This is a genomic window from Haloprofundus salinisoli (assembly GCF_020097815.1).
GTDB lineage: Archaea > Halobacteriota > Halobacteria > Halobacteriales > Haloferacaceae > Haloprofundus > Haloprofundus salinisoli.
This window is the reverse complement of the sequence record NZ_CP083663.1, coordinates 269,128-1,148,905: the sequence shown is the minus strand read 5'-3', so window position 1 is coordinate 1,148,905 and position 879,778 is coordinate 269,128. Positions and strand designations below refer to the sequence as shown.

The 879,778-nt window shown below is 65.7% G+C and carries 909 protein-coding genes, 17 tRNA genes, 1 other RNA gene and 8 pseudogenes (2 of these 935 running past the window's edge); 456 read left to right on the top strand and 479 right to left on the bottom strand.

The genetic code is table 11. The features are described 5' to 3' along the window. Positions 1-11, top strand: partial view of a DUF373 family protein gene (locus tag LAQ73_RS06095; protein ID WP_224270346.1) — the end only. The gene continues 1,147 nt to the left of window position 1, outside the view; the window shows 11 of its 1,158 coding nt (coding positions 1,148-1,158); its start codon lies beyond the left edge, outside the window; the stop codon is at positions 9-11. A gap of 10 nt (positions 12-21) precedes the next feature. Here the strand turns inward: LAQ73_RS06095 and LAQ73_RS06090 are convergent, their stop codons facing one another. From LAQ73_RS06090 to LAQ73_RS06075, 4 genes are all read right to left on the bottom strand, one after another. Next, on the bottom strand, positions 22-864 hold the full coding sequence (locus LAQ73_RS06090; RefSeq protein ID WP_224270345.1) for a polyprenyl synthetase family protein: 843 nt from the start codon (positions 862-864) through the stop codon (positions 22-24). Positions 865-1,143: 279 nt separating this feature from the next. Continuing rightward, positions 1,144-2,091 carry an electron transfer flavoprotein subunit alpha/FixB family protein gene (locus LAQ73_RS06085; RefSeq protein WP_224270344.1) on the bottom strand — a complete coding sequence of 316 codons (948 nt, stop codon included), beginning with the start codon at positions 2,089-2,091 and terminating at the stop codon, positions 1,144-1,146. Next, positions 2,088-2,882 (bottom strand): electron transfer flavoprotein subunit beta/FixA family protein, encoded by a 795-nt coding sequence (locus LAQ73_RS06080; RefSeq protein WP_224270343.1) that lies wholly within the window; start codon positions 2,880-2,882, stop codon positions 2,088-2,090. The genes LAQ73_RS06085 and LAQ73_RS06080 overlap by 4 nt, the downstream gene beginning before the upstream one ends. A gap of 111 nt (positions 2,883-2,993) precedes the next feature. Then, positions 2,994-4,139: a helix-turn-helix transcriptional regulator gene (locus LAQ73_RS06075; RefSeq protein WP_224270342.1), complete on the bottom strand. Its 1,146-nt coding sequence runs from the start codon at positions 4,137-4,139 to the stop codon at positions 2,994-2,996. 287 nt (positions 4,140-4,426) lie between these two features. Between LAQ73_RS06075 and LAQ73_RS06070 the strand changes: the two genes are divergently transcribed. Beyond that, complete coding sequence (locus tag LAQ73_RS06070) at positions 4,427-5,731, top strand: DUF7096 domain-containing protein (RefSeq protein WP_224270341.1); 1,305 nt, start codon at positions 4,427-4,429, stop codon at positions 5,729-5,731. 129 nt (positions 5,732-5,860) lie between these two features. Continuing rightward, positions 5,861-6,331 carry a type IV pilin gene (locus LAQ73_RS06065; protein ID WP_224270340.1) on the top strand — a complete coding sequence of 157 codons (471 nt, stop codon included), beginning with the start codon at positions 5,861-5,863 and terminating at the stop codon, positions 6,329-6,331. Positions 6,332-6,427: 96 nt separating this feature from the next. Here LAQ73_RS06065 and LAQ73_RS06060 read toward each other — a convergent pair whose 3' ends face one another. Continuing rightward, positions 6,428-7,051, bottom strand: a complete 624-nt coding sequence (locus tag LAQ73_RS06060) for a methyltransferase domain-containing protein (protein WP_224270339.1) — start codon at positions 7,049-7,051, stop codon at positions 6,428-6,430. A 185-nt stretch (positions 7,052-7,236) separates the two neighbouring features. Here LAQ73_RS06060 and ahaH point away from each other — a divergent pair, with 185 nt between their 5' ends. The 10 genes from ahaH (at position 7,237) to LAQ73_RS06010 (ending at position 16,764) form a co-directional block, all read left to right on the top strand. Then, positions 7,237-7,569, top strand: a complete 333-nt coding sequence (gene ahaH / locus LAQ73_RS06055; protein ID WP_224270338.1) for an ATP synthase archaeal subunit H — start codon at positions 7,237-7,239, stop codon at positions 7,567-7,569. Next, a complete protein-coding gene (locus LAQ73_RS06050) occupies positions 7,556-9,778 on the top strand; it encodes a V-type ATP synthase subunit I (protein ID WP_224270337.1) in 2,223 nt (740 codons plus the stop codon). The genes ahaH and LAQ73_RS06050 overlap by 14 nt, the downstream gene beginning before the upstream one ends. 183 nt (positions 9,779-9,961) lie before the next feature. Continuing rightward, positions 9,962-10,225, top strand: coding sequence for a F0F1 ATP synthase subunit C (locus tag LAQ73_RS06045; protein ID WP_224270336.1), 264 nt, complete (start codon positions 9,962-9,964; stop codon positions 10,223-10,225). A 20-nt stretch (positions 10,226-10,245) separates the two neighbouring features. Further along, complete coding sequence (locus LAQ73_RS06040; protein ID WP_224270335.1) at positions 10,246-10,827, top strand: V-type ATP synthase subunit E; 582 nt, start codon at positions 10,246-10,248, stop codon at positions 10,825-10,827. Further along, positions 10,824-11,870 carry a V-type ATP synthase subunit C gene (locus LAQ73_RS06035; RefSeq protein WP_224270334.1) on the top strand — a complete coding sequence of 349 codons (1,047 nt, stop codon included), beginning with the start codon at positions 10,824-10,826 and terminating at the stop codon, positions 11,868-11,870. The genes LAQ73_RS06040 and LAQ73_RS06035 overlap by 4 nt, the downstream gene beginning before the upstream one ends. Then, complete coding sequence (locus LAQ73_RS06030; RefSeq protein WP_224270333.1) at positions 11,867-12,199, top strand: V-type ATP synthase subunit F; 333 nt, start codon at positions 11,867-11,869, stop codon at positions 12,197-12,199. Before LAQ73_RS06035 ends, LAQ73_RS06030 begins: the two co-directional genes overlap by 4 nt. Beyond that, entirely contained in the window at positions 12,196-13,956 is a 1,761-nt protein-coding gene (locus LAQ73_RS06025) for an ATP synthase subunit A (protein ID WP_224270332.1), read from the top strand. The genes LAQ73_RS06030 and LAQ73_RS06025 overlap by 4 nt, the downstream gene beginning before the upstream one ends. Next, a complete protein-coding gene (locus LAQ73_RS06020) occupies positions 13,956-15,380 on the top strand; it encodes an ATP synthase subunit B (RefSeq protein WP_224270331.1) in 1,425 nt (474 codons plus the stop codon). The genes LAQ73_RS06025 and LAQ73_RS06020 overlap by 1 nt, the downstream gene beginning before the upstream one ends. 117 nt (positions 15,381-15,497) lie before the next feature. Next, positions 15,498-16,193, top strand: coding sequence for a V-type ATP synthase subunit D (locus LAQ73_RS06015; RefSeq protein WP_224270330.1), 696 nt, complete (start codon positions 15,498-15,500; stop codon positions 16,191-16,193). 160 nt (positions 16,194-16,353) lie between these two features. Beyond that, positions 16,354-16,764 carry a DUF6276 family protein gene (locus LAQ73_RS06010; protein WP_224270329.1) on the top strand — a complete coding sequence of 137 codons (411 nt, stop codon included), beginning with the start codon at positions 16,354-16,356 and terminating at the stop codon, positions 16,762-16,764. Here LAQ73_RS06010 and hisE read toward each other — a convergent pair whose 3' ends face one another. From hisE to LAQ73_RS05990, 4 genes are all read right to left on the bottom strand, one after another. Next, a complete protein-coding gene (gene hisE, locus LAQ73_RS06005; protein ID WP_224270328.1) occupies positions 16,765-17,094 on the bottom strand; it encodes a phosphoribosyl-ATP diphosphatase in 330 nt (109 codons plus the stop codon). A gap of 81 nt (positions 17,095-17,175) precedes the next feature. Continuing rightward, positions 17,176-19,044, bottom strand: coding sequence for a S9 family peptidase (locus tag LAQ73_RS06000; RefSeq protein WP_224270327.1), 1,869 nt, complete (start codon positions 19,042-19,044; stop codon positions 17,176-17,178). A 66-nt stretch (positions 19,045-19,110) separates the two neighbouring features. Then, on the bottom strand, positions 19,111-19,707 hold the full coding sequence (gene pdxT / locus LAQ73_RS05995) for a pyridoxal 5'-phosphate synthase glutaminase subunit PdxT (protein WP_224270326.1): 597 nt from the start codon (positions 19,705-19,707) through the stop codon (positions 19,111-19,113). 49 nt (positions 19,708-19,756) lie between these two features. Then, positions 19,757-19,918, bottom strand: coding sequence for a preprotein translocase subunit Sec61beta (locus tag LAQ73_RS05990; protein WP_117593294.1), 162 nt, complete (start codon positions 19,916-19,918; stop codon positions 19,757-19,759). A 184-nt stretch (positions 19,919-20,102) separates the two neighbouring features. Between LAQ73_RS05990 and trxA the strand changes: the two genes are divergently transcribed. Continuing rightward, positions 20,103-20,369 (top strand): thioredoxin, encoded by a 267-nt coding sequence (trxA, locus tag LAQ73_RS05985; RefSeq protein ID WP_224270325.1) that lies wholly within the window; start codon positions 20,103-20,105, stop codon positions 20,367-20,369. 110 nt (positions 20,370-20,479) lie between these two features. Continuing rightward, the gene (locus LAQ73_RS05980) at positions 20,480-20,629 is read left to right on the top strand and encodes a 50S ribosomal protein L40e (RefSeq protein ID WP_058580509.1); all 150 of its coding nucleotides are present in this window, start codon (positions 20,480-20,482) and stop codon (positions 20,627-20,629) included. 4 nt (positions 20,630-20,633) lie between these two features. Here the strand turns inward: LAQ73_RS05980 and LAQ73_RS05975 are convergent, their stop codons facing one another. Both LAQ73_RS05975 and LAQ73_RS05970 read right to left on the bottom strand, forming a co-directional pair. Next, positions 20,634-20,999: a DUF7475 family protein gene (locus LAQ73_RS05975; RefSeq protein ID WP_224270324.1), complete on the bottom strand. Its 366-nt coding sequence runs from the start codon at positions 20,997-20,999 to the stop codon at positions 20,634-20,636. 63 nt (positions 21,000-21,062) lie between these two features. Beyond that, the gene (locus LAQ73_RS05970) at positions 21,063-21,689 is read right to left on the bottom strand and encodes an MBL fold metallo-hydrolase (protein WP_224270323.1); all 627 of its coding nucleotides are present in this window, start codon (positions 21,687-21,689) and stop codon (positions 21,063-21,065) included. A gap of 112 nt (positions 21,690-21,801) precedes the next feature. Between LAQ73_RS05970 and LAQ73_RS05965 the strand changes: the two genes are divergently transcribed. The 12 genes from LAQ73_RS05965 to leuS all read left to right on the top strand — a co-directional run bounded on the left by LAQ73_RS05965 (position 21,802) and on the right by leuS (position 32,683). Next, complete coding sequence (locus LAQ73_RS05965) at positions 21,802-21,978, top strand: DUF5786 family protein (protein WP_224270722.1); 177 nt, start codon at positions 21,802-21,804, stop codon at positions 21,976-21,978. Next, positions 21,975-22,529 carry an endonuclease dU gene (locus tag LAQ73_RS05960; protein ID WP_224270322.1) on the top strand — a complete coding sequence of 185 codons (555 nt, stop codon included), beginning with the start codon at positions 21,975-21,977 and terminating at the stop codon, positions 22,527-22,529. Before LAQ73_RS05965 ends, LAQ73_RS05960 begins: the two co-directional genes overlap by 4 nt. Positions 22,530-22,606: 77 nt before the next feature. Continuing rightward, on the top strand, positions 22,607-23,194 hold the full coding sequence (locus tag LAQ73_RS05955) for a uracil-DNA glycosylase (protein ID WP_425601128.1): 588 nt from the start codon (positions 22,607-22,609) through the stop codon (positions 23,192-23,194). 100 nt (positions 23,195-23,294) lie between these two features. Beyond that, positions 23,295-24,374, top strand: coding sequence for a PhnD/SsuA/transferrin family substrate-binding protein (locus LAQ73_RS05950; RefSeq protein ID WP_224270320.1), 1,080 nt, complete (start codon positions 23,295-23,297; stop codon positions 24,372-24,374). Between the two features lie 30 nt (positions 24,375-24,404). After that, complete coding sequence (gene phnC, locus LAQ73_RS05945) at positions 24,405-25,184, top strand: phosphonate ABC transporter ATP-binding protein (protein ID WP_224270319.1); 780 nt, start codon at positions 24,405-24,407, stop codon at positions 25,182-25,184. Next, positions 25,181-26,212: a phosphonate ABC transporter, permease protein PhnE gene (gene phnE, locus LAQ73_RS05940; protein ID WP_224270318.1), complete on the top strand. Its 1,032-nt coding sequence runs from the start codon at positions 25,181-25,183 to the stop codon at positions 26,210-26,212. Before phnC ends, phnE begins: the two co-directional genes overlap by 4 nt. Before the next feature lie 138 nt (positions 26,213-26,350). Then, positions 26,351-27,016, top strand: a complete 666-nt coding sequence (hisH, locus tag LAQ73_RS05935) for an imidazole glycerol phosphate synthase subunit HisH (protein ID WP_224270317.1) — start codon at positions 26,351-26,353, stop codon at positions 27,014-27,016. Between the two features lie 62 nt (positions 27,017-27,078). Then, entirely contained in the window at positions 27,079-27,885 is an 807-nt protein-coding gene (gene pheA / locus LAQ73_RS05930; protein ID WP_224270316.1) for a prephenate dehydratase, read from the top strand. A gap of 72 nt (positions 27,886-27,957) precedes the next feature. Continuing rightward, the gene (locus LAQ73_RS05925) at positions 27,958-28,377 is read left to right on the top strand and encodes an Hsp20/alpha crystallin family protein (protein ID WP_224270315.1); all 420 of its coding nucleotides are present in this window, start codon (positions 27,958-27,960) and stop codon (positions 28,375-28,377) included. Between the two features lie 136 nt (positions 28,378-28,513). After that, entirely contained in the window at positions 28,514-28,957 is a 444-nt protein-coding gene (gene hsp14, locus LAQ73_RS05920; RefSeq protein ID WP_224270314.1) for an archaeal heat shock protein Hsp14, read from the top strand. 184 nt (positions 28,958-29,141) lie between these two features. Beyond that, positions 29,142-29,612: a hypothetical protein gene (locus tag LAQ73_RS05915; RefSeq protein ID WP_224270313.1), complete on the top strand. Its 471-nt coding sequence runs from the start codon at positions 29,142-29,144 to the stop codon at positions 29,610-29,612. Between the two features lie 158 nt (positions 29,613-29,770). Next, a complete protein-coding gene (gene leuS, locus LAQ73_RS05910; RefSeq protein WP_224270312.1) occupies positions 29,771-32,683 on the top strand; it encodes a leucine--tRNA ligase in 2,913 nt (970 codons plus the stop codon). Between the two features lie 10 nt (positions 32,684-32,693). Here the strand turns inward: leuS and LAQ73_RS05905 are convergent, their stop codons facing one another. Then, entirely contained in the window at positions 32,694-33,941 is a 1,248-nt protein-coding gene (locus LAQ73_RS05905) for an MFS transporter (protein WP_224270311.1), read from the bottom strand. Between the two features lie 88 nt (positions 33,942-34,029). Continuing rightward, a complete protein-coding gene (locus tag LAQ73_RS05900) occupies positions 34,030-35,724 on the bottom strand; it encodes a long-chain fatty acid--CoA ligase (RefSeq protein ID WP_224270310.1) in 1,695 nt (564 codons plus the stop codon). 157 nt (positions 35,725-35,881) lie between these two features. Here LAQ73_RS05900 and LAQ73_RS05895 point away from each other — a divergent pair, with 157 nt between their 5' ends. The 3 genes from LAQ73_RS05895 (at position 35,882) to LAQ73_RS05885 (ending at position 38,188) form a co-directional block, all read left to right on the top strand. After that, positions 35,882-36,580, top strand: a complete 699-nt coding sequence (locus tag LAQ73_RS05895) for an HAD family hydrolase (RefSeq protein WP_224270309.1) — start codon at positions 35,882-35,884, stop codon at positions 36,578-36,580. A 68-nt stretch (positions 36,581-36,648) separates the two neighbouring features. Then, a complete protein-coding gene (locus LAQ73_RS05890) occupies positions 36,649-37,716 on the top strand; it encodes a phosphotransferase family protein (protein ID WP_224270308.1) in 1,068 nt (355 codons plus the stop codon). 4 nt (positions 37,717-37,720) lie between these two features. After that, positions 37,721-38,188 (top strand): MaoC family dehydratase, encoded by a 468-nt coding sequence (locus tag LAQ73_RS05885; protein WP_224270307.1) that lies wholly within the window; start codon positions 37,721-37,723, stop codon positions 38,186-38,188. A 323-nt stretch (positions 38,189-38,511) separates the two neighbouring features. Here LAQ73_RS05885 and LAQ73_RS05880 read toward each other — a convergent pair whose 3' ends face one another. Next, a complete protein-coding gene (locus LAQ73_RS05880; RefSeq protein WP_224270306.1) occupies positions 38,512-38,967 on the bottom strand; it encodes a MaoC/PaaZ C-terminal domain-containing protein in 456 nt (151 codons plus the stop codon). A gap of 81 nt (positions 38,968-39,048) precedes the next feature. Between LAQ73_RS05880 and LAQ73_RS05875 the strand changes: the two genes are divergently transcribed. Then, positions 39,049-40,623, top strand: coding sequence for an AMP-binding protein (locus tag LAQ73_RS05875; RefSeq protein ID WP_224270305.1), 1,575 nt, complete (start codon positions 39,049-39,051; stop codon positions 40,621-40,623). Between the two features lie 24 nt (positions 40,624-40,647). Here the strand turns inward: LAQ73_RS05875 and LAQ73_RS05870 are convergent, their stop codons facing one another. Then, positions 40,648-41,829, bottom strand: a complete 1,182-nt coding sequence (locus tag LAQ73_RS05870; protein WP_224270304.1) for an iron-containing alcohol dehydrogenase family protein — start codon at positions 41,827-41,829, stop codon at positions 40,648-40,650. Positions 41,830-41,945: 116 nt separating this feature from the next. Between LAQ73_RS05870 and LAQ73_RS05865 the strand changes: the two genes are divergently transcribed. The 7 genes from LAQ73_RS05865 (at position 41,946) to LAQ73_RS05835 (ending at position 49,675) form a co-directional block, all read left to right on the top strand. Then, positions 41,946-43,496: a class I adenylate-forming enzyme family protein gene (locus tag LAQ73_RS05865; protein WP_224270303.1), complete on the top strand. Its 1,551-nt coding sequence runs from the start codon at positions 41,946-41,948 to the stop codon at positions 43,494-43,496. After that, the gene (locus LAQ73_RS05860) at positions 43,493-44,266 is read left to right on the top strand and encodes an SDR family NAD(P)-dependent oxidoreductase (protein ID WP_224270302.1); all 774 of its coding nucleotides are present in this window, start codon (positions 43,493-43,495) and stop codon (positions 44,264-44,266) included. The genes LAQ73_RS05865 and LAQ73_RS05860 overlap by 4 nt, the downstream gene beginning before the upstream one ends. A 138-nt stretch (positions 44,267-44,404) precedes the next feature. Then, the gene (locus LAQ73_RS05855) at positions 44,405-45,619 is read left to right on the top strand and encodes an acyl-CoA dehydrogenase family protein (protein ID WP_224270301.1); all 1,215 of its coding nucleotides are present in this window, start codon (positions 44,405-44,407) and stop codon (positions 45,617-45,619) included. Positions 45,620-45,622: 3 nt separating this feature from the next. Continuing rightward, positions 45,623-46,609 carry an LLM class flavin-dependent oxidoreductase gene (locus LAQ73_RS05850; protein WP_224270300.1) on the top strand — a complete coding sequence of 329 codons (987 nt, stop codon included), beginning with the start codon at positions 45,623-45,625 and terminating at the stop codon, positions 46,607-46,609. Positions 46,610-46,714: 105 nt separating this feature from the next. Then, positions 46,715-47,479: an enoyl-CoA hydratase/isomerase family protein gene (locus LAQ73_RS05845; RefSeq protein WP_224270299.1), complete on the top strand. Its 765-nt coding sequence runs from the start codon at positions 46,715-46,717 to the stop codon at positions 47,477-47,479. Between the two features lie 113 nt (positions 47,480-47,592). After that, positions 47,593-49,254 carry an acetate--CoA ligase gene (locus LAQ73_RS05840; protein WP_224270298.1) on the top strand — a complete coding sequence of 554 codons (1,662 nt, stop codon included), beginning with the start codon at positions 47,593-47,595 and terminating at the stop codon, positions 49,252-49,254. Positions 49,255-49,393: 139 nt separating this feature from the next. Beyond that, complete coding sequence (locus LAQ73_RS05835; RefSeq protein ID WP_224270297.1) at positions 49,394-49,675, top strand: hypothetical protein; 282 nt, start codon at positions 49,394-49,396, stop codon at positions 49,673-49,675. 7 nt (positions 49,676-49,682) lie between these two features. On the opposite strand, the gene LAQ73_RS05830 is transcribed toward LAQ73_RS05835, so the two are convergent. From LAQ73_RS05830 to LAQ73_RS05820, 3 genes are read right to left on the bottom strand one after another with little or no spacing between them, the layout of a single operon-like run. Continuing rightward, the gene (locus tag LAQ73_RS05830; RefSeq protein ID WP_224270296.1) at positions 49,683-50,645 is read right to left on the bottom strand and encodes an NADPH:quinone reductase; all 963 of its coding nucleotides are present in this window, start codon (positions 50,643-50,645) and stop codon (positions 49,683-49,685) included. A 56-nt stretch (positions 50,646-50,701) separates the two neighbouring features. Further along, positions 50,702-51,037 (bottom strand): Zn-ribbon domain-containing OB-fold protein, encoded by a 336-nt coding sequence (locus tag LAQ73_RS05825; RefSeq protein WP_224270295.1) that lies wholly within the window; start codon positions 51,035-51,037, stop codon positions 50,702-50,704. After that, entirely contained in the window at positions 51,030-52,193 is a 1,164-nt protein-coding gene (locus LAQ73_RS05820; RefSeq protein ID WP_224270294.1) for a thiolase domain-containing protein, read from the bottom strand. Before LAQ73_RS05820 ends, LAQ73_RS05825 begins: the two co-directional genes overlap by 8 nt. 231 nt (positions 52,194-52,424) lie before the next feature. On the opposite strand from LAQ73_RS05820, the gene LAQ73_RS05815 reads away from it, so the two are divergent. Next, positions 52,425-53,861, top strand: coding sequence for a short-chain fatty acid transporter (locus LAQ73_RS05815; protein ID WP_224270293.1), 1,437 nt, complete (start codon positions 52,425-52,427; stop codon positions 53,859-53,861). A gap of 111 nt (positions 53,862-53,972) precedes the next feature. Continuing rightward, positions 53,973-54,206, top strand: a complete 234-nt coding sequence (locus LAQ73_RS05810; RefSeq protein ID WP_224270292.1) for a DUF7535 family protein — start codon at positions 53,973-53,975, stop codon at positions 54,204-54,206. A 38-nt stretch (positions 54,207-54,244) separates the two neighbouring features. Here LAQ73_RS05810 and LAQ73_RS05805 read toward each other — a convergent pair whose 3' ends face one another. The 5 genes from LAQ73_RS05805 to LAQ73_RS05785 all read right to left on the bottom strand — a co-directional run bounded on the left by LAQ73_RS05805 (position 54,245) and on the right by LAQ73_RS05785 (position 58,978). Further along, a complete protein-coding gene (locus LAQ73_RS05805; RefSeq protein ID WP_224270291.1) occupies positions 54,245-55,237 on the bottom strand; it encodes an ornithine cyclodeaminase family protein in 993 nt (330 codons plus the stop codon). A gap of 62 nt (positions 55,238-55,299) precedes the next feature. After that, the gene (locus LAQ73_RS05800) at positions 55,300-56,217 is read right to left on the bottom strand and encodes a DUF4352 domain-containing protein (protein WP_224270290.1); all 918 of its coding nucleotides are present in this window, start codon (positions 56,215-56,217) and stop codon (positions 55,300-55,302) included. A gap of 203 nt (positions 56,218-56,420) precedes the next feature. After that, positions 56,421-58,058, bottom strand: coding sequence for a thermosome subunit beta (gene thsB, locus LAQ73_RS05795; protein ID WP_224270721.1), 1,638 nt, complete (start codon positions 58,056-58,058; stop codon positions 56,421-56,423). A 304-nt stretch (positions 58,059-58,362) separates the two neighbouring features. Continuing rightward, positions 58,363-58,548 carry a hypothetical protein gene (locus tag LAQ73_RS05790; RefSeq protein WP_224270289.1) on the bottom strand — a complete coding sequence of 62 codons (186 nt, stop codon included), beginning with the start codon at positions 58,546-58,548 and terminating at the stop codon, positions 58,363-58,365. A gap of 349 nt (positions 58,549-58,897) precedes the next feature. Further along, positions 58,898-58,978: transfer RNA gene (locus tag LAQ73_RS05785), tRNA-Ser, on the bottom strand. A gap of 89 nt (positions 58,979-59,067) precedes the next feature. Here LAQ73_RS05785 and LAQ73_RS05780 point away from each other — a divergent pair. After that, positions 59,068-59,307: a PRC-barrel domain containing protein gene (locus LAQ73_RS05780; protein ID WP_224270288.1), complete on the top strand. Its 240-nt coding sequence runs from the start codon at positions 59,068-59,070 to the stop codon at positions 59,305-59,307. 12 nt (positions 59,308-59,319) lie between these two features. On the opposite strand, the gene LAQ73_RS05775 is transcribed toward LAQ73_RS05780, so the two are convergent. The 4 genes from LAQ73_RS05775 to LAQ73_RS05760 all read right to left on the bottom strand — a co-directional run bounded on the left by LAQ73_RS05775 (position 59,320) and on the right by LAQ73_RS05760 (position 61,823). Further along, positions 59,320-59,517: a DUF7981 family protein gene (locus tag LAQ73_RS05775; protein ID WP_224270287.1), complete on the bottom strand. Its 198-nt coding sequence runs from the start codon at positions 59,515-59,517 to the stop codon at positions 59,320-59,322. Further along, positions 59,514-59,894: a Rid family detoxifying hydrolase gene (locus LAQ73_RS05770; RefSeq protein WP_224270286.1), complete on the bottom strand. Its 381-nt coding sequence runs from the start codon at positions 59,892-59,894 to the stop codon at positions 59,514-59,516. The genes LAQ73_RS05775 and LAQ73_RS05770 overlap by 4 nt, the downstream gene beginning before the upstream one ends. 51 nt (positions 59,895-59,945) lie before the next feature. After that, entirely contained in the window at positions 59,946-61,157 is a 1,212-nt protein-coding gene (gene ilvA / locus LAQ73_RS05765) for a threonine ammonia-lyase (protein ID WP_224270285.1), read from the bottom strand. A gap of 234 nt (positions 61,158-61,391) precedes the next feature. Next, positions 61,392-61,823, bottom strand: a complete 432-nt coding sequence (locus tag LAQ73_RS05760) for a gamma-glutamylcyclotransferase family protein (RefSeq protein ID WP_224270284.1) — start codon at positions 61,821-61,823, stop codon at positions 61,392-61,394. A 158-nt stretch (positions 61,824-61,981) separates the two neighbouring features. Between LAQ73_RS05760 and LAQ73_RS05755 the strand changes: the two genes are divergently transcribed. Continuing rightward, a complete protein-coding gene (locus LAQ73_RS05755) occupies positions 61,982-63,292 on the top strand; it encodes an MATE family efflux transporter (RefSeq protein WP_224270720.1) in 1,311 nt (436 codons plus the stop codon). A 268-nt stretch (positions 63,293-63,560) separates the two neighbouring features. Here LAQ73_RS05755 and LAQ73_RS05750 read toward each other — a convergent pair whose 3' ends face one another. The 3 genes from LAQ73_RS05750 to citZ all read right to left on the bottom strand — a co-directional run bounded on the left by LAQ73_RS05750 (position 63,561) and on the right by citZ (position 65,721). Next, on the bottom strand, positions 63,561-63,803 hold the full coding sequence (locus LAQ73_RS05750) for a hypothetical protein (RefSeq protein WP_224270283.1): 243 nt from the start codon (positions 63,801-63,803) through the stop codon (positions 63,561-63,563). An 81-nt stretch (positions 63,804-63,884) separates the two neighbouring features. Beyond that, positions 63,885-64,268: a hypothetical protein gene (locus LAQ73_RS05745; RefSeq protein WP_224270282.1), complete on the bottom strand. Its 384-nt coding sequence runs from the start codon at positions 64,266-64,268 to the stop codon at positions 63,885-63,887. A gap of 313 nt (positions 64,269-64,581) precedes the next feature. Continuing rightward, positions 64,582-65,721, bottom strand: a complete 1,140-nt coding sequence (gene citZ / locus LAQ73_RS05740) for a citrate synthase (RefSeq protein WP_224270281.1) — start codon at positions 65,719-65,721, stop codon at positions 64,582-64,584. 121 nt (positions 65,722-65,842) lie between these two features. On the opposite strand from citZ, the gene LAQ73_RS05735 reads away from it, so the two are divergent. Further along, on the top strand, positions 65,843-67,081 hold the full coding sequence (locus tag LAQ73_RS05735) for a potassium channel family protein (RefSeq protein ID WP_224270280.1): 1,239 nt from the start codon (positions 65,843-65,845) through the stop codon (positions 67,079-67,081). Between the two features lie 6 nt (positions 67,082-67,087). On the opposite strand, the gene LAQ73_RS05730 is transcribed toward LAQ73_RS05735, so the two are convergent. Both LAQ73_RS05730 and LAQ73_RS05725 read right to left on the bottom strand, forming a co-directional pair. After that, the gene (locus LAQ73_RS05730) at positions 67,088-67,375 is read right to left on the bottom strand and encodes a DUF7536 family protein (RefSeq protein ID WP_224270279.1); all 288 of its coding nucleotides are present in this window, start codon (positions 67,373-67,375) and stop codon (positions 67,088-67,090) included. A gap of 68 nt (positions 67,376-67,443) precedes the next feature. Continuing rightward, complete coding sequence (locus LAQ73_RS05725; protein WP_425601121.1) at positions 67,444-67,731, bottom strand: DUF7344 domain-containing protein; 288 nt, start codon at positions 67,729-67,731, stop codon at positions 67,444-67,446. Positions 67,732-67,856: 125 nt separating this feature from the next. Here LAQ73_RS05725 and LAQ73_RS17595 point away from each other — a divergent pair, with 125 nt between their 5' ends. Next, entirely contained in the window at positions 67,857-67,991 is a 135-nt protein-coding gene (locus LAQ73_RS17595) for a DUF7503 family protein (protein WP_255635043.1), read from the top strand. 13 nt (positions 67,992-68,004) lie between these two features. Here the strand turns inward: LAQ73_RS17595 and LAQ73_RS05720 are convergent, their stop codons facing one another. Beyond that, positions 68,005-70,113, bottom strand: coding sequence for a CHAT domain-containing protein (locus LAQ73_RS05720; protein WP_224270277.1), 2,109 nt, complete (start codon positions 70,111-70,113; stop codon positions 68,005-68,007). Between the two features lie 10 nt (positions 70,114-70,123). After that, entirely contained in the window at positions 70,124-70,741 is a 618-nt protein-coding gene (locus LAQ73_RS05715) for a DUF7504 family protein (RefSeq protein WP_224270276.1), read from the bottom strand. A gap of 184 nt (positions 70,742-70,925) precedes the next feature. Here LAQ73_RS05715 and LAQ73_RS05710 point away from each other — a divergent pair, with 184 nt between their 5' ends. After that, on the top strand, positions 70,926-71,885 hold the full coding sequence (locus tag LAQ73_RS05710) for a succinylglutamate desuccinylase/aspartoacylase family protein (RefSeq protein WP_224270275.1): 960 nt from the start codon (positions 70,926-70,928) through the stop codon (positions 71,883-71,885). A 138-nt stretch (positions 71,886-72,023) separates the two neighbouring features. Further along, positions 72,024-73,103 (top strand): pyridoxal-phosphate dependent enzyme, encoded by a 1,080-nt coding sequence (locus LAQ73_RS05705; RefSeq protein WP_224270274.1) that lies wholly within the window; start codon positions 72,024-72,026, stop codon positions 73,101-73,103. Between the two features lie 294 nt (positions 73,104-73,397). Here the strand turns inward: LAQ73_RS05705 and LAQ73_RS05700 are convergent, their stop codons facing one another. Continuing rightward, on the bottom strand, positions 73,398-73,586 hold the full coding sequence (locus tag LAQ73_RS05700; protein ID WP_224270273.1) for a DUF7511 domain-containing protein: 189 nt from the start codon (positions 73,584-73,586) through the stop codon (positions 73,398-73,400). Positions 73,587-73,721: 135 nt separating this feature from the next. Next, the gene (locus LAQ73_RS05695) at positions 73,722-74,993 is read right to left on the bottom strand and encodes a tRNA(Ile)(2)-agmatinylcytidine synthase (RefSeq protein ID WP_224270272.1); all 1,272 of its coding nucleotides are present in this window, start codon (positions 74,991-74,993) and stop codon (positions 73,722-73,724) included. A 146-nt stretch (positions 74,994-75,139) separates the two neighbouring features. Here LAQ73_RS05695 and LAQ73_RS05690 point away from each other — a divergent pair, with 146 nt between their 5' ends. Both LAQ73_RS05690 and LAQ73_RS05685 read left to right on the top strand, forming a co-directional pair. Then, on the top strand, positions 75,140-76,108 hold the full coding sequence (locus LAQ73_RS05690; protein ID WP_224270271.1) for a transcriptional regulator: 969 nt from the start codon (positions 75,140-75,142) through the stop codon (positions 76,106-76,108). An 81-nt stretch (positions 76,109-76,189) separates the two neighbouring features. Continuing rightward, on the top strand, positions 76,190-76,531 hold the full coding sequence (locus LAQ73_RS05685) for a hypothetical protein (RefSeq protein ID WP_224270270.1): 342 nt from the start codon (positions 76,190-76,192) through the stop codon (positions 76,529-76,531). 9 nt (positions 76,532-76,540) lie between these two features. Here LAQ73_RS05685 and LAQ73_RS05680 read toward each other — a convergent pair whose 3' ends face one another. The 6 genes from LAQ73_RS05680 to LAQ73_RS05655 all read right to left on the bottom strand — a co-directional run bounded on the left by LAQ73_RS05680 (position 76,541) and on the right by LAQ73_RS05655 (position 81,999). Beyond that, positions 76,541-76,795, bottom strand: coding sequence for a glutathione S-transferase N-terminal domain-containing protein (locus LAQ73_RS05680; protein ID WP_224270269.1), 255 nt, complete (start codon positions 76,793-76,795; stop codon positions 76,541-76,543). Between the two features lie 86 nt (positions 76,796-76,881). Further along, positions 76,882-78,327, bottom strand: coding sequence for an arylsulfotransferase family protein (locus LAQ73_RS05675; RefSeq protein ID WP_224270268.1), 1,446 nt, complete (start codon positions 78,325-78,327; stop codon positions 76,882-76,884). 70 nt (positions 78,328-78,397) lie between these two features. After that, positions 78,398-79,828, bottom strand: coding sequence for an NCS2 family permease (locus tag LAQ73_RS05670; RefSeq protein WP_224270267.1), 1,431 nt, complete (start codon positions 79,826-79,828; stop codon positions 78,398-78,400). A gap of 116 nt (positions 79,829-79,944) precedes the next feature. Then, positions 79,945-80,658, bottom strand: coding sequence for a phosphoribosyltransferase family protein (locus tag LAQ73_RS05665; protein WP_224270266.1), 714 nt, complete (start codon positions 80,656-80,658; stop codon positions 79,945-79,947). 111 nt (positions 80,659-80,769) lie between these two features. Then, entirely contained in the window at positions 80,770-81,291 is a 522-nt protein-coding gene (gene pyrE / locus LAQ73_RS05660; protein WP_224270265.1) for an orotate phosphoribosyltransferase, read from the bottom strand. A gap of 165 nt (positions 81,292-81,456) precedes the next feature. Next, positions 81,457-81,999 carry a CDP-2,3-bis-(O-geranylgeranyl)-sn-glycerol synthase gene (locus LAQ73_RS05655; protein WP_224270264.1) on the bottom strand — a complete coding sequence of 181 codons (543 nt, stop codon included), beginning with the start codon at positions 81,997-81,999 and terminating at the stop codon, positions 81,457-81,459. A 101-nt stretch (positions 82,000-82,100) separates the two neighbouring features. Between LAQ73_RS05655 and LAQ73_RS05650 the strand changes: the two genes are divergently transcribed. Together LAQ73_RS05650 and LAQ73_RS05645 are read left to right on the top strand one after the other, a co-directional pair. Beyond that, positions 82,101-82,940: a proline dehydrogenase family protein gene (locus LAQ73_RS05650; protein ID WP_224270263.1), complete on the top strand. Its 840-nt coding sequence runs from the start codon at positions 82,101-82,103 to the stop codon at positions 82,938-82,940. A 97-nt stretch (positions 82,941-83,037) separates the two neighbouring features. Further along, positions 83,038-83,670, top strand: a complete 633-nt coding sequence (locus tag LAQ73_RS05645) for a DUF502 domain-containing protein (RefSeq protein WP_224270262.1) — start codon at positions 83,038-83,040, stop codon at positions 83,668-83,670. 173 nt (positions 83,671-83,843) lie between these two features. Here the strand turns inward: LAQ73_RS05645 and LAQ73_RS05640 are convergent, their stop codons facing one another. After that, on the bottom strand, positions 83,844-84,773 hold the full coding sequence (locus LAQ73_RS05640; protein WP_224270261.1) for a branched-chain amino acid transaminase: 930 nt from the start codon (positions 84,771-84,773) through the stop codon (positions 83,844-83,846). 115 nt (positions 84,774-84,888) lie between these two features. On the opposite strand from LAQ73_RS05640, the gene LAQ73_RS05635 reads away from it, so the two are divergent. Then, the gene (locus LAQ73_RS05635; RefSeq protein WP_224270260.1) at positions 84,889-85,776 is read left to right on the top strand and encodes an NAD-dependent epimerase/dehydratase family protein; all 888 of its coding nucleotides are present in this window, start codon (positions 84,889-84,891) and stop codon (positions 85,774-85,776) included. A gap of 28 nt (positions 85,777-85,804) precedes the next feature. Here the strand turns inward: LAQ73_RS05635 and ribB are convergent, their stop codons facing one another. Both ribB and LAQ73_RS05625 read right to left on the bottom strand, forming a co-directional pair. Continuing rightward, positions 85,805-86,509, bottom strand: a complete 705-nt coding sequence (ribB, locus tag LAQ73_RS05630) for a 3,4-dihydroxy-2-butanone-4-phosphate synthase (protein WP_224270259.1) — start codon at positions 86,507-86,509, stop codon at positions 85,805-85,807. Further along, the gene (locus LAQ73_RS05625) at positions 86,509-87,207 is read right to left on the bottom strand and encodes a DUF120 domain-containing protein (RefSeq protein ID WP_224270258.1); all 699 of its coding nucleotides are present in this window, start codon (positions 87,205-87,207) and stop codon (positions 86,509-86,511) included. The genes ribB and LAQ73_RS05625 overlap by 1 nt, the downstream gene beginning before the upstream one ends. A gap of 276 nt (positions 87,208-87,483) precedes the next feature. Here LAQ73_RS05625 and argS point away from each other — a divergent pair, with 276 nt between their 5' ends. Further along, positions 87,484-89,256 (top strand): arginine--tRNA ligase, encoded by a 1,773-nt coding sequence (gene argS, locus LAQ73_RS05620; RefSeq protein ID WP_224270257.1) that lies wholly within the window; start codon positions 87,484-87,486, stop codon positions 89,254-89,256. A gap of 12 nt (positions 89,257-89,268) precedes the next feature. On the opposite strand, the gene LAQ73_RS05615 is transcribed toward argS, so the two are convergent. Beyond that, positions 89,269-89,409, bottom strand: coding sequence for a hypothetical protein (locus tag LAQ73_RS05615; protein WP_224270256.1), 141 nt, complete (start codon positions 89,407-89,409; stop codon positions 89,269-89,271). Between the two features lie 40 nt (positions 89,410-89,449). Beyond that, positions 89,450-90,820 (bottom strand): MinD/ParA family ATP-binding protein, encoded by a 1,371-nt coding sequence (locus LAQ73_RS05610; RefSeq protein WP_224270255.1) that lies wholly within the window; start codon positions 90,818-90,820, stop codon positions 89,450-89,452. A 143-nt stretch (positions 90,821-90,963) separates the two neighbouring features. Here LAQ73_RS05610 and prf1 point away from each other — a divergent pair, with 143 nt between their 5' ends. Next, positions 90,964-92,208, top strand: coding sequence for a peptide chain release factor aRF-1 (prf1, locus tag LAQ73_RS05605; protein WP_224270254.1), 1,245 nt, complete (start codon positions 90,964-90,966; stop codon positions 92,206-92,208). Positions 92,209-92,310: 102 nt separating this feature from the next. Here the strand turns inward: prf1 and npdG are convergent, their stop codons facing one another. The 4 genes from npdG to LAQ73_RS05585 all read right to left on the bottom strand — a co-directional run bounded on the left by npdG (position 92,311) and on the right by LAQ73_RS05585 (position 94,700). Continuing rightward, complete coding sequence (gene npdG / locus LAQ73_RS05600) at positions 92,311-92,979, bottom strand: NADPH-dependent F420 reductase (protein ID WP_224270253.1); 669 nt, start codon at positions 92,977-92,979, stop codon at positions 92,311-92,313. Positions 92,980-93,065: 86 nt separating this feature from the next. Further along, the gene (locus LAQ73_RS05595; RefSeq protein ID WP_224270252.1) at positions 93,066-93,302 is read right to left on the bottom strand and encodes a DUF7534 family protein; all 237 of its coding nucleotides are present in this window, start codon (positions 93,300-93,302) and stop codon (positions 93,066-93,068) included. 4 nt (positions 93,303-93,306) lie between these two features. After that, on the bottom strand, positions 93,307-94,170 hold the full coding sequence (locus tag LAQ73_RS05590) for a TIGR01548 family HAD-type hydrolase (protein WP_224270251.1): 864 nt from the start codon (positions 94,168-94,170) through the stop codon (positions 93,307-93,309). An 86-nt stretch (positions 94,171-94,256) separates the two neighbouring features. Beyond that, on the bottom strand, positions 94,257-94,700 hold the full coding sequence (locus LAQ73_RS05585; RefSeq protein ID WP_224270250.1) for a UPF0146 family protein: 444 nt from the start codon (positions 94,698-94,700) through the stop codon (positions 94,257-94,259). Between the two features lie 39 nt (positions 94,701-94,739). Between LAQ73_RS05585 and LAQ73_RS05580 the strand changes: the two genes are divergently transcribed. Further along, positions 94,740-95,261 carry an archaemetzincin family Zn-dependent metalloprotease gene (locus LAQ73_RS05580; protein ID WP_224270249.1) on the top strand — a complete coding sequence of 174 codons (522 nt, stop codon included), beginning with the start codon at positions 94,740-94,742 and terminating at the stop codon, positions 95,259-95,261. A 24-nt stretch (positions 95,262-95,285) separates the two neighbouring features. Here LAQ73_RS05580 and LAQ73_RS05575 read toward each other — a convergent pair whose 3' ends face one another. From LAQ73_RS05575 to LAQ73_RS05560, 4 genes are all read right to left on the bottom strand, one after another. Next, positions 95,286-95,747 carry a YbhB/YbcL family Raf kinase inhibitor-like protein gene (locus LAQ73_RS05575; protein WP_224270248.1) on the bottom strand — a complete coding sequence of 154 codons (462 nt, stop codon included), beginning with the start codon at positions 95,745-95,747 and terminating at the stop codon, positions 95,286-95,288. A gap of 122 nt (positions 95,748-95,869) precedes the next feature. Continuing rightward, positions 95,870-96,865 carry a DUF7972 family membrane protein gene (locus LAQ73_RS05570; protein WP_224270247.1) on the bottom strand — a complete coding sequence of 332 codons (996 nt, stop codon included), beginning with the start codon at positions 96,863-96,865 and terminating at the stop codon, positions 95,870-95,872. A 132-nt stretch (positions 96,866-96,997) separates the two neighbouring features. Further along, positions 96,998-98,815: a ribosome biogenesis/translation initiation ATPase RLI gene (locus LAQ73_RS05565; RefSeq protein ID WP_224270246.1), complete on the bottom strand. Its 1,818-nt coding sequence runs from the start codon at positions 98,813-98,815 to the stop codon at positions 96,998-97,000. After that, positions 98,815-99,129, bottom strand: a complete 315-nt coding sequence (locus LAQ73_RS05560; RefSeq protein WP_224270245.1) for an EMC6-like membrane protein — start codon at positions 99,127-99,129, stop codon at positions 98,815-98,817. Before LAQ73_RS05560 ends, LAQ73_RS05565 begins: the two co-directional genes overlap by 1 nt. Before the next feature lie 221 nt (positions 99,130-99,350). Between LAQ73_RS05560 and LAQ73_RS05555 the strand changes: the two genes are divergently transcribed. Next, positions 99,351-99,632: a MarR family transcriptional regulator gene (locus tag LAQ73_RS05555; protein WP_224270244.1), complete on the top strand. Its 282-nt coding sequence runs from the start codon at positions 99,351-99,353 to the stop codon at positions 99,630-99,632. Positions 99,633-99,729: 97 nt separating this feature from the next. Here LAQ73_RS05555 and LAQ73_RS05550 read toward each other — a convergent pair whose 3' ends face one another. Further along, positions 99,730-101,607 (bottom strand): PINc/VapC family ATPase, encoded by a 1,878-nt coding sequence (locus tag LAQ73_RS05550; protein WP_224270243.1) that lies wholly within the window; start codon positions 101,605-101,607, stop codon positions 99,730-99,732. A 188-nt stretch (positions 101,608-101,795) separates the two neighbouring features. On the opposite strand from LAQ73_RS05550, the gene LAQ73_RS05545 reads away from it, so the two are divergent. Beyond that, positions 101,796-102,617 carry a manganese catalase family protein gene (locus tag LAQ73_RS05545; protein WP_224270242.1) on the top strand — a complete coding sequence of 274 codons (822 nt, stop codon included), beginning with the start codon at positions 101,796-101,798 and terminating at the stop codon, positions 102,615-102,617. 72 nt (positions 102,618-102,689) lie between these two features. Further along, the gene (locus LAQ73_RS05540) at positions 102,690-102,890 is read left to right on the top strand and encodes a hypothetical protein (protein WP_224270241.1); all 201 of its coding nucleotides are present in this window, start codon (positions 102,690-102,692) and stop codon (positions 102,888-102,890) included. 8 nt (positions 102,891-102,898) lie between these two features. Here the strand turns inward: LAQ73_RS05540 and LAQ73_RS05535 are convergent, their stop codons facing one another. From LAQ73_RS05535 to LAQ73_RS05525, 3 genes are all read right to left on the bottom strand, one after another. Continuing rightward, positions 102,899-103,456 (bottom strand): DUF2243 domain-containing protein, encoded by a 558-nt coding sequence (locus LAQ73_RS05535; protein ID WP_224270240.1) that lies wholly within the window; start codon positions 103,454-103,456, stop codon positions 102,899-102,901. A 1-nt stretch (position 103,457) separates the two neighbouring features. After that, positions 103,458-103,745, bottom strand: coding sequence for a hypothetical protein (locus LAQ73_RS05530; RefSeq protein ID WP_224270239.1), 288 nt, complete (start codon positions 103,743-103,745; stop codon positions 103,458-103,460). Between the two features lie 124 nt (positions 103,746-103,869). Then, positions 103,870-104,139 carry a hypothetical protein gene (locus tag LAQ73_RS05525; RefSeq protein ID WP_224270238.1) on the bottom strand — a complete coding sequence of 90 codons (270 nt, stop codon included), beginning with the start codon at positions 104,137-104,139 and terminating at the stop codon, positions 103,870-103,872. Positions 104,140-104,223: 84 nt separating this feature from the next. Here LAQ73_RS05525 and LAQ73_RS05520 point away from each other — a divergent pair, with 84 nt between their 5' ends. After that, complete coding sequence (locus tag LAQ73_RS05520) at positions 104,224-105,330, top strand: M20 family metallopeptidase (RefSeq protein WP_224270237.1); 1,107 nt, start codon at positions 104,224-104,226, stop codon at positions 105,328-105,330. Positions 105,331-105,357: 27 nt separating this feature from the next. Here the strand turns inward: LAQ73_RS05520 and LAQ73_RS05515 are convergent, their stop codons facing one another. After that, complete coding sequence (locus LAQ73_RS05515) at positions 105,358-106,101, bottom strand: DNA polymerase sliding clamp (RefSeq protein WP_224270236.1); 744 nt, start codon at positions 106,099-106,101, stop codon at positions 105,358-105,360. A gap of 121 nt (positions 106,102-106,222) precedes the next feature. Then, complete coding sequence (locus tag LAQ73_RS05510; RefSeq protein WP_224270235.1) at positions 106,223-107,617, bottom strand: FAD-binding oxidoreductase; 1,395 nt, start codon at positions 107,615-107,617, stop codon at positions 106,223-106,225. 231 nt (positions 107,618-107,848) lie between these two features. Here LAQ73_RS05510 and LAQ73_RS05505 point away from each other — a divergent pair, with 231 nt between their 5' ends. Further along, positions 107,849-109,375 carry a carboxypeptidase M32 gene (locus tag LAQ73_RS05505; RefSeq protein WP_224270234.1) on the top strand — a complete coding sequence of 509 codons (1,527 nt, stop codon included), beginning with the start codon at positions 107,849-107,851 and terminating at the stop codon, positions 109,373-109,375. A gap of 450 nt (positions 109,376-109,825) precedes the next feature. Next, a complete protein-coding gene (locus LAQ73_RS05500; protein WP_224270233.1) occupies positions 109,826-111,331 on the top strand; it encodes a carboxypeptidase M32 in 1,506 nt (501 codons plus the stop codon). An 83-nt stretch (positions 111,332-111,414) separates the two neighbouring features. On the opposite strand, the gene LAQ73_RS05495 is transcribed toward LAQ73_RS05500, so the two are convergent. Together LAQ73_RS05495 and LAQ73_RS05490 are read right to left on the bottom strand one after the other, a co-directional pair. Beyond that, the gene (locus LAQ73_RS05495) at positions 111,415-111,885 is read right to left on the bottom strand and encodes a hypothetical protein (RefSeq protein WP_224270232.1); all 471 of its coding nucleotides are present in this window, start codon (positions 111,883-111,885) and stop codon (positions 111,415-111,417) included. Between the two features lie 93 nt (positions 111,886-111,978). Next, positions 111,979-112,587, bottom strand: coding sequence for a riboflavin synthase (locus LAQ73_RS05490; RefSeq protein WP_224270231.1), 609 nt, complete (start codon positions 112,585-112,587; stop codon positions 111,979-111,981). 141 nt (positions 112,588-112,728) lie between these two features. On the opposite strand from LAQ73_RS05490, the gene LAQ73_RS05485 reads away from it, so the two are divergent. After that, on the top strand, positions 112,729-112,989 hold the full coding sequence (locus LAQ73_RS05485) for a DUF7533 family protein (protein WP_224270230.1): 261 nt from the start codon (positions 112,729-112,731) through the stop codon (positions 112,987-112,989). 1 nt (position 112,990) lies between these two features. On the opposite strand, the gene LAQ73_RS05480 is transcribed toward LAQ73_RS05485, so the two are convergent. The 4 genes from LAQ73_RS05480 to LAQ73_RS05465 all read right to left on the bottom strand — a co-directional run bounded on the left by LAQ73_RS05480 (position 112,991) and on the right by LAQ73_RS05465 (position 117,681). Then, a complete protein-coding gene (locus LAQ73_RS05480) occupies positions 112,991-114,229 on the bottom strand; it encodes a M24 family metallopeptidase (RefSeq protein ID WP_224270229.1) in 1,239 nt (412 codons plus the stop codon). A gap of 3 nt (positions 114,230-114,232) precedes the next feature. Continuing rightward, positions 114,233-116,077, bottom strand: coding sequence for a UvrD-helicase domain-containing protein (locus LAQ73_RS05475; RefSeq protein WP_224270228.1), 1,845 nt, complete (start codon positions 116,075-116,077; stop codon positions 114,233-114,235). A 308-nt stretch (positions 116,078-116,385) separates the two neighbouring features. Then, positions 116,386-116,568, bottom strand: a complete 183-nt coding sequence (locus tag LAQ73_RS05470) for an HVO_0416 family zinc finger protein (protein ID WP_224270227.1) — start codon at positions 116,566-116,568, stop codon at positions 116,386-116,388. 96 nt (positions 116,569-116,664) lie between these two features. After that, a complete protein-coding gene (locus LAQ73_RS05465; RefSeq protein WP_224270226.1) occupies positions 116,665-117,681 on the bottom strand; it encodes a PrsW family intramembrane metalloprotease in 1,017 nt (338 codons plus the stop codon). Between the two features lie 119 nt (positions 117,682-117,800). Here LAQ73_RS05465 and LAQ73_RS05460 point away from each other — a divergent pair, with 119 nt between their 5' ends. After that, positions 117,801-118,175, top strand: a complete 375-nt coding sequence (locus LAQ73_RS05460; RefSeq protein WP_224270225.1) for a DUF7532 family protein — start codon at positions 117,801-117,803, stop codon at positions 118,173-118,175. Next, positions 118,172-119,566, top strand: coding sequence for a ribonuclease FAU-1 family protein (locus tag LAQ73_RS05455; protein WP_224270224.1), 1,395 nt, complete (start codon positions 118,172-118,174; stop codon positions 119,564-119,566). Before LAQ73_RS05460 ends, LAQ73_RS05455 begins: the two co-directional genes overlap by 4 nt. Positions 119,567-119,755: 189 nt before the next feature. On the opposite strand, the gene LAQ73_RS05450 is transcribed toward LAQ73_RS05455, so the two are convergent. Further along, positions 119,756-120,082 carry a NifU family protein gene (locus tag LAQ73_RS05450; protein WP_058580611.1) on the bottom strand — a complete coding sequence of 109 codons (327 nt, stop codon included), beginning with the start codon at positions 120,080-120,082 and terminating at the stop codon, positions 119,756-119,758. 148 nt (positions 120,083-120,230) lie between these two features. Between LAQ73_RS05450 and LAQ73_RS05445 the strand changes: the two genes are divergently transcribed. Continuing rightward, positions 120,231-121,310 carry a CNNM domain-containing protein gene (locus tag LAQ73_RS05445; protein WP_224270223.1) on the top strand — a complete coding sequence of 360 codons (1,080 nt, stop codon included), beginning with the start codon at positions 120,231-120,233 and terminating at the stop codon, positions 121,308-121,310. A 31-nt stretch (positions 121,311-121,341) separates the two neighbouring features. Here the strand turns inward: LAQ73_RS05445 and LAQ73_RS05440 are convergent, their stop codons facing one another. The 4 genes from LAQ73_RS05440 to LAQ73_RS05425 form a co-directional block, all read right to left on the bottom strand. Further along, complete coding sequence (locus LAQ73_RS05440; RefSeq protein ID WP_224270222.1) at positions 121,342-122,829, bottom strand: LVIVD repeat-containing protein; 1,488 nt, start codon at positions 122,827-122,829, stop codon at positions 121,342-121,344. 110 nt (positions 122,830-122,939) lie between these two features. Then, on the bottom strand, positions 122,940-123,908 hold the full coding sequence (locus LAQ73_RS05435) for an ROK family protein (RefSeq protein ID WP_224270221.1): 969 nt from the start codon (positions 123,906-123,908) through the stop codon (positions 122,940-122,942). Positions 123,909-124,044: 136 nt separating this feature from the next. Beyond that, on the bottom strand, positions 124,045-124,737 hold the full coding sequence (locus LAQ73_RS05430; RefSeq protein WP_224270220.1) for a TIGR00266 family protein: 693 nt from the start codon (positions 124,735-124,737) through the stop codon (positions 124,045-124,047). A 61-nt stretch (positions 124,738-124,798) separates the two neighbouring features. Continuing rightward, positions 124,799-125,254 (bottom strand): universal stress protein, encoded by a 456-nt coding sequence (locus LAQ73_RS05425; protein ID WP_224270219.1) that lies wholly within the window; start codon positions 125,252-125,254, stop codon positions 124,799-124,801. Between the two features lie 170 nt (positions 125,255-125,424). Between LAQ73_RS05425 and LAQ73_RS05420 the strand changes: the two genes are divergently transcribed. Beyond that, a complete protein-coding gene (locus tag LAQ73_RS05420) occupies positions 125,425-126,162 on the top strand; it encodes an SDR family NAD(P)-dependent oxidoreductase (protein ID WP_224270218.1) in 738 nt (245 codons plus the stop codon). Between the two features lie 344 nt (positions 126,163-126,506). Here LAQ73_RS05420 and LAQ73_RS05415 read toward each other — a convergent pair whose 3' ends face one another. Next, positions 126,507-126,890: a DUF5611 family protein gene (locus LAQ73_RS05415; RefSeq protein WP_224270217.1), complete on the bottom strand. Its 384-nt coding sequence runs from the start codon at positions 126,888-126,890 to the stop codon at positions 126,507-126,509. Between the two features lie 126 nt (positions 126,891-127,016). Next, positions 127,017-127,871 carry a DUF7093 family protein gene (locus tag LAQ73_RS05410; RefSeq protein ID WP_224270216.1) on the bottom strand — a complete coding sequence of 285 codons (855 nt, stop codon included), beginning with the start codon at positions 127,869-127,871 and terminating at the stop codon, positions 127,017-127,019. Positions 127,872-128,056: 185 nt separating this feature from the next. Here LAQ73_RS05410 and LAQ73_RS05405 point away from each other — a divergent pair, with 185 nt between their 5' ends. Further along, positions 128,057-128,356, top strand: a complete 300-nt coding sequence (locus LAQ73_RS05405; protein WP_224270215.1) for a DUF6432 family protein — start codon at positions 128,057-128,059, stop codon at positions 128,354-128,356. Positions 128,357-128,403: 47 nt separating this feature from the next. Next, a complete protein-coding gene (gene ygfZ / locus LAQ73_RS05400; protein ID WP_224270214.1) occupies positions 128,404-129,501 on the top strand; it encodes a CAF17-like 4Fe-4S cluster assembly/insertion protein YgfZ in 1,098 nt (365 codons plus the stop codon). A gap of 56 nt (positions 129,502-129,557) precedes the next feature. Here the strand turns inward: ygfZ and LAQ73_RS05395 are convergent, their stop codons facing one another. From LAQ73_RS05395 to uvrA, 3 genes are all read right to left on the bottom strand, one after another. Continuing rightward, complete coding sequence (locus tag LAQ73_RS05395; protein ID WP_224270213.1) at positions 129,558-130,637, bottom strand: geranylgeranyl reductase family protein; 1,080 nt, start codon at positions 130,635-130,637, stop codon at positions 129,558-129,560. A 65-nt stretch (positions 130,638-130,702) separates the two neighbouring features. Then, complete coding sequence (locus LAQ73_RS05390) at positions 130,703-131,695, bottom strand: WD40/YVTN/BNR-like repeat-containing protein (protein ID WP_224270212.1); 993 nt, start codon at positions 131,693-131,695, stop codon at positions 130,703-130,705. Positions 131,696-131,910: 215 nt separating this feature from the next. Continuing rightward, positions 131,911-134,865, bottom strand: coding sequence for an excinuclease ABC subunit UvrA (gene uvrA, locus LAQ73_RS05385; RefSeq protein WP_224270211.1), 2,955 nt, complete (start codon positions 134,863-134,865; stop codon positions 131,911-131,913). A gap of 296 nt (positions 134,866-135,161) precedes the next feature. On the opposite strand from uvrA, the gene LAQ73_RS05380 reads away from it, so the two are divergent. Together LAQ73_RS05380 and LAQ73_RS05375 are read left to right on the top strand one after the other, a co-directional pair. Further along, a complete protein-coding gene (locus LAQ73_RS05380; RefSeq protein ID WP_224270210.1) occupies positions 135,162-136,100 on the top strand; it encodes a class I SAM-dependent methyltransferase in 939 nt (312 codons plus the stop codon). A gap of 194 nt (positions 136,101-136,294) precedes the next feature. Then, complete coding sequence (locus LAQ73_RS05375) at positions 136,295-137,242, top strand: O-methyltransferase (protein WP_224270209.1); 948 nt, start codon at positions 136,295-136,297, stop codon at positions 137,240-137,242. Positions 137,243-137,267: 25 nt separating this feature from the next. On the opposite strand, the gene LAQ73_RS05370 is transcribed toward LAQ73_RS05375, so the two are convergent. Beyond that, positions 137,268-137,618, bottom strand: a complete 351-nt coding sequence (locus LAQ73_RS05370) for a cell division protein SepF (RefSeq protein ID WP_224270208.1) — start codon at positions 137,616-137,618, stop codon at positions 137,268-137,270. 152 nt (positions 137,619-137,770) lie between these two features. On the opposite strand from LAQ73_RS05370, the gene LAQ73_RS05365 reads away from it, so the two are divergent. From LAQ73_RS05365 to LAQ73_RS05355, 3 genes are all read left to right on the top strand, one after another. Beyond that, positions 137,771-138,256 carry a hypothetical protein gene (locus LAQ73_RS05365; protein WP_224270207.1) on the top strand — a complete coding sequence of 162 codons (486 nt, stop codon included), beginning with the start codon at positions 137,771-137,773 and terminating at the stop codon, positions 138,254-138,256. Further along, positions 138,253-139,590, top strand: a complete 1,338-nt coding sequence (locus LAQ73_RS05360; protein ID WP_224270206.1) for a glycosyltransferase family 2 protein — start codon at positions 138,253-138,255, stop codon at positions 139,588-139,590. The genes LAQ73_RS05365 and LAQ73_RS05360 overlap by 4 nt, the downstream gene beginning before the upstream one ends. 208 nt (positions 139,591-139,798) lie before the next feature. Next, complete coding sequence (locus tag LAQ73_RS05355) at positions 139,799-140,533, top strand: DUF1028 domain-containing protein (protein WP_224270205.1); 735 nt, start codon at positions 139,799-139,801, stop codon at positions 140,531-140,533. A gap of 33 nt (positions 140,534-140,566) precedes the next feature. Here LAQ73_RS05355 and LAQ73_RS05350 read toward each other — a convergent pair whose 3' ends face one another. After that, positions 140,567-141,046, bottom strand: a complete 480-nt coding sequence (locus LAQ73_RS05350) for an RNA-binding protein (protein WP_224270204.1) — start codon at positions 141,044-141,046, stop codon at positions 140,567-140,569. Positions 141,047-141,230: 184 nt separating this feature from the next. Between LAQ73_RS05350 and LAQ73_RS05345 the strand changes: the two genes are divergently transcribed. The 5 genes from LAQ73_RS05345 to LAQ73_RS05325 all read left to right on the top strand — a co-directional run bounded on the left by LAQ73_RS05345 (position 141,231) and on the right by LAQ73_RS05325 (position 146,385). Continuing rightward, positions 141,231-141,524, top strand: a complete 294-nt coding sequence (locus LAQ73_RS05345; protein ID WP_224270203.1) for a DUF7562 family protein — start codon at positions 141,231-141,233, stop codon at positions 141,522-141,524. An 80-nt stretch (positions 141,525-141,604) separates the two neighbouring features. After that, a complete protein-coding gene (locus LAQ73_RS05340) occupies positions 141,605-142,915 on the top strand; it encodes an RNB domain-containing ribonuclease (RefSeq protein ID WP_224270202.1) in 1,311 nt (436 codons plus the stop codon). Positions 142,916-143,096: 181 nt separating this feature from the next. Continuing rightward, positions 143,097-144,437, top strand: coding sequence for a COG1361 family protein (locus tag LAQ73_RS05335; RefSeq protein ID WP_224270201.1), 1,341 nt, complete (start codon positions 143,097-143,099; stop codon positions 144,435-144,437). Continuing rightward, positions 144,434-145,252 carry an ABC transporter ATP-binding protein gene (locus LAQ73_RS05330; RefSeq protein ID WP_224270200.1) on the top strand — a complete coding sequence of 273 codons (819 nt, stop codon included), beginning with the start codon at positions 144,434-144,436 and terminating at the stop codon, positions 145,250-145,252. The genes LAQ73_RS05335 and LAQ73_RS05330 overlap by 4 nt, the downstream gene beginning before the upstream one ends. Further along, on the top strand, positions 145,249-146,385 hold the full coding sequence (locus LAQ73_RS05325; protein ID WP_224270199.1) for an ABC transporter permease: 1,137 nt from the start codon (positions 145,249-145,251) through the stop codon (positions 146,383-146,385). Before LAQ73_RS05330 ends, LAQ73_RS05325 begins: the two co-directional genes overlap by 4 nt. A gap of 29 nt (positions 146,386-146,414) precedes the next feature. On the opposite strand, the gene LAQ73_RS05320 is transcribed toward LAQ73_RS05325, so the two are convergent. After that, the gene (locus tag LAQ73_RS05320; RefSeq protein ID WP_224270198.1) at positions 146,415-146,603 is read right to left on the bottom strand and encodes a hypothetical protein; all 189 of its coding nucleotides are present in this window, start codon (positions 146,601-146,603) and stop codon (positions 146,415-146,417) included. Between the two features lie 262 nt (positions 146,604-146,865). Between LAQ73_RS05320 and LAQ73_RS05315 the strand changes: the two genes are divergently transcribed. Next, the gene (locus LAQ73_RS05315) at positions 146,866-146,997 is read left to right on the top strand and encodes a transporter (RefSeq protein WP_224270197.1); all 132 of its coding nucleotides are present in this window, start codon (positions 146,866-146,868) and stop codon (positions 146,995-146,997) included. Between the two features lie 242 nt (positions 146,998-147,239). Here LAQ73_RS05315 and LAQ73_RS05310 read toward each other — a convergent pair. From LAQ73_RS05310 to LAQ73_RS05280, 7 genes are all read right to left on the bottom strand, one after another. Then, a tRNA-Ala gene (locus LAQ73_RS05310) sits at positions 147,240-147,311 on the bottom strand. A 69-nt stretch (positions 147,312-147,380) separates the two neighbouring features. After that, a complete protein-coding gene (locus LAQ73_RS05305) occupies positions 147,381-147,956 on the bottom strand; it encodes a rhomboid family intramembrane serine protease (RefSeq protein ID WP_224270196.1) in 576 nt (191 codons plus the stop codon). A 111-nt stretch (positions 147,957-148,067) separates the two neighbouring features. Continuing rightward, positions 148,068-148,376, bottom strand: a complete 309-nt coding sequence (rpsJ, locus tag LAQ73_RS05300) for a 30S ribosomal protein S10 (RefSeq protein ID WP_058580640.1) — start codon at positions 148,374-148,376, stop codon at positions 148,068-148,070. Further along, positions 148,377-149,645: a translation elongation factor EF-1 subunit alpha gene (tuf, locus tag LAQ73_RS05295; protein ID WP_224270195.1), complete on the bottom strand. Its 1,269-nt coding sequence runs from the start codon at positions 149,643-149,645 to the stop codon at positions 148,377-148,379. A gap of 140 nt (positions 149,646-149,785) precedes the next feature. Next, a complete protein-coding gene (locus LAQ73_RS05290) occupies positions 149,786-150,727 on the bottom strand; it encodes a homoserine dehydrogenase (RefSeq protein WP_224270194.1) in 942 nt (313 codons plus the stop codon). Further along, positions 150,724-151,251, bottom strand: a complete 528-nt coding sequence (locus LAQ73_RS05285; protein ID WP_224270193.1) for an amino acid-binding protein — start codon at positions 151,249-151,251, stop codon at positions 150,724-150,726. Before LAQ73_RS05285 ends, LAQ73_RS05290 begins: the two co-directional genes overlap by 4 nt. Before the next feature lie 229 nt (positions 151,252-151,480). Then, positions 151,481-153,661, bottom strand: a complete 2,181-nt coding sequence (locus tag LAQ73_RS05280; RefSeq protein WP_224270192.1) for an elongation factor EF-2 — start codon at positions 153,659-153,661, stop codon at positions 151,481-151,483. A gap of 235 nt (positions 153,662-153,896) precedes the next feature. On the opposite strand from LAQ73_RS05280, the gene LAQ73_RS05275 reads away from it, so the two are divergent. Further along, a complete protein-coding gene (locus tag LAQ73_RS05275) occupies positions 153,897-154,673 on the top strand; it encodes a DUF5781 family protein (protein WP_224270191.1) in 777 nt (258 codons plus the stop codon). A gap of 86 nt (positions 154,674-154,759) precedes the next feature. Here LAQ73_RS05275 and LAQ73_RS05270 read toward each other — a convergent pair whose 3' ends face one another. The 10 genes from LAQ73_RS05270 to LAQ73_RS05225 all read right to left on the bottom strand — a co-directional run bounded on the left by LAQ73_RS05270 (position 154,760) and on the right by LAQ73_RS05225 (position 165,810). Further along, positions 154,760-155,380 (bottom strand): 30S ribosomal protein S7, encoded by a 621-nt coding sequence (locus tag LAQ73_RS05270; RefSeq protein ID WP_224270190.1) that lies wholly within the window; start codon positions 155,378-155,380, stop codon positions 154,760-154,762. Position 155,381: 1 nt separating this feature from the next. Continuing rightward, positions 155,382-155,810: a 30S ribosomal protein S12 gene (locus tag LAQ73_RS05265; RefSeq protein WP_058580647.1), complete on the bottom strand. Its 429-nt coding sequence runs from the start codon at positions 155,808-155,810 to the stop codon at positions 155,382-155,384. A gap of 319 nt (positions 155,811-156,129) precedes the next feature. Beyond that, entirely contained in the window at positions 156,130-156,999 is an 870-nt protein-coding gene (locus tag LAQ73_RS05260; protein ID WP_224270189.1) for a mechanosensitive ion channel family protein, read from the bottom strand. Positions 157,000-157,127: 128 nt separating this feature from the next. Further along, the gene (locus tag LAQ73_RS05255; protein ID WP_224270188.1) at positions 157,128-157,511 is read right to left on the bottom strand and encodes a hypothetical protein; all 384 of its coding nucleotides are present in this window, start codon (positions 157,509-157,511) and stop codon (positions 157,128-157,130) included. Positions 157,512-157,632: 121 nt separating this feature from the next. Further along, the gene (locus LAQ73_RS05250; protein WP_224270187.1) at positions 157,633-158,052 is read right to left on the bottom strand and encodes a NusA-like transcription termination signal-binding factor; all 420 of its coding nucleotides are present in this window, start codon (positions 158,050-158,052) and stop codon (positions 157,633-157,635) included. Positions 158,053-158,058: 6 nt separating this feature from the next. Continuing rightward, the gene (rpoA2, locus tag LAQ73_RS05245) at positions 158,059-159,267 is read right to left on the bottom strand and encodes a DNA-directed RNA polymerase subunit A'' (protein ID WP_224270186.1); all 1,209 of its coding nucleotides are present in this window, start codon (positions 159,265-159,267) and stop codon (positions 158,059-158,061) included. Beyond that, complete coding sequence (locus LAQ73_RS05240) at positions 159,260-162,184, bottom strand: DNA-directed RNA polymerase subunit A' (protein ID WP_224270185.1); 2,925 nt, start codon at positions 162,182-162,184, stop codon at positions 159,260-159,262. The genes rpoA2 and LAQ73_RS05240 overlap by 8 nt, the downstream gene beginning before the upstream one ends. Before the next feature lie 6 nt (positions 162,185-162,190). Further along, on the bottom strand, positions 162,191-164,017 hold the full coding sequence (gene rpoB, locus LAQ73_RS05235; RefSeq protein ID WP_224270184.1) for a DNA-directed RNA polymerase subunit B: 1,827 nt from the start codon (positions 164,015-164,017) through the stop codon (positions 162,191-162,193). A 3-nt stretch (positions 164,018-164,020) separates the two neighbouring features. Beyond that, on the bottom strand, positions 164,021-165,586 hold the full coding sequence (locus LAQ73_RS05230) for a DNA-directed RNA polymerase subunit B'' (RefSeq protein WP_224270183.1): 1,566 nt from the start codon (positions 165,584-165,586) through the stop codon (positions 164,021-164,023). Then, the gene (locus LAQ73_RS05225; RefSeq protein ID WP_224270182.1) at positions 165,583-165,810 is read right to left on the bottom strand and encodes a DNA-directed RNA polymerase subunit H; all 228 of its coding nucleotides are present in this window, start codon (positions 165,808-165,810) and stop codon (positions 165,583-165,585) included. The genes LAQ73_RS05230 and LAQ73_RS05225 overlap by 4 nt, the downstream gene beginning before the upstream one ends. A 254-nt stretch (positions 165,811-166,064) precedes the next feature. Here LAQ73_RS05225 and LAQ73_RS05220 point away from each other — a divergent pair. From LAQ73_RS05220 to LAQ73_RS05210, 3 genes are all read left to right on the top strand, one after another. Continuing rightward, positions 166,065-166,137, top strand: a tRNA-Asp gene (locus tag LAQ73_RS05220). A 94-nt stretch (positions 166,138-166,231) separates the two neighbouring features. Continuing rightward, a complete protein-coding gene (locus LAQ73_RS05215; RefSeq protein WP_224270719.1) occupies positions 166,232-166,579 on the top strand; it encodes a group I intron-associated PD-(D/E)XK endonuclease in 348 nt (115 codons plus the stop codon). Further along, positions 166,533-166,605: transfer RNA gene (locus LAQ73_RS05210), tRNA-Asp, on the top strand. Before LAQ73_RS05215 ends, LAQ73_RS05210 begins: the two co-directional genes overlap by 47 nt. A gap of 205 nt (positions 166,606-166,810) precedes the next feature. Here LAQ73_RS05210 and LAQ73_RS05205 read toward each other — a convergent pair. Continuing rightward, positions 166,811-166,957 carry a hypothetical protein gene (locus LAQ73_RS05205; protein WP_224270181.1) on the bottom strand — a complete coding sequence of 49 codons (147 nt, stop codon included), beginning with the start codon at positions 166,955-166,957 and terminating at the stop codon, positions 166,811-166,813. 161 nt (positions 166,958-167,118) lie between these two features. Continuing rightward, on the bottom strand, positions 167,119-168,249 hold the full coding sequence (locus tag LAQ73_RS05200) for an ATP-binding protein (protein WP_224270180.1): 1,131 nt from the start codon (positions 168,247-168,249) through the stop codon (positions 167,119-167,121). Positions 168,250-168,325: 76 nt separating this feature from the next. On the opposite strand from LAQ73_RS05200, the gene LAQ73_RS05195 reads away from it, so the two are divergent. Next, on the top strand, positions 168,326-168,793 hold the full coding sequence (locus tag LAQ73_RS05195) for a prealbumin-like fold domain-containing protein (protein WP_224270179.1): 468 nt from the start codon (positions 168,326-168,328) through the stop codon (positions 168,791-168,793). A gap of 36 nt (positions 168,794-168,829) precedes the next feature. Here the strand turns inward: LAQ73_RS05195 and LAQ73_RS05190 are convergent, their stop codons facing one another. From LAQ73_RS05190 to LAQ73_RS05175, 4 genes are all read right to left on the bottom strand, one after another. Further along, positions 168,830-169,582, bottom strand: coding sequence for a protein-L-isoaspartate O-methyltransferase family protein (locus LAQ73_RS05190; protein WP_224270178.1), 753 nt, complete (start codon positions 169,580-169,582; stop codon positions 168,830-168,832). 21 nt (positions 169,583-169,603) lie between these two features. After that, the gene (locus LAQ73_RS05185; protein WP_224270177.1) at positions 169,604-170,545 is read right to left on the bottom strand and encodes a class I SAM-dependent methyltransferase; all 942 of its coding nucleotides are present in this window, start codon (positions 170,543-170,545) and stop codon (positions 169,604-169,606) included. Positions 170,546-170,624: 79 nt separating this feature from the next. Beyond that, entirely contained in the window at positions 170,625-171,299 is a 675-nt protein-coding gene (locus LAQ73_RS05180) for a protein-L-isoaspartate(D-aspartate) O-methyltransferase (RefSeq protein WP_224270176.1), read from the bottom strand. A 92-nt stretch (positions 171,300-171,391) separates the two neighbouring features. Beyond that, complete coding sequence (locus LAQ73_RS05175) at positions 171,392-172,039, bottom strand: HVO_0476 family zinc finger protein (protein ID WP_224270175.1); 648 nt, start codon at positions 172,037-172,039, stop codon at positions 171,392-171,394. A 245-nt stretch (positions 172,040-172,284) separates the two neighbouring features. On the opposite strand from LAQ73_RS05175, the gene LAQ73_RS05170 reads away from it, so the two are divergent. Next, positions 172,285-172,716 (top strand): DUF7344 domain-containing protein, encoded by a 432-nt coding sequence (locus LAQ73_RS05170; protein ID WP_224270174.1) that lies wholly within the window; start codon positions 172,285-172,287, stop codon positions 172,714-172,716. 327 nt (positions 172,717-173,043) lie between these two features. On the opposite strand, the gene LAQ73_RS05165 is transcribed toward LAQ73_RS05170, so the two are convergent. After that, a complete protein-coding gene (locus LAQ73_RS05165) occupies positions 173,044-174,006 on the bottom strand; it encodes an aminopeptidase (protein WP_224270173.1) in 963 nt (320 codons plus the stop codon). Positions 174,007-174,199: 193 nt separating this feature from the next. On the opposite strand from LAQ73_RS05165, the gene LAQ73_RS05160 reads away from it, so the two are divergent. Then, the gene (locus tag LAQ73_RS05160) at positions 174,200-175,261 is read left to right on the top strand and encodes a type II glyceraldehyde-3-phosphate dehydrogenase (RefSeq protein WP_224270172.1); all 1,062 of its coding nucleotides are present in this window, start codon (positions 174,200-174,202) and stop codon (positions 175,259-175,261) included. Between the two features lie 30 nt (positions 175,262-175,291). Here LAQ73_RS05160 and LAQ73_RS05155 read toward each other — a convergent pair whose 3' ends face one another. Continuing rightward, entirely contained in the window at positions 175,292-175,783 is a 492-nt protein-coding gene (locus LAQ73_RS05155; RefSeq protein WP_224270171.1) for a metallophosphoesterase, read from the bottom strand. A 103-nt stretch (positions 175,784-175,886) separates the two neighbouring features. Between LAQ73_RS05155 and LAQ73_RS05150 the strand changes: the two genes are divergently transcribed. Next, the gene (locus LAQ73_RS05150; protein WP_224270170.1) at positions 175,887-176,120 is read left to right on the top strand and encodes a hypothetical protein; all 234 of its coding nucleotides are present in this window, start codon (positions 175,887-175,889) and stop codon (positions 176,118-176,120) included. A gap of 5 nt (positions 176,121-176,125) precedes the next feature. Here the strand turns inward: LAQ73_RS05150 and LAQ73_RS05145 are convergent, their stop codons facing one another. After that, the gene (locus LAQ73_RS05145; RefSeq protein WP_224270169.1) at positions 176,126-177,349 is read right to left on the bottom strand and encodes a phosphoglycerate kinase; all 1,224 of its coding nucleotides are present in this window, start codon (positions 177,347-177,349) and stop codon (positions 176,126-176,128) included. Positions 177,350-177,470: 121 nt separating this feature from the next. After that, positions 177,471-178,520 carry a type I glyceraldehyde-3-phosphate dehydrogenase gene (gene gap / locus LAQ73_RS05140; RefSeq protein WP_224270168.1) on the bottom strand — a complete coding sequence of 350 codons (1,050 nt, stop codon included), beginning with the start codon at positions 178,518-178,520 and terminating at the stop codon, positions 177,471-177,473. Between the two features lie 144 nt (positions 178,521-178,664). On the opposite strand from gap, the gene LAQ73_RS05135 reads away from it, so the two are divergent. Further along, positions 178,665-179,036, top strand: a complete 372-nt coding sequence (locus LAQ73_RS05135) for an Hsp20/alpha crystallin family protein (protein WP_224270167.1) — start codon at positions 178,665-178,667, stop codon at positions 179,034-179,036. 118 nt (positions 179,037-179,154) lie between these two features. Here the strand turns inward: LAQ73_RS05135 and LAQ73_RS05130 are convergent, their stop codons facing one another. Further along, the gene (locus tag LAQ73_RS05130; RefSeq protein WP_224270166.1) at positions 179,155-180,012 is read right to left on the bottom strand and encodes an ATP-grasp domain-containing protein; all 858 of its coding nucleotides are present in this window, start codon (positions 180,010-180,012) and stop codon (positions 179,155-179,157) included. A 62-nt stretch (positions 180,013-180,074) separates the two neighbouring features. Then, positions 180,075-180,605 (bottom strand): 50S ribosomal protein L16, encoded by a 531-nt coding sequence (locus tag LAQ73_RS05125; RefSeq protein WP_224270165.1) that lies wholly within the window; start codon positions 180,603-180,605, stop codon positions 180,075-180,077. Positions 180,606-180,765: 160 nt separating this feature from the next. Here LAQ73_RS05125 and LAQ73_RS05120 point away from each other — a divergent pair, with 160 nt between their 5' ends. Then, positions 180,766-181,443, top strand: coding sequence for a type 1 glutamine amidotransferase (locus tag LAQ73_RS05120; RefSeq protein WP_224270164.1), 678 nt, complete (start codon positions 180,766-180,768; stop codon positions 181,441-181,443). Positions 181,444-181,470: 27 nt separating this feature from the next. On the opposite strand, the gene nucS is transcribed toward LAQ73_RS05120, so the two are convergent. Continuing rightward, positions 181,471-182,277 carry an endonuclease NucS gene (nucS, locus tag LAQ73_RS05115; protein WP_224270163.1) on the bottom strand — a complete coding sequence of 269 codons (807 nt, stop codon included), beginning with the start codon at positions 182,275-182,277 and terminating at the stop codon, positions 181,471-181,473. Between the two features lie 111 nt (positions 182,278-182,388). Next, positions 182,389-183,399, bottom strand: coding sequence for a DUF7972 family membrane protein (locus LAQ73_RS05110; protein WP_224270162.1), 1,011 nt, complete (start codon positions 183,397-183,399; stop codon positions 182,389-182,391). A 110-nt stretch (positions 183,400-183,509) separates the two neighbouring features. Between LAQ73_RS05110 and LAQ73_RS05105 the strand changes: the two genes are divergently transcribed. After that, entirely contained in the window at positions 183,510-184,205 is a 696-nt protein-coding gene (locus tag LAQ73_RS05105) for a hypothetical protein (protein WP_224270161.1), read from the top strand. A gap of 114 nt (positions 184,206-184,319) precedes the next feature. Here LAQ73_RS05105 and LAQ73_RS05100 read toward each other — a convergent pair whose 3' ends face one another. The 8 genes and pseudogenes from LAQ73_RS05100 to LAQ73_RS05065 all read right to left on the bottom strand — a co-directional run bounded on the left by LAQ73_RS05100 (position 184,320) and on the right by LAQ73_RS05065 (position 189,645). Next, positions 184,320-184,514, bottom strand: coding sequence for a cold-shock protein (locus LAQ73_RS05100; protein WP_117592850.1), 195 nt, complete (start codon positions 184,512-184,514; stop codon positions 184,320-184,322). A gap of 144 nt (positions 184,515-184,658) precedes the next feature. Then, positions 184,659-185,161: pseudogene (locus tag LAQ73_RS05095) on the bottom strand (NUDIX hydrolase). Between the two features lie 12 nt (positions 185,162-185,173). After that, positions 185,174-186,568, bottom strand: coding sequence for an MATE family efflux transporter (locus LAQ73_RS05090; protein WP_425601127.1), 1,395 nt, complete (start codon positions 186,566-186,568; stop codon positions 185,174-185,176). 359 nt (positions 186,569-186,927) lie between these two features. Next, the gene (locus LAQ73_RS05085; protein ID WP_224270159.1) at positions 186,928-187,452 is read right to left on the bottom strand and encodes a GNAT family N-acetyltransferase; all 525 of its coding nucleotides are present in this window, start codon (positions 187,450-187,452) and stop codon (positions 186,928-186,930) included. 75 nt (positions 187,453-187,527) lie between these two features. Then, on the bottom strand, positions 187,528-188,298 hold the full coding sequence (locus LAQ73_RS05080; RefSeq protein ID WP_224270158.1) for a hypothetical protein: 771 nt from the start codon (positions 188,296-188,298) through the stop codon (positions 187,528-187,530). Positions 188,299-188,538: 240 nt separating this feature from the next. Beyond that, positions 188,539-188,612: transfer RNA gene (locus LAQ73_RS05075), tRNA-Phe, on the bottom strand. A 67-nt stretch (positions 188,613-188,679) separates the two neighbouring features. Then, positions 188,680-189,231, bottom strand: coding sequence for a hypothetical protein (locus tag LAQ73_RS05070; protein ID WP_224270157.1), 552 nt, complete (start codon positions 189,229-189,231; stop codon positions 188,680-188,682). A 340-nt stretch (positions 189,232-189,571) separates the two neighbouring features. Continuing rightward, positions 189,572-189,645, bottom strand: a tRNA-Val gene (locus tag LAQ73_RS05065). A 92-nt stretch (positions 189,646-189,737) separates the two neighbouring features. On the opposite strand from LAQ73_RS05065, the gene LAQ73_RS05060 reads away from it, so the two are divergent. Both LAQ73_RS05060 and LAQ73_RS05055 read left to right on the top strand, forming a co-directional pair. Then, the gene (locus LAQ73_RS05060) at positions 189,738-190,283 is read left to right on the top strand and encodes a DUF192 domain-containing protein (protein ID WP_224270156.1); all 546 of its coding nucleotides are present in this window, start codon (positions 189,738-189,740) and stop codon (positions 190,281-190,283) included. Between the two features lie 34 nt (positions 190,284-190,317). Then, a complete protein-coding gene (locus LAQ73_RS05055; RefSeq protein ID WP_224270155.1) occupies positions 190,318-192,261 on the top strand; it encodes an ABC transporter ATP-binding protein in 1,944 nt (647 codons plus the stop codon). A 46-nt stretch (positions 192,262-192,307) separates the two neighbouring features. On the opposite strand, the gene LAQ73_RS05050 is transcribed toward LAQ73_RS05055, so the two are convergent. After that, positions 192,308-192,631 (bottom strand): DUF5789 family protein, encoded by a 324-nt coding sequence (locus tag LAQ73_RS05050; RefSeq protein WP_224270154.1) that lies wholly within the window; start codon positions 192,629-192,631, stop codon positions 192,308-192,310. Between the two features lie 123 nt (positions 192,632-192,754). Here LAQ73_RS05050 and LAQ73_RS05045 point away from each other — a divergent pair, with 123 nt between their 5' ends. Both LAQ73_RS05045 and LAQ73_RS05040 read left to right on the top strand, forming a co-directional pair. Beyond that, entirely contained in the window at positions 192,755-193,657 is a 903-nt protein-coding gene (locus tag LAQ73_RS05045; protein WP_224270153.1) for a CPBP family intramembrane glutamic endopeptidase, read from the top strand. A 54-nt stretch (positions 193,658-193,711) separates the two neighbouring features. Beyond that, on the top strand, positions 193,712-194,452 hold the full coding sequence (locus tag LAQ73_RS05040; RefSeq protein WP_224270152.1) for a creatininase family protein: 741 nt from the start codon (positions 193,712-193,714) through the stop codon (positions 194,450-194,452). On the opposite strand, the gene LAQ73_RS05035 is transcribed toward LAQ73_RS05040, so the two are convergent. Both LAQ73_RS05035 and LAQ73_RS05030 read right to left on the bottom strand, forming a co-directional pair. Continuing rightward, positions 194,453-194,923, bottom strand: a complete 471-nt coding sequence (locus LAQ73_RS05035) for a DUF5790 family protein (RefSeq protein ID WP_224270151.1) — start codon at positions 194,921-194,923, stop codon at positions 194,453-194,455. It abuts the gene before it with no gap. 142 nt (positions 194,924-195,065) lie between these two features. Further along, the gene (locus LAQ73_RS05030; RefSeq protein WP_224270150.1) at positions 195,066-195,407 is read right to left on the bottom strand and encodes a dihydroneopterin aldolase family protein; all 342 of its coding nucleotides are present in this window, start codon (positions 195,405-195,407) and stop codon (positions 195,066-195,068) included. A gap of 129 nt (positions 195,408-195,536) precedes the next feature. Here LAQ73_RS05030 and azf point away from each other — a divergent pair, with 129 nt between their 5' ends. Both azf and LAQ73_RS05020 read left to right on the top strand, forming a co-directional pair. Next, entirely contained in the window at positions 195,537-196,298 is a 762-nt protein-coding gene (gene azf / locus LAQ73_RS05025; protein ID WP_224270149.1) for an NAD-dependent glucose-6-phosphate dehydrogenase Azf, read from the top strand. Positions 196,299-196,449: 151 nt separating this feature from the next. Further along, complete coding sequence (locus tag LAQ73_RS05020) at positions 196,450-197,415, top strand: TIGR03557 family F420-dependent LLM class oxidoreductase (RefSeq protein WP_345778402.1); 966 nt, start codon at positions 196,450-196,452, stop codon at positions 197,413-197,415. 45 nt (positions 197,416-197,460) lie between these two features. On the opposite strand, the gene LAQ73_RS05015 is transcribed toward LAQ73_RS05020, so the two are convergent. Continuing rightward, positions 197,461-197,772 carry a DUF7553 family protein gene (locus LAQ73_RS05015; RefSeq protein WP_224270147.1) on the bottom strand — a complete coding sequence of 104 codons (312 nt, stop codon included), beginning with the start codon at positions 197,770-197,772 and terminating at the stop codon, positions 197,461-197,463. Positions 197,773-197,839: 67 nt separating this feature from the next. On the opposite strand from LAQ73_RS05015, the gene LAQ73_RS05010 reads away from it, so the two are divergent. Beyond that, positions 197,840-198,835, top strand: coding sequence for a hypothetical protein (locus LAQ73_RS05010; RefSeq protein WP_224270146.1), 996 nt, complete (start codon positions 197,840-197,842; stop codon positions 198,833-198,835). 14 nt (positions 198,836-198,849) lie between these two features. On the opposite strand, the gene LAQ73_RS05005 is transcribed toward LAQ73_RS05010, so the two are convergent. Next, the gene (locus tag LAQ73_RS05005; RefSeq protein ID WP_224270145.1) at positions 198,850-199,470 is read right to left on the bottom strand and encodes a DUF309 domain-containing protein; all 621 of its coding nucleotides are present in this window, start codon (positions 199,468-199,470) and stop codon (positions 198,850-198,852) included. A 327-nt stretch (positions 199,471-199,797) separates the two neighbouring features. On the opposite strand from LAQ73_RS05005, the gene LAQ73_RS05000 reads away from it, so the two are divergent. Beyond that, positions 199,798-200,796: a hypothetical protein gene (locus LAQ73_RS05000; protein WP_224270144.1), complete on the top strand. Its 999-nt coding sequence runs from the start codon at positions 199,798-199,800 to the stop codon at positions 200,794-200,796. 978 nt (positions 200,797-201,774) lie between these two features. On the opposite strand, the gene LAQ73_RS04995 is transcribed toward LAQ73_RS05000, so the two are convergent. Next, positions 201,775-201,847: transfer RNA gene (locus LAQ73_RS04995), tRNA-Arg, on the bottom strand. 633 nt (positions 201,848-202,480) lie between these two features. Here LAQ73_RS04995 and LAQ73_RS04990 point away from each other — a divergent pair. The 4 genes from LAQ73_RS04990 to LAQ73_RS04975 all read left to right on the top strand — a co-directional run bounded on the left by LAQ73_RS04990 (position 202,481) and on the right by LAQ73_RS04975 (position 206,325). Then, positions 202,481-203,026 (top strand): hypothetical protein, encoded by a 546-nt coding sequence (locus tag LAQ73_RS04990; protein ID WP_224270143.1) that lies wholly within the window; start codon positions 202,481-202,483, stop codon positions 203,024-203,026. 244 nt (positions 203,027-203,270) lie between these two features. Then, the gene (locus LAQ73_RS04985) at positions 203,271-204,731 is read left to right on the top strand and encodes a single-stranded DNA binding protein (RefSeq protein WP_224270142.1); all 1,461 of its coding nucleotides are present in this window, start codon (positions 203,271-203,273) and stop codon (positions 204,729-204,731) included. 146 nt (positions 204,732-204,877) lie between these two features. Next, entirely contained in the window at positions 204,878-205,309 is a 432-nt protein-coding gene (locus LAQ73_RS17685) for a histone (RefSeq protein WP_224270141.1), read from the top strand. Positions 205,310-205,311: 2 nt separating this feature from the next. Continuing rightward, on the top strand, positions 205,312-206,325 hold the full coding sequence (locus tag LAQ73_RS04975; protein WP_224270140.1) for a histone deacetylase family protein: 1,014 nt from the start codon (positions 205,312-205,314) through the stop codon (positions 206,323-206,325). A 29-nt stretch (positions 206,326-206,354) separates the two neighbouring features. Here LAQ73_RS04975 and cca read toward each other — a convergent pair whose 3' ends face one another. Then, positions 206,355-207,707, bottom strand: a complete 1,353-nt coding sequence (gene cca / locus LAQ73_RS04970) for a CCA tRNA nucleotidyltransferase (RefSeq protein WP_224270139.1) — start codon at positions 207,705-207,707, stop codon at positions 206,355-206,357. 144 nt (positions 207,708-207,851) lie between these two features. Here cca and LAQ73_RS04965 point away from each other — a divergent pair. The 3 genes from LAQ73_RS04965 to LAQ73_RS04955 all read left to right on the top strand — a co-directional run bounded on the left by LAQ73_RS04965 (position 207,852) and on the right by LAQ73_RS04955 (position 209,598). Then, positions 207,852-207,924, top strand: a tRNA-Asn gene (locus LAQ73_RS04965). A gap of 122 nt (positions 207,925-208,046) precedes the next feature. Further along, positions 208,047-208,121: transfer RNA gene (locus LAQ73_RS04960), tRNA-Ile, on the top strand. Between the two features lie 127 nt (positions 208,122-208,248). After that, entirely contained in the window at positions 208,249-209,598 is a 1,350-nt protein-coding gene (locus LAQ73_RS04955) for an FAD-dependent oxidoreductase (protein ID WP_224270138.1), read from the top strand. Positions 209,599-209,660: 62 nt separating this feature from the next. Here the strand turns inward: LAQ73_RS04955 and LAQ73_RS04950 are convergent, their stop codons facing one another. Beyond that, entirely contained in the window at positions 209,661-210,272 is a 612-nt protein-coding gene (locus LAQ73_RS04950; protein WP_224270137.1) for a DUF6663 family protein, read from the bottom strand. Positions 210,273-210,423: 151 nt separating this feature from the next. On the opposite strand from LAQ73_RS04950, the gene LAQ73_RS04945 reads away from it, so the two are divergent. After that, positions 210,424-211,548 (top strand): ATP-binding protein, encoded by a 1,125-nt coding sequence (locus LAQ73_RS04945; RefSeq protein WP_224270136.1) that lies wholly within the window; start codon positions 210,424-210,426, stop codon positions 211,546-211,548. Between the two features lie 25 nt (positions 211,549-211,573). Here the strand turns inward: LAQ73_RS04945 and arcD are convergent, their stop codons facing one another. From arcD to mutS, 6 genes are all read right to left on the bottom strand, one after another. After that, complete coding sequence (gene arcD / locus LAQ73_RS04940) at positions 211,574-213,052, bottom strand: arginine/ornithine antiporter ArcD (protein ID WP_224270135.1); 1,479 nt, start codon at positions 213,050-213,052, stop codon at positions 211,574-211,576. Between the two features lie 126 nt (positions 213,053-213,178). After that, positions 213,179-214,576, bottom strand: a complete 1,398-nt coding sequence (locus LAQ73_RS04935) for a dihydrolipoyl dehydrogenase family protein (RefSeq protein WP_224270134.1) — start codon at positions 214,574-214,576, stop codon at positions 213,179-213,181. Positions 214,577-214,644: 68 nt separating this feature from the next. Beyond that, a complete protein-coding gene (gene kdgK1, locus LAQ73_RS04930) occupies positions 214,645-215,598 on the bottom strand; it encodes a bifunctional 2-dehydro-3-deoxygluconokinase/2-dehydro-3-deoxygalactonokinase (RefSeq protein ID WP_224270133.1) in 954 nt (317 codons plus the stop codon). 137 nt (positions 215,599-215,735) lie between these two features. Further along, a complete protein-coding gene (gene mutL / locus LAQ73_RS04925) occupies positions 215,736-217,970 on the bottom strand; it encodes a DNA mismatch repair endonuclease MutL (protein WP_224270132.1) in 2,235 nt (744 codons plus the stop codon). After that, the gene (locus tag LAQ73_RS04920) at positions 217,963-218,370 is read right to left on the bottom strand and encodes an NUDIX hydrolase (RefSeq protein WP_224270131.1); all 408 of its coding nucleotides are present in this window, start codon (positions 218,368-218,370) and stop codon (positions 217,963-217,965) included. Before LAQ73_RS04920 ends, mutL begins: the two co-directional genes overlap by 8 nt. Continuing rightward, positions 218,367-221,099, bottom strand: a complete 2,733-nt coding sequence (gene mutS, locus LAQ73_RS04915) for a DNA mismatch repair protein MutS (protein ID WP_224270130.1) — start codon at positions 221,097-221,099, stop codon at positions 218,367-218,369. Before mutS ends, LAQ73_RS04920 begins: the two co-directional genes overlap by 4 nt. Before the next feature lie 269 nt (positions 221,100-221,368). Here mutS and LAQ73_RS04910 point away from each other — a divergent pair, with 269 nt between their 5' ends. The 3 genes from LAQ73_RS04910 (at position 221,369) to LAQ73_RS04900 (ending at position 224,415) form a co-directional block, all read left to right on the top strand. Further along, on the top strand, positions 221,369-221,827 hold the full coding sequence (locus LAQ73_RS04910; RefSeq protein WP_224270129.1) for a DUF6789 family protein: 459 nt from the start codon (positions 221,369-221,371) through the stop codon (positions 221,825-221,827). A 125-nt stretch (positions 221,828-221,952) separates the two neighbouring features. Then, on the top strand, positions 221,953-223,692 hold the full coding sequence (locus LAQ73_RS04905; protein ID WP_345778401.1) for a cbb3-type cytochrome c oxidase subunit I: 1,740 nt from the start codon (positions 221,953-221,955) through the stop codon (positions 223,690-223,692). A gap of 84 nt (positions 223,693-223,776) precedes the next feature. After that, positions 223,777-224,415: a DsbA family oxidoreductase gene (locus LAQ73_RS04900; RefSeq protein ID WP_224270127.1), complete on the top strand. Its 639-nt coding sequence runs from the start codon at positions 223,777-223,779 to the stop codon at positions 224,413-224,415. A 4-nt stretch (positions 224,416-224,419) separates the two neighbouring features. Here LAQ73_RS04900 and LAQ73_RS04895 read toward each other — a convergent pair whose 3' ends face one another. After that, complete coding sequence (locus LAQ73_RS04895) at positions 224,420-224,560, bottom strand: hypothetical protein (RefSeq protein WP_224270126.1); 141 nt, start codon at positions 224,558-224,560, stop codon at positions 224,420-224,422. Between the two features lie 93 nt (positions 224,561-224,653). Next, positions 224,654-225,295: an MBL fold metallo-hydrolase gene (locus LAQ73_RS04890; protein WP_224270125.1), complete on the bottom strand. Its 642-nt coding sequence runs from the start codon at positions 225,293-225,295 to the stop codon at positions 224,654-224,656. Between the two features lie 177 nt (positions 225,296-225,472). Between LAQ73_RS04890 and LAQ73_RS04885 the strand changes: the two genes are divergently transcribed. Further along, positions 225,473-226,471, top strand: a complete 999-nt coding sequence (locus LAQ73_RS04885) for a calcium/sodium antiporter (protein WP_224270124.1) — start codon at positions 225,473-225,475, stop codon at positions 226,469-226,471. 34 nt (positions 226,472-226,505) lie between these two features. Continuing rightward, positions 226,506-227,333, top strand: a complete 828-nt coding sequence (locus LAQ73_RS04880) for a sodium:calcium antiporter (protein ID WP_224270123.1) — start codon at positions 226,506-226,508, stop codon at positions 227,331-227,333. Positions 227,334-227,351: 18 nt separating this feature from the next. On the opposite strand, the gene ubaA is transcribed toward LAQ73_RS04880, so the two are convergent. Further along, entirely contained in the window at positions 227,352-228,167 is an 816-nt protein-coding gene (gene ubaA / locus LAQ73_RS04875; protein WP_224270122.1) for an SAMP-activating enzyme E1, read from the bottom strand. 245 nt (positions 228,168-228,412) lie between these two features. Between ubaA and LAQ73_RS04870 the strand changes: the two genes are divergently transcribed. The 6 genes from LAQ73_RS04870 to LAQ73_RS04845 all read left to right on the top strand — a co-directional run bounded on the left by LAQ73_RS04870 (position 228,413) and on the right by LAQ73_RS04845 (position 232,437). Next, positions 228,413-229,606 (top strand): YeeE/YedE family protein, encoded by a 1,194-nt coding sequence (locus LAQ73_RS04870; RefSeq protein WP_224270121.1) that lies wholly within the window; start codon positions 228,413-228,415, stop codon positions 229,604-229,606. A gap of 103 nt (positions 229,607-229,709) precedes the next feature. Next, complete coding sequence (locus tag LAQ73_RS04865) at positions 229,710-230,009, top strand: sulfurtransferase TusA family protein (RefSeq protein ID WP_224270120.1); 300 nt, start codon at positions 229,710-229,712, stop codon at positions 230,007-230,009. Then, positions 230,006-230,311 carry a rhodanese-like domain-containing protein gene (locus LAQ73_RS04860; RefSeq protein ID WP_224270119.1) on the top strand — a complete coding sequence of 102 codons (306 nt, stop codon included), beginning with the start codon at positions 230,006-230,008 and terminating at the stop codon, positions 230,309-230,311. Before LAQ73_RS04865 ends, LAQ73_RS04860 begins: the two co-directional genes overlap by 4 nt. A gap of 101 nt (positions 230,312-230,412) precedes the next feature. Beyond that, positions 230,413-230,868, top strand: coding sequence for a DoxX family membrane protein (locus LAQ73_RS04855; RefSeq protein WP_224270118.1), 456 nt, complete (start codon positions 230,413-230,415; stop codon positions 230,866-230,868). Between the two features lie 117 nt (positions 230,869-230,985). After that, positions 230,986-231,846 carry a CPBP family intramembrane glutamic endopeptidase gene (locus LAQ73_RS04850; protein ID WP_224270117.1) on the top strand — a complete coding sequence of 287 codons (861 nt, stop codon included), beginning with the start codon at positions 230,986-230,988 and terminating at the stop codon, positions 231,844-231,846. A 126-nt stretch (positions 231,847-231,972) separates the two neighbouring features. Beyond that, complete coding sequence (locus LAQ73_RS04845) at positions 231,973-232,437, top strand: DoxX family membrane protein (protein ID WP_224270116.1); 465 nt, start codon at positions 231,973-231,975, stop codon at positions 232,435-232,437. A gap of 279 nt (positions 232,438-232,716) precedes the next feature. On the opposite strand, the gene LAQ73_RS04840 is transcribed toward LAQ73_RS04845, so the two are convergent. The 4 genes from LAQ73_RS04840 to LAQ73_RS04825 all read right to left on the bottom strand — a co-directional run bounded on the left by LAQ73_RS04840 (position 232,717) and on the right by LAQ73_RS04825 (position 237,001). Continuing rightward, on the bottom strand, positions 232,717-233,307 hold the full coding sequence (locus LAQ73_RS04840) for a 50S ribosomal protein L15e (protein WP_224270115.1): 591 nt from the start codon (positions 233,305-233,307) through the stop codon (positions 232,717-232,719). Between the two features lie 272 nt (positions 233,308-233,579). Beyond that, complete coding sequence (locus LAQ73_RS04835; RefSeq protein ID WP_224270114.1) at positions 233,580-234,728, bottom strand: sugar ABC transporter permease; 1,149 nt, start codon at positions 234,726-234,728, stop codon at positions 233,580-233,582. Then, positions 234,725-235,690 carry a carbohydrate ABC transporter permease gene (locus tag LAQ73_RS04830; protein WP_224270113.1) on the bottom strand — a complete coding sequence of 322 codons (966 nt, stop codon included), beginning with the start codon at positions 235,688-235,690 and terminating at the stop codon, positions 234,725-234,727. The genes LAQ73_RS04835 and LAQ73_RS04830 overlap by 4 nt, the downstream gene beginning before the upstream one ends. 12 nt (positions 235,691-235,702) lie before the next feature. Next, a complete protein-coding gene (locus LAQ73_RS04825) occupies positions 235,703-237,001 on the bottom strand; it encodes an extracellular solute-binding protein (protein WP_224270112.1) in 1,299 nt (432 codons plus the stop codon). 245 nt (positions 237,002-237,246) lie between these two features. Here LAQ73_RS04825 and LAQ73_RS04820 point away from each other — a divergent pair, with 245 nt between their 5' ends. Then, the gene (locus tag LAQ73_RS04820; RefSeq protein WP_224270111.1) at positions 237,247-238,374 is read left to right on the top strand and encodes an ABC transporter ATP-binding protein; all 1,128 of its coding nucleotides are present in this window, start codon (positions 237,247-237,249) and stop codon (positions 238,372-238,374) included. A gap of 114 nt (positions 238,375-238,488) precedes the next feature. Here the strand turns inward: LAQ73_RS04820 and LAQ73_RS04815 are convergent, their stop codons facing one another. Then, on the bottom strand, positions 238,489-240,555 hold the full coding sequence (locus LAQ73_RS04815) for a DUF7997 domain-containing protein (protein WP_224270110.1): 2,067 nt from the start codon (positions 240,553-240,555) through the stop codon (positions 238,489-238,491). 104 nt (positions 240,556-240,659) lie between these two features. Here LAQ73_RS04815 and LAQ73_RS04810 point away from each other — a divergent pair, with 104 nt between their 5' ends. Together LAQ73_RS04810 and LAQ73_RS04805 are read left to right on the top strand one after the other, a co-directional pair. Beyond that, complete coding sequence (locus tag LAQ73_RS04810; RefSeq protein ID WP_224270109.1) at positions 240,660-242,789, top strand: alpha-amylase family glycosyl hydrolase; 2,130 nt, start codon at positions 240,660-240,662, stop codon at positions 242,787-242,789. Between the two features lie 138 nt (positions 242,790-242,927). Further along, on the top strand, positions 242,928-244,001 hold the full coding sequence (locus LAQ73_RS04805) for a TrmB family transcriptional regulator (RefSeq protein WP_224270108.1): 1,074 nt from the start codon (positions 242,928-242,930) through the stop codon (positions 243,999-244,001). A 72-nt stretch (positions 244,002-244,073) separates the two neighbouring features. Here LAQ73_RS04805 and LAQ73_RS04800 read toward each other — a convergent pair whose 3' ends face one another. The 8 genes and pseudogenes from LAQ73_RS04800 to gvpA all read right to left on the bottom strand — a co-directional run bounded on the left by LAQ73_RS04800 (position 244,074) and on the right by gvpA (position 249,222). Beyond that, the gene (locus LAQ73_RS04800; RefSeq protein WP_224270107.1) at positions 244,074-244,751 is read right to left on the bottom strand and encodes a LysE family translocator; all 678 of its coding nucleotides are present in this window, start codon (positions 244,749-244,751) and stop codon (positions 244,074-244,076) included. A gap of 34 nt (positions 244,752-244,785) precedes the next feature. Continuing rightward, positions 244,786-244,966 (bottom strand): annotated as a pseudogene (locus tag LAQ73_RS04795) (thioredoxin reductase); the annotation flags it as partial. Positions 244,967-245,126: 160 nt separating this feature from the next. Next, the gene (locus LAQ73_RS04790; RefSeq protein WP_224270106.1) at positions 245,127-245,792 is read right to left on the bottom strand and encodes a DedA family protein; all 666 of its coding nucleotides are present in this window, start codon (positions 245,790-245,792) and stop codon (positions 245,127-245,129) included. Between the two features lie 73 nt (positions 245,793-245,865). Then, on the bottom strand, positions 245,866-246,663 hold the full coding sequence (locus LAQ73_RS04785; protein ID WP_224270105.1) for an SDR family oxidoreductase: 798 nt from the start codon (positions 246,661-246,663) through the stop codon (positions 245,866-245,868). A gap of 315 nt (positions 246,664-246,978) precedes the next feature. Beyond that, the gene (locus tag LAQ73_RS04780; RefSeq protein WP_224270104.1) at positions 246,979-247,893 is read right to left on the bottom strand and encodes a serine/threonine-protein kinase RIO2; all 915 of its coding nucleotides are present in this window, start codon (positions 247,891-247,893) and stop codon (positions 246,979-246,981) included. Between the two features lie 182 nt (positions 247,894-248,075). Next, entirely contained in the window at positions 248,076-248,345 is a 270-nt protein-coding gene (locus LAQ73_RS04775) for a hypothetical protein (protein WP_224270103.1), read from the bottom strand. Positions 248,346-248,349: 4 nt separating this feature from the next. Beyond that, positions 248,350-248,871, bottom strand: a complete 522-nt coding sequence (locus LAQ73_RS04770) for a gas vesicle protein GvpO (RefSeq protein ID WP_224270102.1) — start codon at positions 248,869-248,871, stop codon at positions 248,350-248,352. Positions 248,872-248,946: 75 nt separating this feature from the next. Next, on the bottom strand, positions 248,947-249,222 hold the full coding sequence (gene gvpA / locus LAQ73_RS04765; protein ID WP_224270101.1) for a gas vesicle protein GvpA: 276 nt from the start codon (positions 249,220-249,222) through the stop codon (positions 248,947-248,949). A 191-nt stretch (positions 249,223-249,413) separates the two neighbouring features. On the opposite strand from gvpA, the gene LAQ73_RS04760 reads away from it, so the two are divergent. From LAQ73_RS04760 to LAQ73_RS04705, 12 genes are all read left to right on the top strand, one after another. Continuing rightward, positions 249,414-250,031, top strand: coding sequence for a GvpL/GvpF family gas vesicle protein (locus LAQ73_RS04760; RefSeq protein WP_224270100.1), 618 nt, complete (start codon positions 249,414-249,416; stop codon positions 250,029-250,031). Beyond that, complete coding sequence (gene gvpG / locus LAQ73_RS04755) at positions 250,031-250,288, top strand: gas vesicle protein GvpG (protein ID WP_224270099.1); 258 nt, start codon at positions 250,031-250,033, stop codon at positions 250,286-250,288. The genes LAQ73_RS04760 and gvpG overlap by 1 nt, the downstream gene beginning before the upstream one ends. After that, positions 250,285-250,788 carry a gas vesicle protein GvpH gene (gvpH, locus tag LAQ73_RS04750; RefSeq protein ID WP_224270098.1) on the top strand — a complete coding sequence of 168 codons (504 nt, stop codon included), beginning with the start codon at positions 250,285-250,287 and terminating at the stop codon, positions 250,786-250,788. Before gvpG ends, gvpH begins: the two co-directional genes overlap by 4 nt. Then, positions 250,785-251,654, top strand: coding sequence for a hypothetical protein (locus tag LAQ73_RS04745; RefSeq protein WP_224270097.1), 870 nt, complete (start codon positions 250,785-250,787; stop codon positions 251,652-251,654). The genes gvpH and LAQ73_RS04745 overlap by 4 nt, the downstream gene beginning before the upstream one ends. Further along, on the top strand, positions 251,647-252,102 hold the full coding sequence (gene gvpJ / locus LAQ73_RS17730; RefSeq protein ID WP_345778393.1) for a gas vesicle protein GvpJ: 456 nt from the start codon (positions 251,647-251,649) through the stop codon (positions 252,100-252,102). Before LAQ73_RS04745 ends, gvpJ begins: the two co-directional genes overlap by 8 nt. Continuing rightward, positions 252,089-252,400: a gas vesicle protein K gene (locus LAQ73_RS04735; RefSeq protein WP_224270096.1), complete on the top strand. Its 312-nt coding sequence runs from the start codon at positions 252,089-252,091 to the stop codon at positions 252,398-252,400. Before gvpJ ends, LAQ73_RS04735 begins: the two co-directional genes overlap by 14 nt. After that, on the top strand, positions 252,397-253,284 hold the full coding sequence (gene gvpL / locus LAQ73_RS04730) for a gas vesicle protein GvpL (protein WP_224270095.1): 888 nt from the start codon (positions 252,397-252,399) through the stop codon (positions 253,282-253,284). The genes LAQ73_RS04735 and gvpL overlap by 4 nt, the downstream gene beginning before the upstream one ends. 2 nt (positions 253,285-253,286) lie before the next feature. Further along, positions 253,287-253,598, top strand: coding sequence for a gas vesicle protein GvpM (gvpM, locus tag LAQ73_RS04725; RefSeq protein ID WP_224270094.1), 312 nt, complete (start codon positions 253,287-253,289; stop codon positions 253,596-253,598). Between the two features lie 109 nt (positions 253,599-253,707). Continuing rightward, the gene (locus LAQ73_RS04720) at positions 253,708-254,373 is read left to right on the top strand and encodes a helix-turn-helix domain-containing protein (protein WP_224270093.1); all 666 of its coding nucleotides are present in this window, start codon (positions 253,708-253,710) and stop codon (positions 254,371-254,373) included. A gap of 78 nt (positions 254,374-254,451) precedes the next feature. Continuing rightward, positions 254,452-255,270 (top strand): lipoate--protein ligase family protein, encoded by an 819-nt coding sequence (locus LAQ73_RS04715; protein ID WP_224270092.1) that lies wholly within the window; start codon positions 254,452-254,454, stop codon positions 255,268-255,270. Positions 255,271-255,445: 175 nt separating this feature from the next. Further along, complete coding sequence (locus tag LAQ73_RS04710) at positions 255,446-256,276, top strand: deoxyribonuclease IV (RefSeq protein ID WP_224270091.1); 831 nt, start codon at positions 255,446-255,448, stop codon at positions 256,274-256,276. A gap of 63 nt (positions 256,277-256,339) precedes the next feature. Next, positions 256,340-257,140: a class I SAM-dependent methyltransferase gene (locus LAQ73_RS04705; protein WP_224270090.1), complete on the top strand. Its 801-nt coding sequence runs from the start codon at positions 256,340-256,342 to the stop codon at positions 257,138-257,140. A gap of 20 nt (positions 257,141-257,160) precedes the next feature. Here LAQ73_RS04705 and LAQ73_RS04700 read toward each other — a convergent pair whose 3' ends face one another. The 4 genes from LAQ73_RS04700 to LAQ73_RS04685 all read right to left on the bottom strand — a co-directional run bounded on the left by LAQ73_RS04700 (position 257,161) and on the right by LAQ73_RS04685 (position 259,578). Next, complete coding sequence (locus LAQ73_RS04700) at positions 257,161-257,382, bottom strand: hypothetical protein (RefSeq protein ID WP_224270089.1); 222 nt, start codon at positions 257,380-257,382, stop codon at positions 257,161-257,163. 67 nt (positions 257,383-257,449) lie between these two features. Next, positions 257,450-258,100: a DUF7095 family protein gene (locus LAQ73_RS04695; RefSeq protein WP_224270088.1), complete on the bottom strand. Its 651-nt coding sequence runs from the start codon at positions 258,098-258,100 to the stop codon at positions 257,450-257,452. A 158-nt stretch (positions 258,101-258,258) separates the two neighbouring features. After that, a complete protein-coding gene (locus tag LAQ73_RS04690) occupies positions 258,259-259,053 on the bottom strand; it encodes an NAD-dependent epimerase/dehydratase family protein (RefSeq protein ID WP_224270087.1) in 795 nt (264 codons plus the stop codon). Between the two features lie 69 nt (positions 259,054-259,122). Beyond that, the gene (locus LAQ73_RS04685) at positions 259,123-259,578 is read right to left on the bottom strand and encodes a PaaI family thioesterase (protein ID WP_224270086.1); all 456 of its coding nucleotides are present in this window, start codon (positions 259,576-259,578) and stop codon (positions 259,123-259,125) included. A 112-nt stretch (positions 259,579-259,690) separates the two neighbouring features. Here LAQ73_RS04685 and ncsA point away from each other — a divergent pair, with 112 nt between their 5' ends. Next, positions 259,691-260,662 (top strand): tRNA 2-thiolation protein NcsA, encoded by a 972-nt coding sequence (gene ncsA, locus LAQ73_RS04680; RefSeq protein ID WP_224270085.1) that lies wholly within the window; start codon positions 259,691-259,693, stop codon positions 260,660-260,662. Between the two features lie 171 nt (positions 260,663-260,833). On the opposite strand, the gene ftsZ (LAQ73_RS04675) is transcribed toward ncsA, so the two are convergent. The 3 genes from ftsZ (LAQ73_RS04675) to LAQ73_RS04665 all read right to left on the bottom strand — a co-directional run bounded on the left by ftsZ (LAQ73_RS04675) (position 260,834) and on the right by LAQ73_RS04665 (position 262,929). Continuing rightward, positions 260,834-262,024 carry a cell division protein FtsZ gene (gene ftsZ / locus LAQ73_RS04675; RefSeq protein WP_224270084.1) on the bottom strand — a complete coding sequence of 397 codons (1,191 nt, stop codon included), beginning with the start codon at positions 262,022-262,024 and terminating at the stop codon, positions 260,834-260,836. 3 nt (positions 262,025-262,027) lie between these two features. Next, complete coding sequence (locus tag LAQ73_RS04670) at positions 262,028-262,216, bottom strand: ribbon-helix-helix domain-containing protein (protein ID WP_058580768.1); 189 nt, start codon at positions 262,214-262,216, stop codon at positions 262,028-262,030. A 209-nt stretch (positions 262,217-262,425) separates the two neighbouring features. Then, entirely contained in the window at positions 262,426-262,929 is a 504-nt protein-coding gene (locus tag LAQ73_RS04665) for a zinc-ribbon domain-containing protein (RefSeq protein WP_224270083.1), read from the bottom strand. 116 nt (positions 262,930-263,045) lie between these two features. On the opposite strand from LAQ73_RS04665, the gene LAQ73_RS04660 reads away from it, so the two are divergent. Further along, positions 263,046-263,119: transfer RNA gene (locus tag LAQ73_RS04660), tRNA-Tyr, on the top strand. Positions 263,120-263,215: 96 nt separating this feature from the next. On the opposite strand, the gene LAQ73_RS04655 is transcribed toward LAQ73_RS04660, so the two are convergent. Next, positions 263,216-264,001 (bottom strand): formate/nitrite transporter family protein, encoded by a 786-nt coding sequence (locus tag LAQ73_RS04655; RefSeq protein ID WP_224270082.1) that lies wholly within the window; start codon positions 263,999-264,001, stop codon positions 263,216-263,218. A 169-nt stretch (positions 264,002-264,170) separates the two neighbouring features. On the opposite strand from LAQ73_RS04655, the gene LAQ73_RS04650 reads away from it, so the two are divergent. The 4 genes from LAQ73_RS04650 to LAQ73_RS04635 all read left to right on the top strand — a co-directional run bounded on the left by LAQ73_RS04650 (position 264,171) and on the right by LAQ73_RS04635 (position 268,054). Continuing rightward, positions 264,171-265,160, top strand: coding sequence for an aldo/keto reductase (locus tag LAQ73_RS04650; protein ID WP_224270081.1), 990 nt, complete (start codon positions 264,171-264,173; stop codon positions 265,158-265,160). Between the two features lie 120 nt (positions 265,161-265,280). Then, positions 265,281-266,303, top strand: coding sequence for a Gfo/Idh/MocA family protein (locus tag LAQ73_RS04645; protein WP_224270080.1), 1,023 nt, complete (start codon positions 265,281-265,283; stop codon positions 266,301-266,303). A 76-nt stretch (positions 266,304-266,379) separates the two neighbouring features. After that, positions 266,380-266,787 (top strand): DUF5789 family protein, encoded by a 408-nt coding sequence (locus LAQ73_RS04640; protein ID WP_224270079.1) that lies wholly within the window; start codon positions 266,380-266,382, stop codon positions 266,785-266,787. A gap of 85 nt (positions 266,788-266,872) precedes the next feature. Next, a complete protein-coding gene (locus LAQ73_RS04635) occupies positions 266,873-268,054 on the top strand; it encodes a M24 family metallopeptidase (protein ID WP_224270078.1) in 1,182 nt (393 codons plus the stop codon). A gap of 55 nt (positions 268,055-268,109) precedes the next feature. Here the strand turns inward: LAQ73_RS04635 and LAQ73_RS04630 are convergent, their stop codons facing one another. Further along, entirely contained in the window at positions 268,110-269,720 is a 1,611-nt protein-coding gene (locus LAQ73_RS04630; protein WP_224270077.1) for a right-handed parallel beta-helix repeat-containing protein, read from the bottom strand. A 173-nt stretch (positions 269,721-269,893) separates the two neighbouring features. On the opposite strand from LAQ73_RS04630, the gene LAQ73_RS04625 reads away from it, so the two are divergent. The 8 genes from LAQ73_RS04625 (at position 269,894) to LAQ73_RS04590 (ending at position 275,854) form a co-directional block, all read left to right on the top strand. After that, positions 269,894-270,547 (top strand): HAD family hydrolase, encoded by a 654-nt coding sequence (locus tag LAQ73_RS04625; protein ID WP_224270076.1) that lies wholly within the window; start codon positions 269,894-269,896, stop codon positions 270,545-270,547. After that, positions 270,547-271,500 carry an adenosylcobinamide-phosphate synthase CbiB gene (cbiB, locus tag LAQ73_RS04620; protein ID WP_224270075.1) on the top strand — a complete coding sequence of 318 codons (954 nt, stop codon included), beginning with the start codon at positions 270,547-270,549 and terminating at the stop codon, positions 271,498-271,500. The genes LAQ73_RS04625 and cbiB overlap by 1 nt, the downstream gene beginning before the upstream one ends. Next, entirely contained in the window at positions 271,491-272,276 is a 786-nt protein-coding gene (gene cobS / locus LAQ73_RS04615; protein ID WP_224270074.1) for an adenosylcobinamide-GDP ribazoletransferase, read from the top strand. Before cbiB ends, cobS begins: the two co-directional genes overlap by 10 nt. Next, positions 272,276-272,869, top strand: coding sequence for an NTP transferase domain-containing protein (locus LAQ73_RS04610; RefSeq protein ID WP_345778399.1), 594 nt, complete (start codon positions 272,276-272,278; stop codon positions 272,867-272,869). Before cobS ends, LAQ73_RS04610 begins: the two co-directional genes overlap by 1 nt. Next, positions 272,860-273,849, top strand: a complete 990-nt coding sequence (locus tag LAQ73_RS04605) for a nicotinate-nucleotide--dimethylbenzimidazole phosphoribosyltransferase (RefSeq protein WP_425601120.1) — start codon at positions 272,860-272,862, stop codon at positions 273,847-273,849. The genes LAQ73_RS04610 and LAQ73_RS04605 overlap by 10 nt, the downstream gene beginning before the upstream one ends. Beyond that, positions 273,839-274,846 (top strand): threonine-phosphate decarboxylase CobD, encoded by a 1,008-nt coding sequence (gene cobD / locus LAQ73_RS04600; RefSeq protein ID WP_224270718.1) that lies wholly within the window; start codon positions 273,839-273,841, stop codon positions 274,844-274,846. Before LAQ73_RS04605 ends, cobD begins: the two co-directional genes overlap by 11 nt. After that, on the top strand, positions 274,839-275,600 hold the full coding sequence (locus tag LAQ73_RS04595; protein ID WP_224270072.1) for an adenosylcobinamide amidohydrolase: 762 nt from the start codon (positions 274,839-274,841) through the stop codon (positions 275,598-275,600). Before cobD ends, LAQ73_RS04595 begins: the two co-directional genes overlap by 8 nt. 83 nt (positions 275,601-275,683) lie before the next feature. Beyond that, positions 275,684-275,854 carry a hypothetical protein gene (locus LAQ73_RS04590; protein WP_224270071.1) on the top strand — a complete coding sequence of 57 codons (171 nt, stop codon included), beginning with the start codon at positions 275,684-275,686 and terminating at the stop codon, positions 275,852-275,854. Between the two features lie 46 nt (positions 275,855-275,900). Here the strand turns inward: LAQ73_RS04590 and LAQ73_RS04585 are convergent, their stop codons facing one another. Beyond that, on the bottom strand, positions 275,901-276,662 hold the full coding sequence (locus tag LAQ73_RS04585; RefSeq protein WP_224270070.1) for an SDR family NAD(P)-dependent oxidoreductase: 762 nt from the start codon (positions 276,660-276,662) through the stop codon (positions 275,901-275,903). 130 nt (positions 276,663-276,792) lie between these two features. Here LAQ73_RS04585 and LAQ73_RS04580 point away from each other — a divergent pair, with 130 nt between their 5' ends. Beyond that, entirely contained in the window at positions 276,793-278,178 is a 1,386-nt protein-coding gene (locus LAQ73_RS04580; protein WP_224270069.1) for a cobyrinic acid a,c-diamide synthase, read from the top strand. A gap of 8 nt (positions 278,179-278,186) precedes the next feature. Here the strand turns inward: LAQ73_RS04580 and LAQ73_RS04575 are convergent, their stop codons facing one another. Further along, positions 278,187-279,755 carry a hypothetical protein gene (locus LAQ73_RS04575; protein WP_224270068.1) on the bottom strand — a complete coding sequence of 523 codons (1,569 nt, stop codon included), beginning with the start codon at positions 279,753-279,755 and terminating at the stop codon, positions 278,187-278,189. Positions 279,756-279,886: 131 nt separating this feature from the next. Between LAQ73_RS04575 and LAQ73_RS04570 the strand changes: the two genes are divergently transcribed. After that, on the top strand, positions 279,887-281,161 hold the full coding sequence (locus LAQ73_RS04570; RefSeq protein ID WP_224270067.1) for an amylo-alpha-1,6-glucosidase: 1,275 nt from the start codon (positions 279,887-279,889) through the stop codon (positions 281,159-281,161). Between the two features lie 10 nt (positions 281,162-281,171). Continuing rightward, on the top strand, positions 281,172-281,864 hold the full coding sequence (locus tag LAQ73_RS04565) for a cob(I)yrinic acid a,c-diamide adenosyltransferase (RefSeq protein WP_224270066.1): 693 nt from the start codon (positions 281,172-281,174) through the stop codon (positions 281,862-281,864). A gap of 38 nt (positions 281,865-281,902) precedes the next feature. On the opposite strand, the gene LAQ73_RS04560 is transcribed toward LAQ73_RS04565, so the two are convergent. Continuing rightward, on the bottom strand, positions 281,903-282,583 hold the full coding sequence (locus LAQ73_RS04560) for a DUF7344 domain-containing protein (protein WP_224270065.1): 681 nt from the start codon (positions 282,581-282,583) through the stop codon (positions 281,903-281,905). 240 nt (positions 282,584-282,823) lie between these two features. Between LAQ73_RS04560 and LAQ73_RS04555 the strand changes: the two genes are divergently transcribed. Then, on the top strand, positions 282,824-284,374 hold the full coding sequence (locus LAQ73_RS04555) for a cobyric acid synthase (protein WP_224270064.1): 1,551 nt from the start codon (positions 282,824-282,826) through the stop codon (positions 284,372-284,374). 30 nt (positions 284,375-284,404) lie between these two features. Here the strand turns inward: LAQ73_RS04555 and fdhF are convergent, their stop codons facing one another. Both fdhF and LAQ73_RS04545 read right to left on the bottom strand, forming a co-directional pair. Further along, positions 284,405-287,749 (bottom strand): formate dehydrogenase subunit alpha, encoded by a 3,345-nt coding sequence (gene fdhF / locus LAQ73_RS04550; protein ID WP_425601119.1) that lies wholly within the window; start codon positions 287,747-287,749, stop codon positions 284,405-284,407. A 1-nt stretch (position 287,750) separates the two neighbouring features. Next, a complete protein-coding gene (locus LAQ73_RS04545; protein WP_224270063.1) occupies positions 287,751-289,289 on the bottom strand; it encodes an NADH-ubiquinone oxidoreductase-F iron-sulfur binding region domain-containing protein in 1,539 nt (512 codons plus the stop codon). Positions 289,290-289,678: 389 nt separating this feature from the next. Between LAQ73_RS04545 and LAQ73_RS04540 the strand changes: the two genes are divergently transcribed. Beyond that, positions 289,679-290,452: a nucleotide-binding protein gene (locus tag LAQ73_RS04540; RefSeq protein ID WP_224270062.1), complete on the top strand. Its 774-nt coding sequence runs from the start codon at positions 289,679-289,681 to the stop codon at positions 290,450-290,452. Continuing rightward, on the top strand, positions 290,449-291,030 hold the full coding sequence (locus LAQ73_RS04535) for a DUF8054 family protein (RefSeq protein WP_224270061.1): 582 nt from the start codon (positions 290,449-290,451) through the stop codon (positions 291,028-291,030). The genes LAQ73_RS04540 and LAQ73_RS04535 overlap by 4 nt, the downstream gene beginning before the upstream one ends. A gap of 18 nt (positions 291,031-291,048) precedes the next feature. On the opposite strand, the gene LAQ73_RS04530 is transcribed toward LAQ73_RS04535, so the two are convergent. After that, a complete protein-coding gene (locus LAQ73_RS04530; RefSeq protein WP_224270060.1) occupies positions 291,049-291,837 on the bottom strand; it encodes an HpcH/HpaI aldolase family protein in 789 nt (262 codons plus the stop codon). A gap of 120 nt (positions 291,838-291,957) precedes the next feature. On the opposite strand from LAQ73_RS04530, the gene LAQ73_RS04525 reads away from it, so the two are divergent. Continuing rightward, positions 291,958-292,701: a DUF8116 family protein gene (locus LAQ73_RS04525; protein WP_224270059.1), complete on the top strand. Its 744-nt coding sequence runs from the start codon at positions 291,958-291,960 to the stop codon at positions 292,699-292,701. Here LAQ73_RS04525 and LAQ73_RS04520 read toward each other — a convergent pair. After that, positions 292,698-293,708: a hypothetical protein gene (locus tag LAQ73_RS04520; RefSeq protein ID WP_224270058.1), complete on the bottom strand. Its 1,011-nt coding sequence runs from the start codon at positions 293,706-293,708 to the stop codon at positions 292,698-292,700. The two genes, LAQ73_RS04525 and LAQ73_RS04520, sit on opposite strands and share 4 nt — an antisense overlap. A 263-nt stretch (positions 293,709-293,971) precedes the next feature. Next, positions 293,972-295,252, bottom strand: a complete 1,281-nt coding sequence (locus LAQ73_RS04515; RefSeq protein WP_224270057.1) for a hypothetical protein — start codon at positions 295,250-295,252, stop codon at positions 293,972-293,974. A 609-nt stretch (positions 295,253-295,861) separates the two neighbouring features. Here LAQ73_RS04515 and LAQ73_RS04510 point away from each other — a divergent pair. Beyond that, a complete protein-coding gene (locus LAQ73_RS04510) occupies positions 295,862-296,824 on the top strand; it encodes a hypothetical protein (RefSeq protein WP_224270056.1) in 963 nt (320 codons plus the stop codon). 68 nt (positions 296,825-296,892) lie between these two features. Here the strand turns inward: LAQ73_RS04510 and aglM are convergent, their stop codons facing one another. Beyond that, the gene (gene aglM, locus LAQ73_RS04505) at positions 296,893-298,185 is read right to left on the bottom strand and encodes a UDP-glucose 6-dehydrogenase AglM (RefSeq protein ID WP_224270055.1); all 1,293 of its coding nucleotides are present in this window, start codon (positions 298,183-298,185) and stop codon (positions 296,893-296,895) included. A 160-nt stretch (positions 298,186-298,345) separates the two neighbouring features. On the opposite strand from aglM, the gene aglF reads away from it, so the two are divergent. Further along, positions 298,346-299,110, top strand: a complete 765-nt coding sequence (gene aglF, locus LAQ73_RS04500; RefSeq protein WP_224270054.1) for a UTP--glucose-1-phosphate uridylyltransferase AglF — start codon at positions 298,346-298,348, stop codon at positions 299,108-299,110. Between the two features lie 90 nt (positions 299,111-299,200). Then, a complete protein-coding gene (locus LAQ73_RS04495; protein WP_224270053.1) occupies positions 299,201-299,764 on the top strand; it encodes a metal-dependent hydrolase in 564 nt (187 codons plus the stop codon). Positions 299,765-301,743: 1,979 nt separating this feature from the next. On the opposite strand, the gene LAQ73_RS04490 is transcribed toward LAQ73_RS04495, so the two are convergent. Further along, positions 301,744-302,778: a lipid II:glycine glycyltransferase FemX gene (locus tag LAQ73_RS04490; RefSeq protein ID WP_224270052.1), complete on the bottom strand. Its 1,035-nt coding sequence runs from the start codon at positions 302,776-302,778 to the stop codon at positions 301,744-301,746. 276 nt (positions 302,779-303,054) lie between these two features. On the opposite strand from LAQ73_RS04490, the gene LAQ73_RS04485 reads away from it, so the two are divergent. After that, a complete protein-coding gene (locus LAQ73_RS04485) occupies positions 303,055-304,134 on the top strand; it encodes a glucosamine inositolphosphorylceramide transferase family protein (RefSeq protein WP_224270051.1) in 1,080 nt (359 codons plus the stop codon). Positions 304,135-304,163: 29 nt separating this feature from the next. Here the strand turns inward: LAQ73_RS04485 and LAQ73_RS04480 are convergent, their stop codons facing one another. From LAQ73_RS04480 to LAQ73_RS04470, 3 genes are all read right to left on the bottom strand, one after another. Beyond that, a complete protein-coding gene (locus LAQ73_RS04480; protein WP_224270050.1) occupies positions 304,164-305,174 on the bottom strand; it encodes a GNAT family N-acetyltransferase in 1,011 nt (336 codons plus the stop codon). Between the two features lie 75 nt (positions 305,175-305,249). After that, the gene (locus LAQ73_RS04475; RefSeq protein WP_224270049.1) at positions 305,250-305,471 is read right to left on the bottom strand and encodes a hypothetical protein; all 222 of its coding nucleotides are present in this window, start codon (positions 305,469-305,471) and stop codon (positions 305,250-305,252) included. A gap of 43 nt (positions 305,472-305,514) precedes the next feature. Beyond that, positions 305,515-307,056, bottom strand: coding sequence for a right-handed parallel beta-helix repeat-containing protein (locus LAQ73_RS04470; protein ID WP_224270048.1), 1,542 nt, complete (start codon positions 307,054-307,056; stop codon positions 305,515-305,517). 250 nt (positions 307,057-307,306) lie between these two features. Between LAQ73_RS04470 and LAQ73_RS04465 the strand changes: the two genes are divergently transcribed. Both LAQ73_RS04465 and LAQ73_RS04460 read left to right on the top strand, forming a co-directional pair. Continuing rightward, positions 307,307-308,350, top strand: coding sequence for a class I SAM-dependent methyltransferase (locus tag LAQ73_RS04465; RefSeq protein WP_224270047.1), 1,044 nt, complete (start codon positions 307,307-307,309; stop codon positions 308,348-308,350). Further along, positions 308,347-309,309, top strand: a complete 963-nt coding sequence (locus LAQ73_RS04460; protein WP_224270046.1) for a hypothetical protein — start codon at positions 308,347-308,349, stop codon at positions 309,307-309,309. Before LAQ73_RS04465 ends, LAQ73_RS04460 begins: the two co-directional genes overlap by 4 nt. Before the next feature lie 44 nt (positions 309,310-309,353). On the opposite strand, the gene LAQ73_RS04455 is transcribed toward LAQ73_RS04460, so the two are convergent. Beyond that, positions 309,354-310,484 carry a polysaccharide lyase gene (locus LAQ73_RS04455; RefSeq protein WP_224270045.1) on the bottom strand — a complete coding sequence of 377 codons (1,131 nt, stop codon included), beginning with the start codon at positions 310,482-310,484 and terminating at the stop codon, positions 309,354-309,356. A 440-nt stretch (positions 310,485-310,924) separates the two neighbouring features. Between LAQ73_RS04455 and LAQ73_RS04450 the strand changes: the two genes are divergently transcribed. After that, positions 310,925-311,929 (top strand): DUF1616 domain-containing protein, encoded by a 1,005-nt coding sequence (locus tag LAQ73_RS04450; RefSeq protein WP_224270044.1) that lies wholly within the window; start codon positions 310,925-310,927, stop codon positions 311,927-311,929. Continuing rightward, entirely contained in the window at positions 311,929-312,195 is a 267-nt protein-coding gene (locus LAQ73_RS04445; RefSeq protein WP_224270043.1) for a DUF8044 family membrane protein, read from the top strand. The genes LAQ73_RS04450 and LAQ73_RS04445 overlap by 1 nt, the downstream gene beginning before the upstream one ends. Before the next feature lie 8 nt (positions 312,196-312,203). Here the strand turns inward: LAQ73_RS04445 and LAQ73_RS04440 are convergent, their stop codons facing one another. Continuing rightward, positions 312,204-313,061, bottom strand: a complete 858-nt coding sequence (locus tag LAQ73_RS04440; protein WP_224270042.1) for a DUF7982 domain-containing protein — start codon at positions 313,059-313,061, stop codon at positions 312,204-312,206. Between the two features lie 347 nt (positions 313,062-313,408). Between LAQ73_RS04440 and LAQ73_RS04435 the strand changes: the two genes are divergently transcribed. Then, on the top strand, positions 313,409-314,515 hold the full coding sequence (locus LAQ73_RS04435; RefSeq protein WP_345778392.1) for a glycosyltransferase family 4 protein: 1,107 nt from the start codon (positions 313,409-313,411) through the stop codon (positions 314,513-314,515). An 80-nt stretch (positions 314,516-314,595) separates the two neighbouring features. Further along, complete coding sequence (locus LAQ73_RS04430; protein ID WP_224270040.1) at positions 314,596-315,786, top strand: glycosyltransferase family 4 protein; 1,191 nt, start codon at positions 314,596-314,598, stop codon at positions 315,784-315,786. Between the two features lie 54 nt (positions 315,787-315,840). On the opposite strand, the gene LAQ73_RS04425 is transcribed toward LAQ73_RS04430, so the two are convergent. Continuing rightward, entirely contained in the window at positions 315,841-317,022 is a 1,182-nt protein-coding gene (locus LAQ73_RS04425; RefSeq protein ID WP_224270039.1) for a glycosyltransferase family 2 protein, read from the bottom strand. A 120-nt stretch (positions 317,023-317,142) separates the two neighbouring features. Between LAQ73_RS04425 and LAQ73_RS04420 the strand changes: the two genes are divergently transcribed. Together LAQ73_RS04420 and LAQ73_RS04415 are read left to right on the top strand one after the other, a co-directional pair. Then, a complete protein-coding gene (locus tag LAQ73_RS04420) occupies positions 317,143-318,090 on the top strand; it encodes a glycosyltransferase family 2 protein (protein ID WP_224270038.1) in 948 nt (315 codons plus the stop codon). A gap of 153 nt (positions 318,091-318,243) precedes the next feature. Beyond that, on the top strand, positions 318,244-319,728 hold the full coding sequence (locus tag LAQ73_RS04415; RefSeq protein ID WP_224270037.1) for an oligosaccharide flippase family protein: 1,485 nt from the start codon (positions 318,244-318,246) through the stop codon (positions 319,726-319,728). 109 nt (positions 319,729-319,837) lie between these two features. Here LAQ73_RS04415 and LAQ73_RS04410 read toward each other — a convergent pair whose 3' ends face one another. From LAQ73_RS04410 to LAQ73_RS04375, 8 genes are all read right to left on the bottom strand, one after another. Further along, positions 319,838-321,169 (bottom strand): glycosyltransferase family 2 protein, encoded by a 1,332-nt coding sequence (locus LAQ73_RS04410; RefSeq protein ID WP_224270036.1) that lies wholly within the window; start codon positions 321,167-321,169, stop codon positions 319,838-319,840. Positions 321,170-321,563: 394 nt separating this feature from the next. Next, entirely contained in the window at positions 321,564-322,100 is a 537-nt protein-coding gene (locus LAQ73_RS04405; protein ID WP_224270035.1) for a DUF7261 family protein, read from the bottom strand. Next, complete coding sequence (locus LAQ73_RS04400) at positions 322,097-322,555, bottom strand: DUF7262 family protein (protein WP_224270034.1); 459 nt, start codon at positions 322,553-322,555, stop codon at positions 322,097-322,099. The genes LAQ73_RS04405 and LAQ73_RS04400 overlap by 4 nt, the downstream gene beginning before the upstream one ends. Continuing rightward, on the bottom strand, positions 322,548-323,225 hold the full coding sequence (locus LAQ73_RS04395; protein ID WP_224270033.1) for a DUF7263 family protein: 678 nt from the start codon (positions 323,223-323,225) through the stop codon (positions 322,548-322,550). Before LAQ73_RS04395 ends, LAQ73_RS04400 begins: the two co-directional genes overlap by 8 nt. Beyond that, a complete protein-coding gene (locus tag LAQ73_RS04390; protein ID WP_224270032.1) occupies positions 323,222-323,725 on the bottom strand; it encodes a DUF7266 family protein in 504 nt (167 codons plus the stop codon). Before LAQ73_RS04390 ends, LAQ73_RS04395 begins: the two co-directional genes overlap by 4 nt. A gap of 88 nt (positions 323,726-323,813) precedes the next feature. Next, entirely contained in the window at positions 323,814-324,551 is a 738-nt protein-coding gene (locus LAQ73_RS04385) for a DUF7289 family protein (RefSeq protein ID WP_224270031.1), read from the bottom strand. Continuing rightward, a complete protein-coding gene (locus LAQ73_RS04380) occupies positions 324,548-326,449 on the bottom strand; it encodes a type II secretion system F family protein (protein WP_224270030.1) in 1,902 nt (633 codons plus the stop codon). Before LAQ73_RS04380 ends, LAQ73_RS04385 begins: the two co-directional genes overlap by 4 nt. After that, positions 326,446-328,764 (bottom strand): type II/IV secretion system ATPase subunit, encoded by a 2,319-nt coding sequence (locus LAQ73_RS04375; RefSeq protein ID WP_224270029.1) that lies wholly within the window; start codon positions 328,762-328,764, stop codon positions 326,446-326,448. Before LAQ73_RS04375 ends, LAQ73_RS04380 begins: the two co-directional genes overlap by 4 nt. A gap of 176 nt (positions 328,765-328,940) precedes the next feature. Between LAQ73_RS04375 and LAQ73_RS04370 the strand changes: the two genes are divergently transcribed. Then, positions 328,941-329,213 carry a hypothetical protein gene (locus tag LAQ73_RS04370; RefSeq protein WP_224270028.1) on the top strand — a complete coding sequence of 91 codons (273 nt, stop codon included), beginning with the start codon at positions 328,941-328,943 and terminating at the stop codon, positions 329,211-329,213. A gap of 91 nt (positions 329,214-329,304) precedes the next feature. Here the strand turns inward: LAQ73_RS04370 and LAQ73_RS04365 are convergent, their stop codons facing one another. After that, positions 329,305-330,735 carry a S8 family peptidase gene (locus tag LAQ73_RS04365; protein ID WP_224270027.1) on the bottom strand — a complete coding sequence of 477 codons (1,431 nt, stop codon included), beginning with the start codon at positions 330,733-330,735 and terminating at the stop codon, positions 329,305-329,307. 220 nt (positions 330,736-330,955) lie between these two features. Here LAQ73_RS04365 and LAQ73_RS04360 point away from each other — a divergent pair, with 220 nt between their 5' ends. From LAQ73_RS04360 to LAQ73_RS04300, 13 genes are all read left to right on the top strand, one after another. Beyond that, positions 330,956-331,663, top strand: a complete 708-nt coding sequence (locus LAQ73_RS04360) for a YqjF family protein (protein WP_224270026.1) — start codon at positions 330,956-330,958, stop codon at positions 331,661-331,663. Between the two features lie 238 nt (positions 331,664-331,901). Then, entirely contained in the window at positions 331,902-333,347 is a 1,446-nt protein-coding gene (locus LAQ73_RS04355; protein WP_224270025.1) for a sulfatase family protein, read from the top strand. A gap of 3 nt (positions 333,348-333,350) precedes the next feature. Further along, positions 333,351-333,776 (top strand): GtrA family protein, encoded by a 426-nt coding sequence (locus LAQ73_RS04350; protein ID WP_224270024.1) that lies wholly within the window; start codon positions 333,351-333,353, stop codon positions 333,774-333,776. 218 nt (positions 333,777-333,994) lie between these two features. Beyond that, a complete protein-coding gene (locus LAQ73_RS04345) occupies positions 333,995-334,153 on the top strand; it encodes a hypothetical protein (protein ID WP_224270023.1) in 159 nt (52 codons plus the stop codon). A gap of 102 nt (positions 334,154-334,255) precedes the next feature. Next, positions 334,256-335,974: an ATP-dependent DNA ligase gene (locus LAQ73_RS04340; RefSeq protein WP_224270022.1), complete on the top strand. Its 1,719-nt coding sequence runs from the start codon at positions 334,256-334,258 to the stop codon at positions 335,972-335,974. Between the two features lie 60 nt (positions 335,975-336,034). Further along, positions 336,035-337,021, top strand: a complete 987-nt coding sequence (locus tag LAQ73_RS04335; RefSeq protein ID WP_224270021.1) for an MBL fold metallo-hydrolase — start codon at positions 336,035-336,037, stop codon at positions 337,019-337,021. 99 nt (positions 337,022-337,120) lie between these two features. Further along, on the top strand, positions 337,121-337,300 hold the full coding sequence (locus LAQ73_RS04330; protein ID WP_224270020.1) for a hypothetical protein: 180 nt from the start codon (positions 337,121-337,123) through the stop codon (positions 337,298-337,300). Between the two features lie 78 nt (positions 337,301-337,378). Then, complete coding sequence (locus LAQ73_RS04325) at positions 337,379-337,840, top strand: SHOCT domain-containing protein (protein ID WP_224270019.1); 462 nt, start codon at positions 337,379-337,381, stop codon at positions 337,838-337,840. Between the two features lie 141 nt (positions 337,841-337,981). Further along, the gene (locus tag LAQ73_RS04320; protein WP_224270018.1) at positions 337,982-338,992 is read left to right on the top strand and encodes a metallophosphoesterase family protein; all 1,011 of its coding nucleotides are present in this window, start codon (positions 337,982-337,984) and stop codon (positions 338,990-338,992) included. Positions 338,993-339,080: 88 nt separating this feature from the next. Beyond that, positions 339,081-340,055, top strand: a complete 975-nt coding sequence (locus LAQ73_RS04315) for a DUF4129 domain-containing protein (RefSeq protein WP_224270017.1) — start codon at positions 339,081-339,083, stop codon at positions 340,053-340,055. Continuing rightward, on the top strand, positions 340,052-340,603 hold the full coding sequence (locus LAQ73_RS04310; protein WP_224270016.1) for a DUF7269 family protein: 552 nt from the start codon (positions 340,052-340,054) through the stop codon (positions 340,601-340,603). The genes LAQ73_RS04315 and LAQ73_RS04310 overlap by 4 nt, the downstream gene beginning before the upstream one ends. After that, a complete protein-coding gene (locus LAQ73_RS04305; RefSeq protein WP_224270015.1) occupies positions 340,600-341,874 on the top strand; it encodes a DUF58 domain-containing protein in 1,275 nt (424 codons plus the stop codon). The genes LAQ73_RS04310 and LAQ73_RS04305 overlap by 4 nt, the downstream gene beginning before the upstream one ends. Further along, complete coding sequence (locus LAQ73_RS04300) at positions 341,871-342,368, top strand: DUF7519 family protein (protein ID WP_224270014.1); 498 nt, start codon at positions 341,871-341,873, stop codon at positions 342,366-342,368. Before LAQ73_RS04305 ends, LAQ73_RS04300 begins: the two co-directional genes overlap by 4 nt. Before the next feature lie 32 nt (positions 342,369-342,400). Here LAQ73_RS04300 and LAQ73_RS04295 read toward each other — a convergent pair whose 3' ends face one another. After that, on the bottom strand, positions 342,401-343,363 hold the full coding sequence (locus LAQ73_RS04295; protein ID WP_224270013.1) for an AAA family ATPase: 963 nt from the start codon (positions 343,361-343,363) through the stop codon (positions 342,401-342,403). Between the two features lie 127 nt (positions 343,364-343,490). Between LAQ73_RS04295 and LAQ73_RS04290 the strand changes: the two genes are divergently transcribed. After that, a tRNA-Ser gene (locus LAQ73_RS04290) sits at positions 343,491-343,575 on the top strand. Between the two features lie 334 nt (positions 343,576-343,909). Here the strand turns inward: LAQ73_RS04290 and LAQ73_RS04285 are convergent. The 3 genes from LAQ73_RS04285 to LAQ73_RS04275 form a co-directional block, all read right to left on the bottom strand. After that, on the bottom strand, positions 343,910-344,788 hold the full coding sequence (locus tag LAQ73_RS04285) for a substrate-binding domain-containing protein (RefSeq protein ID WP_224270012.1): 879 nt from the start codon (positions 344,786-344,788) through the stop codon (positions 343,910-343,912). A gap of 22 nt (positions 344,789-344,810) precedes the next feature. Then, the gene (locus LAQ73_RS04280) at positions 344,811-345,704 is read right to left on the bottom strand and encodes a manganese catalase family protein (protein ID WP_224270011.1); all 894 of its coding nucleotides are present in this window, start codon (positions 345,702-345,704) and stop codon (positions 344,811-344,813) included. Between the two features lie 170 nt (positions 345,705-345,874). Then, positions 345,875-346,108, bottom strand: a complete 234-nt coding sequence (locus LAQ73_RS04275; protein ID WP_224270010.1) for a hypothetical protein — start codon at positions 346,106-346,108, stop codon at positions 345,875-345,877. Positions 346,109-346,260: 152 nt separating this feature from the next. Here LAQ73_RS04275 and LAQ73_RS04270 point away from each other — a divergent pair, with 152 nt between their 5' ends. After that, complete coding sequence (locus LAQ73_RS04270; RefSeq protein WP_224270009.1) at positions 346,261-346,734, top strand: SHOCT domain-containing protein; 474 nt, start codon at positions 346,261-346,263, stop codon at positions 346,732-346,734. A gap of 122 nt (positions 346,735-346,856) precedes the next feature. After that, the gene (locus LAQ73_RS04265; RefSeq protein ID WP_224270008.1) at positions 346,857-347,864 is read left to right on the top strand and encodes an AI-2E family transporter; all 1,008 of its coding nucleotides are present in this window, start codon (positions 346,857-346,859) and stop codon (positions 347,862-347,864) included. A gap of 6 nt (positions 347,865-347,870) precedes the next feature. Here LAQ73_RS04265 and LAQ73_RS04260 read toward each other — a convergent pair whose 3' ends face one another. The 5 genes from LAQ73_RS04260 to LAQ73_RS04240 all read right to left on the bottom strand — a co-directional run bounded on the left by LAQ73_RS04260 (position 347,871) and on the right by LAQ73_RS04240 (position 351,554). After that, positions 347,871-348,185 (bottom strand): DUF8081 domain-containing protein, encoded by a 315-nt coding sequence (locus tag LAQ73_RS04260; protein WP_224270007.1) that lies wholly within the window; start codon positions 348,183-348,185, stop codon positions 347,871-347,873. Between the two features lie 53 nt (positions 348,186-348,238). After that, a complete protein-coding gene (locus LAQ73_RS04255; protein WP_224270006.1) occupies positions 348,239-348,763 on the bottom strand; it encodes a hypothetical protein in 525 nt (174 codons plus the stop codon). Between the two features lie 292 nt (positions 348,764-349,055). Next, entirely contained in the window at positions 349,056-350,534 is a 1,479-nt protein-coding gene (locus LAQ73_RS04250; protein WP_224270005.1) for an alpha-isopropylmalate synthase regulatory domain-containing protein, read from the bottom strand. Positions 350,535-350,808: 274 nt separating this feature from the next. Beyond that, a complete protein-coding gene (locus LAQ73_RS04245) occupies positions 350,809-351,144 on the bottom strand; it encodes a DUF192 domain-containing protein (protein ID WP_224270004.1) in 336 nt (111 codons plus the stop codon). A 56-nt stretch (positions 351,145-351,200) separates the two neighbouring features. Next, positions 351,201-351,554: a HalOD1 output domain-containing protein gene (locus LAQ73_RS04240; RefSeq protein WP_224270003.1), complete on the bottom strand. Its 354-nt coding sequence runs from the start codon at positions 351,552-351,554 to the stop codon at positions 351,201-351,203. A gap of 315 nt (positions 351,555-351,869) precedes the next feature. Here LAQ73_RS04240 and LAQ73_RS04235 point away from each other — a divergent pair, with 315 nt between their 5' ends. The 3 genes from LAQ73_RS04235 (at position 351,870) to LAQ73_RS04225 (ending at position 355,230) form a co-directional block, all read left to right on the top strand. After that, on the top strand, positions 351,870-352,415 hold the full coding sequence (locus LAQ73_RS04235) for a DUF7097 family protein (protein ID WP_224270002.1): 546 nt from the start codon (positions 351,870-351,872) through the stop codon (positions 352,413-352,415). A gap of 140 nt (positions 352,416-352,555) precedes the next feature. Then, a complete protein-coding gene (locus LAQ73_RS04230) occupies positions 352,556-353,107 on the top strand; it encodes a GMP synthase subunit A (protein ID WP_224270001.1) in 552 nt (183 codons plus the stop codon). 113 nt (positions 353,108-353,220) lie between these two features. Then, entirely contained in the window at positions 353,221-355,230 is a 2,010-nt protein-coding gene (locus tag LAQ73_RS04225; protein WP_224270000.1) for a DUF2070 family protein, read from the top strand. A 129-nt stretch (positions 355,231-355,359) separates the two neighbouring features. On the opposite strand, the gene LAQ73_RS04220 is transcribed toward LAQ73_RS04225, so the two are convergent. The 6 genes from LAQ73_RS04220 to LAQ73_RS04195 all read right to left on the bottom strand — a co-directional run bounded on the left by LAQ73_RS04220 (position 355,360) and on the right by LAQ73_RS04195 (position 357,042). Then, positions 355,360-355,572, bottom strand: a complete 213-nt coding sequence (locus LAQ73_RS04220) for an HVO_0649 family zinc finger protein (RefSeq protein ID WP_224270795.1) — start codon at positions 355,570-355,572, stop codon at positions 355,360-355,362. 80 nt (positions 355,573-355,652) lie between these two features. Beyond that, positions 355,653-355,907, bottom strand: coding sequence for a DUF3194 domain-containing protein (locus LAQ73_RS04215; protein ID WP_224269999.1), 255 nt, complete (start codon positions 355,905-355,907; stop codon positions 355,653-355,655). Further along, complete coding sequence (locus LAQ73_RS04210) at positions 355,908-356,312, bottom strand: prefoldin subunit beta (protein ID WP_224269998.1); 405 nt, start codon at positions 356,310-356,312, stop codon at positions 355,908-355,910. Positions 356,313-356,351: 39 nt separating this feature from the next. After that, positions 356,352-356,621: a KEOPS complex subunit Pcc1 gene (locus tag LAQ73_RS04205; protein ID WP_224269997.1), complete on the bottom strand. Its 270-nt coding sequence runs from the start codon at positions 356,619-356,621 to the stop codon at positions 356,352-356,354. Between the two features lie 10 nt (positions 356,622-356,631). Further along, positions 356,632-356,766, bottom strand: coding sequence for a DNA-directed RNA polymerase subunit P (locus LAQ73_RS04200; RefSeq protein ID WP_058580947.1), 135 nt, complete (start codon positions 356,764-356,766; stop codon positions 356,632-356,634). 9 nt (positions 356,767-356,775) lie between these two features. Further along, positions 356,776-357,042, bottom strand: coding sequence for a 50S ribosomal protein L37ae (locus LAQ73_RS04195; RefSeq protein ID WP_224269996.1), 267 nt, complete (start codon positions 357,040-357,042; stop codon positions 356,776-356,778). A 185-nt stretch (positions 357,043-357,227) separates the two neighbouring features. Between LAQ73_RS04195 and LAQ73_RS04190 the strand changes: the two genes are divergently transcribed. Beyond that, the gene (locus LAQ73_RS04190; protein ID WP_224269995.1) at positions 357,228-357,620 is read left to right on the top strand and encodes a DUF7344 domain-containing protein; all 393 of its coding nucleotides are present in this window, start codon (positions 357,228-357,230) and stop codon (positions 357,618-357,620) included. A gap of 321 nt (positions 357,621-357,941) precedes the next feature. On the opposite strand, the gene LAQ73_RS04185 is transcribed toward LAQ73_RS04190, so the two are convergent. Next, positions 357,942-358,670, bottom strand: a complete 729-nt coding sequence (locus LAQ73_RS04185; RefSeq protein ID WP_224269994.1) for a DUF2103 domain-containing protein — start codon at positions 358,668-358,670, stop codon at positions 357,942-357,944. Between the two features lie 47 nt (positions 358,671-358,717). Then, complete coding sequence (locus tag LAQ73_RS04180) at positions 358,718-359,416, bottom strand: DUF4336 domain-containing protein (RefSeq protein ID WP_224269993.1); 699 nt, start codon at positions 359,414-359,416, stop codon at positions 358,718-358,720. 391 nt (positions 359,417-359,807) lie between these two features. On the opposite strand from LAQ73_RS04180, the gene LAQ73_RS04175 reads away from it, so the two are divergent. Next, complete coding sequence (locus LAQ73_RS04175) at positions 359,808-361,184, top strand: hypothetical protein (protein WP_224269992.1); 1,377 nt, start codon at positions 359,808-359,810, stop codon at positions 361,182-361,184. A gap of 9 nt (positions 361,185-361,193) precedes the next feature. Here the strand turns inward: LAQ73_RS04175 and truD are convergent, their stop codons facing one another. Next, positions 361,194-362,543, bottom strand: coding sequence for a tRNA pseudouridine(13) synthase TruD (gene truD / locus LAQ73_RS04170; RefSeq protein WP_224270716.1), 1,350 nt, complete (start codon positions 362,541-362,543; stop codon positions 361,194-361,196). Positions 362,544-362,676: 133 nt separating this feature from the next. Between truD and LAQ73_RS04165 the strand changes: the two genes are divergently transcribed. After that, entirely contained in the window at positions 362,677-363,078 is a 402-nt protein-coding gene (locus LAQ73_RS04165) for a DUF8048 family protein (protein WP_224269991.1), read from the top strand. 24 nt (positions 363,079-363,102) lie between these two features. On the opposite strand, the gene pth2 is transcribed toward LAQ73_RS04165, so the two are convergent. Continuing rightward, positions 363,103-363,441 carry a peptidyl-tRNA hydrolase Pth2 gene (gene pth2 / locus LAQ73_RS04160; RefSeq protein WP_224269990.1) on the bottom strand — a complete coding sequence of 113 codons (339 nt, stop codon included), beginning with the start codon at positions 363,439-363,441 and terminating at the stop codon, positions 363,103-363,105. A 75-nt stretch (positions 363,442-363,516) separates the two neighbouring features. Here pth2 and LAQ73_RS04155 point away from each other — a divergent pair, with 75 nt between their 5' ends. From LAQ73_RS04155 to LAQ73_RS04135, 5 genes are all read left to right on the top strand, one after another. Further along, the gene (locus LAQ73_RS04155; protein WP_224269989.1) at positions 363,517-364,095 is read left to right on the top strand and encodes a Yip1 family protein; all 579 of its coding nucleotides are present in this window, start codon (positions 363,517-363,519) and stop codon (positions 364,093-364,095) included. A gap of 53 nt (positions 364,096-364,148) precedes the next feature. Continuing rightward, positions 364,149-364,850, top strand: coding sequence for a Yip1 family protein (locus tag LAQ73_RS04150; protein WP_224269988.1), 702 nt, complete (start codon positions 364,149-364,151; stop codon positions 364,848-364,850). Positions 364,851-364,925: 75 nt separating this feature from the next. After that, on the top strand, positions 364,926-365,507 hold the full coding sequence (gene dcd / locus LAQ73_RS04145) for a dCTP deaminase (protein ID WP_224269987.1): 582 nt from the start codon (positions 364,926-364,928) through the stop codon (positions 365,505-365,507). Then, positions 365,504-366,406 carry a thiamine-phosphate synthase family protein gene (locus tag LAQ73_RS04140; protein WP_224269986.1) on the top strand — a complete coding sequence of 301 codons (903 nt, stop codon included), beginning with the start codon at positions 365,504-365,506 and terminating at the stop codon, positions 366,404-366,406. The genes dcd and LAQ73_RS04140 overlap by 4 nt, the downstream gene beginning before the upstream one ends. Then, positions 366,403-367,095 (top strand): class I SAM-dependent methyltransferase, encoded by a 693-nt coding sequence (locus LAQ73_RS04135; protein WP_224269985.1) that lies wholly within the window; start codon positions 366,403-366,405, stop codon positions 367,093-367,095. Before LAQ73_RS04140 ends, LAQ73_RS04135 begins: the two co-directional genes overlap by 4 nt. A gap of 11 nt (positions 367,096-367,106) precedes the next feature. On the opposite strand, the gene LAQ73_RS04130 is transcribed toward LAQ73_RS04135, so the two are convergent. Next, entirely contained in the window at positions 367,107-367,556 is a 450-nt protein-coding gene (locus tag LAQ73_RS04130; RefSeq protein ID WP_224269984.1) for a hypothetical protein, read from the bottom strand. A gap of 32 nt (positions 367,557-367,588) precedes the next feature. Here LAQ73_RS04130 and LAQ73_RS04125 point away from each other — a divergent pair, with 32 nt between their 5' ends. Further along, entirely contained in the window at positions 367,589-367,834 is a 246-nt protein-coding gene (locus LAQ73_RS04125; protein WP_224269983.1) for a hypothetical protein, read from the top strand. Positions 367,835-367,856: 22 nt separating this feature from the next. Here LAQ73_RS04125 and LAQ73_RS04120 read toward each other — a convergent pair whose 3' ends face one another. Beyond that, positions 367,857-368,789, bottom strand: a complete 933-nt coding sequence (locus LAQ73_RS04120) for a sulfide-dependent adenosine diphosphate thiazole synthase (protein ID WP_224269982.1) — start codon at positions 368,787-368,789, stop codon at positions 367,857-367,859. Positions 368,790-368,970: 181 nt separating this feature from the next. Here LAQ73_RS04120 and LAQ73_RS04115 point away from each other — a divergent pair, with 181 nt between their 5' ends. The 4 genes from LAQ73_RS04115 to LAQ73_RS04100 all read left to right on the top strand — a co-directional run bounded on the left by LAQ73_RS04115 (position 368,971) and on the right by LAQ73_RS04100 (position 371,956). Continuing rightward, the gene (locus tag LAQ73_RS04115) at positions 368,971-369,684 is read left to right on the top strand and encodes a phosphoribosyltransferase (protein ID WP_224269981.1); all 714 of its coding nucleotides are present in this window, start codon (positions 368,971-368,973) and stop codon (positions 369,682-369,684) included. Positions 369,685-369,772: 88 nt separating this feature from the next. Further along, the gene (locus tag LAQ73_RS04110) at positions 369,773-370,729 is read left to right on the top strand and encodes an AEC family transporter (RefSeq protein WP_224269980.1); all 957 of its coding nucleotides are present in this window, start codon (positions 369,773-369,775) and stop codon (positions 370,727-370,729) included. 56 nt (positions 370,730-370,785) lie between these two features. Further along, complete coding sequence (locus tag LAQ73_RS04105) at positions 370,786-371,400, top strand: hypothetical protein (protein WP_224269979.1); 615 nt, start codon at positions 370,786-370,788, stop codon at positions 371,398-371,400. A 109-nt stretch (positions 371,401-371,509) separates the two neighbouring features. Further along, entirely contained in the window at positions 371,510-371,956 is a 447-nt protein-coding gene (locus LAQ73_RS04100; protein WP_224269978.1) for an ester cyclase, read from the top strand. Positions 371,957-371,986: 30 nt separating this feature from the next. Here the strand turns inward: LAQ73_RS04100 and LAQ73_RS04095 are convergent, their stop codons facing one another. After that, positions 371,987-373,381 (bottom strand): MATE family efflux transporter, encoded by a 1,395-nt coding sequence (locus LAQ73_RS04095; protein WP_224270715.1) that lies wholly within the window; start codon positions 373,379-373,381, stop codon positions 371,987-371,989. 347 nt (positions 373,382-373,728) lie between these two features. On the opposite strand from LAQ73_RS04095, the gene LAQ73_RS04090 reads away from it, so the two are divergent. The 4 genes from LAQ73_RS04090 to LAQ73_RS04075 all read left to right on the top strand — a co-directional run bounded on the left by LAQ73_RS04090 (position 373,729) and on the right by LAQ73_RS04075 (position 376,747). Next, entirely contained in the window at positions 373,729-374,133 is a 405-nt protein-coding gene (locus LAQ73_RS04090) for a hypothetical protein (protein WP_224269977.1), read from the top strand. A 22-nt stretch (positions 374,134-374,155) separates the two neighbouring features. Continuing rightward, positions 374,156-375,175, top strand: a complete 1,020-nt coding sequence (locus LAQ73_RS04085) for a GNAT family N-acetyltransferase (protein WP_224269976.1) — start codon at positions 374,156-374,158, stop codon at positions 375,173-375,175. 136 nt (positions 375,176-375,311) lie between these two features. Next, positions 375,312-376,172, top strand: coding sequence for an S-methyl-5'-thioadenosine phosphorylase (gene mtnP, locus LAQ73_RS04080; protein ID WP_224269975.1), 861 nt, complete (start codon positions 375,312-375,314; stop codon positions 376,170-376,172). Positions 376,173-376,342: 170 nt separating this feature from the next. Beyond that, the gene (locus tag LAQ73_RS04075) at positions 376,343-376,747 is read left to right on the top strand and encodes a DUF7344 domain-containing protein (protein ID WP_224269974.1); all 405 of its coding nucleotides are present in this window, start codon (positions 376,343-376,345) and stop codon (positions 376,745-376,747) included. Between the two features lie 79 nt (positions 376,748-376,826). Here the strand turns inward: LAQ73_RS04075 and LAQ73_RS04070 are convergent, their stop codons facing one another. The 3 genes from LAQ73_RS04070 to LAQ73_RS04060 are packed head-to-tail and all read right to left on the bottom strand — an operon-like array spanning position 376,827 to position 381,641. Further along, a complete protein-coding gene (locus tag LAQ73_RS04070; RefSeq protein WP_425601118.1) occupies positions 376,827-377,675 on the bottom strand; it encodes a segregation/condensation protein A in 849 nt (282 codons plus the stop codon). After that, positions 377,668-381,330, bottom strand: coding sequence for a chromosome segregation protein SMC (smc, locus tag LAQ73_RS04065; protein WP_224269973.1), 3,663 nt, complete (start codon positions 381,328-381,330; stop codon positions 377,668-377,670). Before smc ends, LAQ73_RS04070 begins: the two co-directional genes overlap by 8 nt. A gap of 32 nt (positions 381,331-381,362) precedes the next feature. Next, positions 381,363-381,641 (bottom strand): DUF7518 family protein, encoded by a 279-nt coding sequence (locus tag LAQ73_RS04060; RefSeq protein WP_224269972.1) that lies wholly within the window; start codon positions 381,639-381,641, stop codon positions 381,363-381,365. 281 nt (positions 381,642-381,922) lie between these two features. Between LAQ73_RS04060 and gatB the strand changes: the two genes are divergently transcribed. Then, on the top strand, positions 381,923-383,443 hold the full coding sequence (gatB, locus tag LAQ73_RS04055) for an Asp-tRNA(Asn)/Glu-tRNA(Gln) amidotransferase subunit GatB (protein ID WP_224269971.1): 1,521 nt from the start codon (positions 381,923-381,925) through the stop codon (positions 383,441-383,443). 507 nt (positions 383,444-383,950) lie between these two features. Next, on the top strand, positions 383,951-385,183 hold the full coding sequence (locus LAQ73_RS04050; protein ID WP_224269970.1) for a hypothetical protein: 1,233 nt from the start codon (positions 383,951-383,953) through the stop codon (positions 385,181-385,183). An 18-nt stretch (positions 385,184-385,201) separates the two neighbouring features. Here LAQ73_RS04050 and LAQ73_RS04045 read toward each other — a convergent pair whose 3' ends face one another. Continuing rightward, positions 385,202-386,602, bottom strand: coding sequence for an MATE family efflux transporter (locus LAQ73_RS04045; RefSeq protein WP_224270714.1), 1,401 nt, complete (start codon positions 386,600-386,602; stop codon positions 385,202-385,204). A 175-nt stretch (positions 386,603-386,777) separates the two neighbouring features. Here LAQ73_RS04045 and LAQ73_RS04040 point away from each other — a divergent pair, with 175 nt between their 5' ends. The 3 genes from LAQ73_RS04040 (at position 386,778) to LAQ73_RS04030 (ending at position 392,225) form a co-directional block, all read left to right on the top strand. After that, positions 386,778-388,640 (top strand): S9 family peptidase, encoded by a 1,863-nt coding sequence (locus tag LAQ73_RS04040; RefSeq protein WP_224269969.1) that lies wholly within the window; start codon positions 386,778-386,780, stop codon positions 388,638-388,640. Positions 388,641-388,773: 133 nt separating this feature from the next. Next, positions 388,774-391,290: a DNA topoisomerase I gene (locus LAQ73_RS04035; protein ID WP_224269968.1), complete on the top strand. Its 2,517-nt coding sequence runs from the start codon at positions 388,774-388,776 to the stop codon at positions 391,288-391,290. A 224-nt stretch (positions 391,291-391,514) separates the two neighbouring features. Continuing rightward, entirely contained in the window at positions 391,515-392,225 is a 711-nt protein-coding gene (locus LAQ73_RS04030; protein ID WP_224269967.1) for a phosphoglycerol geranylgeranyltransferase, read from the top strand. Between the two features lie 60 nt (positions 392,226-392,285). On the opposite strand, the gene LAQ73_RS04025 is transcribed toward LAQ73_RS04030, so the two are convergent. Together LAQ73_RS04025 and LAQ73_RS04020 are read right to left on the bottom strand one after the other, a co-directional pair. Beyond that, positions 392,286-393,530, bottom strand: a complete 1,245-nt coding sequence (locus LAQ73_RS04025; RefSeq protein ID WP_224269966.1) for a cation:proton antiporter — start codon at positions 393,528-393,530, stop codon at positions 392,286-392,288. Between the two features lie 422 nt (positions 393,531-393,952). After that, on the bottom strand, positions 393,953-394,423 hold the full coding sequence (locus LAQ73_RS04020) for an Lrp/AsnC family transcriptional regulator (protein ID WP_224269965.1): 471 nt from the start codon (positions 394,421-394,423) through the stop codon (positions 393,953-393,955). Between the two features lie 131 nt (positions 394,424-394,554). Here LAQ73_RS04020 and aspS point away from each other — a divergent pair, with 131 nt between their 5' ends. Continuing rightward, positions 394,555-395,862, top strand: a complete 1,308-nt coding sequence (aspS, locus tag LAQ73_RS04015) for an aspartate--tRNA(Asn) ligase (RefSeq protein ID WP_224269964.1) — start codon at positions 394,555-394,557, stop codon at positions 395,860-395,862. A gap of 141 nt (positions 395,863-396,003) precedes the next feature. Then, positions 396,004-396,567, top strand: a complete 564-nt coding sequence (locus LAQ73_RS04010) for a hypothetical protein (RefSeq protein ID WP_224269963.1) — start codon at positions 396,004-396,006, stop codon at positions 396,565-396,567. Positions 396,568-396,769: 202 nt separating this feature from the next. Here LAQ73_RS04010 and LAQ73_RS04005 read toward each other — a convergent pair whose 3' ends face one another. After that, on the bottom strand, positions 396,770-397,012 hold the full coding sequence (locus tag LAQ73_RS04005) for a PRC-barrel domain containing protein (RefSeq protein WP_224269962.1): 243 nt from the start codon (positions 397,010-397,012) through the stop codon (positions 396,770-396,772). Positions 397,013-397,279: 267 nt separating this feature from the next. On the opposite strand from LAQ73_RS04005, the gene LAQ73_RS04000 reads away from it, so the two are divergent. Together LAQ73_RS04000 and LAQ73_RS03995 are read left to right on the top strand one after the other, a co-directional pair. Further along, the gene (locus LAQ73_RS04000) at positions 397,280-398,167 is read left to right on the top strand and encodes a pantoate kinase (protein ID WP_224269961.1); all 888 of its coding nucleotides are present in this window, start codon (positions 397,280-397,282) and stop codon (positions 398,165-398,167) included. Between the two features lie 34 nt (positions 398,168-398,201). Then, positions 398,202-398,942 carry a 4-phosphopantoate--beta-alanine ligase gene (locus LAQ73_RS03995; protein WP_224269960.1) on the top strand — a complete coding sequence of 247 codons (741 nt, stop codon included), beginning with the start codon at positions 398,202-398,204 and terminating at the stop codon, positions 398,940-398,942. A gap of 385 nt (positions 398,943-399,327) precedes the next feature. Here LAQ73_RS03995 and LAQ73_RS03990 read toward each other — a convergent pair whose 3' ends face one another. Next, complete coding sequence (locus LAQ73_RS03990) at positions 399,328-400,170, bottom strand: hypothetical protein (protein WP_224269959.1); 843 nt, start codon at positions 400,168-400,170, stop codon at positions 399,328-399,330. A 101-nt stretch (positions 400,171-400,271) separates the two neighbouring features. Further along, entirely contained in the window at positions 400,272-401,252 is a 981-nt protein-coding gene (locus LAQ73_RS03985) for a glutathione S-transferase family protein (RefSeq protein WP_224269958.1), read from the bottom strand. A gap of 213 nt (positions 401,253-401,465) precedes the next feature. On the opposite strand from LAQ73_RS03985, the gene LAQ73_RS03980 reads away from it, so the two are divergent. Both LAQ73_RS03980 and LAQ73_RS03975 read left to right on the top strand, forming a co-directional pair. Beyond that, positions 401,466-402,953 (top strand): hypothetical protein, encoded by a 1,488-nt coding sequence (locus LAQ73_RS03980; RefSeq protein WP_224269957.1) that lies wholly within the window; start codon positions 401,466-401,468, stop codon positions 402,951-402,953. A 47-nt stretch (positions 402,954-403,000) separates the two neighbouring features. Beyond that, the gene (locus LAQ73_RS03975; RefSeq protein ID WP_224269956.1) at positions 403,001-403,900 is read left to right on the top strand and encodes a PhzF family phenazine biosynthesis protein; all 900 of its coding nucleotides are present in this window, start codon (positions 403,001-403,003) and stop codon (positions 403,898-403,900) included. Between the two features lie 9 nt (positions 403,901-403,909). Here LAQ73_RS03975 and LAQ73_RS03970 read toward each other — a convergent pair whose 3' ends face one another. The 3 genes from LAQ73_RS03970 to LAQ73_RS03960 form a co-directional block, all read right to left on the bottom strand. Next, the gene (locus LAQ73_RS03970) at positions 403,910-404,353 is read right to left on the bottom strand and encodes a zinc ribbon domain-containing protein (protein WP_224269955.1); all 444 of its coding nucleotides are present in this window, start codon (positions 404,351-404,353) and stop codon (positions 403,910-403,912) included. Between the two features lie 126 nt (positions 404,354-404,479). Next, on the bottom strand, positions 404,480-405,169 hold the full coding sequence (locus LAQ73_RS03965; RefSeq protein WP_224269954.1) for a type I 3-dehydroquinate dehydratase: 690 nt from the start codon (positions 405,167-405,169) through the stop codon (positions 404,480-404,482). An 82-nt stretch (positions 405,170-405,251) separates the two neighbouring features. Then, on the bottom strand, positions 405,252-406,298 hold the full coding sequence (locus tag LAQ73_RS03960) for a DNA-methyltransferase (RefSeq protein ID WP_224269953.1): 1,047 nt from the start codon (positions 406,296-406,298) through the stop codon (positions 405,252-405,254). A gap of 117 nt (positions 406,299-406,415) precedes the next feature. Here LAQ73_RS03960 and LAQ73_RS03955 point away from each other — a divergent pair, with 117 nt between their 5' ends. Continuing rightward, positions 406,416-407,972, top strand: a complete 1,557-nt coding sequence (locus LAQ73_RS03955; protein WP_224269952.1) for a TrkH family potassium uptake protein — start codon at positions 406,416-406,418, stop codon at positions 407,970-407,972. Positions 407,973-408,012: 40 nt separating this feature from the next. On the opposite strand, the gene LAQ73_RS03950 is transcribed toward LAQ73_RS03955, so the two are convergent. After that, the gene (locus tag LAQ73_RS03950; RefSeq protein ID WP_224269951.1) at positions 408,013-408,978 is read right to left on the bottom strand and encodes a transcription initiation factor IIB; all 966 of its coding nucleotides are present in this window, start codon (positions 408,976-408,978) and stop codon (positions 408,013-408,015) included. A 226-nt stretch (positions 408,979-409,204) separates the two neighbouring features. On the opposite strand from LAQ73_RS03950, the gene LAQ73_RS03945 reads away from it, so the two are divergent. Next, positions 409,205-409,942, top strand: coding sequence for a helical backbone metal receptor (locus tag LAQ73_RS03945; RefSeq protein ID WP_224269950.1), 738 nt, complete (start codon positions 409,205-409,207; stop codon positions 409,940-409,942). A gap of 76 nt (positions 409,943-410,018) precedes the next feature. Then, positions 410,019-410,525, top strand: a complete 507-nt coding sequence (locus tag LAQ73_RS03940; RefSeq protein ID WP_224269949.1) for a DUF84 family protein — start codon at positions 410,019-410,021, stop codon at positions 410,523-410,525. Positions 410,526-410,527: 2 nt separating this feature from the next. On the opposite strand, the gene LAQ73_RS03935 is transcribed toward LAQ73_RS03940, so the two are convergent. Beyond that, complete coding sequence (locus tag LAQ73_RS03935) at positions 410,528-412,381, bottom strand: flippase-like domain-containing protein (RefSeq protein WP_224269948.1); 1,854 nt, start codon at positions 412,379-412,381, stop codon at positions 410,528-410,530. A gap of 328 nt (positions 412,382-412,709) precedes the next feature. On the opposite strand from LAQ73_RS03935, the gene LAQ73_RS03930 reads away from it, so the two are divergent. After that, positions 412,710-412,943, top strand: a complete 234-nt coding sequence (locus LAQ73_RS03930) for a DUF7123 family protein (protein ID WP_224269947.1) — start codon at positions 412,710-412,712, stop codon at positions 412,941-412,943. Between the two features lie 123 nt (positions 412,944-413,066). Here LAQ73_RS03930 and LAQ73_RS03925 read toward each other — a convergent pair whose 3' ends face one another. The 5 genes from LAQ73_RS03925 to pyk all read right to left on the bottom strand — a co-directional run bounded on the left by LAQ73_RS03925 (position 413,067) and on the right by pyk (position 417,825). After that, positions 413,067-413,672: a winged helix-turn-helix transcriptional regulator gene (locus tag LAQ73_RS03925; RefSeq protein WP_224269946.1), complete on the bottom strand. Its 606-nt coding sequence runs from the start codon at positions 413,670-413,672 to the stop codon at positions 413,067-413,069. A 40-nt stretch (positions 413,673-413,712) separates the two neighbouring features. Next, entirely contained in the window at positions 413,713-414,975 is a 1,263-nt protein-coding gene (locus LAQ73_RS03920) for an SPFH domain-containing protein (protein ID WP_224269945.1), read from the bottom strand. 105 nt (positions 414,976-415,080) lie between these two features. Further along, complete coding sequence (locus LAQ73_RS03915) at positions 415,081-415,692, bottom strand: NfeD family protein (RefSeq protein WP_224269944.1); 612 nt, start codon at positions 415,690-415,692, stop codon at positions 415,081-415,083. A gap of 43 nt (positions 415,693-415,735) precedes the next feature. Next, complete coding sequence (locus LAQ73_RS03910) at positions 415,736-415,999, bottom strand: DUF7312 domain-containing protein (RefSeq protein WP_224269943.1); 264 nt, start codon at positions 415,997-415,999, stop codon at positions 415,736-415,738. A 71-nt stretch (positions 416,000-416,070) separates the two neighbouring features. Next, positions 416,071-417,825, bottom strand: coding sequence for a pyruvate kinase (pyk, locus tag LAQ73_RS03905; protein WP_224269942.1), 1,755 nt, complete (start codon positions 417,823-417,825; stop codon positions 416,071-416,073). 161 nt (positions 417,826-417,986) lie between these two features. Here pyk and LAQ73_RS03900 point away from each other — a divergent pair, with 161 nt between their 5' ends. Next, on the top strand, positions 417,987-418,229 hold the full coding sequence (locus LAQ73_RS03900) for a hypothetical protein (RefSeq protein ID WP_224269941.1): 243 nt from the start codon (positions 417,987-417,989) through the stop codon (positions 418,227-418,229). Between the two features lie 24 nt (positions 418,230-418,253). Here LAQ73_RS03900 and metG read toward each other — a convergent pair whose 3' ends face one another. From metG to ppsA, 5 genes are all read right to left on the bottom strand, one after another. After that, positions 418,254-420,359: a methionine--tRNA ligase gene (gene metG, locus LAQ73_RS03895; RefSeq protein WP_224269940.1), complete on the bottom strand. Its 2,106-nt coding sequence runs from the start codon at positions 420,357-420,359 to the stop codon at positions 418,254-418,256. A gap of 300 nt (positions 420,360-420,659) precedes the next feature. Next, positions 420,660-421,160 carry a YqaA family protein gene (locus LAQ73_RS03890; RefSeq protein ID WP_224270713.1) on the bottom strand — a complete coding sequence of 167 codons (501 nt, stop codon included), beginning with the start codon at positions 421,158-421,160 and terminating at the stop codon, positions 420,660-420,662. A 133-nt stretch (positions 421,161-421,293) separates the two neighbouring features. After that, positions 421,294-422,379, bottom strand: coding sequence for a tyrosine decarboxylase MfnA (gene mfnA, locus LAQ73_RS03885; RefSeq protein ID WP_224269939.1), 1,086 nt, complete (start codon positions 422,377-422,379; stop codon positions 421,294-421,296). Between the two features lie 102 nt (positions 422,380-422,481). Next, the gene (locus LAQ73_RS03880; RefSeq protein ID WP_224269938.1) at positions 422,482-423,255 is read right to left on the bottom strand and encodes a CPBP family intramembrane glutamic endopeptidase; all 774 of its coding nucleotides are present in this window, start codon (positions 423,253-423,255) and stop codon (positions 422,482-422,484) included. A gap of 82 nt (positions 423,256-423,337) precedes the next feature. After that, on the bottom strand, positions 423,338-425,659 hold the full coding sequence (gene ppsA, locus LAQ73_RS03875; RefSeq protein WP_224269937.1) for a phosphoenolpyruvate synthase: 2,322 nt from the start codon (positions 425,657-425,659) through the stop codon (positions 423,338-423,340). A 204-nt stretch (positions 425,660-425,863) separates the two neighbouring features. Here ppsA and LAQ73_RS03870 point away from each other — a divergent pair, with 204 nt between their 5' ends. Continuing rightward, positions 425,864-426,451: an arsinothricin resistance N-acetyltransferase ArsN1 family B gene (locus LAQ73_RS03870; RefSeq protein WP_224269936.1), complete on the top strand. Its 588-nt coding sequence runs from the start codon at positions 425,864-425,866 to the stop codon at positions 426,449-426,451. A gap of 23 nt (positions 426,452-426,474) precedes the next feature. On the opposite strand, the gene LAQ73_RS03865 is transcribed toward LAQ73_RS03870, so the two are convergent. From LAQ73_RS03865 to trpC, 7 genes are all read right to left on the bottom strand, one after another. Beyond that, the gene (locus LAQ73_RS03865; protein WP_224269935.1) at positions 426,475-427,650 is read right to left on the bottom strand and encodes a 3-dehydroquinate synthase II; all 1,176 of its coding nucleotides are present in this window, start codon (positions 427,648-427,650) and stop codon (positions 426,475-426,477) included. Between the two features lie 91 nt (positions 427,651-427,741). Then, on the bottom strand, positions 427,742-428,437 hold the full coding sequence (locus LAQ73_RS03860; protein ID WP_224269934.1) for a DUF4013 domain-containing protein: 696 nt from the start codon (positions 428,435-428,437) through the stop codon (positions 427,742-427,744). Positions 428,438-428,525: 88 nt separating this feature from the next. Continuing rightward, positions 428,526-429,314 carry an SDR family NAD(P)-dependent oxidoreductase gene (locus LAQ73_RS03855; RefSeq protein WP_224269933.1) on the bottom strand — a complete coding sequence of 263 codons (789 nt, stop codon included), beginning with the start codon at positions 429,312-429,314 and terminating at the stop codon, positions 428,526-428,528. A 48-nt stretch (positions 429,315-429,362) separates the two neighbouring features. Next, positions 429,363-430,157 carry a 2-amino-3,7-dideoxy-D-threo-hept-6-ulosonate synthase gene (locus LAQ73_RS03850; protein WP_224269932.1) on the bottom strand — a complete coding sequence of 265 codons (795 nt, stop codon included), beginning with the start codon at positions 430,155-430,157 and terminating at the stop codon, positions 429,363-429,365. Positions 430,158-430,185: 28 nt separating this feature from the next. Continuing rightward, on the bottom strand, positions 430,186-431,082 hold the full coding sequence (gene trpA / locus LAQ73_RS03845; protein WP_224269931.1) for a tryptophan synthase subunit alpha: 897 nt from the start codon (positions 431,080-431,082) through the stop codon (positions 430,186-430,188). Then, positions 431,079-432,323, bottom strand: a complete 1,245-nt coding sequence (gene trpB / locus LAQ73_RS03840) for a tryptophan synthase subunit beta (RefSeq protein WP_224269930.1) — start codon at positions 432,321-432,323, stop codon at positions 431,079-431,081. Before trpB ends, trpA begins: the two co-directional genes overlap by 4 nt. Beyond that, positions 432,320-433,144, bottom strand: a complete 825-nt coding sequence (gene trpC / locus LAQ73_RS03835; RefSeq protein ID WP_224269929.1) for an indole-3-glycerol phosphate synthase — start codon at positions 433,142-433,144, stop codon at positions 432,320-432,322. Before trpC ends, trpB begins: the two co-directional genes overlap by 4 nt. Before the next feature lie 93 nt (positions 433,145-433,237). On the opposite strand from trpC, the gene LAQ73_RS03830 reads away from it, so the two are divergent. Next, positions 433,238-433,690, top strand: coding sequence for an MGMT family protein (locus LAQ73_RS03830; RefSeq protein WP_224269928.1), 453 nt, complete (start codon positions 433,238-433,240; stop codon positions 433,688-433,690). Between the two features lie 9 nt (positions 433,691-433,699). Here LAQ73_RS03830 and LAQ73_RS03825 read toward each other — a convergent pair whose 3' ends face one another. From LAQ73_RS03825 to lonB, 3 genes are read right to left on the bottom strand one after another with little or no spacing between them, the layout of a single operon-like run. Further along, positions 433,700-434,071 carry a hypothetical protein gene (locus tag LAQ73_RS03825; protein ID WP_224269927.1) on the bottom strand — a complete coding sequence of 124 codons (372 nt, stop codon included), beginning with the start codon at positions 434,069-434,071 and terminating at the stop codon, positions 433,700-433,702. 27 nt (positions 434,072-434,098) lie between these two features. Then, positions 434,099-435,214 carry a CPBP family intramembrane glutamic endopeptidase gene (locus LAQ73_RS03820; RefSeq protein ID WP_224269926.1) on the bottom strand — a complete coding sequence of 372 codons (1,116 nt, stop codon included), beginning with the start codon at positions 435,212-435,214 and terminating at the stop codon, positions 434,099-434,101. Between the two features lie 5 nt (positions 435,215-435,219). Further along, positions 435,220-437,280, bottom strand: coding sequence for an ATP-dependent protease LonB (gene lonB / locus LAQ73_RS03815; RefSeq protein WP_224269925.1), 2,061 nt, complete (start codon positions 437,278-437,280; stop codon positions 435,220-435,222). A gap of 167 nt (positions 437,281-437,447) precedes the next feature. Here lonB and LAQ73_RS03810 point away from each other — a divergent pair, with 167 nt between their 5' ends. From LAQ73_RS03810 to LAQ73_RS03800, 3 genes are read left to right on the top strand one after another with little or no spacing between them, the layout of a single operon-like run. Beyond that, positions 437,448-437,981 carry a nicotinamide-nucleotide adenylyltransferase gene (locus LAQ73_RS03810; RefSeq protein WP_224269924.1) on the top strand — a complete coding sequence of 178 codons (534 nt, stop codon included), beginning with the start codon at positions 437,448-437,450 and terminating at the stop codon, positions 437,979-437,981. Between the two features lies 1 nt (position 437,982). Then, positions 437,983-438,756, top strand: a complete 774-nt coding sequence (locus LAQ73_RS03805; RefSeq protein ID WP_224269923.1) for an SAM hydrolase/SAM-dependent halogenase family protein — start codon at positions 437,983-437,985, stop codon at positions 438,754-438,756. Continuing rightward, complete coding sequence (locus LAQ73_RS03800) at positions 438,749-439,357, top strand: trimeric intracellular cation channel family protein (RefSeq protein ID WP_224269922.1); 609 nt, start codon at positions 438,749-438,751, stop codon at positions 439,355-439,357. Before LAQ73_RS03805 ends, LAQ73_RS03800 begins: the two co-directional genes overlap by 8 nt. A 69-nt stretch (positions 439,358-439,426) precedes the next feature. Here LAQ73_RS03800 and LAQ73_RS03795 read toward each other — a convergent pair whose 3' ends face one another. From LAQ73_RS03795 to LAQ73_RS03785, 3 genes are all read right to left on the bottom strand, one after another. Continuing rightward, on the bottom strand, positions 439,427-439,918 hold the full coding sequence (locus LAQ73_RS03795; protein WP_224269921.1) for a cupin domain-containing protein: 492 nt from the start codon (positions 439,916-439,918) through the stop codon (positions 439,427-439,429). Between the two features lie 77 nt (positions 439,919-439,995). Then, positions 439,996-441,588: a thermosome subunit alpha gene (gene thsA, locus LAQ73_RS03790; RefSeq protein WP_224270712.1), complete on the bottom strand. Its 1,593-nt coding sequence runs from the start codon at positions 441,586-441,588 to the stop codon at positions 439,996-439,998. Between the two features lie 139 nt (positions 441,589-441,727). After that, positions 441,728-442,036, bottom strand: a complete 309-nt coding sequence (locus LAQ73_RS03785; protein WP_224269920.1) for a HalOD1 output domain-containing protein — start codon at positions 442,034-442,036, stop codon at positions 441,728-441,730. A 184-nt stretch (positions 442,037-442,220) separates the two neighbouring features. Here LAQ73_RS03785 and LAQ73_RS03780 point away from each other — a divergent pair, with 184 nt between their 5' ends. Then, positions 442,221-443,048, top strand: coding sequence for an amidohydrolase family protein (locus LAQ73_RS03780; RefSeq protein ID WP_224269919.1), 828 nt, complete (start codon positions 442,221-442,223; stop codon positions 443,046-443,048). Between the two features lie 25 nt (positions 443,049-443,073). On the opposite strand, the gene LAQ73_RS03775 is transcribed toward LAQ73_RS03780, so the two are convergent. The 3 genes from LAQ73_RS03775 to LAQ73_RS03765 form a co-directional block, all read right to left on the bottom strand. Further along, a complete protein-coding gene (locus LAQ73_RS03775; RefSeq protein ID WP_224269918.1) occupies positions 443,074-444,525 on the bottom strand; it encodes a sugar porter family MFS transporter in 1,452 nt (483 codons plus the stop codon). 161 nt (positions 444,526-444,686) lie between these two features. Continuing rightward, on the bottom strand, positions 444,687-445,595 hold the full coding sequence (locus LAQ73_RS03770; RefSeq protein WP_224269917.1) for a glycosyltransferase family 2 protein: 909 nt from the start codon (positions 445,593-445,595) through the stop codon (positions 444,687-444,689). Positions 445,596-445,793: 198 nt separating this feature from the next. Continuing rightward, the gene (locus tag LAQ73_RS03765) at positions 445,794-446,066 is read right to left on the bottom strand and encodes a MarR family transcriptional regulator (RefSeq protein ID WP_224269916.1); all 273 of its coding nucleotides are present in this window, start codon (positions 446,064-446,066) and stop codon (positions 445,794-445,796) included. 138 nt (positions 446,067-446,204) lie between these two features. On the opposite strand from LAQ73_RS03765, the gene LAQ73_RS03760 reads away from it, so the two are divergent. Next, positions 446,205-446,597: a PPOX class F420-dependent oxidoreductase gene (locus LAQ73_RS03760; protein WP_224269915.1), complete on the top strand. Its 393-nt coding sequence runs from the start codon at positions 446,205-446,207 to the stop codon at positions 446,595-446,597. Positions 446,598-446,612: 15 nt separating this feature from the next. Here LAQ73_RS03760 and LAQ73_RS03755 read toward each other — a convergent pair whose 3' ends face one another. After that, a complete protein-coding gene (locus LAQ73_RS03755; protein ID WP_224269914.1) occupies positions 446,613-446,768 on the bottom strand; it encodes a hypothetical protein in 156 nt (51 codons plus the stop codon). Positions 446,769-446,869: 101 nt separating this feature from the next. On the opposite strand from LAQ73_RS03755, the gene LAQ73_RS03750 reads away from it, so the two are divergent. Beyond that, positions 446,870-447,577, top strand: coding sequence for a class I SAM-dependent methyltransferase (locus LAQ73_RS03750; RefSeq protein WP_224269913.1), 708 nt, complete (start codon positions 446,870-446,872; stop codon positions 447,575-447,577). Positions 447,578-447,592: 15 nt separating this feature from the next. Here the strand turns inward: LAQ73_RS03750 and LAQ73_RS03745 are convergent, their stop codons facing one another. The 3 genes from LAQ73_RS03745 to surE form a co-directional block, all read right to left on the bottom strand. Next, positions 447,593-448,012, bottom strand: a complete 420-nt coding sequence (locus LAQ73_RS03745; protein ID WP_224269912.1) for a TRAM domain-containing protein — start codon at positions 448,010-448,012, stop codon at positions 447,593-447,595. A 120-nt stretch (positions 448,013-448,132) separates the two neighbouring features. After that, positions 448,133-448,810: a YkgJ family cysteine cluster protein gene (locus tag LAQ73_RS03740; RefSeq protein WP_224269911.1), complete on the bottom strand. Its 678-nt coding sequence runs from the start codon at positions 448,808-448,810 to the stop codon at positions 448,133-448,135. A 68-nt stretch (positions 448,811-448,878) separates the two neighbouring features. Then, positions 448,879-449,742 (bottom strand): 5'/3'-nucleotidase SurE, encoded by an 864-nt coding sequence (gene surE / locus LAQ73_RS03735; RefSeq protein WP_224269910.1) that lies wholly within the window; start codon positions 449,740-449,742, stop codon positions 448,879-448,881. A 127-nt stretch (positions 449,743-449,869) separates the two neighbouring features. Between surE and LAQ73_RS03730 the strand changes: the two genes are divergently transcribed. After that, a complete protein-coding gene (locus LAQ73_RS03730) occupies positions 449,870-450,631 on the top strand; it encodes a nucleoside phosphorylase (protein WP_224269909.1) in 762 nt (253 codons plus the stop codon). 27 nt (positions 450,632-450,658) lie between these two features. Here the strand turns inward: LAQ73_RS03730 and LAQ73_RS03725 are convergent, their stop codons facing one another. The 3 genes from LAQ73_RS03725 to LAQ73_RS03715 are packed head-to-tail and all read right to left on the bottom strand — an operon-like array spanning position 450,659 to position 454,047. Further along, entirely contained in the window at positions 450,659-451,441 is a 783-nt protein-coding gene (locus tag LAQ73_RS03725; RefSeq protein ID WP_224269908.1) for an MBL fold metallo-hydrolase, read from the bottom strand. After that, positions 451,441-453,195: a radical SAM protein gene (locus tag LAQ73_RS03720; RefSeq protein WP_224269907.1), complete on the bottom strand. Its 1,755-nt coding sequence runs from the start codon at positions 453,193-453,195 to the stop codon at positions 451,441-451,443. The genes LAQ73_RS03725 and LAQ73_RS03720 overlap by 1 nt, the downstream gene beginning before the upstream one ends. 48 nt (positions 453,196-453,243) lie before the next feature. After that, on the bottom strand, positions 453,244-454,047 hold the full coding sequence (locus LAQ73_RS03715; protein ID WP_224269906.1) for a hypothetical protein: 804 nt from the start codon (positions 454,045-454,047) through the stop codon (positions 453,244-453,246). Positions 454,048-454,198: 151 nt separating this feature from the next. On the opposite strand from LAQ73_RS03715, the gene LAQ73_RS03710 reads away from it, so the two are divergent. Both LAQ73_RS03710 and LAQ73_RS03705 read left to right on the top strand, forming a co-directional pair. Further along, positions 454,199-454,357 (top strand): DUF7559 family protein, encoded by a 159-nt coding sequence (locus LAQ73_RS03710; protein WP_224269905.1) that lies wholly within the window; start codon positions 454,199-454,201, stop codon positions 454,355-454,357. Then, positions 454,354-454,803 (top strand): annotated as a pseudogene (locus LAQ73_RS03705) (Hsp20/alpha crystallin family protein); the annotation flags it as partial. The gene LAQ73_RS03710 and the pseudogene LAQ73_RS03705, both read left to right, overlap by 4 nt. A gap of 372 nt (positions 454,804-455,175) precedes the next feature. Here LAQ73_RS03705 and LAQ73_RS03700 read toward each other — a convergent pair. Together LAQ73_RS03700 and LAQ73_RS03695 are read right to left on the bottom strand one after the other, a co-directional pair. Then, on the bottom strand, positions 455,176-456,303 hold the full coding sequence (locus LAQ73_RS03700) for an NAD(P)/FAD-dependent oxidoreductase (protein WP_224269904.1): 1,128 nt from the start codon (positions 456,301-456,303) through the stop codon (positions 455,176-455,178). A gap of 143 nt (positions 456,304-456,446) precedes the next feature. Further along, positions 456,447-457,232: a DUF7388 family protein gene (locus LAQ73_RS03695; RefSeq protein WP_224269903.1), complete on the bottom strand. Its 786-nt coding sequence runs from the start codon at positions 457,230-457,232 to the stop codon at positions 456,447-456,449. Between the two features lie 328 nt (positions 457,233-457,560). On the opposite strand from LAQ73_RS03695, the gene LAQ73_RS03690 reads away from it, so the two are divergent. Beyond that, positions 457,561-459,381: a formate/nitrite transporter family protein gene (locus LAQ73_RS03690; protein WP_224269902.1), complete on the top strand. Its 1,821-nt coding sequence runs from the start codon at positions 457,561-457,563 to the stop codon at positions 459,379-459,381. A 39-nt stretch (positions 459,382-459,420) separates the two neighbouring features. On the opposite strand, the gene LAQ73_RS03685 is transcribed toward LAQ73_RS03690, so the two are convergent. From LAQ73_RS03685 to LAQ73_RS03675, 3 genes are read right to left on the bottom strand one after another with little or no spacing between them, the layout of a single operon-like run. Beyond that, the gene (locus LAQ73_RS03685) at positions 459,421-460,020 is read right to left on the bottom strand and encodes an NUDIX hydrolase (protein ID WP_224269901.1); all 600 of its coding nucleotides are present in this window, start codon (positions 460,018-460,020) and stop codon (positions 459,421-459,423) included. 24 nt (positions 460,021-460,044) lie between these two features. Beyond that, complete coding sequence (locus LAQ73_RS03680) at positions 460,045-460,560, bottom strand: DUF7109 family protein (RefSeq protein WP_224269900.1); 516 nt, start codon at positions 460,558-460,560, stop codon at positions 460,045-460,047. Then, positions 460,557-461,681 carry a glycosyltransferase family protein gene (locus LAQ73_RS03675; protein ID WP_224269899.1) on the bottom strand — a complete coding sequence of 375 codons (1,125 nt, stop codon included), beginning with the start codon at positions 461,679-461,681 and terminating at the stop codon, positions 460,557-460,559. The genes LAQ73_RS03680 and LAQ73_RS03675 overlap by 4 nt, the downstream gene beginning before the upstream one ends. A gap of 180 nt (positions 461,682-461,861) precedes the next feature. Here LAQ73_RS03675 and LAQ73_RS03670 point away from each other — a divergent pair, with 180 nt between their 5' ends. Continuing rightward, positions 461,862-462,029, top strand: coding sequence for an HVO_0758 family zinc finger protein (locus LAQ73_RS03670; RefSeq protein ID WP_224269898.1), 168 nt, complete (start codon positions 461,862-461,864; stop codon positions 462,027-462,029). Positions 462,030-462,035: 6 nt separating this feature from the next. Here LAQ73_RS03670 and LAQ73_RS03665 read toward each other — a convergent pair whose 3' ends face one another. The 12 genes from LAQ73_RS03665 to LAQ73_RS03610 form a co-directional block, all read right to left on the bottom strand. Next, the gene (locus LAQ73_RS03665) at positions 462,036-463,124 is read right to left on the bottom strand and encodes an aldo/keto reductase (RefSeq protein ID WP_224269897.1); all 1,089 of its coding nucleotides are present in this window, start codon (positions 463,122-463,124) and stop codon (positions 462,036-462,038) included. Positions 463,125-463,157: 33 nt separating this feature from the next. Continuing rightward, positions 463,158-464,330 (bottom strand): DHH family phosphoesterase, encoded by a 1,173-nt coding sequence (locus tag LAQ73_RS03660; protein ID WP_224269896.1) that lies wholly within the window; start codon positions 464,328-464,330, stop codon positions 463,158-463,160. 88 nt (positions 464,331-464,418) lie between these two features. Further along, positions 464,419-465,348 carry an NAD-dependent epimerase/dehydratase family protein gene (locus LAQ73_RS03655; RefSeq protein WP_224269895.1) on the bottom strand — a complete coding sequence of 310 codons (930 nt, stop codon included), beginning with the start codon at positions 465,346-465,348 and terminating at the stop codon, positions 464,419-464,421. After that, complete coding sequence (locus LAQ73_RS03650) at positions 465,345-465,776, bottom strand: DUF5791 family protein (protein ID WP_224269894.1); 432 nt, start codon at positions 465,774-465,776, stop codon at positions 465,345-465,347. The genes LAQ73_RS03655 and LAQ73_RS03650 overlap by 4 nt, the downstream gene beginning before the upstream one ends. 65 nt (positions 465,777-465,841) lie before the next feature. After that, on the bottom strand, positions 465,842-468,988 hold the full coding sequence (locus tag LAQ73_RS03645; RefSeq protein WP_224269893.1) for a DUF7286 family protein: 3,147 nt from the start codon (positions 468,986-468,988) through the stop codon (positions 465,842-465,844). Beyond that, complete coding sequence (locus LAQ73_RS03640) at positions 468,985-469,851, bottom strand: DUF7284 family protein (protein WP_224269892.1); 867 nt, start codon at positions 469,849-469,851, stop codon at positions 468,985-468,987. Before LAQ73_RS03640 ends, LAQ73_RS03645 begins: the two co-directional genes overlap by 4 nt. After that, entirely contained in the window at positions 469,848-470,282 is a 435-nt protein-coding gene (locus tag LAQ73_RS03635; protein ID WP_224269891.1) for a DUF7285 family protein, read from the bottom strand. The genes LAQ73_RS03640 and LAQ73_RS03635 overlap by 4 nt, the downstream gene beginning before the upstream one ends. Continuing rightward, positions 470,260-470,730, bottom strand: a complete 471-nt coding sequence (locus LAQ73_RS03630; protein ID WP_224269890.1) for a DUF7283 family protein — start codon at positions 470,728-470,730, stop codon at positions 470,260-470,262. Before LAQ73_RS03630 ends, LAQ73_RS03635 begins: the two co-directional genes overlap by 23 nt. A gap of 34 nt (positions 470,731-470,764) precedes the next feature. Beyond that, positions 470,765-472,561, bottom strand: coding sequence for a type II secretion system protein (locus LAQ73_RS03625; protein ID WP_224269889.1), 1,797 nt, complete (start codon positions 472,559-472,561; stop codon positions 470,765-470,767). Next, positions 472,558-474,543 carry an ATPase, T2SS/T4P/T4SS family gene (locus LAQ73_RS03620; RefSeq protein WP_224269888.1) on the bottom strand — a complete coding sequence of 662 codons (1,986 nt, stop codon included), beginning with the start codon at positions 474,541-474,543 and terminating at the stop codon, positions 472,558-472,560. Before LAQ73_RS03620 ends, LAQ73_RS03625 begins: the two co-directional genes overlap by 4 nt. 33 nt (positions 474,544-474,576) lie before the next feature. Next, entirely contained in the window at positions 474,577-475,059 is a 483-nt protein-coding gene (locus LAQ73_RS03615; protein WP_224269887.1) for a DUF7311 family protein, read from the bottom strand. Continuing rightward, positions 475,053-475,550, bottom strand: a complete 498-nt coding sequence (locus tag LAQ73_RS03610) for a DUF7310 family coiled-coil domain-containing protein (RefSeq protein WP_224269886.1) — start codon at positions 475,548-475,550, stop codon at positions 475,053-475,055. The genes LAQ73_RS03615 and LAQ73_RS03610 overlap by 7 nt, the downstream gene beginning before the upstream one ends. Positions 475,551-475,627: 77 nt before the next feature. On the opposite strand from LAQ73_RS03610, the gene LAQ73_RS03605 reads away from it, so the two are divergent. Continuing rightward, complete coding sequence (locus LAQ73_RS03605; RefSeq protein WP_224269885.1) at positions 475,628-476,707, top strand: tubulin/FtsZ family protein; 1,080 nt, start codon at positions 475,628-475,630, stop codon at positions 476,705-476,707. A gap of 277 nt (positions 476,708-476,984) precedes the next feature. Here the strand turns inward: LAQ73_RS03605 and LAQ73_RS03600 are convergent, their stop codons facing one another. Next, entirely contained in the window at positions 476,985-478,328 is a 1,344-nt protein-coding gene (locus tag LAQ73_RS03600) for an alkaline phosphatase family protein (RefSeq protein ID WP_224269884.1), read from the bottom strand. A 174-nt stretch (positions 478,329-478,502) separates the two neighbouring features. Here LAQ73_RS03600 and LAQ73_RS03595 point away from each other — a divergent pair, with 174 nt between their 5' ends. Genes LAQ73_RS03595 through LAQ73_RS03585 form a run of 3 tightly spaced genes read left to right on the top strand, consistent with a single transcriptional unit; the run spans position 478,503 to position 481,276 of the window. Next, positions 478,503-478,940: a DUF5788 family protein gene (locus tag LAQ73_RS03595; protein ID WP_224269883.1), complete on the top strand. Its 438-nt coding sequence runs from the start codon at positions 478,503-478,505 to the stop codon at positions 478,938-478,940. A 43-nt stretch (positions 478,941-478,983) separates the two neighbouring features. Next, positions 478,984-480,783 carry a DNA polymerase/3'-5' exonuclease PolX gene (locus LAQ73_RS03590; protein ID WP_224269882.1) on the top strand — a complete coding sequence of 600 codons (1,800 nt, stop codon included), beginning with the start codon at positions 478,984-478,986 and terminating at the stop codon, positions 480,781-480,783. Between the two features lies 1 nt (position 480,784). Next, positions 480,785-481,276, top strand: a complete 492-nt coding sequence (locus LAQ73_RS03585; RefSeq protein WP_224269881.1) for a Mut7-C RNAse domain-containing protein — start codon at positions 480,785-480,787, stop codon at positions 481,274-481,276. Between the two features lie 26 nt (positions 481,277-481,302). Here LAQ73_RS03585 and LAQ73_RS03580 read toward each other — a convergent pair whose 3' ends face one another. After that, positions 481,303-482,313 carry a DoxX family protein gene (locus tag LAQ73_RS03580; protein WP_224269880.1) on the bottom strand — a complete coding sequence of 337 codons (1,011 nt, stop codon included), beginning with the start codon at positions 482,311-482,313 and terminating at the stop codon, positions 481,303-481,305. Positions 482,314-482,541: 228 nt separating this feature from the next. On the opposite strand from LAQ73_RS03580, the gene LAQ73_RS03575 reads away from it, so the two are divergent. Both LAQ73_RS03575 and LAQ73_RS03570 read left to right on the top strand, forming a co-directional pair. Then, entirely contained in the window at positions 482,542-482,829 is a 288-nt protein-coding gene (locus LAQ73_RS03575) for a DUF5789 family protein (RefSeq protein ID WP_224269879.1), read from the top strand. A gap of 48 nt (positions 482,830-482,877) precedes the next feature. Then, positions 482,878-483,327: a DUF302 domain-containing protein gene (locus LAQ73_RS03570; protein WP_224269878.1), complete on the top strand. Its 450-nt coding sequence runs from the start codon at positions 482,878-482,880 to the stop codon at positions 483,325-483,327. A 3-nt stretch (positions 483,328-483,330) separates the two neighbouring features. On the opposite strand, the gene LAQ73_RS03565 is transcribed toward LAQ73_RS03570, so the two are convergent. The 3 genes from LAQ73_RS03565 to LAQ73_RS03555 all read right to left on the bottom strand — a co-directional run bounded on the left by LAQ73_RS03565 (position 483,331) and on the right by LAQ73_RS03555 (position 486,039). Beyond that, positions 483,331-483,504: a hypothetical protein gene (locus LAQ73_RS03565; protein ID WP_224269877.1), complete on the bottom strand. Its 174-nt coding sequence runs from the start codon at positions 483,502-483,504 to the stop codon at positions 483,331-483,333. Positions 483,505-483,543: 39 nt separating this feature from the next. After that, positions 483,544-484,842, bottom strand: coding sequence for a DNA repair protein NreA (nreA, locus tag LAQ73_RS03560; RefSeq protein ID WP_224269876.1), 1,299 nt, complete (start codon positions 484,840-484,842; stop codon positions 483,544-483,546). Positions 484,843-485,067: 225 nt separating this feature from the next. Beyond that, on the bottom strand, positions 485,068-486,039 hold the full coding sequence (locus tag LAQ73_RS03555) for a transcription initiation factor IIB (protein WP_224269875.1): 972 nt from the start codon (positions 486,037-486,039) through the stop codon (positions 485,068-485,070). A gap of 150 nt (positions 486,040-486,189) precedes the next feature. Between LAQ73_RS03555 and rnhA the strand changes: the two genes are divergently transcribed. Continuing rightward, positions 486,190-486,783, top strand: a complete 594-nt coding sequence (gene rnhA, locus LAQ73_RS03550; RefSeq protein WP_224269874.1) for a ribonuclease HI — start codon at positions 486,190-486,192, stop codon at positions 486,781-486,783. Beyond that, on the top strand, positions 486,776-487,342 hold the full coding sequence (locus LAQ73_RS03545) for a DUF7108 family protein (RefSeq protein WP_224269873.1): 567 nt from the start codon (positions 486,776-486,778) through the stop codon (positions 487,340-487,342). Before rnhA ends, LAQ73_RS03545 begins: the two co-directional genes overlap by 8 nt. On the opposite strand, the gene LAQ73_RS03540 is transcribed toward LAQ73_RS03545, so the two are convergent. Next, positions 487,323-487,679 (bottom strand): PadR family transcriptional regulator, encoded by a 357-nt coding sequence (locus LAQ73_RS03540; protein ID WP_224269872.1) that lies wholly within the window; start codon positions 487,677-487,679, stop codon positions 487,323-487,325. The genes LAQ73_RS03545 and LAQ73_RS03540 overlap by 20 nt on opposite strands. 316 nt (positions 487,680-487,995) lie before the next feature. On the opposite strand from LAQ73_RS03540, the gene LAQ73_RS03535 reads away from it, so the two are divergent. The 4 genes from LAQ73_RS03535 (at position 487,996) to LAQ73_RS03520 (ending at position 491,560) form a co-directional block, all read left to right on the top strand. Further along, the gene (locus LAQ73_RS03535) at positions 487,996-488,529 is read left to right on the top strand and encodes an inorganic diphosphatase (protein WP_224269871.1); all 534 of its coding nucleotides are present in this window, start codon (positions 487,996-487,998) and stop codon (positions 488,527-488,529) included. Between the two features lie 423 nt (positions 488,530-488,952). Beyond that, complete coding sequence (locus LAQ73_RS03530) at positions 488,953-489,888, top strand: rhomboid family intramembrane serine protease (RefSeq protein ID WP_224269870.1); 936 nt, start codon at positions 488,953-488,955, stop codon at positions 489,886-489,888. Positions 489,889-489,891: 3 nt separating this feature from the next. After that, entirely contained in the window at positions 489,892-490,662 is a 771-nt protein-coding gene (locus LAQ73_RS03525; RefSeq protein WP_224269869.1) for an endonuclease V, read from the top strand. Between the two features lie 67 nt (positions 490,663-490,729). Next, on the top strand, positions 490,730-491,560 hold the full coding sequence (locus tag LAQ73_RS03520) for an SDR family oxidoreductase (protein WP_224269868.1): 831 nt from the start codon (positions 490,730-490,732) through the stop codon (positions 491,558-491,560). A 24-nt stretch (positions 491,561-491,584) separates the two neighbouring features. Here the strand turns inward: LAQ73_RS03520 and LAQ73_RS03515 are convergent, their stop codons facing one another. Beyond that, on the bottom strand, positions 491,585-492,826 hold the full coding sequence (locus LAQ73_RS03515; RefSeq protein ID WP_224269867.1) for an ArsA family ATPase: 1,242 nt from the start codon (positions 492,824-492,826) through the stop codon (positions 491,585-491,587). 91 nt (positions 492,827-492,917) lie between these two features. Next, positions 492,918-494,015: a pyridoxal phosphate-dependent aminotransferase gene (locus LAQ73_RS03510; protein ID WP_224269866.1), complete on the bottom strand. Its 1,098-nt coding sequence runs from the start codon at positions 494,013-494,015 to the stop codon at positions 492,918-492,920. Between the two features lie 112 nt (positions 494,016-494,127). On the opposite strand from LAQ73_RS03510, the gene LAQ73_RS03505 reads away from it, so the two are divergent. Then, the gene (locus LAQ73_RS03505; RefSeq protein ID WP_224269865.1) at positions 494,128-494,640 is read left to right on the top strand and encodes a CinA family protein; all 513 of its coding nucleotides are present in this window, start codon (positions 494,128-494,130) and stop codon (positions 494,638-494,640) included. A gap of 68 nt (positions 494,641-494,708) precedes the next feature. Continuing rightward, on the top strand, positions 494,709-495,197 hold the full coding sequence (locus LAQ73_RS03500) for a metal-dependent hydrolase (protein WP_224269864.1): 489 nt from the start codon (positions 494,709-494,711) through the stop codon (positions 495,195-495,197). A 20-nt stretch (positions 495,198-495,217) separates the two neighbouring features. On the opposite strand, the gene LAQ73_RS03495 is transcribed toward LAQ73_RS03500, so the two are convergent. Then, entirely contained in the window at positions 495,218-495,952 is a 735-nt protein-coding gene (locus LAQ73_RS03495; RefSeq protein ID WP_224270711.1) for a PHP-associated domain-containing protein, read from the bottom strand. Between the two features lie 124 nt (positions 495,953-496,076). Here LAQ73_RS03495 and LAQ73_RS03490 point away from each other — a divergent pair, with 124 nt between their 5' ends. Further along, a complete protein-coding gene (locus LAQ73_RS03490) occupies positions 496,077-496,400 on the top strand; it encodes a DUF7565 family protein (RefSeq protein WP_224269863.1) in 324 nt (107 codons plus the stop codon). A 267-nt stretch (positions 496,401-496,667) separates the two neighbouring features. Here the strand turns inward: LAQ73_RS03490 and LAQ73_RS03485 are convergent, their stop codons facing one another. The 5 genes from LAQ73_RS03485 to LAQ73_RS03465 all read right to left on the bottom strand — a co-directional run bounded on the left by LAQ73_RS03485 (position 496,668) and on the right by LAQ73_RS03465 (position 501,492). After that, positions 496,668-497,105 carry a transcription elongation factor Spt5 gene (locus LAQ73_RS03485; RefSeq protein WP_224269862.1) on the bottom strand — a complete coding sequence of 146 codons (438 nt, stop codon included), beginning with the start codon at positions 497,103-497,105 and terminating at the stop codon, positions 496,668-496,670. Position 497,106: 1 nt separating this feature from the next. Further along, the gene (locus LAQ73_RS03480) at positions 497,107-497,280 is read right to left on the bottom strand and encodes a protein translocase SEC61 complex subunit gamma (RefSeq protein WP_224269861.1); all 174 of its coding nucleotides are present in this window, start codon (positions 497,278-497,280) and stop codon (positions 497,107-497,109) included. A gap of 128 nt (positions 497,281-497,408) precedes the next feature. Beyond that, on the bottom strand, positions 497,409-498,557 hold the full coding sequence (gene ftsZ / locus LAQ73_RS03475; RefSeq protein WP_224269860.1) for a cell division protein FtsZ: 1,149 nt from the start codon (positions 498,555-498,557) through the stop codon (positions 497,409-497,411). Positions 498,558-498,704: 147 nt separating this feature from the next. Further along, positions 498,705-500,069, bottom strand: coding sequence for a D-aminoacyl-tRNA deacylase (locus tag LAQ73_RS03470; RefSeq protein ID WP_224269859.1), 1,365 nt, complete (start codon positions 500,067-500,069; stop codon positions 498,705-498,707). Positions 500,070-500,148: 79 nt separating this feature from the next. Next, entirely contained in the window at positions 500,149-501,492 is a 1,344-nt protein-coding gene (locus tag LAQ73_RS03465) for a sodium:calcium antiporter (RefSeq protein ID WP_224269858.1), read from the bottom strand. A 140-nt stretch (positions 501,493-501,632) separates the two neighbouring features. Here LAQ73_RS03465 and LAQ73_RS03460 point away from each other — a divergent pair, with 140 nt between their 5' ends. The 6 genes from LAQ73_RS03460 to LAQ73_RS03435 all read left to right on the top strand — a co-directional run bounded on the left by LAQ73_RS03460 (position 501,633) and on the right by LAQ73_RS03435 (position 506,999). Beyond that, entirely contained in the window at positions 501,633-502,454 is an 822-nt protein-coding gene (locus LAQ73_RS03460; protein WP_224269857.1) for a shikimate dehydrogenase, read from the top strand. 44 nt (positions 502,455-502,498) lie between these two features. Further along, a complete protein-coding gene (locus tag LAQ73_RS03455) occupies positions 502,499-503,398 on the top strand; it encodes a helix-hairpin-helix domain-containing protein (RefSeq protein WP_224269856.1) in 900 nt (299 codons plus the stop codon). Positions 503,399-503,441: 43 nt separating this feature from the next. Next, the gene (locus LAQ73_RS03450; protein WP_224269855.1) at positions 503,442-505,010 is read left to right on the top strand and encodes an anthranilate synthase component I family protein; all 1,569 of its coding nucleotides are present in this window, start codon (positions 503,442-503,444) and stop codon (positions 505,008-505,010) included. After that, positions 505,007-505,603 carry an anthranilate synthase component II gene (locus LAQ73_RS03445; protein ID WP_224269854.1) on the top strand — a complete coding sequence of 199 codons (597 nt, stop codon included), beginning with the start codon at positions 505,007-505,009 and terminating at the stop codon, positions 505,601-505,603. Before LAQ73_RS03450 ends, LAQ73_RS03445 begins: the two co-directional genes overlap by 4 nt. Next, entirely contained in the window at positions 505,596-506,510 is a 915-nt protein-coding gene (locus LAQ73_RS03440; protein WP_224269853.1) for an aminotransferase class IV, read from the top strand. Before LAQ73_RS03445 ends, LAQ73_RS03440 begins: the two co-directional genes overlap by 8 nt. Positions 506,511-506,579: 69 nt before the next feature. Beyond that, positions 506,580-506,999, top strand: coding sequence for a Rieske (2Fe-2S) protein (locus LAQ73_RS03435; protein ID WP_224269852.1), 420 nt, complete (start codon positions 506,580-506,582; stop codon positions 506,997-506,999). Here the strand turns inward: LAQ73_RS03435 and LAQ73_RS03430 are convergent, their stop codons facing one another. Beyond that, complete coding sequence (locus tag LAQ73_RS03430) at positions 507,000-507,815, bottom strand: hypothetical protein (RefSeq protein WP_224269851.1); 816 nt, start codon at positions 507,813-507,815, stop codon at positions 507,000-507,002. Positions 507,816-507,932: 117 nt separating this feature from the next. On the opposite strand from LAQ73_RS03430, the gene LAQ73_RS03425 reads away from it, so the two are divergent. Further along, positions 507,933-508,448, top strand: a complete 516-nt coding sequence (locus tag LAQ73_RS03425; RefSeq protein ID WP_224269850.1) for an NUDIX hydrolase — start codon at positions 507,933-507,935, stop codon at positions 508,446-508,448. Positions 508,449-508,572: 124 nt separating this feature from the next. Next, the gene (locus LAQ73_RS03420; RefSeq protein WP_224269849.1) at positions 508,573-508,728 is read left to right on the top strand and encodes a hypothetical protein; all 156 of its coding nucleotides are present in this window, start codon (positions 508,573-508,575) and stop codon (positions 508,726-508,728) included. A gap of 189 nt (positions 508,729-508,917) precedes the next feature. Here the strand turns inward: LAQ73_RS03420 and LAQ73_RS03415 are convergent. The 3 genes from LAQ73_RS03415 to LAQ73_RS03405 all read right to left on the bottom strand — a co-directional run bounded on the left by LAQ73_RS03415 (position 508,918) and on the right by LAQ73_RS03405 (position 510,312). Then, positions 508,918-508,992 (bottom strand) — tRNA-Met (locus LAQ73_RS03415). Positions 508,993-509,077: 85 nt separating this feature from the next. Next, the gene (locus LAQ73_RS03410) at positions 509,078-509,524 is read right to left on the bottom strand and encodes a GtrA family protein (protein ID WP_224269848.1); all 447 of its coding nucleotides are present in this window, start codon (positions 509,522-509,524) and stop codon (positions 509,078-509,080) included. Positions 509,525-509,526: 2 nt separating this feature from the next. After that, positions 509,527-510,312 (bottom strand): glycosyltransferase, encoded by a 786-nt coding sequence (locus tag LAQ73_RS03405; RefSeq protein ID WP_224269847.1) that lies wholly within the window; start codon positions 510,310-510,312, stop codon positions 509,527-509,529. A 59-nt stretch (positions 510,313-510,371) separates the two neighbouring features. Between LAQ73_RS03405 and LAQ73_RS03400 the strand changes: the two genes are divergently transcribed. Beyond that, on the top strand, positions 510,372-510,515 hold the full coding sequence (locus LAQ73_RS03400; protein ID WP_224269846.1) for a hypothetical protein: 144 nt from the start codon (positions 510,372-510,374) through the stop codon (positions 510,513-510,515). Between the two features lie 40 nt (positions 510,516-510,555). Further along, positions 510,556-512,979, top strand: a complete 2,424-nt coding sequence (locus tag LAQ73_RS03395; protein WP_224269845.1) for a DUF2298 domain-containing protein — start codon at positions 510,556-510,558, stop codon at positions 512,977-512,979. Positions 512,980-513,001: 22 nt separating this feature from the next. On the opposite strand, the gene LAQ73_RS03390 is transcribed toward LAQ73_RS03395, so the two are convergent. Beyond that, on the bottom strand, positions 513,002-513,268 hold the full coding sequence (locus LAQ73_RS03390) for an HAH_0734 family protein (protein WP_224269844.1): 267 nt from the start codon (positions 513,266-513,268) through the stop codon (positions 513,002-513,004). A 4-nt stretch (positions 513,269-513,272) separates the two neighbouring features. Here LAQ73_RS03390 and LAQ73_RS03385 point away from each other — a divergent pair, with 4 nt between their 5' ends. From LAQ73_RS03385 to LAQ73_RS03360, 6 genes are read left to right on the top strand one after another with little or no spacing between them, the layout of a single operon-like run. Then, the gene (locus LAQ73_RS03385) at positions 513,273-514,055 is read left to right on the top strand and encodes a hypothetical protein (RefSeq protein WP_224269843.1); all 783 of its coding nucleotides are present in this window, start codon (positions 513,273-513,275) and stop codon (positions 514,053-514,055) included. A gap of 35 nt (positions 514,056-514,090) precedes the next feature. Then, positions 514,091-514,375 carry a 50S ribosomal protein L44e gene (locus tag LAQ73_RS03380; RefSeq protein WP_224269842.1) on the top strand — a complete coding sequence of 95 codons (285 nt, stop codon included), beginning with the start codon at positions 514,091-514,093 and terminating at the stop codon, positions 514,373-514,375. A gap of 3 nt (positions 514,376-514,378) precedes the next feature. After that, the gene (locus tag LAQ73_RS03375) at positions 514,379-514,552 is read left to right on the top strand and encodes a 30S ribosomal protein S27e (RefSeq protein ID WP_224269841.1); all 174 of its coding nucleotides are present in this window, start codon (positions 514,379-514,381) and stop codon (positions 514,550-514,552) included. Positions 514,553-514,567: 15 nt separating this feature from the next. Next, positions 514,568-515,368: a translation initiation factor IF-2 subunit alpha gene (locus tag LAQ73_RS03370; RefSeq protein ID WP_224269840.1), complete on the top strand. Its 801-nt coding sequence runs from the start codon at positions 514,568-514,570 to the stop codon at positions 515,366-515,368. Further along, a complete protein-coding gene (locus LAQ73_RS03365) occupies positions 515,365-515,547 on the top strand; it encodes an RNA-protein complex protein Nop10 (protein WP_224269839.1) in 183 nt (60 codons plus the stop codon). The genes LAQ73_RS03370 and LAQ73_RS03365 overlap by 4 nt, the downstream gene beginning before the upstream one ends. 4 nt (positions 515,548-515,551) lie before the next feature. Next, on the top strand, positions 515,552-516,307 hold the full coding sequence (locus LAQ73_RS03360) for a proteasome assembly chaperone family protein (RefSeq protein WP_224269838.1): 756 nt from the start codon (positions 515,552-515,554) through the stop codon (positions 516,305-516,307). 274 nt (positions 516,308-516,581) lie between these two features. Here the strand turns inward: LAQ73_RS03360 and LAQ73_RS03355 are convergent, their stop codons facing one another. The 8 genes from LAQ73_RS03355 to LAQ73_RS03320 all read right to left on the bottom strand — a co-directional run bounded on the left by LAQ73_RS03355 (position 516,582) and on the right by LAQ73_RS03320 (position 523,575). Continuing rightward, positions 516,582-516,866 carry a DUF8152 family protein gene (locus tag LAQ73_RS03355; protein WP_224269837.1) on the bottom strand — a complete coding sequence of 95 codons (285 nt, stop codon included), beginning with the start codon at positions 516,864-516,866 and terminating at the stop codon, positions 516,582-516,584. Positions 516,867-516,879: 13 nt separating this feature from the next. Next, positions 516,880-517,497 carry a DUF420 domain-containing protein gene (locus tag LAQ73_RS03350; protein ID WP_224269836.1) on the bottom strand — a complete coding sequence of 206 codons (618 nt, stop codon included), beginning with the start codon at positions 517,495-517,497 and terminating at the stop codon, positions 516,880-516,882. Between the two features lie 90 nt (positions 517,498-517,587). Beyond that, entirely contained in the window at positions 517,588-518,634 is a 1,047-nt protein-coding gene (locus LAQ73_RS03345; protein WP_224269835.1) for an NAD(P)-dependent glycerol-1-phosphate dehydrogenase, read from the bottom strand. Positions 518,635-518,715: 81 nt separating this feature from the next. Next, on the bottom strand, positions 518,716-519,393 hold the full coding sequence (locus tag LAQ73_RS03340) for a LysE family translocator (protein ID WP_224269834.1): 678 nt from the start codon (positions 519,391-519,393) through the stop codon (positions 518,716-518,718). A 75-nt stretch (positions 519,394-519,468) separates the two neighbouring features. Next, positions 519,469-520,185 carry a TMEM165/GDT1 family protein gene (locus tag LAQ73_RS03335; protein ID WP_224269833.1) on the bottom strand — a complete coding sequence of 239 codons (717 nt, stop codon included), beginning with the start codon at positions 520,183-520,185 and terminating at the stop codon, positions 519,469-519,471. Further along, entirely contained in the window at positions 520,182-520,874 is a 693-nt protein-coding gene (locus LAQ73_RS03330) for a metal-dependent transcriptional regulator (protein ID WP_224269832.1), read from the bottom strand. The genes LAQ73_RS03335 and LAQ73_RS03330 overlap by 4 nt, the downstream gene beginning before the upstream one ends. A gap of 52 nt (positions 520,875-520,926) precedes the next feature. After that, a complete protein-coding gene (locus LAQ73_RS03325) occupies positions 520,927-522,249 on the bottom strand; it encodes an FAD-dependent monooxygenase (protein ID WP_224269831.1) in 1,323 nt (440 codons plus the stop codon). Between the two features lie 132 nt (positions 522,250-522,381). Continuing rightward, entirely contained in the window at positions 522,382-523,575 is a 1,194-nt protein-coding gene (locus LAQ73_RS03320) for a threonine synthase (RefSeq protein WP_224269830.1), read from the bottom strand. Positions 523,576-523,703: 128 nt separating this feature from the next. Here LAQ73_RS03320 and LAQ73_RS03315 point away from each other — a divergent pair, with 128 nt between their 5' ends. Next, the gene (locus LAQ73_RS03315; RefSeq protein ID WP_224269829.1) at positions 523,704-524,990 is read left to right on the top strand and encodes an NAD(P)/FAD-dependent oxidoreductase; all 1,287 of its coding nucleotides are present in this window, start codon (positions 523,704-523,706) and stop codon (positions 524,988-524,990) included. Between the two features lie 11 nt (positions 524,991-525,001). Here LAQ73_RS03315 and LAQ73_RS03310 read toward each other — a convergent pair whose 3' ends face one another. The 3 genes from LAQ73_RS03310 to LAQ73_RS03300 all read right to left on the bottom strand — a co-directional run bounded on the left by LAQ73_RS03310 (position 525,002) and on the right by LAQ73_RS03300 (position 528,104). Beyond that, positions 525,002-526,039 (bottom strand): NAD(P)-dependent alcohol dehydrogenase, encoded by a 1,038-nt coding sequence (locus LAQ73_RS03310; protein ID WP_224269828.1) that lies wholly within the window; start codon positions 526,037-526,039, stop codon positions 525,002-525,004. Between the two features lie 174 nt (positions 526,040-526,213). Next, complete coding sequence (locus tag LAQ73_RS03305) at positions 526,214-527,311, bottom strand: glycolaldehyde reductase (protein ID WP_224269827.1); 1,098 nt, start codon at positions 527,309-527,311, stop codon at positions 526,214-526,216. Between the two features lie 76 nt (positions 527,312-527,387). After that, positions 527,388-528,104: a metallophosphoesterase gene (locus LAQ73_RS03300; RefSeq protein WP_224269826.1), complete on the bottom strand. Its 717-nt coding sequence runs from the start codon at positions 528,102-528,104 to the stop codon at positions 527,388-527,390. A gap of 100 nt (positions 528,105-528,204) precedes the next feature. On the opposite strand from LAQ73_RS03300, the gene LAQ73_RS03295 reads away from it, so the two are divergent. Beyond that, complete coding sequence (locus LAQ73_RS03295; protein ID WP_224269825.1) at positions 528,205-528,993, top strand: DUF7839 domain-containing protein; 789 nt, start codon at positions 528,205-528,207, stop codon at positions 528,991-528,993. Between the two features lie 15 nt (positions 528,994-529,008). Here the strand turns inward: LAQ73_RS03295 and LAQ73_RS03290 are convergent, their stop codons facing one another. Further along, entirely contained in the window at positions 529,009-529,608 is a 600-nt protein-coding gene (locus LAQ73_RS03290) for a J domain-containing protein (protein WP_224269824.1), read from the bottom strand. A 73-nt stretch (positions 529,609-529,681) separates the two neighbouring features. Between LAQ73_RS03290 and LAQ73_RS03285 the strand changes: the two genes are divergently transcribed. Continuing rightward, positions 529,682-529,930, top strand: a complete 249-nt coding sequence (locus tag LAQ73_RS03285) for a DUF8075 family protein (protein ID WP_224269823.1) — start codon at positions 529,682-529,684, stop codon at positions 529,928-529,930. Between the two features lie 51 nt (positions 529,931-529,981). Here the strand turns inward: LAQ73_RS03285 and LAQ73_RS03280 are convergent, their stop codons facing one another. After that, complete coding sequence (locus LAQ73_RS03280; RefSeq protein WP_224269822.1) at positions 529,982-530,245, bottom strand: MTH865 family protein; 264 nt, start codon at positions 530,243-530,245, stop codon at positions 529,982-529,984. Between the two features lie 124 nt (positions 530,246-530,369). Between LAQ73_RS03280 and LAQ73_RS03275 the strand changes: the two genes are divergently transcribed. Further along, positions 530,370-531,416, top strand: a complete 1,047-nt coding sequence (locus LAQ73_RS03275) for a M42 family metallopeptidase (protein ID WP_224269821.1) — start codon at positions 530,370-530,372, stop codon at positions 531,414-531,416. A gap of 215 nt (positions 531,417-531,631) precedes the next feature. Next, positions 531,632-532,300, top strand: a complete 669-nt coding sequence (locus LAQ73_RS03270; protein WP_224269820.1) for a plastocyanin/azurin family copper-binding protein — start codon at positions 531,632-531,634, stop codon at positions 532,298-532,300. A gap of 49 nt (positions 532,301-532,349) precedes the next feature. Here LAQ73_RS03270 and LAQ73_RS03265 read toward each other — a convergent pair whose 3' ends face one another. Further along, on the bottom strand, positions 532,350-533,405 hold the full coding sequence (locus tag LAQ73_RS03265) for a glycosyltransferase (protein WP_224269819.1): 1,056 nt from the start codon (positions 533,403-533,405) through the stop codon (positions 532,350-532,352). A gap of 74 nt (positions 533,406-533,479) precedes the next feature. Beyond that, positions 533,480-536,683 (bottom strand): hypothetical protein, encoded by a 3,204-nt coding sequence (locus tag LAQ73_RS03260; RefSeq protein WP_224269818.1) that lies wholly within the window; start codon positions 536,681-536,683, stop codon positions 533,480-533,482. 240 nt (positions 536,684-536,923) lie between these two features. On the opposite strand from LAQ73_RS03260, the gene LAQ73_RS03255 reads away from it, so the two are divergent. The 7 genes from LAQ73_RS03255 (at position 536,924) to LAQ73_RS03225 (ending at position 543,895) form a co-directional block, all read left to right on the top strand. Continuing rightward, a complete protein-coding gene (locus LAQ73_RS03255) occupies positions 536,924-538,762 on the top strand; it encodes a S9 family peptidase (RefSeq protein ID WP_224269817.1) in 1,839 nt (612 codons plus the stop codon). A gap of 83 nt (positions 538,763-538,845) precedes the next feature. Continuing rightward, positions 538,846-539,649 (top strand): ZIP family metal transporter, encoded by an 804-nt coding sequence (locus tag LAQ73_RS03250; protein ID WP_224270710.1) that lies wholly within the window; start codon positions 538,846-538,848, stop codon positions 539,647-539,649. A gap of 148 nt (positions 539,650-539,797) precedes the next feature. After that, complete coding sequence (locus tag LAQ73_RS03245; protein WP_224269816.1) at positions 539,798-540,274, top strand: polymer-forming cytoskeletal protein; 477 nt, start codon at positions 539,798-539,800, stop codon at positions 540,272-540,274. 147 nt (positions 540,275-540,421) lie between these two features. Continuing rightward, the gene (locus LAQ73_RS03240; RefSeq protein ID WP_224269815.1) at positions 540,422-540,841 is read left to right on the top strand and encodes a cobalamin B12-binding domain-containing protein; all 420 of its coding nucleotides are present in this window, start codon (positions 540,422-540,424) and stop codon (positions 540,839-540,841) included. Then, positions 540,838-541,929 (top strand): methylmalonyl Co-A mutase-associated GTPase MeaB, encoded by a 1,092-nt coding sequence (gene meaB, locus LAQ73_RS03235; RefSeq protein ID WP_224269814.1) that lies wholly within the window; start codon positions 540,838-540,840, stop codon positions 541,927-541,929. Before LAQ73_RS03240 ends, meaB begins: the two co-directional genes overlap by 4 nt. A gap of 81 nt (positions 541,930-542,010) precedes the next feature. After that, on the top strand, positions 542,011-542,913 hold the full coding sequence (locus tag LAQ73_RS03230; RefSeq protein WP_224269813.1) for a glycosyltransferase family 2 protein: 903 nt from the start codon (positions 542,011-542,013) through the stop codon (positions 542,911-542,913). A 52-nt stretch (positions 542,914-542,965) separates the two neighbouring features. Next, on the top strand, positions 542,966-543,895 hold the full coding sequence (locus LAQ73_RS03225) for an alpha/beta fold hydrolase (RefSeq protein WP_224269812.1): 930 nt from the start codon (positions 542,966-542,968) through the stop codon (positions 543,893-543,895). A gap of 281 nt (positions 543,896-544,176) precedes the next feature. Here LAQ73_RS03225 and LAQ73_RS03220 read toward each other — a convergent pair whose 3' ends face one another. Both LAQ73_RS03220 and LAQ73_RS03215 read right to left on the bottom strand, forming a co-directional pair. Beyond that, a complete protein-coding gene (locus LAQ73_RS03220) occupies positions 544,177-544,551 on the bottom strand; it encodes a Zn-ribbon domain-containing OB-fold protein (RefSeq protein ID WP_224269811.1) in 375 nt (124 codons plus the stop codon). Beyond that, on the bottom strand, positions 544,551-545,717 hold the full coding sequence (locus LAQ73_RS03215) for a thiolase domain-containing protein (RefSeq protein WP_224269810.1): 1,167 nt from the start codon (positions 545,715-545,717) through the stop codon (positions 544,551-544,553). Before LAQ73_RS03215 ends, LAQ73_RS03220 begins: the two co-directional genes overlap by 1 nt. 156 nt (positions 545,718-545,873) lie before the next feature. On the opposite strand from LAQ73_RS03215, the gene LAQ73_RS03210 reads away from it, so the two are divergent. From LAQ73_RS03210 to LAQ73_RS03200, 3 genes are all read left to right on the top strand, one after another. Beyond that, positions 545,874-547,181 (top strand): M28 family peptidase, encoded by a 1,308-nt coding sequence (locus LAQ73_RS03210; protein WP_224269809.1) that lies wholly within the window; start codon positions 545,874-545,876, stop codon positions 547,179-547,181. Between the two features lie 141 nt (positions 547,182-547,322). After that, entirely contained in the window at positions 547,323-548,051 is a 729-nt protein-coding gene (locus tag LAQ73_RS03205) for an NAD(+)/NADH kinase (RefSeq protein WP_224269808.1), read from the top strand. Positions 548,052-548,146: 95 nt separating this feature from the next. Then, positions 548,147-548,584, top strand: a complete 438-nt coding sequence (locus tag LAQ73_RS03200) for a DUF7313 family protein (RefSeq protein ID WP_224269807.1) — start codon at positions 548,147-548,149, stop codon at positions 548,582-548,584. A 27-nt stretch (positions 548,585-548,611) separates the two neighbouring features. Here the strand turns inward: LAQ73_RS03200 and LAQ73_RS03195 are convergent, their stop codons facing one another. From LAQ73_RS03195 to LAQ73_RS03160, 8 genes are all read right to left on the bottom strand, one after another. Next, a complete protein-coding gene (locus LAQ73_RS03195; RefSeq protein WP_224269806.1) occupies positions 548,612-548,791 on the bottom strand; it encodes a hypothetical protein in 180 nt (59 codons plus the stop codon). Between the two features lie 149 nt (positions 548,792-548,940). Further along, on the bottom strand, positions 548,941-549,216 hold the full coding sequence (locus LAQ73_RS03190) for a DUF7314 family protein (protein ID WP_224269805.1): 276 nt from the start codon (positions 549,214-549,216) through the stop codon (positions 548,941-548,943). Continuing rightward, positions 549,209-549,679: a DUF7315 family membrane protein gene (locus LAQ73_RS03185; protein ID WP_224269804.1), complete on the bottom strand. Its 471-nt coding sequence runs from the start codon at positions 549,677-549,679 to the stop codon at positions 549,209-549,211. Before LAQ73_RS03185 ends, LAQ73_RS03190 begins: the two co-directional genes overlap by 8 nt. A 23-nt stretch (positions 549,680-549,702) precedes the next feature. Beyond that, positions 549,703-550,464, bottom strand: coding sequence for a cytochrome b family protein (locus tag LAQ73_RS03180; protein WP_224269803.1), 762 nt, complete (start codon positions 550,462-550,464; stop codon positions 549,703-549,705). A gap of 13 nt (positions 550,465-550,477) precedes the next feature. Then, entirely contained in the window at positions 550,478-551,272 is a 795-nt protein-coding gene (locus tag LAQ73_RS03175) for a cytochrome b (protein WP_224269802.1), read from the bottom strand. Between the two features lie 3 nt (positions 551,273-551,275). Continuing rightward, the gene (locus tag LAQ73_RS03170) at positions 551,276-551,662 is read right to left on the bottom strand and encodes a DUF7318 family protein (protein ID WP_224269801.1); all 387 of its coding nucleotides are present in this window, start codon (positions 551,660-551,662) and stop codon (positions 551,276-551,278) included. Continuing rightward, positions 551,663-552,292 carry a halocyanin domain-containing protein gene (locus LAQ73_RS03165; RefSeq protein WP_224269800.1) on the bottom strand — a complete coding sequence of 210 codons (630 nt, stop codon included), beginning with the start codon at positions 552,290-552,292 and terminating at the stop codon, positions 551,663-551,665. Positions 552,293-552,365: 73 nt separating this feature from the next. After that, positions 552,366-553,220 carry a DUF7319 domain-containing protein gene (locus LAQ73_RS03160; RefSeq protein WP_224269799.1) on the bottom strand — a complete coding sequence of 285 codons (855 nt, stop codon included), beginning with the start codon at positions 553,218-553,220 and terminating at the stop codon, positions 552,366-552,368. A 152-nt stretch (positions 553,221-553,372) separates the two neighbouring features. On the opposite strand from LAQ73_RS03160, the gene LAQ73_RS03155 reads away from it, so the two are divergent. After that, positions 553,373-553,849 (top strand): DUF7321 family protein, encoded by a 477-nt coding sequence (locus LAQ73_RS03155; protein WP_224269798.1) that lies wholly within the window; start codon positions 553,373-553,375, stop codon positions 553,847-553,849. Between the two features lie 52 nt (positions 553,850-553,901). On the opposite strand, the gene LAQ73_RS03150 is transcribed toward LAQ73_RS03155, so the two are convergent. Continuing rightward, positions 553,902-554,141, bottom strand: coding sequence for a hypothetical protein (locus LAQ73_RS03150; RefSeq protein ID WP_224269797.1), 240 nt, complete (start codon positions 554,139-554,141; stop codon positions 553,902-553,904). Between the two features lie 93 nt (positions 554,142-554,234). After that, positions 554,235-554,918, bottom strand: coding sequence for an endonuclease III (gene nth / locus LAQ73_RS03145; protein ID WP_224269796.1), 684 nt, complete (start codon positions 554,916-554,918; stop codon positions 554,235-554,237). A gap of 177 nt (positions 554,919-555,095) precedes the next feature. Between nth and LAQ73_RS03140 the strand changes: the two genes are divergently transcribed. Next, positions 555,096-555,242 (top strand): hypothetical protein, encoded by a 147-nt coding sequence (locus LAQ73_RS03140; protein ID WP_224269795.1) that lies wholly within the window; start codon positions 555,096-555,098, stop codon positions 555,240-555,242. Between the two features lie 139 nt (positions 555,243-555,381). On the opposite strand, the gene pan1 is transcribed toward LAQ73_RS03140, so the two are convergent. Continuing rightward, the gene (pan1, locus tag LAQ73_RS03135) at positions 555,382-556,602 is read right to left on the bottom strand and encodes a proteasome-activating nucleotidase Pan1 (protein WP_224269794.1); all 1,221 of its coding nucleotides are present in this window, start codon (positions 556,600-556,602) and stop codon (positions 555,382-555,384) included. A 128-nt stretch (positions 556,603-556,730) separates the two neighbouring features. On the opposite strand from pan1, the gene LAQ73_RS03130 reads away from it, so the two are divergent. From LAQ73_RS03130 to rad50, 4 genes are all read left to right on the top strand, one after another. Next, entirely contained in the window at positions 556,731-556,988 is a 258-nt protein-coding gene (locus tag LAQ73_RS03130; protein ID WP_224269793.1) for a MarR family transcriptional regulator, read from the top strand. 119 nt (positions 556,989-557,107) lie between these two features. Beyond that, positions 557,108-557,524 carry a DUF7966 family protein gene (locus tag LAQ73_RS03125; protein WP_224269792.1) on the top strand — a complete coding sequence of 139 codons (417 nt, stop codon included), beginning with the start codon at positions 557,108-557,110 and terminating at the stop codon, positions 557,522-557,524. Then, positions 557,521-558,951 (top strand): DNA double-strand break repair protein Mre11, encoded by a 1,431-nt coding sequence (gene mre11 / locus LAQ73_RS03120; protein WP_224269791.1) that lies wholly within the window; start codon positions 557,521-557,523, stop codon positions 558,949-558,951. Before LAQ73_RS03125 ends, mre11 begins: the two co-directional genes overlap by 4 nt. Next, on the top strand, positions 558,948-561,647 hold the full coding sequence (gene rad50 / locus LAQ73_RS03115; RefSeq protein WP_224269790.1) for a DNA double-strand break repair ATPase Rad50: 2,700 nt from the start codon (positions 558,948-558,950) through the stop codon (positions 561,645-561,647). Before mre11 ends, rad50 begins: the two co-directional genes overlap by 4 nt. A gap of 7 nt (positions 561,648-561,654) precedes the next feature. Here rad50 and LAQ73_RS03110 read toward each other — a convergent pair whose 3' ends face one another. The 3 genes from LAQ73_RS03110 to LAQ73_RS03100 form a co-directional block, all read right to left on the bottom strand. Further along, positions 561,655-562,080 carry a DUF7346 family protein gene (locus LAQ73_RS03110; RefSeq protein ID WP_224269789.1) on the bottom strand — a complete coding sequence of 142 codons (426 nt, stop codon included), beginning with the start codon at positions 562,078-562,080 and terminating at the stop codon, positions 561,655-561,657. An 85-nt stretch (positions 562,081-562,165) separates the two neighbouring features. Next, positions 562,166-562,696, bottom strand: coding sequence for a DUF7322 domain-containing protein (locus LAQ73_RS03105; protein ID WP_224269788.1), 531 nt, complete (start codon positions 562,694-562,696; stop codon positions 562,166-562,168). Between the two features lie 56 nt (positions 562,697-562,752). Continuing rightward, positions 562,753-562,941 (bottom strand): DUF7331 family protein, encoded by a 189-nt coding sequence (locus tag LAQ73_RS03100; protein WP_224269787.1) that lies wholly within the window; start codon positions 562,939-562,941, stop codon positions 562,753-562,755. A gap of 140 nt (positions 562,942-563,081) precedes the next feature. On the opposite strand from LAQ73_RS03100, the gene LAQ73_RS03095 reads away from it, so the two are divergent. The 7 genes from LAQ73_RS03095 to LAQ73_RS03065 all read left to right on the top strand — a co-directional run bounded on the left by LAQ73_RS03095 (position 563,082) and on the right by LAQ73_RS03065 (position 571,116). Then, on the top strand, positions 563,082-565,793 hold the full coding sequence (locus LAQ73_RS03095) for a DNA-directed DNA polymerase (protein WP_224269786.1): 2,712 nt from the start codon (positions 563,082-563,084) through the stop codon (positions 565,791-565,793). Between the two features lie 226 nt (positions 565,794-566,019). Beyond that, positions 566,020-566,931 carry an ABC transporter ATP-binding protein gene (locus LAQ73_RS03090; protein ID WP_224269785.1) on the top strand — a complete coding sequence of 304 codons (912 nt, stop codon included), beginning with the start codon at positions 566,020-566,022 and terminating at the stop codon, positions 566,929-566,931. A gap of 34 nt (positions 566,932-566,965) precedes the next feature. Beyond that, positions 566,966-568,396, top strand: coding sequence for a Fe-S cluster assembly protein SufB (gene sufB / locus LAQ73_RS03085; RefSeq protein ID WP_224269784.1), 1,431 nt, complete (start codon positions 566,966-566,968; stop codon positions 568,394-568,396). After that, on the top strand, positions 568,397-569,614 hold the full coding sequence (gene sufD, locus LAQ73_RS03080) for a Fe-S cluster assembly protein SufD (RefSeq protein WP_224269783.1): 1,218 nt from the start codon (positions 568,397-568,399) through the stop codon (positions 569,612-569,614). A gap of 173 nt (positions 569,615-569,787) precedes the next feature. Further along, positions 569,788-570,285 carry a ferritin-like domain-containing protein gene (locus LAQ73_RS03075; protein ID WP_224269782.1) on the top strand — a complete coding sequence of 166 codons (498 nt, stop codon included), beginning with the start codon at positions 569,788-569,790 and terminating at the stop codon, positions 570,283-570,285. Positions 570,286-570,298: 13 nt separating this feature from the next. After that, positions 570,299-570,733 (top strand): metal-dependent transcriptional regulator, encoded by a 435-nt coding sequence (locus tag LAQ73_RS03070; RefSeq protein ID WP_117592046.1) that lies wholly within the window; start codon positions 570,299-570,301, stop codon positions 570,731-570,733. Positions 570,734-571,043: 310 nt separating this feature from the next. After that, positions 571,044-571,116, top strand: a tRNA-Gln gene (locus LAQ73_RS03065). A gap of 263 nt (positions 571,117-571,379) precedes the next feature. On the opposite strand, the gene LAQ73_RS03060 is transcribed toward LAQ73_RS03065, so the two are convergent. Next, positions 571,380-571,718, bottom strand: a complete 339-nt coding sequence (locus LAQ73_RS03060) for a winged helix-turn-helix transcriptional regulator (RefSeq protein ID WP_224269781.1) — start codon at positions 571,716-571,718, stop codon at positions 571,380-571,382. A gap of 134 nt (positions 571,719-571,852) precedes the next feature. Here LAQ73_RS03060 and LAQ73_RS03055 point away from each other — a divergent pair, with 134 nt between their 5' ends. After that, complete coding sequence (locus LAQ73_RS03055) at positions 571,853-572,482, top strand: NAD(P)-dependent oxidoreductase (RefSeq protein ID WP_224270709.1); 630 nt, start codon at positions 571,853-571,855, stop codon at positions 572,480-572,482. A 105-nt stretch (positions 572,483-572,587) separates the two neighbouring features. Beyond that, the gene (locus tag LAQ73_RS03050) at positions 572,588-573,649 is read left to right on the top strand and encodes an NAD(P)-dependent alcohol dehydrogenase (protein WP_224270708.1); all 1,062 of its coding nucleotides are present in this window, start codon (positions 572,588-572,590) and stop codon (positions 573,647-573,649) included. Between the two features lie 121 nt (positions 573,650-573,770). Here the strand turns inward: LAQ73_RS03050 and LAQ73_RS03045 are convergent, their stop codons facing one another. The 5 genes from LAQ73_RS03045 to LAQ73_RS03020 form a co-directional block, all read right to left on the bottom strand. Continuing rightward, complete coding sequence (locus tag LAQ73_RS03045) at positions 573,771-574,193, bottom strand: PPOX class F420-dependent oxidoreductase (RefSeq protein ID WP_224269780.1); 423 nt, start codon at positions 574,191-574,193, stop codon at positions 573,771-573,773. A gap of 128 nt (positions 574,194-574,321) precedes the next feature. Further along, complete coding sequence (locus LAQ73_RS03040) at positions 574,322-575,182, bottom strand: VOC family protein (RefSeq protein WP_224269779.1); 861 nt, start codon at positions 575,180-575,182, stop codon at positions 574,322-574,324. 10 nt (positions 575,183-575,192) lie between these two features. Continuing rightward, a complete protein-coding gene (locus LAQ73_RS03035; protein WP_224269778.1) occupies positions 575,193-575,609 on the bottom strand; it encodes a DoxX family protein in 417 nt (138 codons plus the stop codon). A gap of 570 nt (positions 575,610-576,179) precedes the next feature. Beyond that, a complete protein-coding gene (locus LAQ73_RS03025) occupies positions 576,180-576,671 on the bottom strand; it encodes a DoxX family protein (RefSeq protein ID WP_224269777.1) in 492 nt (163 codons plus the stop codon). Beyond that, positions 576,671-577,372: an SDR family NAD(P)-dependent oxidoreductase gene (locus LAQ73_RS03020; protein ID WP_224269776.1), complete on the bottom strand. Its 702-nt coding sequence runs from the start codon at positions 577,370-577,372 to the stop codon at positions 576,671-576,673. The genes LAQ73_RS03025 and LAQ73_RS03020 overlap by 1 nt, the downstream gene beginning before the upstream one ends. A 62-nt stretch (positions 577,373-577,434) precedes the next feature. Here LAQ73_RS03020 and LAQ73_RS03015 point away from each other — a divergent pair, with 62 nt between their 5' ends. Beyond that, the gene (locus tag LAQ73_RS03015) at positions 577,435-577,788 is read left to right on the top strand and encodes a winged helix-turn-helix transcriptional regulator (protein WP_224269775.1); all 354 of its coding nucleotides are present in this window, start codon (positions 577,435-577,437) and stop codon (positions 577,786-577,788) included. Between the two features lie 270 nt (positions 577,789-578,058). Here the strand turns inward: LAQ73_RS03015 and LAQ73_RS03010 are convergent, their stop codons facing one another. The 9 genes from LAQ73_RS03010 to LAQ73_RS17725 all read right to left on the bottom strand — a co-directional run bounded on the left by LAQ73_RS03010 (position 578,059) and on the right by LAQ73_RS17725 (position 588,022). After that, positions 578,059-579,060 carry a potassium channel family protein gene (locus tag LAQ73_RS03010; protein WP_224269774.1) on the bottom strand — a complete coding sequence of 334 codons (1,002 nt, stop codon included), beginning with the start codon at positions 579,058-579,060 and terminating at the stop codon, positions 578,059-578,061. Between the two features lie 363 nt (positions 579,061-579,423). Then, the gene (locus LAQ73_RS03005; RefSeq protein ID WP_224269773.1) at positions 579,424-579,714 is read right to left on the bottom strand and encodes a hypothetical protein; all 291 of its coding nucleotides are present in this window, start codon (positions 579,712-579,714) and stop codon (positions 579,424-579,426) included. A 312-nt stretch (positions 579,715-580,026) separates the two neighbouring features. Next, on the bottom strand, positions 580,027-580,386 hold the full coding sequence (locus LAQ73_RS03000) for an SHOCT domain-containing protein (protein WP_224269772.1): 360 nt from the start codon (positions 580,384-580,386) through the stop codon (positions 580,027-580,029). A 118-nt stretch (positions 580,387-580,504) separates the two neighbouring features. Then, a complete protein-coding gene (locus tag LAQ73_RS02995) occupies positions 580,505-582,748 on the bottom strand; it encodes a copper-translocating P-type ATPase (protein WP_425601117.1) in 2,244 nt (747 codons plus the stop codon). A gap of 10 nt (positions 582,749-582,758) precedes the next feature. Beyond that, a complete protein-coding gene (locus LAQ73_RS02990; RefSeq protein ID WP_224269771.1) occupies positions 582,759-583,799 on the bottom strand; it encodes an SDR family oxidoreductase in 1,041 nt (346 codons plus the stop codon). An 18-nt stretch (positions 583,800-583,817) separates the two neighbouring features. After that, positions 583,818-585,194: an SPW repeat domain-containing protein gene (locus tag LAQ73_RS02985; RefSeq protein WP_224269770.1), complete on the bottom strand. Its 1,377-nt coding sequence runs from the start codon at positions 585,192-585,194 to the stop codon at positions 583,818-583,820. After that, positions 585,191-587,116 carry a glycoside hydrolase family 15 protein gene (locus LAQ73_RS02980; protein WP_224269769.1) on the bottom strand — a complete coding sequence of 642 codons (1,926 nt, stop codon included), beginning with the start codon at positions 587,114-587,116 and terminating at the stop codon, positions 585,191-585,193. The genes LAQ73_RS02985 and LAQ73_RS02980 overlap by 4 nt, the downstream gene beginning before the upstream one ends. 139 nt (positions 587,117-587,255) lie before the next feature. Continuing rightward, complete coding sequence (locus LAQ73_RS17795) at positions 587,256-587,633, bottom strand: SPW repeat domain-containing protein (RefSeq protein WP_425601116.1); 378 nt, start codon at positions 587,631-587,633, stop codon at positions 587,256-587,258. A 41-nt stretch (positions 587,634-587,674) separates the two neighbouring features. Then, positions 587,675-588,022, bottom strand: coding sequence for a four-helix bundle copper-binding protein (locus LAQ73_RS17725; RefSeq protein ID WP_224269768.1), 348 nt, complete (start codon positions 588,020-588,022; stop codon positions 587,675-587,677). Between the two features lie 277 nt (positions 588,023-588,299). On the opposite strand from LAQ73_RS17725, the gene LAQ73_RS02970 reads away from it, so the two are divergent. Both LAQ73_RS02970 and LAQ73_RS02965 read left to right on the top strand, forming a co-directional pair. Beyond that, entirely contained in the window at positions 588,300-588,602 is a 303-nt protein-coding gene (locus tag LAQ73_RS02970) for a hypothetical protein (protein ID WP_224269767.1), read from the top strand. 6 nt (positions 588,603-588,608) lie between these two features. After that, positions 588,609-589,202 carry a hypothetical protein gene (locus LAQ73_RS02965; protein WP_224269766.1) on the top strand — a complete coding sequence of 198 codons (594 nt, stop codon included), beginning with the start codon at positions 588,609-588,611 and terminating at the stop codon, positions 589,200-589,202. A 103-nt stretch (positions 589,203-589,305) separates the two neighbouring features. Here the strand turns inward: LAQ73_RS02965 and LAQ73_RS02960 are convergent. Further along, positions 589,306-589,582, bottom strand: a pseudogene (locus LAQ73_RS02960) (hypothetical protein); the annotation flags it as partial. Between the two features lie 1,106 nt (positions 589,583-590,688). Here LAQ73_RS02960 and LAQ73_RS02955 point away from each other — a divergent pair. Further along, entirely contained in the window at positions 590,689-591,573 is an 885-nt protein-coding gene (locus LAQ73_RS02955) for a PhzF family phenazine biosynthesis protein (RefSeq protein ID WP_224269765.1), read from the top strand. Positions 591,574-591,624: 51 nt separating this feature from the next. On the opposite strand, the gene LAQ73_RS02950 is transcribed toward LAQ73_RS02955, so the two are convergent. Then, positions 591,625-591,945: an antibiotic biosynthesis monooxygenase family protein gene (locus LAQ73_RS02950; protein ID WP_224269764.1), complete on the bottom strand. Its 321-nt coding sequence runs from the start codon at positions 591,943-591,945 to the stop codon at positions 591,625-591,627. Positions 591,946-592,154: 209 nt separating this feature from the next. On the opposite strand from LAQ73_RS02950, the gene LAQ73_RS02945 reads away from it, so the two are divergent. Together LAQ73_RS02945 and LAQ73_RS02940 are read left to right on the top strand one after the other, a co-directional pair. Further along, positions 592,155-593,339: a trans-sulfuration enzyme family protein gene (locus tag LAQ73_RS02945; protein ID WP_224269763.1), complete on the top strand. Its 1,185-nt coding sequence runs from the start codon at positions 592,155-592,157 to the stop codon at positions 593,337-593,339. A 333-nt stretch (positions 593,340-593,672) separates the two neighbouring features. Beyond that, positions 593,673-594,119, top strand: a complete 447-nt coding sequence (locus tag LAQ73_RS02940) for an SPW repeat protein (RefSeq protein WP_224269762.1) — start codon at positions 593,673-593,675, stop codon at positions 594,117-594,119. Positions 594,120-594,153: 34 nt separating this feature from the next. Here the strand turns inward: LAQ73_RS02940 and LAQ73_RS02935 are convergent, their stop codons facing one another. Next, positions 594,154-594,390: a hypothetical protein gene (locus tag LAQ73_RS02935; RefSeq protein ID WP_224269761.1), complete on the bottom strand. Its 237-nt coding sequence runs from the start codon at positions 594,388-594,390 to the stop codon at positions 594,154-594,156. Between the two features lie 464 nt (positions 594,391-594,854). Here LAQ73_RS02935 and LAQ73_RS02930 point away from each other — a divergent pair, with 464 nt between their 5' ends. Continuing rightward, positions 594,855-595,295 (top strand): hypothetical protein, encoded by a 441-nt coding sequence (locus tag LAQ73_RS02930; RefSeq protein WP_224269760.1) that lies wholly within the window; start codon positions 594,855-594,857, stop codon positions 595,293-595,295. A gap of 410 nt (positions 595,296-595,705) precedes the next feature. Beyond that, positions 595,706-595,804 (top strand): annotated as a pseudogene (locus tag LAQ73_RS02925) (riboflavin synthase); the annotation flags it as partial. A 30-nt stretch (positions 595,805-595,834) separates the two neighbouring features. Here LAQ73_RS02925 and LAQ73_RS02920 read toward each other — a convergent pair. Further along, positions 595,835-596,323, bottom strand: a complete 489-nt coding sequence (locus LAQ73_RS02920) for a hypothetical protein (protein WP_224270794.1) — start codon at positions 596,321-596,323, stop codon at positions 595,835-595,837. A 628-nt stretch (positions 596,324-596,951) separates the two neighbouring features. On the opposite strand from LAQ73_RS02920, the gene LAQ73_RS02915 reads away from it, so the two are divergent. Continuing rightward, positions 596,952-597,647: a hypothetical protein gene (locus LAQ73_RS02915; RefSeq protein ID WP_224269759.1), complete on the top strand. Its 696-nt coding sequence runs from the start codon at positions 596,952-596,954 to the stop codon at positions 597,645-597,647. Between the two features lie 158 nt (positions 597,648-597,805). Here the strand turns inward: LAQ73_RS02915 and LAQ73_RS02910 are convergent, their stop codons facing one another. Further along, positions 597,806-598,123, bottom strand: coding sequence for a hypothetical protein (locus tag LAQ73_RS02910; protein WP_224269758.1), 318 nt, complete (start codon positions 598,121-598,123; stop codon positions 597,806-597,808). An 852-nt stretch (positions 598,124-598,975) separates the two neighbouring features. Between LAQ73_RS02910 and LAQ73_RS02905 the strand changes: the two genes are divergently transcribed. Beyond that, on the top strand, positions 598,976-599,347 hold the full coding sequence (locus LAQ73_RS02905) for a DUF7344 domain-containing protein (RefSeq protein ID WP_224269757.1): 372 nt from the start codon (positions 598,976-598,978) through the stop codon (positions 599,345-599,347). Positions 599,348-599,788: 441 nt separating this feature from the next. Here LAQ73_RS02905 and LAQ73_RS02900 read toward each other — a convergent pair whose 3' ends face one another. The 3 genes from LAQ73_RS02900 to LAQ73_RS02890 form a co-directional block, all read right to left on the bottom strand. After that, on the bottom strand, positions 599,789-600,832 hold the full coding sequence (locus LAQ73_RS02900) for a tyrosine-type recombinase/integrase (RefSeq protein WP_255634989.1): 1,044 nt from the start codon (positions 600,830-600,832) through the stop codon (positions 599,789-599,791). A 35-nt stretch (positions 600,833-600,867) separates the two neighbouring features. After that, entirely contained in the window at positions 600,868-601,293 is a 426-nt protein-coding gene (locus LAQ73_RS02895; protein ID WP_224269756.1) for a hypothetical protein, read from the bottom strand. Positions 601,294-601,610: 317 nt separating this feature from the next. Further along, a complete protein-coding gene (locus LAQ73_RS02890) occupies positions 601,611-602,012 on the bottom strand; it encodes a hypothetical protein (protein ID WP_224269755.1) in 402 nt (133 codons plus the stop codon). Between the two features lie 260 nt (positions 602,013-602,272). Here LAQ73_RS02890 and LAQ73_RS02885 point away from each other — a divergent pair, with 260 nt between their 5' ends. Further along, positions 602,273-603,064, top strand: coding sequence for an FkbM family methyltransferase (locus LAQ73_RS02885; protein WP_224269754.1), 792 nt, complete (start codon positions 602,273-602,275; stop codon positions 603,062-603,064). On the opposite strand, the gene LAQ73_RS02880 is transcribed toward LAQ73_RS02885, so the two are convergent. Further along, on the bottom strand, positions 603,061-603,798 hold the full coding sequence (locus tag LAQ73_RS02880) for an alanyl-tRNA editing protein (protein WP_224269753.1): 738 nt from the start codon (positions 603,796-603,798) through the stop codon (positions 603,061-603,063). The two genes, LAQ73_RS02885 and LAQ73_RS02880, sit on opposite strands and share 4 nt — an antisense overlap. Before the next feature lie 202 nt (positions 603,799-604,000). Here LAQ73_RS02880 and LAQ73_RS02875 point away from each other — a divergent pair, with 202 nt between their 5' ends. Beyond that, positions 604,001-604,690 carry an HD domain-containing protein gene (locus tag LAQ73_RS02875; RefSeq protein WP_224270705.1) on the top strand — a complete coding sequence of 230 codons (690 nt, stop codon included), beginning with the start codon at positions 604,001-604,003 and terminating at the stop codon, positions 604,688-604,690. 42 nt (positions 604,691-604,732) lie between these two features. Here the strand turns inward: LAQ73_RS02875 and LAQ73_RS02870 are convergent, their stop codons facing one another. Then, the gene (locus LAQ73_RS02870; RefSeq protein ID WP_224269752.1) at positions 604,733-605,725 is read right to left on the bottom strand and encodes an NAD-dependent epimerase/dehydratase family protein; all 993 of its coding nucleotides are present in this window, start codon (positions 605,723-605,725) and stop codon (positions 604,733-604,735) included. 131 nt (positions 605,726-605,856) lie between these two features. Between LAQ73_RS02870 and LAQ73_RS02865 the strand changes: the two genes are divergently transcribed. Beyond that, positions 605,857-606,453, top strand: a complete 597-nt coding sequence (locus LAQ73_RS02865; protein WP_224269751.1) for a GNAT family N-acetyltransferase — start codon at positions 605,857-605,859, stop codon at positions 606,451-606,453. Here LAQ73_RS02865 and LAQ73_RS02860 read toward each other — a convergent pair whose 3' ends face one another. The 4 genes from LAQ73_RS02860 to gltB all read right to left on the bottom strand — a co-directional run bounded on the left by LAQ73_RS02860 (position 606,454) and on the right by gltB (position 613,811). Then, positions 606,454-607,491: an NAD-dependent epimerase/dehydratase family protein gene (locus tag LAQ73_RS02860; protein ID WP_224269750.1), complete on the bottom strand. Its 1,038-nt coding sequence runs from the start codon at positions 607,489-607,491 to the stop codon at positions 606,454-606,456. A 164-nt stretch (positions 607,492-607,655) separates the two neighbouring features. Then, complete coding sequence (locus LAQ73_RS02855) at positions 607,656-608,081, bottom strand: DUF7522 family protein (RefSeq protein WP_224269749.1); 426 nt, start codon at positions 608,079-608,081, stop codon at positions 607,656-607,658. Between the two features lie 174 nt (positions 608,082-608,255). Then, positions 608,256-608,930, bottom strand: coding sequence for a hypothetical protein (locus tag LAQ73_RS02850; RefSeq protein WP_224269748.1), 675 nt, complete (start codon positions 608,928-608,930; stop codon positions 608,256-608,258). A gap of 345 nt (positions 608,931-609,275) precedes the next feature. Continuing rightward, positions 609,276-613,811, bottom strand: a complete 4,536-nt coding sequence (gltB, locus tag LAQ73_RS02845; protein WP_224269747.1) for a glutamate synthase large subunit — start codon at positions 613,809-613,811, stop codon at positions 609,276-609,278. A 193-nt stretch (positions 613,812-614,004) separates the two neighbouring features. Here gltB and LAQ73_RS02840 point away from each other — a divergent pair, with 193 nt between their 5' ends. Then, on the top strand, positions 614,005-614,202 hold the full coding sequence (locus LAQ73_RS02840; protein ID WP_224269746.1) for a hypothetical protein: 198 nt from the start codon (positions 614,005-614,007) through the stop codon (positions 614,200-614,202). A 142-nt stretch (positions 614,203-614,344) separates the two neighbouring features. On the opposite strand, the gene proS is transcribed toward LAQ73_RS02840, so the two are convergent. Together proS and LAQ73_RS02830 are read right to left on the bottom strand one after the other, a co-directional pair. Next, positions 614,345-615,820, bottom strand: coding sequence for a proline--tRNA ligase (gene proS, locus LAQ73_RS02835; protein WP_224269745.1), 1,476 nt, complete (start codon positions 615,818-615,820; stop codon positions 614,345-614,347). Positions 615,821-615,904: 84 nt separating this feature from the next. Beyond that, positions 615,905-616,414 (bottom strand): DUF7984 family protein, encoded by a 510-nt coding sequence (locus LAQ73_RS02830; RefSeq protein ID WP_224269744.1) that lies wholly within the window; start codon positions 616,412-616,414, stop codon positions 615,905-615,907. 249 nt (positions 616,415-616,663) lie between these two features. Here LAQ73_RS02830 and LAQ73_RS02825 point away from each other — a divergent pair, with 249 nt between their 5' ends. Continuing rightward, positions 616,664-618,595: a beta-CASP ribonuclease aCPSF1 gene (locus tag LAQ73_RS02825; RefSeq protein ID WP_224269743.1), complete on the top strand. Its 1,932-nt coding sequence runs from the start codon at positions 616,664-616,666 to the stop codon at positions 618,593-618,595. Between the two features lie 53 nt (positions 618,596-618,648). Here LAQ73_RS02825 and LAQ73_RS02820 read toward each other — a convergent pair whose 3' ends face one another. Further along, positions 618,649-618,966 (bottom strand): hypothetical protein, encoded by a 318-nt coding sequence (locus LAQ73_RS02820; RefSeq protein ID WP_224269742.1) that lies wholly within the window; start codon positions 618,964-618,966, stop codon positions 618,649-618,651. A 114-nt stretch (positions 618,967-619,080) separates the two neighbouring features. On the opposite strand from LAQ73_RS02820, the gene LAQ73_RS02815 reads away from it, so the two are divergent. Further along, a complete protein-coding gene (locus LAQ73_RS02815; RefSeq protein WP_224269741.1) occupies positions 619,081-619,479 on the top strand; it encodes a methylglyoxal synthase in 399 nt (132 codons plus the stop codon). A 33-nt stretch (positions 619,480-619,512) separates the two neighbouring features. Here LAQ73_RS02815 and LAQ73_RS02810 read toward each other — a convergent pair whose 3' ends face one another. Together LAQ73_RS02810 and LAQ73_RS02805 are read right to left on the bottom strand one after the other, a co-directional pair. After that, the gene (locus LAQ73_RS02810; protein WP_224269740.1) at positions 619,513-620,331 is read right to left on the bottom strand and encodes an endonuclease III domain-containing protein; all 819 of its coding nucleotides are present in this window, start codon (positions 620,329-620,331) and stop codon (positions 619,513-619,515) included. Positions 620,332-620,398: 67 nt separating this feature from the next. Continuing rightward, complete coding sequence (locus tag LAQ73_RS02805) at positions 620,399-620,821, bottom strand: DUF371 domain-containing protein (RefSeq protein ID WP_224269739.1); 423 nt, start codon at positions 620,819-620,821, stop codon at positions 620,399-620,401. A 426-nt stretch (positions 620,822-621,247) separates the two neighbouring features. On the opposite strand from LAQ73_RS02805, the gene LAQ73_RS02800 reads away from it, so the two are divergent. The 3 genes from LAQ73_RS02800 (at position 621,248) to LAQ73_RS02790 (ending at position 624,393) form a co-directional block, all read left to right on the top strand. After that, a complete protein-coding gene (locus LAQ73_RS02800; RefSeq protein ID WP_224269738.1) occupies positions 621,248-622,156 on the top strand; it encodes a coiled-coil protein in 909 nt (302 codons plus the stop codon). Between the two features lie 70 nt (positions 622,157-622,226). Further along, entirely contained in the window at positions 622,227-623,216 is a 990-nt protein-coding gene (gene sppA, locus LAQ73_RS02795; protein WP_224269737.1) for a signal peptide peptidase SppA, read from the top strand. Between the two features lie 67 nt (positions 623,217-623,283). Then, complete coding sequence (locus tag LAQ73_RS02790; protein ID WP_224269736.1) at positions 623,284-624,393, top strand: DUF373 family protein; 1,110 nt, start codon at positions 623,284-623,286, stop codon at positions 624,391-624,393. Between the two features lie 10 nt (positions 624,394-624,403). Here LAQ73_RS02790 and LAQ73_RS02785 read toward each other — a convergent pair whose 3' ends face one another. The 4 genes from LAQ73_RS02785 to LAQ73_RS02770 all read right to left on the bottom strand — a co-directional run bounded on the left by LAQ73_RS02785 (position 624,404) and on the right by LAQ73_RS02770 (position 626,809). Continuing rightward, positions 624,404-624,589 carry a DUF7333 family protein gene (locus tag LAQ73_RS02785; protein WP_224269735.1) on the bottom strand — a complete coding sequence of 62 codons (186 nt, stop codon included), beginning with the start codon at positions 624,587-624,589 and terminating at the stop codon, positions 624,404-624,406. 62 nt (positions 624,590-624,651) lie between these two features. Continuing rightward, complete coding sequence (locus LAQ73_RS02780) at positions 624,652-625,392, bottom strand: hypothetical protein (RefSeq protein ID WP_224269734.1); 741 nt, start codon at positions 625,390-625,392, stop codon at positions 624,652-624,654. A gap of 151 nt (positions 625,393-625,543) precedes the next feature. Next, complete coding sequence (locus LAQ73_RS02775) at positions 625,544-626,326, bottom strand: aldo/keto reductase (RefSeq protein WP_224270704.1); 783 nt, start codon at positions 626,324-626,326, stop codon at positions 625,544-625,546. Positions 626,327-626,452: 126 nt separating this feature from the next. Beyond that, positions 626,453-626,809 (bottom strand): DUF7344 domain-containing protein, encoded by a 357-nt coding sequence (locus LAQ73_RS02770; protein WP_224269733.1) that lies wholly within the window; start codon positions 626,807-626,809, stop codon positions 626,453-626,455. 94 nt (positions 626,810-626,903) lie between these two features. Between LAQ73_RS02770 and LAQ73_RS02765 the strand changes: the two genes are divergently transcribed. Together LAQ73_RS02765 and LAQ73_RS02760 are read left to right on the top strand one after the other, a co-directional pair. Beyond that, positions 626,904-627,578 (top strand): helix-turn-helix domain-containing protein, encoded by a 675-nt coding sequence (locus tag LAQ73_RS02765; RefSeq protein WP_224269732.1) that lies wholly within the window; start codon positions 626,904-626,906, stop codon positions 627,576-627,578. Between the two features lie 45 nt (positions 627,579-627,623). Then, on the top strand, positions 627,624-628,121 hold the full coding sequence (locus LAQ73_RS02760; RefSeq protein WP_224269731.1) for a YdcF family protein: 498 nt from the start codon (positions 627,624-627,626) through the stop codon (positions 628,119-628,121). Positions 628,122-628,211: 90 nt separating this feature from the next. Here the strand turns inward: LAQ73_RS02760 and LAQ73_RS02755 are convergent, their stop codons facing one another. Beyond that, positions 628,212-629,582 (bottom strand): geranylgeranyl reductase family protein, encoded by a 1,371-nt coding sequence (locus tag LAQ73_RS02755; protein WP_224269730.1) that lies wholly within the window; start codon positions 629,580-629,582, stop codon positions 628,212-628,214. 121 nt (positions 629,583-629,703) lie between these two features. Here LAQ73_RS02755 and LAQ73_RS02750 point away from each other — a divergent pair, with 121 nt between their 5' ends. After that, a complete protein-coding gene (locus tag LAQ73_RS02750) occupies positions 629,704-630,354 on the top strand; it encodes a DUF6517 family protein (RefSeq protein ID WP_224269729.1) in 651 nt (216 codons plus the stop codon). Between the two features lie 43 nt (positions 630,355-630,397). After that, positions 630,398-630,751, top strand: a complete 354-nt coding sequence (locus LAQ73_RS02745) for a hypothetical protein (RefSeq protein WP_224269728.1) — start codon at positions 630,398-630,400, stop codon at positions 630,749-630,751. Between the two features lie 327 nt (positions 630,752-631,078). Here LAQ73_RS02745 and LAQ73_RS02740 read toward each other — a convergent pair whose 3' ends face one another. Next, positions 631,079-631,945: a 2-oxoacid:ferredoxin oxidoreductase subunit beta gene (locus LAQ73_RS02740; protein WP_224269727.1), complete on the bottom strand. Its 867-nt coding sequence runs from the start codon at positions 631,943-631,945 to the stop codon at positions 631,079-631,081. Then, a complete protein-coding gene (locus LAQ73_RS02735; protein ID WP_224269726.1) occupies positions 631,942-633,699 on the bottom strand; it encodes a 2-oxoacid:acceptor oxidoreductase subunit alpha in 1,758 nt (585 codons plus the stop codon). Before LAQ73_RS02735 ends, LAQ73_RS02740 begins: the two co-directional genes overlap by 4 nt. A 238-nt stretch (positions 633,700-633,937) precedes the next feature. Here LAQ73_RS02735 and LAQ73_RS02730 point away from each other — a divergent pair, with 238 nt between their 5' ends. From LAQ73_RS02730 to LAQ73_RS02715, 4 genes are all read left to right on the top strand, one after another. Continuing rightward, a complete protein-coding gene (locus LAQ73_RS02730) occupies positions 633,938-634,570 on the top strand; it encodes an FAD-dependent oxidoreductase (RefSeq protein WP_224269725.1) in 633 nt (210 codons plus the stop codon). A 79-nt stretch (positions 634,571-634,649) separates the two neighbouring features. Further along, on the top strand, positions 634,650-636,146 hold the full coding sequence (locus LAQ73_RS02725; protein WP_224269724.1) for an ATPase domain-containing protein: 1,497 nt from the start codon (positions 634,650-634,652) through the stop codon (positions 636,144-636,146). A gap of 40 nt (positions 636,147-636,186) precedes the next feature. Beyond that, on the top strand, positions 636,187-637,860 hold the full coding sequence (locus LAQ73_RS02720; RefSeq protein WP_224269723.1) for a bacterio-opsin activator domain-containing protein: 1,674 nt from the start codon (positions 636,187-636,189) through the stop codon (positions 637,858-637,860). A gap of 47 nt (positions 637,861-637,907) precedes the next feature. Beyond that, entirely contained in the window at positions 637,908-638,258 is a 351-nt protein-coding gene (locus LAQ73_RS02715; protein WP_224269722.1) for a DUF7344 domain-containing protein, read from the top strand. 129 nt (positions 638,259-638,387) lie between these two features. On the opposite strand, the gene LAQ73_RS02710 is transcribed toward LAQ73_RS02715, so the two are convergent. Further along, positions 638,388-638,624, bottom strand: a complete 237-nt coding sequence (locus LAQ73_RS02710) for a hypothetical protein (RefSeq protein WP_224269721.1) — start codon at positions 638,622-638,624, stop codon at positions 638,388-638,390. 93 nt (positions 638,625-638,717) lie between these two features. On the opposite strand from LAQ73_RS02710, the gene LAQ73_RS02705 reads away from it, so the two are divergent. The 6 genes from LAQ73_RS02705 to LAQ73_RS02680 all read left to right on the top strand — a co-directional run bounded on the left by LAQ73_RS02705 (position 638,718) and on the right by LAQ73_RS02680 (position 645,682). Beyond that, complete coding sequence (locus LAQ73_RS02705; protein ID WP_224269720.1) at positions 638,718-640,418, top strand: acyl-CoA mutase large subunit family protein; 1,701 nt, start codon at positions 638,718-638,720, stop codon at positions 640,416-640,418. 216 nt (positions 640,419-640,634) lie between these two features. Further along, positions 640,635-642,620: an acetate--CoA ligase gene (gene acs / locus LAQ73_RS02700; protein ID WP_224269719.1), complete on the top strand. Its 1,986-nt coding sequence runs from the start codon at positions 640,635-640,637 to the stop codon at positions 642,618-642,620. A gap of 214 nt (positions 642,621-642,834) precedes the next feature. Then, the gene (locus tag LAQ73_RS02695) at positions 642,835-643,266 is read left to right on the top strand and encodes a DUF4212 domain-containing protein (RefSeq protein ID WP_224269718.1); all 432 of its coding nucleotides are present in this window, start codon (positions 642,835-642,837) and stop codon (positions 643,264-643,266) included. After that, a complete protein-coding gene (locus tag LAQ73_RS02690; RefSeq protein WP_224269717.1) occupies positions 643,263-644,942 on the top strand; it encodes a VC_2705 family sodium/solute symporter in 1,680 nt (559 codons plus the stop codon). The genes LAQ73_RS02695 and LAQ73_RS02690 overlap by 4 nt, the downstream gene beginning before the upstream one ends. A gap of 2 nt (positions 644,943-644,944) precedes the next feature. Next, positions 644,945-645,406, top strand: coding sequence for a universal stress protein (locus LAQ73_RS02685; protein ID WP_224269716.1), 462 nt, complete (start codon positions 644,945-644,947; stop codon positions 645,404-645,406). A gap of 60 nt (positions 645,407-645,466) precedes the next feature. After that, complete coding sequence (locus LAQ73_RS02680) at positions 645,467-645,682, top strand: DUF8119 family protein (protein WP_224269715.1); 216 nt, start codon at positions 645,467-645,469, stop codon at positions 645,680-645,682. A 28-nt stretch (positions 645,683-645,710) separates the two neighbouring features. Here LAQ73_RS02680 and LAQ73_RS02675 read toward each other — a convergent pair whose 3' ends face one another. After that, positions 645,711-645,962: a DUF7576 family protein gene (locus LAQ73_RS02675; RefSeq protein WP_224269714.1), complete on the bottom strand. Its 252-nt coding sequence runs from the start codon at positions 645,960-645,962 to the stop codon at positions 645,711-645,713. A gap of 201 nt (positions 645,963-646,163) precedes the next feature. On the opposite strand from LAQ73_RS02675, the gene LAQ73_RS02670 reads away from it, so the two are divergent. Together LAQ73_RS02670 and LAQ73_RS02665 are read left to right on the top strand one after the other, a co-directional pair. Then, complete coding sequence (locus LAQ73_RS02670; RefSeq protein ID WP_224269713.1) at positions 646,164-647,777, top strand: long-chain-fatty-acid--CoA ligase; 1,614 nt, start codon at positions 646,164-646,166, stop codon at positions 647,775-647,777. A 97-nt stretch (positions 647,778-647,874) separates the two neighbouring features. Then, on the top strand, positions 647,875-648,231 hold the full coding sequence (locus LAQ73_RS02665; protein ID WP_224269712.1) for a nuclear transport factor 2 family protein: 357 nt from the start codon (positions 647,875-647,877) through the stop codon (positions 648,229-648,231). A 70-nt stretch (positions 648,232-648,301) separates the two neighbouring features. Here LAQ73_RS02665 and thiC read toward each other — a convergent pair whose 3' ends face one another. Continuing rightward, complete coding sequence (gene thiC, locus LAQ73_RS02660; protein ID WP_224270703.1) at positions 648,302-649,750, bottom strand: phosphomethylpyrimidine synthase ThiC; 1,449 nt, start codon at positions 649,748-649,750, stop codon at positions 648,302-648,304. Between the two features lie 336 nt (positions 649,751-650,086). Continuing rightward, positions 650,087-650,845, bottom strand: coding sequence for a GNAT family N-acetyltransferase (locus LAQ73_RS02655; RefSeq protein ID WP_224269711.1), 759 nt, complete (start codon positions 650,843-650,845; stop codon positions 650,087-650,089). A 234-nt stretch (positions 650,846-651,079) separates the two neighbouring features. Here LAQ73_RS02655 and LAQ73_RS02650 point away from each other — a divergent pair, with 234 nt between their 5' ends. Next, positions 651,080-651,751: a thioredoxin domain-containing protein gene (locus LAQ73_RS02650; protein WP_224269710.1), complete on the top strand. Its 672-nt coding sequence runs from the start codon at positions 651,080-651,082 to the stop codon at positions 651,749-651,751. A gap of 9 nt (positions 651,752-651,760) precedes the next feature. Here the strand turns inward: LAQ73_RS02650 and LAQ73_RS02645 are convergent, their stop codons facing one another. From LAQ73_RS02645 to LAQ73_RS17790, 7 genes and pseudogenes are all read right to left on the bottom strand, one after another. After that, on the bottom strand, positions 651,761-652,159 hold the full coding sequence (locus LAQ73_RS02645) for a universal stress protein (RefSeq protein ID WP_224269709.1): 399 nt from the start codon (positions 652,157-652,159) through the stop codon (positions 651,761-651,763). Positions 652,160-652,186: 27 nt separating this feature from the next. Further along, complete coding sequence (locus LAQ73_RS02640; protein WP_425601126.1) at positions 652,187-652,447, bottom strand: DUF7520 family protein; 261 nt, start codon at positions 652,445-652,447, stop codon at positions 652,187-652,189. 67 nt (positions 652,448-652,514) lie between these two features. Further along, on the bottom strand, positions 652,515-652,649 hold the full coding sequence (locus LAQ73_RS17590) for a hypothetical protein (RefSeq protein ID WP_255634982.1): 135 nt from the start codon (positions 652,647-652,649) through the stop codon (positions 652,515-652,517). Between the two features lie 196 nt (positions 652,650-652,845). After that, positions 652,846-654,606 carry a cbb3-type cytochrome c oxidase subunit I gene (locus tag LAQ73_RS02635; protein WP_224269707.1) on the bottom strand — a complete coding sequence of 587 codons (1,761 nt, stop codon included), beginning with the start codon at positions 654,604-654,606 and terminating at the stop codon, positions 652,846-652,848. 89 nt (positions 654,607-654,695) lie between these two features. Then, a complete protein-coding gene (locus LAQ73_RS02630) occupies positions 654,696-655,157 on the bottom strand; it encodes a DUF6684 family protein (RefSeq protein WP_224269706.1) in 462 nt (153 codons plus the stop codon). A gap of 48 nt (positions 655,158-655,205) precedes the next feature. After that, positions 655,206-655,592 (bottom strand): DUF7541 family protein, encoded by a 387-nt coding sequence (locus tag LAQ73_RS02625; RefSeq protein WP_224269705.1) that lies wholly within the window; start codon positions 655,590-655,592, stop codon positions 655,206-655,208. A gap of 51 nt (positions 655,593-655,643) precedes the next feature. Further along, a pseudogene (locus LAQ73_RS17790) lies at positions 655,644-655,706 on the bottom strand (VNG_1110C family protein); the annotation flags it as partial. A gap of 139 nt (positions 655,707-655,845) precedes the next feature. Here LAQ73_RS17790 and LAQ73_RS02620 point away from each other — a divergent pair. The 6 genes from LAQ73_RS02620 (at position 655,846) to artA (ending at position 664,093) form a co-directional block, all read left to right on the top strand. Beyond that, complete coding sequence (locus LAQ73_RS02620; protein ID WP_224269704.1) at positions 655,846-656,955, top strand: OBG GTPase family GTP-binding protein; 1,110 nt, start codon at positions 655,846-655,848, stop codon at positions 656,953-656,955. Between the two features lie 6 nt (positions 656,956-656,961). Further along, positions 656,962-657,417 carry a TIGR04206 family protein gene (locus LAQ73_RS02615; protein WP_224269703.1) on the top strand — a complete coding sequence of 152 codons (456 nt, stop codon included), beginning with the start codon at positions 656,962-656,964 and terminating at the stop codon, positions 657,415-657,417. A gap of 110 nt (positions 657,418-657,527) precedes the next feature. Then, complete coding sequence (locus LAQ73_RS02610; RefSeq protein ID WP_345778391.1) at positions 657,528-659,135, top strand: Na+/H+ antiporter NhaC family protein; 1,608 nt, start codon at positions 657,528-657,530, stop codon at positions 659,133-659,135. Between the two features lie 149 nt (positions 659,136-659,284). Then, positions 659,285-660,082 carry a VOC family protein gene (locus tag LAQ73_RS02605; protein WP_224269702.1) on the top strand — a complete coding sequence of 266 codons (798 nt, stop codon included), beginning with the start codon at positions 659,285-659,287 and terminating at the stop codon, positions 660,080-660,082. Positions 660,083-660,577: 495 nt separating this feature from the next. Beyond that, the gene (locus LAQ73_RS02600; RefSeq protein ID WP_224269701.1) at positions 660,578-662,881 is read left to right on the top strand and encodes a BGTF surface domain-containing protein; all 2,304 of its coding nucleotides are present in this window, start codon (positions 660,578-660,580) and stop codon (positions 662,879-662,881) included. A gap of 201 nt (positions 662,882-663,082) precedes the next feature. After that, on the top strand, positions 663,083-664,093 hold the full coding sequence (artA, locus tag LAQ73_RS02595) for an archaeosortase A (RefSeq protein ID WP_224269700.1): 1,011 nt from the start codon (positions 663,083-663,085) through the stop codon (positions 664,091-664,093). Between the two features lie 35 nt (positions 664,094-664,128). On the opposite strand, the gene dph5 is transcribed toward artA, so the two are convergent. After that, on the bottom strand, positions 664,129-664,935 hold the full coding sequence (dph5, locus tag LAQ73_RS02590; RefSeq protein WP_224269699.1) for a diphthine synthase: 807 nt from the start codon (positions 664,933-664,935) through the stop codon (positions 664,129-664,131). 360 nt (positions 664,936-665,295) lie between these two features. Between dph5 and LAQ73_RS02585 the strand changes: the two genes are divergently transcribed. Beyond that, entirely contained in the window at positions 665,296-665,628 is a 333-nt protein-coding gene (locus LAQ73_RS02585; RefSeq protein WP_224269698.1) for a DUF7344 domain-containing protein, read from the top strand. A gap of 813 nt (positions 665,629-666,441) precedes the next feature. On the opposite strand, the gene LAQ73_RS02580 is transcribed toward LAQ73_RS02585, so the two are convergent. The 3 genes from LAQ73_RS02580 to LAQ73_RS02570 all read right to left on the bottom strand — a co-directional run bounded on the left by LAQ73_RS02580 (position 666,442) and on the right by LAQ73_RS02570 (position 668,645). Continuing rightward, positions 666,442-666,816 carry a HalOD1 output domain-containing protein gene (locus LAQ73_RS02580; RefSeq protein ID WP_224269697.1) on the bottom strand — a complete coding sequence of 125 codons (375 nt, stop codon included), beginning with the start codon at positions 666,814-666,816 and terminating at the stop codon, positions 666,442-666,444. Between the two features lie 635 nt (positions 666,817-667,451). Beyond that, positions 667,452-667,524, bottom strand: a tRNA-Thr gene (locus LAQ73_RS02575). 95 nt (positions 667,525-667,619) lie between these two features. Next, complete coding sequence (locus LAQ73_RS02570) at positions 667,620-668,645, bottom strand: class I SAM-dependent methyltransferase (protein WP_224269696.1); 1,026 nt, start codon at positions 668,643-668,645, stop codon at positions 667,620-667,622. An 82-nt stretch (positions 668,646-668,727) separates the two neighbouring features. Here LAQ73_RS02570 and LAQ73_RS02565 point away from each other — a divergent pair, with 82 nt between their 5' ends. Beyond that, entirely contained in the window at positions 668,728-669,021 is a 294-nt protein-coding gene (locus tag LAQ73_RS02565) for a hypothetical protein (RefSeq protein ID WP_224269695.1), read from the top strand. Here LAQ73_RS02565 and LAQ73_RS02560 read toward each other — a convergent pair. Together LAQ73_RS02560 and btuC are read right to left on the bottom strand one after the other, a co-directional pair. Then, positions 668,979-670,319 carry a heme ABC transporter ATP-binding protein gene (locus LAQ73_RS02560; protein ID WP_224269694.1) on the bottom strand — a complete coding sequence of 447 codons (1,341 nt, stop codon included), beginning with the start codon at positions 670,317-670,319 and terminating at the stop codon, positions 668,979-668,981. The two genes, LAQ73_RS02565 and LAQ73_RS02560, sit on opposite strands and share 43 nt — an antisense overlap. After that, positions 670,316-671,410, bottom strand: a complete 1,095-nt coding sequence (btuC, locus tag LAQ73_RS02555) for a vitamin B12 ABC transporter permease BtuC (RefSeq protein WP_224269693.1) — start codon at positions 671,408-671,410, stop codon at positions 670,316-670,318. Before btuC ends, LAQ73_RS02560 begins: the two co-directional genes overlap by 4 nt. A gap of 64 nt (positions 671,411-671,474) precedes the next feature. Here btuC and LAQ73_RS02550 point away from each other — a divergent pair, with 64 nt between their 5' ends. From LAQ73_RS02550 to LAQ73_RS02535, 4 genes are all read left to right on the top strand, one after another. Continuing rightward, positions 671,475-672,686, top strand: coding sequence for a PGF-CTERM-anchored ABC transporter substrate-binding protein (locus LAQ73_RS02550; protein WP_224269692.1), 1,212 nt, complete (start codon positions 671,475-671,477; stop codon positions 672,684-672,686). A gap of 74 nt (positions 672,687-672,760) precedes the next feature. After that, positions 672,761-673,039, top strand: coding sequence for a signal recognition particle subunit SRP19 (gene srp19, locus LAQ73_RS02545; protein WP_224269691.1), 279 nt, complete (start codon positions 672,761-672,763; stop codon positions 673,037-673,039). Beyond that, a complete protein-coding gene (locus LAQ73_RS02540; RefSeq protein WP_224269690.1) occupies positions 673,039-673,266 on the top strand; it encodes an H/ACA ribonucleoprotein complex subunit GAR1 in 228 nt (75 codons plus the stop codon). The genes srp19 and LAQ73_RS02540 overlap by 1 nt, the downstream gene beginning before the upstream one ends. Positions 673,267-673,376: 110 nt before the next feature. After that, positions 673,377-674,435, top strand: a complete 1,059-nt coding sequence (locus LAQ73_RS02535) for a presenilin family intramembrane aspartyl protease PSH (RefSeq protein WP_224269689.1) — start codon at positions 673,377-673,379, stop codon at positions 674,433-674,435. A 1-nt stretch (position 674,436) separates the two neighbouring features. On the opposite strand, the gene LAQ73_RS02530 is transcribed toward LAQ73_RS02535, so the two are convergent. Then, positions 674,437-674,910 carry a PUA domain-containing protein gene (locus LAQ73_RS02530; protein WP_224269688.1) on the bottom strand — a complete coding sequence of 158 codons (474 nt, stop codon included), beginning with the start codon at positions 674,908-674,910 and terminating at the stop codon, positions 674,437-674,439. Between the two features lie 93 nt (positions 674,911-675,003). Between LAQ73_RS02530 and LAQ73_RS02525 the strand changes: the two genes are divergently transcribed. Beyond that, complete coding sequence (locus tag LAQ73_RS02525) at positions 675,004-675,831, top strand: DUF7847 domain-containing protein (protein WP_224269687.1); 828 nt, start codon at positions 675,004-675,006, stop codon at positions 675,829-675,831. Here the strand turns inward: LAQ73_RS02525 and LAQ73_RS02520 are convergent. After that, entirely contained in the window at positions 675,828-676,325 is a 498-nt protein-coding gene (locus LAQ73_RS02520; protein WP_224269686.1) for a LabA-like NYN domain-containing protein, read from the bottom strand. The two genes, LAQ73_RS02525 and LAQ73_RS02520, sit on opposite strands and share 4 nt — an antisense overlap. A gap of 327 nt (positions 676,326-676,652) precedes the next feature. On the opposite strand from LAQ73_RS02520, the gene dapA reads away from it, so the two are divergent. The 6 genes from dapA to LAQ73_RS02490 are packed head-to-tail and all read left to right on the top strand — an operon-like array spanning position 676,653 to position 682,572. Beyond that, positions 676,653-677,558: a 4-hydroxy-tetrahydrodipicolinate synthase gene (dapA, locus tag LAQ73_RS02515; RefSeq protein ID WP_224269685.1), complete on the top strand. Its 906-nt coding sequence runs from the start codon at positions 676,653-676,655 to the stop codon at positions 677,556-677,558. Then, positions 677,555-678,349: a 4-hydroxy-tetrahydrodipicolinate reductase gene (gene dapB, locus LAQ73_RS02510; RefSeq protein ID WP_224269684.1), complete on the top strand. Its 795-nt coding sequence runs from the start codon at positions 677,555-677,557 to the stop codon at positions 678,347-678,349. The genes dapA and dapB overlap by 4 nt, the downstream gene beginning before the upstream one ends. After that, positions 678,346-679,191 (top strand): 2,3,4,5-tetrahydropyridine-2,6-dicarboxylate N-succinyltransferase, encoded by an 846-nt coding sequence (locus LAQ73_RS02505; RefSeq protein ID WP_224269683.1) that lies wholly within the window; start codon positions 678,346-678,348, stop codon positions 679,189-679,191. Before dapB ends, LAQ73_RS02505 begins: the two co-directional genes overlap by 4 nt. After that, complete coding sequence (gene lysA / locus LAQ73_RS02500; protein WP_224269682.1) at positions 679,188-680,495, top strand: diaminopimelate decarboxylase; 1,308 nt, start codon at positions 679,188-679,190, stop codon at positions 680,493-680,495. The genes LAQ73_RS02505 and lysA overlap by 4 nt, the downstream gene beginning before the upstream one ends. Further along, positions 680,492-681,445, top strand: a complete 954-nt coding sequence (gene dapF, locus LAQ73_RS02495; protein WP_224269681.1) for a diaminopimelate epimerase — start codon at positions 680,492-680,494, stop codon at positions 681,443-681,445. Before lysA ends, dapF begins: the two co-directional genes overlap by 4 nt. Beyond that, complete coding sequence (locus LAQ73_RS02490; protein ID WP_224269680.1) at positions 681,442-682,572, top strand: M20 family metallopeptidase; 1,131 nt, start codon at positions 681,442-681,444, stop codon at positions 682,570-682,572. Before dapF ends, LAQ73_RS02490 begins: the two co-directional genes overlap by 4 nt. Positions 682,573-682,630: 58 nt before the next feature. On the opposite strand, the gene LAQ73_RS02485 is transcribed toward LAQ73_RS02490, so the two are convergent. The 4 genes from LAQ73_RS02485 to purB form a co-directional block, all read right to left on the bottom strand. Continuing rightward, complete coding sequence (locus LAQ73_RS02485) at positions 682,631-682,894, bottom strand: zinc ribbon domain-containing protein (RefSeq protein WP_224269679.1); 264 nt, start codon at positions 682,892-682,894, stop codon at positions 682,631-682,633. Positions 682,895-683,028: 134 nt separating this feature from the next. After that, a complete protein-coding gene (locus LAQ73_RS02480) occupies positions 683,029-683,208 on the bottom strand; it encodes a tetratricopeptide repeat protein (RefSeq protein ID WP_224269678.1) in 180 nt (59 codons plus the stop codon). A 314-nt stretch (positions 683,209-683,522) separates the two neighbouring features. After that, positions 683,523-683,750, bottom strand: coding sequence for a zinc ribbon domain-containing protein (locus LAQ73_RS02475; protein ID WP_224269677.1), 228 nt, complete (start codon positions 683,748-683,750; stop codon positions 683,523-683,525). 72 nt (positions 683,751-683,822) lie between these two features. After that, the gene (purB, locus tag LAQ73_RS02470) at positions 683,823-685,241 is read right to left on the bottom strand and encodes an adenylosuccinate lyase (RefSeq protein WP_224269676.1); all 1,419 of its coding nucleotides are present in this window, start codon (positions 685,239-685,241) and stop codon (positions 683,823-683,825) included. Between the two features lie 169 nt (positions 685,242-685,410). On the opposite strand from purB, the gene purH reads away from it, so the two are divergent. Both purH and LAQ73_RS02460 read left to right on the top strand, forming a co-directional pair. Then, positions 685,411-686,994: a bifunctional phosphoribosylaminoimidazolecarboxamide formyltransferase/IMP cyclohydrolase gene (gene purH / locus LAQ73_RS02465; RefSeq protein WP_224269675.1), complete on the top strand. Its 1,584-nt coding sequence runs from the start codon at positions 685,411-685,413 to the stop codon at positions 686,992-686,994. Positions 686,995-687,139: 145 nt separating this feature from the next. Further along, on the top strand, positions 687,140-687,325 hold the full coding sequence (locus LAQ73_RS02460; RefSeq protein ID WP_224269674.1) for a hypothetical protein: 186 nt from the start codon (positions 687,140-687,142) through the stop codon (positions 687,323-687,325). Between the two features lie 29 nt (positions 687,326-687,354). Here the strand turns inward: LAQ73_RS02460 and LAQ73_RS02455 are convergent, their stop codons facing one another. From LAQ73_RS02455 to LAQ73_RS02445, 3 genes are all read right to left on the bottom strand, one after another. Further along, complete coding sequence (locus tag LAQ73_RS02455; RefSeq protein WP_224269673.1) at positions 687,355-687,696, bottom strand: hypothetical protein; 342 nt, start codon at positions 687,694-687,696, stop codon at positions 687,355-687,357. Positions 687,697-687,770: 74 nt separating this feature from the next. Continuing rightward, entirely contained in the window at positions 687,771-688,118 is a 348-nt protein-coding gene (locus LAQ73_RS02450) for a hypothetical protein (RefSeq protein ID WP_224269672.1), read from the bottom strand. Between the two features lie 68 nt (positions 688,119-688,186). Further along, positions 688,187-689,287, bottom strand: a complete 1,101-nt coding sequence (locus tag LAQ73_RS02445; protein WP_224269671.1) for a mechanosensitive ion channel family protein — start codon at positions 689,285-689,287, stop codon at positions 688,187-688,189. A 159-nt stretch (positions 689,288-689,446) separates the two neighbouring features. Between LAQ73_RS02445 and folP the strand changes: the two genes are divergently transcribed. Beyond that, entirely contained in the window at positions 689,447-691,984 is a 2,538-nt protein-coding gene (folP, locus tag LAQ73_RS02440; RefSeq protein ID WP_224269670.1) for a dihydropteroate synthase, read from the top strand. Between the two features lie 40 nt (positions 691,985-692,024). On the opposite strand, the gene LAQ73_RS02435 is transcribed toward folP, so the two are convergent. Continuing rightward, on the bottom strand, positions 692,025-692,246 hold the full coding sequence (locus tag LAQ73_RS02435; protein WP_224269669.1) for a DUF6199 family natural product biosynthesis protein: 222 nt from the start codon (positions 692,244-692,246) through the stop codon (positions 692,025-692,027). A gap of 338 nt (positions 692,247-692,584) precedes the next feature. Between LAQ73_RS02435 and LAQ73_RS02430 the strand changes: the two genes are divergently transcribed. The 6 genes from LAQ73_RS02430 to LAQ73_RS02405 all read left to right on the top strand — a co-directional run bounded on the left by LAQ73_RS02430 (position 692,585) and on the right by LAQ73_RS02405 (position 696,439). Next, complete coding sequence (locus LAQ73_RS02430) at positions 692,585-693,235, top strand: hypothetical protein (RefSeq protein ID WP_224269668.1); 651 nt, start codon at positions 692,585-692,587, stop codon at positions 693,233-693,235. Positions 693,236-693,375: 140 nt separating this feature from the next. Beyond that, positions 693,376-694,074, top strand: coding sequence for an RNase P subunit p30 family protein (locus LAQ73_RS02425; protein WP_224269667.1), 699 nt, complete (start codon positions 693,376-693,378; stop codon positions 694,072-694,074). Beyond that, complete coding sequence (locus LAQ73_RS02420) at positions 694,058-694,696, top strand: class I SAM-dependent methyltransferase (RefSeq protein ID WP_224269666.1); 639 nt, start codon at positions 694,058-694,060, stop codon at positions 694,694-694,696. Before LAQ73_RS02425 ends, LAQ73_RS02420 begins: the two co-directional genes overlap by 17 nt. Positions 694,697-694,705: 9 nt before the next feature. After that, a complete protein-coding gene (locus LAQ73_RS02415) occupies positions 694,706-695,185 on the top strand; it encodes an Rpp14/Pop5 family protein (RefSeq protein ID WP_224269665.1) in 480 nt (159 codons plus the stop codon). A gap of 5 nt (positions 695,186-695,190) precedes the next feature. Further along, positions 695,191-695,943 (top strand): archaeal proteasome endopeptidase complex subunit alpha, encoded by a 753-nt coding sequence (gene psmA, locus LAQ73_RS02410; protein ID WP_224269664.1) that lies wholly within the window; start codon positions 695,191-695,193, stop codon positions 695,941-695,943. Positions 695,944-696,004: 61 nt separating this feature from the next. Further along, positions 696,005-696,439, top strand: a complete 435-nt coding sequence (locus tag LAQ73_RS02405) for a GNAT family N-acetyltransferase (protein ID WP_224269663.1) — start codon at positions 696,005-696,007, stop codon at positions 696,437-696,439. A gap of 30 nt (positions 696,440-696,469) precedes the next feature. Here LAQ73_RS02405 and LAQ73_RS02400 read toward each other — a convergent pair whose 3' ends face one another. Together LAQ73_RS02400 and LAQ73_RS02395 are read right to left on the bottom strand one after the other, a co-directional pair. Further along, entirely contained in the window at positions 696,470-696,823 is a 354-nt protein-coding gene (locus tag LAQ73_RS02400) for a helix-turn-helix transcriptional regulator (RefSeq protein WP_224269662.1), read from the bottom strand. A gap of 60 nt (positions 696,824-696,883) precedes the next feature. Next, positions 696,884-697,624, bottom strand: a complete 741-nt coding sequence (locus LAQ73_RS02395; RefSeq protein WP_224269661.1) for an NRDE family protein — start codon at positions 697,622-697,624, stop codon at positions 696,884-696,886. Between the two features lie 232 nt (positions 697,625-697,856). Here LAQ73_RS02395 and LAQ73_RS02390 point away from each other — a divergent pair, with 232 nt between their 5' ends. The 10 genes from LAQ73_RS02390 to LAQ73_RS02345 all read left to right on the top strand — a co-directional run bounded on the left by LAQ73_RS02390 (position 697,857) and on the right by LAQ73_RS02345 (position 705,400). Next, entirely contained in the window at positions 697,857-698,942 is a 1,086-nt protein-coding gene (locus tag LAQ73_RS02390; RefSeq protein ID WP_224269660.1) for a glucose 1-dehydrogenase, read from the top strand. Beyond that, positions 698,926-699,573, top strand: a complete 648-nt coding sequence (gfcR, locus tag LAQ73_RS02385; RefSeq protein ID WP_224269659.1) for a transcriptional regulator GfcR — start codon at positions 698,926-698,928, stop codon at positions 699,571-699,573. The genes LAQ73_RS02390 and gfcR overlap by 17 nt, the downstream gene beginning before the upstream one ends. Then, complete coding sequence (locus tag LAQ73_RS02380) at positions 699,570-699,950, top strand: cupin domain-containing protein (protein WP_224269658.1); 381 nt, start codon at positions 699,570-699,572, stop codon at positions 699,948-699,950. The genes gfcR and LAQ73_RS02380 overlap by 4 nt, the downstream gene beginning before the upstream one ends. A gap of 295 nt (positions 699,951-700,245) precedes the next feature. Continuing rightward, positions 700,246-700,590 carry a glutaredoxin family protein gene (locus LAQ73_RS02375; RefSeq protein WP_224269657.1) on the top strand — a complete coding sequence of 115 codons (345 nt, stop codon included), beginning with the start codon at positions 700,246-700,248 and terminating at the stop codon, positions 700,588-700,590. A gap of 130 nt (positions 700,591-700,720) precedes the next feature. Continuing rightward, the gene (locus tag LAQ73_RS02370; protein WP_224269656.1) at positions 700,721-701,287 is read left to right on the top strand and encodes a DUF7110 family protein; all 567 of its coding nucleotides are present in this window, start codon (positions 700,721-700,723) and stop codon (positions 701,285-701,287) included. Positions 701,288-701,462: 175 nt separating this feature from the next. After that, positions 701,463-702,434, top strand: a complete 972-nt coding sequence (locus tag LAQ73_RS02365; protein ID WP_224269655.1) for a phosphoadenosine phosphosulfate reductase family protein — start codon at positions 701,463-701,465, stop codon at positions 702,432-702,434. Positions 702,435-702,620: 186 nt separating this feature from the next. Then, the gene (locus LAQ73_RS02360; RefSeq protein ID WP_224269654.1) at positions 702,621-703,574 is read left to right on the top strand and encodes a phosphoadenosine phosphosulfate reductase family protein; all 954 of its coding nucleotides are present in this window, start codon (positions 702,621-702,623) and stop codon (positions 703,572-703,574) included. Between the two features lie 314 nt (positions 703,575-703,888). Then, positions 703,889-704,215 carry a cupin domain-containing protein gene (locus LAQ73_RS02355; RefSeq protein WP_224269653.1) on the top strand — a complete coding sequence of 109 codons (327 nt, stop codon included), beginning with the start codon at positions 703,889-703,891 and terminating at the stop codon, positions 704,213-704,215. 124 nt (positions 704,216-704,339) lie between these two features. Then, entirely contained in the window at positions 704,340-704,606 is a 267-nt protein-coding gene (locus LAQ73_RS02350) for a hypothetical protein (RefSeq protein ID WP_224269652.1), read from the top strand. Positions 704,607-704,683: 77 nt separating this feature from the next. Then, positions 704,684-705,400 (top strand): diphthine--ammonia ligase, encoded by a 717-nt coding sequence (locus LAQ73_RS02345; protein WP_224269651.1) that lies wholly within the window; start codon positions 704,684-704,686, stop codon positions 705,398-705,400. Between the two features lie 68 nt (positions 705,401-705,468). On the opposite strand, the gene LAQ73_RS02340 is transcribed toward LAQ73_RS02345, so the two are convergent. Then, positions 705,469-706,437: a nucleotidyltransferase family protein gene (locus tag LAQ73_RS02340; RefSeq protein ID WP_224269650.1), complete on the bottom strand. Its 969-nt coding sequence runs from the start codon at positions 706,435-706,437 to the stop codon at positions 705,469-705,471. Positions 706,438-706,527: 90 nt separating this feature from the next. On the opposite strand from LAQ73_RS02340, the gene LAQ73_RS02335 reads away from it, so the two are divergent. Beyond that, on the top strand, positions 706,528-706,815 hold the full coding sequence (locus LAQ73_RS02335; RefSeq protein WP_224269649.1) for a transcriptional regulator: 288 nt from the start codon (positions 706,528-706,530) through the stop codon (positions 706,813-706,815). Positions 706,816-706,847: 32 nt separating this feature from the next. On the opposite strand, the gene LAQ73_RS02330 is transcribed toward LAQ73_RS02335, so the two are convergent. Continuing rightward, positions 706,848-707,543: a DJ-1/PfpI family protein gene (locus LAQ73_RS02330; protein ID WP_224269648.1), complete on the bottom strand. Its 696-nt coding sequence runs from the start codon at positions 707,541-707,543 to the stop codon at positions 706,848-706,850. A 182-nt stretch (positions 707,544-707,725) separates the two neighbouring features. Here LAQ73_RS02330 and LAQ73_RS02325 point away from each other — a divergent pair, with 182 nt between their 5' ends. From LAQ73_RS02325 to LAQ73_RS02285, 9 genes are all read left to right on the top strand, one after another. Further along, the gene (locus LAQ73_RS02325; RefSeq protein ID WP_224269647.1) at positions 707,726-707,998 is read left to right on the top strand and encodes a hypothetical protein; all 273 of its coding nucleotides are present in this window, start codon (positions 707,726-707,728) and stop codon (positions 707,996-707,998) included. A gap of 108 nt (positions 707,999-708,106) precedes the next feature. Then, positions 708,107-710,155 (top strand): ABC transporter substrate-binding protein, encoded by a 2,049-nt coding sequence (locus tag LAQ73_RS02320; protein ID WP_224269646.1) that lies wholly within the window; start codon positions 708,107-708,109, stop codon positions 710,153-710,155. 185 nt (positions 710,156-710,340) lie between these two features. Beyond that, positions 710,341-711,330 carry an ABC transporter permease gene (locus LAQ73_RS02315; protein WP_224269645.1) on the top strand — a complete coding sequence of 330 codons (990 nt, stop codon included), beginning with the start codon at positions 710,341-710,343 and terminating at the stop codon, positions 711,328-711,330. Then, positions 711,331-712,296: an ABC transporter permease gene (locus LAQ73_RS02310; protein WP_224269644.1), complete on the top strand. Its 966-nt coding sequence runs from the start codon at positions 711,331-711,333 to the stop codon at positions 712,294-712,296. It abuts the gene before it with no gap. Between the two features lie 4 nt (positions 712,297-712,300). Beyond that, entirely contained in the window at positions 712,301-713,455 is a 1,155-nt protein-coding gene (locus LAQ73_RS02305; protein ID WP_224269643.1) for an ABC transporter ATP-binding protein, read from the top strand. Beyond that, positions 713,425-714,783, top strand: coding sequence for an ABC transporter ATP-binding protein (locus LAQ73_RS02300; protein WP_224269642.1), 1,359 nt, complete (start codon positions 713,425-713,427; stop codon positions 714,781-714,783). Before LAQ73_RS02305 ends, LAQ73_RS02300 begins: the two co-directional genes overlap by 31 nt. Positions 714,784-714,786: 3 nt before the next feature. Beyond that, positions 714,787-715,272, top strand: a complete 486-nt coding sequence (locus LAQ73_RS02295) for a hypothetical protein (RefSeq protein ID WP_224269641.1) — start codon at positions 714,787-714,789, stop codon at positions 715,270-715,272. Further along, entirely contained in the window at positions 715,265-715,747 is a 483-nt protein-coding gene (locus LAQ73_RS02290; protein ID WP_224269640.1) for a hypothetical protein, read from the top strand. The genes LAQ73_RS02295 and LAQ73_RS02290 overlap by 8 nt, the downstream gene beginning before the upstream one ends. Before the next feature lie 50 nt (positions 715,748-715,797). Continuing rightward, entirely contained in the window at positions 715,798-716,052 is a 255-nt protein-coding gene (locus tag LAQ73_RS02285; protein WP_224269639.1) for a hypothetical protein, read from the top strand. 84 nt (positions 716,053-716,136) lie between these two features. On the opposite strand, the gene LAQ73_RS02280 is transcribed toward LAQ73_RS02285, so the two are convergent. From LAQ73_RS02280 to LAQ73_RS02185, 21 genes and pseudogenes are all read right to left on the bottom strand, one after another. After that, positions 716,137-716,352, bottom strand: coding sequence for a hypothetical protein (locus LAQ73_RS02280; RefSeq protein ID WP_224269638.1), 216 nt, complete (start codon positions 716,350-716,352; stop codon positions 716,137-716,139). A gap of 16 nt (positions 716,353-716,368) precedes the next feature. Further along, positions 716,369-716,899: a hypothetical protein gene (locus LAQ73_RS02275; protein ID WP_224269637.1), complete on the bottom strand. Its 531-nt coding sequence runs from the start codon at positions 716,897-716,899 to the stop codon at positions 716,369-716,371. A gap of 1 nt (position 716,900) precedes the next feature. Then, on the bottom strand, positions 716,901-717,149 hold the full coding sequence (locus tag LAQ73_RS02270; protein WP_224269636.1) for a hypothetical protein: 249 nt from the start codon (positions 717,147-717,149) through the stop codon (positions 716,901-716,903). Between the two features lie 119 nt (positions 717,150-717,268). Further along, on the bottom strand, positions 717,269-717,721 hold the full coding sequence (locus LAQ73_RS02265) for a P-loop NTPase family protein (protein ID WP_224269635.1): 453 nt from the start codon (positions 717,719-717,721) through the stop codon (positions 717,269-717,271). Between the two features lie 87 nt (positions 717,722-717,808). Further along, positions 717,809-718,378 carry a hypoxanthine/guanine phosphoribosyltransferase gene (hpt, locus tag LAQ73_RS02260; RefSeq protein WP_224269634.1) on the bottom strand — a complete coding sequence of 190 codons (570 nt, stop codon included), beginning with the start codon at positions 718,376-718,378 and terminating at the stop codon, positions 717,809-717,811. Between the two features lie 117 nt (positions 718,379-718,495). Beyond that, positions 718,496-720,253 (bottom strand): Na(+)/H(+) antiporter subunit D, encoded by a 1,758-nt coding sequence (locus LAQ73_RS02255; protein WP_224269633.1) that lies wholly within the window; start codon positions 720,251-720,253, stop codon positions 718,496-718,498. Continuing rightward, the gene (locus tag LAQ73_RS02250) at positions 720,253-722,136 is read right to left on the bottom strand and encodes a cation:proton antiporter (protein ID WP_224269632.1); all 1,884 of its coding nucleotides are present in this window, start codon (positions 722,134-722,136) and stop codon (positions 720,253-720,255) included. Before LAQ73_RS02250 ends, LAQ73_RS02255 begins: the two co-directional genes overlap by 1 nt. Further along, a complete protein-coding gene (locus tag LAQ73_RS02245) occupies positions 722,133-723,704 on the bottom strand; it encodes a monovalent cation/H+ antiporter subunit D family protein (RefSeq protein ID WP_224269631.1) in 1,572 nt (523 codons plus the stop codon). Before LAQ73_RS02245 ends, LAQ73_RS02250 begins: the two co-directional genes overlap by 4 nt. Next, entirely contained in the window at positions 723,697-724,062 is a 366-nt protein-coding gene (locus LAQ73_RS02240) for a cation:proton antiporter subunit C (protein ID WP_345778397.1), read from the bottom strand. The genes LAQ73_RS02245 and LAQ73_RS02240 overlap by 8 nt, the downstream gene beginning before the upstream one ends. Then, on the bottom strand, positions 724,062-724,586 hold the full coding sequence (locus LAQ73_RS02235; protein WP_224269629.1) for an MnhB domain-containing protein: 525 nt from the start codon (positions 724,584-724,586) through the stop codon (positions 724,062-724,064). The genes LAQ73_RS02240 and LAQ73_RS02235 overlap by 1 nt, the downstream gene beginning before the upstream one ends. After that, the gene (locus tag LAQ73_RS02230) at positions 724,583-725,122 is read right to left on the bottom strand and encodes a DUF4040 domain-containing protein (RefSeq protein ID WP_224269628.1); all 540 of its coding nucleotides are present in this window, start codon (positions 725,120-725,122) and stop codon (positions 724,583-724,585) included. Before LAQ73_RS02230 ends, LAQ73_RS02235 begins: the two co-directional genes overlap by 4 nt. 143 nt (positions 725,123-725,265) lie before the next feature. Further along, positions 725,266-725,574 (bottom strand): annotated as a pseudogene (gene mnhG / locus LAQ73_RS02225) (monovalent cation/H(+) antiporter subunit G); the annotation flags it as partial. Next, on the bottom strand, positions 725,571-725,900 hold the full coding sequence (locus LAQ73_RS02220; protein WP_224269627.1) for a cation:proton antiporter: 330 nt from the start codon (positions 725,898-725,900) through the stop codon (positions 725,571-725,573). The gene LAQ73_RS02220 and the pseudogene mnhG, both read right to left, overlap by 4 nt. Next, the gene (locus tag LAQ73_RS02215; protein WP_224269626.1) at positions 725,897-727,021 is read right to left on the bottom strand and encodes a monovalent cation/H+ antiporter subunit E; all 1,125 of its coding nucleotides are present in this window, start codon (positions 727,019-727,021) and stop codon (positions 725,897-725,899) included. Before LAQ73_RS02215 ends, LAQ73_RS02220 begins: the two co-directional genes overlap by 4 nt. Before the next feature lie 383 nt (positions 727,022-727,404). Beyond that, positions 727,405-728,565, bottom strand: coding sequence for a bifunctional phosphopantothenoylcysteine decarboxylase/phosphopantothenate--cysteine ligase CoaBC (gene coaBC / locus LAQ73_RS02210; protein WP_224269625.1), 1,161 nt, complete (start codon positions 728,563-728,565; stop codon positions 727,405-727,407). A 374-nt stretch (positions 728,566-728,939) separates the two neighbouring features. Continuing rightward, entirely contained in the window at positions 728,940-730,265 is a 1,326-nt protein-coding gene (locus LAQ73_RS02205) for a Cdc6/Cdc18 family protein (RefSeq protein ID WP_224269624.1), read from the bottom strand. A 936-nt stretch (positions 730,266-731,201) separates the two neighbouring features. Further along, a complete protein-coding gene (locus LAQ73_RS02200; protein WP_224269623.1) occupies positions 731,202-732,020 on the bottom strand; it encodes an FAD-dependent oxidoreductase in 819 nt (272 codons plus the stop codon). Positions 732,021-732,074: 54 nt separating this feature from the next. Then, positions 732,075-732,206: a hypothetical protein gene (locus LAQ73_RS17585; RefSeq protein WP_255634975.1), complete on the bottom strand. Its 132-nt coding sequence runs from the start codon at positions 732,204-732,206 to the stop codon at positions 732,075-732,077. A gap of 13 nt (positions 732,207-732,219) precedes the next feature. Beyond that, positions 732,220-733,155, bottom strand: coding sequence for an ABC transporter ATP-binding protein (locus LAQ73_RS02195; RefSeq protein WP_224269622.1), 936 nt, complete (start codon positions 733,153-733,155; stop codon positions 732,220-732,222). Beyond that, entirely contained in the window at positions 733,155-734,309 is a 1,155-nt protein-coding gene (locus LAQ73_RS02190; protein WP_224269621.1) for a FecCD family ABC transporter permease, read from the bottom strand. The genes LAQ73_RS02195 and LAQ73_RS02190 overlap by 1 nt, the downstream gene beginning before the upstream one ends. Positions 734,310-734,613: 304 nt before the next feature. Then, positions 734,614-735,771, bottom strand: a complete 1,158-nt coding sequence (locus LAQ73_RS02185; RefSeq protein WP_224269620.1) for an ABC transporter substrate-binding protein — start codon at positions 735,769-735,771, stop codon at positions 734,614-734,616. Between the two features lie 257 nt (positions 735,772-736,028). Between LAQ73_RS02185 and LAQ73_RS02180 the strand changes: the two genes are divergently transcribed. The 4 genes from LAQ73_RS02180 to LAQ73_RS02165 all read left to right on the top strand — a co-directional run bounded on the left by LAQ73_RS02180 (position 736,029) and on the right by LAQ73_RS02165 (position 740,284). Next, positions 736,029-736,565: an SRPBCC family protein gene (locus LAQ73_RS02180; protein WP_224269619.1), complete on the top strand. Its 537-nt coding sequence runs from the start codon at positions 736,029-736,031 to the stop codon at positions 736,563-736,565. A 120-nt stretch (positions 736,566-736,685) separates the two neighbouring features. After that, the gene (gene trkA, locus LAQ73_RS02175) at positions 736,686-738,023 is read left to right on the top strand and encodes a Trk system potassium transporter TrkA (RefSeq protein WP_224269618.1); all 1,338 of its coding nucleotides are present in this window, start codon (positions 736,686-736,688) and stop codon (positions 738,021-738,023) included. A gap of 181 nt (positions 738,024-738,204) precedes the next feature. Then, on the top strand, positions 738,205-739,815 hold the full coding sequence (locus LAQ73_RS02170) for a TrkH family potassium uptake protein (RefSeq protein WP_224270701.1): 1,611 nt from the start codon (positions 738,205-738,207) through the stop codon (positions 739,813-739,815). 100 nt (positions 739,816-739,915) lie between these two features. After that, complete coding sequence (locus tag LAQ73_RS02165; protein WP_224269617.1) at positions 739,916-740,284, top strand: TM2 domain-containing protein; 369 nt, start codon at positions 739,916-739,918, stop codon at positions 740,282-740,284. Between the two features lie 81 nt (positions 740,285-740,365). On the opposite strand, the gene gatA is transcribed toward LAQ73_RS02165, so the two are convergent. Continuing rightward, on the bottom strand, positions 740,366-741,700 hold the full coding sequence (gatA, locus tag LAQ73_RS02160) for an Asp-tRNA(Asn)/Glu-tRNA(Gln) amidotransferase subunit GatA (protein ID WP_224269616.1): 1,335 nt from the start codon (positions 741,698-741,700) through the stop codon (positions 740,366-740,368). Continuing rightward, entirely contained in the window at positions 741,701-741,979 is a 279-nt protein-coding gene (gatC, locus tag LAQ73_RS02155; protein ID WP_224269615.1) for an Asp-tRNA(Asn)/Glu-tRNA(Gln) amidotransferase subunit GatC, read from the bottom strand. It lies immediately after the preceding gene. 37 nt (positions 741,980-742,016) lie between these two features. Here gatC and LAQ73_RS17580 point away from each other — a divergent pair, with 37 nt between their 5' ends. From LAQ73_RS17580 to LAQ73_RS02135, 5 genes and pseudogenes are all read left to right on the top strand, one after another. Next, positions 742,017-742,145 (top strand): hypothetical protein, encoded by a 129-nt coding sequence (locus LAQ73_RS17580; protein WP_255634974.1) that lies wholly within the window; start codon positions 742,017-742,019, stop codon positions 742,143-742,145. Between the two features lie 126 nt (positions 742,146-742,271). Next, on the top strand, positions 742,272-743,252 hold the full coding sequence (locus LAQ73_RS02150; RefSeq protein ID WP_224269614.1) for a transcription initiation factor IIB: 981 nt from the start codon (positions 742,272-742,274) through the stop codon (positions 743,250-743,252). Between the two features lie 167 nt (positions 743,253-743,419). Then, positions 743,420-743,887 (top strand): NUDIX hydrolase, encoded by a 468-nt coding sequence (locus LAQ73_RS02145; RefSeq protein WP_224269613.1) that lies wholly within the window; start codon positions 743,420-743,422, stop codon positions 743,885-743,887. Positions 743,888-744,176: 289 nt separating this feature from the next. Beyond that, positions 744,177-744,341: pseudogene (locus LAQ73_RS02140) on the top strand (helix-turn-helix domain-containing protein); the annotation flags it as partial. A 77-nt stretch (positions 744,342-744,418) separates the two neighbouring features. Then, positions 744,419-745,069, top strand: a complete 651-nt coding sequence (locus tag LAQ73_RS02135) for a DUF7344 domain-containing protein (RefSeq protein WP_224269612.1) — start codon at positions 744,419-744,421, stop codon at positions 745,067-745,069. Positions 745,070-745,119: 50 nt separating this feature from the next. On the opposite strand, the gene LAQ73_RS02130 is transcribed toward LAQ73_RS02135, so the two are convergent. The 3 genes from LAQ73_RS02130 to LAQ73_RS02120 are packed head-to-tail and all read right to left on the bottom strand — an operon-like array spanning position 745,120 to position 747,189. Further along, positions 745,120-746,247, bottom strand: coding sequence for an asparagine synthase C-terminal domain-containing protein (locus LAQ73_RS02130; RefSeq protein ID WP_224270700.1), 1,128 nt, complete (start codon positions 746,245-746,247; stop codon positions 745,120-745,122). After that, complete coding sequence (locus LAQ73_RS02125) at positions 746,247-746,930, bottom strand: PHP domain-containing protein (RefSeq protein ID WP_224269611.1); 684 nt, start codon at positions 746,928-746,930, stop codon at positions 746,247-746,249. The genes LAQ73_RS02130 and LAQ73_RS02125 overlap by 1 nt, the downstream gene beginning before the upstream one ends. A 49-nt stretch (positions 746,931-746,979) precedes the next feature. Next, entirely contained in the window at positions 746,980-747,189 is a 210-nt protein-coding gene (locus LAQ73_RS02120; RefSeq protein WP_224269610.1) for a hypothetical protein, read from the bottom strand. Between the two features lie 161 nt (positions 747,190-747,350). On the opposite strand from LAQ73_RS02120, the gene purL reads away from it, so the two are divergent. Further along, positions 747,351-749,510 carry a phosphoribosylformylglycinamidine synthase subunit PurL gene (purL, locus tag LAQ73_RS02115; protein ID WP_224269609.1) on the top strand — a complete coding sequence of 720 codons (2,160 nt, stop codon included), beginning with the start codon at positions 747,351-747,353 and terminating at the stop codon, positions 749,508-749,510. 246 nt (positions 749,511-749,756) lie between these two features. Here purL and LAQ73_RS02110 read toward each other — a convergent pair whose 3' ends face one another. Further along, positions 749,757-749,957: a DUF7550 family protein gene (locus tag LAQ73_RS02110; protein WP_224269608.1), complete on the bottom strand. Its 201-nt coding sequence runs from the start codon at positions 749,955-749,957 to the stop codon at positions 749,757-749,759. 64 nt (positions 749,958-750,021) lie between these two features. On the opposite strand from LAQ73_RS02110, the gene LAQ73_RS02105 reads away from it, so the two are divergent. The 3 genes from LAQ73_RS02105 to LAQ73_RS02095 all read left to right on the top strand — a co-directional run bounded on the left by LAQ73_RS02105 (position 750,022) and on the right by LAQ73_RS02095 (position 753,595). Continuing rightward, positions 750,022-751,809 carry a glycoside hydrolase family 13 protein gene (locus LAQ73_RS02105; RefSeq protein WP_224269607.1) on the top strand — a complete coding sequence of 596 codons (1,788 nt, stop codon included), beginning with the start codon at positions 750,022-750,024 and terminating at the stop codon, positions 751,807-751,809. A gap of 307 nt (positions 751,810-752,116) precedes the next feature. Then, a complete protein-coding gene (hisF, locus tag LAQ73_RS02100) occupies positions 752,117-752,929 on the top strand; it encodes an imidazole glycerol phosphate synthase subunit HisF (RefSeq protein ID WP_224269606.1) in 813 nt (270 codons plus the stop codon). 90 nt (positions 752,930-753,019) lie between these two features. After that, positions 753,020-753,595, top strand: a complete 576-nt coding sequence (locus LAQ73_RS02095) for a DUF1684 domain-containing protein (protein WP_224269605.1) — start codon at positions 753,020-753,022, stop codon at positions 753,593-753,595. Between the two features lie 27 nt (positions 753,596-753,622). Here LAQ73_RS02095 and LAQ73_RS02090 read toward each other — a convergent pair whose 3' ends face one another. Beyond that, positions 753,623-753,910: a DNA-directed RNA polymerase subunit L gene (locus tag LAQ73_RS02090; RefSeq protein ID WP_224269604.1), complete on the bottom strand. Its 288-nt coding sequence runs from the start codon at positions 753,908-753,910 to the stop codon at positions 753,623-753,625. Between the two features lie 104 nt (positions 753,911-754,014). Here LAQ73_RS02090 and LAQ73_RS02085 point away from each other — a divergent pair, with 104 nt between their 5' ends. Next, a complete protein-coding gene (locus tag LAQ73_RS02085; RefSeq protein WP_224269603.1) occupies positions 754,015-754,485 on the top strand; it encodes a hypothetical protein in 471 nt (156 codons plus the stop codon). Positions 754,486-754,550: 65 nt separating this feature from the next. Beyond that, on the top strand, positions 754,551-754,760 hold the full coding sequence (locus LAQ73_RS02080) for a hypothetical protein (RefSeq protein WP_224269602.1): 210 nt from the start codon (positions 754,551-754,553) through the stop codon (positions 754,758-754,760). A gap of 10 nt (positions 754,761-754,770) precedes the next feature. On the opposite strand, the gene LAQ73_RS02075 is transcribed toward LAQ73_RS02080, so the two are convergent. Further along, positions 754,771-755,757 (bottom strand): MBL fold metallo-hydrolase, encoded by a 987-nt coding sequence (locus LAQ73_RS02075; protein ID WP_224269601.1) that lies wholly within the window; start codon positions 755,755-755,757, stop codon positions 754,771-754,773. 148 nt (positions 755,758-755,905) lie between these two features. Between LAQ73_RS02075 and LAQ73_RS02070 the strand changes: the two genes are divergently transcribed. Continuing rightward, a complete protein-coding gene (locus LAQ73_RS02070; protein ID WP_224269600.1) occupies positions 755,906-756,985 on the top strand; it encodes a DnaJ domain-containing protein in 1,080 nt (359 codons plus the stop codon). A gap of 21 nt (positions 756,986-757,006) precedes the next feature. On the opposite strand, the gene LAQ73_RS02065 is transcribed toward LAQ73_RS02070, so the two are convergent. Next, entirely contained in the window at positions 757,007-757,828 is an 822-nt protein-coding gene (locus LAQ73_RS02065; RefSeq protein WP_224269599.1) for an ATP-grasp domain-containing protein, read from the bottom strand. A 111-nt stretch (positions 757,829-757,939) separates the two neighbouring features. Here LAQ73_RS02065 and LAQ73_RS02060 point away from each other — a divergent pair, with 111 nt between their 5' ends. Beyond that, complete coding sequence (locus LAQ73_RS02060; protein ID WP_224269598.1) at positions 757,940-758,614, top strand: MBL fold metallo-hydrolase; 675 nt, start codon at positions 757,940-757,942, stop codon at positions 758,612-758,614. 92 nt (positions 758,615-758,706) lie between these two features. Continuing rightward, positions 758,707-760,374, top strand: coding sequence for an acetate--CoA ligase (locus LAQ73_RS02055; protein ID WP_224269597.1), 1,668 nt, complete (start codon positions 758,707-758,709; stop codon positions 760,372-760,374). A gap of 396 nt (positions 760,375-760,770) precedes the next feature. On the opposite strand, the gene LAQ73_RS02050 is transcribed toward LAQ73_RS02055, so the two are convergent. Together LAQ73_RS02050 and LAQ73_RS02045 are read right to left on the bottom strand one after the other, a co-directional pair. Then, positions 760,771-761,397: a uracil-DNA glycosylase family protein gene (locus tag LAQ73_RS02050; RefSeq protein WP_224269596.1), complete on the bottom strand. Its 627-nt coding sequence runs from the start codon at positions 761,395-761,397 to the stop codon at positions 760,771-760,773. 87 nt (positions 761,398-761,484) lie between these two features. Next, positions 761,485-761,961 (bottom strand): DUF5793 family protein, encoded by a 477-nt coding sequence (locus LAQ73_RS02045; RefSeq protein WP_224269595.1) that lies wholly within the window; start codon positions 761,959-761,961, stop codon positions 761,485-761,487. 287 nt (positions 761,962-762,248) lie between these two features. Here LAQ73_RS02045 and LAQ73_RS02040 point away from each other — a divergent pair, with 287 nt between their 5' ends. The 8 genes from LAQ73_RS02040 (at position 762,249) to LAQ73_RS02005 (ending at position 772,531) form a co-directional block, all read left to right on the top strand. Continuing rightward, positions 762,249-763,955 (top strand): type II/IV secretion system ATPase subunit, encoded by a 1,707-nt coding sequence (locus LAQ73_RS02040; protein ID WP_224269594.1) that lies wholly within the window; start codon positions 762,249-762,251, stop codon positions 763,953-763,955. After that, positions 763,952-766,063 (top strand): type II secretion system F family protein, encoded by a 2,112-nt coding sequence (locus LAQ73_RS02035; RefSeq protein ID WP_224269593.1) that lies wholly within the window; start codon positions 763,952-763,954, stop codon positions 766,061-766,063. Before LAQ73_RS02040 ends, LAQ73_RS02035 begins: the two co-directional genes overlap by 4 nt. Before the next feature lie 78 nt (positions 766,064-766,141). Beyond that, entirely contained in the window at positions 766,142-766,795 is a 654-nt protein-coding gene (locus LAQ73_RS02030) for a class I SAM-dependent methyltransferase (RefSeq protein WP_224269592.1), read from the top strand. A gap of 439 nt (positions 766,796-767,234) precedes the next feature. After that, positions 767,235-768,257 carry an NAD(P)/FAD-dependent oxidoreductase gene (locus LAQ73_RS02025; protein WP_224270699.1) on the top strand — a complete coding sequence of 341 codons (1,023 nt, stop codon included), beginning with the start codon at positions 767,235-767,237 and terminating at the stop codon, positions 768,255-768,257. A 115-nt stretch (positions 768,258-768,372) separates the two neighbouring features. Then, positions 768,373-769,896, top strand: coding sequence for an HTTM domain-containing protein (locus LAQ73_RS02020; RefSeq protein ID WP_224269591.1), 1,524 nt, complete (start codon positions 768,373-768,375; stop codon positions 769,894-769,896). Positions 769,897-770,079: 183 nt separating this feature from the next. After that, positions 770,080-770,150, top strand: a tRNA-Gly gene (locus LAQ73_RS02015). Between the two features lie 126 nt (positions 770,151-770,276). Further along, positions 770,277-771,386, top strand: coding sequence for a tyrosine-type recombinase/integrase (locus LAQ73_RS02010; protein ID WP_224269590.1), 1,110 nt, complete (start codon positions 770,277-770,279; stop codon positions 771,384-771,386). A 341-nt stretch (positions 771,387-771,727) separates the two neighbouring features. Continuing rightward, positions 771,728-772,531, top strand: a complete 804-nt coding sequence (locus tag LAQ73_RS02005) for an alpha/beta fold hydrolase (protein ID WP_224269589.1) — start codon at positions 771,728-771,730, stop codon at positions 772,529-772,531. 535 nt (positions 772,532-773,066) lie between these two features. Here LAQ73_RS02005 and LAQ73_RS17850 read toward each other — a convergent pair. Next, complete coding sequence (locus LAQ73_RS17850; protein WP_486606355.1) at positions 773,067-773,309, bottom strand: DUF8075 family protein; 243 nt, start codon at positions 773,307-773,309, stop codon at positions 773,067-773,069. A 143-nt stretch (positions 773,310-773,452) separates the two neighbouring features. Between LAQ73_RS17850 and LAQ73_RS02000 the strand changes: the two genes are divergently transcribed. Continuing rightward, positions 773,453-774,055 (top strand): sulfite oxidase-like oxidoreductase, encoded by a 603-nt coding sequence (locus LAQ73_RS02000; protein ID WP_224269588.1) that lies wholly within the window; start codon positions 773,453-773,455, stop codon positions 774,053-774,055. Between the two features lie 246 nt (positions 774,056-774,301). Beyond that, positions 774,302-775,309 carry an alpha/beta hydrolase gene (locus LAQ73_RS01995; RefSeq protein WP_224269587.1) on the top strand — a complete coding sequence of 336 codons (1,008 nt, stop codon included), beginning with the start codon at positions 774,302-774,304 and terminating at the stop codon, positions 775,307-775,309. A 620-nt stretch (positions 775,310-775,929) separates the two neighbouring features. Here LAQ73_RS01995 and LAQ73_RS01990 read toward each other — a convergent pair. The 5 genes from LAQ73_RS01990 to LAQ73_RS01970 all read right to left on the bottom strand — a co-directional run bounded on the left by LAQ73_RS01990 (position 775,930) and on the right by LAQ73_RS01970 (position 780,106). After that, positions 775,930-776,424 (bottom strand): hypothetical protein, encoded by a 495-nt coding sequence (locus LAQ73_RS01990; RefSeq protein WP_224269586.1) that lies wholly within the window; start codon positions 776,422-776,424, stop codon positions 775,930-775,932. Positions 776,425-776,713: 289 nt separating this feature from the next. Then, complete coding sequence (locus tag LAQ73_RS01985; protein ID WP_224269585.1) at positions 776,714-776,887, bottom strand: DUF1059 domain-containing protein; 174 nt, start codon at positions 776,885-776,887, stop codon at positions 776,714-776,716. 151 nt (positions 776,888-777,038) lie between these two features. Then, positions 777,039-777,848 (bottom strand): helix-turn-helix transcriptional regulator, encoded by an 810-nt coding sequence (locus LAQ73_RS01980; RefSeq protein WP_224269584.1) that lies wholly within the window; start codon positions 777,846-777,848, stop codon positions 777,039-777,041. Positions 777,849-777,956: 108 nt separating this feature from the next. Further along, positions 777,957-778,970 carry an alcohol dehydrogenase catalytic domain-containing protein gene (locus LAQ73_RS01975; protein WP_224269583.1) on the bottom strand — a complete coding sequence of 338 codons (1,014 nt, stop codon included), beginning with the start codon at positions 778,968-778,970 and terminating at the stop codon, positions 777,957-777,959. Positions 778,971-779,014: 44 nt separating this feature from the next. Further along, positions 779,015-780,106, bottom strand: a complete 1,092-nt coding sequence (locus LAQ73_RS01970; protein WP_224269582.1) for a glutamate--cysteine ligase family protein — start codon at positions 780,104-780,106, stop codon at positions 779,015-779,017. A 330-nt stretch (positions 780,107-780,436) separates the two neighbouring features. On the opposite strand from LAQ73_RS01970, the gene LAQ73_RS01965 reads away from it, so the two are divergent. Next, positions 780,437-780,751, top strand: coding sequence for a hypothetical protein (locus LAQ73_RS01965; RefSeq protein WP_224269581.1), 315 nt, complete (start codon positions 780,437-780,439; stop codon positions 780,749-780,751). Between the two features lie 57 nt (positions 780,752-780,808). Here LAQ73_RS01965 and LAQ73_RS01960 read toward each other — a convergent pair whose 3' ends face one another. From LAQ73_RS01960 to LAQ73_RS17845, 4 genes are all read right to left on the bottom strand, one after another. Further along, positions 780,809-781,051: a hypothetical protein gene (locus tag LAQ73_RS01960; protein ID WP_224269580.1), complete on the bottom strand. Its 243-nt coding sequence runs from the start codon at positions 781,049-781,051 to the stop codon at positions 780,809-780,811. Positions 781,052-781,146: 95 nt separating this feature from the next. After that, a complete protein-coding gene (locus tag LAQ73_RS01955; RefSeq protein ID WP_224269579.1) occupies positions 781,147-781,542 on the bottom strand; it encodes a methylated-DNA--[protein]-cysteine S-methyltransferase in 396 nt (131 codons plus the stop codon). A gap of 93 nt (positions 781,543-781,635) precedes the next feature. Next, positions 781,636-782,937 carry an outer membrane protein assembly factor BamB family protein gene (locus tag LAQ73_RS01950; protein ID WP_224269578.1) on the bottom strand — a complete coding sequence of 434 codons (1,302 nt, stop codon included), beginning with the start codon at positions 782,935-782,937 and terminating at the stop codon, positions 781,636-781,638. Positions 782,938-783,050: 113 nt separating this feature from the next. Next, a complete protein-coding gene (locus tag LAQ73_RS17845; protein WP_486606354.1) occupies positions 783,051-783,281 on the bottom strand; it encodes a DUF7835 family putative zinc beta-ribbon protein in 231 nt (76 codons plus the stop codon). Between the two features lie 180 nt (positions 783,282-783,461). On the opposite strand from LAQ73_RS17845, the gene LAQ73_RS01945 reads away from it, so the two are divergent. Further along, positions 783,462-783,782 (top strand): twin-arginine translocase TatA/TatE family subunit, encoded by a 321-nt coding sequence (locus LAQ73_RS01945; protein WP_224269577.1) that lies wholly within the window; start codon positions 783,462-783,464, stop codon positions 783,780-783,782. Positions 783,783-783,787: 5 nt separating this feature from the next. Here the strand turns inward: LAQ73_RS01945 and LAQ73_RS01940 are convergent, their stop codons facing one another. From LAQ73_RS01940 to LAQ73_RS01930, 3 genes are all read right to left on the bottom strand, one after another. Beyond that, the gene (locus LAQ73_RS01940; protein ID WP_224269576.1) at positions 783,788-785,083 is read right to left on the bottom strand and encodes an MFS transporter; all 1,296 of its coding nucleotides are present in this window, start codon (positions 785,081-785,083) and stop codon (positions 783,788-783,790) included. 115 nt (positions 785,084-785,198) lie between these two features. Further along, positions 785,199-786,026 carry an HD domain-containing protein gene (locus LAQ73_RS01935; protein WP_224269575.1) on the bottom strand — a complete coding sequence of 276 codons (828 nt, stop codon included), beginning with the start codon at positions 786,024-786,026 and terminating at the stop codon, positions 785,199-785,201. 78 nt (positions 786,027-786,104) lie between these two features. Continuing rightward, complete coding sequence (locus LAQ73_RS01930) at positions 786,105-786,584, bottom strand: redoxin domain-containing protein (protein ID WP_224269574.1); 480 nt, start codon at positions 786,582-786,584, stop codon at positions 786,105-786,107. 224 nt (positions 786,585-786,808) lie between these two features. Between LAQ73_RS01930 and LAQ73_RS01925 the strand changes: the two genes are divergently transcribed. From LAQ73_RS01925 to LAQ73_RS01885, 9 genes are all read left to right on the top strand, one after another. After that, a complete protein-coding gene (locus tag LAQ73_RS01925; RefSeq protein WP_224269573.1) occupies positions 786,809-787,105 on the top strand; it encodes a Sec-independent protein translocase subunit TatA/TatB in 297 nt (98 codons plus the stop codon). 77 nt (positions 787,106-787,182) lie between these two features. Then, a tRNA-Arg gene (locus LAQ73_RS01920) sits at positions 787,183-787,255 on the top strand. 683 nt (positions 787,256-787,938) lie between these two features. Beyond that, complete coding sequence (locus LAQ73_RS01915) at positions 787,939-790,992, top strand: ATPase, T2SS/T4P/T4SS family (protein ID WP_224269572.1); 3,054 nt, start codon at positions 787,939-787,941, stop codon at positions 790,990-790,992. Next, positions 790,989-793,022, top strand: a complete 2,034-nt coding sequence (locus LAQ73_RS01910) for a type II secretion system F family protein (protein ID WP_224269571.1) — start codon at positions 790,989-790,991, stop codon at positions 793,020-793,022. The genes LAQ73_RS01915 and LAQ73_RS01910 overlap by 4 nt, the downstream gene beginning before the upstream one ends. Beyond that, positions 793,019-793,585: a DUF7287 family protein gene (locus LAQ73_RS01905; RefSeq protein WP_224269570.1), complete on the top strand. Its 567-nt coding sequence runs from the start codon at positions 793,019-793,021 to the stop codon at positions 793,583-793,585. Before LAQ73_RS01910 ends, LAQ73_RS01905 begins: the two co-directional genes overlap by 4 nt. Further along, complete coding sequence (locus LAQ73_RS01900) at positions 793,579-794,223, top strand: DUF7288 family protein (protein WP_224269569.1); 645 nt, start codon at positions 793,579-793,581, stop codon at positions 794,221-794,223. Before LAQ73_RS01905 ends, LAQ73_RS01900 begins: the two co-directional genes overlap by 7 nt. Beyond that, complete coding sequence (locus tag LAQ73_RS01895; RefSeq protein WP_224269568.1) at positions 794,220-795,167, top strand: DUF7261 family protein; 948 nt, start codon at positions 794,220-794,222, stop codon at positions 795,165-795,167. The genes LAQ73_RS01900 and LAQ73_RS01895 overlap by 4 nt, the downstream gene beginning before the upstream one ends. 25 nt (positions 795,168-795,192) lie before the next feature. Continuing rightward, a complete protein-coding gene (locus tag LAQ73_RS01890) occupies positions 795,193-795,666 on the top strand; it encodes a DUF7266 family protein (protein WP_224269567.1) in 474 nt (157 codons plus the stop codon). Further along, positions 795,659-796,450 (top strand): DUF7289 family protein, encoded by a 792-nt coding sequence (locus LAQ73_RS01885; protein WP_224269566.1) that lies wholly within the window; start codon positions 795,659-795,661, stop codon positions 796,448-796,450. Before LAQ73_RS01890 ends, LAQ73_RS01885 begins: the two co-directional genes overlap by 8 nt. Positions 796,451-796,522: 72 nt before the next feature. On the opposite strand, the gene LAQ73_RS01880 is transcribed toward LAQ73_RS01885, so the two are convergent. Further along, positions 796,523-798,016, bottom strand: a complete 1,494-nt coding sequence (locus tag LAQ73_RS01880) for a DUF7289 family protein (RefSeq protein ID WP_224269565.1) — start codon at positions 798,014-798,016, stop codon at positions 796,523-796,525. 317 nt (positions 798,017-798,333) lie between these two features. Between LAQ73_RS01880 and LAQ73_RS01875 the strand changes: the two genes are divergently transcribed. From LAQ73_RS01875 to LAQ73_RS01865, 3 genes are read left to right on the top strand one after another with little or no spacing between them, the layout of a single operon-like run. Next, positions 798,334-801,414 carry a PAS domain-containing protein gene (locus LAQ73_RS01875; RefSeq protein WP_224269564.1) on the top strand — a complete coding sequence of 1,027 codons (3,081 nt, stop codon included), beginning with the start codon at positions 798,334-798,336 and terminating at the stop codon, positions 801,412-801,414. Beyond that, positions 801,407-801,862 carry a response regulator gene (locus LAQ73_RS01870; protein ID WP_224269563.1) on the top strand — a complete coding sequence of 152 codons (456 nt, stop codon included), beginning with the start codon at positions 801,407-801,409 and terminating at the stop codon, positions 801,860-801,862. Before LAQ73_RS01875 ends, LAQ73_RS01870 begins: the two co-directional genes overlap by 8 nt. Next, complete coding sequence (locus LAQ73_RS01865) at positions 801,862-803,532, top strand: bacterio-opsin activator domain-containing protein (RefSeq protein WP_224269562.1); 1,671 nt, start codon at positions 801,862-801,864, stop codon at positions 803,530-803,532. Before LAQ73_RS01870 ends, LAQ73_RS01865 begins: the two co-directional genes overlap by 1 nt. 10 nt (positions 803,533-803,542) lie before the next feature. On the opposite strand, the gene LAQ73_RS01860 is transcribed toward LAQ73_RS01865, so the two are convergent. After that, positions 803,543-803,764, bottom strand: a complete 222-nt coding sequence (locus LAQ73_RS01860) for a hypothetical protein (RefSeq protein ID WP_224269561.1) — start codon at positions 803,762-803,764, stop codon at positions 803,543-803,545. Between the two features lie 84 nt (positions 803,765-803,848). Between LAQ73_RS01860 and LAQ73_RS01855 the strand changes: the two genes are divergently transcribed. Further along, positions 803,849-805,417: a sensor histidine kinase gene (locus LAQ73_RS01855; protein WP_224269560.1), complete on the top strand. Its 1,569-nt coding sequence runs from the start codon at positions 803,849-803,851 to the stop codon at positions 805,415-805,417. 274 nt (positions 805,418-805,691) lie between these two features. On the opposite strand, the gene LAQ73_RS01850 is transcribed toward LAQ73_RS01855, so the two are convergent. Further along, positions 805,692-805,763: transfer RNA gene (locus LAQ73_RS01850), tRNA-Ala, on the bottom strand. 285 nt (positions 805,764-806,048) lie between these two features. Between LAQ73_RS01850 and LAQ73_RS01845 the strand changes: the two genes are divergently transcribed. From LAQ73_RS01845 to LAQ73_RS01830, 4 genes are read left to right on the top strand one after another with little or no spacing between them, the layout of a single operon-like run. After that, on the top strand, positions 806,049-806,513 hold the full coding sequence (locus LAQ73_RS01845) for a 30S ribosomal protein S15 (RefSeq protein ID WP_224269559.1): 465 nt from the start codon (positions 806,049-806,051) through the stop codon (positions 806,511-806,513). 6 nt (positions 806,514-806,519) lie between these two features. Continuing rightward, positions 806,520-807,719, top strand: coding sequence for an exonuclease RecJ (locus LAQ73_RS01840; protein WP_224269558.1), 1,200 nt, complete (start codon positions 806,520-806,522; stop codon positions 807,717-807,719). After that, positions 807,716-807,958, top strand: a complete 243-nt coding sequence (locus LAQ73_RS01835; protein ID WP_224269557.1) for a KEOPS complex subunit Pcc1 — start codon at positions 807,716-807,718, stop codon at positions 807,956-807,958. The genes LAQ73_RS01840 and LAQ73_RS01835 overlap by 4 nt, the downstream gene beginning before the upstream one ends. After that, positions 807,955-808,611 carry a 30S ribosomal protein S3ae gene (locus tag LAQ73_RS01830; protein WP_224269556.1) on the top strand — a complete coding sequence of 219 codons (657 nt, stop codon included), beginning with the start codon at positions 807,955-807,957 and terminating at the stop codon, positions 808,609-808,611. The genes LAQ73_RS01835 and LAQ73_RS01830 overlap by 4 nt, the downstream gene beginning before the upstream one ends. A gap of 68 nt (positions 808,612-808,679) precedes the next feature. Here the strand turns inward: LAQ73_RS01830 and LAQ73_RS01825 are convergent, their stop codons facing one another. Beyond that, positions 808,680-809,141: a cupredoxin domain-containing protein gene (locus tag LAQ73_RS01825; protein ID WP_224269555.1), complete on the bottom strand. Its 462-nt coding sequence runs from the start codon at positions 809,139-809,141 to the stop codon at positions 808,680-808,682. A gap of 154 nt (positions 809,142-809,295) precedes the next feature. Between LAQ73_RS01825 and LAQ73_RS01820 the strand changes: the two genes are divergently transcribed. Continuing rightward, a complete protein-coding gene (locus LAQ73_RS01820; RefSeq protein ID WP_224269554.1) occupies positions 809,296-809,973 on the top strand; it encodes a protein sorting system archaetidylserine synthase in 678 nt (225 codons plus the stop codon). A 31-nt stretch (positions 809,974-810,004) separates the two neighbouring features. On the opposite strand, the gene LAQ73_RS01815 is transcribed toward LAQ73_RS01820, so the two are convergent. The 3 genes from LAQ73_RS01815 to LAQ73_RS01805 all read right to left on the bottom strand — a co-directional run bounded on the left by LAQ73_RS01815 (position 810,005) and on the right by LAQ73_RS01805 (position 811,201). Further along, positions 810,005-810,274, bottom strand: coding sequence for a DUF7111 family protein (locus tag LAQ73_RS01815; protein ID WP_224269553.1), 270 nt, complete (start codon positions 810,272-810,274; stop codon positions 810,005-810,007). A 112-nt stretch (positions 810,275-810,386) separates the two neighbouring features. Continuing rightward, positions 810,387-810,700, bottom strand: an RNA gene (ffs, locus tag LAQ73_RS01810) — signal recognition particle sRNA. Between the two features lie 87 nt (positions 810,701-810,787). Further along, positions 810,788-811,201, bottom strand: coding sequence for a DUF7548 family protein (locus LAQ73_RS01805; RefSeq protein WP_224269552.1), 414 nt, complete (start codon positions 811,199-811,201; stop codon positions 810,788-810,790). 96 nt (positions 811,202-811,297) lie between these two features. Here LAQ73_RS01805 and LAQ73_RS01800 point away from each other — a divergent pair, with 96 nt between their 5' ends. Next, positions 811,298-812,452, top strand: coding sequence for a thiolase family protein (locus tag LAQ73_RS01800; RefSeq protein WP_224269551.1), 1,155 nt, complete (start codon positions 811,298-811,300; stop codon positions 812,450-812,452). Then, complete coding sequence (locus LAQ73_RS01795) at positions 812,449-812,862, top strand: OB-fold domain-containing protein (RefSeq protein WP_224269550.1); 414 nt, start codon at positions 812,449-812,451, stop codon at positions 812,860-812,862. Before LAQ73_RS01800 ends, LAQ73_RS01795 begins: the two co-directional genes overlap by 4 nt. A gap of 1 nt (position 812,863) precedes the next feature. Here LAQ73_RS01795 and LAQ73_RS01790 read toward each other — a convergent pair whose 3' ends face one another. From LAQ73_RS01790 to LAQ73_RS01780, 3 genes are all read right to left on the bottom strand, one after another. Continuing rightward, a complete protein-coding gene (locus LAQ73_RS01790; RefSeq protein WP_224269549.1) occupies positions 812,864-813,256 on the bottom strand; it encodes a winged helix-turn-helix transcriptional regulator in 393 nt (130 codons plus the stop codon). Positions 813,257-813,620: 364 nt separating this feature from the next. Beyond that, positions 813,621-814,406, bottom strand: a complete 786-nt coding sequence (locus LAQ73_RS01785; RefSeq protein WP_224269548.1) for a DUF7547 family protein — start codon at positions 814,404-814,406, stop codon at positions 813,621-813,623. A gap of 92 nt (positions 814,407-814,498) precedes the next feature. Next, complete coding sequence (locus LAQ73_RS01780; protein WP_224269547.1) at positions 814,499-815,584, bottom strand: NADH:flavin oxidoreductase/NADH oxidase; 1,086 nt, start codon at positions 815,582-815,584, stop codon at positions 814,499-814,501. Positions 815,585-815,681: 97 nt separating this feature from the next. Between LAQ73_RS01780 and LAQ73_RS01775 the strand changes: the two genes are divergently transcribed. Next, a complete protein-coding gene (locus LAQ73_RS01775) occupies positions 815,682-816,362 on the top strand; it encodes a DUF7504 family protein (RefSeq protein WP_224269546.1) in 681 nt (226 codons plus the stop codon). A 115-nt stretch (positions 816,363-816,477) separates the two neighbouring features. After that, positions 816,478-816,639 carry a hypothetical protein gene (locus LAQ73_RS01770; RefSeq protein ID WP_224269545.1) on the top strand — a complete coding sequence of 54 codons (162 nt, stop codon included), beginning with the start codon at positions 816,478-816,480 and terminating at the stop codon, positions 816,637-816,639. A gap of 168 nt (positions 816,640-816,807) precedes the next feature. Here LAQ73_RS01770 and dpsA read toward each other — a convergent pair whose 3' ends face one another. Continuing rightward, complete coding sequence (dpsA, locus tag LAQ73_RS01765; protein ID WP_224269544.1) at positions 816,808-817,353, bottom strand: DNA starvation/stationary phase protection protein DpsA; 546 nt, start codon at positions 817,351-817,353, stop codon at positions 816,808-816,810. 425 nt (positions 817,354-817,778) lie between these two features. Here dpsA and LAQ73_RS01760 point away from each other — a divergent pair, with 425 nt between their 5' ends. After that, complete coding sequence (locus tag LAQ73_RS01760) at positions 817,779-819,101, top strand: HEAT repeat domain-containing protein (RefSeq protein ID WP_224269543.1); 1,323 nt, start codon at positions 817,779-817,781, stop codon at positions 819,099-819,101. Positions 819,102-819,120: 19 nt separating this feature from the next. On the opposite strand, the gene LAQ73_RS01755 is transcribed toward LAQ73_RS01760, so the two are convergent. Further along, positions 819,121-819,369 carry a hypothetical protein gene (locus tag LAQ73_RS01755; protein ID WP_224269542.1) on the bottom strand — a complete coding sequence of 83 codons (249 nt, stop codon included), beginning with the start codon at positions 819,367-819,369 and terminating at the stop codon, positions 819,121-819,123. A 77-nt stretch (positions 819,370-819,446) separates the two neighbouring features. Between LAQ73_RS01755 and LAQ73_RS01750 the strand changes: the two genes are divergently transcribed. Next, positions 819,447-821,075: a phospholipase D-like domain-containing protein gene (locus LAQ73_RS01750; protein WP_224269541.1), complete on the top strand. Its 1,629-nt coding sequence runs from the start codon at positions 819,447-819,449 to the stop codon at positions 821,073-821,075. A gap of 14 nt (positions 821,076-821,089) precedes the next feature. On the opposite strand, the gene han is transcribed toward LAQ73_RS01750, so the two are convergent. Beyond that, on the bottom strand, positions 821,090-822,988 hold the full coding sequence (han, locus tag LAQ73_RS01745) for a Hef-associated nuclease (RefSeq protein ID WP_224269540.1): 1,899 nt from the start codon (positions 822,986-822,988) through the stop codon (positions 821,090-821,092). 123 nt (positions 822,989-823,111) lie between these two features. On the opposite strand from han, the gene LAQ73_RS01740 reads away from it, so the two are divergent. After that, positions 823,112-823,603: a Mov34/MPN/PAD-1 family protein gene (locus tag LAQ73_RS01740; RefSeq protein WP_224269539.1), complete on the top strand. Its 492-nt coding sequence runs from the start codon at positions 823,112-823,114 to the stop codon at positions 823,601-823,603. Between the two features lie 19 nt (positions 823,604-823,622). Then, positions 823,623-824,054: an FAD synthase family protein gene (locus LAQ73_RS01735; RefSeq protein WP_224269538.1), complete on the top strand. Its 432-nt coding sequence runs from the start codon at positions 823,623-823,625 to the stop codon at positions 824,052-824,054. 27 nt (positions 824,055-824,081) lie between these two features. On the opposite strand, the gene LAQ73_RS01730 is transcribed toward LAQ73_RS01735, so the two are convergent. After that, a complete protein-coding gene (locus LAQ73_RS01730) occupies positions 824,082-824,375 on the bottom strand; it encodes a winged helix-turn-helix domain-containing protein (RefSeq protein WP_224270789.1) in 294 nt (97 codons plus the stop codon). 136 nt (positions 824,376-824,511) lie between these two features. After that, on the bottom strand, positions 824,512-824,796 hold the full coding sequence (locus LAQ73_RS01725; protein ID WP_224269537.1) for a DUF357 domain-containing protein: 285 nt from the start codon (positions 824,794-824,796) through the stop codon (positions 824,512-824,514). Between the two features lie 130 nt (positions 824,797-824,926). Between LAQ73_RS01725 and LAQ73_RS01720 the strand changes: the two genes are divergently transcribed. Beyond that, positions 824,927-825,994 (top strand): NAD(P)/FAD-dependent oxidoreductase, encoded by a 1,068-nt coding sequence (locus LAQ73_RS01720; RefSeq protein ID WP_224269536.1) that lies wholly within the window; start codon positions 824,927-824,929, stop codon positions 825,992-825,994. 149 nt (positions 825,995-826,143) lie between these two features. On the opposite strand, the gene LAQ73_RS01715 is transcribed toward LAQ73_RS01720, so the two are convergent. Beyond that, positions 826,144-826,902 carry a hypothetical protein gene (locus LAQ73_RS01715; protein ID WP_224269535.1) on the bottom strand — a complete coding sequence of 253 codons (759 nt, stop codon included), beginning with the start codon at positions 826,900-826,902 and terminating at the stop codon, positions 826,144-826,146. A 341-nt stretch (positions 826,903-827,243) separates the two neighbouring features. Between LAQ73_RS01715 and LAQ73_RS01710 the strand changes: the two genes are divergently transcribed. The 11 genes from LAQ73_RS01710 to LAQ73_RS01660 all read left to right on the top strand — a co-directional run bounded on the left by LAQ73_RS01710 (position 827,244) and on the right by LAQ73_RS01660 (position 840,541). Next, positions 827,244-827,528, top strand: a complete 285-nt coding sequence (locus LAQ73_RS01710) for a DUF7545 family protein (RefSeq protein WP_224269534.1) — start codon at positions 827,244-827,246, stop codon at positions 827,526-827,528. Between the two features lie 302 nt (positions 827,529-827,830). Then, on the top strand, positions 827,831-828,031 hold the full coding sequence (locus LAQ73_RS01705; RefSeq protein ID WP_224269533.1) for a DUF1328 family protein: 201 nt from the start codon (positions 827,831-827,833) through the stop codon (positions 828,029-828,031). 142 nt (positions 828,032-828,173) lie between these two features. After that, on the top strand, positions 828,174-828,674 hold the full coding sequence (locus LAQ73_RS01700; RefSeq protein ID WP_224269532.1) for a YbaK/EbsC family protein: 501 nt from the start codon (positions 828,174-828,176) through the stop codon (positions 828,672-828,674). A gap of 67 nt (positions 828,675-828,741) precedes the next feature. Continuing rightward, positions 828,742-829,974, top strand: coding sequence for a putative manganese transporter (locus LAQ73_RS01695; RefSeq protein WP_224269531.1), 1,233 nt, complete (start codon positions 828,742-828,744; stop codon positions 829,972-829,974). Between the two features lie 50 nt (positions 829,975-830,024). Further along, complete coding sequence (locus LAQ73_RS01690) at positions 830,025-830,330, top strand: DUF7967 family protein (protein WP_224269530.1); 306 nt, start codon at positions 830,025-830,027, stop codon at positions 830,328-830,330. A 331-nt stretch (positions 830,331-830,661) separates the two neighbouring features. Then, positions 830,662-830,802 carry a hypothetical protein gene (locus LAQ73_RS01685; RefSeq protein ID WP_224269529.1) on the top strand — a complete coding sequence of 47 codons (141 nt, stop codon included), beginning with the start codon at positions 830,662-830,664 and terminating at the stop codon, positions 830,800-830,802. A gap of 65 nt (positions 830,803-830,867) precedes the next feature. Further along, positions 830,868-832,976 carry an acetate--CoA ligase family protein gene (locus LAQ73_RS01680; RefSeq protein WP_224269528.1) on the top strand — a complete coding sequence of 703 codons (2,109 nt, stop codon included), beginning with the start codon at positions 830,868-830,870 and terminating at the stop codon, positions 832,974-832,976. A 25-nt stretch (positions 832,977-833,001) separates the two neighbouring features. Then, a complete protein-coding gene (locus LAQ73_RS01675) occupies positions 833,002-834,090 on the top strand; it encodes a phosphotransacetylase family protein (protein ID WP_224269527.1) in 1,089 nt (362 codons plus the stop codon). Between the two features lie 292 nt (positions 834,091-834,382). Beyond that, complete coding sequence (locus tag LAQ73_RS01670; protein ID WP_224269526.1) at positions 834,383-835,807, top strand: S8 family peptidase; 1,425 nt, start codon at positions 834,383-834,385, stop codon at positions 835,805-835,807. A 205-nt stretch (positions 835,808-836,012) separates the two neighbouring features. Then, positions 836,013-838,853, top strand: coding sequence for a S8 family serine peptidase (locus LAQ73_RS01665; RefSeq protein WP_224269525.1), 2,841 nt, complete (start codon positions 836,013-836,015; stop codon positions 838,851-838,853). A gap of 89 nt (positions 838,854-838,942) precedes the next feature. Beyond that, complete coding sequence (locus LAQ73_RS01660; RefSeq protein ID WP_224269524.1) at positions 838,943-840,541, top strand: bacterio-opsin activator domain-containing protein; 1,599 nt, start codon at positions 838,943-838,945, stop codon at positions 840,539-840,541. A 234-nt stretch (positions 840,542-840,775) separates the two neighbouring features. Here the strand turns inward: LAQ73_RS01660 and LAQ73_RS01655 are convergent, their stop codons facing one another. Further along, positions 840,776-841,807 carry an NAD(P)-dependent alcohol dehydrogenase gene (locus LAQ73_RS01655; protein ID WP_224269523.1) on the bottom strand — a complete coding sequence of 344 codons (1,032 nt, stop codon included), beginning with the start codon at positions 841,805-841,807 and terminating at the stop codon, positions 840,776-840,778. Positions 841,808-842,362: 555 nt separating this feature from the next. Between LAQ73_RS01655 and LAQ73_RS01650 the strand changes: the two genes are divergently transcribed. The 3 genes from LAQ73_RS01650 to LAQ73_RS01640 all read left to right on the top strand — a co-directional run bounded on the left by LAQ73_RS01650 (position 842,363) and on the right by LAQ73_RS01640 (position 843,334). Beyond that, positions 842,363-842,557, top strand: coding sequence for a hypothetical protein (locus tag LAQ73_RS01650; RefSeq protein ID WP_224269522.1), 195 nt, complete (start codon positions 842,363-842,365; stop codon positions 842,555-842,557). 27 nt (positions 842,558-842,584) lie between these two features. Further along, the gene (locus LAQ73_RS01645; RefSeq protein ID WP_224269521.1) at positions 842,585-842,818 is read left to right on the top strand and encodes a DUF7543 family protein; all 234 of its coding nucleotides are present in this window, start codon (positions 842,585-842,587) and stop codon (positions 842,816-842,818) included. Between the two features lie 333 nt (positions 842,819-843,151). Further along, positions 843,152-843,334: a hypothetical protein gene (locus LAQ73_RS01640; protein ID WP_224269520.1), complete on the top strand. Its 183-nt coding sequence runs from the start codon at positions 843,152-843,154 to the stop codon at positions 843,332-843,334. Between the two features lie 31 nt (positions 843,335-843,365). Here LAQ73_RS01640 and LAQ73_RS01635 read toward each other — a convergent pair whose 3' ends face one another. From LAQ73_RS01635 to LAQ73_RS01555, 17 genes are all read right to left on the bottom strand, one after another. Continuing rightward, positions 843,366-843,617: a DUF6199 family natural product biosynthesis protein gene (locus LAQ73_RS01635; RefSeq protein ID WP_224269519.1), complete on the bottom strand. Its 252-nt coding sequence runs from the start codon at positions 843,615-843,617 to the stop codon at positions 843,366-843,368. Positions 843,618-843,688: 71 nt separating this feature from the next. After that, positions 843,689-844,471, bottom strand: a complete 783-nt coding sequence (locus LAQ73_RS01630; RefSeq protein WP_224269518.1) for a CBS domain-containing protein — start codon at positions 844,469-844,471, stop codon at positions 843,689-843,691. 57 nt (positions 844,472-844,528) lie between these two features. Then, entirely contained in the window at positions 844,529-845,995 is a 1,467-nt protein-coding gene (locus LAQ73_RS01625) for a DHH family phosphoesterase (RefSeq protein ID WP_224269517.1), read from the bottom strand. A 170-nt stretch (positions 845,996-846,165) separates the two neighbouring features. Beyond that, positions 846,166-847,656: an NADH-quinone oxidoreductase subunit N gene (locus LAQ73_RS01620; RefSeq protein ID WP_224270788.1), complete on the bottom strand. Its 1,491-nt coding sequence runs from the start codon at positions 847,654-847,656 to the stop codon at positions 846,166-846,168. Positions 847,657-847,697: 41 nt separating this feature from the next. Continuing rightward, the gene (locus tag LAQ73_RS01615) at positions 847,698-849,233 is read right to left on the bottom strand and encodes a complex I subunit 4 family protein (protein WP_224269516.1); all 1,536 of its coding nucleotides are present in this window, start codon (positions 849,231-849,233) and stop codon (positions 847,698-847,700) included. Then, positions 849,230-851,272 (bottom strand): NADH-quinone oxidoreductase subunit L, encoded by a 2,043-nt coding sequence (gene nuoL, locus LAQ73_RS01610; RefSeq protein ID WP_224269515.1) that lies wholly within the window; start codon positions 851,270-851,272, stop codon positions 849,230-849,232. The genes LAQ73_RS01615 and nuoL overlap by 4 nt, the downstream gene beginning before the upstream one ends. Positions 851,273-851,274: 2 nt before the next feature. Beyond that, complete coding sequence (nuoK, locus tag LAQ73_RS01605; RefSeq protein ID WP_117591626.1) at positions 851,275-851,577, bottom strand: NADH-quinone oxidoreductase subunit NuoK; 303 nt, start codon at positions 851,575-851,577, stop codon at positions 851,275-851,277. Continuing rightward, positions 851,577-852,017, bottom strand: a complete 441-nt coding sequence (locus LAQ73_RS01600) for a proton-conducting membrane transporter (RefSeq protein ID WP_224269514.1) — start codon at positions 852,015-852,017, stop codon at positions 851,577-851,579. The genes nuoK and LAQ73_RS01600 overlap by 1 nt, the downstream gene beginning before the upstream one ends. Continuing rightward, the gene (locus tag LAQ73_RS01595; protein ID WP_058581408.1) at positions 852,014-852,274 is read right to left on the bottom strand and encodes an NADH-quinone oxidoreductase subunit J; all 261 of its coding nucleotides are present in this window, start codon (positions 852,272-852,274) and stop codon (positions 852,014-852,016) included. Before LAQ73_RS01595 ends, LAQ73_RS01600 begins: the two co-directional genes overlap by 4 nt. A 79-nt stretch (positions 852,275-852,353) precedes the next feature. Further along, complete coding sequence (locus LAQ73_RS01590) at positions 852,354-852,815, bottom strand: NuoI/complex I 23 kDa subunit family protein (protein WP_058581409.1); 462 nt, start codon at positions 852,813-852,815, stop codon at positions 852,354-852,356. Beyond that, a complete protein-coding gene (locus tag LAQ73_RS01585; RefSeq protein ID WP_224269513.1) occupies positions 852,812-853,894 on the bottom strand; it encodes a complex I subunit 1/NuoH family protein in 1,083 nt (360 codons plus the stop codon). Before LAQ73_RS01585 ends, LAQ73_RS01590 begins: the two co-directional genes overlap by 4 nt. Beyond that, positions 853,891-855,561, bottom strand: coding sequence for an NADH-quinone oxidoreductase subunit D (locus tag LAQ73_RS01580; RefSeq protein ID WP_224269512.1), 1,671 nt, complete (start codon positions 855,559-855,561; stop codon positions 853,891-853,893). Before LAQ73_RS01580 ends, LAQ73_RS01585 begins: the two co-directional genes overlap by 4 nt. Further along, positions 855,558-856,256 (bottom strand): NADH-quinone oxidoreductase subunit B, encoded by a 699-nt coding sequence (locus tag LAQ73_RS01575; RefSeq protein WP_224269511.1) that lies wholly within the window; start codon positions 856,254-856,256, stop codon positions 855,558-855,560. Before LAQ73_RS01575 ends, LAQ73_RS01580 begins: the two co-directional genes overlap by 4 nt. Continuing rightward, positions 856,253-856,666, bottom strand: a complete 414-nt coding sequence (locus tag LAQ73_RS01570) for an NADH-quinone oxidoreductase subunit A (protein ID WP_224269510.1) — start codon at positions 856,664-856,666, stop codon at positions 856,253-856,255. The genes LAQ73_RS01575 and LAQ73_RS01570 overlap by 4 nt, the downstream gene beginning before the upstream one ends. Positions 856,667-856,798: 132 nt before the next feature. Continuing rightward, positions 856,799-857,416, bottom strand: coding sequence for a 5-(carboxyamino)imidazole ribonucleotide mutase (gene purE, locus LAQ73_RS01565; RefSeq protein WP_224269509.1), 618 nt, complete (start codon positions 857,414-857,416; stop codon positions 856,799-856,801). Then, entirely contained in the window at positions 857,413-858,603 is a 1,191-nt protein-coding gene (locus LAQ73_RS01560; RefSeq protein WP_224269508.1) for a 5-(carboxyamino)imidazole ribonucleotide synthase, read from the bottom strand. Before LAQ73_RS01560 ends, purE begins: the two co-directional genes overlap by 4 nt. A 117-nt stretch (positions 858,604-858,720) precedes the next feature. Beyond that, positions 858,721-860,550 (bottom strand): flippase activity-associated protein Agl23, encoded by a 1,830-nt coding sequence (locus LAQ73_RS01555; RefSeq protein ID WP_224269507.1) that lies wholly within the window; start codon positions 860,548-860,550, stop codon positions 858,721-858,723. Positions 860,551-860,745: 195 nt separating this feature from the next. Between LAQ73_RS01555 and ribH the strand changes: the two genes are divergently transcribed. Further along, a complete protein-coding gene (ribH, locus tag LAQ73_RS01550) occupies positions 860,746-861,150 on the top strand; it encodes a 6,7-dimethyl-8-ribityllumazine synthase (RefSeq protein ID WP_224269506.1) in 405 nt (134 codons plus the stop codon). Beyond that, positions 861,147-862,316 carry a pyridoxal phosphate-dependent aminotransferase gene (locus tag LAQ73_RS01545; protein ID WP_224269505.1) on the top strand — a complete coding sequence of 390 codons (1,170 nt, stop codon included), beginning with the start codon at positions 861,147-861,149 and terminating at the stop codon, positions 862,314-862,316. Before ribH ends, LAQ73_RS01545 begins: the two co-directional genes overlap by 4 nt. Before the next feature lie 210 nt (positions 862,317-862,526). On the opposite strand, the gene LAQ73_RS01540 is transcribed toward LAQ73_RS01545, so the two are convergent. The 4 genes from LAQ73_RS01540 to LAQ73_RS01530 all read right to left on the bottom strand — a co-directional run bounded on the left by LAQ73_RS01540 (position 862,527) and on the right by LAQ73_RS01530 (position 864,794). Continuing rightward, positions 862,527-862,820 carry a HalOD1 output domain-containing protein gene (locus LAQ73_RS01540; RefSeq protein ID WP_224269504.1) on the bottom strand — a complete coding sequence of 98 codons (294 nt, stop codon included), beginning with the start codon at positions 862,818-862,820 and terminating at the stop codon, positions 862,527-862,529. Between the two features lie 3 nt (positions 862,821-862,823). Next, positions 862,824-863,144: a DUF7344 domain-containing protein gene (locus tag LAQ73_RS17785; RefSeq protein ID WP_425601115.1), complete on the bottom strand. Its 321-nt coding sequence runs from the start codon at positions 863,142-863,144 to the stop codon at positions 862,824-862,826. Between the two features lie 105 nt (positions 863,145-863,249). Continuing rightward, positions 863,250-863,900 carry a helix-turn-helix domain-containing protein gene (locus LAQ73_RS01535; protein ID WP_224270787.1) on the bottom strand — a complete coding sequence of 217 codons (651 nt, stop codon included), beginning with the start codon at positions 863,898-863,900 and terminating at the stop codon, positions 863,250-863,252. A 261-nt stretch (positions 863,901-864,161) separates the two neighbouring features. Next, on the bottom strand, positions 864,162-864,794 hold the full coding sequence (locus LAQ73_RS01530) for a DUF7978 family protein (RefSeq protein WP_224269503.1): 633 nt from the start codon (positions 864,792-864,794) through the stop codon (positions 864,162-864,164). A gap of 137 nt (positions 864,795-864,931) precedes the next feature. Here LAQ73_RS01530 and LAQ73_RS01525 point away from each other — a divergent pair, with 137 nt between their 5' ends. Beyond that, positions 864,932-866,842 (top strand): DEAD/DEAH box helicase, encoded by a 1,911-nt coding sequence (locus LAQ73_RS01525; protein ID WP_224269502.1) that lies wholly within the window; start codon positions 864,932-864,934, stop codon positions 866,840-866,842. Positions 866,843-866,896: 54 nt separating this feature from the next. Here the strand turns inward: LAQ73_RS01525 and LAQ73_RS01520 are convergent, their stop codons facing one another. Further along, positions 866,897-868,258 carry an oxidoreductase gene (locus LAQ73_RS01520; protein WP_224269501.1) on the bottom strand — a complete coding sequence of 454 codons (1,362 nt, stop codon included), beginning with the start codon at positions 868,256-868,258 and terminating at the stop codon, positions 866,897-866,899. Positions 868,259-868,617: 359 nt separating this feature from the next. Further along, positions 868,618-870,735: a S9 family peptidase gene (locus LAQ73_RS01515; protein WP_224269500.1), complete on the bottom strand. Its 2,118-nt coding sequence runs from the start codon at positions 870,733-870,735 to the stop codon at positions 868,618-868,620. Positions 870,736-870,972: 237 nt separating this feature from the next. On the opposite strand from LAQ73_RS01515, the gene LAQ73_RS01510 reads away from it, so the two are divergent. Continuing rightward, entirely contained in the window at positions 870,973-871,767 is a 795-nt protein-coding gene (locus LAQ73_RS01510) for an inositol monophosphatase family protein (protein WP_224269499.1), read from the top strand. 51 nt (positions 871,768-871,818) lie between these two features. Continuing rightward, on the top strand, positions 871,819-872,055 hold the full coding sequence (locus LAQ73_RS01505) for a hypothetical protein (protein ID WP_224269498.1): 237 nt from the start codon (positions 871,819-871,821) through the stop codon (positions 872,053-872,055). 39 nt (positions 872,056-872,094) lie between these two features. Here the strand turns inward: LAQ73_RS01505 and LAQ73_RS01500 are convergent, their stop codons facing one another. Further along, positions 872,095-872,994 carry a DUF4349 domain-containing protein gene (locus tag LAQ73_RS01500; protein ID WP_224269497.1) on the bottom strand — a complete coding sequence of 300 codons (900 nt, stop codon included), beginning with the start codon at positions 872,992-872,994 and terminating at the stop codon, positions 872,095-872,097. A gap of 355 nt (positions 872,995-873,349) precedes the next feature. On the opposite strand from LAQ73_RS01500, the gene LAQ73_RS01495 reads away from it, so the two are divergent. The 4 genes from LAQ73_RS01495 to LAQ73_RS01480 all read left to right on the top strand — a co-directional run bounded on the left by LAQ73_RS01495 (position 873,350) and on the right by LAQ73_RS01480 (position 877,030). Next, complete coding sequence (locus LAQ73_RS01495) at positions 873,350-874,135, top strand: DUF7260 family protein (RefSeq protein ID WP_224269496.1); 786 nt, start codon at positions 873,350-873,352, stop codon at positions 874,133-874,135. Positions 874,136-874,290: 155 nt separating this feature from the next. Next, positions 874,291-874,752, top strand: a complete 462-nt coding sequence (locus LAQ73_RS01490; RefSeq protein WP_224269495.1) for a PH domain-containing protein — start codon at positions 874,291-874,293, stop codon at positions 874,750-874,752. Beyond that, positions 874,749-876,335, top strand: coding sequence for a PH domain-containing protein (locus LAQ73_RS01485; protein ID WP_224269494.1), 1,587 nt, complete (start codon positions 874,749-874,751; stop codon positions 876,333-876,335). The genes LAQ73_RS01490 and LAQ73_RS01485 overlap by 4 nt, the downstream gene beginning before the upstream one ends. A gap of 119 nt (positions 876,336-876,454) precedes the next feature. Next, complete coding sequence (locus LAQ73_RS01480) at positions 876,455-877,030, top strand: hypothetical protein (protein WP_224269493.1); 576 nt, start codon at positions 876,455-876,457, stop codon at positions 877,028-877,030. A 15-nt stretch (positions 877,031-877,045) separates the two neighbouring features. Here LAQ73_RS01480 and LAQ73_RS01475 read toward each other — a convergent pair whose 3' ends face one another. Together LAQ73_RS01475 and coxB are read right to left on the bottom strand one after the other, a co-directional pair. Continuing rightward, complete coding sequence (locus LAQ73_RS01475; protein ID WP_224269492.1) at positions 877,046-877,702, bottom strand: bifunctional 4-hydroxy-2-oxoglutarate aldolase/2-dehydro-3-deoxy-phosphogluconate aldolase; 657 nt, start codon at positions 877,700-877,702, stop codon at positions 877,046-877,048. Between the two features lie 104 nt (positions 877,703-877,806). Then, positions 877,807-878,616 carry a cytochrome c oxidase subunit II gene (coxB, locus tag LAQ73_RS01470; RefSeq protein WP_224269491.1) on the bottom strand — a complete coding sequence of 270 codons (810 nt, stop codon included), beginning with the start codon at positions 878,614-878,616 and terminating at the stop codon, positions 877,807-877,809. A 203-nt stretch (positions 878,617-878,819) separates the two neighbouring features. Between coxB and LAQ73_RS01465 the strand changes: the two genes are divergently transcribed. Continuing rightward, positions 878,820-879,778, top strand: the 5' portion of a protein-coding gene (locus LAQ73_RS01465; protein ID WP_425601114.1) for a heme o synthase. The gene runs 442 nt beyond the window's last position; the window shows 959 of its 1,401 coding nt (coding positions 1-959); its start codon is at positions 878,820-878,822; its stop codon lies beyond the right edge, outside the window.

The following is an 879,778-nucleotide window of genomic DNA, read 5'->3' as shown; positions in this document are numbered from 1 at the left end:
AACCCGCCTGAGCGTCGAGAATCAGCGCTCGCGCACGACGACGAACTCCGCGAGGTCGCGGAGGTACTCGCGCGCGGCGGAGTCGGGTACGTCGGTCGCGTCGAGTGCGTCCAGCGCCGCCTCCGACTGCGCGTGCGCACGACCGTCGGCCTCCTCGGGCGTCATGTCCGTAATCTGGACGAGCGACGGGCGTTCCATCACCTCGTCTTGACCGGCGGGTTTGCCGAGGTCGTCGGCGTCGGCCGTCGCGTCCAGCACGTCGTCACGAATCTGAAAGGCGATGCCGACGCGCTCTGCGTACTCGCCGAACGACTCGACGGCGAACGGGTCGGCCCCGCCCGCCACCGCGCCGACCTCGGCGGCGGCGCGGAACAGCGCGCCCGTCTTGCGGCGTGCGAGTTCCATGTACTCCTCTTCGTTCGTCGGTTGGGCGACGAGTTCGGTCGCTTCGCCCTCGCCGAGTTCGACCATCGACTCGGCGACGATCTGCATCGCTTGCTCCTCGGTCGAAAAGAGTGCGAACGCCTCGCCGAGTAGGCCGTCGGAGGCGAGAATCGCCGTCCCGTAGCCGTACTCGGCCCACGCGCTCGGCGTCCCTCGGCGGAGGTCCGAGCGGTCGATGATGTCGTCGATGACGAGTGAAGCGTTGTGGACGAGCTCGACGCCGACGGCGAAGTCGACGGCGTCGGCGGGGTCGCCGCCGACCGCCTCGCAGACGAGGAGCGTCACCGTGGGTCGCACGCGTTTGCCCCCCGCGAGGGAGACGTGGCCGAGCTGCCCGGCCAACTCGTCGGGTTCGACCGACTCGACGACCGCTTCGAGGCGGTCGTTGACCATCGCGACCCGGCGCTCCAAATACTCCATTATCGGACGGGTAGGGACGGTCAGGGAAGTACGTACCGAAACACGGAGAAAAGGAGGTCGCCACTTGGTGTCTTTCCTCGGCCGATTTCACGTGGGATTGGTCCGCGACCGAGGCCATTCACAGGACGCGGTCCCGTCGCGTGCGAAAATCGCAGAGCGATTTTCGGCCGACGAACGAATGGAAGCGCGGCTTGCCGCGCTGAAATGAGTGAGGAGTGCTTTTGGTCGAGATTTTGCCGAGGGCCGCCGGAGGCGGTCCGCAGCGCAAAAGGTCGGGGTTCAGGAGAACTGCTCGATGAGCGCCGGCACCACGTCGAAGAGGTCGCCGACGATGCCGTAGTCGGCGATGTCGAAGATGGGCGCGTTCGGGTCGGTGTTGATGGCGACGATGGTGTCGGAGCCTTTCATCCCGGCGACGTGCTGGACCGCTCCGGAGATGCCGACCGCGAGGTAGACGTCGGGGGTGACGACCTTACCGGACTGGCCGACCTGCCGGTTCGGCGGGAGCCACCCGGCGTCGACGATGGGGCGCGACGAGGAGAGCGTCGCACCGAGGGCGTCGGCCAACTCCTCGACGAGCTCGAGGTTCTCCTCCTCTTCGATACCGCGGCCGACAGAGACCAAGACGTCTGCATCGGTGATGTCGACGTCGCCGCCGGCGACTTCCTCGAAGCCGAGCACGCGAGAGCCGAGTTCGCCGTCGGGACTGTAGTCGAACGCCGAGATCTCGGCGTCGCCGGCGTCGACGGCGGCGGGCCACTCGCCGCCGCGAATCGTGACGGCGACGCGTTCGGCGTCGACGTCGACGGTCGTCTCGACCTTCGAGCCGTACATCTCGCGGGTCGCGGTGAGCCCGTCGTCGTAGTCGAAGTCGACCGCATCCGAGACGAGCGGCAGGTCGAGCGCGTTGGCGACCGCCGGTGCGTAGTCGAGGCCGTTGACGCTGTTTGGCATCAACAGGACTGTGGGCTCGACGTCGGCGTACAGCGCCTCGACCGCGCCCGCGTACACGTCGTGATTGAACTCCTCGCCGTTCTCGACGGTGTGGACGGTGTCGACGCCCGCGAGGTTGAGGTTCTCGGCGAACCCGTCGATGTCGCCGCTGATGACCGCGACGTGGAGGTCGCCGCCGGTCGCGTCGGCGACTTGGCGGCCCGCGGTAACGAGTTCGTAGCTCACGTCGCGGAGGTCACCGCGGCGGTGGTCGGCGACGGCGAGGACCGTCATTGTGCGCCCACCCCCTTCTCGCGGAGGATCTCCGCAAGTTGAGCCGCCGCCCCCTCGGCGTCACCCTCGAAGATGGTGGCGTCCGATTCGCTCTCGGGTTCGCTCATTCCCGTGAGTTCGATGGGGCTGTCGAGCGCGGAGGCGTCGAGTCCGAGCTCGGCGAGGCCCATTGGAGCGATCTCCTTGCGCTGGGCCTGGCGGATGCCGCGAAGGCTCGCGTAGCGGGGGTCGTTGATACCCGTCTGGATGGTGAACACCGCGGGGAGGTCGACTTCGGTGAGTTCCTCGACGCCGCCTTCGAGTTCCCGGCGGACGTTGGCGACGCCGCTGTCGGCGTCTAATTCGAGCTTGTTGACGACGGCGGCCCACTCGAAGCCGACTTCGTCGGCGACGGAGACGCCCGTCGCACCGAAGCCGTCGTCGGACGCCTGGACGCCCGTCAGCACGAGGTCCGGCTGTTCCTGTTCGACGACGGCGGCGAAAAGGCGCGTCTTCGCGGCCACGTCGAGGAGTTGGACGTCCTCGAAGGCGTCGTCCCAGACGCGAATCGCGCGGTCTGCACCCTTGGCGAGCGCCATCCGAATCGTCTCCTCGCTGCGTTCGGGGCCGATGGTGACGCTGACGACCTCGACGTCGTCGCCCGCCTCCGCTATCTGAACCGCCTCCTCGACGGCGTAGTCGTCCCACTCGTTGAGGTCGTACTCGAGGTACGCCTCGTCGATTCCGAGCCCGTCGATCTCGAAGTCGTCTTCGACTTCGGCGATTTCCTTGACGGTTACGAGAATCTTCATCATCAACCACTACCTCTACTCGCCGGTAAACGTTTTCGGAACGAGAGGGCGGTACGTGACGACGTACGACAAATTCTCACTCGTCTTCGAGTACGAGCTGCGGACGACGTCTCAGTTCTCGCCGTCGCCGTTCCCGTTTCCGTGCTCGCCGGGCAGCGAAATCAGATTCTCGCGGCCGAGGCGGAGCTTCTCGACTCGTCCCTCCTCGGCCAGAGAGGAGAGCAGTTGTGACACTTTCGCGTCGGACCAGCCGGTTTCGGCGACGATGTTCGTCTGTCGCATCCGACCGCCGTTGCGTTCGAGAAGGTGTTCGACCCGTTCGCCGTCCGAGAGCAGCGAGAGGTCGACGTCGTCGTCCTCCTCCGGTTCCTCCGACGGCGGATCGGCGACTGACGCACCGCCGCCGGTCGCGCGCGGCGGTGGTGTCGTCGTCGGCCCGTCGACGGTGACTACCTCCCCGTCGACCTCCTCGAACCCCTGCCGGCGTCGGAGGACGACCGCAGCGAGCATCGCCGCGAAGACGAGCACCGCGCCGACGCCCGCGATGAGCGTGAGGTCACCCGAGCCGTCTCCTCCCGGTGTCAACCGTCCCGACCCCGGTGAGTCGTACGAGATGTCGATGACGCTGCCGTCTCCGGAGCGGTCGGTGAACTCTCGGGGACCGTCGACGATGACAGTGGTGCCGTCGCGGGTGCGAGCCGGGAAGCTCACGTCCTGGGAGTTCCAGCCGTCCGGTGCTTCGATTATGAGCCGCTGGTCCGCTTCGAGACGGGGGAACCACGTCCCGCCGTCGGGCGTCTCGAACGCGTCGCCGACTCTGAGGTCCTGGTCGCCCCGGTAGGCGAACTTCGTCCACGTGAACGTCATGTTCAGCACGCCGGTGTCGTTCTCGACGGTGCCTCGGTAACTGACGTTTCGAATCTCCATCTCACGGCCCGTCGCCTCCGACGAGAGCGCGGCGAACTGCTCGAACGTCCGCTCGTCCAGGGTCGCATTGGCCTCGCCCGCGCGGAGGTCCGAGACGAACTGCTCGAACGCTGCGCTGCTGGTGTTGTCGCTCAGCGGATACCGCGTGATGACCGACCACCTTGCGTCGCCGTTGCGCTTGATGGCGATGACGAGTTCCGTGTCCGGCGGTTCTTCGGCCTGTAGCAGCGTCGCTCTTTGCCCGTCGTCGGAATCGACGACGGCAGCGGCCGGTGGAGCGAAGCCGGCTGAGAAGACGAGGAAGGCGAGCACGAGGGCGGCATACCGCATACAGTTCACCAACTCTCGGGGGGATGTCAAAACGCTTTCCATCGGATGGCCGACAGGCGCTCTGCGCCGGACGTCGCCACGCGACGAGCGTCGCCGCACGACGGCGGCATCTGTTCCGACGACCGTCGCCGACACCCGCTCGTAGGCTCGGAGGTAGCGCTCACTACGCTTCGGCACCAGTCGACGTCGTCGGATTCGGGCGCTGGCTCGCCGCCGCTTCCTGTCGACGAACCGTCGCGTGTCGGACAGCGACCGGTTTTAATATGATGACTGTGTACGCGCCGTTGATGAGACAGCCCGCCGCTTTGCTCACTGCCCTTCTCCTCCTCATCTCGTCTGTCGGCGGCGTCGCCGTCGCAACGCCGCCCGCCGCGGAGTCATCGACGTCCCTCGCCACGGAGCCGGAACCGTCGCTCGCCGAGATCGACAACGAGACGAGCGTCCTGATGCTGGACGAAGACGATTCCAACGCGGCGTTCGGGGCGTCGTCGGCGAACCTGAGCGCCTCGTTGGCCGTTCGAGAGACGCGGGTTCGCTCCGACCTCGGGACGCGAACGACCGAACAACGATTCGCCGCGATGGAGAACGAAAACGAGCGCCGCAAGGCCGTGTTGCGAGCGCTGACCGAGCTCGAAATCCGCGTCGACGACCTCCGATCCGAGGAGCGAGCGGCCCTCGCCGCCCACACCGACGGCGAGATTACGGCCGCGCAACTGCTGGTTCGGTTGGCGCACGTCCACACCGAAGCGGCCGAGCTCCGAGCGAACGCCACGATGCTCGCGCGGACCGCCGACGGCATCGACGGCTTCTCTATCGACGGGCGGGTCGGGTCGGTACAACTCGAGCTCCAGACGATGCGCGGACCGATTCGAGAGCGTGCCGCCGCCGCCCTCCGCGGCGGCGCCCACCCCGTCCGGACCTACGTACAGACGACGGCCAACGGCGTCGTCCTCTCGATGATCGACGACGGCGTCTACGTCCGCGAGGTGTACGACGCCTCGAAGCGCACCTCCGGTGCGTCCGGCCGAATCACGGTCGGCGAACTCCCCGACGTGATGGAACGGGCGTACCCGGCCATCATGCAACGCGGCGAGTTCAACAGTCCGACGGGTGTACAGGCCAGCAACATCTTCGTCGGGAAGGTTCGGTACGCCGGCGGCGACCTCACCGCGTACGTCGACCGCGGCCACGACGGACGAGTGTTCAGAGAGATACAGCGCATCCGTCTCGACAACGTCCACGTCGCGCAGTCGACCAACGGCACCCGCTCGGGGCTCGAACTCCGCGTCAATCCGACGTACGCCGGCGGGCCGCTCCGCATCGAACTCGTCAACGCCGCCACCGGCGACCCCGTCCAAGGAAACATCAGCATCGGCCGACCCGAGAGCAACGAACAACCGACGTTCCTCGGCCGCACTAACGCCGACGGCGTCCTCTGGACGACGGCCCCCGACGACGGGTTCGTCGTCCAGGCGATTCGGGGGAACTCGTTCGTCTCCATCGAACTCACGCCCGACGACCCGATGAACGTCGGCGACCCGAACGACTCGCTCGCGCCGCCGACGGACGCCCGCACCGTGGCCGACGCGTAGTTCCGAGTCGACGCGTCACTCCATCGAACCCCTCCGGTTTCCGCTTCTCGTCGGCGCAGTCGAGTCGCCGCCGCCATCGGCGCTCGGCGCTGCGTACATTTATCACCGAGAGCCAGGCTACCCCGTCGCGTGTCGACTCGCGCCCGCGCCTCGGTTTCTACCGTCGGAACCGCGCTGTTGCTGTTGCTCTTGGTCGGCCTCGCGGCCAGCGTCGGGGCCGTCGCACTCGAACACGCCGAGACCACCGCCGACGGCGGAACGCAGGCGGCGCTGTCGCTCACCGCCACCGGCGAGACGTTGCAGTTCGTCCATCGGGGCGGCGAGACGCTGGACGTGCGGCGACTCGACCTCCGGGTTCGCGTCGACGGGAGGCCGCTCGACCACCATCCGCCGGTTCCGTTCTTCTCCGCGGACGGCTTTCGTCCCGGGCCGACCGGCCCGTTCAACGCCGCCGCAAGCCCCGAGTGGCGCGCCGGCGAGACGGCATCGGTCACCGTCGCCGGGACGAACGACCCGGAACTACCCGTCGGGTCGTCGGTGACCGTCGGCGTGCGGTACGCAGGCCGACCGCTCGTCACGCTCTCGGCAGCCGTTCGATGAGCGGCAGTTCGAAACGGCGCTCGCCCGACGAACGAGGCTCCGTGGAAAAGTCGGTCGAGCAGTCTCGTCGCTCGGAGCTGCCGTCGTCGCTCGCCGCTACTTTTCGGGTGCGCGAGCGACCGTGGTGATGGCGATGTCGGGGTCGTACGACGGCCCCATCAGCACGTGTTCGACGTCCTCGAAGCCCGCCTGTTCGAACATCCGGTCGGCCTCCTCCTCGTCGTAGAACAGCATGATGGAGTCGGCGACTTTCTGCATGACGGTCGTCTTCGGGTAGTTCGGGCCGACGACGAGCACCTGCTGGCCGGGTTTGACGACGCGACGGAACTCTTCGAGCGCGTCGACCGGGTTCGGCCAGTACTCGATGGACCCGGAGGACCAGACGACGTCGAAACTGTCGTCTCTGAACGGAAGCCGCTCGGCGTCGCCGCGGTAGAACTTGACCTTGTCGCGCTTGCCGAACTTCTGGAACGCCTTCTCCATCTGGTGGATGCTCTGGTCGATACCGTGGACGTCGTCGGTGTGCTGGAGCAGGCCTTCGGTGCCGAACCCGGTGCCGCAGCCGACGTCGAGAACGCGGTCACCCCGTTCGATGTCGAGAAGTGCCAGCGCTTCCGCGCGCATCTCTTCGTTCCAGATGAACGGGTTGACCTGATCGTACACCTTCGAGAGGTACTTGTAGAACAGCCGCGCCCGTCCTTTGTCCTCGAGGATACCCATTGCCGGCGGTTCGGACTCGGTGGGCATAATCCTGCGGATTCTCCGATACCGACGGGTTCGACGGTCCCAGGCGGCGTCGCGTGTCGCCGCGGCCCCGGAACAGCTATGTGCGTCCGCCGAATCGCCCGATTGCTTCCGCAAACACCTTATACGGCCGTGGTGCAACGTTCCAACGATTAGTGAGTATGCCGAGACCAGAGGTTCTCGAACGGATTAAGTCGGCCGAATCCGACGCCGGCGACATCATCGCGCAGGCTGAGCGCGAGCGCGACGAACTGATCTCCGACGCCCGCGATCGCGCCGAGCAGATTCGGGCCGAGGCAGAAGCGGAGGCATCCGAGACGGAGGAGCGCCGCCTCGAGGAGGCTCGCGAAGATATCGAGGCCGAACGCGAGCGGATAATCGAAGAAGGCGAACGCGCTCGCGAGGAGCTCGTCTCCGAGGCGCAGTCGAACGTCGAGGAGGCGGTGGAGTACACGGTAGAGCGGTTCGAGGAGGCGGTGCATGCTCAGACCTGAGCAGATGAGCAAGGTCTCGGTTACCGGGGCCAAACGGTTCATGGACGACGTCATCGAGGCGACCCACGAGTTGAACTTGCTGGACGTCTCCGACTACGACGGCTCCTGGGAGGGGTTCTCACAGGGGACGCCCGTCGAGGGCGCGGAGACGGCCTCCGACAAACTCGTGACGGTCCGTTCGCTCGAAAGCATCCTCGACGTCGACGAGGAGGACGCGGGACCGACCCGCATCGTCACCGACGAAGCGCTGGAAGCCGAGCTCGCGGAGGTCCGCGCGGAGGTCAACGAACTCGACGACCGCCGCGACGAACTCCGCGACGAACTGCGAAGCATCCAGGAGGATATCGACGCCGTCGAACCGTTCGCGGACCTCGGCATCGACCTCGACCTGCTGTCGGGCTACGACACGCTGCAAGTCGCGGTCGGCGAAGGTGACCGCGACGACGTCGAACACTCGCTCGTCGCCGCCGACAGCGTCGAAGCGTTCGAGATTCACGAGGGCGACGACGTGTTCGCCGTCTTCGCGTACCCCGCAGACGGCGCGGGCGAAGACGCGCTCGACGAGGCGCTCGTCGGCACCGACTTCTCGACGTACGACGTTCCCGAATCGCAGTCGAGCCCCGAGGAGTACGTCGGCGAACTCCGCCACCGCAAACAGCAACTCGAGTCGCGGCTGACGACGGTCGACGACGAACTCGAAGAGGTCAAAATCGACGCCGCGGGCTTTCTGCTCGCCGCCGAAGAACAGCTCTCCATCGAGGTCCAGAAGACCGAAGCGCCGCTCTCGTTTGCGACGACGGAGAACGCCTTCGTCGCCGAGGGGTGGATTCCGACCGAACGATACACGCAGTTTGCGAGCGCGCTCCGCGACGACGTCGGTCAACACGTCGAAGTCGAGGAGATCCAGCGCGCGAGCTTCACGAGCGACGGGCAGGAGGCCACCCGCGAACAGGTGCCGAGCGGCACCGGCGGGGAACCGACCGCCGCCGACGGCGGCGCGGACGAACCGGAAGCGCGCGCCGACGGGGGAAGCGTCGTCACGAAGAACGACGACCCGCCGGTCGTCCAAGACAACCCCGGCGCGGTCAAGCCGTTCGAGGTCTTGGTCAACGCGGTCAGCCGACCGAAGTACAGCGAGTTCGACCCGTCGGTGTTCGTCTTCCTGACGTTCCCCGTCTTCTTCGGGTTCATGATCGGCGACCTCGGTTACGGGATCATCTACACCGCTATCGGGTACTATCTCTACAGCCGGTTCGAGGACCGTCCGGCCTTCAGGAGCATGGGCGGCATCACGCTGTTCGCCGGCGCGTTCACCATCCTGTTCGGCATCCTCTACGGCGAGATATTCGGGCTGCACCAGCTCGGCGCGCTGATCTGGGGCGGCCACCCGCCGATGGAGAAGGGTCTCTCGCCCGCCGGCATTAGCTGGGCTATCGGCTGGCTCGTCGTGAGCATCTTCGTCGGCATCGTCCACCTCAACATCGGGTGGATTCTCGACTTCTTCGAGGTCGCCGAACACCACGACCTGAAGCACGCCGTCCTCGAGAGCGGCTCGTGGCTGCTGATGATGAACGGGCTGTGGGTCTGGATCTTCAGCCAGCACGTCGCGAGCGCAAAACCCGCGTTCCTGTTCACGCTGTTCGACGGCACCGGCGCTGCGCCAGAGTCGAACCAGCAGTACATGCAGGCGATGTTCGAGCTCGGCTTCAACGGGTTCCCGGCGACGGTCGGTCTCGTCGGCTTAGGGGCGTTCGCTGTCGGATTCGTCCTCTTGGCCATCGCCGACCTCGCGGAGGTCGTCGAGTTCCTCAACGTGCTCGTGAACGTGCTCTCGTACGCCCGTATCGGCGCAGTGCTGCTCGCGAAGGCCGGGATGGCGCTCGCGGTCAACCTGCTCGTGTTCGGCGCGTATCAGCACGACGGTGAGATTCACTTCCTCATCGACCACGGCCCGCAGTGGGTCGTCGAACACTACGGCGCGGAGGCCATCATGTTCGGCGGCCTGTTCCACGGCGGGGCGGCGCTGTTCCTCGTGGGCATCGTCGTGCTCATCCTGGGCCACGCGCTGGTGCTGACGCTCGGTATCACGAGCGCCGGTCTGCAGGCGGTCCGTCTCGAGTACGTCGAGTTCTTCGGCAAGTTCTACGAGGGCGGCGGCCGCGAGTACGAACCGTTCGGCTACGACCGCAAGTACACCACCGAAGACTGACCGCCCCGCGGCGTTCGACTTCGGTTCTCTCTTCTGCTGACGACAATTTTCTCCAGTCTGTGACACCGGGTAGCAAACGCCGTAGCGGGCGGTTTGGCCGTCTGTTTTGGGAAGTTTTATGACCGCAGTGCGGTCAACTACCAACTGTTCGGAGACGACTAACCGGAACCATACCTACCCACCATGATCGAAACCCTACCCGAAGTCGCTAACGTTGCACTGCAGGCTCAAGGATCCAACGGCCCGGCGCTCGACGGCGCCGCCGCCGCCGGTCTCGCGGTCGGTCTCGCCGCACTCGGCGCAGGCTACGCGGAGCGTGGCATCGGTGCCGCCGCCGTCGGCGCTCTCGCCGAGGACGACAGCCTCTTCGTTCAGGGCCTCATCCTGACGGTCCTGCCGGAGACGCTCGTCATTCTCGCGCTCGTCGTCGTGTTCATCCTCGGTTAAACCACCTCTCTCTTTCCACCATGAGTTTGGATACTGTCGTTGAGGACATTCGGGACGACGCCCGCGCACGTGCGGAGAACATCCGCGAGGAGGGCCAAGCGCGTGCCGACGAGATCGTCGCCGAAGCCGAAGCCGACGCAGAGGAACTGCTCGAAGAGCGCGAACGCGCCGTCGAGCGAAAGATCGCCCAGGAGCGCGAACAGTCGCTCTCCAGCGCGAAACTGCAGGCGAAACAGCAGCGCCTCGAAGCCCGCCGCGACGTGCTCGAAGACGTCTACGAGCGGGTCGAGGCCGAACTGGTCGCTCTCGACGGTGCCGACCGCGAGGAGCTCACCCGTGAGCTGCTCGACGCGGCGTCGACGGAGTTCGAAGACGAGGACGAAGTGTTCGTCTACGGACGCGCCGACGACGAGGCGCTCATCGCCGAGATTCTCGCCGACTACGACGGCTACGAGTTCGCGGGCGACCGCGCCTGTCTCGGCGGCGTCGTCGTCGAGGGACGAAACTCCCGCGTTCGGGTGAACAACACGTTCGATTCGGTCCTCGACGCCGTCTGGGAGGACAACTTAAAGGACGTGAGCGCCCGACTGTTCGAACAATGAGCGCAACCGGCAGCTCGAATCCGGAGTACGTCAACGCCCGCGTCAGAGCGCGACGCGGCGCACTGTACGACGACGAGGACTACCGCAAACTCCTCCGGATGGGCCCCGCCGAGATCGCTCGCTTCATGGAGGAGTCGACGTACGAAGAGGAGATAAACGCCCTCGGGGCCCGCTTTTCGGGCGTCGACCTGATCGAGTACGCGCTGAACCGCAGCCTCGCAAAGCAGTTCAACGACATCCTCGATTGGGCCGACGGGCGACTGTACGACCTCATCGCACGCTACCTCCGGAAGTTCGACGCGTGGAACGTCAAGACGGTCATCCGCGGCATCTACGCCGACACGCCGCGCGAGGAGGTCGAGACCGACCTCATCCGCGCCGGCGAGTTCGACGACCGTCTCATCGAACGGCTGCTCGAAGCGACCACCATCGAGGAGGTCGTCGACCGACTGAGCGGCACCATCTACGGCCCGCCGTTGCGGGCGGCGTACGACGACTACGAGGAGTCGGGCGTGCTGGTCCCGCTGGAGAACGCCGTCGACCGCGCGTTCTACGAGAACCTGCTCAGCGGCCTCGTCACGAACGAGTCGACCGAGCAGTACCGCGAGTTCCTGCACGCCGAAATCGACTTCCGCAACGCGCGGAACGCGCTTCGTCTCGCCCGAAGCGGGGCGAACATCGACCCCTCGGAGTACTACATCGACGGCGGCCGCCTGTTCAGCGCGACGGAGCTGTCGCAGCTGGCGTCGAGTCCGGAGGAGCTCGTGACCCGTATCCGCGAGAGCGTCTACGGCGACCGCCTCTCGGCGGCGCTGACCGACCTCGAACGCGCCGACAGCCTCATCGGCTTCGAGCGCGCGCTCGAAGCGGCGCTGTTGGAGTACTCCGAGAGCCTCGGCCACGTGTTCCCGCTGTCGGTGTCGCTGATCATCTCCTACATTCTCGCCAAGGAGCGGGAAGTGGAGAACATCCGCGCCATCGCCCGTGCACGCGAGGCGGGGCTCTCCGAGGACGAAATCGAAGACGAACTGGTGATACTATGAGTCAGGAGATAGCCGTCATCGGCAGTCCCGACTTCACCACCGGCTTCCGCCTCGCGGGCGTTCGGAAGTTCCAGAACGTCCCCGAGGCGGAGAAAGACGAGCGTCTCGACGCCGCCGTCGAAGAGACGCTCGCCGACGGCGACGTCGGCATCATCGTGATGCACGACGAGGACCTCGCGCACCTCTCGCGCAACGTCCGAAAGTCCGTCGAGCAGAGCATCGAACCGACGCTCGTCACGCTCGGTGCGGGCGGTGCGGGCGGCGGCGGACTGCGTGACCAGATCAAACGAGCGATCGGTATCGACCTAATGGAGGACGAGAACCAATGAGCCAAGCAACACAAGAGACCGTCCGAGAGGACGGCCGAATTCAGAGCGTGAGTGGTCCGGTCGTGACCGCTGTCGACCTCGACGCCCGGATGAACGACGTCGTGTACGTCGGTGACGAAGGGCTGATGGGCGAAGTCATCGAGATCGAGGGCGACACCACGACCATCCAAGTGTATGAGGAGACCTCGGGCGTCGGCCCGGGCGAACCCGTCGAGAACACGGGCGAGCCGCTGACCGTCGACCTCGGTCCCGGCCTGCTGGACACCATCTACGACGGCGTCCAGCGACCGCTCGACGTGCTCGAAGAGAAGATGAACAGCGCCTTCCTCGACCGCGGTGTCGACGCGCCCGGTATCGAGATGGACAGAGAGTGGGAGTTCGTACCCGAAGTCTCGGAGGGCGACGAAGTCGCCCCCGGTGACGTGGTCGGCACCGTCGAGGAGACGGTCACCATCGACCACAAGGTGCTCGTCCCGCCGAACTCCGAGGGCGGCGAAGTCGCCGCCATCGAGGCCGGTTCGTTCACCGTCCAGGAGACGGTCGTCGAACTCGACAACGGCGAGGAGATCACGATGCACCAGGAGTGGCCGGTCCGTCAGGCCCGCCCCTCCAAGGAGAAGAAGACCCCGCGCATCCCGCTCGTGTCGGGACAGCGCATCCTCGACGGCCTCTTCCCCATCGCCAAAGGCGGGACGGCCGCGATTCCGGGGCCGTTCGGTTCCGGGAAGACGGTCACCCAGCACCAGCTCGCCAAGTACGCCGACGCGGACATCATCGTCTACGTCGGCTGCGGCGAGCGCGGTAACGAGATGACCGAGGTTATCGAGGACTTCCCCGAACTGGAGGACCCGACGACCGGCAACCCGCTGATGGCCCGGACGTCGCTCATCGCCAACACGTCGAACATGCCCGTCGCCGCGCGCGAGTCGTGCATCTACACGGGCATCACCATCGCGGAGTACTACCGCGACATGGGCTACGACGTCGCGCTGATGGCCGACTCCACCTCGCGGTGGGCCGAGGCGATGCGCGAGATCTCCTCCCGGCTGGAGGAGATGCCCGGTGAGGAGGGCTACCCCGCCTACCTCGCCGCGCGCCTCTCGCAGTTCTACGAGCGCGCCGGCTACTTCGAGAACATCAACGGCACGGAAGGCTCGGTCTCGGCTATCGGCGCGGTGTCGCCGCCGGGCGGCGACTTCTCCGAGCCGGTCACCCAGAACACGCTTCGCATCGTGAAGACGTTCTGGGCGCTGGACGCCGACCTCGCCGAACGGCGACACTTCCCGGCGATCAACTGGAGCGAGTCGTACTCGCTGTACAAGAACCAGCTCGACCCCTGGTTCGTCGAGAACGTCGCCGACGACTGGCCCGAGGAGCGCCAGTGGGGCGTCGACGTGCTCGACGAGGAGGGCGAACTGCAGGAGATCGTTCAGCTGGTCGGTAAGGACGCGCTGCCTGAGGACCAGCAGCTGACGCTCGACGTCGCGCGCTACCTGCGCGAGGCGTACCTCCAGCAGAACGCGTTCCACCCGACGGACACCTACTGTCCGCCGAAGAAGACGTACCTGCTCCTGACGGCCATCCACCACTACCACGACGAGGCGTTCAAGGCGCTCGAAGCCGGCGTCCCCGTCGAGGAGATCACGGCCATCGACGCCGCACCGCGCATCAACCGCGTCGGCGTCCAGGAGGAGTGGGAGGAGTACATCGCCGACCTGAAAGACGACATCGCCGAACAGCTCCGGGAGCTCTACTAATGAAAGAGTACCAAACCATCACCGAAATCAGCGGTCCGCTGGTGTTCGCCGAAGTCGACGAACCCGTCGGCTACGACGAGATCGTCGAGATCGAGACGCCGAACGGCGAGACGAAGCGCGGCCAGGTTCTCGAATCCTCGGAAGGTCTCGTTGCCATCCAGGTGTTCGAGGGGACCACCGGTATCGACCAGAACGCGTCCGTCCGTTTCCTCGGCGAGACGCTGAAGATGCCCGTCACCGAGGACCTCCTCGGGCGGGTTCTCGACGGCTCCGGCCAGCCCATCGACGGCGGCCCGGAGATCGTCCCCGACGAGCGCCACGACATCATCGGCGAGGCGATCAACCCGTTCTCCCGGGAGTACCCCGAGGAGTTCATCCAGTCGGGCGTCTCCGCCATCGACGGGATGAACACGCTCGTCCGCGGGCAGAAACTGCCCATCTTCTCGGCGTCCGGCCTGCCGCACAACAACCTCGCGCTGCAGATCGCCCGTCAGGCGACGGTGCCCGAGGAGGCGACCGACGAGGGCGAAGACGCCAGCGAGTTCGCCGTTATCTTCGGCGCGATGGGTATCACCGCCGAAGAGGCCAACGAGTTCATGGAGGACTTCGAGCGCACCGGCGCGCTGGAGCGCTCCGTGGTCTTCATGAACCTCGCGGACGACCCCGCCGTCGAGCGGACGGTCACGCCGCGCATGGCGCTGACGACCGCCGAGTACCTCGCCTTCGAGAAGGACTACCACGTGCTGGTCATCCTCACGGACATGACCAACTACTGCGAGGCGCTGCGCGAGATCGGTGCCGCGCGCGAAGAGGTGCCGGGTCGACGTGGCTACCCCGGCTACATGTACACCGACTTGGCACAGCTCTACGAGCGTGCCGGTCGTATCGAGGGCCGCGAGGGCTCGGTCACGCAGATTCCCATCCTCACGATGCCGGGTGACGACGACACCCACCCGATTCCGGACCTGACCGGCTACATCACCGAGGGACAGATCTACATCGACCGGAACCTCAACTCGCAGGGTATCGAACCGCCGATCAACCCGCTCCCCAGCCTCTCTCGGCTGATGGACGACGGTATCGGCGAGGGCCTCACCCGCGAGGACCACGCGGACGTCTCCGACCAGATGTACGCCGCATACGCGGAGGGTGAGGACCTCCGCGACCTGGTGAACATCGTCGGCCGCGAGGCGCTGAGCGAACGCGACAACAAGTACCTCGACTTCGCGGACCGCTTCGAGGAGGAGTTCATCGACCAGGGCTTCGACACCAACCGAACCATCGAGGAGACCCTCGACATCGGCTGGGACCTGCTGTCGATGTTCCCGAAGCCGGAACTGAACCGTATCGACGAGGACCTCATCGAGAAGTACTACCGCGAAGACGTCGGCGAGGAACCCGCCGAAGAAGTCGCCGCGGACTAATCTCGATATCTCTCTCCCTCCGTTTATCCGCCCAACGAGCGGCGACTCTCGACTCCGTCGACGGCGGGAAAAACAGAAAAAGGTTAACCGCCTCCATCCGCAACCTCCCGACAAGAGATGGCCGAAGACGTCAAACCAACCCGGAAGAACCTCATGGAGATCGAGGACCGCATCGAACTCTCCGAGCGAGGTCACGACACGCTCGAACAGAAGCGCGACGGTCTCATCATGGAGTTCATGGACATCCTCGACCAGGCGCAGGACGTGCGGTCGGGCCTGTCCGACGACTACGAGCGCGCCCAGCACAAGATCAACATGGCGCGCGCGATGGAGGGCGACGTCGCCGTCCGCGGCGCGGCCGCGGCGCTCAAAGAGCACCCCGAGATCACGACGCAGTCGAAGAACATCATGGGCGTCGTCGTCCCGCAGATCGAGTCCAGCCGGGTGAGAAAGAGCCTCGACCAGCGCGGCTACGGTCTCCTCGGCTCTTCGGCCCGCATCGACGAGGCCGCCGACGCCTACGAGGAACTCCTCGAATCCATCATCCTCGCCGCCGAAGTCGAGACGGCGATGAAGAAGATGCTCCACGAGATCGAGACGACGAAGCGCCGCGTCAACGCGCTGGAGTTCAAGGTGCTTCCGGACCTCTACGACGCCGAGGAGTACATCGAGCAGAAGCTCGAAGAACAGGAGCGCGAGGAGATCTTCCGCATGAAGAAGATCAAAGCGAAGAAGGAAGAAGAGGAGAAGGCCGAAAAGGAAGAAGCCGAGAAGGCCGCCGCGAAGGAGCCCGGCACCGTCACGGCCGACTGAGCGTCGACGCACGCGACGCGTCGTTTTCTCCCACTCTCATCTCCGTTTCCTCCCAGCCCGCGTCCGTCCGCCTCGCCGTATCAGCAAGACTACGCGACGGGACCGCGTCTCGCATGCCGGGAGCCACGCGCTTTTCGGGTCTCGTATCCTCCCTTCGACCATGGTCTGTTCGAGTTGCGAGTCGCCGACGGTTTCGTTCGCTGTTCCCGAAGACCTCCGCAAGTACGCGCCCGGGCGCAGCGACGTCGCCGAGCTCTGCATGGTCTGTTTGCGCACGCAGGCGAGCGAGTCGGCTACCGATTCGGCTACTCCGGCCGACGCGGCGGATTTCTCACGCGTGCTCGACTCGTTCCCGGACGGCCGCGCGGGCGTCGCGTTCGCGCTGCTGCTCGGAAAACTCGACTCGCTCGCACTGGAGCGTGCCGCTATCGAGACGCTGTACGACGAAACCGAGCGTGCAGGCGGCGACCCGATGCTGACGCTCGACCGCATCGCCGCCTCCGGGTCGGTCCAACCGCACTTCGACATCGACCGGCGTCGCCCGCAGTTGGCGCAGTTCGTCGACGGTTAATCAACCGAACCGCGCGGCGAGTTCTTCTCGCAACTCGTCAAGCGTCATCCCCTTCATCGACAGCAGTACGAGCAGGTGGTAGACGAAGTCGGCGCTCTCGTGGGCCAACTCGTCGTTGTCGTCGTCCTTCGCGGCGAGGATAATCTCGGTGGACTCCTCGCCCAACTTTTCGAGCACGGCGTTTTCGCCCTTCTCGTGGGTAAAAAGCGACGTGGTGTAGGAGCCCTCGGGCAGTTCCGCTCTGCGCTGTTCGACGAGTTCGAAGAGGTCGTCCAGGATGTCCTCCGGGTCCGTTTTCGTCGCGTCCGCTTCCGAGTCCGTGTCGCTCATATCCGGGCGGACGCGCGCCGGCGGTGAAAAGCGTGCGTTTCGGCGCGAGTCACCGCGTCGGTGGGGTCGTCTCTCGGTGACTTACCGCTTCGAGGTCCCGAGACGACGGTCCAGAAACGATTCAAGCAGCCCCAACGTGTACTGTCGCAGGTCCACGTCGGCGGTGTTGTGGCCCCGTTTCTCGATTTCGTGGTACTCGAACTCGCCGTTCTCGCCCTCCTCGTAGCCGTGTTTTTCCAGCGCATCGCGGTACACCCGCGCCTGCAACACCGGAACGCGGCGGTCGTTGACGCCGTGGACCATCATCAGCGGCGCGTCGAGGTTTCCGGCGTGGGTGACGGGACTTCGCTCCCGGTAGAGTTCGGGATTCCCCTCGGGCGTGCTGAGATACTTTTCCATGAACCCGGTTCGAAACTGCGGCATCGCCTCCTCGTACATCAGTTCGAGGTCGGTAAAACCGACGACGGGAGCCCCGGCCGCGTAGAGCTCCGGATACTGGACCATCTGCCAGTACGTCGAGTAGCCGCCGAACGACCCGCCGAAGACGCAGACGCGCTCTTCGTCGAGCCAGTCGCGCGTTTCGAGCACGTGCTCGGTGATGGTGGCGATGTCGCCCTGTTCGGCCCCGCCGAAGTCGCCAACGAGTTTCTGGGCGAACTCGCGGCCGCGGCCGCTCGACCCGCGGAAGTTCACTTGGAGAATCGAGTAGCCGCGCGCGAGCAGGTACTGCGTCCGGTAGTGGAACCACTTCCGGTCGGCGCGGCGTGGCCCGCCGTGAGGGTTGACCAAGAGTGGCGACGGACGTTCGCCGGAGTCGTAGAACAGCGCGCCGACGTCGAGCGTCTCGTACGGGTCGTGTTCGACCGCCGCCTGCCGCGTCTCGGGGACGCCGTCGGAAGCGACGGTGAGGTACTCGGCGTCGACGAAGTCGTCGAGCGAGAAGCGGCCGTAGTCGGGCCGAAACAGCGTCTCGGTGTCGTTTGTGTCGAGGTCAAAGGTGACGAGTTCCGTTGGACGGACCGGCGTCGTGTAGGAGAGCAGTGCCCGATCGTTCACGAGGAGGTTCGCGCTTCGCCATCCGAACTCCGCGACGCCGTCGGCGAGCGGACACTCGCGGGCGTCACCGGTCTCGACGTCGTACACCACGGGGACGACGGCGGCGTCGCGGACGCGTTCCGCGAGAAATCGTGTTCCGTCCGCAGTGAAACACGCGGGCGACTCCTCGTAGTCGAGGTCGCCGTACCATCTGACCTCGTCGGAAACGAGGTCGTAGACGCCACAGCGAGCGAACTCCTCGGTGTTGTCCGAAATCAGTAGTCGGTCGCCGTCGAGTCCCCAGTCGTACGGGTCCGTGTGTGACCCCACCGTCCCGACGTTGAGTTTCCGCCGCCCGGAGCCGTCGATATCGACGAGGTACGTGTCTCTGTTATCCGAGTCGCCGGACTCGTTCGCCGCGTAGGCGACGCGCTCGCAGTCGCGCGAGAGACAGGCCTCCCAGATTTGGTCGTGGTCGGTGAGTCGCACCATCTCGCCGTCCGAGAACAGATAACGGTAGAGGTCCATCTGCCCCTCGTAGTTCGAGGTTAGCAGTAGCGTCTCGCCGTCGTCGCCGACGGCGTGGAGGTTGGTCTGGCCCTCGGTCTCGACGACCGGTTCGGTTGCTCCGTCGCTTTCGAGCGCGTAGATGTCGTTCTGTTCGTCGCCGTCGGCGTCGAGGTGGAAGAATATCCGTTCCCCGTCGGCCGACCACGAGAGCGGCCACCACGTCTGTCGGGGAACTCCGCCGTCGCTCCACTGCTCCGATTCGCCGGTTTCGACATCGAGGACGTGAATCTCGTTGCGACTCGTACCGTTGTAGTAGAAGGCGACGCGCCCGCCGTCCGGCGAGGCACTCGGTCTGACTATCTCGGGGAGACCCACCAACTCCTTCAGCAGCGTATCGCCTGACATGTATCAGCGCAGACACACTCACCGTAGTTAAACTGTCGTCTCAGCTGAAATTTCCGCCACTTTTTTTCACTGCGACGCCGCGGCCTGCTCGAAGAACGCCAGCCGGTGAAGCCGCACGTCCTCGGTCAGCTCTGGATGAAACGAGGTTGCGACGACCGGCCCCTGCTTGACCGCGACGGGCGTTCCGTCCCAGCGCGCGAGCACCGACGCGTCGCCGCTCACCTCGTCGATGAGCGGCGCGCGGATGAACACCGCCGGGAAGGGTTCAGAGAGACCGTCGATATCGACCGGGGCCTCGAAACTATCCTTCTGGCGGCCGAACGCGTTGCGGTCGACGGTCACGTCGAGGACGTCGAGAGTGTGGACGCGTTCGTCTTTCGCGTCGCGCGCGGCGACGATGAGGCCCGCGCAGGTGGCGAGGACGGGTTTGCCGGCGGCGACGTGGGTGCGGATCTCCTCGTCGATGCCTTCCTGCCGGAGCAGCCGTGAGATGGTCGTCGACTCGCCACCGGGCATGAGGAGCACGTCGCAGTCGGGGACGAGCCCCGAGTGGCGTATCTCGACGAGTTCCGCGTCTTCGTCGTGGGCGCGGGCGGCGCGCTCGACGGCTCGGGCGTGTTCGGACACGTCGCCCTGGACGGCGATGACGCCTGCGGTGAGCATACGCTCCCGTTGGGGGGTGTCGCGGAAAAAGAACGCGTTGTAGCGCCGTCTACGCGACGAGGTTCAACACGAGGACGCCGATGCCGAACAGCAGGCCGAACGCCACCACCGTCTTGGGGTTCATTCGGATGGCGTTTCGGTCCTCGGCGTCGAAGTAGCGGACGAGACCTGCACTCGACATCAGGCCGCCGCTGTTGTCTCCCTTGCTCATGGAGCCACCTCTGTCCGTGGCCCGCCTAAACGTTTCGACTCGGATTTTGACCGCTTTCTGCGGCGAGAGGGGTCGGAGAATCGAGTCGGTCGGCGGAATCGACGGCCGGCCGCGCTCGGGTGCGGTCGTCGAACAGGTGAGAAACTCTTATGCGCGGCGATAGGTAACCCCGTGTCGGGAAACCATGACTGTTCGACTCAAGGACTTCTATGCGGACTGGTGCGGACCGTGCAAGACGCAGGACCCGATTCTCGAAGAACTGGAGACAGACTACGCCGATGTCGACTTCGAGAAAGTGAACGTCGACGAGGAGCAGGACGTCGCCAACCAGTATCAGGTCCGCTCGCTGCCGACGCTCGTCATCGAGAACGACGACGGCGTCGTCGACCGATTCGTCGGCGTCACTCAGCGCGAGGACATCGAGGCGGCGCTGCAGGAAGCGGGCGCGTAGACGACGCTCACTCGATTTCTCGACGGCGGCGCGACGACGCGGAGTCGACGCTCCGCGCCCGGTAGCGCGTTCTCGCAAGCGTTATACGACTCGCACCGGAAGCAGGTTGCATGCCTAGCTTCGAGCACGCCGTCAACCGGACGCTGGAAAAACAGATTTGCATGCGCTGTAACGCCCGTAACCCGATGCGCACCGACTTCTGCCGCAAGTGTGGCTACAAGCACCTTCGCCCGAAGTCGAAGGAACCGCGCAACGCCTGATTCGTCAGGTCTCTCTTCTATACAGCACCACGAGCACGCCGACGAGTGCCAGCTGTACGACCTTGTCGACGACGGCGACCGGACTGAACAGATTTCCGGCGTTGAGCGCAACGTACGCGAGAATCTGGACGACGGTGACGACGATGCCGGCGAGATACAGCGGCCGGCGCGCGACGCCGCCAATAAGGAGAGCGACGCCGCCGAGAAAGCCGAGCCCCGCGAGCACGAACAGGATTCCGAGCGTACTCGGGACGTTCGGGATGCCGAGCGCGAGGTGGATAACGCCCGTAATCGCCGCCAGCGCGATACCGGTGTAGTGGACTCTCCCCAGCGGTGCAGCGTCGGCATCTCGAACCTGCACGGTCGTCATGTCCAACACTGGTGTTCCGACGACATAACTCTCCGTTGTCGGCGGAAGACGGCTTGCTGTGCGCTACCGCCCGGAGTACTTCGGCTCGCGGCGCTCCGCTCGTTTCAACGCTCGTTCGACGACGTCGCGGACGCTGTCGCCGTCTTCCTCCGCCTCGAACACGTCGCCGTGGCCGGCGTACATCGCCGTCACCGCCTCGGGGAGGTGTTCGAGGAGGTCGTGGAGGCTCTCGATGAGGCGCTCGCGGGACTGGCCGGCCATGTCCGTTCGGCCGAAACTGCCGTCGTCGAACGCGCCGTCGTTGTAGACGACGACGTCGCCGCTGTACAGTTTCGTCTCGCTGACGAACGAGACGTGGTCGGCGGCGTGGCCCGGCGTGTAGACGACTTCGGCCGTCTCGTCGCCGATGGGTATCCGCTCGTCGGGTTCGAGCGCGTGCGTCCGGCGCGGGTGGTCGCCGTAGGCGTAGAGGTCGGCGTCGAACGCGTCGAGAACCGCGTCGAGTTCGCCGATGTGGTCGGTGTGCTGGTGGGTGAGGACGACCGCGTCGAGTTCGTCGGTGTGTTCTCGAATCACGTCGACGACGCCCGGCATCGTTCCCGCGTCGACGAGCGTCGGGTGGTCGCCGAGAACGAGGTATGCGTTACAGGTGAACTCCTCGGCGTCCGCGGTGACGCATATCGGTTCCATACAGACTCTCTCGGTTTCGACGGTGAAAAACAGCGGTGAATGCGGCGTGGTTGTCATTGTTTCTCAACCTTTCCGAGAGCTTTTTCAGGCTGAATCGGCAAGGTTTAGATGCATGGGCTTTGGGAGCTACGACGAATCTGAACAAGAGAACCAGGACTACAGCACCGACTTCGACGAAGAAGACGGCGTTGCGACCAGTGAGAACACCCACGAGGGGAGCGTGGAATTCGAGATCGGTGCGTCGAACGAGGAACTCCTGAACACGCTTAAAGACATCAAGGACGAGTGAAACGCGGCGCGCGAGCGCTCGGGGTCGCGTTCTCGGACGGCGACGACGAGAGCGTCCTCGGCGGCGTCGTCGTGCGCGCCGACGGCGTCGTCGACGGTGTCGCATTCGAGACCTGCGCGGTCGGCGGGACGGACGCGACGTCGGCGGTCGTTTCGCTGTTCGAGTCGCTCGGCCGAGAAGACGTTCGCGTTCTCGTTCTCGCCGGTATCGCACCCGCGTGGTTCAATCTCGTCGACCTTCGGGTACTCCACGGAACGGTCTCCCGTCCGGTGCTGTCGGTCTCCTTCGAGCGAAGTCCCGGACTGGACGACGTACTCCGCACGCACTTTTCAGGCGAAGAACTCGCCGAGCGACGGCGAATCTACCGCGTCCAACCGCCGCGTCGCCGGGTCGTCGTCGACGACGAGACGCTGTTCGTCAGGGCCGTCGGCTGCGACGACGACGAGGCAGCCGAGACCGTCCGCGCGTTCACGCTCGACGGCGGGCGGCCCGAGCCCGTACGCGTCGCGCGCCTCGCCGCCCGCGGGGCGCGTCGGTGGCGCATCGACTGAGTCTCGGCCGGCGGTGACTGCCGACAGTTAAGCCGCTGCCGTCCGGCACGTACTGTATGGGCGACGAACGAGCACGGATGGAAGGACTGTGCGTCGAAGAGTGCACGCGTTGTTCAGCGCTCGTCGACTCGCGCAGTCGCATCGTCAACGGAAACGGCCCCGAGGACGCGGACATCCTCTTCGTCGGCGAGGCGCCGGGCGCACAGGAGGACGATCAGGGCGAACCGTTCGTCGGACGGTCGGGGAGCGTCCTCGACGACGCGCTCCGCGACGTGGGCCTCGCGCGCGCGGACGTCCGGATTACGAACTGCGTCCGCTGCAGACCGCCCGAGAATCGCGACCCCTCGAAGGAGGAACTGGCGAACTGCCGCGACTACCTCGACACGGAGATAAAGCGCGTCGACCCGTCGCTGGTGGTGACGCTGGGGAAGGTTCCCACCGAGCACCTCCTGGACCGTTCGGCGTCGGTCACGAAGGAAGCGGGGACCATCGAGGAAGTTCGGTTCGGCGACCGACCGTACCGCGTGCTCATCTCGGTCCATCCCGCCGCGACGCTATACGACCGGAGTCAGGAGGAGACGTTCGAGCGAGTCATCACCCGGGCCGCCGACATCGCCGGTGTCGCAGACGGCGGAAGCGGACAGTCGAATCTCGGCGAGTTCTGAGCGAACGATTGCTATAATTATTGTCTATATGGTTATTTCGAATTCCTAATATATAGAACACATAGAAACTACTAAATGCTGATAGTCGATGCTGTCTTTCATGTCCGACAAATTCGGCTGGGCATCGAATCGACGCACGTTTCTGAAAGCGACCGGCGCGGCGGGTATCGCGGGGCTCGCCGGCTGTACCGACGGCGGTTCCGACGAAACCGGCGGCGACAACCAGAGCGGAGGCGACACCGGCGGCGAGGACACGAGCGGCGACTCGGAGTCGACGGGGACGACGACGGGTGAGGCCGACTCGGAGTCGGTCGTCCGCTTCCTCCTGAACCCCGCGGAGGCCGACGTCGAAATCACCGAACAGTACCAGCCGATGTTCGAGTACCTCGAATCCGAGGCTTCCGTCACCGTCGAGCCGTCGCGCGCGGCCAGTTACACGGCGACGCTGCAGGCGATTCGCAACGACCAGGGCGAGATCGCGGACACCTCGCCCTCGGCGGCCGTCGCCGGACGCGACATCGCCGACGTCATCGGCATCCGCGTCGCCTACGGCGCGGCGCAGTACTTCTCGCTCATCACGACGACGCCCGACAGCGGCATCAGCCAGCTCTCGGACCTGCAGGGCGAGCAGATCTACATGGGCGACATCCTCTCGGTGAGCGGCACGCTCGTCCCGCTGACGATGCTGCAGGACGCCGGCCTCGACGTGGGCAACGCCCCCGACGGCGACGCCGTCGATTTCGACGCGGAGTACTCCGACCACACGACGGCGAGAGAGCAGATGATTCAGCGCGACGACGTCGCCGCCGCGACGACGGGCGCGTTCTCGACGGCCCCGCACGTCCCGGCCGAACAGTTCGACGAGATGTCGCAGGAGTTCGTCGACATCTCCGCGGAGTACGAGCGCGCCGGCACCGAGGACCCCGAACTCCGCCTGCTGGCCGTCTCCGACCCGCTGCCGCGCGCGCCGCTGCTGTCGCGCAGCAACTGGGACGACCCCGTCCGCGAGGACGTCGAGCAGGCCATCCTGAACGTCACCGAGGAGGACCTCAGCCACGGCGACGACTACGAGGGCGAACCGCTGTGGTTCACCGGCGTCAAGGAAGGCACGCACGACGACTACGAACCCATCGCGCAGGTGCTCGACGAACTCGGTCTCGAGTTCGAGGACCTGTCGTAGCCCGACTGCCGACTGTTTTTGACCAGCACCATGAGCAACATTACTGTGGAGGGGGTTACGAAGGAGTTCGGCAACACCGTCGCCCTGCGAGACGTCAGTTTCTCCGTGCCGGAGGGGGAGTTCGTCATCGTCTTGGGCGTCTCCGGGTCCGGGAAGTCGACGCTCCTCCGGTGTATGAACGGACTCACCACTCCGACCGACGGCGAAATCCGCATCGACGGCACGCCGGTCGACCGCCCTCGAAAAGACATCGCGATGATTTTCCAGCAACACAACATCATCGGGCAGATGAGCGCCTACTCGAACACGCTCACCGGGTCGCTCAGCCGAACCGGGTTTCTCCAGAGCATCCTTCAACTCCAAGATACGGAGGAGAAGTACCGCGCACTCGACGCGCTCGACACCGTCGGACTCCTCGACGAGTCCCGCAAACGAGCGCGACAGATGAGCGGCGGCCAGCAACAGCGCGTCGGTATCGCCCGCGCGCTGGTCCAGCGCCCGAACGTCCTGCTCGCGGACGAACCAGTGGCGAGTCTCGACCCGGGCAGCTCTCAGCAGGTGATGCGGTATCTCCGACAAGCGGCCAAAGAGCGCGGGCTGACCGCCGCTATCAGCCTCCACCAGGTGAATCTCGCCCGGAAGTTCGGCGAGCGCTTCATCGGGCTTCGCAACGGCGAACTCGTCTTCGACGGCTACCGCGACGAGTTCACGATGGACGTCATCGATGAGATCTACGGCGACATCGACACCGAGGGGATGTTCGAGGCGAGCAGCGCCGACGACGCCGACGGACAGGCGGTGACGAAATGAGCACCGACACGCCCTCGGAGCAGCAGACCGGCGTCGAGAGAGACCCACGTCTCAAAGCGCAGTTCGACGAGATTCGACGGGGACGCCGTATCCGGTGGCTTCTCGTCGCCGCCGCCGCCGCCGTCGTCCTGTTTTTCTTCTACAACGCGCTGTACGCCGTCGAGATGTTCCAGGCGGATCTGACGCGGTACTTCCCGAACTTCCTCGAAGCGCTCACCGACTACTTCCCGTTCCTCGACTTCTCGGCGTTCCCCTTCTTCGACCCGAGCGGCTTCGCCGAGTACTGGGCGTTCATCGAGGAGCGAAACCTCATCTTCGACCCCGAGGCGAGCCTGACGGACCCCGAGACCGGCGGTCCGCTCGCCATCTTCGGTGAAGCGGGAATCACGCTCGCGATGGGCTTTGCGGGTACGCTCATCGGCTTCCCGCTCGCGCTGCTGTTCGGCATCCTCGGCTCCGAGCGCGTGCTCCCGTTCCCGCTGAACTTCGTGTTCCGCGGCATGATGTCGGCGATTCGCGCCATCCCGGCGCTGGTGTGGGCGCTTATCTACGTCCCCCTCGGCGGTCTCGGACCCGCCACCGCAGTGCTGGCTATCGCCACCGACACCATCGGTAACCTCGGTCGCCTCTACACCGACGAGCTCGAAGAGGTCGAGGACGGCCCCATCGAGGCGATGCGCACGACGGGCGCGAGCGGTCCGCAGACCATCACCTTCGGGATGCTGAGTCAGGTGACCACGCCCTTTATCGCGTGGACGCTCTACATCTTCGAGATCAACGTCCGCATCGCCGTCACGCTCGGTATCATCGGCGGCGGCGGCCTCGGGCAGGTGCTGGCGGTCCAGCAGGGGCTGTTCAAGTTCACGAACATGATGGCGACCATTCTCGTCATCCTCCTGCTCATCATTAGCGTCGAGATGTTCAGCCAACGGGTCCGCTCGCGGCTCCGCGCCGACGAGAGCCCCGACGGCTTCCTCACGCTGCTGCTGGGCTTCCCGCGCCGGATGGCCGAGTCGCTGACGAAGTAGCGTCGCTCCGTATCTCCTTTTCTTCTCACTTCACCGCAGTCCGGACGGCCACGTTCGCGCGGACGGCAACGTTCGCCCGGACGGTTATCTTCGCCCGGACGGAAACACACTTGCACGCTGGGGCGTCTACGTTCGAGTGTGAGTACGACATCACCACCTCCCGCGGAGGAAGCGCTGGCCTCCGTCGTCGTGGTCGACTACGGCCTCGGCAACCTCCGCAGCGCCGTCCGCGGCCTTGAACGCGCGGGCGCGGACGTCACCGTCACCGACGATTCCGAGAGATTTGCCGACGCCGACGGCATCGTCCTCCCCGGCGTGGGCGCGTTCCGCGAGGGGATGGAGAACGCCGACCCATACAGAGAAGCGCTCGAAGCGGCCGACGACCGCGGGCAACCCGTCTTCGGCATCTGTCTCGGGATGCAGATGCTTCTGACGACGAGCGAGGAAGCCGAGCACGCCGGCGAGGGCGACGTGGAGGGCCTCGGGTTCATCCCGGGGACGAACGTCAGGTTCTCGCAGGGCCAGAAGGTGCCGCACATGGGCTGGAACGAGCTGTCCGTCGAGCGAGACCACCCGCTCGTCGAGGGAGTGAACGGCGAGTACGCCTACTTCGTCCACTCGTACTACGCGGTCCCCGAGAGCGACGACGCCGTCGTCGCCACCACCGACTACGACGTGGAGTTCCCGGCGGTCGTCGCCAACGAGGACGGCAACGTGATGGGCACGCAGTTCCACCCCGAGAAGAGCGGCGAGACGGGGCTTCGCATCCTGCGGAACTTCGTCGAGTTCTGCGCCGACCAGTAGCCGCGAAGGTAGTTCCGCCGTACCCGACGCGTTTTTCCCCCGTTCCCGACAACGAACCGGCAATGCAGGCAGTCACCCTCGGACCCGCGGGCACCTACTCGCACCGCGCCGCCAGCGCCGTCGCCGACGACGTGGAGTTCCGCGAGTCGGTCGCCAGCATCGTCGACGCCGTCGCCGACGGCGAGTTCCGCCGCGGCGTCGTCCCCATCGAGAACAGCATCGAAGGCAGCGTCACCGAGAGCCTCGACGCGCTCGCCGAGCGCGAGGTGAGCGTCGTCGGCGAACTCATCACGCCGATTCGCCACGCGCTCGTCGCCCAGGGTGAGTCGTTCGACGTGGTCGCCAGTCACTCGCAGGCGCTCGCGCAGTGCCGCACCTACCTCGAAGAGAACTACCCCGACGTGGCGGCCGAAGCCGTCGCCAGCACCGCCCGCGGCGTCGAGCGCGCCCGCGACGACCCCCGCGTCGCCGGTATCGCCCACCCCGACACGGCCGGGTCGGACCTCCGCGTGCTCGCCGAGGACATCCAGGACCGCTCCTCGAACGCGACTCGCTTTCTGGTCGTCGCGCCCGTCGAAGAGCGCTCGGAGGCCGGCGGTAAGACCTCGCTCGTCGTCTATCCGAACGCGAACTATCCGGGACTCCTGCTCGAACTGCTCGAAGCGTTCGCCGAACGAGACATCAACCTCTCGCGCATCGAGTCGCGGCCGAGCGGCAACCGCCTCGGCGACTACCTGTTCCACATCGACTTCGAGGCCGGACTGTACGAAGCGCGCGCGAAGGAAGCCGTCGCCGACGTCGAAGAGATAGCGAAGAAGGGGTGGGTGCGGCGACTCGGGTCGTACGACACCCGTCACGTGCTGTACTGACGCTTCCGAGCGGACGGCGTGTCACCGAGCGGAATAATATTCTTACGGTCGGCGGACGGACTCTCACGTGTCATGCCGGACCGCAACAACCCGTTCGACGAGATCGAGCGCCTGTTCGACCAACTGAGCCGAAACTTCGAATCGTCGGGGATGTCGAGGCTCAGAGATATCTCCATCGACCTCGAAGAGCGCGGCGACGAGTTCGTCGTCACCGCAGACTTACCGGGCTACGAAACCGAGGACATCGACCTCTCGGTGCGCGACCGCCAGTTGACGATTCGCGCCGAACACGCGGACACCGCCGAGGAGCGCGACGACGCCTACCTCCGACGGGAGCGGACTCGTCGGAGCGCCTCCCGAACGGTCCACCTGCCCGAGGCGGTCGAGGAGGAGGCGTCGGACGCCTCGTACCGACACGGCGTCCTGACCGTCAGGCTGCCCAAGCAGCGCCGTTCGGACGACGACGAGGGGCACCGAATCGACATCGAGTGAGTCCATTCGTTCACGTCGTATTTCTCGGAAAATGCAGAATAAAGGAAGTAGGGGCCCCGTAGCGTGCGAACTGCTATCTTCGATCCAGCAATCTTTATATTCGAAGGCCGCCTTATAGGGCGTCGGTGAATTAGAGATGATGCGACGTTCCAACCCGTTCGACGAGTTCGAAGACCTGTTCGAGCGAATGAGCAAGCAGTTCGAGGGAATGAACCGACAGTTCGAGGAGAGCCGCCCCACGTGGAACACCACCGGCATCTCCGTCGACGTCGCCGACGAGGACGACGAGTTCGTCGTCACCGCCGACATGCCCGGCTTCGAGAAGGAGGATATCGACCTCTCGCTGTCCGGACGGACCCTCACGCTGAGCGGTTCCCGCGAGATGGCCCGCGACGACGACACCAGCGAGTACATCCGCCGCGAGCGCCGCAGTGAGTCCGTCAGCCGGAGTATCCGTCTCCCCGAGGAGGTCTCCGAAGACGAGACGCACGCCACCTACTCCAACGGCGTGCTCACGGTTCACCTCCCGAAGCGCACCGTCGGCGAGGAAGACGACTCCCACCGCATCGACCTCGACTGAGTCGCGCGGATGGTCGGTCACTGTCGGTTCTCGTCCGTTTCTCTCTCCGGTTTTTGCCGTGTTGGTCCTTCACGCCGAATCGCCCTCCTCGGTCCGTCGCGCGCTTTCTCGTCGCGTTGACTGTCCGTTCGGCGCTACTTTCCGAACCGTGAGGTATAAGTGAACTCTTCTCATACCTGTCTCCGTGACTTCGTACCGCCCGTCGCCACGGACCGCACTCGTCGGTGGCCTCCAGTGGGCGACGACGACCGCGTTCCTGTTCACGCTCCTGTTCGTCGGTCTCTCGACCGGACTCCGAACGCTCGGCGTCGCCGCGAGACCGGACCCCACCGCGTCGTTCGTCGTCGTCACGCTCGCGTCGTTCGTCGGCGGCGTCGCCTGGGTCCGCCGCCGGACGCCTTCGGCGGCCCACGACCGCAGAGCGCACGCACGCCGCGTCGAATCGCTCGTCCTGCTCGTCGGCTGTGGCTTCGGCTTCCAGGTCGTCGCGCTCGGCCTCGTCTCGAACACGCCCGTCGGCGGCGCTGCCGTCGCGGAAGCGCTCGCGCCCGTCGTCGCAAACGGCCTCGCGGTCGTAACCGCGTACGCCATCCCGTACGCGCTCGACGTTCATCCGTCGGCGGTCGCCCGCGAGTTCGAGACCGAGACGGTCTGATTCGAGACGACCCGACGCCGCCGGTCGTCCGAGGCCGATTCGGCCCCCCACGACGCCGTTCGTCGCGTGCTAGCTCCTGACGCAACTTTTGCCGCCATCCGACAGTCTCACAAGTCAAGTATAGGAGTTATTTTAGTCTGCCTCCCTCAAGGTCGGGTATGGATTACGACCCGCAGGAACTCGAAGAGCGCTGGCGGGAGCGCTGGGCCGAGACGGGCCGATACGAGGCCGACCCCGCCGACGCCCCCGACGACGAGGAGACGACGTTCATCACGGTGCCGTATCCGTATCCCAGCGGCGGCATGCACATCGGTCACGCCCGGACGTACACCGTCCCCGACGTCTACGCCCGTTACCGACGACAGCAGGGCGACAACGTCCTGTTCCCGATGGGGTGGCACGTCACCGGCACGCCCATCATCGGTGCCGTCGAGCGTCTGAAGAAGGGCGAGGAGAAGCAACTGAGCGTCCTGAAGGACACGTACAACGTCCCCGAGGAGACGCTGCAGGAACTGGAGACGCCGATGGGCTTCGCCCGCCACTTCATCGAACAGCACTACAAGAAGGGAATGAAGTCGCTCGGCCTGTCGGTCGACTGGCGACGCGAGTTCACGACGAACGACGAGCGCTACTCGAAGTTCATCACCTGGCAGTACGAGACGCTGAAAGACCGCGGGCTGCTGGAGAAGGGCCTACACCCGGTCAAGTACTGCACGAACGAGAAGCAGCCGGTGACGACCCACGACCTGCTGGAGGGCGAAACCGCCGAGTACCAGGAGTACACGCTGGTTCGATTCTCCTTCGAGCGGGACGGTGAGACGGTCGTCGCCCCGATGGCCACCCTCCGCCCCGAGACGGTGTACGGCGTCACGAACGCCTACATCGACCCCGACGCCGAGTACGTCGTCGCCGACGTGAATGGCGAGTCGTGGTTCGTCTCCGCCGAAGCGGCCGAGAAACTGCGCCTGCAAGCCTACGACGTGGAGGTACACGAGACGGTCAGCGGGGAGGAACTCGTCGGCAAGCGCGTCACCAACCCCGTCACCGACGACGAGGTGCTCGTGCTGCCCGCCTCGTTCGTCGACGCCGACAACGCGACGGGTGTCGTCATGTCCGTGCCCGCGCACTCGCCGGACGACTACGTGGCGCTGCGGGAGGCGAAAGCCGACGCCGAGCGGATGGAGCAGTATGGAATCGACCCCGCGGAAGTCGACGCCATCGACCCCGTTCCCATCCTCGAGATCGAGGACTACGGCGAGATTCCCGCGCGGGTCGCCGTCGAGTCCCGGGAAATCGAGTCCTCCGACGATCCGGCGCTGGCGGAGGCGACGAAGGAGCTCTACAACAAGGAGTTCCACGGCGGCGCGATGCTCGACATGTACGGCGAGTACGCCGGCGAGGTCGTCGAGGACATCCGCGACCAGTTCCGCGAGGACTACCGCGACTCCGGCGCGTTCGACTCGATGTACGAGTTCTCCGAGGAGGTCGTCTGCCGCTGCGGCGGCGACGTCGTCGTCGCCGAGCAAGACACGTGGTTCCTGCGTTACAACGACGAGGACTGGAAGGCGAAGACGAAGCGCGTCGTCGACGGGATGGACGCCATCCCGGAGAACACCCGCGGCGAGTACGACCACACCATCGACTGGCTGAACGAGTGGCCCTGCATCCGCAACTACGGGCTGGGGACGCGGCTGCCGTGGGACACCGACTTCGTCATCGAACCGCTGTCGGACTCGACCATCTACATGTCCTACTACACGGTCGCCCACCGCCTGCGGGACGTGCCGACCGAGGAGTTGACCAGAGAGTTCTTCGACACGCTGTTCTACGGCGCGGAGGCCGTCTCCGACCCCGACGAGCGCGCACTGGAACTGCGCGAGGAGTGGGACTACTGGTACCCCGTGAGCTACCGCTTCTCGGCGAACGACCTCATCTCGAACCACCTGACGTTCTACCTGTTCCACCACGCCGAGCTGTTCGACGAACCGAACTGGCCGCAGGGCATCGTCGTGATGGGGATGGGACTGCTGGAGGGACAGAAGATGTCCTCCTCGAAGGGTCACGTCGTCCTCCCCGGCACCGCCATCGAGAACTACGGCGCGGACACCGTCCGCTTCTTCCTGCTCAACTCGGCGGAGCCGTGGCAGGACTACGACTGGCGCGACGACCAGGTCGAGAGCGTCCGCAGCCAGTTGGAACGCTTCTGGAACCGCGCACAAGAACTCGTCGAGAGCGCGGAACCCCAGTCAGAAGAAGGGTCGAGCGGCGGACGGCCGCGAGACGGCCCCGAGGGCGAGGAGGACCTCGAACACGTCGACCGCTGGCTGCTGTCGAAACTGCAGGCGACCGTCGAGAGCGTCACCGAGTCGATGGAGAACTCCGAGACGCGCAGCGCGAGTCAGGCCGCCTTCTACGGCTTCGAGGAGAACCTGCGCTGGTATCGCCGCCGGACCGACACCGACCGACCGGGCGCGCGCTGGACGCTCCGGAAGGTGCTGGAGACGCGCCTGCGCCTCCTCGCGCCGTTCGTCCCGTTCATGGCCAACGAACTGCACGAGCAGTTGACCGGCACGGCCGCCGAGGACGCGCCGTGGCCCGAGGTGGACGAGGACTTGATTCGACCCGACGTCGAGATTCAGGAGCGCCAGATCGAGCGCCTGACCGACGACGTGCGCGACATCGTCGGCGTCACCGAGACGGACCCCGAGGTGGTCCGCGTGTACGTCGCCGCCGACTGGAAGCGAGCGGTGTTCGACGTGGTCGCCGACGCCGGCGACGACGTGGGCGCGGTGATGGGACAGGTGATGCAGAACCCCGACCTGCGCGAGAAGGGTAACGAGGTCAACCAACTGGTGCAGGACCTCGTGGAGGTCGTCCGCGGCCGGGACGACGAGACGGTCGACGCGATGGCCGAGATGGACGAGTACGCCGCCTACGAGGAGGCGACCGGCTTCCTCGCCCACGAGTTCGGCGCCGACGTCGAACTGTACGCCGAGGGCGAGGACGCTTACGACCCCGGCGACAGAGCGTCGGCGGCGGTGCCGTTCCGCCCGGCGATTCACATCGAATAACGTAGAACACTCAGGAGGCGGCCGTCGTCAACCGGTCGGCGACGCCGACCATCGCCGCGCCGAGGACGCCGAGAACCCCCGAGGCGACGAAGGCGGGCGCGTAACTCGAGAAGGCGTCGTAGACGAGACCCGCAGACGGCGGGGCCAAGAGCCCCGAGATGGCGAACGAGACGGAGACGAGACCGAAGACGACGTTGATGTTCTCCGCACCGAACAGATCGGCGGTGAGCGGCGACAACAGCGCACCGTTGCCGCCGTAGGCGGCCCCGTACACCAGCGCGAACGCGAGCACCGCCACCGCCGACTCCGTCGCCGCCAGCACGATGGTCGACAGGCCCATCGTCGCCGAACAGGCGACGAACACCCGCGTCCGACCGAGTCTGTCGGCGACGCCGCCGATACCGAGGCGGGCGACGCTAGTCGCCGCGCCGACGAGGGTGAGCCCCCAGACGCCGACGCCGCGGCCGAGTCCCGCGTCGGCCGTGTAGACGACGAGGTGCGCGAAGACGACGTACAGCGACGCGTAGATGAACACCCACCCGAACAGCACGAGCAGAAACGCGGGGGTTCGCGCGACGGCCACCGTCTCGCGGAACTGGGTCCGCCACGGCATCACCTCGCGTTCGACGGGTGCGCCGCCGTCGAACTCCACGTCGGCGTTCACGTTGAGGCGGCGCGGACTGTCGGCGACGAGCGCGGCGGCGACGGCGAGCATCGCCAGCGCTGCGACGAGAAACAGTCCGTACGTCCAGCGCCAGCCGACGGCGAGAATGAGCGCCGAGGCGGCGGGCGTGGCGACCAACATACCGACGCCCGTCCCCGAACTGGCGATACCGCCGGCGAACCCCCGACGGCGCTCGAACCACCGCGGCACCGTCGCAAAGGCGACGACATAGACGACGCTCAGGCCGAGCGACGTGACGACGCCGTAGAACAGGAGCACCTGCCAGAACGACGTGCTCAGCGCGAGACCACCCAGTCCGACGGTGAGAAAGCCCATCGACGCCAAGAGCAGCGGCCGCGTCCCGTAGCGGTCGACGAAGCCGCCGACGACGGCCGCTCCGACGTACATTACGAACGTCTGGACGCCGAATATGAGCGACGTCTCGCCGCGGGAGCGCCCGAACTCGACGAGCATCCGGTCGAAGAACACGCCGAAGGAGTACGAGACGCCGAAGACGACCGTCGCGCCGAGAAAGCACGCGAGCGCGACGAACCACCCGTAGTAGACGTTCGAGCGCTTCACCCACGAGTACACGCGGGACACCTCCCAGAGCCGTTTCGTTCCCGCGGCCCGAGGCCGTCTCGTCCCCGCCGTGACTGACCGCCGTCAGTCGAACTCATCGTCACCGGTCGCCGTCGGACGCCGGTGTCTCGCCGCTCGCCGCGTCCTCGGCCTCCCGTTCGTCGCCCGTCTTCTCACCCTCGCCCGGCGCGTACGGGAGGTCGGCGTCGCCGTACTCGTCGCGGAGCTGTTTCTTGTCGAACTTCCCGGTCGCGGTCTTGGGGACCTCCTCGACGAACACGACGTTGTCGGGGAGCCACCACCGCGGGTAGCGCTCTCCGAGGAACGCGAGCACGTCGTCGGCCGAGAGCGACCCCCCCGGTTTCCGCTGGACGCAGGCGACCGGTCGCTCGCGCCAGCGCTCGTGCGGCACCCCGATGACGGCGGCTTCGAGCACGCCGTCGTGTTCCAGGAGCGCGTTCTCCAGTTCGATGCTCGAAATCCACTCGCCGCCGCTTTTGATGACGTCTTTCGCCCGGTCGACGAGTTCGAGGTAGCCGTCCCCGTCGACGACGGCGATGTCGCCGGTCTTCAACCAGCCGTCCTCGAAACTCCCCTCGTTGGCCTCCGGACGGTTGTAGTACTCGTCGACGACGGTCGGCCCGCGGACGTACAGCTCGCCGGCGGTCTCGCCGTCCCAGGGCACCTCCTCGCCGTCGTCGCCGACGAGTTTCATCTCCATCCCCGGCGAGAGCAGCCCCTGTTTGGCCCGCTTCTCGAAGCGCTGCTCGCGGTCCCACTCGCGCATTCCGGATTTGGGCCGCGAGACGCTGCCGATGCTCATCGTCTCGGTCATCCCCCACGCGTGCTCGATAGTGACGTCGTAGTCGTCCTCGAAGCGGCGCATCACGGCGCTCGGGGCGGCGCTGCCGCCGACGACGATGCGTTCGAGGCTGCTGATGTCGACGTCGTGGTCGTCGAGGTAATCGAGCAGATTTATCCAGACGGTCGGCACGCCGGCGGTGAGCGTCACGCCCTCCTCCTCGATGAGTCGCGCGAGCGTCTCGGCGTCCGGCGACGGCCCCGGGTACACCTGCTTTGCGCCCGCCATCGCCGTCGAGAACGGTAGCTCCCAGGAGTTGACGTGGTACATCGGGACGACGTGCATCACCACGTCGCTCTCGTCGACGCCGAGCGCCGACGGCGTCGCCACCATCATCGCGTGGCTGTATATCATCTTCTGGGTGTACTCGACGCCCTTCGGCTTCCCGGTCGTTCCGGAGGTGTAGCACATCCCCGCCGGCTGGTCCTCCGAGAGGTCGGGCCACTCCACCGGGTCGGCGTCGGCGACGAACGCCTCGTAGGCGGTGACGCAGTCGAGCTCCGTCTCGGGGACGTGGTCGTCCAGCACGATGACCTCGCGGACGCCGTCGAAGCGGTCCCAGAGTCGCTCGACGGTCTCGAACGGCTCACCGGGGTCGACGAGCAGCACTTCGTCGCCGGCGTCCTCGACGATGTACTCCACGTGGTCGTCGGGGAGGACCGCGTTGATGGTGTGCAGTTGTGCGCCCATCAGCGGGATGGCGAAGTACGCCTCGTAGTGGCGGTGGGTGTTCCAGCCGACCGTCCCGACCCGGTCGCCGGGCTCGACGCCGAGCGCCGACAGCGCCCCGGCGAGTTTTCGAGCCCGCTCGCCGAACTCGCGGTAGGTGTAGTGGGTCATCCCGTCCGGGCCGCGCGAGACGACCTCCTTCTCGGGAAAGAGCTTCGTCGCGCGCCAGAAGAACGGTCGAAGGGTCAGCTCCGTGGATGACATAATCTACCGTGATAGACGGTAGTCACCCCCATTAGTTCTGCCGACACCGGTAGGGTTCGGTCGTCCGCCGCCTCTCCGACGGCCCCCGTCGCGCCCCCGACACGCCCCACCGCACCCGCCGGAGGGTTCATCGCGGTGGCCCGCCAACCGACCGGGCGTGAACGACGACACGAACGACTGGCGGGCCGTGTTCTGGGACATCGGCGGGGTGCTCCTCGACGTCGACTCCGCGCGCGAATCTCATCGACGGTTCGTCGAGGCGCTCGACGACGCCTACGAGCTCTCGATACCCGTCGACGCGGCGTTGGAGACCTGGCGAACCGAAGTCGGCCGCCACTTCCACGAACGGGAGGGGACCGCGTTCCGGTCCTCGCGCACGGCCTACGGCCACGCCGTCGACGCCCTCGTCGGCGACTCCGTCCCGGCCGACGAGTGGACACCGCTGTTCGAGCGCGTCCAGCGCGAGACACTGCGGCCGAATCCGGGTGCCGTCGAGACGGTCGAGCGACTCGGCGACTCGGACCGTCACGTCGGCGTCGTCAGCGACATCGACACCGCCGAGGCGTATCTCATCTTCGACGTGTTCGGCCTCACAGACGCGTTCGACTCGGTGACGACCTCCGAGTCGGTCGGCCGGACGAAACCCGACCGGGCGATGTTCGAGGCGGCGCTCGCGGCCGCCGACGTCCCGCCGGAGACGGCGCTGATGGTCGGCGACCGCTACGAGCACGATATGGAGGGAGCGGCCGACGCCGGACTGTCGACCGTTGCGTACGGTGCCGACAACGGTCCCGCCGTCGACTACCGCGTCGACGACCTGCGCGAGGTTCTCGACGTCGTCGGCGTCGAGCGCTGAGCAAAAGCGTTCGGAGCGTCGACCGGTTCGGCGGTGCGTTTTAGAGGGTGGTTCGTCAACTGCTATCGATGACCAACGAGCGGAGCTACGAGGAACGACTCGTCGACGAGCGCCGACTCCGGACGTACCTCACGTCCGAACTCGGCGACGTGGGGACGTTTTCGGTTGAGTGGCACCAGGAGGGCCACTCCAACGAGACGCTGTTCGTCGCGTGGGGCGACCGCGATCTCGTGTTGCGCCGACCGCCGCCGGGCGACACCGCGGACACCGCCCACGACGTGGGTCGGGAGTTCCGGGTGATGGACGCCCTGCAGGGAACCGACGTCCCCGTCCCGCCGACGGTGCTGTACTGCGAGGACGACTCGGTAATCGGCGGCGAGTTCTACCTGATGGAGCGCGTCGACGGCGACGTCGTCCGCCTCGAGGAACCCGAGCGCTTTGCGACTCCCGACCGCCGGGCGGAACTCGGGCGCGAACTCGTCGACTCGCTGGCGGCGATTCACGCCCTCGACGTCGACTCCGTGGGTCTCGGGGGGTTCGGCCGCCCGGAGGGCTACCTCGACCGGCAGGTCGACCGCTGGGGCAAGCAGATGGCGTGGGCCGCGGGGCGGACCGAGCGCCCGGAAGGACTTCCGGGCCGCGACGAGGTGGAGTCATGGCTCGCCGACAACGTCCCCGACGCTCCCGAGCACACGCTCGTCCACGGGGATTACAAGCTCGACAACGTCATCCTCGCCCCGGGGACGCCGCCGCGGGTCAACGCCGTCGTCGACTGGGAGCTCTCGACGCTCGGCGCGCCGCTGTCGGATCTGGGATGGATGCTCCTGTTTTGGCACGACGACCCCGATGACGAGCCGCCGATTCCCGAACTGATGCCGTCGTTCACGGCGCGCGAGGGGTATCCGACCCGCCGCGAACTCGCCGCGCGCTACGAGGAGCGCTCGGGTGTCGCCGTCGAGCACTCGACGTTCTATCTGGCGCTGGCGACGTACAAACTGGCGGCGGTCTGCGAGATGTTCTACGCGCGACACCTAGCCGGCGACAGCGACGACCCGCTGTACGCCGCCATGGACGAGGGGACGCCGAAACTCGTCGCGTACGCCCGGGAAGTAATCGAGGGGACGCGGGCGTGGTGAGTCGATGAAGGCGATGGAGACGCTGCACTTCGAGGAGTTGGCCGTCGGCGACGCGTTCGAGACGAGTGGACGAACGGTGACCCGAGCGGAGATAATCGGCTTCGCCGACCGCTACGACCCCCAGCCGTTCCACGTCGACGCCGAGGCCGTCGAGGAGTCGGTGTTCGACGAACTCGTCGCCAGCGGGTTGCACACGATGGCGCTGGCGAACCGCCTCGTCACCGACGACTTCTACGCACAGACGTCGGTGATGGGCGGCACCGGCATCGAGGAGGCGAACTTCCTCGCGCCGGTCCGCGCCGGCGACACGCTCTCGGTCCGCGTCGAGATCGTCGGCAAACGGGCGTCGGCGTCGAAACCCGACCGCGGTCTCGTCACCGTCGAACAGACCGTCTCGAATCAAGCGGATGAAACCGTGTTGACGCTGCGAATCACGAGTTTCTTCCGGCGGCGCTCGGCCGCCGACGGCTGACCCGGCAGGCTGAACGGACGGCCGGTTTTGGCGGTTGGTTTGCTCGGCCCTGGTGACACCCTCAATCAGTGATAGTTTGACGGGGTTCTGCTGGGTAGAGAGGATGTATTTCTCAGCAGGTTAGTCATGACTCGCGGTCCAATCAGTGCGAGGGATTAGTGTATGTGCTGTTCCCGTGGACTCACTGAGCATCACTCCGTCGTCGCGACAGCCATCAGTTCATCAGGATAATGCACGTCGATAAACACCTCCTTCTTGGAGGTATGTGCGCCCTCTACTCAGCACGCGAGCTCTGTCACGACTCGAGACTTTGACAGAGCCGTCTACTCCACTTCCGGGCGCGTCCGAATGTACTCCAGCGTCTCGCAGACGAGCACCGTCCGGCCGTCGTCGGTCGTCACCTCGTCGCGGAACGTCACGATGCCGCCCGGCGACTTATCGCGCTTGTCGACGACTTCTCTGTTGACCGTAATCGTGTCGCCGACGAACGTCGGCGCGGGGATCCGCATCGAGTCGAGGCCGTAGTAGCAGACGTTCGACGCCTCGTTTCTGAAGTCGCTCGTGATGAGCCCCTCCATCACCGAGTACGTCAGCGGCGCGTGGACCGGCCGCTCGCCGAACTCGGTGTCGGCGGCGTAGGCGGCGTTCATCTGGAGTTCGTTCATGTCGCCGGTGTTCCCGGCGTGGGTGACGAGATGCGTCTCCGTGATGGTGCGCCCGCGGGTCTCGAACGTGTCGCCGACCGAGAGGTCGTCGTAGTACCGAACTGGCCCTGACATCGGTCTGCGGTACGCGAACACCCACCATAACTGCTCGCTCGAGGCGAACGTTTATCTTCTCGTTAGGTGCTACCGAGTATCATGAATCTCGAACACGCGCTGGAGCGGGCGGCGCGACACCATCCCGACGCCGTCGCGCTGTCGGGCCGAGGCGCGGACGGAGAGCGAACGTACCGGGAGCTCGCCGACCGAGTTCGCCGACTGGCCGGCGGGCTGACCGAACTCGGCGTCGAACGCGGCGACCGGGTCGCCGTACTCACGCGCAACCACGCGGCGTTCGTCGAGACGTCGTTCGCGCTCTACCGACTCGGTGCGAGCAAAGTCCCCCTGAACTCGATGCTCACGCCCCGCGAACAAGGTATGCTCGTCGACGACGCGGACGCGAAGGTGCTGGTCACGGAGGCGTCGTTCGCCGACCACCGCGCGGAGATGGAGTCGGCGGTGCGCGCGACGGTGGTCGTCGGGAGCGAAGACGGGAGGCTCTCCGGGGCGTGGGGCGAGAGCGCGCACTCCTACGACTCCCTTCTGGACGCCGACCCGACCGACCGCCCCGCCGACGTCTCGCTCGACGACCCCTGCGCGGTGATGTACACCTCGGGGACGACGGGTCGGCCGAAAGGCGTCCAGCACACCCACGGGACGTGGCTCTCGACGGCGCTCGCGCTGAGGGACGCGCTCGACCAGCGGGCGGACGAGGTGACGCTGCACGCCGCGCCGCTCACCCACGGTTCCGGCTTTCTGGTCGAGTCGACCGTGTTGGCGGGCGGCGCGAACCACCTCGAAGACGGCTTCGCCCCCGACCGATTCCTCGACGCGGTCGAGTCTCGCGGCGTCACCACGGTGTTTCTCGCGCCGACGATGGTGTACAAACTGCTCGACAACTACGACGGCGGCCGCGACACGAGTTCGCTGAAGAACGTCTACTACGCGGGGTCGCCGATGAGCGCCGCGCGACTCGCCGAGGGGATCGACCGCCTCGGCGACGTGTTCGTCCAGTCGTACGGGCAGATGGAGTGTCCGATGCTGATTACGCTGCTCGACCACGAGGACCACCGTCGGGCGCTCGACGGCGACGGGGACCGACTCGCCTCGGCCGGGCGCGAGGTCGACGTCGCCCACGTCCGCATCGTCGACGACGAGGGCGGAGACATCCCGTCCGGCGACCCCGGCGAGGTGGTGGTGACGGGGCCGCACGTCACGCCGGGTTACCTGAACCTCCCCGAGGAGACGGAGGCGACGTTCTCAGACCGGTGGCTCCACACCGGCGATATCGGCCGCGTGGACGAGGCGGGTTACCTCTACATCATGGACCGCAAGAAGGACATGATAATCTCCGGCGGGATGAACGTCTTCCCCCGGGAAGTCGAGGAGGTCGTCATCGGCCACGAGGCCGTCTCGAACGCCGCGGTCATCGGCGTCCCCGACGACTACTGGGGCGAGAAGGTGACCGCGGTCGTCGAACCGCGGCCAGGGGTCGATATCGACGCCGACACGCTTGCCGCGGAGATCGAAGCGCGCTGTGTTGGGGCACTGGCGGCGTACAAGAAACCGAAGACCGTCGAAGTCGTCGACGAACTCCCGCGCAGTTCCTACGGGAAAGTGCTCAAGACGGAACTCCGCGAACAGTACTGGGAAGGCGAGGAGCGCCGCATCTGACGGCTTTCGAGCACTACTGCCGCCTCACCACGCCGCTTCGAGGATGGCGACGATATCCGACTCGGTGACCCGCTTCGGGTTGTTGGCTATCGCCGAGTCGTGCGCCGCGATCTTCGCCATCGCCTCGAAGTCGTCGCGGTCGACGCCCACGTCGCGCAGACGGTAGGGCACGCCGATTTCCTCCTGTAGCTCTCGAATCACATCGCACATCGCCTCCAGCGTCGCCTCGTCGGTCGCCGAGTCGCCCTCCACCTCGACGCTCAGCGCGCTGGCGAGTCGGGCCATCCGCTCGGGCACCGCGTCGTAGGTGAAGCGGATGCCGTGCGGTAGGAGGATGCTGTTCCCGTCGCCGTGAGAGACGGGGTGGCGCGCGCAGAGCGGGTGGTTGATGCCGTGGTTGATGCTGATGCCGCCGACGATGCCGAGGCCGCTGAGGCCCGCGCCGAGCTGCGCGTCCACGAGCGCCTCGGGGTCGCCGTCGTTGACAGCCGCCGGGAGGTTCGTCACGAGCAGGTCGATGGCTTTCTCGGCGGTCGCCTGGTAGAACGGGTTCTCGGCGTGGCCGTCGGAGTAGAGAATCTCCACCGCGTGGTCGAGGGCGTTCATCCCCGTGCTGGCTATCGTCGCCGGCGGCGTCGTCGCCGTCGCCGCCGAGTCGTAGATGCAGGCCCGCGGCCGAATCTTCTTGTCGAGAATCACCGCCTTCTCCCCCGCTTCTTCGTCGGTGACGCCGAATATGTTCGACACCTCGGCGGCCGACAGCGTCGTCGACACCGAAAAGACGGGCGTCTTCGGCGCGGGGAGGTCGGGAACGTAGGACTCTCCGTCCGCCGTCGTCTGCGTCTTCATCTCGTGGAGGTCTCGACCGCTCTCGGCAGCGAAGACGGAGATCGCCTTCGCGGTGTCGCTTGCGCTCCCGCCGCCGACGCTCACGAGGCTGTCGGCGTCGTGTTCGAAGAACGCCTCGACGCCCGTCTCCACCGTCCTGAGCGGCGTGTCGCCCCGCGATCCGGCGTAGGTGTGGACGTGACGCTCGCCGAGGGCGTCGCCGACTGCGCCCATCAGTTCCTCGTTCGCGCCGACGTGTTCGCCGCAGACCACCATCGCTCGTTCGACGCCCGCCTCCGACAGTAGACCGTCCAGGCGACCGATGGCGTCCTCGCCCCAGACGAATCGAGCAGCCTCGTACCGGTGTTCGCGCACCATACGACTTCCGAACGCCGTACTGTGATAAATGTTGACGAGCGACGTGCCTGCGCTCTGAGATAAATGTTCACGAATAACAATCTACATGTGGTGGATGGACGTACCCTCGGCTACGAATGCGCATCGAAGCACTGCTCGAAAGCCGGGTGGAGAAGACGCCGGAGAAGTCGTTTCTGACGTTTCCGGACGCCCGATACAGCTACGAGGGGACGGCCGAGGAGTCGAAGCGGTACGCGAACGCGTTGTCGTCGGTGGGCGTCGAGGCGGGCGACGCCGTCGGTCTCTTCCTGCCGAACTGCCCCGAGTTCCTGTTTCTCATGTTCGCCGACGGCTATCTCGACAGCGTCACCGCGCCGTCGAACCCCGAGTACAAACCCGACGAACTGCGGCACTCGCTGGACCTCTCGCGGCCCGAGCTGCTCGTCACGACGCCGGACCTCCTCGACGTGGCGGAGAAAGCCGTCGAGGGGACGACCGTCGAGCGAATCCTGACGACGGAGGCCGTCGGCGATTACGAGTCGCTGCCGGCGCTGGCGGCCGACCAGTCGACCGAGATCGACCCCCACGACGGCGACGAGAGCTCGGTCGGCCTCCACATGTACACCTCGGGGACGACGGGGCCGCCGAAGGCCGTCGAGTGCCAGCACGAGAACTGGACGCTGAGTGCAGTCGACTTCCAGAAGCGGATGGGCTTCACCCACGAAGACACCCTGTTCACCGCGCTGCCGCTGTTCCACGCGAACGCCCAGATTTACTCGACGCTCGGTGCGGCGGCGGCGGGCGCGGAAGTCGTCATCTACGAGCGGTTCTCCTCTTCGCGCTGGTGGGACTGGTGCCGCGAACACGGCGTGACGGAGTTCAACGCGATGGGGAGCATGCTGAAGATGCTCGACAACGTCGCCGAGTCACCGGATGACAGCGAGAACCCGGTCGAACTCGTCTTCTCGGCCGGGACGCCGCCGGAGCTCATCGAACCGTTCGAGGAGCGCTTCGGTCTCCGCGTCGTCGAGGGCTACTCGCTCACCGAGGACCCGCTTCTGATGCTCAACCCGACAGACCCCGAGAAGCGCCGCATCGGCAGTATCGGCCTCCCACCCGCCGAAAAGCGAATCAAGGTCGTCGACGACGACGGCGACTCCGTTCCGACCGGCGAGAAAGGCGAGATAATCCAGAGCTGCCCGGCGCTGATGGCGGGCTACCACCGCCAACCCGACAAGACCGACGAAGCCGTCCACGACGGCTGGTTCTACACGGGCGACTACGGCAAACTCGACGAGGACGGCTTCGTCTACTTCCTCGACCGCAAGAAGGACATCGTCCGGCGGGCCGGCGAGAACATCTCCTCGTACGAGGTCGAAGGCGTCATCAAGGCGCTCGACGCCGTCGACGAGGTGGCGGTCATCCCGAGTCCCGACGAGTTCTACACGGAAGTCGTCAAGGCGCTCGTTCGCGTCAAGAAGGGCCACCAGCTAACCGAAGAGGAGGTCGTCGAGACGTGCCGCGAACAGCTCGCGTCGTTCAAACTACCCCGATACATCGAGTTCGTTGAGGAGTTCCCGTACACACCCACCGGGAAGATACAGAAGCAGAAGCTCCGGACGCGCGAGAAGGAGGAGCGCGTGAACCACTGGGACCGCGAGTCGGATTCCGAGGAGGCCGGCCGATGAACGCGCTCGACCAGTTCGACCTCACCGGTCGCGTCGCCGTCGTCACCGGCGGGACGAGAGGTATCGGTCTCGCCATCGCCGAAGGACTCGCCTCCGCCGGCGCGACGGTCGTTCCGACCTCCCGAACCGAATCGGACGTCGAAGCGGCGGCCGAAACCGTCGAATCCCACGGCGTTGAGAGCCTCGTCGTCCCGACGGACGTGACCGACGACGACGACATCCGAGCGTTGTTCGAGCAGACGGCCGACGCCTTCGGCGGCGTCGACGTCGTCGTCAACAACGCAGGCGTCAACCCGGCCGCGGCGCTCGGCCGACCGGAAAACGTCGACCCCGACGGCTACGACTTCGTCCTCGACGTCAATCTCCGCGGAGCGTTCCGCTGCGCGCAGGAGGCGGCCGAACACCTCGCCGAGAGCGACGGTGGCTCGCTCGTCAACGTCGCCAGCGTCGGCGGCGTCGTCGGCCTGCCGCGGCAACATCCCTACGTCGCCTCGAAACACGGCCTCGTCGGCGTCACGAAGAGTATCGCGCTCGACTGGGCCCCCGACGTGCGCGCCAACGTCGTCGCGCCGGGCTACGTCGCCACCGACCTCACCGCGGAGGTGCGCGAGAACGAGAAACTGAGACAGTCCATCGTCGACCGGACGCCGCTGGACCGCTTCGCCGACCCCGAGGAGCTCGCGGGGCCGGTCGTCTTCCTCGCCAGCGACGCCGCCAGTTACGTGACCGGCGCGTGTCTCGCCGTCGACGGCGGCTGGACCGCCCGATAGCGGCGAACCGTTCGAGCCTGGCGAACCGCTCGGCACCGACGGACCGCCCGTCAACGACCGAGCGCGCGTCTCCTGCGCTCTCCGGGGACAAATCACCGCAGTAAGAGAACTTTTAGCACAGAACGCGGATGAACGATTATGGAGTACGACGATTCCGAACGCGCGGAGGCGGTCGCGGCCCGCGTCCGCGAGTTCGTGGACGAGACGGTGATTCCTGTCGAGCGCGACCTGCTGGGCGACGGACCGATAGGTGAGGACCAACTGGCCGAACTGAGGGAGAAAGCCCGCGAACGCGACATCTACGCGCCACAGATTTCGACCGAGTACGGCGGGATGGGGATGCAGTTCCGCGACGTGCTCCCGGCGTTCGAGGAGGCCGGGCGGAGTCTGTTGGCCGCGCCCGCCATCCGCGTCGACGCCCCCGACGAGGGGAACATGCACACCTTCGAGCTCGTCGCCACCGAGGAGCAGAAAGAGGAGTGGCTCCGCCCGCTCGTCGCCGGCGAGGTTCGCTCCGGCTTCTGCATGACCGAACCGATGCAGGGCGGCGGGTCGGATCCGAAGATGCTCAAGACCGAGGCGAGAAAGGAGGGCGACGAGTGGGTGATAAACGGCCACAAATGGTGGACGACGAACGGCCTGGAGGCCGACGTTCTGCTCGTGATGGCCCGGACGGACTTCGACGCCCACCCCTACAGCGGCTGTTCTATCATCCTCGTGCCGGCCGACACGCCCGGCGTCGAGATCGAGCGCGGCATCCCGCACATGGCCGACGGCCTGCTCGGGACGAGCCACGCCGAGATCAAGTTCGACGACGTCCGCGTCCCCGTCGAGAACCTGATGGGCGAGGAGAACGAGGGGTTCACCATCGCCCAGCGACGTCTCGGACCCGCGCGACTCACTCACTGCATGCGCTACTCGGGGATGGCCCAGCGGGCGCTCGACGTGGCGAAGGCGTACACCAGCGAGCGGGAGGCATTCGGGTCGCCCGTCGCCGAGAAACAGAGCATCCGGTTCGCCGTCGCGGAAGCCGAAACCGAACTCCACGCGGCGCGCTGCATGGTCCGACACGCCGCCGACCGCATCACCGCCGACGACGAAGCCAGAATCGAGGTGTCGATGAGCAAGCTCTACACCTCGAACGTCGTCCAGGAGGCCATCGACACGGCGATGCAGTGCTGCGGCGCGAACGCCGTCGGCGAAGACCTCCCGCTCGCGGATTTCTACCAGAACGTCCGGCAGTTCCGCTTCGTCGACGGCGCGGACGAGGTCCACAAGCGCGTCATCGCCCGCGACGCCTTCTCCGATGTCGACGAGTCCGAACTGGAGAACGTCGCGAGGTACGGGGAGTAGTGGATGCCGACCTCGCTCGGACTGCTGCTCCCCGACATCTCCGCGGAGTCGCCGGCGTCGGTCGCCGAGCGCGCGGAGGAGCTCGGTTACGACGCCGTCTGGGTGAGCGAACTCTGGGGGACCGACGTGTTTGTCCAACTCGCCGAACTCGCGATGCGCACCGAGACTATCGGCCTCGGCACCGCCATCGTCAACGTGTTCTCGCGCTCGCCGGCCGTCATCGCCATGGCCGCGGCGTCGGTCGACCGACTCGCTCCCGGCCGCCTGACGCTCGGCGTCGGCGCGAGCACGCCGAAGGCCATCGAAGACCTCCACGGCTTCGAGTACGAGAATCCCGTCCGCCGCATCCACGAGACGGTCGAACTCGTGAAAGCGTATCTGAGCGACGCCGACGCCGTCGACTACGAGGGCGAGATGTTCGAGGTGGCGGACTTCCCCGGCCTCGACGTCGACGTGCCGGTGTTCAACGCGGCGCTCGGCCCCGCGAACAGGAGAGCGACCGGCCGGGTCTGCGACGGCTGGATTCCGCACAACATCCCGTTCGAGGGGCTCTCCGACGCCTTCGAGGTCGTCGCCGACGCGGCGCGCGAGGCCGGACGCAGTCCGGAATCAATCGCCGTCGCCCCCTACGTTCCGGCGGCGGTCTCCGATGACGAAACGGAGGCGTACGACGCCGTCCGCGGCCACCTCGCGTACTACGTCGGCAGCGGGGAGGGCTACCGCCGCGCGGTCGCCACCGCCTTCCCCGACGAGGCCGACCAGATAGCGAACGCGTGGCGAAGCGGCGACCGCGCGGCCGCGAGCGACGCCGTCTCCCACGAGATGGTCCGCGCGCTCGGGGTCGCCGGAACGCCCGAGGCGGCGGCGGCGCAACTGGAGACGGTTCTCGACCTCGACGTGCTCGACCGACCGATGCTCACCGTCCCGCGACAGGCTGACGACGACCTGACGCTCCGGACGATAGAGACGTTGGCTCCCGCGAATCGGTAACTCCGTCTGTCCGTCGGCGACGCTTCCGTCGCCCTCTCGGGCCGCGTCACCGTCGACCTTTCCGGAACCGCACGAACTATCCGGCTATGTGAGGGTTGTCACCATATGACGGAACACGTCAGCTACGAGTTCGCCGACGGCGTGAGCACGATTCGGCTCGACCGGCCCGAGAAGTTGAACGCGATGACGCTTCCGATGTGGGACGGCGTCGCCGACGGGGTGCGGCGCGCCGACGACGATGGCGCTCGGGCTATCGTCCTCACCGGCGCCGGCCGAGCGTTCTGCGCCGGCGACGACATCGGATCGCTCGTCGACATCGAGAACCCGCGGGACGCCCGCGAACTCGCCGACACGGTGCTCGGTTGCTTCGGCGCGATCGAGCGCTCGCCCGTGCCGGTCGTCGCAAAAGCGAACGGTCCCGCTTACGGCGGCGGGTTCGAACTCCTGATCTCTGCGGACCTCACGGTCGTCCCGCGCGAGGCCGTCTTCGCGCTGCCGGAGACCCGAATCGGCGCGTACCCCTTCTACGGCGCGAAGCGACTCGCCCGCCTCGTGGGTCGCCAGCGGGCGGCCGATCTCGCGCTGACCGGGCGGGAACTCGGTGCCGAGGAGGCCGTCGAGTGGGGCCTGTTCGCCAGAGCCGTCGGCGAGAGCGAACTGGACGACGCCGTCTCGGAGATCGTTTCGGCGCTCAAGCGCTCGTCGCCCGCGTCGCTGGAGACGACGAAGACGTGGCTCAACGCGTCGTTGCGCTTTGCGGGCGAAGACGAGGCGATGCGAAACGGGTTGGGCTACCTCTTTTCGGGGCCCGACGCCCGCGAGGGGGCGCTGTCGTTCCTCGAAGACCGAGACCCGGAGTTCGCCGAGTAGCCGATGGCGACCGCCTCGACACCGAAGTTTATCTCCTCCTGTTCGAATTATCGTGGTATGAACACACAAAGCACTCCTCGGCGTCTGAGAGCGACCGACCGGAGGAGACACCGATGACCACCTACGAAGAACTCCGCGACTCCTTCTCGTGGGACGACGTCTGGGAGAGCTTCGACTGGGACGGCCCCGACCGGTTCAACGTGGCCCACGAGACGGTCTGTCGGCACGTCGGCTCCGGACCGGCCGTCTACTGGGAGGGGGCCGCCGAGGGCGACCGCGAGACGCTGAGTTACGCCGACCTCGACGAGCGAAGCGCGCAGGTGGCGAACGCGCTCGACTCGCTCGGCGTCGACCGCGGCGACCCGGTGGCGACGCTCGTTCCCCGCCTCCCCGAACTCTATCCGACGTTTCTGGGAATCTGGCGGCGCGGCGCGGTGTACGTCCCGCTCTTCACCGCGTTCGGTCCGAACGCCATCTCGGTCCGCGCGGCCGACGCGGGCGTGAAGACGGTGTTCACGACGACCGAGTATCGAGAGAAGATAGCCGCCGTCGAGGACGAGGTCGGCATCGAGAACGTCGTCGTCATCGACCGCGAGAGCAATGGAGCCGACGGCGATGGCGGCGGGAGCGTCGTCGGCGAGGATATCGAGTACGAGACGCTCGTCGCCGACCAGCCGTCGACGTACGAGACGGCCGAAACGTCGGCGGACGACCTCTGCACGCTGGAGTACACGAGCGGGACGACCGGCCCGCCGAAGGGCTGCGAACTGACCCACCGCGTGTTGGCGGCGCTGTATCCCTACCTCCAGTGCTCGATGGACCTCGGCGACGACGAGACGGTCTGGGGCGCGGCCGACCCCGGTTGGATGTACGGGTTGTTGACGGCGGGTATCGCCCCCGTGAGCATTGGCGTGCCGAACGTGCTCTACGAGGGCGAGTTCGACCCCGAGGCGTGGTACGCGGTGATGGAGCGCTACGACGTGACGAGCCTTGCCACGAGTCCGACGGCGTATCGGGGTCTGGTCGCCGCCGGCGACGTCCACGAATCGTACGACCTCTCGCTGCGGAAAGGCAACAGCGCGGGCGAACCGCTGAATCCGGAGGTGATGCGCTGGTTCGGCGAGGAACTCGGCGTGACGGTGTACGACCACTACGGCGTCACCGAGTGCGGGATGGTCGCGGGCAACCACCACGCCTGTGAGATGGACGTCAAGCCGGGGAGCATGGGACGACCGCTGCCGGGGGTCGACGTCCGCGTCGTCGACCCCGAGACCGGTGCGGAGACCGACGCCGGCGAAGTCGGCGAACTCGCCGTCGCCCGCGGCGAGGCGACCTACTTCCGCGGCTACTGGAACGAACCGAAGAAGACCGCCGAAGCGTGGGTCGAACACGCGGACAGAGAGCTGTTTCTGACAGGCGACGCCGCCGAGCGAGACGGCGACGACTACCTCTGGTTCGTCGGCCGCGCCGACGACGTCATCCTCTCGTCGGGCTACCGAATCGGCCCCTTCGAGGTGGAGAGCACGCTGCTCGAACACGAGGCGGTCGCGGAGGCGGCCGTCGTCAGCGTCCCCGACGAGAAGCGCGGCGAACTCGTGAAGGCGTACGTCGTCACCACGGCGGGAACCGCCCGCGACGACGAGGTGGCGACCGACATCCGCGAGTTCGTCCGCGAGCGACTCGCCAAACACGCCTACCCCCGGGAGATCGAGTTTCTCGACGAACTGCCGAAAACCTCCAGCGGAAAGATCCGCCGCGTCGAACTCCGCGAGTAGCGCTGTCCCCGACGGAAACAGTGGCTCGGCGCTCTCGACGGACCAACGTTCAATGTTTTGGCCACCGTAGCGCATCTGTGAGGAACCTTTCGGAACCGCGTGCACGGGGATCGTCGACCGAGACGGGCGGGACGGACTGATGCCGAGTTTCTTCGACCCCGGACACGGGTTTCTGTCGTCGATCGACGAGATTGCCGTCGCTTTCGCGGCTATCGTCCTGTTTATCGTCGCCGGTGCGCTCGCGGAGTATCTCGGCAACGCGAGGGGCGGGACGGTCGTCGGCGCGCTCGTGGGCTACGTCGCCGTACTCCTCTACTGGGCACCGGCCGTCTTCGCCGACGAGTGGCACTACGCGCTCGTCGCCGCGGTTCCGGTCGTCGCCCTGGTGTATCTCTACAGAGGCCGCCGTGACCGGCGGTGAGGTCGTCTCAGGGGACGACGACGAGCTTTCCGAGGAAACTCCCCTCGCGCACCCGTCTGTGGGCTTCGGCCACCTCGTCGAAGCCGTACTCGCCGGCGACTTCGACGCGCAGGAGGCCGTCCGCCAGCAGGCGGTCGACGCGCGTCAACGGGTCGGCGAGTCGCGGCGCGTTGTACATGCTCATCAGGTGGAACTGCAGCTCTTTCCCCCCGGCGGCGGGGACGTTCGTGAATCCGGCTTCGAGATGCCGGTTGCGGAAGAGGACGATGCGGGCGTACGGCGCGGCGACGTCGCAGTCGAACTGGAGGTAGCGTTCGAGCATGTGGTCGACGACGACGTTCGGGCCGCCGTCGGTCGCCTCCACGACCGCCGATTCGAGGTCGTCGCGCCGGTAGTCGAACACCGTCCGCGCGCCCAGGTCGAGAAGTTCGTCGTGGTACTGCTCGTTCGCCGTCGTCACGACGCGAGCGCCCGACGCGGCGGCAATTTGCACGGCCACGTGACCGACGCCGCCGCTGCCCCCGTGTACGAGACAGTACTCCGCCGGTTCGAGCGCCGCGTGGTCGACGATAGCACGCCACGCCGTGACGGCGGCGACGCCCGCCGCACCCGCTTCGGCGAACGAGACACCGTCGGAGAGGTGTGCGACCCGGTCAGTGGACGCGGTGACGTACTCGGCCGCGCTGCCGTAGCGGTCGTTGCCGAGGCCGGTGCCGAAGACGCGGTCACCGACATCGAACGCTTCGACTCCTGCGTCCACCTCGTCGACGACGCCCGCGAAGTCGACGCCGGGGACCATCGGCAGCGTGAACGGCTGGTACGACCCGTCGCGGAAGTAGGTGTCGACCGGGTTGACGCCCGCCGCCTTCAGTTCGACTCGTATCTCGCCCTCGCCCGGCGTCGGCGTCTCCACCTCGTCGACGCGGAGCACGTCCGGGCCGCCGTGTTCGTGGTATCGTATGGCACGCATAGACAGCTATTGGGTCCGGAGGTGAAAAGGACGACCCCCGAAACGGGCCCGGGGCGCTACGCCGCCCGGAAGTAGAAGACGCCGTCCCGTCTGTCGACGAACTCGACGGGGTCGTCGGGGCCGAGTTCGGGGTTCTCCTCGATGCGGACGGTCACTCTCACCGTCTCCTCGCCGCCGACGTCGACGATGGCCACCTCGAACGGCTCCTCGCCCTGGTGGTCGGAACCGGGGACGCGAATGGTCGTCCGTGCGTACACCGTCCCGCTCCCGTCGAGGGGTGCTCTCTCGAACGTCTCGGACCCGCACTCGCGGCAGATGTACGCCTCGTGCCCGTACAGCAGGCCGCAGTCGGCGCACCGTGTCGCCGGAAACTCCGGGGGCGACTCAGACACCCGACGGCCCTCCGAGGACGGTGACGGTGCTCACCGCGCCGCTGCCGCCGAGGTTGTGCGCCAGTCCGACCTCGGCCCCGTCGACCTGATTTTCGTGTTCGCCGAGCAACTGCAGGCACACCTCGTAAATCTGGCCGATACCGGTCGCGCCGACCGGGTGACCTTTGGCGAGCAGCCCGCCGCTGGGATTGATCGGGAGTTCGCCGTCGACGGCGGTTCGACCCGCCGCGACGGCGGCCGCGCCCTCGCCCTTCTCGAAGAAGCCGAGGTCCTCGGAGTCGCCGATCTCCGCCGCCGAGAAGCAGTCGTGGAGTTCGACCACGTCGACGTCAGAAGGCGAGATGCCCGCCTCGTCGTACGCCTCTTCGGCGGCGAGCGTCGTCGCTTCGAGCGTCGTCAGGTCGTCGTAGCGGTAGGCGGCGCTCCGCCCCGTGGCGTGCCCGCTGCCGAGCACGGCTATCGGCGTCTCCGTGTACGATTCGGCGACATCCGCCGACGCGAGCACGACGGCGGCGGCACCGTCGGCGGCGGGACAGCAGTCGTAGAGACGAAGCGGGTCCGCGACCAGTCGGGAGTCGACGACGTCGTCGACGGTTACCGGCGACCGGAACCGCGCCCGCGGGTTCGACGCGCCGTTTTTCCGGTTCTTCACCGAGACGGCAGCGACCTGCTCGCGGGTCGCGCCGTACTCGTGCATGTAGCGGTCGAGCACGAGCCCGTAGAAGCCCGGAAACGTCAACCCCGTCGCCCCGTCGGTGCCGTGATCGGCGGCGCTACCGAGCGCGCGGGTAAACTCGGACGTCTCGGCGTTCGTCATCCGCTCGACGCCGGCGACGACGACGACGTCGTGGACGCCGGTTCGAATCGCCTGATACGCCTGTCTGAAGGCGATGCCCGAACTCGCGCACGCGCCTTCGGTCTTCATCGCCGGAACGCCGACGAGGCCGACGCTGTCGGCGACCAGCGGCGCGAGCGTCTCCTGTCCTTCGAGCATCCCGGCGACGAAGTTCCCGAGGTAGAGCGCGTCGACCTCCTCCCTGTCGACGTCACAGGAGCGAAGCGCCCGCCCGACCGCCGTGACGCCGAGTTCGACGATGCCCTCCTCGCGGACGCCGAACTCAGTCGTCCCCATGCCAATTACACACACATCGTTCATCGCCGGTGTGTCCGTGGCCCCGGTGCTTAAGCGTCACGTCGCCGGAGAGCCACGACCGAGACGGCTGGGGCGGAGAACCGACGGTTGCGGCAGAGGGCAGATGACTGCGCCAGAGATGGCAAATACTGACGGCACCAGCAGCGTATACGTACTCTCTCAAATTTCTGAACTTTGCGATGAGACTACATACCAAACCATTATGTATGGATTATTCGTTCAGGACTGTAGCAGATGGCACTCACAGACCCGGTCAAACGGCTCGGCGAATGGTTCGCAGACATCGCGATGGAGTACGTACCGGACCCGTACGTACTCGTTATCCTCCTCACGTTCATCGCCGCGATCGGGGCGTTGTTGGTGGGCACCTCGCCGACAGGCGTGATGGACGCGTGGTTCGGCGGCGTCTGGACGCTGTTGGTCTTCATGGCCCAGTTCGCACTCACGCTGATGGTCGGTGACGCCATCGCGAAGTCACCTGCGGTGTCGAGACTCTTACGACGAATCGCCGGTCTACCGAACTCGCAGTTCTCGGCCGTCGCGTTGACCTCGTTCGTCGCCATGCTCGCCGGACTCATCTCGTGGGCCATCGGTCTCATCGTCGGCGCAGTCATCGCCCGTCAGGTGGCGTTCCGCGGCAAGGAGAGGGGGCTGAAGCTGCATTACCCGCTTCTCATCGCCGCCGGTTACACGGCGCTCATGATCTGGCACTCCGGCATCACCACGTCGAGCGGCCTCATCATGGCCGACCCCGCCGCCATTCCGGCGACGTTCCCCGAGTACGCTCAGGAAGGCATCCCACTCGGTGAGACCATCGGCAGCCTGGTCAACATCGTCACTGTCGTGCTCCTGCTCGCGGTCATCCCCGTCGTGATGGGGAGTCTCCACCCGAAGGGTGGCGAGGAGATTACGGAAATGCCCGACAACGTCTACGACGAGATCGCGACCAGTCTGCAGACGAAAGACGACGACGCTCCCGACTCCGGCGTCGCCGCCGACGGCGGTGTCGCTACAGAGACGAACAGAACGCCCGCCGACCGCCTCAACGACTCACGCGTACTCGGGTTGATCATCGCGCTGTTCCCGGCGTACTACTTCGTCTCCGACGTTATCCAGAGCGGACTCGGTGCCATCAACCTCAACACCATTAACGCGTTCTTCATCTTCTGCGCCATCGTGCTGTGGGTGACGCCGAAGCGCATCGTCACTCAGATGGACAAGAGCGTGAAGAACGTCGCCGGCATCCTCTTTCAGTTCCCGTTCTACGCGGGTATCGCCGGACTGCTCACGGGAACCGCGCTCGCCGCGGCTATCGCCGGCTTCTTCGCGGACATCGCCACGCCGCTGACCTGGCCGGTGCTCGGCCTCATCAGCGCCGGCATCGTCAACGTCTTCGTCCCCTCCGGCGGCGGTCAGTGGGTCGCACAGGGACCGATTCTCCTGGAGACGACGCGGGAACTCGGCATGCCGCTGTACACCGCCGTCGTCATCGAGATGATGGGCGACCAACTCACGAACATGATCCAGCCGTTCTGGGCGGTTCCGGCGCTCGCGCTGGCACAGCTGCGCGCCCGTGACATCCTCGGCTACACTACCGTCGCCATGGTCGCCGGATTCATCATCATGGCGATCACGATGACGCTGTTCCTCGGCATGGGTATCGGCGCGTAATCGCCACACAGACGCGTTTTCGTTTTCTCCACCGTTACAAGGACCCTAGTTCGACGAGCACGACCCGTCGGACGACCAACGCTTAATCCGCCGGACGACGTACCTTCTGCTATGAGTTCCGACGACGAGACGCCGGGGCTGATGACGAAAGCGTACCGGACGGTGACGCCCGGCTACCGCAGTCACCCAGACACCGAGATGAACGTCATCGGCCTGACGTACGCGCTGCTGCTGGTGATTCTCATCGTACCGTTGCTTCCGTTTATGGTCATCGTCTGGCTCCTCACGCGGGTGTTCGAGCGTATCGAACGACGGCGGGGGACCGAGGAGACGGAAGCGGAGTAAGGTGGGAGGGCGATAGAGCCCGACCGACTAACCGACGCCTATGCGTCCAGACCCAGCAGGTCGAACGGGTAGCCGTTGTCGTTCTCGTCGGCGTGTTCGTAGACGACGCGGGCGGCGGCGACGTCCTGAATTGCCAGACCCGTCGAATCGAAGACGGTGATGCCGTCGGCGGCGGTTCGACCGTCCTTCTTGCCGACGACGATCTCGCCGATCTGGCCGTAGATGTCGTCGTCGCCGAGGACGCCCGCGTTGTAGGGGACGTTGATCTCGCCGGAGTGGGTCGTCTGGTCGTAGTCGTCGATGACGAGCTTGGCGTCCAGAAGCACCTCGTCGGCGAGTTCGTGTTTCCCCTCGGCGTCGGCACCCATCGCGTTGATGTGGGTGCGCTCGCCGACGGCCTCGCGGGGGACGATGGGCGACTCGACGGGCGTCACCGTCGAGAGCACGTCGCAGGACGCGGCCTCCTCGATGCTGCCCGCGCGGATGTCGAACTCGTCCTCGAAGGTGTCGATAAAGCGCGCGACGCGCTCCTCGTCGAGGTCGGAGACGACGACCTCCTCGATGGGCCGGACCTGCGAGATGGCGCGCAGTTGCGTGTACGACTGGACGCCGGCGCCGACGATGCCCATCGACGTCGCGTCCTCGACGGCGAGGTGGTCGGTGGCGACGGCGGCGGCCGCGCCGGTGCGCTGCATCGTCAGCTCGGTGCCATCCATGATGGCCAGCGGGAACGCCGTCTCGGGGTCCGAGTAGATCATCGTCCCCATGACCGTGGGAAGGTCGTGGTCGCCGGGGTTGTCGGTGTGGACGTTCACCCACTTGATGCCGGCGGCGTCCCAGTCCTCCGCCTCCAGATAGGCGGGCATCGACCGGAAGTCGCCGTTGTACTGCGGCAGGTCGATGTAGGATTTGGGCGGCATCTGCGCGTCGCCGCGCTCGTAGGCGGCGAAGGCGTCCTCGATGGCCCGGATGAGCTCCGGCATGCGGGCGTTTTGGTGTACGTCCTCGCTGTTGAGGAGCAGCGTCTTCATGCGCGCAAAATTTGCGGAGCGGCTATTTAGTTACTGCTAAGCTTCGACGGGGTTGGCCGCGCCTACGAGTGGGCGGATTCGGCGACGACGGTCCGCTCGATTGTTTCCAGTGGACTGAAGAGGGAGAGACCGATTTCGTCGCCCTTCTCATCGGCGTACTCCGAAGTTCGCATCTCCGTCTTCCACGTTTTCTCCGACCCGGCTGGAACGAACAGTGAGAATGGGCCGTACAGCATCTCGTTGACGTTCGGACTCCCGCGAAACGTTCCGTCTGTGTCGCTCGTGTTCCGGACGCTAACGGTCACCTCGAAAGAGCCGTTGAGAGGCGCTACCTCGGGTATCTGAACCTCAGCGTACTCAAAGGTCGGGAGCGGCGCGCGAAGCGTTTCGACGGACTTCTCGGGAAGTTCCCACGTCGCCGCCTCGCCGTCGGCAGCCAACGCCACTTCGAGTTTATTACCGTCGTAGGGGGCCGGTACCTGGAATCCAATCCATCCCTCCGACCCGTCTGCGCTGAGCGACCGGTTCGGCTCGCCACCGGATGAAAGAGCGCTGTCGGGCAGGACGGCGTAACCGGGGCGGTTCCCGAAATCGGTGTGTGAGCTGATGCGACCGTCGCCGTCGACAAGGCTGAACCGTGATGCTGGGAACTGCGATTCGGTTTCGACAGTTACCGACGCGAAGACGAATCGCGCTGGGGGAGCGGTGAGAACGTCCATCCAGTCGATTTGTGTGACGTAGACCGATTCCTGTGCATCTATCGCCGACACGGTGACGGAAGCGCCGTCGATATCCGCCGTCTCGCCGACGCGAAGTTCCTGCATCGGCGTCGCACTCTCGGTTTCCTCGTCAGCCGTAGTCCGACTCGACCGAAACTCCGTCTGTCGGTCTTCGTCCGTCTCTCCCCCGTCACTCGAACCAGTCGAACATCCCGAAATAGCGACCAATCCGGCAGCGACGACCGCACGTCTGGAGGGCATAGCTGCCGCTACTCGAAAATCCGGCATATGTTTTGCGTCTGAAAAAACCGGAAGTCAGTCGAACGTCGATACAGGCGGCAGGTGGCGATGCAGTCTCACTCACCGCGAGAGCCGTCAGGCCCGAGTGTAGCGTAAACGGTCGTTCTACATCGGCTGCGTCAAGCGAAGCTTGATGGCCTATGGAAAGCGGTCGGAGACCGCTTTCACATAGCACCGCCCATGCCGCCCATACCGCCCATGCCACCCATGCCGCCGGGTGCGCCGCCTTCCTCGTCGTCGTTGCCGCCGGTCGAGAGGTCGCCCGCGGCGATGATGTCGTCTATCTTCAGCACGAGGTTCGCGGCCTCGGTGGCAGACGAGAGCGCCTGCTCTTTGGCGTGAGCGGGTTCGACGATGCCCGCCTCGAAGGTGTCCTCGACGTCGCCGGTGAAGGCGTTCAGGCCGGCACGCACGTCGCCCTCTTCGTGGGCCGCGCGGAGGTCGACGAGCGTGTCGATGGCGTCGAGGCCGGCGTTCTCGGCGAGGACGCGCGGGACGAGTTCGAGCGCGTCGGCGAACGCCTCGACCGCGAGCTGTTCGCGGCCGGAGACCGAGTCGGCGAAGTCGCGGAGCCGCGAGGCGAGTTCGACCTCGATAGCGCCGCCGCCGGCGAGCACGCGGCCGTCGGAGACGGTGGTGGCGACGACGTCGAGCGCGTCGTGGATGCCGCGCTCCAGTTCGTCGACGACGTGGTCGGTGGAGCCACGGAGCAGGAGCGTCACGCCGTGGGCGTCCTCGCCCTCGACGTAGAACAGCTCGTCCTCCTCGTCGCGGCGGACCGAGCCGAAGCCGAGGTCGGCGTCGCCGATGTCGTCGAGGTCGGTGACGACGCTACCGCCGACGACGTTCTTGAGGAACTCGATGTCGGACTTCTTCGTCCGGCGGACCGCGAGCACGCCCTGCTTGGCGAGGTAGTGCTGGGCGAGGTCGTCGATACCCTTCTGACAGAAGACGACGTCAGCGCCGGAGCCGACGATCTGGTCGACCTTCTTCTTCAGCTGCTCCTCCTCCTGGTCGAGGAACTGCTGGAGCTGGTCGGGACTGTCGATGGAGACGTTCGTGTCGACGCCGGCTTCCTCGACTTCGACGGCCTCGTTGAGCAGCAGGATGTTCGCCTCGTCGAACTCGACGGGCATGTCGTCGTGGACGGGGTCTTTGTTGATGACCGCGCCGCGGAGCAGCTCGGACTCACCGGCGGAGCGACCCGTCTGCGTCTCGATCTTGACGTTCTCCATGTCGACGACGTGGGAGCCGTCGTCGGCCTCGACGGTGACCTGCTGGACCGCGCCGACGACGAGGTCCGCGAGCACGTCCTTGTTGAGCTCGGCGCCCTTGCCCGTCATCGAGGTCTCGGCGACCTTCTTCAGCAGCCCTTCGTCGTCGGGGTCGACCCGCGTCGCGATGTTGTCGACTTCCTCGCGGGCCTTCTCGCTGGCGAGGTTGTAGCCCTTGATGACCGCCGTCGGGTGGATGTCCTGTTCGAGGAGGTCCTCGGCGTTCTTCAGCAGTTCGCCCGCGATCGCGACGGCCGTCGTCGTCCCGTCACCGGCCTCGTCCTCCTGGGTCTCGGCGACCTCGATAATCATCTCGGCCGTCGGGTTGTCGATGTCCATCTCTTTGAGGATGGTGACGCCGTCGTTCGTGACGGTGACGTCGCCCATCGAGTCGACGAGCATCTTGTCCATCCCTTTCGGTCCGAGCGTGGAGCGGACGGCCTCCGCTACCGCGCGGGCGGCGCGAATGTTGTACGCCTGCGCGTCGCGGTCCTTGACGCGCTGGGAGTCCTCTCCGAGAATAATCATCGGCTGGCCCTGTTGCATTCGCTGGCTCATGATCTACCCCGGGATTGTTTGTGATTCTATAAAAACCTTACGTAGGCGAGTTATCTATACCCACGGCAGTCGTTGGCGCGCATCGCTCGAAAACACGCGGACAGGACCGGCGAACTGAGAGATACTGAACGTGATTAACGAAACTCTCAAACCGGTATCCGAGGCGGAAAATCTTTCCTTTATATAGAACTCGGCTTCGCGTCGGCTCGCCCGCGACGCGTGTGAGACGCACGGCTCAATCGTCGACGCAAAATAAATCGAAGCAGGGATTCGGCTACTGCTCTCGGCCGTTCCGGGCGTAGAGGTTGAGAACGTCTTCGTCGAGTTCCCCCACGTCGTCGTAGATCTCCGGTTCGTCGTCCACGTCAAGCGTCCGTACCTCCTGCCGAGCGAGGTGGTGCTCTAACTGCGCACGCTTGTTTCTGCCCTTCCTCTCGCGGCCGCTTTTCGTGTCAGGCATTTCGTGCTTGTGAATGTCTGCCACCCGTATCAATCTTTCCCCGCTTTCGTTTTTTGTGTCGAATTCGCAACTTCTTTCGAGGCCTGAAACGGTGTCTCCGAGTCGTCACCGACGCTCGGCGGTGTCGTGTACGACCCATGGATTCGCTTGCATACCCTAGACGGTGCTCGCGGTGTTGTTCGTCGGAAAACGCCAGGACAGGGATTTGAACCACGTGAAGACGGACCTGCTCGCTCCGCTCGCAGGTTGCGACTTCCTTGATTCAAATCACCTGTTGTCGGACTCTGACGCACAACACCGCTCCGTGTCGCGACAAGACGCGACGCTCCGGAGTGTTATGTCACGAGAACGCCAGGACAGGGATTTGAACCCTGGATCCCAGAGGGAACACGCTTTCCAGGCGTGCGCCTTACCACTCGGCCATCCTGGCTCGCATCGAATTTTGGCCCGTGTCTCGTTTAAACCCTTCCTTTCGCTTCGTCCGACAGCACTACGGTACCACGCATCGAACTACGAGCGATGGCAACGCTGACTTCCGAAGACGAGGGAAAAGTGCTAGTCGACGCCGCGGGCGAGAAACTCGGCCTCGTGAAATCCGTCGAGCGGAACGTCGCCTACGTCGACCCCGACCCGGGCGTCACCGACGCGATCTTGGCCGTCTTCGGCCGCGAAAACGCCGACACCGACGATCTGGCGGTCGACGGCGGGTACATCGAGACAGTGAGCGAAGGCGAGATACGCCTCCGAAAGGATATCTGAATCGGCGGATTCTCACAGCGCGAGTAACCGCTTTTCGGTGGCGTACGAGACGCTCGCAGCGACTGCGCCGACGAGCAGTGCGATGGCGAGTCGCCCGAGGAACCCGACCGGGAGACGCCCGACCACCAGAACGTATCCCTGCGCGAGCGCGAGAAACGCGAACACGCCGACCAGCCCCCACAGGAGGCTCGACTTGACGCGTCGGTTCACTCCAGCGACGCGATGGCCTCGATCTCGACGCCCACGCCCTTCGGGAGGTTGGCGACTTCGACGGCGCTTCGCGCCGGCGGTTCCTCGCCGAAGTACGTCGCGTACGTCTCGTTCATCTCCTTGAAGTCGTCGATGTCGCCGAGGAACACCGTCATCTTCAGTACGTCGCTCGCGTCGGCGTCTTCGGCGGCGAGAATCGCCATCACGTTGTCGAGCGCCTGTTCGGTCTGCGTCGAGATATCGGCGTCGTCGAGCAGCTCACCGTCGGGCGTCAGCGGAATCTGACCCGCGGTGAAGAGGATGGAGCCGTTCGTCGTCGCCTGACTGTACGCGCCGACTGCGGCGGGCGCATCGTCCGTGCTGATGATTCGCTTCATGCTCGGGGCCTCGCAGAGCGACGACTTAATACGCGGGGACCCGGCGACGGCTCAGACGAGCACTTCGACTTCGTAGCCGCGCTCACGAATCTCGGCGAGCATCGTTTCCACGTGCTCGGGGCCGCGCATCTCCAGGTCGAGTTCCACCTCGGTGTCGCTCATGCCGATGTCGCGGGAGGTCCGGTCGTGACGGATGGCGTAGATGTTCGCCTGCTGTTCGGCGACGATGTGGATGAGGTCCTCCAGCGCGCCCGGTCTGTCCTTGAGCACGGTGCGAATCTTGAGGTAGCGTCCAGTCTCTACCAACCCACGGAGGATGACCGTCGTGAGCGTGTTGAGGTCGATGTTGCCGCCACAGAGCGCGGGGACGATGGTCTCTCCCTCCTCGTAGTCGAACGTGTCAGAAAGCAGCGCCGCAAGCGCCACCGCACCCGCCCCCTCGACGAGCGTCTTGCTCCGTTCGAGCAGGTACATCAGCGCCACGGCGATCTCCTCGTCGGAGACGGTGACGACCTCGTCGACGCGTTCTCGGATGACCTCGAACGGGGCCGTGCCGACGTTGCGCGTGGCGATGCCGTCCGCGATGGTGTCGACGCTGTCCAACTCGTGAACCTCGCCTTTCTGTAGCGAGTCGGCAACGCTCGACGCGCCCTCCGCCTCGACGCCGATAACTCGGGCGTCGGGCTTCTTCGCCGTTATCGCGGTGGCGATGCCGGAGATGAGGCCGCCCCCGCCGATGGGGACGACGACGGTGTCGAGGTTCGGGCAGTCCTCGACGATTTCGAGGCCGATGGTCCCCTGCCCCGCCATCACGTACTCGTCGTCGAACGCGTGGACGTACGTCCGGCCCTCGGCCTCCTCTATCTCGCGGGCTTTCGCCTGCGCGTCGTTGTAGTCGACGCCCGAGAGCACCACGTCGCCGCCGTAGCGCTCGGTCGCTTTCACCTTCGAGATGGGCGCGTACTGCGGCATCACGATGGTCGATTCGACGCCCGCCCGCGTGGCCGCGAGCGCGACTCCCTGCGCGTGGTTGCCGGCGCTGGCGGTGACCACGCCGGCCTCCTTCTCCGCCTCCGACAGCGTCACGATGCGGTTCGTCGCGCCGCGGATCTTGAACGACCCGGTCCGCTGGAAGTTCTCCAGTTTCAGATGGACGTCCGCGCCGGTCATATCCGAGAACGTGTGCGAGTACTCCAGTGGCGTGTGACGTGCGACTTCGTTCACTCGTTCGCGGGCCGCCAGAACGTCCGATAGAGAGAGCATACCCGAGATACCTATCGGTGGTTGTTAATCGTTTATCCTTAGGGGGAAAGGGGGAATGCACGCGTGACGTGCAACCTCAGTTAAGCGGGGTTCCTATATAAACGTCAGGCACGCAGAGTGAAAGTGAAAGTGCTAGACGGCGTCGACCTCGAGCGGCCGTCAGACGCCTGTCGGCCACCCGTCTGTCACGGAGTTGTGAAAGATAGCTGACTTCTTCTACTGCCGGTACGATTCTCATTCGAGTTCGTGCACTCTCACGTCGTGTTCGACGACGTATCGACGCACTCGCGCTTCGAGCGGCCCGTCGCCCGGCCAGGAAACCGATTCCTCGGTGTCGAGGCGCTCGGGGTCGCCGACGTACACCGCCACGTCGCCCGGACCGTCCGCGTTCTCGCGGCCAGTCGGTTCGCTCTCGTCCGCCGAAACGCGTGGCACGTCGACGCGGACGTACAGGCCGGCGTCGACGCCCTCGTAGCGGTCCAGCGCCGCCACGTCGTCGGTTCGGAGCAGTCGCCCCGCCACCTCGCCGCCGGGTGCGAGCGTCGGATACCGCCCCGAGACGGGGCGGAGACCGGAGAGTCGGGCGGGGCCGACGAAGACGTACGAATCGACGAGCTCGGCGACGCGCTCGGGGTCGGTGAGCGTCCCGTAGACGAAGACGTCCATACCCGAGAGAGTACCGGCAGCCACTTCCCCCTTCGGGGAGCGTAACACCGCCTGCTGCCTCGTCTCCGTATGCGCGGAGACGACGAGGGCCGACCGTGAGTCTGTGGCGGCGGCTCCGACCGGTCTGGCGGCGGGTGCTCTCCCTGGCGTGGCCGGTGATGGCCGAGCAGACGTTCCGGACGCTGATGCGGACGACGGACGTCATCGTGACGGCGCTGTTCTCGCCGGCGGCCGTCGTCGCCATCGGCCTCGCAGACCTCTACGCCCGGTTCCCGCTTCGCATCGGCCTCGGACTCGGCGGCGGTGCCATCGCGCTGTCGAGTCAGGACACCGGGAGCGGCGCGACGGCCAACCGCGACGAGGCCATCACGCAGGCGCTGTTGATGGGGATTCTGGCGGGAATTCCGTTCGCGCTGTTCGGGCTCTTCTTCGGCGAGTGGGCGATCTCGATACTCGGTGCGTCCGAGAGAGTCGCCCGGCTCGGCGGGCGGTATCTCGCGCTCATCTTCGCCACCGCGCCGGCACGTCACGTCGCGCTCATCGGTGCGCGTTCGCTACAGGGAACCGGCGACACGCGGACGCCGATGTATATCAACGTCTTCGCCAACGCGCTCAACATCACCGGCACCGTCGTGCTCGGCCTCGGTCTGTTCGGCTTTCCGGAACTGCGCGTCGTCGGCGTCGGCATCGCCACGGCCGTTGCCAACGTCGTGACGGCGGTGCTGCTCCTGCTTGCAATGTGGACATCGTGGAGCGAGGCGTCGTTCGCACGGCCCCGCGATCTGGTCATCGCCCGCCAACTCGTCGAGGTCAGCATCCCGCGCATCGCCGAGGGGTTCGTCGCCACGCTCGCGGAGTTTCCGTTCAACTCGCTGCTTCTGGGCTTCGGCACCGCCGTCAACGCGGGCTTTCAGATCGGCCGCCGGATGTACCAGCAGGTGACTGGCCCGCTCTCGCGCGGGTACAGCGTCGCCGCCAGCGTCGTCGTCGGACAGGCGCTCGGCGACGCCGACCCGGACCGAGCCAGGTTCGAGGGGTGGGCCGTCGCGGCGCTCGGCGTCGTCACCGTCGGAGCCATCGGTCTCCTCTTGGTTCTCGGCGCTGGGTGGTTCGTCCGTCTCTTCTCGGACGACCCACAGACGGTCCGGTACGCGACGAACTTCGCGCGAGTGTACGGCCTCGCGGGTGGCGTCCTCGCGGTGTTCGTCGCGCTCTCGGGGGCGCTCCAGGGCGCGAGCGAGACGCGGACGCCGTTCGTCGCGCGCGCTACCGGGATGCTCGGCTTCTTCCTCGGTTTCTCGTGGCTGGTCGGCGAGATACTCGGTTACGGTCCGCTCGGCGCGTATCTCGGCATCGGACTCAGCTATCTCTGGATGGCGCTCGTCGTCGGCTGGAGTTTCCGCAGAAGCGATTGGGCGAGTCGAGCGGCGAGGATGATGGCCGAGCGAGGGAGCGCGACCGAGGGGTGACGGACCGGCGAGTCGGTGGACGGTCAGCGCCGGAGCGACACCTTCGATTCGGCGCTCGAAGAGACGGTGGCGCGCTCTCGTCGATTCGCCTCGCGGTGACCTTTCCGTCGTTGTAGACCGTGACCTCGCATCCGCAGAACGTGAAGACTCTCAGTGCTGGTCAGTTAACGAACTGAACGACGCAGCGCGTCTCCACGAGACAAACGGGAGAGAGTCGCCTCAGAGCAGTCGCTGAATCGACGGAAAGAAACGAGGGCGAGCGGCCGACCTATCGCTGCCGCTTGACCGCCCACCGCGACAGCGCGCCGACCGCGACGCCCGCGGCGAACGCCTTCACCATGTCTTGGCGGCGGCGGCGCTGGTACTGCTCGGGGAAGTACTCCTCGGCGGCTTCGACGGCGAGTTCGCCCAGCCGAGAGCGGAGTACGTCGGCCTGTTTGTCGGCTTCGACCTTGGCTCGAACTTTCGCTCGCTGCTTCATCTCGTCGGTATCGACGCGTCGTTGTGCCATGCACCGCGCCATAGGCCACTTGAATGTAAAACCCTTGTGGCCCTGTGGCAGTCACGACCGTTGAACAGTCCGTAGACGCCGTCAGCGAAGCGTGACGCGGCGACCGACGCGTTCGAGCGCTGCGAGCGTGAGATACGCCCCGGTGCCCCCGACCAGAAGCGGAATCCCGCCGCGGAGTACCGTCAACGGGAGGACGCGGTAGACGGCGAGCGCGAGCACATTCAACCCGATTATCCGCTCGACGTACGCTCGCGGACGCGGTGAGTCGAGCGGCCCCGCGTTCTCGTCCGCGTGCCGAACGAGCCGCCGAAACGCCGCGACGACCGAGAGCCCGACCGCACCGCCGAGCGTGACCGCTTCGACGGTCAGCGGAATCTGGTCGGCCCACGCGACCCAGAGCGTGCCTGCCAGAAACGACACCGCGGCGAGCGTCGGGAGCAGCCTTGGTGTGCTGTGGGTTGCCACACCTCTCGGTACGTCGACTCCGGTGGTAAAACGTCAGTAGCGAGTTCGAGACGGTCAGCCACGGTGACCGGTTCGAGCTGTCAGCCCGACACCGGTCGCTTCGGGATTACCGCTCGTCGGTGTCGACCCACCCGTTGTGCTCGTCGCCGACGTAGCGAGCACGAGACCGGATGAGACGCGACCTTTTGCGCTGCGCTCGCTCACTGGGTTCGCTCACTCGGCAAAAGCTCGAACAAAATCGCGGTACTCCCTTCGGTCCGTGCCGCGGCCGGTCGCTCACTGCGTTCGCTCCCGGAAAACGAACTGCTACGACTTACCGCTCGTCGATATCGACCCACTCGTTGTGCTCGTCGCCGACGTAGCGAGCACGGGGCCGGATGAGGCGGTTGTCGTCGTACTGTTCGAGGACGTGGGCGACCCACCCGCCGACGCGCGAGAGCGCGAAGATGGGCGTGTAGATGTCGACGGGGATGCCCATCTGGTAGTACGTCGACGCCGAGTAGAAGTCGACGTTCGGTGCGAGACCCTTCTCCTCTGAGATGTACTCCTCGATGGCGACGCTCATCTCGTACCACTTCGCGTCGCCCGCCGCCTCCCCCAGCTCCTCGGACTTCTCGCCGAGGATTTTCGCGCGGGGGTCTTTGACGTTGTAGACGCGGTGGCCGAAGCCGGGGACGCGGCGGCCCTCGTCGAGGGCGTTCTTCACCCACTCGGTCGGGTCGCGGTCGCTCTCGTCGACCTCTTTGAGCATCTTCATCACGTTCGCGTTCGCGCCGCCGTGGAGGCTCCCCGAGAGCGTCCCGACCGCGCTCGTGATGGCGCTGTGCAGTTCCGAGAGCGTGGAGGCGGTGACCATCGCCGAGAACGTCGAGGCGTTCAGGCCGTGGTCGGCGTGGAGCACCAGCGCCATGTCGAACGTCTCCGCGAGCACGTCGTCGGGCTCCTCGTCGTTGAGCATGTAGAGGAAGTTCGCGGCGTGACCGAGGTCCTCGCGCGGCTCGACCGGCTCGTTGCCGTTTCGGAGGCGATTGAACGCCGCCAGCGCCGTCGGAATCTTCGCCGTGATGCGCCGACCCTTGCGAGCGTTGACTTCCTCGTCGGTGACGTCCTCGACGCCGCTGTCGGGGTCGTACGCCGAGAAGGACGAGACGAGGGTTCGCAGCGCCGCCATCGGCTCCTCGTCCTGTTCGGCGAGTTCACGAATCTCGTCGTACGCACCCTCTTCGAGGTGTCGTTCCTCGGCCATCGACGCCGAGAAGGAGTCGAGTTCCTCGCGCGTCGGAAGTTCTCCATGCCACAGCAGATAGAGCACTTCCTCGTAACTCGCGTTGCGCGCGAGGTCCTCGATGGTGTAGCCGCGATAGATAAGACGGCCCTCGTCGCCGTCGATATGACTAAGTTCGGATTCGGCGACTAGGACGCCTTCGAGGCCCCGTTTTAGCTCGTCTGCCATGTCACAAAGGTTCATGACCCTTTCAAAAAAGCGTTACCGTTCTCACCTTCACTGCCGGGTTTCGTCCCGTCGGTGCGACGGCCTGACAATCCTTTTGTCGCCGCGCCGAGAATCCGAGAGTATGGACCCCGGAGAGGTCAAGTACGAACCCGTGAGCGTGAAAGCGGTGCTCTCGGAGATGAAAGACACCGCCGAACTGCTCATCGACCTCTCGTACTCCGCCGTGTTACACGGCAGCGACCAGGTCGCCGCCGAAGTGCTGACGCTCGAAGAGCAGATGGACATCCTCCAACTCAAAGCCCGAATGAGTCTCCTGATGTCCGCGCGCACCACCGAGGACGCGGAGGCGCTCGCACCCGTCCTCGGCGTCGTCGGCGCGGCGGAGAAGATTTCGGACGCCGCCGGCGACATCGCCAAAATCGTGCTCGAAGATATCGGTCTGCCGGAGGCGATGCGCGCGGCGCTTCCCGAGGCCGTCGAGGTGGTCGTCCGCGCCGAACTCGCCGAGGGGACGCCGTACGACGGCCGGACGCTCGAAGAGATAAACATGGAGACCGAGACCGGCGTTCGCATCATCGCCATCCGGCAGGCGCAGCCGACGGGAAAGACCGGGTGGCTCACGAACCCCGGTCCGGAGACGACGCTGCACACGGGCGACGTGGTCATCCTCAGGGGGCGCTCGGAAGGCCTCGAAACGGTGTACGAGTCGGCGACGGGCCACCCCTACGAGGTGCCGGACGCGCCCGACCCGACCATCGACGACCTGGGTCGCGCCGTCGACTCCATCGTGCTGATGAAGAACATGAGCGAACTCGCCGTCGACCTCGCCTACGGCGCGGTGCTGTTCGACAGCGAGGGCGTCGCCGAGGAGGTCCACGAACTGGAAGCCGAGGTCGACGCGCTCCAGTCGCGCTTCGAGGCGTGGGTGCTCCGCGCGGCAGCCCGCGTCGAAGACCCCATCTCGCTTCGCGGCCTCGTCCACCTCGCCACCGCCACCGAGGAGATAAGCGACGCCGCCCTCGAAATCAGCGAGGGCGTCCTCCGGGGGCTGGACACCCACCCGGTCGTCGCCGCCGCCGTCGAGGAGTCCGACGAGATCATCGTCCGCCTCACCGTCGCCGAGGGAAGTACGCTCGCGGACGCGACGCTCGCCGAGCGGATGGTGAAAACCGAGACGGGGATGCGCGTCATCGCCGTCCGTCGTCCCGAATCCGCCGCTGAACGAAACGGCGGCGACTGGGTCGTCTCGCCGGGACCGACGACGGAACTCCACGCCGGAGACGTCGTCATCGCAAAGGGAACCCGCGCGGGGGCCGAACGCCTCAGCGAACTCGCGGGCGATCCCCAGGAGTTCGAGTAACCGCGCTCAGAGTTCGCGCGCCAACCGATACGCGGAGACGACGGTCAACACGGCGGTGACGAGCATCGCCGTCGTCGTCGCGAGCACGAAGGCCAGAAGCAGGAACCACCCCTCCGGACCGACCAGCGGGAACTGTTGAGTGCCGCCGAACGGCCCGAACCGTTCGAGCACCCGGAACAGATACGCACAGAGGGCCAACAGGACACCCGACGCGACGCCGACTTTCGCGTGCTGTGGAACCGACAGCGCCTGCACGAGGCCGCCCGACTGTGGTCGCTCAGGAACGTCGCTCACGTGTAGCGAATGGGTCTAGGTGCCCAAAATCTCGTCGTTCCGCCTCGGCGGGACCCGGCGACCGACGGTTACTGTAGTCCGTCGAGGAAGTCGACGCTGGCGAGCGTCCGCTCCGTCGGCGAGATCCGTTGGGTCTTCTCGTCGAACGCGACGAGGTCTGCGGCCGCCAACTTCGGCAGGTGGACGTGGTACAGCGCGATTCGCAGGCGCTCGACTCGCTCGGAAGCCGACTCGGCTTGCAGGGCGTCCGCCCCGACCTTCCGAGTGTTTCGTTCGGAGACGGTCTCTGCCAGAGCGTCTACCGACAACGGAACCCCTCGTTCGACTCGCTCGATATCGGTGCGCGCCCGTCTCACCGGGTATCTTTTGATTCTTGGAGACGAAACTCTCACTCGCCAAGTGTAGGAGTTTTTAGCACTCTAAATTTATAAGATTATTTTAGTTAATTAAATCTCAACATCGCGTCTCGTAGCGGATGTACATGAGCGAACACCCAATCGCAAGTTACCTGCGCGACCACCCACGAATGATCGGCGTCCTGTTCACGATGACGCTCCTGCTCTCGCAGGCAGGGGCCGTAGCGGCGAACAACGCATTTTGCACTAACGGACCGTAAACCCGGTGTAGAGCTATCCAAATGACTCTGTACTGAGTTCGTCACTCCATTTCAGTGTCCCATCGATTCTCACAGGGGCACGTTCCAGTTCGAGGAATTCGATTAATTCCTCGCTTCGTATCTCAAACTTTCCAACAGTACCCGTTGCCAGATGATATTTATCAACCGTCTCTAAGAGAGGCTTGACGACGCTTCCGAGATCGTACGATTTCACGGGATAGTACTCTAGTTCGATCTCGTATACACCGTTTTCTTGAGGTTCGATTCGCAACACGCCGGGTACCCCACTCTCGTTCTGACACAACGACAGTCCGCCGTCGCCGAGGACGATGTACCGATTCCCGGTGAACACCTCTCGCTGTGCGATGCTCAGCGCCGACCGGAGCGTGAAGCCGCAGTTCAACAACCGCGCCAGCGTCTGCCCCAGTTTCGTCGCCGTCGTGTTCGCCACGTCCGAGAGCGTCACGACGCCGCCGTAGCTTCCCCGCTCGACGAGTGCCTCGCCCTGCTTGTACGAACTACAGGCGTTGAGCAGAAACGACTCGACGGCCACGCCGTCGAGCTCTTGCGCGTCGAGGAAGCCGTCGGCACACTGCATTCCGCGGTGGTCGACGTGGCCGATGTAATGCAGGAAGTTCGTCGGCCGCGAGAGCACCTCGGTCAGTTCCTCCCGGGTGAGGTCGTACCGAATGTCGATTTCGAACTGTAACAGATCCCTGAGGCCGTACAGTTCGGCGACGACCCCTTCCTCGCGCATCTGTTCGTCGTTGCAGACGACGGTGATGTCGATGCTCGTCCGGTCGGAGACGTCGCGTTCGAGGCGGCGGCGGTACGACGCCGCCGTCGCCTTGCTCGCCCCGAGCGGGAACCCCTCGCCGACCCAGGCGTGTTCGACCGTGTCTGCGGGTCGCGGATGGACTATCTCCTCGGTTTCCGCGGCGTCGGACGCACCGCGAACGAGCGTTTCGCTCGTCCCGCCCGTCGCAGGGGTGTGAGTGGCCTGACGGAAGAAGTCGGTCACGGCCTTCGGTTCGGGGTCCGGCGGGGTGAGCGACAACCGGTCGGGACACCGAACCAGCGAGAGGTCGTTGGCGACGAACGGGAGCATCTCGACGTTCTCCGCGGTCGGTCGGACGTCCGTCGTGAGGTTCCACGCCGGGAGATGCGGTTCGAGGTCCGCGAACGGAATCGAGAGGTACTCGGCGAGCTGTTCGTCCAGCGGTAACTCGTACAGCGAGGCGAACGCCACGTCGAACGCCGCCTCGACGGCGTATCGCTCGTGGAGGTCGACGGGGTAGTAGCCCTCCGTCCGCGTGAGACAGTCCAGGAAGAACACTTGCCGGAGCGTCCGCCCGAGTTCGCGTTCGACGTCGCCGCCGGGTGCGAGCGGGAACGACCGGCCGGCGACGTCGAGCCGTGCCTCCGACCCGGGAACGACCGTCGCGCCCAGATAGTACGCCAGCGGCGCGCTGGCGTACACCGCCGAACGTTCCGGGGGAAGCACCAGTGTCACGCCCGTCTCAGGCGATTCGAGGTGGTCGGGGGCGTCGAACGACTCTCCGCGCTCGACGAGCGGCGGGTGGCCCCGGAGCGTGGGGAACGACCGCTCCGGGGCCGTCGTCTTCAGCGCCGACCCGAGGAGCGAGACGGCGCGCATCGTCTCCTCGGGGTCGTCCGGCGTCACGATTGTGCCGGCCGGCCGCTCGTGAAACGACCGAGCTCCGACGTAGACGCGCGTCGGGTCGTCGAACTCGAACGTCGTGCTCCGCTCGCCGTAGCGTATCGAGACGGCGGCATCGACGGCGACGAACAGTTTCATCGGTGCCGTCGTCATCTCGATGTCGTAGGCGTCGGCGTCGAGCGAGAGACCGCTGCGGTTCATCGACTGCGTGACGGTCCGACCGTCCTGGCTCCGCACGATCGCTCCCGCCAACTTCGGCAGTCGCAGTGAGGTGGTACGCAGCTCGACCGCGAGGTCGACCGGAAAGCAAAACGCCGAGGGTTCCGCTTCCCTCGGTGCGACCGGCTCGGGTGTGTACATCTCGAACCGCGCGTTCTCGATACTGTCGACGAGCCGGATGCCGTCTCGGTCGCTCAACGAGACGCAATGCAGAGTACTCACGAGTGCCCCCTCATATCTGTATCCACCCCGTCGTCCCGTAGTCCGGGACGTGCCACCGTTGTTCGGGACCGTAGGGTTCGCGCTGACGGAGTTCGATGCGCGCGTCGAACACGTGCGCGAACTGGTCGACGCGCGGACTGTCGTCCGGGAGGGGGAGGTGGTAGTGGCCCATACCCTCTCTATCTTCGACGGTGTCGCAGACTCGGCGGAGGAAGCCGCAGACCTGCGGTATCTCGTACATCTCCGTGAGCGTGCCCAGCGAATCGACCGACAGTCGGAGTTCGCTCGGGCCGAACCCGCTGCCGTCGTCGAGTGAGGCGATGGCGCGTGAGATGTCGCGTTCGAGACGCCGAAGTTCGGTGTCGCCGCTTCGACCGTCGTGTCGGACACCCTCGACGGCCGACCGGTCGACGCGTCGCCGTTCGACGATTCTCACGTCGGCGTCGTCGGCGGAGACGCCGATGGGGAGCCGAGCGTCGACGCCTCTCGTCGGTGCCTCCGTCAGCGTCACGAGCCGTTTGCGGTCCTCGACGGGCGAGCCGAGCAGTCGTTGGGTCGCTCGGGCGGTCACCGCTTCCGACACTGACCCCGTAACGAGGAGATTGCAGCCCCGACGCTTCAACTGCATCAACTTCCCTCGGAGGGGATCTACCGACTCCTCTCCGCGACTCCGACCCTCGGCACGCATTTACCTTCTGTTAGATAACCTATATGATAAAGTTTTGGAGTGACAGACCGGCTCCGAAGCGCGTACCCCCGTCCGGTTCGCGGGGACCGAACCCCTAAAGGTAGGTGCGTCCGTCCATCGACCAATGACGACGACGCTCGGAACTGCGAGCGCGGCCCCCGGTGAGTTCGACACGGGCCGACTGGAAGTCGGTGAGGCTCGCGACGGCAGTTCGGTGGGACTGCCCGTCGCGGTGATAAACGGCGCACGCGACGGGAAGACACTCTACGTTCAGGCAGCGAGCGACGGCGACGAACTCAACGGAGTCGGCGTCGTCCAGCAGGCGATTCCGCAGATCGACCCGACGGAGCTCTCGGGAACGATACTCGTCGTCGGCATCGTCAACTACCACGCCTTCCAGGTCGCCCAGCATCGCAACCCCATCGACGACACGAAGATGAACCGGGCGTACCCCGGCGACGAGAACGGCACGTCGACCGAACGCATCGCGGCGGCGACGTTCGAGGTGGCGACGCGCGCGGATCTCATCCTCGACCTCCATCAGGGGTCGACCAGCCGGATGATAAACGAGGTTCGCGTCCGCTGCGGCCCGCGACACCGCCTCCACCGCGAGTGTCTCGAACTGGCGAAGACGTTCGGGTGCGGCTACATCCTCGACCAGAAGGGGCCGGACGGCCAACTCGCCCGCGCGGGTCCCGACGAGGGGATTCCCACCGTCGACCCCGAACTCGGCGGCTGCGTCGGGTGGGACGACGAGAGCATCCGACTCGGCGTCCGCGGCATCTTCAACGTGCTCCACGGCTACGGCTTCCTCGACGGCGACGTGGACCCCGAGCCGCAAACCCGCGCCGGCGGTTTCGATCAGTACGGGTCGCCCGCCGGCGGCCTCGTCGACTTCAAGTGCGACCTCGGCGACCGCGTCTCCGCCGGCGAGACGCTGTTCGAGGTGACGGACGTGTTCGGGCAACTGAAGGGCCGAGTCACCGCCGACAACGCGGGTATCTTCTGGCGCTCGCGGCGTCTCCCGCAGGTCGCCACCGGCGAGTACGTCTGTTCGGTGGGCGTGAACGTCGATACTGTTTGAGTAACTCGGTAGATTAGCCCCGCCGATGTGTGTTATTTACCCTCTTCTGACTATCCGTGAGTGTCACTGTTGATACAAAAAGAGCCTCTGGCGCTGTAAGCCGATAATTATTGGCTCTCGTCCTAAGCAAGTACTACTATGGCACAGAATCTCTCCTGTCCGGACTGCGGTCGAACGTACGAGGACCGCTGGCGCTGCGAGTGCGGCCACCCGCTGGAGTTCGCCGAGCGGCCGCTCCCCGACCGTTCCGCGCCCGACCCGACGGCGTTCGACGCCCGCGACGGTCTCTGGTCCTTTTCGGAGTTTCTGCCCGTCGAGCGCCACGTCTCGCTCGGCGAGGGGACGACGCCGCTCGTCGACGTCGACGAGTGGAACGCGCAGTTCAAACTGGAGTACGTCTTCCCGACCGGGAGCTTCAAAGACCGCGGCGCGACGACGACGCTGTCGCGGGCGGTCGAACTCGGCGTCGACACCGTCGTCGAGGACTCCTCGGGCAACGCGGGCGCGGCGATCGCCACCTACGCCGCCCGCGCGGGCGTCGACGCCGAAATCTACGTCCCGGCGTCGGTGAAGGCGTCGAAACTCCGCGCCATCGAGCGGGCGGGCGCGACGCCGGTTCGCGTGGAGGGGTCGCGCCAGAACGTGACCGACGCCTGCCTCTCGGCGGTCGAATCCGGCGACGGCTGGTACGCCAGCCACGCGTGGAACCCCGCCTTCTTCGCCGGAACGGCGACGTTCGCCTACGAGACAGCGCTCCAGCGCGACTGGAACGTCCCCGACGCCGTCGTCACGCCGCTGGGTCACGGAACGCTGTTTCTCGGTGCCTACCACGGCTTTCGCGCCCTCTACGACGCCGGGTGGACCGACCGGATGCCGCGACTGCTCGGCGCGCAAGCGGCGGGCTACGCGCCGATAGCCGAGGAACTCCACGAGGAAGACACGGACGGGAGTAACGACGTCGCCGACGGCATCCAGATTCGAGAGCCGGTCCAGCGAGAGGCGATTCTCCGCGCCATCGACGACACCGACGGCGACGCTATCGCGCTCGGCGAGTCGGCCGTCGCCGACGAACTCGACGCGCTACACCGCGTCGGCTTCTACGTCGAACCGACCTGTGCCGTCGCGCCCGCCGCGCTCCGGACGTACCGCGAACGCGGCGTCCTCGACGCCGACGCAGACGTAGTCGTCCCGCTCACCGGCAGCGGCCTGAAACAGTAGCGTTCCAGGGCTTCACGCCCGAAAACGGGGAACCACCGGTTCGAGACGCCTCCGAGACGGCCGACGCACCGCGACACGACAACTCCCTTCACGTGACGGCAGTCGAACCTGTGGTCGCGTACGCGCTGTCGGAGAAGGTCGTCGACTCGAAGAATGTCGTCGACTCGAAGAACGTCGTCGACCCCGAGAACGTCGACGCGTTCGCTCCTCTCGTCGAAACACGGACAGACAACGGTGCCTTCGCCTCCGGACGTTGGGCTGTTCGTCGCGCGAAACCGGGCGTAACTGCGTCGCTCAGAGCATCTCGTCGAGAGGGATGTACGCACCCTCGTCCGCCGACACCCACGTGGTAAGCAGTTCCTCGTCCGTCGCGTCCGCCGGGAACAGCGTACAGCGGTCAGGACCGAAACTGCTCGGTGAGATGACGTGGTCTACCTCGAACAGCCACGAGAGCTCCGGAGGAGTTTTCCACTCGTTTGTCACGGATACTACGTCTACAACCTCGGTCTTTACTATCGACTCGCTACCGAGTGTACGGTTGTGTTTACCGACACGTAATCTCGGATGTACTCCCGAGAAACGATCGTTACGCGGAGGTTCGTCGGCCGAAAGTCGCTCCTATCGCTCCGGATGCGTCGGCGCGTCGAAGCCGCCTCTGACGAGCGGTTTCGCGACGTGGCGGCGCGCGCAAGGCGGCACTTCGTACCAACCTTCTTCGAGGTCACGCTCCACGTACTGTTCGGTCTTCCCCGCGGTCTTCGTCCCGCACGCTCGACAGCGATACCCCTGATTTCGCCCGGCGCTTTTCATCCGTCTCCCGCAGTCTGGACAGTCGGGGACGACCGTTTCGACCCGGTTTAGGGCCCGAACGGCGAACTTTTCCAGTTTGAGCGTCCCGTCGGAAACCTCACCGCAGACGGTGAGTTCGTCACCCACCCGGAGCGCCCGCACCCGGTCGCGGAACCGCTTGGTCGGTTCGAAGGCGACACAGGGGAGCGTCGCTCCGCTTCCGTCCGCGAGCGTGACGAACACGTGGCCGCCTGCGCGCGTCTCAGGCGCGGCGTACACGCGGCCGTCGAGGCGGTAGGCCCGCCCATCTTCGACGTCGCCGAGCCTTCCAGCGCGTAAGTGGGCGTCTGTCCCCTGATTCGTCAGAAATAGCGTCGTCCGTTCGACCGGTTCGCTCTCGATACGCTCGGCGACGCTCCGGACCGCGTTGACGTCGTCGCCGCGGACGCCGTGGAGAATCGGTCCCGGCGCGTTCGGCACGCAGACCGCCTGGTTCTCCTCGGTGTCGACGGTGTCCCACGCGTCGGGGTAGGCGGCCTCGGCGGCCGCGAACACGGAGTCCTCGTCGACGGCGCGGGGTGTGCCGCAGCGGTCGAACTCGCGGTAGGAGATCTGCTCGTACGTCCACTCCTCGAACGCCGCCCACGCGCCGACGGCCGCGAGCGCACCGATGCGTCCCCGGCCACCGCGCCACCCGCGGTGCCGATACCCCGCCGACTCGGCGAGTTTGACGGCGTCGTCGGTTGCGTGGAAGTCGCGGACGGCGTCGCGGGCGAACCGCCGGACCGACTCCGGAACCGCCGCCGGGTCGCCGTCGGCGACGACGACGCCCGGACTCGTTCGCGGGTCGTCACCGACGGCCAACCGGTCGACGACGTCCGCGGCGAGTCCCAGCGCCGTCTCGGGCGAGACGTCGGTGTGGAGCGCCAACGCCGCATTTCCCCGGGTCTTCTGTTTCACGGCGGGGTTGAGTCGCACGAGAAGCCGTCGGTCGACGCGTCCGCCCGTCTCCCGAATCGCGTCGGCGACGAGTGTCGCGGCGTACGTCGTGCACATCCCCTGCTCGCGGGAGTCGGTGTCGTCGAGGCCGATAACCGTCACTGTGGGCGATTGTTCGGGGGGTCACATCCGGCTTTCGGGTCGTCGTTCCTCACTTAACACTATCGGCCATGCGCGGAGGTAATCGGGCGACGGCGAGGACGTGTCCGCCGAAACGCCTATGTGTCTTGACGGGCTTATTACCCCCCATGTCCCGCTCTGCTCTGATAGGGAACGTCACCGCGATGCTGCGCGACGCTGAGTTCGTCGTCAGTGAACGCTGTGCTGTTCGCCCGAAGAGCTTCGACCTCGCCGCCCGTCGCGGCGAGGACCTCCTCCTCCTGAAGATTCTGGGGAACATCGACGCGTTCGACGCAGTGACCGGTGCGGAGATGCGGCGTCTCGGCAACTACCTCTCGGCGACGCCGATGGTGCTCGGCCTGCGGACGCGCGACGAGGACCTCAAGCCGGGCGTCGTCTACTTCCGTCACGGCGTCCCGGTGTTCAACCCGGACACGGCGTACGACCTGTTCATCGAGGAGGTGCCGCCGCTCATCTACGCGGCCCCCGGCGGCTTGTACGTCGACATCGACGGCGACCTGCTCGCCGACGAACGCGAGCGTCGCGGCTGGAGTCTCGGCCGTCTCGCCTCCGAACTCGGCGTCTCGCGGCGGACCGTCTCGAAGTACGAGGACGGCATGAACGCCAGCATCGAGGTGGCCATCCGGTTGGAGGAACTGTTCGAGCAACCGTTCAGCGCGCCCGTCTCGGTGCTCGACGGGGCCGACGAGGTGCGCGACGCCGACCCGACGCCGCAGGACCCCGAGGCCGACCCGGAGGACGCCCACGTCGTCACCGTGCTCACCCGCGCCGGATTCGACATGCACCCGACGGCGCGCGCGCCGTTCAAAGCCGTCGGCGAGGACAACGACAGCAGCGAGGAGAACCTCCTGACGGGGCACTCGGCGTTCACCCGCTCCGCCGAGAAGCGCGCCCGCATCATGTCGTCGCTCGGCGCGGTCACGCGGACGCGCTCGGTCTACTTCGTCGAGAAGCGCGCCAAGCGCGACTCCGTCGAGGGGACGGCGCTCGTCGGCTGTGACGAACTCGAAGCGATGACCGACCCCGACGACGTCCGCGATCTCATCCGCGAACGCGCCGACGAACCGGCGGACTGAGGCTCGGTCCGCCGACCGACCGGACTGTTCGGACGACGGACCGACGGCGAGTTCTTCTCTACGCGTGCCGTCTGTCAACATATGGTCTACCCGAGTGCAGAGCGGTCAGGGCGGCTGAGCGAAGCGTTCGAGAATCTCGTCCTCTCGTGGCCGGGCGTCGGCATCAGACACCGCGACGGCTACGCGATGTACTGCGTCGGCGACCGACCGTTCGCCGTCGTCGACGGGATGCGCTTGGCACTCACGGACCTCACGAGCGAGGCGCAGGAGGCGCTGGAAAACGAGTGGTTCGTCGACCCGTTCCGCGGCGAGACGGGCATCATGGAGACGTGGTCGACGGTGTACATCTCGCCGGACGAACTCGAATCGCTGTTGCCGTTCGTCAGGCGGAGTTACGAGACGGCCCGCGGCGCTAACTGGTGAGCCCGAGCGTTAGCTCGCCGACCCGTACGTCTCTTCGAGATACGCGACGATGTCGTCGCTCTCGGGCATCCCGTGGACGTCGTGTTCCTCGTCGATGAGCACCGGCACGCCGGTCTGTCCGCTGACTTCCTCCACTTCGGTTCGCTCGGAGTGCGAGCGCGGTACCTTCCGCGACTCGTACTCCAAATCGAGTTCCGCGAGTTTGTTTCTCACTTTCGCACAGTAGGGACAGCTCTCCAGTTCGTACAGTACGAGGTCAGACATCACCGGACGTTAGGCTGCCAGACGGTAAAGCCCACTGGGAGCGTGCGGCGAGCGCGCACACTGGGCTCGGTCGCGTCTCCTTCGCGCTACAGCCGCTGTCTCGTCGCGGCCACGCGCCGCCGGATGCGACCCCGGTTGACGACGAGTTCGGCGGCTCCCCACCCCACCAAGAGCAGCGCGCCGAGGACGGTGTAGACGAAGCCCCAACTGGAGAGCCACACCGGCCGAATCCACGGGGTGAGATGTCCCCACGTCGTGGCGAACTCGCTGACGGGCTCTTCAAGCGGCGTGTCGAGGAACGGGCCGACGATCCAGTTGCTGAAGGAGACGCGGTCGCCCTCGCCCGGCGAGATACCGGCACTGCCGGAGAGGTCGTAGCTTCCCTCCGCGCCCATATCGCTAATCGTCGGACCGTTCGACCCCCCACCGTGGGCGACGCGTTCAGCGTCGTACGGTCCCCAGGTCGCGTAATACTCCCAGACGATTTCGCCCTGCGGCGTCACCTCGACGACGCGGTGGTTCATCGTGTCGGTGATGAGCGTGTTGCCGTTCGGGAGGCGGTCGGCGTCGCGCGGCCACGTGAACTGGCCGTTGCCGACCTCCCACGTCTGTTCCCACTCGCCGTTGCTGCGCTCTGCTTGCGACGAGTCTCCGCTCGCGTTGCTCCCGGAGACGCCGTCGACGTACTCGTACTCGACGACGCGGTGGTTCTCGGAGTCGGCGACGAGGATGACGGGGTTGCCGTCCTCGCTCACCATGTAGTCGGGGTTGTGCTGTTCGTTGAGCACGTCGTGCTCGTCGTCCTCGCCGAGGCGGAGATCGATTTCACCGCTGGTCCGGTTGAGGAGGACGGCCTGATCGAAGTTCCGCGGCGACAGCAGGAGATGTTCGTCGCCGACGGCCTCGATGTCGTTGACGTGCGTCCAGTCGTCGCTCATGCCGCCGTCGGTGTTTATCTCGTAGTGTTCGCGGAAGTACCACTCCCACGTGATCTCGCCGGTGGTCCGGTTGTAGATGAAGATGCGGTCGTCGCTGCGGCCGGCGGAGTCGTTCCACTGGCGCATGTTGGCGACGGCGATCTCCTCGTCGTTCAGCATCGTCGCGTCGTGGGTGTCCTCGATGTCGAACTCCTCCTGCCAGACGCGCTCTTCGGTCTCGGGGTTCAGTTCGTAGACGAGCGTCTTTCCGGGGCGCGTCGAGACGACGAACAGGTTGCCGTTGTCGAGCGGGTCGACGTCGTAGAACCACGTCGCGCCGCGCTCTTCACCGTCGTACACCCACTCGGTCTCGCCGCGTTCGTCGACGGAGACCAGACGGGCGGGTTTCTTCTTGTTGCCTTCGCCCTGGAAGTGGAACCCTTGGACGCTGACGACGGTCGACCCGTTCGCGCGTTCGGTCACCGTTCCGCGCTGCAGCGTCGTCTCGTCTTCGGGGTCGTACGTTACGGCCGCGATACCTGCCGGGACGAACAGTCCCAGGACTGCGAACGCGACGAGCGCTCGCAGTATCCACCGCGTGGAGGGCATATCCATGGCCTTCGATTAGTCGTCGCCGCTATGAACGTTGATGTTCGCACCGCGGAGACTCCGTCGCGTCCGACCGCTACAGCTGGCCGGCGAGGATGCCGCTCGTACGGACGAAGAAGTACAGCACGAACGCGCCCGCGAGCACCCACTGTCCGGTGGTCACGTCGCGCCGCTCCCCGGCGGCGAACTTGACCAGCGGGTAGGAGATGATGCCCGCGGCGATGCCGTAGGCGATGGAGAAGGTAAACGGCATCACGAGGATGGTCAATCCGGCGGGGACGGCGTGGGTGATGTCGCTCCAGACGATGTCGACGACGTTGCGGAGCATCAACACCGCGACGACGACGAGCGCGATGTGGGAGGCGTACTGCGGAATCGCCGCGGCCAACGGGACGATAGCCAGCGAGGCGACGAACAGCAGCGCGACGACGAGCGCGGTCATCCCGGTCCGACCGCCCTCCTCGACGCCGGTCGACGACTCGATGTACGTCGTCACCGTGGAGGTGCCGAGCATGCCGCCGACGGTGGTGCCGACGGCGTCGGCCATCAGCGGCCGGTCGATGTCGGGGAGGTTGCCGTCCTCGTCGAGGAAGCCGCCGACCTGACTGACGCCGACGAGCGTTCCCGCGGTGTCGAAGAAGTCGACGAAGAAGAACGTGAAGACGATGAGCGAGAACGCCAGCGCGTCGACGTTCGACAGCCCTTCGAGGAACGCACCGACGAGCGGGGTGATGTCGTAGCCCGCGGGGTCGTAGGTGAGCGTCGTGTCGCCGACGAGCGACGAGGTGAGAAGCGTCGTCCCCTGCGGCGCTTGGTCGGCGGCGTAGGCGCTGTAGCCGAGCGCCGACGCCGCGTACCCGAGTACGGAGGTGGTGACGATGCCGATGATGATAGACCCGCGGACGCCGCGGGCGTAGAGCGCGAACGTCAAGAAGAGACCGACGACCGAGATGATGGCGACGGGGTCCTGTGCGAAGACGGGGTTGAACGTGACGAACGTCGCCGCGTCGCCGGCGACGACGCGCATCGCCTGCAACCCGATGATGGCCAGAAACAGCCCGATACCGCCGCCGACGGCGAACTTGACGGGTTCCGGAACGAGTTCGATGACGTACTCACGCGCGCCGACGGCGGTGAGTGCGATGAATAACAGCCCTTCGACGACGACGGCCGCCAGCGCCGTCTGCCACGGGATGCCGAGTCCCAACACGACGGTGAACGCGAAGAAGGCGTTCAGTCCGAGTCCGGGCGCTTGTGCGAACGGTCGCTTAGCGTACAGCGCCATGATGAACGTCGCCACCGCCGCCGAGATGAGCGTCACGACGGCGAGCATCTGCACAGTCTGCGCGTCGGTCCGGTTCTGGACGTCGATGGCCGCCCCGAGAATCTGCGGGTTGACCACGACGATGTAGCTCATCGTCAGAAACGTCGTTATCCCCGCGAGAACCTCTGTTCGTAAGTTTGTCCCGTGCTTTTCGAATTCGAAGTACGAATCCAGTAGCCCCATGTTGGTCGATGATGCATTACCAACTTAACAATTGCCATCTAATCGTGCATAGTTGTGCACCTATGCGGGCATTGGGCGGGTGGAAATAACTCGTCGGGCGAGGCCGACCGAGCGTTTCAATCGAGCGTCGTCAGCGCGCCGACGGGCGCGTCGGTGAGTTCTCGCGCCCGGCCGAGACCCTTGTCGCTGACGCCGATGAGCGCGAAGACCCCCGTCACGGTGGTGTCGGCCTGTTCGGCGATGTCCAACAGCAGCTCTTGAGTCTCACCAGACCGGATCAGGTCGTCGACGACGAGGACGCGCTGACCCGACGAGAGCGCGCTTGCGGGCAGGTAGTAGGTGATCTCGATACCGGAGGCGAGGCGTTGGCGCGACTCGATGAACTCGTCGACGGCGGTCTCCTTGGACTTCTTCGCGTAAGCGAGGCGGGCGTCGAAGTAGCGCGCCATCGCCGCGCCGAGGGTGATGCCGTCGGTGGCGGCGGTCAGGACGACGTCGGGGCGCTCGAAGCCGAAACTGTTGGCGGCGACGGGCGCGACGAGGTCGAGAAACGACTGGTCGAAGACGACGCCGGAGTTGTCGACGTATCCCTCGTCGTCGAAGCGGACGCGCGCTTCCAGCTCCGACGAGAGGGCGTCGCGGCCGACGCCTTCGACAACTTCGCGTGCGCGCTCGCTCCCGGGGAGGACGTGGCCGTTGACGTACCGGTTGAGGTCACCGGCCGGAAGCCCCGTCACAGACGAGAGTTCGTCGTACGTGCGGGTCTCCTTGAGCATACGGAGGACAGCGACCGCCTGCAGTTGGAGGGCGGCCTTCTCGGCTCTGTTCATACCCACTGTTTCGCGGTTGCACAACTATGAGCACTTCGATATACTCGGACCCGAATTTACGCACGAGTATGGTTCTCGGGCGGTCGCCGCCGCGCCACCCGGACGCGTCGCCTATCGGTCGTCCAACAGGTCTGTCGCGGTCAGCAACGACTGCAGTTCGATGTCGTGTTCGGCCAGTAGCTCCTCAGCGCCCTCCTCGCGGTCGACGACCACGAGCACGCGGTCGACGGCCGCGCCGGCGTCGCGCAGCGCCTCGACGGCGTCGACGGCGCTCTGGCCGGTCGTGGCGATGTCTTCGAGCACCAGCACCTCCTCGCCGTCGTCGAGGCGTCCCTCGATGCGTTTCGCGGTTCCGTACTCCTTGGCCTTCTTGCGGGCGATGACGTAGGGACGGTCCGTCTCGACGGCGGTGACCGCCACGAGCGGTACCGCGCCGAGGGCGACGCCCGCGAGTTTCTCGTTGCCGACGCGGTCGGCGAACGCCTCCGCGATGAGGCGCAGACACCGCGGGTCGGTCTCGAACAGATACTTGTCGACGTAGTAGTCGCTCGTCCCGCCGTGGGAGAGCTCGAACTCGCCGAACCGAACCGCCTCCGCGTCACGAAGCGCCGCGATGAGTTCCTCGTTCGCCATTGGTCGCTCTGGGTTCGCCGAGGGTGATAAACGGGCCGGTTGACGGTGGGAGACGGCGGTTAGCAGTTAGTCGCCGTACCGTGTGCGAGTGGAACGAGCGGTCTTTTCGGTACAAATTTTTGCAAGCGGGGCGCGCAGAGCGCACTGCCACAGCAAAAAGGTGCGTCAGTAGGGCTCGTCTTTCAGCCCGAGTACGTACGCGATGCCGTTCGTCACGAGGTGGAGAGCGGGCGTGACGACGGCAACGACGACGATTCGACTCGGAGTGAACGTCCGGTCGAACCACGCCGGCGAGAGGAGCTTCGCCAGTCCGAGCGCGCCGACGACGAAGTCGAGTTGGTCGAGAAGCGGGAAGGACGCGCCGCGTTCGCGGCCGGTTCGGCGCTTCAGAAACGACGCCGCGATGTCGCCGAGCATCGCACCGACCGAGAGGCCGACGGCCCCCCCGAGGCTGAACGCCGGGAGCGAGACGCCCAAACGCGCCTCGGCGCGTCCGCGGACGAAATTGAGAAAGGCGGCGAGGAGAACGCCGACGACGCTGCCGACGGCGGTGCCGCGCCACGTCTTGCCGTCGCCGAGCAGTCGGCGGTCGCCCAACGTCCGCCCGCCGTCTATGGGTTCACCGCCGCCGGAGAGGACGGCGGCGTTGTTCGGAACGTAGGCGGGTAGCATCGACCAGACCGCAGAGACCAGGTGCGAGATGACCATACGGCGGCCACTCACGGACGGCATTTAACCCCTCTCCTGTCCGGTCGCCGCTCGGTCCCGAGAGGATAACGCTGATAACAGGGTGGTCGCAACTGAGTTGCATGATTCCGCCCATCGCCAGTCGGTTCGTCGCGGGCGAGACGCCAGCGACGGCGCTCGAACACGCCCGGCGGACGAACGCCGACGGCGTAAAGGTCATCCTCAACCTGTTAGGCGAACACTACGACACCCGAGAGCCCGCCGACGCCGACGCCGACGCGTACGTCGACCTCCTGACCGACCTGGGACGCACGAACCTCGATGCCTGCGTCTCGGTCAAGCCCTCCCAAATCGGCCTCGACGTCGGCGAAGACGTGTTCCGCGAGAATCTCGAACGCATCACCGACGAGGCCGCCGAACACGACGAGTTCGTCTGGGTCGACATGGAGGACCACAGCACGACAGACGCGACGCTCTCGGCGTACAAGACGTTCGCGGAGGCGACCGGCGGCAACGTGGGCGTCTGCGTGCAGGCGAACCTCCGGCGGACGCGAACCGACCTCGAACGCCTCGTCGACGTGCCCGGAAAGGTCCGTCTCGTCAAGGGCGCGTACGACGAACCCGAAGAGATCGCCTACACAGACAAAGCGGACGTCAACGAGTCCTACCGCGAGAATCTGGAGTTCATGTTTCAGGAGTTCGACGGCGGCATCGCCGTCGGCAGCCACGACCCGGCGATGATTCAGTACGCGACGGACCTCCACGACGAGTACGGCACCGGGTTCGAGATCCAGATGCTGATGGGCGTCCGCGAGGGGGCCCAGCGCGAACTCGCCGCCGACGGCTACGAGGTGTGGCAGTACGCCCCCTACGGCGGCAAGTGGTTCTCGTACTTCTACCGCCGGGTTCGAGAGCGCAAGGAGAACGCGCTGTTCGCGCTCCGCGCCATCGCGGGCGTCTGAGCGAGTCGTCGAAGGCGGGTCGACGCGGAGCAACCGACGCGACGTGGCAACTCGGTAGAAGACCTCTTAACCCCGCCGCTCGGACTACCGACCGAGAATGTCCACGTGGAAGCGCGACTTTGCGAGCGGTCTCGTCGTCCTCACCCCGCTTCTGGTTATCCTCCTCGTCCTCAACTGGTTCTACCAGCAGATCGCCGACCTCCCCATCATCGAGTATCTGGTCGGACAGATGGAGTACGAGTGGATGGCCGTGCTGACGATTCTCGTCATCTTCCTGATGCTCGTCTTCTCGGTCGGCTACCTCATGCGGACGACCTTCGGTCGTCTCGTCGAAGACGGCATCGACGCCGCGATGAACCAAGTCCCGCTGATTCGCGTCCTCTACAACGCCTCGAAACTCGCGGTCGAAACCGCACTCACCGGCACCGAAGAACTCCAGACACCCGTTCGCATCGAGACGTGGAACGGCATGCGGATGACCGCGTTCAAGACCGGCAAACGCACCGACGACGACCGTGTCGTCCTCTTTCTCCCGACCGCTCCGAACATCACCTCCGGATTCGTCGTCGAAGTCGACGAGGACCGAATCGAAGAGACCGACGAGCGCGTCGAAGAGGCGCTGACGCGCATCCTCAGCGCCGGTTTCGGCGAGGAGTCCGACCCCGGCATCGACATCGACGTCATCGACGAAGTCTCAGTCGACGACATCCAGCGGACGGACGACGACTGAGACGCGACGCCTCACTTCTTCCGAACGCGACGCTACCGCTCCGTAGATTGAAACGTGAGAACGGGACAATCGGCCTGCGTGCGCTGACCCACCGCCGCGTCGGGCCGAGGCGGGTGCGCGAGACACCCCGACGCGTTACGCGACGGCGGTCGTCTCGTCTGTTCGCTTTCGCTCTAGACGTAGTCGAACCACTCGTCGTGGTCGTCGGTGCGTCGCTCGACGAGGTCGAAGAATGCGGACTGGAGCTCCTCGGTGACCGGGCCGCGCGACCCGTCGCCGATTTCGACGTTGTCGACCTGCCGAATCGGGGTCACTTCGGCGGCGCTGCCGGTGAAGAACAGTTCGTCGGCGGTGTGGAGTTCACCGCGGCTGATGACGGCGGTGTCGTCGACTTCGTAGCCGTGCTCGCGGGCCAGTTTGATGACCGTGTCTCGGGTGATGCCGTCGAGGATGCTCTGGGAGAGCCCCGGCGTGTAGATGGTCTCGTCGCGGACGAGGAAGATGTTCTCGCCCGGTCCCTCCGCGACGTTACCCTCCTTGTTGAGGACGATCGCCTCGGCGTAGCCGTTGCGCCGCGCCTCCTCGCCGGCGAGGAGGCTGTTGACGTAGAGGCCCGTCGTCTTGGCGTTCGTCGGAATCTGGCTGGAGGCGTGCTTGCGCCACGAGGATACCATCACCTCGATGCCGTTCTCCAGCGCCTCCTCGCCGAGGTACGCTCCCCACGGCCACGCGGCGATGGTGACGTCCGTCGGGCAGTCGCCGGGGCTGACGCCCAGCGAGTCGTAGCCGTAGTAGGCGATCGGCCGGATGTAACAGCTTTCGAGGTCCTGTCTGCGGATGAGTTCGAGCGTCGCCTCGGTCAGTTCGGACGGCTCGTACGGAATCTCCATATCGTACGGTTTCGTGGACTGGTAGAACCGTTCGAGGTGCTCCTCCCAGCGGAAGATGGCCGGTCCGTTCTCGGTGTCGTAGCAACGAACGCCCTCGAAGACACCCGTCCCGTAGTGGAGGCCGTGCGACAGCACGTGAATCTTCGCGTCGTCCCAGTCGACGAACTCGCCGTTCATCCAGATGGTGTCAACGTCCATCTCGTCGAAGCCCATGGTGGCCTCATTCGCGGGTGGATGTATAAAACATCCCGTATTCTTCACGGTCTATCCTCCGCCGCTCGACGCGCCGGCAGGAGAGATTTTGCACACGGCGTACGCACTCCGAGCCATGCCTCTCGAGACTGTCGCCGTCACCGGCGGCAACGGACAGGTCGGGCGCGCCGTCCTCACGCACTTGCGAGACCACGGCTACCGGACGGTCAACCTCAGTCGCGGGTCGCGGCGCGAATCGCTCGCAGACGGGTACCGCCGGACGGACCTCCTCGACGCGGGCGAGGTGTACGGATCGCTCGCGTCCAGCGATGCCGACGGCGTCGTCCACCTCGGGATGGTTCCGCGCCCCGACGCCGGCCCCGGCCACGTCACCTTCGAGAGCAACGTGATGAGTACCTACACCGTGCTCGAAGCCTGCCAGCACCTCGGGATCGACCGCGTCGCCGTCGCGTCGAGCATGAGCGTTCTCGGCGCGGGGTTCGACCCCGACCCGGTGCGCCTCGACTACCTGCCGGTCGACGAATCGCACCCGGTCGACCCGCGAGACCCGTACGCGCTCGGCAAGCACGTGCTCGAACGGACGGCCGAGGGAATCGCCCGCCGAAACGACGGGCCGGAGACCGTGAGCACGGTCCGTTTCCCTATCGCCATGGACGACGAGCAGATGCGAGACACGCTGGTCGACGCCGACCGGTCGCTCGACGCGATTCGAGACGCACCGTTCTTTCACTCGGCGCGGAACACGCTGTTCGCGTACGTCCACCTCGACGACCTCGCGGATCTCTTTCGTCGCTGTCTCGAAGCCGAGTTCGAGGGATACGAGACGTTCTGGGCGGCAGCCGCGGAGACCACGGTGGACCCCCCGACGGCCGAGTTGGTAGACGAACTGTATTCGGGCGTCGAGACACGAGGCGAGATTTCCGGCCACGAGAGCCTCGTCGACACGTCGAAGGCGACACGGACGCTCGGGTGGGAACCGACGCGTAGCTGGCGGGAACGGTAGGAGCGGAGGTTTCGGAGGCGGCGTTCGATTACGTTAGTTCGTCGACCAACTGCTGGCCTTCGAGGTAAACGAACCCGCGTCGGTCGGCGTACGCGCGGGCGTCGGCCGGCGAGAGCGCTCGTCCGCTCTCGTCGTCGAGCATCTCGCAGACGACGACGGCGGGCGGAAGACCCGCCTCGGCGGCGAGCGCCAGACCGAGCTCGGTGTGGCCGCGCCGGTCGGCGAGCAATTCGGGCGCGCCGCGAAGGAGGTTAACGTGGCCGGGCGAACGGAACTCGGCGGCGAACTCTTCGGGTCCGTAACTCGCCGGGACGGCCTCGACCGCGGTCGCCGCCTCCGCGAGTTTCGTGATGGTCAGCGCGCGGTCCTCGTCGGTGATACCGGTGAAGGTGTCACGGTGGTTCACTGGCAGCGAGAACGACGAGCGACTGTCGTATCGAAGGTCGTGATCACCGGCGCTCGGGTGGTCGAGCGCGTCGTCGAGAAACGGGAGGCCGACCGCGTCGGCGACGGCGTCCGAGAGCGCGGTACAGACCAATCCACCCGCATCGTTTCGGAGGTGCGAGACGGCCGCGGGAGTCACCGCGCCCGCGGGGTAGACGATGTCGGTCTCTCCCTCCCGGTCGTCGAAGTCGTGGATGAGCACCGGGTCACCGTTCCGGAAGGCGTCGATAGCGGCGCGAACGCCGCCGTTCGCGCTCGCAGTCGCGTCGTCGCTCGCGCGCTGCGTCATCAGACGTCCTCCACGTAGACGGTGACAGTCGCGCCGTCTTCGAGCGCCAACACGTCCCGAAGCTTCTCCGGGGCGATGATCTCCAGTTGACGCTCGTCGTGGTGGGTTCGCTCGGGGACGATGATGTGAGCCGTCTCGTACGTCGACCCGTCGTGCTCGACAGTCGCCGCGTAGCAGGCGGCCGGACCGAACGTCCGTTCGTCGTCCTCCCAGCCGTCGATGGGCGCGGCGTCGAGGTTCGCCATCCCGGCGCGCGTCCGGACCGACTCGTCGGTGAGTTCGACGTTGAGCGTGCCCGCGAACGGCTCGTAACCCAACCGTTCTGCGAACTGCTTCATGTAACCCGCAAGCGAGATGTAGTGGCGACCCTCGCCCATCCCGCCGGTGACGGTTCCGGTGAGGGCGAGTTCGGAGTCGTCCTCGAAGATGCGGCGATAGTCGGCGTACTCCCCGCGGAGCGCGGCCTCGCCGTCGTCGGTTATCGACACCCACTGTCCGTCGCTGACGATGTCGCGCTCGACGAAGCCGGCCTCGTCGAGACGCTGGAGGCGGCGTGACGCCGTCTGGTTGGACGCGTCGAGACGTTCGGCGAGTCCGGCACAGGATACCTTCACCGGGCCGGTCAATCCGCCATCTAAAGCGACGTGCTTCAACGCGGCCAACTCGTCGTGGCCGACGGCGACTACCGTTTCTGGCATACGTCTCACTCGGGTTGCCGCCCGCATAAATATAACGAATCTGAGAAGCATCTCAGATGTGTTATGGGGCGATTACTGCCAAAAGGCGGTGTCCACTGCACACAATAACGGTCACACATCTAAGTTCATCGGTCGTGGTGACACGTCACCGCTCGTCGGCTGTCGTGACACGTCACCGCTCGTCGGCTGTCGTGACACGTCACCGGCTACCGTGTGACCGTTTCCGTCGTCCGTGGTTCGGAAATACCTTTATCCGACCCTCGAAAACCAACGGGCATGTTCAGAGAGTTTCGCAGTCAGGTCGAGTCGGCGCTGACCGACGCGCTGTCGGCGCTGGACGCGCCGACCGACGACCTCGGCGTCGAAGAACCGCCCGAAGACGTCGACGCCGTCCTCGCCTCCAGCGTCGCGTTCCGACTCGCCGGCGAACTCGGCGCGGCCCCGCCGCAGGTCGCCGCCCAACTCGTCGACGAACTAAACGTCGACGAGTACGAGTACATCGCCGCCGCGACGACGCAGGGGCCGTACGTCAACTTCTCTCCGACCGACACCTACCTCGCGGACACCCTCGACGCCGCGGCGAGCGACGAGGAGTTCGGCCGCCTCCCCGACACCGGGAAGTCGGTCGTCGTCGAGCACACCAGCGCCAACCCGACGGGTCCGGTCCACGTCGGCCGCGCCCGGAATCCGATTCTCGGCGACGCCGTCGCGCGCGTCCTCGACTACGCGGGCAACGACGTCGAGCGCCACTACTACGTCAACGACGCGGGCCGACAGGTCGCCGTCTTCACGTGGGCCTACGAGACGTTCGACGAGTCCGACCTCCCGCAACCCGAGCGCGACCGTGCCGACTACGACCTCGTGCGCTACTACCGCAAAGGCAACCTGTTCTTAGAGGAGGGGGACGCCGACGAGGTCGAAGCGGCCGAGGCCGAGATCGAGGCTATCATGCAGGGGCTGGAGGAGGGCGACGAGGCGGTGTACGAGCGCGTCGAACTCGTCGTCGACCAAGTGCTCGGCGGAATGCGCCAGTCGCTCGCCCGTCTTCCGGCCGTCTTCGACGAGTTCGTCAAGGAGTCGCGGTTCATGCGCGACGCCTCCGCCGACGACGTCGTCGAGCGCCTCAAAGAGTCCGACCACGCCGTCTACGAGGAAGAGGCCTGGCAACTCGACCTCACCGACTGGGACATCGAGAAGAAGATGGTGTTTCTCCGCTCGGACGGGACGACGCTGTACACGACTCGCGACCTCGCCCACCACGAGTGGAAGTTCGACAACTACGACGAAGCGGTCACCGTTCTCGGCGAGGACCACAAACTGCAGGCCGAACAGCTGAAGGCGGCGCTCGAACTGCTCGGCAACGACACCGACCAACTGCGCCACGCCATCTACTCGTACGTCAACCTCCCGGAGGGGAAGATGAGTACGCGCAGAGGCACCGGTGTGGACCTCGACGACCTGCTCGACGAGTCCATCGCCCGCGCCCGCGAGGAAGTCGAGTCGCGGCTCGACTCGCGCATCCGCGACGACGACCTCTCGGAGAACGATATCGAGCGTATCGCTCGACAGGTCGGTATCGGGGCCGTTCGCTACGACATCGTCTCGAAACAGCCGACGAAGGCCATCACGTTCGAGTGGGACCGCGCGCTCGACTTCGAGGCCCAATCCGCGCCGTACGTCCAGTACATCCACGCGCGCTGCTGTGGCATCCTCGCGGAGGCGGGCGTCAACGTCGCCGAGGGCGGGTCGCTGACTCTCGACTCTTTCGACGCGGACCTCCTCGACGCACCGGAGGAACGCGATCTCGTCCGGACGCTCGCTCGCTTCCCGGCGGTCATCGAGGAAGCCGCCGACGACCTCGAACCGCACGTCGTCGCCACCTACACCCGCGAACTCGCGGAGACGTTCAACGCGTTCTACCGCGAATGCCCGGTGCTCACCGCCGAAGGCGAGAAGAGAAACGCTCGACTCGCGCTCGTCGCGGGCGCTCGCCACGCCGTCGCCAACGCGCTGGACGCTCTCGGCGTCGAAGCCCCGACCTCGATGTGAGCGCGCGCCGTTTCAGAAGAGCAGCGGGAGTACGACGCCCGTAGAGTCGATGAGACTACCGCCGACGGAAGTGACGGCTATCGCGCCCGCACCGAGTGCGAGTGCGAGAAACAACACGACCCACCAGAAGGGGACGGTTTCGTCTTCGGCCATACCGTTGCTGTGACGGGTTGCCTAAAAGAACTTCCCGTTTTCACCGCAGGAGCCGACCGAGGAACCCCTTCTGTTCGCCGCGGCTCCCTTCGCTGTCGCGCTCTCCGTCCGCACGCGCCGCCTCGTCGTCTTCTCCCGGTCGCTCGTCGTCGGACTCGTCGGGTTCGGTTTCGACGTGTTCCGCTTCTTCGACGAGCGCGGTGTCGTACACGCCGTCTTCCTCGTCGGCCGTGTCTGCGGCGCTCTCCTCGTCGTTCTCGGGGAGTTCGACTGTCCCGGCCGTCTCTTCGGCTTCGGCGATGGCGTCGACGAGTGGCTCGTCGTCGGTCTCGGCGGGGTCGTCTTCGACGGTCTTTTCCTCTCTTTCTCCCTCGACGGTCTCGTCCCGCTCAGCGGGTTCGGGGGAATCGGCGGAGTCGGCGGAGTGGGTGGGTTCGGCGAACTCATCGGGGTCATTCGACTCGGCGGGGTCGTCAAATCCACTGTCTACCTCGTCCGCGCCGAGTTTCGCTTCCGCGCTGGCGATAGACAGCGTCCCGTCCGCAGCGTCGGTGTCTCTCGTGTCGTCCAGTTCGACGTCCGGCGATTCGGCATCCGCCGGGTCAGCGATCTCCGACCCGCGTTCGTCGGCTTCGTCGAACTCGTCGCGTTCGCCGGCTTCGCTGATTTCGTCGGTTCGCGCCTCCGTCTCTTCGTCGGTCTCCGTGTTCGGGTCGTACGCTTCGACGGCCTCGGCGAGCGCCGCGTACGCGGCGGCGGCGGGGCTGTCGGGGGCGTGCGTCGACACCGGCACCGACGCCGCCACCGAGTCGGTGACCGCGTCGTCGGCCGGAATCGCCTCGACGACCGCCGCGTCGAGGCGGGTTTGGACTTCCTCGGCGTTGGGGTTCTCGGGGTCGACGCGCGTGAGGACGACGCCGGCGACGGTCCCGCCGAGTCGCTCGGTCACCTCGCGGGTCTTGTCGGTGTCGCCGAGGGCGTCGCGCTCGGTGTTGCAGACGAGAAAGACGGCGTCGGCCAGACCCAAGGGGAGGACGGCGTCGTGGCTCAGACCGCTGCCGGTGTCGACGAGCACGAACTCGTACGATTCGAGCGCCGAGAAGACGGCGTTCAGTTCTGTCGGCTCCGCGTCGGCGAACGCGTCGAGGCTGTCGTCGCCGGGAACGACGTCGACGCCGGCGTCCGAGTGGTACGTCGCGTCGTCGACGGACGCCCGTCCCGCGAGCACGTCGTGTACTGTTGCGTCCGGGGCTTCGACGCCGAGTGCGGCGGCGAGATTCGGCATGGCGAGGTCGGCGTCGACGACGGCGACGTCGTGGCCGGCCGCCGCCAACGTCGCGCCCAGATTCGCCGTCGTCGTCGTTTTCCCGACGCCACCTTTCGCACTCGCAACCGCGTATATCCAAGCCATAGTTGAGTTGTACACATCCTCCCGTGTCGGGGATATAAATGTAGCCCCCGGCCGCCGGACCGCTGGCGGCCGTCAGACGCGCTCGCAGTCCGCTGGAACGCCAGTCAAAGCATACTTACCGTCCGCCCGGGCTAGTAGAAGTAATGAGTGCTGACGCCGAGGGACCGAGCAACGACCGTCGGAAGTACGAGTTCCGGAAGGTCATAGAGGAGTTGTCGGAGTACGAAGGCTCCGGAACCCAGCTCGTCACTATCTACATCCCTCCCGACAAGCAGATTTCGGACGTAGTCGCCCACGTCATCCAGGAACACAGCGAGGCGGCCAACATCAAGTCCAAGCAGACGCGGACGAACGTTCAGGACGCGCTCACGAGCATCAAAGACCGCCTGCGCTACTTCGACACGTTCCCACCGGACAACGGTATCGTCATCTTCTCGGGCGCGATCAACTCCGGCGGCGGCCAGACGACGATGGTGACGAAGACCCTGGAGAGTCCGCCCGAACCGGTCCAGTCGTTCCGCTACCACTGCGACTCGGCCTTTTTGACCGAGCCGCTGGAGCAGATGCTCTCGGACAAGGGGCTGTTCGGCCTCATCGTCCTCGACCGCCGCGAGGCGAACGTCGGCTGGCTGAAAGGCAAGCGCGTCGAACCGGTCAAATCCGCCTCCTCGCTCGTTCCGGGCAAACAGCGCAAAGGTGGTCAGTCCGCCCAGCGTTTCGCCCGCCTCCGCCTCGAGGCCATCGACAACTTCTACCAGGAGGTCGCCGAGATGGCCAACGACCTCTTCGTCTCCAAGCGCCACGAACTCGACGGCGTGCTCGTCGGCGGGCCGTCGCCGACGAAAGACGAGTTCCTCGACGGCGACTACCTCCACCACGAGGTTCAGGACAAAGTCGTCGGCAAGTTCGACGTCTCCTACACCGACGAATCGGGACTGTACGACCTCGTCGACGCCGCACAGGACGTGCTCGCCGACCAGGAGGTGATGAAGGACAAAGCCGAGATGGAGGAGTTCTTCGAGAGCCTCCACGCGGGCGACCTCGCCACCTACGGCTTCGAGGCGACGCGGAAGAACCTCGTCATGGGTTCGGTCGACCGCCTGCTCATCAGCGAGGACCTCCGCAAGGACGTCGCCGTCTTCGACTGCAACGGGCAAGAGGAGTACGAGGTCGTCGACGCCCGCCACGCGACGCCGAAACACGAGTGCGTCGACGGCGGCGAGGCCGAACTGGTCGAACGCGAGGACGTCATCGAACACCTGATGGAGATCGCGGACCAGCGCGGTACCGAGACGAAGTTCATCAGCACCGACTTCGAGAAGGGCGAGCAGCTGTACGACGCCTTCGGCGGTATCGCGGGTATCCTTCGGTACTCTACCGGCGTCTAAGCACTCCTATCGATTCTACAACTTATTTTTCTCACTCGGTGAGAGTGGATCTCATTCGCTGAAAATCTGCCCCGACCTCCGTCTTCGGCCTCCGTTGCCGGCTTATTCGAACCGAACGCCCAGGCCGTGCATCCCGTCGTTGTTCATCGCCACGTTCACCAGGAGCGGCGTTAGGCTCTCGACTTCCGCGGCGTTGGCGATACCGCCCGCGTCGAGCGCTCGGAGGCCGTCGATTCCCTCGGCGAGCATCCGCACCGTCTCCTTCGCGTCGGGGTCGTCGGCGACGAGCAACACGTCGATGTCGAGGTCGGCGTCCAGATCCGCGAGTCGTCCCGCGGCGAGATTGTGGAACGCCCCCACCACGGGTACACCCTCGGGGGCGCTGTCGGCGACTAACTGCGTCACGCTGCCGGCGCTCGGCGGGTGGTAGTGGAAGCCGTCGTCGTCGCGCTTCATTCCCGTCGCCGGACTGACGAGCACGTCCGCGTCGTCGAGTTTCGACGCCACGGAATCAACCGTATCGGCGACGTGGTACGGCGGCACGGCGAGGACGACCACGTCCGCACGGTCGGCGGCCATCTCGTTCGTGAACCCGTTTATCTTCACGTCGACGCCGCGGCTGTCGAGTTCCGTCTCGTACTCCTCGGCCTTCGTCCGCGCCTTCTCGGGGTCCCGAGAACCGATGAGTAGCTCGTGGGGAGTGTCGTACGCCCACCGCAGCGCCAGTCCCCCGCCGATGTCGCCGGTTCCGCCGAGTAACGCGATTCGCATGGTGGATGTGAGGCGGGACCTCCCCTAAACGTTGCGCGAGCGGAGAGAACTGTCGGGAGTCGCCAGACCCGCTCGCCGCGTCGAACTCACTCGTCGTCGGCCGACTCCTCGGTTCCCGACTCGGGCGACCAGACGCCGAGGCGTTCGAACCCGCCGCGGTAGGCCAACCAGAACGCTATCGCCGGAATCGTCAACAGCACCGCGGCGAACGCCATCATCCGAGCCGTCGGATCCGGCGGAACCACGAACGGGACGACGACGAGCGCCGCTACGTCCAGCGCCAGCATCGTGAACAGAAACGCCCGGAAGCGCCGTCGACCCATCAGCTCACTCCAGGAGCGCGGGCAGGTCGTTCACGCTGTCGGCGACGGCCGCCGCTCCGGCCGCCTCGTACTTTTTGCGGCCCTCCTCGCCGGTGAGTCCGCCGGTCAGCACTCCGACGCCGTGGTAGCTCCGACTCGGGTCGGCTTCGGCGGCGTTCGTGGCCGTCCGGATATCGTCCAGCGTGTCGCCGACGAACGTCACCGTCTCCGCCTCGAAGCGTTCGGCGAGCGTCATCAGCGCGCTCGGATGCGGTTTCCCTTCCTCCCAGTCGTCCATCGTGAAGCGGTGCTCGTCGGACACGTCGAGACCGACCCTGTCGAGTGCGACGTCGGCCTCGGCGCTCGGTCTGCCGGTCAGCACGCCGACGTCGAAGCGGTCGGTGAGGTTCGCCGCCGTCTCCTCGGTGAGGATGACCGGTTCGTCGTGGATGAACCCTTCAGTCTCGAACGGCGGGTCGCCGCCTTCGAAGTCGCGGTAGCGGTCGCTGCCGAGGTACAGCGCCTGAAACACCTCGCGGAGGCGGTCTCTGTCCCACTTATCGCGGACTCGCGCCTGCGAGATGCTGGGCATGTCGGCGACGACCGACTGCGCGGCGTCCAGGCCGCCGCCTCGCTCGGCGACGTGCGCCGCGAACTCTTCGGTCGGTATCTTCAGTCCCTCTCGCTGCGCGAGCACGTACAGCGCGACGGCGTACGTCAACTCCCAGTCGTTGTTGAACCCGCCGGCGTCTTTGAACGCCTGAAGCGCTTCCACCGGAACCGTCCGCCCGTACACTCGATCGACGGACTCGACGACGGCGCGGCGGTAGGAGTCGGCGACGTCGACGAGCACTCCATCTACGTCGAGAACGACCGCGTCGGTCTGCATACCATCTGTGCGAACCGGAGACAGGAAATGCGTTCCGGATAGCCCTCGAACTCGCCGGGGTTCCTCGGACGCGTTCGACGCAGCGGTCATCCTCGTCGTCGCGGCGACGGACCACCGCTCGTGCGGGCGTCGGCGTCGACGACGTACAGCGTCTCACCGTCGAGTTGCTCGCGCCGAACCGGGACCGTCGGTTCGTCGAACCCGAGCGTCGTGAAGAGGCAGTCCGCGCCGACCGCCCGGCCCACGTCCCGAAGCGGGCGGTGCAGTTCCGGCGGGAGGTTCAGCGCGTACAGCGCGTCCACGTGGTAGTGCTCGTCGGGCGTCGCTGCCTCGCTGGCGGCGACGAGGTCGCCGCGGACGAACTCGACACCCTGCGGGACCGGAAACTCGTGGACGTCCGTCGCCGTCACGGCACACCCCGCCTCGGCGAGCGCCGCCGCGATCTCGGGTCGGCGGCCGACGCCGACCTCACAGAGCGAGTCGTACCCCGACAGGCGACCGACGAGTGCCTCTTCTCTCCGAGGTTTCACGTCGGGAACTTTATGACAGGTCCCACCTTAACCGCTTGCATGCTTGTCGACATCGTGCCCATCGGGGATGTGCCAGCGCAGGTCAAGCGCGAGGCCTCCGCCGCGTTGCGGTCGGTTTACAGTTGCGACGTGACGGTCCACGACGAGCAGGGCATCCCCGAGGGCGCGTACGACCGCAATCGAAACCAGTACCGGGCAGAGCAGTTTATCGAGCTGGCGAGCCGTGTGGGCAACGGCGAGAAGAACATCGGCGTCACTCCGATGGACCTCTATTACCGACGCCGAAACTACGTCTTCGGGCTGGCGTACCTCAACGGCAACGGCTCGGTCATCTCCACGTATCGGCTGCAGACCTCCTCGGACGGCGGCATCTCGACGAAACCGGCCTCCGAAGTGTTCGCCGACCGAGTCCGCAAGGAGGTCGTCCACGAGATCGGCCACACCTTCGGCCTCGAACACTGCGACAACTCGAAATGCGTGATGAGTTTCTCCCCGACGGTCCGAGAGGTCGACGTGAAAGAAGAGAACCTATGCGGGACGTGTAGCCGAACGTTCGGCTGACGACTCCGTGACCAGTCCCCTCGCTCAACTCGGGTCGTACGTCCCCGACAGCGATGTCTCCGCGAGCACGTGGCCGTCCATCGCCGCACCGAGTTCTCGCCGGGTCGCGCCCGCGACGAGCGCGAGTTCCCGGTCGAGCGCCCACAGCAGAACCCGGTAGCGGTGGCGACGGTCCGACGGGTTCGGCCCACCGTAGCCCAGTTCGCCGTAGTCGTTTTTCCCTTCTATCGCGCCGTTTTGCCCCGGTGACCACGATTCGGAAATTTCCGAGACGTCCGGGTCGACGTTCCACACCAGCCAGTGATCCCACACCTTCCCGGCGACGGCCTCCGCGTCGGGGTCGTCGACGACGAGCACCAGCGACTTCGTGCCGTCCGGGACTCCCCCGACAGTGAGCGGCGGGTTGACGTTCTCCCGTTCGTAGCCGTAGCGTTCCGGTATCGGCTCGCCGTCGTCGAACGCCGAACTCGTGAGTCGAAGCGACATCGGTAGTGCAGTCGACGCGCTCGGCGAATATATTTGTCACTCGTTCGCACGTTCGGACGAGTCACGGGTCGACAACGTCTCCCGCTATCGAGACCCAACAGAGCGTCTACTGCGTGCTCCGACTACGTGTTCTCCAATCGCTCCTCCGGGGGGACGAACGACCCGACGGAGACGGTGTACAGCGTGAGGGTGGCGACGCGGAGCAGGTACGCCATCAGAAGCGCCACCGGTGCGAAGACGACGGCGGCGACGACGCTCGACACCCACCGCAGCGTCGACGCGGTAAGCGTCGGTGACATCGACGACGGGCTCTTGTACACCTGCGTGAAGCAGTAGACGACCAAGAGCGCCCCCAGTCCGAGGTAGATGAGCCGCCGCGAGAGCCGCGCGAGGTCCTGTTGGATGGCGAGTGTCTTGAAGAACTGTCTGACAGTGGCGACACCCTTCAGCAGTTCGAGCAGGTCGTCGAACTGTTCGAATGCCTCCTCGGAGAGCCTGTCGTGATGCTGTCGCTTCAGCCTCCGCGTCGTATCCAAGTGGTCAGCGTACTCGCTTCCCAGACAGAGGAGCAGCACGTCGACGGTACTGTTGTTCGACCGCGCGTGCGTGAGGTGCTCACCGTAGTCGACGAGCTTCGACGCGTACCCCTCGGTCTCCGCGGCCAGTTCGGGGTCCTCCTCGTCGAGTCGTTCCTGAAGCCTCCCCGCCTCCCGTTGGAGCGCATCGCCGACGAACGCCAGGAACGGTCCCGGCTCGTTCGGGCTGCTCGGCACGCCGATGACGTCTTCGACGTTCCGCCGGAAGTCGAGGTTCCCCTCCAGCTGCTCGGAGAGTTCCGACGGCGATCCGAAGACGCGTGAGAGGATGAGCTGGTTGATGGAGAGGACGACCGTCACGAGCGTCAACAGCCCCGAGAACGTCCCGCTACCCATCAGGGTCGCGAGGTAACTACCACTCGCGACGTGGAGGACGCCCGCCTCGGTGAGTAGGCGGACAATGACGAACACGCCGAGGACGACGGCGAGCGTGATGATTCGTCGGCTTCCCGTCAGATACAGCCACTGTTGGACGGCGTTCAGCGAATCGCCCTCTTCGCTCGTCCGCTCTCCGTCACTCATCGACCGCTCATCTCGGGTTCGAAGTCCGTCGACCACCCCGATAAACTGTCTGGCGAAGAACTATGTCACTCGAATCCTGCAGTCGTCGACGACGCCGAGGGCCACCTCGTCGGACGGCGACGTCTAACCGCGTTACGGCGCGTAGTAGTACTCGCCCTGCTTCTTCTGCTCGCGGTCCAACTGGCTGCCGGGTTTGTTGATGCGCGGCCGTCCCGTCCGCTCGTCGCGGCGGAACGTGATTTCGAGGTCCGAGAGGAAGTCGTTCATCCCGGCGCGCATCTCCTGCGGCATCGAGGCGTGACCGTGCTGGGCGGGTTCGCCCTCGAACACCATCAGACGGTCCGCCAGCAGGTCGATCATGTAGATGTCGTGGTCGATGACCAGCACCGTCGCGTCGTGGTTCTCGGCGTAGCGGCGGATGGCCGTCGTCGCCTGCACGCGCTGTTCGACGTCGAGGTGCGCCGACGGTTCGTCGAGCACGTAGAGGTCGGCGTCCTTCGACAGACAGGCCGCGATGGCGACGCGCTGGCGCTCGCCGCCGGAGAGGTCGGTGAGGTTCTGCTCCATGATACGGTTGAGTTGGAGCGGTTGCGCGACCTCGGTGTTCCAGTACGACGAGCCGAACTCGTCGGTGATCGAGGAGAGGAACACGTCGACGCGCATCGGCTGGTCGATTTCGATGTACTGCGGCTTGTAGGCGATGTCCAACCGGAAGTCGAGTTCGCCTTTGTCGGGTTCGAGCTGGCCGGCGAACATCTTCGCCAGCGTCGACTTCCCGATTCCGTTGGGACCGACGACGCCCAACACCTCGCCGTGGCGGATGGTCCCGCTGTCGACGTCGAGCGAGAACTCGCCCTCGCCGTAGGATTTCGTCAGGTCGGGGTACTCGACGAGCGGCGTGCTTTTGGCCGTCTCGCGCGGGGCGTGTTCCTCGAACGTGATGGCGCTCGGCCGGATGCGCATGTTCTCGTTCGACAGGTAGCCCTTGAGATACTCGTTGATGCCGTTTCGCACCGATTTCGGTGCGGTGACGACACCGAAGGCGCTCGGCTCACCGTAGGCGATGTGGAGCGTGTCGGTGAGCAGGTCGAGAATCGCCAGGTCGTGTTCGACGACGAGCATCGAGCGGTCGGCGTCGTCCTCGGCGAGTTCCTGGATGAGACGGGCGGCTTTCACGCGCTGGCCGATGTCGAGGTACGGCGTGATCTCGTCGAGGAAGTAGAAGTCGGCGTCGCGGGCGAGCGTCGCCGCCAGCGCGACGCGCTGGAGCTCGCCGCCGGAGATGGAGTCGATGGACTGGTCCATCACCGGCGCGATGGAGAGCTCGTCGACGAGGTAGTCGAGTTGGCCGCGCTCGTCGGTGTGTTCGAGCAGGTCGCGGGTCTTGCCGTCGAACTGCTTGGGAATCTGGTCGACGTACTGCGGCTTGCGAGCGACGGTGATGTCGCCGTCCATCAGGCGCTCGATGTAGTTCTGCAGCTCGGTGCCGCGGTAGCGGTCGAGCACCGTCCCCCAGTCGGGCTCCGCGCCGTAGTCGCCGAGGTTCGGCGTGATCTCCTCGGCGAGAATCCGCACGGCCGTCGACTTCCCGATGCCGTTGGGGCCGAGGATACCCGTCACCTTTCCCGGTTCCGGCACCGGGAGGCCGTACAGCGCGAACGCGTTCTCGCCGTAACGGTGGGTCGGGTCCTCGGTGAGCTCCTGCGGCAGGTTGATGATCTCGATCGCGTCGAACGGACATTTCTCGACGCAGATACCGCAGGTCTCGCCGAGGCAGATCTCCTCGGAGATACGAATCTGGTCGGGGTCGCCCTCTTCCGTGTCCTCGCCGCGAGTGGTGATGCACTCTTTGCCCGTGCGGTTCGGCGGGCAGTAGTTCGCACACTCGTAGTTGCAGCGGTCGGGTTGGCAGCGGTCGAGGTCGACCACGGCGATACTGTCGTCGGCCATTAGAACGTCACACCCGTGCTCAGAAAGACGGTGTAGCTGATGAACCAGAGCGCGAACGTCATGAACACGACGTAGAGGTAATCTTTCGCACCGAACCCGTCCATGTCGACGCCGAGGAGGCGCAACAGGGGGAACTGCACGAGGACGAACGCCCCGAACATGAGCAACGAGAGTGAGTTCGCGGCGTCGTCGATGGTCGTCCCCACCACGACTGCGGAGGCGACGGCCGCCCCGATACCCGCGAGACACGCGAGCGTCGTGACGGTCACCCCCCGCATGTGACTGGAGAGACCGGTCGCTGTTTCGGTCGCCATACTTGAAGGTGTGATATGCGGCGTCAAAAGCCGTTCGCTCTGGGTGGCGCTCTCGGTCCGCCCCCGCCGACGCGGAACGCGCCCCCGAGGGAACCTACCGGAGGTCGCTTACGGACGTCAACCTGTGATCCTGCTGTTACCACCGCTGCGCCTCGTTGCACCGAGTTGACGCGTACCATTCCATGAACCTTTATACCCGTGCACCGTTTCGATTCGTAACGATGGCTGGAACAGAACAGGAGAGTCTCGACGACCTCCCCCCAAGCGCGAAATTGGTTTTCAAAGTGCTCGAATACAACGGCCCTCTGACGCAGAAAGGCATCGTCCAGGAGTCGATGCTCTCGGCGCGGACCGTCCGCTACGCGCTCGAACGACTCGAAGGCATCGGCGTCGTCGACGAGGACGTCTACTTCGCCGACGCGCGCCAGAATCTCTACCAACTCACCGAGAAACCGAAAGCGGCTGTCGACTGTGGGTCGGAAGCCTGCGCCGCGGAACAGTAATCGGCGATCCGGGCTGAACGCCGATTTTTTCTGCTACTCTTCTTCGACTCAGCGACTGCCGACCGCGAACGCCGTGAGCGAGGCGTTGGAGTGCCCGCTACGCGGGTACCACGGTAATCCGCTGTTTCCGGTCGATGGCGTCCTCCAGCTCGTCGGCGATGGCGCTCCCCCGAGACACCTGAATGTCGCCGCCGCGGCCGACCGTCGCGGTGAACAGGTACTCGCCGCCCGCGCGGACTTCGACCGTCTCGCCGACGTGGCCGTCCATCCGGACGACGATGTGTCGGGAGGTGATTTCGGGGGTCACGATTTCCCCGTCGGGCTCGCCGACGCGGCCGCCCCCACCGCCGCTAGCGTTTCCCGCTGACCCTGCCGACCCCATCTTCGGGTTCTCGTCGTGGGTTCGGACGTCGATGTCGATACCGAGGCGTTCCTCGATGTCGGTGATTCGGCCGCCGCCCTTCCCGATGACGTAGGAGATGTCGTTCTCCTCGACGTACACCACCGCACGGTCCTGACCCTTCAGTTCGACGTCGACGTGACCGCGAGCGATGGAGCGAATCTCGCGCTCTATCTCCTGTTTGGCGATGCGGCTGACCCCCGACTCGCTCTTGCCGCGGCCACTGTCTTCGCCGAGCGGCACGGTGACGACCTGCCGGTTGAACGTGTAGATCTCGTACTCCGGTCGACCGGTTTCGAAGTTCCGCACCTGGATGACCGGGCGCGCGAGGTCCTCGGCGGTGAGGCCCTCGGGGACTTTCACTTCGGTCGTCACGTCGTACACCGTATGGACTTCACCGGCTTCGATGTAGACGACGGTGTCGACGATCTGCGGAATCATGCCGAGTTCGACCCGGCCGATGAGGCGCTGGAGCGCGTCGATGGCGCGCGTCGCGTGGACGACGCCCACCATGCCGACGCCCGCCAGTCGCATGTCCGAGAACACCGCGAAGTCATTCGTCTTCCGGACCTCGTCGTAGATGGTGTAGTCGGGGCGGACGAGCAGTAGCGAGTCGGCGGTCTTCTCCATCTGCCCGCCGAGGGCCGTATACTGCGTGATTTCGGGTCCGACCTGCAGGTCGCGCGGTTTCTCCATCGTCTTGACCGCGTAGTCGTTCTCGTTGAGGAACTCCGCGACGGCCTGCGCGAACGTCGACTTCCCCGCACCGGGGGACCCGGAGATAAGCACGCCGCGCTGGCGTTCGAGCAGGCGGTCTTTGAGTTCGTCGACGAACTCGTAATCTTCGAGGCTCGTCTTGGCGATGGGGCGGACCGCCGTAATCTCGATGCCGTCCGAGAACGGCGGCCGGGCGACGGCGATGCGGTAGTTGCGGAACTGGACGATCTTCATCCCCGGCTCTGACAGTTCGATGAACCCCTGGTTGCTGGAGCGTGCGCTCTGTTCGATGTCGTCGGCCCACTCCTTCATCTGCATCTCGTCGGAGACTTCGTCGGAGATGATCTCGTAGTGCATCTCGCTGAGCGCGCCGCGTTTCGCCTTCGGCTTCGTCCCCGCCTTCAGGTGGACGCTCATCGTCTCCTCGTCGAAGAACTCCTCGATGGCGAGGCTCTCGCCGCCGCGAATGCGCGGTTCGACGTACTCGACTTCCAGCCCCTTCGCGCGACCGACCTCGGCCTGCACCACGTCGCTCGTCAACAGCGTCGCGTCGTGGTCGTCCGCGAGGTCGCGGATGAGCGCGTCGATGTCGCCCTCGTGGGCGGCGTCCTGCTCGCCCGACGAGGGGCGACGACCGACGAACTCCACGTCGAGCGCGTCCTCGTCGGCGTACTCCGCGAGTCGCTGGAGCTCCTCGAGCCCCTCCCAGCCGCTGTCGTAACCGGCGTTGGCCTGCGACTCCAGTTCGCCGACCACTGCCTCCGGGACGAGGACGGTGACGCCGTCGTACGCCCCACTCTCTACTCGTTCGGACACGCGGCCGTCGATGACCGCGCTCGTGTCCGGGACGATGTTCATACCCTTACTGCGTCCGGGAGCGTGATAAGAGTGTTTAAGCGGTAGATGTGAACCAGCCCCTCGCGAGTCGAACTCGACCCGCTCAGCAGTCGCCTCTGCGGACGTTCTCGATCCGGTGAAAGTTGACGCAGTCGTTCGATTCGGTGAACAAGCCTCACCTTGTTGTTACTGCTCGTGGCCCACACCGTGTGTTCTATCACGAACCCGAACTCCAGTACGAAGTCGAAGTCGAGGAGCCGGACCCCTACTTCGCAAAGATGCTCCAGCAGGCTATCGGCGGCGCAGAGGGTGAGATGCGCGTCGCGCTGCAGTACATGTTCCAGGCGTTCGCCGTCCCCGCAGACAAACAGGAGTACCGGACGCTGTTGATGGAGACGGCCGCCGAAGAGTTGGGTCACATCGAGATGCTCGCCACCGCCGTCGCGAAGAACCTCGAAGGCGCGTCTGAGCATATGCGCGAGGAGGCCCGCGAGAACGACGCCGTCATCGACGCGATGATGAGCGGCGGCCAGCCCCGGCAGGCGCTCTCGGCGGGGCTACACGCGATGCCGGTCGACAGCAACGGCGTCCCGTTCAACGGCGGCTACGTCGTCGCCTCCGGCAACCTCGCCGCCGACATGTACGCCAACGTGATGGCCGAGTCGACGGGTCGCCTGCTGGCGACGCGACTGTACGAGATGACCGACGACCCGGGGATGAAGGACATGCTCGCGTACCTCATCGCCCGCGACACGATGCACCAGAACCAGTGGCACGCGGCGCTCGAAACGATGGAGGACCACGTCCCCGTCCCGGCGAGCTTCCCGCAGGAGAAGGAGAACCAGGACGTCAACTACGACTTCATGTCCACGTTCCGCGAGCAGCGCGAGGACCCCGACCAGCGGTGGACGAAGGGGCAGTCGCCCGACGGGAAGGGCGAGTTCTCCTTCCGCCCGGAGCAACCCGGTGGCGGCATGCCCGACTTAGAGGAAGTCATCGACGAGATGTACAACAGTCCGAGCGGCGAGTAGACGCAGACCGTTCGCCTACGGCGGACTCATTTTTCAGTAGTTTGATACGGACTCGCCTTGCGAGCGACAGTCATGAGTCCCCTCGAAGCAAACGGTTACAGGTTCGGCATCGTCATCATCGCGTTCGGCATCTCCCGACAGTTGTTCTCGATGGGAGCATATCGCGGAGATTTGACTGTGACGTTCGGTGCGGCTATTGCCGCCCTGGCGATTCTCAACAGCACGATAGGAGCAGTGACGTCGACCGACAACGACGAGACGGAGATGGACTGACCCGAAATTCACAGTCTTTCCGGCGGCGTTCCGTCCTCTCTGCGCTCGGCACGGATGACGAGCAAGCCCGCAACCAGCAGCACGCCGCTCCCGACGAGCCACAGCAGGTCGAACACGTCCGGCTGAAGCCCCTGCGTCACGTGGTGCATCTCCAGAAGGTAGTGGTCGACGGTGCCGTCGTAGATGTTGAAAAGCGCCATCCCGACGACGACCGCGCCGGCGTACGTCCCGGCGGACCACGGCACGTCGGGTCTGTCGACCGTCTTCCACAGCATCCAGAAGCCGACGGCCATGATGGCGACCATCAGAAGCGAGAACAGGCCGTCGGCGACGAGATTCAACCGCAGCGCCTCCGGCGTCGTCGGCGGCACCCATCCGGAGATGAGGTGGTGCGTCTGCAACACGAGATGGAAGACGAGCACGTCGACGAGGCCGCCGAGACCGACACCGAGAACGGCTCCCGCGCGGAGCAGCGGACGGTCCGTCGTCTCCTCGACGTCGGCCCGGGCCGGGTGCTCGGTTCTGTTCCGTCGGTCGACGCGGCCGGACTCCTGCGATTCGGCCACGTCAGCCTTCGTCTGCGTCGTCGGGGTTTTCGTGCTCTGACTCCACCCACTCTTCGTCCGACGCTTCGTCGTCGTCCTCTCCCTGTGCCTCCTCGTCGTCCGAACTCTCTTCGTCGTCGCTCTGGTCGCCCATCCGCATCTCGGTCTGCTCGACGGCGTCGACGTTCTCCTCGTCGCCGCCGTACTGGTTCTGGTCGTTCTCGTCGTACTGGGTGTCTTCCTCGCCGCCGTACTCGCCTTGCGTCTCCTCCTCGTCGTCTCGGCGCTCGTTGCTGTTGTCGTCGCTCATGCCGTGGAAACAGACGGAGAGCAGTCAGTTAGTGGCAGTGCTGGTTCTTACAACGTCCCGGGAAAATCGGTCCCCGGCGGCCCCGGCGGTCGAGCGCCTCGCTCGACGCGTTCGACTCGCACGCTCAGCCCTCGTCGCCGTCGTTCTCCTCGTCGTCCTCACCGACGGGCTCGCCCGGCTCGACCGCCGTTCCGTTTCCGGTCGACTCGCCGGGTTCGACCGCCGCGGCGTCTCGGGTCTCCGCGTCGGAGTCCATCATCGTCTGCTCGACGGGCGAGTCGCTGCGCTCCTCGCTGGGTGGGTGGTCGATCTCGCCGGTCGCCTCCTCGGTCTCCCGACTCTCCCTCTCGCGCTCGGTCGATTCGTCGTCGCGTCGGTTGGTCTCGTCACCCATACACGCAAGTTCCGTCTCCAGGCTGTTAGCCGCTTTGCCGTTACACACAACCCCTTATTACGTCGTCACCCGCTACCGCACGACATGAACGATGCTGACGGTGCGACGGACGTGACGACGCTGACGCGCGAACTCGTTTCGATACCCAGCCACGAGGACGAGACAGCCGCGGGCGACGCCATCGAGGAATGGCTCCGCGAGCACACCGACGGCGACGTGACTCGCGACGGCGCGGGCAACGTCATCGCCCGAAAGGGACCAAGTAGCGGAAACGGCGGCGACGCGCCGTCACTAGCGCTCATCGGCCACCACGACGTGGTGCCGCCCGCGCCCTCGCAACACGAAGGGGAGGAGTACGTCGTCGAACTGCGCGACGGCCGCCTCTACGGCCGCGGGTCGGCCGACATGAAGGGCGCTGTCGCGGCGTCGATGCTCGCGTTCCGCGACGCCGACCCGGCTTGCGAACTCGTCTTCGCCAGCTTCGTCGGTGAGGAGATCGGCGGGACGGGCGCGCGAGCGGCCATCGACGAGGGCTTCGCACCCGACTACGCCATCGTCGCCGAAGGGTCGACGAACTACTCGAAACCGGGCGTCACCGACGTGGTGGTCGCGCACAAGGGTCGCCGCGGCAGCACCATCGTCGCCCGCGGGTCGGCGGTGCACGCCAGCGAACCCCAATCGGGCGTGAACGCCATCTACCGCGCGTCGGACGCCATCGACGTCGTGCGTGAACTGGAGTTCCCCGAGGTCGACGTGTTCGGCGAGAACCTCCACGGGACCGTCGCCGTCACCGGAATCGACGGCGGGACGGCGTGGAACGTCATCCCCGACGAGTGCGAGATAACCGTCGACGAACGGACCGTGCCGGGCGTCCGCGCCGAACTGGAGCGCGTCGAGGAGATCGAGGGCGTCGAGTGGACCGTCGACCAGGATCTCCCGCCGATGGGCTGCGACGACGAGGCGTTCGCCGATACCGTGTTGCAGGCGGCCAAAGACGCGCAGGACGGCGATCCCGAGTTAGTGACGAAACCGCACGCGACTGACGCCGGGTGGTTGGCGCAGGCCGGAACGACGTGCGTCGTCTGCGGCGCGTCGGAACCCGGCGAGGCGCACACGAAGTCCGAGAGCGTCGGCGTGGACGTGCTGGAGCGGTGTTATCGCATCTACCGGAACGCGGCGGAGTCGGTGTAGGGGTAACGTGACGAACCCCCGGAACGCTCACCGACTCTGTATCCGCGGCGCGAGGAAGTACAGCATCGCACCGTTCCCCTCGGCGAACTCGTAGCTGAGGCGCATCGGGAACTCCTCGCCGAGTTCGAGCGTCACCGCCGCGTCGCCGGGGACGACGCGGTTCATGTCGGCGAGATAGTCGAGCGAGAACAGCGAGTGAGCCGGACCGGGTCGGAGGCCGACGAGGTCCTCGGAAGTCAGTTCGTAGTGGACGGTGTCGACGTCGCCCTCGGCGTCAATGTACAGCTGTTCCTTGGACTCGTCGACGCCGACGGCGACGTGGTTCGAGACCATCTCCGCGGCCCGTATCGCTCGCCCGAACTGTCGACCCTCAACGACGGCACTGGCGGGTAACTCCATCGAGTCGAGGTCCGGTTCCTGTCGAACAGCGTTGGGGTCGACGAGCGCGAGCGTGTACTCCAGTCCGCCGATTCGAATCAGGAGCTGTCGCGTCTCCGCGTCGAGTTCGAGGTGGACGAGTTGGTCCGCGTCGGCCATCCCGACTACGCCGTCGAGACGTTCGACGTCGACGCCGACGACGCCACTGTCGGCCTCGTAGGACTCGAACGCGCTCGCTTCGAGGTGGAGTTCGACCACGCCGACCGTCGCGGGGTCCATCGCCGAGATGCGGAGGCCGTCCTCGTCGAGTCGAATCTTGCACTCGTCGACGAGCACGCCGATCGGGTCGAGCGTCTTCGAGAGCGTGTCGGCGCTCACGACTGCTTCGAACATACACCATCGTCTCAGACGAGCGTCATCAATTCGAGCCAGACGGAGTGAAAGTGAACGTGGTCTGACGGGTGCGACGAGGTCTGCGGTTACGCAACTGCACCTGCCCGCGTCGCGTACGCTTCTAGTCCGCCGGCTTCACGTTCTGCGTCGACCGGAAGACGTTCTCCGGGTCGTACTCGGTTTTCACTTCGACGAGGCGGTCGTAGTTCCCGCCGTAGGCGTTGCGTTCGCGGCCCTCGCGGTCGCCCTCGAAGTTCACGTACGTTCCGCCGGTCGCCCCCTCGGCGAGTGCGCCGTGACACGCTCGCACCCACGCGACGCACTCGTCGTCCCGCGACGGGTCCTCCCACCGAGCGGCGACGTTCACGACGAACTCGGCGTCTCGGTGCGGGTAGGCGGTCGCGTCCGACGCGACGTCGTTGACCGCCCCGCCGACCTGATGGACGAGGATCTCCGACTGCGGCGTCGGGAAGCGCTCGGCGTACTCGAGCATGACGTCTATCGTGTGCTCGGTGAGCCCCGTGAAGTTGGCCGCCTTCCAGTAGTTTCGAGCGCCCGCCGCGTAGAGGTCGTCGAAACTGCACTGGGCCTCCGCGTAGGGCATCGGTGCGACGGCGTCTACGATCGGGTCGCCGTACTCGCGGAGCGGTTCGAGCGCCGCTTCGCCCGCTTTGAGGTCGCCGGCGTAAAAGACCAGCAGTATCACCACCGTGGTTCCGTGTACGTCCACGGGAAGGAACGGGAGCGGCGGCGCCGTCACGCTGTTCAGCCACACGCTGCACTCGCGCGGCGCATCTAGGGCGAATCTCTCGTAGTGCGCGAGCACGTCGGGTGCGTCCTCGTAAAGATAGACCATCGGTCCGAAGAGAACCTCGGGGCCGACCTCGTGGAGGTCGAACTCGAAGGAGGTGACGACACCGAAGTTACCGCTCCCGCCGCGGACCGCCCAGAAGAGCTCGGGGTTCTCCTCCTCGCTGGCGCGCACCGACTCGCCGTCGGCGGTGACGAGGTCGACCGACCGGAGGTTGTCGACGCTCAGGCCGTACTTGCGGCTGAGCCAGCCCATCCCGCCGCCGAGCGTGACTCCGGCGACCCCGGTCGTCGAGATGACGCCGCCGGGCGTGGCGAGGCCGAGCGCCTGCGTCTCGTGGTCAAGGTCGGCCATCGTCGCGCCTGGTCCGACGCGGGCGGTCCGCGACGCCGGGTCAACTCGAATCGACGACATCGAAGAGAGGTCGATGACGAGTCCGTCGTCACAGACCGCGCTCCCCGCCACGCTGTGTCCGCCGCCCTTGACGGCGAGATCGAGGTCGCGGTCGCGGGCGAACCCGACCGCCGTGATTACGTCGGCCGCTCCGCTGGGCCGGACGACGACGGCCGGCTTTCGGTCGATCATCGCGTTCCAGACCGACCGGGCCTCGTCGTACCCCTCGTCTCCGGGTCGGAGTACCTCGCCGTGGACCCCCCGCTGTAGTGTTTCGTAGTCCGGTTCGTCTCTCGGTGGTTTCGTCGCCATCGTCTCACTCCCCCAGCGGAGAGGCGACTGCGAGGGCTATATGGTCATCTGCTGCCGATTTGGCGGCCACTGCAAGTGACGCAGACGCTGCTTGAACGTCATGGGCCGCCTCTCCCGCCACCGCCGACGACGCGGGAACACTCGCTACTGTTGCACCTGCTCGCCGAGCGAAAGCCGGCCCCGACGACCGGAAACATCCGTTTAATTAGTATCGATTCGAAAGGGTTGACGATGGCAACCGAAGCCTCCACCGACTCTGCGCCGGACGCGTACGGCGAACTCGTCCAGAAAGTCAAGCGAATCTCGAACGTCCAGAACGCGGCGGGCGTGCTCGGCTGGGACCAGCAGGTGATGATGCCCGACGAGGGGACGCCCGCGCGCTCCCAGCAGCTCTCGACGCTGTCGGCGATCAGCCACGAACTGCTCGTCGAAGACGGCATCGGCGAACTGCTCGAAGAACTGGAGGGCGAGGAGCTCTCCGACGAGCAGGCGGCGGTCGTCCGCGAGGTCCGCCGCGAGTTCGAGCGCGCCGCTCGCGTCCCGACCGAACTCGTCCAAGAGATCTCGGAAACCTCCTCGGAGGCGCTACCCGCCTGGAAGGAAGCGAAAGCCGAAGACGACTTCTCGAAGTTCGCGCCGCTTCTGGAGCGACACGTCGAACTCAAGCGCGAGTACGCCGAGCATATCGACCCCGACAAGGACCCCTACGAGGTGCTCTTTGCAGAGTTCGAGCCGTACCTCCCGCTCGAACAGGCCGAGGAGATTCTCGACGAGGTTCGCGAGACGCTCGTCCCGATAATCGAGGAGATTCGCGAGTCCGAAACCGACCTCGCGACCGACGCCTTCGCGGGCACGTTCGACGAGGACGAGCAGATGGAACTCTCGCGGGCGACTCTCGACACGCTGGGCTACCCGTGGGAGCGCGGCCGCATCGACATCGCGCCGCACCCGTTCTCGACCGGAACGACGTTCGACGCCCGCGTGACGACGCGCTTCGACGAGTCCGACCCGCTCGGGGCAGTCTTTTCGACCATCCACGAGTTCGGCCACGCGACGTACACCCACGGCCTGCCGGACGAGCAGTACGGCACGCCGCTCGGCCAGCCGCGGGACCTCTCGGTCCACGAGTCGCAGTCGCGGCTGTGGGAGAACCACGTCGGGCGCTCGAAGGCGTTCTGGGAGCGGTTCCTCCCGACGTTCAAGGACCACTTCCCGCAGTCCGAGGACGTCACCGTCGAGGAGGCCTACGAGGCGGCGAACCAGGTGTTCGAGAACAACCTGATCCGCGTCGAGGCGGACGAGCTCACCTACCACATGCACATCATCGTCCGCTTCGAGATCGAACGACTGCTCATCTCCGGCGAGATCGAGGTCGACGAGGTACCCGAGGTGTGGAACGACAAGTACGAGGAGTATCTCGGCGTTCGGCCCGACACCGACTCGGAGGGCTGCCTGCAGGACATCCACTGGAGCCACGGCAACTTCGGCTACTTCCCGACGTACTCGCTCGGCAGCGTGATGGCCGCACAGCTCTTTGCAACAGCTGAGGAGACCATCGACGACCTCGAAGGCCAGATTCGAGACGGCGAGTTCGACGACCTCCACGAGTGGCTCACCGAGAACGTCCACAGCCACGGCCAGCGCTACGAGACGAACGACCTCGTCGTGGAGGCGACGGGCGAGAACTTCGTCGCCGACTACTTCCTCGACTACGTCACCAAGAAGTACGGCGAACTGTACGACCTCGATTCGGCGTAGGTCGTCTAAGTCGGCTGTTTTCTTTCATCGGATTCGGTTTTTCGTTAGTGAACTTGATTCGGTTTACCGACTACCGCACGGTAGCTGGGCGCACCGAGATGCCTCATCCTCCCCAACCGACTCCTTCGCTCGCACTACAGCGCTCGCTCAGTCGTCCCTCGCACGTTTTTCGCGCCGATGAACCGGCGCTCCGGCGCGCGCCAGAGGGCGGCTCTGTCCGCCTGACAAATGTGCGAGGGAGTCGGGCACGTTTATGCGCTCGACGAGGCTGGGGAGGGCTGAGGCAGGCGGTGGCGGTGCGGTCATCTCATTGTGACTCGGCAGCAGGCGTCTGTCTCTCGACTAGCCGAACGTGACGAAACGCCCCGCTACAGTCCTCATCCATCTATTCGGAAAAACGCGAACTGCCGGTGCCCGGACGTTCATACGCTCCCCGGACAACCACGAGCCATGTCATCGACTCACGAGACGACGACCGAGGCGTACGACGACCTTCTCGCCCAGTACAAGCGCATCTCGAACGTCGACCACGCCTCCGGCTACCTCATGTGGGACCAGCACGTGATGATGCCCAAGGGCGGTGCACCCGCCCGCGCCGAACAGCAGTCCGCGCTCTCGGCGGTTCACCACGACCTCCTGACGAGCGACGACCTCGTAGAGGCGCTCGACGCCGTAGACGAATCGGACCTCTCCGACGACCAAACGGCCGTGGTCCGCGAGATTCGACGCCAGCACGAACGCGCCGCGTACGTCCCGAGCGACCTCGTCGAGGAGCTCACGAAAGCCCAGGCCGAGGCGCACGAGGCGTGGCAGGACGCCAAAGAGAACGACGACTTCGACGCGTTCGCGCCGCATCTCCAGCGCCTTTTGGACCTCCACCGCGAGCGCGCCGAACACATCGACCCCGACCGCGACCCCTTCGAGGTGATGTTCGAGGACCGCGAGCCGCATCTCCCGCTGTCGAAAGTCGAGGAAGTGTTCGACGACCTCCGCGAGACGCTGATTCCGCTCATCGAAAACGTCCGGGAGAACGGCGACGACCTCCCGACACCGTTCACGAGCGCGTACCCCGACGACGCCCAGCAGGCGCTCTCTGAGGCGGCGCTCGACGCCTTCGGCTACCCCGAGGAACGCGGCCGCCTCGACACCTCCGCGCACCCGTTCACCTTCGGCACGCAGTTCGACGCCCGCGTGACGACGCGCTACCACGACGACGACCCGCTGGACGCGCTGATGGCGACTATCCACGAGTTCGGCCACGCCTCCTATCAACTCGGTCTGCCGGACGAAAAGTACGCGACGCCGCTCGGCGAGTCGGTCAGCAGCGGGATTCACGAGTCCCAATCCCGGTACTGGGAGAACCACGTCGGCCGGACGCGGGCGTTCTGGGACTTTTTCCTCCCCGAGGTCAAATCGCACCTGCCCGACGCCGACGACGTGACCGCCGAGAGCGCCTACGCCGCCGCCAACCGCATCAAACCGGACAACCGCATCCGAGTGGAGGCCGACGAGGCGACCTACCACCTGCACATCATCCTCCGGTTCGAAATCGAGCGCCAGCTCGTCGCTGGAGAAATCGACGTCGAAGACGTGCCCCAAGTCTGGGGCGACACGTTCGAGGAGTATCTCGGCATCCGCCCCGACAACGACGCCGAAGGCTGTCTGCAGGATATCCACTGGTCGAGCTGGTTCGCATCGTTCCAGAACTACACCATCGGTAGTGTGTTCGCCGCGCAGTTGGACGCGACCATCCGCGAGGAGTTCGACGACGTCGACGGGATGATTCGAGAGGGCGACTTCGCGCCGCTTTGGGACTGGCTCACCGAGAACGTCCACGGACACGGCAAGCGGTATCCGACGGACGAACTGATTGTGGAGGCGACGGGCGAGCCGTTGACGGCGGAGTACTTCTCGGAGTACGTGACCGAGAAGTTCGAGGATCTGTACGGGTTGTAGGCAGCCGTCGAGATACCTGATACGAGGAGCTGTTTCGCTGAAAATCTTCCCGTGACTACTGAGGGTTTGCTGAGAACCGAAATTCAACTCCGGCCGACGAGTACGACCGTATCTCGTCCCGAGAGGCCGTGTTCGCGGCTCTCGTCGCGGTCCCAACGGAGCTCTCCTTCGGATTCGTCACCTTCGAAGCCGGTCTCGGCGGTCGGGAACTGGAGGACGAGGTCGCCGCGGCCATCGCCGTCGACATCTTGAGTGCGATGTGAAACAGGTTCTGTACCCCCGCCATCGGCGACGACGTCCGGCGCGCCGAAGCGATAGCGTACCTCCGCTTCCGTCGGGTCGAACGCGTCCGTCTGGAGGACAGCGACAATCACCCGTCCCTGGTTTCGAGGATTGATGGCGTTCCTCTCGCTTCCGGGCCTGATATCGACGGCGAGTTCCCGCGGGAAGTGGGCGGCGGCGGAGCCGGTGAGCGTCGCGAGCCCAGTGGACGCGACGGCGACTCCAGCCGTCGTTCGCAGTACGGTTCGGCGCGTAAGTTCGGAGTCCGACATGCGAGATAAACTGTGCGTCGTGGGGTTACGGTTTCTGGCCTGATACTCGAACGCGAGCCCACGCAACGCTCCTTCTCGCATGCTTTTCTGGAGTTACTCCAGCTGATACCCCTCCAGCATGTTCTCCACGTACTTCGCCACCACGTCCACCTCGACGTGAACCGAATCTCCGACGGACTTCTCCGAGAGCGTCGTCAAATCGTACGTCGTCGGAATAATCGCCACCGCCACCGTCTCGGACGTCCGCTCCGCCACGGTCAGACTAATTCCATCCAACGTAATCGACCCCTTCGAGACGACGTACCGCCCCAAGCCCTCGGGCATCGAGAACTCGAAGCGCCAGTCGTCGCCCACCTGCTCTATCGCGGTCACCTCGGTCGTCGCGTCGACGTGGCCCTGCACCACGTGGCCGTCGAACCGCCCGTCCGCGGCGAGCGCGCGTTCGAGGTTCACGGCGTCGCCCTCCACGACCTCGCCCAGATACGTCTTGTCGACCGTCTCCGCGGCGAGAAACACCGAGAACCACGCGTCGTCGCCCGCGTTCTCGAACTCCTCGACGGTGAGACAGACGCCGCTGACGCTGATGGACTGGCCGTGGTGCAAGTCGTCGAACCCCGGCGCGCTGATGCGGAGACGACGCCCGCCCCCGGCGTCTTCGACTGCCGTTACTTCGCCGGTCCGCTCGACGATTCCGGTAAACATGCTCCCGAGTTGGCGGCAACGGTGTGAAAGCGTTGTGTTCGACCCCGGTACGCCGCCTCGCGCCCTCGCTGCGGGCCCGTCGCGCTCACCGCGCTCACCGCACTCGTCGCATTTTTCTCTCTTCGCCGGATACTCGCGCCAATGGCGCTCGGAATACTGGACACCATCGGACTGGCGGTGACGCTCGTCTTCGCCATCCCCGTGGCGATTTACGGCCTAGAACAGCTGGCGAACGGCGAGGCGCTGTTCGGCGTCGGGCTCCTCGCCGTCGCCGCGGCGATGGTGCTCGTCCCGCGCTACGTCACGACGCCCGACGACATCCCCGGGAAAGCCGCCGAGAGAGTCGTCGGCTCTGCGGTCAAGACGCCCGAGAAGAACGAACCAGACGAAAAGCAGGAGTAGATTAGCGGGTCTGCGGGACGATACCCGTCGGATACTCGGCGAGCACCTCGTAGCCGTCCTCGGTCACGACGACCAAATCCTCGATGCGGACGCCGCCCTGCGACGAGTCGTAGACGCCCGGTTCTACCGTGACGACCATCCCCGCCTCCAGCGGTTCGTCCGCCCGCAACGACGGTGCTTCGTGGAGGCTCACGCCCACGCCGTGGCCGGTGCCGTGGGTGAAGCCGGGTTCCGCGCCGACCGAGAAGCCGTAGGCGGCGACCTCGGCGGCCGCTTCCTCGTGGACCGTACTCGCGGCGACACCCGCCCCCGCGTCGAGTTCGCCGAACGCGGCCCGTTGTGCGGCTTCGACGGCAACGTACGCGCGGCGCTCCCACCCGCCGTCGCCGTCGACGACGAACGTCCGCGTCAGGTCGCCGTAGTAGCCGTGCGGGCCGCGCGGCGAGATGTCCAAGAGCACCGTCTCCCCCGGCGCGATGTCGTCGGTCCCGGTGAAGTGCAGGTCCGCGCACGACGGTCCCGCGCCGATGACCGTGTTGCCCGCGTCGCCGACGCCGGAGGCGGCGAGCGTCGCGTTCACCTGTCGGCGCAGGCGCTCCGTCGACAGCGGCGCGCCGTCCCAGAGGAGTTCGTCGCCCTCGGGCGTCGCCTCCGCGAGAATCGTCTCCGCCCGCGCCATCCCGCGGGCCGTCGCCCGCTGGACGCGGCGGAGGCAGTCGAGTTCAGCCTCGGTTTTCACCGCCCGCGCGTCGGCGACGGCGCTCGTCGACTGCAGTTCGTAGCCCGCGCGTTCGAGATAGAGCGCGGCGTCGTGGGGAATTCCCTGCGGAACGAGTAGGGTTCCGTCGCCACCGAGCGGGTCGTCGAGGACGCCGCGGGCGCGTTCGCCCGCCGGGTCGCCGACGCTCTCCATCCGCACGACGTCGCCGGGGAACTCGCGCTCTGCTTGTTCTTCGAAGAGTGCGGGTGCACAGAGGGTCGCGGTGTCGCCTCCCGCGTCGCCGACGAAGACGAACGCGTAGTCGCGGTCCGGTCCCGAAAAGCGCGTGAGATACCGCATATCGTCGTCGAAACGGTCGCCGACGTGGACGAACGCGTCCGCGTCGGCTTCCGCGAGCGCCCGCTTCAGAAACCCGTAGTCGGTACTGGGTTGCTCCGGCCACGACGGGGTGGCCGTGCCGTCGGCCTCCGAACCCGCGTCGGCCTCCGAACCGACGCCCGTCTCCGAATCGCCTGCCATCGCCTACGGTTCCGGTGTCGGCGGCTCCTGGGCCTTCTCCAGCATCTCCTCGGCCGGTTCGTCGCGGATCTCGTTGTGCAGGAGCACGCTGATGGGAAGCGTCGGCGCGCCGTCGACGAGGTTCTCGAGGAGGACGAGGCGTTCGCGCGCGCGGCTCATCCCGACGTAGAACACGCGGCGCTCGTTGTTCGTCAGCACCGGGACGGGGCTCGTCGTCTTCGTGAACTCCTCGACGCCCTCGACCTCGATACCCTGCTGGTCGACGGTCGCCGCCATCTGTTCGACCACCTTCTCGGTGAGGTCGGTGGCGACGAACACGTGGTCGGCTTCGCGACCCTTCGCGGAGTGGATGGTGCCGATGCGGACGCGGTTGGGGTCCATCCCCTCGTACTTCCCGCCGAAGTACGCGTCGATGGACTTGCGCTGGAAGCTCGTCACTTTCCGAACCATGTCGCTGGCGGACGTGGAGTCGGGGAGGAACGGTACGAGGTTCTTGATTTCGGCGAGCGGGATCTCGATCTCGGCGAGGTCGTCGACGTCAGCCTCCTCCTCGTAGTCGTCGATGAGGTCGTAGAGGTCGTCACGGTCGTTCGAGCCGAACGCCGACTCCTGCAGCATGCCGGCGAAGCGCCGCGCCTGCAGGCCGGTGATGGGCTCTTCGTTCTCGATGCGCTCGACGCCGCGGACGTACTGGGTGAGGCGGTCGGTCCACATCCGCTGGTCGGTGAGCACGCTGAACGGGATGCCCTCCTTGATGAAGTCGTCGATGAACTGGAACATCTGGTAGCGCGCCCGGAACAACAGCATGATGTCGCCGTCGTCCTGCTGGACAGTGTAGCGAACGTTGCGGACGAGGTTGAGCATCGAGGGATTCTCGACGGCCTCGACGACGCCGCCCTCCTTTCTCGGTTTGAGGTCCTTCTCCTGGCGCTTCTCGATGTGTCGAATCTCCTTGTTGACGACGTTGAGGATGCGCGAGGGAAGTCGGTAGGAGTTCGGGAGCACCTCGTCCTCGTCGCGTTCGGCGTCCAACAGGAGGTTGGGGTCCGCGCCCTGCCACGCGTAGACGACCTGGTCGTCGTCGCCGGCGATGAGCACGCGTTTCATGTGCGGCTTCCACTCCTCGTACACCTCGTACTGCAGCGTCGTGATGTCCTGGAACTCGTCGATAACGAGGTAGTCGACGCTCGGCAACAGCGAGCGCTGTTTCACCCGCTGGAGCATGTCGGCGAAGCCGACGAGGCCGTTCTGTCCCTTGTAGTTGCGCCAGCCGCGAATCGCCTCGGGGATGTCGACGCGGTCGTCCGAGGAGGGCCACGTCGGCGTGTACTTGTTCCCCTCCTGGGCGTTGGGGTCGATTTCGGGGGGCAGTCGAACCTTCTCGACGTTCCACTGGAACGGCACGTCGTACCAGTCGGCGACGTCGCGCTGGGTCCGCTGGAGCCACTGACTCGTGGCGATGACCTTGTTGCCGATGGTCGTCGAGCGGGCGGTTCGGCGGCCCTTACCGCCGTACTCGTCCTCGTACTCCAGGCCGAACTCCTCGCAGAACTCCTTTTTGTCCTTCTCGCCGACGACGTCGCCGCGCGAGAGGTTGAGCAGTTCGTACGCTTTCGCGTGCATCGTACAGACGTTGCCTTGGAGCGCGCGGGGAGAGATGTCGAGGCGCTCGGCGAGGCGTTCTCTGACTTCTTGGGCCGCTGCACGTGTGTAGGAGACGACGAGGATGTCGCGGAACTCGACGTCATCTTCTTCGAGTAACTCTTCGACGCGATTGAGAAGGGCGGTGGTCTTCCCGCTGCCCGGGCCACCGAACAGCCGGGTGACGGTGGGAGCTGTCTCAGCCATTATCCCGGTTCACGCCCTGCGGTGTGATAAACCACGTGGCTTCTTTCGGCGGCGTGAACGCGGTCATCGACCGGTCTTCGACCCTCCCGTCGAGTCCGCACCGACTACGCTCACGAAACGGGCCGAACCGTCGGCGACACAGCGGGCGAGTCGTCGGGCACGCAACCGGTCGACCGCCTCTAGTGTCGACTCGGGGCCAGACGTGTCGACGCACGCTCAGACCCGTCGCTGACGCCCGGATGCGTCGCTGACGCTCGGTGTTCGAGAGCCGGCCGCAGAAAAATGGTGAGGACCGATGGAGACCGAACTCAGGCGGCGGGGTCCCACCCGCAGACCGTACACGTCACGGCGTCGTCCGTATCGTCGTGGAGCGCCCCGCAGTCCGGACACTGTTTCTTGTTATAGGATCGATCCCAGCGTTGCGGTTCCGTCTCGTGACCACGGTCAGTTAAGAACTGGTCGAACATGTCGTCGCTGGGTTCAGATGCCATACAGGTCGTGCTATGGCATGACAGTACATATCCTTTGTGGGCAGGGAGGAGCGTTACAACCGCCGAAGCGGCGCTAAAACGCGCATTTCCGCCCGACTACGTCGACTTCTCGACGACGCTCTCGTCGCGGACAGTCTCGTCGTCGTGGACCGCCCAGTAGGTGTTGCGGTAGCGCTTGATCTTCCGGTAGAGCAGGTACCCGAAGAAGCCGTCGTAGAGGATAACGTAGCAGAGGTACGCGGCCAGTTGCGGCACGCTGAACGGAACGACGGTCTGCATGAGCAACCAGATGAGCCCCGACCCGAGGCCGACGGTGGTGTTGTACGTGCCGTGGATGAACGCGGCGATGAGCAACCCTTTGACGACGATGGGGCCGCTGTTCTCGCGGTTGAACTTGGCGAGGCCGAGATAGTAGCCCGCGAACGCCGAGTAGATGACGTGGCCGGGGCCGGCGAGCGCCCGGACGGCCGTTATCTCCCCACCGACGCCGATGAGTTCGAGTCCGAACTCCAACTGCGTGGGTTCGACGCCCTGCGTGATGTACAGTGCGTTTTCGATGGTCGCAAAGCCGAGACCGGCCATCGCCCCGTACACCGCGCCGTCGATGACGGCGTCGAAGCGCTCGCTCCGATACGCGTACAGACGAACCGCCAGCAGTTTGACCGTCTCCTCGACGGGGCCGACGACGAGATAGTAGAAGAAGACCATCCCGATGACCGGAACCAGCTGGAAGTACTCCGAGAACGCGCTGTTGATGAGCGCCGCGAAGTTCGCCGTCAGCACCCCGAGCAGAAAGGTAGCGACCAGCAGCGACAGCGGTTCGTTGCTCGTCACGTCCGAGTAGTAGACGTAGCCGGCCAGTGCGAGCGCCGGAACCACCGACAGAACCGTCAGTATCCCCACTTCCGGTGTCGAGACGACGGTGAGGCCGCCGATGGCGACGAGCAACAGCAACGCGACGAGGATGATGACGAACCGTAACGTCGCCGTGATTAGTTTCCAGAGAAACACCGACAGCCCGTCGAGGGAGCTGCGCTCCTCCCACGTCGAAACGTCGTAGAGATCGACCGACCCCGCCGACGCCCGTTCGATAGGATCCCGTTCGTTCGGCATGATGGTACGTCTCCCGGAGACGCCTAATCTCTTGGGCCCGCTTGCACCGCCCGCGAGGCTCCGCGTCCGCACCGCCGTCAACGAGGTACGCTGAAATCCCCTCCCGCCCAACGTCGGGTATGCACTTCGACTCGCGAACGCAGGCGGCGCTCCGGGAGGTCGGCGTCGACACCGAGCAGATTCGGGAGGCGTCGGACCTCGTCGCCGAGGCTGTCGCCGAAGACGCCGACGCGCTGGCGGCGTTCTTCGCCGACGGCGGAACGTTCTACTCCGACATGGAGATGGCACACAGCAGCGACGAGATACAGCAACACGTCGTCGACCACGTCGACCTCTACACCCACGGCGCGAGCATGCGCGGCTACCTCCAGTTCGACTCGTGGGGCGTTCCCGTCGAAGGCGGTCGAATCCTCTCCGACGACGTCGTCGAACTGACGCTCGGCCCGACGGTCCACGACCGAGTGCGGTTCGCCCGCGACCCCGACGCCCTATGAAGGTCCGCGTCCGCGGCATCTACACGACGGCGCTGACGCGACTGTTCCTCGACGCGGGCGACGACGTTGTGCAGGCGTCAGGTCCCATCAAGCGACGGTTCGACGCCGAGTTCGACGCCGAGACCCACGACGTCGCCGTCGAGACGACCGACGACCGCCAGGGCGTCGGCGTCACCGGCGACGAGACGGCCGTCGACCGCGCCCGCGAGCGACTCCGAGCGGTCGGCATCGACGCCTTCGCGTGGACCGACCCGGCACCCGAAGGGGCGGTGTTCGACGGACGGGTGAGAGAGACGCTCGGCGGGGGTGCCGTCGTGGACCTCGGCGCGACGGACGGCTACCTCCCCTACCGTAACGCCGACGACCGCGTGGAAGCGGGCGACGCGCTCCGCGTACAGGTGACCTCGTCGACGCCGCCGTGGGACGACGACCGACCGCAGTTGGACACCGAACTCCGCGCCCACGACGGCCTCGTGACGCTCGTTCCCGGCCGGGAGGAGACGACGGTGGCGACCCACGACGACGCGGCCGGGCGCGAACTCGCGGGGATGACCGACCTGCTGGACCCCGACGTTCCCGAGGGGTGGGGCATCCGCTGGCGACACAGCGCCACGGAGGCGGATATGACCGCGCTCCGGGAGGCGCTCGACGGCGCGAGCGACCGCGCCCGGGCGATGGACGCGGCGCTCGACGAGTCCGTCGGCGACCCCGGCGTCGTCGTCCCCGCCGCCGGTGCGTGGGTCTGGTTCGGCCGCGAGTCGCGGTTCGCGCTCGACGACCTGCGTCGAAAGGTGTCGACGACGATGCCCGGCCACCACCGGACGAAGGCCGCGGCGAACGCCGCGAGCGCCGGCGTCGATCTGGCGGAGGCGCTCTGCGAGTTCGAGGACGGTGAGTTCCCGTTCGGCGTCGTCGCCGACCAGTTCGGCCCCGTCGAGGGCGACTCCGTTCGAATCGGCCACGGTAAACCGGACGGACGGCTCATCACGCTCGGTTCGGGCGAAGTCGTCGAACGCGACGACGAGGGGACGGTCGCCGTCGAGCGGACGATGTCCGGCGGCGGACGCTACGACGCGCTCGGCACGAAGCGCGAGAGCGGCGACACGGCGCTCACGAAGTTCCGCGAGGGCCGCTGGTGGTACCCGACGGTCTACCGGGGTGCCGACTGCGAGCGGAAGGGGACGTACGTCAACATCTGCACGCCGGTCGAGTGCTTCCCCGACGAGATTCGCTACGTCGACCTACACGTCGACGTGGTGAAACACCCGGACGGGCGGGTCGAACGCGTCGACGACGACGAACTCGACGCGGCCGTCGAGGCCGGACACGTCTCCGAGCAACTGGCGGAGAAGACGCGACAGGTCGCATCGTCGTTAGAGCGGGCGCTCTGAGAGCTGGCGAACAGACGGAGCATCGAGGGATTCCGTGATGCGAAGCGGTGCTCCGCACTCCCGTCATGGCCGACTTCGTGTGACGGTCAGTACACGCGAACGGATGGTTTCGTTATCGGTGAAAAAGGCGAGGGTGGGGTCGATGTTGCGGCGGACGGGCGCTGACGGTACCGACGGGCTGTGGCTGATTCAGAAGTGTTCGGCCGACTCGTTGGAGAACTGCAGCTCCCCCCCGCGGCCGCCTTCGACCGTGCTGCTGCCCTGATCGCCGGTGCTCGGAACCTTCACCGTCACGTCTCGGACATCCTCGAAGTCGCGGATGAGGTCGGCTTTGATGTTGGTCGCGGTGACGTTGCTGATGCCGCAGCCGGAACAGGTGCCGCCGAGCTCGACGACGACTTCACCCGTCTCCGGGTTCGCTTCGCGCACGACGCTCGTCCCGCCGTGCATCTGGATGATGGGCATCTGGCCGACCATCCAGTTCTCGATTTGCTCCTTGAGGCTGTCGTCGCTCATTGGCGACTCTTGGAACCGCAGCTATGCGTATGTTGTGGTTCGCCGTGGGCCGTCGGGCCCGAGTCGGCCGCAGACGGACGCAGGGCCGGTAGGAGGGTAATCGTCGCCCCCGGCTATTTTGTTCTTGTACCGCGAACAGTACGGCTACATGGAAGCTCCCGTCATCGCGGTTCGGTTACTTGTCGGAGTCCTACTCATTCTGGCGAACGGCTTCTTCGTCGCTATCGAGTTCGCGCTCACGCGGGTCCGACAGTTCCCCGAGTCCGAGTTCCAGGGCTCGAAGGCGCTCGAACGGGCGTGGGACATGACCGACCGCCTCGAAATTTATCTCACGAGCTGCCAGGTCGGCATCACCGCGACCAGCATCGCCGTCGGTATCGTCGCCGAACCGGCGCTGGCGGCCATCTTCGAGCCGTTCATCGAAGGAACGTTCCTCGCCTCGATCAGCGCGGGCGCGATTCTCGCGTTCCTCGTCATCAACCTGGTCCACCTCACCCACGGCGAACAGACGCCGACCTACCTCGGCGTCGAGCGGAGCAAGTGGGTCTGTACGTACGGCGCGACGCCGCTGTACTACTTCGCAATGTCCATCTACCCCATCATCAAACTCGGTGACGGCGTCGCCAAGTGGACGCTCCGCCTGTTCGGCGTCGAACTCACCCGGTCGTGGACCGAAGCCGAAGAGGACAGCGTGGAGAACCGCGCCGACCTCCGCCGGCAGATGGCGTCGATTCTCGAAGCCGGCGACCTCTCGGAGGAACGCCGCGAAGAGGTGATGAACGCGCTCGAAGTCGGCGAGGAACCGATCTCCGAGGTGATGGTCGACGTCGACGACGTGGCCGTGCTCTCGACGGCGTTCTCCGTGGAAGAGAACCTCGCCGTCGTCGAGGCGAATCCGCACACGCGATTCCCGCTCACCGGTGAGTCGCTCTCCGATTTCCGCGGGATCGTCTACGCGCCCACGGTCATCAACGCCTACGACGGGCTCTCGTCCGGCGAGGTGACGTTCGAGGACATCGCGGCTCCGCCGCTGACGCTCGACGCGGAGACGACGGTCAGCGAGGCCATAGACCGGTTCCAGGAGGAAGAGCAGGAGTTAGCGTTCGTGCGGAGAGACGGCGAAGTCGTCGGGTTGCTCACCGCGACCGACGCCCTCGAAGAGGTGATGGGCGAGATGCGCGACCCGACCGACCAGAAGGCTGACACCGACGTCGAGGCGAGTTCCTAATCACGCGCCGTCGTCCGCTACCGTCGTCTCGTTACTCGTTTTGTCCGTTCTTCTCTCGCCGGGTCGACCACCACGCGCCGACGCCGAGCGCCGCCACCGCGGTCCCGACGCCGAACCCGGGTGCGAGGATAGCCGACGAGTCGGCGTCGCCGCCGGTCGACCCCGGATTCGCCTCGTCGTTCGCGTCTCCGTTCTCGCGTTCCGGCGACTCGGTCGGTGTCAGCACGTCGACGCCGCTGGTCTCGGACTCCCCGAGCGATGGGGGATTCGCCTGCTGTCCCGCGTGGTCGGGGAAGACGTACAGCCGTCCGGTGGCGTCGTCGGTGCCCATGCTACTGGCGACGAACGTCTCTCCGGGGACGGCGAGGCGAGCGGTCCAGAAACTCGCGTGGCCGGGGTCGCGCCACCACGCGAGCTCCTCCGGGTTGGACGGGTCGGAGATGTCGTGACGCTTGACGCCGCCTCGGTACCAGGAGGTGTACAGTCGCTCGTCGCGGAGCTCGAAGTTGTGTGAGGTGGTCCAGACGCCGCCGTACGTCGGGTCCGGCGTCGGCGGCGGATCGATGGTCGACAGTTTCTGGGGGTCCGCCGGGTCCGAGACGTCCCACAGCTCGACGCCGCTCGGCCCGCCGACCAGTTCGCCGTCGGTCCCTTCGGCCCACGATTCCTTGCCGACGCCGAGCAGCGTTCCGTCCTCGTTCGTCGCCACGTAGTGGTCGTTACCCGGCGGCACGGTCGCCTCCCGTCGAGCGCGCTGGCCGTCGGAGACCGCGAGCGACGACGGCGAGGGACCGTCGAGGCGGCCGATCGTCTGCGGGTTCGTCGGGTCCGAGACGTCGAGCATCCACGTCCCGGCGTCCCAGTGGGCGAGGTACGCGACGCCGTCCTGTACCCACACGTCGTGAACGGTGCGGCGACCCGCCGAGACGTCGTCCCACGCGGAGTTCTCGTCCAAGAGTGACCACCGGGCGACCTCCCGCGGGTCGTCGTCGCGGAGGTCGACGGCGACGAGCGGATTGCGGTCGTACTCGTTGGCGGTGAGGTAGGCGTAGCCGCCGCTGAAATAGCAGTTGTGAATCGGGTAGTCGGTCTCGAAGAAAGCCAGCGTCTCCGGGTCCTGCGGGTTCGAGACGTCTTCGACGAGCAGCCCCGAGAGCGCGCCCGGAATGCCGTTGGCGGGGCCGACGACGAGCAGTCGGTCGCGAGCGTCGTCGAGTTTCACGTCCCACACCTGCCGCAGCGGTCCCCCTTCGCGCTCCGAGAGGAGCTCTCGACGCTCGGCGAGCAGTTCGGGTCGGTCGGCGACCGAGAGGTCGACGACGGCGTACCCACCGGTGGCGGCGACGAACGCTCGCTGTCCGTCGGGAGCGACGACGGCCTCTTTCGCCCCCCGGACGTCGACGAACCCGTAGGGGCGGTACGGCCCCGGGTGTGCGTCGACGCGACTCGTCGTCAGCGTCGGGACGGTCGAGAGACCGAGCGCGGCGGCGCTTCCGCGCAGCACGTCACGTCTGCGCATAGGTGGTGCTGTACGTGCAGGCGAATAAGCGACGCGTCTCCGTCGCCGGTGCGGTACCGTCGCGTCGGTCGCCCGTGCCCCTGCGCCGCGACGGGCGAATCAGCGCGGCATTAAAACCGCGCTCGGTCGCCCGTTCCACCGGTCATCGCACTGGCGAGCGCCCCGCGAACCACTACGTCGTCGCCGAGCGTCGTCAGTTGGATGTCGGGGACGTTGATGAACACCATCTCGTCCATCTTCCGGCGGATGGGGTCCATGATGAGATCGGGGTTGTTCAGCGCCACCGCGCCGCCGATGAAGACGATGAGCGGCGCGTAGGCGTGGATGGTGTTGGCGACGCCCATCGCGTTCCAGTGGCCGACCTGCTCGATGACGTAGTCGGCGAAATCGTCCTCGCCCGCGTGCTCGAACACGTCGATGGCGGAGAACTCCGGCTCTTCGACCGGGAGTGTCGTGTCGACGGGGTCCTCCGCGTGGAGCTCCTCTGCGTACCGCGGGATGTTGTTCCCCGAACAGTACGCCTCCCAGTGACCATCGTGGCCGCAGCCGCAGGTGCGGAAGCCGTGCGGGTCGATAGTCATGTGACCGACTTCGCCCGCGTTGCCGTCCCACCCGCTGAGCACCTCGCCGTCGACGCAGACGCCCGCGCCGATACCCGAGGAGATGGTGAGATACACCATGTCGTCGGGGTTGCGGTCCGAGTAAAAGCGCTCGCCGATGACGCCCGCGTTCGTGTCGTTGTGGAGGTAGAGTTCGTCGGTCTCCAGCAGTTTCGAAAGCGGCCCCGTCAGCGGGATGCGGTCGATGGTGTCGGGGAGGTTCGCCGGTTGCTCTATCGCGCCCTCGGCGAGGTCCAGCGGCCCGATAGAGCCGATGCCCGCGGCGACGACGTCCGTCGGGTCGACGCCCGCCTCGTCGCAGGCCTCGCGGACGACGCTGAGCACCTCCTCGGTGACCGCGATACCGGTCGGGCCGCGAGGCGTCGCGTGTTTCGTGTTTCCGATGATGGTTCCGTCGTCGTCGGCGACGACCGCTCGGACGTTCGTCGCGCCGAGGTCGACGCCCACGTAGTAGGCCATTGTATCCACAACCACCGTCCCGCCACTTAACTGCACAGATTCGATACGTCAGATTCCGGTTATCATGTCGCTTAATCTGCCCGTAGGGCGCCCCTACTGCACGTCTAGCGGTACCGTATAACAAATTACTCGATGTTTAGTTACTACTTCCGGCGTTCGAAGCGTTCGTCGGCAACTTCGGAATCAGCCACGTGAGCAGCGCGTCCGGACTACGGGTCTGCGTCCAGACGCGACCCGGTCCCTCAAACTCGCAGACCAGTCCCTCGCCGCTGAACAGCGTGGAACGAAAGCCGCCGACCGCGCGCACGTCGAACGTCGTCGTCGACTCGAAGGCGACGATGTGGCCCGTGTCGACGGTGTATCGCTCGCCTTCGGCCAGTTCGACCTCTCGAACTGCACCGTAACTGGAGAGAAACGCCGGGCCGGTTCCGTCGAGACGGAGCAGAAACAGCCCCTCACCGCCGAAGAACGACCGACCGCCGCCGAACTGCGTGTCCAGTTCGACGTCTCTGCCCGAAGCGAGATACGACCCCGACTGCACGAACAGCGTCTCGTCGTCGAGGTGGTAGTCCGCGATGTCGCCGGGAAGCGGCGGCGCGAGCGCTACCTCCCCGGCTTCGCGGGCGGTAAACGTGTTCTGAAAGAAGCTCTCGCCGCCCAGCAGGCTTCGCTTGAGCGATCCGAAGAGACCGCCGTCGGCGCTCGTCTCGATGTCGATGCCGTCGTCGTAACTGACCATCGACCCCGCCTCGGTACGGACCGTCTCACCGGGTTCCAGCGAGAGCGTTAACAGGGTGAACGTCGGGGCGAACTCGATTTCGTGCTCCATGTGAGTGTATGCCACACAGGGGTCGATGAGTGTTCGCCTCGCTCGCCTCGACCGCGGGGGTTCAGTTCTCCGAACGGACGAACGTCACCGGACACGGCGCTGATAGCATGACTTCCTGTGCGGTGCTGCCGAAGACGGCCTTTCCGGTCGGCGAGCGCTGTCGGCCGCCGACGATGATCTGGCCGGCACCGACGCTCGAAGCCAAGTCGACGATGCTCGTCCCGTGTTTGCCCACCGCGCCGCGAACTTCGTAGTCGACGCCGGCCTCGTCGAGCATCTTCGTGAGGTCGCGTATCGTCGCGTGCCGCGACGCCACGTCGTCGGGCGAGACCTCCTCGGCGGTCAGGTCGAACTCCAGTTTGTCGATCGTCTCGTCGTACTCCTGTCGGGTGAAGACGTGGCCGAGAACGACCGTCGCGCCGGTCGGCCCTGCGATGTCGACGGCGACCTCGCCGAGTCGGTCGATGCGCTCGGCGTCTCCGGCCCCGACTGCTAACAGAATCGTGTCTATTGCCATAACTAGCGGTAGTCACGTTCACAACTTAAACGTGACGACGGATTTACTCGGCGTCGAATAAATATTTTCAGCGCTCTGCAGTCGCTCTACGATGTCAATCGCTCTCGTGGAACATGTAGATTGTCCCCGCGACAGTCCACACTTTTGCTCGCGGTCGCCGACGTTCCGGTATGCTCGCTCCCGACCTCTCGGGTCGTACCGTTCTCGTCACCGGCAGCGCGAAAGGCATCGGCCGGGAACTGCTGCTCTCGGCGGCCGACTGCGGTGCCGACGTCGCCGTTCACTACTACTCAAGCGCCGACGAAGCCGGAGACGTCGCCTCGGAGGCCGAAAGTCGGGGAGTCTCGACGACGACGGTACAGGGCGACGTGACCGACCCCGAGAGCGTCGACGGCCTGTTCTCGGCCGCCGAATCCGCCCTCGGCACCGTCGACGTCCTCGTGAACAACGTCGGCGACTTCGCGCCGTTACACTGGGAGGACATCGAGTTCGACACCTGGCAGCGCGTCGTCGAGACGAACTTCTACGGGACGTATCTCTGCTCGAAGCGCGCGCTCTCGGGGATGCGAGAGGCCGACTGGGGTCGCATCGTCAACGTCGGCTACGCGGGCAGCGAGAAGGCGCTCGTCTACCCGAAGAACTTCCCGTACTTCGTCGCCAAAACTGGCGTGTTGATGTTCACGCGGATGCTCGCGGCCGACACCCAGAACAGCGAGATCACGGTCAACGCCGTTTCGCCGTACGTCGTCGAGAACTCCGACGAGTTCCCCGACGAACTGCCGCGGGGCCGCCCCGCCTCCTTCGAAGACGTCCAGCAGGCGGTGTTGTTCTTCCTCGACGAGGACAGCGGCTACATCAGCGGCGAGAACGTCGAGATCGACGGCGGATGGTTGCCCGAGACCCTATAAAACGACCTTTTGCGCTGCGGGCTGCCTCCGGCAGCCCTCGGCAAAAGCTCGGCCAAAAGCATTCGTCGCTCAGTTCGGCGGCTTCGCCGCCTCCCTTCGCTCCTCAGCCCGCTCGTTCGCTTCGCTCACTCGCGGCGCAACAGATAGCGACGACCGGCTGTGGGGGGTCGCCGCCAGCAGCCCCATCACGAGTGAGGGTGATAGCCCGAGCGAGTGGGCCGAGGAACCCTCGAAGGCGCGTCAGCGCTGAGGGGGTGACGCTGTGCTTTTAGTCCGAGAGCAGACGCTTTGCGTCTGCTAAGCCTTCGCGGTGAAGCCGCTCCGCAGCGCAAAAGGTGGGTGTTCTAGACGTCAGGCGCGTCGTCCTCGACGGCGCGCTTCATCGACTCGCGGCGAGATTTCGCGTCGCGGCCCGTCACTTCGAGGAGGAACTCGTTTTTGGCGTTGACGGCGTCCTGGGCGGCGTCGGCGTTGCCTTCCGCGATAACCTCGGCGGCGTCGCGCTCCTCGAAGTGGACGGCGAGTTGGTCCTTCTTGCCGCTGAACGTCGCCGCGCCGGCGATGATGCGCTCGAAGACGGGGTTGTCCGGTTCAGCGACGACGTACAGTTCGTGGCCGTCGTGGTCCTCCGTCCCGGTGACCGGACCGAAGTAGCGTTCGATGGTCGCTTTGAGGTCCGGCGCGTTCTCCTCGAGCGTCTCGCCGCGTCGCATCTTGTACTGCTTCATGCGCCACCGTTTGCGAGGGGATGGTTTACTTGTTTCGTCCGGGCCTGCCCTATATACCCGTGTGAGAGGCTGACGGGTGATTTGTCGCGCTCCTCGCTTCCCTCGACCGCTGGAAAAAAGCCTCGATTACCGCTTGCGCTCTGCGATGTAGCCCCGGCGGCAGTCCGGACAGATGTCGCCCGCGCGGAGTGAACTGCCGTTCGACGGACGGGTGAGCCCGCACTCGGGACAGACGTACTCCGTCGGCACGTCCTCGATCTGGGTCTCCAGTTCGACCGCGGCGTTCTCGGCGCGCGTGAACCCCTCTGCGGTGTCGCTGGCGCCGTTGAGATCTCCGTTACCGTTGGCGATGAACTCCGCGTCGTACCCGTCGCGGCCCTCGTAGTCGGTGTCGTAGTCGTTTCGCTCCGGCGCGAGGCCGCCGAACGTCACGTCCGTCGGCGACCCGTCGGAGGGTTCGGCGTCGAACCCCTCGTCCTCGCCGCCGACCTCCGGCCACGGCGTCGGGTCGTCCTCGGAGGTCGCGTCGGCGTCTGCGCCGTCTCCGCCCGCGCTTTCAATCTCTTCGACCGTCGGCATCCGGTCATCTCTCCCGTCGCCGACGTTCGCCTCGGGCCACTCACCCGGTTGGCGCTCGGGTTCCGGCTCCGGCTCGTCCTCGTCGTCGAGGATGATGCCGTCGTCCTCCTCGGCGCTCTGCGGCGGCTCGAACTCGTCGCCGTCGTTGAACTGCTCCTCGATCGTGTCGCCGGTGAGCTCCGTCTCGGCGGCGAACTCGCCCGTCTCCTCGTCGTCGGCCGCTGACCCGGTACCCGGGATGGCCGTGACTTCCTTGTTCTCGCTGACGACTTGTGTCTCGCCGCAGCGGATACAGGTCTTCACCTCGCGGATGGTGACGACCCTCTCTTCGCCGTTTTCCTCCCGCTCGCGCTCTAACTCCGGTTCGTCGAAGTCGTGCCCGAGCAGACACCTGAGTCCCATTAGCGGGACTTCCGACCTCCGTAACTAAAAACTACCCCCTCGGTGTCTGACGCCTGGCCGACGCCACCGAGGCGGATAGACCGGTCTCCACTCGAACACGACAGAAAAAACTGACAGTAGTCCAATCACGATAGTCGGAACAACCCGCCGGTAACGGTAAACCGGTCGGGGAGAATGCATAGCATATGAGAGCCAAGCGGGAGTATCGCAATAGAGGCGGCGTGGAAGTCGCGGTACTCGACGCGCTCGTCGACCGAGCCGACGACGGAATGACGGTTCTGGAACTGCGAGCCGCGGTCGACGCCGACATCGACACGCTGGAATCGGCGCTGGCGGAGCTGAAAGCCGACGGTCTCATCACCGTCGACCAGACCCGGGAGCGAGTCCTCATCATGCCCGCCGACTGCGTCGTCCCCGACGCCGACGAGACCGTCGAGAACGAGCAGAGCCTCTTCGACGCGGTTCGAGACCGCCTCGGTCTCTGAAGTCAGGTGGACACCGTTTTTACTGCGTGCCGACCTATCTCTCGGCGATGACTCTCGTCGGAGACCTCCACGACGACCACGGCGCGACCTACGAGACGCGCGACGACCGCCGCGTCGTCGCCCACTACGGTCGCCCCGAGCGCACGCACAGAGCGGTCAGACACGGCGTCGGCGTCATCGAGATGGGTTACGGCGTCGTCGTCGTCGAAGGCGACGACCGAATCGAGTACGTCGACAACGTCGTCTCGAACCGCGTCCCGCGCGAGGACGGCGAGGGAACGTACGCGCTCCTTCTGGACCCGCAGGGCCGCATCGAGGCGGACATGTACGTCTACAACGCCGGCGAGCGACTGCTGCTGTTCACGCCGCCACAGGTCACCGAGTCGCTCGTCGCCGACTGGCAGGAGAAGGTGTTCATCCAGGACGTCGAGATCCGCAACGCCTCGACCGACTTCGGCGTCTTCGGCGTCCACGGCCCCCAGTCGACGGAGAAGGTCGCCTCCGTGCTCAACGGCGCGGGCGCGCCGGAACCACATCTCTCGTTCGTCCGCGGGTCGATGGGCGACGCGGGCGTAACCGTCGTCGCCGCCGACGCACCGACCGGCGAGGAAGGCTACGAGATCGTCTGCGCGGCCGCCGACGCGCCCGACGTGTTCGCGACGCTGCTCGTTCACGGGCTGAACGCCGTTCCGTTCGGCTACCGGACGTGGGAGACGCTCACCGCTGAGGCCGGCACGCCGCTTTTCGCCTCCGAGCTCGACGGCCGCCTGCCGAACGTCCTCGGCGTCCGCAACGCGCTCGACTTCTCGAAGGGCTGTTTCGTCGGTCAGGAGGTCGTCTCGAAGGTCGAAAACCGCGGCCGGCCGAGCAAGCGCCTCGTCGGTCTGCTCCCCGACGCGCTCCCCGAGGCCGGCGCGGCCGTGTTCGACGGCGACGCCTCGGTCGGTGAGGTGACCCGCGCCGTCGGCAGTCCGACGCTCGACCACGCTATCGCGCTCGCGCTCGTCGACTTCGACGTCGAAGCGACCGACCTGTCGGTGCGCGTCGACGGCGAGTCGGTTCCGGCGACGCGGACGGACCTCCCGTTCGTCGACGGGAGCGACCGCTCGGGGCGGTTGCCGACGTACGAGGCGCTGACGCAGTAAGCAGAGAGCGACGAGAAGAACGGACTCGGCGACTACGAGAAGAACGCGTTCGACTGCTACGAGAAGAACGCTTTCAACTGTTCTGCCGAGAACAGCGACGACGGTCGGTCCATATGGACGCCGATTTTCCCCGAGAGCGCCTTCAGGCCGGCGCGCTGGACGGGCTCCGGCAAGGAATAGGCGCGGCGAACCCAGTGGCCGAGTCGAATCTCCCGTTCGAGGTCCGCGCGCCACGCCGTCTCGTAGTCGCCGAGCGTCCGCGGGCGGTCGGGGTCGATCTCGCGGACCGCGTGGTCGGCGGCGGTCATGCCGTAGAGGATACCGCCGCCGGTGAACGGTTTCGTCTGGGCGGCGGCGTCCCCGACGAGAAACACCCGTCGGGAGGTGACCGACGGCGGCGGGCCGATGGGTATCGCGCCCGAGCAGAAGTGACTCGTCTCCACGTCGTAGGTGTCGGTCAGCACGTCGAACATCTCTCTGACCTCCTTGCCCGGCGGTGCGGCCAGTCCGTACTCGACGCCCGCCTCGCCGCGGGGGATGCGCCACGCGAAAAAGCGCGGGACGGTGAGGTGGACGTCGACGAAGTCGCCGTGGTCCGGGTCGTCGTCGAACGCCAAAACTCCGTGAAGCAACTCGCCCGGTTCCGGCAGGCCGACCTCGCGGCGGACCTTCGAGACGGGGCCGTCGCAGCCGGCAACCATCTTCGCCTCGAACGTCTCCTCCTCGCCGCCGACGCTCGCCGTGACGGTGACGCCGTCGGCGTGCTCTCGGACGTCGGTGACGGTGTGGCCCTCGCGCACGTCGGCCCCGGCGTCGCGGGCGGCGTCGGCGAGCGTCCGGTCGAGTCCGACGCGGTCGATGACGTTCGATATCTCCTCGTCCTTGTAGAAGGGGTTCGCGTCGGTGTCGGGGCCGCCGACGCGGAAGTTCGCGCCGTAGATGCGGTTCTGGAACAGTTTCTCTTTCGCCGCGTCGGGGACGTACTCCCAGATGTCGGTGCTGACGTGTCCCGAACACGCCAGTGGGGTGCCGACCTCCCCTTTTTCGAGCGCGAGCACGTCGTACCCCTCCTCGGCGGCGCGACGGGCGAAGCGCGCGCCGGCGGGACCGACGCCGACCACGACGAAATCGTACATCGGTCGTGAGTGACCCGCCGAACGACTATATACCTTCTCGGTTCGACTCGGCGCGCGCACTGCGACTACGACTCCGCGACCACCGCCAACCCGCGCGCAGTCTGCGACTCGTACGCCTCCGGCCACGGGATGTCGACGCGGTCCCACGTCTTCCCGCTGTTGGGCGACCGGAACAGACCGCGGTTCGACAGCGCGTAGAACGACCCGCTGTCGTCCGTCGAGAGCACCGGGCGCGTGACGCCCTCGCCGGTCGGGAGGCCGTCGAGTCGTTTCCACGCTTCGCCGGGACGGCGTCGATAGACGTACGTCTCGGCCGAGTCGGCGTTGTGTGCCGTCCGCGCGCCGCTGGCCGCCGAGACGAGCACGTTCTTCGCCTCGCGCCCCACGGCGACGCTCCAGCAGTAGCGGTGGTCCAGCCCCTCCTGCGGGTGGTCCCACGTCTCGCCGCCGTCGTCGCTCTCTGCGTAGCCGTCGCCCGCTGCCGACCACACTCGGTCAGGCGCGTCCGGGTGCGTCGTCAGGCTGTGATTGTCGCGTCGCGCCGAGGGGACGCGGTCCTCCCACGTCTCGCCGCCGTCGTGGGTCTGCACCAGCGCACCCGCCTCGATGCCGACGTAGAGATGGTCGGCGTCGGAGGGGTCGACCTCTATCCAGCGGACGTGGTGGGTGTGGGGCCGCGGCGGGAACGACCAGTCGTCCGCCGACGGGAGCTCTGTCAGCCCCTCGCACTCCTCCCACGAGTCGCCGCCGTCGTCCGAGCGATACACCGCGCTGGGTTCGGTACCAGCCCAGATGCGGTCGGAGTCGGTCGGGTCGACGGCCACCGACATCACCGGGTCGGTGAGCGTCTCGTCACCGACGCGGTGCCACGTCTGTCCTTCGTTGTCGCTCCGCCAGAGACCCGCATCGAACGTCCCACAGAACGCCGTTTTCCCGTCGGGTGCGACGCCGAGACACTCGATGTCGCGGTCGGCCAATCGCTTGTCGACGAGCCACTCGCCGGGACCGCCGCGGACCACGAGGAGGACGTTCCGCAACGCTGCGTACTGTGTTGTCATACCCCGCGGTTTGGTCGCGGCGTAGATAAGCGCGCCGCCGATTTCCCGGACCGTTCGCCGGACGAGAGTTTACAACCGATAGAGAGTCCAGACGCTCTCGATGTAACGTCGTACCGCGACGGGGTCGAGGCGGGTGTCCGGCGAACCCCTCGCGAAAGACGTCCCTCCGCCGGCTGTTCGCCCTTCCCGAGCGTCTGCGCTCTTCGTCTCCGCGCTCAGTCGTCGGTCGTCGGCTTCGCGGGTTCGCGCTGGTCGGCGCGCGGTCCCTCGATATCGACGGCCGGGAGCATGTCGCGGAGGTAGCGGCCGGTGTACGACGACTCCTCGCGGGCGACCTCCTCGGGCGTCCCGGCGGCGACGACTTCGCCGCCGTTCTCGCCGCCTTCCGGACCCAAATCGAGGACGTGGTCGGCGTTTTTCACCAGATCGAGCTCGTGTTCGATGACGGCGACGGTACTGCCGTTGTCGACGAGGCGGTGCAGCACGTCGATGAGCTTTCGCTCGTCCTCTTTGTGCAGCCCCGTCGTCGGCTCGTCGAGCAGGTACAGCGTGTCGCCGGTGTCTTTCTTCCCCAGTTCCTCGGCGAGTTTGATGCGCTGGGCCTCGCCGCCCGAGAGCGTCGTCGACGGCTGGCCGAGCGTCATGTAACCGAGGCCGACGTCCTTGAGCAGCTGGAGGCGTCGCCGAATCTGGGAGTTCGCCTCGAAGAACTCGTAGGCCTCGTCGACCTCCATGCCGAGTACGTCGGCGATGGTCTTGCCCTTGTACGTCACGTCGAGCGTCTCGTCGTTGTAGCGTGCGCCGCCGCACTCCTCGCAGGGGACGTACACGTCCGAGAGGAAGTTCATCTCGATTTTGACGTCACCCTGGCCGCCGCACTCCTCGCAGCGACCGCCCTTGACGTTGAACGAGAAGCGACCCTTCTCGTAGCCGCGCTGCTTCGAGAGCTTCGTCTCGGCGAACAGATCGCGGACGTAGTCGAAGACGCCGGTGTACGTCGCCGGGTTCGACCGCGGCGTCCGCCCGATGGGCGACTGGTCGATGAGACGCACCGTCTCGATTCGGTCGATGCCCTCGATGGCGTCGTGGTCGCCGGGGTCGACGGAGGTGTTGTTGTTCATCTCGCGGGCCAGTCCCTTGTAGAGGATGTCGTGTATGAGCGTCGACTTCCCGGACCCCGAGACGCCCGTAATCGCCGTGAACGTGCCGAGCGGGAGCGACACGTCAAGGTCCTTCAGGTTGTGCTGGCGCGCGCCTCGAACCGTGAGCTCGCCGTCGGGCCCGCGCCGCGTCTCGGGCACCGGAACGTCCTTTCGTCCCGAGAGGTAGTCGGCTGTGATGGAGTTGTCCGCCTCGCATACCTCGTCGAAGTCGCCTTGCACGACGATGTCACCGCCTCGCTTGCCCGGCCCGGGACCCATGTCGATGATGTTGTCCGCACGGCGCATCGTCTCCTCGTCGTGTTCGACGACGAGCAGCGTGTTACCGAGGTCGCGCAGGCCTTCGAGCGTGTCGAGCAGTTTGTCGTTGTCGCGCTGGTGGAGGCCGATAGACGGTTCGTCGAGCACGTACAGCACGCCGACGAGTCCGGACCCGACCTGCGTCGCCAGCCGAATCCGCTGGCTCTCGCCGCCGGAGAGCGTCGACGCCTCCCGGTCGAGCGTCAGGTAGTCGAGACCGACCTCGGTCATGAAGCCGAGTCGCGCGCGAATCTCCTTGAGAATCTCCTCGGCGATGGTCCGCTCGCGGTCGGTGAGGTCCGCCTCCAGGCTCTCGAAATGCGCGAGCGCGTCGCCGATACTCATCCGGTTCACCTCGGTGATGGCGATGCCGTCGATGTAGACAGAACGCGACTGGGGCTTCAGGCGCGTGCCGTTGCAGGCCGGACAGGTCGTCACGGCCATGTACTCCTCGATGTGCTCGCGGGTGCCTTTCGACTCCGTCTCGATGTGGCGGCGTTCGAGGTTCGGGATGACGCCCTCGAACCGCTTCGTCTTCCGGCGGACGCCGTTTCGCGTCTGGCGCTCGAAGACGACCTGTCGGTCGGTGCCGTAGAGGAACTGCCGCTGCACGTCGTCGTCGAGATCCTCGAACGGCGTCGAGACGCTGACCCCGAAGTGCTCGGCGACCGAGTCGAGTCGCGTCCGGTAGTACGACCGCTTGTAGCTCCACGGCTCGAAGACGTGTTTGATGGGTTTCGAGGGGTCCTCGACGACGAGCTCGGGGTCTATCTCCTTGGTGTTGCCGATGCCCTCACACTCGGGACACGCGCCGTGCGGCGAGTTGAAGGAGAACGACCGCGTCTCGATTTCGGAGAAGTCGATGCCGCAGTGCGTGCAGGCGAGTTCCTCGGAGAACTCGACGACGAGGCGCTCGTCGCCACCGCCGGCGAGGTCGCCGGTCGCGCGGGCCTCGGTGCCGAGGTGGAACTCGTCGGCCGCGGGCGGGTCGGGAACGATGACCTTCAGCACGCCGTCGGCCTCTTCGAGCACCGTCTCGACGGAGTCGGTGATACGCGAGCGCGCTTCCGCCGATATCTTCACTCGGTCGACGACGACGTCGACGGTGTGGTCGTAGTTCTCGTCGAGGTCGGGTTTCTCCATCGCGAGGTCGTACTCCTCGCCGTCGACTTCGACGCGGGAGTACCCCTCTGAGACGAGTTCGTCGAACAGGTCCTCGAACGCGCCTTTCTGGTCGCGGACGACCGGCGCGGCGATCTTCGCGCGGGTCCCCTCGGGGAGTTCGAGGATGCGCCGCACCATCTGCTGGGCGCTCTGCTCGCCGACCTCGCGGCCGCACTCCGGACAGTGCGGCGTGCCGACGCGAGCGTACAGGAGGCGGAGGTAGTCGTGGAGTTCGGTGACGGTGCCCACCGTCGAGCGGGGGTTGTTCGCGGCGTTCTTCTGGTCGATGGAGATCGCCGGCGAGAGCCCTTCGACGGACTCGACCTGCGGTTTGTCCATCTGCCCGAGGAAGTTCCGGGCGTACGCCGACAACGACTCGATGTATCGACGCTGCCCTTCGGCGTAGATCGTCTCGAACGCGAGCGACGACTTCCCGGACCCCGACAGCCCCGTGACCACCGTGAACGTTTCACGTGGGATGCGCACGTCGAGATCTTTGAGGTTGTGTTCTTCGGCCCCTCGGACCTCGATGTAGTCCTTACTCATCTGGAAGCACGCTATGTCGGGGATACCTGAATACTCGTCGGTTCCGAGTGATATCGACTCACACAGAATGGTGACCATACAGCCGTTATTCGGCCCCTTCCGAATCCCGAACACTGTACTCAGTGCCCGTCACCGGGTCGAAATAGGGGAATTCCCGAAACGGAACGCCCGGTTCCTCCAACCACTAGTTGAAGAATTACATACAGTAAAAACTGTCTAACGGATAAAGAGAATTGTCTAATTCTGGAGATATTCATCGGCACGTACTTTTAGTGGCTAGACTCGTAGGTACATCCATGCTGGTTCGGCATGTCAAGCGCGCACGACAGAAGACGTTCGACGCTATTCCTGAGTGGGTGAGACCCGCGGTGCGGAAAGCGTTCTACGTTCTCCATCCCAATGCGTCGTGGGAGACGTTCAAAGAGAAAGAGCTCACCCGCCAAGCGTTCATCGAGCAGTTCTTCGACAGCGAAGCGGAACTCGAGGCGTACGAAGCGGAGTTCATGAACGGCGTCATCGCCGAGAATCTCAGACGCGCGTACCAAGAACTCGGCAACGAGACCTTCTACGACATCCACAAGGCCGACTGCGTGCGGTACTACGCGTACATCCGGAAGTACAAGCCGCAGACAGTCGTCGAGACGGGCGTCTTCCACGGCGTGTCGACGCTGGCGATTCTCGCCGCGCTCGACAGAAACGACTCCGGGACGCTCTACTCCATCGACTACTCGTCGCTTCTGGATCCGACCGACGAAGCCGACGTAGCACGGTACGAGCGTCGTCGTCCGTCCTGTTCACAGCGCGACAGCCACCTCATTCCCGCCGACAAGGAACCGGGCTGGGTCGTCCCCGAGAAGCTCCACGACCGGTGGGAGTTCGTCACCGGCCGCAGCCAGCGCGAACTCCCGAAACTGCTGTCGAAACTGGAGTCGGTCGATATGTTCGTCCACGATTCGGAGCACTCGAAGACGGGGATGCTGTTCGAGTTCGACCTCGCGTGGGAACACCTTGCCCCCGGCGGGATGCTCTTTTCGCACCACGCCGGCTGGAACGACGCGTTCGACACGTTCGTCACCGAGCGTGCCCCTAACGCCGAGTACGGCAAGACCGCCGTCCACTACATCCACTTCGACAAACACAGCCAACCGGGATGGGGTAAGTACGCCCGAAAGCCGCTCACCGCATCGACGGCCGGGGCGTCTCCGCTCGAACCCCAACTGGTATCGGACGACTAACTGGGGGCCGCTCGGGTCGCTGTCTCGGTAATTCGCACGCTGGCCCGGCCGAACTCGCTGTGGCCGCGTCTTCGCGCTCTCTCTTTCGCCGACCGCCGGCGACGCACGAACGGAGCCCATTCCCCGGAGAAGCCGGATATTACGCGTTGCTACGGTGCATCTAATTATATCGGAGTACGTTGTCACGTAGAGGTATGCAGGTCCCGTCTCTCAGCCGCGTACGTCGTGCTGCATACACGAGCGCCCCCTCGTGGACCAAACCGCTGGCGACGAGATGTTTCTACACGCTACACCCCGGTGCATCCTGGTCGCTGTACGAACGCAAAACCCGTTCCCGCGAGCTGTTCGTCGACCGCTTCTTCGACAGTAGAGCGGAGTTCGAGGCGTACGAAGCGGAGTTCAATCAGGGTCCTGTTCCCGGCCTGTTGTACGAAGCGTGGCAGGAACACTCGCAACCGATCTACGACTCTCACAAGGAGGAGTGCGTCCGTTACTACGCGCTCGTCCGGAAGCTTCGACCCACGTCGGTCGTCGAGACGGGCGTCTACAACGGCGTGTCGACGCTGGCGATTCTCGCCGCGCTCTCGGTGAACGACCACGGCACGCTGTACTCCATCGACTGCTCGGCGCAGCTCGACGAACTCGACCCCGAGACGAAACGACACTACGAGCGACGCCGCCCCTCCTGCTGTGAGGACGGCAGCCACCTCCTCCCGGCGGGCAAGCAACCCGGTTGGATCGTCCCCGACGACCTCCGCGAACGCTGGCAACTCGTCACCGGACGCCCGCAGCAGGAACTCCCGCAGCTCTTGGAGGAGATCGGCGAGATAGAGCTGTTCGTCCACGATTCGGAGCACTCGAAGACGGGGATGCTGTTCGAGTTCGACCTCGCGTGGGAACATCTCGCTCCCGGTGGCATCCTCGTCTCGCCGCACGTCGGCTGGAACGACGCGTTCGACACGTTCGTCACCGAGCGAGCGCCCGAAGCCCAGCACGGTGAACTCGCCGTCCACTACGTCTACTTCGACGAGTACGACGGCCCCGGCTGGTGTCGGTACGCGCAAAAACCGGCCGCGAGTCGTGATGCGACCAACGGGCCCCGACGCGTCGAGACGGTCCCGAAACCCGTCGCGGACGACTGACCGCGAGAGACGCTCGTCGCGCAGTTCAGTTCAGTTTCTGCCGCGCGATGCGGACGCCCGTCGGCGCGAGAATGAGTTGGTCGTCGCCTTTCTGGACGATGTCGCCGTCGACTTCGCGGGCGACCTGCTGGAGTTCGTCGACGATGTGTTCGACCGTCCGGTCCTGCGTCCGGAGGCGCGTGATGTCCGCGATGACGAAGTCGCCGTCGTAGACGGCGTCTTTGATGGCGATGACGTCCTGCTGACCGGCGATTTCGGCGATGTGGACCGTCATTCCCGCCTCGCCCTGTGCGGTGTCGAAGTCGTCGAGGTTCAGTTCGACGTAGTCCTCGGTGGAGCGCTGTCCGTTCCCGAGAATCTTGCTCATAATACCCATGCCACCTACAGTGGCGGGTCGCCAAATAGTTCTTACGTCAGACGGCCGCCGACGCCGGTCGACCCGCTTCCGACGGACCGGCTCCGTCGCAAACACCCCATCGAAGCGACGGGTCCCCGAACACCTTTCTGTCGCCTTCTGGTCTCTACCGTGTGAGTTCCGCATCGTCCGACCCCGTCGACCGTATCGCGGACCGAACCGACCGGGCGTTCCGAGACCACCCGCTCGTCACCGGCGTCTGGGCCGGTCTCATCGGGACGGCCGTGATGACGTTGTTTCGACTCCCTGTCGCGCGCTCGCTCCCGCCGACGGGCGCGTTCTGGGAGCAGTACGCGGGCGGCGACCCCGACGCGCTCGGGCCCGCGTTCCTGCTGCACTTTCTCTACGGCGCGGGCGGCGGCGTCGCCTTCGTCCCAGTCGAGCGAACGCTCCGCGACCGAGGGCTGACGACGTCGCTCGCCGTCGGTGTCCTCTACAGCCTCGCGCTCTCGGTGTTCGGCACGCAGGTCGTCCTCGGCCGTCTGCTGGGGATGGACCTCGACCACGACGAAGCGGTCGTCTTCCACGCCGGTCACGTCGTCTACGGCCTCACGATCGGCATCTGGTTCGGCACCCGAGAACCGCACGACGGTCGATGAAGGTCGAGACGCCGGGCGACGGCGACGTGAGACGGGCGGGGGCGACCGTCGCCGCGGCGACAGTCGTCGCGTCGGCGCTCTGTGCGCCCGCGCTCGTGTTCGAGTGGTACGTGCCGCTCTTTCTCGGTCTCTGCGCACTCGCCGCCGTCGGCGGCGTTCTCAGAGCGATTCTCGTGACGGCTGTCGCCTGCCTGCCGAACCCCGACCCACCGGAGCGCCCGACGGACCCGCCGACGGTGAGCGTCGTCGTCACGGCGTACAACGACGCCGACGCGCTCCGAGAGACGCTCGCTGGCTGTGCCGCGCTCGACTACCCCGCCGACCGGGTGCAACTGCTCATCGGGTACGAAGCGGCGTCGACGGACGGCACGGCGGCGGTCGCACGACGCGCCGCCGCGGCCGACTCCCGCGTCCGTGCCGTAGAGCGGTCGAAGCCGCCCGGGGGGAAGGCGGCGGCGGTCAACCACGTACTGCCGTACGTCGACGGCGAGATCGTCGCGAGTCTCGACGCCGGACAGCGTCTCGCGCCCGATTCGGTCTCGCGGGCGGTCGGCTGGTTGGCGGCCGACTGCGACGTCTGGTGTGTCAAAGGTCGAAGCTACGGACGGAACGCCGGCGAGTCGCTGCTGTCGCTCTGCGTGACCGTCGAACGACATCTCGCCGAGCGACTGGCGTTCGTCGCGCGTTCGCGTCTCGGCTGGTTCACGCTCTTTACCGGCGGCCAAGCGTTCTTTCGGACGGAGACGCTGACCCGACTCGGTCCCTTCGACGAGACCGTGTTGCTCGAAGACGTGGAGATGGCGACGCGAATCCACACTCGCGGGGGGAGTGTCCGCGTCGACCCGGCCATCGTCGCCACCGAACTGAATCCGGCGACGCTGTCGGCGTGGGGAAGCCAGCGTCGGCGGTGGGCCCGCGGCGGAATGCAGGTCGCCCGGCGGTCGCTCGGCGACCTGCTCCGCAGTCCGCACACGTCCGTACTGACCCGCCTCGACGCCGCCTACACGTTCGCCGCGTTGCTGTCGGTTCCGGTCGTCGTGCTCCTCTCCCCGGCCGCCGTCGCCGAGGCAGACGCGGCCGTGGAGCTCGCGGCGGCCGCTCCCGCGTCCCGGTGGCTACCGCTCTGTTCGCTGCTGTCGCTTTCGCTTCCCTACGCGCTCTTTCTCCGGGACGGCCTCGACGGTCGCCGTCACGACCCCCGCGAGTACGTCGCCCCGGTTCTCCTTCCGGCGTATTTCGCCCTCCAGAGCGCGGTGGTTCTGGCGGCGTTTCTCGACGAGTTCGTTCTTCGACGACCCTCGGTGTACGTCACGAGTCGGCGCGACGGGGAGTAAGTCGGCGCGACCGAGAGTGAATCGGCGCGACCGAGAGTGAATCGGCGCGACCGAGAGTGAATCGACACGACGGGGAGTCGACGCGGAACGTCGCGGAGGGTGAGAGGGTGAGTCGCTGCGCCGAGTCGACCTCCCGAGTCGACTCACCGAACGGTCGGGACGTGCCGGTACACGGAGATTTTTGCGCGGCCGCCGCTACCGCACCACCGTGACTTTCAGCATCTGCGTCCGCGAGGAGTACGAGGACGACGACGGCGACGGACAGTTGCGCTTCGGCGTCGCGGTGACGACTCGTCTGCCCGGCGTCGGGACGCTCTGCCCCTTCGCCAGCGAGCACGGCGCAGTGGCGACGCAGAGCCTCGTCAACGTCGAGTTGGGCCGGAAGGGAATCGAGTACATCGACGACGGTCTCGCCGTCGACGACGCGCTTCGGTCGCTTCTGAACGCCGACGAGGGCAGCGCCCAGCGACAACTCCACGGCGTCGACGCCGAGGGAACGTTCGCCTTCTCTGGCGAGGAGTGCAACGACTGGTACGGCCACGTCGAGGGCGAGAACTACACCGTCGCGGGCAACCTGCTGGTCGGCGAGGAGGTCGTCGAAGCCGCGGCGGAAGCGTACGAGTCGACCGCCGGTGGCGACGCGCCGCTGGCCGAGCGGCTGATCGACGCACTCGAAGCGGGTCACGAAGTCGGCGGCGACAAGCGCGAGGAGCTGCCCGTCCAGAGCGCCGCGCTGCTCGTCGAGCGCACGGACGACGAACCCGGCGACTTCACCGACGACCTGCGCGTCGACGCCACGGAGACGCCCGTCTCGGATTTGCGTGCGACCTACGAGGAGGCCAAGCGGGGCTACGAGATCGTCCTCGAACAGCACGAGGAGGAAACGGACGATATCTCGGAGGAGCTCGACGGAGTCGACGTTGAAACCGCCGACGGGGAGTGAGACGCCGGGGATACAGAAGGAGTTCGGACGCGCTCAGACGGTGAACTGGTACAGGTCGTCGCCGACGTAGTGGACCGACTCGACGACTTTCCCCGAGTTGCCGACGAGGTCGGCACCGGCTTCGAGCGCCCGACCGACGGCGAGCACCTTCCCGTGGGTCTCCTCGGCGATGGCGACGAGGTCTCCCGCTTCGATGTCCTCGTGGGCGTCGACGATACCGGGGCGCATCACGTCCGCGCCGCCGCTGACGAACGAGACGGCACCGGCGTCGACGGTAACGACGTGTTTCTGCGGCGGGTACTCGTTGGCACCCTCCACCGTGAGAAACGGCTCGTCGCCCAGGTACAGCACGGCGGGAGCGCCGTCGACCAACACGAGGTCGAACTCGGTGCCGGTGAGTTCGACGAACTCGTAGGTGTCGCCGTCGAGGTCGACGCCGAGCGTCTCCGAGAGCGTCTCCTCCAGCGATCTGATGTCGTCGCTTCGGAGGTGATGCCGCGATTTGACGTTCATACGCGCCTCGTGACGTTCCGAGCGAATAAATCGCCCGCTCTGTGCGCTCCGGCGGTCGAACCGCCGACCGACGCGAGAACGTAAACTGCCCGTTTACACTCCTCAACAGATAACAGTATCTCGCCCGTGAACGAGCGTCTGACGCCGCATAAACGCTAAGTACGCCCCCGTCAACCTCTCATCCATGTGGCGCTCCCGCACGGGTCGGGACCGGAAGACCGTCGTCTGCATCGCCTGCGGTTCGTCGGTGCTCCGGTCGGAGGCCCGCGAGTACGACAAGGAGGGTGACCGCTGGAACCGTCACGGCAAACAGTTCGAGTATCTCTGCAAAGGCTGTCACCGAGAGCTCTGCTGGCAACCCCGGGGCGAACTGGAGTCACTCATACTCGATATCGAACAGGACGGACTACCGCAGTCGGAGTTTCTCACGCGCTATCTCCACGCGATCGAAGACCGGTACGGCCGACCCGAGGAGTAACTCGCTTTCGGCGCTCGGCGCGAGGAAACGCGTCGCCGGACCCCGACACGACTAACTACCTCTCGCTCTTTTTCTCGCCTATGTCGAACGACGCACAAGCGCAGGCTGGCACCGCCGAGGGCCAGGGTCCCGTCGAGATAGACCCTGAACTCGACCGCCATCTGCGGAACAAACGCGAGGAACTGTTCGAGGAGTTCGAGATCCGCGACGAGTTCCCGCCGGAGGTCCGCCGCGAGGCCAAGGAGCGAACCGAGGACGTCCAAGCCGAGATTCGAGACGCCGTCGACGACCGCCGCGACCTTCGGGAGATGACGACGTGGACGACCGACCCCGCCGACGCCCAGGACTTCGACGACGCCATCAGCATCGAGGAGGACGACGAGGCGTACACGCTGTGGGTCCACATCGCCGACGTGAGCCACTACGTCCACCCCGGCTCGGAGATGTGGGCCGAGGCGGTCAAACGCGGCAACACGGTGTATCTCCCCGCCTACACCGTCCACATGCTGCCGCCCATCCTCGCCGAGACGGTCTGCTCTCTGGTCCCCAACGAGGAGCGACTCGCCCACACCGTCGAGATGCGCCTCGACAAGGAGAACCTCGGCTACGAGTCCATCGACATCTACAAATCCGTCATCGAGAGCGACGAGCGACTCACCTACAGCCAGTGCGAGAAGCGCCTCGACGACCCCGACGCGCCGCTGCACGACGAGATAACGCTCTCCTACGAGCTCGCAGACCAGATGCACGAGCAGCGAAAGGAGGACGGGTCGCTCGTGCTCAACCCGAGTCGCGACCACGCGCACACCATCATCGAGGAGTGTATGCTGAAGGCGAACAAGGCGGTCACGCACGAACTGATGTGGGGCCGCGGCGTCGAGGCGATGTACCGCGTCCACCCGCAACCGACGCCCGACCAGTGGGACAAGGCGCTGCGCGAGATCGCCGAGCTCGACAACGTGAGCATCCCCGGCGGGTCGTGGGACGACCCCCGGAAAGCCGTCAACGCGGCACTCGAGGAGGCTCCGCCGCGGATGCTCAACAAGATTCAGCGCGCCGTCCTCAAGGTGATGCCGCGGGCGAAGTACATGAACGACCCCTTCGGCGGTCACCACGCGCTGAACTTCGACATCTACGGCCACTTCACCTCGCCCATCCGCCGGCTCTCGGACCTCATCAACCACTGGATCGTCCACGAGAACGACGTCCCCGAGGACCTCGTCGAACTCTGCGACCGCGCCTCCGACCGACAGAAGGACGCCGAAACCGCAGAACGGCTCTACAAGCAGTTCATGCAGGAGGTCGGCCTCGACCCCTACGCCGTCAACAGCCGCGGCCTCGTCGTCGTCGAGGAGGACGAAGACGAGAGCGACGACCAGAGCGACGAGTAGACGCCGAGTAGTTCGATAGCGGGTGTGGCTCGACGGCGACCGTGTCGTCGTGTGCCGCGGAAGCTCTCCACGCTCGACTCCGTTCTCAATTTCTCTCCCGCTCTCGGCGACACCCCGGCCGGCTCCCGAAACCATCACGCGCTCGACAATCTATTTGCCGGTCGCGCCCTTCACTGTCGTAATGAAGGCAGTCGCCGCGCTTCTCGCGTGTCTCCTCCTCGTCGTGTCTTCGGTTCCCGTCGGCGCAGTCCCGTCGGAGCCGAGAGACGCGGCCATCGGTATCGCCACCGATTCCGGTCCGTCGCCGACGCCGTTCACCCAGGTCGAGAGGTCGTCGCTACAGATTTCAGGTGCGCCGCTGCAAGCCACCGGACCCGCCCCCCAAATCGAACTCAACGCCACGGGATTCGTCGCCGAGACGCAGAACCGAGCGACCGTGACGCTGTCGAACCCGACGACGACGCCGATGCGAAACGTCACCGTCACCGCCGAAGTCGCAGGCGGCGACGCCGTCGTCGCCCGCCAAACCGTCGCCGTACTCGCCGCCGGGACGAGCGAGGAGCTATCGTTCGTCTTTCTCCCTCGTGAGACCGGCCAACGAGAGGTGACAGTGCGCGCCTCCTACACCGTCGACGGGGAGGAAGCGACGACGCGTTACCACCAACCCGTGTCCATCAGGCCGCTTGAAGACGACGTGGCCGTCCGCGTCGAGTCGGTCCAGAGCGACGCCCAACAGCCCACCGGCGGACAACTCGGCGCACTGCTCGGTGGCGGTGACGGCGGACAGGGTGCGCTGCAGGGAAGCGGCGACGACGAGGCGCAACCGGGCCAGATAGACGTCGTCGTGACGAACTTCGGAAACGCGCCGCTGCGAGATATCGTCGTCGTGCCGGTGAGCGACGGCACCGAACTCCCGCGACAGTCGATCGCCGGACCGCTCGCGCCCGGAGAGTCCGCGCGGACCACCGTCGACCTGAGCTTCGTCGGCCGACAGGACGACATCGCGTTCGAGGCTCGATACCGCGTCGGCGAACGCGACGGCACCGCCCGAACCGAGTTCCCGTTCGACCCCGCCTCCGGGTCGATCGCGCTGACGAGCGTCAACCTCTCGATGGGGCCCGACGGCGTGTTGCGCATCAGCGGCAACGCGGGCAACCCCGGTGAGGCCTCGGTGACGGGCGTCACCGTCTCGGTCGGCGACGCCGAACACGTCTCGCCGACGTACCCGGTCCGCGACTACTTCGTCGGCACCATCGACGGCAACGAGTTCGCGCCGTTCGACCTCACCGCGGAGGTCGACCGCGAGAACGTGACCGTCGTCCCCGTCGACGTGACGTACGTGACAAACGGTGTCAGATACACCGAGACGGCCGAACTCCCGTACGACCGGTCGCTGTCGCCGCCGGAGCGCGAACGCGGTCTCTTCTCGTCGCTCTCGGTCGACGCGGGCGCGCTCGTCGCGCTCTTCGGGGTGAGTCTCGCCGCGGCCGCAGCGCTCGTCGTCGTCCGCCGCCGCCGATGACCGAGCAGTCACCGTCGTTCGGGGACGCGGCCGTCGATGCCCACGACGGCCCGACGCTCGAACTTCGGGGGGTCAGAAAGGTGTACGAGACGGGCGGCGAGACGGTCGTCGCGCTCGGCGGAGGCGGAGACTCGTCGGCCGGCATCGACTTCGCGGTCGCCTCCGGCGAGTTCGTCGCCATCGTCGGCCCCAGCGGGAGCGGCAAGTCCACACTTTTGAACATGCTCGGCTTGCTCGACGAACCGACGTCGGGCGAGCGCTACCTCCTGGGAAGAAACGTGACGACGCTCGACGACAGAGCGCAGACCGACGCCCGAAAGGAGGCCATCGGCTTCGTCTTTCAGGACTTCTATCTCATCCCGACGCTGACGGCGACCGAGAACGTCGAACTGCCGACCATCTTCGAGGACGACCCCGAGGCGACCGAGCGAGCGCGCGACCTCTTGAGACGGGTTGGCCTCGGCGACCGCCTCGACCACACGCCGAACGAGCTCTCGGGCGGACAGAAACAGCGCGTCGCCATCGCCCGCGCCCTCGTCAACCGGCCGCGAGTCCTGCTGGCCGACGAACCGACCGGCAACCTCGACCAGGAGACGGGCGCACAGATTCTCGACGAGTTCCGCCGCATCTGCGAGACGGGCGTGAGCGTCGTCGCGGTGACGCACGACCCGCAGGTGACGGACTACGCCGACCGGACGGTCCGTCTCGTCGACGGCGTCGTCCGGGACCGAAACGCAGACGGTGCGGGGAGCAACGTCGTCGACGTGCGTGCGGCCGACGGGGAGAATCAGCACACCGACCCGGAGGACGCGTGACACTCGACCGACGGTTCCCCGCGCTGCTGATGGCGTGGCGCAACCTCGACCGGAACCGCCTGCGCTCGGCGCTGGCGGCGCTGGGTATCGTCATCGGCGTGCTCGCCATCGCCACCCTGGGCATCTTCGGCAACGTCCTCCAACTGTCGGCGACGAACGAACTCGGCGCGATTGGCGATCAGGTCGTCGTCGGTCCGAACCAGGACGCGGGCGTCACGTCGCTGAACACCCGTGAGGTGGAGACGATACAGCAGCTCACCGCCGGACAGGGGACGGCGGTGCCGCTTATCAGCGACGGTGCGGTCGTCTCGAACGGTCGCGGGCAGTCGTTTGCGACCCTTTACGGCATCTCGACGCCGACGGTGCTTTTCACCGCCTCGGAGGGGACGCTCCCCGAGCGACACAGACAGGGCGCTATCGTCGGGTCTGCGCTGGCCGACCGACTCGACTTACAGGTCGGCAGCATCGTCGACATCGAAGGTAACGAGTATCGAGTCATCGCCGTTCTCGCGCCGACCGAGGACATCTCGCCGGTGTCGCCCGACGACGGCGTCGTCCTGCCGCCCGAGGAGTTCGTCAGCGACGAGTACAACCAGGTCGTCATCCGCGCCGACTCCGGCGAGGACGCGAGCCAGATTGCGGCGTCGGTCCGCGAGCAACTGAACGCCCGCGAAGAGCGCGTCACGGTGTTCGAGTTCTCGACCATCCTCGAACAGATCGGCGAGTTCTTCTCGCTCCTGAACGCGTTCCTGCTCGGACTGGCGGGTATCTCGCTCGTCGTCGCCGGGGTGAGCATCTTCAACGTGATGTTGATGAGCACCTCGGAGCGACGGGGAGAAATCGGGGTGTTGCGCGCCGTCGGCGTCCAGCGACGCGACGTGCTGCGGATGCTGGTCGTCGAGGCGGCGCTTCTGGGGACCGTCGGCGGCGCCGTCGGGGCGGCACTCAGCGCCTCGGTCACCGCGGGACTGTACTACTTCACGCCGGTGACGCTGGCCGTCGCCCTCGACCCGAGCAACGGCCTCTACCTCGTCGGCGCGTTCGCCTTCGGCGTGGTCGTCAGCCTCGTCAGCGGCCTCTACCCGGCGTGGAAGGCCGCGAACGAACCGCCCGTGGAGGCGCTTCGCGGCTGAGGCCCCGCCCCGTTGGGCTACGACGCGATTCAGTACGCGCTACCGCGGCTATCCTCCACGATGAGGCGTGCGACGAGCGCGAGGAGGATGAGCGGGATGCCGATTCCCGAGACGATGAGCAACAGCAGGACGACCGCCCGCATCAGCGTCCCCTGTCGGTCCCAGACGCGGCGCGTCACGTTGTCGATACTCCGCGCGACGTTCTGTATCGCTCCCATGAGCGTCAGTACGACGTTCGACAGGTTCACTCTTGGGGTCAGATATCTCCACACTGATAGATACGGCACCCTCACCCGCAAAGAGGGTCTTCCCGCGGACATTCTGGTCTTCGCTCTCGGTGTCGGAGGCGTCGTAGCCGATTCGAATCCGCTGCTCGGCGATGGGTTTGTTGCTCGGTTCGTGATAGCGGGTGACGGTGGCGGCGTCCGCCTCGGAGTTTCTGCCCCAGCAGTTACCTTTCTCGACGTTGGCTTCGTTCCTATGCGAATCAGTACAATCGTGCTACTCGTCGGTATCGTGCTGTTGTTCATCCCCATCCCGCCGTTTGCGACCATCGCCGGGATTCTCACCATTCTCGTCGCGCTGGGGATGCGTTTCTTGGGCGGCAACTAACTCGCGGCGACCGCCGCAGCACGGAGTCGTTTTTTGGTTCGGAACTCGCCGGGCAGACGCGCGTCTCGCGTTTCTCCGACCGCACGACGACCGTGTGGTCAGTGCTGTCGACGTGGTCGGTGACACACGAGACTCCGTCGCCTCTCGGGCAAGGAACTATCGTAGACTCGCGGGGGTCACGCAAACGAGCGAGTGTGACTACGCGAGTGCATCGGCTGAGGGAGTGAAACGACCGAAGAAGATGGACTCGCGGGGATTTGAACCCCGGGCCTCTTCCTTGCGAAGGAAGCGATCTGCCACTGATCTACGAGCCCTCGTCTGCACCCCAACTAACCCGTGGGCCGTACTTGTAGCTTCTGTTTTCGCCCGCCTCCGCGAGGGAGTCACACGCTGAGCAGTCGGAGTCGCCCGGCGACGAGGCCGAGGACGAATCCGGTGCCGTGAGCGACGATGGCGACGTTCGGTCCCGCGCCGAGCGCGGCGACGAGGACGGCCGCGGCGACGACCAACGCGACCTGCGTCCGCCCGTTCAGCTTCAACCGCCCGAGCACCGAGTCCGTCACCGGATTCGCCGCCAGCAGGTAGCCCGCGAGCGCGAAGATCGCGCCGCTCGCGCCGATGACGCCGACAGCGCGGCCGAACACCGAGTCGAATCCGATTTCGGCGAGTCCGGCGAGAACGCCGGTCGTTAGAAAGAACGTGTGATACCGCCACCGCGTCGTCCCCTGCTCGACGAAGAAGCCGACGACGACGAGCGCGACGACGTTGCTGAGCAGGTGGCCGACGCCCGCGTGGGCGTACACGCTCGTGACGAGCGTCCACGGACGGACGTCGACCGGCGGAGCCAGCGCGAACAGCCCGACGGCGCTCCCGAACAGACCGAGGACGCTCTGGAAGAGGAAGACGACGCCGAAGACGACGAGCGTGTCCAGCGTGGGGCTGTTCTGGTGGGAGACCATACCGGAACAACGCCTTACGGGCGCAAAAGCGTACCTGCGGCTACGAATCCGAAAAATCGAAGAAAGGGGATGGTGGAGACACCGTCGGACTCCGACGGGCCTTAGCGTCAGTCAGTCTTCGAGAACGATCTCGATACTGACGTCGTTTGGCACTTGGATGCGCATGAGCTGGCGAAGCGCGCGTTCGTCCGCGTCGATGTCGATGAGACGCTTGTGAACTCGCATCTCCCAGTGCTCCCACGTCGCGGTGCCTTCTCCGTCAGGCGACTTCCGACACGGAATCTCGAGCGTCTTCGTCGGCAGCGGAATCGGACCGCTGAGGCTGACGCCCGTCTTGCTCGCGATTTCGCGGACGTCGTCACAGATGTCGTCGAGGTCCTCGGGGCTCGTGCCGGCGAGGCGAACGCGTGCTTGCTGCATTTATCGCTCGTTGACCTCGAGCACCTTGCCGGCCGCGATGGTCTGACCCATGTCGCGGATGGCGAAGGAACCGAGTTCCGGAATCTCGCCGGACGGCTCGATGCTGAGCGGCTTCTGCGGACGGATCGTCACGATGGCGGCGTCGCCGGACTTGATGAAGTCCGGGTTCTCCTCTGCGACCTCACCCGAGGCGGGGTCGAGCTTCTGGTCGATGGACTCGACCGTACAGGCGACCTGCGCCGTGTGGGCGTGGAAGACCGGCGTGTAACCCGCCGTGATGACCGAGGGGTGCTGCATGACGACGACCTGCGCCGTGAACGTCTCGGCGACCTTCGGTGGGTCGTCGGCCGGGCCACAGACGTCGCCGCGGCGGATGTCGTCCTTGCCGACGCCGCGCACGTTGAAACCGACGTTGTCGCCGGGTTCCGCGCGCGGGACCTCCTCGTGGTGCATCTCGACCGTCTTGACCTCGCCAGAGATGTCAGACGGCTGGAACGAGACGTTCGCGCCCATCTCGAGGACACCGGTCTCGACGCGGCCGACCGGGACCGTACCGATGCCGGAGATGGTGTAGACGTCCTGGATCGGGAGTCGCAGCGGCGCGTCCGTCGGCGGCTCGACTTCCGGCAGGTCGTTGAGCGCTTCGAGGAGCGTCGGGCCGTCGTACCAGGACGTGTTGTCGCTGGCGTCGGCGATGTTGTCGCCCTCGAACGCCGAGATCGGGACGAACGTCGCGTCGTCGGCGTTGAAGCGAACCTGGTTGAGCAGGTTCTGGACTTCCTCGCGGACCTCCTTGTAGGAGTCCTCCGAGTAGTCGACGACGTCCATCTTGTTGACGCCGATGATGAGCTCGTTGATGCCGAGCGTGCGGGCGAGGAACACGTGCTCGCGGGTCTGCGGCGCGACACCGTCGTCGGCGGCGACGACGAGAACCGCGTTGTCAGCCTGCGAGGCACCCGTGATCATGTTCTTGACGAAGTCACGGTGGCCCGGACAGTCGACGATGGTGAAGTAGTACTTGTCCGTGTCGAACTCCTGGTGGGCGATGTCGATGGTGACACCGCGCTCGCGCTCCTCGGCGAGGTTGTCCATCACGTAGGCGAACTCGAAGCCGCCTTTGCCCTTCTCTTCTGCTTCTTCGCGGTGCTGCTCGATTACGTGCTCCGGAACCGATCCCGTCTCGAAGAGGAGTCGGCCCACGAGCGTGCTTTTTCCGTGGTCAACGTGGCCGATGATGGCCAAGTTCTGGTGTGGTTTGTCTTCGCTCATTGTTTAGCTCACGCGCTAAGGCGCTATGTGGCGTTTCCTTTGGTTGAGGACCCTAAAACGATTTCGATACGGCATACGGGACACCCCGACGCCGTCTTGCGGTTTGACACTGGCTACCGTGCGGTAGTCGGTGACAACAGCTACTCCAGGCGCCGAACGTCCGATAGCACCGCACTCGCCGTCTCGGGACCGCCCGCCCCCCGACCGCTGATGTTCAACCGACCCGCGTGGGTCGTCTCCAGTTGGACGATGTTCTGGGTACCGGTCACCGCGAGCGTCCCGTTTTCGGAGACGAGCCGGGGGCCGACGCGAACGCCGTCCGCGGTCGCCTCGCCGATGAGTCGCACCGTTTGTCCGTCTTCGGCGGCGAGTTCGAGCGCGCTTCCGGGGATGTCGCGGATACCTTCGACGTCGGCGTCGGAAAGCGAGTAGCCGCCGTCGTAGAGCACGTTACCGAGGATGACGCATTTGAGCGCCGCGTCGGTCCCTTCCACGTCGAAGGAGGGGTCCGCCTCGGCGACGCCGAGGTCCTGCGCCTCCGCGAGCACGTGGTCGTAGTCCAACCCCTCGGCGGTCATCCGCGAGAGGATGAAGTTCGCCGTCCCGTTCAGCACGCCGCGGGCGGCGGTGATCTGGTCGGGGCCGAAGTCCGAGACAGCCGAGAGGACGGGAATCGCGCCGCCGACCGTCGCCTCGAACAGCACGTCGCCGTCGCTGTCGCGTTCGAGCGCACGAAGGTCCTCGTAGCGTTCGGCGACCGGTCCTTTGTTCGCCAACACGACGTGACGGTTCGATTCGAGGGCCGCTCGCACGTGCGAGAAGCCGGGCTCGGCGTCGCCGAGCGTCGTCGGCGTCGCCTCGACGAGCACGTCGTACTCCGACACGAGCGCGTCGCCGATCTCCCTGTCGCCGACGCTTCCCTCCTCTTGCTTCCGGTCGAGCGCCGCGGCGACGTCGACCCCGTCGGCGTCGACGACCGCGCCCCGCGAGTCCGCGAGCACCGTCACCTCTTGGCCGTAGTCGGCGGCCAACTCGGCGACGGAGCGACCCACCGCTCCGGCACCGACGACGGCGACTCTCACGCCGACCCCTCCGCGAGAGGTTCGACGACTCGGAGATCCTTCCGGTCGGCGATCTCCCGGACGACGGCAAGGACGTTCCCACGTTTGCCCGCTTGGGTCGCCAGTCGGACGCGGGCGCTCGACACCTCGTTTCGGCCTTCGGGTGCCGACACCGAGAGGTCCGCCAGCGCCGCGTTCGCGCACTCTTCGATGCTCCGGAGCGTGTCCGAGAGGTCCGTGTCGACGAGGTGTCCGACCAGAAGGACGGTCAACTGTTCGCCGTAGCGCTCCGCACCCGCCTGTATCACGTTGACGCCGTTCTCTCGAAGCGCGTCGACGATGGTGTCGAAGCGGTCCGGCGGACACTCCAGGTCGACTTCGACGGGGATGTGACCGCGCGGCGTGAGGTTGCCGCGCTCGTGGTAGATGGAGAGCAGGTTACCGCCGTTGTCGGCGATGGGCCGCAGCGCCGCGAGCAACTGGCCGGGCTCGTCGACGAGTTCGAGCCGAACCGTGTGCGGCTGCGGCGTCTCGCCGTCGCTCATCGGTTCACCTCCGAAACGCGCCACCCGCCTGTTGTCGACAGGGAGCGGTCGCTTTGTGGCTCCGTGTCGATACGCCGCGGCTGGTGTGCGCCAATCCGCATACTACGCTTCTGACGCTACGTGGGTTATAACTCTTCGTCACTCGCAATTCTGACCGACGTCGGTCGATAGCGGCGTGGCCGCCGCTCGGGGCCGCGAAAGAAGGAGAGAAGCGCGCGATCGGTCGCGCTTAGATGTAGTCGATGGCCGGCGAGAGCTCGAGCTTCATCCCCTTGCGCTCGCGGATCTCCATAATCTTGTCGCGCTGGAGGCTGTCCGAGAGCACGCGGAAGCCGGCGTTCTCGGTGTTCCACGACGCGCGACCCTCGGTCGCAGAGCGGATGTCCGAGGAGAACCCGATCATCTCTTCGACGGGCGCGATACCCTCGATGACCATGAGGTCACCTTCCTGGTACATGTCGTCGACGCGGCCGCGGCGACCCTGAATCTCGCCGGAGGCCGAGCCCATGTAGTCGGAGGCGACGTCGATGCGGACGTTCTGGATCGGCTCGAGCAGTTTGATCTGCGAGTCGATGAGCGAACGGTGGACCGCCTCGCGGACCGCCGGGATGACCTGCGCGGGACCGCGGTGGATGGTGTCCTCGTGGAGACGCGCGTCGTGCAGACGCAGCAGCGTACCCTGCACCGGCTCCGCCGCCAATGGACCGTCGTCGAGCGCCTCTTCGAGACCCTCGATGACGAGCTCCATCGTCTCGTTGAGGTGCTGGATACCCTTCGTGTCGTCGATGAGGATGTTCGTGCCGAAGATGTGTTCGACGTTCTGGGAGGTGTCCTTGTCCATGCCGGCTTCCTGCAGCGCTTCGCGGCGCTCCAGCTCGGGCATGTCCATCGCCACCTCACCGAGCTTGATGGCGTCGACGATGTCCTGCGACATCGGCTCGGCGGTGATGTAGAACTTGTTGTGGCGGTTCGGGGAGACACCCTCGACCTCGCGCGACTGCTGCTGGGGAGCCTCGCGGTAGACGACGATGGGCTCGCCGGTGTGGACCGGGATGCCCTGGTTGTCGCGGATGCGCTGAGTGATGACCTCGAGGTGGAGTTCGCCCTGTCCGCTGATGAGGTGCTCGCCGGTGTCCTCGTTGATCTCGACGCGGATGGTCGGGTCTTCCTTGGCGACCTGCTGGAGCGTCTGGATGAGCTTCGGCAGGTCGTCCATGTTCGTCGCCTCGACGGATTTGGTGATGACCGGCTCGGAGATGTGTTCGATGGACTCGAACGGCGTCATCTCGACGCTGGACACCGTGGACCCGGCGATGGCGTCGCGGAGGCCGGTGACGGCGGCGATGTTGCCGGCCGGAACGCGGCTCACCTCCTCGCGGGAGTCACCCATGAAGATACCGACCGACTGGACGCGGTTCTTGCCCGCGGTGCCGGAGACGTACAGCTCCTGGCCTTTCTCGAGCGTTCCGGAGAAGAGACGACCCGTGGCGATTTCGCCCGCGTGGGGGTCCATCGAGATGTCCGTCGACATGAAGACGACCTCGCCCTCGTCGTCGACGAGGCGCATCTGCTCTGCGAGTTCGGATTCGGAGTCGCCGCGCCAGATAGTCGGGATACGGCGGGGCTGGGCGTCGAGCGGGTCCGGGAAGTGCTCGGCGACCATGTCGAGGACGACGTCCGAAAGCGGCGTGCGCTCGTGGAGCTCCTCGCGGTTGCCCGACTCCTCCATCTCGATGATGTCGCCGAAGGAGATGCCGGTCTCCTGCATCGATGGGATGGAGACACCCCACTTGTACAGTGCGGAGCCGAAGGCGACGGTCCCCTCTTCGACGGAGACGGTCCAGTCGTACTCTTTCTCCTCGGTCATGCCGCGGATGAGCTCGTTGACGTCGGTGATGACGTCGAGGAGACGCTCCTGCATCTCCTGGGGCCCTTCCTGGAGCTCGTTGATGAGGCGGTCGACCTTGTTAATGAACAGCGCCGGCTTGACGCCCTCGCGGAGCGCCTGTCGGAGCACCGTCTCCGTCTGGGGCATCGCGCCCTCGACGGCGTCGACGACCACGAGCGCACCGTCGACGGCGCGCATCGCGCGCGTCACGTCACCACCGAAGTCGACGTGGCCCGGCGTGTCGATGAGGTTGATGAGGTGGTTTTCGCCGTTCCACTCGTGGGTCATCGAGACGTTCGCGGCGTCGATGGTGATGCCGCGTTCCTGTTCGTCCTCTTTGGTGTCCATCGCGAGCTGCTGTCCCGCAGTCGCGTCGGAGATCATGCCGGCACCGGCCAGCAGGTTGTCCGAAAGTGTCGTCTTCCCGTGGTCGACGTGAGCGGCGATGGCGATGTTCCGGATCTGCTCCGGCTTGTCCATCAGTTTCTCACATTCCTGTACGATTTTCTTTCGTCGGCCCATTATGAATGCCCCTACCGGCAGGAGGGTCAAAAGGGTAGTGTTTTTCCGACGCCGAATCCGTCGAAAACGGCCGTTTAACACGGCTCCGTGTGGGTACGTACCACTTAGCAAAGAACCCGAAAATCAGGCCGAACCACCAGTTCGGCGACTCGTCGCGTAGTCGATACGCCGTTTCCGTCTTCACGCGACGCGCGGCACAAGAGTCATACTATCTCAGACCATGTCACTATTACGCATGGATCTTCGCGTGCAGGGGTCTGCCGCCCCCGACGCCTTTCTCAGCGCGGCAGACCTCTTAGAGACGGAGTATGAGTTGTCGTGGCCGGTTCACGTCCGAGTCAGAGACGACCCCGACGAGCGAACGTGGGCGGGCCACTACAGCAACGCCGCCGGCGACTACCACGTGTTGAACATCTCACGACAGGCCGCGACGAGCGCGATGGCGCGCGAACTCGCTCTCCACGAGTTCTCTCACATGGCCCGCTACGAGCAGTCGCACCCCTCCCACGTCCAGTCGACTGAGGAGGCGCTCTACCTCGCGCTGACAGGGCGGAGCGTCGAGCGCCGTAAACTCGTACACTGCTACCAGATAGCCAACCACATGAAGGACATCTACGCCGACGACATCACCATCTCGGTCGCCCCGGCGGAGAAACTGGTGTACTTCCTCGAATCGCAGTTGGCGGCGGCGCTGGCCGACCAGCCGACGGCCGTTCCACGCGCCGACTGGACGCGGACCACCGCCGCCTCCGACCCCGAAATCACCGCGGTCAACGCGGCGTTCGCGCTCGCGCTCGTCGAGCGACACGAGCTCGTCGACGACGACCACCGCCTGTACGACCTCGCGCACGCCGCCGACGACGACGCCCCGAACGTCCGCGTCGACGAGTTCAGGCGCCAGTTCCGCTCGCTCGCCGTCGAGACGACCGCCAGCGACTACCGCAAGGCGCTCGTCGACGTGACCCGGTCGTACGCCGTCGGTAGCAGCGGCGGGCCGCAGGCGGCCGACTGAGAAGTCACGCGATTTGCTCCGTTTAACGGGCTAAACGACGGCCGCACCGCTCACCGGCGCGAAAAACGAAAGAGAAAGACTGCAGATTAGCGAGCCGCGGCGGCGACGCGCTCGCGCTCTTCTTTCTGGCTGATGGGGTACGACTGAACGTCGTACTCTGCAGCGCCGAGAAGCTGCTGTGCGAGCGCCTCGGCGGCCGAAGTCGTCGACTTGTAGCTCGCGGAGGCGACGCCGTCGGCGATGAACTTCAGCGCCTGGTCGACGCGGCGCTGGGGGGCGACGTCGACGGCTTTCGGGACCGAGATACCGCCGTACTTCAGGCGGACGGTCTCCTCGCGGGGTGCGGCGTTCTCGACGGCGCGGACGAGCACTTGGGCGGGGTTCTCCTCGCTGCGCTCGTGGACGAGCTCGAAGGCGTCGCGGACGATGCCGAGCGCCTTCTGCTTCTTGCCCGTGTTGTCCTCGCTCTGCATCAGGCGGTTGATGAGGCGCTCGACGACCGAAATCTCGGACTTGCGGAACTGCTTGGAGGCGTGGCGACCCATCGTGTGCGCGATGGGCGTCACGTTGAGGTAGCGCTGGGTGCTGGGGTCCGTGTACTCGATCTCGGAGACGTCCCAGACGCCGAACAGCAGCGCGCTCGCCTGCGCTTCCTCGCTGTCGGCCGGTGCCTCGGGTTCGGGGGTTTCGCTCTCTGCGTCCGACATCTTAGCGTACCGGTTTCTCCGCGTTGCCGCGCACGAGCTCGAGCATCGCGACGCCGTTGACTTTCTCTACCTTGTAGTTGACACCGGAGAGGTCACCCATGGCGCGACCCTTCGCGCCACCGATGCCCGCGATGGTCACCTCGTCGTGCTCGTCGATGAACGAGATGGCACCGTCGCCGGGGCAGAATGCCGTGACCTGCTTGCCGTTCTTGATGAGCTGAACACGGACGCATTTACGAATCGCCGAGTTCGGCTGCTTCGCTTCGATTCCGACCTTCTCGAGGACGATGCCCCGCGCCTGCGGTGCACCTTCGAGGGGGTCCGATTTCTTCCGAAGACCGCGTTCGCGCCGCGCGTACTCGGAGTCGGACCATCGTCGCTTCTGACGGTCCTTCTTGAGTTTGCGTGCGGCGTATTTGCCGTTCGCCATAGTGCAAAAGCCTACTTAGTCGAGCTACTTAAGCGTCCTCTTTTCTCCTCGGCGAGACGGCCTCAGATTCCTTCTTTCACCCCGCTACTCGAATCTGCGTCCGTCTCGCCGGTTCGAACGAACCGCTCTCCGCGCGGCGCAGGTCGAACGCGGCGCGGAGATTCCGTCGTTTCGTTTCACTCACGACGAGCCTCCACCCGCTTCGCTCGCGGAGACTCCGTTGCTTCGCTTCGTTCATCACGGCCGCTCGCCCGCTTCGCTCGTCAACGCCCCGTCGTTTCCCGACCGCCGCCGAGCGGTCGACCGCGACCCGCCGTGCTCACTCGCCGGCGCGTTCGACCGCGAGGTCACCGCCCATATCTACCGCGGAGGTCGCACCGAGCGTGATTCCGGCGTTCTCACACCGCACCTGGACCCGGCGGGCGTAGTCCGAGAACGTGTCGAGTACCGTCCGCCGCGTCGGTTCCGAAACCCAGAACAGCACCTGCAGCCGGATGTGGTCGCCCTCGAAGCCGGTGACGCGAATCTTCGGTTGAGGGTTCGAGAGGATAGCCGGGTCAGTCACCGCCTCGTCGCGCAGAATCCCGATGGCCTCCTCTACATCCTCCTCGTAGTAGACGCCCACCTCCTCGTTGATGCGGAACTGGTTCTGTCCGTACGGCTTCGTGATGACGTTCGTCGTCAGTTCCGTGTTCGGAACGCTGATTATCTCGTTGTCGACGGTCCGGACGCGGGTCACCCGAAAGCCGATGGATTCGACGACGCCCTCGGTGTCGCCCCACGCGATGTAGTCGCCGACGTTGAAGTCCGGGTCGGTCACGAGAAACAACCCGCCGACGAGCGTCCCGAGCACCTCTCGCCCGGCGACACCCACCGTCAGCGAGACGATGGCGACGGCGATGGTCGACCCCGTCAGCACCCGCGTGTACCCGGCCGCCCCCAGCGCCGCGCCGAACGCGACGGCCACGACGCCGATGCGGAGGTAGAGTTCGACCGCACCGACGACTGTCGGGTTGTTCTCGTTTCGCGCCCTGACCGCCCGAACCAACAGCGGTTCGACGGCCACCCGACCCACGCCGTAAACGAGCACGAACGTGACGACGAATTTGGTCGCCCGGGCGAACAGCCCGTCACCGGAAAGCAGTTCCGCGAACGGAGCCGCGACCTGCAGCGCTGCGACGTCTCCCATACCGATAGTACAGCACCCCGACCAATAGCTCTGGAGGCCGTCGAAACGTTCTCGGAGACGACTCCCGTCGAACGTCCGACGACTGCCGAGTCCCGCGGAGATCGCTACCGGCCTGCGCCCGGCAGCGCTCAGTAGTAAAACAGTAACTCGAACTCGCCTTCGCAATCCGTACACCGCAGCGGCTTTCCGCAGAGCTCTCCCTCGAGCGCCGGGTTGGGCCCGGGGTCCGGACGCTCGTCCTCGGGGTTGGTTCCGCCGTCTGCGACAACGGCCGCCCCGTCCGCTCGCCCCGTCTTCCGGTACTCGCCGGGGTCGTCGGTCGTTCGGGCGTCGGCGGAGTCGCCGCCGGGCAGTGCCAGCGTCGCACTGATGGGTTCGCCGCAGGAGGGACACCGTATCGAGACGGAGGGGCGACACGCCGAGTCGGCGCTGGACTCGGAGTCGACAGTGCGCCGCTCGGCGGCGGACCGCGGCCCGTCGGAGACGGACGGCCGCTGCTCGGAATGTGACATACGATAGCAGGACGACGTTCAGACGGTTAGTTATAGGGCTTGTAAAGAGCGTCAGTCATAGCCCTAAACCGAACCACGGCGACGATGCCGAGCGGTAGGACCGTGCTACGGCCCCGGCGGGCTACGTCAGTTGAATGTCGTCGATGTCGTAGTGACGGCGGGCCAACCGCCGCGCCGTCTCGATGTTTTGGCCGCGCTTACCGATGGCGACGCCGCGGTCGCCCTCGGCGACTTCGACGTAGGCGACGCGGTCGTTCTGGTCGCTGATGGTCACGTGTCGGACCGTCGCGGGCGCGAGCGCACTGGAGACGAACGCCTCGGGGGTGTCCGCGTCCTCGACGAGCTCGACGTTTCGGCCGAGTTTGCGTTCGAGTCGTTTCACCGTCTTGCCGCCGGGACCGATGGCCTTGCCCATCTCGCCCGCGCCGACGAGCACGACGATTCGGTCGTCGTAGACGAGACAGTCGCTGGCACTCGCACCTGTCTCCTCGTCGAACGCGCCGAGATAGCGGCGAGCGTCGTCCGACAGCGTGACGCGCATGGGTCGTCAGTCGTCCGAGGGCTGTTCGGTGTTCGCGCTGAACGAGCCCATCCGGAGGTCCACGTCGCCGGTGCCGATGGAGACCGGCTTGCCGACGATGACGTTCTCGATGACGCCGTTGAGGTCGTCCTCCTCGCCGTGGATCGCGGCGTCGAGCAGGTGGTTGACCGTCACCTCGAACGCCGCTCGCGCGAGCACCGACTCCTTCGACCCGGAGATACCGTGACGGCCGATGGACTCGATGGTGCCGCGGTTCGTCATGATGTCGGCGACGAGCATCAGGTGGCGGACGTTCACGTCGTCGAGGCCCTGCTCTTCGAGCGTCTCCATCGTCTCGTTGATGATGGCCTCGCGGGCCGCCTCGACGCCGAGGTTGCGGTGGATCTCGTGGATGTTGTTACACGTCGTGCGCGAGGCGTCGACGCCCTCGATGGCGAGCACGTCGCCGAACGCCGACCCCTCGGTGTAGAGGACGAACTCCTCGCCGTCGTCGGTCTTCTCCTTGCGGATGACGACGCGGGTGACCTCCTCGATGCCTTTGAACACGACGTCGCGGAGCTCTTCGACCAGTTGCAGCAGCTTCCGGTAGCTCGGCTGGTCGGGGCCGAACTCGATGACCGTGCCCGACTGGCGGGTCGTGACGCCGAGGGCGTCCTCGATGGTGTCGGCGATCTCGTCGGCGACCTCCTCGACGTTCGAGGCGCGGGGCCACCGCTCCATCAGCGTCTCGTCGTTGAGGTCGACCTGCACGAGCATGTCCGCGACGTTCGTCGACACGTCGCCGAGTGCCAGGATTTTGGACGCCTCGATGCTCCAGACGACCTCGTGGGCCTTCTCGCGGTCCTCCGCGTACTCGTCTTCGAGGTGGACCGTCATCATCGGCGTGTCCGGCGTCTTCCGCGCGTCCACGAGTTCGATGAGCCGCGGCAGTCCCTGCGTCACGTCGATCTCGGCGACGCCCGCGTAGTGGAACGTGTTCATCGTCATCTGCGTCCCCGGCTCGCCGATGGACTGCGCGGAGACGGTGCCGACGGGGTCCAGCGGGTCGACGCGCGTGTCCAGATAGCGCACTTCGACGGCGCGGGCGATGTCATCGGCTTTCTCGACGCTGACGTCGTCTCGCTCTTCGATGGTGCGGTACACCCGGTCTTTGAGTCGTCGCGGGAGCTCGGTGTCCTCGACGACGGCTTCGATGTCGTCTGTGATCTCAGTCATCGGACTCTACCTCCTGGATGCGTGCCTCGCTCAGTCGGGGCTCGGCGTGCTCGGAGAGGTTCGTCGGCGGTTCCTCGCGGCCGAGGAACTGCTGACGGGTCGCTTCGTCGTCGAACTCGGCGTCCATCACGCGGTCGGCGATGCTCTCGACGTCGATGTCGTTGTCCTTCGAGGAGGACACCTTCACCGGCGAGGTGCCGTCCTCGCCGAACTCGAACTGGACGATGGTGCCCGAGGTGTCGCGCACCGTCCCGTCGTACTGCGTCTCCAGTTCGGAGAGCGCGTTGATGAGCCGACGCTGCAGGTATCCGGACTTGGAGGTGCGGACTGCCGTGTCGACCAACCCCTCTCGGCCACCCATCGCGTGGAAGAAGAACTCACGCGGCGTCAGGCCGCCGCGGTAGGAGTTCTCCACGAAGCCGTGGGCCTCCGCCGAGAGGTCGTTCGGCTTGTAGTGGCTGAGGGTGCGGTCCTCGTAGCCGCGGTTGATGCGCTCGCCCCGAACTGCCTGCTGGCCGACGCAGCCGGCCATCTGCGTGAGGTTCAGCATCGAACCACGCGCACCGGAGCGGGCCATGATGACCGCCGGGTTGTCGTCGCCGAAGTGGTCGTCGGCGATCTCGCCTGCGGAGTCACGCGCTTTGCCGAGCGTCTGCATAATCTTCATCTCCAGCGTCTCGTCGACGGTGCGACCCGGCAGCGATTCGAGCTCGCCCGCGTCGTACGTGGTGATGAGTTCCTCGATGCGCTCGTAGGCGTTCTCGATGGCCTCGTCGACCTGCTCGCCGGCCTCCTCCGGAATCGACTCGTCGTCGATACCGATGGAGAAGCCGAAGTGCATGATGGCGCGCATCGCCAGCGCCGAAATCTCGTTGACGAAAATCCGTGCGCGCGTCTCGGAGTACACCTTGGTGATGGTGTCGACGATCTCGCCGCCGAACGCACCGACGGCGTCCTCGTCGATGGTGCCGCCAACGAGTTGGCCGTTCTCGATGACAACGTCGTCGCCGGTCGAACTGCTGAACTCCAAAGAGAGGTCGTCGGGCAGCAGCTCCGAGAAGATGGAGTGGCCGGTCCAGTAGGACTCGCCGTCCTCCTCGCCGTCGGGTTCGGGCAGCTCGTCCACTCGGGTCGCGCGAAGCAGGTCCAGCGCCTGCGTCTCCGAGAACTTCGGATTCTCGTGGGTCAGCAGGTACGTACCGGAGATGTGGTCCTGAATCGCGCCGATGATGTTCTCGCCGAAACGCGGGCTGAGAATCTGTTCCTGCACGCGCATGAGGACGCGCGCCTCCGCGCGAGCCTCCTCGTTCTGCAGCGCGTGCATGTTCATCTCGTCGCCGTCGAAGTCGGCGTTGTACGGCGGACAGACGACGGTGTTGAGCCGGAACGTCTTGTACGGCATCACGACCACTTCGTGGGCCATGATGGACATCCGGTGCAGCGACGGCTGTCGGTTGAAGATGACGATGTCACCGTCGATGAGGTGGCGGTTCACTTCCCAGCCGAGTTCGACTTTCTCGGCGAGCTCCTCGCAGTTCTTCTCGGTCACCTTCAGACGGCGGCCGTCGGGGCGCTTGACGTAGTTCGCGCCCGGGTGGCTCTCGGGGCCGTTGCGGACGTACTGCCGTGCGTCCTCCATGTTCCGCTCGGTGACGTTCATCGTCTGGGTCATCTCCGTCGCGACGCGGTCCGGGACGCCGACCTCGTTGAGCGAGAGCGTCGGGTCCGGCGAAATGACGGTACGCGCCGAGAAGTTGACGCGCTTCCCGGAGAGCGAACCGCGGAATCGACCCTCTTTGCCTTTCAGCCGCTGGCTGAGCGTCTTCAGCGGGCGGCCGGAGCGGTGTCGCGCGGGGGGCGTGCCCGAGATCTCGTTGTCGATGAACGTGGTGACGTGGTACTGCAGCAGTTCCCAGAGGTCCTCGATGATGAGCTGCGGCGCACCGGCCTCGCGGTTCTCCATGAACCGCTGGTTGATGCGGATGATGTCGACCAGTTTGTGCGTCAGGTCGTCCTCGGAACGCTGGCCGTTGTCGAGCGTAATCGACGGACGCGCCGTCACCGGCGGCACCGGTAGGACGGTGAGAATCATCCACTCGGGGCGCGCGCGCTCGGAGTCGATGCCGAGCGTCTCCATGTCGTCGTCCGGGATGTCCTCGAACCAGTCGCGGATATCCGAGGGCATCAGCTTGTTCATGTCCTCGACGGTGAGGTCGATCGAGAGCGCCTTCTCGATGGCCTTGCGGTCGTCCTTGCGGGGACGGAACTCCCCGGAGAGAATCTGGTTGATCCGCTGGAGCTCGATATCCGTCTTCTCCGCCAGCTCCTGGGGGGCCATCCCCTCTCGGTCCTCCTCCTCGTCGGGCTGCATCGCCTCGGCGATGAGTTCGGAGTACTCCCCCGAGAGCACGTCCTGGACCTCGTAGTACGTCGTCGGTTTCTCGTGTTTGATGTCGTGCTGGGGCTCGTTGCAGTGCGGGCAGCGCTTGGCTTTCCGCGCCTGTCGAACCGCGGCCTTCATCACGTCGCTCCAGTCCTCGCTGAGCTCCTCGGCTCGCTGCATGCTGGTGCGGAACTCCGCCTGCTCCTCGTCGGTCAGCGCGAGCCGACCGCACTGCCGGCACGTCGAGCGCAGCAGCCGTCGGATGAGTTTGGTGAATCCGACGTGGATGACGGGGGCGGCCAGTTCGATGTGGCCGAAGTGGCCGTTACACGACCCCGAGTGCTGCCCGCAGGTGCGACACTCCAGACCGGGGTCGATGACGCCCAGTCGGGGGTCCATCAGCCCCATGTCGATGGGGTAGCCGTCGTCGTCGTAGGTGTCCGCGGTGATGACTTTCGTCGCGGACATATCTCGATACGTCTCCGGGTCCATCAGCCCGAAGCGGATGCCGCCGATTTCTTTCGGTGTTTGCATTGACATTTAAACTGCGTCCTCCAGTTCGAGTTTCGGTCGAATGCCGAGCGCTTTCATCTCGTCGAGCAGGAGTTTGAACGCGTAACTCACCTCGACGCGGTGGATGTTGTCCTCGTCGCCGGTGACGGGGTCGTAGATCCGGCGCTGCTCGCGGTCCTCGACCGCGACCATCCCGGTGTCCGCCGAGATGTACACTTCCTCGCGGTCCGAGGAGTCCAACAGTCGCTCCTTCAGTGCCATCGCCGCGCCGTGGCCGATGAGCACCTCGCGCTCCATCTCGCCGACGCGGAGCCCACCCTCGCGGGCGCGACCCTCCGTGGGCTGGCGGGTGAGCACCTGCACCGGCCCGCGCGAGCGGGCGTGCAGTTTGTTGCTCACCATGTGGTACAGCTTGTGGTAGAAGATGACGCCCACGAAGATCTGCGCCTCGATCTTCTCGCCGGTGACGCCGGAGTACATGACCTCCTTGCCGGAGGACATGAAGCCGTGGTCTTCGAGCGCGCCGCGGAGGTCCTCCTCGTTCTCGCCTTGGAACGCCGTGCCGTCGACGCGACGGCCTTCGAGCGCGCCGACCTTGCCGCCGAGCATCTCCAACACGTGACCGACCGTCATGCGCGACGGGAGCGCGTGTGGGTTGAGAACCAGGTCGGGGACGACGCCGTCGGCGGTAAACGGCATGTCCTGTTGCGGCGCGAGGTGGCCCACGACGCCTTTCTGTCCGTGCCGGGACGCGAACTTGTCACCGAGCTCCGGAATCCGCTCGTCGCGGACGGAGACTTTCGAGAGCTTCGAGCCGTCCTCGCCCTCCATCAGCGTCACCGTGTCGACGACGCCGTCTTCGCCCGAGCGCATCGTGACTGACGTCTCGCGGCGCTTCTGCGGGCTGAGCCCGCCCATGTCGTCGGGCTCTTCGAGGAACCGCGGCGGCGACGTCTTGCCGAGAAGCACCGAGTTCTCGTCGACGACCGTCTCGGGGTTGACGAGGCCGTCGTCGTCGAGGTGCGTGTACGCGTCTTCCCCGCGCGCACCGCGAACATCCTGCGACGGAATCTCGAAGCGGTCCTCCTGACCGCCGGGGTAACGTCGTTCCTCGCCCTCGTAGGTGCGGAAGAAATGTGACCGCGCGAGCGCGCGGTCGACCGACCCCTTGTTCATGACGAGCGCGTCCTCGATGTTGAACCCCTCGTAGCTCATCACGGCGACGACGAAGTTCTGCGCCGCGGGGCGCTCGTCGAAGTTGATCTGCTCGGTCGTCTGCGTCTTCACCATCGCGAGCTGCGGGTAGTGCATCAGGTGCTGACGCGTGTCCGGGCGGATGCGGTAGTTCGCCGACGGGATGCCGAGCGACTGCTTCATCATCCCTGCCCCCATCGTAATCCGGGGCGAGGCGTTGTGCTCCGGGTACGGAATCATCCCGGCGCCGATGCCGAAGATGAGCTGCGGGTCGACTTCGAGGTGAGTGTGCTCGGGAGTGAGCTCGTCCTCGTCGACGCCGACGTAGATGTCCTCCTCCTCCTCGGCGTCGATGAACTCGATGTAGCCGCGGTCGACGAGGTCCTGGAACTCCAGTTCACCGTTCTCGACGGCTTCGATCTCCTCGTCGCCGAGCAGCGGTTCGCCGCCCTCGACGACGATGAGCGGGCGACGGGCGCGACCCGCGTCCGCGTTGATGATGACTTCGCGGGTCCGACCTCTCACCGAGACGTTGACCATCTCGCTGACGTCGCCGCGTCGTCGTGCTTCCCGAATCTGTGCTGCGAGCTGGTTCGGGTCCGGGTGGGTCCCGACCAAGCTGCCGTTGACGTATACTTTCGCCTCTCGTGCCTGAGCCATGGTTTAGTCGTCCGCCGTGGTGGGTTCGACGCCTTCCAGTCCGGGCATCCCCTCGACACCCATCGACGCCAGTTCTCGTTTCAGTGCCTGTTCGTCCTCGACGTTCTGGGAGAGCTCCATCGCCTGCGCGAAGTTCTTCACCAGCCCGCAGTTCGGCCCTTCCGGGGTCTCGGAGGGACAGATGCGACCCCACTGGGTCGCGTGCAGGTCGCGTGCCTCGAAGTGCGGCTGCGAGCGCGACAGCGGTGAGCGCAGGCGGCGCAGGTGAGACAACACGCCCATGTAGTCGGTCCGGTCGACCAGCTGCGAGACGCCGGAGCGCCCGCCGACCCAGTTCCCCGTCGCGATGGGGTGTTCGAGCCGCTCGGTCAGCACGTCGGAGCGAACGACGGTGTTGACCGTCAGGTTGCGATTACGCATGTTCGCGCGTTCGAGCTGGTACTTCACGTCGCGCGCCAGTTTGTTCAGCGCCGTCCGGAACAGGTCCTTCATCAGGTCGCCTGAGACCTTGAGGCGCTTGTTGGCGTAGTGGTCCTTGTCGTCGGCCTCGCGGCGCTGCAGCGCGAGTTCGAAACACGCCTCGGCCATCCGGCAGAGGTAGAACGCCTTGTTGATGCGGACTTCCTCCTCTTCGACGCCCTCCTCGTGGAGGTGCGGCAGGAGGTAGCGGTCGATGACGTAGTTGGCGCGTTTCAGCTGGTAGTTCTTTCCCTGACCACTGGCGACGCGCTTACCGAGCGTCTCGATCGCCTCCTCGGTCGTCTGGACGTCGGCCTCCTCCAGATTTTCGAGCATGAACTTCACGATCTCGGGATCGTCGGAGACGCGGTGGACGATCTCCTCGTCGGATTCGAGGCCCAGCGCGCGCACGAGCGTCACGAAGTTCACCGACCCGGAGACCGAGGGGAACGAAACCTCCAGGAGGCCGTCGCGGCCGCGCTCACAGAGCACGAGCGCGCGGTAGCCGCGGCGCTGGCTGAACGTCTTGGCGACCTGAATCTCGTCGCCGTACTTCGTGTCGTACTCGGCGAGAATCTTGTTCGGCGCGAGGTCCTCGCTCGTCATCAGTACGCGCTCGGAGCCGTTGACGATGAAGTAACCGCCGGGATCGACGGGGTCCTCGCCGATTTCGACGAGTTCGTCGTGGTCGAAGCCGGAGATGTTGCAGCGCTCCGACCCGACCATGATGGGCATGCGGCCGACCTTCGTCTCCGTGGAGTCGACGACGATCTCCTCTTCCTCCTCGCCGCCGCGAACGATGGACATCTCCATGAACACCGGCGCGGAGTAGGTGATGTTCCGGAGGCGGGCTTCCTGCGGATACAGCAGTTCCTCACTGCCGTCGGCCTCGCGGACGCGCGGGGTGACGACCCGGACGTCGCCGAGTTCGACGTAGACGGGCTCCTCGCCCTCCTTGTCGCCGATGTCGGTGTCGATGGTCTCCTTCTCGTCGACGACTTCCTGCATGCCGCGTTGGAGGAAGGCGTTGAACGAACGGAAGTGGTGTTCTGCGAGTCGTTCCTCCGAGAAGTACTGTCGGGAGATGGTGCGTCGGTCTTGTCGATTCATTCGATCACCAGTCGATAAACGACTGCTTGGTCCGTCGTTCGCGAGTCGCGCACGATTCTGACGACGTCGCCGGGTTCGGCCTCGTCCGGTAACGCCGGGTCTTTGCGTTTGATCTTCGGCAGATTCGTCCGTTTGACGTTGTACTCCTGTAGCACTTCGTCGACGGCCTCCTCGTCGACGAGCGTGTGCTCCGGGACAAGTTTGTGTTGGCTTACGTCTACCATGGGTGGGGCTTGTGGGAAGAAGCTCTCACGAGATACTACAGCGGGATTAACGACCCATCTATATAACACTTGCCAACCGCGCGGCGCACCGCTAACCGGCTGTGGCCGAACCCACAGCGGGAACCTGCATTACACTCCACCTGAACGTGCCCTATTATATGCCTTCCGGCCATGCGGGCCGCGGTATCCCGACGCACGGCGCATCAGGATGGTAAGCGTTATTTACGACACGGAGAAACGAATGATTGCAGCAAGCCCGGGTGGTGTAGTGGCCTATCATACGACCCTGTCACGGTCGTGACGCGGGTTCAAATCCCGCCTCGGGCGTTATTTTACTGAACTCAAACCGTGAGCGGGGCGTCTCACCGCGGAACGTGCCGTCATCTGCAGATTCAAACCCGATCAGGCGAGATGCCGGAATATGAATCCGTCTCGTCGAGGTGACGAAACTGAAGCGGTGATACTTGCTTCGCTGATGAACCTTGGATTCTCGGTTTCGGTTCCATTCGGAGACAGTGACCGCTACGATTTAGTTGTCGACGACCACGAAACACTCTCTCGCGTTCAGTGCAAAACCGGAAACTGGGTGAACGGCTCTATCCGGTTCAACCTCTACAGCTCTACAGTTGGTGGAGATGGCCGAGTCGATGCTGACTACACAGCTCGCAACGGATATCGACACCCATTAATAACCCCGACCAGTACACTCGGATGCGTTTCAGGCCCGGGTGGTGTAGTGGCCCATCATACGACCCTGTCACGGTCGTGACGCGGGTTCAAATCCCGCCTCGGGCGTTTCTCTGAATTTCGACTTGTGAGCAAGTCGCTCGTGACGAGTGACCGCTTAAATTCAGCGTGCGACAGGGGGTTTGAATCTCACGACGAGCGAATCGTCCCGTCGCTGAGCGCACGCCGGTCAGTTTCTGCAGTCAGACCGTTTCGGCTCCTCACTCCACAAACGAAGTTTCCGCGCCCTCGACGATGACCGGTTACCGACGGTTCACCCGAAGACGTAGAGTAGTCCCCCGACCAGGAAGAACAGCGACAGCGCGAGTAACAAGACGACCATCACCGCCAGAAACGGTTTGCCCGTCGCTCCGTCGACGAGGCGCGTGAGAACCGACCGGTTCGCCGGGTCGTCAGCCATGTCTCGGCGTTCGTCTCCCGGTCGCCTGTAACTGTCGATACGCGCCGAACCGACCGAACTCGACGGCGGGCGAGCGCCCGCACAACACCGGCTCGGTGGCGTCGTCGACTCTCGGGTACGCGCCCCACGGAGGCGCTCCGCTCTCGTGTCGGTCGTCGTGTCTATTCACACCGTCGGCGACTCGCCCGCGGATTGCCGCCGCCGTGTGGGGTATCTCGTTCACGGATTCGGACCGCGTGCGCCGACTCGGTGGCGTCGTCGACGACGAGCGCATCGCCGGTCCGCGTCGGCAGTCGCTCGCGTATCGTCCCGGCGAGATACGTCGGCTGTGCGGCCGTCAGCGCGTCGACGTCGGCCTGCATCGTCAGTCGATGCGCGACGAGGAGGTCCGCCTGCGACACCGCGACGTCCGGAAGCGCGCTGGGTCGCTGCGTTGCGGCGACGAGGCTCATCCCCGGCGTGCGCCCGCGGGTGAGCACCGTCCGCAACGCGTCGGCGGCGACGCCGCCGAAGAACGCGTGGGCTTCGTCGACGAACAACCACGGCAAACGCGGTGACTCGGCGGACGACCGCGACGACGCACAGCGTTCGTAGAGCCCGGTAGCCACCGCCGCACAGACCGCATTCGACGGCGCGTCCGGGGTTCCGGCGAGGTCCAACACGGTCGCCTCGCCACCCAGGAGGTCGGCGACGTCCAGTCCGTCCGAACCGAACACGCCCCACGAATCGGCCAGTTCGAGGTGGTTACGCGCCGCCCGCCGAACTCCGTCTTCGGCGTTCGCCTCGGCGACATACGCTCGCATCGCTGTCAGCGACGACGTTTCGCTCGCGGCCTGCCAGAGGAGCGCCCCTGCCGGACGCCCGGCGTCGAGACCGACGAGCGCGGGCCAGGACGACGGCGGGACTGCGTTCGCCGCGACGGTCGGCTTTCGGACGACGGACGCGGGGACGCCGTCGGCCGCCGACGAGGGCGCTTCGAGTCCGGAGAAGACGCCCATCGGGTCGACGACGACGGGGGCGACGCCGTTCGCCCGCGCGGCCGCCTCCGCGAGCACGCCGAGCGTGTACGACTTCCCGCTCCCTCGCTTGCCGACGACGAGCGCCGCGTGCGGCGTATCGAGGTCGATACCGACGGGGGCGGCGTCGCTGCCGTCGCGGGCGCGGTACGCCCCGAGGCGACCGGTCGGTCGAGAGGTGTCTGTCTCTGCGACCCCGCGTCCGGGTTCGTCGGATCCTCCTTTCGCTTCATGCGCGGTTCGCGGCTCCGCGTTCGCTCGTCCGAGGACCTGCACGTGAGCGGTAGGCCTCCTTCTCCGATTTCAACGCTCGTGCGAGGCTTTATCAGCGATACCGAGACCAGACCGGCGTATGCTCGACCGATGCAGACGGCAACTCGACGGATTCCGGCGGAACGAACGCGCCATCGAAGGGCTTCCCATCCGCCTCGTCATCGCGCTGGTCGTCGGCGTCGCCAGCCTCAGCGTGATGATGAACATGATAAGCGGGATTCAGGGACTCGCCGTCGTCGAGGTGGACGTTCGGCCCTCGCCGGACGTCGTCGGCCCCGAGAGACAGACGCTGACGTTGACGGCCGTCGGTGCGGACGGCGACCCCGTCGCCGGCGCGACGCTCGTCGTCAAAGGCGGGACGGCCGACACCGACGGCGTCGAGACGGCGAAAACCGACGCCGACGGGGAGGCGACGGTGACCGTCGACCCGTCGCTCGGGCCGAACCAGGAGGACGGCACGCTCGTCGTCGAGGTGAAACCGCCGGCGGGAAGCGAGTTCGTCGACCGGCGAGCGAACACGAAGATACTGGTGATTCGCGGTGGGTGAGCGCGCGACTCGACGCGAACTCCGCCGGGGAGCGGCTCAGAGATGCTCGTCCCAGTCGACCCACTCCTGCTCCCAGCCGGTGCGAGCGTGCCTGCCGCTCTCGGCGTACTCGCGGTCCTCGCGCACCGTCCGGTTCCGCGCCAGTCCGTCCGGTTGTTCGCCGTCGACCAGCATCGGCGCGAACTGGACGGGACCGAACCGCTCGACGACGCCGTCCGGCCCGGCCGCCTCGGGGCCGGGCTCGACCGCGACGAGCGTCTGCTTCGGTCCGCCCATCGGGAAGACGAGTCTCCCCGAAGGTGCGAGTTGGTCGACGAGCGAACGCGGTGGGCGAATCGCCGCGGCTTCGAGGAGAATGCGGTCGAACGGGGCGTACTCGGGGTAGCCGCTCGCGCCGTCGCGGCAGTCGACGAGGACGCCCTCGTATCCGGTCTGAGCGAGGCGTTGACGGGCGTAGAGCACCATCCGCCGGGAGATATCTATCGCCTGTACGTTCGACTCGCCGACCAGTTCGGCGACGACGGCGGCGGTGTACCCGACGCCGGCACCGACGACGAGAACGTTGTCGGCCTCGGTCGCATCGAGTGCGGAGAGCAGTCGTGCGACCGTCGAGGGCGCGAGCACCCGACTCCCGTTTTCGGTTGCGTCCCTGTTCGCGTACGGCTGGTCGTCGACGAACTCGTGGCGCGGGACCGTCCGCATCGCCACGTCGACGCGCTCGTCGAGGTGCTCGCCGAGTGTCTGTTCGAGGCCATCGACCATGTCCTCGCGCAGTACCGCGGGGTCCATACCTCTCCTGCGTGATGGCGACTAATCAACTCCGCGCTTGTAACCCCCGACCGCCTGGCGGTCGGTCCCCGGCACGTCGTCGACGCGGACGTCCTCGAATCCCGCCTCCGCGAACCACTCGTGGTACTGGACGTCGCTGTACGCTCCGCCGCTCCCGGTCGCGAGCGCCTCTGTCGCCGCTCGAACCGTCGCCGCCGCTGCGGCGCGACCCCGAACGGGTTCGACGAAGACGGCAGCCCCGCACGCTGACAGCGCGCCTTCGACCGTCGACAAGAGCGTCCGGTTCTCCGCGACGCCGAGCGAGCAACAGAGGTTCTCGCCGAAGACGAGGTCGTACGTCCCGTCGGCTATCGTCGCCAGCGACCGGCGTTCGAGCGTCACGTCTTCGTGTTCGAGCACCGGGGTGACGTACTCGATGACGTCGTCTCCGTCGCACATCGTCACCTCGAAGCCCCGGGCGGCGAACTCGCGGGCGTAGACGCCCGAGCCGCCGCCGACGTTGAGTACGCGCTCCGCACGCGGTGCGAGACGGACCGCGGCAGTGACGGACGCTCTCACGACCGCCTCGTCGGCCGTGGCGTGTGCGCCGAGCCGGTTGACCAGCGAATCCTCGGACGACTCCGGCGGCGTTCCGGTCGTCATCGTCTCCGGGAGCGCCGTGTAGCAGTCGAGCATGTCGAGCGCGTGCGGAAGGCGGCCGATGGAGCGCACGTCGCGTTTGGCGAGAAAGCCGAGCGCGCGGTTCGTCACCTCGTACTCGTCACCGACGCGTCGGAGGAAGCCGAGGTCGGCGAGCGAGTCGACGACGACGCGCGCAGCCTCGGGCGTCACCTCGGTTTCGGCTGCGACGGCGTCGGCGCTCCCGGCCCGACTCGTCAGCGCGTCGAGTATCCCCGTCTCGCGAGCCGCCCACAGGAGAAACAGCGTCTCGGTGTCGAACCTCGAACGATGTACGGTCGGCATAGCGGAGGGTGAGGAGGCAGCCGGCAAAAAGGGGTCGTTGCCGTGTGCCTCGGCGAATCGTAGCGGAGACGGCGGCGACTCAGTCGTCGCCGCCTCGCATCGGCACGAACCGGACGCCGCCGTGGGTCTCTCGGTCGATTCCTCCGTCCTCGCGTCGCCACGCGCGGACGAGCCGCTGCCGCCCGCGGCCGACCGGCCCGACGACGCACCCGCCCGGCCGGAGCTGTTCGATCACCGTCTCGGGAAGCGACTCCGGCGCACAGGTGAGGTACGCGCGGTCGTACGGCGCGTGGTCGGCCCACCCCTCGTAGCCGTCGCCGGTGCGGACGTCGACGTCGTAGCCGCGCTCAGAGAGCGTCTCTCGGGCACGGTCGGCCAGCTCGGGGTCGTACTCGACGCTGTACACGCCCCCTGAAGCGTCGCGCTCGTCGCGTCCATCGCCCCGCTCCAGCTGCCCGAGCGCTTCGGTGGTGACGGCGGCGTGGTAGCCGCATCCGGTGCCGATTTCGAGCACGCGGTCGTCGGGGTCGAGCGCGAGGAGGTCAGTGACGATAGCGACCATGTGCGGCGCGCTGATGGTCTGACCGCCGCCGATGGGCAGCGGACGGTCCTGATAGGTGCTCTCGCGCTGCTCCGGCGGGACGAACGCGTGGCGGGGGACGGTTCGGAGCGCGTCGGCGGTCGTCTCTCGCTCGATTCGGCCGCGGTCGACGAGTCGGTCGACCATCTGCTTGCGAGCGGTTTCGAAGTCCATAGGAGTTCTCCTCCGTCGTATCAGGCGTGTGGGTTGTGTCGGTCTGTCGTGGCGAAGTTCGGATTCGAGGGCTCAGGTCGACTCTGGACAGCTCACCACGCCGACCACGCCGAACTGGTCTCGTCGCGGCCGTAAATGCGCTTGACGTCCTTGGCGAACACCATGTCACCGTCGCGGTCGAACTTGTCGAAGCGGTAGTTCGTCGCGTTCTGCCGGACGTGGATGCCCTCTATCTCGAACTCCTCTTCGTTCAGTTCCTCGGTCTCGCCGACGACGAACTCGTAGTCGCCGGGGACGCTCAGTTTGAAACTTCGCGTCTCGTCGCGGCGACCGTCGCCGGGATGGAGTGTGACGGGGACGCTCACGTTGTCGACGGCGCGAGTCCAGACGGTCGCCACGTCCTCTGCGACGGCCTCCTCGACGCGCTGGTCGTCACCGAGGTCCAGCGACGTGATGCGGACGAGCATGATTGCCTCCGGCGTGTCGGCGATGAACTCCTCGCCGACGGCCAGCGTCTCCTCGGCGGGGGCGTCGACGGTTGTACTGAACGACTCGCCGTCCTGCGAGACGATGACGCTCAGTTCGATCTCGCGCTCCTCCTCGATCGTCGTCTTGTGGGTGTGGCCGCACTCTGTACAGCGGACGGTCGTCTGTCCGCCGGGTTTGAGTACCTCGTGGACGGTCTCCGTCTGCGGTGAGCAGGAGGGACAGACCACCGCGACGCGTTCGCTTTGGCTCATACGACGGCGTAATCCATCTGGCCCTAAAAGTCCGCGCTTCTCCTCACGGCGTGTAGCTCCCGAAACGACCCCATCACCCGTCCGTACGCGCGATTGCGCGAAAATTATCACGAACGACCAACGACAGTACTAACCGTGTCGCCGTGGTGTGTCGAATGTGGGACACGAACCGCTGCTGTAGGGACGGTCCGCGACAGCGTCGGCGCGTTCGACCGAGACCGTCCTCTGGATTGGGGGAACACGAAATGGACGACGACTCATTTGACAGTCCGACCAAGAGGGACAACGGGGAAACAGACGGCTTCGAGGAGCTTCCAGACTCCGTTCACACCGACGACGCCGACGCGTTTCCGCTCGATGCGGTGTTCAAGGTGCTCTGCGACCCGCGCCGTCGGTACGTGCTGTATCACCTCCAGACGTGTCGCTATCCGGCGACGCTCTTGGAGGTCGCAGAACAGGTCGCCGCCTGGGAGTACAAATGCAATCCCGAGCAGATTCCGGAGGAGACCATCGAGCAGATCCGCGCCGACTTACACCACTCGCACCTCCCGAAGTTGGCGGACGCGGCCATCGTCGACTACGACGCCGACGCGAACGTCGTGACGATGGGCGAGTGTACGCGTCCTCTAGACGAGTTTCTGGAGTTCACGCGACAGTACGAACAGTATCAGCGATAGCCGTCGCAAGGGAAATCTGACGGTCGCTCGGTTGGGTTCCTCTCTCTTCGTTCGAACCCCGAGACTGAGGGCGGACGCCGGAGAGACGACTCGGAGACGAGTGGATTCGCTCAAGCGTCTCTCGGTCGCAACCGAGCCGCGAGAGCGCCGTTGTTGAACCACACTCCCGTCTCGGGCGACTTCCAGGGGAGGGAGATCCGCCCGATACCAGTCCCTCGTCTCTTGAGTACGAGTCAGTTCTCGTCATCGCACCACGTTCTGGGTTAAAAGGCAACAATCAGCAGTATTCGAATCGGATGTGGGCGGGCGCGGTGATACGTGGGTTCGCTACCGGGGAAGTTCCACTTCCTCGCCGTCCACGTAGACGGTCGGTTTGCGGATGATGCCGTCCAGATGCAGGGGAGCGACGGTGTCGCCGCCGATTCCGGCGTCGTCGCCGATGGCGATGTGAACCGTCCCGGCCGCCTTCTCGTCGAGGAGAACGGAGCCGACCAACTCGTCGACGCCGACGTTCGTCCCGATGCCGAGCTCGGCGAGGTTGTACGCGTCCCGTCCGACCTCTTCGGCTCCGGCCTCGACCTGCTGGCGCACCTCGTCGTCCGAAATCTCCGTGACGTAGCCGTCTTCGACCTCGAAGCGGAGTTCCTGACCCCCGTCGAGCAGGCCGTACGGCATCATCGTCCCGTCGACGACGTACGTTCCGTCGACGGTCTCGGGGCTGACGAACACCTCGCCCGCCGGCAGGTTCGAGAACTGCCCCGGGTCGTGGACCATCCCGGTGTCCGAGAGCCACTCGCGGTCGCCGGGAACGAACGTGATGTCGGTGCCCTTCTCGGTCGTCACGCGAACCTCGTCGGCGTCGACGAGCTGTTCGAGGACGTCGAGGCTGTGTCGCGCGATGGCTTCGTAGTCGGCGTCGAGGCCGGCGAGCATCACCTCCTCCGTGATGCCGGGCATCGTCGCGCCGCGCGCGCCGGCGTCGCACGCCTCGCTGCGCGCGCGAGTGTGACTCAGACTCTTCGTCGTCGGCGCGATGAACACGTCGGCGTCGCGCATCGCCGCCGCGACGGGTGCCGGCGGTTCCGCGCCGTGTTGCGGTCCCGGCGGATACCGGACGAGGACGGCGTCCTCCGTAATCTCGCTCGCCACCTGGTACAGCGCCTCGCCGATGGGTGCTCGCTTGTCGTCGGTGACGACGGCACAGGACTCTCCGGGCTGTACGCTCAGACACTGTTCGAGCGCCGTCTCCGCGGCGGTGCGGAGCGCGTCGTCGGTGTTCCGGTCGGTCATACCACAGTTGGCTATCGGCGACGGGTTAGGCTTTGCCACATCGACCGTCTGAGGGCCGGTAATATTCCCCCACCAGACCCGAAATATCCGCATATGCCGGCGGTGAAACCGGAACATGGTTACTCGCCTCGGAGTTAATTTCTAAGAGGTATTCCCCGAAATAACTATGTCCCTCCCGGTAGGAGGTCCGAACATGCTCAAGGTGGGCGTCAATGGCTACGGAACAATCGGCAAACGCGTCGCAGACGCGATCTGTGCGCAACCCGACATGGAACTCGTCGGGGTGGCGAAGACGCGGCCGAACTTCGAAGCCGAGACGGCAGTCCGAAACGGCTATCCCCTCTACGCCGCGCTTCCCGAGCGCGTCGACCAGTTCGACGACGCGGGCGTTTCTCTCGCAGGCGTCGTCGACGACTTGGTCGCCGACAGCGACGTGGTCGTCGACACCACTCCCTCCGGCATCGGCGCGCAGAACCGCGCGCTGTACGAGCGCCACGACACGCCGGCCATCTTCCAGGGCGGCGAGGACGCCGACATCGCGGACGTGAGCTTCAACGCGCGCGCCAACTACGACGAGGCGACCGGCGCGCAGTTCGTCCGCACGGTCTCCTGTAACACGACCGGTTTATCGCGACTGCTCGCGCCGCTTGACGAGACCTACGGCGTGAAGAAAGCGCGCGTGACGCTCGTGCGCCGCGGCGGCGACCCCGGCCAGACCGGCCGTGGCCCGATTAACGACATCCTACCGGACCCCGTGAGCCTCCCCTCGCATCACGGCCCCGACGTGCAGACCATCTTCCCGGACCTCGCCATCGACACCCTCGGCCTGAAGGTTCCGGCGACGCTGATGCACACCCACAGCGTCAACGTCACGCTCGAATCGACGCCGACCGCCGAGGACGTGCGCGACCTGCTCGCGGGCGAGTCGCGTCTGTTCTTCGTCCCGAAACACGCCGGCATCGACGGCACGGGCAAACTCAAGGAGTTCGCCATGGACGCCGGCCGCCCCCGCGGCGACCTCTGGGAGAACTGCATCTGGGAGGAGTCCATCTCGATGGTGGACGACGACCTCTATCTCTTCCAGGCCATCCACCAGGAGAGCGACGTGATCCCCGAGAACATCGACGCCGTTCGCGCTATCACCGGCAGCGCGAGCAAAGAAGAGAGCATCGCGACGACCAACGAGTCGCTCGGCGTCGGCCTCCACAGCGTCTTCGACAGCGGCAACCGGCAGTTCGTCGCCGCCGACGACTGAGCGCGGCGAGCGAAACGAGCGGGTTTTGTTTTACGCGACCTCGTGCGACGAGAGTTCACCGGTTTCGGTGTCGAGGACGGCGACGTGAAACGCGTCGTCGGCCCCCGGAATCGGGAGGCCGCCGGGATTGACCCGTACCGCCTCGCCGCGCTCTTCGACGACGCGCTGGTGGGTGTGCCCGTGGAAGACGTAGTCGTACTTCTGTGAGTCGACGAGCGCATCCACGAGCGCCCCGCTCGTTCCGTGGTAGACGGCGACGTCGACGCCGTCGAAGGTGAGTTCACCCGCTTCGCCGAGATACGTGCCGAAAGAGTCGACGGCCGACTGGAGGTTCCACTCGCCGTCGTTGTTGCCACGGACGGCGTAGAAGTCCCAGTCGCCGTCGAACGGCGTCGCCGAGAAGGGCGCGACGATATCGCCGCAGTGGACCACGGCGTCGACGGACTCCGATTCGAAGCGGTCGACGGCCGCGCGTACGCAGTCGAGATTGTCGTGGGTGTCAGAGACGATTCCGACGAGCATGGGTGTACGTTTAGTCGTGAAGAACAAAGTCGTGGCGTCGAGCGGCCCAGCTACATCGACCCGCCATCGAAGCGGTTAGTTGCCTCCTCTCCTGATTCAACCTGTGAACACCGACGCCCTCCCCAAACTCGGTATCGGTCTCGTGGTCCTCGCGTGGCCGCTCTACCGCGTGTTCAACTACCTCAGTTACGCGCAGTCGTCGACCCTCGTCGGCGGCGTCGACAGCGCGCTCTGGTGGGGGCCGGCCGACACCGTCGTTGTCGTCGTGTTCCTCCCGCTCGGGCTCTACCTCGTCGGAGCGGGATTACGTGGACTCGCGCGGCACCGCGCCGACTGAGTCGCTTACTCCTTCTGCGCCTGCGCTTCCAACACCTCGACCGCCGGGAGCGACTCGCCCGTCAGCGCGCGGATGTACGCCCCGCCCGCGATGGAGACGTGCGAGAAGTCGTCCTCGCTCAGCCTGTACATCTCGACGGCGCGGGAGGTGTCGCCGCCGCCGACGACCGAGAAGCAGTCCGTCTCCGCGATGGCGCGGAGGACGCCGACCGTCCCGTCGGCGAACCGCTCGTCTTCGAACATGCCGAGTGCGCCCTTCACGAACACCGCCTCGGACTCGCGGATCGTCGGCGCGTAGCCCTCGACGGTCTCGGACCCGACGTCGAGATAGCCGGTCTCCTTCTCCTCGATACTCTCGACCGAAATCTCGGCACGCTCGCCGCTACTGTCCTCGTACGCCAAATCGACAGGGAGCCGAATCTGCCCGGCACGGCGCTGGAGGACGTCCTCGATGACGTCCTGGTTGTTCTCCCACTGGTCGTCGAAGAGTTCCATGTCGCCGACGTCGCGGCCGACCGGGTGGCCCTCCGCGCGGAGGAACAGTTCGCCCGCGATGCCGCCGAGGAGGAACTGGTCGACTTTCTCGCCGATGGCGTCCATCACGCCGATGACGTCCGTCGCCTTCGTCCCGCCGACGACCATCGTCACTTGCCCGTCGAACTCGCGGGTGGCGATGCTGGAGTTCGCCTCGTACTCGGTCTGCATCACGCGCCCGGCGTAGGCGGGCAGGACGAGCGGGAAGCCGACGAGCGAGGCGTGTTTTCGATGGGCCGCCGAGTACGCGTCGTTGACGTAGGCGTCGAACGTCGGCGCGAGCGTCTGGACGAACTCGGTTTCGGCCTTCGTCTCGGGCTCTTCTTCGGGCAACTCGTCGTCGACCATTCGGACGTTTTCGAGCAGCAGCACCTCGCCGGATTCGAGCGCGTCGATCGCGTCCAGCGCCTCCTCGCCGTACGTGTCGGCGACGAATTTCACGTCCCTGTCGATGTGGTCGGCGAGGATGTCGGCGTGCTGCTCCAGCGAGACGAAGTCGTCGTCGCCGGGGCGACCCTGGTGTGCCATCAGGACGACGCGGTGGTTCTCGCCGGCGAGTTCCGACACCGTCTCGGCGTGCCGCTCGAAGCGGCGGTTGTCCCGTACCCGACCGTCCTCGACGGGAGAGTTCAGGTCGAGGCGAACGAGCACTCGCTGTTCGGCGTCGAGCTCGTCGAGCGTGTTGAACGAAGCCATCTCACCTCGAAAGTCGTGCGACTGCTACTTAGTCGTGGGCGGAAGCGGCCGAACTACGGCTGCACTACCGCTCACGGATTGCTTCTTGGACGAAAAACCGAACTCAGCCGGGAGTGCGGCGTTACTCTTCGGTGATGTGGCGCGCGACGTCGAGCATCCGGTTCGAGAAGCCGTACTCGTTGTCGTACCACGTCAGAATCTTGGCGAGGCCGCCGTTTTCGAGCACGTTCGTCGAGTTGAGGTCGACCGTCGAGGAGAACGGTAGCTGGAGGATGTCCGAGGAGACGACCTCGTCGTCGGTGTAACCGAGCACGCCCGCCAGTTCGTTGTCGGCGGCGTTCCGGAACGCTTCGTTGATTTCGTCGGCGTTGGGGTCGCCCTGCAGGTCGACGACGAGCTCCGTGATGGAGCCGTTCGGCACCGGCACGCGGATGGCCATACCGTCGAGCTTCCCGTCGAGTTCGGGCAGAATCTCGGTCGTCGCCTTCGCGGCACCCGTCGTCGTCGGAATGATGTTCTCGGCGGCGGCGCGCCCGCGGCGGGTCTTGCCCTTCGGCGCGTCGATGAGACTCTGCGATCCGGTGTAGGCGTGGACCGTCGTCATCAGGCCCGAGTTGATACCGAACTCGTCGTTGAGCACCTTCGCCACCGGCGTGATGCTGTTGGTCGTACAGGAGGCGTTCGAGACGACGTCCTCGCCGTCGTACTCGTCGTGGTTGACGCCGTAGACGAGCTGCTTGACCGGCTTGTCACCTTTCGGCGGCGCGGAGATGACGACTTTGTCCGCGCCCGCCTCGACGTGGTCGTGGGCGTCGTCGTACGTGCGGAAGATACCCGTGCACTCCAGCGCCACGTCGACGTCGAGGTCGTCCCACGGCAGTTCGGCGGGACTCTGGACGTTGAGCACCTCTGCCGACGTGTCGCCGATGGAGAGTCGGTCGTCCTCCAGCGTCACGCCGTCGAGGCGGCCCATGACGGTGTCGTACTTGCTGAGATACCGCATGTCCTCGCCGTCCATCACGTCGTTGATGGCCACTAGTTCGATACGGGGGTCGTCCATGACCGCGCGGAAGACGTTCCGTCCGATGCGCCCGAAGCCGTTAAGTGCGATGCGCACAACTTCCGACTCGTCGACTTCTTCGCCAGCGGCTAAGTGCGATTTTTCACTCATAGCTGAGTTAGTGCCTGGAGAGTACTTAAACCCCGCCTCGTATAGTGGTTTTGGAACGTCTCTTTTCGCCGTATCAACCGAGATAGATTCCGCGATGGGGACACCGACAGAAGGCTTTTGAGCGCATACGACATAGCGTGCCGCATGAAGCGAGACGACCGTGACGACCCCTTCGGCGACATTTTCGGCGAGATCGAACGCATGATGAACGAGATGACCGGCGGATTCGACGACCGCACGGGCTTTGCGAGCGAGACTCACGTCGACGTCCTCGACGAGAGTGACCAGATCCGCGTCGTCGCCGACCTCCCCGGCGTCGACAAGGACGACATCGACCTGAAGTGCGACGGCGAGCGCCTCACCATCAGCGCCGCGAGCGACCGCCGCGAGTACGACGAGCGCATCCAACTGCCCGCGCGCGTCGACGAACACTCCGCGAGCGCCACGTTCAAAAACGGCGTCCTCCAGGTGACGCTCGACCGCGTCGAGGACTCCGCCGAAATCGACGTCGAGTAGCGCCGTCCGCCGACACCGTCGTCGCTCCCTCCACCGTTTCCTCCCGCACACCGAACAGCGACGGCGCTCCGACTCCGTTCCGACTTCGTTGCGACTCCGTTACGACTCCGTGCTGTCATCACTCGACCTGTCGCTTCACCAGCGCCGCCAATCGGTCGTAAAAGCCCGCGTCGTACTTCGCGTCGTCGATGGTCGGCCGCGCGTTCGTCTCGCCGACGACGAGTCGATTTTCGGTTTCGAGGAGGTCGACCCCGAGATACGGAACGTCCAGCACGGCGGCGACTTCTTCGGCGAGCCGCCGGTGTCGGTCGGGGAGTTCGACGCCCGTCGCCTCCGCGCCGCGGTGGACGTTGTGTTTCCACCGACCCGCCTCCCGTGCTTCGGTCGGCAACCGGCGTTCGACACCCCCGACGCACTCGCCGTCGACGACCATCGCCCGGTAGTCGCGCGCGGCGGGCAGAAACTCCTGCAGCAGATACGACTTGTCGCCGGTCGCGTTGTAGTCGTGAACGAGTCGGAGATAGTCGACCACTCCCGAGAGCGAGTCCGGGTCGTCGACGCGGACGATTCCTGTGCCGCGGGTCGTCGAGTTCGGTTTGACGACGAGCGGTCCGTCGAACTCGGCGGCGGCGGCGAGAAGCGCGTCGTCGTCGACGGGGTTCGAGACCATCGTCGTCTCCGGCACCGGGAGGCCCGCCCGAGAGAGCGCGGCGACGACGCCCGCCTTGTTCCGCGAGGTGAGCACGGCCTCGCGGTCGTTCACCCACGGAAGCTCGTGGAGGGCGTCGAGCGCCCCGCCCTCCATCGGTCGGGTCGGGTAGACGAACCCCACGTCGAACGTCTCCGTCGGCGACGAGGTGAGCCGAATCGTCCGTCCCTTCGCGCGGAGGTGGCGAACGTCGACGCCGCGCGAGGCCAGCGGGTCGCGCATCCGCTCGAACGTCTCGGCGTCGGTCGTCACCGCGAGTCGGAGCATACGCTAGGTTCGGTGGAAGAGGGAAAAACGTGTGTGTCCGCCGTCGCGGGCGGCGTTTCCGCTTACGCGACGAGCAGTTCTTCGCCTTTCTCGACGACGATGCGGCACGGCGGCGACATCTTGTTGTACGCGCGGCGGAAGGCGTCTTTCACCGTCTCGGCGTCCTCCGGGGTGCAGTAGGCGGTGAACACGGCGTCGTTGCGCTGGACGCGCGCGGCCGTGCCGACCGGCTTCCCGAACGCCTGACGCATCCCGTCGGAGACACGGTCCGCACCCGCACCGGTCGCCTGCTTGTTCTCGCGCAGGACGTGGTGGGGGAACTTGCGGAGCACCATCTTGTAGTTCGGCTGGCCGACGTGCTTCAGGAGCAGGCGGTTCGCCGACAGGCGGGCCGATTCGAGCGAGCCGTGACGAATCTGGCACTCCTCTTCGACGCGGAGGCTGATCTGAACCGGGTAGTCCTCCGGACCCGTCTGCAGGTTGCCCATGTTGTGCTGTGCGATCTTCGAGCCAGGAATCCCCGTGATGTACTCACGCCGCGTGTACGGCTTTTTGGAGATCTCCCGGTACATTGAGGCCGGTTTGTCTGCCATAGTTACTTGCGCTGAACAAGGCCAACGCGGTGAATAAAGCCTTCGATGCGTCTTCTGCGCGTTCTGCGACTCGTTGGCACGGGTTTACCCCCTCGGCACGCTCTCGCCTCCCGACCCCGTCGGCAGTACCGTTATCTCCCCGCGCACACGATTACGACCGATGATTCTCGTTCTGGCGAACGAAGTAAATCCCGAAGCAAACTACTTCGTACGCGAACTCGCCAGCTACCTGCCCGACGCCGCCGTCCACGACTACGCCCGCGACGGCGGGCCGCGAACCGTCGCGGCGTTCGAGGATATCGAGAGCGTCGGCGACGCAGGGGACGTCGACGGCGTCGTCCTGTCGGGCAGCACCGCCGGCGTCTACGAGTCGGAGGACTATCCGTGGATGGACGACCAGCGCGCGCTGGTCCGCGAGTTAGTCGACGAGGAAGTTCCGACGCTCGGCGTCTGTTTCGGTCACCAACTCGTCAACGACGCGCTCGGCGGGACCGTCGAACACCGCGGGCTGAAAACTGAACTCGTCTCACTGGACCTCGTGGACGACCCGCTCTTCTCGGGCGTCGCGGAGACGGTACCGATGGTTCACGGCGACGTGGTCGTCGACGCCGGAACGAGGATGGAGCCGATAGCCAGCGCCGACTACTATCCGCTCGTCGCGACGCGTCACGAAAACGCGCCGCTGTGGACGACGCAGTTCCATCCGGAGTTCACCGAGGCGCTCCACGACCGAGTCCGATGCGACTTCGGCTGGTCCGACACCGACCGCAGCTTCGACGAGGTGACCGCGACGCGCGTCTTCGAGAACTTCCGAAAGCTCGCGGACGACTCGGCGTGATTTCTCGCCTCCGTGTCATTTCCGTCGCTACTCCTCGTCTCCTTCCGGCGGACGCCCCGTCGTCGGATCCAGCGCGACGAATCCGAGGTCGTGTTGCTCCAAGAGCGCGGCCGCCCGGTCGGTGACCGACGGCGCGACGAGAATCCCCCGAACCGCCGCGCCGTCACCGAACTCCGCGCGCAGCGCGGCGACGTACCGCTGGAGTTGGCTCGCCGCCGAGGGGCCGACCCGCCGCCGCTTCAACTCCACGGCGACGGCCGCGCCGTCGTCGTCCTCGCCGTAGATGTCGACGGGCCCGGCGCTCGTCTCGCGCTCGGTCGCCAGCGGGAGAAAGCCGGATTCGACGAGATCGGGGTCGTCGAGGATATGCTGGCGGAGATCCTCCTCGCTCCCCTGTAAGTCGAGATCCCGGCCGCCGGTGACCGACAGCGCCGAGAACTGGTGGACCTGCTCGAACCGCACGTCGAGCGTCTCGGCGGGCGTCGTGCGCTCGCTGCGAATCCGGAACTGTCCGTCTCGAACCGCCGCGTGGTGTTCACAGCCCGGCGGCTGCCAGTTCACCGGCGTCCGTTTCTCGTCGGTGTGGACGAGCGCCGCGCCGTCGGGCTTGAGAATCACGAGTCGGTTGCCGAGGCCGAGCGTGCTGGCGGCGCGGCCGTCGTACTCGACCGTACAGCGGCCGAACAGCGTCACCATGTCGCCGCGCTCGAACGCCTCCTCGACCTGCCAGAGCACCTCGCGGTGCGTCGGCCGGTGCAGCGTCACCGCGTGCGCTCTTCGGTCCGTCTCGGCGACACCGGATTCGGTCCCGTCGACCCGCTCGTCGTCGGTCATTCTTCGTCGACGACTGTTCGGGCGGCGACGACAAAAGCCAACCGCGTCCGGGCCGACGCGTCGGGTCTCGGGAACGGGAGACGCCGCATCCCACCGCGCAGCCGTCCGTTCTCAGAGGTCGTCTTTCACCGTCGCGCGCGGTACGAACGGGCCGAAGTCGGCGGTTCGGCTCGCGACCGTCGCGATGCGGAGCGTGTAGGTCAGGAGGACGACGAACGGGAGGAAGACGAGCGTGACGCCGCCGGCGACGAGCCAGAACGGCAGGCCGGTGCCGGCGGTCGACGAGAGCAGCGACTCGTAGGAGAGCATCAGCAGTCCACCGCCGAACAGGGTCGGGAAGCCGACGTAGAGAAGTAACCGCGAGAGCGCAGCGAGTTCGTGTTGTACGTAGATAGTTTTGAACGTCTGTCGGGCGACGGCGAGCTGTTCGAGCAGTTCGATGAGTTCGTCGAGCGTCTCGGCCTCGTCGTCGAACGCCTCTCGGTGGTCCGCTCGAAGCACCTGCGCCGTGTGCAGATGTCGACCGTCGAAGTGGCCGAGAACGGCCGAAAGTGCGTCGAACGTGCCGAAATCGGCGTCCTCCAGTGCCTTTGAAACCGTCTCGCTCTCGTGGCGAATCGTCTCGACGTACCGGTGGACGCTCTCGCGGAGCCCGTCGTCGGTGTCGTCGACGGCCGATTCGAGCGTCTCCGCGCGCGAGCGGTTCTGTTCGACTAGCCCGCGAAGAAAGTCCGCCGGTGCGGCGGGACTGACGCTCCGGCCGGTGAGCGTCTCGACCTCCCGGCGAAACTCCTGCATCGCCGCCAACCGAGTTCGCAGCTCGTCGGTCGACCCCAGCTCCTGCGAGAGCACGAGCTGGTTGATGGCGAGCACGATAGTGATGAAGGGAAGCGTCCCGCCGACCAGTGCGCCGACCAACGAGAGCACTGCGTCCGCGTCGTCGACGGGAACGACGCCGACCCAGCAGAGCGCCGCCACTGACGCACAGACGGCGACCGACAGCAGCGCCGTCAGCACTATGCGGTTACCGTCCAAGAGCACCCATCGCTTCAGCGGCGAAGCCTGATACGGTTCGTAGACGAGCCCGCTCTGCGCCAGCCCGTCGTCCCCACCGTCGTTCATACCGCACGAACGTCCGGCACTCCAAAAAATCCCGGAGACATATCGACCGCCTCGTGGTGGGGGAACCCCTTATGCCGAGGCTTCAACTGACTCCGCGGTCTACCTGTCGTATGGCAGACGCTGACCGCGAACCCAACGTGAGCGACGAGGAGATTCTGGCTGTCTTCGCCCGCACCGACGACTCGGCGCTGCTCCCGGAGGAAGTCGCCGACGAACTCCCGATTACCGCCGACCGAATCGGCGATCAGGTGGACGACCTCTACGAACGGGGTCTGCTCGACACCGGCGACGACCCGCGCGGAGAGGCGTACACGCTCACCGAGGCGGGCGCATCACAGGCGGCGGACGCGGAGTCGTCGGTCGAAACGGACGTCGAGGCGCAGGCGTCGACGACGAGCAGCGACGCCGTCCCGCCGGCGATGCAGAACGACCCGAGCGAAACTCCGCAAGCACCGTCGCAGGAACCGCTCGGCGACGCGTACGACCTCGCCGGCGACGTCGCCGACGCCATCGACGCCTTCGAACCGCCGGGTAGCCAGGAACAGAAGCGTCGTCGCCGCGAGGCGCTCAGAGCGGCGTACGGCTACCTCCGTCGCCGCGGCCGCGTCTCGCGGGAGGCGTTCGAGCGCGACGTGTTTCCCGAGCACACCGCCGGCTACGGCTCGCCCGAGGAGGGTTGGTGGGAGTCGGTGGTCCGACCAGGGCTCTCGGGAGTTCCGGACGTCGAAGCGCCGGACGACCCCGACGCGTCGGACGGCGAGTGGCGCGTCGTCGGCGACGCCGTCGGCGAACGCGGCCCGGAGTGAGCACGGCTCCAACTGAGACCGGAGCGACCCCCGCGCGGCGACGCCGTCGCTCGCCGAGAGTAGCTCAAATAGAAATGTGTTCGTGAGTGATCGCGTTCTGAAAAGAACGACGTTTTACAGTCGGGTGACGTTCGTCGCGCGCGGGCCCTTCGGGGCCTGCTCGATGTCGAACTCCACTTCCTGTCCCTCTTCGAGGTCCGGGCCGCCGACGTCTTCCATGTGGAAGAACACGTCGTCGTCCGCATCTTCTGTCTCGATGAAACCGTAGCCGCCTGTGTCGTTGAAAAAGTCAACCGTACCTTTCGCCATTACCTTTGAAGAAAGTTCGGCAGCACACATAACCCTTCCGAGTCCTCACTGTTAGTCGAATTCAACAACTCGTTCGAGACGCGCTCTCTGCGACGAACTCGCGTAGCGGGTCGGTCGATCCACCTCACAGCGCCTCCCGAGTCGCTACAGGTACGGTTCGAGCGAGTCACCGTCGTGGAGTCGCTCCGGGAACGTCTCGAACCACCGTGCCGCCGTGATCTCGTCTGTACCCGCGCCCAACTGCTCCGAACGCGGAATCTCGCCGTCGGCACGGGCCGCGTAGACGACGTACTGTGCGGTGAACGCGATTCCGTCGGATCTCGCGTCTCCGGACTCGGCGGCGTATCGCTGGTCGACGACGACGCGGGCGTCCCCGACGGTCGCGTCCAACCCAGTCTCCTCGCGCACTTCGCGGCGCGCGGCTTCCACCGGCTGCTCGCCTGCTTCGACACCACCACCGGGGAGAGTCCATTCGCGAGACCAGCGGTTCTTCACCAGTGCGACGCGGTCCTCGGAGTCCCGCGCCCGCGCCGCCGCCGCGAGCGCGGTTCCGTTCTCCGCCCCTCGCGGAACGACGCCAGCCGCTCCGCGGAGAGTCGTCTCGTCTGGCGCTCGCGGGGGATGTCGGGAGCGAATCGGCCGGTCATAGCCCTCGGTCGTCAGTCGTCCGCGACCGTCGATCCGGGACGGAACTTGCGGCTGACGAGCTTCCACTTGCCGGTTGAGAAGCGATAGTAGTTGAGCGCGGCCGGCACCGTCGTCTCCGCGACGAACGAGAGATACAGTCCCCAGTAGGCGAGCGAGGTGGTCGCGCCGAGGTACGCGACCGGAATCGAGAACGCGAACATCCCGAGCGCCTGACTCAGGAAGGGCCAGGTGGTGTCGCCGCTGGCGTCGAGCGGCCCCGCGGACGCCCCGCTGACGCCCTGCGCGATGACCGCGAAGCAGGAGACGTAGACGAGCGTCACGGCCGTCGAGAACGACGGGTCCGCGCGAGAGCCGACGAACGCGAGGACGATGGGTTCAGCAAACACCGCGACGAGCGCCGCGGCGACGATGTAGGTGGTGACCGAGAAGCGGACGATCTCGCGGCCGTACGCCTCCGCGGTCCGTTCGTCGCCCGCCCCCAGCTCCTGACCGACGAGACTGCTCGACGCGAGGCCGAAGCCCCACCCGGGCGTGTTCATGATACCCCAGATGCGGCGGCTGATGACGTAGGCGGCGAGCACCGGCGCGCCGAACATGCCGACGATGGCGAGCATCGGGAAGTTGGCGACGGTCCACACCATGCTCCGACCGACGACCGGGAGGCCGATTTCGATTATCTGCCGCATCGTCGGCCAGTCGATGTACGACCCGGTCAGGTCGACGGCGACGGGGAGTTCGCCCGCACCCGGTAGCCGACCGGCGACGAGGCCGGCGGTGAACGCGACGGTGACGAGCACGTTCGCCAAGAGCGTGCCGAACGCCGCGCCCGCGACACCCATGTCGAACCCGAAGATGAACACCGCGCTGAAGACGATGTTCGATATCGCGCCGCCGGCGCGGACGAGCATCGGCGTCCACGCGTCGTCGAGACCGATGTAGATGCGACTGCCGATGAGGTTGACGCCTGCGAACGGAACCGCGAACCCGACGATCTGGAGGTACACCGCGCCGAAGCCGATGGCGCTGGTCTCGTCGTTGATGAGGTCGATGAGGTGAAACGGGAAGAAGACGAACGCGACCATCACCGGGACGGTCGCGACGACGACGAGGAGGAGACTCGACCGAACCGCCTGGCCGAGTTCGTCGAACGCGTCGGCACCGTAGCGCTGCGAGACCAGCGCGATGGTCCCGGCGGCGAATCCGCCGCCGAGCGCGAACGCGATACCCCAGTAGGCGCTCGCGAGACCGACGCCGGCGATCGCGGCCGGGCCGATGGCGATACCGACCATCGCCACGTCGACGGCGTTCTTCGACATACGCGCGACGCCGGTGACGATGCGCGGCCACGAGAGGTCGGTAGTTCGGCGGACGCGCTCGGGCGCGACGAGACCGAGTCGCGCGAGCATGAGGCCGATGAGCAATATCACTCCTCGAATCGGATTTGGAAAACGGGTCACTAGTTGTTACTGCTATTTCGAACCGAAACTATAGGTCTTTCTTTCTCGGAACACCGTGAGAATAGATGTCTCGGTTGGCGCAGACACGACCCTTCGGCGAGACGATGACGTTCCTCCGGGCATTTACCAACCCAGCAGGTGCAACCCGAACCACGATACTGTTCGGCGTCGCACACTCTCGTGATGTTCAGAGCTATCCGCTCGCTGTTCCGTACGATAATCAACTTCGTCATCGCCGTCATCACCTTCCCGCTTCGGCTGCTTCGCTCGCTGTTGTAAGCCCGAAGCGTTTCGGTAAGGTGGTCCGGTCACTCCGCGAGCGACCGCTTCATGAAGCCCCAGTCGTCGCGAATCGCGGCCGGGGCCTGCGTCTCCTCGTACGCCGCCGTGAACTCGAAGTCGAGATTCCGGTACAGCGACCGCGCCCCCTCGTGGTAGGGAGCGACGCCCAACCGGAGCGTCTCGAACCCGTCGGCTCTGGCCTCCGAGATCAACGTCTCGACGAGCGCTTGCCCGACACCCGTCTCCCGATGTGAAGGCCGCACGTAGAGTCGTTTCACCTCAGCGGTCGTCTCGTCCAACTGTTTCAGCTGAATCGACCCGACCAGTTCGCCGCCACGGCGCGCCAGAAACAGCGGCTCCGCGATTGTCGCCGACGCGAGTCTGTCGAGGTCCGCGGCCACTATCTCCTCGGGGTCCGCGCCGAACTCCTCGTCGTCGAACCACTGTCGGCCCTGTTCGTTCGCTTCGAGAAAGTACTCGTGGAGGAGCTCGCGCAGTTCCGGTTCGTGTCCCGCGACGTCCGTTCGGACGACGGTGGCGTCCGCGTTCATGTCGAAAGAACGTCCTCTCGAAGCAGATATAACTAGTTGCCTCCGAACTCTCGCCGTTCTCGAAGGCGGCCGACGCTATTCCCCGCTCTCGGCGTCGATGTACCGCCACCGGCGACCGTAGAGTCGAGGGAGTTGCTCGACGTTCGAGTGCCACGCGCTCGAAGGGACCGTCGAGACGCCGTCGGGAAGCGGCCCCGGCGGACGCAGCGAGACGGCCGTCGGATTTCGCCCCCGCCGCCGCTCGCTCGGATCGTTCGAACGCGTCCGTTCCGACGCGTAGAGCCGTTCGAGGGTGGCGTGTTGCTCTCCGAGCGCGCTCCGAGCGAGCGTTATCTTCTTTCTGACCTCCTGTTGGATGGTCACCTCCCTGGCTTCCGAGCGAAGCGAGGAGACGAACGCTTCGGCGTCTGCGGCCGCTTTCGAGTCACTCTCGACCGCGAACGCTGCGTCACCGCCCGGGAGGTCCTCGAGTTCTCGGTCCAGCCGTCGCTTCGCTTTCGCGAACCCGAAAAGGTCGACCGACGCCCACAGTTCCCGCCTGTCGACGACGTGCGTCAAGTTGCTCAGGTCGACGGCCAGGTCGGGGTCGCGTTCTCTGATGGCGTCCGCGAGGCGGTCGAAATCGACGAGGCCGGGGAGTTGTTCGATGTCGACCACGTCGGGCACCCGCGCCAGATCGACGCTCTCGAGGAGCATCTCCGTCGCAACGAGCACGTCGAACAGTTCGTCGACCGTCCCCGTCAGTGGGGTCTCGGTGTCGCTCGCAGCCGATTTCGCGCGCTCGAGTCCCGATTCGACGTGCTCTGATAGACGGTCCGACCTCGAAGAAGTGGATGAGAAGCTCATGGTCGTAGTGGGTCAATGACCCTACCGGAGTAGGACGGCGACGGGCAAAGCGTTGCTGTCGACGCGCAGTCGGCGCGGTCGCTGCGCTCTCTCGTTGGTTCGCGGGAAAAGTGCCGCCTCCCGGATTTGAACCACGCGAACGCTTCGCTGTCGCTCAGCGTTCTCTAATTCAAACCCAGTCAGATATCATTCTGGATTTCGGCGCGACTCGCTCTGCTCGTCGGCTTGCAATCACAGAAGTGCCGCCTCCCGGATTTGAACCGGGGACAGCTCGATCTTCAGTCGAGTGCTCTCCCAGTCTGAGCTAAGGCGGCGCACTCTGATGGATGGGGATGGGAGCAAAAAGGATTTCGGAACACGCCGACGGCGTGCCGACGGTTCTCACGCGACTTTGCGACGTTCGGTGAACTCGAAGGTACCCTCGGCAGTGGTCACAGTCGCCTTCACGGTGATGTGGCCGTCGTTCTGCTTGATTTTGTACGCGTCCATGTAGCCGAGTTCGACGCGAATCGTCTGCTGCTGGGTCTCCGCCGCGCCGACGGAGCCGACTTCGACGCTGCCGTCCCACACCTCGTCGTCGTCGGCGGAGATGCGGACGGCCACGTCGATGTCGTCGACGGACTCGTTGCCGGTGTTTTTCACCTGCGCCGTCACGTCTCGGCAGGTCGTCCCGCACTCTTCGATCTCACCGACCGAAAACCGGAGCGGTTGGTCGTACGCGTCCTGTACCGCTTTGTCACTGCCACCCGACGCTTCGCTCGTATCGTCGCTTCCTCCGTCGGTTTGCACGTTCGACGATGTGTCTCCGCCGACCTTATCGGTTGTGTCACCGACCAGGTCTGCGGGCGTGAACCCGAGTGCCAACGCACCGCCGACGCCGGCGACGACGACGAGCGAGAGAACGCCGATAACTGCGAACGTAGTTCGGAACATTATATATTCACCATTATAGGATAATCTGCAAACTCTACTTGTATATATTTGTTACTGTCTACGAGAGAAACTACATGAAATCCGGCACGAACTGATTGCAGCTATTCGACGAAAATTAGGGGGTTGAATGGTGTTCTTCGCCACATTGTTTGAAAATATGATATTATTTGGTTTTGGCGAATTCGACGGGTGGGGACGAGCGTTCGGTCGAGCGGAGTACAGCGACGGAAACTCGGGCGGATTCGAACCACGGTCGTTCCGCTCACTTCGTTCGCTTCACTCCCTGATTCGAATCGTCCTCACAGATGTTTCTGGACTCACTTCGTTCGCCACAGAATGATGGGCTCGGGCGGATTCGAACCACCGACCTCGGCCTTGTAAGGGCCGCGTCATAACCAACTAGACCACGAGCCCGCGTATCGGCACGAATGCCTCCGCTCGAATAACTGTTTCTCTCTGCGACGGGCCCCGGAACGCTTACTCGGGTGGGGTCCGTTCTCACGGCCGTGCGAACGCGTATCCTCGTCGGAGTCCTCGTCGTCTCTCTTTTGGCCGCAGGGGGTGTCGTCGCCTTCGACCACGTCCACAGCCCGCCCGACTCGAACGAGTACGAGACGACGACGGTGACCGTCGTCGACGGGGTCAACGGCACCGAACTTGCCGCCGTCGACGTCCGAATCGCCGACACGTACAACAAACGCTACACCGGTCTGAGCAACACCACGTCGCTTGACGACGGCGAGGGGATGCTGTTCATCCACGACAGCGAGGACGAGTACTCGTACGTCATGCGGAACATGGACTTCCCGCTCGACATCGTCTTCGTCGACGCCAACGGGACCATCACGCAGATTCACCACGCCACTCTGGACCCGTCCGGAGCGTCCGAGGGGCAACTGACGCGGTACACCGGGTACGGACAGTACGTCCTCGAAGTGCCGATGGGCTACACGAACCGAACCGGCGTCTCCGAGGGCGACAGACTTCTGATTCCGAACGAGACGGCTTCCTGCGAGACGGCGACGAACCGGAGTATTTCGGTTCGTAGGTAATGCTTTTTAACGGCCAACTCTTGTTACGGAGATAATGGGAACGGCCGCGGATGAGGACGACCCCTTCGAAGCGCAGCGGCAGAGTACAGACAACCCGATGCGCCGACTGTTCACCGAGTACGGTCGGCAGAACACCACGCAGTTCGTCGTCGGGTTGCTCGCCAGCGTCGTCGCGCGCCTGCTTGATCTGCTCCCCCCCGTGGTCCTCGGTATCGCGATCGACGCGGTGTTCGGGGACAAGGAGTACGCACAGGCGGTCGCCGACACGGTTCCTGTCTCCGCGGCCGCCGTCTCGGGGGTGATTCCGGCGACACAGACCGAACAGTTCTACTTCTCGGTCGGCCTCATCGCCTTCGGGTTCTTCGGCGGCGCGGTGTTTCACTGGACGCGTAACTGGGGGTGGAACTCTTTCGCACAGAACATCCAGCACGCCATCCGGACCGACACGTACGACAAGATGCAGCGGTTGAACATGGACTTCTTCGCCGACAAGCAGACCGGCGAGATGATGTCCATCCTCTCGAACGACGTCAACCGCCTCGAACGGTTCCTCAACGACGGGATGAACTCCTTTTTCCGCCTGTCGGTGATGGTCGTCGCGATCGCGGCCATCCTCTTTTCGATGAACGCGCAACTGGCGCTCGTCGCCCTACTGCCCGTGCCGCTCATCGCGCTGTTCACGTGGAAGTTCGTCGACATCATCCAGCCGAAGTACGCCGACGTCCGCTCCTCGGTGGGGACGCTCAACTCCCGACTGGAGAACAATCTGGGGGGGATTCAGGTCATCAAGACCTCCAACACCGAGCGCTACGAGTCCGACCGCGTCGACGGCGTCTCGATGGACTACTTCGACGCCAACTGGGACGCGATTCGTACTCGCATCAAGTTCTTTCCCGGTCTGCGCGTCCTCGCCGGTATCGGCTTCGTCGTCACGTTCATGATCGGCGGACTCTGGGTGGTCAGCGGGCCGCCCGGTCCGCTGACCGGGACACTCACCGTCGGCCAGTTCGTCACGTTCATCGTCCTCACCCAGCGGTTCATCTGGCCGATGGCGCAGTTCGGACAGATCATCAACATGTACCAGCGCGCCCGCGCCTCCTCGGCGCGCATCTTCGGCCTGATGGACGAACCCTCGCGCATCGCCGAGGACCCCGACGCCGACGAACTCGTCGTCCGCGAGGGTCGCGTCGAGTACGACGACGTCACCTTCGGCTACGAGGAGGACGAGACCATCGTCGAAGACGTCGACTTCGTCGTCGAGGGCGGCGAGACGCTCGCGCTCGTCGGTCCGACGGGGGCAGGTAAATCGACCATCCTGAAACTCCTGCTTCGGATGTACGACGTCGGCGAAGGGAAGATAGAGATCGACGGCCAGGACCTTCGCGACGTGACCATCCCGAGTCTCCGGCAGGCCATCGGGTACGTCAGCCAGGAGACGTTCATGTTTTACGGCACCGTCCGCGACAACATCGCCTACGGGACGTTCGACGCGACGGACGAGGAGATAATCGAGGCCGCGAAAGCCGCCGAGGCGCACGAGTTCATCGAGAACCTCAAGGAGGGCTACGACACGGAAATCGGCGAGCGCGGCGTGAAACTCTCTGGCGGGCAGCGCCAGCGCCTCTCCATCGCCCGCGCCATTCTGAAGGACCCCGAGATTCTCGTCCTCGACGAGGCGACCTCCGATGTCGACACCGAGACGGAGATGCTCATCCAACGGAGTCTCGACAGACTCACGGAGGACCGGACGACGTTCGCCATCGCCCACCGCCTCTCGACCATCAAGGACGCCGACCAGATTCTCGTCCTCGAAGGCGGGCGAGTCAAGGAGCGCGGGACGCACGAGGAACTTCTCGGCAACGACGATCTCTACGCGCACCTCTGGGGCGTCCAGGCCGGCGAGATAGACGAGCTCCCCGAGGAGTTCATCGAGCGTGCCACGCGACGGCAGGCGCGGACCGAAGCGCGGGATGACTGAGGGGTGCGGTCGTTTCGAGGCGATTCGTCGCCGCGACGGCTCGCGTTCAGACGGAGTCTTGCTCGTCTGGATCCTGATCTAACCCGCGACCGCTGTACCGCTGGCGGCCGACGGCCTCCGACCCGACCATGTTGAGCACGGCCTGTTTGACCTCACCGGCGTCGCTGAAGTCCTGTCCCGTCTCCTCTTGGTACGGCTCCATAATGTCGCCGAACGTTCGAGTCTCGTTTGACATCTCGATTTCGTAGTCGCCGTACTCGTCGACGAGCTCGTCGGTCGTCGTCGGATAGTCGTGCGATTTGAGTTCGTCATCCAACTCGCCGAACTCGACGCCCAACTCGCGGCTGTCGTCGGCTTCGTCGTTACTCATGCGGATATGTGGTCAACGGCCGGGGAAAAACCGGTTCGCATGCGTCGGATTTCGTGAACTAATCGACGAGCTCGTCGCCGAATCGTCGCGCAGCTTGATGTTCTATCGGGACGATACGACTTCGTGGATTCGCACACCGCCGCCCTAACGCCTCAGAGTCGCCTCGGTCGAGTAGTTGACCGACACCGACTCGGGTCGTTCTTCGCCCTCGCGTTCGCCTTCTCGTGGACGTTCTGGTTCGGCGCGGCTCTCAGCGACGCGGGCGACTCACTCGGGCTGGCCGCGGTCGTGCCGGGGGCGTTCGGCCCGCCGCTGGCGGCGGCCGCCGTCGTTCGCCTCGGCGGCGGGTCGGTCCGTCGCTGGGCGCGCGCGGTGTCGCCGCTTCGCGTCTCGCTCCGATGGTACGCCGTCGCGCTTTTGCTACCCGTTGCGATGGTTGCAGTCGAGACCGTCGCCCTCTCCGCGTCGGGCGTCGAACTCCGCTTCGAGGTGCTCCCCGCCCGAGTCGCCGCGTTCCTCCCGACGGTGCTGTTTATGGCGCTGCTCGGCGGCGGACAGAAGGAACCGGGGTGGCGCGGGTTCGCGCTTCCGCGATTGCAGCGGCGACTCGCGCCGCTTCCGGCGGCGCTCGCGCTCGGCGTCGTCTGGGCGGTGTGGCACCTTCCGCTGTTTCACCTCCCGGGATCCTCCCAGTACGGAGCTTCGTTTCTGACGTACGGCGTCGGCGTCGTCGGCCTCTCCGTGGTCTTCACGTGGCTGTATAATCGCACCGCGAGCGTCGCCGTCGTGGTGGCGCTCCACGGGAGCTACAACGCGGCGACGACGCTGTATCCCGTTCCGCTCGCCGAACTGGTCGGAACCGACCTCGCCGCCGACGTGCTCGTCGTCGTCGCTGCCGCTACGTGGGGAGTCGCACTCCTCCTCGTCGTGGCGACCCGCGGCGACCTCGGCCACCGAGGTTCGCGCGTAGCGACTCGGCGGTTCGACGACGCCGACTCGTCCTCCGAGCCCCGACGCGGAGACTGAGCCGTTCGGTCTCTCGACCCCGAGATACAAGCCCTCGGAGCGAGTGCGGTCGGTATGCATCTCACCGACGCCACCTGGACCGACGTCCGCGACTTCGACACCGACCTCGCGCTCTTACCGGTCGGCAGCACCGAACAACACGGTCCGCACGCGCCGCTCGGAACCGATTTTCTCACGGCCGAAGCGGTCGCCGCGGCGGGTGCCGACGCCGCCGACCGAGACGTCGTCGTCGCGCCCGCGATCCCCGTCGGCGTCGCCGAAGAACACCGGCAGTTCCCGGGGACGCTCTGGGTCTCCGGGGAGACGTTCCGCTCGTACGTCCGCGAGACGGTCCAGAGCCTCGCGCACCACGGTTTCGACCGCGTCGTCGTCGTCAACGGACACGGCGGCAACGTCGGCGCACTCCGGGAGGTAACCGCGAGAATCAGTCGCCGCGACGACGCCTACGCCGTCCCGTTCACCTGGTTCGAGGCCGTCGGCGAGCACGCGACGCGGATGGGCCACGGCGGCCCGCTGGAGACGGGGCTGCTCAGACACGTCGCACCGGAGACGGTACGCGAAGACCGGATGGAGGAGGCGAAAGCAGGTGCGGCGGACCGATGGGGCGAGTGGATCGCGAGCGTCAACCTCGCGCACGACTCGGCGGAGTTTACGGAGAACGGCGTCGTCGGTGACCCGAGCGACGGTGACGCGGCACTGGGTGAGGAACTGCTCGACGCGGCGGCAGCAGCGCTGGCGCGAGTGCTCGATGCGGTCGCCGAGCGCGACGTGGCGCGGCCGGACCGGCGGTCGTAGCTACTCTTCGTCGTCTTCGTCTTCCTCCGCTTCGGCCTCGGACTCCTCGTCTTCGTCCTCGTCGTCCGTCGCTTCTGTTTCTTCGTGGGCTTCGTCCAACGCGCCGCGAAGCTGCGGAATCGTGCTGGCGAGTTCGCCGACGTTCGCGTGGGCCTCGGTTATCTGCTCGAGCAGTTCTTCGACCTCCTCGATGGCGTCCGCGAGGTCCTCGGCGTCCTCGAAGGCGTCGGCGCGTTCGCCGATGGTGTACCACTTCTTGGCCTGTCGGAGGTGGTCCTCGGCGTCGCCGGTGTCGAGCGCCGAGCGCAGACCGTTGAGCACACCGAGAACGTTGTCGGCCTCCGTCTCCCAGATGTCGTCGCCCTCGGGGAGCGTCTCGCGCGCCGCCGAGAGGTGTGCTTCGACGTCTTCGCGCATCTCCGCGGCCGCTTCGCCGAACAGCTCGTCGTCGCCCAGTTGCGATTGGCTCATACCGGCTTTTCGCCCCGACCCGTTTTAAACACACGCCCGAAAGTGAAAGTGAAATCGGGCGACTGTCGGGGTCTCGGGGCCAAATTCTGTGTCGGTCTGGAGACCACACGGAGCGGCCGGGAGCCGCGTCACCGGCGGCCGATCACTCTTCGACGCTGACCAGTTTCATCAGGGGATAGCCGTCCTCCATCTCCATGCGCGTGCGGACGCTGACCGCCTCGCACCGAATCTCCATCTCGACTTCCATGAGCGACCCCGTCAGTTCGGTGTACCCGTTCTCGTGGTCGATTGCGGCGTCGACGCGGTCGTCGAGGATCTCCACCGCAACCGTCTCGCAGTGCGGTTGGTTCTCGATGGCCTCCGCCATCGCAACTTCGAGACTCCGCGCGCTGTCGACGCTGACGGGCGTTCCGGCGAACTGGTGGTAGAGCGACCCGAACTTGATACCCGCCTCGAAGCACGCCTGCTGTGCGTCGGTGACCATGCGGAGTCGACTCGGTCGCTCGGTTAATCTCTATCGGGCAACCGTGCGCCGCCGTGTCTCCGCGGGCCGACCACCCCCACGGGGTCGAACCGTGCGTTACTTACCCTCCGTATTTCCATCTACTACCGAATGGACGACCCGGTTTTACTGACGGGCGCGGGCGGGCGCGTCGGGCAAGCCATTCTCGGTGGCATCGGCGAAGACCACGACTGGCGACTGCTCGACCGCGAACCGCTGGCAGACGAGAAACTCCCCCCAGGAACGACCCAAGACGACGTGTACGTCGCCGATATCACGGACCGCGAAGCGCTCGCCGCGGCCGTCGACGGTGTCGGCGCCATCATCCATCTCGCGGGCGACCCGCGTCCGGAGGCACCGTGGGACAGCGTGCTCCGAAACAACATCGACGGGACGCAGTCGCTGTTCGAGGTCGCGGTCGAAGCCGACGTCGACAAGGTCGCGTTCGCCTCCTCGAACCACGCGGTGAGCGCCTTCGAGACCGAGCGCCGGACGCCGGACATCTACCGCCCCGAGAGCGAGTTCCTCCTCGACGGGTCCGAACTCCCCCGACCCGGAAATCTCTACGGCGTGAGCAAAGCCGCCGGCGAGACGCTCGGTCGCTACTACTACGACCAGACCGACCTCTCGGTCGTCTGCGTCCGTATCGGCAACCTGACCCGCGATCACCCGCCGATAGATTACGAGCGCGGACAGGCGATGTGGCTCTCGTACCGCGACTGCGCGCACCTGTTCGACTGCTGTATCCGCGCCGACTACGGCTACGAGATCGTCTACGGTATCAGCGACAACGACCGCAAGTACTACTCCATCGAGCGCACCCGAGAAGTGCTCGGCTACGACCCCCAGGACAACTCCGCCGAGTTCGAGTGACGCGCCTCGCCCGTCGTCGGGTCGCCCGCTTCGTTCTTCGAGCGACCCCAACACTCATCACGACGAACTACGCTTAAGCGTCCGCTCGTTGGCCTCCCCGCTGTATGACATCGAAGCGTACGCGACACCGGCGAGACCGACGGAGGGTGCGATGACGGAGTTCGGCTACACGTTGTCGAGCGAAGAGCACACGCCGAACGACCTCGTCGAGTACGCGCGGGAGGCCGAAGAACGGGGCTACGACTTCGTCTCTATCTCGGACCACTACCACCCGTGGGTGAGCGAGCAGGGACACGCCCCGTTCGTCTGGTCGACACTCGGCGGCGTCGCTACCGCCACCGAGGAGATAGACGTCGTCGTCGGCGTCTCGTGTCCCATCATGCGGATACATCCGGCGGTGCTCGCGCAGGCGACGGCGACGACGGCGCAGATGCTCGGCGACCGGTTCGTCTGGGGCGTCGGTACCGGCGAGAACCTCAACGAACACATCCTGGGCGACCACTGGCCGCCGCACCAAGTGAGGTTGGAGATGCTCGAAGAGGCCGTCGAAGTCGTCCGAAAGCTCTGGGACGGCGGGCAGACGAGCCACTACGGCGAGCACTACACCGTCGAGAACGCGCGACTGTTCACGCTCCCCGAGGAGACGCCGCCTATCGCCGTCTCCGCCTACGGCGAACGCGCGGCGACGGCCGCCGCCGACTTCGGCGACGGCTTCTGGTGCGTCGGCCCGCAGGAGGAACCGCTGGAGATATTCGAAGCAAACGGCGGCGAGGGGCCGAAGTTCGCGCAGATGACCGTCTGCTACGCCGAGGACGAGGACGAGGCGGTCGAGACGGCTTACGAACAGTGGCCGAACTCGCTCGTGCCGGGCGAACTCGCCGCGATACTCCCGACGCCGACGCACTTCGAGCAGGCGTCGCAGGCCGTCTCGAAAGAGGACGTGCGCGAGGCCGAGAGCCTCATCACGGACCCGGATCCGGAGACGCACATCGAGAGTATCGAGCAGTTCATCGACGCGGGCTACGACCACGTCTACGTCCACCAGGTCGGCGACGACCAGGAGTCGTTCTTCGAGTTCTACGAGAACGAGGTGTGGCCGTCGTTCGACTTCGACTAAGCCGGTTTCGACCCCGTCGAGCTTCCGGCGGTTCGCTCTCCGCCCTCACTGCTCTCCGTCGGTCGGAACTCCCTGCTCCTGACGGTACTGGTCGAGGTAGTCACGAGCGGTCTCCAGTCGCTCCTGTATCCAGTGGTCGTCGTCGAACTCGTTCGCCAATCCAACGATCTTCTCCTCGACCTGCTCGACGCGGTCCTCCTTCGGCGGGCCGTCAGCCTCGACTTTATCGCCGCCGCCGAGCTCCATCAACCCCTCGTCGAGCGAGAGCAGCTGTTCGCGCGTCTCTCCGTCGGCGCGGTCGCTCGCCCGGCGAATCTCCGCTCGCGCGTCCTCGATCGGTTCGTCTGAGTGTTCCATACCGACTGTCCAGTCTACACACCGAAAGGTGTGGAGCCTCAATAGGCAAGCCGTGGTATCTCTCGATATGGTCACCACAAAACTCACCGACCTCGACCGGTCCGTTCTGGCGCGATTGCGCGGCAAACAGCTCACGGCCGCGGAGTTGGCCGAGCGATTAACCGCCGACGTCGACGCCGACACCGTCTCCGAACGACTGGTTCGCATGGCGGACAACGACCTCGTGCGGACACTCCGCGGCGACGAGGAGAGACGCGATGACGACGGCGAGAATAGGCGCGAGGACGACCACAACGGCGAGGGCGGCCGTAGCGGCGGCCGATACGCGCTCACCGAGAGCGGCCGTCGAGCGCTGCAATCGCCCAACACGGCGGCCGCCGACGAGGCGATCGACCTCCCGCCGAACGTCCGGGAGTCGCTTGCGAACTCGTCGGTCGGCGTCGACTGCGCCGAGACGGTCAAACACGCGTTCACGTTTCTCCGAGAGTGGGGGGCGGCGACGGTGCCGGAACTGAAGGCGGGCGTGTACCCGGAGACGTCGACCGGTTACCGCGACGCCGACGAGTGGTGGGACGACTGCGCGCGCGAGGTGCTCGCGGAGCTGCCCCGCATCGAACCCGGCGACGAGACGGAGCCGTTCTGGCGGTACGTCGGCGATTCCACCGCCGACGGTACGGTCGCCGACGACACCGACAGAGACGGACGTGCGGTGCTCAGAGACCGAGACGACGGTCCGCGGTACGCGAACCTCACGCACGTGCTGGTGAATCGGGGCGTGACGAGCGGACAACGGCTCGCCGCGGCGGCAGCGTTCGACGTGCTCCGTAAGCGGGGTGAGGCGACGACCGAGGAACTCGTCGCCGTTGCGACGGAGGCGGTTGCGGAGATTTCCGACGAGACGGGTACAGACGACCCGGATGCTGACGACTCGGATACCGACGCCCGACCCGACGACCGGTGGTTCCGAGACGAGCTCCCGGAGCTACTCGCCGATGTTCCCCTGGTCGACCGCCTCGACGACGACCGGTGGCGACTACCGTCGGACGGCCTGGATGCTCAGTAGTTCGACGCCCGTGGCTACTCGAACAGTCCTTCGACGTCGCGCCGCTTCTGCTCGCGGCGTTCGAGGTGGTCGCAGAGCCGTCGGTAGACGACCGGTCGCTGGGCGTCGCTCCCGAGTGCGAAGTCCATCACGAGCGCGATGTAGCGCGTCTGATATCCCTCGTCGCGTTCCTCGCGGGCCGCGTCGATACCCGCATCGACGCGACCCTCGTCGAACCCGTCGTCGTGTTCGGCGCGGACGCGAGCGACGACGGTTGCCGGCTCGAAATCCAGGTCGTCGAGCGAGAGCGCGTCGCCGTCGTAGGTGAGCCGCACGGGCCGCCGTCGTTCGATTCGCTCGGGGTCGGCCGCGAGCCGCGCGAGTTCCGTCCGAACGGCGTCGAGGTTCACGCCTCGATAGTCGGCGGGGAGTCCTGCGAGATACTCACCGGCGCTCTCGGCGAGTCGTCTCGCGCCGCTCCAGTTGCGACGTCGGGTGTGGTAGACGACGGCGGTGTACTGGATGAGTCCGTGGAGTAGCCGTTCGTCATCCTCCCCGTCGTCGGCGTCGAGCCACCGCTTCTCCCACGCGTCGTGGGCGTCGTGGTACTCGCCCGTGTTGTAGATGGCTACTCCCGCCCGGAGCGCGTCCTCCATACCGGACGAGTCGGTCGCTCCGGGTAAAACGATGGCGTAGAGGAGTCGGCGCTGGCGGACCCGTCACGACCTATTGAGACGGCGTACAGTATCCGTTCTATGACTCCCACACAGAAAATCAAGTGATTGAGACGTACAGTGTTTAGCCGGAGAGTTTCGGTAGCCGGTGTCGTTTATATTTCGACGAGATACCCAGGTATCGACTACTATTCGGAAGCGGACACTTCCATTTTTCAACCACTATTTTTGTAGCGACACTTTTTGCTCCGCGAACAGAAGCGGAACACTATATAGCCGATTTCGGTAGCGTTTGACGGAGCGCGTTTCGTGCAAGATACTGATAACTCCACTACATCTGAGAAAAGGGCTATTTCACTGCAGTCGAACGGCGACCACTCCCGCTCGACCGGTCGACGACCGGTTCTCCGCGGCGTCGGCGCGACGCTCGCGGCGGCGACCGGTCTCGGAACCACCGGGGTCGCGGCTGCGGACGACGATACCGAAGCCGAGGAAGAAAGCGACGCCGACTCCGGCGACTACGAGACCGTCCACGTCGACGCCGGCGACACGTACGACGTGAACGTCGGGAGCGGTGAGACACTCGAAAACGTTCTCTACGACATCTCTGCGGACGGTGCCGCGCTCGACATCAGCGCCAGCGGTGCTGATTGGACGATTCGGAACGTCGGCATCGAGGGCGAACACGAGGACTCCTCCAAAGGGAACCTCTTCATGTTCGAGGTGACCGACGACGACGGCACCGGTCTGGTCGAGAACGTCTACGCGGCGGAGGGCAGCTACGAGACCGACTTCGCCTTCGTACGCAAAGCCCACGAGGGCGAACTGACCATCCGGAACGTCTACCTCGAAGGGTGGCAGGAAGGCATCTACGGCAGCGCCCCCGGCATCGACGACGGCGGCGGCGACGGTCCCGTCCACATCGAGAACTGTTACGCGAAGAACAACGGCGTCGCGAACTACCGTCTCGGCAGCGACGGTTCGTCCGTCCGAGACTCCGTCGCCCACGTCGACGAGCGGACGTCCTACTCCGGCTACTCGCGCGGCGTCTGGGTTCGCAACGGCGGCGACGTCGAGGCCTCCGGGATGAACATCCTCATCGACTACGAGAACGCCGCCTGGGGCGTCGCCGAGAACGACAGCATCGAGACCGGCGGCGTCATCCGACTCGCCGATTCATCGGTCGAGTCGCGCGCCGGCCGCGGCGACATCGACGGCACCGTCGAGACGAACGACGTCGACGACGACGCGGACGTGGACGTCCCCGACGGCGTCCCGCAGAGCGCCGAGGAAGCCGCGAGCCGGTAAGCTCCGACTCGTCTGCGTTCGACCAGTCGGTCACTGGTCTCACAGCGAACTTGACCGCATTTTTTGCTCAGTCGGATCCGGTAGCGACGCCTGCCCAGATCCCCTCGTCCACAGAATCCGTGTTGAGAGACGGCGAGCGGACTACGCGGCAAGAGAGCACACAGCAAGAGGAGTACGCAGCAAGACGACTGGCGACCGCGGGACGTCAAAAAGTGTGCACGGTGGCCGACACGTTACCGTTCACTCGACTCAAGCCAGAGCCACGCTGCTGAGCTCGGTCGAACCACATCGCTCGCACTCGATTCGACGTATGTCCGACTCCCTCCGGACGAAATCGACGTAACAGACGTCGCATCGGTACCGAAAACGCGGCATCGTCGGTTCCCGTTCGAACGTGGTTTTGAGTTTGCTGAGTAAGTTAATGGTCGACGCCTCCCACCGTCTGATGGCTCGTCGATTGATTAATTCTTTTTCGACCTACGGATGACTCTCTACGCCACCGTAGCGTCGTGAACTCGATTGTGTCGGGGGTGAAGCCGCAGTTTGGCCGTACTGTCTCGTACGAAACAGTATGTGAGTTGTCCCCGAGATTCAACAGAGTTCTCGCTGTGTTCGTGGCGTCTCCGAGACGTGAGATTGGTTCCGCACTGACCGGATAGATAGATGACTCTCCGTGATTTGCTTCGTGAGAACGCTGCATCCTGACGGAGTTCCACGCGAGCGGATGCGAACGTGGAACTCGTCAGGTCGCGAACGAAGTGAACGTCCTGACGGAGATTTGAACTCACCGAGACGGTCACTCCCTGCGGTCGCACTGCGTCTCGCCTGCTCGAATCTCCGTGAAGTCGCATAACCGCTCACTCGAACGAGCGACACGAGCGTCGCTCGTTCGTTAGTTCGCGGAAAATGTAGCGTCCTGACGGAGTTCCGCGCGAGCGGATGCGAACGTGGAACTCGTCAGGTTGTGAACGAAGTGAACGTCCTGACGGAGATTTGAACTCCGGTCCCTGGCTCCGCAAGCCAAGAGGATAGTCCACTACCCTATCAGGACTCAATTACGGATACTCCCGACCCACATAAGTCGCTTCCGATTCAAGGACGCCGAACGGTACGGTATCGCGGCACATTCGGCAGACGGCGTATAGTAGTCTCGACGAGTCCTTGTTCACGACTCCGACACTCACACATCGAAATCGAAGTGTTCTGGTTCTATCTGCTCTCCCCCGTTCACGGTACCGCCTCGGAATCTCGAACTTCGCGTTAGTCCGGCTCTGAGGATCTATCGACCCCGCCGTTTACCGTTCACTCTTCGTTTTCTCTTGCTCCCGAGGTTGGTCAGTGACACTCCGTACTGTTCTAGGACACAGATTCCAACACATCGAAAGGAGACACAGACCGATACGTCGACGTTCACCCCTTTGGGCGCACGGCTCGATGAACGACCCCGCACGGACTCCAGCCCAGTACCGACTGCTGGAGGTAATCGAACGACGAGAAATCTAGTCGCTTTCGACCGAAGAAATACGTAGAAAACGGTGTGTGTCCGTAGCAACGCCGCGTTCGACGGTCACTCCGGCAGAAAACGGCGAGGATATCAGCTACGACCACCCTCGGTCACTACATCACACAAAGAGAATTTTGACCGTTGCAAAGGAATATGAAAAGAGGTCCCGTTGGCAACGCTATGAATCGACGAACGCTGCTCGCACGAACGGCCGCACTCGCCGCAGTCGGCGTCGCCGGGTGTACCACTGACGGAACGACCGACGATACCGGCAACGGCGGTGACAACAGTACGGGGAACGGTGGTACCGACGATACTGACGACGAGACCACCGACGACGGGTCGACTGATGACGGGTCGGACGGAGAGACGACGGAACTCGTCGACCAGACGTTCGAACGCACGGGCGACTGCGAACACGCGGGGTCGGCGACGGTCACACGCGACGGTCAGACCGCCGTCGTCGAAGGCTGCATCCGAGGGAGAAACGGCTGCGCGGTCGCCGTGCTCGACGACGTGCAGTACGACGCTGCCGAAGACCGTCTCGCCGTCGTCGTGGCGACCGAGATCGACCAGGACGACGACGAAGTCTGTTCGCAGGCGCTCGTCAGTCGCGGCTACAGAGTCCGCGCTGAGTTCGACGGCGGCACGCCCGGTACCGTCGACGTCGTCCACGACGGGGTCGACGGTCGGACCACCGTGACCACCTCGAACACGACTCAGTAGTCTCGAAAATCCGTTCCATTTTGAGCGAGCGTTCCGACGACCGTCTGTTCCGAGCGTTTTTCTCCGATGACGGCACCACTCTCGGCTATGAGATTTCCCCGTGTCGCCCCGAAAACCGACAGACTGCGACGCCCTACCACAGCAAGGACAACGCTTAAGCGCGGGCCTTCCCTGCTTCGCTACACGATTATGGGTGTCGCAGATTCTACGGATTGGGAACACCGACCGCAGGGGTGGTCGTGAGATGGGCGCGATAGAAGAGGTGTACGAAGGCCTCGAAACCGACGTCGAGTTCGAGGAGTTCGAAGCCGCCGTCAACGAGAAGGTCGAGCAGATGGGCGGCCTCGCCGACGAAGAGACGGCGGCGATGCTCATCGCCCACGAACTCCGCGACGAGGAGGTAAACGGCATCGCGGACGTCGCACCCGGGATGGACGAGGTGAAGTTCATCGCCAAAGTCGTCAGCGTCGGCGACCTCCGGACGTTCGAGCGCGACGGCGAGGACGAAGACGGGCGCGTCGTCAACGTCGAAGTCGCCGACGAGACGGGCCGAATCCGCGTCTCCTTCTGGGACGAGATAGCCGAGTCCATCGCCGGCGGCGAACTCGAAGTCGGCCAGGTGCTCCGCATCAAGGGTCGTCCGAAAGACGGCTACAACGGCGTCGAGGTGAACGTCGACCAGGCGGAACCGGACCCAGACGCCGAAGTCGACGTCCAGATTCTCGACAGCTACCGCGTCGAGGACATCTCGCTCGGCCTCTCGGACGTGAATCTCAAGGGCCAAGTGCTCGACGGCGGCACGGTCCGCACGTTCTCGCGCGACGACGGGTCGGAGGGCCGCGTCTCGAACCTCGCGCTCGGCGACCCGACCGGGCGCATCCGCGTCACGCTCTGGGACGATAAGGCCGACCTCGCCGAGGAGTTCGACGCCGGCGAGAGCGTCGAAGTCGTCGACGGGTACGTCCGCGAGCGCGACGGCAACCTCGAACTCCACGTCGGCTCTCGGGGTGCGGTCGAGCGCCTCGACGAGACCGTCCAGTACGTCCCCGAGACGACCGACATCGGCTCGCTCGAAATCGGCCAGACGGTCGATATCGCAGGCGGCGTCATCGAGGCCGACCCCAAGCGGACGTTCGAGCGCAAGGACGGCTCCGAGGGACAGGTCAGAAACATCCGCGTGAAGGACGACACCGGCGACGTGCGCGTCGCGCTCTGGGGCGAGAAAGCCGACGCCGACGTCGAACTCGCCGACCACGTCGTCCTCGCGGACGTAGAGATAAAAGACGGCTGGCAGGAGGATATCGAAGCGTCTGCGGGTTGGCGCTCGACGGTGACCGTTCAGAAGGACGCGCCCGCCGCCGGGAACGCTGCGGGTGACGGCTCGGATTCGAGCGCGAACGCGGGCGGTCTCGCCGCGTTCGGCGACGACTCGGGCGGCGACTCCACCGACGATGCGGGCGGGTCTACCGGTTCTACCTCCAACGGCACCGCCGCAGCGACTGCAGTGGAGGCCGACAGCGCGGGCGCCGACGGCGAGACAGTCGAGTTCACCGGCACCGTCGTGCAGGCGGGCGACCCGGTCATCCTCGACAACGGCACCGAGACGCGCAGCGTCGACACCGGCGCGAAGCTCCGCCTCGGCGAGACGGTCACCGTCCGCGGGACGCTCTCTGGCGACCGCATCGACGCCGACGAAGTGCTCTGAGCGCCGTCGACTCGCTTCGTACGAACTGCCGTCGGTCGTCTACGAACGTAGCGTCCGAGAGCGCACGCTATCTCGGCCCGGTACACGGGTCGCAGACGCCGTCGCCAACGCAAAGCATTATACACCACAGCGACTGGTATCAGGGTATGAGTGTCGAGTTACCGTTCGCCCCCGTCGATACGCTCATCCGACGGAACGCGGGCGAACTCCGAGTCAGCGCCGACGCGGCCGAAGAACTCGCACGTCGCATCCAGATCCACGGCGCGCGACTCGCCGAGGACGCCGCCGAGCGCGCGACGGCGGACGGTCGAAAGACACTGATGGCCGATGATTTCGGCGTCGAACAGGTCGTCAGTCGGGACGCGCTCGAACTCCCCATCGCCCCCGTCGACCGCATCGCGCGGCTCAACATCGACGACCAGTACCGCGTCTCGATGGAGGCGCGCATCGCGCTCGGCGACATCCTCGAAGATTACGCGAACAACGTCGCAAGCGCGGCCACCAAACTCGCCCACCACGCCGACCGGCGCACCGTCCAGGCCGAAGACATCGAGACGTACTTCTCCCTCTTCGAGTAGCGATGAAGTTCGGCTACAACGAGACGTGTCTCGACCACGATACCGGCCCGCGCCACCCCGAGGCGGCCGACCGTCTCAGAGCAATCCGCGAAGGACTGAAGAAACGCCACAGCGTCGAGTACGTCGACGCCGACCCCGCCACCGAGGAGATGGTCGCCGCCGTCCACGACCCGGCGTACGTCGAGGAGGTCAAGGAGTTCTGCGCCAGCGGCGGCGGCAACTGGGACCCCGACACCGTCGCCTGCGAAGGAACGTGGGACGCCGCGCTCGCCAGCGCCGGCCTCGCGCAGTGGGCCGCGAGCGCGGCGCTCGACGGCAACGGCGGGCGCGACACCCCGTTCTCGCTCGGCCGTCCGCCCGGCCACCACGCCGTCGTCGACGACGCGATGGGGTTCTGTTTCTTCAACAACGCCGCCGTCGCCGCCCAGACGGCCCTCGACGAGGGCACCGCCGAACGCGTCGCCATCTTCGACTGGGACGTTCACCACGGTAACGGCACGCAGGACATCTTCTACGAGCGCGGCGACGTGCTCTACGCTTCGATTCACGAGAACGGCCTCTACCCCGGGACGGGCGAACTCGACGAGACCGGCGAGGGCGACGGCGAACTGACGACGTTCAACGTGCCGCTCTCCGCCGGCGGCGGCGACGCCGACTACCTGTACGTCGTCGAGTCGGGGCTCGGTCCCGTCTTCGATTCGTTCGACCCCGACCTGCTCGTCGTCAGCGCCGGCTTCGACGCCCACCGCTACGACCCCATCTCGCGGATGCGCGTCTCCACCGAGGGGTACGCGCTCCTCACCGACGCCGTCCGGACGCTCGCCGACGACAACGACGCCGCGCTCGCGTTCGTCCTCGAGGGCGGCTACGGACTCGACACGCTCTCGGAGGGCGTCGCCACCGTCCACGAGACGTTCGACGGCCGCCGACCGATTGACCCCGAGGAAGAGCCCGACGAGGAGACGATAGAACTCGTCGACGACCTGCTCGACAGCTACGGTCTCGATTCGGCGTAACTCGGTTTCGAGGCCTCGATTCGACGTCCCTACGGCTTCGGCTCGAAGTAGTTGCGAAGCTCGTCGCCGAACGCCTCGGCCAGCGTCGCCACCTCGCCGCCGACGAGTACCTCGTACCGCTCTTCCAGTGCTGACTCGACCTGCGCGCCCAACGCTACGTCGAACAGCGCGTCGCTCGTCAGCAGCGCCTCGGGCGTCGTGAACTCGCGGTCGCGCTCGACGGCGTAGCGGTCGCCGTCGATAAAAGGACCGTACACGTCGTCCGCACTCTCGTACTTCTCGAAGAACCCCGCCGCGTGCTGTCGCACCGCGACCGGCGGGCCGTCGTGGCGCGAAATCGTCGACCGCTCGGCGACCGAGCACTCGACGAACAGCACCGCCCGGTCGTCCGCCATCGCCGCCGCCCGCAGCGGTTCGAAGCCGCGGCGGTCGAGTTCGGAGACGACGCCCGACAGCGACTTCTCTAACTGCGGGTAGAGTTGGTCCTCGACGAGCCCCGGGGCTTGGAAGACGACGGCGACGGGGTGGGCTCCGCGTCGTTCGAGGTGTTCGCGGACGTCGGCCGCCGAGAACGGTTCCTCGTCCGGCGGGAAGAACAGGTCCTCGCGCGGCTCGGAGAGCAGGTCACGGGCGTAGTGCTGGAGTCGGGCGACGTTCGACGCAGAGAGGACGGCGGCGACGTTCCGCTCGGGGTCCGTCGGGTCGATGACGACGAGCGTGTCGTCGAACGTCGCCCGGCCGTGGTCCTCCGGGTCGAACTCGACGGGTGGGTGCCAGTCGGCGGCGGCGCGGAGGAGCGGTTCGAAGCCGCCGTGTTCCAGCACGAGGAGTTCCGAGAGGTAGCCCGAGAACCCTTTCGTTCGGAGGTCGCTGCCGTACGCGCCGATTCCTTTGAGGAAGCGTTTGAACACGCGGACGTCGGCGCGGGCGTCGTCGTCCAATCGGGCGTCGAGGTAGGCGTTGTGGAAGGGAGTCCGGTCGACCGCCGACTGGATATCGGTCGCCTCGGGCACGTCGTAACAGGGGACGAGGTCCACGTCGAACCCCTCGAAATCGCCTTTGACGTACGGATGTTCGGCGTACTCCTCGTGACCGCCGGGGAGGACGGCGCGACCGACTTCCAACCCGTAACGTTCGAGGTCCTCGCGCGGGAGGTCCGGCGGGAAGCGGACGAACAGGTCGATGTCGCGGTCGCCCGAGAGCCACGTCCCGCGGGCGGTGCTGCCGACCTGGACGGCGTCGGCGTCGACGGGCAGGTCGGCGACGGTGGCCTCGACGCGGTCGCGGAGGGCGGCGACGGCCGCCGCGAGGGCGGCGCGTTCGTCGGCGTCGGGGTCGATGCGCTCGCGGACGGCCGCGACGACGCTGTCGAGGTCGGTCATGGCTCGGCGTTCGGACGGTTCCGGCGAAAGCGTGTCGGTGCGCGGGCGCCGCGTAGGGCCGCCGACGCGTGTGCGACCGACAGACGCAGTCGGGGGAAAACGAAAGCCCTATCAAATCAACCCGAATACGAAGAGGTGCAGCAAGCCGTCGTAGCTCAGTTGGTAGAGCACCTCGCTGTTAACGAGGTGGTCCCAGGTTCGAGTCCTGGCGACGGCGTCGCTTTCTCTCGAACGTCGCTTCGACGAGCGACGCTTCTTCCGACCCCACTACTCGTCCGGCCCCGGAACCACAGCGTCGATAGATAACGCTAAAGGGAAGCCCAATAGTACGACGAACGAGGGCCCTTAGCTCAGTCTGGTTAGAGCGCTCGGCTCATAACCGAGTGGTCGTTGGTTCAAATCCGGCAGGGCCCATACCCCGTTCTCATCCGCCGAGCGGCGCTCCGAACCATCGCCCCGACGGCGAGAAATTCACGGATGAAAAGTGAGTTAACCACCCGGAGACGACGTACCGATACGAGACCGAGTACCACAGCTAACTATGCCTGAGAACTACGATCTGATCATCGTCGGCGGCGGAATCAGCGGGGCGTCGTTGCTCTATGCGGTGTCGAACTTCACCGACATCGAGAGCGTCGCGTTGTTCGAGAAAGAAGACGAGATCGCGGCGGTCAACTCCCACCACACGAACAACTCCCAGACGCTTCACTTCGGAGATATAGAGACGAACTACACCCTCGAAAAGGCCGAGGAGGTCAAAGAGGGCGCGGAGTTGCTGGCGGGGTATCTCGAAAACGTCGACCCCGACCGGGAGATGCACAGCAAGCGGAGCAAGATGGTGCTGGCAGTCGGCGACGAGGAGACTCGGAAGCTGGAGACCCGATACGAGGACGAGGGGTTCGGCGAGCTGTTTCCGAAACTCCGCGCCATCGAGCGCGACGAGATCGAGAACCTCGAACCGAAAGTCGTCGAGGGCAGAGACCCCGACGAGCGACTGTTGGCGCTGCAGACGCCCGACGGCTACGTCGTCGACTACGGCGAGACCTCGGAGTCGTTCGTCCGGCGGGCCGACCGCGACGGCGTCGACGTCTACACCGAAACGAAGGTGACGAGTCTCGTCGACCGCGGCACCGATTTCAGCGTCGAGACCGACGCCGGCCGGTTCCGTTCGGACGCCGTCGTCGTCGCCGCAGGCTCTCACAGCCTCCAGATCGCCAAGGAGATGGGCTACGGCGAGAACATGTCGCTTTTGCCCGTCGCGGGCAGTTTCTTCCTCGCCAACGACATGCTGAACGGGAAGGTGTACACGCTGCAGATGAAGAAGCTCCCGTTCGCGGCGGTCCACGGCGACGCCGACGTCCACGACGACTCCATCACGCGGTTCGGCCCGACGGCGAAGCTCGTCCCGACGCTTGAGCGAGGCCGCATCTCGACGGTCGGTGACTTCTTCGACGTCTTCGGACTGAACGTCGACTCCTTCCTGAGTTACGCCAACATCCTCTCGGACCGCATCCTCCTCCCGTACGTGCTCCGGAACCTGGTGTACGACCTCCCGGAAGCCGGTAAACGGGCGTTTTTGCCGAACGTGCAGAAAGTCGTCCCGACGGCCGAACTCGACGACATCGAACGCGCGAAGGGCTACGGCGGCGTCCGCCCCCAGATCGTCGACACCGACGCGAAGGCGCTCGACATGGGCGAGGCCACGATAAGCGGCGACAACATCATCTTCAACATCACGCCGTCGCCCGGCGCGTCGACCTGTCTGATGAACGCGATGGACGACACCAAGCGCGTCGTGGAGTTCCTCGGCGACGACTACGAGTTCGACGAGGAGGGGTTCCGCGCGGAGACGATCGACCACTTCCCGAGACTCGAGACAGCAGAGACGTAACGACGCTCCGTTCCCGGCTCCCCGTTCTCGAAGCCGCTACTGGCGCGGACCGCTCACCACTGCTACTGGCGCGAACAGTCGTACGTGTCTCGAACCGTGTTCGCCAGCATCCCCTCCTTCTCGAAGACGATGTAGACGACGACGAACTGTCCGTCGGCGGGGCGCATCACGAACACCTCGCGCGGACCATCGCCTCGTTCGTCGTTCACGCGTTCGAGGAGCGGCTCCAGCGGGAGGACACCGCTGTTGAACTCGTCGAACAGATCCCGCGCCCCCGGTTGTTCGGCGAACACGTAGAGCGCGCCGTTGGGCCGACCGTCGGTGTCGCGCGTCACGCGAGAGTTCATCCCTTCGCCGGCGGCGACGGCTTCGTTCCAGGTCTCGCGGGCCGCCTCGAACAGTCCGGTCACGCCGTCGACGAACTCGAGACGGCTCCGGCGTTCGACGGTGACCGCCTCGAACGCGGGCGTCCCGTCGTCGTCCCACGCCAGCGTCGCCTCCACGACGTATCCCGGTCGAAGCGCCGAGACATCGGCGGCGAGGTCACCCTCGTAGCCGTCGACTCGGACGTACGTCGGGTCGAACGAGTCGTCGTCCAGTTCGACTAAGAGCAGTTCGTCGGGGTCGCGCGGGCGTCCGAACACCCGGTATCGGCCGCGCGTCGTCAACTCCATACCCATCGATTCTGCTCTCGGTGGCATAAGGTGGACGATGTTCGGAGTCGACGCCTCCGTGAGGGTGTCGCGCCACATAGTGACGTGACGCTACGATAATAACGTTTATTGCTGTTTGACTAACTCACTCATGTATCATCTCTCACTCCCTATGAAATCTATCGAACGCACTCTGGGTTATCTCACGATTTTCGGGCTTGCGGTCGCCACAGCGACGGCGTACGTGCTCCACGGTCTTCGAGCAACCAACTCGGTGGCGGCGTTCATCTTCGGCGCGTTCATCCCCTTCTGCGTCGCACTCATCTTGTTTCTCTGTGGGATCTGGCTCACCCGTCAGGAACTCGACGACGCGAACGTCGCCAAAATCGGGTTCTGGTGCGTCACCGGCGTCGTCGTCACCTGCGGCATCGTCGCGCTGATGATGCTGTATCAGCTCTCCGAAGGGGTCGTCCTGAGCAACTGGGTGGTCGTGTTCGTCGGCGGGATGACGAGCGGGGCGCTCGTCGGCTTTCTGGTCGGCGTCTACGACGTTCGGCGACGAGCGACCGAACACCGCTTAGCGACGGAGCAGGAGCGCACGGTCAGACTCAACCAGCGACTGCGCGTGCTCAATCGGGTGCTCCGCCACGACGTTCGAAACCGCTCGAACGTCATCCTCGGCTACGCTAACCTCCTGACCGAAGACGACGGTGACCTCGAAGCGCACGCCGAGATCATCGAGCGGACGGCGCTCGACCTCGTCTCCCTCGGCGACAACGCCCGGCGAATCGAGCAGCTGCTCTCGGACGCCGAGCAGACGGTCGTCGACCTCGAAGCGCTCGTCGACCGGGAGGTCGAGACGATTCGCGGCGAGTATCCGGACGCGCGCGTCGAAACCGACTACGCCGACTACGGCGAGCGGGGCTCCGTCCGGGCGAACCAACTGCTCGGCGTCGCGGTGAACAACCTGCTGGAGAACGCTATCGTCCACAACCCCGCCGAAGAACCGCTCGTTCACGTCTCGCTCGGCCTGCACGAAGACGACCGCGTCGAGTTCCGCGTCGTCGACGACGGGCCCGGGATTCCGCACGACGAGCAGTCGGTGTTTCGGTCGGGACAGGAGACGCAACTCGTTCACGCCAGCGGTATCGGCCTCTGGCTCGTCAACTGGATCATCGATGACTCCGACGGCACCATCGATTTCGAGGAACAGCGGCCGCACGGAACGGCCGTTCGCGTCTCGCTGCCGGTCGTCGACGAACCCGATGCCGACGCACCGAAACTCGTTCGGCGGTGACCGCGAAGTCGGGGTTTGTCGCCGGTCAGTCGTCGCCGATGGAGTCGACCGCCCCGCGGATGCCGGCGGTCGTCTCCTCGTTCTGGTAGGTGATACGCCAGCCGGTGATACCCATGAACAGGAGAATCAACGGTGAGATGAGGCCGAGGAAGTAGTACGGCGCGTATTCGAGCGTCGGGACGCCGAGGACGCCCGCCATGTAGACGCCGCCCGCGTTCCACGGGATGAGCGCGCTCGTCGTCGTTCCGGCGGCCTCGATGGCGCGAGAGAGGTTGCGGCTGTCGAGGTTCTTCTCGTCGTAGATGCCGCGGAGGCTCATGCCGGGGACGACGATGGACATGTACTGTTCGGCGGCGAGGACGTTCATCCCGAACGCCGAGACGGCCGTCCCGGTCGTGATGCCTGCGACGCTGTGCAGACTTCTACTCAGGTGGTACGCCAAGACGGCCAGTACGCCCGTACGCTCCAGCAGGCCGCCGAGCGCCAGCGCCGCGACGACGATGGTGATGGTCCACGACGACCCGATGAGGCCGCCGGTTTCGAGCAGACTGTTGACCAGGTCGACGTTCGTTTCGGGTGCCGTTCCGTTCTGGGCGACGTCCCAGACGTGGATGAAGCCCTCGACGCTCAGTCGCCCCTGTGCGACCATGCTGGTGAACGCGCCGGCGAAGACGCCCGCCGTCAGCGACGGGAGCGCCGGATAGCCGTACAGCGCGAGCCCGAACGTCACCACGAGCGGCAGGAACACGACGGGGGTCACCGAGTACGCGCCGACGATGGCGCTCTGGATCTCGCCGACCCGCCCGGCGGGAATCGACCCCGTCGCCGAGAGGCCGAGATAGCCGTAGAGGAGGAGCGAGATGAGAAGCGCGATGCCCGTCCCGACGCGCATCGTCCGGATGTGCGTGTAGAGTTCGGTGTTCGTCACCGCCGACGCGAGGTTCGTCGTGTCCGAGAGCGGCGAGATCTTGTCGCCGGTGTACGCGCCGGTCAGCACCGCTCCGGCGGTCATCGGCGCGGGAACGCCGAGACCGGAGCCGATGCCGATGAACGCCACGCCGAGCGTCCCGGCGGTCGTCCACGACGACCCGACGGCGAAGGCGACGCCCGTCGCCAGAAGCGCAGTCACGGGGAGGAAGATATCCGGTGAGAGCAGTTCCAACCCGTAGTAGATGAGTCCCGGGATGGTCCCGGCGTCGGTCCAAGTGGCGATGAGCATGTAGATGACGAACAGGATGAGAATCGCCTGCATTCCCATCCGAAGGCCGTCGACGACGCCCTCGTACATCCGCTGCCAGGAGATGCCGTACCAGAACCGGCCCACGAGACCGGTGAGGACGATTCCCCACAGCAGGGGGATGTGCGCGTCGAGTTCGAGCCAGATTGCACCCACGCTCAGGAACAACAGCATGCCGACGACCGGGACGAGCGCCTGCCCCAGCGAGGGGCGCTCGTCCTCGGGAATGTCGTCGTACGCCAGCGGTTCGAACGACAGTGATGCCATATACTCGCTACATATGCGGCTGGCGCATTTGTAGTTGGCCATTCATGCGCGCTATGTATTGTCATCTCGAAAACACGTGACATCGACTCCCAGAGGTCTGTATAGGAGCAGTCGACAACTGGACGTTCAGCGGAGTTTCGACTTTGCCGCGCGGAGCAAGCCGTCGATGATTTCGGGCGTCGTCGGGTGGTACGCGCGGTCCGGAATCTCGTCGACGCGCATCTCCCGCTCGACGACGACCTGCATCGTCTTCGCCATCACGTCGGCGTGGTAGTGCAGTCCCTGATACCCGAGGACGGTACCGTCGTCGGCGTCGACAAGGAGTTTCCCCCGGCCCCGCGTCGCGTACTTCGTCTTGAACACGCCGTCGTCGCTGGCCTCCCGCGAGACGCTGACGTAGTTCAGACCGGCGTCCTCGGCCGACTGCTCGGAGTGGCCGACGCGGACGTACGGGTACACCGACGCCCCCGAGAAGATGACGTGGTGGTGGACGTTCTCGTACGGTTCGAGTTCCTCGCCCGCCGCGTGCGCCAGCACGTTGTCGGCGGCGAGGTGGCCCTGTTCCTTGGCGACGTGGAGGATGGGTTCGCGGCCGTTCGCGTCGCCGACGACGAACACCCGCTCGTCGTCGCGGCTCTGCATCGTCGCGTCGACCCACCCTTGCTCTGCCTTCAGCCCCGCCGCTTCGAGGTTCAGTCCGCCGACGTTCGGCCGCCGCCCGGTGAAGAGGAACAACTGGTCGGCCTCGACGAGCCCCTCGTCGCTGCCGCCGGTGAGGTACATTCTGACGCCGCCGTCGTCGGTCCGCTCGACGCGCCGTTCGTTCACGTTCGTCCGCACGTCGATGTCGAACTCCTCGCGGTAGAGCGCGAGCAGGTCGTCGCCGAACTCGTCGTCGGCCTCGTCCAGCGGTCGGTCGTCGTGCTCGACGACGGTGAGGTCGACGCCCGCCTCCGCGAGGTACGCGGCGAGCTCCACGCCGATGTAGCCGAAGCCCATCACGAGAGCCGAGTCGCCGAACTCGGTAGCGTCGAGCACGTCCGCGCTCGTGGAGTACGGCACCTCGTCCAACCCCGGCGTGTCGGGGACGTTCACCGTCGACCCGGTGGCGACGACGACGTAGTCGGGCGTCAGTTCACGGTCGCCGACGGCGAGCGTGCGCGCGCCGGTGAAGCGGGCGTTCTCGTCGAGAAACTCGACGTCGTCGCGCTCGGCCAACAGATGTACCGCACTCCGTCGGTGTTCGGCGAAGTTGCGGATGTGTGCGTCCTTCGTCGAGACGACGCGTTCGAGATCCATCTCCGGCAGGTCGCCGACGAGGCGTTCGTCGTGGCGGGCGTGGTAGCGATGTGCCGCCGCCGACAGTATCTCCTTCGAGGGCATACACCCCCGCAGAATGCACAGGCCGCCGCCGGGGTCGCCGCCGTCGACGAGCGTCAGTCGGTCGACTTCGTCCGCGTCGGCGAGGCGTTCGGCGGCCGCGACGCCAGCGCTCCCGTAGGCACCGAGAATGACGACGTGCATACCGGATAGACGGATGCGCGAAAATTAGTCGTTGCGCCCGGAAGTCGCCGTCGACGCGCCGGTCCGACCTACCGCGAGATGCCCGCGTCGTCCTCGCCGACGACGGCCTCGACCTCCTCGCGGGTGACCACCGCGATGTCGCCGTCGATGGTCCGCTTCAGCGCCGCCGTCGCGGCGGCGTACTCCAGTCCGGTCGCCACGCCCTCACCGTCGAGTCGCGCCGCGAGGAAGCCCCCGACGAAGGCGTCGCCCGTGCCGACGGCGTCGACGGTCTCCGCCTCGTAGACGGGTTGTTCGTACGTCTCGCCGTCGCGCAGCGCGAGCGCGCCCTCCTCGCCGCGGGTGAGGATGACCGTCTCGAAATCGTACTCGTCGACGAGTCCGCGAACGAGATCTTCGGGGCTGCCCTCGCGGCCGAGCACCTCGCGGGTGTCGCGCTCGGCGGCGACGAGTACGTCGACGGCGTCGAACAGCGCGCGATACCCTGCGGCCGCTTCTTCGTGGTTCCAGAGCTTCGAGCGGTAGTTCAGGTCGAACACCGTCGTCGCGCCGGCGTCGTTGGCCGCCTCCAACAGCGTCGACGTCGCTTCCGCCGCCGCCTCCGACAGCGCCGGGGTGATGCCGCTGGTGTAGAACATCTCGGCGTCGCGGACGCGGTCGAGCGGGAGTTCGTCGGCCGAGACGGTGGTGATGGCGGCATCGGCGCGGTCGTAGATGACATTCGTCGCCCGCGGCGCGCCGCCGTGTTCGATGTAGTAGGTACCCATCCGGGCGTCGTCGGTCCACGCGACGGGCGTCTCGACGCCGTGACTCTGCAGTTCGACGGTGACGCGCCGACCCAGCGGCGAGTCGGGGAGTTTCGAGAACCACGCCGACTCGAAGCCGAGGCGGGAGACGGCCGCGGCGACGTTGCTCTCTGCGCCGCCGATTCGGAGGTCGAGCTCGTCAGTCGTCTCCAGTCGCTCCCCCTGCGGTGGCGAGAGGCGAAGCATCGTCTCGCCGAACGTAACGAGGTCCGTCATGCTCGTCCGTTCTTGCGAGGGTCACATAAGTGCGGGGAGTTCCGGCGGATATGCCCGCCGACCCCGACTGGACGACGCGTCTTGGACCGCTACACGACGTATCTTGGACCGCTACGCGACGCGTCTCGGACTGTCGACTACTCCTCGGCGCGCCGCCCTGCGTGGCCCGGGTAGTCGCGCTCGAATCTGGCTTCGATGTCGTCGCGTCCGAACTCGATGATGACGGGTCGGCCGTGCGGGCAGGCGTACGGGTTCTCGCAGGCGTCGAGCGCCTCCAGCAGCTCGACGACCGACCCCTCCGTCAGCGACGTGTTGCCCGTGATGGACGGGTAGCACGCCAAGTCGGCGAGCAGGGAGTCCGCCACGGCGTCGACGGTTCGCTCGCCGCCGTCGTCCTCCTCGGCGACGAACGCGCTCACCACGTCGCGCAGCAACTCGGGGTCCAGCGTCGCACCGAAGACGGCCGGCACCGTGCGGACTTCGACGGTCCGCTCGTCGCTTCGCCCGGCGTGGAAGCCGACCTGCGCCAGCGCGTCGGCGTACTCCTCGAACAGCGCCGCCTCCCGCGCCGTCAACTCCAACTCGACGGGGTCTGCCAGCGCCTGCGTCGGCGTGTCGCCCGCGAGTTCGTTCTGCAGGCGCTCGTAGTTGACGCGCTCGTCGGCGGCGTGCTGGTCGACGAGTACGAGCCCACTAGGCGTCTCGGCGACGACGTACGTGTCGTGTAGTTGGCCGAGGACGCGCATCCGCGGCAAGCTGTCGAACGCCGTCTCCGACGTCGCATCGTCGCCCGAGAGCGTTCGCTGCGTCGTCGGCGCGGCGACGCCCGAGCCTCGGGCGTCGGGCGCGGCGCTCGCGTCCGGACTGGTCGCAGAGAGCCACGACTGTTCGCTCTCGGCGCTCTGTGTGGGGCGCCCCCTGGTGTCGGATTCGGGGAGTCGCGCTGCGTCGGACGGTGTCTCCGTCGCCCCCGCGCTCGCCTCCGACGCACGCGGTCCGCCTCCGTTCCGCGTCGACCTCGCCGGTCGGGCGTCCGACTCCTCGGCTCGACCCGACGGTTCGCTCCGGCGGGACGAAGCGGGCGAATCGCCGGGCGAACTCGCGCTCTCGCTCGCGGTTCCGCTCTGAGGGGCGGTCTCGCCGCGTCGCTCCGCCTCGCCGCCGACCCGCGTCGCTCTCCGGTCGGTACGACTCGTCCGCCCGGCGACGTCGCTCGCGGCTTCGTGGGCGGTGCCCGCGCCGCCGACGACTTCCGTCTCGTCCCGACCGGGTCGAACTTCCGCCTCGTCGGGCGCGGAGAGGCCGCGCGGGGCCGACGACCGGACGAGCCCGTGGTCCAGAAGCGCCTCCTCGACGGCGTCGGCGACGGCGCGCTTGGCGCTCGACTCGTCGTCGAACCGCACCTCCATCTTGCGGGGATGGACGTTCACGTCGACGGCGTCGGGTTCGACGTCGACGAACAGGACGGCGAACGGGTAGCGGTCGGGCGCGAGCTGCCCGCCGTAGGCGTCCAACACTGCCTCGCGGAGCGTCGCGGCGGTGACGTAGCGGTCGTTGACGAACGTCGAGAGGTACTCGCGTCCGGCGCGGGTCGTCTCGGGGTGGCTGACGACGCCCGACACCGACTCGACGGGTCCGGGGCCGTCGGCGTCGTAGTCGACGCGGACCATCGCCTCGGCCACCTCGCGGCCGTAGACCGAAAGAACCGCCGATGGCAGGTCGCCGTTGCCCTCGGTGGCGAACACCTCTCTGCCGTTGTGTTCGAGCGACACCGCCACGCCGGGGTTCGCCAGCGCGTACTGCGTGACGACGGTGTTGACGTGGTCGAACTCCGTGGGGTCGGTCTTGAGGAACTTCTTGCGGGCGGGCGTGTTGAAGAAGAGGTCGTCCACTTCGATGGTCGTCCCCGCCGGACAGCCGGCGGGTCGCGTCTCGCCGACGTCCCCGCCCTCGACGGTGAGTTCGGCCCCTGCGCCGCCGGCACCGTCGGTGCGCGGTTTCGAGCGAACCGTGAGCCGCGACACCGCACCGACCGTGTGCAGCGCCTCGCCGCGGAAGCCCAGCGTGCCGACGCCGGCGTCGAGGTCCGAGATGTCCCGTATCTTGCTCGTCGTGTGTTTCTCGACGGCGCGTTGGAGGTTCGACTCGCTCATCCCGACGCCGTCGTCGCGGACGCGGATACCGCCTTTCCCGCCGTTCTCGACGGCGACCGAGACGCGCGAGGCATCGGCGTCGAGGCTGTTCTCGACGAGTTCCTTGACGACCGAGGCGGGTCGCTCGACGACCTCCCCCGCCGCGATTTGGCGAACCGTCGCGTCGTCGAGCGCGCGGATGTGCGGGTCGTCGTCGGGCGAGTCGCCCGTCTCACCCATCGTCGTGGACCTCCCACGCGCAGGCGACCGCTTCGCTCTGCGTCTCGCTCAGTCGTTCCGTGGCCGTCTCGACGACGATCCAGTCGTAGTCGGTGTGTTCGGGGCTCAGCGACACCGACTTCCCCTCGACGGTGCAGTAGTAGTAGACGGCGAAGCGGCCGAGACCCGCGTCGTTGAGCCACGCATGCGTGTGGACGGGTTCCTCGACGTCCGGCTCGATGCTCGTCTCCTCCTCGATTTCGCGGTGCAGCCCCTCGACGACGGGCTCGCCCGCTCCGAGGCGACCGCCGGGGAGTTCCCACCCGCCGTCGCTCGCGCGGCGAACCACCAGTACCTCGCCCTCGGGGCCGAACAGCACGCCGCGCAGGCTCACTGTCGCCCGGAGTGGTTCTTCGGTCATCTCTCCCTGTGTAAGTGCGCCTGCCACTCTTGTACCTTCGCCATAAGTTCAATCGGCGAGAGTTCTTCGAGGTTCGTCTCCGAGAGCGCTTCGAGCACCGGTTCGGGGTCGTCGTACTCGGCGAGCGGGTTCGCTGCGCCGTTCGCGGCCTCGCCGTCGGCGCTGGCGTCGCTCACCTGCCTCGTCGTGGCGTTGGCGTCCCCGCCGTCGCCGGCGGCGAACTGCCCGCTCGACAGGTCGAACACCGCCTGCACGGGTTCGCCGCCTCCGCCGCCTTTCGCCTCGATAGCTTTCTCGGTGCGGAGTTTGCCGAGCACGTCCGTCGCGCGCGTCACGACCGGGTCGGGCACGCCCGCCAGTTCCGCGACGTGAATTCCGTACGACCGATTGGTCGGGCCCTCGCGGACGGTGCGCAGGAAGGTCACGTCGCCGTCCTTCTCGTCGGCAGGGCGGGACTTCGTCCCGTTTGCAGACGGCGAGCGTGGCTCGCCGTCGACGGCGACGTGGACGTTCTCGACTCTATCGAGGTGGTCGGCCAGCCCCGTCAGTTCGTGGTAGTGCGTCGCAAACAGCGTCTTGGCCCGAACTTCGTTGTGTAGATACTCCGTCGCCGCCCACGCGATTGAGATGCCGTCGTACGTCGCCGTCCCTCTCCCCACCTCGTCGAGGATGACCAGCGAGTCCTCCGTCGCCGAGTGGAGGATGTTGCTCAACTCCTGCATCTCGACCATGAACGTCGAGCGACCCTGCGCGAGTTCGTCGAGCGCGCCGACGCGGGTGTAGATGCCGTCGACGAGACCGACCGTCGCCGACCGCGCGGGGACGAAACTCCCCACCTGCGCGAGCAGGGTGATGAGCGCCGACTGTCGCATGTACGTGGATTTCCCGCTCATGTTCGGCCCGGTGACGATGAGGAACGCGCGTTCGCGGTCGAGATAGAGGTCGTTCGGCACGAAATCGGTCGCCGTCTCGACCACGGGGTGTCGCCCCGCCTCGATTCGGAGCGGACCCGCCTCCGTCAGTTCCGGTCGGACCCAGTCGTTGCCGGCGGCGTGGGTCGCGAGCGAGGCGAGGGCGTCGACTTCGGCGATGGTCCGACCTACGTCCTGCAACAGCGCCGCGTGGTCGGCGACGCGTCGGCGAAGCTCTTTGAACAGCTCGTACTCCAACTCGCCGCGGACCTCTTCGAGGCGGAGAATGTCGCGTTCTCTCTCCTCCAGTTCGTCGGTGACGTAGCGCTTCGAGTTCTTCAGCGTCTTTATCTCGCGGTACTCGTCGGGAACGCCGTCGGTCTGCGATTTCCCCACCTGGATGTAGTAGCCGTCAGTTTTGTTGCGCGAGACCGAGAGGTGGTGGAGGCCGTGCCGCGACTTCTCGCGCTCGGCGAGGCCGTCTATCCAGCGCTTGGCCTCCTCGTGGCGGTCGATGAGTTCGTCGAGTTCGTCGTCGTAGCCGCGGCAGATGAGTCCACCCTGCGTCAGCGTCTTCGGCGGTTCTTCGGCGAGCGCAGCCGCCAGTTCCTCGCGGAGCGCCGCGGCGGCCTCGTGGTCCGGCCGGGCGACGACGTCCGAGAGCGGGGAGTCGGCGAGTCGGCCCTCGACGGCTTTCCGAAGTGCCGGCAGTACCGCGAGCGTGTCCCGCACCGACAGCAGGTCGTGCGCGCCAGCGCTTCCCGAGGCGGTACGACTCGTCAACCGTTCGAGGTCGTACGCGCCGTCGAGGGTGTCGCGGACGCGCTCTCGGTCCAGCGCCGCCGCCGCGAGCGCTTCGACGCTGTCGAGGCGTCGTTCGATGTCGACCCGCGAGCGTCGGGGGCGGGTGAGCCACTCTTTGAGCAGACGGCCGCCCGGACTCGTCACCGTCTGGTCGATGGTGTCGAGAAGCGACCCCGAGCGGTCGCCGTGCATCGTCTCGGTGAGCTCCAGATTTCGCTGTGTGGTGGCGTCGAGTTCGAGGTGGTCTGCGACGCGGTACGCCTGCAGGCGCGTCATCGACTGGGCGACGCCGACGCCCGTCTCCTCGACGTACGACAGCACCGCGCCCGCGGCGCGAATCGCGCGGTCACCGTCGAGACCGACGCTGTCGAGCGCCTCGCGGCCGAACTGCTCGCGGAGGGCGTGTCTGGCCCGGCCGGGCGCGAAACTCTCCGTGTCGTGCAGCGAGAGCGAGGCGTCGCTCGCCTCGCGGAGTCGGTTCAGGAACTCGTCGTCGGTGCGAATCTCGGGGCCGGGGAGGATCTCGACCGGCGCGAAGCGGTAGAGCTCGGCGTGGGCGTCGGCTTCGGCCTCGGTGTCGGTGACGAGAAAGCGCCCGGTGGTGGCGTCGGCGAAGGCTAGCCCGAACCCGTCGTCGCCGTCGCCGCGGACGACGGCGGCGATGTACTTCGCGTCGGCTTCGGTCGTCTCCAACAGCGTTCCCGGCGTGACGACGCGCGTGATGGAGCGCGCGTGGCCGTCTTCGGTCTCGTACTGGTCGGCGACGGCGACCCGGTAGCCGCGTTCGACGAGCACCTTCAGGTATGGCGTGAGGTCGTTCAGCGGCACGCCCGCCATCGGGTACGACGACCCGTGCGAGGACTTCTGTGATACCTTCAGGTCCAGCTCCTCGCCGACGAACTCCGCGTCGTCGGCGAAGAACTCGTAGAAATCGCCGCACTGCATCGCCAACAGGTCGGCGTCCGTCTGTTCTTTGAGAGAGAGGAACTCCCCGACGATTCCCTGTGCGGTCATACGTTTTCTCGGGAATTGCGCGGGTAAAACGATGCGGGTTCGTTCGACGCCGACCGCGGATGAGGTCGCGGTTTGCCGACCGAAAGCCCCTACCCTCGGTCCGGCACCGCGACACCGAAACTGCGGGCGGGAGCCGTTTCTCCTTTTTGCCTTGCCGCCGGGCGTCGCTCGGCGCGACGCCGCGACCCGGCGACGCAATGCCAGAACCCGACGACGCAACGCCGCGACGGGCGAGGCTTTTAACCGAGTGTCACGAACTACCGCTCACCATGAACCGCCCACTCAGCGCGATCGCCGGGGGTGTCACGGGTATCGCCGTGATGTCTCTGTTGTTGCTGTTTCTGGAGGTAGAGACACGCTCGAATCTCGCCATCTTCGAATCCGTCGCCCGCTTCGCCGGAATGCCCGGCAACGTCACGTTCGGCTTCATCCTGTTCGTCCTCGCGGGGGTCTTCGCGTGGCCGCTCGCGTTCATGGCGCTGGAGCGGTACATCCCCGGTGGCCCCGACCCGGCGACGCGCGGGATGGTGCTCGCCGTCGCGCTCTGGGTCGTGTTCGTCCTCACCGGACGCGGCGGCCTCTCGGGCGGCCTGCTCGCCATCTACGTCATCTTCACGCTACTGGCGCACCTCTGTTACGGCTTCCTCCTCGGGGCGGTGTACGGACGTCTCACCAGCGAGGGGCCGCTGGAGCCGGAGCGCTACGACCCGAGCGACGTCTCGCAGTGAGCGCGATCCGACCTCGCGGACGGGACCGAGTCCGCGCGGGTACTGCGAGCGCGACCCCACCTATATCACGGTACAATTCTAAGATGAGGGTGTGGTCCCCAACGCGGTAGATAGGTGTGATTAGCGTGTTCACAGAGATTCCCGGCCTACTCGTCGTCACCTGGGCGTTGCTCGGGTTGGCGATATACGCAGGCTACAGACAGAACTGGCAGTTGCGAAGCGTCGCGGCCGACGGTGGCTACCTCTCGGGGCTGGGGTTCGAGTCCGAGAAACCGACCGGTCTCTTCCGATGGTTGACGACGGTCGACCACAAGGATATCGGCGTCCTCTACATCGTCTTCGCCACCGGTGCCGCGCTGTGGGGCGGGACGGACGCGATGATGATACGCACCGAACTGTTCACCGCCGGAACCGACGTGTGGAGTCCGGATACGTACAACGCGCTCTTTACGGCCCACGGGTTCACGATGCTGTTTTTCTTCGCGACGCCCGCGTTCACCGGCCTCGCGAACTACTTCATCCCGATTCTCGTCGGCGCGGACGACATGGCGTTCCCGCGCATCAACGCCATCGCCTTCTGGTTGCTCCCGCCCTCGCTTCTGCTCGTGCGCGGTGGACTCGTCACGGAGGTGCTCGGCAAGATGCTCGCCACCGTCGGCGTGCGCTGGGAACTACTGTTCTCGTTGAAGCCGCCGACGACGGGGTGGACGCTGTACACGCCGCACTCGGCGCTGCTCGCTAATCCGCAGGTGGATCTCGTGCTCCTCGGCCTACATCTGAGCGGGCTGGCGACGGTCATGGCCGCCATCAACATCATCGTCACCATCTTCACCGAACGCGGCGAGCAGATCACGTGGGCGAACCTCGATATCTTCTCGTGGACGCTGCTCACGACGAGCGGCATCATCCTCTTTGCGTTCCCCGTGCTCGGGAGTTCGCTTTTGATGCTCGTCGCCGACCGGAACTTCGGCACGACGTTCTTCGCCGTCGAGGGTGGCGGTCCCATCCTCTGGCAGCACCTCTTTTGGTTCTTCGGTCACCCCGAAGTGTACATCCTCGTCTTGCCGGCGTTCGGTCTCGTGAGCCTCATCCTCCCGAAGTTCGCGGGACGGAAACTGTTCGGCTTCAAGTTCATCGTCTACTCGACGCTGGCGATCGGCGTGCTCTCGTTCGGCGTCTGGGCGCACCACATGTTCGCGACGGGCATGGACCCGCGTCTCCGAGCGAGTTTCATGGCCGTCTCGCTGGCTATCGCCATCCCCAGCGCCGTCAAGACGTTCAACTGGATGGCGACGCTCTGGGGCGGCAACGTCCGCTGGGCCGCGCCGCAGATTTTCTGCGTCGGCGGCATCATGACGTTCATCGTCGGCGGCGTGACGGGCGTCTTCCTCGCCTCCATCCCCGTCGACCTCGTGCTGCACGATACCTACTACGTCGTCGGTCACTTCCACTTCATCGTGATGGGCGTCATCACCTTCGCCGCCTTCGCCGCCAGTTACTACTGGTTCCCGCTTCTCACCGGCCGGATGTTCAACCGACGGCTCGGCCGCATCCACGGCTACCTCAGCATCGTCGGCGTGTTCGTCACGTTCATGCCGTTGATTCTCATCGGCTACGGCGGCCTCCCGCGACGATTCGCGTCGTATCCCGCAGCGTTCGAACCGCTGCAGCAGATATCGTCGTTCGGCGCGGTCATCATCGGCGTCGGCGTCGTCATCTGGCTCACCAACCTAGTGCAGTCGTACCGCCTCGGGCCCATCGTCACCGACGCCGACGTGTGGAACCTCCGCGAGAGCGGGCAGTTCTCCCGCGAGTGGCAGTGGTTCGAGACGCAACTCGAAGAGCGGACCAAGTTCCGCCGCTGAGGATACCGGCGGCTTCGACGCTGGTGCGTCGGCCGCTCACACCCGAGTCGACTTCTTCTGTCCCCCGCCCGAAGACGGGATACCATGAGCGACAGTGCCGACGCCGAGACGGTGACCATCTTCTCCGATTACGTCTGCCCGTTCTGCTACCTGGGCCGACGTTCGTTCGACCGGTACCAGGAGACCAGAGAGGAGGAACTGGAGATTGACTGGCACCCGTTCGACCTCCGTAGTCAGAAACGCGGTCTCGACGGGGAAATCGATCAGAGCGCCGACGACGGTAAGGACGACGAGTACTTCGAGCAGGCGAAACAGAACGTTCAGCGCCTCAAGGAGCGCTACGACGCCGACGAGATGTCGCTCGATATCGCCCGCGAGGTGGACTCGCTGCCGGCGCAGGTCGCCTCCTACTACGTCAAACAGCACTACGACCACGAGACGTGGCTCGAATTCGACGAGGCTATCTTCGCGGCGCTGTGGCACGACACGCGCGACATCGGCGACGAAGAGGTACTCGTGGACCTGGCCGAAGACGCCGGCATCGACTCAGAGGAGATCCGGTCGGCGCTCGACGACGACGCGCTCCGCGAGGAACTCCGCGGGAAGTTCACCGAGGCCCAGCAACAGGGCGTCACGGGCGTGCCGACGTTCGCCTACGACGGCTACGGTGCCCGCGGCGCGGTCCCGCCGGAACAACTGAAACGACTCGTCGAAGGCGTCTGAGCGCTCACCCGTCGAGTCCGCCGCTTTCGTCGAATTCGCCCGTCAGTTCGACGTGACCCTTGGCGTAGCCCTCCTCGGCTGCCTCGATCTCGATGCCGAGGTGCTCGACGAACGGCAGATCGTTCAACAGAGACTCCAGACCCATCGGACGGGCGTCTCGGCGGTGCGGTAAACGCGTGTCGGACCCCGAGACAACCGCCTCGGGGTTTGCCGTGCGTGCGCTCCGCTCGCGGCCGCTCTACGACGGCTTGCCGGGGAAGTTGACGAACCGGTCCAGTTTCTCCCGCGCGTTCTCCAGCACCGACGAGCCGTGGAAGACGAGCACGGCGTCGAACTCGAACGCCAGCAGGCGTTCGAGATTCTCCTCGGCCTCGTTGAGATCGTCGGAGAACACCGCGGGCGGCAGAATCAGGTAGCCCTCGGAGAGACCGCGCTGGTCCGACCCCGAGACGGCGTCGCCGGCGACGACGGCGCCGCGGTCGGCGTCGACGAGCGCGTGATTATCCGGTTCGTGACCCGGCACGTGGACCGCCTCGAACGAACCGATTTCGTCCCCGTCGCCGTAGCGGGCCACGTCGCCGTCCTCGACGCCGTCGAGTTCCGAGAGGTCGGTCTGCTCGGGGACGAACACCTCGGGGTCGAACCGGTCGACGACGGCCGGGAGGCCGCCGACGTGGTCGCCGTCGCCGTGCGTAATGACGACGCGCTCGGGCTCGACGCCGAGTTCGTCGAGACCCGAGAACAGGCTGTCCGTCGTCGCCCCCAGACCGGTGTCGACGAGCGTCGGCGTCGGGTCGTCGAAGAGATACGCGCGCAGTCGGCGGTCGGTTCCCTCCATCACGGTGACGTCGTACACGCCAGAGAGCAGTTCGGTCGGCATACTCGACAGTCGGCGGCAAGAGTGATAATTCACGTGACGGTCGGCTCTCGCGCGGCACTCGGGTCAGCATGGCACTCGGGTCAGCGTGGCGCTCGGGGAGCCGTCGCGCGACGGCTCGGCGGAACGTCGACGGTATTCGAACCGAGATTTATTTCAGTGGCTATCGTAATCGGGTCCGTGCCGAGTCAAGTCGTCGACGTCATAGTTATCGTCGTTAGCATCTTCGCCCTCTGGGCCGGCGCGCGCCTGTTCGTCGATTCGGCGGTGAACGCAGCCCGCCGTCTCGGGTTGTCAGAGCTCACCATCGGTCTCACGGTCGTCGCCGTCGGCACCTCCTCGCCCGAAATCGCCGTCTCGCTGGAGGCGGCGCTGGAAGCGCGCCCGGACATCGCCGTCGGCAACGTCGTCGGCAGCAACATCTTCAACATCGCCGTCATCCTCGGCGTCGTCACCCTCGTCCAGTGGCTTCCTATCTCTCGGGAACTGGTCAAACGCGACGGCGCGGCGGTGCTGGCGACGGGTATCCTCGGCGTCGTGGTGCTGTTCGACGGCGTCGTCTCCCGAATCGAGGGACTCGCGCTCGTCGCGCTCTTCGGCGCGTACCTCTACGTGCTATTTCGTTTCTCGCCGGACCTCCCCGACCACCCCGACCCGGTCGACCTTCCGCCCCCGATTGTCGGTGCGACAGACGGGGGCGGAGAAGAGGCCGACAGCGACGGAGGGAGACCCACCGAGTTCGGCCTCCGGGAGGCGGTACTGCTCGTCGTCGGTCTCGCGCTGGTCGTCGGCGGCGGACAACTGCTCATCGACTCGGCGACGTCGCTCGCGCGGGCGGCCGGCATCTCCGAGTGGGTCATCGGCGCGACCATCGTCGCGGCGGGCACCTCCTCGCCGGAGTTCGCGGTCTCAATCGTCTCGCTGAAACGCGGGCAGGCGGGCGTCTCCGTCGGCAACGTACTCGGGAGCAACATCTTCAACTTCCTGTTCATCCTCGGGCTGGCGGCGACCATCACGCCGCTGTCGGTCGCAGCGGCCGCCTTCGACGGCGCGCTGTGGCTTTTCGGGTTGACGGCGCTGCTCGTCGCGGCGCTGTGGTCCGGCCGCCGCCTCTCGCGTCCGGAGGGAGGGCTCCTCGTCGGGTCCGAGGCCGTTCGGTGGCTGAGTTCGTTGCTGTAACAGATTTATGCCGCCGTCGGCGCATCGTTTCGACGTGAACGTCGCGATTCTCGTTTCGCTCGCGCTGCTCGTCGTCGCCGTCGCCGTCCTCTGGGTCGGAGCCGAGCAGTTCGTCGAGGCGGCGGTTCGCCTCGCCCACCGGTTCGGCGTCTCGGCGACCGTCGTCGCCAGCAACATCTACAACATCGCCGTCGTGCTCGGATTGGTCGCGCTGGTCCGACTGATTCGCGTCTCCCAGCGAGTGCTCCACCGAGACGTGCTCGCCGTTCTGGGAGCGACCGGTCTCCTGTTGGCCGTCCTCTTCGACGGCGAGGTGTCTCGCATCGAAGGGTTGGGTTTACTCACGGTGTACGCGGCGTACGTTGTCGTTCTGCTGCGCTTCGCCGACGCTCCGACGTACGCGCCCACGGACGTTGACCCGCCGAAACGGTTCGACGCGCTCCGTCTCGTCGGAGGCCTCGTGCTCGTCGTCGGTGCCGGCCAGCTTCTCGTCGACTCCGCGGTGACGCTCGCGGAGTTCGCGGGCGTCTCCGACTACGTCATCGGCGCGACGGTGGTCGCCGTCGGCACCTCGACGCCGGAACTCGCCGTCTCGGTCGTCGCGCTCACCCGCGGGCGAAGCGGCGTCTCCGTCGGTAACGTGCTCGGGAGCAACCCCCTGAACGTGCTCGTCGTGCTCGGTCTCGCGGCGACGATTCGACCGCTCGCCGCCAGTGCCGCCGCGTTCGACGGGGCGCTGTGGCTCGCGGGGCTGACGGCGCTGCTGGCAGTCGCGCTGTGGTCGGGACGACGGCTCATTCGTCCCGAAGGTGGGTTGCTCGTCGGGTCGGAGGCGGTCCGCTGGCTGCTCGGGTTCGGGTGACAGTGAAGGTGGAAGAACTCAGTCCGCCTGTACCGCGCAGCCGCCGGTGTACTCCACCTCGTCGACGGAGGCGATGGGGTCGTCGCCGCAGACCGGGCAGTCGGAGTTCTGCCGGTACGGAACCGTCTCGAAGCTCATCTCCATCGCGTCGTAGAACAGCAGTTTCCCGGCGAGCGGTTCGCCCGCGTCGATGAGGAGTTTCACCGCCTCGGTCGCCTGGATGCAGCCGAGCGTGCCGGGGAGAACGCCGAGGACGCCCGTCGTCGCGCAGTCGGGGACGGTGCCGGGTTCGGGCGCTTCGGGGAACAGACACCGATAGCAGGGGCCGTCGGGGACGAGCGTCGTCGCCTGTCCCTCGAACTTGTAAATCGCGCCGTGAGCGACCGGAATCCCCGCGAGGCGACAGGCGTCGTTGACGAGGTAGCGCGTCCGGAAGTTGTCGGAGGCGTCGACCACTACGTCGTAGTCGGCGACGAGTTCCTCGACGTTGTCGGGGCCGACGCGCAGGTGGTGTTGCTCGACGGTCACGTCGGGGTTCAGCCGTTCGACGAAGTTCGCGGCGCTCTCGACCTTCGGAACGCCGACGTCGGCGTCGGCGTGGATGACCTGTCGCTGGAGGTTCGAGCGTTCGACTACGTCGTCGTCGGCGACGCCGATGGTGCCGACGCCCGCCGCCGCGAGATACTGTACGACCGGCGCGCCGAGGCCGCCCGCGCCGACGACGAGCGCGCGCCCGTCGAGCAGTTTCTTCTGTCCCTCGGGGCCCACCTCGTCCATGATGATGTGCCGCGAGTAGCGGTCCAACTGCGTCGCGTCCAGAGAGAGGTCGCTCATTGCTGGGCGTTTGCGGTTGACAGACATAAGGGTGCGGGAGCCTGTCGCACGCGACCCGGCAAGTGTGTCTGGTTCCTGTGTCGTCACCGTTACCGACTTCTCGCCCACATTCTTCGCCTTCAGGTCCTGAAACGCCTCTTTTCGACAGAATATGGACGAAACGAATGTGAACGGACGTGATGGGCCACGGCAGGCGTTCGTCAGACGGGGCGGCTTATGCGTCGGAGGCGACTACCACGGCCTGAATGGTGTCGAACGTACTGACCGCACTCGTCGTGGGCGTCGGCCTCGGCGTGTTCCTGCAGAAGGGCCGCTTCTGCTTCGTACACGCCTTCCGCGACTTCTTCGCGTTCAAGGACTCGCGGGTGACGAAGGCCGTCCTGGTCGCGACGACGCTCACGATGGTGTTCTGGAGCATCGCCTACGCCCTGGGCTACTACCAGGGCTTCTGGACGCCCGGATGGGGGCTCACCGGCCTCGTCGGCGGGTTCGTCTTCGGCGTCGGGATGACCTACGCCGGGGGTTGCGCCTCGGGGACGCTCTACCGCGCCGGACAGGGCTACCTGCATTTCTGGCTCACGCTCACGTTCATGGGCGTCGGCTACGCGGCGTTCACCGCCGCCTTCCCGACGCTCGAGTCCGCCTACTTCGAGCCGCTGACCGTCGGCGGGGGCGTCACCCTCTTTGCGGTGTCGCCGGTTCCCGCGCCCGTGTTGGCGCTCGGCGTCGCCGGCGTCGTCCTCCTGGCGTACGCGACGATCGTCGGCCGCTCCGCCGCGGGCGGTGCAGGTGGAACCGACGACGGGGCGGCGGTCCGCGCCGATGGCGGCACGCCGACCAGCCGCGGGCTGGGCGCGTCGGCCCCTGTCGTCGGCCTCCGACAGTTCGTCGCCGGGACGCGCGCGTACTTCCGCGGCTTCGCCGAGATAGACGACTGGAAGGCCGCCTCGAAGCGGCCGTGGGACCCCCGGACCGCCGCGCTCGGTATCACGGCGCTGGCGGTGCTTTGGTTCACGCAGGTGTCCATCGTCGGCGTCACCGGCCCGGAGGCGCGGTGGACCGGCTACCTGCTCCAGCAGGTCGGCGTCGACGTCGGAAGCTTCGAGTACTGGGGCTCGGTGCTCTTTCAGGGCCAGGGCGTCGGCCTCACCGTCGACATGATCATGATCGCGGCGGTCATCCTCGGGGCGTTCCTCGCCGCCATCTGGAGCGGCGACTTCTCTGTTCGCATCCCGAAGCGCCGCCGCGTCCCGAACGCGGTCGTCGGCGGCTTCATGATGGGCGCTGGCTCGCGTCTCGCCCCCGGATGCAACATCGGGAACATCTACTCCGGCCTCGCGGAGCTGTCGGTCCACTCGTTCATCGCCACCGCCGGCATCATCGCCGGCGTCTACGTGATGACCCACTGGATCTACCGCGACGTCGGCTGCGCCATCTGAGTTCCAAAGACACTCAACCCGCCACCCTCACACTCGACGCGAACGCACTGAATCACCGACCACACCGAATCCACCGAACTCACCGATAATACTCACACAAACCATGAGCGGACCATCACTGGACGACTTCGTCGAGATGCCCGACGAGGTCGACGACGAGACGGCAGAACAGCTCGCAGACCAAGCCAGCGAAACCCAGGACATGACCGGCGAGGTCTGTCCGTACCCGCAGGTCGAAGCGAAGAAATCCATCCAGTCGCTCGACTCGGGCGAACTCCTCGTCCAGGAGACCGACCACGTTCCCTCGACGGAGAACGTCCCCCGCGCCGTCGGCGACGACGCCGACGCGCGCGTCTGGCGCAGCGGCGGCGGACTGTACCGCATCTTCCTCAGAAAACGATGAGCGGGGTCGACGAACGCACGCCCGAGGAAGTGCGCGCCCGACTCGCCGCCGACGCGGAGATCGACCTCGTCGACATCCGCGACCGGGAGGACTTCGAGGACGCGCCCATCGACGGCGCGGAGAACGTCCCGGTCGACGAACTGGAGGCCGTCGTCGAAGAGCGCGAGTGGGCCGACGAGGTGATCGTCTCCTGCTACATCGGCGAGACGTCCGTGCAGGCGGCGCGACTCATCGACCACTACGCCGACGACGCCGAGGTGGCCAGCATGACCGGCGGCTACGAGGCGTGGGACGACGCCTGACGGCGACGACACCGCTCTTCTCGCGCGTTCGACGCCGACGGGTTGACGCGGGCCGCGCACAACCAGACAGTAGGTAACACTGTGCGCGCTGTATCGCTCGTATGAGCCTGCTCGAACTGTACTCACACGACGAGACGACGGAATCGACGGGCGAACGACCGGAGACGGCGTCGTCGGCGACAGCGTCCGACAAGCCGTTTCTGCTCGGCCGCCTGCTGTTCGGAGCCACGCTCGGCTTCATGGCCGCGACGAACTTCCAGAACCTCGAGGAGATGGTGGGGTACGCCGAGTCGAAGGGCGTGCCGAACGCCGAAAAACTGGTGCCGTTCGCCAGCGGGATGGCCGTCTTCGGCGGGGCGGGCATCGCCCTCTGGCGACTACCGGTGCTCGCCGCGGGCGCGGCGGCGGCGTTTCTCGCGGGCGTCACGCCGGCGATACACGATTTCTGGAACCTCGACGAGGACGAGGGGCGACAGGACCAGCAGATTCATTTCATGAAGAACCTCGCGCTGTTCGGCGCGGCTATCGGCTACCTCGTCCGCGCCCTCCGGAGCTGAGACGGGTTCTCGCCGGGTCGGTACCGAGCGTAGAACTGCGACTCTCGGGTCGCGTCGTCGCTTCGGAGAGCGCTTCGCTCCTCTCAATTTATCACCGACCGTGAACCACTGTCGACCATGTCCTCGCCGTCCGACTCCGCTACGGCGGACGAAACGCCGTCCGTCGACTCCGACCGCGGTTCGTTTCTCCGCCGCGTTCTCGCACTGTTCGCGCTCGGTCTCCTCGGTATCGCAGCGCTCGGGATGACCCTCGCGACCCAGTTGGGTACGACACCGCTGCCGCCCGGTGTCGACCTGCCGCTCTCGCTTCTGGTCGCCGCTTCGCTGATTCCGAACACGCTGCTGTTGCTCGTGGCCGTCGTCGTCGGGGCCTACTGTGCGCCTCGCGCCGGATTTCGCTCGCACGTCGACGAACGCGTCGCCCGCGGGACGCCGCTGCTCTCGAATCTCCGCTCCGAACTCTCGACCGCCGTCGGCGTCGGCCTCGCCGCCGGCGTCGCCATCGTCGGGTTCGACGCCGCCGCGGCGCTCGTCGTCCCCGAAGTCGCGCAACTCCATGGAGGCGGCGCGACGCCGTCCGTCGCCGAGCTACTGGCGACGGTGCCGCTTCGGTTTCTCTACGGCGGCATCGTCGAGGAACTGCTGTTGCGGTGGGGGCTGGTCTCGCTCCTCGTCTATCTCGGGTGGCGACTGCTCGGGACGGGTGTCGGCCCATCCGAGGGAGTGGTCTGGGCGGGTATTCTCATCGCCGCCGTCGCCTTCGGCGTCGGACACCTGCCGGCGCTCCTCGGGACCGCCGATTCGCTCGGCATCCCGGTGAGTCCCGGACTCGTCGCGCGGACGGTACTGCTGAACGCCGTCGGCGGTGTCGCGTTCGGCTGGCTGTTCTGGCGACGGAGTCTCGAAGCCGCGATGGTCGGCCACGCCGCGTCACACGCCGTTCTCGTCGGGTCGTCGGTGTTAGCGATTCTGCTCTGAGTGCGGGCGTTCGGTACCCGACTTCTCTTCCGCTGAAGCAACGATTATCCGTTTTCGGCCCTTATATACGGACGAAATGTACATTCTCACGAAGCGAACTGTTCGTCTCGACAGGAGCGGCGACGAATGAGCGTCGGCAGCGCAGTTGGGCGACTGGTGTTCGTCCTCGGCCGTACGCTGTTCGGCGGGCTGCTGGCGTACATGGGCGTGAAAAACTTCCAGGAGATGAGCGGGCGCATCGCGTACGCCGAGGCGAAAGAGGTGCCGAACGCGAAGATTCTGGTTCCCGCGTCGAGCGGCGCACTCCTTGCCGGCGGCGTCGGCATCGCACTCTGGAAGTTCCCGCGTCTCGCCGCGGCGGGCGTCGCGGCGTTTCTCGCGGGCGTCACGCCGACGATACACGACTTCTGGAACATGGAGGACGAGGATCGCATGAACGAGCGAAACGCGTTCATCAAAAACGCCGCGCTGTTCGGCGCGGCGCTGTCGCTTCTCGGAAGCGGCAAACGGGCGAACCCTGCGGCCTCGCCCGCGACCGAATCGACCGACGACGTGGCCGAACCCGCCGAGACGGTCGACACGATCGAATAAGCGGTCTTTCTTTTCCGTCGAGCTTCGAATCCTGGCGGGAGAGAGCTTTCCTAGCCGGTGTCCGACCTGTCGTAAGGACGTAACCGACCTCGCTCACCACCTCTCGGTGTTTCATTCGAAAGAGGAACTGGCCGAGCGCGTCGCAGAGGCCTACAACTGGTCGAAGAGGGTGTTCTCGGCTGAGGCTCGGCGCTTCGTGCGTCGACGGAGCGAGAGCGGTCGCTACGAGCGACGATAACGGGGAGAATCGGTGCACCGCGGACCGGAGGCGGGCGAGGGTTACTTGCCGCGACTCTTGCCGCTGGTGACGCTCGGGCGGTTGTGCTCGGTGCCTTTGCCGCGGTTGTTGAGGCCGCGGTTCTTCTTGCCCTCGTTGGTGAGGCCGCGGAAGGCGCGACCCTTGTGCTTGTCCGAGCAGATCCAGTTGAGGTCGTCGTCGTTCTGAATCGCGGGGTGGTTCGGGTCCACGAGGATCATCTCGAACCACTTCTGCGAACCGTCCTCGCCGACCCAGTAGGAGTTGAGCAGGCGGAGGTTGACGTACTTCCGGGAGGCGCGCTCCTCGGCAATGCGCTGGATGCTCTTGCGGCGACCGATGCGGTTGACACCCTGACGCTTCGAGCGGCGACCCGCCTTGTGGCGGCGCTTGCGGGCGTTACCTTTGCGCACCGAGACGCGCACGACGACGATACCCTGCTTGGCCTTGTAGCCGAGTTCTCGGGCCTTGTCGAGGCGCGTCGGGCGCTCGATGCGTTCGATTGCGCCCTGTCGGCGCCATTCCTGTTTTCGCTGCCACTGGAGTTCGGCGAGTTTGCCGTCGCCGGGGGTCTTCCACGCGTCCTTGATGTGGGAGTAGAAGCTTTTTGCCATGTGTATCACCACGGGCGCTTGCGATTCAGCCGGGAGGTACGAGACCTCGGTGGCCACATTTCGTCCCGTCCGCACGTGGCGGGGTCGGGTGCCCACTGGCGGCCCGTCGTCCAGCGAGTTGTTCGTAGTTTCCGTCATCGCCGTTTAAGAACTTCGAATCCGAGCGGTTCGCGTGTGATCATCTTGCACGATGCGCGCGCGTTCTCCCGTCGCGCGTCCACCGCGTCAGCGAGCGATTCCTACCGGAAAATCGGAGGTCGTCGGTTCGCTCGCTACCCTTCCATGCCGCTGAACGACAGGCCGCCCTCGATGTAGCGCTGGGCGAACAGGTAGACGAGCATGATGGGTGCGGCGAACGTCAGCGCGAACGCCGAAAACCGCGCCCACGGGATGGAGTACTCGTTGACGAGCGAGAACAGTCCCACCGGCAACGTGTAGTTATCCGTCCCGAGCAGCGTCTGTGCGACGACGAACTCCGTCCACCCCGTCAGGAAGGTGAAGATGAACACCGTCGCCAGCCCCGCCGCCGACAGCGGCAGGATGACCTCGGTGACGACGCGCCACGGTGGCGCGCCGTCGACGACGGCTGCCTCCTCGTAGGAGACGGGGATCCCATCCATGTACGTTTTCAACAGCCACGTGTTGAACGGCACCGCCGTCGCCGCGTAGTAGACTGCGAGCGCGAGTTTGCTGTCGTTGATGCCGAGTTGGACGTACACCGTGTACAGTCCGATCAGCAGCGCGATGCCGAGGCCGCCGCCGACCTGCGTCAACAGCACGTAGAGGAACAGAATTTTGCGGCGGAAGATGAACTCGCGGCGCGACAGCGCGTACGACGCCGGGATGATGAGACACATCGCCAGGACGACCGTCGGAATCGCCACCGAGAGGCTGTTCCCGAAGAACTGCTTGAACGTCGAGGGGTTCTCGACGGGCGCGAGTTCGAAACCGGGGAACATCTCGACGCCGCCGACGACGACGCGACCGACCGTCCGCGGTTCGATCGCGCTCACGTCCAGGAAGACGAGTTGCGGCGTGTTGAACACGACCGCGAGGTCGCTCAGTGGGACGTTGACGCTGATGGAGTATCCGGGGACGATGAGGTCGCCGATAACCCAGAGAAACGGCACGAGCGACGGTTGCTCGGGCAGCAGTCGCAGGCCGCTCGACGAGTAGATGGAGCCGCCGGTACCCGACAGTGCCGCGATGAGAATCCAGTAGATGGGGAACAACAACGCCGACACCAGAAGCAGCGCGCCGATGGTCGCGCCGAGGCTCTTCAGCGGTTTGACCGGCGACACCTCGCCGCGCCGGATCGCACCGACGGTGTAGCGCGCGTCACGAAGCGCCTCGATAGGCGTCGTGACGACGTTGTGCGCGTCCTCTTTCAGTTTCCGGCCGACGCCGTCAAGGAGGCTCACGCGTCGCTCACCCCGTCGGCGAGGCGGCCGCGTTTGACGTTGAGCCACATGAACGCGCCGATGAAGACGACGGCGATGATGCTAATCGCCGCCCCGCGGCCGTACTCGGCGAACGACAGCGCTTCGCGGTAGCCGTAGACGACGATGAGTTCGTTCGCTCTCGCCGGCCCGCCCTCGTTGAAGACGAACGGGATGAGGAACTGCTGGAACGACGCTGCCGCCGTCAGGATGGAGGCGAACAGCACCGGCTTCTTGATAGACGGGAGTGTGACGTGTAGGAAGCGCGAGAAGTACCCCGCGCCGTCGACCATCGCCGCCTCGTGCAGTTCGTCCGGGACGTCCTGGAGCGCGCTCACGGTGATGATGACCATGAACGGGTACGCCAGCCACGCCTCCGTGACGTTGTACGCCAGGAACGCCATCCAGCGGTCGCTCAACCACGAGACGGTGTCGAAGCCGAGCGAACGCAGTATCTGGTTGGCCAACCCGAACTGCGCGGAACTGAAGATACCGCGCCAGACGGTGATCGTGAAAATCGCGGGCAAACCCATCGGGAGAATGATGAGCGAGCGCATGACGCGCTTGCCACGGACGCGCTCGCCGGTGACGACGAGTGCGATGCCGAGGCTCAGTGCGATTTTCAGCGTGACGCTCGTGGCGACGAACAGCCACGTCACCCCGAAGGAGTTCCAGAAGACCGGATCCGTGAGTACGTCGACGTAGTTCTCTATGCCGATGAACGTCGCCTCTCCGAACGTCAGAACCGACAGCGCACCCTCGCCGGCGAACAGGTTCGACGGCGCGGCGTCCGTGAACGAGATGCCGATGAGGTACAGTATCGGAAACAGCATGAACGCCGAGAAGATGAACAGTCCCGGCAGAACGAAGAGAAGCGACGCGTCCCGCTTGTCGAGGAAGGGAACGTCCTCGACCCGCCGCGCAACGCGTGAAACGGTGCTCATTGTTCGTCGTGATTACTCCCAGTTGTTACGGATTTCCTGTGCGGCCGCGTTCATCGCCTGTTCGACGTCCTTGCCGTTGAAACCCTTCGTGAGCGCCGCTTTCACCGGGTCCCACACCTGGTTCATCTTCGGGTGCGCCGGCATCGGGTAGCCCTGGGCGACCGAATCGGAGAACCCTTGGACGTTCTCCGAGAGGTCACCGCTTTCGGCGACGCTCTTCAGGACGGGAATGCTCCCGGTCTCCTCGGCGGCCTGTCGCTGGATGTCCTCGTTGGTGACGTACCACTCGATGAACTCCTGGGCGGCGGCGGTGCCGGCGTCGTCCTCCTCCATACCCTTCGAGAAGTACCAGAGGGTGATACCGGTGTACGGACGCGGCTCTCCGCCCTCCGGTTTCGGGAGTTTGACGACTTCGTAGTTGATGCCCTTCTCGTTGAGCGTGTTGAGGTACCACGGGCCGTTGATGGCGAAGGCGGCGTTCCCCTCCGCGAACGCCGACGCCTGCGGTTCGTACGCCGGGTCGTTCGGCATGTACGGAACGAAGTTGTCGACGGCGAACCGGACGCCCCGGACGGTCTCGTCCTTGTCGACGCCGAGCTGCTCGTCCTTCTCGAAGTCGAAGTAGTACCCGCCGAAGGCGTGCGCCCACGCGCTCAGGAAGTACGGGTCCGCGAAGGGCATCCCCATGCCGTACTGGTTGTTCGCCGGGTCGTGGAACTCGTCCATCACCGACTGCATGTCGGCGACCGTCTCCGGGGCTTCGTCGACGATGTCGGTGTTGTAGATGAGCGCGACCGTCTCGGCGGTGTGCGGGAGACCGACGACGTTGCCGTCGAACTGCGCCGCTTCTGCGGCCGTCCCCGTGAACTCGTCGAGGCTGACGTTCAGCGAGTTGCTGCGGTCGACGATGAACCCGCGGTCGAGGTAGTCGCCCGCCAGGTCGTGCGCCCACTCGAACGTCTTCGGACCCTGACCGGCCGGGATGGCGCTGGTCGTCTTCTTGCGCATGTCCGAGATGTCCGCACCCTCGATGGTGTGCTGAGACTGCTCGTTGAACTTCTCGATGTTCTGCTCACGGGTCGGAAGCTCCGTATCGGAGAGCGCGTACCACGCCTTCGCAGTCCCGGCCGGGCCGGACGACTCCGTGCCGTCGGAGCCGCTCTGGTTACCGCCCCCGTCTCCGCCGGAGTTGCCGTCGCCGCCAGAGGAGTCCGTCTCGCCCTGCTCTTGTACACCGACACAACCCGCGAGCGCGCCGATACCGGAGGCGACGCCGAGGTTCTTTAGCACGGTTCTGCGGTCCATTGTCATGGATGAATATGAGATGAATAAGTAGTTCACACCTTAAAACTTCGGATATGGCATGATTGTTAACACAATCAGAGTTCGGAACCGTTGGGCCGTTTAGAGCCCGAATTCCGTATCCTCCGCCAACTTTCACGACAAATAAATCCCGGTTCGTCCCCCGTCTCGCCGAAATCTACTACGAAATTATGCGTCACAAATTCCGATTTGAGAGTAAGAACTATACCATCGGCTCTCCACTCGTGGAGACAATGGGAACTGTAACGCTCGATAATCTCAGAAAGGAGTTCGACAACGGCCAGATCGTCGCCGTCGACGACGTCTCCCTCGACGTCGCCGACGGCGAGTTCATCACCGTCGTCGGTCCCTCGGGGTGCGGGAAGTCGACGACGCTGCGGATGCTCGCGGGGTTAGAGCAACCGACCTCGGGGCGCATCACCATCGACAGCGAGGACGTGACGAACGTCCACGCCCGCAAGCGGGACGTGGCGATGGTGTTCCAGAACTACGCGCTCTACCCGCACAAGACGGTCAGACAGAACATGGCGTTCGGCCTCCGGATGAGCACCGACCTCTCGAAGGACGAACGGCGCGAACGCGTCCGCGAGACGGCCGAGATGATGGGCATCGAAGAGCTCCTCGACGACCGGCCGAACGAGCTCTCCGGCGGGCAGAAACAGCGCGTCGCCCTCGGCCGTGCTATCGTCCGCGAACCCGACGTGTTCCTCTTCGACGAACCGCTGTCGAACCTCGACGCGAAGCTCCGGACGACGATGCGAACCGAGATCCAGCGACTCCAGAACGACCTCGGTACCACGTCCATCTACGTCACCCACGACCAGGAGGAGGCGATGACGATGGGCGACCGCATCGTCATCCTCAAAGACGGCGAGCTCCAGCAGGTCGGCGCGCCGAAGGACGTCTACCAGACCCCCGCCAACAAGTTCGTCGGCGGGTTCGTCGGGTCGCCGTCGATGAACTTCATCGACGTACTCGCCGGCGTCTCCGGGAACACGGTTCGTCTCGAAGACGACTCGGGACGGTTCGACTACCGTCTCGACGCCGCCGACTACCCGAGCGTCTCCGACGGTGACCGACTCTCGTTCGGTATCCGTCCCGAGGACGTGTTCGTCACCGACGCCCCCGACGGCATCGAGGCGACCGTCGAGGTCATCGAACCCATCGGGAGCGACAACTACCTCTACTTGGACCTCGCGCCCGACTTCATCGCCCGCGTCGACTCCAGCGTCGAACCCGAACCCGACGACTCGGTCGCCATCACGTTCGACGAGAGCGACGCCCACCTCTTCGACGGCACCAGCGGTGAGTCGTTGGCGTACCGACGGCAGACCGAGACGGTCACGACCCCGTCGGCGTAACCGCGGCGGTCGGGTCCGGTTTCAGTTCTCTTCGTTTCGGAAACTCACGCAGTCGTAGCCGCGGGAACGCCGTCCGGTAGGTAACCGTAGCCGCAGGAGCCCGTGCTGCGCCGCTCAGTCGGCGAGCGTCGCCGCGCGGACGCCCACGTCGATTCCGAGCTCGTCCGCGAGCGCCACCGTCGCCAGTCGGAGTGCGTGCGGCCATCCGAGCGGCGTCGCGCTGTCGGGCGTTCCGTCGTCGAACACCTGCTCGGGCAGATACCCCGTCTCCATGCAGAGCGGACCGTCCGGCAGGACGAGCGACAGCAACTCCTCGGTCATCGTCTCGAACGCCACCGCCCGGCTATCGTCGCACGCGTCGAGCAGTGCGGCGGTGCTCGCGGCGGCGTGTGCGCCCCACGCTGTCGAGACGGACCAGATTTTCTCGTTGCCCTGCCCGCGCTGCCGCCAGCCGTCGCCCTCGTACCGGACGAGCCCGCGCACCTCGCTCTCCTCGGGGTCGTGCCAGAGACCGTCGACGGTGTTCTCGACGTGGGCGACGAGGCGGTCGAGCCGCGTCGCGTCCACCTCGCCGATGCGGACGTACTGCCGGTGTGCTGCCGCCAGCGCCAACGTCGCCGAGTCGTAGCGGGGGTCCAACTCGCCGGCGCCGAGTCCCTCGTCCTCGTCGGCCTCCACACACTCGCGGAGCGCGTAGATTCCGCGGTCGGCCACCCAGAGGTCGTCGAGCGCCTCGTAGATGCGGTCGGCCTGCTCTCTCGCGTGCGCCGTCGTCTCCGCCGAGAGGTCGGCGTTCGCGACTGCCGCGTACGCTTCGAGGAACGTCGCCGCGGTGTGACTGAACCGTCCGTTGGCGTCCTCCCAGGCGTTCTGACAGGCGATGGGACGACCGTCGGCCGCGAGTGTGTCGTCGAGGCCGTCGAGCGCGTCATCGAGCGCCGCGACCAGGTCCTCGCGGAGTTCCGCGTCCACCTCGTCGACCACCGACGCCAGGAACGTGACGACGCTGCCGGTCTGGTCGGCCTGGTAGTCGACGCCGTCACCCGCTTCGAGGCGGCCGTTGGCCCACCCGGGCGCGAGCGTTCCGTCGCGGGGCCAGACGCGATGCGCCCACGTGCCGTCGCGCTGCTGGGTGAACAGATACGCGCGTGCACTGCGGTCGGTCCACGAGCCGAGGTCGAGTCCGACGTAGTCGGACGCCTCGTCGACGAACAGCGAAATTTCGGCGTCGTCGCGGAACCAGGTGTAGCCGTAGCCGCCGGAGTGCGCGTAGTACGGGTCGAAGTCGGGGCCGGCGATGCGCAGGCCGGTCTCCGCCGACAGCAGACGAAGCACGCGGACGTCCGCCGTCACCGCCTCCGGGTTCGGCGCGTCGTCGGGGATCGAGAGCGTCTCCGCGTCGGCGGCTCGTCGGAGCGCGTCGGCGTCGGCGTACGCCGACGTCAGTTCGTCCACCCGCCCGAGCGCCGCCTCGCGGTCCGTCGCGTGCTCGTCGGTCAGCAGCGTCACGAGCGTCGCGCGACCCGAGTCGAGCGGGAGGAACGCGACGAGGTCGCCGCTGAGTCGGTCCTCCTCGTATCGGTCCTCGGAGGCCGGTCGGGGCAGTTCGACCGCCGCGTCATCGAGCACCTCGGCGAAGCGCGCCGGAACCTGCCCGTGGAGGTCCGAGAAGCCGGTCGCGCTGCCGACGAAGTCGTGTTCGGTCGTGTGGTACAGTTCGACGGCGTTCTCGTGGCGGAGTTGGCCGATTCGCGTGTCCTGTGCGTTCGGTGCGAAACCCGCGTAGGCGACGAGTTCGGCGTTTTCTCTCTCCTCGTCGAGTTCGACGTGCGTCACGTGCGCGTCGTCGACGGTGAGGTCGTACTGCGTGAGCGCTCCGACGGGCGTCTCGCGTTCGGTGGCGACGAGCGCCGTCCCCTCGTGGTACGCCTGTGAGACGGTCTCGTCGGCATCGAACCACTGAACCTCGCCGTCGACGCGCAGGCCGAGGCGGCTCCGGTCGATTCCGTTGCGCCCGGTCAGCGGGTAGCCGAAGTCCCGGAGCGACCCGTCGCGGTCGACGTGGACGAGTCGCCCGCCGAATCCCGAGAAGAGACCCGTCGTTGACCGGCGTTCGCCCGGAAATCGCGTGTTGTGACCCTCGTGTCGCTTGTAGTCGTCGAGGGCGTCGCGGAGTTGCATTGAGAGTGTGACGCCGCGCCGGGGTAATAACTCTTGGTGTAATTGTTGTTCACAGTTTTCGGGCAAAGCGCAACAGTGATACTCTCTCACTCGTCTCCCCGTGTATGCACCATCCCGGTCCGCCTCGTTTCGTCTCGGTCGGTGAATCCGTCGAACTCGCCCCGCGGAACCCCGACCCGGCGGGGTCGTACCGCTGGTCGGTCGCCGCCGCGCCCGAGGAGAGTACCTTCGACGCGGGCGACGAGCTGTCCGTCGGTACGCCCGCAGGCTACCCGGAACCCGAAGACGACGAGAACAACAAGGAGAGCGGCCCGGTCGTCCACTTCCACCCGGACGTTCCCGGCGCGTACGCCGTCGAACTCGACGCGCCCGACGGGACTCACGAACTGACGGTTCGAGCCTTCCCCGACGAGCGTCGCGACGCGCAGTTCTCGGTCGCCGCCGAGGACCTCCCGCTCCCGGAGTCGGAACTGGACGACACCCCGATTTCGGTCAGCGGACCGTTCAACAACCACCTGATGGCGACGGACCGCCCGCGTCGTGTCGGCGACGACTACGTGCTCGACGTCCGGTTGCTGCCGGGCGAACACACCGCTGCCTTCTCCGTCGAGGACGACCTCGCGGAGGGCGTCCGAACCAGCGTCGACGTCGGTGGCCTGGGCCGCCCGCGCGTCCGACTCGACGCGAGCGTCGACGGTGACGAGGTGGTCGTCACCGCGACGCCGAAGAGCGCCCCCGACAGCGGGTTCTCGGACGCCGACCTCCCCGTCGAGTTCTACCTCGACGGCCGCGACGACCTCGGTGAGGACGACGTGGAGATCGCCGGGCGCGAGCTGCGCGTCCCCGCCGACGCGCTACCGCATCGCGCCCGAATCCACGCCGTCACTGTCGGCGAGCGACGAAGCATCGGCGACACCGTCGTCCTCGACGCAACTGGTTCGGAGTCCGTCGGCGTTACTCGCCCGAACGACCCCCCAGAGTGGGCGGAGTCGCCGACCGTGTACGAGATTTTCGTCCGCTCGTTCGCCGGCGAGACGCTCCCGACGACGTTCGCCGAGATAGAGCGCCGCGTCGAGTACCTCCAGTCGCTCGACGTCGACTGTCTCTGGCTGACGCCGGTGCTCGCCAGCCCGACGACACACGGCTACCACATCACCGACTACTTCGACACCGCCTCGGACCTCGGGTCGCGCGAGGCGTTCGAGTCGCTCGTCGACCGCTGCCACGAGGCCGACATCAAGGTCGTCTTCGACCTCGTCGTCAACCACGCCTCGCGGGACCACCCCGCGTTCCAGCTGCACGCCGCGGGCGTCGAGGAGTACGCCGACCACTTCCGCCGCGTCGACGCCGACCGAAACGTCGTCGACGTCGACTGGGCGGGCGACGATGTTCCGGAGTACTACTTCAACTGGCAGCGCATCCCGAACCTCAACTACGACTCGCTCGCCGTTCGGTCGTGGATGCTCGACGTCGTCGACGAGTGGGCCGGCGTCGTCGACGGCTTCCGCTGCGACGTTGCGTGGGGCGTCTCGCACGCCTTCTGGAAGGAGGTCCGCGACCGCGTCCCCGACGACTTCCTCCTCCTGGACGAGACCATCCCGCGGGACGCCGACTACCACGAGGGCGAGTTCCACATGCACTACGACACGACGCTGTACGAGACGCTCCGCGACGTCGGTGAAGGCGAGAAACCCGCCGACGCCGTCCTCGACGCGCTCGACGACGCGGCGTGGGCCGGGTTCCCCGACTCGGCGGTTCACCTTCGGTACGTCGAGAACCACGACGAGGGCCGCTACATCGACGAGTGCGACGAGGCGTCGCTGCGCGCGGCGGCGGCGACGACGTTCACCGTCCCCGGCGCGCCGATGATCTACTACGGTCAGGAGCGCGGCGTCCCCGAGCAGCGCGGCCCGATGCGCTGGCACGATGGCGACGCCGACCTCACGGAGTTCCACCGCGCGCTCGCGTCGCTCCGGGCGGCGACGCCGACGCTGCGCGACGGTAGCGTCGAAGCCGTCGGGTACGACGTCGTCGACGGCGACGCCGACGCGGTGACCGCCTACGCGCGCGAAGACGAGAACGGCCGGTACGTCGTCGTGCTCAACTTCGACGCCGACCCCGCGACGGTGTCGTTGGACGACCCCGTCGAGGCGACGGACCTCCTGACCGGCGAAGCGGTCGTCGCCGGCGACGACCTCGACGTCGTCGACGCCGTCGTCCTCCGCGCGGCGTAACTCCGACTCGCCCTGTGTAATCCCGACTCCGCCTCGCCCTGCGTGACTCCCCGGTTTTGGCAGCTATCCCCGGCAATATACTCTCTCGCGGTGATTCTATCACTGTGTCTTAAGTACCCCACCCGGATTCATACACGTATGGACGACGCCGCACTCGGAAACGTGCTCCAACAGTTCGGTCTCTCGGACAAGGAGATAGACACGTACCTCACGCTCTTGGAACACGGGGAGGCGAAGGCGAGCACCGTCGCCGACGCCGCCGGCGTCTCGAAGCGCTACGTCTACAGCATCAGCGAGAAGCTCGAAGACCGCGGTTTCGTCTCGGTGAACGACCACGTCGTGCCGACGACGATTCGGGCGAACCCACCGGATGAAGTCATCGAGTCGTTGACGAAGAACATCGAGACGATGCGCCCGGCGCTGGAGGCGCGCTACTCGCAGGCCGCCCCGCAGACCGAGCGGTTCGAGGTCATCAAGTCGCGCGTGACGGTGCTCAAACGGATTCGCTCGCTCATCGACGACGCCGACGAGGAGGTGACGCTGTCGATTCCGGCGGCGAACCTCGACGAGGTCGCGGATTCGCTCCGGGGGGCCGTCGAACGCGGGGTGCTCGTGTTGCTCGTCGTCGCCGACACCGACAGCACCCCGCAGACGAGGTTGGAGGGCGTCGCGAGCGTCGCGCGCGCGTGGACCGAACCGATGCCGACGATGCTCACCGCCGACCAGCGGGTCGGACTGGTCGCGCCGACGGAGATGATAACCCGAACGAACAGCGGCGTGCGCGCCATCGCCTTCACCGAACCGCGTCTCGGTCCGGTCATCGTCGGGTCGTTTCTCGGCAACTACTGGCCGATGGCCCAGCAGGTGTACGTCACGGAGCCAGTTTCGCTGCCGGCGACGTACACGAACTTCCGCCAGGCCGTTCTCCAGACGACGCTTCACCTCCGGGCGAACACGCCGCTTCGCGCGAGAATCCGCGGCCGCCGTACCCGCGGCCGAAACGGCTCCGACGAACTCGTCGGCCACGTCGTCGACGTTCGACAGGGGCTCGCCGCGCCCTCGAACAACTCCTTCCCGGTCGAGAACACGCTGGTCGTCGAGACGGCCGACGGGCTGGTCACCGTCGGCGGCGGCGGGGCGTTCGTCGAAGACGTCGAAGCCGAGAGCGTGACGCTCGAACTCGCGGAGATCCGAGAGACGGACGACTCGTAGATTGACCGTACGGACCGCGCCGCGGTCGGTTCGCCGTATCGTCTGCCGTTTTCACCGCATCGTTCGCCGTTTTCATCCGGTCGTCTCGGCGAGCAGTGACCCACCCAGCGCGAGCAACACGGTGCCGCTGAGCCACCGAAACGCTCGCCCGTCTCCGTCGTCACCGACCAGTGCGCCGACTCGCGTCGCAAACAGCGCGACACCGCCGAGATACGCGAGCGTCAGCGCCGCATACACGCACCCGAGCGTCGCCAACTGCGCCGTCGTTCCGCCACTGCTGACGAACTGCGGCAGAAACGCCAGGAAGAACAGCGCCACCTTCGGATTCGAGACGTTGACCGCGACGCCGCGGAGGAAGCCGCTCTGCACGTGGGTCGACGCCGCGCCGTCACGAGAGTCGACGACGCTCTCGACGGCGTCGGCATCGGCCCCGCCGCGACTCGGCGACTCAGAACGCTCGGCGTCGGTTCCACGGAGGGTCTGGATACCGAGATACACCAGATACGCCGCACCGAGATACTTCACGAGTCGGAACGCGAGCGTCGACTCGCGGAGCAAGACCGAGAGACCGACGGCGGCCGCCGCCGTGTGGACGAGGACGCCGACGCTCACGCCGGCGGCGGCGGCGACGCCGACGCGTCGGCGACTGCCGACCGACTGCGAGAGCACGTAGATGGTGTCGGGGCCGGGTGCGAGAATCAGCGCGAGCGACGCGGGGACGAACGCCGCGAGCGTATCGGGACCGACCATCGCCGATGCGTGTGCCGCCGACTCACTTAGTTCGCTACGCTTTCTCGTCGCGCAGCGACGGCACGTCGCCGGGGGTGTCGAAATCGTGGTAGTGCTCGACTTTCTCCTTCGAGAGGATGTCCAGCGCCGCCCTCGCCCGCCGAGATGACCGCCTGCCACTCCTGGTCGCGAATCATCGCACCCGTCGCGTACGCACCCTCGACGCTCGTCTCCAGGCCGTTTTTCGCGGCGAACAGCGCCGCGCTCAAGCCTGCCAGACCGCCGGCGATGACTGCTACGTCCGTCATGGACCATGTGAGAACTCCGCACGCATGATCTTGACCAGGCGACCACCATCGCTGGTCGGTCACGACGGACGTCACCGCACGGAAGCGCTCACCGAGTTCCGTCTACCTCTCTCTGGACGACGCGCCAGCAGACGACGGCCACGGTTACGACGGCGAGGACCACGATGGCAGACAACGCCGGATTCGCGCTGGCGACCCCGAGAAGTCGGTCGAACTGCGTTCGGAGCATCTCGCTTGCGACGTGGTACACCGACTGCCGCCGCCCGTAGTAGACGACGGCGGCGACCGCGGCGTTGAACACCACCCCGCCGACGGTGGTGTAGAGGAGGAACTTCCACATCCGCATCCTGGCGAATCCGGCGGGCAGCGAGATGACGGACCGAAGCACGGGAAGCAGTCGTCCCCACAGCACCGAACTCTCGCCCCACTTCTCAAACCACCGCTGGGCGAACGCCAGCCGTCGCTCGGAGACGTTGACCGCACCGCCGTGAGCCTCCAGTGCGTCGTGTCCCTTCTCGCCGAAGAACCGGTAGGCGACGACGCTGCCGACGGTCACGCCGGTCGTCGTCGACGCGACGAACAGCGCGAACGAGAGCGGGTCCGTGACCAAGAGGCCGGCGGCCACGGGGAGGACCACCTCGCTCGGCAACAGCGGAAACAGCATCGAGGATTCGAGGAACGTGAAGACGAAGATGGCGAGATAGCCGTATTGGGCGACGAGGTCTAGCGCCGTCTGGGTGAGTCCGGAAGGCACGGGCTTCCTACGCGCGCCGAGCGTATCGTTCTTGTCGCCGCCTTCGTTCGCCCAACTCGGCGCCGTCTACGTCTCAGAACGCGTGGCGGTGCCATCCGCCGTCGACCGGGAGCGTCGCCCCCGTCACGTACTCCGCGGCGGGCGACGAGACGAATACCACCGCCCGTGCGAACGACTCCGGCGTTCCGAGGTCGTCGAGCGGTAGTTCGGCGGTCCGCTGCCGCGTCGCCTCCGCCTCGCTCACTCCCTCGCGTTCGGCCCGTTCCGCGATTTTCTGGTCGATGCGACCGGTCACGACGCCCCGCGGGGAGACACAGTTGACGCGAACACCGTCGCTGCCGTACTCCTCCGCGAGTACCTTCGAGAGGCCGTATATCCCCGGTCGAAACACGTTCCCGAGCGCACCTCGGGCCGACGGTTCGAGCGCGGACGCGGCGACCAGATGCGTAATCGCGCCGCCCCGTTCTCGAAGCGCCGGTAACGCAGTCTTGCACGCGACGATGGTGCTTCGGAGAACGCTTCGATACCCGTCGTCGAAATCCGCCACCGAGAGACCCGAAAACGGGGTCGTCTCGGGACCGCCGTGGTTCGTCACCAGAACGTCGAGGCCGCCGAGACGGCCTATCGCCTCCTCGGTCACCTCGCGCACCTGGTCTTCGTCGCTCAGGTCGCAGACGACGGCGTCGATAGCGTCGTGCTCGCAGTCCGTCGCCGCTCGAATTTCGTGGGTCGCCGTCAGCAGTCGCTCCTTGCTCCGCGAGGAGATGACGACGGACGCGCCCTCTCGGACGAACTGTTCAGCCACCGCTCGGCCGAGACCGCTGCTGGCAGCCACGACGTACGCTCGCTTCCCGTCGAGTGACAAGTCCATGTCAACTGCTCTGCGCACGGTCGGTTATCCGTTCCTATCTCGCCGACAGATCCACGACTTCCCGATTATCGCCAGGTGAGTTTGCCCCATTGAATCGATATCGAACGTCAGACTGTCCTTTCCTCCGTTCGCTTCGGGGTAGTAGTGGCGTGGCCGAGTCCCCGTCGGTTCGTCGCCGGTACGTCACTCACGGGGTCTCATCTCTCGGTCGGCCGCTCTCACAGACTACAGGTCTCTCTACCGCTCGTCTCGGAAAGTACTGGCTCTCGGCAACGGTGGCGGAGTCGATATCGATTTAGTATCGCAAAAAGTGGTTTATAGACTTTCGTACTCCCGGACCGTTTCGAACGACCCGTCGGCGATAGCCTCGGCGACGGCTCCGATATCGACCGAATCGGGCGTCGACTGGGGATATTTTCGGCGGAAGTACCCGACCAGGTTCCGCACGTCGCGCTCGAGGAACTCGGCGGCGTTGTCGTGGCCGGTGTCGACCGCCTGCGGCCAGTCGAAGATGGTGATGCCGTCTTCGCTGACTGAGACGTTGTACTCGCTCATGTCGGCGTGGACGTAACCGAGTCCGTAGGCGACGACGAGTTCTCGGAGGACGAGGTCGAGCACGCCGACGGCCTGTTCGTCGGGGAGCTTCGCGCGCGCGAGTTCCACGCCGGGGAGTTTCTCCATCACTACGGCGTGACGGTTCTGGTCGACGGGTCGTGGCACCGAGACGCTCGGGTAGAGATCGTGAAGCACCTCGTGTTCGCGTTCGGCGGCCTTCCGGGCGGTGTAGAGCCACGAGACGTGCTGGTTCTCGGAGGTGTAGTCGCGCTCGCGGTTCACCTCCCGGAAGTTCGTGTACCCCTCGCGGTGGTACTTCAGCGCCAGCGGCTTGTACGACTGCACCTCGTACACGTCGCTCTCCTTGCCGACGCCGAGCGGCGCGCCGACGCCGTCGACGGTATCGCGCTCGGCAAACGCCCGCAACGCCAGCGCGTCGTACCCCTCGAAGGTGAGGCGGTAGCCCTCGTACTGGATGGTCTGCTTCTCGACGAGGTCTCGGCGCATACACCGGTCGAGGCGGTAGTCGACCTCCTCTGCGGTGAGTCCCGAGTAGTCGGGTAACTTCTCGCGGTTGACCCACTTTCCGAAGCGCATCCCCTGCTCGACACCCGAGAGGAGATAGAAGTCCTCGGGTTCGAGGTCCACCATCACGCCCGCGATGTTCTTCACCATACCTTTCGGTGGGGTGTCGTCGCCTAAAAGCGCCACGTGTCGCCGGATCTCGTGCTGATAAACTCTTTACTGCGATACAAAAAGGGTGTGTCGATGACGGCCACAACCGGCGGACGTGGCCCGCCGACAGTCAACTGCTCACGCGGCCGCTGACGCATCTCGACGACGCACGCGACGCCGACTCAGGCGGTTCGCGCCCGCCGCCCGCGGACGACGTACGCGACGCCCGTCAGCGAGGCGATTGCAGTGCCGACGACGACGCCCCCGACGAGCAGTTGCGCGAGAACGGGTGTCAACGCGGCGTCGACGCCCGCCGCCGACAGCGCCGCGAGCCACATCGCCGTCGCTCCGGCGAGAAACCCGAGCCGGTAGCGTCCCTGCGCGTCGTGGGCGGCGTCGAGGCAGAGGAGCCCACAGCAACAAAACAGCGCGAGCGTCGCCGAATCCGCCATCGACCTAGACGTGTTCCTCGCGGTCGGTGTCGGCGCGGCGGTACCGGTCGACCCGCCGGTAGCCGGTCACGGTACCTCCGTCGTTGAGCTGGATCTCGTACGCGCCGAGGATGTCCTGGGTGTCGGGAACCGACGGCCGTTCGATGACTTCGACGATGCCTTCCCATCCGCTGTCGACCCGACGGAGTTCGGTGACGCCGTCGAGTTCGTGGCCGATGAGTTCGGTGGCGACATCGCGCACGGAGTCTTTGACCGACATGATGTCGGCGGTTTCACCGTTGCTCGACAGGTCGTCTTCGTCGTCGCTTTCGTCCTCGTCTTCTTCCCCGGAGCCGTCAGTCTCCGGTTGCGGCTCTCCCTCGGCGACTTCGTCCAACCGCCGACGAATCGCTTCTTTGGCGCTCGAACGGTCTTCTTCCGACTGTTCGGCTTCGTAGGCGTCTCGAAGCACCGCTTGATCGCCTATCTCCTGCAGTTCGTCTTTGAGTTCGTCGACTGTGTGATTGGTTGGGTCTAACTCTGGCATCGATGGCTCCGGTCGGATTCCTCATTTGTCGCCGTGGGTCCTGCCCGGACCGCCCGTCGGCGCGAGTGCGCCGACTTAGCTCGCGTTCGGCCCGTTCGGCCTCGTGGGCGTCTCGACTTCGATCTCGTTGATGTCGTAGTCGGTGTCACCCGCCGTCGCTTGCTCTATCTTCGATATCTCGTGTGCGTAGTGCAGGAACGTGTCCACCGAAGCGGCGACGATACGAGCCTCGACGGTGAGGATCTCGATACCGACGACCGACACCCGCGCCCAGATGTCGATGACGATTCCTTTGTCGAGAATGCGGTCGAGCACTTCCGCGAGACTCGTGCTGTCTGGAGTATTTTGCATCGTACCGTAGAAACAGCGACGAGACGGTTAGCCACTTGGCCTGCAAATGCAGGGAGTACATACCCTATCCGGACGCACCTGTTCGACTCTTGTCCCTTTTGATGGCCGCCGACTTATAAACACCCTGCATATGCCGGCACAAGGGTCCACTGCGTTGGCGCCGATACTGACGGCAACGGCAGTCGATTCCCATGACTCAGTATCTCTACGCGTACGGGGTGACCAACGACGGGTCGTTCGAGGTGGACCTCACCGGCGTCGACAACGCGACGCCGGTGTACACCGTCGACTACCGACGGTACTCGGCTATCGTCTCCGACATCGAGACGATGGAACCCGAGCAGACCGACGAGAACGCCCGCCTCCACGATGACGTCCTTCAGACGCTCATCGAAGACCGGACCGTCGTCCCGATGCGCTTCGGGATGACGTTCAAGAACGGCCGCGCGCTGAAAGGCGTCCTCCGAGGCGGCCAGCGCGCCTTCCGCCGGGCGCTGATGAACGTCGACGGGAAAGTCGAACTCGGCGTCAAACTCGTCACCGAGGAGGGCGTCGACGTGGACCGCGAGGCCGTCCGCAAGGACGTGACCGAACGCCTCGGCGAAGTCAGCGACGAGCGCGCCGAGAACGACCTGTTCAGCGACCGCCTCGTCGTCAACGACTCTTACCTCGTCGCTCACGAGGACCGTGAAGCGTTCAACGAGGTGATGGGTGACCTGACGGAGGCGTACGAGGGCGAACTGAAGGTACAGTACACGGGGCCGTGGGCTCCGTACAACTTCGTCGATATCGAAATCGAGGCCCAGTGATGTTCATCCTCGACAGACTGTTGATGAAGCCGTTTCTGACCATCGCGGACACGCTGCACACGATGGCGGTCAACGAGGTGTACGACGTGGGCGCGATTCAGGACGAACTGAAGGAGACGCGACTGCTGTACGAACTCGGCGAACTGGACAGAGAGACGTACGAAGTGCGGAGCGAACAGCTCCGAGACGACCTCGAACTGGCCGAAGAGATGCAACAGAAACTGCTCAGCGGCAACGTACAGGTGGCACAGACGTGACCGACGACCCAGTAGACAGACACGGCGACGACCCCGACGAGTGGCCCTCCCGGGGCATCGTCGCGCGCGTCCAGTCGCTCCTGGAGACGCTCGCGGCGATGGACCGCAGCGACGAGGACCGGCGAATCGGCACCGGAGAGGGGAACGTGGGCTCCGCGGACGTCGACTTCGGCTACTCGATTCGGACCGGCATCTCCGACCGACCCGAGGACGGACCGGAACGAACGTACCACACCCCCTCCGACGACTCGTTCGACCCCTCGAACGTCCACCTCGACAGTCGCGTCGACGGCGACAGCTACCAGATCGTCGCCGACGTTCCCGGAATCTCGGCGGCGCGTATCGACGCAGAGTTGCGCGACGACGGGCGGACGCTCGTGGTCACCGTCGACGACCAGCCCGTCGGTCGGGTGTCGTTCGACCGTCCGATGCGACTCGTCGAGACGGTGGTCCGAAACCACGTCCTTCACGCGCGACTCGAACTCCGGGAGGTAGCATGAGCGACGAGGCCGACTCGGCGCCCGAGGACGGACCGATGGACGCGCTCGCCGACGTCGACGACCTCCACGACACGGCCGTCGAGATTCTCGGCAGCCTCACCGGCGACGGTGGCGAGGCGACCACGGGCGAACAGATAGCGACGGACCTCGACCTGCTCGTGGACGTCGCCGTCGAAGCGGCCGAACTCCTCTCGGCGGTGGACGTCGACACGCTCCTCGAAAACGTCGACGTCGAGGAACTGCCGGAGGCCGTCTCGTTCGAGGAACTGCCGGCGGCGCTCGCCGACGGCAATCCGCGGGCGGCGCTGAACCTCTCGAAGCTCGTCCAACTCGTCAACCTGAGCGCACTCCTGACCGAGACGGACCTCCAGCGCACGCGCAAGGAGTACGGCGAGCTGGAGGAGGCCGTCGACGCGTTCACCGACGACGGGCTGGTACAGACCGGCGACGAAGGCGGCGACGGCGACGAGAGCGGCGGCGGTTTCGGGAGTCTCGACGGCGACGAGAGCGACGACTCGCTTCTCGCCTCCGACGAGGACACCTCGATGGTGCAGATGGAGGTGTCGCAGGCGGTGATCCAATCGGAACTGAAGGAGGCCATCGGGGAGTTCCGCCGCGGCATCATCGTCGCCCACCGGAAACTCGATCGGATGCGCGAGTACAACGAGAAGCGATTCCGACAGCGGGCCAGTTCGACCTCGAGCTCGCGGAACCCGACGGCCTACTCGTCGGTGCCGTCCTCGCAGCCGGCGACCGGCGCGACTCGGCACTCGACGGTACCGAAGCAGGTTCGACACTCCGGTGTGGAAGGGCTCGACCGAATCTACGGCCCGCGATTCGAGAAGGAGGCGAGCGGCGATGAGTAGCGCCGGCCCCACGCGGACGAGCGACAGTCTCGCCGACGTCGTCGAGATGCTTCTGGACAAGGGTATCGTCATCAACGCCGACATCGTCGTCTCCGTCGGCCAGACGGAACTGCTCGGCATCGAACTGCGGGCGGCTATCGCCTCGTTCGAGACGGCCGCCCAGTACGGCCTGCAGTTCCCCGAGGGAACCAACATGCAGCGCGTCGAAGCGGCGTCCGGACGCGACCAGCTCCCCGAAGCGGAGGAGGGTCCGCTCGCGCCGGTCATCGACGCCGCCGACGGAAGCGACGCCGAGGAAACGAGCGAGGAGGACGACGGCGACGCCGACACCGAGGAAACGAACGAGGAGAACGAAGGCGACGACGCCGAGGAAGCGGTCGAAGCGGACGGAGACACCGAAACGACCGAAGCGACCGCCGAACCGGAGGGCGACGATGCCGACGGTTGATATCGACGGCGAGGACGCCTCCGACGGACTGTTCGCGCTCGTCGTCGCCGTCGTCGAGATACTGATCGACGCGCTCGAGCGCGAGGCGATTCGGCGCATGGAGTCGGGGTCGCTCACCGACGAGGAGATAGAGCGCCTCGGCAGCCACCTCGCGCAACTGGAAGCCGAGATAGAGCGCCTGAAAGAAGAGGTCGACGTCGGCGACGACGTGGACCGCCTTCGCGGCGACCTCGACGCGCTCGTCAACGACGCGCTGGTCGACCTCCGAGACGGCGAACTGGGGGTAGAGTCGAGATGAGCGCGCCGGCCGCCGACCCCGGTACGACTGTCGACGACGGGCGCTATCTCTACTGCGTCGTCGCCGTCGACGAGGGTGAGGCAGGGACCGACTGGACCGAGTCGAACGCCGTCGACGACGCGGAGGCGTATCTCGTCGTGGCCGACGGCATCGGGGCAGTCGTCCACCGCTGCGAGCGGACGCCCAACCCCAACGATCTCTCGACGGTCAAACGGTCGCTGCTCCGCCACCAGCACGTCGTCGACGCGGCGGGCGACGCGTTCGGGACGCCGCTGCCGCTTCGGTTCGGCACGGTCGTCGAGGGCGGCGACGCGGCGGTCAGAGAGTGGCTTGTCGAGACCGCGGCGACCCAGCGACGACATCTCGACGCGTTCGCGGGCAAGTGGGAGTACCGCATCGAAGTCGGCTGGGAGGAGGACGCGCTGGCCGAGACGGTCGAGGCGTCCGACGACCGACTGGCCGAACTCGCCGAGACGCTCGACGACTCCTCGGAGGGAACGTCGTTTCTCGTCCAGAAGCAGTACGACAAGCGCCTCTCCGACCTCGTGTACGCCGAACGCGAGGAGCGCGTCGCGGCGCTCGCAGAACGCCTCGACCCGCTGGTCGAGGAGATGGAGGAACTCGGTCGACCGGCGGTGTCGCTGGAGGACGCCGACGGCTCCGACTCCGGTCCCTCGTTTCGGGTCGCCGTCCTCGCGCCCGAAGAGAACGAGATTCCCATCGGCGACGTGCTCGACGAGGTGAAGTCGAACCCGGAGACGACCGACGTACAGTACACCGGCCCGTGGCCGCCGTACACGTTCGCGCCGTCGCTCGACGACGAGGAGTCAAACGACACCGGTTCCGGGTCGGCCGACCGGGGCTCCGAAGCGGGAGGTCGGTAGCGGTGCGGCCGACGCGCCGGGACGACGACGCCGTCGTCGACCTTCTGGACGTGTTGCTCACCGAGGGGGTGATGATTCAGGCGGACCTCATCGTCACCGTGGCGGACATCCCGCTTCTCGGCGTGCAACTGCGCGCGGCGCTCGCCGGCATGGAGACGATGCTGGAGTACGGGCTCCTTTCGGACTGGGACGAGAAGACGCGCGAGCGAGCACGCCGGCGAGAGGAGAATTTGCGGGGCTCGCGGGGGGAACGGCCGTTTTCGGGAGCTCGGCCGACGCCGATGACGCCGAACGGAGACGACGAGATAGGATGAGATTACGCACGAACGCGTGACTGTTCCAGCGACGAAAGCTCTCAGTAATCGAGACCGTTCCGAATTTCCGAGCCATTACTAATCCCCTTTCAGCGCGTTCGAACTCGGTATGAGCGTCGTCGCAACCCTCAAACATCCAACCGAGCAGTTCCCCCTCCAGAGCACGCTCGCCAGCGTCCCGGGTCTCGAGATCGAAGCGGAGTCCGTCGCTGCCCACGGAACCGACCGGCTGCTCGCGTTCGTCTGGATGCGCTGCGACGACTGGGGGGCGTTGGACCAGGCGCTGGCCACCGACCACACACTGACCGACGCCGCACTGCTGAAAGAACAGGGGGAGCGACGACTGTACCGACTCGACTGGGCCGAGGGCTTCGAACCGGTCGCCCGACTGCTCGACGACGAGGGCGCGACCATCATGAACGCCTCTGCCCGCAACGACGCGTGGACGTTCCGCATCCTGTTCCCGCACCGCGACTCGCTGTCGCGGACGCTGCGCGTCACCGAGCAGGAGGCCGCCGGCTTCTCCGTCCAGCGCATCCGCGAGTTCGACACCGCGCGAAACGAGTCGGACGTCGACGACACGTTCGGGCTCACCGCCTCCCAACGCGAGGCGCTCCGGGCGGCGCTCGACGGCGGCTACTACCAGGTCCCCCGCGGGGCCGAACTGTCGGAACTCGCCGCCGAACTCGACATCAGCCACCAGGCGCTCTCGGAACGCCTCCGCCGCGCACACGGTCACCTCGCGGCCTACGCCGCCGAACAGTTCGGCCCGTAGGTCGTCGGTTTCGGTCGAGTCTCCGTTCTTTCACCGCACGCCGTAATCGCTTTCCGACGGTCCCGCCTACCGTCGTCTATGACCGACGACGCACCGTCGGCCGACCGGCAGTGGCGACTCGTCCGCGAGGAGTCCCGGTCGGGTCCGATGAACATGGCGCTCGACGAGATTGCCGCCGAGACGGCCGCCGACGGCGGCCCGCGAACCGTTCGCGTCTACCGCTGGGAGCCGAGCACGCTCTCTTTGGGCTACCGACAAGCGCCCGAGACGGTCGACTGGGCGTTCTGCGAGCGCGAGGGAATCACCGTCACGCGCCGTCAGACCGGCGGCGGCGGCATCTACCACGACGGGTTCGGCGATATCTCCTACTCCATCACCGCCCCGGCCGCGGAGTTGCCGAGTCGACTGCTCGACTGTTACCACCTGCTCTGTACGCCCGTCCTCGACGGCTTCGAGCGGATGGGTGTCGCCGCCGACTTCGCCGACGAGGAACTGCCGGCCATCCACCAACCGGCGTGCTACCTCCGGGAACTACACCCCGCCCACGACGTCGTCGCCGGCGGCCGAAAGATAAGCGGTAACGCCCAGTACCGCCGGAAAGACGCGGTCATCCAACACGGGTCGTTGACGTACAGCGTGCTCGCCGACCGGCACCTCGGCGTCTTCGCCGACCCCGGTATCGACGCCGAGGCGTTCCGCGAACGCGTCACGGGAATCGACGAACGAGCCGACGTCTCCCGCGACGAGGCGGTATCGGCGCTCGAAGCCGCCCTCGGGGAGTGGGTGAACGCCGAAGAAGGCGAGTGGACCGACGAGGAACTGGAGCGGGCCCGCGTGCGCGCACGAGAGAAGTACGAGTCCGACGAGTGGGTCCGCCGCCGAGCCGAGTCGCGGTAGCCCGACTCAGAACCCGAACGTCTCCTCTTCGTCGCCGAGTTCCGCGAACCGCCTCGTGGGTTTCGCCGACCCGCTTATACCGAACAGTCAACGACTCGTCGAGCGGGAAACAGGAGCGTCGGGGCGTCGCCGCAACTCCGAAGTTCCTTTGCCTATTGGATTCTTCCGCGCTGATATGCGAGTCGGAGCACACGTCTCGATTGCGGGTGGCGTCAACAACGCCGTCGACCGGCAGACGACCGTCGGCGGCAACTGCGGGCAGATATTCACTCACTCTCCGCAGGTGTGGAAACACGGAGAGATCAGCGACGAGGACGCCGCGGCGTTCCGCGAGGGGACGGTCGAGAAACTCGACGGCCCGTGGGTCATCCACTCGTCGTACCTCGTCAACCTCTGCACGCCGAAAGACGGCCTCCGCGAGAAGTCGATCGACTCGATGCAGAAGGAAGTCGACGCCGCGGCGCAACTCGGCGTCGAGTACGTCAACGTCCACCTCGGCGCGCACACCGGCGCGGGCGTCGACCAGGGTCTCGCAAACGCGGCGTCGGCGCTGGACGAACTCGACGTCCCCGACGGCGTGACGGTGCTCGTCGAGAGCGACGCCGGCAGCGGCACCAAACTCGGCGGCGACTTCGAACACCTCGCCACCGTCATCGAGAAGGCCAACCTCGACATCGACGTCTGTCTCGACACCGCCCACGCGTTCGCCGCTGGCTACGACCTTTCGACGGCGGAGGGCGTCGACGAGACGGTCGCCGCCTTCGACGACGAGGTCGGTCTCGAACATCTCAAATGCGTCCACCTGAACGACTCCAAACACGAGTGCGGGACGAACAAGGACGAACACGCCCACATCGGCGAAGGCTACATCGGCGAGGAGGGGATGACGGCGTTCGTCAACCACCCGGACCTCGCCGAGGTTCCGCTGGTGCTGGAGACGCCGAACGAGGCCGACAGGGGCTTCGAGTGGAACATCGCGCGCGTCAAGGAACTGCGCGAGAACTGACGTTCCTCCCTGTTACGACGCCGAATCCCCCCGCTTATCAGCGACGCCCCCGAATCGACGGCCATGCGCCGGTTCTCCGCCGAGTACCTCGAACGAACTCGTGACGGCATGTGGGGCGGGTCGCGGGAGGCGCTTTCCGACCTCGACCTGCCGAACCGGCGTCGGATTCTCGACGTCGGGTGCGGGACGGGCGAACTCGCCCGCGTGCTCGCCGAGGAAGCGCCCGACGCGCAGGTCGCCGGCGTCGACGCCGACCCGACGCTCCTCCGCGTCGCCCGCGAGCAGACCGGAATCTCGGTCGTCGCCGGCGACGCGACGCGACTCCCCGTCGCCGACGAGGCCGCCGACCTCGTGGTCTGTCAAGCCCTGCTGAGCAACCTCCCCGACCCGAGCGCGGTCGTCGCCGAGTTCGCCCGCGTCTCCTCGGAGCTCGTCGCGGCCGTCGAACCAGACAACGCGTCGGTCGGCGTCGACTCGACGGTCGACCCCGAGGTGACGCTCGAACGGAGCGTCAGAGAGGCGTATCTCGACGGCGTCCGGACGGACGTCTCGTTGGGGAGTCGAGTGTCGGAGCTGTTCGCCGACGCGGGGCTCTCCGACGTCCGGACGCGCCGACACCACCAGCGGAAAGTCGTCGAACCGCCGTACGACGAGGGCGACGTGGAGAGTGCCCGGTTGAAGGCGACCGGCGAGGGTCTCGACAGGTACGAGACGGAACTGCGGCGCGCGCTCTCGAACGCCGAGTTCGACGCGCTCCGCGCTGAATGGCGCGAGATGGGTCGGTCGGTGGTCGACCAGATGCGACAGCAAGAGTATCGACGCGCGGAAGTGGTCCCGTTCGACGTGACCGTCGGTCGGGTGTGAGCGGAAACGGAGGCCTCTGGTTACTGGTCGGCGCTCGGTCCGGTGAGCGAGTCGTCTTCTTCACCCCCTTCTCCACCCTCGCCGTTCTCTCCCCCTCCGCCGCCACCGCCGGTCTCTCCGCTCTCGTCGTCTCCTTCCCCGCCGCCCGGGGTCGAACACCCCGCCAAGCCGACTGCGGCGGCGACACTCGTAGCGCCTGCGATGCGGACGAACCGTCGTCTCGACGTGCGGTCTCGACTCATCGGGCGAACGGTCACCGTCGAGGGAAATAGAACGTCGGACTGTCAGGTATCTCGGACGGTCACGCGCTCAGACCACGTCGCCGCGGACCGTCGTGCCCGTCTGCTCGGCGCGGTACTCGCGCATCCGCGTCGCGGCGGCCTGCGCCTCCTCGTCGTCCATTCCGAGCATCTCTAAGGCACCGGAGAGCGTCGGGAACGGGAGTTCGCCGCCGCGGAGTTTTTCGAGGGTCTCGTCGCCGCGCTGGCCGTCCAGCCAGAGACAGACGCCGCGGGGGTCGAGAATCTCCTCGTAGGCGTCGCGGGCGACTGCGCCTTTCAACCGCTGGGTGACGTTGTCGTCGAAACTCGCGTTGCAGACTTCGAGGTGGACGGGTTCGCCGTCGTCGAGGAGGTGCGCAGCCAGACACTTCTCGGGGGCGGCGTAGCCGTTGTCGTTGGCGCGGACGTGCCCGGGGAACTGTTCGGCCCAGTTGGCGGAGACGCTCTTGCCGATGCCTTTCACGCCGAACCGGGCTTCCAGGTCGCCCGCCCGTTCCGCGTCCGCGTCGCCGCGCATCATGATGTCCTTGGTGAGGTAGACGTCGAGGCGGTCGATGGGGTCGAGTCCGAGCGCGACGTCGCCGTACACCCAGATCTCGCGGACGGGCACCGGCATCGGTTCGGACTCGACCGTGTCGACGAGCGCTTCGACGCGGTCGAGAGCTTCCTGTCGCTCCATCGTCCGAGCATCCGCGCGCCGCGGGGAAAACGGTTTCCGACCGGGTTCGGCCCGGCTCCCGAGCAGACGCCCGGCACCGTGCCCATAGGGTGCGCGTCGACAACGGCTCAAAGCACTGAGAGCCGCGCCCGTTGTCCGCTCTCTTCGGTTCTCCGCCGTCACTCGTCGAGTTCGGCCGCCGAGTTGTCCCGCGGCCGGTAGTCGAGTGCGTGTCGGGTCTCGGTGAGAGAGAGGTAGCGGTCGTCGTTCGCGGAGACGCCGTGGACGGTCACCGCCTCGCCGCCGGTATCGCCGAGTCCGTCGCCGTCGAGCGACGACGTCACCGCGTCGCGGACGACCGCTCGGCAGTCGCGGGGGCTGAGCCACATCGCGCGGAGGAACTGCGAGTCGACCTCGTCGTCGGCGTCTTTGTCGCGGAGGTCGTCGGCCGTGAGCAACCAGCCGATGCGGAGGTTGACGACGTCGACGTCGTGGCGCGCGGCGTACAGCTGACCCAGCGCCTCGCCGGAGACTTTCGAGACGCCGTAGAAGGAGTCCGGTAGCGTCGGGTCGTCGGGGCGGACCGTCCGTACGCGGTCGGTCATCGACTCGGGTTCGTCGGGTTCGCCGACGTTGTACTGGTGGACGGCGTGGTTCGAGGAGGCGAAGACGACACGGTCGAGGTCGTTGTCGACGGCCGCCTCGTAGGCGTTTCGCGTCCCGTCGATGTTCGTCTCGAAGACGCCCTCCCAGTCGGCGGTCGGCGAGGGGTTCGCCGCGAGGTGGACGAGCACGTCCTGTCCCGAGAGCGCGTCCGAGAACGCCTCACGGTCGGTCACGTCGAGGACGACGCTGTCGATGTCGTCGTGCTCGCGGTGGGTTATCGCGGTCACCTCGTGGTCGGTGTCCTCGAACGCGTCCAGCGCCTCTCTGCCGACGTTTCCCGCCGCACCGGTGATTGCGACCTTCGCCATACGAGATGTACAGGAGTCAGCGCAAAATAACACGGGGCGGACTATCGCGGGCTTCGACCCGGAGCGGCTTCACTCGTCGCGGCGGACGTACAGCGTCTTCGAAACCTCGGCGTACACGTCGCCGTCGGCATCGAACAACCGCAGCTCGTACTCGCGGTCGGTCGACTCGCCGGGGTCGAGCGCCTCCCCAATCGTCTCGATCTCTCCGTCGGGCAGGCGGAAGTCGGCGTACAGCGTCCGGTCGCCCGGTCGCTTGAACTCGATCTCCGCCGCGCGGTCCCAGACGGTGAACCCGTCGCCGAGCCGTCGGTTCAACATGATGACGTACACCGGGTCGACGGCGGCGTACATGCTCCCGCCGAACATCGTCCCGTAGACGTTCTTCGTCCGCCACGTCAGCGGGAGTTCGACCTGCACGCGACTCCAGTCGGCGGCGATGTACCGGACTCTGCCGCCGGTGCTCCGATACGTGGGGTGGAGGTTGAACCCGAGGCGCGTGAGACGGGTTCGGAGCGATTCGCTCATGGGCGTTCGTCGCAGAGTTGCGGGAAGTCAGTTCGGATGTGGGCCGGTGCCGCGGTACCCCGCTCTCGCGGAGACGAAACGGTCATACGCGTGAGACGGCAACACCCACGAAATGGAGTGCGACAAGTGCGACCGCGACGCCGTCATGGTCGCGAGCTACTCGGGGGCGCATCTCTGCGAGAACCACTTCTGCGCCTCGGTCGAGAAACGCGTCCGGCGGCGCGTCCGCGAGGACAGCCTCGTCCCCCGCGACGCCAGCCCCGACGACCCCGACACGTGGGTCATCGGCCTCTCGGGCGGCAAAGACAGCGTCGTGCTCACCCACATCTTGGACGAGACGTTCGGCCGGGATCCCCGCATCGAACTCGTCGCGCTCTCCATCCACGAGGGTATCGAGGGTTACCGCGACAAGAGCCTCGACGCCTGCGTCGAACTCTGCGAGGACCTCTCGCTGCGTCACGAGGTCGTCTCCTACGAGGAGGAACTCGGCGTCCGGATGGACGACGTCGTGGAGAAGGACCCCGAGAATATGGCCCCCTGCGCGTACTGCGGCGTCTTCCGACGCGACCTGCTCGAACAGTACGCCGAGGAACTGGGCGCGAATAAGCTGCTGACCGGCCACAACCTCGACGACGAGGCGCAGACGGCGCTGATGAACTTCCTCGAAGGCGACGTGACCCAAGTAGCCAAGCACTTCGACGCGAGCATCGGCGGGTTCGACGAGCGCGCGCTCACCGACGACTTCGTCCCCCGCGCGAAACCGCTGCGCGACGTGCCCGAGAAGGAGGTCGCGCTGTACGCGCACCTCAAAGACCTCCCGGCGCACATCACCGAGTGCCCACACGCGAGCGAAGCGTACAGGGGGGAGATTCAGCAGTTGCTGTTGAAACTCGAAGAGAACCACCCCGGAACGCGACACTCCATCATGGCCGGCTACGAGGAACTCGCGCAGATGGCCGCCGAGCGGTACCGCGGCGACGGCGACGAGGACGTCGAACTCAACGAGTGCGAACGCTGCGGGTCGAAGACGGGTGGCACCGTCTGCAGAAAGTGTAAACTCATCGAAGCGGTTCAGGCGGTCTGAGACCGAACGGAACTCGCGGAAACCGCTCGCTTGACCCGCGTTCTGGTAATCTACCTCTCACACAGCTACGAGGCGGCAGCCCACGAGTTTACTCGTGGGTAGATGACGAGGCGTCGCTCGTCACGTGAATTCGAGTAGTTGAGAACCGAGCACGGTCGAAGTCGCCGGCAGTTAGCGGATGACGTCGAGGCCGTTGTTGCGTTCGACCTCGTCGCGTCCGCCGTCGGACTGCCACGAGCCGTTCGAGTTCGCGTTTGTCCGGCGCTGGCGGTTCTGGCTCGTCTCGAACTCCGAGCTCCCGTCGAGACTGGCGCGCGAGCGGTCGGCCTGCTTCTGCGTCGTCGGGCCGAGCACCTGCGCGCTCTGGACGCCGGTCATGATGGCCATGACGCGGACTTTCCCCTTGTACTCCTCCTGGATGCGCGCGCCCCAGATGACGTTGGCGCTCGCTTCGAGGCGTTCGGTGATGTTGTCGGCGATGCCCTCGGCCTCTTTGAGCGTGAGGTCCGGGCCGCCGGTGATGTGGACGAGGCCGCCGGACGCCCCGCGGTAGTCCACGTCGAGAAGCGGGTGGTTCATCGCGTCGCGGACCACCTCTTCGGTCTTGTTCTTGTCCTGGGTCTCACCGACCAGCATCACGGCGACGCCACCCTGGTTCATGATGGTGGACATGTCGGCGTAGTCGAGGTTGATGAGCGACGGCTGAGTGATCGTCTCCGAGATACCCTTCACCGTCTCGGCGATGATCTGGTCCATCACCGAGAACGCCTTGCCGATCGGGAGGTTCGGGACGTAGTCGAGCAGGCGGTTGTTGTCGAGGACGATGATGGAGTCCGCCTCGTTGCGGAGTTTCTCCAGTCCTTCCTCGGCTTTCACCGTACGGGCACGCTCGACGTTGAACGGCGTCGAGACCATGCCGACGACGATAGCGCCCTGTTCTTTGGCGATTTTGGCGACGACGGGGGCCGCACCGGTCCCGGTGCCACCGCCCATCCCCGCGGTGACGAAGACGAGGTCTGCCTGGCCGAGAACCTCCTTGACGGTTCCCTGGGCCATCTCCGTCGCGCGTTCACCCATCGAGGGGTCGCCGCCGGCACCGAGGCCGGAGGTCAGCGACTTGCCGACGAGAATCTTCGTATCGGCCTCGATCATCTTCAGGTGCTGTTTGTCGGTGTTGATAGCGACGGTGTCAGCGCCTTCGACGCCGATGTTGTAGAGGCGGTTGATGGTGTTGTTCCCGGCACCACCGCAGCCGACGATGACGATACGGGGTTCCCCGAACTCGTCGTCGTCGCTCTGCGCCTCCATATCGCGCTGCTCGGCTTCGGCGTTTTCGAGTGCGTCTTGAACGATATCTTGCATCGATTACACCTTTGCCCAGCTGCGCTTGGTGCGCTCGGGACGTTTCGCGTCGCGTTCATCGGCCTGCTCGTTGAGCATCTCGCGGACGGCCGAACGGATGGCTTCGCTGCGGTTCGGGAACTCTCCCGTCTCCACCATCTGTTCGACCTCTTCGATCTGCTGCTTCGGAATTCGTAGTGTCACACGCTCCATGTTTACATTCCCCCGGTAAGACGGTCGGGCGCATGCCCGACACCGTCTCACGTGCCGAAATCGCGCGAAGAGGACGACTTGACCCCCTCGGATTCGGAACGTAAGACGACCGTCTTACGCGAACGTAAGCACAGAGCGACAGGATATAAATGTAACGGCGAGTGTAAGACACGGCCGCGAAACGGTGTTTGCGCGGGGCTATTGTGGCGTCAACGACGGTCTAGCACGTCTGCCGCCGGGGTCCGTCGACCGCACCCCGGGCAGAACGCCCAGTCCGACCGCACCTCATCGCCGCAGTCGCAGAACAGCCGACGAGACGCTTTCTCGCCGCAGTTCGAGCAGTACATCTGCCCGTCGGACAGCTCTTCGCCGCACTGACTGCAGGATTTCTCGTTCATCGCCTCCGCATCGTCGACGGTTGTCTTACGCTGCTCGGCGTCGTCGTCAGTCGCGCCGTCGAGGCTGATGTTGACGTTGACGTCCTGTGGTCGGCGGCTCTCGGCCTGTCGGAGATACTCGCCGACGAGTTCGTCGACGCGTTCGCGCACCAGGTCGTCGATGTGCGCGGGCGTTGGTTCGGCCGCGCCGTCGTCACGCTCCGAGGTGTCGAGGTACGCACGAAGCGCCTCGCGCATGACCTCGCTCTTGGAGGCGTCTAACGCCTCCAGTCGCTCGACGAGGTCGTCGTCCGCGCGGAACGTGACTTTACTCATCTTCGTTGAGAGGAATTCGGCCACACTATTTGAATCTTGCCCAATCCGCGTGATTCGTTCACGCACGACGCGCCGAACAGTAATCGTTATACGCGAGAGCGCGGTACGGAAGGGCACCGCTCTTAGCTCAGCCTGGCAGAGCAGCCGACTGTAGATCGGCTTGCCCCCCGTTCAAATCGGGGAGAGCGGACTTCTTGCGTCGCTGCTCCGCGAGCGAAGCGAACAGCGGACTGTTCAATCGACTGCCTGTAACCCGTCCTATTCGAGGCCCTTACCACGAGGACGGTCAACTGTCCGACTCGCGCGCGCCCCTGAACTGAGTGACGTGGGTGAACGTCACTAAGCCGAGTCCCCCGACGAAGTTCCCCGCCGTGACGATAGCCGTCATGACGGCGAACGAGACGACGCCGATCTCCGCTCCGAACAGCACGCCGAAGAAGACGTGGAGCATCGTGACGACGACGTGGTCGAACGGGCCGAGCGCCAGCAGGAACCCGACGATGTACGCCATCGTGATACGGCTCCTGACGCTGTCGACGGCCGCCAAGAGAAACGACAGTAGCGCGACGAGCGCACCGCCGGCGACGCCGTTGGCGAACTCCGCGGTCGGCTCTCGGCGGACGAACTCCACGGCGAACGCTCGCAGCGCCTCTGTGGTGTGCGCCGACAGCGTCCCCTCCACGGCGAAGACCAACGCGAAGAGGCCGCCGCCGAGCAGGTTGAACGCGAAGGTGACGGTCCAGAGACGAAGGAGCGACGAGAGCATCCACGAATCCGCTTCGACCGCCTTCGCTGTCGGGTCGAAGAAGTTCTCGGTGAACAGTTCCGTCCGCCCGACGATGAGGAACACGACTCCCACACCGAAGGCGAGCGCACCCGCTAGTTCGGCGAGCGGACCGAACTGCCGCCCCACTGCGGCGTGGACGTAGCCGAGCGCGACGATGCCGAACACGACGGTGAACCCCGCGATGAAACTCGTCGAGGCGAGTTCGAGCAGCGACTGGTCGAGGCGTCGCTCGCCTTCCTTCACGGCTCGCTTGAATATCTCGGCTGGGTCGGGAGCTACTGACATGTGGGAATAATCAGTCGAGAGGATGAAAAGCGTCAGGACGGTTCGAAGGCCGACAGCGGCCGCGTGAGCGAGCATAACAGTCGCTTCGGTGCGGATGTACCCGGCGTCGATTCCGGGAAAACCCTTCCGCCGTGGGGACACTTACGGTCGCACGCGCGTACGGCGCAGTATGCGACACCGCGAACTCGGCACCACCGGATACGACGTGACCGAAATCGGCCTCGGGACGTGGAACATCGGTAGCGACTGGGGCGACGTGAGCGAGGAGGAGGGCCGCGCGGCGGTCCGCGCGGCGCTCGACGCAGGTATCGATTTCATCGACACCGCCGACGTCTACGGCGACGGTGCGAGCGAGAGGCGAATTGCGGAGGTGCTCGACGAGGAAGACGCCCGCGGCGACGTTACCGTCGCCACCAAGGCAGGTCGTCGCCTCGACCCGCACGAGGCTGAGCGGTACACCCGCGAGAACCTCGAGCGGTTCGTCGACCGGAGTCGCGAGAATCTCGGCGTCGACTCGCTCGACCTGCTTCAGCTTCACTGCCCGCCGACGGAGGCGTATTACCGACCCGAGGTGTTCAAGGCGCTCGACGGCCTGAAGGAAGCCGGGAAACTCGACCACTACGGCGTCAGCGTCGAGAAAGTCGAGGAGGGGCTGAAAGCCATCGAGTACGACGGCGTCGAGACGGTCCAGATAATCTTCAACCCGTTCCGCCAGCGGCCCGCCGAACTGTTCTTCAGGGAAGCCATCCGCCGCAGAGTCGGCGTCATCGTCCGCGTCCCGTTGGCGTCGGGCCTCCTCACCGGCAATCTCTCGGTCGACGACGAGTTCCCCGACAACGACCACCGCAACTACAACCGAGACGGCGACGCCTTCGATATGGGCGAGACGTTCGCGGGCGTCCCGTTCGAGACGGGGGTCCGCGCCGCCGACGAACTCGGCGCGGCGGTTCCCGACGACGCGACGCTCGCGCAGTTCACGCTCCGCTGGATTCTCTCGTTCGACGCCGTGAGCACCGTCATCCCCGGCTCGAGCAGTCCCGAACACATCCGCCAGAACGTCGCCGCCGCGGACCTGCCGGAACCGTCGGCACAACAGCACGAACTCATCCACGAGGTGTACGATGAGCGCGTCCGCGACCACGTCCACCACCGCTGGTAATCGCCGGGTGCTGGTCACTGCTTCCGTTCGCGAGACCCTCCCCGGTCCTCGCTCCGCTCGCAGGGGCCGCGAACTCACCCAACGACTATGCTCGTCGTCGTCGTACAAGCGCAGGTCACGATGTCGGAGAAGACACACAGCGACGCCCCGATTCGAGTTGGTATCGTCGGCCTCGGTTACATCGGAACGACCGTCGGCGGCGAGTTCGCCCACCACCCGCAGGCCCGCGTCGCGGCGGTGTGCGACTTGGCAGAGTCCGCGCGCGTCGACGCGGGCGAACAGTTCTCGGTGCCGCCGGAGTCGCGGTACGAACAGTACGAGGAGATGCTCGAGGGCGAGAACCTCGACGCGGTTCTCATCGGCACGCCGCACACGCTCCACTACGATCAGGTCGTCGCTGCGTTGGAGCGCGGGCTCCACGTGCTCTGCGACAAGCCGTTGACGACGGATCTCGAACAGGCACAGGACCTCTACGAGCGCACGCAGAACGCCGACGAGGTGTTGATGGTCGGCTACCAGCGCCACCTCAACCCGGCGTTCGTCGAAGCGCGGCAGCGATGGACGGATACGGACCGGACGCCGCAGTGGATAACCGCCGAAATCAGCCAGGACTGGGTCGAGCGGTTCAGCGGGACGTGGCGGTCGGACCCCGACCTTAGCGGCGGCGGCTACCTCTACGACACGGGGAGCCACATCCTCGACGCCATCCTCTGGACGACCGACCTCACGCCCACGGCCGTCCGCGCGGACATGACGTTCGTCGACGACGAGCAGCGCGTCGACGAGCGTGCGGAGCTGTGGATCGAGTTCGAGGAGGGTGCCAACGCCAGCGTCTCGGTGTACGGGAAGACGCCCTGCACGCGCGAACACATCCACATCTGGGACGACGAGGGCGCGGTGTATCTCGACGGGCGCGAGTGGGAGGACCGCCAGCTCTCGGAGATCGACGCCGACAGCACGACGCACACGCCGTATCTCGGCGGCCAGTCACACCCGAACAAAGCCGAGTCGTTCGTCCGCGCCATCCGCGAGGGGACGGCCCCGCCCGCGACGCCGATGGACGGCCTGCGCGTCACCGCGGTCACCGAGGCGGCGTACGAGTCCGCCCGCGGCGACGGCGACTGGGTGAGCGTCAACCTGTAGCGTCCGGGGTCGTTCGTCGGCCGCGGCCACCCGCGCCGCCACTACGCCTTTTTGACTCCGTGCCGTACTGTGAGCCATGGCCGACGAACCCGACGAGAACCCCCAGACCGACCCGAGTCACGAGAGCGTCATCGAGAGCTCGCGGCAGCGGAAGGACGAACGCGCGGACACCGTCGAGAACATCATGGCCGAGGTCGACCGCCACCTCGAAGGCCAGAAGTTCCCCGTCCGCGGCGAGGAGATCGCCGAGATGTACGGACAGGAGGGAACCGACCTCGCCAACGAGACCGAGTCGATGGGCAGCGTCTTCGACCGTCTCGAACAGGACGAGGAGTACGAGTCGGCCCAGGAGGTCCGCGAAGCCGTCTACGGCGAACTCACCGGCGAGGCCGGCGGCGAGAACGAGTACAACACCGACCGCGATCTGCAGGAGATCGCCGAAGAGGTCGAATCGCAGTCCGACCAGCGTCCCGGTCACAAGTAACGTCCGCGCGGCAGCGTCCGACGAACGAACCGGCGCGCCCTGCCGGACGCCATACGTTTTTCAGCCACTCGGATGAGTCAGTGCCATGGCAACCAGACTCCCGCCCTCCGAGTTCGAGGCGCGTCTCGACAGCATCCGCGGCGCGCTCGCCGACACCGACGCCGACGCCGGCGTCTGGTTCGGCGCGACGAGTATCGAGTATCTCACCGGCTTCCACCACATCCAGACCGAGCGACCCGTCGTCCTCGCGGTGACGCCGAACCGCATCGAGATTACGGTGCCGCGGCTCGAAGTCGAGCGCGTCGAACCGAACCCCCGAATCGACGCCGTCCATCACTACTTCGACTACCCCGGCGACGAACCGCTGAAGACGGCGGTCTCGATGCTCCGCGGGATGGGCGTCGACGCCGTCGCCGCCGACAGCGACGGCGCACTCGGCGTGATGGGTTACGAGGGACCGAAGCTCTCGGAGTTCGTCGAGGTCGAATCCCAGGGTTGGGTCGGCCGGATGCGCTGGGAGAAGACCGACGTCGAGGTCGACCTCATCCGCGAGTCGGCGAAGTGGGCGAACCTCGGCCACCGTTACCTCGCCGACTACACCGAAGTCGGCGCACATCCGGCGACGGTCAGCCAGCAGGCGTCGACGGACGCCTCCCGCGCGATGCTCGACACGCTCGGCGACCGCTACTCGGTCCGCGTGCGCGGCAACGGCCCGGTCAACGCGGGCTACATCAGCGGCACCGAAACCGCGCTCCCGCACGGTCACACCCCGAACGAGCGACTCTCGGAGGGCGACGTGCTCATCACCGGCGCGTCGGCGAACGTCGACGGCTACCACTCCGAACTGGAGCGGACGATGTTCGTCGGCGAACCGACCGACGAACAGGTTCACTACTTCGAACTCATGCTCGAAGCCCAGACCATCGCCATCGAGGCGCTCGGGCCGGGCGTCTCCATCAGCCACGTCGACCAGGTCGTCTGGGACTACCTCGAAGAGCAGGGCGTCGCCGACCTCGCCCAGCACCACGTCGGCCACAACATCGGTCTCGGCGGCCACGAACCGCCGTACATCGACCGCGGATGGGACGAGGCCCAGGAAGACCCCGCCGACGCCGAGATGGCACCCGGACAGGTGTACACCATCGAACCCGGCATCTACACCGACGAGTTCGGCTACCGCCACTCCGACACCATCGCCGTCACCGAGCGGGGAGTCGAGTGGCTGACGTTCTTCCCGCGGGACCTCGAATCGAACATCATCCGGTAGGCGACCGCTCGCTTCCGGCTTTCCCGGTCCTCCGTTATCTCAGCTCCGGCTCTTTTCATTCGCTAATCGGTACGTCCAAGCCGGTCACCCGGCGGATCAGCGCTTCGAGCACCGCCGGCTCCGACCGCGGGTCGGAGCGGTCGATAGTCCAGACGCTCTGGGACTCGACGACCGACACGTCGCCGTCGCCGTTGTCGTCGCCGTCGGTCAACGCGACGACGACGCGCCGGACGTGGTCGAGTCTGATGCCGTTCGCGCCGTTCTCTTTGGTCGTGCTCTCGACGACGGCCGACGCCGTGACGCGCGTGAGCTCGACGCCGTTGTCGGCGTTCTGGTTGACGACGTTGCGCGCGAGCACCGCGCCGCGGACATCGGTCACGTTGATGCCGTCTGCGCCGTTTCGCCACACTCGGTTGTCGAGGAGTCGCGTCCCCACCGACCGGTGGAACCTGATACCCTCGGCTCCGTTGTCGAACACGTCGTTTTGCTGGACGAGGTTTCGGTCGCCGCCGTAGTCGATCTCGATGCCGTCGTCGGCGTTGTCGCGGACCACGCTCCCGCGGACGACGTTCGCCGTCACGTTTCTGAGCACGACTCCGTCGCGGCCGCTGTCGGTGACGGTGTTGTCGACGATGCGGTTCTCGCGGGCACCGAGACGGAGCAGAATCCCGTCGCGGACGCTGCCGGTCACGGTGTTACGCCCGACGAGGTTGTTCGACGCCTCTCCGCGGAGGAGGATACCGTCGCTACCGCTGTCGCGGACGACGTTCCCGACGACGCGGTTGTTCTCGGCGACGCCGACCGGGATGCCGTCGTTCCGGTTACCGGTGACGGTGTTCCGGGAGACGGTGTTGTTGTCCGAACGGGCCAGGTCGATTCCGTCGTCGAGGCTGTTCTGGACCGTGTTGCGGCGGATGGCGTTGTCGTCGGAGTCGCGCAGTTCGATGCCGTCGGCGTTCTCCAACCCTTCGTTGTCGCGGACGAGGTTCGACTCCAGCAGGTTGCCGCTGGCGTTGTCCAGGTCGATGCCGTCGTCGACGTTCTCGTCGGTGACGCTGAACCGCACCACGTTGCCGTCGGAGCCGTTCCGAAGGAGGATACCGTCGCCGCCGTTGTCGCCGCCGTTGCGGCGGAACGCGCTGCTCTCGATGCGGTTGTCGTCGGCGTCGTCGAGGACGATACCGTCGTCGACGTTCTCGTCGGCACGCGTCGAGACGACGAGCACGCCGGTCGTCGAGTGCAGTTGGACGCCGTCGCCGGCGTTGCCGACGGCGGCCACGCCGCGGAGTGACCCGCCGTCGACGCCGCGGAAGCGGACGCCCGACTCGAACCCGGTGACCGAGACGTTCTCGACGGTGACGTTCGTCACGCCGTCGGCGACGATGCCGACGCCGTCGCCGTCACCCGAGAGCGCGTGCCCGTCGCCGACGATTCGGACGTCGTCGGCGGTCACGCGCAGACACGAGGCGGACCCGTTCGTCTGGAGGTCCCCGCCGATGCGGTACGTCCCGGCGGACGAGATCGACGTGCACTCCGAGAGCTCGACCGCCTCTCCGGACTCGTTCGGCGTCTCTGCTGTCGTTACTCCGACTGCCCCTGCTGAAAAAACGACCGCGGCGACGACGACCAGCGTCGTCACCCGGTACTGGCTGATTCTCTCGGACATCTATCTCGTTAACGTAGTAGCGCAGCTCTTGATTAAGATTCACATAATCTTTTCTGTATTATAATAACGGGGGCGTGTCTGTATCCGATTCGTGTCTGTCAGCCTCGCCTATCGGACGGGGCGAGAGCCCTCGCATCAGTATCTTCAAGTTCGATTTAGCCAATCACCGTGCAGTGACAGTCACGTTCGACCTCTTCGGGACGCTCGTCGAGGCGGCCTCCCCGTCCGACCCCGCGGCCGCCGTCGCCGCCGAACTCGAAACCCTCGGCGTCGCCGTCCCCGACGACTGGGGCGACGCGTACCGCGAGGTCCACATCGACGCCCCCGAGGGGGCGGAGGTCCCGCTCCCGGCGCACGTCAGCGCCGCCCTCGGAAGCCGCGACGTCGACGCGCCGAACAACGCCGCGCGTCGCGCCGTCGTCAACGCCTTCGACCCCGTGGTAGAGACGCGGCCGAATGCGGTCGCCGCCGTCGCTGCCGCCGCCGACCGCGGCCCCGTCGGCCTGCTGTCGAACTGCAGCGTCCCCGAACTCGCCCGTCGGACGCTCATCCGGTCGGCCATCCCGAACGACGCCTTCGACGCGACGGTGACGAGCGTCGCCTGCGGCTGGCGAAAACCCGACGCGCGAGCGTTCGAGACGGTCGCCTCGGCGCTCGGCGCTTCCCCCGAGAACCTCCTCCACGTCGGCGACGACGCCCGAACCGACGGCGGCGTCGAAGCCGTCGGCGGGGAGTTCGTCGACGTGACCGAGACGTCGCTCGCCGCGCTGGTCGCGCGACTCGAAAGCGCCCCCGCCGGCGACGGTCCGAGTACGGGGGTGAAGTGATGCTACCGGCCGCGAGCGGCGCTGTCGTGCTCGCGGCCGCCCTCGACTGGACGCTCCGCGAACCGCCGGCTCGAATCCATCCGGTCGCGCTGTTCGGTCGTCTCGCCGCACGGGCCGACCGACAGTGGCGACGTCCGAAGCTCGTCGGCGTCGTCGCGGCGTTGGCGCTCCCGCTCGCCGCCGGCGGGGCGACGGCGGGCGTCGTCGCCCTCGCAGCGTGGCTCGGGTCGACGGCCGCGCTCGTCGCCGCCGGTTTGGTGCTCTTCTCGACGACGAGTCTCCGGATGCTCCTCGACGCGGCGCGGCGCGTCGTCGAGGACAGCGACACCGACACCGAGGCGGCCCAGAAAAACCTTCGCGCGCTCGCCGGACGCGACCCGACCGACCTCTCGTCGGGCGAGCTGCGGAGCGCGGCCGTCGAGAGCGTCGCCGAGAACCTCGCGGACGGACTCGTCGCCCCGCTTCTGGCGTTCGCGCTCCTCGCGCCGCTGTCGCTTCCGCTCGCGGCGGCCGGGGCGGCGTGGGTCAAGGCCGTGAACACGCTCGACTCGATGTTCGGCTATCGAGACAAACCCGTCGGCTGGGCACCCGCGCGACTCGACGACGCGGTGATGTGGCTCCCGGCGCGCCTCAGTGCCGCGCTCGTCGCCGTCGCCGCGGGCAATCTGGGCTCGCTCGCGCGCGCACGCGGGTGGTCAGGGGAACCCCCGTCGCCGAACTCGGGGTGGCCGATGGCCACGCTCGCGGCGGTGCTGGACGTCAGACTCGACAAACCGGGCGTCTACGTGTTGAACCGGAACGTCGCGCTCCCGACGCCGGCCGACGCCGACCACGGCATCCGCGTCGTCGCCGTCGCGGGCGGGTTCGCGTGGGGGCTCGCGCTGGCGGCGACGCTTGTGGCCGCCCGCGTCTCCGCCGTCGCCGTCGTCTCAGAGGTGTTGACGTGGTTTTGAGCGCGCTGCGCGGCGGCGTCGCGTTCCTCACGCGCCTGCCGGTCGGCGGCGGCGAACGCGAGTGGGACGCCTTCCGGACCACTCCCGCGACGTTCCCGCTCGTCGGTTACCTCGTCGGCGCGCTGGCGGCGCTCCCGTTCACCCTGCTCTACGCCGTTTCGCGACCGGGCACCGTCGCCGCGCTCTATCTCGGCACGCTCTATCTCGTGACCGGTATCACCCACGCCGACGGCCTCGCGGACGTCGGCGACGCCGCGGTGGTCCACGGTGACGCCGAGCGACGCCTCGACGTGCTGAAGGACTCGCAGACCGGCGTCGGCGGCGCGCTCGCGCTCGCGCTCTCGGTCGTCACACTCGCGCTCGGCGCGTTCGGCGTCGCGGCCGCCGCCGCGAATCCGGTCGTCGACCTCCGCATTATCGTCGCCCTTGGCATCGTCGTCGCCGCCGAAGTCGGGGCGAAAGCGGGGATGGCGCTGCTCGCTTGCCTCGGCGCGCCCGCCCACGAGGGTCTCGGCTCGGCCGTCGTCGCCGAAAACGACGCCACCGGGTTGCTGTCCGTCGCCGTCGCCGCGCTCCCGGCGGTGCTGGCCGCGCCCCCGTCGGCGACCCTCGCGCTCGTCTGTGCGCTGCTGTCGGGGCCGGCCGTCGCGCTGTTGCTCCGCCGGTGGGCGGCGGGTGCGGTCGGGGGGGTCTCGGGCGACGTCCTCGGCGCGGCGAACGAGCTCGGGCGCGTCGTCGGTCTCCACGCGGGGGTGGTCGCGTGGACGCTCTTCTGATGTGCGGCGGACGGGGGACGCGACTCGGCGGCGAGACGGAGAAGCCGCTCGTCGAGGTAGCGGGGGAACCGATGGTCGACCGCGTGCTCGCGGCGCTGCTGACGAGCCGCGTCGACACCGTCTACGCCGTCGTCTCGCCGCACACGCCGCGGACGCGCGACCATCTCATAGGTGTCGCCGACACCGGCTGCGCCGGTTCGTCTCGGATAGCGATTCTCGACGCGCCCGGCGACGGCTACGTCGAAGACCTCGGGTTCGCGCTCGAAACCGCGGAGAAACCGGTGGTCACCGTCGCCGCCGACCTGCCGCTTTTCGCCGCCGAGCACGCAGACGAAGTCGTCGAAGTCGCGACCGACGGCGGAACGGCCGACGACGCTCGCTCGGTCACGGTTTGCGTTCCCGACGCGCTGAAGCGGCGTCTCGGGGCGAGTACGGACACGACGTTCGAACGTGGCGGGCGCACTCTCGCTCCGACGGGGCTAAACGTGGTCGCCGCAGGAGGTGAGTACGTACACGTGAGCTACGACGCCCGACTCGCCGTGAACGTGAACCGCCCGCCAGACATCGCGCTCGCGGAGGCGCTGTGCGGCTGATACTCGTCGCCGGCGCGACTGACACCGCCGAAATCGACGGCATCAGCGCCGCCGGTGCCGACTCGGACCTCCTGGCGCACACGCCGAGCGCCGACCTCGAACTCGTCGAGTACGGGTCGCTCGTCCGCGCGCCCGAACTGCCGGTGAGTCCGACGGGGTGCCCCACTCCGGCGGCCGTGACGCGGGCGGTCCGGGAACTGCTGGACTTCAACTTCCTCGCCGTCGACGCCGGTCTCTCGGTGCCGACGGGTGCGCCGACGGTGAGCGTCGGCGCGAAACGCGGCCGCGACATCCGCGAGGCCGACCCGGTGCCGACCGCACCCGGGTCGTTCCTCGCCGCCCGCCAACTAGGCCGGACTCTGCCCGACGAGGAACTCGTCGTCGGTGAGACGATTCCCGGCGGGACGACCACGGCGTTGGGGACGCTCCGCGCGCTCGGCGAGGAGTGGGCCGTCTCCTCGTCGTTCCCCGAGAACCCGATGGAACTCAAATCGTCGGTCGTCGCGGAGGGACTCGACGCCAGCGGCATCGCTGCCGGTGCGTTCGCCTACGAACCGCTGTTGGCGGTGCGGGCGATGGGCGACCCCGTGTTGGCGGTCGTCGCCGGGCTCGCCGCGGGCGCGCTCGACGCCGACAAGGACGTGATTCTCGGTGGCGGGACCCAGATGCTCACGGCCGCTGCGCTCGTCCGTCACGAGGGCGTCACCGGGCCGCTGACGCTGGCGACCACGAGCTATCTCGCCGCCGACGTCCCCGTCCTCGACGACGCGGCCGGGTCGCTCGACGTGGAACTGGTCGTCACCGACCCCGAGTTCGGCGAACGCGACGACGCGCTTGCCCGATACGCGGCGGGCGAAGGCAAGGAGGGCGCGGGGATGGGCGGCGCGCTGCTGCTCGCCGACCGCGCGGGCGAGTTGGAACACGTCGCCGAAAAAACAGTTAAGGTGGTTGACGCCGCGGGTGTTGCACATGGACCCTGAGGCCCTCGAATCCGTCGAGCGAGTGCCGCACGGTGGCGTAGACGACCCGGCCGTTCTGGATTTCAGCGCCAACACGAACCCGGAACGGCCGCCGGGCGTCGTCGGCGTCTACGACGCGGCGCTGTCGGTCGCTCGGCGTTACCCCTCCGACTACTGCGAGTTCCGCACCGCAGCGGCCGAAACCGTCGACTGCGAACCCCGGTCGGTGATTCCGACGTCAGGCGGGCTCGCGGCGATTCGCCTCGCGCTCTCGGTGACGGTGCGTCCCGGCGACCGGGTGCTGATTCCCGCGCCGAGCTTCGGCGAGTACGCCCGCGAGGTTCGCCTGCAGGGCGGCGACCCGTCCTTTCTGCACCACGACGAGCTGCTCGACACCGACCCCGTCGACTACGCCGCCGTCGTCGTCTGCACGCCGAACAACCCGACCGGCGAGGCCGCCGACCCCGACCGGCTCCGCTCCTTCGCCGCCCGCTGCCGGGAGACCGACACGACGCTTCTGGTCGACGAGGCGTTTCTCGACTTCACCCCGCTGCCGAGCATGGCCGGCGAGCCCGGCGTCGTCGTCGCTCGCTCGCTGACGAAGATGTACGGACTTCCCGGTCTCCGGGTCGGCTTCGCCGCCGCCACCGGCGACCTCAGAGACCGACTCGACACCGCACGGATGGCGTGGTCGCTCGGGACGCCCGCCGCGGAGGTCGGCACGCACTGCCTCAAACAGTCCGCGTTCGTCGAAGAGACCAGAACGCGGGTCGACGCCGAACGCGAACGGATGCGCGCGGCGCTCTCACAGCAGTTCGACGTCTACCCGTCGGACGCGCCGTACCTCCTGCTCGACGTCGGACACCGAGAGGTGTCGGACGTCGTCGACGCCGCGCGCGCCGAGGGCATCGCTATCCGCGACGCGACGACGTTCCGCGGCCTCGATTCGCACGTCCGCGTCGCGGTCAAGCGCGAACACGAGAACGACCGACTGCTCGACGCGCTGGCGGATGTCTGAGTCGACGAACGGCGCGTTCGAGGCGACGGTCCGAGACGGCGTGCTCCGCTTCTCGCGTCCGAACACGCGCTGGGTCTCCTCGGGGTTCGACGGCGGCGAGTCGCGCGCCGCCGCCGCGTACAACGTCACCGTCCCCGACGGCTTCTCTCGTACCGACCTCGCGGCGTTCGCCCGCGAGCGACGCGACGCAGTCGGCTTCGACGACGACGGACCGACGCTTCTCACGGGCGTCGAGATGCGACACGCTCGGCGGGCCCGGATCGGGTCGGTCGACGTCGTTGCGACGGCGGGCGTGTCGAACCCGGCGGCGTTACCGGTCGAGACGGGAAACGAAGCCGCCGAGACGAGCGCGGACGCCGTCGACGGGCGCGTCGGCCGCGACGACGGCGACTCGCCGCCTCGTCCCGGCACGGTGAACCTCCTCGTCGGGACGACGTGGGCGCTCGAACCCGGTGCGCTGGCCAACCTCCTGACGGTCGTCGCGGAGGCGAAGGCGGCGACGCTGCTCTCGTGTGCGAACGTGCCGGGGACGACGAGCGACGCCGTCGTCGTCGGCTGCGACCCGGATGGGGAGAGCAGGCGCTTCTCGGGAACTTCGACCGACGTCGGCGCGGCGGCGCGGGCCTGCGTCCGCGACGCCGTCGTCGCGTCGCTGCAGTCGCGCTACGCCGACGAGGCGATGCCGACGAGCGTCACCGACGCGCCTTACGGCGTCGTCACCGACGAGCGAGCGGACGTGTCGCGCGTCGGGTGAACGCGGCTCGGGGCTCTCGGTCGGAGTGACCGCTTTTCAACGAAACCGATTTGGTCTGCGGTGGCTCAGCACCGAGTAACGCGATGAACGTCGTGCGACTCCTCTACGTCCTCTGGTTCTTCCTCGCTATCGCTATCGCCGGGCTGTTCGTCATCGAGGGAAACCCGGCGCAGACGCTCGTCTGGGCGTTCTCTGCCGTCGTCGCCGCGACGTTCTTCTGGAAATCGCTGGAGAACGACCCGACCGAAGCGTAAGCGGGCCCAGCTCTCTCGAACAGGAGGACGCCGTCGAGTTACGCGGTCACTGAATCGAAAAGCCGCCGTCGACCATCAGCGACTCGCCGGTGACGAACGAGGCGGCGTCGCTGGCGAGGAACGCGATGGCGTCGGCGACTTCGTCGAGTTCCCCGAGGCGGCGAAGCGCGTAGCCGCGCCGTGACCGCTCGCGCGCCGCTTCGGGGTCCTCGAACGACTCGAAATACTGCTCGCCGAGGCCACCCTCGACGAACCCCGGACAGACTGCGTTCGCTCGGACGCCGTGGGGGCCCGCCTCGGCGGCCACCGTGCGGGTGAAGTTGACGACCGCACCCTTCGACAGCGAGTACGCGCCGAGGTTCGGCGACCCGATGACGCCCGCGAGCGAGGCGACGTTGACGATCGCGCCGGACCCGCGGGCTTTCATCGTCGGCAGTGCGGCCGCACAGCCGTTCCAGACCCCCGAGATGTTCACGTCGAAGACGAACTCGCGTTCGGCCTCCGTGATGTCTTCGACCGGTTTCGGCACGTGGCCGACGCCGGCGTTGTTGACGAGGACGTCGAGACCGGATTTCTGGTCGACGGCCTCGACTACGGAGAGGAACGTCTCCCGATCGCGCACGTCGAGCTCGTGAAACGTCGCGCTCCCGCCGTCGCTCTCGATTCTGTCGGCCGTCTCCTCGCCGCCGGTGATATCGACGTCGGTGACGACGACGCGCGCGCCGGCGTCCGCGAGACGTTCCGCGGTCGCTCGCCCGATTCCCGACGCCGCGCCGGTGACGAGTGCCGTCTGTCCATCGAGTTGCATGGCCGATTGGTCACGACGAGGTGATATAATCCTCCGGGCCGCCGCGACCCGAGAGACGAGATTTCACGAGTATCGGCCTCCGCCTACCGAACAACTCAAATACAGTTGCAGTAAAACCACTAGAGTAGAAATGGATGGAATCGTCATCGCCGGCGTCGCCTCCGGCGTCGGAAAGACTGTCGCAACGCTCGCCGTCTGTCGGTCGCTCCAGCGGACCGGGCGGGTGGTCCAACCGGCGAAGGCCGGACCGGACTTCATCGACCCGAGTCACCACGAGGCGGCGACGTGGCGCGCCTCGCGGACGCTCGATCCGTGGCTCGAAGGCGAGTCCGGGATGCGCCGCAACTACGCCCGCGGGTCGGGAGACGTCTGCGTCGTCGAGGGGATGATGGGTCTGTACGACGGAAGCACGACGAGTCGACCTGACGTCGACGAGATGGATACGAGCACCGCAAAAGTCGCCGAGTCGCTCTCGCTGCCGGTCGTCCTCGTCGTCGACGCCAGCGCCGGGATGGAGAGCGTCGCCGCGACGGCGCTCGGGTTCCGCGAGTACGCCGCCCGGGCGGGACTGGATCTCGACGTCGCGGGGGTGCTCGCCTCGCGCGCGCATCGAGGACGGCACGAGGACGGCGTCCGCGAGGCGCTTCCCGACGAGTTGACGTACTTCGGTCGGATTCCGCCGCGCGAGGACCTCGAAATCCCCGAGCGCCACCTCGGGCTGGAGATGGGCGACGAGTCGCCGCTCTCCGCGGAAGCGCTCGACGCCGCTGCCGACGGTATCCGAGTGGAGAAACTCCTCGACGCCGCGAGAGAACCGGCGTGGCTCACGGCGGCCGAAGAGGAGGACGACGCGTCGCCCCGCTCCGACGACGTCGACGACCGACCGACGGTCGCCGTCGCCCGCGACGACGCCTTCCGATTCGTCTACGCGGCGACGCGCGAACGCCTCCGCGAGCGCGCCGAGGTGGTGACGTTCGCGCCGACGGCGGGCGACGACCTGCCCGACTGCGACGGCGTCTACCTCCCCGGCGGCTACCCCGAACTGCACGCCGCCGAACTCTCCGACAGTCCGGCGCTTTCGACGCTCGCCGACCGCGCGGCCGACGGACTCCCCGTCTTCGGCGAGTGCGGCGGGCTGATGGCCCTCACGGAGTCGCTGACGACCGTCGACGGCGACACCTACGAGATGGCGGGCGTTCTGCCCGCCGACGTGACGATGCGCGAGCGGTATCAGGCGCTCGACCACGTCGAACTCCGAGGGCGAGAAACGGCGCTCACCTGCCCCGAGGGGCGGACGCTCCGCGGCCACGAGTTCCACTACTCCGAGGCCGACCCGGCGACCGACGCCCGATACGCCTTCGACGTGATTCGCGGCAGGGGTATCGACGGCGAGCGCGACGGGTTGATGGAGTATCAGACGCTCGGCACGTACGCGCACGTCCACCCCGAGAGCGGCGCGTTCGACCGGTTCGTCGACGCGGTGGCGTCGGCGACTCGGCGGTGCCGACACATTTAGCGACGGGCCTACTCTTCGTCTATCTCCGCGATCAATTCGTACGCCGTTCCGCGGACTCGAATTCGTCGTTGCGAATCGTCGTAGCCGACAATCGCGTCGACCCCACTGTCGTCGGTCCGCAGGACGACGCGCTCGATACCATTTTCCTCCTCGAACTGCACAATGACGTTTCTGAGCGCGTGATACCGTTCCTGCATCACCTGCTCGGCGACGAGCGTCTGGTCGGGTTCTCTCTCTGTCTCGGTCGCGGTGAGCGTCGCATCCGTGGTGTATTTGTTGTCGTCGCCGTACCCCGGCGCAGTGAGCCTTACCGTATCGCCGTCGCGTTCGCGCGTCACGTCGTCGGTCGGCGTAATCTCTACTTCCGGTGCGTCGATTTCGAGCAAGGCACCGCTCTTCGGCGTCGCGTGACCGTAGCCCGCGACCGCGGCGTACGTCCCGCCGCCGATGTGGCCGATGCTCAGGCCGCGGCCTTCGTAGTACGGTATCGACTTCCCGTGGAATGCCTGGAGTGTCCACGTGACCGTACCGCCCGGTGAGAGGCCTCGACATTCGAGAGTCTGCGCCCACGGCCCGACGTGATACCACTCGTCGTCGACCAACTTGTAGAGATCCCAGTGACCGCACCCCGTCGACTCGCGGTCGTGGTTGACGAACGTGAACCTGACCCCTGCGGGGAGGTCGGTCACCTCACGTTCGGGTAACACGTACGAGGGCGTCGATTCGTCGGCGTCGTGGTACCACGCGACTTCCGACTCCTTGGAGAGCGACGGGAGGTCCGTTCCGGCGAACCGAGACTCTTCGTCGGGACCGGGCGAATCAGTATCCCACGCGGTGATGGAGAATCCGTCGTCGCGCCAGCCGAACTCGTACGTGCCGGTCGGGCGACCGTACTCGACGCCCTGCGGTCGCCCGACGAGGACGTACTCGCCGTCGATGTACTCGCCGGGTTCCAACCGGACGTGCTCGGGAAGGTTCCCCCCTGGGGAGTCCAACGCGAGTCGCCACGTGCCGTCGTCGGCGAGTTCGTACTTCGGAACGTTCTCTACGAGGTCGTGGTTCTCTGTCGGAGCGAGCACGAGTTCGACTCGATATCCGCCCTCGTGTCTGCCGTACACCTCGTTCAGTTCCCGCGGAATACGACTGAACTGGCTACCCTTCCCGAACGGCGGCGTCTCGCGCAGTCTGAACGTGTTAGGGAAATCGTTCTGGTTCACTAACCGTGCGCGAATCTTCGCCGGATGCTCTTCGGTCGCCGTCTCTGCGAACCAGAGGATGACCTGCGCCTCGTCGTCGCTGTAGTACTGCGTCGGCGAGAGCGCGAGCGTCAGCGGCGCGGTTTCGAGGCCGACGACGTCCGCCCAGTCGAGGTCCGGGATACCTTCCGCGTACGCGGGTCGGTCCTCGTCGTTGATCGGCGTGCTGGTCTCGTCGGTTGGCGTTTCGGTTCCTGTATTCGGCGTCGAAGTCGTCAGGTCAGCGGGGTCGTCCGATTCGACGGCAAACGTCGCACACCCGGCCAATCCCGCGAGTCCGGCGGCGGAGAGACCGAGGAGGCGGCGTCGGTGGAGGTCCATACCCGGCCGTCTCAGGGAGGTGATAAACCTCTTCTGTACTGTCAAGTATCCGTTTGACCTTCCGGTCGACAGAGATGAACGCGGTCGTCGGAACCGGTAGTTACTCGCGGCCCGCCGCGCACGAGTCGACTATGGGTGACGAACACACGACCAACTCGACCGACCGCCGAACCGAGGCGCTCGACGTGCTCCGGTCGAACCGCGCCGACGGCTACACCATCCCGTCGGCGACGCTCTACCCCTTCCAGTGGAACTGGGACTCGGCGTTCATCGCGCTCGGCCTCGCGGGCGTCGACCCGGAGGCCGCGACGGCGGAGCTGGAGACGCTCTGTGCGGCGACGTGGGAGAGCGGCCTGCTCCCGCACATCGTCTTCCACACCGACGCCGAGGGCTACTTCCCCGGCCCCGAGGAGTGGGGCGTCGACGTCGAAGGGGTCGCCACCAGCGGCATCACCCAACCGCCGATGGTCGTTCCCGCGGCCCGGCGCGTCTACGAGGCGACGGGCGACGACGACTTCCTCGACCGAGTGTATCCGGCGCTGGAACGCCATCTGGAGTGGTGGGTCCGCGAGCGGTCGGCCGACGGCGGTGCGGTGTACGTCCGCCACCCGTGGGAGACGGGGATGGACGACTCGCCGGCGTGGACCGACGCGCTCGCGGCGTTCGACCCCGGCGAAATCGAGTACGAGCGCGAGGACCGCAAATCCGACGAGTTGGCCGACCAGCGGCCGACCGACTGGGACTACGACCGCTACGTCTCGCTCGTCCGTTCGGCCCGCGCCGCCGACTGGGACGAACTGTCCCTCCGCGAGTCGTGTCCGTTCCTCGTCGAGGACGCGCTGACGAACGCCATCTTCGTCCGCGCGTGTGACGACCTCGCGGCGCTCGCCGCTGCACGCGGCGACGACGCGGCGGCGTCGACCTGGCGCGAACAGGCAGACCGCTCTCGGGGGGCGATTCGGGACCGACTCTGGGACGACGACCTGGGCACGTTCGTCTCCTACGACCGCGTCGGCGACCGACAGCTCCGAGCGAACTCCGTCGCGGGGCTCGCCGGTGTCTTCGGCGAAATACCGACGAACGAGCAGTTCGAACGACTCCGCCGGACGCTCCGCGAGGAGTTTCTCGACTTCGAGTTCGCCGTCCGCTCCTACGTCGGCGACGCGTTCGACCCCGACCGCTACTGGCGCGGGCCGGTGTGGATAAACACGAACTGGCTCGTCGCCGACGGTCTGCGTCGCTACGGCGCGACCGACCTCGCCGACCGAATCGACCGAGACAGCCGCCGCCTCGTCGAGCGCGGAGGCTTCCGCGAGTACTTCAACCCCGAGACGGGCGGAGGAAGGGGAAGCGACCGCTTCTCGTGGAGCGCGGCGCTGTACCTCGAACTGACCGACGACCGATGACTGATTCTCGATGACAGACGACACCACCTCGAAAGACGAACTACGCGAGAACACCCCCGGCCGCGGCGTCACGCCCGAGGCTCACCGCATCGAACCGAGCGCTCCCGAGGAGTTCGGACTCGTGCAGGTGTGGTGGGGCGACGGGAAGGGAAAGACCACTGCCGCGATGGGGATGGGCTTTCGCGCCGCGGGCCACGGCTTCCGCGTCCACATGCTCCAGTTCATGAAGGGCGGCGCGGACAGCGTCGACGCCGTCCGCGGCGAGTACAACGCCGTCGCGGCGATGCCCGGCTACAGCTACGAGAACACCGGCCACTACGGCTGGCACGGCCTGATGGACGGCAGCGACGACGACGACCACCGCGCGAAGGCGCAGGGCGGACTCGAACGCGCGCGAGAGCTGCTCGCGGGTGCGGCCGAGGCGGACCTCGACTCGCCGCTCACACTCGACGGTCCGCCGGAGGACGGCGTTCACATGCTCATCCTCGACGAGGTGCTGTACGCCGTCGATCAGGGGCTACTCGACGAGGGAGACGTGCTCGAACTCGTCGACGCCAAGCCCGAGAACCTCGAACTCGTGCTGACAGGAAGCCACACCGAGCCGGGGTACGTCTACGACGCCGCGGACCTCGTGACGCAGGTCAAAAAGGGAAAACATCCCATCGACGCCGGACAGCGGGCGCGTCGGGGGACCGAGTACTGAGTCGGGCGGCGGCCGTCACCGACCCGTGCCGCTCGCGCTCAGCGTTCGACGTCGGGGAGCGCGGTGTCGCCGAGGCAGTCGACGAAGTCGCCCTCGCCTCGCTCGACCGTCTTCGTCTCGGGGTCGTAGCGGACGAATCCCAGCGCGTCCAGTTTCGGGAGGTGCGCGTGGTGAAGGGCCAGACGAATCTCGGCGCGCGCCGCGTTGTCCTTCTCGTCGCCGTCGGATTCGCGCTCGGCGACGCGTGCTGCGAGTTCGTCGAGCGGCAGGCTCGACGCGCTGTCGAGTACCGCGAGGACGAGCCGCCGCCGTCGGTCCGCGAGCGCCTCCAACGCCTCGTCGGCGTCGTCGCACGACCGGTCGGCGGTGGTCGACAGCACCGTCTCGACCGTGCACCGGTAACGGGCGAACTCGCTGCTCACGCGAACCGTCTCCGAATCGTAGTTCACGAATTCGGCGGCTTCGAGCGTCGGCAGGTGGTTGTGGGCGAGCGAGACGTGGACTCGTTCTCGGTCGCTCGCGTCGGGGTTCTCGAACGTTCGCTCGGCGACCCGACTCGCCAACTCCCGCACCGGAACCGCCTCGCGCTCGTTGAGCAGAACCGACACGGCCGCCCGGCGAGTGTCGTTCGCGAGCATCTCGAACATCTCTCCCCGAAACTGACTGCTCGGCTCGCCGATTCCCGCACGACTCGACTGATAGCCCGGTGTTGAACTCATTAGTAGTAGTAGTGTGATTAAGGGATGTTAGTACTGCTACCTAAAGGATTAGTGTCCGTTACCTATCGTTATCTCGGTCCGGCTGAAACGTCGGGACGGGGCCGCGAGCGCAGACGTGAGCTGAGAATCGACGGAAACGGGCGAGCAGCCGCGTAAACGCAGTCGTCACACCTCCGGCGGCGGTTCGAGGCGACGGATACGCTCTTGAAGCGCCGGCGCGTCGGACCGTGACGTCGAACGATGGTCCGAACGCTTCTCGTCGCCGGAACCGCATCCCACGTCGGCAAGAGTACCGTCGCCGCCGGTCTCTGCCGTCATCTCGCCGACCGCGGCGTCTCCGTCGCCCCGTTCAAGGCACAGAACATGAGCAACAACGCCCGCGCAGTCCCGCGGCCGTCCGCGAACGACGACGGCACGGCCTTCGGCGAAATCGGCGTCTCCCAGTACGTCCAGGCGCGCGCGGCCCGCGTCGCACCGACGACGGACCACAACCCCGTCCTGCTGAAACCCCGCGGCGACGGCGAATCTCAACTCGTCGTCGACGGTCGGGCGGTCGGCCACTTCGCGGCCGGGAGCTACTACGAGGAGCACTGGGAGCGCGCCCGCGCCGCCGCCGAGGCGGCCCACGCCCAACTCGCCGTTAAGTATGACGTGATCGTGGCCGAAGGCGCGGGCTCTATCGCCGAGATAAACCTCCACCACCGCGACCTGGCGAACGTCGAGACCGCGCGACTGGCCGACGCCGACGTGCTACTCGTCGCCGACATTGAGCGCGGCGGCGTCTTCGCCAGCCTCGTCGGGACGCTCGAACTGGTGCCCGACGACCTCCGCGAGCGCGTCGTCGGCGCGGTCATCACGAAGTTCCGCGGCGATGTCTCGCTGCTCGACCCGGGCCTCGACGCCTTCGAGGAGCGAACGGGCGTGCCGGTGCTCGGTGTCCTCCCCTACGACGACCCGGGACTCCCCGAGGAGGACAGCGTCTCGCTTCCGGCCGTGGGCGAACGGACGGTCGTCGGCGGCGACGACGGCCTCCCCGGCGATGCGGCGGTCACGGTCGCCGTCCCGCGACTCCCGCGTATCTCGAACTTCACCGACCTCGAACCGCTCGCGGCCGAACCCGGCGTCCGCGTCGCCTACGTCCCGCCGTCGGACGATCTCACCGACGCCGACGCCGTCGTCCTCCCCGGCACGAAGAACACCGTCGACGACCTGCTTTCGCTCCGCGAGGCCGGCTTCGACGACGCGCTCCGATCGTTCGACGGCCTGGTCGTCGGGCTCTGCGGCGGCTACCAGCTGCTCGGTGAACGAATCACGAACGCCACGGTGGAGAGCGCCGGCGAGAGTGCGGACGACGAGGTGGCCGGGTTCGGCTTACTTCCGGTCGAAACCGCGTTTTCGACCGACAAGCGCGTCGAGCAGTCGACGCTCTCGGTCGTCGGGACGGGGCCGCTCGCGGGCGTCGACGGCGAGGTGTCGGGCTACGAGATTCACGCCGGAGAGACGCATCTTCCCGATGCTGTCGACGAGACAGGCGCCGTCGAAACCCCGTTTTCGCGCGGCGACGAGGCGTCGGTCGCGCTCGGCGCGGCGTCAGGGCAGGTGCTCGGAACGTACCTCCACGGGCTGTTCGAGAACGGGAACGCGAGGAGAGCGTTCGTGGATTCGGTGTTCGCGTCGGCCGGGAAGGAGCGACCGGCGACGACGGACGACGACCCGCGCTCGCCGTACGACCGCGCGGCGCGCCTCGTCGCCGACCACGTCGACCTCGCGGCGCTCGGACTGCCCGAATAGGCGTCGCCGGCGGCGAAACGGGCCGCCGCCTCAGTCGTCCGCGCCGGCGCGCTCTGGGTCCTCGTCGGCGTCCGCGCCGAAGTCCGGTTGCTCGTGGGTCAACGGCTCCTCGTCGGGGTCGGTGCCCAGCGGCGCGATGCGGACGCTCGTCACCTTGAACTCGGGGATGTACGACGTCGAGTCGAGTTCGGCCTGCGTGAGTTCGTTGACCGCCCCCTGCGCGAAGTGCATCGGGATGAAGACGACGCCGGGATCGGAGGTCTCCTCGACGTTCGCCTTCACGACGATGCTCCCCCTGCGGGAGGCGACGCGGACGTACTCGCCGTCCTCAACGCCGAGGTCCGCGGCCATCTTCGGGTGGATGGTGACGAAGCTCTCGGGGACGTGGTGCATCAGCGCCTCGACGCGCCGGGTCATCGTTCCGGTGTGCCAGTGGTAGAGCACCCGCCCGGTCGTGAGCATCAAGGGGAACTCCTCGTCGGGCATCTCGACGGGGCCGGCGTAGTCCGCCGGGACGAAGCGAGCCAGTCCGTCCTCGAAGTTGAACCGCTCCTCGTAGAGAAACGGCGTCCCGGGGTCCTCGGCGTCCTCGCAGGGCCACTGGAGGCCGTCGGGCGAGGATTCGAGGCGGTCGTAGCCGACGCCGCCGTAGATGGGCACGAGCGACGCGATTTCGTCCATCACGTCCGCCGGGCCGTCGTACTCCCACTCGTAGCCGAAGCGGTCGGCGAGGTCCGAGAGGATCTCCATGTCCGTCTGCGCCTCGCCTGGTGGTTCGACGGCCGGGCGGACCATCTGGATTCGGCGCTCCGTGTTCGTGAAGGTGCCGTACTTCTCGGCGGCGGAGGCCGCCGGCAGAACGACGTCGGCGTGCTCGGCCGTCTCGGTGAGGAAGATGTCTTGGACGGCGAGGAAGTCGAGTTTCTCGACGGCTTCCTCGGCGTCGCGGATGTCCGGTTCCGAGAGCACGGGGTTTTCGCCCATCACGAACATCCCGCGGATGTTCCCGTCGTGGACGGCCTCGTACTGCTCGGGCAGGTAGAGGCCGACCTGCGACGGCGGGCGCACGCCCCAGGCGTCCTCGAACTTGTCGAGCACGTCGTCGTCGGTGAGGTCCTGGTAGCCCGGCAGGTTGTGCGGCGCAGGTCCCATGTCGCCGCCGCCGCCCTGAACGTTGTTCTGCCCGCGGAACGGCGAGAGACCGGCGCGCGGCTTGCCGAGGTTGCCGGTGACGAGCGCGAGGTTCGCAATGGCGAGCACGTTCCGCGTGCCGTGGGCGTGCTGGGTCATCCCCATCGCCCAGCCGAAGATGCAGGTGTCCGCCTCCGCGATGGTCTCGGCGGCGCGCTTCAGGTCCTCGGGGGCAACGCCCGCGAGCTCCTCGACCTTCTCGGGGGTGAACGGCTCGACTTTCTCCTTCAGCTCCTCGAACCCGGTCGTGCGCTCCTCGACGAACTCGCGGTCGTGGAGGTCCTCGTCGATGATGTGGCGGACCATCCCGTTGAGCCACGCGATGTCCTGGCCGGGCTGCGTCCGGATGTACTGGCTGGCGTGCTCGGCCAGTCCGATCTTCCGCGGGTCGAAGACGAACAGGTCCGCGCCGTCGCGAACGTTCTGCTTGATGTGCGTCGCCAGCACGGGGTGGCTCTCGGTCGTGTTCGACCCCGTGATGAGATAGCAGTCGGTCTTCCCGATGTCCTCGTTGATGCGGTTGGTCATCGCGCCGAATCCGACGGTCTGTTTCAACCCCGACACCGTCGAGGAGTGACAGAGCCGCGCGCAGTTGTCGACGTGCGGCGTCCCGAGTACCTGCCGGGCGAACTTCTGGTTGAGGAAGTTCTCCTCGTTGGTCGCCTTCGACGACGAGGTGACGGCGACGGAGTCGTCGCCGTGTTCGGCCTGAATCTCCGAGAGGCGGTCGACGACCAAATCGAGTGCCTCGTCCCACGACGCCTCGCGGAACTCACCGTCTTCCTTGATGAGCGGCGTTTCCAGGCGGTTCGGGCTGTTGACGAAGTCGTAACCGAACTTCCCCTTGACGCAGGTCGAGAAGTCGTTGGCCGGGGCGGCCTCCGAGTCGGCGGGGCGAACGCCGAGCACCTCGCCGTCCTTGCCGTACAGCTCGAACCGGCAGCCGACGGCGCAGTACTGGCAGGTCGTCTCGGCCTTCGTGACGCGCTGCATCCGACCGGTGCTGACGACCGTCGCGGCGTCGAACATTTGACCGATGGTGAGCGACTCCTCGGCGGCGGACTCCGCGGCGTGTTCGACCCGCTTTACCGACTCGTCGGCGACGCGGCTCGCCGCCGACTGCGCGCGCTGCTTGGCCTTCGCCATGAAGCGGGCGACGCCGGACTTCTCGGCGATCTCCGCGTCCGTTCCGTCGTCGAGCTCCTCGAACTCGCCGGGGACGCGGCGGTTCGGCGACGGCGACGTGTCCGCCGTCTCCGCGGCCTCGTGTTCGATGACCTTCCCGATGGAGTTCTTCTGGGTGAAGCCGGGAAGCGGGAGCGTCGTCGCGTCGACGAGTCCCTTCTCGACGAGCGACCCCGTCGGACAGACCGTCGCGCAGTGGCCGCAGGAGACGCAGGTCGAGTCGCCCATCGTCTCGGCGTCGCTCTGGAAGCCGATTCGCATCTCCGGTCCCTGCCCCTCCATCCGGAGGACGCCCTCGACCTGCACGTCGTTGCAGGCCTCGACGCAGCGGTTACAGAGGATGCACTTGTTGCGGTCGATCTGGATGACCGACGAGGTGTCGTCGAGCGGGACGTACTCGTCTCGGTCGTCGAGGACGCCGTATCGCGGTTCGTTGACGCCGTTGTCGATGGAGGCGTCCTGCAGCTCGCAGCGGCCGTTCTGTCCGCAGGTCGTACATCGGAGATTGTGGTTCGACAGCACGAGGTCGAGGTTCACGTCCCGCGCCTCCTCGGCCTCTGCAGCGTCGGTCCGGACCGTCAGGCCGTCCTCTGCGGGGAAACTGCACGACGGAACGAGGCCGTGCTCGTCGGTGTCGACCATGCAGGTCCGACACTCCGAGCGGGGGCCGACGTTCTCGCCCTGTTCGGTGTCGCGGTCGTAGTGGCACAGCGCCGGGACGTCGCTCTCGGTGTCGAGCGCTTCGACAGCGTCGAGGAGCGTCGACCCCGGCGGTAAAGCGATGGGTTCACCGTCGACGGTGACGGTGGTCAGTTCCGTCCCCTCGGAGCCGACCTCGGGGTCGTTGGCGGTGCCGGTGACGAAATCCTCGGTCAGCGGCGTGCTGGGTCGCGGGTCGTCGATCCGCGGGACGCCCGGGAGCGATTCGGCGGGGGCGGAGTCGACCGGCCCCGGTCTGCTCGGTTCGCTGCTCATATCTTCCGGATTATCGGTGCTCATCTCAGGCCTCCTCGCACGCGCCGCTCGGACAACGACCGTCGGCGTGCGCGCGGAACTCGGTCTCGAACTGATTCATCGCCGTCGTGACGGTGCGCGCGGCCGACGAGCCGAACGCGCAGGTGCTCGACCCGCGCATCACCCGCGTCAACTCCCGCAGGCCGTCGTCGTCGAACTCGCCGTCGTAGACGCCGCGCAGTTTGTTCAAAAGTTGCTTCGACCCCTCGCGGCAGGGGACGCACCGGCCGCAGTTCTCGTCGCGGGCGAACCGGGAGCGCCCGCCCGCCGTCGCCACCGCGCAGTGGGAGTCGTCGAACAGTTCGACGACGCCCTCCGTGCCGAGTTCCGCGCCCGCGAGCGCGGGGGCGCTCGGCGCGTGGTCGAGCGTGCGCGTGAAGCCACCGAACTGCCCGCCGACGCAGGCCATCTTCAGCGGACCGTCGAACTCGACGGCCGCTCGAACCGCCGACAGCGACCCGCCGGTCGAGAGTTCGACCGTCGCGGGCGCGTCCACGTCGCCGGTGACGGTCACGAGACGGGTTCCGGGGTCGGCGTCGTCGGCGTCGAACGTTTCGGGACGGAGCAGCAGTTCGCGGACCTGCGCGAGCGTGCGGGGCGTGTGAATCAGCGTCGGGCGACCGTAGAGACCGTGTTTCGCGGGCGAAGGCGGTCGTAGTCGCGCCTCCAGTCGGTCGTTGCCCTCCAGTGCTTCCAGCGCCATCGTCGGTTCGCCCGCGATGTACTTGTCGGGACCACCGACGACCTGCGGTTTCTCGTCGAGGTCACGCGCGTCGGCCAGCGACTCGACGGCCGCGCGCATCCGGTCGCCCGCCAGCGCGTCGGCCTCGTTGAGGTAGACGACGATATCTCCGGTATCGACGCCCGCCAGTTCGGCGACGGCCAACGCACCGTCGAGCACCGCGACGGGGTCGCCCTCGACGAGTGTCCGGTCGGTGTCGTTTCGTCGGTCGCTCTCGTTCGCGTTGACGACGAGCACCGGGTCGCCCGCCGTCTCGCGGGCGGCGTCCCACTCGCTCGCCACGGGGTCGTCCGGCGTCGCGTCGCCCCGCCCCCGACCCAGGAGGCCGACGTCTCGAACGCGTTCCATCGCGGCGTCGGCGTCGTCGTCGACCACGTCGGACGCCCACTCCCCGTTCGCGTCGGCGTCGATGGGGTCGACCCACCCGCAGCGCCCGAGGACGCGCCGGGCCCCGACCGTCAACGGCCCGATCTCGGGAACCGGCAGCGTCTTCGACTCTCTCTCGTGTTCGACCGTCGCCTCCCCCGATTCGAGTTCGCCGTCTTCGAGCGACTCGACGACGCGCGTCGCCCGGTCCGGTCCGCAGTCGTAGTAGAACGTCGTCTCACCCCCTTCAGTCACCAGTACGAGCGGCGCGTCGCCGGCGATCCCGGACGGGCCGACTTCGACGACTCGCGCGTCGCCCGCGGACGCCCGTGCGGCGTCCGCTGTAGCTCTCGCCCCGTCTGTCGCGTTCCCGACGCAGACGCGGACGACGGCGCTCGGTTCCGTGTCGTCTGTCATCACGTGTACGTGTGACGCCGTATCAGGAAAAGATTACCCCGCCGCCACCGACTGTGCGATTCGCTGTCACCAGTTCAGAACGGCGGTGTGAGTGACTGTCGTCGAGGAGAGCCCCGCGACGACGTGCGTTTTCTTCGGCGAACGTGACGCGACAGCGGTGCGTGCTCGCGCCACAGCCAGAAGGCGGTCACTCCGACGAGCAGTGCCGTTGTGGTTGCGGTCGCGACGGTGATGCGGCGACTCCGGTCGGCTGTTCTCGCAGCGGCCATGGAACTACGTTCGATAGACGGCGAAATAGGCGTTCGGGCGGCGCCGCTCCCGCGTCGACCCAACTCGAACTGCGGAGGGAGACGGAGAATTTAAATTAGGAAAGGAAGCTAACGAAATCCATGGTCGAGGCGTTCGCCGTCGCCAGCGGGAAAGGCGGCACCGGCAAGACGACGAGCACGCTCGCGCTGGGGATGGCGCTCGCCGCAGAATACGACGTCACCGTCGTCGACGCCGACACGGGGATGGCGAACCTGCTGTTTCACGCCGGTCTCGACGACGTGGAGGTGACGCTGCACGACCTGTTGGTCGAGGAGACCGGAACCGGAGTCTCGGAGGCGACGTACGAGCGGTTCGGAATGTCGGTCGTCCCCTGCGGGACGAGTCTCGCGGCGTTCGAGGCGGCCGACCCCGCGCGCCTTCGGGACGTCGTCGCGGACCTCGCCGCCGACACCGACGTGCTGCTTCTGGACTCGCCCGCGGCGCTCGGGTCCAAGAGCGCCGTTCTCCCCATCGTCCTCGCCGACCGTATCGTCGTCGTCCTCCAGCCGACGGTGCCGGCGCTCTCGGACGGCCTGAAGGTACAGGAGTACGCCCGCTCGTACGGAACCGAGACGGCGGGCGTGCTGTTCAACAAAGTTCACGACGAGGCGGGAATCGACCGTATCGTCGACCGAGCGGGCGAGTACTTCGGCGGCGAGACGCTCGCGACGGTGCCCGACAGCGACGTGGTTCGCGCGGCCAGACGCGCGGGTGAACCCCTCCTGGCACACGCGCCGGAGTCGACACCGGCGGCCGCCTACCGCGCCGCCGCCGACCGAATCGACGTTCGTGCGGGCGACGAAGGTGACGTGGCGGACCGCTTCCGCAGCGCCGTCGTCCCCGACACGCCATGAACGCGCTGGGCGACCTTTCGGACGACCGGTTCTCCATCCCCCGCGGTAACCTCGTTCGGTCCCGGGTCGTCACCGACGCGGACGAGGCGCTGTCGGCGGCGTTGACGCGCGAGCTGACCGGCTATCTCGTTCTCGAACCGCAGGACGCGTTGCTGCTCGGCGGCGAGACGCGCGGCGTTCTCACGTTCGATGCGGGCGTCCCCGTGTTGGCGTACAGCGTCGAGACGGACCGCGGCGGCACGGACGCCCTCGTCGACCTCGCGGTCCCCGGCCCGTTTCGCGTCGACGCCTTCGAACTGCCGGCATCGGCGCTCTCGGAGGCCCACGGAACCGACGAGCTACGGGTGCCGCCGGGGTCGCCCGCGGAGACGCTGGCGGACGCTCCCGACCTCGCCGAGCGGACCCGCGACGCCGCACCCGACGAGTGGCTGCAACGGAGCGAGAGCGGCGCGAGCGCGGTGGAGGCGTTCCTCGAAGACGAGGCGAAACTCGACGCGATTCGCGAGCAGGCGCGGGCGGAAGCCGAAGCGCGCGCCGAACAGTGGGGACTGGCCGACCAGTTGGCCGACGAGGAGTAACTCGCGGCCGAATCGAGGTTACCGCTCGCCCTCGAACGCGTCGAGTCGAGACGACACCATCTCCGAGACGCCGGCCATTGTGCTGCCGACGTTGAGAATCTGGTACCCCTGGTCGACTTTGTCGTTCACGTCGTCCATCCCGAAGCCGAGGCCGCCGAGCGCGACGTCGCTGTCCAGCGTCGCGTCTCGAATCGTCTCGACGCGCGCCTGCACCTCCTCGTGGTCGACTTCGCCTGGGTGGCCGGTGTCGACCGAGAGGTCGTAGGGGCCGACGAAGACGAACCCCAGCTCCGGCACCGAGAGGATCTCGTCGATCTCGTCGACCGCCCGCTGGTTCTCGACGGTCACGCCGACGAAAATCTCCTCGTCCTCGGTCGCCGGGTAGTCGTCGGCGAGGCCCCAGCGACTCGCCCGCGGCGCGGCCAGTCCACGTTGGCCGGGTTCGCCGTCGTACTCGAAGCGCGCGGCGCGGACCGTCTCGCGGAGCTCCGCCGCCGACTGGACCCGCGAGAGGAACACGTTGCGGACGCCCGCATCCAGCACCTTCCGCATCAGCGCGGGTTCGGTGACGGGGATGCGAACCAGTAGCTCGGTGTCCGTCGCGTCGGCGGCGCGGAGGAGGTTCGACAGCGTCGTCGCGTCCCACGGACTCGGTCCGGCGTGTTCGAGGTCCTGCCAGACGAAGTCGACGCCGAGGTCGCCGCAGAGTTCGACCACGTCGGGGCTGTACAGGCTGTCGAGCACGCCGAGAGCGACGCCGCCGGACTCGACCGTCTCTCGGAGCGCGTTCGTTCGTGAATCCGTCATCGGGGTTCGTGCCACGGCGTCGGCTATAGTTTCGTGCACCAGTCGGACCTCCGGACAGTCACGGCACGTCGACACTCGCCGAGCGCATCCGTTCATGTCGCGGCGGTCCCTACGCGTGGTGTGACCGTCTTCCGACTCGCGACGCTGCGAACCGCCGAGGAGTTCGCCGACTGGTATCGAATCGGTGCCGACTACGTCGCCCACGTCGCGGAGGGCATGGAGTTCGACTGCGGCCCGTTTCACGAGGATGCGGCGGCAGGCGTCGCCGCGATGCGAGCGAACCGAACCGACGTCGCGCCGAACGTCGCGCGCTCCATCGCGGCGACGTTGCTGGCGGACGCCGCGTTCTGCGACCCCTTCTGTGAGTGGCTTCCGCTGTGGTACGAACTCGCGCTGGCGGGGCCGAACGTGCTCGCGGATCGCCGGCTGTCTACCGTCGCACGTGCGTACGCGGAACGGGTTCCGCACGTCTCCGGCCCCCTGTACAGCACGCCGGGCGACGTCTTAATCGAGGGCCGCCCGGCGCTGTCGTACGTCTCGGAGTTCTCCGAGCGGTTCGTCCTCGCGGACGCGATACTCCACCTCGAATGGTTCGTCTACGTCGCGCGCGAGTCCGGCGTCGACATCCCGTACGAGTTACTCGCGCGGACGCGCGAAGAGAGCGTCGCCTACTACACCGGTCGGCGGGAGTCGCTCTCACCTGACGTCCATCGATTTCAGACGTTGCTGTTTGCCGACGACGAGTGGGTCAGAAAGATAAACCGCGTCTACGGACTCGACAGCGCGCTGTTCGGCGTCTGGGAGGGCATCTTACGACGCGCCCGGACCGGCCTGGAGGCGGCTGCGAGCGATTCGACCGACTAGCAGTCCTCGAACTGCGACTCCATCTCGGCGCGGCAGGCGTTGGCGTCGGGGTTCGACACCGACATCGAGCTCGTGCCCTCCGCCGTGGCGGATTCGACGACCTGGTACGCCGCGAAGTAGCCGCTCGGGAGCGTAATCGTGGTCGTACCCTCGATGACTTCGTCGGCGTTCAGCCCGAAGACGTACTCCTGTTCGCTGAAGCGCGGTCCGGGACCGCACCCGCCGTCGGAGGCGAGCACCGATAGCGACACCTCGTCGAAGCTGCCCGTCACCTCGACGGTGGTGCAGTCGACGAACTCGATGCCCGGCTCCGACCCGTCGCCCGTCTGCCCGCGGCCGTCGCCGTCGTCTCCGGCGCTCGGTCCGGTGTACTCCTGCCCGTTGAGATACGCCGTGCCGCCCGAGAGGTCGAACTCGGTGATGTCGCCGGCGACGCGGAAGGCGTCGGCACCGCCGAACACCGAGCCGCTCACCGACCCGGCGTCGACGCTGTCGCCGTCCTGTACCGAGGCGTAGCGAGTCGGCGCGCCGCCGGTCATGTTCGTCTTGGCGACGTCGCCGTCGACCTCGAAACTGTAGTCGGCTTTCGACCCGTCACCGACGATAGCGAGGTAGTCGTAGTTCTCGCCGACACTGTCGGGGTCTATCTGCGTTCCGTCCACGTAGACGGTCGCGTCGTCGTCGACCGACAGCAGCGTCAGATCGCCTCTGTAGCGGTACGCGTCGACGCCGCCGACGACGACGCCGCCGGCGAAGCTTCCTTCGAGCACGTCGTTCGCGTTCACCGACGCACCGTCGACCGGTGCGCCGCCCGTCTCGGTGGTCTTCTCGAGCGTGTCGTTCGTCTCCAGTTCGTAGCGAACCGGGCCCGCCCCCGGAGTGCCCGAGACGACGACGTAACTCCACTCAGATTGCTGTGCTTGAACGGTCATCGTCGCCGTGGTTGCGCCGAGTGCCGTGAGACTGCCCGCGAGGAACGTTCGGCGGCTTGTATGTGTTTCCTTCATTGATTTCTCCGCTTCCGGCTAAGGCCACACTGAGTCGCATCTTAAGTTTTATTCAGGTACGTGTACTTGTGTACTAAACGGACTATCTGGTTCTACTGAACGTTACCGAGTCCGGTCGATTGGCAACTCGCTATTAGGTGCTCGAAGGCACCGATAACAGCGCCGTTATCGTGGAGATTCGACCCCTCGCCGGCGCCGATAGACGCGCCCAATCGACGGCTTCGGTCGAACAACCGAAGGTTACGTCCCTTCGTCAGAGATTTTCACGTCTCCGGGAACGTCTCGTCTCGGCAACTGTCTGCGCTCGGATTCGCCACGTCGAGCTGTTCGCCGTCGGGGTAGACGACTGTCGCTCGCTCGGCCACCTGGTACGGTCCGAACTCGCCGTCGGGAACGCTCACCGTCGTCTCCTCGGTACCGTCGCCTTCGACCGTGTACACCTCTTCCATCGGGGTGGTCTGCGGCGCGTCGTCCTGAACGAGCACCTCGATGGAGAGCTCCTCGAACGCGCCCGCGACCCGCACGCCGGTGCAGTCGAGGAACTCGACGTCCCGAACCGCGGGGAACGTCTTCTCGCGGCACGCGTCGGCGTCTGGGTTGGTCGCTCGGGTCTCCTCGCCGTCGCCGTAGGTGACGGAGGCGGCTTCGACGACCTGATACGGTCCGAACTCGCCGTCGGGAACCGTGACGGTGGTGTCCGTCGCGCCGTCGGCGTTGTCGTACTCGTACACCTGCTCCATCGGCGTCGTCTCGGGGTCGTCGTCTTCGACGAGCAGCTCCAGCGACGCGGATTCGAACGTGCCCGTGATTTGGACGCTTGTGCAGTCCGGGAAAGTGAGTTCGGGAGCTGACTGACTTCCGCTGTCCCCGTCGGCGTCGTCTCCGGTGTCGCCGCGGCCGTCTGCGGGGCCCGTGTAGACGGTGCCGTCGAGGTAGCCGGTCAGTCCGTCGTCGAGGTCGAAGTCGGTGACCGCTCCGTCGACGACGTAAGCGTCGGTGCCGCCGAACACCGATCCGCTGACGGCTCCGCCGTCTACGTCGTCGGCGTCGTTGAGCGACGCGGGCGGGAGGTCCGCGCCCCCGGTCAGCGTCGTCTTCTCGACGCTCCCGTCGACGGCGAACGTGTACTCGCCGTTGCCGGTGATGGCGAGGACGCTCGAGGTGGGGAACTCGTCGGGGTCGACTGCGTCGCCGTCGACGTAGACGGCCGCGCCCCCCTCGACGACCCAATTAGTCACCTCGCCGGTGAACCGGTAGGCGTCCGCACCGCCGTAGACGCGCCCTTCCGCGGTGGCGTCGCTCAGCGTGTCGTCGTCGTCGAGCGAGGCGAAGGTTCTCGGCGCGCCGCCGGTGTCTGTCGTCTTCTCGACCTCGCCGTCGACGCTGAACCGGTACTTCGCCGGACCGTCACCGGTCGCGTTGACGACAGCGATGGTGTGCGCCGTCGCCTGCGCCCCTGCACCGCCCGGTAGTAATGACAGCGAACTGAGCGTCGCCGCGCTCCCCGCCAGAAACCGCCTTCGGGTCTGATTCTCTCGTGTCATGCAGTTTCGCACCGACAGGACGAACGGAACTATCCGAGTTTAGTATATTCAGGCTATCCGAGAGTAGGTGTTTCTCAGCCGACTCGTCTCGATTTCGCCGAACCGTCTGACACATCAAACGCTCACATCGCCGCAGCGACGTTCTTCGACGCTGACGATTCGTCTCCCCAATCGGGTAAGAGATTCGTTCTCACCAATAGGTGCCGGACTACGGTCACTAGCGGGTCGCTACCGGACTGTTTCACGCCCTGAACGGTATCGGATCTGCCCCCGTCGCCGACCGTTTTCGACGCCTACTATCAGTAGTTGGACGCTACGTTCTTCTCGATTGGAGAGTCTCCGCCCGGGCCCGTGTCGTCGATTACCTCAGTAACCAGTCTCATTTTGGTTTTTATTCTGATATGTTCTCTACATTTCATACCAGATTAACAAGAATTACCAAATTTTGTACCATAGCGTCGGATCCTGAAAAACGCTTCAGAGCGCGTTAAAGAGCTCATTAGCCTTGTTCGGTAGTTTCTCGGCTAGCGTAAGTCCACCCACACTTAATTAATTGGAAAACTATATAACCGGTCATCTGACTGTACTACTAAACAGAGAGAACCCGAAATGAGAAAGTCCGACACCTCCACCGAATCCGCCCGCTCGAAACCCCGTTACACCCGACGTGGCGTCCTCAAAGCGTCGCTCGTCCTCGGCGTCGCCGGAACCCAGGCCGCCGCGCAGGGCGTAAGCGCCGCCTCCGCACCCGACATGGAAGCCCACCGTCTCACCGCGACGCATCGCTGGGACACCCAGGCGTTCGACTCGTCGTACTCCAGCCCCGTCGTGGTCGCCCTCCCGGTCTCCGCGAACGGCTACCAGCCGGCGACCTCACGACTCCAGGAAGTCGGCGGCGGGTCGTTCGAGTACTGCGTTCAGGAGTGGAACTACCTCGACGGTCCGCACGCAGAGGAGGTCATCGGCAGTCTCGTCGTCGAAGCGGGGTCGCCCGCCGTCGAGGGTCTCCAGGTCGAGGCGGGAACGGTCAACGCCACGACGAAGTGGACCGGCGTCTCGTTCGACCAGTCGTTCGCCAAGCAACCAGTCGTACTCACGCAACCGCAGTCGACCGACGGGTGGCAGGCGGTCGTCTCGCGGAACCGCAACGTCTCGAAACGACGGTTCGCCACGCGCCTCCAGGAAGAAGAGGAGGCCGACGACTGGCACCACGACGAAGTTATCGGCTACGTCGCCATCGAACCCGGAATCGGGACGCTCGGCGGCGCACCGTTCGAGGCCGGCCACGCGGCCGACGTCGACCACCGCTGGCAGACCGTCGAGTTCGACGAGTCGTACGACAACCCCGTCTTCGTCGCCGACGTGGAGACGTTCAACGGCAACAACCCGTGCACGCTCCGCTACCGTAACCTCACGCGCACGAGCGTCGAGGTCCGCGTCGAAGAGGAGCGAAGCGTCGACGACGAACAGTGGCACAAACCCGAGACGGTCGGCTACGTCGTCGTCGAAGGCGACGACATCGAGACGTTCTACGGCGAAGGTCGGTACGGCGCGGACGGCTACGGCGCGTAACTCCCGTCACGACCCGCGGTTCACGTGCCGCCGACGGCGTCGACGCCCCGGCCGGTCCGGCGCGGCGACTACCAGGTGAGCCCTTCGTACTCGATACCGTCTCGTCGTTCGACGATGCGGCGACCGTCGACGACGACGGGGCGCTCCATCGCGTCGAACTCCTCGTCGAGCGCCGCGAACTCGTCCCAGTCGGTGACGACGACGGCGGCGGTTGCGCCCTCCAGCGCCTCGGCTGCACTGGCCGCGTACTCGACGTCCGGGAAGTGTGCGCGCATGTTCTCCGTTGCGACCGGGTCGTAGCCAACGACGGTCGCCCCGCGGTCGAGCAGCCCCTCGATGGTCGGGATGGCTCGCGAACTCCGTACGTCGTCGGTGCCGGACTTGAACGCGAGACCGAGCACCGCGACGCGCTCGCCGGCGACGTCGACGTGGCCGTCCAGAATCGAGAGCAACCGCTCGGGCTGGCGGTCGTTTACGCCGACGACCGCGTCGAGCAGTTCCGGCTCGTAGCCGACGTCTCGCGCGGCGGCGATGAGCGCGGCGACGTCCTTCGGGAAGCACGACCCGCCCCAGCCGACGCCGCTTCGCAGAAACTGCGGCCCGATTCGGTCGTCGAGGCCGATGGCGTCGGCGACTTCGTAGGCGTCGACGCCGAACTCCTTGCAGATGTTCCCCAGTTCGTTGATGAGGCTGATCTTCGAGGCGAGGAAGGCGTTGTTGGCGTACTTTATCATCTCCGCCTCCCGGACGCCGGTCCGGACCACCGCGGTGTCGGTCTGTGCGAACAGCGGGGCGTACAACTCGTCGAGGGTCTCGTACGCGCGCGAGCCCGTCGCGCCGAAGACCACCTTGTCCGGGTGCAGAAAGTCGTCGACGGCCGTCCCCTCGCGGAGGAACTCCGGATTGACGGCCACGTCGAATCCCTCGCCGGCGGTCAGCCCCGACCCGCGTTCGAGCGCCGGAATCAGTTCGTTCTCGGTCGTCCCCGGGACGACGGTGCTCTTGACGACGACCAGCGGCGTCTCTTCGCTCTCCGCGAGCGCTTCCCCGAGCCGCTCCGCGCCCACGGTGATAATCGAGGTGTCGATTCGCCCATCGGCATCCGTCGGCGTCGGGAGCGCGATAAAGACGACCTTGGCCCGCTCCGCGGCCGCGTAATCCGCCGTTGCTCGGAGTGTCTCGCCGCCGTGCTCGGCGACGAGCGCGTCCAGTCCCTGTTCGTGAATCGGGGCGACGCCGCCCTCGATAGCCGCGATGATCTCCTCGTCGATGTCGACGTTCGTCACGTCGTGGCCGAGCTCGGCCAGACACGCTGCGAGCGTCGTCCCCACGTATCCGCTGCCGATGACGGTGACCTGCATTGTGGGAAACTGCCGGCGACGCGGATATAAAAACAGATGTTCGTCCAACGAACTGTCACCGTTCGTTGGTGTTCTGTGAGAGATTGTATCAGCGGAAGACAGTTTCTGCGGCCCGTAGCGACCGTATAGTAATACCGTTCGGCGTCGCACACTTCCGGGCATGAAGGCAGTAGTACTCGCGGCGGGCAAGGGAACTCGTCTACGCCCGTTGACCGACGACAAGCCGAAAGGGATGGTCGAAGTCGACGGCAAGCCGATTCTCACACACTGTTTCGAACAACTCGCCGAACTCGGTGCCGAGGAGTTCATCGTCGTCGTCGGCTACAGGAAGGAGGCCATCATCAGCCACTACGGCGATAGCTTCGAGGGTATCCCCATCACGTACGCCCACCAGCGCGAGCAGAACGGGCTGGCGCACGCGCTGTTGACGGTCGAAGATCACATCGACGACGACTTCGTCCTGATGCTCGGCGACAACATCTTCCAGGCGAACCTCGCGGACGTCGTCAAGCGACAGCAGGAGGAACGCGCCGACGCGGCGTTCCTCGTCGAAGAGGTACCGTGGGAGGAGGCGAGTCGCTACGGCGTCTGCCGGACGAACCCCTACGGCGAGATAACCGACGTCGTCGAGAAACCGGAAGACCCGCAGTCGAATCTCGTGATGACCGGCTTCTACACGTTCTCGCCGGCCATCTTCCACGCCTGCCACCTCGTCCAACCGTCCGAACGCGGCGAGTACGAGATCAGCGAAGCCATCAACCTCCTCATCCAGAGCGGGCGTACCATCGACGTCCTCCGTCTGAAAGGCTGGCGCGTCGACGTCGGTTACCCGGAGGACCGCGAGAGAGCGACGAAGTTGCTCCGCGGCGAAATCGACGTCGAAACCGACGAGGACGACGACGTCGAGCAGATATCGATCGAGTAGCGTCTCCGACCGTGGCGACCGCCGGGCGGGCCGGGAGCGGACGCCCGTATCGATGCAATCAGTACGCTCCCGTCCCGCTCCTCTCTCATGATGCCCTGGGGCCACCTCGGATTCGGCTACGTCCTCTACACGCTGTTCGTCCACGCCGTCTACCGGCGGCGTCCGGCGGACGGTCCCACTCTCGCGCTGGCGTTCGGGACGCAGTTTCCGGACCTCGTCGACAAGCCGCTGGCGTGGGCCGTCCAGTTGCTCCCGAGCGGTCGCTCGCTCGCGCACTCGCTCTTCGTCGCCGCCGTCGTCGTCGCCGTCGTCACCGTCGTCGCCGCGCGGCGCGGCTATCCCGCGGCCGGCCCAGCGTTCGGCATCGGCTACCTCTCGCACTTGGTAGGCGACTCCTACACCACCCTCCTCGGCGGGCGATTTTCGGAGGCCACGTTCCTGCTCTGGCCGCTCTACCCCATCACCGAACCCGACGACGTAGACGAGGTGCTGGTCGACCTCGTCTCGCTGCCCCTCGGGCCGGAACTCGCGGTCACGCTCGTTCTCGGCGTCTGCGTCTTCGCGCTCTGGGTCGTGGACGGACGCCCCGGTCTCGGACCCGTCACGTCGCTCACGCGCGAGTGCCGCGGCCGTCTCGCGGCGCTGTTCGACTGACGGGCAACGTGTGATTACTGCGCTCGAAACCCGGTGCTTTGACCTGTCGACTCCGTGAACGCTACACAACATACAAGCCGCGCGGCGTCGCACGCTGTCTCAGTACATGGACGACCGGAGACGGCTTCGGACGAAACTCCTCGCTCTCGTCGGTACGGCGCTGCTCGCGCTCTGCGGCGCGTACATCGCCGCCGGGCCGCCGGTGACGGAGTACGAGATACACATCTACGGGGCGTACCCCGTCTGGTTTTGGCTCGCCATCTGCGGCGCGCTCGTGGTCGGACAGCTGCTGGTGTTGCGCGCTGTAGCCGTCGACGACGAGACGACCGGCCCCGGGTGGCGATACGGGGTGTCACTTCTCCTCGGTGCGAACGGACTGTTACTGTCGTTGCCGTACCTCCGGTACCAACTGTACGCCGTCGGCAAAGGCGACATGCTGACGTTCGTCGGGATGGTCGACTACCTCGTACAGACCGGACGACTCGAACCGGAGAACTACTACCCCGGACTGAACGCGTTCGCCGGCGTCTTCTCGCACGCAACCGGACTCGACACCGCGGAGCTCGTCAATCTGCTGCCGCCGTTCCTCTCGCTGTTCTACCTCGGTGGCCTCTACTTCCTACTCGACACCGTCACCGAGCGGCGACGCGACGTGTTGTTCGTCCTGCCGGTCGCGTATCTTCCGCTGTTCGGCTCCGAGAACGTGATGTTCTCGCCCAGCGTCTTCGCGTTCTCCTTCATTCCGTTCGTGCTGGCGCTGCTGTTTCGGACGAACACGTGGGAGCGACGGACGCAGTACTCGTCGCTTCTCGTGCTCTCGGTCGTCGCCGTCGTCTTCTTTCACCCGCTCACGACGCTGTTTCTGCTCGGCCTGTTCGCACTCGCCAAAGCGCCGGAACTCTACGGACGCCTCACCGCACAGCGGACCGGCCGTCCGGTTCCGGTACTGGCGGTCGGAACTGTCGCGGGGGTGCTCTTCTTCGCGTGGTACTACACGTACGAGTCCATCGCGGGGAGTACGTACCTCGTCGTCGCGCGCCTGTTCGGATTCGAGGCGGTCCAATCCTCCGAGTTCGGGAGCCTGAGCGACACCGCCGCTCGAACGACGCCCCGACTCGTCGACCTGCTCCAGACCGGGTTCTACACGTACGGCGTCTTCGGACTGCTCGTCAGTTTCGCCGCGGTGTTCGGGTGCTATCTGCTGGTGCGACTGCTTCGGGGCGACACCGAACTGAGCGACGTCTCGCTGTTCTTCCTCGCGGTGTTCGCCGCGTTCACCGGCCTCTCGGTGCTCGCGTTCTTCGTCGACCTCACGGTCGGGTTCACCCGAATCTCTCGGTACGCTCGGTTCACCGCGCCGATACTCATCGGGTTCGGGGCCTCGGCGCTGTGGGCGCGGGCGAGCAGCTCGTGGCAGCGGTCGACGCTCCTCGGAGCGCTCTCGGTCGGACTCGCCGCCGTGGTCTTTCTCTCGGTGTTCTCGCTGTACGCGTCGCCGCTGTCGAACAGCGCCAACGGGCAGATCACTCAGAGCGAAGTCGAAGGGATGGAGTGGGTGCTCGACCACCGAAACGAGTCGCTGCTCATCGACGAGTACGGCACGACCCAGTCGCGGTTCCAGGAGATGCTCGAATACGAGGTCGACGACCCCGTGAACATCCGCTCAGAGGGGACCGACCCGCCGATGCACTTCGCCTACGGCGCGCCCCCTCCCGACGGGCCGCCGGAGTACCGCTATCTCCTCGTCACCGACCTCGGCCGGCAGATAAACCCGACGTTCTACCCCGGCTATCAGGGGTTCTGGCGCCACGCGCCGGCGGACTTCCAGCGCCTGGATAACCGCTCGACGGTCGCCCGCGTCTACGACAACGGCGGTTTCGAGTCGTATCTGGTGGCGAAGAACCGGACGGAGGAGGGGACCTCGGCCGCCGCGTCGTCGCTCGTTCCCGCCCCGGAGTCGGCTCCCTCGACCGACCCGCCTACGTCCGCTCCTCCCGGAGCCGACTCGCCGTCTGATACAGGTGTCGACCGAGTCGAAAGGCGTTCCAGCGGACCGGCGCACACCCGCGCTCCCACGAGAGCGTCGGCACCGCGCGCCCGCCGAAGCGCTCTTTGAACCGGAACAGTCCGTCCCGGAAGTCGGGGCTCGTCTCGCCGAAGTCGTAGTACCGATAGCCGTTGGCGATACCCCACTGCATCGCGTACTCGTGCAGCAATTCCGATGCGTTGTACTCGAAGTGGTCGCGTTCGACCGCCGAGAAGAAGTAGTGGACCGTCGACTGCTCGTCGTCGAGGAGCACGAGGATGCTCCCGGCGGGTTCGTCGTCCACCCCTAGCGAGAACAGCCTCACCCGGCCGTCCATCGTCGCCAACTCCTCGAAGAACGACCGCGGGTATGCGTCGCCGTCGACGCGGTCCATGACGCGTCTGTACCCCCGGTGGAACGCGCGCAGGTCGCTCCGGTCGGGCACTTCGTCCCGGACGTGAACGTCGTTTTTGTGTCCCGAACGTATCGCGCGCCGGCGCGAACCGCTCATCCGTCCGTACACCGCCTCCCAGCCGTCGACCAGGTCGACGACGAACCGACAGCTAGCGACGGTCTGTCTGTAGCCGCGCTCTTCGAGTCGGCGCTGGTACCGGACCGTCTCTCCGTCGAGCGTTCGAAACACGTGCGCGACGATGCCGTCCTCGCAGAGGCGCTCGGCGGCGTCGAGCAGCGCGTCGAGCGTCTCTTCCTCGTCGGAAGCGACGACCGGACCGCCGAACCCCGGGTCCGGCGAGCGGAGGCGCTCGAACGGCGTCAACGGCACGTCGTCGACGGTGGCCGCGAAGACGCCCGCGGGCGTGTCGTCGACGGAGACGACGACGTACCGCCCCGGTCTCTCGCAGCCGCGTTCGACGGCGGCCAACCAGCGATACCGGTGGAAGACGCTTCCGTGCGGCGAGTCCTCGACGACGCGGTCCCACTCCTCGCGGGGAACGCTCTCTATCGTGCGGTGTATCTCGACGTCCATCGCTCACCTACGCTCACGTCGTATCGCCTCGCGTCGCGTCTGCGAGGCGGCCAGTCGAATGACGACACTCATACGACAGTTCACAGAACACGCATTCATATACGTTGCCGGCGGGCAACCCATGTTTTTTGTTTGTCATCACCGTCCACACCGTATGGTTCGCGCCGAACTGCAGGTAACGGCCTCCCGAAGTACGGGCGGTCGGTGGCACGCGTTCGCCCTGTGGCATGCATTCCTGGTCTCGCTCGGACGCTCCTATGCGTGGGTGACCGCTCGATGACCCGTCCCCGGTTCAGACCCGGCGACTCGAAATCGCTCAGAGACGCGGCGTGGCTGGCCGGCGAGCGTCTCCATCGCTCGGAACTGCTCACCGACGGCGCTCGTGCCCCCGCCGAGGCGAGTTCCGTCGAGGAGTCCCTGTGGGACGACTACGGCGAACCGCGGCGGACGCCGACACCGTCGCCGGGACCGTTCTCGCTGGTTCCCGGTCGCGGCGTCGTCAATCCCGTCGTCACCGCGGCGGACGTCACTGACTTCGGCGACGCCGACTTCGTCGCCGACCCGTTCCTGTTCGTCACCCCGAACGGCCGCTGGCACCTGTTCTTCGAGGTGTTCAACCGCGACCGGACGCCGACCGCCGCCATCGCCCACGCCGAGAGCGACGACGGCAAGCGCTGGTCGTACAACCGGGTCGTCCTCGAAACCGCCGACCACCTCGCCTTTCCGTACGTGTTCCGGTTTGAGGACCACTACTACATGCTTCCCGAACGCTGGAACCGCGAGACGCCCGCGAGTCCGATTCTCTACCGAACCGACTCGCTGCCCCACGGCTGGTCGCCGGTGGCCGAACTCGTCGCGCCCGACCGCTTTCTGAGCGACTTCGTCGTCTTTCGACACGAGGACCGCTGGTGGGCGCTCGCCGGCAGCGACGACGGCTGCGCCGACCTCCTGGCGTTCTACAGCGACGAACTCGAAACCGACGACTGGACGCCGCACGCCGAGAATCCGGTCGTCGAAGATCGCCCGACTGCGGCCCGTCCAGGTGGGCGACCGCTCGTCCGCGACGGCGGTGTCGTCGCGTTCTTTCAGGACTGTGCGGCCTGCTACGGCCACCGCCTCCGCGGGTACGTCATCGACGAACTGACGCCGTCGACGTACCGGGACCGCGAGCTCCACAGTTCGCCGATTCTGGAGGGGACGGAGAAGCGGTTGGGGTGGAACTCCGGGCGGATGCACCACCTCGACCCTTGGCCGGTCGGCGACGGGTGGCGCTGCGCCGTCGACGGCAACATCGGCTTCGGCGGACGGCTGTTCGGTCCGGACCACTGGGCCATCGGTATCTACGAGTCGCTGTAGCGTCCCGGCGACTCGCCGTCGTTCGAGACTCAGACGAGCGTCCGCACGCGGTCCGGCAGTCGGTTGTACAGCATCGACGCGCCCCGCATCCACGGGCGCTGTCGCTGCACGAGGTACAGCGCTCTGGGCACCGGCGCGAACTGCGATTTGTACCGACAGAGGCTCGGAACCATCCCGCCGACGAAATCGTACCGCGAGAGCCCTCGTTCGGCGGCGTCGCGGATGACGTACCACTCGACGAGCTCGTTCACCGGCACGTCGGCTTCCTCGACGTTGGCCGCGCTGACCCACGCGTATATCGTGTCGCCGAGTTCGACGGTGAGTCTCGCGCCGACGAATCGGCCGTCGACGGAGAGGACGTACGGTCTGACGCAGCCGTCGGGGAGCGCGTCGTACAGCGCCTTGCAGAGTTCGACGGAGACGCCGGCGCTCTCGTAGCGTTCGTGGTACTGGTCGACGGCGTACTCGATGCCCTCGTAGCCTCGCTCGTCGATGTCGTAGTCGTCCACGTCGCGGACGTACCGTCTCGTGCTTCGGCTGAAGCGGCTCTTGATCTCCTCGGCTCCCGGTTCGAGGTCGAGGACGTACGTGTACGCCGGACGCACGTCGAGGTCCGCCCAGATGAACGGCCGAACGTCGGGGTAGCGGTCGACCGTTCGGATGTCGAGGTGGTCGGGGTCTATCTCCTCGTCGATCCACTCACAGACCGCCCCGACGAACTGGTGATTCCACATCTCCTGCTTCCGCTGAGAGAGGTGGTTGACGTCGAGCCACACCGGTCCCAGATACGGGACGTCGTGTTCGGTCGGCGGACAGCGAACCGACGAGAACGGCCCGACGCTCCCCTCGAACAGCGGAAATATCCCGAACACCTCCTCACCCTCTCGTCCGATGAGCAGGTGTAACGTCGTGTCGCTCACGTCGCGCAACGCCTCCAACGCTTCCAGTCGGTGAAACGGCGTCGCGTGCGGCGCTCGCTCGACGTACGTGTTCCACGCTTGGCGGTCTCTGCCCGTCGCTTTGGACACGGCTATCGTCATAGGAACTCTGTGCGAAAGCTGACGGCATTAAACGTCGTTTCTGTCAACGGACTGTCTCGCAGTCCGGACATCCCGTCACGATCGACTGGTCGATTCGGTGGCCAGATACGCGGCGGCGACGACGGCGGCGACGGCGAACACGAGCCACGCCAGGCGGACCTGGGCCAGAACCTCGCCGCCGCGACTCGTCAGGAGTGTCACGGTGTGCAGGAGGACGAAGGCGGCGACGCCCGCGGTGAAGACGGCGAGCGTGAGCGCCTCGACCGGTCGTCGACGGAGGCTCTCTCTGACGGTCATCGTGTCTGTTCACGGGCGCATACGCCATAAAACGAAACCCCGGTCAGTAAGCGTGCGCGCTCCACCACCACTGGAGATTGCCATCACCTTGCTCCGGCGGCGTGCGATACGTGACTTCGATGGCGCCCCCGTCGTTCGTGACGCTGAACGGTCCCGCGGCGGCGGCGCTGGCGGGCGTCACGCTGACCGACCGCGGCGGTGCTGCGAGCCCGTGCACCCACCGGAACGTCGATGTCGAACCGTCGCCGCTGGCCGTCTGGTCTCCCCGGTTCGTGGTCCGGTAGCCCGAGACGTTCGAGACGGTCAACTCGGTGGGAACGTCCTCACCGAGCCAGAGCGGCCGCGTTTCGGCCTCCCGGAGGTCGATGTCCCGAAGGGTTATCGGACCGGCGTTCGACCCCGAGGCGATGCGGACGTTGTGACTGTTGTTCGTCGACTCGCCGCCGTAGACGACGACGTGTCTCGGCGCGGCCGAATCGCTGTTACGAATCGTGATTCCGCCGGCGTTGGGGCCACTGTGGTCGCTCGACCGCGGATTCAGCACCGACGCCTGAACTCCTCCGTTGAGCAGGAGACCCGACTGACCGTTCGACCGTGTGATGACGTTGACCGCCGAAACGCGACAGTTCGTCAGCTGGATGCCGTGGCTCCCGTTCTGGAAGGCCCGACAGCCGACGACGTCGAACCGCGCGGCCACGTCGTCGGCTCCGACGCCGCCGTCGAGAATGAAGCCGCTTCGCCCGTTGTCGCGGCTCAGGCAGTTGTAGAACGCGTTGTCGAGCGACTCCCCCGGCACCGTCGTACCCCTGTCGTTGACGCCGTCGACGCCGTTGTTGTCGGTGATACAGTGCGTGAGCCAATTGAAGTACCCTCGGCCCTCCGTGTCGGTCCCCGGATGGATGCCGTGCCGAAAGTTGTCGTGCGCGCGGATGCCGTTGAGCACGCAGTCGTTGCACTCGTAGAGGTTGACCCCGTAGTACCCGCCGTTCTGCACCTCCGTGCCGTCGACGACGACCTGGTCTGCGTTGCTGAGCGAGAGCACTCCGAGATACTGCTCGCCGTCGGACTGGCTGCTCCCGTCGAGGAGGCCGCCGACGATCGCCGCCTGAGAGATGCCGTTCACCGAGATCGCCGCGTAGTTTCCGCCGACGGTGAGGCGGGCGTTTCTGAGGTTCAACACGGTCCGCTCTTGGAGGTTGACCGGCCGCGAGAGAACGTAGTTGCCGACCACCTCGACGCTCTGTATACCGGCCTGCTGGGCGGACGCGTCGAGCGCGGCCTGGATGACCGCCGCGGGTCGTCGACCCGACTCGATCGGTCCGTTCCCGGTCTCCGCGCGGACGATGCCCTCGCCGTCCTGCCAGACGATGATGGACGGGGGCGTATCTCCAACCTCGTTTCCGGTCGGCGTCTGGCCGCCTCCCTGCGAGTCCTCGGAGTCGAACAGGCCGAGACAGCCCGCGAGACCGGACACGCCGGCGACACCGGCTACTGCCGTCAGAAGGTCACGACGCGGCAGCGTCCCGTCGTCTCTCGCCGCGGTGTCCGACGACGAGCGCCAGCTCGGTCGGTCGTCCTCAGCCATTCGTTGACGCCCCATCTGCGGCGAGTGCACTCGAACGAGTTCCAGCCATCGCTGAGGATTGTCGGTGCACTCGGAAAACTGCTTCCGCGGTCATGATGCACGACATACTCGCGCGCCAAACCCCTAAGTGTAGTGTAATCTCTGAGCACTGATACGAACCCTCCGAGAGACGCGCCGCTGACGACACCCGAGAACATAGTAGTATGGTGAACAACATATAATATGTAGTCCGGACTACAGTGGCGTATCGATGTGGCCACCGGAGTTGGAGTTCGTCTGTGGGGACTGTGGGTCCCGTCTCTCCCGTCGGCGGGAGTCGCGGGACGGGCAGTGCCACAGCGGCTGGCAGGTCGACGACGACGGCATCGTCCGGCTGCTCGACGTCGACGCCGCGGCCGAGGACTCCGAGGAGATCCACACGCTCGTCGCGGCGCTGCGTACCGAGGGGATGACCGCGTTCAAGCGGGCCGAGAAGTTCGAGTCCGAGCTTCAGCGGATCCACCCCGACTTCGAGTACGAGTCGTGGCTCAACCCCGACCAGGCCGACTGGCTCCGTATCGAACCGCTCGCGGGGAAGACGGTGCTCGAACTCGGCAGTCGATACGGAGCGCTCACGCGCTCGCTCGCTCGGCGCGCCGACCACGTCGTCGCCGTCGACACCAATCTCGACGGGTTGCGATTCTCCGCGGCGATGCGGGAGCCCGCGGAGACGGAGAACCTCACGCTCGTCCACGGCGACGCGGGGGCGCTCCCGTTCGGTGACGACCAGTTCGACGTGGTGGTGATAAACGGCGTGCTGAAACACGTCGGGGCGGACGACCGGTCGGACGACCCCGTTCGCGCACAGCGTTCGTTTCTCCGACGGGTCCGCCGTTGGCTTCGGCCGGGCGGCCGTCTCTTGATGAGCGAGTGGAACCGGCTGGACCCGGTTTATCGCTTCACTTCTCTCGTTCCCGCGGCCGTCGAAACGGCCGTTCTCGACGCCGGCGGTCGTCGTCACTCGTCGTCGGTTCGACTCCACTCCGAACGCGGGTACGTCCGCCTGCTCGAACGTGCGGGCTTTCGGGACGTGGCCGTCTCGTACGCCGTTCCGAATCGGCGCTCGCCGGCGTTCGTCTTCTCCGACGAGCAACTGCTCGCGACGTTTCTCAGACGGAAACTGGTGTCGCTCGGGAGCTGTGTTCACGGTTCGGTCACCCCCCAATCGCTGTCGCGCGTTCCGTTTCCGCCGGGGACCGCACGTCTAATAGGTGCACTCACACCGGCGTACAAGATCAGCGCCGACGCCCCATGATTGACGAACTGCTCGACCGAGTCGCCGAGCGGTTCGACGCCGACCGGTCGGCGCTCTCGTACAGTCTGTACAGCGGGACGCGCGGACCGACCGGCTACATCACGGTGTTCGTCTACGAACGCGACGACCCGGTGGCCGTCTGTCGGTTCGCCAGATGGGACGACGCCGAGGTCCGCGGCGAGTGGGAGCGACTCGCCCGACTCCGCGAACTCGTCGACCCGTTCGACCGGCTCCGTACGACCGTCGAGACGCCGCTGGCCGTCGAGAGCGTCGACGGGACGCCCGTCATCTTCAAGGAGTTCCTCGGCGGCCAACCGGCCCACTACACCTTTCGGCGGTTCGACCAGTGTGCGGAGCGGTTTCTCTCGAACGCCACCGAGTGGTTGGTCGCGTTCGCCGAGGGAACGGTCGACGCCCGGACGTACGACGCCGACGAGAAGCGGCGGCGGCTCTCGGCGTCGACGCTGCCAGATGCCGCCGCGTACGTCGACCGGTTCGTCGACTCCGAGCAGTTCTTCCTCGGGCCGACCCACGGCGACTACGACGGGACGAACATCCTCGTCGGCGCGGACCTCGACGTCCGGTCGGTCATCGACTTCGAGTACTTCCGCACCGACGGCGTCCCGCTCGTCGACTTTCTGAAACTCGTCGTCGAGACGGCGCTGTACGTGTTCGATAGCTACACCCAGGCAACGAATCGCGCGTTCTTCCGCGACTGCCCGTTCTCGCGCGCGGTCGGGCGCTGCGTCTCGACGTACTGTTCGGGCCTCGGCATCGACGAGCGTCGCTTCGTCGACGTGTTACCGCTGTATCCGGCGCTCAGACTCGGACCGACGCCGAGAGCGGACCACACGACGTGGAATCTCCGGTTCTACCGTCACCTCTACGACACGCTCTCTCTCACCGACGCCATCGTCTGGGCACCGTCGGAACGGAAAAACAGCCGCGAAGAGTCGTAGCGTCGTTGCCCGTGACGATGCTTCGCTTCGGCGGTTCGTCCGCGTCAGTCCAGCGGACCGCTCGTCGACATCTGGAGGTTGTCGAAGTAGAGCATGTTGTCGCTGGGCGACGTGTCGCCACCGCCGTGGTAGATGTTGAACCACAGCGACTCCACCTTCAGGTCGTCGGTGTCGCGGAACCGGATGTCGGTCTTCTCCATCGCCTGCTGGCCGTCTATCCAGCCGCGGAGGATACCGTCGTTCTCGCCGGGCGTGTTGAGCTTGACGTAGCTGTCGATCTGGTAGTAGCGGTCGGTCTCGATCGTGCCGTCCCAGCCCCACCACTCGCCCCAGTTGTTCATGTCGGCGTGGTAGCAGTAGTACGACAGTTTGGCACCGCCGCCGCTGGCCGGCATGAACGCCATCCGCGCGGACCACCCGTTCGTCCCGTCGGCGGGCTTTCCGCCCCACCCGCCGCTGTCGTACGTTCCCGCCGGACCGGGGAGTTTCCCGCCGTCGGAGGTGACCTCGAAGCCGGGGTCCAAGCGGAGGTAGTAGCGGGTCCAGAGCTCTTCGGGTTCCGACATGCCGTTGTCGCCGAAGTAGTACTTCATGTCGGTACCGTAGTGGCTGCCCTCTTCGAGGTGGACCTGAAGCGCCGTGTCGGTGCGCGCCTTCTCGCCGTCGACGATGGTGTTCCAACTCGTCCTGCGAGTGTCGAACTTGTCGAGGTACGAGTCGTCGGCGAAGTCGATGGTGACGTCGGCGTTGGTCGTGCCGCCGCCGTCGCTACCGCTGTCGCCGGAGCTTTCGCCGCTGGCGAGCGTCTGCACGCCGTTGGCCATCTGGACTTTGAGCGCGTTCTCGTCGGTCCGAAGCCACAGTTCGCCGACCTCGGCGTTTTCGGGGTCCTGTTCGCGCGTCGGAACGCGGAACCGATTCTGCGCGGTCAGGTCGCCGACCGCTCCGCGCTGCGGCAGCGGCGCGAGGTTCCACTGCTCGCCGTCACCGAGATACCGGTTACCCGTGTCGGTCGCCAGGAACTTCGCCCCCGCCGTCGGCTCGTACGTGTCGAGCTTCGACTCGATGTCTCGGACTTCGATGTCTTCATCGATTTTCTTGAAATTCTCGTTCAGTGGTACGTTCCAGTCGGCGGTTCCTTTCTTCGGTGTGTTGTAGCCGTGGTTTTTCGTCATAGATATTCGTTTTTCGTACGGAGTTCTTCGAGTTACGCCGCCCGCGCCGTTGCCTCGGTCGCTCGGCGGGCAGGTAGCGTGGGACGTCCGCGACGCCGACTCAGCGTAAACCATCTCCCGGAACTATCAAATTTCATAGTTTCTCACTTCCTCGTGTAGACATCTGTTCCCCACGCATAACCGCAGTTTGTACAGCCGAAGGTAAACCTTCTGATTTTTCGGTTGGACACGTATTTTCAGCTAGATTTTCTATTCCAGTTCGCCGGACGCGGCGGCCCCAACGACGACCAGCCGATCTCTGACCACGCGGCGAGTCCGTCGGTTCGACGCGGTTCGACTCGTTTCGACTCGCTTCGACGACGGAGACGACGTGAGCGACGCAATAGTCAGTTTCTATTCACGAGAGTAGATTTATGTGCTAGATTACAGTTATCCGAACTGTGTCCGTTCGCGAATCGCTCGCCGCCCAGTTTCTCGACCTCGCCGTCTGTGCGGGCTTTCTGGTCGGCTACGTCGTACTGGCGTCAACGCTCGGCGTCCCCTCGCCGGGTATCGCCTTCCTGGGCGGCATCTACGTCGCGTTCGTCCCGGGCTACGTAATCGTCTCGGCGCTGTTCCCACGGTCGGAGACCACCGCACAGCTACGAGGCGACGTCCGGCGACTCACGCTCGGCCATCGGCTCGTCCTCTCGGTCGGCACGAGTCTCATCGTCGTCGCGCTCCTCGGACTGGTTCTCGCCAGTTCGCCGTTCGGGCTGTTCGCCGGACCCACCATCGCCGCTGTCGGGGCGGTGAACGTCGTCGGCCTGCTGGTCGCGGCGAAGCGCCGGTGGTCGACGCCGCCCGGTCGTCGGTTCCGCGTCTCCCTCCCACGCGGACCGTCGCTTCTCACCGCGTCGAGCGGCCTCGAACGCGCCGTCACCGCGCTGCTCGTGGTCTGCGTGGTGGTCGCCTTCGGAGGCGTCGGCTACGCGGTCGTCACCCCCGAACAGGGCGAGACGTTCACCGGCTTTTCGGTACTGACCGAAGACGACGCAGGGCGGTTGACCGCGAGCGACTACCCGACCGACGTCGTCGCCGGCGAGGCCAGCGAGCTCTACGTCCAGATAGAAAACGAGGAGGGGAGAGCCGTCGACTACACCGCCGTCGTGCTGCTCCAGGACGTCGACGAGAACACCGGTACGGTCGCGGCCAGTTCGGAACTCGGTCGGTTCGAGACGCGCGTCTCCTCCGGCGAGACCGACGTCCGACGGTTCGAGTTCCGGCCGGAGCGCGTCGGGACCAACCAGCGGGTACAACTGCTCCTCTACGAGGGGTCGCCGCCCGCCGAACCGACGGGGGCGAACGCCTATCGGACGGTTCACTTCTGGACGACGGTCAGAGCGAGCGGCCAGGCCAACGCGTCGCTCGCGCCGTCGCCTCCGAGTCCGGGAGGGTCGGCGTGATGCCGACGGGTCCGCACCGTCTCGTCCTCCTCACCGCCGTCTGGACGACGTTCGGAACGCTCTGGCTCGCCCTCGTCGACGCGCTCACGCCCGGGTTCGTCTTCGCTATCGCCATCGCCGGATTCGCCGTCGCGCTCGAACTCGCGTCCCCGTCGCATCACCGTCCGACGTGGGTCGTCCGCGCGCGGCACGTGCTCGCCGTCCAACTGGCGCTGTTCGGGCTGTACGTGCCGCTCAGACTGTACGACCTCTACGTCGGGTTCTAACTCGCTCGTCAGTCGAGAGCGCCGTCGGACGATTGCGACCTCGGCTTCGACTCTGTCTCGACGAGACAGTCGACGCGGTAGCTACCGTCGCCCCGGTTTCGTTCGGCGACGACTCGAACCGGACGACCGAGTCCCGCCGCCATCGCGGTGCCGAGAAACGAGACGGTGGGGTGGTCGAGCCGCGTCAGCGGCGTGAGCGCGCAGCCGGACAGCCTGAACGCGACTCTCTCGTCGGTTCTGTCGACGATCTCGGCGGCGTCGGCGAGGCGGAAGCCGTCGACGACCGCCTCCGCCAGCTGGTCGGCGAGGCGGCGCAGATCCGTCGAGAGCGCCTCGTTCGTCTCACCGAGGTACGATTCGAGCAGCCCCACACCGACGGGCCGCTGTTGCGGTCTCGGCGACGCGTCCCCCGACGCGCTGGCAGACGAGTCCGTCGTGTCGTCGACGAGCGTCAATCGGACGCCGTGCGCTTCGCCGGCCGTCGACGCCGAAGGGAGGTACACGTGAGCAGTCGACGCGTCGAGGGCGTCTCTCCCGTCGATGTAGCTCCAGTAGAGCCGTTCCGTAACCGCCTCCGAAACCGATGCGTCCGGCGCGAGGTAGTACGCGAGCGCCGCGACGTACAGTGCGACAGCACCCAGCGCGACGAACAGCCACCGCTGCGTGAACAGTCCCCCTACCGCAAAGAGAACGCCCAGTGCGACACCGACTCCCGCCGCGACGACCCACCGTGCGGGACGCGCACGCTCGCGCGCCGGTCGGTCGAATCCCGGCACAGCCACGCGCCGGTCGACGCTGGTCGAGGAACTGTTGCGTCGGTTCTGCTCCGACTGCTCGACGACGTCGGAGCGCTGTTTCTCGGTCATAGATGTTGCATACCTCCCACAGATACCGCGCTTCCGCCACGGTAGACTCACGTTCGAGGAGCATCCGTATTATAGTACGCATTATCTCAGCCAGATGAAACCAGTACAGAACATTGTATGAAAGTATATATTTCCGCGGGGAAACGGCGGTCCCCCGACACGTTTCGGCACTTGCCGACACGTCTCGGGTGGTCTAACTCGTCGCGGCGCTGTCACGTGGCGAACAGTTATGGGCGCTGCTCCTGAGTGGTGACGTGGATGGGCGAAGCAGTGGCGGCGAAACGAGTAGGCGCTTCGGTGCGACGAGACGGTTCGACTACGAGCGACCCCGGGACGGTGAGCGCCTGATGCGTGTCGTCGGGTTCACCGACCTCCGGCCGTTCGAACTCGAAGCGCCGCTGTCGACGATGGACGCCGAGAGCGTCGTCGTCTCGCTGGACTCCGACGCGGGCGCGTTCGAGCGAACGCTCTCGCAGTTCCGGCGCGGCCGCGCGGCGCTCCGCGGCGGCGACACCGACGCGCTCGTCGTCTACAACGGGTCCGGGATGTTGGGCATCGTCTCGGTGGTGCTCAGCCTCCTGTACGGCGTGCCGCTCGTCGTCAGAGCCAACGGCGACCTGTTCAGACAGCACGGCGAGAAACGCACCGAGCATCGACAGACGAAGCAGTGGGGCCGATGGCTCGCGTACTGCGGCCTCTCGGCGCTCACCCGAGTGACGTTTCGCTACGCAGACGGTTTCGTCGCCGTCTCCGAGTCGCTGGCGGAGACGCTCGCCCGCCGGACGTCGTGCCCGCCAGAGCGGATTCGCGTCGTTCCCGGTCCGGTGACGCCCTCGCAGTACCGTCGAACCACAGTCGCCGACGGCGCGTCCGACACCGCCACCGGCACGATGACCGTCCTGACCGTGACGAACCTCCAGTACCGCGGCAAGTATCTCGGCGTCTGCCGACTCGTCGACGCGATGGTCGAACTCGGCGAGCGCCGAGACGACGTCAGTTTCGTCGTCGCCGGCGACGGCCTCTACTACGACGCGCTCGAACGGTACGTCGACGAACGGGTCGGCGACAACCCGCTGGACGCGCGAATCCACGCGCTCGGGTTCGTGAGCGACGTCGCGGGGCTGTACGCCTCGGCGGACCTCTTCGCCTACGTCTCGGAGATCGACGCGTACCCGAACGTCGTCATCGAGGCGCAGGCGGCGGGACTGCCCGTCGTCGCCAGTCGCGGATACGGCATCGACGAGCAGGTAGCCGACGGCGAGACGGGGGTTCTGGTCGACGCCGACGACTCGACGGCGCTCGCGTCGCTTCTGGACGATCTTCTCTCGGACCCCGAGCGGCGACGGCGACTCGGCGCGGCGGCGGCCGCACAGGTCACAGAACGGAACGCGCCCGAGACGCTCGGCCCGCAGATGCAGCGGGCGCTCGAAGAGATTCTCGCCGGGTGTCGCTGAGTCCGTCGACCAGTTTTCGAGTCGCCGCCTCGTCGAGACCGACACAAACGCTATCTGCGTGACTGCTGACCTGTCTCGAAATGGGATTGGACATCTTACAGCTACACCGGGGGCCGGTTTATCCCCCGTCGAACGGCGAGGAGGTTCGCATCTGGGAGACGACGAAAGCGTTGGCCGACAGCGGTCGCGTGTGGCTGGCGTATCCGAACGCCGACGGCACGGAGTATCCGCCCGGCGTCTACGCGCTCGACCTCGACAACCCGTTTCTCGACTACAAGACGACCCGTATCTACCTCTGGAACGCGCTGTTGGGTCTCGGGTCGGACACGCCGATAGAACGGCTGCAGACGCGGTTGACGGTCCGAACGGTGCGTCGGCACCCGGTGAACTTCGACGTCGTCTGCAGCGAGTCGCCGCAGATGCTTCGCGCGGCGCGACTGCTCGCCGACCACTACGACGCGGCGCTGCTCTTGAACAAGCACAACGCCATGTTCGACCTGCTCGACCAGCAGTTGCGCTCGCGACCGATTCCCGCACCGGTTCGACGGCGCGCGGTCGAAAACCTCCAGGCGCACGAGCAGGCGGGTATCGACGACGCCGACGCCGTCGTCTTCCAGTCGGCCGCCGACCGCGCGGAGTTCGACGTTCCCGACGGCGTCAGATGTGAGGTCATCACCAACGGGACGAACTACGACGACATCGCCGCCGGCGGCGACCCCGAGGCGGTCCGTCGGGGACTCGGCGTCCGCGAGGGGCGGCCGGTCTGTCTGTTCGTCGGCGCGTGCGACTACGAACCGAACGAGGAGGCCGCCCGCCGAATCGTCGACGAGTACGCTCCCGCGCTGCCGGACGTCGAGTTCGTCATCGTCGGCCGCGACCCGCCGAAGACGGCCCGCGAGAACGTCTACACGCCGGGGTTCGTCGACGACCTGCCGGGAGCGCTCTCGATGGCCGATATCGCGCTCTGCCCGCTGACGATGGGGTCGGGGACGAAACTCAAGATGATGGATTATCTCGCCGCGGGCCTCCCCATCGTGACGACGCCCGTCGGCGCGCAGGGCATCGACATCGTCGACGGCGAGACGGCGCTCGTCCGCGACGCGGCCGAGTTCGAGGCGGCGATTCGAGAGCTCGCCTCCTCGCCCGACCTGACCGAGCGATTGAGCGCGAACGCCCGGGAACTCGGGCGGCAGTACTCGTGGGACGAACTCCTCTCGGCGTACGACGAACTCGTCACCGACATCGCGGAGCGGCGCGTCGTCGCCGACTGACGGTGACGCCTCGATGGCGTCGCTCACCCGGGTACGAGGCGGACGCCCACGACGTCAGTCTTTGGTCGACGACTCGTTGGCCGTCTCCCACGTCACGACGTTTCGGCTGTTGACGAAGTTCCACGCGCCGACGACGAGGCTGTAGTTGCCGATCAGAAAGTAATGTGGCACGTGGAACACGGTCGGCACCTTCCGTCGGCCGTCTTCGAGGAGATAGCCGACGAGGCCGAGGAGGAGAAAGCCGACGGCGGCCAGAAACGGCACGACGTACAGGAGCGACCCGGTCAGCGCGGCGAGCGCTCCCAGTGCGACGAACGCGACGGCAGAGAGCATCGGCGTGCTCCACCACAGCAGCGTGTCGCTTGCGAACTTCACCGAGAAGAAGCCGTAGCGAAGCGGGTTCAACAGGTGGAGGTACTGCGCGAGTGTGTGCCACGAGCGCGTCGTGATACGGACTTTCCGGTTGAGCTCCGCGTCGACGCTCTTTGCGGTGTCTTCTCGGGCGACTGCGTCGGGTTCGTAAACGACGCGCCAGCCGTCGCTGCGAATCGAGAGCGGTTCGGCGAAGTCGCTGATGGCGTCGGCGGGGAGCGGGACGTACGCCTCCGAGCGAACGGCGTAGATGGCACCGTTACCCTTGACGACCGAGCCGAGCCGGGACTCGTACTGTTTGATGAAACGGTTGTACAGCCACCAGATGGACTCGCCTTCCACGTTGTCCGCCTTACGGGAGAGTTGGAGCTCGCCGACGACGCAGCCGACGTCCGGCCCCATCGACGAGACGAGCGTGCGGACTGCGTCGGGTTCGTACATCGAGTTCGCGTCCGAGAAGACGAGCACCTCGGCGTCGACCATCTCGGCGACTTCGTTCTGACACGCCGTCTTTCCGACGCGGCCTTCGATTCGTTCGAGGCGAATCCCGCGGTCGGCGTACGAGCGGACGATGTCGTCGGTTCGGTCCGAGGAGGCGTCGGAGAAGACGACGACGTCGAGTTTCGATTCGGGGTAATCGAGCTCGAGACAGTTCTCGAGCTTGTCGGCGATGACGGTCTCTTCGTTGTACGCGGCGACGATCAGCGCGACCTCCGGGAGCTCGTCTCGTTCCCGCCGCGGCGTCGTCGTCGGGACGACTGAAGCGATCGCCCACAGTGTGAGCGGGTACAGCGCGTAGGCGTACACCACCAGAAACACGCTGACGAGAAGCACTGCGACGAGTACGCTCTCTACGACTGCCATATACGGGTACATCTCCGCCTGCTCATAAAAAATTGAAGTCATATGACAAGATGTTCGTCCATAATGATACGACATCCCACGGTGACAATGTTCAACTAACTGGCAGACGCACGGAGAGGTATGCCTGCGGCAGCTCGTCCGTTGGTCAGCGTCGTCGTTCCAACCTACGACCGACCAACGTATCTCCGATCTGCGGTCCAATCGGTGTTCGACCAGACGTACGACGCCGTCGAACTCCTCGTCGTCGACGACTGCTCTCCGAGGCCGGCCGCGCCGGTTCTCGACGAGATGAACTCGGACGGTCGCCACCGCGTCCGCGTTATTCGACACGAGCGAAACCGCGGCGGGTCTGCCGCCCGCGCGACGGGAATAGGGGCCGCAGAGGGCCGTTACATCGCGTTCCTCGACGACGACGACGAGTGGTTGCCGACCAAACTCGAAAAACAGGTCGCCGTGTTCGACGCCTACCCCGAAGTCGGGCTCGTCTACACCGGGTCGCAGGTGATAGACGGTAACGGCGACGAACTGGAGTCGGTGTTGCCCGTCGCACACGGTAACCTCACGAAGACGCTGCTGTGCGAGAACGTCATCGGGTCGTTCTCGAACGTGATGGTGCGGCGAGCGCTCGTCGAGGAGGTCGGCACGCCGGACGAGCGGTTCCCCAGTTGGCAGGATTTAGAGTGGTACGTCCGCCTGTCGAGACACTGCTCGTTTGCCGGCATCCGCGAACCGCTCATCCGGTATCAGACGGACTCACCCGGACGAATCACCGACGACGTCGACGACGCGTTGGTCTCCCGTCGACTGTTCGTCGAGAAGTTCGACCCGCTGGCCCGCGAGTACGGCCGCCTGTTCGGCCGGAAGTTCCGGGCGTGGGCCGCCTACCGGGTCGGCCGCCTGCTCGTCATGCACGGCGAGTTCGACCGGGCGCGTCCGCTCTTGGTCTCCGCCGTGAGACTGTACCCGTTCGAGCCGGCGTTCGTGACGTTCCTGCTTCCGACGCTGGGCGGCGAACGGGCGTATCGACTCCTCAAGTCGGCCAAGCGACGCGTCGGTGTCCACACCTGAACCGCTCGGTCCGTTCCTTCGCTTCCCTCTTTACTCCGTCTCGTCTCCTTTGCCCCTTTGCACGCCCGTACCACGGGTGAGAGTCGGTCTCACTGGTCAGCGAACGTGTATTCGACACTATACTTATGCCAGGCGCTTCTGACAGTAAACCAGATGGGACGGAACGTCGTACGTGGATTTCTGTCGATATTTAGCTCCGACGTGGGCGTACTCATTCTCTCGATATCGATCACGCCGATTCTCGTTCGGGTGCTGACGGCTGCCGAGTACGGCGACTACGCGTTCGTGATGTCCGTGCTCAGCGTCACGATGATCGTCATCAACGCCGGTATCTTCGACGGGATACGGAAGTACATCGCCGAGCAACGTCCCGACGCCGACTGGAACTCGAACGTCTTCGCGTACTACATGCAAGTGGGGCTCGCCCTGGCGTTCGCCGCCGTCGTCATCATCCTCCTCGTCCTCCAACTCGGCCTGGTCGAGCGCTTCTTCAGCCCCGAATTCGAGATCTACTTCTACATGCTCGCGGCGCTGGTCGTCATCCGGCAGCTCTGGGCGATCGGCCGCGGGACGCTGATGGGCCTCGGCTACGAGCATATCTCCGAACCGACCAAGATGGCTCGCTGGGTCGTGTTCGCGCTGGTCGGGGTGCCGCTGGCGGCGATCGGATGGGGCGTCGTCGGCGTCCTCATCGGCCGAGTCGTCGCCCGCGGGGTCGTCGCTATCGCCGTGTTCTGGTTCGTCTCGAAGTACGTCTCTCTCAGCGCAATCACCCGCCGCGTCCCTCCCGATTTCCCTCGGAAGGAACTGCTGTCGTACAACTCGCTCAGCGTCGTCCTCATCCTCCTGACGAGTTCGCTCTACCACGTCGACCTGATTCTCATTCGGACGCTGTCGGGGGCCCAACAGACCGGCTACTACAACGCCGCGCTCATCGTCGCCGAGTTCCTCTGGTTCGTCCCGACGGCGATGCAGACAGTGTTGCTTCAGTCGACGTCGGAGTGGTGGTCCCAGAACAAGATCGACACCGTGACCAGCGTCACCAGTCGGGCGACGCGCTACGTCGTCCTCATCACGACCATCATGTGTCTCGGCATCGGTGCGCTCGCCGACCAGTTCGTCTCGCTGTACTTCGGGTCCGAGTATCTCGCCGCCGTCGCCCCGCTGCTGTTGTTGCTCCCCGGCACGCTGGGCTTCGCCGTCGCCCGCCCGATTTTCGCCGTCGGACAGGGGAAAGGCGAGCTCCGTCTGCTGATTCTGGCGACGGGCGCGTCCGCGACGCTCAACCTCGTGCTCAACCTGCTTCTCATCCCCCGATACGGAACTCTCGGCGCGGCGGTCTCCACGAGCATCGGCTACGGATCGATGGTCGTGTTTCACGTCCTCTCCGCGCGCCATATCGGGTTCGACCCCATCTCCGACCTTCGACTCGGACGCATCGTCGCAACCACCGTCGTCGCCGCCGTCCCCGTCTACGGACTGCCGCGCGTTCTGGAGGGTGACATCCTCGAACTGGTCGTCGTCCCGCCGGTGGGCTTCGTCGTCTTTCTGGTCGCTGCGGTGCTGTTCGGCGCGATCGACCGCTCTGAGGTAAACGAAGTGAGACAGCGACTCTCGGCGGTTCTGCCGACGAGCTAACGGCTCAAGGATGCTTCGGCGTCGGGTAGACGCAAGCAGCGAGTCGGTCGTTCGACGGTGTCAGTGACGACTGTCCTGCTATCCGCGGCGCTGTCCGGGGCCCGTGGGGCTATCGGGAACGCGCGTCCCGAAGCGACTGATGGACGATAGCGACGACGCTCGTAAAGAAGCCGACGAGCAGCAGGACTCCCGACACTCCGACGAGCGCCATCGGGAACTCGCCGGTCTGTCCGTACTCGAACATCGACCAGTAACCGACGGTGAGTCCGACGAACGTGCTGACGAAGCCGGGCACGCCGAGCGTCGTCAGCGGCCGGTCCCGCTCGATGAGATAGAGGACGCCTTTCACGACCGAGTAGCCGTGCAGAATCGGATTCTGAGTGTAGGTGTCTTCGAGGTCGTACCGGATTCGAATCCCGATCTCGTCGATCTTGTACCCCCGCTTTCGAGCGTGAAACAGGATGTCAGTGCTGGCCTGCATGTTCGAGCCGAGCGTCTCGTCTTCGGCGAGCGACTCGATAGCTCTCGACCCGTACGCGCGAAAGCCGCTCTGCGTGTCACCGATCCGATTCTCCTTCCGGAGCGTTCCGAGCCCGAGATTCGTGAGGAGGTTGATGACCCAGAGCCCGAAGCGCCGATAGAGCGGAATCTCGCTCTTCACGCTACCCGTGTACCGACTCCCGATGACGATGTCTGCGTCACACTCCTGCTGTCGTCGTAGGAGTCGCTGCACGTCGCTCGCGTCGTGTTGACCGTCGGCATCGATGACGACGAGACTCGACGCGCCACGCTGTTTTCCTTCGGCGAAGAGCGTTTGCAGCGCCGCGCCGTAGCCTCGGTTCTCCGGGTGTCTGACGACCACGGCACCGGCCTCGGCCGCCCGCTCTGCGGTCCGGTCCGTACTGCCGTCGTCGACGACGACGACCACGTCGGCGTTGTCACGTACCTTCTCGACGAGGGAGCCGACGACCTTCTCTTCGTTGTACGCGGGGAGCCCCACAATGACCGGCGCGTCGACTAGCTCCTCCGCTTCGGCGAGTCGCGGCCGCGATTCGACGACAAACGCGTCTTCGGATTCGAGCGCCTCGAAACTGGCCCTGAAGTCGATCGGTGCGCTCGGGTTCTCGTGGACGACGAGTCCGCGGAGGCCGTACGCTCGCGCGAGTTCGACGAGCGCCTCCCGCGTCGTCTCTCCGTCGCTCGTCGAGTAGTCGATTTCCCGTTGTGCCTCCACGGGTTCGTCGCCGAGACCGACGGCGTACAGCACGGTTCCGTCACGCCGAACCGCGAGTAGCGGATAGCCGTACTGCGCGGCGCGAGCGAGAAGACGGAGCAGATGTTGGTCTTCCCCCTCGTCAAGCACCACACCGAGCGCGTACGCTCCCCCTCCCGACACCGCTCCCTGACCCGAGTAGCCACCTTCGATATAATTCCCATCCATCGCGTATAACCCTCTACAGGAGTGATGACAGACGCATATCTTGTTATTGAGTACATAGAACTCCGTAGGTCTGGTCGACTATCACGGCAACCCCCGATTTTCACCGAAACGTTCGCATATAGCGGTTTGTTTTTGATGTTGCTACATTCGGGACGGGAACTGATGCAACATCTCTACGTCCGATGCTTCGTCTCTCGTGGCTCACGTTCTCGGTGCCTCTCTCCCTAGATTTCCCCAATCAACTGTCGAATCTCATATTCGATGCGAGCCCCCGTAGTGTGCCCACCTCGACGCCGTCGGGGTTACTCCGCCACGCAATGCGACGTTACCGGCCGTCCATCCTGTTTTTTCCGTCCGACGGACCTCTGTCCTCGATGAACCGGCACGAATTGCCTCAGACGCGCCAGACGCGGGTCACCCATCGCTCGCCCCAATCCGTGGTCACCCGAACGTCCGTACTCACGGCGACGACAACGGTCTCTCCGGCCCGCTCTTGGACGACGACGCCGCCGAACGACTCGCAGGGGCCGAACTCGCGGTTCGGTCCGCGCGGACAGTTTGCCTCGACCCACCGCTGCGCGGCCGTCTCGTTCGCGGTGATTCGATACACGACGCCGCGTTCGACCCGCGCGGATTCGATTTCGTCGACGTAGCCTGCGAACGTCTCCTCGAACGCGTCGACGGCCGCCGCACGCTCGTCCCACGTGTACTCGCCGTCATGGCGCGTCGCGGACGCCTGAACCGCTCTATCCAGCGCGCGCTCGACGTCTTCGCCGTTCGCGACCGGTTCGGCGCTCGCGGCTACGTCGTCGTGGTAGCCGAGCTGGTGGTACGAAAGCGCCATCGGGACGAGCGCGACGGCGATGACTGCCGCAGTGACGAGGACGAGTTGCGCCCGCTCGCGCCCGTCCGTCGAAGTTCGGCGACTCACGCGTACCACACCCAGATAGTCACGTCACCGTTGACCGTCGTCGTCGTCGCCTGGCCGACGGGGACGCCGGTCGGTTTTCGGAACCCGACCGACCCATGCGGCGTGCGGAGTCGGAACAACACGTTCTCGGGGACGATGCGGCGAACTCGACGTTCGAGCGAGGCCGATTCGCGCTCGAACGCGGACGGCGACGACGACACCTCCGAGAGCCGAGTGACGCCGCCGTGGCGCGGCGGTTCGCTCGAGAGCACCGTTATCGAGTCGTCGGCGTAGGCGTCGAGTTGTGCCTCGTGCGTGCCCGTCTCCGGGAGCGCGACGCCGAAACTCGCAACCACCGCGAGAACGAACACGACGCCGATACCGGCTTCGACCGCCGAGAGCGACAGTTGTCCGCGGGCGCTCGAACACGGCCCGGTCTCGGTCGAGCGCCGCCGGCAGCGACTTCCCTCACGCATCGACGGTCACCGTCAACACCGCTTTGGTCGTCCGCTCTGGGTAGTACGTGAGCGTCGCTTCGGCTTCCGACCCGTCCACCTCGAAGTCGAGCGTCAACGTCTCGTACCGCGAGGTTCGCAGCGTCGTCTCGCCGTCGAGGCCGTCCTCGCTGTGGAGGGCGACCCGGTCGTTCACCCGGACCGTCGAGACGGTCGTCTCCGGGCCGGTGTCGACGGAGACGTCGACGCGGGTCGTCCGTCGCGGGAGCGTCACCGAGTCCGAGGCCGAGACGTTCGCTCGTCTGGTCTCCGTCGTCTCGTCGGCCACGAGCACGACGCGCCGAACAGTCGTCCCGCCGCTCGGCGTACCGCGCTCGACGACCGTCGACTCGCCGACCCGGACGCGCACGTCGGCGCCGGAGACGCCGGGCGCGAGGTGTTCGAGGTCGGAGACGACCAGGCCGTCCACCGCCTCGCCGTCGAGGACGCTGTCGCGGACGGTCGTCGAACTGTCCGCCGACACCAACTGCGAGGCCAGCGAGGTGGCCGCTCGTCGCTCCATCGCGTCGCGTTGCCCGCTTTCGAGCGCGCCGTCCGCGAGCGAGACGCCGATTCCGGTGACGGCGGTCAGCACGACGAGCGCGACGGCGAGCACGAGCAGGTTCGCCTGTCCGCGTTCGAGACGCGTCACGTCGGTACCTCCGACCCCGTCGGCGCGGTCAGCCGCTCCGTCTCCGACGGCACCGCGCCGTCGACGAGGCGGACGACGACGCCGGCCCCGTCGCTCTCGACAACGACCCGCTGCGTCCCGCCGCTGGTCCACGACCCCTCGACGGCGGCGACGCGTTCCGGTAGCGCGAGCGCTACTCGACCATTGAGTTCGGCGTCGGGGTGTTCTAACACCAGTGCAGTCGACGCTCCCGACTCGCCGTCTGCGACGCTGATGCGGTAGTTCGCGCCGCGTATCGTCGTCGGGAGCGACACTCGCTGTTCGCTTCGGACGTACGCGGCATCCGGCGGCACCGCGCCTTCGACGTTCTCGGCGGCGCTCACGAGCACCCGGTCGCTCACGTCGCGGCCGACCGCGGTCCGGTACTCCGGTACCACGCCCGCGAACAGCGTCGTGGTGACGAGTGCGACGTAGAGGATGACGACGCCGACTTCGAGCGCCTTCCCCACCGCCGGGGCCATCGCCCGATCCCTCGGTCCCGGTGACCGACCGGCCGAACGCCGGCTTGAGCGAGACCGGCCCGACCGACGCCGGTCCGGCTGACGCCGGTCAGCCACGGCGCACCTCCAGTCGCATGTCGTGGACGACGACGTACGCGACCCGCTCGTCGTCGAACGCGGCGACGGCGCTCTCGACGCCGTCGCCGTCGAAGTCGCGGCGGGTCACGTTCGCGTCCGCCTGCTCGAACTGGCGCTCCCACGGCCGGGGCGTCTCCGTCTCGACGGCGAGGCGGTACTCGTCCGCGGCGAGGGTGCGGCGCTCGTGACTGACGTTCGTTTCGAGAACGACGCTCGACGCGCGGCTACCCGAAATCGCCGTCGACTCCGAAGCGTTCAGACGGGCGACGCCGACCAGCAGGACGTCGTCGGAGGCGGCGACCGGCGGCGGTTCGTACATCACGGCCCGGCCCGGCCGACCGCGGACGATGCCCCCGCCGAGAAACGCCACCCGGCGGTCGCCCGACTCGTAGACGAGCGCGTCGACGCGGCGCTCGACGACGACGCCCGAGTCGTTCAACAGGCGAATCGAGCGCTCGGCGGTTCGCAGCGACCCGTCGGTGAAGGAGACGCGGCCGCGGGCCGGGCCGGTCGTCTCCACGGGGTCGAGTGCGGCGTCGAAGTCGTCGGCGACGCGCGTGGCGTCGGCGCTGGCGGCGTTCTCCTCGACGACGACGCCGATGCTCGCGGTGAGCGCGCCGAGACTGATGACGGTGACGCCCAGTAGCAAGGCGACGCCGACGACGTTCGCCTGCGCGCGGCGTCGCGCTTCCGTGGGTTCGGCGCTCATATCATCCCCGCCCCCGCGAAGATGCCGTAGCAGACGGCGACTAACGACCCGGAGTGAAGCAACGCCTCGTACCAACTCCGACTGGCCGTTCCGGCGAACCACCCGGAGGCGAGCATCGTCGCCTGCGTGACAGCGTAGAACCGGAACCGGTCCCGCGCCGGTTGCACAGCGTCGGGGTCGAGCGTCGCGCCCGTCCCGCCCGACAGCGTCGACAACTGTGCGAAGCCGTCGAGCACGTAGCTGTTGACCGCGACGGCGATTCCCGCGACCAGGAGCGCCGTCGTCCACCCGACGGCGACGTAGACGAGCATGTTCGAGCGGAGCGCCTGCTTGTCGTGGTAGAGCCGCCCGATCTCGGTCTGGAGCGTGTCGAACACCGCCTCCGCGTCGCTTCCAGCGTCGAGCGCGCCCGTCACGAGGCCCATCGTCTGCGCGGCCAGCGGCGTTCCGACGCGCTCGACGAACCGGTCGAGCGCCGCCGGACGTAGCCCTTCGTCCGACACGGCGTTCGTCGTCAGCGAGAGGTTGAACGCCAGATCGGCGACGTCGGGGTCGAGCGCCCCGAGGTCGACGTCGCGAGCGACGAGTTCGACCGCCTCCGGAAACGGTCGCCCGAGACTCACGTGGCCGGAGACGGCGTGGACGAACTCCTGTATCTCCCTGTCTTTGGCGTCGTCGAGCTTCGCCCGGCGGACGGCGACGGCACCGACGGGCAGCGCGTAGGCGACGTACCCCAGCAGGCCGACGTTCAACGGGTGGACGCCGCTTCGCCACAGCAGCGCCGCGGCGACACCCGCGGGAACGACGGCGACAACGGCCGCTGCGGCCGGATTGCGTCCGCTCGCCGCCAGCAGTTCGAGCGGATTCGACGGCAGACGATAGCCGTTGGTCTGTCCCGGCGGCCGCAGCGAGGAGACGAGCGCGCTCGCGGCGAGGCCGACGACGAGGATGAACGCGGCGCTGCCGTAAACGACGAGCGCCCGCGTCGAGACGCCGCCGAGCGGCGTCGAGACCGGCTGGGAGAGCCCCGGCGCGAGCACGCTCATCACCGTCAGGACGATGACCAAAAGCGTCGGCATCACGAGCAGGACGATGAACAGCTCGGCGACGAGTTCGAGAAAGCCGGTCGCGCGCTGGCGGGCGCGCTCGCGCCGGTGGCCGAGCATCCGACTCTCCATCCGCAGGTAGTTCGACAGCGAGTCCGAGCCCTGACTCGCGTGCTCTCGGAACTTGAGCAGAAACGGCGCGAGCAGGTCACGAGACGGCGTGTCGCGGGCGACGCGCCGAAGTCCCTCCTCGACGCTGCCGGTGAGCGCGGCGCGGTTGAGCGCCTTCCGTATCGAGACAGCCGTCTCGCCGTAGGCGTCGCCGTCGGCAACCTTGCGGAGCATCGCCCGCTGACTGTCGCTACCCGAAGAGAGCGCGTGGAGATATCGCACCGCGCCGGGGAGCGTCCGTTCGATGCCGGACCGCCGCGCCGCTGCCGTCCACCGCAGGTAGAGTCCGCCGAGGCGGACCGTCGCGTGCTTGCCACCCGCGCCGACGACGAACGCGACGCCGACCGCGAGCGACGCCCGCGAGAGTACTGGAAGGGCCCCGACCGCGAGAAACGGTGTCGCGGCCTCGACGACGCCCGCAATAGCGTCGACGGCGTTCGCATCCAGGGCGGTCAACACGAGAAACGTCGGCGCGGCCAGCGCCGCACCGAGGAGCCACGAGACGCCGTACACCCGCGCCAGGAACACGTCGAAACTGACTCGCATGTCGGTGCCACGGTAGTGCCGCCGGTCGCCGACGTGGCGTCGCGCGTCGGCGTGCCTAGCGAACAGCGCGTACAGTGCTCTGTCGGGGACCGAGAGGGTATGTCCGCCTCGCGACGGCGTCGAGCGCACGCTCATCCCGAGTCCTCCTCGTCTGCGCGCTCCGTTCGAGCGTCCGCTCCGCCGTCGGCCACCGCGTGCGTCGCGCGTTCGACCGTCGCCGCCTCGTCGGTCCGGAGGTCCGCGAGGAAGGCGAACAGCGTCTCGAAGTCCTCGACGCCGTCCTGGCAGAGATACTGGACGTATCGGTGTTTTCGGTGGAACTCGGCCTCGACCGCTTCGGCTTCCCTGTCGGTCCGCTCGGCGAGTCGGCCGAACGCCCGGAAACCGACGTGGCGCGCGTCGTCACCGAGTTGCGGGTGGCGGTAATCGAGGTCGAACTCGCCGTCGGTGCCGCGCCAGGCGACGCGGTTCCAGTGGATTTTGGACTCTTCCTTCTCGACGACGCCACAGTCGTCGACGCCGCGTTCGCGCAGCGCCTCGTACTCCGACTCGGTGAGGAGTTCGACCACGTCACCGACGTAGCGTTCGCCGTCGACGCGGCGCGGGAAGACGACCAGATCCAGTTCGCGCAGGAGATACGCCGGCAGTCCCTGTTCGACGACGCGGTTGACGAGGCTCTCGACGTCCTCGGCGTGGGTGGTGCCGATGACGCCGTGACCCGTGTTGAGCGTCTCCGCGAACGTCTCGAAGGAGGCGGGCGTGTTTATCTCGGCGATGACCTCGACGTCCGGGTTCAGGTAGTTCGTCTCGGTCATCAGATCCGCCATGGTGACGCGCTTGTACTCGCTCTCGTGGTCGCGCGTCGTCAGCGAGACGCCCGTCTCGTGCGGGAGGTTCACTTCGCGGGAGCCTTCGTCGATGCTGATGGGCCGCTCGTCGAACGGGATAAACGGCATGTGTGCGTTCATCAACGTCGTCTTTCCGACGCCGGTCGGTCCCGAGAAGAGGACGACGCCGTGGTGTTCGTACAGCATCCACAGCAGCGTCACCAACTCGGTCGAGAGGGCGTCGCGGTCGACCAGGTCGACGGGCGTCATCGTGTCCGGCGACTGTTTCCGAACCGAGACGTGGGGGCCGCCCTCGGAGATGACAGGGAGCGCGACGGCGCAGCGAATCGTCTCCTCGACGTTCGGCACGTCGAGGTTCACCTTCGCGCTGGGCGAGCTGCCGTTGAGTTCGGTGCCGTCGCTGGCGGCGAGTTGGACGACGACGTTGACGAAACTCGTCTCGTCTTCGAAGGTGAGGTTCGTCGGGATGCGGGTGTCGGCGGTCACGTCCGCCCGCGGGACGACTTTCACTCGCTCGCCGACGCGGTTGGCTTCGATGTCTTCGAGGTGCGGGTCGCGCAGCGGGACGGTCAGGATTCCCTCGCCGACGTAGTCGCGGAGCACGTAGTACACCAGGTCGTCGAGGCGGTCCGAGGCGTACCGACTGTCGACCGGCGGCACGGCGAGGCCGTACTCCGCGAGCGCGTTCTTGAGCCGGTAGCTCGTCGCGTCGAGCCACGCCCGCGTGTTTCGCGCGGTGAGACGACGTGAGAGGAACTGCCGCGCGCGCTCGCGGACGAACGTCTGTCGGTCCTCGACGACGCCGTCGACGTTCGCCTCCCAGATGCGCTCGCGGCACTCGTCGATGAGCGCCTCGTCGCCGGGCAGCAAGTCCGGTTCGCAGACGGCGTACTTGGTCGTGAAGCGGTCGTTGCCGAGCACGCGCTCGCGGTAGACGACCACTTCGACGCCGAAGCCGCAGAACGGCACCTCGTAGCGGGTGAGTCGCTCGCCGGCGACTCGGTCGACGAACGCCGCGTCGGCGGTGAACGTCGTGGTCGCGGGCGCGTAGTCGTCGGTGTGGACCAGCAAGTCAGCCGTCCCGCCGCCGACGTCGGCGACGTCGATGCGGTCGTCCAGCGCCAGCGGCGTCACGTCGTCGAACAGCCGGAGTTCGCAGAGCGCGAAGTAGTCGACTCGGCGACGCGCGGCGGACGACGTGTCGAGGAGACGGTCGAGCGCTCGCTCGTACTTCGGTGGTAGCCCACGCTCGGCCTGCTCTTTCGCTCCTTCTCTCGTGAGCGGACGACTCCGATTCACCGACGAGAAGTGCTCGCGGACGCGTTCGAGGGCGGCCTCGCCGCGCGGTCCGAGCGACGGTTCGCGTATCGAGTAGTGAAAGCCCGCCCGCCTCTCCTCGATGGTGGCGACGACGCCCGGATGCACCTCGTACTGCGTCCGCACGGCGGGTGCGTACCACGCATCGCCGTCGTCCGGCGGGAGCGGCGGCGGGACATGCGCGTTCGTCGGCGGTTCGGCAGGTCCGACAGCCTCGTCGTCGCCGGTGACGACCGCCTCGGCCGTCGGAGTCGAGTCGGTCACCGCACCCGATTCGTTCGACATTTTGGAGAATTTAACCTCCTTTTCTGTTTTAAATTCTTCGTGTCGAACAGGTACTCGAAGACGGGGCGACGAGCGGCTCGCGTGGGCTGCCGCGTCGACACTCCCGGTCACGCTGAGTTACCGCCTCTCCGACGAATCTGAGGCTACATTCGACGCGAGGACGTACGTGAGCTACGATGAGCGACGTAGACCGACTGAGGCGACGGGTGCGAGCGCTCGAAGACCACGTGCTGGGCGCAGAGGCCGAGGAGTTCGCCGGCGCTCCGCCGGAGCGAACCGAGCGGCCGCTCGACGGGTTAATACGCCGGGTGAGACGGCTCGAACGCGAAGTCCTCGAAAACGACGACAGACCGGAACTCAGACGCCGCGTCGACGAACTCGAACGCCGCGTCGAAGCACTCGAAAGGTCGTCGGACGCCCGACCCGACGGGGAGCCCGAGCGGTCGTAGCTTCGGAGGGGGCATCGATTCGGAGCGGTCGTAGCTTCGGAGAGGCCGCCGATTCGGAGGGGCCGTAGCTTCGGAGAGGCCGTCGATTCGGCTACTGCGCGGCCTTCACCAGCCGCTTCAGGTCGAGGTGGCCCGCGCCGTGGTACGTCTGGTCACCGTCGACGCTGCTGGCGGTCTCTCGGATGAGCGCTTCGACCTCCTCGGCGCTGGCGTCGGGTCGAAGCGAGCGGACGAGCGCGACGGCCCCTGAAACCTGTGGTGCGGCCATCGACGTCCCGGCTTTCCACCCGTAGCCGGCGACGACGGAGCCGTCCTCTGCGACGAGGTTGACAGTCGAGAAGACGAGGTCCCGCTCCGCGCCCTCGACGCCGCCGTTCAGCGCGTCCAGGTCGGCGTCGCCGCCGGCAGCGGAGACGTCGACGGCGCTGCCGTAGTTCGTGTAGAACGCCGGGTCCGTCGTCTCCTCTTCGACGCGGTTGCCGAGGAGCCACTTCTCCTCGTTGTCGTCGTGTTTGTCGCCCCAACCGTAGCCGATGGGCCCGGTGGCGGAGACGCCGAAGATGCCCTCGACTTCGGTCGGGAGGCTCAGGATGCCCTCGGCGTCCATGTCGAGGCCGTCGTTACCGGCGGAGTTGACGATGACCATCTCCTTCGAGCGGGCGTACTCGGCGACGCGGCGGTACGCCTCCTGGATGGCGAGCAGTTCGGGGAACTGCTCGGGGTCGACGTACGGATACGGGTAGCCGAGACTGATGTTGGCGGCGTCACAGCCCTGATTGGCCGCGTAGACGAGCGCCGCGAGCGTGTCGCCCGTCGCCCCAGCGACGCCAGAGAAGACGCGCAGCGAGAGCAGTTCCGTCTCCGGGGCGGTGCCGAGGACGCCGCCTGCGGGGCCGTCGTTGCTGTTCGTCGCCGCGATGGTTCCGGCGACGTGGGTGCCGTGACTGCCCGCCCCGTTCGGGCGGAAGTCCAGGCCGTCGGTCGTGAAGTTCGCCGATAGCTCGGGGTTGACGACGTCGGCGAGGTCCGGGTGCGCGTCGTAAACGCCGGAGTCGACGACGGCGACGCGGCTACCCGCGCCCTTCGTCGTGTCGTGGATGAACTCGCCGCCGCCGGGGCTGTCGGTCAGGTCGCCGACGTTCTGGACCCGCTTGTCCCACTGGAGTTCGGTGTTCGTCGCGGGTCCGTCGTGGTTGTGGCTCGCGCTCTCGCCGCTGGCGGTGGGACCGTCGGCCTCCGCGGCGACGCCGCCGTTGGCCTGATACACCGTGAGGTCCGGTATCGTCGCCGTCGCCCCGCCGACGGCCGCGGCGTCGCCGCGGGCGACCAGCAGGTCGACCTCCGAGAGGTCGTGGATGATCTCGACGTCGGCCGAAAGCTCCGCGCGCGAGACCTCCCGCAGGTCGACGAGGAACCGCTCGTCCGCTCCCGTCGCGCCTGCTGCGGTTCCCGCGCCGAGTGCGAGGCCGCCGAGTGCTGTGCCGGTGAACTTCAGAAACGACCGCCTGTTATGCTGAGTCACGGTAGATGGTTCCATACGGCATATAAATATTTTACTCCGTGTTTCTTTTCTTGAAATTAGTAAAATGTCGTCAAAGTTGCTAATCAGGCGCTCAGTTGTGTCCAAGAGAAGGTGACGTGATTGTAGGTGATTCGCAGCCTGTGAGAGAGCTATCGGTCCGCAGCCCGCCCGGAGTCGTTCCTCCCACCGAAGTTTACTGGCCTCGATACGTAGTACGAATATGGTACTCCCGCTGGCGATGGGGTGGCGGCATCTTCTGTTCGAGAATTGGCGCGTCGACTCCGACCGCCTCGCCGCCCTCCTCCCCGAATCGCTCGCCGTCGACGAGTACGACGGCTCCGGGTGGCTCTCGGTGATACCGTTTATGAACGTGAACGTCAGACCGAAGGGGGTTCCTCGACGGCTGGGTCTTCCGCTGCCGGAGCTGAACATCCGGACGTACGTCACCTACGACGGCAACCCGGCAGTGTACTTCTTCAGTCTCGACGCGCAGGGGATTCTGAGCGTGCTCGGCGCGCGCCTGTTTCACCGACTCCCGTACTACTACGCGCGAATCTCGCTCGAACCGGACGGCGACCGGGTTCGGTTCCGGAGCCGTCGACTCCACCCCGGCGACAGACCCGCCCACTACCGGGCGACGTACTGGCCGACGGGCGAACCGTTCTCCTCGTCCGACGACCCGCTGGCGGCGTTTCTGACCGAGCGGTATCGGTTCTACACGGAAGCGTCGGACGGGACCGTTCGGTACACCGACATCGACCACGACTCGTGGACGCTGTATCCGGCGGCGGCGACGGTCGAAACGGACACGCTGTCTCGGGCCAACGGGTTCGCTCGCCCCGACGACGAACCGATTCGGTACTACAGTCCGGGGGTAGACGTCGTCGCCTCGCCGAGTGCGCGAGCATCCGACGACGGAGACGTCTGACCCGTCCCCCGTCGAGCGTGAGGCCGTCGCCTGGAATCTGTCGGCGTCGAGCGGTCGCGCCCACGTCACGACGAACTCTGGAAACCGAAACTGTGACGGGGGTGACCCGCGTAGACACGGGCCGGTACTGACGCATACGGCTTCTCGACACTGACTGGACCGTCTCGCGTGGAGTGCGACGACCTCGTCCGGCGGTGCTCGAAGCGGCGTCAGTCTGTGGCAAGACGGCTCGCTACCCATGACGACACACGCCGACATCTCCAACGTGGTACTCGTGACGGTCGATTCGCTTCGCGCGGATGCGGTCGGCCCGTACGACTCCGACCGTCACACACCCGTACTGCAGGACTTGGCCGACCGAGGGACGGTGTTCGAGAACGCGTTTGCGACGGGGAACTGGACGCCGTTTTCGTTCCCCGGACTGCTCGCCTCCCGTCCCGTGTTCGCGGATACGGGCCGTATCGGCGTGAGCGAGTCGCCGACGCTCGCCGGGACGCTCTCGGAGGCGGGCGTCGAGACGGCCGGGTTCAACGCCGCCAACGGGTTTCTCACCGAACACTGGGGGTACGACGAGGGGTTCGAGGAGTTCGAACCGTTCGTCGCGGACGTCGGGTCGGACCGATACAGCCGATATCTCGCCGCCCACCCGACCGTCGAGGGGTGGCTGCAGCTGGCGGCTTCGCCGTTTCGCCGCCTCTCTTCGCAGCTGCGAGGCGGCGGCACCGACAAGCCGTTTCTGGACACCTCGCGCATGCTCGACGCCGAACAGACGGCGACGTCGTTCGTCGAGAACGCCGACGAACCGTTCTTTCTGTGGATTCACTACATGGACGCACACACGCCGTACGTCCCCGCGCCGCGCTACATCCGCGAAGTCTCCTCTGCGATGTTCGGCACCCACCGGATGCTCCTCGCGCACACCCGCACCGGCCTCGGCTGGGAGGTCGGCGACCGAACGCTCTCGGACCTCCGGACGCTGTATCAGGGGGCGGTCAGACAGGTCGACGCGAGCATCGGCCGCCTCCTCGACAGTCTCGACGCGGCGGGCCACCGCGACGAAACGGCCGTCGTCGTCGCCGGCGACCACGGCGAGGAGTTCCAGGAACACGGCCACCTCGCACACTATCCGAAGCTCTACGACGAACTCATCCACGTCCCGCTCGTGGTCGACGTTCCCGGCGCGGACGCTCGGCGCATCGACGGGCACGTCGGCCTCGACGCCGTCCCGCCGACGGTCTGCGACCTCTTCGGCGTCGACCCGCCGGCGGAGTGGGCCGGTGAGAGTCTCGTTTCGAGCGTCGTCGACGGTGCGCACCCCGACGCCGACCCCGTGGTCTCCGTCGCCGTCCGCGGCGACGATGTGACCCAGCAGCCGATTCCGCGGAGTCTCGGCGACGGCGACCTGCTCGTGAGCGCGCGGACGCGAGAGTGGACCTACATCGAGAACACCGAGACCGGCGCGCAGGAACTGTATCACCGACCGACCGACCCCGACCAGGAGACCGATCGCACGGTCGCCCCGACACCGGAGGACGAATCGGTCATCGCTCGGCTCCGTCAACCGGTGCGCGAACACGCCGAGCTGCTCACCGAAACGGACGAGGGCGTATCCGACGACGCGTCCGGGGCCGACGCCGTGGACGACGCCGTCGAAACCCGCCTCTCCGCGCTCGGATACCGATAACCGATGGTCCGAGCGCTGCTGCGGGCCCTCGTCGAGAGCCCCATCGCCGTCCGCCTGCGCCGATTCGTCATCGTCGGCGCGGTGGCCGCGGGCGTTCAGCTGGTGTTGCTGTGGCTGTTCGTCGAACAGGGCGGGGTGAACTACCTGGTCGCGGCCGCCATCGCCATCGAGATAACCATCGTCTTCCAGTACGTGTTGAACAACGCGTGGACGTTTCAGGCGTTTCAGAACACCGGGATGAACGCGTTTCTCTCCGGACTGGTGAAGACGAACCTCGTCCGCGGGAGCGCGATTCCGATCCAACTCGGCATCCTCTACGGGTTGGTCACGTGGGGAGGCGTTCCGTATCTACTCGCCAACGGCATCGCAATCGTCCTCAGCGGCATCTACCGGTACGTGCTCGACTCGCGGTGGACGTGGGCGGAGTGAGACGCCGTCCGGATACGCTCCTGTCGAACCCTGCGCTCCTGTCGCGTAACCGAACCCAACTTCCTCCGCCGCGAACCGGACTCTCTCTTTTTATCATATATATTAAGGACGAAATCGCGGGACGGCGATACGATATTCACTTTCACCGCGGATGGATAACCTTCTAATGGGTCTACCGACACAAGCAACCAAGCGGGCACGACGCCCACTTCGCATCTATGTTCGAATCTGTCAAATCCGTAGTCGGTCGGGAAACACGCGACGCGACGTTCTACGAGTGTCGTCGCTGCGGAACCACGCTCGATGCGAACGACGAGCGCTGTCAGTGCTGCGGGTCCGGCGACGTCGCCGAGTACGCCGCCGAGTCGCTCGAGTAACGACCTCGACGCGCCCATCAGCGCTCGAGTTACCCCGCTCTCCGTCGGGCTACGTTCGATCGCCGGAGAGGCCTTATTCGCCTCCGAAACGTAGTCGAGACGATGGAGTACGCCGCTCTCGTCGACGTCTACCGTTGCCTCGAAACGACCGCCTCCACCAACGAGAAGACGGCCGTGTTGGCCGACTGCTTCGCGGCCGCGAGCGAGGGGCAGCTACCGTTGGTCGCTACCTTGGTCCGCGGAACGGTGTTTCCGGCGTGGGATAGCCGCGAACTCGGCGTCTCCTCCAGTCTCACCCGCGAGGCGATACGGAAGGCGACGGGCGTCGACGACGACCAGATCGGGGAGTGGTGGCGCGAACGCGGTGACCTGGGCGACGCGGCGGCGCTCGCCGTCGAGAACCGAAGCCAGCAGACGCTGTTCTCGGAGTCGCTCACTGTCGAACTGGTCCACGAGACGCTCACCGAGTTAGCCGGGTACACCGGTGAGGGAAGCCAGTCGCGCCGCGTCGACGCCGTGGCGAAACTGCTGACGAGCGCCGACCCCGACGAAGCGCGGTACGTCGTCCGCACCGTCGTCGGTGCGATGCGCCTCGGTATCGGCGAGGGAACCGTCCGTGACGCCGTCGCGGCGGCGTTTCTCGACGGGAGCGACGAGGCCGTCTCGGCGGTCGAACGCGCCCACCAGTTGACCAACGACTTCCGCGTCGTCGCCGAGACGGCGCGCGACGAGGGAATCGAGGGACTCCGAGCGCTGGACGTGGAGCTGTTCCGTCCGCTGAAGGTGATGCTCGCACAGAAAGCCGAGAGCGTCGGAGACGCGCTCGCGGAGGTGGGGGGCGGAGCGAACGAAGAAGGAGAGCCGTCGGTGACGACCGAGACGGCGGTCCGCTGCGAGTACAAGTACGACGGCCTCCGAACGCAGATTCACAAGCGCGGCGACGAGGTGCGACTCTTCACCCGGCGACTCGAAGACGTGACCGAACAGTTTCCCGAACTCGTCTCGGACGTTCGGAACCACGTCTCGGCGGACGACTGCATCCTCGAAAGCGAGACGGTCGGGTACAGTCCCGAGACGAATCGTCCGGTACCGTTTCAGGAGCTCTCCCGGCGAATCAAGCGCGAGAACCGTATCGAGGAGTTAGTGGAGTCGGTGCCGGTCGTGACACACCTGTTCGACGCGCTCTACGTCGACGGCGAGTCGCTGCTGGACGCCCCCCTTCGGACGCGCGTCGAGAGACTCGGCGACTGCGTCGACGACGGAGCCGACGTCCTCGAACCGGCGACCGCGATCGCAGTCGAAGACGAGACCGAGGCCCGCGAGTTCTACGAAACCGCGCTCTCGAACGGACACGAGGGAATCATGGTGAAGAACCTCGACGCGGCGTACCAACCCGGGTCGCGGGTCGGCTACATGCTGAAAGTAAAACCGGTGATGGAGCCGCTGGACCTCGTCGTCGTCGGCGCGAAGTGGAGCGAGGGGCGAAAGAGCGAGTTTCTGGGGCGGCTGCATCTCGCGTGCCGCGACGAGGAGTCCGGGGATCTGTGCGACGTGGGCTGGCTGTTCTCGGGGCTCACCGACGAACAGCTCGCGGAGATGACGCACCGGCTCGAACCGCTCGTCGCCGAACGACGGGGCCGCGAGGTCCGCGTCCGGCCGGAAGTCGTCGTCGAAGCCGAGTACGAGGAGATACAGCGGTCGACGGAGTCCGAATCGGGGTACGCGCTCCGGTTCCCGCGCTTTGCGAGGTTTCGAGACGACCTCTCTCCCGACGAGGTCGACCCGCTCTCGAAGGTCGAACGGCTGTACGACGACCAGTGAGCAAACGCGGGGAGGCCACCTGCAGAACCGACTTTGCTCGGCGGCCCCTCTCTCTGCACAGTGACCGGCAGCGTCAGATACACCGACGGTATCCGCATCGACCTGGCGACCGGCGTGACGGTGGCGGCCGACAGCGAGTCCGTCGACGGCGAGATCAACGTGTTGAGCCACGCCCACGGCGACCACCTCTACCGCTCTGCACCCGGCGACGTGGTCTGCTCGGAGCTGACCGCCGCGCTGGTGAACGCCCGCCGCGACGACGAGGAGCCGCTGACGCCGACGCCACACCCGTCGGTCGAACTCGTCGACGCCGGCCACGTCGCCGGGTCGACGGCCGCCCTCGTCGACGACGGCGAGCGAACGTACTGCTACACGGGCGACATCTCGACGCGCGACCGGTTCTACCTCGACGGCTTCCGACCGCCGAACGCCGACGTGCTGATCATTGAGTCGACGTACGGCAAACCCGAGTACGTCTTTCCACCGCAGAAGGATATCGAGCGCGAACTGGTCGACTGGCTCGACGACACCCACGAGAGGCCCGTCCTCCTGTTCGGCTACTCGCTCGGGCGAGCGCAGAAACTCCAGCTGCTCGCCGGGCGCTCCGACCGGTCGCGGCTCTTCGTCACGAAGGCCGTCGCGCGCATCAACGCCGTCATCGAAGACCACCTCGACGTTTCGTTCGGGGCCTCGCGGTACAGACGCGACGTCGAACTCGATGCGGGCGACGCGCTCGTGCTCCCGACGCAGACGAGTCGACTCGCGTTCGTCGACGACATCGTCGAGGAGACGGGCGCGCTGAAAGTCGGCGTCTCCGGGTGGGCCGTCGACCGGAGTTTCGAGTTCCGTGGCGACTACGACGAGACGTTCGCGCTCTCGGACCACTGCGACTTCACGGAGCTCGTCGACGTCGTCGAACGGACCGATCCCCAGCAGGTGTACACGAACCACGGCTTCGCCGACGAGTTCGCCGACTACCTCGCCGCCGAACTCGACTACGAAGCCCGCTCGCTGAAGCGTAACCAGACCGCGCTCTCGGATTTCTGACTTCCGCGTCGCCCCGCGGGTCGACCCCGACGCAGTCGTCCAGTTTCACTTTCGCTCTGCTAGGCTCGCCTACAAGTCACTCACCGAGAATGTACGTGTATGAGCATCGCCGTGAGGCGCGACCGAGAGCAGTCGCGGAAGTGCATCGACATCACCGACCTAACCGCCAAAGAGGTTCCCGCCTGCATCGACCGCCAGCGCGAACGCGGCGTCGAACTGTACCTCGAACGGAAGGGCGCGAGAACGTTTCTGGTGTCCGCCCCGGCCGAGAACCGGTAGTTCGGTCGCTCTCCGGATCGTCGACGCACCGGCCCGGTGGACGAACCGTTATCATCTTGCACACGCACTACTCACTCGATGGCCAAAAATCGGATCTCTCGGCGGCCGGCCGACCCCGACGACGAAGACGACGAGTCGCCACTCGAACAGGTCGTGGCGGGCGTCGTCATCGCGCTCATCTTTCTCGTCGGATTCGGCCTCCTCGCACTCGGGAATCCGTGGTTCTGGGTCGCGTTTCCGGTCGGGTTCGCGGGGCTGCTCCCGGCGGCTATCGGACTGGCCCGGTGGTACGAACACCGACGCGAACGCGACGAGACCGAGCGCGGACACCGCTCGGAGTCCGAGGCGGACGACATCGACCGGGCGCTGGCGACGCTCCGCGAGCGGTACGCCCGCGGCGAACTCGACGAGGAAGCGTTCGAGTACCACTTAGAGCGCCTGTTGAGCACCGAGACGACCGGCGACGCGCGCTCTGAACTCCGGCGTCGCCGCGAGTCCGCTTCGGCGACCGAACGCGAGCTCGAAGAGACGGAGAACTGAGAGTACGCATCTCTCGTCGTCGATGCTGACACGGTTTCTTCGCCCCTCGATTTCGAATAAGACGGGTGTGTGCTATATTCACAAATTATAATGAGGCCGATATGTTTACCCGCACAGGCGGGCTAGCCCCGCCGAACACCGATGACCGGCCCCACCCGCGAAACCGAACTCGCGCATCTCGACCGACCGAAAGCCCCCGAGACGACGTTCGCCGTCGTCTCCGACGCCCACGTCACCGCCGACGCCGAGGGGACGTGGAAAGTGTTTCACCGGACCGAGTCCCGACTCGAAGCGGTCGTCGACGACGTGAACCGCCGGGACGTCGACGGACTCGTCTTCGCGGGCGACCTGACGAAGGACGGGACGTCTCCGGAGTTCGACCGCGTCGCCGAGATTCTCTCGGGGCTCGACGCGCCGTACTTCGCCGTCCCGGGGAACCACGACGTCCCGAAGACGTTCGACGAGCACGAGACCCCGCCGCTGTCGACGTTCGTCGCCGCGCACTGCCCCGACGAGCTGCCCTACCGGGCCCGTCTGGGCGGCCTCGACGTCGTCTGTCTCAACAGCGCCTCCGACGCCGACGGAACGCTCCGGGAGGGCCACGCGGGTCGCATCTCCGACGCGCAACTCGACTGGATGGCCGACGCCGTCGACCCCGAGACGCCGACGGTCGCCGTCTTTCACCACCCGACGACGCACGTCGGCCGCCTCTTCGAGCGGTTCCCCGACACCGACCACTACCAACTCCAGAACGCCGACGCGGTGGTCGAGGCGCTCGATTCGGCCAACGTCGAGTTGGCGATCTCGGGGCACATCCACTGGCCGACGGCCGCCCGCGTCTCCGGTGTCTCCGGCGAGTCCGACAGTCGTCCGCGTAACGGTCCGGCCGACTCGTTCGACGGCGTGACGCAGGTGACGACGCCCGCGGCGTGTTCGTTCCCGCAGGCGTATCTGCTCGTCCGCGTGACGCCCGAGGGAACCACCGTCTCGTTGGTCCCGCTCGGCGACGACGAGGCCCGAACCGAGGCGTATCGCTACGCCGCCGCCGACAGTGCCCGCGATAGTGCCGTCGCCGAGAGCACCGACGACGGCTACTTCGACTCCTTCCCGCTGCTCGACGAGCGCGCGCCGAAACCCACTACCTCGGACTGAATCGCGCGACGTCGGCCCTCGTTCGTTGTTTCTGGTTGATGAGTCGGGGTCGAAACCACTAAACGGCGTTGCCACGGTATCACGTGACGTGCAGAGAGACACCGCCTTTCGGATCGGTCTCGCCGCTCTCGCCGTCTGCGCACTCGCACTCGCCGCCGCGACCCTCGACTCCGCGGTCGTCACCGACGACGGCAGTAGTTTCGGCCTCGGCACCTCCGACAGCGGAAGCTTCGGCGGGGGCAGCGATGCTCCCGAGGAGCAACCGCCGTTCGCGGGCGGCGAAGGGGGAACGGCCCCGCTACTGAGTTTCTGTGTCCCGTTTCTGACGCAGTGGTGGGTCGCCCCCGCAATCGTGAGCGCGTTCGTCGCCATGAACGTGTTCGCCCGGTACAAGACCGGATCGTACCTCCTCGGTCTCGCGTTCACCGTCTCGTTCGGCAGCCTCGTTCTCATCCTCTACGTGTTGCTCACGTCCTGTGTGACCCCGCAGTCGCCGTTCGGATTCGGCAGCGAAGAGAACTCAACCAACAGTTCGCTGTTCCCGGGGTCGGCCGGGTCGTCCGGCCTCACCGGTACCGGCGAGACCGTCACGTCGCCGACGATACTCCTGCTCGCCATCCTCGGTGTCGTCCTCGTCGGCGCGGTGCTGTTGCTGTTCGTCTCTACCGGCGACGACGACGATGTTGCCGAGAGCGCCGACGCTGACGCCGAGCCGATACCCGACGTGGCCGCCCTCGGGGAAGCCGCCGGCCGCGCGGCCGACCGAATCGAAGCCGACGCGAACACCGACAACGAGGTGTACAGCGCGTGGGTCGAGATGACCGGTTTGCTCGACGTCGAGCGTCCGCAGACGAGCACTCCCGAGGAGTTCGCCGCCGCCGCCGAGGACGCGGGGATGGCCCGCGAAGACGTGCGCGAACTCACGAGCCTCTTCGAGTACGTCCGCTACGGCGACGGCGCGGTGACCGCCGAACGGGAGGAACGCGCCGTCGCGGCGCTCCGCCGCATCGAGTCGACTTACGCCGACGGGGCCGCAGACGCCGAAGGGAGTGAGAGTCGGTGAGAACCCTCACCGCGTTCGCGGGCCTCACCGCCACGGTCTTCGGCTTCGCCGTCGTCGTCGACCGCGGCCTCGCCGGACTGTTCGACCTCGACTACCTCATCGTGACGCTCGTCGGCGCGCTCGCGCTCGTCCAGGGCGTCCGGTACGGGCTCTCCCGACGAAAGACGTCGTTTCACGCCACAACCACCGACGACCCGGAACTTCGGCACCACGTGCCGGTACCCGGCGACGAGGTGGACATCGAGTTCGCCGACGAACGCTCGCTCGGGCGGGCACAGAAACGAGAGCGAGTCCGCGAACGACTCCGCGAGGCGGCGCTCGAAACGCTCGTCGGGTACGGCGGCCTGACGCGCGAGAAGGCGCGAGAACGCCTCGACGCCGGGACGTGGACCGACGACCCCGTCGCGGCCGCGGCGCTGCGGGAGTCGCCGCCTCGTCCGTCGCTCGTCGCTCGCGTTCGAGCGATGCTCCGGACCGAGTCACCCTTCGAGCGGAGCGCCCGCCACGTCGTCGACGAACTCGCGGCGATTCAGGAGGGGAGACGATGAGCGCTTTCGAGACGAATCGGTGGACGGGTGTCGAGGCGCTGGCGCTCCTCGCGGGGAGTCTGGCGATTCTCGTCTCGCCTCGCCGACCGGCGTTGCTGCTCGCCGGGGTACTGGGAATCGCCTACGCGGCGTACGCCTACGGCGGCGACGCACCCGACCCCTCGGTGACCGTGGAACGCGAACTCGACGACTCGACGCCCGAACCCGACGAGACGGTTCGCGTCACCGTCACCGTCCGAAACGCCGGCGAGTCGACGCTTTCGGACCTCCGCGTCGTCGACGGCGTTCCGCCAGCGCTGGAGGTCACCGACGGGACCGCTCGGCTCGGAACCGCGCTCAGACCGGGCAAGCGGGCGCGCTTCTCCTACGAAGTGCGCGCGGTTCGCGGCGAACACGAGTGGAAACCGATGCGAGTCATCGTCCGCAACGCCAGCGGGAGCAACGAGCGCGCGACGGAGACGAACACCGAGACGGTGCTCCGCTGCGAACCACGGCTGTCGGCGACGGAGAACCTCCCGCTTCGGGGGTTGACGACGCAGTACGCCGGGCGCATCGCGACGGACGTCGCGGGCGCGGGACTGGAGTTCACGTCGACGCGCGAGTACCGCCGCGGCGACCCGCTCAAGCGCGTCGACTGGAACCGACTCGCGCGGACCGGCGAACTCGCGACGACCGAGTTTCGAGAAGAGCGTGCGGCGACGGTCGTGTTGCTCGTCGATGCCCGCGAGGAGTCGTATCTCGCGCCCGAAGCGGACGCGCCGAACGCCGTCGAACGGTCGACGGAGGCCGCCGGCGAGACGTTCGTCGCGCTGCTGGACGGCGGCGACCGAGTGGGGGTGGCGACGTTCGCCGCCGAGAACCTCTGGCTACCGCCGGGGACGGGTCAAGACCACCGCGCGCGCGGACGGAGGCTGCTGGCGACGCATCCGTCGCTCGCGCCGACGCCCCCGGAGGACGCGGCGTTCTTCCCTTCGATTCGCCTCCGCCGCCTCCAGCGTCGTCTGCCGGCGGACGCACAGGTCATCCTGTTCTCGCCGCTGGTCGACGACTACGTCGTCACCGCGGCGCGGCGACTCGACGCCTACGGCCACCTCGTCACCGTCGTCAGCCCCGACCCGACGGCAGACGAGACGCCGGGACGTCGCCTCGCGCGCGTCGAGCGCCGGAACCGGATGAGTCGACTCCGACGCGCCGGCATCCGCGTCATCGACTGGCGCGACGAGTCGCTGGCGACCGAACTCGCCCGCGCACGGGAACGGTGGTCCTCGTGAGCGAAGTCACGCGGAAGCCGGCGCTTTTGAGCGTCTCGCTCTCGATGGTCGGCGCGGGCGTCTGTCTCGTCGCGGCGGCGCTGAGTTCGACGACGGCGTTGTCGGCGGCGGCCGTCGGCGTCGTCGTCCTCGCGGTCGGGTTGCTCGTCGGCGGGCGTCGGGCGGTGACCACCGGCGGGGTCGCGCTGTTCGCGGCCGTCGTCTTCGGCGGTGTCGCGGGGTCGGGTCCCGAGCTGCTGCTCGTCGGACTGCTCGCGGCCGTGTTCGCGTGGGACGTCGGCGAGAACGCCATCGGTATCGGTGAGCAGCTGGGTCGGGAGACGGACACGAACCGGGCGGAACTCGTTCACGCGGCGTCGACGCTCTCGGTCGGTATCGTCGCCACCGTCTTGGGCTACGGCGCGTACCGAGCCGCCGGCGGCGGGCAACCGGTGACGGCGCTCGTGTTCCTGCTGTTGGGCGTGGTCGCGCTCGTGGCGGCGCTGCGCGACTGAGATAACGAATCGAATCGGACCGACGGCGCGCGCTACCGCTTTTCGAAGTCGACGGTCGGCACGTCGACGGAGTTGAGCACGTCGTCGACGACGTCGCCTTTGTCCACGTCGGAGACTTTCGCGTCCGGCGTGAGCACGAGACGATGGGCCAACACCGGATGACTGACGCGCTTGACGTCGTCGGGCGTGACGAACTCGCGGCCGGCGTAGACGGCGCGGGCGCGGGTCGCCTCGAACATCCGCTGGGTGCCGCGCGGGGAGACGCCGACGGCGACGCGGCGGTCGTTGCGGGTCGCCTGCGTCAGTTCGGCCATGTACTGCAACAGGTCGTCGTGGACGCGGACGCGTTCGGGCGTCGCCCGCATCGCCAGCACCTCGTCGGATGAGAGCACCCGCTCGACGGTCGGACTGCGGGTGTCGCGGCCGGCGCGACGGCGCAGCAGTTCGACCTCGCCGTCGAGTTCGGGGTAGCCGATGGCGGTCTTCACCGAGAAGCGGTCGACCTGCGCCTCGGGGAGCGGGAACGTCCCCTCCTGTTCGACGGGGTTCTGCGTCGCGATGACGAAGAAGGGCTTGGGCAACTGGTGGGTTTCGCCGTCGACGGTCACCTGTCCCTCCTCCATCGCTTCGAGGAGCGCGGCCTGCGTCTTCGGCGGCGCGCGGTTGATCTCGTCGGCGAGGACGATGTTGGCGAAGATGGGGCCTTCGGAGAACTCGAAACTGCGGTCCTGCTCGTTGAAGATGTTCGTCCCGGTGACGTCCGAGGGGAGCAGGTCGGGCGTGAACTGCACGCGGGAGAAACTGAGGCCGAGCGCCTGTGCGATGCTGCGGGCGGTGAGCGTCTTGCCGGTGCCGGGGACGTCTTCGAGGAGGACGTGGCCGCGGGCGAGCACGCCGAGCATGATTCGCTCGAAGAACTCGTCGTCTGCGATGACCGCACCTTTCACCGTGTCGAGGACCTGGTCACAGGCGGTACTCGCTTCGGAGATATCCATGTATCCCGACAGGCGTTCTCGGAGAACTTAGACCCATTGGCCCCTCTGTGAGTGTCACTGACACTGTCGAATCGGTTCGGAGAAATCGAAACCGATTAAACGAGGGCGGGCGATTGTAGGAACGGAAGCCGAGGTAGCCTAGCCTGGCCAAGGCGGTAGATTCGAAATCTACTGTCCGTTCGGACTCGGGAGTTCAAATCTCTCCCTCGGCGCTTTTCAGAGACTCACACTCCGAGCGGCGCGTTTCATCGCGCCGCGAGGCTCGGTTCTGTGTACCCGCCCGACGAGAGATTTGAACGAGAGGACGAGCGACCGGCGGGAGCGAAGTCCGCGTAGTTCAGATCTCTCGCTCGGCGCTTTTCGGATCGTTGCACTCCGAGCGGCGCGTTTCATCGCGCTGCGAGGCTCAACGAGGTAAACGTCGGTCGAGAGATTCGAGTTAGGGAGTGGAGCAAACGAACGCGAGCGGAACGACCGTGGTTCAGATCTCTCTCGGCGCGTCGAATACTCCAGTAAAAATGGAGACGGGTGAGACAGTCTCGACCGCTACCCGCCGATCGGATTCTCGTAGTAGGTCGTCCGGCCCACCCGCTCCGCGCTCCGGCGGGAGTACGCCCGAATCAGTTCCTCCGCCGCCAATTCTTCGAGCGAATCGCGGTCGACGTAGAGGAACGAGAGTCGGACGAGCGGCGTTTCCGAGGCCGCGTCGTCACTCGCGGCGGACGCGCTCGCGAGATGTTCGCTGTCCGATTCGTAGTACCCGACGCCGCCGAACCCGGAGGCGTACTGGAACTCGCGGACGCCGCGGACGAGCATCGTCCCGTCCGGAGTCGGCGGTGCGCGTCGGCGGCTCCCGCCGTTCTCGTCGCTGTCGTACTCCGGGCCGAACGTCACCGAACCCGCCGCATCCTCGGGTGCGGCCTCCGCCCACGTCTCGACCGGTCCATCGCCGCTCCACGCCTCGGCGATTCGCCCCGGCGACAGACACTCGCACCACGTCGACTCCGGCTGGTGTAACACCATCCTGTTCGTCGGAATCTCCCGATTCGCGTACGCGACGCCGTTTTCGACCACCCGCGTCCGTTCTGCGGGGAGAATCGGTCGACTGGCGGCGAGAACATCGGCGTCGCCGGCGGCGAATCGTCGGAAACCCTCGGTCGTCTCCGCGACGCGAAACGAGACGCCGACGCTCGGATCGCTCTCACGGAATCGAGCGACTGCGTCGCGCGCCGTCTCGCGCTGCGCCGGACTCGCAGCGACGACCAGCTGCCGGCTGCGTCGGTCGCTTTCGCTTCCGCCGGCGGTTCCGGCCGGGAGCCCCACTCCGGCCGTCACCCCGGCCAGTACGAGGAAGCCGCGCCGCGACGTCGGGGCGCGCCGACGCTTTCGGGAACGCCGGCGACGACGCTCTTCAGTCGAAGTCATCGCGTGAACACTCCCTCACGGTTCACTTCCCGTCCTTCGAGTCGTCCTCGTCGCCGACGAGGGCGTCTTCGCCGTCCGGTATCGGGCTGTTGTACGTCTCCGGCTTCGACTCCTCGACGTCCGGTTCGTATCCGTCGAGATCCTGTTGGTTGAAGAAGGAGAACTCTCCCTCGTCGTCCGGCGACGTGCCGGTCGTCCACGGTTCGTCGGGGTTCGACTGCTCCTCGATGTCCGTGGACATGAACGCGTAGTTGTACTCCTGGTTCTCCGCCTCGTCCGGGAAGCTGTCGGGAATCGGAAGCACGTCGTAGGGGTCGTCGGGGTCACCGAGGTCCTTCAGCATCTGCGTCCACTGGTTCTGGTGCATCGTGTCGCGCGCGATGAGGTACGAGAACATGTCTTTCATCCCCGGGTCGTCGGTCATCTCGTACAGTCGGCAGGCGAGCTGCCGTCCCGTCGACTCGGCGGCGATGTTCGACTGGAGGTCGGCCGCGAGATTGCCGCTCGCGACGACGTAGTTACCGTTGAACGGTGCGCCGTTGGCGTCGACGAACTGCGGGTTCAGTCCGCCGGAGAGGAACTGTCTCGGTTGGAGTCCGGCGAGCGTCGCGTAGTCCCTCCCGCCCAGCACCTCCTCTTTCAGTTGGACCGGCGCGCCCTGCAAGTTCTTGTGAACGGCGGTGACGTACATCTCGACGTGGCCGAACTCCTCGGCGGCGGTGTCGATGAGCGCCCGGCGATACGGTTTGAACTCCTCCGTCTTCGGCAGTCCCATCGCCTGCGCCATGTACTGGAGCGCGACCCGGAGCTCGCCTTCGACGCCTCCGATGCCCTCCTGGAGCATCTTCGCGAATATCGGGTCCGGCTCTTCGACTTCGACTGGGTACTGCAGTTGGTCTCCTTCGTGGTAAAACATTTACTTCACCGTTGAATATCGCAGGCGTTTTGCACATAAAGACAATACACGACACAGGCGAGTTACAACCGTCCAACTAAGTACAGATGAATTGAGCGTCCGCGTTTCGAGTGTGTCCGCTCACTGAGGACCCGGAGAGAACTCGCGCGTTCGGCGACGAGCGGACGCGACTACTCGGAGGGCGTGTCGGCCACCGTCTCGTCTCTCGTGCCGTGGTACACCGCCTGCACGTACGCCTCCGGATTCTCGATAACCCACTGTCGGGCGGTCCCGAAGTTGTACGTCTCCAAGCCGTCGAGCACTTCCTCGGAGAGCAATTCGTGGGTTCCCATCTGACGGAGCGTCTTGAGTTCGCAGTGCACTTGGCGCGGTACCGCGACCGGTTCGGTATCGGAGTCTCCCATCGACTGAGTTCGCAACGCACAGACGTATATCGATTCGCCGCGACGAGACCGCCCTCACCCACCATCGCGGACGCGGTGGCGGTCGTCGACACCGGCTTTAGTACGGACGGACACGGAAACTTACATACTGTCTTCCTTTGAAACAGTGAGACATGCGAAGGTCAGTCGGCAGTCGAACACGCTCGGAGTCGACGTCGCAAGCTATCGTCGCGCTCCTCGCACTCGTACTGAGCGTCGAGTTGGTCCTCTCGGCTGCGTCCTATCTTCTCGCCGGGCTGCTCCATGAAGGAGTCGTCGAACGGACGCTCGACTCGCTGGCGTTCCTGCTCACGGTCCCCGACGGGATGGTCTCGGCGTGGGGAGTACTGCTGTTCGGCCTCGTCGGTCTCACGGCAACCTGTTCGATTGCACGCGAGGTACTCCGTAGCGTCTCCGCCGTCGCCTCCCGTCCGAGTGTGAGCGACCGGTCGCCGGAACTGGACCCGATCGCCGCCCTCCAGATGCGCTACGCCGACGGCGAACTGAGCGACGAGCAGTTCGAACGAAGACTCGCACACCTGCTCAGAAGCGGCGAGCACGGCGAGTCGTCGCCGGAAAACGTCTCACGAGACGACCGCACCGAGTGAGTCGGGGCGGTCGCACCTCGGCGTGAAGCCGCGGCGGCTCTCACCGTCACCGTCGTCTCCCCGAGACGCCCGTTTCGGTGCGAGCCTCCCGATTTATCCGGTCGTCGCCCCTTAGAAGAGGTATGCAGCGCGACCGCGCGTTTCTCCTGTTCGCGATAGGGATCGTCGGCGTACTCTCCGCACTACTGCTGTTTCCGTTTCTTCAGTACATCCTCGCGGCGGTCCTTCTCGCCTACGTGTTGAAGCCGGTTCACCGACGGCTCGAACCGCGAATCGGGTCTCGAATCGCCGCCGCGGCGCTCATCGTGGTCTCGACGCTGGCCGTTCTGCTCCCCATCGCCCTCGTCGTGCAAGTCGTCCTCCAGGAGGCTCGCTCCGTCGTCACCGCCGTCCGCGACCTGCTGTCGGGGTCGACGCCGTTCGGTGAGCTCGCCCAGATGGGTCTCTCCGTCGAAGCACTGTTCGGGTCCGCAGAGGGAAGCGGGTCGACGCTCGTCGGCAGCGTCGTCGACGTTTTCGGTGGCCTCTCGAACGCGGTCATCGGCCTCACAGTCCTGCTGTTTCTGCTCTACTATCTATTGACCGACGGAACGGCGCTCGTCGCGTGGATTCGGCGAGCGATTCCGCTGCCGTCGCCGATACAGGACGAACTCCACGCTCGTATCGACCGACTCATGTGGGCGGTGCTGGTCGGCAACGTCCTCGTCGCCATCGTGCAGGGAATCCTCACGGGCATCGGATTCGTCATCGTCGGCTTTCCGAGCGCCATCTTCTGGACCGTCTTCACGGTTCTGCTCTCGCTTCTGCCGCTCATCGGCGCGTCCATCGTCTGGTTTCCGGCGGCCGTCTATCTCGGACTCACCGGCCGATACGTCTCGGCGGGCGTTCTGTTCGTCTACGGGGCCGTCGTCGTCAGCCTCTCGGACAACTACCTTCGTCCCGTCATCGGCGGGCGGGAAGCGCATCTCAACCCCGGTCTGTTCGTCGTCGGTATCTTCGGCGGCGTCGCGGCGTTCGGGTTCATGGGTATCTTCTTCGGCCCCATCATCCTCGGCGTGCTGAAAACGCTCGTCGACGTGTACGTCCGCGAGTACGCCGGCGCTGACCAGCTGCCGGTCGGCGGCGACTGACCCCGGTCAGAACCGGTCGAAGCCGGACTGTTCACTCTCGGTCCCGCCGCGGAGCCGGCGTCGGCGCTTGTCGTACGCGCCGTCGAGCGCGACTCGTTCGCGACGGCCGACGAGATATGCGTCGACGGCGGAGTCGTCTCGCGGGTCGGCCAGTCGAACCCAGACGCGAGGCTCGCCCCCGCCGGAGAGCGACGCCGCCCACGACTCGGCGTCGGCACGCGTTCCGAAACGGCGACGGGTCCCGCGGCGGACGACGGCGGCACCGACCGCGCCGTTGGTCCGCCGCGCCGACGGCTTCACTTCGACGACGAACTCGCTCACGGTGACGGACCGAGGTTCGCCGTCGACTCACTTCGGTGTTTCACTTCGCCCGACTAGAAGGGGCCGCATCCCATCGTCGTCGACCACGACGAACACTCCAGCCGCCCGCCTTCGCGGACGGCGACGGTCGTCACCGACTCGTTGCAGTCGAAGTTCGACCGGTCGACGCCGACCGTCGCGGCCGACGCGTCCTCGATGTCGACGACGGTGGTGTAGTTCGCCGGACGGTGCAGCGTCAGCGCGACGTACTCGTCGGCGGCCAACTCGAACGTCCGCTCGAACGTCTCGTGCGCTCGGAGCGTGTTTCGGTAGACGGCGACGGTTATCTCGCGGGGCGGGCCGTCGTTCCAGACGTTGAGTCCGTGCGGTCCGTTGTTCGCCGGGCGGAGGACGCCGAACCGAGAGCCGACGTCGACCCGTTCGGTCGGACTGCCGTCGAGTCTCGCGTCGAACTCCACGTCGTGGGCGGCGGGTGGAAACTGGGCGTTCTTGCGGAACTCCGGCAGTCGACCGGCGCACCCGGCGGTTCCGCCGACGGCGACCGTTCCGAGGAGGGCACAGAAGCGGCGACGTTGCATACAGTCAGTAGTATCGACATCAGTGATAAGTTTCATGATAGGTAAAATAACCGACTTCGTCACGCAGTCTGTCGATTTTCGACTGGGGAGAGTTGACACGTGTGTCACGATCGACGCTCGATGCTCTGGTCACTGACGAACTTGACTCGTCGACGGTGTGCGTCGCCGCAGTCTCGATACCAACCGGGTTCGGGAGACGACATACGACCGCCAGTCGTCGGCGGTCGTCAGGCAGTCAGCGGCCGTCGACGGTTAGTCGTCGGCGGTCAGCGTCGATGGTCAGCGTCGACGGCTAGTCGTCAGCGGGCGGCGCGTCGACCACCGCTTTCGGCGCGCGCAACCGGTCGAGCGCGTCGACCATCGCAACGACGCTCGCGCGGGTGATGTCGGCGTCCGCCGCCGCGACGCTCACCGACCGGTCGCCCCGGGAGAGTTCGACTGCGACGGTGACGACGGCGTCGGTGCCGCCGGAGATGGCGTCGACGCGGTACGACTCCAGCTGGAAGGCGGCGTCGGGACCGAGCGCCGTGCGAACCGCCTCGACGGCGGCGTCGACGGGACCGTTGCCCGTTCCGGCGGCGACGCGCTCCTCGTCGTCGACGGCGAGTCTGACGCTGGCGGTCGGGACGCCGCCGCCGCTGGTCGCCTGCAGGTCGACGAGCCGGACGCGGCGCTCGCGGGCGCGACCTTGCACGTCCTCGGCGATGGTGAGCAGGTCGGCGTCGGTGACGCGTTTGCCGCGCTCGGCGAGGCCTTTGACGCGTTCGACGACTCGCGCGAGTTCGTCGACGGTCACCTCGACGCCGTGTTCGTCGAGCGCCGCCCGGACGCCGGCGCGCCCGGCGTGCTTGCCGAGGACGAGGCGTCGTTCCCGACCCACCGTCTCGGGCGGGTACGGTTCGTACATCGCCTCGTCCTTCAACGTGCCGTCGGTGTGGATGCCGCTCTCGTGGGCGAAGGCGTTCTCGCCGACGACGGCCTTGTTCGGCGGCAGCGGCGTCTCCGTCGCGCGGGCGACGGTCTGTGCGAGCGAGTACAGCTCGTCGAGGTTCGCACACGCCACGCCGTAGCAGTGCGAGAGCGCAACCGCGACTTCTTCGAGCGCGACGTTGCCCGCGCGCTCGCCGACGCCGTTGACCGTGGCGTGGACGAGGTCCGCGCCCGCCCGGAGGCTGGCGTGGACGTTCGTCATGGCGAAGCCCAGGTCGTCGTGGACGTGCGTGCTCGTCGGGCCGTGCTCGGCCAGTTTCGAGACGACGCGCTCGGTGTGCTCGGGGCCGCCGTGGCCGACGGTGTCGCAGTAGCAGAAGCGGTCGGCTCCGGCGTCGTGCGCGGCCGCGGCGAGGCGGTCGAGGAACTCGAGGTCCGCCCGGGAGCCGTCCTCCCCGAGCACCTCGACCCACAGCCCGTGGTCGCGGGAGTACTCGACGAGTTCGACCGTCGTCTCGACGACCGAGTCGCGGTCGGTGCCGACCTTCCGTTCGACGTGGCGGTCGCTGGCGGGGACGACGAGGTTGACGCCGTCGACGCCGCAGTCGAGCGCGAGGTCGACGTCGGCGCGGACGCCCCGAGCGAAGCTCGTCACCGTCGCGTCGAGGTCGAGGTCGGCGACGCGGGCGATGGCGTCGCGTTCGCCCGCGCCGGTACAGGCGCTTCCGGCCTCGACGAACGGCACCGCCGCTCTGTCGAGTGCGCGTGCGATGTCGACCTTCTCGGTCGCCGAGAGCGAGACACCAGGCGCTTGCTCGCCGTCTCTGAGCGTCGTATCCAAAAGCAGTACGTCGCGTCCGTCGAGCGACGCTGCGAACGGGGTGGCAGTCGCGTTCGCGTCGTCGGTCGATGAGTTATCTTGGGCGCGGAATTTCTCGGCCAGTCGCCTCGCGGCGACTTACCCTATCCTCCGTGCCAGAACTGGTATGGTCCGACATTGTAGACGCCTCCTTAGGCCGTCGGCATATCAACTTGTGGGGTATGACAGAACTTGCCAGCCGGATTCGCCGCCGCGGTCGGTTCAGTCGATGCCGGACCAGTCGCCGTCGGTTCGCTCACTCGACGAGTTCGACCGAGTCGCCCTCGTCGACGCCGTCGGCCGCCCCCGCCGGGAGCTCGACGATGGTGTCGGCGATTCCCCAGCCGAGGCCGGTCCATCCGGAGAGTCGGGCCCGCTTTGTCACCTCGCCGTCGACCATCCAGAGCGCGTCGATCGGAAACGGGACGAACAGCATGTGGAGGCTCCGGCGCTCCGCCTCGTCGAAGCGAAAGACGAGCGCGTAGTCGTCGGGGACCGACCGTCGGAACATCAGACCCCGACTCTGTTGGAGAAAGCCATCCGCGAACTCGACGGTCCTCGCTATCGGTCGTCCCTCGTGAACGAGTTGCACGACTCGGCGTTACGACGGAGCGGTAAAAGTGTGTCAGATTCGCTCGATAGGAGACGTTACCGCATGCCGGCCGCGAGCGTCCGCCGCCCGCCGCCGTCTTTCTGTTCGTAGACGGTGATTCGGCCGTGGCTCTCGACGACGATGGTGTAGCTGAGCGCCTCGAACGCGACGGAGCCGCCGAGACTGGTCTTCTCGGTGCCAGCAAAGAGGTTGTTCAGCGCGTCGGGGTTGATCGACTCGTGCATGAAGGGGTCGAGGTCGAGGGGGTCGACACCCTCGACGGACGCGATCGCGTCGATGACTGCGAACGAGAGGTCGGTCTCGGCGGGGTCGACGATGACTTCGTGTCGTTGTCGATAGCGGTCGGTGTCGTAGGAGTGTCCAGTGTGAGATGATGAGTGGTCTTTCATGTATATATCGCGCCCATGCTGGCGTCAGCGACCAGCAGTAATCTGGTTGTAATCCATCTACCAACATCTGGGGTTTTCAACCTACCGTTTCATATGCGATAGTTCTGAAGTTATTTTATATCGAATTTCAAAACCGAATAAGACTCATCGGACGACTGTCTTCAAATCTAGCTGATATTTACGGGAATATTGTGTACTCCAGACTCAGAAACCGAGACGCGCGAACGCACGTCGTCGCTCGCGGCTGTCGGTGGCGTCGGTAGATAACACCGAACGTCGAGCGTTCAAGTAGCGCCGGAACCGAGGTGCGCACACATGGAGAAGACGCCGGAGGGAACCTCGGTCGGCGTGGACGACCCGTACGAGTTCGCCGGGCGGTGCGACCACCTGACCGGCGACGGGCGGTGTCGGTACGCGCTGAAGCACGCGGGCGACGACCCCGAGTTCGCCCGCGCACGCCGCGCCGACGAGTACCGCTGTCTCGTCGGCGAGGCCGACTGCGACTGGCGCGACTGTCCGCACTACCGCTCGACCACCGACGGACGCGAGTGTGTCCGCTGCGGGTTAGAGGAGATTCGGATGGCGCACCGCTCGTCGGCGCGTCCGCTGCTAGAGGAACACCACCTCTCGTACCACGGCAATGGCGGAGACGACGCCGACCCGTCCCACGAGATCACGGTGTCGCTCTGCCGCTGGTGTCACGCGAAAGTCCACCGCTCCTTCGCCCGCGTCGACGACGACGTGAATCCCGACACCGAGGCGCTGGCGGCGCGCGAACAGCGCCGCAGCGAGGAGCAGTCCGAGTTCGGGTTTCGGTCGGCGAGCGAGCGGTTCGACCGCACGTCCGACGACCGTTCGTGAGGGGCCCCACCGCCACGGTTCGACCTCGCACCCGCTCGGCGTCGCCGTGAACACTCGACTCTCACGTTCTTCGATGCACGAACGTGCTCATATCGCCCCGACTCCGATTCGTTTTTAGGCTCGTCGGTCCAACCCCCGCCATGACCAGAATCGTCGTCATCGACAACCACGGGCAGTTCACACATTTAGAGCAGCGGGCCTTGCGCGACGCGGGCGTCGACACCGAGCTCGTCGACAACGAGACGCCGTCCGAAGAGGTGGACGCCGACGGCATCGTCCTCTCGGGCGGTCCGGACGCCGACCGCGCCGGGCGCTCCGCGGAGTACCTCGACCTCGACGTTCCCGTGCTCGGCATCTGTCTCGGCATGCAGGTGATGGCGGCGGAGCTCGGCGGACGCGTCGGGTCGGGCGACTACGGCGGCTACGCCGACGTGACCGTCGAAGTGCTCGACGACGGCGATCCGCTCATCGGACCGCTCGCGCCCGAGACCCGCGTTTGGGCGAGTCACGCCGACGAGGTAAAGGAGCTTCCCGAGGGCTTCACCCACACCGCGACGAGCGACGTCTGCGGTATCGAGGCGATGAGCGACGTCTCCCGCGACCTCTACGGCGTCCAGTGGCACCCCGAGGTCGCCCACACCGAACGCGGTCAGGAAGTGTTCGAGAACTTCATCGCCCGCTGCGAGAACTGAGCGACCCGAGCGTCGCCGAAGGAACCCTCCGCTCGGACTGACACCGGGAGTGACTGTCACACCGGTGCGACAAGTAGCGAGGTTTTAGGAGGCACGCCCATAATCTCGTCGGCATGACAACGTCGCAGAGCAACCTCGCCGGGTTGTCGCGGTTTATCTTCCGCGCTCCCTCGTGGTACGCGAGCCTCGGGTTCGCGCTGCTCATCGCCGGCATCGCGGGCGTCGGGGCGTTCGACTCCGGCCTCCGCGAAGGGACGTGGCGGGGTCTGTTCTTCGTCGGCAAAGACGCCTGGGAGGGCATCTTCTTCGTCGGAATTCCGACCGTCGTCGCCAGCGTCGCAACCACCGGCGTCGACCGGTTTCTCGGCGGCCGACTGACGCCGAACCGGTCGTCGCTGCTGGCGCTGGCCTGCGAGATCGTCCTCATCGGTCTGCTCACCGTCGCGGCCATCGTCGCCGTGTTCGCCTCGCTCGACCAGCGGTTCGTCTACAACGTGCTCATCGTCGCGCTCGCGTCCATCTTCGCACTCCGCCTGCTCGTCATCATGGCGGTGTCGCGCTCGTCCATCCTCGTCGCGTCGGTTCCGGCGAGCATCCAGACGCTCGTCTCGGCGGTACTGCTTTTCATCTACAGCGGGACGCTCAGCTTTCTCGAAGTCGGCGGCCCCATCCTCGACGCCTACCTGATGCCATACTTCGCCCGCTCCGAGCAGGCACCCGAAGTCGTCTCGGCGCTGACGCTCGACCACTTCGTCCTCCTCGGGGTCATGTGCGTCATCTACGCGATGAGCGTCTACGCCTTCCTCGAAGTCATCGACCGTCCGTGGCGCAACAGCCTCGGCGTCTCCGTCCTCGACTTCATCCGCGGGTTCATCGGCCACATCGCCGAAGGCTCCCGAGAGCTGGAGGACTTCTTCGAGCAACTCGGTCAGGAAGCCGTCGTCCCCGTCACCGTCCTCGCGTTCCGCGACGCCGACGGCGACGAGAAAGCCCAGTTCATCCTCCCGATGATACACCCCGGCCCGATGGGCGAAATCGGCGGCGGTAACTTCCCCGAACGCGTCGCCCGGCGCAGCGAGGGGCTCGCGTTCCCGCCGCACGCGACGGCCGGCCACGACTTCAACCTCGTCACCGAACGGGAGGTAGACACTATCCTCGAAGCGGCCGAGAACGCCCACGAGCGTATCGAGTACACCGTCGAAGCGTCCCGGAGCGTCCGCGTCGACTCCGGCGAGGCCAAGTTGCTCGGACAGCGCTTCGGCGACGACGCGCTCGTCGTCTCGACGTTCGCGCCGAACTTCGCCGACGACGTGGAGTACTCCGTCGGCCTCTCGGCGGCGACGGAGGCCCGAACCACCGGCCTCGACGACGTGCTGCTCGTCGACGCCCACAACTGCAACAACGGCCTGGAGGGCCCGGACCTCGGCCACGTTACGCCCGGGAGTCGGCGCTCCTTCGACATGATTCGAGGGGCCGGAGCGGTCGGCCGGGCGCTCTCCGAGGCCGACACCGACCGGTTGCGTCTGGGCGTCGCCTCGGACCCGACCGAGTGGACGCCGCGAGAGGGTATCGGGCCGCTCGGCATCCGCGTCGCCGTCTCGGAAGTCGAGGGGCAGCGAACGGCGTACGTGCTCGTCGACGGCAACAACATGGAACCGGGGCTCCGCGACAGCATCGTCTCGGACCTCTGTGAGAGCGTCGACTCGATATCTCCCGGCGACCCCGAAGTCGTCGGCGCACCCAGCACGAACGGCGGCGATGCGAAGGCGAGCGCCGAGCGTGTCGTCGGAGACGGCGGCGGCCTCGTCGACGCCGCCGAGGTGATGACCACCGACACGCACATCGTCAACACCGTGAAGGCGGACAACCAGGTCGGTGCGGCCATCGACCACGACGAACTCCGGTCGTTGATTCGCCGCCTCGCCTCGGAGGCCGTCGCCGACTGCGAACCCGTCGAGTCCGGGATGGCCGTCGAACACGCCGAGGTGACCGTCTTCGGTAACGACCGCACCGAGACGCTCGCCAGCCACGCCAACGTCGCCGTCTCGATGGGCGGGGCGTTCGCCGCGGCTATCGCCTGCGCGACGATACTCGTGAGCGTCCTCATCTTCTTCCTCGCGTGAGCGGTCCACGCTCCTCGTTCGCCGATTCGGGTACCGCGTAGCGAAAACGAGAGGCCGTCGGGAACTGGTGTGTCGAGAGAGAAAGGAGCTACCGCTATCGGCCGCCGGCGCGTCTTCGGCGCCGCCGAGTCACTGACTCAGTCGGAGTGTCCGGGTCCGAATTTCGCCGCAACTCGGGCAGACGTGGCGATACAACACCTGTGAACCGGTCGTCCGCGCAGTCCACTTTCCGTCCTCGTCCTCGTACCCGCACCGCGGACAGCGCAAGTCGGCTCGGTCGTAGTGCGACCGGAGTCTGTCCAACGCCGTCGTTCCGCTGCGGTCTCGACCACCGGTAGCCATGTGCTAACTATTAGCATTCATAACCATAACTGTTCGCCTCGCTCGGAGGGAGAGTTCCGGAAAGAAAGCGGCGGTCGCGGCTATTCGCTCGCTGCGAACAGCTCGTCGACGGCGTCGCGCGCCGCCAGCGCCGCCTCGTCGGCGACGACTTCCGGGTCGACGTCGTCGGGCGCGTTCAGGTACACGTCCACGTCCAAGACGCCGTCCTCGAACGTGACCGTCACGTCCATGTCACGCACGTCCGACTGCGTGTAGTGCGCGAAAATGACGCCTTCGGCGGCGTCCGCGGCGGTCTCGACGACCTCGTCATCTGTCGGTTCGGCGTCGGCGCCCATCTACGCGCCGCCTGCGCCCGGACCGCCCATCCCGCCGGGACCGCCGGGGCCGCCCGCGCCGCCGCCCTGCAGCATCTGCTGGAGCTCGGTCTGCAGGCTCTCGAACTGCTCCTGCACGCGCTCTTCCTGCTTTTTGAGCTGTTCGACGCGGATTTCGAGGCTCTCGACGCGGTCATCGAGCTGGTTTCGGGCCTCGTCGTACTCGGTCTCGACGAGCAGTTCGCCGACTTCGCGGTACATCGTCGCGTCCTCGTCGATGTCGTCGAGCGCTTCGAGCGCCGTCTTCGACTCCGAGAGCGTGCTCTCGGACTGCTGTTTCTGTGCGCCGACGCGCTGTGCGGTCTCCTGAAGGTCCTGCAGTTCTTCGAGCTTCTCCTGCGCCTCCGGTGGCAGACTTCCTTGCATAGTCGGTCCGATGCGCGCCGGACTGAAAAAGCCCCGTATTTACTCTCCCGCCCGGGGGTCGGCGGCGGCTCCCAGCCCCGAGACGCGCTCTGCGACGGCGACCATCCGGGTCCACGAGTTGACGCCGGCGCGGAGCGCGACGAGGTCCGAGGCTTCGACTCGCACTTCGACGGTGTCTCCCTCCCTTGCGACGCTCGCGCGCGACCGCTCGTCGTCGATCTCGCCGACTTCGACGCGGACGCTGCGCTCGACGACGCGGGCGCGCCGCTCGTCGGGGTACGAAAAGCGGAGAACGCTCAGATGCGACACTGATTCGCAGTTACTTCACGTCGACTTCTTTGACGACGCGAGCGCGCTCTTTCAGGAGCACGCGGTGACCGCAGTACGGACAGCGGACGCCCCCGTACTCGTCGAGTTCGACGTCGCGTTTACAGCGGGAGCATTTGTAACTCATACTGTGTGATTACTCGTCTTCGTCGAGCGCCGCGCGGATGGAGCGTCGGACAGAGCGTCCGCCGGGCGTCTCCGGTCGGTACGCGCCGCCGGTGAACTTCTCGCCCGTCTCTTTGTTGACCCAGATGCCCGTGCCGAGACGTTTGACGTCCTCGCCGTCGACGCTGGCGTTTCGCATCTCGGATTCGATGTCGGAGACCCGCTTGCGCGCGACTCGACCGTAGCGCGCGCCGAAGCGACCCGCGCTGCCGGTCTGTCGTGCCTTGTTGTCGGCCATAGTGCTGACACCTATCCCGAGCGGACAGATAAAGCCTACGAGTCCGCCTTTGATTCGCAGATGGTACTACCGGGTGTTCGATTGGAAATCTCACATAAAACCATGACTGTGAAAGCGCCACAGTTTGGGGTGTCTGGCGTCGGTTTCTATGCGCGCTGGGGACTGCCCCGGGTGCTCACCTCACCATGTCAAACGACCATACGCTCGGACGCCAAAGCGACCACCCGACGCACGCACCGTCCGCAGCCGTCGACCGTGTGCGCTTAGACGAAACGTTCGACGCGCTGTCGAACCGACGCCGACGCGACGTGTTGTACTATCTCCATCAGGCGAACGGCGAAACCGTCGACGTCTGCGACGTTGCGGACACGATGACTGCGTGGGAAGTCGAGTGTCTCGACGACGTCGAACCCGACCACTTCCGGAGCCTGCTGGTGTCGCTTCGGCACGTCCACCTCCCGAAACTGGACGACATCGGTGCGGTCAGCTACGACCGCGACCGAGACACCGTCGAACAGTCCGACAGTCCCGTGATTCACGACTGGGTCGACCTCGCGGCTGTCGAAGAACTGACGTAGCGGTGCGCTCTCTCGCCGCCCCGTTCGATCGTGCGGTCTCTGTCGGACTCGTTGCACCAACTGCCAGCCGATCTATCTTCACCGAACCGTGCGGTAGTTTCGCACAGACCGGGACGAACGCCAGCCGCTCATCGCCGACCGTACCCTTTCGAGTTCGATTCTCGAAAGAGCGTTGGCGAAAACGCCGGGAGTGATCGTCACGCCCGACCGGCAGTACAGACGGGAGACGGGGCCGTGTCTCCTGCAGATTCAAGCGACCGGTCGAAACACCAGCGCAAGCGTGGTGTCCGCCCGACCCGCTCGTCGGTTCGTCTCGACCGCTCAGTCGGCCGACTGTAGCTCCGCCTCGACGAGCGCGTCGTTCAGGTCGTCGCGGACGCGCTCGCCCGTCTCGCGGTCCATCGCCGTCGTCACCACGCGGTTCTCCTGGACGCTCGACCCGTCGCGCAACAGGAACCGGACGTTGCCGTTGTCGTCGGCGCGGGTGACTTTCGCCCGCAGGCTCGTCCGCGACCCCTTCCCGCCGGCGTCGATGGGGCCCGGGATTATCTTCTTGACGTGCGGGTGACTGGCGACGACGCCGATTGCTTTGCGGCCCTTCCGCCCGCCGATGATCGTCGTGTGAGACCCGCCGAGCTTCTCGCCCGGCGGCGCCTCGACGACTTCGAGCGCGCGTTCGCCGCGACTCTCTACGACGGCCTCGACGGGGTCGTCGTCGCGGACGCGGTAGAACTCGTAGTGCAGTTGCGCGCGCGTCTCGCGGATGACGCCCCGGTCGCCCGCCGCGTACACCGTCTCGGGGCGCTTGCGCCGGACCTCGTCGGCGACGCGTCCGGCGAAGTTCCGTAGTTCGACGACGCCGGACTCCTCGCCCGTCTCGGGCACCGTCGTCACCGTCGTCTCGCCGAGAACGGCGTCCTCGTCGAGAAACGTGAGCGTCGCCCGGTCGCGCGAACAGTCGAGGACGACGGCGTCGCAGTTGCCGGTGCGGCAGGTCAGACAGTAGTCTCCGGGTCGCTCTAACGGCGTGCCGCACCGACCGCAGTGCATACCGAATCTGGTTTTCGGTGACCTATAACTCCGTTCGTTTGGGGGCGTCAGAGGAGCCAGTCGAACGCCTCGCTGAACGCTTCGCGTCCGCCGGTCTCCAGTACCGAGCCGTGCCCGACGAGAACGCGGTCGAACTCCCACGCGAGCATCTCTCGGACGGAGGTCCGCGCCGCCGCCTCGTTCACCACCGTTCTCTTGAAGTCCGGCGGTACTGCGAGACGGCCGTACATCCCGGCGAGACGCGCGACGAGTCGCGTCGCCGGAGGCGCGTCGGCGGTGACGTGATAGCAGAGGTCGCCGAGAATCAGCGTTCGGCTCGATCGGTGGAAGAACTCGACTTCCGAGAGCCACCGGTTGCCGAGAAACGCCGTCTGGTCGATATCGGCGCTCCACCGCGGGTCGGGCGTCCCGCCGAGCAGGCCGTCGAAATCGAGGTCCGACCGCCGGCGGTCGAGACCCGGTGCGGCCAACAACTCGGCGCGCGGGTACGCCTCGCGGTACTGCTCCATGTGGAGGTGGCCGTGAAGCTTACTCGCCGGAACGACGAACCGTACGTCGCCGAGGCTGCCCAACGCGCGGCGGAGGTCGGGCGTCAACTCCGCGGGCGAGTGAACGAGAAGGCCGCCGCCCGAGAGGCGGACGACGACCATCACGCGACCGATTTCGAGTCCGAAGAAGCGCAGCGGTTCGCGGTAGGTCCAGAGACCGGTGTCGAGGCGTTCGAGCGGTTCGTGATCGGCGGTCATACGCGGTGAACGACGCCCGATGGGATGGGCGTTCGGGCTCAACCGTCGGAATCAGACCCGAACGTGAACGAGTGTCCGAGCGCCGCCAGCGCGGTCGATGCGACTGTAGTCATCCAGCCGACTTCGCCTCGAAGGCGACGAGGTGGACGACGAACGACCAATCGAGGAAAGAACCGACCGATGCGGCAACGGTGATAACCGCTGCTGCGGGTCGATAGCGGAGAAGCGAGTCTACGGAAGGTGGACTTTCGAGACGGGCACCGGAGTCTATCGCGCTCGCGTCATCGAGCTAAAAGAACTGTCACCGCCGAGCATTGTCCTTCCGATGCGTCACTGCAGCGGTCGTTTCACCCTCCGGAACGTTCTTGGCGCGTCAATCTACACCAGTGACATGAACCGTCCGCCCCGGTTCGCCCTCCTCTGCACCGCCCTCCTGGTCGCGTCGCTCGCCGCACCGCTCGCCGCTGCCCGTCCGCCGCCGCGTCCGCTCTGTGACGGCTGCGGCGACTCCTTCGCCGAGACGGCCGCCGGTCACGGCGTCGACCTTTCCGTCGAGCGGAGCACCGCGACCGTCCGTATCCACCGCAACGGGAGCGCGACGTGGGTCGTCCGCAACCGCGTCGTCGAGTCTGAGGCCACGGCGCGACTCCGGGGCAACGCCACGCTCCGCGAGTCCATCGCCGACCGCGCGATGTGGGACACCGAACTCCGGTCGTCGAACGTTTCGGAGGTGGGCGTGGTGACCGCGCGGTACCGCGAAGCCGGGTTCGCCGAGCGGTCGGTCGGCGGGACGCTCCGCTCGGGCGCGTTCACCGAGGGGTACGGCTACCGCAACCTCGCGGGACTCGGCGCGGACGAACTCACCGTCGTCGCGCCCGACGGAATGCGCGTCGGCTGGAGCACGCCGGGGGCGACCGTCTCTAACGACGGACGGCGGATGAGGCTCACCGAGTTCACCGATGCCCACGAAGGTCGGTTCGTCACGTTCGTTCCCGAAGACGGCGCGTTCGGGGCGGCGCTGAGTCCGCTCGCCGTCGCCGAGAAACTCGGTCCGATAACCGCACTGAACGTAGGCGTGTTCGTCGGACTGCCGACCGCGTTCTTCGCCACCCTCGTCGGCGGCGTCGCGGGCGCGGTGTCGTGGCTCTCGACGCGGAAGGGGCGCTTCGAGCGGGTCGAAAACTACGCGGGAGTCGGTCTCGTCGCGGTCGGTGTGCTCGCGGCGGCGCATCCGCTCTTTCCCGTGACGGTACTGGGAATCGGCGGGTTCGACGCGCCGGTGTTCGGCATCGGCGTCGGTCTCGCTGCGGTCGGAGTCACGCTCTCGACGACGGCGGTCCGCGAGCGCGCGACCTTCCGGACGGTGCTCGCGGGGGCCGCCCTCGCGACGTGTCTCGCCGCCGCCGCGGCTATCGGCGGGGCCGCGCTGTTCGGCGCGCACGGCGTGACGACCGCGCTCCTGTCGAGTCTGCCGTTCGTCGTTCCGGCCTTCGCGCTCCTTCCGGCGGGGTACGCGGTCGGCCGCGGAAACCGCCGCCTCGGGATTGCGACGTTGGCGTTCGCACTCCCGGTGATGTCGTGGTCGCCGCTCACCGCTCCGGTGGCCGGGATGGCGCTGTTGCTCGTCCTCCTTGCGGGCGTCTACGCCGTCGCCATCGCCCTCCTCGGTGCACCGCTGCTGCTCGTCGGGGCGTCGCTCGCAAGTGGCGGACGTGATGGCGGTGCGCCGCCATCCGAACCGCGCGACGACAGTACTGCAGCGAGCTAAGGTCGCCGGTCAGAGCTCCAGCGGCCCCGACTTCGTGTACTCGCGCATCACTGCCGTCGCGTACGACCCAGAGGGGAGCGAGAACTCGAAGTCGAGGGGGTTCTCCTCGATACTCATCCGCGACCGAACCAGAATCGCCCGGCGCGTCCCCGTCGACTCGAAGTTTCCGGGGAGGTCGAAGTCGGCGGGTTCGAGGTCCAACTCCGACAGAATCTCGCGCTCTATCTCGCCCGGTCCCCCCTCACCGAGTTCCGTCTCCGTCCCGACCAGCGGCGCGGTGACGAACGCGCGGCCGCGCTCGCAGTGCTTGCCCACGATGTCGACGCGACGCCCCGTCACGTCCTGCAGGCGGTCGGTGTCCGGGCGGAACAGGTCCTCGGGCGCGTCGCGGTCGGCGAAGCAGGCGACGTCACCTTCGACGGGTCGGTCGAACGGCAGCCCGCGGCGGAGTCGCTCCGAGAGGATGCGGTTGAACACGTACGACTGCGCGGCGTTGACGAACAGGCGCTGGAGATTCGAGGGGACGGCTTCGAGCGCGTGCCGCCAGTCCTCGTCGGTCTCCGCGCCGTCCTCGTCGAGGCGGTGCAGCATCGAGCGCTCGTAGCGGAGGTAGCCGGGCATCCGGTCGAGCGCGCGGTGCCAGTCGGGGCCGGCGCTGTCGGCTTCCGCGTCGACGACGGCGCGGGCCTCGCGGGTCTCGTCGGGTTCGTTCTCGTGGGGGTTGCCGACGTACGAGAGCACGGCTTCGCGCCACTCGTCGCGGACAACGTGGAGGCCGACGGTGTGCGTGACGGGACGGCGACTGCCGAAGCGCTGCTGGCCGAAGTAGTTCGGGACGCCGAGAACGTCGGCGTCGTCATCGACGCCGCCGAACTCGCGCAACTGCTCGGTTATCTCGTCGACGTTTTCGGGAACCTGGGCGTCGCGGACGCGGATGCCGAACGCGTTGCCCGCGAGGTCGCCGAAGGAGATGTCGCGGCCCGCGCGGCCGACGACCTCCACGTCGGCGTCGCGCACGTCCGGCAGGTCCGCCGGGTCGCCGCCGCGGACGGTGAACAACTGGGTCGTGACGGCGTGTTTGTCCTTTGTCCCGGCCCACGAGATGCGTTCGCGGCTGACGCCCAGCGAATCGGAGAGGCGCGCGGCGAAATCGTTGGTGTCCCACCCGCGCAGCGTCGCGCGGACGACGAGATTCGCGTACGCTCCGGGGTCGGAATCGACGGGCGCGGCGTCGAATGCCTCCAGTTCGCGGACCCGGAAGTCCTCGGGTTCGACGCGGAGCTCGCCGCCGATACCGTCGGCGTCGCTCACGTAGTACTCCATGCCGACCTCGCGTTCGATGGGGTGTCCCTCGCGCATCAGCGTCGCCTCGCTGCGTCCGTCTCTCGCGTCGGTACGTTCATACCCGCGGTTGCGGCGGTGGCGATAAAAGCGCTGTAGTTCGTCGGCCACAACCGAAAAACCCCTGGCGGCCGTCCGTTCGACCGGACAGATGACCGACTCCACTTCAGCTTCGGACGTCGAACAGACGCGGGAACTGCCGTTCGACGCGGCCGTCGTCGAACGCACTGCCGACGAAACCGGGGTCGGCGCGGACGACCTGACGGACGCGCTCCTCGTCCTCGACGCCGAACTGCTCGGTAACCACTCAGAGTACGAAGGCGGGTACGACTACGTCACTGTCGACGGACGGCGGGCGTACCTCGTCGACGAGGCGGTGTGGGAGGCGTTCGCGGCGTCGTTCGACCTCGACGAAGAGCTGCTCGCGGCTGCTCGTCGGGCGCACGACGAGCAGGCGCGACTCCTGTTCGATTCCTCGGTGGAGAGCGCTCCCCCGGCCGAGGACGCCGTCGGCGTGGTCGTCGGCGTCGACACCGCAGAGGAGATGGTCTGAGCGGGAACGGGAGCGTCGGGAGGCTCAGTACAGCGAGAGGTCGCCCGTCACCTTGTCGACCAGGTTGTCCTGTCCGGGGCCGACGGCGAGCGCCGTCACCGTGCCCGGGTCCAGTTGCGTGTGCCCCGCGTCGCGGACGACGGCGTGCGGCAGTCCCTCGCGTTCGGCGAGGTCAGCCAAGCGAAAGAGCTCCTTCTCGCCGCGGGCTTTCACGACGACTTTCTTCTGGCCCTCGCCTTTCCACTTCTTTCGTGTGCGCGAGTCGGCGTCCTCGTAGGCCGACAGCGACGCGTGGGCGACCTGCGCGGCGAGCTTCCCGCGGCCCATCCCGATGTCGGTCCGGGCGACGATGACCTGCTTCATACCACCACTCTCCCTCGGCGCGGTAAATCACCTGCTATCGTCGGACAGAAGACCGTCGGCCGCGAACGGAGATGTATGCCTCGAACGCCGCTGCTCCGCCCCGGTGCGTACTTCGAGGGACGGCGCTCGCCGCCGCTTCGGACGGCGGCGCTGGCCGTCGGGTCCCTCGTCCTGGCGAGCTTCGCCGCCACGTTCGTCTCGCTCGTCGTCCTGGCCGCCGGTCGAACCGGTCTCGGCGGGGTAGTCGTCGCAGCGCTCGCACAACTACCGCTGCTGCTCTTCGGCGTGCTCGCGTTCTGGTTGCTGGTCACGCTCTTCGTCCACCTGTTCGTCCGCTGGGGCGACGGCGACGGCGGGTTCCGCGCGTCGCTCGCACTCGTCGGGTGGACGCTCGTCCCGCTGTCGGTGCCGCTCGTGGTCGGTCCGCTCGCACCGCTGGTCCTCTATCGAGCGGTTCCGGCGACGCCCGAGACGGCTCAACCGACGTTCGCCGCCGTCGGCGTCGTGGGGCTTTTCGCGGTTCTCCTCGGGGCTGGCTGGCAGGCGTACGTCTGCTTCGGCGGGATGCGCCGCGTCCACCGGACGGAGACGCCCGTCGCCGCCGGCGTCGCCGCACTCGCCGCGGTGGCGACGCTCGTCCTGTTCCTCGGGTAGAGTGTCGGTGAATTCGACAAGAACTATACCGCTGTACCGAGTCGGCGCGGACGATGCCCCGCACGCCCCTCCTCCACCCCGGCGAGTACTTCCGAGAGCGCGCGCCCGGACTCAGTTTCGGTCGCGCGCTCGTGATCGCTCTACTCGTCGCACTACTGACGACAGCTGCCGTCGGGTTCGTCGGCTGGCAGTTCAGCGAAGCGTTGGACACGACCGTCACTGCCGAGAACGACAACCGACCACCGGACTGGGTCTGCGAACAGCACGGCGACGACTGGCCCGGGTGCGACCAGCCGGAGACGCGGGAGCTGAACCTCGGCGACGAGCTCTGGGACCGGTTCGCCGGCCTCCTCCCGGTCGTGTTCCTGTCGTCGCTTCTCGGGTGGGCCGTCGTCGGTGCCGTCCTCCACCTGCTCTCTCGCGGCGGCGACCGAGGAACGTTCGGCGATACGCTGGCCGTCGCCGCTTGGGGCGGCGTCCCGATGCTCGTCGAGTCGGCCGTCGGCGTCGTCGCGGCGATGCGGGTCATCCGCGAGACGTCGTTCTCGCAGAACCCCGAGACGCTGCTCGGGCAGCTGCAAGGCCTGAGTCGTTTCTCGACTGGCCTATCGCGTTCGCGCTCGGTCTCGTCGTCGCCGGGTGGCAGCTGTTCGTCTGGTCTGCCGGTCTCGAACACGCCCGCGGCCTCGATAGCGACGTGGCCCGCGGCGTCGCCGGTCTCGTCGCGCTCGTCGTGTTCCTCTTGGGAACTGTGAGCTAATCGAGGCAGATGAGCGACCGGCTCCGAGTCGACCGGGAGATTTTACGTGCTGGCACGCGGCCACCCCAGTATGATACTCTCGGACGTGGACCTCCTCGAACGGTTGGAGGCCGGTGACCTCGTCGTCGAACCGCTCGACGACCTCGACATGCAAGTGCAACCGGCGAGCATAGACCTCAGACTCGGCGAGGAGTTCCTGGAGTTCCAGCGGACGAACATCTCCTGTATCCACCCCAACAGGGAAGCGGAGATCGGCCAGTACGTCTCCGAGACGCACGTCGACGAGGGCGACGAGTTCATCCTCCATCCCGGCGACTTCGTGCTCGGGACGACGAAAGAGCGCGTCGAGATTCCGCCTGACCTCATCGCCACCGTCGAGGGGCGCTCGTCGCTCGGCCGCCTCGCCATCGTCATCCACGCCACCGCGGGTATCGTCGACCCCGGCTACGAGGGCCAGATCACGCTCGAACTGTCGAATCTCGGCACCGCACCGGTCGCGCTCTCGCCCGGGATGCGCGTCTCGCAACTCATCTTCACCGAACTGAAGACGCGGGCCGAACGTCCGTACGGCGTCGAACGCGGGTCGAAGTATCAGGGCCAGCGCGGCCCGCAGGCGTCGCGGCTGGGCGACGACCCCGAGTTCCACGGATGAAGTTCGTCGAGGAAGTCGTCGTCGAGGAGTTCCTCCCGACGTTCCGGTCGATGCTCGCCGCCGATCTGCGCGACAGAGAGTTCACCCAACAGGAGGTCGCCGAGGCGCTCGGCGTCAGCCAGAGCGCCGTCTCGAAGTACGCCCACGGCCGCGTCGCGCGCAACGAGGCCGTCGAGGCAGACGAGCGCGTCAGGGACCTCGTCGAGCGCGTGGCCGAGGGGTTGGCGTCCGGCGAGATGAGCCAGCTACAGGCGCTCGTCGAAGCCGAGGTGCTCATCCGCCGCCTCGAAGACGGCGACCTGCTCGCGGACCTCCACGAGGACGCGATGCCCGAGCTCGCCGAGTTCGAGGGGGAGTTCGACGTTCACGACCCCGACAGCGCACTCAGAGCCACCGAACGAGTGCTCTCGTCGGTCCGGCGCGGCCTCCGGACGCTGACGAACGCCAGCGGCTTCGCCGGACTCATCCCGCACGTCGGCTCGAACCTCGCCGAGTGTCTCCCCGACGCCGAGGAGATAGAGGACGTCGCCGCCGTTCCGGGTCGCATCTTCGACGTGAAGGGTCGCGCTACCGTCGCGGGCGACCCCGAGTTCGGCGCGAGCGGCCACGTCGCCTCCGTGCTGCTCTCGGCGCGGAAGGCGGGCGCGTCGGTCCGCGCCGCCGTCAACGTCCGCTACGACCCCGATATCGTCGAGTCACTCGAAGACGCGGGCTATCAGAGCATTGAGTTCGACCCCGACGCACCGACGGACGCCGTCGCCGCCGCGCTCGACGGCGTGGAACTCGACGAGACGTTCGTGCTATACCAGACGGGGAGCTACGGCATCGAACCGATCACGTACGTGCTCGGGCCGGACGCGCCGACCGTCGCCGCCGCGGTTCGAGAGCTGTTGCGATGAGCGACCGCGGGGAAGTGACTCGCCCGAGCGTCACGACCGCACAGGTGTTCTACAGCCGCTGGGCGCGGCTGTACGACGCGCTGGCGACGTACGGCCCCGGAGTCTCGACGCTCCGCGAGCGCACCGCCGCGGCGCTCGACCCACAACCGGGCGACACCGTCGTCGAGATGGGCTGCGGGACGGGCGCGAACTTCGCGTACCTCCGCGAACGCGTCGGCTCGTCGGGCGCTGTCGTCGGCGTCGACTTCTCGCCGGGGATGCTCGCCGTCGCCCGCGAGCGGGTCGCCCGCGAGGGCTGGGAGAACGTCCACGTCGTCCGCGCGGACGCGACGAAGCCACCACTCGGAGAGGCGGACGCCGTCGTCGCCTCGTTCGTCTCCGGGATGCTCGCCGACCCCGCCGCCGTCGTCGGCGACTGGGCCGGCCTCGTCGGTCCCGGCGGTCGCCTCGCGCTGTTGGAGTTGGCGCGGAGTACACGCCCCGAAGCTCGCCCGCTGAACGCGCTGTTCTACGGTCTCGTGCTGGCGGGGATGCCGTCGAAGCGCCCGGCGGATCTCAGCGCGGCGACCAAGGTGCTCGACCGCCGCGTCGTCGCCGCCCAGCGAGCGCTTCGAAATCGGTGTGACGACGCGACGTACTCGACGCACGCGTTCGGATTCGCCCGCCTCGGCGCGGGGACGGTTCGCTGAGTTCACCCTCGCTACCGCCGACGCGCGCGGTCGATGGCTTCGGCGAACTCCGCGGCGCGCTGGGACCCGACGATGACGTCTCGATTCCCCGTCCGTTCGATACGAACGGCCTCGCTCCCGCTGACTGAGTAGGCGACCGTACCGGGTCGCCACCGGATACCCCACCCGCCGAACTCGCCGATGGGGCTGTAGCTGGTCGCCTCCGCGGAGACTAGCTCTTCCCAGGAGATGCGCCGCGGCGAGCGGTGAACGGGGGCGAACCGAACGTAGACCCCGTCGTCTCGAACTTCGGTCTCCAGTCGGGCGTTGTAGAGCAGCAGTCCGACGGCGGCGAAGACGGCGAAGCCGATCACCGAGACGGGGCCGAGAAGGAGGGAGAACGCGAACCCGCCACCGAGGAGTAACCAGAGCCAGCGCTGACGGAACCGTTGCAGTTCGCGGAACGTCGCTTCGTCGCTCATGCTCCCCTGTTTCGTCGTCGGACGGATGGTTATTGCTGTCGCCCGCGAACTCGCCGACCGCCGCTTTCTCGCACCTCCCGCTCGGATTCACGGGGTCGCTCGACGGAGAGGCCGAGAGTTTCCTCGCGGCGGCTCTCGGCTCGAAACTCGTGGAACGAAACGGCGTCTACGTCGACGACGAAGCGGTTCGGTCGACCTCGTCGGTCGGTGACGAGCCGACTCGACACCGGCTCTGGGACGTGAGCGCGGGGTTGGTCGGCGTTCCGCCGGACGGTTGATGCGTTCTGCCGCGCTCCGCCGTCAGTCGTCCGCCGGCGCGGGCCGCTCGGGGACCATCTCGACCGGCGCGGCGTCGGCGTCGAGTTCGTCGAGCGCGACCTGCGCGGCGCGCTTACCCGACAGCAGCATCGCGCCGAACGTCGGCCCCATCCGGGGGAGCTTGTGCGTCGTCGCCGTCGCCAGCCCGGTGGCGACGAGGCCGTCGTGGACGAGGCCCGTCTTCTCGACGACCTGGTCTTCGCTCTCTGCGACCCACATCGAGTCGTGGCCCGGCGAGTCGTGGCCGGGGGCGCCGTACTCGTTCTCGCCCGTCTGGTCCATCCCGACGTTGTGCTCGCGGGCGTGTTCGATGCCCGGCGCGTCGAGGACGCCCCGCTCCTGAAGCTTCGAGACGACGACGGCCTCGTGCCCCGTCGCGTCGACGACGAGGTCGGATTCGACGGCGACGGGGTCGACGCAGGTGAGTTCGCGCGGCAGCGCGTGGACCGGGGTCCAGTTCATCACGACGCCGGCGACGCGGTGTCCGTCGCGGACGACGACGTCTGTGAACTCCGTCATGTTCTGCATCCGCGCGCCGGCGTCGCAGGCGGCGGCGATGAGCGCCGAACAGGCGTGCGGGCCCTTCGCGGTGTACAGCCCGTCGGCCTCCTCGGTCTCTTCGTAGGGGACGCCCAACTCGTCGAGCACCGTCTGGGCGGGGTCGCGGACGGTGACCGTGTTCATCAGGAAACCGCCGAGCCAGAACCCGCCGCCGAGGTAGTTGTTCTTCTCGACGACGGTCGTCTTCACGCCCCGGTCGGCGAGCTCTTTCGCCGCCATCAACCCCGACGGTCCGCCGCCGACGACGATGACGTCGCTCTCTGTGTAGTCGAGAAACTCCTCGCTCCACTCGCTGGCTATCGCGCGGGTCACTTCCGCCTCTCCGGTCGCGGAGAATCCGGTGAACTCCGACATACTACCTAGTGATACAACCGGGTGTTAATACTTTGTGGTCGTCCGGCCCGCGACGCTCGCCGTTCGGCGGGTCGCCTATCGGTGCCGCGACGGAGTCGCGTTCGAGCCGATTCGGCCCGGAGAAGGCGACGAGACTACCTGTAAACCCTTATGTGCGGCCGTGGCAGAGTCACAGTCGGAAATGAGCGACCTCCCCGACGAGTTCAAGTGCACGATCACCAACTGGGAGTACATCTACGGGCTCTGCCGCGACGTGAGCGACGACGTCAAAGAGTCGTCGTTCGAACCGGACGTGGTCGTCGCGCTCGCCCGCGGCGGGTGGTTCGCGGGTCGGTGTCTCTGCGACTTCCTCGGACTGGACGACCTGACGAGTCTGAAGATGGAACACTACGTCGGCACCGCTCAGAAGTCGGGCGAACCCGAGGTCCGCTATCCGATGCCGGAGGGCAGCGTCGAAGGCAAGAACGTGCTCATCATCGACGACATCGCCGACACCGGCGGCTCCATCGAGCGCGCCGACGAGTACGTCCGCGAGCGCAGCGCGAACGAGGTTCACACGGCGACGCTGCAACTGCTGCAGACCAGCGAGTTCGAGCCCGATTACGTCGGCGAGCGCCTCGAGGAGTGGGCCTGGATCGTCTATCCGTGGAACTTCATCGAGGACATGGTCGACCTCATCTCGGGCGTGATGGTGAAAGCCGACGAGGAGACGTTCGAACTCGACGACGTGCGCCACTACCTCGACGAGTTCCACGACGTCGATCCCATCGGGATGGAGATCGCCCAACCCGACCGCCTGCAGGAAGTGATGGCGGAGATGGAGCGCCGCGAGTTCGTCGAGACCACCGGGTCGGACGCGTGGCGGCTCATCGACAACGAAGGCGTCGGCGCGTAGTCGGTTACAGACAGCCTTCGACACCGTTCACACACCGTAGGTCGCCGCATCCGAAACGTTTGGTATCGTTGCACAGGTGGCTTCGAGCGTGTCACTGGTTTCTATCTTCGCCACTGCCATACTGCCGATCCTCACGTTGGCGGGCGTCGGTTTTCTACTCGGTCGAACGCAGAACGTCGACCCCGGTCCGTTGAACACGATTACGCTCTACGTTCTCGCGCCCGCACTCGTCTTTCACAGTCTCGCGACGACGACGCTCGGCGGTGGAACGCTCGTCCGAGTCGCCGCAGGCGTCGCCGTCTATACCTTCGCGATGATCGTCGTCGCCGAGGGTATCGGCCGACTGCTCGGCGAACCCGAACCGTTATTGAGCGCGCTCGTCCTCGTCAGCGCCTTCCCGAACGCGGGTAACTACGGCGTCCCGCTCTCGGAGTTCGCATTCGGCGCGACCGGACGCAGCACAGCGGTGCTCTACCTCTCGGTGCAAGGCGTGCTGATGTACACCGCCGGCATCTACATCGCCTCTCGGAGCGGCGGGTCGGCGGGGCTGGCCGGGTTCAAGCGCGTGCTCCGCATCCCGCTCGTCTACGCCGTCGTCGTCGCCCTCGCGGCGCGGTGGTTAGGCCTCGTTCCGCCCGTCGACGGCGCGGCGATGGAGACGCTGAAACTCGTCGGCGACTCTTCGATTCCGGTGATGCTACTCATCCTCGGCATCCAACTGGCCAACACCGACTACGGCTCCGCGCTCTCGCGCGTCGGCGTCGCGAGCGCGTTGAAGATGGCCGTCGCGCCCGTCGTCGGCTTGGGAGTCGCTTTCGCGCTCGGATTCGCCGACTCCACCGTCGCCCGCGTGTTCGTCCTCGAATGCGCGATGCCCGCCGCCATCACGCCGCTCATCCTCGTCATCGAGTTCTCCGACGGTGTGACCATCGGCGGTCTCTCGGCGGCGGAGTACGTCAGCGCCGTCGTCTTCTCGACGACGATCGTCAGTATTCCGGTGCTGACGCTGTTGATTGCGGTGTTGGAGTCGGGCGCGGTTATCTGACGAACGGACGGTGTCCATAGATTATTTCAAGTACGCACACTGAACAGTAGCAAAATATGTCAAGTAATTCGTCTTCTGATTCAACAGATGAGGTTGAACTGATTAATCAAACCAGTATTTCTGACCGAAATCGTCTATCTGAATTTAGTATTGGGACCTTCGATGGAGTCTCAGTTCTGCTTGTTGGCACGGCGGTTGTTGTAGGGTTGTTGTTCTATATTCACAGTATCCAAGAATCAATCAGCATCCAAGATGTCTCGTTAGTTGTTATCGCTCTCTTGTCCGCCATTTTTACCTTACTGTCGGTGCGAGAGAGCAAACGTACTCGTGAGGCCAGTGTTGCTCCTACCCTTTTTATTGGAGTCCAAAACAACAGCCGGGTAGGCGTCCTAAATCTCGGAAAAGGTCCCGCTCACGAACTCTCTGTTACCGTTTCTCCAATTGGTGAGAGTGAAATGAGTAGACTACTCGAACTCGAAACAGAAATCGTCCAGGCGTCTGATTTCTGCCAGTTGAGGCACCCAGCCTTCGATTTTGACGATAGAACCGGAAAGGAACTACTGTTCGAACTGGAGTATAAGTGCAATTTAGGCCGGAGTTATCAGCCTGCAAGAACGGTGGAATTGGAAAACCTCCCTACTCGATTCTACTATTCTGAACCTTCTAAATAGGATTAGAGGAATCAGAACTATCTTGGATCGCTGAGCGAATCTCTATCTCTCCGCGAGTTGTACACGAATGTTGGTGACAGATATGGCAACCACCGAACCGAAGAGACAGATGGAGGCACAGTTCCGACGCGTCGCAGACGAAGCGTGGAGCAGAGGAGAGTACGACGTACTGGACGAGGCGCTCGCCGACGGCTACGTCTCGACGCACTACCAACTCGAACAGTCGTTCCGCGGCGCCGACGAGTACCGGGCGCTCATCGAGTCGTACCGTGAGGCGATGCCGGACCTCACCGTCCACATCGACGAACTCGTCGTCGCTGACGACTGCGTCGTCTGTAGATACCGTGTCACTGGCACCCACGAGGGGACGCTCCGCGTCCGCGGGATGGAGATTCCGCCGACCGGGAAGTCGGTGGAGACGCCGGGAATCACCATCGTCCGATTCGACGGCGAGCTGTGCATCGAGGAGTTCAACAGTCCGCACGCGCTGGGCATGATGGAACAACTCGGCGTGATTCCGAGTGGCGCAGACGAGATGCGCGAAGCGAGCGCCTAGAGCGGCCACGCTCCGATTTTTAGTTAGTTCTCAGTCGTCGGTCGGCGTCCTGTCGGCGGTGCACTCGTTCTTCGACGACTCCCCGTCGTCGGTGTCGACGACGGCGCTTTTCCACGTCCCGCGGGTGAACCACGCGACGGCGACGATGGCACCGCCGATGTCGCCGAGGGCGACGGCGACCCAGATGCCGGTTTCGGCCCAGTTCTCGACGAAAACGAGGACGTACATCGCCGGCAGGCGGACGACCCACAGGGTGATAGCCGACATGACGAGCGCCGTCTTCGTGTTGCCCGCGCCGCGGAACGTCCCGAGCATCACCTGGAGGACGCCCATGAAGACGAACATCACCGACGCGATGCGGAGGTAGTCGCTGGCGTGGGCGATGGTCTCCGCCGCCCGCGGACCGCCCGCCCCGAGGAAGACGGCGACGATCGGTTCGGGCGTGACGGCGGCCACGACGGCCAGCGGAAGCAACGCGACGGTGACGATCTTCGCCGCGAGTTTCGCCGCTCGCGCCGCGCGCTCGGGTTTGCCCGCGCCGAGGTTCTGGCCGACGACGGCGTCGATGGCCTGGCCCATCCCCATCGCCGGGAGGAAAATGAGCGACGTGAGGCGGTTGCCGAGGCCGTACGCGGTGACGACCGCCGGGGGGAACGTGGCGACCATCGCGGTCATCAGAATCATCGCGAGCGCGCTGGTGGACTGTTCGAGCGCCGTCGGTACGCCGAGCGAGACGATGTCGCGGACGCGGTCGAACCGAAGCGGGAGGTGTTCGAGACGCACGTCCGGACCCACGTCGGTGCCGAAGAGCACGTACATCCCGATGGCCGCCGCGACGGCTCTGGCGAGAATCGTCGCGATGGCCGCGCCCTCTATCTCCAACCGGGGGAACACCCACCACCCGAAGATGAGCAGCGGGTCGAGCACGACGTTGATGGCGACGCTGACGACCATCACCAGCATCGGCACCCGCGTGTTGCCGTAGCCACGCATCAGCGACGAGAAGATGAAGAAGCCGAAGAGAAACGGCGACCCGAGGAAGAACAGGCGCATGTAGTCGCCCGCGAGCGGAACGATGTCCGTGCCCGTCTCCACGTCCGTCGGCAACAGCGAGAGCATCGGGTCGGTGACGAAGAAGCCCAAGATTCCGATGGCGACCGCCAGAAGCGTCACGAACGAGATAGTCTGTCCGGCGATGAGATCAGCCGACCCGTCGCTGTCGGCACCCGTGTACTGCGCGACGAGAATCGTCCCCGCGGCGGTGAAGCCGCCGCCGATGGAGATGAGAAAGAAGATCATCGGGAACGCGAGGCTCAGCGCGCCGACGGCGTTCGCCGAGAGGAGCCCCAACCAGAACGTGTCCGCGACGTTGTACATCACTTGGAGGAGCTGAATGACGACCATCGGCACTGCCAACCGAAGCATCGGCCTGACGAGGTCGCCATCTGTCAGCTCGCTCTTGTAGGAGGGCGCTGTCACTGTCTCGTGAAACACAGCAAACTACTTCAACTCTCCTGATAGTGGCTACCACGAACCAGTTGGTGTTGCCGGTACGGCTCCGCAATCGAACGGTCGCGGCAATATCGACAGGCTTCGTGTTCGTCCGTCTGGATTCGAGCGCGATGAGAGCCCGCCGAGTCCGACCCGGCACGGTGCCCGACCAGCACCGATTCTGGGTGAGGTATCCTATCAAAAACCGGAACCAATCGAAAGTTCTGAGATACCGAATTCTTTGAAAAAGCACTGATGTGTTTACCAGAAAACAGTTACGTATGTCGATATCGGTCGAACATCTCTCCGAGACGACGTGTACAGAGCATGACTGGGACGAGTGGCTCGAACAGTCGTCTATGGGGACGCCGTTTCATCAGTTCGATGTTCTGCGTCTGATGGCGGCGGAGGTGGGGGCGACCCAGTTCGACTTCCACGGAGCGCTAGAGCGACGAACGAGCGGCGCGAAGGCGAAGTTCTCGCCCGAACTCGTTCCCACGTACGACCTGACGCGACAGCATCGGGTGCTTCAGTTGAGAACGTGGGTTCAGCAGCAGAAAGAGGACCTCTCATCGGTAGTCAGCTCCGAATTCGCGTCGATTCAACTCCCGGCACTGCTCTCCGAGAGCACGCTCCAACGGTTCTCTCTCGGAGACAGAGCCCTGAAACTGAGAAAACGGCTATAGCCTCCATTGGTAATTATCCCGCATGACCGTATCGATTCGCCGACACTCAGGCACTGACGAGGAGTGGGACTACCTGGTCGAACAGTCGCCGATGGCGACGCCTTTTCACCAGTCCGGCGTCCTCCGCGTCATCGCGTCGGAGGCCGACGCGTCGCTTCATCGGTTAGTGGGCTACAAAGGCGAGGAGCCGGTCGGCCTGTTCCCCTTCTTCGAGAAGCAGAAGGGGCCGCTCAAACTGGTGAAATCCCCGCCGGAGGGGATCTCGATAATCCTCCTCGGGCCGATTCTCTCGAACTACGAGAATCTCAAGACGAGAAAGCGAGAGCGTCGCCACCGACAGTTCGTCGAGGGGTGTATCGAGTGGGTCGACGACCGGTTCGACCCCGACCGGTTCCAGATACACACCACCGACCGGTACGGCGATTTCCGGCCGTGGGTGTGGAACGATTTCGACGTCGAGATGGACGCGACGTACATCGTCGATCTCGAACGCGAACTCGACGAAATCAAACGGTCGTTCTCCCGGTCGGTCCGCCGCGCGATCGACGAGGCGCGCGATGCCGGATGCGAGATTCGGGTCGGCGGCGAACCCGAGGCGCGCCGCATCGCCGAGCACATCTGGGCGCGGTTCGAGCAGTCGGACATCGCCTACCAAGACACCAGCCCCGAGCAGGTTCTCGACTACTACGAGGCGCTCCCCGACGAGCAGGCCCGACCCTACGTCTGTCTGAAAGACGGCGAGTACGTCGGTGGGAAGATAGCCGTCCGGTTCGGCGACACGACGTGGTGGTGGAAGGGCGGAGCCAGACCCCTCGAGAACGTTCCGGCGAACGAGCTGCTCGACTGGCAGATTATCCGCGACGCCAAGGAAGCAGGCGTCTCCCGCTACAACTTACACGGCGCGATAGACCCGCGTTCCGGTCAGCCGAAGTCGAAACTCGGCCCCGACCTCGTGCCGATGTACAAACTGACGAGAGAGCGCCCGAGCATCGAACTGGCGACGTGGTTTCAGAAGCGAGTCGGTCCCCGCCTCGGCCTGTAACCGACCCCTGACGGAGCACACCCCGCTTTCGACGGCGATTCGGAGACCCCTTTCGACGGCGACCCGGGCACGACTACCGGTCGGAACGCCTCGACAGAACCAGTGTTCTTAGGTGGACATCGACACCAGTACTACCATGGCTATCGGCTTCATCGGCGGAAGCGGGATCTACGAGGCGCTTCCGCTGTCGAACACCCGCGAAGAGGAGATAGAGACGCCCTACGGAGAACCGAGCGCGCCGGTCACCGTCGGCGAGTTCGGCGATACGGGCCGCGAAGTCGCGTTCCTGCCGCGCCACGGCCCGAAACACGGCCGCTCGCCGACGAATCTACCGTACCGCGCGAACATCTACGCGTTCAAGAAACTGGGCGTCGAGTATATCTTCGCTTCCAACGCCGTCGGCAGCCTGAAGGAGGAGCTGCCGCCGGGAACGCTCGTCGTCCCGGGACAGATTTTCGACCGCACGAAGCACCGCACCTCGACGTTCTTCGGCGACGGCATCGTCGTCCACCAGCCCATCACGGAGCCGTACAGCCCCGAACTCGTCTCGCATCTCGCCGACGCCGCGGAGTCGGCGACCGACGCGGAGAGACAGGAGGGCGGCACCTACGTCTGCATCGAGGGGCCGCAGTACTCGACGCGCGCCGAGAGCGAGTTCTATCGTTCGCAAGGATGGGACGTCGTCGGGATGACGGCGGTTCCGGAAGCGAAACTCGCCCGCGAGGCCGAGATCGCCTACGCCACCGTCGCGGGCGTCACCGACTACGACGTCTGGAAGCGGGACCACGAGGTGACGCTCGAAGAAGTGCTCGAAAACGCCGAGAAGAATCAGGAGGCCATCAAGCGCACGGTCGAGGAGGCCATCCGGACGCTCCCCGACGAGTTCGAGTGCGACGCGCATACGGCGCTCGAAGGAACCGTCAACACGCCCGCCGACGCCGTCCCCGAGGAGACGCGCGAGCGCGTCGACCTGCTGGTCGGCGACTACCTCGACTGAACGCTCGCCCCCTTCGGGCGTCGGCTCCCACCGGTTTTCGAGGCCGACGAACCGAACGCCGTTTTCACCCGTGACCCGTTATTCTCTCTCTGAAATCGGATAATTTTTCAATCGCGATATTATTGTTAAAGCACCGACATTTACTACGCGGGCGTTGTATGGTGAGTAGAATGTCTGACGATGAATCCGGTCCGAAAGGTGGTGAGAGCAACAGTGGTGGTGGGAGTCAGCTAGTCCGGTACTCGCAGGTCACCGGGAATCTCGACGCTATCTTCGACCTTCTGAGCGTCGCCCGTCTCAGATACGTTCTCTACTACCTCTACGGGATGGAGAGCGACGTGACCGGAGCCGAGGAGGTGGTCGACGCCGTGTGCGAGTACGAGGCGGCGGGCACGGAGAGAGCCGACCCCCCGTCTCGGGAGCAGGTCAAAATCGACGTTCACCACTCGAAGTTACCGCGTCTGGATGCGGCGGGTGTCGTCGACTACGACCCGCGACAGAACGAGGTCAGATTCTACCGCTCGCCGTCGCTCGAAGAGTGGCTCGAACACGCCCGATACATGGAGTTCAGTTGAGATTCGGGGAGTCTTCCTGTTTCCACTGGCGGCGTCCCGTCGGCGAACCCGCCGCGTCGCCACCGAGAACGGGTCGGCCTCAGTCGGCGACCGCCGGCGTCTTCTTCGTCTCTTCGTCTCTCGGCTGCACCCAGAGGTCGCCGAACAGGTCGTCCTGTTCGAGGGTGACGACGCTGCGGTGCGCCAAGAACAGCAGCGCGAGATACGTCTCGACGGGTCGGCCGCCGACGCCCCGGAGTTCGGCGAACAGCACCTCGTCGCGTCCGTTCTCGTACTGCTCGCGGAGGTGCGCCTCGACCGTCTCGATGGTGTCCTCCATATGCTCGTCGTGCGTCGTCCCCGTCACCTCGTCCTCGCCGGGTTCGCCGTCCCGACGCAGGTCGTCGGCGGCGTGGTAGTCGAGCGTCTGCGTCCCGCGGCTGAACCCGCGCGGCGAGGACGTGGTGTCGTACTCTCGGGAGCGCTTCCACCACGACCCGCGCTCGGCCTCGCGGAGTTCGTGGACGAGTTCGTCCAGCGTCTCCGGCGACCCGCGGGCGCTCCGGCGTTCGAGGCGGCGGTCCATCTCGTCTTCGAGCGCGTCGATGGGGTCGAAGCCCGGTGCCACATCGTCGCCGCCCTCCATCGCCATCTCCCACGGCTCCGGTTCGGGTTCCTCGGGCTCCTCGGGCGCGAGCAGTTCGTCGCTCTTCATCCGAAGCAGGACGCTCGCGTAGAACAGCGCGCGACCGGACGTGCGAAGGTCCGTCGCGTCGAGGCGTTCGAGGAACGCGTCGGTGACCGCGACGATGTCGATGTCCCACGGCTCTATCTCGCCCTCCTCGGCGAGTTGGACGAGCAGTTCGACCGGTTCGACCTCGTCCTCGGCCGTCTCTTCGACGGCCTCGGGAACGACGTCGGGGACGTCGCTCTCTTCGAACTCAGTCATCGGCGCTCACCTCCGCGGGGAGACCCTCGTCGGCGTCGCTGTCGCCGTCACCCCCGTCGTCGGAATCGCCGTCGTTGCCGTCGCTGTCGTCGCTGTCACCGCTCTGATTGCCGAACCGAATCCCGGTGACGGCGCTGACGTTGTCGCCCTGCATCGTCACGCCGATGGCGCGCTCGGAGCGTTCGAGCAGCGCCGAGCGGTGCGAGACGACGACGAACTGCGCGTCGCCCGCGAGGTCGTCGACCATCTGGCCGACGCGTTCGGCGTTGGCCGCGTCGAGGAAGGCGTCCACCTCGTCGAGCGCGTAGAACGGCGCGGGGTTGTGCCGCTGGATGGCGAAGATGAACGCGAGCGCCGTCAGCGACTTCTCGCCGCCGGACATCGCGTCGAGCCGTTGAATCGGCTTGTCGGCGGGTTGGGCTTTCATGGTCAGCCCGCCCTCGAAGGGGTCTTCGGGGTCTTCGAGGTGAAGTTCGCCCGACCCCGCCGAGAGACGCTCGAAGATGCGCTGGAACTGCGCGTCGATGGCCTCGTACGCCTCCATGAACGTGCGCTTCTTCTGGGTCTCGAACTGCTCGATGCGCTCTTCGATGCCATCTCGCTCCTCGACGAGCACGTCGCGACGCTCCTGGAGGTCCGAGAGGTCGGCCTCGACGGAGTCGTACTCGTCGATGGCGAGCATGTTGACCGGCTCGAGCGCCTCCATCTCGCCTTCGAGCCGTTCGACGTTCCTCTCCACCGTTTGGTGGTCGGGAATCTCGTCGGGATCGTACTCTCCGACCTCGGCTTCGAGTTCGTCGATCTCCCACGAGAGGCGCTCCTTCGCGCTTTCGAGCGATTCGAGACGCGACTCGGCCCGCGAGACGGCTTCCTTCTGCTCGTCGCGTTCGTCCTTCGCCTCTCGCAGTTCTTCGCGGAGCTCGTTGCGTTCCGTCTTGAGTTCGACGAGCTCCTCTTCGAGTTCCTCGACCGCCTCGTGCTTCTCGTCGAGCACCGCCTCCTTCTCCTCGATGGCGGCCTCGGCCTCGGCGATCTTCTCCTCGGCGGCGGCCTTGCGGTTCTGGGCGTTCTCGACGGTCTCTTCGAGGTCAGAGACGGCCTCCTCGGCGTACTGCTTCTCCAGTTGGAGTTCGTTGAGGCGGCTATCCAACCCGTCCATCCGATGTTCGAGCTCGTCGATGTCCGCGCGGACGTCGTCGGCGCGGCTCGTCAGCTCCGGAATCTTCGAGTCGGCGAGTTCGGACTCCAGTTCTTCAATCTCCGCCTCGACGTCCGCGACTTCGGCGTCTATCTCGTGTATCTCCGCGTCGAGGTCGCTCATCTCCTCGTCGACGGAGTCGCGTTCGGCCTCCAACTCCTCGAGCGTCGCCTCCAACTCCTCGATCTTCGACTTCGCGCCGTCGAGGTCTCCCTCCACTCGGCTGATGTCGCCCTCGATGGCGCGCACCTTGTCAGCGGCGTTCGACTGCCGCTCGCGGGCGTCGTCGAGTTTGCCCTCCAGATCTCGGATCTCGCCGTTGAGCGACCGTCGCCGGTCTTCGAGCTTCGAGATCTCCTTGGCGACGCGTTCGAGGCGGCCCTCTCCCGACTTGGAGAAGGAGTAACGCGACCCGCCACGGCTGCCGCCGGTCATCGCACCGCTCTTCTCGACGAGGTCGCCGTCGAGCGTCACCATGCGGTAATCACCCATGAACTGCCGGGCGGTCTGCATGTCCTCGACGACGAGCGTCGACCCGAGCACGTACGAGAAGACGCTGTCGTACGCGCTGTCGAACTCCACGAGATTGTACGCGAAGTCGACGACGCCCGGGTCGCGCGGCTTCCGCGGCAGCCGCCGGTTCTGCATCTTCGTGATGGGCAAAAACGTCGCCCGGCCCGCGTTGCGGGATTTGAGATAGTCGATACAGGACGAGCCGACGCCGTCGTCGTCGACGACGACGTTCGCCAGTCGTCCACCTGCGGCCGTCTCACAGGCGACGGCGTACTCGCCGGCGACGGAGCCGAGTTGGCCGACCGCGCCGTGGACGCCGTCGATACCGGCGTTCAACACGGTCGTCACCGAGCGCGGGAACGAGTTGTCGCCGTTGCGTCCCGCCCGAGCTTCGAGTTCGGCGTACTCGGACTGCTTCGAGCGGATGTCGTCTTCGACCTCGCTCAGTTCGTCCTGCAGCGCCTGTTTCTTCTCGCGGAACTCCGAGACGATCTCTTGGGACTTCGACTCGTTCTTCTGCGCCTTGTCGAGTTCGCTGTGCAGTTCCGAGAGTTTCGCCTTCAGTTCGGGAATCGACTCGTGTGCGGCCTCGAGGTCGTCGCGCGCCTCGCTGACGCGGTTCGAACGCCGTCGCGCCTCGTCGAGGAGGCGGTCTTTCTCGCGCTGTCGCTCGTTCTTCTCGGATTTGAGCTCCTCGACGCGCTCGCGGCGGTCGGCGAGGTCGGCTTTGAGCTCGTCGAACTCGGTGTCGACGTTCTCTATCTCCTCCTGTATCTCGGCGAGCGTCGTCCGCTTGTCGACGACGTCGCTCTTTATCGAGGCTTTCTCGACTTTCACCTGCCGCATCTGCGTCGAGACGTCGTCGACTTTCTCCTGCTTGTGATCGATTTCGACGAACGCCTGTCGCCGCTCGTTTTCGGCGGTCTCCTTGCGTTCCTCGGCGTTCTCTATCTGGCCTTCGAGGCGGCTGATGTCGCCTTTGACCGACTCTATCTCGCGCTTGATTCGGAGCTGTTCGTCCTCGCCCTTGCGCTCGACTTCTCGGTTTAGTTCATCGAGTTCGTCTTCGAGCCGCGAGAGCCGACCCTGTCGGGTGTCGAGTTCCTCGCGGAGCTCCGCGAGTTTCCCTTCTTTCGAGGTGATTTTGTTCGTGGTCCGCTCGAAGTCCGCGCGCTTGTCTTCGAGTTCGGCGGCTTTCAGGTAACCCTCGAACTCCTCTTTCTCCTCGCGCAGACTCTTGTACTCGAGCGCCGTCTCGCGTTCGTCGGCGAGCTGGTCGAGGCGCTCATCTTTCTCCTCGATGCGGAGGTCGGCTTCGCCGATGCGGTCCTCGACGGTCTCCAGTTCCTCGAAGGCGGCGTCCTTCTTCGCGTCGAACTCGGCGACGCCCGCGATCTCGTCGAGGATCTCGCGCCGCTGGAACGCGGTCATGTTGATGATCTCGGTCACGTCGCCCTGCATGACGACGTTGTACCCCTCGGGGGCGACGCCCGCCTGCGAGAGCAGGTCCTGGATGTCCGAGAGGTTCACCGACCGGCCGTTCAGGTAGTAGTACGAGTAGTAGTTGTCCTCGGTCTGCTTCACCCGGCGGCGGATGGTGATCTCGTCGACGTCGCCGACGTTGTCGGTGCCGGCGGCGGTGGTCACCTGCGACCGGTCGAGAGTGCCGTCGCTGTTGTCGAGGACGACTTCGACGCTGGCTTCGCGGGGACCGCCCGAGAACTCCCCGTCGTCGTGACCGGGGTTGTAGATGAGGTCGGTCAGTTTCTCGGCGCGGATACCGCGCGTTCGGGCGAGGCCCAGCGCGAACAGCACGCCGTCGATGATGTTCGACTTGCCGGAGCCGTTGGGGCCGGTGACGACGGTGAAGTCCTCGTAGAACGGGATTCGGGTCTTGCGCCCGAAACTCTTGAAGTTGTCAAGGACGAGCTCTTTGATATGCATGTGTTGCTCGTGGAGGGAGTCGACCCGACGACTCAGGCGACGATGATGTCGCTTTCGTCGGATTCCGACTCGCTTTCTTGAGCCTTCTCCTCGGTGGATTTAGCTTCTTCGGCCTCCGATTCCGGTGCGGGCGCAGAGGCCTCGTCGGTCGTCTCGGCGCCGGCGTACGACTGGACGGTCGGTTCGGCGTCGGTCGCCGCCTCCAACTGGCGCAGTCGCTCCTTCGTCTCGACGAGCTCTTCGGTGAGGCCGTCGACGGCGGCTCTCAGTTCCGACACTTGGGATTCGAGTTCCTCCACCCGATTACTCATGGACGTATTCCGCTCCTCCGCCCCCATAAATGTACGTCAGACGGAGAGCGGACGATTCGCTGAGAGCGTCCGAATCAGCCGAAATTCGAGGATTCGGATGACGGGCCCGGAGCCGAACGCCGTGTGCCAGTACGCCGGACATCGTGCAGAGACACGGGTGCGCCCCGACGGTCCGAAGCGGGCGGGGTCGAAGCAGCCGCGCTCCCCGTTCTTCTCTCGGCAGTATCGAAGCGCGGGACCGAGGCGTTAGTATTTAGCCGCCCGCCGTCATAGCCCGCCTAATGACCGCGCAAGCGCTCGAACAGCGCGACCTCGCCGTCGTCATCGGGCTGGAAGTCCACGTCCAACTCGAGACGGCGACGAAGATTTTCTGCGGCTGTTCGACCGACGCCGCCGAAGACGAGGACCCGAACACCCGGACCTGTCCGACCTGTCTCGGACTCCCCGGCGCGCTCCCCGTGCTCAACGAGGGTGCCGTCGAGGCCGCCGTCAAAGTGGGGAAGGCGCTCGACGCCGACATCCCCGAACAGACGCGTTTTCACCGGAAGAACTACTACTACCCCGACCTGCCGAAGAACTTCCAGATCACGCAGTACGACGCCCCGATCTGTCAGGACGGCACACTGGAGTTCGCCGTCGAGGGCGAACGTCGGGCAGTCAGCATCCGTCGCGCCCACCTCGAAGAGGACCCCGGCAGCATCAAACACGTCCGCGACGGCGCGGGGGCCCTCGACTCGCGGACGGTCGCCATCGACCGCGCGGACTACACGCTCGTCGACTACAACCGCGCCGGCACGCCGCTGATGGAGATCGTCACCCAACCCGACTTCCGCAGTCCCTCGGAGGTCCGGTCGTTCCTCGCAAAGCTCGAAGAAGTGCTCGAATACCTCGGCGTCTTCGACTCCACGCGCGACGGATCGCTCCGCATCGACGCGAACCTGAGTCTCGTCCCCGCCGACGAGATTCGAGACGACGGCTCGATTCCCGGGGAGGTACTGGAAGCGGCCAACCGCACCGAGGTGAAGAACATCTCCAGTCACAAGGGCGCGGAGAAGGCGCTCACGTACGAGGCGTCCCGGCAGCGGAACCTCGTCCAGCGCGGCAAGACCGTCGAGCAGGAGACGCGGCATTTCAACGAAGCCCACGGCTCCACCGTCTCGATGCGGACCAAGGAGGAGGAGAAGGACTACCGCTACTTCCGCGAGGCCGACCTCCCGCCGCTGCAGGTCGCCGGGTGGAAGAAGACTATCGAGATTCCGGAACTCCCCGACGCCCGTCGGGAGCGCTTCCGCGAGGAGTACGGTCTCGACGCCGAGTCCGCCTCGAAACTCACCTCCACGAAGGAGGTCGCGGACTTCTACGAGCGCGTCGCCGAGGCGTTCGACCCCGACCTCGCGGCGACGTGGGTCGCCGACAACCTGCTCGGCGAACTCAACTACCGCGACATGGCCATCGAGGACGTCGAAGGGAGGTTAGACGAGTTCGCCCGCCTCGTCGAGCTCGTCGCGGAGGACGAGATCACGACGAAGAACGCCGAAGAGGTCGTCCTCCGGCGGATGCTCGACGACGGGATGGCCCCCGACGACGTCATCGAGGAGGCGGGTCTCGGCAAGGCCGACGACGACGCCGTCGTCACCGCCGTCGAGGAGGCCATCGAGGAGAACCCCGACGCCGTCGAGGATTACCACAACGGCGAGGGCGGCGCAATCAACTTCCTCGTCGGCCAGGTGATGCAGAAGACCGGCGGGAGCGCCGACCCCGGCAGCGTCAACGGGATGCTCAGAGAGAGGTTAGACGAGTAAGCTCTCGGCCCTTCGAGACTGTCCTCCGCGAACGGTCCCGCGGGAGGACTGTCGTCTGTCGAGTTCTTGCGAGCGCGTAGTACGACCCCTCGTACTCGACTCTCTGGTCGCCGTCAACAGCGACGCGTCAGCGATGCACTCCCGCGGCGGGCGCTGTTCGTGGCGACAGCCGATGCCGTCGACGCCGGCGTAGACGTGACAGTCGTCTCCAAGGTACGGACCGCTCTCGTTGGCGGCGGGCCGCACGTGTTCGTACGTGTACTCGTTTCCGGTGAGTGAGAGTTCCGGGGGGACAGTTGATTCAACACGAGCGTCAGGCCGACCGTAACTCGGGGGTGGCGGAGTCGGGGACGGATGCGACGACTCGGAGTATTCGTTTCAAGAATCTGTCCCCGACTGGAACGCACATTCACCGTTTGCCTGACTGTCCCGTTCGTGTCGCGGAACGTTCAATATCGAAAGAAGCGTCTATTAGGAATTATTATGATACCAGTTTCGAAGCGGATCTTGGCAGTGCTGATTTCGGTAGCCCTCCTCACGGGCGGCGTCAGCGAAACGGGGTTCGCACAGCCGGTCACAGAGCAGGAACCGAACGATTCGAAGCAGACCGCGACATCGCTCGACGCGGGCCAGATTCTCAGCGGTAGCGTCTCCTCTGCGACCGATCGAGACTGGTACGCCTTCGAGGCCGTCGAGGGGATGGCGGCCACCCTCACGCTCGAGAACAGGGCGTTAGTGGATTACGACCTCCACGACGCCGACGGACGCTCACTCAGGGACGTGCCGGCCGACTTCTCCTTCGAGAGTAGCGGGGACGCCAACGTCGGGTCGTTCGCTGTTCCTCGGACCGGGACGTACTACCTCCTGATAACGTCGCACCAAGGGAGCACGCCGACGTACACCGTCGAAATCGCAGGGACTCACCCGCCGAACGAGCCGAACGACGACCACGAGAGCAGCACGGTGCTGGCGGATGGTGACTCGGTAGACGGCGAAATCACCTCGGCGAACGACGAGGATTGGTACGCGTTCGAGGCCGTCAAGGGGGCGAACGTCACCCTCACGTTCGTCGTCGACGGGTACGTCCACTACGAGCTTCTGGACGACAACCACCGTTCGCTCCTCGAAGAACCGGTTCGCTTCTCGCTGGTGAGCGACGACAACGAGACGTACGTCGGGCGGTTTGTCGCTCCCGAATCGGGGACGTACTACTTCGTCGTGATACCGTCGGGAGAGATTGCCGCAACCTACACCATCGAAGTCGGCGGCAACCGTCCGGTCAACGAACCGAACGACGACTTCGGAAACAGCACGTGGCTGTCACCGGGGACGGTACTGAACGGCGAGATCGCGTCGGACGCCGACGTCGACTACTACGCGTTCGAGGCGTCGGAAGGGGACACCGTCAGCATCGCGCTCGACAACGACAAGCCGATTCTCTACGGCATCCGCGACCCGAGCGATTCGCCGATAGACCTCACCTTCGACGGAACCGTCGGACAGTTCGTCGCACCCGAGACCGGAGCGTACCACTTTTGGGTCCGCTCCGATGGCGGAAGCCTCCCGAACTACTCGCTCGGCGTCGTCTCCGAGCGGGTCGAAGAACCCGTGGCGTCTACCGTGGCCGACACCGCCACCCTTTCCGACCTGACCGACACGCAGATTCTGGTCGCGGTAATCGGTGCGACGGCGACAATCGCGGCGGCGTTGCTCACGGCAGTAGCGAGTCGACGGAGCTGAGAGGACGACCCGTTCGAATCAGTCCGCCGCCGTGGGCCGCTCGCTCTCCTCTAAAACCCCCGTCTGCCACCCGCCGCGCTGGAACCACAGCACGGCGACGACGAACGCCGCCGTCGCGCCGACGGCGAACGCCCACCAGAGGCCGTCGACGCCCCAGTCGAGGGCGCGAACCGCCACCCCGCCCGGCAGCGGAACCGACCACGCGAACGCGAGGACGAGCGCCACCGGGACGCGGAATATCCACCGCGAGAGGAACGACAGCGCCATCGCCACCTTCGTCTGCCCCGCGCCGCGGAACGCGCCCTGAATCACCATCGTCCCGCCGAAGAACGCCCAGAAGGGCGCGATGATGCGGAGGAACCGAACCCCTTCGGCGACGACAGCCTCGTCGCCGACGAAGATTCGCATCGCCACGTCCGGGAAGGCGAAGACGACCGCCGCGGCGGCGAACAGCACGCCCATCGTACCGACGGTCGCTTTCCACGTCACCTCCGCCGCCCGCTCGGGCGTCTGTGCGCCGAGGTTCTGGCCGACGCCCGTCGCCGTCGCCTGTCCGACGGCCCCGGAGACAGTCCACGAGACGGACATGAGGCGCACGCCGATACCGTAGGCGGCGATGGCGGCGACGGTGAACTGCGCGACGAGCGTCGCCATCGCGACGGCGGCGAAACTGCGCGCCCACCCGTCGAGCGTCGCCGGGTAGCCGACTTCGACGAGCTTCTTCAGCACACCTCTGTCGGGGCGGAGGTCGGGGGGCCGAAGCCGAACGCCCCAATCGCCGCGCAGCAGGATGTAGACGCCCGCGGCGGTGACGAGCGCGCGCGAGACGAGGGTGGCGACCGCCGCACCCCGGGTCCCCATCGCGGGGAACACCCACCACCCGAGGATGAGAAAGGGGTCGAGGACGACGTTCAGCCCCGCCGACCCGACCATCAGCCACATCGCGGTCCTCGTGTCGCCCGCGCCCTGCAGCGCCGCACGGAAGGCGAAGAAGCAGAACGTGAACGGGAGGGCGACGAAGATCACTTCGATGTACGCGAGCGCCTCCGTAAAGACCGGTCCGGAGAGGCCCATCGCCGACAGCAGCGGGCGCTGAGCGGCGAGGCCGACCCCCGAGAGTACCGTCGCGACGGCGAGCGTGAGCAGAATCGTCTGGCCGACGACGTGGTCGGCCTCGCGGTCGTTGCCCGCACCGACGTGCTGGGAGACGAGCGCGATGGTCGCCGCGGTGATGCCCATCGCCGTCGAGACGAACATCCACGACAGCGGGAACATGAGCGAGACGGCAGCGACCGCCTCCGGACTCACACGGCCGACCCAGAACATGTCCGCCAGATTGTAAAACGTCTGGAGCAGGTTCCCGGCGACCAGCGGCCACGCTAGCGCGACCAGTTTCGGGGAGATCGCGCCGGTGGTCATATCGATGCGGCTCTCGCGCTGCTTCGACACGTTCTCTCGGGAGTCTCGGTCGGTCGACAGATAAGCGCACGGCTTCCGGCGAGCGACGTGTGCGACACTCACGACGACTCCCGCGCTCCCGGCAAACGCCCGCCGGATGCTGAACCCTTATCCGGTCCGCGGCCACTGTGCAAGCATGCCACAGTACGCCGTCGCTCGCTATCTCGGCATCGACGCCGCCCGACAGCCCGCGTTCTCCTCGGACGGCGAGCGCCTCACGTTCGTCCGCGACACGACCGGGACGCCGCAGATTTGGACGCTCGCCGGGGCGAACGCGCCGCCGACGCGACTCACCGCGTTCGAGGAGCGAATCTCGTTTATCGACTGGTCGCCGACGCGCGACGAGTTCGTCTTCGGGATGGACCAGGGGAGCGACGAGCGCGACCAGTTGTTCCGCTACGACGCCGCCGACGGGACGATTCACGGTCTCACTGAGCGCCCCGACGCGATACACGGCTGGGGCGGGTGGTCGCCGTCGGGCGACTCCTTCGCGTTCACCTCGAACCGGCGCGACGCGCAGGCGTTCGACGTGTACGTGCAAACCCGCGACGGCGGCCCGGACGACGCTGAACTCGTCTTCGAGTCCGACGGCTGGCTCGAAGCGCTCGGATGGAGTCCCGACGGGGAATCGCTCGCGCTCCGCGAGGCACACGCGAGTTTCGACCAGGAGGTGTCTATTCTGGAGCTCGAAACCGGCGAGGTGGGTGTCGTCACCCCCGACGGAGAAGCCAGCTACGACTGCGTGACGTTCGGTCCCGGAAGCGACGTGCTGTATCTGGTGACGAACCACGACGCAGACAGGAGCTACCTCGGACGACTCGACCTCGACACGGCCGATATCGACGTCGTTGCCGACGGCGATGGCGGAGACGGCAACTGGAACGTCGAGGAGTTCGCTTTCGACCGCGACTCTCGAAGACTCGTCTACGGCCGCAACGTCGACGGTTACTCGGAACTGTACGCGGGCGAATTCGTCGACGAGACGGCCGTCGACGTTGCGGAAGTCGACCTCCCGGAGGGCGTCGCCGCCGACGTGACGCTCGGTCCCGATGGGGAGCGGTTCGCGTTCACGTTCTCGGAGAACAGCGAGCCGTTCGGCATCTATGTCGGAACCGTAGACGGGACCTCCGAACCGACGCGCTGGACGTCGTTGGACACCGTCGGCATCCCGCAGTCGACGTTCCGGAGCGCGGAGACGATTCGGTACGAGAGCTTCGACGGTCGCGTGAGTGAAGCGAACGCGACTACGGGAGAGCAAAGCTCTCCCGACAGGAGGGAGATACCGGCGTACTGGACGCTCCCCGCGGACGCCGAACCGGGCGAAACGCCGGTCATCGTCGATATCCACGGCGGCCCCGAACACCAGCGGCGGCCGTGGTTCTACCCGACGAAGCAGTACTTTCTCAACGAGGGGTACGCCGTACTGGAACCGAACGTCCGCGGGTCCTCCGGCTACGGGAAGACGTACACCCACCTCGACGACCGCGAGAAGCGGATGGACTCGGTGAAAGATATTCGGGCGGCCGTCGACTGGCTCTACGAGCATGATATGGTCGACCCCGACCGAATCGTCGCCTACGGCCGCTCCTACGGCGGGTTCATGGTGCTCGCGGCCATCACCGAGTACCCCGAAATCTGGGCGGCGGCGGTGGAGTTCGTCGGCATCGCCGACTTCGAGACGTTCCTCGAGAACACCGGCGAGTGGCGGCGCGACCACCGCGCCGCCGAGTACGGGTCGCTGGACGACCGCGAGCTGCTGAGAGAGATCAGCCCGATTCACAAGGTCGACCGAATCGAGTGCCCGCTGTTCGTCCAGCACGGCGCGAACGACCCGCGCGTCCCCGTCGGCGAGACGGAGCAGATCGTCGAGCGGGTGCGCGAGCGGGGCGTGCCCGTCGAGAAGCTCGTCTTCGAGGACGAGGGTCACCACACGACGACGCGGTCGAACCTCGTCGAGGAGTTCGAGCAGATTCGAGCGTTCCTGGACGAGCACGTCTGAGCCGAGATTAAGTTCTCGCGCATACGCGAGCGCGCTGCGCGAGCGTCGCACGTGCGCGCGTCCACGCCCCCTTGCGATTTCGTCGCAAACGACCGCGAAAGGTTTAGGCCGCCCCTTCGCATATCGCCTGCCAATGAGCAAGGGGCCGGAACTGATAATCACCGAGAAGGACAACGCCGCGAGGCGAATCGCGGACATCCTCAGCGGCGAGTCCGCCGACGCCGAGCGGATGAACGGGGTGAACGTCTACAAGTGGGGCGGCAAGCGCTGCATCGGGCTGTCGGGTCACGTCGTCGGCGTCGACTTCCCGCCGGAGTACAACGACTGGCGCGACGTCGAACCCGTCGAACTCATCGACGCGCCCATCGACAAACACCCGACGCAGGAGAACATCGTCGCCGCCCTCCGGCGACTCGCGCGCCACGCCTCCCGCGTCACTATCGCCACCGACTACGACCGCGAGGGCGAACTCATCGGGAAGGAGGCGTACGAACTCGTCCGCGACGTGAACGAGGAGGCCCCCATCGACCGCGTGCGCTTTTCCTCCATCACGAAGCGCGAGGTGACCGAGGCGTTCGAGAATCCAGAAGACCTCGACTTCGACCTCGCCGCGGCGGGCGAGGCCCGCCAGATAATCGACCTCGTCTGGGGCGCGGCGCTCACGCGCTTTCTCTCGCTGTCGGCCCGACAGCTCGGCAACGACTTCATCTCCGTCGGTCGGGTGCAGGGGCCGACGCTGAAACTCATCGTCGACCGCGAGCGCGAAATCGACGCCTTCGACCCCGAGGACTACTGGGAGCTGTTCGCCGACCTCGAAAAGTCGGAGACGGGCGAGGAGTTCGAGGCGCAGTACTTCTACCACGACGAGGACAGCAACGAGGCCGAGCGCGTCTGGGACGAAGAGACCGCGAACGCGGTTTACGACACGCTCCGGACCGCCTCGTCGGCGACGGTCCAGTCGGTCCGCCGCCGCACGCGAACGGACAAGCCGCCCGCGCCGTTCAACACCACGCAGTTCATCCGCGCGGCGGGCAGCATCGGCTACTCCGCCCAGCGCGCGATGAGCATCGCCGAGGACCTCTACACGGCGGGGTACATCACCTACCCGCGGACGGACAACACGGTCTACCCCGACGACCTCGACCCCGAGGAACTCGTCTCGGAGTTCGTCGGCACGCGGCGCTTCGGCGACGACGCGGAATCTCTCCTGGAACTCGACGAACTCACGGCGACAGAAGGCGACGAGGAGACGACCGACCACCCGCCGATCCACCCGACCGGCGAGCTTCCCTCTTCGGCCGATATCTCCGAGGACGAGTACGAGGTGTACGAACTCGTCGTCCGGCGGTTCTTCGCCACCGTCGCCGAGGCGGCGAAGTGGGAGCACCTCCGCGTCGTCGCCAACGTGACGGCCGACGGCGAACCGCTCTCGCTGAAGGCCAACGGCAAGCGCCTCGTCAAAGAGGGCTACCACGCCGTCTACCCGTACTTCAACAACACCGAGAGCTTCGTCCCCGACGTCTCGGAGGGCGAGGAGCTCGCGGTCACCGACACCCGCTTCGAGGCGAAGCAGACCCAGCCGCCGCGCCGCTACGGCCAGTCGCGGCTCATCGAGACGATGGAGCAGATGGGAATCGGGACGAAGGCGACCCGCCACGACGTGATTCAGAAGCTCTACGACAGAAACTACATCGAGAACGACCCGCCGCGGCCGACCCGCCTCGCCCGCGCCGTCGTCAGCGCGTCCGAGGAGTTCGCCGACCGCATCGTCAGCGAGGAGATGACCGCACAACTCGAGGCGGACATGCTCGCCATCGCCGACGGAGAGACGAATTTCGAGGACGTGACCGAGGAGTCCCGCGAGATGCTCGAAACCGTCTTCGAGGGGCTGATGGAGTCCAGCGACGAGCTGGGAACACAGCTTCAAAAATCCTTGAAGGCGGACAAGACGCTCGGACCGTGCCCGGAGTGCGGCGCGGACCTCCTCGTTCGCAAGAGTCGGTACGGGTCGTACTTCGTCGGCTGCGACGGCTACCCCGACTGCGAGTACACGCTCCCGCTGCCGTCGACGGGGAAGCCGCTCATCCTCGAAGACGAGTGCGAGGAGCACGGCCTCCACCACGTGAAGATGCTCGCCGGGCGGAAGACGTTCGTCCACGGCTGTCCGCAGTGTAAAGCCGACGAGGCCGACGAGCAGGACGACCTCGTCATCGGGACGTGTCCGGAGTGCGGCGAGGAACACGGGGGCGAGTTGGCTATCAAACAGCTCCGTTCGGGCTCTCGGCTCGTCGGCTGTACGCGTTACCCCGACTGCGACTACTCGCTGCCGCTGCCGCGCCGCGGCGAGATCGAAGTTACCGACGAGGAGTGCGAGGAGCACGGCCTTCCCCACCTGGTCGTCCACAACGGCGACGAGCCGTGGGAGCTCGGCTGTCCCATCTGTAACTACCGCGAGTACCAGGCCCAGCAGGTCGGCGGCGACGAACTGCAGAGCATCTCCGGCATCGGCGAGAAGACGGCCGAGAAACTGCAGGAAGCCGGGATCGCGGACGTGCCCGGGCTGAAAGACGCCGACCCCGACGACGTGGCTGCGAGTGTCGAGGGCGTGGGCGCGGATACGGTTCGAGACTGGCAGGCGAAAGCGGACTAACTCCCACCTTTTACGCTGCGCGAAACCGCAAAGCGGTTTCGCTCGGTGAAAGCTGGACCAAAAGCACTCCTCCTTCGTTTCGGTGCTTCGCACCCCCACTCAGTCGTCGGCCTACTCGCTCACTTCGTTCGTTCGCAGTGAGCGTACTCGCTATTCCGCCACCGTGACTTTGAGAAACTAGCGTTCCGCACCCTTTTTAACGGCTCCCCGAAGTACACAGTCCAATGACTCTGCCGTGGGAATCGTGGGACCACATCCTCAAAATCGATCCCGACAAAGAGCTCGTCGACGGCGAGACGTTCGCCGACGCCTGCGAGACCGGAACCGACGCCATCGAGATCGGTGGCACGCTCGACATCACCACCGAGAAGATGCAGCGCGTCGTCGACGCGTGCGCCGAGTACGACGTGCCGCTGTACCAGGAGCCGTCGAACCCCGCCGTCGTCGTCGACGACGACGCGCTCGACGGCTACCTCATCCCGACCGTGTTCAACGCCAGCGACTCCTTCTGGGTGACCGGCGCACACAAGGAGTGGGTCCGCATCGAGAACGGTCTCGACTGGGGCCGCACCCACACCGAGGCGTACATCGTCCTCAACCCGGAGGCCTCGGTCGCGCAGTTGACCGACGCCGACTGCGACCAGTCCACCGACGACGTGGCCGCGTGGGCCGCTGTCGCCGAGAAGATGTTCGGACAGGATATCGTCTACGTCGAGTACTCCGGGATGTACGGCGACACCGAGAAAGTACAGGCCGCCCAGGACGCGCTCGACGACTCGACGCTGTTCTACGGCGGCGGCATCCGCAGCTACGACGCCGCCTACGAGATGGGCCAGTACGCCGACGTCATCGTCGTCGGCGACCTGCTGCACGACGAGGGCGTCGACGCGGTCCGCGAAACCGTCGAAGGCGTCAAAGACGCCCACGCCGAGTAGTTCTCTTCGCTCCGCGCGTTCGCTTTTCGTTTCGAGTCGACGTTCGACGACCGAGAGCGGTCAGTCCGCCGTGCTGATCGTCTCCTCCTCGTCGAGTTTGACGAGTTCATCCGCCGACTCCAGGAGCTTGACGCCCCACGTCATCGTCACCGGGACGAGCGCCGTCGTGAAGATGGCGATGAACACGAGGATGGAGAACATCTGCTGGTCGATGACGCCCGCCGACAGACCGATGGAGGCGATGATGATCTCGACGGTGCCGCGGCCGTTCATCCCGAAGCCGATGACCAGCCCCTCGCGGGAGGTGAGCTTCGTCGGCAGCGAGAACAGCCACGAGCCGACGATTTTACCGATGAACGCGAGCGCCACCAACAGCACGAGCAGGCCGAGGTTCTGCGTGAACACGTCGAACGTCAACTCGAAGGCGACGGTGACGAAGAAGATGGGCGCGAAGAAGCCGATAGCGAGGTCGTAGATGACGTTCTCCATGTGTTCGTACAACCCCGGCGTGATGTCGGCCTGTCGGAGGAACATCCCGGCCATGAAGCCGCCGATAATCATGTGCAGCCCCGCCAGCGCGGCGAGCTCGGCGAACACCAGTGCGACCAGCAGCGCGAACGTGAACGCCGTCGTCTTGTCGACGAAGCCGTACTGTTCGCGGAGGTCTTCGAGTTTCGTCCACATCGGCGGGAGGAAGCGGTCGCCGATGAACAGCGTCACGGCGAAGAACGCCAGCGCCTTCCCGAAGATGAGGGCGATGCTGAGCGGGTCGACCGACCCGGCCTCGACGAAGCCGAGAATGCCCGCGAACGCGACGAGCACGCCGACGTCGGAGACGAGCGCACCGCCGAGAAGCACCCCCGCGATGCGGGTGTCGAGCAGGTCGAGGTCAGAGAGAATGCGCGACTTTGTCGCCAGCGATGTCGCCGCCATCGCCAGTCCGAGAAACAGCGCCCCTCCCATCGACACGCCGAGAACGACGCCGGCCGCGTAGCCGAGGCCGAACGGGATGACGAACCCGCCGATAGCGATGAGGAGCGCCTGCGGACCGAGTTCGAATAGCTTGTGGAGGTCGACTTCGGTCCCGACGTACACCATCAGGAGGAAGACGCCGAGCTCCGACAGCACCATCAACACCTCCGAGGGTTGGATGATTCCCAGTAGCGGCGGCCCGAAGAGGAGCCCCGCCGCCAGTTCGCCCATCATCGCGGGGTAGCCGAAGCGCTCTGCGAGCGCGCCGAACACCCACGCGACGGCAAGAACCAACAGCAGACCGAGGATGCTGATTTCGGAGGCTTCGACCACTCAGTTCACCCCCGGGACGCGACCGTCCGCATCAGCGCGCAGGCCCCGATACGGTTCGCGGTGACTCGACTCCCGAAGCAGGCCCTCAGGCCGGCGAACCCGCGCTCGTCGGTCCGACTTCGACGTTCCGTCGCTCGACTTCGGTACGGGAACTCTCATTATCGGCTCTTACCGCTGAAACGCCATAAAGAAGGCGATATATTGCCGATTTCGCATCTACAATTCGTTGTAGTATTTATTTCGCAATTCACGAGTGTTCAACGTATGCGACGCACTGTTCGAACTGTCGGTCGTCGACACGTGCAGACGCTCAGAGGCCCGCGTTCGTTCGCCAAGTCGCCAGACGCTGTCCGAGAGTCGACACGGTTCGTCGACCAGCGCAGTCGCTCCGCGGAGAAGAGGCGTCGAACGGAGGCGCTCGGCTACTCGTCCGGGGATTCGCTGAACGGCGTGTACGGACAGGTGTACTCGTTTCGGATGAGTTCCTCTTCGACGATCTCGAAACCGAGCGAACTGAGGTCGCGGCCGATTCGGCTCAGGTCGTCGCTGTCCTCGCCGACGACGGTGATGTGGACGTTCTCGCCGCCGGTCATTATCTCGCGGACCGAGACCACGCCGTCGACGTTGCACGCTTCGCGTGCGAGCTGTTCGCGCTTGGGAATCGGGGCGGTGCAGAGAATGAGCGTGTACAGCTGATAGCCGGCGGCCTCGAAGTCGATGTCGAGGTGGCTCCCTCGGATGATGTCACCGTCTTCGAGTCGGTGGATTCGATTACGCACGGTGCTGGCAGAGACGCCCTTCATCTCGGCGATCTCTCGGGCGGTCGTCCCGCGGGCGTCGCCCTGGAGCGCGTAGATGATGTAGCGGTCGAGGTCGTCAAGTTCCCGCGACATACCCAGAGAGGTGACCGACAGGTGCAAATGTGTTTTGTTCCGCCCGACGGATGGGCGACGGCGACCGTCGGCGCTTCGCGCGCTCGGGCGGAATCGGTCGTTTTTAACCTCCCGACGCGGAACGCGTAGACATGCACAACCGAACGTACGCAGCTGACGCCGAACCCGGCGAGACGGTGACGCTCGCTGGCTGGGTTCACGAGGTTCGTGACCTCGGCGGCATCGCATTCCTCATCCTCCGAGACACCACCGGGAAGATTCAGGTCAAGTTCGAAAAGGACGAGATGGACGAGACGCTCGTCGAGACCGGACTGGGTGTCCACCGCGAGAGCGTCATCTCGGTGACCGGCGAGGTCGGCGAGGAGCCGCGCGCGCCGACGGGCGTCGAAGTCGTCCCCGAGAGCCTCGACGTCATCGCGGAGGCCGACCCGCAACTGCCGCTAGACCCCTCCGGCAAGGTCGACGCCGAACTCCCAACGCGTCTCGACAACCGGACGCTCGACCTGCGCAAGGACGAGGTGAAGGCAATCTTCGATATTCGCGCCGAGGTCCAGCGCGCCGTCCGCGAGAAGTTCCGCGACCTCCGTGCGACCGAGATCAACACGCCGAAGATCGTCGCCACCGGCACCGAGGGCGGCACCGAGCTGTTCCCCATCACGTACTTCGGCCAGGAGGCGTTCATGAACCAGTCGCCGCAGCTGTTCAAACAGCTGATGGTCGGCTCCGGTCTGGAGCGCGTCTTCGAGGTCGGCCCCATCTTCCGCGCCGAGGAGCACAACACGCCGCGACACCTCAACGAGGCGACCTCCATCGACTTCGAGTCGGCCTTTATCGACCACACCGAGGCGATGGACGTCTGCGAGGCCGTCGTCAAGGCGGCGTACGAGGCCGTCGATGAGAACTGTCAGCGCCAGCTCGAAGCGCTCGGGCTCGAAGAGGAGTTCGAGGCACCCTCTGGCGAGTTCCCGCGGCTCACCTACGAGGAGGCCATCGAGCGCATCAACGCGTCGGGCGAACTCGACGAACACCTCGTCTGGGGCGACGACCTGCCGACGGAGGGCGAGAAGGCGCTCGGCGACGACGTCGGCGAGCACTACTTCATCACCGACTGGCCCAGCGAGATCAAGCCGTTCTACATCAAAGACCACGACGACGACGACGAGTCACTCTCGACCGGGTTCGACATGATGCACCCGAACATGGAACTCGTCTCGGGCGGCCAGCGTGAACACCGCTACGAGCGCCTCGTCGCCGGCTTCGAACAGCAGGGGCTCGACCCCGAGTCGTTCGACTACTACACGAAGATGTTCAAGTACGGGATGCCCCCGCACGCCGGCTTCGGACTCGGCGGCGAGCGTCTCATCATGACGATGCTCGGACTGGAGAACATCCGCGAGGCCGTCCTCTTCCCACGTGACAGGCAGCGTCTGTCGCCGTAGGCGAGACGTAACAGACGACCGCACGGTTTTTTCGCCGCTCGAAAAGTCGCCAGACGCGGCTCCGGAGTTTTCACCGAGCGTACCGGCGAGTAACTCGGACGGGCAGGCAACTTATTCGCGTCTGCACCCAAGCCCGATTCGATGCCCGAACTGAACGAACATGTGCTCGAAGAGGCGGGCGACCGCGGACGCACGCTTCTGGTCTCGGACCTCGTCGGACTCATCGAACGCTACGAGCGGAGTGACCGCCCCGGCGTCGCCCCGGACCGCGTCGTGACGTACGCCGAAGGGCTGGCGGCTGACGGCGCTCAAATCGACCCCGACAGCGTCCCGTCCGCAGTCGAGGAACGTCGGACGGAGTCCTCCTCGTGGGACGATAACGACGCCCTCTACACCGTCGACGACGGCCGCGTGAGTACGTATCCCGAGCGCTGGCACGAGAGTCTCCGGGGCGAGAGCGACGTGAGACGGTACCTCGAAGTCATCCTCGACGATGTCGGTGACAGCGCGGACGCGTTCGACGTGGGCGGCGCGGGGAGAGGCGTCCCGCGGAGTCTCCTCCTCAGCGCGACGGCCGTTCTCGGCGAACTCAACCCGACCGAAGCGAAAGCGCAGATACAGGCGCTCCGCGATGAGGGCGTCCTCGCCGAAGACGCCGATCAGCATCCGAACGCGCGCGTCGCGTTCGCCGACCAGCAGCGCTGACACGCTGAAGCGGCGCTGTGTCGGTCTTTTGCGGCACGTAGTGAATCAAGCGAGTGTGACAGCCGGCGTCCTCTTCGACTCGGTGATCGAGAAAACCGACGGACTGGACGCGAAACGTCGGTGCGCCCGGGAGTGATGCATGTCTGACTGGTCGACCGTCCGGCGAGTTAGGTTGCGGACGGCATAACAGACGCGCCGAGCGTCACACGTCCCGACGAAGTCTGATTTCGTCGTCAGTGACCGCTTCGACGGCTTCCTCCTGGAGCGGGTACGTGTCCTCGTCCCTCTCACCCCAACCGAGCTTCGATTTGAGTTTCTCGGTGAGTCCGGGGTCCGGTTCGACGTACGCGGTCCCGTGTTCAACATCTGCAACGATGCCTACGGTGTCGCCGTCGCCGGCGACGACCTTCTTCCCCTCATCGTCTTCGGTGATGTTAGTTGCCATCGGTGGGTCCTCCGTCAGCTATCTGCGACCCGCTGGTCGCGTCATCGACAACAACGCGATTCCGTAAAAAGCGGCGCGACCGTTTCTTCGTGTTCAAGCCGCTCGACCGCCGCGAGACCCGCTCAACGGACCGATGTGTGTCGGTTCCGGTTCGAGTCCACGGTACACGCTACCGAGCGGAAATACGCCATTTATCGGCGTGAACGAGTTGAACCGCCGTCGGTCGGGATTGTAACTGTTAAACCTGCGGCGCGGAGATGAAGGAGTATGGCTGGCGAGGCAGTGGCGTTCGTTCCGGGTCACGTGACCGGATTCTTCAGCGCCCACCCCGATGACGACCCGAGAGTTGCCGGTTCCCGCGGGGCGGGCGTGACGCTCTCGGACGGCGTCACCGTTCGGGTTCGGCCGGCGGCGACGACGACGGTGACGCTCAGCGGCGACGTACTTGACGTCGACCCGGTCGAGCGCGTGCTCGACGCCCTCTCGGTGACGGCGGCCGTGGACGCCGACACGTCGCTGCCGCTGGGCGCGGGCTTCGGCGTCTCGGGGGCGATGGCGCTCGGAACCGCCCTCGCCGCGAACGACGCTTTCGACCGGGCGCTCTCGGAGAACGAACTCGTCACCCTCGCCCACGGCGCGGAGGTGCAGTCCGGGACGGGCCTCGGCGACGTCGTCGCACAGGCGCACGGCGGCGTGCCGATTCGCCTCGACCCCGGCGCGCCAGGCGAGGGACTGCTGGACGGGATTCCCGCCCAGACCCGCGTCGAGTACGTCACCTTCGGCAAGCTCTCCACCGAAGACGTGCTCTCGGGCGACACGACCCGACTCTCGGAGGCCGGGGCGCGGGCGCTGTCGAGTCTCGTCGAACGGCCCACGCTCGACCGATTCATGCTCGCCTCGCGCCGGTTCGCCCGGGAGGCCGGACTGCTCACCGACCGCGTCGAGGCGGTGATACGCGACGTGAACGCCGTCGACGGCGAGGCGTCGATGGCGATGCTCGGCGACTCGGTCTTCGCGCTCGGAACCGGTCTCTCGGAGGCGGGCTACGACCCGTCGGTCTGTCAGAGCCACCCGGCGGGCGCGCGACTGCTCGACGACGAACCTCCCGCGCCCGCAGCGGGCGACGCCTCGCCGTCGATACCGCGCCGCGAGTAGCACCGATTTTTACCGTCCCGCGTCAATCGCCGGTATGACCGAGATTCCCGAAGACCACCCTCGATACGAGTCGTTGCTGACGCGACATCGCATCGAGAAGGGCGTCGACGAGGGCATCACCAGCAGACAGGGGCTCATCGCGCAGGGGCGCGGCGAGGCGTTCGACTACCTCCTCGGCGAGCGCACGATAGAGAGCGCCGACGCCGCCGAGCGCGCCGCCGCAGCACAGTTGCTTCTGGCCGAGCACCCGGTGCTGTCGATAAACGGCAACGTCGCCGCCCTCTGCCCGGGCGAACTGGTCGAACTCGCCGACGCCGTCGGCGCGGAGCTCGAAGTGAACCTGTTCAACCGCACCGACGAGCGGATGGAAGCCATCGCCGACTACCTGCGCGACCACGGGGCGAGCGAAGTGAAGGGACTGACCGCCGACGGCCGCATCCCCGGGCTCTCGCACGAACGCGCGAAAGTCGACGCCGACGGTATCGGCGACGCCGACGTGGTGCTCGTCCCGCTCGAAGACGGCGACAGAGCGGAGGCGCTGGCGGCGCTGGGGAAAGTCGAAATCGTCGTCGACCTCAACCCCATGTCGCGGTCGGCGCGGGCCGCGGACATCCCGATCGTCGACAACGTCATCCGCGCGGTGCCGAACGTCACCCGCCACGCCCGCGAGTTGCGCGAGAGACCCCGCGAAGAACTCGAACAACTCGTCGCCGAGTTCGACGCCGAAGCGGCGTTAGACGACGCCGAGCGGGCGATTCGTGGCGGCGTGCAGTAATCACAGGGTCAGACGTCAGGCGCGCCGTCAGCCGAAGCCGGTCGGGCGTCGCGTCTCGAACGGTGCACACCGCCGCGTCTGTCGGTAGTGTCGCTTATTCACCCCATCGCATACGCCGGTTCGTGACTCGTCGGGTTCTCGTCGCAAACGCGACCGGTACGACAGCGGGCTCACTTCCTTCGAGACGTACCTCGACGAGCGCTGGTCGGCGGAGACCGCGAGCCCTCGAAATCGGCTGTCGACTGATGGAGTTCAGCCGGATGACGGCGGTGAGTAGGCGTCTGACCGTGCCGCTCGATGACACGGCTACTCTAGGGAACGAGCCGTACAAGAGCGCGTCGTCGGCGTCGGATAGCCGTCGACTCGGCGATGGGGCGCGAGTGGATTACTGGCCGGGCGACTCGTTGACGGTTTCCTCGTCCTCGGCGTCGCTCGTTTCGTCCGACTCCTCCGCTTCGTCCGTCTCTTCGGCTTCGTCCATTTCGTCCGTCTCTTCGGACTCGTCCGTTTCGTCCGTCTCTTCGGACTCGGCTTCGAGCGGCGACTCGTCCTCTTCGTCCGACTCCGTTTCGTCGACCGTTTCCGCGTCCTCGATTTCGGTCTCCGCGCCGGCTTCCTCGCCCGTCGCCGCCTCGACGACGTCTTCCTCCACGACCGTCTCACCGGGTTCCGGCGAGACGTCGCCGCCCTCGTCTTCGACCGTATCGACCATCTCGTCGACGTCGTCCTCCTCGGCGGTGCTCGTCCCCATCACGTCCTCCTCGGCAACGTTCGTCTCGGTGATGTCGCGCTCGGTCGCGTCGGGCTCGGAACGCTCGCCAAGCTCGCCGCGCTTCCGCACGGCGTAGGCGACGACGGCGACGACCACGGCGAACGTGAGCAGTCGCAGTAGCGCACCGACGACCGACCGCGACCCGGACGACCCTTTGTGCGTCGGTTCGTCTTCTATCTCCCGTTCCGAAGCGGTCGCCTCCGTCAGCAACTGTTTGATTCGCTCGTTTCGGGCCATTCGGCGGAGTACGCCGAGGGCGACGAGCGAACCCGCGACCACTTGCTTTCCCGTCCGTCGCTCACGACTCTGTTCTGTGTCCTGTCCCGCGAGCGTCCGGAGGAACCGTTCGACGTCGAACGGCTCCGAGTCCCCGTCAGACGACTCGGTCAGTTCGTTCTCGAACAGCGCGCGGGCGACGTGCTTTGCTTCGTCCATCATCTCTCGTCGGTTGTTCATCACGTTTGTTCTCCCTGTGAGAACTCAGCACGGAGCCTCGAAAGGTTTCGGCGAACGTCACGTTCGAGAGTCTATCTTCGAAAATATACTATCTGGATACGCTACTCGAACAGGGCGTCCGGCGGTCCGCCAGCGAGACGGTCTCGGTCGTGCGGTCCCGAGAAGTCGATGTCCGGGCCGGTGGGGACCAATCGCTTGGGGTTCACGTCGCCGTGGCTCCGGTAGTAGTGTTCGGTGATGTGTTCGAGATTCACCGTGTCCGCGATTCCGGGCAACTGGTACAGTTCCTTCGTGTAGTTCCAGAGGTTCGGGAACTCGTGAATCGCCCGGCGGTTACACTTGAAGTGGGTGTGGTAGACGTGGTCGAAGCGGACCAACGTTGCGAACATCGCTAGGTCCGCCTCGGTGAGCACGTCGCCGGCGAGGTAGCGCCGCTCGTCGAGGACGTTCTCGTAGCGGTCGAGCGCCTCGAACAGCTCGTCGACCGCTCGGTCGTACGCCGCCTGCGCGTCGGCGAACCCGGCGCGGTAGACGCCGTTGTTGATGGGGTCGTAGATGTCGTCTATGAGCCGGTCGACCTCGTCTCGATACCCTTCGGGGTAGAGGTCGACGTCGCGCTCGGCGAGGCGGCCGAACTCCGTGCCGAGCATCCGCATTATCTCTTCGGACTCGTTGTTGACGACGGTCTCTTCCTGTCTGTCCCACAGCACCGGCACCGTCACGCGGCCGGTGTAATCGTCGTCCGCGCGGACGTAGACGTCCCGGAGATACGGCTCGTCGTACAGTGGGTCCGGAAACCGCTCTGAGAACTCCCACCCGTCGTCGATGCGGACCGGTTCGGTCAGCGAGAGCGAGATCGCGCGTTCGAGTCCCAGCAGCGAGCGCGTCATCGCCGTTCGGTGGGCCCACGGGCAGGCCCGGCAGATGTAGAGGTGGTACCGACCCGCCTCGACGGGGAATTTCGCGTCCTCGCGGTCCTCGATTCGGTCGCGGAACGACGTCTCCTGCCGGTCGAACTCGCCGTCTTCGTCCGTCGACTCGTAGGCGTCGGTCATCCACTCGCCGTCGACGAGCATGTTCATCGGCAGGTCCCTCCGAGCGTCGCTGGTCGAGTCATTCGTTCACGCTACGGGCGCTTCGAGCAAAAGCGTTCGGCGCGACTTCGAACCGGGTGCAATCGCGGTCCAGTCCGGCGGTCGTACGTTCGGCCTATCAAAACAGTATGCCGACCCATACGGCTGAAACGAACGAACGGTTGCCCATAACAAAGGCGGTACTGGTTCTTGCCGCACGCAATGTCTGACCCTGGTTCGCAGCGACAGTACGTACCGCTTCTGGTACTTCTCGTCGTCGCGCTGGGCGCAATCGCCATCGGTTCCGGATTCGCATCACAGTTCGACGCCGGGTCGCTCTCCCCCGTCAACGAATCGAACAGTGACGCCTCCAGTACCGAACTCGTCACCAACGAGACGAACGCGACGACGCCGAACGCGACGACACCGAACGCCACGACGGAGTCCTCGACGACCGACGCGGACGACGACGCCGGTGATTCGAGCAACGCCGGTGGCAACGACGGTACTGACGACTCCGCTAATTCCGGTAGTTCGAACGACGCTGGCAGCTCGAACGATGCCGGCAGCTCGAATAACGGCGGTGACTCGAACAACGCCGGAAACTCGAACAGCGGTGGTGACTCTGACGAGACGGACGACTCGGAGGGGACCGACGACGACGCCGAGGAGACGACAACTGCCGCGGAGTCGACGGTCCAGTCGATACAGGACAGCTCGAACCAGTGCGGTCAGCTCACCGTCTCGAACCCTAACGAGTTCGCGGTGACCTATACGTACACCGTTCAAGAGACGAAGGAAGGTGACGACGTCACCATCAGGCCCGGCGAGGACGTCACCATCGACCTCGACCTGGGTGCCGCCGAGGGCCAGTACTACGTGGTCACCGAGGCAGTGCGCAGCGATACCGGCGAGTCGGTGCCCGTCGAGGACGAGGCGACCTCGGCGATAACCGAGAGCGTTCAGGCGTGCGCCCCGTCGGAGACGACCGAGACTTCCACTTCGACCCCGACCGAGACGAGTTCGCCTGTGGTGACTGAGACGACGACCTCTACGTCGCCGTCAGTCCAATCGATTCAGGACAGCTCGAACCAGTGCGGTCAGCTCACCGTCTCGAACCCCAACGAGTTCGCGGTGACCTATACGTACACCGTCCAGGAGACGAAGGAAGGTGACGACGTCCCCATCGGGCCCGGCGAGGACGTCACCATCGACCTCGATCTGAGCGGGTCGGAGGGTGACCAGTACTACGTGGTCACCGAGGCAGTGCGTAGCGACACCGGCGAATCGGTGCCCGTCGAGGACGAGGAGACTTCGGCGATAACCGAGAGCGTCCAGGCGTGCGGTTCGCCGTCCTCGACGACCACCTCCACGTCGACTACCTCGACGACGACTGCTTCGACCACGGCCACATCGACGACCACGACGGTTTCGACTACGGCCACATCGACGACCACGTCCACGCCGACCGAAACCGCGACGCCCACCGAAACCGACACGTCGACGGAGACGACCGAGACCGTGCAGACGACGGAGTCACAGTCGACGGAGAGCCAGACCGAAACCGCGACGCCGACCGACTCCGACGCGACGACGACCACCGAGACGGAGTCGGCCAGTTTCGCGACGCTGCTCCCTGACACCCGCTTCGGGACGGCGCTGAGTTGCCTGCTGGCGATTGCGGGACTGGCGGTCCGTCGTCGTCGCTGAGTCGCGCCGAGTGATACTTTCTTTGTCCCCCGGCCGGTGGTGAGCGCATGGACACTCGTCGCGCGTTGTTGGTCGACGCGTTCACCACCGAACCGCTCGCGGGTAACGCCGCCGGCGTCGTCCCCGACGCCGACGGCCTCTCGGTCGAACAGATGCAGGCGGTCGCCCGCGAACTGTCTGTGAGTGAGACGGCGTTTCTCCGCCCCTCCGAGAGCGCCGACCGACGCATCCGCTACTTCACGCCGGCACAGGAAGTCGACCTCTGCGGGCACGCGACCGTCGCGGCGCACGCGCATCTCTCCGAGGAAGACGTCCTCGACGCGGGCGTTCACACGCTCGAAACGAACGTCGGCGACCTCGAAATCGAACTCACCGACGACGGCGTCGTCTGGATGACGCAGTCGCCTCCGACCGTTCGGCCGGTCGACGTCGACTACGAGCGCGTGAGCGAGGCGCTCGGCGTTCCGGTCGACTCGTTTCGGGCGGTCGCCGACGAGCTCCCGGCGGCCGTCGCCTCGACCGGCCTCCCGTTTCTCGTTCTCGGCGTCGACTTCCTCGACGCTGTCGGCGGTGCGACGCCCGACATGAGCGCCGTCGCCGCGCTGACCGAGGAGTACGACGCCACCGGCGTCTATCTGTTCACCTTCGACACGCTGAACGCCGAGTCGACGCTGCACGCGAGAATGTTCGCACCCGGCACGGGCGTCCCCGAAGACCCCGTCACCGGCACCGCCAGCGGCGCCTGCGGCGCGTACCTCGAACACGTCGGCGCGTTCGACACGCTCCCCGACGAGATGCAGTTCGAGCAAGGCGAGTTCGTGGAGAGATCCGGCCGCGTTCGGGTGCGCGTCGGCGACGAGGTTCGCGTCGGCGGGCGAGCGGTGACGACGTTCGACGGCACGCTCGTCGTTCCCGAGATCGACGCCGACGAGATACTCGAAGCCTGAGAAGCGGAGTCAGCGGTCCGACTCGGCACCGGGCTCGGACCACGCGATGGCCGAGCTACACCAGTGACAGAACTCCAGTTCGGCGTCCAGCGGATAGCCGCAGACCGGACAGGAGACGCCCCCGTCGCTCGACGCCGCCGGTTTGATGGCGATGCGGCAGGCGTCGTAGACGCTGAGTCCCAGGAGGAACAGAAGCGGCGGGTAGACGGCCGAAGGTTCGACGGTCGCCGACGTGAGCGTCGAGATCGGTTCCGCGAGCACCGCCGATATCGACAGCGTCGACGGGTTCAGCGCGAACACGAGCCCCACGGCGCTGCCGAAGACGAACAGAAACCAACTCACGCCGCGGCGCCACCGCCGGAGATACAGGTGGGCGACACCTGCGACCCCGACGGTGGCGAACACCGTCCCGAGAACGGCGGCGACGAGTGCACGTCGGGGTGTGTCGGCCATGGCCCCAACGTCCAAAGCCACGAAGCATAAGTTAGTGGGTTCTACGACGAAATTCTGGTTAGGAACAGATAATTATATACTGACAGTTTCGACAGTTCGGCGGCCCGTCTCTCCCTGCCGACGCGGTCAGAGCTGTCGCACCAGTTTCGCGAGCGTCTGGAGGTCGTACTGCCCGGGGGCGGTCGCGCTCTCGGCGCGCGGCGGCGCGTAGCCGATTTTCGACCCGTACACCGGCGCGACGGCGCGGGTGTGGCGGCCCGGTTCGCCCATCGCCATCGTCGCCACCCGGTGGCCGGCCGTCGTCGCCTCGTGGGTCACCGAGAGGAGTGCGAGGCTGTCCGAGTGGTCGGTGGCCGTCACCGCCAGTTTCCCGACGTCGCCGGCCTCACACGCCGCCGACAGCAGACTCTGCAGGTTCGCCATCGGCGGCGTCTTCTGGAAGTCGTGAACGGACGTGACGACGGTGAGACCGCGTTCTCTGGCCGCCGATCGGAGGTCGACGGCGCTTGGAACGTTCGGGCCGTGGGGGCCGAGCGCGGCGAGTTCGAGGTCGACGGCGACGACGGCGTCGTGGTCGAACGCCGATTCGAGCGTCGCCAGTCGGCCCTCGTCCGCCGCCTCTCCGCCCTCCCAGTCGGCGCGGTTCGTCACGAGTACCGGCAGGTCGCCGTCGTAGTCGTCGAGCGCTTCCAGCGGATCCGTCGCGAGGTCCAACCGGAACTCGACGATGTCGGCGTGTTCTCGTACCGCGGGCATCTCCTGTACCGGCCTCAGGTCGGCCGTACTGGCCGCCAGTGCGAACGAGTGGAACTCCATGCGCGCATACGGGTCGCCGAGGGGCAAAAATGGACCCGTTGTTCGAGATGCCGAGAGGCCTGCAGGGGGCGTGCGTTCGAGGTCAGCCCTCGTAAGGGGCGTGCGAGACGACGTATCGACGTTCGTCTTCGGTCCGGTCGACCACGTCGACGTCCGAGACGGTGTACAGTCGAACGCGCCGTTCCTGTTTCGTCACGACCGAGAAGTCGTAGTTGGTGGCGCGGTGGGCTACCTCGGCGTCCGTCTCGGCGACGAACGATTCGTGCCGGGCGACCCGCTCTCGGGCCCGCTCGCGGGACCGTTCGGCGAGTCCGTCCAAGCGGCGGTCGAACGCGTCGAGCACCGTCGCATCGAGTTCGTAGCCGACCGAGTTGCGCCCCGAGAGCATCGCGGCCAGCGTCGTCGTTCCGGTCCCGAGGAAGGGGTCCAACACGGTGTCGCCGTACACCGAGTACATCCGAATCAGTCGAAGCGGCAGCTCCAGCGGGAACGCCGCCGAGCGCTCGCGGCTGTCGCCGGGTGCCGCCAGCGTCTGGTCCGTACCGGTGAGCGTCCAGAGGTCCGAGAACCACTCGTTTCGCTCCTCCCAGAAGAAGGCGCTCTCGTAGCGGCGGTCGTCGCCCGCCTCGAACTGGCGGGGGCCGCCCTTCCTGAACACGAGGATATACTCGTGCTCGAGCGTGACGTAGGCGTTCGGCGGCAGCGTCCCTGACCCCATGAACTTCGTCAGGCGGTTCGTCGGTTTCCGCCAGAGCACGTCCGGAAGAGGGCGAAGCCCTCGCTCCCGGAGCGCAGACAGCACCCGCGCGTGGTTCGGAAACTGCCGGAACACTTCCCCGACCGACCGCGTCGCGTCGCCGACGTTGACACAGAGGATGCCGCCCGGCGCGAGCACGCGAACGACTTCGTCCCACACCGCGTCGAGCTGGGCGTGCATCCGGTCGAAGGCGGTGTCGGCGTCGTCTTCGTCCAACGCCTCGGCGACCGCCGGGTCGCGCGCCGAAAAGAGGTCGTCCCACAGTGAAATCATCGGATACGGCGGCGACGTGACCACCAGTTCGACGGACCCCGTCTCCACACCGTCCAGCGCTGCGGCGTCACCGAGTCGATGGACGTGTTCGGTCTGCACGACTTACTTGTGAGTTGGTTGTTATGTAGTGTTTTGGGTCGGTCGCAGGCCGTGAACCGCACCGAAACTGCGGTATGGGACGACAGTCCGCTCGGTTCGGAACCGACCGGTGAACTCATGGGAATTCGGGACTCTCTCGCACTCGTGTCCCGCCCGACGCTGTCCCGTCTCGGCCTCTCGTCACTCCGCGTCGACGTCAGGGGGTGTCTCGCGCTCATCGGCAAGATAACGAAGTATCTCTCGGTACTGCTTGCGATTCCGCTGCTGTTCGCGCTGTACGAGGGCGTCGACGTGATGCCGTTCGCCGTGACGCTCGTACTCGTCCTCGCCGTCGGTGCGCCGCTCGAACGAGTCAGTTCCGACACCGAACCGGGCCCGCGGGAGGGGTATCTCATCGTCGCGCTGACGTGGCTCATCCTGCCGGTCGTCGGCGCGATTCCGTTCGTGCTCGCGGGCAACGGCGTCATCGCCGACCCCGTGAACGCGCTGTTCGAGAGCATGAGCGGGACGACGACGACGGGTGCGACGGTCATCGTCGACTTCGACGCTCACTCCCGTCCGATCATGCTGTGGCGGTCGCTCATCCAGTGGCTCGGCGGCCTCTCCATCCTCGTCCTCGCCGTCGCCGTCCTCTCGGAGCTGTCGGTCGGCGGCGCGCAACTGATGGAGACGGAGACGGCGACGACGAGCGTCCGGAAACTGACGCCGCGCATCGAGGGGACGGCCCGTCTCTTGGGGACGCTCTATCTCGGGCTGACCACGGTGACCGTCGTCGGGTTGTACGGTCTCCACCTCGTCGGGTTCGCCCCCGAGATGACGCTGTTCGACGCGGTCAACCACGCGTTCACGAGCATCTCCACGAGCGGGTTCTCGCCGCGCGCCGACAGCATCGCGGCGTTTTCGCCGGCCGTCCAGTGGGCCGTTATCCCCGTGATGTTCGTCGGCGCGACGAACTTCGTCATCATCTACCGCTTCACGCGAGGCAAGTACGACGCCCCGCTGCGGAGCGAGGAGTTCCGCGTCTACGTCGGTATCGTCGCGTTTCTCTCGCTTTTCGTCGCGGGACTGCTCGTCGTCGAACCCCACCAGCAGTACTCGATAGAGGAGACGCTCCGCCACGCGACGTTTCAGGTCGTCTCCATCCTGACGACGACGGGCTACGCGAGCGCGAACTTCGACCTCTGGTCGCCGTCGGCGAAGAACGTGCTCTTTCTCTGCATGTTCTTCGGGGGGATGGTCGGCAGCACGACCTGTTCTATCAAGTTACTCCGCTGGCTCGTCATCGTGAAATCACTCCGTCGGGATCTCTTCACGGCCGTCCACCCGAGTGCGGTCCGTCCGGTGCGACTCGACGGCGACGTCGTCGACGAGGACAGCATCCGGCAGATGTACGCCTACACGATGCTGAACATCGTCATCTTCGCCTGCGCGACGGTGTTCGTCATCGCCGACGCCGCCCGCGTCGGTCTCTCGCTCACCGAACTGGAGGCGCTCGGCGCGAGCGCCGCGACGTTTCTCAACATCGGCCCCGGCTTCGGCCTCGCGGGGCCGTTCGGAAGCTACGTGGAGTTCCCGGCGACGACGAAACTCGTGATGGTCGTGCTCATGTGGGTCGGCCGTATCGAAGTCATCCCCGTGCTCGTCCTCCTGACGCGGACGTACTGGCGGGACTGAGCGGGGAACGACCGAAGAACTCGGAGTTGGTGAATCCGCGTTACGCGACGCCGACGCCTTCTTCGGCTTCGAGCAGCTCGTGGTAGCGGTTGCGGATGGTGACTTCGCTGATGTCGGCGACGTCCGAGACGGCGGCTTGCGTCGTCTTCTCGTTCGTCAGCAGCGCGGCGGCGTAGACGGCCGCGGCGGCGAGTCCGACCGGCGACTTGCCCGAGTGGACGCCTTTCTCCTTGGCGTTTTTGAGCAACTGGCGAGCGCGGTGTTCGGCCTCCTCGGAGAGCCCGAGCGACGAGGCAAATCGGGGGACGTACTGTTCGGGGTCGGCGGGTTTCACTTCGAGTTTGAGTTCGCGGACGACGTAGCGGTACGTCCGGGCGACCTCGCTCTTCTCGATGCGGGAGACGTCGGCGATCTCGTCGAGGCTCCGGGGGACGCCCGCCATCCGCGCGGCGGCGTAGACGCAGGCGGTGGCGACGCCCTCGATGGAGCGACCGGGGAGCAGGTCCTCGCCGAGCGCGCGGCGGTAGATGACCGACGCCGTCTCGCGGACGTTCTTCGGCAGACCGAGCGCCGAGGCCATGCGGTCGATCTCGCCGAGCGCCTGCTTCAGGTTGCGCTCTTTCGAGTCACGGGTGCGGAAGCGCTCGTTCCACTTGCGGAGGCGCTGCATCTTCTGGCGCTGCCGCGACCCCAGCGAGTTGCCGTAGGCGTCCTTGTTCCGCCAGTCGATGTTCGTCGACAGCCCCTTGTCGTGCATCGTGTTCGTCGTCGGCGCGCCGACGCGGGACTTCTGGTCTTTCTCGCGGGCGTCGAAGGCGCGCCACTCGGGGCCGCGGTCGACGGAGTCCTCGCTGACGACGAGGCCGCAGTCCTCACAGAGCGTCTCGCCGTGTTCGGTGTCGGTGACGACGTGCCCGCCGCACTCTGGACACTGTACAGACTCGTCGCTCTCGGTTTTCTCTTTTTCCTGTTCGTCCGTTCGTCGGGTGTACATCCGTTCGCTCATTGTGTGAAACGGCTACTGCTCCGGGTCGAGACGGGCCAAAGAACGTGGGCCGAGCGTCCAGAGCGGTCCTTATCCGTTGCAGGATAGTGACTCATATAAGTGGTTTGGTGTTGGGTGCGATTCGCGCCGATTCGCCGCTCAAACAGCCATTTGTGAGTGAATATCACAACATTAAAATACTTAAAATTGCGCCAGTGGTTTGAACTCGCGGTGCTCACTGGAAGTGATGACCGATGCCGACACGGAGCGACCCGACGTAGTGTCGCTCGCACCGAGCACGACGGCGACGCTCGACGCGATGGGTGCGGCCGACAGTCTGCTCGGGGCGACGACCCACTGCGACGCCGGCGTTCCCGCGGTGGGCGGGTGGCTCAACCCGGATTACGACCGTCTCGCGGAGCTCGACCCCGAGTTGGTCTGTACGTGCGACGCCCTCCAGCGGGAGGTTCGAGACGAACTCGGGAGTCGAGGCTACCGCGTCCACCACGTCGAACCGGCTACGCTCGCGGACGTACTCGACACGTTCGTCGCCGTCGGCGAAGCGGTCGGCCATTCGGATGCGGGCGAAGCGCTCCGCGCCGACGCCGAAGCGCGGCTCGACGCCGTCGCCGAGCGAGTCGCCGACGAACCTCGGCCCGTCGTCTACTGCGAGGAGTGGTCCGACCCGCCGATGGCCGCCGGCAACTGGGTTCCGGACGCCGTCGCCGCCGCCGGGGGTCGGTACCCGTTCGTCGCCCCCGGCGAACGCTCCCGCGAGATCGACGCCGAGCGCATCGTCGATGCGAGGCCCGACTACGCGATTCTCCACATCTGCGGCCGCGGCGAGCGCGTCGACCCGAGCGTCGTCGCCGAGCGCGACTGGGCGGGCGACCCCGAGGTCCACGTCGTCGACGACTCGCTTCTGAACCAGCCGAGTCCGCGACTCGTCGACGGTATCGAGGCGCTCTCGGAGATACTCCACTGAACGCGACTCCCGAGTAGGGCTCTCCATCGTTCACCGATTCCGAAATATCGATAACCTCCCGTGAGGAGTCGGTGATATGCGAATCGCCGTCGGGAGCGAGAATCCGGTCAAGAGAGCCGCGGTCGAAGCCGTCGTCGAGGACGCGACGGTCGAAGCGGTCGCCGTCTCCTCGGGCGTCCCGGAACAGCCGCGGGGCCACGCGGAGACCATCGCCGGCGCTGAGGCGCGGGCGTGGCAGGCGGTCGACGCGGGCGAGTACGACTACGGCGTCGGATTAGAGGGTGGTGTCGCGACGTTCGGTGAGTTCGGCGACCTGTATCTGGTGATGTGGGCCGCGGTCACGGACGGTATCCGAGTCGGCCGGGGCGCGGGGCCGAGCGTCCGCCTCCCGCCGAGAATCGCCGCGCGCATCCGCGGCGGCGAGGAACTCGGCCCGGTGATGGACGATACGCTCGACACGACGGGAATCGCGAAAGGAGAAGGCGCTGCGGGCGTGTTGACCGGCGGCCGAATCGACCGCGAGACGGCGCTTTCGACGGCCGTCGCGGGAGCGCTCGGCCCGTTCGTCTCAGGACTGTACTGAGCTCAGTCGGAGTCGACCGGTTCGGCCTGATCGCGCGCGTTGGCGCTCTCTTCGACCGCTTTGGTGAGCGAGACGTTGAGCGACAGCATCGACGCGACGCCGCCGAGGACGGTGACGACGTTCTTCACCGCGTGGTCGAGAATCGCCGCGCCCACCGCGACGGTGACCGACACGGGGCTGAGCGCGACGACGAGGATGGTGAACGCACCCTCGTAGAGGCCGATGCCGCCCGGCGAGAGCGGGAGCACCTTCGCCAGGTTGCCGACGCTGACCGCGAAGAAACTCACGGCCACGAGCGTGACGACGGACATCTCGGCGTTCGCCCCCAGCGCGACGAGCACGAGAATCGCCGTCACGACGTCCAGCGACCAGATGGCGAGACTGCTGACGCCGACGCGGGCGAACGCGTCGCGGCGACCGGCGGCCCGTTGGAGGTCGACGACGAACTGCTCGACGATGCCCGCCACGTAGTCGGCGTAGGAGTCCGAAGAGAACCGGCCGAGCGCCTTCCGGACGAGATTGCGGTCGGAGCGGGCGCTGGCGACGATACCGACGACGGCAAGTATCGCCGCGAGGCCGACGCCGGCGGCGACGACGGCCGCCGTCCGGCCCGCACGTCTGTTCTCGGCTCCGACTTCTCCGCCGCTTCCGAGCAACCCTTCGATGAGCGCCGAGGTGTTGCCCGTCGCAACGATTCCCAGAAGCACCGTCCCCGCCAACACCGTGATGGTGAGCAGGTCGAAGACGCGCTCTGCGGCTAGCGAGGCGAACCCCGACGGATACGGGATACCTCGGCGCGCCTTCACGACGTAGGCGCGGACCGCATCGCCGGCGCGAGCGGGGAACACGAGGTTACCCGTCTGGCTGATGAAGATCGCGCCCGTCAGGAAGCTCGTCTTCTCGTGGAAGCCGAGCTCCGCGAGGATGTCGCGGTAGCGGAGCCCTCGAATCGGCCACGAGACGAGGTAGACCACGGCGGCCAGGAGCACGAGCGCCGGGTCCGCCGCGCCCATCACGTCGAGCACCGCCTGCGGGTCGAGGTAGACGGTCATGAGCGCCAGGGCGACGAGGGTGAGCGCGATACCCGCCGCCATCGTCACCCGGCGGTCGATTCGCGGCCGGACCGAAAGCTCCCACCAAGTGCGACCGATCTGACTGCCCATCCCGAAGATGTCGCGGACGAGGTCGACTTTCGTGTCGCCTTTCGGCTCCCAGTCGACGGAGAACTCCGCGACTCGGAGACCCTCCCGCTGTGCGCGGACCAGCAGTTCGGTGTCCCAGAACCAGTGGTTGTCCTGGATGTCGTCTTTCAGCAGGTAGAACGCCTCGCGGCTCATCGCCTTGAAACCGCACTGGTGGTCTCGAAGCTCCGACCGCAGGAACAGTCGAACCAACCCGTTGTACGCCCTACTCGGGACACCCCGCTTGGCGGGTCGGTCCGCGACGCGGTCGGGCATCCACCGCGAACCGGTAGCGACGTCGTACCCCTCGGTACGGACGCGTTCGACCAGCTCCTCGAGGTGGCGCATATCCGTGGCGAGGTCGGTGTCGAAGTAGACCAGCGTCTCACCGTTGGCGGCCTCGAAGGCCCGTTCTAACGCCCCGCCTCGACCGAGCCGTTCGTCGGAGTGAAAGTGACGAACTCGGCTGTCCTCGGCGGCCAACTGGTCGGCAATCTCCGGGGTGCGGTCGTCGCACCCGTCCTCTGCGACGATGACCTCGACGGCCTCGCGCGGGAGGAACGCTGCAAGTGTCTCAAGCGTGGTCCGCACCGTCTCCTCTATCGTATGTTCTTCGTTATACGCAGGAAGGACGACGCTGACCTCGACCGGACGGTCCATTGTCACTCTATGCATCGACAATGGCTAAGAAGCTTCTGACTCTCTGGATTCGTGAAATTGTAGGCTGACAGTCCTTTCAGAACTCACAACCACTGCATCGGACCGAAATCAGCCGATTTCCCGAGCGTAATGCGAGATTACCGTGAGTACGCGCTCGTAAATACAGCCTTACGAGAACCTATTTTGGACGTTATAGTCACGAAATATTTAGTATTAGACCTTCGTACCAGGCCGCGTCCGAACCCGCCGGTTATGCTCACTTTACGATTGTAAAACGCAAGACGAGAGCACGTTAACCACACGTACCAAATGCCATATTAGTGCCAGTCACTTCGGCAGAGATATGAGCGTTACCACGGCCACCGAGCTCAGTGATAAACAGCAACGAATCCTCAGGTACCTTCGGACGCACGCCGCGACGAAGACGTACTTCAAGTCGCGTCTCATCGCCGAGGAGCTGGGACTGAGCGCCAAGGAAGTCGGCGCGAACATGACTGCCATCCTCGACGGGGATTTCGACGTGACGGTCGAAAAGTGGGGTTACTCGTCGGGGACGACGTGGAAAGTTAGCACGTAACGCCACAATTCTCCGCTGACGGCGGCCCTCCTCCCTCCAAGCACTCACACGCGCTTCGGGCAGTGTTTTTCGGACGTACTACGGCGTAAGAGCCGGAATCTCGTCTCGAAATCTGAGCGTTAGCTAGGCGTTGTAGACCACGAGATCGTCTGCTTCGCTTGCGAACGCGATGGTTTCGGTCCCGAAGGAGTCGGCGTACCGCACGAGCAACATGATGAGTGTCTCCGGCCGTTCGACGGCGAGGCCACCCTCCGTTGCGAGGAGGCCGGCGTCTTCCAACTGTTTTCTGTACGAACTCACCGTCGCCGTCGATACGTCGGCGGCTTCGGCGAGTTGGACGCCGGTCGCCCCGGGATCTCGGAGCAGTTCGAGAAGCATCTTCCGCGGCGTGTCACGGCGGAGATAGCCGAGTGCGACCTGTTCGAACGCGGAGAATCGCCGCGCCGGGAAGAATCGGCGGTAGTCGCCGTCGCGCCGCGAGAGGACGACACCTTCCGAGAGCAGTTTGTCGAGGTGGTGCTGCGTCTCGCCGGTTCCGAGACGGAGGTCGTCGCGCACTTTCGAGAAGTGAGCGCCGGGGGTCGTCGACAGATAGCCGACGAGGGCGTCGCGGACGTCGCTGCGCGACTCGTCGTCGGAACCGTCGAGACGAGCGAACGGAACCGCCGCGCCGAGTGCGGCGAACCGGCGGAGCATCGCTCGTTTCTCTTCGTCTACCCGGTCGGACATCTATCTCGATTACGGGGAGTGGAGGACAAAAACGCTTCGTTTACCGGAGTTCTCGGTCGAACTCCATCTCCTCGTCGGTCGCATCGGCGGACTCGGCGTCGGCAGATTCCGAGTCGGTGTCGCCGTCGGCGGCGACGCCGTCGTCGGTCGAGGGGGGTTCGTTCTCGTCGATGACCTCGTCGGCGTCTTTGATGTCCGCTTCGTCCTCGGCGTTGGCCTTCTGAATCACTTCGTCGGCGCTCTTGATGTCTGTATCGCCGGATTTGACGGCCTGCGCCTCTTGTTCGAGCTGTTGGACGTCCATCTCTGCGGCCTGGTCTATCTGGCCGAGTATCTCCTCGATGTCGTCGAGGCCGAGCATCTCGCGGGTCTCCTCGTCGAAATCGAGACTGTCGAGGCCCGCTTGCTCTTGGATGTCGCTGCCGGTCAACTGTTTGCCGTAGCGGCCGACGAGCGAGGTGAGCTCCTGCGGGAGGATGAACGTCGTCGACTCGCTGGAACCGATGTCGGCGAGCGTCTCCATCCCCTTGTCGATGACGGCGCGCTCACCCATCGACTCGGCGGATTTCGCGCGGAGGACGGTGGAGATGGCGTCACCCTGCGCTTCGAGAATCTGACTCTGCTTTTCACCCTGCGCGCGGATGATGTTCGACTGCTTCTCACCCTCGGCGCTCTCGACGGCGCTGCGCCGCTCACCCTGGGCTTCGAGAATCATCGCGCGGCGACGGCGCTCGGCGGAGGTCTGCTGCTCCATCGCCTGCTGGACATCGGCGCTCGGGTTCACCTCACGAACCTCGACGGATTCGACGCGGATGCCCCACTCGTCGGTGGGTTCGTCGAGTTCCTTGCGGATGCGCGCGTTGATCTCCTGGCGCTTGTTGAGCGTGTCGTCGAGCTCCATGTCGCCGAGCACGGCGCGCAGCGTCGTCTGCGCGAGGTTCGAGACGGCGGTCTTGTAATCCTCGACTTCGAGGAACGCCTTCTTCGCGTCCATCACCTTGATGTAGACGACGGCGTCGGCGGTGACGGGCGAGTTGTCGCGCGTGATGGCTTCCTGTCGCGGGACGTCGAGCGTCTGGGTCCGCATGTCGAAGCGGTACGTCCGCGAGACGAACGGCGGGATGAAGTTGATACCCGGTTCGAGCAGTTTGCGGTACTCGCCGAACACCGACAGCGCGCGTTTCTCGTACGCCTGCACGATTTCGACGGACTGAAACACTACGAGGACTGCCAGCAGGAGGAATAGCACACCCACGAAGAGGATGGGTATTCCCAGGCCAGTCTGTAACAGGACGGGGTCCATAACTTGACCTTTGTATGTTTGATTGATAAGGTTTTCCTCAACTTCTCCGGTGTATCCGCCGAACCGTCTCCCGATTTCTCGGTTCGTACAGAGTCCGGGAGCCGTTCAGGCCCGTTCGGTCTCCTCCTCGTGTTCGCGCTCGCGCTCGATGACCTCGTCGGCGGCCCGTTCGCGTTCGCGTCGGCCCTTCGCCAGCTCGCGGTCGATCTCGTCCTCGACGGCCTCGAACGACTCGACCATCACGACGTTGCCGCCGCCGGGGTCGACGACCATCACCTCGGCCCCCTCGGGAATCTCGCCGTGGTACGAGCGGGCGGCGTAGTAGGGGTTGAAGCCGCCGCCGGCGATCTTTATCTGGCCCGCCGACGGCGTCACCCGCTCGGTGACGCGTCCGGTCTTTCCCTTCAGCGCGTCCGAGTCCGACGTCTGTGCGGTTCCCTTGCCGCCGTAGAAGTCGAACTCCCGGTAGACGTAGAACGAGAGCGCGCCGAAGAGGAGAACGAGAACCCCGAGGAGGAGCGGACTCGCCAGTGCGGGGAGGAACAGTCCGACCAGTCCGGCCGCCAGCAGTGCGATACCGACGATGATGAAGTTCGCGCCCGGAGCCAGCGCCTCGGCGATAGAGAGACCGAGACCGGCCATCACGAGCAACAGCGGGAGGGCGTCGGGACCGATGTCGAGTTGTAACAGTACGTGCGCGAGACGCGGGCGTGCCATAGCTGACCTAAGTACGTCGGATGATTAACGCTTCGGCTCCCCGTTACAGTACGCTGAAGATGAACACGAGCGTCCCGAGGACGCCGACGAGCACGAAGAAGCTGTTCTCCAGCGACGGCGACTCCGGTTCGAGCGGCGGCAGTTCGCGCGTCTCGTCTCGCGTCTCGCTCTCTCCGTCGCTCGCATCGGCGTCCTCTCCGTCGCTCGTATCGGCGTCCTCGCCGACGTCGTCGATACCGAATCGCCACTCGGATTCGCCGTCGTCCGTCTCCCCCTCGTCTCCTCCCCCGGTGTGAGAATCGCGCATACAGGACGTAGGAAAGCGTCGCTAAAATGTCTGCCGCCGGTGGGGGGTGACGGTTCTCTGTGGCTGTCGGGCTACCGTTTCGCCTCGTGGCGGATGACGTTGCCGTCGTAGACGATGCCGCGCTCGGCGTCGAGCGTGACGAGCGTGCCGTCGTCGACGTCCTCGGGCAGCGACGCGCCGCTTATCATCGGAATGTCCACCTCGCGGGCGACGAGCGCCGGGTAGCCGGTCATCCCCTCGCGGGCGTCGACGATGCCGCCGAGGCGGTCGACGTCGCCGGTGAGTTCGTCGTCGAACGTCCTGTCGAGCGCCACCAACGCGCCGTCGGGAATCTCCGAGAGGTCGCCGTCGGTCAACCGGACGACCGGTCCGGCGACGCGTCCGCCGACGACGCTGCGGCCGGTCGTGATAGCCTCGGCGGCGATGTGGACCTTCAGCATGTTCGTCGTGTTCGTCTCCTCCAGTTCTGTCATCATCCCCGAGAGGACGACGAGCGTGTCACCGCTCTCGGCGACGCCCGCTTCGAGGGCGGCGTTGACGCCGCCTTCCATCACCTCTTCGGCGCTCTCGCGGTAGTCGGCGTACTGCGCGTTGACGCCCCACGACAGCGATAGCTGGCGGCGGACCCGGTCGTTCGGCGTCGTCGCGATGACGGGCACGCCGGGGCGGAACTTCGCCGTCTTGCGGGCGGTGTAGCCGGACTCGGAGGCGGCGACGATGGCCGTCGCGCCGATGTCGCGGGCGAGGTAGCGCGCCGACCGGGCGAGCGCCTCGGTACGCGACTCGTCGGTCGCCGTGGGTACGCGCTGCTCTTGGTTCTCCTCGTACTCGTCGCTGGCCTCTATCTGGCGAACGATGCGGTCCATCGTCTCGACGACGCGAACCGGGTGGTCGCCGATGGCCGTCTCGCCGGAGAGCATCACGGCGTCGGTGCCGTCGAGGACGGCGTTGGCGACGTCCGATGCCTCCGCGCGGGTCGGTCGCCGCGCGTGGACCATCGAGTCGAGCATCTCCGTCGCGGTGATGACGGGGACGCCGTCGGCGTGACACTTGCTGATGATGCGCTTCTGTATCATCGGCACGTGTTCGAGCGGACATTCGACGCCGAGGTCGCCGCGGGCGACCATCACGCCGTAGGCGGCGTCGATGATGCCGTCAAGGTTCTCGACCGCGCCCGCGCGTTCGATTTTGGCGATGACGGGGATGTCGCCGCCGGCCTCCTCGATGGCGTCGCTGATGGCGTACACGTCGGAGGCGTCGCGGACGAAGCTCGCGGCGACGAAGTCGGCGTCCTTGTCGGCGGCGAGCTGGATGTCCTCGTAGTCGCGGTCGGTGATGAGGTCGATGTCGAGGTCGGCGCCCGGCACGTTTACCCCTTTCCGGCCGCCGAGTTCGCCGCCCGAGTCGATGCGGGCGACGACGCCGTCGTCGACGACGCGTTCGACCGTCGCCTCGATGCGCCCGTCGTCCAAGAGGATGGTGTCACCGGGCTCGGCGGCGTCGATAGGCAGAGAGAGACCGACTTTCTCGGGTGTCGCGGTGTCGCCCTCGAAGAAGTGGACCTCGGAGCCGGTTTCGAGCGTGATCGGTTCGTCGAGCGGGGCGGTGCGGACCTCCGGACCCTGGAGGTCGACCATCGCCGCCAGAGGGTCCTCCGTCGCTTCGTCGACGGCCTGGATGCGGTCGACGACCGTCGCCCGGTGGTCCGTCGTCCCGTGACTCGCGTTCAGTCGAGCGACGGACATACCCGCGTCGGCGAGTCCCCGAATCGTTCCTCGGTCGTCCGACGCCGGACCCAGCGTACAGACGATTTTGGCGTTTCTCATACTGGGCGATACGCCCGTGTGGCTAAAAATACCGGCGATGAAACTCACCCCCGAGTGAACGATTATGGGGGACGCGCGGGGCCGAACGCCCGGCGACTGGGCCCCAACTTTTTCGTCTCGACCCGAGCTATAAACGCCTCGTAGTCGTACGGATACCCGCTATGGAACACGTCACCGAGGAAGCGGTTGGCAAGCCCGTCGTCACTCCGGGCGGCGACGAAATCGGACGCGTGAACGCCGTCGAGAACGACCGCGCCGTCGTCAAGCCCTACACCGGCGTCGAAGCGGATATGGCCGACTCCGCCGCCCCCGAGGAGGAGTCGCTGACGCTCGACGCGAACCAGATCGAGTTGGTGACCGACGACTACGTGCAACTGGTCGACGAGTTCCGCCGAGAGGGCTGAAGAGAAAAGCGTTCGACGCCGCGGTTATCGGACTTTCGTCCCCGGCACCGAGTCGCCGTGAGTCGTCAGGATATCGGCGTCCTCGCCCGCGGCGAGCAACATCCCGTTGGACTCGACGCCGAACAGCTCGGCTTGTTCGAGGTTGGCGACGACGACGACGCGCTCGCCGACGAGCGAGTCCAAGTCGTGTAGCTGTTTGATGCCGGCGACGATCTGACGGACCTCGTGGCCGATATCTACTTCGAGCTTCGCCAGTTTGTCCGCGCCGTCGACGCCCTCGGCCGAGACGATCTCGCCGACTCGGAGGTCGAGCGCCTGGAACTCGTCGAAACTGATTCGGTCTTCGGAGATGGGTTCGAGGTCGCTCACGTCCGAGTCGGCGTCCGCCTTCGACTCCTCGCTTTCGGTTTCGGTCTCGTCACCCTCGTCCGCCTCGCTCTCGGTCGCTTCCGCGACTCGTGCGTCGAGTTTCTCGTTCAGTTCGGCGACGCGCTCGTCCTCGATCTTCTCGAACAACTCGGTCGGTTCGTCGAACGACGCGGGCGGCGCGTCGAGCGCGGCGTGCACGTCGACGTCATGGACGGACCCGTCCTCGCCGAGGGCGTCCCAGAGCCGCTCGGACTTGCCGGGCGCGACCGGCTCGAAGAGCACGGCGACCGCTTTGGCTATCTGGACGCAGTCACGAATGACCTGCGCGGCCTCTTCGGGCTTCTCGTCGGTGAGCTTCCAGGGCTCGTTGCGCTGGATGTACTCGTTCCCGAAGCGGGCGAGCTCAACCGTCGCCAGTCCGACTTTTCGGACCGAGTAGTCGTTGACGGCCTCACCGAAGTCGCGGATGGCACCTTCGATGCGGCTCTGTACCTCCTCTGAGACGTCTCCCTCGGGCGTCCCCTCGTAGTTCCGGTAGGCAAAGAGCAGCGACCGGTAGAGGAAGTTGCCGACGGTGCCGACGAGTTCGCCGTTGACGCGCTCTTGGAACTTCGACCACGAGAAGTCGACGTCCTGCTGGAAGCCGCCGTTAGTGGCGAGGTAGTAGCGCAGCAGGTCCGGGTCGAACCCCTCGTCGAGATACTCGTCGGCCCACACCGCCCGATTGCGGGACGTGGAGAACCCCTTGCCGCCGAGGGTGACGAACCCGCTCGCCATCACGGCGCGGGGTTCCTCGTAGTCGACGCCGCGGAGCATCGCCGGCCAGAAGACGGTGTGGTGCTGGATGATGTCGCGGCCGATGATGTGGACGATGTCACCGTCTTCCCGCCACGCTTCCGCCCAGTCGTACTCCGCTTCGCCGACGCGCTCTGTGTACTGCTTCGTCGAGGCGACGTACTCGATGGGGGCGTCGACCCAGACGTAGAGCACGAGGTCTTCGGTGCCGTCGCCCGCTTCGCCGGGGTAGTCGATACCCCAGTCCATGTCGCGGGTGATACACCAGTCCTGTAGTTCGCCCTCTATCCACTCGCGGGGCTGGTTCTGTGCGTTCGAGGTGCCTTCGAGGCGGTCGATGAACTCCTGGAGGTACTCCTGGAACTCCGAGACGCGGAAGAACTTGTGCGTCCGCTCGCGGTACTCGGCGGAGTTGCCGGTGATCGTGCTGACCGGGTCGACGATCTCGCCGGGTTCGAGGTGGCGCTGACAGCCCTCGTCGCACTCGTCGCCGCGGGCTTTCGCCCCGCAGTACGGGCACTCGCCCTCGACGTAACGGTCCGGGAGGTACTGGTCCTCCTCGGGGTCGTAGGCGACCATGATGTCCTTCTCGTAGATGTGGTCGTTCTCGTCGAGGGTGCGGACGAACTCCTTGGTCAGTTCGGTGTTCGTCTCGTCGTGAGTGTGGCCGTAGTTGTCGAACTCGACGTTGAACTTCGGGAACGTCTCCTCGTACGTCTCGTGCCAGTCGAGAGCGAACTCCTCGGGGGTGACGCCTTCCTTCTCGGCGTTGACGGCGACGGGCGTGCCGTGCATGTCCGACCCCGAGACGAGAGCGGTCTTTTGCCCGAGTTTGCGCAGGGCGCGCGAGTAGACGTCGCCGCCGACGTACGTTCGGAGGTGGCCGACGTGCAGGTCGCCGTTGGCGTACGGCAACCCGCAGGTCACCACCGCTGGCCGGTCCGTGGGGAACTGCTCGTGACTCATATGTGTGCTATCGTGAATGCGGGCCTAAAGCCCGCTGGTTCGTGGTAATCGACTCCGGTACGTCGCTTCGTCTCGACGCGTCGTCGCGTTGCTCGTCGCCGTCGAAACGGACAGCGCGTCCGAGCTTCGCGGCGAACGCCCGCCGAGTCGCGTTACCGACCGACGGACGTACCGACTGCTCCACCCGGCGCTAGAAGAGCCGCATGCGCATCTCGGAGGCACCGCCGAGGCGAGCGCCCGACGGGTGGGTCTGTCGGGTCACAGCGTACAGGAGGCGGTCAGACGGGTTAGTTCTCTCGTTCACAGCAACGTGACGGCACCGTGGATGAGCGCCAGCGTGATGAGCAGTCGCCCGGCGCTGCCGACGAACGTCGCCGCCGCGAACTTCACGTAATCCTCCTCCAGTATCGAGAAGGCGTATATCGAGAGCGTGTCCGGGAAGAAGGGGACGCAGAGCGCGAGCGCGAGACCGCCGTACCCCCACTTGCGGGCGATGTTCATCGTCTGTTTCTCGGACCAGGCGACGACGTCGACCGGGAGACGCGAGAGCCACCGCATGATGAGACCCGACTCTTTCGCCTCCTGGCCAATGTGGAACGCGAAGACGCTCCCGGCGGCTTTCCCCGTGGCGCTGACGAGGATGATGACCGTCATCCGTCCGGCGTAGTCGAGACCGAGGTTCAGCGGCGCGGCGAGGACGACTTCGCTCACGCCCGGCAGCGCGAACGCGATGAGAAACGAGTAGACGAAGATGATGACGAGGCCGAACCACCCGGTGGCGTGTTCGACTGCGCGCTCCATCCACGAAAAATTCAGCCAAGCGGCGAGTGCGAAGTCGAACGCGGGGAGCAACGCGGTCACACCTGAATCTCGAAAGTGCGCCGTTGTAAACTTTCAGGTTCGCCCGTAGAACGGTTCTTCGTCGGAAAACTCACTACTTCGAGAGCGAATCGACGTCGTCGACGAACCGACGGAGCATCTCGCGGGTCACGTGGGGCATACAGACGACCCGAAGTTCGCCCGCCGCCGTCCGGGAGATGCGCCACCCGGCGTCGCGGAGCGCCTCGAACAGCGAGTCCGGAATCTCGCAGGCGAGGAGCGGGAGTTCCGGGTCGACGACGGTAAACCCGCGGTCGGCGAGTGCGTCCGCCAGCCACTCCGCGTCGGCCATCGACTCCTCGAACTGCTCGCGGTAGCCGTCGGGCCACAGTGAGTCGAGCGCCGCGGCGGCCCCGGCGACGCCCGCGCCGCTACGCGTCCCGGTGAGCGTCGCCTGCGACGTCGATTCGAGATACGGCGTGTCGACCGCCAGCGCGTCGAGCGTCGCTGAGTCTCTGGCGAGAAACCCGCCCGCCGGAACGACCGCCTGTCCCATCTTGTGCGGGTCGACGGTCATCGTGTCTACATCGGCGTGCGCGAAACTCCAACGGTGGTCGGTGAAGGGGAGCGCAAAGCCGCCCCACGCGGCGTCGACGTGGAGGAACGGCCGGTCGCCGCCGGCGTCGTGGGCGACAGCCGCGAGTTCGGGAATCGGGTCGACGCGGCCGTACTCGGTCGTTCCGGCGACGCCGACGACGAGAACCGTCTCCGAGTCGACGCTCGCGCGGACCGCCGAGAGGTCCGCGCGGTAGTCGCCGTCGACGGGGACGGTCCGGAGCTCGACGCCGAGCACGTCGGCGGCCTTCTGGAAACTGAAGTGGACGCTCTCGGGGGCGACGACGTTCGGCGTCTCCGGAGCGGTTACCCACTCGTCGCGGGCGCGGTTTCGCGCCGCCCGAACCGCCTGGATGTTGGCCTCAGTGCCGCCGCTTGCGACGTAGCCGCGGGCGTCGGGGAGGCCGGCTAACTCGCCGAGTGCGGCGACCACCTCCGCCTCTAACTCGGAGATCGACTGGTAGGTCGCCGGGTCACCGGGGTTGGTCGCGAGAAAGCGCACCGCCGCCTCGCGCGCGGCAGGATGGGGATCCGTACACATCGAGGAGAGTACTCGGTCGAACTCCTGCGGGACGGCGCGCTGCATACGTCAGTCGTAATCTTTGACTCCGTTTATCGATTCCGTTCCGCGGTCGGCGCGCGCCGACGCGAACCGGGGAGAACCGCGTCGGAAACCGGCTCCGCCTCTTCAGAGCGCGACGAGTTGGACGTACGCGATGGCGAAAAGCGTCGTGTTGTAGGCGGCGTGAATCAGTATCGGCACCGCGAGGTTGCCGGTTCGCTCGTAGGCGATGCCGAGTATCGACCCGGTGACGAAGATGACGCCCGTCGCGGCGACGACGGCGACGGGGCTTCCGACGTAGTTGAACACGTGTATCGACGCGAAGATGGCGCTGGCGAGTCCGACGCCCGCGACCGGACCGTAGGCGGTTCGGAGGCGTCCCTGAATCGCCCCCCGAAACAGCAGTTCCTCGGCGGGCGCGACGAGGACGATGGAGAGCGCGGCGAGCGCGAGCAGCACTAGCGGTTCCAGCTGGGCGACTTCGCCGATGACGCTCTCGACGGGTTCGAGGTCCGTGAGCGTCAGCGCGTACGAGAGTCCCGACGCCAACGCGACGGCGGCGATGGTCGCGCCGACGACGAACCGAAGTTCCTCGCTGTCGGGTCTCCGAATCGGCAGCGAGGCGAGCCGGCGGCGCGCGTACAACGCGCCGATACCCGCGAACGCCAACTGCTGCGGAATCGTCCCGAGAACGAGGACGGCGGCCGAGGTGACGCCGAGCCCGAGGAACAGCAGCGGGACGATGACCGCGGCGCTGGCGATAGTTCCGACGACGAAACTGGCGACGAGGAGGCCGACGGCGACGAGTAACGCGACGACGCGTCCGCGGGTGGACGAGCGTCCGCCGCCCGGTTCGTCGGAAACAGTGGTGGAGGACGTTGTCGGGGACGTGGAGGACATCTGTATCTCGTCGTTACGTTAGCTCTCTGTTATATAAAACAGTAGGAGGCGGCGGGCCGTTCGGTCGCAGAGCGTGAACCGTTCAGCGAACCGAGTCGAGCATCAGTTTCTGCTCGACGCGCTTGACCTCGTGTTGGACGTCGCGCACCGCGTCGATGTTCGCGCTGATGGACGTGATTCCCTTGTTCACGAGGAACTGGACCATCTGCGGTTTCGACCCGGCCTGTCCGCAGATGCTCGTCTTCACGCCGAGTTCGCGGCACGTCTCGATGGTCGACCCGAGAAGTTCCAGTACAGCCGGGTGGAGTTCGTCGAACCGGTCGGCGACGTTCTCGTTGTTGCGGTCGACCGCGAGGGTGTACTGGGTGAGGTCGTTCGTCCCGAAGGAGGCGAAGTCGATGCCCGCCTCCGCGAGTTCCCGAATCGAGAGGGCGCTGGCGGGCGTCTCTATCATCACGCCCCACGTCCGCTTCTCGGTGTCGATGCCCGCCTCGCGCATGAGTTTCGTCGCGTGGTAGACGTCCTCGGCGTCGTTGACCAGCGGGAGCATCAGTTCGACGTTGTCGTAGCCCATCTCCCAGAGGCGGCGGAACGCCTCCAGTTCGTGGCCGAACACGTCGGGCGAATCGAGACTGCGGCGGATGCCCCGGTAGCCGAGCATCGGGTTGTGCTCCTTCGGTTCGCCGTCGCCGCCCTCCAGTTGGCGGAACTCGTCGGTCGGCGCGTCGAGCGTGCGGACGCGGACCGCACGCGGATAGAACTCGTCGGCGACCGTTCGGATACCCTCGACGAGCTCGTCGACGTACGCCTTCTCGCTGTTGTCTTCGATGTACTTCTGGGGCGTCTTGCCGAGCGACAACACCATGTGCTCGATGCGGAGCAGGCCGACGCCGTCAGCGCCTGTCGCCGCGGCGCGCTCTGCGGCCTCGGGGATGGAGACGTTCACCTTCACCTCCGTCGCGGTCATCGGCTTGACCGGCGTCTTCGGCCGCACCTCCTCGACGGGTTCGTGTTCCTCCTCCTTTTTCGTCCGTTGGCCCTCCTGAATCGTCCCCTTGTCGCCGTCGATGGTGACGAGTTGGCCGTCCGAGAGCTCCCGAGTCGCGCTGCCGGTGCCGACGACGGCCGGAACGCCGAGTTCCCGGGAGATGATGGCGGCGTGGCTCGTCATCCCGCCCTCGTCGGTGACGATGCCGGCGGCGCGCTTCATCGCCGGCACCATGTCGGGCATCGTCATCTCGGTGACGATGATGTCGCCGTCCGACACTTTGTCGAGCTGGTCGAGTTTGGTGACGATGCGTGCTTCGCCCGAGACGATACCGGGACTCGCGCCCAGACCCTGAAGGAGCGTGTCTCCATCCGACGACGCCGACTTGCTCTTGCCGCTGTTGCCGTTCGAAGAGAGCGTCGTCGCGTCGACACCGTCGCCGTCGGCGGCCACCTCGACGCCGTTGTCGGCTTCCGATATCGTCGTGATGGGCCGCGACTGGAGCATGTACACCTCTCCCTCGTAGATGGCCCACTCCACGTCCTGCGGGGTCTCGTAGTGCTCTTCGACCTCACAGCCGAGTTCGACGAGTCGCTCGATCTCGTCGTCGGAGAGCACGCGGGCGGTGCGCTTCTCGTCGGGGACGTCCACCGTCGACGTCTCGCCCGTCTCCGAGTCCTTGACCATCATCAGCTTCTTGTCCGCGAGCGTCTCCTCCTCGACGTTCGCGGTCTCGCGGTCGACGACGTAGTTGTCGGGCGACACCGACCCCGAGACGACGGCCTCGCCGAGACCCCACGCCGCCTCGATGATGATGCGCGGTTCGCCCGTCGACGGGTGCGACGTGAACATCACGCCGCTCTTCTCTGCGTCGACCATCCGCTGAACGACGACGGCGATGTCGACCTTGTCGTGCGAGAAGCCCTGCCGCGTCCGGTAGTAGATGGCGCGCTGGGAGAACAACGACGCCCAGCACTCCTTGACGCGCTCGACGAGTTGCTCCTCGCGGACGTTGAGGAACGTCTCCTGCTGGCCGGCGAAGGAGGCGTCCGGCAGGTCCTCGGCGGTGGCCGACGACCGGACCGCGACGAACGCTTCGCCGTCGCCGACGGAGCGGTACGCCTCCAGAATCTCCTCGCGCACGTCTTCGGGGAGCTCCGTCCCCGTGATGAGTTCGTGGGCCCGCTCGTGGGCGGCGGCGAGCGCCTTCGAATCTTCGGGGTCGATATCCATCGCCTCGAACAGTTCCTCGTCGATTTCCGCCTCCTCGATGAAGGTGCGGTAGGTCTCTGCGGTCACGACGAAGCCCGGCGGGACAGGAAGCCCCGCGGACGTGAGTTCGCCGAGCGAGGCCCCTTTGCCGCCGACCGTATCGATGTCGGCGGCGCGTACGTCATCCAGCCAAAGTACAGCCATTGCGTATTCGATTCGTCCACAGGATTCCTAAAGAAGGTTACGTATGGAACAAGGCTGAAAATTACTGACTCGGATACGAGTGAGGTTTCGGAGCCGATTCGCCGATTTCGGCCTCTTGGGCGTCTTCGAGGGCTGAATCGTACTCTTTCAGCTGGAGTGGAGATTCATACAACGTCTTTGGCGCGGAAGTCGTTCCCATCGCGTATGCTACGCCCGGCCACACCCGACGACGCCGACGACGTTCGGCGGATATACGAACCGTTCGTCCGCGACACCGCCGTCTCCTTCGAGACGACGCCGCCGACGGGGGCGGAGATGCGAGAGCGAATCGCGTCGACGCTCGAATCGCGCCCGTGGTTGGTGTACGAGCGTGGGGGACGCGTCTTCGGCTACGCCTACGCCGGGTCGCACCGAAAGCGCGATGCCTACCAGTGGTCGGTGGATTCGTCAGTGTACGTCGCTGACGAGGTACACCGTCACGGCGTCGCGCGCGGCCTCTACACCGCTCTCTTCGGAATTCTCGAAGCGCAGGGGTACGTGAACGTCTACGCCGGGACGACGCTGCCGAACCCCGCGAGCGTCGGCTTTCACCGCGCGATGGGCTTCGACCCCGTCGGCATCTACGAGAACGCCGGCTTCAAACGCGGCGAGTGGCACGACGTGCAGTGGTTCGCCCGCGCGCTTTGTCCGCACCCCGAGGACCCCGACCCGCCCGCGTCGCTGGCCGACGTGCGCGATACGTCTCCTTTCGAGGAGGCGCTCGCCGCCGGAGAATCGAAGATAGATCGCTGAGACGCAGAGAGGGCGAGTCGAGCCTACTTCTCGATGATGCTTTCTTCGACGGCCTCGCCGAAGTGTCGGGCCACCTGCTCGTAGTAGAGCAGCAGTTCGTCGCCCGCTTCGAGGTCGGTGACGGCCTTTCGACCGTCGCTCGTGGGGACTTTGATGGTTTCGGCGTTCTGCAGCAGCGTCTCCACGTGGTCTCCCTCGACGTCGATTTCCACGCGGAACATCGGCCGCTTCTCGATTTTGACGCGTCCGACGATGACTTCGCGCGTTCGACCCTCGGTGTCGACGACCTGCACCTCGTCGCCGCTCTTCAGCTCCGAGAGGTACTTCGTCCCGCCGTCGGGCGTGCGGACGTAGGCGTGGACCGCCCCGGCGTTGACGCGGAACGGCCGGGAGGCGACGTACGGCGACTCGGCGGTCTCGGCGTGGACGAAAAAGAGGCCGCGGGACATCGACCCGACGAGCATCCCCTCGTCGTGTTCGAGGAGGCTCCCGGTGTCGACGCAGACGCGGTCGGCCATCCCGACGCGTTCGACGGAGACGACTTCGGCCCACCGGAGGTCGAGCTGCTCGCGCTCGGTGGCGTCGCGCACTTCGACGGTCTCTCGAATCTCGTCGGGGTTGTCCGAGTCGAGAAGGACGCCGTCGGCACCGTGTTCGAGCGTCTCGAAGGCGGCGCGCGCCTCCTCGGCGGAGGTGACGCCCGCGACGAGTTCGGTCTGGTCGCCGATGCGCGCGATGAGATTTTCGAGCGGGATTATCTGCCAGTCTTCGCCGACGACGAGCGTGTGGTCGGCGTCGCGGGCGGCCTGTTCGGCGAACGTCTCGTACTCCTTGCCCCGGATGCGGACGTACGCGCCCTGCGCTCGGTTGTCGCTGTGTCGGAGCGTCGTGAGGTCCGCCGACCCCGAGAAGTCCGAGGGGAGGTCGACGGTGCCGTCGCCCTCGCCGTCCTTCCCGACGATGTAGGCGTCGGCCTCGGCGGTCTCGCGCTCCTCGTCTTCGGCGTCGGCGACGTGCACGTCGGCGTCGTCGCGGAACGCCGCGACCTTCACGTCGCCGAGTTGGCGGACGCGCGCCACGTCCGTCTCGTCGACGAGCACCCAGTCGACGCCCGCTTCGAGTCCCGTCGTGATTCGCTGCTTTCGAACCTCCCAGTCGCCGACCGTGTCGTCGGCCTTCAACCAGACGCTCCGTGTCATTGTCCGATTCTCTCGGGGGTGTGGCTTGAACGTGGCGGATGCGTCAGGTAGCGTCGGAAAACGTCGCGTCGCTCGGTCGATCGGTCGCCGCTCAGTCGTCTGCGACTGGCGCTGCCGTCGGGGTCGCCCCGTCGCGAGTGTTCGCGACCTCGGCGAAGGCGCGTCCGAACATGAACTGGCCGGCGAGACCGAGCCAGAAGTAGTAGAACGGCGCGAGCAGGATGCCGACGAGGAACATGCTGAGGAAGCTCAGAACCGCCCCGCCGACGACGGAGACGACGAACACCAGCACCGTCGCGACGATGTACTGCTGGCTGAGCAACACTGGCTTCAGCGTCGAGAAGTCGAACGCGGCACTGAGCGAGCCCTCCCGCGCGAAGTTGATGAGCGCCGCGGGCAGCAGGTAGGTGACGACGAGCGCCGCCGGCAGCACCAAGAGCATTCCCAGCATCCCCACGCCGGCGAGGAGGCCTCCGGCGTTGCCGCCGGCGGAACCGCCGCCGAGGACGACGAGCAACATCACGGCGACGATAGCGACAGGGACGAAACTGTACGCGACGGCGACGGCTGTCGCTTTCAGCCCGTCGACGAGCAGGCCGCCCCAGTCTTCGAACGCCGGCGGGTCCTCGTCGCCGTACGACACCGCCGCGGCGGCGCGGACGAGGTAGCCGGAGACGAGAAACACCGGGACGAGGAGCCAACTGAAGAACATCAGCACGCCGCCGATGAGTAGTCGCGCGATTGCACCGTCACCTTTCGTCGGGTACGAGAGTGAGTCTTCGAGCATCGACGACGATTATAGTCAATATATAATAAAGTTTGCTAGAATTACATAATTTCTTGCTGACCTCTCCTCAGCGTCGAATAAGGCGCTCTCAGCAGATCTGCCAGCCGCCGTCGACGTGCAGCAGTTCGCCGGTGATGTAGCCCGCGCTCTCGGTCGCCAGGAACACCGCCGCGTCGGCGATATCCTCGGGTTCGCCTGGACGACCGAGTGGAATCGGCTTCAGGAAGCCGCCGGTCTCGGCGTCCTCGTACATCTCCTCGGTGAGTCCCTCGACGAACTCCGTCGCTATCTGTCCCGGCGCGACGGCGTTGACGCGGATGCCGTGCTCGGCGAGTTCGAGCGCCGTACCCCGAGTGATCATCCGCACCGCGCCTTTCGTGGAGTCGTACTGCACCTGCCCGTGTTGGGCGAGGTTCGAGGAGATGGAGGCGGTGTTGACGATGCACCCCGGTTCCCCTCGGTCGAGCATGTCCTCGGCCGCGGCTTGGACGCCGAAGAACACGCCGTCGACGTTGACGCGGTGGACCCGACGGAACTCCTCGGGCGACAGGTCGAGCATGTCGCCCTCGACGAACAACCCCGCGTTGTTCACCATCACGTCGACGCCGCCGTACTCGCGGGCCGCCTCGACGACCGACTCCACCTGGCCCCGGTCGGTGACGTCCGTCTCGACGTACTCGGCGTCGCTGCCCATCTCGCGGACGAGTTCGTGCGTCGGCGTCTCCTCGTCCACGTCTTTCGGGTCCTCGCGTACGTCGGCGACGACGACCGTCGCGCCGGATTCGCCGAAGCGCGTCGCCATGGCCCGACCGATACCCGAAGAACCGCCCGTCACGATGACCGTCTCGCCCTCGAAGTCGAAACTCGTCGTTGCCATACCCCCCGTTCGCGCGACGGCGACAAAAAGCCCGGTTCGGGTCGTTGCTTATGCTTCGATACCGAGGCCGGCGCGTTCGATGGCCTCCTCGGTCGACTGGTCGTCGTGGAGGACGGCGGAGACGGCGCGGGTGATGGCCTCGGGGTCGTCGTGCTGGAAGATGGAGCGGCCCATCGAGACGCCCGCCGCGCCCGCGTCCATCGCGCCGCGGACCATCTCGACCGTCTCGCGGTCGGTGCCTCTGCTCCCGCCGGCGATGACGACGGGGAGCCGCGTCGATTCGACGACGTGCTCGAACGTCTCGGCGTTGCCGCTGTACCCCGTCTTCACCACGTGCGCGCCCGCCTCCTCGGCGAGACGGACCGCGTGGCCGAGCGCTTGGGGGTCGCTGCCGTCGATGTCGAGGCCGCGGGCGTACGCCATCGCGAGAACGGGAATGCCGAGGCGTTCGGCGTCGTCGGTGACGCGCGCGAGGTCCTCCAACTGCTTGGGTTCGTAGCTGCTGCCGACGTTGAGATGCAGCGAGACGGCGTCGGCACCGGCGCGAACCGCCTCCTCGACGGTTCCGGTCATCCGTTTGTCGTTGCTGTCGGGGCCGATGACGGTGGAGGCGTTCAGATGGACGATGTAGCCGCGGCCGTTCTTGTGCGGGTGGACGCGCGGGGCGATTCCCTTCTGCGTGAGAACCGCGTCGGCCCCGCCGCGCGTCACCGCCGAGATAGTCGATTCGATGTTCTTGAGGCCTTTTACGGCCCCGAGTGTGATTCCGTGGTCCATCGGGACGACGAGGTATCGCCCCTCCGTGGAGATGCGGTCGAGTCGTGCGTGAATTCCTGTGTTCATGGGTATGTGAGACTGTGCCAGTGTACGGTTATGTGCGTTCCGGATGCGGTGTGCGTTGCGCGAATCCGCGCTCGGCCCCTTCGCTCAGTTCTCGAGCCTTCCGTTCGAGTCGGTCGGCGACCGTTTCGGCCGAATCGCCGTTCTCGTGGCCCTCAGCGACTATCTCGACGAGCGCGCTGCCAACGATGATGCCGTCTGCACCGCCGGCGACGATCTGCTCGGCGTGCTCGCCGGTCTTGATACCGAACCCGACGGCCTTCGGGACGTTCCACTCGCTGAGTCGGCCGAGGCTCTCGTCGGTCTGCGTCGATACGTCGCTTCGCGCCCCGGTGACGCCGAGACGCGCCTGGACGTAGACGTAGCCCGAGACCTGTTCCATGATTCGCTCCAAGCGTTCGCCCTCCGTCGTCGGCGCGACGATGAAGACGAGATCGAGGTCGAACTCGTCGCACGCCTCGCGGAGCGGGTCGGCCTCCTCGGCGGGGAGGTCGGGGACGACGAAGCCGTCGAGGCCGACTTCGGCGGCTTTCTCGACGAACGCTCGCGGCCGGTCGGCGTCGCTGCCCCCGTACCGGTAGATGAGATTGTAGTACGTCATGCAGACGAGCGGCACGTCGACGTCGAGCTCTTCGACGAACTCGAAGAAGCGCGTCGGCGTCATGCCGCCTTCGAGCGCCCGCACCACCGCGTTCTGAATCGTCGGTCCCTCCGCGACCGGTTCCGAGAAGGGGAGGCCGAGTTCGATGATGTCCGCGCCGCCGCGTTCGAGCGCCTCGACGTACTCGATGGAAGAGTCGTAGTCGGGGTCGCCGACCGCGAGATACGGGATGAACGCGGGGCCGTCACCAGAAGCGTCTGCTTCGGGTTGGCTCGCGGCGGCTTTACCGCCGCGAACGTCGGCGAACGCTTCGGGGATTCGGCTCATCGGAGCCCCCCTGAGAACATCGACATGTCCGGCGCGTTCTCGATGCCGCGCTTCTCGGTCTCCTCGATGACGGACTCCAGATCCTTGTCGCCCCGACCGGAGACGTTCACGAGGACTGTTTCGCCGAGGTTCCTGTAATCCTTTTCGAGGTAGGCGAACGCGTGCGCCGTCTCCAGCGCCGGGATGACCCCCTCCATCCGCGAGAGACGGTGGAACGCCTCCAGCGCCGCGTCGTCGTCGACGTTCACCGGCGCCACGCGTTCTTCGTCGACCAGATGGGCGAGTTCGGGACCGACACCCGCGTAATCGAGTCCCGAGGAGACGCTGTGCGACTCCATAATCTGGCCGTCGCGGTCCTGCAGCAGTTTGGTGCGCGCGCCGTGGAGCACGCCCTCGCCGCCGGTCGACAGCGAGGCGGAGTTCGGCGCGACGCCTTTCTCCTCGTCGACCGACAGCGACGACCCGCCGGCCTCGACGGCGTACAAGTCGACCCCCTCGTCGCCGACGAAGTTCGCGAACGCGCCCATCGTGTTCGACCCGCCGCCCGCGCAGGCGAGCACCGAGTCGGGGAGCGTTCCGGCCCGCTCTCGCATCTGTTCGCGGGCCTCCTCGGAGATCACTGCTTGAAAGTCGCGGACCATCGCCGGGAACGGGTGCGGCCCGACGACGGAGCCGATGACGTAGTGGGTGTCCTCGACGTTCGTCGCCCAGTCGCGCATCGTCTCCGAGATGGCCTCTTTGAGCGTGCCGCGGCCGACGGTGACCGGGTTGACGTCCGCGCCGTTTATCTTCATCCGGAAGACGTTCGGGCGCTGGCGGTTGATGTCGCGCTCGCCCATGTACACCTCGCAGTCGAAGTCGAGATGCGCGCAGGCCATCGCCGTCGCGGTGCCGTGTTGACCCGCGCCGGTCTCGGCGATGATGCGATCTTTGCCCATGTACTGCGCGAGGAGAACCTGCCCGAGCGCGTTGTTCAGTTTGTGCGCGCCGCCGTGAACGAGGTCCTCGCGCTTCATGTACACGTCGCGGCCGTAGCGCTCGGAGAGGCGCTCGGCGTACTGCGTCGGCGTCGGCCGGCCGCCGAAGTCCCGCAGTCGCCGGCGGAACTCGTCCATGAAGCCGTTCTCGTTGTTCAGGACGTACCGCTCGTAGGCGTCCTCCAGTTCCTCGATGGCAGGCATCAGCGCCTCGGGGACGTACTGTCCGCCGTAGGGGCCGAACTTCCCGTCGCTCGTGCTCATGGGTGCTCGTTGGTCTCCGCAGTGACGAATGTCTCGGTGTTCGTTCGCACGTCTCCGTGCGCAGAACCGTCAGCGTTCTGCGCGTTCGGTGAGTCCCTGGACTTACCGGCGTCCATAATCGCGGAGCCGACGAGCAGGGCGTCCGCGCCCGCCGCGCGCATCCGCCGGGCGTCGTCGGGCGTCGTCACCCCGCTCTCGGCGACGAGCGTCACGCCCTCTGGCACCGCGGGCGCGACGGACTCGAACGTCGAGAGGTCGACCTCCAGTTTCGCCAGGTCGCGGTTGTTGACGCCGACGATGGAGGCTCCTGCGTCGATAGCTTCGGCCAGTTCCTCGCCGTCGTGAACTTCGACGAGCGCCTGAAAGCCGCGTGATTCGGCCGCGTCGAGCAGTCCCGAGAGGTCGTCGACGAACCGCGCGATGAGCAGCACCGCGTCGGCTTCCACCACGTCCAACTGGTCCTCGCGGACGACGAAATCCTTCCGGAGCACGGGCACGTCGACGGCCTCACGAATCCGCCGCAGGTTCTCGGTCGACCCGCCGAAGTGCTCGGGTTCGGTCAGCACCGATAGCGCCGCCGCGCCGCCGTCGACCATCTGCCGTGCGAGTTCGACCGGGTCGTCGTCGCGCGTTCCCTCGGTGGTGGGACTGGTCGGCTTTACTTCGGCGATTACGGGGAGTTTCCCCCCCTCTTCGGCGGCGTCGAACGCCTGGGGCAACGACCGGGCGTCGACCGACAGTCGTTCGTCCCCGCCGTCTCGGTCGCGCGCGGCGGCGAGAATCGAGCGTACCGCCGGGGCGACCTCTGCTGTGTCGTTCATTGATGTACACTAATGCACTAATCTGTTCATAAGAGTTGCGTCTGTGGGACGGCGAGCGCCCCTTTCAATACCGTGCCCGCACAGGAGTCGAGCATGGAAGACGCAGGAATCTACGCGCGCGAGTCGCCGACGCTCGACGGCGTCGTCCAACTCGGCGTCGCCGGTGGCCGCGTCATCGACGTCTCGTTTCTCGACTCGGTGCCCGACGACGCGGAGCCCGACCACCCCCTCCTAGACCGCATCTTCGACTATCTCGACGGCGCAGAGGACCACTTCGACGACGCGCCCGTCGCGCTGACGGTGCCGACCGACCGGCGGGGGGTGCTGGAGGCGGTCCGGAACGTCCCCTACGGCGAGACGATTTCCGTCGAACGGTTGGCGCGGTTGGCCGGACTCGACGCCGACGAGGAAGAGGATATCCGACTGGTCGAGAACGCGTTGCGGTCGAACCCGGTTCCGCTGCTGATTCCCGACCACCGGATCGAGGCACGAGGGGCGACGCCCGAGGACGTGGCCGCCGCGCTTCGGCGGGTCGAACAGGGGTAGCGTCGTCTCTCACTCCGTCCGGCCGAGCGACTCCAGTTTGAGGTACGCCCCGACACCGAGAACGACGGCCAAGAGCGTGACCACGTCGACGACGCCGCCGACGGCTCCACTCCGGAACAGCCCCACGAACTCCAGCGTCCAGACGACCGCCGCGACGAACAGCGCCCCCGCGCCGACGACGCGCAGCGTCGACCCGTCGCCGCGGCCCTCCCACAGTCGCACTCCCCAGACGAAAAACAGCGTCGCGTAGACGAGCGTCCACAACGACGACAGCGTCGGGTTGCGGGTCGCGGTGCCGTACATCGCCGCGACGGCGACGGCGACGACGCCGACCGCGAGGAGCACGCGGACGCTTCTCGGGAGCGACTGCAAGGGAGCCATTCGCTCCGCGCTTTCGGCTCCGACACCCTAACTCGTTCGTTCCCGACCCGTCCACTCCCAGCCGAACCCCTCGTGGACGACGAACTCCAGCGCGTTCACGAGGTAGTGCGCGACCACGACGACGAGCAGGCTCTCGGTGAGGACGAACGCCGCCGCGAGTACGAATCCGACAGCCCCAGTGACGAGGATGCCGACCGGCCCCTGCGCGCCGTGGCCGAGTCCGAACGCGACCGACGAGAGCGCGGCGAGAAGCCACGGGGAGATTCCGAAGCCCGCGGAGAGAACGCCGACGAGCGCACCGCGGAACAGCAGCTCCTCGAAGCCGGCGATGATGGGAAGCACGATCAGGAGCAGAACCGCCCACCCGCCGGCGGAGTCGGGGGCCAGCGCCTCTCGAAGCGCCTCGGCGTCACCGGAACGCGACGCGTTCCGGTCGGCCCGAGAATCGCTTTGCGATTTTCGAACGCCGCCCAGGTCGAATCGTTCGCCGACTATCGCCGCGATCTCGTTTACGACGTACAGGACAACCCCGAACGCGACGCCGAGAGCGAGCGCGGTGAGGTCCGTCGTCGCCGCGGTGACACCGAACGCCGACGCCGGAATCTCCGCGACCCACGCTCCCGCGAGTAGCAGTCCGGCGAACAACCCCTGCGAGAGAGCGACGTTCGCCAGCAGCGCTCCCGTCGAGAGATCTCCCGAGGCGAGGCGGTCCGCCGACGACGCGACCGGGTCTGTACCGGCGTCGCCTTCGGACTCGTTCACCGGGGCAGTCTCCCCGGCGGGTCGACGCTCGGGGGCGGGACCGTACTTGACCCGTCCCGGAAACTCCACGTCTTCGAGACGGTTCGGTCGCTCGGGAGCTGAAGGCGCTGTCGTGCCGTTCGAGTCGGTGCCGGCGAGGCCAGAGATCTCGGCGCTCTCGCCGACGGTCGTCTCGTCGACGACTGTCTCGCCGACGGTCGTCTCGCCCGCATCGACGGTGGTTGCCGTCTCGGGAGCGTCGATCGATTCGACTGTATCGGTCGTCTCGGCGGGTGTCGTCGTAGCGCCGCCGCTCACGACTCCTTGCGACGCGCGAGCCAACAAAAGTAACAGAACGAGGACGACGCCCGCGAACCCCGCGAACGTCGACCAGTCGGCCATCTACGCTACTGCGGACTGGGGTTCGAGGGGCTCGGGGTACCCTGCTTCTCGAACGCGGAGCCGGTGATGCTCTTGAGGCGGTCGACGAGCGAGTCCTTCTCGGGTTCGCCCTCGAGCGCCACGTCGAGCACTTCGCTGATGTGGCTGACGGGGATGATATCGACCATCTCCTGGTACTCCTCTTCGATCATCACGTCCTGCATGTTCGCTCTTGGGATGATGACGCGCTTCATGCCCGCCTTCGCGGCGGCCTCGATCTTGTGAGTGACGCCGCCGACCGGCAGCACGTCGCCGCGGACCGAGAGCGACCCGGTCATCGCCAGCGACTGGTCGATGCCGACGTCTTCGAGCGCGCTGATAACGGCGGTGGCGACCGTGATGGACGCGGAGTCGCCGTTGACGCCCTCGTACGACTGGACGAACTGGATGTGGACGTCCTTCTCGGCGATGTTCTCGCCGGAGTACTTCTTGATGATGGCGGAGACGTTCTGGACGGACTCCTCGGCGATGTCCTGGAGCTTCCCGGTGGCGATGACCTGTCCGGGACCCTGCGAGGGCGTCACCTCGGCCATCACGGGCATGACGATACCGGAGTCCTCTCCCATGACGGCGAGGCCGTTGACGCGGCCGGGGACGAACCCTTCGTTGACCGAGAGCTCGTAATCCTTGCGGCGCTTGATGTAGTCGTCCGCGAGCTGTTGCTCGATGCTGCGGGAGCGGCCCTTCGCCTGCAGCACGTGTTCGCGGGTGGTCATCGGAGCGTCCTCGGCGCGGCCCATGTCGCCCGCGACGCGGACGAGGCCGCCGAGGTTACGCAGTTCGAGGGTGAGGTGACCCTTCCGGCCCGCGCGGCGGCGGGCTTCGAGGATAATCTCCTCGATGGCCTCCTCGTTGAACTTGGGAAGGCGGCCGTCTTTGGCGACCTCCTGGGCGACGAAGCGCGCGTACTTGCGGCGCATCTCCGGCGTGTCCTCGATGGTGTCGTCCATGTACACCTCGTAACCGTACCCCTTGATACGGGAGCGAAGCGCCGGGTGCATGTTCTCCATCGCGTCGAGGTTCCCCGCCGCGACCATCACGAAGTCCGTCGGAACCGGCTCCGTCTGGACCATCGCGCCCGAGGAGCGCTCGGACTGGCCGGTGATGGAGAACTCGCGCTCCTGAATCGCCGTCATCAGGTGCTGCTGGCTGCGGATGTCGAGCGTGTTGATCTCGTCGATGAACAGCACGCCTTTGTTCGCCTTGTGAATCGCACCGGCTTCGACGCGGTCGTGGCTCGGCGTCTCCATCCCGCCGGACTGGAACGGGTCGTGGCGGACGTCGCCGAGCAGCGCGCCGGCGTGAGCGCCGGTGGAGTCCTCGAACGGGGCCGTCGACGTGTCAGCGTTGTTGACGAGGAGGTTCGGAATCATCGCGTCGCTGCCGCGGGAACCGTAGCGGAACGCGAGGAAGATGATACCGGCCGCGAGAATGCCCAGAAGTACCTGCTGGGCGATGATGAGCGAGTAGCCCACGACCACCGCGATGATGATCCACATGAGGAACGAGCGCATCTGGTTGCGCTTTCTGGCTTCCTCTTTGTGGGCCTCGACGATCTGTTCGCCCTTCCCCGCGGGGACGGTCCGAACCTTCGGTTCGTTGCCGTCGTCGGGGTTGTGGTAGACGAGAACGTCTTGAAGTTCCTCCTTCGGGAGGAGTTCGCTCATCGCCTTCGCCAACATCGACTTCCCAGTGCCCGGAGAGCCGATCATCATGACGTGGCGACGCTGCTTGGCCGCTTTCAGGATAACGTCGCGAGCGTGCTCCTGTCCGATGACCTGATCGACGAGTCGGTCGGGGACCTCGATATCTTCGGTGGTGTCGATTTGGAGGCCGCCGAGGAGGTCGTCCTCGTCGACGTCGTCGGCGATGTCGGCCGATATCTCGACGTCGCTTCCGAGGTCGTCGATGGTCCGCTCGTCAGTCCCGTCGTCGACGGGGTCGGTGACGTCCTTCTCGGACGTCGGCGCGGACTCGTCTGCCCCCTGTTCCGGGAGGCTGTCGTCTTTGTCCATGTCGTTGCTCATAGAACTATATCGCTACCTGTCCGGAGGGTCGCTCGACTGATATACTTTCTCCCCGAGCATCCGTCGCTGTTCCAACCAGTCCACTCGCTTATAGGCCTCTCGCGCCCGATTTTGGCGTTTGGGGCGACTCGCCGTGTTTATAAATACTGCGACGGTACTGTTCGGTCATGCGGGGGTTCTACATCGGACGGTTCCAGCCGTACCACAACGGCCACCACCACATGGTCGAAGAGATCGAGACCGAAGTCGACGAACTCGTCCTCGGCATCGGGAGCGCGGGCGACTCGCACAGTCCGCGCAACCCGTTCACCGCGGGCGAGCGCGTGATGATGTTGACGAAGTCGCTGGCCGACTTCGACCTCACGACCTACGTCGTCCCCATCGAGGACCTCGACCGAAACTCCGTCTGGGTGAGTCACGTCCAGAGCATGTCGCCGAGTTTCGACGTCGCGTACTCGAACAACCCGCTCGTCGTACAACTGTTCGACGAGGCAGGCGTGGAAGTGCGCCAGTCGCCGATGTTCAGACGCGAGGTGCTCGAGGGGACGGAACTCCGCGAGCGGATGATTCGAGACGAGGACTGGCAGCATCTCGTCCCTCCGGCCGTCGTCGAAGTCGTCGAGGAGATCGACGGTATCGAGCGCATCCAGCGCGTCAGCGACTCCGACGCCAACGGCGACGGCAACACCGACCCCGCGTGAGATGATTACGCTCGCCTCCGACTTCGGCACCCCCTACCCCGCCGCGATGAAGGGCGTCATCCTCGACCGAACCGACGCCCGACTCGTCGACGTCGGCCACGACTTCCCCCGACAGGACGTGCGAACCGCCGCGTTCTGGCTCCGCGAGGTACTGCCGTACTTTCCGCCCGCGGTTCACCTCGCGGTCGTCGACCCCGGCGTCGGCACCGACCGCGCCGCCCTCGTCGTCCGCGCGGGCGACCACGCACTCGTCGGTCCCGACAACGGTCTACTGTTCCCCGCCGCGCGCCGACTCGCCGAGGAACAGACGGGTGCGTCCGAAATCGACGTGTTCGACTATTCGTACGAGAACCCCGACTCCGCGACGTTTCACGGCCGGGACGTGTTCGCGCCCGCCGCCGCCGCGGTCCACGAGGTCGGCGTCGACGCGGTCGAATCGCTCGACGCCGTCTCCCCGACCGACGAGTTCGCCGACCTCCGATTTCCCGACCCCGGGGTCGACGAGGACGCCGCAACGGGTGAAGTGCTCGTCGTCGACGACTTCGGCAACGCCGTCACCAATCTCCCCGGCGACCACCTCGACGGCCGCGACGCCGTGACGGTAAACGGCGAATCCGTCCCGGTCGGAGCGTCGTTCGCCGCCGTCGACCCGGGCGAGCGCCTCCTGACGGTCGGCAGCCACGGCAACGTCGAACTGGCGGTCAATCGCGGCCGCGGCGACGACGCGTTCGGCGTCGGCGTCGGTGACTCCGTTCGCGTCGAACTCGATGGTTGACGCGTTCTCGGTGATGAACCTCGTCGGTCTCGTCGCCTTCGCGGTCGTCGGCTCGCTGAAGGCCGCCGACGCCGACCTCGACCTCTTCGGCGTGGCCGTTCTCGGCGTCCTCACGGCGCTCGGCGGCGGCACGATGCGCGACGTGCTCGTCGGCCGGACGCCCGCCTCGCTCCAGTCGGTCGCCGAGATGAGCGTCGCGTTCGTCGGCGTCGGTCTCGCGGTCCTCCTCTCGGCTCTCGTCTCGGGGCGACTGCGCGACCACCCCGCGATACAGGTGCCCGACGCCATCGGATTGGCCGCATTCGCCGCGACCGGCGCACTGGTCGGCGCGGAGGCCGGACTGTCGCCGTACGGTGTGATCGTCCTCGCAACGCTGACCGCCGTCGGCGGCGGGAGTCTCGCGGACCTGCTGCTGACCAGAGTTCCGGTGGTGCTCCGCGAGGATTTCTACGCCACGCCCGCGCTTCTCGGTGGCGTCTCGTTCTGGGCGCTCGTGACGGGCGGTGCGTCCGCTGACTTCGCCGCCGTCGCGTGTGCGGGGTTCGTCCTCGTCGTTCGGCTCGTCGCGCTCAGGCGCGACTGGTCGCTGCCGCGAGTGTGAACCAGAGAGCGGACGTCGGTGTCAACGACGCTGGAGGGCTCAATCGCTCGACGGAGACGACCCATTCCGTCACACGTCCGTGCCGTCGCTCAACGAGAACGACCGCCGCAACGTGAACTCCCCGCGAGGGCGACCGGGCGCTGCGCCCGCGTTCACGCACAGCGTCCCCTCGTCGGGGTAGACGACCACGTCCGGCTCGGTCATCGTGGAGACGGCGAGATACCGAAGCGGCACGTCGGAGGCGTTTTCGACGGTGTGTGCGCCCGCCTCGCCGACGGGAAACGAGACGTAGTCGCCCGCGCCGACGTCGAACTCGCCCGCCGGCGTTCTGAGCGCTCCACGACCGTCGAGCACGTACAGCGCCTCTTCGTTAGCGGTGTGGTAGTGGTACGGGAGCGGGTCGTGACCCGGGAGCAGTTCTTCGAGTGTGCAGCCGAGACGGTCGCCGCCCGCCAGTCGGCCGAGGCGCTTCCATCGACTCCCGTCGTCGCTCTCTCCGGTCCAGCCGTCGGCGGCGCGCACGATACACGGCTCGCGCGATTCGCCCGGTTCTTCGGACATGAGTGAGAGACGCCCGTCTCCGAGAAATACGTTTGCGGGCGTGCGCGTCGGACCCGAAAAAGTCGCGGTCGGTCGCCTTACTCGGCGGCGATGACGTCGTCGATGCGGACGATCATCGTCGCGGCCTCGGTGGCGGACTCGATGGCTTCACGCTTGACCGCCGCGGGGTCGAGGATGCCCGCTTCGACGGGGTCGCCGATTTCGCCACTGCGGCCCGTCGAGATGATGCCGGCGCGGCCGTCTCTCTCGTGGGCGGCGCGGAGGTCGACCAGCGCGTCGATGGAGTCCATGCCGGTGTTCTCCGCGAGCGTGCGCGGGAGGCTGTCGACGGCGTCGGCGAAGGCGGTGACCGCGAGCTGTTTGCGGCCCTCGATGCCCGCGGACTCCGAGCGGATGTGGTCGGCGATGGCGATTTCGGTCGCGCCAGCGCCGGGGACGACGCCGCCGTTGTCGAGCGCGGCGATGACCACGTCGACGGCGTCGTTCATCGCGCGTTCGAGCTCGTCGACGACGTGCTCGGTGCCGCCGCGGAGAAACAGCGTGACGGCCTTCGCCGCCTCGCCGCCCTCGATGAAGGTGAGTTCGTCGTCGCTGAACTTCTTCACGCTGACGCTGTCGACGCGACCGAAGTCGGACTCGTCGAGGTCCGAGAGCGAACCGAGGCGCTTCGCGCCGGTCGCGCGGGCGAGTGCGCGGGCGTCGGACTTCTTGACGCTCTTGAACGCGAGGATTCCGGCGTCGGCGAGGTAGCCGGCGACCCGGTCGTCGATGGATTTCGTGCAGAACACCACGTCGACGCCGGCGTCGGCGAGCGTCTTCGCGTACCCGCGGAGTTCGGTGTCCTCGGCCTCGATGGCCGCGTTGAGTTGGTCGACGTTCGTGATGTTGTACTCGGTGTCGGCCTCGGCCTTGCGGACGTCGAGCTTCATGTCGAGGACGACGGCGGTGGCGTCCTCGACCTTGCGGGGCATATTCTCGCTGACGGGCTCTTTGTCGATGACGACGCCCTCGACGAGTTCGGTCGCGCTGGAGCTCGCGCCGGTCTGCGTGTGGATGTGGATGTCGTCGCGGTCGACAGTACGTGACGGCACTGAACTGCCGTCGCGGTCGATGCGCCCGCCGTCGGCGACCTGCCGGACCGCTTTGACGACCTGTTTCGCCAGCACGTCGGCGGTGACGTCGCCGGTGCCCTTCCCGGTCATCGAGGACTCGGCGACCTGTTCGAGGATGTCGTCTTCGAGGTCGATGTCGAGCACCTGCGCGTCGATGGCCTCCTGGGCGAGGCTGGCGGCCTCGTGGTACCCCTCGACGATGACCGTCGGGTGGAGGTCGGCTTCGAGGAGGTCCTCGGCCTGTGCGAGCAGTTCACCGGTCAGCACGGCGGCCGTCGTGGTGCCGTCACCGACTTCGTCCTCCTGCGTCTGCGATACCTCGACGATCATCTGCGCGGCGGGGTGTTCGATGTCCATCTCGTTGAGAATGGTCGCGCCGTCGTTTGTGATGACGACTTCACCCGAGGAGTCGACGAGCATCTTGTCCATCCCGCGAGGACCGAGCGTCGTTCGGACGGCGTTGGCGACGGCCTTGCCCGCTCGAATGTTCGAGTCCTGGGCGGCCTGTCCGCGGGTCCGCTCGCTGCCCTCTGCAAGGATAAACATCGGTTGCTGCATGCGTGATGCCATGGTGAATGAACCTCAGCGGTCCATGGTTTGCAGTTCTATATATAATTTTCGTAGATTCGGTCGGAAATCGGGTGCAGAGACGCCGCTCTGACAGAGAGTATCTCGCAGAAAGTCACCGGGTCTCGCGTCAGTTCGAGCTCTCGACGCGGACGGTGCCGTCGCCCTCGACGAGGATGGACCTGCCGGCGTACGAGAACGAGAACGACCAGGGGGTCTCGCCGTCGAACAGTTCCTCCAGTGCGTCCGGGTCGATGCCGGTTTCGTACAGCGGCGGAAGTTCGTTCATGTCGACACCTTTCGCCGCCGCGACCGCTTCCACGACGGCGACGGTCACCCACATGTCGCTCGTCGGATCGTAGGAGAAGTACTGTACTCGGGCCCCGTCCTGTAAGACGGGCTTGCTCGTCGGTTTAGTGTTAGTCGTTTCGTGAGACATAATGTCGTTTCTCACAGTCGATTCTTACTGAATCGTTCGTACTCGGCTCGGACTGCCTCTGCTGTACACCGCACACGCCGCGAGTTCTCACGTGTCGTCATGCAGTGTAACACACGGGCAACCATAGTACTTCGCCGCCGGTCGCTCGCAACGCTCATAACGCCGTGGAAAAACCGGACGCACGATGCTGGAACTGGAACACGGGTTTCGCGTCGTCGACGTCCACGCGCGTCTCGACCCCGACGAAAGCGACGTCGCGACCCGCGGACGGGACCTCTCGCCGGAGCGACTCGAACGCGAGATGCACCAGGCGGGCGTCGTCCACGCCGTCGTCGCCCCCGGCCGCCGCGAGCGAGACGAGAGCTACCTCCGGGCGAACAACGCCGTCGCCCGACTCAGCGTCGACCGTTCGTTCTCGGCGTTCGCTCGCCTCAACGGCCCGCGCGACCCGTCGCCGACGACCGGCGCGAAACTCCGAAACCTCGCGGCCTCTCGCGGAGACCACCACACCTCGCCGGGTGACGTCGAACAGTACGCGTACGACGACCGGTTTCACGGGTTCGTCCTCGACCCGTCGGCGGACGGTCTCCCCGACGAGAACGTCCTCGACGTGCTCGACGACGTCGGCCTCCCCGTCGTCGTCCACGGGTCCGCCGGGTTCCCGCCGTCGACGGTCGCCGAGACGGTCCTCCGGCGGTCGTTCCCCGTCGTGCTGACGAGTTTCGGCGGCTTCCCGCTCGACTTCGACCGGATGGAGACGGCGCTCGAACTCCTCGGCGAGTGCGATCAGCTCTACCTCGACACCAGCGCCGTCAGATACCGCTCGTTGCTCGAACGCGGCCTGCTCGAACACCCCGACCGGATTCTGTTCGGCAGCGGCGCGCCGACGGTCCACCCGAACGTCGCCGTCATGGAGCTGCTGACGCTCGACGTCTCCGAAGACGCGATGGTCCGGGCGTTCTCGAAGAACCCCGCACGCGTGGTGCCGTCGCTCGCGCCCGGCGGGCGATAAAAAGGAACCGGGAAAACGGACGCTCTCAGTCGTCGTCGCGCGGCTGCGCCTCGTCACCGGTCATGTTCACCGCGTCGCCGCCGACGGCGCTCTCGCGGAAGTCGGCCTCTATCTCCTCCAGCGAGCGGCCTTTCGTCTCCGGCACGAGGAAGTAACAGAACGCGAGCCCGACGAGACTCAGCGCCGCGTAGAGCCAGAACGTCCCGCTCTGTCCCATCAGTTCGACGATCCGCAGGAACGTGAGCGCGACCGCGAGGTTCGCCGCCCAGTTGACGACCGTCGCCACGCCCGCCGCGGAGCCGCGAACCGACAGCGGGTAGATCTCCGAGATGAGCAGCCAGAACACCGGCCCGAGGCCGATGGCGAAGAACGCCACGTACAGCATCAGACTGGCGGTGGCCACCCACCCGAGGACGCCGGAGAGTCCCGGAAGGTAGAACACCGCGCCCAGCACGACGAGCGTCACCGTCATGCCGCCGAGACCGACCAGGAGGAGCGGTCGACGGCCCACTTTGTCGATGATCGAAATCGCGACGACGGTCATCACGACGTTGACGACGCCGATGCCGACGGTCGCGAGGATGGACGCCGAGTCGCCGAACCCGGTCGACGAGAGGATGGTCGGCGCGTAGTAGATGACCGTGTTGATGCCAGTCACTTGCTGGAAGGCCGCGAGTCCGATGCCGACGATGAGCATCGGGCGGACCCACGGTTCGAACAGTTCGCGGAGGTCGTTGGACTCGACGGCCACCGTCTCTTTGATGTCCGATATCTCCTCGCGGACCGTCGCTTGGTCGCGCGTCCTCGACAACACCTCTCGGGCGTCGTCTTCTCTGCCTTGTTCGATGAGCCACCGGGGACTCTCGGGCATGAACAGCATGCCGACGCCGAGCACCACGGCCGGTATCATCCCCGCGCCGAGCATGAGTCGCCACGCGCCCGAACCGGCGAACGCGTAGTTGACGAAGTACGAAACGAGGATACCGCTCGTCACCGCCAACTGGTTCAGCGAGACGAGCGACCCGCGAATCTTCGGCGGGGAGATCTCGGAGATGTACAGCGGGCCGACCATCGAGGCGAACCCGATGGCGAGGCCGTCGATGATGCGTCCGATGACGAGTATCTCCACCGTCGGCGCGACGGCCATCAGCAGCGACCCGACGAAGAAGACGACGGCCCCGATGAGGATGAGTCGGCGACGGCCGATGCGGTCGGCGAGTCGACCGCCGACGGCGGCACCGACGACGGCACCGACCAGTGCGCCGCTCACGACCAGTCCTTCGACCCACGCCGTCCCGAGTTGGACGCCGAACAGCGATGTCATCTGGAACGAGCGCTCGATGTAGAGGAACGCCCCGGAGATGACGCCCGTATCGAATCCGAACAGGAGTCCGTTCAACGCCGCCAGCGCTGCGGTCACGTAGACGAATCGATCGTATTCACCGAATCCCGACCCGTCGCTGGTTTGAGTGCTCATACTATCTGTCAGTGTTACTCATTACAAACACAGCATTACAAGCGTGTTGGCTCAAGGTTTAGGTAAAATAATTATATAAATTGTACAATCGTGTAGAATACTGGGGTGACGACTCGCCGTAGCGAACGACCGAGCGCAGTGCGAGGAATCTTCACGCGCGCTCAGCGCCAGTCGTACCGCGCGACGGCGCGGTCGGCGCGCTTCGAGACGCCGTGGGGGTTCCGGGTGGCCGACCGGTCACGGGCGCGGGCGACGAGTCCGTCGGAGGTGCCCATCGAGATACCGACGACGACGTCTCGGCCGTTGCCGACCCATCTGGTCGGGGTGGCCTCGCCGCTGCCCACGTCGCGGGCGGCGGCGTAGGCGTCGCTGCTCGCGTGCGACAGGGTCCGTCGGACGGTGGTCGGGCGGAGACCGTAGTTCTTCACCAGTCGGTACGCCAGCGCGCGGTACTTCCAGTAGTAGTCCCGTCGGTCGGTGCCGCCGTCGGCTTCGGTTTCGTACTCGCGGCGGACGCACGCCTTCGGGTGCCAGGAGACGGAACCTCCGAACCCGGCCAGACGGTGGGCGGCGTCCCGTGCGCCCCCGGTTTCGAGATACTCGTCGAACCCGTCCAGTTTCGACAGCGTCTCGGCGCGGAAGGCGACGTTGCCGCCGCTGAAGTAGGTCACCTCGCGGTCGTGGATTCGGCGCTGTTCCGGCGTCTCGGTCGTCATCCCGGCGCGGAGCGTCCGGTGGGTGGGACCGGTGACCGCCTCCGCGTCGGCTAACCCGTCGAGGACGGCGTCGCGCCACGTCTCCTCGACGAGCAGGTCGTGGCCGACGAAGGCGATAGCGTCGCCTGAGGCGACTTCGATGCCCGCGTTGCGGGCGACGTTCAGCGTCCGCGCCGACACCTCGACGAGAACGTCCACGTCGTCGCGGTCGCGAACCATCCCGGTCGTCCCGTCGGCGGAGGGTCCGTTGACGACGACCACCTCCGCGTCCGGTGCGGCCGCTGCCAACGCGTCGAGGCTGGCGGCGAGTTGGTCCCGGCTGTTGAGCGTCGGGACGACGACCGAGAGCTCCATATCCCTCCAGTGTGCGACGAACTACTTAAATTTCGCCACCATCCGGTCACGAGAGAGGTCAGCTACTGCCACGCCGAGCGTCTGAGAGAACGAGCGAACGCCGCCGCGAACGGACCCCTCGGAGCCGAGTGCGGTCGCTGGGCGTTGCTCTCCGGTATCACATCGGTCGAGAACTGTCTTCGGTGCGCCGTCGTGTCGCTACGTGTTGAGGAAGTACACCTGCTTGCGGGCGTCCTTGAAGCTGTAACGCGAACCCACGAGGTCAGACTTTTCGAGACGGTTCAGCGCGTAGCGGACGGTCCGGTCCGGAAGCAACGACTCCTCGGCGAGTTGGCCCTGCGAGAGCGGTGCGTCGCCTTCGAGGACTTTCGCGACGAGTTTCGCGCTCGGGGGGAGTTCACGGAGGCGATTGCGGAACTCGGACTCCGAGAGGCGGTCCTGTTGACTGGTCTCTGCGGTGGTGGTGCTCATACCCTCTTCTGCGCCCCGTCAGTGGTAAAGTTTGGCTACATATGCGGCATACGAATCCAGATAGTATTATTTCCTAATATCAATATTAATGACACCCCTTTGAGAAGGGTTTTGACGGCGCACACCGATGGTTTCTGCGTGATTCCAAAGTCGCACGTCGACATCTTGGAGAAGGAGTCGTTCGCTCACATCGCCACCGTCCTCCCGGACGGCACCCCGCAGGTCACCCCGGTGTGGGTCGACCACGACGACCGAGAGGCCGTCCTGATAAACACCGCCCGAGACCGGCGGAAGGAGAAGAACATCAGAAAGAACGCGGACGTCGGTGTCTCCGTTCTCGACCCCGACGACCCCTACCGCTACATCTCGGTCCGCGGCGAGGCGACACTCACCGAGGAGGGAGCCGTCGACCACATCGACAAACTCGCCAAGAAGTACATGGACGTCGACGAGTACCCCCACCACGGCGACGAGTCGGGGCCGCGCGTCATCGTCCGCATTCCGGCCGACCACGTCGTCACCAGCGGGTGAGAACCCGGCCGAGAGCTACCAACGGGCCGTGGCGGGGTCGTCGCCGTGCCGTCGGTAGCGACCCATGAAGCACTGGCAGTCCGGGCAGTGGACCAGCGTCAACCCCGGGAGTTCGTGGCGAATCAATTCCTCCGGCGGGTGTTCGGCGTGGCAATGTCGACAGGTGGCCATACCGTCGTTATGCTGTGTGTTACCATAAACCGCTGGTCGCGGCGTCCGACGGGTAGCTATCCAGTACGGTTTTGTTGTTTCGGCGTGCAGTCCGAGGTAGTGTGAAAGGACAGGAGTGGTACCAGGCCGACGACGTAGCCCGCGAGTACGACTCGAAGCGATTCTCGAAGGGCGGGAGACTCATCGACCGCCGCGAGAAGCAGGCGGTGCTCTCGGCGCTCGGACCGGTCGAAGGGAAGAACGTGCTCGAGATCGCGTGCGGGACCGGCCGGTTCACGGTGATGCTCGCCGAACGCGGCGCGAACGTCGTCGGACTCGACATCTCGGCGGCGATGATGGCGCAGGGTCGACAGAAAGCGCGGAGCGCCGGCGTCGCGGACCGAATCGAGTTCATCCGCGGCGACGCCGCGCGACTCCCGTTTCCCGACGACCATTTCGACGCCGTGATGGCGATGCGATTCTTCCATCTCGCGGACACCCCCGCGAAGTTCCTCGCGGAGATGTGTCGGGTCTCGAAGGAGCAGGTGTTCTTCGACACGTTCAACAGCTTCAGTACGCGCGTCGTCTACAACTGGCTCTTGCCGATGGGGTCGCACCTCTACTCGCGCGAGGACGTCGAACGGCTGCTCTCGGGTGCCGGACTCGAACTGGCCTCCGAGTCGCACGACTTCATCCTCCCGTACGGTCTCTACCGGAAGATACCCAACGGCATCGCCGGAGAGCTCCGCGAGTTAGACGAGACGATACGCGACAACGAGTTCGGAGAGAAACTCTCGTCGGTGTCGTACTGGAACGCGGAAGTCGTGTGAACCGCCGAGGAGGCGTCAGAACTCGTCTTCGATGACTTCGCCGACGGCGAAGTTCGACTTCACTTCTGTGATCTCTATCTTCACCCGCTCGCCGACCTCCGCGTCGGGGACGATGATGACGTAACCGCGCTCGACGCGAGCGATACCGTCGCCCTGCTTGCCGATGTCCTCGATTTCGACGTAGCGCAGTTCGCCGACTTCGACCGGCGGTTGGGGTTCGTCGGCCTCGGTCGTCGTCGTCGACGTCGACGTCGTCGCCGTTTCGGCCGCGGTGTCGGCTTTGGCTTCGCGGGAGATGAGCGCGACGCGGTACGTTTCGCCCGCCTCGATAGAACCGGTTTCGACCTCCCGACGTGGGATTTCGACGGTGTAGGAGTCGCCGTCGCTGCGGACTTCCGCACTGAACAGACACAGGAGTTTATCTGAGATTTCCAAGGGAGAGACCTCCACTGTGTTGGGTCGGCGGCCGTCGTTAAAGATGTACCGCCGTCAACACTGTTCCGGTCGCTGATACGCGAAGCGCCTTTGAGCGGCCGGTTCAGCGCAAGGGACGAGTTAGCGCGGCGCACCATCCGGTCGCTTCGCGCCCTCCGAGTCGTAGACGACCGCTTCGCCTGGCGCTCGCTCCACCGGCGCGTAGTTGTCGCGGACGCCGATCGCCTCTTCGAGTTCCCGGACGGCCCGCGCTTTGAGCGCCGCCGCGAGCTCTTCGGCGTGCTCCCGGGAGATGTCGCGTCCCAGTCCCTCGCACTCGTGGGCGCGGACCATCCCCTCGCCGTCGACGGCCTCGCCCATCGGTTGCGTGGTTCCCCCGAGGGCGACGCTGAACGGGTAGGTCCGGCAGATGAGCGGCCGGTTCTCGTGGACCGAGCACGCCCCCACGCCGTTCTCGTCCTCCTCGTAGAACGTGCAGTCACCGCAGGCGTCGGTCTGTAGCGCCCACTCGAACGTCTCGCCCTCCGTCTCTCCGTCGTCGGTCTCGGTCAGTCCGTACGGCATCGGCCGGGCGACGTCGCGCCACTCGTACTGTTCGGGGGTTGCACCCCCCAGTTCTCGGATCTCGTTGGGGAATACGGTCGCCGTGTGCGGTTCCTCGTCGCCGTCCGCCGCGGTGTACCCCTTACAGCAGGCCCCGCAGCGCGTGCACTCGAAGCCGATGGACTCGATAGCGTCGGCTAACTCGTCGGTGTCGAGCGCTCGGGCGCGTTTCAGTTCGGTTTCGAGCGACTCCATCTACTCGGTTCCGTCTCCGAGACCGACGGGGAAAACGCCGTCGTCCGTTCGGTCCACCTCGCCGGCGTTCACTCTGCGAGCGACGACTCGACCGAGTCGACAACCGCGTCGAGTTCCGGCGTCTCGACGTAGTCGTGAGTCATCGACAGCGGCGAGACGCTCACCGACCCGTCGATGACCGCTCGGCGGTCGCTTCCCTCTGGGTAGCGCTCGCGGTGGGCGTCGATTCCCGGCATCGGGTTGCCGAAACCGACGACGTGGGGCCACGTCTGGTCGACCAGCCGGACTTCCCGGTCGGTCGTCGCCGCGTCGGCCTCCGTACTCCCACCGCCGTCGGCCGCTGCCCCGTCTTCGACCGACTGCGCGTAGTCGGCGAGAACGTGCGTGAGTCGAAGCGGCGGCGCGTCGACGTCGACGGGCGCGTTGACGTTCAACAGGTCCACGTCCTCGAACACCTCACTTTGCCAGACGCGTTCGAGCAGGTCGCGGGCGACGACCGCCGGTCGGGTGAAGTCGTACTCTTCACTGGGGTGGCAGTGGAAATCTTCGGAGTGGTACGCCGAGACGGCGATAGCCGGGACGCCGAGAAACGACGCTTCGATGCCCGCGCCGACGGTACCGGAGCGCCCGACGACGTAGTTGCCGAGGTTCGGACTGTCGTTGATGCCGGAGACGACGACGTCGAACTCGGCGTCCAACCCGCCGCCGAGGCCGAACGCGACGCAGTCGGCGGGCGTCCCCGCGAGGCGATACCCCCACTCGTGGACGCGGAGCGTGACCGCTCCGTTTCGCGTGCGACCCATCCCGCTTTGGTTCTCGTCGGGGGCGATGACCGTCACGTCGGCGACGGCGTCGAGTTCGCGGTACAGCGCCTCGATGCCGGGCGCGTCGATTCCGTCGTCGTTCGTCAGAAGCACTCGCGGCGTCTGCATTCGTTCGCGTCGATGACGTTCCGATACGAATGTCTATCGGTGGGAGCGGTGGGTACGTCTCGATAGCTCTCGGGAGCCGCCTTCAGACGATGGCAGGGTATTTGTGACCACAGTAGAGCGTCTTTGTATGATTCCTCACTACGGCGACAAGTACGACGCCGAAGCGCTGTTCTCGCCGAAAGAGGCTGTTACCGCGCAGGATAACGGATTACCCGACGTCCCTTCGGCGATTATCCTCGGTTACCAGACCGAACTCACCGAAATAGTGCGCGAACGCACCGACTCGAAAGTCGACATCGTGCGGTCGCAGTATCTGTATCGGCTCTCCGACGCCGTCGGCTACGTTCCCGTCCACGAGTGGGGCATCGGCGCACCGATAACTGCGACTGTCACGGAGAACGTCGTCGCCGCCGGTGCTTCGACCGTCGTGATGCTCGGCGGGTGTGCGGGACTCCAGATGGATATCGCTCCCGATACGGCCATCCTTCCCACCGAGTCGATTCGTGACGAAGGCGTTTCCTATCACTACCTCCCTGCGGACGAGGCGGTGACGGCGACGGCAACACTCGTGGACGAACTCGACGAATCGTTCGAAGACGCTGGTTTCGAGACCGCACGGGGAACGACGTGGACGACGAGCGCGATGTACCGCGAAACGATTCCAGAAGTCGAACGGTACCGCGATGACGGCGTCGTCTCGCTCTGTATGGAGTCGGCGGCGATGTGGGCCGTCTGTCGGTACCGCGGCGTCGATACCGCGACGGTCCACGCCATCGGCGATTATCTCACGCCCGACGAGTGGGTACCGGAGACAGAGCCGAAACGTGGATTGGTGGAGATGTTCGACCCGACGGTTAGAGCGTTGGAGAGCTACGTGGCGGATCAGTAGTTTACGACGTCGAAGGGAGACAGTGGTTCACAGCGACCGAACTCGCTCGTCGTTCCACGCGACCCGTCCCTCGTGCGTCAACTTCTCGACGTGCGCGACGACCGTCGCCCGCGCCAGGTCCTCGACTCCGGTCAAATCCTTCTCGTAGGCGGCAGCGAGCACGTCGTCGATGGTCGTCGCCCCGTCTCGAACCGCCTCTCGAACCTTCGCCTCCCGGTCGAGCCGGTGTCGAATCAGTCGTTCGAGTGTCGCGCTCGGGTCGGTGATTTCCGGACCGTGTCCGGGCAGCAACCGACTCGGACGCTTCGCGCGTAATCGACGGAGAGCGGTCAGATACGCTCGCATGTCGCCCTCGGGCGCGCCGACGACGACGCTCCCCTCCGCCACGGCCAAATCCCCACACAGAACTCCGTCGCCGACGCCGAACGCGACGTGGTCGACGGCGTGGCCGGGCGTGTCGAAAATCGTGACCGCTCCCGCGTCGGTGTCGATTTCCGTCCCTTCGACGAACGTGCGGTCCGGCTCGACGCCGGTCGCTCGCTCGAATCGCTCTTCTCGCCAGCGTCGCGCCCAGACCGTCGCGCCCGTCTCGGCGGCGTAGTCGGCGACCGCGCCGACGTGGTCGAGGTGGGTGTGCGTGACGGCGACGTGTTCGACGGTCGCCCCGGCGACGAGCGCGTCGAGTTCGTCGGTCCGCGCGGCGGGGTCGACCAAGAGGGCCGCTCTGTCGCCGACGAGGTACGCGTTCGTCGCGCCGGTCGGCGCGCGGGTGGCGACGGGAGCGGAGACCCGGCGAACTCTCTCCCGCATCAGTCGGCGCTGCTCACGTCCCCGCTGCCGTCGCCGCCGACGCAGGCGAACTTGGCGAGAACGTCGTCCACCTCGTCGGCGGAGTCGTACGGTCGGTTGACGATTATGTCGCCCGCCTTCGACTTGCCGAGACCCGGAATCGCCGTCAGCTCGTCCATCGACGCGCCGTTGACGTCGAGCGGGTGCGGCACGCCCGTCACCGAGCGGTAGCCGTAGTCGACGACGGCCGCGTCGATGGTCCGGCCGAGTTCGCGTTCGCCGGGGACGCCGACCAAGAGGGGATACGTACCGAGCTGGCGGCCGAACGTCGTGCCGTCCTGGTGGTATTCGAGGTGGACGTTTTCGAGGACCGTCCCGGGCGGCGCGACCCGCTTGAGCATCGGCCGGTCTATCTCCTCTCTGACCTCCTGTTTGTACTTCTTGAACAGCTTCTTGTGGTCCTTCGCAATCTGCGAGCCGGTCGACGACATCTCGGTGCCGTCGAACGCCATCACCTGCCGGATGTTGATGCGGCGGACCATCAGCCCCTCGTCGTACACCCGCTGGAGAAAGCGCTTGTTGTGCGCGAACGTCTCCTCGCGCTCGCCCATCAATCCGTGGAGGAGGTTGATACCCGGGAGGAGCTTGGGCAGGCGACTCCCGCCGTCGTTCGAGACGCGCGACGTCCCGTTGTCCCCGAACGTCGGCGCGTCGGCGGGGTCCTCGCCCGGTCGCCAGCCGGCCTCCTCGTTGACGATTTTCACCGCCTCGAAACATTCGTCGGCGCTCACGTTGAGGTTGTTCTCCTCCTGTACCACCGGGTCGGCCGATTCGAGGCCGAACGCGGCCGTATCGCCCGGTGTATTGTGCTCGGCGATGATGCGGATGCACTCTCTGGACTCCTCGGGCCACCGGGCGATGGTGATGGGGTTCATATTGTCGAGGTGGAGCGTCCCCAGGTCGGGTGCTACCTCGCGAATACCACCGTAGAGGCGGCGGAGAGCGTCGGGATTCGGCGCTTCGCCGTCGCCGCCGAACGCGAGGATGTCGGCCTGTCGACCGAGACGGAAGTGCCGCGCGCCGCGGTCGTAGAGATTCTCGACCTCCCTGACGACCGAGTCGGCGGTCCGGAACGCCGGGTTGCCGTACAGCGGCTCCGTGCAGAACGAACACCGGTAGGCGCAGCCCCGGGAGGTCTCCATTTCGCAGATGAGGTACTCGGGGTGGTTGGGGTGCTGTTCGACGACGAACGCGCCCTTGGCCGCCCAGCGGTCGAGCTCCTCGTTGTCGCGCATCCGGTTGCCGAACCCTTCGAGGCCGCTGTCGACGAGGTCGTAGGCGGCCGCCTCGACGTCGCCCTTGGCGACGAAGTCGTAGTCGAGGTCCTTGCGCTCCATCTCCTGCCCGCCGGCGTTCTCCTCGCCGACGCCGAAGCGGATGGGCCCGCCCATCAGCGTCGCCCCGTCGGCGGTCCACGCCAGTTCCTTCACCTCGTCGGGTTCGGCGGGCGTCCCGCCGACGTAGCTGCCGGGGACGGTCATCCCGCCGATGTAGACGAACAGGTCCGCGTCGGCGACGTCGGCCCACTTCTGTCTGTCCTCGCGGAGCTCGTCGATAGTGTGGTAGGTTATCTGCTCTTCGGGCACCCCGGCGTCGACCATCGCACCGGCGGTAAAGCGCGGGTACGTCGAGATGTACGGCGGCACGCCGAAGTGCGCCGGTTCGTCGACGTACCCGTCGACGAGCGTCACTTCGAGGTCGGCGGGGTCGGTCATAGGCCGGGGTTGTCGGTCGACGGGTAAAACGGTGCGGTTCCGGACCGTTCAGACGTAGATGTAGCCCTCGACCGACGGGAGTTCGTCGGTCATCCGGAGGTTCGTGGGGTCGACCGCGTTTCGGAACGTCGCGAAGGCGGCGACGACCGCTTCGAGCGCGTTGTCGTCGCCGTCGAGGACGCGTTCGCGGACCGATGAGGGGAACTCGACCGAGCGGTCGGAGAGACTATCGAGGACGAGCGCCGGCGGCGGGCCGTCGCCGGGGCGGTCCCCTTCGGGCGTCTGACACCGAAGTGCGTCGAGCGTCCCCGCCGGATACGTCTCCAGCACCAGCGGCAGGTCCTCGCTCGGGAGTTGCATCGGGACGACTCGCGCGGTGTCCGTCAGCACGAGCGGACGGAGGACGTCTCGAATGCCGTAGAACGTCTCCGTGCAGAGCCGTTCGTCGTAGGCGGTGACGGCGCTCAACGGCTCCTCCGTCGCGCGGAGGACGTTCGTCTCCGCGCCGTCGGTGACGAGGCGGGCGTGCATCCGACACCGCTTGGCCATGTCTTCGGGACTGGAGAACCAGTCGGGGAGTTGGTCGACGAACCGACGCCACCGTCGCTCGGGAATCACCGCCTTCGGGAGGCCGAACGGGAAGTCGAATCCGACGGCGTTTCGGCCGCCAAGATCGGCCAAAAACGAGACGAGGGCGGCGACGGTGTCGGTCCGATGAGGCGAAACTCCGAACCGCTCCGCTATCGGGGTGCAGTCGACGACGTGCAACGACTGTCCGCTCACCTCGGCTTCGACGAACCAACTTCGGTCCCCCGATTCCTGGGCGTGTGCGTCGAAGATAGCGCTGTACACGCGCTCGGGAGATCGATACCCATCGTTCATGTAGTGTATAGCTATCTGACCTGTACTCTCTCAGTACTCTTATAACCGACGCCCATATCACGCCGACGTCGGCTTGTTGTTACCCAGCGCGTTTATTTGGATGGGACCGCTATCTGTCACCATGCCCGCGACGCTCGAAGTAGCCTGTACCAGTCCCGACTGTGAGATGGACATGTTCGAACTTCACTACACGTACGATATGTCCGACGACGTCGGCGTCGACGACTTCGTCTGTCCGTACTGCCAGCAGACCGACTGTCTCGAAGCCATCGAACTATGAACGACCTGCGAGAACTCGGCGAGTCGGTGGCTAACGCGGTGGTCGAACGCGTCGGCCGCGGACTCGGGCACGTCCAGGAGCGGAAACCGCTCTCGTACGACCTCTTGGAGAGCGACGACAGCTATCTCGTCGTGTTCGACGCGGCCGGCGCGAGCAAGAGCGACATCCAGGTCCGCTTCGTCGACACCGAGATTCAAGTGCGAATCGACCGATTCCGCGACTTCCACGACGGCTTCGAGATGCGCTTTCCCGGCCGTGGCCTCTCGCTCAACGGGAAGGCGAAACTCCCCGGCGACGCCTCCGTCGACGCGGAGGCCGCGACGGCGACGGTGACGAAACACGGCACCCTCCGCGTCTATATCCCCAAAACCGAGGGCGGAAAGAACGTCGCCGTCGAGGAGGAAAGCGAGACCGAAGCGGCGGAGACCACGGGCGTCGACGCCGACGCGGCCGGCGGCGAGACGAGCGTCGTCGAAGAGCAACCGACCGAGGAGGAAGCCCAGGAAGCGGCGACCGCGCACTCGGCCGAGGAAGACGGCGCGAGCGGCGAGGAGGACACCGCGGACGAGGGCGAGGACGCGGCCGCAGAAGGGACCGACGCGTCCGCCTCCACCGAGTCGATGCTCGACGAAGAAGCGACCACCGACGACCCGAACGCCAGAGCCGAACCCGCCGAGGCGGCGGGCCAACCGACAGACGAGTCGATGGACGAACTCGACGACGAGTTCGTCGAACAGGCGGAGAGCCGCGACGAGGAAGACGAGACGCGCGACGAGGAAGACGAGACGCGCGACTGAAACGACGCTCTCTCGACGCCGTCAGTCCAGCGCCATCCCGTCCCGAATCTCGAACTCCTCGTCGCCGGAAAACCGCGCCGGGTCGAACGGCGCGATGCCCGCTGTTTCTCCGAGAATCTGCCGCGCAATCACCTCGCCGGTCGCCGGCGCGCGCATGAAGCCGTGGCCCTGCCACCCGGCGGCGACGAACACGCCGCTTCCGAGCTCCCCGAGCAGCGGGTCGCCGTCGGGCGTCGCCGTGCAGAGTCCCGCCCACGCCCGCTCGACGTCGGGGTCGTAGCCGACCCGCTCGTCGAGTGCGGCCCGGATGTCGTCGACGAACCAGTCGTCGGCGTCGCGTTTCCAGCGGTCGGGGTCCGCTTCGAGAGGCACGGTTCCGTCGCCGGCGAGTAGCCCGGTCGGATGCGGTCGGAGGTAGACGCCCGCCGTCGCGTCGTACACCATCGGTCCGTCGTACGTCCGGCGTCCGGTCAGCGCCTGCACCCGGTACGGTTTCAGCGGTACCGAGACGCTCGCTTCCGCGAACACCCGCTTCGTGTGCGCGCCGGCGGCGACGAGGACGGCGTCGAACCGCTTCGTCGCCCCCTCGTCGACGGCGACGCCGGGCGGGTCGACGCTGACTCCCACCGGCCGACCCGTCTCGAACGCGACGCCCTCGCGTCGGGCTTTCGCCGCCATCGCCGCGACGTAACTCGCCGGGTCGGTCCACCCGGCGTTCTCGGCGACGGCGGCCGCGAGCAGGTCGTCGGTCAGGAGCGGGAACCGGTCGCCGAGTTCTTCGGGTGAGACAGTCGACACCGCCCGCCCGTGGACGCGCATCCGGTCGACGCTCGCCGCCATCGCCTCGGCCGCCGTCTCGTCGCCCTCGCGCACGGCGATCACGTACGGGCACTCCCGGAACTCGAAGCCGTCCTCGCCCGAAAACTCGCGGAAACGCTCCAGCGCCCGGTCGCCGATCCCCGCGTCGATGTCCTCGGCGTAGGCGTCGTAGAGCACGCCCGCCGCGCGCGCCGAGCTGCCGTCTGCGGGCGACGACGGGTCGCGGTCGTACTCGCCGCGCTCGAAAACCGTCACGTCGGCGTTGCGGGTTACGAGGTCGTACGCAGCGGTGAGACCGACCGCGCCCCCGCCGACGACGGCGACGCGCATCAGCGGCGCGCCTCCGACGGGCGGGGGACGAGTCGGTCGACGAGTCGGCCGAGTTCGGCGGTGTGAGGGGCCATATCCGGAACTCACGGTCACTGCACTTAGCGGTTCGTCCGCCGGAAACGAGGCGAGTAGAGAGGCGGGCGTTACAGGAACTCGTCGATGCCGCGGGCGGGGTAGCCGACGACGGTGTCGACGCCCAGTGATTCGAGCGCGGCGACTCGCTCGCGGACTGTTTCGGGCGTGCCGACGAGCGCGTAGTCCCGACTCGCCTTCGACAGTACGTCTCTGGCGCGTCCCTTCGCGCGCGAATCCGTCGCACACCCGTCGGGTAGCGCCCGGGCGACGGGGCGGCGGCGGGCGACGTAGCCGCCGACGGCGTCGAGAATCTCGCCCTCGTCGTCGGCCAGGACGGTCGGTGCGTACAGCGCGATTTCGCCGTCGTAGCCCGCCGCACGTAGCGCCCGTACGTCGCGGTCGGTCGTCCGCGAGAGCAGTTCGTACTGCGTCCCGCCGGCGGCGAGCGCGACGCGTTCGATTCCTTCGGTGCCGACCCACGCGTCGGATGCGGTTTCGCGCGCGGCCTTCAGTCGGGGGGCGACGGCTCTGCGTCGCTCGTCCTCGGTGAGGTAGGCGGCGTGGCCGGCGACGAGCACGCGCCCGACGCTTTCCGGGAGGTCGTCGACGCGCGAGTCGTCGCCGAGGGGGTCGAAGCCGTCGGCGCGAACCGGCGTCGTGAGTCGGACCTCGGCCGTCTCGGCGAGCGTTTCGAGGACGTCGGCCTCGGGGAGGTGGTCGACCCCTTCGTAGTCGATTGCGACCGTCGCCGCCGGGAGGTCGGCGGCTCGGCGCACGTCGCACTCGGCGGGTTTCAGTGCGACGGCGTCGATACCAGCGTGCGAGAGTACAGACTCGTCGGTTAGTGCCTTCATCGTTTCACTCCGGGGCGGCTGCTAGTCAGAAGCGTCGATTCATCGTCGCGGAACTCGATCCATCGTCTGTGCGACCATGTGCTCGGAGTAGCGCCGTGGCTCCCAAAAGGATTCCGTTCCGGACAGTATTGGCACCGCTCCGCTGCCGGGCGGCTCGCAACTGACTCTCTCCGTCGACCGTCACCTCGACGAACCGTCGACGCGGGCGGGTCGACGGTCGGATTCGAGCTGAAATTGGTTATTCGTGGCGTTTAGTCCCACTGATATCGGGCCTGTCTGGCGGTTTCGATAGTAAAACGATTTGTAGCTACAGAAATTAACACCGATAATGAACGAACCCGGTCCCGAAAATTCTGACCAGGTGGACTCGATGCGAGAGGCGGTCGACCGTTCCAAAAGCGGTGCGCCCGCGGCGGGCGCGGTCGTCCGGGACCGGTTCTCTTCGGACGAGGTGTTCCAGCGCATCGTCGCCGCCGCCGACGAGGAGATCACCTCCGGGAGCCGCGAACTGTTCTTCAGCGCGCTCGCGGCCGGGTTCGCGATTACGATCACGTTTCTGCTGTACGTCTCCGTGTCGGCGAAGGCGGGCGAAGGGTCGATACTGGGTGCGTTGCTCTACCCGCTGGGGTTCATCTACATAATCATCGGCGGCTACCAACTCTACACAGAGAACACGCTCCCGCCGGTCGCGCTGACGCTGGAGCGACTCGCCAGCATCCCGGCGCTGTTGAGACACTGGCTCATCGTCCTCGCCGGCAACTTCGCCGGCGGCGCGATCGGCGCGGCGGTACTCGCGTGGAGCGGCGTCTTCTCTCCGGAAGCCGCGACGGTGGCGACGCACCTCGCCGAACACGGTCTGGAGACGCCGTGGTGGGACCTGTTCTTCAAGGCCATCTTCGCCGGTCTCATCGTCGCCGGCGTCGTCTGGGTCGTCTACGCCTCCCGCGACACCATCTCCCGGCTCATCATCGTCTACATGGCGTTTCTCTCGGTCCCGCTCGGGAGCCTGTTCCACGTGGTCGTCTCCTTCACCGAGATGATGTATCTCGTCTTCGGCGGCCAACTCGCCGTTCTCACCGGCCTCACCCAGTTCGTTCTCCCGGTGCTCCTCGGTAACACCATCGGCGGCATCGCGCTGGTGACCGTCGTCAACTACTTCCAGACGAGCGAGCACCGGCTCGAATCCGCCCGATTCGAGGGTGCGAACCGCCAACTCTCGATTCGGGAGTGGGCGCTCGGCGGACTGGTCGGCCGCTCCTACGTCCCGCTCATCAACACCGCCACAGCCCCGACGCTCGGGGAGACCAACTCCTACCGGCTGATGGTTCCCATCGCGAACCCGCGCACCGAGTCGGGACTCGTGGAACTGGCCTGCGCCCTCGCCAGTCAGAACGAGTCGGCGACGGTCCACCTCGTCCACATCGTTCAGACGCCCAACCAGTCGGCGCGCGGCTACGGAATCGGCCAACGCGAGCGCATCGCCGCCGAGTCCGAAGCGCAGCTCGCCGAGGCCCGCGAGACGGTTGCCGACCACGACGTCGACTGCGAGACGTCGACAGTCGTCTCCCACCGTTCGTTCGAGGAGATATTCGCTATCGCCGACCGCACTCGCGCGGACTTGGTGCTGATGGGGTGGGGTGCCAACGAACTCTGGACCGCCGCGCGCGCCGAGCGCCCGCTCGACGAGCTGGCGAACAAACTCCCCTGCGACTTCCTCATCCTCTCGGACCGTGGACTCGACACCTCGCGGATTCTCCTGCCGACCGCGGGCGGACCGGACTCCGACCTCAGCGCCGAGGTCGCTCGCAAACTCCGCTCGATCGACGGCTCGGAGATCAGTCTGTTGCACGTCGTCGACAGCCCGTCCGAGCGCGAGAGAGGTCAGCAGTTCCTCGACGAATGGGCCGCCGAGCGCAACCTCGACGACACCGAACTCGTCGTCGACGACTCCGGAGACATCGAGGGCGCCATCGCCCGCGAGGCCGAAGACCACACGCTCGTCATCGTCGGCGCGACGGAACGAGGTCTGCTCTCGCGGCTGGTCTCCGGGTCGCTCAACCTCGACATCCTCAACGACATCGACTCGTCGGTGCTGCTCGCCGAACGGCCGAGCGATCGAAGCATCTTCGAGCGACTGTTCGGTCGGTAGCGGTCCGCTCGTTCTCCCCCGCGACGACCGCCGCGCGGCTCAGACCGGGTAGTCGGCGTCGGGGTCGACCACTCGGTCGGGTTCGGCGGGCGCTCGCCAGTCGGTAGTCAGCTCCAGCAGCTGGACGACCATCCGCCCGGTCGCCCCCCAGACAGTGTAGCCGTCGACGTAGAAGAAGTGGATTCGCACCGGGCCGTACGTCGGATGTTCGCGGTGTTCGGACTCGTAGTTGTCGAGATCCGTGAGGTCCGCGACCGACAGGGTGACGATTTCGGCGACTTCCCGCTCGTCGGGCGTGTACTCGCGGTCGGGGACGCGGCCGACGAACGGACGCACCGAGTAGTCGGTGCTCGTCTCGATGTCGTCCAGTCGGCCGACGAGGTCGACCTCGTCGGGGCGGAGACCGATCTCCTCTCGCGCCTCGCGGAGCGCCGTCGCCTCCAGGTCGGCGTCGCTCGGTTCGCGGCCCCCGCCGGGAAAGCTCATCTGCCCGGGGTGTTCGCCGAGGTGGTCGGCGCGCTTCGTGAACAGCACGTGTGGGTCGCCGTCTCGGAGTAGCACGGGTGCGACGACCGCCGCCTGCCGCGTCGCTCCCTCGATGGCGGTCGGTTCGTGGCGCGCCACTCCTCTGAAATCCATGTCTCTTGGTCTCGTTCGACGGCCTTAGTCTTGAAGAACCGCATCGAATCGCTCGCGGATGGCGGCCGTCTCGACGGGTGCCCAGGCGTCGAGGTCGTACGTCACGTCGTACAGCTGAGCGAGTCGCTCTTCGTCGCCGTCGTCGATGGCGGCGTCGACTTCGGCGGCGAGCCGATCGCGGACCTGCTCGCCGAGCGCTCGACGGTCGACCTCTCGCCGCGGCACGTCGAGGATGTGCGGGAGGTCTTCGGCGTTCTGCGGCAGCGACGGAAACGCCGCGGGACCGACCGTGACGAACGTTTCGTCGTCGCTGCGCTGATCGCCGTCGCTCGTCTCGACGGTCCGGTCGTCCGCGCCGGCGACGTACTCGACGAGATAGTACTCCTCGATGGCCGCGTCGACGGCCGCCGCGAGCGCCTCCCCGTCCGTCTCCGAGCCCTGTTTGTACGCGAGCTCGTCGAGCGCGGATTCGAGCTCCGCGTGCGTCAGCGCGCCGAAGAGGTCGACGACGCCCGCGAGGTCGTCGTAGGTGCGGCTCATCGGCCCACCCCTCGCTCGGCAGCTGCTCCGTCAGTCGCCTCCCGAAGATCCGCCTCCGCGAGCTCCGCGACGGTCGACGCCGAGATCGGGGCGTCTACCCACGCTGGTAGCCGGTCGTCGTCGTCGGGTACGGCGACTGCTTCGGTGTATCGCTCGACCTGCTCGTACTCGTCGCTGCGGTCGTAGTCGAGGCCGTTGAACGCTGCGTCGACGGCGTACTGGCGGACGAACCGACGAGCGGTCTCGGCGTATCGCTCCGGGAGCGTCTCGTACGTCGGGGCGACGCCGTGGTCTTCGACCGCTCGCAGCAGCGCCGCGCCGACCGACCGACTCATCTCCGAGAGGCCGGTCGGGCCGCCGACCGCCCGGTGGTCGTGTTCGTACGCCCCCAGGTCGACCTGTGCGCTGCCGTCGAACCCGGTGAGCGAGAACGCGCCGCCGAGGGTGCCCACCTCCAGCCCCCACGTCCGCTGGACGCGGAGCCGACGGGCGACGTCGCTGGTCGCCGCGAACTCTCCGGCGAGCGCGTAGCGAAACGCCGAGAGGTAGTCGAGAATCGGCGCGTCCGTCTCCTCGGCCAGCGCGGCGACCAGCGGCGCGTAGAACAGCCGAAACAGCCGTCCGTAGAGGCGGTCGTTCTCGACGCGAGCGTAGTAGCCCTTCGAGAACTCGTACCCCTGCGCCAGCGGGAACAGCAGTCGGGCGACGTACGACCGCGAATACGTCTTCGTGTCGGCGTCGTGGACGACGACGAACTCCTCGGAGAGCGCCTGTCCCAACGCCAGCCAGACGTCGCGTCCCTTCCCGCGCCGGCCGTTCAGGCCTTCGTCGGCCAGCCGCGAGGTGAGTCGGGGTCCGTCGCACCACAGCACGGCCAGCGGCAGGTCGTACTCCGAGAGCCAGTCGGCGAACGGGCCGATCCGCTCGGCCGACGCGTGGAGCGGAACGACGACGCGCGCGGGATCGACGCGTTCCAGTTCCGAGAGCACCCGTTCGGCGGCGAGACCGGCGTACTCCCGCTCTGTCATCGGCAGTACGACGGCGGCGCGGTCCGTCGGGGCGTCGGGTTCGGGGTCGGTCAGGTCGTGGAGCGTCGCGATTCGCTCCTGGACGTACTCCATCGGGTGTCTCTGAGAACGGGCGGGTGAAAAACAAGCCGGTTACGTCGGGACGATGTCGTGTCGACGGCGCGCGGACCTCGTCGTCTCGAACCGCGGTCCGCAAGGAAGACGCGATAACACTCGCTATTTGCAACTATTCCCGCCGAGGTATTTTTGTGGTGTGAGATACAACGACGGGGTATGAAGTCAACCCGGAAGGGTCTGCGCGAGGGAGAACTCGGCAAAGACACGTACGGGCGTCTCGCGTGCGAGGAGTGCGAGGAGACGTTGAAGAAGCGCAACGACCCCGACGAGGTGTTCTCGGTCCGTAGCTGTCCCGACTGCGGCCGCGAGTGGAAAGAGCTGTAACGGCTCTCACTCGAAGACGGCGTCGAACGCCTTCGCGCCCAGCGGGTCGAACGTCCCGGCGGCGACGTTCTCGGCAACGTGGTTTCGACTCTTCGTCCCGACGAGCGCCGCCGTCACCGCCGGCGCGCTCCGCGCGAAGTTGAGCGCCCGTTGCGTCGCCGAGTCGCCCTCCACCTCGGCGGCGACGGCGTCCGGGAGTCCAGCGACGAGGTCGCCCTGTTTGAGACTCGCGCTGGCGAACACCGAGAGTCCGGCGTCGTGGGCGAACTCCAGCGCGCTCACCCGCTCGCCGTCACGCTCGTGGACCTTCGCGGTGAACGCGTCGGCCATCTCGACGTTGAACGGCAGCTGGAGCGCGATTAGCCCCGACTCCTCGTTGCCGGCGGCGGCGGCGGCGCGTTCCGCCCGCGAGACGACTTCCGAGAGCGAGAGATGACTCGGATGCTCCGGGGGCACGCGGAACGCTTCCCACGTGGCGACGCCGTAGCCGCCGATGTCGTCCGCCGTTTTTCGTTCTTCGAGTCTCGTGAATGCGGCCTCCAGTCGGTCGTAAACCGCGTCGGCGTCGCGCACGGTCAACTGCGTCTCGGGGTTGTGGACGTAGTAGCAGTCGATACTGTCGAGATCGAGATTCGAGAGCGAGCGGTCAAGCATCGCGTCCAGGAAGTCGGGGGCGATGCAGTGACTGCCGCGTGCGAGGTCGTCGACGTCGACGAGGCCCGTCTCGACGAACTGCTCGCGGACGTAGGCGCTCGGGTCGCTCGGAGGCTTGCCGTCGAACGGGAGGAACCCCCCCTTCGTGGCGACGACGACCTCTTCTCTGTCGATGTCGGCCTCGCCGAGCGCGCGTCCCACCGCGCGCTCGCTCCGCTGACAGCGGTAGTTTATGGCGGTGTCGACGAGGTTGACGCCGCTCTCGAACGCCTCGACGAGCGCCCCCCGGTACTCGTCGTCGACGGCGTCGGTCGGGTCGCCGAGGTACGTCCCGACGCCGATGCTCGACACCACCCCGGGACCGAACCGGCGGAAGTAGGTGCGCCCGAAACTGTCGCCGAAGCGGTCCCGATACCCCCACGTGCCGCTGGCGGTTGCCATGGTCGGATGTAGGTCGGTCGGAGGGAAAAAGCGTTACACGTCGCCGGTGAGCGTCTGGAACAGGCGGTCCACGAGGCCGTTTCGGGGGACCGGAGTCGGCACGTCGCCGCCGGTCGGGTCGACCTGCGGAATCTGGCCGCCGCCCATACGGGCGTGACCGCCCGCCGAGGCGCTGGGGATGTCGGCGACGGCCGCCTCTAACGCCCGCCCCATGTGGACCCGGTCGTCGCGGGAGCGCCCCGACAGGTACACCGTGCCGTCGCGTTCGCCGCAGACGACGACCGCCGTCACGCCTTCGAGATGCATCAACTCGTCCGCCGCCTGCGGGATGGAGTCGACGTTCGAGACGGGACCCACGTCGCTGACGGCGAAGGAACCCTGCACTTTCCGGCCGGCGATGGCGCGGGCCTTCACTTCGAGAACCTCCGCGCCGACCTGCGGGTTGGCGATGCGGTCCAGAAGGTCCTCGTCGACGCCGGGGTAGAGATAGCCGCTGGCGGTGAAGTCGGCGGCGACGCACCCGGACGTGAGGCGTTTCGTGTCCGCCAGAATGCCGTACAGCAACCCGGTCGCCACCGTCGACGGCATCGTGTATCGGGCGTTTATCTCGCTGGCGTGTTGGTCCGGCGGGACGGGTTTCGCGCCGATGTCGCGGAAGTACTCGGCGACGATGCTGGCGCACGCGCCGTAGTTCGTCCGCACGTCGGTGAACTCCTCGCCCGCGCCGTCGCCGGGATGGTGGTCGACGACGGCGAACGGGAGGACGCTCTCGGCACCCGCGAACCCGCGGGGGGTGTTGTGGTCGACGAGGACGACGTTCTCGGCGGCGATTTCGGAGACGTGATCGATCTGTTCGAGATCCAGATCGAGAACCGTTCGGAAGGCACGGTTCTCCTGGTGGCGTATCTGTCCGGTGAACTGGATGCGCGCCTGCGTATCTACCTGATCGGCGAGGCAGGCGACGCCGATAGCCGCCGCCATCGCGTCGGGGTCCGGGTTCGGATGCATCAACACCGCGATCTCGTCTAAATCCGACAGCGCCCGCTTGAACTGCACCCCCATCGGGCGGCGAAACCAGCGGAGCGCGTAACTGACGCCGAACAGCGCGACGAGGCCGACGGCCAACACCGTCGCTATTTCGGGGTTGTCGCGGACGAACACCTCCGCATCGGAGAGCGCCTCCGTCGCGGCGACCCTACTCGGCATACTCCGTCTGTCAAAGTCAACCAGTAAGAAGGTTCCCCAAATTATATTCGCGCGGATTCCGAAAGACCGGAAGACGGGTTCGCTGCCCTCAGCGCGTGCGCTCACGATACCGCTCGATCGCGGGCGCGTACCCCGCGCGGTAGTCGGGATACCGGAGCTCGTAGCCGAACTCGCGGAGTCGAGCGTTCGAACAGCGCTTGCTCGTGAGAATCCGTCGCCGCGCCGCCTCCGAGAGCTCGCCGGCGTCGAGGCGCTCCTCCTTCGTCCGTTTCGGCGGCCGGTCGACGCCGCACTCGTCGGCCAACCAGTCGGCGAACGACCACTTGTCGACCGGGTCGTCGTCGACGATCAACACCACTTCGTCGCGCCCGCGGTCGGTCTCGAGGAGGTACGCGACGGCTCCGGCGGCGTCGTCGCGGTGGACCATGTTCAGAAAGCCCTCCGTCACCGGCCCCTCCAGATACCGCTCCAAGCGATAGCGGTCGGGACCGTACAACCCGGCGAATCGCGCGACGGTGCCGTCGTCACCGTACTCATGCGGCGTCTCGCGGGCGACTCGCTCGGCTTCCGTGAGCACTCGCGTCTTCTCCGTCGTCGGCTCGATTTCGGTCTCCTCGTCGACCCAGTCGCCATCGTGGTCACCGTAGACGCCGGTGCTCGACGTGTAGACGTAGCGCTCGGGCGCGTCGTCTCGCTCGAAGAACGCCGAGAGCGCCGTCTCCTGCCCTTCGACGAACACCTCCCGAGCGGTGTCGGCGTCGCGTCCGCCGGAACTCGCCGCGAAGACGAGCCAGTCGGCGTCCGGTACCGACGCGAGCGACGCCGCGTCGGTCACGTCCGCGCGGACGGCCTCGAACCCCGCCGATTCGACAGCGTCGAGGCCGTCGTCGGAGCGGCGGACGCCGACCACGTCGTGGCCCGACGCGGTCAACTGACGGCCGAGTTCGAGGCCGACGTAGCCGCAGCCGAGGACGACGACGCGCTTTCCCTCTCCGTCGCCGGTTGCGTCGCTCGTCACCGGTCGTTCCGCTCGGCGATGAACGCGTGGACCGCCGCGAGGTCGTCGAGCGGGAACACGATGCGGCCTTCGAGCGCCTGCTGGACTTCTTGGCCGGTGAGGTCGGCGTCGATGTTCGAGGCGATAACGTCCACGTCGAGGACGCCCGTCGTCATCCCCATCAGGAGGTGGTCGCGCAGTTCGAGGACGATAGCCTCCCGGTCGGGGTAGTCGTCGCTCGCGGCGAGGATACCGGCGGCCTCTTCGAGCGTGAGCTCCGGCGACTCGCCGTCCGTCAGGGCGGCGACTCGGTCCCGGTCGACGCCCGACTCGGCGGCGACGGTCTCGACACCGACCGCGTCGACGACGGCAGCCAACTGCGAATCGTAGGCGGCGCGCAACTCGTTCGGCGTCAACGACCCGGGGTTCTCCGCAGCGTCGTAGAGCATACAGGGAGTCGCCCGGCGTCGGGCAAAACGGTTGTCACTCCGGATGCGACCCGAACCGACTCCCGTCAGCACCGTCGCTCCGGTTCGCATCCCGGATTCGGCCACCCGCCGGACCGCTCGTCGGCGTCGCCGTCGACGTCGCCGACACCCGGCGGCGTCGGAGGGACGGCCACGACGACGGTCGTCTGCGCCTCGAACGAGATGCGTTCGCTCCGACCTAGTCGCTCGGCCTCGCCGTCGCCGTCCACATCGAACGTCACCGCGCCACCGTCGCGGACGTACCGGAGGTCGCTCGACCCGGCCGGACCGCGTCGCGCGGTGACGACGAACTGCGCGTACTCGCCGCGGACCTCGACGGTCCAGACGTTGACCGTCGCGTACCAGTAGCCCGGGGCGGGCGCGACCGGCAGTCCGGAGGGGACGCCGACGAGCGCCTCGTCTTCCCATCTCGCGCCTTCGAGGCGGTCTCTGGCCCGTTCTCGGACTCTGTCCGCCGCTCGTTCGGTTCCGTTTTTCAGGCCGGCTTCGAGTTTCTTCTTGCTTCGCCGGGCGAGCCACTGCGTCGCCGCCGAGGCACGCTTCGTAGGTCGTCGCCGTACCCGTGCGGCGTCGCTGCGAGCGGCGACGAGCATCGACGACCGAAGTCGAACCGCGACGCGGTCGGTCCGTCGGTCGCGCCAGTCTCGCCGCGCTCCGACCCGTTCGGCGATAGCCGTCGCCGCCGAGGCGTTGACTGCGGCGAGCGCCCGCTGCCCGTGGCCGTCCCACCGGGCGAACCCCCGGTCGACGACGAGACGGCGCTCCGCTGCCGTGAGCGACGTCTCCTCTCTGAGCGTCGTTCGCGCCGCCTCTTTCGTCACGTCGACGCCGTCTGCGACTTCGGTTCCGAGCCGGTGCCGTCGCTCGTCGAGCGTCTCGTTTCCGGTCGCGGCGGCGGTCCGGTTCGCCACCACGAGCACCTGTCCCCCGGTTCGGAGGCTCACCCGCTTCGACCGGCCCACCGCTCCGTCGACGACGGTGTCGGCGACGTCGCCGTACGGTGCCGTCACGAGATTCGTGTTTCGCGCGGTCAGCGGTCGATAGCTAGCGTTCGCCGGAGTCGTCGGCGCGTGCGTCCGTTCGACGGTGGCGAGCGTGAGGTACGCCGGCGACCCGTCGGGGTAGAGTGCGACGTCGCTGCCGGGGGCTCGCTCTCCGAACGTCCGCGGTTCGGGGGCGGCCGCCTTCTCGGCGGCTTCGACGAGTCGACCGAGCTCGGACGGCGACGACGCCGTCGACCCCCTGTCGGCCAGCGTCTCGCCCAATCGGTCGTTTCGCGCTGCCGTCCGGTCGGCCCGCCGGTCGAGGTGGCGGAGCACCCGTTCGAGATACGCCGCCCGCGCGGCGGCGCGCGCTCGGTCGGCCGCCCCGTCGTACGTCTCGGGGGGGTCGAGTAGTTCCGTCCGCCGCGACCGGAGCTCGGCGGCCAGTTCCGCGGGCGGGTTCGCCACGCCGGTTGCGACGCGCGTCGCGTCGAGTTCGAGGCTCACGTCTCGGAGGCGCTCTCTGAACGCCGAGAGGTCGTCGTACACCCACGACCCGAGTCGCTCGGGACGCTGACCGGTGACCGTCGCCGTTCTCGCGTCCGTCGCGCCGTCCGACCGGAAACTCTCGACGGCGCGGCGAGACACGGCGTCGACGCCCCCGCGGCGTTCAACCGTTTTCGACCACGCACGCTCGGGAACGTCTCCGAGGTTCGGGCCGTCGAGCGCACCGCCGCGTTCGAACTCGGGGGTGACCGGTCGGGCGGGAACGCCGTCGAGCGACCGACGTTCGACGCCGAGCGCGACGCCGACGCGGTAGCGGTCGGTCCACGTCGCCCGCGTCGTCCGGGTCTCGTTGCCCCGTCGCCACGTCGCGGTCCGGACGTGACGGCGGACGACCCGCCGAGTCGCCGTCTCGGTGCGTGTGCCGGTCGCTTTCGGCACCGCGGCGTCGCCCCCGAACACGGAGATTCGGGTCCGCGTCTCGACATCCGCGCGACTCCAGTTGCGACCGGGCGCGGCGGGGCGTTTCGGCGTCCCCTTATGCGTCTGTACGACCCGCGTTGAGAGGTGGGCGTCGACGCGGTACGCCGCCTCCAGCGTCTCGGCTAACGACGGCTCGTTCGACCCGGCGCCGGCTATCGGTTCGCCGTCGAGCAGCGAAACGAACGCGACGTCTGCGGTCCGGTTGACGCCGACGGTGAGCGACCGTTTCTCTCTTGACGCCGTCGTCGGTACCGGGGCGTCTGCTTCCGGAGCCGTCGGATCGTTCGGCGGGGCGAGCACCGCATCCGCCACCCGTCCGGCCTCGGACGGGGCCGGTTCCAGCAGGTCCGCCGCGCCGACGCGCATCGTCGCCCGTTCGACGCCGCGTCGGGCCGCCGGGTCGCTTCGCCCGAACGTCGCCCGCTGCACGGCGACGACGCCGGTGTTCGTCGACAGGCTGACGTGGCGATTCGAGACGACGTTCTCGATGGGCGCGCCGCGGTTCTGCGCGTAGCCTCGCGCCCACGCGACCGGATACAGCCGCGCGGTCAGTCGACGGTCCAGTCCGGGTCCGGCGAGCGCCGAACGGTCGAGTCGCGCCTCGAACGATTCGGTTCTGTCGTGCGCGAGAAGCACCGGCTTCGTCACGGTCACGGTCAGCGAATCGGTCCGCGTGGCGACGACCCGGCCGTCGCGCCTCGCGGTCCGCGTCACGTTTTCGAGCGTGACGCGCATCGCCGTCCCCTCGTCGACGCGTTCGACGGTGACCGCGCGTTTGGCCCGTCGGAGCTCCGAGACGTTCCGAACCGGTGGAATGGATACTGTAGTCGTCACGTCGTTTCGACGGTACGCCGTCCGCTCGAAGCGCTCCCGCGCCGCGAGGTAGAGGCGAATGCGCAGCGAGTCGACGAACGGCGACGACTCGTTGAGTACCTTCCCGGCGGGCGTCTGTGCTCGCGCCGTTACGGGGTTCGCCGCCGCGTCGGCAGCAGCTTCGTCGGCGGCGACGCGAAGCGCGGTGACCGATTCCGCGCCGACGCGTTCTATCGCCGTCTCCACGTCGTCGTCGCGCGTCGGCGCGGGACCACCGAGCGTCGCGGCGAACGCCGAACTCGTCACGAGCAGCAAGACGCCGACGAGCGCGAACGGGACGCGCCCGCGTTCGCCGTCGAGAAAGTCGGCGGCGCTCGCGCCGTCGCTCACGCCGACCACCGCCGAACGGTGATTTGGACCTCTCCGTCAGAGAGCGCGACGGCGGCCGACGACGGCGAGTCGAACCGCTCCCGCAGGTCCGCTTCGACGCGCGGTTCCAGCGCCGAGACGAGTCGGGCGTTCGCCGCCGAGACCGTCGAGCGGTTCAGCGTCGGCGGCAGCGTCGCTCCCGCGAGCTCGGCCGTTCGTCGGTAACGATGCCGGACGAGCGCCGACGCGGGATAGTCGTCGCCGAGCGCCAGTCGAGCCCGTCTCGGCGGAAACCACGTTCGTACGAGGCGTTCACTGACGACCGTTGCGACGCCCGCGAACCCCTCGGAGATCGCGCGTCGAGCGGCCGCGTCGTCGTCGATCTCGCTCCCCGTCGGCACCGACAGGACGGCGACGTGAACGTCGGCCGACGCCGGCGGTTCCTCGCCGAGAGCTGTCGTCGCAGTGACGCTCGAACCGGGGTGCGGTCGCCACTCCGCGACGACGTGCGTCCGCGGCGGCAGCGACCGAGCGACGGCCGCGCGAACGCGTCGACGGAAGTCGTCGCCGGCGTGCGTCACGCGCTCGCCGCCGACCGTCGGCGTCGCCAGCGTCGACTCGGCCAGTAACTGTGCGAACGTGCCGTGGGCGTGCCGGCCGAACGCCGGGCCGTCGGTCGCGGGAAACCGCTCGGAGTCGCCCGCACGGCGCGCACCGCTCGCGAGGCTGTATTCGATTTCGGCGGTGCTCGTCGAGAGCGTCTCCGCCGCCTCTGACGCGTCGACGTCGGTGCGCTCGGGGCGCGGCGACACGTCCACGAGTGTCACCGCCGCGGCGCTGACGAGTAGCAGACAGAGCGTCGCGTCGAGGACGCTGCTCGTCATCGCCACACCGCCACCCGGAGACGACCGGGCCGGACGACTCCGGGTCGGAGACGGACGCTTAGCCGACGGGTCGCTCCGTCGAGACTGCGTTCGCGGGCGGGGTGCGTCCGCTCCGTCGGGACCGGCGGTCCGACGGTCCATCGGTGTTCGCCGACGGCGAGCGAGACGTTCAGCGAGTACCCGTCCGGAGCGGCGTCGCGGGTGTCATCGAGCGCCGTCGGGTCGGCGACGCCGTCGTCGGTTAGTTCGCCCGAGACGCGTTCGAGCATCGGGTCGGCGAGCGCGCGCGTCTCCGTCGGCTTCACACCGTCGAAGACGACGGCGTACAGCGACAGTGCGACGACGATGACGAAGACGGCGACGAGTGCGGTCGTCGACTCCGCCTGCGCGCGACGCGCCCCCTTCTCCTCACGCGCCGACGAGCGTAGCATCTCTCTCCCCCCACTCGACTCGGCGCACGACGAGCGTACGCTCCACCGTCCGCCACGTCGGATCCGCGGTTCGCGCCTCCACGAGCGCCTGCGTGAACGCTCGTCGACTGTCGAAGGCCTCCTCGGGGGCGACGCCGTAGAGCACGGATTCGAGTCGTGACCCCGATTGGACGGGCGTCACGGGTCCGAACGCGAACGCCGCGTGCGTCGTCCCGCCGTCGCTACGGAGACTCACGCGATGAGGTCCGAGCCGTATCGCCGCTGCGTCCAGCGGATGTTCGGCCGTCGTCGCGTACTCGCTGGCGGCGACGGCGTCGACGGTGTCGGCGACGCCCGCCGCGTCGGGCGCTGCCGCGGTCGGGAACGACAGCGCGGTTCCCACCATCGCAACGCCCGCGAGAGCGAGTCCGAGCCACGTGTACCACGCGTCCACAGGTGTGTCGAGCATGAAGCAGGTTGGTCGTGTTCTCCGGTTTAAACCCTCACACGAGGAGACTCGCGGCGACGAAGGCCGCGAGGTACGTCGTCGTCGCCGCGAGCAGCGCGAGTCCGATTCGGTAACCGAGAAGCACGCGGTCGAGCCCGTGTTCGATAGCCGTCGCCAGGGCGGTCAGAAGCACTGCCGAGAGGAGCACGTACGTGCCGACGGTGAGGCCGAACGTCGCGGTTTCCGGCGGGCCCGCCAGCGACGAACCCGCTGCGGGCGCCGATTCGGCGGCGGTGGTCGCTGCGTCCATCGCTCCCGTCCCGAACGCGGAGGTCGCCGTCGACGACGAGACGCCGGCCAGTCGTTCGACCAACGCCACCGTCGCCCCGCCGACGAGGGGGCCGAACAGCGCGCCGGTGTTCTGCAGCGTTTCGGTGAGTTCGGATAGCTCACGGCGCGCTTCTCGCTCGAGACGTCGGAGGCGATTAAGTTGCTCCGCCGTGGCGACGAGCGCCGCCCCCGCAGGTTCGCCCTCCGTCGCCGCCAGTGCCAGCAGTTCGGCCGCGCTTCTCGCGCGCGGGCTCGGAATCGTCGCGAGCGCTCCGTCCTCGCCCAAGAAGGCGGCGCGGACGTCGACGCGGAGCGCCCGCTGGGTCGTCACCGCGTCGGCCAGCATCTCGCCGGTCGCGCCGTCGAGTTCGTCGGCGACGCGGTCCAGTGCACGTTCGACGGCGACGCCTTCGACGACGTGACGACCGACGAGATACAGCGCGTCGTCGAGTCCGGATTCGACGCGTCGAACGTGCGCGTGTACCCGTCTGGCCGGTTGGTAGCGGACGACGAGCGACCCGCCGATGAGGCCGCCGACGGCGACGAGCGGCGCGCTCCACAGCCCGATGGCGGTCCCGCTCACGGCGATTCCCGCGAGTACAACCGCCACGACGGCGAGGTACTCCCGGGGGGCGACCGACGCGTCGGGATGGTCGAGGTCGACTCGGGGCGGCGAGAAGGCGACGGGCCGGCGACTGACGAGCCACACGACCGCACAGAACAGTCCGAGCGGGAGGACCACGTCGTAGACGACGACCAGCGCCGGCGTGTCGACGGGAACGCCGGCGCTCGACGCTGCCGGGAGCACTCCGACGAGCGCCAACGGGAGCAGGACGCCGAACGCGTACAGTCCGGACAGCGGCGCGCGCACGTCGTCGGCGAAGCGCGCGAGTCGGTCCCGCGTCCCGTCGAGAACGGTGTCGAGCGCGCGCTCCAGTCCGCGCTCGCGTTCGCCCGGCGTCGCCGCCGCGCTGGCGAGCAACAACGTCGTTGCCCGTCCGAGGGCCGGGAGGCGATCGGCCCACTCGTCGCCGAACGCCGCCAGCCCCGAGTCCGGCGTTCCGCGGGCGCGGCGGACGTGTGCCGCGAGACTCGCTGCGAGCGGTCCTCGACCGGTCCGGGCCGCGAACACCGCCGCCCGCTCGGCGGTTGGGTCCAGCCGAAGGCGTAGCACGACCCGGTTGACGACGCCGGCGGCGTCGCCGAGCGCTCCCGCTCGACGCGTGCGTGCGAGGAGCACCGGGGCGCGGTGGATGACGTGAGCGCCGGCGAGGCCGCAACCGAACGCGGCGGCGACGGCGACGAGCGGAGGCGCGAGGAGCGTGACGGCGGGGAGCGAGCAGAACGCGACGACGACGGCGGCCCCGTAGCCGCCTCGGACGACCGTCTCGCCCGACACCGGCGCGTCGAGATAGCTCAGCGCGTCGGCGAGCGGCCGACTGGTGTCGACGTCGACGGGTGCCAGTCGGGCGAGCGCCCGGACGATGTCGGCCGCCGTCGAAACGTGGTTCTCGGCGCTCATCGGTGCTCGTACGCAGCGACGACGTCCGCCGGTCGCGTCCGGTCGCCGTCGGCGAGCGCTCGGAGCGACTGTCGCCGCGTTCCGAGCGCCTGTCGAACGTCGGCGTATCGCTCGCCCGGTCCGGCGAGCGCGTCGACGAGCGCGCTGTTACCTCGCTCGACCACGCCCGTCGGGCGAAGTGCGCCGTCGGCGTACTCGAACAGCGTCACGAACCGGACGCCCGCGTCGCTCACGCGGAGCTCCTCGATTCGGGCGACGTGTCGCCCGCCGCTCGACGAGAGCGTCACCACGAGGTCCGTCGCCGCAAAGGAGGACTCGGGAACGCCGAAGTCCGAGACGACCCGCTCTCTGACCGCCGCGCCGCCGTCGCCGTGAATCGTCCCGAGGACGGCGCTCCCGCTCGCACCGACGCGCATCGCCTCGTACAGGGCGGCGGCCTCCTCGCCGCGGACCTCGCCGACGACGAGTGCGCCCTCGCCGAGCCGAAGCGCCGTCCGGACGCCGCCCGTCGGCGTGAGCGTCGCCCCGTCACCGACGTCGACGTAGAGCGTCTGGACCTCGCGGTCGTGGCGCTGGAGCGCGTCGACCGGCAGTTCCGGCGTATCCTCGACCACTACCGTCCGCGACGCCATCGGCAGTTCCCACAGCAGGGCCCCGAGCAGCGTCGTCTTCCCCGCTCCACGGGTGCCGGCGACGAGTCCGGCGGCCCCGCGTTCGACCGAAAGCGAGAGCAGCGCGGCGGCATCAGCCGAGAGCGTATCGTTGGCGACGAGCGCCGGGAGCGTCAGCGGTGCGCCGTCGTGTCGGCGGAACGCGAACGCGAGGCCGTCGCTCGCCGGGGTCGAGACGGCGGCGACGCGGATTCGACCTCCCTCGGCGTCGACCACCGCGTCCAGCGTCGGGTCCGCCTTCGAGAACGGCCGGCCGCTCGTCCGCCGGAACCGCGACGCCAGCGCCGCCGCACCCGACCGGGTCAGTCGAACGTTCGTGTCGAGGCGCTCGCCGTCGACGACGACCCGAACCGGATTCGACTCGACGGGCGCGGTCACGAACACGTCCGAGACCCGAGCGTCCGAAAACAGGTCGTCGAGGACGCCGTGGCCGTGTGTATGTTTCGCCAAGAGCGACGAGAGCCGCTCCACCGATGGCGCGTCGGCGCCGTTGGTCTCGTCGGTCTCGTCGCTGCCGGCGCTGCCGTCGCCGCCGGCGTTGCTGCCGTCGTGTCGGTGTTCGGCGACGACGGCGCGGACCGCCCGGCCCGGTGCTCGCTCGCCCGCGCCGCCGACGCCGTCAGCCAGCACGCTTCGCGCCTCCGCGAGCGTCGCAGTGGCCGACCGGTCGAGTTCGGTGAACGCAGGGTCGAGCTGATACCAGTCCCGGCCGCCGTCGCGTTCGTACCGACGAACGGTCGTGTCGTCGTCGAGCGACCGGCGGTCGACGAGAGTCGACCCCGGTGGCGGTCGGAGCGCAACGCGCGAACGCATGAGCGCCGGTCCGACGAACGGCCGGAGCGAGTCTTCGTACCCCGATGCGCGGACCGCCCCCTCCGAGAGACCGGTTTCGGCGGCGATTCGCTTCACCGGTCCGGCGCGTCCGGTCGCCTGCCGCGCCGCGCCGAGGGGGTCGCGCCGCGCCCGCTCGGCGAGCGTCGGGTCGTGGACGGCCGCCCGCTCGACGAACCGTCCGGCGGCGAGCAGCAGTGCCGCCGCGTCTCCGTCGTATCTCCGTTCGTACCCGCGAGAGTGGGTACGCACGACGTCGGCGTCGCGCTCTGCGAGTGCGTCGACGACGGTCGCTCGACAGGCGGGGTCGGCGACCAAGTCGCCGCCGCCGGGACAGTCGTCGGCGTCGACGACGAGCTCGACGCGGCGACCGACGCCGGTGCCGCTCGGTTCGACGAACGACGGGTCACAGCGGCAGTCCGTCTTCTCGGCTTCGTCCGCGGGTTCGTCCCCGACTCCGAACCGTGAGAGCAGTCGCATGCGGCGGGGTGGTCGCCTCACCGTACTTGAACTTCAGGCCGCTCCCCCGACGTCGTCGGCTTCGAGACGGCGGAGCGTCACGAGTCGTCCTCGGCCGCGTTCGACGAGCGAGAGGGCGAGTCGCTGCGTGCCCGTCGCAGAGAGTCGAACCGGACCGGTCGGTGTCGAGAGTGGAACGCCGGTGAGGCGATGCGTCGTCTCTTCGCGGCCGGCGAGTCGGTAGCTGAACGAAGCACCGACCGAGACGTCTCCACCGGCCAGTTCGACGTAGTCGACGGACGCAGTCGTCAGCGACCGCTCGGGGACGGAGACGGCGACGACGCGACGGGCGGCCAGCGACGTGTCGCCGGCGGCGTCTTCGGTCTCGGGGAGGCTCCGTGCGGCGTCGGCGACGCGCGTGAGTTCGGCGTCGAGGCGGGCTTTCGTCCGCTCCTCGCGGGCGGCGTCGACGGCGGGAAGCGACGCGGCGACGAGGGCGACTGCGAGCGCGACAGCGACGACGAGTCGCGTTACCACGTCTCTTTGAGACGGGCGGCGAGTCCGCTCGTGTTTCCACCTTCGGTGTCGTTGTCGACGTCGGTGTCGTCGCTACAGTCGAGCGATTCGGTCGATTTAGGCGGCGCTCTCTCCGTCTCGACGGCGTCGAGAATCTCCTCGACGGCGTCTCCGTCCGACCGGTCGCGTTCCAGCGACTCGACGGCCGCGAGCGCCGCGTCGGCGCGACGTTCGACTGCCCGGTTGACCGTCCTGACGCCGCCGACGTACCCTCTGAGCGCTTGCACCGCCGCGTCGAGTTCCGAAAGGCGGTCGTCGAACTCCGACAGGCGCTCTTCGACGGCGGTGAGCCGCGCGTCCAGATCGGCGGCAGAAGAGAGGTCTACGACCGAGATGTCAGTCCCCGTCGTCGCTCGTTCGACCGCGTCGAGTCGCGTTTCGAGGCGTTCGAGGCGGGTTTCGCGGCCGCTGCGGACCGAAACGCCGCTTCGGCACGCGGTTTCGTCGGGCATCGTGTATGGTTCTGGACTCGTTTTCTCTCATAAATCTCTGGGGGAAGTTTGAAGGTGGGACCCTGATAGAAGGAGATATGAAAACCGTCCTGATAGGTGTAGGCCAAGCTGGCGGCAAACTCGCCACGGCGATGGCTGAGTTCGATTCACGGATGGGCTTCGGCGCAGTCCGGGGCGCACTCGCAGTCAACAGCGCGAAAACAGACCTCCAACCGCTCCCGCTCGACACGGTGCTCGTCGGCCAAGACCGAGTAAACGGCCACGGCGTCGGCGGCGACAACGAACTCGGTGCGGAAGTGATGCAGTCTGACGCCCGCGAAGTGATGGGCGAACTCGACGGCCGCATCACCGCCGAGGCGGAGGCCATCTTCGTCGTCGCCGGCCTCGGCGGCGGCACCGGCAGCGGCGGGATGCCCGTCCTCGTGAAGGAACTCAAGCGCGTCTACGACGTGCCAGTTTACGGTCTCGGCATCCTCCCCGGCCGCAACGAGGGTTCGATGTACCAAGTGAACGCGGGCCGGTCGCTGAAGACCGTCGCCCGCGAGGCCGACTCGGTGTTGCTCGTCGACAACGACGCGTGGCGTTCCTCCGGCGAGAGCATGGAGGAGGGCTTCGACGCCATCAACGAGGCCATCGCCCAGCGCGTCGGTCTGCTCCTCGCGTCCGGCGAGGCGACGGAGGGCGTCGGCGAATCGGTCGTCGACTCCTCCGAGATCATCAATACGCTCCGCTCGGGCGGCGTCGCGGCGCTCGGCTACGCCAGCTCCGAGGCCAGCGAGGAGGCCGAAGAGAACATCAACACCATCATGAGCACCGTCCGGCGGGCGCTTCTCACCGGGACGAGCCTCCCCGAAGCCACCGATGCGGACTCGGCGCTCGTCGTCGTTGCGGGACAGGCCGAGACCATCTCGCGGAAAGGCGTCGAGCGCGCGCGGAAATGGGTCGAGGAGGAGACCGGCAGCCTGCAGGTCCGCGGCGGCGACTTCCCGCTCGAAAGCGGCCGCCTCGCGGCGCTCATCCTGCTCGGCGGCGTCGAACGCTCCGAGCGCCTCCAACAGTTCATGGAGCGCGCGAAGCAAGCGCAGAACGAGACCGAAGAGGAGAAACCCGACCCGGTCGACATGTGGAGCAACGACGAGATAGACTCGCTGTTGTAACGGCGTTACAAGCCGTTTCTGTCGCTTTCGCCCTCCGAACGAGCAGCCGATTTCTCGCCACGCATCTGAGTGTACAGTATCGCGGCAAGCCCACCCGAGAGCAACGTAGCGAGGCTCCACGGAATCGGACTCGTCTCCGTCCGTGTCTGTGCATCCCGATACACCTACCACGCCCCACTGACGGGTATCACACCGCTAGCAGCAACATCAAAACGAGAACCGGTAGAACCGCCCCGTCCGGCGGTGTGCCGAAAAGCGGGACGGAGGGAATCACGCGTTAAACCAGACTCGCGCCGTCGAGTTCCGCGCGTTCGTACTCGATTTCCATCAGTTCGAGGATGGTCGGCGCGATGTCGAAGAGGTCCGCTTCGCCGATGTTCGCCTCGGGGTCGTCGATGAACAGCGTCGCGTTGTCGAAGCTGTGCATCCCGTTTCGCGGGCCGACGCCGAACACCTCGTCGTGACCCTTGAACCCGGCCTTGAGGTCGAATCCGTGGGCGGGGATGGCGACGAGATCCGGCGCGATGTCCTCGTGGTCACCGCGGAACGCCTCCTCGCGCTCGACGACGCGCTCGCAGACCTTCCGACCGTCGGGGCCTTCGAGGTTTTCGAGCGCCTCTTTGAGTTCGGCGCGCTTCTCCTCGTACTCCTCCTCGGGGACGCTACCGCGGGGTTCGCGGCCTTCGAGGTTGAGGTAGAACCGTCCGGGGATGAGCGAGTACGCCGTCGTCTCGTCGGCGATGTCGCCGAGTTCGGAGTGGTCGTCGTCCTCGTAGCTCAGCCAGCCCTCCTGTTCGAGCCACGTGTTGAAGTGGACCTCGTGGTCCAGCGAGGTGAACCCGTGGTCGGAGGCGACGACGAGCGTGACGTCGTCGGGGAGCATCTCCCGGATCTGGCCGATGTAGTCGTCGACCTTCTTGTAGAAGTCGAGGAACGCCTGCTTGTTCGGGCCGTCGCGCTCGTAGTCTTTGAACAGGAAGTGGTTGAGGCGGTCGGTCGTCATGAACACGCCGAAGAAGAGGTCCCAGTCGTCCTGCTCGATGTAGTGCGAGAACGCCTCGAACCGCTTCTCGATGGTGTCGTGGGCGTCCTCGATGAACTCGGTTTTGTCCTCCTGGTGGCCGAGTTTCGCGTTCACGTCGATGCGGTAGCCCATCGATTCGAGCGTGTCGCGGAGTTCGTCCGGTTGCGACGCCTTGTCGACGCTCGGCGAGAGGAATCCAGAGACCATCCGCTGGACGTTTCGCTGCGGGGGGAACGTGACGGGGACGTTCATCACCGTCGCGTTCATCCCCGCCTCGCTCACGCGGTCCCACAGACGGGACGCCTGCACGTCGCGGCCCATCGGGACGTAGGTGTCGTAGGAGCCGATTTCGCGGTCTTGGAAGCCGTACACACCGGTCTCACCGGGGTTGACGCCCGTCGTCAGCGCGGGCCAGCAGGCGCTCGACTCCGGGGGCACGATGCTGTCGATGGCTCCGGCGGTGCCCTCGTCGGCCAGACGCGCGAAGTTGGGGAACTCGTTGCGGTGTTCGTCGAGAAGACTGAAAGGGACGCCGTCGATACCGATGAAAGCGACACGCGGATTGTCGTTACCGCGCAGTCGGTCGAACAAACCCATACCCCGGGATACTGTCGAAGAGCGTAAAGAGTCTTCCCTTAGTTGCAACGTCCGAAATCGACGCCGTGGGCGTGTCGGTGAGTCGGTGTCGCCGTCGCGCTACTCCCGCGTTCGCCCCGCTACCCACCGTCCCGAGGGCGAAGGAGCGAAGTGCCGAGCGACGCAACGAGTGGTATGAAGGAGTTCGAGCGAAAGCGGTTGCTGGAGCGGGTCAACCGCGAGGGCGCGACGGTCGGAGTCGACATCCCCGACCGCATCGACGTGCAGGGCGAGGAGATCGACCTCCGCCAGTTCGTCTTCGAGATAAAACGGCGCGACACTATCCCGTCGGGCGAGAGAGAGCGCGTCGACCAGGCGAAGAAGAATCTCCGCCGCGAGCGGCTCCAGCGGTTCCAGAAAATCGAGAACAACGAGGTGAGCTACGAGGAGGGCCAGCGACTCGTCGAGAGCATCATCGGCATCGACCGGGCGCTCAACGCCCTCGGTTCGCTTCGGTCGACGGACCTTAATCAGGAGGCGGAGCTCCAGGAAGCCGCCGACAAGAAGCGGTGGATGAGCTTCCTCCGGCAGGCGCTCGGCCGCGACGACTCCGCGGGGCGGATGGGCCGATGAGCGTGCGACGCACCGCCGCTCTCGTTTCCGCGAGGTGGTCCGCGTGACGACCAACGCCGAACTCGCCGACCGCTTCGAGGAGTTCGCGGAGTTCCTCGAAGCGCAAGGAGTCGAGTACAAGCCCCAGAGCTACCGCCGCGCCGCCGAGAACGTTCGGAGCCACCCCCGGTCGGTCGCCGACCTCGCCAGAGAGGGCCGAGACGCCGTCGAGGAGATCGATGGAGTGGGCGACGCCATCGCCGGCAAAATCGTCGAGTACGTCGAGACCGGCAAAATCGAGGAACTCGAAGAACTTCGCGAGGAACTGCCGGTCGAAATGGTCGCGCTGACGAGCGTCGAGGGCGTCGGGCCGAAGACGGTCGGCGACCTCTACGAGGCGCTCGGAATCACGACGCTCGACGAACTGGAGGCGGCGGCGGAAGCCGGCGAGATACAGGAGATCAAGGGGTTCGGCGCGAAGACCGAGCAGAACATCCTCGACAACATCCCGTTCGCCCGCCAGTCCCAGGAGCGCGAGCTGCTCGGCGACGCTCGCCCCGTCGCCGACGGGCTGCTCGCGTATCTCCGAGACGAGAACGCCGTCGACTCCGCGGAGGTCGCCGGATCGATTCGCCGCTGGCGCGACACTATCGGCGACGTGGACGTGCTCGTCGGCAGTGACGACAGCGAGGCGGTCGTCTCGACGTTCACCGACTGGTCGAACGCCGACAGCGTCATCGAGGCCGGCGAGAGCAAAGCGAGCCTCCGCGCGAACGGCATCCGCATCGACTTGCGAGTCGTCGTCTCCGAGGAGTTCGGTTCCGCGCTGCAGTACTTCACCGGCAGCCGAGACCACAACATCCAACTGCGGAACGTCGCCATCGAGCGCGACCTGAAGATAAACGAGTACGGTATCTTCGATGTCTCCGAGCTCCGCTCGGACGGCCAGTCGGAAGCGAACGCTTCTGACGATGTTTCCGAGGTCGAGGGCCCCGACGCCGGCCAACGCGTCGGCGAACGAATCGGCGGGCGTACCGAGGCCGACATCTACGAGATGCTCGACATGCCCGTCATCGCCCCCGAACTCCGCGAGGACAACGGCGAGATTCAAGCCGCCCAGAACGGCACGCTCCCGGACCTCCTCGAAGAGGGAGAGATTCGCGGCGACCTCCACACTCACACCGACTGGTCCGACGGGGCCAACACCGCCGAGGAGATGGTCGCTGCCGCGGCGGAGCGAGGGTACGAGTATCACTGCATTACCGACCACGCGACCGGACCGGGGATGGTCGGCGGCGTCGGCCTCTCCGACGACGAACTCAGAGAGCAGATGGATGAGGTCGACGCGGTCCGCGCCGACGCCGACATCGAGGTGTTCCACGGCGTCGAGGCCAACATCGACGCCGACGGGAACCTCTCGGTCGGCGACGACCTGCTCGCCGAACTCGACGTCGTCGTCGCCTCGCCCCACAGCGCCCTCGACCAGGGACGCGAGGAGGCGACCGACCGCCTCGTCGCCGCCGTCGAACACCCGTCCGTCGACGTGCTCGGCCATCCGACCGGACGGCTCATCAACCAGCGCGCGGGGTTAGACCTCGACTTCGACCGCCTCGCCGCGGCCGCCGCCGAACACGGCACCGCGCTCGAAATCAACGCGAACCCCGCGAGACTCGACCTCTGGGGCGAAGTCGTCAAGGTGGGCGTCGACGCGGGCGCGACCATCGCTATCAACACCGACGCGCACAGCCCCGGCGAGTTCGAGAACGTCCGCTACGGCGTCCACACCGCGCGCCGCGGCTGGGCCGAAACGGCGGACGTGCTCAACGCCCGCGACGCAGCGGGCGTCCGCGAGTTCCTGCACTGAGATGACGGGCGAATCCGGAGCGCCGACCCGGTCTGCGGACTCCGCGGACGCGCCGCTGTTACTCGACGTGATGCTCGGCAAACTCGCGGTGTATCTTCGGATGTGCGGTTACGACGCCGTCTACGCCCTCGACAGGGAGGTCGAAGCGGACGACCGACTGCTGGCGCTCGCGGAGGCAGAGGGTCGTCGGCTCCTCACGCGCGACGTGCAACTCGCTCGGCGCGCGAACGGCGGCGTCCTCCTCGAATCCTGCGCGGTCGTCGGCCAATTGCGGGAGCTACGAGACGCGGGATTCGACCTCACGCTCGACGAGCGGCCCGCGCGCTGCGGGCGGTGCAACGGCCCCGTCGAGCGCGTCGACGGCGACGACGAAACGCCCGAGTACGCTCCGGACCCGGACGAGCGCGCAGTGTTTCGATGCACGCGCTGCGGGCAGTGTTTCTGGAAGGGGAGTCACTGGGACGACGTAGAGGAGACGTTAGCCGCCGTTTGAAGGCGTAGAGAACCGCACTCGATCGCTCAGCGGCGGCTCTCGCTCCGACTGCTCCACTCCTCGCAGGCGGTCATGTCGTCCATCACTTCGGAGTGGTAGTGGCAGTACGGCTGCATCCCGCGGTCGGTCCGAACGTACTCGAAGTGCGCGCAGCTGCCGCAGTAGCTGTCGCCTTTCGGTTGCCGGGGCTGACTCGGCGTCTCGGTCTCCGGCGACAGCACCTCCGCGTCGCCGGGGACGGGGTCGTCCAGCGGCGAGTAGATGTCCGCCTCCGTCGCGCCGCCGTCACTGACCGTCGAGTTAGCGGCGCTGCCCCATCCGGACGACTGCGACGAGTCCGAAGCGACGCCCGTCGCCGAGGAGTCGCCTCGGGTTCGCGGCGGCTGCGAGACGTCGTCGACTCTGTCCACCGACCGCCCGTTCGTCGGCTGGTTCGTCTGCGTCTCCACGTCGCCGTCGGGCGTCGCACCGAGCAGTCCGATACCGCCCAGACCGCCCGCGACGGGGCGTTCGACTTCGACGATCTTCGTCTCGCCCTGTCGCGTGATCTCCATGCGGACCGTTCCGCCGGGATCGTTTCGCGTCTTGAAGTTCGCCACACCGATGAACAGACACCAGAAGGTGGTGGCGCTGCCGAGGAAGTACAGGCCGACCGTCGGGAGCGTGAGCTCCGGACCCTGGACGCTCGGGCAGTTCGCGCCGGACCACTGACAGGGGTACGCCTCCCAGAACAGCGCGACGCCGGCGAGCGTCACGAGCGCGCCGACGACGGCGGCGAAGCGGGTCCGGCGTCCGGCGGGGAGGATGGCGAAGATGCCGAGAAACACCGCCGGGATGCCGAGGCCGCCCAGCGTGATACCGAGCTCCCGCGCCTGCCAGAGGGGAGCCTCTGCACCGACGAGGAAGTTCGTCGTCGCGGCGAGGATACCGAGAACGACGAGCAGTGTGCCGGCGAGAAACAGCCCGACTCCCGCGTACAGTCGACGGGGGCTCGCGTGCTTCGTTCCCGCTCTGTACGCCTCCGAGAGACTCGTCATGGCCGCGGCTACGTAACCCCCCCACAAAACGATACGTCAGACATACGTCAGACAATCCGCGAACACAGCCACGAACGGGCACGAATCGGCTGCACGCGTCGTCGTGTTCACCTCTCCGATGGGGGAGTTCTCGCGTCGGTCGGCGCGGGCCGTCGATACGCGCCCAATCGATGCTCGCCGCGGAGGCGGGTCGAAGAGATTAATGTCGGCGGTGGCAAACCGCCGGGTATGGCTGACGACGATGCCGAAGACGAGGGGCCAGTCGTCGAACTCGGCGACGGCGAGCCGGTCGACGGCGCACCGCTGGCGCAGGTCGCGTCCCGACTGACCTGGCCGCAGCAGGCGAGCAGCATCCGACAGAAAGAGGGCGACGCCGTCGTCCGGACGCCGAGCGGCCCGCAGACGCTCTCGGACGTCCTCGACCGCGTCGACGAGACGTACTTCGACACGCGGCAGACGTTCGTCCACGAGATCCGCGCCGTCGCCGGCGACGGTCCGGTCGAGACGTCGAACTGAACGGCGACGACCACCCCGCTTTTTGCGTCGACGCGCCAACCGTGAGCTATGGCGCTCCCAATCGACCCGTCGGCGCTCGACGCCGGCGACATCGGCGAGAAACGCGCGACGCTCCACATGGAACACGAGGAGGCCGTCGAGCACGTCCGAGAGACGTTTCTCGACGCGGGGTTCGGCATCCCGGCGGAGTTCTCTCCGTCAGAGTTGCTCAACGAGAAGGTCGACGCCGACCGCGACCCCTACTACGTACTCGGCGCGTGCAACCCGGCTATCGCCGACCGGGTACTCGACGCCTCCGACGGCAAAATCGGCGCGCTGTTCCCCTGTAACGTCGTCGTCTGGGAGGAGGAACCGGACGTCCAGACGGTGTACCACGTGAGTATCATGCGCATCGCCCGCCTGACGGGTATCGCGCCCGACGACGAGGAGATGGCCGATGTCGTCGCCGAGACCGGCGAGTTGGTCGACGAGGCGTACGCGAATCTCGACACGGCGTAGTCGCTACGGTCGATTGTCGGTGGCGATTCGCTCTAACGAGTCGGCCATCGACGCAGTGTCCTTGCGGATTTTGTGCAACAAGTACAGCGCGATGATCGGAACGAGCGCCATCAAGAGGTAGAAGACGCCGAAGATGGCGAAAACCGCACCGCCGGGGAGCAGTTGTAGCACGAGCATTGTTTCGACTTCCTCAGCGAACTTACAAGTAATTTCCCGTCAGTCGTCGCCCGGCGTCCCGACGCCGAAGTCCGCGAGATTCGTCTGCAAGCCCGCGACCATCGCGGATTTTCGCCGGAGCTCCGCCATCGACACCGGGAGCACGTTCGCCACTTCCCGAACGGCGTCGGCGAACGTCTCGCTCTCGCCGTGTTGGCCCTCGAAGGCGTGGCGCACCGACTCGCGGACCTGCCAGACGCCGACCGGTCCCCAGTAGTCGTCGGAGACGTGCCGGAGGACGAGCACCTTCGCCTGACGCCCGATGGTCGAGAGATGTTCGAGCACGCCGAGTCTCGCGGCGTAGTACGCGCCCGCCGTCTCGTCGACGTACTGCGTTCGGCCCTCGAACCCTTCGCGGTCGCTTGCGACCCACATCCCCGACTCGGGGTCGGGGTTCCAGATGCTCCCCGGTGCCTTCATCTCGACCAGTTCGTACTCCCACTGTCCGGGCGCGAGAATCACCCAGAACGCGTTGCCGAGATACTCGTTGCGCCACACCTGCACGGTGTCGACGCTCGGGGCGTCGTGAATCGTTCCGCGGAGATACTGACCCACGGTGTCGTCGACCGCGGTGATGGACCACCGCGTCGGGACGAGTCTGCGACTCGCGGACTCGCCGAGCGCCCCCGCCGAGAGCACCGTGTTGATGTCGTAGACGTCGAGGCCGCGGCGGTAGAGGTAGGTCATCGCCCCCTGCGCTTGCCAGTCGTCGTCTTCGAGCGTCTTCTTCACTGGGCGTGGAACGTGTGGGTTCTCGGCTAAGTCGGCCGACTGCGCTCGGGCGCGGGGTCCCGTCGGCGTCGCCACGTCGTTTCGGCCGACGTCGAAGTCGAGGTCCGGGCGGCCGTCGAGGCCGATTTCGACCGACACCGGTCGGTCGGCGATGGCGACCTCTCGCTGGACGCCGAGGAAGCCGTCCCAGACGTCGTGGACGTTCGCCTCCGCGCCCACCTTCACCCCGGTGGACTGATTCGAGTTCAGCAAACTCGTCCGACGCTGGAACACGTCCTCGATGCCGACGCCCTCGTCGTACCACGCGCCGCTGGTCTCGAAGGAGGCGGCGTCCTCTTCGAAGCCCACGGGAGAGAGAATGCCCGTCGAGACGTTCGGGTAGTTCGCGCGGCCGACGAAGATCGAGGGCGAGACGCTCCCGAACAGCGAATCACCCTGCACCCGCTCGTCGAACCGGTGTTGGAAGGATTCGAGGTGGTCGACGATGGCGTAGGACTTCTCCATCGCCAGACGCCGTCGCTCGGCGCGTTCGTTCTCCTCGAACTCGATGTAGTCGTCGAGCCGCATCGACTACGATAGCCGCGCAGCGGGTAAGAAGCTTCGGCATGAGCTTCCGGCGGCGATTGCGAGGACTGCGAGCAGGCGATTCGAGCGAGTTCGCGGCGGTCCGGGAGACGACTTCGGTCGTCGACGACCGCCTTCCACGACGACCGTCGAATCGCACAGCCGCGTCCGGTCGTCGGGCGCGAGTCAGTGCACGCGACGGGGTTGTTCCGTCCTCGTATCTAACGCTTAGCTCGGAATCCCCATCGCCTCGATCTGTTCCTGGTATCGGTTGCGGATGGTGACCTCGGTCACCTGCGCGACGTCGGCGACCTCGCGCTGAGTCTTCTTCTCGTTGCAGAGCAGCGACGCCGCGTAGATCGCCGCCGCCGCGTATCCGGTCGGCGATTTCCCCGAGAGGAGACCCTGCGCCGCCGTCTCGTCGATTATCTCGTTCGCCTTGTTCTGAACTTCCTCAGTGAGGTCGAGCGCGGAGGCGAAGCGCGGGACGTACTGCTTTGGGTCGACCGGTTCGAGTTCGAGACTGAGTTCCTGAGAGACGTAGCGATACGTTCGACCGATCTCCTTTCGTTCGACGCGCGAGACCTCCGAGACCTCTTCGAGACTCCGAGGAATCCCCTCCTGTCGGCAGGCGGCGTACAGCGCACTGGTCGAGACGCCCTCGATGGAGCGCCCGCGGATGAGGTCCTCCTTGAGCGCGCGGCGGTAGATGACCGACGCGACTTCCCGAACGGAACGGGGAACACCGAGCGCCGACGACATGCGGTCAATCTCGCTGAGCGCGAACTGCAGGTTACGCTCGCCGGCGTCCTTGGTTCGGATGCGCTCCTGCCACTTGCGCAGGCGGTGCATCTGACTGCGTTTCTCCGAGGAGAGCGAGCGTCCGTAGGCGTCTTTGTCCTTCCAGTCGATGGTCGTCGTCAACCCCTTGTCGTGCATCGTCTCGGTGATGGGCGCGCCGACGCGGGACTTCGACTGGCGTTCGGAGTGGTTGAACGCCCGCCACTCCGGCCCCCGGTCGATGTTCTGCTCTTCGACGACCAACCCCGTCTCCTCGTGGATGAGTTCGCCGTCGGCCGTCCGGACGAGGTCGTCGGGGTCGATGTCGTCGAGTTCGTCTACGTCGGCCTCCTCGTCGGCCGACTGTTTACCACGTGCTCGTCGCGGCTCGCGCCGTCGCTCACGAGAGGGTCTTGCCATCCTGTTTATATAATAGTATGCTGGAAGTTGTTAAAATCTGGGTCGGCGAAGAGGACTGCCGTGCGCGGCGAGCATCGACGGTGAAACGAGCGAACCGTGAGGTCGACGAAAGACGAATCGCCTTTCAATCGAGCGCCCGCATCTCCGTCGATGCCGACTATCGAGTGCGACGCCGACGTGGCCCGAGAGCGACTGGAGGCCGCCGGCGTCGACGTCTCTCCGGGGAACACCGACCACGAGCGGTGGCGCGCGACCCGCGGGGACGCCGTCGCCGTCGCCTACGACAGCAAAGTCGTCGTCCAGGGTGGAAATCCGACCGACCTCACGCTCCTGCTCCGGGAGGGCGGTGGGCGCGGCCACGTCTACTTCGACGGCGCGAGTCGCGGCAACCCCGGCCCGGCGGCCATCGGGTGGGCTATCGTCACGAGCGACGGAATCGTCGCCGAGGGCTCCGAACGGATCGGCGAGACGACGAACAACCGCGCGGAGTACGAGGCGCTCATCGCGGCGTTGGAGGCGGCCCGCAGCTACGGGCTCGCGGAGGCAGACGTGCGCGGCGACTCCCAACTCGTCGTCAAGCAGGTCCGCGGCGAGTGGAAGACGAACGACCCGGGGCTGCGCGAACGACGCGTGAAGGCGAACGAACTGCTGATGGCGTTCGACCGGTGGACGCTCGAACACGTGCCGCGAGAGATAAACGAACGCGCCGACAACTTGGCCAACGAGGCGCTCGACGATGGCTGAACTTCCCGACGACGTCCGAGCGACGGCGGAGCGACTGACTCGGCTCGCACGCGACGCGGTAGACCCGAACGAGGCCGAGGCGTACCGAGAGCGGCGCGACGCGTCGCTCGCCGACCACGGGTACACCGCCCGTTACAGAGAGGCCGACGACACGCTCGTCCTGTACCCTGAAGAGTGGCTAGACGAGGAGGGAACCGTCGTTCTCGACCGAATCGACGACACCGACCGAGCGGTAGAGCGCTCGCTCTCGGGCACCGGCGAGGAGGACGAGTGGGAGGCCGTCGAGAAACACAACTCCGAGTTGGTCGCGGCCGTCGAGGCGGAGGCGGGGGCCGCCCACGCCGCGAACGCGCGCGCGTTCGCCGATTTCATGGGCAACCACTACGTCCGGCGCGTCGAGACGGCGGGCACGCGGGAGCTACAGGAGTTTCTCACGGAGTACTATCCGCGCAACTCCTGGCCGAGTGAGGCGCAAAAAACGGTGGTTCGTGAGTCGCTCGAACTGCTGTTCGAGCAGGCCGGAGAGCCGTTCCCCGGTGTTACTCGTACGTCTCGATAACGCTGCGCACTTCGTCTGCCCGGCTTTCGTCCGTGACGAACTTCGAGAGCATCCAGTCGAGACGGTCCAGCACGGCCGAGTGCCCGGTCTCGGTCAGTTCGTACTGGTTCGTCCGCTTGTCGAGCTCGCTCTTCTCGACGAGGTCCATCTCGACGAGGTCGTCGAGGTTGGGGTAGAGACGCCCGTGGTTGACTTCGGTGCCGTAGTACGACTCGAGTTCGCGCTTGATGGCGAGGCCGTACATGGGTTCCTCGGCGAGAATGACGAGGATGTTCTGTTGGAACGCGGTCAGGTCTCGTGCGCTGCCGGAGTCGCTGATTGTTTGTGCCTCTGACATACGTATTAAAATGTCATCTTACTATTTAACGCTTCTCAACTCAACGTTTGTTTCTGTTAAGGGCTGCCGAACACCCGCGCTATGGTGCCGTTTCGAACTCGCCGACACCTGTCGGAAATCGTTTGTTTGGTGCCGACAAGCGTACCTTTTCGGACGTGTTCTCGTCAGGCGTTCGGTTCGAACTGTCGTGTCGTTCCCAGGACCACTATCTCGGGACAGACGAAAGAAGTTTGTGGCCGAATCCTCAGACGGCGTGTGAATACAGCCCACACATGTCCCGAAAACCATTTCCCTCGCTTAGCGGATATACGGACGCATGACGAATCTCTGGGAAGACCTCGAAACGGGACCCAACGCACCGGAAGTCATCTACGCAGTCGTCGAGTGTCTGAAAGGCGAACGCAACAAGTACGAGTACGAAAAGGACATCCCCGGCGTCGTTCTCGACCGGGTGCTGCACTCGAACGTCCACTACCCGAGCGACTACGGCTTCATCCCGCAGTCGTACTACGACGACGAGGACCCCTTCGACGTGCTGGTGCTCGTCGAGGACGCGACGTTCCCCGGATGCGTCATCGAGGCCCGCCCCGTCGCCCTGATGAAGATGGACGACGACGGCGAACAGGACGACAAGGTCATCGCCGTGCCCACCGAAGACCCCCGGTTCGACCACATCGACGACCTCGAAGATATCCCCCAACAGAAGCTCAACGAGATTGACGAGTTCTTCAAGACGTACAAGAACCTGGAGAAAGGCAAGCAGGTCGAGACGCTCGGCTGGGAGGACAAGCAGGCCGCGATGGACGCCATCGAACACGCTCAGGAGCTCTACAACGAACAGTTCGGCTGAACAAACGACCCGCCCTTTTCGACCGGTTCTTTCGGACTGCACGCCGCCATCCGACCGAACTCCACGTCGTACTCTCCCCGACTCCCCCCGAATATTCGCCGGGCGCATCCCGCACCCGCCCCGCGATAAATTATGCGCATGGGTAATCTTTTGTGCTCCCGACGGCTACGTCCGGTCGAGATGGCAGCGAAACAACCGCGGCTCGGCGTCGACCACGTGACCGTCGTTCCGACCAACTTCGAGGGCCCCGGGGAGTCCGACTCCGCGGACGGCGAGGACGCCGAAGCGACCGAGTGAAGCCCTGCGTCGCCCGTCGGCCCGAGCGGTCGGTCTGTACTTGCAAGCCGAGGTACGTCGACGTCTGGCCTCTCCGTTCGCACGAGAGGCGAACCCCTTTTAGGACCCCCCGACTACGGAGTCACAATGGCAGAATGTCACGAGTGCGGCGAGTACGAGAGCTTGCCGTACCAGTGTCGGCGCTGCGGCAACGCCTTCTGCGCCGAACATCGCCTCCCCGAGAACCACGACTGCCCCGGAATGGGTGAGTGGGACGACCCGAGCGGAGTGTTCGAGAGCAACTTCGACGACAGCGTCCGGACGGGCGGACGGTCCGAGGGGTTCCTCGACCGTTTGACCGGCACCGGCGGTCCGCTGGGCTACTTCCGCGGGAACATGACCTACGTGTTCCTCGGGCTGATGTGGCTCACGTTTATCTCCGAGTACATCGTCGGCTACCTCCTTACAGGTGGTCTTCCGCCGAACGGGGCCGGGGTCACCTTCTACGGGGCCGTCAACGAGACGTGGCGGAGCATCTTCCTTCTGACCTCCGAGAACCCCGAGTACGTCTGGACGTGGTTCACCTCCATCCTCGCGCACGGCGGGTTCTTCCACATCGCGGCCAACAGCCTCGTGCTGTACTTCTTCGGCCCGCTGGTCGAACGCTACCTCGGCGCGAAACGCTTCACGCTCCTGTTCTTCGCCAGCGGCGCAATCGCCGGACTGGCGCAGATCGGCACCGCGCTCGCCACCGGCGAGACGTCGGCGGTGCTCGGTGCGAGCGGCGCGGCGATGGCGGTTCTCGGACTGCTCACCGTCGTCAACCCCGACCTCCGCGTGATGCTGTTGATTCCGCCGATCCCGCTGCCCATCTGGGCGCTGACCGGCTTTTACGTCCTCTTCGACCTGACGGGCGCTATCACGCCGATCTTCGGCGGCGGCATCGCCCACTACGCCCACCTGGCCGGCCTCTTCGTCGGCCTCCTCGTCGGCCAGTACGTCAAAGGCCAGCAACAGATACCGAACCGCCTCAACTTCGGCGGCGGCGGTGGCGGAATGGGGGGCGGCCGTCGCCGCTACTGAGCGATGATGCCCGACCGACCCGAGTTCGTCCCCGACCCGACGCTCTCCCGCGAGGCGATGGAGGAGCTCCAGCGAGACATCGCCGCCGCGGCCCGCTTCGAAGACGAGTTCGAGTTCGACCCGGCGGCGGTCTCGACGGCGGAGTCGACGCTCGTCCCGCGGGACGACCGACCGCTCGTCGCCGGCGTCGACCAGGCGTTTCTGGACGAGGAAGCCGTCAGCGCCGTCGTCGTCGCCCGCGGTACCGAGATAGTCGAGCGCGCCTACGCGGTCACCGACCTCTCGATTCCGTACGTTCCGGGCATGCTGTCGTTCCGCGAAGGCGGTCCGATTCTCGACGCGTTCGAGAATTTGGAGACCGACCCGGACCTCGTCGTCTTCGACGGCAGCGGACGCATCCACTTCCGGCAGGCCGGGTTGGCGACGCACATGGGCGTCGTCCTCGACGTGCCGAGCGTCGGCGTCGCCAAGGGGCTGCTCTGCGGGACGCCGCGCGAAAGCGTCGAGGAGCGACCCGAAGGCTGGCGGACTCCTATCGAAGCGAACAGTCGCGTCGACGCTCCCGACGGGACGGTCATCGGCTACGCCTTCCAGTCGCGGCAGTACGCGTCGAGTCGTAAGATAAATCCGCTGTACGTCAGCCCCGGCCACCGCGTCTCCGCGGAGACGACGGTCGATTTAGTCGAACGACTCTGCGGCGGCTACAAGCTCCCGGAGCCGACGCGGCTGGCCGACGCCTACGCCGACGAGGTCAAGCGCGAGTACCGCGAGTGAGCCTTCGACTCGGTCGCCCGCCCGCCGAACGCCGTACAGTTAACTATCCCGGCGATGACGTTTCGGTGTGAAACCAGAGACTGTCCTCATCACTGGCTGTTCATCCGGTATCGGTCGCGCCACCGCCCGGGCTTTCCTCGCGGAGGACTGGGTGGTGTACGCGACGGCGCGCAACCCTGCCGACATCCAGCAGCTCGGCGAAGAGGGGTGTGAACTCGCAACGCTCGACGTGACCGACCAAGACGACGTCGACCGCGTCGTCGACCGCATCGTCGACGAACAGGGGGCGATCCACTGTCTCGTCAACAACGCGGGCTACGGGCAGTTCGGTCCCATCGAAGACGTCCCCACCGAGGCGGTCGAAAAACAGTTCGGCGTCAACGTGTTCGGACCCCACCGCCTCATCCGCGCCGTGCTCCCGCACATGCGAGCGGAGGGCGACGGCACCATCGTCAACGTCACCAGCGTCGCCGGCCGCGTCTCGTTCCCCGGCGGCGGCGTCTACGCGGGGTCGAAGTTCGCGCTCGAAGCGATGACCGACGCGCTCCGCGCCGAAGTAGACGAGTACGGTATCGACGCGGTTCTCGTCGAGCCCGGGCCGGTCGAGACGCAGTTCACAGAGCGCGCCGACGACGAAGTCGAAAACGGAATGGAGCGCTCGGGCGCGTACGAATCGATCTACAAACTGTTCGAGGACACGCAGGCGCTCGGCGGCGACGGTCCCGGCGCGGTCTCCTCCCGGCGCGTCGCCGACGACATCGTCAACGCCGCCAGCGCGACGAAACCGGCGGCGCGCTACCCGGTCGGCATCGTCGCCGAGATCGGCTCGTTCGCTCGGTTCCTCCCCGACGGTATCCGGGACAGTCTCTTCGCCCTCGCACGGAAACTCGGGTCGTAGATACGAGCGCGGACCTGTTTCGATTCAGGCCAGACACGCCGCGACGACCCGCAAGGCATCCTCACCGCGAACCTCGTCGGCGAGCAGCGGCACCCGCTTCACGTCGCGGCCGCGGAACAGTTCGGTCGCCCGGCGGAGCGAACGCTGTTGGACCTGCCAGCGACGCTGACAGAACTCGCAGTGTTCGGGGTCGGGCGCGACCGTCCACTCGGGGTCGATGCCCGTCACGTCGCTCGGGTCCTCCATCACGCGGTTGACGACGAGCGTCCGGACCGGAATCCGGAACTCGTCGAGGCGAGCGACGAGGCGCTCGGACTCGACGACGCTCATCTCCTCGGGAATCATCACGACCCGGAAATCCGTTCGCTCGGGGTCCCGAAGCACGGCGCGGAGCCGTTTAATTCGTTCTTTCGCTTCTTCGAGTTGCTCCATCCCCGACGGGCCGGGGTCGGCACCGCCGAACATCCCCTTGAGGTTCTCCATCATCCCGCGCATCCGCTCGCGGAAACTGACGAGACGGCCGACCATCGAATCGAGCATCTCCGGCAGCTGCAGCAGTCGAAGCGTGTGCCCGGTCGGCGCGGTGTCGACGACGACCCGGTCGAACCGCGGGTCGTCCATGTGTTCGAGCAGCTGCCGCATCGCCGCCATCTCGTCCGCACCGGGCATCGTCCCGTCGAGGAGCGGGTGGCCGCCCTCGCCGTCGTCGCCGCCGAAGGGGTTCTCGTCGCCGCCGAAGTGGTTCTCGTCGCCGCCGAAGGGGTTGTTCGCGTCACCTCCACCGCCCGCGCCGCCGGGGCCGCCAGCGCCGCCCATTCCACCCATGCCACCCATCCCGCCGAACACGTCGCCCATCCCGCCCATTCCGCCGAACGCGTCGCCGCCCTCGCCGAACAATCCTTCGTCCATCGCGGCGTCGGGGTCGATCTCAGCGGCGAACAGGGGAATGTCCTCACGGATGCGCGTCGGTTCCGCGGGAATCTCGCCGCCGAGGGTGTCCGACAGCGAGTGGGCGGGGTCGGTGGAGACGACGAGTGTCGTCGTCCCCTCGGCGGCGCTCCGCAGCGCCGTCGCCGCCGCCATCGTCGTCTTGCCGACACCGCCCTTGCCGCCGTAGAGGACGAACTCCGCGGCGTCGACCTCGCCCGGGAGCTCCGAGAGGTCGTCGGTCGCCTCGACTTCCACGTCTATCGACGCCGCGTCGTCTCCATCTGCTCCCTCGGAGTCGTCGACGGCGTCGACGGGTTCCACGTCGAGATTTGCCATACCTCCCATCGCGTCCGAGCGCTTGTGTACCCGTCGGTCCAGTCGTCGTGCGGGCGTCAGAATACGGAGGTGTTCGGCGCGGAGCGAACGCTCAGAAGTAATCGGCCAACCGATTCGCCGCCTCCTGCGCCCGCGGCGTGACGAGCGCGAACCGAATCCACTCGTCGCGAGCGGGGCCGAACGCCTCGCCGGGCATCCCGGCGACGCCCGCCTCGTCGATGAGGCGCTCGACGTTCGCCATCGTCCCCGGGAAGCCGTCGAAGCGCGCGAGCACGTAGAAGGCGCCCTCCGGTCGGGTGTAGTCGGCCCCGGCGGCGTCGAGCGCGTCCGTGAACGCGGCGATGCGGTCGTGGAGCATCGCCCGCGTCTCCTCGTAGTACGAGGGGTCCGTCTCGCGGAGCGCTCGCAAGACGGCGTACTGCGCGGGGTTGCTCCCGGCGACGTTGACGAGCATGTGTCGGGTCTTCGCGGCGTCGACGAGCGCCTCCGGGAAGACGGCGTAGCCCACGCGGAACCCGGTGATGGCCATCGACTTCGAGAACGCGCTGGTGACGATGCGGTTCTCGGAGTCGATGGTGAGCGCGCTCTCGAACTCACCGGTGTAGTCGAAGTGGTCGTACACCTCGTCGGCGACCAGCAGCGCGTCCACCTCCTCTGCGAGCGCGACGAGCCCCTCCATCGTCTCTCGGCTGTAGACGACGCCAGTGGGGTTGTTCGGCGTGTTCGCGACGATGAGCGCCGTCTCCTCCGTCGCCGCCTCGCGCATTGCCGCCACGTCCACCTCGCCGCCCTCGGCGACGGGGACGAGCGTCACGTCGCCGCCGAGCATCTGCGCCTTGCCGGGGTAGTACGGGTACACCGGGTCGGTGAGTAAGACGCCGTTGCCCGCGTCGCGCTCCAGCGCCCGCGCCATCGCCAGGTAGTTCGCTTCGCCCGCGCCGTTCGTGACGACGACCTGCGAGGGGTCGACGTTGCGGCGGTCGGCTATCTCGCCGCGCAGTTCGCTGAGGCCGGCGCTCGGGCCGTATTGGAACGCGTCGGCGTCCGCGTCGGCGAACTCGCAGAGGCCGTCTCGCAGCGCCTCGGGGGCGTCCCAGTCGGGGTTGCCGCTCACCATGTCGACGACGTCGCGGTCAGCGGCCGCCGCGTAGCGCATCACCCGGAAGAACAGCGGTTCCTCGTAGTCCATGGTACGGCGTCGGACGGCGGGTAGTTGCCTCTTTCGCCCCCGGTAGACGAGGGAGGGCGACTCCGAAGGGAATCGAGAGAGGCTTTTGGGACCCGACTCCGTACCCCCGCCCATGCGAGAACACGCCGACGACCCGTCGGTCGAAGAACGCCTCGGCGACGCGCTCCGAGAACGCGGCGACACCGTCGCCGTCGCCGAGTCCTGCACGGGCGGCCTCATCGGGTCGCTCTTCACCGACGTACCGGGGTCGAGCGATTACTTCGACCGCTCGGTCGTCACCTACTCCTACGACGCCAAGCGCGACCTGCTGGCTGTCTCTCGGGAGTCGCTGGACGACCACGGCGCGGTGAGCGACGCCGTCGCCCGCGAGATGGCCCAAGGCGTCAGAGACACCGCGGACACGACCTGGGGCCTCGCAGCGACGGGTATCGCCGGACCCGGCGGCGGCAGCGACGACAAACCCGTCGGGACGGTGTATATCGGATTGGCTTACGCCGCCGAGTGGGGAAGCGGCGAGTCCTACGTGAAATCGACGCGCCGCGAGTTCGACGGCGCGCGACTCGACGTGAAAGAGCAGTTCGCGCGGGCGGCGATGGAGACGCTGGAAGACGCGTTGGTCGACTGAGGCCGGGACCTCGCGCCGCCGGCAGGTGGAAACGTTTGTATCCGTTCGGTTCGACGGACCGTCGTCGGATGAACAAGAAAGGTCACGTGTTGAACGCCGCCCTCCTCAGCATCGGCCTCGGCTACGTGCTCGAACCGTCCGGTGACGTGCCGACGTTCGTCGCCATCGCCGAGCTCTCCGTCCCGCTCGTTCTCGGCGCGCTGTTTCCCGACGTGGACACCGCGTTCGGCAAACACCGAAAGACGCTACACAACCTCCCGATCCTCGGCATCTTCGTCGCGTTCCCGATTCTCTTCGACAACCTCCACTTCGTCTGGGTCGGCATCCTCACCCACTACGTGCTCGACCTGTTCGGCAGCAGGCGGGGGTTGGCGTTCTTCTACCCTCACGAGAAGGAGTACAGCCTCCCGTTCGGCGTCACCACGTCGAGCAAGTGGGCCGACCTCGTGACGGTGCTCATCACGCTCGCGGAGGTCGCGCTGTTCGCGGCGATTCACTACTTCGTCGTGCCGCTAAACGGCGGCCTCAACGAGATTGTCGCGTTGGTCGGCTTCTGAGGGAGCCGGACCCGTGCCGGTCAGTAGACGGCGACGTCGTCGAATCGACCCTCGTAGACGAGCTGACGCGGGTGCGTCGGTTCGGTGCCGGAGAGGAGAAGACGGTCTACCTTCCCCCACGTGTTCTCGTAGCCAAGATGCGCGAACTCGGCGAGGTTTCTGAACCGGTGCCGGAGTCCGTGTCGGCGGTCGACGCGGCGCGACGTGCCCCCGCGGAGCGCCGTCACGAGGTCCGCTTCGGAGTCGATCCGCCGGTCGAACTCGGTCCAGACCTCGCCGACGTTGCCTCGCAGGTGCGCGTACGACGACCCGAACGCCGGTCTGTCGAACTCGTCGGCGATGCGCGAAGCCCGGCGGTTCTGGTAGTGAAAGCACTTCCCGTTGTACGTCTCGACGGCGTGGAGTTCGTCGCGGAACGCCGAGATCTCGGCGCGACCGAGGCTGACGTTCAACAGCGCCGGGTGCGGCACGAGCACGGCCGCCTCCTGTCGGCGACACTCCGCGAGCGCGCCTTCGATGGTGATGAAGTCCGGAATCGGGTCCGAGAGGCCGATGGCGAGGAGGTGTTTCCGGTCGCTCCACGGGCCGGTGAACAGTTCGCGGGCGGGGACGACGAGCAACTCGTCGTCGGAGAATCGGTCGGCGCGGGCGCGAATCGTCGGGAGGCGCGTGAAGTGCGGCGCGTAGACGAGTACGTCGACGCCGCGGCGCTTCGCTCGGGCGACGACGCGTTCGTCCAAGCACTTGACGTGCATGTCGATTCGCGTCCGTTCGCTTCCACTCACAGTCTCCCTCTCGAGAGTACTCAATTAGGGGTTGCTATTCGACGACGCCGGGCGAGGGAAAACGGTTTTATTAGTTCCCTACATGTCGGCGGATATGTCGCTTTGGACGTGTGGTGTCGCAGGCTGTAACGCGCGGTTCGAAGACGCCGAATCCGCCGTCGTCCACCAGACAAACGACCACGAACGCACCGAATGCAAAGTCTGCGGCGCTATCGTCCCCGAAGGCTACTTCGCTATCCGTCACGCGTTCGACGAGCACTCCCGCGCCGAGTACATCCGCGCGTACAACGCCGACTCCGCGGCCGTTCGGATGCGCGAGGGCATCCAAGCGGCCATCGAGGAGGAAGCGGACCTCCAGCGAATCATCGAACAGGTGGACGCCGGCGGACGCGCGGAGTCGGAAGCGGACACCGAGTAAGCGGTTCCGAACCCCAGATTACGGCTGGCCGACTGCGTAGCGTGTCTACTTCGGTTCGGCGAGACGGGTCACTGCGACGCGCATCCTTCTGTCTCACCGCCGACGAAGAACCACCGCTGACAGGTGGCTGAGCGGATTTCGTCAGAGCAGAACTACGGTCCGTTTCGGTCTCGCGGCTTCGCCGCCGTTCGCACGGTCTGAGGAACGATCGTTCCTCACTATTCTCCTGAGCGAGCAGCGCGAGCGAAGCAGAGCACGAAGAGCGCGTTAGCGTTCTTCGGAGTCGAGCACGCGAATCTGGTCGCCGCGCACCGTCACCGGGATCGGGACCGTCGCCTCGTACAGTTCGACGGTCACCTGGTCTTTGGCCTCGTCGATACGCTGGACGCGAGCTTTCTCGCCCTTGAACGGGCCGGCGATGAGTTCGACGATGTCGCCCTCGGCGATACCTTCGACGTCGGGCGTCGGCGAGAGGAAGTGTTCGACTTCGGCGAGACTCGAATTACCCGGGACGATGCTTCGAGCGTGGGGAATTTCGTCCATCAGGCGCTCGAGCACTGCCGTGTTGTCGGCTTCGACCATCACGTAACTCGTCAGCGAGTCAGGGGCGATGACGGCGTGTATCTCGGACTCCTCCTTCGAGGCGAGCATGTCGGCGACCGTCCGCTCCTGTCTCGCCGTCGTCTTCACGGCGAAGATTCCCATCTCACATGCCTCCGGGGATGAAGCTCATCACCGCGAAGATGATGAAGCCGAGGAAGCCGACGAGGAAGATCCCGATGCCGGCGATTTTTGCAATCTGGCTGAACTCGTCCCACTCGGGCGTGCTCGCCATCTTCAGTACCCGCACGTAGCTCGCGATATCGTATTTTACGTCCATGTTGTCACCGATAGACCGTGATGCCTTTTCTATCTATTGAATACACGGCGGCCTGCCTCGCGGCGTCCGCCGTCCTCTCCCGAGGGTTCGACGTCCGTTCGTCGAATCCTCGGCGTTCGACGCCGCGATTACTCGACGAAGTCGATGTCTTCGGTTCGCTGCGGCTGTTGGGGCTGCTGGCTCTGCTGGCTCTGCGGTTCGTCCGAACGGCCGTAGATCTGCGGCGAGTCGACGCCCGTGACGACGATCATCGTCCGCATCTGGCCTTCGAGTTCCTCGTCGATAGAGGTCCCCCAGATGATGCGCGCGTCGGGGTCGATGCGGTCGTAGATCTCCTCGACGACGCCCTCGGCCTCCTCGATGCTCATGTCGGAACCGCCGGTGACGTTGACGAGCGCGGAGTTCGCCCCGGAGATGTCGACGTCGAGAAGCGGCGAGCGCAGCGCCGACTTCACGGAGTCTTGGGCCTTCTGCTCGGAGTCGGACTCGCCGAGACCGATCATCGCGACGCCGCCCTTCTCCATGACGGTGCGGACGTCGGCGAAGTCGAGGTTGACGAGGCCGGGTTTCGTGATGAGTTCCGTGATGCCCTTGACCGAGCGCATCAGCACCTCGTCGCTCACCTTGAACGCCTGACGAACCGGCAGTTTGCCGACGGCGTCGAGCAGGCGGTCGTTCGGGACGACGATGACCGTGTCGGCGACGTCGCGGAGTCGTTCGAGACCCGCCTCGGCGTTCGTCCGTCGGACCTCGCCCTCTGCGGTGAACGGCGTCGTGACGATGGCGATGGTGAGCGCGCCGGACTCGCGGGCCGCCTTGGCGACGACGGGTGCGGAACCGGTGCCGGTGCCGCCGCCGAGACCGGCGGTAACGAACACCATGTCCGACCCCTCGATAGCGTCGTGAATCTCCTGCTGGCTCTCGATGGCGGCCTCCTCGCCGACCTGCGGGAGCGACCCGGCCCCGCGGCCCTGGGTCTTCTCCTGGCCCATCAGGATCTTCGTGTCCGCGGAGGTGTCGACGAGGTGCTGAACGTCCGTGTTGGCGGCGACGAGACTCGCGCCGTGGATGCCCTCTTCGGCCATGCGGTTGACCGTGTTCCCACCGGCTCCGCCGCAGCCGACGACGGTGATGTTCGTCTGGAGGTCTTTCAGGATGTCCTGCAGTTCGTCGTCCGTCATCGTCCCCGAACGTTTCGGTTCGGCGTCGAATCCCTCGCCGCCGGTCCCACCCGACTGTTCGGCCTCGTCTATTGCTTCATCGACGATCGAGTCCATATTTATGGGCAAAGCTTACTGAGCGGCCTTAATTATCTTTTCCCCCTCGCGTCGGACGGTCGTCTGACGATTTTTCCAGGCGGGTAACCACCGATTTATCCGGACAGATAGCCGACTGGTTAGCTCGTCGGAAACCCGTCTGGCGGTTTAGTACGAGAACGTGACCGTCCGGTCGACGTGTACGGCCTCCGGGTCGATTCGTTCGCCCCCGTGTTCGACCGCTCGGCCCGCCGCGAGTTTGCCGAACGCCGGGCCCTCGGAGATGCCGAGCGTCTTCGCGCGTTCGGGGTCGAACGCGCTCTCGCTGGCGCGGACGACGCGGTCGCTCTCGTCGCGTTCGACTTCGTCGTACTTCGCTTCGAGAATCGCCGCCAGCGCGTCGACGAGCGCATCGTAGTCGTCCCCGTCCGCGACGGCGAGACGACCGACGGCGCGCGTGCCGCTCTGTTGGGTCTCGAAGGCGACGGCGTGTTCGACGACCGCCTCGCGTACCGCCTCGGCGTCGACGCCCTGCGCTTCGGCGAGCAACTCGGCGGGGAACTCGGTCACCGAAACGTCCGTCGAGTGCTCGACCCGTCGACTGCCGAAGCGGAGACCCCCCTCGACTGTCGACAGCTCCTCTTCGAGCGCTGAGACGACCGACAGAGGTCGGTCGCAGACCTCCCGAAGCCACGTCTCGCTCACGACGGAGTGGCCCAGTTCGTCGAGGATGGCTTCGAGTTCGGGGTGCTCGCCGTCGACGAGCGCGAACTCGGCGTCGCTCCGCTCGAACGCCTGTTCGAGCACGTCGCGGTTCGCCTCGGGCGCGCCCATCGCGTCCAGCTGCCAGTCCGCGCCGACGTGGCCGACGGCCCACTCGGTCTCGCGGACGACGCGGCCGAACCGCGGGGCGTAGTGCCCGCCGCCGAAGCCGACGACGTGGCGGTTCGGGTCGTCCCCGGGGCTTTCGAGGCTCGCCGCCGCGTCGCGGAGGTCGAGAATCGCTTCGGCCACCGCGCGAGCGGCCTCGGTGTCCTCCCACTGCGGGTCGCCGCTGCCGAGTTCGACGAACATCGACGGGAACAAGAGGTCCGTGGGGCCGTGGTGGGTCGCCTCGACGCCGACCTCGTAGCCCTCCGGTGCGTGTTCCGCGAGCGCGCTCACGACGGTTTTCTGCGCACCCGGACAGGCACGGGCGAGCTCTCGGTCGTCGCCGCCGTACTTCTCGGGGCCGAAGTTACCGGTGAAGTGGGCGGTGAGAAGCGGTCCCGTCTCGCCGGAGTGACGGGAGGCGAAGACGAGCAGGTCGGGCTCAGTGCCGGCGTCGACGAACGCCGCCGCGGGGTCGTCGAGGTAGATGTGGAGCGCTTCGAACGTCCGGAGCTCGAAGCCCGGCGTGCGGTAGACGGTGCCGCCGCCCTCGGCGTCCGGGCGGGTGTCGTCTGCGTGTTCCTCCCAGTCGGCGAGTTCGAGCAGGTGCTCGCCGATGTGTTCCGATGCGTAGTCGGCCCGGCTGACGACGATGGCAATCACTGGCGAGTCGTAGGCGAGGCGACTGTAAAACGAGTCGGGATTCGGTTCGCGGTCGAGCGAGAGCCGAGAGACGGAGGGCTCAGTCGGCGCGTTCGGCCTGTGACTGCCCGCCGCCGAACGCGTCTTGGGCGGTGTGGGCGGTCCGGTCGAGCAGGCCCCGGAGCTCGTTGCGGCGCATGATGAACAGCGCAGTACCGAGGACGAGGTAGACGACGGTGTAGGCCAAGAGGACATCGATAGCGTCGATGCCGAACGGAAGCGTCACGAGGTCCCGAATGATGAGGAACTCGATGCCGACCTGCGAGACGAACAGCACGAGCAGGGCGACGGCCTCGCGGGCGCTGATGTTGAAGTTCACGAGCACCGCGAGCGCGAAGAAGCTCTGCGCGGCCGTGATCCAGATTTCCGCCGACTGCTTGAAGTCGAACGGCAGGGTGCCGACCGCGCCCGACGCGATGCTGTAGACGACGGCGAGCGTCCCGATGAGCAGCGTCCACTGGTTGAGCTTCGAGGAGATGAGCGCGTTGAAACCGGCCGTCGACCGCGCCTTGTTGACGAGGTAGGCGACGACGATGAGCTCGGGGCTCTCGCTGGCCAGCGGCGCAATCCACTGGATCATGAAGAACGACGGGATACCGATCTGTTGGCCGAGCGTTTCGAGGCCGTGTGCGAACGGGTGGACCGCCGTGTAGATCATCACGCCCGAGTACGCAAAGAGCGTGAGAACGACGGCGACGCGGCCGCTTTTCGAGTAGCCGTGGAAGTACGCGGGCACGCCGACCTGTTCTCCGTGTTCTTCGACGTCGCCGCGGACGATGACGGCGATGTAGAGAGCGTAGAGACCGACCAGCACGAGCGTGTCGACGATTCCGATACCGTTGCTGAACGGCACGAAGAAGGCGTACGCCGTCGCGGCGAGCAGGAAGGTGATCTCCGTCGAGATATCGCGGTCGAGGTTGACGACGTCGGTGAGGATACCGGGGCGAGACTCGACCGCGGGGTCCGAGGCGCTACCGACTCGGTAGAGTGTGAACAGCGCGATGCCGGACCAGCCCAGTCCGATGAGGATACGGTTCGCGCCGGTCATGTTGGCGACGGCGAGGTTGGCCGCCTCCGCGCCGCGGGCCGTGCCGATGTTCGCTCCGGCGGTCCACGCGTACAGCGCGTCGACGGCGTACTCGGGTGCGACGGCCAGCACCGCGAGGACCGCGATGGCGAACGCGCGCGGCACGTCTTTTTCGGCCGTTTCGGCGCCCCACGCGAGGAGGAACGACGACCCGAGGACGGCGATACCGCTGACGGCGACGATTCCTAGCGTCGGTAACGACTCTCCTGACCCGGTTGCCCAGACGTAGACCCACGGGAGAGTGATACCCGTGGCGACCCCGACGGCCACCAGCGGGTGTCGAAGAAATGAACTCATCGTCATTGAGTTCCAAGGTGAGAAACCTATTTCTTCTGCTTCGAAGTTCGTGTGTGAAGAGAGCGCTCTCGCCGTGTGACCGAGTCGCCAGTTACGCCGCTGTCGGGGCGCTTATGCCGCTTCCACGACCACCGCGAGGTATGGAAGTGTTCGGACTCGTCGGCAACCCGGTCGGTCACTCGCTATCGCCGCCGATGCACGAGGCGGCGTACGACTCGCTCGGAATGGACGCCAGATACGTCACCTTCGAGCCGTCGCCCGAACGGTTCGAGGCCGCCCTCGACGGCGCGGACGCGCTCGGTGTCTCCGGGCTGAACGTCACGATTCCGTTCAAACGAGACGCGCTCGAACTCGTCGATGCCGACCCCCTCGCCGAGCGAATCGGCGCGGTCAACACCATCGACTTCACCGGCGACATCCCCCGCGGATACAACACCGACGCCGCCGGCGTCAGCCGGTCGTTCGCCCGCCACGACGTCTCGCTCGACGGGGCAGACGCCGTCGTCGTCGGCGCGGGCGGGGCGGGGCGCGCGACGGCGTTCGCGCTCGCAGACGGCGGCGCATCAGTCCACGTCGCCAACCGGACGGCCTCGCGCGCTGCGGAACTCGCCGACGAGCTGAACGGAGACGAGGAGAACGACCGACGCGCCACGGGCGGCGGCCTCGACTCGCTCGACGCGGCCGTTCCCGAAGCCGACGTGCTCGTCAACGCGACGAGCGTCGGGATGGAGTCCGACGAGACGCCGGTACCGTCGAGCCTGCTGCACGACGATCTCGCGGTGCTGGACGCGGTGTACGCGCCGCCGGACACGCGGCTGCTACGCGAGGCGCGTGAGGCTGGTGCGACGACTATCGACGGTGCGTGGATGCTGCTGTATCAGGGCGTCGCCGCCTTCGAGCGGTGGACCGGACGCGACGCGCCGGTCGACGAGATGGACGCCGCGCTTCGGTCGCGGCTGTGACTTGTCGGGGGCTTTTAAATATGGAGCCATCATACTACCGGCCAATGGCACTCTTGGACAAGCTCAAGTCGTTGCTCGGCCTCAACGGGTCGACCGACGAGCGTGAGCGCGACCCGTCCGTAACGGTCGAGCGCGACACGCGAACGGAGGCGAGTACGGAGACGGAAGCGGCAGTCAAAGGAACCGACGAAGCCGACGAATCGACCGAATTCGCCGCCGGCAGTGCCGCCGCAGGATCGACGGAGCCGTTAGTCGACGAGGACGTTCACGAATCGCAAAGCGATTCGTTAGCCAACCAGAACGCCTCGCGTTCTGGTGACGCCGACGGACCGGACGCGGCGGAACCGGCGGAGGCCGCCGGCCCCGAAAGCGACGAGATGGACACCGATCTCGAAACGGAACTCGACGAGTCGGGCGAGTCGGACGAGACAGTCGTCGAGGACACCGACGAACCCGTCGTCGAGGAGGCCGAACCCATCACCGAGGCCGAAGTCGACGACGAGGGAGCCGAATCGGTCGCAGAGGAGACGGAGGCGGCGGCGTCGACGGGGTCGATGGTCGACGAGGATGCCGAGGACGAGACCGCCGCGGAACCGCCGGAGGCCGCCGGCCCCGAGAGCGGAGAGATAGAAGCCGATGTCGAGGACGTCGGTCCCGGCGAGGACGAAGATCTCGACGCGGAGCACGCCGACGAGGCGGTTTTCGACAGCGACGAGTCCGAGACGGACGAGACGGAAGTCGGGGCCGACGAACCGACGACGGGGTCGACCGACGCCGCCGACACCATCAAGGGAATCGGTCCCGCCTACGCGCAGCGCCTCGCCGACGTGGGCATCGAGACGGTCGCCGACCTCGCGGACGCCGACGCCGCCGACCTCGGCGAGAAGATAGACGTCTCCGAGAAACGCGTCGACACGTGGATCGCGCGCGCTCGAGAGCAGTGACAGTCATCGAGCGCGTAGGGGCCTCGTGACCGCCCGGACACCGATGACCGACCTTACTGTGGCAACTTCCCGAGACGAGTTCCGAGCGACCGCGACGGACGCACCGCCGGGCGCTCGTGTTCCCGTCGAACTCCGAATCGCGGTCTCGGACCCGTTCGACGCGTACCGCCGGGCGCGCGACGGTCCGGGCGGGTTCTTCTTGGAGACGACCGGCGGACAGTCCGGATGGGGGTACTTCGGCGTCGACCCCGTCGAGCGGTTGCAGGTGAGCGCCGACGCGGTCGTCCGCGGTGGGTTCGGAGCCGAAGACGACGACGCCGGTCCGGCTGCCGGGTCGCCATCGCTATCGGCGCTGTCGGCGTTACTTGACGCCGAGACGCTCGCCCGCGGCGACTGCGAGGTCCCGTACCCCTGCGGCGCGTTCGGGTGGCTCTCGTACGACCTCGTCCGCGAGCTCGAAACGCTGCCCGACTCGGCGGCCGACGACCGACTGCTCCCGCATCTGCAACTCGGTAGCTACGACTGCGTCGCCGCGTGGCGGGAACCGAGAGGCGAGGAGACGACGCTTCACGTGACCGCCTGCCCTCGAATCGACTCCGAAACCGACCTCGACGAACAGTACGACGCGGCCGTCGAACGAGCGACGCACCTCGTCGAACGCGCGACGACCGGCGACCCGAGCGTCGAACCGCTCGCCGACGTCGAGAGAGGGGAGTTCGAGAGCGACTGCGGGCGCGAGGCGTTCGCCGACCGCGTGCGAGCCATCAAGCGCTACATCCGCGACGGCGACACGTTTCAGGCGAACGTCTCTCAGCGCCTCGTCGCCCCCGCCGCGGTCCACCCGGTGGCGGCGTACGCGGCACTCCGGCGGGTGAACCCCGCGCCGTACTCGGGACTCCTGGAGTTCTCCGGGGCGCGCGGGCCAAACGCCGTCGACCTCGTGAGCGCGAGTCCGGAACTACTCGTCGAGCGTCTCGGCGACCGACTCGTCACCGAACCCATCGCCGGAACCCGAAGGCGGGGAGAGACGGGCGAAGCGGACGCCGAACTCGAAGCCGACCTCCGCAGCGACGAGAAGGAACGCGCCGAGCACGCGATGCTCGTCGACCTGGAGCGAAACGACCTCGGGAAAGTGTGCGAGTACGGCAGCGTCGACGTGACCGAGTACCGTCGGGTCGACCGCTACGCGGCAGTGATGCATCTCGTCTCCGTCGTCGAAGGGCGGCTACGTGAGGGGGCGACGCTCGCCGACGCCGTCGCGGCGGTGTTCCCCGGCGGCACCATCACCGGCGCGCCGAAGCCGCGGACGATGGAACTCATCGAGGAGGTAGAGGCGACTCGTCGCGGACCCTACACCGGAAGCATCGCTGCGTTCGGCTTCGACGACCGAGCGACGCTGAGCATCGTCATTCGCACCCTGGTTCGCTACCGCGACGAGTACCACCTCCGCGTCGGGGCGGGTATCGTCCACGACTCCGACCCCGAACGCGAGTACAAGGAGACGCTGGCGAAGGGACAGGCGCTCATCGAAGCGATGGACGAGGCGCTCGACGGGGCGACGCTGGGCGTCGCGGAGGCAGACGAGTCCGGAGATACGAGGTCCGAGACGTGAACACGGAGAGTCGCCCCACCGTCCTCGTCGTCGACAACTACGACTCGTTCGTCTACAACCTCGTCCAGTACGTCGGGGAACTCGCGGACGTCGTCGTCCGCCGGAACGACGCCGTCACCGCCGAGGAGATTCGGGCGCTCGACCCCGACGCTATCGTCGTCTCGCCGGGTCCCGGCACGCCCGAAGACGCCGGCGTCTCGATGGCCGTCTTCCACGACCTCGACTACCCGACGCTCGGCGTCTGCCTCGGCCACCAGGCGCTCTGCGCGGCTACGGGCGCGCCGGTCGGCCACGCGCCGGACGTCGTCCACGGCAAGCCCTCGACCATCGTCCACGACGGTGACGGTCTCTTCGCGGGACTCCCCGACCGGCTCACGGTCGGTCGCTACCACTCGCTGGCGGTCGAACGCGACGACCTGCCGGGCGAACTCGTCGAGACGGCCTGGACCGACGACGAGCGGCGCGTCGTGATGGGCGTGCGACACCGCACGCGTCCGCACGTCGGCGTCCAGTTCCACCCCGAGAGCATCCTCACCGAACACGGCAAACAGATGGTTGCGAACTTCCTTCGGGGGTACGTCGACGATGAGTGAGCGAGAGACACACGACGATGGCGACGAGAGCGCCCGCAGAGAGCTCGTCTACCACGTGGACGGCGAACTCGTACCGGCGTCGGAGGCGACGGTGAACGTCCGCGATAGGGGGTTCATGTACGGCGACGCCGCCTTCGAGACGCTTCGCGTCTACGGCGGCCACCTGTTCGAGTGGGATGCCCACGCCGACCGACTCGCCGAGACGTGCGAGATTCTCCAACTACACCACGGCCTCTCCGACGAGACGTTCCGAACGCGAATCGAGGAGGCGCTGGCGGCGAACGAGCTCGACGACGCCTCGGTGAAGCTCTCCATCAGTCGCGGCGTCCAACCCGGGAAACTCACTCCTTCGCCGGAGGTCGACCCCACCGTCGTCGTCACGCTCACACCGCTGGGTCGCGGCGGCGTCGGCGGCGAGAAATCGTGGGACGGACCGGCGACGTTGCAGACGGTGAAGACGCGCCGCCCATCGACCCGCGCACTCCCGTCGAAAGCGAAGACGCACAACTACCTCAACGGCATTCTGGCGCTCCTCGAACTTCGCGTCACGGGCGCGGACGAAGCGCTCATCCTCGACGACGAGGGCTACGTCGCCGAGGGCGCGACGAGCAACGTCTTCTTCGTCGACGGCGAGCGCCTCTGCACGCCGACTCTCGACGGTCCGGTGCTCGCGGGCGTCACCCGCGACGTCGTCCTCGAACTCGCCGAGTCCGAAGGGATACCGGTTCGAGAGGACGTTTTCACGCCCGACGACGTCCGGGGGGCCGACGAGGTGTTCATCACGAGTTCGACCCGCGAGATTCGACCCGTCGGCACCGTCGACGGCATCGGCGTCGAGACGGGGCCGGTGACGCGACTGCTCTCGAAGCTGTACGAGCGGCAAGTCGAGAAGTTGTACGAGTCGTAGAGTCGCGCGAGTCGGAGCGCGGGAACTGCGGACGGAAAGACGTTCAAAGGCGGCGCGACGAGAGACGGTATGGACGACGACCGCCGAATCACGGGGCTCTCCGAGGTCCCGACGGACGGGACGCTGCTGTTCACGTTCCGCGACGGGTTCGACCTCGGCGAGGCGATTCTGACGAAACTCGACGACGGGAGCGTCGTCGCCTTCCGGAACTACTGCCAGCACTGGACGGACGTGCGCCTCGACAAGGGCTCGGGTGCGCTCGTCAGAAACGGCGACATCATCTGTCAGAAACACGGCGCGACGTTCGGCCAGGAGACCGGCTACTGCGACTTCGGTCCCTGCGAGGGGGCGACGCTCGACACCGTCGACGTCGAAGTCAGCGGCGACGCGGTGTACCTCGCCGACGACTCGCTCGACTTCGAGCACCTCGGCCCCTCCGGGGAACACGACCTCTCGTCGGGCAGTCGAATCGACTTCACCGGTACCTGATTACGGTTCGATTCGCCCACCCTCGGCGACCAGCCACTCGCCGGTCGCCCAGTCGTCTTCGACATCGTCGTAGTAGACGTCGACGCGGACGGCGACCTCCGGCCAGGGTGAGGTGACGGGCACACACCGGAACGCGTCTTCGAGGCCGGGAATCGTGAACCCGCTCGGGAACAGTGACTCCGCACGTGCCCGCGTGAGGTCGCTCCGAAAGGCGAACTGGAGAGCAGGCCGCGTCGCCTGTTCGTCGTAGACGACCTCGAACCGCGCCGTCCGCTCGGCGGTGAACCGCTCGATATCGTCCCGAAACTCGGCGTCGGTCGTCGGAATCACGAAGGGAAACGGCGCACCGGTCGGGTAACGGTACACTGCACATTCCGCCGCGAAGGTGTCGATTAGTTTGTTCCACCGCGTGGCCAAGAGCGTCGATTCCGGGATGTTGACGCCGCTGTGGTCGAGCGCTGCGACGTGTTCCGAGAGACGAGCGGCGACAGCCGAGAGTGTCGGCGACTCGTCGGCGGGTCCTTCCGTCTCCCGTTGGGTGCTGGTCGTCGACGGTGCAGCGTCGTCGCCGACGAGTGCGAACTCGCCGACCCGTTCGTCGACCTCGATGCCGTCGAATCGAAGGTGCGGTGCGGCGTCCGTCGTGTCGAGCGTCGTCGTCGGCAAGGCATTGGCTGGTTCCGTCGCCGCGAGTCGGTGTTGTGGGTCCTCGTGCTCTGCGCCTGCAGCGACGAGCAACGTCGCCAGCGAATCGTAACCTCGACGTTCCGCGTCGTTCCGTTTCGGAAGCCGGTAACCGATGTCGGAGAGTCGCATACGACATCGGCGCTCGACGTCGGTATCAATCGGTCGTTTGGCCACTCAGGTGGTCGCTGGTTCCCGCGGACACAGGTATTATACAGGTGACGGTTCACTGTCCGTCCAGTTACCCCGATGAGAGACTCCACAGCGCCCACCGACCTCGGGTCGTGCTCGGACCTCGAATCCCTCCGCGAGCACGCCGATGTTCCGTTCCACGAGCGAACGGACCGCGTCGACAACGACACGTTCGGCGTCGTCGCAGACCTCGACGACATGGCACCAATCGGCGTCACGAACGGTGACGGTTCAGTGCTGGTGCTTCGGGTAACCGAGAGTTGCCGGTGGAAGATTCCCTCGCCCTCGGTCGCGCCCGGTGAAGAGTACGCCGACGTCGCCCGGGCGTGGGTCGAGGAACAAGCCGGACTCGCCGTCACGCTGGACGCCGTCGAGGGCGTCTGGCGCTACACGGCGCGTCACGAGGACGGCAACAGAGAGACGACTCGAAACTTCGTCGTCTTTGGCGCGACGCCCGGGGCAGATGTAGGAATACCGGTCGTCGACGAAGGTGGCGCCGTCGACGCGGGGTGGTTCGACGAACTCCCGGCGAACGCGGAGCGACCACCGGGTACGGATTTGTTCTTCGGTTGAGGACCAGTAGAGCAGCGCCACTAACAGATTCGACTGGATCTGTGAGTCGTTCGCAGGACTACGTCAAGCGGGAGCGTCACCGTACATCGAACTGTTTTTGACAATCTACAATGACGACCCGACGATGGTGGTCGACCTCCTCCTCCCCGCCCTGATTGGCTTCACATTCGTCATGACTGCGGCGTACGCAGGCACGCTACGCGCGCTCGAAGTGTACTTCGACTCGACGCAGGACAGTATTTTTCTCTCGGGCGACGGCGGTCCGCCGGAGCGACACTGACTCCTCTGTCCGTCTTTTCGTATGGTGTTCGATTCGTCAGGAGAGCAGCGGAAGGTAGATTTGAACTACGCGGACTCGCTCACATCGTTCGCTCGTCCTCTCGTTCAAACAACCACTAAGCTATTCACGACGAATCGAGCAACGCTCGGAGATAAACCTCCTCGCTCGGCGTTCGATTCGTCAGGAGAATAGCGGGAGGTAGATTTGAACTACCGATCTCCGGGTTATGAGCCCGGCGGAATCTCCTGGCTATCCCATCCCGCTACTTCTGACAACAGGATGCCCCGGGTTAAGGGTTATGATTCCGACGCCGTATGTCAGTTTTCGCCGTGGCATCTCTCATCGCGATTCACGTACTCGTGACGCGCCACGTGAGCAGACTCTCCGCCACGTAGTTGACCAGCATCGACGCGAGGATGGCGATGGGCAGCGGTATCACCTGCCAGAGGTCGAATCCGGCGACGACCACGGTCACGTCCTGCTGTCTGAGCACGCGGACGATGACGAACTGGAGCGCGAGTCCGCCGCTGCGGACGAGATTCGACTTCAACAGCCGTCGAACCGCCGGAAACGCTCCCGACGCCCCTTCGTCGGCGAACGTCCAGCGGTCGTTGACCAGAAACATGACCACGATGGCAACCTCCGCGCCGGCCAGTTTCGCCACCTCCGCCAGTACGCCGAACCAGAGGGTCAACACGGTGCTGACGGTCAAATCGAAGACGGCACCGAGCGCGCCGACGGAGACGAACTGTCCGAATCGCTTGCCCGACAGCAGTTCCGTCGCTACGCGGCTCATTCTCAGTCCTCTATCGGGTCGGGTCCGAGACGCTCGACGAGCGACGGCGTCGTCGACCGGCGGGCGTCGAACATCGCGTGCAGTCGGTCTTCGCGGATGAGTTTCGCGCGATGGCGCGCCGACAGCAGACTCCGCCCGAGATCGAGAGTCGTCCGGACCGGCGAGACGGTCGACCCCGGCCTGTCCTCCCACTCGACGGGCACCTCAACGAGCGCGTGGTCCAACGCGGCGGCGACGGCGACGAGTTCGACGTCCCAGGCGAAGCCCGGTTCGTAGAGGTGGTCGCGAACGTCGACCCACGCGTCGGCGGTCATCGCCTTCGCGCCGCACTGGTAGTCGTACAGTTCCGTGTCGAGCAGGCGTTTTGCGAGACACGCGAAGCCGTCCCCGAGGCGGCGGCGAGCGAACGTCTGGTGGGCGGTCACCGTCGCGTCGGGGTGCCGCCGCGACCCGACGCCCAGGTCCGCCTCGTCCGCGAGCACCGGCGCGAGTACGTCAGAGAACGAGTCGGCCGGTGTGCTCCCGTCGGCGTCGACGAACGCGAACACGTCCGTCGACAGCGCCTCGAAGCCGGCGGTTATCGCCGCCCCCTTCCCGCGGCGAACCGGCGACACGTTCACCGTCGCCGGGAGCGACGACAGTTCGTCGACCAACTCCGGCGTCGGCGCGTCGAGTTCGACGCGGACCGCCTCCGGATCCAGTCGCTCCGTCAGCGCGTCGAGATAGCTCGCGAGCTGGTCGGCGTCCGGCCGATACGCGGGGACGACGACACCGACGGAGCGTGGCATGGGCCGCGATTTCTTTCAAGCGATAAAAAAGTATCTGACTCGGAATCGACCCGCCGCCAGTGCGGTCAAAACGCGACAGTCGAGACGCCGCGGTCGAGACGCCACAGTCGGGGGCGACGGTCGAGACGACGACGTTCCAGATGCCGGCCGCACCATCCGACCGGGAGTCGGCACCGCGCGACGGAACGCGTCTGCTCCGGTAACCAGAAACGGTTTATTGACGCGCTCGCGTTCCACCGGTAGATGGAGTATCTGTACGTCGCCGTCTGGGTCGTCCTCTACGCCGTACTCGCGGTTCTCGGACTCCCGCTCGCGGCGCGGCTCTTTCGATACGTTCCCGGCCGCGGACCCGGCTTCGCGCTCCCGCTGTCGCTTCTCGTCTTGACGCTCGTCGCCCACTGGGTCGGGCAGTTCTCGTTCGGCTTCGGGACCGTCGTCGTCGCCGTCGCCGTCCTGCTCTTGCTGTCGGCGGCGACGGCGTTCGACCCCGCGGCGCTTCGAGAACGCCGTCTCGCTCTCGCGTCCGGTCTCGACGTCGACAGACGCGCAGTCACGGACACCGCGGTCGTCTTCCTCGCGGCGTTCGCGTTCCTGGTGGCGGTTCGAGCCGTCGACCCCGCGGTCCACGCCGGCGGCGGCGAGAAGTTTCTCGACTTCGGCCTGCTGAAGGCGCTTCTGCGCGCCGACGCGCTCCCGCCGGAGGACTTCTGGTTCGCGGGCGAGGGCGTCAAGTACTACTACGGCGGCCACCTGCTGACCGTGCTTCTGGCGATGCTCACCGACACGCCCGCGAGATTCGCGTACAACCTCTCGCTCGCGGGGTTCTACGCGATGCTCGTCACCGCGGCGTTCGACCTCGCGGGGTCTATCGCGTCCGCTCGCGGCGGCGCACGTCGGCCCGCCGGACTGCTGTCGGCGTTCTTCGTCGGTCTCGCCAGCAACCTCGTCACCGGGGGTCGAGTCGCGTTGGCGGTGCTGCCGGAGTCGCTGCAGCGTCCGCTGGCCGGACTCATCGCCGCCGAGACGACGCAGTACTCGCCCGACGAGCTGCTGGCGGGCACCGACTCGTTCAGCTACTGGACCGCGAGCCGCGTCATCGAGGGGACGATAAACGAGTTCCCGTTCTTCGCCTGGCTCAACGGCGACTTACACGGTCACATGATGGGGACGCCGTTTCTGCTGCTCGGGGCGGCGCTCGCGTTCGCCTATTTCCGGACGCCCCAGTCGGAGCGGCCGCTTCGCCGAACCCTGCTTTTCGTCGCGCTGCCGGCGCTCGGCGGTCTCCAACTCGTCCTCGACACGTGGAGTTTTCCGTCGCTGTTCGGCGTCGCGGCGCTCGCGGTCGTGTTCGCCCCCGCGCGGCCCGAGACGCTGCTTCCCGACCGCGTCGCCTCGGCGGTTCGATACAGCGAGGACGACTCCCTGCTGTCGGCGCAGTTCGGGCGTCTCGTCGTCGCCGTCGGCCTCGTCGCCGCCGCGGGCGTGCTCGGGGCGGCGCTCGGTGCCCCGTTCCTGCTCGCCGGCGCATCCGGCCGCGAGGTCGCACTCCTCGCGCCGGCCGACAGGAGCGGACTCGGGGCGCTGTTGCTCGTCCACGGCGCGTTCGTCGTCGGGTTCGCCGCCTACCTCCTCTCGCGGTTGGTCGAAGGGGATACGTGGCTGCTCGCCGCGTCGGTCGTCGGCGTGGCCCTCGTCGCCGTCGGGCAGGGGATGGCAGCCGTCGCGCTGATTCTACCGCTGCTGGTCTTCGGCTGGGTCGCGCTCGCGTTCGACCGCGACGTCGGGTTCGAGACGGTGCTCGTCGTCGCCGGGGCCGGACTCGTGTTGCTCGTCGAGTTCATCTACGTCAACGAGCAGGCGGGACCGCTCCGGATGAACACCGTGTTCAAAACGTACATCCAGGTGTGGGTGCTGTGGGCGACGGCGCTCGGCCCGGCGTTGACGCTCCTGCTGGCTCGCCCGCTTCCGACGCGCCTCCGATGCGCCGTCTCCGCGACCGACGGGGGCACCGAAACCGACGCCGACCCGAACGCGGCCCGCTCGTCGCTCGTCCGGGCGTCGGAGGCGACGACGGCGACAGCGCGGACGCTCGCGCTCGGTCTCACGCTCTGTCTCGTCGTCTCGACGAGTTTCTACGCGCCGCTCGCGCTCGACAGCCACTTCGAGGAGACCGGCGAGCCGACGCTGGACGCGACGCAGTTCGCCGAGACCTATCACCCGGAGGAAGCGAAAGCTATCGCGTGGCTCGACGAGAAACCGGGTCGCCCGACGCTGTTGTCCGCGCCGGGGACCTACCAGTACCCGAGCGCCGAGTCGGGGTCGTACCCGTATCCGCCGGGTCGCTACAGCTGGAACTCGAATCCGGCGTCGGCGCTGACCGGCATCCCGACCGTCGCCGGGTGGGGTCACGAGATCGGCTACCGCGGCTTCGACACCTACATCCAGCGCGTCGAGCAGGTCGACGCCGCGTTCACCGACGACGCGGCGCTCGTCGACGTGCTCCGCGAGTACGACGTGCGCTACATCTGGGTCGGGCCGGCGGAGCGAGAACGATACGGCGAGACGTCCGTCGGCGACGTGTCCGGCGTCTCCGTGGCGTATCAGACCGAAACGGTGACCATCTACGAAGTCGACCACGACGAACTGCCGGGTGACGACGGGTCGTAGTCGGCCGAAAAACGGGGAACGCTCAGACCGAGAGTTTGCCGCGCGCCTTCACGACGTCGAGCGCCTCGGCGTCGATGGACTCGACCGTGAGCCAGTGGGGGACGTACTCGCGTTTCTCGTACGCTTCGCGCTCCTCCGCGGTCCCGATGGTACACCACAGTTGCACCTCGTCGGGGCCGTGCCAGTCACCTTGGCGCTGAATCGAGAAGCAGATCTGCTCTTTCCCGTCGTAGTTGATGACCGCGTCCTTCCGGATGCCGGGGTCTCCGTGGACGATGAGGTGTTGCATAGCCGTGAGTTTGGAATGTCCGGGCTTAACGACTTCGGTAAGCGAGCACTCGCCGACGTGCCGAACCGGCGGACGAGACCCGGCGAAACCCCAAGGCCGTCGCCGCCGTACGCGACCCGGGCGACGAGTCGCCCGGCGGGAGGTACTCGACCACTGGCTCGCCTGCGAGGGCCTCACTCCGAGCGGCGGGTCGAACGGCCCGCCTTCACGGACCGAGGACGCGGTCGACCGCCTGCTTCGGGCGAACCCGGGCGCGGCCGCGTTTCTCTGGCGGGACGCGCCGATTCGATGGTTCCACACCCACCTCTCGGCGGACGAACTCGGACGTGTACGCGTCATCGAAGGCCCCGAGAACCTGCTGTGGAACGCGCTCTCGCCGGACGGCACCGTCGAGGGCGCAGCGACGCGCGTCGTCGAATCGGACGCGTCGAGACTCAGCGAGGAGACCGGCGTCGACGTCGCGCGCATCGAACGACTGGCCGAACAGCTCGCCGACGCGTCGGAGACTCTCCCCGATATCGTCTGCGTCCAGCGTCGCCCGTGGGAGCGACCGTCCGTCGCCGACGGCAACCACCGAGCAGTCGCGGCCGCCGTCGCCGCGGGGCGGGAAAACAGACCCGAACGCCGGGAGGAGGCGGTCGTACGACAGGGTGACACGGGGCAGGTGGGCGTGTACTTCGGCGTCGGCGCGAATCGGCCGTTCGAGGACGTACAGCGGGCTTCGAAGGCGGTGTGGTGGGCGATTCGCCGTCGACTCGTCGGCGAGTCGGAACCAAACGCGTTTTAACGGGCGACGGCAAAGACCCTGCAAGGTAGATAGCTATGCAGATGCCACGCCGTTTCAATACGTACTGTCCGCACTGCAACGGCCACCACGAAGTGGAGGTCGAGAAGGTACGCAGCGGACGCAGCACCGGGATGAAGAAGGTCCAGCACCGACAGCGCCGACGCCAGACGTCGCACATCGGTAACGCCGGGAAGTTCTCGAAAGTCCCCGGCGGCGACAAGCCGACGAAGAAAACGAACCTCAAGTACCGCTGTTCGAACTGCGGGAAAGCCCACATGCGCAAGGGCTGGCGCGCAGGTCGACTGGAGTTCCAGGAGTAGACGATGGCCGGAAGCTTCTACCGCGTCGTCTGCCCGGACTGCGAGAACGAACAGGTCGTCTTCGACCGCGCGTCGACGCCCGTCAACTGCGTCGTCTGCGGCAGCACGCTCGCCCACCCCACCGGTGGGAAAGCGACGTTCGAAGGCGAAGTGACCGAAACCGTCGAGGCGCGGTAACGCCTCACTCTTCCCATGAAATTTCGCGGCTGGCCAGACAACGGCGAACTCGTCGTCGGAAAGGTAGACGAAATCGCCAACTTCGGCGTGTTCGTCGACCTCGAAGAGTACGAGGATAGACGCGGTCTCGTCCACATCAGCGAGGTCGCCAGCGGGTGGATCAAGAACGTCCGCGACCACGTCCGGGAGGGACAGACGGTCGTCGCGAAGGTACTCGACGTCAACAAGTCCTCCCAGCAGATCGACCTCTCGCTGAAGGACGTCAACGAGCACCAGCGCAAAGAGAAGATACAGGAGTGGAAGAACGAGCAGAAGGCCGACAAGTGGATGTCGTTGGCCTTCGGCGAGGACGTCGACGACGAGCAGTACGAGACCGTCGCGAACGTCCTCTACAGCGAGTTCGGGAGCCTCTACGACGGCTTCGAGCAGGCGGCCATCCACGGCGCGGAGGCGCTCGAAGACGTCGACCTCTCCGACGAGGAGATCTCGGCGGTCGTCGAGACGGCCCGCGAGAACGTCTCGGTGCCGTACGTCAACGTCACCGGCTACGTCGACCTCCGGTGTCCGACCGGCGACGGCGTCGACGACATCAAGGAGGCGCTTCGCGCCGCCGAAGGAAACGGCGACGTCAGCGACGAAATCGAACTGTCGGTCTCCTACGTCGGGTCGCCCGAGTACCGCATCAAGGTGCGTGCGCCCGACTACAAGACCGCCGAAGCCGAACTGGAGGCGAGCGCCGACCGCGCCCGCCAGTCCATCGAGGCCGTCGGCGGCACCGCGGTGTATCACCGCGAACGCGACGAAGAAACCGAATGAAGTCCGACATCCGGGTCTGCTCGGCGTGGCGCGAGCGCCACTCTCGCCCGGTGTACTCCCTTTCCGAGACGTGTCCGGAGTGCGGAGCCGCAGCCGAGAACAGCGCGCCGGCCCCGTTCAACCCCGAGGACCCCTACGGCGAGTACCGACGCGCTCTTAAGCGGCGCAGTCGGCAATAAAGCCATGGACGACATCGACATCGAGGCGGTCGCCGACCCCGAGCTCGCCGACCCCGTTCTCATCGAGGGGCTGCCGGGCGTCGGTCACGTCGGAAAACTCGCCGCCGAGTACCTCCGCGACGAGTTCGACGGCGAGCTGGTACGTCGCGTCTACAGTTCGGACTTCCCGCCGCAGGTGAGCGTCAACGACGAGGGCGTCGCCGACCTGACCTGCGCGGAACTGCACGCCGCCAGCGTCGACGGGACGGACCTTCTGCTTCTGACCGGCGACCATCAGGCACAGAGCAACGCGGGCCACTACCGACTCACCGACGCGTTTCTCGACATCGCCGAGGAGTTCGGCGTCTCCCGCGCGTTCGCGCTCGGCGGCGTCCCGACCGGCGAGCTCGTCGAGGAGTACACCGTCCTCGGCGCGGTGAGCGAGGCCGGCGGGAAGGAGGAACTCGAAGACGCGGGCGTCGAGTTCCGCCCGGACGAACCGGCGGGCGGCATCGTCGGCGTCTCGGGGCTCATCCTCGGCCTCGGTAAACGTCGCGACCTCGACGCCGCCTGTCTGATGGGCGAGACCAGCGGCTACCTCGTCGACCCCAAGAGCGCGAGGGCAGTCATCGAAGTCCTCCAGCACGTCCTCGACTTCGAGGTGGACTTCGCGTCGCTCGAAGAGCGCGCCGAGGAGATGGAGGAAGTCGTCGGTAAGATCCAGGAGATGCAACAGCAACAGAGTCTCCCGACCGACGACGACCTGCGCTACATAGGCTGAGAGACCCACCTCTCGGCGAAGAGGCTACACTCGACCGAACGTCTCGAAATCCGGCGTCTCCGTTCGCCGACCGTGCAGAATTATCACTATATATCACACATAGTGGGTACTATAACGTTGCGTGTTGGCCGTACGGTATGGCGACACATTACCAACAAACGGCTTACTGCCCTCGCTGCGACGAGACGAACCGCGTCGTCGAAAACAAGCCGTGGCTCCCCGACGTCTGCTACGACTGCGGACGTTCCATCTCCACAACCCGACTCTGACAGCGTCAGGTGTCGGCCCGTTTTTCGACGCGTTCCACGAGGCTCCGAGCGGCGGCTACGTGCGCGTCGGCGTCGTCGTTCTCCGTCTCGCCGACGTTGTCGAGCAGCCGCCCGACGTGCGCGATGCGACGGGCGACCACATCCTCGTCGACGTCCCCGGCCGTGAGGTCCGCGGCGACGGCTTCCGCCTCGCCTAGCCAGGTGTTCGCGCGCGGCGCAATCGGCAGTTCGGCCGTCGCTTCGAGTTCGGCGTGGAGGTCCGAAAGTAGCGTTTCGAGGTCGTCAGACATCGTTCTCACCCGGTCACCACAGCGGCACGCCGACGAACGCGGCGACGAACTGCCAGTCGTAGACGTGATTCAACAGCAGGTAGGTGACGACGCCGAGCGAGAGCGAGAGAATCCACGACCCCGCGGCGATGCGACCGATGCGTCTGTGCGGCGTCTGCGTGCGGAGTTCGGTGGGCGTGTGCGTCAGCCCCAACACCAGCGCGTACAGCACGACCGGCACCGAGACGATGGAGAGGACAATGTGGATCGCCAGCATCGCCAAGTACGCGTAGTACACCAGCTGCGGACCGACGAACTCCTTGGTCCCGCCGCCGCCGATCTTCGTCAGGTAGAAGACGAGAAACAGCAGGATGAGCACGAAGGAGGTGACCATCGCCGTCGCGTGTTTCTTCACCTCGTCGTTGCGAATCCAGTACCACCCGGCGACGAGGACGGCCGTGTTGACGGTGTTGATAAGCGCGATGACGTCCGCGAGGCGGTTGACCTGCTGCAGCGTGAGTTCGGGGAACACCCTCGCCGGAACAACTCCGAGAAACGTGCCGATGACGACGGCGTAGCCGACGACGCTGAGGACCGCAGTGATGGCCGCGGGGTGTTCCTTCGCGACCCCGCTGGCACTGGCTGTTGCCATACCGAACGGTTAGCGTGGCCCGACTATTTGCGTTCGGGTTCGCTCGTCTAACCCTCGAGTCGCCGCGGTCGGCCGACGGTGCGGCGAGAATCAGATGACGCCCGTGACGCTGGCGACTTCCTCGGCCGCTCGCTCGTTGACGCCGTCGCCGAGAATCGTGTAGCGGTCACGAATCTCGTGGGCGGTCGTGAGCGCTTCGAGCACCTCGTCGGCGGAGAGGTCGAGGTCCGCGGCCGTCGTCGGCGCGTCGATGCTTTCCAGGGCGTCGCGGATGTCGCGCCACTCGCCCTTCGGCCCGCTGTGGAGATACGCCGTCATGATGGAGCCGACGCCGACCTGGTGGCCGTGCAGCGCCTTGCCGGGCGCGATGCGGTCGAGCTGGTGCGAGAAGAGGTGTTCCGCGCCGGAGGCGGGCCGCGAGGAGTCGGCGATGGACATGGCGACGCCCGAGGAGACGAGCGCTTTCACCACGATCCAGCAGGACTCCTCCAGTCCGGGTTTGATGGAGTCGGCGCTGTCGACGAGCATCTCGGCGGTCATCTGCGAGAGCGCGCCCGCGTACTCGGAGTACTCGACGTTCTTCAGGCGATTGGCGAGCTGCCAGTCCTGAACCGCGGTGTAGTTCGAGATGATGTCCGCACAGCCCGCCGTCGTCAGCTCCCACGGGGCTTCGGCGAGCAACGAGGTGTCGGCGACGACGGCCAGCGGCGGGTCTGCGGCGACGCTGTGGCGGGTGTCTCCCTCGGGGACCGACCCACGGCCGGAGACGATGCCGTCGTGACTCGCCGCCGTCGGCACCGAGACGAACCCTCTCCCCAGGTGGTCGCTGGCCATCTTGGCGATGTCGACGGGCTTGCCGCCGCCGAGACCGATGAGAAAGCCCGCCTCCGTCTCGCGGGCGGCGTCGATGACGCGCTCGACGGACGCGAAGTTGGCCTCCGAGACGGTGACCGTCGCCGGGTCGTCGAACTGCGCGCAGACCCGGTCACCGACGAGTCGCTTCGGCGTCGGACTCGTGACGACGAGCGGGCTGCCCGAGAAGGGCAGGTCCGCCACCGCGTCGGCCAACTGGTCGACGACGCCGTGGCCGACGAGGACGTTACGCGGGAGCTTTATCCACGTCGTTTTGTCGAACATACTCGAAAATCACCGTCCGCGTAGAAACCGTTTGTGCCATACGGCGAGGGTTCCGCCGGGGAGGGGCCGGCCGTCGCCCGCTCACAGCAGTTGCGCCGCCGCGTCGTAGAGGAACGCGAGGCCGAACCCGCCGAGGACGACGGCGCTCACCCCGGCGACGACGGGCGCGAGCGACTCGACGCGGCGCTCGGCGGTGACGAGCGCGGCCGGAAAGCCCGACACCCAGAGCAGGATGCCGCCGAAGAACCCCGCGACGAGCGCCGGGCTCCCCGTTTCGACGACGAGCCGTCCCGCGAGCTCTCCGCCCACGTACGGCGTCTGCGAGAGCACGTCGACGGTGCCGGCTTCGAGCAGGCCGACGCCGATAGTGAGCCAGAACAGTATCTGGTAGGGGTTCGTCAGCGCGAGCACGAACGCTTTTCTGAAGCCCGCGCTGTCGTCGGGCAGCGTCCCGCCGCGGAACGAGTCGGACGCCGAGCGAACCGCGCCGTAGGCGAAGTAGAGCATCAGTAGGCCGCCGACGCCGACCATCGCCGCCCGAACCGTCGGAAAGCGTTCGACGAACCCGACGACGCCCAGCAGCGCGAGCACGAAGAAGACGACGTCGGCCGTGAACGCGCCGAGACCCGCGCGAAAGCCCGAGGACCAGCCGTGGACGACGCTCTCCTCGGCGATGACGGCGTTCATCGGTCCCGGCGGGGCGGCTAGCGCGAGTCCGAAGACGACGCCCGCGAGGCCGGTCGTCAACGTATCGAACACGGGTCGAACTGGGACGCACCGCCCGAAAAGGGCCGCGGTTCCGTCGTCTGCGAGACTGGACTCAACCCCGGTCGCTCAGACGAACCCCAACACGGCGTCGGCGGCGACGCCGACGAGCGCGTCCCACGCCGAGAAGCCGGTGACCATCGACACCACCACGTCGAGGCCGAACAGCAGGAACAGCACTGCGCCCGCGAAGTGCGCTTTCCGCATATCGACCGCGTGCGCGAACTTGTGGAAGAAGTACGCGTTCGCGAGGCTCACGGGGACGATTGCGAGCATCTCGCCGACCCAGATGGCGCTCGACGCGCCGTGCTGGGCGGCGAGGCCGATGGTGACGAGCTGAGTCTTGTCGCCGAACTCGCCGGCGACCATCATGGCGAAGACGGGAAGGAAGCCGCCGAAGCGAGCGCCGACCTCGTAGCCGAACAGCTTCGTGTCGAGGTCCGGCGCGAGCGAGGAGACGCTCGACTCGCCGCCGTCGCTGCGCGCCGCTCGCGTCGGGTCCCCCGCGGTCGACTCGGGTGCCGACCGAAACAGGAAGGCGGCGAAGGCGAGAAACAGGAGCGCGGTGAACGCGTCGAGGGCGACGCCCGGCAGCAGCGCCTGGAGCGCGCCGCCGAAGAGAATCTCCAGGGCGGTCCACCCGGCGAAGGCGGCGCTGGCGGCTCCGACGACCACCAGCGGCCGGTAGCGCGTCGAGAGGCCCGCGATGATGAACTGTACTTTCTCGCCGGGGAGGACGGCCAGCTGCGTGACGAACGCGATGACGACGACTTCCGACCAGTTCACACACCACCCACCCCTGCGGGGGCGGATTCGGGCTCGCCGACGGGTTCGACGCGAATCGAGCGCGCGACCGACTCGGGGAGGCTCTGTTCGTGGCTATCGACGAGGACGGTTACCATCCCGAACGGCGCGACGTCGACGATTTCGACCTCCGTTCCGGGGGTGAGTCCGGCCTCCGCGAGATACTCCAGTTCCTCCTCGTCGCGGTCGGAGACGCGCGCGACGACGACGCGGTCGCCCTCGCCGTACTCGCTCAGTCGGGTCGTGTCGTCCTCGACGGGATCGAGATCGACGTTCGGAATCGGGTCGCCGTGGGGGTCGAACTCCGGATTGTCCAGCGCCGCGGCGACGCGCCGCTCGAACGCCTCGCTGATGTGGTGTTCGAGCGCGTCGGCCTCGTCGTGGACCTCGCTCCAGGAGTAGTCGAGATGCTCGGTGAGGTACGCCTCCAGCAGTCGGTGGTGTCTGAGCACTTCGAGCGCCACCGTCTGCCCCTCGTCGCTCAACTCGACGCCCTTGTACTTCTCGCGTTCGACGAGTCCGCGCTCTTCGAGTTTGCCGAGCATGCTCGTCACCGTCGGCGCGGTCTTGTCGAGATACTCCGCGATGGCGGAGGTCGAAACCGGCGGGCCGTGTTCGGTCTGGAGGGTGTAGATGGCCTTCAGGTAGTCCTCCATCACGTCGCTCAACATGGACGGAATTAGACGCGACGAACTATTATATCTGGCGCGGCGAACGGAGCGGTTAGTCCGTCTCCGCTGCGGACTCGTCGGGGGCAAAGCGCGTCGTGTCGACCCGCGGCGGGTCCGGCCCGTACGCGAGCAGCCGCTGCTGATGGCGGGCGAGCGGGGACGGCCCGACGTGCGAGAGTGCGCCGAACGTCGCGCGAAGCGCCGGCACGCGAATCCACCGCGGAACGCGGTAGCCGTGCAGGAGCAGTCCCGTCACGAACGACTCGGTCCGGCGTTGGAGTCGGAGCACCCGCTCGACGGCCGGATACCGCCGCTTCTCGTACGGGCGCAGCCGCTCGGCGGGGAGCGCGCCGTCGCTTCGGTCCGTCTCCGCGAGCGCCGTCGCAATCGTCTCGTGGGCGACGACGGCGTCCTGAACGGCGAGGCTGTTGCCCTGCCCGCCGAACGGCGAGGCGACGTGGGCAGCGTCGCCGAGGAGTAGCAAGCCGTCGTCGACCCAGCGGTCGCAGAGCCCCGGTTCGACGTGCAGCAGCGAGCAGTCCTCGAAACCCCCGAGCTGGGTCTCGACGGTGCCGTGGAGGTCGGGGTCGACGGAGACGAGGTCCCGGCGGAACGCCTCGATCCCCTGCTCACGGAGGTCACTGTAGCTCCCCTTCTCGATGGGCCACCCGCACTGGGCGACCGAGTCGCTGAGCGGCGCGTACACGAGGATACCCGACTCGCCGACGCGCAGTTGCGTCGTCACGTCGATGCTGGCGTCTTCGAGTTTGAACCAGACGATTTCGAGTTTCGACTCCAGCAGTCCCGCGTCGATTCCCGCCGCCTTCCGAACCGTCGAGTAACGACCGTCCGCGCCGACGACGAGGCGGCTTTCGACTTCGAGGTCGACGGTCGCCTCCCGGTCGCGCGCGTCGACGCCGACGACCCGTTCGCCCGACGTTCGAACGTCGGTCACCGCCGTCGACGGCCGAAACGAGAACGTCTCGAACTCGCTGGCCCGCTCGACGAGCAGTTCCAAGAGCGGCGGTTGGTCCATCAGTAGGAGGTAGTCCTCCCGCGGCGAGACGTCCGTGAAGTCGAGGAGCCGGTATCGTCGACCGTACACCGAGGCGTACGCCCGCCGCACTCGCTCGTGCGGTAAGTCGAGCACGTCGTCGAGGAAACCGAGTTGGTCGAACGCCCACGCCACGTACGGCTGGAAGCCGAAACCGCGGAACTCCCGGTCGAGCGTCGCGTTGCGTTCGAGCAAAAGCGTCTCGACGCCGCTGCGGGCGAGCACGTAGCTCAGGACGCATCCGGCGGGACCGGCCCCGACGACGACCACGTCGGGGGTCAGGCGTTCCGTTCCTGTTTCGGGTGTCGCGTTCGCGGTCATGGTTGGTCCGTCGCGCGCAGTCCGCCTCGACGGTCGAACTGAGAGCGAGGAGAGTACGACCGGCGGCGGGAAAAGCGCGCGGTGGTGTCGGGTTCGGTCGTCAGTCGCGGTCGTCGGTCGCGTGGTTCCGACTCAGATACCCTGTCCCATCAGGTGACTGCGGAGCACGTCGGGCGTCTTCAGTCCCGATTCGGTGTTGACGAGGACGACGGTGTCGTCGTCGCCAAGTCTCCCTTCTTCCGCGAGGCTCCACGCGCCCGCCGGGGCCGCCCCGCCCGCCAGCCCGACCTCGATGGCCTCGTGTTGGGCCGCGGCGACAGCGGATGCGAGAATGTCGTCGTCGGAGACGGCGACGGCGTCGCCGCCGGCCTCGTCGAGCGCCGCGAGCGCGAGTTCGCCGCCTTCGGGGTCCGGCACTTCGAGTTCGCCGACGATGGTGTCCGGCAGCTCCCACGGTTCAATACGCTCGTCGCCGCGTTCGACGGCGGCGACGACGGGCGCGCACTTCTCGGGTTGGACCGCGTACAGCGGCGGCACGTCGTCGACGAGTCCGACTTCGCGGAGTTCGCGGAACCCCTTTTCGAGACCGACGACGAGTTCGCCCGTCGAGGCGGGGACGACGACGGCGTCCGGAATCTCGCCGTCGAGGTCCGCGACCAGCTCGAACGCGAGCGTCTTCGCACCCTCGTGGCGGTACGGCGTCGTGAACTCCTGCAGCGAGTAGTACTCGGTCGCCAGTTGCTCGTCGACGGCGTCTTTCGCCTGCGGATAGCGCCCGCCGACGACGCGCATCTCGCCGCCGTGGACGTTGATCATCGCCTTGTTCGAGAAGGCCGACCGGGAGGGGACGAACGAGTACGAGCGGAGGCCGACGCGCCCGGCGTACGCCGCCGCTGCCTGTCCGGCATTACCCGGCGTCGCCAGCGCGAGCGGTTCGATATCGTCGTCCGCGGCGTGCTGGGCGGCGGCGGTCAGCGCGAGGCTCATCCCCCGGTCGAGGAACGTCCCGGTCGGGTTGCGTCCCTCGTCCTTCACGACGACGCGTCCGACGCCGAGTTCCTCGGCGAGTCGCGGCGCGTCGACGAGCGGCGTCCGTCCCTCGGCGGCGCTGACGGCGTCGCTCGCCGAGAACGGAAGAAGCGCGTCGAACGCCCACATTCCCCGCGTCTCGCCCGCGAACGACTCCCAGTCGGCGTCGACCGCGTCGTAATCGTACTGCGCGTCGAGCGGTCCGCCGCAGTCGGGGCAGCGGCCGGCTACCTCCGCACCGTGGACCGTCCCGCAGTCGACGCACGCCAGTCCGGAGAACGCCTCGCTAGTCTGCATACCGGCCGTTGCGACGGCACCGACTAATCGCTTCCCGTTGGGCGGAGGCGTCCGACGCCGGGTGGGAGGACGACTCCCGGACCGACTCGTCAGGTGATGCTTTGTATCGCGCCACTCAACAGTGGTGTATGCCAGACGATACAGCCGTCTCCGTCGTCGGCGCGGGTCTCGCGGGCCTCGTCGCCGCTCGCCACCTCGCCGACGCGGGGTTCGACGTGACAGTATACGAGGAACGCGAGGACGTCGGGGGCCGCGTCCGAACCGAACACGAAGGCGGGTACACGTTCGACTGCGGTTTTCAAGTGCTCTTCACCGCCTACCCCGCAGTCCAGCGGGAGCTCGACCTCGACGCGCTGAACCTGCGGACGTTCTCGCCCGGCGCGGTCATCGCGCGACCCGGCAAGCGCTCGGTGCTGTCGGACCCGCTTCGGGACCTCAGCTCCCTGCCGGAGACGCTTCGCAACGACGAGGTGACGCTCTGGGACAAGGCGCGGACGCTCGCGCTCCGTCAACACGTCTCCAGTGGCCGCGAGTCGGAGTTTTTCACCGGTTCCGAGCCGTCGATTCGAGAGTACCTCGAAAACTGGGGCTTCTCGGACGACTACATCGAGAACTTCGTCGCCCCCTTCTACGGCGGTATCACGCTCGACCGGTCGCTCGGCAGTTCCAAATCCGTCTTCGAGTACACATTCCGGTCGCTCTCGCGGGGGAAAATCGGCGTCCCCGCAGCGGGGATGGGGGCGGTTCCCGAGCAGTTGGCGGCCAAGGCGCGGGAGGCGGGCGCGGAGATTCGTCTCGGGGAGTCGGTCGAGACCGTCGAAGGAGCCAGCGAGGACGACGGTGTCGCGGTCACCGTCGACGGCGAGCAAGTCGAGTCCGAGGCCGTCGTCGTCGCCGCGGACCCGAAGACGGCGCGCGACCTCACGGGCGTCGAGTCGATTCCGACCGAGGGAACCGGCTGCGTCACCCAGTACTACGCGATTCGCGGCGGCGCGTCGCTCGGGACCGACCGCAAACTGCTGTTGAACGCGGGCGACGCCACGCCCAATACGGTCGCGCCGCTCTCGGAGGTCGCTCCGGAGTACGCGCCGAAGAACACGGTGTTTCTCAGCGCGACGTTCCTCGGGAAAAACGCCCAGAGCGCCGAGGAGGAGACGCTGTTCGAGCGGACGCGCGAGGAGCTGTCGGCGTGGTACCCCGACCGGACGTTCGACGGACTCCGCCTCCTGAAAACGACGCGCGTCCCGTTCGCACAGTTCGTCCAGCCGCCGGGAATCTACGAGACGCTCCCGGACGCGGACGACCCCGAGGGGTGGGTGTATCTCGCGGGCGACTACACCGAGTGGTCGTCGATTCAGGGCGCGATGGAGAGCGGGGCGAAGGCGGCGCGGGCGGTCGTCGAGGACCTGCAGTAGGTCAGACCGACTTACGGCGTGATGACCGCGCGTCCCTCGATTTCGCCGTGTTCGAGCTTCTCCGCGACGGCGTTCACGTCGTCCAAATCGTAGCGCGACGTGTGCAGTTCGACGTCGCCGCGGTCGACCAGCGAGACGAGTTCCTGCAGTTCGGTGTACCTGCCGACGATGTTGCCGCGGAAACTGAACTCGCCGTTGACGAGCGCCTGCGACGGTTCGTGGATGTGGCCGCCGTAGCCGATGATGTGGTGGTCGCCGCCGGCGGAGACGATTTCTGGGGCGAGCGCCGTCGTCTGGTCTGCGCCGACGAAGTCGAGTACCTGCCGCGCGCCCGCGCCGTCGGTGAGGTCGTCGACGACCGATGCCACATCCTCGCTCGAGGAGTTCACCGTCTCGTGCGCGCCAAGTTCGGTCGCGAGCTCCAGCGCCTCGTCCTTCAGGTCGACGGCGACGATGTTCGCGGCGCTCATCGCGTTCAGGCACTGCAGGCCGATGTGGCCGAGGCCCCCGATACCGATGACGACGGCGTGGTCACCGGGGTTCAGTTCGCGGACGGCCTTCTTCGCGGCGTGGTACGCGGTGATACCGGCGTCGGCGTGCGGTGCGATGTCGGTGGTGTCGGTTCCTCCGGGAAGCGGAATCACCGACCGCTGAGAGGTGAGCAGATACTCGGCGAAGCCGCCGTCGCGGTTCAGCCCCGGAAATTCGAGATTCTCGCAGTACATGTCCTCGCCCATCCGACAGGCGCGGCAGACGCCGCAGGTCATCACCGGGTGGCAGATGACCGAGTCGCCTTCCGAAATCGTCTCGACGCCGTCGCCGATCTCGACGACCGTTCCGGCGTTCTCGTGGCCGAGCGTCATCGGGAGCTGTTGGTCCATGTAGTCGGTCCACATCCCCTCGATGACGTGGTTGTCCGTCTGGCACCAGCCGGCGCCCTCGACTTCGATGACGACCTCTCCGTGGCCGGGGTCCGGTCGGTCAACCTCGTCTATCGACAGCGCGTGCTCCATGTCGTCGGTGAACTCGTGTAATCTCGCAGCTTGCATCGTGGTAGCTACTGACACTCGGAGAACGCATAGATGTTTACAGACGTACACCACTACCGGAGATTCTTCGCTCGGACGGTGTTTCTCGTAGCGAGACGAGGAAAAGAGAGCGAGCGGCTCGAACGGTTGCGGTGGCTGACGCGCGCGGACGCCCTCGGCGACTCCGCCTCCGGTTCAGCGTTCTCGGACCTGCCGACCGAGCGCGTCCGCGGTCAACAGCGCGTCGCGGACCATCGAGGGTTCGACCGAGAACGGCTCGTTGTGGATGGTCTCGTCCTCGTCGCAGGCGGCCTCGGCAACGCGGTCGAGGTCGTCGCGGCTCGGGTCTTCGAGGCCGATGTCTTCGAGTGTCACCGGGAGGCCGACCGCCGCGGAGAACTCGACGATATCTTGGACGAACGCGTCGCTCTTTCCCTCCAAGACGAGTTGCGTCAGCGTCCCGATGTTCACTTTCTCGCCGTGGGTAGCGTCGTGCGTCGCCTCCAACTGCGTCAGGCCGTTGTGTATCGAGTGCGCCGCCGCGAGGCCGCCGCTCTCGAATCCGAGACCGCTCAGAAGCGTGTTCGCCTCGGTCACGGCTTCGACGCTCTCGGTTACAGCGTCGCGCTCGACGGCCTGCACCGCCGAGAGCGCGTGATCGCGGAGGGTCTCGTAGCAGAGTTCCGCCAGGGCGTGGCCGCTGCGCGTCGGTCGCTCGCCGAAGATGGTCGCCCCCGTCGACCGGTAGGTCGCGTCGGCTTCGAACCACGTCGCGAGCGCGTCGCCGACGCCGGAGACGAAGAATCGCGCCGGGGCCGCCGCGACGAGCGCGGTGTCGACGAGCACGAGGTCGGGATGCGACGAGTAGAACCGGTACCGCTCGAACTCGCCGTGTTCGCTGTAGATGACCGAGAGGCTGCTCGTCGGCGCGTCCGTCGAGGCGACGGTCGGCATCGAGACGACGGGGATGTTCGCGTCCTCCTTGACGGCTTTCGCGGTGTCGAGCGTCTTCCCGCCGCCTGCGCCGACGATGAAATCGACGCCCTGCGCTTCGGCTTCGTCGGTGACTCGCTCTATCTCCGTCTCGGACGCTTCGCCCTCGAACGTGACCGTCGAGAGCTCGATGTCGGCGTCTTCGAGGCTCGACCGCACCGTCTCCTCGACGATGTCGAGGACGATTTCGTCGGCGAGCAGCAGCGCCGACTCGCCGAACTCGGAGGTGTGCTCGCCGAGTTGCTCGGCGACGCCTGCTCCCTGTACGTAGCTGGCCGGAGATTTGAACACTCGTGCCATGGGTGATGGGCCAACGGAGGGTCATAAACCAGTTCGCTCTGCGCGAAACGAGGTTCCGATTCGAAAACAGGTCGGCTCAGAGCAGTCGCCGTAACTTTCCGAGCGGGGGAAACTGCAGCGCCTCGTCCGACGCTTCGTCGTAGACCAGCGGTCGAAGCGCGTCGGCGTTCGTGACCAACGGCGACTGGAAGTCGCGGGTCCGCATCCCGTTGATCTCGACGCCCGGCGCGAGGCGGTTGAACGCCGGGAGCATCACCACGTCGCTTCCGCGGTAGGCTCCGGGTCCGTAGAGGGCGCAGGGTCGGCGCTGGCCTTCGATAGCGATGGTCGGGTGGTCGTGTCCGACGACGTAGCAGTCGGCGACCCCCTCGGGTTCCTCGTGGCCGTGGCAGACGAGTATCTCCTCGTCACCGTCGTCGTCGCGTTCGCCGCCGGGTCGGTACTCGTCGTGAATCGGTCCCTCCCACACCGACGACAGCATCGCGTCGTGGTTCCCGGCGACGAGGACGGGCCGAGCGCCGCGGTCGCGGCAGGCGGCGGCCAGCCCGTCGAGGCTCTCCGCCGTCGCCGCAGACGCGCGACCGAACGAGTGGAGCACGTCGCCCGCGAAGACGACCTCGGTGGGCGAGAACCGGTCGAGCAGCGCGGTGAGTCTGGCGCGGAGATCCTCGCGTTCACCCAGCGGGAACTCCACGTCGGAGGCTTCGTCGCGTCCGACGTGGAGGTCGGCGACGACGAGCGTCCCGCTCGCGGGGAAGAAAACCGCGCGGTCGCCGACGACGAACTCGGGCACGTGAGCGGAGAGAACCGCGGTCGTCAAATCGGTGCTGTTCTCCGGTCGAGAGCGCCGCCGCGACGGTGACTTTTTCACGCCGCCGGTCTACCCTGGCGACATGAGCGACGCCCTGCAGGACAAACGCACGGCCACGCGATTCCGAATCCTCGCCGAAATCGCGGACCGACAACCGGCGGTGAGCCAGGGCGAGATCGCCTCGGCGGTCGGCGTCACCAGCCAAGCCGTCTCGGAGTACATCCGCGAGCTCGTCGACGAGGGGCTCGTCGACAAGGAGGGCCGGTCGCGCTACCGCGTGACGAAGGAGGGCGTCGACTGGCTCTTTCGGGAGGCGAAGTCGCTGCGGCGCTACGCCGAACACGTGACCGAGGACGTCCTGGAGAGCGTCCAGGAGGACGCCGCCATCGCCACCGACGACGTCGAGGTCGGCGACCCCGTCTCGCTGTCGATTCGCGGGGGGTTGCTGCACGCGACACCCGGCGACGAAGGCCCGGCGACGGGGGTTGCGACGACTGCCGCCGAGGCCGGAACCGACGTGGGCGTCACCGGGTTCGAGGGCGTCATCGAGATGGATGCCGGAGGCGTCACCGTCGTCCAAGTGCCGGCGGTTCGAACGGGCGGCAGTCGCGCCGTCGACGCGGACGCGCTCGCCGAACGGTGCGGCGACGTCGACGTCGTCGTCGCCTCGGGCGTCGAAGCGACCGTCGCGCTCCGCTCGGCGGGCGTCGAGCCCGCGGTCACCGTCGCCGCGGGCGAAGTCGCCGCCGCCGCCGCGGCGCGCGGGCAGTCCGTTCTCGTCGTCGCCACGATGGACGCCGTCGGCCGCGTCACCGACGCGCTCCGAGACGAGGATATCTCACACGAGGTCAAAGAGCTCGACGGCCGCTGAGTTCTCTCCCCGTGTTCACGCTTCGGTGTGGTCTTTCGCCGTCGTGTACGCCTCTCGGACGCGTTTGAACTCCGCCTCGTTGCCGCCGTGGTCGGGGTGGGCGCGTTTGACTTGCGAGCGGTACGCGGCCTTCACGTCGTCGGCGCTGGCCGTCGCCGGGAGGCCGAGGCGCTCGAACGCTTCGGCGATGGGATCGTCGAGGTCGGCCAGTTCGGGTTCGAGCTCCGGCACCTCGAACGGGAGTCGCCGCCCGAGCTGCGCGCCGGGCATCTCGTGTTCGCAGAGCACGGCGTAGGTTCCGGCGCGTTCGATGCGGAAGTACGCTTGCGCGTCGAACGTGATGGCGACGTCCCGTGAAGGGAGGTAGAAGGCGACTGTCTGTCCGTGGACCGGGTGGTCCTCAGCAAACGGTTCGCCGATGGCGGTGAGGTACTCCCGAATCTCGGCGCGGCGTCGGGTCGTTCCGTCGGTTTTCGCGCTCTCGTCGACGGGGGCCGTCGGAAACAGTCGTCCGCCGACGACGAACACGCCGGCGGCGAACACCGAAGCCACCGCTCCGAAGAAGAGGCCGACGAGCAGCCACGGGGGAAACAGAGCGAGCCACTCCGAAAGCACACTCGTGGTTGGGCGCGAGCGATTAAGAATCGCTCGCCCGGGAAGCTTTGTCGGCCGCGGTCGTAGCGACGCTGTGACAATCATCCGATTCGAGGCGGCGGACAGTCCCGAGCGCACCCAAATCGGCGAGGGACTCACGCGTCCTGCGGTCGAAGCCGAGCGTCTCGAAACCGGCCGCGCAGAGGGGAAGTACTTCCTTCGGCACGACGACGGCTGTGCGGTGTGCGGCCGTGCCATCGAGACCGGTGACCCGTTCTATCTCGACTCCGAGGCGGGCGAGGTGCTCTGTGAGGGACACGGTCGGAAGCGACGCGGCGACTGAGCCGCTACGCGCCGCTGGTCACAGAAGAAAATCGGAAGCAACTCCCGGATATTAGAGCATCCCTTCGGCGCGCAGGCCTTCCATCACGTCGTCGACGAGGCTCTCGGCGTTGTCGTACGGGAAGTTCTGGTGGCTCCCGAGTTTCGCCGCCATCTCCATCGCGGTGAAGCTCACGTCGCCCGCCTCGAAGCGCGTGCCCGGCCCGTTGGGAAGCGCGGGAACGAGGTCCATCTGGTTGCTGACCGGGTAGTCTGCGCCCTCGAAGGCTTCCTGCAGCTGCGCGCGGAGTTCCGCTTCGGTAGAGTCGTCTGCCATAGCTATCCATGGACGTATCCGGCGCAAAAACGTTCCGGAACCATGAAGAACGAGTTGTGAGTTGTTTCACGGCACCGACCGCCGGGACCCATGTGCTTTTCCTCCCGGGTCGGTCACCACCAGCATGGATTTCGACTTCGAACTTCTGCAGGAACTCACGGAGACGAGCGGCGTCCCCGGGTACGAGGACCGAATCCGAGAGCTCGTCCGCCGCGAACTCGAAGCGAGCACCGACCGCGTCAGCTCCGACGCCATGGGCAACGTCGTCGGCACTATCGAGGGAGAGAGCGACTACAGCGTCGCCATCGCGGCCCACATGGACGAAATCGGCTTCATGGTCCGCCACATCACCGACGAGGGCTTCCTTCAGCTCGACCCCCTCGGCGGCTTCGACGCCCGCGTCCTCCGCGCCCAGCGCGTCACCGTCCACACCGAAGACGGCGACCTGCCGGGCGTCATCGGGTCCGTTCCCCCACACACGCTCTCCGAGGAGCAGCGCGAGAAGAAAGAGAAAGTCGAGGACGTCCACGTCGACCTCGGTCTCTCCGGCGACGACGTCCGCGAGCGCGTCTCTCGCGGTGACCTCGTGACGATGGACCAGACGACCGTCGAACTCGGCGACCACGTGACGGGGAAGGCGCTCGACGACCGCATCTGCGTGTTTACGATGCTGGAGGCGGCCCGTCGCATCGAGAACCCCGAGGTGACGATTCACTTCGCGGCGACGGTACAGGAGGAGGTCGGCATCCGCGGCGCGACGGCGCTCGGCGGCGACCTCGACCCCGATCTGGCCGTCGCGCTCGACGTCACCGTCGCAAACGACGTGCCGGACTTCGACGACGCCGACTACGTCACCGAGCTCGGCGAGGGGACGGCGATCAAACTCAAGGATTCGAGCGTCATCACGAACCCGAAGGTCCACCGGCGACTCCGTTCTGTGGCCGAAGACCGGGAAATTCCGTACCAACTGGAGATCCTCCCCGCGGGCGGGACGGACACCGCCGGCTTCCAGAACACTCACGGCGCGAAGCCGGTTGGTGCGCTGTCGATTCCGACCCGCTACCTCCACACGGTCACCGAGAGTGCCCACGTCGACGACGTGTCGGCGACTATCGATCTCCTGACGGCGTTCTTGGAGACCGAGACCGGCAAGCACGACTACACGCTCTGAACAGGTCGCTCGTCGGACTCCCGTCGGCTGACGAGTGCTGGCGTACAGGCGGCCACAGCGTCGACTCCGCGGTCGGTGGGCCGCACACTCGCCTCGTTCGGCCGCGGTGATTCTCAGCGCACGGCCGCGATGGTCCCGTCTTCGCATATGAATCTCCGTCCGTGGGGCGGGTGCGAACCAAAGTATTCACTACCGCCCGTTTCTAACTCGCCATCATGAGCAAGGACGCTATCTCGCGGCGCACGTTCCTCCGGGCAACGGCCGGTGCGACCGCGACAGTTGCGGGGGCGACGACCGCGGCCGCTCAAGAGGACGGAAACGGAACTGCCGGAAACGAGTCGTCCGGCAACGAAACCGCGGGTAACGAGTCCGCCGGAAACGAGTCGTCCGGCAACGGGTCCGCTGGAAACGAATCGTCCGGCAACGAGTCCGCGGGCGGCTCCGGTGGTGGCGGCGGCACGGAGACTGTCACGGTCGGTGCCGGAAGCGACGGCCTCTCGTTCGACCCCTCCGAACTCTCCATCCAACCGGGGACGACGGTCGTCTTCGAGTGGGCTTCCAACGGCCACAACGTCGTTCCAAACGAGGGCGACTGGGGCGAGGAGGAGATTCACGACGAGGGCTACTCATTCGAGCACACGTTCGAGGAGGAGGCGACGTACGAGTACGTCTGCGAACCGCACGAGGACGCCGGGATGGTCGGGACGATAGAGGTCAGCCAAGACGCCGGAAGCGGCGGCGGCGGTGGCGGCGGCGGCGGGTCCAGTGCTCCGTCGGTCCCCGACAGCGCCAAATCCCTCGGCGTTGCGACGACGTTCTCGATGGTCGCGACGCTCGGTCTCGGTTACTTCTTCATCAAGTACGGCGGCGACTACGAGTCGTAGACGAACCCGCTCGTACCGCTCGCGTTTTACGAGTCGACCGGAGAACCGGTCAGAACAGCCCGTAGCCGTCGACGACGCGCTCGTAACAGTCGACGTAGCGTCCGAGCACGTTCTCGCAATCGTACCCGTCGAACGCCTCGTCGTACGTCCAGTGGTCGAACGCGCCGGCGGCGGCGATGCGTTCGGCGATCTCCTGGGGACTGGTCGCCAGCGACCCCCGCTCGCGGCCTTCGACGAGTTCGTGCGCGCTCGATCCGACCTGGTACTCCACGACGCTGACGCAGCCACAGGCGAGCGCCCACAGGAGGTTCCGCGCGAACGGTTCGCGCTCTGCGGTCTGGACGAACACGTGCGCGCCCTTCAGCACCGAGACGAGGTCGGCGTCCGAGAGTTCGCCGAGGAACGCCACTCGGTCGTCGATTCGGAGGTCCCGAGCGGTTCGCTCGGCACGGCCGCGTTCGGGGCCGTCGCCGACGACGACGGCCGACCAGTCTCTGTCGCGCAGCTCCGCCAGCGAGAGCAGGAACGACTCGACGTTCGCGTGCTCGTCGAGGTGGCGCGCGTAAACTAACTGCGCCCGTTCGTCGGCGTCGGTCTCGCGGACGAGCGACGTGTCGATGCACTCGGGGACGACTTCGATGTCGCTCTCGGAGGTGCCGTACTCTCTGACCTGCGTCTTTACCGTCTGCGACGGTACGACGACCAGATCGGCGCGCTTGGCGGCGCGGCGGTAGCCCGAACGGGCGTAGCCGACGTCGTCCCACCAGTCGACGACGACGGGCGTCCGGAGGAACCGACCGGCCGCCTTCGCGGCGGTGACCTGTCCGGGCGGGCTGTTCGTCGCGTGAATCACGTCCGCACCGGCTTTTCGGAGCGCGAACGGGAGTTTCGAGACGAATCCGCGAGTCGTCGGCTCGTCGGTCACCCGTCGGTAGGTTATCTCCTCGTGGTCGAACTCGGAGACGTCGCCGCCCCACCACTGCGCACAGAGCACGACCACCTCGTGGCCGCGGCTCTGGAGAAATCGAATCGTCCGTCGCGTTCGCCGAGTTTCGGGCGTCTCCTCGTGATGCGTCGTGAGCATCGAGACGAACGCGACACGCATACGAAGCGGAATGTCGGGCGGTGATAAAAATCCATGCCATTCGGCTGATACGCCGCGGCGAAAGCGTCGAGCGGCTACCCTGAGCGGCGTCGCAATGCCAGCAACGGAAGCGCGACCAACAGCGCCCACGGAAGTGCGTTCGCGGACGTACTGACCGAACTGGCGAGCAGTTCGGCTGTCGTCGTAGTGTCGTCTTCCGTCGGCGTCTCCGTCTCTTCGTCGGTCGGCGTTTCGGTCGCCGTTTCAGTCGGAGTGTCCGTTTCCGTCTGAGTCTCTGTCGTGGTTTCCGTTGGCGTTTCGGTGTCGGTTTCTGTCGCTGTTGGGGTTTCAGTCGTGGTTTCCGTCGGCGTCCCGGTCGCGGTCTCCGTTGGCGTCTCCGCGCACTCCGCTACCGCTATCTCCGCGGTGTCCGCACCGTTGACCTGTAGTCGGTAGCCGTCACCGCGGACCGCCGAGAACACCACCGTCTCGCCGCCGAAGGTCGGATCTTCGAGAACGCTCGTCTCGCCGGGCGCGAGTTCGACCGAGCGGACCTCCTCGGAGTTCGAGAGGCGATAGCGGACCGTCGCGTTCAGTTCGTTGGGGTTGGTCACGGTCACGACCTCGCAGTCGGTCGATTCGACGACGATGTCCTGTGGTTCCGGACACGGCGCGATTTCGACGTCCGACTGCTCGACGCCGTTGACCGGCACGCGCGCGTCGATCTCGTAGGAGTACGCCGCGAACCGAGTGTCGGTCGGTTCGGCGTTCTCTACCGTGACCGACTCGTTCGGCCCGAGTTCGACGAACTGGATCGGCGGTCCGTCGAGATTCGGGACGACCGAGACGTTGACCGAGAAGTTGTTCGGGTTCGTGATGGTGTACTGCTCGCACGCCTCAGAAACCACGGTGAGTGACTGAATTTCGGGCTGCTCGGGCGGGCAGGGCGTTATTCGCACCGACTCAGTCTCGTTCCCGTTGACGAACACGACCGCTCCGTTGTCGACTCGCTCGGCAGTCAGTTCGACCACCACACTCGCGTTCGGGTTCGGCGGCGAGAGTTCGCTGTCGTTGACGACACGCGTCTCGTTCGGCGCGAGCGTGACGTTCCGGGTCGCCACGGAGTCGTTTTCGACGACGATGTCGTAGGTCACGTTCACCGCGTACGGCTTCGAGCTTTCGAGGACGAACTCCCCGCAGTCGGCCGCTGTCACGTTGATGTTCGGGTCGCCGCCGCAACGGATGCCGTCGAGGCGGGCCTCTTGGTCGCCGTTCACCGGCACCCGCTCGGCGTTGCCGCCATCGCGTTCGGCGGTGACGCGTATCGTCGACTGGTTGAACGAGTCCGCGCCGATAGCCGAGTCGTTGACGAGGCGCGTCTCCCCCGGCGAGAGGACGACGTACTCCGTCTCCGCGTCCGGAACGCCCTCGGTGTCGTAGACGACGGTGTAGCTCACGTTCACCGCGAAATCGTTCGGGTTGGTGAATCTGAGCTGTTCGCAGTCGAGCGACTCCGCGGACACCGACTGCACCGTCGGTCCCGGCCGCTCGGTCGGCGTGTCGCGCGGCCCGTCACCGGTGTCGCCGTCGCCGCCGCTCGGCCCGCCCGGTCGGTCGGTTCCGTCGCCGACGGAGGGTTCCGGCGGTTGCTCGACTTCGCAGCGACCCTGAATCAGGTACGCCGCCCCTGCGCCGGCTTCGACGCCGTCGGCGTACGGCGCGCCGACGAGGATGTCCTCTCTGTCGTCGCCGCTGAGGTCACCCGCCTCGGAGACCCAGAATCCGGCCCGGTCGTTCGGACTCGCGCCGCGGAACGTCGCGTTCGCGTCGGCGAGGCTCTGCGGACCGGCAAGCGCGTCGTCGCCGTAGACGAGGTATGCCGCCCCGGCGTTCGACCCGTTCGTCCCGTTGCGGGGTGCGCCGACCAACACGTCGTCGAACTCGTCGCAGTTCACGTCGCCCGAACCGGCACCGGAGACCGACCACCCGGCCTGGTCGCCGTCGCCGACGCCGTACAGCGTCGCGTTCGCGTCACTCAGCGGGCGCGTCTCGGGCACCGCATCGTCACTGTCGCTGCCCTCGCCGCTCTCGCCGAAGACGATGTACGCCGCGCCGGCGTTCGACCCGTTCGTGTCGTTGCCGGGCGCGCCGACCAGCACGTCGTCGAAGCCGTCCGCGTTCACGTCACCCGCGTCGGAGACGGCGAAGCCGGCGTTGTCGCCCTCGCCCGCGCCGCCGAGTTTCAGCGTCGCGTTCGAGAGCGAGCGCTCGCCCGCCTCGTCGTCGAGCGCGTCGGCGGCGTCGGTGACGACGTACGCGGCCCCGGCGTCGATAGCGCCGTCGCTGCTGTTGTTGCCGCGAGCGCCGACGAGGAAGTCGACTCGACTGTCGTTGTCGAAGTCGCCCGCCGGCGAGAGCGACCACCCCGCCCGGTCGTTCGTCCCCTCGCCGACGTATGTCGCGTTCGCGTTCGTCGCGTTCTCGAACGCGTCCGCCGCGAGCGCGGTGGCGTCGAACGAGTATGCTGCACCCGCGTCGGTCTCGGCGCTGTCGTTGTACGGCGCGCCGACGAGCAGGACCGTCGCGTTCGTCGCGTTGGCGAACCTGTCGCTCCCGTTGCCGAGGACCGCCAGCGACCGACCGAACTCGTCGCCGGTCGCCGGACCCGTGACGGTGACGTTCGCGTCGGCCAGTGAGACGACGCCCGAGCGGTCCTCCGAGCCGAACAGGACGTAGACCGCTCCGGTGCTGCCGTCGACGCCCGGCGCGCCGACGACGACGTCGCTCAGTCCGTCGCCGTCGACGTCGCCCGCAGTAATGCTCGACCCGGCGAGGTCGCCGCCTTCGACCCCGACGAGGGTGGCGTTCGCCTCCGAGACGTTCAGCCGTTCGGCGTCGACGGGACCGTAGAAGAGGTAGACCGCGCCAGCGTCGGGACCGACGTTCGGCGTCCCGTTCGTCGCGTTGCCGCGGTCGGCGCGCGGGGCGCTGACGAGCACGTCGCCTTCGCCGTCGCCGTTCACGTCACCCGCCGGGACGACGCGCCACCCGGTTCGGTCGGTGGCGTTCTGTCCGACGACGGTGGTGTTCGCCGTCGAGAGATTCCGGTCACCCTCGACGGTTCCGCCGAAGGGGTCGCCCGTCTGCTGTGTCTGTGTCGCCTCCGCCGTCGTTTCCTGCGGTTGGATCCCCAGCGCCGCAAGGGGACCGACGCCCGCGAACACCGTCCCGGCGAGAAGCGCGAGGACGACTGCACCGATGGCGTACTTCGACGCTCGCCGTTGTCGGGGTGTGTACATGGGCGGTAGACGAAAATCCGAGTCATTGTTATTTGCTAACAACACACAGGAAATCGCAGCGTGGTCCCGACAGCGGCCCCGAGGGTTCCGAAGGGGCGACTGTCCGGTGTCGGCGAGTACTCGTCCAGGGAAACGAGTAGAGTCGGCGAATTGCGCCGAATCGGCGACTCTCGCGCAGAAATTCTCCGTTACTGGTTCCGCGAGGCGAACCGTTTTGGTAGGGGCGGGACACACCGAGGTATGGAGACGTACGACATCGAGCGGTATCTCAACGTCCGCAGCGCCGGGGGTGCGTCGTTCGGCCCCGAGGGGGTCTTCGACGGGCACGGCGAGCGCATCGCCTTCCTGATGGACACGACCGGCACCCCGCAGGTGTGGAGCGTCGGCGCGCCCGGCGAGTGGCCCGAACAGCACACGTTCTTCGACGAGCGCGTCACCTTCGCCTCGTGGTCGCCCGAGCGACCGGAACTTGTCTTCGGCATGGACGAGGGCGGCAACGAGCGTCAGCAGCTCTACCTGCTCGACGCCGTCAACGGCCAGATTACGGAGCTCACCGCGATGCCGGAGGCCAAACACCGCTGGGGCGGGTGGAGCCACGACGGCGAGCGGTTCGCGTTCACCTCGAACCGCCGCGACGAGTCCGTCTTCGACGTGTACGTCCAGGGCCGCGAAGAGGTCGGCGACGACGCAACGCTCGTCCACGAGGGCAGCGGGTGGCTCACCCTCGGCGGCTGGTCGCCCGACGACGACCGACTCGTCGTCCACGAGGCGTACTCGAACTTCGACATGGACGTCTCCGTGTTGGACCTCGAAACCGGCGACCTCGAACACGTGACACCGCACGAGGGCAACGTTCGCTACCAGAGCGTCGAGTGGTCGCCCGACGGCGAGAGTCTCTATCTCGTCACCGACCGCGACAGCGACACGCTCGATCTGGCTCGACTGGACCTCGAAACCCTGGAATTCACCGTCGTCGAACGCGACGAGCGGTGGAACATCGACGGCGTCGCTATCGACGAGGACACCGGCCGTATCGTCTACTCGCGCAACGTCGACGGTTACACCGAACTCTCGGTCGGCACGCTCGACGGCCCCGACAGCATCGACCCGCTGCCGGACCCGGACCTGCCGAAGGGCGTCGCCGGCGGCGTGAGTTTCAGCCCCGACGCCGAGCGGTTCGCCATCACCGCGACGCGCAGCACCGACAACACGAACGTCCACGTCGTCGACGTGGAGACGGGCGAAACCGAGCGGTGGACCAGCGCGTCGACGGCGGGTATCCCCCGTGACACGTTCGTCGAACCCGAGCTCGTTCACTACCCGACGTTCGACGGCCGCGACATCCCGGCCTTTTTCACCCTGCCCGAACGCGCCGGCGACGAGTCGAAGACGCCCGTCGTCGTCGACATCCACGGCGGTCCGGAGGCCCAGCGCCGCCCCTCCTTCAACGGCGTCAAGCAGTTCCTGCTCAACCACGGCTACGCCGTCTTCGAGCCGAACGTCCGCGGCTCCGCGGGCTACGGGAAAGCCTACGGCCACCTCGATGACGTCGAGAGACGGATGGACTCGGTGAAAGATATCGAGACGGCCGTCGGGTGGCTCCACGACCACCCCTCGGTCGACCCCGACCGCATCGTCGCTATGGGCGGCTCCTACGGCGGGTTTATGGTGCTCGCGTCGGTGACGGAGTACCCCGAACTGTGGGCCGCCGCGATCGACATCGTCGGCATCGCCAACTTCGTCACGTTCCTCGAAAACACCGGCGAGTGGCGGCGCGAACTCCGCGAGGCCGAGTACGGCAGCCTCGAGAAAGATAGGGAGTTCCTCGAATCTATCTCGCCGATTCACAACATCGACCGAATCGAAGCGCCGCTGTTCGTCCTTCACGGCGAGAACGACCCGCGGGTGCCCGTCGGCGAGGCCCACCAGATCGTCGAACGGGCGCGCGAGCGGGGCGTGCCGGTGCGCGAACTCATCTTCGAGGACGAGGGCCACGGCTTCTCGAAGCTCGAGAACCGAAAGACCGCCTACGCCGCCGTCGTGGAGTTCCTCGACGAACACGTCGGGTCGAAGGCCTGAGCCGTCTCGGGGGAACCGTCCGCCCCGCTTCGACACCCGAATTTATCCGCCAGCGCACCGTTCTCTCGGTGACACGATTCGAGATGGTGACGTTCGAAGAGCTGTTCGTCGAGATAGTCGGGACGAACCCCGTCGTACAGGGACTCGCCGGCGGCGTCGTCATCGCGGTGCTCAACACGCTCGGCGCGCTCGTCGTCCTCGTCTGGCGAAATCCGACCGAACGAGCGCTCGACGGCGCGCTCGGCTTCGCCGCGGGCGTGATGCTGTCGGCGAGTTTCACGAGTCTCATCCTTCCCGGCATCGACATCGGCGGCGTCGTCCCCGTCGTCGTCGGTATCGTCCTCGGCGTCGCGGTGCTCGACAGAGCCGACAGTTGGGTGCCGCACGTCCACCTCGTCATCACCGGTCGGGTCCGCGAGGACCCCGGGCGGGGGAACCCGCGGACGGCCTCGGTTATCCTCTTCATCGTCGCCATCACGCTCCACAACATGCCGGAGGGGTTGGCCGTCGGCGTCTCGTTCGGTTCCGGGAACCTCGGCAACGCGCTGGCGCTGACGCTCGCCATCGGAATCCAGAACATCCCCGAGGGCCTCGCCGTCTCCGTCGCGGCGCTGAACGCCGGACTCAGCCGGTACTTCTACGCGGCGCTGACGGGCGTCCGCGCCGGCCTGGTCGAGATTCCGCTCGCCGTCTTCGGCGCGTGGGCCGTCGGTGTCGCGGCGCCGATTCTCCCCTACGCGATGGGCTTCGCCGCCGGCGGGATGCTGTTCGTCATCAGCGACGAGATCGTCCCGGAGACGCACGCCCGCGGCCACGAGCGGATAGCGACGCTCGGAACGATGTTGGGCGTCGTGGTGATGCTGTATCTGGACGTGACGCTCGGGTAGGCCGACTCGCGACTTCACGCGTCACTCGTCTCACGGCGCGGTTTCGACCGAAGCCGCCAGTTCGACTCGCGGCCGCGAACGTCCGGAAACGCGGAGTCTCACGAAACGCCGAAAAAGGGTTATCCCCGCCCGAGGTCCACTTAATTTTGTGGAAAAAACCATCTCTCGTAGACGCCTCCTCGGCGTTGGAGGCGTCGCGGTAGCGGGCGGGCTGACCGGCCAACTCGGAAGCAGCCAACAGCAGGGGGCGCTCGTGATTCGACGCGACGCCGACCGGGACATCCGGACTCGGCGAAGCGTCGTCGTCGCCCCCGGCGTCGAGGTCGACGGCAATATCAACTCGGGCGGCCGCATCAGAGTCAGCCAGAACGCAGAAATCGACGGGGACCTCATGGCGAGGCAACGAGTCGATGTGTGGCGAGAGGCGGAAATCGACGGCAACGTCCGCGCCGGACGCGGCGTCTACGTCGGCCCCGGAGCGGAGATCGACGGCAACGTCGTCGGACCGCGCCGCGTCGTCGTCCGCGAAGACGCCGAGATAGACGGTAACGTCAGAGGGGGGACGGTCGAGGTCGCCGACTCGGCGGAGATCGACGGCGACGTGGTCAGAGTCGGGCGGCGCTAAGCCGTCTGCCCGAATCCGGACCAACGCCCCACCGGCGCGGCGCTCCGGGGATTTTGCTACGGAACGAGTAAACCTCAGGCGGGCTACGCCGCCGATTTTTCGTGAATATCCGTTAGAGTCAAAGCGGCGGATAGCGAATCCGACCCCATGAGCGTAGACGCAGACCAGAGAGCGATTCGGTGTCTCGTGGCGAAGGTCGGACTCGATGGCCACGACCGCGGGGCACACGTCATCGCGCGCGCCTTCCGCGACGCCGGGTTCGAGGTCATCTACTCGGGACTCCACCGCGCACCGGACGAAATCGTCCAGGCCGCGGTGCAGGAGGACGTCGACGTCCTCGGTATCTCCATTCTCTCGGGGGCGCACAACACGCTCGTCCCGAAAGTCATCGACGGCCTGAAGGAGTACGGCGCGTTCGAGGACACGCTCATCCTCGTCGGCGGCATCGTGCCCGACGACGACAAAGAAGAGTTGAAAGAGATGGGCGTCGCCGAGGTGTTCGGTCCCGGGACGCCGATGGCCGACACTATCGAGTTCGTCCGTAACAACGCGCCCGACCGCGCATGAGTCGAACGGAAGAAGCCGACCTCGTCGACCGTCTGCTCGACGGCGACCACCGCGCGCTCGCGCGGACCATCACGAAGATTGAGAACCGCTCGCCGGGCTACCGAGGCCTGGTGTCGGCGCTGCACGAGCACACCGGCGACGCCGAAGTCATCGGCATCACGGGCAGTCCGGGCGCGGGCAAGTCGACGCTCGTCGACAAACTCGCCAAAAGCTACCGCGACCGCGGCGAAACCGTCGGCGTCATCGCCGTCGACCCGTCCTCGCCGTACACCGGTGGCTCCGTTCTGGGCGACCGTATCCGGATGGCGTCGAACGTCGGCGACATGGACGTGTTCTTCCGGTCGATGAGCGCCCGCGGCACCCTCGGCGGCCTCTCGACGGCCACCGGCGACGCCGTGAAGGCCCTCGACGCGTTCGGCAAGGACAAGGTCATCATCGAGACGGTCGGCGCGGGCCAGAACGAAATCGACGTGGTCCGGACCGCCGACACCGTCGTCGTGCTCGTCCAACCGGGCAGCGGCGACGACGTGCAGATGCTCAAGGCCGGCATCCTCGAAATCGGCGACGTGTTCGTCGTCAACAAAGCCGACATGAGCGGCGCGTCGAAAACCGTCGCCGACCTCGAAGAGATGATTCACCTCCAGGGCGACCCGACGGCGAACCTCGACTTGGGTCACCACACGGCCGGCGGCGGGTTCGACGCCCCCGAAGTCGCCGACGGCCCCGGAGAGAACGGGGAGAACGAGGAGAACGGCGAGGGCGACGGAGACGGCGGCTGGACCGACCAGGTCGTCGAGACGGTCGCCACCTCCGGCGACGGCGTCGACGAACTCGTCGAGACGCTGGCGGCACACCGCGAGTACCTCGAACGCTCGGGTCGTCTCACGGAGAAGGCGCGGACGCGCTACGCCGAGGAGATTCGGACGCTGTTGCGCGAGGACACCGGCGCGCTGTTGGAGGACGAAATCGACCGTCGCGGCGGCATGGAGTCGTTCGTCGACGCCGTCGTCGACAGGAAGACCGACCCCTACACCGTCGCCGACGAGTTGGTCGAACCGCTGCGCGACTGTCTCGAAAACGGCGAGTGAGTTCGGGGGCGACCGGTCCCGCCGACAGCGTTCCTCGTCCGACGCTCGACTTTTTGGTCCTCTCCGATGCAGGTTCGGGTAATGGCGAGTGTCATCCTCCCGACGACGACGTGGACCGACTCCTGCGAGTCGCTCGCCGCCCAACTCGGTCCCGACGACGAACTGTTCGTCGTCTGCGACCGGCCGACCGACCCGGTGGCGAGTCACGACGCTCCCGACGGCGTCCGTATCCTCGTCGCGGGCGACCCGGTCGGCTGCTCGGCGAAGGCCAACGCGCTGGCGTACGCGCTCGAACGGGCGGACCAAGAGCGACTCGTCCTCACCGACGACGACGTGCCGCGCGACGACGAGTGGCTGAACCGGATGAAGGCGCTCGGCGAGGAGCACGGCGCGGTGTCGGCGCTCCCGGTGTTCGTCGGCGACGGCTACTGGCGGGCGGTCGAACCGTTTCTCGTGTTCGCCGTCACGCTCGCGGTGTGGGTGGCGAACGCCCCGTGGGGCGGCGGCGTCACCTTCCGGCGCGACCAACTGGACCTCGACGCGTACGTCTCGGATCTGCGCCGGACCGTCAGCGACGACGGCCTGCTGTGGGAGTACCTCGGCGACGAACTGACGACGCTCCGTTCGGAGCTGACGCTCGTGCCGGTCGAAGGCGACCCGCGGACGGTCCACGACCGGCTGGTCCGGTTCGTCAAGATCGTCACCGTCCCGAACCCCGTCGGCGGTGTCGTCGCGTTCGCGTCCGTCTCGCTCGTCGCGCTGTTCTGCCTGGTCGCGCCGATTGTCGCCGCCGCGACGCTGACTGCGGCGACGTACCTCGCGTACCGGTTCTTCGGCGTCGACCGCTCGACGTGGCTGTTGGCGTACCCGTCGGCGCTGCTCGTTTCACTGGCCTTTTGCTACGCGCTCGTCGTGCCGACGTTCCGGTGGGGCGGTCGGCGCTACCGCTGGCGCTCGACGTTCGACGTGACCGTCGTCGACTGAGCTTCGCGCAGATGGGCGTAGCTATCAAGTCTCTCGCCCCCGTCGAGTCGGTATGACACTCCGACGAGCCATCGGCGGTGCCGTCCTCGGTATCGGTGCAGTCGCGGCCGCGAACCGGATGCTCACGCAGGCCGCGGGTGAACTCGAACCGGGGCTCATCGGCGAGCAGCGCACGTATCGCTGGCGCGGGACGAACGTCGCCTACACCGAGGCGGGCGACCCCGACGACCCGGACCTCGTCCTCCTGCACGGCATCAACGCCGCCGCGTCCAGCGGCGAGTTCCGCGAACTCTTCTCCGAACTCGCGTCGGAGTACCACGTCGTCGCCCCCGACCTACCCGGATTCGGTCGGTCGGACCGTCCGCCGCTTCGCTACTCGGCGGCGCTGTACGAGGACTTCGTCACCGACTTTCTCGGCGAGTTCGACGAACCCGCGGTGCTGGCGTCGTCGCTTTCGGCCGCGTACGCCGCCGCGGCGGCCCGCGACACGCCCGTCTCGCAGTTGATTCTCGTCTGCCCGACGGCGAAAGCGGGGCCTGAACCGAAACAGGCGCTTCGGGAACTGGTCCGCGCGCCGCTTCTCGGGTCGGCCGCGTACAACCTCATCACCGCTCGGCGCTCGCTTCGCTACTTCAGCGCCGACCACGGCTACTACGACGCGTCGAAGCTCTCCGACGAGTGGCTCGACTACCAGTGGCGGACGACCCACCAGAAGAACGCCCGCTTCGCGCCCGCCTCGTTCGTCAGCGGCTACCTCAACTCGGATATCGACCTCGGCGAGACGCTCGCCGAGTTAGACGTGCCCGTAACGCTCGTCTGGGGCCGCGAAGCCGACGTGACGCCGCTGTCGGACGGCCGAGCGCTCGCCGACGAGGCCGACGCCCGACTCGTCGTCTTCGACGACGCGATGCTGCTACCGCACGTCGAACACCCCGAGTCGTTCCTCCGGACCGTCCGCGAGGAACTCGCGGAAACGGCGTAACCACGGGACGTCGCTCACCGTGTCTCCGCTGCTGTCGTTGCGCCGCTGAGGTGCTCACTCTGCGGGCGGCTAGTGGGACGTTCGACGACGAAACTCGGCATCTGCTTGGGTTTCAGACACGCTGTGTGGCTCTCTCGGACGTTCTACTGCCCGTTCTGGAGAGCGCTAGCCGCAGTTACTTGTAGGCTAAAAATCTTCTCTCCCGATGAGACGAGACGTTCAGTCACTGCTAGCGGTCGTCCTCGTGGTCGCGGTAGCGCTGGCGACCGCGCCCGGCGTCGCTACCGCGGTCTGAAGACGACGACGGGGTCGCCGGTCGTCTCGTGTTCTTCGACGGTCGCGCCGACCGACATCCCGACGTCGAGGTCGTCGAACTCGACGCCGCGAACCACGCCCGTGAGTCGCACCGGGCCGAAGTCGACGACGGCCGTCGCGTACGGCGTGTCGCCGTCGAACGACGGTGTGGCGACGTGAATGACGCTGAACGTCTCTACGTTCCCCGACTCGGGGAGCGGTTCTTCTTCCAGCTCGAACGCGCCGCAGTGCGGGCAGGTGCGCCGCGGCGGCAACGACCCGTGCCCCTTCGGGCATTCGAGGTAGTACCCCTCGCCCGCTTCGACGGTCTCTATCCAGTCGTCGTATCCCGTGTCGGCCATCAGTTCACCACCTCCAGTACGTGGACGACGGCGCTGGCGACGGTGCCGCCCGCGTTGTGCGTCAGACCGATTTCGGCGTCGGCGACGACGTCGCTGTTCGGGTGGTCGCCGCGGAGCAGTCGCGTCATCTCGACGAGCTGGCTGCCGCCCGTCGCGCCGACGGGGTGGCCTTTCGCCTTCAACCCACCGGAGAGGTTGATGGGTCTGTCGCCGTCTCGGGTGGTCTCGCCGCGGCGGGCCGCGCCGATGGCCTCGCCGGGTTCGTAGAAGCCGAGCGATTCGAGCGCGAGCACCTCGGCGATGGTGAAGCAGTCGTGGACCTCGGCGACGTCGATGTCGTCGGGGGTACGTCCCGAGTCGGCGTACGCCTCCTCGGCGGCCTTCGTCGCCGCGGGAGTCTGCGCGAGGTGGTCGCGGTCCTGCAGCGCCATCTTGTCGCCCCCCTGTCCGGTGCCGGTGATCTCGACGGGCGCGTCGATGTCGTGTTCCTCGGCGTACTCGTCGCTGACGAGGACGAGCGCGCTCGCGCCGTCGGTGATGGGACAGGCGTCGAACAGATGCAGCGGTTCGGCGACGGGCGGGCTATCGAGCGCCTCCTCGACCGACACCTCGCGCTGGTACTGGGCGAACTCGTTGTTGACGGCGTTCCGGTGATTTTTCGCGGCGATGTGCGCGAGATCCTCGCGGTCGCCGCCGAACTGCGAGAAGTACGCCTGCGCCATCAGCCCGTACGCGCCGGGGAAGGTGATGCCCGCGCGAACCTCGTACAGTTCGTCGGCCGCGATAGCCAGCGACTCCGTGACTTCGGCCGTCTCCAGGTTCGTCATCCGTTCCATCCCGCCGACGAGGACGACGTCGTTCTCGCCGTTGCGGACGTCTTTTATCGCCTGCCGAGCGGCGACGCCCGCCGAGGCACACGCCTGCTCGTAGCGGGTCGCCGGACAGGAGAGCCCTGCCGCCTCGGCGACGAGCGGGCCCTGGTGGGCTTGGTGCTCTGCGAGCGCCCCCATGAAGTTCCCGTAGTGGAGGGCTTCGATGTCCTGACGGGGAACGCCCGCGTCCGCTCGGGCGGCGAGTGCGGCCTCCGCGAACAGGTCCCGTCCGGTCCGGTCGGGGTGGCGGCCGAACTGCGTGAGACCGACACCGGCGACGCGTACGGAAGTCATGCACGAACATACATTATGTTCCGGTAAAGACCTGCCGAATCCGTCGTTTGCTCGCGGTTTTGCGTACGAAAGTAGTGAACACGGAGCCGACAGAACGAACCGGAGAGCGACCGCGGGGACCCCAACGGTTACCGCGACTCCGCGTCAGCCGAAACCATGGAAGAGACTGACTGGATCGGCGAAACGTTCACGAGCGACACCGGGTGGGACCACCTCGAAACGCTCGTCGACATCGGCAATCGGATGGCTGGAACGGCGGGCGAACGCGAGGCGATGGAGCGAACGCGGGACGCACTGAGCGACGTCGGCGCGCGCGACGCCCGCATCGACGAGTTCGAGATTCAAGGTTGGGTCCGCGGCGACAGCGCAATCGAAGCGGGCGACACTACCCAAGACTGCATCGCGCTGCCGCGAAGCCCCGCCGACGCCGCGACGGGCGACCTCGTCGACCTCGGCTACGGCCTCCCCGAGGAGTTCGACGCCAACCTCGACGGCAAGGTCGTGATGGTCTCCTCGACGGTGCCCGACCACTACGACCGCTTCATCCACCGCCGCGAGAAGTACTACTACGCCGTCGAGGCGGGCGCGGCCGCGTTCGTCTTCAGAAACCACGTCGAAGGCTGTCTCCCGCCGACCGGCAGCGTCGGCACCCCCGACGCGCCCATCGGCGACATCCCGGCCGTCGGCGTGAGCGCCGAGGTCGGCGCGCGCCTCGCCCGCCGGTTCGAGGGCGACACCGTCTCCGTCTCGGTCGACTGCGACACCCCCGACGCGACGAGCGGTAACGTCCACGCCCTCGTCGGCCCCCAATCGGGAGACGAGATACTCGTCACGAGCCACCTCGACGCCCACGACATCGCCGAGGGGGCCGCCGACAACGGGACGGGAACCGCCATGGTCGTCGAACTCGCGCGCATCCTCGCCGACCGGGAAGATGAACTCGACACCCGAATCCGGTTCGTCGCCTTCGGCGCTGAGGAGGTCGGTCTCGTCGGCTCGGCACACAAAGCCGAGCAGGCCGACTTCGAGTCGATAAAGGCCATCGTGAACTTCGACGGCGTCGCCAACGGGCGGACGCTGCGGTTCCACACCCACGACTTCGACGAGCTCGAGACCGCCGCCGAGGGCGTCGGCGACCGGTTCGGCCACCCCGTGAGCGTCGTTCCCGAGCAGTTGCCGCACTCGGACCACTGGCCGTTCGTCCAGTGGGGCGTCCCGGGTTACATGGTCGGCAGCGAGACGCAAGGCCGCGGCCGCGGGTGGGGCCACACCTACGCCGACACGCTCGACAAGCTCGAAGCGCGGACGTTCCGCGAGCAGGCAGTGCTGCTGGCGGAACTCGCCGTCGATCTCGCCGACGAGGAAACCGAGATTGCGCACAAAGCGCCCGAAGAGATAGCCGAGCGCATCGAAGCCGAAGACTACGCGCCGGGGATGAAGATAACCGGCGACTGGCCGTACTGAGCGGGACACCCGCCCGCCGCTGCGGCGCTCGCCGCCATCCCGGTTCGTCGGGGCCGACGCGGGGTTCCGCCGCGACGACGGCGCGTCGATCCGTCACCGAACCGCGCAGACTTTTAGCGGCCGGCGAGTAACAATCGGGCAATGAGTGGAGCGCGCGACGACGCGGAGATGGCGGTTTCGCTTCGCGGCGACGACGACGGCCGAGTCGAGCGCGCGCTTCGCGCCGCCGAGTTCGCGCTCACCGACCCCGAGGAGGCGTCGTTCGTCGTCGCCGTCGGCGAACGCGCCGTCGTCGACGCCGTCCGCGAGCGCCCGAACGGTCTGATTCTCCCCGTCGGCATCGGCGGGCGACACTCGGTGTCGCCGTCGGCACTCGACGACGCGTTCGCCGCGCTCGCCGAGGACGACCGCCGGACCGTCGACCACCCGACCGTCGACCACCCGCTGCTGTCGGTCGCCGTCGGCGACGAACCCGTGGCCGACGCCGTCTTCGACGCGATGCTCGTCACGAACGAACCGGCGCGCATCTCCGAGTACGCCGTCCGAACCGGCGACGACGCCCTCGACGCGTTTCGGGCCGACGGCGTCGTCGTCGCGACGCCGCTCGGAAGCTCCGGCTACGCGCACGCGGCGGGCGGGCCGATAGTCACCCCCGGCACGGGCGTCGGCGTCGTCCCCGTTTCGCCGTTTTCGACGCGCTGGGACACCTGGGTCGTCGACGGCGACGTGTCGCTGTCGGTCGAGCGCGACGAGGGGGCCGTCTCGCTCGTCGTCGACGGCGAGCGGACGACGGCCGTCGACCCGCACGTGCCCGTCCGCGTCGAACCCACCGCCGAAGTGACGCTGCTTCGCCCGCCCGCGTCGGAGTGAGCCGTTCCGGCGTCCGACCCGGTCGCCGCGCCGACCCGGTGAGACGGCGCGCGGGATTGGAAAAACTCTAATGAGTCACCTTCCGATATTCGGGTATGCAACCGCTGCAGTTCATCGTGCCGCTCGACGGCCTCGAGGCAATCGCCCCGGCGCTGCCCGCCGTCATCCTAGTGCTCGTGCTGGCAAACATGGCGACGCGCTTCCTCGGCCACCGCGCGCACGCCCGCCAAGCCCGTGACGACGAGGAGATTACCCGGTACACGCCGCACTCGCTGACGAGCGTCGCGCTCGTCGTCGCGTCGTTCCTCTTTCTCATCGTCGAACCGCACGGCGGGATGGTGATGTCGGTGCTCGTCGTCGGGATGTTCCTCACGGACTTCTTCGAGTTCGAGGCCCGGCAGGTCGAAGCGCGCAACGGAATGCCCGTCGAGCGGCCGAAGGGCGGTCTCGCGGCGTCGGTGCTCGTGCTCCTGTACGCGGCGTTCCAGAGTCTCTTCTTCCTCGTCGCCGACATCTGGACGCAGATCGTCTGAGTCGGCTGCTGCAGCCCTCGATACCGCTCACATCCCCAATAGGCCGTGCTCCGAGCGACCAGTGAGACGATTCGACGGAAACGGCGTCGAGACGACCGCGATCGTCTCGTCGTTGCGGTCGCCGCGCTCTTCGCCGTCTCTTCGCGGTAGCTCCGACGCGCGACCGGTGACAGCCCCGCAGTCGCCGTGAACGGCGATTCGACGCACCGCATCCCGTCTGCGCGCGTCAGCGACTCCGACCCGACGGCTCTCGCACTCTATCGAATGTCGGCGGCGAACGCACCGCGTAAGCGAACGGCTCGTCGACGGCGGCGAGAAAACAGAGACAGCGGCCCGCGGGGCTCGGGGCGAGGCGACTACTGCGAGCGGCGCTCGCTGTAGGACGCGCGGAGTTCGCGGCCGAGCGGGATGAGCACCCAGAACGTGAACGCGCCGAGGATCGCAAACCAGAGCAGCACGTCCATCAGCGCGATGGCGATGCCGTTGAACAGGTCGGGTCCCTCGACGGTCACGGGTTCGACCAACTGCGCGGCGCTCTCGAAACTGCTCGTGCGGTACCAGCCCGCCAGCACCATCCAACCGAGTCCGCCGGCGGTGGCGATGGTCAACCCCTTCATGAACTCGTCAGCCATTATCCGAGAGTTCGTTGGAGTCCTCTTGAGAGTTTCCCATTCCGCGGGCGCGGAACCGGGTTCCGAGAACGTACACGCCCGCGCCGATGCCGATGACGGTGATTCCGACGAACGCGAGCACCGCGCCGAGAATCCCCGGCGCGACGCTGAGACCGACCGCCCCCAGCGCGCCGGTGATAGCCTGTCTGAGAAAACTGAACTGGATGGTCGCCGCGTCGATGAGCACGAAGCCGATAACGACGGAGACGACGGCGATGAGCGTCGAGAACACCGTTATCGTCTTGTACAGTCGCATCGGAACGACGACGTCTCGTCGACCCGACCCGGACGCGCGTGCGTCGTCTCCGCCCGTCCTCTCGCCGGCGGCCGCGTCGCTGTCGGCGGTTACGTCGCTGTCGGCGGTTACGTCGCTGCTTGCGGTCGCACGCTCGTCGGCGGTATCACTGTTCGTATCTGAACTCATAGAAGGATGGACGGCGAACGCCGCTAGCGCGGCGGCCGAAGCCGGTAGTACCGACGGTTGAGGTCGTACATGTACCCCTCGCGCATCGTCTTGAGCACCGCGTAGGTGATGGTACCTGCGACGATGGGCAGCAGGAACGTCAGGTCGAACAGCAGGTCGATGTTCATCGGTACCAGGTTCTGAACCGCGAGCACGCTGATGGTGAACGCGAAGACGACGCCGCCGACGCCGACGGCCGCCCAGAACGGCTGTTCGACGGGGCGACGGGCGCTCCCCTTGTTGAGGAACGGAACGATGGCGATGAACCCGACGACGACGACGTTCGCCAGCACGCCGTACGTCCGGTCGGCCATCAGCTTCTGTCCGCCGAGGATGGACAGTTCGGGGTTGACCGGGCTGAGTTTCAGCAGGCCGAACGACCAGTACAGATACCAGTCGGGCAGGATGATCGCCGGCGTCGAACTCGGGTTCGCGGGCGACCCGATGTGCGGCGGGAGCGTCGCCGAGAGGAAGAAGATCATTCCGACGAAGAAACTGGCGATAGAGAGGTTACGCACCGTCTCGTGCGGCCAAGTGGGGAAGCCGAGCACGTCGCGTTCGACGTAGTCGGACTCCGTCCGAAGGTCTTGGTCTTCGCGGCGCGAGCGCTCGAAATACTCGTAGGTGAGCCGAGAGAGGCCGGTTTTGCGAGCCTTGCGCTCGCTCCACGTCGGCGTCTCGTCGTCGGGGGCGACGATGCCCGTGCCGCCGTCCGTTTCCGCGGTCGTGTTGTCGTTGTCTGTCATTGTGTTACCTCGATTAGTGCGGTTCCGCGATGCCCTGCACCCAGACGATGCCGATGTGGATGGCGATGAGCGTCGTCACCACGAACGGGAGCAGGAACACGTGGAGGATGTACATGCGTTGCAGCGTCGATTGGCTCAGCGTGAAGCCGCCGAACACCAGCTGGGCGGCCCACTCGCCGATCAGCGGGACCGACAGCGCCATCTCGACGCCGATCTGACCCGCCCAGAAGGCGAGCTGGTCCCACGGGAGCAGGTAGCCGGTGTACCCGAACCCCATCGTCAGGCTGATGAGGATGATACCGAGTATCCAGTTGAGTTCGCGCGGTTCCTTGTACGCGCCGGTGAAGTAGACGCGGAGCATGTGCAGGAACACCGCCGCGACCATCACCTGTGCCGCCCAGCGGTGGAGGCTGCGGAGGAAGAACCCGAACTGGAGTTCGGTCATGATAAACTCGATCTGACCGTACGCCGTCGTCGGGTCGCCCGTGGTCGCCGGCGAGTAGTAAAAGCCCAGTAAGGCCCCGCTCACCGCGGCGACGATGTACGCGAGCGTCGAGAACAGTCCCAGCGTGTACAGCGGGTACCAGTACCAGAACTTGTTGTCGAGGTTGTACTGTTCGGTGTGACTCTTCGGCATCTGGAGGTTCACTCTGTAGTAGAGCGTCTCCAGAATCTCCAGATAGTCCACGATGCGGAGTCGCTTGTCCATCCAGATGAGCGCGGTGAGGAACGTCGTCTCGACGGGCGAGAGGTCCTTCTCCTTCAGCCACGCGTCGTGGTCGTAGTCGTCTTTTCGTTCTAAGCTCATTCGTTACCTCTTGTAGTAGGGGTAGACCGCGCGTTTGAGGGTGTCCCACGCGCCGGTTCCGATGGTTTCACCGTCTGCCTGTTCTTCGCGGACGTAGAGATCCTCCCACTTGCGACGGCGCTTCTTTACGATCATCACGTCGGGCAAGAACTCCTTGCGGTACAGTGCGAGGATGAACGCCAGGTCGACGAAAATGACGGTGAGCACGCCGCCGAGGAACATGTTCCCGATGTCAGTCAAACCCCACCCGGAGACGAGCCCGTACGTGAACAGGAACACGAACAACACCTCGATAATCGTCAGGAGGACGATGGCGATGGCCGCGGCGGTGCTCTCGCGCGCCGGTTCGTATCGGTGGATGTCGCCGTAGGTACTCCCGGAGGAGGACATCTATCGACCCCTCCCGGTGTTTGCGGACTCGCCGTACTTCAGGATGTAGAACGAGTAGATGATGGTGACGAGGATGCCGAGGATGGTCGCCGACCCCACCCAGTGCGCCTGCACCGGTACGCCGAGTTCGTGGAGGTCCTTCTCGCCGCCGCCCGCTGCGGTGGTCGGAACGTCGCCGCCGACGGCGACGGCTCCTTTCATCCCGAGGCCGGCGTGTGGTTCGCAGTGATACTCGCTGATGCCGCCCTCCTCGAAGGTGTACTCGAACGTGAAGCCCGCCTCGCTCGACGTCTCGGAGGTGTAGTCACCGGGTCCGCCTTGGTGGGCGACGTTGTGACCGCCACCTTCGCCGGTCCACTCCCAGATGACCTTCGTACCCGAGTCGACCCAGATACCGGCGGGCTGGAAGGCGTACGCCCCGCCGTTGCCGTCTGCACCGACCTGTACGGTCACTTCGCTCTGTCCTCGCATGTCCTGATAGCCACCCTCGACGCCGGAGAGCCAACTGCCGAAGTCGGGTTGCTGTCCGCCTCCCCCGCCTCCTTCCTCCGCGGCGGCGGCGGTGCCGGATGCGGCGGCTGCGGCGGCAGCCGAGCCACCGGCCGCTCTCAGAAAGTCCCGCCTTTTCATACATGTGGGAGTCAGGAAGGGACGCGCTTAAAGCCTCCGACTGGCCGTCGTACCGCGATACGCGGCGGTATCTCTACTCGCGCTCGGGTCGGTCGGCGGGCCGTTTCTCGGCGTTCTCGCCGGCGTCGACTGCCGGCCGCGTCGACTCGTTGCCGCCGGGGAGAAACTCCGGCCGGTCGACCTGCTCGGGGTCGAGCGCCCGCAACCGGTTTCGGTACTCCTCGGCGCGGAATCGGTCCGAGAGCCGCGCGTTGGCGACGGTCATGAAGAGGAATAGGCCGACGAGCAGGAAGAAGAACGCCACGGCCGGCGGCGCGAAGTTCATCTGGCCGGCCGACGCGAACGGGATGAGCGGCGTCAACGGCGACCAGAGGATGAGGAGGCCGACCGCGGCGAGAATCTGGACGCCCGCGACGACCTGCAACATGTTGTTGCCGAGTTGGCCCGTCCCTTCGGGGACGTCCTCGGGTTTCGGCAGCGAGGCGTCCAGCGGCGGCTCCTCGACCTCGTAGTCGTCCATCGAGCAGAGCGCGACGGTGGGTTTCACGTCTCTGAGAACCGTGCCGCGGCCCTCGACGCTCCCGTCGTCGTACACGACGGCGAACCCCTCGTCGGAGTAGGCGACGACTCGGTCTTCGCCGTCTTCGCGGACGCGTTCGACGACGGCGAACACCTCGCGGCTGGCGACGCGCGAGCGAAGCTCCTTCTCGACTCTGTCGAGCAGTTCCGGACCGGTTATCCACGAGTCGCTGTCGAAGGCGACCTCCCACTCTTCGAGCGACATCTCCGCCATCTCCCTTGGGCCGAAGTTGTCGAAGTCGTACTTCGACTCGACTTCGCGGCGAAGCGCGTCCAACTCGTCGGCGTCGGACCGTCGGTCGCTCGGCTCGTCGGGACTGTCTGCCGACGCGGATGACGGGTCGGACATCACTCACAGTAGTCGATACAGCGGTTTTAGCTTTCCGACACTAGGTGAGGGCCATCGCTCGCTGTCGCCACGTCGGCCCGTCGCTTCACCTCCGCCGGTCACTGCGGACGAAAGTCGGGTCATTTAGGGCGACACCGGGTCTAGGCGGACTAATGGTAAGCGAGACCGCCATCGCGACGCTCGCCGCGCTGATGGTGACCGCGAGTTTCCCGTTCTATCTCTACGGTGCCTGGATCATGATTGACACCGAGACGGTGACGTGGGACGTGCTCGTCTACCATCTGAAGTTCATCGTCACCGGCCTCGCGCTGAACACGATTCCGGTCGTCGTCTGGATGGTTCCGCGCCTGCTCGACCAACTCGGCGGCCTGTCGGCGCTGCACGCCATCCTCGGCCTGCAGGCGTACGCGATGCTGATCTTCGCGCTCACGGGTATCGTCCGCATCTTTCAGGCCAAGCGCAACGCCGACCTCTATCACAACCCCGACCGGGAGATCGACCTGAACGACCTCCACGAGAACATGGGTGCGTGGCGCGGCCGGCTCCGACTCGGCGTCCTCGGCTACGTGCTGTTCTGGATCGGCGCGTACGTCATCGGCGTGATTCGCTACGTGACGATGTATCTCTGACTCGCGCGGCGAAAGAAAAACGACGGCGGCGTCGACCGAGAAGCCGACCGAGTTAGCTGTTGAACGGCTCTTCGTCGCGGTGGTTGTCGATGTTCTCCTGCTCTTGGGCGTCGGTCTCGCGGTCGGTCGACTTCTGCTCTACGTCCTGCTTCCGTTCGGCCTCTTCGGCTGCCTCCTCAGCCTCCTGCTGTTCGGCCTCCGCCTCGGCTTCTTCCTCGTCGTCGGCGTCGTCGCTCTGAACGTCGAGTTCGGTGTCCTCCTCGAGGTCGATGCCGTGTTCGTCTTTGGCCATGTCTCCCCGTACGACCGACAGTCAAATAGTGGTGTTGGCCGTCACAGATTCTGATACGTCGCGGAGACGATCGTTCGGGCCCCGCGTCCTCGTTCACCAGGGGTCGCCGCTGGCGAGGTCGACATCGTGATCGAGTTTCGAGGAGGGACAGATCTCTTCGAGCGCGCAGTCCGAACACGTGGGGTTGCGCGCCGTGCAGACCGCCCGGCCGTGGCTGATGAACAGGTGGGTGTACTGCTGCCAGTCCTCCTCGGGGACGACGGACATCAGGTCCTCCTCGATTCGCTCCGGGTACTCCTCCTCGGTGAGGCCGAGCCGGCGACTGATGCGCTGGACGTGAGTGTCGACGACGATCCCCTCGACGACGTCGTGACCGTGCTGGAGGACGACGTTCGCTGTCTTCCGGCCGACACCCGCGAGGTCGGTCAGTTCCGTCATCGTGTCCGGCACCGCGCCGTCGTGTTTCTCGACGATGTCGGCGGCCGCAGACCGGATGTACTTCGCCTTGTTGTTGTAGTAAGTGATAGAGGAAATCGCCTCGGCCATCTCCTCCTGCGGCACGTTCGCGTACTCCTCGGGCGTGCGGTACGTCTCGAAGAGGTCGGCGGTTACCTTGTTCACCCGCTCGTCGGTGCACTGCGCCGACAGCATCACGGCGATGAGCAGTTCGAGGCGGTTCGAGAAGTTCAGCGAGATAGTCGTGTCCGGATACTCCTCGTACAGCCGGTCGAGGACTTCCAACGCCTGCTCCTCGCGCGACGGTAGTGGCTCTCCCATATCCTCCCCTGCGAGCGGGCGGAATTGAGTACTGTGGTTCGGCGCGGAGCCTCCCGACGAGGCGGGGTCCGCGGCAGTCCGGAGTCGTCGCGTCCTCCAGAGTGGACCGCGACGATTCGGGACAGCCACAGCCGCCCGACGGTCACACTTATGTCGCCGTCGGTCCGAAAACAGGGTATGAGCCTCGATCTCGACCGATTCGACCATCCATCGTGGCTGACCGTCGCGGGCGTCGGCGCGGGCTACGGCGTGATTCTCCTGGTAATGTTCGTTCTCCTGTTTCTCGTCCCGCTGGCCGTGTTCGGCGTGTTCGTCTCCCCGTAGCGGGCGACGCGTTCGCTCGGTACGAGTGCGGACGCGCGTTCTTCCGAAGACCGAGCTGTAGCGCCGCGAGTCGAACGCGAGAGAAGCGTCTCTCGATGGCGGGTCGGGTCTAACAAGTGATACGCGCGGGCGGTCCGCTCTAGGCGAACGCGCGCGACGCGTCGGCGTCGATGTCGGCGTCTTCGGCTTGAATCTTCTCCCAGGCGTCGACGAAGTCCTGCATGAATATCTCGGTGCGGTCGTCGCGGATGGCGAACATCCCCGCCTCGGTGCAGACGGCTTTGACGTCGGCACCGGAGGCATCGTCGGCCATCTCGGCGAGCTCCGCGAAGTCCACGTCGTCGGAGACGTTCATGTTGCGCGTGTGGATCTGGAAGATGATCTCACGACCCTCGTCGTTCGGCTTGGGCACCTCGATGAGGCGGTCGAACCGACCCGGCCGGAGGATGGCGGGGTCGAGCATGTCGAAGCGGTTCGTCGCCGCGATGATGCGGATCTCGCCGCGGTCGGCGAAGCCGTCCATCTCGCTGAGCAACTGCATCATCGTCCGCTGGACCTCGGCGTCGCCGGAGGTCTTCGAATCGGTCCGCTTGGAGGCGATGGCGTCGATCTCGTCGATGAAGAGGACGGCGGGCTCGTTCTCGCGGGCCACCTCGAAGAGGTCGCGGACGAGTTTCGCGCCCTCGCCGATGAACTTGTGGACGAGTTCGGAGCCGGCCATCTTGATGAAGGTGGCGTCGGTCTGGTTGGCGACGGCCTTGGCGAGCATCGTCTTGCCGGTGCCCGGCGGGCCGTAGAGGAGGACGCCAGACGGCGGATCGATGCCGACCTCGGAGAACATCTCCGGGCGGTCAAGCGGCATCTCGACCGTCTCGCGCACCTCGTTCATCTGCTCTTCGAGTCCGCCGATGTCCTCGTAGGTGACATCGGGGCTGTGTTCGACCTGCATGACGCGTGCGCGCACGTCGGTCTCCTTTTCGAGCTTCTTGACAATGGAGAGAGAGTTGTTGACGGCGACGCGGGCGTCGGGTTCTAAGTCGTCCCGCATCTCGTCGGTCACTTCGGTGAGGGCCTCTTGGTTGTTGCCGTGCTGTTTGATGACGACGCCGTCTTCGTTTATCTCCTGGACGGTGGCGACGAACAGCGGCGACTGTTTGAGCTTCTTGTTCTCGTGGGTCAGTCGCTCCAGCTTCTGCTGGTACTTGTTGTTCTCGGCGTTTGCGTCGAGGAGTTTGTCCCGCATCTCCTCGTTTTGAGCTTCGAGGACCTCGAGGCGTTCTTCCAACGCCTCGATTTTCTCCTGCTGTGACGCCGTCTCCTCTTCGTAGGGTAAGTCGACGTCATCCACAGTATCGGTCATCGGACGGATTAGGTCGCAAGTTCATAAGAGGCTTCGGGTCGCGGGTCGACTCGCCGAAGCAAATTTCTGACAGTAATATCCACACATAGCAAATATTATCTGGCTGTATGCCACAGACACAGATATCCATGAGTTGCACCGAGGTAGCCGCCACCGATTCGACCGACCGGTGGGAATCGATCCGTGACCTGCCCCCGAGCGCGAAACTCGTTGCGAAAGTCCTCGACTACAACGAGACGATGACCCAGAGCCAGCTCGCCGAAGAGACGCTGCTGCCGCCGCGGACGGTTCGCTACGCGCTGACGCGACTCGAAGAACAGGACGTCGTCGACTCCCGCTTTTCGTTCTCGGACGCACGGAAACGACTGTACACGCTGACGGTCTGATCAGAACACACCGGCGGCTGAACACACCGACGGTCCACGGCCGTCGCGCTCACTGCATCTCTCGTGATCTCTGTATCTCCCGTGAACCTTTATCACCGAAGACGGAGCCACTGCGCCGCGTGGCATCACCGAGAGCGGTCAGGCGCGCGCTCCGCACGCTCGCGACCGGAGATCGACGCGGCGACGGCCAAGAAGGAGCGACAGTAACCACCGCACGTGAGACGATCCGAGAGGCCGTCGAGGCGTTGGGCGACGTGGAATCAGCGGCGGCGTTTTTCGCCGACGGAGGAGTCGAACGTCTGCGCGACGCCGTCGGCGTCTTCTCGCGCGCGGAGGAGCCGACAGTCCGCCGCGAGGGAGAGAGGGCGCTGGGAATCGTCGAACGCTATCGTCGTGCGGCCGGCGTCGAGGTTGACCCCGAGACGGTCTCGCCGCCGCGGTCGGACGTCGACACCTGCACCGAGTCGAGCGGAGACGTTGTGACGCGGCGCGTCGGTACGCATTTAGGAGGGGACGGCCAACGGGCGGACAGATGACTCGGGTGATACACACCGGCGACACCCACATCGGGTATCAACAGTACCACTCGCCGGCGCGACGACGGGACTTTCTGACGGCGTTCGAGCAGGTGCTCGCGGACGCCGTCGACGACGACGTGGACGCCGTCGTCCACGCCGGCGACCTGTTTCACGACCGCCGCCCCGAACTGCAGGACCTCCTCGGAACGCTTTCGGCGCTTCGGACCCTCCAGGACGCTGACATCCCGTTTCTGGCGGTCGTCGGCAACCACGAGTCGACCCGGGGCGGGCAGTGGCTCGACCTCTTCGAGCGACTCGGTCTGGCGACGCGCCTGGGTCCCGACCCGCACGTCGTCGGCGAGACGGCCTTCTACGGTCTGGACCACGTCCCCAAATCGAGACGTGACGAGCTCGACTATCAGTTCGAACCGCACGACGCCACCCATTCGGCGCTCGTCAGCCACGGCCTCTTTACCCCCTTCGCCCACGCCGACTGGGAGACTGAGTCCGTGCTCGACGGGTCGAACGTCGACTTCGACGTCGTGCTGCTCGGCGACAACCACGAGGCCGGCACCGCCGAGGTTCGGGAGACCCCGGTCACGTACTGCGGGTCGACCGAGCGCGCGAGTACGAGCGAACGCGAGGGTCGCGGCTACAATATCGTCGAGTTCGACGGCGAGGTGGACATCCGCCAGCGAGCGCTCGATACGCGGCCGTTCGTCTTCGTCTCCGTCGAACTAAGCGAAGGAGAGGGCGAAGCGCGGGTCCGCGAGCAGATCCGCCAACACGACCTCGAAGACGCCGTCGTCGTCGTCGAAGTGACCAGCGACGGCGAACCGGTCACGCCCGCGAGCGTCGAGGAGTTCGTCGCCGAACGCGGCGCGCTCGTCGCCCGCGTCACCGACCGCCGGGAGATCGAGGTCGAATCCGACCTCTCGGTGAGTTTCGCCGACCCCGACGACGCGGTGCGCGAGCGCATCGCCGACCTCGGACTCTCCGCCGCCGCTCTCGACGTCGACGAGACGGTTCGCGCGAGCAAGACGGCCGACTCGAACGTCCGCGACGAGGTGAAACAGCGCGTTGCGACCCTCGTCGAAGACGGACTCGACAACTTCGCGCGCGCGGAGGCTCGTGAGGACGACGAGAGCGGAGCGGAGACCGACCCCGAACCGGACGTGAACGTCGGCGGAGACGACACCAGCGACGGCGAAGTCGACACCGACACGTCGCAGCCGGCGGCGAACGGCGAAGGGGCCACCGACGATACGAGCGAGTCCCCAGCCGTATCCGCCGAGTCTGCCGAGTCCGACGGCTCTGACGAGTCCGATAAGTCGACCGAGACCGCAGAGTCCGCCGAGACCGCAGAGACCACCGAGGCAGCCGAAGCGGTGACCGCAGAGGAGACGGCGACCGACGGCCAACTCTCCATGGAGGACTACTCGTGAGATTCGACCGCATCCGGCTGAAAAACTTCAAACCGTACGCCGACACCGACCTCGAACTCGACGAGGGCGTGACTGTCATCCACGGCCTCAACGGCAGCGGGAAGTCCTCGCTCTTGGAGGCGTGTTTCTTCGCGCTCTACGGGTCGAAAGCGCTCGACAGCACCCAAACGCTCGAAGACGTGGTGACGAACGGCGAAGAGGAGTCCGAAGTCGAACTGTGGTTCACGCACGCGGGTGAGAGCTACCACGTCGAACGCCGGATTCGTCTCTCGGGCGACCGGGCGACGACGGCAAAGTGCGTTCTCGAAGGCTCGGCGGTCCCCGACGGCAGCGTCGACGGCGCACGCGATGTGCGGAAGTTCGTCGTCAACCTGCTGCGGATGGACGCGGACGCGTTCGTCAACTGCGCATACGTCCGCCAGGGCGAGGTGAACAAACTCATCAACGCGTCGCCGGGCGAGCGCCAGGACATGATAGACGACCTGCTCCAGTTGGGAAAACTGGAGGAGTACCGCGAACGGGCGCGGAGCGCGCGTCTCGGCGTCGAGGACGTCCTCGGCGACAAACGCGGTGGTCTCCGCGAACTCTCGTCGCAGGTCGAAGAGAAAGAGGAGACGAACCCCTACGACCGACTGAACGCGCTGCAGACGGAACTGGGCGAACTCAAGGCGGCCATCGAACGGTACGAGACCCAGCGCGAGAAGGCAAAGAAGAGCCGGGACGAAGCCGTCGAGACGCTCGACGACTACGAGGAAAAACGGGCCGAACTCGCAGAACTCGCCGACGACATCGAGTCGCTGAAATCCGACATCGCCGAGACGGAGGAGAAACGAGAGACGCTCCGCGAGAACGCGCGGGAGGTGCGAGAGCGGGCCGACGAACTGACATCGACGGTCACCGACGCAGTCGCCGAGAGCGAGTTGGACGCCGTTGACGACGACGCCATCTCCGCGCGACTGACCGCGCTCTCGACGCGCAACGAGGAACTCACCGAGTCGATACAGGAACTGCGCGAGAACGCCCAGGGGTTCGAGAACCAGTCGTCGAACCTCGCGGAGAAAGCGACGGACCTCGAATCGCGTGCCGAACAGAAGCGGACGCGCGCCGAGGAACTGGAGGCAGAGCACGAGACGGGCGAATCCGAACTCGACGACCGCCGGGAGGCGCTCGGCGAGATCGACACACAGATAGACGACCTCGAAGCGACGTTCGAGGAGGCGCCCGTCGACCGCGGCGACGCCTCGGCGCACCTCGCCGACCTTCGTGAGGAGAAGTCGTCGCTCCGCGACGACCTCGAGACGGTTCGGACGAAGCTCCGGTCGACCCGTCAGCGCGTCGAGGAGGCACGCCGGCTGTTGGACGAGGGGAAATGCCCCGAGTGCGGGCAGCCCGTCGACGACTCGCCGCACGTCGATACCCTCGACGAGGACCGCGCTCGCGTCGAAGAACTCGACGCCGAACGCGAGGCGCTCGAAGCGGAGATCGCGTCGCTCGACGGCGACATCGACGGCGCGGAGAAGCTCGTCGAAGCCGAGAACGAACTCGGGCGGCTGCGCGAGCGCCGCGACAGCGTCACGAGCCTCATCGACCAACGCGAGAACACGCTCGCCGAGAAAGTCGAGCAGGCGGAGACGGCGCGAAGCGCGGCGGAAGAACACGGGGAGAAAGCCGAAGAACTCCGAGAGGCCGCCGAGCAGACGGCGTCGCGCGCCGAGGAGACTCGCGAGAACATCGCGGAACTGGAGACGGAACGAGAGGGCGTGAAGGCGAGCGAAGAGCGCCTCGAACGCGTCCAGTCGCTCCGCGGCGAGATCGCGGACGCCGAAGCGAGACTCGACCGTCTCTCCGAGCGGCGGTCGGACCTCGACGAACTCAACGACGAGCGGCGAGAGCGTTTGACGGAGAAGCAGCGTCGCCGCCGCGAACTCCGCGACGGCGTCGACGAGTCCCAGATTCAACAGGCCAAAGAGCGGAGGTCGAACGCCGAACAGTACCTCGAACAGGTCGACAACGAACTGGCGTCGCTGGCCGAAAAGCGAACGAAACTCGACAACGACATCGGCGGCGCAAAGACCGATATCGAGCGCCTCGAAGAGCTGCGGGAGAAGCGCGGCCACGTCGCCGAACGCGTCGAGGCGCTCGAATCGCTCCACGAGGAGACCGAGGAGCTGGAGGCGATGTACGGCGACCTGCGCGCGGAACTCCGCCAGCGCAACGTGGAGACGCTCGAACGGATGCTCAACGAGACGTTCGACCTCGTCTACGCCAACGACGCCTACGCCCGAATCCGCCTCGACGGCGAGTACGAACTCACCGTCTACCAGAAAGACGGTCGGGCGCTCGACCCCGAGCAGCTATCCGGCGGTGAGCGCGCGCTGTTCAACCTCTCGCTTCGGTGCGCCATCTACCGCCTCTTGGCCGAGGGTATCGAGGGGGCGGCTCCGACGCCGCCGCTCATCCTCGACGAACCGACCGTCTTCCTCGACTCGGGGCACGTCGGCCGTCTGGTCGACTTGGTCGAGGAGATGCGCGGCTTCGGCGTCCGGCAGATAATCATCGTCAGCCACGACGACGAACTCGTCGGCGCGGCCGACGACCTCGTGACCGTCGAGAAGAACCCGACGAGCAACCGCTCGACGGTTCGCCACGAGGAGACGGCCGGGCTCTCGGCCGTCGAATCGGTCGCCGACGACTGAGTCGCGTTCAGTCGTCTCGAATCCGTGTGACGCCCTCGCGGGCCAGTTCTGTAGCGTCGTATCCGCGTTCGCCGTAGCTCTCGGCTTCGTCGACGAGACCAGCGGCGCGGAACTCGGTGAGCAGACCGAGGAGGTCGCTCTCGCAGAAGTCGTACGAATCCAGTAGTTCGAGCACCGACAGCGGTCCGCGGTCGACGAGTTCGACGAGCAGTCCGAGCGAGCGGTCGTCGTGTGTGGCCGAGAGCACGCGGCGAACCGACTCGGGGACGCTCGACGCGGCGTCGACCAGCGGCGACTCCTCGTCGACGACCTCGAACGTGTCGTTGGAGAGGTGCCGCTCCTCGCCGGTCTCGGGGTCGCGGACGCGGCTCGATTCGCTCGACCGTTTTAACAGAAGATACCGTCGTCCATCCTCGTCGCGGACGGTCTGCATGAGTGGACTGTCAACGTCGAGCGGATTAGCGATTTCGTCCGCGGCACAGTGGACCGGGAACCGCCGTGGGCGGCGGATGCGACGCCTACGAGTCGGGGTTCTCGGACGTCTCGGGGGAGAGTTCCGCGCTCTCGTCGTCTTCGTCGTCCTCGTCGCCTCCGTCGTTTTCGTCGTCTTCGTCACCCCTGTCGCCCTCGTCGGTCTCCACCGAGGGGACGTCGTCGTTCGCCGCCCGCTCCTCGCGGAACTGTTTGTACCGCTGGTACGTTCGGAGGAGCAGGAACAGGCCGACGACGACGAGGCCCCCGCCGAGTCGCCACTGCCCGCGGAAGTAGGCGAACATCGCGCCGAGTGAGAGCGCGCCGACGCCCACGTTGACGAGGACGACGCTCACCCAGAACGTCGTGGCGAGTTCGGAGTCGGCTTCGCCCTCGGGCGTGGCGGGTTTCGGTGCCTCGGGGACGTTCGGAAGGTCCCGTTCGGGGTCGCCCCACCGCTTCCACTTCTCCTCGGGGTCACCCCAGCGGTTCAGTTCCTTCTCGGGATCGCCCCAGCGGTCTTCGGGGTCGGACTCGTCCGTCTCGTCCGAATCGTCGGACCGCAGGTCGAAGGGCACAGAACGGTCGAAGCGGGCGTCGAGAATAAGGGTTCGGGGTTCGAAGTTCGGTCGGGCTATGCCTGCTCTCGCAGCGTGACGGCTCGCGTCGTCTGCATCCACGCGAGGGGGTTCTGTGCGTCGTAGAAGACGACGCCGTCGTCTACCCGATACGTCTCGACGTTATCGACGCCGTCGGGCGCTTGCAGCGACTGCTGCGTAGTATCTGCGCTGTCCCACCACTGGTCGTCTCTCCGGTCGGACATCGTCACACCCATGGTATGATATAACACGGTAAAGCCTTTTCCGTCGTGACCGGAATTGCGGCAGTCGGTCCGGTGTCGCCGCAGACGGCGCTCTCGGCGAAAAGCCGAGCTTTTTACCCGGGTGTGACCAAGCAGTCGCCATGACTCAGGCAGGGCTCTCCGACTACGGGGCCGGGGGTGGGGACAGCGACGCGGCGGACGACGGCGACGACGGCCGACCGACGACGGAAGCGGCCGCCGTCGCTGGCGACGTGAGCCAGCGGGTGAACGAGATCGTCGACAGACACGAACTCAGATACCCCGACGCCGACGGAACGCTCGAACTGATGGTGTCGCAGGTGAACTACACCGTCGAGGGGCAGGGCCGCGACGAGTACCCAGTCGTCCACGTGTTCGGACGGACGCCGGACAACGACCCGATGCACGTCCGCGTGCTCGGCTTCGAACCGTACTTCTACGCGCCGACGGAGACGCTCACCGACGAACTGCTCGCTCGGGACAGTATCCTCCGAACCGAAGCCGGCTACGAGAGCATCCGCGGCGAGGAACTGACGAAAATCGTCGGCCGGACGCCCCGAGACGTGGGGCAGATGCGCGACGAGTTCGACCATTTCGAGGCCGACATCCTCTTTCCGAACCGCTTTCTCATCGACAAGGACATCAACGGCGGCATCCGGGTTCCCGACCGCCGTCTCGACGACAACGTTCTCCAGGTCGCCCACGGTGAGGTCGTCGCCGCCGACGTCGACGCCGACCTCCGCGTCAACACGTTCGACATCGAGGTCGACGACCGCAACGGCTTCCCCGAAGACGGCGAAGAGCCCATCATCTGTCTGACGAGCCACGACAGCTACCGCGACGAGTACGTCGCGTGGCTGTACGAAGCGCCCGACGGCGACGGCCAAACTCCGGACGCGCTCGCCGACTACGCGCCGTACGACGAGAGGACCGACATCGACGTGCGCACGTTCGACGAGGAGGAGGCGATGCTCGACGCCTTCGTCTCCTACATCGAGGAGACCGACCCCGACGTGCTCACCGGCTGGAACTTCGAGGACTTCGACGCGCCGTACTTCCTCGACCGACTGGAGAAACTCGACGCGTTCACCGACTACGATCTCCGCATCGAGCGCCTCTCGCGCGTGAACGAAGTGTGGCGCAGCGGCTGGGGCGGTCCCAACGTCAAAGGTCGCGTCGTCTTCGACCTGTTGTACGCCTACAAGAAGACGCAGTTCAGCGAACTGGAGTCCTACCGCCTGGACGCCGTCGGCGAACTCGAACTCGACGTGGGGAAGGAGCGCTACGCCGGCAGCATCGGCGACCTGTGGGAAGAAGACCCGACGCGACTGCTCGAATACAACGTCCGCGACGTGGAGCTCTGCGTCGAAATCGACCGGAAACAGGAGGTCATCCCCTTCTGGGACGAGGTGCGGACGTTCGTCGGCTGTCTGCTCGAAGACGCCCCCACCGCGGGCGACGCGGTGGACGTCTACGTGCTCCACAAGGCCCACGGCGAGTTCGTCCTCCCGACGAAGGGCCAACAGGAGGCCGAGGAGTTCGAGGGCGGCGCGGTGTTCGACCCCATCACGGGCGTCAAGGAGAACGTCACGGTGCTCGACCTGAAGTCGCTGTACCCGATGTGCATGGTGACCATCAACGCCTCGCCGGAGACGAAGGTCGGCCCCGACTACGAGGGCGAGACGTACCGCGCGCCCAACGGGACGCGCTTCCGCCGCGAACCCGACGGGATGATGCGCGAGATGATCGACGACCTGCTGACCGAACGCGAGGAGAAGAAGACGCTCCGGAACGAGCACAACCCCGGTTCCTCCGCGTACGAGCAGTACGACCGCCAGCAGGCGGCGGTGAAAGTCATCATGAACTCGCTGTACGGGGTGTCGGGCTGGGACCGGTTCCGACTCTACGACAAGGAGAACGCCGCGGCCATCACCGCGACGGGTCGGGAGGTCATCGACTTCACGCAGACCGCCGCGAACGAAATCGACTACGAGGTCGCCTACGGCGACACCGACTCCGTCATGCTCGCGCTCGGCCCCGATGTCTCGAAAACGGAGGCCATCGAGCAGTCGTTCGAGATAGAAGAGCACATCAACGCCCGCTACGACGACTTCGCGCGCGAAGAATTAGATGCGGACGAGCACCGCTTCCAGATCGAGTTCGAGAAGCTCTACCGCCGATTCTTCCAGGCGGGCCGCAAGAAGCGCTACGCCGGCCACATCGTTTGGAAAGAGGGCAAAGACGTCGACGACATCGACATCACCGGCTTCGAGTACAAACGCTCGGACATCGCGCCCATCACGAAACGGGTCCAGAAACAGGTCATCGAGATGATCGTCACCGGCGAGGACGCGCCAGAGATCAAGGAGTACGTCCACGACCAGATTCGCGAGTTCCAGAACCAGAACGCCGATCTCGACCAGATCGGCATCCCCGGCGGTATCGGCAAGCGCCTCGAGAGCTACGACACCGCCGGCGCGCAGGTCCGCGGCGCGAAGTACGCCAACCTGCTGTTAGGGACGAACTTCCAGCGCGGGTCGAAGCCGAAGCGACTCTACCTGAAGAAAGTGCACCCGGCGTTCTTCCGCCAGATGGAGGGGGAGCGCGGCTTCGACGCCCGGACCGACCCGCTGTACGGCGAGTTCAAGCGCAACCCGGACGTCATCTGCTTCGAGTACGCCGACCAGGTGCCCGACGAGTTCGAGGTCGACTGGGAGACGATGCTGGAGAAGACGCTGGAGAACCCGCTCGGTCGCGTCCTCGACGCCATCGGCCTCTCGTGGGACGAGGTGAAAAGCGGTCAGCAGCAGACCGGCCTCGGGCAGTTCGGCTGAAACTCTCGGTAGAGAACGCCCACTCGTCCTCACGCCGGCGTCGCGCGTGCGGTCGCTCGGCGTGCACTGTCCTCGCTTCCGACGGGGTAACCCTCGGACAGAGATTCTGTCGTCGAGGATTTCCGATACCGAAAACAAATTTTCTCACAGCGGAAGCGGTAGGGGGTGAATGCGTAAGCATTAATGGGCGCAAGCCCCCACGCTCGAACACGAGGAACACATAACAATGGCAACACTCGAAATCAAGAACCTCCATGCAGAGGTCGCGGTCGAGGACGGAGAGGAGATTCTCCGGGGCGTCGACTTGGAAGTCAAATCCGGCGAGATACACGCCCTGATGGGGCCGAACGGGTCGGGGAAATCGACCACGGCGAAGATCATCGCCGGGCACCCCGCCTACGAGGTCACCGACGGCGAGATTCTGCTCCACCTCGGCGAGAACGAGTTCGGCGACGACTTCGAGATTCCCGAGGACAAGCGCACGTGGAATCTGCTCGAACTGGAACCGAACGAGCGCGCGGCGCTCGGCATCTTCCTCGGCTTCCAGTATCCCGCCGAGATCGAGGGCGTCACGATGACGAACTTCCTCCGCCAGGCGCTCAACGCCAAACTCGAAGAGCGCGAGGAGCTGTTCGAAGAAGCGGAAGGAGACGACGGCGAAGAAGAGGAGTCGGGCTACGACACCTCCCCGATGGAGGGCCCCGCCGACGAGGGCGAAGTCGGTGTTGCCGAGTTCCAGCAGCTCCTGAAGGAGAAGATGGAACTGCTCGACATGGACGAGAAGTTCGCCCAGCGTTACCTCAACGCGGGCTTCTCCGGCGGCGAAAAGAAGCAGAACGAGGTGCTGCAGGCAGCGATTCTCGAGCCCTCTCTCGCCGTGCTCGACGAGATCGACTCCGGTCTCGACATCGACCGCTTGCAGGACGTCTCCGAGGGTATCAACGCGCTTCGCGACGAGCAAGGCACCGGTATCCTGCAGATCACGCACTACCAGCGCATCCTCGACTACGTCGAACCCGACGTCGTCCACATCATGCTCGACGGCCAGGTCGTCATGGAGGGCGGCCCGGAGCTCGCCGTCAAACTCGAGGACAAGGGATACGACTGGGTCCGTGAGCAGACCTACGAGACAGCCTGATAAGGCTGCGCCAGCTACACCAATCTAACTAACCATGAGTTCAGAACAAGACCACCTGAAAGAGACAGACACCGAGGCCCGCTTCGAGTTCAAGAAGGAGCAGAAGTCCTCCTTCCAAGCCGACAAGGGTCTCACGGAGGAGACCATCCGGGTCATCTCCGAAGACAAAGACGAGCCCGAGTGGATGCTGCAGCGGCGTCTCCGCGCGCTCAAGCAGTTCCAGAAGATGCCGATGCCGACCGACTGGCCCGGCCAGCCGGACCTCTCGGAGGTCGACGTCAACCAGATCATCCCGTACATCCGACCGGACGTCGAGACGCGCGGCAGCGTCGACGACTGGACGGACCTGCCGGACGAGATCAAGGACACGTTCGACAAACTCGGCATCCCGGAAGCCGAGAAGAACGCGCTCTCGGGCGTCGGCGCGCAGTACGAGTCCGAGGTCGTCTACCAGAACATGCAGGAGCAGTGGGAGGAGAAGGGCGTCGTCTTCATGAACATGGACCAGGCGGTCCAGGAGCACGAGGACATCGTCAAGGAGTACTTCATGACGAAGTGCGTCCCCCCGAGCGACAACAAGTTCGCCGCGCTCCACGGCGCGATCTGGTCCGGCGGGTCGTTCGTCTACGTCCCCGAGGACACCACCGTCGACATGCCCGTGCAGGCGTACTTCCGGATGAACTCCGAGGGGATGGGCCAGTTCGAGCACACGCTCATCGTCGCGGAGAAGGGCTCGGAGGTCCACTACATCGAGGGCTGTTCCGCGCCGAAGTACTCGGCGTTCAACCTCCACTCCGGCGGCGTCGAAGTGTTCGTCGGCGAGGACGCTCACGTCCAGTACTCCACCGTGCAGAACTGGTCGAAGAACACCTACAACCTCAACACCAAGCGCGCCATCGTCGAGAAGGGCGGCCGCATGGAGTGGATTTCCGGCTCCATGGGCTCGAAGGCGACGATGCTCTACCCCGCGTCCATCCTGAAGGGCCGCGGCGCGTCCGACAACCACATCACCATCGCGTTCGCGGGCGAGGGCCAGAACATCGACACCGGCGCGAAGGTGTACCACAACGCCCCCGAGACGAAGTCGACCATCGAGTCCAAGTCCATCTCGAAGGACGGCGGCCGGACGAACTACCGCGGTCTCGTCCACATCGCCGACGGCGCGCACGACTCCTCGACGGCCGTCGAGTGTGACGCGCTGATGTTCGACAACGAGTCCACCTCGGACACGATGCCGTACATGGAGATCAACGAGTCGCGCGTCGACGTCGCCCACGAGGCGACCGTCGGCAAGATCGGCGACGAGGACATCTTCTACCTCCAGTCGCGCGGTCTCGACGACGACGACGCCAAGCAGATGATCGTCTCGGGCTTCATCGAGCCCATCACGGAGGAGCTGCCCATCGAGTACGCGGTCGAACTCAACCGCCTCGTCGAACTCGAGATGGAGGGGAGCCTCGGATAGATGAGCGTGCAACTCCCATCCAGCCTCTCGGCGGAGACCATCCGCGAGATCTCCGAAGAGCGAGACGAACCCGACTGGCTGCTCCAGCGACGCCTCGACGCGTTCGAGGCGCTCGACGACCTGCCGCTGCCGGACGTCATCCAGACGCCCGGCCGCCGCTGGACGAACCTCGAAGCGCTCGACTTCGAGAACCTCGTCGACCCGCTGAACCAGTCCGACGAGACCGAGCGCACCGCCGAGGGCGACGCCGTCGTCCTCTCCTTTACGGAGGCGCTCGACGAGCGCGAGGAGCTCGTCCGCGAGCACTTCGGTACGGTGCTCGACCCCGAGACGAACTACCTCACGGCGCTGTCCGCCGCGCTGTTCACCACCGGCACGTTCGTCTACGTCCCCGAGGGCGTCGACGCCGGCGATGTGAAGATCCGCGCGGAGATGAACTCCCGCTCGCTGTTCAGCCAGACGCTCGTCGTCACCGAGAAGTCGGCGTCGACGACGATTCTGGAAGGCACCGAGACGGGCACCGGAAGCGAGGAGATCGAGGGCGAGCGCTACTTCAGCAACCTCGTCGAAGTCGCCGCTGGCGAGAACAGCTACGTCCAGTACGGCTCGCTGCAGAACCTCGACGAGGAGACGTACCACTTCACGCTGAAGCGCGGCCACGCCGGCACGTACGCGACGATCAACTGGATCGAGGGTAACCTCGGCTCCCGGCTGACGCGCTCCGACGTGGAGACGAACCTCGTCGGCGACTCCTCGGAGACGAAGATCGTCGGCGCGTTCTTCGGCCACAACGACCAGCACTTCGACGTCAACGCCCGCGTCTGGCACGAGGCCGAGCACACGACCGCCGACCTCATCACGCGCGGCGTGCTCGACGACGAGGCGCGCTCGGTGTACGAGGGCGTCCAGGACGTCGGCGAGGACGCGTGGGACACGAGTTCCTACCAGCGCGAGAACACGCTGATGCTCTCCGACGAGTCCGAGGCCGACGCCTCGCCGAAGCTCATCATCCACAACCACGACACCGAAGCGTCGCACTCGGCGACGGTCGGTCAGGTGGACCAAGAGGAGCTGTTCTACATGATCTCCCGGTCCATCGACCCGGAGACGGCGCGCGACATGCTCGTGGAGGGCTTCTTCGTACCCGTCCTCGAGGAGATCGAAGTCGACGAGTTCCGCGACGACCTCGACGATCTCATCAAGGCGCGTCTGAACTGAAACGTAGCGGTCTGCGTTCTCTCTCTCTCTTTTCTCACCCCTCGTGAGCGTCGCCTCTCCCCGCGAAGCCGGTCTGACCGCTCCGGAAGGCGGAGGGAACCGCTTAAGTTCGTCACCCGCCGACCAAGGTGTATGACCGACAGGGTATCGAACAGAAGCGGAGGGCCGACCCCGTGAGCGTCGGCCACCGAGTGGGTTCGGACCACCAACTCGCACGCCTGCTCCAGATCGGGATCGTCCTGGAAGAGGTGGTCGAAGCCCGCGCGTACCACCACTATCAGTCCCTGTCCGCCGACGAGCGTGAACTCGACGCGGAGCTAGAGCAACTGCTGGAACACGCCGCCGACGAGTCCGCCGAGCACCGCCAGCGACTGGAGGCGATCATCGACGAACTCGACGCCGAGAGCATCCCGTTCGAGGACATCGAGACGCTCGTCGAAGCGCGCTACGGGAAAACGAAACCCGACGACTTCGACGGCGTCCTCTACGACCAACTCTGCAACGAAGAGACCGCGTACAAGTTCTACGACGACCTCATCGAGGGCATCGAGGCGAGCGACGCGTCGTTCTCCGTCGACCACGACCGACTGCTCTCAGTCCTCCGCGACATCCGCGCCGAAGAGGCCGAGGGCGTCCAAGAGGTGACGAAGATCATGGAGACACGAGAATGAGGGGAGTGAACCGATGAACACGGCAGACCAGTATCTGAAAGCGATCTACCTCATCCAGGAGATGGAGGACGGCCCGGCGGCGACGGGAGCGCTCGCGAAGATGCTCGACGTGAGTCCCGCCAGCGCCAACGAGATGATCGGCAAACTCGAAGACCGCGGTCTCGCCGAACACGAGAAGTACAAAGGCGTCCGCCTCTCCGACGAGGGAATCGTCCGCGCTCGCGACGCGCTCCAGACGTACTGCATCATCGAGCGGTTCCTCACGAACGTCCTCGAAGTCGAAGATTTCCGGGGAGAGGCTCGCGAACTAGAGAGCGTCATCGACGACACCGTCGCCGAGCGGCTCGACACCATCATCGACCGGAACAGCGAATGCCCGGACTGTTTCGACCCCGAGACCGACGCCTGCCGCTATCTCGAAGTAGAGTCGGAGAACCTCGCCGACTGAACTGTTCTGTCGCCGGAGGTGAACGAACATAGAACTAAGCACGTCCAGTGTGAGGCCCGACTCATGGGTGGGACCATGAGCACGCTGAGCAGACTCAAGCGGTTGGCGGGACTCACCCCGGAGGAGGAGCTCCCGTACGTCTGCTTGTCGTGCGAAACAGGGTACGACGTGCAGTATCACGTCTGCCCCAACTGTGGCAGTTACGCGGTGGAGAGACGACGCGAGTGACCGGCAGCCGGACCGAGAGCGGAAATCACTAATACACGGAGGACGACCGATTTCACGTAGTCGGAACCGACCGACTCGGTCCAGTCCCGTGGTGTAGTGGCCAATCATAATGGCCTTTGGAGCCATTGACGGCGGTTCGAATCCGCCCGGGACTATACCCAAAAAGGCACGAATCCTCTTTTCTGCGGCAATAATCGCCGCAAGTTGCCGTACGTGGCGATAGTCGTAGCGTCGAATGAACATGATTGGTACTACCGGATTGGGAACGAGTCTGGTGAGCGCGCAGAGCAAATCATCGTCTTCCCGGACTAACCCCAGGCCGCGCTAGCCGACCGGCTAGCGTTTCGACACGGATGGTCTGTACCGTGGTGGCGGCTTTTCCATTCCGTTCATCGACCACGCAATGCAGAGTGTGTACTTACTCACTCTGGCTGTCAAGCCATTTTTCACCCCACTCATAAATTTCGTCGAACGCAGAGAGAAGATCTTCACCCTTTGTCGTCAACGAATAATACACCGCGACTGGACTTTCTTCTTCCACCCGACGTTCAACGTATTCTTTCTCTTCGAGATCGTCCAGTACGCGAGACAAGGTTTGTGAGTTCGCATCTGTCGCTCGCTTGATCTCGTTAAATCGGAGATCTCCCTCTCGGAGGACGTGTATGACGGACATTCGCCACCGAGAGCCGACTTCTTCGAGGGTCCTGAGTACGGGGCAGCTATCGTATTTTGCTTCGAGGGAGGAGTCCGATGACATTGATGTGACCTGGTCATACCTCTGTTGGCTGAACCTTATCAAGGTCACGCTCTAATACCAAGTGTGAAGGTGTGACCGAGGCTGCGGTACCCGTCACGAATTGCCAGACGACTACTAACAATCCACACAACCCAATGAACGTACTACTACTCGGTGCGAGCGGTCGAATCGGGCAACGAATTGCAAACGAACTCCTCGAACGCGGCCACGAGGTGACTGGCGTCTCCCGAAGCGGTGAAATCGACGACGCGGACTTCAAGGCGGTCGCTGGCGATGCGACCGACCCTGCTAAGATTGCGGAACTCGCTGAGGGCCACGATGCCGTCGCATCGGCGCTCGGCCCATCTGGAGGGGAAGGCGTCGAAATCGTTCCTGAAATGGCGGAGGCACTTATTGAGGGACTCCGACAGACAGACGTTGATCGGTTCGTCTGGACGGGCGGTGCGGGCGGTCTGAACGTCGGCCCGGACACACAGGTCGTCGAAACCGATGAGTTCCCGGACGAACTTGTGCCGCTGGCGGAGGCACACATCGACGCCTGGGAAGTCATCCGCGAAGTTGATGACCTCCAGTGGTCGTATATCGCACCGCCGGCACAGATTGAGCCAGGGGAGCGGACGGGCGAGTACCGAACGGCGGAAGGACAACTCGTCGCCAGCGAGGACGGAGAAAGTTACATTTCAATGGAGGACTTCGCTGTCGCCTTCGTTGACGAACTCGAAAACAGCGACGAGATTCACACCCAGCTCGCCGTCGGCTACTAAGACGGGACAGATGACCGGGCCAATTTTATAGCCCTTGATAACCTTTCACACACACCTATACAAATAGAGGCAGCCATTACAAAGGAGGAGGGAGCACCGTTCTAAATCCAACAAGTCGAACTAGACGAACCACGCAACGACGAGGTTCTGGTCCATGTGGTCGGTGTCGGTATCTGCCACACTGATTTAATCGTACGGGACCAGATGTATCCGACTCCCTTGCCGGCAGTGCTTGGGCACGAGGGTGCTGGAGTCGTCGAGGAGGTTGGTGAGGACGTGACCAACGTTGAGCCTGGTGATCACGTGGTCATGAGCTTCGACTACGACGACACCTGCACACCATGTCGAGATGGCCACCCAGCATATTGTGAGCGGGCTTTCGACTATTGCTTCGGGGGCGTCAGACCGGAGGACGGATCATCACCGATCTCACTCGACGGGGAAGAGATAAGTGGCCGCTTCTTCGGTCAATCGTCGTTCGCCACGTACGCGATTGCATCTGAACGAAACGCCGTCCCCGTCGGAGACGACGTGCCGCTCGAGATGCTTGGCCCTCTCGGGTGTGGCATCCAGACGGGAGCCGGTGCCGTCATCAACGTGTTGAACGCGCAAGCAGGTTCATCGATCGCTATCTTTGGTGCGGGTGGCGTCGGCTTAGCCGCCGTCATGGCAGCTAACCTCAAAGGATGTACCGACATTATTTCCGTCGACCTCCAAGCGAGCCGCTTAGAGAAGGCGTTGGAAATCGGTGCTACGGAGACCGTGAACCCAAAGGAGGTAGACGACGTAGTTGACAAGATTCAGGAACTCACAGGGGGTGTTGACTACGCACTGGAGACGACTGGCGTGCCAGATGTCGCTGAACAGGCAACCGATACCCTCACACAGTTCGGGGAACTCGGCATCATTGGCGCCCCGTCGCTTGGGACGAGGGCCAGTTACGACGTGAACGACCACATCTTGGGCGGGCGGAGCATCACCGGTATCGTTCAAGGTGATTCTGACCCCCAGCAGTTCATCCCCGACCTGATCGAGCTGTATCGACAAGGGAAATTCCCGTTCGACGAACTCATCACCTACTACGACTTCGAGGACATCCAACAGGCCGTTGAAGATTCAGAGAACGGTGAGGCGATCAAACCCGTTCTGCGCGTGGGAGACGCCTGAGAGTCCACAGATACTCAGATCTGGTTGAATGTGTGTGCGTCGAGTTGGGAGCAGATCAATCGGTCTCCGGTCCGCGGTCGTCTCATGCTCGTGGTGGCGTGTGCTTCCGAGCGTGTGAGACTTACTCCTCCTGCTCGATGCCGTACGGCTCGCGGGTGAACACGCCTTCTGGTTCGATCTCGAGTATCACTCTGACAACGTCGTCGTCGTACCGATCCGACCAGCTCTCGACGTTTTGGTACCGCTGGCCGAGAGCGTCGATGTGGTCCATCGCCCCTTCCTCGGTGACGGCTGTCACCTCACCATGGAGCGAAAGGTAGCGATACGGGACATCGGGGTCGATCACACACAACGCAATGCGGGGATCTTGCTGTATGTTAGCTACCTTTCGGCGTCCACGAGCCGTGTTGATGCGGACGTGTTCGCCGTCATAATCGACCCAGACGACGGTTTGGTGAGGGATGCCGTTGGGGAGCAGGGTCGCAAGGACGCCGTATGACGGCCTCTCAAAGAGGTCTTCGAAATCAGAGGGGATCGACTCCATATTCAGATGTCGTCCGGCAGCGGGATAAACCATTGTCCCTCGCTGCTCTATCGACAGATCCTACAGGATTATCCAGGGCAGCTACCGCTTCCAGTGGAGCAACGAGTAAGCAACGGTGGAACGAAGAATTAGGTCTCGACTCGGAATCGAATCTCGATATCGTCTGCATCCCTGACTACGATCCCCTCATCCGTTTCAGTCACGGTGGATTCGCTCCCAGCGAGTCGATCTCGAAGTGCGTCGAGCGTTTCTGTCCCCGGGAGGACCACCTCAAACCAGGCTAATCCTCGGCCATTGCTCGGGTTTGTACGATGGTGCCATGTGTTCGCCCCGATGTGATGGTGGTACCCTCCGGCAGATACGAAGTGTGCGTCTGGCCAGGTTGCTTTCACCTCGAATCCGAGAGTGTCTACGTAGAAGTCCCTGAATGCGTCAATCGAGGAGACTTCGAGATGGACGTGGCCGACGTCTGTGCCCGGCGGTGCCCGAGCTCTACCACTACCAGCGGATTCGATCCTGTCGAGATCGAGGCGTTCGGAGCCGATTCTGATCCTCCCATCGTCGTCGATGGACCACTCGTCGCGTGGGAAGTCGCGGTAGATCTCAACGCCGTTCCCCTCGGGGTCTGTGAGATACAGCGCCTCGCTGACGCCATGGTCAGAAGCTCCCCCGAGCTGCCAGTGGTCTCGTATCCGACCGAGCGCGTCACCGAGCGCCTCACGTGAGGGCACTCTGAATGCATTGTGGTAGAGCCCGGTGCCCGATCGGTGACGCTTCAGGGCATCTTGCTCTTCCTCCAGGACGAGCAGTGACGTATCGTCAACCCCGAGAACGGCGGTCGTGTCGGCTGTATGGAGCACACTGAGGCCGACGACATCCCGGTAGAATCCGGTCATCTCCTCCATGTCGGCGACCCGAAGGGCAGTCCGACCGATACGGGTTCCTTCCGGGAGTGCATCTGAATTCTCTGAATTCGCTTGCGTGGTCATCTGTGCCTCCTTAGAGTCCGATGTTGAGTGCGTAGGGCCAGTCGGTTCCACTAAGCGACACGAATACGAGCGCGGCTCCGAAGAGCGCAGCGTTCTTCAGGAAGTTCGTCATCTCGGACTGGACCTCCTCCTCGGGCGCGTTCCAGAAGTCGTGCATGACCGGCGTTACGCCCAGGAAGAATAGGATGAGGGCCGCCGCGCCGATGAGTGGGTACACTCCGAGGATGATGGCGAGCCCGCCCACCACGAGTATGAGGCCGGACCCCGCAACGGACAGCCGGGGGGCGGGGATACCCTTTGACGCAGCGTAGCCACTCATTCCCTCCAGCCCGATGAAGTGGTTCAGCCCCATGAACCCGAGCACCGCACCAAAGATGAGGCGGCCAACCAAGAAGGCCAGCCCACCACCGGCAGTCTCCAGAGCCATTATTCCTCCACCTCCGGCTGACCGCCAGTCATCTGGATAATCTGGTCTGTCACGTGCAGGGCCATGTTACCGGTCGCACCGGTCACAAGCACCGTCGAATTTTGTAGTTCCATTACATTACCTAGTTGGCTCTCAAACCTATATATACTTCAGGCAACAATAGTGTAACCAAGGAATGGCGACCCAACCACCCCCGACAGAGGCTAACGAAGACACCGAGGTCAAATGGCGAAATGCAAACATCTGTAACGTCATCGGGGCTGTCAAGGAGATGGGGGTGAAGTGGAACCTCATTGTTCTCAATGGTTTGCGTGACAGTGAGAAGCGGTTCAACGAACTCACGCGCTCGACAGGGGCTAGCTCCTACACCCTCTTGCGTGTGCTTGACGACTGTTCTCGTATCCGACCGAGCGCGTCACCGAGCGTATCACGTGAGGGCACTCTGAATGCATTGTGGTAGAACCCGGTGCCCGACCCATGGCGTGCGAGGGCGTCTGCATCCTCCTTGAGGGCGAGGAGAGGCGTTTCGTCTACTTTCCTTGAGGCTGTCAAAATAAACGCGAGCGCTGCTTATCCGTCTATGCCCCTCGACTGAGACGAGTCAGTGGAGCGGTCCTCTTGGTCGAACAGTGCATGCTGGATCGAGAACGCTCCAGGGCCGCTTAGGACGAGCGCTACTGCGATCAGGGTTAGTGTGAGCGTCAATTCGATCCCGTTACTCGTGACCGGATACCCATTGGGAAGGTGGTACAGGACAGTAGCGACGAGCATGTCGATGGCGATCACCGCGCTTGTGAGTCGAACGGCCAAGCCGACTAGCAACAAGATGCCGCCGACAAGTTCGACCAGACCGACTCCCCACGCAGCAATTGTGGGAAATGGAACGCCAAGGCTCGCCAAGAACCCTGCGAAGCCCGAGATACCCATCGGTTTCGGTCCGACTCCGAAGACTTTGCCGACGCCTGCGATTAGCATCGGAATCCCAAGGGCGAGTCGAACGAGGGTCGGGCCCCACCGCGCAGTCGTCTCGGACGACAGTTGACGTGATTCGGTCTGAGCCATTATTCCTCCACCTCCGGCTGACCCCCAGTCATCTGGATGATCTGGCCCGTCACACCCTCGTTCGAGAGCAGGTTGACCACTTCATCGACGACCGCCGCAGGGGCCGTACACTCGGAGAAGTCGGCGTCGGGCATCGCCTCGCGGTTCCCCGGCACGTCGATGAGGAACGGGGCAATCGCGTTAACACGAGCATCGAGTTCGACGTCGAGCGACTCGGTCAACGTCCGGACTGCACCCTTACCCACGTTGTAGGCCAGCGTGCCCGGCACCGGATCAATCGCCCGGTCAGAGCTGAACAGCACAATACCACTGTGTTCATCGAGCTGGTCCGCGAACGCCTTGACAGTCAGGAACGCCGTCGTCGCGTGGCGATTGAGCGCAGTTTCGAACGCATCTCCATCGGTTTCACTGATGCCGCCCATCGAGAACCCGCCAGCGAGGCCGACGATGTGATCGACCGAGTCGTGCTCCTCGGTGATGGTCTCAGCGAAGGCCTCAACCGCCGGCTGGTCGGTGAGATCGACTTGGTGGTATGACACCGCGTCGGCGTACTCAGCGCGGGTTTCGACATTGTCTCCCTCGGTTTCCGTGACGTAAGTGCCGATCACTTCGGCACCTTGGTCAACGAGCTGGTCCGTCACGTACGGGCCTAGGTTGCCGGTCGCACCGGTCACAAGCACCGTCGAGTTTTGTAGTTCCATTACATTACCTAGTTGTCTCCCAAACCTATATATACTTCAGGCAACAATAGTGTAACCAAGTAATGGCGACCCAACCACCGACGTCTGAATCAGATACAGAATCGGAAATCGAGCAACGGAATGCAGATGTTTGCAATGTCGTGGGGTCGATTGAGGAGATCGGGTCGAAGTGGAAGCTCATCATCCTCAACGATCTGCGAGACGACGAAAAGCGGTTCAACGAGCTCAAGCGATCGACAAGCGCGAGTTCGTACACGCTCTCGCGCGTGCTTGACGACTTGGAGGAGGAGGGATTCATCGAGAACCGAAAGGAGTTCGAATCGCCGGTCGCAAGCTATTACAGCCTGACTGAGAAAGGCAGTGCGCTCTGTCCCGTCTTCGACGTATTAGACGAGTGGGGCGACGACTGGCTCTGAATTCGATGGCCAACACATGACCGACGACTAGCAATTCGATGATCCAGTATCGTAAGTCAGATTCTACAGCACGAGCCCCGGGAGTACCCTGCCCATGAGGCGATCCAGGAGCCTCTGTAGGGGTGTTCTCACCGGTGGTAGCCACCAATGAGCGCTGCGAGACGTTTGTCAGGCCGGAGTACTAACCGATTAGTTTCTGCTGGAAGATGGTGTATGGATTTCGCGGAGAAAGGGGCTGAGACGCGGGTGCATATAAATGAGTCGAGAACGTCATCCATCGTCACCGTTTGGCCACTCGCGAAGGTCCGAGTCAATCAGCCCCAGTAACTGCCGTCGGCGGTCCTCTTCAGTGTCGAGGGAGTCAGCAAACTCTTCGTCAGAGACCGTGGGTACACCAGCTTCACGAAGTGAGTCAAGTTCGAGCGCGGGCGGTAGACGGTTTGCAGGATCGATAAACGCGTCGTGAAGCGTTTCCAGGTAATCCTCCACACTCGACCGTGCATTGCCGACGATGAGATTGTCGGGTCGATGCTGGTCTGGCGTCCCGAATCGAAGCACCCTCAACAGCTCGTCGAACACGACAACGCTCACCGCAGGTGCATGTTTAGCCTTGGGACTATAGAAGTAGTGAAGGATCGGATACGCCTTATGGTTCGACGTGAGAGTGTTTAGCTCAGCTGTGAGCGAATTCAGGGGTAACTCAAGTCCCTCGAACTCCTCGCCGTTCCAGCTTTCACGGAGAATCTCGTCACTTTGCTCGCCGAGACCGCTCACACCACTCGCGAAGGCGCGTTTCTGGGTGACTGCGTCAAGGACCGAGAGGATATACGTGACGCTCAGCGTGATGAAGAGCATACCAGATCCTGCCATAAGTGCAGTCGCAATCTGCCAAAGGCTGCCTTGTGGGGTGAAATCTCCGTTCCCCATAGTGAATAGCGTGTATCCGACGTAGTAGAACCGCTCGCTCCAGGAGATGGGACCGGTGTTGCGGGTGTCTAGGAGGGCGTTCTCACCGCCAGCAAACAGCAGTGTCCACCCGCCCCAGAGGAGCGCAATCCAGACGGCAAGGCTAGTGATGAGAATTATCGGTCCTGAGAGTGACAACACCCGCTGCCGATCGCCAACTGTCTGCCGCAGCACCTGCCACTCCGATTTCATCAATCGCGAGGTGAGAGGTCCTGCACTTCCCTGAATCCACAACGTCGTCCACAGGAGATCGACGCTTACAGTGACGAGAGCGAGCACTCCCGCAACGAAGTATATCGAGTTCACCGTCTCGTCACCCGTGAATCGTTGACAGGGTCACTTTCGCCGAATGAAACACCACTACGTGACTGAACTGCTGTCGTAAGACCGTCACTGTGGCGGGTAACGCTACAGCAGAGATGCGTTATACGTAAGAGCGACGTGCTGCTCTTGGCTAAACGGAAAGCTGTCACGTCAGAACAGACGCCTTCGGGACAGAAAGGGCTCATTGTTTTGCGAAAATGAACTAGACGGTCCAGAGGAGAACAACCACGTCCAGACGGCGGTTCCGTCGCTTCACGCTGCCGACCAGTAGGAGGCCGATCACCTCATTTCATCCGCTCGTGAGGGATACAATACAGGCGGTCACACTCCTTGATTGTCGATTATTTAATTATCATTTATCTTCTGGAGAAGTTTCTCCGCTGTCTCTTGGAGGGATGAATCGAGGGATTGCTGTTCGACGAGTTGTTGGAGCGTCGAATCACATTGTGGTGTGCCAAGAGAGTGAAGCGCCTGTTCCCGATATTGGTCTTCGATATCATCGTTTGACACGAGATCGGCGAGTTCGTCACATTCGTTTGCCATTTTGAGCGCGTGAATGGCGTCTTCACGATTATCAGGGTCTGCGGAGGTATCAACGGCGAGCTCAACACATTCCTCCGGTGTTCGTGAACTCATAGCCTGTAGTTCTATGCCCGTTTCAATAACCCTTGAGGCTGTTTTGCGCCCTGTAGGACCTAGTGGTCCTCAGTTTGTACGTCGAATGATGTTGTGATCAGCTCTCCATTGGGTTTCGCTTGCAGGAAGAGGCGATATCGACCAGCAGTTGGGAAGCGGACGGCAAACCGAACGACACCGTCCTCTGGGTCCGTTTCTTCGGGATGTACGTGTAGATATGCGAGGTCTCCATTTCGAAGCGCAACGAGGTGACCGAGTGCGCCGAGATACGGGTCAAGGTGAGCGACACCGCCATCTTGGCGTACCTCGAACTCAATGTCTACAGTCTCTCTGAAGGCGCTGTCGCCGATGTTCAAACTCCTCATCACTCAGGTCCCCGCGGGCATACGCGGTTCGCAACTCTTTGAGTGCATGGTCGTGTTCGAGAATCTGACCGCTCACGAGACCACGGTAGAGAAGGTATCCGACACCGAGTAGGGCAAGAAGAAAGAGAAGCATCATACCGATGCCCCAAACTGGTGTGATCCCCGCGCCAGGGCTACCACCCCACCACCCCATCATTCCCATCATCGGCATCGCAAATACCATCATCAATAACGGAACGAATATGATGACGGCAAGTACAATGAGGACTATCCGGAGTAGCAAATTGCCTTGCTGTTGAGTGGACATTGTGGAAACCTCTATGGTATAGGCACGAGATAGTCATAAAATCGACCTTTGGACTTTGCCGTTCACATCGACTTCGGCTTTGCCTTTCGAGACCGAGGAAGAGAGATGTGATCTTCGGTCAGTCCGCTGGTTGAAGACTACCCGATGAAGAGACTCCAGGAAGGGATGGAAGGTCCAGATCGACGCGACGGAGGAACTGTGCGTTGATGGCAACGATGACCGTACTGAGTGACATAAGGAGTGCCCCGACGGCAGGCGAAAGGAGGATTCCAATCGGTGCAAGAACGCCCGCAGCGAGCGGAATGGCGAAGACGTTGTAGCCGGCGGCCCAGACGAGGTTCTCCTGCATCTTCCGGTAACTCGCCTTGCTCAGTTTGACGAGCCGGACAACGTCGAGTGGGTTGTTCTGTACGAGGATGATGTCTGCGGACTGGACGGCGACGTCTGTACCACTCCCGATGGCGATACCGATGTCGGATCGCGTGAGTGCGGGGGCGTCATTCACCCCGTCTCCGACCATGGCCACGAGTTTGCCTTGGTCCTGGAGTTCACGAACCTTCTTGTCCTTGTCCTCCGGGAGGACTTCGGCGAACACTGTATCGATTCCGAGCTCGTCAGCAACCGCGTGAGCGACGTCCGCCGAGTCACCGGTCAACATCGCGACCTCGATGTCGAGGTCGTGAAGCGCGTCCACGACCTGATAACTCTCCTCGCGGATGACATCTGCGAGCGCGAAGGCGGCCACCGGCTCGTCGTCACGAACGAGATACACGACAGTCTGTGCGTTCTCACCGGCTTGGTCGGCGAACATGGTGAGCTCGTCCGGTACATCGCTGTCGAGGTGTGAGAGGAGGTTCGGTCCCCCGGCGTACACCGTCTCGCCGTTCACGGTCGCTCGCACGCCGCGCCCTTTGAGCGCCTCGAAGTTCGATGCTTTCGGAATCGTAACACCGCGTTCGTCGGCTGCCTCGCGGATCGCTTCCGCGATCATGTGCTCCGAGTCACTCTCGACGGCGGCAGCGAACGCGAGGGCTTCCTCTCCGGTGACGTCGCTCGCTGTCGCAACATCGACGACGCCCTGTTCACCTTCTGTGAGGGTCCCGGTTTTGTCGAAGATGATTGTGTCGAGTTCTCGTGCTCGCTCCATTGCGATGCGGTCCCGAACGAGCATCCCGTTTCGAGCTGCCAACGACGTGTTGATAGCGACTACCAACGGGATTGCAAGTCCGAGCGCATGGGGACAGGCGATTACCAGCACAGTCACCACGCGCTCGATGACGGGCGCACCGAAGGAGGTCGCAATCGTCCACGCGATGGCGGTAAGTACGGCTGACGCAACGGCGACGTAGAAGAGCCACCCCGCCGCGCGGTCCGCGAGCGCCTGCGTCTTCGACTTGCTCTGCTGAGCCTCTTCGACGAGTCGCATGATTCCCGCTAGTGTCGTCTCCTCGCCTGTCGCGCTGATACGGATACGAAGGCTCCCGTCGCCGTTGATAGTCCCGCCGATGACTTCGTCACCAGGCTCCTTCGAGACGGCTCTGGACTCGCCGGTGATCATCGCCTCGTTCACGTCGGAGTCGCCCTCCTCGACGACGCCGTCTGCGGGCACGCTCGCACCGGGCCGTACGAGAACGAGATCTCCCTCTTCGAGGTCTCTGACGGGCACTTCTTCGGTCTCACCGTTGTCGATGATGCGTTCGGCGGTGTCTGGAACCAACTTGGCGAGTTCGTCGAGCGCGCTAGAGGCCCGGCGGACACTACGCATCTCGATCCAGTGGCCCAACAGCATGATATCGATGAGCGTCACGAGTTCCCAGAAGAACGCCGACGTCGTCGGAAAGATCACGCTCGCTAAGCTGTAGACGAACGCGACGGTGATCGCCATGGAGATGAGCGTCATCATTCCAGGCGAGTAATTCCGGAGTTCCGGGGCGGCCATCTTCAGGAACGGAACCCCACCGTAGGCAAAGACGATTACCGCGAAAACCGGGTTGATCCACTCACTACCAGGGAACGCAGGCACCGAAAACCCGAGCCACTCCTGAAGCATCTCGCTGTAGAGGAGGACCGGAATGGAGAGGAGTGTCGAGACGAAAAAGCGCCGTCGGAACATTTGTTCGTGACCCTCGTGCATCCCGCCATGATCACCATGGGAGTTGCTGTGATTGTGCTTCCCCTCCTTCTGTTTAACGTGTTCCGCAGCACCAGTGGCGTCCGCTTCAGTCTCAAGGAGCGACTGCTCCGTTCGCGATTCCTCCGAGTCATCACCCCGGTCGGTTTTGTGATGGTTGGCCATCGAGTCGTGTTCCTCGTGACCGGTGTGATTGTCAGTTCGGTCGTCGGCTGTGTGGCGGTCGTTCATAGTTCGTAACTCAGACCTCTAATGACTCTTCTTGGCCTCTCAACCGCAAAACAGCAGTAATGGCGAGTGAAAACAACACAAATACAGCAGAGAGAAGTTGTCGCCGGTGTGTGGTTAGCCAGAGTTGGTAGCTCCGATTCCGTGCTCGATCGTCGAAATTCCCGTGAGCCCCGTAGTCCGTGTCATCGTCTACGGGGTCCCAGAGATTGTCCTCTCGATTCGAGTCCGCCGGTTCTTCGACCATCTGTGAACTCTCCCCAGACTCGGCTAGCATTCGATCAAGATGCCGTGGGATGATGCGGTTTCCGAGAATTGCTTTCACCGTCGAACTCCCTACCCATAGTTCGTCGCGGTCGTGATGCGCCGTCCAGACGATGGCGTCGGCAGCGACCTCTGGTTGATAGATTGGCGGGACGGGTTGTGCCTTCTTCGGTAACCGGCTTCTTACCCACTCGAACTGAGGTGTGTTGAGCGCCGGCATCTCGACCATCGACAACTGGATACTACTCTCGTCGTGAAGCAACTCGGTACGGACCGATTCGGTGAACCCTTGGATGGCGTGCTTCGACCCGCAGTACGCAGACTGCAACGGAATACCACGATATGCGAGCGCCGATCCGACCTGAACGATCGTACCCTCGTCCCGAGGGCGCATCCGGTCAAGCGCGGCCTGCGTCCCATACACGTATCCGAGGTACGTGACCTCGGTCACCCGCCGGTACTCGTCGGATTCCATCTCCGCTGCCGGCGAGAACACTGACGTCATCGCGCAGTTCACCCAAACGTCGATTGGGCCGAACACGTCCTCCACGGCGTCAGCCGCCCCCTCGACCTGTTCTGGGTCTGAAACGTCAGTCTGGACCGTAAGCGCCTCACCTCCTGCTTCTTCGACGTCCTGACGCGCACCTTCGAGCCCGGCCTCTCCTCGGGCTAGGAGGCCGATCTGTGCGCCCTGTTCGGCGAAGGCACGAGCGGTTGCCCGTCCGACGCCGGCTGATGCACCGGTGATCACGACAACTTCGGACTCGGATGTGGTGTTTCTCTTAGACATGTTTAGTTTGTGTATCTCTCAGACGATGTATTCCTGCCAGAAGCCGTACTGATCCCTGATCGTTCCTTTCGGAATGTTGAGGGCGACGAGCAGCACCCCGACGATGACACCGCTCCATGCTGCTAGCGTCGGAGCAGGGCCAAGAACCCACGGGGCCGCGATTACCCACACCCCCAACGGAATGTTGAGAAAGCGGATTGCACGGGCAGGTTCAGCCGTTGCGATAACTGCGAACGAGACGACGAGAGCGCCGACGAGGTGACTGCTGTCCGCGAGTAGTCCCTGTGTCCCGAAGACGGTCGGCGACAGCATCAGCCAGAAGCCGAGTGCCATCGCTCCGAGGAGATACCACGGAATTGAGATTCCCCAAAACATTCCAGCGGGCCGGTCGCGGTCGCTCCGCGTTTTGTCGGCGATCCCCGCATCTTCCTCGGAGAGCTTTCCTCCCATCCAGAATGCGTGCCAGAGCGAGACACCCTCACTTGTCCGCCGCTTCAGTAGCTGACCCATGGCGACCACCTCGTCGAAGGAGAGGGCGATCATCCAGAGCATCCCAAACGCCGAGAGCAGACACAGCGTACACCACGTTCCGACAAGAATTGGTTGGGAAATGACTAGCAATACCTGAACGAATCCCAGAGGAATGACGACAATGCCGAAGAACGTGACCATCCACGGCATCGTCCGCCAGCGGCTCTTGTCGCCCATGAGCCCCATGAGCGATTCGAGTGCGTATGCGACGGCACCTAACCCGGCATCCGATACAGGAAACGCCTCTGAGACTCTCGAATCGAGAATCTGGACGGTACCGTTTCCGAAGAACGGGTCCCAGACGAAGTCGATGTAGCCGAGCTGGTAGGCGGCCATGTACCGCGAGACGAAGAAGCCGAAAAGGCCGAGGGCGATGATCGGCGCCCGCTGGGCCGCCGTTGATGGATTGTAAGACCAGCCATCGGGGACGGCTGCCCCCTCCATCTCCATACGCATCATGATAATGATCGAAAAGGTAATCACCATGATGCCGACGAGCGAGTCGTTGAGGTATGCCGCCGCCGTCGGTGCGTGGAACACGAGCGGCGCCATCAGCAACCACAGCCCCACGAAGCCGTTGGCATATGACGCCCACGGATTATCCCGGTATAGTGTGAGTCCAGCGAGTCCAATCACCACGAGGCCTGTAATGATGTCGCTCCAAGTCATCCACGTACTCTCGTAGCCGAGCGACATTGGACTCGTCACGAGCCAGAGACCGAGGGCGATGACGGCGTACTGAATCCACGGCTCCTTCAGCGGGTGCATGAGCATCATGTCACCCGGCTCCTGCTCTCTGTTTTTGTCGTGCTGTTCGCCGTTGGCGGACCCTGAGTCGTTGTTAGGGTGTTGACCGTCAGTCATTTTTTTCGATGATTGCTATCTGTCGATTCGGTACTGTGCGCGTCAAGAGATCGATCAGGAGAACTCTCTTCTGCGCCGATCTCAACGTCAAGTGTCGTCTGCTGACCTTCGAGGTAGAGGACGCTCGTGATAAGTCCGATGTGACTGAACGCTTGCGGGTAATTGCCGATCTGTTTGCCCGATTCCGGATCAATCTCCTCTGCGAGGAGTCCGAGCGGGCTGATGAACTGTGAAACCTTCTCGAAGACTTCAGTTGCCTTGTCGACGCGTCCGGCGAGCGCGAGCGCGTTGATCAACCAGAACGAACAGACGACGAACGCCCCTTCCTCGCCGGGGAGGCCATCGTCACCTTCGAGACGCTTCACTAATCCGTTCGGTGAGAGGAGCCGGTCGATGATTGCGTCTATCGTTCCTTGAACTCTCGGATCATCTGGCGGAAGAAATCCGACGATGGGGAGCCGGAGGGTCGCAGCGTCTAGTTTCTCGTCCTCTTCGAACGACCGGACGAAGCTCTCAAGTTGATTGTTGTATCCGCGTTCCAGTACCGTTTCACGGATTCGTTTCCGCTCTTCACACCAGCGCTCGGTCGGTCCCTCAACATCGGTTTCATCGACGAACTTGATAGCTCGGTCGAGGACCGCCCAGCACATCACCTTCGAGTACACGAACTGTTCTGGGCCGCTCCGCACCTCCCAGATACCGACGTCTGGTTCTTGCCAGACGTCGCAGACGTGATCGGCAATGTCGCGAATTAGGGTCCAGTGATTCTCGAGGTGGTCAGCGCCGTACTGAACCGTCTGGTAAACGCCGACGACGAGCTCGCCGTACACGTCGAGCTGGCGCTGTGTCGCCGCTTCGTTTCCGATTCGAACTGGTGCCGAGTCACGGTACCCTGACAAGTTGTCTAAGGTCTGCTCGTCGAGATCTGTCTCTCCGTGCAGGCCGTAGAGGGGTTGCATCTCGGCAGGCGTTCCTTTCGAACAGTGGTCGAGACACGTCTCAAAGTAGTCTACCGCCTCCTCGAGGTGACCTAGTTCGGCAAGTGCCTGAACCGCGAACGCTGAGTCACGTATCCAATTATACCGGTAATCCCAATTTCGAACCCCGCCGATAACCTCAGGAAGTGACGTAGTCGGGGCTGCACAGATTGTCCCTGTTTCCCGGTGGATCAAGAGCTTCAATATGAGTCCCGATCGGACCGCGAGGTGGTGCCATCTACTACCGACCGAGCATGAGGACGTGTCAGGGCATGAGTGGGCCCAGTTTTGCCAGTAATCGACGACTGCTTTGAGCTGTTTGTAGTGGTCGTCTGGTCGGTTCTGAGTATCTTCGTTGTAGCTAAGGACAAACCACTGCTCTTCGTCGTCTGCCAGTGTGAACGAGGCGCTGGCTGCCTCGCCTGTGACCTCGAACGGAGCAGTACTTGAGAGGAATACCGACTCATTGTTGCCACGAGCGACGACTCCGTTCTTGGTCTGTTCAACGGTCGGCATTTCCCTGGCGTAGTCAAATCGAGGTTCGAAGTTGGCGACGAACTCGACTGCTCCACTATCGCAGACGATTCGCCGAAAGATCGCTCGATGACCGTCGGAGGTCGTCCGCTTAGGGATCGGCATAAAATCCGTCACCGTTGCGTGTCCGTTGGACGTTCGAAACCGAGTCTGTAAGACGTTCGTTCGGTCTATGTACGTCTGCCCTGACTCGAACGATCGAGCTGGTTTGATAGTCATATGCCCCCCGCGTTGAGTGTCGAGAATCCGAGCGAAGATGGAAGGGGACTCTACGTGAGGGAAGCAACACCAGTCAATCGCTCCGTCGTTTCCGATAAGCGCGACTGTTTCGAGGTTTCCTATGACACCGTATTCCTCGAGTGGTTTGTGCGTGTTTCCTCCGTTTCTAGAGAACTCCTCTGGGGCGCTCACAGTTTCACCATTGGGTGATAGATTCGCTGGTCGTTGTGTGACCGTAGCTTGTCTGTTCGCCGGTCGAATCAAGCGCGAAGTCTTCCATTGTCATCTCTGTCCTAATTTTGTAGTCTTTTTTCTTTTCAATGACATTTTTCTATGCGTCCTCAGGGTATGTCTGCGTATTCACTCTCCGGACACGAGGTGCAGCATAGATGTTGTACAACGCGAGCGAGGTAACTCCAATCCCGACAATGACGTTGTTCCATAAGAAAAGACCAGGAACCCCGAATACAAACGGAGCAACGAGCAACCACCCCCCGAGCAGACCGTTAACGGCTGCTGCACGTCTATCGAGCATTTCTCGTCTCTGCTCTCGAGAGTAGTTGTAGCCTGAAATGACCAAGATGACACTACCGACGACGACATTATTCCACTGGCTCACGACTGGTGCTCCGAGGACAGATGGGGCAACGAACAACCAGAGCCCTAGAACTGCGGTCACCGCCACCGTCCACTTTGTTGGGGATTCCATGGAAATAGTTGGAAGCCGAACCGATGATGTCCGAGCTGCTATTAGGAGGAAGCCATTTCGCGGCAGGATTCAGCGCATTCGCGCAGAACCTTCGCACAAACCTGACAGTGTTCGGCGTCGTGACGCTTGCACTCTTCAGCACACTCCTCGGCAGCCCCGGCAGTGGCCTCAGCAAGTTGCGTACTGTAGTTCGAGTTACGGACCATGAACCGTGCATTGAGTGACGCAAGGTCTGCAACGTCACGGCAGAGCCGCAGGCATTCTGCCATCTCTTCGCCTTCACCTGCACACTCATCCGCACACCATTCACACGCCTGCACGGCTTCGAGACAGTTGTCAATGCACTCTTCCATCGTCCCCTCTACGTGGTCGATCTGAGTTAGCGCCATTACAAGAGCCCTTTCTCGGTTGACGGGCTTTGTTACTCGGTGGCCAAGGCTGAAGGCGGATTAATGAGATGGTGGTAATGGAGGATATATCTGAGAAGCGGAATGATGAGATGGGTCGAAATGAGCGGTATGAGGACTCTTTCATCAGGAATTGATTCTTAGGTCATTTTGTGGTAAGGAAATTGAAATAGTGGGTCTCATATACTTCTTGAGGGCTGGACAGAATCGAACTCTGGGCTGCCCGTAGCGTAAAGACGCTTCATGCTGTACCGTTTGTATGGTCGATTCGGCAGTCCACATTCTCAGCGTCCTGTTCGCCATCGTTAGTGGAACGGGTGCCGGGCTGTTGTCCATCTTATTCTGGCGAGTCGCCCACGACTCACCATTCGGCACCCTCGTTGCATTACTCTCAATGGCGATGTCCGGGATGATTATCTATCATGTCGTCTTATTCCTGTTTGCGCCGGACTCGTTCTTTCTTGATGCGCTCCGAAGTGCACTTTACACGATTCTCGCCATTTTCATTTGGCTGGTGATTGCGACACATCAGCAGCTCAAGCGTACTGCAACAGGAGGGTGAATACTCATGATAGAGCCTATTCACATTACGGTTTACAATTTATTGATCGGCATTATTACGGGCGTCGGCGTGATTTATTTCCTTTTCCTTAAACCGGCTATCGTCGAATATCATCAGTTCCTCTTTGTCACCATAATCGGGCTACTCCTGTTTCTTGTCGGTGGACCACTCACCGAACTACTCGCCCCTGAACTGGTCCACTGGGTTCACGGACTTGCATCCATACTGGTGATTTTAGGTCTGTACAATCCAGTGACGCGGGATATTCGCCACGATGCTTGGACCAACATTCTTCTCAAAGAGCCAAGCCAAGTTCGCGAGCCCGCCGACTGGATGTTGCCGATTGACGATACAGTTCTGAATCTGTTCGACTCAGCGGATCTCGTCTTGACCCCGTCGATCATTGCTCATAACATCGATTACAGCCGTGACGAGGTGAACCGCAGACTCATTGAGTTGGAAAAGCGTGGGTTCGTGACTAAAGTCGACCGGGGGAAATACCGGATAACGGCGCTCGGACGTCAGTATCTCAATGGAGCTGTCTCAGCTAGTCTTCGAGGTCAATTGCGACATCTTTGGAACTTTAGGTTCGGTAGGTGATATTTGATAGGATAAGAACTCTCGCGTAACTTTCTACCGACGGCACGTAGAATGGCGTTTTCGATTATCTTTGGCTCCTTTGCTCCACCTTGTTCAATCCTCCTCAGAAGACCCCTGCGATGAAACCAACGCCCATAATGGTGAGAACGGCAGCGGAGAACGCGGGGAGATACGGCGTGTACCGCACGACCAGTTTTTCGGAGTGGTGGTAGCCTGCAATCAACAGCATCGTCAGTCCGACGATACCCACGATGACCGTGAGACCACGCACTCATGAGTTCGAGGCAGTAGTTCGACCCGGTACAGAGCGCGATGATCTCGAACTTCTCCTCGTGTGCGAACCCGAGGACGAACGCGAACCACGCGATACCGAGGAGCCCCCACAGTTCGGAGTTTAGGTCCTGTTGCGTGCTTATTTTCACATCAGTTGAGTCTGGTGAGGCTCTAGACTCGTATTCTCCGAGATCGCTATGGACGCACTCACGCCTGATGAATTGGAGACGCTCGCTGAACTTTAACAGGGATATGTGGTGGCCGCAGTATCAGATGGTAGATGATGAGACGGAATTGCCGTCTCTGTACTTGGCTGAGATTGAGCTGGTGAAGGATTGGAAACCCGGCTTCTATTGAGACTCGGTGTAAAGCACAAAACCTGACCCAGAGCTGTAACCGTGTGAGTCCACGGTTTTGGTCGTACTGAATCGAGCTTCTGTATCTCGCACGGTGTTTCTGGCTGAACCTTGGTAGTTCGCAGAGGTGCTGCTGAATACAGAGCGCGTATCGGTTATAAGTTCGATCTGGATGTGGGGAGTCGAACTGCTCCGTATAGATATTGCACTGGTCACTCAGACGAAACATCTTATACGAATCGAGATAGTCTGTCGTGTACGCCGACGCTATGACTCTCCTCGAAATTCTGTTCGGAACCGGACTTGTTGTCGGGGTAGCTGTAGCTGTTCTCGTGTATCTCGCCTGTGTGAGACGGGGAGTCTCATCAACCAGTCGCTTCGTACGGGCACTCGTTTGTGGTGGGGGCAGTTTCGGTAGTTTCCTCGTCCCATACGTGTTTTCGCAGGAACTACGATACCTGTACTTTCAGGTACTGAAACCCCGACCAATCGCGGTTCATCCTCGTGAGTGGCTTTTGGTCAATCTCATGGCGGGGCTCGTAATCGGAGTCGTACTCATGGGTCTATATTTCGCAAGGAGCAGATTCCAGAGCAGGAAGCAAGCCGAAGTGCACTAAATGCCAAATCACTCGGTGCGCACGCTCTACTCGCAGTTAGTTCAGCCCCGATGAGACGGAATAAACGAGGTCTCCGTGAGAGATGCATTCTCTGTATCTCGCATACTGTTTCTGACAAGGATTGGGTAGGTTTCAGCAAGCGTGCTGAATACAGGGCGCATATCGTTCACAGAGACCGCCACGATTTAACCTCGTCAGAATCGCTACAAATATTCATGTACCGTACACCGATAGACGCAAATGTCGACTAACCGAGTTCATTTCGTCGATGTATTCGCTCAAGGGAAGTACACAGGAAACCAACTGGCAGTCGTCCGTGACGCATCGAACTTGTCTACTGATGAGATGCTCGCTTTCACCCGTGAGACAAACTTCTCCGAAGCGACGTTCATCGAATCGCCTGACACGACAGAGGCCGGATACGATGTCCGAATCTTTGACCCCGCTGAGGAGATCCCCTTTGCCGGCCACCCAACACTCGGAACAGCATTCGTAATTCGTGAACACCTCCGAGACGATCTCCCGGAGGAAGTTGTGCTTAATCTCGGCGTCGGCCAGATTCCGGTTTGGGTCGAAAACCACGACGGCTACGAGACCTACTGGATGCGGCAAATTCAGCCGACCTTCGAGGACGAGTTCTCATCGGAACTGTTCGCAGATATTCTCGGTCTCAACACGGCGGATATCGATGACTCCCACCCAATCAGGCTTGTCTCGACGGGTCTTCCCACCGTCGTTGTCCCCTTGACCTCCCTCAGCGCCGTCCAACGAGCCGAGACGCAACTGGAACCGTACTATAATCGGCTCATCGATTCCTACGGCAACTTGAACGTGCTCGTGTTCTCTTCTGAGACGGCTGAGGACAACGACCTGCATGTCCGTGTATTCGCTGACTGCGCTGGCGTCCCAGAAGACCCCGCTACAGGCTCCTCAAACGGTTGCCTCGCCGCCTATCTCGTCGAGCACGACTACTGTGACACGGACGAGATTGAGGTCACCGTTGAACAGGGCTACGAGATGGATCGCCCCTCACACCTCCAACTTCGAGCAGCGAAAATGCCAGATGGTATTATTGTCGAAGTCGGAGGGCGCGTGATTCCGGTCTTAGATGGGAAACTCCAATGAATATGTATTACTATTAAAATATAGTTTCACCTGAACCAACATGGCGAACCCCTACCCGAGTGGGCTCGCATCGTCACCGAACCCACTTCCATATCTCTCAACGACTTCTGTAACGGTGACCTCATACGCATCGTACCACTCCGTCCACCGCTGTTTCGCACGTTTGTGGTCCGTATCCACTCCAAACGACTCGATTGCGTCCAACGACTCCCAGTAGTAGACGACAAGAATCTCCTCACTATCTGGTGCATGCCACGTCTGCTTGCCCCGATATCCCTCCGTGTCCTCGGCAGCCGCTTGTATCGCGTCATTCAGCTCATGAAACTCCGCATCGTACTCACCGGGAGCGAGGCGGAACGTTACCAAATACATCTGGACTATTCACCCGTCCACGCGAACAAGACGCTTCCCCTCAAAGCATACAACATTTAGCAACCAACGACTCGCTGACCCACACGCAAGTCGGGGTTGGGTTTCTGGCCACCCTCGCCGGGAACTTCACGCCTATCCTTCACAACAGAGAACATCACTATGAATACCCCTCTAAATCGGGTCCGAGTGGGTCCCGTGGTGAGTATCCGATGACACGACACAATAACCAGCCCGACAGAAATCGATTCGCAACCATCGCAGTCGGCGCAGCTAAAACCGAGACGCATCCTCACAGGGAGGGAACGAATGACGTCGTCCCACCGATCCACCTCTCAACTACGTTCGAGTGGGTCAGCGGGGAGGACGCCAATGAACACGACTATTCACGCGAGAGCAATCCGACTCGGGCAGCCCTCGAAGAGCAGTTAGCCCGCCTCGAAGGCGGCGAGCATGGGTTGGTGTTCGCTTCCGGAATGGCCGCCACATCGACGACGATGCTGTCGCTGGTCCCCCCGGGAGGCCACGTCGTCTCCTCGGACTCCATCTATAGCGGAACCGAAAAACTGCTCACGGAACACATGGCCGGACATCTCGGCGTTGACATCGACTTTGTTGACGCCCGTGACGCCGACAACGTCGCCGATGCAGTCAACGCGGACACTGACTTGATCTGGGCAGAAACACCGTCGAACCCCTTGATTAGGTTGTGCGATATCCAAACGATAGCCGACATCGCCGATGACCACGATGCCCTGTTCGGCGTGGACAGTACCTTTGCGAGTCCGTACTACCAAGCCCCACTCGAACGGGGTGCCGACGTCGTCGTTCACAGCACCACCAAGTATCTCAACGGGCACTCCGACTCGATCGGCGGTGCCGTTATCACCGACGACAAGGAGGTTTTCGAGCAATTAGCGTTCGCGCAGCGGGTTGGACTTGGGAATATGCTTTCGCCGTTCGACTGCTACCTCGTTGCGCGAGGCATCAAGACGCTGCCCGCGCGGATGGAACATCACGAGAAGAACGCGATGGCAGTTGCCCGGTTCCTCGAAAACCACGATCGAGTCGTTCGTGTCCACTATCCGGGTCTTGAGAGCCACCCGCAACACGACCTTGCGAGTGAGCAGATGTCAGGGTACAGCGGGATGCTGTCCTTCGAATTCGATGGTACACTCATCGAACTTGAGGCGTTCATCGAGGGACTTGAAGTATTCACGCCGGGAGCAAGTCTCGGTGGGGTTGAGAGCCTTGTTGAGGTGCCGTCACTAATGATCCCCGACGAGTTCAGTCGTAGTGGCGATTCAGCGGAGATTCCCGAGACGCTGGTCCGAATTTCCGTTGGCCTCGAAGACGCCGATGACCTCTGCGAGGATCTTCAGACGGCGCTACCGTAAGCTCAACCCTATTCATCGTAGCCTGTTCACTAACCTGAGTAGCAGAGAAACGAACGACAGGCTGCTGAATACACCCTCTGTATCCCGCACGATGTTTCTGACAGGGACTGAGCAGATTTCTGTGGGTATGCTGAATAGAGGGCGCGTATCGGTCTCTGATCGGCATTCGAATGTGAGCGAACTGAATCGATCACTACAGAGACGCTATTGATCAGCGCAGACATCGTTTATTACACAACTTAGCGAAGAGGAAGTTCTGCTTCTTTTCTACTGGGAATTACAAGTAGCGCGCTTACATCCATTGACAGCCTCTTAACAAGAGAGGAAACTGATATGAGTACCAATACTACGGACGAGCGGTCGCGCAGTCAGAGCGCGAACCCGGACGAGAGCGGCAAGGGATTATCGGCCGTCATCGCGCTGCTTGGGCTGTGGATGATAATTCAAGCCATCATGTTCGACATCACCGCCACGCAGTTCGGGAACGATGTCATCATTGGCGGCCTCCTGTTTGCCGTCGGCGCGTACAACTACTCCCGTCGATCGAACGAAAGAGTTGGAAGCATCGCTGCCGCTTCAGTCGCTGCGTTGTTGGGCCTGTGGCTCATCGCAGCGCCGTTCATGTTCGGCGCTGACGCGGGGTTCACAGAAGCTACCAACGACTTGGCGTTCTGGAACGACGTCATAGTCGGCCTCCTCGCGTTCGCCCTCGGTGCCTACAGCGCCTATGAGGCACGTGAGGAGCGCAAGGAAGCGGAAAACCGAAGAACTGCAACCTGAGAAGGTTACCTAAAGGGCATCTTCGGACGCCACGCTATTTATTTTCAATCCACTGTTGTGAGAGCGTTTCACGCCGATACGCTGCGACGTGATAGGTAGTGACTTGTACCGAATACGCAGCCGTCAGCGCCGCAAAGAGACCGATCAGGGGGAGCAAACCGTCGTATACGATGCCGTTGATCAACTGGAGAAGCGCAAACAACGGAAGGCCAAACGTGAAGATCCCGGTGCGGACGGGGAACTCACGGGCCATTCGGAAGAATACGTCCATCTGGCTCATTCTCTTTGTGGACATTATTTCCTTGGCTCTACTCTCGGTGTCACTCTCACCGTCGGATATAGTCACTTCGAAATCCCCCAGCGGAAGAATACCGCCGAGGAACTCTCGCCGAGGTCGATAGCGATAAAGGTGGTCAACAAGATGAGAGTCCAGTATTACAACTGAGTTTGGGAAGTACGCACACCCACCTACCGGTTGTTTCGCCACTAAGGGCGTGAAACGAATGATGCTCGATTGTTGAATACACCCTCTGCATCTCGCACGCGCCTTCTGACAGGGAATGGGTAGTTCGTCGTAACCGTGCTGAATACAGAGCGCGTATCGGCTATCGGTCAGTCGCCATTGGTGGTCGTACCGAGTATTAGATACAGAGAAACTATCTATCAGGGGATTGCATTGTCTCTATTGCGATGACAGATGACTCTGACTGGCCGCTTCCGAGTCAGTCTCAACGTGTGCGAACACTCCTCTATCTTGCAGAAGGAATGATAATTGGGCCAGGCATTACTGTCCTTCTGCTCAGCACCCTCGGGGCGTTTTTCATAGATGTTAAGACTGGTTCGTTCAATCCTACTCTTTCGGCCTTTGGCGCATTCACCCTCCTCATCGTCCTCTTTTTTCTCCTTCGAGGTGCCGTCTTTTACAGCAGGGGACGTCGGTACTCTCGGGATGACCCACCAGAATACCAAGACTGGAAGGAGACGCGGCGGTGGATCTGGGTTGGCGCGGTAGCAATTGCGATTAGTGGGTTGCTTTTCGGTGCGTCAATGTTTCTCTGGGGGTGGTGGGCGGTTGTGTTTTTACAGGAAGCGAGGATTTTCATGCTGACCACAATTATGGGTGGTTTTTTACTGCATCTGTATGTCCTTAATCATATCGGAGTGGAAATTCTCTGACTCAGATATATGACGAGCGATCAATACGCTCACCGTCCTAACGGCTGCTTCATCACCGAGGACTTGAAAAGAACGATACCCGATTGCTGAATACATCCCTCTGTATCTCGCATTCCGTTACTGACAGCCGTTGAGGAGTTCGCTCACCGACTGCTGAATAGAGGGCGCAAATGCAGAATGTCCCTCTAGTGAATCTGAGAGGGGTTTCACCTTTTCCGAAAAGTTACCTTGAGTCTCGTTATGCGTCAGCGACTTCTCCGGTCGGCGTTGATGCGCTGCCGCGTTTGTCCGCCAACAACCCTCCTACGGCCCCGAACACGAGCGGATACGCGATATCGAAAAACACCGACGGAAGCCCGACGGGGGAGGTGACGGTGAAGACGAACGCTCCGACGAGAAAGAGCGGAAAGTATCCTGCGACCACGCTCTCAGAAAAATCCGATTGTGACTCGGTTCACGTTGAAATCGACGTGGTGGTGAAGTACGTCGAGAACATGCTGGAGAGGTACCATCCGGAGTATAATCGAAGAAGACGAGTTCTACGCCAGTTGGTGTTTTTGTTTCCGCTTAGTGACTGCTGCGTAGAAGAAGAGAATGAGGGCCGTAGTGATACCAATCAGTGCTGCAAGGATCCTCGCCGGATAGAAGTAGAACGCAGAGGCGAGACAGACGAGACCGGATACGAGGAAGGTTTCCACGCCGTATTCCAGTCCGAAAAGAAACAGTGAGAGTGCGAGTCCGGCAAACGTGAGCATGAGAAGAGTATAGACCACGTCGAAGCTCGAAAATGTGAGTACGCTAATTACGAGAACACAAACGAAAATAATCGGAGCGAAGTACTTCCCGGCAGATTTGCCATCACCTGGTCTGAAGGCGGCAAACACGGATAGCAGAAGGAGAAGAATCAGAGCGAGAGTGAGCGTGAATGGATACGAGGAGACAACGAGCGCAATTGCCGAAGCGATTGCAAAGAGAACTCCGACAATTCGAATAACGGTTTGTGCCTTTCTGTCGAGTGAATTAGTCATCTGTTACACCACTGTGGGTTCTATTTACACGTTCTGGTCCTGACATTGCTGTTGTCTATAAAGTCAATTTAACAAAATATAGTTAATCGGCAGATACCCCGCGTTAGGTGGTGGTCGATGTACCGGAGCGGACTTTTCGTGATTCAGCTATCGGATGCGTTCTTGAGGTAACGAAGACGACTGCCGAGCGCACAGCAACTACCCGCCTCAGCCCTCCCCAACCTCGCGGTCAGCACAAGCACCGACTGTTCCCTCACGTGGGAACGGCGCGGCTCTGTTGAGGCCCTCAGTTTCTAATAGTTTTGTTGACGCCGTGTTGAATACAGAGCGCGTCTCGGTCACTGACTCCCAACCAACTGTGCGAAGACTTCACTCGTTTTGACTTCCTCCATCGTTTCAGCCGACACACTTCACAGAAAGCTTATTCGTCGTCACAGAACACTGTCTTCAATCGATGCCTTCCCTCTGGTCCCGACGCAATGCCCTTTGCCTCACTGGAGCAGCCCTCAGCTCACTCACAGGGTGTCTCAGTAACTCAACGAACCAATCGGGTACCGACACAAAGAGTCCTTCGAGACAAACCCAGACACCACTCCCAACGGGCACAGCGGAGTTGTCCGTCGAAAGTGTGGTTACCACGCCAACATTGGTCATCCCAAATTCTCCAGACTCGATCGGAACGTACGGAAGAGAAAGCGAGCAGTTCGTTTTCGCCAAAGTTGCAAGAGACATCTCCGCGATTTCTCCCACAGATTCAATCACTTTCACAGCTGACGGAACGATTTACTCACCTCAAAATCTCGAGGAAATTACGTGGAGTGATTCTCCGTGGGTTAATGGTGATACCTACACGGTTGACCCGACAGACACGGTCTGGTTCTCTGTTCCTAAACCTCTCGAGGCAACCGAAATCGCGATTCAGGGGACGACTGGAAACTATGAGTTGAGTGAGGACATGGTGAGAAAATTGGCGCGACCGCCTACCGAGTTCGAGGTAAGTGAGTTTTCCACACCTGCGTCGGTTGCGAATGGAGACACGGTTACTCTCACGCTCGTCGTTGAGAATGTTGGAGAGGTAGCTGGGACCTTCATCGGGGCGCTCAACCGTATTGGTCCTGAAATTGCTTACATACCCGTCGAGGCTATTGCGCTTGAAGTCGAAGCGGGTGAGTCGGCAACGTGGACGTATTCACGTACACCCTACATCAGTTCGCCTACCGGTGATGCGAACATGAAGTTCAATATGCAATCGAGTGGTGGACGGCGTTCAACAGAAACCACGATTACCACCAGCACATCGACAGAAACCACAGACGATTTGTGAAGAGTCTCAGCACACGGTTCTGACGCCGGATTGAGTGTTTATCGTGGCTATGCTGAATAGAGAGCGCTTATCGGTCACCTATCGATCGTCTCCTTGACAGAGGGACAGAGTCAGAGATTCAGAACACGCAATTACTGTCCAGTGTCTGAGCGGATTGTTCAGGCTAGATATCGGCGGACAGCGTATTCGACGACTCCTCCAAGAACGGCAGTCGTGAGCGTGTAGACGCCGCCAAAAATGTAGAAATCCAGCGGAGGAATCCCCATCACCCGCCATGGCTCATGAATCGTTTGCCAGTGACTATCGAAGTGAATCACGAACCACACGGCGACGCTGAGTGAGGGGACGACCAGTTGCTGTTCGAGGAACAGGACAGTCGGAACCAGCCCGAGAAGTACAAGCCCTACGACGGTACCGATAAACCAGACGTTCATCGGATACGAATAGGAAAGCACTGCCACCGGCTCCTCATACATCGTTGGATACGGCTCACGAGACGCAAACCAGAGCCACACTATAGTGATTAGCAACAAGTGAGCGACCCCAGTTACGCCCCCAATCGCCACGTTTCGCCGAGAGGGTCGAAGGTGTTGCACACCTACTCTCCTCAGCAATAAAATATAATCATATGTATGTTCTTCGCCGAGTTGCCGAATAGAACCTCTGTATCTCGCACTCCGTTACTGACAGCAATTGAGGTGTTCGCTCACCGCCTGCTGAATACAGCGCGCGTATCGGTCACATCGTTACGTTTGTCTCGACACTCAGTGTAAAACGGTCGCTTAGCGCTCTTCTCGGAATATCCTGTACGGAAACGAAATAAATACGACGAGTAGGGCAAGGGCGAGAATACTACCCGTTATAATGATACTGTAGTCACCCCACGTATGCGTCGATACGGCCAGAAATATCAAAACCAATGCAATAATTAGCCCCAAGAGTTGGCTATCGAATCGGAGAGATGGATTGAACTGAGTCGTCATTGTCTCCACTCGTAAACTCTGTTGTGACTTTTGAGACTGATCCTCTGGCTGGTCGTCGTCCATAGTACCTATAATAGTATAGTACAAGAGAAATATACCCTCTCTATTCAGCATACAACATTTGACATAGATTGGGAAGGTTTCAGCGGCTGTGCTGAATAGAAGGCGCGAATCTCGCATAGTCAAGGGTAGGAAACACACATACCCTGAGTTGCCACGATTGCTCGACCTCGGGAAGATGGATATACGGCACAGATACTCGCCGTAGCGAGTGAGTCTACACGCGCTACGATTAATGAATTGAGTGAGAGCAATTCATATTCCAGGTACTGACTTGGGGGTGGTATGGAATTACTAGACGAGGTCTTTTCGCTATTCAGCACGGAACGACGACGGTTTGCATTGTACTACCTGAAGGGCGCGGAAAGCCCGGTATCAATCGACGAACTCGCAGAGAAAATCTATGAGTGGGAAGAGAACGGGTCGTGTGACACTATCCCCGACGATGAGCTACAAAAGGTAATTCTCTCGCTAGAACACTCTCACCTTCCGAAACTTGAGGATGCTACACACGTCGAATACGACCGCACCAATGAGCAAGTCCGTATCTCGGGACTGTCAGCAGAGGCTGACGTGATCCTCTCTGTTAGCGAGGCTCTTGAACAACCCTCCCAGACCAACGATTTTGTCGTCTCTCAGCTCGGAAAATCCCCGTGAGATATAACCTTGATATCGGAGATGAGTTTTTCAGCAGGTGATGAATTGGATAATACAGTGCGGAATATAACCTCTAAGTCGGTCACGCTGATCCTGACGGAAGTTGAGCAGTTTGGGCCGCGCGTGCTGCATACACAGTGCATACTGAGTTCAGAGTACCAGTGGTCTGCGAGCATGTCTGTTCGATTGACTTCGAACATCTACCAGTACCGTGTCTTCGAAGAAGTAACGGAAATACTCGCCGCTACTAGCTGGTGAATTGGGGGTACGAGACGTGTATACCCTAATTTCGGACATCGAGAGTGGCTTTTCCAAAATATGGTTGTTCAAATTATGTTGAATTCAGAATAGACTTCTCCGTCCAGTCTCACATGGGGTGTAGAGATAGACTCACGAACGCAAATACCCCTGTTTTAGAGTTGTGAGAGCCTGCTTTCGAGGTTACGTGTCATCAATCCCAAGCGGATCGACTGTCTCGACAACATTGTCATCGTTATCGAGCAGCGAGAGTAATCCGTCGCTGGTGCGTTTTACGCGTAGGGAGTCACCGTGTTCTTCGAGGACACCGAATGGAACCCAAACCGTCGTTTCTTCAGTCTCGTTGTCAGCGTATGGGAGGGTCAGAGGTGCGGTGTCGGTGTCGGTTGGACTCGCCGATCCGAATAGCGAGTACCCCACAACTTGTTCGATTTTATCCTGGTGACGGCTTCGATGTGACTCAGGCAGATCTTCGGGCGTTGAAACAATCTGGGACGGACTGTTGAGCAGAGTCGTGGCGAGGTCATCGTCCTCCCCGTACTCCTCAATATACTGCACGAACCATTCTGGGCGCATCTCCAAGTCGATTTTTTGACCACACTGCGGACAGAATCGCATACTCGAATCAATCGAGACGTTACAGTTTGGACAAGATTTGATTGGTGCGACAGTACGGGCGTCGTCGTTTTCATGTTCAATACCGAGCGTGTCGATGATTTGACTGTTGACATTGTCCCCGGTAAGGTGCTCATAGCGTTTGAGCTGCCCAGACTCGCGTGCCCAACCCGCTCGATACTCGATTTCCCGGTCGGACATCCCGCGAAGTGCCCAGATTGTTACTGCTGAGTGTTTCATGTTGTGCGGATGCAGTTTCTCAAAATCGATGTCGGTATTTGTCGCTAACCGACGCATCCGTCGGCGAAACGCTGCGGGGCTGATGGACCCGTCGTCGCTCGGGTCATCTTCTCGATAGTGTCTCCCGATTTTGTGAAAAAGGGGAGCCTCAGGCTCCTCTGGGCGTGGATGCTCCGATCGGAGATACGATCGGATGTACCCACTGCTGATGGTCGCGACATGTGTACGACCACCGCTTCCTTTCTGACCGAGGGCTTCGTCGTTCAATGTGATTTCCCCAACGCTCGCGCCATCCTCGAATTCGAAGTCCTTGACCCTGAGAGAACACAGAGCAGCGATTCGGAGACCTAAATCGATTAGGACAGCAAACATGGATTGATCCCTGAGGCGGTTGCTGGCTTCGTCAATCAGGATACGGACTTCTTCGGGCTGAGGATGTCGTCTTCGTCGATCTTACCCCCTGAGTCGTCCTTCGCTAGCGAGATCTCATCTTTGTTCGCCGCTACATCCTCCTCAACTTCGTCGAGAAACGATCGGATTGATTTTTGGTAGTTCCGCTTTGTGCCGTTCGTCCAGTTGCGGTCGTTGGCGAGAGTGGAGACGGCGTCGGTCCAGTCGAACTTTGTTGCTTCTGAGAGTGGTACTTCGAGCTCTTCTTGGAGGGTGAGTAAGTGCCCGAGATGGCCGAGTGTGGTTGAGTCGGCGTTCGAGTCGCGAAAGTTCGTTAGCCAGTACTGCAAGAGCTGCCGGTCCTCTCGGGGGAGCTCTTGTAGGTCTTCGATGCGGCTTTCTAACCTACTTTTATCATTGTTGAGATCGTTGAGGTTCGGCACGATTGCTCAGTTGTTCTCAGAAGAGGATTATTACCTTTACGAGCAGAATCCGCCCGGGACTACTTTCTGGGAGCGTCAGCGAGCAGTGATAGTGACTACGCGGATTCGAAGCAGAGAGCGAACGGAGTGAGCGACCGCGGGTCGAATCCGCCGGGACTACACGGCACGTCCGAGAAAGAACTCGATTCTTCGACGGTGGTTGACGCAGGGTTCTCCGATTCCTGCGTTACGCTGTTATCTTAGCTGCCGCCGCCTCCGCTTTGATTACCGCCCTGACCGCCACCGCCGGTCGAAGCGAGCGTAACCGAGATCACACCCTAGTCGTTGTCCTGAAAGAGCGAAAAGTCCGGCTGGAGCGTGAAGCTCTGCCCCGACTGAATCTGCGCGTTCTGCGGCGTGAAGACGAGCACACGCTCGTTCGTATTCCGGTACATCCCTATCCGGGTGTTGTAGTCGTTGAAGGGAGTGAACCCGAGATTCTGCGGGGTGTAGTTGATCGGATTGGAGACGATCTGTAGCCGCGCCCCCGGGCGGTAGTCCTGGACGAACATCCGCGCGTCGTACTGCTGTTGCTGACCGCCGCCCTGCTGGGCGGCGGCGGTGTTCGTCCCCCCGAGTCCCAGCGCGAGTCCGCCCGCTGAGAGCGCGCTGGCTTTGAGGACGGTTCGACGCGTCGAGTCACTCTGCCCCGTGTCGGAAGTGTTCTGTTTCTGTGACATGGTGTTTGAGTCTGTGATCCGTTTGGTCGGGCGTCGTCGCGTTCGGTCTCGACCACCGGTCGTCGGTCCGCAGCGGCTTGTCGGCACACTGCACCGGCGGTATGTCAAATATCTGAGAGAAGTTCCTAAAGCGTTGGCCCTGATATCGGAACCGCGCGGTTCGGTGGATAATACGCAGACTGCGACCGTCCCGTCCGTGCGGAAGTACCGACGTGCGACACGCCGGAACGCCAAAGTGTCGACCGAAAGACAGAGACAGTATGAGAAGCGACGTTCGGTACGTTCTCCGCCATCCGTTCTACGGCCTCCGGTACGCGCTCTTCTCGGCGTACTACGCCGTCTCCGGGTTCAATCACCGCCACGAACTGTACGCGTCCCGAAAGCACGCCGGGCCGGCGAGCTTTCGCAGCTACGAACTCAGCGACAAACACGTCGACGACGTGTTGCTCGGACGGCTCCTCCGCGCCTGCGAACCCGGCGATGTCGTCTACGACGTGGGCGCGAACACCGGCGTCTACTCGCTGGCCGTCGCCGCCGTCGAACCCACAGCGCGGGTCGTCGCCTTCGAACCGAACCCCGACGTAGCCGCGCAGCTCCGGACGAACGTCGACCGAAACGGGTTCGGAGACAGAGTCGCCGTCCGCGAGGAGGGTGTCGGCGAGGAGACCGAAACGCGCCGGTTCCACCGCTCCACGTACGACGAGCTCGGGTCGTTCGACGCCAGAAACGCCGGAGCGTGGGAGGCCAGCGTCCGCGACGAGATCGACGTTCGCGTCGTCGCCCTCGACGACATCGCCAGTGGCGAGCTGCCGGCGCCGGACCACCTCAAAGTCGACGTCGAGGGCTACGGACTGGAGGTGCTTCGGGGCGCGCGCGAGACACTCCGGTCGGCACGTCCCACCGTCTACTTCGAACCGCACACCGAAGGCGGCGAGGACCGGACCGACGAAATCGCGTCGTTGCTTCGGTCGCTCGGCTATCGGATTCGGGTACGGCCCGGGGCGTGGCTCTGCATCCCGACGGCGGCCGAGGCGGCCGAAACGGTCGATTAGACCAGACGGAACTTCACGCGCTCTTTCTCGCCGCCTTTCGTCTCCCGCCCCGTGACCTCGACGGTGCCGAGTTCGTCGGTGTTCTCGACGTGGGTTCCCGCGCAGGCGGTTCGGTCGTAGGGGTCGTCCTCGGGACCGATTTCGACCAGCCGAATCTCGGTGATGGAGTCGGGCAGGAGGCTGAGGCGAGTCCGTTCGGGGTCGAGCGACGCCTCGGCCTCCTCGCGGTCCATCACGTACCACCGGACGGGCATCGCGTCGTCGACGAGGTCGTTCATCCGCGCCTCGATGTCGGCGAGGTCGTCCTCGTCGAACCGCTCGTACGCGCAGTCGAGATACGCGCGATCGGCGTACAGTTGGTTGCCGGTCGTCTCGGCGTCGTATTCGTCGAGTAGCAGCGCCGAGAGGAGATGCTGGGCGGTGTGGTACTTCATGTGCGAGTGCCGACGCTCCCAGTCGAGTCGGCCCGTCACTGTCGTCCCCGCTTGGGGCGGTTCCTCCGACAGCGTGTGGTACACCGTATCCTTCTTCGAGACGTCGGTGACGGTCCACGTCTGCGCTTCGTCGCCCGCCTCGCCGCCACCGACGGCGAGCGTCCCGGTGTCGTTCGGTTGGCCGCCGCCGGTCGGGTAGAACGCGGTTCGGTCGAGGACGACTCGGTCGTCGAGGACGCGTTCGACCGTCGCCTCGAACTCGCGGGCGCCGGAGTCGTCGAGGTAGAGTAGCTCGGACATACGCGTGAGGAACCGCCGAACCCACTTACTGCTTCGCTTTGCGACGTGTTCACACCCGCGGCATCGGGAGCGAAACACCGGCGGAGACAGCCACTGTCACCGAATTTTCCGAGTCGTCGCCCCTGTCGTAACGCCTAAGAGCGAAACGAACCTCTCTTCGAGCAACTATGACCGAAAGCCCTTCCCATCGGAGGTGGACTCCGTGGGGGTCGAGATAAAAGAAACGGAGGTTACAGAAGAACAGTTCGAGGAGATGAAGCGGTTCGTCTACGACTATCTCGCCGCCAGCGTGGAGAACGAGGACGACGGCGGACGGATGCGGTGGTACCCCTGGCACAGCGCCGAGTACCGGTTCAACCACATCCTCAACGTCGTCGCGCTCGCGACCCACATCGCCGAACGCGAGAGCGCCGACGTGGACGTCGTCGCCGTCGCGTCGCTGTTTCACGACATCGCAAAACTCGACGCCGACCAGGACGTCCACGCCGAAGAGGGCGCGCGCGTCGCCCGCGAGTACCTCTCCTCGCACGGCGACTTCCCGCAGTCGTTCGTCGACGAAGTCTGCCAGGCCATCGAGGACCACTCGTATCAGGGACCGCTCTCGGACGTGTCGCTCGAGACGCAGTGTCTCATCGAGGCCGACATCCTCGACAAGGTCGGCGCGAACGGCACGGCGCTCATGCTGCTCCGGATGGGCTACGAAGCCCGCACGCACATGGACGCCGCCGAGATGGTCGAACGCGTCCTCCAGCGCGGCGTCGACGCCTCCCGACGCATCGAGAGCGACACCGCAGAGAGCGTCGCCCACCGCCGCCTGAAGCGCGTCAAGTGGTTCCGCGAGTGGCTCGAAGAGGAAGTGCCCGAGATGAACCACGAGCGGTTCGGGCTCTGAGTCGGGCCGAAAACGAGACGACGCGGCTCGAACGGTTCGTTTTTATATCGTATCCAGCACGCCGAGCACCCGTTCCTCGGCCTCCCGGCCGGGGTCGTGTTCGGAGCCGTCGCGGTCGCTCTCGCGGTGTTCCTTCACGGTCCGGCGCATCGCCTCCTCGACGGGCGTCGACTCCCACCCCAGCGACGCGAGCTTGTTCGTGTCGAGGACGTGCGGATACGACCGGTAGAGGACGAAGTCCGTCGGTTCGAGCTCCGCAGCGGCGAGTTCGCGCTCGCCCGCGTGGACGATTTCTACATCCGTGTCCGCGGCGTCGGCGATGACTTCGACCATCTCTTCGAGCGTGACGAGACGCTGGTCGCCGACGTTGTACGCCTCGCCCGGTTCGCCCGACTCGGCGACGATGCGGAGCGCGCTCGCCACGTCCTCGACGTAGGCGCGGTGCCAGATGTTCGTGCCGTCGCCCGGCACGATGACGCGGTCGTAGTTGTCGACGCGGTCGAGCCAGTAGTCGAGGCGCTCGGTGTAGTCGTGCGGTCCGTAGACGATGCACGGCCGGACGGAGGTGGCGTTGACGCCGCGCTCGGCGGCCTCGGAGACGATGCGGTCGCCCTCGGCCTTCCGCGGCCCGTAGCTCTCGGCGGAGTCGTCGTCGGCCTGCTCGGGTGTGCAGTCGCAGAGTTCGGTGACGCCCTCGCGCTTGGGAATCTCCTCGTTGCCGTAGGCGCTCCCGCTTGAGATGTAGACGTAGCCGTCGACGTCGGCGAACACGTCGACCGCCTCCTCGACCTCGGCGGGTTTGTACGCGACGCAGTCGACGACGATATTCGGCTCCGCTTCGTCGCGGGCGCGTTCGAGGTCGTCTCGGTTCGTTCGGTCGCCCTCGACGCGACTGACGCGGTCGTCGTCGGCGAAGGGGTTCTCGTGGTTGCCGCGGTTGAAGATCGTGACCTCGTAGCCGTTCTCCAGAAGGTCGTCGACGACGTGACGTCCGATGAAGCGCGTCCCGCCGACGACGAGTGCTGAGTCGGTCATGTCGGTTCTCGGTCAGTGCGGCGGGATGAAAAGTGTACGAGTGCCGGTCCGATTGGCCGAGATTCGATTCCGAGCGCAAGCCGTTCACACGCCACGACAACGCTCATCTATCAGGCACCCAACCGAACCGTATGTTCCCGACCGAAATCGAGACCGACCGTCTCACGCTCCTTCGATGCTGCCGTGAGAACCTTCCCGCGAGAGAACTCTATCGACACGTGGGCCGCGACGCTCCGGCCGTGAGCGAACTGACCCGGTACACGATGTGGAACCCCCACCGGACGCTCAAGGAGACCCACGATTATCTGGTCGACATCGAAGAACAGTGGGACGAGAGAGAGCAAGCGACCTACGTCGTCTATTCGAGAGATGCCGACGGCGACGACGACTTCGCGGGCGTCACGAACCTCCATCTCGGCTGGAAGCGCCGCTCTGCGGAACTCGGTATCTGGCTCCGCGAACCGTTCTGGGGCCGCGGCTACTCCGGCGAGCGCGCGGCGGCGCTGTTCGAACTGGCGTTCGAGCGGTTGGACCTCGACCTCGTCGGCGCGGCGCACCAAGACGGCAACGAGAAGTCGAAGCGAGCCATCGAGCGCTACGTCGACGCCCACGGCGGCCAGTACGACGGCGTCCTCCGCAACTGGATTCCGAAGGGCGACGAGGTGAGAGACCTCCACCGGTACACCGTCTCCCGCGAGCAGTATCAAGAGTCGCGTCGGTCGGCCTAATCAGGCGTCCAACGTGTCCAGCACTCGACGTTCAGCCTCTCTCGCGGGGCCGTTCTCCGTCCCGTTGCGCCCGTTTTCGACGTGCGCGATCGCCGTGGCCGCGACGGCCTCGGTTTTCGGCGTCGACTCCCAACCCAGTGCGCTGAGTTTCTCGGTCGACACCAGCATCGGACGCGGCGCGTACAACGGGAACTCCGCCGGCTCTATCCCGCCCTCGGCCAACTCGCGGTCGCTCGCACCGACGATTTCGACCTCGGTGTCGAGCGCGTCGGCGACGAGTTCGAGCGACTCGGCCAGCGAGAAGGCGTTCCGGTCGGCCACGTTGTACGCCTCTCCGGGGTTGCCTTCCTCGGCGACGACTCTGAGGGCGCTGGCGACATCCTCGACGTACGACCGGTGGAGGAGACTCCCGCCGTCTCCGGGGACGAGCACGCGGTCGTACTCGGCGACGCGGCCGACCCAGTAGGCGAAGCGCTCGGTGTAGTCGTGCGGTCCGTAGACGAGCATCGGCCGGACCGACATCGCCTCGACGCCCTCCGCCGTCGCCGAAACGCCGGATGCGCTTCGAGACCTCGAAACTCTTCGACTTTCGGTGGCCGCCACGGCGACCGCTCTGTCGCCTTCGGCCTTTCTGGGACCGTAGCTCTCGGCGGAGTCGTCGTCGGCCTGTTCGGGCGAACAGTCGTGAATCGGCGTCTCGTCCTCGCGCATCGGCACGTCCGCTCGGGCGTAGGCGCTCCCGCTGGAGACGTAGACGTACCGGGAGTCTGCGAACACCTCTGTTGCGGTCTCCACCTCCCGAGGACGGTACGCGCAGAAGTCGACGACGACGTCGGGGTCGACCTCGGCGGCCGCCGACGCCAGCGCCTCGCGGTCGGTCCGGTCGCCGGGGATGTGCGAGACGCCCGCGCGGTCGGCGAAAGGGTCCTCGTGTGTACCGCGGGTGAACGTCGTCACGTCGTAGTCGTGTGTCAGGAGCTCTTCGACCGTGTGGCGGCCGATGAAGCGGGTCCCGCCGATACAGAGAGCGGTTTTCATATGTTCTGCTCGCGGAGGAGTGCGAAAAGCGTACGTCAAGCGGAACTGGCCTGCAGCTCGAAGTCGGGCGCGTCGTCGCCGACGTCCGGCATGGTTCGTGAGGTGGACGCCACGGTGGGAATCACGACTCGACCGGGCGTCGTCGCTACACGCCCCCGGTAGCGTTAAGTTCGATCCTCGGTCGCGAGCAGCGACCGGAGACTCACCGCCTGCGCCTCGAACTCCGCGATGTCCAGCTCGTCGGTCGTGATGATGACTCCGTGGCCGTCGACGAGCACGCGACAGAGAAAACCCTTCGAGAAGACGCGGATGGTGTACTCGTACTCGCCGATGTCGGGTTCGGCCGACTCGCCGCCGAACGGGTCGCGGTACCTCTCCTGCGAGGAGAAGCCGAGGCGCTCGTTCTCGACGAGCGGTCCCTTCACCGAGCGGACGCGCGAAGGGTCGTCCGCGTAGAGCCCGGCGCGGAGGTACAACACCTCGAAGTCGTCGGGTGTGAAGTAGATGACGCTGCGGAGCGCATCGCCGAGTGCGGTCCGCGCGAGATAGACGATGCTGTCGGCGAGGTCGTCACTTGGTTGCGAGGTCATACGGTACCCTACGGTCGCCGACTTAACAGTCGTTTCCCGCGGTCGGTTGTCGAGTCGTTATCGACTCTCCACGGCGGAGTTGTTCGAGTTCCCAGAGACGTTCGAACCGCCGGACGCGGTCGAACCATCCGACGTGGTCGACCCACCGGAGCCGTACTGCCCGCCCGAACCACTTCACCCACCTGAACCGCTCTGTCCTCCCGAACCGTTCTGCCCGCCTCCCGCCGACGAGAGCTTCGTCACCCCGTCGTAGAAGGCGGTTCCGCCGGATGCGAGATACGCGAAGAAGCCGATACCGCCGCCGTCGTACTGCGAGTCGTTTCCGGAGAACTGCGTGAGTTGGTTGCCGTTCGCGCCGAACAGTCGCACCGTGTGCGACCCCGACTGGCTCCACTGGACGACGACTCGATACCAGCGGTTCTGTCCGAGCGAGAATCCCGAGTTCGAGACGCCGAGGAGTTCCTTGGTCCCGCCGACCTCCCGGTAGAGAAACATACTGCTGGAGGGGAACTGCAACTTCACGTAGTACATGTTGTTCGGGTCGGTGACCGCGTAGCCGAAGTTGACTGTGTCCGCACCACCAGACGCGCGCACCCAGTACGAGAAGGCGTCTCCAGCGGTCGGACGCTCCGGCAGCGACGGTGCGAACAGTTGGCCGTCGACGCCGTCGACCCGCAACGACTGTTCGCCGGAGCGCGAGACGTTCTGTGCGATCGAGATCCCGGGTCGTCCGCCGGCGAACTGATACCGATTGGTCAGTCGCTGGTTGTCGTACTCGAAGTCCTCGACGACGATCTGCTGTTGCTGCTGCTGCTGTCGCCGGGCCGCGGCCGTCGAACTACCGAACATCGGGACCGCACTCAATGAGAGTCCCGAAACGACTCCGAGGGTTTTGAGCGCGTCGCGGCGTCCAACTGTGCATCCGGCCGGACCGGCAGAACTGTCGTTTTTTTCCATCGCTGTGGTTTTTGACAGTACGACATAGTATAAATCCAATTCAGAGAAACGGCACGTTCGTGCCCTACAGTCGCTCTCTCGTGTGAGAAACTCAATTCATTGATTCGGTGCTCGGAGAACTACACCACCGACTGTCACTCTGGGTGGGAAGACGATAATCAAGAACCGGCCGGCAACCGGCGACCGTGTGGTCGAACGAAGGACGTGGAGTCGCCGAAACGTCGACGGGTCTCCGACTCAGTCGTCGCTCTGTGCGACTTCGCGGTCGATGCGGGCGTCTTCGACAGAGCCAGCGGGCACCGGCAGTTCCTCGCGGACGTCGGCGCGACCCTCCTCGGCGATTACTTTCGCGTACGCGTCCGGCATCACCTTCACGAAGTTACGGACCTCGTTGGGCCACTCCTCGAGCAGCGCTTTCGCACGCTCGCTGTCGGCGTAGGCGGCGTGGTTCTCCACGAGGCGGCGCAGCATCGCTTCGTCGGCGTCTTCGAGCGCTCCAGAGAGCGACGCCATCTCGGTGTTCGCCTTCCCGGCGAGTTCGTCGTCGGGGTCGTAGACGTAGGCGACGCCGCCGGACATCCCCGCGGCGAAGTTGCGGCCCGTCTCCCCGAGGACGGCGACGACGCCGCCAGTCATGTACTCGCAGCCGTGGTCGCCGACGCCCTCGACGACGGCTTTCACGCCCGAGTTGCGGACGGCGAAGCGCTCGCCCGCGACGCCGTTGACGTACATATCGCCCTGCGTCGCGCCGTACAGCGCGACGTTGCCGATGAGGACGTTCTCGTCCGGCGCGTAGTTGGCCTCTGCGGGCGTCTCGACGACGACCTTGCCGCCGGAGAGCCCCTTGCCGACGTAGTCGTTCGCCGCGCCGGTGAGGCGCATCGTCACGCCGGAGGCGAGGAACGCGCCGAAGCTCTGGCCGGCGACGCCGTCGAACTCACAGGTGATGGTGTCGTCGGAGAGACCCTTCCCGCCGTACCGCCTCGAGATTCGGTCCGAGAGCATCGCGCCGACCGCGCGGTCGACGTTCGATATCTCGTGGCGGAGTTGGACGGGTTCGCCGTCTTCGAGGGCGGGTTCGGCCTCCTCAATGAGTTGGCGGTCCAGTTGCGTGTCGAGGTCCGAGTGCGACTGCGCCCGGGTCTTCCGGCGCTGTTCGCCCGCCGGCTGCGCGAGTACCGCCGAGAGGTCCAGATGCTTGGCCTTCTCGTGTTCGGTCTCGCGCTGGCGGAGGTACTGCGGGCGACCGACCATCTCGTCGACCGTCTCGAAGCCGAGCTCGGCCATGATCTCGCGCAGTTCCTCGGCGATGAACGTCATGTAGTTGATGACGTGGTCGGGTTGGCCCGGGAACCGGTTGCGGAGGTTCTCGTTCTGGGTGGCGACGCCGACCGGGCAGGTGTTCTCGTGGCACTGCCGCGCCATCACACAGCCCGCGGTGACCAGCGACGCCGTCCCGAAGATGTACTCCTCCGCGCCCAGCAGCGCGGCGATGGCGACGTCGCGGCCCGTCTTCATGCCGCCGTCGGTCGAGACGCGGATGCGGTCGCGCAGCCCCGTCGCACAGAGCATCTGGTTCGCCTCCGCGAGACCGAGTTCCCACGGCAGTCCCGCGTTCTTGATGCTCGTCTTCGGCGACGCGCCGGTGCCGCCGGAGTCGCCGGAGATGTGGACGACGTCGGCGTTGGCCTTTGCGACGCCCGCCGCGATGGTGCCGATGCCCGCCTCGGAGACGAGTTTCACGTTGATGTCGGCGTCCTCGTTTGCGACCTTCAGGTCGTGGATGAGCTGTTTGAGGTCCTCGATGGAGTAGATGTCGTGCAGCGGCGGCGGCGAGATGAGGCCGACGCCCGGCGTCGAGTAGCGGACGTGCGCGATCATCTCGTTGACCTTCTTGCCGGGGAGGTGGCCGCCCTCGCCGGGCTTCGACCCCTGCGCCATCTTGATCTGCAGCTCGTCGGCCGACGAGAGGTAGTGGCTCGTGACGCCGAAGCGACCCGACGCCACCTGCTTGACGTTGCACTCCTTCTCGGTGCCGAAGCGTTCGGGCGGTTCGCCGCCCTCGCCGGAGTTCGACTTGCCGCCGATGCGGTTCATCGCGATGGAGTTGTTCTCGTGAGCTTCCGGCGAGAGCGACCCGAGGCTCATCGCCGCCGTCGAGAACCGCGTTACGATCTCTTCGACGGGTTCGACGTCTTCGATGGGGACGGAGTCGCGGTCGGAGTCGAACTCCAACAGCCCGCGGAGCGTCTGCAACTCCTCGCTCTGGTCGTTGACGAGTTCGGCGAACTCCTGGTACGTCTCGTAGCTTCCGGAGCGGACCGCCCGCTGGAGCGCGCCGACCGTCTTCGGGTTCCACTGGTGGTGGATACCCGACGAGCGGTTCTCGTACTCGCCCTGGACTTCGAGTTTCGGGTCCTCGCCGTAGGCGACGGTGTGACGCGTGAGCAGGTCCGCCTCTATCTGGGGCATGCCGATGCCCTCGGTGCGAATTTCGGTGCCCTCGAAGTACTCGCGGACGAACTCCGAGGAGAGGCCGACCGCCTCGAAGATCTGTGCGCCGCGGTAGCTCTCGACCGTCGAGATGCCCATCTTCGCCATCGTCTTCAGCAGACCGTCTTCGAGCGCCTTCACGTACGCCGCGATGGCCGCCTCGGGGTCCGCGCCGTCGGGGCCGGCGACGATGTCCTCGATGGTCTGGTAGGCGAGGTACGGGTTGACCGCGCCCGCGCCGTAGCCGACGAGCGTCGCGATGTGGTGGACCTCGCGCGGGTCGCCGGACTCGACGACCAACCCGGCGCGGTTCCGCAGGCCGTTTCTGACGAGGCTGTGGTGGACCGCCCCAGTCGCCAGCAGACTCGGAATCGGTACCCGGTCGGGGCCGGCCGAGCGGTCCGAGAGGACGACGATGTCCGCGCCGCCCTCGATGGCTTCGCGGGCGTTCTCGCGGAGGCGCTCGACGGCCGCTTCGAGTTCTTCGCCGTCGCGGGCGTACGTCATGTCGAGCGTCTCGCTGCGCAGCCCGTCGCTGCCGTCCAAACTCTTGATTCCTGCCGTCTGCTCGTCGGTGACGACCGGCGAGTCGAGCACGAGTTGGCGGGCGTGCTCGGGCGACTCAGCGAGCATGTTCCGCTGGTTACCGAGACGGGATTCGAGGCTCGTCACCAGTTTCTCGCGGATGTAGTCGATGGGCGGGTTCGACACCTGCGCGAACAGCTGTTTGAAGTAGGTGAAAAGCGGCCGGTTGAAGTCGGAAAGAACCGACAGCGGCGTGTCGTCGCCCATCGAGCCGACGGGGTCTTTCCCCTGTCTGGCCATCGGTTCGATGAGGTGGTTCAGTTGGTCCTGCGTGTACCCGAACGCCGCCTGCTGGGCGCGCAGTGACTCCAGCTGACCGCGGGTGCCGAACGCCTCGGGGTCGGCGAACTCAGAGAGGTGGTGCTGTTCGTCGCGCACCCACTCGCCGTACCGTTCGTCGACGAGCGAGTCGAACACCTCCCCGTCGGGGATGACGCGGCCCTCCGCGGGGTCGGCCACGAACAGCTGACCGGGTTGGAGCCGCCCCCGAGATTCGATTTCGCTCGGGTCGTGGTCGAGCGCGCCAACCTCGCTCGCCATCACGAGGCGGTTATCGGTCGTCACGTCGTAGCGGCACGGGCGGAGGCCGTTGCGGTCGAGCACCGCGGCGACCCTGTCGCCGTCGGTGGCGGCGACGAGCGCCGGCCCGTCCCACGGTTCGACGAGGCTGGCGTGGAAATCGTACCAGTCGCGTCGAGCCTCGTCCATCGCGGGGTCGTTGCGGTACGCCTCCGGAATCAGCATCCGAAGGACGTGCGGCAGGTCGCGGCCGCCCTGCAACAGCAGTTCGACGACGTTGTCGACGCTGGCGGTGTCGCTCTGGTCGGCGTGCGTGACGGGTTTGATCGTCTCGATATCGGTCCCGAACTCGGGGTGATCGAGCTCCGTCTCGCGGGCGCGCATCCAGTTGACGTTGCCGCGGATGGTGTTTATCTCGCCGTTGTGGACGACGTTGCGGTACGGGTGCGCGAGATGCCACGCGCCGAGCGTGTTCGTCGAGAAGCGGGCGTGGACCAGCGCCAGCGCCGACGTCATCCGCTCGTCGCGGAGGTCCGGGTAGTACGTCGGCAGCTGCTCGGCTTTCAAGAGCCCCTTGTAGACGAGCGTCCGCCGCGAGAGCGAGCAGGCGTAGAATCGGCCGCTGCCCTCGATACCCGAGTCGTCGACGGCGTTCTCGGCGGCGCGGCGGCCGACGTACAGCGCGCGGTCGAACGCCTCGGCGTCGACCGACTCGTCGGACGGACTGACGAACAGTTGCCAGACGTCCGGCTCCGACTCCAACGCCGTCGCGCCGAGGTCCGAGTTGTCGGTCGGAACGTCGCGCCACTGGAAGACCTCGAGGTCGTGGTCGGCGAGTGCGTCCTCGACGACGGCGGCGGTCCGTTCGCGCTGGTCGTCGTCTCGCGGGAAGAAGATGGACCCCACCGCCCATAGATCGGGGAGGTCGCAGTCGAGTTCGTCGGCGAAGAAGGCGTCGGGCCGTTGAATCATGACGCCCGCGCCGTCGCCGGTGTTCTCCTCTGCACCGGTGGTGCCGCGGTGTTCGAGGTTTACGAGTAGTTCTATCCCGTCGGCGAGTACGCCGTGGGACGCGCCGCCGTCGAGGTCCATGACGACGCCGACGCCGCAGTTCGAGCGCTCGTCGGTCGGATCCGCGAGGCCGACCCTGCGGGTGTCTCTGTGTGGCTTGGTCATACTACACCCTGAGCGCTACGGCTTATTAGCGTACTCCTGAAAGAATAAGGGTGTTCTTATGGCATATAAGGTTATTCGGATAGAATTTATGGCCCCAACGACCGTGATGGATTCGGGACAGTTCACGGCCGACGGGCGGTTCGCCTGAACGCTCACGCGACGATTTATCCTCGTGGAGACGGCATTAGCGGCCATGGCAACCATCGTGTACGAAACTCCCGACGGTGTGGCGGAAGACGAGGTACCGGCCGAGAACATCTCCGACTCCGGAAAGGTCGCCGGCGTCCGGGTCAAACTCGCCGACCGAGGTTACCTGCACCTCCCGTACAGTCGCCTCTACTCGATACGGATGAGCGAGGAGGAAGGAAAAATGAGCTACTCGTCGCCGTAGAGGTCGGCTAGTCCGCAGTTCGTCGACCGACGGCACTCGACGGCATTTGACGGCACCGGTTACGTTTCGGTGCGAGGTGACGGCGTTTCGGTGCGAGGTGACGGCGTCTCGCTACGAGTGCGAAGCGAACTGAGTCGTCCGCTCAGTACGACTTGGCGAAGTACGCCGTCTCCTCGGACGACTCGCCGCAGATGGCGCACTCGTCGTGCTCGTCGAGGTCCAACTGCTTCTCCTCGTCGTCGGGGAAGGGGACCATGACGATCTCGGCCGAAATCTGGTCTTTGATCTCGGTCTCACACGCTTCTTCGCCGCACCACGGCGCGCGGACGTAGCCGCCGTGCTGACCGATGGTACCGAGAATCTCGCTGCGGGCGAACGCGTCGCGGACGTTCTCGTCGAGGTTCTCCTCGGCAGCGGCGTACAGTTTCGCGTACACCTCGTCGAAGTGGCTCTCGACGGTCTCGGCGATACCCCCGCGGGCCTCGACCGCTGACTCGCCGTCGGGGCGGTGGACGACGGTGACCTCGTCGTCGTCGACCTCGTTGGGGCCGATTTCGAGGCGGAGGGGGACGCCGTTGAGTTCGTGCTCGTTGAACTTGAAGCCGGGGTTGCGCTCGTCGCGGTCGTCGAATTCGACGCGGACTCCCGCCGCTTCGAGGTCGTCGGCGACGCTTCCGGCGTAGTCGAGGACCTTCTCCTGGTTCTCCTCCTGCCAGATGGGGACGACGACGACCTGCGTGGGCGCGACCGTCGGGGGCAGTACGAGGCCCTGGTCGTCGGAGTGCGTCATGATGAGCGCGCCGATGGAGCGCCACGAGAAGCCCCACGAGGTGGTGTGGGCGCTTCGGTCTTCCTCGTCCTCGTCGGAGTAGGTGATGTCGAACGCCTCGGCGAAACTCGTGCCGAGGTGGTGGCTGGTCGCGCCCTGCACCGACTTCCCGTCGGGCATCAGCGCCTCGACGGTCGTCGTCGTGTCCGCCCCCGGGAACTTGTCATGGTCGGGTTTCTGCCCGCGGAGCACGGGGATGGCCAGCAGGTCCTCGTACGCGGACTCGTACTGGTCGAGTCGGAGCATCGTCTCCTCCCAGGCGTCCTCGTCGCTGGCGTGGGCGGTGTGGCCCTCCTGCCAGAGGAACTCCTTCGTGCGGAAGAAGGGCTTCGTGTCCGTCGCTTCCCAGCGAACGACGGAGGCCCACTGGTTGACGCGAAGCGGCAGGTCGCGGTGGCTGCGGACCCACTGGCTCATGTAGGGGGCGATGATGCTCTCGCTGGTGGGGCGGACGGCGAGGCGCTCTTCGAGTTCCTCGTGGCCGCCGTGGGTGACCCACGCCACCTCGGGGTCGAACCCTTCGACGATGTCCTTCTCGCGTTCGAGGTAGCTCTCGGGGATGAAAAGCGGGAAGTACGCGTTCTGCACCTCGGTCGCTTTGAACTTCTCGTCGAGGTAGCTCTGGACGGCCTCCCAGAGCGCGTAGCCGCGGGGCCGCGTGATGATGAAGCCGCTCATCCCCTCGGGGGCGTAGTTCGCCAGCCCCGCCTTCTGGACGACTTCGGCGTACCACTCGCCGGTGTTGTACTCCTTGGACTCGGTGATGCCGAGGTCCTGGTTGTCGGTCATTGTGGGGAGGTGGCGTCACCGCGGCTTAAAACGTCCGAAGCTGTGAGACGGTGTGACATCGGGTAGCGGGGCGTTCCCGCCGTCTCACCGCTCCGTTCGGTCGCTCGAACCGCGTCGCTCGCCGACGCTGAACGGACTCTCTCGCTCCGTCCACTCCCACCCCGGCAGTCTGGTCTGAAAGCCCGCCGCCAGCGCCGCGTCCAGATCGTCCGCGCCGGCGACGTCCCCGGTGTGGGTCATCGTATCCGCGAAGTGGAACGTCGCCTGCGCGAGCAGCGCGAGCGGTTGCCCCCCCGCGATAGTCGACGCCAACTCTCGACCCAGTATCTCGTCGACGACGAAACCGGGATAGTCGCCCTCGACGTCCAGCTCTCTGAGGAGTCCGGCGTACGCCGCGACGTTGACCGCCACGTCGCCGTCGGCGAAGACGGCGTCGACTTCGGCGCGGTATCGGTCCTCGGTCACGGGCGCGACGTCGACGCCGAAGCGCTCGTCGAGCGCCTGCCGAACCTCGTTGATGAGCGCGACAGTGGTCGAAGCGCGGGATTTCAGCGTCTCGCGTTCGGCGGCGACGGAGTCGGGAGTGAGTTCCATGTGGGGACCGAGAACCGCCGAGGGCTTTCCTTTTGCGAAGGCTTTTATAATACGAAGGTAATACTGCCGGACAAGCGGGTTTTCACTGCCTCTTCCCGCACATAGCATACAGAGTTACTCCGTTGAGTATGTCTCTCTGGAACCGCCGGTCACGACGTGCGTTCGGATTTCACGCGCGCTCGACGAACCGACGGGACCCGAGGCGGCAGTACGAGGCCCGACCGGAGTGGACCGACGGGCAACACACATATGAGCTCAGTAGATAAGCAACTTGAGGAACTGAAAGCAGAGATCGACAGCGAACTTCCGAGTGACATCGTGGTCTCGGACGTGAAGTACGAGGGACCGGAACTCGTCGTCTACACGCGCAATCCCAAGGAGTTCGCGCAGAACGGCGACCTGATCCGTAAGCTCGCCAGTAAACTCCGAAAGCGGATCACGGTTCGACCGGACCCCGACGTGCTCACCGACCCGAAGAAAGCGCGCGAGCAGGTCCTCGACGTGATTCCGGAGGAGGCGAACGTCACCGACCTCGACTTCCACGCCGACACCGGCGAAGTCGTCATCGAGGCGGCGAAACCCGGGATGGTCATCGGCCGCCACGGCTCGACGCTGCGCGAGATAACCCAACAGGTCGGCTGGACACCCGAAGTCGTCCGCACACCGCCTATCGAATCGTCTACCGTCTCCAACGTCCGTAACTTCCTGAAACAAGAACGCGAGGAGCGACGCGACATTCTGGAGAAGGTCGGCCGTCAGATTCACCGCGAGCAACTCAGCCGCGAACAGTGGGTTCGCATCTCGACGCTCGGCTGTTGCCGCGAAGTCGGTCGTGCTTCCTTCATCCTCTCGACGGCCGACACGCGCATCCTCATCGACTGCGGCGACAAACCCGGTGCCGAGGGCGAGGTGCCGTATCTCCAGGTGCCCGAGGCGCTCGGGTCGGGCGCGAACTCCATCGACGCGGTCATCCTCACCCACGCTCACCTCGACCACTCGGCGCTGCTCCCGCTGCTGTTCAAATACGGCTACGACGGCCCGATTTACTGTACCGAACCGACGCGCGACCTAATGGGACTGCTCACGCTCGACTACCTCGACGTCGCGGCCAAGGAGGGCCGGACGCCGCCGTACGAGTCCGAGATGGTCCGCGAGGCCATCAAACACTGCATCCCGCTCGAGTACGGCGACGTCACCGACATCGCCCCCGACGTGAAGCTCACCTTCCACAACGCGGGTCACATCCTCGGGTCGGCGGTGACGCACTTCCACATCGGCGACGGCCTCTACAACGTCGCGTTCTCCGGCGACATCCACTACAAGGACACCCGCCTGTTCAACGGCGCGGTCAACGACTTCCCGCGCGTGGAGACGCTCGTGATGGAGTCGACCTACGGCGGGCGCAACGACTACCAGACCGACCAGGAGGACTCCGAGCAGAAACTCGTCGACGTCATCAACGAGACGGCCGACCAGGGCGGTAAAGTCCTCATCCCGGCGTTCGCCGTCGGTCGCTCCCAAGAGATCATGCTCGTCCTCGAGCAGGCGATGCGCAGCGGCAAGATTCCGGAGATGCCCGTCCACCTCGACGGGATGATCTGGGAGGCGACGGCCATCCACACGACCTACCCCGAGTATCTCCGCGACGAACTCCGCGACCGCATCTTCCACGAGGACGAGAACCCGTTCCTCGCGCCGCAGTTCAACCACATCGACGGCGGCGAAGAGGAGAGACAGGAGGTCGCCGACGACGGTCCCTGCATCATCCTCTCGACCTCCGGGATGGTCACCGGCGGCCCCATCATGTCGTGGCTCCGCCATCTCGGCCCCGACCCGGACTCGAACCTCGTCTTCGTCGGGTACCAGGCGCAGGGGACGCTCGGGCGTCGCATCCAGAACGGCTGGGACGAGATTCCCGTCAACGGACCCAACGACCGCAACTCCGGGCGGTCGAGCACGCTCACGCTGAAGATGGACGTCGAAACCGTCGACGGGTTCTCCGGCCACGCCGACCGCAACGGGCTGATGAACTTCGTCCGCACGATGAACCCCCGCCCCGAGAAGGTGCTCTGCGTTCACGGCGACGAGCGCTCCGTGCAGGACCTCTCGTCGGCGCTGTACCACGAGTTCAACATGCGAACGTTCGCGCCGAAGAATCTCGAAACGTTCCGGTTTAAGTAAGCGGAACCGGACGTTTCGGCGTAATCCAAGCGGACCGTTCTCGCGTTCGCTTCCTACCCCTCGGAGCGTTCGAGCCGCCAGTCGTCGTCGGTCACCGACTCGCGGGCCAGTTCCTCGCCGTCGCCGAGCAGACGGAACTCGAACCGGCCGTCGATTCGTTCGACCTGCACGTTGAGCGAGAGGGCGTCGGCGGTGACCGTCTCCGTCGCTGCCTCCGGATTTCGATCGTCTCCGTTCGCCGCGAGACCGTGGTCGTCGTAGGCGACGTACGTCGACGCCGCGATGACGTCGTCCTCGTCGTACACGTCGGCGGAGATGCCCTCGTGCGTTTCTGTCTCCTCGATTCGCAGCGTGTAGGTCTGCATCGACATACACGGGAGGTGCCACGCCGACAGTCTTGAGTCTCGGGGTCGGTGTCAGCGAAATAATGTGTCGGAGAGCACGTTCGCAGGAGGATTCAAGAGGTCGACGCCGCGAGTTGGGGTATGCGTCTCGCGCTCATCGCCCACGACGAGAAGAAAGCCGACCTCATCAAGTTCGCCACCGCCCGAAGCGACGACCTCGCGGAGATGGAACTGATGGCGACCGGGACGACCGGACAGCAACTCATCGACGAGACGGGGCTCGACGTCGAACGCAAGCAGTCGGGACCGCTCGGCGGCGATATGCAGATCGGTGCCGAGATCGCCGACGAGACCTGCGACGGCGTCATCTTCCTGCGCGACCCGCTGACCGCGCAACCGCACGAACCAGACATCACGGCGCTGCTACGCATCTGCGACGTCCACGACATCCCGCTGGCGACGAACCTCGCCAGCGCGGACGCCGTGTTGGACGAACTCGTTCGGGAGCGGGAGGGCAACGGGTTCGAGGATTACGAGTAGTTCCGGCATCCGCGCCGGATGTTTTCTGTGCGCTCAGTCGTCTGCGACGACTTCGGCGGGGTCGACGACGGACTCCTCGACCTCGTCGACGCCGACTCGGTCGCAGTAGTCGTACAGCGGACACGCCTCCGGGCCATCGAGGCACGCGGGTTTGCGCGCTTTGCAGTACTCGCGGCCGAACTGGAGCATCGCCGTGTGGCCGAAGCCGCACTTCTCGGCGGGGACGTCGCGTTCGAGGTGTTCGCGGACTCCCTCGTGGTCGGCGCTCGGCGGTGCGAGGCCCATCCGCCGACTGATTCGGTGGACGTGCGTGTCGACGGGGAAGATTCCGCCTCGACCGCCCGAGAACAACAGCACGCAGTCGGCGGTCTTCGGGCCGACACCCCGAATCGCCATCAGCCGCTCTCGCACGGTCTGGGGGTCCTCCTCGCGCACGTAGGCGTCGAAGGCCTGCTTACTCCCGAATTCGCCGACGATTTCGGCGGCGGCGTCGATTATCATCTCCGACTTCTGGTTGTACAGCCCCGCCGATCGGATACTTTCGGCCAGTTCCGACTGCTCGGCGTCGGCGAGCGTCCGAGCGAGGTCGGTCCCGTCGTCCGTCGACCCGTAGCGGGCCATCAGGCTGTCGTGCGCCGGTTGGCTGGCGACGTCGCTGGTGTTCTGGCTCAGGATCGTCCGGACGAGACACTCGAAGGCGTCCTGCCCGCCGTACGCCTTGCGCCAGTACAGTTCGCCGAGTTCGTCGACGACGGCTTCGGCGCGGGTCTCAGCTTCCCGGGGGTCGAACGTCACCTCGCCGCCGCCGTCACCGACGCCGCCGCTGATGTTCTCCGCCGGTTCGTCTACCATACCCCGAGGTAGAGCTAAGTCGGCAAAAGCGATGGGGGCAGAAGCGAACGAGGAATCCGGACGGCGTTCAGTCGTCGGTGTCGACGCGGAGCGTCAGCGTCAGTTCCGCGCCGTCGACGAGGGCGCCGACTAACTCGCGGTCGAACCCCTCGGCGGCGAACTCGGCACCGAGCATGATGGTCCGGTCGTCGGTGTGCTCGCTCGTCCGGCCGACCATACTCCGGTCGCCCTCGAACGTCAGGTCCGGGTGGCCGTGGCCCGCGACGCGTTCGGTGAGACCGTCGACCTCGAACGTGGCGACGATGCGCGCGTCCTCGTCTCGACAGGCGTCGACGAACGCCGGATCGAAGTCGGCGGGCGTGCGGTCTGCCTCGACGGCGAGGATGCAGTCGCCCGCCGGAGTGAGCCACTCGTCGCTCGTCACCTCGAACGTGCTCGCGTGGCGCGCGGAGACGTTCTCGTGCCCGCGTGCGCGGACGATTTCCTTCATACCGAAAACGCGGCGGGACGACGGAAATCTGTGGCGTTTCGGCGCGCGGCGAGGCGACCGAACGGAGCCACCGCACAGGATAGTCAACCATCCGCTCGGCCAGTACGATTTTCGAGAGTTTCTTTGTTTGGGACTAGTTAGATTCGTACGGCAGACATGCCGTTTAAGTACGTCAACGGTTGGCAACGCCCGGCGCGTTCAGGGCCGAATCGTGGTACAGTGCCACGCACGGTAGCCGTTTTCACTCATGTTCTCACCGAAGTGTTTATATGTACAACGCCAGTACGTGAGGGTACCAGAGCGCCTCCGGCATCTGGCGGAATCGCACGGGGAATGATCAGGAATTTCTTATCCACGGTCAGACGCACATCGTCAGAGCGACCGCCATCCGACCGGAGCGGTGATGGTATCGAGGATTGATCAAGTATGGCAGCGGAACAATACGGAATCAAAGCATTGGACGAATCGAACAACGTAGAACTGACCGACGAGAAACTGGAGAGCGGCTCGAAAGGCCAGCTCATCAAACTCGCCGGTCAGCTCCGCGACCGACGAAACGAACTCAACCAGATGGCCTCCGAGCGCGCCTCCAAGCGCGACGAACTCAACGCGAAAACGCGCGAGAAGGTCGACGAGGCCCAGGAACACCGCGAAAAGCGCGACTCGCTCAACGAGCAGGTTCAGGAGCACAAGAAGTCGCGCAACGAGCTGAACGCCGAGGCCAACGAGCTCTTCGACAAAGTCGAGGAGATGAAAAGCGACCTTGAGCTCGACGACGGTAAGGACCTCGAGGAGCTCGAAGAGGAGATCAAGCAGCTCGAATTCCGCCAGCAGACCGAGGTACTCTCCACCGAGGACGAGCGCGAACTCATCGAGAAGATCGAGAAGAAGCGCGAGGAGTACCAGAACCGAAAGGAGAAGGTCGAGGACAGCGGCGAACTCGAAGAGCTCATCGAGGAGGCCGAGGAGGTCCGCTCCGAGGCGTCGAAGCACCACCAGAAGGTGACCGAGCTCGCCGACGAGGCCCAGGAACACCACAACCAGATGATCGAGGCCTACCGCGAGGCCGACGACATCCGTGACCGTGCAGACGAGATGCACGAGCTGTTCGTCGAGGCCCAGGAAGCGGCGGACCGCCACCACGAGGACTTCGTCCGCGTCCAGAAGCGCCTGCGCGAGCTCGACAAAAAGGAAGAGCGCCAGCGCAAGGACTCCCGCGCCGAGGAACGCGAGGCCGCCAAGCAGGAAGCCGAGGAGATCTACCAGGCGTTCCAGGAAGGCGAGACCCTCGACACCGAGGACCTGATGAAACTGCAGCGCGCCGGTCTTCTCTAAGCGCGTCGTTTTCTCTTCGCAGTTTTAAGCCGATGGCGCCCTCAGCTACGGCTATGGCAGGTATCCCGCCGTGAACAGACGGATAGCGACAGTCGAGCGCCTCCTCGTCGTCGCCATCGGCGCAGTCGTCGCCGCCCTCGTCGGCTGGTGGCTGTTCTACGACGTCCCGGACTCGCTCGAAGACCTCCTCGGCGTCGTCCTCGTGCTCGCAACCGCCGGCGTCGGCGCGCGGGTCGCCGCCCGAATCGCCGCGTCGCGCGTCTCGTCGTACAACGTCGCCGAAGTCGCCGTCGAGGGACCCATCTCCCGGGGGGGCCGCGGCCCGCTCCCGGCCGGCAACGTCGGCACTCCCGCCGACGACATCGTCGACCAGATCGAGCGCGCCGACGAGGGGGGCGCGGAGGCGCTTCTCTTGCGCTTGAACACGCCGGGCGGCGAAGTCGTCCCGAGCGACGACATCCGAAACGCCGCCCTCGACTTCGACGGGCCGACCGTCGCCTACGCCACCGACACCTGCGCCAGCGGTGGCTACTGGATCGCCAGCGGGTGCGACGAACTCTGGGCGCGCGAGGCGAGCATCGTCGGCAGCATCGGCGTCATCGGGTCGTCGGTGAACGTCCACGAACTCGCCGAGCAGCTGGGCGTCTCCTACGAGCGCTTCGCCGCCGGGAAGTACAAGGACGCGGGCGTGGCGCTGAAGGAACTCTCCGACGACGAGCGAGCGTATCTCCAGGGCATCGTCGACCGCCTCTACGACCACTTCGTCGAGCGCGTCGCCGAAGGGCGGGAGATGGACCCCGAGACGATTCGGGAGACGGAGGCCCGCGTCTACATCGGCACCGACGCCCACGAACTCGGGCTGGTCGACGAGCTCGGGACCCGCGACGACGTGGAGGACAGAGTTTCGGAGTTGCTCGACACCGATGCGGTGGTCCAGGAGTTCGAGCCGAAGCAGGGACTCACCGTCCGACTCCGTCGGGGGGCCGAGAGTGTTGCCTACGCCCTCGGAGCGGGACTGTCGAGTCGCTTCGACGGAGAGGGCGTCGAGTTCAAACTCTGAGCCGACGCGGACGACGGAATCCCGCCGACCGGGAGGGTTTTTACCCTATCGGGTGTTTCGCTGACGTGTGACTACGCTGGTCCTCTGTGTCGACCGCGCGAACGACATCGGCCGCAAGACCGGCTTGCAGACGCCCGTCTCCGGGTGGGAGGCGGTGCAGTCGCTCGTCGTCGACATCGGACTCGCCGACCCCGAGGACACGAGTGTCAACTGTCTGCTCGAAGCGCTCCGCGTCGCCCGCGACCTCCGCGACGAACGCGAGGAGGCCGTCGTCGCCGTCGTCTCCGGCACGAGCGACTCGCTCGTCGGGGCCGACCGGTCGGTGGCCGCGCAGCTCGACGAACTCGTCGACCTGTACGACCCCGAGGGCGTCGTCGTCGTCGTCGACAGCGCCGAGGACGAGCGTCTGGTCCCCGTCGTCGAGAGTCGCCTCCGCGTCGACGCCGTCGACCGAATCGTCGTCCGGCAGGCCCGCGACATCGAGTCGACGTACTACCTCCTCAAGCAGTTTCTCGCCGACGAGGAACTCAGACAGACCGTGCTCGTCCCGATGGGTATCGGACTGCTGCTCCTGCCGCTTCTGCTGTTGCGGTTCGACTCTCCGGCGCTCGCGGGGGCGTTCATCGCGTCGCTTCTCGGCGCGGTGCTTCTGTACAAGGGGCTGGCTATCGACGAGCGCCTCGCCAACGTCCCCGAACGAGTGCGCGACGCGCTCTACTCGGGGCAGGTGTCGGTCGTCACCTACGTCGTCGCCGCGGGTCTGACGCTCGTCGGGGTCTTCCTCGGCGGACTGGAAGCCTCGGCGCTCTCGACGGGCGACGCGGTCGTCGTGCCGGCGATTCAGTTCCTCTACAGCAGCGTGCCGTGGCTGGCGCTGGCGGCGCTGACCGCGAGCACCGGCCGCCTCGTCGACGAACTCATCCGGACCGACGAGGTGCGCTCGCCGTACTGGAATCTTCCATTTGGCGTCGTCGCACTCGGCCTCGTGATTCGCGGCTTCACCGGGTGGTATCTCGAACGCGAGGGGATTCTCCCGCACGCCTCCGTCCCGGGACTGACCGGCGAACTACCGGCGACGTACCGACTCGCGGCGTTCATCGTCGCGGGACTGGTCGTCAGCATCGTCGGCGTCGCCGTCGCGTCGACCGCGACGGACGAGACGCTCGACGTTCGATAGGGCGGGAAAATCAGCGCGTCGAGCGGTACTCGCCGTGTTTGATGCCGACGACGAGCGCCAAAACGCCGAACAGCGCGATTCCGACGCTGACGCCGACGCTGATCGTCGTCGGCATCGGACTCGTCACCGTTCCGCCGATGATTACCAACAGCGGAACGGCGAACAACGCGACTGTCGTCGTGAGGTCGAACTGCATGTGAGAGCGTTGGACGGAGCGCGATTAAGGGTTTCTCCGGGAGAGTCGTCGGGAACGGACTCTCAGTTTCGGCGAGGCCGGACGACGTCGGCGAGGGCGACGACGATACCGAGAAGCCAGCCGAGCGGTACCGCGACGCCGAACCACATCAGCACGTACGCGAACCCGTCGAGGGTGAACTGTTCGCGGAGGAACTCGCTGAGACCACCGACCGTGAGCACGTTGTCCAGAAGCCAGACGGCGACCGACTGACTGTTCGGGAAGACGACCGCCGAGAGCGTCGGCGAGTACAGCGCGGCGACGACCGGCGGGAGAAACAGCGCCGTCATCGCCGACGGGTACGCGAGGAGGACGCTCGTTCCGCGCCCGCCGACGCGCGAGAAGACGACCGCCAGCGCCGCCGATACCGTCGCGACGAGGCTCGCGGCGACGACGGCGAAGAAGCCGTTCGTCGTGAACTGATAGCGGGCGAACGCCGACAGCGCACCCCAGATGACCACCGAGAGGAGCACCACGCCGACGAGACCGAGTCGCGTTCCCGCGCTGTCGAGTCGCTTCGCGTAGAAGCGCGTCGCAAAACCCAGCAACAACAGCGGATACGTCAACGCGACGAGCGGGACGCCGAGCGCGCTCCACGCCGAGTAGGTCGCGCGCTGCGGTCCGGTCTGGGGTTTCCACTTGCCGATGACCGAGTTACCGACGTTCAACTGCCGCGGGAAGACGAGTTCCATCCACGTCTCGTGTAACCGGACGAGGTCGATGCGAATCGCACCGACCACCCCCGGTTGCGAGGCTGCTTTCATCGAAAGAGAGTGTCGTACCGGGTGATGTGAATTTTGTGGGTCGCCACTCGCGGCGACGCGGCCGCATTGCCGGAGGCGACGCGCCGGAAACGTCGCTCACGAATCACCAACCTCGAAAAGAAAACCTCACTGCCGGATGACGTTTTCGGACTCACCAAGGAGCGAAACTCGGGTCGACGCGCCGGTCGGTTCGGTCGATAGCGTCGATTTCGGTGACGTCCTCGTCGTCGAGGTCGACCGCCAACGACTCCCAGTTGTCGCGGATGTGTTCCTCGCTCGTCGCCTTCGGGATGGCGGTGACGCCCTTCTCTCGAACCCAGGCGAGACTCACCTGGAACGGACTCGCGTCGTGTTTGTCGGCGATGGCGGAGATCGTCTCGTCGTCGGCGATTGCGCCGCGGGCCAGCGGCGAGTACGCGACGAGCTCGACGTCGCGCTCGGCGCAGTGTTCGCGCAGTTCCTCCTGCGGGAGCAGCGGGTGAAGTTCGACCTGGTTGGCGAAGATGGGTGCGTCGGAGCGCTCGATGGCCTCGTCGACGTGCTCCGGTTCGAAGTTACTCACGCCGATGCGCTTTACGAGGCCTTCGTCGTACAGCTCGTCGAACGCCGCGAGCGTCTCCTCGGGGTCGTACTCGCGGGCCGGCCAGTGGATGTACAGCAGATCGACGTAGTCGACGCCGAGGTCGTCGAGGCTCTGTTTCGTCGTCTCGATGACGTCGTCGTAGGCGAGGTTGTCGATCCACACCTTCGTCGCCAGAAAGATGTCCTCGCGGGGGACGTCGGCGGCGGCGATGCCCTCGCCGACCTCGGACTCGTTGCCGTACGCCTGAGCGGTGTCGATGTGACGGTACCCCATCTCCAGGGCCGTCTGAACGGCGTTTCGACACTCGTCGGCGTTTGTGTTCTCCCAAGTGCCGAGGCCGAGCATCGGCATCCCGTTCGCGAGTGGTACGTCCTCGCTCGTGAGTTCCTGTCCGTTGGACATATATCGAAACGAAAGGTCCAGACGCCAAAAGCGGTTGCGGCCGTCGTAGATGCTGCCGACTGTCTCTCGGCGCGTTCAGGGCCACCGACCGGGGAGTCGCTCCGCGTGGTCGTCGAGCAGTCGGAGCATCGGCTCGATGTCGGCCAGAGCCGGCCCGCGGTCGATCTCACCGGTCGTCTCGTTCCACTGGACGTAGCCCGCGCCCACCAGTTGCGGGAGGTGGACGTGACGCAGTTGCGTTTGGACGCGGGCCCGTTCGACATCCCACACCGCAGCGAGCCGTCCGCTCAGCGTTCGCACCTCCTGGGGGTTCTCTTCGAGGAGGGTGAGCAGCACTCGCCGACGCGTCGCGCTGGCGAATGTGACGAACACAGCGTTCAGTTCGACTCTCGGCGGAATCGGGTCGGGCGTCCGCGTGTCGTCGTACGTCAAGTTGGCGTCCTCGATTGAGGTTGCTACCAAGGAGGGATTCGTAGTCTGCTTGTTCAGTACGGACGGTTAAGTGGTATCGGCTCTTCTCGGGGGTATGGTCGTCGTCGCCGAACTCGAAATTCCCGCCGACGCGTTCGATCTCGGCCGTCTTTCGCAGGTAACGGAGGGAATTCACATCGAACTGGAGCGCGTCGTCCCGACAGGAAACGACGGCGTGATGCCGTTTTTCTGGGCGAGCGGCCCAGACCACGGCGCGTTCGAGGCGTTCGAGTCGGCTGTCCGAGGTGCCGAGGTCGTCGAGCGACTGACTGCCGTCGCCCGAGTCGACGACCGGGTGCTCTACCACGTCGTCTGGGCCGACAGCGCGGCGAATCTCACCGAAGTGCTCGTCAGCAACGAGGCGACGATTCTGGAGGCGCACGGCGACGACCCGTGGCGGTTCCGTCTCCGGTTCGCAGACCACCGCGGCCTCAGAGAGTTTCACAACTACTGTCTCGACCACGAGATCGCCTTTCGAGTCGAGCGAATCTACACGCTCGACGAGGAACAGGACGCGAAGTACAACTTCGACCTCACGCCCGAACAACAGAGCGCACTGACGCTCGCCGTCGAACACGGCTACTTTAGCGTCCCCCGAGGGATTTCGCTCAAAGAGATCGCCGAGGAGTTGGGAATCAGCCAACAGGCCGCCTCCGAGCGAGTTCGGCGGGGAGCGGAGACAGTGTTACAGAGCGTGTTGCTCTCACGGTCGGCGGCGGACTTGGAGTGACTCACCGAGGCGACGGTATATCACTCCCCGCGGCCAACACCGCCTATGGTCATCGTCGTTCTCGGCGAGTGGCTCCGGTCAGACGCTGCTCACTCGCACCTCCGGCGACGCGTCGACGTCGGGGTCGAAGCGTTCGAGGAGACCGACGCCGAATACCTGCTCTGCACCGGCGCGCGGACGAACCCCGAGGTGCCGCGGGCGGAGTGCGAGGTGATGGCCGACTACGCCATCCGACGGGGGTTCGACCCGGACTACATCCTGCTCGAAGACGAGGCGCACGACACCCGCGGAAACGGCTACTTCAGTCGACTCCTCGTCGACGAACACGCACCCGAAACTGAGACGGTGTACGTCGTCAGTTCGCGGATGCACCTCCGACGAGCGAGGTATATCTTCGAGCAGTGTTTCGACGACGCCTACGAGATAGACACCCACTACGCCGTCGACCCGGATCCGAACTACGACGAGTTCCCGAATCCGAGATTCGGCGACTCCGCGAAGAAGACCGTGAGTTCTTCGACGGAGTCACACCTGGGGACGTAGCGGCGATTCGACGTCGGCTCGACGACTCGGACCCGGCGTACGCGTGGCTGACCGAGGACGGGGAGTGAGCGGCCTTTTTCATCGACGCTTTCAGTACTTCGGGTCCGCGCCGGTAATGGCGTACACGTCGTCCATGATGTCGTCGCGCACCTCGCGCCACGTCTCGAACCCGCCCGGACGCGACGGGTAGCGGTCGTAGTGTTCCTTCAGTTGGCCCGCCTTCCGGCGGACGCGAGCCAACTCGAACAGCGTGTCCCAGTGGCCGAACGTGTCTACGAGCGTCTTGAGTTTCAGTCCGAGATGCATCGAGTCGGTGCCGCCGCGACCGACGGCGTCGGCCAGTTGCTGGCCGGGCACCGACGTGACGATGCCGACGAGTTCGTCCACGTCGTGGACGCTGCCCCAGATGTTGTAGAGGTCGATGGCCGCGAAGCGCTTGCCGAAGTCGGTCATCACGTCGTGGTTGTACATCCACAGCGCCTCCTCGCTCACGTCGCCGTCGCCGATGGCCGCGATGGCGCGGTTGGCCGCCCGGTGGGCGGACTTGGCCGCCCCGGGGATGCCGCCGCCGGTGGTCGGGTTGACGTGGCCCGCCGCGTCGCCGACGGCGACGAAACCGTTTGCGACCGCCGAGTCGTACGGTCGGCGGGTCGGCAGTGCCGCACCGAGTTTGTCTTTGACCGTCGCGCCCGCGAACTCCGCCCGGCCGTGGAGATCCTTCTTCAGCGCCTCGACGAGTTTCATCGGTTTTTTGTCCATCTGGAAGCCGAGGCCGACGTTGATCTCAGTCGCCGTGCGCGGGAAGTACCAGAGATAGCCCAGTTCCTCGGTCGGCTTGAAGACGATGGCGTCGTCCCAGTCGACGGGTTCTCGAACGTTGACGACTTCGCGGTACGCCGAGCAGAACTGCGAGTAGTTGACGTTCGTGTCGAACGTCGTCCCCGAGAAGTCCGTCTTGTCCTGCAGCAGCGAGAGCGCACCCGCAGCGTCGATAGTCACCTGTGCTTCGTAGTCGATAGCCTCGCCTTTTCGCTTGGCGCGAACACCGGTGACAGTTCCGTCGTCGGCCTGTGTCACGTCCTGGACGACCGTGTCGTAGTGAATCTCCGCGCCGGTGCGCTCGGCTTCTTCGAGGATTATCTCGCCGTAGCGCTTGCGGTCGAGCACCGCACCCGGTTCCGACAGCGGGATGTCGAGCGTCTCGCCGTCCGGGCTCTCGAACACCGCGCGTCGGATACTCTGGTTGGTAAACGACTCCTCTTTCAGATAGTCGAGGTCGATGATGTCCGGGAATGAGCTCTTACCCTTGATGGCGTCACCGCAGGCGATGTGACCCGCCGCTTCCGCCGACTTCCGCTCGATGATGACGGTGTCGAGGCCCGCAGAGGCCGTCGTCGCGGCGGCGAAGGCTCCGGCGGTACCTCCCCCCACTACGACGATATCATACGTATCCGCTGGCATAAGCAGGTAGTTGCCCGCCGCCTCATAAAAAACGCGTGCATCCGTTCACGTTCGATGGCTGTTCTCACTGCCGCTGCTCGACAGCAACAAGAGATTTAGTCACCTACGTCCTGCAGACTGTATGCGTCGCACACAGTTTCTGGTCCCGGCGGTCGTACTCCTCGTCGTCCTCTCCGGATGCGTCGGTACCGACGCACTGACCTTGGAGTCGTCCCCGGCATCGATACCCGATACGGCGCTGACCGACGCCGACTACGAACCCGGCGAGAGTCGCTCCGTCGTCGTCGAACGGCAACTCGGCGTCGCCGGCACCGAGGCGAACGTGACGCTCGTCGGATGGCTCTCCTCGTACGCCCGCTCCGACGGCGGCGCGTCCGTCGTGCTGCTCTCGACGCCGAACCCGAGCGTCGCCGGCGTCTCCGCGAACCCGCTCGCCGGCGAGACGAACGACGAACTCGTCGAGCGACTACTCGGTCTCTCGAATCAGGTGAGCGGCGACTCGGTCGGCGAACTCCGCCGCGTCGGCGAGACCGAGCGGACGATTCTCGGCGAGCAGGCGACCGTCGTCACCTACGAGGGCACGGTGAAGGCCAACAACCTCTCCGTCGACGGGTCGGCGGCACAGTCGAACGAGTCGGTTCCCGTGCGGTTCCACGTCGCCACCGTCAGCCACGGCGACGACGTCGTGGTCGCGCTGGCGATGCATCCCGCCGATCTCGACGAGCAAGAGACGTTGCTGTCGCTGTTCGAGCGGATCGAACACGAGGGCTGAGACGTAACGGAAACCCTACAACTCCCCGCCGCGCACGGCGGATATGGTCCCGCTCTTCGCCTCCGAGACGGTGCTCTGTACACCGGGTACCGGTGTTTCCCAGACCGTGGTCGGGGTTCTTCTGCTCGGGTTCGGTCTCGTCTGGAGCCTCGGCAATCGAGATGGCCCGTGGCTCGGGAAACCGTCTCTCTCGCTCGCCGTGACCACAGTCGCGTCGCTGTGCTGCTTTGCGGCGTTCCTCTTCGGACTGCTACTGGTAGGCGTCTTCGACGACCTACTCGGTTACGGCGGCTTCGGTTGTGGCACTCAGTGGCCGTACGTTCCCGTGACCGCCACGTCCTTGGCCGCTACCTTGCTGCTACTCCGAACGGGACGACGTATTCGGCGAGCGAAGTAGCGAAGAACGGAGGACGACGTGCGGGCGAAACACGCCGCTCAGAACGTTGGCGAACAGACGGCACACCGGATTCCCTGACCCGCGGGACGGCGTGCCGCACACCCGCCTTGACCGACCCCGCGACGACTCGTCAACGCACAGGGGGTCTGGCCCCGCCTTCGCTGATAAACCCTCGTCGCGATAGGGTCGCTGTGGCGGTGTGGTCCGCAGTAAAAAGTGGTACCGCGAGCGAGGCCGAAGGCCGAGCGAGCGGCCTATTGGGTGCAGATTTTTTGGCGGGGTTCGAGCGCCGCGAAGTGGCGCGAGGACCGCGTTAAAAAAGGTGCGTCAGTAGAACTCTCGAACGAGGTCCATCGCGTCGTCGGGCGCGCCGTCCGGAATCTCCGCCATGTTCTCGGTGAGGCCGTGCTGCTTCTCGTACGGCACCGAGTTCTCGTTCTGGTAGATGACGCCCTGGTACTCCTTGGAGGCGTCGAGAATCCGGTCTTTCGCCGCGTTGTAGTCGTGGCGGTCGTAGTCGTCGTCCTCCGCGAGGTCGACGAGGTTGTCGCGGAAGTAGTCGTACGTGTCGACGTCGTTGAACGTCACGCACGGGCTGAACACGTTGACGAAGCCGAATCCGTCGTGTTCGATGGCCTCCTGGACGATTTCGGCGTGTCGCATCGCGTCCGAGGAGAACGACTGCGCGATGAACGTCGCGCCCGCCGCGAGCGCCAGCGCCATCGGGTTGACCGGCGGCTGTTTCGGGCCTTCCGGGGTCGTCGAGGTCTCGAAGTCCTCGCGCGAGGTCGGCGAGGCCTGACCTTTGGTGAGGCCGTAGATGCGGTTGTCCATGACGACGTAGGTCATGTCGACGTTGCGGCGGACGGCGTGGACGAAGTGGCCCGCGCCGATGGAGTAGCCGTCACCGTCGCCGCCCGCGACCATCACTTCGAGGTCGGGGTTGGCCATCTTCACGCCCGCGCCGACCGGGAGCGCGCGGCCGTGGACGCCGTGCATCGCGTAGCTGTGCATGTATGTGCCGATCTTGCCGGAACAGCCGATGCCGGCGACGACGAACGTGTTGTCGGGGTCGTTCCCCGTGTTCGCCAGCGCCTTCATCATGCCGTTCATCGTGCCGAAGTCTCCACATCCGGGGCACCACGTCGGCTGTTTGTCGGACTTGAAGTCGGTGAATCGAACGTCTGAGCTCATGCGGTAATCTCCTGTGAGAGCGTCTCTTTGATCTCTTCGGCCAGTTCGTCGGCCTTGAATCGGACGCCGTTGTACTTGTTCACGCGCTTGACGCGGGTAAGGGCGTCGTGTTCGAGGATGTCCGCGAACTGTCCGGTGTTGTTACACTCGACGACGATGACGTCGTCGGCGTCGTTGATGGTCTCCGTGAGGTCCGGACGCGGGAAGATGTACGGCATCGAGATGAAGCGGACGTCGATGCCCTCCTCTTCGAGGAACTCGATGGCTTCGACCATCGCACCCTCGTTGGAACCCCACGAGATGACGAGGTTTCCGGAGTCGGCGTCGCCGAACTCGCGGTACTCCCACGGTTCGCGTTCCTGCGCCGTCTCGACCTTCCGGTTGCGCTTGTCGACCTGCTCGACGCGCATGTCGGTGTCCTCGGTCCGGCGACCGAGTTCGTCGTGTTCGAGACCGGTCGACATGTGCGCGCCGCCGGCCGTTCCGGGGAACGAACGCGGACTGACGCCGTCGTCGGTGAGCGCGTGGGCCTTGAACTGCCCCTTCTCGTTGGTCCACTCGCCGATGGTGTCGTCGTCGACGACCTTCCCGCGGTCGATCTCGACGGCGTCCATGTCGAACTCCTCGGGCGCGAACGTCTGCTCGGTGACCGCCATCGCGAGGTCGGCGGCGAGGTAGACGGGCGTCTGGTACTTCTCTGCGAGGTTGAACGCCTCGACGGTCTTGTGGAAACACTCGGCGACGGTGGTCGGCGCGAGCGTGAAGCGCGGAATCTCGCCGTGGCCGCCGTACACCATCTGGTTCAGGTCGCCCTGCTCCTGCTTGGTCGGCATCCCTGTCGAGGGACCCGAGCGCATCACGTCGACGATGACCAGCGGCGTCTCGGACGTGGCGATGAGGCCGAACGTCTCGGTCATCAGGTCGATACCCGGACCGGACGTCGCGGTCATCGCGCGTGCGCCGGCTCGTGCCCCGCCGAGTGCGAGGTTGATCGCCGCGAGCTCGTCTTCGGCCTGTACGACGTGACCGCCGTACTGCTCGATGCGACCGGTGAGGTACTCCATCACGTCCGTCGCGGGCGTGATGGGGTAGCCGGCGTAGAACCGGCACCCGGCGGCGATGGCACCCATGCCGATGGCCTCGTCGCCGTTGAGGAGGACGTAGTCGTTGTCGGTGGTTTCGAGGTCGTAGTCGAACTCGTGGTCGAAGTTCTCGTCGACGTAGTCGCGGCCGGCGCGGGCGGCCTTGCGGTTGTTGTCGACGATGGCCTGTCCCTTGCCGCCGAAGCGCTTCTCCAGCGAACTGTCGAGGTGTTCGATGGGGAAGTTGGCGACGGCGCACGCCGCGCCGAGCGCGACGACGTTGCGCATGATGGCCCCGCCTTTCTCCTCGGCGATGCTCTGGAGGGGAACGTCCAGCCCGATCATTCCCTCCGGGATCTCGACGCCCTGCATCGTGGTGCGCTCGCCGTCGTAGACGATGACGCTGCCCTCCTGCAGTTCGTCGAGGTTCTCCTCGATGGTCCGCGGTGTGAGCGCGATGAGTACGTCGAGTCGGTCCACGACACTCTGTACCTGGTCGACCGACGTTCGGACCTTGTACGCCGTGTATCCGCCGCGGATACGCGAAGCGAAGTCCTTCGAGGTGAACACGTGCCGGCCAGCCCGTGAGAGTGCCTGGGCGAAAATCTTCCCCGTGGAGTCGATGCCATCGCCGGCTTCGCCGCCGATGGCCCAGTTGAAGTCCGCAGGCATGCTAACCGATGGTTCCTTCGGACGAATCAAAAGCCTTCTGAAAGGAGCGGGGTACCGCCCTCCCGCATTCGGGCGTTTTTTCGGCCGAGCGTCCCCGAAAGAGCCTACTTTCGGTGTGACTCCGTGACAGAGTGCCAATCGTCGCCGCCGGAACTGTAAACCGTCTTATCTCACTCGCTCTCGTACGCGCCGACCGGAGTGGGAAGCGACTTTGTGGTGGCCCTCCAATCGTCCCGACATGGACGCAACCGTCGCCGTCACCGACGTCAGTTCGGTCGGCCCGAACACGGTCGCGATCGTGCTCGAATCGCCCGACGGGTTCGACGCACGCCCTGGACAGTTCGTCAAGATATCCGCCGCCGTCGACGGCGAGGAGTACGCGCGCTTCTACACGCTCTCGTCGCCGGACGCCCACGAGACGTTCGAGATAACCGTCGGCGTCGACCCAGAGGAGGCCGGGCCGTTCAGCCGGCACCTCCTCGAGTTGGAGTCGGGCGACGAGCTCGACATCTCCGGGCCGTTCGGCAACGAGTACTACGAGGACGAGTCCCACGTCGTCGTCCTCGGGGGCGGGCCGGGCGTCGGCGCGGCCGTCGGCCTGGGTGAGCGCGCGCTCCGCGACGGCGGGTCGGTCGCGGTCATCTACAAGGACGACGCGCCCGCGCACGAGGAGCGACTCGCGGACCTCCGAGAGCGCGGCGCGACGGTCGTCGTGACCGACGGCGACCTCGCCGACCACGTCTCCGAGGTCTACACCGACGGCGCGCAGGCGTTCGTCTACGGGTTCGCCGACTTCGTTCAGGAGGCGCTCGACGCGCTCGAAGCCGTCGACGCCGACCCGGCGGACGCGAAGGTCGAGAACTTCGGCTGAAACGGCCTCCCGGTTCGCGTCGAGGCGGCTCCGGGTCACGTCGTAACGGCAAAATAGCAGCGGTGTACTAGTCGGGACGATGGAAGAGGGTAATCACGAGTCCCCTAGCCGAGACGCGCCCGCAAAGGAGCGTCTCTCGACTGGCATCGAGGGACTCGACGACGTACTGTACGGTGGCTTCGTCCCGAATCGGACGTACATGGTTCGAGGCGAGCCCGGTGCCGGCAAGAGCATCCTCGGGATGCACTTTCTCCGTGCCGGCCTCGAGGCGGGCGAGGACGTACTGTACATCAATCTCGAAGAGTCGACCAAGAACGTCACGGAGAACGCCGCGTCGCTCGGCTTGGACCTGGACGGCGTCGACTTTCTCGACCTGAGCCCGGACTCGGAGTATTTCGCGCGAAATCTCTCCTACGACATCTTCAGCCCTGACGAGGTCGAGGGCGGGTCCGTCACCGAGGAGATAACGAACCGCGTCGAGGAGCTCAACCCCGACCGACTGTTCATCGACCCGCTGACGCAGCTGCGGTATCTCGCCCCCGACGACTACCAGTTCCGAAAGCAGATTCTCTCGCTGATGCAGTTTTTCAACGTCCAGGGCTCGACGGTGCTGTTCACGGCACAGGCGACGGAGACGCGGCCGGACGACGACTTACAGTTCATCTGCGATGGGACGCTCAACCTGAAACGGGGTGACGAGAAGCGCACGTTGGCGGTGACGAAGTTCCGCGGGTCGGACTTCCGGAGCGGCCCGCACACGCTCACCATCAACCACGGCGGAATCGACATCTACCTCAACAAACTACCGCAGACGTTCGACCACGAGTTCGAGTCCGAGACCATCTCCTCGGGCGTCCCAGAACTCGACCAGATGCTCAACGGTGGCATCGAGCGGGGGACGGTGACCATCATCACCGGGGCGACCGGCGTCGGCAAGACGACGACCGGAATCCAGTTCATGAAGGAGGCCGCGGGTCGCGGTGAACGGTCCGTCGTCTACCTGTTCGAGGAGAACCAGCGGACGCTCATGGAGCGAAGCGACGCGGTCAACATCCCCGTCGAGCAGATGCTCAACCGCGATGCGCTCTCGATAAACGAGACGAGGTCGCTCGAACTCAGCGTCGACGAGTTCAACGAGCGGGTCCGCCGGGAGGTCGAGGAGAAAGGCGCCGAAATCGTGATGATAGACGGCATCATCGGCTACAAGTTCGCCCTGCTCGGCGAGAATGACAAACTCACGCGGAATCTCCACACGCTCTGTAAATACCTCAAGAAGAAGGGCATCTCCGTCATCCTCATAAACGAGGTGCAGGACATCACCGGGGACTTCCAGGTGACTGACGAGGGCGGCCTAAGCTATTTGGCGGACAATATTTTATTCCTTCAGCACCTCGAAGTGAACGGAGAGATGCGGAAGGTCGTCGGCGTGCTGAAGAAACGGACGAGCGACTTCGAGCGACAACTTCGGGAGTTCCGCATCACCGAGTACGGCGTGAAGATAGGCGAGCCGCTGACCGGGCTCCGCGGCATCCTCAGCGGCCGACCCAGACAACCGGACGAAGAACTCGAACCATGAGACGACAACACCGACGGAGACGCACGGGACGGAGCAGGTCATGAGCGATCGACTTCTCGTCGGACAGGCCGCGAGTGGCGCGTCCCGGCCGCAGAGGGCGCGGATTCTCCTCGCGGTCAGTCGTGACGAGAACCGGTCACTGCTCGCCGAGACGCTCGGGTCCGAGCACGAGATCGTTGAGGGCCGACCCGAGGACGTGTCGCCCGAGGAGGTTGACCTCTGTATCCTCGACCCGCAGACGCTGGCGAAAAAAGACGACGCGTTCGAAGCGCTGAAGGAGCGCGCCGGATCGGTTCACCTGCCGTTTCTGCTCGTCATCCCCGAGCGGAACCTGAGCGGCAGCGACGTGTGGCGACAGATCAGCGCGCAGTTCCCGCCCGGCGTCGACGACCTGATTCGGACGCCGGTGTCGAAAGCCGAACTGCGCGGCCGCCTGCAGTCGTTGTTGCGCGTGCGACGGCAGTCCGCCTCCCTGGGAAGACAACGCGAGCGTCTCGACCGACTCAACCGCGTCAACTCCGTCATCCGGGAGGTCAACGCCGCGCTGGTCGGCGCGAAGAGCCGTGAAGAGGTCGAAGAACGCGTCTGCACTCGGCTCTCGAACGCCGGGCCGTACTGTTACGTCCGCATCTGCGAACCGCGGGCGACGCGCGACGCGCTCACCGTCAGCACGGAAGTCGGTGACCTCGACGACCCGCCGAACCCGGAAACGACGACGAACGGCGACCGCTCGCAGGCGACCGCCGCTTGGCGGGCGTTTACCGACCGGGAGACGCTCGCGGCCGAACTGAACCCCGAAAACGCCGCGGAGTTCTACGGCGAGACCTCCTCGACGTGGCGACAGTGGGCCGACAGCGGTGATGTCCGAGGCTTCGCCTGCGTGCCGATCAGGTATCGTGATACGGTGTACGGCGTGTTGGAGGTGTACACCACCGAGACCGACGCCTTCGACGAGGAGGAGCGGTCGGTGCTCGACGAGCTCGGACAGACCATCGGCCACACCATCAACGCCGTCGAGAGCAAGCGCCTGCTGTTGACGAACGGAGCGACGGAGATCGAGCTCCGAATCGTCGACGCCGACGACGCACTGCTCGGACTAGCCGCCGCAGCGAACGCCGAACTCCGGTTGGAGGGCGTCACGGGAACCGACCCCTCCGTCGAGTTCTTCACCGTCACCGACGGCGACGTCGAGACGTTTCTCGAACGCGCCGCCGATTCGGAGCCAATCGCCCGACAGCGACTCGTCCGCGAAACCGACGACGGCGCGCTCGTGCAGTTGGTCTTCGAGGAGGAATCGATCGCCGAAACGTTGACCGACCTCGGCACGACCGTCGATACGCTAGTCGTTGACGAGCACGGCGCCACCGCCGTCGCACTGCTGCCGCAGCACGGCGACGTCGGGACGTGCATGCGCGGGCTCCGCGAGCGCTACGACGACGTCGGCCTCCGCTCGCGGCGACAGATCGAACGCCGGCCGCTGACCGACGAGGACTTCGTCTCCGCCGCCGAGTCGGACCTGACGAACCGGCAGCGCAACGTCCTGAAGGCGGCGTATCTCGCCGGCTACTTCGACCAACCGCGGGAGAGTTCGGGGAAGGATGTGGCGACCTCGCTCGATATCTCGTCGGCGACGTTCCACCAGCACATCCGAGCGGGAGAGCGGAAACTCGTCTCGAAGCTGTTCGATAATGTTACATTTAGCGGCGGTACCTGATTCTTTGGGTACTCGTACTTTATATATCCGACTCATCAGTACAGACCATGAGTTCGCAAGAAGCTGCGGCAGACACCCTGATGCCCGAAACCGAAGAGACCAAAGCGTTGTTCGACGCGCTGACGAGCCCGCGTCGCCGCCACCTCATCCACGCGCTCTCGGCACAACCGGGCCCGGTCACGGTCGAGGAGCTGGCCGAGGAAATCCATCAGCGTGAGGCCGAGGCGGGGGAGACGACGCACCCCGACCAGATCGCGATCTCGCTGCATCACCTCCACCTCCCGAAACTCGCCGCCCGTGACTTCCTCGAATACAACGCCTCGCGCAAAGAGGTCACGCCGACCCACGAGACCGACGACGCGAGCTACGCGCTCGCGTCCGCCGGATTCAACGAGTAACACAGAAGCCGTACGACTGCTGATTCTGACCGCCTCCTCTACCTCCTCAAACCGGTTCTCGTCGGGTTCGCCGAGAACGTGGTGACGAACCGGGGAACGAAACGTTACTGACCGACGGGGAGCGAAACGTTACTGACCGACGGTGAGCGCCAGCAGTGCGAACGCGCCGCCAACGCTCGCAACGGTGACGCCGAGGGCTTTCACGAGCGCCGCGTCCGACGAGAGCGACGGGGCGTCGGGATTGCGGTGCCGGGCGGGAAACAGAAGTGCGCGGAGCGAGGCGATACGAGTCGGTGCGACGGTGGCCACCGCTCCCAGACAGAGGAGCGTGAGACCAAGCGAGATGTCCAGCGTGGCGGGTGGCATCGTCGTCCGCCGACGAGGCGTAATCGGTTATAGGTCTTCTCGATTGGACCTCGGACCCGAATCCTTAATGAACAGTCCGGCAAATTTCACGCTATGTACGACGAGGACGAGCTCTCCGAGATTCGGGAGGCCCACGAGGAGTGGTCCGACGAGACCCGCGACCCCGTAGTCGACCGATTCGGCGAGCGCAAAGACCGGTTCGCGACCGTCTCGAACCTCGAAATCGACGACATCTACACGCCCGAGGACGTCGCGGACCTCGACTACACCGAGGACCTGGGCTTCCCGGGCGAGAAGCCCTATACTCGCGGTGTGTACCCGACGATGTACCGCGGGCGGACGTGGACGATGCGACAGTTCGCCGGCTTCGGCACGGCCGAGGAGACGAACGAGCGCTTCCACTACCTCATCGAGAACGGCCAGACAGGGCTCTCGACGGCGTTCGACATGCCGTCGCTGATGGGGAAAGATTCCGACGACCCGCTCTCCGACGGCGAAGTCGGCAAGGAGGGCGTCGCCGTCGACACTCTGCGCGACATGGAGGTGCTGTTCGACGGCATCGACATCGGTGAGGTGACCACGTCGTTCACCATCAACCCCTCCGCGCCCGTCGTCTACGCGATGTACGTCGCCCTCGCCGACCAGCGCGGCGTCTCCCGCAACCAGATCGGCGGCACGTTCCAGAACGACATGCTCAAGGAGTTCATCGCGCAGAAGGAGTGGGTCATCCCGCCCGAGCCCTCGTTGAAGCTCGTCACCGACACCGTCGAGTTCGCCGCCGCCGAGACGCCGCGAATCCGTCCCATCTCCATCTCGGGCTACCACATCCGCGAGGCCGGCTCGACGGCCGTCCAGGAACTGGCGTTCACGCTCGCCGACGGCTTCGCCTACGTCGAGGCGGCGGTCGAACGCGGTCTCGACGTCGACGAGTTCGCGCCGCAACTCTCCTTCTTCTTCAACTCGCACAACTCCATCTTCGAGGAGGTGGCGAAGTTCCGCGCCGCCCGCCGCATCTACGCCCGCGTGATGGAGGAGTGGTACGACGCCGAGGACGAGAAGTCCAAGCAGTTGAAGTTCCACACCCAGACCGCCGGACAGTCGCTCACCGCCCAACAGCCGCTGAACAACATCGTCCGCGTGACGATTCAGGCGCTCGCGGGCGTCATGGGCGGGACGCAGAGCCTCCACACCAACAGTTTCGACGAGGCGCTGGCGCTGCCCTCCGAGGAGGCCGTCAGGGTCGCACTCCGCACCCAGCAGATTATCGCCGAGGAGTCGGGCGCGGCCGACAGCATCGACCCGCTGGCGGGGAGTTTCATGGTCGAAGCGCTCACCGAGGAAGTCGAGGAGAAGGCGATGACGTACATAGAGGAGATTCGGGAGATGGGCGACGGCTCCGTCCGCGACGGCGTGCTCCGCGGCATCGACGAGGGATACTTCCACCGCGAGATTCAGGACGCCTCCTACGAGTACCAGTCGCGCGTCGAGGAGGGCGAGGAGATCGTCGTCGGCGTCAACAAGTACTCGATGGAGGAGGATACGACGCTCGAACTGCTGCACGTCTCCGAGGAGGTGCAGAAGCGCCAACTCAGCCGGTTGGAGGAGGTGAAAGCCGAACGCGACGACGACGCCGTCGAGGCGGCGTTGGCGGACCTCGAACGCGCCATCGAGGAGGGCGAGAACGTGATGCCCGTCCTCGTCGATGCGGTGAAGACGTACGTGACGATGGGCGAAATCATGCAGGTGTTCGAGGCGAAGCACGGCAGCTATCAGGAGAAAGTCGGGCTGACGTGATGAGGCGACGCGAGAGGGTGCAACGCTCGGTCACGAGGCGGCAGCGCGAGGCTGCCGGGAGCGACGCCCGAACGCGCCGTCTCCGCGTCGTCGAAGGTTCTTTTTACGTTGTCACGCCCGCCTCGAAACGAGGAAAACCGCCAGCGGTCGGCAACCTCACAGAATGCATTCGGTGGTAACTCTTATGCCGATGGTGCGGGATGATGACAGTGGACTATGACAGAAGACAATGTAGAACTCGAAGCGCGTCTCGCAGAGCAGGAGGAGTTCGAGCCGCCGGAGTCGTTCGTCGAACAGGCGAACGTCTCGGACGAAGGGATCTACGAGGAGTTCGAGGAGAACTGGCCGGAGTGCTGGGAGGGCGCTGCCGACCTCCTCGACTGGTACGAGGGGTACGACCAGGTGCTCGACGACTCGGACGGACCCTTCTACAACTGGTTCACGAACGGGAAGCTCAACGCCTCCTACAACTGCGTGGACCGCCATATCGAAGATGGCCGCGGCGACGAGGTCGCTATCGAGTGGGTCGGCGAACCGACCGACGAGGAGAACCGGACGTACACCTACGAGGAGCTCCAGACGGAGGTCAACGAGTTCGCGGCGGCGCTGCGCGAGCAGGGCGTCGGCGAGGACGACGTCGTCACCATCTACATGCCGATGATTCCGGAGTCGCCAATCGCCATGCTGGCCTGCGCTCGCATCGGCGCGCCGCACTCGGTCGTCTTCGCGGGTTTCTCCGCGGACGCGCTGGCGACGCGGATGAACGCCGCCGACTCCGAGTATCTCGTCACCTGTGACGGCTACTACCGCCGCGGCGACCCGCTGGACCACCTCGGCAAAGCCAACGAGGGACTGGCGGGCGTCGACCACGACACCACGACGGTCGTCGTCGAGCGACTCCGCGACGGCGACGGTTTCGGTCACGACCTCGACGAGAACCAGCACTCCTACGCCGACCTCGTGAGCGAGCAGGAGGGCGCGGAGGTCGAACCCGTCCAGCGCGACGCCGAGGACATGCTCTTCTTGATGTACACCTCCGGCACGACGGGTCAGCCGAAAGGCGTCAAGCACACGACCGGCGGCTATCTCGCGTGGGCGGCGTGGACCTCGCAGGCGGTGCTCGACATCAAACCCGAAGACACGTACTTCTGTTCCGCAGACATCGGCTGGATCACGGGCCACTCCTACATCGTCTACGGGCCGCTCGCGCTCGGCACCACCTCGCTCATGTACGAGGGGACGCCCGACTACCCCGAGCGCGACCGTCTCTGGGAGATCATCGAGGAGTACGAGTGCGACCAGCTGTACACCGCGCCGACGGCGATTCGCGCGTTCATGAAGTGGGGTAAGCAGTTCCCCGAGAAACGCGACCTCTCGTCGCTGCGCCTGCTCGGGACGGTGGGCGAACCCATCAACCCGCGCGCGTGGAAGTGGTACTACAAGCACATCGGCGGTGAGGAGTGCCCCGTCGTCGACACGTGGTGGCAGACAGAGACGGGCGGCATGATGGTGACGACGCTGCCCGGCGTCAACAAGATGAAACCCGGCTCCGCGGGACCGGCGCTGCCGGGCGTCGACGTGCGCATCGTCGACGCCGAGGGCGACGAGGTCGACGCCGGTAACGCGGGCTACCTCACGGTCCAGAAACCGTGGCCGGGGATGCTCCGGACGCTGTACAACAACGACGACCGGTTCGTCAGCGAGTACTGGGAGGCGTACTCCGACCCCGACGAGGACCACTGGGTCTACTTCCCGGAGGACGGGGCGAAGATAGACGAGGACGGCTACATCACCGTGCTCGGCCGCGTCGACGACGTCCTCAACGTCTCCGGGCACCGCCTCGGGACGATGGAGATCGAGTCGGCCATCGTCGGCGTCGAGGGCGTCGCCGAGTCCGCCGTCGTCGGCGGAGCCCACGACGTGAAAGGCGAGGCCGTCTACGCCTACGTCATCGTCGAGGACGGCTACGAGGGCGACGACGAACTCAGAGACCGAATCGTCGAGGGCGTCGAGGACGCCATCGGTCCCATCGCGCGACCCGAACAGGTCGTCTTCACGCCGGAGCTGCCGAAGACGCGCTCTGGAAAGATTATGCGTCGCCTGCTCGAGAACATTGCCAACGGCGAGGAGCTCGGCGACACGTCGACGCTGCGTAACCCCGAGGTCGTCAACGATATCGAAGCGAAGGTCGGCGGCGACTGAGCGGACGCGAGCGACGGTTCGACCGGCGCTCGACCGCCGCTCGACCGGGTTTCGCGGTCGCTACGGCGACGCTGCGACCGTCTCGCTTCTGTACACGCGGCGAAAACGACTGTAATCGATTCTCTCGACCCCTCCGTCTCTCTCGTCGAACGATTCGTGGCAACGACTTCGCGAGACAAAGCAACTATAACTAATGATGACGACAGAATATTCGATGGTAGAGAGAGACACGCAAGAGTCACCTGTCGAGACGGATGGTGGCGCGCTCACACAAGCCGCGCGGAGCCACCGAGAGACGAACTATCTCGATCGGGAGGTGAACCTCCTGCGGCCGAGTACGCCGTTCATGCGCGAGCATCTGCGCGTCGTCTGGACCGGTTTCGTCGTCTGGGCGCTCATCGTCTTCGGCCCGGTTACGCTGACGTACGTCGCGCCGGGAGTGATGACCACGCAGCTGCCGGTCATCGGCTTCCCGCTGCACTACTTCCTCGTCGCCATCGGGGCACCGGGCGGAGCGTTGCTGCTGTCGTTCTGGTACGCGCGAAAGCGTGACGCGCTCGACAGGAAGTACGGTATCGACCACTCCGTCGTAGAGACCGACGACGGCGACGCCGCCGTCGCCGTAGACGGAGGGACGGCCGAATGATTTCGGAACTCGCGCTCCAGAGCGGACTGCTCCCGGAGGGGCTGAACGTCTCGTTCAAACTCGTCCCGGCCATCATGGTCGTGGCGATGCTGGCGCTGTTCTTGGGAATCGGGTACGCGTTCCGCGTTGCCGACACCGAGGGAATGTGGGTCGCCGGTCGCTCCATCGGGAACGTCGAAAACGGGATGGCAATCGGCGCGAACTGGATGTCGGCCGCGTCGTATCTCGGGATGGCGGCGCTCATCGCGCTGTCGGGCTTCTACGGACTCGCGTTCGTCGTCGGCTGGTCGACCGGATACTTCATCCTACTCATCTTCCTGGCCGCGCAGATGCGCCGGTTCGGGAAGTACACCGCGCCCGACTTCGTCGGTGACCGGTTCAACTCCGACAGCGCGCGCGCCATCGCGGCGGTGACGACGTTCCTCATCGGCTTCGTCTACGCCATCGGACAGGCCCGCGGGATGGGACTCGTCGGCCTCTACATCTTCGGCGACATCGGCCTTCCCGGACTGAGCGGCTACCAGTCGATGGTCGTGCTGATGATGGCTATCACCGTCGGCTATCTGACGCTCTCGGGGATGCTCGGCGCGACGAAGAACATGGCCGTCCAGTACGTCATCCTCATCGTCGCGTTCCTCGCGGGGCTGTACACGGTCGGGTTCACGCAGGGGTACTCGACGGTACTGCCGCAGATAGAGTACGGGCAGATGATCGGCCAACTGAGCTCCGAGTTCAGCGAACCGTTCGTCAACGAGAGCTACTACATCTGGATCGCGACGGCGTTCTCGCTGGTCGTCGGGACCTGCGGACTGCCGCACGTGCTCGTCCGGTTCTACACGGTCGAAAACGAGCGGACCGCCCGCTGGTCGACGGTGTGGGGACTGTTCTTCATCTGCCTGCTCTACCTCTCGGCACCGGCGTTCGCGGCGTTCGGGACCGACCTCTACTCGCAGAACATCGGCCCGGTGTACGGCGACCCCGGTATGACGAGTGCGGCCGGTGACGTCATCGTCGTGCTGGCGACCCAGTTGGCGAACTTGCCGCAGTGGTTCGTCGGACTGGTCGCGGCGGGCGGTATCGCGGCGGCCATCGCGACGGTGGCCGGCCTGTTCATCGCCGGGTCGTCCGCGATCTCGCACGACATCTACGCGAACATCATCAACGAGGACGCGAGTCAGCGCCAGCAGGTGCTCGTCGGCCGACTGAGCATCGTCGCGCTCGGCATCATCACGACGCTCGCCGCGCTGGACCCGGCGGCACCCATCGCCGCGCTGGTCTCGTACGCGTTCTCGCTGGCGGGCGCGGTGCTGTTCCCGATGTTCTTCCTCGGGCTCTGGTGGGAGAACACGAACCGACAGGGCGCGCTCGCCGGAATGACGACCGGTCTCGTCATCTGGACGGTTCCGATGATAAACGAGGTGCTGCCGTCGTACATCGGCAACGGCGAGCCGTACTCTGCCGCGCTGGCGACGGCGGTGCCCGCCATCGGGTCGGCGCTCATCGCCGTCCCCATCGTGTTCGCCGTCACCATCGGCGTCTCGCTCGCGACCGACGAACCGGACCTGGCGACCAAACGGATGGTCCGGCAGTGTCACAGCCCCGAACCGATGTCGCGCATGCAGTCCGCCGAGGAGGTCGCGGCAACCGACGGCGGTGAACCCGTCTCCGACGACTGACCATGTACGAACGCATCCTCGTGCCGACCGACGGAAGCGCCGTCGCCGAGGTGGCGGTGAGCCACGCGGTCGACCTCGCCGAGCGCTACGGTGCCGAGCTACACGCGCTGTACGTCGTCGACATCGACGCGGTGAACCTCGGTCTCGGAACCGAACAGGTCGACCGCATCCGACAGGGCCACCTCGGGGAGATGGAGGAACTCGAAGCGAAAGCGAACGACGCGACCGGCGTCGTCGCCGACGCCGCCCGTGACCGCGGTATCGACGTGGTCGAAGAGATTCGCGTCGGCCGACCCCACACGGTCGTCGCCAACTACGCCGAGAAGGAGGACGTCGACCTCGTCGTGATGGGCAGCCACGGACGTGCGGGCGTCAGTCGCGCCCTGCTCGGCAGCGTCACCGAGCGGGTGCTGCGGTCGTCGCACGTTCCCGTGCTCGTCGTCGACAGCCAGGGCACGGAGTGAAGCCGTGACGCGTGCACACCCGCCGAAAGCGGCGACGACCGCGCCCGGGGAGCGCCGCCGATGAGCCGGCTCGAAGCCATCGGCGAGCACGTCCAAGAGCACCGCCGCGGCATGTTCGTCGACCTCGTGTTCGCGATGGCGTGGGTGACGGCCGTCACGCTTCTGTTCGACTTCCTGCAGGCACCGCAATGGGCGTACTACCTCGCCATGCTCAGCGGCGTGCTCGCCTACTACGGCTTCTTCTGGTCGCTGGAAGCCGCAAAAGAGGAACCGTAGCGCAGAGACCGCCGTCTCCGTTCGCTTCTCACGTTTCGTCGACCCACTCGCTGAGACAGGTCTCGTTGCAGAGATACCGCCGAGCGGCGTCGCCGAGGTTGTCTTCGACGAGCGTGACGAGCACGTGACGTTCGTGTAGCGACAGCGTCGACTCGCAGTTGGCACATGGTTCCGAGCGCGTTCCGTTCGGGTGCCAGTGGTGGTGTTGGACGGCGCGACCGATTCGGACCCCGTCGTTCGCATCCCGCGGATGGCGACCGGTGTACTTCGAGAGCGTCATTGTCGAGAGCAAGCCACCCACCGATAAACCACTTTTGTGGGTAGAGCTATAGCGTGATATTTATCCGCCCAAAGTCGACAGTCCGGTCACGAGAACACTCTAGAGCGAGGATCGTCCACCGTCAAATCGCCTGACTGCGCGGGCGGCGAACGTTTCCGCGCCCGTAATGTATATCATAATTGTTCACGAAATTTGGAACGCATGGAGAAACCACTGCTGGCGACGGACTTTCTAGACCGCGCCCGGCGACACTACGGCGACGAGGAGGCCGTCGTGGCGACGACGGGTGACAGATACACGTACGCCGAACTCGGCGACCTCGCAGACGGCTGGGCGGCGGCGTTGCAGTCGAGAGGCGTCGAGAAGGGCGACCGGGTGGCGGTGCTGGACCCGAACACCCACTACCATCTGGCGGCGGCCTACGGGTCGATGCAACTCGGTGCGATTCACACGCCGCTGAACTACCGACTCGTCCCCGCGGACTTCGAGTACATTCTGAACGACGCGGGGGTGAAAGCGGTCTTCGCCGACCACGCGTACGCCGAGCGGATCGAAGCCGTCCGCGACTCGGTGCCGACGGAGCTGTTCGTGACCGACGACCCCGACGCGGTGCAGGGAGGTGACTGGGAGTCGTTCGACGACATCGTCGGCGAATCGACCGACTACGACCGCCCCGAGATGGACGAGTCGGATATCGTCACCATCAACTACACCTCCGGGACGACGGGCGACCCGAAGGGCGTCTGCCGCACCCACCGAACCGAGACGCTGCACGCGTACCTCGTCTCGATTCACCAGGAGCTCCGCGACGACGACGTCTACCTGTGGACGCTGCCGATGTTCCACGTCAACGGGTGGGGCCACATCTTCTCGGTGACGGGGATGGGCGCGAAACACGTCTGCACGCGCGGCGTCGACGCCGGCGACATCTTCGACGCGATCCAGGGGGAGGGCGTCTCGTACTTCTGCGCCGCACCGACGGTGCTGAACATGCTCCAAGAGTACTACGCCGAACACGAACCGGAGACGACCGCCGGGCGACCGGTTCGGGTGGCGACGGCGGGGGCCGCACCGCCGGAGGCGACCATCCGAACGGTCGAAGACGAGTTCGGCTGGTACCTCAAACACGTCTACGGCGCGACGGAGACCGGTCCGCTCATCACCACCTCCGACGCCAGGCGGTTCTTCGACCAGGACTCCTCCGAGCGATTTGCCGTCAAGAAGGCGCAGGGTATCGGCTACCTCGGGACGGAGGTCCGCGTCGTCGACGAAGACGGCGAGGACGTGCCGCGAGACGGGAACACCATCGGCGAAATCGTCGTCCGCGGCAATCAGGTGATGGACGGTTACTGGGAGAACCCCGAAGCGACGGAAGAGGCGTTCAGCGACCGCGTCGAGGGCTACTACCACATGGGCGACCTCGCGACGGTCGACGAGAACGGGTTCGTGAGTATCCAAGATCGGAAAAAAGACATCATCATCTCCGGCGGCGAGAACATCTCCAGCATTGAACTGGAAGACGCGCTGTTCGACCACGACGCCGTCGCCGACGTGGCGGTCATCCCGGCGCCGAGCGAGGAGTGGGGCGAGACGCCGAAGGCGTTCGTCGTCCCCGCCAACGGCGACCCGGCGAACCCGGAGACGACGAGCGACGAGGTGATAGCGTTCCTGCGCGAGCGAATCGCGACGTACAAACTGCCCGGCGAAATCGAGTTCGTCGCCGAGTTGCCGACGACGGCGACCGGCAAGATTCAGAAGTACGAGCTCCGCGAGCGGGAGTGGGCAGACGAAGACCGGCTGGTCGGCGAGGGGTAGCCGAGGACGTCGCCGCGCCGGCGCTCCCGACGGAGCGAGAGTCAGCCCGTTTTGCCACGGAAGGGAGCTACTACTTGCTGCAGTCCGTAGCGCACCCATGACCAACACAGACCCCGAATCAGTCGTCCGCGAGTACTACGACCTCGTCGACGCCGATCGCTACGACGACCTCGTCGCGCTCTTCAGTGAGGACGTTCGCTACGAACGCCCCGGACAGAACGCCATCGAGGGACGCGACGCGCTGCTCGCGTTCTACGAGGAGGGCCGTCCGCTCGAAGACGGCAGCCACGAGGTACACGACGTCGTCGTCGACGGCGACACCGCCGCCGTCCGCGGGTCGTTCAGCGGCCTGCAGAGCGGCGACGCCGTCGAGTTCGGCTTTGCCGACTTCCACGAGTTCGAGAACGGCGAAATCGCCCGGCGGTACACGTTCACCGACCGCGACGAGGTGTGAGGGGCTCTTCCCTCACCGCGCGTCGGCGGGCCGGCCATCAAACCAGGCGATACCGCGTCGGATGCTGCGGCTAATCGTCTGCGTGTGATTCGTCGGGGGTGAACGTGACGCCGTCGATCTCGACTTCGTCGGGAACACGGCTGGTATCGTGCGTTCCAGCGGGTGGGAGATTCACCTCCGCCGCTCGCGAAGCGCCCAGGTCCGTCTCGTCGTCGATCGAGGTCATCTCTCCGTCGGCGTCCCGCGCATCTTGGTCGATCCGCATCGAGCAGAACTCGACGCCGCACATCGAACAAAAGCGGGCCTCCTTGTAGTTGTCGCCGGGTAACGTCTGGTCGTGGTACTCCCGAGCACGCTCGGGGTCCAGTGCAAACTCGAACTGCCTGCGCCAGTCGAAGTCGTAGCGCGCCTCCGAGAGAGCGTCATCCCAGTCGCGTGCGCCGGGATGGTCGTTCGCGACATCAGCAGCATGGGCCGCGATTCGATAGGCTGCGAGTCCGTCTCTGACGTCCTCCTCGCCGGGAAGACCGAGGTGCTCCTTTGGCGTCACGTAGCACAACATTGCCGCCCCTGCGCGGGCGGCCTCGGTCGCACCGATTGCGCTCGTGATATGGTCGTAGCCCGGCGCGATATCGGTAACCAGCGGACCGAGAACGTAGAACGGTGCACCGCCACAGACGTCCTGTTGTCGTTCGACGTTGTCGGCGATCTCGTCCATCGGGACGTGACCTGGTCCTTCGACCATCACCTGAACGCCGTGGTCCCAGGCAGCGCGTGTAAGTTCGCCGAGGGTATCGAGTTCAGCGAACTGCGCGTCGTCGCTCGCGTCGGCGAGACAACCCGGGCGAAGTCCGTCGCCCAGCGAGAAGGTGACGTCGTGTTCAGCGAATATTTCGCAAATCTGCTCGAACGTCGTATACAGCGGGTTCTGCATCCCGTTTTCTTCCATCCACTGGGCCAAAATCGAACCACCCCGCGAGACGATGCCGGTTTTTCGACCGTCGGTCAGCGGCAGATGTTCCATCAGCACGCCCGCGTGAATGGTCATGTAATCGACCCCCTGCTCGGCCTGTTTCTCGATAACGTCGAGCAAGAGTTCGTGAGTGATGTCGGCTGGACTGTCGGCGCGCTTGACGGCCTCATAAATCGGGACGGTGCCGACCGGAACGGGAGAATGTCGAACGTTGGTCGTGCGAATCGCATCGAGCTCCGTCCCCGTCGAAAGGTCCATGACGGTGTCCGCGCCGTAATGAACCGCAGTGTGGAGCTTTTGGAGCTCTCCCTCGATATCGCTGGTCGTGTCGCTGTTACCGATGTTGGCGTTGACCTTCGTAGCGAATTCACGCCCGATGATCATCGGGTCGAGCGAGTCGTGGGCACGGTTGTTCGGGATGACCGCTTGCCCGTCGGCAACCTGCCGTCGAACGAAAGCCGGGTCGCAGTTTTCGCGCTCAGCCACGCGTTTCATGGCGGGGGTAATCTCATCTGATTGGGCCCGCTGGAGCTGGGTTTTTGCCACTAACAACTCAGTGGTATTCGTGGATAATATATCCTGGGGAAGTAGCGTCGCCCCCGAAGTACAGCGACAAGAGTTGGCTTTGCGGACTGTCGGCGAGCAGTGACGGCGGCTAAGAGAGCTTGTGAGGGTACGGCACGACCGACGAAATTCACACGACAATAGCTGAAGACACTGATTCCATGCCATCGATAGATAGCATAGGAGCTGTTCCCACTGTAGCCGTCCTCCGAGAACGTGACGCCCGCGACGCGAGGTTTCGTATCGCAGTAACCGATGTACGACTTAGAGTCGAGAACCAACCGACATCTTCTCGAACGGCGAGAGACGCGCTTCAGACTACAGGTACGCCGCGTCCCAGCGCCCCGACTTGCTCTGGTTACCGCACTCGTTACACTGGATGCGGTCCATCGAGTCCATCGCGGTCGCAATGCTCTCGCAGTTGCCGCAGAAGTAGCCGTAACGCTCGGTTCGGTCCTCGTCGGTGTAGGTGACGTAGAACGGACCCTTCTTGGCGCGTTGGCTCTCGTCGTAGGCGATGAACAGCGTCTCTCCCTCCGGCCCCGTCCGTTCCTCGACGGGGACGAGCTCCTCGGCGGACTCCGAGGCGGTCTTCACGAAGGCGCGTTCGGTGAACTGCTCGCCGCTGATTTCGACCTCTTGGGTCTCACCGGCCTCGTAGCCGGCGTTCTCGTAGAACCTCGCACCGCCTTCGTTGACCGTCAACACTTTTCCTTCGAGCCGTGAGGCACCGCGGTCCATCAGTTCCGTCTCGACGCGCTTGAGCAGTTGCTTTCCGAGGCCCTCCCCCCGCGAGTCGGGGTCGACGTGGAGCCAGTCGATATGACCGACCGTCTCGTCGGCCTCGACGAGGTAGCTCTGAACGACGGCGACGACGTCGTCACCGTCGACGGCGACGCTCCACACCGCCTGCGGGTCTTCGAGGTTCGACCCGACTTCGTCGTCGTCGTACCAGTTCCCCACCGCGGTGTCGATGACGTCCTCGGAGAGCTCGGGGCTGTACGAGGCCAGAAGCGACTCGCGAGCGACGGTTCGAATCCCTTCCGCGTCTGTGGGTTCGGCGTCTCGAAGGTCCATACACTGTGCTACGCCGTACCACCACAAAACAGTCCCGGCCACTCGCACACACAGAAACGCCTCCCGTCGGGGGGTTTTTGTCGACGCTCCGTACACTCACCCGCGGCGACCGGACGGCCTCCGAGCGGCGGCCGTCCGAGGCGCAACGGCTATCAACTGTCTCCGCCCGTACATCGAGACGATGAACCGCACCGACCGAGAGAGAGGCCCCCGACGTCCCCCGGGGAGACGTCGATGACGGACGAGCCGGAGATCGGCGACGTGCTGGCCCGTCTCACCGACGGCGGCGTCGTCCGCGAAGGCGACGACGGGTCGCTCACGACCACCGAAGCGTTCGAGGCGACGCGAGCGGAGTACAGCCGACAGTATCGAACTGCCGACCGCGAGACGTTCGTCGACGCCGTCGCCGGGGCGTTCGAACTCGCTCCCGAGACCGCAGCGAGAGAGATAGACGCCAACGGCGTGACGCGCGCGCAGCTGGCGGCCTACCTCGCCGTGGAGTCGTTTCTCGACACGTCGCCGACGCCGGAGACGACGGCCGTGATGGCGCACCTGGTCTGTGAGGTGTCGCCGCCGTCGCCGGTTCCCCGGGCGGTCGCCTCGCTCGACGACGACTCCTACGAGGCGTTTCTCGACGACCATCCGGACGCCGTCGTGACCGTCTGGAAACACGACTGCGACCCGTGCAAACGGCTCAAAGCCGACCTCCCGGCGCTGCTCGACGCAGTGCCGGAGCGCGTCGCCGTCGGCGGCCTCGACGGTGCCTCGGCCTCAGGCTTTCGGCTTCGACACGCGGTCAACACCGCACCGGCGGTCGTCTTCTTCGCCGACGGCGACCACGTCGAGACGCGCGAGGGATACCTCTCGCCGTCGGCGTTCGCGGCCGTCGTCGAGGACGTCTTCTGAGGCGCGGCGTTACGCCTCGGCGACGCCGGCGACCAGCACCGGTCGGCTCGAACTCAGGATGACCGACTGACTGACGCTGCCGAAGATGGCTTTCCCGGCCGGCGAGCGCTTGCGGCCGGCGACGACGATGAGGTCGGCGTCTTCTCGCTTGGCGGCGTCGAGAATCGACTGCGCGGGGTCGCCGCCGGATTCGAGCAGTTCGTAGCTCACGCCGGTGTCGCCGAGGTAGTCGGCGGCGGCGCGAACCGATTCGACGTCTGCGGCCGATGCGCCGCCTGGGTCCTCGTCGAACGTGTGCAAAAGCGTGACCGTCATCTCGCCGGTACTTCCGGGAAGATTGGCAACTTCACGTGCGCACGTTCGGGCACGCTCTACGTTGTCGTCGACGCCAACGAGCACGTGGTACATACCGAGAGATACGGCGGCGTGCGCTTATCAGTTCTGGGCGGCGGCGTCGTCGACGTATCTGGAGACGTACACCACGAGCAACAGCGGGACGCCGAGCACCAACGCGACGGTCAGCGTGCCGTACGCCGCGAAGCCGAGTTGCGTCGGCGGAAACGGAATCAGAAAGAGGAATTTCGGCGATCGGAGTCCGGAGACGAACGTCGCCGTCAGAAACCCGGCGAGGCCCGAAATCGCAACGAGCAGTACGTAGAGGATGAGGACGAACCGCGGACCCTCGAGTCGTGTCACGCTCACGGCTCGAATCTCGAACGCGAGGCGATTAGCGCTTTCGACGACCGCGCGGCCGACGCCCGAGTCAGATGACGAGGATGATACCGGTCGCAAACATCATCAGTGCGACGGCCCCGAGGATGATGCCGAGGAGGTCTTTGTCGGACATACCTACCGCTCGGAGGGCGAACGACAAAGGCACGTCGGTGTTCGGGCGCAAATCGACCCGTCGAAGCGTCCGCTCGCCGGGTGAAAAACGAAAGAGGGTGGCCGTGTTATTCGTCGGCGTCGAGTTCGTCCGCGGACTCGCCTTCGACGACGCCGCCGACCGTCACTGCCTCTTCTTCGCCAGCGTCACTTCACTCGCGTTCGTGACGCGGTTCCGTCTCGCCTTCCTCGACGGAACCACCGTCGCTTCACTCCGTTTGCGACGAGGTGTCGCTCGATTCGCTCTCGACACCACCGTCGGCGATCTTCGTCTGCAGTTTGCGGTCGAACCAGTCCCACTCGACGGTGCGGAGGTTCGACTCCTCGAGGTTCCACGGGTCGCCGTCCTCGACGACCGGGCCCTCGAAGTACGACTGGACCATGTTCCACACGAAGATGATGCCGCCGAGCAGCAGCATGTACGCGCCGAGCGTCGCGATCTGGTGCAGCGAGGCGAACTGCGGGAGGTAGGTCGCGTAGCGACGCGGCATGCCGCCGTAGCCGAGCAGAATCATCGCGAGGAACGTGATGTTCGTCCCGATCATCCACAGCCAGAAGTGCCACTTTGCGAGGCTCCGCTGGTACATCCGTCCCGTGACGAGCGGGAACCAGTAGTAGATGCCCGCCATCCCCGCGAAGGTGATTGCGCCCATCACGATGTAGTGGAAGTGACCGACGACGTAGTAGGTGTCGTGGAGCACGAGGTCGACGGGGATGGAGGCGAGGAACACGCCCGTCACGCCGCCGATGATGAAGTTGGAGACGAAGCCGATGCAGTACAGCATCGGGGCTGTGAGCCTGATGTTGCCGTTCCACATCGTCGTGATCCAGTTGAACGTCTTGACCGCGCTGGGGATGGCGATAGCCATCGAGACGGCCATGAACGAGGCGCGGAGGCGCGGGTCCATCCCGGTGGCGAACATGTGGTGCGCCCAGACGCCGAACGAGAGCACGCCGATCGCCAGCGTCGAGTAGACGACGAACTTGAAGCCGAACAGCCGGCGACCCGCGAAGCGCGGGAGGATGTAGCTGACCAGTCCCATCGGCGGGAGCACGAGGATGTACACCTCGGGGTGGCCGAAGAACCAAAAGAGGTGCTGCCAGAGGATCGACCCGCCACCTTCGCCGACGGCGAAGAACGTCGTCGCGAGGTTTCGGTCGGCGATGAGCATCAGCAGCGCGCTACCCAGAAGCGGGAACGCGAAGAGGATGAGCCCCGACTGCGTGAGGATGGTCCACGAGAAGATGTCGAGGTTCGCCCATGTCACCTCCTCGGAGCGCTCGGTGAAGATGGTCGCGATGAAGTTGATCGCGCCCATCGTCGCCGAGACACCCGAGAGATGCAGACCCAGCATCATCAGGTCGACGCCGGCGTTCGTCTGGTTGCCCTGTCCGACACCCGCCGACAGCGGGGTGTACATCGTCCACCCCGTCTGCGCGGGGATGAGGTTCGGAATCGGGAAGAACCCGGCCCAGATGAGCAGTGCTGCCGGCGGCAGCAACCAGAAGGCGATGGCGTTGATGCGCGGGAACGCCATGTCGTCCGCGCCGATGATGAGCGGGATGAAGTAGTTCGAGAACGCCGCGATGATGGGCGTCCCGAAGAGGAACAGCATCGTGATTCCGTGACTCGTGAGCAACGAGTTGTAGAAGCCCGGTTGGACGATGACCGTCTCCGGCGTCGCCAGTTCGGTTCGCATCAAGACGACCATCAGGCCGCCGACGACGAACGCGAAGATGCCGTAGGCACCGTACATCAGGCCGATATCTTTGTGGTCGACTGTCGTCAACCACCGGGCGATTCCTGCGGGTTTCTCCTCGGAGACGTACCCGGATTCTTGGCCGACTGCGCCGCCGCTGCTGAGTGGGGTGTAGCCGCTCCAGTTTTCCACCCGCGTCAGCCAGGCGAAGACACCCACGAGGAAGAGCCCCATGAGAACCGTCAGCGCTAACTGTCCGTTCAACTGCATGGGAACTGCTCGGAATTGCAGGGTAAAGAAAGGTTCGGGTGGCGTCCGTCGTCTCGCTTGCTGTCGTTCTGTCCACCCGTTCCGCCGGATTACGATTCGTCGTCTTCGGCCGTCTCGGCGGCGGTGTCGTCGACCGTTTCCGCGTCGTCGTTCTCGGCCGCGGCGTCGGTACTCTCGTCGCTCGCGTCGTCAGTCAGTTCGCCGTCGTGGTCTGCGCCCGATTCGAGCGCCTGCGTCTCCTCGTGGTCGTCGGACTCGCCGTGGGTGACCTCCGCGCCCGACATTCCGGCCTGTCCGGGGTAGTACACCGTCGAGGACTTCTCCGCGCCGGCGATGGCCTTACCCGAGAAGTACGTCAAGATTACGAGGCCGACGAACGGGACCACGTGGAGGCCAATCATGATGGCCGTCGGGAAGAGGTCGCCGCCCCACGGCTGGATGAGCAGAAAGAGCACGACGAAAAACAGGATGATGAACAGCGGGATGATGTTCACCGTCAGGTCGAGCATCGTCTCCCTGTCGAAGATTTTGTTCGAGTTCGTGTTCGCCATGGTGACCTGTTACGGACGCCGGTCAAATAGATTGTTGGTTCCGCCCGGTCAGACCGCGAACTCCTCGTCCTCGACGAACACCTCGCCGAGGAGGCCGCCGACGAAGAGGATGACGCCCGCGACGAGGACGGCGTAGCCGCGCTCTGCGAGCTGTACGGCCTCGTTTGCGACCTGCGTATCCGCGTACAGCAAGAGGCCGCCGAGCGCGAAGACGAGTATCGCCGACCCGACGAGCGCCCGCCACGGTCGGTCGACGTAGCCCGTTTCCTGAAGCATCCCGGCACAGCAACCGAAGAACAACAGCAATCCGCCGACGGCGACGGCGAAGAGATTGAACAGGATGCCGGCCTCGGCCAGTGGGATGCTGAGCGCGATGAAGAACGGCCACGGACTGGCCGTCCGGTACTGTTCGGAGAGCCCCGGATTTTCGTCCATGGCGGTTCTTACGCCCCGACCGTAAGAAGCGCTTCGATGGCTGTACGGACGCTACGGCAGCGCGATACCGTGACGACTCAGACACTCGCCGGCGGCTCTGATCTCGACCGGACTCCCCCGATATCAGTCTCACGCGCACACGCGCGGCGGACGCATCCACGGGTTCGACAGCGAGGTCCCCAAGGGACGTCCGACCGCCGCGGTCGGCGTCGAAGGAAAGGGTTTTTCGACATACGCGGCGGAAGCTACGACGATGGGACTGGAGGAGGAGATCGACGCGATCGAAGAGGAGATCGCCAACACTCCGTACAACAAGTCGACTGAGGCACATATCGGTCGGCTGAAGGCGAAGCTCTCGGAGAAGAAGGAGAAACTCGAAAACCAGTCCTCCGCGGGCGGCGGTCAGGGCTACGCCGTCGAGAAGACGGGCGACGCCACCATCGCGCTCGTCGGCTTCCCGAGCGTCGGCAAGTCGACGCTCATCAACGCGCTCACCAACGCCGAGAGCGAGACGGGTGCCTACGAGTTCACGACGCTCGACGTCAACCCCGGCATGCTGCAGTACCGCGGCGCGAACATCCAGGTGCTCGACGTGCCAGGGCTCATCGAGGGCGCGGCGGGCGGACGCGGCGGCGGCCGGGAAGTGCTCTCCGTCGTCCGGACGGCCGACCTCGTCGTGTTCGTCCTCTCGGTGTTCGAGGTCGACCAGTACGAGCGACTCAGCCAGGAACTGTACTACAACAAGATTCGCCTCGACACCGAACCGCCGAGTCTCACCATCACCAAGCAGATCAAAGGCGGTATCAACGTCACCAAGAGCGACTCCGTCGAACTCGACGAGCAGACCATCAAGGACGTGCTCCGCGAGTACGGCTACGTCAACGCCGAGGTCACCGTCCGAGGAAACCCCTCCATCGACGAGCTCATCGACGGCATCATGGACAACCGGGTGTATCTCCCCTCCATCGTCTCGGTGAACAAAGCCGACCTCATCGACCGCGACTACCTGCCGACGGTGTACGAGAATCTCGAGGAAATCGGACTCGACCCCGAGGAGGTGACGTTCATCAGTGCCGAGATGGAGAAGGGCCTCGACGGCCTCAAGGACGAGATCTGGGAGGCGCTCGGCCTCATCCGCGTCTACATGGACAAGCCGGGACGCGGCACCGACTACGAGGAACCGCTCGTCATCCGCCGCGGGATGACCGTCGGCGACGCCTGCCGGAAACTCGGCGCGAACCTCGAAGACCGGTTCAAGTTCGCCCGCGTCTCCGGGCCGAGCGCCAAACACGACGAACAGCAGGTCGGCAAGGACCACGAACTCGCAGACGAGGACGTGCTCCGCATCGTCGCCCGGAAGTAACACCGGATGGCGGTCACCTCGGACGGACGCGAACCCACTCGCACCTCGACGTCGCGGACGCTCCTGATTCTCCTCTCGCTGTGGTTGCTGCCGTGGTGCGTGCTCTTGGTCGACGGACGCCCGGCGACGCTCGTCTTTCCGTGGGGGCTGTTCGACCCCAGTTCCGGACGTCTCGTCTCGTTGTACAGCTACCTGTTCGAGTTCACGGGCGGATTCGGGTCGCTACCGGCATATCTCCGCGCGTGGCCCACGAGCGTCGTCGCGTTTCTCCTGGCGACGGCGAGCGCGGCCGGCGGCGTGCTGGTCGGTCGGGAGGACCCGCGAGTAACCGCTATCCTGCTGGTTTTGGCCGGCCTCGGGCAGTTATCGCTCGCGTGGGGGTTCGCTCAGCAGCCCGGACGCGTGGCGTTACCCGTCGGTGCTCTCGCGCTGTGGGTCGTCGCGTGGCTCAGCTATCGGTAGTCTCCGTCCATCGGTCGTCGACCTCCAGAGGTCGTCGAAGTGTCACGACGTAATCTATGCTTGCAAGCGCGACACAACACCTTTGCCAATCTGTAATGATAATTCAGATTATGGTGTCGGAGTTCGGCGCACTGTCACTCGTACCACCGTTGTTAGCCATCGTGCTCGCCATCGTCACCCGGAAACCGATACTGGCGCTGTTTCTCGGCGTCTGGTCCGGCGGCGTCATCCACTCGGGCGGGTTGGGCGTCGTCCAGACGTTCACCTGGGTCGCCGAGTCGATCGGCAACGACGTGTTCCACGCCCAGATTCTCATCTTCACGCTGTTGCTCGGCGCGGGCGTGACGTTCATCTGGCGAACCGGCGGGTCGTTGGCGATCACCCGCTTTGCGACGAAACGCCTCGACAGTCAGCGAAAGGCCGGGTTGATGGCGTGGATACTCGGTCTCGTCTGGTTCTTCGACGACTACGCCAACACCGCCGTCGTCGGCAGTTCGATGCGCGACATCACCGACGAACTCCGCATCTCCCGCGAGAAGCTCTCCTACATCGTCGACTCGACGGCCGCGCCCGTCGCCACGTTCGGCATCTCCAGCTGGGTCGCCTACCAGATCAGCATGGTACAGGAGGGGTACTCGCAGATCGGCGTCACCGGCGGCGAGGAGGTGCCGACGGCGTTCGTCGCCTTCCTGCAGAGCATCCCGTTCAACATGTACTGCCTGTTCGCGATCGCGATGGTGTTCATCGTCGTCGTCACCGGACGCGACTTCGGCGAGATGCTCGACGCCGAACACCGCTCGTGGGAGACGGGCAACGTGCTCCGCGAGGACGCGGTGCCGCTGCAGAGCATCGAGGAGAACCTCGGCGAACCAAACGGCGAGAACCCGCAGTTGCGAATGTTCGTCGTCCCCGTTCTCGTGCTCATCGTCGTTGCCGTCGCCGGCGCGGTGTGGACCGGCTATGCGCCCGACCGGTCGATACTCCAGATCGCGGGCGAGGCCGACTTCGCCTCGGCGCTCGTCTGGGGGTCGTTCTTCATGGTCGTCGCGGCGATGCTGCTCGCGCGCGTCTCGGGCGTCCTCACGCTCGACGAGTGCATGGACTCGCTCGTCGACGGCTTCTCTATCATGCTGACGGCCGTCACCATCCTCGTGCTCGCGTGGTCCATCAGCCTCGCGACGAGCGCGCTCGGCACCGGCGACTACGTCACCGGCATCGCCCAGGGAGTCGTCACGCCGACGCTGCTCCCGCTCGTCATCCTGTTCGCATCCGCGTTCATCGCCTTCTCGACGGGCACCTCGTGGGGGACGATGGCCATCGTCACGCCTGTCGCGGTGCCGATGGCGTGGGGGATCGGCGGGCAGTCGCCGGAGCTCATCCCCGTCGCCGTCGGGACGGTGTTCAGCGGCGCGATATTCGGCGACCACACCTCGCCAATCTCCGACACGACCATCCTCTCGTCGACGTTCACGGGCGCAGACCACATCGACCACGTGCGCACGCAACTGTACTACGCGGTCACCGTCGTGTGCGTCGCGGCGGTGCTGCTTCTCGTCTACGGCATGACCGGAGTGACGCCGCTGGTGTTGCTCCCCCTAGGGATCGGGTTGTTAGTCGCGCTGGTGTACGGCCTCTCGGAGTTCGACGCGCGTCGGAAGGGTCTCACCCCGAAGGCGTCGCGGCAACCCCGGCAGGAGCGCGACGTCGCCGACGACTGATAGTCTGACGACTCCGGGTCGACTCCGGGTCGACTCCGGGTTGACGACTACGGACCGACGATACGGGACGACGACAATGGGTCGACGAGTGACCGCGGGGCGGTTCCGCCTCCGGTATTCTTTTCGACGCGCCGACCCATGACTCGCATATGTCCGGAGTACTCGACCACACGATGATTCGCGTCGGCGACCTGGAGGAGTCGCTGGAGTGGTACAAGACGAATCTCGACTACGAGGAGAAGGACCGCTGGGAGGCCGACACCTTCACCAACGTCTACATCGGCCCCGAGGAGATGCACGAAGAGGGCGCGATGCTCGAACTGACCGAGAACCACGACACCGACGAGTACGACGTCGGCGACGCGTGGGGGCACATCGCCGTCCGCGTGCCCGAGGGTGAACTCGAAGCGGCGTACCAGGAGCTGATGGACAACGGCGTCGAGGATTATCGAGACCCCGAGTCCTGCGGCGGGCGCTACGCCTTCGTCAAGGACCCCGACGGCCACGAGATCGAGATCGTCAAGCGCGACCCGGAGCTCGGCGCGCGCTGGAGCCTCGACCACACGATGATCCGCGTCGAGGACGCCGACGAGGCGCTCGGCTTCTGGACGCGGAAGTTCGAGTACCAGCACACCGGCCGCTGGGAGTCGGACAGCTTCGCCAACTACTTCGTCAAGCCTGAGGGAAGCGCGGAGGAAGCGATGGCGGTCGAGCTCACCTACAACTACGACGGCCGGAGCTACGAGCTGGGCGACGCGTGGGGCCACCTCGCCGTCCGCGCCGACGACCTCTCGGAGTACTGGGAGACGCTGATGGAGCGCGAGGCCGACGACTACCGCGACCCCGCCTCGTGCGACGAGAAGTACGCGTTCACGACGGACCCCGACGGTCACGAGATCGAGATCATAGAGCGCAACTTCGACGCCGACTCGCTGTTCCCGGCGTAAGCGCTGACGGTCACGTACACGACTGACCTCCCGATTTCCGATTTTTCGCGGTGCTGTCCGAGTAGTCGCTCGTAAAGAACGAGTTCGGTTCTCGAATAAGGCTCCTCTACGCGCGCATGGGCGAGACGAAGTGTTCCAAATGTCTCTCTTCGTGGCTGATTCAGACATTTACTGAGACGAACATCTGTTTTATCGATTATTCACAGAGACACGAAATACCATTCATTATATTCCGGTATCGCGTTGCGCAAACGCCTGATTTCCGAACGTCAGACGGTGAAAACCTCAGATTTCAGTTATCAGGGACTGGAGTAGTCAGACACAAAGTACTTAACTCTGTATCAGCAGGAGAGCGCTTCTCCCCCCTGAATTCGGGTATGTGGATGAGTATCAAATCGCACTACCTACCACAAAGCATTTATAATGAGAGGCTAAGCTTTTGAGCGTACCCCTACCCATGGTGGCACCGACGAGTATCCCCCGCCAAGTCCGACATTGCGTTGGGCGTTTCGGTATCCAGGCACGGGCGAAAGTGGCTGTCGCCGACCACAGTACAAAACCATGACACAAACAACTCAGAAGTTCCGTGCAGTTTTCCTTGCTGCGCTGATGGTGTTCTCCGTTTTCGCGGGCACTGTTGCGTTTGCAGGTACGGCTGCTGCGGCTAACTTTGACGAAACCGACGCTGACGAGCAGCTCGACAGCGCCGGTCCGTACTTCCAGGGGAGTGTACTCTTCCTGGATGCAGCAGAATTGACCGCAGGCGAAGGCGAAAGCGAAGCGCCTGTTGAGAGTGGCGAAACGCTGACGCTCCGCAGTGTCGACGGTGAATCGACGTCCTTCGAGACGACGATCAACCCGTCCACGGACGACAGCGGTGAGGAATACTACGAGATCGATACGTCGAACCTCGACGCCGGTCAGTACCTGCTGACCGATACAGATGGCAACGAGGTCAACATCGCCTCGTCTAACAACCAGTTCGAAATTGCTGAGCAGAGCCTCAGCGCCGAGTTCGACTCGGACAGCGTCAACACGGGTCAGACGACCACTCTGTCGGTCGACTCGAACCGTGGTAGCACGTTCGACCTCCGCGTCTCCTCGGACGAGCTCTCGGCAACTGAGCTTCAGAGTGCGTTCGTCAACGAGGAAGTCACCACGGATGACGGCGATGTCATCATCAGTGGCGTCCAGACGAACAACAAGGATGAGTTCGACATGAGCTTCAGCGACGCAGGTACCTACAACTTCACCTTCAGCGTTGAAGACACCACGGCCGAAGCGACGACCTCTATCGACGTTGAGGAGACGGACGAATCCTACAGTCTCCCGAACAACATCAACGTCGAAGCTGGTGACACCGTGACCTTCCCTGTCAACATGGAAGACTCTGACACGGCAGACATCGTCATCGGTAGCGAATCTGATGGCTACCAAGTCACCGCTACCGTCACCGACACGGACGGAGACGGCGTGGCAAACGTCACGGTCAACACGTACAACCCGAACGTTGACAACAACTACGGTGTCACAGCGGGTGACGATGATACGGAAGTCGATGTCGATACCACCGAAGGTAACGACAACATTGGTGTGACCGGTATCCTCGACACCGCGAACTACGACATCGAAGTTGGTCCTGAGAACTGGTACACGGAGAATGGCGCTGGCTCCAGCGACATCTCGACGCTCGCCGTGACGGACGCGTCCGTCAACGGTGCGCAGACGTGGACCGCTCCGGTCAACGCTGACTCTGACATTTCCACCGAGGACGATGTTGTCGAAGCCATCGAGGACGGCACCATCACGCAGGGTAGCGACGTCGCAGAGGGTGACCTCGCAGTTGTGCAGGTCGAATCCTCTGGTCTCGCTGGCTACATTGCATCCGCTGAGGAAGACTTCGCAGAGAATGGTGCAGAGGGAGAAACCGTTCAGGAGTACGTCTTCGACGAAACCAACCTCGACCTGACCGTTGAGCAGGAGAACCCCTCCGCGAACCGCGAAGCAAAGACGCTTGCACCCAGCAACGTCGACTACGTCGTCGATGACGAGAACAACAACCTGTTCCTCATCATCGATACCTCCGACTCGAACCTTGAACGAGATGGTGAGACCGGTCTCGCATTCGAGAGCGGTGACCAGTTCAACGTCACGCTCGACGTTGGTCAGGGTACTGACGGTGCCGACAGCGAACTCCCCGAGGACTCCGTTTCCTCGACGTTCGAGGTTGTCGACCGTGATGCTTCGCTCAACAACGTGAACGACGACGACGTCGTCGAGGTTGTCGCCTCCGAGAACAGCTCGGTTGAGGGCGAATCCTCGATCGCGCCTGGCTCCGAGATCCGCGTCCGCGCGCAGAGTGAGTCCGGTGCATCCAACACGTTCGTCGAAACGCAGACTGTGACGGTCGGTCAGAACGGTACGTTCAACGCATCGTTCGACTTCTCGGACCTTGAGCAGGGCACGAACTTCACGCTCACGCTCAACGACCAGGACGGACCTGGCTTCGGCTCCGACGAGGAGACCATCGTCTACGACGCGACCATCGTGAACGGCACGCAGGGTGGCGACGACGGTAACGTCACCACCACTGAGACTGGCACGAACAACACGACTGAGACGGCGACCGACGACACGACGCCGACCGAGACCAGCACCCCTGAGGAGACCCCCGAGGAAACCACCACGGGTGGCGACGGTACCCAGCAGACCGAGACGGACTCGCCCGGCTTCGGTGTCATCGTCGCTCTCGTCGCGCTCCTCGCCGCTGCGCTCCTCGCGGTCCGCCGCGACAACTAAGTAGACTCTCCTGAGTCTGCTTTCGAGCGCTAACGCAGAACCACCGGGACCGTTCCCGGCCCTTCTTCCTTTATCGAACCCACGCCGACGAGCGACGGCCATGTCGGTCGGCGTTCGAGCTAGTCGGCTCTCGTGACCACTCGTGCGTCCGCACCACCGCAGACGACAAGGGATTTAGCCCCGCACGCGAAGCATAGCGATATGCCCGGCGTCGTCCCCTCCGACCCCCTCGCGTGGGTCGCCATCGCGTTGTTCGCCGGCGGTGCGCTGTTCGAGCGCGCGAACCGCCGCGCCGCCCGGTACGTGATGGTGAGCGCGTGGATCTCCTTCGCGCTCTTTTGGCTCAATCTGTTCCCGCACTTCGCCTTCGAGCACAAATCCTACATCGAGGGTATCCTCAGCCTCGCGGCGGTCCCGCTCTGTCTCTACGCGGGGCTGTTGCTGTACCGCGGCCGCGACACCCTGTTCGTGCTCTCGCGCGCCGTCGCCGTGATGGGCATCGTCTATCTCCCGTTCGAGACGATACCCGCGATAACGGTCGGCGCGACGACGATACCCTCGCCCCGAGAGGTGTTGGTCGAACTCGTCGCCGCCCAGACCGGCTACCTCATCAACCTGCTCGGCTACCACCCGACGCCCATCGTCGGCTCGGAGGGGTACGACAACACGTTCCGATTCGTCCACACCGACGGACACACTCTGGTGTTCTCGGTCGTCCTCGCGTGCACCGGTATCGGGAGCATGGCGATCTTCGCGGGGCTCATCGCCGCGGTCCGCGCGCCGCTGGGTCGGAAACTCCGCGCGCTCGCCATCGCCATCCCCATCATCTACGCGTTGAACCTCCTGCGGACGACGTTCATCGGCATCGTCTTCGGGAAACAGTACATGCAGTGGTTCGTCGACGAGGTGCTGTTGCTGTTCGGCTCCTCGGACCCGTACATGGTGTCGTTTTTCCTCTCGGACCGCGTCATCAGCCAACTGCTCGCCGTCGTCGCGCTCATCGGCATCACCTACCTCGTCGTCCGCGAGCTGCCGGAGCTGCTCACCGTCATCGAGGACGTGCTGTTCATGCTGACCCGCGAGGAGTACGACCTCCACAGCGCGCTCGATGTCCCGCAAACCGGTAGTCGCGGACAGATGCGACCCGACGGCGGACACGTCGGTGTCGAGAGCGGTGCTGAAGCAGAACGTGGCGGCGACGACGGCGACTAACGTCGTCTCCTCGTCGGTTTCTCGTCGACTGCTGCCTAAACGGTGTTCTCGTCGATGAGGTCCGACGGCGCATCGCCGAACGCCGAAAGCGCCTCCGCTTCCAGATCGTGCAGCGACGCGGGAACGATCAGCATGTGCAGCGGGTCGCCGAACTCGCGCTCCGCGAGCGCCGAGAGCCGGTCGGCGGCGACGACGGGTTCGGGACTGCCCGCGCGGGCGACGACGACGCCCAGCGCGTCGCCGTCCCAGTCGCGGGCGAACTCGCCCGCGGCGAACTCGCCGGTCATGTACTCGTCGTCGGCGTCGACGCCCGCGCGCTCGTAGCCGACTTTGATGTCGAGGTAGACGAGCGTGTGGAGCCCGCGCTCGCGGTTGTCCCCGATGGTGTCGACGACGCTCTTTGGAGTTCCGTCGGCACCGTGGGCGTACGGGAACGGGAGCGTCGTCGCCTTTCCGAATCTGTAGTTCTGCAGGCCGGTGAGACCGCTCGCCGCCGACTGCGCGGTGACGCCGTGGACGATGCGCGTCTCGATGCCGCGTTCGTGCGCTCGCAGCCGAAGGTCGACGTGCGTCGTCGAAATCATCGTGTCCCCGGCGGTGAGAAACGCCGCGTCGCCGTCGTCCGCGGCGTCGAGAATCGCTTCCGCGTCTTGTTCGACGCCCGCGCGGTCCCTGACGTCGATGTCGACGTCGTGGTGGTCGGCGAGTTCCTCGACGGTCGTTCCGATGAGTTTGCTGGTGTAGAACTCCGCGAACGCGCGGTCGGCGCTTCGAAGCGCCTCCCGTCCCTCGACGGTTATCGACCGCTCGTCGTAGAGACCGAGTCCGATGAACGTGAGCATCGTGTAGTCGGAGTCGGCGACACGCGCGCATAAACCGTCTGCATCGGGTCGGCGCACGGATAGGCGGATAACTCGGGGCGGCGACACTGAATCGGCGTTCGAGATGGTACGTCGGGCAGCGTGACGACATCGCCCCATCGGCGGACGGGCGGTGAAGCGGTGGAGCGGACAGGCAGTCGAGATGGTCGAACGCGAAGTTCGGAGAGACAGTCGAGGGCGTAAACTCGGGTGCGGCCGATATATCGGGCGGTAAAAAGTACTGTATCAATGTAGGTCGTAGTTGATTGCCCCGTGTGTGGTAGTTCGTACGCAGATGACAGTCTCGCAGAACCAACTGAGACAGTTCGGAGGCATCGTCCGGTGAGCGAGCACGACCAGTGCGCGGCGACACTGGACCGACTCTTCCGTGCGCTGGGCCACCAATCGCGCCGACGCATCCTCGTCTTTCTGGTGCGGGAGGGCGTCGCCGACGAAGGCATCGAACTGGAACGGCTCGCCGCCGAGGTGGCCGAGATGAACGTCGCCACCGAGGACTTCTACCACGTCCACCTGCCGCGACTCGACGAGGTGGAGTTCGTCGACTGGGACCAGGAGCATCAGACGATACGACGCGGTCCCCGGTTCGACGAGGTGACACCACTTCTCGAACTCCTCGACGAACACCGAGACGAACTCCCGACCGGGTGGCCCTGACGACGGGAATTTGAAGACTCGACCCGACAGGAGCACGACGGTGCGCGGAGAGCGCACGGTGCGTCTCTCGTCCGGACAGTCTGTACCGCCGCGGAGCCGGGGGAGTTACGTCGGCCCGCGAACCGTGGACGGCCGCCGAAGTCCGCTCGGTAGACGGAGTTGTACCACCGAAATCGCCGGCCAGCGCGGTCGAAACCGGAACTCGCACCTCCGCAAGAGCTGGGGAAAACGGGTCTAAAGGTAGCTTCTCGCCCCGTCTGCAGCGAACTACACCCACCATTTCGATGTCGGTACCTGAGGTAGTGAACGAGGAGTACCCGCCACGCGATAGGTTCCTGTAGGACTTGGCGGGACTCGACGCGCAATCTGTCTCCCCCGTGCGTTGTGTGTCTACGTCCGGGGTCACCATCCCCCGACCGCTCTCACATCCTGGGCGACGAGCTCGCCGTTCGGAGAACGTCACGTGCCAGCGGAATACAGAGCAGCCACTGGCGTACTCATCTATTCTCGTCTGGGTAATCTTTATTTTCTAGAAATGAAGAGAAAAGACATGCATGAGGGAGACTGCACCTCGTCGAGAACCAAGCCGCACAAAAAGACACCCTCGACGACCGAGTGAAGAACTCAAACTCGGGAAACCCCCACAAACCAGAGTCGAAGACGGAATCAGCGGCGAACAGATCGCGTGGCTCCAGCGGTTAGTCGATGCCCGACGAAGAGACCGCAAATCGCAACAGTAGTCGACCTAGTAACTATTTTCCGAACCGAGAGTTGTTCCACCGAAATACCAAAATAACTTCGTCAGCGGTGTTGCTACGCAGTCGATTTCTCGGAGTTCAACTCGGAAGCCTCAGACAGAGAGATCTGACGCTCGAAAATGGCCTCACCCGAGCCGTGTAGTTGCACGTTCCATCCGTTCGTGGTGAATTCGACGTACAGATTGTTCGATGGGGAGTTGAACAGCATGTTCAGCGAATCGGTCTCGATATCACCGAACATCGGGTCGAGGTCGAGCGGGTCGCGTCCTTCGATGGCCGCGATTGACATGATGATAGCCGTGGAAGTGTCCTGATCGGCCATCGTTTCTGTTATGTCTATCGCGTATGTCGGGACGCTGACGCCGGGCGACGTGATTTTTTGTGGAATTTTACCCGTAGTAGGCACATAAGATTGTATGATCGTGGGCATGATAAATTGCCTGGTGGCCACGTTAGCTACAAACATGCCAACCGCGATCGGGGGTGAACAGGGGGCCATTCACCGACTGGGCGTTTTCAGTCTCAAACTCACTGCAGTTCTCACCGAACGCGGCCATCTACAGAGAAGCAAGGCGAGTGTCTTTGGGGTCGTTTGGAAGACGGAAGTTCGTCGGTGATCGGGCGAACCGCGTTCGCAAACCTCGCGAATCGCTGATTCGCTCGGTGACGAGACCCGAAAGTGTCTCGAACCGCTTTGACCTCGGGAGAGACACGCCGTTCTCACCGAATTATAGATTGATTTTTAGATTATCCGATGAGTGCTTATAGTCTGGCTATTGTCTCATAGGTGGCGACTCCGAGAAAGGGGTCTGCCCCGTATTAGGCACACGGGCAGACTTCTTTTGACGGTCGCCATTACCTGGTGGCGGCAATATCATGGCGAAACTCAACTACACGGGGGTTCTCCGGAGAAGAAGCGATATACAGAGACACTACGGTTCTCAGTGTAACTGTACGCGCAGCGCAGACCGGCGGAAGGAGTTGAACCACGGTCGGAGCGAAGCCGCTCCATGATTCGAATCCCTCGCGGGTCGCTTCGCTCCTCACGAAGTTCGTCGCAGAAAGAGCCGGTGGAGGGATTTGAACCCTCGGCCTATTCCTTACGAAGGAATCGCTCTGCCAGCTGAGCTACACCGGCGCGGTATCGCGCACCTCAACGTACCGCCATCGGGCCAATAAGGGTTCCGAAACGAGACGCCGCGTGCCAGACAGAAGCGCAGTCACCGCGAGCGATTAGCGGGAGAGCCGAACGTCCAGACAGACGTTGTACTCGTGGGGCGCGTACGAGCGGACGACGCGCTCGTTCAGCACGGTCACCTCGTACTCGGGCGCGGCGGCGGCGCGAATCGCCCGCTCGCCGGGACCGAAGGGGTCGTCCTCGTGCTGGATATCGTAGTAGTGGATGACGCAGTCGTCGCCCGCGACGGCGACGGCGGTGTCGAGGAACTCGCCGGCGCTGTGCGGGAGATTCATCACGATGCGGTCGGCCCAGTTTTCGTACTCGCGTCCGACCTCGCGGACGTCTCCCTGAATCGCCGTGAGGCGCTCCGAAACCCCGTTTCGGCTCGCGTTCTCGCGGAGATACTCGACGGCCGCTTCGTTCAGGTCGGCGGCGACGACGTCTGCGCCCGCGTCGGCGAACGGAACTGCGAACGGCCCCACTCCGGCGAACATGTCGAACACGCGTTCGCCCGGTTCGACCTGTTCGACGACGCGGTGGCGTTCGGTCGCCAGTCGCGGCGAGAAGTACACCGTCGAAATGTCGAGGAGGAACTCGTAGCCGTACTCGCGGTGGACCGTCTCGGTTCGCGGGCGAGACTCCGTCTCGCTGCCTCCCGAGGGTCCGTCGGGGACGCTCCCGGAGAGAACGTCCCAGTCGCGGACGCGGAGTTCGCCCCGAATCTTCGAGGCGCGGTTGACCACCGTCTTCGCGCGTACGTCGGAGTCCCTCACCGCGTCGGCGATCTCGCGGGCGCGTTCGGGGTCGTCCTCGTCGAGGATGACGATGTCGCCGAGTCGCTCGTAGGAGGGTTCGAAGCCCAGGATATCCGCGGGCGTTCGCTGCTGTCGTCGGGTGGGGACGTCGCGGTCGACCACCTCGTACTCCGCCGGGACGCCCGTCGGGTCGGTCACGGGGATGAAGAGGACGCCGTCGTCGGCGACGATGTCGTGACCGTGGTCGACAACCCCCGCCTCGACGAGCGCCTGTCGGGTCTCCTCGCCCGCGGAGGCGGGCACGCGTACGCAGGGCACCGTCATGTCTGTCGAGAGCGTCGCTCCGGCGGCGAGTAAGGCTGACGCTTCGCGTGTCGGTTATATCGGTCGCACACGAACTGCGACTGTGGCCGACGATTTCGAGTTCCCCGAACCCCAGCCGGGACCGTCCGCGAGACGCCTCGCCGTCCGTCTCGGCTGTACGACCGTGCTCTCGTTTCTGCTCATCGCCGTCTTCTGGGAGTTCGTCGTCCGGTGGATGCCGCTGCTGTGGCCGCCGACGGAGCCGTACTCGCGTTGGCTGAGTATCGCCGCCGTCTTCCTCGGGTCGCTGTTTCTGCTCCCCGGCATCGTCGGTTCCGTCGTCGGCGACGCGCTCTACGACCGCTGGTCGGAGGAGCGAGACGGCGACGAGGACTGAGCGGACCGGGTGGCGTCCGTCGCCTCCCGCCCCTCGTCGACCGCGGCGGCGACCGCACCGACGACGCGACTCGGCGAGACCACCGTCGCCCGCTCTCGGAGTTCGGCGTACGTCTCGGCGGCGTCGGTCCCTGAGTAGTTCCGCTCTTCGAACGGTCGCTCCTCGACGAGGACGACCGACGACGCGGCGCGAACCGCTTCGAGGTTCGCCCGGTTACCCTCGCCGACTTCCACGTCGGCGACGACGGTCACGTCGGCCTCGCGGATGCGAGATTCGACTTCCGCGCGCGCCTCGCCGTCGACGGCCGCGAAGGGTCGCACCGTCACCGCGTCCAGTCCGAGACTGTGGGCCGTTTCGGTGTCGGAGTCACCTTCGTTGAGCGCGCCGACCGACACCTCGTAGCCCGCGGCGTCGAGGAGATAGAGGAGACGGGCGGCGCTCCCGCCGCCGCCGACGACGTGGACGCGGCCCTCGTCGCCGCGGTCGCGGCGGGGGTCGTCGGGCAGCGCCGTCACGTACACAGAGCCCGTCACCGGATGCCGGGAGACGACGGCGTTGGCCCTGAAGGCGGTCTCCAAGTTCGCTTCGGTGAGCACCGCCTCGGGGTCGCCGGCGGCCAGCACCCGGCCGTCGCCCAGAAGCAGGAGTTCGTCGCAGTAGTGCGCCGCGAGGTTGAGGTCGTGGATGGCCGCGACGACCGTCTTCCCGCTCGCCACGAGGTCGCGGACGAGTTCGAGCGTCCGCACCTGGTGGTTGATGTCGAGGCTCGCGGTCGGTTCGTCGAGCAGGAGCACGGGTGCGTCCTGCGCCAGCGCCCGCGCGAGGAGCACCCGCTGACGTTCGCCGCCGCTGACCGCGGTCACCGACCGGTCGGCGAACTCCGTGACCGCCGTGCGGGCCATCGCGTCGTCGACGGCGCGTTCGTCCTCGGGGCCGAAGCGCTCGAACCGGCCGAGATGCGGCGAGCGACCCATGGCGACCGTCTCGCGCACGTCGAAGTCGAACGACAGCGAGGTGTCCTGGGGAACCGTCGCCACGAGTCGACTGACCTCCTTCGACGACCGACCCGCGATGGGGACGCCGTCGACGGTGACCGCCCCCCGGTCGGGTCGAATCAGCCCCGACAGCGAGCGAAGCAGCGTCGTCTTCCCCGCGCCGTTCGGCCCCACGAGACCGACGAACGTGCCGCGTTCGACCGTCGCGTCCACCCCGTCGAGGACGGAGACGCCGCCGAGTTCGACCGCGAGGTCGTCGACGCGGATGGCAGTCGCCTTCTCCTCACCGTTTCGGTCGCTCACAGCGAGCGCACCTCCTGCGTCCGCAGCAGATAGAGGAAGAAGGGCGCGCCCAGCGCCGCGGTGACGACGCCGACCGGCAATTCTGCGGTTCCCGACCGGGCGAGCGTATCGGTAGCGACGAGAAACGCCGCGCCCGCGAGCGCGCTCGTCGGCAACAGAACCCGGTGGTCCGGGCCGACGACGAGGCGCATCACGTGCGGGACGATGAGGCCGACGAAGCCGATAACCCCGGAGACGGCGACGGCCGCCGCGGTGACGAGACTCGACACCGCCAGGAGGACGCGTTTGGTCCGCTCGACTTCGATACCGAGGCTGTGGGCGTCCTCCTCGCCGAGGAGGAGAACGTTCAGGTCTCGACCGTAGGCGAGCAGCAGGAGAAACAGCGGCGGAACGACGAGCGCCGCGACGCCGACGTCACCCCACGAGGCGTTGTCGAGGTGGCCCATCAGCCAGTAGACGACCTGTCGGAGGCTCTCGCCGCTGTGCAGGAGCATGAACGAGATGACCGCGCCGAGAAACGTCTGGACTGCGACGCCCGCGAGAAGAAGGGTGGCGACGGGTGTCTTCCCGTTTTCGCTGGCGATGAGGTAGACGCCGAACGCCGTGAGAAGCGCGCCGAGAAACGCCGCCCCCTGCAGGCCGATGCCGAACGGGAGCGCGAACGGCGCGACGAGAAACGCGACGGCACCGACGGCCGCACCCGAGGAGACGCCGATGATAGAGGGGTCGGCCATCGGATTCCGGAAAAAACCCTGCATGACGACGCCCGCCGTCGCCAGCGCGAAGCCGACGACGGCCCCGAGCAGGATGCGCGGGAGTCGAATCGTCGTCACGATGACCTGGTGGGGGCCCTCGACGGGAAACGAGAAGGGATGAGCATAGCCGACGGCGGGCGTCGGAACGGCGACGCCGGCGACCGTCGACTGCTCGAACGAGAGCGACGCGGGAACGGCGACGGCGTTGAGCGTCGCTTTTGTGACCGTCGCCGGCGTGATCGCGACCGGGCCGATACCGGCGCTCACGAGGACGACGACCACCAGAACACAGGAGAGAGCGCCGGACCAGAGGCCCGCGCGTGTCGCAGTACGCATCTGTTACGAAAGCCTGGTTGCATTAGACAAATACTTATTGGATTAGTGGTTCGTCCTCCGTACGATGCGACAGACAGTATCCGCGATTCTCACGACGCTCGTCGTCCTCTCGCTCGTCGCACCCGCGGCGGCGACACCTTTGACGGGCGTCGGCACCGCAGACACTCACCACGGCGTCTCTCCGGCGGTGCAAGCCGACTGCGCGTTCCCCTTCACCGCGACCGACGCGACGGGAACCGAAGTAACGATAGAAGAACGACCCGAGCGCGTGACGACGCTCAACCCCAGCGCCGCCCAGACGATGTGGGAGATCGGCGGCGAGGACCAGGTCGTCGGCGTCTCGCAGTTCGCGTTCTACCTCGACGGCGCGGAGAGTCGGACGAACGTCTCCGCCGCCGGCTTCGGCGTGAACAACGAGAAGGTCGTCGGCACGAACCCCGACCTCGTGCTCGCGCCGAACGCGACGCCCGTCGAGACCGTCGAGGCGCTTCGCAACTCCGGGCAGACGGTGTTCTACATGTCCGAGGCGACGACCGTCGAGGACATCCGCGAGAAGACGACGCTCATCGGCCAACTCACCGGGAACTGCGAGGGCGCGGCCGAGGCGAACGCGTGGATGACCCAGAACGTCGACGCCGCCGAGAACGCGACGACCGACGCCGAACGACCCTCCGTGCTCTACCCGCTCGGCGGCGGCTACGTCGCCGGCGGCAACACGTTCATCAGCGCGATGATTAACGCCTCCGGCGGGTCGAACGTCGCCGCCGAGCGAGGACTGAGCGGCTACCCGCAAGTGAGCGACGAGGTCGTCGTCGAGGCGAACCCCGAGATACTGCTCGTCCAGACGGAGGCCGCCGGCCAGCAGTACGTGACGACGGAACCGTACGCCAGCACGGCCGCCGGTGAGAACCAGCGGTACGTCGTCGTCGACCAGAACTACCTCAACCAACCCGCGCCGCGGAGCGTCGTCTACGCGGTGCAGAACATGACCGAAGGCTTCCACCCCGACGCCGACGCGGCGTTCGTCTCTCGCGCGGAGTTCCGGGCGAACGCGAGTACGACCGCCAATGAGAGCGACGACGACTCCTCGGCATCGACCGAGACGACGCAGACCGATGAGGAAACCGAAACCGAAGCGCCCGCCGTCACCGACGGCGGTGAGACGGACACCGAGTCGACCGACGCCGACTCGACCGACACCACCGGACCCGGCTTCGGCGTGACCGTCGCCGTCGCCGCCTTAGTCGCCGTCGCGCTGTCGATGCGGCGTCGCTAACCGGACCGACTCCCGACCGTCAGACCGCGACCGGCGACCACAACCGTCTTTTCGCCGGCGCGTCCACTCCGATTATGGTCGAAAACGTCATCTGGCCCGCCTATCTCGACGCCGAGAAGACCCGCTCGAAGGGGCGACGCGTCCCGCTGAAGGCCGCCGTCGAGAATCCGACTGTCGACGAGATCGCAAAAGCCGTCCAGCAGGTCGGCTACGACGCCGTCATCGAGCGCGACAAGACGTACTCCCGGGAGTACGAGACCCGCGGCTGCGTCCTCGTGCAGGGTGCCGACGACGCCACCAAGAACGACCTCGTGCAAGCCGTCGCCGCCTACGTCGGCATCCTCCGCGACTGATGCGGCGCGTCGGCACCGTCTCCCGGACGGCACAGGGACTCGCGATCGTCCGCTGGGAGGGCGACGAGGACCCGCGAATCGGCACCAGCGTCGTCGACGAGAGCCTCTCGTCGGCGGGCCGCATCGTCGACGTGTTCGGCCCCGTCGACGCCCCGTACGTCGCGGTGACGCCGAAGGACCGCGCGAAGCTCCCGTCGATGGTCGGCACGAAGCTCTACGCGCGATAGCCTCGTTCCGTCTCGTCTCTCGACCGGTCACCCGCCGCTCACTTCTCGACCGGTCGCTCTCTCGCCGCCAAGCGGAACCACCAAACCATCCGCGTGCGAACCGGTCGTCGATGGACCCTCGCATGTTCCGCGGCACCGCCCTGGCCGCGCTCATCTTCCTCCTCGTCCAACTCGGAGCGCTCGCGCTCGTCCCGACGTTCGAAGCGGCCGGCTATCAGGCCGTGGAGAACCCCTCCGACCCGACGAACAGTTTCGTCTACATCGGCGCGATTCTGGTCGCCACCGCCGCGATGCTTCTGGCCTTCCGCTACGACGCCGCGTGGACGGTTCGCGCCGTCGTGCTGTTCAGCAGCGGCCTGCTCTCGTGGTACGTGTTCAGCGCCATCGTCCCGCCCGTCTTCGTCGTCGAAACCGGTTGGGGCTACGTCGAACTCCTCTCGCTGGCGCTCGCCGCCGGCGTCTCGCTGGCGTTGTATTTCTATCCCGAGTGGTACGTTGTCGACACCGCGGGAGTGGTGATGGGCGCGGGTGCGGCCGGCCTGTTCGGCATCAGCTTCGGCGTCCTCCCGGCTATCGTCCTTCTCGCCGTGTTGGCCGTCTACGACGCCATCAGCGTCTACGGCACCAAACACATGCTCAGTCTCGCCGAGGGCGTGATGGATTTGCGAGTTCCGGTCGTGCTGGTGATTCCGCTCTCGCTTTCGTACTCGCTTCTCGACGACGACTTCTCGGGCGCGAGCGACGTTCACGAGAACGAGGAGGACGAGGGCGGCGACGGCGAGCGCGAGAACGGCGAGGAGCCGACGCCCGTCGCCGACGGCGATGGTGCGGAATCCGAGGAGAGCGCCCCCGACGACGCCGGACGCGACGCGTTCTTCATCGGTCTCGGCGACGCGGTGATGCCGACGGTGCTCGTCGCCAGCGCGGCCTTCTTCTCGCCCGCGGCGGCGCTCGGTGTCGGCGCGATCCCCGCGCTCAACCTCCCGGCGCTTTCGGCGATGGTCGGCACGTTCCTGGGTCTGGGCGTGCTGATGTGGGCCGTCGCGAAAGGTCGCGCCCACGCCGGGCTGCCGCTTCTTAACGGCGGGGCCATCGGGGGTTACCTCCTCGGGTCGCTGCTCGCGGGCGTCTCGCTGGTGCAGGCGCTCGGCATCGCGCCGTACCTCTGAGTCACGTCTCGCCCGCGCCGTCTCGGACCTTCACGGCCATCCCCGACTCGAAGTCGAGCATCGCCGACGCCGACAGTTCCGCGCGGCCGACGGCCAGCACGTCTCCGCGCTCGTGGACGACGGCCACCTCGTCGCCCTGTCGAATCTCGCCGCCGACCGCCTGGACGAACTTGGCGAAGACGTTCTTGCCGTCGCGGACGAACGGTTCGCTCTCGTCGCCGACGACGACCCGGCAGGCGGGCGCGTCGAGCGTCTCGACGAGGCGACGACCGCCCGCGATACCGAGGCGGAACCGGCCGTCGACGCCGTAGGAGACGACTCTGTCGTCGCCGTCGTACACCTGTCGGGGACGGCCGCTCTTCGTCCGCCGGAGTTCGAAGTCGCCGGTGTCGGGAAACAGCGCCGCGCCGGCACCCGCGCCGAACTGGTAGTCGGCGACGACGCGCAAATCCGCCACGTCCGCAGCATCGCTCATACTCGGGTCTGACCGCCGGGCGGCGAAAACGCTTCGACTTCCGAGTCCGGACGGGCACGTATCTTTATCACACCCTGCATCCAACGTCGGTTTGTGTCGGTAATCCAATCGTTTACACAGTCCCTCCGAACCGTCCTGAAACAGCCAGCGCTGTTCGCCCCGGCGGTCGTCTACGCGCTACTGGCCCTTCCGGCGGTCGTGTTGCCGCTACTGGGTGCCCCGCTCGTCGGGTCCGTCGGGTCGCTGTTACTCGTCCTCGCCGCACCCTTCTTCGTCGGCGGTATCGTCGGCATGGCGCGGGACGCGCTCGGCGGCCGCGCGTCGCTGTCGACGTTCACCGCCGAGGGGAAGAAGAACTACGTGACGCTGCTGCTGGCGAACGTGCTGCAGTTCGCGCTGGTGTTCGTCGGCTTTCTCGTCTTCGGGGTCGCCGCTCTCGCGGTGTTCGCGCTCGTGGGAGTGTTCGCGCCGGACCCGACAGCGGGTCTCGGACTCGGCGTCGGCGTCGTCTTCTTCGGCTTGCTCGCGCTCGTCTTCCTCGTCGCGTTTCTCTTTCAGTTCTTCTTCCAGTTCTACACCGTCGCCATCGTCGTCGAGGGGGCAGGCGTCGTCGACGGGTTCAAGCGAAGCTACGGCCTCGTCCGGTCGAACCTGCTGAGCGTCTTCGGTTACACGCTGTTGGCAGTCGTCATCGGCGTCGCCGTCCAACTGCCGACGTTCGCGCTCTCGGCCGTCGACGCGCTGACGGCCTCCGGGGCGGTCGCCGAACCGCCCGCGGCGGTTCTCGGTGCGCTCATCGGTCTTGCGTTCCTCTCGACGGTGGTCGTGTTCGCGTTCCAGCAGACGTTCGCGACGGCGTTTTTCCTCGACGTGCGGGGGAACGCCGCGAGCGCCGAAGCGGTGGGGTCGTCCGCCGCTTAGAGTAGGAACGTGTCCTCTCGCTCCGAGAGGTCCACGAACGAGTCTGCGGCCTCGATGAGCTCTTCGGCCGTCGACTGTTTGAACGCCATCACTTCCGCGCGGACGCCCTCGTGGCGCAGGTGCGAGCAGAGACGAGAGAAGTCGCCGTCGCCGGTGCAGAGGACGATGGTGTCGACGTGGCTCGCCAGCGTCACGGCGTCGAGGCTCATTCCGACGTCCCAGTCGGCCTTCTTCGACCCGTCGCCGAACGTCTTGATGTCCTTTATCTTCGTCTCGAAGCCGATGTCGACGAGCGCCTCGAAGAAGCGTTCCTCGTCGGGGGCGTCCGCGCGGATGACGTAGGAGATGGCGCGGGTGAGTTCTCGATCCTGCACGCTCTTTTCGAGAAGGGAGGAGTAGTCGATGTTTCGAGAGTAGAGACTCTGTGCCGTGTGGTAGAGGTTCTGCGCGTCGACCAAGACGGCGACACGCTGGTTCGGGTGAATCTCGGTCATGACTCCATACTCGGACGGCCCCGATTTAATCCCTCGTTCTCGGCGGTGTCGCGGAACTCCGTCGCCGACGCATCCGAATCGACCCCCGAACGGCGGCGAACGGCAGGATTAGCACACGACGTAAGGTATAAATCTCGCAGACACCCTTGGTGGGAACGTGACCCACTCGGTCGTCGCGTTCGGGACGCGCCCCGCGACAGCGACGCCGCCGACTCTTCTGAAAAAACGCGCGTACTGATTGCTCGCGGCGGGGGTGGCGACCCCGTCCCGGGTGAGCCTCGACGCGCACCGATACACTACCGTCTCTCTCGACACCACACAGCACCAATGACAACCGACCAGTTCCGCGGGGTGTACCCGGCGATGACCACGCCGTTCACCTCGGAAGGACGCATCGACTTCGAACAACTGCAGACCGACGCCCGACGCCTCGAAGCCGCCGGGGTCGCGGGGCTCGTCCCCGTCGGCTCGACGGGCGAGAGCGCGACGCTCACCCACGACGAACACGTCGAAGTGGTCGAGGCCGTCGTCGACGCCGTCGACGTACCAGTTATCGCCGGCTCCGGCTCGAACTCGACGCGCGAGGCGCTCGAACTCTCGCGGCGCTCCGCGGACGCCGGCGCGGACGCGCTTCTTCTCATCTCGCCGTACTACAACAAGCCGGAACCCGCCGGGATGCTGGAGCACTACCGCACCATCGCCGACGAGGTGGACGTGCCGCAGATCGTCTACAACGTCCCCTCCCGAACCGGCCGAAACATGACCGTCGACACCGTCGCCGAACTCGCTCGCCACGAGAACGTCGCCGCCTACAAGGCCGCCAGCGGCGACCTGAATCAGATCTCCGAACTCGTCGAGCGCACCCGAGACGAGGCGTTCTCGGTGCTGTCGGGCGACGACGGACTCACCCTGCCCGTCCTCTCGGTCGGCGGCACCGGAACCATCAGCGTCGTCGCCAACGTCGAACCCGAGCGGACCGTCGAACTCGTCTCGGCGGCGCTCGACGACGACTACGCCCGCGCCCGCGAGATTCACCACGAACTTGGCGAACTCACCCGGCAGCTGTTCGTCGAGACGAACCCCATCCCGGTGAAGGAGGCGATGGAGATGCGCGGCTACGGTCCCGCCGACCTGCGCGCGCCGCTGACGCGGCTCTCCGAGGAGCACCGCGACCGCCTGCGAGAACTGCTCGACGGCCTCCAAGCGCGGGAAGCGGAGGCGACGAGCAGATGAGCGCGGGCGGCGACGGAGGACGAGACCGACCGGTCCGCGTCGCCATCACCGGCGCGACGGGTCGGATGGGCGGCGAACTGCGCGAGTTGGCCGCCGACCGCGACGACGTCGACCTCGTGCTCGCCGTCGCGCGCAGCGGCGCGGACGCGGACGACGCGGTCGAAGGCGCGGCCGACCTGCCGCCGCTGCTCGCAGAACGCGACCCGGACGCGCTCGTCGACTTCACCGGCCCCGAGTCGAGCGTCGAGTACGTCGCCGCCTGCGTCGAAGCCGACGTCCCCGTCGTCGTCGGCACGACCGGCTTCTCCGAGGAACAGGAGTCGGCGCTCGAGGACGCGAGCGAGTCGGTTCCGCTCCTGAAGGCGGCGAACTTCTCGCGCGGCGTCGCGGGACTTCGCCGCGCCGTCCGCGAGGCGGTCTCCGCGCTTCCGGGCTACGATATCGAGGTGACGGAGACCCACCACAACGGCAAGCGCGACGCCCCGAGCGGGACGGCCAACACCCTCCTCGACGACATCGAGGCCGAACGCGAGACGACGGGGCGCGTCCACGGCCGCGAGGGCGACCAACCGAGAGAAGCCGGCGAAATCGGCGTCCACGCGCGCCGCGCCGGCGACGTGACCGGCGAACACGAGGTACTGCTCGCCGGCAACCACGAGGTGCTTTCGCTCACTCACCGCGCCGGCTCTCGCGGCGTTTTCGCCGCGGGAGCGCTCGACGCGGCGGTGTGGCTCGCCGGCCGCGAGGCCGGTCGGTACGACTTTTCTGACGTAATCGGAGGTTCACAATGACGACACTCGAATCCGACATCGACGACCTGTGGCAGCGCTACGACGACGACGAGATAGACGCCGAGACGGCCGGCGGCGACGAACTGGACACGCTCGACGTGTTCCTCGACACGCTCGAAGCCGGCGAGGTTCGGGCGGCCGAGAAGACCGGTTCCTCGCTCGACTCGTGGGAGGCCAACGAGTGGGTCAAGCGGGGCATTCTCCTCAACTTCGGCCTGCGCGAGACCCGACCCCGCGAGTACGGCGGCGTGACCTATCACGACGTGCTGCCGCTGCGGGATACGACCGACCTGGCCGAGCGAGGCACGCGGAACACACCCGACGGCACCGTCCTGCGCCGCGGCGCGCACCTCGGCGACGACTGCATCGTCATGAGCCCGGCGTTTCTCAACGTCGGCGCGCACGTCGGCGACGGCACGCTCGTCGACTCCTGCGACACCGTCGGCTCGTGCGCCCAGATCGGCGCGAACGTCAAACTCGGCGCGAACACGCTCATCGGCGGCGTCCTCGAACCCGTCGAGGATGCTCCTGTGGTCGTCGAAGACGGCGTCTCGCTCGGCGCTGGCTGCCGGGTCACCTCCGGCTTCGTCGTCGGCGAGAACAGCATCGTCGGCGAGAACACGCTGCTGACGCCGCGGATTCCCGTCTACGACCTCGTCGAGGAGGAGGTGGTGTACGGTCACCTGCCGCCGGAGCGCCGCGCCTTCACGCGCTTCGTCGAATCCTCTCTCGGCGACCACGACCTGTTCGCCGGCGGCGCGTTCAAGCCCGCCGTCGTCGCCCTCGACGTCGAAGACGACACCCTCGACGCGACCCGTCGGGAGGAGGCGCTCCGGGAATGAGCGACTCATCCGAGGGGGTATCGCGCGGAGAACACCGCGGCGACTCCCGTCGCGACAATCCGGCGGTCCGGCGACTCGCCGACTGGGACGCCGCCCGACTCGCCGACCTCGCCGGCGAGTACGGCACGCCGCTGTACGTGACCGACCTCGGTCGGGTTCGGGAGAACTGCGCTCGCCTGCGTGAGGCGTTCCCCGACGCCGAAGTCCGCTACGCGGCGAAGGCCCACACCGGTCGGGCGGTGCTCGAAACCGTCCGTGACGCCGGCCTTCCCGCCGAGTGCGCGTCGGCGGGCGAGGTCCACCGGGCGCTCGGCGCGGGCTTCTCGGGTGCCGAAGTCCAGTACACCGCCGTTCACCCGCCCGCCGGGGACCTCGACTACGTCGTCGACGCCTGGCGCGAGCACCCCGACCTGACGATCACGGTCGGCGCGGCCGACACCGTCGACAGACTCCGAGAGCGAGGCTTCGACGGTCGCCTCTGCGTCCGCGTCAACCCCGGCGTCGGCGCGGGCCACCACGAGAAGGTCCGGACCGGCGCGAACGCGAAGTTCGGTGTCCCGTACGACCGCGCCGCCGACCTCGTCGAATCGGCGAGCGAACAGTTCGACGTGGTCGGCGTCCACGCCCACGCCGGCAGCGGCATCTCCGGCGACGACCTGGCGAACCACCGCGAGCTCGTCCGCCGGATGGGCGACCTCGCCCGCGAGATTTCGGCCGCGGGCGTCGACCTCGAATTCGTTGACGTGGGCGGCGGCTTCGGCGTTCCGTACGAGGAAGACGAACCGGCGCTCGACCTGCCGGCCGTCGCCGAGGCGACGCGCGAGGCAATCGGCGGCATCGACGCGACGCTCGCGGTCGAACCCGGGCGCTACGTCGTCGCCGACGCTGGCGTGCTCCTCACGCGGGTCAACACCGTCAAGGAGACGCCCGAGACGGTCGTCACCGGCGTCGACGCCGGGATGACGACGCTGCTTCGGCCCGCGATGTACGACGCGTACCACGCGATTCGGAATCTCACGTCCGAGAGTGGCGACGGTGCGGGCGACGCCCGTGAGACGGTCGGCGCGACCGTCGTCGGCCCCATCTGCGAGAGCTCGGACGTGTTCTGCGAGAACCGCCCCCTGTCGCGTCCCGAACGGGACGACCTGCTCGCCGTCGGCAACGCGGGGGCGTACGGCTACGAGATGGCGAGCACGTACAACTCCCGACCGCGACCCGCGGAGGTCGCCTTGGAGGACGGAGACGCCGCGTTGGTCCGGCGGCGCGAGACCCTGACGGACCTCACGGAGGTAGAATCACGATGAGCCCAGCACTCAACCACAGCGTATCGTTCGAGAAGTACCACGGAACCGGCAACGACTTCGTCGTCGTCGACGCGGCCGACTCGGTCCCGTACCGCGGCAGGTTCGCCGAGGCGTACTGCGACCGCGGGACGGGCGTCACCGACGGGAGCGGCGCACACGACCGACGCGGTGCCGACGGCGTCCTCTTTCTGGCGCTCGAAGACCGCTTCCACCCCCCGCGCATCGTGATGACGCTCGTCCAGCCCGACGGCTCGGTCGCCGCGATGTGCGGCAACGGCGCGCGCTGCGCCGCGGCGTGGGCGGCCGCCCGGACCGACGCCTCGGAGTTCATGATCGACACCCAGTCGGGGACCAAGCGCGCCGTCGTCCGCGGCAACCCGGGTGGCGACGACCCGGCCGACATCACCGTCGAGATGGGACATCCGACGTTCGAACCGCGAGACGTTCCGCTCGCGGCCGACCGCGACGGCGAACTCGTCGCCGAGGAGGTCGAAGGACTCGAAGTCACCGCGGTCAACACGGGCGTTCCCCACGCCGTCGCGTTCGTCGACGACGTTCCCGACGAGCTGCGCGAGTCGGGAGCACGCCGGACAGAGTCCGGCGGCGTAGCGGACGTCGACCTCGAAGCCGTCGCGCCCGCGGTCCGTCACGCCGACGCGTTCCCCGCCGGGGCGAACGTGACGCTCGCTTCCCGCGACGACGACGGCGGCTTCAGCCAGCGCACCTTCGAGCGCGGCGTCGAGGGCGAGACGCGCTCCTGCGGGACGGGTGCGGTCGCCATCGTCGCCGCGGCCAAGCGCCTCGGTTACGTCGAGGGCGACGACCCGGTTCGCGTCTCGCCGCCGGGCGGCGACCTCGAAATCACGGTGCCCGACCGCGGCAGCGCGACGCTCCGCGGTCCCGTCGAGGCGGAGTACGAGGGCCGACTCGCCGCCATGCCGGAACGGTGAGCGACGACTCCGAGACACAGGCGTTCGACCCCGTCGAGTTCCTCGACCGGGCGGTCCGCGTCGAGTCCCACGAGGACGTGACGGCGATGCGCGAGCTGCTCGTCGAGACCATCGAGACACGGGGCGTCGACGCGACGGTCGACGACGCCGGGAACACGCTCGCCTCCCGCGGTGAGGGCGTACCCCATATCGTGCTGAACACGCACATCGACACTGTCTCGCCGCACGTCGAGTACGAGCGCGAGGGCAGCGGCGACGACGAAGTGATTCGCGGCCGCGGGTCGTGCGACGCGAAGGGGCCGCTCGCGGCGCTGCTCGCGGGGTTCTTCGCTGTCGACGTCGGTACTGGTGGCGATAGCGGCGATGGTGGCGGCAAAGTGACGCTCGCGGTCACGCCCGACGAGGAAACGCTATCGACGGGCGCGCACGCGCTCGACCTCGACGGCGACCTGTACGTCGTCGGCGAACCGACCGGCTTGGACGTGTGTACCGCGGCGAAAGGTCGATTCGAGGGAACTCTCGAACTCTCCGGCGAGAACGCTCACGCCGCCGAATCGGCGTCGGGAATCAACGCCGTCGCCGCCGCGGAAGGCGCGCTCGAAGCGGTTCGGACTTACGACGAAACCGTCGACGCCGCGCCGCCGACGCACGACCAACTCGGCGCGCCCTCTTTGACGCCGACGGTCATCTCCGGCGGTGAAGCGACGAACCAACTGCCGGACGAGTGTTCGATTACCGTCGACCGCCGGAGCGTCCCGCCGGAGACGGCGGAGGAATTTCGAGAAGCGCTCGAAGCGCACGTCCGAGCGCACGTCCCCGAGGACGTGGGCGTCGCGTTCGCGCTCACCGAGCGCGAGACGCCCTTCTTGGAGGCCTTCTCGACCGACCCCGACCACGAACTCGTCCGGACGCTCGCCGACGCCGCCGGGCGGGGCGTTCGTCCGTTTACCGCCGCGACGGAGGCGTCGTACTTCTCGCCCGCACCGACGGTCGTGTTCGGCCCCGGTGTCCTCGCCGACGGCGAGGGACCGGTGGCGCACGCCGACCGCGAGTACGTGCGGGTCAGTGAGGTTCGAGCGGCCGCAGATGCGGTGACGGAGGCGCTTGGGTCGCTACTCGGCACGTAATCGGTGTTCGGAGAGGTTTTCTCCCGGTGCGGTGTCGTACTCGTCTGACCGCTCAGTCTCACTCGAAGAACTGGTCGACGAGAGACGCTTCGTCGTCGGGTTGGACGAACGCATCATAAAACTCGGAGTAACCGCAGTTGGTGCAGGTGACGACGTGGTACGTCTGGTCTTCGACGCCGAGGAGGGTGGACGACCCGGGCGACGTGGTCGCGACCTTCCCCACGGCGGCGTCGTCGCCGCCGCATTTCCCGCACCCGCCGGTCGTACTCGTTCCGCCGTCCGTCACGACGATTCGCTCGTCGGTCCCGTATCGAGGGCTCACGGGCGGGGAAGTCTCGACGCGGAGCTAAATATTTTCGTTCCCGTCCGTCTCGTCGGGTTTGCCGACGCGGTGACCGAGACGTTGCGGTCGCTGGTGGGCGAGGGCGGGTAACGAGCGGTCGCGGTCGCAGCTACTTACTCCTCGGTCGTCGCCGGTCCGACTCTCGTCGACTTGCACTCCGGACACTGGTCGAGATGCGTGTGAAACCGCGCATCGCACTCCCGACACCGGTACGCTGCGTTTTCCTCGGCCGTCGTCTGTACAGTCCGTTTGAACTGCTCGGCTTGGCGTCCCAGCTCGTTGAAAATTCCCATGAGTTCTCTCCGTAGAGACGGCGGGGACGGATAAGCGTTCGCTGGCGTATCGAAGGGGGCGCTTTTGGACGACAGGACCGTATCCCACCTCATGTCGGACCGGTACAATCAACTCGGCCGGCCGCTCTACGCGTGCGAGGACTGCTCTATCGCGTACGCCCGGTATCAGGCGCCGGAGACGTGCCGCGTGTGCGGAAACGACTCGTTCGTAGCGGTTCAAGTCAAGGGGAACTCCCCCTGACGCCGTTACGCAGCGGCGAGCTCGATATCCTCGAAATCGAAAGTTGGCGTCCGCGTCTGAGCGAGCGACTCGCTCACCCGAGGAAGATATCGACGACGTCACCGCTCGAAGTTCCTCGATACAGCTCCGAGTAGCCGCAGTTCGTACACGAGACGACGGTGAACTGTCTCGTCTGAATGTCGAAGAACTTCGAGAGGCCGCTGCCGGTCGTCGAGATCGAGTCCGTCATCGCTTCGTCGTGACCGCATTTCTCGCACCCGCCGCGGGTCTGTGCGCTGGATGGGCTGTGGTCGGAGACCATATCTGTCATCTGTGCTGACACGATAAATATCTTCTCGACGTCTCGACTCTCGTGGTGACGACTCGACTCCGCTCAGTTCCCGTCGAGTTCGTCGACGAGGCCGTTGGCGACGCCCGTGTAGCCGGTGGGCGAGAGCGAGCGCAGCTCCTCGCGCACGTCGAGCGAGACGTCGAGGTCGTCGAACAGCGTGCGGAAGTCCTCGATGGTCACGTCGCGGCCGCGAGTGAGCTCCTTCACCCGTTCGTACGCCTCGGTGTCGCCCTCGCGCCGGAGGATGGTCTGGACCGCCTCGCCGATGATTTCGGGCGTCGCCTCCAGTTCCTCACGCATCACTTTCTCGTTCGGGACGACCTTGCCCAGTCCGGTCTCGGTCTTGCCGTAGCCGATGAGACAGTGCGCGAACGCCGCGCCGATGTTTCGCTTCACCGTCGAATCCGAGAGGTCGCGCTGAAGGCGCGAGGTCGTAACGTAGTCCGCGAGGAACGTCAGGTCGGAGTTGGCTTTCGAGAGGTTCCCCTCGCTGTTCTCGAAGTCGATGGGGTTGACCTTGTGCGGCATCGTCGACGACCCCGTCTCGCCCTCGACGGTTCGCTGACCGAGGTAGCGGTCGGAGACGTAGAGCCACACGTCGCGGTCCAAATCGAGGAGAACGTTGTTCGCGCCGCGGAGCGCGTCGAAAAGGGTAGAAAGGTCGTCGCAGGGGTTCACCTGCGTCGTCAGCGCCGTGTGGCGGAGGCCGAGCGACTCGACGAACGATTCGGAGAAGGCGCGCCAGTCGACGCCCGGGTAGGCGGCGACGTGGGCAGCATACGTTCCCGACGCGCCGGCCAGTTTCCCCGAAAGCGCGTCGCTCGCGTCCCGAACCCGGCCCATCTGCCGGCCGAGGCGCGCGGCGACGACGGCCATCTCCTTGCCGAACGTCGTCGGCGTCGCGGGTTGGCCGTGGGTTCGCGCGAGCATCGGCGTCGCGCGGTGCTCCCGCGCCAGCGTCGTCAGTTCGTCGCGCACGTCTGCGAGCGCCGGGAGCAACACGTCCTCGACGGCGGGTTTGACGAGCAGTCGCTGCGCGAGGTTGTTCACGTCCTCGCTCGTGAGGCCGAAGTGAATCCACGGGTGGAGTCGCTCGGCGTCGTCGACGTCCGGGGACTCGCCGAGTCGAACCCGCAGGAAGTACTCGACGGCTTTCACGTCGTGGTTCGTCGCCGAGTACTCCTCGGTGCCTTCGGTTTCGAGGCGCTTGACGAGGCGGGCGTCGTCGCCGTCGAACGACTCGTAGCAGTCGCCGAGGGCGGTGCGTTCGTCGGCCGAGAGCGAGAGCGGCGTCGCGTCGAGGTCCGCGAGCGCGACGAGGTACTCGGCTTCGACGCGGACGCGGGCGCGCATCAGCGCCGACTCGCTGGCGTACGGAACCAGCGGCGCGGTTCGGCGCGCGTACCGCCCGTCGACCGGCGAGACGGCCGACAGTGGGTCGTTCCGAGAGAGGTCTGTCATGCACGGGTGTGCCCGCGGACGCGGCAAAAGCGTGTCGATGAGTGCAACCCATTTCTGTGCATATTAGGTCGAGGTAGTGGCGGTGTTTTTGCTGATTGTGTACACGTATCTGTATAATCTCGGTCTCGAGACCGCAACTGTTTTTCCTGCGGCGGTGGGCGTCTCTCGTATGCTACGAATCGCGGGTCTGGCGAGCAATCGCGGACGGAACCTTCGACACATCGCGGACGCGGTGCCCGGCGGCGCGGAGTTGAGCGTCGTGCTGTCGAACCGCGCCGACGCGCCGGTGCTGGACGCGGCCGCCGAGCGCGACGTCCCGACCGAGAGCGTCGAACGCGAGGACGGAGAGTCCCGCGAGTCCCACGAGCGTCGCATCCTCGACGCATTGGACGACTACGAGTTCGACCTCGTCTGCCTCGACGGCTACATGCGCGTGCTCACGAGCGAGTTCCTCGACGCCGCGCCGACGACGCTGAACGTCCACCCCTCTCTGCTCCCGTCGTTCCCCGGCAACGACGCCCACGAGCAGGTGCTCGAAGCCGGTGTCCGGACGACCGGCTGTACGGTCCACGTCGTCACCGAGGAAGTCGACGCCGGCCCCATCGTCACGCAGGAAGCGGTTCCCGTCTTCGAGGACGACGACGAGGCGTCGCTGAAAGAGCGCGTGCTGTACGACGCCGAGTTCGCCGCCTACCCCCGCGCAGTTCGCTGGTTCGCCGAGGACCGCGTGACCGTCGACTCGGAGTCGGGTCGCGTCGCAGTCGAGGGCGACGAGGGCGGCGACCTCCCCTCGCGCCGCGTCGTCTCCGAGCGCCGCGGCGACACGCTGCGCTACGGCGAGAACCCGCACCAGGACGCCGCCGTCTACGTCGACGACGCCTGCGAGGAGGCCAACGTCGTGAGCGCCCCGCAGTTGAACGAGGGCGCGAAGGCGCTGTCGTACAACAACTACAACGACGCCGACGGCGCGCTCAACCTCATCAAGGAGTTCGACGAACCCGCGGCGGCGGTCATCAAGCACACCAATCCCGCCGGCTGTGCGACCGCCGAGACGCTCGCGGAGGCGTACGAGCGCGCGCTCTCGACGGATCCGATGAGCGCCTTCGGCGGCATCGTCGCGCTCAACCGCGAGTGCGACGCCGAGACGGCCGAACTCGTCGCCGACTCCTTCAAGGAAGTCGTCGTCGCCCCCGGCTACACCGACGACGCGCTCTCGGTGCTGACCGAGAAGAAGAACCTCCGCGTGCTGGACGTCGGCGAACTCGGCGGGATTTCAGAACGCTTCACCGAGAAACCCCTCGTCGGCGGCCGACTCGTCCAGGAGCGCGACCTGTGGAGTCCGACCGTCGACGACCTCGAAGTCGTCACCGAGCGCGAACCGACGGACGAACAGCTGGAGACGATGCTGTTCGCGTGGAAGGTGCTCAAGCACGTCAAGTCCAACGGCATCCTCTTCGCCGACGGAACGGAGACAGTCGGCGTCGGCATGGGTCAGGTCAGCCGCGTCGACGCCGTCCGCCTGGCGGCGATGAAAGCCGACGAGCACGCAGAGGGCAAATCCGCCGACGGCGCGGTGATGGCCTCCGACGCGTTCTTCCCCTTCCCCGACGGCATCGAGGAGGCTGCCGAAGCCGGGATCGACGCCGTGATTCAGCCCGGCGGGTCGGTCAACGACGACGACGTCGTCGCGGCCGCCGACGAGCACGACATGGTGATGGTGTTCACCGGCCGACGGTGCTTCAGACACGACTGAAAGGAGTGCCTGAAGCTCGTCGTGGAGCAAAGCGCAACGATGGTGTTTTAGTCACGACTGAGCGGTAGCGACCCATTTCACGTCCAGTCACTCAGCGAGAGATTCGCGTGGGTAGTTTTATCAGGCTTCCGTGCGAAATGTTACCATGCACGTTGCGTTTCTCGTCGTCGGCGCGGTGTTTCTCAGCATCGGGGCGTACATGGGTGTCGGCGGCGACACCGGCTCGACGCCTGTCTGGCTCGCACTGGGCGTCGTCTTCCTCACGCTCGGCGTGGTGCTGGACACCGACCGGAGCGTGCGGCGAGAAGGGGAACGACTCCGGCCCGAGTGACGGGCGCGGGCGGCGTCGTCGCGTGACGATTAGCTCTCGTCGTTGCGAAGGTGGTCGTTCGGGAAGCACTCGCCGAGCGAGTGCAACAGATCTATCGTGTCCCGTTTCGTCTCGGCGTCGAGGTCGTTTAGCGTCTCCACGTCGTTGAGCGCCTGTCTGAGCAGCGGGAGGCTCAGTCGCTGGTCCAGGTGGACGACCGGCAGGTAGAGGTCTTCGAACGACTCCGGCGGGATGCCGGACGTCGACAGCAGGAAGTAGTCGTCGAGGTCCGCGAGGTCGTCCGTGGCGAAGTCGCTCTCGGAGAGCGAGCGGTTCGGGGCGTCCTTCGTCGCGCCACGAATCGTCGGCTCGTGTAGCGTGTACTCTGTCACACGAAATACACCACGCCAGGAATATTATTCGTTGGGGCGGTCGAATCGACACCGGCTCCCGGTGGCACCTCCGCTTACGTCTCGTCGTTCGAATCGTCGCTCCCCTCGCGCGACTCGTCGACTTCGCTCTCGTCTACGTCTTCGTGTCTGTCGACGTCCTCGCGGTCGGCGGCTTCAGTCTCCGACGGGTCGTCGCCGTCGCCCTCCGTCGGGTCGTCGACGGACGCCTCCGTGGACTCACTCTCCGCCGATGCCGCCTCGTCGAACGTCGCCGCCTCGCCGCCGAACTTCGATTTGAGCGTCTTTCTGGCGACGTAGACGCCGCCGGCCGCGGCGCCTCCGGCGACGACAGCACCCGGGACGCCGTACTTTTTGTAGCCGTACTTCGCCGCCTTCCGACCGATAGTGACGGTACCGAGCATCTCGTCTGTATAACGCCGCGCCAGCGGGAACCGATGTGGGCTTGTTCGCTCAGGGTGTTTTTATCCGGTCAGTTGTCCCGAGCGGGTATCTGGGTAGCGACGGAGTCGGAGGGGTTTCTCCGGGAGTGCGTCTGCTGCGGGAACGGAATGGAGATGTCTTCGCGCTCGTACGCCGCCTTCACCTCCCGGATGACCGCACCTTTGGCCTTCCAGAACCGTCGCATCGTCGGTTCGCCGATCCAAAAGCGGAGTTCGAGCAGTATCGACGACTCACCGAACTCCTGCGGAATCGCCCGCGGCGAGGGAACGTCGCGGACCGTATCGACGTCGCGTATCGCCGCCTCAGCGACCTCCTGTGCGTGTTCGAGGTCCGTTTCGTAGTCGACGCCGACCTCCAGTTCGATGCGGAGGCGGTCGCTGCGCGAGTAGTTCATCAACTGGTTGTTGGTGATGTGGTCGTTCGGGACGAGCAGATGTTCGTCGCTGTACGTCCGCAGTTTCGTGTTGATGATGGTCACATCCTCGACGATACCGGAACGGCCGTCGACTTCGACCCAGTCGCCGGCGCGAAACGGCCGCGAGAGCAGCAGGACGAACCCTGCGATTATCGCTGCGAGCGTCTCGCGGGCCGCGAGGCCGATGACGGCGCTTGCGACCCCCGCGCCGATGAACAGGTCGCCGAGTTGGATACCCCACAGGTAGAGCAACACGGTGACGCCGAAGCCGAAGATACCGACGTTGGTGACGTGGTAGGCGACCTCGCTCTGATGTTTGGTCAGCGCGTCGGTCGCCGCCAGGCGGTCGATAGAGCGGTTGACCAGTCGAACGACCAGATACGCCGTAGCCAACACCGCGACGGTCACCACCTGTCTGACCGCCGTCCACCGGTCGACGAGAACCGCCTGCGCGAGCACGTCGAAAACGACGACGAGGTTCCAGACGGCCGCAAGCGCCAACACCGCCGCCGCGAGCTCGGCGACCAGCAGCGTCACCGTCACCATCTCCGCGATATCGCTGTCGTATCTCGCCTCGACTTCCGGTCTCAAACGGGTTATCAGCACGAAGCCGACGAGAAATGCGATGGCGACGGCGACGGTCTGTTCGAACGGTGACCAGTCGACGAACGTCGCCGCCACTTCTCCGATGGACGTCGAAAGCGCAGCACTCATGAAAGTCGGGAGAGAAAGTAGGAGTTCCACGTAGTTCCGTTCGTTCCTGGTATTTACAAGCAAGATAGTTCGAACCGGACGCGACGACCTCTCTATCCGACCGGCGAGTCCGTTGAGTGGTCCGATAGGCCTAAGCGGAGTCGCAGACTCACCCGTTGCATGAACTACTCCGAGGCGGCGAACTTTCTCTTCGACCTCCGCCGCTTTCAGGTAAAGCCGGGGACCGAGTCGGTTCGGGCGCTGCTGGCCCACCTCGGAGATCCCCACGAACACGTCCGGTTCGTCCAGGTCGCGGGGTCGAACGGGAAGGGAAGCACCGCGCGGATGGTCGAGTCGACGCTCCGAGAGGCGGGGTGCAACGTCGGACTCTACACCTCGCCGCATTTCGACAGCCTCCGCGAACGCGTCCGCGTCGACGGGCGGAAGATGCCCGAGTCGGCGCTCTGCGAGTTCGTCGAGGAGGCGAAGCCGTACCTCGTCGACCGCGCGGCGGCGGGCGAACCGCTCACGTTCTTCGAGACGGTCACGGCGCTCGGCCTCTGGTACTTCGGCCGCAGCGACGTCGATGTCGCCGTGCTGGAGGTCGGGATGGGCGGCGAACTCGACGCGACGAGCGTCGTCGACCCCGTCGCCAGCGCCGTCACGAACGTCACGCTCGAACACACGGCGGTGCTCGGCGACACCATCGAGGAGATTGCGACGACGAAAGCCCACGTCGCGCCCGCGGACCGACCGCTCGTCACCGCCGCGACGGGCGAGGCACTGGCTGCCGTTCGAGCGCAGGCCGGCGACGTAGTTACCGTCTCGGATGCGAGCGACGCAGACGCCCCCCAAAACCCCGACCTCCGAGTGAGCTACGAGGGTCGGGTCAACCACACCGAGTCCGTCGTCATCGCCTCGCAGGGGAGCTTCGAGGTCGAAGCCCGGATTCCGATGCTCGGCGCGTACCAGGCGAAAAACGCGGGCGTCGCCGTCGCGCTGGCCCGTCAGGCGGCCGACGAGGTCGGCGTCGACCTCGACGCGGAGACAGTCGCCCGCGGCCTCCGCAACGCGCACTGGCCGGGACGGTTCGAGGTGATGCAGCGAGAGCCGATGGTCGTCCTCGACGGCGCGCACAACCCGGGGGCGTTCGAGGTTCTCGCGGCCGTGCTCTCGGAGTTCGACTACGAGGAACTCCACCTCGTCTTCGGCGCGATGCACGACAAGGACCACCGCGAGATGGCCGCCGCCCTGCCGACGCCCGACTCCGTGACGACGTGTCGACCGAATCTCAGCCGAGCCGAAGACCCCGAGATCCTCGCCCGCGTCTTCGAGCGGACGGGCGTCGAATCGGTCGACAGCGTCAGTTCGGTCTCCGACGCGCTGTCGAACGCCCTCGACCGAGCCGGTCCCGACGACTGCGTGCTCCTCACCGGTTCCTTGTTCTGCGTCGCCGAGGCGCGGCGGCGTTGGACGCGATTGGAGGTTCCGAAGGCGGTCGACTCTCGGGTCGAGGCGCGGACGACGCTGGAGCGCGCGGGGGCGGCGCCCGAGGCCGTCGCCGCCGCCGAGGACGACATCGTCCACCGCGTCGTGAAGACGCAGGTCGAGAGCCGACAGGCGCGAGCGCTCGAAACCGAGATGGCCCGTCTCGGCGGGCAGTGCGTCGCCGCCGGACTCGACAGCGACGGCGAACTCCACGACGTCGTCCTCTCGGGGACGCTCGGGCAGTTCGACCGACTGCTCGCCCGCATCGACGGCGGGTTCGTGAGCAGAGCGAACGAACCCTCATCCGACTCGAACGAGTCCGACGGCGGTCCGTTCGGCCTCTCGCAGGTCGCCGCCGACCTCCGCGAGCGTCTCGAACTCGGCGACACCGGGGGCAGCGGCGAGTCCGCTGACTCGGCGTACCCGTGGACCGACAGCGTCTCCGTGATGGGGATTCTGAACGTGACGCCCGACTCCTTTCACGACGGCGGCGAGTTCTTCGACGCCGACGACGCCGTCGAGCAAGCGCGGGCGATGGTCGACGCGGGCGCAGACGTCATCGACGTCGGCGGCGAGAGCACCCGCCCCGGCGCGGACCCGGTGTCGGTCGAAGACGAGATTCGGCGGGTCGTGCCGGTCATCGAGGCCATCTCCGAACTCGACGTGGCCGTCTCCGTCGACACGCGGCGAGCGGCAGTCGGCCGGGCGGCGCTCGACGCCGGCGCGGACATCCTCAACGACGTGACCGGCCTCGAAGACCCGGAGATGCGGTTTCTCGCCGCCGAGCGCGAGGTTCCGGTCATCGTCATGCACAGCATCGACGCGCCCGTCGTGCCGGACAGGGATATCGACTACGACGACGTGGTCGAGGACGTCATCGAGGAACTGAACGAGCGCGTCCTCCTGGCCGAGAAGGCGGGTATCCCGCGAGAGCGCGTCATCGTCGACCCCGGCCTCGGTTTCGGCAAGTCCAAACCCGAGAACTTCGAGCTCCTGTCTCGACTCTCCGAGTTCGCGGCGCTCGGCTGTCCGACTCTCGTCGGCCACTCGCACAAATCGATGTTCGAACTCGTCGGGCAGAACGCGGGCGACAACCTCGAAGCGACCATCGCGGGAACTGCTCTAGCAGTTGAACGCGGCGCGGACATCGTCCGCGTCCACGACGTGCCCGAGAACGTCGCGGCCGTTCGGGTCGCGGAGGCGACGAGGAATCCGGGGCGGTTCGAGTAGAGGAGACGAGCGCAGCCTCGAACCGGAGTCGGCAGAGGAGCTACGGGGAGACCACCCAGACGATTCCGACGAGCACCATCACGATTCCGGCGACGCGCGTGAGGCTAACTTTCCAGTCGGCCGGTTCGATTTCGGACCACGAGCGCTTGCTTCCGATGGAGTCGAGTCGTTCTTCGAACTTCGCCACCCGGGAGGGCCAGACCGCGCTCGGGAGACCGAACGACAGCAGCAGCACACCGAACACCTGTACGTCCGTTGCCATGATTCCGGTCGTCAGTTCGTCGATATGTATTTTCCGTTCGCTGTGAGCGAGAGTAGCGAAAAACGCCGGGTTGCGGGGTGGCGACGGACGCAGGTCGGGTCGAGACGAAGGTGAGAGTTGCAGCGGCGCGCGCCGGAGGGTGGCTCCGTCCGCCCGAGAGATGCGCGAGGGAGTCGGGCGCGTTTATGCGCCCGACGAGGCTGGGGAGGTCTGAGGCGGCGGTGCGGTCGTCTCGGTGCGCCCGGCAGCCGTGTTCGACTCGCTCGTTAGGTACCGCTTTAGGAAACATCGGCGAAATGCCCATCTATTCAAGAAGTTGTCCTGTGCAACTTCATCTAATGAGTACCGACTGTGCGTTTCTGGCCGTAGATATGGATGCAGTTCATCCAACTGCGGTCGATACTGCCTACTACACACGCTGGGGAATGGAGCATCTTCTCGGCGACGCAACTCCTAGACACCTCGAACTGCTTCGTCGGTCAGCGGAATCCCTCTCAGAACTGTACGAAACACTCGAACTCCCTCCGGCGAAAAACCCCTTCGACTTCGCTGAGTTTGCACTGTGTGTCGAGGGGAACCCCGCTCTCAGAAGCCCGGTCATCTACTCGATGGCGTACTGGCAACCGTCGTGGAGAGTTCTCAGCCGGAGATTCTGTGACTTCCTCGAAGAAGAGTCACCCGTTGCTCACGCACTGTGGCAGAAATTGCTCGGAGGAATAGGTGACAGCGAGTGGGTTCCGTTCGTCGTCGGTGGGACAGAGTACCGCCTCGGCCACGGTGGTTTCCTCCAGGGAGACGAACTGAGTGAGATGTCGGGTGCGTTGGAGCCGGTACTCCCGAAGCTCCCGACGTTCTACGAGACTCTGGATAAACGAGAGCAGGGACGGAACGCAGTCGTCGGACACGCAGTAGAGACCATCTACAATCTCTGCCGTCAGCTTGCGGGACCCGGTGCAGGGTCACCGATACTGCTCTACTACACGTACTAGCCAACACGTCTGTGTGTCTACAGAGGGGAGACAGGGTGTAACCGCTACGCACAACACGGTGACAGGACCGGACCACAGCCCCCGCTAAATCCCGAAACCGACAAGCACCCACAACGACGACAAAAATCAGACAGCCCAAGATGTACGAAGCGGTCCACGCCTACCCCGACGGCGACAGCACCCCCTCGCGCTTCGCCCGCACCGCGGCCGACTACGGTTTCGAGGGCGTCGTCGTCCGGTCGCAGAGCGCACCCGACGTCGACGCCTGCGAGCGCGCGAGCGACCGCTACGGAGTCGACGTCGTCGACGCCGTCGAAGTCGTCGCCGCGAACCCCGAGCAAGCAAGCGGGTCGGTCGGGAACTTCCGGCCGAAGACCACACTCCTGATTCTCCGCGGCGGCGACGACAAACTGAACCGCTTCGCCACCGAGCAGGCGCGAATCGACGTGCTGTCGCGGCCGATGGCCGGCGGCGACTTCAACCACGTGCTCGCCAAATCCGCGAAACGAAACGGCGTCCGCGTCGAGTTCGACTTTCGACGGGTGCTCCGCGCCGACGGCGGCCGGCGCGTACAGGCGCTCAAGTCGATGCGGAAACTCCGCGAACTCGTCGAGTACTACGACGTCCCGTTCGTCGTCAGCGCGAACCCCACCTCGCACCTGCAACTGCGCGCGCCGCGGGAACTCGTCGCCGTCGGCGAACGCGTGGGGTTCTCCGCCGACCAGATGGAGACCGGCCTCCGCGAGTGGGGCCGCCTCGCGGCGCGAAACCGCGAGCGAACGTCCGAGTCGTTCATAGCCCCGGGGGTCAAACGAGGCAGGTATGAAGAAGACGGTTGAAGAACACGCCGCCCGCTTCTCGAAGATCGCCGCCGACTACGACGAGAGCCAGGACTCCGACGAGTACAAGGCCTGCGCGTCACTCGTCGTCGACCACGCCGACCCCGGCCCCGACGACGTGGTGCTCGACTTGGGCACCGGCACCGGCGCCATCGCGCTCGCGCTCGCGCCGAAGGCGAAGCGCGTCGTCGGCCGCGACATCAGCGAGGGGATGATGGAACAGGCGGAAACGAAAGCCGGGGAACAGGGGATAGCGAACGTCGAGTTCGGCCGCGGGTCGTTCCGCGAACCCGACTACGAGGGCGAGGTCGACGTGGTGGTCTCGAACTTCGCCATGCACCACCTCTCCGACGAGCAGAAGCGCGAGGCCATCGAGGTCATCGCGGAGCTCCGGCCCCGGAAGTTCGTCCTCGGCGACGTGATGTTCTTCGGCGAACCCGACCCCGAAGAGCCGTTCTACAGTCCCGAGGTCGACGACCCCTCGACGGTCGGTCACCTCGTCGACTGTCTCACCGGTGCCGGGTTCGCGCTGACGGCCGTCGAGCGGGTCCACGACCAGGTGGGCGTGCTCGTCGCCGAGCGGTTCGGCGGGGGCGACGACTCCGACGGAAGCGACGAGTAACCACCGCCGATGAAGCACCTGCCGAAGCATCTCCGACCGCGCTGGCGCTATCTCGCGGTCGGGATCGAAACGTGGCCCGACGCGGGGTTCGGCCGCGGTGAGTTCCAGCGCGAGCTCTGGTACGCCGCCCAGAACCTGCTCGGCGACGTCGGGAGCGCCGACGCCGACCTCACGGTGTACGGCTTCGAACTCGGCGATGGCGTCGGTGAAGCGGTCGTCCGCGTCCGACGCGGCCGCGTCGACGACGCCCGCGCCGCGCTCGCCTGTCTGAACAGCGTCGGCGACGCCGAAATCGGGGTGCGCGTCCGCGGCGTCTCCGGAACCGTGCGCGCCTGTGAAGAAAGCTATTTACGCGGCGCGGCCGCATCTTCCGAGAAGAGACAGGTCGTGTTCGAGGGTTCCGAGCGGCCGGCGGTCGTACGCGACGACGTACGCTTCGTCCGCCTCCCCTCGGGCGTTCTCGGCGCGACGGAACTCGATTTCGAGTGATACCTATGCAGGGACAAGCGCAACAGCAGGCGTACGACCGCGGCATCACCATCTTCTCGCCCGACGGCCGACTGTACCAGGTCGAGTACGCACGCGAGGCAGTCAAGCGAGGCACGGCGAGCGTCGGCGTCCGAACCGCCGGCGGCGTCGTGCTGGCTGCGGACAAACGCAGTCGCTCACCGCTGATGGAGCCCTCGAGCGTCGAAAAACTCCACAAGGCCGACGAACACGTCGGCATCGCCTCGGCCGGTCACGTCGCCGACGCGCGCCAACTCATCGATTTCGCCCGCCAACGCGCGCAGGTCAACCGCCTCCGCTACGGCGAGGCCATCGGCATCGAGTCGCTGACGAAGGAGGTCACCGACCACATCCAGCAGTACACGCAGGTCGGCGGCGCGCGCCCCTTCGGCGTCGCGCTCATCGTCGGCGGCATCGAGAACGGCGAACCGCGCCTGTTCGAGACGGATCCGTCGGGGACGCCGTACGAGTGGCAGGCGCTCTCCATCGGCGCGAACCGCGCAGATATCCGCGATTACCTCGAAGAGCACTACACCGAGGACGCGGACCTCGACGGCGGTATCGGCCTCGCGCTCTCGGCGCTCGCGGAGTCGAACGACGAGGGTCTCCAACCGGAGGGCGTCGGCCTCGCCACCATCGACGTGGAGTCCGAGCAGTACACCGAGCGCTCCACCGACGAAATCGAGTCGTATCTCTCCGAACACGACCTGCTGTCGAGCGACGACGAGGACGCCGAGTAAACGACTCCTCCGCCCGCAGCGAACCGAAACCGAACTCTCCCCCCCGCGGCGTTTCTCCGGTATGCATTACGACGTTCGAGCGACGCTACCCTCGGTCGAGACGTATCTGTCGCTCCGCGAGGCCGCCGGGATGAGTCCGCGCTCTCGTGCGGGTGCCGAGCGCGGCCTGCCGAACAGCCTCTACGCGGTGACCGCGTTCGCCGTCGACGGCGCGAGCGAAAGCGACGGAGAGGCCAACGAGACGCCCGTCGGGATGGGTCGAATCGTCGGGGATGGCGGGACCGTCTACCAGATTGTCGATATGGCCGTCCTCCCCGACCATCGGGGCGAAGGCCTGGGGACGAAGATACTGGACGAACTCCTCGCGTTTCTCGACGAGGAGACACCGGCGAACGCGTACGTCAACCTCGTCGCCGACGTGGACGGCTTCTACGAGCGCTTCGGCTTCGAGGAGACCAGACCGGCGTCGAAAGCGATGTATCTCAGAACCGAGTAGCGCGAAAGAACACGGATCGAGAAACAGGAGTTAGTACTCGTCGTACGCGAGGTTCATCAGCCACTGCGAGAAGGCGTCGCTCTTGGGATCGATCTCCTCCTCGCCGATGTACGGCGAGAGCATGTCGCCGGCCATCAACAGCGAGAAGTCGAGGTCGCGGGCCGCCGGTTCGAGGAAGTAGGTGTTGTGGCCCTCGTAGACGGTCTCCGAGCGCTTGATGAGACCCGTCTCGGCGAGTCGCTCGGCGATGCGGCTCCCCTTTCGAGAGCCGATGTCGAGTTGCTTCCAGAAGTCGCTCTGGTGGATGCCCCGCGTCTCGCGGATGAGCTCGAGTCCGCGGCGTTCCTCGGTGGTGAGGTCCGCTTCGAGGTTCGTGGCGCTCACGCGGACACCTCCGTCTGTGGCGTGCGCAGATTCATACTGGATACACGTCCGGCGACCCGCTTAAATGTGGCTTTCGACCGGAACGTAGTCGGTTTCGCAGGGGGGGCCGTCGGCGAACCGATAGCTCGCGCCCTCCTCGCCGATGGCGACGAGCGACGAGGACCGAGTCCCAAAACCGTCTCCGTGGATGCACACGCCGTACTCGTGGTTTCCGAGCGCCGACGCCGCCCGGTCGTGCCACGCCTCCGAGGACTCGCCGGGCTCGGGCTGCAGCGCCTCGCGGAGGCGGCGGGCGTTCTCGGCCTGTCGTTCGCCCGCTTCGGCGCGGAACGACGGGATGGTGAAGGAGTCGTCGGCACCGACGTTGACGACGACGTGGACGCCGGGGTCGAACCGCGGGACGCGGAGACGGCCGTCCCACTCGAAGAGAAACGCCGCGTTCGCGTCGGCGACGACGAGGTTGAAGCCGTCGTAGCTCCGCTCGTCGAGTTCGCGTTCGACGAACCGGGCGGCGGCTTCGGCGGACTCCCGACGGAGTGCGTCGCGGACGAGCAGTCCGCGGGAGCGGTCCGCCGCCGGGTCTGCGTCTATCCATCGGTTCGTGATGCCGACGAACAGACCGTGCTCGTTGTAGCCGACCCACGTGCCGCCCGCCTCGGCGTCGCGCGGGGCGACGACTGCCGGATCGTCCTCGATGCGCGCCGGGGGTTCCGAGGGGCGGCCGAACGCTTCGTCGCGGTTGGCCGCGACGACGACGGGCGCGTCTGGAAACACCTGCCACGCGAGCGTTAGTGTGCACACCCTCTACTGTAGGACACCGCGTCGGATAAACTCCGTTGCGGACGCTCGCTTCCGAAGAAGAGCCGCGAAAGAGCCACGGGGTGGCGGTGAGCGCTCACGTGGCTGGCTGGATGACGCTCGCGGTTGCGAGTCACGCGACGGGGCTGAAGCGTCGCGCACGGCGCTCACCGACGATCCTAGTGTTTACTCGGTATAGAATAAATGTTTTGGTGGTCAGGATCTTAGCCCGAGTATGAAAGCGATAGCGGTGTACGAGGGAGACGGGAAACCGAGCGTCGTCGACGTCCCGAAGCCGGAGCCGTCGACGGGGGAAGCGCTCGTCCGAACGCTTCGCGTCGGCGTCGACGGCACCGACCACGAGGTGTTGAGTGGGGGCCACGGTGGGTTCCCCGAGGGAGAGGAGTATCTCGTGCTCGGCCACGAGGCCGTCGGCGTCGTCGAGGACCCCAACGGCACCGGCCTCGAACGCGGCGACGTCGTCGTTCCCACCGTTCGCCGGCCGCCGAACGGTCCCAACGAGTACTTCGAGCGCGGCGAGCCCGACATGGCCCCGGCGGGCGAGTACCACGAACGCGGCATCGACGGCGCACACGGCTTCATGGCGGAGTACTTCACGAGTCCCGAGGAGTATCTCGTGTCCATCCCCGCGGAGCTCGCGTCGGTCGGCTTCCTCGTCGAACCCGTCTCCATCTCCGAGAAGGCCATCGAACACGCTTACGCCTCGCGCTCCGCGTTCGAGTGGAACCCCGAGACGGCGCTCGTGCTCGGCAACGGGAGTCTCGGCCTACTCACGCTGGCGATGCTCGGTATCGAGTACGGCTACGACGCCGACCGCCTCTACTGTCTAGGACGTCGCGACCGCCCCGACGCGACCATCGACGTCATCGAGAAATTGGGGGCGACGTACGTCGACTCCCGAGAGACGCCGGTCGACGAGATTCCCGACGTTCACGAACCGATGGACTACATCTACGAGGCGACCGGATTCCCGAAACACGTCTTCCAGTCGGTTCACGCGCTCGCGCCGAACGGCGTCGCGGCGCTCTTGGGCGTGCCGAGCGACTGGGAGTTCGAAGTCGACGGAGGCGCGTTCCACAGCGAGCTCGTCCTGCACAACAAGGCGCTCGTCGGCAGCGTCAACTCCCACGTCAAGCACTTCGAGGCGGCGACCGAGTCGCTGGCGTCGATGCCGGAGTGGCTCTTGGACGCGCTCGTCACCGGAATCTACGGCCTCGACGAGTTCGGGCGGGCGTTCGACGACGACGACACCACTATAAAAACCGCCGTTCAATTCAGTACGTATGAAGAACGTCGATGACCTCATCTCCAGTGCGGCGGAGTTGGCAGAACGCGGCCTCTCGAAGGGCGAGATCGCCGACGAACTGAACGTCTCCCGCGAGACGGCGAGCTGGCTCGTCGAGCGCAGCGGCGCGACGAGTTCCGAACCCGAGACGACGAGCACCGCTCCCTCCGGCGGCACCGGGCCCGACGACATCCACGTCGACTGGAACACCGTCGGCCGCGACAGCGCTCGTCTCAGTTACGTGGCGTGGGCGATGGCCGACCTGCTCGGAAAGGAGGGCGATGACGTCGACCTCACCATTGGTATCGAGAAAGCCGGTGCACCGCTGGCGACGGTGGTCGCCCGCGAACTCGACACCGACCTCGGAACGTTCGCCCCCGCGAAACACCAGTGGGAGGAGGGCGACATCGAGGACCTCGGCGGCAGTTTCTCCCGGAACTTCGCGCAGATTCGCGACCGCAGCTGCTACGTCGTCGACGACACCATCACGAGCGGCACGACGATGCGCCAAACCATCGAAGCCGTCCACGACCACGGCGGGACCGTCGAGGCCGCCGTCGTCATCGTCGACAAGCAGGGCATCGAGGAGATAGACGGCGTCCCGGTGTACTCGCTCATCAACGTCGTCCGCGTCGGCGAGGAGTGAGCGCGCTGCCGCCAGCGAAAGTTTCGCTCGCAGAGGCGTTCGACTCGTTCGACGAGCAGTGGTCTCCGCGCGTCGCCGCCGAACTGAACGGTCAGGCGGTGAAACTCGCCAAAGTCGAAGGTGAGTTCGTCTGGCACAGCCACGACGACGCCGACGAACTGTTCTTCGTCAGCTCGGGGGAACTCCGTATCGAGTTCCGTGACGCCGAAGCTGTGACGCTCCAGTCGGGCGAACTGCTCGTCGTGCCGGCAGGGGTCGAACATCGGCCCGTCGCCGACGCGGAAGCGGAGATTCTGCTCTTCGAACCGGCGGCGACGAGAAACACCGGCGACGTCGACGACGAGTTGACGCAGACCGAGACGACGTATCTCGATTGACCGGCAGCGCCACCGACCCCGAGTAACAGACGGGCCAGTGACCTCTCGCGCGGCGAACAGGCGGCCGAACCGGTATCGAATTCATCTCCGCGAGCGGGTGGCCGCGCACCCTCGAGCCGCCCGCGGTCGGTGGTCACGACACGCGGGAAGGTGGCCCCGTGTTCGCAGTTGAAGCTTCGCACCGCCCGTGAGTCGTAGTTCGTGAGAGCGGCAGGTCGTCGCTACCTGCGAAGGGACCGATCGTTCCACCGCGCGGGGCGGAACCCCTATCTGTCGGGGTGTCATACCCCTTCGCATGACGTTCCAACCGGAAAGCGGCCTCGACGCCGACGAGGTCCAAGAGCGAGTCGACGAGATCATCGCGGAGAACGACGTCGTGCTGTTCATGAAGGGGAACCGCCTGATGCCGCAGTGCGGCTACTCGATGCGAGCGGTCGAACTCATCGGTCAGCACCGCGAGGGGTTCGAGACGGTCGACGTGCTCCCCGCACTCGACCAGTACCGCGCCGCGCTGTCGGAGCACAGCGGATGGGAGACGATTCCGCAGACGTACGTGAACGGTGAGTTCGTGGGCGGAAGCGACATCCTCGCCGAACTCGACGAACGCGGCGAACTCGAAGCGACACTCGACTCGTCGTAATTTCTTCGTGTGTTTTCTCCCGAGAATTGAAGGGTAGCCACTATATGTCCACCGCCCCTAGTGGACACGCGTACCGGCATTTGCGCAGTATCGCGCAGTACCGACCCACCCCCATCAGAAGCACAAGAAAATGTCAGGCCGCGTATATCGACTCCATTCGACGCTCGAACTGCCACTCGAAGATGTCGAGGATTACTTCGACGAGAATCCCGACCTGCCGGCGGAGGTCGCCGACATCGACATCACACGACGAAACAACACCCTCATCATCAAAGCCATCTCCGACGACGAGAGCCTGAGTAAGTACACGCCGACGGCACAGCTCAAGGCGAGCGTCACGGAGACGCGCGTGTACGAAGAGGAACCACCGCGCGCCGGCGGCCCGCAGTGGGCCCAGGACGAGGAGGAGGAGATTCCCTCCGAACTCGTCGAGTTCGCCTGCTTCAAGGGCGACCGAGAGACGGTACTGCAGAACACGGCGCTGCAGTTCCCGATGTTTCAGGTGTTGTGCGAGATCGCGAAGCTCGCCGAGAAAGGAACGCTCACCGCAATCACGGAGGAGGAAGGCGACCTGCGCGCGACCCGCATCGTCGAAGGCGACGTTCGCCCGGCGAGCGTCGAAGTCGTCGAGAACCCCCAGCAGAACAGCTCGAACGGAAACGGCATCAACTGGCGCGACAACAAGTTCATCAACTGAACGGCGACAGTTTCTCCCGGCAGACCGAATCCGAACGAGCGGTTACGCGGCCTTCGACACGTCCGGTGCGTTCGACGCGTTCGATGGATAGAGCGTGTGATTCGCACGCATGCCAACGCACAGATTGCGAAGAGCCATAAGACACTTTACTCCAGTAATTATATCTCATTACGAGATGCCCGAAGGCTTCCCAGACTATCTCGACGTAGAGTACACCGACGGTGAGGGTGAGACCGCTGAGGACTATCCGAGCATCCAGCACAAGATAGAGAAAGCCATCGAGGTGACGAAAACCGGCCTCGAAGAGTACGAGAACCCCGCCGTGATGTGGACCGGGGGGAAGGACTCGACGCTGACGCTGTACTTCGTCAACGAGGTCGCCGAGCGCTACGACCTCGAAAAGCCGCCTGCGGTGTTCATCGACCACTACCAGCATTTCGACGACCTGTTCGACTTCGTCGAGCGCTGGGCCGACGAGTGGGACCTCGACGTGAAGTACGCTCGCAACACCGACGTCGGCGACTACGTCGACGAACACGGGCTGACCCCCGGCGACGACATTCCGGTCTCGGAGCTCTCCGAACACAACCAGCACCACGTCCGGAACATCCTCGAGTACGAAGAGGACACGTTCCCGTTCCTGCTCGACACGTACGTCGGCAACCACCTGCTGAAGACCGTCGCGCTGAACGACACCCTCGAATCCGAGGACATCGACGGCATCATCTCCGGCATTCGCTGGGACGAACAGGAGGCCCGCGCCGACGAGACGTTCTTCTCGCCGCGTCACGACCCGGAGATCTACCCGCCGCACGACCGTATTCAACCGATTCTCCAGTTCGACGAGGCCGACGTCTGGGAGGCGTTCTGGCACTTCGTCGTGCCCGAAAGCGTCGACGAGTTCCCCGACGAAGGGTACGTCCCGCAGGATTACGACGACCTGCCGAACGGTCTCACTCACGAGGATATCCCGGTGTCGCCGAAGTACTTCGAGGGCTTCCGCTCGCTGGGTAGCGAGGTCTCCACCGACAAGACGGAGTCCACGCCCGCGTGGCTGCAGGACCTCGACAACACGACCGAGCGCGCGGGCCGCGCCCAGGACAAAGAGGACCTGATGGAGCGCCTGCGCGACCTCGGCTACATGTGAAGTCGGCAGGTTACTGCCGCTGACCCGTCTCGGTGTCGAGACGGCCCGGCCGACGCATCGCTTTCTTCCGATTTCGCCGACGAACGAGCGACAGCGGCGTCGAACGAAATCGCCGGCTCGACCGTGTTCTATGCCAGCCAGTAGCCGCGGAAAGGTAGATGGTCTCGGCAGTGGATGTATCGGTCGATGACCGAGCAGTTCCCCGAGTACATCGACGTGGATTACGACGCCGGAGCCTCCCAGACCGCCGCCGACTACCCGTCGCTCGCCGACAAGGTCGAGAAGGCCGCCGAGCTGACCGCGACGGCGCTCGAACAGTACCGCAACCCGGCGGTGATGTGGACCGGCGGGAAGGACTCGACGCTCGTCCTCTACGTCGTGATGGAGGTCGCCCGCGAGAACGGCCGCGACGTACCGCCGGTCGTCTTCATCGACCACTTCGAGCACTTCCCCGAAGTGACCGCGTTCGTCGACCGCTGGGTCGACGAGTGGGACCTCGAACTCGTCGTCGCGCGCAACGAGGAGTTCGCCCGCCTCGGCGCGGAGCCCGGCGACGAGTTCACCGTGAGCGAACTCAGCGAAGCGACGCAGAAGGAGCTCACTCGACTGGAGTACGACGACGAGACGCTCGTCCTCGACGCCGACACGTTCGTCGGCAACCACCTGCTGAAAACCGTCGCGCTGAACGAGACGCTCACCGAGTACGGATTCGACGGCATCTTCTCGGGCGTCCGCTGGGACGAACAGGAGTCCCGCGCCGACGAGACGTTCTTCAGCCCGCGGCACGACTCCGAGAAGTACCCGCCGCACGACCGCATCCACACCATCCTTCAGTTCGACGAAGGCGACGTCTGGGACGCCTTCTGGCAGTTCGTGGTCCCCGACACCGTCGAGGGCTACCCGGCCGGACACGTCCCCGAGTCGCGCGAGGATTTGCCCGAGGGCCTGGCCGCCGAGGACCTCCCCGTCTCGCCGAAGTACTTCGAGGGCTTCCGCTCACTCGGCACCGAGTCGGGCTCTGCGAAGTCCGACGAGCGCCCGGCGTGGATGCAGGATTTGGACGGAACGACTGAGCGAGAGGGCCGCGCACAGGACAAAGAGAACATCATGGGCCGGTTGCGCGACCTGGGATACATGTGAGCGCTCGGCGAATCGACCCGATTCGATAAACCCTTTCGCGCGATACGCAATCACGTGTCGCCCGAATTCGGTTTCAGAGGGCGGGCTATTTTCAAACCATCCGCTCAGTATACGATGAATAAAGGCCCGCCTTATCTCCTATTCTCTGAGATCGTGGGATCGTCCGCTCAGTAGGTGAATCGTCGTGGTCGACCGTTCGGGCCGATTCGACCGACAGATTCAGTCGAGTAGCGCAAAACGACATCTCTGACGGAAAATCGGATGCAGGCCCAGCAGACACGCTTATATAACGAACATTCGTTTAGATTAAACGTATGGACGGGTCGATAGTCAAGGCAGCAGATGCCGAACAAAACGAGTTTCAGGGCGTCAACTTCGACGTACTCGCGGTCGGCGAGGAGTCGATGGTGACGAAGATGCATTTCGAGAAGGGAAACGACGTGCCGCCTCACAGTCACGAAAGCGAGCAGAGCGGCTACGTCGTCTCGGGTCGCTACCGTCTTCGGTTCGGTGACCGCGACGAGATTCTCGAAACCGGCGACAGCTACTCGATACCGGGAGGGGTCGAGCACAGCTACGGAGTTCTCGAATCCGGCACCGTTATCGACGTGTTCTCCCCGCCACGGGAGGAGTACCGGTGAGACTCGCTCAGGCGGGATGTCGCGGCGGCGGGCCAACTCCCCGGTCGACGGGAATAGTCTGGTTCTGAACACTCTCCCCCTCACCTCGCTATACCCATTTGACCCCAAAGCGAGTACACCGACTATGGACGCGAACGACGACCCCGATTCGGTACCCGACTGCGTCTCCGAGGCCGAAATCCCCACGAGCGACATCGTCGAAGTGATTCGGTGCGCGCCGCAACCGGTCGTCAACACGGGCTACCTCGCAGAGCGGTTCGGCGTGCCGCTCTGGGCGATGTACGAACGGCTCGAAGCGTTGACCGAGACGGGTGTGCTCGAACATATGGAGGTACGAGAGCGAGGCCACCTCTGGTGGCAGTCGCTCGAAACGGAGCGCGACGCGTACTGACGCGGAGGAGGTGTTCGAGAACCCGACGAGAGCGCCGAATCGTAGCGCGTAAACCCCGTTCGTCACTACCGTTTCCAATGACCGACGACTGGGTGAGCCTCTTTTCGGGCGGCAAAGACTCCTCGTGGGCGCTCTACCGGGCGCTCGAAGACGGACTGAACGTGAGCCGACTGCTCACCGTCCACCCCGAGGGCGACTCGTACATGTATCACGTCCCCGAGACGCGACTGGCGCGACTCGCCGCCGAGAGCGTCGGCATCGAACTCGTCGAAGTCGAACCCGACTCCTTCGAGGCCGATTCGGCGACCGACTCCGGCGAACAGGGTGACGCCGAGCTCGAACCGATGGAAGCCGCACTGCGCGAGCTACGGGGCGAACTCGATTTGGCGGGCGTCACCGCAGGCGCAGTGGAAAGCGAGTTCCAGACGAACCGGATTCAACAGATGTGCGACCGCCTCGGCATCGATCTGTTCGCGCCGCTGTGGCAGGAGAATCCGCGCGAACTCGCCGACGCGATGCTCGACGCCGGCTTCGAGATCACCATCGTCCAAGTCGCCGCGCACGGCCTCGACGAGTCGTGGGTGGGCCGCGCGTTCGACGCCGACGCGCTCGCGGAGTTGGAGGAACTCAACGAGGAGTACGGCGTGCACATCCTCGGCGAAGGCGGCGAGTTCGAGACGCTGGTGACCGACGGACCGCACATGTCCCGGCCCATCGAGTTGGAGTACGAGACGGAGTGGGAGGGGACCCGAGGACGGATTCGGGTGACTGAGGCGCGACTCGGGGAGAGGTAGCGGCTCGTCTGCGGGCGAGTGAACGGGCAGTCGGTGAGGAAAAAGAGACTACCCGAGCGGGATCCTCGTCACTCCTCGCCGACCAGTTTCGAGTGCTCGCCGACGAGCGTCTCGGTCAACTGCAGACCCTCGATACGAGTCTCCTGGTCGGTGATCGTATCGCGTAGCGTCGAGTCGCGGACCGTCGCGTCCGAGAAGACGACGGAACGTTCGAGCGCCGAGTCGCGGACCTCGGCTCCGGCCAGCACCTGCACGTTCTCGCCGAGTTCGCTGTTCTCGACCGTCGCGTCCTCGTGAACGAAGTTCTCGCCGCCGAGTTTCCACGCGACGGCTTCGAGGTAGCTCTCGGGCGTCCCGATGTCGTACCAGGCTTCGTCGAAACTGAACGCGTAGACGGAGTCGCGCGACTGCAGCCACTGGAGGAACCAGCCGGGTTCGTCGGGGTTGTTGTCGGATTCGAGATACTCGTCGAGTTTCGGCAGCGTCTCGGCGGGGAACGCGTAGCAGGCGATGGAGACGAGCGTGCTCTTGGGGTCTTCGGGCTTCTCCTGGAACTCGACGACCTGGTCGCCGTCGAGACGGACGAGACCGTACGACTTCGCGCGCTCGCGCGACCCGACGTCGTAGGCGGCCAGAATCGGCGACTCCTTCTCCTCGAAGAAGTCGACGAACTCGGCGACGTCGAAACTGATGAGGTTGTCGCCGGCGATGACGACCAGGTCCTCCTCGACGCCTTCGCGCTCGACTAACTCCGCGAGCGCACCGACGACGCCGAACTTCTCGTCCTCGGCCCTGGTCTCCTCGACCGACAGCGTCGGTTTCTCGAACTCGGAGTCGGCGAGGTGCGCCTCGAACTCGTCGGCGAAGTACTCGTTCGTGCTCACGAACACCTCGGAGATTCGGTCGTCGGCTTCGAGGTCGGCGAATATCGTGTCGATGACTGTCGACTCCCCCACCGGGAGGAACATCTTCGGGCGTTGCTTGGTAATCGGCCAAAGTCGTGTGGCGTAGCCTCCGGCAAGGACGACTGCCTTCATGAGCGAACAATCAATGCCAGCCATGATGACTGTTTTGCCCGAATTGACGATGTTGAAAAAGAATTTGGCCGCTCGGCCGTACTCGAAGCTATGAACGAAACCGAGACCACCCGACAGCGAATCGCCGACGCGCTGAGAGACGAACCGCTGACGGCGAGCGGTCTCTCGACGCGAGTGGACGCGCCTCGGTCGGTCGTCTACGACCATCTCCGACACGTCGCCCAGTCGCTCGACGGCACCGACGAGCGATTTCTGGTTGCTCCGCCGGAGTGTCGAAACTGCGGCTTCTCGAACTTCGACGACCCGGTGAACTACCCCTCGCGGTGTCCCGACTGCCGGAGCGAGAGCATCGAGGAAGCGGTGTTCAAAATCGAGTGAGACCGGCGGGGCCGGCGCTCGTTCGCGGCCGCTTACGTGCTCTTCGCTTCGATACCCAACTCGTCGAGCAGCGTCGTCGCCGCCGCGCGCGAGGATTCGGGCCCGCGCGCGGTGATGAGGTCGCCGTCGACGGTGACGCTGGTGTCGGCGTCGAGTTCGGCGTCCCAGTTCGCGCCCGCGGCCATGACCTCGTCTTCGACCCAGTACGGCAGTTTCCGGCCGTCCGGCATCACGTCGTTCTCGTCGACGATGTCGTCTTCCCACTCGTTGGGGAAGCCGGTCACGTCGCGCTCGTTGACGACGTACTTGCCCTCTTCGGTGTGCGCGAACCCGAGGATGCCGACGGCGTGACAGACGACGAGCGCCTTCCCTTCGTCGCCGGCGACGGCATCGCGCAGAATCGCTCTCGCGTGTTTGTCCTGGTTGATGTCCCAGACGGTGCCGTGCCCGCCGGGGAAGACGACGACGTCGTAGCCGGACGCCGACACCGTCGCGATCGGTTCGGGATCGGTCAGTCTGTCGTCTGATTCGTGGATCTCTCGGAGCCGTTCGGACTCCTCCTCGCCGACGGTGTCGGGGTCGAGCGAGCGCTCGTCGACGACCGGCGGCGACCCGCTCGGAGTGGCGACGGTGACGTCGACACCCGCCTCCGAGAGCGTGGTGAGCGGTTCGATGCACTCCTCGGCCCAGTACCCCTCCTCGCTGACGATGAACAGTGCGGATACCATCGTTCGAAGCGTACGGTCCTGAACCGCAAAAGCGATGGGGCGAGCGTGGAATCGTCAGGACCGAAACTCCAACGGTCCGGAGACGAAGCGGCGAGCGACCGGGACGCGGTCGGAGGCGTCCGTCGCCGGGTCGCGCGTGCGAGCACGGAGGTATTATGTAGAGTCGGCCGTACCGACTCGATATGCTCGATACTCGTGGCGTGCTGGCGATTCTCGTCAGCGTAGCGTTTCTCGCCGGAATGTTCTCCTATCGGCGCGGGCGGGAGGTCGAGGCGTTCTTTCTGCTCGGCGGCGGGTTCGCGCTGGCGGCGTTCTGGGGCCTCATGGGGATGGCGCTGTCGCGGACCGGCCCCACGCAGGTACCCGGAGATATCTATCTGGCTATGTCAGGATCCGCAGTAGTGATGAGCATGTACTTCTTCATCGAAGGCCACTCGACGCTCAGAGACCGCTAAATCCGGGGCGTTCGACCGACTCTTTCGTTACTTGTGAGCTAACTACACACTGAACTCTGATGAGAATACCATCAAATATAAGTATGGGATACGTCAACGTGGTGCTGCATGTCTGACGATTCGATGAACGGTAGTCGCCGCCGGTTCCTCAAAGCCTCCGGTGCAGGCGCTGTAGCCCTCACACTCGCCGGGTGCAGTGACGATGGCAACAGCGGAGACGACCAGAGCGGAGACGACCAGAGCGGAGACAGTTCTGAGGACGACACCCCTCAACAGAACACGACGAACCCCGACGAAGTGACGCGCGGCGGAACGTTCACCGTCGGGATGGACCAGCAGCCGAAAGGGATCAACCCGCTTTCGACCTCTTCGGCGTACTCGTGGAGCATCCTCGACTTCGTTTACTGCTGGGGGACGACTATCGACCCAGTCAACTTCGAGGTACATCCGAGCGCCTACACGGAGTGGACCGTCGAGAACGCCGACGGCGACGACGCGGAACCCGACGTCTACTTCAACGTCCGCGAGGGTCTCACGTTCAGCGACGGCGAGGACCTGACCGTCGAGGACGTCATCTTCACGTACAACTACCTGATGGAGAAGAAGCCGGGGCGCTACGTCTCGGCGATGGAACCCGTCCAGACGGTCGAGGAGGCCGACAACGACTGGGACGTTCACATGAAGCTCTCCCAGCCCATCGGCACCTACGACTCGACGCAGCTCCAGGTTCCGCTGCTGCCGAAACACATCTGGGAGGAAGTCGACGACTACCAGGCGTACCAGCCCCAGGACAACGGCGGCCCCATCGGTGCGGGCCCCGGCGAAATCACGACGTACAGCCCCGACACCGCCATCGAAGTCACGTTCCGTGACGAAGCGCCGCTGCAGAACCTCCAGTGGATCAAAGACCACGACAACCTGCTGGCGGGCGGTCCGTTCATCGACTCGGTTCGCTTCAAAATCTACGGCAGCCAGTCGGCGCTCACGCAGGCGTTCCTCAACGGCGAAATCGACACCCTCTACCAGAGCATCGAGACCTCGAAGGTCGAGCAGGTCGAGAACACCGAGGGCATGAGCATCGTCCAGGGGCACGACACCGGGTACGGCCACTACTCGTTCAACCTCCGCCGGACGCCGCTCGACGACCTCGCGTTCCGTCAGGTGCTCGGCTTCGCCTTCGACGACATCTACTGGACCCAGCAGCTCCAGCGCGGCTACGTTCAGGAAGGCGACTTCGTCATGCCGCCCGGCTACTCCGCGGTGCGTCCGGACGCGGGCGACGATGGCGAACTGCTGACCGGCGCGGCGAGCCAGGCGTTCACCTTCCGCGGCGTCGACGCGACCAGCTCCGAAGTCGACGTCGAGGGCATCCGCCAGTTCCTCACCGACGGGCAGGTCGTCAACGGCGAGAGCGGCACCTACGTCGGCCTCGACTACCCCGGCAGCCTCACCGACGTGACCGCAGGCCAGAGCGAGGCGAAACACGACTACACCTTCGGCGAAGTCGAATCCGACGTCCTGCAGGACGCCGACACCGACCAGGAGATTCGCATCAACGGCGAGACCATCACCGAGATCAACGACGGTCCGCTGCAGATGCTCATCTACCCGGCGAAGGACTCGCCGAAGACCGCCCAGATGGTCGAACGGTACGTCGGTAACCTCCGCTCCATCGGGATCCCCATCGAGCGCGAAGTGATGACGTTCAACACGATGCTGAACGCCGTCTACGCCAACGAGGACTTCGACATCTACCCGATGTCGTGGAGCAGCCTCTCGCCGTTCGGTGCGAGTTCGCTCTACGGCCTCTTCCACAGCGACAACGCCGACGACCACAGCGAAGAGAACGAAAACGGCGAGACCAACACGGACACGCTGCTCAACAACCCGATGGGCTACGGTCTCTTCGAGGACGCGACGGCCGACGACCTCATCTCGCAGTGCCGCACCGAGATGGACACCGAGACGCGCAACAATCTCGCAAAGCAGGCCGTCGAGCAGATCTACCTCGACTTCCCGACGATGATCACTTCGTACACGCAGGTGCAGTGGCCGGTCAACTCCGGCGATTGGACCGGTTTCGTCGGTAACATCCCGGGTCCGGGCGACAGCTACCTCGGCACGAACATCATGCAGGTCCACCAGAAGGACAGCTAAGTCGACGGCGACTTTCGCCGACACTCGTCGTTTCTTTCTCTCTCTTTATCCGCCGTTGTAGCGCCCGCTTCGGCCTTTTCTTTCCGCGAAAACGTAGTAATCCAACACATTCATAACCACGCTTCCCAATCATGCCACAGAAACGCAAACAGCACGCGTACTAAGAAAACCGTGACCTCGAAACTATGACCAGAATCAGTGGAAAGTACCTCGCAAAGCGGCTTGTGGTCTCCTACCTCACCCTCCTGCTCATCATGACCCTGCTGTTCGCGCTCATCCGCAGCGCCCCCGGGACGTTCATCGACAGCATGATCTCCCCGGAGATGACCAGAGAGCAGGTCGAGCGCATTCAGGAAGTCTGGGGACTCAACGAACCGCTGTGGAAACAGTATCTCAACTTCATGATAAACTACCAGACCGGTAACTTCGGCCGGTCGCCGACGTGGAACGTCCCGGTCTGGGACCTCATCCTCCGCCGGATGCCGCGGACGCTCATCCTCTTCGGCGCGGCGTACATCGTCGCTTACATCGTCGGACCGCTCGTCGGGATGTATCTCGGCTGGTGGCGCGGTAGCCAGAAGGACAAGACCATCTTCAGCACCTCGCTCATGGTGTACTCCATGCCCGCGTTCTGGCTCGGCTGGCTGTTCATCTGGTTCTTCGACTACGAGATGGGCTTGCTCCCGAGCGCCTACATGCTGACGCAGTTCCCCGAGTTCGAGTGGAACGCCGTCACCGTGATGTCCGACGTGCTCGTTCACATCGCGCTCCCGCTCATCAGTCTCTCGTGTATCGGCTGGGTCGGCGCGATGCTCATCATGCGCCCGTCGATGAACAACGTCGTCGACGAAGGGTACGTCTTCCTGGCGCGTGCGAAGGGACTCGACGAACGCACAGTGATGATCAAACACGCGGCGCGGAACGCGCTTATCCCGGTTGCGACTGGCGCAATCGTCGGGTTGGCCTTCCTCATCGACGGCGCGGTCATCACCGAGGCCGTCTTCACCTGGCCGGGGATGGGGCAGATTCTCGTCGAGGCGGTGTTGAACAACGACTATCCCGTCACGCAGGCGGCGTTCTTCATGCTCGCCGTACTGGTCGTCTTCATGCGCCTCATCACCGACATCGCGTACACGTACCTCGACCCGCGCATCAAATTCGGGGAGGAGAACTAGATGGCTACCGAAGGAGAATCAACGACAGGACTCGAATCGTACAAGAGACAGTGGGAACCGCGCGTCGAGCGGCTTCGCCGCGGCTGGGACCGCTTCACCGAACACCGGATGGGCGTCATCGGCCTCGTCATCCTGGTGATCTTCTCGCTGTGGGCCATCGTCCCGAGCTGGTTCGCACCGCACACCCCCGACTGGATCGCTTACATCGGCTACGAGAACGCGCGCTTGACCGGCGAACAGGTGCGGACGCTGCCGCACCCGCCCGCGTTCGGCGAACAGTTTGGCGACCCGTTCTTCGCGCCGTTAGGCACCGACTCCTACGGCCGCGGTATCGCGACGCTGCTCGTGTACTCGGCGTCGACGGCGATGTACATCGGTCTCGCCGCGGGTCTGCTGTCGAGTCTCGTCGGCGTGCCGCTCGGCCTCATCAGCGGCTTCTACGGCGACACCTGGATAGACGAGACCATCCAGCGCTTCGTCGACGTGATGTACGGACTGCCGTTTCTGCCGCTGCTCATCGTCCTCGTGGCGATCCGCGGCCAGACGACGACAAACATCATCATCGGCATCGCCGTCACCTCCTGGCTCAACAACTGCATCGTCATCCGCGGCGAGACGCTCTCGCTGCGGACGCGCGCCTACGTCGAGTCCGCGAGAGTCGCCGGCGCGAGCGACCTCCGCATCGTCTTCCGACACATCATGCCGCACGTGCTCCCGCTGTCGTTCGTCTACCTCGCGCAGGACGCCGCCGCTGCCATCCTGACGCAGGCGGCGCTGGCGTACCTCGGACTGGCGGACTTCGCGACGCTGTCGTGGGGTATCATGCTGGAGAACATCCAGTCGGAGGGGTACATCTTCACCGCCTGGTGGTGGCTGATTCCGCCCGGTCTCGCCATCATGCTCATCGCAACGGCGTTCTACTTCATCGGCTTCTCGATGGAGGACGTGACCAACCCACAGAGATAATCAAATGACGCTACTGGAAGTAAACGACCTCTCGATACGATACGCAGTCGAAGACGCGGACGTCCACGCCGTCGACGGCGCGAATTTCACCGTCGACGCGGGTGAAACGTACGGCCTCGTCGGCGAGTCCGGCTGTGGCAAGACGACGCTCGCAAAGAGCATCCTCCACCTCCTGGACTCGAACGGCTACATCGAAAGCGGCGAGATGTGGTTCGACGGAACGCTCCCGCAGTGGGAAGACGGCAACGGCAGTCCCAGACAGGAGATCATCGACGACGACCGCTACCCGGTCCGCGCCGACGGGATGACCGACCTCGCGCAGCTGACAGACTCACAGATTCGGGACATCCGCTGGCGCGACGTGGCGCTCATCCCCCAGAGCGCGATGAACGCGCTCAACCCCGTCTACAAGGTGGGCGACCAGATCGTCGAGGCCATCCTCCGACACGAACCGCAGACGACGAAGCGCGAAGCCGACGAGCGCGCCCGCGACCTGCTCGAACGCGTCGGCATCGACCCCGAGCGCGCCGACGACTACGCCCACGAGTTCTCCGGCGGGATGAAACAGCGCGCGGTCATCGCCATGGCGATGGCGTGCAACCCGAGCCTGCTCATCGCCGACGAACCGACGACGGCGCTCGACGTCATCATCCAGGACCGCATCCTGGAGGAACTGGAGAAGATTCAGGAGGAGTTCGGCGTCTCCATTCTCGTCATCAGCCACGACATCAGCGTCATGGCCGAGATCTGCGACCGGATGGCCGTCATGTACGGCGGGAAGATCATGGAGCGCGGCACGCGCGACGACATCTTCCGCGAGACGGCGAACCCCTACACGCTCGGGCTGAAGAACTCGTTCCCGACCATCACGCAGAAACAGCAACAGCTCGTCTCCATCCCGGGGTCGCCGCCGCACCTGCGCGACCCCGACCCCGGCTGTCGGTTCCGCAAGCGGTGTCCGTTCGCCGTCGAGGACTGCGAGCGGAGCCACCCGCCGATGTACGACATCGCCGCCGTCGAGGAGACCGGGCGACTGCAGGAGTCGATGGACGACCGCCGTCACGGGTCGGCGTGTTACCGCAGTGACGAACTGGACGAGATACGAACGCAGTCGATGAAGGAGGAAACATGGAAGGAAACCGCAACGCAGAGTCACTAGTCGAAATCGAGAACGTCCACAAGTGGTTCGACATGACCCGGGGCATCCTGGACACCGTCCTCGGGCGCGAAGCGCAACCGGTCCGCGCCGTCGAGGGGGTCGACCTCTCCATCCAGAAGGGCGACATCGTCGGTATCGCCGGCGAATCAGGGTGCGGGAAGACGACGCTCGGCAAACTGCTCGTCAAACTGTACGAGCCGACCGACGGCGAGATCCGCTTCGACGGCAAGAACATCTCGAATCTGAGCCGCGAGGAGGAACGCGAGTTCCGCCAGCGCGTCCAGATGATCTTCCAGGACCCCTTCGAGAGTCTCAACCCCCGGATGACGGTGTTCGACGCCATCGCGGAGCCGCTGCAGATAAACGGGATGACCGACTCCTACGACGAGCGCCGCGAACGCGTGAAGACGGTGCTCAACGACGTGGGTCTCGGGCCCGCCGAGGTGTACCTCGACGCCTTCCCGGACGAGCTCTCCGGCGGCGAGCGCCAGCGCGTCGCCATCGCCCGCGCGCTCGTCGTCGACCCCGACTTCGTCGTCGCCGACGAGCCGGTGTCGATGCTCGACGTCTCCATCCGCGCCGGCGTGTTGAACCTGATGAAGGAACTGCAGAACAAGTACGACCTGACGTACGTCTTCATCAGCCACGACCTCTCGCTCATCCGCTACATGTGCGACCGGACGGCCATCATGTACCTCGGCAACGTCATCGAGCAGGGGCCGACCGACGACCTCGTCGAGGACCCGAAACACCCGTACACGAAGGCGTTGTTCGACGCGGTTCCCGACGTGGAGATCGCCGAGGAGCGCCGCCGTGCCAACGCCACCGGCGAGGTGCCGAGTCCGCGGAACCCGCCGTCGGGATGTCGGTACCACCCGCGGTGCGCCCACATCATCCCGCCGGACGACTGGCGCGGGAGCCAGGACGCTTTCCGCCGCGCGTATCAGTACAAGATACGCCTCCGGGAGGCGGAGTTCGAGCGCGAGGAGTTCGACGGCGACGACGCCGTCGAACGGATGCTCAGTCTGGGTCTCGCCCTCGACGTACCGGAGGAGTACCGTCACAGCTCCGAACTACGCGGTACCGGAATGGGCGTCGACGTCGACGAGCTCGACCTCCCGCCGGAGATCGAATCGTCGCTGCGGTCGGCGACGCGCATCTACCTCGACGGCGACAGAGTGGGTGCCGTAACGGAGTTGGACGCGCTCACGACGGTCTGTGCGAACGAGGTGCCGAGACCGCGGCCGCTCGACCGACGACGGGTCGCCTGTCACCTCTACGAGGGCGACGACGCCGAGCGGACCCCCGCAACCCCGCACGCGGAGTAACTCGTGGCACCAGCCCTCCGTTCGCACCTCCGCTCACGCCTGCGTTCGCCGACGGTCGTCTCGTTCGTCGTCGTGCTCGCGCTGACCGCGGCGCTGTTCGGTGCGACGTTTCAGACGCAGTTAGCGGTCGCACGGAGTGACACCATCGACGCCACGGTAACGGACCTCGGCGTCGACGACGACGGCGAACTGCTCGAAGTCACGATCCGCGCGGAGAATCCGACCAGCAAGGCGCTGACGCTATCGAGCGCTCAGGTGGTCGGCCGAAGCGGCGACGGGGAACTCACCCAGTACGGCACGCAGTCGCTCTCCGACGCCGTGCTCGCACCGGGAGAGGCGACGACGTTCACCGTCACCGTCGAACTCGTCGACGGCAGAGCCGAGGAGACGCGAGCGGCCATCGAGGAGGACCGTCTCCGCGTGGGCGGCGAACTCGTCGGTTACATCGAGAACGTACGCATCGCGTTCGGGGTGACCAACGGTGGGTAGCGGCGACTCGAACGCCGCGTCCGAGTCGGCCGCGCGGGGCGACGCCGCGCGACGCTCCGCGCGCGTCTCTCCCGCAGCCGACCAACTGCGTTTCGTCGGTGTCGGTATCGCCACCGGTCTCCTCGTCGCGCTGGCGGCGTACGGCGTCAACCGCTCGCAGATGGTCGCAGCGGTTCCGGCGTGGGTTCCGTTCGTCGCCGGCCTTCTCGGCGGTGCGTACGTCCACGTTCTCAGCCGTGACCTCGGCGAGAGCGTCAGAGCGTTCCTCGTCGCACTCGTCTTCTCGACGGCGTTGTACGTCGCCGCGGCGCTCGCACCGCTGTGGCTGCTGTCGTACGACCCGGTCGCGCGAGACCTGCTGATTCAGTCGATTCTCCGCGAAGAGATCGCGCGACTGGTGTTCGCCAGTCTGATTCCGCAGCTGTTCGTCGGCTATCTGAGCGCCGTCGTCGTCGACGGAACGTTCCGGTCGTAGCGGTCGGCCGGAGCGACGAACCTATCACTACCCGACCGGAACGGACGGCTATGTCGAAGGACATTCCGACTCGCGAGCGCTCGACGCGCGAGCGCGGGACGTACGCCGGCCACAACGAGGATCCGACGGTGGCGAGCTACCTCTCCTCGCTGTTCTTTCTGCTGTCGGTTCCGACGTTCGTCGCGCTCTCCTACGGCGGGTTCTACGCGGGGTACTACGGCGAAGGCGCTATCGTCCCCGTCTTCGGCGGCCTGCTCGTCGTCGCCATCAGCATCGCGTTCGCGGCGATGCACTACAGGCGGTAAACGGCGAGCGGTGAACCCCACCGAGACGGTGTGACGAACGTCGAACGCGCACCGAGGCTACCGGACGAACGTCGCTGTCGACGCTCACTCGAAGCCGCTCTCGATGCTCCCGTAGATAATCAGTCCCGTCGAGACGAGCACGAGCGAGATCTCGAAGCGCGAGACGCCGTCGTCGGTGACGAAGAAGCTCCCGAGACTGACGACGGCCAACGTCACCGCGAGTCCGAAGATGAGAAGTGTCCGGTTGACGCCGCTTTGGTACCACCGATACGCGCGTTCCTCCAGTTTTTCCAGGCTCACGCGTACTCGCTCGGCATCAGTACCAGATGTCTTTGTACTCGCACTGGACGGGTTCGGTGACGACGTTCGTCACGAGGGCGAGCGAGACGAGTCCGACCGCCGTCTCCATCTCGGCGGGCTCTACGTTGTCGGATGCCCATCCGGCGAGACAGACGCCCAGGTCGACGTGCCAGTCGTGGACGGTGACGAGCCACTCGTCGGGGAGGTCCTCGGCGTCGGTGCCGACGCGAAAGAGGTACTTGAACGTCTCGTCGGTCCGCTCGCGGAGGTCGCCTCCGGCCTCGTATCCGGGGACCTGCGGTGTGCCGAACAGTTGGACGAGTCGGTAGAGCGCGGTGCCGATGTCGCCGTACTCGCCGCCCTGCGACCGGCGATTCAACTCGACGTACGCGTCGACGTCGTCGCGTTCGCGGAGTTGGTCCTCCAACAGTTCGTCGCCGTCGTCGAGACGACGACGGATCTCCTCGGCGGGCACCGGTTCGAGCGTTAGATCACCCAGCGCGTCGAGATTCGGCGCGTCGGGGTGGTCGCGGATATCGATGGGCATCTCAGTAGGCGAACGTCATGAAGCCGCGCCAGCCGGCGTATCCGGCGGCGAGGCAGACGAGACCGGTTCCGATAACGGCGAACGAGTCGACGGTGGTGATGGCGTCACCGAGGCCGTTGAGGCCGAAGTAGAGGGTGATTCCGAGCATCGTGAGGATGTATCCGATGACCGCGCCCACGAGCGTCAGCCCCAGGGAGGCGAGGCCGACCGGCTGCTGCAGCCTCGGCGGGACCCGATGTTTGAGCGACATGGTAATCGTGCGTTCATTGTGGTGATATCATATATATCCCGCGCTATGAGTTCACACGGACGGCGAGTCCGCCTCGCCCGTCGGTCTCATCGGGTCTCCCGCGCGCCGAGTCACGTCGCTTACTCGGGACGTCCGTCCGTCTCGGAGCGACCGTTCGTCTCGGAGCGGTCGGCTGCGGCGTCGCCGTCTTCGGACCGTCCGCCGTCGGTGTCGGCGGCCTGCTGGTCGTCGGCGAGCGGTCGGTCGCGGGTGTCGGAGGGAGTGTTGCCCAGCGGACTCAGTCGCGGGTCGTACTCGGAGTCTGCGTCCGGGGTTGGCTTGCCCGCGGAACTGTCGTCGGCGTCCGGTCGCGTCGGCGACGACACGTCGCTCGTCAGCTCCTCCGCCGGGACGCGAACCCAGTAGCCGAGGACGATGAGCACCGTCCCGAGTCCCAGCGCGAGCAGAATCGGCTGTGAGAACAGCGACGCTTCCCCCGTGACGACCGACTGATGGAGCGCCTCGCCGAAGACGAGCGCTCCGGTGACGAGGAGGACCGTACTGATGAGATTCCGCGGGTTCGCGTGCGCCATACCGCCACTCGCAACCGATTGGATAAAAAAGCAGTCTTCGACCGCTCACCTCGCCGCGGTCGAGCGCCGCGTGGCGGCGTCCGTCGTCTATCCGTCGCCGTGTTCGTCGACGATGACGACCTCGCCGTCCTCGACGGTGACGTTGATGAGCGTCTTCACGTCGTAGTCGGTGTCGTCGAGCTCGTTCGGGCCGGCCTTCTTGATGACCGCGACCACGTCGACGACGTTCGCGCGGACGTCGTTCGTGAGCGCGTCGAGAATCGCTTTCATCGTGCCGCCGGTCGAGAGCACGTCGTCGAGAACGAGCACCCGGTCGCCAGCCTCGACGTCGTTGATGTACATCTCGCTCTCGGAATAGCCCGTCTCCTGAAACAGCGGTACCTCGCCGTCGAGGCCGTACTGGCGCTTGCGAATGACGACGAGCGGGATGTCGGTCATCAACGAGACGGCCGTCGAGATGTGGATGCCCATCGCCGCGGGCGTCACGATCTTGTCGACGTTCTCCAGTTCCGCCTTGCGGATGATCTTGATGACGATCTCGCGCAGCAGACTCGGTTCGAGCATCGGGACGCCGTCGCTGATGGGGTGGACGAAGTACTCGTACTCGCCTTTCTCGATGATGGGCGCGTCGCACAGCGACTGCCGCAACTGGTCCATGCCGACAGTTTCCGCGGGCCGGGATAAATGCTGGTGGTTCGGCGGTCGTTCGGGGGTCGGTGGCACGGGTCGGATTCGACCGAACCCGTCGAAGATGGCGGTCTCAGCGCCGCTCGCTCAGGCGGCGATGAGCAGTCCGACACCGACCGTCACGACGGCGGTCAGGAGGAGGATGCTCGTCCCGATACCCGCGCGAAGCGAGACGGGCCACGACGGGTTGCCGCTCTCGTCGGTGGCGGTCCGTCCCGACGCGCGTCTGAGCGCGTCCTTCGGATCGCTGACCGCCCAGGTGACGCCCGAGGCGGCGGCGACGGCCGCGCGGTCGACGGCCGCGTACGTCTCGGTGACGCCGCGGACCAGTCCGCGCGTCCCGTAGAACGCGAGCGGGTTGTAGACGGCGTCGATGTCCGGCACCTGACCGAGACGGTCGAGCGGTTTCTTGAGGATGGCGAAGCCGACAACGCCGAGCGCGGCCAGAATCAGTCCCTCCTGGATGTGGCCGACCGTGTACGTCGTGTAGTCGAACCCGCCCTCGTTGCCGGGGAGGATGGCGAACAGCGCGTCCGGGAAGAGACCGTAGACGACGCAGAGCGCGGCGACGCTCACCATCCCGACCATCTGGAGTCGGTTCGCGTCGTGGACCGGACCGTCGTAGCTCCCCTCGTAGAAGGCGTAGTAGCCGAGTTTGATGAACGAGAGGAACGTGCCGACGCCCCCCGCCAGCAGCAGATACCAGACGAGGTCGAGATGCTTGTAGTGCGCCTCGGCGATGATCATCCCCTTGCTGACGAAGCCGTTGAAGCCGGGGAAGCCCGCGATGGAGAGCGCCGCGATGACGAACGTCGCCGTCGTGACGGGCATCTTCCGGGCGAGGCCGCCGACGTACTTCAGACTCTCCTCGCCGGTCCGGTAGATGACGACGCCGACGGTCATGAACAGCAGGCTCTTGTAGAGGATGTGGTTGAACACGTGGCCGAACGCGCCCGCCGTCGCCAGCGTCGTTCCGATACCGACGCCCGCAATCATGTAGCCGACCTGCGACTGGATGTGGTACGAGAGGAGACGGCGCATATCCTTCTGCAGCACCGCCATCGTCGCGCCGAAGACGGCCATCGCCGCGCCCATGTAGGCGAGCCAGAGGTGACCCTCCGGGAACGCGCGGTACATCGCGTAGACGCCGGTCTTCGTCGTGTAGACGCAGAGGAAGACGCTGGCGGCGACGTGCGGCCGCGGGTAAGTGTCGGGCAGCCACGCGTGCAGGCCGACGAAGCCGACGTTGACGCCGATACCGACGGCCGCGAGCGCCAGCACCGCAGGTCCACCGCCGACGATACCTGTCGAGGCGCCGAAGAGGAACGAGCCCACTTCGGCGTAGTGCCAGACGATGGCCGCGAGGACGAGACTGCCGCCGATGCCGTGCAGCACGGCGTATCGGAAACCCGCCCGGACGGCCTTCCCGCCGTAGTCCCAGACGAGGAGCGTGCTCGTCACGGCCATCAGCTCCCAGAAGAACACGAGCGTGAGCCAGTCGCCGGCGAACACCGCACCGATGCTGGTACCGGCGTACGACAGCGCGTAAGCGGTCTGCTTGTTCGAGGCGTCGCTGGCGTACGAGTACAGCACTGCAATCGCGCCGATGAAGCCGAAGATGATGCCCATCAGCCGGGAGAACTCGTCGACGTTGAACAGCGCGACCTCGAAGCCGAACAGCTGGGTCACCCAGTACGTCCCCTCCGGCGTCAGGAGCGCGATGGGGACGACGACGCCCGTCGCCACGACGCCGAGCGCGTGGCCGACCCGTCGGGGGACGACCGGCAACAGCAGCGCGGCGACGAGCACGTAGACGAACGGCGGTATCGCCGTCAACGCCTCCATCAGAACAACACCCCCATCGTCGCGGCGGCGGTCGCAGTCGTCGCCGCCGTGACCACCTGTTCGACGATCTGCAGGAACACCGCCCGACCCGGCACGAGGCCGAGTACGACGGACCCGGTCGCGGCCGTCAGAATCGGACCGAGCATGAACCACGTGCTCTCGCCGCCGAGCCAGCTACGGCGCTCCCAGCCGCCGGTCGGCGGGCCGCCTTGGTGGTGGTGGTCGTGGTCCGCTTCGCCCTGCGCGTCGCGGTCGGCCATCTCCTCGGCCCCGTCGCCGAGTTCGCCGCCCTGTTTCGTGTGGTCGCTCGGATTGCGGTCGACGGCGTACTCGCCGGTCGGGTCCGCGGGTTTCTGGATCTCGTTCGCGCGGGCCCCGGCGCTGGCGTCGCCGGCCAGCGCGGAGCCGTCGCCGACGTCCGCGCTCTCGTCGCCGTGGCGTTTCCCCCCGTCGGCGGCGATGTCCGCCCGACCGCCGTAGCGGTGTTCGACGAGCGGTTTCCGGTCGTGGCCGCCGGGCGTCTCGCTCTCGAAGAACGCCTGGTAGACGACCGGCCAGAAGTACGCGATGTTCAGCACGCCGGAGACCAGCAGCGCGACGGTGAAGGCGACTTCACCGCCGGAGGCGGTGCCGACGAGCAGGTAGAACTTGCTGACGAAGCCGGCGACGAGCGGGATGCCCGCCATCCCGGCGGCGGCGACGCCGAAGGCGGTCATCGTCAGCGGCATCCGCCTGCCGATGCCGGCCATGTCGCTGATGTCGTCGGTGTGGGTCTCGACGTGGATGATACCCGCACAGAAAAACAGCGTGAGCTTCATGAACGCGTGGGCGGGGATGTGCAGCAGACCCCCGATGAGCGCGTACCTCGCGGGATCGCCGCCGAGTGACGCGCCGATACCGAGGCCGAGGACGATGTACGACAGCTGGCTCACCGTCGAGTACGCGAGGCGGCGCTTGAGGTTGTCCTGTCGGAGCGCGATGACGCTCGCCGTCAGCAGCGTGAAGGCGGCGACCGCCGCCAGCGGAACGCCGACGCCGAGGCTCCCGACCGTCTCGGGACCGAACACCTCGAGGACGAGGCGGGCGATACCGAACACGCCGGATTTGACGACGGCCACCGCGTGTAGGAGACCCGAGACGGGCGTCGGCGCGACCATCGCGTCCGGCAGCCACGAGTGGACGGGCATCAGCGCCGCCTTGACGCCGAAGCCGAGCGTGAGCAGTGCGAACGCCGCGCGGCCGAGCGTCGGGTCTGCGGAGGCGAGGCCCTCGATGCCGCCGGGTGTGAACGTCACGCTCCCGGCGAGCACGTAGACGAGAACAGTCCCGGCGAGGACGGCGACGCCGCCGCCGAAGGTGTAGGCCAGATACTTCCGACCGGCCGCGCGCGACTCGGCCGTCTCGTCGTGGCCGACGAGCGGGTAGGTCGCCACCGTCAGCAGTTCGTAGAAGACGAACAACACGAGCAGGTTCGCGGCGAACGCGACGCCGACGGCGCTGGCCACGCTGGCGGCGAACGCCGCGAAGTACCGGGTCTGGGCGTGTTCGTGCAGGCCGCGCATGTAGCCGATGCTGTAGAAACTGGTGACGAGCCACAACAGACTCGCCAGCAGGCCGAACAGCATCCCGAGCGCGTCCGCCTGCAGGGCGAACGCGACGGTCTCGTCGCCGATCGGGACGAACGCCCCGAGATTGGTCACGTAGGTGTCGCCCGCGAGCGTGCGCGGCACCATGCTCGCCACGATGACGAACGTCGAGGCGGCGGCGAGCAGCGTCCACGCCTCACGGACGTTCGGCCGGCGGTTCGACGCGTAGATGAAGGCGATGGCGACCGCCGGAACGGCGACCGCCGCGAGCGGTCTGAGTGATGGGATATCAGTCATGGCTGGAGTAGGAGTTCGAGGGTCGGGTCGAGCAGCGGTTCGAAGGCGGAGACCAGCGGGCCGAGTCCGACGGCCAACGCCGCCGCGACGACCACGACGGCGACCATCCCGACGGACGGGCCGACGAAGTCGGCGTCGTCACCTCTGCCGAGGGTGGGCGGTTCGTCGTCGTCCGCACCGCTCGTCTCACCCCCGTCGGCGACGGCCGCCGCACCGGTTCCGGTCGGCGAGTCGGCGGGCGTCTCCGTCGGCGCGGCCGAGCGGAAGTACATCCGCTCGATGAGGCGCAGGAAGTACGCCAGCGTCAGCAGCGTGCTCAGCAGGATGACGACCGCGATGGGCCACGACTGCGCTTGAATCGCACCGAGGGCGATGTACCACTTGCCGACGAAACCGACCGCGGGCGGCACGCCCACCATCGACAGCGACAGCACCGCGAACGCGGCGCTGAGAAGCGGCGCACGGGCGGCGAGGCCGTCGAACTGTTCGACGTATCGCACGCCCGTCCGCGCCGCGATGGCACCCACCGCGAGGAACAGGCCGCCTTTCATCACGGCGTGGCCGACGAGGTGGACGAGACCGCCCGTCACCGCCGCCTCGTTGGCGATGGCGAAGGCGGCGACGACAAGGCCGAACTGCGACACCGACGAGTACGCGAGCATCCGCTTGAGCTCGCTCTGCATCACCGCGAGGACGCTCCCGGCGACGATGCTGACGCCGGCCAACGCGAGGACGAACTCGCGGGCGTAGGCGACGGAGGCGAGGAAGTCGACGGTGTAGACGCTGTAAATCACTCGCGCGAGCGCGTACGCCGACACCGTCGAAACGAGCGCCGAGATGAGCGCGCTGATGCTGTCGGGGGCGCTCGCGTACGCCTCCGGTTGCCAGGAGTGCAGCGGGTACAAAGCCGTCTTGACGGCCAGGCCGGTCACGACGAACGCGAACGAGGCCCGGACGAGCGTCGACCCGTAGCCGACGCCGGCGATTTTCTCGGCGAGGTCGGCCATGTTGAGCGTCCCCGTGGCGACGAAGGCGTAGCCGATGCCGACGAGGAACAGCGACGCGCCGACGGTCCCCACGAGGAGGTACTTCAGCGCGCCGACGGCCGAGCGCCCGTCGTCGCCGGTCGCCACCAGCGCGTAGGCGGCGAGACCGGTGATTTCGAGGAAGACGTAGAGGTTGAACATGTCTCCGGTGATGCTCATCCCCGAGAGCCCGGCGACCAACAGCAGGTAGCCGGTGTAGAACGCCGGCGAGTGGGGACCGGCGCGGCGCGCGTAGGCGAGCACGCCGAGGGCGACGGCCGCGACCAAGACGACGACGGCGGCGTTGAGACCGTCGACGACGAGTTCGATACCGAACGGTGGCTGGAAGCCGCCGACGGTGTAGTCCAGCGGAGAACCGCCGGTGTACACCCGTGCGGCGACGGTTCCCGCCAACGCGGTGTGCACCAGCGAGGTGACGAGCGTCACGCCCCATCCGACCCGTTCGAACTTGTAGCCGACGACGAGCGCGAGCAGCGCGCCCAGAATCGGAACGGCGACCAGAAGCGCAAGCAGGTCACTCATCTGCGCGCACCTCCCGGAGGTTCACTTCGTCGAGCGTGCCGTACTCGGTGTAGATGCGGACGACGAGCGCCAGCGCTACCGCCGTCAGGCTCACCCCGACGACGATGGCCGTCAGGATGAGCACGTGCGGCAGCGGACTGACGTACGTCGCTCCTTCGGCACCGCTGCCGACAATGGGCGGGCTCGCGCCCTCGCGGTACGCCGACGTGATGAAGAACAGGAAGATGCCCGACTGGAAGATGTTCATGCCGATTACCTTCTTGACGAGGTTCCGGTTCTCGACCATCATGTACGCACCGATAGGCAGCAGCAGCGCGACGACGACGTAGTTGTAGCGTGTGAGTAGAATCTCTGCGATCATTGTTCGTCCTCCATCGGTTCACCCAACTCGAACCCGGCGGCGATGAGGAAGAACAGGCCGACGATGATACCGGCGACGACCGCGCCGATACCGAGTTCGACCAGTTCGATGCCGTAGGCGCTCGCGTGCGAGATGGGGTACGCGGAGTACTGTAGGAACGCGCCGTTCGGGAACAACAACGATCCGAATGCGATGGCGAGGAACGTCCCGACGCCGACGGCGATGAGGCCGAGGATGACAGCCGGGTTCAGCCAGTCGCGGACCGGACCGATACCGAACGCGAACGCGAGCAGCAGCACGACAGTGCCGGCGATGGCACCGCCCTGGAAGCCGCCGCCGGCCGAGGACGCACCGTGGAACATCACGAACAGGCCGAGCGTCAGGATGAACGGGGCGACGGTCCGGACGGTGGTCATGATGATGGTGCTCTCGACGTACGGCACCTGGTCGTCGTTGTGCGTGATGCGGTTGCCGGCGGTCCCGCCGTTCGAGGCGGCGCTGGGGGCGTCGTCGCCGCTCATACGAACACCTCCCGGCGCAGCACCAGCAGAACCGCGACGCCGGCGGTGAACACCACCACCGCCTCGCCGAGGGTGTCGAACCCACGGTAGGCGGCCAACACGGCGGTCACGGCGTTTCCGACCTCGGTCTCCTCGTAGGCGTTGTCGAGGTAGTACTGTGTGACCTCGCCGCCGACGACGGGCGAGTCCGCCGCGCCGATGGCCGGCAGCGCCGGCACCGTCGCAAGCAACACGCCGGCGAACGCGACGAGGACGACGAGCGACCGGAGTCGGACGCGCTCGAGCCGGCTCTCCCGGTCGGGGTTGACCGTCTTGGCGATAGTCAGGAGGAGCAGGAGCGTCATCACGCCCGCGCCGACGGCCGCCTCGGTGAGCGCCACGTCGGGCGCCTGCAGGACGACCCAGAGGACGGCGATACCGAGGCTGTAGGCGGCCGACGCGATGATGGCCGCGAGCACGTCCCGAAGCAGTGCGGCCGTGAGCGCACAGCCGATGACGAAGACGAGCGTCACCGCTTCGATGGGGGTAAACGTCATCTGTCACCTCCCTCTTCGGCGTCGCGCTCGGCGGCCGCCGCGCTGCGGTCGGTCTCCGACGTGGGGCCGCCGTCGGTCGCCAGCGACTCGGAGCCGTCGGCGTCCTCGGGCGACCGGTCGACATCGCTTCCGCGATCGGGCCGGTCCGCGTCTCCCACCGTCCACGGGCGGATATCCTGGTCGTAGGCCGCGCGCGCGATGGCGTGCGCCGCCGTCGGGTTCGTCACGAACATGAAGACGAGCAGGAACACCGCCTTCACCGTCGGAATTCCGGCACCGTAGACGGCCGCGACGGCCGCGAGACCAAGCACCGCGCCGAGTGTGTCGCTCTTGGAGGCGGCGTGCGCCCGCGTGTAGAGATCCGGCAGGCGAAGCACGCCGACGGCCGCGACGAAGGCGAAGAAGGTCGCGCCGCCGAGCAGCGCGGCGACGGCAATCTCGACTGGCGTCATATGACACCCCCTCGTTCGACGGTGAACTTCGAGATGGCGATGCTCATCAGGAAGTTCAACAGCGCGTACACCAGCGCCACGTCGAGGAAGCCGGGTTCGCCGAACGCCGCGGCCAACAGCGCGAGGATGACCACGGTGTTCGAGCCGATGACGTTGACGGCGATGACGCGGTCCTGCATCGTCGGCCCCTTGGCGACGCGGTAGAGCACGACGATGGCGAGTGTGACGAACGCCGCCGCCGCTCCGAGTAGGGCGTCAGTGATGAAGGGCGTGAGATTCGCCGGGTCGCCGGCACCGCCTGCGGCGGCGAGGACGATGCCGCTCATCGGTCGGTCCCCCCGTCGGTGGTCAGCGAGTCGTTCGGCGTTTCGCCGAGCTCCTCGCGCGTCGCGCCGCGCTCCTTCGGACTCGGGATTCGGGCTGCGGCGCGGCCGTAGAAGACGAATCTGACGGCGCGTTCCAGCGCACCGTCGAAGAGGTCCTCGCGTGCGGACTGCGTGAGCGAGTGGATGTAGAACTCCCGCTGGCTCACCTCGACGGTCAACGTCCCCGGCGTGAGCGTGATGCTGTTTGCGAGGGTCGTCGCCGGGAGGTCGTTCCACACCGCCGCCTCGAACTGTACCATCTTCGGGTCGATGGGCAGCCGCGGGTGGAGGATGACGTACGCCAACGCGACGTTCGCTTTCGCAATCTCCCAGAGGAGATACGGCGTGTAGAGGAGGAGTCGGCCGAGTTCGCCGGGGAGTGCGCGGGGGCTCGGTTTCCCTTTCAGCGCGATTTTCCCGAGTACGACCGTGACGATGGCGGCGCTTATCGCGCCCGTGACGAGGTCGAACGTGCCACTGAAACCGCCGAGTGTGAGATAAAAGAGGTACGATGCGCCGAAGACGAGTAGATACTGCGTCAGACTCTCGCGGCCGACGAGCATCCCTCGACGGGTCGGCCGTTCGACGGGTGCCTCCTCGACGCGCAGCTCGGATTTCGTCAGTTCGTACTCCAGCGGTCGGAGCATCGGCGCGTTGCCGCCCGGTTGGTACTCCGGGTCGACGACGACCCGGGCGAGGTCGTGTTCTCTCGCGTACGAGACGAGAACGCGGGCGAAGTCGGCGGGGCTGAACAGATACTCGTCGGCGCCGACGACGTCCGTCTCTATCTCGACGGTCGGTTCCGCCGCGTCACCGTCGTCGTCGCCGAGGTCCTCGTGGGCCCACATCTCGACGCGGTCGAGCAGCTCTCGGGCTCGTTCGAACTTCTCTGCGCGCGTCGGTTCGACCGCCCGCCACAGCGCCGGGTAGACGAAGTGGACGGCCGCGGAACCGTCGGCGTCGGCGGCGCGTTCGCGGGCGGTCCGCACGGCGTACGCGACGGTGTTGCGCAGCGTCGACGACTCGCCGACGGGAACCAGTACGCGCGCTCCGGTCTCGTCTGCCTCCGGTTCACCTGCCACGGTCTCTCCACTCCATTCGACGACGGCTGGCAGGCCAACAGTCGCTTATGCGTGTTCGACCCGTCATGCTAGCTAATCGTATGAAGCGAGTAGCTGTTAACGCAAAACTATTCTTATCTCTGCCTCGCTTTCGGGAGTCATAACGCGCGCAGTTCATCGAGACGAAGCGCCGCCGGCCGTCGCCACTGGCCGACGCCACCGGTCGGGGTCAAGGTTGTGCTCGGTGAGATGGGTGTCGGGCTCGGTGGTATAAGGATTGCGCCCGGTAACATGGAAGTCGCGCACAGGGGCACGGAGGTCGCACACAGGGGCATTGAGGTCGCGCTTAGTGATCGGGCAGTCGCGCTTAGTGATCGGGCAGTCGCGCTTAGTGACGACTGCGGTCACTCTCCGAGTTCCGCGGCGAGTTCGTCGGCGACTCGCCCGCCGAGTCCCGTCTTGTCGCCGTCGTACTCGCCGGTTCGACCCGACTCGCGGACGAACAGCGCCCGCGTCGCGTTCTCGCCCATCACGCTCGCGTCGTTGGCGACGACGAACGACAGCGACGCCCGGTCGAGAATCCGTTTCGCCTCGGCGACCATCGACTCGTCGTCGCCCGTCGTCTCGGCTTTGAACCCGACGATGGGGAGTTCAGGGTGCGCGTCGCGGACCGCGTCGACGAGCTTCGGCGTCGGCTCCAGGTCGAGCGTCCGCGCCTCGCCGGAGCGAATCTTCTCGTCTGCGGCGGAGACGGTGAAATCGGAGATGGCGGCGGCGGAGACGAGGGCGTCGGCATCCTCACAGGCGACTTCGACGGCGTCGAGCATCTCGGCGGCGCTCTCGACGCGCTCGACGGTGGCGTAGGTGACCTCCGGACCGTCGTGGACGAGCGTCACGTCGGCTCCGCGGACGTAGCAGGCGCGGGCGACTTCGCGGCCGGTTCGGCCCGACGCGCGGTTCGTCAGCAGGCGAATCGGGTCGATTCGCTCGCTCGTCGCGCCGCTGGTGACGACGACGCGTTTTCCCGCCAGCGACTGCTCGGTCGTCGCGCGCGCCACGTCGGTGACGATGGCCTCCTCGGTGGCGATTTTCGCTTTCCCCTCCTCGATACGCGGGTCGACGAACGAAACGCCCCACGACTCGACGCGGTCGATCGCGTCGAGGACGCCGGGGTGGTCGTACATCGGTTCGTGCATCGCGGGCGCGACGACGACCGAGAGGCCCGCACCGAGCGCGGTGGTCGCACACGTCGTCACGGGCGTGTCGTCGACGGCGGCGGCGATTTTGCCGACGGTGTTAGCCGTCGCGGGCGCGAGGAGCAACACGTCCGCCCAGCCCTCGCGGCCGCAGAGCTCGACGTGCTCGACGCGGCCCGTAATCTCGGTGACCACCGGATATTCGGTGGCGAACTCGACGGCCCACGGGTGGAGGATGCCGCGGGCGCTGTCTGTCATCACTGCCCGGACGCTCGCACCCTGCCGCCGGAGTTCGTGGGCGAGTTCCACGACTTTGACCGCGGCGATACTGCCCGACACCCCCAGCGCGACGTTGACTCCCTGAAGCATCTGGTGTGGAGTGGGCGGCGGCGGTAAATAGTACTGTGCGGTTCACGACAGGTGGTGCCTCCCAGACACGAACCGCCGAACCGGCCTTCGAAGGCACGAGTCGACGGCCTGAAGATACGAGCCGCCGGTCCGAAGCCATGGGTCGTCAGCCCGAAGCCACGAGCCGCCGGTCCGAGCCACGAGTCGCCGGTCCGACGCCTCGAACAGTCGAACCGCCGACCGCTACTCCGGCGCGACCCCAACCACACCACTTTGCAAATGTTTCGGGAGAGCGACTCGTCCAGAACGGCGCGAGGCGCCCCGTTACGTAACCCGATAAACGTGTTTCGGTGGACGAGAGACACCGGTTTGCAAATGCTCGCCGGATTCAGAAGCTACGGGGCGTGAATTCGGACGTCGTTCCAGGAGAGGCCCATCGACTCGAACGCCTCGCGGACTTTCGAGCGGTCGACCTCGTCGGAGAACTCGAACTCGTAGTACTGGCCGCCTTTGATGCCCTCGTTGTTGTCGTGGGAGGTGAGAAAGCCGAGCATCGCCAGTTTCGTCAGGTGGTTGTACATCCCGCGTTGGCTCAGCGGGTCCGCGGCGTAGCTCTCGGCGACGGCGCGGTACGCGCGGTGGACCTCTTTCACGCGGGCGGGCGTCGCGTCGGCCTTCGAGAGGTGGGCGACGGCGGCGAGTACGTAGCGTTTGTGCGCGTCCTGGTCGGTGATGGAGTCGACCATGTCGCCGTACTCCAAGTCGTCTTTCGCCTCGTGGACGTCGCCCTCGACGATGGTCGTCCGGCCGTCGTTCTCGGCGATTTCACCCGCGCGGCGCAGCAGGTTGATGGCTTTTCGCGCGCTCCCCGAGGATTCACGAGTGGCGAGCGCCGCACAGAGCGCGATGACGTCGTCGCCGTAGGTGTTGTCGTAGAGCGCGCGGGAGGCGCGGTCTCGCAGAATCTCGCGCAGTTGCATCGCGTTGTAGGCGGGGAACTTGATCTCGGTCTCGCAGAGCGTGTCTTTGACCTTCGGCGAGAGGTTCGACCGGAACGTGTAGTCGTTGGAGATGCCGATGAGGCCGATGCGGGCGTTTTCGACCTTCTCGTTCGCTCGCGCACGCGGGAGTTCGTAGAGGATGGTGTCGTCGGCGCCGATGCGGTCGACCTCGTCGAGGATGACCAACACCGTGCCGCCGAGGGCGTCCATCTCCTCGTACAGCATCGAGTACACCGCCTGAGGAGCGTAGCCGGTGGAGGCGATCATGTCCTTCGGCGGGCGGAGTTCGTTGACCAGCGCGATGGCGACCTGGTAGGAGGAGGTTCGCTCGCCGGTGGAGGTGAGGTTCTGACAGTTCACCTTGACGATGGTGAGATCGACGGCGGCGTCGGTGTCGACCGAGGGTTGTGCCTCTCCGCCCTCGTCCGCTCGCTGGTCGTTCTGTTCGTGCTTCCGCTCGATATCCTCGTTCTTCTGTCGGATGTCGGCTTCCAACTGCGTCGTGAGGTGGTTGGTCACGGCGGTCTTGCCGACACCGGTGTCGCCGTAGAGGAACGCGTTCTGCGGCGGGCGGCCTTTGTAGATGGGTTTGAGGACGTTGATGTACTCCGTCATCACCTCGTCGCGGCAGAGGATCGTGTCCGGAGTGTAGTCCTCTTCGAGCACCTCGATGTCGCGGAACACCTCGGCCTCGTCTTCGAAAATAGAGTCGGGAGCCATGCTGTTCGTGCCTGCCGGGTGCCGCTACTTAGTGCTTTGCAAATGCTTCACGTGTTTCAAGTGCTACTCGGACGCGGGTCGGCGGTGTCGGTCCGTCGGCGGTAGTTCGTCGGAAGTAGTCGTCGATGTCGGTCTGTCGAGGCGAGGAGACACGAATCCAAGCGAGGACCGCACGAATCGGACTAAAGACGCGCGAATCGAGCCGAGGACCTACGAACCGATTGCTGCCCGTACGCGTATTGGCAAGCGATGAGGGGTGCACGCCCGATGGGGAGAGCGGTTTTCAAGTGTTCTCCGAGCACCACCGCGCGTCGAGACGCGGCGGTAGCCGAGTGTCGAGAGCGCGCCGACTCTCTCACACCAGTTTGCAAATGCTCTCCGTGGGAGGAGGGGTGGGGCCGTTGGCGCGAGGAGAACTCGGGGCAGTCAGCCCGCGACACGACCGCCACCCGACCTCAGGGATAGCGTCAAGACGTGACGTGGGTACTGATAACACAGATTCTCGGATGGGAGTTTCTTATTATGAATATACCTTTCTAAACTAGTGTAGTGTAGTGTACTGTTTATTCGAGAAAACGCACCACGTGACCGACCCAAAACATTTGAAAATCGGTGTGATTCGGTTGCCTAATTCCGTCTATTATATACTGACACAGCTCGACCGTCCGTTTTCCACTGTGACTCCCCCTTCGTCACGAGTCCGAACATTTGCAAACTGGTGTGGGAGGGTACGATATCTCGCCGACTCTCCGCGTCGCGTCTGTTCGTTCTCGCCTCGCCGTGGGGCTCGTTCTTGCCTCGCCGTGGGGCTCGTTCTTGCCTCGCCGTGGGGCTCGTTCTTGCCTCGCCGTGGGGCTCGTTCCTCGCTCCGCTGTGACGTTCGTTCCTCGCTCCGCTGTGACGTTCGTTCCTCACTCCGCCGCAGCCTACCCGTCGTTACTCGTCGTCGTCGACGAGACTCGGGTGCGTTCGCTGTGGCTCCGGATGCGGTTCGGCGAAGAACTGCTGCATCGTCTCCAGCGACTCGGCCTCGCGTCGGCGTCGCTCGGTTTCGTCTATCTCCTTACAGCCCGGCGGCACCTCCCGGCCGCGGTCGGTGAAGTAACCCTCGGGGGCGACCCAATCGTTGTAGAACGGGGTTTCGGAGTCGTGAACCAGCGTAATCGCGGTCTGTGCGCCCTGGCCGGCGGCGACTACCGCCTGGTGGTACCGCTCGGTCAGTCGACCGGCCGCGTAGAGACCCTCGACGTTCGTCCGGCCGAGGCCGTCGTCGCCGACGTAGGTCTTGCTCCCGGCGACCCGGAGGTCGACGCCAAGTCCGTCGAGGTACGAGGTGTCGCTCCACGACGCGGCGACGACGTAGGTCGTATCGAGCTCCGTGGATTCTCCGTCGCCGGTGCCGTCCTCCTCGCCATTGACGACTCTCGCTCGGAACGCGTCCTCGTCACCTCGTCGGAGCTCAGTCACTCGGCCGTCGACGAACGTACTGCCGTTCCGTCGGGCCTGTTCGCGCTGCATCTCGCAGAACAGGCGGGAGTTGACGCCCGCCGGGAACCCGGGGACGTTCTCCAGATGCGCGTTTCGTTTGACGATCGAGCTGCCGTCGTCGACGACGGCGGTGTCGAGTCCGGCGCGGGCGGTGAACGTCGCGGCGCTCAGCCCCGCGACACCGCCGCCGACGACCAGCACGTCGTAGCGGTCGGAGTCGGTCGAGCCGTTCGATGTTACTGCTTCCGTCTCGGACGTATCGCTCATATCGTCTCGTAGTTCGGACTCAGGTGAAGCGTCGTCGGTTTCGGTTCGTCGCTCTCAGAACTCGCCGGCGACGGTGTCGGCGACGCGTTGGTGGTCGAACAACGCCTTCTCAGGCTGCCCGTCGGGCCTCGTCGTCGCCGAGCCCGGCGCTTCGGCCGAACCCGGCACTTCGACCGAACCCGGCACCTGGACCGACCCGTCACTCGTCCATCGCGCGGTGCGGCGAGATGTGCGGCCCCGTCGGATGGTCGGCGTCGACAGTGGCTTCGACCCGGAACACGTCCCGGAGCAGTTCCTCGGTGACGACTTTTCGCGGCGGCCCCCAGTCGTACAGTTCGCCGTCGCGCATGGCGACGAGGTTGTCCGCGAAGCGCGCCGCCTGGCCGATGTCGTGGAGGACGACGGCGACGGTGACGTCGCGTTCGCGGTTGAGCGTCCGGACGACCTCCATCACGCGCAACTGGTGGTGCAGGTCGAGATACGTCGTCGGTTCGTCCAGCAACAGCACGTCGGTGTCCTGCGCCAGCACCATCGCAATCCACGCCAACTGCTTCTGCCCGCCGCTGAGGTTGCCGACCTGCGAGTCGCGGATGTGCTCGACGCCCGCCAGCGAGATGGCCTCGTCGACGGCCGCCTCGTCCTCCTCATTGACCGTCTCGAAGAAGCCGCGGTGGGGGTAGCGGCCGTGATAGACGAGCTCTTCGACGGTGAGGCTCCCGGGCGCTTCGTTCTCCTGCGAGAGGAGACCGAGTCGCTTGGCGAGTTCCTTCGTCCCGAACGTCTGGAGTTCGTGGCCGTCCAGAAGGACGCTCCCACGTTCCGGTTTGAGTTGGTTCGACAACGATCGAAGCAGCGTGCTCTTGCCGGACCCGTTCGGGCCGACGAGTGCGGTCACTTCCCCTGCGGGGACGACGACGGAGTCGCACTCGACCACCGGTTCCGGCGTCGTCGGGTAGCCGATTGCGAGGTTCTCGCCGACGAGTTCCGTCGCGTCGACGGCCTCCGTCTGCACCCCCTCGTCGGCCGTTTCTCCGTTCGTTCGGTTCGATACCGCGTTCGACGACTTTGTCGCGTTCGACGACTTTGTCGCGTTCGACGACGCTGCCGAATCCGCCGAGACGTTCGTATCTACCATCAGATTTCACCCAGTTGCTGTTTCTTCCGCATGAGATAGAGGAAGTACGGACCGCCGACGAGGCCGGTGACGATGCCGACCGGAATCTGCGCCGGACTGAGCGCGAGACGCGCGCCCACGTCCGCGCCGACCATCAGCGCGGGGCCGACGAACATACAACCGACGACCAGCCGACGGTAGTCGCTGCCGACGATGTTGCGGACGATGTGCGGGACGACGAGGCCGACGAAGCCGACGATTCCGGCGACCGCGATGGCGGCGCTCGCAGCCAGAATGGCGACGCCCGACAGCGCGAAGCGGACGCGCTCGACGGACATCCCGAGCGCCTGAGCGGTCTTCCCGCCGAGCAGTAGCACGTTCAGCTGGCGCGACCCGGCGACGGCCAACACCACCGACAGTACCGTCCACGGCAGCGCCATCCGAACCTGTTCCCAGTCGGTCCCGGTCAATGACCCCGTCGTCCACGCGATTGCGCTCTGGACGATACCGATGTCGTTGGCGAAGAAGAAGATAGCCGTCTGCAGCGACCCGAAGATGGTCGAGACGATGACGCCCGCCAGCACGAGCCGAATCGGACTCGTCCCGTTCTTCCAGGCGATGCCGTAGACGATGAGGAACGCGACCGTACCGCCGAGCGCGGCGAGAATCGGTAGGTAAACCGCGAGCCCCGTGAAGAAGACGAGCGTGAGCAGAATCATCAGCCCCGCGCCGGAACTGACGCCGAGGATGTACGGCGAGGCGAGTTCGTTGCGCGTCACGGCCTGGAATATCGCCCCCGAGATGGCGAGGTTCGCGCCGACGAGCGCGCCGACGACGACGCGCGGGAGCCTGATGTTCCAGACGATGAGCGTCTCTCTACTGAGCTCCGGCGTGGCGGTCCCCAGACCGAACGCGCCGGCGACCGCCTCGGCGACGGCGTCGCCGAAGAAGAACTGCATCAGTAGGTAGGGGTTCGTCAGGACTGCGGGGTCGAACACCGCCTGCCACGCCTGTCCGATGCTCATCGTGTACGCGCCGAAACTCACCTGGACGAGCGCGCCGAGGACGACGACGACGACGCTCGCGACGGAGAGCGTGACGAGCGACGAGTTCACCCACCCGAACCGGCGATTCGTCGCGTTCGCGTACTCGCCGGTCCGCGTGTCACTCGCCATCTGTCGAACGCTCCTTTCCGCGCTCGCCGGAACGCGGCGTTCGGCGGTTCGTCCGGCCCCGAACCGCCCACCGTCTTCGTTCCCGTCTACCGGTCTCTCTCGGACGTTTCATGTCTCACACTGGCGTCTCGCCAGTTCAAAAGAACTTCGATTTTTAGGACTGCCTAAAAGGCTTGCCGCGGTCACGCCGACGCGTCGTCCGTCCCGCGGCTGGTGTCCGAACGCCGCCTCCGTCTCCATAACTCGGGTCGTCGACCGCGGGACGGACTCCGGACGGAGACGGTCAAGTTCCGGGGAGCGGATCTCAGTCGTTTCCGTTGACGATGTCTGCGACCCGCTGGCGGTCGAACAGTTGCTCGTCGGCGCCGTACACCTGACGCGCGGCCCGCTCGGTGAGCAAGAGATTCGTAATCGGACCCTGATAGAGCGGACCGCCGCGATAGACGTCGCCATTTTGCACCGCGGTGAGTTCGCTCGCCGTGTTGTGGTCCCGCATGAAGCTGAGGACGGTGTTCTCGAACTCCGCTGCGCTCTTCTGCTCGTTGCCGCGGAGCAGCAGCACGTCGGGGTCGATCTCCAACAGCGTCTCGTAGTCGATCGCGCCGCGGTCCGCATGGAAGTCTTTCACGTTCGTGTCCGCGAGCGCGTCTCGCACCTGGAGGTCGCGCCACTGCTTGAAACTCGTCCCGTCTCCGATGAGATACGGCGAGAACGAGTCCGGCTGGTCGACCGGCGCGGGCCAGAGAATGGCGACCGAGGGACGGTCGCTCTGCTCGGAGACGACCGATTCGAGGTTGGACTGGAACTCCTCGTGGACCGACTCGAACGCCGCGTATCGGTCCTGTCGTTGGAACACCTCTGAGAGCTTCTCGAACGCCTCCATGAGCGAGAGGTACGGGTAGTCCTCGTGCCAGGAGTACCCCGTCGAGAAGATGCTGTTTCCGAAGAACGGGCCGATCTGCTCGCGGATTTCGTCGATATCCGCCTGCTCCCATCCCTTGAATCGGTTCATCAGGAAGTTCGGGTCGATGACGTGGACGTCCGCGTCGAGTTCGTAGAACAGCTCCTTGCTGACGCCGTCCTGATAGAGCGAGACCATCTCGGACTTGTCGACCGAGACGTCCGGAATTTGGTCGTAGTACTGGGTGTGGTATCGCTCGGTGAGCCAAACGCCCTTGGGCGGTTCGAGGCCGAGGGCGACCCCCATGTCCGCCCAACTGCCGTTGTTGGCGACCCACGTCTCCGGCACGTCGTCGAACTCGACGGCACCGACCGGCGGCATCGACACCGTGTACGACTGGTTCTGTCCGGACTGCGTCTCCGAGCCGGTTTCCGTCGCTTCCGTCCCGTCGGGCGTCTCCGAACCCCCCGACGGCGCCGATTCGCCCGTCGTGTCCGAGCAACCGGCGAGCGCCGTCACGAGCGCACCGGCCCCGAGACCGAGGTACTGTCGTCGTTGCATAACTGTTTAGGCACGCCTAAACCCAATAAAAGCGTCGATTATTAGGCTCGCCTAAATGTGAGGTAGCACCGTTGCACGCGGTGACCGACCGCCGCACAGTGGCCCGAACGACACGACTCGCCGCCCCGGCCGAGGCGGTGCGACCCCCGTCTCTCGGCGCACGGACGTCCGGGCCTCCGGGACCGCACTCGGGTCGAGATGGCGCCGCGAACCGTCAACTCCGGAACGCTTACGCTCTCGGCTCTACATATTCCGCCGTGGACGAGATTGCCGTCTCGACGGTCGTCTACCTCCCGCCCGAGGAGGTGTACGAGTTCCTCGTCGATTTCCCTCGATACGCGAACTACTCGAAGTATCTCACCGATGTGCGCGCCGACGGCGACGGCTCGCCGGGAACCGAGTACGCGCTCCGGTTCGAGTGGTGGAAGCTCGACTACACCGCCCGCTCGGAGGTGACGGAGCTGCTCCCGCCGACGCGCATCGAGTGGCGACTCACCCGAAAGCTCGACGCTGAGGGCCGATGGCTCGTCGAACCGCTGGAGGAACTGCCGGCGGACGCGCCGCCCGACGCCGACGCCGCCTGCCGCGTCGTCTTGGAGGTCGAGTTCGACCCCGACAGCGCCCACGGCGCGCTGGATCTGCCGATGTTCGTCTCCTTCGACTGGGTGATAGAGAAGATAAAGCCCCTCGTGGTCAAGGAGGCCGAGCGGGTCGTCGAACGCGTCGTCGCCGACCTCGAAGGCCGCGAGCGGTCGGTGACGCTCACCGTCCGAGACCGGCCGGACGAACTCTGAGCCGGTCGAACGCGCGGGTCGCTGAACGCGTTATCTCGGCGAGAACGGAACGTTCCGAGACGAAAAGACAAATGTAGTCGGACGACCCCCGAATGATATGAACAGAGGTGAGCGAACGCCGTGCGCGTGATCATCATCGGCGCCGGTCAGGTCGGCGAGAGCATCGCTTCGGACCTCGACCGGAGCCACGAAGTCGTCGTCGTCGAGCGCGACAGTAACCGCGTCGAGGACCTCACGTACTCGCTGGACGTGCTCGCCATCCAAGGCGACGGCACGTCGCTGTCAGTGCTTCGAGAGGCCGGTATCGACGAGGCGGACATGCTCATCGCGACGACGGACAACGACGAGACGAACATCGTCGCCTGCGCGACGGCGAAAGCCATCAGCGACGCGTTCACCGTCGCCCGCGTGAAGAACACCGAACATCTCCGGACGTGGCAGCACTCCGGCGACGCTTTCGGCATCGACTTCATGGTCTGTACGAACTTGCTGGCGGCGGAGGCCATCGTCCGCATCATCGGCCTGCCCGCCGCCCGCGACGTCGACCCGTTCGCGGAGGGCCGCGTCCAGATGGCCGAGTTCGAGGTGAGCGCCGACAGTCCCGTCGCCGACCAGACCGTGCGCGAGGCCGACCGTTTCGACTCGCTGACGTTCGCCGCTATCCTCCGAAACGGCGAGGTCGTCATCCCCCGCGGGGAGTCGGTAATCAGCGCCGGCGACAGGGTCGTCGTCATCGGGAGCCCCGAGAGCGTCCAGGGGTTCTCGGACGCGTTGGTCCCCGCCGACTCACTGGGGTCGCCCGACGAAGTCGTCATCGTCGGCGGGAGCGAGGTCAGCTACCACGTCGCTCGCCTGCTCGAAGAGCGGGGACTGCGCCCGCGACTCATCGAGTACGACGCCGACCGCGCGCGCCGCCTCGCCGAGCAACTGCCGGGAACCATCGTGATGGAGAGCGACGCGACGAACGCCGAGTTCCTCGAACGCGAACACGTCGGCGACGCCGACGTCGTCGTCTCCGCGCTCGGCTCCGACGAGAAGAACCTCCTCGTCTCGCTTCTGGCCACTCGTCTCGGCGCTGCCCGAACGGTGGCGGTTATCGACACGCCCGCGTACGTCGAACTGTTCGAGGCCGTCGGCGTCGACGTCGGGTTGAACCCCCGCGAAGTCGTCGCCGAGGAGATCACGCGTTTCACCCACGAGGGCGGCGCGGAGAACGTCGCGCTCATCGAGAGCGACAAAGCCGAAGTTCTGGAGATAGAAGTCGACCGCGACAGCATCCTCGTGGGACAGCCCATCAGAGAGGTGATGACGGAACTCCCCTCCGGCGTCGTCATCGGCGCTATCACCCGCCAGGACGAGTTCGTCACCCCGCGCGGTGACACCGTCATCGAACCCGGCGACCACGTCGTCGTCTTCGTCGCAATCGAAGTGCTCGACGACGTGGGACCGAAGCTCTGAGCGCGGCGTCGGCGCTCCCGTAGCACGCGAGCCTGCCTTCCCGCCCAATGCGGCGTTCCAGTGTTCTCACCCAATACGGCGTTCCAGCGTTCTCACCCAATACGGCGTTCCACTACGTTCATACGCTTCGCATCGAAAGAGGCCTGCACTCGTGACTTCTTCGTTGAATCGCTGGCGGTCGATGCGCCTCCGCGTCGACTACCGCGCCAGTCTCAGTCTCGTCGGGACGGTGCTGAAGTATCTGGTCGTACCGCTCACGCTTCCGGTGGTCGTCGCGCTCTACTACGGCGAGTCGGTCGCACCGTTTCTCGTGACGATGCTCGTCACCGCGGCGGTCGGTGTATGGTTGGAGCGCCTCGAACCCGAACCGGACCTCCGCGCGCGAGAGGGCTTTCTGATGGTCGGTGTGACGTGGCTGGCCGTCGCCCTCGTCGGTGCGATTCCGTATCTCGTCGAGGCTCACGGCATTCCGTTTCTGCTCGGGCCTCTCTCGCCGGCGTCGACGCTCGCAAACCCCGTGAACGCGCTGTTCGAGAGTATGAGCGGCTTCTCTACTACGGGTTCGACCGTTCTCGGTGACATCTCCTTCGAGACCCACACCCGCGCCATCATGATGTGGCGACAGCTCACGCAGTGGCTCGGCGGGATGGGTATCGTCGTCCTCGCCGTCGCTATCCTCCCGGAGCTATCGGTCGGCGGCGCGCAGTTGATGGACGCCGAAGCGCCCGGGCCGGGTATCGAGAAGCTCACTCCCCGCATCGCCGAGACGGCACGGGTGCTGTGGGGCGCGTACCTCGGGTTCACCGTTTTGGAAATCCTCCTCCTGTACGGCCTCCACCGCGGTGGGATGGCACCGCAGATGGATTTCTACAACGCCGTCGCTCACGGGCTGACGACGATGCCCACCGGCGGCTTCTCGCCGGAGGCGCGGAGCATCGAGGCGTTCTCGGCCGCCGCCCAGTGGGTCATCATCCCCTTCATGGCCGTCGCCGGGACGAACTTCGCGCTCATCTGGCACGTGTTGGCGGACGACCCCCGGACGCTCGTCGAGGATAGGGAGTTCCGCGCGTATCTCGGCGTCGTCGCGGTGCTCACCACGATCATCGCCGGACTCCTGTTCAGCGGTAACGGGTTCGTCACCCCCGAGGCGGCCACGGGCGGACAGACGTACGACGCGGCCTACGTCGTCGACACCGCCGGCGGCATCGTCGGGAGCGCCGAACCGTCGATACGGGCGGCGCTGTTTCAAGTTCTCGCCATCGTGACGACGACGGGGTACGCCAGCCTCGACTTCAACGCCTGGAGCGCGCCCACGAAGTATCTCCTCCTGTTTGCGATGTTCATCGGTGGCAGCGCGGGGTCGACCGGTGGCGGCATCAAAATCGTCCGCTGGTACGTCATCCTCAAATCCGTCCGCCGCGAGCTGTTCACGACGTCTCACCCGGAGGCGGTCCGCCCAGTCAGACTCGGCGGGCGCGCGCTCGACGAGCGGGCGGTTCGCGGCATCTACGCCTTCACGCTCCTCTATCTCGTCATCTTCGCCGTCGCCACGATACTACTCGGACTGGACGCCGTCCGCGTCGGACTCGACGTCACCGCGTTGGAGCTCCTGAGCGCGTCGGCGACGACCATCGGCAACGTCGGGCCGGGGTTCGGCTTCCTCGGACCGATGGGCGGATTCGGCGAGTTCTCGAACGCCTCGAAGCTGTTGATGGTCGGACTGATGTGGATCGGGCGGTTGGAGATTCTCCCTGTCTTGGTCCTGCTGACGCCGGAGTACTGGCGGCGGTGAGTAGGGGTCCGACTCTGATTCTCACCGGAGACGAGCGTAGCACGCTCGACAGAGCGCGTACATCCCGACATTTTTGCCGATAGTCGACGATTACCGCCACATGGCGGGTGACACCGACGCGTCAACGGGGACTGAGGCGGCCGCGACGGGCGAGAGCCGGACCGTCTACTGCCGCAACTGCGGCGAACGGATAGACGCCGAAGCTGAACTCTGTCCGAACTGCGGCGTCCGACAGCGCCCGCCGCCCTCTGCCGTCGACGACAGACGACTCGTCGCGGCGCTGCTGGCCATCCTGCTGGGGTCGTTCGGCGCGCACAGGTTCTACCTCGGCCGGACGAAGACGGGTCTCCTCTATCTCCTGTTCTTCTGGACGGGGATTCCCGGCCTCGTCGGCATCGTCGAGGGCGCGCTCTACCTCTCGAAGAGCCGCGAGGAGTTCGAAGCGCGGTACGTCGAACGCGAGCACTGAAGCCGCCCACCTTCTTTCGAGACGGTCATCTTCGCTCCGCTCGTGGGCCGTCTCGAAAACCCTGGAGTAAAAAGACAGAACTCAGTTCTCGACGGCGCTGGCCGTCCGAATAATCGTCTCCTCGCCGAACTTCGGGCCGATGAGCTGCAGGCCCACGGGGAGTCCGTCGGCCTCGCCCGCGGGAACCGAGATGGCGGGGAGGTTCGCCAGATTCACCGGCACCGTGTTGGCGTCGGTCAGATACAACTGGAGCGGGTCGTCGAGGCTCTCGCCGAGTCGCGGCGGGAGGACCGGCATCGTCGGCGAGGCGAGCACGTCGACCGCCTCGAAGGCGGCGTCGAAGTCCTGCGCCACCCACGCGCGGGCGTCCTGGGCCTTCTTGTAGTACTTATCGTGGTAGCCCGCCGAGAGCGCGTACGTGCCGAGGAGGATGCGGCGTTTGACCTCCGCGCCGAAGCCTTCCTCGCGGGCGCGGGCGAACGACTCGTTCCAGTTGCCCTCGTAGCCGCCGGATTCACCGGAGAACTCGCTCCGCTCGCCCTCCGAGCCTCCGCTCGCCTCGCTCGCGGAGGTCCCGTATCGCACGCCGTCGAACCGCGCGAGGTTCGAGGAGGCCTCCGACATGGCGATGACGTAGTACGCCTGCACCGCGTGACCGACCGATTCGAGGCTCACTTCGGTCGTCTCCGCACCCTGCGCTTCGAGCTCCGACAGCGCCGCCTCGAACGCCTCGACGACGCGGTCGTCCGCGCCCTCGACCAGTTCCGTGGGTACGCCGACAGTGAGTCCGTCGACGTCGCCGTCGGCGGCACCGGCGTAGTCGGAGTTTACCCCCTCGTCGCGGGTCGTCGCGTCCTTCGCATCCGGGCCCGCGATCACGTCGAGCAGTTCCGCCGCCTCCGCGACGGTGGGCGCGAACGGACCTATCTGCTCCAACGAGTTTGCGTAGGCGACGAGCCCGTAGCGCGAGACGAGTCCGTAGGTGGGTTTGATGCCGACGACGCCGCAGAACGCCGCGGGGTTGCGGACCGAGCCGCCGGTGTCGGTGCCGAGTGCGAGGTCGGCTTCGCCCGCCGCGACCGCCGCCGCGGAACCGCCGGAGGAGCCGCCGGGAACGCGTTCGGGGTCGACGGGGTTCTTCGTCGCGCCGAACGCCGACGTCTCGGTGGTCGACCCCATCCCGAACTCGTCCATGTTCGCCTTGCCGACGATGGTCGCGCCCGCGTCCTTCAGGCGCTTGACGACCGTCGCGTCGTACGGCGGGACGTAGTCGTCGAGCATCGCGGACCCGCAGGTCGTGCGGAGACCCTCGGTGCTGATGTTGTCCTTGACGGCGACGGTCTTGCCGCTCAGCGGGCCGTCGGCGTCGGACTCGACGGTCTCCTCGGTGACGAAGATGTTGAGGTCGGCGGCCATCTACGACACCTTCGGTCCTTTGAAGAAGCCGTCTTCGGCCTCGGCGGCGTTCGAGAGCGCCTCCTCCTGACTGAGACTCTCACGGACCTCGTCGGGGCGCATCACGTTCACCAACTCGGCTTCGTCGTCGACTGCGGGCACTTCGTCGAGCGCGTCGAAGTACGTGAGAATGTCCGCGAACTGCGCGGCGAACTCCTCGACCTCCGCGTCGTCGAGGTCGACCCGCGCGAGGGTCGCAACGTGACGCACTTCCTCCGCGTCGACGGACGTGTCGCTCATGTCTCCTCGGTGTCGGGGGCCGGGAGTAAGGGTTTCGATGCGCTGCGGGAGCCGACCCGCGGCGGGGGTCGAATCGTCGCCACCGGACGCCCACTCCGTCCGCCGATACCCCGCCGTCGGGGGGCGGTTCGAGGGGCTGTTCGGGCCGCACATCTCCTTCGCCTGAACGTGCCCATCGAGGCGTCTCGACGCCGAATTCCGCCACCAGAGTTAAGCCATTCGCTTCCCAACAGTGGGATGGAGAACAGTCCACGAGAGAGGCGTCTCTCCACCACCCCACCACCCCCTAACAATGACTGATAGTGTCCGACGATACACGGGCGAGCGCACCCGACAGAGAGACGAGGATGAGAGCGAAGAAGAAGCCGACGAGACGCTGCGCTGCCCGGAGTGCGGCGGACAGTTGGCTAGCGACACCGAACACGGCGAGACCGTCTGCGCCGACTGCGGTCTCGTCGTCAGCGAGGACGGCATCGACCGCGGCCCCGAGTGGCGCGCGTTCAACTCCACGGAGAAGGACCAGAAGTCCCGCGTCGGCGCGCCGACGACGAACATGATGCACGACAAGGGACTGTCGACCAACATCGGCTGGCAGAACAAGGACGCCTACGGCAACTCGCTGTCGAGCCGCCAGCGAGAGAAGATGCAGCGGCTCCGCACATGGAACGAGCGCTTCCGCACCCGCGACTCGAAAGAGCGCAATCTGAAGCAGGCGCTCGGCGAGATCGACCGCATGGCCTCGGCGCTCGGACTTCCCGAGAACGTCCGCGAGACGGCGTCGGTCATCTACCGCCGCGCGCTCGGCGAGGACCTGCTGCCGGGGCGCTCCATCGAGGGCGTCTCGACGGCGAGTCTCTACGCCGCCGCTCGGCAGGCGGGGACGCCGCGCAGCCTCGACGAAATCACGAGCGTCTCCCGCGTCGAGAAAGACGAGATCGCGCGGACGTACCGCTACGTCGTCCGCGAGCTGAAACTCGAAATCCAGCCCGCAGACCCCGAGAGCTACGTGCCGCGGTTCGCGTCTGACCTCGACCTCTCCGACGAGGCCGAGCGCCGCGCTCGCCGGCTGTTGAAGAACGCCAAGGAACAGGGCGTCCACTCGGGCAAATCGCCAGTCGGCCTCGCGGCCGCGGCCGTCTACGCCGCCTCGCTGCTCACCAACGAGAAGGTGACCCAGAGCGAAGTGAGCGACGTCGCCAACATCAGTGAAGTCACCATCCGCAACCGCTACCACGAACTGCTCGAAGCCGAAGAGCAGGTCCATCTGCCGTAATCGGGTTGCACCCCGAACAACACGGCCGACCGCCGACCCAGTTCGACGACCCACCTCGGACTCGACTTCTCTTTTACATCCACGCTTCGACCGCTACGGTCTCAGTCGCCTCGGCCTCGGCTACCAGAAGTCACGACGGTTAAAGCCGGTCGCTTCGACCGACCGCCATGGAGACGACGCGACACTTCACGGCGACGGCGTACATCGTCAACGACGGGGCGACGGCGCTGCACGAGCACAAGCGACTCGGCCTGCGACTCCCGCCCGGCGGCCACGTCGACAGAGACGAACTCCCCCACGAGGCGGCGCTCCGGGAGGCCCGCGAGGAGACGGGTCTGGCCCCGACGCTGCTCGTCGACCAGCGCGACGTCGCCTCCGAGACGGCGCGGACGATTCCGCGGCCGCGACACCTGTTACTCGAAGACATCGACGTCTACGGCCACGAGGTCGGCCACCAGCACATCGACCACATCTACTACGCGACGGTCGATAAACGCGCTATCGACCCCGACGACGACGAGGAGAGCGCAGACGTGTGGGACTGGTACACACCCGACGACCTCCGAACGAGCGACTTGGACGCCGACGTGGTCGAACTCGGCTTGGAAGCCATCGAGTGTGCGGCTCGGCGCTGAGACCGTCGAAACGTCTCGATCTCTGCCGTCGGTCACGAAGGTTTTTGCGTGAGAACGAGGCCACCCTAGCGTATGCTCTGACCGACCGTCGAACGGGTGCCGAGGCGGTTGCGCGGCGACCGCCCGTTCGAGCGTCTGCGGCCGCCTGTTCGCACTCCACCGCAACGAGTCCGACAGGGTTCGGAAGACGTATCCGGAACTGGAACTCCTCGCCCAGCGGTACAGTCGCCGCTGCGATGAAGACATGCGGCCGCTCTCGCAGACGCTGTAGGGATCGCTCACCGACAGACAGCGCGCGGCGCTCGAAGCGGCGTACTACTCGGGCTTTTTCGAGTGGCTCCGCGAGAACTCGGGTAACGATATCGCGGCGTCGCTCGGTGTCTCGTCGCCGACGTTCCACCAACCCCTCCGTCACGCGCAGCGGAAGCTCTTCCGAGTACTTCTCGAACAGTGACGAAACTTGTCTCTCAATATTCACTAATATCTTAGGCCTTGCACTGATGGGGACTCGTTTGCAACGGCAGATACGCGATGACCGACGAACACTCCTCCACTACATCGGGCGGCGCGGATGAACTGCCGCGGTTACTGGCGGCTCTGTCGCACCCGCGTCGCCGGCAAGTCGTGACGATGCTGTCGGACGGCTCCCAACCCTCGACGCTCGCAGAGCTCGTCGCGGCGATTCGGGCGCCCGACTCGTCGGCGTCGGCCCCTGGCGACCACGAAGCCTCGTTGGACTCGCTCGGCGTCTCGCTTCATCACGTCCACCTTCCGAAACTCACCGACGCCGGATTCGTCGAGTACGACCCGGTCAGTCGGACGCTCGCGCCCGGTCCTCGACTCACCGAGCGAGACACCGAGTACGCGCCGTTACTGGCGGATCGCCTCGACGATGAACCGACTGACTCCGAGGCGTGTCTGTTTGCGACGCCCGCGATACGGGCGGTGCTGACCGTTCTCGACGAGGCCGGCGACGCGGAACTCGCCGTTTCGAGCGTCGCCACGGCGCTCTCCGCTCACGTTGGCGGTTCCCCGCGGACACACACGATACGCCTCCGCCACTCTCTTCTTCCGAAACTCGCCGAGACAGGCGTCGTCGACTACGACACCGGCCGAGAGACGGTGTCTCTCCGTCACGATTTGTCGTCACTCGGTGGGTCGTCCTCACCGGCACACCCCTGAGAAACGGGTCCTGCGGACCGTCCGAGCGCCGTCGAGCGCGCCCGACTCGATTACCGGTCGGCCAGCGAACGGACGTACTGACCGACGTGGTCGTCCATCCGCCGTTTGAACCCCGAACGGCGGGCTAACCGGTCGAGTTCGCGCGCCGCCAGACTGCCGTACTGGACGGCCTTCTTGTCCGCAGCGGCGACGGCGTCGGGGAGCACCCCGTCGGCGGTGCGTCGAAGTGCAATCTTGCGCTCCTCACCGTCCGTCAGCAGGCGTCCGGGGAGACGGAGCGCGGCCGCGACCACGTCGTCGTGCAACAGCGGCGCGACCGGTTCGACGCCCGCCGCACGCAACGTCAACGCGTCTCGCTCCAGCTGGGCGGGAAGCGTCGCTACCATCTCGCGCGTCGCCCCGCGGACCGTCTCGGCGTCGACGCGATGGTCGTCGGGGGCGTTCGCCACCTTCGCGTAACCGCCGAACAGTTCGTCCGCGCCCTGTCCGACGGCCAGTCGCTCGTAGCCGTCGGCGGCGACGCGCTCCGCGACGAGATACAGCGGTAGCGCGATTTGGACGTCCATCGCGTTGGTCCGACCCGTCGCGGCGACGATTTCGGGTACCGCCCGCGTGAGGTCGTCGTGGGCGAACTTGACGACGCGCAGGTCGCGGCCCATCGCCTCGGCGGCGTCGCGGGCGGCCTCGATATCGTGCGACCCCTCGAACCCGGCGACGTAGCAGGGAGCGTCGGGCATTCCGACGGCGACGAGCGCGGAGTCGACGCCCCCGGAGAAGGCGACGGCGGTGTCCGCCGGGTCGACGGCGCGGACGCGACCCAACACGGCGTCTCCGACCGCGTCGAGCGCCGTTTCGTCGTCGTCGAACTCCGGCGGATTCGGAAGCGTCCACACGCGCTGGCTCCCGCTCTCGGCGGCGTCGTCCGCTCCGAGTCGCTGGACGTGGCCCGCCGGAAGCGGTCGGGGGTCTTCGAGTTCGGTCGGGTCGAACCCCCACGCCGAGGGGTCGTGCTCCGAGAAGAAGATCGGCTGTCGGCCGAGCACGTCGCGGACGAGACACGGCCCGTCGCCGAGGGCCGACGATTCGACGTCGAGCCGACCCGCGAAGCCGGCGGTCCCCGGAAGCGGATCGTTGCGTTCGAGCGCGGCGGCGACGCGCTCGGGCGTCGTGCCGCGAATCACAGGAAGTCGGTGACCGCGTGTTTCAGTCGGCGTTTCGCGCCGCCGGCGGCCTGCCGGAAGCTGATGTGCCACGGCGTTCGGGTGCCGACGACGCCCGTCCGACCCTCGGCGATAGCGTCGAGGATGGCGTCGGCGCGGCGTTCGTTCGTCCCGACTTCGGTCACCGCTTGGCCGACCATCTCGCTGATGTGGGCGTCGCTGCCGGCGGTCATCGGGAGGTCGTTGGCGAGCGCGAACTTCTCGGCTTTGCGGTTGGCGAGACCGGTCAGGAGCCGCGAGTTGTACACCTCGATGGCGTCGGCGCTCGCCAGTTGTTCCCGCGAGATGTGCGGGGCGACGCCGTGGCGGGATTTCTGGAACGGGTGGGGGACGACGACGAGGCCGTCCTGGTCTCGGATTCGGTCGAGCGTCTCGTCGTAGGAGAGGCCGGCGGGAATCTGCTCGTCGATGTCGAACGCGAGGACGTGGCCCGCGGAGCTCGTCACCTCCATGCCGACGATGCCGACGAGGCCGTAGTCGGCGGCGCGTTCGGCCGCCTCGATGCTGGCGTCGATCTCGTCGTGGTCGGTGACCGCCAGCGCGTCGAGTCCGACAGCCGCGGCTTGTTCAAGCAGTAACTCTACGGGGTCGCGGCCGTCGTAGGACAGCGCGGAGTGCGCGTGCAGTTCGACCGATAGCACGAACAGCCTTTGGACGGGTGTCTAAAAAAACTCGCCGGTCCCGACTGCGCTATCTGCTGCGAAGCATGCTCGGACCGATGATAAGCGCGGTGAAGAGGACGGCGAGGATGACGCCCACGCCGTAAAGGAACGTGAACTCGGTGAAGTGCCCCTCGGTGAGCATACTGAGGAACTCCGAATCCGGATAGAACAGTACGATGGCGATACCTGCAAGCCCGATGAGGATGCCGATTCCTCCCCAAAGGCGTGATTCGTCCATTAGTCGCCGATGTGACCACGTGTAATGATAGAACTACCGGAATCTCACGCCCGCGGCGAGGGTTCGACGCCGGCGTCGGAGCCGCGACCCGCTCTCGAACCGATACACACGTATGTGCATATGAAAAGGGATTTATCGACGCTTTCTAAACAGGGAGATGAATGAGTCTCTCCGACGCCGACCACGAGCTCGTCGTCGCCGAACTCGGCCGCGAACCCACCAGGGCCGAGGCGGCGCTGTTCGAGAACCTCTGGAGCGAACACTGCGCGTACCGCTCGTCTCGACCGTTGCTGTCGGCGTTCGACAGTGAAAGCGACGACGTGGTCGTCGGCCCCGGTGACGACGCCGCCGTCGTCGCCGTCTCCGACGACACCTACGTCACTCTCGGCATCGAGAGCCACAACCACCCCTCCTACGTCGACCCCTACGACGGCGCGGCGACGGGCGTCGGCGGCATCGTCCGCGACACGCTCTCGATGGGCGCGTATCCCATCGCGCTCGCCGACTCGCTCTACTTCGGTGAGTTCTCCGAGGAACACTCCCGCTATCTGTTCGAGGGCGTCGTCGAAGGTATCGCCGACTACGGCAACGCCATCGGCGTGCCAACCGTCACGGGCAGCGTCGACTTCCACCCCGACTACGAGGGCAACCCGCTCGTGAACGTCGCCTGCGTGGGACTTCTCCCCGCCGACCGCCTCGTCACCGCCGAAGCCCAGGGGGCAGGAAACAAACTCGTCCTCGTCGGCAACGGTACCGGCCGCGACGGCCTCGGCGGCGCGTCGTTCGCCAGCGAGGACCTCGCCGAGGACGCCGAGACCGAGGACCGACCCGCCGTGCAGGTCGGCGACCCCTATACGGAAAAGCTGCTCATCGAGGCCAACGAGGAACTCGTCGACGCCGGCCTCGTCCAGTCGGCGCGCGACCTCGGTGCGGCAGGCCTCGGGGGCGCGTCCTCCGAACTCGTCGCCAAGGGCGGCTTCGGTGCGCGAATCGACCTCGACGCGGTCCACCAGCGCGAACCGAACATGAACGCGATGGAGATTCTCCTCGCGGAGTCCCAAGAGCGGATGTGCTACGAAGTACGCCCGGAGGACGTCAAAGCGGTCGGGAAAATCGCCGAGAAGTACGACCTCGGCTGCTCGGTCATCGGCGACGTCGCCGAGGGCAACTACGTCTGCACCTTTGGAGGGGACGTCGCCGTCGACGTGCCCGCCGAGTACCTCGCCGACGGCGCGCCGATGAACGACCTCGATTCGACTGCGCACGAGCAACCCGAGCGCGACCTGCCGGACGCGGAGCTCTCCGAATCGTTCGAGGCCGTCGTCGGCAGTCCGACGACCGCGAGCAAGCGCTGGGTCTACCGGCAGTACGACCACGAGGTCGGTCTCCGAACCGCCGTCGAACCCGGCGACGATGCCGCGGTGATGGCCATCCGAGAGGCGCGCGCGGAGCAGCGCTCCGCGGAGCGGTCGAGCGGCGAGAGCCGCGAGACGGGAATCGGACTGGCGTTCTCCTCGGGTGCGACCCCGAAGTGGACGAACGCCGACCCCTACGACGGCGCGCGCGCCGTCGCGCTCGAAAACGCCACGAACCTCGCCGCGAAGGGCGCGACGCCGCTGGCGGCGGTCGACTGCCTCAACGGCGGCAACCCCGAGAAACCCGAGGTGTACGGCGGCTTCAAGGGCATCGTCGACGGCCTCGCCGACATGTGCCGCGACCTCTCGACGCCCGTCGTCGGCGGCAACGTCTCGCTGTACAACGACTCGGTCACGGGCCCGATTCCGCCGACGCCGACGCTCGCCGTCGTCGGGACGAAGGACGGCTACGACGCCCCGCCCGCCGCGTTCGCGGGCGAGGGGACGCTGCTGCTCGTCGGCGAAGCGGGCGACGCGCTCGGCGGGTCGGAGTACCTCGCCTTCGCGGGCGGCTCCGACCGGTTCCCCGACCTGCCCGAGAATCCAGGTGAAGTGGTTGCGGCGCTCGCCGCCGTCGCGAACGACGAGGCGACGCTCGCGGTCCACGACGTGAGCCACGGCGGCCTCGCCGTCTCGCTGGCGGAGATGGTCACCGAGAGCGCGGGCGCCGACGTTGCCGTCGACGACGAGCTCTCGCTGTTCGACGAGACGCCCGGCCGCGCCGTCGTCGAGACAACGGAGCCCGAAGCGGTGCGCGAGGCGTTCGACGGTGTCGCGCCGGTCGTCGAACTCGGCGCGGCGACCGCCGACGGGACGCTCTCGCTCACCGTGGGCGACGAGCGACTCGACTACTCGGCCGACGAGATTCGAACCCTGCGCGACGTCATCGCCCGCGAGTTGGACTGAGTCGACGACGGGCTCGCCTCACTCTCTGTCGCGGTCTCTTGTCACCGAGTCCTCGTCTCAGATGGCGTCTCTCGGGTATCTCTGGACGTGTTTCTGTGTGTATTTCTGTGCGTATTCCTGTATAGGTTTCTGGATAGAAAGATAGGTGGATAGTTCTTTAGATATTTGGCAGGGCCTCTTCCGGGAATACTACACGGACGAACTCACGAGAAGGGGGTTCGGGAGACGACGAAGGAACGGTCCGGTTCAGGTCAGAAGCAGCGGGACGCCGAAGACGACGAGGAGGCCGACGAGCAGGACGACGAGACCGGTACCCACGTGGCTCGACGTGTACGCACTCTGCGGGGCCGTCGTTCGCTCGCTGGCCGTCGTGTCCTCGGACTCCTGGTGCGGCTGTGGCTTTTCGTCTACGTCTCGTCGCTTGCTCGGTTCGCTCTGGTCGGCCATGCGCGAGGCTACTGCACCTGCCTACTAAAACACAACTAAATGGGCTCCCGCCGTATCTGCGACCGTGAAGGAGACAGCAGACGCGACGAGCGGGGACGCCGACCCCGCGCACGTCGACCGGGCATGGTGGAAAGAGTCGGTCGTCTACCAGATCTACCCGCGAAGTTTCAACGACAGCGACGGCGACGGCGTCGGCGACATTCCGGGTATCATCGAGAAGCTCGACTACCTCGACGACCTCGGCATCGACGTCGTCTGGCTCAACCCCGTCTACGAGTCGCCGAACGCGGACAACGGCTACGACATCGCCGACTACCGCTCCATCATGGACGAATTCGGGACGATGGACGACTGGGAGGACCTGCTGGAGGGCCTCCACGACCGCGACATTCGCCTCATCATGGACCTCGTCGTCAACCACACCTCCGACGAACACGCGTGGTTCACGAAGTCGCGCGACCCCGACAGCCAGTATCGAGAGTACTACATCTGGCGACACGGCCGGACGGACGTCGACGGTTTCACCGGTCACGAGGGGCCCGAACACGAGGCTCCGCCGAACGAGTGGGGGTCGTTCTTCGGCGGGCCCGCCTGGGCGTACGACGAGCAGAGCGAGGAGTGGTACATGCACCTCTTCGACCGGAAGCAACCGGACCTCAACTGGGAGAACCCCGAGGTGCGCGACGAGGTGTTCGAGATGATGGAGTGGTGGTTGGAGAAGGGCATCGACGGCTTCCGGATGGACGTCATCAACCTCGTCTCGAAGCCCGACAGCGTCACCCAGCACGACCCGCCGCACGTCTACGACGACTTCGACGGCACCATCAACGGCCCGAAAGTCCACGCCTACATCGGCGAGATGGGCGACCGGGTGCTCGCCGACCGCGACGTGTTCACCGTCGGCGAGATGATCGGCCAGGAGATGTCGATGGAGGAGGCGCTCCAGTACGTCGGCGAGGACGGTGACGGCCTCAGCACGCTATTTCACTTCGACCACGTGCTGCTCGACCAGGGCGAGAACATCTGGGACTACCACGAGTACGAACTGACGGAGCTGAAACGGGTGTTCACCCGCTGGCAGAACGGTCTCTTTCCCGACGGCTGGAACAGCCTCTACCTGAGCAACCACGACCAGCCGCGTCTGGTGTCGCGCTTCGGCGACGACGGCGAGTACCGCGTCGAGTCGGCGAAGCTACTGGCGACGCTCCTGTTTACGCTCCGCGGCACGCCGTACGTCTTCCAGGGAGCCGAAATCGGCATGACGAACTACCCGTTCGAGTCGCTCTCGGAGTTCCGCGACGTGGAGACGATAAACCCCGTCCGCGACGCGCTCGACTCCGGCGAGGTGAGCTCCTTTGAGGAGATAAAGGGCGGCCTCCGCGAGAACAGCCGCGACAACGCCCGCACGCCGGTCCAGTGGTCCGACGACGAAAAGGCGGGCTTCACTGACGGCGAACCGTGGATCAACGTCAATCCCAACTACCGGGAGATAAACGTCGAGGCCGCCCGCGAGGACCCGGCGTCGGTCTGGCACTACTACCGCCGACTCATCGACGTGCGCAAGGACAACGACGTGCTGGTCTACGGCGAGTACGAGCTCCACTACCCCGACCACGACCGCCTCTGGGCGTACACCCGGACGCTCGGCGACGAGACGGCGCTCGTCGTGCACAACTTCGCCGGGCGGAAGACGGCGTTCGAACTGCCGGCGTCGGCTCGGGAGTCGGTCGACGACACCACCGCCGAACTGCTGCTCGGTAACTACGACGCTGCCGACGGTCCGCCGGTCGAACACGACGTCGACGCGCTCGCGCTCCGTCCGTGGGAGAGTCGCGTCTACCGTCTCGGCTGAATCGCACTCATGCCGTATAGACGCGACCGCCGAAGCGCATCTGTAGGGGGCGCTTCCGGTGAGACGTCCGCGGCGTTGGCCGACGAACCGGGTTCGACAACCGTCGAACCGAGCGTTCGCACCGATTCGGCCAACCCGTGTTGGCGACGACTACTACCGCCTCCGAGGAGGAGGACGTGACTTCTCCTGCATCGACTGAGCGTCGCCGTCGTCGATACCGAGGCGCGTAATCCCGAGACTCGGAGACCGGAGGGAGTGACCGAGTCGAAACGGTGAAACCCGCCACTCGCAAACTCCCCGACAACGAATGCTGACGAAGCGCATCATCCCCTGTATCGACGTAGATCTGGACGACGACGGCGACCCGGCCGTCTACACCGGCGTCAACTTCGAGGATCTCGAGTACACCGGCGACCCGGTGGAGATGGCGAAACGGTACAACGAGGCGGGTGCCGACGAGTTCGTCTTTCTCGACATCACCGCCTCCGCCGACGGCCGCGAGACGATGCTCGACACCGTCTCCCGGGTCGCCGACGAGGTGTTCATCCCGCTGACCGTCGGCGGCGGCATCCGTACCCGCGAGGACATCAAAGAGACGCTCCGCGCCGGCGCGGACAAGGTCTCTATCAACACCGCGGCGCTGGACCGACCCGAACTCATCACCGAAGGCGCGGCGGCGTTCGGCAGCCAGTGCATGGTCATCAGCGTCGACGCCCGCCGTCGCTACGACGAGGAGGGTGACTACTACGCGCAGGTCGACGGCGAGTCCTGCTGGTTCGAATGCACCGTCAAAGGCGGCCGCGAGGGCACCGGCATCGACGTCGTCTCGTGGGCCGAGGAGGCCGAATCCCGCGGCGCAGGAGAGCTGTTCGTCAACTCCATCGACGCCGACGGCACGAAGGACGGCTACGACATCCCGCTCACCAAGGCCGTCTGCGACGCCGTTTCGACACCCGTCATCGCCTCCTCGGGGTGTGGCGGTCCCGAAGACATGTACGAGGTGTTCACCGACGCGGGCGCGGACGCCGGCCTCGCGGCCAGCATCTTCCACTTCGACGAGTACTCGATTCGGGACGTCAAGGAGTATCTCGCCGACCACGACCTGCCGGTTCGGTTGTAGTCGTCGCTGTCTGTTCCGTCGTTTCGCCGTGATGCGCGCCGTCGCCACGCCCGACGAACGCTGATTTGTTCGGCCCTCGTACGCGGGAGTATGAGCGCACCAACCGACTGGGAGACCGCTCTCGAACGGCATCGCCGAGACAAAGACAGCTACTTCCGCGACAACCCGCAGTCGCCGATTCCCGACGCCGAGCGCCCCGACTTCGAGGGCCTTCGGTACTTCTCTCCGGACGACGACTACCGCTTCGAACTCGAACTGCACGAACACGGCGACAGAGAGCGAGTGGTCGTCGCGACGACCACCGACGGAGAGCGAGAGTATCTCCGCTGGGGGGAGTTTCGATTCGAGGTCGGCGGCGAGGAACAGACGCTGCAGGCGTACCGCCGCGACGCCGACGACCCCGGTCTGTGGGTCCCGTTCCGCGACGAGACGAGCGGCGAGGAGACGTACGGCGCGGGTCGGTATCTCGACTTACACGCCGAGGAGGACCGCACCGACGACGGCCGGTGGGTCGTCGACTTCAACCTCGCGTACAACCCCTTCTGCGCGTACTCCGCGCGCTACGAGTGCCCGATGGTGCCGGTCGAAAACCGGCTCGACGTCGCCATCGAGGCGGGCGAGAAAACGTACGAGTCGAGCGAAGGCTACGACGCGGACGCCGAGTAAACGGGAGACGGAAGACGAGAGGTGAGTTTACGCGCCGGCGGCAGACTCGTAGGCGTCCCGGAGAGTACCCATCTGCGTCTGGACGAGACCCGCGGCCTCGCCGAGCGCGTCGAGGGGGTCAGCGCCGTTGGTTTTGACGGTGAGCACGGGTTCGGTCTGCCCGCCGGACTGCTCGGGGTTCATGTCGTACGTCGCGGCAACGACGCTCTCTGTCTCCAACAGCGCGCCCTTGAGCACGTTCATGAACGTGTGGTCTTCCCCGGCGACCTCGATGCGGAGTTCCTCGTCGGTCTTGTCGATGACCCGCAGTTCCATGCCTCTGGCTTTCCTTCCGGGCCGGTTTAGTGTTTCGTCTTTCTGCCGATGGCGTTCACCTCGCCGAACGCACGTTTTTATCAGATGACGGCGAACTGACCGGTATGACGCCCTCCATCCGCGAGCGTCTCGTCGCCGGCGCGGTCCTCCTCGGGTCGCTCGGGCTGTTCGGTCTCCCTACGTACCTCCTCACGATAGGTGCCGCCGAGATTCTCGCCTCAGTCGTCAGCGGTTCGCTCTCCGGCGCGTCGAGAACGGTCGCGTCCGTCGCCGCCGTCGTTCTCTCGTTCGCGGTGTCGACCGAAGTCGCCGCCGTCCGACTCCACGGGTACGCCGCGCTGAACCGGGGCATCCGCGCCGTGAACTTGGGTCGCCACGTGACGCTTTCGCTCGCGGTTCTGGCCGCGACCGTCGTCACGGCGGAGTTTCTTGTATCGGTTTTCGTGCGGGCGGTCCCTCGTAACCACACGCTTCCACTCGCGCTCGGGTCGCTCGTTGCTGTCGCAGTCGTGTGGGCAGTCGGCCGCACAGTGAGGGCGTTCTACCGGGGCTACCGCGGTAACAACGGCGTCTGACACGTTTACCGTCTCTGATGGCGGTGTGACGTAGTTTCAAGCAGCCGAGTTGCCAAGTCGATTGCATGTGGGGTCCCAAACCCGTCGACGGATTCACTGTCGTTGTCTGCTGGATTCGCGGCCACAAGTGGTCCGGCGACTCGGTTACCTCCGCCGAGCGCAATCGGAGCGCCGCGAACAGTGACCCCGACGAAAACGGCGAGTACGCCGACTTGTACCGCTGCGAGCGGTGCAACAGGATGAGAGAGCAAGCAGCGACGGACCTCGTCGACTGACGCCCCGACGCTACGACTGTGCGTCGATTGCCGGGAACAGCTCGTCGACGTCAGGATTCTCGTCGACGAGTCCGTAGACGTTACCGTCGCGTTCGGCGACGCCGCGCTGTTCGAGGTGCGCGAGGTGCGCGTACGCCTCGCCGGGACCGTGGAGCACGTGGATGTTCTTCAACTCGCCGAACAGTTCCGCGCTCACCGTCCACGGGTCGCTCGGGCCGCGCTCGCGGAGGACGCCGACGACGTTCTCCGTTCGCTCGCGGTGGTGGTCGAGGATGGTCGCCGCCCGCGCGGAGGGGTCGTCGATGACGTCGCGGTGGCCGGGCCACGCGCGGTCGAAGTCGCGGTCGATAAACCGGACGAGACTGTCGACGTACAGCTCCAGCGGGGCGTCGAGGCGCACGTCCGCGCCGCCGACGTTCGGCGTGTACTTGGGGAGGATCGCATCGCCCACGAACGCCTCCTCGCCCGACTCGCCTTCGAAGGCGAATGCGGAGAGACCGGCCGAGTGGCCGGGGAGGTGAACCGCCTCGTACTCGACGCCGTCGACGTCGAACGTCTCGCCGTCCTCGAACGGTGTCACTTCGGCAGGTCGTCCCGCGAGGCTCTCGTGGTCGGCGAGGAAGTCGAGCAGTTCCTCACGGCGGTCGTCGGGCAGACCCCACTCGCGGAGCTTCCGGCGCGTCGTCTCGTTCTCGGCGGAGAGCGCGCTCTCCTCGCCGGCGACCAGCGGCGCGTCGGCCTCGTGGATGCGGACGGTCGCGTCGCTCTCGGCCTGAATCTCGCCGGCGAGGCCGGCGTGGTCGTAGTGCCAGTGGGTGAGGAGAATCTCGTCGACGTCGGCGAAGCTCACGCCGAACGCCGCCAACTCGGCTTCGAGTTGTTCGCGGACGTCCGTCGTCGCAACGCCCGTGTCGACGAGGGTCGTCGTCTCCCCGTCGAGGAGGTAGACGTCGTTTTTCCCCTCGAAGACGGTGTTCCCCAGTTGGATTCGCTTCACGGTCGACCCACTCGGCGAACCGGTATGAGGTTTCCCACTTTCGATCACGACAGACTCCGACTCTTCTCCGACCGCGTTCGTCGTTTCTTGAAACTCACGCTCCGGTACATTCAAAGCGGGGGCTTGCGTAGCGCTCTCGCAACAGGGCATGCCCGAGAACTTCTATGACCTCCTCGGCGTCTCCGACGACGCCACACAGGCGGAGCTGAAAGCCGCCTACCGGGCGAAAGCGCGGGAGTACCACCCGGACGTGAACGACGACGACCGCGCCACCGCGCAGTTCCAGACGATTCGCCGGGCGTACGACGTGCTCTCCGACGAGTCCGAGCGCGCCGACTACGAGCGCCTGGGCCACAGGACCTACGTCAAAAAGCGGATGAAAGGCTACCCCTCCGCCTCGCGGTGGGGTGACGACGACTCGGCCTCCTCGGGTGGGCCGTCCGCCTCCCGCGGCACGTCGACGACCGCCTCGTCGCGTTCCCGTCGCGCCAGCACGTCGACGTCGACCACCTCCGCGTCGACCGCCTCGACGAGTCGTTCGTCGACCGACCGCTCCGCCTCGGCGTCCGGCACCGCCTCGTCGACAAGTTCGACGGGGAGCTCCCGCAGTCGGTCGAAGCGCCGGTCGAGCGGCCGAACCACCACTGCGACCGTCGGCGGCCACGACCCCGAAGCGGCCGACGCCCGCGCGAGAGCCCGCGAGGCCCGCCGCGCGCGCCGCCGCCAGCAGCGTCAGAAGGACCAGGTTCGGTCGTCGCGCCGTCGCACCCTCTCGTACCACTGGACGTCCGTCCTCGGCGCGACGATACTGTACGTCGCCGGCGTCGCGCAGTACCTCCTCGCTCAACTCCCGGCGCTCGACGCGTTCGCGGCCGAACTCGTGAGCGCGCCGTCGGTCGCGGCGCTGACCGGGTCGTACGGTCTCACCGGACTCCTCCAGTTCGCCCTCGCGGCGGCGCAGACGCCGACGGCGACGCCCGAGGCGCTCCTGTTCCCGGCCGGCGCGGTCGCACTGCCGCTCTCGCTCGTCGTCACCGTTCACCGATTCGGGTCGGGCGCGACGCGACTGTACGCCGTCGGCGCGTTCGCGCCGCTGGTCGCGCTCGGGCTGAGCACCGCGCTTGCGCCGATGGTCGCGCTCGCCTTACTGCTGGCCGTCGTCGTGCCAGTCGTCTCGGCGTCGCTGTTCCTCGGCGACGTGGGCCGATATCTCTGGGCGACGCGGTGAGGTCGCTCGGGTAACACTCGCTCAGCCGTCCCGCGGGCGACGTCCGACGTGAAGCGCCGCCGAGTGTATCTCGCGCGGACTGTGCGGTTCGGCGTCTCCGTGCCCGCAGTGGTTCCACCAGTCGCCCTCTCGGTCGTTCCACCGGACGGCGTTCAGCCCCAGTTCGGTGCAGTACCACGTCCCCGTCGTGTCCATTGCGAAGTCGACCGCCCAGGTGTCCTCACGGAACTCGGCGGCGACGGCCTCGGCGTACCGTCGAGGGGTGCGACCGTCGATGCCGTCGAGGAGCGGACGGAGGTGTTCGTACGCGCTCGCGCAGACGAACGACCGTCGTTCGACGTCGTGACTCGCCGCGAGCACCTCGCCGTCCTCGACGAAGAACCGGACCTCGGGATGACAGCGGTCGTGGGCGGCGTGCATGCAGAACCCGAGGTCGACCCACTCGCGGACTACGAGACCGCCACCGTGTCGGAAGTCGGTGTGCCGCAGCTGCGAGAGCAGCGACCCGACGGTGCGGTCGATCTCGTCGGCGTCGCGCCTCTCGATGGCCGACCCCGCCCTGAGGCGCAGCGGGGCCGCCTTGTACTGCGTGCGGACGAACGCTCGCTCGGTGTCCCACTCCTCCATCACTCCGAGAACCGCCTCGGTCTCCCAGTTCGCGTGTCCCGTTGCGTCGGACTCCAGCGGAACGAACGCGGTTCGCGGCGTCGGTACGTCGACCGCTTCGAGGCGGGACCAGTAGTGGTCGAAGCGGTTCCGGTCGTCGTCGAGACCGGCGATGATGAGACGACTCGGCGCGGCGGGGCGACTCGACACGGGGGAGCGATTCGGCGCGGAGGACATGGTGCCACGTACGGGCGTCCCGCTCGAAACGATTTCCCCGGTGTGCTACTGTAATCACGTCGGTCTGTCACTGTCGCCTGATTTTTCCTTCCGGCGCTCGTATCCCCCTCTATGAGTCCACCTTTCGATACGACGTGGCGGGTACCGCTCCGCGGCGTCAACGCCTATCTCGTCGACGCCGAGGGACTGACGCTCGTCGACGCCGGGACGCCGATGGACGCCGCCCGACTCCGCGAGTACGTTGAACGCGCCGGCTACTCGCTCCCCGAAGTCGAACGCGTCCTCCTCACCCACTACGACTTCGACCACGTCGGCGCGCTGAGCGGGTTGGCCGAGATGGGCCTCGACGCGCCCGTCTACGCCAGCGAACCCGACGCGAGTTTCCTGCTCGGCGAAGCCAAACCCCCGCTCGGCAACCGTAAAGGTGCCCTCCAGCGGGCGCTCGGCGCGTTCCTCGACGCCCCGGACCTCTCGGTCGAACGCATCGTCGACGGCGACGCGGTCGGCCCGTTCGTCGCCTACCGGACGCCCGGCCACACGCCGGGACACACCTCCTTCGTCCACCGCGAGTACGGTCTGGCGCTCGTCGGCGACCTCGTCCGCGGCGACGACGGCCGGTTCGCGCGCCTCCCGTCGGCGCTCGCCTACGACGCCGACCGCAACGACGAGAGCGTCCGCCAGTTGGCCGAACACCTCGACGACGTCGACGTCGTCGGAATGGGCCACGGTGACCCGGTTCGGACCGAGGCGGGCGACCGGTTCCGCGAGTACGCCGAGTCGCTCTGAGCGCGACCTGCGTCGACTGGTTGCCTCGTCGATAACTCGGACGAGTTGACTCGTCCGTACCGTTATTTCGCCGGTTATCATCACGGTCATTGATGACACAACACAACCTGGAATCGTACGAGGAGACGTACGACTCGTTCGCCTGGGACGACATCTACGGCGAGGCCGACTGGGACGCGCCGCAGCGACTGAACATCGCCCACGAGGTCTGCGACCGCCACGCCGCCGACGGCGAGAACGTTGCGCTCCGTTACGTCGGCACCGACGGCTCCAGCGAGACGCTCACCTTCGCCGACCTGAAGGAGCGGTCGAACCGGTTCGCCAACGCTCTCGAATCGCTCGGTATCGAGCGCGGCGACCGGGTGTTCTCCTACATGCCGCGGGTGCCCGAACACTACGTCGCGCTCGTCGGGGCACTGAAACGAGGGGCCGTTTGGGGAAGCGTCAACGAGCGCTTCGGACCGGACGGCATCGCCTACCGCCTCGACGACTGCGACGCGAAACTGGTCGTGACGACCGCCGAAAACGAGGAGACCGTGGAGCGAGCGCTCGACGACGCGCCCTCGGTCGAGACCGTCGTCGTCCTCGGGGCCGACGAGGCCCACGGCGACGAGCGGCACGACGACGTCGACTTCGAGCGGGCGCTCTCGGAGGCGAGCGACGAGTACCGGGCGGCCGAGACCGGCGGCGAGGACGACGCGTTACTCTACTACACCAGCGGGACGACCGGACTGGCAAAGGGCGTCCTCCACAAACACCGATGGGTCGCCGGCGTCGCGGCGACCCAGCGGTTCGCGGTCGATCTCCAACCGGACGACCTCTACTGGAGTACGGCCGATTTGGGGTGGCTCACCGGTCCCATCAACACCCTCGGCGCGTGGTTCTGGGGGACGACGCTGTTCACGTACGAGGGCGAGTTCGACCCCGAGAGGTGGGCCGACCTCCTCGACGAGTACCCCATCTCCGTTCTCTTCAGCGTCCCCACCGCCTACCGGATGCTCCGCGCGAACGAGGAGGTGCTGTCGGGCGTAGACCTCGACCTCAGACACGCGCTGAGCATCGGCGAACCGCTGAGCGCGGGCGTCATCGACTGGGCCGAGGAGCGCCTCGGCGTGACGGTGTACGACACTTACGGGCAGACCGAGACCGGAAACATGGTCATCAACAACTACCCGACGATGGAACTCAGGTCGGGGAGCATGGGCAAACCCCTCCCGGGCGTGACCTCCGACATCGTCGATCCGGAGACGGGCGAACCCCTCGGACCGGGCGAGACCGGCGAAATCGCCCACCGCGGCGAGTTCCCCTGCTTCTTCGCCGAGTACTGGAACAAGCCCGACCAGACGGCTAACTGCTTCGTGAACGACTGGTACCTCTCTGGCGACCTCGCGCAGAAAGACGAGGACGGCTACTTCTGGTTCGAGGGCCGCGCCGACGACGTCATCCTCTCCTCCGGCTACCGAATCGGCCCGTTCGAGGTCGAATCGTCGCTCGGCGAACACCCGGCCGTCGCGGAGGCGGCCGTCGTCCCGAAACCCGACCCCGAACGCGGCAACATCGTCAAGGCGTACGTCGTTCTCGCCGAGGGCGAGACGCCGTCGGACGACCTCGCAGAGGAGATCAAACAGCACGTCCGAAACGAACTCTCCGCGCACGAGTATCCGCGGGAGGTAGAGTTCGTCTCCGACCTGCCGAAGACGGTGACGGGAAAGATTCGACGGACGGAACTTCGCGACCGGACCGACGACCCCGCGGCGTAGTCACGGTCGACCCTTTTCGACGGCGTCGTCGCTCTCGATTCGAGAGAAGCAGCACCGTCGAGACACTTCTATATCGTCGCTGACGGGTGACTTCGCTCAGAAGAGTGGGAAACGGTCCGCAGAGCGGACCGCTTTTGACCAAGCCACTGCGGTGAGCACCAGTCCGCAGTCGCAAGCGGCGGCATGGGCATCCACGCACGCCAACTATCGGTTTGATAGATACTAATAAAAACCCTTGGTTCGGTCCAATATCGGCCTGAATATCCGCGTGGCTTTATCAAATAGCGCAGAAAAGAAGCGAAGAAGTTCGATATTTTCCAATACTGAAAAACGCCCCTACTTCGCTGGACAGTCGTCTCGAAGTACGGGAAATTATAATTATTTTTCGGATTGGATTCAGCGAACGAGGTACGGTTCGTCGCCGGGGAGAAATCGGCCGAGGTCCGTCTCGCGTCGGTAGTCCGTCGACTGGAGCGTCAGCAGCGCTTCGACGAGGCGGTCGGCGTCGCCGCCTTCCCACTCCGCGGGGTCTTTGACCGGGACGACGAGCCACCCGCTGCCGCGCATCTCCGTCGCGTGGAGGTTCTCCATGTCGATTTCGGTCTTCCACGCCTGGGCGGTGTACGTTTCGAGGACGTGTTTGGTCGCCCGCGCGCCCACCGGCACGAGGACGTGCGCGGCGATGGCGCGGAGTTCGGCGTCGAAGAAGCGCTCCATGTCGTCGTACTCCGCCTGCGTCGGCGTCGTCTCGGCGACGCACATGTGGAGATACGAGAGAAACGTCCGCTCGACCTCCGGTTCGTCGCCCGCGCTGCGGAGTAACTCCGCGTCGACGAACGCCTGCTGGAGTTTCCGACTCGCTTCGTTCGTAAAGGGGACGCCGGTGTCGTCGCCGCCGTGGACGCCCGGGTGGTCGCCGACGACGTGGAAATGCGCGTTGGCATCGCCGTAGCCGGGAACGAACTCGGCGCAGGACGGCCGCATGCCGAACGGGTTGCTCGTGCGGTCGGTGACGTTCTTCACGGAGCCGAATACGGCGACTGAACGTTATAAGAGGCGTGATTCGGGCGACGTTTCCGTCGACGAAGAGAGAGCTCGACCGGCCGGGCTTCAGAGTTCGACGCCGGAGGGGATGAGACTCTGTCGGCGCAACAGGTCGCCCTCGTCGTTGTAGACGAGAAACGTCGTCTTCTCGTAGGTGACGAGCGGTTCACCCTCGATGGACAGTTCGACTCGGTACTGGCCGTCGTCGTCGTCGGAGGCCTCGCCGTACTCGCGGGCGGCGCGGATGAACTTCAGCACGTCGTCGGCGTTCTCGTTCAGTTCGAGGACGAAGTCGCCGGTGATGCGATTCGTGACGCTGACGACGCCCGGGGCCTCCGGGTTCTCGTCGAGCGATTCTTGGAGCCGAAACGCGACGTCGGTCTGTTTCGCGTCGAGCAGCTCCCCGTCGACGTCTGAGAGCCGTCGCTGGAGGAGCTCCGCGGGCCCGTAGAAGTCGATTTTGACCGTCGGCTTCTCGGGCGCGTCGCCGGTCTCGACCCAATCGATGTGTTCGACTGCCAGTTCGAAGTAATCCCGCCTCATTCGATAGCAGGAAGTTCGGTTCGAGGCGGTATGAACGTAACGCCGGTTACCCGAGCGCCGGGTCGTCTCAACCCGTTCTCTACCCTCCGACACGGCGCGCTGACGCTGCTGTCTACGGTCTTCTGAGGTGACACTCGCGCTCCGGTTCTGTCGCTGTCGACGGGCGCGATTGCGTAACTCATACTACAGCACTGCGCTCCGTCGACTTGCCCGTACCGCCGCCTCCACCGGACGGCCGGTTTTAAGACCCCTGCGCCGGAATGGTCGCTGAACTCCGGTGGAACAGAATGTCAAATAATTCGATAGATACCGACGGCTCGCCGACGCGGTTCGACGCCCTTCGTCGACGCGCGGAACGGACGCTCGAGCTCCTGCGCGGCGTCGACGTGTCGGTCCGCCCCCTCCGCCCACGGGCAGACGGGCCGCTCTCGACGTTCGACCTGCCGAGCGGACACGAGGAGATCGACCGCTACTGGGTGAACGCGCCGTACGCCTACGTCGTCGTCACGTACCAGGCGGCCGAGAACGCCCACCGATACCACACGGTCGAACCGGACCTCGACGCCTTCGAACGGCGGCTGCTCGGCCGGGTGTCGACGGACGTCCGGGAACCGCTGCTGTTCGGCGACGACGCGGTGAGCGCCGCCGACAGCGTGGACGCGGCGCTCGAAGACGACCCGCTGGCCAGCGCGGTAGAGTCGCTGCTCGAATCGTACGGCGTCTCGGTGGGCGCCGAGAGCTTCCACACGCTGCTGTACTACCTCCACCGAAACTTCCGCGGGTTCGGCCGCATCGACCCGTTGTTGGCCGACTCGCGCATCGAGGACATCTCCTGCGACGGCTACGGCGTCCCGCTGTTCGCCTACCACGACGACTACGCCGACATCGCCACCAACATCAGATTCGACCGCGACGAACTCGACAACTTCGTCATCCGCCTTGCCCAGCAGTCGGGCCGACACATCTCCGTCGGCGACCCCATCGTCGAGACGACGCTGCCCGACGGGTCACGCGCAGAACTCGCCCTCGGCGAGGAGGTGACGCCCCGAGGTTCGGCGTTCACCATCCGTCAGTACGCCGACGAGCCGTTCACGCCCGTCGACCTCGTCGAGCTCGGCACCTTCAGCGTCGAGCAGATGGCGTACCTGTGGCTCTGCATCGAACACAACAAGTCGCTGGTCTTCGCCGGCGGCACGGCATCCGGAAAGACCACGTCGATGAACGCCGTCTCGATGTTCATCCCGCCGCGGGCGAAGGTGCTCTCCATCGAGGACACCCGCGAACTCGCGCTGCACCACGACAACTGGCTGTCGGGTATCACGCGCGAACGCCGCCACGAGGGCGCGGACGTCGATATGTACGACCTGCTGCGCTCGGCGCTCAGACACCGCCCGGAGTACATCCTCGTCGGCGAGGTCCGCGGCCAGGAGGCCGTCACGCTGTTTCAGGCCATGAACACCGGACACACGACGTTCTCGACGATGCACGCCGACAGCATCGAAACGGTCATCAACCGACTGGAGAACGAACCCATCAACGTGCCGCGGGCGATGGTGCAGTCGCTCGACATCCTCTCGATACAGACGCTCACCCGCTTCGACGGCGAGCGCGTCCGCCGCTCGAAGGTCGTCGGCGAACTCGGTGGTATCGACCAGCGGACCGGGGAACTCGACTACTCCGCGGCCTTCTCGTGGAACGCCGGCCACGACGAGTTCGCCCGCCACGACAGCGACCTGCTCGGCGAGATTCAGGACGAACGCGGCTGGAGTCGCTCGACGCTCCTGCGCGAACTCGACCGTCGAAAGCGGTTCCTCGACGCGCTCTGCGACCGCGGCATCTCTGACTTCCGGCGATTCACCGCGTTCGTCGACCAGTACTACGCCGACCCCGAGGCGGCGATGGCGCGAGTCGACATCGGCGTCGACGGAGGCGGGAGCGGCGACGGCGACGCGGACGCTCGCGTCGACTCGGCGACCGACGGGGCGAGACGGTGATTCTCGCCGCGGGGGCCGCAGTCGCGGTCGCGCTCTCGGTGCTGCTCTGTGTTCCGCTCTGTCTCTCGCTCGTCCACCCCCCGACGAACCGCGTTCTCACCCGGGCGTCGACGCTCCTGTTCGGCGAATTCGTCGCCGGCGACGGCCCCCGGAAAGCCCGACAGGTCGCCCGTCTCCGCGCCGCCCACGTTGCCGAGACGCACCACACCCACGCCGCGCGGACGTTGTTCTTCTCGGCCGCGTCGGCGCTGGTCGGCGCCTCTCTCGGCGTCGCGGTCGGTCTCGTCTCGGTCTCCTCGATCGAAACGGCGGGGACGCTCGCCGGAACCGTGCTCGTCAACGGCTCCGGGTCGATTCGCCACTGGGTTCGGTTCTCGCTGTTCCTGGGACTCGGGGGGGTGTTCGCGGCGTCGCTCGGCGTCGGCTGTTACTGGGCGCGCTGGTATCTCCACGACGCGACGGCGCGCACCCGATCGAACGGCATCGACGCGTCGCTCCCTCGAACCGTCGCGTTCACGTACGCGCTGTCGAGAAGCGGCACGTCGTTTCCGACGGTGCTGTCGACGCTCGCCGACAACGACGACATCTACGGCGAGGCCGCGACCGAGATCGGCGTCGCCGTCCGCGAGATGGAGACGTTCGGTATCGACGTGCTGACGGCGCTGTCGCGGACCGCCCGCCGGACGCCCAGCGAGAATCTGGCGGAGTTCAGCGAGAACCTCGCGAGCGTCCTCGGGAGCGGTCGAAACCTCTCGGGCTTTCTCCGCGACCAGTACGAACGCTACGAGGCGAAAGCCGAGTCCCAGCAACTGCGGTATCTCGAACTGCTGGCGACGCTCGCTGAGGCGTACGTCTCGCTTCTGGTCGTCGGTCCCCTGCTTTTCGTCACCATCCTCGTCGTCATCGGCCTCGTGTTGAGCGACACGCTCTCGCTTCTGCGGGTCATCGTCTACCTCGGAATCCCGCTGGCGACGGCGGGGTACGTCGTCTACGTCGACAGCCTCACCCGGTCGTACCGGCCGCCGTCGACCCGCCTCGACCCCGGCGACGACGAGGGGAGCGCTGACCGTGGCGCGACCGGCACCGGCGTCGCCGCCGACGGCGGGACGGCGATGGCGGATGCGTCCGCCCCCGCGGCGGGAGGCGAGGCGGCCGACCGCTGGCAGGCCGACCGGGAGCGACTGCAGATATTCGACCGTCTGCGGCCGATTCGAGACGTGCTCTCGGACCCGTACGGGGCGCTTCTCGACCGGCCGATTCGGGCCCTGTCGTTCGGCGTTCCGCTCGCACTCCTGTGGTTCGTCGTCCGCGTCGACTTCTCGGCTGTGCCCGCCGACTCGGTCGCCGCGGTGATGATGCTCGACGGACCGTTCGTGGAGGCGACGGCGCTCGCCCTCGGCAGCGTCGCGCTCGTCCACGAACTCCGGAAGCGTCGCATCCGCGCCTACGAGGCGGCGGTGCCGGACTTCCTCGACCGACTGGCGAGCGTCAACGAGGCGGGGTTGACCGTCGTCGAGAGCTTCGAGCGCGTCGCAGAGAGCGACCTGGGTGCGCTCACGCCCGAGGTGCGACGACTCTGGCGCGACATCGAGTGGGGCGCGGACGTGGAGACGGCGCTGGCGCGGTTCGACCGCCGCGTCGGCTCGGGGATGGTGACCCGGGCGACGGCGCTGGTCGCCAACGCCACCCGCGCTAGCGGCGACCTGGGACCGGTGCTTCGCATCGCCGCCGACGAGGCCGAGGCAGCCCGGCGTCTCCGCGAGGAGCGCCGCCAGGAGATGCTCACCTACCAACTGGTCATCTACATCTCGTTTTTCGTCTTCCTCGCCATCGTCGCCGCCCTGACGCTCGCGTTCGTCCCGGCGGTTCTGGAAGCGCAGGCGGCCGCACCCGGAGCGGGCGTCGCGTCCGGCGCGACGGGGGGACTCGCCGGCTTCTCGGACGTCGCCGTCGGACTGTACACGCTCACGCTGTACCACATGTGCGTCATCCACGCGGTGTGTTCCGGCGTCGTCGCGGGGCAGCTCGGCGAAGGGACGCCAGCCGACGGCATCAAACACGTCGCCGCCTTGCTCGCGTTGACCTCGCTCGCGTTCGTGGTGCTGTGAACGCCGAGGCGATCGCCGCACGCGACGACGGTCGGCGCGGGTCGTAGCTGGTTTATCCTCGCCGACGAACGGACGACCATGGACGGTGACCCGTCGCGCACGAGCGGCGACCCGCGAGCGACGTACGACGCCATCGCCGAGCACTTCGCGGCGACCCGAGAGTATCCGTGGCCCGAAGTGGAGTCGTTCGTCACTGAGACGACGACGGACGAACAGGCGGCGAGCGCGCTCGACCTCGGCTGTGCGAACGGCCGCCACTGCGAGTTGCTGTCGGGACACGCCGCCGCCGTCGTCGGCCTCGACGTGAGCCGCGAACTCCTCGGCGAGGCCCGAAAGCGCGCGACCGAACGCGGCTTCGCCGTCTCGCTCGTCCACGGCGACGCCGCCCGGCTGCCGTTTCGCGCCGAGTCGTTCGATCTCGCGGTGTACGTGGCGACGCTTCACCACCTCACGACGCGGGAGGCGAGAGTCGACAGCCTCGACGAACTCGCGCGGGTGCTCCGCCCCGGCGGCCGTGCACTCGTCAGCGCCTGGAGCACCGAACACGGCAAGTTCGACGAAAGCGAGGGGTTCGATACGACCGTGGACTGGACCTTACCGGGCGGCGAGCGCGTCCCCCGGTTCTACCACATCTACGACCCCGACGAGTTCCGCGACGACCTCGATACGAGCGGCCTCGCGCCCGTCGACGTGTTCGTCTCCAGCGGGAACTGTTACGCCGTCGTGGAGTGAGCGTCGCCGGTCACACTCCCGAACTGCGGTCTCTCCGCCGGCGTCCGTAGAGAAACAGGACGACACCGAAAAGCACCGAACCCATTCCCGGAATCAGATAGGCAATGTTCGGACTGCACGAGTTCTCGACACCACCGACAGCGTCGCACATCTGCCGTTGGAACGCGAGCCACAGCCCGAGTGCTCCGCAGACGACGCAGAGGAGACTCAGTGCTCGGAACGGGCGAGTTGGGTTCATTCGTTTTCCGTGAGAAACAGGTCGCCCAAAGAGGTTGCGCAACAGACCCCGTGGCACGCCTTCCCGGCCGGGCGCTTCGGTCGCACGCGAGCTAAGTTCTTAAGCGAGGGCCGTTCCAACAGGCTGGCAATGAGCGAGACCACAGCGGCCGACGGACCGGCGGAGGACGGCGCCGACGCGCAAGGCGCGTCGAGCCGCACGATGGAATCGTACGACGTCGTCGTCGTCGGCGGCGGCCCCGCCGGACTCTCGACGGCACTGTACACGACCCGCCTCGGCCACGACACCGCAGTCGTCGACCGGGGCGGCGGCCGCGCCGCGATGATGCTCGACACGCACAACGTCATCGGGGTCACCGAGGAGGTCTCGGGCAACGAGTTCCTCGAAACCGCCCGCGAGCAGATCAAAGAGTACGGCGCGGCGTTTCACCGCGATCTGATAACCGAGGCCGAGCGGACCGACGACGGTCGAATCCGCCTCGTCGGCGACGACGGCGAGTTCCTCGCTCGCCGGGTCGTGCTCGCGACCGGCTTCTCGGACGTCCGACCCGACCCGCCGCTGCCGCGGACCGGCAGGGGTCTGCACTGGTGTCTGCACTGCGACGCCCACATGTTCATCGACCGACCGGTGTTCGTGATGGGCACCGGCGAGAGCGCCGCCCACGTGGCGATGATCATGCTCAACTTCACCGACGAGGTCGACCTGCTGCTGCGCGGCGAGCAGCCGGAGTGGAGCGAGGAGACCGACGAACGTCTGCGCGCGCACCCCGTTGACATCGTCGACGCCGAGATCACCGGCATGGAGAAGGGCGACGACGGCTGGCTCAAGGGGTTCGAGTTCGACGACGGTGAGTTCCGTCAGTACCGCGGCGGCTTCCCGATGTTCGGGTCGAACTACAACACAGACCTCGCCGAAGAGCTGGGCTGTGAGCTCAACGACGACGGCACCATCGCCGTCGACGACCACGGGCGTGCGAGCGTCGAGGGCGTCGTCGCCGTCGGCGACATCACGCCGGGACACAACCAGATTCCCGTCGCCATGGGCGAGGGAGCGAAAGCCGGCATCGGCATCCACTACGACCTGCGGAAATTCCCGCGAAGTCTCGAAGCTATCCGCGAGAACGGTCCCGTCGAACTCGACGAGACGCCGGGGCTCGGCTCCCGCATCCGCGACGCCGCCCGGCCGTTCGAAGAGGCGGGCGAACCACCCGCGGACGACGACTGAGGCGTCGGCTCGACGGCGTCGACTTCTCGGCGGCCCGTCGCGCGCGTCCGGTTCGTTTCGGTCGGGGGATCGATGGGAATGATTGAATACCCCGACCCGTCGTAGCTCCGTGCTGATGAGCGATTCGAGAAGCCCTCCTCCCGCGGCGAGCGTCCGCGCTCGCCTCGCGGCGGCGCTCGCGGCGCGTTTCGGTATCGACACGCGAGCGCTGGCCGTCTTTCGCATCTCGCTCGGCCTGTTGCTGGTCACCGACCTCGCCCTCCGCGCGCGGCACTTGGAAGCGTTCTACACCGACGCCGGCGTGTTCCCGCGGACGCTGTTGTACGAACTGTATCCGACGCTCTCGCAGCTCTCGGTGCACACGCTCTCGGGAGCCGCGTGGGCGCAGGCGCTGTTGTTTCTGCTCGCCGGGCTCTGCGGACTGGCGCTGCTTCTCGGCTACCACACCCGAGTCGCGCTCTTGCTCTCGTTTCTCCTCCTCGTCTCGCTGCACGCGCGCAATCCGGGCGTGCTCAACGGCGGCGACTCCGTGCTCCGTCGTCTCCTGTTTTGGGGGCTGTTCCTCCCGCTCGGAGACCGCTGGTCGCTCGACGCACTCGGGCGTACGAACGCGCCGAGGGAGCGAGTGGCGACTCTCGCCTCCGCGGCGCTGTTGGTTCAGGTCGTGCTCGTCTACGCCGTCAACGCGGCGTTCAAACTCAGAGGCGACCTCTGGCTGGACGGAGTGGCGGTCCGCTACGTGCTGAGTCTCCAGCAGTTCACGATTCTGTTCGGTGACACGTTGGCGCAGTTCCCGACGCTGCTTCACGCGTTCGACCTCCTCTGGCTGGGGTTAGTCCTCGCGTCGCCGCTGCTGCTCGTTCTCACGGGCCGCCTCCGAACCCTGCTCGTTCTGGCGTTCGCCGGGATGCATCTCGGGATGTTGCTGACGATGCGAATCGGGCTGTTCCCGCTCATCTCGCTGACGGCGTTGCTCGTCTTTCTACCGCCGTCGGTGTGGAGCTGGCTGTCCGCTCGGGTTTCGGACCCGCTTGAACGTACTGCGGCACGGCTCGGCATCTCCGCGAGGCTCGCTCGATTCCGTTCGAACTCCGCATCCGCGTCCGGGTCGACACTCGGGTCGCGGGCGGCCGCTCTCCGGCGCTGGTGCGGTCGCGCCGTCCCCGCCGTCGTCGCGGTGTTGCTGGCGCTGATTCTCGTCTGGAACGCCATGGCCGTGGGTCTGGTCTCGCCGCCCGGCGACGGAGAGTCGGCGCTCGACCCGTCGGACAACACGTGGAACATGTTCGCGCCGCACCCGCCGACGGCCGACTGGTGGTACGTCGCCCCCGGCGAACTCGGGTCGGGCGAGCGCGTCGACGCGTACTACCTGTCGCCGCCGGTCGAAAATCGCCCCAGCACGATGGAGATGTATCCGAGTTCCCGCTGGCGGAAGTACATGAGCGACCTGCGTTACGCCGACAACGAGGGCTTGCAGCGCGAGTTCGCGGGATATCTCTGTAGTCGCTGGAATCGGACTAACGACGACGAGCTGGCGACGGTCACGCTCTCGTACGTCGAACAGCCGACGCGATTCGACGGCCCGGAACCGACCGAACAGCACGAACTGTTGGAGTACAACTGTTCGACCGAGGCGTGAGCGATTCGGGGGAATAGTGTCACTCTCTGTCGACTGACGAACGTGAAGAGTAACACCCTTATTCCCGGATGCTGAATCGACGTGTGACGCTACGCTCCACGCGGATTTCGTTCGTGTGAGCGCCGGTGTCTCGACCGAGCGACGCGAGGTCGAGGCTCGTCGCGAACGAGTGGTAGCGAGTGAGCGCCGGTGGTCTAGTGGCAGGACCTGAGCCTTCCAAGCTCATGGCCCGGGTTCAAATCCCGGCCGGCGCATACTGGCCTCTAACCGTCCCTATCCGTCATTCTGGCAGTTCCGGGGTTCCGGGTTATTGTAACGAAGCCCAAACAATCGGGTTCGGGCTGCGGACAATAACCACTGAACAAGAGGAGAACTCCCAAATGCCCGAAAAACACAACGGAATACCCCTTACCACAGGTAAGTTTGAGGCTCAACTCAACGATCGACAGCTCACGTCCTATACTGAACATCGACGTAAATTCATCGAGTGGATGCTCACCTGTGGAAAAGACCCGAAACGCGGAGAAGGATACGCTCCCAGCACCGTGAAATCACGAGCATACCGTCTCGACAACTTCTATCGACTCGTCTGGGACGCAGAAGGACACTACACGGAACACATCACCACCGCTCACGCAAATGCCTGGGTTGAACTCCTGAAAGACACAGACTATTCAGAGACCTACAAAGCATCCTGCGTCAAAGCGCTACTCTCGTTTTTCAATTGGCGAGCCGACCGCACCAACAGTGAGCAAACGTGGGAACCGCCATACCGGTTCAGTAGTAACTCCGCACATCAGCCCCGTGATTATCTGCGGAAGGATGAACGCAGCCGCATCCGTGAAGCAGCATTAGAATTCGGTTCAGTACCGAATTACTACTCGGTGAGTCAGAAGGATCGAAGAGAATGGAACGCGTATCTAGCCCAACGATTCGGAAAGCCAATTCGCGATGTTACTGCCGCTGACTGGCAGGATGCGAACAGCTGGAAAATCCCCTCAATCATCTGGTCTGCCTTGGATGCTGGGCTGCGACCAATCGAAGTTGGACGTGCTCGCGTGACTTGGGTTGATACGACAAATCAGGTTCTTCGGATTCCTAAAGAAGACTCCGCGAAGAACACGGAAAATTGGGAGACTAGCCTGCAGAGTCGGACTGTAATGGCGCTTGAGCGATGGCTTGAGGAACGAGAATTGCATGAAAAGTACGACGATACCGATGCTTTGTGGTTGACGCGGTACGGGAATCCGTACAGCAGCCAGTCGTTGAATCCGTTGTTAGCGAAACTGTGCGATGAGGCAGGAATCGAGTATGCGAATCGTAACTTGACGTGGTATTCGATTCGCCATTCAGTCGGGACGTATATGACGCGTGAGGAGGATCTGAAAGCAGCTGCAACGCAGTTTCGGCACAAAACAACGAGAACGACGGTCAAATACGATCAAGCCCCGGTTGAGGACAGGAGGGACGCACTCAAACGAATGGGCTAAGCGTTCGTTCCAGTTCCTCAATTCATTTATGAGGCCGATGAAAGGTGTGTTCGAGCAACTCTCAAATACTTGGCTCTGCTGAAATAATCGATATCTGATAAGAATTGTGTGCTGAATACAGAGGTTGTATTCAGCAAGAGGCCGATTTTCTGCTGAATAAGTCTCCAAGAGAATCGGAATAATCGATGCTTCGCAATAACACCGGATTCTGGTTAATTTATGTGGGTCATATGGTCAAGTTCGGACTGAAATGGGAATTTTTTTGAGAATAAAATATTTGATTGTCAGTATCTACAGCCAAAATGGTTATACAGGTACATGTAGACTTGACCTTGGTCAGTATGGCCCAAATAGAAGTTGAAGAGGGAGTAGAACTGTTCGTTCAGGACTGGGGATCGGGTACCCCGCTCGTGTTTGTTCATGGGTGGCCACTGAGCCACAGGATGTTCGAATATCAGTACATCCAACTCCCGAGGGAAGACATCCGCTGTATCGGTATCGATCTCCGTGGCTATGGACAGTCCAGTAAACCGTGGAGTGAATACGACTTTGACATGTTCGCTGACGACCTCAAGACGGTTCTCGACGAACTCAATGTCGACGATGTAATACTTGCGGGCTTTTCGATGGGTGGGGGAGTCGTCACCCGGTATATGAGCCGCCATAACGAAGAACACGTGGCAAAATTGGCGTTGCTTGGTGCTGCGAGTCCTATTCTGGCCAAGAAACCCGACTTTCCGGAAGGCGTCGATGGCGCCGCGTTCATGGACCTTGCCGAGGGATGCTACGTGGACCGGGCGAAGGTAAGCAGCGACTTCGCCGATTCGATGTTTCACTCCGCACCGACTCCCGAACTGAAAGATTGGCTCCAGAACATGAGCATGGAATCGTCGCCGCAGGCCATGGCCGATTCGATCGAAGCGGTGGGCGAGATGGATCTTCGTTCCGACCTCTCGGACATCTCCGTTCCGACGCTCATCTGTCACGGTGTCCACGATCAGGCCTGTCCGTTCGAGCTGACGGCAGTGAAGCTTCACGACGGAATCGAAAACACGGAGCTCGTTCGCTTCGAGGAGAGTGGTCATGCACTCTTCTACGAGGAAAAAGAGAAACTCAACAGGGAGTTGATAGAGTTCATCACATAGCTCCAAATAGACGGTGGTCTCGTCGAATATACCTCGTCATTTTTCCATCGGCGTACTCCCGCTTGTCCACCGAAAACAAGAGTATGAGAGAGAGACGCGCGCTCTATTCAGCATGAGCCCTGAGACTTCACATTGATTAGGGATTTCGACAATGCGTCTTACCGTTGACTATTCAACTATATTGAGAACTGAGAAAGTGTTATCGAACCAATGCACCAACTGACTTACCTTCAGTGCATGGGTTGAACTCCTGAAAGACAAAGACTATTCTGAGACCTACAAAGCATTCTGTGTCTGGTCTTTTTCGCCGTACAACTATCTCATGTGCGGGTCAGCAGCCCGGAGGAGGCTTCCAATTATTCTACCGGTACGGAACTGGAGGATTCGGTCTTCTAATTGGTACGATTAGCAGCTGGGTTCCCCAAGGAACGTTCATGGTTTCATTGGCCATCGTCTGTATACTGCAAATCGCTCTAAATACAAAAACAGGTAATTTACCTAACAAGCAACGGGTTCAAAGAATCATTACGCTGGTTCATTTCTGGGTTTTACAGTGGTCTATACAGAGGATGTCGCCAGTATCGGTGTCAAAGCAAAACTCGTCACCAGGCTGTATTTGGTTCCCATCTTCTCCACATCCATCTGCGTGCTGTAAGAAATACTTCCCATCAGTGCGCCCTGTTTCTAAGCGTCCCGCTTGCACCGCGAAGCGGACAAGTCCTTCTCCGATTTCAGTTCGTTCAGTTGAGTCTGACATCTCAATGTGTATGAGGGGCACAAGTATCGCCTCTCTGGTGGTACGGATGCCAAGAAAATAACTTTCTGTCTAAAGGGCTCTACACCCGAAATTCCTCGTTTGACGATTATCTAAACAAATTATCCATACCTGGGTTCTTGTTATTGCATCCCATACTCTGCTGTATGGTAGACCGAGATGTCACTTCACTTCATGAGGAATTCAACGGAGAACGATTACCGCCGGGACAACGTCAGACAGAGAGATTTCCTGTACTCTCAAAGAGCGGTACGCCGTCCTGGGATATGGAAACATGGGAGTTTTCAGTAACAGGTGCAGTCAAGAACGAATTGTCGTATTCTTGGAAAGAATTCAGTGAGCTCCCACAAGAACGACAGCGTCAAGATTTTCACTGTGTGACCGGGTGGAGTAGATTCAATAACGAGTTCTCAGGGGTACCGTTCCCAACAATCGCTCAACAAGCTGATGTTGTTGATGATGCTGTTCATGTACTCTTCAATTCCTTAGACGGCTACTCCACGGATCTTCCGTTATCAGAGTGCATGCGTGCCGAAGTTATCTTCGCACTTGGATTAGATGGACAGCCTCTCCCATCGGAACACGGTGGACCTCTTCGCGTCGTGACGCCCCACAAATATGCGTATAAAGGGGCGAAGTGGGTTACGAACATTACTTTCCTAACCGAACAGAAGCGGGGATACTGGGAGAAACGCGGATACTCCTCGGCTGCAAACCCGTGGAAAGAAGAACGATATAGTACCTTTTGATTTGATGGGTTGAAAGAAGGAAAACATCACAAACGACTGCTAAAATTCGTTAATATGGGCCCTTCAGTTCAAAAATTTTGATTATTTGTGTCAATATATGGACTACAAAGAGGACTGACTGCAGAAACCACAAAAAAAAGTTATCTGTGACACCGGTGATATGTGCTTGACAGAGTCAACCAGAGTAACCGAGTTTCGGAGAACCCGGCCATTGATTGACTTGAGTCTCAACCAGCCAGAACCATGATGCAGATTGATTACACTCAACCAGAGATTGATTCCAGTGAGCTTCGAGCTGAAACCCTTGATTCAGACGCACGAACCCTGTTAGACGCACTGAAGGACGCGGACGCGCCCGACCTCACGCAGTTATCGCCTGAACAAGCCCGAGTACTTCTCGGCGACCTGTTTACTCCAAACGTCGAACCCGAATCGGTTGAGTCAGTCGACGAACAGAAAATCCCGGCATACGGACGTGACATCCGGGTGCGAATCTACGACCCAGATCCGGGACAAACCCTCCCCGCCGTCGTCTACTTCCACGGCGGCGGCTGGGTCGTTGGAAACCTCAACACCCACGACAAGGTGGCCCGCGCGCTGGCAAATAAGGGCGAGTGCGTCGTCGTCTCTGTTGACTACCGAAAAGCGCCAGAGCATCCGTTCCCCGCTGCCGTGGAGGATGCTTACCTTGCGACGAAATGGACTGCTGACAACGCTGAGGAACTTGGTGGGGGCGCGGGGCTAGCTGTCGCCGGTGAGAGTGCTGGAGCAACTCTCGCAACTGTAGTCGCACAGATGGCCGTCGACAAAGACCTTGGCGCGCCTAAGATCGATCATCAACTGCTATTCTATCCGGTGACGAATCACGGATTCGACACTCTCTCGTACGAGCTGAACGCTGATAATTACTTTCTGACGACTCGAGGAATGGTCTGGTTCTGGAACCACTATCTCCGAGACGACATTGATGGGGCAAACCTTCGGGCATCCCCGCTACGGGCTCCCGAGCGAGTTCTTGCCGAGCTTCCACCAGTAACCCTGTACTCCACCGGTTATGATCCGCTTCGGACTGAACAATTCGCGTACGGAAGGGCGCTTGCCGATGCAGGTGTCCCTGTCGATCACACTCATTACGAAGATATGATTCACGACTTCGCAAACATGAGTCAACTTGCGGATCCCTTCACTGCGATTGAAGCAGCAAACGATGTACATGAACGCGCCGGTAAAGCGCTTCGAGAGGCGTTCGAATAGATGAGTTTTGTCACACAATCCAAAGGAGACCAATCGATAACCTCGAACTCAAAAACCAAGTGGCCTCATTTAATCCCATCACTCAGAGATAGGATCTGAATCGGAAACAGAAACTGGCGTTCGCTCGTTTTCGTTTGATTGAGTCGGTCTAAGCACGAGGCTTATTGGGCGGGTATATAAGTAGCTGGTTGATGTTATCACATGTGACTCAGGGATGTGCCAGTTCCGATAAATGAGGGGTGGAGCGGCGGTCTCCGAGGTGTGTCTGTGAGTGGTGGGCTTATTCGCCCATGAGGTTCACAAATAGGTTGGTTCACACACTTATCATTCCATTGGACCTTCCAAGCTCATGGCCCGGGTTCAAATCCCGGCCGGCGCACTTCCTCGATTCTACTATCCGAGCGGCGAGTTTCATCTCGCCGCGAGGCTCTGAAGCGGTGACTGCGTCTCTGAGGGATTTGAAGCACGGAACGAGCGAACGGAGCGAGCGAAGTTCAGGCGGTTCAAATCCCGGCCGGCGCACTCCCTTCGGTCGTACGCCGCCCGACCCTCGCAGACCTGCGGTCTGCTCGGTCGCGACCGGCGCATTTTCTCGACCGTCGAAGCTCCACCACGGAGTCCTACGACCGCATGCCCAGGTACGCCAACACCGCACCGACGACGAAGACGACGGTCGCGAGGTAAATCGGGCCGAGATGCGTAATCCAGTCGTGCTCGAACGCACCCGGTGTGTAGTGCATCGGCAGTGCGAGGACGAGTCCGACGACGGCCGCGACGATGGCCGTCGCCCACGCCCACGTGAGTCGCTGCCGCACCCCGAACCACGAGAGGCTGGTCACGGCGATGCCCGTCGAGATGATGAACGCCGCGGTGGCGACGTGCAGGTGGCTGATGTAATGTGCGACCGTCGGGTCGAGCTCGGCTTTCGTGAAGCCGCCCACCGTCTCGACGCCGAGTTCGAAGCCGCTGCCGACGAAGTTCATGAAGAGGAAGACGACGCCGTAACCGACGAACGCGACGCCCGAAAGCGCCATCAACAGCGCCCCGTTGCGCAGTCTCGTTTCGTGTTCGATCTGTTCTTGCTGTTCGCTTGTTACCGGTTGTTTTGTTGCCATCGTTGTCACCTGCGTCGATGGCCGGTGGACGAACGCGGGTTTCGACACCTCCGAGGGACGCCGAGCGTCGGACGTCCATCCCCCTGCCGAGAGAGAAGACGAACCCGGCGGATAGGTAGCTAACTCGTGCCGTTCGGGCAGTCGGCGTCCTCGCGGCAGCGTCTGCACGCCGTGCAGCGGCCGACGCCCGTTCAGTCGTCGACGGTGCGCGAGACGTCGACCGTGTACGGGACTCCTCGGGACGCGTAGACGGAAAAATCGCCGCGTGAGCGACGGATCGATAAAGCGCTCAGACGACCTGTAGATGCTCCGTTCGGAGTTCCTCGTCGTTGTACTCTCTGCCGTGGACGTTCTGCATGTGCCGCCTCGCCAGTTCTATCGCTTCCGCCTCGTCTTCCGACTGAACGATGAATCGGCAGTCCGCGGCGGCCGACTCGCAGTCAAGTTTGTGTGCGCGTGTCATAGCTGTCGTCACCTCTCGCCGGGGGAGTACACGACCGGCGCAGAGAGATAGCTACCGGTTGCCGGTCGGGCAACGACTGACCGCCGCGCGGCGACTGTCCGGTAGTCGCCCGGCGGCGACGCTCGGAGACGAGACGGGGCGTGTCGATGACTCACTCCGGAACCGTCTCGCGACGGAGCGGCCGACTCTCGCGGCGGTACGACTCGTACACGACCTCCGCCCACTCGCGCGCCTCCACGGTCTCGGAGTCTATCAACACTCGAACCGTTCCACTGTCGTGGTTGTAGCCGCAGACGCCCACTCGGTGGTCGAAGAGACAGACGCCGTACGGCGGGAGAGCGTCGTGTATTCTCACGCTGAGATTGCCGCTTTCGAGCGGTCCCGAACAGTGGTCCGGGTACGTTTCGAGGATGTGCTGGGCGACGTTCGGCGGATCGATTATCTCCGCGCGCATCCCGTCGAGAATCCACTCTCGGAACTCGTCCTTGCAGGGTTCGATCAGGGAGATATTGACGCCGACGAACCGAAACTGGTCGGTCTCTCGGAGCAGCGAGACGAACCGGTTCACCGGTCGATACGGGTTGTCCGACTCGGCGACGGTGACGACGGCGTCTACGCAGGTGTCGACCCCGAAGTCGCTCTCCTCGCCCGGAAGCCAGTGCCAGAGGTCGCGAAGCTTTCGCTCCGTCTCGATCTGTTCGACGAGCGTCTCGACTGCCGAGGCGACGAACACGCCGAGTTCCGTCGCCTCGTACCGGAAGCCGTTTCTGTGTACCCAGTTTCGCGCCTCGAACTCGCGGAGCGTCCGTCGAACGGTCGAGGCCGAGACGTCCGAGAGTTCACGTAGATTGGCCCCGCTCTGCGGACGGGTTGCGAGCGCCACCAGCATAGGTACGCGGTGATGTGAGCGCGCGAGGTAGCTGATGTCGTCGAGCGCACCTTGTGTGGTATTATGTATCACGGTACTAGTACACGTGGGGGATACTATAGCTATTCGTCTCCGAGACGACACATTCGCCGCCGTCACACTCGTCTGTGTGATCGAGCAGGGTCTTCGTGGTCTTCGCGTTCACACCGTCACGACGATTTTCCCCACGTGGTCGCGTTCGGCCATCGCGGCAAACGCCGCGCCCGTCTCTTCGAGCGGATACGTCTCGTGTACCTCCGGCGAGAGCGAGCCGTCGGCGACGAGGTCGACCAGTCGTTCGAGGTCCAACTGCGTTCCCATCGTGCTGCCGATGACGCGCTTGTGTCCGAGAAACAGGTCGGGAACGTCGATCTCGGAGCGACTGCCCGCGGTCCGCCCGCAGACGACCATCCGGCCCCCGCGACGGAGGAGCTCCAACCCGAGTTCGGTGTACGACCCGCCGAGGTGGTTGAGCACGGCGTCCGGCGTCCCGATATCTCGAACGGCGGGCCGAAGCTCCTCTACGTCGGTTCCCTCAACGGCATAATCGAGTCCCAACGCCGACAACTGGTCGAGCTTCGTCGCCGAGGAGGACGTGCCGACCGTTCGTGCGCCGAGCACGTCCGCCAGTTGCACGCTTGCGACGCCGACGCCGCCGGTCGCCCCCGGAACGAACAGCAGGTCGCCGGGCCCGACCTCGGCGCGCCGCAGCATGTGGAAGGCGGTCATGTAGGCGGTCGGCAACGCCGCCGCGGTGGTCACGTCGACGGAATCGGGGAGTGCGACGAGGCGGTCCGCCGTCACGAGCGCGGATTCAGCGAGGCCGCCGTGGTACAGCGAGAAGTTCTCGCAGAGGTTCTCGGGACCGTCCCGGCAGAATCGACAGGTTCCGCACGTCTCGTTCGGACAGAGGACGACTCGGTCGCCCGGCTCGACCGCACTCACGTCGTCGCCGACGGACGCTACGACGCCGGCGACGTCGAGACCGCTGACGAACGGAAGATCGCCGGTATCGACCATCGCGGAGTCACCTTCGAGAATCCAGAGGTCGTGGCGGTTGATGGCGCACGCTTCGACGTCGACGACCGCTTCTCCGGGCCCCGGTTCCGGTGTCGGTTCGTCGACGATGCTCACGCCCTCGGGACCGACGAGTTCGGTGAATGCTGCGGTGTGCATGTGCGAGAGGTTCGGCCGTCGGGCCAATAGGCGTATCGCGGCGGTTACCGTCCGCTCCGCCGTTGGTCTTCGAGCAGGTCGTTCACGTCTCGCTTCAGCAGCTCCCCGTACCGAAGGCGCAGTTCGCGGGCCTCGGCGGGGGAGATCGACTCGCGCTGGCCGATCTTTCGCGAGAGCGGGGCGTATCCGCCGACGTCGAACCCCATCCGCTGGAGATAGCCGGCGACGTCGGGCGAGTCGAGACCGTCGTGTATGGCTTCGTCGGTGTAGTCGCGAACGGTCTCGATTTCGGGAAGTACGATGCCGTCGTCCGCTACCGAACCCGAGCTCCCGTCGATGCGGACGTTAGTGTGGTGAAGCCGCTCCATCACGTCGCCGGTCTCCTCGGCCAGACGGAGAATCTGGCTCGGGAGCGTCGCGTCGGGCGAACGCCACTCGACGGTCGGCATCGCGTCGCGCAATCGCACCGGCGTCCACACGACGGTGTCGTGCGAGAAGTTCTCTTCGACGGTTTTCGCCTCGACGCCCGCTCTGAGCGCCGCCGCTTTGAACTCGTCGAACCGCCGTTCGAGACGCCGTTCCCACTGGCCGACCGTCTCGACGTAGTCCCAGAGCTGACCGTGTTTCGGGAACTGCTCGTAGCTCTTCTTTCGGTAGAGGTAGGCGCGGGCGCTGTCGGCGACGCGTTCGCCCCGATAGTACGACGACGAGTTGAGCAGCGCGAGCGCCGGATCGAGGCCGATGAGCACGTTGAGTTGGTCCGTGACGTTCCGCTTTTCGAAGTGAAGGTGGGTGCCGGCGCAGTGTTTCGCGTAGTCGAAGTTCTCGCCCATGACGCGCTTCTGTACCCATCCGCGCTCGCTGGGCAGCCGCTCGATGGAGTCGCCGTCTAACGGGGTCCCGAGCGGGACGAGCGCCTTGTCGAGTTCGTCGGCTCTCTCGAGGAGTTCGTCCAGTTGGTCGACGAACGTCGCTCGGAGGTCGGCGTACGTCTCGCACGGCGGTGTTTTCAGCTCTATGAGCGGCTCGACAAACTCCTCTTCGACGTACTCGGAGACGTCGGTGAGCGGGCCGGGCGTCGTGAGCTCGCCGTTTCGGTCGACCGTCCAGTACTCTACCTCGATGCTTTGTTGCATACGTTGATCAGCTCTCGTATCCGGTCGAAATCTGCTCGACGCTACTCCGGTTGCTGCGGCTAAAATGCGGTACTCGAGCGGGTTGAGTAATTGCTAGGTCGTAGGCGTGTGTACTTCTTTTTAGGATAAATAGCTACTGGCGGCACGCACGTGCACCGTTCGACCGCCGTTACGCGTCCGAGATTTCGGGTTCGGATGCGGCCGGAGGCGAACTCTCTGTCGACGAACTGCTTCGAGACGACAACCCCCGACGCGTCCGGGGTCCGCACACTCGTATGGATAGACCGTTCCGTACCTTCTCGTCGCTGCGCCGCATACCTCCCTCGCCCTATGAACAACAACGGTCAACCCACGTGCGACATCTGCGGCGGCGACCTCGCCGAGGAGGATCCGGTCGTCGAACTCCGACTCGGCGACTTCACCACCCAGCAGCGGTTCTTCTCGGTGTCGCACGAACTCGACGGCGACATCTACGGCGCGTTCGTCCACCTCTCCTGTATCGACGCGCCCCGGGACACCGACCGCGGGCAGACCCTCCGGCGGATTCTCGACACCATCGGCGTCCGCGACGCCTCTCTCACCCTTCCGAGCGCCGACGACCCGTTCAGCGAACCGGAGCTGCCCGAAGCCTCCGAAAACGACTAATCGCAAAAAACAGTCGAGTCGACGGGTTCGACGCCGGGTCGACGGACGCAGCCTCGGTTACGGCGAGCGCCGGAGTCGGACGCGCCCCTCGTCGTAGGAGTCGATGTGTTCGGTACGCAGTTCGTTGGAGTTGTCGTCACCCCACCCGAGGAGGTCCTTTACCTTATCTGTGAGGCTGGCGTTGTCGTCGCGGTCGACGGTCGCACGGTCGCCGTTCACCTCGTGTATCGTCCCGACTTCGGTTCCCTCGGCGGTCACGACACGTTTGTTCCGGTCGTCGTCGGTGAAATCTCGAACCATTGCAATTCAACAATCGTTACGTTTACAGAGGTAGCTGGTGCTTGTATCTACCAGCACGCGGACGGCGTCAGTCGTTCTCGGAGCGCCCGACGGAGTCACCAGTTTGTCCGCTCGTGGACGAGGAGGCGACGTTTCAGTCGGAGTCCCTGTTCGCCACCGGCGGAGTAGCCGCCGAGCGTGTCCGCGCCGACGACGCGATGACACGGTACGACGATAGGGAGCGGATTCCGTCCGCACGCTTGGCCGACGGCGACAGCCGCGCTGTCGAGCTCCGCCGCGAGCTGCCCGTAGGTGCGTGTCTCTCCGTACGGAATCTCGGCCATCGCTCGCATCACCGCGCCGGTAAAACCGGCGAGTCGCGGCAGTTCGAGGTCGAACGTCCGTCGGTCACCGGATTCGTAGGCGGCGACCTGTCGGCGGAGTTCGTCCGGTGAAATCGAAACGACCGTCTCGTCCAGCGCGACGGTGGTTCCGAACAGTTCTACGTCCATGGGTGCCGGGTCGTGCGAGCGCGCGGGAGATAACTGATGCGGCTCACGTCGAGACGAGATGTGGTCTGCGCCGGTGTCGTCCGCAATCACCGGTTACGACACCGACGACGAGGGAGACGTTCCCGAGAGTGCGTACACCGACCCGCCGAGCGCCGCGACGTAGAGGCTTCCGTCGACGGCGACGGGGCTACTGAGCACGTTGCCGTCCGTCTCGAAGCGCCAGCGTCGCTCGCCGCTGTCGGCGTCGACGGCGTGGACGCTCTCACTCGAACTACCGACGTAGACGGTGTCGCCGACGACGGTCGGGCTGCTTCTGACGAACCCGCCGGTCGGGTACCGCCAGCGCCTCCGCCCGGTCATCACGTCGAGCGCGTACAGGCCGCCGTCGTCGCTGCCGACGTAGACGACGCCGTCGGCGACGCTCGGACTGCTCTGTACGCCTCTCCGGGTGACGTGCTGCCAGCGCTGGTCGCCGGTCTCGGCGTCGATCGCGTAGACGTTGGTGTCGTTGCTGCCGACGAAGACGGTGCCGTCGGCGACGCTCGGACTGCTCCGAACGACGTCTTCGGTGTCGAACTGCCACTGGATCTCGCCGGTGTCGATGTCGAACGCGTACACGGACCCCGTCGACCCGCCGACGTAGACGGACGTCTCGTCGACGGCGGGCGTTCCGTCGACGTACCCGTCGACTCGGGCGGCCCACTCCATGTCACCGGTTTCGGCGTCGAGCGCGTACACCGCTCCCCGCGAGTCGACGATGGACGTCTCGGCACTGCCGACGTAGACGGTGCCGTCGACGACGGTCGGACTGCTCGGCGACCGACCTTTGGTCGCCCGTCCGAGGGTGTTTATCGTCTCGAACGACCACTGTTGGCTCCCGTCCTCGGCGTCTATCGCGTATATCGGCTGCTTCCCCGTCGACGCGCCCGCGTAGACGGTGCCGTCGACGACGGCCGGACTCCGAGCGAGGACCTTTCCGGACTCGAACTGCCAGCGCTGGTCGCCGCTCTCGGCGTCTTTCGCGTACAGTTGTCCGTCGTTGGCACCGATGTAGATGGTGTCGTCGACGACGGCCGGACTCGACAGAATCCCGCTGACGTCCTGTCCGAAAATCTGTCTCGACCCGGGTGTGAACTGCCAGCGGACGGTCACTCCTTCGGACGGTCCGATGCCGTCCATCTGGTAGCCGGTGTTCGCGGCGTCGCTCTGAAACATCGGCCACGCGCCGGGTTGTAGCTGTGTTCCCACCTGCTGCGTGAACTCGCCGTCACCCTCTGAGTGGGCGGCTTCGCGGGCGGAGACGCGTGAGGGCCGAGAGAGGGCGAACGGACCACCGATACCGACTGTACCGCTGGCGGCGAGAAACCGTCGACGGGATAGCTCTGGGTGCGACACGATACGACGAGATAGTTCGTCTCAAACTGTAACTGTTTTTTACGCCGAAGTGGAGTGTATGAAGGTACAGAAATTCCGCGGAACCGAACTGCAGTCGGCGTGGAGACGGACGGTCAGCGTCGGAGTCGTTCCGTGACGGCACCACAACTGAGACACGTCGTGGTCCGACACGGAACTCGTGCGAACTTTCGGTTTTCCGGGTTCGTCTGCTGTTCGTCGCTCGTCGAGACGATACTCACTTCGACTTTGTGTTCCGTCTCCCGTCCGCAGTCAGCGCAGTGCTCCGTCAGCGTGTAATCGTCGCTCGGTTCTGTTGGTACGCTCTCTGGGTTTACTTCCTCCATCGATATACCGTGTTCCACCAGCACAGCGACTGCTGTACCGGTCCGTATCTCACATTCCTTCCGGGAAGGAAGATTGCCTGTAGTAACAAGGCCTTCATATACTACCGCGGCGTTCTGACCGTCCGGTCGATGGGAGCCACGGCGAGTTTATGCCGGTGTACGACGTCTCTACTCATCGAAATGGCGTTTGTACTCTTCGGTGGGTTGCCGGGCGGTCCCGAGTTGCTCATCATCCTCCTCATCATCGTCCTGCTGTTCGGGGCGAACAAACTCCCGGAGCTCGCGCGCTCGACCGGTCAAGCGATGGGCGAGTTCCAACGCGGGCGCGAAGAGATCGAACGGGAACTCCACCAATCGTCGGCAGCGTCGACTACGCCCACCGCGACGGGAGGGCCGGCCGCGTCCTCCGCGGAGTCCGAACGCGACGACGTCGAAACGGAAGCCGAGGCCGATTCGGAAGCCGAGCCCGACTCCGACACCGATTCCCGTCCGACGAACTGACCGCGTCAGTCACCGGGAACGGCGCTCACCGTCTCGGTCGGCTTCATCCGACGGTACGTGAGAACGAACACGCCCGTCGCAAAGACGATGAACCCGGCGGCGAACAGAAACGCCGCCGTCGTAGAGACGAAATCCTTGACGAACCCGACCATCACCGGACCCGCGACCTGTCCGATTTTCCACGAGATAGAGCGAAGCGACATGCTGCTGGCGACGGAGTCGAACCGTTCGCCTTCCTCGACGAAGAGCGCCATGCTCGCCGGCAGGCGGAGACTGTCGGCGACGCCGAGTATCGCGTAGGCTGCGAACAGCGAGAAGAACGCGCCGCCGAGCGTCAGGGTTCCCTCGAACGTCTCCACGGACATCGGTTCGAGCGTCCCCTCGGCGACGAGTGCAAACGGGATGAACGCCGTTCCGAGACCGTAGACGAGCGCTCCCGCCGCGACGAAGTACGGTTTGCGGCCGATACGGTCGGTCAGGTCGCCGACGTAGCCTTGCGACATCGACTTGGTGAGCTTGCCGCCCGCGAGAATCCACCCGACGGCGAACTCCGAGATACCGAACTCGCGGATCGCGAAGATGGGAAGAAAGATGATGACCGCCATCTTGCCGACGCTGAACGAGAGCCGGAAGAAGACGAGCGCCCGAATCAGCGGTCGGTTCAGCAGAGCACCGAACGTCTCAACGCTCGTCGCGTCCTCGGGGTCTTTCCGGCCGCCGGGGTTCGACCGGAGGTTGAAGAACACGAGCACGAACGCGGCGATGGTCACCGCGCTCAACACGAGATACGTGTCGCTGAACCCGCGCGTGTACAGCAGATAGCCGCCGACGACGTCGCCGAACAGACTGGAGAGCGCCGCGACCTGGTTGTACGACCCGAGCCACCGACCGCTCTCGTCGTCGGGGCTTATCTCGCCGACGACCGTCGACCCCGTAATCCAGAGCAGACTCGCGCCGATTCCCTGTAGCATCCGAACGAGGATGACGTGGACGGCGTTGTCGACGAGCACGAACGCCCCGAAGACGACGACGTTCAGCGCCAGTCCGGCGAGTAAGTAGTGTTTCGCGTTCCCGGTGTCGATTTTCCGGCCCAGTGGGAGGACGATGAGCAGTTGGACGAACGCAAAGGCGGTCCCGAACAGCCCCTCGACGACTCCGGTCGTGTCGTACAGCTCGGCGTACAGCGCCAGCGCGATGATGACCGTCGAGTACGCCTGACTACGGGCGAACGCCGTTCCGGCGAGGGCGGCGAACTCCCGGTTTTTGAGCAGCGCCAGCGACTGGCCCGGAACCGAAACCACGGTTACGATTCGAAATGACGAGGAGACGGATAAATGACCGCATACCGGACGCGTTAGCGGCTAGTTCGCACGGTAAACGACCGTGATAGACGCGTTTGACGAATTTCTGCTGGGCTCAGAGTTCGATGCGTTCGACGAGTTGGTCGTCGGCTTTCGTGTTCACAGCGACGATACGAATGTCGTTCTCCAGTCGGGAGTTCTGCATCTTCGCCTTCAGTAGGTTGTCGACCTGGTAAACACCCGCCGCGTTTATCATCTCGATCTCGACGAGAACGGGCACGTCGCCACCCTCCTCGAGCGCGACACTGCTGATTGCCTGGCTAGAGAGCGTGTTGATGCCGCGGCCACCCTTCTCGTAGGGGATGCGCGACCGGCCGCGTTCCATGTCGAGCGCGTCTGCGATGCGGATGACGCCCGCTTCGTGGGTCAGCGGGTCCTCCTCGGTGTGGTGACAGAGGATGGCGTGGAGCACCTCGGCCTTCATCCGGACGACGCTCGGCGTCTCGTAGAACTGCGGGAGGAAGCGGTCGAGGAGGTCCGCCGCGAGCGGAATCGAGTAGTAGGCGTGTTCGTCGCGGTGGACGATGTGGCCGATGTCGTGCAGCGTCGCCGCGAGCGCCACGATGACGGGTTCGTCCGCCTCGTCGAGTCCCTGCTGGCGCGCGCCGTTGAACCCGACGCCGCCGCGTTTGAGCAGGTCGTACAGGCGCAGCGCGCGGTTGCGGACGATTTCGATGTGCTTCGTCCCGTGGTCGTTGTACCCCTTCCGCGTGACTGCGTTGACGTTCTGCGCCTCCAGATACGTCGTCACTTCCGGGTCGTCAAGCAGCTCGGGAAGGATCTCGTTCAGTTTCTCGTCGGGGTAGGCGTGGTCGGCTTCCGGGTCGTACTCCCGTCCCCCGTCGGTCGTGTCTTTGGGGTCGACGCTCGCGTCACTACTCATGTCCGACCCAACGCTCGGGAGCGGAAAAGAACTTACTTTCGGTGTGCCGCCTCATCGCACAGAGGGAGGGCCGTGAACTCAGTCGGCGGCGTCGGCCGCGGCGGTCTGAATCTCCTCGTAGTTCGGTTCGATGCCGGGGTCGTCGCTGACCCACTTGTACGTCACCGTTCTCTCCTCGTCGACGACGAACACGGCGCGTTTGGCGACGTTTTCGACGCCGAGAGAGGCGAAGTCCATGGAGACGTCGTAGCGGTCGATGAGCGTGCGGTTCGTATCGCTCAAAAGCGGGAAGTTCAGGTCGTTCTGTCGACGGAACTCGTTGAGCGCGAAGGGCGTGTCAATGCTGACACCGTAAACGTGCGCGTCGACGGAGTCGAAGGCGTCGATCCGGTCGCGGAAGGTGTTCATCTCGCTCGTACACGTGCCCGTGAACGCCGCTGGGAAGAACACAAACACCAGCGGTGTCTCGTCGAGTCGCTCCGAGAGCGTGAACGAACTCACGTCGCCGTCGGCCAGCGGGACGGTGAACTCCGGGGCGTCGTCTCCTACGTCGACCATAGTCGCCGAAAGTAACAGAGGCGGATGAGGGTTGCGCTTGAGGTACCGTTTGGGCTATCGAAGAGGTCGACACCGCGCCGGCGGCGCGCCGCCCCGGGCTGCGGCGTCGCAATCGACGCCGTCCGGGTCCCAAACGCCATCGTGCGGCGGATTTCTGTCACCGAACGGGCTGGATTTCCTGAGCAAAAAGCCTATAACTGCTACAGAGTTAAGCAGGAGTAGAGATGTTCGACACCGCAATACCACTGTTCGGGGCGCTTCCGGGGGGGCCCGAAATGCTCATCATCCTCCTCATCATCGTCCTGCTGTTCGGCGCGAACAAGCTGCCGAAGCTCGCGCGCTCGACCGGCCAGGCAATGGGGGAGTTCAAAAAAGGACGCGAAGAGATCGAGGAGGAACTGCAGGAGATGGACGGTTCCTCCGACGACTCGACCGAGGGGACGACGTCGGCCTCCTCGCCGTCTACGTCGACCACGTCGACGCAGACGAACAACGAAGCGACCGAGCAGAGCAGCAACTAACCTCCTGCCCGCCTCGTCGGGCATCATTTTCACCGCCGAAGCGCACGCTTTTCAGCGACGACGACGAATCGGCGTCGGGGCGTGTGGCCTAGCGGATAGGGCGAGAGGTTCCTAACCTCTAGATCGTGGGTTCGAATCCCACCACGCCCGCTCTTCGTGCCGAACGCAGTGAGGCCGAAGAGTGACGCGTATGGGATTCGAATCAGGGAGGTCGTGCGCAGCGAAGCGAGCACGTCCGACCGTGGTTCGAATCCCGCCACGCTTGCTTACTGCGTTCGCTCTCGTGGCGTAGTTCGCAAACGCTCCGCGTTTGCTCACTCCCACCACGCTCGGTGGCGTGGTGAGCGGAGTCGATATCGAATCATGTCGGATACGAACCACGCTCTCGTTTCTCGTCGAGCGGTCGAGTGACGCTGTTTTCGGATGCGTCGTATCCAGTCGCCATCACAGTGTGTTCGTCCACCGTCTCTCGACAGGTGTGTTGAGAGACAGTTTTAAACCGGAGCTCCGCGGTCGACGTGGGTCTCAAGTACGATTGACGTCGCTTCTGCGCGGAGACGAGAGCACGAACCCCCGTCTCTCATCGCGTTTGCTATCTCGGCATCCAGTTTATCACTCGACGCTGTCGAACGCGCTGTTTCCCCTGTTGGCCTGTGCCGGTCCCGGTCCCGATGCGAGAAACGGTTATCTCCCGAAATCCGATTTGCGGGGCTTAGAGCCACTCGGAAGTCATTTTTGGCAAACGGCTGTCTCCGAACACACGTAATTAGTCCAAAGTATTTGAGAGTTAATTGGTGGAAGCACTTTTCAATAATGAACACAACTCACCCTCAATGGCTATCGACGACGCAGTCGACTCGGACTCCGGGCAGTTCGACGACGCCGGCGAGGGCGCGTCGGATTCCGAGGCGCGTCGCCCGGCCGCCGTGGGGGAGTACACGTGGGCTGAGTACCTCGACGAGTACGGGCCGCCGGGAGCGGCCGACGACCTCTATCGGGGGCTTCGACCCGCGCCGGGCACCGACCGCTGGGAGGACGACGAGGACGTACAGACGAAACCGCTGGGTGCGGACTGGGACCGCATCCCGCTCGACCCGGTGTCGTTTCTGGGCTTTCACCCCGACGACATCGACTCGCGCGTAGGGCTGGCCGGCGGCAACGCCGAGACGCTCCACGAGATATTCGAGTCGTTCTGCGACCCCGAGACGACCCCGGTCGTCAAGGACGAGTACATCTGGGAGCACTACAAGCGGGAGTACTACTACGAGGACGACGGCAGCCGCCCGCGAGACACCGACGGCGAGATCGAGCGGTTCGATCCGATCGACGCGCTGGGCCACGACCCCGACTACATCGAGAACACCATCTCGCATCTGAGCGACCGCGCCGACGAGCTGGAGGCGCTCATCGAAGAGCGCACCGTCAACACGAGAGGGGATTTCGACGAGGACGAGTTCTTCTCGACGGACGCGGGAACGACGACGGTCGCCAACCGCTACGACCTCGAAAAGGCGGTGCCGATGGCGAAGAAGACGCACTTCGAGGAGGTCGAACGCTACTGGGTGAACAAACCGTACGCGTTCGTCGTCATCTTCCACTCCACGAAGGAGAACGAGGACAAGTACTACCTCGTTCAGCCGTACATGAACCGATTGGAGACGGAGTTGGCGGAGTATCTCACGGGGAAGCTCCGGACGGCCATCAAGTACGCCGACGACGACGTGGTCGGCGGCGACGATCACCGTCGACGGGTCATCGAAGACCAGACGTACGAGCTGTTGGAGCGCTACGACCTCTACAGCCGCGAACGGACGGAGCCGTTTGCGAACACGCTCGCCGACCGTCTCGGCATCTCCGGCGACGACGAGGGTGTCGCGGGTAAGCTCGTCCGACTGCTCGGCTATCGACCGCTCGAACGCGAGAGCGCCGGACTCGACGGCATCGCCGCCCGCCCCGAACCCGCCGTATTGGCCGACGACGACGCCGACCTCACCGAGTACCAGGTCGAGAAACTGCTCAACTTCCTCACGCGGGATTTCATCGGCTACGAGCGCATCGACGGCATCAAACACGACATCAACGTCGAGGACATCTCCTGCGACGGCTACAACTCGCCGGTGTTCGTCTACCACGGCGACTACGAGCAGATAATCACGAACGTCTACCACGACGAAACCGAGTTGGACGACTTCGTCGTAAAACTCGCCCAGCGCTCCGGGAAAGGCATCTCGAAGCGTCGCCCGCAGGTCGACGCGACGCTCCCCGACGGCTCGCGGGCGCAGTTGACGCTCGGCCGGGAGGTGTCCGATCACGGGACGAACTACACCATCCGGCAGTTCAAGGACGTCCCGTTCACGCCCATCGACCTCATCTGCTGGCACACGTTCTCGCTCGACGAGATGGCCTTCCTGTGGCTCTGCATCGAGAACCACAAGTCGCTCATCTTCGCCGGGGGTACGGCGTCCGGAAAGACGACGAGCCTCAACGCCGTCTCGCTTTTCATCCCCTCGAACACGAAGATCGTCTCCATCGAGGACACCCGCGAGGTCGAACTCCCGCAGCGCAACTGGATCGCGTCGGTCACCCGACCCTCCTTTTCGGACGACAACGGCGGTGATGTCGACGAGTTCGACCTGCTGGAGGCCGCGCTCCGACAGCGCCCCGACTACATCGTGATGGGCGAGATTCGAGGTGAGGAGGGCCGGACGCTGTTTCAGGTCATGTCGACGGGGCACACGACGTACACGACGTTCCACGCCGACTCCGTCGGCGAGGTGCTCAAACGCTTCACGACAGAACCTATCAACGTCTCGAAGACGATGTTCTCGGCTTTGGACCTCGTCTCGATTCAGAGTTCGACGCGAGTGCAGGGCAACAAGGTCCGCCGGAACAAGTCGCTCACCGAGATCAACCATTACGACGCCGAAAACGACGAGATCAACGTCCAGGACGTCTACCAGTGGCAGGCCGAGGACGACGAGTTCCTGCTGATGGGCGACTCGAACACGCTCGACGAGATCAAGTTCGACCGCGGGTGGTCCGAGGAGACGCTGCAGTCCGAGATCTTCAAGCGACAGGTCGTTCTCGCCTATCTCATCGACCGCGGGCTGAACACCTACACGCAGGTCGCGGCGACGTTCCAGGCGTTCATCAACGACCCCGAGACCATCCTCACGCTGATGGCCGAAGACGGGCTGGAGAAGAGCCTCGAAGACCTCCGCGAGATGGAGTCGGTGCTCATCGACATCGACCCCGAGAAGGAGGAGATGGTGCCCCGTCCCGACCCCGACGCGGAGACGCTGGCGGAGGCCCGAGAGATTCTCGAGCGCGCGGAGGAGGAACTGTTCGACGACTACCGCGGCGAACCGGTCGGAAGCATCGCTGACGCGCTCTCGGGCGTCGAATCCGCGGCGGACGTGACTGCCACGCCGTCGACGCCGACCGACGAATCGCCGGCGGTTGACGGTCCGGCGCTCGGCGAAGCAGACGAGAACCCCGAACTCGACGCCGCCGAAGCGAACCCGGAACTCGCGGACGGCGACGAACGCGACGGCGACGTCCCGGCGCTCACCGACGGCGAGTCCGCGGAGGCCGGGGATTCGACGGACGCTGCGAACGCTGCGGATTTGACGGACGCTGCGAACTCTGGAGACGCTGCGGATTCGGCGACGTCGACGGCGGACGACGACCAGCTGTCTAACGACGATTCGACGCCTGACGACGACGAGGCCACAACCGTCGACACCCAGAACGAGGACGTAGACGGGGAGAGCGACGCCGGGGCGTCTGATGGCGCGAGCGACGAGCACGGCTCCGGCGCGGACGACGGATGGGACTTCGGGCAGTCGGCCCGTGACGCGGCGTCGACCGACGAGGGCGGCGAATGAGCCTCGACACCGGGTCGAGCGGCGCGGGCAGCGCCAACGCCGGCGAGAAACTCGGCGACGCCTTCTACCCGCTGTTCACGTGGCTGTTCGACCCCGAGGGCGACTTCGTCGCCGACGTGGAAGAGAAACTCTCGCAGGCGCGCGCGACGACGACGGTCGAACTGTACATCTCGCAGGCGCTGGCCGTCGGCGTACTCGCGGGGCTCGCGCTGTGGTTCCTCGGGACGATACTCGGCTACGCGCTGTTCCAGTTTGGCATCGTCAACACGGAGATGCTCTCGCTCGGCGCGCGCATCCCGAATCCGACGCTCGTCGACCTCCTGGAGGCGATGAAGATGCCCGCCGCCGTCGGCATCACGGGACTGGTGTTCGGTTCGGTCGGTTTCGGCCTCGGCTTCGGCACGCTACTGGCGATTCCGTACTCCACCGCCTCCGCTCGAAAACGCGAGATAGACATGCTCCTCTCCGACTCCATCTCGTTTATGTACGCGCTCTCCGTGGGCGGGCTGAACCAACTGGAGATTCTGGAGTCGATGGCGATGGCCGAGGACACGTACGGCGAAGTCGCCCGCGAGTTCAGAAGCATCGTCCAGGAGACCGAGTACTTCGGCACCGACTATCGAAGCGCTATCCAGAAGCAGGCGATGGAGACGCCGAGCGACGAGCTCTCGCAGTTTCTCACCGACATGCTCTCCATCGTCAACTCCGGCGGCAACATGCAGCAGTTCCTCGACGACAAGAAGGACAAGCACATGCGCACCGCCAAGCAGCAACAGGAGTTGACGCTCGAAACACTGGAGCTGTTCGGCGAGATGTACATGACGCTCTCGCTGTTCCCGCTGCTTCTCATCATCATCCTCGTCATCATGAGCATGCTCGGCAACGCCGACGACATGCTCCTGTACGCGACCGTGTACGGACTCATCCCGCTGACGGGCGTCGGCTTCCTCGTCCTCGTCTCGACGGTGAAGCAGGACGAGGTCGGCGACGGCTATCTCAACCCGGCCGACAGCAGCGACCGACTCGCCGAGACCAACAAGGAGGGGCTGGTTCACCTCGGTCTCGTCGAGAGCTTCGTCGGCGAGTACAGCCTCTTCGACCGCGTGAAAAATCGCGAGGGGACGTTCAAGACCAAGGAGTTGCTGAAACAGCCGCACATCTTCTTCCGCGACAACCCGCTTTTCACGCTCGTCTTCACGCTCCCCGTCGCCGCCGTCGTCATCGGCGTCTCGGCGGCCAACGGCGTCGCGCCGCTGTCGTGGGACGGCATGGTCGCCCAACCCGTCTGGGGGACGTTCGTCTGGTGGTACGTTCCGTCGTACATCGTCGCCGTTCCCCTCGCCGTGTTCCACACGTGGAACGTTTACTCGCGCAACGCCGTCGTCGGCAAGCTCTCCGACAACCTCCGGAAACTGTCGAGCGCCAACGACACCGGCCAGACGCTGCTCGAATCGGTCAAGACGGTGTCGGACACCTCGTCGGGGAAACTCGCCGACGAGTTCGACGTTATGTACGCGAAGGTCCACTACGGGATGAGCCTCAAGGAGGCGCTCGTCGAGTTCAACAACAAGTACCACATCCCGCGACTGGCGCGGACGGTCAAGCTCATCACGAAGGCCCAGGAGGCGTCCAGCCAGATTACCGACGTGCTGACGACGGCGGCCCAAGCGTCGGAAAACCAGGACGACATCGACCGCGAGCGGAAGTCGCGCGCACGGATGCAGGTGGTCATCATCATCATGACCTACCTCACGCTGTTGGCGGTGATGGCCATCCTCAAGACGCAGTTCCTCGACGTGATGTCGGGGCTGACGCAGGGCGGGGGCGGACAGAGCGCCGGCGGCATGAGCTTCGGCGGCGGCGTCGACACTAACGTGCTCTCCGTCCTGTTCTTCCACGCGGTCACCCTCCAGGCCGTCCTCTCGGCGTTCATCAGCGGCTACATCCGCGACGCCGACATCATCTCCGGCGTCAAGTTCGTCGTCGTGCTCCAGACCATCGCGCTCGCGGTGTGGGTGGTGGTCGGATGAGTCTGCGCCCCGAAGACCGGGCGCTTCGACGCGATCCCCGCGCGCAGACGACTATCGACTTCGCCATCGGCGCGGGCGTCTTCCTGCTCACCGTCGCGTTCGTCGTCGCGTTCGTCCCGTCGATGCTCGCGCCGTTCGCCGACGGGGGGCAGGAGGACACCGTCGTCGCCGACAGAGTGGCGTCGAACCTCGTCGGTGGGACGCTGAGCGCCCCCGGAACTCCGTACCGCGTCGACGGCGAGTGCGCGGCGGTGTTCTTCGATGCGCCGGTGGCCAGCGACCCCGACTGTGGATTCGACGGCACGTCGTTGAACGAGCGCGTCGGCGTCGCCGCCGACGTGCGTCTGAACGTCACTCTCGACGGTGACTGGACCGGTGACGGCGTCGAACGTCTCTGCTGGGACGAGAACGAACGGCGCGTCGTCGCGGCCAGTGCCAGCGGCTGCGATCACCGATTCGAGGACGGCGATACGCCGCCGACCGACACCAACTCGGTCGTCGTGGCGTGGCGAACCGTCTCGTTCGCGGGCGACCCCGCACAACTGGAGGTGCGCGTGTGGTGAACCGCGAATGCGGAACTGACCGCGGCCAAGCGCACACGCTCGAAGCGGTGTTGTCGGCGATGATTCTGCTCACGAGCGTCATCTTCGCGCTGCAGGTGACGGCGGTGACGCCGCTGTCGGCGAGTACGTCCAGCCAGCACATCGAGAACCAACAGCAGGCGACGGCCGAGGGGTTGCTCACCGCCGCCGCCGACTCCGGTGCGCTCGAACGGACGTTGCTACTGTGGGGCGACGGCGACGGCGACGGCGACCGTGAGTTCCGCGGGGCGACCAACGAGGCGTACTACACCGGCGGCTATCCGCCCACCGAGTTCGGACGGATGCTCCGCTCGACGTTCGGTGACCGCGGCGTCGCCGCGAACGTCTATGTCCGTTATCACACCGCCGCGGGCGACGAGCGCCGCCAGCGTCTCTTCTATCAAGGCGAACCGAGCGACAACGCGGCGATGGCAACGCACCTCGTCACGCTGTACGACGATGCGGTGCTGTACGACGATGAGGACGACGACGGTGTCGCCGAACCGACAGAGCCGGAGACGCAGATAGACGGCTCGAACTTCTACGCCGAGAACGTCGACGGAACCGACAGCGGCGTCTACAGCGTTCTCAGAGTGGAGGTGGTCGTGTGGCGGATGTGAGTCGGTTCGACGGTGCCGACGACCACCCCGACGACTCGGCGCTCCGCGACAGAGCGCAGTTGTTCCTCGTCGGCGCGCTCTCGCTGGCCGTCGTCTTCGTCGCGCTCTCGCTCATCCTCAACTCCGCCATCTACACGGAGAACCTCGCGACGCGCAGCACCGACGCGGCGGGCGGGGCGGCGGTGCTCGACACCCGCGCCGACGTCGAGGCGGGCGTCGCCGGACTCATAGAGTACGAGAATCGGAATCGAGCGTCGGTCGACCCCACCGCCGTCGAGAACGGGGTGGCGGAACTCAACAGCCAAGTCGGCAACTACAGCGTCCGCAACGGCCGTGCGGTGCGCGTTTCCTACGTGTCGAGAACAGACGGAACGGCCGCCGAGCAGTCGACTGAGGGGAATTTCTTCGCCGACGGAACGACGACGGCCGACTGGTCCGTCGCCACGAACGTCGACGGCCTCCGCGCGTTCGAGCAGCGAGTGCAAATCGGCTCGCTAGCCACCGAGTCGGGAGACCCGTTCGCCACCGAGTTCGTCGGCGGCGGCGACACCCATCGCGTCCGTCTCCTGCGCGTCGGCGACGACGACCTGCGCGTCGAAGTCACCACGCTATCGGGCGAAGTCGAAGAAACCGAACGTTGCGCGCTGTACGACGGCGCGTCCGTCGACGAGTCCGTCACCGTCGACCTCACGTCGGCTACCGTCGGCGGCGAACCGTGCCCGGCGCTGGAGTTCTTCGACGAGTCGGCCATCTACGACGTGTCGTACGAAAACGGCGACGCGGTCAGCGGAACTTATCGCTTCGTCGTCGACGAGGGGAGCGTCCAGGCGGTCCCCAACTCGAAGGAGGTCGTCTACGCTGTGACCGTCGACCTCGCGTACTACTCGTCGAACCTCGACTACGAGACGACGCTACGGGTCGCCCCGGGGGAGGCCGGTGCGTAGTCAGCGCTCGCTCTGGTCGTCACCGATGCGGACCGACCGCGCGGCGGCATCCAATACTGACCGCGCGGTGTCGACGACGCTGTCGTACGTGCTCGCGCTCGGCATCACAGGCATCCTCATCTCGGGGCTGCTCGTCGCCGGCGGCGGACTCGTGGAGGACCAGCGCGACCGGACGCTCGAAAACGAACTCCGCGTCGTCGGCCAGCAACTGGCCGCGGACCTCGAAACGGCCGACGCGCTGGTTCGCTCCGCGCCGTCGGGGAGGGTGCGACTCGCCCGGCAGCTCCCCCCGCGCGTCGTCGGGTCGAGTTACGTCGTCGAGATAGCCGACGAGGACGGCGACGGCGACACCGAGATGATTCACCTCTCGACGTCGAACCCGGACGTGACCGTCTCCGTCTCGTTTGCGACACGGACGACAGTCGCCGCCGATTCCGTTAGCGGCGGCGACGTGCGTATCGTCTACGCGGACGGAGAACTGGTGGTGGAGCATGCGTAGCCGTCGTCGGGGCGGATGCGCGTCGACCCGTCGCTCACGGGCGGTCAGCGAGACGGTGAGTTTCATCCTCGTCTTCGCGCTCATCACCAGCACCGTCGGCGTCGTCTACGTCTCCGGCTTTTCCGGCTTGCAGGACGCCCGCGACGCGGAGCGATTCACGAACGCCGAACGCGCGTTCGACGTGATGGCCGACAACCTCGCCGACATCCACCACGAGGACGCGCCGAGTCGGGCGACCGAACTCAAACTCGCCGAATCGCAACTGCTTCTCGGGCAGTCACACTCCATCGGTGTCGACATCGAGGGGCGTGATGCGGTCGACGACCCGGGGAAGTCCTACCAACCGATTCTCTTCCGGACCGGGTCGGGGCCGGAACTCGTCTACGAGAACGGCGCGCTCATCCGCACCGACGCCAGCGGCGGGTCGGTGATGCTCCGGGAGCCCGACTTTGTGTCCCGAGGAACCGGCGACGATCGAATTCTCGTCGTGCCGATGATTCTGACGAACCCCGGCGACGGCCGGTCGAACGTCGGCGGGTCGACGACGGTGTTAGTCCGCGCCGAGCACGCCGGAACCGAGCGGTTCCCCGACGCGACCACCTCGGTGACGCTCACGCTCGACACGACGACGGAGCGAGCGCCCGTCTGGGAACGGTACTTCGAGTCCGAACTCGGCCGCGAGTGCGAGTTGACCGGTGTAGCGGAGTCGACGGTGACGTGTTCGGACGTTCCGGTCGGCCGCGTGCACGTGACCGCGACGTATCTCACCGTCGAGTTCGAATAACTCTCCGACGCGAGTTCGGCCGACTCCGGTCGGCGACTTCTCAGTCGAACCGGCCGCAGACGCCTCGCCGCCTCAGTCGAGTTCGACGACGACTTCGCTCTCGCTCACCTGCAGGTACGTGACGTAGTTCTCGTCGCCGCTGTAGACGACACGGCCGCTGGAGACGCTCTCGCTTATCGTGTTGGAGTTCTTGTCGTAGACGATCAGCTCGAACGACGGCGAGAGCAGCGAGAAGTAGTGGCTGACGAGCGTCGAGAGCGGGAGTTCGTCGTTCTCGCCGGCCGTGTACGTCTCGCCGGAATCCGCCTCGTGCTCGTCGAACGTCACGCTCTCTCGGAGCTCTCCCGGCTTGAAGTGCATCAGTTCGCTCTTCTGGAGTTTTTTGTACGTGAGACTCGCACCGTTGTCGACGAAGTCCGCGTCCAGCAGCACCTCGTTGTCGCCGTCGCCGTCGAGGTCCTCGCAGTGAGTGGTGAACGCGTCGTCGTCGTACCACCCGTGGTACGTGTCGCCGCCGTCGTCGGAGTAGTAGACGGACGTCGAGATGGCGATGTCACATCCGCTGGAACCGGTCTTTCTGAGGTGAATCTCGAACTGTTGGTCTCCCTCCTCGGCAGCGAGCGACCACTGCAGGTTGTTGAAGTTCGCGCTGTCGCTGTCGTCGGGGCGCAACGCGATGCTGAAGTCGTCGAGGGTGTGTTCGGCCATCCCCCGAACGTCGATGGACCCGCGCTCGGCGGGCATCCGGAAGTCGCCGTTCGTCCCGAGGGTGACGAGTGCCACCGTCGCCGTCTGTGTCCCCGGATACACTTCGACCTCACCCTCGGTTCGACTTCGGAAGAACTCGGCCCACGCGCGATAGTATTCGCTCTGAACCTTGACGACGACGCGGCCGTTCTCGACGGGGTTCACGTATCGTCGCGCGCCATCTTCATCCTCCCCATACGTCGCCGACGAATCGGGGTACACCCGGTCTCCGCGCGACTGTGCCTTGATTCGTGCGCTCGATGCCCCGCTCGTCGTGGACGTCCCCGTCGCCCGAACGACCGGCAGCGTGAGCGTGCCGTCGCGGTAGTGGAACTCCGGTGGCGACACCATCGTCGCGCCGCCGTCGGCGGGCGCAGACCAGACGCCGCCGCCCTGATAGGCGATAGTGCCACCGTCAGCGGCATGGTAGACGACCGCTCCGAGCGGCTCGTCGTACAGCGTCTCGTCGCTTCCTGCGCCGTCGTAGTTCTCGTGGACGATGGTGAGTCGACCGCTCGACTCGTCGACGACGTACTGGCCGCCGGAGCGGCCCAGCGAGACGGTCTTGACTTCGGAGTCACCGAGTGCGACCGTCGCCGCCTTCGAGTCGAACAGCGTCATCACTTGTTCGGCTCGGTCGAACTCGGAGTGCGACTTCGCGTCGTCGATGGCGACGCCTCCGAGCGCGACGACGGCCGCCGTCCCGGCGACGACCAACCCGAACAACAGGACGACGCCGATGAGTTCCGACTGGGCGCGGTCTCCCCTTCTCGTTTCGCGCGCGAGTCGCCTCTCTCGCGCGGGCCTGGATTCCTGCATTGGACGCTGATTGTGCTCAACCTATAAAAATTCACGTCAGTCTACGTCGGATTGAGTTCCGACGCCGTCGTGCTCGTCGAGCGCTTCAGGGGGTGGCGCATCCAACCGCCGGTGACGCTCCAGAAAACCCGCGAACGACGAGCGCCCGGGTCGGCCGACGACGAGCGCGCTGTTTCCCTCCTCCTAGTTCGACCGGCACTGCCGTCACATCGGCCGCCTTCCGTTCGAAACGGAGGCAGTATCAGCGTGACCTGTCCTAACACTAAACAACACATATCGAGAAGCTTTACCGCGTTCACCTCGGCTACCCTCTTAGAATGGACTCGTGCTCATCGGCCGACGGGAAACTCCGCAGTCGGATTCGACAGCAGGAGGTCGTCGCCGAACTCGGTCAACGTGCGCTCGAAGCAGACGACCTCGACGCGCTGATGTGCGACGCGACGGCGGCCGTCGCCGAGACGCTGGACTGCGAGTTCTGCGAGGCTCTCGAACTACTGCCGGACGGAGCGGAACTCGTACTCCGAGAGGGCGTGGGCTGGCGGGACGAGCTCGTCGGAAACACGACGGTACCGGCCGACTGCGCCTCGCAGGCGGTATACACACTAAACACGGAGCGGCCCGTCGTCGTCGACGACCTGCGAAGCGAAGAGCGGTTCTCCGGCCCCGGGTTGCTGACCGACCACGACGTCGTCAGCGGTATCAGCGCTATCATCGGTTCGGTCGAACGGCCGTGGGGGATTCTGGGCGTGCACTCGACGCAGCGCCGAGAGCTTTCCGAACACGACGCCAGCTTCGTCCAAAGCGTCGCGAACATCCTCGCGTCGGCCATCGAGAACGAGCGAACGCAACACGAACTCGACGAAATCTACGGCCGCATCTCCGACGCCTTCTTCGCGCTCGACGAGGAGTGGCGGTTCACATATCTCAACGAGCGTGCGCACGAAGTAATCAACCCTGAGGGGCGGACTCTGGTCGGAGAACACGTCTGGACGGTGTTTCCCGAGGCGACCAGTCGAAAGTTCAAATCGAAGTACGAGCGGGCAATGTACGAACAGGAGACGGTCTCTTTCGAGGAGTACTACCCCGACCCGCTCGATACGTGGTTCGAAGTGCGGGCGTACCCCTCGGAAACGGGACTCTCCGTCTACTTCCGCGATGTCACCGACCGAAAGAAGCGCGAACGTGCACTCGAACAGAGCGAACAACGCTACCGAACGCTCGCGGAGTCGTTCCCGAACGGCATCGTCACCCTGTTCGACGACGACCTCCGCTACACGCTCGCGGCTGGGCAAGCCTTCGACTACCTCCCGGTCTCCCCGACCGACGTCGAAGACCACGCGCCGAGCGAAACGTGGGGGGACGACGTGGGCGAGGTGCTCGGCCCGGCGATGCGAGAGGCGCTCGACGGGAAGGAAGCGTCGATCGAGGTGTCGTACGTCGGTCGAGAGTGGAGCATCTACGCGGTGCCGATCGTCGACGAGGAAGGCGAAGTGTTCGCCGGGATGACGATGGCTCAGGACGTCACGGAACAGCAAGCACAGGAGCGGAAGTTGCGCGAGGCGAAAGACCAACTGGAGGCGGCGACCGACGCCGGCGCGGTCGGCACGTGGGAGTGGGACGTCCGGCGCGACGAGATGGTCGTCGGCCGGTCGTTCGCGCGGACGTTCGGGGTCGACCCGGAGGCGGCCCGCGAGGGCGTGTCACTCGACCGGTTCATCTCGGCCATCCATGAGAACGACCGCGACCGGGTCGTCGCCGACATCGAGGAGGTCGTCGAATCGTGCGGGGAGTACGAGTCCGAGTACCGCGTCCGGAACGCCGACGACGAACTCCAGTGGGTGGTCGCGCGAGGACACGTCGAGTGCGACGCGGACGGCGACCCCGTCACGTTCCCCGGCGCGCTCACCGACATCACGGAGCGCAAACGCGCCGAACTGGAACTACAGCGGAACAAGAGCCAACTGGAGTCGCTGTTCGAGGTGCTCCCCGTCGGCGTCGTCGTCGCGGAGGCCGACGGCCGACTGGTCGAAGCCAACGACACGGCGAAGGAGATCTGGGGCGGCGACGTGTTCGACGCCGAATCCGTCGAGGAGTACGTGCGGTTCCCGGCGGTGTGGGCGGAGTCGGGCGAGGAGGTCGAATCCGACGAGTGGGCGATGTCGCGGGTGCTCGACGGCGAGGAGGTGACCGACCCGAACATCTACGAAATCGAGGCCGCCGACGGCGAACGTCGCATCATCAGCGCGCAGGGGATGCCGGTTCGGGACGCCGACGGCGAGGTGACCCGCGGCGTCGTCACGATAACGGACATCACCGAGCGCCGGGAGAACCAGCGACGGGTCGAAGAGAGCGAACGCCGATACCGGACGCTCGTCGAACACTTCCCCGGCGGATCGGTGGGTCTGTTCGACAGCAATCTGGAGTACACCGCCGCGGGCGGACAACTCATGGACGAAATCGGTCTCAGCGCGGAGGACCGAATCGGAAGCAGCGTCTACGACACCTACCCCGACGAACTCGTCGACCAGGTCGAACCGCACTTCCAGGCGGCGCTCGACGGCGAGGAGCACTCCTTCGAGGTCGAGTTCTACGACCGCTACCTGCTGGCGCACACCCTCCCGGTGAGAAACGCCGAAGGCGAAGTGTTCGCGGGCATGGTCGTCGCCCAGGACGTCACCCAGCGTCGCGAGTACGAGCGGATGCTCGAAGCCTCCAACGAGCGACTGGAGCAGTTCGCGTACGTCGCCTCCCACGACCTGCAAGAGCCGCTGCGGATGATCTCGTCGTACCTCCAACTCATCGACCGCCGCTACGCCGACGATTTCGACGAGGACGGACGGGAGTTCATCGAGTTCGCCGTCGACGGCGCCGACCGGATGCGCGAGATGCTCGACGGCCTGCTGAAGTACTCGCGGATAACCACCCAGCAGGACCCCCTCGAACCGGTCGACCTCGACGAGGTTCTCGCGGATGTCCGCGACGACCTCGCGATCAAAATCGAGGAGAGCGACGCCGAGATCGAGGCGGAGTCGCTCCCGCGCGTCAAGGGCGACGAGCGGCAGTTGCGTCAGGTGTTCCAGAATCTGCTGGACAACACGATTAAATACAGCGGGGACAAACGCCCACGAGTGAACGTCGCTGCGGAACGAAACGGGGGGGAGTGGACCATCTCGGTCAGTGACAAAGGAATCGGCATGGACCCCGACGACACCTACCGAATCTTCGAGGTGTTCCAGCGCCTCCACACCCAGAACGGACACGACGGGACGGGTATCGGCCTCGCGTTGGTCGAACGCATCGTCGAACGTCACGGCGGCGACATCTGGGTGGAATCGGAACCCGGCGAGGGGTCGACGTTCTCGTTTACTCTGCAGGCGGTGGAGAGTCCCGATGAGTGACTCATCAGACGCCGGGAGACCGGCGGAAATTCTGCTCGTCGAAGACAACCCGGGCGACGTCCGCCTCACCGAGGAGGCGTTCAAGGAGGGGCAGATAGAGAACAAACTCCACGTCGTCACCGACGGGGTCGAAGCGCTCGACTTCCTCTTCAAACGCGGCGAGTACGCCGACGCACCGTGTCCGGACATCGTCCTGTTGGACCTCAACCTCCCGCGGAAGAACGGCGACGAGGTGCTCGAAGAGATCCGCAGCGACGCCGACCTCGCGAAGGTGCCGGTCATCATCCTGACGAGTTCGGGCGCGGAGTCCGACGTGGCGAAGTCGTACGAGTTGCACGCGAACGCGTATCTGACGAAACCGGTCAACCCGGTGGAGTTCGTCGAGACGATACGGTCGTTCAACTCGTTTTGGCTCTCGATCGTCCGGCTTCCGTGTGATCAACGCTGATGTCCGGAGACGAACTCGACATCCTCCTGATCGAGGACAATCTGGGCGACGTGAGACTCATCGAGGAGTATCTCCGAGAGCCGATCGGCGCCGCGGCGCAGGACGGCGCGAGCGAGGCGCATAGCGTCCCGTCGCTTCGACGCGCGGACTGCCTCACGGCGGGACTCGAACTGCTGGACAGCCGCGACGTCGACGTCGTGTTGCTGGACCTCGGTCTGCCGGAGAGCCAAGGGCTCGAAACGCTCGAAACGGTGCTCGAACACACGGCGCACATGCCCATCGTCGTTCTGACCGGACTGAAGGACGAGGCGGTCGGTCTGCAGGCGGTCGAGCAGGGCGCACAGGAGTACCTCGTCAAGGACGAACTGACGAGCGCGCTTCTACAGCGGTCGCTCCGCTACGCGATCGAGCGACAGAACCGCGAGCGACGGTTGGCCCACCAGCGCGAACAGCTCGCGGCGCTGAACCACCTCAACGCCGTCGTCCGCGACATCAACGAGGCGCTGGTTCAGCAGTCGACCCGCGACGAGATCGAGCAGTTGGTCTGCGACCGCCTCGCCGCCTCCGAGTCGTATCGGTTCGCTTGGGTCGGTTCCCTCGACCGGAACAGCCAGGAGGTCACCGTACGGGCCAAAGCCGGCGCCGAGGGCTACCTCGACAACGTCACCATCACTGCCGATGGGAGCGAAACGGCCAACGGACCGACGGGAAAGGCGATTCGGACGCAGGAGGTGCAGGTCGCCCAGCAGATTCCCGAGAACCCCGACTACGAGCACTGGCGAGAGCGCGCTCTCGAATACGGCTTCGAGTCGTCTGCGGCGATTCCCATCGCCCACGAGGGTCTCCTGTACGGCGTGTTGAACGTGTACGCCGCGCGGCCGTACGCCTTCGAGGGGGAGGAGTACGCGGTGATACGCCAACTCGGCGAAATTATCGGCCACGCCGTCGCCGCGCTCGACCGGAAGGCGGCCCTGATGAGCGACGACGTCACCGAGGTCCGATTCCGAGTCGAGAAGATGTTACAGCAGATCGGCGTCTCCGAGATTCCGGGCGGTTCCATCACCTTCGACCGCGTGGTCCCCATCGGCGACGACTCCTACCTCGCCTACGGGACCGTCGTCGAAGCGGAGATCGACTCGCTCCCGGGCCTCGTCGAGGAGGTCCCCCACTTCGAGAGCTTCAAGATAATCAGCGAGGTCCCGGGGTCCGCGCAGTTCGAACTCCACCTCACGAAGCCACCGATCATCTCGACGCTGGCCTCGCAGGGCGGCTACATCGAGGAGGCGACCATCGAGGACGGCGACTTCCACCTCGTGGTCCACCTCCCGCCGAACGCCGAGGTGTGGCGGTTGAGCGAGGCGATACAAGAGGCGTACCCCGACGCCGAGGTGGTCGCACAGCGGCAGACGACCCGCCGCGACCGGTCCGCACAGCAGATTCAGACGGCGGTGTCGGAGGAGCTAACCGAGCGCCAGCGAGCGGTGCTCGAAACCGCGTACCTCGCCGGCTTCTTCAACTGGCCGCGCGACAGCTCCGGGAAGGCCGTCGCCGAATCGCTCGGCGTGTCTGCGCCGACGTTCCACCAGCACATCCGGATCGGTCTCTCCAAACTGCTGGGTGCGCTGTTCTCTGACTCCGCGAAGGACGGGCGTGCGGAGTCTCGCTCGTAGAATACACGCTTTAGGTTCGAAAGCGAAAACGACGCAACGGCGTGACTTCACGTTCGGCTTCGATGGGTGAGCCTCGAGTATCCGAACTCTCGTCTCCGTACCGCCCGTCGGTCGCGTTCAGTACGCCTCGGTAGGCGACGGTACCGAGATGGGCGGCGTAGACGCCCCGGCCGGTCCACAGCCCGAACGCTCCGCCGTCGACGGCGAGCAGTTGCTTCAGCGGTCGCCGCACAGCGAGAGGAGCACGGGAGGAGATCGGAACGAGCTACAAGAGACGTGCGTAATGCCCATATTGCTCCACCAGTGAGTACACCCAATGACAGACCCCGAGACGCCGGGTGAACATCCTCGTCAAAGTTCTCCCGAAGCGGTCTTCGAGCGCGTCTCCGACGCGGTTTTTGCGCTCGACGAAGACTGGCGATTCACGTACCTCAACGACCGAGCCGAAACCCTGTTCGGGCGGGACATCGAGACACTCCGCGGGACGGTCATCTGGGAGGAGTTCCCCGAGATGGCCGACACCCCGTTCCAGTGGGAGCACGAGCGAGCGATGGAGACGCAGGACCCCGTCACGTTCGAGGCGCATTACCCGCCCCGAGAGAGCTGGTTCGAGATGCGCATCTACCCCTCCGAGACCGGCCTCTCGGTGTACGCCCACGACGTCACCAATCCGGACGAGCGACAGCAGGAACTCGAAAAGCGGGAGCAGGCCCTCCGACGCGCCAGCGAGGTGATGTCGGCGACGGACCGGCCGTTCTCCCAGCAGATGGAATCGCTTCTCGAGGTGGTTCGCACGACGGTCGGAACCAAGTTCGCGACGCTCTCGCGCGTCGACGAGAGCGCCGGCGAGTACATCTTCGAGCACGTGGCGACGCCGGAGGGGTCCGGCCTCGAATCGGGCGACACGACGCCGCTCTCGACGCTCCCCAACTGTTCGCGCGTCGTCGAGACGGCGGAGACGCTCGTCCTGCAGGACGTGGAGGCGGAGGCACCGGAACTGGTCGACCCCGAGTGGGGCATCTCCTGTTACCTCGGGACGCCGGTCATCGTCAACGGGAACGTGTACGGGACGTTCTGCTTCTACGGGATGAAGGCCCGAACCGAGGAGTTCTCCGACTGGGAGGTGTCGTTCATCAGCCTGCTCAGCAACTGGGTGAGCAACGAACTCGAGCGCGAGGTGTACAAACGAGAGCTCAAGGAGTCCAACGAGGAGCTCGAGCAGTTCGCCTACGCCGCCTCCCACGACCTGCGGGAACCGCTGCGGATGGTGTCGAGTTTCCTCGGGCTCATCGAGCGCCGCTACGCCGACGACCTCGACGAGGACGGACAGGAGTTCGTCGAGTACGCGATGGACGGAGCGAACCGGATGAACGACATGATCGAGGGGCTGCTCGAGTACTCGCGTATCGACACGCGCGGCAGTCCCTTGGAGCCGGTGTCGTTGGACGCCGTCTTCGAGGACGTCCGCGAGAACCTTCGAGTGAAAATCGAGGAGTCCGACGCCGATATCGACGCGGAGTCGCTCCCCCGCGTCGAGGGTGATACCAACCAACTCCGACAGCTGTTCCAGAACCTGCTGAGTAACGCCCTCGAGTACAGCGGCGAAGCGCCGCCGCGGGTGCACGTCTCGGCGGAGCGGCTGGACGACAAGTGGCGGGTCTCGGTCAGTGACGAGGGCATCGGCATCGACTCCGACGGCGCAGACCGCGTCTTCGAGGTGTTCCAGAGCCTCCACACGCGGGAGGAGGGAGCCGGCATGGGAATCGGTCTGGCGCTGTGCGAGCGCATCGTCGAACGCCACGGCGGCGACATCTGGTTCGAGTCCGAACTCGGCGAAGGGACGACGTTTCACTGCACGCTTCCGGCGGCGGAGTCCGACGACTGAACGCGTCGCGTCCGTCGTCCGCTCGTAGCGACGGGTCGCCGACTCGGTTTTCGGTCGGGTTCGTGGCCGGCGAATCCAGCCGTTCCGGCAACTGCGACGTGCACTACTCGAAGTAGTCGCAAAAACCCGGGCGCTGCTCGAACGGGGCGCTCACTGTCAAACGCTCCCCGAGAAAGCAGTTCGAGTGGACTCGTGGGGGTCACGCGAACGAGCGAAGCGAGTGAGTGTGACTACGCGAGCCCATAGACTGAGGGAGTGAAACGACCGAAGAAGATGGACTCGCGGGGATTTGAACCCCGGGCCTTTCCCCTGCCAAGGGAACGATCTACCACTGATCTACGAGCCCTCGTCTGCACTCTCACGTATCTCAGACCGAGTAATAAGGGCTTCGACTCATAGAGCGCGTGCGTCACATCCGCACGCCGTCGGGCGACCATCGCGTCCTCGACGCCCGCGAGTCCACCGCGACGAGTCGAAACGGTTTAACCTCCGAGGGGGGTACCCACCTGTGGGAACAGCACGGCCGCAACTCTGACTCGCCCGGGTTCTCTCTCCGGGCTTGGGATTGCGGAAGTGCACCGACAGCCGTCGGTCACGCTTTCTGCGGTCAGTGCCGTTCCAATTTCGAACTATGGCACGAATGCACACCCGTCGCCGCGGCTCGTCCGGTTCGGACCGCCCGGCGACAGACGAAGCCCCCGAGTGGAGTGACGTCGACGCGGACGACGTCGAACAGCGCGTCGTCGAACTCGCAGAGCAGGGCCACGACCCAAGCGTCATCGGCCTGAAACTGCGCGACGAAGGCGTCAAAGGCACCCCGGTCCCGAACGTCAAGCTCGCGACCGGCAAGAAAATCACCGAGATTCTCGACGAGAACGACGCCTCGGACGACCTTCCCGAGGACCTCAAGAACCTGATGCAGCGCGCGATTCGCCTCCGCGAGCACGTCCAACGCAACCCGCAGGACCACCAGAACCGTCGCGCCCTGCAGAACACCGAGTCGAAGATTCGCCGTCTCGTCAACTACTACCGAGGCGACGCGCTCGACCCGTCGTTCCGCTACAGCTACGACGTCGCCGTCGAACTCCTCGAATAATCTGAGATGTCGACTGCGCGCTCCGCCAACGCCGAGACCGCCCCCGCCGCCGTCGCTTCGGCACTCGCCGACGCCCCGTTCGTCCGGGTCGTCGCGCGCGCCGACGGCGACTCGCTGGCCGCGAGTGGCATCCTCGCGCGTGCGCTGCGGAGCGCCGACACTCCGTTCCACGTCCAGCTCCGGCCGAATCCGACGGTCGTCGACGACAACGATACCGTCGTCTCCGTCGGCGCGACGACGGCGTCGCTCGCCGTCCCCGGTGACGACTCGCCGGCGACGCTCGCGGCGTACCGAACCGCGCGCGAACTCGGCGACACGCCGGACTCGACGCTCGCACTCGCGGGCGTCGCCGCGGCCGGCGAGTCGCTCGCCGACGACGCCTACGACTCGATTCGGTCGGCCGCCGAAGCCGCCGGGGTGACGCGACGTCCCGGCGTCGGCGTGCCGGTCGGCGAGATCGCCGACGGCCTCGCCCACTCGACGCTGCTTTCCGCGCCGTACTCCGGCGACGTGGAGGCGGCGCGGGCGATGCTCGCCGAAGCGAGCCTGCCGGCCGAACTCGACGCCGACGCGCACCGCCGCGTCGCCTCCCTCGCCGCGCTCGACGCGACAGGGGCCGACGACGCGACGCCGCGTGCGGTCGAGTCGCTCGACCGCGTCCTGCGTCCGTACGCGACGCCGGACGGCCCCTTCGAGACGGTCGAAGGCTACGCGGACGTGCTCTGCACCGTCGCCCGGGAACGCCCCGGAACCGGCGTCGCGCTCGCGCTCGGTCACGCTACCGACGCGACGCGGCGGGCCGCGCTCGACGCGTGGCGCAACCACGCGCTCGAAGCCCACACCGTCCTGCGCGAGGCCGACACCGCCAGATTCGCCGACTGTTTCGTCGTGCGAACGGGCGTGGATGCCGACTCGCTCGGCGCGGTGGCGACGATTGCGCGACTGGTCCGCGACTTCCGGTCGCCGGAACCGGTCGTGCTCGTCGTCGGCGACGGCGTCGCCGCCGCCGCGAGCATCGACTCCTGCGAGTTGGGCCAGACGATGGCGACGGCGGCCGCCGAACTCGGCGGCGCGGGCTACGGACGCGGAGACGAAGGCGAAGCGCGCTTCGACACGGAGGAGACGGACGCACCGACCACATCGGACGCATCGACGACAGACCAACATCCGTTCACCGCGGCGTTCCGGGAGGCGCTTCGCGCATGAGTGAGACGACGAGTGCGCGAACCGCCCGCGTCGAGACGACGCACGAGGAGGCGGCGCTCGTCGCCGCCGCGCTCGCCCCCGACGACACCGACGAGATGACGACGACAGTGAGTGAAAATCGCATCGTCACCGTCATCGAGCGGGAGACGACCGGCGGCCTACAGGCCACGGTCGACGACTACGTGGTGAACCTGACGGTCGCAGAGACCGTCATCGACGCAGCTAGAGACACAACATGAGCGAACGTTCAGTATCCAAGCAGAAACGAGGCAAGCGATGGTACTCCGTGCTCGCGCCCGAGCAGTTCGACCGGGCCGAACTCGGCAAGACCGTCGCTGAGGAACCGGAGATGGTGTACGGACGCACCATCGAGACCACGCTCGGCGAACTCACCGACGACGCCGGCGCGAACAACACGAAGCTCACGTTCAAGATCAACGACGTGGGCTCAGACTCGGCGTACACCGAGTTCATCCAGCACGAACTGACGCGCGACTACCTGCGCAGTCTGGTTCGCCGCGGCGCCTCGAAAGTCGAGGCGAACGTCACCGTCCTGACGACCGACGACTACCGCGTCCAGGTCCAGCCCGTGGCGTTCACGACGAAGAAGGCCGACCGCAGCCAAGAGCAGGCGATTCGGCGGGTCATGATCGACCTCGTCAACGAGGCCGCCGAGGACCGTAGCTTCGAGCAGCTCATCGACAGCATCGTCGAGGGTCGACTCTCCTCGGCCATCTACGGCGAGGCGAAGACCATCTACCCGCTCCGCCGGGTCGAGGTCCAGAAGCTCTCGCTGGAGGCGCGTCCCGAAGAGGTCGAAGCCGAAGAGGAGGCCGCCGTCGACGTCGACGAGTCCGACGTGGCCGAAGAAGTCGCCGAAGAAGCCGAGTAAGCCGAACGAGTCGGCTTCCCGCCGCGAACACGAATTTTTCCGAGTCGAACCTCAGAGCCGTCGCTCGACTACGACTGATCGCTCGACTGTGACTGATTCCCGGAGGCCGAACTCTCCTCGACGATAACCGTCCCGACCATCCCGCTTCGCTCGTGCGGGAGGCAGACGTACTCGTACCGTCCGGGTACCTCGAAGGTGTGCGCGAACGTCTCGCCGTTGTTGATCGCACTGTCTCGGTTACGCCACGCGTCGCGGGCGGCTTGTTCGTCCTCGTAGCCGCCGCTGGCGAAATAGTCGGCCTCCGCCGGGATGGAGTTTTCGTAGGCCGTAACCGTGTGGTCTCGGGTACTCGTGTTCTGCCAGACGACCTCCTCGCCGACGGAAACCGTGATCTCGGGCGGGTCGAACGCCACCGCCGTCATCCCGACGTCGTACTCTTGGCCCTCCCCCTGTCCGCTCACGCCGCCACAGCCCGCAAGCGCCGTGAGTCCGGTAGCCCCGACCGCGGCGAGAAACGCGCGTCGCTTCATACGTTGCCCTCGGTACCGGTCGGATAAAGGCGGCGTGGTCTGCGCGTCGAACCGTCGACGGACGTGTCGTCGAACAGCCCGCCGACGCACGCGCCATCAGCGGCCCCGACGACGGATAAAAAAACGTATACCGCGCCTCCGCAACCCCGAAACTATGCACCCCCGGTTCGTCGTCGGACGGTTGGGTATCGCCGACGTGGTCACCGTCGGCAACGCCGGCCTGGGGTTTCTCGCCGTCGCCACCGCCAGCGTCTATCCGGGCCTCGCCGCGAGGCTCATTCTGCTGGCCGCCATCGCAGACGGCCTCGACGGCGTGCTCGCGCGGCGCTACGGCGGCACCGACGCCGGGCCGTACCTCGACTCGCTGGCCGACGTGGCGTCGTTCGGCGTCGCTCCCGCGATGGTCGTCGTCGCCGCGGTCCGCGCGGTGTGGGGGTTCGACTCTCTGCGCGTCGTCGTCGCCGTCGCCGTCGCGGCGCTGTTCGTCGTACTGGCGGTCACTCGTCTCGGGATGTACACCGCCTACGACGCCGACTCCGACCAGACGCGCGGCGTCCCGACGACGCTCGCGGCGACGGTTCTCGCCGCGGGCGTGCTCGTCGGGTTCACCGACCCGTTCCCGCTCGTCGGATTGACCGCCTTGCTCGCTGTCCTGATGGTGACGACGATTCCGTACCCCGACCTGCACACCCAGGACGCGCTCGTGATGGGCGTCGTGCAGGCGCTGGCGATTCTGTTCCCGCACCGTCTCGGCGGCGGGTTCGCCTTCGGTCTCCTCTTTCTGGCGCTGGCGTACATGTTCCTCGCGCCGCGGTTCTACTGGGGCCGCTGATTCGCCCGCTCTCGGGTCGTTCTCGACTCGCTCACATCCCCATGTCGCTGGCGTCGTCCGGCACCGGCAGCTCGTGCGCCGAGACGCCGAGCAGTTCGGCGGCGTGGTCGAGCGCCATGTCGAAGCCGTAGTAGCGCTCCAGTTCGGCGCTGTCGCCGGTCGGTCGGACCTTCAACATCGCGTAGCCGTCGACGTTCTGTGCGATGGCGGCCGTCTGTCCCTCGCGCGAGAACCGCACGACGCGCTCGTCGGCAGTTTCGTAGTAGCGCGCCTCCACGTCGTCGGCGCTGGATTCGCTCATGGCTCGTCGTTAGGAACAGCCGGACCTATGGGTTCCGGAGTATAGTACGCGGTCGCCGTCGCCGGCGGCCGCCGGATGCGGTCGCTCGGGGGACGGTGGATATGAGATATGAGTGCGGACAGTCGGGGTTGCCCGGCGTTCCGGCACGGGGAATCCCGGTTGCCTCCTCCACCCCGCGATCCAGCGAGCGACGCACGTCCGACGGTGGGCTGCTCGCTTCCGCGCCTGACCCAGTACCGCCGATGAATCGTGACGGTTCGCCCCTGCGGACGAGCGCCACGAAACCGCTGTCCCCGCAGGACGAGGTTTCTACGTTGGCTCCCGGGGCCCGCGCCGGTCTGACCGGACGCGCCCGACGTTCGGTCCCCGCTAAAGACTCTATGGCGGGTAGGAGAGCAGGGCCTAACTGCCCGACCTAGTCCACCCCAAAATACTCCGGTCCGGCTTAAGGGCCTTTCGACTCTCGTCTCGTGAGAACACGGTGACGGCGCGGCGGTCGGACGCCGATTCGACTCAGACCACTTCGCGGGCGTACACGCCGGCGACCACGGCGACCACGGCCGAGAGCGCGACGACGGCCCAGCGGTGGTACTGTATCCACGCGGCTTCCGGCGGGAAGCTGAACAGCAGCGTCGAATCGATGGTCGTCGCCCACAGAAGCGAGAGCACGACCATTGCGAGCCCGAGGACGACGGCGATACCCGCGACTAAATCCGGTTCGGCGTTGCCGCGCGTCCCCGAGAGAAACGCGACGGCGGCGATGACCGAGAGGAACCCGACGCTGTTCGCACCGACGGAGCCGGCGGCGTAGTACGCCGACAGCGGTGCCGCCGGGTTGGTGACGACGAGGTAGGGGACCGCGACGACGACGAGGAGCACGAGACTGACGACGGTGCCGGCGGTGGCGGCGGCGTCTGCGGTGCGCATACCGACCGTTCGGTCCGCGAGGAGGTTAAACCGTTTGAGACGCGCGCGACGTTCCAGAAGGGAAATCGGTAAGCGGGTGGCACGCACCCGTCCGGTATGGAACGCGTAGCGATCATCGGTGCGTCGATGACCCAGTTCGGACAGCGCGACGCCTGGATCCGCGAGTTGCTCGCGGAGGCCGGGCGGGGCTGTCTCGACGACGCGGGCGTCGTACCGGACGCGATAGACCACCTCTACGTCTCGAACATGGCCAGCGGCGAGTTCGAGGGCCAGACCGGTATCTCGAACGCCCTCGCGCACGACCTCGCGGCGATGCCCGCGTACACCGCTCGTATCGACCAGACCTCGTCGTCGGGCGGTGCGGGCACCTACGCCGCCTGGCAGTCGGTCGCCTCCGGCGCGAGCGAGATGACCCTCTTGGTCGGCGGCGAGAAGATGACCCACCGGACGACGGCCGAATCCACCGACGTCATCGCCTCGCTCACCCATCCCGTCGAGTACAAACACGGCGTCACGCTCCCGAGTTTCGCGGGACTCACCGCACGACTCTACCTCCACGAGTACGACGCGCCGCGCGAGAGCCTCGGGAAGGTCGCCGTCAAGAACCACAAGAACGGCGTCGACAACCCCCACGCGCAGTTCAGAAAGGAGGTCGACCTCGACACCGTCCTCGGGTCGCCCGTCGTCGCCGACCCGCTTCGACTCTACGACTTCTGCCCCATCACCGACGGGAGCGCGGCGCTCATGTTCTGTCCCGAGTCGGTCGCCCGCGAGTACACCGACGAGTACGCCGTCGTCTCGGGTATCGGCGGCGCGACGGACACCCACGTCGTCCACGAACGCGCGGACCCGACGACGATGGGTGGCGTCGCCAACTCCAGCGAAATCGCCTACGAGATGGCCGACCTCGGCCCCGACGACGTCGACGTGGCGGAACTGCACGACATGTTCACCATCCTCGAGTTCCTCCAGTCAGAGGACCTCGGCTTCTTCGAGAAAGGCGAAGGCTGGAAGGCCGTCGAGGAGGGCGTCACCGACCGCGACGGCGACCTTCCCATCAACACCTCCGGCGGCCTCAAGTCGAAGGGCCACCCCCTCGGCGCGTCGGGCGTCGCGCAGGTGTACGAGATATACAAACAGCTCACGCGCGACGCCGGGGACCGACAGGTCGACGCCGACACCGGCCTGGCCTGCAACGTCGGCGGCTTCGGTAACTGCGTGACGACGACGATTCTGGAGGCGGAACGATGAGCGAAACCACCGAACGCGACGCGCACGACGACACCCCACCCATGGAAGCGGCTCGCTACTCCGACGGCAGCATCACCTACCCGCCGCACCCGCTCGGTCCCGACGGCGAGCAACCGGTCGACACTGTCGACCTGAGTGAGTACACCGCCACTATCGTCACGTGGACGACGAGCACGGCGACGCCGCCGGGCGTCCGCGCGCCGAACTCGCTGGCTATCGTCGAGTTCGACGTCGACGGCGAACCGGTCGGCGCCATCGGCCAACTCGACGTCGACGACGAGAATCCGGACGTGGCGATCGGCGACGAAGTCGAACCCGTCTACGCCGAGGAACTCCGCGACCCCGACGCCGGTATCCGCGAGAAGGAGAGCCAGGAGTGGGACGGTTACCGGTTCCGCCCCGTTCGTTGAGTTAGCATCCCTCAGTGCAGACTGTCGCCGTCGCGTCGGCGTCGACGGTGAGCACTTCGCACTCCCGACCGCATCCGCAGTCGGCGACCGATACCAGCGACTCTACGTCTCGAAGCACGGAGACGAACCGCTCTCCTTCCGGCGTCAGCGCGTAGCGCGTCCGCGGCGGCGACGTCGCCTCGACGCTCCGACTGACGAGGCCGTGGCAGCGGAGCTCCCCGAGTCGTTTCGAGAGCGTCTTCGCCGTCACGCCGTCGAGTTCGCGGCGCATCTCGTTGAATCCGGCGTCCCGTTCGGAGAGTAACCGGAGCACGTGGAACGCCCACTTCCCGCCGAGCGTCTCGTGGAGTCGATGCCAGAGCGTCTGCCAGTCTTCGCCGTTCGCGTCCGTCATTGGGGTCCGGTACGCACCGACGGCGGGTAAACGTAGCCGGCGGGTTTCCGCGCGGAAAGCTCCTTTATATCACTAAACTGTCCAATATATGGCGGCGGCGGGCGTAGTACTACTCGTGCCATCGAACGACTGTGCCGAAGCCGGTTGCTGTGCCGAATCGACCACCGAAAACCGATACACCTGCTCGCCGTGCTGTTCCCCCTGCTGTTGCTGCTGACCGCGAACGTCCGCGAACGTTTTTGAGAGAAGGGGCGGCCACCCTCCCGAGTAGCCTGACGAGTCGCCCACGGCGGCCGAGGCGGGAGTACGGTGACCCGTCGTGCGCTTCGATTCACCGTCTGTTCGCCAGTTCGGTGCCGAGTCGCTACTCCTCGTCGTCCTCGGTTTTCGGCTCCTCTCCACCCTCGGGTTTGGGCTCCTCGCCGCGTTCGGCCCGCTCGACCTCGTCACGAATCGAATCCAGTTCCGACTCGATGTCGACTGTCGGCGCGTCGTCGGGGTCTTCGGGCTCCTCGTGTTCGTCGTCGGCGTCGTCGCTCTCCTCGTCGCTGACGTCGATTCTGACCGCTCCGTCGTTGAGCCCATCGTTGCGATCGTTTCGCCGCATCCGACCGTCTCGCTCCCGATTCGCCCGCGTTCGGTCGTCCGTCGAGCGGTCGCGCCGTCCCGAGTTGCGGGAGCGTCGCTGGCTGTCGGCGAGGCGGTCCTCGATGTCTCTGGAGAGCCGACGGGCCTCTTCGACGATGTCGCGGGACTCGCCGTCCTCGGGGAGGTCTGCCTCCGAGAGCGCGCGCTGAAGCTCCGAGAGCGCGCGCTCCAATCCGTCGACGGCGACGCGACCCACGTCGTCGGCGCGGCGACGCGTCGTTTCGCGGGCGGTCCGACTCTCCTCGCGTATCGCGCGTTCGGGGTCGGCCAGGCGCAGCAGTCGCTGGAACAGTTCGAGCGCCTGAATCGTCGCCTCCAGCGTCGAGATGACCGTCGGGATGGTGTACTCCTCGGTGAACCGGAGGATATCTCTCGGCGTCGGCGGTTCGAAGGGTCGGCGGCGGGGGGCTCGCTCCTCGCGGAGTTCGGATCGGAGTTCCGACAGCGTCTCCTCTAACTCCCCGAGGAGGTCTTCGAGGTCGTCGTCGTCGCGGCGGCTCATAGCTTCGCGTTGGTCGCCTGACCTGAATAAGGCTTTGTCCGCAACCGAGTCGGGCGCAACTCCCGGACGGTCCGCGCTCCGTGCGAAGCGGGTTACCGCGGCTTCGCTCGCTGGTACTGCACCGGCCAGTCGACGTCGACACCGAGTTTTTCGGCCGCGTGGAGCGTGAAGTAGGGGTCTCGGAGGTACTCGCGGCCGACGACGGCGAGGTCGGCGCGTTCGTTCCGAATCAGCTGGTCGGCCTGTTCGGCTTCGGTGATTTTGCCTACTGCGCCGACGGGCATCTCGCTCTCTTCGCGGATGGACTCGGCGAACTTGACCTGGTAACCCGCGCCCGTGTTCGTGATCTGTTGGTCGGGGTGAACACCGCCGGAGCTCACGTCGACGAGGTCGGCACCCACCTCTCGAAGCAGCGGTGCGAGGCGAACCGACTGTTCGAGGTCCCACGACTCGCGGTCCGGCAACCAGTCGGTCGCCGAGATGCGGACGAACACGGGCTTATCGTCGGGCCAGACGGTCCGGACCGCCGAGGTGACCTCGCGGACGAGTCGCGTTCGGTTCTCGAAACTGCCGCCGTAGTCGTCCTCGCGGGTGTTGGTGACCGGCGAGAGGAACTCGTGGAGGAGGTAGCCGTGGGCCGCGTGGACCTCGGCTATCTCGAACCCGGCGAGATGCGCGCGCTTTGCGGCTTCTGCGAACTGGTTGACGACGGCTTCGAGGTCGTCGGCGTCCAGTGCGTGCGTCTTCGGATACGACTCCTCGCGCGGCCACGGTTCGTCGGTCGGTCCGTACACCTCCCACCCTCGCTCGTCGGGCGCGACGGGACCGCCGCCGTCCCACGGCCGATGAGTGCTCGCCTTCCGCCCGGCGTGAGCTAGCTGAATCGCCGGCTGGCTCCCCTGCGAGCGGATGAACGACGCGATGGGCGCGAGCGCGTCCGCCTGCTCCTGCGTCCAGATGCCGAGGTCGTCCGGCGAGATGCGCCCCTCCGGCGAGACGGCCGTCGCCTCGGTCATCACGACACCGGCCCCGCCCACCGCTCGGCTCCCGAGGTGGACGCGGTGCCAGTCGGTGGCGACGCCGTCGGGCGACGAGTACTGACACATCGGTGAAACCATCACACGGTTCGGAATCTGCGTCCCGCGAAGAGTCAGGGGACTGAACAGCGAATCCGTCATCGTGGGTGCTACGAGGGCATCTACAAAACGACTGTCGACTCGTCGGTACGTCATACCCACAATATTTATTGTACACACGGTCGTCTCTCTTCGAATAATGAACGCTCCCGGGCAAAATTCCGTCACCCAGACCCTCTCGGAGTTGAAGCGCCGGGGGTGTAACATCCTGGTCGTCGGGTCCGCAGCGCTCGACGCCCGACAGGCCCTCACTCGACGACTTCTCGGCGACGCACTCACCGAGTCGCGGAAACGACTGTTCGTCTTCACCGACGGCGTCTACACCCACGAGCGCCTCGGAAACGGCTCGCAGGATACCGACTCGGTCCGCGTCGTCTCGCAGTCGGCGGTGGTCCGTAGTCCGGCGGTGACCGAAGGGCTCTCCGGGTCGAGCCTCGGTGGCCCGGTCTCCAGAGAGTACGTCGAAGCCGACGACCTCGGGTCGCTATCGTGGGCCATCGGCGACGCCATCACGGCGTTCGAGATGTCGGGTGGGCTCGACACCGGCGAACTCCGACTCTGCTTCGACTCGCTTTCGCCGCTCGTCGACGAAAACGGCGTCCAGTCGGTTCGGCGTTTCGTCAGCGTCGTCGGCGGACGAGTCAACTCAGTCTCCGGTATGGCACACTACCACCTCTCGGTCCCGTGCGACGACCCGCTCGTCGACGAACTCGCAGAGTCCTTCGACGCCGTCGTCGAACTTCGAGTCTGCGACGAGACGCCGGAGCATCGGTGGCGCTTCCCCGACCGATCGCTCTCGACCGAGTGGCTGGCTATCTGAATCCGCTATCGGCGCGTCTGCGGCCTCGTTCCGCCGCTCGGTCGGCGATGTTCGCTACCGAATTCGGTTTAGGGCAACCAAAACATATTTTGCTTTAGGCTCACCTAACACGACCATGGCTGTTTCCGACGCCCGCGACGACGACTCCGCCCGCCCGGTGGACCCCGAGTTCTCCGTTTCGGCGTGTCAAACCTCACAGAACCGAACCGTATTCACCGAAGACGGAAACAACGACGGCTGGATAGCGACCGACTTCACCGTCGCTCTCGAGCGGTAGTTTCCTCGAACCCTCCGGCGAAGTCACCTCCGCGCTTCGTCTCTCCTCACCGTTCCTCGGACACCGGACGGACCTGCGGCTCCGCACCTTGCTCCTTCGAGCGGCGTGGCCGTCGCTGCGGGAGTGAAAAAAGAAAAGAATCGTCCGGTCGGCCGACGGGCCCTCGTCTCAGTGCGTCGCTTCTTCGAGCACCAGCGTGTCGTCCTCGAGGTAGTGCTCGATGTGGTGGGCGTCCTCTTCGACTTCGACCAGAATGGTCCGAAGGATCTCCTCGGTCGCCGGGTCGCCGAGGTTACCGGCGAGCTGGATGTGCTCGCGCAGGTCCTCGATGATGTCACCGTACATTTCGAGGTCGTTCTCCAGCGAGGTGCGGACGTCGTAAACGTCCTCGCCTTCGAACTCGACGGTGGCGCGCTCTTCCTGGTTCGACGGACCGGCGACGGGAACGCCGCCGAGCGCCTGTGCGCGCTCGGCGATGATGTCCGCGCCTTCTTCGACGTGTTCGTACGCCTCCTCGAGGAAGCGGTGGAGTTCGAGGAACTCCGCGCCCTCGACGTTCCAGTGGTGTTTCTTCAGTTGGTGGTAGAGGACGTACGCGTTGGCGAGGTCGGTGTTCAGCGCGTCGATAATCTGTTCGGCTTTGTCCTTGTCGATACGAAGCGCTGTCTCCTCCACCTCGTCGGCAGGCTGACGGACGGTCTTCTGGGTACTCATAGCACTCCTTCGTAGGGACGCCATTCACTTAAAAGTTGAGTCTACAAAAATCCTTTTTCGGCTTTCCAAAAAATACTTTCCGACAAGTCGTCAATCTGTTCGCACTGAACTGAAACGTTCTACCCCATCGAGTACCGTCCGATGAGGCCGCGGATGCGATACCGGTCGTCGTGGGGTCGATACTCCCCTCATTCGGTCAGACAAACTGTGGTTCGTCGATGTTGATACACCGCGATAGATGCATATAGTTGGATGTGTACTAGTACCATGCTGGTCATTATCATAGTGTGTTGGACCGGCAGCGGCCACGAACGGCGCGGGTTCGTCATGGTCCCGCGCGGGTAGGGTCGTGGCCGCAGTTTTCTCTCCGTCGTGGGGGGCCCAAAGGGAAACGCTCTTTTGACGCACGTGCGGAGACTCAGCATATGACTGACGGGGACGACGAGACGCCCACCGAGGCGCCCGACGAGGAGTCGGCCACCGACGAATCCTCCAAGATTACGCCCGAGAGCCTCGACGAGCGCCTCGACACCGCCGAGGAGAAACTCGACGCGGCGGAGACGGAAGCCGACCTCGACGAGGTCGAACAGACACTGGAGATCATCGCCGCCGATATCGAAGCGGCAGAGCTGTCCGAACCCGACGACGAGGACGAGGAGAGCCCGCAGGAGGAGCTCGAATCGCGCCTCTCCGACCTGCGTGACGACCTCGAATCCCAGCGCGGGCCGTACGCCGAGGACGTCGTCGAGGACGTAGAGAACGCGAAGACGAAAATCGAGGACACCCGGTGGACCGACCGCGGCGAGAGCGAGATCGCAGAGGCCGTCGAGTCGTTTCTCGACACCGTCGCCGACATCTTCGAGGAGGACGACGAGAGCGACGCCGTCATCGACGCAACCGTCTCGACGGGCGACGAGAGCGACCTCGTCTCGGCGCTCGACGCCGTCGAGAAAACCGTCGAATCGGCGTCTCTCGACGCCGACGAAGACGAAGAGACCATCGCGGCGCTCCTGGAAGCGACCGACTTGCTGGAGTCGGACCTCGAAGACGCCCAGGAGTGGGACGATTTGGAGACGCGCGAACAGCTCGAAGTCGAGGGCTTCTACGACGTGCTCGGCCACTACAAGGACTACCCGCCGGAGTGGAGCGCGCTGAAGGAGCACGAGAAGCGCGGCAACGTCGAGATGGTGCTGCTCGCGCTCGACAGCCTCCAGTCGGACTTCATGGAGAAGCACTGTCTCGAAGCCATCACGCGGATGAACGACGCCCGCGCGTTCGACGCGATGCACCAGCGCGCACAGAAGCGCGACAAACCGAGCATCAGAGCGCTCGGTAAGATGGGGACGGGCGCGCTCGACGCCGTCGAGACGCTCGTCGACTACGTCGACTCCGACAAGGACCCAGCCCTGCAGAAGGTGACGTTCAAGGCGCTCGGCGAGATCGGCAGCGAGGAGGCGACGCAGCCGCTGGCGGACAAACTCGTCATGGAGAACGACAACGTCCGACCGCACGCCGCACGCGCGCTCGGTCTCATCGGCGACACTCGCGCCGTCGAACCGCTGGCCGACACGCTCGAAGACGACGCGAGTCCGAACGTCCGCGCGAGCGCCGCCTGGGCGCTTCGCCAGATCGGCACCGAGAAGGCGCTGGAAGCCGTCGCCGAACACACCGACGACAACTCGTTCATCGTCCAGCACGAAGTCGAGCAGGCCAAGCAGTCGCTCGAAGCGACGACGCCGACGGCGTAAGGGGAGGCGGTCTCAGTTTTCACGCGAGAAACGTCGAGAGGAACAGCAGCGCGAATCCGAGTGCGATGGAGAAGCCGCCGACACGGCCGAGCCACGTGTGCTCGCGGACCTCCTGCGGCGAGATGTCGATAGTGTAGCCGTTGAAGTCCGGGTCGTACTCGACGTACGTCGGTTCCTGGAAGAACTCCATGAAGACGAGCGCGCCGCCGAGCGCGCCGAGGGCGTAGCCCGCCAGTTCGAGACCGGTTACGATGTCGACAGTGACCATGACAGTCTCACCGTCTGTCGGAGGCAAAAAAACACCGAAGCGAACGTTTATCCCCGGAGACGGGACCACCCCGTCCCGTGTTCCGGCGTCTCGCGGTCGTCTGCTGTCTGCTCGCCGTCTGCGCGGGAGTGGCGTCGCCGGCGGCGGTGCCGACGAGTGCCGCCGAGCCGAGCGACGCGACGGGCGCGGACGACGCGACGAACGCCTCCGGCCGCATCGTCGAACTGTATCCGAACCCCGTCCACGACGGCGACGCCGGCGAGTTCGTCGCCGTCGACATCGAGGGCGGCGGCAACTGGACGCTCTCGGACGGTGAGTCGACCGTTTCGCTCCCCTCACCCGGTCGGGTCGCACTCGCGTCCGACCCTGCAGCCGCCCGGAACCTGACAGACGTACCGGTCGTCGAGGCCACACTCTCGCTGTCGAACGCGGGTGAGCGTCTCGTCCTCCGACGCGACGGCCGTGTCGTCGACGAAGTCACGTACGGCCGCGCGCCGGAGGGCGAGCGTTGGCTCCGCGACGCCGACCCACAGTGGCGGCCGCGCGGCTTCGAGCCCCGGCCGGTCGTCGAGACGGGACCGGCCGACACGACGGCGTTCGTCCTCCCCGACTCTCCCGAACTCCCCCTCGAAACCCTCCGAGCGGCCGACGACCGACTCCTGCTCGCGGGCTACACCGTCACCTCCGAACGCGTCGTAGCAGCGCTCCGACGGGCCACCGACCGCGGCGTCGACGTGCGCGTTCTGGTCGAAGGGGGGCCAGTCGGCGGCGTCTCGAAGCGGCAGGCCCGACTGCTCGACGAGCTCGCGGCCGCGGGCGTCGAGATACGCGTCGTCCACGGCGAGCGCGCGCGGTACAGCTACCACCACGCCAAGTACGCCGTCGCCGACGACTCGGCGCTCGTGCTCACCGAGAACTGGAAACCCGGCGGCACCGGCGGCCGCGACAGCCGAGGCTGGGGGGTCCGAATCGACGACGCGGAGACGGCCGACGAGCTCGCTGCCGTGTTCGAGGCTGACGCCGGCTGGCGCGACGCGAAGCGGTGGTCCGAACACCGCCGCAACGCGACGTTCGTCGACCCCGACCCCGCGAGCGACTCGTACGCGGGCGAGTTCGACCACCGTTCCGTCCGCGCCGAGCGCGTGCGACTGCTCACCGCCCCCGGAAACGCCGAGGATGCGGTCGTCGCCGAGCTGGACGGGGCCGAGAAGTCGATAGACGTGCTCCAACCGACCGTCGGCGGTCCTCGACAGCCGTTCGTCCGGGCGACGACGCGGGCCGCAGAACGCGGCGTCCGCGTCCGAATCCTGCTGTCGAGCGCGTGGTACGTCGAGGGGGAGAACCAAGCGCTGGCGGCGGAACTGAACGAGTGGGCCGACCGGACCGACGCGCCCCTGTCGGTCCGCCTCGCCGACCCACGGGGACGATACGGAAAGGTGCACGCAAAAGGGGTCGTCGTCGACGGCGAGACGGCGCTTGTGGGCAGTCTCAACTGGAACAATCACTCCGCGCGCGAGAACCGAGAGGTCGTCGTCGCCCTCGACGGTGAAGGGGCGGCGGGCTACTACACCCGAGTGTTCACCGCCGACTGGCGGGCAAGCGACGACGGCGGGCGTCGACCGTTCCCCGTCGGTATCGGCGTGGCGGTGGTCGCGGCCGCGGCGCTGGCCGTCGTCGTCGGAGCGAGAGAGATAAAGTTCGAGTGAGTCGAGTCGCCTGCTCAGTCGAGCGCCGCGGTGCTCGACAGTTCGTCGTCGATGTCGGCTTCGGCCATCTTCTCGACGAGGCTGTCGATGACCTCCTCGCGCATGCCTTTGACGAACTTGATGGAGCCGACGACGAGGTGGCCGCCGCCGGAGACGCCGCCGCCTCTCACCTCGTCGTTGAGTTCGGCGACCATCTGCGGGATGTCGAGGCGGACGCCGTCCGAGCGGAGGACGGCGAAGTCGGGTCCGTAGCCGATGGTGATGACGGGCTCGCCCGTCTCCCGGACTTTCCGGTCGTGGAGTTCGCCGGTCGTCTTCCCGGGCGCGGGGTAGGTGAATCGGTGCGCGAAGTTGTCGAGGTCGACCGTGTAGAGGCGGGCGTCGCTCTTCAGGCGCTCGTGTTCGACGTGGTCCTCGACGGCGTCGAGCTGGTCGGCGACGTCTCGCTCGGCGCGCGCCGAGAGGAACTCGACGAGTTCGCGGTGGCGCTCGTCGTCGTCGCAGCCGACGTTGAGCACGTCGTTGACGAGCGCTTTGCCCTCGCTGTAGCGCAGCCAGTGGGCGGCGTAGTCGAGCGCCTCGCCGATGTCGCCGAGGTCATCGCGGTCGTAGCCCTGTTCTTCGGCGAGCGCGACGAACTCGTCCATCACCTCGGCCTTCGATCGGTCCGCGAGTCCGGCGACGGCGGGGACGTGGCGGAGTTCGTCGGTGATGTCGGGGTCGATCATCCGCGCGAGTTCGACGCACATCATCCCGGTGGTGATGCGGTAGTCCTCGTCGTACAGGTACGGGTTGACGTGGGCGTCGAGCAGCGGTTCGACCGCCTCCGGGTCGGGGTGGTGGTGGTCGACGACGGCGATGGGCATGTCGTAGTGTGCGAGGTTCTGGTAGGCGGGGACGTCCTCCTCGGTGCTGCCGTTGTCGAGCATCAGAAGGAGGGGAAGTTTCTGGCCGTGACGGGCCTGTCCTTCGAGCGCGAAGTTGAGGTCGCGCGTCACGTCCTCCATCTCGTAGAACGGCGCTTTGCTCGGGAGACGCTTGAACAGGTGCAGCGGGGCGTCGGGGTTCTCGTGAACCTCGGCGATGAAGTTCTCCAGCGCGAACTGCACCGGAATCGACGCGCACATGCCGTCGCCGTCGGCGTGGTGGCGGACGCGAATCGGGCGGCCCTCCAGCACGGTCCGGCGGAGCAGGCGGGCGACCTCGCGGAGGTCGTCGCGGAGTTTCTCGAACGCGGGCCACTCGACGAGCGGTTCGACGGTGTGCGGTTCCGCTCGTTCGGCCATCGCGGCGTCGAGACGGTCTTGGACGGTCTCGGCCCGCTCACCGTCGAGCGCGGCGAGCGAGGAGACTTCCACCTGCGTCGTCCCGTCGTGGGTTTCGACCCGCCCGTCGATACGCACGAGGTCGTCGAGGCCGACTTCGGGGTAGGCACGGACGCCGGCTTCGTCGAAGGCGGCGCAGGAGACGATGCCGGTGTCGTCGGCGACGTGGAAGATGGTCGGACCGCCGGTCTGTTTGATCTGCGCGATGCGGCCTTCGATGGTCGCGTCGGTGCCGGTGGTCAGCGAGGCGACGGACGTGATGTCGGGTTCGTGGTCGACGGTCTCGGTCCGGTAGTCGTCGACGTCGGCCTCGTCGAAGGCGATGTCGCCGTTCTCCTTTATTTCGACGAGTTCGACGACGAGGCTGTCGCCGACACTGTACGAGCCCCCGAGGTTCGACTCGTGGACGAGTCCGGAGACGCCGTCGGAGATGTCGACGAAGACGCCGTAGTCGACGACGCCGTTGACGACGGCGTGGTAGCGTGCGTCCGTCTCCACGTCGGCGACGGTGCAGTCGGGAGCGAGATCGTAGACGACGGGTCTCGAATCTGACCCTGCGCCGGAATCTCCGGCGGTGTCATCGGTCATGGGCGTGCTACGTGGGGGTCCCGCCTTAAGCTTTACATCCTGTCTCGATAGCTCGTCGGGTCGCCGCCCGAGAGCGACGACCCTTCCGGAACCCTTAGATGGCGACGGGTAGGAGTGTGTGCTATGCGGCTCTTCCGGTCGAGTGAGATCCTCGGTATCGCCGCCGAGACGCTCGAATTCGTCCTCGAAGCCTCCGAAGAGACCCATCCCAACGAGTACATGGGATTTCTCCGCGGCGAGGACGCCCGCGACCTCGGGCTGAACCGCGACGGCACCGTCATCACCGACGTGCTGGTGATCCCGGGGACGGAATCGAATCCGGTGAGCGCGACGGTCAGGACGAGCATGGTCCCGAACGACAGAAACGCCGTCGGGTCGGTTCACTCGCATCCAAACGGCGTGCTCCGCCCGAGCGACGCCGACCTCGCGACGTTCGGCAACGGCGACGCTCACATCATTATCGGCGCACCGTACGGGTGGAACGACTGGCGCGCGTTCGACCGGGAGGGCAAGCGCCGGAAACTCGACGTGTTCGACGTCGACCTTCCGGACGACGAGGCGTTCTTCGACTTCACGCAGGAAGATATCGACCGGGAACTCTCCGAGGACTCATGATAGGCGAGGATTTCGACGCATGACGACGGTGATCGCACAGGGCACGTTCGACCTGCTCCACCCGGGGCACGTTCACTATCTCACCGAGGCCGCCTCGATGGGCGACGAGCTCCACGTCATCGTCGCCCGACGCGACAACGTCACCCACAAGGAGAAACCGATTCTCTCGGACCGCCAGCGCCGCGATCTGGTCGCCGCGCTCGGCGTCGTCGACGAAGCGCATCTCGGCCACCACGAGGATATCTTCGTCCCCATCGAGGAGATTCAACCCGACCTCATCGTCCTCGGCTACGACCAACACCACGACAAGGCGACCATCGAGTCGGCGTTGGCCGCCCGCGGTATCGACTGCGCCGTCGAACGCGCCTCCGCGAGAGAACCGCGCTACCCCGACGAACTGCTCTCGACGGGCGACATCATCGAACGAATCCTCTCCCAGCGCGGTTGCTGACTCGGATTCGCCCCGACCCTGCCCCGTTCAGACTCGGTACCGGTCGCCGTCGGCCTCGTCGAGTATCTTCTCGACCGTCTCCCAGTGGTGGTGAACCTTGTCGGTCGGTCGGTATCGAGCGCCGTACCCTTCGCTGACGGGTTCGAGGATATCGTTCTCGACGAGCACGTCGAGGTGGTGGCGAACCGTCTTGTAGTCGAGGTGGAGGTCGGTGGCGAACTGATTAGCGTTGCGGGGTTCCTCGTGGGCGGCGAGGAGGAGTCGAAGCCGGTTGTCGCCGCCACGCGTGCTCGTCAGCACGTACCAGAGGACGGACTCCATCATTGACTGAGAGTTCACCGACCGACCTAAACACATCGCCGGAGCATACAGGCCGTGCGACTCGCTCTCACCCACTAACGCCGTCTCGTCGGCGGTCTCTCACCTACGAATCCGCGGGCACAGTTCCCGGTTCGCCTCACGTCGTGAACAGTTCCGTCTCTTCGGGAATCGAGAACAGTCCCATTCGGACGCCCGCGTCGAGCCAGCCGTAGCCGTACGAGAAGGAGGCGAGCGCGTTGACCCAGTCGTCGGCCTCGCGGAAGTGGCGGCCGTCGTCGAGGTACGACTCGGCCATCTCCCGGCAGTCGGCAGCCATCGCCGACAGCGGCGTCCCCTCGGGCGGGAGCGCTTCGGCCTCGTCGAGGGCGTCGGCCAGCATTCGTTCGTAGCGGGTCGTCTTCTCTTCGAGGTCCGCAGCCATACCGGTGGATGCGTCCGTCGTCGCCTAAGCGTTCCCCTGTCGCACCGGCCGATTCGCCTCGGACCGCCAAGTTGCGCCGGCCGCGTCGAACAGCACAAATTAAATACAAACCCACGGCCAAGAGAGGCCAATGACAGACATCTCTGACGAAGATGGATTCGTCGAACACCGGCGGCTCATCGTCGCCGGCACGGGTATCGCCGGTCTCACGGCCGCGATTTACGCCGCCCGGTCGAACAACGACCCGCTCGTGTTGGAGGGTACCGAACCCGGTGGGCAGCTAACACTCACGACGGAAGTCGACAACTTCCCGGGCTTCCCCGAGGGCATCAGCGGGCCGGAGCTGGTCAACAACATGAAGTCGCAGGCGAAGCGCTTCGGCACCGAAATCGAGAACGGCGTCGTCGCCGCCGTCGACGACTCCCAGCGGCCGTTCCGCGTCGAACTCACCAACGGCGACGTCTACACGACCGACGCGCTCATCGCCGCCTCGGGTGCGAGCGCTCGGACGCTCGAAATCCCCGGCGAGGACGAGCTGATGGGCTACGGGCTGTCGACCTGCGCGACCTGCGACGGCGCGTTCTTCCGCGACCAGAAGATCGTCGTCGTCGGCGGCGGCGACGCCGCGATGGAGGAGGCGTCGTTCCTCACGAAGTTCGCGTCGACGGTGTACCTCGTCCACCGCCGCGAGGAGTTCCGCGCGGAGGATTACTGGATCGACCGCGTGATGGAGCAGGTCGAAGACGGCGATATCGAACTCATGCTCAACACCGAAGTGACGGAACTGCACGGGTCGCCCGAGGCGGGCGTCGAGACCGTGACGATGGTCCGCCACCCCGAGGGCCACCCGACCGACCGACTCGACGACCCCGAAACTGATGAGTTCGAGTTCGACGCCGGCGCGGTGTTCTACGCCATCGGCCACACGCCGAACACCGAGTACCTCGAGAACACGAGCGTGCAGATGGACCCCGAGGGCTACCTGAAGACGAGGGGCGGTTTCGAGGGCGGTCAGACCGAGACGGACGTCCCCGGCATCTTCGGCGCGGGCGACGTCGTCGACTTCCACTACCAGCAGGCCATCACCGCGGGCGGAATGGGTTGTAAAGCCGCCATCGACGCCGACGACTACCTCGAAGGTCTCGACCGCGCCGGCCCTGAGGCGGCGGAGCCGGCGGCCGCGGAATCGGACGACTGAGTCGCGTTCGACGCCGCTCGGACGGACAGCTTTTGCTCGATGCTGTCCGAGACACGGGAAAGGCGAAACGAGCAGTCGACGACGAACGGTCAACGATGAACGGGCGGCGATTCGCCGCCGCCCGCCGTTCGATACTTCGGTCTGTTCTCTCAGTCGGCACCGGGGAACCACTCGAACGATTCGAGGGTGACGAGATACGCGTCGACGGTGTCGAGGTAGCGAATCGCGTACTCGGTCGGGTAGTAACCCGCCGTGGCGAACTCCTCGGGGGTGCTGATGGGCGCGCGGACATCTCTCGGTTTCCCCTCCAGATACTCGGCCGTGATCATCGGTTCGACGAACGTGAGTTCGCCTTCGCCGCCGCCGTCGGGGTTGTACGCACCCCAGATGAGAGTGTGCGTGAAGCGCTCACCCTGGAACTCCCGCGCCATCGGGCTGATGAGGTGTTCGCCCATCCCGGGGACGACCTCACGCGGTGCGCCGAGCGCGTCGGCGGTGACGTAGCCCGGCGGCATCTGGGCGTCCGGAATCGTGTACTCCGCGACGCCGGGTCCGATGGCTTCGACGTCGTCCTCATCCATGAGGTAGAAGTGGATGTCGAAGTGGGGGAGGCCGTAAATCTCCTCGGGCGGGTGACCCATCGGCGTCCAGTCGAGACCCAAGTACGTGAAGTTCGTTCCGGGTGCCCGCGGGAAGTGCAGGTGGAGCATCTGCGGTTCCTCGGGGAGTGTCTCGAGCGTGTCGGCGGTGATGAACACGCCAAGCGCGCCCGTCCGTCCGCGCCGGTCAGGGAGCGCGAACGTCGCAACGCGGCCGCCGCCGAGCATCCCCATCTCACCGAGGCCGAACCCACCTGCCAACTGTCCGTTTTGGTGTGCTCCGGCAGCCGCGGCGGTACCGCTGGCCATCGTCGCAATGGCCCCGGCACCTATCGCCTTGAGGACCGCTCGCCGTGGCCACCCGTGTTCTCGTCCCGGTAAGCGTTCACTGAACGACGGTAACGTAGCTATCCCTCTCTCGATCGATCTCTCGGGCGACATTTCTTCACCAAAGTTCATGTACGTCATGCGGCGATATAGAGATTCGTACACAGGGCTCGTGCCGTGAATATTCCGAGTGCAGGAGTGTTTCGTCCAACGGCGACGGGTTCGCACGACGGTCCGGGCTCTCCCGCAGGGAATCCGTCGCTGGCCGACATCACCCGCACCGATACCCACAGACCCTTTAGTGCGTGTCTCGGACACCACCTATGGTCGATACCGAGACGTACACCATCGAAGGACCCGACGGCGACACCGACACCGTCGAACTGCCCGCCGGCCTCGTCGACGTGCTCTCCGAGCAGGGCGAGCAGCCCACGGAGGTCGTCGGTGACATCCTGCTCCTGTCGTTCGTCCAGCGCGCACACGCTATCGTTCACCACTCGGAAGGCGAGACGCCGCAGGACCTCGCCGAGATAAACGAGAAGGGCGAGGAGCTGTTCGAGGAACGCTTCGGCATGACGCTCGCCGAGGCGACGGGTCACTCGCACTGAGCCGACTCTCGCGTCGTCGACGAACCAACTCCGGGAACGCCGACAGAGTCGCCGAACGGTCGATTACGGCCGTCGTTTCGGACGAGTAGGCGCGGTAATACCGGTTGTCGAACGGATTTTAACTCCAAAAATCGGCCGACAGAGCCGACATTCACCGCGTCTCACTGTTCGCGTTCGACAAAGCATCTTGAACAGAGAATGTTCACCGAAGTACGAACTATAACTAATCCTATGGCAGTCGCATCTTCTGGTGCGATGAGCTCAACAACGACGAGCGGTAGACGGTGCGCGGGGTGGCGAGGATGCTAGCCGAACTCGCAAACGCGACGGCGGCACTTCCGTTGCAGTCCGGCGGGTTCCTCGAACTCGCCGTGCTGTTTATCGTCCTGGCCATCGTCTCCTACGTGGTCGGTGCGCGGGGCATCGCGGGCGTTACGATGGAGATCGCCCGAATCCTCATCCTCGTGTTCATCGTCCTAGCGATACTGTCGTTCTTGCTGTAGCGAATCGCATTTATTTTTTTGCGACGCCGTTCCCGGAGCGACGGCACTCTCCGAGCACGGGAAATCTAGCCACGAACGCGCGGTGTCGGTGGGCGCTTGCCGTCGACGTAGCTGTTTTGTCGGCGGCGTGTCATCGAACCGCATGCACCCTCGTGCACAGGCGTTCGCCGAACGCGCCGCCAAGTCGTACGGTCTCGACGTGACCGTTCGTGAGTTTCCCGAAGGAACGAAGACCGCCGCTGACGCCGCCGACGCCGTCGGCTGTGAAGTCGGCCAGATTGCCAGCAGTCTCGTGTTCACCATCGAGGCCGACGACGGAACCGAGACGCTCGTCGTCGTCATCACAAGCGGTGCGAATCGCGTCAGCGAGGAGGCGCTCGCCGCGGAGCTGGGCGTCGCATCCGATGCCGTCTCGATGGCCGACCCGGAGCTGATTCGAGAGCGAGTCGGCTGGGCCATCGGCGGCGTGCCGCCGTTCTGTCACGACTCAGACGTTCGGACGTTCATCGACCCCTCGCTTCTGGAGTTCGAGACCGTCTGGGCGGCCGCCGGCACGCCCAGCGCCGTCTTCGCGCTCACGCCGGAGTCGCTCCGCGAGCACGCGAGCGCCACTGTCACCGACGTCACCACCGGTTCGAGTTAACGCGAAGTTATATATTACGGAAGGCTAAATAGAGAATTAGATATGTCTAATTTGGGGCGACAGAGCGATGGGTGAGTTCACCGCGCTCGGCCAGACGGGACTCTCGGCGGAACTGCTCGATATCTTCCTCGCGTCGGTCCGCGACGGCTTCGTCCAGGTCAGCGCGTTCGTCGCGGTGACCGTGTTGGCGTTCAGTTACGTTCAGTACCGGACGAACGGGCAACTGATAGCGCGACTCGAATCCGAGGAGAAGTACCAACCGCTCGTCGGCGCGCTGATGGGGCTGACACCGGGCTGTGGCGGCGCTATCGTGATGATGCCGCTGTACGTCCGCGGGAGTGTCTCCTTCGGAACCGTGGTGGCGACGCTCATCGCGACGGCCGGGGATTCAGCGTTCGTCATCCTCGTGCTCGCGCCCGAAGCGGCGCTGTACGCCTACGGACTCGCCTTCGCCTCGGCGGTCGTCTTCGGCTACGGGATCGACCGGTTCGGGATGGGCGTCGACCGCATCGACCGAGCGGTGGCGCGCGTCGGGCGGACGGTGACCGACGGCGGCGTCGCCGCCCCCGCAGTCGGCAGCCAGGTCCACCACTACGAGGACCAGCAGGGATGCGAAGTCGACGGTCCGGTCCGCGACGCACCGATGCTCCGCCGGGTGAGCCAAGCCGCCCTCGCCGTCTGGTGGGTCGCGGCCGTCGGCGGACTCGTCGCCGGCGTGCTCTACCTCCTCCGCGGCGCACCGGAGGTGCCGATAGTCGCCGACGCCACCTTCGCAGGGGCGTTCACGGTCTTCGGTCTCGTCGGAACCACGCTGTCGTTCTATCTCTACTTCGTCGGCCGCCGCTACGTCGGCCACGGTCACGTGGGACGCGCCCGCGACACGTTCGGCAACGTCTACGAGACGCTGACGCACGCGGCGATGGAGACGTCGTTCGTCACCGTCTGGGTCATCGGCGCGTACCTCCTGTACGAGTACGGCATCCTCCTGACCGGCGTCGACCTGCAGGTGTTCGCCGCCGCGGCGGGCGTTCTCGCGCCCGTCGGTGCGGCGCTCGTCGGGTTGATTCCCGGCTGTGGTCCGCAGATTCTGCTCGCGACGGCGTACGCCGAGGGCGCGATTCCGTTCTCGGCGCTGACGGCCAACGCCATCAGCCAGGACGGCGACGCGCTGTTCCCGCTCCTCGCCATCGACAAGAAAGCCGCCGTCGTCGCCAGCATCTACACGACGATTCCGGCGCTCGTCGTCGGTATCGTGCTTCACGTCGCGTTCGGACCGAAGTTCGGATTCGGGGTGCTGTGAGCGGTGCGTCCGAGAAACTCACTTCCGACCGGGAGGCGTAACACGAGCCGATGAGCGCTCCCGACGTCGACGGTTCCGACGACTCCGACGACACCGTGCGCGTGTGGCTCGTCGAACGAACGTACTCCGACGACGAACAGAACATCGTCATCCTCGTCTACGCGACGCCCGACGGGGCGCAGTATCTCCGTAAGGAGCGCGCGCTCACGAGTTTCGGCGACGTGCGCGATACGACCGCCGCCGTCGACGCGAGGCCCGGAAGCGTCGGCCGCGTCGACGACGCCGACACGCGGGACGCCTACGCGGCCGAAGCGACGCGGATGCGCGAGAAACACGACCCGGACGACCTCATCTGATTCGTCCGCTTCCGCCGTTTCCCCGTCTCGTCCCGAGATTCAAATACGAGGACGGGACCACTCCGCCGCGTGACCTAACCGTCGCCGCGAGTCGGACGAGGCGGGAGCGCGGCCGCCCGCTCGCGGACATCCGGACCCGACGCGGCCGCCTGTTCGCCACACTCGACCCGAGACCGAGTCTTGGGGTGTCTCCCGTTCTCGCTATTCGCTATGGGACGTTTGTCGCCGACGTCCGAAGGAGATACCGTGGTCGTCACCGGCGCGAGTTCAGGAATCGACGAGCGGTTGCGCTCGCGTTTGCCGACGCCGGAGCCACCGAAATCACCGAGGGGTGTCCGAACGCGCCCGCGAGGTCGGTTCCGGCGGCGACGACGACGTTCCGACGCTCCCGCTTCGCGCGGCGACGCCGGCGACCACGTCTGCTGAGTCCGACCCGAACGAGTCGGGGTCGTTCACGGTCGTCGATGAGTGACAGTTCGGCCCACGGCACCGCGCACACACCCGAACTTATGCGCCGAGAGACGGTACACAGAGACGATGGGAGCGCTATCTGAACTGTTCGCGCCAGGACGCATCGCCGTTGTCGGCGCGACTGCGCGTGAAGGGTCTATCGGCCGCGCCATTACGCAGAACCTCGTCGACGACTACGACGGCGAGGTCGTGCCGGTAAACCCCAACTACGACGAGGTGCTCGGACTCTCGTGTGTCGACTCCGTCGGCGAGAGCGACGCCGACCTCGCGGTGGTCGTCGTCCCGCCGCAGATCGCCGTCGACGCCGTCCGCGAGGCCGGAGAGAGCGGCGTGGAGAACGTCGTCGTCATCACCGCCGGGTTCGGCGAAACCGGCAGTGAGGGCGCGGCCCGCGAACGAGAGCTCCGCGAGGTCGCCGAAGAACACGACATCAACCTCGTCGGACCGAACAGCCTCGGTGTCATGAGCACGCCGAACGGGATGAACGCCACCTTCGGCCCCGACAACGCCCTCGAAGGCGGCCTCTCCTTTATGAGCCAGTCGGGCGCGTTCATCACCGCCGTCCTCGACTGGGCCAACGACGAGGGCGTCGGCTTCAAGGACGTCGTCTCGCTCGGTAACAAGGCCGTCCTCGACGAGACAGACTTCGTCGCCGAGTGGGGCGACGACCCCGACACCGACGTCGTCATCGGCTACCTCGAAGGTATCGAGAACGGTCGGGCGTTCATCGACACCGCCCGCGAGGTGACGCAGGACACACCGATTCTGCTCGTCAAATCCGGGAAGACCGACGCCGGAGCGCAGGCGGCGTCGTCGCATACGGGCACGATTGCGGGGTCGGACCGCGCCTACGAAGCGGGGCTCGAACAGGCGGGCGTGCTGCGCGCCTCGTCGCCGCAGGAACTGTTCGACGCGGCGCAGATGCTCGCCAACCAGCCGCTGCCGGAGTCGAAGAAGATCGCCGTCATCACGAACGCCGGCGGCCCCGGCGTGATGGCGACCGACGCCGTCGGCGAGTCGGACCTGGAGATGGCGACGTTCTCCGACGAGACGCTCGACGCCTTCGGCGAGAAGCTACCCGAGGAGGGCAACATCTACAACCCGGTCGACGTGGTCGGCGACGCCGACATCGACCGCTTCCGCGACGCCCTCGACATCGCACTCGCCGACGAGAACGTCAGCTGTGCGCTCGTGCTCTCGGCACCCACCGCGGTGCTCGACTACGGGGAACTCGCCGAAGCGACGGTGGAACTCCGCGAGAAACACGAGAAACCGGTCGCCGCCTGTTTCATGGGCGGCGAGCGCGTCGACGCCGCCGAGGGGGTGCTGCGCGACGCGGGCATCCCGAACTACTTCGACCCCGCCCGCGCCGTCGAGAGCCTCGACGCCCTCGGCGAGTACCGCGACATCCAGCGACGCGAGTACGACGACCCCGTCGAGTTCGACGTCGACCGCGAGCACGTCCGGTCGATACTGGAGGACGCCGCCGAGCGCGGCGACACTCGAATCGGCGTCGAGGCGATGGACCTGCTGGACGCCTACGGCATTCCGATTCCGGCCGGCGACATCGTCGACAGCCCCGAGGACGCCGTCTCCGCCGCTCAGGACATCGACGGCGACGTCGTGATGAAGATCGTCAGCCCGGACATCCTCCACAAGTCCGACATCGGCGGCGTCAAGGTCGGCGTCGAGAACGAGGACGTGTTCGACGCCTACGAGGACCTCATCACGCGGGCGCGGAACTACCAGCCGGACGCGACGATTCTCGGCGTCCAAGTCCAGGAGATGGTGAACCTCGACGACGGCGTCGAGACCATCGTGGGGATGAACCGTGACCCGCAGTTCGGGCCGCTCTTGATGTTCGGTCTCGGCGGCATCTTCGTCGAGATTCTGGAGGACACGACGTTCCGCGTCGCGCCCGTCTCCGAGACCGAGGCACGGGAGATGACCGACGAGATTCAGACCGCGCCGCTGCTGCGCGGCGCGCGCGGCCGAGATCCGGTCGACCGCGACGCCATCGTCGAGACCATCCAGCGGCTCTCGCAACTCGTCTCGGACTTCCCGGCCATCCTCGAACTCGACATCAACCCGCTCGTCGCGCTCCCGAAAGAGGGAGACGAGACTGGCGTTCAGGCGGTCGACGTCCGACTGACCATCGACCCGGACCAACTATAAGCGACCAGACAACCCTCACACACTCATGACTGAAACCCTACTGGTGACCTCGACGCAGGACAGTACCGGAAAGACGGCGGTGACGCTCGCGCTCGGCTTGCTCGCGCAGGACCGCGGCCTCTCGGTCGGCTACATGAAGCCGAAGGGGACGCGTCTGCAGAGCAACGTCGGCAAGACGCTCGACGAGGACCCGATGCTCGCGCGCGAACTGCTCGACACTGACGCCGAGATGCACGAGATGGAGCCCATCGTCTACTCGCCGACGTTCGTGCAGGGCGCGGTCCGCGGCCAGGAGAGCGGCGAGGACCTCGCCGAAATCGTCCGCGAGTACTACGACGTGCTCTCGGCGGACACCGACCTGATGCTCGTCGAAGGCGGCGGCAAACACACCACCGGCGGCATCGTCGACCTCACCGACCCCGAAGTCGCCGGCCTCCTCGACGCGAAGGTACTTCTCGTCGCCGACTACGCGACGCCCGCCGACCTCGACGACGTGCTCGCCGCCGTCGACGACGTGCGCGCCGAGGGCGAAGACCGCCTGGCCGGCGTGCTGTTCAACCGCGTCGGCGACGCCGCCTACGACGAACTGGAGAAGGAGGTCGTCTCCTTCCTCGAAAGCCGCGACGTGCCCGTCCTCGGCGTCGTCCCGCGCGAGCGAGAACTCGCCGGCGTCTCCGTCGCCGACCTCGCCGAGGAACTCGGCGCGGAGCTCGTCACCGACGCGCCGACCGACGCCTACGTCGAGCGCTTCCTCGTCGGCGCGATGGGTGCCGACGAGGCGCTTCGCTACTTCCGCCGGACGAAAGACGCCGCCGTCATCACCGGCGGCGACCGCGCGGACGTCCAGACCGCCGCGCTCCAGGCACCCGGCGTGAAGTGTCTCGTCCTCACCGGCGGACACCGACCGTCTGGCGCGGTTATCGGCCGCGCGGAGTCCGAGGGCGTTCCGGTGCTGGTGCTCAACGCGGACACGCTGTCGGCCATCGACCGCGCCGAGGAGATCATCCGCGGCGGCCGGACGCGCGACGAACGCACCGTCGAACTGATGCGCGAACTGCTGTTCGAGCACGCCGACGTCGACGCGCTCGTTCCGGCGGCGGCCGACGACGAGTAATCGCCGCCGACCTGCTCGGATTCGGTCGGTACCACCTTTCTTTCTGACGTTTCGTCCGTCGACTGCGAGAAGACGGCGAGCATCGACCCCATCGATTCCGTGCCGGACTCGTCACTCAGTATCTACTAAACGTCGTGAATTACACGTTTCACTTACGTATTTATTTCGACTTACCTAATTAGATTAGGTAAGTGTACTTAGTGCAAACAAAAGAAAGAACTGGTCGTTCGGCGCGAGGGGACGTTCGTCGTCGGGAGGCGGCGCGTCTCGGCCGACGTTATCGACACGAACGATGGACGAAACACCGACGCTCGAAAGACGAACCGTACTGAAACTGACCGGCGCGGCATCGCTGCTTCCCTTCGCGGGTCGGGCGCGGGCGGGGTCGCTCACCTCGCTCATCGACGACACCCTGGACACGGCGAGCGACACGCTCCAGGAGGTGCTCGTCGTCTTCGACTCGAACGACGACGTCGGCCTCTTGGAGTCGCTGGACCTCGTCGACGGCTACTACGAGTTCTCGGTGCTTCCAGTCGGTTTTAGCCGACTGACGGGAACACAGATAGAGACCGTCGCCGAATGGGACGAGGTTCGCTACGTCGAGGCTAACCGCGAGCTCGACTACTACAACGACGACGGCCGCGAGGTGACCCGGGCGGCCGAGGTACAGCGCGGGTTGGGCTACGCCGGCGAGAACGCCCACGTCGTCGTCATCGACAGCGGCATCGACGGCGACCACCCCGACCTGGCGGCGAATCTCGACGCCAACTACCAGTGGGCCGGGGACCCGCTGGAACTCACCGGTACCGAGACGCTGTGGCCCGAGGTCGGCGGCGTCGACACCGACGAGATCGGTCACGGGACCCACTGCTCGGGCACCGTCGCCGGCGACGGCAGCGCCAGCGACGGCCAGTACCGCGGGATGGCGCCGGAGGCGACGCTCACCTCCTACTCGACCAGCGCCGGGGTTTCGGTGCTGAAAGCCGCCGCGGCGTTCGACCACATGCTCGAAAACGGCGACGGCTCGACGTATCAGGTCGTCTCGAACTCCTACGGCGTGTCGAGCACCGACGACTTCGACCCGGACGCGACGCTCAACGTCGCGTCGTGGTACGCCTACCAAGCGGACATCCTCCCGGTGTTCGCCGCCAGCAACGACGGTCCCGACTACGACACGCTGAACGACTACGCGAAAGCGCCTCACGTCCTCGGCGTCGCCGCGACGAACGACCAGAAGGAAGTCACCGACTTCTCCTCGCGCGGCCGTAACGACGGCAGCAACTACGACCGCGAGACGGCGCTGTCGAACCTCGAAACGTACTACGAGACCGGCGAGGCGTCCGGACCGCTCGGCGTCTACCGGACCGGCGTCGCCGCGCCCGGAAACGAAATCGTGAGTACGATGTCGCCGGACGACCCGCTGGGGGCGACGACTGGCGACGACGGCGAACCGTACTACGCGAGCATCAGCGGGACGAGCATGGCCTGTCCGCACGTCTCGGGTATCGCCGCCTTGATCGTCGACGCCCACGTCGCCGCGCAGGGGAGTCGACCCACGGCTCGCGAACTGCTGGCGACGGTCGAAGCCGAAGCCGAGGACGCGCTGTCGAGTTACGAACCGGCCAGCGCCGGTGCCGGATTCGTCGACGCCTACGACGCCGTCGAGCGAGCGGAGGGCGGTGACCTCGCTACCCTCGACGAGACGACGCTCGTCTGAGTTCCGAATCTCGCTTCGCGGGCGGCTCCGACGCGTCGGGTCGCTCGCTACTCTTCGCTCCCCGAACCGCCGGTTTCGACGCCCGTATGGGCCGTCATCGGCGTCGGTGGGCGCAGTATATCTCTCACCGCAAAGACAGTTGAATATTTTAACCTAACTGATTAGGTTACATTCTTTACTTAGTTATAGTAATTAGAACTGATGTATGGGACAGAATGACTCTCAAAGCGACACTCCGGCGAGTCGCTCCGAAAACGACGGCTCGGCGAGCAGACGCTCTCGGAAGACAAGCGGCGTCACTCGACGGTCGGTGCTCGGCACGACGGCCGCGTTCGTCGGCGCGGGACTGCTCGGAACGAACGTCCCCGCCGTCGAAGCGGCGTCGACGGCCACAGACGAGCAGTTCCTGAACTGGCGGGTGCGCGAGGCGGCCCACGCCTGGAAGCGCGGCTATCGCGGGCGACTCGACCGACCCGTCGGTCTCACCGACAGCGGCGTCGAGGCCAGACATCCGGACCTCGGCCCGTGGAACGGCGTCCGCGCGGTGACGCGCGACGGCGAGTTGATGCTGACGACCGACGGTTCCGACGCGGTCGACCGCGTCGAACTCGACGCGACGGAGTCGTTCGCCGGCACCATCGGCCCGGGAACCTTCCTCACCCCCGACGTCCGCCGACACGAGTTCGTCGCCCCCGACGACGCCGACGAGATTACGGCCGAACTCTCCTGGTCGTTGGCGGACGTGAACGACCTGGAGTTCTACGTTGAGAACGCCGCCGGCGAGCGAGTCGCCACGGCAGCCACCGCGGAGATGCCCGAACGAATCACCGTCGACGTCAACGGCGGCGAGACGTACGCGTTCGTCGTCGAGACGTACGTCGGCCTCGTGACCGACTACGAAATCGGCGCGAACTACTACCGATACGAGGGGTCACTCACGGAGTTCACGAAGGACGTCTTCGGCGGCAACGGCACGGTCAAACCCGACACGCCGAAGACCGTTGGCTGGTACGACGAGAACGACCGTTACGGGCGGTACGACCGCCCGCGCGACGAGAACGGCCACGGGACGCACGTTTCGTCCATCATGGCGGGGAGCGGTCGCGCCAGCGCCGTCGACCCGGAGCGGGTGACCGAGGACGCGCCGCGGACGACGCTCGAACTCGGCGAGTCGCTCACCTACGAGGTGGTCGCCCGCGCCGACACCGGCGTCTACGCCGCCGCCTACGGCGACCTGCTGGAGATACGTATCGAGGGTCCCGATGGCGAGGAGTTGGCGTCGTCGACGGTCGGCACCGACGACACGAGCGAGTGGGACAACAACGTCGTCGACGCGCCGACGGTCCACGACTCCGGCGAGGCGACCTACACGGTCTACGTGACGGCGTACGGCGGCGCACTTCTCACCGCAGCCACCGTCGAGACTGTCTCGGTTGGGGCGTTCCTCCGCGCGGACGAGACGGTCGGCGACCGCACCGACGACGGCGCGACGACCGTCCACGCCGGACTCGCACCGAACGCGGGCATCGTCGGACTGCAGGGACTCAGCGGCGCGACCACCGACCTTGCGACGTACGCTCAGGAGTTTTCGAGCGCGTTCAACCTCCGGACGGTGAACATGTCGTGGGGCTACGTCGGCGGCGCGCCGCTCGGCGCGGCCGGCGGTCTCCTCGCCTCCGACCCCTCGCTCGTCGCCGACATCTCCGCGGCGGGTATTCTCGTCGCCGCGTCGGCGGGGAACAGCGCGACGCCGCTCAACTCCGGCGGCCCGGCGCTCGCCGACGAGTCCGTCTCGACGGTTTCGACCGGGCCGCTCGACGGACTCGCCGCCTACAGCAGCGGGGGGCTGGCGGCCTACGACGAGGACTCGGACACGCTCTATCGCATACCCGACGTCGCCGCACCGGGCGGAACGTTGACCGACCTCGCGCGCGCCGCCGAGAACGGCGACCCGACGGCGTCCGAGGACGCCCAGTCGCCCATCCGCGACTACACGGGGAAAGCCGGAACCAGCATGGCCGCGCCGTACGTCACCGGGACGGCCAACCTCGTCGCCGAGGCGATGGAAGCCGACGCCCCCGACGCCGTCGCGCTCGCGGACCCGGCGGACGCGACTGTCGACGACGCGCTCCGCCTCAAGCAGGTGCTTTTGGCGACGGCGACGGAGACGGCGTTCACCGCCGCGCCGTACCACCGCGCGCACGTCCCGACGTACGACTTCGGCGACCGCGACCCCTACGAGGGGTACGGCCGTATCAACCCCGGCGCGGCTATCGACGCCGTGACGCGCGAACTGTCCGGAACGACGCGAGGGGTCGTCGGACTGAACGTTCCCGACGACGAGCGTGCGGTCGCGGGCTACCTCGACGTCGACGCCGGCACCTACGGCGTCGACCTCGCCTTCGACTACTACTCCGGCGCGAACAAGGGAGCCGCCGAGGGGGCCCCGCATCTCGACCTGTTCGTCTACGACCTCGAAACGCCCGCCGAGAACGGCGAACCGAACGTCGTCGCGCGGACGCAGGCGCTCTCGGGCGACGGGTCGCTCGCGTTCACCACCGACGGCGGCGTCTACGCCGTCGTCGCGAAACTGGTGAACGTCCCCGGAGCCGTGAACGGGACCGACGTCCGCGGCCACGTCGACCTCTCGGTCGAGACGCTGCAGTCGTTCACGGCGTCGGGCGCGCGGAGCGACGACGGGTCGGCGTTCACCGGCGGGCAGACGAACCAGGTCGACGTGACCGTCGAGGCGAGCGAGAACGTGCGAGTCCGCGACGTCGTCCCCGGTGCGTGGACGGTGCTGGAAGCCCACTCCGACGACGTCGTTCGGACGGAGGTCGACGAGTTCGACGAGAAGACGTACGTCTACTTCGAGGGCACGGCCGAGCAACAGTCGGCGACGTACTTCGCCGAGGCACCCGAGACACTCGAAGAGAGCGGTGAGTACACCTTCGGGCCGGTTCAAGTTTCGGCTGACGGCGGACGGACGTGGGTCCAACTCGACGGGACGAGCGACACGAACGTCGTCTTCGGCCAACAGACGTAACGGGACGGGACGACCCGCGTCGTCCGCTCGTTCTCACGAGCTTCCGTTTACCTTGTTGCTTATCACACTCTATCTCCAACTGGCCAGTAATGCAGCGACAAGGTGTCGACGGAGAGGCGTCGGCGCTGCTCGACAGCGCCATCGACACGCTCACCGACGTATTCTTTCTGTTCGACCTGGACGGCCGGTTCCTGCAGTGGAACAGTCGGCTACGGGAAGTGACCGGTCACACCGACGACGAGATCGAACAGATGGTTCCGTTGGACTTCGTCGCACCGGAGGACGGGGCGGCAATCTCGGAGGCCATCGTCCGCGTTATAGAGGAGGGCACGGCGCAGGCGGAGGCGTCGCTTCTCAGCGCAGACGGCGAGCGCATCCCCTACGAGTTCACGGGCGCGTTGCTCCACGACGAGAACGGCGTCCCCGTCGGCATCTCGGGTATCGGCCGCGACATCACCGAGCGAAAGCGCCGCATCGAGGCGCTCCAACGACAGACCAGCCGCGTCGAGTCGCTGAACCGAATCAACGCCGTCATCCGGGAGGTCAACGAGGCGCTCGTCCGGGCGTCGACCCGCGAGGAGATAGAGCGGGAGGTCTGCAGCCATCTCGCCGGAGAGCGTCCCTACCGGTTCGCGTGGATCGGCGAACTCGGGTACGACGGCGAGTCGGTCGGTGCTCGAACGTGGGCCAGCGGTCGCGGGTTCGACGACGCGCCCCCCGAGGAGATCGACGCCGAGGGTAAGCTGGCGCTGGAAGCGATCGAGACGGGCGAGGTCTGCGTCGCCGACGCGGTCAGCGACGACGCGTTCGACCCGGAGGCGACGGCCGCCGGACGCGGACTCGATTCGGCCGCGGCGGTTCCGCTCGTCTACCGCGACGCGAGTTACGGCGTGCTCTGCCTGTACGCGACTCGCTCGACGGCGTTCGAGGAGGACGCAATCGCGGTGCTGCGAGAGCTCGGCGAGACCATCGGCTACGCGATAAACGCCGTCGAGAAGCGGAACGCGCTCGTCAGCGACTCGGTCGTCGAACTCAAATTCGACGTGACCGCCCCCGGGCCGTTCTTTCTCACCGTCGCCGCCGACGCGGATGCCTCGCTCTCCGTCGAAGGCGTCGTCACGGCCGACGACGGGTCGCTCTCGGAGTTCGTCGCCGTCGATGGCGCGGACTCCGAAACCGTCGTCGCGGCCGCCCGCGAGGCCGGCGGCGACGCCGTCGTCGTCGCCGAGTACGACGACGAAGCGATTCTCCGGCTGACGCCGTCGGAGACCACTATCGCGTCCGTCGTCGCCGACCTCGGCGGCGTGCTCAGAGAGGCGCGCGCCGACGGCGAGGACGGGAGTATGACCATAGAACTGCCCGCGGTCGCCGACGTTCGCGCCGTCGTCACAGCGCTCCAGCACCGCTTTCCCAACGTCTCGCTCCGCGCCCAGCGCGAACGCGAGCGCACGAACGGCCGCGGCGTCGAGTTCCGCAACTCACTGGACGAGGCGCTGACCGAACGACAGAAGGAGGTGCTGGAGACGGCGTTTCTGGCGGGGTTCTTCGAGTGGCCCCGCGGCAGCACCGCCGAGGAAGTCGCCGAGGCGCTCGGCGTGTCGCCGCCGACGTTCCACGAACACCTCCGCCGTAGCCAACAGAAGCTTCTCACCGCCTACTTCGATGGCGTCTCCCAGAACGTCGGCTGACCTAACTAGTTAGGCTCCTCGCTTTTTGTCTACGGACGGGTAGGGTATAGTGCCCGGGTTTCCCACAGACCCGGCAAGGTGAGACACCCGCGAGCGTTTCGATTCGTCGGAGACACCCACCCGTCGTCTCGAAGTCGGCACAGGTCGTGTCTGACCCACACGGTCGAGTGCCGCCGCTTCCACTTTCGCGCTCGCTTCTAAGTTCCCTTCGTTCGACGACTCTCTTACCCCCCCTCAGTCGAACGAAATCATTCCTTTCACCGTTTCGCCGGCTTGGACGCGCCGGAACGCCTCGTCGACGTCGTCGAGCGTCATCTCGAAGTCGACGAGCCCCTCGACGTCGACCTGCTCGTTGGCCAGCAGTTCGATGGCCGTCGGGTAGGTGTGGCGGTAGCGGAACGAGCCCAGCAGGTCGAGTTCGTTGTCGATGATCTCGTTGGTGTCGAACGGGACGACGCCGTCGGCGGCGAGGCCGACGAGGACGACGGTGCCGCCGCGGCGAACCACGTCGAGAGTGTTCTCGATGGCCGGCCCCGCGCCCGACGCCTCGATGACCACGTCGGCGAGGCGGCCGCCGGTCGCCTCCTCGACGGCGTCGACGGGATTCTCTTCGGCGACGTTCACGACCGTCGCGCCGCGTTCGCGCGCCCGATCGAGTTTCGAGGGCAGGACGTCGGCGGCGATAATCGGCTCCGCGCCGGCGACGCGCGCGACTTCCATCGCCAACAGTCCGATGGGGCCGCAGCCGGAGATGTAGACGGCGTCGCCGAGGCCGACGCCCGCGCGACGACAGACGTGAATGCCGACCGACAGCGGTTCGATGAGTGCGCCCGCCTGCAGCGACACCGACTCGGGGAGTCGATACGCGTAGTCGGCGGGCCAGGCGACGTACTCGGCGAACGCGCCGTCGTCCGGCGGCGTCGCCATGAACTGGACGTCCGGACAGAGGTTGTACTCGTCCGCGCGGCAGAACTCGCAGTCGTCGCGCTCACAGGGGACGCCCGGTTCGAGCGTCACTCGGTCGCCGGCGCGGAGGTCGTCGACCGCCGACCCGACTTCGACCACCTCGCCGGCGCTCTCGTGGCCGAGCACCAGCGGCGAGTCGACGACGTAGTCGCCGATGCGTCCGTGTTCGTAGTAGTGGACGTCCGACCCGCAGATGCCGACCGAGCGCATCCGAACCAACACTTCGTCGGCGGCGGGTTCGGGGCGTCCGCGCTCCTCTATCTGTAACTGAAGGTCTTCGGAGAGTACGGCCGTGCGCATACCTGACATACTCCCGGCGGATGGATAAATGCCGCGAGTAGCGTCGGAGGGGTTCGAAAAGAAGAGCACGAGACGATTGCGCAGTCGGTCACTCCCCGCCGACGCTCTCGACGCCTCTAGACGCCCCTAGACGCCTCTCGTTGCCTCGACCGTACCTGTTGCCGTCGCCGCGGTCGTTTCCGTCGTCCCGTTGTCGTTCCTGTCGCCTCCGTTGTCGTCCCCGTCGTCCGACTGGGCGACGAGGGTCTGATGTCGCCGTCACCAAACGCCCGAGTCCTGCCGATGTAAACGACTGTTTGAGGGGTTGTCGACTCGTCGCCGTTCGTCGATTTTACGCCCCTTTACAGATTGGGCGCCGAATTGACTATCCCCATTCGAGCTTCACCACCTTCGGGGCGACGCGACGATTAGACACCGCCTATCGTTCGGTCGACCGAACGCCGTGCGAATTTCGCACGGACGCGCCGCCATCGTCCGGTTCTGCGCCCGAGAGAACGTCGTCTCCGTCTCGACAGGTACTCATTAACTAAGGACATTCATGTTCACTGACTGTACATGGGATTCGAATGGGTGGCGTACTTCGAGTGCAGCGCGTGCGGAACGGCCGAACGAGCGGACGTCATCGAATACGACTGCTTCGGATACGCGGTGTGTCCGGCCTGCGGCCACGAGACCGGCCCGCTCGCCAGCGCGAACGCTAACTCCAACGTAAACGCGAGCGCCGACGGCGACAGTCGGACAGCGCCGTAATTTAGTCGCGGCGGCCCAACGGGGGGTATGGGCTGGACGCGAACCGACCCGACGGACCGACTGACCGAGTGGAAACGCGACGACGGATGGGCGACGATCCGCCTGCGGGAGACGGGTGCGGGCCGGTGGGTCGTTCGCCTCGACCGACTCGAACAGGCACCGGAGGGCCGGACGTATCGCCGCGAGTCCGTCGACACCCGCGAGAGAGCGCGCGAACTCGTCGAAGCGTGGCGAGAGACGTTCGGCGCGCCGGAGCCGTGAACGGCTCCCTCCGTCAGTACTGTCCGAGCACGCCGAGTCGCCACGCCCGGTAACTCGCCCGGCCGAAGACGAACGCGCCGAGAGCCGAGTAGCCGACGGCGGTCAGCGCGAGCACCGCCACGTCGAGCGCCGGAAACCCCCAAAGCGGCCTCCCCGCGGTAATCGACTCGCGGAGTAGCGCGCTCCCCTGCGTCGGGGAAAGAAACCGGAGCGCCGGAACTGACGGGGGCGACGGCTTAACCGTTTGCCGGGGAGCGATTCGACGGTGCCGCTCGGTGCCGCCGGTCGCCGCGTGTCGAAGACGGTTTACTCGCGGCGGCCGACGGTGAGACGATGAGACCGAACGAGACGGTCGGACTGTTTTTCCTCGTCGTGGCGCTGGTGTCGGTCGTCCTCGCGGCGCTCCCGGTCGCCTCGTGGTGGCCGCTGTCGCGGCCGATTCCCATCCTCGCGTGGGCGGTCATCGGCCTGCTCATTATCGGCTTCGAGCGACGGAATCGGCGGATGGGCCCGTAACGACCCGCCGCCGTCCGCGAATCGAACGGCGTCACGGCCACAGCGACACGAGGAGCCCGAGTCTCCCCCAGTCGTACAGCAACCAGAGCCCCAAGAGGATAGCGAGGACGCCGCTCGCTCGGTACCAGAGAACGCCCAACTCGCTCAACTCCGAGTCACCGGTCACCGACAGCCAGTGACGCATCCTGAACATCGACTGCGGACGGGCGATGAAGAATAGCCCAGTGGCGACGGCGTAGAGTCCGATCAAGACGCCCATGGGGTCGATAATTCCGACGCTCACGCTCTTCGAAATACAGCGGACTGACAAAACTGCTCCGGTACTTGGAAACGCCGACACGCGGTCGTTCTCAGCTACTGTAATCGCTTCGTCGTCTCGATGAGCGGGTGGCGGGCGTAGTCGACAATGTCGATGTCGTCGATAGAAGAGAGCCCCTCCTTCTCGGCGGTGCGCTGCATCCCGAGCTCCACCACGTCGTCGACGACGATGACGTAGGCGTCCATCTCGTCCATCTCGGAGCGGGCGGCGGCGAGCACGCGGTGGTGACCGTCGGCCAGGAGGAGCGTCCCGTCGTTGTCGATGACGACGAGCGGTTCGGCGAGGCCGCGTTCGAGTTCGTACCGGCGACCTTCGAGTTCGTCGGCGTAGACCCGTCCCTGCGTCGGGATGAGCGACGAGATGGAGACCAGTCGGCGTTCCTCGTGAACCGGCACGTTGTGAATCTGTTCGAGCGTCCGCATCAGTTTCCCCACCTTCTCGGGCGTCGCGCGCTCGATCTGACTCCGAATCACGTCGGTGTTCGAGATGATGCCGACGAGGTTACCTGCGTCGTCGACGACGGGCAGTTTCTGGATGCCCGACCGGAGGATGACCCGAGCGGCGTCGGTGAGTTTCATCTCCGGGTGCGCGACGATGATGTCGTCGGTCATCACGGTGAAGATGGGCGCGTCGTCGTCGGCCATCAGGATGTCGCGGGCGTTGACGAACCCTTCGACCTTCCGGCCGTTACAGACGGGGAACCCGTTGTGGCCGTCGCTCTCGACGATTCGGCGCGCGACGTCGGAGACGGTGTCGTCCGGCGAGACGGTCGACACCTCGCGGGTCATGTACTCTTTCACCGCGGCGTTCCCGGACATGGCCGTGGATACGCGAGCGGGCGGCAAAAAGCGTGGTGTCGCCTCGTCGCGCCGACGTCAGGTCCGCTCGTCCAGCGGAAACTCCAGCGTCAACCCCTCGGCGTCGGCGACGCCGGGTGCGGGGGCGGTGTCGAGCGTCTCGAAGAACCGACCGCTGACGATGCCGCGGACCACCTCGGTCAGCGACTCCTTCGCGTCGTCGCCGACGTCTTCGAGGATGCCGAGCGGCAGTTGCGCGCCCGCCATGTCGGCGTGGCCGCCCGCGCTGCCAATCTGGCCGAGCGCGTCTCTGAGCGTCTCGCCGAGGTCTATGTCGGCCCCGCGTGCGCGCCCGGAGACGTAGACGGTGCCGTCCCTGTAGCCGTAGACGACAGACACCTGGACGCCCTCCATGTCGAGCAGGCGCTCTGCGGCCTGTGCGAGCGCGTCGCGGTCGTTTATCTCGCCGACGCAGGAGGCAAGCGCCGTCCCCCGAATCTCGCGGTTGCGGATGGCGCGAGCGATGGTCTCGAACACGTCGGCGCTCATGCTCGGCGTCTCGACGCGTTCGAGCACCGAGACGTCGACGCGTTCGAGCAGGTACGCCGTCGCCTCGAAGTCGGTCTTCGACACCTCGCGGGTGAAATCTTTGGTGTCGACGCGGATACCGTACAGCAGCGCCGTCGCGACCGTCCGGTCCAACTCGCAGCCCAGTCGCTCCAGGTAGTCGGCCAACAGCGTGCTCGTCGCGCCTACCTCGCTTCTGAGGTCGACGAAGCGTGCTTCGACGGGTGCTCGCGGCGGATGGTGGTCGATGACGATGTCGACGAGCGTCTCGGGGTCGAGGCCGTCGTTGACGCCGGGACGGGAGTGGTCGACGAGGGCGATACCGGCGTACGGTTCTAACTCGTCGGTCGACTCCAGATTCCTGAGCTGGAGGTCCAGCAGGTTGACCAGCGCGCGGTTCTCCTGGTGGGAGATCTCGCCGAAGTAGCAGGCGTCGGCCTCGACGCCGACCGTCTCGGCGAGCCGACAGAGCGCGACGGCGCTGGCGATGGCGTCGGGGTCGGGGTTGTCGTGCGTGACGACGGCGAGCGGGCCGTCCAACTCGCGCAGCACCGAGAGCAGCCGCCGGAGGCGACGGGCGGGTTCTCGGTCGACCATCTCGACGACGTAGCCGGTCAACACCGCCGTCGCGTCGATGACCCGGTCGGCGGCGGCGGCGAGTCGCTCGACGGACTCGAGGTCGGCCTCGACGCCCGCGTACGCCATCACCTGCGCGTTCGGGAACCGGCGGCGCGCACTCTCGACGGCGGCGAGGTTTCGCTCGGCGTCTTCGCCGACGACGAGGACGAGGTCGGCCGCCGCCGGATATCTCTCGGGGTCGGTCGGGTCGCTGTGTATCGCTCTGACGCCTTCCTCGCGCAACGACGTTACGCGTTCGGGGTCGTCGGTGATCACCTGAACGCGGCCGGGACGCTCGGCGAGCATCTCCAGCATCGCGTGACCGACCGGGCCGCAACCGAGCAGCAGCCACCTCACCATACCCGACGTTCGGTCGCCTCGGGGGAAAACCCTACCGTCCTCACGCGGGGTCGGGGAGTCGACACGAGCGTCGTCGCTTCCAGTATCGTGCCTCGAACGTCGTCGCTCCCGGAGGCGGAACTCGCAGTGCGAGACGGAGAAAACGGAAACTCGGCGGTCGAAAGGCGAACTCAGGCGAACAGCGTTCCGGCGACGGTCTGGGCCGTCTCGATGACCGGCGGGAAGCCGGGCAGCAGCAAGACGGTACCGACGGCGGCGAGCATCAGGGCGGCGTACAGCCCGACGGGCTGGCTGCCGAGTTCGACCGGTCCGCTCGGGTCCTCGAACCACATCGCGCGCACGACGCGGCTGTAGTAGAACAGCGACAGCACGCTGTTGAGCGCGCCGATGGCGGCGAGCCACCAGAAGCCGTTCTCGATGGCCTCGAAGAAGAGGAAGTACTTCGAGAAGAAGCCGCCGAACGGCGGCAGGCCGGCGAGACTGAACATGAAGACCGACATCGCAACGCAGGCGACCGGTGCCTGCGTCGCCAGGCCGTTGTAGTCCTCGAACGTCCTTCCGATGCCCCAGCGTTCCACCATCGCGATGAAGAGGAACGCCCCGGTGTTCATGAAGCCGTAGACGAACAGGTGCGCCATGCTCGCGCCGAGCACGTTGCCGTTGGCGCTACCGCCCGCGGACAGCGCCGCGAGGCCGATGAGCGCGTAGCCGGCGTGACCGATGCTGGAGTACGCGAGCATCCGCTTTACGTTCTCCTGGGTTGCCGCGGCGAAGTTGCCGAGCGTCATCGTGACGACGGCGAGAATCTGGAACGCGAGCACCCAGTTGATGCCCTCCGGAATCGTCGCGAGCGGGAACGCTTCGACGAAGACTCGGAAGGCGACGGCGAACCCGGCGGCCTTCGAGGCCGACGAGAGGAACGCCGACACGGGCGCGGGCGCGCCCTCGTACGCCTCCGGTGCCCAGAAGTGGAACGGGACGGAGGCCGTCTTGAACGCGAAGCCGCCGGCGACCATCAGCACGCCGAGGCCGGCGATGCCGACGAACTCGCCGCCGCTGAGCGCCTCCGCGACGTCGGCGAAGATGAGAGAGCCGGTGGCGGCGTAGACGAGGCTGACGCCGAAGGTGAACACCGCCGCCGAGAGCGCGCCGATGAGGAAGTACTTCAGCCCCGCTTCGACGCTGCCACGGTTCTGCTTGAGGTACGCGACGAGCACGTACGACGGCAGCGAGGCGAGTTCGAGGCTCACCAGTACGGTCGCCAGCGAGTTCGCCGAGGCCATCAGCGCCATCCCGCTGGCGGCGAACAGCACGAGCGAGTAGAACTCGCCTTGGTGCCTGTGCCCGTGCAGGTAGTCGTAGCTGGCGATGGTGACCATCACGACGACGCTCGTGAAGATGGCCGTGAAGAACAGGCTCATCCCGTCGACGACGAGCGCGTCGGCGAACAGCAAGATCGCGCCGTTGTCCTGCCCGACGCCGGTGGCGAGCGACCACGCGGTGGCCGCCAGCGCGGCGGCGGCACCGAGCGTCGAGACGCCCGCCAACAGCGCGCTGTTGGTCGTATCCGCGTCGATACTGTCGATGAGCAGGAGTACGAGCCCCGTCACCGCGAGGATGAGCACCGGCGCGAGCGCCGTCCACTCGGGCAGCTGGCCCATCTGGAGCGGCGTTGCGAGCGCGGCGAGTGCGGCGGGTGCCGTCATTGCAGCACACCTCCGATGACCGGGTCGACTGCGTCGGTGATCATACTGAAGAATATCTCCGGAGCGACGCCGAGAGCGATGATGCAGACGAGCAGCACCGCCAGCGGCAGCGTGTCGTGCAGCGGTGCCCGTCCGACCTCGTAGTCGGTTTCGAGGCGGAACGGACCGAACAGCGTCCGCTGCATGGCGAACAGCAGGTAGCCCGCGACGATGACGATGCCGAACATCGCCGCCGCCGTGAACAGCGCGAGACCGTTACCCGCGATGACCGTCGACTGGAACGCGCCGGTGAAGATGAAGAACTCCGCGGCGAAGCCGGCCATCAGCGGCAGCCCCATGTAGCCGAACGCGCCGGCGATGAGGATCGCCGTCGTGACGGGCATTCGGTCTGCCATCCCGGACATGTCGCCGACCATCCGGGTGTGGGTCGTGTTGTAGATGACGCCGACCGCCATGAACATCAGCCCCGAGATGAGGCCGTGGGCGACCATCTGGAACGTCGCGCCGCCGACGCCGTAGGCGGTGTAGGCGACGAGACCGAGGATGACGTACCCCATCGACGAGACCGAGGAGTACGCGACGATGCGTTTGAGGTCCTGCTGTGCGAGCGCGAGCAGCGCGCCGTAGATGACGCTCAGCACCGCGATGGCCGCGATGAACGGCGCGTACTCGACGGCGACCTCCGGCAGCATCGTGAAGTTGAATCGAAGTAAGGCGTACGTCCCCATCTTCAGGAGGACGCCCGCCAGCATCACCGACACCGGCGTCGGGGCTTCGACGTGAGCGTCCGGAAGCCAGGTGTGGACCGGCACGACCGGCACCTTCACTGCGAAGCCGAAGAACATCGCCGCGAAGGCGACGACCTGGAGCGTGCTCGCGTCGAGGCCGTAGAACGACCCGAGTTCACCGGCGCGAAGCGCCTGTGCGACGTCGGGCAGCGCGAACGACGACGTCGAGTCGCCGAGGCCCAGCACGAGCGCCATGAAGCCGATGAACATGATGAGCGACGCCGCGTTCGTGTAGACGAAGAACTTGATGGCGGCGTACTTCCGGCGCGGGCCGCCCCAGACGCCGATGAGGAAGTACATCGGCACGAGGACCGCTTCCCAGAAGATGAACCAGAGGAAGAAGTCCAGCGCCGTGAACACGCCGAGCAGGTTCGCCTCCATGAACAGCATGAGGCCGAAGAACTGCGACTGGCGGTGCTGGATGGGCGTCCACGCGCTCACGATGGCGAGCGAGGTGAGCACCGTCGTCAGCACGACCAGCGGCAGGCTGATACCGTCGACGCCGACGTACCACGAGATCTCGTAGCCCGCGAGCTGCAGCCACGGGACGGTTGTCTCGAACGCGGTCTGACCGCCCTGCAAGAGGGCGTTGCCGGACGCGTCGAACTGCGACCACATGTAGAGGCTCCCGACGACGGGAACCAGACTGAGAGCGAACGCGCCGCGGCCGGCCAGTCGGTCCGGAAGGACGAACGCGACCAGTGCGGCGACGAACGTGAATGCGATGAGCGCTTCGATTATCATACGAACCAACCTCCTTCGAGGCCGAGGATGACGAGCAGTGCGACGAGTCCGAGCGTCAACAGCGCCGCGTAGTTGCTGACCACACCCGTCTGGATGCGGCGGACGCGACTACCCGACAGCAGGCTGACGCTGGAGATGCCGTTGACGACGCCGTCGACGACTCCCTGGTCGAACTTGTCGGCCGCGCGCGAGACGCCGCGGGTGACGTCGTTTGCGAGCCAGACCTGATACTCGTCCTGGTAGTAGTTGTTGAACAGTACCGTCTTGGCGCTCCCGAGGCGGTCGGTGTGTTCGACCGGCGAGGGGACGTTGTACAGCGAGTACGCGAGCGCCGAACCGGCCAGCGCCAGACCCAGCGAGAGGCCGCCCGAGATGAGCGTCGTTCCGAGTTCACCGCCGGCGAGAGTGCCGACGCTGTAGTGAGCGTACTCGTGCGTGAGTTCGCCGTAGTACTCGCTCGTCAGTCCCGATGGACCGTGCGCGAGCCAGTCGTGCAGGAACTCGATGTGCAGCCCCGTCAGTTTCGCCACCGGCACCATGTTGATGAAGCCGGCGACCACCGCGAGCACGCCGAGGACCGCGAGCGGCCCTTTGACGTTCCAGCGGACGCCGTGGGGGTTGCGCGCCGTCTCCGTCCGGGGCTTCCCGTGGAAGGTCAAGAAGACCATCCGGAAGGTGTAGAACCCGGTGAAGAACACCGCGAGGAGACCCATCGCCCACGCGGCCAAGAGCAGCGGACTGCCCCCGAGACCGTGCGCGAGCGCCTCGTAGAGCACCTCGTCTTTCGACCAGAAGCCCGAGAACGGGAAGATGCCCGCGAGCGCGAGCGAGCCCGCGAGGAACGTGTAGTACGTCGTGGGCATGCGCTCTTTGAGGCCGCCCATGTCCCACATGTTCTCGTTGTGGTGCATCGCGATGATGACCGACCCCGCACCCAGGAACAGCAGCGCCTTGAAGAACGCGTGCGTCATCAGGTGGAAGGTCGCGGCGATGTAGCCGCCCGAACCCAGCGCGAGCATCATGTAGCCGTACTGGGAGATAGTCGAGTACGCGAGCACCTGTTTGATCTCGCGCTTGACGACGCCCATCGTCGCCGCGAACAGGGCGGTGAACCCGCCGATGAACGCGATGATGGCGAGCGTCGTCGGCGTCAGCGCGTAGAAGCCGTACATCCGCGCGACGAGGTAGACACCGGCGGCGACCATCGTCGCCGCGTGGATGAGCGCCGACACGGGGGTCGGACCCTCCATGGCGTCGGGCAGCCACGTGTGCAGCGGGAACTGCGCGGACTTACCCACCACGCCGCCGAGGACGAGGAGGCCGATGACGGTGAACCACGCCTGCGGGTCGAGTCCGAAGAACGTGGTCACGTCGCCCGCGCCCTCGCCCGCGAGTGCCGCTTCCGCGAGCGCCGGGAAGCTTCCCTCGCCAGCGAACGCCGCCGTGCCGAACGTGGCGAAGACGGCGACGACGCCGATGAGGAAGAAGTAGTCACCGAAGCGCGTGACGAGGAACGCTTTCTTCGCCGCGCTCGGCGGAGCGGTCTCGCGGAACCAGAAGCCGATGAGCAGGAACGAGCAGAGCCCGACCAGCTCGAAGAACATGAACGCCATCAGCAGGTTGTCCGCGACGACGAAGCCAAGCATCGACGCCGTGAACAGGCCGAGACCGGCGTAGTACCGCGGAAGGCCGGTCTCGCCCTCGTCGTTCATGTAGCCGAGCGAGAAGACGTGGACGAGGAACGCGATGAGCGTGACGATGATTAGCATCATCGCCGACAGCGGGTCGATGAGCAGTCCGAACGTCAGCTCGAACGGGAGTTGCTCTGCGCCCGCCCACGTGTAGAGCGTCTGTTGAAGCGTTGCGCCGCCCGCTACCGTCAGTACCGTCCAGATCGAGAGCAACAGCGACCCTGCGGTGGCCGTGATGCCCGCGAGTGCGCCCCCTTTGGGCATGTACTTGCCCGCGAAGAGCGCGACTAGGAACGAGAAGAACGGCAGGAGAACGATCGCCGGAACGAAGTCGAATGCACCTACCATAGTTACCACCTCATCGACGCTGCGTCCGTCACGTCCACGTCACCGAAGTTGCGGTAGAGCGTGAGGATGATGCCGATGCCGATGGCGACCTCCGCGGCCGCCAGCGCCATCGTGAACAGGCTCAGCGTCTGGCCCGTTACGTTGCCCCAGTACACCGAGAAGGCGACGAGGTTGATGTTCGCCGCGTTCAGCATCAACTCGACCGACATCAGGAACAACAGCGCGTTCCGACGCGTGAGGATGCCGAACAGACCGATACAGAAGACGGCACCCGCGAGAAGCAGGTAGTACTGCGGGGGCACCATCAGCGGTCACCTCCGGTAGTCGTGTCGTCAGCGACGCCACCATCTGCTCGCGCGGCGGGGCCGCGTCCGTCGGTCGGCTCGCCGCCGCTGGTCGGGTCGTCGCTGCGAACGTCGTCGACGAGCGCCGTCACGACTTCGCCGGCCTCCTCGCGCTTTGCGAGGTAAACGGCGGCGTCGATGGCGACGTCGAGCGCGATCGCCATGATGAGAAACGCCGCGAGGAAGCCCTCGGCGCTCACGATCTGTTGCTGCAGTTGGTCCGCCGAGATGTTGAACATCGCGTAGCCGATACTGGCGACGATGCTGACGTCGGCCGGGAACCCCTGCGGGTCACCGAACTCCGCCTGCAGGAACACGACAGCCATCACGACGAACAGTCCCAGGGCCGCGAGCCCCGGGAGGAAGTTCGAGTCGTCGTTCAACTGCGGTTTAGTCGTCATGTGCTACTCACCTCCGGGTCGGTCCGCGTGAGCATCACGGCGAACGTGATGAGGATGAGTACCCCGCCCACGTAGACGAGAATCTGCATCGCTGCAAGGAACTCCGCTTGCAGCATCACGTAGTGCACCGCGACGCTCAAGAGCGCGCCCCCGAGCAGGAGTGCGGAGTGCCAGATGTCCCGCACGAGGACGACGCCCAGGCTGCAGCCCACGGTAACGAGGGCGAACAGCGCGAACGCCAGGGTTTCATAAACCATTGTGTGTGTCTCCTTGAGGTATCCGTTTGAAGGTTTCGAGAACGTGCGACGCGCCCGACTTCGGACGCTTCGCTCTCGATTACTGGTAGTCGACCTCGCCGTCTCCCTCGCCGACCCACGCGTCCCGGTCGGGGTTGCGCGAGTTGAGGGGGTCGATCCCTTTGTACCAGGGGACGTTCTTGAGCTGTTCCTTGTTGTAGACGAACTCGTTTTTCGTGTCCGCCGTGAACTCGAAGTTCTGCGTCAGCAGGATGGCGTCGACGGGACAGACCTCCTCGCAGAGTCGGCAGTAGATGCACTGGCCGATGTGGAGGTTGTACTGCTCGCCGTTGCGCTTGTCGTCCTGAACGATCTGGATCGTGTCGTTCGGACAGACGTTTTCGCACTGGCGACACCAGATGCAGCGCTCCTGGCTGAACTTGTGCACGCCGCGGAACCGCGGACTCACCTCGGGGGCGACGTCCGGGTACTCGACGGTGAACGTCTGGCCGTCGAGGGCGTGTTTCATCGTCGTTGCCATCGATTTCAGGATTCCAATCATGCTATCACTCCCACGATGATGGCCGTGAGAACCAGGTTGGCGAAGGAGAGCACGAGCATCCCCTTCCAACCGATGTCGAGCAGCTGGTCGATGCGGACGCGCGGAATCGCCGAGCGCGCCCACTGCGTGAACAGGAACACCGCCCAGATCTTGATGAGGAACCAGACGAAGCCCGGAATCACTTCCAGCGCCGCGATGGGCGCGGCCGGGCCGCCGAGGAACAGCGTCGCGATGAGCGCGCCACCCAGGAAGATGTGCAGGAACTCCCCGAGGTAGAACAGCACGAAGTAGACGCTGGAGTACTCGGTCTGGTACCCGGCGACGATCTCGGTCGGTGCCTCCGGAATGTCGAACGGGTTGCGGCCGATCTCGGCCATGTTGGCGACGAGGAACAGCACGAACGCGAACGGGTTGACGAACGCGAACCACTGCGGAATCGTCAGGCCGCCGCCGAAACCGATGAGCGGCTCGCGCTGGACGGCGACGATCTCGCTCATCTGCAGCGTGCCGGTGAAGATGACCACCGACGCCGCCGTCACGATGAGCGGAATCTCGTAGGCGATGTTCTGCGCCACCGCGCGCAGGCCGCCCATGAGCGAGTACTTGTTGTTCGACGCGTAGCCGCCCATCACGAGCGACAGCGACGCGATGGACGCGACGGCGAACGCGAAGACGAGCCCCGTCTCGGGGTCGGCCAGTTGGATGCCGCTGCCCATCGGGATGACCGCGAAGCCCAACAGCGCCGACGCCGGCAGGATGATGGGTGCGAGGTCCCACGCCGGACGATCGACCCCTTCGGGAACGATGAGCTCCTTCGAGAGCAGTCGAACCGCGTCGGCGATGATGATGAACAGGCCGAACGGCCCGATACGGTTGACCGCGATGCGGTCGGTGAACGCCGCGGTGATCTTCCGCTTCGCCCACGGCCCGGCGACGGCGGTCATCGCCAGCATGATGTTCGCGATGAGAAACGCCGCGAGGAGTCCGCCGACGACCTGTCCGAGCAACCCGTCGCCGAGACCGAGCAGGCCCGCGATGCGTTCGGGCAGCAGTACCGGTCCTTGCTGCAGCGGCGTCATCGGTCGACCTCACCGAGTACGATGTCGAGGCTGCCGAGCGACGCGATCATGTCCGGGACGTACTCGCCGTTCGACATCTCCGGCAGCGTCTGCAGGTTCGAGAAACACGGGCTCCGAATCTTGAAGCGACCGGGTTTCTCGGTGCCGTCGGCGCGGATGTAGATGCCGAGTTCGCCTTTCGCGCCTTCGACGGCGCGGTAGATCTCGGTGTCGTCCTCGGGACGGAGCGTCCGCGGCACGTTCGACTGGATGTTCCGCTCGTCCTCGGGCCAGTCCTCGAGGATGTCGATGCACTGCTCGATGATCTTCGCCGACTCTTCGACCTCCTTCATCCGGACGAGCAGCCGCGAGTAGTTGTCGCAGCCATCTTCGACGATGACGTTCCAGTCGAGGTTCTCGTAGTAGCCGTAGGGGTCGTCGCGGCGAAGGTCGTAGTCGACGCCCGACCCGCGGAGCACCGGTCCCGTCGCGCCGTAGTTCTTGGCGACTTCCGGGGGCAACACGCCGGTACCGATGGTGCGCGACTGGAGAATCTCGTTGCCGGTGATGAGGTCGTGGTACTCTTCGAGCGCCTCCGGCAGCTCTTCGAGGAAGTCGCGGGTCTTCTCGAAGAACTCCTCGCGGGGCTCGGGGAGGTCCCAGACGACGCCGCCGAGACGGAAGTAGTTGAACATCAGCCGCTGACCGGTGAGGTCCTCGAGGATGTTCTGGGCCTTCTCGCGGTCGCGGATGGCGTACATGAAGATGGCCGTGAAGTCGCCGTAGACGTCGAGCGCGAACGTCCCGACCGCCAGCATGTGCGCGGCGATGCGGCAGAGCTCCGCGCCCATCGTCCGGATGACCTGCGCGTATTCGGGCACCTCGATGTCGGCGAGGTCCTCGGCCGCGCGGGCGTACGCCCACTCGTTGAGCAGGCCCGCCGAGATGTAGTCCCAGCGGTCCGGGTACGGCATGATCTGGTAGCGGTAGGTGCCGTTCTGGCACATCTGCTCCTCACAGCGGTGGAGGTAGCCGATGTCGGGGTTGACGTCGGCGACCTGCTCGCCGTCGAGCGTGCACTCCAGGTGGAGCACCCCGTGGGTCGCCGGGTGGTGCGGCCCGATGTTGAGGTACATCGTCTCCGAGTCCTGGTCGTCTCTGTGGTCCTCCTGGAGCGGGTTCGCGTGCTCGCGGAGCGAGACGACCTGCGGGCGTTCCTGGTCGTAATCTTTCGCCAGCGGGTGGCCCTGCCACGTCTCCGGCAGGAGGATGCGCCGCATGTCGGGGTGGCCCTCGTACTCGATGCCGACGAGGTCGTACGCCTCGCGCTCGTGCCAGTCAGCGGTCCGGAAGACCGGTTCGGCCGACTGGCTGACTGGATTGTCCTTCGACGTGGGAACGACGACGCTGACCTCCTGGGTCGGGTCGTCGAACTTCTTCATGTGGTAGATGGACTCGTAGCGGTCCGCGCGCTCCTCGGCGGTGAGGCAGGAGAGGTGGTCGAAGCCCGCTTCGTTCTTCAGAAGCGAGAGCGTCTCCTGGACCGAGTCCGGCCGGATGACGTAGCCCGGCGCGTTGATGTGTTCCTCGCGTCCGATGACGAGGTCGCCGAGCAGGTCGGCGAGTTCGTCGGCGCTGTGGCGCTGGACGCTCTTGCTCTCGGACGTCTCGGGTCGTTCCAAGCTCATGGCGAATCAGCCCAGTTATAGCGCATGACGAGGTCGTCGGTGTCTATCTCCTCGGCGAGTTGGTCGACGATCTCGTCGCGTTCGAGGTCGCCGAACTGCTCGAGTTCGTACGGTTTGACGACGACCGGCGAACTCTCGCCGTTGGCGATGCGCTCTTGGAGTTTGGCGACGCCGTAGACGAGCGCCTCGGGGCGCGGCGGACAACCGGGGATGTGGATGTCGACGGGGATGACCTCCTCTGCGCCCTTGATGACGTTGTACCCCTCCTGGAACGGGCCGCCCGAGATGGTACAGGAGCCCATGCCGACGACGAACTTCGGCTCGGGCATCTGGTCGTAGACGCGCTTCATCCGCGGGGCGAACTTCGAGACGATAGTGCCCGGCACGATGATGACGTCCGCCTGTCGCGGCGAGGCACGCGGCACACCCGCGCCGAAGCGGTCGAGGTCGTGTTTGACCGCGTACGTGTGCATCATCTCGATGCTGCAGCAGGCGATGCCGAACTGCAGCATGAACATCGACGACCCCCGGACCCAGTTCATGAACTTGTCGAACTTCGTGAGGATGAACGGCGACGAGCCGAACGCCTCCCGGAGTTTGGAGTTGAACCGGTTGTCTGCGCCCGCCAAGCGGGCGTCGCGGGTATCGGTCAGTACTTGTGAATCGTCTGTGACGAATGGCTGGTCGCTACTCATGATTGCCTCTCAGTCTTCCGACGGGTCGCACGCGGGCTTTTGACCCACTCGACCGCGCCGTTGCGCCACGCCCAGAGGAGACCGACGACGAGGATTCCGACGAAGACGAGCATCGGCGTCAACACCGCTCCGAGACTGACACCCTGCTCCAGTGCGGAGCGATAGATGACGGTCCACGGGAAGATGAGGACGGTTTCGATGTCGAAGACGACGAACAGCAGCGCAACCATGTAGTACTGGATGTTGAACTGGATGCGCGCGCTCCCCGTCGGAATCTCACCGCTCTCGTAGGTGGCACTTTTTCCTTGTTCCGGCACACTCGGGCGAAGCAACGACGACACCGCCATCATCCCAATCGGGATGCCGATGCCGACGACCGCCAGTGCGCCGATGGCTATCCATGGATTCATACCGGAGTTTCCAACGTCCGGCGCTTGGGTGTGCTACCCTATAAGCGTTGATTGTTGCCTTCTCGGGCGAAAACGACGCCGTCGAGTCTCCAGAAGACGATTCGGCCCGGAGCGACCGCCGACGCGTCGGTGTTATCCCTTTCGGCCCCTGTAACCGTCGAGTCCGAGTCGGTGGAGGTCGCGCGAAGCCTCGGCGACGCCGCCCTGGAGACCGTCGTGGTACTCGACCAGTCGTTCCACAAGCTTTTCGTGTGCGCGTGAGAGAATCTGTCCCGCCGAGAGCCCCGCGTTGAACGATTTTCCGGCGTCGACGGCGACTATCGGCGCGCCTGTGGGCATCCCGATGACCGAGTCAACGGACTTCTCTTGGACCGGGACGCCGATTACGGGTAAGGGGTAGGCGATGGACGCGGTCATGTTCGGCAGGTCCGCGGATTTCCCGCCCGCGCCGGCGATGATGACTTCGACGCCGCGCGCGGCGGCCGTCTCGCCGTAGGCGTACATCAACTCGGGCGTCCGGTGCGCGGAGACGACGTAGCTCTCGAAGCTAAAGCGCGCGTCGGGCGCGTCGTCGTAGTCGGTTTGCTCTTCGAAGCCCAACGTTTCGAGCGCTTCGTACGCGCCGGCCATCACGTCGAGGTCCGAGTCCGACCCCATGATGATGCCCACGTCGGGCGTCTCCGCGGCCGGTGTCTCCCGCTCGGCTTCCGTTTCCAACTGGTCGATGAGTTGCTGTATCTCGTCGGTCATTCTCCCCTCTCCGTGTCTGCTCCGAGTCTGTCGCTGCTGAAGGTCAGTTCGTCGGCGAGTCCGCGCGCCGTTTCGAGCAACTCGTCTGTCGTCGCGTCTCCCTCTCCGCCGTCGACGAGCGTCACGTGACCCATCTTCCGCAGCGGCCGGACCTCCCGCTTGCCGTACCAGTGCAGTCCCGCGCCCGCCGTCGACAGCGCGCGTTCGACGCCCTGCAGTTCGGCAGTCTGCGACTCGTCGACGTCGCCCAGGAGATTCGCGCTGACGGCGACGCCGCGGCGCTCGGTCGCACCCAGCGGCCACCCGAGCACCGACCGGGCGTGCTGTTCGAACTGCGAGGTCAGCGCGCCCTCGATGGTCCAGTGCCCGGAGTTGTGCGGCCGCGGGGCGATCTCGTTCACCGAAATCTCGCCGTCGGACTCGAACAGTTCGATACCGAAGACGCCGCGACCGTCGAGCAGCGAGAGGACGTCGCGGGCGACTTCCTCGGCCCGCTCTCTGACCTCGTCGGTCGTCCGCGCCGGCACCACCGTCTCGCGCAGAATCTCGTCCTCGTGGACGTTCTCGCCGGCGGGGAACGTTCGTAGCTCGTCGTCGCCGCGGACGGCGATAACGGAGAGTTCGCGCTCGAACTCGACGAACGACTCGGCCATCGCGGGCACACCGCCGAGCTCCGCCAGCGCGTCTTCGGCCTCGTCGACGGAGCGGACGGGGACGTTCCCGCGTCCGTCGTAGCCGCCGGTTCGCGCCTTCAGCATCACCGCGCCGAACGTCTCGACGGCGGCTTCTAACTCCGAAACGTCGTCGACGCGGCGGAACGGGGGTACCGGTACCCCGGCGTCTTCGAGGGTCTGCTTCTGGACGAGTTTGTCCTGAATCGTCCGCAGCGTCTCCGGCGAGGGGTGGACGGCGACGCCGTACTCGTCTCGGACCGATTCGAGCACGTCGGGGTCGGCCAGCTCTATCTCGAACGTCAGTACGTCGGCGCGTTCGGCGAGTTCGCGGACGCCTTCGGGGTCGTCGAACGAGCCGTCGACCTGTTCTGCGACGGCCGACGCCGGGCAGTCCGGCGTCGGGTCGAGGACGACGACGTCGACGCCGAGCGGCGCGGCCGCCTCCGCCAGCATCCGGCCGAGTTGGCCCCCACCGACGACGCCGATGGTCGGACCGGGAAGCGTGATTGTCACGGTCGCTCGGTTGTGGATATTACTGCATAAACGTTGCTCACCGGCTGTAGAAATAGACACGAACGTGGGTACCGACGCGCGGCGAAGAGGGAGCCGTTCGCACTCGCCGCGGACCCGTCACTCCTCGGGTATCGCCGACTCGTCGATGTAGACGACGATTTCGTCGCTCCAGAGGCGGAACAGATGTCTGTGTTCGGTGTACTCGGGGAGCTGACTCCGCACCTCCTCGGCTTCCCACTCGTAGGCGATGACGACCGGCGGGGGATTCTGCAACTCCGTGCGCTCCTCGCTCGGTTCGGTGCTCGTCACGTTCGCCCCGGCGCGTTCGAGATACCACGGCAGCGGGAGGCGACTGTGCCACGAGGGACCGCCCGGCGGCATCCGGTCGAGGCTCGACTCGTCTTCGACGTACAGCAGTTCCTCGTCTGTCGTCGGGTGGTAGCTGCCGTAGAACAGCACGTCGACGCCGTCGTTCGCCTCGGCGATTCGCTCGACTTTCTGCATCGTCGTCTTCAGGTCGTTCTCGGGCTGCGCCCACTGGAGCACCTCCTTGTCCTCCTGACTGGTGCTGTCCATGTAGGCGGCGTTCGCCCCGACGACGCCCGACAGCGCCGCGACGACGACGATCGCGGCCAGACCGATACTGACCGTGTCGCGGGTGGCGACGGACGCGCGGGTCTCGCGGTAGAGGTAGGCGATACCGACGCTCGCGGGGAACGCCAGCGGGACGACGACGTGGACGGCCGCCCAGGGCGCTTCGATGTCGGTGGCGATGGGGTAGCCGATGAGACTGGCGACGCCCCAGTAGAAGCCGAACGCGACGAGCCACCGGCGGCCCCGGCGTCCGCCGTCGCCGCTGTCGCCAGTCCGTGCGCCGTGACTGCCGTACCCGTCGACGGCGAGGCCGACGACGGCGAAGACGAGAGCGACGCCCGCGCCGTAGACGAGCGTCTCCGAGAGGCCGTAGAAGAACGGCAGGTACGGGTGGTCCTGGTGGCCGCCGTCGGCCCAACTGTCGTAGAACGACTCGGCGGCGCCTATCGTCGCCTCGTCGAGGACGTCGAGCAGCGCCGCCGGATTCCCGAGCGCCTGCCAGAGCTCCGGCCGCGGCGCGTAGAAGAACGCGACGACGGCGAGGAAGACGGCGAACGCCCCGAGGAGGTTGACCGCGAGGACGCCCGCGCCGTACTCGACCGTGTTCCACCGACTCGTCAGCCTCCGCTTGGCCCACGCCGGCCGCGAACGCAGATAGCCGGCGACGGAGTCGCCGCGAGCGGCGATGTCGACGAGGCGGTGGTCGAACACTAACGTCGCGGCCCCGAGATAACAGACGACGTACAGCAGCGCGTTCTCCTTCGTCGTGAACGCGAGCCCCATCGACGCACCCGCGAGGTAGAGATAGCGGAGTCTGCCGGTGTCGACGGCGCGGACGACGAAACCGAGCGCGAACACCGCGAACGCGGCGACGAGCGCGTCGTTTCGCATGAACCGCGAGTAGTAGACTAAGAGAGGATTGGCCGCGAGGACGAGCGCGAGGCCGACGACTTCGGTGTCGTCGAGGTGCTCGCGGAACAGCCACGCCGCCAGCGGAAAGAGACCACCGACGACGGCGACGACGAGACGCGCGGAGAAATCCGAGATACCGATGAGCGTGAACACCCAGTCGTTGACGACGGGCAGGAAGGGGCCGTGGATGATGGGGCGGTAGAAGAACTCGCCGTTCTCGTGGTAGCGCAGCGCCCAGTAGCCGACTCGGCCTTCGTCCCAATGCATGATTCGCGCGCCGAGGCCGACGACGCGTACGAGGAGGGCGAGGGCGGTGACGGCGAGGACTGCGTAGAGAGTCCGAGCGCCGGTCAGGAGCGGTTCCGGCGTCGCCGTCTCCGTCTCCGAACGGGTGACGGCGTTCGTCGGTGCCGACGCACCGACTCCGTCGTCGCTAGTCATACCTCGCTTCTCGCACACGGGGGATAACAACTCTTGTGTTCGCCGTGAACGCCGGCGTCTCGGTCACGTGTGCCGGCTCGTCGCGCCATCGGACTGTCTCCGCGGCATGCGGGCCGAGGTTGCCGCGGCCCTCGACCCGCCGCAATCGCGGCGGCTAACGGTAGCTCTTTGGGCCGGCCTCTCCACCTCACTCATATGGTCACACTCGGACTGGTGGCGGCGAGATTCAACTCGTCGGTTACCGAGGAGATGGAGGCGACCGCCCGCGACGCGGCCGAAACACGCGGCGCGACGGTCGCCGCGACGGTCCACGTGCCGGGCGCGTACGACGCCCCGCTGGCGGCGGACCGCCTCGCTCGCCGCGACGACATCGACGCCGTCGCCGTCGTCGGTGCGATCGTCACCGGCGACACCGACCACGACCGTGTCATCGCCGACGCGACGGCACAGGGGCTCACTCGGGTGAGCCTCGACCGCGACGTACCCGTCACCTTCGGCGTCAGCGGTCCGGGAATGAGCGGCGCTGAAGCGCGAGAACGCGTCGGCAAGGGAGCCGACGCCGTGGACGCCGCACTCGACCTACTGGAGGAACTTCCATGAGCTACGAATTCGACTTCTCCGAACGTGTTGGCCGTGTCGAACCGAGCGCGACGCTCGCCATCAGCAACCTCGCGGGCGAACTCGAAGCCGACGGCGTCGACGTCGTCGACCTCTCGGTCGGCGAACCCGACTTCCCGACGCCCGAGACCGTGATTCGCGCCGGACAGGAGGCGATGGAGTCGGGACACACCGGCTACACCTCCTCGAACGGTATCGCCGAACTCCGCGAGGTCATCGCCGAGAAACTCCGCGGCGACGGCATCGACGCGAACGCCGACGAGGTTATCGTCACCCCCGGCGGCAAGCAGGCGCTGTACGAAACGATACAAACCGTCGTCGACGACGGCGACGAGGTCGTCCTACTGGACCCGGCGTGGGTCTCCTACGAGGCGATGGTCAAACTCGCTGGCGGCAACCTCTCGCGCGTCGACCTCTCGCCCCACGAGTTCCAACTCGAACCGGCGCTCGACGAACTTTCGGACGCTGTCTCCGACGACACCGAACTCCTGGTCGTCAACTCGCCGAGCAACCCGACCGGTGCGGTGTACTCCGACGCGGCGCTCGAAGGCGTCCGCGACCTCGCGGTCGACCACGACTTCGCGGTCATCTCCGACGAGATTTACGAGCAGATTACCTACGGCGTCGAACACACGAGCCTCGCCGCGCTGGAGGGGATGGAAGACCGGACCATCACCATCAACGGGTTCTCGAAGGCGTACTCGATGACCGGGTGGCGACTCGGCTACCTCCACGCGCCTGAGGCGCTCGTCTCCGAGGCGGGGAAACTCCACAGCCACTCGGTCTCGTGCGCGGTGAACTTCGTCCAGCACGCGGGCGTCGAAGCCATCACGAACACCGACGCTGCGGTCGGCCAGATGGTGCAGGCGTTCGAGGAGCGCCGCGACATGCTCGTCGAGATGTTCGACGAGCGCGGCGTCGACGTTCCCACCCCCGACGGCGCGTTCTACATGATGATTCCCGTCGGCGGCGGCGAGCCGCGAGCGGACGACCAACAGTGGTGCGAGAACGCGATTCAGGAGGCTCACGTCGCTACCGTCCCCGGAAGCGCCTTCGGCGCACCCGGCTACGCCCGCATCTCCTACGCGGCGAGCAAGGAGCGCCTGCGGGAGGCCGTCGAGCGGTTGGACGACGGCGGGATGCTGTAGAGGTGCCCTCGAAGTAGACGTTTTTTGTGTCAGATGACTCATCAGGCGTGAGAGCTTTCGCTGCCGCGTTGCATACAGCGCGTGAATGCAGCCTGGGACTTCACCGAAGTAGAGCCCCGTCAAACCGCTCAGTACTGGTTAAAATTCATCACGGCAGTGCTCTTTCTCGCCACTGGCAGTCATAGCGTGTTCTGCCCCGACCTCTGCCGCTTATTCGACTGGTCGTTCCGTGACCCGAATCTCGACCCCACCATCTCCCCACAGTTCGACCGTAACCCCGTCAGTCTCGAACGTCACGGTCGTTCTCGACTGTGCATCGTGGCGAAAGAGGGAATTGAGGGCCTCAGGGTCGATGTCCTCGTAGAGGATGAAATCCGTCCGCAGGAGGTCTTCTCCCTTACAGTCCTCGATGGCATCGAGCACCGCCTCGGTCAACGAGCGGTCTTGATCGGGAGTGTACAACTTCCGCACCACGGTTGTTTGCTTGGGGTTGTCTTGCGTCACGTGTTACTCGCACCTCCACGACATTCCGGAGCCGAACTCGGAGAGGGACTCCTCTACCTGCTCGGGTTGCGAGTGACCGCGATATCGGACCATTTTGGTCCGTGCGTCGTAGTCAACGAGTCCGACGTTGGCTAGTTTGGGGAGTACAGCGTGGTGGAGTCGTATCGCAATCTGCGTTTGGTCTGCTTGGTCACGTCGGGCGAACACGGTCGCAATGTCATCAACTGAGGCGTGGTCTTCGGACGCGTTTCTGAAGTAGACGATGACGGAGTGACAGCGATAATCGGCGAGTGCCGATAGGAGAGCGTTTCTCCCTTGGTTCATAGTTAGCGAGTCGGGTTGCGGAGACACTGGTATACTTGACACTAAAGCGACTGCTCCGAGTGAGAGTTACTTTTGTCTATACAACCATCTTTTATAGTCACGGGTTCAGGCCTTCAGCGCAGTGAGGGTATTGCCGAGGATTCTGCGCGTCCCCCGCCGGAGCCGAGAGGCAACTGCCTGCTGTGAGATGCCGAGTTCGCCGCCGAGTTCTCCCATCGTCACCTTGCGTGGCGAGTTGAAGTAGCCGCGTTCGTACGCGAGAACCAACGCTTCCAGTTGCTCGTCGGTGAGTGCCGCCTCGGTCGCAGTCTCGATCGGCGTCAGGGCGTGGAGCGCCGTGAGCGTGATCGGAATACCCCGTTCACGACAGCAGCTTTGGAACTCGGCAATATCGCTTCGTTCGTCACCACGGACCTCGAACGTCCACTCCGTGTCCGTCCCTCTCGCTTCGATCAACGGGACCCCCGTTTCGGTCAGCGTACTGAGTACTCCCGCGTAGTCCGCAATCCACTCGGCGCGCAGGAGGTACTCGTCCTCGGCGGAATCAACCAGCTCGATGTTCCGCACTCCAGGATGGTCAGAAAACGCCGCAACGATGTCCTCCGAACGAGTTCCGCGGACCCAGAAGTAGGGGATCAGCACGTCGGTGCCCGGGACGATGCGTTCCAGCCGGACCGTAACGCCCGGTAGTTGCTCGAAGACGGTTCCAAGGGGGAACTGGTCGGACGGAACGGTGAAGGTTGCCTCGGTTGCCATCACGTAGTACGTATTCTTCCAGCGGAAAGGTTTCTCGGTCAAGTAACGTAGTTGAATCTGACGAGTCCGCAGAAACATTTAGTCAGCGTGAGATGTGTTACTACCTGTACGTTCGCAGAGCTACTGAACCGGTGGTTCGGTTTCTTGGGTGCGGAACAAGCAGAGTTGTCGTGCTGAGCTCACCCTCTATAGCAGCACGACATTCCTGTCTCGCTCTGAGACTTCAGTAGAGCCTTCTTCGAAAAGCCACTCCGACTCTCGCTACGCGTCAGCGACTTCTCCGGTCGGTGCCGACGCGCTGGCGTGTTTGTGGGCCAACAATCCGCCTACGCCTCCGAACACCAGCGGATACAGGAGTCCCAAAAAAACAGACGAAAGCCCGGCGGGCGACGCCGCAGTCTGCGCGTCCGCCGCGCCGACGGTGAAGACGAACGCACCGACGAGAAACAGCGGGAAGTAGCCCGCGACGACGCTCGCGCCTGCGTTTCGCGCACCCTTCTCACCGGGCGTGTCCGTCGTTCGGACGACGAGGAAGCCCGCGGCGGCGAGTAGCAGCGGCGGCGACAGATACAGCGCGTACAGCGGTCCACCGAGCGTCGCCAGAAGCGAGCGGTTCGTTAGCCCGCCGAGTCCGTTCGCCGCGTCGGCGATGGGGACGCTCGTGGCGACGAAATGCGCGTTGTAGAACAGCCATCCGGAGGTAATCCACGACGCCGGGTCGGCACCGAGAATCGTTCCGAGCGGCGCGGGGTCGGTCGTCTCGCCGGCGATTTCGACGGCCGCGACGGCACCGGCGCGACCGGAACTCGCAGCGGCCGTCAGAGCGTATCCGACCGCGTAGGCGACTGCGCCGACCAGCGCGGAGCGGCGCAACGGGAGGTGTGTTAAGGCCATTGCTTCGACGACAAACCCGACGAATATAGATGTTTCTGTCACACTGACACGAATGGCCGCCAAACCGGCGGTCAGCACTCTCACACTCTCGCTCCGCGGCGTACCTTTTTACCCGAAGCCGCAGACAGAGAGTGACAATGCGAGTCCGGGACCTGCCGCTTGCCGACGAGTTGGTCGACCACTACGAAGCGCAGGGTATCGACGAACTCTACCCGCCGCAAGCGGCGGCCGTCGAGGCGGGCGTCTGTAACGGCGGCGGCGTCGTCGCCGCGATTCCCACGGCATCGGGAAAGACGTTCATCGCCGAACTGGCGATGCTCACCGCCGACGGGCCCGGACTCTACGTCGTCCCGCTGCGGGCGCTGGCCCGCGAGAAGTACGAGGCGTTCGCCGAACTGCCCGGTATCGAGGCGGGCATCTCCACCGGCGACTTCGACTCGCCCGGCGAGGAACTCGCCGACTACGACGTCGTCGTCGCTACGAGCGAGAAAGTCGACTCCGCCATCCGAAACGGCGCGTCGTGGGTCGAACAGCTCGCCTGCGTCGTCGTCGACGAGGTCCACCTGCTCGGCGCGGAGGGCCGCGGTCCGACGCTCGAAGTGACCCTCGCAACGCTCCAACGCCGCGCGCCCGGCCTGCAGATCGTCGCGCTCTCGGCCACCGTCGCCAACCCCGAGGATATCGCCGATTGGCTGGACGCCGAACTCGTCCGGAACCGCTGGCGGCCAATCGACCTCCGGACGGGCGTCTACAGCGAGCAGCGAGTGAACTTCGACGACGGAACGAGCCTCTCCGTCGACTGCGATTCCGGCGAACTGCCGCCGAGCGCCGACGCCGACACCGAAGCCACCGCGGCGCTCGTCGCCCACGCCGTCGATAACGGCGGTCAGGCCCTGGCGTTCGTCCGGTCGCGCCGCGAGGCCGAATCGCTCGCGCGGCGACTCGCCCAGGACGGGCTCGGGTCGGCCTCCGGCGTCGCCGACGCCGTCCTCGACGCGGGCGCGACGGAGACGGGCGAGCGACTCGCCGACGCGCTCGAATCCGGCGTCGCGTTCCACCACGCGGGGTTGCGGAGCGACCACCGCGTCGCCGTCGAGAACGGCTTCCGGAGCCGCGAAATCTCGGTCATCTGCGCGACGCCGACGCTCGCCGCGGGGGTGAACGTCCCCGCCCGGCGCGTCGTCATCCGCGACCAGAAGCGCTACACGGGCTCGGAGATGGCGTGGCTGCCGGTGCTCGAAGTCCATCAGATGTGCGGCCGGGCGGGCCGCCCGCATCTGGACCCCTACGGCGAGGCGGTGCTCGTGGGCGACGAGAACACGCGCGAGGAACTCCAGACGCGGTACGTCGAGGCCGAGGCCGAGGCGGTGGAGTCGAAACTCGCCGACCGCGAGGCGCTGCGGACGCACGTTCTCTCCGTCGTCGCCTCCGAGTTCGCCGACTCCCGCGAGAGCATCCTCGACCTCCTGGGCGCGACCTTCTACGCCCACCAGACGCCCGACATGGACCTCTCGGACGTCGTCGACGCGGTCATCGCCGACCTCGTGTCGATGGAGATGATAACGGACGGCGAGACGCTGTCGGCGACGGAACTCGGCGCGCAGGTGTCGCGGCAGTATCTCTCGCCGGAGACCGGCGCGCGGATCGTCTCCGGCCTTCGCACCGCCGCCGAGATGGAGACGACGACTGAACTGACGGCGCTCGAAATCGTCTGCGACACGCCCGATATGCACGGGACGTACCTCGGCAACCGCGAGCGGGCGGCGATGTACCAGTACGCGACGAAACACGCCGCCGAGTTCACGACGAAGATGGGCGAAACCGAGAACTTCGAGCGGTGGCTGGAGGCGGTGAAGACCGCGCGAATCCTCCACGACTGGACCGAAGACGTGTCCGCCCGCGACATCGTCGACGCCTACCGCATCGGCCCCGGTGACCTCGAATCGCGTGTCGAACGCGCCGAGTGGCTGCTCGGCGGCGCGGACGCGCTCGCCGGCGTCGTCGGTGTCTCGATGCCCGAACTCTCCTCGGTGCGGGCGCGGTTGTAGGCGAGAGCGAGCCGATTTCCGGACGCTCGGACTGGTTCTTCTCTACTCGCTTCCTCACTCTCCCTGCGAACGGTCGTCTCGCTCGTACGCACCCGCGTTCCGCAACTCGCCCGCCCGCCGAAGTACTTCGGGCGTTCGACACACTCCGGGTTCCCCCGTCGCCTGCGGCACCGCGCAGTTGTTGCAGCTCTCGCAGACGACGCGCGCTTCGGGCGACGCCTCCAGCAACCGCGCGGGCAACTCGGGTTCGGCGTAGAACGGCCGTGCCAGTCCGACCATATCGCAGTCGCGGCCCAGCAGGCGGTCGATCTCCTCCCGTCTGCGAATTCCGCCCTCCGCGAGCACCGGCGCGTCCACCCGCTCGCGAACCCTCCGACAGAGGGCGGCGTTCCACACCGGTTCGAAGTCGTACGCGAGCGACTCCACCCAGTTGGCGAGTGCGACGAGCGCCGCCCGGGAACGGTTCCCGAACGCCTCGGCGTATCCGTCCCGATACCGCTCGTCGCGCCACGCTCGCGTCGGAAACTCGCCGCGGACGATGCTCATGTCCCAGAACACCGATGCGTTCACTGGAACGAGCGCGTCGTAGCCGATGGCGTCGAGTCGCTCGCAGATTCCCACGGCGTCGGTGGTTGAGAGGCGACGCCGTCTCCGTGAGTCGCGCGAGCGGAGGCTCGCCAGCGGTGGCTGGCGGTGGACGAACGGCGGCGCTTCCGTCTCGGCCGGTACCTTCGTCATGAGGGGGACGTCGCCCGCCCTCTCGCGAATCTCGTCGTGGACGAGTTCGAGAAAGCGCACTCCGTCGCGGAACTCGTCGGTTCGGCGATTGTAGAACGGCGAGAGGAACTGCTGGACGATACCCATGTTCGCTCCGGCGAGGTGAATCGCGTCGTAGCCGGCGTCGACGGCGTACGCCGCCGACCGGCCGAAGTCGGCCGCCAACTCGTACGCTTCGTCGGTCGTCAGCACGTGCGCGTCGTAGTTGAGAAAGCCAAGCGTATCCAGCAGCCGAAGCGGCCACGGCGGCCGTGAGACGGCGAGCTGTTGCAGGTCCGGATTCGCGCGACGGTAGCCCGCGTGCCACGTCTCCATACTCCGCAGGCCGCCGTGTTCCAGTTGGATAGCGATGGTGCCGCCGTGAGCGTGAATCGCGTCGGTGAGCTTCGAAAGGTTAGCGACGAAGTCCGGGTCGTGGACGCGCGTCATCCCCGGCGCGGCGCAGCCGCCCTCGCCGCGGACGACGGTCGCGCCCTGACAGACGAGGCCGGCACCCGACGCCGCGGCGGGTTCGAGGTCGGAGACGAGCGTCTCGACGGCGTCGTCGCCGTTACCGGCGCACTCCAGAAGCGGCGCTCGATAGAGCCGATTCGGAACGGTCAGGCCGCCCAGTTCGAGCGGGTCTTCCAGGCGCGGCATCTCTCTGTCTCACCCACTGGGGGAGGCGACAAAACGCTGTGGTCGACGCAGGCTCTCGTGCGGAGTCGATGCTCGCCGAACGCGTGTGTCCCCGCTGTTCGCTCACACCGCCGCGTTCGTCTCGGCGTCGTTGAAAACGGAGAGCGAGACGCCCGAGTCGACGCTGGATGCGCGAGGCGTCGAGCACCGCCGGCGGTTCGTCGGCTTCGACCGCCATCGCGGCGGCGACGCCGCCGGGCGTGCCCCCGAGGACGACCACGTCTACAGAATCGACTGTCGGCATGGGGACGACGTCGACGGGGAGGGAAAGAAGGTCGGGGTCGGCGATTCCCGACTAACTCGACGCGGCGCGTTGACGCCTACTCGGACTCCGCCGCCGGGTCGTGCCGCTCGTACCACTCCAGAATCTGCTCGAGGCGGTGGATGGCGCGGTCCGGGTCGCCGACGTTGTGGTGTTCGCCCGGATAGAGGACGAACTTCGCGTCGACGCCCTGCTTCTTCGCGCTGACGTACAACTGCTCGGACTGCGACGGCGGACAGCGCCAGTCCTCCTCGCCCGCCATCACGAGCAGCGGCGTCGAGAGGTTGCCGATATCGAGGATGCTGGAGGAGGCGTCGAGCGCCTCGCCTTCCTTCCACGGGACGCCGTACTCGTTTTCGGTCCAGATGTGGCTGTCGTCGGTGCCGTACGCCGACCGGAGGTCGTAGAGGCCGTGTTCGGGCGCGGCGGCGGTCAGGAGGTCAGTCTGCGTCACGAGAAAGCCCTGGGCGATGCCGCCGTAGGAGAAGCCGTGGCCGAAGACGCGGTCAGGGTCGGCGTAGCCGCGGTCGACCATCTCCTCGATGCCGGCGGCGATGTCCTCGACTTCGACGGTGCCCCAGCGCCCGCGGAGCGTCTCGGCGAACTGCCGGCCGTACGACGACCCGCCGCGGTAGTTCGGCCGGAAGACGACGTAGCCGCGGGAGGTGAACACCGAGTGCGCGAAGCGGAACTCCGGTTCGTCGTAGGAGATGGGGCCGCCGTGGATGGCGACGACCAGCGGATGTTCGTCCGGACTCTCGAAGTCGAACTCGGGCGGCGCGTAGACGATTCCCTCGACGTCCCATCCGCCGGGAGCCTCCGTCTCCCGAGCGTCCGAGCGTCGCTCGGACACATCCGATTCGTACGTCACGCGCCGCACCTGCGGCATCTCGTACTCGTCGGTGAACTCGCCGTTGACGCGCGAGAGCCGCGCGAACGACTCCGGTTCGCTTTCCGCACCGAGATCTGCGATATCCAGAGCGAACAGGTCTTGACCCTCGCTCGGATGCGAGAGGAGGAACCCCGCGGCGTCGCCCCCGAGGTCGAACCCTTTCACCGCCCGGTCGTCGCCCTGCGCCGCGAACACGCGCTCGACGGTTCCGTCGACGCCGACGCGAACTGGCCGCGTCTTCCCCTCGTCGCCGACGAGGACGTACAGCGTCTCGTCGTCGGCCCACTGCGGCGTCGCGCCGCGGGCCAGCGTTCGGTCGAAGTCGGCCGTCTGCGACGCGTACTCCCCGCCGTCGTGGACGAACAACTGGGTCGGGACGTACCAGTTCTCGGGGTCGCTGCCGACGAACGCGATGGATTCGCCGCCGGGCGACCACGTCGGCGCGTTGGCGGCGAGGTCCGAATCGGTCCACCGTTCGAGGCCGCTTCCGTCGGGGTCGACGGTGTACACGTCCCGGACCATCGTGTCGTCGGGACTGTCGAGGCGACAGGAGGTGAACGCGATTCGGTCCGTCGACCCCCACGCGGGGTTCATCCCCGACAGCGGTTCGAACGCGCCGCCGCCGTAGGCGTCGTCCAGTCGCTCGGAGTCACCCGACTCGACGTCGACGACGAACAGGTACGTCGTCACCGAGTCGAGATAGCCGACGCCGTCGGCTTTGTGCTGGAGACGTTCGGTCTCGATGGGCCCGCCGTCGCGCCGGTCGTCGAGGTACTTTCGTTCCTCCTCGGTGGGATCGCGCGCGGAGACGACGAGTCGGTCGCCGTCGGGCGACCAATCGAACTCGCGGACGCCCTCGTCGAAGTCGGTCACCTGCCGGGCGTCGCCGCCGAGCGAGAGGTCGAACAGCCACACTTGGGATTTGGGCTCGTCGTCGCCGCCGTGACCGTTGGACCCGTCGCCCTCGTCGGCTTCGTCTTCCTCGTCCTCCTTCTGCTGCCAACCGATGCGGCGCTCGGTGTCCTTTTCGCGCGCGGCGACGAAGGCGAGTCGGTCGCCGTCGGGGCTCCACGTCGGCTGACTGCCGCCGGGGAGACGGGTCAGGCGGTGCGGGTCCCGACTGCCGTCGGTCGGAGCGACGAACAGCGAGGTCAGTCGTTTCTCCTCGCTTTGGTCGGATTCGGCGGTGACGAAGGCGACGCGCTCGCCGTCCGGCGAGACGTCGAACACCGTCGAAATCTGGGTGAAATCGTAGAAGGATTCGAGCGGGATCGGCTCACTCATCGGTCGTATCTTGCCGGGCCCCCCGAAATACGTTGGGCAATCGGCACTTCGCGTACGACGAGCCTCTGAGGAGGTATTCGAGATGGTATCTAAAAAGGTGTCCAGAAAGATTTGTAGATAGATTTGTAGAAATCTACCTAGATATACGGCCCCCGATACCTCTCGTCCGTCTCGTCCGACGGTTCGACGGTCGAATCACTTCGAACCGCTCATACTGATTGCCCCGAACCAGCGACTATGGACGATGCCGACGTCGAGGAGTTGGCCGCGGTGGCCGAGCGGGCGGTACGCGCCGCCGGGGAGTTTCTCCGCGACGAGTTCCGAGACGGGACCGTCGAGGGCGAGTACGGTGTCGACGACGTGAAGGCGGCCGCCGACCGCGCCGCCGAGGAGCGAGTCGTCTCCGTAATCCGCGATTCGTTCCCCGACCACGCCCTCCACGCCGAGGAGACCGGGCGTTCCGGGTCGGGCCGCTACGAGTGGGTCGTCGACCCGTTGGACGGGACGAACAACTTCGCCGCCGGACTGCCGATGTTCGCCTCCGCCGTCGCCGTCGTCGACGACGGGGTGCCCGTCGTCTCGGCGATCTACGAACCGCTGCCCGAGTCGCTGTATCTCGCCCGTCGAGGGCGGGGCGCGACGGTGAACGGCGAGCCGATTCACTCCGTGAGAAGCGACCTGCCGCTCGAACACGGCACCGTCTCGTTCGTCCTCGGACTCCCGGCGGTCCGCGACGCCGACCGGCGCGAGAAGGGAAGAGAGATGGTCGACGCCCTCGACGGCGTCTGCAAGCGGGTGCTGGAGACGTGGTCGCCCTGCGTCGACTGGGGTCTGCTGGCGACGGGGCGAATCGAGGGACTCGTCTCGTTCTATCCGGACGTGTACGAACAGCACGCGGGGTCGCTGCTGGCGGCCGAAGCGGGCGTCGAGTCGGTCGAATCCGAGGGCACGTACGTCGCGGCGGGCGACCGGGCGACGCTCGAAGCGCTCGTCGGGGCGCTCCCGGCGGCGGTGCGACCGAAACTGGAGTAACGAACGCGGAGATCGCCCGCCTTTTGACCGACGGCTGCGTATTACCGACGTATGGTTCGCTCCCGGACGCTGACCGCGCTCCTCGGACTCGTCGGCAGTCTCCTCATCAGCGCGCTGTTGTGGTGGTACTTCGACAGTTTCGTCTTCTTTCTGTTCCTGCCGTTCGTCCCGTTTCTGTTCCGCGGGACGACGGCCGCGAGAACGACCCGGCGGTGTCCGACCTGTGGCTTTCGAACGGAGGACGAAAACTACGAGTACTGCCCCCGCGACGGAACGAGACTCGAATAGCGACGCCAACCGGGTGGAGAAGAGACTGCGGGCGGCGACTCAGCCGCGGACTCGACGGTGCAAGAGGACCGCCGCACCGACGACCGGCAGCCCGAAGACGACCAGATACGGCGCGGCGTACGCGAGGCCGACGACGAGCGCTCGGAGCGTGACGCCGACGCCGCTGACGGATTCGAGAAACGCCGCCAGCACGCCGGTGTCGTACCACTCGGCGCGGTCGTAGAGGCCCTCGGGTCGCGGTTCTTCGACGGAAATCGTGAGCGTGGAGTACGCCACCCGCTGTTCGAGCGACTGGAGTCGGCCTTCGAGTCGCTCGATTTCGGACTGCACGTCCGACAGCTCGCGCTGGACGGCCAGCACGTCTCGCGTCTCGTTGGCCTGTTGGTACAGCTCACGCAACCGGTCGCGCTCGGCGCGGAGGTTCTCCAGTCGGGCCTCGAGATCGACGATCTGGTCGGTCACGTCCTCCGTCTTCGTCTCCTCGAACTGCACCTCTCCCTCACTCTTGGCGGCGTCGAGCATCGAGGTGTAGTTCTCCTGCGGGACGCGCAGGACGATGCGGCCCTGTGACCACGTCTCGTTACCCTCGCCGCGGTTCGAAACGCTCGTGTCGCTGACGTAGCCGCCGCGCGCTTCGACGGCCTCGGTCAGGTTGTCGCGGGCGCGCTCGAAGTCGTCGACCTGCATCCGCAGCTCGCCGATGCGGATCAGTTCGCGCCGCTGTGAGAACTGTGCGCTACTGTCGACGTTCGCCGTCTCGCCTTCGGCGGCCGCGTCGGTCGCCGAACCGCCGGAGCCCCCGTTGGTGGACAGGTCCGTACTCTGTCCGGCGAAGTATCCGCCATCCTCGCTTCCGCCGTTACCGCTGCCGGCACAGCCCGCCGTCACCAACAGGAGGGCGACCGCCAGCGTCGCAACCGTTCGTGAACTGATACGCATGCCGAACAGATATAAGCAAGATTAAAAGAAACTTCCCAAGGGACAAACAGGTATTTGACCTATCGTGGCCGTCGGAGTCAGCGTTTGACGCCGACTCGACCGACCCGTCAGTCAGGCTGACGTGTTAGCGCGGATGGCTATATCGGTCTATAGAGCAGTAATTATTTCAATGTAACCAGTGGCCGATATTTTTATCCCGGTAGCAGACCTCGAGGAGAGCGATGAGACGAGAGCGCGTGAGCGGCGAATATTCTTCTTGCAGCGGGGGTGTGCGGATCGAACTGTCGATGCGAACCGGTCGAATACGGCTCCGTCGGCAGACGCCGTTCGGCACCTACACCGAGGACGTCGAGCGATGACCGAGCGGGCCCCGAGGCTCGACGCCGTCGGGCACACGGTTCGAGATGGCCGTCAGGTCGTTCGTAAAGAGCGCCGTCGGACCGTCGACGAGCGCGAGGCGTTCCGCGCGTTCGGCGATCAACTGGCACAGATACAACCGGCGAGCGCCGGTCGCGCGGTTCCGGCGACGGTCAGAGGCACCAGCGTCGGCGAGGGCGGACCGAACGCGACGCGGCGCGTTCTGAACGCGTACCAGCAGACGGTGATGGCGGTCCCGCACTACGAGAGCGAGTACGGCGACACCGTCGGGCGAAGCATCGTCGAGGAGTTCGGCACCGGCGTCGGCGGTGCGTTGGTCTCCGCGGACGGACTGACGCCGGAACTACAGCGCGTCGTCGCCGAGGCGGCGAAGGAGGCGGCGGCCGACCGCGAGTCGTTCGTCGCCCTGCTCGACGAGGAGGCGGACTCGTTGACGACGGTGCTCGACGGTATCGACACCGTCACCGAGCGACTCCGTTCGCTCGACGACCGACCACTCCCCGAGCGGTCGTTCGACGACCTCTGCGACCTCAGAGCGCGGGTTTCGGCGCTCGAACGACGAGTGGAGTCTCTTCACGCCGAGCGCCAGGCGAGGATCCGAAGTCACCGCCAGCGACTCGGTATCACCGACGTCGACCTGCCGACGTTTCTCTACCAGGACCGACCGTACACGTATCCGGCGCTGTCGTCGGCGGCGACGCTCCTGGAGACGGTCGAGCGCGCCCGCCGCCGCGTCGAGCGCCAGTTGAGCGCGACGGCCTGACCGCTCCGGATACCGGGATTTATACTCGCTCCGTCGAAACGACCGGCGATGAGCGGCTTCCGGTCGACGGCAACGTCGGCGAGACGGCGACGAGACGGCGGAGTCGAGCGGGTGAAACGCGAACCGTGCCGTCCGTGCAACGAGGTACGTCGCCGATGATGCGACTGCATCCCCGCGTCCGACTGCTGTGGTCGCTGCGGGCGGTCGTCGTCGCCGCCGTCGTCGCCGCGCTCGCCGCCGCGCTCGATCGCTTCGTCTTCGAGCAGGGTCTCTGGCTTTCGGTCGCGGTGTTTCTTCTCGTACTCCTGTTCGGCGTCGCCGTCGCTATCCTCCGGTATCGCTACTGGCGGTACGAGGTCCGCGAGGATTCGCTGTATCTGGAGCGCGGGGTGTTCACCCGCGTCCGAACGGTGGTTCCGTTCGTCCGCATCCAGCACGTCGACTCCTCGCGGTCGCCCGTCGAGCGACTCGCCGGACTGTCGACGACCGTCGTCTACACCGCCGGCTCGCGCGGCGCGGACGTCACTATCCCCGGCCTCTCGGCGTCGGGCTCGGACGACCTCCAAGAGCGCATCAAGCGACTGGCCATCCGCGCCGAGGGTGACGACGCGGTATGAAGCTCTCGCCGCTGTCGATACCGTACCGCGTCGCCCAGAAGGCCGGGAGCCTCTTGTTCTCGCTGGTCATCCTCCTGCTGACGGGCGCGACGGGACTTCAACAGGTGTTCGGCGCGGGGGGCCTCCTCGTCGCGCTCGGTCTGCTCTCGGCGGTCGTCTTCGCGCTCGTCGGCTACGAGGTGGCGTACTACAGGCGCTACGAGTACGAACTCACCGTCGACACGTTCGACATCCGGTCGGGGGTGTTCTCCCGACGGACCCGCGAGATTCCGCTCGCCCGGATTCAGAACGTCGACATCCGCCGAAACGTCTTTCAGCGGTTTCTCGACATCGCGGCGGTCGACTTCGAGACCGCGGGCGGCAGCGAGACGGAGGCGGCGATTCGGTACGTCAGTTTCGCGGAGGCCAAGCGCCTCCAGCGCGATATCGGCCGCCGGAAGCGGGGCGAGACCGGCGACGCCGACGAGTCGCTGACCGACGAGACCGACCTGCTGTTCGCGCTCTCGGACCGCGAACTGGCGCTGATCGGCCTGCTCTCGTTCGACCTCCGGGTTCCGGGTATCGTCGCGTTCGTCGCCTCCAGCTCGGTGCCGATTCTCTCCTCGTTGCTCCCGTCGCTGCCGGAACTCACCGTTCTCGCCGTCGGCGGACTGCTGTTGGCTCTCGGCATCCTGCTGTTCTCGTGGGTCGTCGGCGTCGTCGTCGCGGTGTTGAACTACTACGGCTTTCGGCTCTCGCGGACGAGCGACGAGCTCCGGTACGAACGCGGTCTCGTCCAGCGCTACGACGGGTCGATTCCGTTCGACAAGGTGCAGACGCTCACCGTCGAGGACAACCCCCTGAAGCGGCGGTTCGGCTACGCGACGCTCGTCATCGAGACGGCCGGCTACGCGCCGGGACAGGGCGGCAGTTACGGTTCGGAGGCGGCGGTGCCTCTGGCGCGCGTCGACCGAGTGCTGGCGCTGGCCCGTGACATCGACGAGTTCGGCGAGTTCGACTTTCGGCGACCCCCGAAACGCATCCGCCGGCGCTACGTCGGCCGGTATCTCATCGCCCTCGGAATCGTCCTCGCCGTCCTCTACGGCGTAAACTCCGCGCTCGGCGGAAACTACCCGTGGTACGCGCCCGCCGTCGTCCTGCCCCTGATTCCGGTCGCCGCCCACTACAAGTGGAAACACCGCGGCTACTGGCTGGACGACCGCCACGTCGTCACGCGAAACGGCTTCTGGAACCGGCAGACGCGAGTCGTCCCCTACCACCGCGTCCAGACGATACTCGACACGCGGACCGTCTTCCAGCGCCGCTGGCGCGTCGCCACCGTCACCGTCGACACCGCAGGGTCGCGGTCGCTCGCCGCCCGCGACGCGGCCGCCGTCGACATCGACCGGGAGGAGGCGACTCGGCTCCGTTCGACGCTCGAAAACCGGCTCCAAGAGGCGCTCGCGGCGCGACGACGCCGGGCGAGAGAGAACGAGTCGGTCGGAGTCGGCCCCGACGACGTCGGTCCGTCCGACGGGAACGCGTCAGACCGCTCCGCCGAGGCGGGCCGGTCCGAGGAGGCGGACGCTTCGGGCGAATCGTAGACGACGGTGGGGATACCTCAGCCCTCGGTCGTGTCGTACTGTCTCTACTCACACAGGTTTGTGAATAAAACACTCTTCTCAAACAGAAGGTACTTGTATCCATATAGAGGATGGAAGATATGAATCGTCGCGGGCTCCTCGCCGGTACGGCAGCGGGAACAACGGCGCTGCTGGGCGTCGGTGCGCTCGGCCTCCGATTGGACGACCCGGACGACCCGGCCGAGACCGGTGAGTTCGAACGCCGTCGCCCCAAAGACGACGAACACGCCGCCGAACGGCCGTCGGTGACGTTCGAACCGCAGGAGACCCGGGTCCGCGTCACCGGCGCGCTCGTCGTCGGGTCGGACTCCTGTCTCCGCGCCTCGCTGGCGTCGGCGACGTACGACGCCGACGACCGGAGGCTGGAAGTCGTCGTCGCCGCCGAACGCGACGAGAGTCTCGACGGCTGTGCGGGTGACGCGACGGCGTCGAACGACACCGCCGCCACCGGCGACACCGACGGCGAGAACGACTCGTTCTCGGCGAACTGGTCGGCGAACGACTCGAGCCCGCAGTCGGTCCCCGAACACCTGACCGTCGACGGCTACGACGCCGTCTTCGACTTCGAGGGCGAACTGCCCGCCGTCGTCGTCGTCACCGAACGCGACGAGGTGTACGGCGAGCGGACGACTCGCGTCGAGTGGGCGCTCGGCTGAGCGAGTCGTTCCCCGTTACGAGTCGCGCGCCTCGTCGATGACTTCGCTGAAGCGGCGCGCCTGCTCGGTGATGGCCTCGAAGTCGCCCTCGGCGACGGCGTCGCCGTCGACGAGCGCCGACCCCGCGCCGACGACCATCGCACCCGCGTCGATGAACTCCGCGGCGTTGTCGACGTCGACGCCGCCGGTCGGCATCATCGGAATCTGGCCGAGCGGCCCCTTCATGCTCTTGAGGTGACCCGGGCCGAGCGTCGACGCCGGGAACACCTTCACGAAGTCCGAGCCGGCCTCCATCGCCCGCACCGCTTCGGTGGGCGTCATGATACCCGGCGCGACGACGGCGTTGTAGCGGTTGCACGTCTCGACGACTGTCGGTTCGAAGTTCGGGCCGACGACGAACTCCGCGCCCGCGAGAAGGGCGTTTCTGGCCGTCGCGCCGTCGAGGACGGTGCCCGCGCCGACGATGACTTCGTCGCCGAACGCGCCCGAGACGTCTCGGATCATCTCCATCGCGCCGGGGTTGTCGGCGGTGATCTCGATGGCCGAGACGCCGCCTCGTTCGAGCGCCTCCGCGGTTTCGATGAGCGAGTCGGCGTCCGCGCCGCGCATGACCGCGACGACGCCGCTGTCGACGATGCGTTCGAGATTTCGCTGTCGGTCGCTGGAACTCATTCATGCGCTACTGCGCCGACGCGAGTAATAAAAACCGGCCACTGCATCGTGGGTGGCGGCGACGCTCGGCAGGTGAAAATGAAAGAACGGGAGGCGGTCGACGCTCAGTTCTCGGCCGCGATCAGTTCCGCCGGGGCACCGACTACGGAGGCGTTCGAGGCGTTACCGGAGTCGTTGCCGGAGCCGCCCGAATTGCCGCCGGAGGACTGCTCCTGTATCCACTGGTCGTACTCCTCTTGGGAGACGACTTCGACCTCGAAGTACATCTGCGAGTGGGCGACGCCACAGAACTCAGCGCAGTAGCCCTGATACATCCCCGTCTCGGTCGGGACCGTCTTGACGGTCTGGTTCTGTTCGGGGAACGCGTCCATCTTCAGGCCCATCGCGGGGACGTGGAACGCGTGTATCACGTCTCTGGAGGTGACCTCGAAGTAGACGTCCTGGTCGACCGGTACTTTCACCGGTTCACTCCCGGAGATGGTGACGTTCTCCTCGGGGTAGGTGAACTCCCAGCCCCACTGGAACGCCTCGGCGTGGACGAGCACGCTGTCTCCCTCGCCGGGTGCCTGCGAACCGGGTTGTTCGGCGTACGTAACGTCGGGGTTCGCAAGCACGCCGTAGGAGGCGACGCCGACGAACAGCAGGATGATGGCCGTCGCGACGGTCCACGTGATCTCGAGCCGACGGTTCTCTTTGGTCGGTTTCGGGTCGTCGTTGTTGCGGAACTTGATGACTGTGTAGATGAGGATGACTTCGACCAGAAGCGTGATCGGAATCCCCAGATACAGCAGTTTCCCGTTGAGCTCGTTGATGAGCCCCGCAGTCGTCGAGGGCTGTGCCGCCGCCGGAGCAGCGACGAGCGCCAGCGCCACTGCGGAGAACAGCGAGACGAGTGCGATGCGCGTACGCTTCATTGCTACTGCGGAGTTAGGAAAGCCGACGTAAATAGCTGCTGACTCCCTGTTCGCCCGACGGGGCGTCCCTCAAAGGACGGATTTCCGGATTCGACGTTCGGACCACGCGTTCGGCCTCGGTGCTCCGCGAGACACCCTCTCGTAGCCCCGCAAAGCGCGGTGCCTAAGTACCGGGCTTTCTAACCTCCGGCAGTGACATAAACGTGGAATCGACAGACACTCCCGACCGGTTCCCGGCCCTCCTCGCCGCCACCGCGATGGGCGTCTATCTCCTCCTCGCCGTCGGCGCGACGACGACGCTCACCGACGCGGCGACGGCGTGCGCCGCGTGGCCCGCCTGCGGCGACGGCCTCTCCTTGCCGTCGTCGGCGATGGGCTACGTCGCCCTCGGTCATCGCCTCGTCGCGCTCGTCGTCGGCGTGCTCGCCGTCGCCACCGGCGTTCTCGCGTGGCGGCGCGGCGAGTCGACGCGCATCAAAGCGGCGCTCGGACTCTCGTTGCTCCTGTACCCCGTTCAGGCGGCTATCGGCGCGTTCGTCGCCACGAACGGCACGACGGCGACGCTATCGGCGCTGCACCTCGTCGTCGGCATGACCATCTTCGGCGGGCTGGTCGCCGCCCTCGCGTGGACGCTCGAAGCGACGACCGGCGACCCCGACGACCGACCCGACCGGCGGCCCGAGCGGGACCTCCCGCCCGCCGGCGACCGGCGGCCCGAGATACCCGAGTCGACGTTCGCCCGCGCGAAGGCGACGGCGAACGCCTACTTCCGACTGATGAAGCCGCGGCTGATGTGGCTGCTCTGTCTCGTCGCCGGTGCCGCGATGGCGCTGGCGGGCGGTCCCGGCCTCAACCCGATAACCGTCGCCGCGACGCTCGGCGGCGGCGCGCTCTCTATCGGCGCTTCCGGGACGTTCAACCACGTGCTCGAACGCGATATCGACCGCCGGATGAACCGCACGAACGACCGGCCGCTCGTGACCGACCTCGTCCCGGTCCGCAACGCCGTGGCGTGGGGCGTGTTCCTCTCTGTCGTCTCGCTGGCGCTGTTCGCGTCGGTGAACCTCCTGGCGGCGGCGCTCGGCCTCGCGGCCATCCTCTTCTACAGCGTCGTCTACACGCTCGTCCTCAAGCCGAACACGGTGCAGAACACCGTCATCGG

What these genes read in the sequence shown, in the direction of transcription:
- LAQ73_RS05575 (WP_224270248.1), bottom strand. Translation starts at nt 95,747, where the DNA reads ATGTCGCTTCGACTCACGAGTTCGGCGTTCGACGACGGCGAGCCGATA.
- LAQ73_RS02950 (WP_224269764.1), bottom strand. Translation starts at nt 591,945, where the DNA reads ATGTATTTGGTAACGTTCCGCCTCGCTCCCGGTGAGTACGATGCGGAG.
- LAQ73_RS02145 (WP_224269613.1), top strand. Translation starts at nt 743,420, where the DNA reads ATGGAGACGACGCGACACTTCACGGCGACGGCGTACATCGTCAACGAC.
- ftsZ (WP_224269860.1), bottom strand. Translation starts at nt 498,557, where the DNA reads ATGGACTCGATCGTCGATGAAGCAATAGACGAGGCCGAACAGTCGGGT.
- LAQ73_RS03265 (WP_224269819.1), bottom strand. Translation starts at nt 533,405, where the DNA reads ATGCGTGTCGCGTTCGTCTCGATGCTCACGACGCATCACGAGGAGACG.
- LAQ73_RS04265 (WP_224270008.1), top strand. Translation starts at nt 346,857, where the DNA reads ATGCAGCGCGACCGCGCGTTTCTCCTGTTCGCGATAGGGATCGTCGGC.
- hsp14 (WP_224270314.1), top strand. Translation starts at nt 28,514, where the DNA reads ATGATGCGACGTTCCAACCCGTTCGACGAGTTCGAAGACCTGTTCGAG.
- LAQ73_RS01530 (WP_224269503.1), bottom strand. Translation starts at nt 864,794, where the DNA reads ATGGCCTTAACACACCTCCCGTTGCGCCGCTCCGCGCTGGTCGGCGCA.
- LAQ73_RS02070 (WP_224269600.1), top strand. Translation starts at nt 755,906, where the DNA reads ATGCCCGAGAACTTCTATGACCTCCTCGGCGTCTCCGACGACGCCACA.
- LAQ73_RS04565 (WP_224270066.1), top strand. Translation starts at nt 281,172, where the DNA reads ATGACAGACGACACCACCTCGAAAGACGAACTACGCGAGAACACCCCC.
- LAQ73_RS02200 (WP_224269623.1), bottom strand. Translation starts at nt 732,020, where the DNA reads ATGAGCGATACGTCCGAGACGGAAGCAGTAACATCGAACGGCTCGACC.
- LAQ73_RS03150 (WP_224269797.1), bottom strand. Translation starts at nt 554,141, where the DNA reads ATGGCCAAAGACGAACACGGCATCGACCTCGAGGAGGACACCGAACTC.
- LAQ73_RS03230 (WP_224269813.1), top strand. Translation starts at nt 542,011, where the DNA reads ATGGCGAGTGTCATCCTCCCGACGACGACGTGGACCGACTCCTGCGAG.
- LAQ73_RS02045 (WP_224269595.1), bottom strand. Translation starts at nt 761,961, where the DNA reads ATGAGGCGGGATTACTTCGAACTGGCAGTCGAACACATCGATTGGGTC.
- LAQ73_RS02055 (WP_224269597.1), top strand. Translation starts at nt 758,707, where the DNA reads ATGACACAACACAACCTGGAATCGTACGAGGAGACGTACGACTCGTTC.
- LAQ73_RS01680 (WP_224269528.1), top strand. Translation starts at nt 830,868, where the DNA reads ATGGGAGCGCTATCTGAACTGTTCGCGCCAGGACGCATCGCCGTTGTC.
- LAQ73_RS02340 (WP_224269650.1), bottom strand. Translation starts at nt 706,437, where the DNA reads ATGAAGGCAGTCGTCCTTGCCGGAGGCTACGCCACACGACTTTGGCCG.
- LAQ73_RS02905 (WP_224269757.1), top strand. Translation starts at nt 598,976, where the DNA reads ATGGAATTACTAGACGAGGTCTTTTCGCTATTCAGCACGGAACGACGA.
- LAQ73_RS01965 (WP_224269581.1), top strand. Translation starts at nt 780,437, where the DNA reads ATGAACAACAACGGTCAACCCACGTGCGACATCTGCGGCGGCGACCTC.
- sufD (WP_224269783.1), top strand. Translation starts at nt 568,397, where the DNA reads ATGAGCGTGCAACTCCCATCCAGCCTCTCGGCGGAGACCATCCGCGAG.
- LAQ73_RS05305 (WP_224270196.1), bottom strand. Translation starts at nt 147,956, where the DNA reads ATGGTCTCCCACCAGAACAGCCCCACGCTGGACACGCTCGTCGTCTTC.
- LAQ73_RS05230 (WP_224270183.1), bottom strand. Translation starts at nt 165,586, where the DNA reads ATGAATCGACAAGACCGACGCACCATCTCCCGACAGTACTTCTCGGAG.
- azf (WP_224270149.1), top strand. Translation starts at nt 195,537, where the DNA reads ATGGACGACCCGGTTTTACTGACGGGCGCGGGCGGGCGCGTCGGGCAA.
- LAQ73_RS03100 (WP_224269787.1), bottom strand. Translation starts at nt 562,941, where the DNA reads ATGTCCGACCGGAGAGACGACCAGTGGTGGGACAGCGCAGATACTACG.
- LAQ73_RS02330 (WP_224269648.1), bottom strand. Translation starts at nt 707,543, where the DNA reads ATGGTATCCGCACTGTTCATCGTCAGCGAGGAGGGGTACTGGGCCGAG.
- truD (WP_224270716.1), bottom strand. Translation starts at nt 362,543, where the DNA reads ATGCGCGAGGGACACCCCATCGAACGCGAGGTCGGCATGGAGTACTAC.
- LAQ73_RS05835 (WP_224270297.1), top strand. Translation starts at nt 49,394, where the DNA reads ATGCCGAGTTTCTTCGACCCCGGACACGGGTTTCTGTCGTCGATCGAC.
- LAQ73_RS03535 (WP_224269871.1), top strand. Translation starts at nt 487,996, where the DNA reads ATGACGAATCTCTGGGAAGACCTCGAAACGGGACCCAACGCACCGGAA.
- LAQ73_RS05125 (WP_224270165.1), bottom strand. Translation starts at nt 180,605, where the DNA reads ATGGCAGACAAACCGGCCTCAATGTACCGGGAGATCTCCAAAAAGCCG.
- gatC (WP_224269615.1), bottom strand. Translation starts at nt 741,979, where the DNA reads ATGAGCGACACGTCCGTCGACGCGGAGGAAGTGCGTCACGTTGCGACC.
- LAQ73_RS04595 (WP_224270072.1), top strand. Translation starts at nt 274,839, where the DNA reads ATGTCTGAGTCGACGAACGGCGCGTTCGAGGCGACGGTCCGAGACGGC.
- LAQ73_RS01640 (WP_224269520.1), top strand. Translation starts at nt 843,152, where the DNA reads ATGAGACCGAACGAGACGGTCGGACTGTTTTTCCTCGTCGTGGCGCTG.
- purB (WP_224269676.1), bottom strand. Translation starts at nt 685,241, where the DNA reads ATGACAGACCTCTCTCGGAACGACCCACTGTCGGCCGTCTCGCCGGTC.
- LAQ73_RS04295 (WP_224270013.1), bottom strand. Translation starts at nt 343,363, where the DNA reads ATGGATATCTCCGAAGCGAGTACCGCCTGTGACCAGGTCCTCGACACG.
- LAQ73_RS02370 (WP_224269656.1), top strand. Translation starts at nt 700,721, where the DNA reads ATGTCAGGCCGCGTATATCGACTCCATTCGACGCTCGAACTGCCACTC.
- coxB (WP_224269491.1), bottom strand. Translation starts at nt 878,616, where the DNA reads ATGAAGCGTACGCGCATCGCACTCGTCTCGCTGTTCTCCGCAGTGGCG.
- LAQ73_RS05135 (WP_224270167.1), top strand. Translation starts at nt 178,665, where the DNA reads ATGAAGCGAGACGACCGTGACGACCCCTTCGGCGACATTTTCGGCGAG.
- LAQ73_RS02010 (WP_224269590.1), top strand. Translation starts at nt 770,277, where the DNA reads ATGCCCGAAAAACACAACGGAATACCCCTTACCACAGGTAAGTTTGAG.
- leuS (WP_224270312.1), top strand. Translation starts at nt 29,771, where the DNA reads ATGGATTACGACCCGCAGGAACTCGAAGAGCGCTGGCGGGAGCGCTGG.
- LAQ73_RS02740 (WP_224269727.1), bottom strand. Translation starts at nt 631,945, where the DNA reads ATGAGCTCAGACGTTCGATTCACCGACTTCAAGTCCGACAAACAGCCG.
- LAQ73_RS02505 (WP_224269683.1), top strand. Translation starts at nt 678,346, where the DNA reads ATGACGACACTCGAATCCGACATCGACGACCTGTGGCAGCGCTACGAC.
- LAQ73_RS05215 (WP_224270719.1), top strand. Translation starts at nt 166,232, where the DNA reads ATGAATCCGTCTCGTCGAGGTGACGAAACTGAAGCGGTGATACTTGCT.
- LAQ73_RS03395 (WP_224269845.1), top strand. Translation starts at nt 510,556, where the DNA reads ATGGAGTATCTGTACGTCGCCGTCTGGGTCGTCCTCTACGCCGTACTC.
- LAQ73_RS01690 (WP_224269530.1), top strand. Translation starts at nt 830,025, where the DNA reads ATGAGCGCTCCCGACGTCGACGGTTCCGACGACTCCGACGACACCGTG.
- LAQ73_RS02775 (WP_224270704.1), bottom strand. Translation starts at nt 626,326, where the DNA reads ATGCCGATGCTCGGCCTCGGCACTTGGGAGAACACAAACGCCGACGAG.
- LAQ73_RS03620 (WP_224269888.1), bottom strand. Translation starts at nt 474,543, where the DNA reads ATGCGACTGCTCTCACGGTTCGGAGTCGGGGACGAACCCGCGGACGAA.
- LAQ73_RS03055 (WP_224270709.1), top strand. Translation starts at nt 571,853, where the DNA reads ATGAACGTACTACTACTCGGTGCGAGCGGTCGAATCGGGCAACGAATT.
- LAQ73_RS05280 (WP_224270192.1), bottom strand. Translation starts at nt 153,661, where the DNA reads ATGGGCCGACGAAAGAAAATCGTACAGGAATGTGAGAAACTGATGGAC.
- LAQ73_RS03925 (WP_224269946.1), bottom strand. Translation starts at nt 413,672, where the DNA reads ATGTCCGACCGGGTAGACGAAGAGAAACGAGCGATGCTCCGCCGGTTC.
- LAQ73_RS04195 (WP_224269996.1), bottom strand. Translation starts at nt 357,042, where the DNA reads ATGGCCGACAACAAGGCACGACAGACCGGCAGCGCGGGTCGCTTCGGC.
- LAQ73_RS01820 (WP_224269554.1), top strand. Translation starts at nt 809,296, where the DNA reads ATGCACCCCCGGTTCGTCGTCGGACGGTTGGGTATCGCCGACGTGGTC.
- LAQ73_RS05965 (WP_224270722.1), top strand. Translation starts at nt 21,802, where the DNA reads ATGGGCTTTGGGAGCTACGACGAATCTGAACAAGAGAACCAGGACTAC.
- LAQ73_RS02520 (WP_224269686.1), bottom strand. Translation starts at nt 676,325, where the DNA reads ATGACCGAGATTCACCCGAACCAGCGTGTCGCCGTCTTGGTCGACGCG.
- LAQ73_RS05455 (WP_224270224.1), top strand. Translation starts at nt 118,172, where the DNA reads ATGAAGGTCCGCGTCCGCGGCATCTACACGACGGCGCTGACGCGACTG.
- LAQ73_RS04465 (WP_224270047.1), top strand. Translation starts at nt 307,307, where the DNA reads ATGTGGCCACCGGAGTTGGAGTTCGTCTGTGGGGACTGTGGGTCCCGT.
- LAQ73_RS05240 (WP_224270185.1), bottom strand. Translation starts at nt 162,184, where the DNA reads ATGCAAACACCGAAAGAAATCGGCGGCATCCGCTTCGGGCTGATGGAC.
- LAQ73_RS05470 (WP_224270227.1), bottom strand. Translation starts at nt 116,568, where the DNA reads ATGGCATCTGAACCCAGCGACGACATGTTCGACCAGTTCTTAACTGAC.
- LAQ73_RS04910 (WP_224270129.1), top strand. Translation starts at nt 221,369, where the DNA reads ATGAACCGCCCACTCAGCGCGATCGCCGGGGGTGTCACGGGTATCGCC.
- LAQ73_RS02250 (WP_224269632.1), bottom strand. Translation starts at nt 722,136, where the DNA reads ATGACTGATATCCCATCACTCAGACCGCTCGCGGCGGTCGCCGTTCCG.
- LAQ73_RS04415 (WP_224270037.1), top strand. Translation starts at nt 318,244, where the DNA reads ATGGGACGGAACGTCGTACGTGGATTTCTGTCGATATTTAGCTCCGAC.
- LAQ73_RS01475 (WP_224269492.1), bottom strand. Translation starts at nt 877,702, where the DNA reads ATGAGTTCCAGCGACCGACAGCGAAATCTCGAACGCATCGTCGACAGC.
- LAQ73_RS05790 (WP_224270289.1), bottom strand. Translation starts at nt 58,548, where the DNA reads ATGCCTGACACGAAAAGCGGCCGCGAGAGGAAGGGCAGAAACAAGCGT.
- LAQ73_RS05590 (WP_224270251.1), bottom strand. Translation starts at nt 94,170, where the DNA reads ATGCAGACCGACGCGGTCGTTCTCGACGTAGATGGAGTGCTCGTCGAC.
- LAQ73_RS02540 (WP_224269690.1), top strand. Translation starts at nt 673,039, where the DNA reads ATGCGGCGCGTCGGCACCGTCTCCCGGACGGCACAGGGACTCGCGATC.
- LAQ73_RS05155 (WP_224270171.1), bottom strand. Translation starts at nt 175,783, where the DNA reads ATGCTCGTCGGAATCGTCTCTGACACCCACGACAATCTCGACTGCGTA.
- LAQ73_RS03970 (WP_224269955.1), bottom strand. Translation starts at nt 404,353, where the DNA reads ATGGCCGACACACCCCGACGTGCACTCGTCGCCGCCGTTCTCGGGACG.
- LAQ73_RS04455 (WP_224270045.1), bottom strand. Translation starts at nt 310,484, where the DNA reads ATGACGAAAAACCACGGCTACAACACACCGAAGAAAGGAACCGCCGAC.
- LAQ73_RS02865 (WP_224269751.1), top strand. Translation starts at nt 605,857, where the DNA reads ATGTTCCCGACCGAAATCGAGACCGACCGTCTCACGCTCCTTCGATGC.
- LAQ73_RS02570 (WP_224269696.1), bottom strand. Translation starts at nt 668,645, where the DNA reads ATGACGGTGCCCTGCGTACGCGTGCCCGCCTCCGCGGGCGAGGAGACC.
- LAQ73_RS05195 (WP_224270179.1), top strand. Translation starts at nt 168,326, where the DNA reads ATGCTCGACCGATGCAGACGGCAACTCGACGGATTCCGGCGGAACGAA.
- LAQ73_RS02300 (WP_224269642.1), top strand. Translation starts at nt 713,425, where the DNA reads ATGGAAGGAAACCGCAACGCAGAGTCACTAGTCGAAATCGAGAACGTC.
- LAQ73_RS03770 (WP_224269917.1), bottom strand. Translation starts at nt 445,595, where the DNA reads ATGGAGCTCTCGGTCGTCGTCCCGACGCTCAACAGCCGGGACCAACTC.
- LAQ73_RS01545 (WP_224269505.1), top strand. Translation starts at nt 861,147, where the DNA reads ATGAGCTACGAATTCGACTTCTCCGAACGTGTTGGCCGTGTCGAACCG.
- LAQ73_RS02995 (WP_425601117.1), bottom strand. Translation starts at nt 582,748, where the DNA reads ATGAACGACCGCCACACAGCCGACGACCGAACTGACAATCACACCGGT.
- LAQ73_RS03605 (WP_224269885.1), top strand. Translation starts at nt 475,628, where the DNA reads ATGAAAACCGTCCTGATAGGTGTAGGCCAAGCTGGCGGCAAACTCGCC.
- LAQ73_RS03355 (WP_224269837.1), bottom strand. Translation starts at nt 516,866, where the DNA reads ATGTCTGACGACCTCGAAACGCTACTTTCGGACCTCCACGCCGAACTC.
- LAQ73_RS06060 (WP_224270339.1), bottom strand. Translation starts at nt 7,051, where the DNA reads ATGGGTATCCTCGAGGACAAAGGACGGGCGCGGCTGTTCTACAAGTAC.
- LAQ73_RS03765 (WP_224269916.1), bottom strand. Translation starts at nt 446,066, where the DNA reads ATGAGCACCACCACCGCAGAGACCAGTCAACAGGACCGCCTCTCGGAG.
- LAQ73_RS01725 (WP_224269537.1), bottom strand. Translation starts at nt 824,796, where the DNA reads ATGGCTGCGGACCTCGAAGAGAAGACGACCCGCTACGAACGAATGCTG.
- LAQ73_RS03330 (WP_224269832.1), bottom strand. Translation starts at nt 520,874, where the DNA reads ATGTTGAGCGACGTGATGGAGGACTACCTGAAGGCCATCTACACCCTC.
- LAQ73_RS03110 (WP_224269789.1), bottom strand. Translation starts at nt 562,080, where the DNA reads ATGCAGACCGTCCGCGACGAGGATGGACGACGGTATCTTCTGTTAAAA.
- LAQ73_RS05350 (WP_224270204.1), bottom strand. Translation starts at nt 141,046, where the DNA reads ATGAACGTCAAATCGCGGCATCACCTCCGAAGCGACGACATCAGATCG.
- LAQ73_RS03185 (WP_224269804.1), bottom strand. Translation starts at nt 549,679, where the DNA reads ATGAGTTCAGATACGAACAGTGATACCGCCGACGAGCGTGCGACCGCA.
- prf1 (WP_224270254.1), top strand. Translation starts at nt 90,964, where the DNA reads ATGAGTGCTGACGCCGAGGGACCGAGCAACGACCGTCGGAAGTACGAG.
- LAQ73_RS03670 (WP_224269898.1), top strand. Translation starts at nt 461,862, where the DNA reads ATGAAGTCAACCCGGAAGGGTCTGCGCGAGGGAGAACTCGGCAAAGAC.
- LAQ73_RS06045 (WP_224270336.1), top strand. Translation starts at nt 9,962, where the DNA reads ATGATCGAAACCCTACCCGAAGTCGCTAACGTTGCACTGCAGGCTCAA.
- LAQ73_RS02890 (WP_224269755.1), bottom strand. Translation starts at nt 602,012, where the DNA reads ATGTCACAGAAACAGAACACTTCCGACACGGGGCAGAGTGACTCGACG.
- LAQ73_RS05425 (WP_224270219.1), bottom strand. Translation starts at nt 125,254, where the DNA reads ATGGCAATAGACACGATTCTGTTAGCAGTCGGGGCCGGAGACGCCGAG.
- LAQ73_RS01870 (WP_224269563.1), top strand. Translation starts at nt 801,407, where the DNA reads ATGAGTGACTCATCAGACGCCGGGAGACCGGCGGAAATTCTGCTCGTC.
- LAQ73_RS05655 (WP_224270264.1), bottom strand. Translation starts at nt 81,999, where the DNA reads ATGGTCATCTCGCACCTGGTCTCTGCGGTCTGGTCGATGCTACCCGCC.
- LAQ73_RS05185 (WP_224270177.1), bottom strand. Translation starts at nt 170,545, where the DNA reads ATGCCGACCGTACATCGTTCGAGGTTCGACACCGAGACGCTGTTTCTC.
- LAQ73_RS01735 (WP_224269538.1), top strand. Translation starts at nt 823,623, where the DNA reads ATGACGACGGTGATCGCACAGGGCACGTTCGACCTGCTCCACCCGGGG.
- LAQ73_RS02860 (WP_224269750.1), bottom strand. Translation starts at nt 607,491, where the DNA reads ATGAAAACCGCTCTCTGTATCGGCGGGACCCGCTTCATCGGCCGCCAC.
- LAQ73_RS06085 (WP_224270344.1), bottom strand. Translation starts at nt 2,091, where the DNA reads ATGACGGTCCTCGCCGTCGCCGACCACCGCCGCGGTGACCTCCGCGAC.
- LAQ73_RS03360 (WP_224269838.1), top strand. Translation starts at nt 515,552, where the DNA reads ATGGACGACATCGACATCGAGGCGGTCGCCGACCCCGAGCTCGCCGAC.
- gvpA (WP_224270101.1), bottom strand. Translation starts at nt 249,222, where the DNA reads ATGCAAAATACTCCAGACAGCACGAGTCTCGCGGAAGTGCTCGACCGC.
- LAQ73_RS03200 (WP_224269807.1), top strand. Translation starts at nt 548,147, where the DNA reads ATGCAACCGCTGCAGTTCATCGTGCCGCTCGACGGCCTCGAGGCAATC.
- LAQ73_RS03700 (WP_224269904.1), bottom strand. Translation starts at nt 456,303, where the DNA reads ATGCGCGTCGCCGTCGTCGGCGGGGGCGCGGTCGGTCTCACCGCTGCG.
- LAQ73_RS02360 (WP_224269654.1), top strand. Translation starts at nt 702,621, where the DNA reads ATGACCGAGCAGTTCCCCGAGTACATCGACGTGGATTACGACGCCGGA.
- LAQ73_RS02935 (WP_224269761.1), bottom strand. Translation starts at nt 594,390, where the DNA reads ATGGACGTATTCTTCCGAATGGCCCGTGAGTTCCCCGTCCGCACCGGG.
- LAQ73_RS04585 (WP_224270070.1), bottom strand. Translation starts at nt 276,662, where the DNA reads ATGCAACTCGATGGACAGACGGCACTCGTCACCGGCGCGGCGTCGGGA.
- LAQ73_RS03165 (WP_224269800.1), bottom strand. Translation starts at nt 552,292, where the DNA reads ATGAAAAGGCGGGACTTTCTGAGAGCGGCCGGTGGCTCGGCTGCCGCC.
- LAQ73_RS05165 (WP_224270173.1), bottom strand. Translation starts at nt 174,006, where the DNA reads ATGACCGACCGGAACACCGACGACGCGCTCCGCACCGCCGCGGAGACG.
- LAQ73_RS04520 (WP_224270058.1), bottom strand. Translation starts at nt 293,708, where the DNA reads ATGAAGGAAACACATACAAGCCGCCGAACGTTCCTCGCGGGCAGTCTC.
- LAQ73_RS05750 (WP_224270283.1), bottom strand. Translation starts at nt 63,803, where the DNA reads ATGGCACAACGACGCGTCGATACCGACGAGATGAAGCAGCGAGCGAAA.
- LAQ73_RS03780 (WP_224269919.1), top strand. Translation starts at nt 442,221, where the DNA reads ATGCTGGAACTGGAACACGGGTTTCGCGTCGTCGACGTCCACGCGCGT.
- LAQ73_RS04150 (WP_224269988.1), top strand. Translation starts at nt 364,149, where the DNA reads ATGCCCCGCACGCCCCTCCTCCACCCCGGCGAGTACTTCCGAGAGCGC.
- LAQ73_RS05030 (WP_224270150.1), bottom strand. Translation starts at nt 195,407, where the DNA reads ATGGTCACCGACGCACAGCAGGCGTGCTTCGAGGCGGGTATCAAGTTC.
- LAQ73_RS02615 (WP_224269703.1), top strand. Translation starts at nt 656,962, where the DNA reads ATGGCGGTCACCTCGGACGGACGCGAACCCACTCGCACCTCGACGTCG.
- aglF (WP_224270054.1), top strand. Translation starts at nt 298,346, where the DNA reads ATGAAGGCAGTAGTACTCGCGGCGGGCAAGGGAACTCGTCTACGCCCG.
- LAQ73_RS01625 (WP_224269517.1), bottom strand. Translation starts at nt 845,995, where the DNA reads ATGGTGAGGTGGCTGCTGCTCGGTTGCGGCCCGGTCGGTCACGCGATG.
- LAQ73_RS05035 (WP_224270151.1), bottom strand. Translation starts at nt 194,923, where the DNA reads ATGAGCCAATCGCAACTGGGCGACGACGAGCTGTTCGGCGAAGCGGCC.
- LAQ73_RS04175 (WP_224269992.1), top strand. Translation starts at nt 359,808, where the DNA reads ATGAACCGTCCGCCCCGGTTCGCCCTCCTCTGCACCGCCCTCCTGGTC.
- LAQ73_RS03500 (WP_224269864.1), top strand. Translation starts at nt 494,709, where the DNA reads ATGAACAAGAAAGGTCACGTGTTGAACGCCGCCCTCCTCAGCATCGGC.
- LAQ73_RS04900 (WP_224270127.1), top strand. Translation starts at nt 223,777, where the DNA reads ATGAGCGACAGTGCCGACGCCGAGACGGTGACCATCTTCTCCGATTAC.
- LAQ73_RS03295 (WP_224269825.1), top strand. Translation starts at nt 528,205, where the DNA reads ATGAGCGACGCCCTGCAGGACAAACGCACGGCCACGCGATTCCGAATC.
- LAQ73_RS03830 (WP_224269928.1), top strand. Translation starts at nt 433,238, where the DNA reads ATGGAAGACGCAGGAATCTACGCGCGCGAGTCGCCGACGCTCGACGGC.
- LAQ73_RS04840 (WP_224270115.1), bottom strand. Translation starts at nt 233,307, where the DNA reads ATGGCAAAAAGCTTCTACTCCCACATCAAGGACGCGTGGAAGACCCCC.
- LAQ73_RS02405 (WP_224269663.1), top strand. Translation starts at nt 696,005, where the DNA reads ATGCATTACGACGTTCGAGCGACGCTACCCTCGGTCGAGACGTATCTG.
- LAQ73_RS03730 (WP_224269909.1), top strand. Translation starts at nt 449,870, where the DNA reads ATGATTCCTCACTACGGCGACAAGTACGACGCCGAAGCGCTGTTCTCG.
- LAQ73_RS05405 (WP_224270215.1), top strand. Translation starts at nt 128,057, where the DNA reads ATGAGAGCCAAGCGGGAGTATCGCAATAGAGGCGGCGTGGAAGTCGCG.
- LAQ73_RS05175 (WP_224270175.1), bottom strand. Translation starts at nt 172,039, where the DNA reads ATGAGCCAAAGCGAACGCGTCGCGGTGGTCTGTCCCTCCTGCTCACCG.
- LAQ73_RS01910 (WP_224269571.1), top strand. Translation starts at nt 790,989, where the DNA reads ATGAGCCTCGACACCGGGTCGAGCGGCGCGGGCAGCGCCAACGCCGGC.
- LAQ73_RS05875 (WP_224270305.1), top strand. Translation starts at nt 39,049, where the DNA reads ATGAATCTCGAACACGCGCTGGAGCGGGCGGCGCGACACCATCCCGAC.
- LAQ73_RS04325 (WP_224270019.1), top strand. Translation starts at nt 337,379, where the DNA reads ATGGCCAAAAATCGGATCTCTCGGCGGCCGGCCGACCCCGACGACGAA.
- LAQ73_RS03060 (WP_224269781.1), bottom strand. Translation starts at nt 571,718, where the DNA reads ATGTCATCGGACTCCTCCCTCGAAGCAAAATACGATAGCTGCCCCGTA.
- LAQ73_RS06050 (WP_224270337.1), top strand. Translation starts at nt 7,556, where the DNA reads ATGCTCAGACCTGAGCAGATGAGCAAGGTCTCGGTTACCGGGGCCAAA.
- LAQ73_RS01770 (WP_224269545.1), top strand. Translation starts at nt 816,478, where the DNA reads ATGGCTGTTTCCGACGCCCGCGACGACGACTCCGCCCGCCCGGTGGAC.
- LAQ73_RS04010 (WP_224269963.1), top strand. Translation starts at nt 396,004, where the DNA reads ATGCCCGAACTGAACGAACATGTGCTCGAAGAGGCGGGCGACCGCGGA.
- LAQ73_RS05205 (WP_224270181.1), bottom strand. Translation starts at nt 166,957, where the DNA reads ATGGCTGACGACCCGGCGAACCGGTCGGTTCTCACGCGCCTCGTCGAC.
- hisE (WP_224270328.1), bottom strand. Translation starts at nt 17,094, where the DNA reads ATGAGCGACACGGACTCGGAAGCGGACGCGACGAAAACGGACCCGGAG.
- LAQ73_RS04895 (WP_224270126.1), bottom strand. Translation starts at nt 224,560, where the DNA reads ATGGGTCTGGAGTCTCTGTTGAACGATCTGCCGTTCGTCGAGCACCTC.
- LAQ73_RS03825 (WP_224269927.1), bottom strand. Translation starts at nt 434,071, where the DNA reads ATGGCTCCCTTGCAGTCGCTCCCGAGAAGCGTCCGCGTGCTCCTCGCG.
- LAQ73_RS02365 (WP_224269655.1), top strand. Translation starts at nt 701,463, where the DNA reads ATGCCCGAAGGCTTCCCAGACTATCTCGACGTAGAGTACACCGACGGT.
- LAQ73_RS03680 (WP_224269900.1), bottom strand. Translation starts at nt 460,560, where the DNA reads ATGAGCCGCACCTACGACGACCTCGCGGGCGTCGTCGACCTCTTCGGC.
- LAQ73_RS03015 (WP_224269775.1), top strand. Translation starts at nt 577,435, where the DNA reads ATGGCGACCCAACCACCGACGTCTGAATCAGATACAGAATCGGAAATC.
- LAQ73_RS02245 (WP_224269631.1), bottom strand. Translation starts at nt 723,704, where the DNA reads ATGAGTGACCTGCTTGCGCTTCTGGTCGCCGTTCCGATTCTGGGCGCG.
- LAQ73_RS05680 (WP_224270269.1), bottom strand. Translation starts at nt 76,795, where the DNA reads ATGTCTGACCTCGTACTGTACGAACTGGAGAGCTGTCCCTACTGTGCG.
- LAQ73_RS04305 (WP_224270015.1), top strand. Translation starts at nt 340,600, where the DNA reads ATGAGCGCTTTCGAGACGAATCGGTGGACGGGTGTCGAGGCGCTGGCG.
- LAQ73_RS01495 (WP_224269496.1), top strand. Translation starts at nt 873,350, where the DNA reads ATGACCGAGCGGGCCCCGAGGCTCGACGCCGTCGGGCACACGGTTCGA.
- pan1 (WP_224269794.1), bottom strand. Translation starts at nt 556,602, where the DNA reads ATGACCGATACTGTGGATGACGTCGACTTACCCTACGAAGAGGAGACG.
- sufB (WP_224269784.1), top strand. Translation starts at nt 566,966, where the DNA reads ATGAGTTCAGAACAAGACCACCTGAAAGAGACAGACACCGAGGCCCGC.
- LAQ73_RS02970 (WP_224269767.1), top strand. Translation starts at nt 588,300, where the DNA reads ATGGTCGATTCGGCAGTCCACATTCTCAGCGTCCTGTTCGCCATCGTT.
- LAQ73_RS03510 (WP_224269866.1), bottom strand. Translation starts at nt 494,015, where the DNA reads ATGGACTACGAGGAACCGCTGTTCTTCCGGGTGATGCGCTACGCGGCG.
- LAQ73_RS05950 (WP_224270320.1), top strand. Translation starts at nt 23,295, where the DNA reads ATGTCCGACAAATTCGGCTGGGCATCGAATCGACGCACGTTTCTGAAA.
- LAQ73_RS04855 (WP_224270118.1), top strand. Translation starts at nt 230,413, where the DNA reads ATGAGCCTGCTCGAACTGTACTCACACGACGAGACGACGGAATCGACG.
- LAQ73_RS04355 (WP_224270025.1), top strand. Translation starts at nt 331,902, where the DNA reads ATGACGACACACGCCGACATCTCCAACGTGGTACTCGTGACGGTCGAT.
- LAQ73_RS01740 (WP_224269539.1), top strand. Translation starts at nt 823,112, where the DNA reads ATGCGGCTCTTCCGGTCGAGTGAGATCCTCGGTATCGCCGCCGAGACG.
- LAQ73_RS05395 (WP_224270213.1), bottom strand. Translation starts at nt 130,637, where the DNA reads ATGTACGATTTCGTCGTGGTCGGCGTCGGTCCCGCCGGCGCGCGCTTC.
- LAQ73_RS04705 (WP_224270090.1), top strand. Translation starts at nt 256,340, where the DNA reads ATGCGCCGGTTCTCCGCCGAGTACCTCGAACGAACTCGTGACGGCATG.
- LAQ73_RS03865 (WP_224269935.1), bottom strand. Translation starts at nt 427,650, where the DNA reads ATGACACGGAGCGTCTGGTTGAAGGCCGACGACACGGTCGGCGACTGG.
- LAQ73_RS01755 (WP_224269542.1), bottom strand. Translation starts at nt 819,369, where the DNA reads ATGGTCACTGTCGACATCGTAACCGGTCTCGAACTGGCGGGCTACGCC.
- purH (WP_224269675.1), top strand. Translation starts at nt 685,411, where the DNA reads ATGCTACGAATCGCGGGTCTGGCGAGCAATCGCGGACGGAACCTTCGA.
- LAQ73_RS02610 (WP_345778391.1), top strand. Translation starts at nt 657,528, where the DNA reads ATGGTGTCGGAGTTCGGCGCACTGTCACTCGTACCACCGTTGTTAGCC.
- LAQ73_RS05010 (WP_224270146.1), top strand. Translation starts at nt 197,840, where the DNA reads ATGGTCACCACAAAACTCACCGACCTCGACCGGTCCGTTCTGGCGCGA.
- LAQ73_RS03915 (WP_224269944.1), bottom strand. Translation starts at nt 415,692, where the DNA reads ATGGCACGCCCGCGTCTCGCGCACGTACTGTTACAACTCGACATCGGT.
- LAQ73_RS02170 (WP_224270701.1), top strand. Translation starts at nt 738,205, where the DNA reads ATGCGCCTCCGCGTCGACTACCGCGCCAGTCTCAGTCTCGTCGGGACG.
- gatB (WP_224269971.1), top strand. Translation starts at nt 381,923, where the DNA reads ATGACCGCGCAAGCGCTCGAACAGCGCGACCTCGCCGTCGTCATCGGG.
- LAQ73_RS01620 (WP_224270788.1), bottom strand. Translation starts at nt 847,656, where the DNA reads ATGGGCCAGCTGCCCGAGTGGACGGCGCTCGCGCCGGTGCTCATCCTC.
- LAQ73_RS01665 (WP_224269525.1), top strand. Translation starts at nt 836,013, where the DNA reads ATGGGACAGAATGACTCTCAAAGCGACACTCCGGCGAGTCGCTCCGAA.
- aglM (WP_224270055.1), bottom strand. Translation starts at nt 298,185, where the DNA reads ATGCAGGTCACCGTCATCGGCAGCGGATACGTGGGGACGACGCTCGCA.
- LAQ73_RS01730 (WP_224270789.1), bottom strand. Translation starts at nt 824,375, where the DNA reads ATGGAGTCCGTCCTCTGGTACGTGCTGACGAGCACGCGTGGCGGCGAC.
- LAQ73_RS04920 (WP_224270131.1), bottom strand. Translation starts at nt 218,370, where the DNA reads ATGACCGAAGAACCACTCCGGGCGACAGTGAGCCTGCGCGGCGTGCTG.
- LAQ73_RS04215 (WP_224269999.1), bottom strand. Translation starts at nt 355,907, where the DNA reads ATGGGCGCCGACGCCGAACCGACAGATGACGAGGTCGTCGAGACCGCC.
- mutL (WP_224270132.1), bottom strand. Translation starts at nt 217,970, where the DNA reads ATGGGTGAGACGGGCGACTCGCCCGACGACGACCCGCACATCCGCGCG.
- purL (WP_224269609.1), top strand. Translation starts at nt 747,351, where the DNA reads ATGAGTCTCTCCGACGCCGACCACGAGCTCGTCGTCGCCGAACTCGGC.
- LAQ73_RS04760 (WP_224270100.1), top strand. Translation starts at nt 249,414, where the DNA reads ATGACTCAGTATCTCTACGCGTACGGGGTGACCAACGACGGGTCGTTC.
- LAQ73_RS05225 (WP_224270182.1), bottom strand. Translation starts at nt 165,810, where the DNA reads ATGGTAGACGTAAGCCAACACAAACTTGTCCCGGAGCACACGCTCGTC.
- LAQ73_RS06020 (WP_224270331.1), top strand. Translation starts at nt 13,956, where the DNA reads ATGAAAGAGTACCAAACCATCACCGAAATCAGCGGTCCGCTGGTGTTC.
- LAQ73_RS05410 (WP_224270216.1), bottom strand. Translation starts at nt 127,871, where the DNA reads ATGGGACTCAGGTGTCTGCTCGGGCACGACTTCGACGAACCGGAGTTA.
- LAQ73_RS04495 (WP_224270053.1), top strand. Translation starts at nt 299,201, where the DNA reads ATGCCCTGGGGCCACCTCGGATTCGGCTACGTCCTCTACACGCTGTTC.
- LAQ73_RS02190 (WP_224269621.1), bottom strand. Translation starts at nt 734,309, where the DNA reads ATGGCGAGTGACACGCGGACCGGCGAGTACGCGAACGCGACGAATCGC.
- LAQ73_RS04040 (WP_224269969.1), top strand. Translation starts at nt 386,778, where the DNA reads ATGCCACAGTACGCCGTCGCTCGCTATCTCGGCATCGACGCCGCCCGA.
- LAQ73_RS02620 (WP_224269704.1), top strand. Translation starts at nt 655,846, where the DNA reads ATGGGACTGGAGGAGGAGATCGACGCGATCGAAGAGGAGATCGCCAAC.
- LAQ73_RS01760 (WP_224269543.1), top strand. Translation starts at nt 817,779, where the DNA reads ATGACTGACGGGGACGACGAGACGCCCACCGAGGCGCCCGACGAGGAG.
- LAQ73_RS05085 (WP_224270159.1), bottom strand. Translation starts at nt 187,452, where the DNA reads ATGAACGCGGACGCCACCGTCGTCCGAACGGACGTCGCGGGACACGAA.
- LAQ73_RS02535 (WP_224269689.1), top strand. Translation starts at nt 673,377, where the DNA reads ATGGACCCTCGCATGTTCCGCGGCACCGCCCTGGCCGCGCTCATCTTC.
- LAQ73_RS01515 (WP_224269500.1), bottom strand. Translation starts at nt 870,735, where the DNA reads ATGAGTGAGCCGATCCCGCTCGAATCCTTCTACGATTTCACCCAGATT.
- LAQ73_RS03480 (WP_224269861.1), bottom strand. Translation starts at nt 497,280, where the DNA reads ATGGACGTAAAATACGATATCGCGAGCTACGTGCGGGTACTGAAGATG.
- LAQ73_RS04655 (WP_224270082.1), bottom strand. Translation starts at nt 264,001, where the DNA reads ATGTCAGTAGCTCCCGACCCAGCCGAGATATTCAAGCGAGCCGTGAAG.
- LAQ73_RS02705 (WP_224269720.1), top strand. Translation starts at nt 638,718, where the DNA reads ATGTACGACGAGGACGAGCTCTCCGAGATTCGGGAGGCCCACGAGGAG.
- pyrE (WP_224270265.1), bottom strand. Translation starts at nt 81,291, where the DNA reads ATGGCGAACGAGGAACTCATCGCGGCGCTTCGTGACGCGGAGGCGGTT.
- LAQ73_RS03985 (WP_224269958.1), bottom strand. Translation starts at nt 401,252, where the DNA reads ATGAACATGCTCGTCGACGGCGAGTGGATGACCGACGCCTACGAGTCG.
- LAQ73_RS03600 (WP_224269884.1), bottom strand. Translation starts at nt 478,328, where the DNA reads ATGGGTTTGTTCGACCGACTGCGCGGTAACGACAATCCGCGTGTCGCT.
- LAQ73_RS02040 (WP_224269594.1), top strand. Translation starts at nt 762,249, where the DNA reads ATGTCAAATAATTCGATAGATACCGACGGCTCGCCGACGCGGTTCGAC.
- LAQ73_RS02425 (WP_224269667.1), top strand. Translation starts at nt 693,376, where the DNA reads ATGTACGAAGCGGTCCACGCCTACCCCGACGGCGACAGCACCCCCTCG.
- LAQ73_RS02185 (WP_224269620.1), bottom strand. Translation starts at nt 735,771, where the DNA reads ATGCAACGACGACAGTACCTCGGTCTCGGGGCCGGTGCGCTCGTGACG.
- LAQ73_RS05450 (WP_058580611.1), bottom strand. Translation starts at nt 120,082, where the DNA reads ATGAGCGACGACAGCCTCAAGGAGCAAATCGAGAACTGGATGGTCGGC.
- LAQ73_RS02450 (WP_224269672.1), bottom strand. Translation starts at nt 688,118, where the DNA reads ATGCTCGGTACCGTCACTATCGGTCGGAAGGCGGCGAAGTACGGCTAC.
- LAQ73_RS05250 (WP_224270187.1), bottom strand. Translation starts at nt 158,052, where the DNA reads ATGCGCGTCACGCTGTCGGACGACGCTCGCCGCTATCTCGGCGCGTTC.
- LAQ73_RS05105 (WP_224270161.1), top strand. Translation starts at nt 183,510, where the DNA reads ATGGCAGACGCTGACCGCGAACCCAACGTGAGCGACGAGGAGATTCTG.
- LAQ73_RS03190 (WP_224269805.1), bottom strand. Translation starts at nt 549,216, where the DNA reads ATGGCTGACGAGTTCATGAAGGGGTTGACCATCGCCACCGCCGGCGGA.
- LAQ73_RS02695 (WP_224269718.1), top strand. Translation starts at nt 642,835, where the DNA reads ATGGTAGAGAGAGACACGCAAGAGTCACCTGTCGAGACGGATGGTGGC.
- LAQ73_RS04030 (WP_224269967.1), top strand. Translation starts at nt 391,515, where the DNA reads ATGACTCTGCCGTGGGAATCGTGGGACCACATCCTCAAAATCGATCCC.
- LAQ73_RS04350 (WP_224270024.1), top strand. Translation starts at nt 333,351, where the DNA reads ATGGTCCGAGCGCTGCTGCGGGCCCTCGTCGAGAGCCCCATCGCCGTC.
- LAQ73_RS01485 (WP_224269494.1), top strand. Translation starts at nt 874,749, where the DNA reads ATGAAGCTCTCGCCGCTGTCGATACCGTACCGCGTCGCCCAGAAGGCC.
- LAQ73_RS02435 (WP_224269669.1), bottom strand. Translation starts at nt 692,246, where the DNA reads ATGGCAACGGACGTACAGGTGTTCGGTGTGCTGCTGCTGTCGTTCGGT.
- LAQ73_RS03070 (WP_117592046.1), top strand. Translation starts at nt 570,299, where the DNA reads ATGAACACGGCAGACCAGTATCTGAAAGCGATCTACCTCATCCAGGAG.
- LAQ73_RS03345 (WP_224269835.1), bottom strand. Translation starts at nt 518,634, where the DNA reads ATGTTCGACAAAACGACGTGGATAAAGCTCCCGCGTAACGTCCTCGTC.
- LAQ73_RS05840 (WP_224270298.1), top strand. Translation starts at nt 47,593, where the DNA reads ATGACCACCTACGAAGAACTCCGCGACTCCTTCTCGTGGGACGACGTC.
- LAQ73_RS03530 (WP_224269870.1), top strand. Translation starts at nt 488,953, where the DNA reads ATGGCAGAATGTCACGAGTGCGGCGAGTACGAGAGCTTGCCGTACCAG.
- LAQ73_RS03610 (WP_224269886.1), bottom strand. Translation starts at nt 475,550, where the DNA reads ATGCCCGACGAAACCGCGTGCCGAAGCGGCGTTTCGGTCCGCAGCGGC.
- LAQ73_RS02820 (WP_224269742.1), bottom strand. Translation starts at nt 618,966, where the DNA reads ATGTCGATGCAGACCTACACGCTGCGAATCGAGGAGACAGAAACGCAC.
- LAQ73_RS04560 (WP_224270065.1), bottom strand. Translation starts at nt 282,583, where the DNA reads ATGAGTTCAACACCGGGCTATCAGTCGAGTCGTGCGGGAATCGGCGAG.
- LAQ73_RS02800 (WP_224269738.1), top strand. Translation starts at nt 621,248, where the DNA reads ATGGCAGCGGAACAATACGGAATCAAAGCATTGGACGAATCGAACAAC.
- LAQ73_RS03170 (WP_224269801.1), bottom strand. Translation starts at nt 551,662, where the DNA reads ATGTCCTCCTCCGGGAGTACCTACGGCGACATCCACCGATACGAACCG.
- LAQ73_RS17580 (WP_255634974.1), top strand. Translation starts at nt 742,017, where the DNA reads ATGCGCTGCGGGAGCCGACCCGCGGCGGGGGTCGAATCGTCGCCACCG.
- LAQ73_RS05015 (WP_224270147.1), bottom strand. Translation starts at nt 197,772, where the DNA reads ATGGAACACTCAGACGAACCGATCGAGGACGCGCGAGCGGAGATTCGC.
- metG (WP_224269940.1), bottom strand. Translation starts at nt 420,359, where the DNA reads ATGAGTCACGAGCAGTTCCCCACGGACCGGCCAGCGGTGGTGACCTGC.
- LAQ73_RS05690 (WP_224270271.1), top strand. Translation starts at nt 75,140, where the DNA reads ATGTCCCGCTCTGCTCTGATAGGGAACGTCACCGCGATGCTGCGCGAC.
- LAQ73_RS04255 (WP_224270006.1), bottom strand. Translation starts at nt 348,763, where the DNA reads ATGCAACGTCGCCGCTTCTGTGCCCTCCTCGGAACGGTCGCCGTCGGC.
- LAQ73_RS01720 (WP_224269536.1), top strand. Translation starts at nt 824,927, where the DNA reads ATGACAGACATCTCTGACGAAGATGGATTCGTCGAACACCGGCGGCTC.
- ftsZ (WP_224270084.1), bottom strand. Translation starts at nt 262,024, where the DNA reads ATGCAAGATATCGTTCAAGACGCACTCGAAAACGCCGAAGCCGAGCAG.
- LAQ73_RS02270 (WP_224269636.1), bottom strand. Translation starts at nt 717,149, where the DNA reads ATGTCGCTCAAACATCGGGTCCCGCCGAGGCTGCAGCAGCCGGTCGGC.
- LAQ73_RS03755 (WP_224269914.1), bottom strand. Translation starts at nt 446,768, where the DNA reads ATGGCCACCTGTCGACATTGCCACGCCGAACACCCGCCGGAGGAATTG.
- LAQ73_RS05615 (WP_224270256.1), bottom strand. Translation starts at nt 89,409, where the DNA reads ATGGCCGAAGACGAAACCGTCCCCTTCTGGTGGGTCGTGTTGTTTCTC.
- LAQ73_RS01930 (WP_224269574.1), bottom strand. Translation starts at nt 786,584, where the DNA reads ATGGTCGACGTAGGAGACGACGCCCCGGAGTTCACCGTCCCGCTGGCC.
- LAQ73_RS02840 (WP_224269746.1), top strand. Translation starts at nt 614,005, where the DNA reads ATGGCAACCATCGTGTACGAAACTCCCGACGGTGTGGCGGAAGACGAG.
- LAQ73_RS05370 (WP_224270208.1), bottom strand. Translation starts at nt 137,618, where the DNA reads ATGGGTATTATGAGCAAGATTCTCGGGAACGGACAGCGCTCCACCGAG.
- LAQ73_RS05180 (WP_224270176.1), bottom strand. Translation starts at nt 171,299, where the DNA reads ATGGACTTCGAAACCGCTCGCAAGCAGATGGTCGACCGACTCGTCGAC.
- LAQ73_RS04035 (WP_224269968.1), top strand. Translation starts at nt 388,774, where the DNA reads ATGAGCAAGGGGCCGGAACTGATAATCACCGAGAAGGACAACGCCGCG.
- dapB (WP_224269684.1), top strand. Translation starts at nt 677,555, where the DNA reads ATGAGCGCGGGCGGCGACGGAGGACGAGACCGACCGGTCCGCGTCGCC.
- LAQ73_RS05445 (WP_224270223.1), top strand. Translation starts at nt 120,231, where the DNA reads ATGGAAGCTCCCGTCATCGCGGTTCGGTTACTTGTCGGAGTCCTACTC.
- LAQ73_RS03025 (WP_224269777.1), bottom strand. Translation starts at nt 576,671, where the DNA reads ATGGCTCAGACCGAATCACGTCAACTGTCGTCCGAGACGACTGCGCGG.
- LAQ73_RS04380 (WP_224270030.1), bottom strand. Translation starts at nt 326,449, where the DNA reads ATGAGCGTGCGCTCGACGCCGTCGCGAGGCGGACATACCCTCTCGGTC.
- LAQ73_RS05635 (WP_224270260.1), top strand. Translation starts at nt 84,889, where the DNA reads ATGCCTCTCGAGACTGTCGCCGTCACCGGCGGCAACGGACAGGTCGGG.
- LAQ73_RS01520 (WP_224269501.1), bottom strand. Translation starts at nt 868,258, where the DNA reads ATGCCGCGCCTGGAAGACCCGCTCGAACTGGGCGGCCTGACCGTTCCG.
- LAQ73_RS06000 (WP_224270327.1), bottom strand. Translation starts at nt 19,044, where the DNA reads ATGTCAGGCGATACGCTGCTGAAGGAGTTGGTGGGTCTCCCCGAGATA.
- LAQ73_RS02235 (WP_224269629.1), bottom strand. Translation starts at nt 724,586, where the DNA reads ATGAGCGGCGACGACGCCCCCAGCGCCGCCTCGAACGGCGGGACCGCC.
- LAQ73_RS06040 (WP_224270335.1), top strand. Translation starts at nt 10,246, where the DNA reads ATGAGTTTGGATACTGTCGTTGAGGACATTCGGGACGACGCCCGCGCA.
- LAQ73_RS04105 (WP_224269979.1), top strand. Translation starts at nt 370,786, where the DNA reads ATGTCAAGTAATTCGTCTTCTGATTCAACAGATGAGGTTGAACTGATT.
- LAQ73_RS03205 (WP_224269808.1), top strand. Translation starts at nt 547,323, where the DNA reads ATGAGTGGAGCGCGCGACGACGCGGAGATGGCGGTTTCGCTTCGCGGC.
- LAQ73_RS04005 (WP_224269962.1), bottom strand. Translation starts at nt 397,012, where the DNA reads ATGGCAACTAACATCACCGAAGACGATGAGGGGAAGAAGGTCGTCGCC.
- LAQ73_RS02765 (WP_224269732.1), top strand. Translation starts at nt 626,904, where the DNA reads ATGGTCGTCGTCGCCGAACTCGAAATTCCCGCCGACGCGTTCGATCTC.
- LAQ73_RS02730 (WP_224269725.1), top strand. Translation starts at nt 633,938, where the DNA reads ATGGACGCAACCGTCGCCGTCACCGACGTCAGTTCGGTCGGCCCGAAC.
- LAQ73_RS05285 (WP_224270193.1), bottom strand. Translation starts at nt 151,251, where the DNA reads ATGAGCGACGGCGAGACGCCGCAGCCGCACACGGTTCGGCTCGAACTC.
- LAQ73_RS04865 (WP_224270120.1), top strand. Translation starts at nt 229,710, where the DNA reads ATGAGCGGACCATCACTGGACGACTTCGTCGAGATGCCCGACGAGGTC.
- LAQ73_RS04985 (WP_224270142.1), top strand. Translation starts at nt 203,271, where the DNA reads ATGGGCGCGATAGAAGAGGTGTACGAAGGCCTCGAAACCGACGTCGAG.
- LAQ73_RS02680 (WP_224269715.1), top strand. Translation starts at nt 645,467, where the DNA reads ATGAGCCGGCTCGAAGCCATCGGCGAGCACGTCCAAGAGCACCGCCGC.
- LAQ73_RS04510 (WP_224270056.1), top strand. Translation starts at nt 295,862, where the DNA reads ATGAGAAAGTCCGACACCTCCACCGAATCCGCCCGCTCGAAACCCCGT.
- LAQ73_RS01570 (WP_224269510.1), bottom strand. Translation starts at nt 856,666, where the DNA reads ATGAATCCATGGATAGCCATCGGCGCACTGGCGGTCGTCGGCATCGGC.
- LAQ73_RS01785 (WP_224269548.1), bottom strand. Translation starts at nt 814,406, where the DNA reads ATGAGCCGCCGCGACGACGACGACCTCGAAGACCTCCTCGGGGAGTTA.
- LAQ73_RS04210 (WP_224269998.1), bottom strand. Translation starts at nt 356,312, where the DNA reads ATGCAAGGAAGTCTGCCACCGGAGGCGCAGGAGAAGCTCGAAGAACTG.
- LAQ73_RS02350 (WP_224269652.1), top strand. Translation starts at nt 704,340, where the DNA reads ATGGACGCGAACGACGACCCCGATTCGGTACCCGACTGCGTCTCCGAG.
- rnhA (WP_224269874.1), top strand. Translation starts at nt 486,190, where the DNA reads ATGCCGACTATCGAGTGCGACGCCGACGTGGCCCGAGAGCGACTGGAG.
- LAQ73_RS02325 (WP_224269647.1), top strand. Translation starts at nt 707,726, where the DNA reads ATGCTCGATACTCGTGGCGTGCTGGCGATTCTCGTCAGCGTAGCGTTT.
- LAQ73_RS03320 (WP_224269830.1), bottom strand. Translation starts at nt 523,575, where the DNA reads ATGCAGACTAGCGAGGCGTTCTCCGGACTGGCGTGCGTCGACTGCGGG.
- LAQ73_RS03455 (WP_224269856.1), top strand. Translation starts at nt 502,499, where the DNA reads ATGGCACTCTTGGACAAGCTCAAGTCGTTGCTCGGCCTCAACGGGTCG.
- LAQ73_RS02870 (WP_224269752.1), bottom strand. Translation starts at nt 605,725, where the DNA reads ATGACCGACTCAGCACTCGTCGTCGGCGGGACGCGCTTCATCGGACGT.
- LAQ73_RS03090 (WP_224269785.1), top strand. Translation starts at nt 566,020, where the DNA reads ATGGCAACACTCGAAATCAAGAACCTCCATGCAGAGGTCGCGGTCGAG.
- LAQ73_RS03850 (WP_224269932.1), bottom strand. Translation starts at nt 430,157, where the DNA reads ATGAACACAGGAATTCACGCACGACTCGACCGCATCTCCACGGAGGGG.
- LAQ73_RS05560 (WP_224270245.1), bottom strand. Translation starts at nt 99,129, where the DNA reads ATGGCGACCGAAACAGCGACCGGTCTCTCCAGTCACATGCGGGGGGTG.
- LAQ73_RS04720 (WP_224270093.1), top strand. Translation starts at nt 253,708, where the DNA reads ATGAGCGTCGTCGCAACCCTCAAACATCCAACCGAGCAGTTCCCCCTC.
- dph5 (WP_224269699.1), bottom strand. Translation starts at nt 664,935, where the DNA reads ATGCTCACGTTCATCGGACTCGGTCTCTACGACGAGCGGTCGATAACC.
- LAQ73_RS05070 (WP_224270157.1), bottom strand. Translation starts at nt 189,231, where the DNA reads ATGTTCCGAACTACGTTCGCAGTTATCGGCGTTCTCTCGCTCGTCGTC.
- LAQ73_RS04180 (WP_224269993.1), bottom strand. Translation starts at nt 359,416, where the DNA reads ATGACCGCCGATCACGAACCGCTCGAACGCCTCGACACCGGTCTCTGG.
- LAQ73_RS02785 (WP_224269735.1), bottom strand. Translation starts at nt 624,589, where the DNA reads ATGCAGTTCGACCTCACGACGACAGTCGCGTTGTTCGCCGTTCCGCTG.
- LAQ73_RS04240 (WP_224270003.1), bottom strand. Translation starts at nt 351,554, where the DNA reads ATGAAAGACCACTCATCATCTCACACTGGACACTCCTACGACACCGAC.
- LAQ73_RS02900 (WP_255634989.1), bottom strand. Translation starts at nt 600,832, where the DNA reads ATGTTTGCTGTCCTAATCGATTTAGGTCTCCGAATCGCTGCTCTGTGT.
- LAQ73_RS02065 (WP_224269599.1), bottom strand. Translation starts at nt 757,828, where the DNA reads ATGTCCTCCGCGCCGAATCGCTCCCCCGTGTCGAGTCGCCCCGCCGCG.
- LAQ73_RS03515 (WP_224269867.1), bottom strand. Translation starts at nt 492,826, where the DNA reads ATGGCAAATCTCGACGTGGAACCCGTCGACGCCGTCGACGACTCCGAG.
- LAQ73_RS04130 (WP_224269984.1), bottom strand. Translation starts at nt 367,556, where the DNA reads ATGAGCGACGAAGCGACGTTCCGCGAACTGCAACGGTTCCGTCAGCGC.
- LAQ73_RS02880 (WP_224269753.1), bottom strand. Translation starts at nt 603,798, where the DNA reads ATGTCCGAGCTACTCTACCTCGACGACTCCGGCGCCCGCGAGTTCGAG.
- LAQ73_RS01845 (WP_224269559.1), top strand. Translation starts at nt 806,049, where the DNA reads ATGGCACGAATGCACACCCGTCGCCGCGGCTCGTCCGGTTCGGACCGC.
- pdxT (WP_224270326.1), bottom strand. Translation starts at nt 19,707, where the DNA reads ATGCTCACCGCAGGCGTCATCGCCGTCCAGGGCGACGTGTCCGAACAC.
- LAQ73_RS04860 (WP_224270119.1), top strand. Translation starts at nt 230,006, where the DNA reads ATGAGCGGGGTCGACGAACGCACGCCCGAGGAAGTGCGCGCCCGACTC.
- LAQ73_RS04685 (WP_224270086.1), bottom strand. Translation starts at nt 259,578, where the DNA reads ATGAGCGAATCGCTCCGAACCCGTCTCACGCGCCTCGGGTTCAACCTC.
- LAQ73_RS04735 (WP_224270096.1), top strand. Translation starts at nt 252,089, where the DNA reads ATGCCGACGGTTGATATCGACGGCGAGGACGCCTCCGACGGACTGTTC.
- LAQ73_RS03270 (WP_224269820.1), top strand. Translation starts at nt 531,632, where the DNA reads ATGAGCAAGGACGCTATCTCGCGGCGCACGTTCCTCCGGGCAACGGCC.
- LAQ73_RS01875 (WP_224269564.1), top strand. Translation starts at nt 798,334, where the DNA reads ATGGACTCGTGCTCATCGGCCGACGGGAAACTCCGCAGTCGGATTCGA.
- LAQ73_RS02335 (WP_224269649.1), top strand. Translation starts at nt 706,528, where the DNA reads ATGAACGAAACCGAGACCACCCGACAGCGAATCGCCGACGCGCTGAGA.
- LAQ73_RS04115 (WP_224269981.1), top strand. Translation starts at nt 368,971, where the DNA reads ATGAGCGACCTCCCCGACGAGTTCAAGTGCACGATCACCAACTGGGAG.
- trxA (WP_224270325.1), top strand. Translation starts at nt 20,103, where the DNA reads ATGACTGTTCGACTCAAGGACTTCTATGCGGACTGGTGCGGACCGTGC.
- LAQ73_RS04480 (WP_224270050.1), bottom strand. Translation starts at nt 305,174, where the DNA reads ATGACGATAGCCGTGTCCAAAGCGACGGGCAGAGACCGCCAAGCGTGG.
- gfcR (WP_224269659.1), top strand. Translation starts at nt 698,926, where the DNA reads ATGAAGAACGTCGATGACCTCATCTCCAGTGCGGCGGAGTTGGCAGAA.
- LAQ73_RS03095 (WP_224269786.1), top strand. Translation starts at nt 563,082, where the DNA reads ATGACTCAGGCAGGGCTCTCCGACTACGGGGCCGGGGGTGGGGACAGC.
- LAQ73_RS04045 (WP_224270714.1), bottom strand. Translation starts at nt 386,602, where the DNA reads ATGACCACCGGCGCGATCTCCCCGAAACTGGTCGCGCTAGCGTGGCCG.
- LAQ73_RS03255 (WP_224269817.1), top strand. Translation starts at nt 536,924, where the DNA reads ATGGAGACGTACGACATCGAGCGGTATCTCAACGTCCGCAGCGCCGGG.
- LAQ73_RS03640 (WP_224269892.1), bottom strand. Translation starts at nt 469,851, where the DNA reads ATGACGAGCAGCGTCCTCGACGCGACGCTCTGTCTGCTACTCGTCAGC.
- LAQ73_RS02670 (WP_224269713.1), top strand. Translation starts at nt 646,164, where the DNA reads ATGGAGAAACCACTGCTGGCGACGGACTTTCTAGACCGCGCCCGGCGA.
- LAQ73_RS04270 (WP_224270009.1), top strand. Translation starts at nt 346,261, where the DNA reads ATGCGAAGGTCAGTCGGCAGTCGAACACGCTCGGAGTCGACGTCGCAA.
- LAQ73_RS03465 (WP_224269858.1), bottom strand. Translation starts at nt 501,492, where the DNA reads ATGAGTTCATTTCTTCGACACCCGCTGGTGGCCGTCGGGGTCGCCACG.
- LAQ73_RS02825 (WP_224269743.1), top strand. Translation starts at nt 616,664, where the DNA reads ATGAGCTCAGTAGATAAGCAACTTGAGGAACTGAAAGCAGAGATCGAC.
- LAQ73_RS05120 (WP_224270164.1), top strand. Translation starts at nt 180,766, where the DNA reads ATGATTCTCGTTCTGGCGAACGAAGTAAATCCCGAAGCAAACTACTTC.
- gvpL (WP_224270095.1), top strand. Translation starts at nt 252,397, where the DNA reads ATGAGCGCGCCGGCCGCCGACCCCGGTACGACTGTCGACGACGGGCGC.
- meaB (WP_224269814.1), top strand. Translation starts at nt 540,838, where the DNA reads ATGAGTCGAACGGAAGAAGCCGACCTCGTCGACCGTCTGCTCGACGGC.
- LAQ73_RS01525 (WP_224269502.1), top strand. Translation starts at nt 864,932, where the DNA reads ATGCGAGTCCGGGACCTGCCGCTTGCCGACGAGTTGGTCGACCACTAC.
- trpB (WP_224269930.1), bottom strand. Translation starts at nt 432,323, where the DNA reads ATGAGCACGAGCGACGGGAAGTTCGGCCCCTACGGCGGACAGTACGTC.
- LAQ73_RS05375 (WP_224270209.1), top strand. Translation starts at nt 136,295, where the DNA reads ATGCAGGTCCCGTCTCTCAGCCGCGTACGTCGTGCTGCATACACGAGC.
- LAQ73_RS04020 (WP_224269965.1), bottom strand. Translation starts at nt 394,423, where the DNA reads ATGTCGCGGGAACTTGACGACCTCGACCGCTACATCATCTACGCGCTC.
- smc (WP_224269973.1), bottom strand. Translation starts at nt 381,330, where the DNA reads ATGCATATCAAAGAGCTCGTCCTTGACAACTTCAAGAGTTTCGGGCGC.
- dcd (WP_224269987.1), top strand. Translation starts at nt 364,926, where the DNA reads ATGATACTCTCGGACGTGGACCTCCTCGAACGGTTGGAGGCCGGTGAC.
- LAQ73_RS02805 (WP_224269739.1), bottom strand. Translation starts at nt 620,821, where the DNA reads ATGAAGGAAATCGTCCGCGCACGCGGGCACGAGAACGTCTCCGCGCGC.
- LAQ73_RS04390 (WP_224270032.1), bottom strand. Translation starts at nt 323,725, where the DNA reads ATGGCCCCGGCGGTGGGGAAGGCGCTCGAAGTCGGCGTCGTCATCCTC.
- LAQ73_RS05255 (WP_224270188.1), bottom strand. Translation starts at nt 157,511, where the DNA reads ATGTCACATTCCGAGCAGCGGCCGTCCGTCTCCGACGGGCCGCGGTCC.
- LAQ73_RS01890 (WP_224269567.1), top strand. Translation starts at nt 795,193, where the DNA reads ATGCGGACCGACCGCGCGGCGGCATCCAATACTGACCGCGCGGTGTCG.
- LAQ73_RS03795 (WP_224269921.1), bottom strand. Translation starts at nt 439,918, where the DNA reads ATGTCCGAAGAACCGGGCGAATCGCGCGAGCCGTGTATCGTGCGCGCC.
- LAQ73_RS02135 (WP_224269612.1), top strand. Translation starts at nt 744,419, where the DNA reads ATGACCGACGAACACTCCTCCACTACATCGGGCGGCGCGGATGAACTG.
- ribB (WP_224270259.1), bottom strand. Translation starts at nt 86,509, where the DNA reads ATGACGCAGCGCGCGAGCGACGACGCGACTGCGAGCGCGAACGGCGGC.
- gvpJ (WP_345778393.1), top strand. Translation starts at nt 251,647, where the DNA reads ATGAGTAGCGCCGGCCCCACGCGGACGAGCGACAGTCTCGCCGACGTC.
- LAQ73_RS01985 (WP_224269585.1), bottom strand. Translation starts at nt 776,887, where the DNA reads ATGACACGCGCACACAAACTTGACTGCGAGTCGGCCGCCGCGGACTGC.
- LAQ73_RS03365 (WP_224269839.1), top strand. Translation starts at nt 515,365, where the DNA reads ATGAAGTCCGACATCCGGGTCTGCTCGGCGTGGCGCGAGCGCCACTCT.
- LAQ73_RS03020 (WP_224269776.1), bottom strand. Translation starts at nt 577,372, where the DNA reads ATGGAACTACAAAACTCGACGGTGCTTGTGACCGGTGCGACCGGCAAC.
- artA (WP_224269700.1), top strand. Translation starts at nt 663,083, where the DNA reads ATGCCCGGCGTCGTCCCCTCCGACCCCCTCGCGTGGGTCGCCATCGCG.
- LAQ73_RS05265 (WP_058580647.1), bottom strand. Translation starts at nt 155,810, where the DNA reads ATGGCGAACGGCAAATACGCCGCACGCAAACTCAAGAAGGACCGTCAG.
- LAQ73_RS02710 (WP_224269721.1), bottom strand. Translation starts at nt 638,624, where the DNA reads ATGCCACCCGCCACGCTGGACATCTCGCTTGGTCTCACGCTCCTCTGT.
- LAQ73_RS04000 (WP_224269961.1), top strand. Translation starts at nt 397,280, where the DNA reads ATGGCTGGCGAGGCAGTGGCGTTCGTTCCGGGTCACGTGACCGGATTC.
- LAQ73_RS02675 (WP_224269714.1), bottom strand. Translation starts at nt 645,962, where the DNA reads ATGACGCTCTCGAAGTACACCGGTCGCCATCCGCGGGATGCGAACGAC.
- LAQ73_RS05505 (WP_224270234.1), top strand. Translation starts at nt 107,849, where the DNA reads ATGGCAACCGAAGCCTCCACCGACTCTGCGCCGGACGCGTACGGCGAA.
- LAQ73_RS04430 (WP_224270040.1), top strand. Translation starts at nt 314,596, where the DNA reads ATGGGATTGGACATCTTACAGCTACACCGGGGGCCGGTTTATCCCCCG.
- LAQ73_RS05145 (WP_224270169.1), bottom strand. Translation starts at nt 177,349, where the DNA reads ATGGCTTCGTTCAACACGCTCGACGAGCTCGACGCCGAACAGCGAGTG.
- LAQ73_RS04570 (WP_224270067.1), top strand. Translation starts at nt 279,887, where the DNA reads ATGGGTGACGAACACACGACCAACTCGACCGACCGCCGAACCGAGGCG.
- LAQ73_RS03215 (WP_224269810.1), bottom strand. Translation starts at nt 545,717, where the DNA reads ATGACTTCCGTACGCGTCGCCGGTGTCGGTCTCACGCAGTTCGGCCGC.
- LAQ73_RS05810 (WP_224270292.1), top strand. Translation starts at nt 53,973, where the DNA reads ATGAGTTCCGACGACGAGACGCCGGGGCTGATGACGAAAGCGTACCGG.
- LAQ73_RS01780 (WP_224269547.1), bottom strand. Translation starts at nt 815,584, where the DNA reads ATGACGGATTCGCTGTTCAGTCCCCTGACTCTTCGCGGGACGCAGATT.
- LAQ73_RS03565 (WP_224269877.1), bottom strand. Translation starts at nt 483,504, where the DNA reads ATGCTCGTGCTACAACTGCTCCCCGGCGGTGCGGTTTTCGCCATCTTC.
- LAQ73_RS01510 (WP_224269499.1), top strand. Translation starts at nt 870,973, where the DNA reads ATGGACGATGCCGACGTCGAGGAGTTGGCCGCGGTGGCCGAGCGGGCG.
- LAQ73_RS05190 (WP_224270178.1), bottom strand. Translation starts at nt 169,582, where the DNA reads ATGGACCCCGCGGTACTGCGCGAGGACATGGTCGATGGCCTCGAACAG.
- LAQ73_RS04935 (WP_224270134.1), bottom strand. Translation starts at nt 214,576, where the DNA reads ATGCACGTCGTCATTCTCGGTGCCTACGGGAGCGCTGGCGTCGCGGCC.
- LAQ73_RS04775 (WP_224270103.1), bottom strand. Translation starts at nt 248,345, where the DNA reads ATGGCGGATTCGGCGACGCTCGCGCTGTTTTGTTGCTGTGGGCTCCTC.
- LAQ73_RS03315 (WP_224269829.1), top strand. Translation starts at nt 523,704, where the DNA reads ATGCCAGACGATACAGCCGTCTCCGTCGTCGGCGCGGGTCTCGCGGGC.
- LAQ73_RS03900 (WP_224269941.1), top strand. Translation starts at nt 417,987, where the DNA reads ATGGAACACGTCACCGAGGAAGCGGTTGGCAAGCCCGTCGTCACTCCG.
- pth2 (WP_224269990.1), bottom strand. Translation starts at nt 363,441, where the DNA reads ATGAAGCAGGTCATCGTCGCCCGGACCGACATCGGGATGGGCCGCGGG.
- LAQ73_RS03155 (WP_224269798.1), top strand. Translation starts at nt 553,373, where the DNA reads ATGGTAAGCGAGACCGCCATCGCGACGCTCGCCGCGCTGATGGTGACC.
- gltB (WP_224269747.1), bottom strand. Translation starts at nt 613,811, where the DNA reads ATGACCAAGCCACACAGAGACACCCGCAGGGTCGGCCTCGCGGATCCG.
- LAQ73_RS04280 (WP_224270011.1), bottom strand. Translation starts at nt 345,704, where the DNA reads ATGTTTTACCACGAAGGAGACCAACTGCAGTACCCAGTCGAAGTCGAA.
- LAQ73_RS05805 (WP_224270291.1), bottom strand. Translation starts at nt 55,237, where the DNA reads ATGAAGACGCTGCTCCTCAACAGCGAGGACGTACACCAAAACGCCCGC.
- LAQ73_RS04100 (WP_224269978.1), top strand. Translation starts at nt 371,510, where the DNA reads ATGGAGGCACAGTTCCGACGCGTCGCAGACGAAGCGTGGAGCAGAGGA.
- LAQ73_RS06080 (WP_224270343.1), bottom strand. Translation starts at nt 2,882, where the DNA reads ATGAAGATTCTCGTAACCGTCAAGGAAATCGCCGAAGTCGAAGACGAC.
- LAQ73_RS03950 (WP_224269951.1), bottom strand. Translation starts at nt 408,978, where the DNA reads ATGAGCGAACGGATGTACACCCGACGAACGGACGAACAGGAAAAAGAG.
- LAQ73_RS04990 (WP_224270143.1), top strand. Translation starts at nt 202,481, where the DNA reads ATGAATCGACGAACGCTGCTCGCACGAACGGCCGCACTCGCCGCAGTC.
- LAQ73_RS03910 (WP_224269943.1), bottom strand. Translation starts at nt 415,999, where the DNA reads ATGCGCGATTCTCACACCGGGGGAGGAGACGAGGGGGAGACGGACGAC.
- pheA (WP_224270316.1), top strand. Translation starts at nt 27,079, where the DNA reads ATGCAGGCAGTCACCCTCGGACCCGCGGGCACCTACTCGCACCGCGCC.
- LAQ73_RS01670 (WP_224269526.1), top strand. Translation starts at nt 834,383, where the DNA reads ATGGACGAAACACCGACGCTCGAAAGACGAACCGTACTGAAACTGACC.
- LAQ73_RS02110 (WP_224269608.1), bottom strand. Translation starts at nt 749,957, where the DNA reads ATGGCCGACCAGAGCGAACCGAGCAAGCGACGAGACGTAGACGAAAAG.
- nth (WP_224269796.1), bottom strand. Translation starts at nt 554,918, where the DNA reads ATGGGAGAGCCACTACCGTCGCGCGAGGAGCAGGCGTTGGAAGTCCTC.
- LAQ73_RS01710 (WP_224269534.1), top strand. Translation starts at nt 827,244, where the DNA reads ATGGTCGATACCGAGACGTACACCATCGAAGGACCCGACGGCGACACC.
- LAQ73_RS05345 (WP_224270203.1), top strand. Translation starts at nt 141,231, where the DNA reads ATGTGGCGCTCCCGCACGGGTCGGGACCGGAAGACCGTCGTCTGCATC.
- LAQ73_RS04345 (WP_224270023.1), top strand. Translation starts at nt 333,995, where the DNA reads ATGTTCGAATCTGTCAAATCCGTAGTCGGTCGGGAAACACGCGACGCG.
- LAQ73_RS02005 (WP_224269589.1), top strand. Translation starts at nt 771,728, where the DNA reads ATGGCCCAAATAGAAGTTGAAGAGGGAGTAGAACTGTTCGTTCAGGAC.
- LAQ73_RS04285 (WP_224270012.1), bottom strand. Translation starts at nt 344,788, where the DNA reads ATGACTTCGACTGAAGAGCGTCGTCGCCGGCGTTCCCGAAAGCGTCGG.
- LAQ73_RS02530 (WP_224269688.1), bottom strand. Translation starts at nt 674,910, where the DNA reads ATGAGCGATGCTGCGGACGTGGCGGATTTGCGCGTCGTCGCCGACTAC.
- LAQ73_RS05770 (WP_224270286.1), bottom strand. Translation starts at nt 59,894, where the DNA reads ATGAAGCGAATCATCAGCACGGACGATGCGCCCGCCGCAGTCGGCGCG.
- LAQ73_RS04375 (WP_224270029.1), bottom strand. Translation starts at nt 328,764, where the DNA reads ATGTCGAACGAATCGGGTGCGGTGACCGACTCGACTCCGACGGCCGAG.
- LAQ73_RS02230 (WP_224269628.1), bottom strand. Translation starts at nt 725,122, where the DNA reads ATGACGTTTACCCCCATCGAAGCGGTGACGCTCGTCTTCGTCATCGGC.
- LAQ73_RS05595 (WP_224270252.1), bottom strand. Translation starts at nt 93,302, where the DNA reads ATGGGTCGACGGCGCTTCCGGGCGTTTCTGTTCACGATGCTGGCGCTG.
- LAQ73_RS01835 (WP_224269557.1), top strand. Translation starts at nt 807,716, where the DNA reads ATGAGTGAGACGACGAGTGCGCGAACCGCCCGCGTCGAGACGACGCAC.
- LAQ73_RS01700 (WP_224269532.1), top strand. Translation starts at nt 828,174, where the DNA reads ATGCACCCTCGTGCACAGGCGTTCGCCGAACGCGCCGCCAAGTCGTAC.
- LAQ73_RS01990 (WP_224269586.1), bottom strand. Translation starts at nt 776,424, where the DNA reads ATGGCAACAAAACAACCGGTAACAAGCGAACAGCAAGAACAGATCGAA.
- LAQ73_RS17795 (WP_425601116.1), bottom strand. Translation starts at nt 587,633, where the DNA reads ATGGAATCCCCAACAAAGTGGACGGTGGCGGTGACCGCAGTTCTAGGG.
- LAQ73_RS04630 (WP_224270077.1), bottom strand. Translation starts at nt 269,720, where the DNA reads ATGTCCGAGAGAATCAGCCAGTACCGGGTGACGACGCTGGTCGTCGTC.
- LAQ73_RS02985 (WP_224269770.1), bottom strand. Translation starts at nt 585,194, where the DNA reads ATGACTGACGGTCAACACCCTAACAACGACTCAGGGTCCGCCAACGGC.
- LAQ73_RS04190 (WP_224269995.1), top strand. Translation starts at nt 357,228, where the DNA reads ATGTCAAACGACCATACGCTCGGACGCCAAAGCGACCACCCGACGCAC.
- LAQ73_RS02080 (WP_224269602.1), top strand. Translation starts at nt 754,551, where the DNA reads ATGTGGGGTCCCAAACCCGTCGACGGATTCACTGTCGTTGTCTGCTGG.
- tuf (WP_224270195.1), bottom strand. Translation starts at nt 149,645, where the DNA reads ATGAGCGAAGACAAACCACACCAGAACTTGGCCATCATCGGCCACGTT.
- LAQ73_RS03375 (WP_224269841.1), top strand. Translation starts at nt 514,379, where the DNA reads ATGGCCGGAAGCTTCTACCGCGTCGTCTGCCCGGACTGCGAGAACGAA.
- LAQ73_RS05735 (WP_224270280.1), top strand. Translation starts at nt 65,843, where the DNA reads ATGGACCCCGGAGAGGTCAAGTACGAACCCGTGAGCGTGAAAGCGGTG.
- arcD (WP_224270135.1), bottom strand. Translation starts at nt 213,052, where the DNA reads ATGGCATCACTGTCGTTCGAACCGCTGGCGTACGACGACATTCCCGAG.
- LAQ73_RS05955 (WP_425601128.1), top strand. Translation starts at nt 22,607, where the DNA reads ATGGAAGGACTGTGCGTCGAAGAGTGCACGCGTTGTTCAGCGCTCGTC.
- LAQ73_RS02735 (WP_224269726.1), bottom strand. Translation starts at nt 633,699, where the DNA reads ATGCCTGCGGACTTCAACTGGGCCATCGGCGGCGAAGCCGGCGATGGC.
- LAQ73_RS05870 (WP_224270304.1), bottom strand. Translation starts at nt 41,829, where the DNA reads ATGGTGCGCGAACACCGGTACGAGGCTGCTCGATTCGTCTGGGGCGAG.
- LAQ73_RS05610 (WP_224270255.1), bottom strand. Translation starts at nt 90,820, where the DNA reads ATGGCTTGGATATACGCGGTTGCGAGTGCGAAAGGTGGCGTCGGGAAA.
- LAQ73_RS01865 (WP_224269562.1), top strand. Translation starts at nt 801,862, where the DNA reads ATGTCCGGAGACGAACTCGACATCCTCCTGATCGAGGACAATCTGGGC.
- LAQ73_RS03580 (WP_224269880.1), bottom strand. Translation starts at nt 482,313, where the DNA reads ATGACGAGTCTCTCGGAGGCGTACAGAGCGGGAACGAAGCACGCGAGC.
- LAQ73_RS03485 (WP_224269862.1), bottom strand. Translation starts at nt 497,105, where the DNA reads ATGGGAATCTTCGCCGTGAAGACGACGGCGAGACAGGAGCGGACGGTC.
- LAQ73_RS04340 (WP_224270022.1), top strand. Translation starts at nt 334,256, where the DNA reads ATGGAGTACGCCGCTCTCGTCGACGTCTACCGTTGCCTCGAAACGACC.
- LAQ73_RS02690 (WP_224269717.1), top strand. Translation starts at nt 643,263, where the DNA reads ATGATTTCGGAACTCGCGCTCCAGAGCGGACTGCTCCCGGAGGGGCTG.
- LAQ73_RS04410 (WP_224270036.1), bottom strand. Translation starts at nt 321,169, where the DNA reads ATGGATGGGAATTATATCGAAGGTGGCTACTCGGGTCAGGGAGCGGTG.
- LAQ73_RS04800 (WP_224270107.1), bottom strand. Translation starts at nt 244,751, where the DNA reads ATGGTCGGTCCCGATACGCTCGCGGCGTTCGTCCCCGCGTCGCTCGCG.
- LAQ73_RS05780 (WP_224270288.1), top strand. Translation starts at nt 59,068, where the DNA reads ATGGCAACGCTGACTTCCGAAGACGAGGGAAAAGTGCTAGTCGACGCC.
- LAQ73_RS02195 (WP_224269622.1), bottom strand. Translation starts at nt 733,155, where the DNA reads ATGGTAGATACGAACGTCTCGGCGGATTCGGCAGCGTCGTCGAACGCG.
- LAQ73_RS05515 (WP_224270236.1), bottom strand. Translation starts at nt 106,101, where the DNA reads ATGTTCGAAGCAGTCGTGAGCGCCGACACGCTCTCGAAGACGCTCGAC.
- LAQ73_RS04545 (WP_224270063.1), bottom strand. Translation starts at nt 289,289, where the DNA reads ATGACAGACGACACGGAACCGAGCGCCGTCGTCCGCGTCTGCGTCGGG.
- LAQ73_RS05640 (WP_224270261.1), bottom strand. Translation starts at nt 84,773, where the DNA reads ATGGGCTTCGACGAGATGGACGTTGACACCATCTGGATGAACGGCGAG.
- LAQ73_RS03660 (WP_224269896.1), bottom strand. Translation starts at nt 464,330, where the DNA reads ATGCCGAGTAGGGTCGCCGCGACGGAGGCGCTCTCCGATGCGGAGGTG.
- LAQ73_RS04460 (WP_224270046.1), top strand. Translation starts at nt 308,347, where the DNA reads ATGATTGACGAACTGCTCGACCGAGTCGCCGAGCGGTTCGACGCCGAC.
- LAQ73_RS02760 (WP_224269731.1), top strand. Translation starts at nt 627,624, where the DNA reads ATGGTCATCGTCGTTCTCGGCGAGTGGCTCCGGTCAGACGCTGCTCAC.
- LAQ73_RS05500 (WP_224270233.1), top strand. Translation starts at nt 109,826, where the DNA reads ATGTCATCGACTCACGAGACGACGACCGAGGCGTACGACGACCTTCTC.
- LAQ73_RS06010 (WP_224270329.1), top strand. Translation starts at nt 16,354, where the DNA reads ATGGTCTGTTCGAGTTGCGAGTCGCCGACGGTTTCGTTCGCTGTTCCC.
- LAQ73_RS04820 (WP_224270111.1), top strand. Translation starts at nt 237,247, where the DNA reads ATGGGAACTGTAACGCTCGATAATCTCAGAAAGGAGTTCGACAACGGC.
- LAQ73_RS02480 (WP_224269678.1), bottom strand. Translation starts at nt 683,208, where the DNA reads ATGGGAATTTTCAACGAGCTGGGACGCCAAGCCGAGCAGTTCAAACGG.
- LAQ73_RS04745 (WP_224270097.1), top strand. Translation starts at nt 250,785, where the DNA reads ATGAGCGACGAGGCCGACTCGGCGCCCGAGGACGGACCGATGGACGCG.
- LAQ73_RS02085 (WP_224269603.1), top strand. Translation starts at nt 754,015, where the DNA reads ATGACGCCCTCCATCCGCGAGCGTCTCGTCGCCGGCGCGGTCCTCCTC.
- LAQ73_RS05890 (WP_224270308.1), top strand. Translation starts at nt 36,649, where the DNA reads ATGACCAACGAGCGGAGCTACGAGGAACGACTCGTCGACGAGCGCCGA.
- LAQ73_RS02165 (WP_224269617.1), top strand. Translation starts at nt 739,916, where the DNA reads ATGGCGGGTGACACCGACGCGTCAACGGGGACTGAGGCGGCCGCGACG.
- LAQ73_RS05865 (WP_224270303.1), top strand. Translation starts at nt 41,946, where the DNA reads ATGCGCATCGAAGCACTGCTCGAAAGCCGGGTGGAGAAGACGCCGGAG.
- LAQ73_RS05020 (WP_345778402.1), top strand. Translation starts at nt 196,450, where the DNA reads ATGACGGAGTTCGGCTACACGTTGTCGAGCGAAGAGCACACGCCGAAC.
- aspS (WP_224269964.1), top strand. Translation starts at nt 394,555, where the DNA reads ATGCACAACCGAACGTACGCAGCTGACGCCGAACCCGGCGAGACGGTG.
- LAQ73_RS05160 (WP_224270172.1), top strand. Translation starts at nt 174,200, where the DNA reads ATGCTCAAGGTGGGCGTCAATGGCTACGGAACAATCGGCAAACGCGTC.
- LAQ73_RS03260 (WP_224269818.1), bottom strand. Translation starts at nt 536,683, where the DNA reads ATGTACACACCCCGACAACGGCGAGCGTCGAAGTACGCCATCGGTGCA.
- LAQ73_RS04805 (WP_224270108.1), top strand. Translation starts at nt 242,928, where the DNA reads ATGGACGACGCCGCACTCGGAAACGTGCTCCAACAGTTCGGTCTCTCG.
- purE (WP_224269509.1), bottom strand. Translation starts at nt 857,416, where the DNA reads ATGACCGACGAGATACAGCAACTCATCGACCAGTTGGAAACGGAAGCC.
- LAQ73_RS02605 (WP_224269702.1), top strand. Translation starts at nt 659,285, where the DNA reads ATGTCCGGAGTACTCGACCACACGATGATTCGCGTCGGCGACCTGGAG.
- ahaH (WP_224270338.1), top strand. Translation starts at nt 7,237, where the DNA reads ATGCCGAGACCAGAGGTTCTCGAACGGATTAAGTCGGCCGAATCCGAC.
- LAQ73_RS03310 (WP_224269828.1), bottom strand. Translation starts at nt 526,039, where the DNA reads ATGCAAGCTGCGAGATTACACGAGTTCACCGACGACATGGAGCACGCG.
- LAQ73_RS04890 (WP_224270125.1), bottom strand. Translation starts at nt 225,295, where the DNA reads ATGCCGACCGAACTGCTCTCTGGCGTGTACGACGTCACCGTGATGGAG.
- LAQ73_RS02310 (WP_224269644.1), top strand. Translation starts at nt 711,331, where the DNA reads ATGGCTACCGAAGGAGAATCAACGACAGGACTCGAATCGTACAAGAGA.
- gvpG (WP_224270099.1), top strand. Translation starts at nt 250,031, where the DNA reads ATGTTCATCCTCGACAGACTGTTGATGAAGCCGTTTCTGACCATCGCG.
- LAQ73_RS01480 (WP_224269493.1), top strand. Translation starts at nt 876,455, where the DNA reads ATGAATCGTCGCGGGCTCCTCGCCGGTACGGCAGCGGGAACAACGGCG.
- LAQ73_RS04975 (WP_224270140.1), top strand. Translation starts at nt 205,312, where the DNA reads ATGAAGTTCGGCTACAACGAGACGTGTCTCGACCACGATACCGGCCCG.
- LAQ73_RS03435 (WP_224269852.1), top strand. Translation starts at nt 506,580, where the DNA reads ATGGACGACGACCGCCGAATCACGGGGCTCTCCGAGGTCCCGACGGAC.
- LAQ73_RS05485 (WP_224270230.1), top strand. Translation starts at nt 112,729, where the DNA reads ATGGCGCTCGGAATACTGGACACCATCGGACTGGCGGTGACGCTCGTC.
- ilvA (WP_224270285.1), bottom strand. Translation starts at nt 61,157, where the DNA reads ATGCTCTCTCTATCGGACGTTCTGGCGGCCCGCGAACGAGTGAACGAA.
- LAQ73_RS02550 (WP_224269692.1), top strand. Translation starts at nt 671,475, where the DNA reads ATGCGACAGACAGTATCCGCGATTCTCACGACGCTCGTCGTCCTCTCG.
- fdhF (WP_425601119.1), bottom strand. Translation starts at nt 287,749, where the DNA reads ATGAGCACCGATAATCCGGAAGATATGAGCAGCGAACCGAGCAGACCG.
- LAQ73_RS03410 (WP_224269848.1), bottom strand. Translation starts at nt 509,524, where the DNA reads ATGAGCCGCGTAGCGACGGAACTGCTGTCGGGCAAGCGATTCGGACAG.
- LAQ73_RS05520 (WP_224270237.1), top strand. Translation starts at nt 104,224, where the DNA reads ATGAACGATGCTGACGGTGCGACGGACGTGACGACGCTGACGCGCGAA.
- LAQ73_RS05435 (WP_224270221.1), bottom strand. Translation starts at nt 123,908, where the DNA reads ATGGCCTACTACGTGGGCGTCGACCTCGGCGCGACGAACGTCCGAGCG.
- LAQ73_RS01555 (WP_224269507.1), bottom strand. Translation starts at nt 860,550, where the DNA reads ATGACTAGCGACGACGGAGTCGGTGCGTCGGCACCGACGAACGCCGTC.
- LAQ73_RS01945 (WP_224269577.1), top strand. Translation starts at nt 783,462, where the DNA reads ATGGCGTTTGTACTCTTCGGTGGGTTGCCGGGCGGTCCCGAGTTGCTC.
- LAQ73_RS03160 (WP_224269799.1), bottom strand. Translation starts at nt 553,220, where the DNA reads ATGTCCGACCCGTCATCCGCGTCGGCAGACAGTCCCGACGAGCCGAGC.
- LAQ73_RS04710 (WP_224270091.1), top strand. Translation starts at nt 255,446, where the DNA reads ATGCGAGTCGGAGCACACGTCTCGATTGCGGGTGGCGTCAACAACGCC.
- LAQ73_RS05055 (WP_224270155.1), top strand. Translation starts at nt 190,318, where the DNA reads ATGGGAACGGCCGCGGATGAGGACGACCCCTTCGAAGCGCAGCGGCAG.
- LAQ73_RS01505 (WP_224269498.1), top strand. Translation starts at nt 871,819, where the DNA reads ATGGTTCGCTCCCGGACGCTGACCGCGCTCCTCGGACTCGTCGGCAGT.
- LAQ73_RS03350 (WP_224269836.1), bottom strand. Translation starts at nt 517,497, where the DNA reads ATGGCAACAGCCAGTGCCAGCGGGGTCGCGAAGGAACACCCCGCGGCC.
- nuoK (WP_117591626.1), bottom strand. Translation starts at nt 851,577, where the DNA reads ATGGTGCCCCCGCAGTACTACCTGCTTCTCGCGGGTGCCGTCTTCTGT.
- LAQ73_RS01490 (WP_224269495.1), top strand. Translation starts at nt 874,291, where the DNA reads ATGATGCGACTGCATCCCCGCGTCCGACTGCTGTGGTCGCTGCGGGCG.
- LAQ73_RS05040 (WP_224270152.1), top strand. Translation starts at nt 193,712, where the DNA reads ATGCATCTCACCGACGCCACCTGGACCGACGTCCGCGACTTCGACACC.
- LAQ73_RS02715 (WP_224269722.1), top strand. Translation starts at nt 637,908, where the DNA reads ATGAGTTCGCAAGAAGCTGCGGCAGACACCCTGATGCCCGAAACCGAA.
- pyk (WP_224269942.1), bottom strand. Translation starts at nt 417,825, where the DNA reads ATGAGAAACGCCAAAATCGTCTGTACGCTGGGTCCGGCGTCGGACGAC.
- kdgK1 (WP_224270133.1), bottom strand. Translation starts at nt 215,598, where the DNA reads ATGACGGACCTCGTTACGTTCGGCGAGACGATGCTTCGCCTCTCGCCA.
- LAQ73_RS03695 (WP_224269903.1), bottom strand. Translation starts at nt 457,232, where the DNA reads ATGAAGGCACTAACCGACGAGTCTGTACTCTCGCACGCTGGTATCGAC.
- LAQ73_RS02945 (WP_224269763.1), top strand. Translation starts at nt 592,155, where the DNA reads ATGACACGACACAATAACCAGCCCGACAGAAATCGATTCGCAACCATC.
- LAQ73_RS06025 (WP_224270332.1), top strand. Translation starts at nt 12,196, where the DNA reads ATGAGCCAAGCAACACAAGAGACCGTCCGAGAGGACGGCCGAATTCAG.
- LAQ73_RS03280 (WP_224269822.1), bottom strand. Translation starts at nt 530,245, where the DNA reads ATGGCAGACGACTCTACCGAAGCGGAACTCCGCGCGCAGCTGCAGGAA.
- LAQ73_RS05050 (WP_224270154.1), bottom strand. Translation starts at nt 192,631, where the DNA reads ATGAGTAACGACGAAGCCGACGACAGCCGCGAGTTGGGCGTCGAGTTC.
- LAQ73_RS03555 (WP_224269875.1), bottom strand. Translation starts at nt 486,039, where the DNA reads ATGGCAAGACCCTCTCGTGAGCGACGGCGCGAGCCGCGACGAGCACGT.
- LAQ73_RS04700 (WP_224270089.1), bottom strand. Translation starts at nt 257,382, where the DNA reads ATGAGTCGAGACCGCACGTCGAGACGACGGTTCGTCCGCATCGCAGGC.
- LAQ73_RS02750 (WP_224269729.1), top strand. Translation starts at nt 629,704, where the DNA reads ATGCGTCGCACACAGTTTCTGGTCCCGGCGGTCGTACTCCTCGTCGTC.
- LAQ73_RS06030 (WP_224270333.1), top strand. Translation starts at nt 11,867, where the DNA reads ATGAGTCAGGAGATAGCCGTCATCGGCAGTCCCGACTTCACCACCGGC.
- LAQ73_RS04650 (WP_224270081.1), top strand. Translation starts at nt 264,171, where the DNA reads ATGCGACACCGCGAACTCGGCACCACCGGATACGACGTGACCGAAATC.
- LAQ73_RS02275 (WP_224269637.1), bottom strand. Translation starts at nt 716,899, where the DNA reads ATGCCCATCGATATCCGCGACCACCCCGACGCGCCGAATCTCGACGCG.
- LAQ73_RS03800 (WP_224269922.1), top strand. Translation starts at nt 438,749, where the DNA reads ATGGTTGACGCGTTCTCGGTGATGAACCTCGTCGGTCTCGTCGCCTTC.
- cobD (WP_224270718.1), top strand. Translation starts at nt 273,839, where the DNA reads ATGGACCCTGAGGCCCTCGAATCCGTCGAGCGAGTGCCGCACGGTGGC.
- lysA (WP_224269682.1), top strand. Translation starts at nt 679,188, where the DNA reads ATGAGCGACTCATCCGAGGGGGTATCGCGCGGAGAACACCGCGGCGAC.
- LAQ73_RS02990 (WP_224269771.1), bottom strand. Translation starts at nt 583,799, where the DNA reads ATGTCTAAGAGAAACACCACATCCGAGTCCGAAGTTGTCGTGATCACC.
- proS (WP_224269745.1), bottom strand. Translation starts at nt 615,820, where the DNA reads ATGACCGACAACCAGGACCTCGGCATCACCGAGTCCAAGGAGTACAAC.
- LAQ73_RS05670 (WP_224270267.1), bottom strand. Translation starts at nt 79,828, where the DNA reads ATGGGGCTACTGGATTCGTACTTCGAATTCGAAAAGCACGGGACAAAC.
- LAQ73_RS03675 (WP_224269899.1), bottom strand. Translation starts at nt 461,681, where the DNA reads ATGGAGTACGTCCAGGAGCGAATCGCGACGCTCCACGACCTGACCGAC.
- LAQ73_RS05580 (WP_224270249.1), top strand. Translation starts at nt 94,740, where the DNA reads ATGCTTGTCGACATCGTGCCCATCGGGGATGTGCCAGCGCAGGTCAAG.
- LAQ73_RS05390 (WP_224270212.1), bottom strand. Translation starts at nt 131,695, where the DNA reads ATGACAACACAGTACGCAGCGTTGCGGAACGTCCTCCTCGTGGTCCGC.
- LAQ73_RS04165 (WP_224269991.1), top strand. Translation starts at nt 362,677, where the DNA reads ATGACCGACTCCACTTCAGCTTCGGACGTCGAACAGACGCGGGAACTG.
- LAQ73_RS05860 (WP_224270302.1), top strand. Translation starts at nt 43,493, where the DNA reads ATGAACGCGCTCGACCAGTTCGACCTCACCGGTCGCGTCGCCGTCGTC.
- LAQ73_RS03585 (WP_224269881.1), top strand. Translation starts at nt 480,785, where the DNA reads ATGACGGGCGAATCCGGAGCGCCGACCCGGTCTGCGGACTCCGCGGAC.
- LAQ73_RS05685 (WP_224270270.1), top strand. Translation starts at nt 76,190, where the DNA reads ATGGTCTACCCGAGTGCAGAGCGGTCAGGGCGGCTGAGCGAAGCGTTC.
- LAQ73_RS03870 (WP_224269936.1), top strand. Translation starts at nt 425,864, where the DNA reads ATGCTACGCCCGGCCACACCCGACGACGCCGACGACGTTCGGCGGATA.
- LAQ73_RS04945 (WP_224270136.1), top strand. Translation starts at nt 210,424, where the DNA reads ATGAAATCTATCGAACGCACTCTGGGTTATCTCACGATTTTCGGGCTT.
- LAQ73_RS04515 (WP_224270057.1), bottom strand. Translation starts at nt 295,252, where the DNA reads ATGACACGAGAGAATCAGACCCGAAGGCGGTTTCTGGCGGGGAGCGCG.
- LAQ73_RS02030 (WP_224269592.1), top strand. Translation starts at nt 766,142, where the DNA reads ATGGACGGTGACCCGTCGCGCACGAGCGGCGACCCGCGAGCGACGTAC.
- LAQ73_RS02265 (WP_224269635.1), bottom strand. Translation starts at nt 717,721, where the DNA reads ATGGCGCACGCGAACCCGCGGAATCTCATCAGTACGGTCCTCCTCGTC.
- LAQ73_RS02725 (WP_224269724.1), top strand. Translation starts at nt 634,650, where the DNA reads ATGGAAGAGGGTAATCACGAGTCCCCTAGCCGAGACGCGCCCGCAAAG.
- LAQ73_RS02780 (WP_224269734.1), bottom strand. Translation starts at nt 625,392, where the DNA reads ATGAAAGCAGCCTCGCAACCGGGGGTGGTCGGTGCGATTCGCATCGAC.
- LAQ73_RS05335 (WP_224270201.1), top strand. Translation starts at nt 143,097, where the DNA reads ATGAAGGCAGTCGCCGCGCTTCTCGCGTGTCTCCTCCTCGTCGTGTCT.
- LAQ73_RS03420 (WP_224269849.1), top strand. Translation starts at nt 508,573, where the DNA reads ATGGTGGTCGACCTCCTCCTCCCCGCCCTGATTGGCTTCACATTCGTC.
- LAQ73_RS01825 (WP_224269555.1), bottom strand. Translation starts at nt 809,141, where the DNA reads ATGAAGCGACGCGCGTTTCTCGCCGCGGTCGGGGCTACCGGACTCACG.
- LAQ73_RS05330 (WP_224270200.1), top strand. Translation starts at nt 144,434, where the DNA reads ATGACCGAGCAGTCACCGTCGTTCGGGGACGCGGCCGTCGATGCCCAC.
- LAQ73_RS02745 (WP_224269728.1), top strand. Translation starts at nt 630,398, where the DNA reads ATGGTCCCGCTCTTCGCCTCCGAGACGGTGCTCTGTACACCGGGTACC.
- LAQ73_RS03250 (WP_224270710.1), top strand. Translation starts at nt 538,846, where the DNA reads ATGGTGACGTTCGAAGAGCTGTTCGTCGAGATAGTCGGGACGAACCCC.
- LAQ73_RS04435 (WP_345778392.1), top strand. Translation starts at nt 313,409, where the DNA reads ATGCGTGTCGTCGGGTTCACCGACCTCCGGCCGTTCGAACTCGAAGCG.
- ncsA (WP_224270085.1), top strand. Translation starts at nt 259,691, where the DNA reads ATGGAGTGCGACAAGTGCGACCGCGACGCCGTCATGGTCGCGAGCTAC.
- LAQ73_RS06035 (WP_224270334.1), top strand. Translation starts at nt 10,824, where the DNA reads ATGAGCGCAACCGGCAGCTCGAATCCGGAGTACGTCAACGCCCGCGTC.
- LAQ73_RS05480 (WP_224270229.1), bottom strand. Translation starts at nt 114,229, where the DNA reads ATGGCAGGCGATTCGGAGACGGGCGTCGGTTCGGAGGCCGACGCGGGT.
- LAQ73_RS01645 (WP_224269521.1), top strand. Translation starts at nt 842,585, where the DNA reads ATGGGCTGGACGCGAACCGACCCGACGGACCGACTGACCGAGTGGAAA.
- LAQ73_RS01805 (WP_224269552.1), bottom strand. Translation starts at nt 811,201, where the DNA reads ATGCGCACCGCAGACGCCGCCGCCACCGCCGGCACCGTCGTCAGTCTC.
- LAQ73_RS02205 (WP_224269624.1), bottom strand. Translation starts at nt 730,265, where the DNA reads ATGGCTCCCGACTCTATTTTCGAAGACGAGGCCGAGGTGTTCCGCGAC.
- LAQ73_RS04370 (WP_224270028.1), top strand. Translation starts at nt 328,941, where the DNA reads ATGAGCGACGTAGACCGACTGAGGCGACGGGTGCGAGCGCTCGAAGAC.
- LAQ73_RS03495 (WP_224270711.1), bottom strand. Translation starts at nt 495,952, where the DNA reads ATGCACGTCAAGTGCTTGGACGAACGCGTCGTCGCCCGAGCGAAGCGC.
- LAQ73_RS05530 (WP_224270239.1), bottom strand. Translation starts at nt 103,745, where the DNA reads ATGAGCGACGACAACAGCAACGAGCGCCGAGACGACGAGGAGGAGACG.
- LAQ73_RS03405 (WP_224269847.1), bottom strand. Translation starts at nt 510,312, where the DNA reads ATGCCACGCTCCGTCGGTGTCGTCGTCCCCGCGTATCGGCCGGACGCC.
- LAQ73_RS03005 (WP_224269773.1), bottom strand. Translation starts at nt 579,714, where the DNA reads ATGAGTTCACGAACACCGGAGGAATGTGTTGAGCTCGCCGTTGATACC.
- uvrA (WP_224270211.1), bottom strand. Translation starts at nt 134,865, where the DNA reads ATGAGTAAGGACTACATCGAGGTCCGAGGGGCCGAAGAACACAACCTC.
- cbiB (WP_224270075.1), top strand. Translation starts at nt 270,547, where the DNA reads ATGCTACCGGCCGCGAGCGGCGCTGTCGTGCTCGCGGCCGCCCTCGAC.
- LAQ73_RS03720 (WP_224269907.1), bottom strand. Translation starts at nt 453,195, where the DNA reads ATGACCGACCCCGCCGACCTCGAAGTGACGCTCGTCGACGGGTACGTC.
- LAQ73_RS04825 (WP_224270112.1), bottom strand. Translation starts at nt 237,001, where the DNA reads ATGACAATGGACCGCAGAACCGTGCTAAAGAACCTCGGCGTCGCCTCC.
- LAQ73_RS02655 (WP_224269711.1), bottom strand. Translation starts at nt 650,845, where the DNA reads ATGGACCTTCGAGACGCCGAACCCACAGACGCGGAAGGGATTCGAACC.
- LAQ73_RS05565 (WP_224270246.1), bottom strand. Translation starts at nt 98,815, where the DNA reads ATGGCCGACGACAGTATCGCCGTGGTCGACCTCGACCGCTGCCAACCC.
- LAQ73_RS03130 (WP_224269793.1), top strand. Translation starts at nt 556,731, where the DNA reads ATGAGTTGCACCGAGGTAGCCGCCACCGATTCGACCGACCGGTGGGAA.
- LAQ73_RS05465 (WP_224270226.1), bottom strand. Translation starts at nt 117,681, where the DNA reads ATGCCGAACGAACGGGATCCTATCGAACGGGCGTCGGCGGGGTCGGTC.
- LAQ73_RS03685 (WP_224269901.1), bottom strand. Translation starts at nt 460,020, where the DNA reads ATGGATTTCAGAGGAGTGGCGCGCCACGAACCGACCGCCATCGAGGGA.
- LAQ73_RS05380 (WP_224270210.1), top strand. Translation starts at nt 135,162, where the DNA reads ATGCTGGTTCGGCATGTCAAGCGCGCACGACAGAAGACGTTCGACGCT.
- coaBC (WP_224269625.1), bottom strand. Translation starts at nt 728,565, where the DNA reads ATGCTTCAGGGAGTCAACGTCGCGCTGGGGGTGTCGGGCAGTATCGCC.
- LAQ73_RS02430 (WP_224269668.1), top strand. Translation starts at nt 692,585, where the DNA reads ATGAGTACCGACTGTGCGTTTCTGGCCGTAGATATGGATGCAGTTCAT.
- cca (WP_224270139.1), bottom strand. Translation starts at nt 207,707, where the DNA reads ATGACCGACCTCGACAGCGTCGTCGCGGCCGTCCGCGAGCGCATCGAC.
- LAQ73_RS04575 (WP_224270068.1), bottom strand. Translation starts at nt 279,755, where the DNA reads ATGGACCTCCACCGACGCCGCCTCCTCGGTCTCTCCGCCGCCGGACTC.
- LAQ73_RS02390 (WP_224269660.1), top strand. Translation starts at nt 697,857, where the DNA reads ATGAAAGCGATAGCGGTGTACGAGGGAGACGGGAAACCGAGCGTCGTC.
- dpsA (WP_224269544.1), bottom strand. Translation starts at nt 817,353, where the DNA reads ATGAGTACCCAGAAGACCGTCCGTCAGCCTGCCGACGAGGTGGAGGAG.
- LAQ73_RS04830 (WP_224270113.1), bottom strand. Translation starts at nt 235,690, where the DNA reads ATGAGCACCGTTTCACGCGTTGCGCGGCGGGTCGAGGACGTTCCCTTC.
- LAQ73_RS04070 (WP_425601118.1), bottom strand. Translation starts at nt 377,675, where the DNA reads ATGACTGAGTTCGAAGAGAGCGACGTCCCCGACGTCGTTCCCGAGGCC.
- LAQ73_RS02665 (WP_224269712.1), top strand. Translation starts at nt 647,875, where the DNA reads ATGACCAACACAGACCCCGAATCAGTCGTCCGCGAGTACTACGACCTC.
- LAQ73_RS01775 (WP_224269546.1), top strand. Translation starts at nt 815,682, where the DNA reads ATGAACGCTCCCGGGCAAAATTCCGTCACCCAGACCCTCTCGGAGTTG.
- LAQ73_RS03210 (WP_224269809.1), top strand. Translation starts at nt 545,874, where the DNA reads ATGGAAGAGACTGACTGGATCGGCGAAACGTTCACGAGCGACACCGGG.
- LAQ73_RS05760 (WP_224270284.1), bottom strand. Translation starts at nt 61,823, where the DNA reads ATGGACGTCTTCGTCTACGGGACGCTCACCGACCCCGAGCGCGTCGCC.
- LAQ73_RS04470 (WP_224270048.1), bottom strand. Translation starts at nt 307,056, where the DNA reads ATGGCTGAGGACGACCGACCGAGCTGGCGCTCGTCGTCGGACACCGCG.
- LAQ73_RS02000 (WP_224269588.1), top strand. Translation starts at nt 773,453, where the DNA reads ATGGTAGACCGAGATGTCACTTCACTTCATGAGGAATTCAACGGAGAA.
- srp19 (WP_224269691.1), top strand. Translation starts at nt 672,761, where the DNA reads ATGGTCGAAAACGTCATCTGGCCCGCCTATCTCGACGCCGAGAAGACC.
- LAQ73_RS03575 (WP_224269879.1), top strand. Translation starts at nt 482,542, where the DNA reads ATGGCTGACGACGATGCCGAAGACGAGGGGCCAGTCGTCGAACTCGGC.
- folP (WP_224269670.1), top strand. Translation starts at nt 689,447, where the DNA reads ATGAACTACTCCGAGGCGGCGAACTTTCTCTTCGACCTCCGCCGCTTT.
- LAQ73_RS04320 (WP_224270018.1), top strand. Translation starts at nt 337,982, where the DNA reads ATGACCGGCCCCACCCGCGAAACCGAACTCGCGCATCTCGACCGACCG.
- LAQ73_RS04780 (WP_224270104.1), bottom strand. Translation starts at nt 247,893, where the DNA reads ATGGTGAAGAACATCGCGGGCGTGATGGTGGACCTCGAACCCGAGGAC.
- nucS (WP_224270163.1), bottom strand. Translation starts at nt 182,277, where the DNA reads ATGACCGACGACGAGCGGGTCGACGGGACCGAATCCGGTGTCGCCGAG.
- LAQ73_RS01585 (WP_224269513.1), bottom strand. Translation starts at nt 853,894, where the DNA reads ATGACGCCGCTGCAGCAAGGACCGGTACTGCTGCCCGAACGCATCGCG.
- LAQ73_RS03035 (WP_224269778.1), bottom strand. Translation starts at nt 575,609, where the DNA reads ATGGCTCTGGAGACTGCCGGTGGTGGGCTGGCCTTCTTGGTTGGCCGC.
- LAQ73_RS05475 (WP_224270228.1), bottom strand. Translation starts at nt 116,077, where the DNA reads ATGGCTGAGACAGCTCCCACCGTCACCCGGCTGTTCGGTGGCCCGGGC.
- han (WP_224269540.1), bottom strand. Translation starts at nt 822,988, where the DNA reads ATGACCGATGACACCGCCGGAGATTCCGGCGCAGGGTCAGATTCGAGA.
- LAQ73_RS02720 (WP_224269723.1), top strand. Translation starts at nt 636,187, where the DNA reads ATGAGCGATCGACTTCTCGTCGGACAGGCCGCGAGTGGCGCGTCCCGG.
- LAQ73_RS01695 (WP_224269531.1), top strand. Translation starts at nt 828,742, where the DNA reads ATGGGTGAGTTCACCGCGCTCGGCCAGACGGGACTCTCGGCGGAACTG.
- btuC (WP_224269693.1), bottom strand. Translation starts at nt 671,410, where the DNA reads ATGCGTACTGCGACACGCGCGGGCCTCTGGTCCGGCGCTCTCTCCTGT.
- LAQ73_RS01705 (WP_224269533.1), top strand. Translation starts at nt 827,831, where the DNA reads ATGCTAGCCGAACTCGCAAACGCGACGGCGGCACTTCCGTTGCAGTCC.
- LAQ73_RS05645 (WP_224270262.1), top strand. Translation starts at nt 83,038, where the DNA reads ATGTCCACGTGGAAGCGCGACTTTGCGAGCGGTCTCGTCGTCCTCACC.
- LAQ73_RS03380 (WP_224269842.1), top strand. Translation starts at nt 514,091, where the DNA reads ATGCAGATGCCACGCCGTTTCAATACGTACTGTCCGCACTGCAACGGC.
- LAQ73_RS02815 (WP_224269741.1), top strand. Translation starts at nt 619,081, where the DNA reads ATGCGTCTCGCGCTCATCGCCCACGACGAGAAGAAAGCCGACCTCATC.
- LAQ73_RS03820 (WP_224269926.1), bottom strand. Translation starts at nt 435,214, where the DNA reads ATGGCCGACTGGTCGACGTTCGCGGGGTTCGCGGGCGTCGTCCTCGTT.
- LAQ73_RS03540 (WP_224269872.1), bottom strand. Translation starts at nt 487,679, where the DNA reads ATGTCAGAGGCACAAACAATCAGCGACTCCGGCAGCGCACGAGACCTG.
- LAQ73_RS02095 (WP_224269605.1), top strand. Translation starts at nt 753,020, where the DNA reads ATGAGCGCACCAACCGACTGGGAGACCGCTCTCGAACGGCATCGCCGA.
- LAQ73_RS02420 (WP_224269666.1), top strand. Translation starts at nt 694,058, where the DNA reads ATGAAGAAGACGGTTGAAGAACACGCCGCCCGCTTCTCGAAGATCGCC.
- LAQ73_RS02920 (WP_224270794.1), bottom strand. Translation starts at nt 596,323, where the DNA reads ATGACTAATTCACTCGACAGAAAGGCACAAACCGTTATTCGAATTGTC.
- LAQ73_RS03000 (WP_224269772.1), bottom strand. Translation starts at nt 580,386, where the DNA reads ATGTCCACTCAACAGCAAGGCAATTTGCTACTCCGGATAGTCCTCATT.
- thsB (WP_224270721.1), bottom strand. Translation starts at nt 58,058, where the DNA reads ATGATTATTCTCGGAGAGGACTCCCAGCGCGTCAAGGACCGCGACGCG.
- LAQ73_RS05845 (WP_224270299.1), top strand. Translation starts at nt 46,715, where the DNA reads ATGACGGAACACGTCAGCTACGAGTTCGCCGACGGCGTGAGCACGATT.
- LAQ73_RS04715 (WP_224270092.1), top strand. Translation starts at nt 254,452, where the DNA reads ATGACCGACGACGCACCGTCGGCCGACCGGCAGTGGCGACTCGTCCGC.
- LAQ73_RS03390 (WP_224269844.1), bottom strand. Translation starts at nt 513,268, where the DNA reads ATGCAACACCTCATCGTCCACGGAGACCCCGGCATCCGGAAGGACGCG.
- LAQ73_RS05510 (WP_224270235.1), bottom strand. Translation starts at nt 107,617, where the DNA reads ATGGCGACGAAACCACCGAGAGACGAACCGGACTACGAAACACTACAG.
- LAQ73_RS05525 (WP_224270238.1), bottom strand. Translation starts at nt 104,139, where the DNA reads ATGGGTGACGAGACCAACCGACGCGACGACGAATCGACCGAGCGCGAG.
- LAQ73_RS02090 (WP_224269604.1), bottom strand. Translation starts at nt 753,910, where the DNA reads ATGGAACTGCGGGTCATCGACAAGACCGACGAGGAACTCCGCATCGAG.
- LAQ73_RS03545 (WP_224269873.1), top strand. Translation starts at nt 486,776, where the DNA reads ATGGCTGAACTTCCCGACGACGTCCGAGCGACGGCGGAGCGACTGACT.
- LAQ73_RS05550 (WP_224270243.1), bottom strand. Translation starts at nt 101,607, where the DNA reads ATGAACATCGTCCCGGACACGAGCGCGGTCATCGACGGCCGCGTGTCC.
- LAQ73_RS02965 (WP_224269766.1), top strand. Translation starts at nt 588,609, where the DNA reads ATGATAGAGCCTATTCACATTACGGTTTACAATTTATTGATCGGCATT.
- LAQ73_RS05315 (WP_224270197.1), top strand. Translation starts at nt 146,866, where the DNA reads ATGCGAATCAGTACAATCGTGCTACTCGTCGGTATCGTGCTGTTGTTC.
- dapA (WP_224269685.1), top strand. Translation starts at nt 676,653, where the DNA reads ATGACAACCGACCAGTTCCGCGGGGTGTACCCGGCGATGACCACGCCG.
- LAQ73_RS05420 (WP_224270218.1), top strand. Translation starts at nt 125,425, where the DNA reads ATGCTCGCTCCCGACCTCTCGGGTCGTACCGTTCTCGTCACCGGCAGC.
- mtnP (WP_224269975.1), top strand. Translation starts at nt 375,312, where the DNA reads ATGGCTATCGGCTTCATCGGCGGAAGCGGGATCTACGAGGCGCTTCCG.
- LAQ73_RS03140 (WP_224269795.1), top strand. Translation starts at nt 555,096, where the DNA reads ATGAGCCTCGATCTCGACCGATTCGACCATCCATCGTGGCTGACCGTC.
- LAQ73_RS04490 (WP_224270052.1), bottom strand. Translation starts at nt 302,778, where the DNA reads ATGGACGTCGAGATACACCGCACGATAGAGAGCGTTCCCCGCGAGGAG.
- LAQ73_RS03175 (WP_224269802.1), bottom strand. Translation starts at nt 551,272, where the DNA reads ATGAGCTTAGAACGAAAAGACGACTACGACCACGACGCGTGGCTGAAG.
- LAQ73_RS03920 (WP_224269945.1), bottom strand. Translation starts at nt 414,975, where the DNA reads ATGGACCCCGTCCTGTTACAGACTGGCCTGGGAATACCCATCCTCTTC.
- LAQ73_RS03430 (WP_224269851.1), bottom strand. Translation starts at nt 507,815, where the DNA reads ATGCGACTCTCCGACATCGGTTACCGGCTTCCGAAACGGAACGACGCG.
- LAQ73_RS04185 (WP_224269994.1), bottom strand. Translation starts at nt 358,670, where the DNA reads ATGCACTGCGGTCGGTGCGGCACGCCGTTAGAGCGACCCGGAGACTAC.
- LAQ73_RS02120 (WP_224269610.1), bottom strand. Translation starts at nt 747,189, where the DNA reads ATGGACGAATCACGCCTTTGGGGAGGAATCGGCATCCTCATCGGGCTT.
- LAQ73_RS01715 (WP_224269535.1), bottom strand. Translation starts at nt 826,902, where the DNA reads ATGGCCAGCGGTACCGCCGCGGCTGCCGGAGCACACCAAAACGGACAG.
- LAQ73_RS04695 (WP_224270088.1), bottom strand. Translation starts at nt 258,100, where the DNA reads ATGGAGCGACAGGAAGCTCTCGACCGCGTCGAAGCGCTCGTCGACACG.
- LAQ73_RS02375 (WP_224269657.1), top strand. Translation starts at nt 700,246, where the DNA reads ATGACGTTCCAACCGGAAAGCGGCCTCGACGCCGACGAGGTCCAAGAG.
- LAQ73_RS02635 (WP_224269707.1), bottom strand. Translation starts at nt 654,606, where the DNA reads ATGCAGTTGAACGGACAGTTAGCGCTGACGGTTCTCATGGGGCTCTTC.
- LAQ73_RS04850 (WP_224270117.1), top strand. Translation starts at nt 230,986, where the DNA reads ATGTCCTCGCCGTCCGACTCCGCTACGGCGGACGAAACGCCGTCCGTC.
- ygfZ (WP_224270214.1), top strand. Translation starts at nt 128,404, where the DNA reads ATGACTCTCGTCGGAGACCTCCACGACGACCACGGCGCGACCTACGAG.
- LAQ73_RS01855 (WP_224269560.1), top strand. Translation starts at nt 803,849, where the DNA reads ATGACAGACCCCGAGACGCCGGGTGAACATCCTCGTCAAAGTTCTCCC.
- LAQ73_RS03625 (WP_224269889.1), bottom strand. Translation starts at nt 472,561, where the DNA reads ATGAGCGCCGAGAACCACGTTTCGACGGCGGCCGACATCGTCCGGGCG.
- LAQ73_RS05570 (WP_224270247.1), bottom strand. Translation starts at nt 96,865, where the DNA reads ATGAGTGACGGAGAGCGGACGAGCGAAGAGGGCGATTCGCTGAACGCC.
- LAQ73_RS04785 (WP_224270105.1), bottom strand. Translation starts at nt 246,663, where the DNA reads ATGGACTTGTCACTCGACGGGAAGCGAGCGTACGTCGTGGCTGCCAGC.
- LAQ73_RS01970 (WP_224269582.1), bottom strand. Translation starts at nt 780,106, where the DNA reads ATGCAACAAAGCATCGAGGTAGAGTACTGGACGGTCGACCGAAACGGC.
- LAQ73_RS17725 (WP_224269768.1), bottom strand. Translation starts at nt 588,022, where the DNA reads ATGGCGCTAACTCAGATCGACCACGTAGAGGGGACGATGGAAGAGTGC.
- rpsJ (WP_058580640.1), bottom strand. Translation starts at nt 148,376, where the DNA reads ATGCAGCAAGCACGCGTTCGCCTCGCCGGCACGAGCCCCGAGGACCTC.
- LAQ73_RS04815 (WP_224270110.1), bottom strand. Translation starts at nt 240,555, where the DNA reads ATGCAACTCCGCGACGCCCTCGACGACTACAAGCGACACGAGGGTCAC.
- LAQ73_RS05100 (WP_117592850.1), bottom strand. Translation starts at nt 184,514, where the DNA reads ATGGCGAAAGGTACGGTTGACTTTTTCAACGACACAGGCGGCTACGGT.
- LAQ73_RS01615 (WP_224269516.1), bottom strand. Translation starts at nt 849,233, where the DNA reads ATGATAATCGAAGCGCTCATCGCATTCACGTTCGTCGCCGCACTGGTC.
- LAQ73_RS02460 (WP_224269674.1), top strand. Translation starts at nt 687,140, where the DNA reads ATGCACGTTGCGTTTCTCGTCGTCGGCGCGGTGTTTCTCAGCATCGGG.
- LAQ73_RS03690 (WP_224269902.1), top strand. Translation starts at nt 457,561, where the DNA reads ATGAACGAACCCGGTCCCGAAAATTCTGACCAGGTGGACTCGATGCGA.
- LAQ73_RS03990 (WP_224269959.1), bottom strand. Translation starts at nt 400,170, where the DNA reads ATGAACAACCGACGAGAGATGATGGACGAAGCAAAGCACGTCGCCCGC.
- LAQ73_RS05665 (WP_224270266.1), bottom strand. Translation starts at nt 80,658, where the DNA reads ATGAACAGAGCCGAGAAGGCCGCCCTCCAACTGCAGGCGGTCGCTGTC.
- LAQ73_RS01960 (WP_224269580.1), bottom strand. Translation starts at nt 781,051, where the DNA reads ATGGTTCGAGATTTCACCGACGACGACCGGAACAAACGTGTCGTGACC.
- LAQ73_RS05815 (WP_224270293.1), top strand. Translation starts at nt 52,425, where the DNA reads ATGGCACTCACAGACCCGGTCAAACGGCTCGGCGAATGGTTCGCAGAC.
- LAQ73_RS04135 (WP_224269985.1), top strand. Translation starts at nt 366,403, where the DNA reads ATGAGCGACCGCGGGGAAGTGACTCGCCCGAGCGTCACGACCGCACAG.
- LAQ73_RS02855 (WP_224269749.1), bottom strand. Translation starts at nt 608,081, where the DNA reads ATGACCTCGCAACCAAGTGACGACCTCGCCGACAGCATCGTCTATCTC.
- LAQ73_RS04590 (WP_224270071.1), top strand. Translation starts at nt 275,684, where the DNA reads ATGAACGTCGTGCGACTCCTCTACGTCCTCTGGTTCTTCCTCGCTATC.
- trpC (WP_224269929.1), bottom strand. Translation starts at nt 433,144, where the DNA reads ATGAACGACACAGCAGAGGTCGCCCCGGCGGTACGCTCGATTCTCGCC.
- LAQ73_RS03805 (WP_224269923.1), top strand. Translation starts at nt 437,983, where the DNA reads ATGATTACGCTCGCCTCCGACTTCGGCACCCCCTACCCCGCCGCGATG.
- LAQ73_RS17785 (WP_425601115.1), bottom strand. Translation starts at nt 863,144, where the DNA reads ATGAACCAAGGGAGAAACGCTCTCCTATCGGCACTCGCCGATTATCGC.
- LAQ73_RS03440 (WP_224269853.1), top strand. Translation starts at nt 505,596, where the DNA reads ATGAGTGAGCGAGAGACACACGACGATGGCGACGAGAGCGCCCGCAGA.
- LAQ73_RS04085 (WP_224269976.1), top strand. Translation starts at nt 374,156, where the DNA reads ATGACCGTATCGATTCGCCGACACTCAGGCACTGACGAGGAGTGGGAC.
- LAQ73_RS02345 (WP_224269651.1), top strand. Translation starts at nt 704,684, where the DNA reads ATGACCGACGACTGGGTGAGCCTCTTTTCGGGCGGCAAAGACTCCTCG.
- LAQ73_RS04670 (WP_058580768.1), bottom strand. Translation starts at nt 262,216, where the DNA reads ATGGAGCGTGTGACACTACGAATTCCGAAGCAGCAGATCGAAGAGGTC.
- LAQ73_RS04120 (WP_224269982.1), bottom strand. Translation starts at nt 368,789, where the DNA reads ATGTCGGAGTTCACCGGATTCTCCGCGACCGGAGAGGCGGAAGTGACC.
- LAQ73_RS03955 (WP_224269952.1), top strand. Translation starts at nt 406,416, where the DNA reads ATGGGAATTCGGGACTCTCTCGCACTCGTGTCCCGCCCGACGCTGTCC.
- LAQ73_RS05170 (WP_224270174.1), top strand. Translation starts at nt 172,285, where the DNA reads ATGGACGACGACTCATTTGACAGTCCGACCAAGAGGGACAACGGGGAA.
- LAQ73_RS05430 (WP_224270220.1), bottom strand. Translation starts at nt 124,737, where the DNA reads ATGGAGCACGAAATCGAGTTCGCCCCGACGTTCACCCTGTTAACGCTC.
- LAQ73_RS05975 (WP_224270324.1), bottom strand. Translation starts at nt 20,999, where the DNA reads ATGACGACCGTGCAGGTTCGAGATGCCGACGCTGCACCGCTGGGGAGA.
- LAQ73_RS02305 (WP_224269643.1), top strand. Translation starts at nt 712,301, where the DNA reads ATGACGCTACTGGAAGTAAACGACCTCTCGATACGATACGCAGTCGAA.
- LAQ73_RS03855 (WP_224269933.1), bottom strand. Translation starts at nt 429,314, where the DNA reads ATGGCAACGACGAGTTTCGACTTCGAGGGCGAGACGGTCATCGTGACG.
- LAQ73_RS06090 (WP_224270345.1), bottom strand. Translation starts at nt 864, where the DNA reads ATGGAGTATTTGGAGCGCCGGGTCGCGATGGTCAACGACCGCCTCGAA.
- LAQ73_RS01500 (WP_224269497.1), bottom strand. Translation starts at nt 872,994, where the DNA reads ATGCGTATCAGTTCACGAACGGTTGCGACGCTGGCGGTCGCCCTCCTG.
- LAQ73_RS04095 (WP_224270715.1), bottom strand. Translation starts at nt 373,381, where the DNA reads ATGCTTCGGTTGGCAGTGCCGATGGTCGTCATTCAGCTCCTCCAAGTG.
- LAQ73_RS02060 (WP_224269598.1), top strand. Translation starts at nt 757,940, where the DNA reads ATGAGTCCACCTTTCGATACGACGTGGCGGGTACCGCTCCGCGGCGTC.
- LAQ73_RS02645 (WP_224269709.1), bottom strand. Translation starts at nt 652,159, where the DNA reads ATGTACCACGTGCTCGTTGGCGTCGACGACAACGTAGAGCGTGCCCGA.
- psmA (WP_224269664.1), top strand. Translation starts at nt 695,191, where the DNA reads ATGCAGGGACAAGCGCAACAGCAGGCGTACGACCGCGGCATCACCATC.
- LAQ73_RS05990 (WP_117593294.1), bottom strand. Translation starts at nt 19,918, where the DNA reads ATGAGCAAGGGAGACAACAGCGGCGGCCTGATGTCGAGTGCAGGTCTC.
- LAQ73_RS03665 (WP_224269897.1), bottom strand. Translation starts at nt 463,124, where the DNA reads ATGGCAACCGCCAGCGGCACGTGGGGGTATCGGGACCGCTTCGGCGAC.
- ppsA (WP_224269937.1), bottom strand. Translation starts at nt 425,659, where the DNA reads ATGGCTGTACTTTGGCTGGATGACGTACGCGCCGCCGACATCGATACG.
- LAQ73_RS05885 (WP_224270307.1), top strand. Translation starts at nt 37,721, where the DNA reads ATGAAGGCGATGGAGACGCTGCACTTCGAGGAGTTGGCCGTCGGCGAC.
- LAQ73_RS05900 (WP_224270310.1), bottom strand. Translation starts at nt 35,724, where the DNA reads ATGTCATCCACGGAGCTGACCCTTCGACCGTTCTTCTGGCGCGCGACG.
- LAQ73_RS05715 (WP_224270276.1), bottom strand. Translation starts at nt 70,741, where the DNA reads ATGCAGTTGAAGCGTCGGGGCTGCAATCTCCTCGTTACGGGGTCAGTG.
- LAQ73_RS01800 (WP_224269551.1), top strand. Translation starts at nt 811,298, where the DNA reads ATGGAACGCGTAGCGATCATCGGTGCGTCGATGACCCAGTTCGGACAG.
- mre11 (WP_224269791.1), top strand. Translation starts at nt 557,521, where the DNA reads ATGACTCGGGTGATACACACCGGCGACACCCACATCGGGTATCAACAG.
- ubaA (WP_224270122.1), bottom strand. Translation starts at nt 228,167, where the DNA reads ATGAGCGACCTCTCTCTGGACGCGACGCAGTTGGACCGCTACTCGCGG.
- LAQ73_RS01650 (WP_224269522.1), top strand. Translation starts at nt 842,363, where the DNA reads ATGGGATTCGAATGGGTGGCGTACTTCGAGTGCAGCGCGTGCGGAACG.
- LAQ73_RS01925 (WP_224269573.1), top strand. Translation starts at nt 786,809, where the DNA reads ATGTTCGACACCGCAATACCACTGTTCGGGGCGCTTCCGGGGGGGCCC.
- LAQ73_RS03040 (WP_224269779.1), bottom strand. Translation starts at nt 575,182, where the DNA reads ATGACCACGCAAGCGAATTCAGAGAATTCAGATGCACTCCCGGAAGGA.
- LAQ73_RS05925 (WP_224270315.1), top strand. Translation starts at nt 27,958, where the DNA reads ATGCCGGACCGCAACAACCCGTTCGACGAGATCGAGCGCCTGTTCGAC.
- LAQ73_RS02355 (WP_224269653.1), top strand. Translation starts at nt 703,889, where the DNA reads ATGGACGGGTCGATAGTCAAGGCAGCAGATGCCGAACAAAACGAGTTT.
- npdG (WP_224270253.1), bottom strand. Translation starts at nt 92,979, where the DNA reads ATGCGAATCGCGTTACTCGGCGGAACCGGCGACATCGGCGGGGGACTG.
- LAQ73_RS04445 (WP_224270043.1), top strand. Translation starts at nt 311,929, where the DNA reads ATGCCGACGGGTCCGCACCGTCTCGTCCTCCTCACCGCCGTCTGGACG.
- LAQ73_RS02955 (WP_224269765.1), top strand. Translation starts at nt 590,689, where the DNA reads ATGTCGACTAACCGAGTTCATTTCGTCGATGTATTCGCTCAAGGGAAG.
- LAQ73_RS03525 (WP_224269869.1), top strand. Translation starts at nt 489,892, where the DNA reads ATGATGCCCGACCGACCCGAGTTCGTCCCCGACCCGACGCTCTCCCGC.
- LAQ73_RS05110 (WP_224270162.1), bottom strand. Translation starts at nt 183,399, where the DNA reads ATGAACGACGGTGGGGACGACGGGCTGGCGCAGAGCGGGCTCGTCTAC.
- LAQ73_RS03490 (WP_224269863.1), top strand. Translation starts at nt 496,077, where the DNA reads ATGTCGCTTTGGACGTGTGGTGTCGCAGGCTGTAACGCGCGGTTCGAA.
- LAQ73_RS01630 (WP_224269518.1), bottom strand. Translation starts at nt 844,471, where the DNA reads ATGTCCGGGAACGCCGCGGTGAAAGAGTACATGACCCGCGAGGTGTCG.
- LAQ73_RS05980 (WP_058580509.1), top strand. Translation starts at nt 20,480, where the DNA reads ATGCCTAGCTTCGAGCACGCCGTCAACCGGACGCTGGAAAAACAGATT.
- LAQ73_RS05800 (WP_224270290.1), bottom strand. Translation starts at nt 56,217, where the DNA reads ATGCCCTCCAGACGTGCGGTCGTCGCTGCCGGATTGGTCGCTATTTCG.
- LAQ73_RS05970 (WP_224270323.1), bottom strand. Translation starts at nt 21,689, where the DNA reads ATGGAACCGATATGCGTCACCGCGGACGCCGAGGAGTTCACCTGTAAC.
- LAQ73_RS02755 (WP_224269730.1), bottom strand. Translation starts at nt 629,582, where the DNA reads ATGCCAGCGGATACGTATGATATCGTCGTAGTGGGGGGAGGTACCGCC.
- LAQ73_RS05275 (WP_224270191.1), top strand. Translation starts at nt 153,897, where the DNA reads ATGGATCTTCGCGTGCAGGGGTCTGCCGCCCCCGACGCCTTTCTCAGC.
- LAQ73_RS03710 (WP_224269905.1), top strand. Translation starts at nt 454,199, where the DNA reads ATGCCCGCGACGCTCGAAGTAGCCTGTACCAGTCCCGACTGTGAGATG.
- LAQ73_RS05495 (WP_224270232.1), bottom strand. Translation starts at nt 111,885, where the DNA reads ATGTCGGACTCCGAACTTACGCGCCGAACCGTACTGCGAACGACGGCT.
- LAQ73_RS04690 (WP_224270087.1), bottom strand. Translation starts at nt 259,053, where the DNA reads ATGGCGAAGGTCGCAATCACCGGTGCGGCGGGAAACGTCGGCAGAGAG.
- LAQ73_RS01995 (WP_224269587.1), top strand. Translation starts at nt 774,302, where the DNA reads ATGCAGATTGATTACACTCAACCAGAGATTGATTCCAGTGAGCTTCGA.
- LAQ73_RS01590 (WP_058581409.1), bottom strand. Translation starts at nt 852,815, where the DNA reads ATGATTGGAATCCTGAAATCGATGGCAACGACGATGAAACACGCCCTC.
- phnE (WP_224270318.1), top strand. Translation starts at nt 25,181, where the DNA reads ATGAGCACCGACACGCCCTCGGAGCAGCAGACCGGCGTCGAGAGAGAC.
- LAQ73_RS05260 (WP_224270189.1), bottom strand. Translation starts at nt 156,999, where the DNA reads ATGGGAGACGTCGCAGCGCTGCAGGTCGCGGCTCCGTTCGCGGAACTG.
- LAQ73_RS05555 (WP_224270244.1), top strand. Translation starts at nt 99,351, where the DNA reads ATGGCTGGAACAGAACAGGAGAGTCTCGACGACCTCCCCCCAAGCGCG.
- LAQ73_RS02885 (WP_224269754.1), top strand. Translation starts at nt 602,273, where the DNA reads ATGAGAAGCGACGTTCGGTACGTTCTCCGCCATCCGTTCTACGGCCTC.
- LAQ73_RS03965 (WP_224269954.1), bottom strand. Translation starts at nt 405,169, where the DNA reads ATGGAGTTCCACTCGTTCGCACTGGCGGCCAGTACGGCCGACCTGAGG.
- LAQ73_RS04955 (WP_224270138.1), top strand. Translation starts at nt 208,249, where the DNA reads ATGCCTGAGAACTACGATCTGATCATCGTCGGCGGCGGAATCAGCGGG.
- LAQ73_RS01885 (WP_224269566.1), top strand. Translation starts at nt 795,659, where the DNA reads ATGCGTAGCCGTCGTCGGGGCGGATGCGCGTCGACCCGTCGCTCACGG.
- LAQ73_RS05340 (WP_224270202.1), top strand. Translation starts at nt 141,605, where the DNA reads ATGTCGAACGACGCACAAGCGCAGGCTGGCACCGCCGAGGGCCAGGGT.
- LAQ73_RS05755 (WP_224270720.1), top strand. Translation starts at nt 61,982, where the DNA reads ATGGCCGAGCAGACGTTCCGGACGCTGATGCGGACGACGGACGTCATC.
- LAQ73_RS01660 (WP_224269524.1), top strand. Translation starts at nt 838,943, where the DNA reads ATGCAGCGACAAGGTGTCGACGGAGAGGCGTCGGCGCTGCTCGACAGC.
- LAQ73_RS05490 (WP_224270231.1), bottom strand. Translation starts at nt 112,587, where the DNA reads ATGTTTACCGGAATCGTCGAGCGGACCGGCGAAGTAACGGCAGTCGAA.
- LAQ73_RS02285 (WP_224269639.1), top strand. Translation starts at nt 715,798, where the DNA reads ATGTCGAAGGACATTCCGACTCGCGAGCGCTCGACGCGCGAGCGCGGG.
- LAQ73_RS04060 (WP_224269972.1), bottom strand. Translation starts at nt 381,641, where the DNA reads ATGAGTAATCGGGTGGAGGAACTCGAATCCCAAGTGTCGGAACTGAGA.
- LAQ73_RS04540 (WP_224270062.1), top strand. Translation starts at nt 289,679, where the DNA reads ATGGTCGAGGCGTTCGCCGTCGCCAGCGGGAAAGGCGGCACCGGCAAG.
- mutS (WP_224270130.1), bottom strand. Translation starts at nt 221,099, where the DNA reads ATGACCGCACAGGGAATCGTCGGGGAGTTCCTCTCTCTCAAAGAACAG.
- LAQ73_RS04420 (WP_224270038.1), top strand. Translation starts at nt 317,143, where the DNA reads ATGCCTGCGGCAGCTCGTCCGTTGGTCAGCGTCGTCGTTCCAACCTAC.
- LAQ73_RS02475 (WP_224269677.1), bottom strand. Translation starts at nt 683,750, where the DNA reads ATGGTCTCCGACCACAGCCCATCCAGCGCACAGACCCGCGGCGGGTGC.
- LAQ73_RS03630 (WP_224269890.1), bottom strand. Translation starts at nt 470,730, where the DNA reads ATGCTCGACACACCTGTGGACGCGTGGTACACGTGGCTCGGACTCGCT.
- LAQ73_RS03370 (WP_224269840.1), top strand. Translation starts at nt 514,568, where the DNA reads ATGAAATTTCGCGGCTGGCCAGACAACGGCGAACTCGTCGTCGGAAAG.
- LAQ73_RS03810 (WP_224269924.1), top strand. Translation starts at nt 437,448, where the DNA reads ATGCGGGGGTTCTACATCGGACGGTTCCAGCCGTACCACAACGGCCAC.
- LAQ73_RS06015 (WP_224270330.1), top strand. Translation starts at nt 15,498, where the DNA reads ATGGCCGAAGACGTCAAACCAACCCGGAAGAACCTCATGGAGATCGAG.
- LAQ73_RS05830 (WP_224270296.1), bottom strand. Translation starts at nt 50,645, where the DNA reads ATGCGTGCCATACGATACCACGAACACGGCGGCCCGGACGTGCTCCGC.
- LAQ73_RS04580 (WP_224270069.1), top strand. Translation starts at nt 276,793, where the DNA reads ATGGATGGAATCGTCATCGCCGGCGTCGCCTCCGGCGTCGGAAAGACT.
- LAQ73_RS04275 (WP_224270010.1), bottom strand. Translation starts at nt 346,108, where the DNA reads ATGGGAGACTCCGATACCGAACCGGTCGCGGTACCGCGCCAAGTGCAC.
- LAQ73_RS04090 (WP_224269977.1), top strand. Translation starts at nt 373,729, where the DNA reads ATGTCGATATCGGTCGAACATCTCTCCGAGACGACGTGTACAGAGCAT.
- LAQ73_RS01905 (WP_224269570.1), top strand. Translation starts at nt 793,019, where the DNA reads ATGAGTCTGCGCCCCGAAGACCGGGCGCTTCGACGCGATCCCCGCGCG.
- LAQ73_RS04400 (WP_224270034.1), bottom strand. Translation starts at nt 322,555, where the DNA reads ATGCGTGAGGGAAGTCGCTGCCGGCGGCGCTCGACCGAGACCGGGCCG.
- LAQ73_RS03240 (WP_224269815.1), top strand. Translation starts at nt 540,422, where the DNA reads ATGAGCGTAGACGCAGACCAGAGAGCGATTCGGTGTCTCGTGGCGAAG.
- LAQ73_RS01655 (WP_224269523.1), bottom strand. Translation starts at nt 841,807, where the DNA reads ATGCGCACGGCCGTACTCTCCGAAGACCTTCAGTTACAGATAGAGGAG.
- LAQ73_RS03275 (WP_224269821.1), top strand. Translation starts at nt 530,370, where the DNA reads ATGGATTTCGACTTCGAACTTCTGCAGGAACTCACGGAGACGAGCGGC.
- acs (WP_224269719.1), top strand. Translation starts at nt 640,635, where the DNA reads ATGACAGAAGACAATGTAGAACTCGAAGCGCGTCTCGCAGAGCAGGAG.
- LAQ73_RS05005 (WP_224270145.1), bottom strand. Translation starts at nt 199,470, where the DNA reads ATGGAGGACGCGCTCCGGGCGGGAGTAGCCATCTACAACACGGGCGAG.
- LAQ73_RS04235 (WP_224270002.1), top strand. Translation starts at nt 351,870, where the DNA reads ATGGAGAAGACGCCGGAGGGAACCTCGGTCGGCGTGGACGACCCGTAC.
- rpoB (WP_224270184.1), bottom strand. Translation starts at nt 164,017, where the DNA reads ATGGCTCAGGCACGAGAGGCGAAAGTATACGTCAACGGCAGCTTGGTC.
- LAQ73_RS05820 (WP_224270294.1), bottom strand. Translation starts at nt 52,193, where the DNA reads ATGAACGATGTGTGTGTAATTGGCATGGGGACGACTGAGTTCGGCGTC.
- LAQ73_RS03775 (WP_224269918.1), bottom strand. Translation starts at nt 444,525, where the DNA reads ATGAGCACTCAAACCAGCGACGGGTCGGGATTCGGTGAATACGATCGA.
- LAQ73_RS01790 (WP_224269549.1), bottom strand. Translation starts at nt 813,256, where the DNA reads ATGACGGACGCGAACGGCGAAGACTGGCAGACGCTCTGGCATCGACTC.
- LAQ73_RS02810 (WP_224269740.1), bottom strand. Translation starts at nt 620,331, where the DNA reads ATGGTAGACGAACCGGCGGAGAACATCAGCGGCGGCGTCGGTGACGGC.
- LAQ73_RS04075 (WP_224269974.1), top strand. Translation starts at nt 376,343, where the DNA reads ATGTCTGACGATGAATCCGGTCCGAAAGGTGGTGAGAGCAACAGTGGT.
- LAQ73_RS05705 (WP_224270274.1), top strand. Translation starts at nt 72,024, where the DNA reads ATGGCACAGAATCTCTCCTGTCCGGACTGCGGTCGAACGTACGAGGAC.
- LAQ73_RS02580 (WP_224269697.1), bottom strand. Translation starts at nt 666,816, where the DNA reads ATGCCCACGATCATACAATCTTATGTGCCTACTACGGGTAAAATTCCA.
- LAQ73_RS04485 (WP_224270051.1), top strand. Translation starts at nt 303,055, where the DNA reads ATGACCCGTCCCCGGTTCAGACCCGGCGACTCGAAATCGCTCAGAGAC.
- LAQ73_RS03305 (WP_224269827.1), bottom strand. Translation starts at nt 527,311, where the DNA reads ATGGCACGAGTGTTCAAATCTCCGGCCAGCTACGTACAGGGAGCAGGC.
- LAQ73_RS04475 (WP_224270049.1), bottom strand. Translation starts at nt 305,471, where the DNA reads ATGACCGTCAGAGAGAGCCTCCGTCGACGACCGGTCGAGGCGCTCACG.
- LAQ73_RS01935 (WP_224269575.1), bottom strand. Translation starts at nt 786,026, where the DNA reads ATGAGTAGTGACGCGAGCGTCGACCCCAAAGACACGACCGACGGGGGA.
- LAQ73_RS03635 (WP_224269891.1), bottom strand. Translation starts at nt 470,282, where the DNA reads ATGCTACGCTCGTCGGCGCGTGAGGAGAAGGGGGCGCGTCGCGCGCAG.
- LAQ73_RS02630 (WP_224269706.1), bottom strand. Translation starts at nt 655,157, where the DNA reads ATGGCGAACACGAACTCGAACAAAATCTTCGACAGGGAGACGATGCTC.
- LAQ73_RS03940 (WP_224269949.1), top strand. Translation starts at nt 410,019, where the DNA reads ATGCGAATCGCCGTCGGGAGCGAGAATCCGGTCAAGAGAGCCGCGGTC.
- LAQ73_RS04440 (WP_224270042.1), bottom strand. Translation starts at nt 313,061, where the DNA reads ATGACCGAGAAACAGCGCTCCGACGTCGTCGAGCAGTCGGAGCAGAAC.
- LAQ73_RS05080 (WP_224270158.1), bottom strand. Translation starts at nt 188,298, where the DNA reads ATGAGCTTCTCATCCACTTCTTCGAGGTCGGACCGTCTATCAGAGCAC.
- citZ (WP_224270281.1), bottom strand. Translation starts at nt 65,721, where the DNA reads ATGGCAGACGAGCTAAAACGGGGCCTCGAAGGCGTCCTAGTCGCCGAA.
- LAQ73_RS03975 (WP_224269956.1), top strand. Translation starts at nt 403,001, where the DNA reads ATGGACACTCGTCGCGCGTTGTTGGTCGACGCGTTCACCACCGAACCG.
- LAQ73_RS04230 (WP_224270001.1), top strand. Translation starts at nt 352,556, where the DNA reads ATGACCAGAATCGTCGTCATCGACAACCACGGGCAGTTCACACATTTA.
- LAQ73_RS04200 (WP_058580947.1), bottom strand. Translation starts at nt 356,766, where the DNA reads ATGAGTTACAAATGCTCCCGCTGTAAACGCGACGTCGAACTCGACGAG.
- LAQ73_RS04950 (WP_224270137.1), bottom strand. Translation starts at nt 210,272, where the DNA reads ATGGAGTTGACGACGCGCGGCCGATACCGGGTGTTCGGACGCCCGCGC.
- LAQ73_RS02315 (WP_224269645.1), top strand. Translation starts at nt 710,341, where the DNA reads ATGACCAGAATCAGTGGAAAGTACCTCGCAAAGCGGCTTGTGGTCTCC.
- LAQ73_RS05130 (WP_224270166.1), bottom strand. Translation starts at nt 180,012, where the DNA reads ATGCTCCGACTCGCGGTGACGACCGACGCCGAGACGTTCGAGCGGATG.
- LAQ73_RS17595 (WP_255635043.1), top strand. Translation starts at nt 67,857, where the DNA reads ATGAGCGAACACCCAATCGCAAGTTACCTGCGCGACCACCCACGAATG.
- LAQ73_RS04225 (WP_224270000.1), top strand. Translation starts at nt 353,221, where the DNA reads ATGACAACGTCGCAGAGCAACCTCGCCGGGTTGTCGCGGTTTATCTTC.
- mfnA (WP_224269939.1), bottom strand. Translation starts at nt 422,379, where the DNA reads ATGCAGCGCGCCGTCCCGCAGGAGTTCGACCGAGTACTCTCCTCGATG.
- LAQ73_RS03860 (WP_224269934.1), bottom strand. Translation starts at nt 428,437, where the DNA reads ATGCTCGAAGACTCACTCTCGTACCCGACGAAAGGTGACGGTGCAATC.
- LAQ73_RS02220 (WP_224269627.1), bottom strand. Translation starts at nt 725,900, where the DNA reads ATGAGCGGCATCGTCCTCGCCGCCGCAGGCGGTGCCGGCGACCCGGCG.
- LAQ73_RS04665 (WP_224270083.1), bottom strand. Translation starts at nt 262,929, where the DNA reads ATGAGTAAAGTCACGTTCCGCGCGGACGACGACCTCGTCGAGCGACTG.
- LAQ73_RS04555 (WP_224270064.1), top strand. Translation starts at nt 282,824, where the DNA reads ATGGTCCGAACGCTTCTCGTCGCCGGAACCGCATCCCACGTCGGCAAG.
- LAQ73_RS03740 (WP_224269911.1), bottom strand. Translation starts at nt 448,810, where the DNA reads ATGGAGTCGCTCGAAACCGAACTGAAACGCGCCCGAGCGCTCGACACC.
- LAQ73_RS02445 (WP_224269671.1), bottom strand. Translation starts at nt 689,287, where the DNA reads ATGAGTGCTGCGCTTTCGACGTCCATCGGAGAAGTGGCGGCGACGTTC.
- LAQ73_RS04360 (WP_224270026.1), top strand. Translation starts at nt 330,956, where the DNA reads ATGGTACTCCCGCTGGCGATGGGGTGGCGGCATCTTCTGTTCGAGAAT.
- LAQ73_RS03945 (WP_224269950.1), top strand. Translation starts at nt 409,205, where the DNA reads ATGACCGATGCCGACACGGAGCGACCCGACGTAGTGTCGCTCGCACCG.
- LAQ73_RS03505 (WP_224269865.1), top strand. Translation starts at nt 494,128, where the DNA reads ATGCGAGAACACGCCGACGACCCGTCGGTCGAAGAACGCCTCGGCGAC.
- LAQ73_RS05270 (WP_224270190.1), bottom strand. Translation starts at nt 155,380, where the DNA reads ATGTCGGACGCAGAGAGCGAAACCCCCGAACCCGAGGCACCGGCCGAC.
- LAQ73_RS02320 (WP_224269646.1), top strand. Translation starts at nt 708,107, where the DNA reads ATGTCTGACGATTCGATGAACGGTAGTCGCCGCCGGTTCCTCAAAGCC.
- LAQ73_RS01675 (WP_224269527.1), top strand. Translation starts at nt 833,002, where the DNA reads ATGACTGAAACCCTACTGGTGACCTCGACGCAGGACAGTACCGGAAAG.
- LAQ73_RS02910 (WP_224269758.1), bottom strand. Translation starts at nt 598,123, where the DNA reads ATGTATGAGGAGCCGGTGGCAGTGCTTTCCTATTCGTATCCGATGAAC.
- LAQ73_RS06075 (WP_224270342.1), bottom strand. Translation starts at nt 4,139, where the DNA reads ATGCGGTATGCCGCCCTCGTGCTCGCCTTCCTCGTCTTCTCAGCCGGC.
- LAQ73_RS05090 (WP_425601127.1), bottom strand. Translation starts at nt 186,568, where the DNA reads ATGCTCGCGCGACTCGGTCTCGTCGCGCCCGAGCGCGTCCGCCGAACT.
- LAQ73_RS05415 (WP_224270217.1), bottom strand. Translation starts at nt 126,890, where the DNA reads ATGAAGCAGTACAAGATGCGACGCGGCGAGACGCTCGAGGAGAACGCG.
- LAQ73_RS04330 (WP_224270020.1), top strand. Translation starts at nt 337,121, where the DNA reads ATGAGCATCGCCGTGAGGCGCGACCGAGAGCAGTCGCGGAAGTGCATC.
- LAQ73_RS17845 (WP_486606354.1), bottom strand. Translation starts at nt 783,281, where the DNA reads ATGGAGGAAGTAAACCCAGAGAGCGTACCAACAGAACCGAGCGACGAT.
- LAQ73_RS02685 (WP_224269716.1), top strand. Translation starts at nt 644,945, where the DNA reads ATGTACGAACGCATCCTCGTGCCGACCGACGGAAGCGCCGTCGCCGAG.
- gatA (WP_224269616.1), bottom strand. Translation starts at nt 741,700, where the DNA reads ATGGCCGCCGACCTCAACATCTTCGTCACCGAGGAGACCGTCGAGTCC.
- LAQ73_RS02940 (WP_224269762.1), top strand. Translation starts at nt 593,673, where the DNA reads ATGAGTACCAATACTACGGACGAGCGGTCGCGCAGTCAGAGCGCGAAC.
- thsA (WP_224270712.1), bottom strand. Translation starts at nt 441,588, where the DNA reads ATGCAGCAACCGATGTTTATCCTTGCAGAGGGCAGCGAGCGGACCCGC.
- LAQ73_RS01595 (WP_058581408.1), bottom strand. Translation starts at nt 852,274, where the DNA reads ATGGTTTATGAAACCCTGGCGTTCGCGCTGTTCGCCCTCGTTACCGTG.
- LAQ73_RS01600 (WP_224269514.1), bottom strand. Translation starts at nt 852,017, where the DNA reads ATGACGACTAAACCGCAGTTGAACGACGACTCGAACTTCCTCCCGGGG.
- phnC (WP_224270319.1), top strand. Translation starts at nt 24,405, where the DNA reads ATGAGCAACATTACTGTGGAGGGGGTTACGAAGGAGTTCGGCAACACC.
- LAQ73_RS17685 (WP_224270141.1), top strand. Translation starts at nt 204,878, where the DNA reads ATGAGTGTCGAGTTACCGTTCGCCCCCGTCGATACGCTCATCCGACGG.
- surE (WP_224269910.1), bottom strand. Translation starts at nt 449,742, where the DNA reads ATGCAGACGCCGCGAGTGCTTCTGACGAACGACGACGGAATCGACGCG.
- LAQ73_RS05360 (WP_224270206.1), top strand. Translation starts at nt 138,253, where the DNA reads ATGAAGGTCGAGACGCCGGGCGACGGCGACGTGAGACGGGCGGGGGCG.
- LAQ73_RS01580 (WP_224269512.1), bottom strand. Translation starts at nt 855,561, where the DNA reads ATGAGCTTGGAACGACCCGAGACGTCCGAGAGCAAGAGCGTCCAGCGC.
- LAQ73_RS04140 (WP_224269986.1), top strand. Translation starts at nt 365,504, where the DNA reads ATGAAGTTCGTCGAGGAAGTCGTCGTCGAGGAGTTCCTCCCGACGTTC.
- hpt (WP_224269634.1), bottom strand. Translation starts at nt 718,378, where the DNA reads ATGGACCAGTTGCGGCAGTCGCTGTGCGACGCGCCCATCATCGAGAAA.
- LAQ73_RS03935 (WP_224269948.1), bottom strand. Translation starts at nt 412,381, where the DNA reads ATGCATAGAGTGACAATGGACCGTCCGGTCGAGGTCAGCGTCGTCCTT.
- LAQ73_RS04810 (WP_224270109.1), top strand. Translation starts at nt 240,660, where the DNA reads ATGCACCATCCCGGTCCGCCTCGTTTCGTCTCGGTCGGTGAATCCGTC.
- LAQ73_RS01795 (WP_224269550.1), top strand. Translation starts at nt 812,449, where the DNA reads ATGAGCGAAACCACCGAACGCGACGCGCACGACGACACCCCACCCATG.
- LAQ73_RS01955 (WP_224269579.1), bottom strand. Translation starts at nt 781,542, where the DNA reads ATGGACGTAGAACTGTTCGGAACCACCGTCGCGCTGGACGAGACGGTC.
- LAQ73_RS04845 (WP_224270116.1), top strand. Translation starts at nt 231,973, where the DNA reads ATGAGCGTCGGCAGCGCAGTTGGGCGACTGGTGTTCGTCCTCGGCCGT.
- LAQ73_RS03460 (WP_224269857.1), top strand. Translation starts at nt 501,633, where the DNA reads ATGGAAGTGTTCGGACTCGTCGGCAACCCGGTCGGTCACTCGCTATCG.
- LAQ73_RS05650 (WP_224270263.1), top strand. Translation starts at nt 82,101, where the DNA reads ATGATTCCGCCCATCGCCAGTCGGTTCGTCGCGGGCGAGACGCCAGCG.
- LAQ73_RS02020 (WP_224269591.1), top strand. Translation starts at nt 768,373, where the DNA reads ATGAGCGATTCGAGAAGCCCTCCTCCCGCGGCGAGCGTCCGCGCTCGC.
- LAQ73_RS03880 (WP_224269938.1), bottom strand. Translation starts at nt 423,255, where the DNA reads ATGTCCTCCACGTCCCCGACAACGTCCTCCACCACTGTTTCCGACGAA.
- LAQ73_RS04385 (WP_224270031.1), bottom strand. Translation starts at nt 324,551, where the DNA reads ATGAGCGCCGAACCCACGGAAGCGCGACGCCGCGCGCAGGCGAACGTC.
- lonB (WP_224269925.1), bottom strand. Translation starts at nt 437,280, where the DNA reads ATGAGCAACGACATGGACAAAGACGACAGCCTCCCGGAACAGGGGGCA.
- LAQ73_RS01830 (WP_224269556.1), top strand. Translation starts at nt 807,955, where the DNA reads ATGAGCGAACGTTCAGTATCCAAGCAGAAACGAGGCAAGCGATGGTAC.
- LAQ73_RS05855 (WP_224270301.1), top strand. Translation starts at nt 44,405, where the DNA reads ATGGAGTACGACGATTCCGAACGCGCGGAGGCGGTCGCGGCCCGCGTC.
- LAQ73_RS02255 (WP_224269633.1), bottom strand. Translation starts at nt 720,253, where the DNA reads ATGGAGGCGTTGACGGCGATACCGCCGTTCGTCTACGTGCTCGTCGCC.
- ribH (WP_224269506.1), top strand. Translation starts at nt 860,746, where the DNA reads ATGGTCACACTCGGACTGGTGGCGGCGAGATTCAACTCGTCGGTTACC.
- LAQ73_RS04640 (WP_224270079.1), top strand. Translation starts at nt 266,380, where the DNA reads ATGGCCGACGAACCCGACGAGAACCCCCAGACCGACCCGAGTCACGAG.
- LAQ73_RS04155 (WP_224269989.1), top strand. Translation starts at nt 363,517, where the DNA reads ATGCCTCGAACGCCGCTGCTCCGCCCCGGTGCGTACTTCGAGGGACGG.
- argS (WP_224270257.1), top strand. Translation starts at nt 87,484, where the DNA reads ATGTTCAGAGAGTTTCGCAGTCAGGTCGAGTCGGCGCTGACCGACGCG.
- LAQ73_RS01880 (WP_224269565.1), bottom strand. Translation starts at nt 798,016, where the DNA reads ATGCAGGAATCCAGGCCCGCGCGAGAGAGGCGACTCGCGCGCGAAACG.
- LAQ73_RS05675 (WP_224270268.1), bottom strand. Translation starts at nt 78,327, where the DNA reads ATGGATATGCCCTCCACGCGGTGGATACTGCGAGCGCTCGTCGCGTTC.
- LAQ73_RS03650 (WP_224269894.1), bottom strand. Translation starts at nt 465,776, where the DNA reads ATGCTCTACGACGCTGCGGAGAACCCCGGGTCGTTGACGCCGAACGAG.
- LAQ73_RS01975 (WP_224269583.1), bottom strand. Translation starts at nt 778,970, where the DNA reads ATGCACACCGCAGCATTCACCGAACTCGTCGGTCCCGAGGGCGTGAGC.
- LAQ73_RS02415 (WP_224269665.1), top strand. Translation starts at nt 694,706, where the DNA reads ATGAAGCACCTGCCGAAGCATCTCCGACCGCGCTGGCGCTATCTCGCG.
- LAQ73_RS03570 (WP_224269878.1), top strand. Translation starts at nt 482,878, where the DNA reads ATGGCGCTCCCAATCGACCCGTCGGCGCTCGACGCCGGCGACATCGGC.
- LAQ73_RS06070 (WP_224270341.1), top strand. Translation starts at nt 4,427, where the DNA reads ATGAGACAGCCCGCCGCTTTGCTCACTGCCCTTCTCCTCCTCATCTCG.
- LAQ73_RS02625 (WP_224269705.1), bottom strand. Translation starts at nt 655,592, where the DNA reads ATGGACGAAAATCCGGGGCTCTCCGAACAGTACCGGACGGCCAGTCCG.
- trpA (WP_224269931.1), bottom strand. Translation starts at nt 431,082, where the DNA reads ATGAGCCGAATCCCCGAAGCGTTCGCCGACGTTCGCGGCGGTAAAGCC.
- LAQ73_RS05320 (WP_224270198.1), bottom strand. Translation starts at nt 146,603, where the DNA reads ATGGGAGCGATACAGAACGTCGCGCGGAGTATCGACAACGTGACGCGC.
- LAQ73_RS03725 (WP_224269908.1), bottom strand. Translation starts at nt 451,441, where the DNA reads ATGCGGGAGAGAGTTCGCCGGGTCTCCGCTCCCGTCGCCACCCGCGCG.
- nuoL (WP_224269515.1), bottom strand. Translation starts at nt 851,272, where the DNA reads ATGGTAGGTGCATTCGACTTCGTTCCGGCGATCGTTCTCCTGCCGTTC.
- LAQ73_RS02150 (WP_224269614.1), top strand. Translation starts at nt 742,272, where the DNA reads ATGACTGATAGTGTCCGACGATACACGGGCGAGCGCACCCGACAGAGA.
- dapF (WP_224269681.1), top strand. Translation starts at nt 680,492, where the DNA reads ATGAGCCCAGCACTCAACCACAGCGTATCGTTCGAGAAGTACCACGGA.
- hisF (WP_224269606.1), top strand. Translation starts at nt 752,117, where the DNA reads ATGCTGACGAAGCGCATCATCCCCTGTATCGACGTAGATCTGGACGAC.
- LAQ73_RS03225 (WP_224269812.1), top strand. Translation starts at nt 542,966, where the DNA reads ATGACACTCCGACGAGCCATCGGCGGTGCCGTCCTCGGTATCGGTGCA.
- LAQ73_RS02025 (WP_224270699.1), top strand. Translation starts at nt 767,235, where the DNA reads ATGGAATCGTACGACGTCGTCGTCGTCGGCGGCGGCCCCGCCGGACTC.
- LAQ73_RS04770 (WP_224270102.1), bottom strand. Translation starts at nt 248,871, where the DNA reads ATGCCAGAGTTAGACCCAACCAATCACACAGTCGACGAACTCAAAGAC.
- LAQ73_RS04425 (WP_224270039.1), bottom strand. Translation starts at nt 317,022, where the DNA reads ATGGCAGTCGTAGAGAGCGTACTCGTCGCAGTGCTTCTCGTCAGCGTG.
- LAQ73_RS03890 (WP_224270713.1), bottom strand. Translation starts at nt 421,160, where the DNA reads ATGGAGCGCGCAGTCGAACACGCCACCGGGTGGTTCGGCCTCGTCATC.
- LAQ73_RS03450 (WP_224269855.1), top strand. Translation starts at nt 503,442, where the DNA reads ATGACCGACCTTACTGTGGCAACTTCCCGAGACGAGTTCCGAGCGACC.
- LAQ73_RS04530 (WP_224270060.1), bottom strand. Translation starts at nt 291,837, where the DNA reads ATGACGGATTCACGAACGAACGCGCTCCGAGAGACGGTCGAGTCCGGC.
- LAQ73_RS05625 (WP_224270258.1), bottom strand. Translation starts at nt 87,207, where the DNA reads ATGCCAGAAACGGTAGTCGCCGTCGGCCACGACGAGTTGGCCGCGTTG.
- LAQ73_RS03425 (WP_224269850.1), top strand. Translation starts at nt 507,933, where the DNA reads ATGAGAGACTCCACAGCGCCCACCGACCTCGGGTCGTGCTCGGACCTC.
- LAQ73_RS05460 (WP_224270225.1), top strand. Translation starts at nt 117,801, where the DNA reads ATGCACTTCGACTCGCGAACGCAGGCGGCGCTCCGGGAGGTCGGCGTC.
- gap (WP_224270168.1), bottom strand. Translation starts at nt 178,520, where the DNA reads ATGAGTGAAAAATCGCACTTAGCCGCTGGCGAAGAAGTCGACGAGTCG.
- LAQ73_RS04220 (WP_224270795.1), bottom strand. Translation starts at nt 355,572, where the DNA reads ATGGCTACCGGTGGTCGAGACCGCAGCGGAACGACGGCGTTGGACAGA.
- LAQ73_RS03325 (WP_224269831.1), bottom strand. Translation starts at nt 522,249, where the DNA reads ATGACCGCGAACGCGACACCCGAAACAGGAACGGAACGCCTGACCCCC.
- LAQ73_RS03785 (WP_224269920.1), bottom strand. Translation starts at nt 442,036, where the DNA reads ATGTCTCACGAAACGACTAACACTAAACCGACGAGCAAGCCCGTCTTA.
- LAQ73_RS05540 (WP_224270241.1), top strand. Translation starts at nt 102,690, where the DNA reads ATGAGTCCCCTCGAAGCAAACGGTTACAGGTTCGGCATCGTCATCATC.
- LAQ73_RS02850 (WP_224269748.1), bottom strand. Translation starts at nt 608,930, where the DNA reads ATGTTCGGTAGTTCGACGGCCGCGGCCCGGCGACAGCAGCAGCAGCAA.
- rpoA2 (WP_224270186.1), bottom strand. Translation starts at nt 159,267, where the DNA reads ATGACTGAGATCACAGACGACATCGAAGCCGTCGTCGAGGACACCGAG.
- LAQ73_RS04645 (WP_224270080.1), top strand. Translation starts at nt 265,281, where the DNA reads ATGTCGGAGAAGACACACAGCGACGCCCCGATTCGAGTTGGTATCGTC.
- LAQ73_RS05850 (WP_224270300.1), top strand. Translation starts at nt 45,623, where the DNA reads ATGCCGACCTCGCTCGGACTGCTGCTCCCCGACATCTCCGCGGAGTCG.
- LAQ73_RS04635 (WP_224270078.1), top strand. Translation starts at nt 266,873, where the DNA reads ATGGCAACCAGACTCCCGCCCTCCGAGTTCGAGGCGCGTCTCGACAGC.
- nreA (WP_224269876.1), bottom strand. Translation starts at nt 484,842, where the DNA reads ATGCGGCTCGACGACTACATCGAGTTCGAGGAGAACGAACGCGCCGAG.
- LAQ73_RS04535 (WP_224270061.1), top strand. Translation starts at nt 290,449, where the DNA reads ATGAACGCGCTGGGCGACCTTTCGGACGACCGGTTCTCCATCCCCCGC.
- LAQ73_RS02830 (WP_224269744.1), bottom strand. Translation starts at nt 616,414, where the DNA reads ATGGAACTCACTCCCGACTCCGTCGCCGCCGAACGCGAGACGCTGAAA.
- LAQ73_RS02650 (WP_224269710.1), top strand. Translation starts at nt 651,080, where the DNA reads ATGACGGACGAGCCGGAGATCGGCGACGTGCTGGCCCGTCTCACCGAC.
- LAQ73_RS03180 (WP_224269803.1), bottom strand. Translation starts at nt 550,464, where the DNA reads ATGACAGACAACGACAACACGACCGCGGAAACGGACGGCGGCACGGGC.
- LAQ73_RS01535 (WP_224270787.1), bottom strand. Translation starts at nt 863,900, where the DNA reads ATGGCAACCGAGGCAACCTTCACCGTTCCGTCCGACCAGTTCCCCCTT.
- LAQ73_RS01815 (WP_224269553.1), bottom strand. Translation starts at nt 810,274, where the DNA reads ATGAGCGAATCCAGCGCCGACGACGTGGAGGCGCGCTACTACGAAACT.
- LAQ73_RS03220 (WP_224269811.1), bottom strand. Translation starts at nt 544,551, where the DNA reads ATGGCCGACACGGGATACGACGACTGGATAGAGACCGTCGAAGCGGGC.
- LAQ73_RS01840 (WP_224269558.1), top strand. Translation starts at nt 806,520, where the DNA reads ATGTCGACTGCGCGCTCCGCCAACGCCGAGACCGCCCCCGCCGCCGTC.
- LAQ73_RS05710 (WP_224270275.1), top strand. Translation starts at nt 70,926, where the DNA reads ATGACGACGACGCTCGGAACTGCGAGCGCGGCCCCCGGTGAGTTCGAC.
- LAQ73_RS03930 (WP_224269947.1), top strand. Translation starts at nt 412,710, where the DNA reads ATGAGCGTTACCACGGCCACCGAGCTCAGTGATAAACAGCAACGAATC.
- LAQ73_RS03980 (WP_224269957.1), top strand. Translation starts at nt 401,466, where the DNA reads ATGTCTGACCCTGGTTCGCAGCGACAGTACGTACCGCTTCTGGTACTT.
- LAQ73_RS05440 (WP_224270222.1), bottom strand. Translation starts at nt 122,829, where the DNA reads ATGCGCAGACGTGACGTGCTGCGCGGAAGCGCCGCCGCGCTCGGTCTC.
- LAQ73_RS03995 (WP_224269960.1), top strand. Translation starts at nt 398,202, where the DNA reads ATGACCGAGATTCCCGAAGACCACCCTCGATACGAGTCGTTGCTGACG.
- LAQ73_RS03595 (WP_224269883.1), top strand. Translation starts at nt 478,503, where the DNA reads ATGAAGGAGTTCGAGCGAAAGCGGTTGCTGGAGCGGGTCAACCGCGAG.
- LAQ73_RS03045 (WP_224269780.1), bottom strand. Translation starts at nt 574,193, where the DNA reads ATGGAGTCGATCCCCTCTGATTTCGAAGACCTCTTTGAGAGGCCGTCA.
- LAQ73_RS05880 (WP_224270306.1), bottom strand. Translation starts at nt 38,967, where the DNA reads ATGTCAGGGCCAGTTCGGTACTACGACGACCTCTCGGTCGGCGACACG.
- LAQ73_RS04870 (WP_224270121.1), top strand. Translation starts at nt 228,413, where the DNA reads ATGGTGTCGAACGTACTGACCGCACTCGTCGTGGGCGTCGGCCTCGGC.
- LAQ73_RS01915 (WP_224269572.1), top strand. Translation starts at nt 787,939, where the DNA reads ATGGCTATCGACGACGCAGTCGACTCGGACTCCGGGCAGTTCGACGAC.
- LAQ73_RS01575 (WP_224269511.1), bottom strand. Translation starts at nt 856,256, where the DNA reads ATGAGTAGCGACCAGCCATTCGTCACAGACGATTCACAAGTACTGACC.
- LAQ73_RS04610 (WP_345778399.1), top strand. Translation starts at nt 272,276, where the DNA reads ATGTGCGGCGGACGGGGGACGCGACTCGGCGGCGAGACGGAGAAGCCG.